Genomic DNA, 842218 nt, shown 5'->3' with positions numbered 1-842218 from the left:
GCTGTTCGCGCTGCCGAACAGCAGATCGCCTTCCCAGTGGCCCGGTATCGCACGATCATCAACGGTCGCGGGACGTTCACTAATCGGGACGGTGTCGCAGATTCTGCCGTGGTCGTCGGTCTTCATCGTGTGATGACGCGAACGACGCATAGCTCGCGAGCGCCGTAAATGCTCGAGCAATTCCTTTTTGAGTGCACCGCGAGCTTGTATATAGAGGCTGCGGTATATGGTTTCGTGCGACACCTGATAGTCCCTGTTGACCGCATACACGTGCTTAAGCCAACCGGCGATCTGCTCAGGTGACCACTGCAGCCTGAGCTTGCTTGCCACGACCTGGGCGAGCTCCCGGTTCCTGACGAGCTTGCAGACTTGGGGGCGCCGGGCTCGCTCCCACGCAAGTTCGTCAGCATCGTTCGCCCGATAACCCTGTATGCCGCCGTTCCGCTTGAGCTCGCGGCTAATGGTGGACGGAGCACGTGCGAGCCGAATCGCAATCGCGCGAATCGAATCGCCAGCAACCACTGAGAGCGAGATCTCCTCCCGCTCGGCAAGGGTTAGTGCCAAGCTCGAACGGTGCCGTTGCTTTGGCTGTATGCCCCCCCGTTTCGGCCAGAATCCCTTGTACCGAGGAATGGTTCCGATCAAACAACTGGGCGATCTGCTGCAGCGACTCGCCCTTGCGCCAGCGCTCCCACATTAGCGCTTTCTGGCTGTCTGTATAGTAGATCCGCCGTCTCTGTTTCATTGCAACACTCCTCGCTACTATGCAGCCTCAAGTGTGTTGCATCGACGGGTTGAATCCGCAGCCGAACGCGGCCGGCCACCGCCCTACAACGCGCGACCGGCGCAGATCGACCCTAAGCGGTCAATCAGGTTTGCCGCTAACGGCCATTCAGCATCAGGCTTTGGCGCTGGTAGGATTCACGTCTGGCTGGATGAATCGGAGCGAATCAGCAAATGAAATTCGAGATCGAAGGGAAAGCGGAAATCATCTCGCCAACTCCACGACAGATCACCCGATTGCTGCAATCGCTGCGAAGCTATGGCAAATCTTCTTATGCATCGTTGACTGACGCTCGTGGTAACTACGTGCAGGTAGCGGGCGGCGGTGCTAGTTGCATGATCGAGCGTTACGAATTTGATGCGCAGCGGTGGAGGGCATTCCACGACAAACCGTCACCCGTGCGCGCCGATGGAACCGTCTTGGTTTTCCGGGCGGGCAACATTCCGATGCGCTCAGATGAATGGTTCATGGCCGACCAAGTTGTCGAAGTATTTCTGGCCTTCTTAAACGGTGTCCCATACCCACCATTTGTTCATTGGCGACCAGCGCCGGGCCTTTAAGCAACAGAATGCAGACGCCGGGAGGCGAGTTGGGCGGCTTCTGTACCTCAGTACTGTCGTCGATTCGAAGCTTGAATTCGACTGACCGAAGCTGGCCGGCCACTGCCAGACGAGGTGGAACGGCGACGGTGGCGACCCATACGGCCCACTCATGCTTCGCCAGAGCGGCCGCTTCCTCGGTGGCCAAAACCAAACATCATGATCCAGTTCGGTGCAACTTTCTACCGGGAATCCCAACGTACTGATCAGTTGCCTTTCTACCCGCTGTGGTTTCGACGGTGACGGCAAAGTGTCGACCGTATACCTGATCCGTTCCATATCGAGCGTTCAACATTTTGATGTCAGAGAATGCAACGCGGTGTTTGTCACAAAGTGCCGGAAGCGCGTCACAGTAAAGATAGATTGCGTGTTGTAGCTTCGCCGAGACTGGACTGCCAAACGCCGTTCCATCAAGGAAGTTCACGACAATAAAACCTTCGGGACCCGCTGCTGCCTCTGAAAATACATCGACGTCGTAGATACCGATCATCAAGCCGATGCCGCTGGCCAGTGAATCGGCGATATTGTGGCCAAGCGACCTCAGCTCACCGATTTTCATATTGACGACTGCTCCTTGATTCTAAGAAATCGCTCACGGCCGAAGCATTGTCGCCGATCTCCGACGTGCAGGCGAATGGCCGGTATTGGCCGAACCGAGTCGGACGACCCGACGTCCGCGTCGCTCCCTATGGCAGGCCCCGCCCAGCCCCGTGCTCGATGGCTTCGGTTGCTACGCCTGCGCCCAATCACTTTCGGCCGCCAGTGTGCGCTACGCCGAGTTCAGCGTTACGTGAATCTCGACAGTACCCGCCTCCGTCGTCGTCAGCCGCGCCGCCGTCAATGCTGCTTGCGGCAAGCCGGATCGGTCTCGCGCCGCTCGCTCGATTCGCACCAATAACTCGGCCGCCACGCTTCGAACGCGATGGCTTTCGCCGCATCGGCGCGCGTGATGCGAACCGGGTCGGCCTTCAGCGCATCGCCGTCCTGCTCATAGTTGAATCGCCAGTTCCGGAGCACTTCGCGATGGAACACCCACGTGCGGCGTGCGACGTCGTAGCGAAACGTCACGCGGTCGCGCCAGTGGTTGTGGCCCGCGAATACGCCCTGTTCGACCGTGAACGCGCGCGGCTCGATCGTGAGCGCGTTCTCGGCGACGCCATCGAGATACGGATCGCCCATGCCGCCTTCGTCGGCTTTCATGATCACGGTGTCGTTGCGCGCGGCCAGCCGGTAGCGCCCGTCCTTGCCTTGCAGGAAGATCAGCAGCGGACGCGGCGACGGTGTGCGCATCGAATCGCCGGGCCGATGCGCGACGACGAGATAGCCGTTGCGGGGGCTGTCGGTCAGGCGCCCGGATGCGGCATCCAGCGCTTCATAGCCGGCGGGAAGCTGCGCGACGATGTCGTCGGGAAGATCGGAGGTGTCCGGGCAACGGATCGACGGAGGCGTGTCGCCGCATTGCGTGGCGTAGGCATTGCCGATGCCGAATGTCAGCAGCGCGGCAACGAGGAATCCTCTGATGCGGGGGATCGTCATGCAGATAAGAAGGTCAGGAGGTAGCGGTGCGGAAGCCGGCGCGCATGCGTCGTCTCGTCTCGCCGCAGTGCGGGTTGATGGATCGGTTGGGGTCGCAGTGCACTCAGTCACGCACGCTTGCGCGTCGGCCGTGCGACGGGCGCGGGCGCCAGCGGTTCGCCGTCCTGCTCGCACAGCCGGTCGAGCATGCGTTGCGCGGCGCCCGCGCAATCCTCGCCTTCCGGCTTGTTCTCGATCTCGTCGATCAGCGTCTCCAGATGGCGCCGGTTCTGCGCGAGACGCTGTTCGAGCAGCGCGATCTCGTCGACCTTGTGCCGCAGCGCGACCAGCAGTTCGTCGCGCGGCCACGCGCCGAGATCGGGCGGCAGCACCGCGCGGATTTCGTCGAGCGCGAAACCCGCGCGCTGCGCACGGTCGATGATCGCGAGCCGCGTCAACGCTTCCGGCCCGTATTCCCGATAGCCGTTCGCCTGCCGGCGGGCCGGTTCGAGCAGGCCGCTCGCTTCGTAGAAGCGGATGCGCGACGCCGCGAGGCCGCTGGCACGCGCCAGTTCGCCGATTTTCATGTGGTGCTCCAAAGGGGCTTGACCTTAAAGTTGACTTTAAAGTTATCGTTGGGCATCGTCAATCGAGGATGCGCTCCATGAACCTGTTTACGCCCCTGACACTGCCCAACGGTGCGGTGATTCCGAACCGGCTGGCCAAGGCCGCGATGGAAGAGAACATGGCCGACGCGGATCACGCGCCGTCCGACGCGTTGCTGCGCCTGTACCAGGCCTGGGCCGACGGCCAGGCCGGGCTGATCCTGACCGGCAACGTGATGGTGGACGGCCGCGCGATGACCGGGCCGAACGGTGTCGTGCTCGAGAGCGACGCGCATCTCGACCGTTTCCGCCGCTGGGCGCAGATCGCGCGCTCGGGCGGCGCGCACGTGTGGATGCAGATCAACCACCCGGGGCGCCAGATGCAGGCGGCGCTCGGCCAGACGACGCTCGCGCCGTCGGCCGTGCCGCTCGCGCTCGGCGCGCTGTCGAAGCAGTTCCCGGTGCCGAAGGAAATGACGCAAGCCGATATCGCCGAGGTGCAGCAGCGTTTCGTGCGCGCGGCGCAGCTTGCGGAGCAAAGCGGTTTCACCGGCGTGCAGATTCATGCGGCGCACGGCTATCTGCTGAGCCAGTTCCTGTCGCCGCTGACGAACCGCCGGCAGGACCAGTGGGGCGGCAGCATCGAAAATCGCGCGCGCCTGCTGCTCGACATCGTGCGGGCCGTGCGCGCGACGGTGTCGCCCGCGTTCGTCGTCGCGGTCAAGCTGAACTCGGCCGACTTCCAGCGCGGCGGTTTCAGCGCGGACGACGCGAAGCGCGTGGTCGAGTTGCTGAACCCGCTCGACGTCGATCTCGTCGAACTGTCGGGCGGCAGCTACGAAGTGCCGGCGATGCAGGGCGAGGCGCGCGACGGGCGCACGCTTGCCCGCGAAGCGTATTTCCTCGAATTCGCGCGCGACATCACGGCCGTCGCTCGGATGCCGCTGATGGTTACGGGCGGCATCCGGCGCCGTGCGGTCGCAGAACAGGTGGTCGAAAGCGGCGTGGCGATGGTCGGTATCGCGACCGCGCTGTCGATCGATCCGAACCTGCCGCGCGACTGGCGGGCCGGCAAGGACAGCGCGCCGGTGCTGCAGCCGATCCGGTGGAAGAGCAAGGCGCTGGGCGCGCTGGCCAACATGGCGGTCGTCAAGTTCCAGCTTACGCGGCTCAGCGCAGGGCGACGTACGAACCCGCAGGTGTCGCCGCTGCGCGCGCTGGTCGGGCAGCAACTGGCCGCGCAATGCCAGACGCGGCGCTATCGGAAGTGGATGGCGGGGCGCGCGGCGAGCCCGCGCGCGTGACGGCGCTTTCCTGGGCCTGCCCGGCGGGCGCGAAGGCCGCGAGCAACGCAGCGGGCAGCATCAATCTGAACTTCATGCTTCGGAATCCTTTGGATTGGTTGAATCGCTTCGCGATCACGCTGCCGCGCGCGCCGCACGGCCGAACAGCAAACGATCGATCAACCAGACCGCGACGATCGTCATCCCCATCAGCGGGAATACGATCCCGAGCAGCACGAGCCCTGTAATCCAGCCGCGCATCGGCGGCGTGCCGCGTTCGCGCGACGGCGCGCCCAGCTTGCCGACAGGGCGGCGCTTCCACCACATCACCGCGCCCGTGACGGCCATCGCGGCGAGCCCGAGCGACAGCACCGCGCAGATGATCTGGTTCGCGAGCCCGAAGTAACGACCCATGTGCAGCGACGTGCCGTACGACACGGCTTTCGACACCGCGCCATAGTCGTCGTAGCGGATGTCCTTCAGCACCGCGCCGCTGTACTGATCGATGTAGATCGTCCGCTCCGCTTTCGGGTCGGCCGGGAAGTACGACGCGGTGAACACTCCATCCGCGCCCGACGGCAGCGCGAGCGTGTAGCCGCTCGTCACGCCGAGCCCCGCGACGATCGCGATCGCGCGTGCCAGCGGCAGCGGCGCGGGCGTCGGCGCGGACGGCGAATGCGGAACGGGCACGTTGCCGACCGCCCACGGCGTTTGCGGCAGAGGCAGGTCGTCCATCACCATTCCCGGCATCGACTCGCCCGATTCGTGATGGTGGCCGGACGGCGCGTCGGCCTGCGCGCGCGCAGGTTCCGCCGCTGCGCCCGGGCGCGTCGAACGCACCGCCGCGCCGCCCCATGCGCCCTCCGGCGCGCCGAGGTTCACGGTCGCGGCGAGCGCCTTGAAGTTCTTGCCCCACGAGCCCGACCACGGCAGCCCCGTCAGGATGAACGCCACGGTGCCGGCCGCGAGCCAGATGCCCGCCGTTGCGTGAATGCTTTTCCACAGCGGCCGGCCGCGCAGCGACAGGTCGGGCCGCAGCGCGCGTCCGACGCGCGCTGCGCCACGCGGCCACCACAGCGCGATGCCGGTGCCGATCATCACGAACGTCCAGCACGCGGCGAGCTCCATCAGCAATTCGCCCGTCTTGCCGAGCAGCAGCTTGCGATGCAGCATCCGGTCGACCTGCATGAAGCGTCGCTCGACGCTCAGCGTGCCGAGTACGCTGCCGTCGTACGGGTTCACGTAGACGCTCTCGCGGCTGCCGTCGCGCAGCCGGAATACATATTCGGCGCTGCGGTCCGGCGCGGTGGAGACCTGGACGGAAACCGGCGTCGCACCGGCCGGCATCGCGGTACGTGCGCGGGCGAGCAGCGCGTCCGGGTCGAGCCTCGGCGTGGCGCGCGGCTCGACGAGCAGCCGGTGCGGATACAGCAGCGGCTCGATCTGCGGCTGGAAGCAATAAAGCGTTCCCGTGATCGCGAGGATCACCAGGAACGGCATCACGAACAGGCCGGCATAGAAATGCCAGCGCCAGAGCGTCCGGTAACCGGCGCTTGCGGAATGGGCGGGCGAAATCGCCCGCTCGACGGTGGTGGTCGACATGGTGTCAGCTCCTCGTGATCGTCGATCGGCGAGGCCGGCGCGGGCCGGCCGCCGTCAACGCGTCACACACCGGCATGCGAGCATCGACGTAATGGGCAGCGCGGCCCGATGCGCAGGCCATGCGCAAGGCGGCGTCGCCCGCGCGACGCGGGCAGTCGGGTGAACGCTTGAATCAGGTGTGGTGAAACGAACGGCATGAAGGCCCATGCACATCGACGTGCACGAGCCGTTGGGCGGAACGTTCAGCAGAACAGAGGAGGGGCGCGGGAGGGCGGGCGATCGTCGAATATCGACCGCACGACAGGAAGGAAATCGGGAGGAATCCGGAAACGCCGCGGAACCGCGGCGGGAAACAGCAGCACCAGCAGCACGAACGACGCGAGGGCCGTAAATAGCGCGGCGCCGAATGCGCAGAGGCTGTCGCCGTTTCCTGAGGGCGCCGTCTTGTCGGCATGCGCGTCGTGTTTGAGCGCATCGACGAGCGCCAGCGCGTCGTTGGCCGGCGTGATCGGCGCGCTGGCATCGAAGCGGGCGGCCAGTGCGGCCACGTCGACGATCAGCGGGCCACGGCCCGAACACAGCACCACCGAGCCCGCATCCGGACCGTCCGGATCGAGCATCACGGCACCCGACATCAGCGCGCGGGACAGCAGCGTCACGAGGAGGAAACCCCACAGAAACTGTCGCGCGACGCCTTGCCGGAGCAGGAAGCGGCGAAGTGCGTTCATGGCGCGCGATTGTACATCCGTTTGCGGGGAAGGGCCGGCCGCAGCGCTGATGATCGGGATAAGCCGGCGCGCGAGCGCACGTGTGCGCGGCGTTACCGCGTCATGCGTCGCTCGGCTTCGTGATCGCAGCGGCGATCGATGCGCGCATTCGCTCGTATCGGAAGCTGGCTTTCTACGGCAGCCGGTTCGTCAAGCCGCCTCGCCGGGCCGCGTCACGCCGGATACGAATCGTCGACCTTCAGGTTCGCGAGCCGGAACAGCGTGCGCAGCGTCTGCGGATGAATGTCGCGGCGCGCGGCGAGCGACGTCAGCATGAAGTCGAGCACTTTCGCGTAACGGAGCAGCACGAGGCAGCGCGGGAGATCGGGCGCGCGGCCGCGCATCTCTTCGGCGATGTGGACCATTTCGGTCGACAGCGTGCGTGCCATCTCGAGTTCCATCTGCTGTTTTTCGGTCCAGTCGGGCAGCGGCTGTTCGAGCACCTTCGCGAGAAAGAGCTGGAACGCCGTGTCGGACGAATTGGGCAGCGCATCCATGAGGGGCCTCGTTGCTTGCGCGGATCGTTCGGGCGTATTCGTGGATGCGCCCGAGGTTGAATTTGTGTCCGCGCGGGTCGTCGGCGCGGCTTTTACCGGAACGGAATGCAGTTTCCGTACCAGCGCCGCGATCCGATTGTCGAGCAACGTCGAGCGGCGATCCGGCGCCGGCCGGCGAGTCCCGCCGGTAGTGGGTTGCGCAGGCGGTCGAGGAGGGTGTCTACAGGCGGGGCGTGGTGGACGTCAGGCGCACGCAGGGGCTCGGCGACGCGAAATGCTTCACGGATGTAACGTAACGCGGGCGGAACGCGCGGTGCGTTTCTGCCGGCGAACGGCGGAAACGTGCCGATCCACGCGTTCCGCCCGCGTCTGCCGTGCATTCGCTGGCGGCAAACGTTGAAACGGGACGAGCTCCGTTGCATGGGGAAACGGGCGGTGAATGCGCCGGGTGTTTCATATCCGAGACGGTTTCACGAACGGCGATTCGATTGGCGTGGCCATCGAACTGGCCCAGCGATTCGCCGCGCAATTGTCCATGGGCAGACGGCGCGCGTTTGCCAACAATCTCCGCATTACCCCTGCGAGATTCGACATGAGCGTCCACGCCTTCTTCTCGGCCAACCTGCTGCTGGCCTACACGGCCTATTTCATCGGTACGGCCAGCCCGGGGCCGAGCAATCTCGCGATCATGTCGGTCGCCGCGAACCAGGGCCGCAAGGCGGCGCTCGCGTTTGCGCTCGGCGTGTCGGCCACGCTGCTCGCATGGTCGAAGCTGCTGGTCGCGATCAAGATCTTCGGCGGGCTGTACCTGCTGTGGCTCGCATTCAAGTCGGGGCGCACGGCGCTGTCGGGCACGGCGGCGGCGTCGCTGAACGCGGCGCGCGAGCAGCGGCTGTCGCGCTTCTACGCGCGCGGCGCGACGCTGCACCTGACCAATCCGAAAGCCATTCTCGTGTGGGTGTCGATCGTCGCGCTGTCGTCGAACGGCGCGGGCGCGTCGCACGGCGCGGTCGTGCCGGGCTGTGTCGTGATCGGGTGCCTGGTGTTCGGCGGTTATGCGCTCGTGTTCTCGATGGACGGCGCGCGCCGGCTATACGTGCGCGGCCGTCGCGCGATGGAAGCGTGTCTTGCGGTCGTGTTCGGCGTGGCGGGGATCCGGCTGCTGGCGTCGAACGTATGACAAGCAGCGCGGTGTTCGCTGAAACCCTCCGCAGCATCGACGCGCGGCGGAGGGTTCCCGCTTCACGACGGCTTCAGAAAATGAAGCCCGTATTGATGAACTTCGACGTGTGATCCGACACGATCGAGTCGAGCAACTGCTTGCTGCTGTCGGTCTGCTTCGCCGCGACCATCGAGCGGATCGAGAACGCGCGCAGCGCGTCGCTCACCGACAGCGTGCCTTCGGCCGAATCCTTGCGGCCCGCGAACGGGAACACGTCGGGCCCGCGCTGGCACTGGCAGTTGATGTTCACGCGGCACACCTGGTTCACGAGCGGATCGACGAGCGCGCCGATCTGCACCGGATCGGAACCGAAGATGCTGACCTGCTGGCCGTGCTCCGACGTCGTCACGTAGTCGAGCGCGGTGTCGACGTCGTCGAACGGCGCGACCGGAATGATCGGCCCGAACTGTTCCTCGCGGTACAGCTTCATTCCTTCTGATACCGGATACACGACGGCCGGATAGAACAGCGTCTTGCTGAATTCGCCACCCGAGTGGTTGACGACCTGCGCGCCCTTGGCGTTCGCGTCGTCGATCGCGTCGGTCATGTAGGCCGTGCGATGCATGCCGGGCAGCGGCGTGATGCTGACGCCTTTTTCCCACGGCATGCCGATCTTCAGCTGTTCGAGCGCGGCGGTGAAGCGCTTCAGGAATTCGTCGACGATCGAGCGGTGCACGAGCAGCATCTTCAGCGCGGTGCAGCGCTGGCCGTTGAACGACAGCGCACCGAGCAGGCATTCCTTCACGGTGAGGTCGAGATCGGCGTCGGGCAGCACGATCGCCGCGTTCTTCGCGTCGAGGCCGAGGATCGCGCGCAGCCGGTGCGACTTCGGGTGCTGCTTCTTCAGGTGATCGGCCACCTTGCTCGACCCGATCAGCGCGAGCACGTTGATCTTGCCCGACGCGAGCATGTGCGGCACGACCACCGCGCCCGGCGCGTAGATCGTGTTGATCACGCCGTGCGGGAACGCGTCGCGGAATGCTTCGAGCAGCGGCTCGAACAGCAGCGTGCCGTACTGAGGCGGCTTGAACACCACGGTGTTGCCCATCAGCAGCGCGGGGATCAGCGTTGCGAAGGTCTCGTTCAGCGGATAGTTGTACGGGCCCATGCACAGCACGACGCCGAGCGGCGTGCGGCGGATCTGGCCGATCGTGCCTTCCGCGATCACGAAGCGCGAGTTCGCGTTGTCGAGCTCCTTCAGCGCATCGATCGTCTGCGTCATGTACGTGACGGTACGGTCGAATTCCTTCTGCGAATCGGCGAGGCTCTTGCCGATCTCCCACATGATCAGGTTCACGACCAGCTCGCGCTGCGCGACCATCCGCTTGATGAAGTCCTGCATGCACGCGATACGCTGCTCGACCTTCATCGTCGGCCACTCGCCGCGGCCCGAGTCGTACGCGCGCACCGCGGCGTCGAGCGCCGCGTCGCTCTCCGTTTCGCCCATCACCGGATAGCTGCCGATCTCGACCTGCTCGACGCTGCCGTCCGCCTGCCGCACACACACGGGCGACAGCACGGTCTTGGTCGCGCCGTCCCACGGTCGAAGTTCGCCGTCGACGAGCGATACGCGCTGGTGAATCGGTGAAGCGAGCCGGAACTCGGCGGGGATGTCTTGATACGCGGGAAACAGTTGCTGCAGGGAGGCGGAATCGGGCATGACGGTCTCGTTTGACTAGGTGTCCGGGAAGGACGGGCGATGCGAATCCTGAGCTGAATGATCCTCGATCCTGAATCGGCATGATGACGCGCGGACGACGACACGTCACGCTGGAACATGGCTGAATCAGCGATTGGAACCAGTTCCATTAAAAAGGAACGCCGACGCGAATGCAAGAATTGCCGGATCGCGGCATATGCATCGTAAGCATTCGGAAAGACTGTTTCCGAATGGCCGGTATAACGCGTTTGTTGCAACCGCAAACGTTTCACTCCGGCTGGTTTGGGCGGATAATGGCGCAGCGCGACGAAGAAAAAAATGAAGCGAGCCTGAGAGAGCAGATGTAGTGAACAACAGAAGAAGGTCCGCCGCGCTGCCGATGCGAGGTCGGCTGCCCGGAGCGCCGGGTCGGGGTTGCCCGGTCCGGCGCGCACCGGACCGTTGAATACGTGCCGCTCCTGCTTTACTTGATCCTTCGTGATCCTCTTCAAGTCTTTCGTCGTCGTATCCCGAACCCCACCTTCTGCCTGACCGTTTCCGCACGATCCACTTGATGCGGTCGATCGATTTCTTTCTGTTTGCTTTCGGCGATGCGCGGATTAGCGCCTGAAAATGAAAGGCATTCGTCAGGAATGCAGAGCGCAATGCGCATGCACGTTGCGGGCAGGCGACACGTTAAAAATTAATCGAAAACACGAATCATTCTCGTTTATTATTTCGCACCATTACGAGCCGTGACGGGACGTCACGGCTTTTTTCGTGCCGGTCGTGCCGGCCGGCATCCACCCGCGCCGGCCGTTCGCCGCCGGCATGCGCGACGGGGCGATCCCCCGCGCGCCATCCAGTTCACGGAAAGGCTTCGTCGGTCGCTGCGCGATTCGCGCGTCGACCGGACGCGTTTCCGTTCGCCGTTTTTCCTTCACCTCCTACGTTCACGATGAAACTCAACACGAGCGCTTGCCATGCGCTTCTGATCGTCACGTCGCTGGCCGGCGCCCGCACTTCGTTCGCGCAGGCGAGCGACGCCGCGGCGACCTTGCCCGCGATTTCCGTCAATGCGGCCGCCGAGCATGCGTCGTACGACGCGGGCCGGTCGCGCGCGGCGACCAAGACCGACATGTCGCTGATGGACGTGCCGCAGACGGTGAACGTCGTCCCGCACGCGGTGATCGAGGACCAGAACGCGTCGTCGATGCAGGACGCGTTGCGCAACGTGCCGGGCGTCGGCTTCTCGGTGGGCGACGGCCAGCGCGACCAGATCACGATCCGCGGTTTCAACAGCATCACGGACCAGTACGTCGACGGCATTCGCGACGACGCGCTCTACTATCGCGACCTGTCGAACGTCGAGCGCGTCGAGGTGCTGAAGGGGCCGGCGGCGGTGTTGTACGGGCGCGGCTCGGCGGGCGGCATCGTGAATCGCGTGCTGAAGCGGCCGGACGCGAACCCGGTGCGCGACGTGGGCGTGACGCTCGGCACGCGCGGCGAGCGGCGCGGCGAATTCGACCTCGGCTGGAATGCGAACGATGCGGCGCGCTTCCGCATCACCGGCGCGGCCGAGAACTCGAACAGCTTTCGCGACCAGTTCCAGCTCAACCGCCAGGCGATCGCGCCGTCCGCGCAGTTCAAGCTGGACAGCAACACGGTGCTGAACGTCGAATTCGACTACCTGCACGATCGCCGCACGTCCGACCAGGGCCTGCCCGCGTATCGCGGCCGGCCGGTCGACGTGCCGATCAACACGTATTACGGCTCGGCCGACGCGGCGAACAGCTCGTACAACGACGTCTCCGCGAAGAGCGCGACGGTGTCGCTCGATCACCGCTTCAACGATTCGCTGTCGTTCCACGGTGCGATCCGCGCGTACGACTTCTCGCTCGAACGCAAGAACTACGTGACGTTCGAGCCGATCAAGACGGCCGCGCACCCGGTCGTGACGCTCGACCAGTCGACGCGCCAGCGCACCGACCACGGCATCGACGGCCTGTTCGAGCTCACGCAGAAGACGTCGCTGTTCGGCATGCGCCACGAGCTGCTGTACGGGCTGGAGCTGTCGCAGCAGCAGAAGTTCGACACGGTCTACAACGTGACGAAGGTCGCCACCTACGACCTCTTCAATCCGCAGCAGGTGATCCTGCCCGGCGTGCCGACCGGCGCGCGTGCGAAGACGAACGCGTCGACCGTCGTCGGGCTCGCGGGCGTCTACGCGCAGGACCTGATCTCGCTGACCGAGCACTGGAAGGTGCTCGCCGGCCTGCGCTTCGACTACCTGAACCAGATCCGCCACGACTACACGTCGTCGAACGTCAATCTCGACCGCACCGATCACGCGTGGAGCCCGCGCGTCGGCCTGATCTACGAACCGCTCGACTGGCTGACGCTGTACGGCTCGTTCAGCCAGTCGTTCTCGCCGCTCGCCGATACGCTGATCAGTTCCGGCGCGTACTCGAACGGCGCCGCGCTCGCGCCGCAGAAGACCACCGCGTATGAGCTCGGCTCGCGCTTCGACCTCGGCGGCAAGGCGACGGCCAGCGTCGCGCTGTTCGACATGCGCCAGACCAACCAGCAGATCGGCGACCCCGCGAATCCCGGTTATGCGCTGCCGATCGGCACGCAGCACGTGCGCGGGATGGAGCTGGGCTTCACCGGCGAGATCGCGCCGAAGTGGTCGGTGTACGCCGGTTACGCTTACATGAACGGCACAGTCGACGGTTCGCCGCAATCGACGGCGGCCGGCCTCGCGCTGTCGAGCAACACGCCGGGGCTGATGCCGCGTCACAGCGCGAACCTGTGGCTGAAGCGCGAACTGCCGTATGGCTTCTATGCGGCGGCCGGCATGCAGTTCCAGTCGGCGCGTTACACGTCGGCCAGCGATCTCGTCACGCTGCCGTCGTTCACGGTGTTCAACCTGGGTGCCGGCTATCGCAGCAAGAAGGTCGACGTGACGCTCACGCTCGACAATCTGTTCAATCGCCGCTACTTCATTGCCGCGCACGGCAATGCGGACCTGTACAACATGCCCGGCGATCCGCGCACGTTGACCGCGACGGTGAAGTGGCACATGTAACGCTCGCGCTGCGCGACAATGCGGGTCTTCGTTTCGACGACCCGCACCTCACTGCCCATGATCCGGAAAGCGTTTGATGTGTCGAGCATGAACGGCCGCGCCCGCGTGCTGTGTCTGGTGTTGCTGGCGTGCGGTTCGGCCGCGGCGGGCGCGCAGCCGGTGCCGGCCGACGCCGAGCCGGAGTGCCGCGCGGTGCATGTCGGGCGGGCGATCACGTTGTCGGGCCGTTACGCGCTCGACTACGGCGACGAATCGATCGGATCGGACGTGTGGTTCGAAGAGGACGACGCATCGGCGCGGCGCTTGCCGGACCGTTCGCAACGCGCGGGCGTGATCGTTTTCACGAACCAGCGCGATGCGACGCGCGGGCTGCGGCTGCCCGCCGCGCAGCCGAACGGCGTGTGCCGGTTCGACGGGCGCGCGACGATCGTGATCCGCGATCTGGATACCGCGTGCCCGGGGCTGGAAACGCCCGATCGCGCGCGGCTGGTGAAGGTCGTCGCGGCCGATGTGCCGACGCGGTACGCGTGCGACGCCGTCGCGCCGTGACTTGAGCGTGACCGGAACGTGACCTGAAACCGGCGCGCTACTCGACGTCCTCGTCATCCTCCGCGTCGGCGCTATCCACATCTCCGTCCGGCGCCGCATACGCGCTCGCCTGCTCGAGCAGCCAGCCGCGAAACAGCTCCAGCGGCTTGCTGTGGCTGAATTCCGTCGGATATACGAGGTAGTACGCGGAATCGCCGACCGTCGCCGCATCGCACGGCACGACCAGGCCGAGCTGCTGCAACTGTTCCTCGACGAAGAACTTCGGCACGAGCGCGATCCCGAGCCCGGCCGCGGCCGCGCTGATCAGCATCGTGTGCAGTTCGTAGCGCACGCCCTGCATCGTGCGGATGTCCTCGACGCCATGCGTCTCGAACCACTGCGCCCACGCGCCGGGGCGCGTCGTCGAGTGCAGCAGCGGATACGCGAGCAGATCCTCGACACGCTCGACCGGCCCGTCGAGCAGCGCGGGCGAGCAGATCGGCACGACTTCCTCGCCGAACAGGTAGTCGGACGACGTGCCGGGCCAGGTCGGCTTGCCGTAGTGGATCGCGGCCTCGAAGTGCGTGTCCTCGAACGAGAACAGGTCGGTGCGGCTGCCCATGTTCACGCGCACGTCGGGCGTGCGGTCGTAGAAGCTCTTGATGCGCGGGATCAGCCAGTGCGACGCGAACGTCGGCAGCACCGCGAGCTCCAGGTAGCCGCCGCCGCTGCCGTGCGCGATGATCGACAGCGTGTCGCGGTCGAGCGCTTCCAGCGCGCGCCGCACCTGCGTGCCGTACAGCTTGCCGGCGCGCGTCAGCACGACGCGCTGCTTCACGCGCGCGAACAGCCGCACGCCGAGGCTTGCCTCGAGCGTCGCGATCTGCCGCGATACCGCGCTTTCGGTCAGGAACAGCTCCTTGGCCGCGTGCGTGAAGCTCTCGTGGCGCGCGGCGGCTTCGAAAGCCACCAGTGCGCCCATGTTGGGGATCTTGAATTTGCGCATGATGCTCTATTTGTCTGACGAACGAACCCGCGCGGCGCGGGCCGGCGAGCGGGTCGGGGACGGTCAATAATTCCAAAAACTCATCACGTGTCAATTTAATCTCGCTTTACGCCCGGCTGCAACCCTTTGAATAATGCTCCCCACGCAAGGTCAGGCGCCCGATGGGCGGCCGGCCGACGAGTTGCCGGCACGTTTGCCGGCGGTCCCCCGAGACGAGAATCCTGATGCGCAATCCGAATATCGAGAGCTTGCTGACGAAGCTGCTGGGACAGGCGAAGACCGACGCCCTGTTCTCGACCCTGAACATGCCGGCCATCCTCGAAGAATGGGAGGACGGCATCGTGACGCGCGCGGAGATCGCGCAGGCGATGAACATGGCGCTGTTCGAAGGGCTGCTCGAGCGTTCGGCGAACGGCCGCGCATATACGGCCGACGCGATCGAAAGCGGCGGCTCGGTCTACTTCGATCACGGCGCGCTGCGCACGGTGCGCTGGCCGCACACGGGCGCGCTGCCGCCGGGCGAGGCCGCGTTCACGCGCATCCTGCGTCCGCTCGGCTTCCGCCTGAACGGCCGTTATCCGCTCGACAAGCTCGGCATGACCGGCCGCGCGTATGCGCACGAGGATGCGCCGGACGAAATCGCGCAGTTCTTCGTCAGCGAACTGCATCCGGAACGTTTCTCGAAGGAATTCCAGCAGGCCGTGACGAACGTCGTGAGCTCGTCGCGCGATCCGCTGTCGCCGGCGGCCGTTGCGCTGCTGTGGGAAGTCGAACGCGAAGGCTGGCTGTCGCTCGACGCCGCGCACGCGCTGCTGCCGGAGATCGTCGGCGCGTTCGCGCGCCAGCACGATCTGCCGAACGAACTCGACTACGAAACGCTGCTGATGGAATCGGCGGAAATGGCGTGGATCTCGACCGAAGGCAACGCGTTCAACCATGCGACCGACCGCGTCGCCGACGTGTTCAAGCTGTCCGACGACGAGAAGGCAAAGGGCCGGCCGATGAAGCCGGAAGTCGAGCGCTCGCGCTCGGGCCGCGTGTTCCAGACCGCGTATCGCGCGGATATCGTCGAGCGCGAGTTCCGCACGCGCGACGGCGGCACGGTGAAGCGCAACGTGCCGGGCTCGTTCTACGAGTTCATCACACGCAAGCGCACGTTCGATCAGGCGGCGCGCCGCTGGGTGACCGACCTGCGTTTCGACGCGGGCAACGCGCAGGGCATCTTCAAGATGACGGCGAACGCGGCGAAGTAACGAACGTGAAGCGGGGCGCGTCGCGCTTCGCTTCCGAACGGGCAAGCCGATCGGGCAGGGCGCGCATGCGTCCTGCCCGATTTGCGTTGGGTGGCTGCGATGCAGCGGAATGCGTGCGCTCGTTCGAGCGATGGACTACGGAGTCGCAGCCGATGGTGTAGGGGGAACGTGCAGATGCGTCGGGCGCCGCGCCGTCACAGGATGTGCGTGATCAGATAGAACAGCACCAGCAGCCCGACCGGCACGCCGAGCAGCCAGGCGATCAGATATTTGCCCATGTCGTTGTCCTGATGGCCGCGACGCCGGCGGCGCCGCGGCGGGGTGAGTTTACCGGTTGCGTTACAGCTCGCGATCGAATTCCTTCAACTGCTTCTCGGCCGCATCGCGGGCGATTCCGTAACGTTCCTGGATCTTCCCGGCCAGATACTCGCGATCGCCTTCCGCGACTGCGAGATCGTCGTCGGTCAGCTTGCCCCACTTGGCCTTCAGCTTGCCGGTGAGCTGCTTCCACTGGCCCTTGATCTTGTCTTCGTTCATGGTGTGCTCCTTGTCGCAATGGGATAACTGCGGGATAACTGCGCGGCGTCGGCCGCGCGGGAGGTCAGGCCTTCGCCTTCAGGCCGGATGCGTCGACGTGCTTCACGCCCTTGACCGCGCGCGATACAGCGATCGCCTTCTTCACGGCGATCTTGTTCGGCAGCACGCCCGTCAGCGTGACGACGCCGTCGATCGTCTTCACGCCGATGTCGAGACTCTTCAGGCCGTCGGTGGCGGCCAGCTGGCTCTTCACCTTGGTCGTGATCCACGTGTCGGTGACGGGCTGGTTCGATTCGGCCTGCATGCCGTTGCCGTTGTCGGTCGGTGTTTTTTCCTGTGCATGGGCGTTCATGAGCGGCGCGGCACTCAGCAGGAAGGCCGCGCCGGCGGCGAGCAGCGTCGAAAGATGCCGGGTCTTGTTCATTGAAGTTCTCCATCGATTGACGTGTTGGATAAGGGAGTGCGATCGGCGTTGCCGGTCACCGGACGATCGGCGTGTCGTAACCGGGCTCGCGCGGCGGGATGTCCGGGCGCGGCACATCGGGCGGCGGCGGAACCGGCGGATCGGTGCCGGGCGACGGTTCGGGTGGACTGTCCGGAGGCGGTTCGGGCCGCGTCGGATCGGGTGTCTGATGCAGCTTCATCGTGCTTCTCCTCTGCGGGTTGGAAGGCAGCGCATGAGCGCCGATGCAGTACCAGCGTACCGATGCGAACGCGTGTGGGCATCGCGCAAATTCACCTGATCGGCTAGTGCGTTTGCACGGGGGCAGTGATGGGGTTGGGGTGCGTCGGTCGCCTGCAGCGCGGGGAGCGGCGGGCGCGGCGGATGGCGGGATGCCGTACGGTTGCGGCGGGCCGTGCGAATGTACTATGACGGATAGTGCAATCGCGCCTGTCGTGCCGAGGTGCGGCAAGCGATCATCGCCGCACGCGCCGGCCGGCGCGTGTCGAAGCGAGGTGTGGCCGGGCCGGCAGTCATGTTGACGACATGGACAACCATTCGATGAACGAACAGCTAAACGAACGGGCGCTCAAATCGCATACCGATCGGCGCCAGTTGCACCAGATCATCGCGGGGCTCACCGAGGGCGTGATCCTGATCGAGCCCGACCAGCGGATCGTCTGGGCGAACGAGGCTGCGCTCGCGATGCATGGCGTGACCGAGCTGAAGGCGCTCGGCGCGACCGTGACCGAATACCGCGAGCGTTTCCGGCTGCGCTACCGGAACAACCATCCGGTGCGCGACGGCCACTATCCGATGGATCGCGTGATCGCGGGCGAGGAGTTCAGCGACGTGACGGTCGAAGTCGAATCGGCCGCCGACGAAACCGTGAGCTGGGTTCACCGGATCCGCAGCCTTGTACTGACGAACGCGGCCGGCGAGCCCGACTGCCTTGCGCTCGTGCTGCACGATGCAACCGAATGGGCGAGCGCCGAGGAGCGCTTCGAGCGCACCTTCAACGCGAACCCTGCGCCGGCCGTGATCTGCCGGCTCGACGATCTGCGCTACGTGAAGGTCAACCAGGGCTTTCTCGACATGTCGGGCCACGCGCGCGACGACGTGCTCGGCCGCTCGGTATACGAGATCGACGTGCTCGAACAGGCCGAGCGGCGCGAGCTCGCGGTCGAGCGGCTCGGCGAAGGTGCGACGATTCCGCAGATGGAAGCCGTGCTGAAACTCGCGGACGGCGGCACGAAGGCGGTGATCGTCGCCGGGCAGCCGATCGACATGAACGGCGAAGCGTGCATGCTGTTCACGTTCATGGATCTCGAACCGCGCAAGCAGGCCGAGCGCGCGCTGCGGCAAAGCGAGGAGCGCTTCGCGACGGCATTCCGGATGGCGCCGGTCGCGACCGCGATCGTCACGGCCGACCGCTTCGAGCTTCTCGACGTCAACGATGCGTTTGCCGCGATGACGGGCCATCCGCAGGACGACCTGCTCGGCAAATCCGCGGACGAGATCGGGCTGTGGGCCGAACGCGGTGCGTGGCAGCGCATCGAGGCCCGGCTCGCGCGCGACGGCAGCGTACGCAACGCCGACGTGCAGATCCGCACGCTCGATGGCGACGTGCGCGATTGCGTCGTGTCGGCGGACCCCGTTGCGATTCACGGGCGGGACTGCCTGCTCGTCGCGCTGCTCGACATCAGCGATCGCAAGCGCACCGAGATGGAGCTCGTCTACGCGATCGAAACCGCGATGCAGGATGCGTCGTGGTTCAGCCGCACGCTGATCGAAAAGCTCGCGAACGTGCGGCACGCGAATGCGCCGGACGCGGGCGCGCAACTGTCGGACCTGACCGCGCGCGAGCGCGACGTGTTCGACCTGCTGTGCCACGGCCTCGCGGACAAGGAGATCGCCGGCCGTCTCGGGCTCGCGCCGAACACGGTGCGCAATCACGTCGCGACGATCTACGCGAAGCTCGACGTGCACAGCCGCGGCGAGGCGATCGTGTGGGCGCGCGAGCGCGGCATCGTCGGCGCGGCCGATGCGAACGGCGCGCGCGAGAAGGGCGGCGCGAAGGGCAAGGACTGACGCCATCGGTACGAATGCACCATGCGTGCTGGTGCATCCGCATCTGCCGCGCGCGGCGAAGGCTTGCGAACCTGTCCACTCGGCGGTGCGGCGCGGGCCGTCACATCGCCGGCTCTCCCCAACCATCGCAGGAGACGACCATGGACAGCAATCGCGTCGAAGGCAGGCTCAAGCAGCTCAAGGGTTCGCTCAAGGAAGCGCTCGGCAAGGTGACGGGCGACCGCAAGACGGAAGCGGAAGGCATCGCCGAACAGCAGGCCGGCAAGATCCAGGAGAAGGCCGGCAAGGCGACCGATGCGGTGCGCAGGCAGACGGGCACGGATCGGCACTGAGCGGACGATGCGATGCGGCGGGCATCTCGATCGCGTGCCGTTGTCGAAGCAATGATGCTTCATCGGCATTACCGCGGCCGGCGTTGACGGACGGGCGCCGGCACGTATCCCACTGACGCATTCGGCTCACGGCCCGCCGTCGCGCGGGCCGTGAGCCGTTCGTGCGCACGGAACTTGATGACAAATCCTCACAACGTAGTTCCGATAATTCGTTTGCTGCACAGGTATTGGCTACCCACAATCCATTCACCTCTTTCGCGGTGAAAGGTTCTTCGGAGACGGAACCTCAGTGATCGGCTACCGGTTTGACGCCTTTGTCGAACGGCGCCCCGGCGGCGGACAGCATCACCGGCACGCAGGAGGTTGCCGACGCGCGGCGGTCGCGCGTTGCATTCCGACCCACAGAACAAGGACTGCCATGACGTTCCGCATTCGTTCGCTTTCCGGCGTCGCATTGACCGCCGCGATCCTCGCGTTCCAGACGGGCGCGGCCCATGCGCAGGAGACGGTCGTCAAGGTCGGCGTGGCCGGCCCGCTGACGGGCGGCGGCGCCGCGTACGGCAAGGACATCGAGAACGGCGTGCGCATGGCCGTCGACGAAGCGAATGCCGCGCGCACGACGGTGGGCGGCAAGCCAGTGAAGTTCGTCGTCGCGTCGCAGGACGACCAGAGCGATCCGCGCACCGGCGTGCAGGCCGCGCAGCAGCTTGCCGACGCGCAGGTGGCGGTCGTGATCGGCCATTTCAATTCGGGCACGACGCTGCCCGCGTCGAAGATCTACGCGAAGGCCGGCATTCCGATGATCACGCCGTCGGCGACCAATCCCGACATCACGCGCGCCGGGCTCGGCACCGTGTACCGCGTGATCGCGACCGACACGCAGAACGCCGGCAACGCAGGCGCGTATGCGGCGAGCGTGACCAAGGCGAAGCGCATCGCGATCATCGACGATCGCACCGCGTTCGGCCAGGGCGAAGCCGACGAATTCGAGAAGTCCGTGAAGGCGAACGGCGGCACGATCGTCGCGCGCGAATTCACGAACGACAAGGCCGTCGACTTCAGCGCGCAGCTCACGAAGATCAAGAGCACGAATGCCGATCTCGTGTTCTTCGGCGGCCTCGACGCGCAGGCCGCGATGCTGGTCAAGCGCATGCGGCAGCTCGGCATTCGCGCGCAGTTTCTCGCGGGCGGCGGCGTGATGAACGCGAACTTCATCAGGCTGGCCGGCAACGCGGCGGAAGGCGCGGCCGTGTGGGAATACGGGCAGCCGCTGTCGCGCCTCGCGAAGGGCAAGCTGTTCGAAACGAAATTCAGGCAGAAGTACGGCGTCGACATGCTCGCGTATGCGCCGTTCGCGTACGACGCGACGTGGATCGCGATCAACGCGATGCAGAAGGCGAACTCGACGAAGCCGGCCGATTTCAACGGTGCGTTGAAGGACACGCGCTACGACGGCATCACCGGTACGATCGCGTTCACGAACACGGGCGACCTGAAGAACCCGAGCTCGACGCTGTACGAAGTGAAGAACGCCGCGTGGCAGCCCGTCACGACGAAATCGGCGGATTGAACGCAAGCGTGCGCGGACTTTCGCGGCGATGCCGGACGTGCTGAAATACCGTGAGCGATCGGTTGCGATCGCGGCGCACGCCGGGGCGATCGCCCGGGAAGTCTGCGGACGCGACGCCGCGTGCGACGCGGCACGAACAACCAACGGGCGTGGCCGGCTGGCCGCGCTTTTTACGTGCAACTGGAGTCAGTCGTGAGTTCTCAAGTCGTTATCGTCGGCGGTGGTGTGATCGGCAGCTCGATCGCCTATTTCCTGCGCGCCACCGATCCGACGGTCGCCGTGACCGTCATCGAACGCGACCCCACCTATGCGCGATCGTCGTCGGCGCTGTCGGCCGCGTCGATTCGCCAGCAGTTCTCGACGCCGCTGTCGATCGAGATGTCGCTGTTCGGCATCGACTTCCTGCGCACGATCGGCGAACGGCTCGAAGTGGACGGCAACCGGCCGTCGATCGATTTGCACGAAGGTGGTTACCTGTTCCTCGCGACGGCGGCCGGCGATGCGACGCTGCGCGAGAACCATGCGCTGCAGATCAGCCTCGGCGCCGATATCCGGTTGATGGATTGCGATGCACTGCGCGCGAAGTTTCCGTGGCTGAACGTCGACGATCTCGTATCGGGCGCGTACGGCGTGAGCGGTGAAGGCTGGTTCGACGGCTACGGGCTCGTGCAGGCGCTGCGCAAGAAAGCGCAGGCGCTCGGGGCGCGTTATGTAGCCGCCGACGTGAAGTCGGTCGAGCGCGATGGACGGAAGATCACGCATGTCGTGACGGGCGACGGCGAGCGTTATGCGTGCGACACGCTGGTCAATGCGGCCGGTGCGTGGACGCGCACGCTGTCGTCGATGATGGGCATCGACATTCCCGTGTATGCGCGGCGCCGCAGCATCTTCAATGTGTCGTCGCCGGCGAAGCTCGCGGATTGCCCGCTGCTGATCGATCCGACGGGCGTGTATTTCCGGCCGGAAGGGCGCACGTATATCTGCGGCACGTCGCCGAGCCCGGATCGCGACCCGGACGATCTGCCGCTCGACGAGGTCGATCACGACCTGTTCGACGACGTGATCTGGCCGACGCTCGCGAATCGCGTGCCGGAGTTCGAGGCGCTGCGCGTGGAGAACTGCTGGTCCGGGTACTACGAGTACAACGTGTTCGATCACAACGCGATCATCGGGTATCACCCGGAACTCGACAACGTCGTGTTCGCGAACGGCTACAGCGGCCACGGGCTGCAGCAGGGGCCGGCGACGGGGCGCGGCGTCAGTGAACTCATTCTGGGCGGGCGTTACGAAACGCTCGACCTGTCGTCGCTCGGCTGGGCGCGAGTGCTGGAAAACCGGCCGATCGTCGAAAAGAACGTCGTGTAGCGCGGCGTGACCGCCCGGTGTGGGGTGGGCGATATTCTCCTTGTGTCTCAAACCTATTGGCCCGACTTTGTCGGGCTTTTTTTGTTTATCGCGGATTTCGGTGGAGGGGCGCTTGGCGACTCGTTGCTGCCGGTCGCCCGTTCGGACATTCGAGGACAGCTAACTGTCCGTCGGATCGGAACTAGCGTGATGGCTGCTCGCAGGCAGGTTTTGGACATCCACCGGGCGCTGCCTGATCATTCGCTTCGATCGATAACGGGGCCTCCAGCGGCGGAACGGAATGACCGCTTCACGCTGATGCCCGGCCTTGGGATTATGATGATTCGATTGGTGGCCCTGGCATGGGTCATGATTGCGCGGTCTGTTCTGTCGGTTGGCCGGCGCTCGCTTGCCGACACTTTCCCGATGCATTTTCCGTAGCACGAGGCGGCAATCCTTAGAGCCGCGAGTGAGGGGAACCATGGATCAAGGCGGTGACTTTATCGTGCGCACCATGTCGGCCGACGAGGTAGTCATGGCGGTCGAATGGGCGGCTGCGGAAGGGTGGAATCCCGGCTGGCATGACCCGCGCTGCTTCAGGGAAGCGGACCCGGCCGGGTTCTTCGTCGGCGTTTGGCGCGGCGAGCCGGTCGCGTGCCTTTCCGCCGTCGCCTATGACGAACACTTCGGCTTCATCGGTCTTTACATCGTGAAGCCCGGGTTTCGCGGCAAAGGCTTCGGTATGCGAATCTGGCAGCACGGCATGCGTTATCTTGGAGACCGCAACGTCGGCCTCGATGGTGTTGTCGCCCAGCAAGCGAACTACGGGAAGTCCGGGTTTCGGCTCGCGTACCGGAACATCCGCTATCAGGGCCGCGTGGACGGCATCGAGTGCGCGCATGTAGCGGCAGCGGCCGATGTGCCGTTCGAGCAGTTGCTTGCCTACGATCGCCAGTGTTTCCCCGCGGCGCGCGAGCGTTTCGTCTCCGCGTGGATCGCGCAGCCGGATGCCGTTGCGCTCGCAACGGTCGACGCCGGCCGTGTCGCCGGCTACGGTGTCGTGCGCCGCTGCAACGAGGGGTGCAAGATCGGCCCGCTCTTCGCCGATGATGCAGGCGTCGCTACCGGGCTGTTTCGCGCGCTGGCGGCGAGCATGCCCGGCGAGGTCATCGTGCTCGACGTGCCGGAAACGAATCCTGCGGCCGTCGCGCTGGCGGAGCGGCACGGGATGACGAGCGTGTTCGAAACCGTGCGGATGTACACGAAAGAAGCGCCCGCGATCGCGATCGATCGCGTGTTCGGGGTGACGTCGTTCGAGCTGGGGTGATGGGGCGGACGGGGCAGCCGTCGACGGCTGCATGTGGCAACATCGCGGTGATCCGTACATCACACCGGGGCGCGGGCGGGCCCAACTATCCGAGAGGGAACTCATGTTTGACCACGTCAAATTCGGAGTCAGTGATTTCGCAGCGAGCAAGGCGTTCTTCCTCAAGGCACTCGAGCCGCTTGGCGTAGTAGTCGCGGCGGAGGGGGAGCCTTCGTACGGCGTCGAGCTTTGTCCGCCGGGTCCGTGGCAGCCTTCGTTGTGCCTGTTCCAGACTTCGGAGAAGCCCGCGCATCTTCACATCGCATTCAAGGCCGAGAATCGGCGGCAAGTCGACGAGTTTTATCGTGCGGCGCTGGAGGCGGGCGGGAAAGATAATGGCGCGCCGGGGTTGAGGCCGCGTTATAGCGCGAATTACTACGCGGCGTTCGTCATCGGGCCGGATGGGCACAATATCGAGGTGGTTTGTCAGAAGGCGGAGGGGTGATTCTCAGGCGCGCGAGGCAGGCCGCGGGGTCGAGTCGCACGTCACGTGTCGAGGGGCGGCGGCCGACGGATGTCTTCGAAACCGTCAGTGGGCGTGTGCGCCACGCAAGCGACGGAGCGTTCCGGGATGAGTGACATCGCCATCGATATACCTTTTCCGGTCATCGTGATTCTGTTTGGCGCCATCTACTGGCCCGCGACGCTGTGTGTCGGTGTTGTCGGTTTGTATTTCGGTGCGACTCGTCTGCGCGGTATCTGGCGCGTTGTCTGCATCGTCATTGCACTTTTGTTCATCGTTGATGCCGGCGCGGGGATTTATGAGTCGCTCCGGCAGGGTTTAAGTACTCGACATTGATCTCGTCGCTGCGCGATACCTGCAAGCGGCGGGGAAGAGACAAACAAATTCCGGGGCGGGGGCCACTGGCTACCCGATAAGACGATGTTAATAAGCAAGTTGAAGGCTATGCCGGCGTTTCGCGCCGACGCACCTCCGCAGATCCGTCACGCCATCGCGCTCTTCACCGTTGTCTGGCTCATTGAGGTTGGTTATGCCGTCATGCTCCTGATTATCGGTTTCAGTCAGATTGACGAAGTACCCGCGGCGAAGTTGACCGACATGCGTCAAGGGCTCGTCGCGGTCGTGATGATTCAGGCTTTCTGGCTTTTCCTGAACGCCAGCCTGATCGTGGGCCTCTGCCAGCGACAAAAGCTGGCGCGAATGCTGGAATTGCTGCTCACGCTTGTCACGACAGTTGCCTTTCTCGCGATGGCATTGCCATTCAATGTGAACCTGTTCGAAGTGGCCTTTTTCGCCAATGCGATTGCAACCGTACTCATTTACTCGGGGCCGTGTTCGCGTTGGTTTCAGGGGACGGCTTCGTAAGATCGCCGCGCCGTTGCCATCGCGAATGCAGACGTGCGCGATAGCGGCGTTTGAGCACGAAATGAAGATTCAACGGAGAGACGAGCGATGACCTCAAAAGGCGTCCGCAGAGCGACGGCAGACGATGTGCCGGCTCTTACACAGATCCGGAACGACGCGTACGCGAAGAAGGTTGCGCACGGTGACTACGCGTGGGGCAAGGACGGTGACGGTTTTTCCGAGCGATGGGTGCGAAACAACGTCTCCGAAAAAGAAGTGTATGTCGTCGAACTGGATGGCACGCCGGCCGGAACGTTTTCGTTCGGTCTGGACGATGACAAACACTGGGGGCCTCAAGAGCCGATCGCCGGTTATGTGCATGGGCTGTGTGTGCGGCAAGGCTTTAACGGGCTCGGGCTCGGCAGCTTCATGCTTGATTGGTGCGCTCTCAAGGTGAGCGGTTTGAACCGACGCCTTGTTCGACTCGACTGCGCCACCGAAAACACGAAGCTATGTGCGTACTACGAGTCGCTCGGTTTTATCCGCGCAGGACTGAAATCAGACGGCTGTGTCTGGTCACTGTACGAGAAACCGGCTGACTAGCTTCGATCGGAACGCCGACAGGCGTTTCGTACATGCCTGGCCAGATTGCCGCACGTAGTTGGCCGCAACCATCCGTTCGACGGCGGCGGCCGCATCGTCGACAATCTGCGGAATTTAATGAATCAGGGAGGGAGAGGGCATGCGCTGGACCTGCAAGACGCTCGGCGTGATCTTGACCTCATCTCCGCGCTTCCCCATACGTCTCCTTACACACCTCCCGTAGCGCCTCGACGAGCAAATCCCGCGCCGGCGAGCGCGCGTCGGCGGAGCGGGTAAACAGCGCAATCGGCGGAAGCGTCCACACCAGCGAGTAAGGCACGATCGCCACGCCGGCAATCCGCACCAGTTCCTCCGCGATATCGGCCGGCACGATCGACACGGCCTCGTCGCTCGACGCGATCATCTCGCCGATCAGCTTGGACGAGTAGCTTTCGACGATCGGAACAGGCGGCGGGATGCCGGCCGACAGAAACAGGTCGGTCACCTGCTCCCGCATCGGCGTATGCGGCGCGCCGAGAATCCAGTCGAGCGCGTGCAGCTTGTTCCAGTCCAGCGTCGTGCGGGCCAGTTTCGCGGCAAGACGGCGGCTCGCGATCATGCGCGGCTGCTGCTGGTACAGCACCTCGAAGGAAACCCGGCCCAGATCGACCGCCGACGACGCCCGCCCGATCACGATGTCGACGCTGTGGTCCTTGAGCTGCAGCAGCAGCTGATCGCTGGTGCCTTCGTGGATCGTCACGGTCAGGCGCCGTTCCATGCGCGCTTGCAGCCGCTTCAGCGCCGCCGACAGCATCTGGCCGGAAATGAACGGAATCACGCCGATGTGCAGGTGGGCCGCATGCCCGGCGGCGACGGCCTCCATCTCGCGGGCGAGGTGGTCGAGATCCTTGATCATCGCCTTCGCCCGTTCGAGCACGACCGCGCCGAGCGCGGTCGGCCGCATGCCGCGCGACGAGCGCTCGAACAGCGGCGTGCCGAACATGCTCTCCAGCTCGGACAGAGCGTTCGTCACGGCGGGCTGGCTGCTGGCCATGTGCTCCGCGACGCGCGTCAGCGACCCGTGCTGCTGGATCTGCAACAACAGCACCAGATGCCGAATCTTCAGACGAGCGCCCAGCCGCCTGACCACGTCGTTTGCGTCAAAAGTCATTGACTGGTCATGCATTCATCATGAAAAAGTGATGGACCGATATTAAAACAGAATCATCTCCTTATGGCTGATCCCTAGAATCACCTCCATGGATCGCGCCGGGACTGGCCTGGCGCCCGTGCCCGGACCGAAAAACATGAAACAGACAGAGACACAGCAGCAGGCAGCGTTCGACTATCACGAGTTTCCGACCCCGGGGAAGATCTCGGTCGTCGCCAGCAAGCCGCTCGTGACCCAGCGCGATCTCGCGCTGGCCTATACGCCGGGCGTGGCAGGCGTGTGCGAGTCGATCGCGGCCGATCCGCTGCAGGCGCACCGCTTCACGAGCCGCGGCAACCTGGTGGGCGTGATCACCAACGGCACCGCAGTGCTCGGTCTGGGCAACATCGGCCCGCTCGCATCGAAGCCGGTCATGGAAGGCAAGGCCGTCCTGTTCAAGAAGTTCGCCGGGATCGACGTCTTCGACATCGAGATCAACGAGACCGATCCGGACAAGCTGGTCGACATCATCGCCGGCCTCGAACCCACGTTCGGCGGCATCAATCTCGAGGACATCAAGGCGCCGGAGTGCTTCACGGTCGAGCAGAAACTGCGCGAACGCATGAAGATTCCCGTCTTCCACGACGATCAGCACGGCACCGCCATCACCGTATCGGCCGCGTTCATCAACGGGCTGAAGGTCGTCGGGAAGTCGATTTCGGAGGTGAAGGTCGTGACGTCGGGGGCCGGTGCGGCCGCGCTGGCCTGCCTGGACCTGCTGGTCGACCTCGGGTTGCCGGTCGAAAACATCTGGGTGACCGACATCGAAGGCGTCGTCTATCGCGGCCGTACCACGCTGATGGACCCGGCAAAGTCGCGCTTCGCGCAGGAAACCGATGCGCGCAAGCTGTCCGAAGTCATCGGCGGCGCAGACGTGTTCCTCGGCCTGTCGGTCGGCGGCATTCTGAGCGCGGAGATGCTGAAGCAGATGGCGGCGCGTCCGCTGATTCTCGCGCTGGCCAACCCGACGCCGGAGATCTTCCCGGAACTGGCGCATGCGACGCGCGACGATGTCGTCATCGCGACGGGCCGCTCGGACTACCCGAACCAGGTCAACAACGTCCTCTGTTTCCCGTACATTTTCCGCGGCGCACTGGACGTGGGCGCGACGACGATCACCCGCGAAATGGAAATCGCCGCCGTTCACGCGATTGCGGGGCTCGCCGAGGAAGAGCAGAACGAAGTCGTGGCGGCGGCCTATGGTGCGTACGACGTGGCCTTCGGCCCGCAATACCTGATTCCGAAGCCGTTCGATCCGCGCCTGATCGTGCGTATCGCGCCGGCCGTGGCCAGGGCGGCGATGGAAGGCGGCGTGGCGACGCGCCCGCTGACGGATCTCGACGCGTATGTCGAGCAACTGCAGCAATTCGTCTACCACTCCGGCGCGTTCATGAAGCCGCTGTTCGCGACGGCGCGTCAGCTTGTGCGTGACGGCGGCAAGGCACGGATCGTCTTCACCGAAGGCGAAGACGAGCGCGTGCTTCGCGCCGTGCAGGTGATCGTCGACGAGAAGCTGGCGCGTCCGATCCTGGTGGGGCGTCCGGAGGTGCTGCTGGCTCGGATCGAGCGGTTTGGCCTGCGTATTCGGCTCGGTCAGGATGTCGAGGTGACCAATCCGGAATATGACGAGCGGTTCCCGCAATACTGGACGACGTATTGGGAACTGCGCTGCCGGGACGGTATTTCGAAGGAGATGGCGCGCGTCGAAATGCGGCGTCGCCTGACCCTGATCGGCGCGATGATGGTGCGGCTCGGCGATGCGGACGGGATGATCTGCGGGACGGTTGGCGAGTATCACAATCACCTGCGGTTCGTCGACGAAGTGATCGGCAAGAAGCCCGGTGCGTCCACCTATGCGGCGATGAACATTCTGTTGCTCGACCAGCGGACGGTGGCGCTGGTGGATACGCACGTGAACGATAACCCCGATGCCGAGCAGATCGCGGAATTCACGATTGCCGCGGCCCGGCAGATGGAGTGGCTGAACCTGACGCCGAAGGCCGCGTTGCTGTCGCGCTCGAACTTCGGGTCAGGCAGCGCGGCTTCGGGTGTGAAGATGCGCCGGGCGCTGGAGATCGTCCGGGAGCAGGCGCCTGATATCGAGGCGGATGGCGAGATGCACGGCGACTGTGCGCTCGATGAAGGGCTGCGGTCGCGGCTGCTGCCGATGTCGCCGCTCAAGGGCGCGGCCAATCTGCTCGTTTGTCCGAACGTCGATGCGGGGAACATTGCGTACAACCTGCTCAAGACCGAGGCGGGCAGCAATGTGGCGGTGGGGCCGTTCCTGCTCGGAGTCAACGCGCCGGTGAACATCCTCACTTCGAGCTCGACGGTGCGGCGGATCGTGAATATGGCGGCGTTGACGGTGATCGAGGCCAATCGGAGTGCTTCTGCCTGATCGATCGGCGCTCGTGGGGGCGGGCTGCGGCCATCCCCCACGTTTGTCGGTACCCGGCCGGTTGCTGCCGCTCGAGACGCATCGGCGAGCGGCCGCTCCAACGCGCACCTGAGACGCAATTCCACTTTGGCACGCCGATGCCGTTTCAGGCCGCCGGCAGCACGGCCGCCACGCCGCCGCTGCTACGCCTTTTTCGCATAGGCGCTGCACCAGCCTTTGGCATTGACCTGCTTGCCGCTGAAAATGGTGCACGGCGCCATCGCGGCACCGGTCTTGCCCTGGAAGAACTGGCAGCTCGCACAAGCCTGGCCCGCCTGGAATTGAGGGAACTTCGCGTGGTCGACCCGGCTTGCATCGGTCTTGTAACCGAGAGCCTGGGCATTTGCATCGGATTCCTGAACGGCACCGGCATCTGCCGCCGCCGCGCGGCGTCCAAATGTCAGCGCGGATGCCAGAACGGTGGTGGTTGCAATAAAACGTCGGCGTGAAAATTTCATGGCGTCCTCCTTCATGTGCGAAGCGCTCGTCGCGTGACGAACGGGCGGCGAAGGGATCAGTGGAAGAAGAGCTCCCGCATGCCGAACGTGTGATGCGCTTCGGCCGCCATCAGCACCATCAGCACCAGCAGGCACAGGGGCGGTATCAGGATGGCGTACACCAGCGCCAGCCGCTCCCACATCATGTGCATGAAAATCGATACGATCAGCCCGGCCTTGGCGATCATGAGCACGACGATCAGCACCCAGCGCAGCAGGCCCTGCACGTGGAAGTAATCCACCATGTACGACAACGTGCTCAGCACGAACAGCAGGCCCCAGATCTTCAGGTAAAGGCCGATCGGATGCTGCTGGCCGTGCGCGGCGTCGGGTCGATCGGCGGGATCGGTGTGGTCCATGGCGTGCCTCACCACAAATAGAACAGCGCGAAGATGAACACCCACACCAGGTCGACGAAGTGCCAGTACAAGCCGGCAATCTCGACGATCTGGAAGTTGCCGTGCTCGGTAAACCCCGGCTGCAGGATCTTGCGCGCGATCAGCAGCAGGTAGATCACGCCGCAGGTCACGTGAAAGCCGTGGAACCCGGTGATCATGAAGAAGCACGCGCCAAACTGCGCCGCGCCCAGCGGGTTGCCCCACGGGCGGATCCCTTCATGGACGATCAGCTTGGTCCATTCGAAGGCCTGCATCGACACGAAGGTCGCGCCCAGCAGCGCGGTGGCCAGCAACAGGGCGGCGGCGCGCCTGGCGTTGCGCCGGTAGCCGAAGTTGACGGCCATCGCCATGGTGCCGCTGCTGGTGATCAGCGTGAACGTCATGATGGCGATCAGCAGCAACGGCACGTCCACGCCGCCCACCGTGAGCCCGAACACCTTGGAGGGATCGGGCCACGGCACCGTGGTCGACATGCGCACCGACATGTAGCCGATCAGGAAGCTGCTGAAGACGAAGGTGTCCGACAGCAGGAAGATCCACATCATCGCCTTGCCCCACGGCACCTTGAAGGCTTCGCGGTCGGCCGACCAGTCGGTGACGATGCCGCGCCAGCCGTCGGGCCCGGCGTCGGTGGGCGGGGTGTCGGCGGATTCGGTGGGAAGCGTGGGTGCGGTCATGGCGCGGCTCCATACAGCGGCCCGCAGATGGCCGCGACGAACGCAGGGGTGAGCCACCACATCGCCGCCAGCAGCACGAGCCAGACAGCCAGCAGGAAATGCCAGTAGATCGCGCACAGCGCGATGGCGCGCTGGGCCCGGAACGGGTCCGCGTGCCGGAGACGCGCGATCGTCACGGCCCAGGCCGCCAGCCCGCCCAGCACATGCAATCCGTGCAGGCCGGTGAGCAGGTAGAGGAAGCTGTTGGAAGGATTGACGGTGACGGTCTGCCCGGCTTCCGACAGCATGCGCCAGGCGATCAGTTGCCCGATCACGAACACGGCCGCCAGCACGCCGCCGGACGCGAGCCACGCGACGCGGTGCAAGGTCAGCTGCCGGGCACGCTGCATGGCGACGCTTGCCAGCACCAGCGCACCGGTGTTCCACCACAGCAGCGCCGGATGCGGGATCGGCTGCCAGTCGGGCTCGCGCATGCGCATGCCATAAGCGAGCAGCAGCAGCGAAAACAAGGTCGTCGCCACCGCCATGAAGACCATCAGGCCGATGCGGCTCGCATTCGGCAGGACCGGTGGCGCGTCGGGAACGTAAGGGCGGGGCAGTGTGGTCATTCGCGTGCCTCTCCGGGTTGAAGCGTCGGATGGGCCGCCGGCTCGGGCGCCGTCGCAGGCGGCTGGTTTTGCGGGACGAAGTCTTCCTTGTGCCCCGGCGGGCTGTATTCGTAAGCCCAGCGGTAGACGACGGGCAGCGCGGCGCCCCAGTTGCCGTGCACGGGCGGCGTTTGCGGCGTCTGCCATTCGAGCGTGGTGGCCCGCCACGGGTTGCCGTCGGCGCGCTTGCCGCGCACGAGGCTCCATGCCAGGTTGTACAGGAACAGCAGCTGCGCCGCCGCAACGATCAGCGCAACGACGGTGATGAACGTGTTGAGCGTCTGCGCCGAATGGGGAATGAAGCTGTAGCCCTCGTACGCGTAATACCGCCGCGGCATGCCCAGGACGCCGAGATAGTGCATCGGGAAGTAGATCGCATAGGTGCCGACGAAGGTGATCCAGAAGTGCGCGCGCCCGAGCGTATCGTTCAGCATGCGGCCCGTCACCTTCGGATACCAGTGGTAGATGCCGCCGAACACCACCAGGATCGGCGACACGGCCATCACCATATGGAAGTGCGCCACCACGAAATACGTGTTCGACAGCGGAATGTCCACGCTCACGTTGCCGAGATAGAGCCCGGTCAGCCCACCCAGCACGAAGGTGCTGATGAAGCCGATGGCGAACAGCATCGGCACGGTCAGGTGGATATCGCCGCGCCACAGCGTCAGCACCCAGTTGTAGACCTTGAGCGCGGTCGGGATGGCGATGATGAGCGTGGTCGTGGCAAAGAAGAAGCCGAAGTACGGATTCATGCCGGCGACGAACATGTGGTGCGCCCAGACCACGAAGCTCAGCGCGCCGATGACGACGATGGCCCACACCATCATCCGGTAGCCGAAGATGCTCTTGCGCGCGTGCGTGCTGATGAGGTCCGACGCGATGCCGAAGGCCGGCAGCGCGACGATGTAGACCTCCGGATGCCCGAAGAACCAGAACAGGTGCTGGAACAGCAGCGGGCTGCCGCCGGCATGCTTGAGCGTCTGCCCCATCGACACCACGGCCGGTATGAAGAAGCTGGTGCCGAGTATCCTGTCGAGCAGCATCATCACCGCCGACACGAACAGCGCCGGAAACGCCAGCAGCGCCATGATGGTCGCGATGAAGATGCCCCACACCGTGAGCGGCATGCGCATGAGCGTCATGCCGCGGGTGCGCGCCTGCAGCGTGGTGGTGACGTAATTCAGGCCGCCCATCGTTGCCGCGACGATGAAGATCGCCAGCGACACGAGCATCAGCACGATGCCCCATTCCACGCCCGGCGTGCCCGGCAGGATGGCCTGCGGCGGATACAGCGTCCAGCCCGCGCCGGTCGGCCCGCCCGGCACGAAGAAGCTCGCCGTCAGCACCAGCACGGCCAGCAGGTAGACCCAGTAGCTCAGCATGTTGAGAAACGGGAACACCATGTCGCGCGCGCCCAGCATCAACGGGATCAGGTAGTTGCCGAAGCCGCCCAGAAACAGCGCCGTCAGCAGGTAGATCACCATGATCATCCCGTGCATGGTGACGAACTGGTAGTAATGGTTGGCGTCGATGAAGCTGAACTTGCCGGGAAAGCCGAGCTGCAGCCGCATCAGGTCCGACAACACCATGCCGACCAGGCCGATGGCGATGGCCGTCAGCGCATACTGCACGGCGATGACCTTGTGGTCCTGGCTCCAGACATAGCGGGTCCAGAAGCTTTGCGGGACGTGGTCGGTGTGCGCGTAGGGCATTGCGTGCTCCGCTGGGGATTCGCTAGGGATTCGTTGCGCTGCTGGCGGCCGGACCGCCCAGCGACTTGATGTAGGTCACCAGCGCGGTCAGTTCCTGCTCGCTCAGGTCGAAGGTCGGCATGACGGGCGAGAAGCCCTTCACGACGCGGGCCTTCGGGTCGCGGATGAAGGCGCGCAGATAGGCTTCGTCCACCTTCGCGGTGCTGCCGTCGGCCATCGTTTCGGTCTTGCCGTACAGGCCTTTCCAGGTGGGGCCCACGCGCGGACTGCCGTCCACGGTATGGCAGGCGACGCAGCCCTTGGCCGCCGCGAGCGTCTTGCCCTGGTCGGCAAGCGCCTGGGCGCTGCCGCCGGTAGCGGCTGCTGCTGCCTGCACCCTGGCCTGCTGCCGCTGCGCGAACGTGGTCTGCTGCGCGAGCCAGCGCGAGAACGATGCTTCGTCTTCCACCACCACCACACCGCGCATGCCGGAGTGCCCGATACCGCAAAGCTGTGCGCACAGGATGTCGTAACGCCCCGCCTTGGTCGGCGTGAACCAGAAGGTGGTCACCATGCCGGGCACCATGTTCATGCGCGCACGGAACGGCGGGACGTAGAAGTCGTGCAGCACGTCGCGCGACCGTGCCAGGACCTGGATCGGCCGGTTGAGCGGCAGGTGTACCTCGGGCGCCTCGATCAGGTAGTTGTCACGGCCGTTGGGGTCGCCGGGGTTCAGGCCGAAGGGGTTGTCGTTGCCGATGTAGCGCACGTCCGTCGTGCCCAGCTTGCCGCCGGGGCCGGCGAAGCGGAAGCGCCATTGCCATTGCTGGCCGAGCACCTCCATCTGCAGCACGTTGCGCGGCGGCCGGATGTAGTCCGCGTAGACGAAGAGCCCCGGTGCCAGCAACGCCGCCACGCCGACAGCGGTCAGGCCGATCAGCCACCATTCCAGCCGCCTGTTGTGCGGCTCGTAGGCCGCGCGATGCCCGCTGCGGTGGCGGTAGCGCACCAGTGCGATCACGATGAACAGGTTGATCGCGATGAAGAACGCGCCGGTAATGACGAGCGTGATCGTCAGCATGTCGTCCATGCGCACCCAGTTCGACGCGATCGGCGTGATCCACCAGGGACTGGCAAAGTGAAACCCCACCGCCAATACGATGATCAGGATCAGGGCAATCGCAAGGGCCATGGGCCGCCTCGCTGCGTGTCACTCGCCGGAGCCGCCGACAAGCGCTCCTGGCGTCGTTGTGCCGCCTTGCCGTACTTCGTATTGTTGTTTTCGCGGGCAGTCTGCCAGGTCCGATTCGCCAAGCGTTGCAAGCGGCGCTAAAGAAAAGGTAGTCCTCTCCTTTGCATCGTGCAAGGCAGCGCAACGGGGCGGCGCGCGCCATACGCACATCGCGCGAATGGAGGAGCCGCTCGCTGCGATGCAATGCAAAACGGCCGCCTTCCGCATCGGTTGTCGAGGCGGCCGTCCCGCGAGGGCGCCGGATCTTTAAGCACGGCAGAAAAAGCGGCGTGTCAGTGCATCGCGTCCTGCTTGCGCCGTTCGAGCATGCCGTAGACGACGGCGGTGACCACACCGAACAACAGGTTTGCCAACAAGGGTCCGGAGCCCCGCTCCGAGATGAACCATGGGAACACGGCTGTCATCACATAGAAGTTCCACACATACGCGACGATCCCGAAAGCCAGCCCGATGACGGCCTCCATGCCCACGCTCGAATCGAAGCGGAACGGCGCAATGATCGCGGCGAGCATCATCCCCATGATGGCGCCGAGCACGTAGTGCAGTAACAGCGCCGTCCCCACGATGCCGAAGCTGAAGACCGACATCTGTTCGAGCGCACTGCGGCCCATCACCATTGCCGCGATCTTGTGGGTCGGTTGCCACGGGCTTTCGTCGAGCACCATGGTCGACCAGAAGAATTCGAGCACGATCACCAGGGCGCCGCCCGCAAGACCGGCCACGGCAGCAGCGAGCCAGTCGGGCCTGCGCCGTTGCCAATGGTGTGATTGAATGTTCAGTTCCATACGACCTCCTTGCCGACGGTTCAGCTTCAGCACTCAGGTTCAGAAGGCGCCACTCGCGTCAAAAGTACGTCCTTTATTCGATTCAGAATGGCAGATATGGGTGCCAACGCAAGGTACAAAAACCCTGCGCGATGGGTGGCACGACGGCGTTCCGCTCGGAGTTCGGCATCGGGTGTGTCGGGAAAGGGAACGGAGAGTGTGGCGCCGCGCGATTGCGGGCGTCTGATTTGATGCAACGCAAATAGGCACGGGATGTCACGGAACAGCCCCTTGTACCGGCGTGCCGGGGGCAGCGGGAGCACCCCGAAAATTCTCCCGCTTGGACGTATGCCGATTTCACACCGGCGTGACGCCAGCACGCTCGATGTGGAGACAGCCTCGAGTGTTGCGTATGCCGGTTTTCGAGTTTCAGGGGAAGATCGGTGTCGTAGGCTCGCCGCCCTCCAGATCCGCCTTCGGAAAATGCTGGGCGACCATCTCCTCGATTTCCTGCTCTCGTAATCCCGGCACGTCGGCCATGATCAGGATCTGGCCTTCCCGGATAGCTTCACGAAATCGCTGGAGTCGCGCGTTCGGCTCGGCGATGCCGATCATCGCGGCCGACCACGCCCCGAAGCCCGCTCCCGCCAACGTCAATGCGACGACGGCGCCGCCCGCAATCACGAGCTCTGCAGGGGGGAACACAAGCGCGACGAGACCGATAAGCGCGCCCGTCGCGCCGCCGAGTGCGACGCCGCGCTCGAGCGCGTGCACGACGTCGCTGCTTTGCAGCAAGGATGCTTCGGGTAACTGATCGAGCGTGACACTGTGATTGGCGAGGACGTGGATATGGCGCCAGATGATGCGCGCGCGCAGCAAGTCGTCGACGATCGCCTTCGCCATCTGCGTATCGGGTACGAGGAAATAAAGGCGTCTCATGTTGGCACTCCTTTTTTTTGCCATCAGCTCATCTTCAACAGAGCATTTTCCATTTTATGTCAGCATCGGCCGCGCAGTACGTGCGAGCGTATGCGCCGCATACCCCAACTCATTATCTGCCGCAGCGAGTGCGTTGCACGGCCAGGCGACCCTGGGTCGCTCCTGCGGTGATCGTTGCTTCCATGCGCGCGATGAATCGCGGGTAGCCGGTCTCCACGTCATCGGAAGAATCACCCCCGTTCTCGGGCCTATGCGAGCGCGGCTTCGGCGGTCGATGTGTGCCGACCTTGCCAAAGACGAGCGCTGTCTTCGAGGCCCGGCTCGGGAACGGCTCGCGCACGGCAAAGGTCGACTGCGGGTTGTCCCGGGCTTCGCATGAACGCGCACGGATTCGTCTACGCAGTCATCGGCAAGAAGCTTGGTGTTTCCACCTACCAGGCAACGAACATTCTGTTGCTCGATCGGCGGGCGGTGGCGGTGGCGGTGGCGGTGGCGGTGGCGGATACGCATATCAACGATGATCCGAACGTGGAACGGACTGAGGCGTTCGCCGGTACGGCGGATGGGGACTATGGCGGCGTTGACGGTGATAGAAGCCCGCCGCATACGTTTGCGTGATCGAGCGTCGGAAGCAGGGCGGCGACGGGTTCGCGAGGCATCCATAGCCGAATCCCGCTGGTGACGGGTTTCACTATTCGGCCGCCTTGTGAACCAATGTTGTTGGGTATTCGTTTAGGGATGCTGGACATTTCTTCCGGAGGCATCGCGTCGCAACTTCTCCTGCGTGATGCATAGCCCCACGATGTTCCGGAGCCATTTCTGTCGATATCGTCCGATAATTGGCTTTTATTTTCGTCTAAAATCGCGCTTCTTCTTACTTTAGGACGGAAGGACGTTTTGAAAAGACTGACGAAAAACATCTCGCGCACGGCCGTTGCCGCGTGCATTGCTTATGCTGGGCTCTTGCCTTTATCCCAGTCCGCCCACGCTCAGGTCGAACCCCTGAAGAATCCGGTCTACGGCGTGACGCTCGATGATCTGACGAAACTCGATGCGATCATCGCGTCGCTGCAGAACCTGCCGTACCGGCCGACGGTGCGCGTCGTGTTCGATCCGGATACGCCGGCCTCGGACTACTACGCACCGCTGCTGCGCCTCCACTCGGTCGCGTATGTGATGGGCGAGATCTACGATTCTTACTATTTCCCGACGACGCTTTCCACGTATCAAGCGAGAACGCAGGAATTGGTGTCGCAACTGAAGAACACCGTCGACGTGTGGGAGATCGCCAACGAAATCAACGGCGAATGGCTGCGCAACAACCCGAGCGGTACGAACTCGGTGGTCAATTCGCAAGAACAGCAGATCGGCCAGATGGTCGCCGCGGCCAACACGATCGTGAAATCGAACGGCGGCAAGACTGCGATCACGCTGTACTACAACGACGACAGCAAGGGTACCAACTGCTGGGAGAAACCCCAGGATTACTGGAAGACCTGGCCGATGAACTTCCTGTCGTCGACGGTTCGCCAGCAGGCCGACTACGCGTTGTTCAGCTACTACCCGTACCAGGATTGCCCGGGGCTGAGCCCGTCGTGGAAGAACGATTTCGCGGCGCTGGAAAGCATTTTCCCGAACGCGAAGGTCGGCTTCGGCGAAATCGGTACGTCGGATACCGCCGCGCCGGCGTCGGTGCAGCAGAACCTGATCAAAACCTATTACCCGATGGTCAACACCATGAACGACCCGCGTTTCATCGGCGGTTTCTTCTGGTGGAACTACGTCGAACAAATGCTCCCGTACTCGACGAGTTCGTATTTCCAGCTGCTGCGTCAAACGATCATCACGCTTAAGTCACCCAGCTAATTGCGCCATCCGCGCGTAAGCGTCAGCGTCGCAGGTTAAAACCACAAAGTTGCGCGTACCACGAGACCACGTGCGCGTACCGCTGACGTCAACGCAAACCTGTATTGCACCGTGACATCCAGATAGCTTGCCGGCGCGCTATACCTGCCTTCGCGAAACCAGTACCGGAACTGGATGCCGGGCCCCACACCGATCGCCGTCTTGTCCGGCTGGCGGTTGTCGTGATCGCCGGCCACCGCGGCATGCGGATAGACGGTCAGCCGATCGCTGAGCGCCGTCAAACGCCAGGTGTGCCCGTAACGCAACTCCGAATAGATGATGTATCGGCCTGCCTTGATGAAGTACGCACCTTCGACATAGGCCTGCCAGCTACGCCAGCTCGGTTCGGTGACCCGCAGGTCGGTCCCCGCTTCCGACGAATAGCCCAGGCGCATCAGCCAGTCCGTCATCGACAGGCTGCCGACGTGGAACAGCCGCTCGGCGGTCATCACTACGTTCTGGTCGGGTATCGGCTTGTAGCGCACCCCCACCGAACCCTGCACGGTCGGCATGCCGGTCACGTTGCCGCTTCCGTCGTATGCCGTGCCGTATCCGCGCACGAAGAACTGGAGAATGCGTCCGTTCTGGTAGCCGATCTTCGGTGGCTGCCAGTACGCTTCGATACCCGGCTGCAACACGCTGATGGTGCCTTGCGGGCCGAACGCGGCCGACTGGTAGGGCGCGCTCAGCACGAAGCCCCAGGTGCGCTGAAGTTGCTCGACTTCTCGCCGATAGCCGAACTTGTGCTGCGCATCGAACTTGTGTTCGTTTTCATCGGCGTCGAGACTGTGCTCGAACAGCTCGACGGACTGCTCGTTCAAGCCGATACGCTTGGCGGCATAACCTGCGTCCGCGTAGTTCATCGCGTTGCCGGCTCCGCCGTCGAAACCCTCCTGGAACGCGTCGAGCGCCTCGCGATCCTTGTGTTCCCGCAGCAGGTCATAGGCCTGCTGCAACTTCTGTGTCGCGGTATCGTCCACCGGTATTTGCGGCGCCTGCTCGGGTTGCTGGGCCTGCGTCACGATCGACGCGGCCATCTTCCGCTCGGCGTCCGTCGTCGCGTCGCGGGCGGCAAGATCCGCCACGCGGATCGCGCTTTCGCGATCGCCCGACATCAAGCTCAACTGCGCGATACGCAACTGAACCGCGGCCGATTTTTCATCTGCCAGCGGCGCCAGTGCAATGCCGGCGTCATGCGGGCGATGCGCCGCGAGCGCACTGTCCGACCATGCGAGACGCAGGTTGCGCTGTTGCTCCTTGCTCCATTTTCCCGTCGCGACGGCGGCCGAGAAATCGCTGCACGCCACGTCGTAGCGCTGTTGCCGCTGCGCCAGGTAGCCATGCTCGGCCCGTACCGCGGCGCTTCTCGGAAAACGAACGCTTAGCGATTCCACCATGGCGTCCGCTTCGTCGATTTTTCCTTCACGCTTGAATACATCGAGGAGCAGCAACCCGAGCTGTTCGCTTCCGGGCTGAATCTTGATGGCGCGCTGTGCATACTCTTCCGCGCGGGGCAGGTCGCCGGCACTGATTGCCTTGTATGCGCCATCGGCGAGCCGATAAGCCTTGGGAGCGAGCGGCTGCGTGGCGTATGCGGGGGCCTGCCAGGCCAACGATACGGCGATCGCCAATGCGCTCAATCGCGCGCAGCGCGCGAGGCCGACCGCGATCGGGAGTCTGGAGCGTTTCATGCCTGTTCTCCCGACGGCTTTTGCAATGGAGAAACCTGCGACGTTGCATCGTCGCCGTCGCGTGCTCGCGCGAGTTCGACGAAGCGCGAGTGTCGGGCGAGTTCGGCCGCAATCTCCGTATCGCAGGCAATGAAATACGCAACGTTCGTCCTGGCGCCGCGCCGCACGACATCCTGTTCGTCTTGCGTGAGCGGCCGCCCGACCGCCACATTCAACGTTCCGTCGTCCGCGGTCGAAAACGGTACGGCCCGATACGTGTACTGCAGTTCGAATGCCAGCGAATCCGCGAAATGGCCGACCGCCACATTGCCGAGGCTTACCCGCGGGAGTTCCGCCTGTTCCGCGATCGCATCAGCCAGCGATTCGGTGGAGATCGCACTGCCTTCGATCAACAGTTCGCCGAGCCGCTTGCCGCATGTCAGCTGTCTCTCCAGGCTTGCCTGCAATTGCTCCAGTGAGACCACGCCCCAACCGACCAGGATCTCGCCAATCTTGCGGCGTACTTTTCCGAGCTGTTCGTTCGACAGGTAGGTATGGCTGGTCTTGTCCCAGGCGATCGGCTTGCCGCTTGCGAGGTGGCCGAGATAGATGCGCCACGCCCGGCAAACCGCGTAGAAATTGATCAGGTTGTTGACGAACATCCGCGGAATCGAGAGCAGCCCCTGGACGGGGCCGTTCAGCTTGCTGACAAAGTAGTAGCGCTGCCCGGCGCGGGCAAACAGCATGACGGTGTTCACCCAGAGCAGCGGGGCTATCCATTCGCTCGCCGTGACGAGCGGGGCGCTGACGGGGATGGCATGACCGAATTTCTGAAGGGCGGCTATCGCCAGGAAATTGATCAGTACACCGTAAGCAATCACTGAAAAAAGTGAGGTGACGATACCCTTGCGGTCATGGAAGAACATGTAGCGGGTGAGGAAATCGCCCTTCCAGCCGAGTTGCTCCCAGCCCTGAAAGGCGATGCCGAGGATCCATCGCGCACGCTGTCGATATGCGGTGCGAAATGTCTTTGGAAAATACTCGCGGGTGGCCAGCAGGTTTCGATTGGCGGCACTGCCTTTTGCGCGCTTGACCCCTGCATCCTGCGGGATATCCGAAAGAGGGAAGCGGGCAAAGGTTTCCTTCATGCCCAGGTCTCTCAACCGAAAGCTGAAGTCGTAGTCCTCGGTCAGCGAACTGGTGTTGAACGGACAGCCGCCGCTCTCCTTCATCGCCGCTTCGATGGCGCGCCTGCTGTAGCAGGACGCAACACCCGCGCCGGGGACGACGCCGGTCAGACGGGCTCGCGCCGGTACGTCCTTCTGGTGCGTTTCGCTGAAGTCGTCCATATAGCATCCGGCCACGAACTCGTTCCATTTCCGCGGCAATGACAGAACGGGGAGCTGGACCAGGTCGCTATCCGCAACTGCATGGCTGAGGTACTTGAGTTCGATCGGATGGATGACATCTTCGCAGTCGTGCATGACGACGCCCGCGAACTGAATATGATGCGTTTCTTCGTAGCGCAGGATCGCTTCGATGATCCAGTTCAGGCAGTCCGCCTTGCAGGTCGGCCCATCGTTCATGACCGTTGCGCGCGTCACCCTGCCCGGATAACGGCGGACCATGCGCTCGACCTCCGCCGTGGTTTCGGCGTCGTTGTGATAGGTTCCGACGAAGATCACATACCGCTCGTATTCCATGGTCGCCAATGTGTTTTCAATCATTTTGGCAATCACGTCATACTCTTTCCACGCCGGCACCATGAGTGCCAGATAGCGCTCTTCCTCGGCGCGCAGCATGCCGATATCGATAGTCTGCGTTTTTTCGTGACGCAGAAACCGCCCGATTTCGAATGACCAATAGCAGGCGTCGAGCGTAAGGTCATCCAGTGTACTTACCAGGATGACGATCGCGGTAAAAATGGTGATAATGTTAAGTGCATATAAATATGCAATCCATATTGTGTTATCCATCATCTCCCCGCGATTTTGTCTTGTATGTGATTCTTCTCCCTTACACCAACGCAAGACGAATATCTCTTCGCCCTCGTCGACCCCGTCACTCCCACTTCTCGGCTTGCGCCGCAAAAAATCCTGTCACTCGAAAAAGACTCAGTCAGCCTGGAGCTTTCTCGATGCAATCACGTCATATCGTTAAAGATGAAACGTGTTCAGTGGGTGACTTTTGAAAGTTGGTATTTGCCTTGCATACTTCCGTCTCCCGCCGGGATGGATCCTGCACCATTAATGCTTGCATCCACTCTCGATCCAGCTCCCTGCAGCGCTCCCTGCGCACCGTCGTTTCAGTCGTTTCAATACGCAGTTCATAAAGCAAGTCGCGCGCCATTGCCGCGCCGCCCTTGACCGTCCGGGCCTCTGCGGGGCGTCGTACAAGATCGACCCACCGAATCCGAGCCAAACGTTTCAATGCTGAAACACAAGGTCAATTGATCTGATGAAACGTAATCTGCAGACCTGCTGCCGCTCCCCGGCTGCCTCCGCCGGGAAATCGTCACGCGATTCCGGCGATCACCGGCCTCTCCGGTCGCCATGACATGTTCGAGTCATGCGAGTCGATTGCCGCGTCACCATGCGCGAAGCGTTGAGGGAACTGGTTTTCCCTGAATCGTCCGAACAGGCTTCACTTGTTTGTCAGATGACAGCCTCGAAAGCGGATACGTTGCACGCCTGAAACGTTTTTTCTAAACAATTTCGGATTGCCATGGCGCGCCGATTTGGGTGCCTAGATCCCGTGCCCATTTGCGACCGATGGTACGTTTCTAGCTTGAAAGGAAAACAATCCCGTCCTGTATTTTTGTCTGGCATCAAGTGCGCATGAAAAAATAACGACATAACGCCCTGATTATTAAATGGCACCAGCCGTGCTCGTTTCGTTAACGAGATGAATTTATTTTGCATATCAAAGGATGAAAATCATGATTTCTCATCGCAATCGATATTTTCAGAACGGACTGAGCACCGTTGGATCACTCGTCACATTAATCTCTGCGCTCGCCTTCGCCGTCGCTGTTCAGGATGCGAATGCGCAGGAGCAGGGCAATTCGTCTGCCGTAAAGATCAAGCCGCCTCCGTTACCCAACGGGTCCGCGCAGGTCCAGGTGAAGCCGGGTATGTCCGACGAGGAATGGGAGAAGGCATACAAGGAGACGGGGCGCCCCAAGTTCGACTTGAAGTCCGTCAAGAAAGCCGGTGGCAACGTGCAACGCGACTAGGGAGAAACGGCCATGAAAAAGATCTTGCTTGTCATAGCCCTGCTTGCCGGACTCGCGCAAATGACGTTGCCGAGCACGGCGCACGCGCAGGTCACCACGGCACGTACGCTCGTGCTATACGATAACCCGGCCAACGACCCGTATTCGAAGCTTGGCCTGATGTACAGCATCATGTTGAGGAACCTGCTTGGCCATTTCAACGCGACGGTCGATCTGGTGCCGATACAGAACTACACGTCCGGAATGGTCACGAATCACGACGTCACGTTCTACATCGGCGATTACTACAACAACCCGATTCCGACGGCGTTCATGAGCGACGTGATGACCACCACGAAGACCGTGGTCTGGTTCAAATACAACTTGTGGCAGCTTGCATGGAACACGGCCTACACCTTCAACCAGACCTTCGGGTTCAGCTTTCTCGGCATTGCCGGGTTGAATGCGCCGCCTTCGTCGAGCAATCCGAACCCCGGCTTCTACGACACGGTCACGTACAAGAACCTGCCGATGGTCAAGTACTACGCGTATAACGCGTCGACCGGCGCGATCAGTGCGGACCCGGAGGTCGGGCTGACCCAGATCGTCGATGCCACCAAGGCGCAGGCACTCGTCACCATCAAGAACAGCAAGAGCGGGGCGACCACGCCATACGTCGTGCGCTCGGGCAAGTTCTGGTATTTCGCGGATATGCCGTTTTCCTATATCGGCCCGACGGATCGGTACCTGGTGATATGCGACATCCTGCACGACATCCTGCAGACCAATGCACCGGTAAATCACCGTGCTCTCGTACGTCTGGAGGACCTTGACGCGTATACAACGACGAGTTCGATGAGAAAGCTCTCGGACTTCCTGTACTTGAAGAGGATTCCGTTCACGATGGCCACCATTCCCGTGTATACGGATCCGAACGGCTATTACACCGGCGGCGTCCCGCAGACGATCCATCTTGCGCAGGCAACGGGTCTCAAGAGTTCGCTGAACTACGCGGTCGCGCGCGGCGGTTCGATCGTGGTGCACGGCCTTACGCACCAGTACGATTCGACGCCGAATCTTCTGACTGCGGTCAGCGGCAGCGACTACGAGTTCTGGTATGCGGTGCAGAACCGCCCCGTCGATGAGGACTCCGTTCAATGGGCGGCAGGCAGAATGGCCGAGGGCATCCTCGAGTTCACGACCAACGGCTACAAGGTCGTCGGCTGGGCCGCGCCGCAGTACCAGATGTCGCCGATGGCAGCGGCGGCCACGGCCCTCACGTTCCCGACGACGTTCCAGCGGGCCGTCTACTACACCGCGACCAAGCCGCAACTCGGAACGGGGGCGCCCAACCAGGACTTTTCAGCCGGGCAGTTCTTCCCGTACATCATCAACGCCGATTACTACGGGCAGCGGATCATCCCGGAGAACCTGGGCAGCATGCAGTACAACATCTGCAATATCGACCCATTCTCGTGTATCTCATACACATGGCAGCAGCTCGTTACCAATGCTCAATACGGTTTGGTGGTGCGGGACGGTTTCGCGTCCTTCTTCTTCCACCCGTACTGGCTTGAACCCGATCTCGGGTTACCGGCCTACCAGGACTTCCAGAGTCTGGTCAACAGCATTACGAATCTCGGCTACAAGTGGGTAGACGGCACGACTGCCAAGTGAGGCAAGTGTGGTGGTAACCTCGTGCGATCCGCATCGGAAATGCGGGTCGCACGTTTTGCGTTTGATCCGCTACGATGACGCGCGACAATGCTTGGGGAGAGCCAGCGATGACCACGTCCGCCATCCCGGCCGTGCGCAAAATTCAACAGCGTATGGGCCGGTTTCGACTGGCAGGCCGACCGCGTCGGCTCTCCAGCGCACCGCGTTCGCACCGCGCGGCGACGCTCGCGGCGATCGGCGCATCGCTCGTCGTGGCCGCATGCAGCTGGACGTCGCACGACGTTCACGCCGACGGAATCGTGTGGCAGGTGGACAACACGACGACGAATCCCGTCGGAAACTGGCAGATGCTCGGCGTACACGATCTGTTGATCCAATGGACCGTCGTGGACGATACCGCGTTCGTTGCCAACACCCGCATCCCTACCGCGGCGCGCCTTCCCGACTGGGAACGCATCGGTCGTGCGCCGTGGGCCAGAAACGTGATCCTGGGCCTGGCCGGCTACCAGGACGAAAAACGCGCGCGCACCCACCTGTCGACGCTTGCGGACCAGTCCGCGGAGGTGGCGCGCCTGCATCTGCCGCTGCATGTCACCGGTTACTACTTTCCGGTCGAAATCGATCCGACCTGGCAGGAGGCACCCAAGCTTGCCGAGATCCTGCAGCGACTGCCTCGTCCGCTTTGGGTGAGCGTCTACGACCAGACCAACGTCGGCGGAAAAACGCTGGCGGACTGGCTCGCAACGTGGCTGCCCGCGGATGTCGGGGTGTTCTTCCAGGACGGCTGCGGCGTCTATGCCCGCGAGCCGCAGGTCGCGCGCACCTACCTCGACGAGCTGGCTTCACGCCTGGGCAAACGGCGCGTGCGGGTCATCGCCGAGGCCTTTCGGCCGGCCGAGCATGGCGGATTCCGTTCAGCCAGCGCCGAGGAATTGAGCAGGCAGCTCCAGGTTTATCGCGGCTATCCGGTCTATCTGTTCGATGGTCCCCACTATGTGTCGGACGACCTCATGCGCGAACTCAAAAACCGGACGGCCAAGCCGCACCCGGGCGGACCTGGCGGTACGGAGCGCTGAGCCTGCTTCACCCCGGTAAACAGCGGTGGGCAAGGGGCGCGCGCGCCGAAACAATCGGCCGGACTGGATCGCCGCGACAACCCCATTTGATGACCAAACCGCAAGACCTAGTGCATAGATATCGTTTGCCGCGGCCTTAATGACTATCGACAATCGTGGCTCGAATTCGCCGCCGTGGCGCCAGAAGCGCCCCGGCGGCAGGCACCTGGCGGCTATCCCGGCCGTCCGCGCCATCCTGCTCACGACGACATGTACGCGTTCACGCCCTCATTCCAGAATCCCGCCGGCTCGCCGATCCGCGAGTTGTTCAAGTACCTGTCCGAACCGGGCATGATTTCGTTCGCGGGCGGCTATCCGGCCAGCGACCTGTTCGACGTCGACGGCCTGAACAAGGCCGCCGAACGCGCATACGCGCAGCCCGTGCGCTGCCTGCAATACGGCCCGACCGACGGCCTCGCCGAACTGAAGCAGCAACTGATCGCGTTGATGGCGCGTCGCGGCGTTGCATGCACGCCGGCCGAACTGCTCGTCACGACCGGCTCGCAGCAGGGCCTCGACCTGCTGCTGCGCGTGATGGTGTCGCCCGGCGACGTCGTGCTGACCGAACAGCCGGCTTACCCGGCAACGCTGCAGGCGCTGCGTCTGCAGCAGGCGCGCATCGTGACGATTCCGGTCGACGGCGAAGGCGTCGACGTCGATCGTCTCGGCGAACAACTCGCGTCCGGCGTGATCGCGCAGCCGAAACTGCTCTATACCGTCCCGACCTTCGCGAACCCGACGGGCGCGACGCTCACGCGCGAACGCCGGCTGAAGCTGCTGCGTCTCGCGGTGCAATACCGTTTCCTGATCGTCGAGGACGATCCGTACGGCGACCTGCGCTTCGCGGGCGAAGCCGTGCCGTCGATGCTCGCGCTCGCCGGCGAAGTGGACGGCGCGCGCGACTGGATCGTGCATTTCGCGAGCCTGTCGAAGATCGTCGCGCCCGGGCTGCGCGTGGGCTGGACGATCGCGCCGGCCGAAATCGCGCGGCGCTGCGTGATCGCGAAGCAGACGGTCGATCTGTGCAGCTCGCCATGGACGCAGGCAGCCGCCGCTGAATACCTGGCCGACGGCGCGCTCGAACGCCATCTGCCGCGCATCACGGCCGCGTACCAGCGCAAATGCGACGCGATGTGCGACGCGCTGCGCGACGGTTTCGGCGATGCGATCGAATTCCATCGCCCCGAAGGCGGGATGTTCGTGTGGGCGCGGATCGGCGCGGTGTCGTCGGACGTGCTGCTGCAACACGCAATTACAAACAAGATCGTGTTCGTACCCGGCAACGCGTTCTTCGCGGACAACGTCGACGCGGCATCGCTGCGCCTGTCGTTCGCCGCGCCGGACGTCGACGCGATCCGGGAAGGCGTCGCGCGCCTCGTGCGCGCGTATGGTGCGGCGCTGGCCGCGTGAGGAGACGTGAACGTGACTATCACCGTCAACGACACAATATCGATGGGCGCGGCGCCAGGTGCTGGCGATAACCGACCGGCAAAGCATCGCTCGTCGCAGATCAGTGCGGGACCGCAGTATGTGGCCGACGTGCTGGGCCGGTTCGGTGCGGAGCCGACGACCGATGCCGGCGATGCGGCGCCGGTCGTGCTCGGCTACAACTGAACGGCACGCAGGCGGCGGCCGCATCGCACGCGAGCCGTCACCGGAGCAAACGGTTAAGCTTGCGCGATCGAAACACGTGCGATCGCCGCTGCCCGTCATGTCCGACTCAACTTCCGAATCGCTCACGCAAACGTACGACCGCCTGTGGTCCTGCCTCGAATCCGGCGTCGGCGTGCAGCGCTCGCCGTTCACGATGCTGCAGGCGGCAACGCTCGGCCTCGACGGCGCACCGAAGGTGCGTACGATCGTGCTGCGCCAGGCGAGCCGCGCCGATCGCGTGCTGTCGTTTCATACCGATGTGCGTTCGGAGAAAGTCGCGGAGCTGCGCCGCGATCCGCGTATCGCGATCGTCGCGAGCGATCTCGATGCGCTCGTGCAGATTCGCGCGGAAGGCGTTGCGTCGATCTGCGACGACGAAGCGCAGCGGCGCGCGATCTGGCAATCGAGCCGTCCGCATACGCTGCTGCTGTATCGCGCACCGTTGCCGCCCGGCATGCCGGTCGAGTCGCCTGAAGCAGCGCATGTCTCGGCGAGGCAAGACACCGCGCCTTCCGGCGACGGCTACGAAAACTTCTGCGTGATCCACATGACGATCACGCGCATCGATTGGCTCGAACTCGCACGCGCGGGCCATCGCCGAGCGGTATTCGATCTGCAAGAAAGCGGCTGCGAAGGCCGCTGGATCGTCCCCTGATCCGGGCGATGGCCGCTCAAGGCCGCTCGTCCGCCACCGCCTGCCCGATCATCCAGTCGCGCATCATCACGATCGCATCGTCGTCGCGGCGCTCGGCCGGATACACGAGATAGAACCCCACCGACAGCGGAAACGCGAAATCGAACGGCTTGCACAGCCGGCCTGCCGCGATATCGCGCTCGACCAAGGGATCGGTTGCGAGCGCGATGCCCTGGCCGGCAACGGCCGCATCGATCGCGAGCGACGTCTGGTTGAAGCGCAGCCCCTTGTGCGGATCGATATCGACGGGCTCGGGCATCGCTTCGATGAACTCGGGCCACAGGTCGTGCGCATCGTGCAGCAGCACGTGGCCCGCGAGCGCACGCGGCGACGCGGGCGCGGCCAGCAGCGCGGGGCTGCACACGGCGCATACATCGAGCGGAAACAGCGCATGCGCGGCGAGATGCTTGCCGAACGGCGGCTTGCCGTAGCGGATCGCGAGATCGACGCCATCGTGGCGGAACGTCGCGAGCTGCTGGTCGGCGATCACGCGCACGTCGTAGTCGGGATGCGCGTCTGTGAACCGCGCGAGCCGCGGGATCAGCCACTTCGACGCGAACGACGGCGTCGTGCTGATCGTCAGCGCCGCGCGCCGCTTCACGAGCTTGTCGGTTGCATCGGCGATCGCGTGCAGCGCGCGCTGCACGTCGGAGAAATACGCGGCGCCGTCGTGCGTCAGCGCGAGGCCGCGCGGCAGGCGCTCGAACAGCTTCAGGCCGAGCACGTCCTCGAGGTGGCGCACCTGTTGCGCGACCGCGCCTTGCGTGACGCCGATCTCGTCGGCCGCGGCGCGGAAATTGAGGTGCCGCGCGGACACTTCGAATGCACGAAGCGCATTCAGCGGCGGCAGGCGGGAAGGGCGGGGCGGCATTGTCAGGCTGTAGAAAAACTATCGTCTGGAGGCAGAAATACTGGTTCGACAGTCGTCTGCGATGCGCCTACATTACCACCATGGCGCGCCGAATGGCGGCTGCGCGGCGGCAGGTTTCGAGCGAGGGAGCAGATCGTGACTGTAGAAAAAGTGGCGTTGATCACGGCAGCGGGCAAGGGCATGGGCGCGGCGATCGCGCGCGAACTGGCGGCGACGGGTTACCGCGTCGCGCTGATGTCGCCGTCGGGCAGCGCGGTGGCGCTCGGCGAGGAGCTGGGCGGGTTCGGCATCCAGGGCTCGGTCACCGAAGAAGCCGATATCGACCGGCTCGTGCAGGAGGCGGTCGCGCGCTACGGCCGGATCGACGCGGTCGTGAACAACACCGGCCATCCGCCGAAGGGCGAGCTGCTGGCGATCACCGACGACAACTGGCACGCAGGGCTCGACCTGATCCTGCTGAACGTGGTGCGCGTGATGCGCCGCGTGACACCGATCTTCCAGAAACAGGGCGGCGGCGCGGTGGTCAACATCTCGAGCTTCGCGGCGGACGCGCCCGAGCAGCCGATGCCGGTATCGTCGGCGCTGCGTGCGGCGCTGAGCGCGTGGACGCGTCTTTACGCGGAACGCTACGCGGCCGAGAACATCCGGATGAACGCGGTGCTGCCGGGCTTCATCGACAGCTGGCCGGAAACGCCGGAGATCGTCGCGCGCATTCCGGCCGGCCGCTTCGGCAAGACCGGCGAGATCGCGAAGACGGTTGCGTTCCTGCTGTCCGACGGCGCGGGCTACATCACCGGGCAGAACATTCGCGTCGACGGCGCGATCGTCAACGCGCTCTGAGCGTCATGCGGGCGAGCGGCGGCGCGGGCCGCTCGCCGCGCCGCAAATACAAACGCGTACAAATCAGACAAATCACGGATACATCAGACCTTTCAAATGGGCGACGCCGCGTGACCGGGGCGCACCGGATTGAAAGCCAGGGCGCGAGCGGGCGCGCGGCATGTTCACTTTCCACTTCACGAAAGGAGATGCCGAACGATGTCTTCCACACCGTTTTCCCCGATGCGTCGCCACCTGCTGGCCACTTCCGTGGCCGCCGGGGTATCGGCGATGCTACCCACCGCGCTGCATGCCGCGACCGGCGGCAGCGGCATACGCCCGTTCACCGCGCACATTCCCGATGAAGCCGTGGCCGACCTGCGCCGCCGCATTGCGGCGACGCGCTGGCCGGGCCGCGAGACCGTCGCCGACGAATCGCAGGGCGTGCGGCTCGCGCGCATGCAGGCGCTGCTGCGCTACTGGGGCACCGACTACGACTGGCGCAAGGGCGAGGCGCGCCTGAACGGTTTCCCGATGTTCATCACGGAACTCGACGGGCTCGACATTCATTTCATCCACGTGCGCTCGCGGCACGCGAACGCGATGCCGATGATCATGACGCACGGCTGGCCCGGTTCGATCTTCGAGCTGCTGAAGGCGATCGGCCCGCTGACCGACCCGACCGCGCACGGCGCGAGCGCGGACGACGCGTTTCATGTGGTCGTGCCGTCGCTGCCGGGTTTCGGTTTTTCCGGCCGGCCGACGCAGACGGGCTGGGGTTCCGACCACATCGCGCGCGCGTGGGGCGAGCTGATGGCGCGGCTCGGCTATACGCGCTTCGTGTCGCAGGGCGGCGACTGCGGCTCGGTGATCTCGCACCGGATGGCGATGCAGCGCGTGCAGGGCCTGGCCGGGATTCACGTGAACATGCCGGCGACGGTGCCGCCGGATATCGCGACGCTGCTCGCGACCGATTCGTCCGCGCCGGCTTCGCTGTCGCCGAAGGAGAAGGCCGCGTACGAGAAGCTCGCGACGTTCTATCGCGACAACTGCGGCTACTCGGCGATGATGGTCACGCGTCCGCAGACGGTCGGTTATGCGCTCGCCGATTCGCCGTCCGGTCAGGCCGCGTGGATGTACGACAAGATCTCGCAGTGGACGTACAGCGGCGGCGTGCCCGAACGCTCGATCCCGCGCGACGAGATTCTCGACGACATCTCGCTGTACTGGCTGACGAACACCGCGACGTCGGCCGCGCAGATCTACTGGGAGGATCACTCGAACAACTTCAATGCGGTGGATATTTCGCTGCCGGCCGCGATCACGGTGTTTCCGGGCGAGATCTACCAGGCGCCGCGCAGCTGGGCCGAGCGCAGCTATCACAACCTGATCTACTTCAACGAAGTCGACAAGGGCGGGCATTTCGCGGCATGGGAGGAGCCGGAATTGTTCGCACGCGAAGTGCGTGCCGGGTTCCGGCCGCTGCGTCGCGGGTAAGCGTGGGTTGAGCGGCGACCGCGGGCCGGTTGCACTTCGGCCCGCGGTCGCTTCGTTTCTACGCAATCGCCTGCAACGCCTGCGCAAACCGCTTGTCCGCCAGATACGCGACGTTGAACCGGCAATACGCAGACGGACGATCGGCTTGCGGCGAGAACACGGCGCCCGGTGCGAGGATCACGCCGCGCTCCAGCATCGCCTGCGCGAGCTGCATCGAATCGGGCCAGCCGGGCAGCGCGGCCCACAGATACAGGCTCTGCTCGCACGGCCGGTAGACTTGCGCGCCGAGACGATCGAGCGCAGCGAGCGCAGTGCCGGTCGCACGCCGCAGCTTCTCCTGAAGATGATTCGTATGCCTGAGAAAGTGGCCGTCGCTGACGATCGCGTCGAGCGTGCGTTCGCAGTATTCGGAGCTGCTGACGTGGGTCAGCATCTTCACGTCGGCGAGATCGCTCGCGAGCACCGCGTTGCACGCGAGGAAGCCGACGCGCAGCGCGGCCGACACCGATTTCGAAAAGCTGCCGATATAGATGGTCCGGCGCAGCTGGTCGAGCGTCGCGATGCGCGTGAGCGAGCGCGGCCGCAAGTCGGCCAGCGCGTCGTCCTCGACGACGATCAGGTCGTGCGCGTCGGCGAGCTGCAGGATGCGGTGCGCCTTGGCCGCGCTCGTATCGGTCGCGGTCGGGTTGTGGCCGACCGACTGCGTGAAGAACAGCTTCGGCCGGTACGCGGCGATGTGTTCGGCCAGCTTCGCGACGTCGGGGCCGTCGATCTCGCGCGGCACGCCGACGATGTTCGCGCCGCTCAGCTTCAGCTTGCCGAACAGCGGGTAGTAGCCGGGATCGTCGACGAGCACGGTGTCGCCGGGGCGCACGAAGTAGCGCAGCACGAGGTCCATCGCCTGGTTCGCGCCGTGCGTGAGCACGATCTGCGCGGGCGGTGCCTCGATTTCGTAGCCGGCGAGCTTCTGCTGCAGCGACTGGCGCAGCGGCAGGTAGCCGAAGCGGCTGCCGTAGCGGAACAGCGATGCGGCACTCGTGCGCATGATGCGCTGCTGGTACTGGTTCAGCCGGGTTTCCTCGAGCCACTCGATCGGCGGAAACCCTTCGCCGAGATTGAGCACATCGGGCTTCACGTGCAATTGCTCGCGCATCAGCCACACGATGTCCATCGCGCGGTTGAGCGAACTCGGCTCGTCGACCTCGGGCGTGGCCGCCGCGCGCCGCGTGACGAAGAAGCCCGAGCCGCGGCGCGGCTCGATCAGGCCGTCGGCCGCGAGCATCTCGAACGCGCTGATCACGGTGTTCTTCGAACAGCCGGACGCCTCGGCGTATTCCCTGATCGAAGGCAGCTTCGCGCCGGCCGGCAACACGCCTTCCTCGATCTGTCTGGCGAGATTGTCCGCCATCGCGCCAGACAGGCTGGCTTTCGCACGCTGTTTCATCGCAATGTTCCGTCGGGCCGGCCCACTGTCATGGGTACGGATAGGTGGCTGTCTGCTTCGTCTGTACCTTTTCAATGGGTACAGCGTGACTATTATTCGGCTATCCGCTGCCTGCCGCAAGCGCGGACGGAGACACAGCGCCACCCCCAAACAGAACGACATCATGCCCATCGATTCCGCCTTGCCGAACTTCCGCTCGCTCACGCCCGAGCAACGCCTGTCCCACCTGTCCCGTACCGTCGGGCTCGACGATGTCGAGCACGCGCTGCTCGCGAAGCCCGGCGCACTGCCGCTCGATACGGCGAACGGGATGATCGAGAACGTGATCGGCACGTTCGAGCTGCCGATGGCGGTGGCCGGCTACTTCCGGATCAACGGCCGCGACGTGATCGTGCCGATGGCCGTCGAGGAGCCGTCGATCGTTGCGGCCGCATCGTATATGGCGAAGCTTTCCCGCGCGGCCGGCGGCTTCCGCACGTCGAGCAGCGGGCCGCTGATGCGCGCACAGGTACAGGTGATCGGCGTCGGCGACCCGTACGGCGCGCGGCTCGCGATCCTGCGGCACGCGGCCGAGCTGATCGAACTCGCGAACAGCCGCGACAAGGTGCTCGTCGGCCTCGGCGGCGGCTGCCGCGACATCGAGGTCCACGTGTTCCCCGATACGCCGCGCGGCGCGATGGTGGTCGCTCACCTGATCGTCGATGTACGCGACGCAATGGGCGCGAATACGGTCAACACGATGGCCGAAACCGTCGCGACGCGCATCGAGGCGATTACCGGCGGCCAGGTACGGTTGCGGATACTGTCCAACCTCGCGGATCTGCGGCTGGCACGCGCGGAGGTACGGTACGCGGCCGACACGCTCGCGACCGACGACTATCCGGGCGAGGCGGTGATCGATCGCGTGATCGATGCGTACGTGTTCGCGGCGACCGACCCGTACCGCGCGGCGACGCACAACAAGGGCATCATGAACGGCATCGATCCGGTCGTGGTCGCGACCGGCAACGACTGGCGCGCGGTCGAAGCCGGCGCGCACGCGTACGCGAGCCGCAGCGGCCGCTATACGTCGCTGACGACGTGGGAGAAGGCCGCCAACGGCGACCTCGTCGGCACGATCGAGACGCCGATGCCGGTGGGGCTCGTCGGCGGCGCGACGAAGACGCATCCGCTCGCGCGTCTCGCGCTGAAGATCATGAACGTGACCTCCGCGCAGGAACTCGGCGAAATTACGGTCGCGGTCGGGCTTGCGCAGAATCTCGGTGCGCTGCGCGCGCTCGCGACCGAAGGCATCCAGCGCGGCCACATGGCGCTGCATGCACGGAACATCGCCGTTGCGGCCGGCGCGACCGGTGCGGAGATCGACCGGGTCGCGCAGCAGATGGTCGCGGCGAAAGACGTGCGCGCGGATTTCGCGGTCGAGCTGCTGGCGGGCGGCAGCGGCGGCTGATGCGGCTGAAGCGCGGTACGCGCGCCGTATGTGGCGTGCGTGGCGTGCCGCGCCGGCGCGGCCGGCGACATATCAATCAAGGAGGAGACACATGGAACAGACCGGTTCAAGCGCCGTCGCACCCGCGCCGCATCGCGTGCGGCCGTTCGCGGGCGCCGATGCGTCGGCCGCGACGCTCGTCGAGGTGTGGGGCGACACCGTAGCCACGAAGCACCTCGCGTGGTCGGTCCTGCTCGGCATCTCGATCAGCCTCGGCGCGTTCGAGATCGGCCGGCTCGTGCTCGCGTCGTTCGTGCACGACGCGGCGATCGCGCGGGCATACGCGATGTTGATCGGCCTCGGCGGCTGCCTGCTGGCGGGCGCGATCTGCGCGGTGCTGTGCAAGCCGAAGCGCACGGTGATCGAACATGCGGCGGGCGGCGCCGAACGCGACGAAGCGCTCCGGCAGCTTGCCGAAGCATCGGGCGGGCTCGGGTCGGCGAGCGACCTGTCGGCCAGCGCACGCGCCGAGATGGAGGAGCTCGGCCTGCTCGACCTGTTTGCGTCATACGATGCGTCGCCCGATCGCGCACGCGCGGGAGGTCGCTGATGGATGCGCTGCTGCATGCATTGCCGGCCGCGTTCGCGATGGGGCTGCTCGGCGCGATCGTGTTCTCCGGCATCGGGCTGATTTCCGGTACCGACGAAACGACGACGATCGCGCCGCTCACGCTGCTCGTCGCGCTGCTCGGCGTGCCGCCCGCCGGCGTGTTCACGTTCTTCCTCGCGGGCGCGGTGGCCAAGCACATCACGCATTCGATCCCGACCGCGCTGCTCGGCATTCCCGGCGACACGATGGCCGCGCCGCTGCTGCAGCAGGCAACGCTGCTGCGCGCGCTCGGCGTGCCGCACATCGCGCTGCGCAAGATGATCTCCGGCGCGATCGTCGCCGCGTTCGTCGCGCTGCCGCTCGCCGTGCTGTTCGCGTCGCTGCTCGCGCCGTTCGGCGCGGCGATCGCGAAGGCCGCGCCGTGGGTGTTCCTCGCGGCGGCCGTCGGCATCGCGTATTTCTCCGCCGGGCGCTGGGCGTCGGTGCTGCTGCTGGTGCCGTTCGTGATGCTGGTGGTCGGGCTGCAGGCGCTGACGGGCCATTACGGCGTGAAGCTGAGCGTCAGCTACTTCCTCGGGATCGCGATCGGGCCGCTGGTTGCCGACCTGTTCTCGATCCTGTCGCCGGCCGAGCGGCGGCGCATGCGGCGCGACGGGCCGTCGACGTTCGTGCTCGCGCCCGACGTGAAAAGCTGGCGCGGCTATTTCCCGAATCCGCTGAAGGTGCTCGACCGCGAGCAGGTCGCGTGGACGGTCGGGACGGCCGCGGTGTCGAGCGCGACGTTCGTGTTCAGCCCGGTCGCGATGACGGTGCTGATGGGCGAGATCGTCGGCGCGCGCGTGCGTCATGCGTACCAGCGCCTGACGACCGTGATCGCCGCGCGTAACGGCGTGACCGAGGCGACCTACATCGCCGAGGCGCTGATCCCGCTGATCGCATTCGGTTTGCCGCTGAGCCCGGTCGCGGCCGGCCCGGCCGCGCCGTTGTTCAATGCGCCGCCGCGCTTCACGGTCGACGCGGCGAGCGGGCAGATCCACAACCTCCATACGCTGATGAGCTGGCCCGAGTTCCTCGGCTACGGGCTGCTGTCGATCCTGCTGGCCGCGCTGATCGCGTATCCGCTCGCGATGCACCACGCGCACCGCGCGGCATCGTTCGTCGCGAGAAAGCTGAGCCACGAAGCGATCATCGCGACCTTCGCGGGGTTGATCGTCGTGATCGGCGTATGGGAAGGGCAGTTGCTGGGGCTCGCCGTGATCGTGACGATCGGCCTGTTCGGCGGGATGCTGTCGCGCCTGTTCGCGTTCAACACGGGCGTGCAGTTCATGGGGTACTACGTCGCGGTGCTCAGCGTGCCCGCGATCGCCAAGCTGTTCTGACCGATCGGCGCGCGGGGGCCGCGTGTGCCGCGCGGCCCGCCGAAAGCGTCGTTTCTCGAGCGATTTTTGAATCGCTGTGTGTCGTGTTCGCACACAGATACGTTGGGATACAAAGCCTCCGGATGGTTCGGATATAAAACCGGTGAAGCGATTCACACGGCCGCGCGGTGTCATGCGCTGCTGCTGCGAACGGCGATACCGGAGTGCCCGCACGTGCCGCGGGCCCCTTCCTTAGCGATCGACAATGGAGAACGAGTCATGCCTGATACCGTGAACACCCGCCGCCGCCTGATCCTGGGTACGGCGCTTGCGGGCCTGAGCCTCGCCGACCTCGGGTTCGGCAACCTGGCGCGCGCGCAGTCGGCGCCCGATGCATCGACTGCGAAGCGCGCGGCCAGCGTTGCGTCGCTGGGCACGATCCACCAGATCGACGCGGGCGTGCTCAACGTCGGGTATGCGGACCTCGGGCCGAAGAAGGGCCCCGTCGTGTTCCTGCTGCACGGCTGGCCGTACGACATCTACAGCTATACCGAAGTCGCGCCGCTGCTGGTCGCGGCCGGCTATCGCGTGATCGTGCCGTACCTGCGCGGTTACGGGTCGACGACGTTCCGCTCGGCCGACACGGTGCGCAACGGCCAGCAGGCGGTGACGGCCGTCGACATCGTCGCGTTGATGGATGCGCTGAAGATCGACCGCGCGGTGTTCGGCGGTTACGACTGGGGCGCGCGCACGGCCGACGTCATCGCGGCGCTGTGGCCGCAGCGCGTGAAGGCGTTGGTGTCGGTGAGCGGCTACCTGATCGGCAGCCAGGAGGCGAACCGCAAGCCGTTGCCGCCGCAGGCGGAACTGCAGTGGTGGTATCAGTTCTATTTCACGACCGAGCGCGGCGCGCTCGGCTACGCGGCGAACCGCGATGCGTTCAACAAGCTGATCTGGCAGCTCGCGTCCCCGAAGTGGCAGTTCTCCGACGAAACCTATGCGCGCACGGCCGCATCGTTCCAGAACCCCGATCACGTGGCCGTCGTGATCCACAACTATCGCTGGCGCCTCGGGCTCGCGAAGGGCGAAGCGCAATACGACGACATCGAGCGGCGTCTCGCCGCCGGGCCGGCAATCACCGTGCCGACGATCACGATGGAAGGCGACGCGAACGGCGCGCCGCATCCGGACCCGGCCGCGTACGCGAAGAAATTCACAGGCAAGTACCAGCACCGGACGATCAACGGCGGCATCGGCCACAACCTGCCGCAGGAAGCGCCGCAGGCTTTTGCCGACGCGATCCTGCAAGTGGAGCATCTGTGATGCGGGCACGCAGTGGCATCCGGCGTCGCGGTATGGGCCGCGTGCTCGTCGCGGGCGCGTTGCTGGCCGGCTCGCTGTCGGCCAGCGGTCCGGCCGCGTTCGCGGAACAGCCGAAACCGGCCGCGTCGCCGATCTACGGCGTGACGATCCCGCCCGGCTACCGGAAGTGGGGAATGGTCGCGCCGGCCGAAGAGGCCGCGCCGCTCGACGAGCTGCGCGTGGTGCTCGGCAACCCCGTCGCGATCCGTGCGCTCGAACAGGCGACGCTGCCGTTTCCGGACGGCACGATCCTCGTGAAGCTCGCATACAAGCGCAAGCAGTCCGACGAGTTCGCGTCGGCGACGGTGCCGGGCAAGGCGACGACGGTGCAGGTGATGGTGAAGGACTCGCGTCGTTATGCGTCGACGGGCGGCTGGGGCTTCGGGCGCTTCATCAACGGCGTGCCGGCCGATATCGGTCAGCATCAGACGTGCTTCGCGTGTCACCAGGCGCTTGTGAAGAATCATGACTACGTGTTCACGCGGCTTGCGCCGTGACGTGACACGAAGCGACGGGTTTGACGAAAAGGCGTGCCGCGAGGCACGCCTTTTCTCGTGGTGCGTGTGTGGTGCGTGTGTGTCGGGGACCACTTCGGCAGACGGGTTTGTATCGCACTGTATCTGCGGCCGTTCCGGAAAAAATGGCATGCAGAAAGCACCGGTTTCGGAAACATGCCGGATACGTGGGCGGGTTCTACTGTCGACATGCAGGAAGCGTTCGATGCCAGACGTTTGCATCGGATGCCAAGTGATCGACACCCCAACTTCCGTCAAGGAGAACACTCATGAAAGCCGCCCGAATCCTCGCTGTTGCCGTCCTCGCCGCCATCCCCGCATTGTCGTTCGCCGATACCGGCCACGGCCTGACGCGTGCCGACGTGCGCGCCGAACTCATCCGGCTGGAACAGGCCGGCTACAACCCGGCCCGCAGCGATCCGCATTACCCGGAAGATGTCGCCGCCGCGCTGCAGGTCGCGCGTTCCGACCAGAACGGCCCGTCGAAGTCGCAGGACGACAACGTGGCCGATGCGTCGACGCCCGCCAGCCATCGCGACGCGGCACCGGCGCGCGCCGCGCGGAACGCTACCGACGACCTGTACGCACATTCGTGATCCGTTGCCGCGCCTGCCGCATGCAGGCGCGGCCGTCACTGCAGCACTTCACTTCATGTCGCAACACAACAGAGAAAGGAGCATGACGATGGCCGGTTCGATGAAACGGGTTCTGGTATCCGCCGCGGTGATCGGCGGACTGTTCGGTGCGGTCGCGGCGCAGGCCGCGCCGAAGGACGACCTGAAGGGCACGAATGTCGTGCTCGTGCACGGTGCGTTTGCCGACGGGTCGAGCTGGAACCGCGTGATTCCGCTGCTCGAGGCGCGCGGGCTGCACGTGGTGTCGGTGCAGAATCCGCTGAGCTCGCTCGCCGACGATGCGGCCGCGACGAAGCGCACGATCGACGAGCAGAAGGGGCCGGTCGTGCTGGTCGGTCATTCGTGGGCCGGCGTCGTGATCAGCGATGCGGGTAACGACGACAAGGTGAAGTCGCTCGTCTACGTCGCGGCATTCGCGCCCGACAACGGCCAGTCGATTGCCGACGTCACGCAAGGGCTGCCGGCACCGGCATGGGCCGGTGAACTGCGCAAGGACGCAGGCGGCTTCGCGCGGCTGTCGGACAAGGCGATCGCGCAGGATTTCGCACCGGACCTGCCGCCCGCGCAGCAGCGCATCGTTGCGGCGACGCAGGGGCCGTGGTATGGCGGTTGCATTTCGGAGAAAGTCGCGCAGGCCGCGTGGCATGCAAAGCCGTCGACATTTGTCGTCGCGACGCAGGACCGGATGATCGATCCGAAGCTGCAGGAAGCGATGGCGAAGCGGATCGGCGCGACGGTCACGCGCGTGAACGGCAGCCATGTCGCGATGCTGAGCCAGCCGAAGGCCGTGGCCGACGCGATCATCGCGGCCGCGGAACGTGCAAAGCACGACGCACAGTAAGCGGATGAGGCGCCACGTTATCGCTGAAGCGTGGCGCGGCGAGTGATTGTGATGTCCTTCCACAAGGAGAAGTGATGACGCATCTCTGGCAACTGTCGGCAACCGCACTCGCGAAACTTGTGCGGCAACGAGAAGTGTCCGCGCGCGAAGTGGCGGACGCCGTGCTCGATCGTCTCGACGCGGTGAATCCGGCGATCAACGCGGTGATCGAACACCGGCCCGACGACGTGCGGCGGCAGGCCGACGAAGTCGACCGAGCGATCGCACGCGGCGACGATCCGGGCCCGCTCGCAGGCGTGCCCGTGACCGTGAAGATCAACATCGACCAGGCGGATTTCGCGACGACCAACGGCACGCGCCTGCAGGAGAACCTGATCGCGCGCGCCGACAGCCCGGTGGTCGGCAACATCAGGAAGGCCGGCGCAATCCTGCTCGGCCGCACCAATTCGCCGACGTTCGCGTTGCGCTGGTTCACGTCGAATCTCGTACACGGCCACACGCGCAATCCGCGCAATCCGTCGCTGACGCCGGGCGGGTCGAGCGGCGGCGCGGCAGCGGCCGTTGCCGCCGGGATCGGCCCGCTCGCACTCGGCACCGACATCGGTGGTTCGGTCCGTTACCCGGCCTATGCGTGCGGCGTGCACGGAATCCGGCCGTCGCTCGGGCGCGTGCCGGCGTTCAACGCGTCGTCGCCCGAACGTGCGATCGGCGCGCAACTGATGTCATCGGCGGGGCCGATCGCACGCACGATCGACGATCTCGCGCTCGCGCTGCGTGCGTTTGCCGCGCCGGACCCGCGCGATCCGTGGCACGTACACGTGCCGTTCGACGGGCGCGAAGTGCCGAAGCGTGCGGCGCTGTGCGTGCGCCCGGGCGGCTTGCAGGTCGTGCCCGAAGTCGAGGCCGCGTTGCGCGATGCCGCGCGCCGGCTCGTCGATGCGGGCTGGACCGTCGACGAGATCGACAATACGCCGCCGATGCGCGAGGCCGCGCTGTTGCAGGAACAGCTTTGGCTCGGCGACGGTTTCGATGCCTTGTCGAACGCGGCCGCGAACGACGGCGATCCGGGTGCGGCCGCGGTGATCGCCGCGGTGCGCGGCAAGGTGCGCGACCTGCCGGCCGACGTGATCGGCCGCGCGCTGGTCCGGCGCACCACGCTGACACGGCAGTGGCGGCTGTTTCTCGACGCGTATGCGGTCGTGCTGCTGCCCGTGTCGTCGGAACTGCCGTTCCCCGACGATCTCGACCGGCAGGGACCGGACGGGTTCGAGCGTGTGTGGGAGGCGCAGCTCACGCTGCGCGCGCTGCCCGCGATGGGGCTGCCGGGGCTGGCGGTGACGACGGCGCTCGTGGATGGCGTGCCGGTAGGCGTGCAGGTGGTCGCCGCGCATCATCGCGAGGATCTGTGTTTGCTCGCGGGGCGCGACATCGAAGCGCGCGGCGTACCGGTCGCGCCGGTCGATCCGGTGCAGTGATGGACTGACGGGCAAGCGAGTGCATCGGCGATGCCGTTCGGCATCACGCCGATGCGTGTCGCCTGCCGGTTGCATCCCTTCGAATCATCCCTTCGAATCATCCACGCATGCGCGGCGCCGCATGCGCTCCATTTCGGATTCCATGACAACGCGCTGCACGCCGCGTTGCTCGCTTCCCGCCGTTCCTTTCAAAGCCCTTCGACGCGTGACATCGAACGGTCGTCGTTCCGCATATCGTCCCGCATGTCCCGACCGCAAGCGAATCCGCGCCGATAGCGCGCGTCTGCTATTGCATTTCGCGCGCCGCTGATTAGGAAATGAATTTTTATTGGTTCTGCTTGCCCGGCCGCACTCGCATAGTGGCGCTGACGGCTATAGACAGCACGCAAGCTGCAACGGCCGCATTCCCGGTGTTTTTTGATCATACGAATCTGCGAAAACGAGGAAGTGTCATGACGGTTGCATTGGAAGAACGAACCGCTGCGCAGCAGGCGCTCGAAGACGCCCGTGCGGCGGCCGCGGCGGCCGGCACGCCCTACGCGGGCGGCGTCGCACCGCAAGCTGCATGGGCACTGTTCTCGGCCGGCGACGCGTTGCTGGTGGACGTGCGCACCGCCGAAGAACGGAAATTCGTCGGCCACGTGCCGGAGTCGCTGCATGTGCCGTGGGCGACCGGCACGAGCCTGACGCGCAACCCGCGTTTCGTGCGCGAACTGGAAGCGAAGACCGGCAAGGACGCGGTGGTGCTGCTCCTGTGCCGCAGCGGCAACCGTTCCGCGCAGGCGGCCGAAGCCGCGACGAAGGGCGGCTTCACGCAGGTATTCAACGTGCTCGAAGGGTTCGAGGGCGACCTCGACGAAGGGCAGCATCGCGGCGGCCGCAACGGCTGGCGCTTTCGCGGCCTGCCGTGGGCGCAGGATTGATTCACGGCCGACAAGGGGAGAAGTCAGCATGGCCGCATTCGACATCGACGACATCGTTCAATCGCTGCAGACCGTTCGCCGCGCATGGCGCGAGAAGCAGCGTCGCTCGCTCGAACCGGGCGGGCGCGACCTGCCGGCGCGCGAGGCGCTCGCGCAGATCGTCGGCGCGCTGAAGGGCGTGCTGTTCCCGATGCGGCTCGGGCCGCCCGACCTGCGCCAGGAGAGCGAGAACTTCCATGTGGCCCACGCGCTCGACGCGGCGCTGAACGCGCTGCTCGCGCAGGTGACGCTCGAATTGCGCTACGCGGCGCGGCAGCGCAACGCCGACGGGCCGGTCGACAACGTCGAAGGAGTCGCTTCGACGGCCGTGCAGGCGTTCGCCGCGCGGCTGCCCGAGATTCGCCGGCTGCTCGACAGCGACGTGCTCGCTGCCTTTCACGGCGATCCGGCGGCCGGCAGCGTCGACGAAGTGCTGCTGTGCTACCCGGGCATCCTCGCGATGATCCACCACCGGCTCGCGCATGAGTTGTACGGGCTCGGCCTGCCGCTGCTCGCGCGGATCATCGCCGAGCAGGCGCATGCGGAAACGGGCATCGACATTCATCCGGGCGCGCGCATCGGCGCGGGTTTCTTCATCGACCACGGCACGGGTGTCGTGATCGGCGAGACGGCAATCATCGGCGAGCGCGTACGCGTGTACCAGGCCGTCACGCTCGGCGCGAAGCGCTTTCCGCGCGATGCGGCCGGCCATCTGGAGAAAGGGCTTGCACGCCATCCGATCGTCGAGGACGACGTGGTGATCTACGCGGGTGCGACGATCCTCGGCCGCGTGACGATCGGGCGCGGCGCGGTGATCGGCGGCAACGTGTGGCTCACGCAGGACGTGCCGGCCGGCGCGAACGTCACGCAGGCCGTGCTGCGCAGCGAAGCGAACGCCGCGCCGCGCGCGGCGGCGCGTGTCGCCTAGGAGGCGCGATGAGCGACCTCATTCATCACTTCGGCGCCAACGTGCGCAGGCTGCGCGAAGCGCGCACGTGGTCGCAGGAGCAGCTCGCCGAGCATGCGGGGCTGAACCGCTCGTATGTCGGCGAGATCGAGCGCGGCGAGGCGATCGCGTCGATCGTCACGGCCGACAAGATCGCGCGCGCGTTCGACGTGTCGATCTCGATGCTGCTGCCGGGCGCGTACATCACCTGAGGCCGCCCCGTTTCCCTTTCGGTTGCACGACATGACGGCTATAGCATGTTGAGCCGGCAGGTGCGTGCTTCCGATAATCACCCAGCGTCATAAGCAATCCCGTTTTCCATCTTAAGAACCCGGAGCCACACATGTCGACCGTTGCAAGCGGCACGGCCGCGCTGAGCGATCACGCCGCCCGCCAACTAGCGAACGCTACCAAGACCGTCCCCCAGCTTTCCACGATCACGCCGCGCTGGCTGACCCATCTGCTGCAGTGGGTGCCGGTCGAGGCCGGCATCTACCGCCTGAACCAGGTGAAGAACCCGGAAGCCGTGCGTGCCGCATGCACGCAGCTCGAGGACGAAAGCGTGCTGCCGCAGACCTTCGTGCCTTACGAAGAGCAACCGCGCGAATACTTCCTGAACGCGGTGAGCACGGTGCTCGACGTGCATACTCGGATCTCCGATCTTTACAGCAGTCCTCACGACCAGATCAAGGAACAGCTGCGCCTGACGATCGAGACGATCAAGGAGCTGCAGGAAAGCCAGCTGATCAACAACCCCGACTACGGGCTGCTGGCAAACGTGACCGACGAACAGCGGATCTTCCCGCTGACGGGCGCGCCGACGCCGGACGATCTCGACGAGCTGCTGACCAAGGTGTGGAAGGAGCCCGCGTTCTTCCTCACGCACCCGCTCGCGATCGCCGCGTTCGGCCGCGAATGCACGCGGCGCGGCGTGCCGCCGCCGACGGTCAGCCTGTTCGGCTCGCAGTTCCTCACGTGGCGCGGCATTCCGCTGATCCCGTCGGACAAGGTGCCGGTCGCGGACGGCAAGACCAAGATCCTGCTGCTGCGCGTCGGCGACAAGCGGCAGGGCGTCGTCGGCCTCTATCAGCCGGGCGTCGCGGGCGAGCAGGGGCCGGGCCTGTCGGTGCGCTTCATGGGGATCAACAACCAGGCGATCGCGTCGTACCTGATCTCGCTGTATTGCTCGCTCGCGGTCCATTCGCCGGACGCGCTGGCTGTCCTCGATGACGTCGAAATCGCCAAGTTCCATGACTATCCCGACACCTACCGTTAATCCCGGCCTGGCCGGCGGCGACGCGCACGCGCTGCCGCACGCACCGCTGCCTGCGGGCTTGCCCGACCCCGCGACGCTCGCGCGGCTCGCGTCCGAGTTCTTCTCGACGCCGCCCGGGCAGGCCGCCGCGCCCGGGCTGTCGACGGGCAGCGGCGCGGTCGGCGGCGTGCCGTCGGCGTTGCCGGCCGCCGCGCCGATCCTCGCGTCGGTGAGCAACCCGGCGCCGGCCGGCTCGCCGCTCGCGGGGCCCGGCGGCACCGGCACCGGCGTGCCGGGTTTCGCGTTGCCGCAGGGCAAGGTGCCCGGCACGAACCTCGCGCCGTCCGCGCCGACGCACGTGCTGTCGCTCGGCAACCGCGTGCCCGCGCTCGCGCCGCATGCGGCCGCGCAGAACGGGCTGCCCGACAACGCCGTGTCGATCGCGCCCGCGCTCGAGCCGCGCATCGGCGGCGCGGCGCTCGGCGTGCCGCAGGGGAATGCGTCGTCGTCGGAGGGCGCGGTGAAGGCAGCGCCGGCAGCGTCGCCGTACTACTTCACCGACGGCTCGCTGCAAGGCTGGCAGGCGACGCCGCAGGACATCGTCGTGCCGTCGAACGGCCTCGCGTCGCCGGAAGCGTTCGGGCTGCCGGGCGACGCTGCGCTGCGCGATCTGCTCGCCGTGCAGCGCGACGTGCCGGTGCCGCGCGCATCGGGCGCGGACGTGCCGCGCTACTTCATCGACGATACGCATGCGGTCGAGCCGCAAGGCAACCTGCATCGCGGCGCGCACCCGCCGTTCGACGTGAACGCGATCCGCCGCGATTTCCCGATCCTGCAGGAGCGCGTGAACGGCAAGCAGTTGATCTGGTTCGACAATGCGGCGACGACGCACAAGCCGCAGGCCGTAATCGACCGCCTCGCGTATTTCTACGCGCACGAGAACTCGAACATCCACCGCGCCGCGCATGCGCTGGCCGGTCGCGCGACGGATGCTTACGAGCATGCGCGGGAAACGGTGCAGCGCTTCATCGGCGCATCGTCGCCCGACGAGATCGTGTTCGTGCGCGGCACGACCGAGGCGATCAACCTGATCGCGAAGACGTGGGGCGTGCAGAACGTCGGCGAAGGCGACGAGATCGTCGTGTCGCATCTCGAGCATCACGCGAACATCGTGCCGTGGCAGCAGCTTGCCGCGCAAAAGGGCGCGAAGCTGCGCGTGATTCCGGTCGACGATTCGGGGCAGGTGCTGCTCGACGAATACCGGAAGCTGCTCAACGACCGCACGAAGATCGTGTCCGTCACGCAGGTGTCGAATGCGCTAGGCACGGTCGTGCCGGTGAAGGAGATCGTCGAGCTCGCGCATCGCGCGGGCGCGAAGGCGCTCGTCGACGGCGCGCAGTCGATCTCGCACATGCGCGTCGACGTGCAGGCGCTCGATGCGGATTTCTTCGTGTTCTCCGGGCACAAGATCTACGGGCCGACCGGGATCGGCGTCGTGTACGGCAAGCGCGCGATCCTCGACGACATGCCGCCGTGGCAGGGCGGCGGCAACATGATTGCTGACGTGACGTTCGAGCGTACGGTGTTCCAGCCGCCGCCGAACCGCTTCGAGGCCGGCACCGGCAACATCGCGGATGCGGTCGGGCTCGGCGCGGCGCTCGACTATGTGAACCGTGTCGGCATCGAGAACATCGCTCGCTACGAGCACGACCTGCTCGCGTATGCGACGAGCGTGCTCGCGCCGGTGCCGGGCGTGCGGCTCGTCGGCACCGCGCGCGACAAGGCGAGCGTGCTGTCGTTCGTGCTGAAGGGCTATGAGACCGAGGAAGTCGGACAGGCGTTGAATGAAGAGGGCATCGCGGTGCGCTCGGGGCATCACTGCGCGCAGCCGATCCTGCGGCGTTTCGGGCTCGAGGCAACGGTGCGGCCGTCGCTCGCGTTCTACAACACGTGCGACGAGGTCGATGCGCTGGTGCGTGTGGTGCGGCGTCTCGCGACACGGCGCTGATCGCTGACGTCGTTCGCTTGCGGCGGCCCTCATGGGTCGCCGCAAGCGATTTCCCGCTACCCGATCAGAACCGCACGACCTGCTTCTGCTCGACGCTGAAGCCGTCGCGCAGCACGCACGCCGAATCGGCGAAGTAGCGGCGCGTTTCCGACAGCAGGTCGGTATTGCCGCGACGGCAGAACACCACGCCCGACCCTTCCTCGGTCAGCAATTCGTCGATCAGCGATTCGGGTTGCCCGATATCGGCGAGATGGACGTTCTGCACGCCGTGCGCGAGCGCATCGAGCGCCTCACGTACGCAGGGCGCCGCATCGGCGGCCGGATGCTCGGCGAGCCATTGCTCGAGTTCCGTGATGCCGTACAGCCCCGCGAGTTCGCCGAGTTCGCGCAGCAGCGCGCTTTCGACCATCATCACCAGCGTGACGGCGCCGGTGCGCTGCGCGAAGAGGCTGCCGACCCGTTCGGGGCGCAGCAGGCGATCCTGGCCTGCATCGTCCGGCGCGACGGGCATCACCACGGGCACCAGCCCGTTCCCGAGAAACGCGTTCAATGCGGCGCCGTCGAATTGCGCGACCGGGCTCGTGTTCGCGCGATCGGATTCGGCGCCGGCGACCAGCAGGCCGCCGTCGTGACCGTCGATGCCGATCGCCTTGACGCCGTGACTGCCGATCAGGCGTACCAGCTCGTGGTTGATGTCGGCCATCGCGGCACGTGCGGCCTGGACGGACTGCGCGCCGGACGCGGCCGGCCCGCCCTGGACGACCACCGGACGAATGCCGGTGAGCGCGAGCAGTGCGACGTCCTGAGCGAACGCATGACGAGCGTGCGTATCGCTCGCCACGCCGTTATCGACGATAACGACCGTCTGCCCGTGCAAGGCCTGCATGAACGGCAGCGAGCGAGCCAGGCCGGCCACGCGCCGTGACGTAAGAGTGGGACTTTCAGGGTCTGGGAACATGGGAATCCGAAAGAATGAGGAAAGTGCCTGTCGCCGCACGACGCGGTGTCAGTGCGTGCGTTGCATGAGCCGATGAATCTCGCCGGGCGTCAGCGCGTCGCGCGACGCCTGCCGGAACGGGCGTTCGCTGAAGCACCGCGCCGCGTCGGCGAGCAGTTCGAGATGCGCGCGGTCGTCCTGTTTCGGCAGGACCAGCACGATGAATTCGCGCACGGGCTTGCGGTCCGGCGCATTGAACGCGAACGGGTACAGCGCGCGAACGAACAGCGCGACGGCCGAGCCGAGCCCGTCGACCCGCGCATGCGGAATCGCGACGCCCTGGCCGAGGCCGGTCGAACCGAGCTGTTCGCGCTTCGTCAGTTCGGTTCGGATCCGTTCCGCAGGAACCCCGCTGCTGCGCGCGACGTATCGCGCGGCGAGGTCGAACAGCTGGATCGCGCTTTCGACCGGCACGTCGAGCAGGATGTTGTCAGGCGGACAGGCGTCCGCCAGCCGGGCCGCGAGCGGCAAGCCGCCGCGTCGGCGGGGAAGGTCGGGTTGGCCGCCGACGGCGGCCTGCTGCGTTTGCATGCGGATCTCTCCGTGTCGTGATGACAGGGAAATCCTAGACACATCCGCGTAAAGACGGTGTCAGATACGCGGGGGCCCGGTATTAAAATTTCGTATCGATTGCGGCGCGGCTCGCACCGCACGCCCGATACGGACGTCTTCACGTGCCCGACAGCACGAACGGCAGCGTCGTCAGCAGAAAGACCGAAATGCCGACGACCGGCGCGCCGAACGCGATCGCCGCGAACGCCACCGCGGCGCTGGTCAGCACGAGCGTTCTCGACCGGCGGCGGTGCCGGTCGTGCGCAGTTGCCTTGTCTTCGCGGACGGCATCGGCCCGCGCGCCGATCACGTGTTTCCAGAACGTCAAGCCAAGCATGATTGCTCCTGTATGAAAGACGACCGAGACGCGGCGCGCGATGCGCCGTGCAAACGTGTCAGCAGCGCCTGAGCTTCAGCACGCGCGAGATCTGCCCGGACGTGAAGCCGCTGTTGCGCACGTAAGGCGCGCAGTCGAGCGGCGCGGTGAGCGATTCGCTGACGACGTACCGGCCGACGAAGCGGAACGCATCCGTTTCCATCTTGATGAACACCGGAATCGCATCGCGCTGCGCGGCGAGCGTCCTGCCGGCCGCACGCGCGGACGCGCTGCCGTCGCAGAGGATCACGTCGGGGGCGTGCGGGTTGAGGTCCGTGCGCAGGCACGCGGCCACGACCTTGCCGTTCTTCGTCGGCAGGAATGCCTGTTTGCTGCCGCCGCATGCGGTGTGGATGAATTCGCGGGTGTACTGCTTGTCGATCTCGAACATGCTCGGGCTCCGGTATCGGAAATTTCCGTGAATGAACTCAGGTATGCAAAATTGTTTGACCGGATCGGCATGCGGGACGCGGGCAAGCGATCGGTCGTCGCTTTGGCGGCGGATCGTTGGCGCGTCGTTGCAGGGAATTTGCCGCGAGCACGCGCTTGAGCACACGATGCGCGATTACCGCATCGACGTCGTATTCAAGCGTGCACGGGTGTGACTACGGCGCGCACCGTCCGCCTGTCGGCAGGACGGTGGCTCGGGAAAGAGAGACGCAGGCGTCCTGCCTGTCAGGCAGAAAAGCAACTCGGGGGACGAGGACTTCGGATACGCATGTCGCGTGCTCGGTGGTGGATTGCGAACACATTCTAGTGAACGCACACGCGGCCGCAAGTAAAAAGGTCGTAAAGGTGGCGCCCTCTACGTGCATTGCCGGAGGGGTGCACGGGCGCGGCACGGCGCACACCGGAACGTGTCGTTCGCGCCGCCGCTCCATGGCCATTCGCCGCCGGCCGCTTGCGGCAGGCCGGAATCGAGCTGCATCACGAAGCGCATCTTGCAGCCTCGATCCGGTGCGGACTCGACCGGTCGATGCAACACGATGGAAGCCGCGCGGCCGCGACCGCCATTGTTGACGATATTGGAAAGGTCCAATCCAGAACCGGCAATAGGTTCCGGGAAAATGACCGATTATTCTCCCGATCGCAGTACCGGCCTCCGGATGCGAGTGCTATCGGACTGCTTACAAAATCAATCGCTCAGGGGAGGCCTTTCATGAAACGCATCGTCGTATCCGGTGGTATCGGCGCGGTATTCGCCGTAACAGCAACGTCGTCGGCATTTGCCCAGAGTTCCGTCACGTTGTATGGCCTCGTCGATACGGCGATCCGGTATCAGACCAATGCCGGCCCGGACGGCAAGGACCTGATCGGGATGACGGTCGGCCCGGAAACGCACAGCCGCTGGGGCTTGCGCGGCAGCGAGGATCTCGGCGGCGGGTTGTCGGCGATCTTCCGCCTCGAGAACGGCTTCGAGCTCGGCGACGGCAAGCTGCACGTCGCGAATACGCTGTTCAGCCGCCAGGCGTACGTCGGCCTGTCGAGCAACCGCTTCGGCTCGCTGACGTTCGGCAACCAGTACGCGCCGCTGTACGACACGATGGGCGACATCTTCGACCCGATGACCGTCGGCGACTACTGGCAGGACAGCTGGGCGTACAACGGCATCGGCAACTACCTGACGGTGCCGAACTCGGTGAAGTACAAGTTTTCCTACAGCGGCCTGAGCGTCGACGCGATCTACGGCTTCGGCAACCATGCCGGCGCGATGGGGCTCGACAGCACGTACGGTGTGGAACTGACCTATGCACAGGGGCCCGCGTCGATCAACGCGGGCTATCAGCAGACTTCCGTGTCGTCCGTGAACGGCAGTTCGGTCAACGGCGCGAAGGTGAGCTTCGTGCACGTGAGCGGCGCGTATCAGGTCACGCCGACCGTGCGGCTGCTGGCCGGCTGGCTGCACGGCCAGGACAAGACGGGCACGACGGACTTCAACATGCAGCAGGCCGGTGCGCCGGCGCTGAGCGGCGGCAGCCCGAACCGCATCGACGATACGTTCTACGTCGGCGCGAACTGGCAGGCCACCGCGCCGCTGCTGATCACGGTGGCCGGCTATTACGGCCACGCGCGCAACGCGGCGCGGCTCGACGGCACGCTCGGCTCGGGGATCAACTACTCGGCGACCGTGCTGGCCGAATATGCGCTGTCGAAGCACACCGAGGTTTACGGCACGGTGGACTTCGCGCGCGGCAACGGCGCGTTCGCCGCCGACTATCCGGGCGCCACCAACCGACTCACGGGCAAGGTCGACCAGATCGGCCGGACCAACAACGTCGGGGCGGCGATCGGTCTGCGGCAGATGTTCTGAAGAAGGTTCGCACGTTGCGGTGCGGCCGGAGGCGGGCGTCGCGTCCGCAACCGCGGTGCGCACGAAAAAAACGCGCGGCGACCGAGGCCGCCACGCGTTGCATGCCCGAGCGTATCGCCGCCCGGGTCGGGCGGCACGCTGCGTCTATCGTCAGAAGTCGAACCCCGGCCCGCCCGCGCCCGGGCCGCCAGGCGCCGCGGCCGGCGCCGCATCCTTCGGCGCTTCGAACACGGTTGCATCGGTCGTCAGCAGCAGCCCGGCGACCGACGCCGCGTTCTGCAGCGCCGTGCGCGTGACCTTGGTCGGATCGAGCACGCCCGATTCGACGAGGTCGCCGTACTCGCCTGTCTGCGCGTTGTAGCCGAAGTTGCCCGAACCTTCCGCGACCTTCGCGACGACGACGCTCGCTTCCTCGCCCGCGTTCGCGACGATCTGGCGCAGCGGTTCCTCGAGCGCGCGCAGCACGATCTTGATGCCCGCATCCTGATCGGCGTTTACGCCCTTCAGTTCGCGGATCGCCTGCCGCACGCGGATCAGCGCGACACCGCCGCCCGGCACGATGCCTTCCTCGACGGCCGCGCGCGTCGCGTGCAGCGCGTCGTCGACGCGATCCTTCTTCTCCTTCACCTCGATCTCGGTCGCACCGCCGACCTTGATCACCGCGACGCCGCCCGCGAGCTTCGCGACGCGTTCCTGCAGTTTTTCGCGGTCGTAGTCCGACGTCGCTTCTTCGATCTGCACGCGGATCTGCTTCACGCGTGCTTCGATGTTCTTCGCATCGCCCGCGCCGTCGATCACGGTCGTGTTTTCCTTGCCGACCTCGATGCGCTTCGCCTGGCCGAGTTCGGCGAGCGTCGCCTTCTCGAGCGTCAGGCCCGTTTCCTCGGCGACGACCTGCCCGCCGGTGAGGATCGCGATGTCCTCGAGCAGTGCCTTGCGGCGATCGCCGAAGCCCGGCGCCTTGACCGCGACCGTCTTCAGGATTCCGCGGATGTTGTTCACGACGAGCGTCGCGAGCGCTTCGCCTTCGACGTCCTCCGCGATGATCAGCAGCGGCCGGCCCGACTTCGCGACCTGTTCGAGCACCGGCAGCAGGTCGCGGATGTTCGAGATCTTCTTGTCGTGCAGCAGGATGTACGGGTTCTCGATCTCGGCGATCTGCTTGTCGGGATTGTTGATGAAGTACGGCGACAGGTAGCCGCGATCGAACTGCAGCCCCTCGACGACGTCGAGCTCGTCGGCGAGCGACTTGCCGTCCTCGACGGTGATCACGCCTTCCTTGCCGACGCGGTCGATCGCTTCGGCGATGCGCTGGCCGATCGATTCCTCGCCGTTCGCGGAGATCGTCGCGACCTGCGCGATTTCCTTGCTGGTGGTGGTCGGCCTGCTGATCTTCTTCAGCTCGTCGACGGCCGCTGCGACGGCCTTGTCGATGCCGCGCTTCAGGTCGAGCGGATTGAGCCCGGCCGCGACGTATTTCTGGCCTTCGCGCACGATCGCCTGTGCGAGCACGGTGGCCGTCGTCGTGCCGTCGCCGGCCGCGTCGCTGGTGCGCGACGCGACTTCCTTCACGAGCTGCGCGCCGATGTTCTGCAGCTTGTCCGCGAGTTCGATTTCCTTCGCGACCGACACGCCGTCCTTCGTGACGACCGGCGCGCCGAAGCTGCGTTCGAGCACCACGTTGCGGCCCTTCGGCCCGAGCGTGACCTTCACCGCGTTCGCGAGAATGTTCACGCCTTCGGTCAGCTTCGCACGTGCGACGTCGCTGAAAATGATTTCCTTCGCTGCCATGATTGCGCTCCGTTATTGATTGACGACCGCGACGATGTCTTCCTCGCGCAGCACGAGGAACTCATTGCCGTCCACCTTGACGGCCTGGCCCGCGTACTTGCCGAACAGCACGCGTTCGCCCACCTGAAGGTCGGGCACGATGCGCTGGCCGTCCGTGTCCTTGCGGCCGGGGCCGACGGCGATCACTTCGCCCTGGTCGGGTTTCTCTGCGGCGCTGTCGGGGATCACGATGCCCGACGCGGTGGTGGTTTCCTGATCGAGTCGCTTCACGATGACGCGGTCGTGCAAGGGGCGTAGGCTCATCTTTTCGTCCTGTGCTGTTCTGTCTAAATTGGCTGGCACTCTTCATCAGAGAGTGCTGACGAGTATAAAAACGCACGACGGCGCGATCCAATAACGGATTCGGAAAAGCATTTGCGCGGATGCGCTATGGACGCGTTTGCCATGCCGATTCGGCAAACCCGGCGATTGCGGGAAAGCATTCGCGCCGTCGTGCAAAGCACGTGCAGCCGGTTATTGCGGCACGGCCTGCTGCGCGGCAGGCGTGCAGACCGGGCGGATCGTCTCGCCGGCGAGCACGCGCTTCACGAACGGAATCGAATCGGCGAGCGATGCGTTCACGGTGCCGTTGTGTTCACGGCCCGCATACAGGTGCGCCTCGACCGTCGTGCCCGCCGCGCACGCATCTTTCGCGAGCGCGAGTTCGAGCGGCGCGAGCCCGTCGTCCGCGCCCGCGCCGATGAAGACGGGCGTGGCGATCCTCAGTGTCGGATACTTCAGGTATTCGTCCCACCATGCCCTTAGCCGCGCATCGGCGCCCGGCTTCACGGTGTTCGCGTGCGTGAGGTGCGCGAGCGCTGCATCGTCCTCGAGCGACGCGAGGCAACCGATGCGTGCCTGTTCGAGGATCGGCAGCGCGTTGTCGGTCAGCACTTCGTCCGCGCGCAGCGACGGGGCGATCTGCTGCGCGGACAGCACCGAGTAGAACTGGTACGCAAGCGTCGGATCGACGCGGTCGGGATCGCGCCGGTAGGTGGTCTCGAACTTCGGCAGCGACGCGAGCGTGGCGCGCGACGCGTTGTAGATCGTCCCGGTCGCGACGGTCGCGCGGATCGCGAGTTCCGGCGCGTAGGCGGGCGCGTAGCCGGCCGCCGCGAATACGGCCGAGCCGCCTTGCGACTGACCGACGAGCACGACCTCGTTCGCGAGGCCCGGCACGCCGCCCAGCACCGCGCGCACGCTGTCGAGCAGCGTGTAGCTGTTCGAGCGGTTGTTGAGCTGCGGATTCGGGCCGGGCGTGCCGAGCCCTTGATAGTCGGTCGCGACGACCGCGAATCCCTGTTGAAGCCATGCGTTCAGGTAACGCACGTCGCGATACGAGCGGCCGAACCACGACGGCGCGCAGATGTCGGCCATCCCGAACGTGCCGTGCGCCCACGCGACGATCGGCCAGCCGCCGGCCGGCGGCGTGCCGCGCGGCACGAACAGCGCACCCGACACGGCGATCGGCGTGCGGCCGCCGACGCCGTCGGTCGATGCATACAGGATGCGCAGTTGCCGTGCGGCGCTCGCGAGCCCGAGCGTCGCGGGCAGCGCTTCGGAACGTAGCAGCACGCCGGGCGTCGCCGGAATGTCGCGGTCCCACATGTAGAACGCGGACACGCGACCGTCGCCCTGCAACGGATCGGGCGCTGGAGTGCGGCCGGGCGAAGCCGCGTGCGAAACGAGAGATGGCGCGGCGAGCGCCGAAACCAGCAGCGTGCGCGCAGCGAAGCCGCGCAGGGGGAAGAGCGTCATGGTCGGATGGATGTCGGTGAGATCGGATCGGACGCGCCGGGTTGTGTCCGGCGCGGGCCGACCACGACGCAAGTTTTGAACCAGCGCGGGTGCAGCGCGGGTGGGGCACGCGCTGCGCGCGGCATGACGGGCAATGCCTGCGCGCGGCGTGCAGCACGCGCATGCGCCGGCTGCGTCTCGCGCAGCAATCCGGGCCGGTTTGCTGTTGCTCCCGCAACAGACGCAAGCACATGAATCGCGCCGAGCGAATCGCGCACGTTGCGTACACGCGGTGGTGCAGGCATGCGATGCACGCGTACCCGGCTGGCACGATTGCTGCTGATCCGGTTGCCGTGCGTCGCGGCGTTGCGACGCGAGCCCATCCGTTCACCCGATCAAGGAAACCGAACTCATGTCAGTCACCCAAGCCATCGACAGCGGCGAACTCGTGGCATTCGTCGAGCGCGCCACGCGCGAATTCGCGCAAGCCGCGCGCGTGCTGAAGGAAACGCGCACGCTGTCCGCGACCAACACGTTCCAGGCGTTCCAGCGCGTGCCAGGCACGGAACTCGTCGTCGCGCTGTCGGCGCCGAGCCCGTGGGCCGCGTCGCAGGAGATCCAGCCCGTCGTCGTTACGCTCGACGGCGACGTGCTGCACGGAGACGCGCGCGCGGGCGGCAACGGGCCGCGCTACGCGGGTGTATTCCGCGAAGTGCCGGAAGTCGACGTCGTGATTCACGTGCACGGCCCGTATCTCGGCGCATGGGCGAGTGCGCATCGTCCGCTGCCGATCCGCTACGCGCCGGCCGCGCGCTACACGCGGGCCCGCGAGATCCCGGTCTATGTCGATCGCCGTCCGGGCGAGCCGCGCTTCATCGTCGACACGATCCGGCGCGCCCCCGAGGTGCCGGCGATCATCGAGGCGAACGGCGGCGCGACGTTCTGGGGCAAGTCGATCCTCGACGTGTCGAAGTACATCCTGATCCTCGAGGAAGCCGCGTATTTCCAGGCGCTCGCGGAGCCGCTCGGCGGCTCGCTCGAATTCGGGCCGGGCGCGCTCGAGCAGCAATGGAAGATGACCGGCCTCGCGTGACGCTGCGCAGCGGGCGGCGCAATCCGGCCGCCGTCATACCGATAGCTCGATGAATTGGTTCGTGGCCGGCGCGCGCCTTGCTATCGTCGCACCTTCCCCGTTCAACACGCCGGTCGTGCCATGGCCATCTTCAGCTTGCCGGACCCGACTTCGCACGCGATCACGATTCGTGCGAAGGCGCTGACGTTCGACGATCCCAAATCGCGGGTGCTGCTCGAACGCATCCAGCTCGTCGCGCCGAGCGATGCGACGGTGCTCGTCACCGGCGAGAGCGGCACCGGCAAGGAGCTGATCGCGCGCCTCGTGCATTCGCTGAGCGAGCGCCATGAAGGCCCGTTCGTCGCAGTCAACTGCGGCGCGTTTTCGGAGACGCTGATCGAAAGCGAGCTGTTCGGCCACGAGCGCGGCGCGTTTACCGGCGCCATCAACAGCCAGCCGGGCTGGTTCGAATCCGCGAATCGCGGCACGCTCTTTCTCGACGAGGTCGGCGACCTGCCGCTATCCGCGCAGGTCAAGCTACTGCGCGTGCTGCAGGAGCGCGAGGTGACGCCAGTCGGCTCGCGCAAGACCGTCAAGATCGACGTGCGGCTCGTTGCGGCGACCAACGTGAATCTCGAAGCCGCGGTGCGTGCGGGAAATTTCCGCGAAGACCTGTACTACCGGCTCAACGTCGTGAAGCTGAGCCTGCTGCCGCTGCGTGAGCGGCCCGGCGACATTGCGCCGCTGATCGAACACTTCATCGACATCTATGCGAAGCGGCTGCGCGTGACCGCGCCGACGCTGACGGACGCCGCGCGTGCGCGCCTGCATGCGCACGCGTGGCCGGGCAACATCCGCGAACTCGAGAACGTGATCCACCATGCGGTGCTGATCTGCGCGGGCGGCGCGATCGACGTCGGCGACCTGCAGTTCTCCGCGCTGTCGCTTGCACCCGATACAGCCGACGCGCACGGCGCGGCTGCCGCGCCGCCGCGCCGCGCACGCGACGTGGCCGAAGCGACCGATGCGCTGCGCCATGCAGTGGTCGAACTGCTGGATCTCGGCACGCCGGCGCTGTGGCAGCACATTGAGGACACCGTGTACCGCAGCGTGTTCGACTACAGCGAGCACAACCAGCTGCGCATGTCGCGCCTGCTCGACCAGTCGCGCAACATCGTCCGCGCACGGCTCGCGCAGCTCGGCATCCTGAAGCCGCGCGACGCGGGCGACGCCGACGCGCGGCTGCGCCGTCAGGCGTGATCGCGCCAGCGCAGCGCGCGCTGCGCGATCCGCTCGCATAACGCACTCATACCGACGGCCAGCGCCGTTACGCCCAGCACGCACACGAGCAGCACGTCGGCACGCGCGCCGGCCTGCGCGTTCTGCATCAGGCTGCCGACGCCCGCACCCGCGTTGAACAGCAGCTCGCTGCTGGTCGCCGTGATCCACGCGAACGGCACGGCCTGCAGCACGCCGGCGAACAGGTCGGGCAGCGCGCCCGGAATCAGCACGTCGCGCCACAGGCCGATGCGCGTCAGGCGATACGACTGCGCCAGTTCGACATAGCGCGGATCGACGCGGCGCAGCCCGTCGAAGCTGGCGGTAGTCATCGGGTAGAACGCGGCGAGCGCGATGATGAACACCTTCGCGAATTCGCCGGTGCCGGCACACAGGCTCAGCAACGGAATCAGCCCGAGCAGCGGCACGTAGCGCAGCGCCTGGAACGCCGGTTCGCCCAGCTTGCGCGCGAGCGTCGAGCGCGCCATTGCCGCACCGAACAGGAGCCCAAACGCGACGCCGAACCCCAGCCCGAGCGTCGTGCGGCGCAGGCTCGCACCGAGATCGGTCGCGAGTTCGCCGCTGCGGGCGAGTTCGACCAGCGCGGCGCCGACTTGCTGCAACGGCACGAACGCATATTGATGGGCCGCATCGCCGGACGACGCGAACTGCCAGGCGGCAACCAGCAGGGCCGGCACGACGAGGCCGCGCGCGCGGCGGCGCAGCGGGGCGAGCGAGAGGGCGCGTGTAGCGAGGGGCATGCCGAAGCGTATCCAGTCAGGGTCAGCGCGCCGGCGTCTGCCAGCGCAATGCGTAGCGTTGCGCGAGGGCGATCGAGCGGTCGAGCGCGAAGCCGATCAACCCGATCGCGGCGACGTCGACGAGCACCACGTCGAGCCGCAGCATCTGCCGGGCCAGTTCCATCATCTGGCCGATCCCGCTGTCCGCGGCGAGCAGCTCGACCGCGACGAGTGCGAGCCACGCGCGCGCGAGCGCGATCCGGATGCCGGTCAGCAGCGGCGGCAATGCGGCCGGCAGCAGCACGTCGCGCAGCAGCGCGAAGCGGCCGAGCCCGTAGTGGCGCGCCATCTCGACGAGATCGCGCGGTGCGTCGTGCACGCCCGTGTATGCGGCCAACGCGACCGGGAAGAACACGGCCTTGCCGACGACGACGAGCTTCAGCGGTTCGTCGACGCCGATCAGCAGGATCAGCAGCGGGATCAGCGTGAGCGTCGGCACTTGCCGCAGCAGGTCGAACGTCGGCCGCAGGTAGTCGGAGAACAGCCGGCTGCGCGCGAGCAGGATGCCGAACGCGGCGCCGCCCGTTGCACCGATCGCGAAGCCGAGTGCGAGGCGATGCAGCGTGATCAGCAGGTTGTCCCGCAGTTCGCCGGTGTCGATCAGCGTGCGCAGCGTCGCCGCGAGACGGCCGGGTGGCACGACGAGCTGCGGCGGGAACCAGCGCTGCACGCTCGCGAGCCACCACAACGCGGCGAACGCGACGGGCGTGACCCACCACATCGCCTGCCGGCCGAGCCGTGCGATGCCGGGCAGGCGGACCGCGTGCGGGCCGTTCGACGCGAGCGCGCGCATCGGCATCAGCGGCTCGCGACGCGCGATGCGTCGGCGCGCCAGTAGCCGTCGAGGCCGAGCTGCTTGAGCGCGGTCGACACGAAGGTCGGCGCGAGCAGCGCGTTCACGTCGACCGGCGTGGACGTCAGGCCGGCCTGCCGGCTGTACGCGATGACGTCGCGGTAGTGACCGGTCAGCGCCGGCGTGAAGAGCGGCGTCCATTGCTCCTTCCACGGCGTCGATTCGTCCGCGTACTCGCGGCGCACGATGCTTTCCGGCTGGCCGGATGCGCTCAGGATCTTCACGTACGCGTCGCGATTCTGCGGCTGCGAGATCCAGTGCGCGGCGCGCACATAGGCCGTCGCGACGAGCTGCGTGATGTCGGGGTAGCGCTTCACGAAATCGTCGGACGCCCACAGTTCCGCGCGCATCTTCCAGTCGTCGGGCGCGGTCTTGGTCGACCAGATGATCTTGCCGACGTTCTTGTCGACGAGCGAATACGCGTCGGACAGCGTGAAGAAGCCGTCGACGCGGCCGGCCGCGACGGCCGCCGCACCGGCCTGCGGATCGAGGTTGTAGATCCTGAAGTCGGACAGCTTCAGCCCGTTCTCGGCGAGCAGCTTGCTGAACGTGACTTCCCACGGCCGGCCGCGATTGAGCGCGATGCGCTTGCCCTTGAGATCGACGATCGACTTTGCGGTCGAGCCGGCCGGCACGACCAGATACGTGTTGCTGCCGACGCCGCCCGGCACGATCAGGCGCGTATGCGTGCCCGATGCATTGACGACGACCGACGGCAGATCGCCGTAGCCCGCGAAATCGATGCTGCCGTTCGTGAACGCTTCGTTGACGAGCGTGCCGACCGCCGCGGTCGACACGGGCACCCATTGCAGCTTCACGTGCCGCGCGGCGAGCGCCTTCTCGAGCGACTTGTCGGCGTCGATCAGCGCGGACGCGCCAGCATATTGCGTCTTGCCGCCGCTCGAATAGGCCACGACGGCGATCCGCACGACCTTGGGCGCGTCTTCCGCGTGTGCGGCCGGTGCGGCAAGCGAGGCCGCGGCAAGCGGCAGCGCGGCGAGCAGCGCGCGCAGCGGGCGGCGCAGCGAGGCGAGGGAGAGCGTGTGCTTCATGATGATCCGGATGAGTTGGCGGAAGAAGGGCTCACGCACGTTTCTGCAGCGATGGCCGCAACACGTCGGCGAGCGGACGCGGGTCGATCCAGTCGGCGACATCGAAGTCGGCTTCCAGAAAACCCCAGTCGTGCAGGAACGTCTTGAACTCGTCGAGCGCGGCGACCGATTCGTCGTCGAGGTTGACGCCGAGGTGCCGGTGCAACTGGTTACCGTACGCGGCGCGGACCCAGTCGACCGACGACGCGGTTTCGCCGGCCACGTAGTGCGTGGTTTCGTCGGGATGCGTGCTCGCCCAGTCGCCGGCGGCGACGACGAGCTTCAGGAAGCCGGCGACGATGTCCGGGTGGTTCGCGAGCACGTCCGCGTTTACGGTCAGCGGACGCGGCGTGCCGTTGTTGTTGCGGATCGAACGTTCCGGATGAAAGCCGATGTCGATCACGACGTGCGCGCCGATCAGTTGCGCGATCTCGAGGCCCGTCGAGCCCTTCACGTAGATCGCGTCGACCTCGCCGCGCAGCAGCGCGCCGGCTTCGGCCGCGTACAGCGCGCGGCTCGAAAAGCCGTGCGGCGATGCGAACAGGCTCGCCGCGCGCGGGGGCCCGACGGTCTGCAGCGTGCGCGCGCGCACGTCGACGAGCTCGACGTCGCGCGTGGTCAGCCCGTCGAGGCTCAGCGCGTTGACGAAGCCGCGCAGCGCCGACGCGCGAAAGATGTCGATGCGATCGTCGGGGCGGCTCGGGATCGCGATCCGGCGCCCGCGCAGCGCTTTCACGGAACGGATGCCCGACTCGGGCCGCGCTAGGATCAGTTGCGATTCGTCGACCCACGACAGCCCGATCACGCGCGTGTTCGCGTCGTTCGAGCGCGCCCACATCGCGGGGATGCTGCCGCCCTGGCGAAACGACTGCGCCAGCGTGTGGTCGCTGATCGACGACACGTCGTGACGCGTGGCGCCGCGCGACGAGCGGATCGCGACGCCGTCGGCCGACGTCTCGCCGTTGAGCCAGCCGAGATGCACGGCGATGCCGAGCGGGGTCGGCACGGGCGATCGCGCGTACCAGAACGTCTGCTGCTTGTCCGATGACGAATCGGGCCTGTCTGTCATGTGTGAGATTCCCTGTCTGGGTAAGCGTGGTCGATGCACGGTCGCGCATGGTGGTGTCGCCCGCGCGGGCCGGTCAACGTTGCAAGTTCCGGGCCAGCGATTGGAAACGGCGAGGTCGCAGACGGCGCGGGCATCGCGTGCGATGCGCGGTGCGCGAGCCGGCGCATCGCCTGTTGCGTCAGCAACAGTCGCGTCGGCCGCTGTTGCGCATGCAGCACCGGTGCGGCCGATGCAGCAGCGCGGCACGGGCCTGCTTCGGCGTGACCGGCGACGATCGGCGCGCGCCGCCCGATTGCCGTGGACGCCCGACCCGTAAGGGCCGTGTGCATTGATCGGCGGCCACGCACGCGCAGTGGCGAGCGCGTTGGCACACCGCGTGCTTTACAGCGCAGCACACGCGCGGCACGCAGGTGCCGCACGCAATCCGAACGGGCCGACAAGGAGAATCCCGATGGCTGTTGAATTTCTGTGGCGCCTGCCGATGCACGGCGACGGCCGGCGCGCGCACGACCTGCATACGCGCGGCGAATGGAACCGCCAGCACGCATCGCGCGTCGCGCCGAAAGTTGGCGACGACGATTTCGGCTACATCGACTATCTGTCGCAGGTCGCGCGCGCGGCCGACATCGCCGGCTTCCACGGCGCGCTGATTCCGATTTTCCGCTTTACCGAGGAGCCTTGGGTCGTCGCGGCCGCGCTGGCGCGCGAGACGCGCCGGCTGCGGCTGCTGATCGCGCTGCAGCCGCACTTCGTGCATCCCGTCTATGCGGCGCAGATGGCCGCGAGCCTGCAGCGGATCAGCCGCGGCCGCGTCGAGTGGAACGTCGTCACGGGCGGCGGCGGCCCCGACCAGCGCGCGTACGGCGACTTCATCGATCACGACAGTCGTTATGCGCGCACCGACGAATTCCTCGATGTCGTGAAGGGCGTGGCGGCCGGCGAGCCGTTCACGTTCGACGGCCGCTTCTACCGCGTCGAAGCCGGCGGCCTGCTGCCGCCGCTGAGCGGCCAGAAGCCGCCGCGTCTCTATCTGGCCGGCGCGAGCGATGCCGCGCTCGCGGTCGCCGCGAAACACGGCGACGTGCACCTGAGCTGGGGCGAGCCGCTCGCGAAACAGAAGGAGGTGATCGATGCGGCGCGCCGCGCGCTCGACCGGCAGAACGCCGAGCGCGACCTACGCTTCGGCATGCGCATCGACGTTCTGGCGCGCGAGACCGAGGAACAGGCGTGGGCCGAGCTGCGGCAGATGTTCGCGACGGTGGGTGCGTCGACGCGCAACGGCTTCGGCGGGCGCGGCGAATCGTCGGAATCGGTCGGCGCGAAACGCCAGTTCGCGCTGCACCAGGGCAATACGCAGCACTTCGACGACCTGATCGTCGGCCCGAACCTGTGGGCCGGGATGTCGCAGATCCGCGGCGGCCCCGGTTGCGTGATCGTCGGCAGCCACGAACAGGTGGCCGAACGGCTCGCGGAATACGTGGACATCGGCGTATCGACGTTCATTCTCGCCAGCAACCCGCATCTCGAGGAGGCGTACCGCGTGGGCGAGGAAGTGCTGCCGCTCGTCGACGGCGCGCTGAACGCGCGCGGCACGCATGCGGCGCTGCGCGTGGCCGGCGCCTGAGCGCGGCGGCAATCCTCCGCATTCCAACGACAAGGACACTCACCATGACGACACTCGCTGCGCAGGCCACGGCCTGCGACGCACTCTGGTACACGCGCTGCCCGGTGCCGACCGCGCTCGGCATCGCCGTGCATCGCGGCTGGTTCGACGAGGAGTTCGGGCCGGACGGCATCGCGCTTCATTCGCTGCAGGAGACGGCCGACGCCAACAAGCGCGAATCGCATTTCGATCACAGCCTGCCGCACTCGTTCCGGCAGGGCGGCAACATTCCCGCGCTATGGGCGCGGGCACGCGGCGCGGATACGTGCGTGATCGGCCTGTCGTGGACCAACGAATTCCAGGCGATCGTCACGCTGCCCGAGCGCGGCATCCGCACCGCGCGTGATCTGCGCGGCCGGCGGCTCGGGCTGCCGCGCCATCCGATCAGCATCGACTTCTGGCGCGCGGCCGCGTTGAAGGGCTTCCTGAGTGCGCTCGAACTGGAAGGGCTCGGCCATGGCGACGCCGAATGGGTCGACTTGCCAGACACACGCGAGCGCCGCACCGGGCCAGCATCGTTTGCGCGCGGCCCGCACGAGTACGGGCTCGAGATCGCGGCGCTCGTGCGCGGCGACGTCGACGCGGTGTTCGTGAAAGGCGTCGCGGGTCTCGAAACCGTGCACCTGATCGACGCACAGGTCGTCATCGATCTCGGCGCGCACCCCGATCCGCTCGTGCGGATCGGCAACGGCACGCCGCGCACGCTGACCGTCGATCGCGCACTGATCGACGCGCGCCCCGATCTCGTGAGCCGCTTCCTGTCGGTCGTGGTCGGCGCGGGCGACTGGGCCACGCGCCATCCGGCAGAGACGGTGGCCTACATCGGCCGCGAAACGCGCGCGTCCGACGAGTGGGTGCGCTACGCATACGGCGCGGACGTGCACCGGCATCTGGAAACCGGGCTCGCGCCGACGTCGATCGACGGACTGGTCGCGTTCAAGGATTTCCTCGTCGAGTGGGGGTTTCTCGAGCGCGATTTCGATGCGCGCGCATGGGTCGATCCGGCGCCGTTCACGCAGATCGACCGGCATCGTCATGCGTGGGTCGCGTAGCGTGCCGCGGCGCGTCATTGCAAGGAGTCGAACATGACAGGGCTGACGATCGAATACGGCGTGCCGCCCGCGCGCCGGCACGCGGCGCGCGCCGCGCCGCGTGCGGCTGCCGCGGTTGCGGTGGCTGCGGCACGACCGCCGTCGGCGGTGCCGTCTGCGCGCACGGACGCGCGGCCCGCGCAGACGAACGGGTGGCGTGGCGCGGGCGCAGTGGCACTCGCCGTCGCGACGCTGCATGCAGGTATCGCCTTATTGGCGGCGCGTGCGCCCGCCGAACCGCCCGTGCAACCGCCGAGGCCGTTGCCGATGACGGTCGAGCTGACGCGACCGCCTGAACCGTTGCCGCAGGCCGCGCATCCGCCACCGCCGACCGTGCAGCCGAAGCCGCTGCAGCAGGCGCCGACCCCGCCGAAGCCACGCGCGGCCGTTCCGCATCAGGCGGTCGCGCCGGCTGCCGTGCCACGGGTGGCGCGAGAAGCAGCGGCCGCGGCGTCCGCACCGGCACCGACCGCTGCCGCGCCGACCACCCCAGCGCAGGTCCCCGCGCCTGCCGCACCGGTGCGCGAAATCGCGCCGATCGGCGACGCGGCTTACCTGCGCAACCCGGCACCCGACTATCCGGCGTTCGCGCAGGACCAGGGCTGGGAAGGGCGCGTCGTGCTGCGCGTGCATGTGCTCGCGAACGGCACGCCCGATTCCGTCGACGTTCGTACGAGCAGCGGCCGCCGCATGCTCGACAACGCGGCGGTGAACGCCGTGAAGCGCTGGACGTTCGTGCCCGCGAAGCGCGGCGACGAGGCTGTCGACGGCTGGGTCAACGTGCCGATCGATTTCAAGCTGGGCTGACCCGCCGGGCAGCCTGCCACATTTTTCAAGGAACTCACATCATGAACGGTATTCCGACCACCTTCATCGTTCAGGGCGCGCTCTGGCTGCTCGCCGTCTTTTCCGTCGTCACGTGGACGCTGATCGTTGTGAAGGCGATCCAGAGCCTGCGGGCGAGCGCGCGCAACCGGCGTTACGTCAGCGCGTTCTGGGCCGCGAACAGCTTCCACGAGGCGGCCGCGCTCGACGGCGCGAACAGCCCGGTAGGCGAACTCGCCGCGACCGGCTTCGACGCGTTGCGTCGCGCCGACGAGAGCAGCGCGCACGATCTCGAACACAGCTGGAGCCGCCACGACCTGCTCGAACGCCATCTGCGGCAGCAGATCCACAACGCGCGCCGGCGCGAGGAGGCGGGACTCGCGGTGCTCGCGTCGATCGGCAGCACCGCGCCGTTCGTCGGGCTGTTCGGCACCGTGTTCGGCATCATCCACGCGCTGACCGCGATCACGCACAGCGCGTCGGCGAGCATCGACGTCGTCGCCGGGCCGATCGGCGAGGCGCTCGTCGCGACCGGGATCGGCATCGCGGTCGCCGTGCCGGCCGTGCTCGCGTACAACTTCTTCGTGCGCCGCGTGAAGGCCGCGTCGGCCGATCTCGATGCGTTCGCAACCGACTTCGTCACGCTCGCGCAGAAGGCCGGCTTCCGCGTGCCGGCCGCCGCACCTGCCGCCACGCCGGTACACCGTGCCGGCGAAACCCGTCAGGAGGCGTTCGCATAATGGCTTTCTCGTCCTCTTCCGACAACGACGACGTGCTTAGCGAAATCAACATCACGCCGCTCGTCGACGTGATGCTCGTACTGCTCGTCGCGTTCATCGTCACGGCGCCGCTGCTCAACAACGCGGTGCACGTGAATCTCCCGAACACCGTCGCTACTTCGCCGGCCGACCGCAAGCCGAACGTCACCGTGAGCGTCGACGACAAGGGTGTCGTGTATCTCGACAAGCGCGTGGTCGCGCTCGCCGCGGTACCCGCCGAGCTGGCCGCGCTGAAGGCCGGCCGGCCCGACGTCGCGCTCGACCTGCAGGCCGACGAGCACGTGCCGTACGGCACCGTCGCGAAGCTGATGGCCGCGATCGAGCATGCGGGGATCACGCGGCTGTCGGTGCTTACCGCGCCGCGCGGCTGATGGGCCTTTCACGACTCTTTTTCCGAACGCATCCATGAGCACCACGGCTTCACACAACGTCCGTTCGATCTGGTACACGCGCTGTCCGGTGCCGACGCCGCTCGGCATCGCCGCGCATCTAGGCTGGCTCGACAGCGAATTCGCCGGCGACGGCATCACCGTGCGCGCGCTGCAGGAGAACCAGCACGCGGCGCTGCATCATGCGCATGTCGATCATTCGCTCGACAACGCGTTCCGGCAGGGCGGCAGCATTCCCGCGCTGTGGGCACGCGCGGCCGGCGCGGACACGCGCGTGGTCGCGCTGACCTGGGTCGACGAGGCGCAGGCGATCGTCGCGCTGCCGGAAACCGGCCTGAAGCAGCCGAAGGACCTGCGCGGACGCCGCATCGGCCTGCCGCGCCGCGACGGCGAGCGCATCGACATCTTCCGCGCGGCGGCGCTGCGCGGCTTCGTCAGCGCACTGTCGCTCGACGGGCTTGGCCCCGGCGACGTCGAATGGGTCGACGTGCCCGCGTCGAACCTGCGCGTGCCCGTATCGACACCGGTCAGCCGCGACGCGGCATTCAACCATCCCGCGAGCCTGTCGAGCCGGCGGCTCTATGCGGCCGAGGCGGCGGCGCTCGTGCGCGGCGACGTCGACGCGATCTACGTGAAGGGTTCGCTCGGGCTGGAAACCGCGCACCTGATCGGCGCACAAGCGGTCGTCGACATCGGTTTTCATCCCGATCCGCAGATCCGCATCAACAACGGCTCGCCGCGGCCGCTGACCGTCAATGCGTCGACGCTCGAGCGCCATCCCGACATCGTCAGCCGCTTCCTCGCGCGCGTGACCGATGTCGAAGACTGGGCGTGCGAGCATGAGCAGGAAGTGCTCGGCTATCTCGGCCGCGAGACGGGGTCGGGTCACGACTGGCTGCGGCTTGCCTACGGCGCAGACGTCCATCGGCGGCTGCGCACGGATCTCGACGACGCGTCGATCGCCGCGATCGACGCTTTCAAGCGCTTCCTGGTCGACTGGCAGTTCCTGCCTGCCGACTTCGACGTGCACGCATGGATCGACCGGCGCGCACTCGACGGCATCGCGACGCTGTCTCGCGACGCCGCGCGGTGAGCGTGCCGGCACGCGTCGTCGACGCATGGCGGCGCGAGCGTTTCACCGGCGGCTTCATGCTGCTGGCGCTCGCGAGCGGCACGACGATCAGCATGGCGCAGCTCGCGACGACGCTGTACGCGTTGGCGCTCGGCGTCGACAGCACGCGGCTCGGCGTCATCGCCGCGATGGAGCCGCTCGGCATCGCGTTGATGACGTTGCCGGCCGGGCTGCTCGTCGCACGCTACGGTGCGCGGCGCGTGTACTTCGCCGCGAGCTTGGGGCCGATGCTGCTCAATCTCGTCGTGCCGTTCACCGGCGCGTGGTCGCTGATCGCACTCACGCAAGGGTTGATCGGGCTGTGCATCCCGTTCCGGATCGTGTCGATCAACGGCGTGTTCCTCGCGCGTCTCGCGCAGATCGGCCTGGCGCGCGCGGGCTGGTATCGCGCGGCCATGTCGGTCGGGACGGGCATGGTTGGGCCGTGGCTCGCGAGCTGGCTAACCGGCGCGCACGGCGCGGTCGCGACGTTTTGCGCGGCGTCGGCGAGCTTCGCGGGCATGGCGCTGTTCAGCCGAATGCTGCTCGGCGACGCGGAGCAGCCGCCGCGCCGTGCGCGGCACGAAACTGGCGGGCTGCGCAAGTTGCTTGCGCTTGCCTGGAGCCACGATGTACGCGAGCAGCTTGTGCTGGAGGCCGTGAACAGCGCGACACGCTCGCTCGCCGGCACGTATACGGTGGTGCTCGCGATTCAGTCACTCGGACTGTCGCAGACGCGCGCCGTCGCGCTGCTGACATTGCAGGGTGCCGTTGCGGTGATTGCCCTGTTCGGGCTCGGACATGTCGCGCAACGGATGACGGAGCGTCGTTGCCATGCCCTCAGTCTCGCGGGCGGCATCGCCGGGCTGCTCGCACTCGGCCTCGCGCGCGACGCGTGGATCGTCGGCGCGGGGCTCGCCGCGCTGTGCGCCGGTTCGTCGATGCTGCATCTCGTCAACATGCAGCATCTGGGCCGCCATCCTGCCGACAAGAGCCAGGTGTCGAGCCTCTACAACCTCGCGTCGATGACCGGCGCGTTCTGCGGCCCGCTGGCCGGTAGCGCGCTCGCGCCGTTCGTCGGATTGCCGGTCGTGTTTCTGTGCTGGCTGCCCGTGGTCGTGCTGGTTGCGTTCGCGCTGCGGCTTGCGCACGTGCGTCGCGGCGCGCTGCGACCGTTGCCCGCGAAACTGTCCTGATCGCCTTCGGGGCGGATGTCGCGCGCTGCGGCGGTGTTGCGTGGCAAACAGTTCGCCGCTCCTCACAGATGCGTATGCAGCAACACGCGAGCCGCACGGGCGCCGGAAGCCCCGCGCGACGGTCTTTTCGATGCTGGCATCCGAATTGCAATACAGAACCCGTGCGTCGCGCACGCACGTGCGTTCAACCGATCAAACAGGATGACTCATCGATGTTCAGGAAAAAACTAATCGTCACCGCGCTGGGGGGACTGCTGACGGGCGGCACCGTATCGTTGCCCGCGTGGGCAGAGGACGGCGTGGCGGCAGCGGAGGTGCCGGACGCGAAGCCGGCACCACAGGCGTCGGATGATGCAACTGCGGCCGCGCCGAAGGCGACCCATGCGAATCGCGGCGCGGCCGCACGCGAAACGAATCTCGGCACGGTGACCGTGACCGCGCGCCGGCGCAAGGAAAGCATCCAGGACGTGCCGGTCGCGGTGAGCGCGCTGAGTGGCGACGCGATCAAGAACAACGAGTTGCGCGTGATCAACGACGTGACGAAGTACGTGCCGAACTTCACCGGGCAATCGACCGAGGGCCGCGAGCGGCCGCGCTGGTTCCTGCGCGGTGTCGGCAGCAACGATCCGTCGGACCTGTCGCTGAGCCCGATCGGTGTGTACTTCGACGACGTGTACATCAACAGCGTGTTCGGGCAGGGCTTTCCGCTGTTCGACCTCGATCGCATCGAGGTGCTGCGCGGGCCGCAGGGCACGCTGTGGGGCAAGAATACCGTCGGCGGCGCGCTCAGCATCACGTCGCAGAAGCCGACCTTCGACGTGAGCGGCTACGGCAAGCTCGGCCTCGGCCAGTACAACAGCCGGCTTGCGGAAGCCGCGATCGGCGGGCCGATCGGCAAGAACGACGTGCTGGCCGCGCGCGTGTCGGTGTATCACGAGAATGCCGACAGCTTCTACACGAACACCGCGCAGCAGGGGCGCTTCGGCGGCTTTCACGACAACGCGGTGCGTTTCCAGGTGCTGGCCGTGCCGACTCCGGACACCGATTTCCTGTTCAACATCCACGGCCGCAACTACACGGGCGGCGGCAATGCGTGGCACGCGGAAGGCGCGGGGCGGGGCGGCGCGAACCAGTTCGGCTTCGTCGGATCGACCGATCCGTACACGGTGTCGCTCAATGCGCCGTCGAGCGATCACATCTCGTCGTGGGGCACGTCGCTCACCGCGCACTGGCGCATCAACCCGGCGGTGTCGCTGACGTCGATCACCGCGTTCGAAGGGCTGCACCGCTGGTACCAGGACGACGAGGACTATTCGCCGTTCGATGCGGCACGTTCGCATGACCGCCTGTCGAGCCGCCAGTTCTCGCAGGAGTTCCGGCTCGAATCGCCGCAGAACGACCGGCTGAGCTGGCTCGTCGGCACGCATCTGTTCACCGAGCAACTGGCCGAGCAGGGCGCCGGCGGCGGCCTGCCGGGCTCGCCGTCGCCCGCGTTCTACCATCTGACCGACCTCACGCAGCACACGCAGAGCGTGGCGATCTTCGGCAGCATCAAGTACCGGTTCACCGACCGCTTCAACGTGACGGGCGGGCTGCGTTACACGATTGAGCGCAAGACCATCAACCTGACGGGGCTGCAGGGAGCGGGCAATGTGACGTTCAGCGATCCGAACAGCTGGTGGTCGCCGTCGTCGGTGTCGTCGCCGCTCGCGGTCAGCGCGCAGCAGAACCAGACGAACACGTGGCGCGCGCCGACCTGGGATCTTACGCCCGAATACGCGCTCAGCAACAACGTGCGCGCGTATTTCCGCTATGCGCGCGGCTTCCGCTCGGGCGGTTACAACGGCAACGCATATACGCAGAGCACGGTGTCGACCGTTTCGCCCGAGTACCTGACCGACTACGAGGTCGGCATCAAGAGCGAGTGGTTCGACAAGCGGCTGATCGTCAACGCGAGCGTGTTCCACTACGACTATCGCGACATCCAGGTGTTCGCGCTCGCGCCGAACCCGTTCGGCGGGCCGCCGGTGTCGACGCTGTCGAACGCGGGGCAGGGTCGCGCGGACGGCTTCGAGCTGGAGCTGAAGGCACAGCCGGTCAACAGCCTCTACCTGTTCGCGAACCTCGGGATGCTGAACACGCGCTTCACGGAGTTCCGCTACGTGCCGACCGCCGTCGGCAACTCGTTCGCGCGCTCGCCGCATACGACGCTGAACGCGGGCTTCGACTATCGCGTTCCGGTGCCATTCGGCACGTTGACGGCAGGTGGCGACGTGAACTACCGCAGCCGCGAATACTTCAGCGCGACGCGGCAGACGATGCCGCAGCTCTGGCAGGGCGGTTATACGGTGCTGAATGCGCATGTGTCGTACACGACGCCGAACCAGAAGTACATCGTGACGGGCTACATGACGAACCTTACGAACAAGGTTTACAAGAAGCTCGAGCTGCTGCCGTCGTATGGCGCGTATCCGGTGCTGTACGGCGATCCGCGCACGGTCGGGATCACGCTGACCGCGAAGATCTGACGCGCGACGCATGCCGCGGCGCGGGCGCATGGTACGCCGGGCCGCGGCAGGTCGCGCAATCGGCCGTTGCGGCGCTGGCCGTCAGATCAGCAGCGAAACCGTCCTGAACATCGCAAGATCCTCCTTGCGCGCAGATCGCGCATGCTTGCGGATTACTTGCAGCAAACAGTCGATGAAGCAGCGCGCGGCGTCGCTCAGCGTGCTGCTGCGGCGTGTGACGATCCCGAGGTCGTGCGGCTCGAACGTCTCCTTCAGTTGCAACGGTCGCATCCGTTCGCCGAACGGTGGCACGGCCGCGAGAATCGTCGGGCACCACGTGCACATGTCGGCCTGCTCGAGCATCGTCTGCAACATCGCGACCGACTGCGCCCGCACGATGCGCCGTTCGTCGATCCGTGCGCCGTGGCGCGTGAACAGGTAGTCGACGAGCGCGGCCTGCCCGTCGGCCGCTAAATTCAGCACCCAGTCGTGGTCGAGCAGGCCGGCCATCACGACGCGACGCGAATCACGACCTTGCCGAAATGCTGCCCCGACTGCAGGTACGCATACGCTTGCGGCGCCTCGTCGAAGCCGAACACGCGATCGACTACCGGCTTGATCCGCTTCGCATCGACGAACCGCGCGACGTCGTCGAGCATCGCGCGGCTGCCGACCATGATCCCGTGCAATTGCCGAATGCCGCCGATCAGCGAAAGCAGCCCGAGTTCGGGGCCGCCGAAGCCGCTGACGCCGCCGATCACCGACACGACGCCGCCCAGCTTGGTCGCGGCGACCGAGCGCGGCAGCGTGTCGTGTCCGCCGACTTCCAGGACGAGATCCGCGCCCGCGCCGCCGGTGAGCCGCAGCACTTCGTGCTCCCACTCGGGCGTCGCGCGATAGTTGATCGTTGCGTCCGCACCGAGTGCGCGGGCGCGTTCGAGCTTCGCGTCGCTCGACGACGTGACGATCGTGCGCAACCCAGCCGCGTGCGCAAGCTGCAGCGCGACGATCGAGACGCCGCCCGTGCCGAGCAGCACGACGGTCGAGCCAGGCCCCGCGCCGCCGTCGGCGAACAGCGCATTCCACGCGGTGATGCCCGCGCACGACAGCGTCGCCGCTTCGTCGTAGTCGAGATGCGCGGGGATCGCGACCAGCGCTGCTTCGTCGGACACGAAGTGCTCGGCCAGCACGCCGTCGAATTGCGCGCCGGGCGAACCGGAAACTTTCTGCGGCGTGGGCGGCCCGTCGATCCAGCGCGGGAAATACGTGTTGATCACGCGATCGCCCGGCTTGAAGCGCGTGACGTCGCGGCCGGTTTCGACGACTTCGCCGGCGCCGTCGGCGACAGGAATCAGCGCGTCCTTGCCGATGCCGAGATAGTCGCCGCGCGCGAACATCAGGTCGCGGTAGTTCAGTCCTGCCGAGTGGATCTTCACGACGACGTCGGTCGGCCCGACGGGCCGGCGTGTCGCGTCGATGCGCCGGAGCCCGGCCGCGCCGTCGCCGGGTTTGACTTGCCATGCGTGCATGTCGACTCCTTTTTCGAGATAGGTCGAACTATCATAGTGTTGCGCACGGGGACGCATTGGCGAGAATTCGGCCACTGACTGTCGCCGTCATGGACACAAACCTGTCATCCAACCGGAGCGGAATCGTATGGACGAGCGTCTGAGAGGCGTCGCCGAATTCGTCGACGTCGTGGAGTCGGGCAGCTTCGCGGCGGCGGCGCTGCGCATCGGCGTCACGCGTTCGGCCGTCGCGAAGGTCGTCGCGCGGCTCGAACGCCGTCTCGGCGCGCGGCTGCTGCAGCGCACGACGCGCCAGCTCAGCCTGACCGACGAAGGGCTCGTCTATTACGAGCAGTGCCGGCGGCTGCTGGCCGATCTCGGCGAAACGGAGGCCGCGCTCGACGCGGGCCGGCGCGAGCCGTCGGGGCGGCTGCGCATCAGCGTACCCGTGCTGTTCGGGCGGCAATGCGTGGCACCCGTCATGCGGCGCCTCGTCGAGCGTCATCCGCGGCTCGAGATCGACGTGTCGTTCAGCGATCGCCTGGCCGACCTGATCAACGACGGTTTCGACGTCGCGGTGCGCATCGGCGAGCTTGCGGATACGAGCACGCTCGTCGGGCGGCGGCTTGGCGTACAGACGATGGGCATTTGCGCATCGCCCGCGTATCTCGAACGTCACGGCCGGCCGACGGGGCTCGACGAACTCGCGTCGCACGTCGGCATCGCGTATTCGCGCGGCGGGCAGCCGGCACCATGGCGGATCATCGGTGCGGACGGCGCGGTGCACGACCATCGCGCGGCCGGCCGCCTGCGGTTCGACGACCTGCAGGCGATCGCCGATGCGGCCGCTGCCGGCGCGGGCCTCGCGTGGCTGCCGTGCTGGCTGATGGCGCCTTACCTGCGCGACGGCCGCCTCGCGCTCGTGATGGACAGCAACAGCGTGTCGGGCGCCGAGGTGTTCGCGGTGCGGCCGTCGTCGCGCCACGTGCCGTCGAAGGTGCGTGTCGTCATCGATGCGTTGGTCGACGAGATTCCGCGGATGCTGGCGTCGGAAGACTGAGAGGCGCACGGCGCCGCGATTGCGACCTGAACCCGTCACGCATGATCGACTGACGCTGCGTGTGATCACCGCACAACGCCTATCCGGGGGCACGCTGTCATGAACAGGAAGCTGCAGGTCGTGATCGTCATCGGCATCGCGGTGACCGTGCTGAATGTCACTACCACCTGATCCGCCGATGATGCGCCGGCTCGCACACAGCCCCGGCGCGAGCGGGGCAGGTGCCCATCCGACGACGCAACGCGAGCGCGCATGACAGCGATCGATACTCCGATGACCGCGCGGCAACCCGGCTGGTTGCGAATCGCCCCCGCGCTGTTCCTGCTGCTGTGGGCCAGCGGCTTCGTGTTCCTGAAGCTCGGCTTGCGTTATGCCGATCCGCTTACCTCTCTCGCGCTGCACTATGCGTGCGTCGTCGCGTTGCTCGCCGGCCCGTTCCTGTGGCTGCGCCTCGCCTCGCGTTGCCGCTGTCGATCGTGTGACAACGGCCTGCCGACGTGCGGTTTAGACGATCATTCAAATTCGAAGCCCTTGTTCGGAGCGTGCGCTTCGTCGATATACGTGCCTTGAAAATCGACGTCACTGCCGTGGCCGAGCACTTTCCCGCATTGACCGCGCTGCTTGACCTCCATCTGCGCGCCGTGAATGGCGAAATCGAGCTGGCAGCCGTCGGAGCCAACGTGGAATGCCTTGCCGTCGGCCCGTACAACTGCATCGGCCTTGTATTCTCGTCCGCTGTTTTCACCGTTCCATGATGATGCGTCGAATGTCAGCCGTGCTGCATCGGCATACGGGTTGACAAGAATCGTGATCATTCCGCCGCGCTTGCGTGGGAGCGGCTTGGACGAAATCTCGATGAGCGTCCAGGTTTGCGACCAATGGAAGTCGTTGATGTCGAGCACGGTTTCGGGATCCGGCACGGAAAGCTGCTGCAGCCGCCGGAGATAACTAGTGCGCAGGCAGTCGACGTCATGTCCGCAGGCATCCCGTTGGATTCGCCAGCCGCGCTGATAGTTCTTCAATTCATTGAGGCCGGAGTCACCGCGCCCCCTGTCGATGCGTTGCGGCGCGAGCGACCACGCGATCGCAAGCTGATCATCGAGTTTCGACAACTCGGGGACGGCACATATCGTTTGCTCCGCCGGGTGTTTAGCCAGATGGCAATTGAAGGAGGCAGCGTGTACCGCCCCGGCGATCCAGAAGGAAGCTGCCAGAAGTGCAGTGCGGACCAGCATCCTGAGAGCAAGCGTTGTCTTCATGTCGAATTCGATGAGGAAGAATGACGTGCGTTGTTTTCGCGTATCGAAGATATTCCGGCAAGGATCATGATACTTGGCGACGCACAAGTGCCGTGGTGGTGGACACGCCGGAGTCGTGTGCGTGATCCATACGGATGAAGAAAAGCCCGCGCATAGCGGGCATTTCTGCGCGAGCGACTAACGCTTGCGTCGTCGCGGATCGATACCGTTTTGTTCGAGTAGCTTGCGCAGGCGCGTGTTATCGATCCACAGCGAAGCGAACGCAGTCAACATCATCAAGATCGGAAACCATTCGCCGGTCGCGCTGATGATCGTCCAGCCTACGGCCGTGAATATCAACGCCGTAACGATGAGAAGCAATCGATCTGCGATCCACTTCATCGCACACCCCGGATCGCCGTGTTCGCCTTCAAACCGAGATAGCTATGCGGGCCCGGTACAAGCACTTCAGGATGGCGCAGGATTTGAGCCATAACCAAAGGATGAACTGCGAGTCCGTAGCGTGTGCCCCATTGAGCGACCGCCAAAGACATATTGTTTCCGTGCTTGCCGACTCCGCATGCCAGTGCGGTATCGGTTGCGACCATCAAGCTACCAATAACCGCGCCCAGGTAGATGCTGCCAAGAATCGAACTGCCGATGGTGACCACTTCCAACTTCGTTGTTGCGCTAATCAGTTCCCCGACCGTTGCATCTGCACCTAACGTCTTTAAGACACCCATCATTGCGGCTACGCTTGCGACGGACGTTTGCAGTGTTGCGAAAAGTGTCGTTGGAACGGGCATATGCAACGCGGTCATGTTTGCTTGGAAGGCTTCGAAAAAACTCGGGCATTTCGACATCTGGTCTTTCTCCGGATCGGTCGTGAAATTCTTACATACGCCCTGCTCCGGCTTACCCGACAACTCTATCAGGTTGTCGAGCAGATCGATCGAGTTTAGATCGGCGTGCGCTCGTCGAGCACAGACTTCTTTTCTTTTTTTGCTTCCCTCAAGTGTTCAGGGTAGCGACGATGTCGATATGCCGGCCAGTCGCCTAAACTCCCCCGAGTGTTGTGATCCGAATAATTTCGCAGCCCTTCTTTACCGTCTTAGGACTTTTCCTAACGTTTCCGTACCAAGTATGGCGAGGGTATGGGGAGCGTCGTACTGGCCGCTCGACGGTCCGCGCGCAATGCCGGCCGCGGCGGGGCGGGCCGGTTGACCGACGGGCATGTGACGTAGACGAATCGAAGGTGACGACCGTACGCGTTTTGCGCCGCTGCGGCACAATCGAGCGGAGCACGTGCGCGCCAGGCGACCATGCACGTGCCGCGCCGTTCCGGACTCGTCGCCGAAGGGACACACATGTCATCCCGCACCTATCTCGTCACCGGCGCGTCACGCGGCATCGGCCTCGCGATCAGCGCAACACTTGCGCAGCGCGGCCATCGCGTCATCGGCCTCGCGCGGCATGCGCAGGGCATCGACTTCCCCGGCGAATTGCTCGCATGCGATCTTGCCGACATCGAACAGACGGCGGCAACCCTTGCGCACATCAGCGAGCGGCACGACGTCGACGGCATCGTCAACAACGCCGGTATCGTGTTGCCGCAACCGCTCGGGCAGATCGATTTCGGGTCGCTGCAGGCCGTGTTCGATCTGAACGTGCGGGCCGCGATCCAGGTCACTCAGCACTTCGCGGACGCGATGAAGGCGCGCGGCCACGGGCGCATCGTCAACATATGCAGCCGCGCGATTTTCGGCAGCCTCGATCGCACCGCCTATTCGGCCGCGAAAAACGCGCTCGTCGGCTGCACGCGGACGTGGGCGCTCGAACTTGCCGAGCATGGCGTGACCGTCAATGCAGTTGCGCCGGGCCCGATCGAGACCGAACTGTTCCGCCAGACGCGGCCGGTCGGAAGCGAAGCCGAGCGCAAGGTGCTCGCGACGATCCCCGCGCGCCGGCTCGGTACGCCCGACGACGTGGCGGCCGCGATCGCGTTCTTCCTGTCCGACGAAGCCGGTTTCGTCACGGGGCAGGTGCTGGCCGTGGACGGCGGCGGCAGCCTCGGCGGGCGCAGCTGACGCATCGCGGCGCGGGTCGCGAAAAACGACCTGCATCGGGCCCGCATCGCATATTCCCGCACCCCGTTAGCATGTGACGAATCCGACTTTGGGCGCCGCGTGCGCGACGCTAAGATCGCCGATCCCGTAGATCGAGCGTTCACGCTAATGAAAAAGTCCGCGTCGCCGTTGCATGCTTTCCGTTTCCGTGTCGTCTGCGCCGCGATCGCCGGCGCGTTGTCGCTCGCATCGTGCGGCGGCGTCGACAGCGATTCGCCGCCTCCGCCGGCTAATACAACACCGCCGCAGGCCGCGAAACGCCCGAACATCCTGTACATCATGGCCGACGATCTCGGCTATTCCGACATCCATGCATTCGGCGGCGAGATCAACACGCCGAACCTCGATGCGCTCGTCGCATCGGGCCGCATCCTGTCGAACCATCACACCGGCACCGTCTGCGCGATCACGCGTGCGATGCTGGTGTCCGGCACCGATCACCATCTCGTCGGCGAAGGCACGATGGGCGTGCCGACCGACGAGCGGCGCGGGCTGCCCGGCTACGAGGGCTACCTGAACGACCGCGCGCTGTCGTTCGCACAACTGCTGAAGGACGCCGGCTACCACACGTATATCGCGGGCAAGTGGCACATCGGCTCGGGGATCGTCGGCAGTGCGACGGGCAGCGGGCAGACGCCCGACCAGTGGGGCTTCGAGCGCAGCTACGTGCTGCTCGGCGGTGCGGCGACCAACCACTTCGCGCACGAGCCGGCAGGCTCGTCGAACTACACGGAGGACGGCCGCTACGTGCAGCCTGGCCAGCCCGGGCAGCCTGGCGGCACGGGCGGCAGCCCGGCCGTGTTCTATTCGACCGATTTCTATACGCAGAAGCTGATCTCGTACATCGATTCGAACCAGCGCGACGGCAAGCCGTTCTTCGCGTACGCGGCGTACACGTCGCCGCACTGGCCGCTGCAGGTGCCCGAACCGTGGCTGCACAAGTACGCGGGCGTCTATGACGCCGGCTACGACGCGATCCGCAACGCGCGGATCGCGCGGCAGAAAGCGCTCGGCCTGATTCCCGCCGACTTCAAGCCGTTCGACGGCGTGCCTGAAACGACGGCGGCGTCGCCCGCGACCGCGAACAACGGCACCGCGAGCGCGAAATACATCAGCGCGGTGCATTCGGCCGCGGACGGCTACAGCGACTACGGCACCGGCAAGGTCGACAAGCTGTGGTCGAGCCTGTCGCCGGCCGAGCGCCGTGCGCAGGCGCGCTACATGGAGATCTACGCGGGGATGGTCGAGAACCTCGACTACAACATCGGCCTGCTGATCCAGCACCTGAAGGACATCGGCGAATACGACAACACGTTCATCATGTTCCAGTCGGACAACGGCGCGGAAGGCTGGCCGATCGATTCCGGCGCGGACCCGACGGCGACCGATACCGCGAACGCGCAGGAGCCGACCTATTCGGCGCTCGGCACCGACAACGGCAAGCAGAACGCGCAACGCCTGCAGTACGGGCTGCGCTGGGCCGAAGTGAGCGCGTCGCCGTTCCGGCACACGAAGGGCTACTCGGCCGAAGGCGGCGTATCGACGCCGACGATCGTGCGCCTGCCCGGCCAGTCGCAGCAACTGCCGACGTTGCGCGCGTTCACGCATGTGACCGACAACACGGCGACCTTCCTCGCGGTCGCGGGCGTCACGCCGCCGTCGCAGCCGGCGCCGCCGCTCGTCAACACGCTGACGGGCGTCGACCAGAACAAGGGCAAGGTGATCTACAACAACCGCTACGTGTATCCGGTTACGGGCCAGTCGCTGCTGCCGGTGCTCACCGGCTCGGCGACGGGCGAGGTGCATACGGCGCCGTTCGGCGACGAAGCGTACGGCCGCGCGTACCTGCGCAGCGCCGACGGCCGCTGGAAGGCGCTGTGGACCGAGCCGCCGCTCGGGCCGCTCGACGGTCATTGGCAGCTTTACGACCTCGCGTCGGATCGCGGCGAGACGACCGACGTGTCGGCGCAGAACCCGTCGGTGATCGGCACGCTCGTCGACCAGTGGAAGACCTACATGAGCAACGTCGGCGGCGTCGAGCCGCTGCGTCCGCGTGGATATTACTGAGCGCCCCCAGACCTGTCGCTTCGCTCCAGGCCTCACGAGGAATTTCCTTCGGGGCGGAAAACCTGGAGCGGGCGGGCGTTTTCTTGAAAGGACGACACGATGCGGTTTCGGTTCCGGTTCTGGGCGATCGGCACGGCGCTCGTCGCCACACTGTTCGCCACTGCATTCGCGGCGGGCTATGCGAATCCCGTAGCGCCGGCGGGCGGTGCATTCGACGACGCGAATCGCGGCCGCGCGCTCGCGCCGCTCGGCTCGGAGCGGCAGTGCGAGCGCTACTCGGGGCTGCCGGCAAAGTGGCGCGACGACCCGAAGGCCGGGATGGTGCATCTGCGCGGCGGCGCGTTCGTGTTCGGCAGCACGCGCGGTTATGCGGATGAGCGTCCGCTCGGTGATGGCCGCACGCGCGTCGGCGGTTTCTGGATCGACCAGACCGACGTGACGATCGCGCAGTTCGCCGCCTTCGTGCAGGCGACCGGCTACGTGACCGAGGCCGAGCAGCAGGGCGGCGCGGCGGTGTTCAACGTGCCGACGCGCGACGAGATGAATGCGCGCGACCTCGCATGGTGGTCGTGGGTGAAGGGGGCGTCGTGGCGTCATCCGCGCGGGCCCGGCAGCGGCGTCGACGGGCTCGGCAACCTGCCCGTCACGCTCGTCACGCAGCGCGATGCGCTGGCCTATGCGCGCTGGCTCGGCCGCGATCTGCCGACCGAGGCCGAATGGGAATACGCGGGCAAGGCCGGCCGCGACGATGCGTCGCTCGATGCGGCGCCGCGCGATGCGCAGGGCAAGCCGGCCGCGAACTACTGGCAGGGCGCGTTCCCGGTGCTCGATACGGCCGAGGACGGTCACGCGGGTCTCGCGCCCGTCGGTTGTTATGCGGCGAACGGCTTTCGCCTCTACGACATGATCGGCAATGCCTGGGAATGGACGAAGGACGCGTACGCGGGCCCGCACCAGCCGCACGCCAACGGCGACACGGCGGCCGTCGCACCGCCGACGCGCCGGCACGATACGCCGATGGTCATCAAGGGCGGGTCGTTCCTGTGTTCGCGCGATTACTGCGTGCGCTATCGCGCGTCGTCGCGCGAACAGCAGGAAGCCGATCTCGGCGCATCGCACATCGGCTTTCGCACGATCCTGAGGGATGCATCGTGAGGAACGGCATCGTGCGATTCGTTTCCGTATGGCTGCTGGCCGCGTGCGGTGTCGTCCATCAGGGATCGGCCGTCGCGGCCGAATCGGCGGCGCCGGCCGTGCGCGTCGGCGTGACGCGCGGCGTGCATGCGCAGATCCTGGACGAAGTGAAGCGGGTCGCCGCTGCACGCGGGTTGGGCGTCGACGTCGTCGAATTCGACGACGCGTCGCGCATCGACGCGGCGCTCGCCGACGGCCGGATCGACGCGGCCAGCTTCGAGGATGCGCAACAGCTTGCCGCGACGCGCGCGCGGAAACGCTACGCGCTGACCGAAGTCGCGCCGACCGTCACGCTGCCGATGGCGCTTTATTCGCGCAAGCTGAAAAACCTGAACGAACTGCAGCCCGGCGCGACGGTCGCGATTCCCGCCGATCCGCGCGGGATGGCGCGCGCGCTCGTGCTGCTGCAGAACGACACGCTGGTGACGCTGCGCGAGCAGGCCGGCCTGCATGCGACGCTGCGCGACGTGACCGGCAACCGGCTCGGGCTGAAATTCGTCGCGCTGCGCCGCGACCGTCTTTACGCTGCGCTCGACACGGCTGCATTCGTTGCAATCGACAGCGACGATGCCGCACGCGTCGGGCTGCAGCCAGCACGCGACAGCATCAGCCTCGAAGATGCGCGTTCGCCGTACGCGAACGTGCTGACGGTGCGCAACGCCGATCGCGCGAAACCATGGGTCGCGCAGCTCGTCGCCGCATATCACTCGGACGACGTCGCGCGCTTCATCCTCACGCGTTACCAGGATTCGGTGCGGCGGCCGTGGTAGACACGTACCTGCTCGCGTGCAATGCATGCGGACGCTGCTGCAACAGCGCGCCGACGCTGTCGCTGCGCGAACTGTTCCGGCATCGGCACCGCTTCGTCGGCGCGCTGACGATCCGTCGCGTGCCGAAGCGGCGAATCGGCGAACGCTGGCGTGCGGGCGGGCGCGAGCATGCGTTCGACGCGGACGATGTTGCGGCATCCGAAGTGCTGGCGGAGCGGTTGTTCCATCGCATCGGCGGCGAGAATGGCGAATGGGTCGTGCTGACGCTGCAGGGTTACGACTATCCGTCGCTCGGCCGCTGCGCGGCGCTTGCCGACGACGGCCACTGCAGCGTGCATGCGGAGAAGCCGTCGATCTGCGGCGCGGTGCCGCTCGATCCGATGCTGCCGGACCGGTTGCAGTCTCGCGTGCTCGCTGCGCGTCGAGACGAAACGGCATGGCTTGGCGCGAACTGCATTGTCGAGGTGGAGGGCGAGCAGCCTGCCGTCGAACCCTCGTTTCCGGTTCCGCTGGTGACGGCCGGACAGGTCGCGGATCGAGCGGCGCTCGATACGTATCGCGACGCACTCGCGTTCGAGCGTGCGGTGTGGCGCGATGCCGTGTTCACGTCGCTGGTCGGTGGCGGGCAGCACGTACGCGATGCGTTGTCGCGGGTCGCGCCGGGCGGCTACCTGACCGTGTCGATCGTGCCCGTCCTGCTGGCCGTCGCGCCGGTCTCCGCGCATTGCCGCGCGCGGTGCCTCGACTTCATCGACGCGCAACTCGCGTTGATCGGCGCGAACGTCGAAGCAGCGCTCGCGCGCCGGCGTGCCGACGACCGGCCCGCGACACGCGAGTTGCGCGGCTTCGCACAGGCGCTCGAACGTGCACGGCATGCGCTTGCTGCGATGCCGGCGCCCGCGGCCGGAGCGCGTGAAGACGCGCCACGCATCGACGCGTGGCTCGACGCCGATCCGCTCGCCGCGTAACGATCGCGGCGCCGCCGCGCGTGCCTTACACTTGGCGCTCTTTCAATCGTTTCCGACGGAGCGGGCATGTACGCGTCGACCTTCATTTTTCGTGCCGGGCAATACGATGACGAATTCCACCGGCTCGACCGGCAGATCGCCGACATGGCGCGCGCGACGCCCGGCTATCTCGGCGAGGAGACGTGGGAGAACGCCGAAGCGGGGCTGATCCAGAACGTCTACTACTGGGAATCGGAAGCGGCGCTGCAGCAATTGATGCAGCATCCGGCGCACCTCGAAGCGAAGGCGAAGCAGGCGCGCTGGCTCGACGGCTATCGCGTCGTGATTTCGAAGGTGCTCCGCGAGTACGGCGACGGCAAGCTGACGCAGCCGCACGCGGGGCAGTCCGCGTGACTGTCTGTCTGATTCATTTCTTTCGTATTACGGATAAGTGAACAGAAACCGCACCCGCCGGTCCGCCTCAGGTCAAAGCGCCTCGACCAACCGCCGCGTACTCTTCTCGCAGTACTCATGACACGCAGCCCGCGCTGCAATCGACGCGCCGTGCACGAACCGCGGCGCATCCGCGCGCCGCGACATCGACACGACGATCGACGGCGGCGACGGCTGCAGCGGCAGCTCGACAACCTCACCACTCTCGATCAACGCATCCACGAACAGCACCGGAATCGCGGCGACGCCGAAGCCGTCGCGCACGAGCTGCACGATCACCGAGATCGACGGCGATCCGGTGATGCGCGTGTCCGACAGCGGCACGCCATGCGCATGCGCAAGCGTACGGACGATGTCTTCCAGCGCGCGGTGGGGCGCGGTGCCGCGCCCGTAAGTCAGGATCGGCTGGCGCAGCACCTGCCGCGCAAGGCCCGTGCGCGTGTTCGGCAGCAGCCCCGCGCGCGCGATCCAGCGCACCGGATAGTTCGCTAGCGCGTCGCAGACGACCGACGTCTCGTCGCTGCCCTCGACGCGGATGATCAGGTCGAGCTCGCCGGCCATCAGCCGGCGCTGCAGCACGACGCTGACGTCGACGGTCAGGTCGATCTCGAGCTGCGGATAGTCGGCCGCGAGGCGGCGCATATAGTGCGGCAGCCAGCTATGTACGACCGTCTCGATCACACCGAGCCGCAGCTTGCCGCGCAGCGCGCTCTCGCCGGACGCGGCGGCCTGCAGCTCCTGCGTCGCCTCGACCACGGCTTTCGCATAGCCGAGCAGGTACTCGCCGTTCGGCGTGAGCCGGAATTCGCGGCTGTCGCGGTCGACGAGTACCGTCTGCAATTCGTCCTCGAGCGCCTTCAGGCGCTGCGAGATCGCGGCCGGCGTCGCGTGCAGCGCGGCGGCCGTCGTGCGGAAGTTGCGCAGCTTCGCGAGCGTGACGAAGGTTTCGAGAAAACGCGTGTTCATGGCGGTCGGCAAGGCATTGGGCGCGCAGCTTGCCCCGCTGAAAAAATGAACGGGACCGGGGAAAACCCGAAGATGCGTTAAGAAATTCTATACACGCAGCGCAAAAAAACTCGTTGGCGACAAAATTTTTTCTTTCCTATTCTTCGCCGTATCCGATGACGCGACACCGTCATCCCGACCACATCCCGATCTGCCATTGAATCTCATGACGCCTTCCGAATTTCGCCAGTCCGTGCGCCGCGGCGCGTTCCGAGGCCCGACCGCTGGCCATTGCGGCCCGTTCGCGCAAGCGAATCTCGCGATCCTGCCCGATGCGTATGCGCACGATTTCCTGCGCTTTTGTCAGGCGAACCCGAAAGCGTGCCCGCTGCTCGGCGTCGGCGAACCGGGCGCGTTCCGGATCGACGCGCTCGGCGAGGATCTCGACATCCGCACCGACGTGTCGAGCTACAACGTGTACCGCGACGGTCGCCTGACCGAACGCGTCGAGTCGCTGGAAGCGCTGTGGCGCGACGATTTCGTCGTATTCGCGATCGGCTGCTCGTTCTCGTTCGAGGAGATGCTCGCCCGTGAAGGGATCGGGCTGCGCCACGTCGAGGAGGGCCGCAACGTGCCGATGTACCGCACGTCGATTCCGAACCGCCGCGCAGGCATCTTCGGCGGCCGGCTCGTCGTGTCGATGCGGCCGATGCGCGGCGCCGATGCGATCCGCGCGGTGCAGATCACGAGCCGGTTCCCGGGCGTGCACGGCGCGCCGATCCATATCGGCCACCCGCAGGAACTGGGCATCGCGGATCTGAACGCACCCGAATTCGGCGACGCGGTGACGATCCGCGACGGCGAGCTGCCGGTGTTCTGGGCGTGCGGCGTGACGCCGCAAACCGCGCTGATGGACGCGAAGCTGCCGATCGCGATCGCGCATACGCCCGGCCACATGCTGATGACCGACATCACGAACGCGTCGCTGGCCGTGTTCTGATCCGGCCTCGCGGCGACGCACACACGACACACGCACACATTTGACGGCGCATAACGACAGGAGCACCACCATGGAAAGCAAGACCCTCGCGGCACCCGCCGCCGAGCCCGCGAGCCCCGAGCGCAGCGGCCTGTTCTCGTGGTACGCGTACGCGCAGCCGCGCGAGCGCCGCGCCTTCTGGAGCTGCAAGGTCGGCTACATGCTCGACGGGATGGACACGCAGATGCTGTCGTTCGTGATCCCGACGCTCGTCGCGACCTGGGGCATCTCGCTCGCGGATGCCGGCTTCATCGGCACGGTCACGCTGCTCGCATCGGCGCTCGGCGGCTGGATCGCCGGCATCCTGTCCGACCGGATCGGCCGCGTGCGCACGCTGCAGCTCACGGTGCTGTGGTTCGCGGTGTTCACCGCGCTGTGCGGGCTCGCGCAGAACTATCACCAGTTGCTCGCGGCGCGCGCGCTGATGGGCTTCGGCTTCGGCGGCGAATGGACGGCCGGCGCGGTGCTGATCGGCGAGGTGATCCGTGCGCGCGATCGCGGCAGGGCGGTCGGCCTGGTGCAGTCGGGCTGGGCGATCGGCTGGGGGCTGTGCGCGCTGCTGTATGCGCTGCTGTTCTCGGTGCTGCCGGCCGAGCAGGCGTGGCGCGCGCTGTTCCTCGTCGGGCTGGCGCCCGCGCTGCTGGTCGTCGCGATCCGCCGTTACGTGAAGGAGCCGGACGTCTACGAGAAGGAGAAGGCCGCGCAGGCGAAGGTGGCCGACGCGCCGCGCCTCACCGAGATCTTCGCGCCGAAGCTGATCACGACGACGCTGCGCGCGGCGCTGCTGACGACCGGTGCGCAGGGCGGCTACTACGCGATCACGACGTGGCTGCCGACCTTCCTGAAGACCGAGCGACACCTGACCGTGATGGGCACCGGCGGTTATCTCGCGATGATCATCTTCGGCTCGTGGGTCGGCTACCTGACGAGCGCATACCTGACCGACCGCCTCGGCCGCAAGCCGAACTTCATCCTGTTCGCGATCGGCTCGATGGTGATCGCGTTCGCGTACACGTCGCTGAACCTGACCAACGCGTCGATGCTGTGGCTCGGCTTCCCGCTCGGCTTCTTCGCATCGGGCATCTTCTCGGGGATGGGCGCGTTCCTCACCGAACTCTTCCCGACCCGCGTGCGCGGCTCGGGCCAGGGCTTCTGCTACAACGTGGGCCGCGCGATCGGCGCACTGTTCCCGTTCCTGATCGGCGCGCTGTCGAAGCAATACGGGCTCGGCACGAGCATCGGGATCTTCGCGGTCGCCGCATACGGCGTGGTGATCGTCGCCGCGCTGACGCTGCCCGAGACGCGCGGCCGCGAACTCGACGCCGCGTAAGCGGCAGCGGCCCGCGCGGCGCTTTCTCCCTTTTTCCCCTTTTTACCGGCACCACCACGCGGCGCGCGACGCGCGCCGTGCGGCGGCGCTCGTCCCGAGATTTCACGACGCATCGACCATCATGACCGACCGACACCTTTCTCCCGTTCCCTCCGACGCCGCACGCTGGCAATTCTGGATCGACCGCGGCGGCACATTCACCGACATCGTCGCGCGCCGGCCCGACGGCACGCTCGTCACGCACAAGCTGCTGTCGGAGAACCCCGAGCAGTACCGCGACGCGGCCGTGGCCGGCATCCGCCACCTGCTCGGCCTCGCCGACGGCGAGCCGATCACGCCCGAGCGCGTCGACATGGTGAAGATGGGCACGACGGTCGCGACCAACGCGCTGCTCGAACGCAAGGGCGAACGCACCGCACTCGCGACGACGCGCGGCTTTCGCGACGTGCTGCGCATCGCGTACCAGAACCGGCCTCGGCTGTTCGATCTCGACATCGTGCTGCCCGATGCGCTGTACGAGACCGTCGTCGAGATCGACGAGCGCATCGGTGCGCATGGCGACGTCGTCGTGCCGCTCGATGCACAGGATGCCGAAGCGTCGCTGCGCCGCGTGTTCGACTCGGGCGTGCGTGCGCTCGCGATCGTGCTGATCCACGGCTACCGCTACACCGCGCATGAACGCGCGCTCGCGGAGCTCGCGCGCCGCATCGGCTTCACGCAGGTATCGGTGTCGCACGAGGTGTCGCCGCTGATGAAGATGGTGTCGCGCGGCGATACGACCGTCGTCGACGCGTACCTGTCGCCGATCCTGCGCCGCTACGTCGAGCAGGTCGCGCACGAGATGCCGGGCGTGAACCTGCAGTTCATGCAGAGCAGCGGCGGGCTGACGCGCGCCGACGCGTTCCAGGGCAAGGACGCGATCCTGTCGGGTCCGGCCGGCGGCATCGTCGGGATGGTGCGCGCCGCGCGCGCGGCCGGCTTCGGCCAGGTGATCGGCTTCGACATGGGCGGCACGTCGACCGACGTGTCGCATTACAACGGCGAATTCGAGCGCGTGTTCGAGACGCAGGTGGCCGGCGTGCGGATGCGTGCACCGATGATGAGCATCCACACGGTCGCCGCGGGCGGCGGCTCGGTGCTCGGTTTCGACGGCGCGCGGCTGCGCGTCGGGCCCGAATCGGCCGGCGCGAACCCGGGGCCGGCCGCGTACCGGCGCGGCGGCCCGCTGACGGTGACCGACTGCAACGTGATGCTCGGCAAGATCCAGCCCGATCATTTCCCGCGCGTGTTCGGCCCGCATGCAAACGAGCCGCTCGACCGCGACGGCGTGGCTGCGAAGTTCGAAGCGCTCGCCGATGAAATCCATGCGGCGACGGGGCGGCGCGAGACGCCCGAGGCGCTCGCCGAAGGTTTTCTGGAAATCGCGATCGGCAGCATGGCGAACGCGATCAAGAAGATCTCCGTGCAGCGCGGCCACGACGTGTCGCGCTATGTGCTGACGACGTTCGGCGGCGCGGGCGGCCAGCACGCGTGCGGCGTGGCCGATGCGCTCGGGATGACGCAGGTGTTCGCGCATCCGCTCGCGGGCGTGCTGTCCGCATACGGGATGGGCTTGGCCGACCAGACCGCGATGCGCGAGCGCGCGGTCGAGGCCGTGCTGTCCGATGCATCGCTGCCGGCGCTGAACGCGGCGCTCGACCGGCTGGCCGACGAGGCCGTCGGTGCACTGCTCGAACAGGGCGTGCCGCCGGAGCGGATCGCGACCGAGCGGCGCGTGCACCTGCGCTACCAGGGCACCGATTCGGCGCTCGACGTGCCGGCCGGCAGCGTCGACGCGATGCAGCAGGCGTTCGAGGCCGCGTACCGGCAGCGCTACGCATTCCTGATGCCCGGTACGCCGCTCGTCGCCGAACTGGCGTCGGTCGAGGCGATCGGCCGCTCCGACGCGCCGGTGGACATCGCGCCGCTGGCCTCGCGCGGGGAAGGCGCTGCGCCGCGTGCCGATTCCGCCGTGCGCTTTTATTCCGGCGGCCAGTGGCACGACGCGTCGCTGTACGTGCGCGACACGCTGCTGGCCGGCGACGCGATCGACGGCCCGGCGATCGTCGCGGAAAAGAACGGCACGACCGTCGTCGAGCCCGGCTGGCGCGCGCGGATGACCGCGCAGGGCAATCTCGTGCTGACGCGCACGACGCCGCTGCCGACGCGCCGCTCGCTCGGCACCGATGCCGATCCGGTGCGGCTCGAGATCTTCAACAACCTGTTCATGTCGATCGCCGAGCAGATGGGGCTGCGGCTGCAGAACACCGCGTACTCGGTGAACATCAAGGAGCGGCTCGACTTCTCGTGCGCGATCTTCGACGGCGACGGCAACCTGATCGCGAACGCGCCGCACATGCCCGTGCACCTCGGCTCGATGGGCGAGAGCATCCGCACGGTGATCGAGCGCAACCGCGGCCGCATGCGCGACGGCGACGTGTTCATGCTGAACGACCCGTATCACGGCGGCACGCACCTGCCGGACGTGACGGTCATCACGCCGGTGTTCGCGGACGGCTCGGACGCGCCGCTGTTCTACGTCGGCTCGCGCGGCCACCACGCGGACATCGGCGGCACGACGCCGGGCTCGATGCCGCCCGATTCGACGCATATCGACGAGGAAGGCGTGCTGATCGACAACTGGCAGCTCGTGTCGGCCGGCGTGCTGCGCGACGCCGACACGCGCGCGCTGCTCGCATCGGGCCGCTACCCGGCGCGCAACGTCGAGCAGAACATGGCCGACCTGCGCGCGCAGGTCGCCGCGAACCAGAAGGGCGTCGACGAGTTGCGCCGGATGGTCGCGCAGTTCGGCCGCGACGTCGTGCTCGCGTTCATGGGGCACGTGCAGGACAACGCGGAAGAGGCGGTGCGGCGCGTGATCGGCGCGCTGCAGGACGGCGCGTACCGCTATCCGCTCGACAACGGCGCGGAGATTCGCGTCGCGATCCGCGTCGACCGCGCGGCGCGGTGCGCGGAGATCGATTTCACCGGCACGTCCGCGCAGCTCGACAACAACTTCAACGCGCCGAAGGCCGTCTGCATGGCCGCCGTGCTGTACGTGTTCCGCACGCTGGTCGGCGACGACATCCCGCTGAACGCCGGCTGCCTGAAGCCGCTCACGGTGATCGTGCCCGCGCGCTCGATGCTGAACCCCGAGTATCCGGCCGCGGTCGTGTCGGGCAACGTCGAGACGTCGTCGGCGATCACCAACGCGCTGTACGGCGCGCTCGGCTGCGTCGCGTCGAGCCAGGGGACGATGAATAACTTCACATTCGGTAACGATCGCTACCAGTACTACGAGACGATCGCGGGCGGCAGCGGCGCGGGCGACGGCTTCGCGGGCGTCGGCGCGGTGCAGACGCACATGACGAACTCGCGGCTCACCGATCCGGAGGTGCTCGAATGGCGCTACCCGGTGCGGCTCGATTCGCACCGGATCCGCGCCGGCTCGGGCGGCGGCGGGCGCTGGCGCGGCGGCGACGGCGCGGTGCGGCGGATCCGCTTCCTCGAGCCGATGACCGCGTCGATCCTGTCGAACAACCGGATCCACGCGCCGTTCGGCGCGGCGGGCGGCGCGGCCGGCGCGCTCGGCCGCAACACGATTGAGCGCGCGGACGGCACGGTCGAGGCGCTCGAGCATATCGGCCGCGCGCAGATGGCGCCGGGCGACGTGTTCGTCGTCGAAACGCCGGGCGGCGGCGGGTACGGCGCCGCGGGCTGAGCCGCGACCACGCGCGGCAGCGGCGACGGCGGGCGTTCGTGCGCAACGGCGGACGCTCGCCGCGTGTCTCGCGCACCGGTTGCGACGGCGGCCGTACCGGTTCCACCCGCGTTGTCGGTCCGCTGCCGGGATCCGATAAAACACGTCGTTTCTGCAGGCGTCGCGATATTGCAACCGACTGTGGAATAAAGCGGCGCATTCACACTCGAACAGAAACAAAATTGGCCGGATTTCGCGTTGCCGGAACATGATCCGACCCTGCCGCCGTGGTCCCGAAGGTTATCCGTCCCCATATTTTGCGATTTCCAGGAAACCCTTGCGGATAAAGGATCTCCGCCCATCCGGCCAGCCCCGTTTCGCACTCCCTTGCCTGCTCTCGAACATGCCGCCAATCATGAAAAGTCCGGCTTGCCAATCGAGTCCCAATTCCTTGACACTCTGCTCTAAATGTGAGTGCCAATCCTCATCGTCATTTGATAAGATGGCTCTCATCATTCGTTAGGCAGAACCTGCGCGCTTTACGCGCGAACGCCGGTCGCATTAGCTGGAAACAAGTACGAGACGAGGGCCGTTGTCACGGCAATCACGGCTGCCCTGCCGGGACGCGCGCTGCGCGGCCCGGGAAGGCGGGCGGCCAGCTCGCCTCCGTCTACACTATGCGTTTTTTTCTGGATCGGGGCGTGTCCATGGATGACGAAAACGATAGCGCGGTGCTCGAGGCGCATGTCGGTACGCGCAGCCCCTGCTGGCGGCTCGGCAGCGACAGCAATGCGCTCGAACTGGCCGCCGTCCGCGGCCTGACCAACGTCGCCGTCGCGCTGACGGTCGAGCAGGCTGCGCGCATTCGCGCGCTGACGGGCGTCACGTCGCACCTCGTGCTCGACATCGCACTGTTCGGCGAGCCGGTCAGCCTTCATCTCGTCGGCAGGAAGGTCAACACGACCGACTGGGCCGGCACGGCCTCCGCGTATTCCGATGCCGTGTCCGTCGCGGAAGATCTGTCGCACGGGCTCGCGTTCGCCGAGCAGGTCGTGTCCGAAGTGAATTCGCTGGTCGTGATCCTCGACCGCAACGGGATGGTGCAGCGTTTCAACCACCTGTGCGAGGAAGTGACGGGCAAGCGCGAGGTCGACGTGATCGGCCGCAGCGCGTTCGAACTGTTCATGAGCCCCGAGCAGGGCGCGCAGTCGCGCAGCAACATCACGGGCTTTTTCGCGAGCAACCGCTCGTTCGCGGTCGAGCGCTACATCAACACGGTCAACGGGCCGCGCCTGTTCCAGTTCCGCAACAAGTTCGTGCAGAGCGGCAGCGGCGTCGAAGAGCAGTTCCTGATCTGCTCGGGCATCGACATCACCGAGGAGCGCAACGCGCAGCAGCGGCTCACCGAACTCGCGAACACCGACGTGCTGACCGGGCTGCCGAACCGCCATGCGATCAGCGAGCGCATCCATGCGGCGATCGCCGCGGAGAGCGCCGCGTCGCGCGGCCAGGTCGGCATCCTGTTCCTCGATCTCGACAACTTCAAGCGCGTCAACGATCACTACGGCCACATCACCGGCGACCGCCTGCTGCAGGACGTGTCGAAGATCATCAGCGGCTGCCTGCCGTCCGGCGCGACGCTCGCGCGGCTCGGCGGCGACGAATTCCTCGTGCTGTTCGAGCACGGCACGCGGCCGCTGCTCGAAGCGACCGCGCAGATCATCCTCGAACGGATGCGCACGCCGATCCACCTCGGGCTGATGGAGGTCTATACGAGCTGCTCGATCGGCATCGCGATGCACCCGCAGCACGGCGATTCGCTCGAGACGCTGATCCGCAGCGCGGACACCGCGATGTACGTCGCGAAGGAAGAAGGCAAGCATACGTACCGCGTGTTCTCGCTGGAGATGAACCAGAAGGTCGCGAAGTACATGTGGCTCGACACGAACCTGCGCAAGGCGCTCGAGGAAGAGCAGTTCGTGCTGCACTACCAGCCGGTCGTCGATATCGCGACCGGCGACGTGCGCGGCGTCGAGGCGCTGATCCGCTGGCAGTCGCCCGATCGCGGGCTCGTCGCGCCGATCGAGTTCATCCGCTTCGCGGAGGAGTCGGGGCTGATCGCGCCGCTCGGGCGCTGGGTGATGCGCACCGCGGCCGCGCAGGCCGCCGCGTGGAAGGCGAAGGGGCTCGGCATCCGGATCGCGGTGAACGTGTCCGCGCGGCAGTTGCAGGACACGAACATCGTGCATCAGTTCGCATCGATTCTCGACGGCGCGGGGCTCAAGCCCGGCCTGCTCGACATCGAACTGACCGAGAGCTGCTTCATCGAGGACGAGGATTCCGCCAACGGGCTGATGCGGCAGTTCCGCCAGATCGGCGCGGAGATCCATCTCGACGATTTCGGCACCGGCTATTCGTCGCTGTCGCAGTTGTCGCGCCTGCCGCTCGACGCGATCAAGCTCGACCGCACCTTCATCACGGGCATCGACCGCAATCCGCGCTCGCAGGCGCTGGTGCGCTCGGTCGTGTCGCTCGCGAGGGCGCTGAATTTCGCGGTGATCGCCGAAGGCGTCGAGACGCATGCGGAAGCCGATTTCCTCAAGCAGCTCGACGTCGATCACGCGCAGGGCTACTACTACGCACGGCCGATGCCGGCGCAGGCCTTCGAGGCGTGGCTCGCCGAGACGAGAAAGCTCAGGCTGATCGCCTGAGCTTCGTTCCGGGGAGCGGGGCGCCGCCGGCAACCGGCGGCGCCCCGCCGCATTACACCGTGCGCAGCTTCGACACGCGCCGGTTCTGCAGCATCACCAGGCGTTCCATGTACGCGAGGTCCTTCGGCTCGATCGTGAACGCCGCATGCACCCACGCTTCCGTGATGTCCATCAGCTCCGAGCGCGACAACTGGAACACGCGCTCGCGTGCGCGCAGCATCGCGCGCACGCCGTTCAGCTTCGGCTTCGTCACGTCGATGAAGGTGCGTGTCGCGAGATACGCGTCACCGGCGTCGAACGTCTCGTCGACCAGCCCGCGATCCTCGTACCACTCGGCCGCATGCGTTTCGCCGGTCGAGATCAGCGATTCCGCGATTCCGCGGTCCGCCTTGCGCGTAACGAGCGAATAGCCGCCCATGCCCGGGAACAGGTTGAACGCGATCTCGGGGAACCCGAGCTTCACGCCCTTCTGCGCGAGCACGTAGTGATGCGCGAGCGCCGCTTCGAAGCCGCCGCCGAGTGCGCTGCCCTCGACCATCGCGATCGAGATCGACCCGGTGCCGAAGCCCGTGTAGATCTCGTACACGCCGTCGATGCACGAGCGCGCATAGGCCATCAGCTGGTCGCGCCGGCCGCTGCGGATCGCGTCGACGAAGAAACTCAGGTCGCCGCCGACGTTGAACAGCTCGGGGACGAGCGAGCCCGTCACCCAGAAGTCGAACGGCAGGCCCGAGTCGCGTGCGACGCGCGCGAGATGGATGATTTCGGTGACGAGTTGCTGGTTGAAGCACGGCCGCGGCTCCGATCGCAGCATCATCCACATGACGTTGCGTCCTTCTTCGTAAAAGGCAGTCAGTTGCGTGAGTTCGCCGGCTTCATAAAACGGGCGGCACGCCGGATGGGATTGGAGTTGCATGGTATGTCCTCGTGAGTTGTGGTTTTCGAAGACCATCGCGCCCGGTGCCATGCGGGAATCGGGTTGCCCGCCTGGCGCCGGGCGCGAGGCATCGCCATTGTTGCGCGCGCACAAATGCCGAATTGCGGGGAACAACGCACGACCGGGACGCGGGCGCGGATGCAGCGCGTGGCGACGGGCGAGGAGAGGGGGAGCGGGTGCGGAAACCTGCGCGCCGGGCGTGGCCGATGCGGGTGGGAAGGTGGGTCGCGACGCGGCCGGAGCAAGGTCGCCGCGTCGCGCAATCGCGCGCAGGCGGCCGCTCCCGCGCACGGGCGCCGGCGTCGGTCGCTTACGCGTTGAAAGCGGCGCCGGGCCGGCGGGCGGCTCCTATGGAATATGCGGACTGGCGCCGCGAGCGCGCGTCGATTAGCTTTAGGGGATCGCGCCGCCGCGCCGGGCGTGCCGGGAGGGGACCATGACCGCATTCCGGAAGGTGTGGCAGTTGCTGGTCGGAAAACCGCTGGACCCGCTCGATCCGCGCACGCGCCATGCGATCGCCGTGACGCCGTTGCTGGCCTGGGTCGGGCTCGGCGCCGACGGGTTGTCGTCGTCGTGCTACGGCCCGGAAGAGGCGTTCCTCGCGCTGGCGCACCATACGCCGCTCGCGCTGTTTCTCGCGCTCGCGACCGCGGCCACGGTCTTCATCATCGCGCTCGGCTACAACCAGGTGATCGAGCTGTTCCCGACGGGCGGCGGCGGCTACCGCGTCGCGACCGCGCTGCTCGGCGCGAAGCCGGGGCTCGTGTCGGGCGCGGCGCTGCTGGTCGACTACGTGCTGACCGTCGCGACCTCGCTCGCGAGCGGCGTCGACGCGTTCTTCAGCCTGCTGCCGGTCAGCGCGCAGGCATTCAAGCTTACGACCGAGATCGTGCTGATCCTGCTGATGACCGGGCTCAACTTCCGCGGGATGCGCGACTCGATCATGGTGCTGCTGCCGATCTTCATCGGCTTCGTCGTGCTGCACTTCGGGCTGATCGTGTATGGCGTCGCCGTACACGGCAGCAACCTCGCGATGATCGTGCCCGACGCCGTGCACGAGGCGCACGGGATGTCGCAGTCGCTCGGCGTGTTCGTGATGCTCGCGTTGCTGATGCGCGCGTTCTCGCTCGGCGGCGGCACCTATACGGGCCTTGAGGCCGTGTCGAACAACGTGAACATGCTCGCCGATCCGCGCGTGCCGAACGGCAAGGTGACGATGTGGTACATGTCGACGTCGCTCGCATTCACGGCCGGCGGCATCATCCTGCTGTACATGCTGTGGCACGCGCATCCCGTCGAAGGCGAGACGCTCAACGCGGTGGTGTTCGGCAGCGTGATCGACCATCTCGGGCTCGGCTCGGCGTTCGCGCGGCATGCGCTGCTCGCGGCCGTGCTCGCGTTCGAGGCCGGGCTGCTGATGGTCGGCGCGCAGACGGGGTTTCTCGACGGCCCGGCGGTGCTGTCGAACATGGCGTCGGATTCGTGGGTGCCGCGCCATTTCCGCGACCTGTCGACACGCCTCGTGCGGCAGAACGGCATCATCGTCGTCGGCCTGTCGAGCCTGCTGATCCTGCTGTGGACGCACGGTAGCGTCGACGTGCTCGTCGTGCTGTACAGCATCAACGTGTTCCTCACGTTCAGCATGTCGCTGCTCGGGCTGTGCACGTACTGGTGGCGCCATCGCAGCGAGCGCGGCTGGTTCAAGCACTTCTTCCTGTCGGCGCTCGGGCTGAGCGTGACGGCGACCGTGCTCGTCATCACGCTGGTCGAGAAGTTCACGGCAGGCGGCTGGCTCACGGTGCTCGTGACGAGCGCGGTGATCGCGCTGTGCTTCATGATCAACCGCCACTACGCGTACACGCGCGCGCAGCTCGCGAAAGAGGACGCGCTGTTCTCGGGGAAGCCGCCCGAAGTCGACGAGGCTACCGCACCGGGCAAGCCCGATCCGCAGGCACCGACCGCCGTGCTGCTGGTCGGCAAGCATCGCGGCGCGAGCATGCACGCGCTGCTGTGGGTCAACCGGCTGTTTCCCGGGCACTTCCGCAACGTGATCTTCCTCGCGGTCGGCGAGGTCGATGCGAAGGCGTACGACGGGCACGAACATCTCGAACGGCTGCGTCACTCGATCACCGAAGCGCTCGACTACTATGTCGCGCATTGCCGCCGCAACGGCATCGCGGCCGACTACCGGATCGCGTTCGGCACGAATCCCGTCGTGGAATTCATGAACCTCGCGTCGTCGACGCTCGACGCGTATCCGAACGCCGTGTGCTTCGCGAGCAAGCTGATTTTCCGGCGCGTGAATTTCCTGACCGCGTGGCTGCACAACCAGACGCCCGTCGAACTGCAGGCGCGCCTGCATGTCGAGGGCAAGCAGATGGTGCTGCTGCCGATGAACGTCGGCTAGCGGTGGCGTTGCAACGGTACCGTGACGGGCGCCGTCACGCCGACGCGCTACGACCTGAAGGGGCAATTGCGCGGGCAGCATGCGCAGGCCGGCGCGTACACGCTCGCGTGGACGCGGCGCGGCAAGCGCGTGGGCGACTGCCGGTAGCAGCCGTCACGGCTGATGGTGCCGGTGCGGGCGGTTGGGCCGCCGCAGCGGCGGATGATGGAATTTGGCCCTCAGCCGGTCGCGCCCCGGGCGCTTGACGAAGAACAGCACGACGAGCGCGACAAACGCCAGCAGCACGACGACTTCCACGATTCCGTTTTCCATGGTGCCTCCCGGTCGCGGGCGGACGATTTTTCGCCGGCGTCAGGCGTTCGAGCGTATGCCGGCGGCCGCACGCGACGATGCTTCCATGTTTCATTGTAGGCCGGCGTGCACCGGCTTGACGCTTGCGTATGCGTCGCCCACACTGGCCGACACGGGAGCCGCGCGGTTGACCCTGTCCGCTGCGCGGCCGCGCTTTCCGTGAACCGCGACGAGGTGCGATGTGGTGCGCTTTTCTGTCGGCCTGGCCGGCTGGATGCTGGCATGCGCTGCCGCGTTCGGCGCATCGAGCGCCGTCGGTGCGGCGCCGGGCATGGGCCCGGCGGCGGACGGCGCGAACGGCGTTGCCGACGAAGCACCCGTCACGCTGGTCAGCGATGTCCACGAATTCGTGATCCGGCACGACGGTTCGCTCGACGAGCACGACGATTCGACGCTGCGCGCGAACAACGCGAACGGCATCGACGCGGTTGCGCAGCGCTACGTGTGGTTCGACAAGAATCTCGAGCAGGTCGACCTGCTCGCGGCCGAGACGATCGACCGCGACGGTGTCGCGCATCCGGTCGGCGCGGACGGCATCCGCGACGTGCAGGAGCCGCGCTCGGCCGGCGCGCCGACGTTCCAGGACGGGCTGTTGCGCACTGTCGTGTTTCCCGGCGTCGAAGCCGGGTCGAGCACGCGCGTGGCGTTCCGCAAGACGCGCACGAAGCCCGTCAATCGCGGCTACTTCGGCTACTACGTCGAGCCGTCGCGCGAGCCCGTCGACAATCAGCGGCTGATCTTCGACGTGCCGGCCGACATGCCGTTGTACGCGGACGCGCGCGGCTACGTCGCGCTGCCGCCGGTCACGGCGAACGGCCGCACGCGCTACGAATTCGACTACCGGCACGGCCCGTACGACCGCATCGAGAACGGCGCGGTCGGCTACCCGACCTACGGCGACCGGCTCGTCGTGTCGACGCTGCCCGACTACGCGGCGTTCGCCGCGCGCTACCGCAACGCGGCCGTCGACCCGAGCGTGGACGATCCGGCCGTCGTGCAACTGGCGCGCGCGCTCACCGCGGGTGCTGCCGCGCCGCGCGACAAGGCGCGCATCCTGTACGACTGGGTGCAGGCGAACGTGCGCTACGTCGGGCTGTTTCTGGGCGAAACGGCCGCCGCGCCGCATCGCGCGACCGACATCCTGCGCAACCGCTACGGCGACTGCAAGGACCATGTCGCGCTGTTCGGCGCGCTGCTCGCGGCGGTCGGCATCCGCAGCGAACCGGTGCTGATCAATCTCGGTTCGGTGTACACGCTGCCGTCCGTGCCCGGTTACGGCGGCGGCGCGATCAATCATGCGATCACGTGGCTGCCCGATCTCGCGCTTTACGCCGATACGACGACGGCCGGCATCGCGTTCGGCTACCTGCCGCCGATCGTGATGGATCGCCCCGCGCTGCTGGTCGATACGGGCGTGCTGTCGCGCACGCCGGCCACGCAGCCGCGCCGCCGCATCGCGCGGCTCGCGATCGATGCCGCGCAGCCCGGCGCCGCGCGGTTTCATGCGTACATCGAGGACGACGGCTGGACGGCCGAACTCGAACGCAATCTGTTTCGCCGCGCGACGCACGACCGCATCGAGCAGCTCGCGACCGAACGCCTGCGGCAAAGCGGCTTGCGCGGCCGCGCGCAACTGTCGACCAGCGACCGGCGCGTGACCGACGGGCCGTTCGACGTGACGGTGTCGGGCACGCTCGATCATTTCGTGTGGCCCGACGGCACGACCGCGTTGCCCGCGCTGTCGAGCCTCACGGGCGGCATCGCGACGCAGGTCGAGAACTGGCTGGCCGAGCCCGTGCGCACGCAGCCGTGGGGCTGCATCGGCGGCGCGTTCGACGAGACCGGCCAGATCGCGCTGCCGGCCGACGTCGTCGTGACCGACCTGCCGGCCGATGCGGCCGTGCACGACCGCTTCGTCGACTTCACGTCGCATTACGTGTTCGACGCGGCCGCGCGCGTGGTGCAGGTCACGCGGCGGATGAAGGCGGAGTTCGGCCGGCAGGTGTGCACGCCCGACGAATTCACGGCGCTGCGCGCGTCGCTCGAACGCATCGAGCGCGACACGCAGGCGCAGATCGTCGTGCGCGCGAAAGGGCGTTGAACGGGCAGGGGCAATGAGCGTGTCGCCATCGTCGGCCGACGCGCAGGAGCGACATCATGACGGAACGGGACTACGAGATCGCCGATCTCTCGAAGGATTTGCTGGGCCGGATCGTGCAGGGCGCCATCGCGAGCGGTGCGGCCGTGGATGCGGAGCACTGCGCGGCGCTCGCCGTGCAGTGCGCGACGGCGCTGGTCGACAAGCTCGAAGCGCTCAGCGGCTGAACGCGGAAAGGCGTCACGCGCGGCGGCGGTGGCTCGAGCGAGGCCGGCGACCGTGTGACGTCGGAGTGGCGCGTAGCGGCTTCCGGTCAGCGTCGCACGTCAAGCGTCAGGCATTACGCTTCGACGCGCGCCTTCGCGCGCGGCGGCGGTGGCGTGAGCGACGCCGGTGAGCGTGCGACTTCGACGTGAAGCGACACGTAGCGGCCCCCGGCCAGCGTCGCACGTCAAGCGTCGAGCGTCAGGCATTACGCTTCGACACGCACGTCGCCGTCCGCACGCACCGCGCCCGGCGGCTTTCCGACCACGCGCTTGAACGCGCGGCTGAACGCCGCCAGCGAACCGTAGCCGAGCCGGTACGCGACGGCTTCGATCGCCTCGTGGTCGCGCGCGATCCACTGCGCGGCGAGCCGCATCCGCAGCTCGGTCAGGTAGCGCACGGGCGTCATCCCGGTCGCCGCGAGAAAGCGTTCGGCGAACACCGAGCGCGACACGCCCGCTTCGGCGGCCAGCTCCGCGACGCTCCAGTTGCGGCCCGGGTCGCGATGCAGCGCGACGATCGCGCGGCCGAGCTTCGGCTCGCGCAGCGCCTGCACCCAGCCCGCCGCGTCGCCGCATCCGCACTCGACCCAGCCGCGCACGATGAATGCCGCGACCACGTCCGCGAGCCGCGCGAGGATGCCCGCGAAGCCCGCGCGCGCCGAGCAGGACTCGCGCTCCATCGCGTCGAGCATCGGGCGGATTTCCGGGTAGCGTGCGAGCAGCGTGCCGACGTGCATGAACTCGGGCATCGTGCCGACCAGCGGCTGCATGCCGCCGAGATCGAGCTCCATGCATGCGCTGAAGATCAGCGCATCGCCGGCGCCCGGCTCCGTCGTCGCGCAGGCCGCGGGTGACGTGCCGGCCGACGCCACCGACGCGACCGTATCGCAGATCTTCGCGACTTCGAAGCCGTTGATCTCGCGGCACGGCGCATCCGGATCGGACACCAGCGCATGCATGCGCCCGTGCGGCAGCAGGATCGCGTCGCCGGCCTCGAGCCGCATCGTTGCGCCGGACGCATCGCGCAGCAGCACGGGCCCGCGTCCGACGAAATGGAATTGCGCGCGGCCCGGCGCCTGGCCGAAATTCAGCCCGAACGGCCGCGCGACCTGGATGCGGCGGTACTGCACGCCGCTCAGGCGCATCCCCAGCAGCAGCTCGCTGACGAGGTCGTGCACGTCGGGGACGGGGGGAAGCAGCGGCTCGGACATGGCGAGATTCGGACGATCGATCAACAAGAACGGATTGTATGTCATAGACCGTCCTGCTGCCGGTCCTTACGATACGCCGTCATCAGTACTTTCCCTAGACGAAAACGGAACGCCACATGAATCCCGGAATTTCCCCGGCCGCCTCGACGGCGGCCACCCGCGAACCGGCCTGGGGCGCGGTATTCGCAATGACGCTCGGCGTCTTCGGGCTCGTCACGGCCGAATTTCTTCCCGCCAGCCTGCTCACGCCGATGGCCGACAGCCTCGGCGTGACCGAAGGCGTGGCCGGGCAGGCCGTGACGGCCACCGCGACGGTCGCGCTCGTCACGAGCCTGCTGATCTCCGCGCTGACGCGCACGATCGACCGGCGGCGCGTGCTGCTCGCGTTCTCGGTGCTGCTCGTCGCATCGAATCTGGCGGTCGCGTTCGCGCCCGACCTGACGACGCTGCTGATCGGCCGCGTCGTGCTCGGCGTTGCGCTCGGCGGCTTCTGGACGATGGCGACGGCCACCGCGATGCGGCTCGTGCCGACGGCGATGGTGCCGCGCGCGCTGTCGATCATCTTCAGCGGCGTGGCGGTCGCGACGATCGCGTCCGCACCGATGGGCAGCTACTTCGGTCACCTGATCGGCTGGCGCAACGTGTTCCTGATCGCGGCCGGGCTCGGCGGCGTCGCGTTCGTGTCGCAGGTGATGACGCTGCCGTCGATGCCGCCGAGCGGCACGACGCGGCTGCGCACGTTGATCGACGTGCTGCGCCGGCCGACCGTCGGCCTCGGGATGTTCGCGACGATCCTCGTGTTCACCGGGCATTTCGCGTTCTTCACGTATCTGCGGCCGTTCCTCGAGCAGGTTGCGGGCGTCGGCGTGAACGGGCTGTCGGCGATCCTGCTCGGCTACGGCATTGCGAACTTCGTCGGCACGTCGCTCGCGGGCCGCGTGCTCGAACACCGGCTGCGGCCGATGCTGATCGGGATGCCCGCGCTGATGGTCGTGCTCGGCCTCGCGCTCGTCGCGCTCGGCCGCGCGCCGATGCTCGACGCGGTGCTCGTCGCGTTGTGGGGGATGGCGTTCGGCGGCGTGCCCGTCGCGTGGTCGACGTGGGTCACGCGCACCGTGCCCGACGAGGCCGAGAGCGCGGGCGGGCTGATCGTCGCGGCGATCCAGCTCGCGATCGCGACCGGTGCGGCGGCCGGCGGCGTCGTGTTCGACGCGAACGGTGCGGCCGGCGTGTTCGTCGCTGCGGCGGCCGTGCTGGCCGTCGCGGTCGCGACGATCGTGACCGGCGTGCCGAAGCGGGTGGGCGTGGCGGTGTCCTGACCGGCCGGGCGGCCCGCGCTTCGCGGGTCCGCCGGCGGTCACCTGTCCGTCATGCGGCTCCGGCGTCCGCAATGCGGTCGAGTTCCGCGAGCGCATCGTCCGGCAGATCGAGATCGGCCGCCGCGAGATTCTCGCGCAGATGCGCGACCGACGAGGTGCCGGGAATCAGCAGAATGTTCGGCGCGCGGCGCAGCAGCCACGCCAGCGCGACCTGCATCGGCGTCGCACCGACGCGGGCCGCCACGCCGGACAGCGTCGACGACTGCAGCGGCGAGAAGCCGCCGAGCGGAAAGTACGGCACGTATGCGATGCCGTCGCGGGCCAGCGCGTCGATCAGCGCATCGTCGCCGCGATGCGCGATGTTGTAGTGGTTCTGCACGCAGACGATGTCGCAGATCCGCCGGCCTTGCGCGACCTGCGCGGGCGTGACGTTGCTCAGGCCGATATGGCGGACGAGCCCGCGCCGCTGCAGTTCGGCGAGCGCGCTCAGCGGCGCCTCGATCGATCCTTCGGCCGGCCCGTGCGTGTCGAACATGATGCGCAGGTTGACGACGTCGAGCACATCGAGGCCGAGGTTGCGCAGGTTGTCGTGCACGGCCCGTTCGAGTTCGTCGGGTGCGAACGCGGGCAGCCACGCTGCGTCGCCGCCGCGTCGCGCGCCGATCTTGGTGACGATCGCGAGATTGTCCGGATACGGATGCAATGCATCGCGGATCAGCCGGTTGGTGACGTGCGGGCCGTAGAAGTCGCTGGTGTCGATATGGTCGACGCCGGACGCGACGGCCTCGCGCAACACGTTCAATGCCGCGTCGCGGTCCTTCGGCGGGCCGAATACGCCGGGCCCCGCGAGCTGCATCGCGCCGTAGCCGATCCGCTTGACGTTGCGATCGCCGAGCCTGAAGGCGGTGGTGTGCCGAATGTCGGACATGACTGTGCTCCTGTGGATCTGTCGATGAATGCGCCCAGCATAGGCATTGGCCGCCTGCGCGATAAGCCGTCATAATCCGCACGGGTTGTACGAAAAGGCGAACAATGCAAACCGATCTGGGCGATCTGAATGCGTTCATGGCCGTGGCGCGCGCCGGCGGATTCCGCGACGCCGCACGCATGACGGGCCTCAGCGCGTCGGGGCTGAGCGAGGCCGTGCGCCGGCTGGAGGCGCAGCTTGGCGTGCGGCTGCTGCATCGCACGACGCGCAGCGTCGTGCCCACCGAAGCGGGCGAGCGCCTGCTCGCGCGTCTCGGGCCCGCGTTGACCGAAGTGGCGGCGGCGCTCGACGGTATCGGCGAATTCCGCGACAGACCGGCCGGCACGCTGAAGCTCAACGTGCCGCTCAGCGCGGCCCGGCTCGTGTTGCCCGCGATCGTGCCGCGCTTTCTCGATGCGTACCCCGAAATACGGCTGGAGGTGATCGCCGACGAAAATTTCGTCGACGTGCTGGCGGCCGGCTGCGACGCGGGGATCCGCTACGACGAACGGCTCGAACAGGACATGATCGCGGTGCCGATCGGCCCGCGCATTCAGCGGTTCGCGACCGCGGCCGCCCCCGGCTATCTCGACCGTCACGGCCGGCCGCGGCATCCGCGCGAATTGCTCGACCATCGCTGCCTGCGCGGACGCTTCGCGAGCGGCGCGATGCCGCCGTGGGAGTTCGAGCGCGACGGCGAGGTCGTGCGGGTCGAGCCGGCCCCCGGGCCGCTGCTGGTGCAGATCGGCGGTGCGACGGACCTGCTGGTCGACGCGGCGATCGCCGGCACGGGTATCGTGCATCTCTTCGAAGAGTGGCTGCGCCCGCAATTCGACAGCGGCGCACTCGAACGCGTGCTCGAACCGTGGTGGCGGCCGTTTTCGGGGCCCTTCCTCTATTACCCCGGGCGCCGTCTCGTGCCGCCTGCACTGCGCGCGTTCATCGATTTAATCAAGGCATCCTGAGCGTTGCGGGCGGACGTGATGTCTGCCGGGCGACGAGCGCCGCCGGAATGGCGGCGCGATACCGGAAGCGAAGGGACGGTCGGGCCGTGCTCCGATTACATTCGATGTAATCGTTCGGCGCCCGGCCGTCCCGTGAATCCGCTAGCTGCCTTGCTTGACCATCGCCGCAAGCGCTTTCATCGCCTGCAGATACGGATACGGCCCGTGGCTGATACGGGCCACGCCGTATTCGGCGAGTTCGGCCAGCGTCGGCGTTTCCGCGACGCGCATCACGTTCACCGGCAGCGGCGATGCGGCCGTCAGCTTGCGAATGAGCGCGGGCGACCGAAGGCCCGGCACGAAGAGACCGTCGGCGCCGGCCGCCGCATAAGCGCGTGCGCGTGCCAGCGTGGCGTCGAGCAGGCGTTCGTCGTGCGTGTCGGCCGGCGCCTTGAAGAACACGTCGGTGCGCGCATTGATGAAGTAGTCGGCGCCCGCGCGATCGGCCGCCTGCCGTGCCGCCGCGAGACGCGCTGCCGCTGCTTCGACGTCGCGCAATTCGCCCGTCGCCGGAAAACTGTCTTCGAGATTGCAGCCCACGGCGCCGGCCTCGATGCTGAGCGCGATCGTCTCGGCGACATCCTCGGGCCGCTCGCCGTAGCCGCTTTCGAGATCGACGGTGACGGGCAGGTCCGTCGCACGCGCGATCCGTTCGAGCACTTCCATCATGAGTGCGCGCGGCATCTGCTCACCATCGCCGAAACCATTGGCCGCGGCTACCGACCAGCTTCCGGTCGCCAGCGCGACGGCACCCGCGTCGGCCGCAGTGCGCGCGCTGCCGGCGTCCCACACGTTGAACAGCGCCAGCGGCTGGCCCGCGCGGTGAAGCGACCGGAAATACGCGCCTTTCTCATTGCTGCTCATGCTTGTCTCTCCTTGTGAAAACCGGATCGGTGGTCGTGCCGAACGATACTGCCACCGTATCGAGCGCCGCGAGGAAATCGCGCGCATCGAACAATTCGCCGAGGCTGCGCACGCCGCCTGAAACCGCGGCCTTGCCGGTCATCAGGCGTACGGCCGCCTCGACGATGATCGGCGCGCTGACCGCGTAGATGTCGCGTCCCGACGCCGTGACGCGATGCGTCGTGCCGCCCTGCACGACGATCGCGTCCATCGCGAACTGCTGCGCCGAGCGGCCCAGCGCATCGGTCGGCTCGGGCGGCGGCGTGGCGGCATCGCGCACGTCGCGCAGCGCGAGCGTCGCGAGCCACGACTCGATCGTATCGATGCGCAGATGACGCGACAGTGTCATCACTTCCGAAAACGGCAGCAGCGTCACGTCGACGCTGCCGATCGGCGGTGGGAACGGCCACACGCGTTCGCGTGCCGTCGACGGCACGGGCGTCGGTTTGCCATCCTTATGAACGAGCCGCACCGCGCGATTGCGTTCGCCCGTCACGCGCGTGCCGCGCGTCGGGTGCCAGTTGTCGAGGCCGGTCGCGATATCGACGCGATCGATCGGCTTGCGTTGGTCGACGACGGCCGTGACGAGCAGGTCGGCCAGGCCGCCGTAGAACGCCGCGGCGGGAACGACGGTCACGCCCGCGGCGCGCGCACGAGCATCGGCATGTTCGGCCAGCGCCAGCACCGACGGCTGTTCGGCCGTCAGGTCGAGATAGGGGATGCCGGCCCGCAGCGCGGCATCGGCCAGCGGCAGCGCGGTATCGAGGTACGGGCCCGCGCAGTTGATCACGGCGTCCGCGCCGCGCAACGCAGCGTCGAGCGCGGCCGGATCGTCGATCGCCGCGACGCGCGAAGGCGCGACGTCGCGTGTGCCGCTTTCCGCGAGCCGCGCGGCATCGCGGCCGATGCGGATCGCGCCAACGCCGCGCCGGGCCAGTTCGGCGACGACAAACCGCCCGGTGTGACCCGTGGCGCCATAGACCGCAACCGTCTTTCGATCGTCCATGATCAACTCCGCTACAGAACGGTCTGTTTTATAGTACAGACCTGTAGCGTCGTCAACCCCGCGGTGCTATGATCGGTCCACTGTTGCGGTACGGGCGGCCCTGGAAGGCCGAGTCGGGATGAAAAAGGGAATAGACACACAAGGCGGCGCGCTCGATACACGCGAGCGCATTCTGCAAACGGCCAGCGAGCTGTTCTACCGGGAAGGCACACGCGCGGTCGGCGTGGACCTGATCGTCGCGCAGGCGGGCGTCGCGAAGACGAGCCTCTATCGTCACTTCACGACGAAGGACGACCTGATCGAGGCGTTCCTGCTGCGCGAGGACGCGGACTTCTGGGCGCATTGGGATGCGGTGGCGCAGCAGTACAAGCGCACGCCGCGCGAGGAACTGGATGCGCAGCTTCAATGGATCGGCGAGCGCATTGCGCGCCCCGGCTATCGCGGCTGCCCGCAGATCAACATCGCCGCCGAATATGCGGACGACAACCATCCGGCCCGCAAGGTCGCCGTTGCGCACAAGCAGGAACTGCGGCGCCGGCTGACCGAGCTGGCGAGCGCGATGCGAGTCGACGAACCGGAAATTTTCGCGCTGCGGCTCGCGACCGTCATCGACGGCGCGCTGAGCAGCGGGCGTGCGCTGCACGAGCGCGGCCCCGTGCATTTCCTGCAGGAATTCGCGCAACTGCTGCTGCCGAAGAAGGGCAGGAAGTAACGCGGCACGCGTCGCGATCCGTGCGCCGGTTCAGCCGCGCGCAGCCGGATCTTCCGACAGCGCGCGCAACTGGCCGCGCAACAGATCGACTTCCCCCGGCGCGAAGTGCCGTTCGATATCGGCATGCGTCTGCTGCCACAGCGGAAACGCGTCGGCCAGCAGCTCGTGGCCGGCCGGCGTCAGTTCGAGCAGGCGGCTGCGCCCGTCGTCCGGATCCTGCATGATCGTGACGAGCCCGCGCCGCTCGAGCGGCTTGAGCGCGGCGGTCAGCGTCGTGCGGTCCATCGCGAGCAGCGACGCGACCGATTTCATCGGGGCCGGCTGCGGCCGGTTCAGCGACATCAGCAGAGAAAACTGGCCGTTGGTCAGATCCAGCGGACGCAGCACATCGTCGAAGATGCGCGCAAGGTTGCGCGCCGCGCGCTGCATGTGCAGGCACAGGCAGCAATCGCGCACCATCAGCGTCGTTTCGAAAGGGAGCTTTTCTTTTCGTGCCATGTTGCAATTGTGTTGATATCAACCTATCTTGTCAAGGTCGAGGTGCGGCAGCCCGCCGCGCCCGTCACCGAAGGAGAAAGCATGAGTGCTCAACAGCAGTTGTATCTCGCCGTATTCCTCGGCAGCAAGGACAGCCCGCAGATGAAGGCGTGGGTCGCGCTTTCGGACCAGGAGCGGCGCGCGAAAGAGCAGGAAGGCATCGCCGCATGGAAGGCGTGGGTCGAACGCCATCGCGACGCGGTCGTCGAGCTGGGCGGGCCGCTTGGCAAGACCAAGACCGTCGACGCCGGCGGCGTGAAGGACACGGCCAACGCGATGGGCGCGTTTTCGGTCGTGCGTGCTGCTTCGCACGACGCGGCGGCCGCGATGTTCGAAGGCCATCCGCATTTCACGATTTTCCCGGGCGAGAAGATCGACGTGATGCCGGTGCTGCCGATTCCCGGCGTGTGAGCGACGCCGGTCGCAGCGTGTCGCGTTGCGTCGATGCGTCGATGCGCCGTGGCCTGCATGCGGAGATTTTCCCGACATTCTGGATGGAGACATGCGATGAAGCTTTACGGATTTGCCGGCACCCGCTCGCAACGTGCGCTGTGGGGGCTGAAGGAACTGGATGCGGATTTCGAATTCGTGTCGGTCAACCTGCTCGCGGGCGAGCACAAGCGGCCCGAATTCCTGCGCATCAATCCGGCCGGCAAGGTGCCCGTGCTGGTGGACGGTGACCGCGTGATTCCCGAGTCGGCCGCGATCGTGCTGTATCTCGCGGACAAGTACCCGGAGAAGGCGCTGCTGCCGATCGATCCGGCGCTGCGCGCCCAGGCCTATCGGTGGGTCATGTTCGCGGTGACGGAGCTCGAGCAGCCGCTGTGGCGGATCACGCGGCACACGTTCCTCTATCCGCCCGAGAAGCGCTCGCCGGCCGACATCGAACTGGCGCGCGAGGATTTCGCGACGATGGCCGCGATCCTCGACAAGCATCTCGAAGGGCGCGAGTTCATCGTCGGCGATACGCTGACGGTGGCCGATTGCGTGACGGCCTACCTGATCGACTGGGCCAGCGAATGCAACCTGATCGAACCGTTTCCGCAACTGCGGGCGTATCTCGACCGGCTGTATGCGCGGCCGAAGGCGCCGCAGCGGATTGCGGAGGCGCGCAAGGCGGCGTGACGGGGCGGTGGTCGGTCATGCGCTGCATCGGCATGGCCGACCGCGATGTTTGCGCAAGGGGCAACCGGCGGTCAGACGCGTTTCACAGCGGTGCGGCATGCAGCGTGAGCGCGGCGCGCGCATGCGGTCACGATACGTTGTCGGGCCCGCCGAGCGCGCGACACAGCATCGACAGGTCGCGGAGCGTGAGGTGCGGCGTCGCGCCATGCTGAGGATTGCGTGCCACGTCCGGCTGTTGGTCGCGAACCACCCATGCCGCCTGAAGCCCCGCATTCAATGCACCGACGACATCGAGGTGGAAGTCGTCCCCCACATGCAGCAATTCCGCCGGACGCACGTCGAGCGCCTCCGCCGCCGCATGGAATATTTCGGGTTCCGGCTTCGCGATCCCGAACACACGCGCGCTGAGCGTTTCCCGAAAGAATTCGCCGCCGCCGGTCAGCCGGAGGTCCGCGTTGCCGTTGGTCACTGCGATCAACGGAAACCGCGCGCTCAGCCATGCCAGTGCCGGCAACGCGTCTTCATAGAACTCGACCCGGTTCCGGGCGGCATAGAAGACTTCGTACGCACGTTCGGTAAGCGCGACATCTTCGTTTGCGCGTTCCAGCGCAAGCCTGATCGATCCGATTCTCAACGCACGATAGTCGCTGACGAGGTCAGGACACAAACGTTCGTATTCCTCACGTAGCTCGCTCAGTGCCTGTTGCGTGGGCAGCACGCTCGCGGTATCGGGCGCGTGCTCGATCAGCCACGCGCGAAGTGTCGCTTCGGCGCGTTCGACGGACGGCCCGAACGGCCACAGAGTGTCGTCCAGATCGAACGAGAGGGCGGATACGTCAGGCAGGCGCATGGCGGATGACGGTGCGGGGGGGAGGGTGTTCACCACGGCCATGGTACTGAGGTTCCTGTGCCATTTTCAAGGGCACGTTCATACAGGAAACGCGCGACAGTCAGATCCTGGAGCGCGAGTCCGGTCATGTCGAATACGGTGATGTCGCTCGGCGAGCGGTCGATCGACGCCGTTCCGGCGAGCAGGTCGCCGATTTCGGTGCGCGGCAGATCCGGTGCCCACTGACACTCGCCGATGCTGCGCGCCTGATCGTGATCGTCGACGAAAATACGCGCGCGTTCCAGCACGCCGGCCGGAAGTTCGCGCTTGCCCGCCGTGTCTGCGCCCACGCAGGTCAGATGGGTACCCGGCTGAACCGCATCCGCATCGAACAATGCGCCGCCGCCTGGCGTTGCCGTGATGACCACGTCGCTGCTGGCCACCGCGTCGTTCCGATCGCGAGCGACGCGGATCGCGCATCGTTCGCGGAACGCCGATTCGAACACCGGGTCCGGCTCGCCGCCGACGTTCACGTACTGCACCGTGCAACGTTGCGGCAGCAGCCTGAGCGCGTATTCGAGCTGGACGCGCGCCTGCACGCCGGTGCCGAACACGCAGATCCGCGTGCTGTCGCGGCGGGCCAGCAGTTGCAGCCCGAGTCCGCCAGCGGCACCGGTCCGCGCGGTGGTGATCGCGTTGCCGTCCATGATGCAGAGCGGGCGGCCCGTGGCCGGATCGAACAGCGCGACGGTTGCCTGATGCGGCTCGCCGCCGCGGGCCCGGTTGCCGGGCCAGAATCCGGCCGCCTTGAACCCGAGCAGATCCTGGCTCGCGACGTCGCCGGACTTGATGCCGAATACGCCACCGGTGTGCAGCTTCTCGCGGACCACCGGGAACACGCGTCCGGCCCTTTGGCTGTGCAGCACGAAAGCTTCCCGCACCGCGGCCATCACTTGCTCGGCCTGAAGGGCGGGTTCGACGGCATCGCGGTCGAGAAGAAGGAGTCGGGCGTCTGTCGGCATGTGGGATCAGGCTTTCCGCCGCAAGGCGAATCAGGATATTTTAAAGTGTGTCCAGATTTAGACAAATAGTCAATGCGTGGGCGGAATGGCGTCGATGTGGGGTGCCGCTCACCATCCGTAGAAGCGCGGCCATGCGTGTGCGGTGCCGTCGTCGCCGATGGCTTGATACTCGGGATGTTGCGCGCCGGTGGCGCACGCGTGGTTCGGCAGGATGCGCAGGCGCGTTCCGATCGGAAGCCGCTGCGCAATGCTCGTGTCGGGCGAGCCAGTGCGCGACACGACGCCGTGCTCCTGGTTCGCTGCGCTCACGACGTAGTCGCCGAGCACTTCGCCGTCTTCGGTGCAGACCTGCCCGTAGCCGAAATCGCGGGCCTGGCGCTGCGTGCCGCGGTCGCGGCTCATCGCCATCCAGCCCGCGTCGACGATCGCCCAGCCTTTCTCTTCCTGATGCCCGATGACGGTCGTCAGCACCGACAACGCGATGTCGGACAGCTCGCACACGCCGACGTTGTGCATGACGAGGTCGAACAGCGCATACACGCCGGCGCGGACCTCGGTGACACCGTCGAGGTTTTCCGCCGACAGTGCAGTCGGCGTCGAACCGATACTGACCACTGGGCAGGGCAACCCGGCGCCCCTGAGGCGCTCCGCGGCTCGCACGGTGCGGCTGCGCTCCTGTTCGGCGATCGCCACCAGCGCGTCCCGCGTGTTGTAGTCGTAGCTGGAGCCCGCGTGCGCGAGCACCCCGCCCAGCATCATCCCGCCGTCGACCAGTGTGCGGCCCACGTCGATCAGCAGGTCGTCTTCGGGCGGGACGCCCGAGCGATGGCCGTCGACGTCGACCTCGATCCAGACTTCGAAGCGCTCGCCGTGCTCGCGCCCGAATGCGGCGATTGCGTGCGCGGCCTGCAGACTGTCGGCGACGATCTTCAGGTCGCAGCCCTGCCGGCGCAGCGCAAGCGCCTGGCTCAGCTTCGTGGGCACCATGCCGACCGCATAGACGATGTCCCGGACGCCGCCCGCGAAGAACTGCTCGGCTTCCTTGAGCGTCGACACCGTGATGCCCTGCGCACCCGCTGCGATTTGCGCGTCGACGACTTGCCGGCATTTGGTGGTCTTGACGTGCGGCCGGAACCTGACGCCGAGTGCGTCCAGATGCGCCTGCATGCGATCGATGTTGCGACGCATGCGGCCGACATCGATCAATGCGGCCGGGGTGTTGAGGGTTTGAATGTCCACGATGCGTTGCCTCTGAGTGTTGCCGACGCGAACACTGTAGGGCAACCGACGGTCACGATGTTTAACGCGTGACTAATCCATCATTAAGCGACGTTTAATTGAGAATGAATCTCCCGGACCGTGGCGCGGCTCATGCCTTGCCGCGCCACGGCGGCGGATCGAGGAACTGCCGCGCAGCTTCGAGAAAAACCCGTTGCCGCGCGGATCGGCCGGTGCGCGACGGCAACAGCGCCGTGACAGGTGCGGGCGGCAGGCTCCAGTCGGGCAGCAACCGGACGAGCTTGCCGTTCGCCAGCAGCGGGGCGACGTCCCATTCCGAGCGTTCCACGATCCCGAGCCCGGCCAAGGCCCAATCGGTGATGACGGTGCCGTCGTTGGAGGACAGCGCGCCCGTGACGCGGATCACGGTCGACCGTCGGGACTCGTGTCGATCGTCGCCGCTCGGCGAGAAGCGCCATCGCGGAATGTCCTCGTCGTTCTCGCGCAGGCACAGGCAGTCGTATCGGGCCAGGTCGGAAGGATGATTCAGCTCCTTGATGCGACGCGCGTAGCCGGGGCTTGCACACAGGAAACGCTCGTTGGGCGCGAGCGGATAGCCGATCCACGACGAGGACTTGAGGCTGCCGACGTGCACGACCACGTCGGCAGCCGATGCGCTCGTCAACGGGCTCTCCGACAGGTGGAGCGAAATTTCGAGCTTCGGATGCGCGCGTTGCACGTCGCGCACGATCCGCGCGACGTACTTGCGCCCGAAACCGAACGGGGCGACGACGCGCAGCGTGCCTTGCACGTCGCCGTGGTCGCCCGAGATGCTGACCGGCAGCGCCTCCACGCGCTCGAGGATATCGACGGCTTCCTGGTACAGCCGTTGTCCTTCGTCGGTCAACGCGATCCCTTGCGACTGCCGCACGGCGAGCCGTGCGTTCAATCGCGCCTCCATTCGCTGCAGGCGAATCGTGACCGCGGGCGGCGTGAGATCGAGCAGGCGCGCCGCAGCGGCCAATGAACGCGACGCGCCGATCGCGCGAACGAGTCGAAGGTCGTCGAGATCGAGCATTTCATGTCTCTTAATGCCGGTGTTGCCGAGCATTAAACCGCACATCACGCCGCGAATCCATCGATGCGGCGAAATGCCGGCGCGGATTCGGGCAACGGGGCTCGACGCCGTGATCGCGCCGCTGATGCTCACGAACGTCTATACGATGGCCGGCTCGTCGTCGGCCGCGTTGATCGTGCTGCTTGTGCTCGCGTGCTGGGGCCGGTGGCGGATCAACGGGTGCGAGACGCAGCGGATTTCGCTGGAGGAGTGCAGCACGGAGGGTGGTGCGGAACCGGCGGCGGAACCGGCGGCGGATGCGGCGGCGGATGCGGCGGCGCGCGTCTCGTGATCTCCGGCTGCACGCCGCGTCACGCGTGCAGCCCGAAAATCAGCGACCGATGCGCGGCGATCCCCGCCGTCACACCGGATGCCGACGCGAACGTCGCGTTGGTCATCGGCGTCGACGCGTCGCCGGCCGCGAATACCCCTGCGACGCTCGTCTGCTTCCACGTATCGACTCGGACGACCGGGCCGAGCGGCCCTTCGTCGAACGCGCAACCGAGCTGCTGCGCGAGATCGCTCGCCATTTCCGTGCGCGCGCCGACGAACAGCGCATCGATCGGCACGACCTGCCCGTCGGCGAGCCGCAGCGCTTCGATACGCGGTGCGTCGCCAAGAATTTCAACGATCGGCGACCGCTCGATGCGCACGCCGCGCGCGTCGAGCAACGCGGATTCTTCTTCATTCGGATCGACCACGCCCTGCGTGAACCATGTCGTCGGGCCCCAGTCCGGAATCAGGATCGCCTGATGCACGGAAAGCGGATGCGTGGCGAGCACGCCGAGCCGCTGGCCACTTACCTCGTACCCATGGCAATACGGACAATGCAGCACGCTGATGCCCCAGCGTTCCGCGAGCCCCGGCAGCGCGGGCAGTTCGTCGCGGATGCCGGTCGCGAGAATCAGCCGGTCGGCGCTCGCGCGGCGGCCGTCCGACAGCGTCACGTGGAAGCGGCCGTCGGCATCGCGCTCGGCCGTGCTCACTTCGCCGTCGAACCGCTGCACGGTCGGATACGCGTCGAGTTGCGTGACGGCTTCGGCAACGATCTGCGCGGGCGGCTTGCCGTCCTGCCCGAAAAAGCCGTGCGCGTGTTCGGCAAAGCGGTTGCGCGGCCGGCCTGCGTCGATCACGAGCACGCGGCGTCGCGCCCGCGCCAGCTGCATCGCGGCCGACAGCCCCGCAAAGCTGCCGCCGACCACGATCACTTCATGATGGTTATGCATGCATCCGCTCCTGTTCCTGAACCTGCGTGAATGACGGACGTGTCCCGATGGCGGCCAACTCATGAAACACGTGAAGTTGCATGATAGGGCGATGGTATCATTCATGCAACTTCAGAAGTTTCGAGAAAGGGGGCGCCGCCCGTGAGAACCGACAGCCGTTTGTCGCGCATGCTGCATGCGCTGATCCACATGGACCAGGCCGACGGCCCGCTGACGTCGGAGGCGATCGCGACGATGCTGTGCACGAATCCGGTCGTCGTGCGGCGCCTGCTCGGCGGCCTGCGCGACTGCGGCTACGTGCAGTCGGAGAAAGGGCACGGCGGCGGCTGGGTGCTGAGCGTCGCGCTCGACGACATCACGCTGCTCGACGTCTATCGCGCGGTGGGCGAGCCGCCGCTGTTCTCCGATCTGGTGCCCGAGGACGAGCCCGAATGCCTGGTCGAACAGGCCGTCAACGCGCATCTGTCGGCGACGTTGAAGGATGCCGAAGCATCGTTGCTGGCGCGCTTCGGCGAAGTCACGCTCGGCATGCTGTCGCGCGATATCGAAGCGAAGGCTGCGCTGCGGGGCTACACGCGCTGACGCGCCGCAGCATCCCGATCGATCGCGCCTGACGTGCAATCCGGCGCGATCCGGCGCGGCCCAAACCGTCGCGCCGAGATGTTCTGTCCCCCGACTTCTGCCCGGTTCGCCCGCCACAGGGCAAAATACGGGTTTTCCGCACCCGCGAGGGCGCGTCCGAATCACGCGCCGGGCGGCGGCAGTGCGCATCGCGCACGCCGCCACCGGGCGCCCAGGCAAGATTGCTCGCCCAGTCGCGAGCCCACAGGAGTCCAGACCCCATGCCCGAATCCAACCTGTCCTTCTTCGGCCGGCTGTCGCTTGCCGTCGGCACGTTCTTCTCCGTGCTCGGCAACCGCGAGTTCGCGGCCGGCGTGCTGCGCGTGCGCGATGGCGCCCCGGCACCGGTCGCGCCGGCACCCGCGGCCGCACCGGCCCCGGCGCCCGCACCTGCGCCCGTGAAGGCCCCGGCGCCCGAGCTGCGCGAAGCGAGCCCGCAGGCCGCGCTGCAACTGCTCGGCCTACTGCAGCGCGATGCGCGCTTCATCGACTTCGTCGAGGAAGACATCGCCGGCTACGCGGACGCCGACATCGGCGCGGCCGCGCGCCTCGTGCACGACGGTTGCCGTGCGGCGCTGCGCGAACACTTCACGATCGTGCCGGTGCGCGACGAAGCCGAAGGCAGCCGTGTGACGCTGCCGGCCGGTTTCGACGCGACGGCCGTGCGCGTGACGGGCAACGTGGTCGGTTCGGCGCCGTTCACGGGCACGGTCAGCCATCGCGGCTGGCGCGTCGCCGACGTGCGCCTGCCGAAGCTGACGGGCAGCCACGACGCATCGGTGGTCGCACCGGCGGAGGTGGAACTGTGAGCGATCCGCGCTATTCGATCGGTATCGACCTCGGTACGACCCACTGCGCGCTGTCGTACGTCGACAGCACCGCCAGCGACGGCGAAAAGATCACGCAGCAGGTGCTGCCGATCGCGCAGCTCACCGCGCCCGGCGCGCTGGAGTCGCGCGACCTGCTGCCGTCGTTCCTCTATCTGCCGCATGAAAGCGAACTGACGCAGGGCGACCTGACGCTGCCGTGGACCACGTCGCGCAACTTCGCGGTCGGCGAGATGGCGCGCACGCGCGGCGCCGGCACGCCGATCCGCCTCGTGTCGAGCGCGAAAAGCTGGCTGTGCCACCCGGGCGTCGACCGCCGCGCGGCGATCCTGCCGAGCGATGCGCCGCCCGAGGTATCGCGCGTGTCGCCGCTGGAAAGCTCGATCCGCTACCTGACGCACCTGCGCGAAGCGTGGGACCACGCGCATCCGGATGCACCGTTCGCCGACCAGGACGTGACCGTGACGATCCCCGCATCGTTCGATCCGGCCGCGCGCGAACTGACGGCCGAGGCCGCGCGCGCCGCCGGCTACACGCGGATGACGCTGCTCGAGGAGCCGCAAGCCGCGCTGTACAGCTGGATCCAGAAGAGCGAAGGCGGCTGGCGCAAGCAGGTGCAGGTCGGCGACCTGATCCTGTGCGTCGACGTCGGCGGCGGCACGACCGACCTGTCGCTGATCGCGGTGGTCGAGCGCGACGGCAATCTCGAACTGCATCGTGTGGCGGTCGGCGAGCACATCCTGCTCGGCGGCGACAACATGGACCTCGCGCTCGCGCACGTGGTTGCGCGCAAGCTCGCGCAGCAGGGCACGCAGGCCGATCCGTGGCAACTGCGCGCGCTCACGTACGCATGCCGCGCCGCGAAGGAAACGCTGCTGTCCGACCCGACGACCGACGCGGTGCCGCTCGTCGTGCCGAGCCGCGGCTCGAAGCTGATCGGCGGTTCGATCCGCACGGAGCTCACGCGCGCGGAACTCACGCAGACGATCCTCGAAGGCTTTTTCCCGCAGGTCGATGCGGCCGCGCGCCCGGTGAGCCGCGCGCGCGTCGGCCTGACGCAGCTCGGCCTGCCGTATGCGCAGGATGCGGGCATCACGCGCCACCTCGCGGCGTTCCTCGGCCGCCAGGTCGCGGCGCTCGACACGCTCGAAGGCGTGCAGCGCACGCTGCCGCAGGGCGCGACGTTCCTGCATCCGACGGCCGTGCTGTTCAACGGCGGCGTGTTCAAGTCGGCGCTGCTCACGCAGCGCGTGCTCGATACGCTCAACAGCTGGCTGGCCGCCGAAGGCGCGCCGCCCGCGCGCCTGCTCGAAGGCGCCGATCTCGATCTCGCGGTCGCGCGCGGCGCGGCTTACTACGGCTTCGTGAAGCGCGGCCGCGGCGTGCGCATTCGCGGCGGCACGGCGCGTGCGTACTACGTCGCGATCGAATCGGCGATGCCCGCGGTGCCGGGGCTCGAACCGCCGGTGCAGGCGCTGTGCGTCGCACCGTTCGGGATGGAGGAAGGCTCGGACGCGGCGCTGCCGCCGCAGGAGTTCGGCCTCGTCGTCGGCGAGCCGGTGCAGTTCCGCTTCTTCGGTTCGTCGGTGCGCCGCCAGGATCAGGTCGGCACGCTGCTCGACTACTGGTCGCCGGAAGAATTGCAGGAGCTCGAGGAAATCCAGGCGACGCTGCCTGCCGAAGGGCGCACGACCGGCGAGATCGTGCCGGTGAAGCTGCATGCGCGCGTGACCGAAGCCGGCACGCTCGAACTCGAGGCGATCCCGAGCGGCACGAACGAGCGCTGGAAGGTCGAGTTCGACGTGCGCGGCGCCGCCTGAGCGCGATGAAGCGCTATACGGTCGGCATCGACCTCGGCACGAGCAATACGGTCGTCGCATACGTCGAGGCCGGCTCCGACGCGATCCGCGTGTTCGACGTCGAGCAGCTCGTCGGCCCCGGCGCGGTGGCCGCGCAGCCGCTGCTGCCGTCGGTGCGCTATCACCCGGCGGCCGGCGAGCTCGCGGCGGACGCATTGAGGTTGCCGTGGCAGGCGGCCGGCGCGCGCGACGCGGCCGCCCGTTCGGGCGGCGGCCGTGACGGCGGGTCAGCCGGTCGTGACAGCGGTGCTGGTGACGCGCTGCCGGCCGTGATCGGCCGCTATGCGCGCACGCTCGGCGCACAGGTGCCGGGCCGGCTCGTATCGAGTGCGAAGAGCTGGCTGTCGCACGCATCGGTCGACCGGCTCGCGGCGATCCTGCCGTGGGGCGCGGCCGACGGCGTCGACAAGGTATCGCCGGTCGACGCGAGCGCGAGCTATCTCGCGCATGTGCGCGACGCGTGGGATGCCCGTTTTCCCGACGCGCCGCTCGCGAAGCAGGACGTGATCCTGACGGTGCCCGCGTCGTTCGACGACGGCGCGCGCGCGTTGACGGTCGAGGCCGCGCGGCGCGCGCGGCTGCCCGCGCTGCGGCTGCTGGAAGAGCCGCAGGCCGCGTTCTACGACTGGCTGTACGGTCAGCGCGCGACGTTGCGCGACACCTTCGCCAATGCGCGGCGGGTGCTGATCTGCGACGTCGGCGGCGGCACGACCGACCTCACGCTCGTCGATGTCGCACCGGGCGACGACGGCGAGCCGACCTTTACGCGCGTCGGTGTCGGCAACCACCTGATGCTCGGCGGCGACAACATGGACCTCGCGCTCGCGCGCCTGGTCGAGACGCGGCTGACGGAGCCCGGCACGCGGCTGTCGGCCGCGAGCCTGTCGCAGCTCGTCGAGCGCTGCCGTGCGGCGAAGGAGCGGCTGCTCGGCGACGATGCACCGGCGTCCGTCACCGTGACGCTGCTCGGCGCGGGCAGCAAGCTCGTCGGCGGCGCGCGTTCGGCTGAACTGACGCGGCAGGAAGTCGAACAGATCGTCGTCGACGGTTTCTTTCCGCAGGTCGAGGCCGGCGAACTGCCGCGCCGTGCGCGAGCCGCGATCGTCGAATTCGGGCTGCCGTATGCGAGCGACCCGGCCGTCACGCGGCACGTCGCCGCGTTCCTGAACCGTCATGCGGAAGGCCCGCTGCCCGACACGCTGCTGCTCAACGGCGGCGTGTTCCGCGCGGGTGCGCTCGCCGGCCGTCTCGCGCAGACGCTCGGTGCGTGGCGCGGCGCGCCGCTCGACGTGCTGCACAACGCGCATCCGGACGTGGCCGTCGCGCGCGGCGCGGTGGCCTACGGGCTCGCGCGCGCCGGGCATGCGCCGCGCATCGGCGGCGGTTCCGCGCGCAGCTATTTCCTCGTACTCGACGATGGCGCCGGCGACGCAGCCGCGCGCGGCGTCTGCCTGCTGCCGCGTGGCGCGGAAGAGGGCCGCGAGATCCGGCTCGAGGATCGTACGTTCGCGCTGCAGCTCGGGCAGCCGGTGCGTTTCCACCTCGTGTCGACGGTGGCCGAGACCGCGTATCGCCCTGGCGATCTCGTTGAATTGAAGGACGGCGATTTCGTGCGGCTGCCGCCGATCGCGACGGTCGTCGAGCGACAGGCGGGCAGCGATGCGCGCGAAACGCCGGTGAAGCTCACCGCGTCGCTGACCGAGGTCGGCACGCTCGAAATGCATTGCATCGCGACCGACGACGCGGCACGCCGCTGGCGGCTCGAATTCCAGTTGCGCGGCGATGCGCCGGCGCACGGCGGCGACGATGCGCCCGCGCGGCATCCGCGTCTCGACCAGGCCATCGAACTGATCGAGCGCTCGTTCGGCAGCAAGGCCGCGGACGTCACGCCGAAGGACACGCGCCGGTTGCGCGCGCAGCTCGAACAGGTGCTCGGCGCGCGCGAAGAATGGGACGTCGCGCTCGCGCGCGAACTGTTCGACGCGTTGCTTGCGCGGGTGCGGCGGCGCCGGCGCTCGGCCGATCACGAACGCGCGTGGCTGAACCTCGCCGGTTATTGCCTGCGTCCGGGCTTCGGCCATCCGCTCGATGCGTGGCGCATCGAGCAGCTGTGGCCGCTGTTCGACGACGGGATTCAATATGTGAACGACGGGCAGGTGTGGTCCGAGTGGTGGACGCTGTGGCGGCGCGTGGCCGGCGGCCTCGACGACGATGCGCAGACGCAGGTGCGCGACGCGATCGCGTTCCTCGAACCGTCCGACGACAAGCGGCGCAAGCTGCCGTTCGATCCGGGCAAGGTCGGCCCTGCCGACATGACGCGGCTGTCCGCGTCGCTCGAACGGCTGCCCGTCGAGCGCAAGGTCGAGCTGGCCGAACGCCTGATCGTGCAATTGCAGAAGCCGGCGGACCGTGCGCTGTGCGCGTGGGCGCTCGGGCGCATTGGGGCGCGCCGGCCGTTCTACGGCAGCGCGCACAGTGTCGTGCCTGCGGAAGTCGCGAACGGCTGGCTCGACGCGCTGTTCGCGCTCGACTGGAAGCAGGTCGAGCCGGCCGCGTTCGCGGCCGCGCAGATTGCGCGTATGACCGGCGACCGTTCGCGCGACCTGCCGGACGATACGCGCGACGCGGTGATCAAGCGTCTGTCGGCCGCGAATGCGTCGGCCGCATGGATCGACATGGTGCGCGAAGCGATCGCGTTCGACGAAGCCGACACAGTGCGCGTGTTCGGCGAGACGCTGCCGGCCGGGTTGAAGCTGCTGGCTGGGTGAACTGCGCGGCGGGTTCCGGTATCGTTCGGATGCCGGAGCATTCCGCGGCGCTGCCGATGCGGGCCGACGCCCGCCGATTCCATGCCCTTCGAACAAGAAAACGGCTGCCGTTGCATCGCATCGGCAGCCGTTTTCGCTTTGCCAGCCTGTCGGTCAGATCTGCGGCGTCGTCTCGCGCGGCGATGCGGTCGATTCCACGGCGATCGCATCCGGCGCCGTCGCCCGCCGCGCGAGATGAATCCCCGCGAGCATGCAGCGCACCGACCCGCCGGCCAGTTCGATCGTCGGCACGTCGAGCGGCAGCAGCCGCGCGGAGCGCTCGATCGTCGCGCGCTGGTCGGGTGTGAGGCAATCGAACGCACGCCGCGACAGCGCGAGCACGCGTCCGTTTCTTCCAGACAATTCCAGCGTATTGCCCGCGAAGTTCGCGATCTGCGACTGATCGAGCGCGATCACCGCGCGTCCCGTTTCGGTCAGGCGTTGTGCGATTTCGTCACGGCGCCGGCGGTCGGCGATCAGGTCGAGGCCGACCATTGCGAACTCGGTTGCGACGCTCATCATCACGTTCGTGTGATAGATCGGGCGCCCGTCGGCATCGGCCGTATCGAAGCAGATCGGCTCGAAATTGAAGTGCGTGCAGAAGCGTTCGAGCGCGACCGGATCGGCGCGGCGCGAACGCGCGGTGTATGCGATCCGCGCGACATGGTCGAGCACCATCGCGCCGGTGCCTTCCAGGAACACGTCGTCGTATTCGAGGCCCGAATAGTCGATCACGTCCTGCACGCGATACTCGGCCTTCAGCATCTCGACGATGTCCGCACGCCGCTCGCGGCGGCGGTTCGGGCTGTGCATCGGATACAGCGCGACGTGGCCGCCCGGATGCGTCGAGAACCAGTTGTTCGGGAACACGGAGTCGGGCGTGTCGCGCTCGCCGTGGTCGTCGAACACGTGCACGCGCACGCCCGCGTCGGCGAGCGTCTGCGCGGCGGCCGTGACTTCGTCGAGCGCGGCGGCGGATACCGACGACGTGTCAGCTGCGCCGCCTCCGGCCGTGCGCTGGAACGCATTGTCCGCCGCGGTCTGCGGGTTCGGCAGGAAGCGGTGCGGCCGGATCATCACGACGGCGGCCGGCGCCTGGATCGATACGAGATTCATGGAAGGCAGGAGCGAAAGGCAGGGAACCGGGCGGCGCACAGGCCACCCGGCGATGACGGTCAGCGCGCGAATGCGGCGACGGCTTCGGTGACGAATGCCGCGTGACCCTGCGCGATCGCTGCCGGATCGTCGATCAGCGCGAACAGGTTCTTCGGGTCGACGGCCGGCGGAATCAGCGCGATCTCGACGCCCGCGTTGTGCTGCTGCGCGAGTGCGTACAGGTAGCGCAGCGCCGAATAATCCTCGAGCGCGAAGCCGACCGAGTCGAACACCGTGACCTCGTCCGCGCGTTCGCGGCCGGTCGTTTCGCGCTGCAGCACGCGCCACAGCTCGGTGACGGGGAAGTCGGCCGGCATCTGCTGGATCTCGCCCTCGATGCGGGACTGCGGCTCGAATTCGACGAACACGCGGCCCGCGTGCAGCACGCCCGCTTCGAGCTCGGTCTTGCCGGGGCAATCGCCGCCCACGGCGTTCAGGTGCATGCCGGGCTCGACCATGTCGGCCGTGACGATCGTCGCGTACGCCTTGTCGGCGGTGACGGTTGTCACGATGTCGGCGCCGCGCACGGCATCGGCGGTCGACGCGGCGCGCACGACGCGCAACTTCGGATACGCGGCGAGGTTCTGCACGAGCTTGTCGGTCGCGAGCGGATCGACGTCGAACACGCGGATTTCGTCGATGCCGAGCAGCGCGTGGAACGCGATTGCCTGGAATTCGCTCTGCGCGCCGTTGCCGATCAGCGCCATCGTGCGCGCGTCGGGCCGTGCGAGTACCTGCGCGGCGAGCACCGACGTGGCGGCCGTGCGCAGCGCGGTCGTCAGCGTGAGTTCGGCGAGCAGCAGCGGGTAGCCGGTATCGACTTCGGCGAGCGCGCCGAATGCCATCACCGTGTGCATTCCACGCGCCGCGTTGACGGGGTGGCCGTTCACGTACTTGAACGCGAACAGCGACGCGTTCGCGACGGGCATCAGTTCGATCACGCCGTCGCGCGAGTGGCACGCGACGCGCGGCGACTTGTCGAAATCGGCCCAGTGCAGGTAATCGGCGCGCAGCGTGTCGACGAGTTCGCGCAGGAACGTCGTGACGCCGGTCCTGGCGATCAGTCGGGCGGTGGCGGGAACGTCGAGGAAGCGAGTCATCGGTCTGTCTCCATTGTCTTTGCCGGTACGGGTGTCCTGCCATTCCGGTCGACCGGGCGGTGCTTGGGCTCGGGCGCGGGCTTGCTGAAAAGCGGCGGCGCGGCTCATTCGGCCGGTCGATGGAGTCATTATTTCCGGGAGTCGAGCCAACAAAAAGACGGCAAAAGCGGCAGATTTATCGATAGACTTGGCAAATTGCCAGCCATATCCGGCAGTTTGTCAGGTCTGTGCTGGTCGGAATGCGCAGCCTCCGGCACGCTGGCGGCCGGTTCACGCTCAACAGGAAGGCCCGCACATGATTACGCTCGACGACGTCGACCGGCAGCTCATCGCACTGCTGCGCGACAACGCGCGACTACCCGTCGTCGCGCTGGCGAAGGAATTGCGCGTCGCGCGCGCGACCGTGCAGAACCGGCTGACTCGGCTGGAGAAAAACGGCGTGATCGTCGGTTATACGGTGCGGCTCAAGCCGGCGGCCGAACGGCACCGGATCCGCGCGCTGATGTCGATCGCGGTGCAGGGCAATCGCGGCGCGGAAGTGGTGAAGGTGCTGCGCGGGCATCCGAACGTCGCATCGATCCACAGCACCAATGGGCGCTGGGATCTCGTCGCCGAATTGCATGCCGATTCGCTCGAGCATTTCGATCGCGTGCTCGGCGCGATCCGGTTGATCGACGGGATTGCGAATACCGAGACGAGTATTTTGTTGTCGACGCACAAGGCGTGACGCGGGCATGGCCCGCGTGCAGGCGTGCTCGCAAGCGCGTCAGGCGCTTGCTGCCGACTCCGGAAACACCGGCTCCCCCAGCGTCAGCATCAACCGGTTTGCCCACGCGAAGATCGCGACCGCGTGCGACAGGTCGAGAATCTCCTCATGTGTCAGCCCTTCGGCTTCAAGCGCGGCGATATCGTCCGCGTCGATCGTATCGGGCCGTTCGGTCAGCGCGATCGCATAACGCACGATCACGCGTTCGCGTGCCGTCGTGCCGGCCGTCGCCGGATCGTCGAACACCTGCTCGATCGCATCGGTGCGTTTCGCGAGCTGTGCGAAGCGCTGCGCATGCACCGACGCGCAATACACGCAGCCGTTCACGCGCGACACGGCCGTGCTGGCGAGTTCGCGCTCCGCGCGCGACAGCCCGCCGGGGCCGTACATGATCGCGTTGAACACGCCCGAGCGCTGCCGCAGGATTTCGGGCAGGTGGACGAGCAGCAGGTAGTAGTCGGATGTTTTCGCGTGCGGGTGGCTCGCTTCGAGCACCGCAAGCTGATCGGGCGTCGCGGCATCGAGCGATACCGTGTCGAGCCACGCGCGCCAGCCGAGCGTTTCGGACGTGAAGCCGTGGGCGGCCGTCGTCATGCGGCCTCCTTTGCGGCGCGTGCCTGAAGCGCTTGCGCGGCAGCCGCGACGCGCAACTGATACGCGACGAACGCAACCAGCTGCGACAGCGCGACGATCGCGGGCGTCGTGAGTCCGGCCGACTTCAGTGCATCGAGATCGGACGTGCGTGCGTCGACGGGCGCCTGTGTCAATAGCCGCGCATGAGCGAGGATCGCGCCAAGTCGCGGGGCAAGCGTGTCGAACGCATCGGCGTCGGCGCGCACGATGTCCTCGGCGGTGCCGCCCGCATCGAGCAGCCGCGTGCGATACGTCGAGGCCAGTGCGTGCGCGTTCGATTTCTGCGCGACGTATCGTGCCGCATGCAGTCTTTCGACCAACGAAAGATCGGGCAACGCCGGATCGAATAGCGCGGCTTCGCTCAGCCGCGTATGGAGCAGCACCTTGTCGCGCGCGCGGCGCAGCGCGGTCACGGCATCGCCGTCGCGCAGGCCGGCTACTGCGTCGATCGTATCCGGCGCAGCGGCCGGCGTGATGGATTCAGTCATCGTTTCAGGTTCCCTTCGTCGTTTATGTGATCGATGAACGTGCGCTCATGCGTCGTCGTCGCGCCATTCGTCGCCTTGCAGCTCCGCATTCGCATACGCGACGAGCGCGTCGTAATGCCGGTCGCGGTCGGCGTCGAACAGCCGGCTCGCGATGCCGCGCGCGAGCCGTTGAGCACCCGCGCTGATGGCCGGGATATCGCCGGACAGCTTGCCGTGGCTCAGGCTCGCCGCATGGTTGAAGCAATGAATCCGCGTGACGGCAGGGCACGCACCGCGCTCGCGCTCCTGGAACGCAAACGCGGGGCCGAGATCGGGCGATTCGGCGAGCTCGTCGAGCCATGCACCCGGTTCGGGTCGATAGCGGTCCTTCCAGCGCCGCACGTGCTGCCCGAACGACGCGAATTCCGCGCGCGTCGTCCAGTCCGAATGAAAGCCCGTCGCGAAGATCAGGAAGTCGACGGTGTAGCGTCCGCGCGTCGTCGTCACGTCGAGGCCGTCCGCACGTTCGGCGAGCGTCTCGATCGGGCTGCCCGCGTGAAAATGCGCGTGCTCGTGGCGCGACACGCGCAGCACGCTGTCGCGCGGCGGCGGCGTCTGCGACGTCAACGCGTAGTGCATGAAGCGCCACTTCGTCTCATCGTCGAGATCGGCGTAGCCGTGCACGAGGCCCGGGCTGCCGATGCCGGTCAGCTTGTTGATGCGCGGAATGTCCGCGCGGCGGAAGAACAGATCGACGCGCGCGGCGCCGGCTTCGAGCGCGGTGCCCGCGTTGTCGAATGCGGATGCGCCCGCGCCGACCACGCCGACGCGCTTGCCCGCAAGCGCCGCGAAGTCGATCGGCTCGGACGAGTGGGCCCAGTGCGTGCGCGGTGCTCGTTGTACGACGGGCGGCACGTACGGGCCGCCGAGGCCGTCGCGGCCGGTCGCGAGCACGACGTGCCGCGCGAGCAGGGTCTGCGCTTCGCCGTTGCCGCGCACATCGAGCGCGAGCAGCCCGTCGTCGCGCGGGCGCAGCGCGACGAGCGTGGTGTCGTTGCGTACCTGCAGGTCGAGCACGCGCCGATACCAGCGCAGGTAATCCATCCATTGCGTGCGTGGAATCTTGTAGAGCGCATCCCACGCGTCGCGGCCGTATTGCGCCTCGAACCACGCGCGGAACGTCAGCGCGGGCAGGCCGAGCGCGGGGCCCGCGAGCTGCTTCGGCGAGCGCAGCGTGTCCATCCGCGCGAACGTGACCCACGGCCCTTCGTAGCCGGCCGGCGCGCGGTCGATCACGCACTGGTTGTCGATGCCGAGCAGGCGCAGTTCGGCGGAAGCCGCGAGCCCCGCCATGCCGCCGCCGACGATCGCGACGTCGAGCACGCGCGTGCCGTCGGCCTCGCGCGGCGGCACCCACGACGGCGCGGGCAGGTCGAGCCAGCGCAAGTCCTGCGCGAGCCGCGCTTCAAGTGCGTCGAGCGGCGTCGTCATGCGGCCTCCGGGCGGGTGCGGCGTGCACGTGTCGTGCGAGGCGGGCGTTCGCTGCGCAGCCGGTCGCCGCGCAGCAGCGCGTCGTGCGCGGCGGCGTCGTGAAAGGTCACGTCGTCGAGCAGCGCGCGCGTCGTGCGGTGCAGCGCGTCGAGCAGCGCATCGACGGCCGCGGTGCGCGCCTTGCCGGCCGGCGTCGCGACGCCGAACGCGAACGGGATGTCGACGTCGAGCGGGCGCGCGACGACGCCGTCCACCGGCAGCGCGACGCCCGTGGCCGGATCGACGATGCCGATCCCGATGCCCGCGCGCGCGGCCATCACCGCATTCAGCGACGCATTGGTTTCGATAAACACGCGCGCATCGACGCGCGCGGCCGCGAATGCCGCATCGATCCGCTGGCGCAGCCGGTGCCGGTTCGCGACCGTCACGATGCGGCGGCGCGCGAGATCGCGCAGCGCGATGCGCGGCTTCGCCGCGAGCGGATCGCCGGCGGGCAGCACGGCGACGCATGGCGTCTGCGCGATCCAGTGCACGTCGAGCCCCGCGTGCGCCATCGGCAGCGTGACGACGGCGATATCCGCCGTGCCGGCCAGCACTTCATGCACGACATGCTCGGCCGATTCGCTGCGCAACTGGTAGTGCGGCGCGTGCGCGCTGTCGGGCAGCGCAGCGAGCGCGGCCGGCACGAGCGTGGCCGCGAGCGACGGCGTCGCCGCGATGCGCACGGGTTCGGCCGTTTCGTCGCCGAGCGCGCGTGCCCGTGCCTCGATCGCGCGCAGGCCGACCAGCGAGCGCTCGACTTCCTCGTACAGCAGGAACGCGCGCCGCGTCGGCGTGACGCGCGGGCCGTGCCGGTCGAACAGCGCGTAGCCGAGATCGGCTTCGAGCTCCTGGATCTGGCGCGTGACGGCCGGCTGCGAGCGGCCGAGCAGTTCGCCCGCGCCGGTCACGCTGCCGGCCGACATGACCGCGGAAAAGGCTTCGAGTTGATGCAGCTCCATGACGCGTTCCGATGATGCGATTTGCGCATTGTAGGAGTGCGAGCATGCGCGATTCATATAATGATTTTTGCTATCGACAGCGCGAAAACTGCGAAGCGCGCGATCTTCGCGATGGCCGGCGGCGCGTACGTGCGCCTCGGCTGAGAGGGGAGCCGCGCGGGAAACCGCAATCGAATCAACGCGATGCGATGCACGCAGATGCACAGCACGATGCGTCGCATGCGAATGGCCATCCGCGCGCGTCATCCGCTTCGCGCCGCACGCGATATCGATATGCGCAAAACTTCGTTGGATCGCCCTGAACCGGATGGTTACATGCCCTCACTCTTTTCGACTGACTGAAGGTGGGGGCGGCATGAACGTTTCGGGGAACGACGCACGCGGCGCATGGCGGCGCGTGCTGGGCACGGTGGCGGCGCTCGCTGCCGCATGGGGCTTGTCGACGGGCGGCGCGCTCGCGGCGGGCGTGTCGGGCGAGCCGGTGGTGGTCGGCGTGAGCGGGCCGTTGACGGGCCAGGACGCGCAATACGGCGAGCAATGGAAGCGCGGCTTCGATCTCGCGCTCGACGAGATCAACGGCAGCGGCGGCATTCACGGCCGGCCGCTCGCGATCGATTTCCAGGACAGCCGCAGCGACCCGCGCCAGGCGGTGGCGATCGCGCAGAAGTTCGTCGCCGATCCGCGCATCGCGATCGAGCTCGGCGACTTCTCCAGCGCGACGTCGATGGCCGCGTCGCCGATCTACCAGCGTGGGCAACTGATCCAGTTCGGCTTCACGAACTCGCATCCGGATTTCACGAAGGGCGGCGATTACCTGTGGAGCACCGCGCTGAGCCAGGCCGAGGAGCAGCCGCTGCTCGCGCGCTACGCGGTGAAGGAACTCGGCTTCAAGCGGATCGCGGTGCTGTACCTGAACACCGACTGGGGCCGCACCAGCAAGGACATCTTCGCGAAGGCAGTGGCCGGGCTCGGCGCGCAGGTCGTCGCGGCCGAGGGCTACCAGCCGGCGGAGAAGGATTTCCGCTCGACGCTCGTGCGGATCGGCGCGTCGAAGCCCGATTCGATCGTGCTGATCTCGTACTACGCGGACGGCGCGCAGATCGTGCGACAGGCGCGCACGTCGGGCGTCACGCTGCCGATCGCGGCGGTCGGCTCCGTGTATTCGCCGAAATTCCTCGAACTGGGCGGCGCGGCCGTCGAAGGCGTCTATACGGAATCGAACTTCTTCCCGGCCGAGCCGCGCCCCGAGGTGCAGGCGTTCGTGCAGCGCTATCGCGCGAAATTCCACGCCGATCCCGATTCGTTCGTTGCGCGCGCATACGACGCGCTGATCCTGTCGGCCGAGGTGCTGCGCCGCTACGGCACGACGCGCCAGGCCGCGCACGACGGTTTCGCGAAAGTGAGCGACGTGCCGAGCGTGATCTTCGGCAAGGTGCGCTTCGATCCGCAGACGCGCCGCGTCGCGGGCGCGCGTACCGTGTATCTCGTCGTGAAGCAGGGGCAGTGGGCGCTGTGGGACGGCGCGAAGCCGCAGCTCGCCGCGCGCTGATTCCGAATCAACCGCATGCAAGTGACGGACGCATCGTGATGGCTTCCTGGCTCGACTACACGCTCAACGGCCTCATCGTCGGCAATATCTACGCGCTGCTCGCGGTCGGGCTCGCGCTGATCTTCGGCGTGTCGCACCTGATCAACTTCGCGCACGGCTCGGTCTACATGGTCGGCGCGTTCATCGGCTGGCTGTGCCTGACGCGCTTCGGGCTGCCGCTGCCGGTCGCGCTCGCGGCGGTCGTCGTCGGCTGCGGCGCGCTCGGCATCGCGATCGACCGGATCGGGCTGCGGCCGCTGCGCCACGCGGCGCGGATCGCGCCGCTGCTCGCGACGATCGGCATCAGCTTCATCCTCGACCAGCTCGCGCAGCTCGCATTCGGCGCGGACCCGCGCGCGGTGCCGACGCCGCTGCCCGACTGGCACCTGCGGATCGCCGGCGCGACGCTCGGCTCGCTCGACCTGCTGATCGCGGGCATCGGCATCGCGGCGGCCGCGCTGCTGTACGGCTTTCTGCGTTTCACGCGGCTCGGCTGGGCGGTGCGCGCGACCGCGCAGGATCGCGACGCGGCGCTGCAGATGGGCGTCGACGTCGATCGCGTGAACCAGACGGTATTCGCGATCGCGTGCGCGCTCGGCGGCGTGAGCGGGCTGCTGGTCGGCATGTACTACAACAGCATCGATCCGGCGATGGGCTTCCAGGCGACGCTGAAGGGCGTCGTCGCACTGCTGATCGGCGGGCTCGGCAACGTACCGGGCGCGATCGCGGGCAGCCTGCTGCTCGGTCTCGTCGAAAGCTACGGCGTCGCGCTGTTCGGCACGAGCTATCGCGACCTGTTCGCGTTCGGGCTGCTGATCGTGTTCCTCGTGTGGCGGCCGAACGGCTTGTTCAGCGCGAACCGCGCGCTGCCGCCCGAACCGATGACGGGCACCTTTCTCGCGGCCGCGAAAGCCGTGCGCGTGCCGCGCCCGGTGCTCGCCGTGCTGATCGCGCTGGCGGCCGTGCTGCCGTGGCTCGGCGCGTCGCCGTACGTGCTGCAGACGCTGACCAACGCATGGCTGTACGGCCTGCTCGCGCTGAGCCTCACGCTCGTCGCGGGCACGGTCGGGCAGATCTCGCTCGGGCACGCGGCGCTGCTCGTGATCGGCGCGTATGCGTCGGCGCTGCTGTCGTCGGATCTCGGCTGGTCGCCGGCCGTGACGATCCCGTGCGCGGGCGCGATCACGGCCGTGCTCGGCACGCTGCTCGTCTATCCGGCGTTCCGGCTGCGCGGGCATTACGTGTCGATCGCGACACTCGGCATCGGCGAAGTGGTGAGCCTCGTGATCCTGAACTGGGACGGCCTCACGCGCGGCCCGCTCGGCATCACCGGCATCGCGCCGCTGCCGTGGGCAGCGACCGCGCGCGCCGCGTACTGGTTCACGTTCGCGGTGCTCGTGGTGTTCGCGCTCGTGCAGGTTCGGCTGCTGCGCTCGCATCTCGGCCGCACGCTGCGCGCGGTGCGCGAGGACGACGTTGCCGCTCGCGCGCACGGCATCGCGCCGAACCGCTACAAGGCGATCGCGTTCGCGGTCGGCGGCGTGGCGGCCGGCGTGAGCGGCGGCATCGCCGCACACCTGTACAGCTACATCAATCACCAGACCTTCGATTCGCAGGTGTCGATCCTCGCGCTGACGATGGTGATCCTCGGCGGGCTCGGCAACGTGCTCGGCGGCATCGCCGGCGCGGTCGCGCTGATCGGGCTGCCGGAGCTGTTCCGCTGGGCGGCCGACTACCGGATGCTGATCTACGGCGTCGTGTTGCTGCTGCTCGTCCGGTTTCGGCCGCAGGGCCTGCTCGGCACGGTGTGAGGAGGAATGCGATGACCACCACCCGACCCTTGCTCGACGTGCAGGGTTTGACGCGCCGCTTCGACGGCGTGACCGCGCTCGACGGCGCAAGCCTGACGCTTGCCGACGGCGAACTGCTGAGCGTGATCGGGCCGAACGGCGCCGGTAAGTCCACGCTGTTCAACCTGATCGCGGGCGCCGACCGGCCCGATGCCGGCCGCGTGACGTTCGACGGCCGCGACATCACGGGCACGGCGCCCGAACGGCTCGCGGCGCTCGGCATTGCACGCACGTTCCAGCACGGCCGCGTGTTCGGCAACCTGAGCGTGCTCGACAACGTGCTGATCGGCGCGCATGCGCGGCTGCGCGCGGCGCGGCCCGGCTGGCCCGCGCTCGGCGCGGCGGCCGAAGTGCTGCGCGCGCTCGTGCGGCCCGCATCGGTGCGGCGCGAGGAAGCGGCGCTGCGCGACGAGGCGCGCGCGATCGTCGCCGGGTTCGGCGAACGGCTCACGCCGCGCATCGATCATCCGGCGCACAGCCTGTCGTACGCGAACCGGCGGCGCGTGGAGATCGGCCGCGCGCTCGCGCTGCATCCGCGCCTGCTGCTGCTCGACGAACCGACGGCCGGGATGAACGAGACGGAAACGGCCGAGATGCTGCAACTGATCCAGTCGCTGAAGGCGCGCGGCCTGACGATCCTGCTGATCGAGCACAAGCTCGAACTCGTGATGCGCGTGTCCGACCGCGTGATGGTGCTCGACAACGGCGTAAAGATCGCCGAAGGCGCGCCGCGCGACGTGCGGCACGATCCGCGCGTGATCGAGGCGTACCTCGGCCGGCGTCATGCGGGCGGTGCGGCCGCGGAGCGCACGACGCAGGCGGCCGCATGAACACGCTTTCTTCCGGACCCGACACGACCATGACCGACGCACTGCTGAAACTCGAACACCTCGATACGTTCTACGGGCCGGTGCAGGTGCATTTCGACGTGAACTTCGAAGTGGGCCGCGGGCAGATCGTCAGCCTGCTCGGCGGCAACGCGAGCGGCAAGTCGACGACGATGAAGCTGATTCTCGGGCTGATGCGGCCGCGCCGCGGCGTCGTGCGCTTCGACGGCGACGACGTGACGGCGCTCGCGACGCCGCAGCGTGTGCGGCGCGGGATCGCGGCCGTGCCCGAGGCGCGGCGGCTGTTCGGCGACATGAGCGTGCGCGAGAACCTGCTGATGGGCGCGTATACGCGCGGCGACCGCACGGCGGTGGCGGAAGATTACGAACGCGTGCTCGATCTGTTTCCGCGCGTGCGCGAGCGGCTCGCGCAGCGCGCAGGCACGCTGTCGGGCGGCGAGCAGCAGATGCTCGCGATGGCGCGTGCGCTGATGGCGCGGCCGAAACTGATCTGCATGGACGAGCCGACGATGGGGCTGTCGCCGCTTTACGTCGACAAGGTGCTCGAACTGATCGACGCGATCAACAAGCAGGGCGTGACGGTGTTCATGGTCGAGCAGAACGCGAGCCTCGCGCTGGAGATCGCGCACTACGGGTATGTGCTGCAGACGGGGCGCGTCGTGCTCGAAGGGCCCGCGAAGGCGCTGCTCGACGATGAGCGCGTGCGCGATGCGTATCTGGGCGGGGAGGCGGTGGCGGTGTAGTCGGCGTGTCTCGTGTCGCCTCCGGTGTGCATCGCGAAAAATTGCGATGCATTCCGAAATGTCGGGAAAATTGTCGCTCAGTCGCCATCACCGCGATGGAAGCGCAGCGCCGCTGATGCCGCCGGCGACAGCGACGATTGACGGCTGCGGCTCACCCGCATTTGATTGACCACACGCCCGATTCAACTGGCCTACGCTTCGCCCGCACCGATCCCCGCCGCCCGCGGAAACGTCAGCACCACCGCGAACCCGCCCGCATCCGGAAACGCGAACCCGACGCGCCCGCCGTGCGCCTTCATCACTTCCTGAACGATCGCGAGCCCGAGGCCCGACCCCGTGCGCCGCTCGCTGCCGTCCGGCGCGATTCGCACGAACGGCTGCAATGCGGCGGCCCAGTGCTCGCGCGGAATCCCGCGGCCGTTGTCGGTGACGGTCAGCGTGACCGCGCCGCCGGCGTTGTCCTTGGTCGCGACCGATACGACGATGTCGTCCGCATGACCGTGCAGTAGCGCGTTGTGCAGCACGTTCGACAGCGCTTCCTGCAGGCTGATCGCATCGCCGTCGATCCATGCAAGCGGTGCGTCGCTCGCGAACGCGACCGCAACATCACGCTCGCCCGCGAGCGGAATCACGCGGCCGAGCACGTCCTTCGCGAGCGCGACGAGTTCGACCGGTTGCAGCGGCACGGCCTCGATGCGATGGATCACCATCGCGTGATTGAGCAACTGGCCGGTCAGGCGGCCGACGTCCGCGCTGGTCGCGCGCAGCGCGTCGAGGCGCGCCGCATGGCGCGCGGGATCGGATTCGCCGTCGAGCAGTTCGATCTGCGCGTCGAGCCGCGCGAGCGGCGTACGCATCTGGTGCGCGGCGTCGGCGATGAAGCGCTGCATCGCGTTGATGCGTTCGGCCAGGCGGTGTATCAACCCGTTGATCGAGCCGATGATCGCGTCGATCTCGCTCGGCGTGTCGACGGCCACCGGCCGCAGGTCGGCAGGGTCGCGCGCGGCGATGATGGTGCCGATCTGCGCGAGCGGGCGCAGGCCGCGCCGGATCGCGAGGCCGCTTGCGCCGATCGCGAGCACGCTCATCAGCAGGATCAGCGTCCACACCTTGATGCTCATGTCGTTCGTGAGCTGCTGGCGCGCGTTGGTTGTTTGCGCAACGGTCACGAGCGCCCAGCCCGGCGTGCTTTCCTCGGGCATGTAGCGCGCGATGGTCGCGGTGCGGATCCGGTGCCCCTGGTACACGGCGTTCGCGAATGCGGGGCCCTGTTTCGCGGCGGCGAGTGTCGCGGGGCTCGCGAGATCGTTGTAGCCGGCCACGACGATGCCGCGCGAATCGACGACCTTGTAGTAGACGAGGTCGTAGCGCGACAGCGTCGACAGCGCGGCCACCGGCGGATTCAGTGCGAGCACGCCGCCCTGCACGTAGAGGTTCTCCGCGACCTGGATCGACGCGCCGGCGAGCAACTGGTCGTACGCGCGTTCGGCCGCGACACCCGCGTAGTAGCGCGCGATCGCCGCGAGCGCGAGCGCGCCGGTCGCGACGACGAGCGCGATGAAGAGCAGCGTGCGTCCGAACAGCGTCTTCGGGAACCAGTCAATGCGCGGCAATCTGATACCCCATCCCGCGCGCGGTGCGGATCTCGACCGAGCTGCCCTGCAGCTTTCTGCGCACGCGCGTCACGTACTGCTCGACCGCGTTCGCGGTCGGCTCGTTGCCGAAGCTGAACAGCTGGTTCAGCAGTTCTTCCTTCGAGAAGATGCGCTGCGGGCGGCTCGCGAGGATTTCGAGCAGCGCGAATTCCTGGCGCGACAGCGACAGCGGCTGGCCGTCGAGTTCCGCGAGGCGGCTGCTGCGGTCGATCACGAGACCGCCGAGCGTCAGCACGTCGTTCGCGTGGCCGCTGTTGCGGCGCAGGAGCGCCTGCACGCGCGCATCCAGCTCGCGGTAGTCGAACGGTTTCACCAGATAGTCGTCGGCGCCGAGGCCGAGGCCGCTCACGCGGTCGTCGATCGCCGAGCGCGCGGTGACGAGCAGCACGGGCGTCGTGCTGCCCGACGCGCGCAGGTTGCGCAGCACCGAGAATCCGTCCATGCCGGGCAGGTTCGCGTCGAGCACGACGAGGTCGAAACGCTCGACGCGCAGCAGCCCGTTCGCGGTTGCGCCGTCGGTTTCGAGATCGACCGCATGGCCGAGCCGCGCCAGGCGGCTGCGGATCGCCGCGCCGATTTCGGCATCGTCCTCCACGACGAGAATGCGCATGGTGCCGTTTTGCAGGTGGATGGATTAGGGGTTTTCCCGGGGCCGGGATGTCAGCATTTTCTCAGACTCGGTCGATAACCTGTGTCGAGCCGGAAGAAGCACGCAAGGACGGCATTAATACCAGAAATATTCAAGGAGACGGCAACATGCAGCAAGTCACGGGCACGACGCACGCGCGGCGCAGCGCGCCGCCGGCCCTCGCGTGGCCGTTTGCCGCCCGTCGCACGGCGGCGCGCGCATGACGACGTCGCCGCGTCGCCGCGCGTTGATCGCCGCCGGGCTCGGCGTGCTCGCCGCGCCGTCGCTCGTGCGCGCGAAGCCGCGCACCGTGCGAATCTCGAAAGGCTATGGCGTGCTGTACCTGCCGCTGCTCGTGATGGAGAAGCAGCGGCTGTTCGAGCGGCACGCGGCGCGGCATGGCGTGCGCGACGTCGCGGTCGACTGGGTGCTGCTCGACGGCGGCAATTCCGTCAACGACGCGATGATGGCCGGCACGCTCGATTTCGCGGGCGCCGGCGCGCCGGGCTTCATCGAGCTGTGGGCGCGGGCGCGCGGCATCCCGAACGTCGAGGTGATCGGCATCAGCGGGCTGTCGACCACGTCGCTGTCGCTGAACGCGAACCGTCCGGGCCTCATGTCGCTGCGCGACTTCACGTCGTCCGACCGGATCGCGGTGCCCGGCATCCGCACGTCGCTGTCGGCCGTCGTGCTGCAGATGGTCGCGAGCCGGCAGCTCGGTCCGAAGCATTTCGCGCAGCTCGATTCGATCACCGTGAACCTGCCGCATCCGCAGGCGATGCAGGCGCTGATTCGCCGCGAGAACGGCGTCACCGCGCACTTCACGTCGCCGCCGTTCTCGACGCTCGAGTTGCGGCAGCCGGGCATCCACCGCGTCGTGAGTTCGGTCGACGTGCTCGGCCCGCTGACGCTCGACGTCGTGTTCGCGCCGAAGCGGCTCGTCGATACGGAGCCCGCGCTGGCCGCCGCGTTTCTCGGCGCGCTCGACGAAGCGAACCGCCTGATCGCGCAGGACCCGCGCGCGGCGGCCGCGCTTTATGCGGCGTCGTCGGGCGTCGGCGTGTCGCACGACGACGTGATGCGGATGCTCGCCGCACCCGACACGCGCTTTTCGGTGCGGCCGAACCAGCTGATGGACTACGTCGAATTCCTGTACCTGGCCGGCACGATCAAGGCGAAGCCGCGTGCATGGCACGAGATGTTCGCGCCGATGCTCGACGACTACCGGTCGGGCTGAGCGCCGCCGGCCGCTCACAAACGATATTCATCGAAACATTCCGCGCTTGCGCCTTCGTTGCGCGGCGCCGATTCAACCGACACGCAACCGATTTACGCAAGGAGCCCGTAGTGAACGCTACCGAAACCCTGGACCCCGCGTCCGCCGAAGAACAGCGCATCATGTCGAAGGTGGCGCGGCGCCTGCTGCCCATCCTCGTCGTGATGTTCCTGATCGCGTTCATCGACCGGCAGAACGTCGGCTTCGCGAAACTGCAGATGGTGCACAGCCTCGGGATGACGGAGGCCGCGTTCGGGCTCGCGTCGTCGCTGTTCTTCATCGGCTACCTGCTGTTCGAGGTGCCGAGCACGCTCGCGCTGCATCGTTACGGCGCACGCGTATGGCTCGCGCGGATCATGCTGACGTGGGGCCTCATCACCGTGCTGATGGGCTTCACGACGTCGATGCCCGCATTCTGCACGCTGCGCTTCCTGCTCGGCATCGCCGAGGCCGGTTTCTATCCGGGCGTGATCTACTACCTGACGCTGTGGTTTCCGCAAAGCTACCGCGCGAAGGTGCTCGGCATCTTCACGCTCGGCAGCGCGCTCGCGAACATGCTCGGCTCGCTGGTCGGCGGCGTGCTGCTGAGCCTGAACGGCGTATGGGGGCTGGCGGGCTGGCAGTGGGTGTTCATTGCAACCGGCATCCCGGCCGTGATCGTCGCGATCGTCGTGTTCCGCGTGCTGCCCGCGTCGTTTCGCGAGGCACCGTTCCTCGACGAGCGCGAGAAGCAGATCGTCGCGGCCGCGCTGGAGCGCGAGAAGCCCGCGCAGGCCGAGCACGGCCAGCCGTGGAAGGCGCTGCTCGATCCGCGCGTGATGCTGTTCGCGGCGACCTACATGCTGATGTCGACGTCGCTGTACGGCGTCACGTACTGGCTGCCGACGCTCGTGAAATCGTTCGGCGTGTCGAGCAGCACGAACGGCTTCCTGAGCATGCTGCCGTGGGCGCTCGCGGTGCTGCTGCTGGTGTGGCTGCCGGCGAAGCTGCGCCGCGCGAAGAGCATCCTGCGCACGATTGCGATCGTCGCGGCGCTCGGCGCGCTCGGCTTCCTGCTGAGCCTCGTGCTGCCGTCGACGCCGCTGCGCTTCATCGCGCTCGTGCTCGGCGGCGCATGCATCCCGCTGCTGTATCCGTGCTTCTGGTCGATGCCGCCGCGTTATTTCACCGGTGCGCGGGCGGCGGCGAGCGTCGCGGCGATCAACTCGATCGGCAACCTCGGCGGCTTCTTCAGCCAGAACCTGATGCCGTTCGCGGGCAAGGTGACGGGCACCGCGTTCGGGCCGATGATCGTGCCGATCGTGTGCCTCGCGCTGCTCGGGATCGGCGCGCTGGTCGCGTGGACGCGGTCGGAGCGGGGGATGGTGGCGGCGCGGGTGTGACGCGCATGGATGCGTGGCTGCCCCAACCGGTTCACGCTCCTGGCGCGTGCCGGTGTGCTACCGTGCGGTCTATTGGCACACGTGGGGAATGCAATGAATTCTGCGACGAAGCCCGCGTTCCGGATCGATCCGCAATTGCTTGAAGCCGCTGAATCCGTTCTGGCGAAAAACGAGACGCTTTCCGCATTCATCGAATCGGCGTTGCGCGCTCGCATTGCACGCCGGCGCGTGCAGCGCGAGTTTGTCGCGCATGGCCTGGCATCGCGCGACGAGGCGCGGCGGACCGGCGAATACATCGATGCTGCAAACGTTCAGGCAGAACTCGAGCGCATGCTGAAAGCGGCACGGGCGACAAAAGCGGTTGAGTAAGCCATCGGGACAGCGAGGATCGCGGAGCAAGTCACGATCCTCGCCGTCCGGCATCAACGAGAAGACGACTACCACTGACCGCGTCAGCGACGCCGCGCCATCGCATCCCGCCGACCTACCCGCCCGAAGCCCCATCCCCGCCGTGCGCAACCGCCACCTGCGGATGCGACAGCGGAATCTCCACCTCGACCGTCGTACCTTCACCGAGCGTCGTCGTAATCTGCAACGTGCCGCCGACGAGATACGCACGCTCGCGCAAGCCGACCAGCCCGAACGAACTCGACTTGCGCGGCGCACCGGGATCGAACCCCGCGCCGTCGTCGCGAATCGTCAGCGCGATCGCATCGTCCCGGTGCACGAGGTCCACGTCCGCATGCGACGCGGCCGCATGCCGCGCGATGTTCGCGAGCGCTTCCTGAGCGATGCGGAACACGGCCGTCGCATACGGTTCGTCGAGCTGCAGTTCGGGCGGCTCGACGTGCAGCGCGCACGCGATCCCGTGACGGTGCCGGAAATCCTCCACGAGCCATTGCATCGCCGCGGCGAAGCCGAGATCGTCGAGCATCAGCGGGCGCAGGTCCGACGCGATGCGCCGCGTCGCGGCCACCGCACCGCGTGCCATCGTGTGCATCGCCGCGATCTTGCGCGCCAGCGGCGCGTCGTCCTGCGGCACGCGGTCGATCAGCCATTCGAGATCGTTCTTCAGCGCCGCGAGCGTCTGCGCGAGTTCGTCGTGCAGCTCGCGGGCGATGCGGCGCTGCTCGGCCTCGCGCGCGGTCGCGCTGATCGCGGCGATCTCGCGCAGTTCCTCGCGTGACGCCTGCAGCGCCCGCTCCGCGCGCACGCGCTCCTCGACTTCGCGCCGCAGGTCGCGGTTCGATGCGCTCAGTTGCGCGGTGCGCGCGGCGACGCGCTGTTCGAGCCGTTCGTTCGCCTCGTTCAACTGCGCGCTCTTCTGCACGACGAGCAGATGCTGGTAGCGCGCGCCGGCCAGTGCGCGCACCGTCTGCGCATGCAGCCGGCCGTTCTCGAACAGCATCGCGAACAGCACGACGCCGGACGCGACGAGGCCGTATGCGCGGCCCGCGTAGAAGCCGAGATCGAAGCGCCCGTGATTCAGCATCGACGACAGCGCGATGTCGAACAGCCAGGCAACGAGCACGGTCATCACCCAAAGGTCGAGCACGGAATGGCGGCGCCGCTGTCGCCACATCAGCATCAGCGCAACCAGGTTCAGCCCCCAGACGACTGTGATCGCGTTCTTCATCGTCGCGGCCATCCGGTTGCCGTGCATGATGCGCGGCAGCAGGTCGTGGCCGGCGGTCGCGAGCACCGCGAGCGCGGCCGTCGCGGCGACCGCCGCGGCGATGCAGAGCACCACCGGAATCGCAGCGCGGCGCTGCGGGGCCGGGATCGGGCGCGTGCGCGACACCGCGCGCAGCAGCGCGTACGCGGCGACCGCGAGCGGAAAGCCGCCGTGCCAGAACAGGTACAGCCAGGCGGTGGTCTGTTCGCCGGCGCCGAGCAGGCCCGTCGGCGCGAACAGCCCAGGGAAGGTCAGCATGTGCGTGCCGGCCATGAAGCCCGTGAACAGGTAGCCGCCCGCTAGCGCGAGCAGTGCTTTCTCGCGGAGGATCGCGTACTGGCCGAGCAGGAGGCCGGCCGTCACCATGTCGTTGACGACGATCGCCGACTGGTACACGGGGATGAACGCCCAGCCCGGCGCGAGCGGCATGCCCGCGAACGGCGCGAGCGTGGCGAAGATCACGGCCGACACGAGCACGGTCGCGATCGCGAGCCGCCGCTCGCGCCGCCCGGGCGGCAGCGACGACATGAACAGGCGCGACGCGTCCGGATCGGCGTCGTCCGCGGGGGCGGGCGGTAAGTGGAGGGTGGTCGTCATGCGTCGTCGACGCCGGGGTCGAGATCGTGGCGCATCGCGTAGCGGACCAGCGCGGCTTCGTGCGGCAGTTCCATCTTCTCGAGGATCCGCGTCTTGTACGTGCTGACCGTCTTCGCGCTCAGCGCGAGTTCGGACGCGATCTGCGTGACGGTCTGGCCCGCGACGATGCGGTGCATCACGTCGAGTTCGCGCGCGGACAGCCGTTCGTGCGGCAGCATCTGGGCCGGCGTGCGCAGCGTGCGCGCGAGGCTTTCGGCCGCCGACGGGCTCACGTAGACGCCGCCCGCCGCGACCTTGCCGACGGCCTCGACGAGCTCGGCGGTCGCGCTGTCCTTCGTCAGGTAGCCGGTTGCGCCGGCCTTGAACGCGCGCGCCGCGTACTGCGCCTCGGCGTGCATCGTCAGCACGAGCGTGCGCAGCGACGGCGCATGGCTCTTGACCAGCCGGATCAGCTCGATGCCGGTCGGCGCGGGCATCGACAGGTCGAGCAGCAGCACGTCCGCGGCGCTGCGCTCGGCCAGCGCGAGCGTGGCCCGACCGTCGCTCGCCTCGCCGACGATTTCGAAACCGCCGGCCCTTTCCAGGATATGACGCAGTCCGTCCCGCATGACTGCGTGATCGTCAGCCAGAATTACCCTGATCATCGAGCGACCCTCTTCGGGATGACGCCGCGGACCCTGCCGTCCGGTTGCCGCCGCGACTGTTCTTCCGATCAATATATTCCGCCGAATCCCAAAACGGTACACATCCGGGAAATTTTCGAGATATCCGACCCCGGAATGTGTACTGAACCGAAGCAATCGACGGAAAGGAGAGTAGCGTGGACCGCTTGTGGAATAGGGTATTCCCTGATGGCTGACGCGCCCGGGGCGGACCAGCGCGGCGTCACGCGAACCGCCCCGCGAACGGCCCCGATTCGGGACTAAACTGGTGCCCGATGCCACCGCGACAACCGAGGAGCCCCGCGATGATCGACCTTGCCGATATCCTTCCGTCCGCACTGCCTGCCGCCGTCGCATGGGCCGAAGCGGAAGCGGCGCGCGGGATCGCGCAGGGCGCGCCGCTGACGCCGGCGCAGGCCGACGACGCGCGCACCGTGGGCGTCGCGCAGCCGGAGCGGATCCGCGTCGTGATCGTCGACCGCATGCCGTTCCCCGAAACGCCAACGCTTGCCGCGATCGCCCGCGACACGGGGCTGCTGTCGCCGGGGACGATCGGGCTCACGCTCGGCCATGCGGTGTTCGTGCTGCGCGGGCAAGACACGCGCCGCCTGCTGACCCACGAATTCCGTCACGTGCATCAATTCGAGGCCGCCGGGTCGATCGGCGCGTTTCTCGCGCGCTATCTGCACGAGATCGCGACGGTCGGATACCACGATGCGCCGCTCGAGGCCGATGCGCGGCAGTACGAGTTCGATTGACTTCCGACGCCGGCGCGACCGCGCGCACCTCGCGATGAACGTTTCCCACGCCACTGCCGGCCCGGTGTTCGCACACCGGGCCGCACCGCTTTGGAGTGCGCGATGAGCGACACGATCCACGCGTGGATCGGCGCGATCGGCGCGCATCCGCTGCTCGTGCTGGCGATCGTGTTCTTGACCGCCTGCGCCGAGGCGATCGCGCTGGTCGGCACGGTCGTGCCGGCCGGTGCCGTGATGTTCGCGGCCGGCGCGCTGATCGGCGCGGGCGCGCTCGACGGGTGGACGACGATCGGCGTCGCGGCCGTCGGCGCCGTGGTCGGCGACGGGATCAGCTACGAGCTCGGGCGGCACTATGGCGGGGTGATCCGCAACGCGTGGGCGCGCTTCGGCTATGCAGCCGCTTACGCGCGCGGCGAGGAGTTCGTGCTGCGTCACGGCATGAAGAGCATCGTGCTCGCGCGCTTCCTCGCGCCGGTGCGCGCGGTGGTGCCGGTCGTCGTCGGCTGCGCGATGCTGCCGCGCCGGTCGTTCTATCCGGTCAACGTGATATCGGCACTCGTGTGGGCGCCCGTGCATGTGGCGCCGGGCATCCTGTTCGGCGCATCGGCCGTCCTGGCCGCGGCGATCAGCGTGCGGGTCGCCGCAATCCTGGCGGTCGTCGCCGCGCTGGTCGCGCTGGTGTGGATCGGCGTGCGCGTCGCGCTGCGGCGCGGCTGGCCGCTGCTGCGTCGCGCGCTCGTCGAAGTCGTGCACGCCTGCGCGCGCCGCTGGCCGCGCTTCGGCGCGCGGCTGCACGACACGATCGCGCACGTGCGCCGCCTGCCGGGCGCGGTGCCCGTGCTTGCGCTGCTGTTCGTCGGCTGCGTGTGGCTGTTCGCGGGGCTCGTGCAGGATGTCGTCGCGAACGATCCGCTGATGCAGGCGGACATCGCGCTGTACGCGTTCCTGCAGAACCTGCGCACGCCGCCCGTCGATGCCGCGATGAGCGCGCTCGCGGTGCTGCACGGGCACGATACGGGGCTGATCGTCGCGGCCGCGTTTCTCGTCTGGCTGATGATTCATCGCTGCTGGCTGACGTCCGCGTGGTGGCTCGCGACGATCGGCATCGCCGTCGTGCTCGTACCGGTGTTCGGCGCGGGCGTGCCCGGCGCGACGCCCGCGAGCCTGCCGCCCGGCGCACCGCACATGCCGCTGCCCGATGCCGATGCCGCGTTCGCGATTCTCGCGAGCAGCGGCCTCGGCTGGGTGCTCGCGCACGACGGACCCGCGCGGTGGCGCATCCCGGTCGTGACGGCGGTCGTGCTGTGGATCGTGCTCGGCGGCTTCGCGCGGTTGTATGTCGGCGACACGTGGCTGTCGGGTTTGCTCGGCGGCTGGAGCCTCGGGCTGGCGTGGTTCGCGGTGCTCGCCGGCGCTTATGCGTACTGGCGCGTGCGCGAGCATGTGCAGTCGAGGGGGGCGCTCGTCGCGGTGGTCGTGGTGCTCGCGACGGCCGGCGTATGGACGGTTCCCGCGCAATGGCAGCTCGACCGCGCGGCGCGCCCGCATGTCGGCGACGTGGTTGCGATGACCGTCGATCAGTGGATGCGCGGCGGGTGGCAGCGCGTGCCGACGCGGCGCACCGAGATCGGCGGCGATCGCGAGGAATATCTGCCGCTGCAATGGAGCGCGACGTCGGACACGCTCGATCGCCATCTCGCTCAGGCCGGCTGGCAGCGCGCGACGCCGTGGTCGCCTGCCACCGCGCTGCGCTGGCTGTTGCCGCAGGCGCCGGCCGACACGCTACCGGTGCTGCCGCGCTACACGCACGGCGAGAGCACGCGCCGCGTGTTCGTCCGCGTCGATCCGGGCCACCCGGAAAGCCGTGTCGTGCTGCGGCTGTGGCGCTATCCGTACGCGCTGCAGGATGCGCTCGGCACGCGGCCGCTGTGGTACGGCGCACTGTATCGCGAAACGCTGCACCGGCCGGCGAGGCTGATAACGATCGTGAGGACGACGCCGATCGACGATGCGGCGGCGATCGCGCAGGCGCTGGCGGTCGAGCCGACGATCGAGCATCCGCCGACGGGGATGAATGCCGCGCCGGCCGGGATGCTGCTGGTGTGGATGACCAGGCCGTGAGCGGGCAGGCCGGCCGTGCGCCGCTTACGCGTGCGCGTGCTGCGCGGGGACGACGGACAGGCGCAGGCCGACCGTCTTGAGCACCGCGAGCAGGGTTTTCAGCGTCGGGTTGCCGTTGGGGGACAGCGTGCGATACAGCGATTCGCGGCTGATGCCGGCTTCGGCCGCGACGGCACCGAGCCCGCCGTACGCTTCCGCGACCGTGCGCAGCGCGAGCAGGGCGGCCGCGCGGTTGTCGGGATCGTCGAGCGATTCCATTGCGACGCGCAGATAGGCCACCGCGAGTTCGCGATCGGCGCCGAGCTCGGCGACTTCCGCGTCGTGGTGCGATACCGCGCCTTTGAGCTTGTTCATGTTTGCCTCCGTTTCCAGTTCGACCAGTGTTCCTTTGCGCGCCTGATGTCGTCGGGTTGACTGCCCTTGTCGCCGCCGGACAGCAGCAGCACCAGTGCACCGCCGTGCCGGCCGAAGTACACGCGATAGCCGGCACCGACGTGGATGCGCAGTTCGATCACGCCTTCGCCGACAGGCACGCAATCGCCGAAGTTGCCCGTCTGCACGCGGCGCAGGCGTTCGCGAATCCGTGCCTGGGCGAGCTTGTCGCGCACGGCGTTCAGCCATTCGGTGAAAGGCTCGCGACCGTCGTCGCGCTGATAGCGAAGCAGTTCGAACTTGGATAGCATTGTAACTTATAAGCTACAGAGGCGGTGAGGGAAACGAGGCTGCCATGCGGCCTGCCACAGGCGGTGTGAGCGGGGTGCAATGCACGTGGCGCCGGTCGTCGGATCGAGACGGCATGCAACGCAGCGGCGCCGCGGCCGGAGCGCATGCGGCGCCTTCATGGTTCGGGGTTTCAGGCAGCGAAGCCGGCTTCCCGGACGACGATCATTCTTTCATCCGGTGCGTACGGCGGCGATTCGGCCGAATGGCCTGTGTCGATGGCGCGATGACGAGGCACGCGCCGAGTGTGGTGTGTCCGGAGGGAATGACGTGAACGGCAAACCTGCCGGCGACGCGGCGACGAGCGCCTGTCGGGTTTCTCGCCGGCGCTTGAGCGCCGGTACCGCATGCCGCCGGCCGCGCACCGCAGCGGCGTGCCGCGGGACGTCAGCCATCGACGAATCGCGGTACGATCGATTGCCTTCCGGCCAACATCGCCTTCACGAGAGAACCCGCATGATCACGCTTCGCCCGATGACCGAGGACGATTTTCCGCGCTTCTGGCCGACCTACCGCGCCATCGTCGCTGCTCAGGAAACCTATGCATTCGATCCCGCACCGACGCCGGAGGCCGCGCGCGCACTGTGGCTCGACGCACCGCTCTGCACGTGGATCGCCGAAGAGGACGGCGTGCTGCTCGGTTCGTACTACCTGAAGGCGAACGCGGCCGGGCCCGGCAATCACGTATGCAACTGCGGCTACATGGTGAGCGAGGCCGCGCGCGGCCGCGGCGTCGCGCGCCTGATGTGCGAGCACTCGCAGCAGGTTGCACGCGAGCGCGGTTTCCTCGCGATGCAGTTCAACTCGGTGGTCGCGACGAACGAGATCGCGGTCGCGCTGTGGCAGAAGCTGGGGTTCGAGATCGTCGGCCGCTTGCCGCGCGCGTACCGTCACGCGCGGCTCGGGTTCGTCGATTGCTACGTGATGTTCAAGTGGCTCGGCGACGCGGCGGCCGCCGAAGCCTGAGCACGCCGCTGCTTCGTCAGACGGCGAATGCGCCGTCGAACACGATCCGCTCGTCGAGCGCGAGCGTGCCGCGCGCGAAGATCAGGTCGAGATGATGGCTGCCGTTTTCGCCGCCGCCGAGCCCGAGATGCAGGCCCGGATGGCGTTCCTCGAATCCTGCATTGCGGCCGTACAGCCCGCGGATCCCGAGGTTCGTGCCGATGCCGAATTCCTCGATCCGCCGGTGATTCGCGTGCCGGTCGAGATAGGTCGAGAAGTCGCGCCGGAAGCCCGCGTCGTCGCTGTCGAAATCGATGATCGTGCTGCCTTCGACATGCAGCGTCGCGAGCCGCTCGGCCACCTTGTACTTGATCGCGAACGGCACGGTGCCGAGAAACGTGCCGCTGAACACGACCGAGCCGTTCAGGTCGGTGACGTGCGTCGCGATCTCGCCGGGCACGATGTCGAGATTGCCCATCCCGTCCACGCTCGTCCATTTCTGGTCCGGCGCGAGCGAGCCCGTCAGCGTGTTGCCGGCTTCGTCGATGAAGCGGATCTGCGACGCGCGCGCGGCCGCTTCGATCAGCCGGCCGTTGCGTGCCGCGATGTCGTCGAGCGATTCGGCGAATGCCTCGTCCAGATGCGGGCCGTAATCCTTGAACAAGACCGACTTGCCCCAGTGCTCGACGATCGCGGGGCGGATCGCCGCGAGGAACGGCGGCCCGCTCGGCGACGGCGTCGGCAGGCACGACGAGTCGTACAGCAGCACGAACAGGTCGGCGCGATCGAGCGCGGCGGCGATGTCGGCGGGCGGGGTGGTTTCGAGGCAGAGGGTGGTCGCGTCGAGCGAATCGGGCAGGGCGGCAAATGCGCGCAACGCGATGTCGCGGTTGCGGGTGTCATAACCGACCAGCAGTTTTCCCGACTCGCCGCGCGCGAGCTTGTCGCGCAGCGCGGGGTGAAAGCCCAGCGCGCGGTGCAGGTTCAGCATGCGTGTCTCCGGAAGCGGCGGAAGGGCCGCGGCCCTTCCGCGAGAACGGGTGGCCCGCTCAGACCGGCCAGAGCGCGGTGCCGAACGGCACCACGGCGTCCTCGACCATCATGTCGACGGCCTCGGGGTGCGTGTCTTCCTGCATCCAGTCAAGCAATTCGATCTGCTGGGTTTCCTGCATGTCAATTCTCCTGTGGTGAACATGAGTGATTCAACATGAAGCGTGGCTAAAAGATCGCCGCTCCTCATCCGGCATTTCGTGAATGCCGGACGAGTGGCGTCGATAATAGTCTGACGAATTTGCGAATGCAATGCGTGGCAAGATTTTTAGCAAAAGCCCGCTAAACACGGGAAATTCCGGCAAACGATGCGAGAAAAAGGCAGATAAATCGAATAATGGGGCCGATCTGATTTTCCAATTATCGGGATCGCGGACGATTAAATGATTTCGGTGATTCTTTTAAATCGGAAATGTAATGACGCCGATCATTTCGAATCGCGTCATTAATGAAAGACGATCGCGCACGGCAACCGCGCGCCTGGCCGGGCGCGACGGCGCCCCCGGTTTTCTGGCACCATCTGACGATCCTGCGCGACGGACGCGGCCGCGCACGCCGCTGTCCCGGCGGCACGACTCGAACAACGATGGAGACAACCTGATGCCCACGGTGCTGCAACCGGAGCGTGCCGACCCATCGCGGCCGGACGCCGGCGCAATCGACTCCGACCGCATGGCCGCGTGGCGGCTCGCGATCTGCCTGTCGCTCGGCAGCGCGATCGCGCTCGGCCTCGCGCGCTTTTCGTATGCGCTACTGCTGCCGCCGATGAAGGCCGATCTCGGCTGGACGTTCGCACAGGCCGGCGCGCTGAACACCGCGAACGCCGCGGGCTACCTGATCGGCGCACTCGCGTTTCCGATGCTGTCGCGGCGCCGGCGCGCGGGCACGCTGCTCGCGGCCGGCTGCGCGTTGACCGCGTTGCTGATGGCCGCATGCGGGTTCACGTCGGACATGCACACGCTGCTCGTGCAGCGGCTCGCGACCGGCGTCGGCAGCGCGCTGATCTTCATCAGCGGCGGCGTGCTGGCCGCGCGGCTCGCGTCGGCGTCGCCGCGCGATGCGGGGTTGCTGCTCGGTCTCTATTACGGCGGCACGGGGTGGGGCATCGTCGCGTCGTCGCTGCTCGTGCCGGCCACGCTCACGCATGGTGTGCACGGCTGGCAGCCCGCATGGTTCGCGCTCGCGGTTGCCTGCGTGCTGTTCTCGGCGATGGCCGTGTCGGCCGCGCGTCGTATCGAGCGCGCGCACGCGGCGCAGGCTGCGCCACGCGACGGCGCGGTGCCGGCCGTCACCGCGAGCCCGGCCCGCTTCGCGCTCGCGCTGGCCGGCTACGGCCTGTTCGGAGTCGGCTACATCGGCTATATGACGTTCATCGTCGCGCTGCTGCGCGGCGCGGGAATGAGCGGCACGGTGGTATCGGCGTTCTACGTGATGCTCGGCATCGCGACCGTCGTCTCGGCGCGGCTGTGGTCGCGCTTGCTCGACCGGATGCGCGGCGGCCAGGCGCTGGCCGTGCTCAACGCGCTGCTCGGCATCGCGACGCTGATGCCCGCGATATTCGTACATCCGGCCGCCGCGTTTGCGTCGGGCGTGCTGTTCGGCGCGACGTTCCTGTCGGCCGTTGCATCGACGACCGCGTTCGTGCGGCACAACCTGCCGCCCGACGGCTGGGCGAAGGGGATCAGCGCGTTTACGACGGTCTTCGCGTTCGGTCAGATTGCCGGGCCTGTCGCGATCGGCTGGGTGTCGGACAGCGCGGGGCTCGCGCGCGGGCTCGTGTATTCGGCGCTGACGCTGTTCGCGGGCGCCGCGCTCGCGGCCGGGCAGCGTGCGTTGCGGACGTCCGCGTAGTCAGGAGAAGATCAACGCTCGATCTGCCGATTCCAGCGCGTATCCCACTGCGCGCGGCGCGCGTTGATCGCGGCCCAGTCGACCACCGTCACCTTGCGCACCAGATCGTCGACATTGCCGAGGCTCTGCTGCATCCCGGCCGGCATCTTCGCGAGACGGTTGGTGGGGATCTGCTTGCCGGCCTCGGCGGCCTTCGTCTGCGCGGGCGCGGACAGCAGGAACTGCGCGAGCTTCTGCGCGAGCTGCGGATCGGGATTGTTCGCGACCACGCACAGGTCGACGAGCAGCAGCACCGGGCCTTCCTTCGGGTTCGCATACGCGACCGGAATGCCCTTGTCCTGCAGGTCGCCGACGCCCGTCGGCGTGAGCGGGAACAGGCCGGCCTCGCCGGTCTGCACCATCTCGGAGATCTTCGCGGAGTTCGGGATGTACTCGACGACGTTCGGCCCGACCGTGCTCGCCCACTTGCTGAAGCCGGGCTCCACGTTCTGCTCGCTGCCGCCGAGCAGCCGGTTGATCGCAAGGAAGCCGTGCAGCCCGAACGTGCTGCTCGACGCCGACTGGAACACGACCTTGCCCTTGTATTTCGGATCGGCGAAATCCATCCACGACGTCGGCGGCGCCCAGCCTTTCTCCGCGAACAGCTTCTTGTTGTACGCGATGCCGGTCATCCCGAGCTGCACGCCCGCGCCGACGTCGTCCTTCATCCGCGCGAACGGGTACAGCTCCTTCAGCACCGGCGAATCGTCGAGCTTCTGGCACACGCCGAGGCTGACCGCGCGCGCCATCACGCCGTCGTCGAGGAACGCGACGTGGATCTGCGGCTTGTTGCGGTTTGCAAGCAGCTTCGCGAGCACGTCCGACGACGTGCCGGGCACCACGACGACCTTCACGTTGTTCGCCTTCTCGAACTCGGGCAGCACCTGGCTCGTATAGGCCTTTTCCATCGGCCCGCCGTTCATGCCGATGTAGATCGTCTTCGTTTGCGCGAACGCGGGGGCGCTGGCGCCCGCGATGCAGAGTGCGGCGGCGGCCGCGATCGTACCGAGCAGTTTCATCGAGAGGTCTCCTCTTGGGGGAAAGGGGCGGTCGGCGCGGCTTGACGGAAGAAGCGGCCGATCGAGAATGCATCGAGTGGCGTGGCGGTTTCGCCGGTCGTGACGAGATCGGCGAGCACGTCGCCGACACCGGGCGCGAGCAGGAAACCGCCGCCGGAAAAACCGAATGCATGCAGCAGGTTCGGCGTCGTGCGGCTCGCGCCGATGATCGGGTTGTGGTCGGGCGTGCAGCCTTCGACGCCGCTCCACGTGCGGATCAGCAGCGCGTCGCGCAGTGCGGGCAGCAGCGCGCACGCGTCGCGCATCACCGCGCGCGTCGTATCGACCGACGACTGGCCGAATTCGCCGTCGCCGCGGCCGCGCCCGCCGCCGATCACGCAGTTGCCGCGCGCGACCTGCCGCGCGTATACGCCGCCGCCGTACACGCCGAGGTTGTGCGCGATGAACGGCGGCAGCGGCTCGGTCACCCACATGTTCGGGTAGATCGGCTCCATCGGCACGGCTTCGCCGAAGCGCTCGGCGATCGTGTTCGCCCATGCGCCGGCCGAATTGATCAGCCACGTCGCGGTGCATGCGCGGCCGCCCGCTTGGAAGTGGAAGCGCGCGCCGTCGTGCCGGACGTCGTCGACCGGCGTGTGCTCGAACACGTCCGCGCCCGCCGCGCGGGCCGCGCGCGCGAACGCGGGCGACACGAGGCGCGGGTTCGCATGGCCGTCGGTTTCGCACAGCGAGCCGCCGAGCGCCGCGCGGCCGAGCCACGGATAACGACGGCGGAATGCGTCGCCGCGCATCACCTGCAGCGGCAAGCCGTGCTCGCCAGCAAGCGCGGCATACGCGTCGAGCGCGTCGAGATCGGCGTCGCTGCGCGCGAGCCGCAAGTGCCCCGACACGACGAATTCGCCATCGATGCCGATCAGCTCGGGCAGGCGATCCCAGATGCGCCGTGCGCGCAGCGCGAGCGGTAATTGCTCGGCGGGGCGGCCCTGGCAGCGCACGCCGCCGTAGTTCACGCCGCTCGCCTGCGCGCCGCAGTCGCGCCGCTCGAACAGCCCGACGCGCAGGCCGCGCCGCGTCAGTGCAAGCGCTGCAGATGCGCCGACGAGGCCGCCGCCGACGATCGCGACGTCGTAATGCCGGTTCTCACTCATCGCGCGCCTCGTCGGGAATCGTCGCGACGTCGTCGCCAGCGAGCGCGGCCGAGATCGGGAACGGCTTCACGGGTGGTTGCGCGCGCAACCGGCCGACCTCGACGAGCGGCCGGCCGGTTTCGGCGGCCAGCACGAGTGCGGCCGCGTCGCCGCACATGCGGCCCTGGCAGCGACCCATCCCGACGCGCGTCAGCGCTTTCAGACGGTTGAGTTCGGTCGCCGCGCCGCCACGGATGCAGCGGCGCAGCGTGCCAGCATCGATTTCCTCGCAGCGGCACACGATCGTATCGTCGGGGCAGCGTGCGGCCTGCTCGACGGGCGGCGCGAATGCCGCTTCGAGGCCCGCGCGGAATGCGCCAATGCGGGCGAGCGTGCGTTCTAGCATCGCCGCGTCAGGTTTGCCGGACGGCGATGGCGACGCGATGCCGGCATCGTCGAGCAACGCAAGCGCCGCACGCCGGCCCGACGCTTCGGCCGCGTCGGCGCCCGCGATGCCCGCGCCGTCGCCCGCGACGTAGATGCCGCGCACCGACGTGCGGCCGGCCGCGTCGCGCTCGGGCAGCCATGCGCGGTTGACCGGATCGAAACCGAACCGGCAGCCGGCGAGATCGGCGAGCTGCGTTTCCGAACGCAGGCCGAAGCCGAGGCCGAGCGCGTCGCAATCGAGCACGCGCGGCTGCGCATCGCCGCCGGCTGCGCGCCACGCGAGCCCTGTCACATGTTGTTCGCCGAGCACGCGTTCGAGCGTGACGCCCGTTTCGATCGCGACGCCATGCGCACGCAGCCAGCCGATGTAATAGAGCCCCTTCGCGAAGGTCGACGGCATGCGCAGCAGCGCGGGCGCGGCGGCAGCCTGGCGGCGCAGCGGGCTCGTGTCGAGCACGGCCGCGACTTGCGCGCCGGCCTTCGCATACTGGTACGCGACGAGATAAAGCAACGGCCCCGTGCCCGCGAACACGATGCGCCGGCCGATCGCGCAGCCCTGCGCCTTCAGCGCGACTTGCGCGCCGCCGAGCGTATAGACGCCTGCGAGCGTCCAGCCCGGCACGGGCAGCATGCGATCGGTCGCGCCGCTCGCTATGATCAGCTGCGAGTACGGCACGGTAATTTCTCGCCCGTCCTGCAGCGTATCGACGCGGCCCGCGCCGCATGCCCACGCGAGCGTGTTCGACCGGTAGTCGACGTGCGGCAGCAGCGCGGCCATCGTCCGGTGCACGGCATCGGCCTTCGCGGCTTCGAATCCGTACAGCGTGCTTTTGCCGCGCGCGAAGCCGCCGTCGGCCGGCGGTTGACGATAGATCTGCCCGCCCCAGCGCGCGTTCTCGTCGATCACGACGGGGCGCAGCCCCGCGTCGACCAGCGCCTCGGCCGCGCGCACGCCGGCCGGCCCCGCGCCGACGATCACCGGTTGCAGTGCGGCGTTCATTGTGTGTCTCCGGTCGCGGCCGGTTGAACGGCGGTGAGAATCCGCATGCCTTCGACGATCGGCGTCGAGCATGCGCGCACGCGCGCGCCGGCCTCGGTGCGCACCCAGCAGTCCTGGCACGCGCCGATCAGGCAGAAGCCCGCGCGCGGCTGCCCGCTGAATTCGCTGACGCGCACGCGGCGCTGCGCGATGAGGATCGCGGTGAGCACGGTGTCGCCGGCGAGCGCGTGCGCGGGCCGGCCGTCGAGCGTGAACGCAACGGCGGCGCGCTCGCGTTCGGCGACGCGCACGAACTGCGCGCCGTCGGCCGGATCGTTTTTGGAGCGGGAAGCGGGAGTCGACATCAGTGTTGACCGATCAGGATGCGGTTCAGGCCGTACACGCGATCGAGCAGCAGCATCGCGCCGGCGGTGATGAAGATGACGAGCGCCGACACCGACGCCATCATCGGGTCGATCGATTCGGTCGCATACATGTACATGCGCACGGGCAGCGTGACCGTCTGCGGCGACGTGACGAAGATCGACATCGTCAGTTCGTCGAAACTGTTGATGAACGCGAGCAGCCAGCCGCCCGTGATGCCGGGCACGATCATCGGCAGCGTGATGCGGCGGAACGTCGTCCACGGGTCCGCGCCGAGCGAGCATGCGGCCTGCTCGATGCTGCGGTCGAGGCCCGCGACGGACGCGAGCACGAGCCGCATCACGAACGGCGTGATGACGATCATGTGCGCGAGCACGAGCCACGCGAACGAGCCGGTCGCGCCGATCAGCGCGAAGAAGCGCAGCAGCGCGATGCCGAGCACGAGGCCGGGGATCACCAACGGCGACAGCAGCAGGCCGTTCAGGAACGCGCGGCCGGGAAACGCCGAACGGCCGATCGCAAGGCCCGCCGGCAAACCGATCGCGAGCGACAGCGTCGCCGACGCGAACGCGAGCTTCAGGCTGTTGAAGAACGCGGTGACGAAGTCGGGATAGTCGAGGATCGCGCGGAACCAGCGCAGCGACAGCCCGTGGGTCGGCAGCGTCAGCGTTTCGTCGGGCGTGAACGCGACCAGCACGACGATCGCGAGCGGCGCGAGCACGAACAGCATCACGAGCGTGTGGAACGCGAGGGCGAAGGGGCCGTTCTTTCTCATCGGGATGCGCCTCCGAGGCTGCGCGCGTAGCGGCGTTCGAGTACGCGGTAGTAGGTGAGCATCACGACGAGGTTCGCGACCAGCAGCAGCACCGCGATCGTCGCGCCGAGCGGCCAGTTCAGCGAGCCGAGGAATTCGTCGTAGACGGCCGTGGCTGCAACCTTCAGCCGGCGTCCGCCGAGCAGGCCGGGAATCGCGAACGCGCTGGCCGACAGCCCGAACACCATCAGGCTGCCCGACAGCACGCCCGGCATCAGTTGCGGCAGCACGATGCGGCGCAGCGTCGTGAACGGCGACGCACCGAGCGACAGCGCCGCATGCTCGGTCTGCGGATCGAGCCGCTGCAGCGCGGTCCACACCGGAATCACCATGAACGGCAGCATCACGTGCACCAGCGCGATCACGATCGCGAAGGTCGTGTATTCGAGCTTGTACGGCCCGAGGCCGGCGAGCCCGAGCGCCTGATTCACGAGCCCGCTCGTGTTCAGCAGCATGCTCCAGCCGAACGCGCGCACGACGACCGACACGAGCAGCGGCGCGAGGATCGCGAGCAGGAACAGCGAGCGCCACGGGTCGCGCATTTTCGACAGCACGTACGCTTCCGGCGTGCCGATCGCGACGCAGATCGCGGTCGTCAGCGCGGCGATGCCGAACGTGCGCGCGAAGATCGTGTGGAAGTACGACGAGCCGAGCACTTCCGCGTAGTTGCCGAACTGGAGCGCGGCGATCGGCCCGGTGGCCGGGTCGTAGCGGTAGAACGTCAGCACGAACGTCATCGCGAGCGGCACGAGCACGAGCGCGGCGAACAGCACGAACGCGGGCGCGCACATCAGCCACAGCGGTGCATGCGCGCGCCAGGTTGCGCGCACCGACGTACGCGGCGCACGGCGTGCGACGGCGAGGGCCGGCGCGCCGTCGGCGGGCAGCGGGCGGGAAGGCTGTCGCATTCAGGCCTCCCGGCGCATCACGCGCACCGCGTCGCTGTGCCAGTCGATGCCGACCGGCGCGCCTTCCGCGAGCGGCTCCGCGCCTTCGTTCTGGCAGCACACGAGCACTTCGCCGAGCGCGCTGTCGACGCGGTACAGCCACTGGCTGCCGAGGAAGAAGCGGCTCGTGACGGTCGCGGCGAAGCGGCCCGCATCGGGCGCGCACAGCCGCAGCTTCTCGGGACGGATGCAGACCGACACCGCATCGCCGACGCGCATGTCGCGCTCGCGCGGCGGCAGGTGCGCGGTACGCCTGGTTTCGGCGAGGTCGTGACCGAGGTCGATGCGGATCGCGTCGCCGTCGTGCGCGACGACGGTGCCCGGCAGCAGGTTCGCCTTGCCGATGAACTGCGACACGAAGCGGTTCTCCGGGCGCTCGTAGGCCTGGTACGGCGTGTCGATCTGCGTGACGCGGCCGGCTTCCATCACGACCACGCGATCGCTGATCGACAGCGCTTCCGATTGATCGTGCGTGACCATGATCGTCGTCGTGCCGATCTTGCGCTGGATCGCGCGCAACTCGAACTGCATGTCCTCGCGCAGCTTCGCGTCGAGGTTCGACATCGGTTCGTCGAGCAGCAGCACCGGCGGCTCGATCACGACCGCGCGCGCGATCGCGACGCGCTGCCGCTGGCCGCCCGACAGCTCGCGCGGAAAGCGGTGCGCGAGCGTATCGAGGCGTACGAGCGCGAGCGCCGCGCGGATGCGCTCCGCGCGCTCGGCCTTGTCGACGCCGCGCATGTCGAGGCCGAAGCCGACGTTCTCCGCGACGCTCATGTGCGGAAACAGCGCATAACTCTGGAACACGATGCCCAGCCCGCGGCGGTTCGGCTTCAGGTGCGTGATGTCCTGCCCGTCGAGCGCGATGCGGCCGCGCGTGACGTCGACGAAGCCGGCGATCATCTGCAGCGTGGTGGTCTTGCCGCAGCCCGACGGCCCGAGCAGCGACACGAATTCGCCTTGTTCGACCGACAGGTTGACGTCGGCGACGGCGGTGAGCTCGCCGAAGGTTTTCGTCAGATCCGTAAGCGTGAGAAACGACATGGGGAACTCCGGGTTTGCACACCGCCTGGCCGATGTGCCGATGACGCGGACTCTAGCCAGCCATATTTCGGAGCGTCAATTTCGAATTCTGCTGAACGGGATGAATTTCAGAAAAATTCCGGTGAGCGGAACGGATCGTTGTATCGCGTGCAAATTGTTCCGATGGATGAAGGGTGGCCGGACTGCGAAATGCGCGCGTCAATCCCGTGCACACCCGGATGCCCGCGGAATTTCGGCCGGACGACAATGGCGGCTACCGTATTCCGTTCAATGAAATCATCGAGGAGAGCCGGCATGCAGGAACCCCTTTCGTCCGGAATGCCCGGCACGCCCGCCGGGCGCGCGCCCGGCGCCGACGACGAAGCCGATCCGGCCGGCGCGCCGGGCACCGGCATGCTGCAGCGCGCGTTCGCGATCCTGCGTGCGCTGGCCGGCATGCAGCAGGACGGCGTGCGCGTCACGCATCTCGCGAAGGCCGTCGGCCTCACGCAGGGCACCGCGCACCGGATCCTGCAATCGCTGATCGCCGAAGGGATGGTCGAGCAGGACGAGCAGTCGAAGCTGTACCGGCTGAGCGTCGATTTCTTCGCGCTCGCCGCGCTGGCCGGCAACCCGAGCAGCATGCGCACGCTGTGCCGTCCGGCGCTGCTGCGGCTGTGCGCGAGCCTCGGCGAGACGATCTTCCTGCTCGTGAAGAGCGGCTTCGACGCGGTGTGTCTCGACCTGTGCGAAGGGCCGTTCCCGATCCGCTCGTTTACCGGCGACATCGGCGGGCGCATCGCGCTCGGCGTCGGGCAGGGCAGCCTCGCGATCCTCGCGTTCCTGCCCGAAGCCGAACGCGAGGAAGTGATCCGCTTCAACGTGCCGCGCATCCGCGGCTACGGCGTGCTCGACGAGGTGTACCTGCGCACCGAGATCGAACGCGTGCGGCAGCTCGGCTACGCGGGCCGCAACAGCGGCGTGCTCGACGGGATGGCAGGCGTCGCGGTGCCGATCCTCGATCGCACCGGGTACCCGGTCGGCGCGCTGAGCGTCGGCACGCTCGCGTCGCGGCTCGGCGACGACCGGATGCCGATGGTCGTCGAACTGCTGCGGCGCCAGGCCGACGCGATCGGGCCGCGCACCAACCCGTTCGATGCCGCGCTGCGGCGGCCGATGCACGGGCTAGCCGGGAAAACCGTATAGCGGCGTCGCGCGTCGCCGCGCGTTGCCGTTTCGTCAGCTTGCTTACGCGAGCCATTCGCGTCTTCTCGTCGACCTGTTCCGGTCGCACATGATGCCGATGAACATGCCCGTGTATCGCGTGACGTGCTTCGCGAACGCGGCCGATGTGTACATGACGATGGTCGGCGGGCGCGTGCTGTCGTTCGATGAGAATGCGGTTCTCGAGCGTGTGAACGAAGTCGCGGAACGCATGATCGAACGCAGCGGGTTGCGTCATCTGCTCGACGAGCCAGCGACGCTGTGGGGGCGCAGTCGCTATTGATCCGATCGGTCGCCGCGCTGGCGGCGGCTCGCGCGTGAGGGTTTCGTCAGCGTCGGGCAACGCGACAATGCCGATGGTTGGCCGTCGACGGACATGCTAGGATTTCTTCCAAACTACTCCGGAGACTGCTATGCCGTTCATCTGCGAAAACGTTGAATGTCGTGCCGTGCTGGCTCGCGGGCAGGTCAGGTCCAGGCAAGAGGACGACGGGTGGTGCTTCTACTGCCCGGACTGCAATGCGAGGAACGAGTTGAAGGATATCGGTGCATCTGGCGGTCCTGTCGAGTTGGTTCAGCCGGAAAGATCAGGCCTTCCGCACAAGGTCATCGCGACGGCCCGACCATTGGAGGACGGCGGATACGCAGCGCAATTGCGCGTTCAGCGGGCACTCGGCGTGAAGGGAACGTACGCGGCCGAAGAGCATTGGGAGCAGCTCGGCGTGTTCCCGGACCCGCAAGCGGCCGTCGCGCATGCGAAGTCGTTCGCAACGGACCTGCTGGGACGAACTGCGTAGTCGGGAGCGGCGCGCCGGATTGCGCGAACCTGGCCATGCGCGGATCGGTACGGGAGGCCCACGACCGTGGGTCCGCGCGACTACCCGGTGCGGCGTGCGCACACGGGTGCCGCGTCACGCCGAATACTTCGTCGAACAAGAGGTGACTAACCTCGATTCACGCAGTACCACTGGCCGCGAGCTTGACGAATAGTCTGGCTGCTTCGTTGCCATGAGACAAAGCGCGCAGTGCGAGGGCGAGCGCCAGCTGGGCGTCGTGGGTGGCCGCACTGCGATCCTGCTCGAAGAGCTTGACGGCGTGGCGCATGTGCTGCGCTGCCTGCGTGTGAAGCTCGACGGCCGCCGCATGAAGTTTTGCCACGTCCGCGGCACTTGCGGCCGAGCCGGTCGATGAAGGCGTTGTCGATGGCGTATTGGCACCGTGCGCGCCGGCGTCGTGTGCCTGATCGATCGCATGCAACGTGTGGCCATGGGCCATCATCGCCTGATGAGCGGCGTGGGCGAAGTCCTTGCCGTCCTCGAAATGCCGCGACGCCTCGCGGTGATATCGCGCGGCCTGCTCGTGATGTGACGCCGCGGCTTCCAGATGCCCTTTCTTGCTGTGCTTCGTGTTCATGCCGGCTCCAGTGCAACTTCATGACTGACTCGGATGGCGACCGATTCGAAGACACGGCGGCAGGTCGCAGCGACGTTCTAATCTACACGCACTTGCGGTTTGTGTGGCATTTGCGTGTCGCGGGACATCGGCATCTCGTTCGGCCTGATTTAGCGCCGGGTTGTGGTGGTGACCATGCATAGTACTATCGGTCCGGGCGCGCAGTCGGAAACCTGTCGGACTGCTTGCAATTGCGTCGACCAGAAACAAGAATTGCCGAGTCGGACCACTGAATCTCCGTGCGCCCCTCCGGCGGATTTCGCGCGTCAGGCAGGCGAGCGCCGTCCAACAACACGATGATTCCCGCAATCAGCCATCGCATTTGCTTTGGTCCATGAATACGCCCTTTTTTTGAAGCCAGCGCAATGAACTCATCGAAAAGCGATCCGAGCCGGCCTGACGTGCTGATTATCGGCGGCGGGCCCGCTGGTGCGACGGCGGCGGCCTTCCTGACGATGAAAGGGCGCGACGTCGTGCTCGTGGAGAAGGAAGCCCATCCGCGTTTCCATATCGGCGAAAGCCTGTTGCCACGTAACCTCGACATATTCGAGCGGCTTGGTGTTCTGGATCAGGTCCGAGAGATCGGTGTCCATAAGCCGGGCGCAGAGTTCGTCTCGGACCGTACGGGCCGCAGCTGCGCGTTTCCGTTCGGAAACGCACTGAATCGGGACCGTACGCACGCGTGGCAAGTACGGCGTGCGGACCTCGATGCGTTGTTGTTCAGACACGCCGCCGCGTGCGGGGCCGAGTGTGTCGAGCGTACTCGTGTCACGACAATCAAGCTGGACGACGCCGGCGGACGTCACGTCGTGTCCGCGCAGGACGAATCGGGCGGCACCCGCGAATGGTATCCGCGCTACGTGCTCGACGCTTCGGGCCGCGATACGTTTCTCGCGTCGCGGATGAAGGTCAAGACCTCGAACAAATACAACAATACGGCGGCCGTTTATGCGCATTTCACTGGCGTAGCGCGTCGTGAAGGCGAACTCGCGGGCTACATCAGCATTCATCTTGCGGAGGACGGCTGGTTCTGGCTGATCCCGCTACCCGATCACACCATGAGCATCGGCTTTGTCGGCGATCAATCGGCATGGAAAGGGCGCAAGGGAACGCCGACCGATCTGCTGACCGAGCGTATCGCTTCAAGCCCGACCGTCGCGGCTCGCACGCAAGGTGCACAGCGCGTATCGGACGTCTACAGCACGGCCAATTACAGCTATCGCGCGCGCGAGGGCAACGGCAACGGTTTTCTGATGATCGGCGATGCGTACGGATTTGTCGATCCGATGTTCTCGACAGGCGTATTGATGGCAATGACTGGCGGAGAACTCGGCGCGCAGGCCGCCCACGTTTGGCTCGACGATCCGGTACGAGGAAAGAAGCTTGCGCAAGCAGCCAACCGGGAACTGTCGGAGGCAATGGATCGGATCAGCTGGCTGATCTATCGAGTGAACGATCCTGTCATGCGTACGCTTTTCATGGCACCGTCCAATCGCTTGTGGATGCGAGACGGCATCGTCAATCTGCTGGCAGGGAATCTCCGCGGGAGCTGGCGTGCCGCACTGCCGGTGATGTGCTTCAAGGTCGTGTATCACGTGCTCTCGGCACTGCACCGCCGCGGAGTCGAGATCGCGCTGCCGGAGATGCCCGCGACTGGAACCTGATCGGACTGGATACCCGGACCCGCTCGGTAGCGACCGCTTGCCGATTGCGCATGAAAGCATCGACGGGTTGAATCCGCAGTCGTCAAGCGACATCCGCAGCAATCCGTGAAGAATTCTCGCGAACTCGAAGTTCGTACCCTTCGCGGTCTTCAGGAACCCGAGATCGCCTGTACCGACGACTGCCGCGACGTGGTCGGACGGTCGCGGGAAGAGGCCGGCGATCGTCCCGATCGGGGAAGGCGGTTCAGTGAACGGCGCCGGTGATGCGCGCCATGCCGTGCCGATAGCCGGCGGGCGAGAACACCGCATTCAGCGCGGCCATCGCCACGATCACCGCGATATGCATCCACCACGCGATCGCGAAGCCGCCGCCCGCATCGCGCAGCCAGCCGATCAGCCAGGGGCTCGCCGCGACGGTCAGGAAGCCGACGCCCTGCACGAAGGCCGCGAGCGCGCCCGCGAGCCACGCGTCGGGCAGGTGGTCGAGCGTGACGATCAGGCTCATCGAGAAGAAGCCGCCGAGACCGAGGCCGACGCTCGCGACCCAGAGCCACGGCGCGAACGCGGGCAGCATCGCGAACCCGGCGAAACCGGCCGCCTGCAGCGCGAGCGTGAGCCACAGCACATTGCGACGGTCGGGCGAACGTTTCGCGAACATCGGCATCGCGAGCGCGCCGATCGCCTGGAACAGCGCCATCCACGCGAGCAGGTTGCCGCTCGCCTGCGGGCCCATGCCGATGCTGCGGTAGAACGCGGGCAGCCATGCGACGAGGCTCGCATAGCCGCTGTTGCTGAGGCCGAAGAACAGCGCGAGCTGCCACGCGCGCGGCATGCGTGCGAACGCGGTGATCGGCGCCGATGCGGCCGTCGCATGCACGGTGTCGCGCGGCGCTTTCGCACGCCACAGTGCGAGCGTGACGAGCGCGGGCACGGCCCACACGGCGAGCGCGAGATGCCAGCCGCCGTGTGCGGCGAGCCACGGCGCCGCGACCGCGCCGAATGCGCCGCCGCCGACCAGCGCGGCCGAATAGAGGCCCATCGCGAGCGGCAGCCGGTCGACGAACCAGCGTTTCGCGAGGCCGGGCACGAGCGCCTGAACGACGGCGACGCCGGCGCCCGCGACGATCGCGGTCGCGATCAGGCCCGCGCTGCCGCCGGTCCACAGGCGCGCCGTGCAGCCGGCCGCGATCAGCACCAGCGCGGCGGCCAGCGCGCGCTGCTCACCGAAGCGCCGCGCGAGCCCGACGCCGACTCCGGCGACGACGCCCATCAGCACGAACGGCAGCGTGGTCAGCAGCGCGGCCGCGCGAAAGCCGAGGCCCGTGTCGGCGCGCACGACGTCGAGCACGGGGCCGAACGCGGTCAGGAACGGACGCAGGTTGAGGCCGGCCAGCACCAGCAGTGCGAGTGCGGCATAGGACACGGAAGCCGCGTGCGGGCGGTGTACGGCTTGCGCGGTGCCGGGGTCGGTCATCGGGATGCTCCAGGAAGGGGCCGGTGGCCCTGTGATGCGATGCCGAAAGGGTAAGCGCGCGCTACGCCAGGTGAAAATTAAATATTCGACTGGGAACCAGTGCGAATTGCGATGGGACGACGCGGGATGGCGGGGAAGGATGGGCGCGGCCGAGGCGGCGCAGGATCGGCACTTCGTCGCCGCGTGCTTCGGCGGGGGCGTCGTTACGCGGCCGACGCCTGTTCCGTGCCGGCTTTTTCGCGCGCCGCGACCAGCGTCCGGATGCGCGCGCGATCGGCAGCCGTCTCCGGCGTGAAAATCACGAGCGTCAGGTCGGGCCGGCCGTTTACCGCGAACGCCGAGTATTCGAGCGCGATCCGCCCGACGGCCGGGTGACGGATCTCCTTGGTGCCTTCCTCATTCGCGCGGATATCGTGATCGCGCCACAGTGCGTCGAACTCGGCACTCGTTGCACGCATTTCGTCGACGAAGGCCTGCACGGTTTGCGTTGCGCCGCCGCGCGCGACATCGGCGCGAAACGCGCCCACCGCGAACCGCGCGACCTGTTTCCAGTTCGGCTGCGCATCGCGCACGCGCTGATCGTCGAAGATCAGCCGCAGGATGTTGCGCCGCTCCAGTGGCAGCGTTGCATAGTCGGTCAGCGTCGCGGCCGCGGCGTCGTTCCATGCAATGACGTCCCATGTCGCGGAACGTACGATCGCGGGGCTCGCTTCTAGCGAATCGAGCACGTGCTGCACGCGCGGCGTCACGCTGTCGGTCGCGTGGTAGCGCACTTCGGGCGGATGGCCGACGCCGATCAGGAACAGGTGCTCGCGTTCCGCTTCGTTCAGCATCAGCGCGCGGGCGAGCCGGTCGAGCACGTCGGCCGACGGCGCGCCGCCGCGCCCCTGTTCGAGCCACGTGTACCACGCGGCGCTCACGTGCGCGCGCTGCGCGACTTCCTCGCGCCGCAGGCCCGGCGTGCGGCGGCGTGTGACGGGCAGGCCGAGTGCGGCCGGGTCGAGTTTCTCGCGGCGATCCCGAAGGTACGCGCCGAGCAGGTTGTCGGGTGCGTCTGCCATAGCCTGTTAGTTCGTTTACCGGTAAACCGTCACGTCTTCACCGCGAGCGGCCGTCGACGGATAGTAATCCTCCATTCCATCCGGAGGTGCTGAACATGCGTGTCTTTGTCACTGGAGCATCGGGATTCGTCGGCTCCGCCGTCGTTGCCGAACTCGTTGCCGCCGGCCATTCGGTACTCGGGCTTGCACGGTCCGACGCGGCTGCCGCGTCGGTTGCAGCCGCAGGCGCCGATGTCCACCGCGGATCGCTGGAGGATCTCGACAGCCTGAAGCGCGGCGCCGAGGCCGCCGATGCCGTGATCCACACGGGATTCAATCACGACTTCTCGCGTTTCGCGGAGAACTGCGAACTCGACCGCCGTGCGATCGAGACGATCGGTGCAGTGCTCGCAGGCTCGGCGCGGCCGCTCGTCGTCACGTCGGGCCTCGCGCTCGTCGCACCCGGCCGCGCGGCAACCGAGGACGATCCGCACGTGCCGGTGTCGGCGGCCTATCCGCGTGCGTCCGAAGCCACTGCGGTCGCGCTTGAAGCGCGTGGCGTGCATGCATCGGTCGTGCGCCTGCCGCCGTCCGTGCATGGCGACGGCGATCACGCGTTCGTGCCGCGTCTGATCGCCATCGCGCGGGAGAAGGGCGCATCGGCCTATATCGGCGATGGCGACAACCGCTGGCCGGCCGTGCACCGGCTCGACGCGGCGCGCGTGTACCGGCTCGCGATCGAACGCGGTGCGGCCGGTGCGCGCTATCACGCGGTCGACGATACGGGGGTGCCGTTCCGCGAGATCGCGGCGGTGATCGGCCGACGGCTGAACGTGCCGGTCGTCGCGAAACCGGCGGCGGAAGCCGGCGAGCACTTCGGCTGGTTCGCGATGTTCGTCGGGATGGATGCGCCCGCAACCAGCGAGCGCACGCGTGCATGGCTCGACTGGGCGCCGACGCAGCCGGGGCTGATTGCCGATATCGACCGGCCGCGGTATTTCGAAAGCTGAGCGGGTGGCGCGCTCGCGACCGTCGGCACGGCGCCGACCGTGCGCGCGGCCGCGCCGGAATGACCGCCGTCTTCGCGAGCGCGGCCGCGATATCGAAGCGCAGCCGGCCCTTCGGCGCCGCGCGTCATTCGACCGGATGCAGATCCTGCAGCAGCGTCGGCACGAGTTCCGACACGGTCGGGTGGATGTGCATCGCGCGGCTGATCGTCGTGTACGGCGCGCCGGCGGCCATCACGTCGAGCATCCCGTGCACGACCTCGTCGCCCGTCACGCCGAGGATCGACGCGCCGAGGATCGCATGGCTGTCCGCGTCGACGATCACCTTCATGAAACCCTGGCTTTCGCCTTTTTCGACCGCGCGGCCGACACGCGTCATCGGGCGCGTGCCGACGAGCAGTTTGCGGCCCGTCTGCTTCGCTTCCGCGAGCGTCATGCCGACGCGGCCGAGCGGCGGATCGATATACATCGCGTACGCCGCGATGCGGTCGGACACCTTGCGCGGATCGGCGTCGAGCAGGTTGGCCGCGACGATCTCGTAGTCGTTGTACGCGGTGTGCGTGAACGCGCCGCGCCCGTTGCAGTCGCCGAGCGCCCAGATGCCGGGCACGTTCGTGCGCAACTGCTCGTCGACGGTGATATAGCCGCGCGCGTCTGTCTCCACACCCGCACGGTCGAGCCCGAGATCGTCGGTGTTCGGCACGCGCCCGACCGCGAGCAGCAGGTGCGAGCCCGCGACCTCGCGGCCGCCGCCCGCGCAGTCGAGGCCGATTACGATGCCGTTGCCGTTGCCGTTGCCGTTGCCGTTGCCGTTGCCGTCGCCGTCGCCGTCGCCGTCGCGCCGCGCGCTCAGGCAGTTCGCGTCGAGCTGCACGTCGATCCCTTCGTTTTCGAGGATCTCGCGCACGGCTTGCGACACGTCGTCGTCCTCGCGGCGGATCAGGCGCGATCCTTTCTCGACGATCGTGACCTTCGAGCCGAAACGGCGATACATCTGCCCGAATTCGAGCCCGACATAACTGCCGCCGACGATCACGAGATGCTCGGGCAGGAAATCGACGTCCATCATCGTCGAGTTGGTCAGGTACGGCACCGAATCGAGGCCCGGCATCGGCGGCACCTGCGCGCGTCCGCCGACGTTGATGAAGATGCGTTCCGCTTCGAGCAGTTCGTCGCCCACGCGCACCGCGTCGGCGCGCTCGAATCGGGCATGGCCCTGAAACACGGTCGTGTTAGCGAGGCCGCGCACCCATTGTTCGACGCCGTGGTTCGAGCGGCCGGAGATCTGGTCCTTGCGCGCCTTCACGGCTTTCATGTCGACGGTGACGGGGCCGCCGACCGACACGCCGTATTCGCCGGCGCGCCGCGCGAGCTGCGCGGCATACGCGCTCGCGATCAGCGTCTTGGTGGGGATGCAGCCGGTGTTCACGCAGGTGCCGCCGAAGCGGCCGCGTTCGACGATCGCGACTTTCATCCCGGCGGCGGACAGCCGCGCGGCGAGCGGCGGGCCGGCTTGCCCGGTGCCGATGACGATCGCATCGAAGTGTTGCGTCATGACGTCCTCCTGCGTGGGTGCAACGAGGGAAGGCGTGCGGGCGAGCCGCGTACGGCGGTGCACGGTCGCGCGACGGCGAGCGCTTATGGTAGTCCTGTTGGCGTGCGGCTGCGAGTGGGTGAAGTGCGAGAAGTGCGAGAAGTGCGAGAAGTGCGAGAAGTGCGAGAAGTGCGAGAAGTGCGAGAAGGGCGAGAAGGGCGAGAAGGGCGAGAAGGGCGAGAAGGGCGAGAAGGGCGAGAAGGGCGAAGCGTCGGCAAGCGCGAGGGACGGGTCGCGCACCGGTGCGAGCGCGGCGCGGCTGGCGCGCCGCAATCGGTCGCGGCCCGCTTCGCCGGTCGCGTCATGCGTTGCTTTGCGCTGCCGTCATTCCTTGCGTTTCCATTGACCCAACGTGATCGGCCGGTGCGCATCGGCGCGCGTGACGGTGACGCGGTCGGGCTTGTCGTCGAGCGGAAACGATTCGGTGACGATCTGGTTCGAAAATATCCAGCCGTGCGTGCGCGGGTCGTAGCGGAACGTCACGTAGTCGCTCCAATGCTGCCCGCACGCGACGACGTTCTGCACGGTGAAATAGCGGCCTTTCACCGAGAGGCCGTTGTCGGCGGCGTCTTCGGGATCGAACGGATCGCACTGGCCGCCTTCGTTCGCGCGCAGGACGACCTGGTCGTTGCGCGCGGCGAGCCGGTACGCGCGATCGGGCTGTTCCTCGTAGATCAGCAGCGGGCGCGGCGACGGCTGCTCGCGCGTATCGACCGCGCGATGCACGACGACCAGAAAGCTGTGCCGGCCGTTGCCGAGATCGGGCCCGGCTTGCGCGAGCAGCGGCTGGTAGCCGGGCGGCAGTTGCGTGGCGATCGACTTCGGCAGGTCGCCGGCCCATGCGTTGAACGAGAGTGCGGCGAGCAGCGGGACGAGGGTTCGGCGTGTTGTCGTACCGATCACGGATCCCGCCCGGGAAAGCCGGTGTCCGGCACTGGATTGAAGGCGACGGACGACGCTGGCGTCGTCGGGATAACGGGCGGCGCGGATCTCGATCATGGGCGGCGGCGCGGGATGACGGGAAAGAGGGCCAGCATAGCAGCGCGCGGCCGCTTTCGGCCACGCGCGAAGCGTGCCAGAATCGACCGCTCGACCGTCGGAAACGACACGCAGGCGCCGGCGAATCGGCGTCGCTGATCAAGGAGACTTCGATGACCGCATCGGCTGCCGTACTCGCGATCCTGGCCGCGCTGTGGCTCGGCGCAATGATTCCGGGCCCGAGCTTCGTGCTGGTTGCCCGCAATTCGATCGGGCTGTCGCGCCGCGACGGGCTCGCTACCGCGCTCGGCATGGGCATGGGCGGCATCGTGTTCGGCGGCGTCGCGCTGGCCGGGCTCTATACGCTGCTGCAGGCCGTCGAATGGCTGTATGTCGGCCTGAAGGTGGCGGGCGGCGCGTACCTGATCTACATGGCGTCGAAGATCTGGCGCGGCGCCGACCGGCCGATCGCGATGGACGATCCGCAGGCCGTGGCCGGCGGCAGCGCGCGCAAGTCGTTCTGGACGGGCCTCACGACCCAGCTCAGCAACCCGAAGACGGCGATCTGGTACGGCAGCATCTTCGCGGCGCTGCTCCCGCAGCATCCGCCGCTGTGGTGCTACCTCGCGCTGCCGCCGCTCGTGTTCGGCGTCGAATTCGGCTGGTACACGATCGTCGCGCTGTGCTTTTCCACGCGCCGGCCGCGCGAGCTCTACCTGCGCGCGAAGAAATGGGTCGACCGCGTCGCGGCCGGCGCGATCACGCTGCTCGGGCTGCGGCTGATCCTGAACGCACCGAAAGCGGGGATCTGAGCGCTTCGACTCCCGATCCGTATGCACGGCGGGCGGCCGTTCATCCGGTCGGCCGCCGGAGCGAACCGCCCGAACCGCGCACCGCGCTTTCGGGAACCGCAAGTCGCCCGGAAACGCGTTCTTCTTCCTCATGACACGCCGGGAGAGGCTCCCGGCGACCAGACTCGACCCGAGCGAGCCGAGCCGAGCCGTCCCGTCCCGTCCCGACTGCGCGCCGAGCCGAGCCGCCGCCGACGGTGGTCCCGGCCACCCGCCACCGCCCGCGGAGCCTTGCGCGACGGGCGTCCGCGTGTGTCGCCCGGTGCGCCGGACGGCGCCGCTTCCCCGATTCTGACGGTCGCCTTCCCGGCGACGTGTAAACTGCTGCCTTTTTTGACGGTTTGCAGCATGGTGCAAGCTCCTCCGCGCCCGGCATTGAGCGGTCCGACCCTCGTCCGGCTGCTCGCGCGCCTGGCCGATGCCGACGTCGCGGAATCCCGGCAGACGCTGTCCGACCGGCTGAGCCAGTGGCTCGGCTGGACCGACGCGATCACGCTGTCGTCTGCGTTGAGCACGAGCCCGCCCGGCGTCGCGGCCGGCGTGCGCGGCTACGACGCGGAGCGCGACTGCGCGCGCGTGCGCCACGATCTCGCGCAGGCGATCACGGCCACCAACCGGCCGCGTACGCGGCGCCGGCCCGGCGACATGCCGCCGCCGGCCGCCGACACGGCCGATTTCGCGGACTTCCGCCAGCGCTATCTGTCGCTGCAGCAGGAGATGGAAACGGCGATCGGCCAGTTGCGCGGCCGCCTGCGGGTCGCGCTCGCCGCGCGTTCGTCCGGGATGGCGCGGCTCGCGACGCTCGACACGATCATGGAGCGCGTGCTCGGCGCGCGCGAGCGCAGCCTGCTGTCGGCCGTGCCCGCGCTGCTCGGCACGCGCTTCGGGCGGCTGCGCGAAGCGGAACGGCAGGCGCTGGCCGATGCCGAATCCGCTGCTGCATCCGACCCGGCCGAAGCGGCCGATGACGGCGCGATTGCCGACGGCACGGCCGTCGCGGCGATCGTGCCCGGCGCATGGCTCGACACGTTTCGAGACGAAATGCAGAGCATCCTGCTCGCCGAACTCGAAGTCCGGTTTCAAACGGTAGACGGGCTGCTCGCGGCCCTTCGCACCTGCTAATCAACACGCTCTATGTCCAGAATTCGCATTGATCTCGTTGTCTTCGTCGCCGGTCTGCTCGCAGTGGGCTGGATCGGCGTCGGCTATGTCGCGTCGAACCCGCTGGCGACGGCCGTCACGCTGCTGATCGGCGCGTGCTACGTCGCCGGCGCATGGGAACTGCTGCGCTACCGGCAGGCGACCGCCACGCTGTCGCGCGCGGTCGCTGGCCTGACCGAGCCGCCGGCGAAGCTCGATGCGTGGCTCGACACGCTGCATCCGGGTCTGCGCGGCGCCGTGCGGGCACGTGTCGAGGGCGCGCGCGTCGCGCTGCCGGGCCCGGCGCTCACGCCTTACCTCGTCGGCCTGCTGGTGCTGCTCGGCATGCTCGGCACGCTGCTCGGGATGGTCGTGACGCTGAAGGGCACGGGCGCCGCGCTCGAAAGCGCGACCGATCTGGACGCGATCCGCGCATCGCTGATCGCGCCGGTGAAGGGCCTCGGCTTCGCATTCGGCACGTCGATTGCCGGCGTCGCGACGTCCGCGATGCTCGGGCTGCTGTCCGCGCTCGTGCGCCGCGAGCGGATCGACGCGGCCCAGCAGCTCGACGCGAAGATCGCGACGACGCTGCGCGTGCATTCGTCCGCGCACCAGCGCGACGAATCGTTCCGGCTGCTGCAGCGGCAGGCCGACGTGATGCCGGCGCTGGTCGACCGGCTCCAGACGATGATGACGACGCTCGAGGCGCGCAGCGTCGCGCTGCACGATCGCCAGCTCGAAAGCCAGCAGGCGTTTTTCGACCGGACCGAGCGCGCGTATGCGGGCCTCGCGTCGAACGTCGGCGATGCGTTGAAGGAAAGCGCCGCCGAAAGCGCGCGCGTGGCCGGCGCCGCGCTGCAGCCGGTCGTCGCCGCGACGATGACGGGGCTCGCGCAGGAGATGGCCGCGCTGCGCGACACCGTGACGGGCGCCGTGCAGCGCCAGCTCGACGGGCTGACGGACGGCTTCGAAAAGACCACCGGCAACGTGACGGCCGTCTGGAACCGCGCGCTCGACGAACAGCGCCGCGCGGGCGACGCCGTCGCGCAGCAATTGCAGACGACGCTCGGCCAGTTCACCGACACGTTCGCGCAGCGTTCGACGGACCTGCTCGACGGCGTCGCGACACGCCTCGAATCGACCGAAGGCCGCCTGTCGGACGCATGGCGCGAAGCGCTGTCGCGCCAGGAGCAGGTGGGCGAGACGCTGGCCGGCCAGCACGCGCGCGCGCTGGGCGAAGCCGCCGCGACGTTCGAGCGGCATTCGGGCGCGACGCTCGCCGCGATGCGCGAGTCGCACGCGGGGCTGCAGACCGAACTGGCCGCGCGCGACGAACAGCGCTTCGCCGCGTGGAAAGACTCGCTGGCCGCGATGGCCGCGAAGCTTGGCGACGAATGGCAGCGCGCAGGCGTGCATAGCGCGGGCCGTCAGCAGGAAATCTGCGACGCGCTTGCGCAAACGACGCGCGATCTCGCCACGCAGGCTGCCACGTTCGAACAACGTTCGAACGATCTGCTGACGACGATCCGCGATTCGCATACGGGTCTGCAAACGCAACTGGCCGCACGCGACGAAGCACGCCTGTCTGCCTGGAACGACTCGCTGGCTGCGATGGCCGCGAAGCTCGGCGACGAATGGCAACGCGCGGGCGTGCACAGCGCAGGCCGCCAGCAGGAAATCTGCGATGCGCTTGCGCAAACGACGCGTGACCTGACTGCACAGGCTTCGACGTTCGAACAACGCTCGAACGATCTGCTGTCGACGATCCGCGATTCGCATACGGGCCTGCAAACGCAACTGGCCGCACGCGACGAAGAACGTTTGTCTGCGTGGAACGATTCGCTGACCGCGATGGCGACGAAGCTCGGCGAAGAATGGCAACGCGCAGGCGTACACAGCGCAGGCCGTCAGCAGGAAATCTGCGACGCACTCGCACAAACGACGCGTGACCTCACCACGCAGGCCGCCACGTTCGAACAACGCTCGAACGACCTGCTGTCGACGATCCGCGATTCGCACGCGGGCTTGCAAACGCAACTCGCCGCACGCGACGAAGCACGCCTGTCTGCGTGGAACGACTCGCTGACCGCGATGGCGACGAAGCTCGGCGACGAATGGCAACGCGCGGGCGTGCATAGCGCGGGCCGTCAGCAGGAAATCTGCGACGCACTCGCACAAACGACGCGCGACCTCACCACGCAGGCCGCCACGTTCGAGCAACGCTCGAACGACCTGCTGTCGACGATCCGCGATTCGCACGCCGGCTTGCAGACGCAACTCGCCGCACGCGACGAAGAACGCCTCAAGGCATGGAACGATTCGCTCGCCGCGATGGCGGCCGCGCTGCGCGACGAATGGGCGCAGACGAGCGCGCAGGCCGCGACGCGCCAGCAGGACATCTGCGACACGCTGGCCCGCACCGCGAACGACATCACCGCGCAGGCGCAGGTGCATGCGAGCGACACGATCAACGAGATCGCGCGCCTCGTGCAGGCCGCGTCGGAAGCGCCGAAGGCCGCGGCCGACGTCGTCGCCGAGCTGCGCCAGCGTCTGTCCGACAGCATGGTGCGCGATACCGCGACGCTCGAGGAACGCAGCCGCCTGCTCGCGACGCTCGAAACGCTGCTCGGCGCGGTCAACCACGCGTCGACCGAACAGCGCACCGCGATCGACGCGCTCGTCAGCACGTCGGCCGACCTGCTCGACCGCGTCGGCGCGCGCTTCAACGACACCGTCGATGCCGAAACGCGCAAGCTCGATGCGGTGGCCGCGCAGGTCACTGCCGGCGCAGTCGAGGTCGCGAGCCTCGGCGATGCGTTCGGGATGGCCGTGCAGGTGTTCGGCGAGTCGAACGACAAGCTGCTGACCCATCTGCAGCGCATCGAGGCCGCGCTCGAGAAATCGCTCGCGCGCAGCGACGAGCAGCTCGAGTACTACGTCGCGCAGGCGCGCGAGGTGATCGACCTGAGCATGATGTCGCAGAAGCAGATCGTCGAAGACTTGCAGCAGCTCGCCGGCCGGCGGGCGCCCGTCGGAGCGTAACGCATGCACGACGAAATCGACGGCGGCGCGCAATCGGCGCCGGTGTGGCCCGCGTTCGCCGACCTGATGTCGGTGCTGCTCGGCGCGTTCGTGCTGATCCTCGTCGGCGTGATCGGCATGCAGCTTCAGCTCACGTCGAAGCTTGAGGAAGCCGTGCGTGCGCGCCAGCTCGAAGCGCAGCAGCGCAAGTCGCTCGAACAGGCGCTTGCCGGGCCGCTCGCGGCCGGCCGCGTGACGCTCGTGAACGGGCGCATCGGCATCAGCGGTAACGTGCTGTTCGCGCTGAACTCCGACCAGTTGCAGCCCGCGGGCCGCGACCTGCTGAAGACGCTGGCCGCACCGCTGGCCGCCTATCTGAAGACGCGCGACGAGATCCTGATGATCAGCGGCTTTGCCGACGACCAGCAGGTGCATGCGGGCAACCGCCAGTTCGCGGACAACTGGGAACTGTCGGCCAAGCGCGCATTGACGGTCACGCGTGCGATGATCGACGCCGGTGTGCCGGCGGCATCGGTGTTCGCGGCCGCGTTCGGCTCCGAACAGCCGGTCAGCTCGAATGCGGACGATGAAGGCCGCGCGAAGAACCGCCGCGTGGAAATCGCGCCGGTACCGCGCAAGAGCGCATCGAACGGAGGGAAGGCGAAGTGACGGACGACGCGACGCCCGCCCGCGCGACGCTCGACGCTTGGCGCGAGCAGGGCGCCGACCGGCTCGATCCCGTGCGCTTTCACCGGATCGACGCGCTCGAACGGCGCGCGGCCGTGCTCGACGGCGACGCACGCGGCCTGCTCGACGCGCGGCTGGCGACGCTGATCGAGGGCTACTCGGAGATCGTCGCGCGGGCCGATGAAGCGAAGGCCACGTGCGACACGGCAGAAACCGCGGCCGATGCGCCCGTACGCGGCGCGATTGCGGAACTCGTTGACCGGCTCGCGCGCGATGCGCAGGCCGACCGGCGCGGGCTCGATCCCGAGCTGGTCGACTACTTCCGCACGATGTGGTCGAAAGTCCGCACGGAACAGCAGTACCGCCAGTCGCTCGACCAGGTGCCGCGCAATGCGGGGCCGCTCAATTCGAACAGCCTCGTGCACCGGTCGCTGGCGACGATGCGCGAGCTGTCGCCGGAGTATCTGCAGCAGTTCCTGTCATACGTCGATGCGCTCGCGTGGCTCGAGGATCTCGCCGGCGGCGGCGCGCAGCCCGAGAAGGAGGCGCCGCGCGCGAAGGCGTCGAAACCGGCGAAAAAGGCGACGCGCGCCAGGGCGCGGTAACGCCGCACGCATTCACGAACGAACACCGGTTGCGTGGCGGCTATCGGCCCGGCGCTGTGTCATCGATCGTCGCGCGCAGCGCCTGCAACGCATCGGCCAGCGCCGACGCGAACGGCGGATGCGCAGCGATGCCCGCCGCATCGAGCTGGCTCCCGAGGATCGGCAGCGCGATCGATGCGCGCTCGACGATGCGTGCCGACATCACCGACAGCGTTTCCCGCAGCGCCGCGTCCGCGTGCGTCGCGCGCGGCGACGCATTCAGCACCGCGACCGGCTTGTAGACGACCGCTTCGCATCCGACGACCCAGTCCAGCGCGTTCTTCATCACGCCGGTTACACCGTGCGCGTATTCCGGGCTTGCGATCAGCACGCCGTCGGCCGCGTTCAGGCGATCGATCAGGTCGCGCACGGCGGCGGGCGACGGGTATTCGGTATCGGGATTGAACAGCGGGAATTCGCCGAGGCGATCGAAGCGCGCGATGCGCATGCCGCGCGGTGCGACGAGCGCGGCTGCATCGAGCAGCGCGGCGTTGTACGACTGCGACCGGAGGCTGCCGCATAGCGCGACGATGTCGATGCGGCGGTCGGCGTCGGTTCGGGGATCGGTGGTCATCGATGAGCGTTTCGGTTGGCGTGGTGCGCTGCCGCGTCGTGCGGACCGGACGGATTATCGCATCGGCGTTCGGGCGGCGTGGTGTGCGTTGCCGACGCTACGCGGTCCGCGCCGATGCGTTGAACATGGTCGCGGAATCGCATCGAACCTGTTCGGCGTCGCTCATCCCGGCTACCCGCGCGAATTCCGTCATCGTCCACCCGTTGCCGAGCAACAGCCGCCGCGTATGCAGCGCGCCGTGCACGTCGTCCGGAACGGTGTCGCCGAGATAACGCAGCGCGCGGCCTTCGACATCGACGAAGCCATGCCGGTAATCTTGCGCGAGCGCCGTCCACAGCTGCGCGGCGCCGACCGACTGGCGCGCGCCGCTGATCAGGCACAGGCCCGCGTCGAGCCCCCAGCGATACAGCGCCGTCGCAAGGCCCTTGCGTTGCGCCGAGCCGCGCAGCCGCGTGTGCGGTGCGCGCAGGTAGCGGTCGGCGCGGCGCGGGATTTCGGGAAGGCGGTTGAACACCGTGTAGCCGGCGAGCTGGCGCGCGGCCGGATCTTCGACATACAGGAAGTATTCGCCGTCCGCTTCGCGGTGGCGGACGATCAGGCCCGAGCGGCCGAGCGCGACGGCCGGCAGGCCGTGCAGGCGATGGCCCGGCTGGTGGAGGCGTGCGTGGAGCGTGTCGAGTTCATCGTCGATGTCGTGCTGGGAATGCTGTACGTCGATGCGCATGGCAAAGGTCGCCCGTCCCGGGCGGTTCGAGAAAGAGGTTCATCGCAACAAGGGAAATGGAATGGGGGCGGCCCCCGGGCTCGGCGAAGCGAGCCGGGGCCGCGAATCAGCTGGGGATGTGCTGGAAACCGGCGGCGATCGCGGCGAGGCCCGCGATGCAGAGTGCGAACAGGATCAGGACTTTGTGGATCACGCCTCTTTCCTCATCAATGCGCGGTGCCGGCGGGAGGCATCGCGGAGACGGTGAGCGGCGGGCACGGCCCGCACGGCCGTCGTGCGTGACGACGGTCGGGTGTCCGCGCGACGGTTCGAGCGCGGACGGCCAGCACCATACGCGAGGTGCCGGGGGCGGGCAATCGGACTGGCGGAGAAAAGCGACGAAAAGCGGGGAATCGCGGCGTTTCGCGACAATTGGCCGCAAGCGGCCGCGCGCCTTCGCGCCGAACGATGCATGCGAACACGGATCGCTGGCGATTGGGGAAAGTGCGTGGCGACTGTCTTTGTCTATCCGGATGCGGTGAAACGCCGACGTCCATTCGATGACCGGAGCGGCAACGCATCGCCGCCCCTGCCGCCGGCCGCTCCGTCACGCCGGCTGCTGCACCCCGAACGCCTGCCTGATCCGCGCAAACAACCCGTGCTGCGCGATCCATTCGGCGTACGCACGATAGTCCGGATCGCGCATCAGGTGGCGTTCTTCCGTTTTCGCGCGCAGGTAATAGATCAGGTTGACCGCGACGAGCGCGGCGCAGTGCATGAGCCCGACCTGCCAGCCGAGCGGCTCGACGAACGGCACCGACACCATCCAGTACGACAGGTTCTTCGTGATGTACGCCGGATGCTTCGTGAAGCGGTACGGGCCCGACGTGATGATCCCGCGGTTGGTGAGGTTCGAGAAGCGCAGCCCGAACGAGATCGTCGACAGCGCGTAGGTCATCAGCAGCAGGATGATCACGGCGCCCCAGATCACGCGCAGCGTCGGCGCGGACAGCAGCCAGTTGTCCCAGAACAGCGAGCCTTCGTAGCGGATGTAGTGGCCCGAGATCAGCGACCAGAACGGTTGATAGCAGATCAGCGCGGCGCCCCAGCCGAGCGCCGTCGGCTCGACCGTGCGCACGTGACTGTCGAGGATGCGGAACGTGCACAGGTAGCCGACGGTGCCGAACATCAGGTCCATCGTGAACGACAGGTCGTACAGGAACGAGAAGGTCGCGAGCGACATCGGCGCATTCATCGCGTGCGCGAGCGACGCGGTCAGATGATCGGCGTCCTTCGACAGGTAGACGGTCATCAGCGGCAGGAAGAACGTCTTCACGCCCCAGCCGGCGAGCATCTCGCGCACCGGCTGCCAGCTTGCGGGCCGCTCGCGGCGGAACAGGAAGCGGCCCCACAGCAGGTACGCGTCGTCGGTTTCGCGCTGATGGCGGTCCATCCACATGAAATAGAACGGCGCGGCGACGATCACGTACGGGGCGAGCGCGCGCAGCAGCGACCAGAACGGCCGGTAGAAATCGCCGTGATATTCGGGCAGCAGCCAGTACAGCATCCCGATGCCCGCATAGATCGACGTGAGCGCGCCGAGCCGCGTCGCGACGCGCGCGAGGCCGAGCGGCCGCACGGCCTGGCGCGACAGCCCGGCGCTCGGGCGCAGGTAGACGCGCGAGATGAGGATTTCGTGCAGCGCGATCGTGCCGATGATCGCGAGGCTTGCGATGATTGCGCGCGTCGCGGCGTCGAGGGCCGGCTGGTCGCGCGTGAACCACAGCGCGAGGAGCCCGGCCGCGATGCCGAGCAGGCCGGCGCGGAAGGGCGTGGCGGAACGGGGCGGGCGGTCCTGGACCGCGGCGATGCCGTCGAGCGTGGAATTCATGATCGGATCCTCGTCGGGATGACGGCCGGCGCCCCCGCTTGGCGGGTGACGCCGGCCGTCGGCCGGGCTTTGTATTGATGCGTGCCCGGCCATTGGCCTGTGGTTCTGGTAGTTAAAGCGTTACTTCTTGGTGCCGCCGCCCAGCAGACCGCCGAGCAGGTTCGTCACCGGCGACAGCAGATTGGCTGCGCCGCCCGCGGTACCGCCGTTCGAGCTGCCGGTCAGGGCCGCCACGGTGCCGCTGCCGGCCGGTGTCGTCGCCGTGCCGGTTGCGCCGCCGGGGCTGGCCGTGCCGATGGCACCCGCCGAGCCGGCCGGCGTCGTCAGCGCGCCCGTCAGCGTGCCGACCGGGCCGCTCGTCAGCAGGCCGCCGACGGTGCCCGTCACGTTGCCTCCCGGCGTCGTGACCGTGCCGGTGAGGCTTGCGCCGAGCGGCGTCAGCGCGTTGACGAGGTTGGTGACCGGCGCCAGCAGGCCGCCGACACCCGAGCCGCCGGTGCCGCTCGTGCCGCCGGTTCCGCTGGTGCCGCTCGAACCGAGGCTGCCGAGCGCGCCGGTCACGGTGCCGAGCAGGCCGGTGACCGGTGCAAGCGGGCCGCCGCTGGTGCCGCTCGTGCCGCTGGTACCACCCGTACCGCTGGAGCTGCTGCCGCCGCCGAGCCCGCCCGTCAGCGTACCGAGCAGACCGGTAATCGGGGCGAGCGGGTTGGTGCCGCTGCTGGAGCTGCCGCTGGACAGCAGGCCGCCGGCCGACGCCACCGTGTTGCCGAGCTGGGACACGCTGTTGCCGGCGCTCGTGCCGACCGGGTTGCCGGTCGCGCTGCCGACCTGCGAACCGGCGAGGCCGAGGCCGCTGCCGAGCGTGCTCAGCAGTCCGCTGAGCGGGGCGCCGAGCATGGTTGCGCCGCCGAGCATCTGCGTGGCGCCAGGCGTCGTGACGCCGCCGGTCAGCGTGTTCGTGATCGGGTTGATCACGCTGCCGAGCTGCGTCTCGAGTTGCTGGACCGGCGCGCTGTTCAGCGCGGTATTCAGCGCCGATGCTGTCGAGTTGACCGCATTGCCGACCGTGTTGACGAGATTGCCGACCAGGGTCGTCGCCGGCGCGAGCGGCGACAGCGGACCGGTGCCGAGGCTCGTCACTGCGTTGCCGAGGTTGTTGACCGCGCCGCCGGCGCCGGTCAGCAGGCCGGTAGTCGACGTGAGCGTCGGGCCGAGCGGGTTCGGCGACACGCCGATCGAGCCGAGGCCGGCAGCGACACCGTTGCCGAGCGACTGCACGCCGTTGCCGAGGCTCGTGACCGCGTTGCCGACGCTGGTGGCCGTCGTCGGGTTCGTGCCGGGGATCTGCACGCCGCCGATCTGCGCGCCGCCGTTCGCGACCGTCGTGCCGAGTGCCGTCACGAGGTTGCCGGATTGCTGGAGGACATTGCCGAGCGGGGTGACGCTGGTGCCCGACGTACCGGAAGTGCCTGACGTGCCGGAAGTGCCCGAGGTGCCCGAGGTGCCGGAGGTGCCCGAGGTGCCCGAGGTGCCCGAGGTGCCCGAGGTGCCCGAGGTGCCCGAGGTGCCCGAGGTGCCGGAGGTGCCCGACGTACCGGAAGTGCCCGAGGTACCGGAAGTGCCCGAGGTACCCGACGTGCCCGACGTACCCGACGTACCCGACGTACCCGACGTACCCGAGGTACCCGAGGTACCCGAGGTACCCGAGGTACCCGAGGTACCCGAGGTACCCGAGGTACCCGAGGTACCCGAGGTACCCGAGGTACCCGAGGTACCCGAGGTACCCGAGGTACCCGAGGTACCCGACGTACCCGACGTACCGGAGGTGCCCGAAGTACCGGAAGTACCCGACGTACCGGAAGTACCCGAGGTGCCGGAAGTCCCCGACGTGCCGGAAGTCCCCGACGTACCGGAAGTACCCGAGGTGCCGGAAGTCCCCGACGTGCCGGAAGTACCCGACGTACCGGAGGTGCCCGAGGTGCCGGAAGTACCCGACGTACCGGAGGTGCCCGACGTACCGGAAGTACCCGAGGTGCCGGAAGTACCGGAAGTACCGGAAGTACCCGAGCTACCGGACGTACCCGAACTCCCGCCACCCGACGTCCCCGACGAACCGCCGCCCGACGTACCGGACGTCCCCGAAGTGCCGCTCGTCCCCGACGTGCTCGGCTTGATCGTCGGCGGGGTCGTCGGTCCGTCGACCGAGCCGCAACCGTACAGCGCGAGCAGCGACGCGACGGCCATCGTTACCGTCGTCTTCTTGAATATATTGTGCATGTAGGCCTCGACATTGGAAGTGTGTCCAAGCCTCCACTGCAAATTCCGCGCCATGACGGATTTATCGAAACGGCGTCGCGCTTTGTTGCGGGAATCGGGAATATCAACGCGATTTAAACGGAGGAATGGCGGTTTTGCGCGACGGGCACGTACCGTGTACTGATGCGACGGTTGCGATGTTCCCGTAAGCCGCCGTAACGCGCGGCCGGATGTTACGTAGCGTTCGACCGCCCGTCACGCGAACGGCCGCGAACCGAGGGCCGCATCTTTGACGCAACGCGCCGACCCCGTGAACATGGCGCGAAATCTCCCGGCCGCCGGCGACGCCGCCGCGGCCACGACTACGACCACGACTTCACCCAGGACACGGACATGAGCGAACAGGACAGGGAATACGGCAAGGCGCGGCGGATCGACGTGATGGGCGAGGCGTTCGTCGAGAGCGCGATGCGTGACCTCGACGGATTTTCGCGTCCGTTGCAGGACTGGCTGAACGAACACGCGTGGGGCAGCACGTGGCACCGGGGCGGGATCGACCTGAAGACGCGCAGCCTGTGCACCTGCGCGATGCTGGCGGCGCTCGGCCGCGGCACGGAGCTGAAGGGTCACATTCGCGGCGCGCTGAATAACGGCGCGAGCCTCGTCGAGATCCGCGAGGTGCTGCTGCACAGCGCGCTGTACGCGGGCGCGCCGGCCGCGGTCGAGGCATTCCGCAACGCGCGCGAGGTGATCGCGGATCTCGGGCTGTCGGTGCCCGACGACGAAGCCTGATTCCGTCGCAGCACCGGCTGCACGGCACTGAATCAGGCCCCGCGTCGTTCCCGCTCAGGACTCGATACGCGCAGCTCGTGCGACGGCGTCGGCCGGCGCGGCGGCGACTTCGAGCAGCCAGTCGGCCGTTGCATCCGGAAGCGTGACCGGCAGCATGTGCCCGCCCTCGACGACCTTCAGCCGCACGCGCGCCGATTTCTTCGCGAGCGCGTCGCCGTGCTCGCGCCAGTTCAGGATCGGATCGGCGTGGCCGTACAGCACGTCGACCGGCAGCGTGAGCTCCGCATAGCGGCGCACCATCGCGGGCAGGTCGACGGGCGCCGACAGCAGGTCGGTCGCGGTCGCGTAGAACACATGCGGCCGCATCCCGAGTAGCCCGCCGCCCTTGGTGGGGAAGTCGCGCGGCACGTCTTCCGGTGCGAACACCTGGCGCACGGCGTTGCGGCCGGTCAGGATCGTCAGCGGGATTGCGACGGTCCACGACACGAAGCGGCGCACCAGCGGCGACGGCAGCATCAGCGGCCGGAACGGCGCCGGCGGCTCGGATTGCTCGTGCGACAGCGGCGCGATCAACGCGAGCCGGCTCACGCGATCAGGATGGTTGAGGCCGACCGCGAGCGCGATCGCGCCGCCGAGCGAATGGCCGACCAGCACGGGCTTGTCGAGCCGCAGCGCGTCGATGAACGCGGCGACCGTGCGCGCCTGCGCGAACACGTTCGCCTGCGAGCCCGCGCCGCGGGTCGAGCGGCCGGCGCCGGGCCGGTCGATCAGGATCACGCGATGCCGCTGCGCGAGTCGCGCGAGCGGCAGGTACGCGAAGTTGCGCAGCTGCCCCGCGAGCCCGTGAACGAACACGATCGGCGGGCCGTTGCCGTATTCGACGTAGTGGATGCGGTCGCCGCCGATGTCGACGAAGCGGCCTTCGGGCGGGAACGCGCGCGTCACGCGGCTGGCGACGTAGCCGGAAAACAGCGCGAGCGCGGCGAGCACCGCGACGACGCCGAGCAGCACGTTCAGGATCAGATGGAGCGTAGGGGTCATGTCGGCCTCAGCGGGTTTCGAGTGCGGGTTCGGCAACCGGCGGGGTCGCAGCCGGGCCGGTTTTCGCGCGGCGTTCGAAATGCATCGCCGAATCGGCGAGCGCGCCGAACTTCAGCGATGCGAGATCGAGCACGTAGTTCTGATGGAATTTCCAAGGCTTGCGATGGCCCTGCTTCGGCAGGATGCCGGCCGCGCGCTGGATGTAGCCCGAGCTCAGGTTGACGGCCGGCACGTCGCCGAGATCGCCGGCGCCGAGCCGCGGCACGCACGTGTCATAGCCGTTCGCGCGCATGTGGTTGAGCAGCCGGCACACGTAGCGCGCGATCAGCTCGGCCTTCAGCGTCCACGACGCATTCGTGTAGCCGAACGACGACGCGAGGTTCGGCACGTCGCTGTACATCATGCCCTTGTACGACACGGTCTCCGGCAGATCGACCGCGCGGCCGTCGACCGTGACGCGCGCGCCGCCGAGCAGTTTCACCTTCAGCCCGGTCGCGGTGACGATCACGTCCGCGTCGAGCTGCTGGCCGCTCTTCAGCTGGAGGCCGGTCGGCGTGAAGCGCTCGATCTCGTCGGTGATGATCGACGCGCGGCCCGCGCGGATCGACTTGAACAGGTCGCCGTTCGGCACGAGGCACACGCGCTGGTCCCACGGCATGTAGCGCGGCGTCAGGTGCTTCGCGACGTCGAAGCCGGGGCCGAGCTGCTTGCTGGCCGCGCGGATGATGAATTTCTTCGTCTGGTCGGGCTTGCGGCGCGATACGTTGTACAGGTACATCGTCAGCAGCACGTTCTTCACGCGCACGAGCCGGTGCGCGAGCCGCGACGGCAGCACGCGGCGCAGCGCGTTCGCGATCCTGTCGCGCGCGGGCAGCGACACGATGTAGGTCGGCGAGCGCTGCAGCATCGTCACGTGCCGCGCGTCGGCCGCCATCGACGGCACGAGCGTGACGGCCGTCGCGCCGCTGCCGATCACGACGACGCGCCGGTTCGCGTAGGTCAGATCCTTCGGCCAGTGCTGCGGATGCACGAGCTTGCCCTCGAACGTGTCCATGCCGGGCCAGTCGGGCAGGTAGCCGGCGTCGTAGTCGTAATAGCCGCTGCACATGAACAGGAAGCGGCAGGTATAGACGAGCGTGTCGGCCGCGCCGTCTCGCGTGCGCTCGATGCGCACCGTCCAGCGCGCGCGGTTCGAGTCCCAGTCGGCCGCGACGACCTTCTGGCCGTAGCGGATCGTCTTGTCGATCCCGTACGTGCGCGCGGTGTCGCGGATGTAGTCGAGGATCGTCTGGCCGTCGGAGATCGCCTTGTCGCTGTGCCACGGGCGGAAGCTGTAGCCGAGCGTGAACATGTCGGAATCCGAACGAACGCCCGGATATCGGAACAGGTCCCAGGTTCCGCCGATCGCGTCGCGCGCCTCGACGATCGCGACGCTCGCATGCGGGCAGCGCTGCTTCAGGTGATACGCGGCGCCGATGCCGGACAGGCCGGCGCCGACGATCAGCACGTCGAGGTCGTTGCCGTCGCCACGGTCATGGCGGGCGCCGGGGGCGGGCGGCGCGTCGCGCCGGTCGGTCGTCGTCGAGGTCATGCGGGGTCCTTGGTCGGCGTGGCCGGGCGTGCGGCCGGGGCGGGGGCGCGTTCGAGATTGCGTGCACGGGCGCGGCGCACATGGCGCAGCATCAGCCACTGGTAACCGGCGCCGAGCAGGCGCGCGATCCGGTCGAGCCGGCGCGCGTCGGCGCCGACGAGCACGCGGCGCGCATTGCGCTCGACGCCCGCGAGGATCTGCCGCGCGGCATCGTCGGCGGTCGTCGCGTTGATCAGGCGGTTCGCCTGCCGGCGATGGGTCGCTTCGTCCTGGCCCGTGAGCGCGTGGATGCTGGTATCGACGCGGCCCGCATCGACGATGTTCGTCGCGACGCCGCCCGGATGCACGCAGGTCGCGCTCACCGGCGCGCCGTCGAGTTCGAGCTCCATCCGCAGCGCCTCGGTGAAGCCGCGCACCGCGAACTTGGTTGCGTTGTACGCGCTTTGCGTCGGCATCGCGACGAGCCCGAACAGGCTCGACGTGTTGACGACGTGGCCGTCGCCCGACGCGCGCAGGTGCGGCAGGAACGCCTGCGTGCCGTGCACGACGCCCCAGAAATTGATGCCGACGATCCATTCGACATCGGCGATGTGCGCGGTTTCGGCGCTGGCGGCGAGCGACACGCCCGCATTGTTGAAGATCAGGTTGACCTTGCCGTGTTCGGCGCGGACGAAATCGGCCCACGCGAACACCGCGTCGCGGTCGGCGACGTCGAGCCGCCGCGTGCTCACGCGCTCGCCGTGCTGCGCGCACGCGGCCGCCGTACCGGCGAGCCCGGTTTCGCTGACGTCGGCGAGCGCGACCTCGCAGCCGCGCCGCGCGAGCTCGACCGCGAGGCTGCGGCCCATGCCCGAACCGGCGCCCGTGATCGCGGCGACCTTGCCGGAAAACCCGTTCATCCGTTGCTCCTCCCGTTCCGCTTATGCTGCGCCGGCGGCACGTCTATTGTGGTGTTGGTCGTCACCACTTTAGTTTTCGGGTGTCCTGATGTCAAATAGCGGAATGGAGAAAGCACTCGAAACGAAAAAACGGGGCCGGTCGTACGGCGGCGTGGCGCCCGAGGTGCGTGCCGCCGAGCGGCGCGACGCGCTGATCCGCGCAGCGACGCACGTGTTCGGCACGGTCGGGTTCCGCAAGGCGACCGTGCGGTCGATCTGCCAGGAAGCGAAGCTGAACGATCGCTATTTCTATGCGGCGTTCGACAGCACCGAGGATTTGCTGCGCTGCACCTACCTGCATCACGCGGAGCAGCTGCATGACGCGGTCGCACAGGCGGTCGCCGCGCGCGGCGGCGATCTGCGCGAGAGCGTCGACGCGGGGCTCGCCGCGTTCTTCGCGTTCCTGCGCGATCCGTGTGCGGCGCGCGTGCTGCTGCTCGAGGTGATGGGCGTGAGCGCGGATACCGACATGACGTACCAGCGCATGCTGATCGACTTCGGCAAGCTGATCATGGCGATCGGCGCACCGCACGAGGCCGCGACGCCCGTGGAGCGCACCGAGCAGCGGCTGATCGGGCTCGCGCTCGTCGGCGCGATGACGAACGTCGGCGCGGCGTGGCTGCTCACCGACTATCGCGATCCGGAAGCGCAGATGGTCGCGAGTTGCAGGAAGGTGCTGCTGGGGACATTGCGGGAGATTGGCTAACCGGATGGCATCGCACCGTTCCTGTTACCCCCCGGAAAATTGCAGGCTGAAAATGAAACGAATGCGGCAATCACACGGCGCACGGGGCGCCATTTTGGCTTTTCGTGCGATTTAGTCGTCTTTTTAATAATTAAAAGGCGATCGTTTTTTAAGTGGGTAATTATTTTCAAAAACCGTCATTGTTTTTTATTTCGCTTCCATGTGGCGATGAATTGATGAAAACAATGTGGAGCGAATAAAAAAGCGGCGCAACGCAAAAAACAGCTCGCATTGCGCCGATCGTGGCGCGAAATCCTTCGCGCCCCAGGCACGATTGATCAGGAACCCGTGTATCCGCCCCGGGTCCAGCCGTCACCATCCCAGCAATACTCGGTCGTCGTGCCGCCGCTCGTCGCGTACACGCGGATGTGAACGGCGCTTCCCACCAGCCAGCACGTGGCGGACACGTTGTCGCCCGCCTGGGCGAACGCGCCCGTGTACCAGTTCGACCCGTCGTAGCAGCGTTCGGTGATCTTGTTGCCGTTTGCCGTGTAGACACGAATCGACGGCGTGGTTCCCCATGAAATTGCGGCGGTTTGCATTTCAAACTCCTTATTTGAATGAATCGGAGAATTGAAGCATTTGGTAAACGCTCGTCAGCGTATTACCGGAATAAGGTTATAAGGTAAACCGTAAAAACGATATGCGAATGTTTGGCTTCAATAATCGCGTTTATTCACATTTTCGAGCGATCTGAAAGTAAGTTGGAAGGATGTAAAAATCATGGTGCGCGGGTTCGAAACAGGTGTCGCCGAGACGGTTCGTGCCGCTCGCCGGCACAGGTTGCCGGCGAGCCGGCCGATTCAGTGTGCCGCGCGCTTCGAGCGTGTCGCGCGTGCGGGTGTGGCAGCGGTCGGCCGCCGCGGCGTCTCGTCGATCCTTTGCTTCATCGCATCGATGAATGCCCGCACCTTCGGCGAAGGCAGCCGCGTCGACGGATACACCGCATGAATCCCGGCCGGCGCCGAGCGCCATGCGGGCAGCAGCCGCACGAGCCGGCCGGCCGCGACGTCGTCGGCGGTCGAGAAATCCGTCAGCAGCCCGAAGCCGCCGCCCGCGAGCACGATCGCGCGGCATGCGGTTGCGGTGTTCGACACGACCGGCGCGACGCAGCGCACCGACATGCTGCCGCCGCGCGCGTCGTCGAGTTCGAACGTGTGCGGGCGCGGCAGCGTCGACAGCATCACGAACGGCAGTGCGGCAAGCGCATCCGTATCGCGCGGCAGCCCGTAGCGCGCGACGAACGCGGGGCTCGCGACCAGCCATTTCTCGTACGTGCCGAGCTGCACTGCGCGATAGTTCGAATCGGCGAGGCGGCCGATGCGGATCGCGACGTCGAGGTTGTCCGCGACGAGATCGACGACGCGGTCGTTCGCGACCAGCTCGACGTCGAGCCCCGGATGCAAGTCGCGCAGCGCGACGACGGCCGGCGCGACGACCTGCGCGCCGTAGTCGATCGGCACGCTCACGCGCAGCGTGCCGCGCAGCGGCCCCGCGTCGGACGACACCGCATCGAGCGCGGCTTCAGTGGCGCGCACGATGGCGCGGCACGCGTCGTAGAACGTACGCCCCGCGTCGGTCACGCTGAGCCGCCGCGTCGTGCGTACCAGCAGGTTCGCGCCGACCTCGGATTCGAGGCGCTGCATGTGCGTGCTGACGACCGTCTTCGCGAGGCCGAGCCGCTCGGCCGCGGCCGTCAGCGAGCCGGCATCGACCACCGCGACGAAGATCGCCAGCCGGTTCAGGTTCACGTCGCGCAGATCGGCCATCGTTGATTGTCCTATAGGAGCGGATAATGTTTCAGTGATTATCCGTCTTCTGGCCGCGAACCGCGAGCGCTACGCTGGGGCCGTTCGTCGCCGATTCCCGGCGACGCGAGATTCCGGAGTGTTTTCCATGTCCGTCGCCAGCAAGCCTGCCTCCGCACCGCCCGCCACCGGTAAGCCCGTCGCCGCGATTCGCGTCTATTCGTTCCCGTTGTCCGGGCACGCGCATCGCGTCCGGTTGTTCCTGTCGCTGCTCGGCCTGCCGGCCGAGATCGTCGACATCGACCTCGCGGCCGGCGCGCAGCGCGAACCGGCGTTTCTCGCGCTCAATCCGCTCGGGCAGGTGCCGGTGATCGACGACGACGGCACCGTGCTCGCCGATTCGAACGCGATCCTCGTGTATCTCGCGAAGCGCTACGGCGACGCGCACTGGCTGCCCGACGACCCGGCCGGCGCGGCGGTCGTGCAGCGCTGGCTGTCGTACGCGGCCGGGCCGATCGCGACGGGGCCTGCCGCCGCACGGCTCGTGACCGTGTTCGGCGCGCCGCTCGACCAGGAAGCGGCCAAGCGCACGGCCGCGAAGCTGCTCGACGTGATCGACCGCGAACTGGCCGGCAAGCCGTTCGCCGCCGGCGCCGAGCCGACGATCGCGGACATCGCCGCATACACGTACATCGCGCATGCGCCGGAAGGCGGTGTGTCGCTCGAACCGTATCCGCACGTGCGCGCATGGCTGGCGCGCGTCGAGGCGCTGCCGGGTTTCGTCGGCATGCCGACGACGCGCGCGGGCCTGCTTGCCGCGTAACGCCAATCGAAGCCGCGCCTGTTCAAGGAGAACGCGATGAATGCTCCGACCGCCGCCGTACCGGGCTGGGAACTCGACGCCGCGCCGTTTCACGCGGGCGAACTCGCCGTGCAGCAGCGCGCGGGCGTAACGGAAGCCGCGGGCGCGGCCGGTCGGCGCGGAATCCGGCGCTTCATGCCGGACCAGCACCGGACGTTTTTCGCGCAGCTGCCGTTCTTCGTGCTCGGTGGCGTCGATGCACACGGCCAGCCGTGGGCGACGCTGCGGGCCGGCGCGCCGGGGTTCGTCACGTCGCCGGATGCGCGCACGCTGCGCATCGCGGCGCCCGCGCTGCCCGGCGATCCGCTGGACGGCGCGTGGCAGCCGGGCGCGCCGCTCGGCGGGCTCGGGATCGAATTCGATACGCGGCGACGCAATCGCGTCAATGGCATCGTGCGCACGGTCGATGGCGATGCGCTGACGATCGCGGTCGAGCAGAGCTTCGGCAACTGCGCGAAGTACATCCAGGGCCGCACGCCGACGTTCGTCGCGCGCGACGGCGATGCACCGGTCGAGCCCGACGTATCGGACCGGCTGAGCGATGCGGATCGCGCGCTGCTCGCGCAGGCCGATACGTTCTTCGTCGCGAGCGCGAACACGTCGGCGGACGCGGGCGCCGCGCGCGGCGCGGACGTGTCGCATCGCGGCGGGATGCCGGGCTTCGTGCGCGTCGACGATGCGTACACGCTGACGACGCCGGATTTCAGCGGCAACCGTTTCTTCAACACGCTCGGCAACCTGCAGCACGATCCGCGCGCGGGGCTGCTGTTCGTCGATTTCGGCAGCGGCGACCTGCTGTATGTCGCCGCGCGCGCCGAGATCGTGTGGGACGGGCCGCTCGTCGCGTCGTTCGACGGCGCGCAGCGTGTCGTACGGTTTCATGTGCGGGAGGTGCGGCGCATGCGCGCGGTGCTGCCGTTCCGATGGTCGGCGGTCGAGCGCGCGCCGCAGTTCGCGGCGATGGCGGCGGCCGCTGGTGGAGCGGTGACGGCGGCGGTCGAGCCGGTGCCGTCCGCATCGGCAACCGGATCGGCAAGCGCATCGGCAAGCACATGGCGATCGCTGCGCATCGCGAAGATCGTCGACGAAGCGCGCGCGATCCGCTCGATCCATTTCGAACCGGTGGACGGCGGCGCGTTGCCCGCATACGAAGCCGGGCAGCATCTGACGCTGCGTGTTGCGCTGCCGGGCAGCGATGCACCGTCGATACGCAGCTACACGCTTTCCGATGCACCGGGCGGCGCGCATTACCGGATCACGGTGAAGCGCGAAGGGCGCGTGTCGGCATGGCTGCACGATCACGCGCAGGCGGGCATGACGCTCGACGCGCAGATGCCGCGCGGCCGCTTCACGTTCGATCTCGCGAGTCCGCGCCCGGCCGTGCTGGTATCGGCCGGCATCGGCATCACGCCGATGGTCGCGATGCTGCGCCGCGCGCTGGCCGACGTCGCGCCGTCGCGCCGCGTGGTGTTCGTGCACGGCGCGCGCGAAGCGGCCGACCGGCCGTTCGCGGCGGAACTGGCGCGCATCGCGGCGGCCGATGCACGGCTGTCGCTGCACTGGTTCGACAGCCGTCCGCACGACGAAACGGCAGCTCGGGCCGGCCGCATCGACATCGCGCAACTGAAGCGGCTCCTGCCGTTCGACGACTACGACTTCTACCTGTGCGGGCCGTCGGCGTTCATGCGCGACCTGTACGACGGGCTGCGCGCGCTGAACGTGCCGGACGAACGCATCCGTTTCGAGGCGTTCGGGCCGTCGAGCGTGGCGCGCAGCGTGACCCGAGCGGCAGGCACGGCAGGCGTGCCGGCGGCGAGCGTGCCGGTCGTGTTCCGGCGCACCGGGCGCGAAGCCGCATGGACGCCCGCCGACGGCACGCTGCTCGACTTCGCGGAAGGGCAGCGCGTCGCCGTGCCGTCCGAATGCCGCTCCGGTTCGTGCGGCACGTGCGCGACGCGCGTGCTGTCCGGCGCGGTCGACTACGAGCAAACGCCCGATGCGGCGGTCGAACCCGGCTGCGCGCTGCTGTGCGTCGCGCGGCCCGCGCAAGGCGCGACGGAGCCGCTCGTGCTCGACCGCTGACGCGCCTGCGACATGCGGCCGCAGACGGCCTGCTGCGCGAAAAGCACGCGCAACTGCTTCTTTTTTCGGATGCCGGTCGGATCGACGATAGCGTCAACCGATTCGATGAAAGGAGCCAATCATGAAATTGCTCGGCATGATCAAGCTGGTCCTGTGGAGTTTCTTCGGCGTACGCAACAGCAAGGCGCACGCAGCCGATCTCGCTAACGTCAACTTCACGCTGCTGCCGTTCGTGGCGATTCTGCTCGCGCTGCTCGTCGGCGCGGTCATCTACGGCGTCGTGCATCTGGTCGTCGATCCGACCGTGACGATGCAGGGGTTCTGAGCGGCGCGTGAATTGCGAGCGGGAGATCATTCCCGCTTCGGTTTCCAGCCGCATGACCGGCGCATGACTGCGCCGGTCTTCGAGGTTGCCGTGCGCGCCGAGCATCGCTGCCACATCGCCGCCGTTGCGATGTGGCACGAATCGCGTTTCCCCATTCCCGTTCTTTCCCGCCTCCCGTTCCGCCCGATTCCACGGTCCTGATCCCCGCCCGGGGTAAAATGCGCGCCACGCCGCGATGTCGCGTGCGACGGGCTGGCCGCCGTTCCGACGAACGGCGCGCACAACTGCCCGACGCCCGCACCGCGGCGTTCGAAGCGTCCCCCGCATGACATGACCGCGCGAGGCCGCCGGCCGCCCGACAGGCACCCGACGAACCCGTCGACGGCTGCGTCGGCTCCCGGTGCGTCACCCGAATCCGATGTCCCATCCTGCGTTTTCCCGATCGATCGACCGGCACGCATGCGTGCCATCTCGTCCGATTCGTCCGATGAATGTCGTGCCGGCCGGATGCGCGGGCGGGTGACGATTCGTCCGCGAGCGGGCGCTTCGCAGCTTCTTAACGTGTGTCGACAGGGTCGAGTGGCGAGTTTTCCATCCAGAATAATGACGGTGAATAAAACAACAGCGTCGCCCGCACGGCGGCGGCGCGCGAAGATCGGGCTCGGCGTGGGTCTCGGCATCACGCTTTTCGCGGCGCAGGCTGCGGCAGCCCAGGGCGACGCGCCGGCACTGGACGCCGATGCGGCCGGCAGCGCGACGCTGCCGGCGATCACGGTGAGCGGCGAGCGCGGCAACGGGTTTCGCGTGCGCAACGCGTCGGTCGCGGGGCTCGACGACACGCCGCTGCGCGACACGCCGGCGTCGGTGAGCGTCGTCACGCGCGCGCAGCTCGACGACCAGCAGGCGAAGCGGCTCAGCGATGTCGTGCGCAACGACGCGTCGGTCGTCAACGACTATGCGCCGGTCGGCTATTTCGAAGGCTTCGCGATCCGCGGTTTTCCGGTCGATCTCGCGAGCGCGATCCGGATCGACGGGCTGACGGTGTCCGGCGAGCAGAACGTGCCGCTCGAGAACAAGGAGCGCGTCGAGATCCTGAAGGGGCTCGCCGGCATCGACAGCGGCGTCGTCGCGCCCGGCGGCGTGATCAACTTCGTGACGAAGCGCTCCGCGAACGTCGCGAGCGTGACGGGCGGCGTCGACAGCCGCGGCTCGACGTCGGCGGCCGTCGATCTCGGCCGCCGCTTCGGCCCCGACAACCAGTTCGGCTTCCGGATCAATGCCGCGAAGGAGAACATGCACTCGTATATCGACGGCACGAACGGGCGGCGCACGTTCGGCTCGATCGCCGCCGACTGGGACATCAGCCCGCGCGCGAGCCTGCAGCTCAACGCCGAATTCCAGCAGTGGATCCAGCGTTCCGCGCCCGGCTACCAGCTGCTCGGCGGCACCGTCGTGCCGTCGGTCAAGACGACGTCGAAGGCGCTCGGCACGCAGCCGTGGGCGAAACCGGTGACGACCGACGCGCTGAACCTGAATGCGCGCTTCGACTACCAGTTCAACGACGACTGGAAGGCATACATTGCCGCGGGCCGCAGCCGCACGATGATCGACGACAACAGCGCGTTCGCGTACGGCTGCTCGTACGCGGCGAGCTGCGCGGCCGGCGCGACGTCGCCGTTCTTCTTCGGCGCGAACGGCGACTACGACGTATACGATTTCCGCAGCCCCGGCGAATACCGGCGCAACGACGATCTGCGCGCGGTCACGACGGGCAAGTTCGCGACGGGGCCGCTGCGGCACGAGCTGACGCTCGGCGTGAGCGTGCAGCGCCGCGTCGTGCACATGGCCGACGCCGTATACGACTACGTGGGCAGCGAAAATATCTACGGGCCCGACGTGGCGTTCCCGCCGTCGCCGAATTCGCCCGGGCCGTCGTATCCGCGCCTCGACGCGTGGCAGTACGGCGTGTTCGGGCTCGACCGCATCAGCATCGGCGAGCACTGGCAGGTGCTCGCGGGCGGCAAGGAAGTGCTGCTGCGCCAGCGTAGCTGGAGCAGCCTCGACGGCGCGGATACGCGCACCGACCGCTCGGTGTTCCTGCCGCAGGTCGCGCTCGTCTACAAGCCGGTGAACGTGCTGTCGCTGTACGCGTCGTACAGCAAGGCGCTGTCGCTCGGCGACCAGGCGCCCGTGCGCGCGACCAACGCGTATGCGTTCCTGCCGCCCGTCGAATCGCACCAGATCGAGGTCGGCGCGAAATACGACTGGCTCGACCGGCTGAGCCTCACGGCCGCGGTGTTCTCGATCAGCAAGCCGTTCCAGTTCGCCGACCCGGACGCGTCGGGCACGACCTACACGTTCGTGCAGCGCGGCACGCAGCGGCACCAGGGGATCGAGTTCGGTGCGGCCGGGCGTGCGACCGAGCGCCTTTCGCTGACGGCCAGCGTCGCGGCGATTCGTGCCCGCGCGGTCGATTCGGGTTCGCCGGCGTACGAAGGACACCAGATCATCAACGTGCCCGCGCTGCGCGCGTCGCTGTATGCGGACTACGCGGTGCCGGGCGTCGCGGGCCTGAACGTGCTCGGCGGCGTCGAGTACAGCGCGGCCCGCAACGCGAACGAGGAAGGCACCGCGCGCGTGCCGTCGTGGTTCGTGTTCAATCTCGGCGCACGCTATACGACGAAGATCGGTGGTCATCGCACGGTGCTGCGCGTATCGGTGGACAATCTGTTCAACAAGTTCTACTGGCGCGACGCGGGCGAGCAGCAGGGCGATGCGTACCTGTTCCCGGGGGCGCCGCGCACCGCGCGCGTGTCGTTGACCTATGATTTCTGATCGTCCGGAACCGGCTGCGTGACGCGCGGCCCCGGCAGCTACCCAGGAGAGCACAGACGATGTCCCCACTCGAAATCGCCGGCGTGATCGTCAGCGCGCTCGCGATCTGGCTGACCGCGAAGCGGCGCATGCTGTGCTGGCCGGTCGGGCTCGCGTCGGTCGCGCTGTACGGCTGGATCTTCTTCGACGCGAAGCTGTACTCGGACATGCTGCTGCAGGGCGCGTTCGCGGTGCTGCAGGTGTACGGCTGGCAGCGCTGGCTCGCGCAGCGCGCGAGCGAAGCCGACGGCGGCGCGGCGCCGGCCGGCGACGTGGCGCCCGTCACGGGCGTGCGGCCGCGGCAGATGCTGCCCGACCTGATCGCGGCCGTCGTCGGCAGCGCGCTGCTCGGCGGCATGATGGCGCGCTGGACCGATGCGGCGCTGCCGTTCGTCGATGCGTCGCTGACCGCGTTCAGCCTCGTCGCGCAATACTGGACCGCGCGGCGCTACATCGCGTCGTGGGGGCTGTGGATCGTCGTGAACGTCGTGTACGTCGGGATGTTCGTGTTCAAGGAGCTTTATCTGACGGCCGGACTCTATGCGCTGTTCATCGGGCTCGCCGTCATCGGCTGGCGCGACTGGAGCCGGACGGCCGCGACGCTGCGCGCGGCGGCCGGCGGCGCGCTCGCGTCGGGCAGCGGCGTGCGCTGATTCACGCATCGTTCAACTACGGAGCAACGTCGTTCATGTCATTCCCACTCGAGCCGGACGGGCCAGTATCGCGCGACGTCGCGCCGCCGCAATTCGGCGTCGACGGCGAGCAGGCCGAACGCGACTGGCCGCTGATGACGCACGACGAGGTCGCGGCGGTGCTCGCGCGGATCGACGGTGCCGGCGAGCCGGCCCGGCTGACGTGGCACAGCCCGCGGCAGTTCGCGGCGGCCGTGCTGGTGCGGATGGCGGACGGGCGCGGGTTGTTCGTCAAGCGTCATCACGTGAGCCTGCGCGATGTCGAGGGGCTTCAGGAAGAGCATCGTTTCATCGCGCATCTGCGCGAACGCGGCATGCCCGTGGTCGACGTGCTCGCCGGTCGCGACGGCGCGACCGCGTTCGCCTCCGGCGAATGGACGTACGAGGTGCATGTGCTCGCGCCTGGCGTCGATCCGTATCGCGGCGTGATGTCGTGGCAGCCGTTCACGCATCCGTCGCATGCGTATGCGGCCGGCCGCGCGCTGGCCGAGCTGCATCGCGCGTCGGCCGGCTACGATGCGCCCGCGCGGCCCGTGCGCACGCTGCTGTCGAGTTTCCGCGTGCTGTCGTGCGCCGATCTGGCGGGCGCGCTCGAACGCTGGGTCGAATCGCAGCCGCTGCTCGTGCGTGCGCTCGGCGCGCGCGACTGGCGCGGCGACGTTGCCGACGCGATCGGCCCGTATCACGCACGCCTCGTGCCGCTGCTGACCGCGTTGCCGCCGCTGTGGACGCATGGCGACTGGCATGCGTCGAACCTGCTGTGGACCGATGCGGGGCCGGGGGCGCAGGTACGCACAGTGCTCGATTTCGGCTTGTCGGATCGCACCTGTGCCGTGATGGACCTCGCGCTCGCGATCGAGCGCAATACGGTCGACTGGATGGCGCCGGCCGAGGCGCGGCGCGTGGAATACGAGCAGATCGACATGCTGCTCGACGGCTACGAATCGCTCGAACCGCTGGGCGACGACGCGTATGCGGCGCTGGTCGCGCTGCTGCCGATCGTGCATACGGAGTTCGCGTTGTCGGAAGTCGCGTATTTCGGCTGCATCATCGATGCGCCGGCGATCGTCGATATCGCGTACGACGGCTACCTGATCGGGCATGCGCGCTGGTTTGGTGAACGCGACGGGCGGCAATTGCTCGACTGGCTCGTGCAGCGGCGGCGGTGAATGAGCCGACTTCGTGTCAATGGCCAGTACAGCAGTTGTCGAGGCAGCCGGGGCTCACTTGAATGGTGACCTCACGGGTTTCCGGCGTCGATTCCGTTGTGTGATTGGCCGGATAAATTTGCGTTTTTATCTGAAACGGTGCGTTGATCAGACCGTCGTCTATGACGACTTTCGCCGTCGCGGAAGCTCGTTTCGTTGCAAGACGTTCCGAATCGGCTTCAAGCTTGGAAGCGCTGCCAATTATAGTGATCCAGTTTTGTATTGGATAATCGGAATTCATTGCTGAAACCCATCGTCCAATTCGTACTTGCTCGGATTCGGAGATCTCGTGGCTGTTGTGGGGGAAGGCTACGAAAAATTGCTGTGACGGGAGATTTTGTGATCCCTGACATTCCGCCGCGGAGCTTGCCGGGAAAAGGAGCGACGTGACGATGGGCACGATGAGTGACGTGATAAAAATTCTCATGGTGAATTCGGCTCCTTACTCCGCAAATAATTCTTCGCCGTAGATCACAAACCCTGTGAGGGTATCTGCGTTCTTCAATGCCTGGTCAGGATTGGCCCTTGCCCATGCGGCCGCCGTGGGATCGAGCCCGTAACGAGGGTCGCCGCTACCGAAGGTGTCGACGAAGTGAGTGACTTCGTGAATGAGCGTGGATAGGCGGGAATCTCCGAACATGTTCTGATCGCGTAAGCCGGTACAAAACTTCATCGCAATACTGATAAGCCTGCGCTCCGTGTTGGGCCCGCAAACGTGAGCGGCCTCATTCTCGATGTCGATCATGTTCGGAACGCAACCTAACATTCTATCGAGATTCGGATCGCTTCGAACGAAATGGTGTGGCGTTAGCGTTTTGAGAACGGAGAGATGTCGTGAGAAGCCGTCGACAAGGTACTGTCGTGTATTTTCATCGCATCGATTGAACCAATAGATCATTCTGTCTTTGGTTGTTTTGTCATACCGCTTCAGGTCGGTGATCCTGCGCTCAACCAGAATTATGGACCATTTAAGCAGTCGCGATGCCATAATTCTAAATTCTCGATTGGTCATGTTGGGGCAGATGGGGGTTGTGTTGATGTAAACGTCAACCATCGATTCCGGGTTTGTGTTGGTGACGGCCCCGGAGTGAACGAGAAACCATTCTTTGTCTTCGTCAGCGTCAAAGTCGTACTCGTTGTGATCGAAGAGGTTTTTCATTGATTCAAGGTCTCGATTCGTAGGTTTTCAAGGAGGCAGCACGACCTTTAGGTCATAAAACAGCATGCTTTCGTTTGTGTTGCCGGGACCTTGAACAGTCATCTTTTCGAGCGAATACGTCTATAGAACTGGTTCTAAATTTCGAAAGATATTTTTATGCTGACCTGACCATCCGAGCTGATATGCCCGTCGATTCGGCGAGTACACCGCGCCCAACATGACGGAAATATCATCTTCGCCTCATGTTCGCACTGCGGCCGGTCCGTAGCATCGGTCGCGAACCGTCAACGCAGAACCGAACATGCTCAAGCTCACCCTCGCCGCGGCCATCGTCTTCGCGATGGCCGCGACGGCTCATGCGCAGCCTTCGCTGTCGCCCGGGCCGGCCACGATCGCAGCCGGCAGCGCGACGTCGATCGATGCGCCGCCGTCCGATACGCTTCCCGCATCGTCATTGACGCTGTCCGATGCGCTCGCGGTCGCGGCGCGAAACAATCCGGCGCTGCGCGGCGCGCGCGCCGACGTCGATGCATCCGCGGGCGCGCTGATGCAGGCCGGCGCGCGCCCGAACCCGGAGCTCTCGTTCCTGCAGGAAGGCTTTCGCCGCGCGGAGCGCACGTCGACCGCGCTGATCAACCAGACCATCGAACTGGGGGGCAAGCGCCGCGCGCGGCTCGACGTCGCGTCCTACGGCCGCGAAGCGGCCAATGCATCGCTCGACGAACAGGGCGCCGTCGTGCGCGCCGACGTGATCTCCGCGTTCTACGGGCTGCTCGCCGCGCAGCGACAGCTCCAGGTTACCGAGGAATCGGCTGCGATCGCCGCGCGCTCGGCGGATCTCGCGGCGCGTCGCGCGCAGGCCGGCAAGGTGTCGCCGGTCGAGGCGACCAAGGCGCAGGTGGCGGCGGCCGGCGTGCAGATCGAAGTCGTGACCGCGCGCGGCCGTGTCGAGGTCGCGCGCGAGAAGCTCAACGCGGTGATGGGCGAAGCGCGCGGCGACCGGCTCGCGGTGCGCGGCGACCTGGAAGCCGTGCCGCCGGTCGAGCCGTTGTCCGCGCTGACCGCGCAGCTCGACGATGCGCCGCTCACGCGCATCGCGCGCGCCGAGATGCTGCGCTCGAACGCGGCGGTGTCGCTCGAACGCGCGCGGCGCATGCCGGACGTGACGGTCAGCGCGGGCGTGAAGCGCGTGACGACGGGCGGCGTGCCCGACAATCAGGCCGTGGTCGGCGTATCGATCCCGATTCCGCTGTTCAACACGAACAAGGGCGCGCTGCTCGAGGCGACGCACAAGGCCGCGCGCGCGAACGCCGATCTCGATCGCGAACGCACGCGCCTGCGGCTGGAACTTACGCAGGCCTACGCAAATTTCGAGGCCGCCGAGCAGGAAGCGCAGCGGTTGAAGTCCGACATCCTGCCGGCCGCGCGCCTCGCGCTCGACGCGATGTCGCGCGGCTACCAGCTCGGGAAGTTCGGCTTCCTCGACGTGCTCGATGCGCAGCGCACGCTGTTCCAGGGGCAATCGCAATACGTGCGCGCGCTCGCCGACGCGCACGCGGCCCGCGCCGACATCGGCCGGCTCGTCGGCACGCCGCTCGCGGCCGTCGCGCAATAAGCGCCCCTCTCACCTGAAGGATCATCATGTCACGCAGCAGAATCTTCATCATTGCGGCGGCCGTGCTCGGCGGCGCCGGGATCGTGCTCGGTGCGCTCGCCGTCACGCGGGGCGGCAGCAGTGCGTCCACGCCGTCGGCTGTCGAAGCCGCGCAGCCGGCCGATGGCGCCGGCGCGCGGGGCGGCGTCGTGCTGAAGCGCGGCAGGCTGTCCGTCGAGATCGTCATGACGGAAAAGCCCGGTGACGCGCGGCTCGTCGTCTACCCGTTCGTCGACGGCAAGCCGGCCGACCAGGGCGTGACCGTATCCGGCACGCTGGTCCGGTACGACCGCACGCACGAACCGATGCGTTTCGATGCGGCTGGCCAGAAGTTCGTGTCCGCGCAGTCGATCGCCAAGCCGCATGTGTTCGACGCGACGATCGACGTCAAGGCGGGCAGCGACGCCGCGTCGTTCCCGTTCGCGCGCGCCGACGGCGCGATCGCGCTGACCGATGCGCAACTGGCGACCTCGAAGATCGCGCTCGCGAAGGCCGGCCCCGCGCAGATCGCGACGCCGTTCCAGTTGCCGGGCGAGATCAAGTTCAACGAGGATCGCACCGCGCACGTCGTGCCGCGCGTGGCCGGCATCGTCGAGCAGGTATCGGTGTCGCTCGGGCAGAACGTCGCGAAGGGGCAGGTGCTGGCCGTGATCGCGAGCACCGATCTTGCCGACCGGCGCAGCGAACTGCTGACGGCCGAGCGCCGGCTGTCGGGTGCGCGCGCAACCTTCGAGCGCGAACGCACGCTGTGGCAGGAGCGCATCTCGGCGGAACAGGACTACCAGCAGGCCCAGGTGCAGTTGCGCGAGGCCGAGATCGCCGTGCAGAACGCGCGGCAGAAGCTCGCCGCGCTGAACGCGCCGGCGGGCGCGGGCGCGCTGAACCGCTACGAGCTGCGCGCGCCGTTCGCGGGCACCATCGTCGAGAAGCATGCGACGCCCGGCGAGGCGATTGCCGCCGATGCAAGCATGTTCGTGATCTCCGACCTGTCGACGGTATGGGCCGAGATGGCCGTGCCGGCGCAGCGGCTGAACGATGTGCGCGTGGGCCGCGATGCGACCGTCAGCGCGACCGCGTTCGAATCGCGTTCGAGCGGCCCGATCGCGTATGTGGGCTCGCTGCTCGGCGAACAGACGCGCACCGCGCCGGCGCGCGTCGTGCTGCCGAACCCCGACGGCGTGTGGCGGCCGGGCATGTTCGTGAACGTGTCGGTCGACGCGGGCAGGCAGGGCGTGGCGCTCGCGGTCGCGAGCGATGCATTGCAGGACGTCGACGGCGCGCCGTCGGTGTTCGTGCGCTCGCCGAAGGGGTTCGTTGCGCAGGCGGTCGAGACGGGGCGGCGCGACGAACGCGCGACCGAAGTGCTGAAGGGGCTCAAGCCCGGCCAGGAATACGTGGCGTCGAACAGCTTCGTGCTGAAGGCCGAGCTCGGCAAGGGGAGCGCGGAACATGAATGAGCGTCACGCGCGTGTCGTTGCACGATTTGCGGTTCGGTATGCGGCTCGATTTGCGGTTCGATCTGCGACCCGCCGAGTGACCGGTCGCGCGGCCCGTCCGGTGAGGATGACCGTTCCCCGTTTCAAGGAATCCCGCCATGTTTGAGCGCCTGATCCGCTTTGCGATTGCGCACCGCTGGCTCGTGATGCTGGCGATCGCGGCCGTGGCCGCGCTGGGCGTCTTCAGCTACCAGAAACTGCCGATCGACGCGGTGCCCGACATCACGAACGTGCAGGTCCAGATCAACACGGCCGTGCCCGGTTATTCGCCGCTCGAGGCCGAGCAGCGGATCACCTACCCGATCGAGACCGTGATGGCCGGGCTGCCGGGCCTCGAGCAGACGCGCTCGATCTCGCGCTACGGGCTGTCGCAGGTCACCGTGATCTTCAAGGACGGCACCGACATCTACTTCGCGCGGCAGCTCGTCAACGAGCGCATCCAGGAAGCGAAGGACAAGCTGCCGCCCGGCATCGCGCCCGCGATGGGCCCGACGTCGACGGGCCTCGGCGAAATCTACCTGTGGACCGTCGAAGCAGACGCGGCCGCGCGCAAGCCCGACGGCACGCGCTATACGGCGGCCGACCTGCGCGAGTTGCAGGACTGGGTCGTGCGGCCGCAGCTCAGGAACGTGCGCGGCGTGACCGAGGTCAACTCGATCGGCGGCTACGTGAAGGAATACCGTGTCGCGCCGAACCCGGCCAAGCTGATGTCGTACGGGCTGACGCTCGCCGACGTCGTGCGCGCGCTCGAACGCAACAACGACAACGTCGGCGCCGGCTACATCGAGAAGCGCGGCGAGCAGTATCTCGTGCGCGTGCCGGGCCAGGCGCGCACCGTCGACGACATCGCGAACATCGTGCTGACCAACGTCGGCGGCGTGCCGGTGCGGATGAAGGACGTCGGGCTGGTCGACATCGGCCGCGAGCTGCGCACCGGCGCCGCGACGTCGAACGGCGAGGAGGTCGTGCTCGGCACGGTCTTCATGCTGATGGGCGAGAACAGCCGGACGGTCTCGAAGGCCGTCGCGGCAAAGATGGAAGACGTGAACCGCACGCTGCCGGCCGGCGTGAAGGCGATTCCCGTGTACGACCGCACCGTGCTCGTCGAGAAGGCCGTCGCGACGGTGAAGAAGAACCTGCTCGAAGGCGCAATCCTCGTGATCGCCGTGCTGTTCCTGTTCCTCGGCAACATCCGCGCGGCGCTGATCACAGCGCTCGTGATTCCGCTGTCGATGCTGATGACCTTCACCGGCATGGTCAACGCGAAGGTGAGCGCGAACCTGATGAGCCTCGGCGCGCTCGACTTCGGGATCATCGTCGACGGCGCGGTGGTGATCGTCGAGAACTGCGTGCGGCGGCTCGCGCATGCGCAGGCGGCGGCCGGGCGGCCGCTCACGCGCGACGAGCGCTTCGCCGAAGTATTCGGCGCGTCGCAGGAAGCGCGCCGTGCGCTGATCTTCGGGCAACTGATCATCATGGTCGTGTACCTGCCGATCTTTGCGCTGACCGGCGTCGAAGGCAAGATGTTCCATCCGATGGCCATCACCGTCGTGATGGCGCTCGCGGCCGCGATGGTGCTGACCGTCACGTTCATTCCGGCGGCCGTCGCGCTGTTCATCGGCGAGCGGGTCGAGGAGAAGGAGAACCGGCTGATGGGTTGGGCGCGACGCGCGTACGAACCGGTGCTCGCCGCGTTCATGACGCGCCCGGTGCGCGTGATGCTCGGCGCGGGCGCGATCGTGCTGGTCACGCTCGGGCTCGCCACGCGGCTCGGCAGCGAGTTCATTCCGAGTCTCAACGAAGGCGACCTGGCCGTCGCTGCGCTGCGGATTCCCGGCACGAGCCTGTCGCAGTCGGTCGAGATGCAGAAGTCGATCGAGAAGACGCTGAAGGCGCGTTTCCCCGAAATCGAGCGCGTGTTCGCGCGCACCGGCACGGCCGAGATCGCGGCCGACCCGATGCCGCCGAACCTGTCGGACGGCTACATCATGCTGAAGCCGGCCGACCGGTGGCCCGATCCGAAGAAGCCGCGCGACACGCTCGTGCGCGAGATCGAGGAAGCGCTCGCCGAGCTGCCGGGAAATGCATACGAGTTCTCGCAGCCGATCCAGCTGCGCTTCAACGAGCTGATCTCGGGCGTGCGCAGCGACGTCGCCGTGAAGATCTTCGGCGACGACATGGCCGTGCTGAACCAGACCGGCGAGCAGATCGCGGCCGCGCTGCAGAAGGTGCCGGGCGCATCGGAAGTGAAGGTCGAGCAGACGACCGGGCTGCCGGTGCTCACGGTCAACCTCGACCGCGACAAGCTCGCGCGCTACGGCGTGAGCGTCGCCGACCTGCAGGACACGGTGGCCGCGGCCGTCGGCGGGCAGAAGGCCGGCACGCTGTTCCAGGGCGACCGCCGCTTCGACATCGTCGTGCGGCTGCCCGACGAGCTGCGCTCGGACATCGACGCGATCAAGCGGCTGCCGATCGCGCTGCCCGCGCCGGCCGCCGGCGCCAGCGCGCCGCTCGCGGCGGCGCCGTACGTGCCGCTCGCCGAGCTCGCAACGATCGACGTCGCGCCGGGCCCGAACCAGATCAGCCGCGAGGACGGCAAGCGGCGCGTGGTCGTCAGCGCGAACGTGCGCGGCCGCGACGTCGGCTCGTTCGTCGCCGATGCGCGCGAGCAGCTACAGCAGGACGTGCGCGTGCCGGCCGGCTACTGGGTGTCGTGGGGCGGGCAGTTCGAGCAGTTGCAAAGCGCGAGCGAGCGCCTGAAGCTCGTCGTGCCGCTTGCGCTGTTCATGGTGTTTGTGCTGCTGTTCGTGATGTTCAACAACGTGAAGGACGGCTTGCTCGTGTTCACCGGCATTCCGTTCGCGCTGAGCGGCGGCGTCGTGTCGCTGTGGCTGCGCGGGATTCCGCTGTCGATCACGGCGGCGGTCGGCTTCATCGCGCTGTCGGGTGTCGCCGTGCTCAACGGTCTCGTGATGATCTCGTTCATCCGCAACCTGCGCGACGAAGGGACGCCGCTCGACGCCGCCGTGCGCGAAGGCGCGCTCACGCGGCTGCGGCCGGTGCTGATGACCGCGCTGGTCGCGTCGCTCGGTTTCCTGCCGATGGCGTTCGCGACCGGCACCGGCGCCGAGGTGCAGCGCCCGCTTGCGACGGTCGTGATCGGCGGTATCCTGTCGTCCACGGCGCTGACGCTGCTGGTGCTGCCCGTGCTGTACCGCGTCAGCCATGCGGTGTCGTGGCGCGCCGCGCTTTGGGGCATCGGCGGCGGCTTCGGCATGGGCGTGCTGCGCCGGCTGGGTTTCTTCAAGGGTAATGCGTAATGCGAATTCTGATTGTCGAGGATGAACCGAAGACGGGCGCCTATCTGCGCAAGGGCCTGACCGAGGCCGGTTATGTCGTCGACTGGGTCGAGGACGGCATCACGGGCCAGCACCAGGCCGAGACCGAGGAATACGACCTGCTCGTGCTCGACGTGATGCTGCCGGGGCAGGACGGCTGGACGCTGCTGCAGAACCTGCGGCGCAGCAAGTCGACGCCCGTGCTGTTCCTCACCGCGCGCGACGACGTCGGCGATCGCGTGAAGGGGCTCGAGCTCGGCGCCGACGACTATCTCGCGAAGCCGTTCGATTTCGTCGAGCTGACCGCGCGCATCAAGTCGATCCTGCGGCGCGGCCAGCCGCGCGATTCGAACACGCTGCGCGTGGCCGATCTCGAACTCGACCTGACGCGCCGCAAGGCCACGCGGCAGGGCGACACGATCCTGTTGACCGCGAAGGAATTCGCGCTGCTGTGGCTGCTGATGCGTCGCGAGGGCGAGATCCTGCCGCGTGCGACGATCGCCTCGCAGGTGTGGGACATGAACTTCAACAGCGACACGAACGTCGTCGATTCGGCGATCCGGCGGCTGCGCTCGAAGATCGACGACGCATACGAACCGAAGCTGATCCACACCGTGCGCGGGATGGGCTACGTGCTCGAAGCGCGCGGCGGCGCGGCCGCATGATCGCGCGCCTGCTGCCGCGCACGCTGCGCGGACGCCTGACCGCGCTGATCATCCTGTCGACGTCGGTGATCCTCGCGTCGAGCGGCGTCGCGCTTTACGAGGCGCTGAGCAACCGCGTCGAAACGACGGCGGCCGAGCAGATGGCCGGCATTTCCGCCGCACTGGGCACGCATCTGGCCGAAGCGCGCACGACGGCCGACGTCGCGCGCAACACCGACATCTGGATCGACCAGCTGCACGGCCATCCGAACATGGATCTCGCGATCTACGATGCGTCGGGCACGCGCCTCGTCGGCACGCCAGGATTCCGCCCGTACGCGACGCTGCTGTCGCTGGACGCGGGGCGCGTGCCGGTCGGCGTCGCGCCGCCCGGCACGCGGCACCAGTACCTGGTGACGACCGTGCCGCTCGCGGGCATGGGCGCACCGGTGGTGCGCGTCGCGGTGCAGTACGACCGCAGCGCCGACGTGCTGCTGTTGCGTACGCATGCTTATACGATCGTCGTGATCGAGGTGTTCGGCGTGGTGCTCGCGGCCGCGATCGCGTATGGCATCGCGGCGCTGGGCTTGAGCCCGCTGCGGCGTTTCGCGGCGCGCGCCGAGCAGATGTCGTCGAGCCGGCTCGCGCATCCGCTGCCGGAACTCGATACGTCGGGCGAGCTGAAGGAACTCGAGCACGCATTCAACGGGATGCTCGCGAGGCTGAGCGAATCGTTCACGCGGCTGAGCCAGTTCTCGTCGAATCTCGCACACGACATGCGCACGCCGCTCACGAACCTGCAAGCAGCCGCGCAGGTCGTGCTGTCGCAGCCGCGCAGCGCGGATGAATATCGCAACGTGATCGAGTCGAGCATCGACGAGTATCAGCGGCTGTCGCGGATGATCGAGGACATGCTGTTTCTCGCGCGCTCGGAACAGGCCGGCACGTCGATCAGCGTGCGGCGCCTGAATGCGGCGGAAGAGGCCGGGCGTGTCGCCGGCTACTACGAGTCGCTTGCGGAGGATGCGGGCGTATCGGTGAAGGTCGACGGCCATGCGTGGGTCGATGCGGATCTCACGCTGTACCAGCGCGCGTTGAGCAACTTGCTGTCCAATGCGCTCGCCTACGCGCCGCGCGGCAGCGTCGTGGCGATCGACTGCGTGGAGCAGGGTGAGGCGACGACGATCGCCGTGTCGGACACGGGGCCTGGCATTGCCGCGGAGCATGTCGGGCGGATCTTCGAGCGCTTCTATCGCGTCGATCCGTCGCGGCACAATTCGGCGTCGGGCACCGGGCTCGGCCTCGCGATCGTCCGGTCGATCATGGACAACCACGGCGGCGAATGCGGCGTCGACAGCGATCCCGGCCGGCGCACGACGTTCTGGCTGCGCTTTCCGCGATGGCCGGCCGCCATCGGCACCTGACATCGCGGTCGGGCACGCCCGCGCGTTCGCCGCCAGGCGTTTGCGCGCGGCACGTTGCCCGTTGTCATGCGACCGAGCGGCATCAACGCGTCGCCAGGTTGTCGTGGTTATCGGCCTGCGGCGCCTTCTCGCCGCCATGCGCCGAAATCCCGTGAAGCTCCTTGTTGCGCGCGATCATTTCGGCGGTCGGCGGGTACTGCGTCTTGCTCGTCGGCACGATGCCGTCGTGCTGTGCCTGCTTCAGTTCGTTGACGACCTGCGCGCGGGTCTTGCCCTGCGTTTGTGTCTGCGTCTGCGCGAATGCGGCCTGCGTGGCCAGGCCGAGCGACAGCGTGGCGGTGACGAACAGTGCTGCGAGTTTTGCGGTCTTCATTGAATGCTCTCCTTGACTCGATCTGGGTCGCCGGGTGGCGAACCATGGACCCAGTATGCGAAAGCAGCCGTGCGCCACCGTGATCGGGAGATGAAAAAAACGTCAGATTGCGAAAGGCGGCGGCGCGCCTTGCGTGCTGAGCGGCATGACGCAATCGTCATGTTCGCGTCATGGGTGCGATGAGCGGGAAGCGGAACATGAAGTCTGTCGATGGCTCGCGCGGCCGACGGCATTCGCGCCGTTCGCGACAGCAGCATCGAAAGCGGGCGGTCCTGTTCAGGTTTTCATTCCGGACCGAGAAGTGCATCATCCCGCTCTCCGTTTATCGTTGATCGCAGTCCTGATCGTCCCGTTGCTCGCGGGCTGCGCATCGCCACGTTCCGACACCGGCACGGCCGCGTCGGCCGCCGCACGCAAGCCGGTGCCGGCCGACCTCATGCCCGGCGAGCAGATCGACTATGCCGGGCACCGCTGCGGCAATCCGAACCTGTACGTGAAGACGCATCCGTGCCTGTTTCCGCAACGCAATCCAGCGCCGTGATCGTCTGCCTCGCGACCAAAAAAAGGCCCGGTACTCGATGAGTCCGGGCCTAACGCGTGATCGTGCCGTACGACAGCGATCCGCTGCGTGGATTGGAACAGGCATGGCCCGTTACCGTTCCGATCGTAGCGAAACGACGCATTGTGAGCCTGATCGGAACATGAAATTTTTGTCATGCAAGCGCGAGTGTGCCGCCGTCGCGATCAGAACCGGTGGCGCAACCCGAGATTGACGATGCGTTGCGTGCGCGTGCCGCCGTAGCCATAGGAGCCGATCGACGCCTGCGCCGGTTGCGTGCCGCCGTCGAGCGTGCGCTGTTCCCCGTTCGAGCGTTACCACGCGCCGACCGCATAGCGATCGGTGCGCTTCGACAGCAATCAACGACGAATGTGATTCGCACTGCGATGCAGTGAATGCGTGAACCATGACGAAACCGTCATGCCGGGATCACGATGCCGCACCGCCGCCGGATCAAAGTGAAGGCTCCTGTCACGGATTTCCAGCAAGGAGCGAACGCCATGAACATTCCGCGGCCGATGATCGCCATGACCGTTGCCGCGCTGTCGATCGCGGCCTTCTCGCAGGTCTTTGCAGCGCAAGCGAAGACCCGGCAGGAAGTGCGTCGGGAACTGGTGCGCGCGCGGCACGACGGCGTGATCCCGAGCCCGAATCACGACTATCCGGCGAGCCCGGCGGCCGTCGCGCGCAATCAGGAAATCCGTCGCTCGACGGTTCACCGGGGCGAGAAGGCACCGACGGTCGATGCGCACGACAACCGCTTCGCGGTGCGTTGAGCGTTCATCCACGGCCGGCTGCGGCGACGCGGTTCGGCCGGCTCCACCTCTGAAAGGGAGCGCGCCATGCGCACTATCGCAACAGGAATCGTGCTGGCTGTCTGTTTGATATCGACGGCCGCGATGGCGGCCGGCTGGCCGGAACGTGCGCTGTCGCATGCATCGGCGCATGACGCCGGCCGCCGCGCGAACGAGCGGATGCGCTGCGAGTTCGCGGCCGTGCGGTCGGGCGAGTGGAGCGCGACGTTCACGCGCGGGCAATGCGAGATCGACAACGGCCGGCTGACGTTCGTGCCAGCTGATGCGGGCGGCGAGGTGAAGGTCGCGGAGAAGCGGATCGTGCTGGGCGATGTCCGTACCGCGTCGTATCAGTCGCGCAAGTTGAAGGAACAGCTGCAACTGACGACACGCGACGAAGTGATCGCGCTGAACGTGCTGACCGACGACGGCAGCCGCAAATCGCGCGAGCACGCGATCGACCTGTGGGCCGCGCTGCGCAACGAGGGCGTCACGCCTGTGAACGGTACACGCATCGTCGACACGTATCCGGCGGGCGCGACGACCTGGTAGCCGGCGCGCCCGTTCCGGTCAAAGCTGCGCGAGCGCTTGGTCGAGATCGGCGAGCAGGTCGTCGATATGCTCGATGCCGATCGACAGCCGCACCGTTTCCTCCTTCACGCCGGCCTTCGCGAGCTCGGCCGGCGACAGTTGCCGGTGCGTCGTCGATGCCGGGTGCGTCGCGAGCGACTTCGTATCGCCGATGTTGACGAGCCGGGTGAACAGCTTCAACGCGTCCTGGAACTTCGCGCCGCCGTCGCGGCCGCCCTTCACGCCGAACGTCAGGATGCCCGGCGCGCGGCCCGACAGGTAGCGTGCGACGAGCGGGTGGTCGGGATGATCGGGCAGCCCCGCATAGTTCACCCATTCGACCTGCTCGTGGCGCGCGAGATGCTGCGCGATCTTCAGTGCGTTGTCGCTGATCCGCTCGACGCGCAGCGCGAGCGTTTCGATGCCCTGCAGGATCTGGAATGCGTTGAACGGCGAGATCGCCGCGCCCATGTTGCGCAGCGGCACCACGCGCGCGCGGCCGATATAGGCGGCCGGCCCGAACGCTTCCGTATAGACGACGCCGTGATAGCTGACGTCCGGTTCGTTAAGCCGCTTGAAGCGGTCCGCGTGCTCGGCCCACGGGAACTTGCCCGAATCGACGATCGCGCCGCCGAGGCTCGTGCCGTGCCCGCCGAGATACTTCGTCAGCGAGTGCACGACGATGTCCGCACCGTGCTCGAACGGGCGCAACAGGTACGGCGACGGCACCGTGTTGTCGACGATCAGCGGGATTCCGTGGCGATGCGCGACTTCCGCGAGCGCGGCGATGTCGGTGACGTTGCCGAGCGGGTTGCCGACCGATTCCGCAAAGATCGCCTTCGTGCGCGCGTCGATCAGCGGCTCGAACGACGCGGGGTCGCGCGGATCCGCGAAGCGCGTCGTGATCCCGTATTGCGGCAGCGTATGCGCGAACAGGTTGTAGGTGCCGCCGTACAGCGAACTCGCGGACACGATGTTGTCGCCGGCCTCGGCGATCGTCTGGATCGCATACGTGACGGCGGATTGCCCCGACGCGAGCGCAAGCGCGCCGATGCCGCCCTCGAGCGCGGCGATCCGCTTCTCGAGCACATCCGTCGTCGGGTTCATGATTCGCGTATAGATGTTGCCCTGGACCTTCAGGTCGAACAGGTCGGCGCCGTGCTGCGTGTCGTCGAATGCGTACGCAACGGTCTGGTAGATCGGTACGGCGACCGCGCGCGTGGTCGGGTCGGGACGATAACCGCCGTGCACGGCGATGGTTTCGAGGCGCCAGTTCGAAGAGGCCTGATCGGTCATGGGTGCTCCGTCTGTTGTTGTGAAGTTCGAGAGGTACGGCCGTCCGGCGATTATAGGAGCACGTGTGCCGCTGTCCTTAGAACGAATGGTTTGTTGCTTATGGGGATGCCGCGCATAGAATGCCTTTTTCCGCAGACAGGAGGCGCGCGATGGATCAGGACCAGTGGAATCAGGTAGATGCGTATTTTTCCGCGACGCTCGTGCCGTCCGACGATGCGCTCGATGCCGCGCTGGCGGCCAGCAATGCGGCCGGGCTGCCCGCGATCAACGTCGCGCCGAACCAGGGCAAGCTGCTGCAACTGCTCGCAACGATACGCGGCGCGCGGCGCATCCTCGAGGTCGGCACGCTCGGCGGCTACAGCACGATCTGGCTCGCGCGCGCGTTGCCGCCGGGCGGTACGCTCGTGACGCTCGAACTGAACCCCGAGCATGCGAAGGTCGCGACGCGGAACATCGCGCGCGCCGGGTTCGCGGAGGTCGTGTCGGTGATCGTCGGCGACGCGAAGGACAGCCTCGCGCGGCTCGTCGATGCGGGTGACGCGCCGTTCGATTTCATCTTCATCGATGCGGACAAGGACAACAACCCGGTCTATCTCGACGCGGCGCTGAAGCTGTCGCGGCCCGGTACGGTGATCGTCGTCGACAACGTCGTGCGCGGCGGGCGCGTGGCCGATCCGGACAATCGCGAACCCGATGTGGTCGGCGTGCGGGAAGGCTTTGCGCGTCTCGCGGCCGAGCCGAAGCTCACGACGACGGCCGTGCAGACGGTCGGGCAGAAGGGCTGGGACGGGTTCTCGATTTCGATCGTCGGCGAGTGACGGGATGGCGGTGCGCTAGTTCGTGTCGGGATTCTTGTCGCTGCACTGGTCGGGATCGTCGCGCAGCACGATGCGGCGGATGCGGCCGTTGTCGTAGAACGGCACGTCGGGGCAGAACTTCATGCCGGCGCGGGTTTGCGTGCGTTTCCACGCGACCTTCTCGGTGCGCACGAGCGTCGGCGCGTGGCCGGGCGTGCCCGGCTTCCAGATGTCGATATATACACGCGTCATGGACGGCGAATCGCTCGCGTCGCAGCCTTTCGGGTCGCCCAGCGTTGAACGCAGCCCGGTGTCGGTTTGCTCGATGCGCTGCGGAAACTCGATATACCCGTCGCCGTAACCGGGCATGACGTAGCAATAGCGGCGCGTGTTCCCGTCGAGCACGGGCAGCATGTAGCTGCTGGCCGAGTCGACCTCCTTCACGTCGTTGCTCTGCCAGCGGTAGGTCGTCACGCCGTGCTCGCAGCAACTCGCGCGCCAGCTTGTCCAGACGATCCGGTGCACGGGGTCGAAGTCCGGCGACGTGATTTCCTGTAGTCCTTTCGGCGCATCGACGAAGCGGCGCGTCGTCGGGTTGAAGATCCATGTCTGGTACGGAATGTTCGGACTGGCACCCATCGCTTGCGCGAGCATCAGGTCGGGCCAGCCGTCGAAGTTCACGTCGGCGAATTCAGGCGTGAACACGCTGCAGGTGCCTTGCGAATCGGTCGGCAGCGTTTGCACGAGGCGGCCGTGATCGTAAAGGCGGATCGCGCTGACGTGCGGCACGTCGTTACACGAACCACTGTCGTCGGGCAACTTGTCCGCGACGAGGTGGATGTCGTAGGGGAACGGCCGGCCGTCGCGTTTCGGCGCGAGCGAGACGGGCAGCGTGCGCTTGCCGTCAGGCGAGGTCCACGTGCCGGCAACGGTGCCGTCGGGCGACCCGATGTGCCACGTGCCCGTCACGCGGTCAGCATGCGTCTTCGCACCGTTGTCGCGTTCCGACAGCGTCGTGCCGTGCGAATCGAACGACCCCTTTAGCGCGAGCCGATAGCGTTTGTCGGCCGCGCAGGGCGCATAGCAATACCAGCCGGACATTGCATCGGCGACGCGCGAAAGCGAGACTTCGACGTGCCGGTTGCCGATCGTGCCGATCCAGTTGCGCGACCAGAACGGGAATTCGACTGGGTCGTCGGCGTTCGCTGCACGGGCAGGCAGACACGCGAATGTGGTGACGGCGATCAGCGCGAACGAAAGCGCGAAACGCCAGCCGCGCGATGTGTCGATTGACGGGAGATGCATGGGTCGGTCCTCGGTTTGTTATGGTTTTTTTGGCGTGCATCGGCACGCCACGCGCGTCAGCGGTTTCCCGACGCATCGGCCCGGCGATACAGGCGCGGCCATTGATCCTGCAACAGGCCGTTGCAGGTGCCGTGCGTCGCGATGTCGGCGAGCAGGAAGCGCCGGCCGTCGAAGATCCACGACGCGGTCGAGCCGCAATCGCCGGCACTGCGCAGGCGGACCTTGCTCGACAGCATCGCGCTGGCGGGATCGTAGCCGGCGTCGGTCAGTTCGTTCGCGAACGACGCGGAATCGAGGCCCGCATTCGCGTTCTCGCCGAAGTTCATCGCCGTCGGTGCATACGGCGCCGACCGTCGCACGCGGTACCAAAGGTCGGTGTGGTTATACAGGCTGCTGGTCTGGCACGGTATCGCGACGAGTGCCTCGTCGGCCGAGATCGCCACGGCGCGTGACGCCTTCCTGCGGTCGCCGGCCGACATTTCGTCTTCGACATCGGCCGCGCATTGCTTCGCGTCGGTGCCGAACTTCGCGAGCACGGCATCGACGAGCGGGCGCTGTTCGGCGGCCGACAGGCCGGCGACGGGCGGCGCCGGAACGACGGCGGGCGGTAATGCCGGCGCGGCCGGCACCGACGAAGCGGGCCGGTTGCCGGGGCGCAGCAGCGCCGTGACCGTGCCGACGCGGCCCTGCGTGTCGTCGATCAGCAGCAGCGCGGCATTCAATCCCGACAGCGGCGTGCGCGGCGTTTGCGCCGACGCCGGATCGCCGAAGCTCAGCAGTTGCGCATTACGCGACGCGGCGAGCCATGCGGCAACCGTTGCCGGATCGCTCGTCCGGATTCGGAACGGGTGCGGGTCGTCACTGTCCGGCTTGTCGCCGAACGCATGCCATTGGGCCGGCATCGCGTCGAACGGGCGGCCATCGGTGCGTGCCGTGCGCAGATCCAATGGCGCCGACGCGAAGATGTCGAGCGACGGTTGCGCGTCGGGGCCGGCATCGCGCGTCACGCGCAGGATCAGGCTGGTGCGTGCATCGTCGATATCGTCGGCGTGGCTTTCGGCAATGCAGCGGTTGCCGTTGTCGCAGACGACCGACCAGTTCTTGAAGTCGCGCTCGACCGGCGGCCGCGCGAGCGGGCGTGCCTGTGCGGCGAGCGGAGAAGCGGCGAGGAGGGCGGCGAGGGCAAGCGAAAGGCGGTGCGACATGACGGTTCGTATCGGCTGTGAACGGGCGGGCGGAAGACGTCGGACTGCAAGCGCATCGTCGGCAAGCGGTGCACGTCGCGTGCAGCGGCGCATGACGCGGCGCGCTTTGCAGAACGGGATCAAGTATACCGCCGCAACGGATGGCGTTCGGCGCGACGACGCGTAGTGTGCGGGCACGCACGTTGCTCACCGGCAGCGGGCGGGTGCGTGCAGACGTGGAAACGGCGCGATGCCCACAGGCATCGCGCCGTTCGCCTTTCATCGACCGTCGAGTACGTCGCGCAGGAACGTATCGAGCATCGCCACGTCGCCCCACGGCCGCTTGTATTCGCGATCGTGTTCGGCATCGGCGAGCATCGTCTCGACGAGCGCGTGGATCGCGGGCCGCACTATCCTTTCACGCACACCACCTGGCGCAGCGTATGCACCACTTCCACGAGGCTGCGCTGGGCCGCCATCACCGCGTCGATGTCCTTGTAGGCCATCGGGATTTCGTCGACGACACCCGCGTCCTTCCGGCATTCGACGCCTTGCGTCGCCTTCGCCTGGTCGTCGGCCGTGAAGCGGCGCTTCGCTTCGGTGCGGCTCATCGTTCGTCCCGCGCCGTGGCTGCACGAGCAGAAGCTTTCCGGGTTGCCGAGCCCGCGCACGATGAAGCTCTTCGCCCCCATCGAACCCGGAATGATCCCGAGTTGCCCCTTCTGCGCGGACACCGCGCCCTTGCGCGTCACGAGCACGTCTTCGCCGAAGTGGCGTTCGCGCTGCACGTAGTTGTGGTGGCAGTTCACCGCGTGCTCGTCGACCGCGAACGGCTTGCCGATCACGCCGCGCGCCGCGCCGATCACCGCGTCCATCATCGCCTGCCGGTTACGCCGCGCGTAGTCCTGAGCCCAGCCGACCGCTTCGACGTAATCGTCGAAGTGCCGGCTGCCCTCGGTGAAATACGCGAGGTTGCGGTCCGGCAGGTTCGCGATGTGCTGGCGCATGTCGGCCTGCGCGAGTTCGATGAACAGGCTGCCGATCGCGTTGCCGACGCCGCGCGAACCGCTGTGCAGCATGAACCACACGTGGTCCGCTTCGTCGACGCACACTTCGATGAAGTGATTGCCGGTGCCGAGCGTGCCGAGATGCGCGTAGTGGTTCGTCTTTTCCAGCTTCGGATACTTGTCGACGATCCGCTGGAAACCCGGCAGCAGCGATTTCCACGATTCGGTCACGGCGGCCGGCGTGCGATCGCCCCACGCGCCCGGATCGCGGCGGCCCGGCGCGCGGCCGTGCGGCACCGCGCGTTCGATCGCGCCGCGCAGCCCGGCGAGCGAGTCCGGCAGGTCGGACGCCGTCAGCGTCGTGCGCGCGGCCATCATCCCGCAGCCGATGTCGACGCCGACCGCGGCCGGAATGATCGCGCCCTTCGTCGGAATCACGCTGCCGATCGTCGAGCCCTTGCCGAGGTGCACGTCCGGCATCACCGCGACGTGGCGGAAGATGAACGGCATCTGCGCGGTGTTGCGCAGTTGCGCGCGCGCTTCGTCCTCGACGGCGACGCCTTGCGTCCACATCTTCACCGGCTTGCCGTTCGCCAGTTCCATCAACTGATAATCCATGTCAGTCATTTGCTTCACCTGATTCGTTCATTCGTACGGCGCGGCATACCAGGGCATGACGCTTCCACATATTCTTGTCCTTTTCTTCGATGGCCGCTGGGTGACGCGCATCGTGCGGATCGCGGCGTTACCGCGTGCTCGACGTGTGCCGCGTGTCGGCGAGCCTGTCGGAAGCCGGGCGCACGCTGTTCGCGGTGTCGCGGCAGAGCAAGAAGCAACCGAACGATGCGGATCGGCTGCGCAAGTATCTCGCGCGGTTCGGGCTGGATTGGGAGGGGGTGCGGCAGGCGCTCGAAGCGGCGCGGTGGGCGCAGCGGTGTGGATGCCGCGCGGAGCCGAATGGCCCCGCGCGCACGCGGGCGGGTTCGGTCACGCCGCTGCCGCTGCTGCCTCCCGGAACGGCGCGATGAACGCCCAATCCGGCTGCGCCGCCGCCACATCCGCCAGCCCGCGCGCGAACGCCTGCACCGGCAGCCACGGATACCCGAACGCCGCGTGCAGTGCATCGAGTTTCACCGACTGCGGGTCGTCGATCGTATCCATCCGCGCGATATGAATGTGCAGCGCGGCAACCTGCGCAACGCCTTCGCCATCGCACGCGAACTGCCAGCGATACGTGCCGTGCCCGATCCGCAACGCGCCGTTGTCCTTCTGCCGCATCACGACGAGCCACGGCATTCCGCTTTCGCCATGTTCGTCGACGGCCGGTTCCGTGCAGACGTAATAGGTCCGGCACCGCTCGAACCGCTCGCCGAATTCCTCGACCAGCGTGCGCGCAATGGCCGCCGCGCCCGTCACGCGCGGCGGAAAGTCGATGTCGTCGTTCGCGAGCGAAAAGCACAGATCGGCATCGGCCGCGAAACAGTCGGCGATCAGCGCGGGCCGGTTCAGGTCCTTCGCGCGCAGATAGCATTCGAGCAGCGCGCGAACCTGCGCGGGATGAAGCGGGGAGGGCATGGTCGAGTCTCCAGTAGCGGGTTATCGGGCCGCATGCTCCGGCATGCGTATGCGGTGGATGCACTGCCCGTTTCGGGCTGATGTAATCGAACACGCACTCACACGCGGCAGATCGCGATGATCTCCGCGCTGGTCGCGTCGTCGAACGGCGCGCGTTGCCAGTCGCCGTACCAGTCGGCCGACGAGAATCCGGCGGCCTCCACGCGTGCACGCAGTTCGGGCTGCGCGATGAAGCGCAGCCGGCTCGTGTTCTTCAGCAACATGTCGTCGCGGTGGAAACGGTAGTACGTGTCGAACGTCACGATCGCGTTGTCTACCGCGCGCACCGCATGATGAAGATCGATGACGCCGGATTCGTGCGATTCGACGCTATGTGCCGAATGCTCAGACGTCCATGCGCGCCACGGCTCGACGCGCGGGTTGCGGGTCTCGAACAGGAAGCAACCGCTGTCGGCGAGCACGCGTCGCACGCCGCGCAACGTTGCGTCGATGTCGTCGTCGGTCAGCAGGCACTGGAATGCGTGGCCGGTCATCACGACCGCATCGAACGGCGCGCCCGGCGGCAGATGGCCGAGATCGCAGGCGATCCAGCGTACCGCGTCGGCGCCCGGCTGGCGTCGTGCGTATTCGATCATCGCCGGCGCGGGATCGATCGCGACGACGTCGTGCCCGGCCGCCGCGAGCCGGCGCGCGAACGTGCCGGTGCCGCAGCCGAGATCGAGGATGCGTTGCCGAGCGGCGCCGATCACGGAGGCGTAGAACGCGAAGTCGCGATCGCCCGCATTGAACAGGTCGTAGACCGCGACGAGGCGCGGGTCGGTGTAGAGGGCTTCGCCGGCGGGCGACGCGCGGGACGTCATGCGGCCGCGTGCATCAGCGCTGCTGCACTGCCACGCGCAGCCCGAGCGCGATGAAGATCGAGCCGATGATCTTCCCCTGCCAGCGCGTGAGCCACGTGAGCCGCTTCACGATGCGGCCGAGCGGGCGGATCGAGCACGCGATCAGCGACGTATAGAGCGAGCTGAGCACGACGAAGATCAGCCCGAGCACCGCGAACTGCACGAACGTCGAGCCGCGTTCCGGATGCACGAACTGCGGCATGAACGCGAGGAAGAACAGCGCGGTCTTCGGATTCAGCACTTCGGCGGGAATCGCCTGCAGGTACGCGTTGAGCGGCGTGACGGGCGGCACCGCCGGCAGCGACGGGTCGGACGGTTTGTCGAGCAGCGCGCGCACGCCGAGATAGATCAGGTATGCGGCGCCGATCAGCTTCACGACGTTGAATGCGAGTGCCGACGTCATCAGCAGCGCGGACAGCCCGACCGCCGCGAACAGCGTATGCACGAAGTCGCCGCTCGCGACGCCGAGGCCGGTCAGGATGCCGGTCTTGCGGCCGCCCTGCACGGTGCGGCTCAGCACGAGCAGCACGGCGGGGCCGGGGATCAGGAACAGGCCCAGAACGACGGCCGTGAAGGTGGTCAGCGTGGTCAGGTCGAACATGGCGGCTCCGGCAGGTTGGCGCAGCGGCGGGGGATCGGCGCATTGTATTCGGTTCGGCGCGCGGCCGCAGACGCAGCCCGCGACCGCCCGGCTGCGCCGCTGCCTTTCTGGTATAAGCACGAAACGACGCGCGGGCACGGCGTCCGCTTCCTCCACTGCCTACCGTTTCATGCGCAAGCTTCCACCGACCACCGATCCCGCCGCGGACGCCGACGTCTACCACGTGCCGCGTCCGCTCGTCGTGTTCGGCGGCTCGGTCGTCGAGCCCGAGTGGCGGCTGGAGCGGCACAGCCATCGCCAGGCGCAGTTGCTCTACACGCTGAGCGGCGTCATCTATTGCGAGATCGACGGCGGCGTATGGAGCGCACCGCCGCAATGCACCGTGTGGATTCCGGGCGACGTCCCGCATGCGGCGCGCGGCTCGGCCGGCGCGACCTTCTATGCGGTGCTGGTCGAACCCGATGCCGCGCTGGATTTGCCCGCGCACTGCTGCACGCTGTCGATGTCGCCGCTGCTGCGCGAACTGCTGCTGAAGGCGGCGAGCTTCCCGAACCTGTACGACGTCGACGGCCCGCAGGGGCGGCTGATGGCGACGCTGCTCGACGAACTCGTCGCGGCGCCGGTCGAGGACCTGTACCTGCCGATGCCGACCGACCGCCGGCTGCGCAAGCTGATCGACCATCTGCTCGACGATCCGGCCGACAAGTCGTCGCTGCCCGAACTCGCGCGGTGCGCGGGCATCAGCGAGCGCAGCCTGACGCGGCTCGCGACGAAGGAGCTCGGGATGAGCCTCGGCGACTGGCGCCGGCGGCTGCACGTCGCGCTGTCGCTGCGGATGCTGACGACCGGCCGCCGCGTGCATCAGATCGCGATCGATCTCGGCTACGAGAGCGCGAGCAGCTTCGTGACGATGTTCCGCAAGGCGACCGGCAAGTCGCCGACGCAATTCCTGACCGACCGGCAACGCTGAACGGCCGCTGCGCGCACGCTTGGCCGGAATGAAAAAGCAGTTGGCCGGGATGAAAAATGACGCGGTCGGCCTCGATCCATAAAATGAGAATCGTTCTCATTTGGAGGTCGACATGCAGATCGTCACGACTGAATTTCCGTTTGTCTGGTTGCGTTACAGCGGTTCGACGCACACCGACCCCGCCCACCTGCTCGCCGAACTCGACGCGTTGCTGGCGCGCCGCGAACGCTTCGTTTTTCTGACCGACGACGCGCCGTCCGGCGACGACCGCGGCGCCGGCGATCACGAACTGCGCAAGCAACTCGCGAAGTGGAGCAAGGCCAACCGCGCGCAGTCGCGCGAATGGATCCCCGCGATGATCGCGATCGAGCCTGACGCGCTGCGGCGCGCGGCGCTCGACGCGTTCTCGGGCGCGTTCGAGAAAGTCTGGGGCTATCCGCTGAACGCGGCGGCGACCCGCGACGACGCGCTCGCGCTGGCGCAACGGCTGCTCGACGAACCGGCGCGCGGCGCCGCGGCTGCGAACGGCTGAACCGGCTGAACCGGCCACCGCGCCGGCGGCGCGGCCTTCCTCGACTCGACGTGCATGCACGGCGCACGAATGCGCGCCGCGGCATGCTGCAACCACGCAGGGGTGTCCGGTGGACAATCCGATCCGCGCGATGCGCATCTTCACGCGCATCGTCGAAATGAACAGCTTTACGCGCGCCGCGCAGGCGCTCGGCATTTCGCGCGCGACCGCGACGCGGACCGTGCAGGAGCTCGAAGCGGCGCTCGGCATGCCGCTGCTGGTGCGCACGACGCGCGCGCTGCGTGCGACGCCCGAAGGCGACGCGTATTACCGGCGCTGCCTGCGCATCACGGCTGACGTCGACGAGCTCGAGGCCAGCATCCGCGGCGCCGCGCTGCATCCGAGCGGGCCGCTGCGCGTCGAATTGCCGGGATCGGTGGCGGGCGCGATCGTGCTGCCGGCGCTCGGCGAATTTCATGCGAGGCATCCCGATCTCGTGCTGATGCTCGGCGTGTCCGGGCGCGCGGCCGACATGGTCGGCGACGCGGTCGACTGCAGCATCCGGCTTGGCGCGCTACCCGATTCGTCGCTCGTCGCGCGACGGCTCGGCATGCTCGAGCGTGTGACGTGCGCGAGCCCTGCCTATCTCGACCGCCTAGGAGTCCCGAGCACGCTCGACGATCTCGCCGCGCATCGCGCGGTATGCGGAACGTCCGCTTCCGGTCAGCGCACGGCCGAACTCGATTTCACGGTGGATGGTGCGGTGCGCAAGGTCCGGCTCGACGGCATCGTCAGCGTGGACGACGAGCACGCGTACCTCGCGTGCGGCGTGCACGGCCTCGGGCTGCTCCAGCCGCCGCGTGTCGTCGCGCAGCCGCTGATCGACGCAGGACGATTGCGGGAAGTGCTGCCGCGATGGCGGCCCGATGCGGTCGCCGTGTCGGCCGTCTACGTGAAGCGTCCGCATGTGTCGCCCGGCGTGCGTGCGTTCGTCGACTGGATCGCCGAGCGGTTTGCGCAGGACCGGGAAGGCGTGGTCGTCGCGGGAGCCATGGCGCGACAGCAGGCGCCGGAAGCCGTCGAGATGAACGATCGCGAGGGCAGTCAGGTGGCGATGGCGTGAACGAGGGGCGCTGAACGAGGGGCGGTCAATCGTTCGCGAGATGGAACGCGCCGGCCATGCGCTCCTGCTCGCGGGCGGGCAGCGCGAGTCGCGTCGCAGGATGTAAATATTCTGGCGATTATTCGCGATGTTTCGCCAGAATATTTTCATTCTGATAACCGCCCAGGCGAGGCAAGCCCGTGTGCATCCGGAGCGAAGCGTGACCCGGTACAGAGCGATTCGGCCGTCGAGCGTTGTCCGGGCCGGACGCATGTAGCGACGGCGGCTTGTCCCAGCCTTACGGTTTTCCCTACACCGTCCTCAACCGCCCCAGTTCGTCCGCCAGAAAATCGACGAACGCACGAATCCGCGCGGACATCTGGTGACGCTGCGCGTACACCGCATAGATATCCGCGCTCGGCGTTTCGTAGTCGGGCAGCACGACGACGAGGCGGCCGTCGGCGAGATAGTCGCGGAGGTCCCATTCCGCGCGCATCAGAATGCCGTGCCCGTCGAGCGCCCACTTCACGGCGATCTCGCCGTCGTTCGTCGTCAGGTTGCCGTTGATCCGCACGGCTTCCGTGTGGCGTGCCACGCCGCGTCCGCTCGTCAGGCGCCACACGCCATAGCCCTCGTCACCTTGCCGAATGCCGATGCAGTTGTGCCGTGTCAGGTCGTGCGGCGTGCCGGGCGTCCCGTGCCGCGCGAGATACGCGGGCGCCGCGCACAGCAGCCGGCGGTTCGGCGCGAGCCGCCGCGCGACGACGCGCGTGTCGGGCGGCTCGCCGAAGCGGATGCACACGTCGAACGCGTCGTCGGTGAGCGGCGGCGGCATCACCGACAGCTGCAACTGCACCGACACTTCCGGATAACGCGCGACGAAGCGCGAGATCGCGGGGCCGACGTGGCTGCGCCCGAAGCCGAGCGTTGCGTTCACGCGCAGCAGCCCCTTCGGGCGCTGCTTCGCGCTGCCGAGCAGCTCGCCCAGTTCGTCCATCTGGTCGAGGATCCGGCGCGCGTAGTCGAGATACACGTCGCCTTCGGGCGTCAGCATCATCCGCCGCGTCGTGCGGTTGACGAGCGTCACGCCCGCGCGCCGCTCCATCTGCGTGAGCCGCTTGCTGACGGCCGCCGCGGTCAGCCCGAGTTCGCGCGCGGCCGCGCTCAGGCTGCCCGACGCGGCCAGCGTCGAAAAGAAGCCGAGATCGGCCGGCTGGACGGTATCCGCCATGACGGGATTCGTGAATCGAAGTTAAAGATGCTTTGATTCTAGCGCCGGTTCCTGCACTCCTGGTTCGGTAAAGTGCGTTCACGCTCACGATCAATCGAGGATGTCCGCATGAAGACCTACCGTATCGCAACGATTCCCGGCGACGGCATCGGCAAGGAAGTGGTGCCGGCCGGCAAGCAGGTGCTGGAAGCGCTGGCCCGCGGCAGCGACCGCTTCGCGTTCGAGTTCGAGGATTTCGACTGGGGCGCCGATTACTACCGCCTGCATGGCGCGATGATGCCGGCCGACGGCCTCGACGCGCTGCGCGGCAAGGACGCGATCCTGTTCGGCTCGGCGGGCGACCCCGACGTGCCCGATCACGTGACGCTGTGGGGGCTGCGCCTGAAGATCTGCCAAGGCTTCGACCAGTACGCGAACGTGCGCCCGACGCGCATCCTGCCCGGCATCGACGCGCCGCTGAAGCGCTGCGGGCCGGACGACCTGAACTGGGTCATCGTCCGCGAGAACTCCGAGGGCGAATACGCGGGCGTCGGCGGCCGCGTGCACCAGGGCCATCCGATCGAAGCCGCGACCGACGTGTCGATCCTCACGCGCGCCGGCGTCGAACGCATCATGCGCTTCGCGTTCCGGCTCGCGCAGTCGCGTCCGCGCAAGCTGCTGACCGTGATCACGAAGAGCAACGCGCAGCGGCACGCGATGGTGATGTGGGACGAGATCGCGAAGCAGATCGCGCAGGAATTCCCCGACGTCACGTGGGACAAGGAGCTCGTCGACGCGGCGACCGCGCGCATGGTCAACCGGCCGGCGTCGCTCGACACGATCGTCGCGACCAACCTGCACGCGGACATCCTCAGCGATCTCGCCGCCGCGCTCGCCGGCAGCCTCGGCATCGCGCCGACCGGCAACATCGATCCCGAACGCCGTTATCCGTCGATGTTCGAGCCGATCCACGGCTCCGCGTTCGACATCATGGGCCAGGGGCTCGCGAATCCGGTCGGCACGTTCTGGTCGGTCGTGATGCTGCTCGAGCATCTCGGCGAGGCGGAAGCCGCGGCGCGCGTGATGCAGGCGATCGAGGCCGTGACGGCCGACCCGTCGCTGCATACGCGGGACCTCGGCGGCAGCGCGACGACCGCGCAGGTGACGGCGGCTGTCTGCGAGCGCGTCGCGAACGCGGCGGTCGCGGCCTGACGATCGGGGCGGCGCTGCGTATGCGCAGCCGGTAGCCGGCCGCCACCCATTCGTCATCCTATCGGTTTCTTATGCCCGCGACTCGCGCATCCGACGCGAGCCGGGCGCCGGCCCGCGCGCTTCGTCGCGGTGCAGGCGAGTATTCACGGACAGAGCACGGCTCGACCTCGAAGGAGGAGACACATGCAAGCGGATCTGGAAACCCGCGTCGCGCGGAAACTGATGTGGCGCATCATTCCGTTCGTGATGCTGCTTTACTTCGTCAGCTTTCTCGATCGCGTCAACGTCGGCTTTGCCGCGATGACGATGAACAAGGCGATCGGCCTGTCGCCGACCGCGTTCGGGTTCGGCGGCGGCCTGTTCTTCATCGGCTACTTTCTGTTCGAAGTGCCGTCCAACCTGATCCTCCACCGCGTCGGCGCGCGCATCTGGATCGCGCGCGTGATGATCACGTGGGGCCTCGTGTCGGCGGTATCCGCGTTCGCTGTCGGGCCGACCAGCTTCTATGTGTTGCGCTTTCTGCTCGGCGTGGCCGAAGCCGGATTCTTCCCCGGCATCATCCTGTATCTCAGCCTGTGGTTCCCCGCGAAGCAGCGCGCGGTGGCCGCCGCGTGGTTCATGGCGGCCGCGCCGATCTCGACCGCGATCGGCTCGCCGCTGTCGGGCGCGATCATGCAGATGCCGCCGATGTTCGGGCTCGCCGACTGGCAGATGCTGTACATCGTCGAAGCGCTGCCGGCGGTCGTGCTTGGCTTCGTCGTGCTGAAGTGCCTGACCGATGCGCCGTCGAAGGCCGCATGGCTGCGGCAGGACGAGCGCGACTGGCTGATCGCGAAGCTGAAGGCCGAGGCGGATATGCGTCACACGCATGCCGGGCATACGGCCGGCGCGTGGCAGGCGCTGCGCGACCCGCGCGTGCTGGCGCTCGCGCTGATCTACTTCGGCACGTCGGCGGGGCTGTATACGCTCGGGCTGTGGGCGCCGCTGATGGTCAAGCAGTTCGGCTTCACCGCATTGCAGACGGGCTTGCTGACCGGCATCCCCAGCATCGCCGCGGTCGTCGCGATGATCGGGTGGGCGCGGCACTCGGATCGCACCGGCGAGCGCACGTGGCACGTCGTGATTCCGTGCGTGCTCGCGTGCATCGGCTTCGTGTTCGCGGGGCAGGCGAGCACCGCGCTACTGACCGTGCTCGCGCTGGTCGTCGTCAACATCGGGATCAGCGCGGCGAAGGCGCCGCTGTGGGCGATGCCGAGCGCGTTCCTGTCGGGCGCCGGTGCGGCCGCGGGGATCGCGATGATCAACTCGATCGGCAATCTCGGCGGGTTCGTCGGGCCGTTCGCGATCGGCTGGCTGAAGCATGTGACGGGCGGGTATGCGGCGGGGCTTTATGTGGTGGCGGGCACGCTCGCGGTGTCGGCGGTCGTCACGCTGATGCTGAGCCGGAAGGGGGCGCGGGAGCAGGTCGTGGCGGGGGCGCGGCCGCATCATTGAAGGCGGCGCGCGTCCGCGAACATGCATCCGGACGCGCAGGCTGCGCGGTCACGACGGTGAGCGCGCGCGGATTCGCCGGCCGGGGCATTGCTTACGCATGGAACCAGAACCACAAGCCCGGAATGCAGAGCAGAAGGTGCAGCGGGATCGCGACACGGAATGATGCTCGTGGAGGTTGGTCAGGTTTTGGCGCGTCGGCCGCGAGGCAACCGATGCCGACGGCAAGCGCCAGGACGGAGACGGCGGCCATGCTCCGCAGGCCGAAGCCGAGAACGCCGACGCCTGCGTAGGGATCGGCCATCGAGCTGGCGTAGCCGTAGCACATCACCATCGCAATGATTTCAATGACCGCGAGCCACGCGATGATAGAGCCGCATCGTGTCGTCATGTTGTCTCCGGTGTCGTTCCCGGTTGGCGAAAAATCCCGAGGATACACGGGACTGCGGTGAGGTTCTTCGCGACGGTGCACGGCCGAAGCGGCCGCGTCAATGTGCGGGAAGCGCCGCGCGGCGTGTGATCTCCGTCGCACACGCATCGGCCGACGCGTTCGACGTATCGATCACGCAATCGCTGAACGCGCGCGCCGCATACCCTTCGCGATACATCTCGGCGATACGCTGCCGCTCCCAATCCGTCAGTGCGCGCGTGCCGCGATTCGAAGCCGCGACCGCTTCGGGCGGCGCGAGCGTCACGACGAACAGGCGCGCAGCGCGTGCGTCGCAGGCGGCGCGCAGCCGTTCGAATTCCGCGTCGCCGATCGGATAGGCGATCACCAGATGGCGTTCGCACGCCTGCGTGATTTGCGTGACGAGACGCTCCAGCGCGATCGCCCACTGAACGTCGAACGGTGCGTCTTCGGGCGCATCGTGATCGTCGCCGTCGATGAAGCGCGCCTCGGGCAGCGCGCGTGCGAGTGCGCGGCCGATCGTCGTCTTGCCGCTGTTGATCGGGCCGTTCAGGTGGATGACGGTGAGAGGCGGGTTCGATGCAGGAATCATGATGGCGTGCTTGATCGGAACGCCTGCATTGTGCCTTGGCGTGAAATATATTTGTAATGTCGGCGGCGAAGCGATTAGAGAAATTATTCGATTAAGCACCCTAAAGAAAATCGCGGCGTCGCCGTTACCCTTCCTCGGTAGCACACAAAAGTATTACTAAAGCAGTACGACCACACGACCAGACAACCGAGGGCGCACGGCCGGCGAAGCCGTGCGCGGGATCAGAATGGGATGCACCGATTCGATGGGGCGCGCAGGCATCGGGGGCCGGCGCGTGCTGTGTCTTTGCCTTGCCGCAGCGGGACTTCTGCCGCATTGCGCCGCCGCCGCGGGGATCGTCCCGGACGGCGGCACGCCCACGAGCGTATCGATTGCGCCGAACGGCCGGCAGCTCGTCAATCTTGCACCTGCGGTCGCCGGCGTATCGAGCAACACGTATTCGTCGTTCAACGTGACGGCCGCCGGCGCCACGCTGAACAACGTCGGCATCAACGCGCGCACGATCGTCAACCAGGTGACGAGCACGAACCGGAGCCTGATCGAAGGCGAGATCGCCGTGGCGGGCCCGCGTGCGAACGTCGTGCTGGCCAATCCGAACGGCATCACGATCAACGGCGGCTCGTTCGTCAATACGGGGCACGTCGCGCTGTCCACCGGCAACGTGAGCTTCAACGATCTGCAGATCGCGCCCGGCGTGATTCAGCGCAACGTCGTGCTCGATACGTCGACCGGGACGATCGTCGTCGGTCCGGGAGGCTTGGCCGGCGCGCTGATCGGCCTGGATCTGATCGCGAAGAACATCATCGTGGACGGCGCGATCGACAACACGTTTTCGTCGGCGACGGCCGGCGTGCGCCTGCTGGCCGGCCGCAGCCGGGTCGAGCTGAACACGGGGCTGTCGCCGACCGACAATGCCAACGACTGGCTCGCGCGCACCGCGACGACGAACCCGGACACCGGATCGTCCTATGCGATCGACATCACCGCTGCGGGCAGCGTGGCGAGCGGGCGCGTGCAACTGATCGTCACGGATCGCGGCCCCGGCGTGCGCAGCGCCGGCGCGATGAACGCGTCGCTCGGCGATTTCACGCTGACGTCGAACGGCAACGTCGAGATGTCCCATGCCAAGGTCAACGTCGCGCACGACTTCGACGTTACCGCGCAGGGCGGCATCACGTTGACGAACACCGAAATGAAGGCGAACGCCGGCCACGCCAGCCTGTCCGCCGCCGACGCAATCGCGTTGACCGGCAGCAGCCTGCTGGCATCCGGCAGCGTGAAGCTGAGCGGTGCGGGGATCGCACTGAACCCCGACGATGCGATGACGGGCTCGACCGTCGCATCGTCGCAAAGCGGCGTGGTGCTCAAGAGCACGGCAGACATCGTGAATGTCGGCTCGCTCGTGCAGGGGCAGGCCGCGATCGACGCGGATGCCGATTCGGCGGGCGCGGTGACGCTGAACGCGGCCGGCCGCATTCTGAACCAATCGACGCCGCAGACGCGCATCGGCATCCTGTTCGGCGTGAAGGGCGATGTATCGCTGACCGCCGGCGCCGATATTGTCAATCAGAATGCGCGGATCCTGTCGAACCGGAACGTCAGCATCGACGCGGGCGGCGATCTGCAAAACATCGTCGACCACAGCACCGGCGTGCAGAACGGCGCGGTGGTCGGATTCTCCGAACAGGGCAGCCGCTTCCTGTTCTTCCGGCATCGCAGCGACGGCTTCAGCGTCGACTACGGGGCACTGGCCGACGCATCGAAACTCGCCTACATCACGGCCGACGCGGGCAACGTGACCGTGCGCGCCGCGAACGTGACGAATATCGGCGGATCGATCCTGTCGAACGGCGGCGCGATCGACATCGCCGCGCGCGACAACATCCTGACGCAAGCGATCTTCACGGGCCAGGCATCGTACCGGCGCTCGTGCTTCGTGTTCTGCCGCGCGAGCGCGTCGTCGAGCGTGCAGGCGTTCGGCGGCGTGATCGAAGCCAAGGCCGACATCCTGCTGAAAGCCGGTACGCAGATCACGAACACCGGTGGAACGGTGCTGGCGCTCGGCGCATTGACGCTCGACGCGCCGAGAACGCTCGCGCAGGGGGTGCCCGGCTACACCGTGATCAACCGCAACCACGACCTGAAGGCATGGTTCGGCAATCGCTGGGCGGCCATCTATGCGGCCGACACCGGCGGACTCTTCACCGGCGGAACCGGCAAGGTGCGCGTGACCGGCGAGGCCGACATCGAAGGCGGCGGGTACAGCGCGCCGGAAGGTGTCCTGGCCGCCGGCGGCGTCGTCACGATTCGGCCGCCGCATCGCGATCTCGTGACGGTCGGCAACGGCAACCACATGGGCCTCGTATCGTGGTTCGGGCTGTGATGTTGCGTATGCCGTCCCGCGCGGCCGCAGTGGTTGCGCTGATGAGCGGCGCGGCGTCGCCTTGCGCGCATGCACAGCTCGCGGGTGCGCCGCCAGCCGGCCCGCTGCCGGGTCTCGGCGCGCTTCCGCCCGGGTTCGCGGTTCCGCGTGCGGAACAGGACCCCGCGCAGCGTCTGCTCCAGGAGCAGCGCGACCGGCAGCGCCGAGATGAAATCGCGCAGCCTCCGGCGCAGATCGCATTGCCCGATCAACCGACAGCGCCCGACCTGCCGCCAGGCGCCGACGTCGACACTCTGCCGGATGTCGCGCCGACGTTCCTGATCGAGCGGATCGAATTCACCGGCGACACGATCCTCGGGCAGCCCGAACTGGACCGTATCGCGGCGCCGTTCATCGGCAGGCAACTCGGGCGCAACCGGATCAATCTGCTGCTGCGCCGGCTGACCGAAGCGTTCATCTCACGCGGCTACATCACGACGCGTGCGTATCTCGGGCCGCAGAATCTCGCGTCCGGCACGCTGAAGATCAACCTCGTCCCCGGTCGCGTGGCTGCATTGACGCTGAACGGCAAGCCGCTGAGGCCGCGCGACCCGGACGAGAGGTGGTACGAGGTGCGCGGCGGCGGGCTGCTGACCGAAGCCGGCACGGCGTGGGCATTCGCCAGCACGCCGGGCGACGTGCTGCGCCTGCCCGATCTGGAGCAGGGCGTCGATCAGATCAACCGGTTGCGGCGCAATCAGGCCGAGATCCGGATCCTGCCGGGCGAAGCGCCAGGCGATTCGATCGTCGCGATTTCGAACCGCTACGGCGACCGTTTGCATTACGGCTTCGGCATCGACAACTACGGCAGCTCGCAGACCGGCACGATGCGCTATCGGGCCGGCGTCGAAGCCGACAACGTGATCGGGCTGCAGGAATCGCTGTCGTTCAGCTACGTCGGGACGAAGGACACGAATGCAATCGTGTTTTCCGCGGCGGTGCCGTACGGGTATCAGACCTTCAGCTACACGGCGTCGATGTCCGAGTACCAGCAAGCGATCGGCGACGTCGCGCTGCTCGCGGGGCGCACGTTCAGCCAGATGCTCGGCTGGAACGACGTGCTCGTGCGCTCACCGCGCGGGCGCCTGAGCATCGACGTGACGCTCAACAAACTGCGCACGGAGCGCGACGTGAATGGCATTCCGCTGTCGCCGCAGAACCTGACGGTGTTGCGCGTCGCGCTGAATGGGCTGTCCCGGTTCGTCATGCGCGATCAGGGCGCTGCCGCGACGTGGGACGTCGGCGTATCGCAGGGCCTGCCGTGGCTCGCGGCCAGCCACGACGCATCGGAGATCGGCATCGACGATGCGCACAGCCAGTTCACGAAGCTCGACGCGACCGGCACGCTGCAGTTCGCGCTCGGCAATCTCGCCGGCTCCGCGTGGGCCTATCGCGGCACGCTGCGCGCGCAGTACAGCCGCGTTGCGCTGTTCGGCAACGAGCAGATATTTCTCGGCGGCATGGGCTCGGTCCGCGGGTTTACCGAAGGCGGGATCGCGGGCGACAGCGGCGTGTTCGCGCGCAACGAGTTCGCATGGCAGAACGTGCCCGCATGGCATGACGCACGCATCGAACCCTACGTGTTTCTGGACGGCGGCAAGACCCATCTGAATGCGCAGGGCGGCTGGCCGACGCTCGTGGGAACGGGCGTCGGCACGCGCGCGCAATGGCGCCTGAAAAGCGGGACCGTGTCGGCCGAAGTGCTGGTCGGGCAGGCGCTCGCGCAACCGGCCGCACTCGGCAAGAAGGCCACCGTGCTGCTGGCAACACTCAACTGGACGGACTGATGGAGAACCTCATGAATCGCCTGTCGAACGGTCGCGAGATCGCGATGCAATCGAACCTGTCGGCGCGCATCCGTAAGCTCGGCGTCGCGCTCGTCGCAGCGGCGCTGTGCGGCGCCGTGGCACCGCATGCGTACGCACTGAACAAGGCGGCGAAGAAGCCTGCCGACGCGCCCACCGCGATCCCCGCCGACGCGGTGGCGAGCGTGAACGGCGTGCCGATCGCGCAAGCGCAGATCGACGAAGCCGTACGCCTGTCGAAGGCACCCGATACGCCCGCGCTGCGCGCGGCGCTGAAGAACCAGCTGATTGCGCGCGAGCTGTTTCGCCAGGCGGCGCTCAAGCTGCACTACGACACGAAGCCGCAGGTCGTTGCCGCGGTCGAGCAGGCGAAGGCGCTTGCGATGACGCAGGCGTACCTGCGCGATCAGGTCAAGCCGGCGCCGGTCGCGGACGCGGACGTCAAGGCACGCTACGACGCGGTTGTCGCGACGCTCGGCGAGAACGAATACAAGCCGAGCGTGATCGCGGTCAACGACGCGGACACCGCAAAGCAGATCATCGCGCGGCTCAAGAAGGGCGAGGACTTCGGCGGGCTCGCCCGGCAGTTCAGCAAGGGGCCGGCGGCAGCACAAGGCGGTGCGCTGAACTGGATCTCGTTCAAGACGCCGATCGAAGCGGGCCACACGCAGAACTGGCCGCAGCCGCTCGCCGAAGCGCTCGTGAAACTGCCGCAGGGCGGCCTGACGCGTGAACCCGTGCAGATCGGCGACGCGTACTGGATCGTGCGCGCCGACGACAAGCGGTCGACGCAGGTGCCGACGTTCGATCAGGCGAAGGACACGCTGCGACAGCAACTCGAGCAGGTCGCGATGGAGAAGGCGACCGCGCAGGTGGTTGCGGATCTGATCCGCAACGCGCGGATTCAGCAGTAGGCAGCAAGTAGCAGGTAGCAGCGTCGGGCAACGGCCCGGCGAACACGCATGCGATGCCGGGCGGGGAAATCCCGGCATCGCGCGGCGCCACGGTCGGCCGGCCGATGGCGTACGGCGCAGGGCCATAAAACGAAGCGAACAATAGAAGATGAACACGTCCAAGCGTAAGACCTTGCAGCAGCTTGCCGCCGCCGGTGCGGCGCGAATCGGTGCGCGTGCGCGGTCGGCGGCATGTGCGCCGCGTTTCCTCGCGGTTGCACTGGTCGCGGGTTCGTACCGCTGGTGGCAGCGCGCGACCAGCGCGCTCGTTGCGCTGACGATGTTCATCGGCCCGATCACGGTCACCGTCGAGCAGTGCCGCGATGCGGCCGGCGTGCTCGGCGCGGGCAATCGCCGTGTCGACGACGACGCATGGCAGCGGCTGCTCGATCTCGCGTCGCTGCGCGTGCGATTCTCGATGCAGCTTGCGGCTGCCGCGCCGATTACCGATCCGACGGCGCCGATTTCGTTTCAGCCCGCCATCACACAGTCGACCGGCGTCGGCGGCGGCGTGCCGGTCGTCAATATCACCGCGCCGAACGCGGCCGGCATTTCGCTGAACCAGTATCAGCAATTCAATATCGATCCGGTCGGGCTGATTCTGAACAACAGCCTGATGTCGGGCACGTCGTTGACGGGCGGCAACGTGCAGGCCAACCCGAACCTGAACGGCCGCACGGCGAGCGTGATCGTCAACCAGGTCACGTCGACGGGCAATGCGTACGCGAGCTTGCTGAACGGCCCGCTCGAAGTGTTCGGCGCACCCGCGGCCGTCGTGATCGCGAACCCGAACGGGATCACGACGCGCGGCACGGGCTTCACCAACACGATCGGCGTCACGCTGTCGACCGGCGCACCGCAGTTCCTGAGCGGCGTCGGCGGCGCCGCGACCGACTTCGCCAACGCGAAGGCGATCGGCTACAACGTGACCGGCGGCCATCTGCAGATCGAGGGCAATGCCGGTGTCAACGGGCCCGGCGCGGGGATCGAGGGGACCGTCGGCACCATTGATCTGATCGGCGAGACGATCGGCATCAATGCCCCGCTCTACGCGGGCACGCGCATCAACGCGATCGCTGGACGACAGTTTGTGACGCCGTCCGTCGTGGACGCGTACGGCACCACGTACGGCACAGCGTCGAACGGCTCCGACAATTCCGCCGCGGCGATCAATGCCGCGAACGGCGGCGCCAACCGGTCGCTCGCGATCGACGCGACCGCATTCGGTGCGATGACGGCTGGCCAGATCCAGGTGATCAGCACCGCGGCAGGGATGGGCGTGCGTGCCGACGCGCAGCTTGCCGCGAATGCGGGCGACTTGCTGCTGTCGGCGAACGGCGACGTATCGGTTGCCGGTTCGGCCGCGCAGCGGCAGGCGACGGTCCACAGCGCCGGCAACGTGTCGATGACCGGCGCGCACATCGGGGTTGGCGGCTACGCGATCGATGCGAACGGCGACGTGACGTCGACCGGCACGATCCAGTCGGGCGGCAAGCTTGCCGTTTCGGCTGGCGGCAACGTGAACGTCGCGAATGCGCAATCGAACGGCGACATGACGATCGCGGGCGGTGCGAGCGTGGTGCTCGGCGACGTACAGGGCGGCGGTACGTTGTCGGTTGCCGCGCGCGGCACGAACGGCACGGGCGACGTGAACCTGAACGGCACGTCGGTTGTGTCCGGCGCAACGACGGTGCAGGCGGCCCGCGACGTCAACGTGAACGGGCAGACGAACAGCGACACGCTGCTGGTTACCGCGCAACGCGATGCGACGGTCAACGCGGCGCTGCAGACCTCCGGCGCGCTGGCGTTGACCGCCGCGCAGGGCAATGTCGCAACCCATGCGGCGGTGAAGAGCGGCGGCAATCTGGCGCTGACGTCCGGACAGGACACCCTCGTCGCATCGCAGGCGACCACGCAGAACGCGGTAAGCGTGCAGGTGGGGCGCGACCTTAGCGTGAGCGGTTCGCTCGCGAGCGGCACGACGTTCGCGGCTGATGTCGCGCGCGATGCGGCGGTTGGCGGCTCGCTGATGGTCGGGACCGACGCGCGTGTCGACGCGGGACGCAACGTCGACGCATCGGGTATCGTGATCGTCCAGCGCAACGGGACACTGAGCGCACGCAACGACATCACCGGAAGCGGTTCGATCGCGTTCGGCCAGAACGGCGCGTTGAATGCCGCGCATGACGTCGCGCTGACCGGCAAGCTGCTCGCCAATGGCCTGCAAGTCGGTGCCGGCAACAGCGCGAGCCTTTCGGCGGTCCAGGCGGGCGGCGCATTCGGCGTGACGGCAAACGGCAGCGCCGGTGGCGGCGACGTCGCGTTCAACGGCAACGCGGCGGCGCTCGGCGCGGCCGACGTGCACGCGGCGCGCGATGTCGTCGTGAACGGCACGCTCGCCGGCGGCGCGCAGGTCGCGCTTGCCGCGCAGCGCAACGTGATCGTCGCCGGCAGCGGCACCGTGCAGGCCGTCGGCGATCTCGCGATGACGGCGGCGAGCGGCAGCGTCACGTCGCTCGGCACGTTGAACGGCGCGGGTGCACTGACGGCGCAGGGCGCGCAGGATGTCGCGCTGACCGGCGCGACGACCGTGACGGGCGACGTGACCGCAACGGCTGGCCGGGATCTCACGATCGGCGGCGCGTTGGCCGGGCAGGGCGTCGCGACCCTCACGGCCGCGCGTGACATCGTCGCCGGCGGCAACAGCGGCTTCGCGCAGGACACGACGTTGAGCGCAGGTCGCGACATCGACGTGACGGGTGCGTTTCAGGGGCACGCCGTCTCGATGACGGCGGCCGGTTCGATCGCGTTGAACGACGTGCAGGCCAACGCGGGGCTGCGGCTCGCGACGCGCAGCGGTGACGTCTCGATCGGCGGCAATGTGAATTCGCTGACGAACGGGACGATCGATGCAGCGCGCGACGTGACCGTCAACGGCACGCTGCGGACGGCGAGCGGCCTGGCCATAAGCGGCGGTCGCAATACGTCGATCGGCGGGACGGTCCAGTCGAACGGCGACGTCGCGCTGACGAATGCTGCCGGTTCGCTGACGAGCACCGGCAATATCCAGTCGGGCGGCAACCTGTCGGTGAGCGCCGCGCAGTCCGTGGATCTGGGTACGCAATCGACGTCGTCGCTCGGCAACCTGACCGTGGACGCGGGCCGCGACCTGACGATGAACGGGTCCGTCGTGGCGCAGGGCAACGGCACGCTGAACGCCGGCGGCGCAATAGGCGGTGCGGCCGCCGTTGCGTTCGGGCTCGCAGCGAACGTCAATTCTGGCCGCGATACGAATCTCACCGGCTCGCTGCGCGGCGGCAACGTGCAGACGACAGCTGGCGGATCGGCCACGCTGCACGACGTGCAAGCCGCATCGGCGCTTACGCTCGGCGCCGCGACCGACCTGAGCGTGACTGGTGCGGTGACCGGTGGCGCAGACGTTGCGCTGGCTGCGGCGCGCAATATCAACATCAGCGGTTCGTTGCAATCGGCCGGCGACACGTCGTTGCGGGCGAGCAGCGGGAGCATCGGATCGACTGGCACGATCGCGAGCAATGGCGCGTTCGCCGCGCAGGCCGGCAGCGACATCAACCTCGACGGCAGCATGACCGTGTCGCGCGACACGACGCTCGCGGCCGGACGCGATGTCAACGTAAACGGCACGCTGGCCGGACAGGGGCAAGGCATCGTCAACGCGGCGCGCGATATCGTCGGCGCAGGCACGTTGACGTTCGCGCAGCAGGCGACGCTCGAAGCCGGGCGCGACGTCGCGCAGCAGGGGCTGATCCAGGGGCAGTCGGTCAGCGTGACGGCGGCGGGCAATGCGGCCGTGAACAACGTCGAGTCGACAGGCACGATCGCGCTGCATGCGAACGGCACGAACACCGCAACCGGCGCAGGCGATCTGCGCATCAACGGTTCGGTCGCCGCTGCGGGCGCGATCGCGGCGCTTGCGCAGAACGATGTTGCGATCGGCGGCAAGGTCGCGAGTGGTTCGACGGTCGGCGTTACCGCGCAGCGGGACATCGCGGTGAGCGGCGCGATCGAGTCGGTCGGCGACACGGCGCTCGCTGCACGGCAAGGCAGCCTGAACGCAACCGGCGGCATCAACAGCGGCGGCAAGCTCGATATCGCGACCGGCCTCGACCTGTCGCTCGGCGCGAGCACCAGCGCGATCGGCGATGCGATGCTGACGGCCGGCCGCGATGCCACGCTGAACGGCACGATGGTCGGACAGGCGAACGGCACGGTGACGGCCGGCCGCGACATCAACGGCGGCGGCAAGCAGGCGTTTGCCGCGACGGCGAACTATGCGGCGCAGCATGACGTCGCGCTGACCGGGGGCATGCAGGCGGCTGCGATCACGGTGAGCGGCGGGAACAACGCGTCGCTGCACGATGCGGCGTCAGCGACCACGCTGACGCTGACCGCGAACGGCAATGCCGGCGATGGCGATGCGGGCATCACGGGCGCGGCATCGGCGCAGGGCGCGGCGAGCATGACGGGCGCGCGCGACGTCTCGGTAAGCGGCACGCTCGGCAGCGGCGATGCGCTGGCATTGACTGCGCAACGCAACGTGTCGGTCAGTGGCGGCGTGGAGTCGAAGGGTGATCTGAACACGACCGCGACGAACGGCAGCGTACTGCTGACCGGCTCCACGACGACCGCGGGCGCGTTCAACAGCATGTCCGGGCTCGATACGCAGCTCGGCGGTCAGATCGCAGTGGCGAAGCAGACCCGTGTGCAGGCCGGCCGCGATATCGCGTTGACCGGGGCGCTCGCGGGACAGCTTGACGGCGCACTGAGCGCGGGGCGCGACATCGGCGGTGCGGGTTCGGCGGCATTCGCACAGGCGGCGACGCTCGACGCGGCGCACGACGTGGCGCTGACCGGCGCGCTGCAAGGCTCGACCGTCAACGTAACAGGCGGGAACCATGCGGGGCTCGGCACGGTTCAGGCCGTCAGCGGCAATCTCGACGTAACGGCCAAGGGTGGTGCGGGCGGCGGCGATGTGACGATCGGCGGGGCGGCAACCGCGTTCGGCGCGATGCATCTGCAAGCCGCGCGGGATGTATCCGCTGCGGGCGCAATCAACACCGGCGGTACGACGACGATCGACGCGGCGCGCGCTGTCGCGCTTTCGGCCGTCAATTCGGCGGGCGATCTCGGTGTAACTGCGTCGGGTGGCGATGCGAGCGCGGCGAGCCTGACGACGCAGGGCAACCTGAACGTCGGTGCTGCACAGGACATTGCGGTCGCCGGACAGACCGTTGCGGGCGGCAATGCATGGCTGAACGCGGGCCGCGACATGACGCTTGCAGGCGGCATCGGCGCGCAGCAAGGCGGCACGTTGACGGCGGGCGGCTCGGTGAGTGCCGGCTCGATCGCGTTCGCGCAACAGGCGACCGTCAACGCGGGCGGCAGTATCGCGGTCGCGGGCAACGTGGCGACCAACGGCGATCTTGCGATGGCGGCCGGCAACGATCTGTCGGCCGGCTCGGTGCAGGCAGGCGGCGCGATCGGTTTGCAGGCGCAGGGCCGAAACGGTGCCGGCGACGTGATGGTGAACGGCGCGGTGGCATCGGGCAAGGCGACGACGATCACCGCCGCGCGCGATGCGGGCATCGGTGGTGCGTCGAGCGGCGGCGCGTTGAACGCGACTGCAGGGCGCGACCTCGGTGCCGCGGGCGCGATCAATTCGAGCGGCGATGCGACGCTGACCGCGACGACGGGCAATCTCGGCGTCGGCGGGGCGGTCGTGTCGACCGGGAATTTCCGGGCAAATGCCGGCGGTGGACTGGCGCTGCTTTCCGGCGGGCTCGTGAACGGCGACACGGCACTGACGTCGGGTGGTGCGATGACGCTCGGCGGCGCGCTGTTCGGCCTCGGGGCCGCGAGCATTAACGCGGGCGGTGCGATTGGCGGCGGCGCAGCACTGACGTACGGCAAGGACATCGCCGTTAATGCCGGCGGAGGCGTCGCGCTCGGCGCGATTCAGGGGGCTGGGAAGTTTACGACAGTGTCCGGCGGCGACATGTCGATCGGTACGACGACTGCGGTCGGCGATGTATCGGCAAAGTCGAATGCCGGCAGCGTGACGTTCGGTGGGCTGTTGCAATCGGGCGGCAATGTCACCGTTCAGGCCGCGAACAATGCGTCGTTCGCGGGCGGCATGGCATCGATGGGGACGGTCAACGTCAACGGCGTCAACGGCAACGTGGCGGTCGCAGGCGTGTCGTCGAACGGTGACACGACGCTGCATGCGGGGCAGGCCGTCACGTTGACCGGCAACAGCGTTGTCGCGGGGCAACTGGGCGTGTCGGGCGGCAACGTCACGCTGAGCGGTTCGGTGACCGGGTCGAAGAACGTGACCGTTTCCGCGCAAGGGACGGTCGATGCCGGCAATGCTTCGCTCATCGCGTCGCAGAATCTGCAGGTGAACGGCGCGAACGTGACGCTCGGCAATGCGACGGTCGGCGGATCGCTCAGCGCGCAGGCGTCGAATCAGCTCACGCTGGCGGGCGGGAAAGCGGTGAACGTCGTCGGCAACGCGACGCTAGCTTCCCAGAACGGGCTGTATAACGCTGCGAACGTGCTGGCCGGATCGCTCGATGTGTCTGCACCGAACCTCACGAATGCAGCCGGTGCGTCGCTCGCGTCGATCGGCACGACGACGATCAATGCATCGAGCTTCGCGAACGCCGGGCTGGTGAACGGAACGACGACCAACGTCACCGTCGGGGGCGCGCTGACGAACGTCGGCGGCTCGCTGATGGCCGTGAATACGCTCAACATCAATACCGGTACGCTGAACAACCAGAACGGGATCGTCTTTGCCGGCAACCCGCAGGCCGCGACCGGTGCGACAGGCGACATGTCGCTGACGATTAATGGCGGGAACGGTGCGTTCTACAACGCGGGCGGACAGTTGCTCGCGCAACGGAACATGGGGATCAGCGCGGTCAACATGGCGTTCGATCCGTCACAGGGGACGATCAGCCAGGGCGGCAACCTGTCCATCACGGCGGGGTACGTGAATGTCGGCGGCACGTGGCATTACGGTGGGCAGAGCGTTTCGCTGACGGGGCTGAACGGGATCACGAACGACGGCACGATGACCGGAACGGCGCCGCTGACGCTGACGGCCGGCGGCAGTTTCGAGAATCACGGTCAGGTTACCGGGTCGGACGTGACGTTCAACGGCACGCTGAATAACGCGGCCGGGGCGGTGATGCATGCGGACGATGTATTGACGTTGAACGGCAACACGACGAACCGGGGGACGATCGAGGCGGGCAATGTTCTCAACGTTAATGGCGGCAACTATGACAACCAGGGTGCGACCACTCAGTCGCGAGGCGATGCGAATTTCAATCTGACGAATACGTTGCAGAACACCGGCGGCTCCATCTTCGCTGGAAATAATGTCTCGATCAACGCGGGCAGCGTAATCAACGATCGCACGCCTTCCAGCGGCGTGACGGATTCGGGTCCCGTCCGGGTCGCCGATTCGGCGTTCCTCTGGTCGACGGTCATCGGCCATAAGCAGACAGCGACGGGAAATGAGTATGGGCCCGGGGTTCAGCTATACACATCGACGGATGGGACGCTGGGCGACATGCTGTCGGCGACAGGGAATGCAGCGATGTCCGGACCGATCGCGGGAGTAGGAGGGGCCTTCACGATCATCGGTCAAGCGTTCGGTGCCTACTCCAGTGGTGACGGGACGAACAACGAAAACCCGACGTCATGGGTGCTCGATGTTAACAATCGGGCAGGATCTTGGCCACTGGCATCATCGGCTACGTTTGTACTTCCAACTGTTTACCAGGAGACCACGACCGTCAAACTTGGTCAGGCGGGCGTCATTTCGGCGGGACGTGATGTCTCGATACGTGCGGACCTGCTTTCGAACAGAAGCGGACAGGTCTCCGCCGGGGGTAATCTTTCGCTCAATGTCGGTTCGTTGCAGAACGGTGCAGTCGATACGACGGTGACCTCGACGGTTCGCGAGTGGGTCGACCAGGGTGAGCTCGGCGGGTTTCTTTCCCGACTCAAGGCTACGCTTGCAAATGCTCCCGCTGGCCAGGACGGTATGGTCAATTACGCGCCGTGGTTCAACGGTACGCTGGATGCAGTTAATGGCGGCTCGACGATGTTCCCATACAGTTCCGTCGGACCTATTGCGCCGACGATTCGTTTTGACATCGATCCGAACGCCTCACACTCCACTACTTCGACGCTGAGTTATGCGGGCGCCCTTGGTTTGCTCGCAGCCGGTAACGACATGGTGGTTAGCGCACCGGGGGCGTTGACCAATGCAGGCGTCATGTACGCCGGGCATGACGTTGTCTTGGCAACTGGCACCCAGTTGGTGAATCAAGGCGGCAACCAGCAAAACTACTCAAGCCAGGTCGGCTGCGCATCCGGCGTGCCGAACTCGGCCTGCGGCAACGCAGGCCAACCGCGCGGCAACAACCCGACCACGACGACGTTCGGCTACAGCCAGAACGACGCGACGATCTATGCGGGCCACGATCTCGTGATCGCGGCCGGCCAGATCAACAATACGTACGGCAACCTGCTCGCGGGTCACGACATCGTCATCGGCGGCGTCGGCACGACCGCGAGCTCGACCACGCCCGCACAGAGCCTGAACAACACGTCCGGCAATATCGTCGCGGGCAACGACATCAAGCTGAACGTATCGGGCGCGATCACCAACAACCTGCCGCCGCCCGTTCCGGTACACGAGAACTACGGCAAGCAGGAGCAGTACTCCGGCTGCATGACTGCCGGCGGCTACAAGGAAAGCTACTGCGAGGGCTATGTCGACCAGCAGTCGGGCAGCTCGTCGGTAATCAGCGCGGGCAACAACCTGCAGATCAACGCGGGCAGCCTGACGAACATCGGCAGCCTGATCGCGGCCGGCAACAACGCGACGATCGCCGTCGCAGGCCCGGTGGTCAACGAGGCGCAGGTGCTGAACGCCTACTGGCACTCGCACTGGGTGCAGGAAACCGGCATGTTCAGCAGCGACAAGCGCCACGACATCTGGGCGTGCGGCACGCCGGAGCAGTGCAAGGCGCTGTACGGCAGCGCATACACGAGCACCGGCGGCACGATCGATCCGCCGACGCCGGTCGGCAACATCGCGGCGACCATCCAGGCGCCGAACCTGTCGATCTCGTCGAACGGACAGATCCAGAACGTCGGCAACGTGATCGGCACGTACGTGTCGCTGACGGGCCAGAAGCTGATCAACGGGATCACGACGGCGAACACCTACACGCCGCGCGTAAATGCGCCGTCGCAAGTCATTTCGCTGAGCCCGGTGGACCTGCCGGGGCTGAACCTGTCGGTGCCGCGTGCGATCGGCACGGGTACGCTGCCGACGCCGGTCGCGGGCAAGGCGTCGTACGTCGACGCGTCGCTTGGTGGATCCGCGCTTGGTTCACTCGGGCCGCAAGACCTGCTGGAAAATCTGCCGCCGAGCCTTCAGCCGTCGTCGTCGCTGTTCTATTACAACCCGCAGGAAGAGGACCTGCTGTTGCAGCAGGCGGCGCTGAAGCAGACCGGAAAGTCGAGTTTCGTTGACGGCCTGACATACGACAGCACGAGAAACTTGTCGGTGACGGCGCAGGAAAAGATGTACCTGTACCAGAACGCGATCGACTACTCGAAGGCACATGACCTGCAACTCGGCGCTGCGCTGACGCAGGAACAGATTAATGCGCTTGACCGGCCGATGCTGTGGTACGTCGAGCAGACGGTGCCGGATCCGACGTGTCATGCGACGGGGACGGCATCGTGCCCGACGATCACCGCACTGATGCCGCAGGTGTATCTGCCGCAGGATACGCAGGCGATGTCGGCGGGCGGCAATATCTCCGGACATGACGTCACGCTGAAGTTCAATCAGGACGGCAACGGTAGCATCCTCAATACGGGAAGCATCACGGCGTCGGGGACGCTGAGCGTCGATACGCACACGCTCACCAATCAGGCGAATCAGGTCAACGTCGGCGAGATCTGGCAGAAGGTCGATGGCGGCTATCTGAACACGACCGGCACGGTGGTGCAGCCGGGCGGGTTCATGAGTGCGGCGAACATGGATCTGAATGTTCAGGCGCTGAATCAGATCGGTGGGGCGCTGCAGAAGCTCGCAGCCGACGGAACGATCGATCAGGCCGGGACCCAGCAAGCGCTTGCAGCGCTTCAACACCAACTCGGCGGCAATTTCACGCAGACGGCCCTGAGCGACAACCTTCATCAGGATTTCGTGAAGGAAGGCGGCTCGTTCGGGATGACGCAGATCTTCTCGATGGTCGTCGCCGTCGCTGCGGCGATCATGATGCAGCCGGAAATTTCGGCTGCGATCGCGTCGATGTCGGGGGCAGCCGACGCGGCCGCCACAGCGGCATTTATGGCGGCCCAGCAGGGACTGACGGGCGCGGCCATCACCGCGGCGGCAAGTGCCGCAGGCGGTTCGCTGGCGGTTGGCGGCTTGGCCAACACGATGATTGCAGTCGGGTTGAGCTCGTTTGCGTCCAGCGCGCTGGGGCAGGTCGTCGCTACGGGGCAGGTCGATTTCGGCGCGAGCCTGAAGAACGGTCTGATCGGAGCGGTGACTGCCGGGCTGACGAACGGGATCACATTCGATAGCAATAGCAGTTCGTTCGACTTCAACGTGAATGCGTCATTCGAAGGCAGCGCTCCGAGCCTTTCGGCGTGGGCCGGTGTGCAGAATACGGGCAATGCACTGGTGCCTCAGGCGGGGGCTGCATCGGGGTCGTTGCCGGCCGCAATGCTCGCGTTATCTGCAGATGCGGCGATTCAGGCCGGCACGCAGACGCTGATCGGCGGGGGAAGCTTCCTCGACAGTCTGCGGGACAGCTTCGTCAGGGATGCTGCGGCTGCTGCTGCGTATGCGATCGGGAATGCGAAAGAGGCACGAATATTTGGCGACGGGATGTCGGGAGAGCTGGCTTATGTGGCGTCGCATGCGGCGCTTGGATGCGTTTCGGGTGCCGCTGCCGGGCAGGGGTGTGAGGGCGGGGCGATTGGTGGCGCGGTAAGTGCGGCGTTCTCGCCGGACGTGTTGAAGATGATCGATCCGACTGGCGCCCCCCTCGATCCGGGGCAGCAGGCGGCAATGGCAGTGTTTGCGACGTTGACGGTCGGCGGTTTGGCCGGCCTCGCCGGCCAAAATGCGATCGCTGGCGCGATAGCGGCGCAAAACGAGGTAATGAACAACACAGACCCGCATGCAGCTGATGCTGCGCAATCGGGTGGCCTCGTGACAAGCGCGAAGAATGCTTTCATGAATTGGGCCAACAACACCTACGGTGATCCGATTGGCTCGATTCGGAACTGGATCAGCCAGTTTGGCGGCCAAATGAAGTCTGACGCGCAGGGGAAGGTAACCCAGTCTCCTGCGGCTCTGGTTGCCCAAGGCGTCGCGAACGGGGTGAATGCAGTCATGGGTGCCGGAGGCGGACTGCCACCGGGTGCCGGTTACGATCCGGTCCTTGCCGGTGCCGGACGGGTAACGTCGGTGGGAACCGGTGGTGCACCAAGCAACGCGATTCTGTCGAGCAATGGGAACGGCGACGAGACTCATACTCAGTCGCTAGGCGATCACAACGACGTGAATGTTGAAATTGCTCCCGGAAAGTTCGACTATCTGTTCGGTGGGGTTGACAGTGGAGTCCACAATTCCGCCAGATCGAATCAGTTGGCGCTAGAAATGAAGCGCCTCGGAGTACCTGATACGGTAGCGGGGCGAGAAATGATTTCAGAACACCTGGCAGACGTTGTGAATACTAACGGTAACGTTTCGCGAACATTCTCGAATCAATACGGAACCTTTGAGGTTAGGGACTCCGTATTTATCGGGCCGTCTGGTCAAGCCGCAAAGCTTGAAAGTACTTTTCAAGTACTTGCCAATGGTGCGCGACGTTTGAGCACTGTCATTCCGTTCAAAACGGGGAAGTAGAATGAATTTTCCAACTAAAGAACAGTTCTTTGAAAGCTTTGGACTTGAGCCGGTACAAGAAGATCCGACTCTGGCACTGTGTCGCTACCGTGTCCGGTCACAACACTGTGATGTCCAAATTGATGTGTCGTTCAGTGGTGTTGCCGAGTCCTTCGAGGTCCGGCTTGAATGTTGTGGTCGCGAGGTGGTGGTTCTCGTGAGCGAGCGAGCCGAATTGATCGAGCTATATCGTGAGCGCGAGGGAAATGGAATTCGCGCTGTCTTCATGCTACAAGGCGTGACTTCCGAAGCGATTGTAATTCTCGAGCCCGAAATCAGTTGTCGCTGGTCGGTGCTGAGGACGGAGTGAGGCATATCGGATTTGACGGCGAGCACTCGATATATGAGCTGGGGCCTAGCTCGGATGTAGTGCTGTTCTTCGATTGCCTGAAAGCCTACGCGGAACAGGCGCACCCGGATCAGGACTGGAGCCTGTTGACCGATCGTTTGTATCGTCGCTACTTGCGACGGGAAGAACTGGACAAGGCAACTGCGCTGATGGAGCAGGTACGTCGGATCTTTGCGCAGTATCCCGCCGCTTTAGCCGTCGATTGGGATACATTGTTGTCAGGTGATCCGGGGCAGAGCTGGCTGAATCCGGACCAGCCGACTCTCGCCGACGTGTTTAGCAAATACTTCGAGAACTTCGAAAAGGCGTGCGGCTCGGCAAAGTCGTTTGTGGATGCATTCAACATTTACCAGCCGGTTCGGGTGGTGATGTCCGACTTGCCGGGCTTCGCACGTGACAAAAACAAGCCGCTTGCCGAATATGACGCGCTGGAGGGCAAGCCGTTCTGGCTTCAGTAGGCGCTATGGGAGGATAGGCGATCGCCGGTTATTGCCCGGACAGCAGCAGTATGACGAACCCGACCATGTGCCGGGTTTGTGGACTATGGCGTTTTCCGCGAGTTGACGACGGCCGCTAGAAAATCCTCCTCGCGACTTCCCAGCGTGCACCCTCATCGAGGTGCATTTGTTGAATTCCGTCAATCACGTGCCGCAGCCACGCGTCGGCGACGGCGCGATGTTCATTGTGTGGCCGATCGGCCGGTGCGCCGTGGAATGGCGCAATTGTTGGTCGCGGTTTGTCGTCGAATCTCCCCTTGAAACGAAGCCGTTCTCCAAGATTGAAATGGCCCGAAGAAATCAGGCAGGTCAGTGCGATCGCGCCAGCGTCGTCTGTTTTGATGAAATATTCCAGTAATATTTTTTAAGATAATCGAAATAAAATATATTCAGAAGCTACCCTAAAGAAAGCGAAACCCCCTGCCGTTACACCTCCTCGGTGGCTCGCAAAACCATACGAAAGCCGCACAACCACACGACCAAACAACCGAGGGACGCACGGCCGGCGAAGCCGTGCGCATGATCAGAAGATGGGACGCATCGATTCGATTCGGCGCGCGGGCATCGGGGGCCTGCGTGCCCTCTGCCTTGCCGCAGCAGGACTGCTGCGGCATCGCACTACCGCCGCTGCGGGCCTTGCCCCGCACGAACACACGCCCACGTCTGTATCCGTCGTGCCGAACGTCCGGCAACCGGCGGACCTGACGCTTTCCCTCGCCGGCATATCACAACATCTATTCAACGCCGTTCACGGAGGGAAGCAAGAAAAGCGAAAACACGAAGCGATTTTCCAATAAAAGAAATACAACGATATTCAAATATTGACTATTAAAAATGCATCGTAAATCGGGGATTGAATTGAAGAAGCATTCTGTTTGTTTTCTGGCGGCTGCCGCGATCTCGGTATTCGTCGTCGCGGGTTGCGGTGGCGGCGACGGCTCGTCGAACGCAAGCAGCGCAAACACCGGCGGCACCAACAACGCAGCCAGCACACCGGTCGTCGCATCCACGCCGCTCGCGGCACAGCCGGCGAGCGCACCGGTCGCCTCGTCGCAGCCGGTGACGGTCGGCGAGGCGCTGCCCAGCCTGTCGACCCCGCAAGCCGGTTCGACCGCCGCAACCGCGAGCGGTCCGATCGGGATCTGGACGGAATCCGGCAGCCTGGGTTACTCGACCATCGCCCTGGTCGATCCGCGCAACAACGTGACCGCGCTCAATCTGCTGGGATCGTTCGTGATGTCCGAGGATTTCGCGACTCTGACGGTCAATGGCGCGACGTGGTCGCTTGGTTCGGGCGTCAACTTCGGCGCGGGCGGGTTGACCACCAAAATCGACTCCGGCTCCGGTGCGTACAGCGCGAAGCAGACGTTGTCCGGAACGATCAGCCGAGGCGGTACCGCGTCGACCTTCACGTGGACCTATAACGCCGCAAACGCACTGAGCGTCACGCAGGATAGCGTCACGGGCGCATGGGCCACGACGAACGCGTCCTTCACGATCGCATCGGGCGGCACGGTCACCGGCACGCTGAGCGGCTGCAACATGACCGGCACGCTGACGCTCGCCACGCCCAGCTCGAACCAGAACATGTACGACATGACGCTGGCAGCCTCGGCATCGTCGGGCTGCAGGCTCCCGGCAGGCGTTCCGCTGTCGGGCAGCGCCGCGATCATGTTCGTGCCGATCAAGGGGACCAACGGCTTCCAGCGATCGATCCTGTACGTGCTGCGCGCCGCTGATTACAGCTTCGTCGCCTACGGCCAGGTCATCAAGCAATAAACGCACGGCCTGCTCGCACGCGGCGTTTTCACGCGCTGCGTGCGACGGCCCGACGAAAACGTTCCGTCAACAACGAAAGTCAATTCACTCAATGAAGAACTTCTCCAAAGCCACCCTGGTCGGTTGCGGCCTGCTCGTGACGCTGCTGTCCGGCTGCACCACGTTGCCGAATACCGACATGAAACCCGAGGCGCGTCAGAAGCTGCATTCGATCGCCATCCTCGACGTCAGCGAGCCGAAGCGTGTCGCGGTTATCAATCTCGGCGGCGCGGCGGGCGGGTTCGGTCTGATCGGCGCACTGGCGCAAACCGCCGTCAACGCGAGCCATACGAGCACCTACACGGATCACGTGGCCACCAGCAAGACCGTATTCGCACCGGACATCGTGGACGGCGTAACGGGCCGCCTCGCCGGCAACGGGTATCAGGTCGTGAAGCTGGACGGCCAGAAAGTGAAGCTCGCGGATGACGGCAAGTCGGACGACTACTCCGCGATCCAGACCGACGCGGATGCCATCATGAATGTGTGGTTCACGTCGTTCGGCTATATCTCGCCGCCCAACCAGCCCGATTACATTCCGTGGGTGGTGGTCCGGGCGCGCATTCTCGATGCCAGGACGAAGCAGGACCTCTATTACAAGACGTTCGCGTGCGGCTACGACATCAAGGCGAACAGCGTCCACATCGACAGCGATTTCGCTTACACATACGGCAGCTTCAGCGATCTCGAGAAGAATTTCGACAAGTCGGTGGAAGGGATCAAGTCGTGCGAGAAGTCGGTCGCGGAAATGATCGGTCAGGATCTGGCACGGACGCCGGCGACTGCGACTACGACGATGACGACGACCGCGACCGGGACGGCGACGGCATCGAAATGATCTTGATGCGACTGCGGGATCGTCGTGATACGCGTTCCGAATCCGGCAGTGCTTGAAGAAAGCTGAGAGGGGAGTACTGCACGCGGCCGGGCGGTTTTTACGCCGCCCGGCCGCTCGCGAAAGCGACCGGCTTACTCGTCGCTATCGCCCTTGATCTGCGGCAGCGCCGACGATTCACCCGGCGTGAGCAGGCCGACTTGCGTATAAACGCGCAGCTTGTCGCGCGTATCGGTGATGTCGAGGTTGCGCATCGTCAGCTGGCCGATCCGGTCGCGTGGCGAGAACGTCGATGCGACCTTCTCCATCGACAGGCGTTCCGGCTGGTACGTGAGGTTCGGCGACTTCGTGCTCAGGATCGAGTAGTCGTTGCCGCGGCGCAGTTCGATCTTCACTTCGCCGGTGATCGCGCGCGCGACCCAGCGCTGGGCCGTTTCGCGCAGCATGATCGCCTGCGGGTCGAACCAGCGGCCCTGGTACAACAGGCGGCCGAGACGGCGACCGTTCTCGCGGTATTGCTCGATCGTGTCTTCGTTGTGGATGCCGGTGACGAGACGCTCGTACGCGATGTACAGCAGCGCGAGGCCCGGGGCTTCGTAGATGCCGCGGCTCTTCGCCTCGATGATCCGGTTCTCGATCTGGTCGCTCATGCCGAGGCCGTGGCGGCCGCCGATGCGGTTCGCTTCCAGCAGCAGCTCGACCTGATCCTTGAACTCGACGCCGTTCAGCGCGACCGGCTGGCCGGCTTCGAAGCGCACCGTCACTTCCTCGGCGGCGATCTTCACGTCGTCGCGCCAGAACGCGACGCCCATGATCGGGTTCACGATCTTGATGCCGCTTTCGAGGCTTTCGAGATCCTTCGCCTCGTGCGTCGCGCCGAGCAGGTTCGAATCGGTCGAATACGCCTTTTCTGCCGACATCTTGTACGCGAAGCCCGCCTGACGCATGAATTCGGACATTTCGGCGCGGCCGCCGAGCTCGTCGATGAAGGTCTGGTCGAGCCACGGCTTGTAGATCTTCAGGTCCGGGTTCACGAGCAGGCCGTAGCGGTAGAAGCGCTCGATGTCGTTGCCCTTGTACGTGCTGCCGTCGCCCCAGATGTTGACGCCGTCTTCCTTCATCGCGGCGACGAGCATCGTGCCCGTCACGGCGCGGCCGATCGGCGTCGTGTTGAAGTACGTGACGCCGGCCGTCGTGATGTGGAACGCGCCGCTTTGCAGCGCTGCGATGCCTTCGGCGACGAGCTGCGCGCGGCAGTCGATCAGGCGGGCGCCGGCTGCGCCGTATTCGATCGCACGCTTCGGGATCGCGTCGTAATCGTCTTCGTCGGGCTGGCCGAGGTTCGCCGTGTATGCGTACGGGACGGCGCCCTTCAGTTTCATCCAGTGCAGCGCGGCGCTGGTGTCCAGGCCGCCGGAGAAGGCGATACCGACCTTCTGGCCGGTCGGGAGGCTTTCGAGAATCGTGCTCATAGGAATTACCGTGGATTGGGTCCGGTGGGATCGTATTTCGCGGAATATGCGAGTATCGGCTGTCCGGGAAGTTGGGGCAAGGGCTGATTTTCGCGCGGATACGTCGTCCGGCCTGTCGCGGCGGGCCCGGCGGGCGGTTAACCAGGCGGAGAACGCGGCGCGAACCGGCGCCGGGCGGCGGCCGAAACGGGCTCGGACGCGCGCCGTCGCGGGCCGTGCTTCCGGGGCCGGATCGGCCGAGCGGCGGGGCTGCCGTCGTCAGGATAGCGGTCCGTCAGATCGAAAGGCATATGAAAGGCTGGCGGATGAAGCCCGGAATCCCGCGAACCTCAGATATTCCACGACTGCGCGGTGTCGAGCAGCTTCTCGCGCAACTGATCGACTTCGCCGGCCAGCTTGGCCGTGATCGACACGTAGCCGGACAGCTGCGGCGGCGGTGCGTCGTGCGGCGGGTCGGCCGGCCGGCGGCGCGGCGCGAGCCGGCTCGGCTTGCCGAACTTGAGCGCGCGGCTCGCGCCGACCAGCGTGTCGCGGATGCGCCGGTTCACGGCCTTCATCCCGACGCGCATGTATTCGCGGGCCGCCAGGTCGTCGCGGGCCGGCACCGCGCTCGACAGGATCTCCAGATAGCCGATGCACAGGCGCAGGCTGCGCTGGATCGCCTCGAGCTGCGCCATCGACGTTTCGCATTCCTTCGACACCGACGGCATCAGCGAACGCAGCTGCACGAGCAGCGCGCTCAGCGCGGCCATTTCCTTCAGGTGCGCGTCGTCGCCGACCTGGCGGTCGCCGGCGACCCGCGCATGCACGGCCGCGCACGCGCGCAGCGCGTCGGCGAGCTTGTAGCGCCACGAATAGGTCGCATAGAGCGGCAGCGCGAACGAGAACGCCAGCGCGATCGCGATGCCGATCAGCACGTTCACCGCGCGCCACAGGCCGTCGACGATCTCGTTGTCGCCGTGCCCGGCGACGATCACCATCGTGATCGCCGACAGCAGCGCGATATAGCCGGCCTTGCCGATCGCGTGATACGCGCAGATGCCGCAGGCAACCGACATCAGCAGGTAGATCGCGATCGGTGCGTGCGCGGCGGAATACAGCAGGATCAGCCCGAGCCCCGCGAGCGCGCCGATCGACGTGCCGAGCGCACGCTCGGCCGCCTTCTTGCGGATGTTGCCGTGATGCTGCAGCCCGCCGACGACGATCAGCACGGTGATCGTCGACCACTCGCCGTGCGGCACGCGCAGGCCGGTGGACAGGGCGATCGACACGAGAATCGCGAGCGCGACGCGCGCGGCATGAATCAGCTTCGCGTGCCGGTAGCGGCGGTACGGATCGAGCAGCGGACGGAGCGCGTGGCGCAGGAGTGGCGGCAGCCGGGTAGGGAGCGAGGCGGTCATGACGGAGCTGGAGTGGCCGGAACGCGCACGGCGGCTTGCGCGGGGCGGCGCCGCGCCGCATGCGCAGCAGACGTAACGCTAGCCGAACGCGCGCGGGCTGTCCACGGCGCGGCTGTCCGGGGTGGCCGGCTGCCGCATCGTGTCGCGACGACACGTCACGCCATGTCACGCCATGCGTCGGCCGTGCTCGGCTGCGCGTCCGACACGCGGTTGCGTCCGCCGGACTTCGCGCGGTACAGCGCCTCGTCGGCGCGCCGCAGCAGCGTTGCGGCATTCGTGCGGCCGTCGGCGGCGGTTGCCGTGCCGATGCTGGCCGTGACGCGCCCGTACGGGCTCTTCACGTGCTCGATGCCGAGCTCCGCGATCGCGTGCCGGATGCCTTCGGCAACGGTCGCCGCGCCTTGCGCGTCGGTGTCGGGCAGCGTGACGACGAATTCCTCGCCGCCGTAGCGCGCGACGTGGTCGCCTTCGCGGCGCAGGCAGCGCGACGCGGATTGCGCGACGCGGCGCAGCACGTCGTCGCCGGCCGGGTGGCCGTAATAGTCGTTGAACGCCTTGAAGTGATCGACGTCGACGAACAGCACGGACAGCGGGCGGCCGCTGCGCGCCGCACGCTGCGCCTCTTTCGCGAGCACCGTGTCGAACGTGCCGCGGTTGTCGAGGCCCGTCAGCGAATCGGTGTGCGCGAGCCGGTACAGCTTCGATTCGGCGATCTGCCGGCGTCCCAGTTCGCGCGACAGCGCCAGCGAGCCCCACGCGATGAACCCGGTGAACAGGCACATCAGCACGACGGTCCAGATCGCGCGGTGGTGCCACGGCGCGTAGACGTCGATCTCGGCCGGCGCGACGTCGACGATCAGCGGCAGGCCGGGCAGATGCTTGTAAACATAGATGCGCCGCACGCCGTCGATGCTGCCGATGCCCGACAGCACGCCTTCGCGGCGGCGCAGCGCCTCGATGAACAGCTGCGAATTACGCAGGTCGAGGCCGACCACGCGCGCGTCGTAAGGCAGGCGGCTCACGAGCATGCCGTTGAGCTCGGCGATTGCCGCGCTGCCGTGCTTGCCGACCGCGAGGCCGTCGAGCAGCGCGCGGAAGTAGTCGATGCTGAGCGTGCCGACGACGACGCCGCCGAACGTGCCGTCGGACAGCGTGATCCGGCGGCTGAGCGCGATCGTCAGCGCGCCGCCGCGCAGCCGGGACGCGTAGGGGCGGCTGATATAGAGGCCCTGCGCGAGCCCGTTGCGGTGCACGGTGAAATAGTCGCGGTCCGCATAGTTGCCTTGCCGCGCGGGCGACACGCTCGAATCGATCACGATATTGCCGTGCGCATCCATCACGAAAAGCGACCCGAGATACGCGCCGGTGGCGGCGCGGTCGAACAGCAGCCGGTGGCGCTGGCGCGGCGGCAATGTCATCAGTTCCGGATCGGCTACGCCGTCGACGACGTTTTGCAGCGACAAATCGTAGAGTTCGATATTGCGCGCGATATCGCGTTCGATCAGCAGCATCAGGTTGCGCGCATTTTCGACCGCGTGCTCATACGCGTCGCGTCGCGCCTCGATTAAAAGCGACGTCGAAAGTCCCCAACTGAACATCAGCAGGACGATGCCCGCGACGAGCACGCCGCGGGGCGACAGAATGCGTGCCACGATCGACGCGGTATGGCGGCGCAGCGTGGCGGGCAGCGGGAGTGACTTCATCCTCGGGGGCGACGGGCGGCGGATACTCGCGTTGCGACGGTTCCGCGCGCTGATTATTTCGAATTAACCCGCATTATCTCGCGAATTCCTGCAATTCGTGTGCGCATGCAAAACATGCATGCGGAAACAGCAATTCGAAACGATTACGCATCATTACCGCATAGCGCGCGGGTGATTTGATTTGAATCAATTGTCAGTATCGGTCGTTTTGTCTGATTAATGGTGCGATGACCGGTCGATTTTTCGTATCGGCGCGGTATTTGGCGGATCGAGACAGGATTACCCGTTTACCGGGCGGAATGAAAAGCCGAATAACCCCGGGATACCCATGGTTTTGGCGCCGGCAGGCGGCTGCGGTTGCGCCGGTGCGGCCAACTCCTTGATTCTGCGAAATCTCTGCGGCCGCGGCGGGCGTGTGCGCCTGAGCTCCCCCCATGGCGAATCAGGTAGAATCCGCGCTTCGCCGCAGGCGCCCGCCGCGCAACGCGTATCGGGGCCGCATCGAATGCATCGCAGGACGCGTACCGCGCTCCGATTCCGCATGCGCCGGCTACGGATGCCGGCCCGCTCAACGTTCGTCTCGTTTATGTCCGCAATTCCGAAATCCGACCAACCCGGTTCGTCCGCGAACCCACCCAAGCTTCATCGCGCGCTGAAGGCGCGCCACCTGACGATGATCGCCATCGGCGGCTCGATCGGCACGGGCCTGTTCGTCGCGTCCGGCGCATCGATCTCGCAAGCCGGCCCCGGCGGCGCGATGGTCGCGTACATGCTGATCGGCCTGATGGTCTACTTCCTGATGACGAGCCTCGGCGAGATGGCCGCGTTCATGCCCGTGTCGGGTTCGTTCGCGACCTACGGCGCGAAATACGTGGACGAAGGCTTCGGCTTCGCGCTCGGCTGGAACTACTGGTACAACTGGGCCGTGACGATCGCGGTGGAGCTCGTCGCCGCGCAGCTCGTGATGCACTACTGGTTTCCGGACGTGCCGGGCGTATGGTGGAGCGCGGCCTTCCTCGCCGTGATGTTCCTGCTCAACGCGCTCACCGTGCGCGGGTTCGGGGAGGCCGAATACTGGTTTGCGCTGATCAAGGTCGTCACCGTGGTTGCGTTCATCGGCGTCGGCCTGCTGATGATCTTCGGCATTCTGAAAGGCGCGCCGAGCAACGGCTGGGGCAACCTGACGATCGGCGACGCGCCGTTCGCGGGCGGCCTGCCGGCGCTGATGGGCGTCGCGATGATCGCGGGCTTCTCGTTCCAGGGCACCGAGCTGATCGGCGTCGCGGCCGGCGAATCGGAGCACCCGCGCACGACGATCCCGCGCGCGGTGCGCCAGGTGTTCTGGCGGATCCTGCTGTTCTACGTGTTCGCGATCTTCGTGATCGGCGTGCTGATCCCGTACACCGACCCGAACCTGCTGAAGACGGACGTGACCGACATCGGCGTGAGCCCGTTTACGCTGGTGTTCCGCCACGCGGGCCTCGCATTCGCGGCCGGCGTGATGAACGCGGTGATCCTGACCGCCGTGCTGTCGGCCGGCAATTCGGGCATGTACGCGTCGACGCGGATGCTCTACAACCTGGCGACCGAAGGCCGCGCACCGAAGGTGTTCGCGAAGCTGTCGCCGGGCGGCGTGCCGCGCAATGCGCTGTATGCGACAACGGCCGTCGGCGCGCTGTGCTTCTTCACGTCGCTGTACGGCGACAAGACGGTGTACCTGTGGCTGCTGAACACGTCGGGGATGACGGGCTTCATCGCCTGGCTCGGCATCGCGGTCAGCCATTACCGGTTCCGCAAGGGCTACGTCAAGCAGGGTTATTCGCTCGACCAGTTGCCGTACCAGTCGAAGTGGTTCCCGTTCGGCCCGCTGTTCGCGTTCGTGCTGTGCCTCGTGATCGCGCTCGGGCAGGACTATCAGGCGTTCCTCGCGAACAAGATCGACTGGGCCGGCGTGACCGCGACCTATATCGGTATTCCGCTGTTCGTCGTCGTGTGGCTCGGTTTCCGGCTCCTGAACAAGAGCCGCTTCGTGCGCTACGAAGACATGGAGATCGCGCCGTGGATCGCCGCGAGCCGCGGCGCGCAGCCGCAGCCGGTGGCGAATCGCGAAACCGCGGGCTGACGCGGGCGCGGCAGGCGGCCGCGCGACGTGCGATGAAACGGGAAGCCTTGCGCTTCCCGTTTTTTTTGCCCGGCTTTTGCCTGCACGGGGTCAAAGCCGGTTATATTGCCCGACCCTACCGGGCCACGGCCCGGCCGGCGCGACACGCGCAGCGCGGATCGGCATCCGGCGCGCATGGCGCGCGGCGGCCGGCGGCGCCCGGCGTTTTCATCGTTCCATCCGGGCCGGCACGGCCCGCGGAGCGCGCAACCCAGAGGAATCCATGAGCGCATCACCCGCCGAGCGGAAGGCCGGACCCGTTTCCATCGTGCGAATCGAAGCCGCGATCAACGCGTGGCGCGAAGTGTACCCGCCGGCACCGGACGGCGAGGACGGCTACGCGCTCGACGCCGGCAGCAATTGCCTCGCCGAGCTGTACGGCACGATGATCTGCTATCGGCTGCCGGACGTGCCGCTCGACTCGCTGAGCAACGAGCAGCGCGACGCGCTTTACGCGACCGAGGTGTGACGGGCGGTCGCGACGCTGCCGCGACACGGCCGGCGTCGATCGGGAAACGGGAAGCCTTCAGGCTTCCCGTTTTGCTTTGGGCCGCGCGTGGCCGTATGCGTGGCGGTTTGCGCCGCCTGCGGTATCGTGACGACATCGTCCGGCCGTGGTTTGACGTCGGGTCGCTGTCCGGGAGGCATCGAAAATGGAGTTGAGACACCTCCGCTACTTCGTCGCGGTTGCCGAGGAGCGGAATTTCACGCGTGCGGCGGAACGGCTGCATATCGCGCAGCCGCCGCTGAGCCGGCAGATCCAGCAGCTCGAGGAAGCGCTCGGCGTGCCGCTGTTCGAGCGCAATGCACGGCCGCTGAAGCTGACCGACGCGGGGCGCTTCTTCTATTCGCACGCGGTGCAGCTGCTCGCGCAGACGGCCGAGCTCGAATCGATGACGAAGCGGGTCGGCAAGATCGAGCGCAGCATGTCGGTCGGTTTCGTCGGCTCGACGCTGTACGGGATGCTGCCGAAGATCATCCGGCGCTTTCGCAGCGAGTATCCGGCCGTCGAGCTGAGCCTGCACGAGATGTCGACGATGGACCAGATCAAGGCGTTGAAGGAAGGGCGCATCGACGTCGGGTTCGGGCGCATCCGCCATGAAGATCCGAGCGTGCGGCGCGTCGTGCTGCGCGAAGAGCGGATGATCGTCGCGCTGCCGGTCGGCCACCCGCTCGACAGCGCGAAGCCCGTGCTGTCGCTGCACGATCTCGTGAACGACACGCTGATCATCTTCCCGAAGGCGCCGCGCCCGAGCTATGCGGACCAGGTGCTCGCGGCCTTTCACGATCGCGCGTTGCAGCCGCGGCGGATCTACGAGACGCGCGAACTGCAGATCGCGCTCGGCCTCGTCGCGATGGGCGAGGGCGTGTCGGTCGTGCCGCACAGCGTGTACGGGCTGAAGCGCGACGACATCAGCTACAAGCCGCTCGACGATCCGAACCTCGTGTCGCCGATCATCATGAGCATGCGGATGCTCGACGAATCGGAGGACATCCGCGCGATGCAGGCGCTGATCTACCGGCTGTACGACGAAGCGCAGATGGAGTATCTGCCGCCGCAGCCCGAATGAGCGCGCGGGCGGTGGGGGCTTGCTTGACGCTGCGCGCGCGGGCAGGCCAACATGCGGGGATCCGATGGGGCCGCCGACGTGCGGCCGCTTTTATGCAGACGACCGACACATGACCGATAGCCTGATCGAGGAGACAATCGTCGAGACGCCGCAAGGGCGTCTTTTCGCGAAACGCTGGCGTGCTCGTCCGGTGCAAGATGAGACGGGCACGGCCGTGGCGGCCGCACCTAAGCCGGCCGCGCCCATCGTGCTGCTGCACGATTCGCTCGGCTGCGTCGACCTGTGGCGCGACTTTCCCGCGCAGCTCGCGAACGCCACGCAACGCGACGTGATCGCATACGACCGCCTCGGTTTCGGCCGTTCGGATCGTCATCCGGGGAAGCTCGGCACGACGTTCGTGCGCGACGAGGCCGATCGATCGTTCGTTGCAGTGCTCGAGCAACTGCGTGTCGACGCGTTCGTCGCGTTCGGGCACAGCGTCGGCGGCGGAATGGCGGTCGGCTGCGCCGCCGCGCATCCGGGGCGTTGCCGCGCACTCGTGACGGTCGCCGCGCAGGCGTTCGTCGAGGATCGCACGCTGGCCGGCATTCGCGACGCTGGGCTGCTGTTCGACGAACCGGGCCAGCTCGACCGGCTCGCGCGCTATCACGGCGACAAGGCCGAGTGGGTACTGCGCGCGTGGGTCGACACGTGGCTGTCGCCGGCGTTTCGCGACTGGAATCTCGACGACGACTTGCCGCGCGTGCAATGCGCGACGCTCGCGATTCACGGCGAAGACGACGAATACGGCTCCGACGTGCATCCGAAGCGGATCGCCGCGCGCGTCGCGGGGCCGTCGTCGTTCCTGTTGCTCGCCAAATGCGGGCACATGCCGCACCGCGAGCGCACGGACGACGTGCTGGCCGCGGTGGCGACGTTCCTGCGCGACGCGGACGCCTGAGTGTGCGGGCAACCGGCGGGCGTGTGCCCGCCGGCCGTCAGAACGCCAGCTGGATCGCGAGATCGATCGCGAGCAGCGCGATCGAGCAGCCGATGCCGAGGATCACGTTCGGCAGCCGATGCTCGAAGTCGCGATCGCGACGCATCGCGGCACCGAGCAGGAAGATCGCCTCGACGACGATCTGCAGCCCGACGAACAGCAGCATCAGCAGATACTCATAACCCATCTGCTTGAACGCGGCGAATTGCATCCCGTGATCGCGGATCCACTGGCCGACGCGCAGCAGTTCGTAAATGAACAGCAAGGCGGGAAACAGGTAGCTGATGAAATAGGTCGGCGCGGTGGCGTGCCGTAGTTCGAGGTGGAAGTGCTGATGCGTGGTAGCCATCACGAATCCCTCCTTGCAACGCAGGGTTGCGGTCGCGACGGCGGCGCGACAACGTGCGAATTACGGGATTACCCGATGCACCGTGCGCAGCCGTTCGACACCAGCATACTGCTGCGCGGCACATTTGGCATGCAGTGCGTGCATTCGTCGTGGAAAACCGTATGCGCTGCGCGACGCATTCAACGTGCGGCACTCGCCGGATGCGGCATGTCGGCCGGTTGCGTGGCGCCCGATGTATTCGGCAGCAACCACTCCGGATGCTGTTCCAGGTCCCCGGCCAATGCGCGCAGTGCGCTCGACGTGCGTGCGATTTGCGTCAGCGTACGGTGGACGTTCGATGTGTTCGCACCCTGTTGCGCGAGCATCGCCTGCGCGGCCGTGAACGCCTGTCGCGCGGTGCCGAGCGCATCGCGCGCATGCGGCGCGAGTTCGGTATCGAGTTGCGTGAACAGCGCATTGGTGCGCATGAGCGTTGCGTTCAGATCCGTGCCCATGCGGTCGAGCGGCAACCGGGAAAGTGTTCCGGCGATATCGGCAATGCGTACGCGCAGCACGTCGAGCGTGCCGGGCACGGTCGGCAACACGATCGGCATGCGATCCGTATCGACCGAGGCGGGCGGCGCGTGCGGAAACATGTCGAGCGCGACATACGAGCGGTTCGCGACCGGATTGCCGACGCGCAACTGGCCGCGCAAACCGCGCGCGACGAGCGTGCGCAGCAGCGCCTTGCCGGCATCGGTGTCGCCGTTGCCGAGCGCGCTGCGATAGCGCTGCCCGAGGCGATCGGGGTAAAGCGCGACCGTCACGCGCATCGTGACGCTGCCGCGTGCCGCGTCGTATTCGGTGCCGACGGCCGTCACGTTGCCGAGTTCGACGCCGCGAAAATCCACCGGCGCGCCGACATCGAGCCCGCGCAGCGAACGGTCGAAATGCATCACGACCGGCGCGGCCGGTGCATTCGGCGTGCGCATTGCGTCGATTTCGTCGTTGGCCACGCGAAAGCGCGCACCGTCCGGCGCCGCGACGTTCGCGGTGCGACCGGGTGGCGCGGCGAACGCGAGCGCGCCGGCGAGCAGCGCGGTGATCGACGGCGTGTCGAGCCTCATGCCGCCCGCATCGAGCCGCAGGCCGAGGCCGCCGGCCTGCCACCAGCGCGCATCGACGTCGACGTATCGATCGAATGGCGCAGCGACGAACACGTCGATCGATACGCTGCGTCCGTCGGCATCGAGCGTATAACCGGCGACCTGACCGACACGTGCGCGCCGATGATAGACCGGCGAACCGATGGCGACCGAGCCGAGCGACGTCGCGCGCAGCGTGTAGTGACGGCCGCCGCTTTCGTTGACGGGCGGCGCATCGAGCCCGGTGAACGTCGTGCGCGGTTCGCGCGAACTGCCGAGTGCGGCCGCGATATACGAACCGGACAGCACCGAATCGAGACCGGAGAGGCCGCCGGGCCCGATGCGCGGCCGCACGATCCAGAAGCGTGTGTCCGCAACCGCCAGCGCTTGAGCGTCGGTGTCCAGTCGCACATCGATCATCACGCCGGGCTGCCCGCGCAATACGCGAACGCGCGTGACGCGACCGATTTCGACATTGCGCAGCCGCAGCGTCGATCGGCCGGCTTCCAGCCCGTCGGCTGTCGCGAACGCAATTGAGATCGTCGGCCCGCGGCTGTCGACCGACGAGACGCCCCACGCGATACAGAACGCGGCGGCCGCGAGCGGCGCGACCCAGAAGATCGCCGCTCGCGGCCAGAGCGTGCGCACCCTCCTGAAACGCGCCAGGGTGCGCCGAAGGTCGTCAGTCGAATTGCGCGACGAGTGCATCGGCACCCTTGTCGATCCCGGTCTTTGCCGCGCTGAGCGCGCCGAAACTCGCGCCGATGTTCATCGCATTCGGATACTGCTTCGTCACGTACGCGCTGATCAGCCGGTTCGTCGATGCATCGCGGATCTCCACCGCGTAGATGACCGAGCCCGTGAATGCGCCTTCGCGGCCGCGGATTGCCTGCACGCCGTTGTACACGTTGCCCGCGAGATCGAAATGCGCGAATGCGCCGGCAAACGTCGTCGTCGTCACGGCGCCTGTCAGCGTCAGCTTTACGCGCAGCGTGTCGGGGCCCGGCGTGCTCGTCAACTCGAATCGCTTGCCGAGCTTCTTCGCGAACGTGTCGCCCATGTATGTCGCGAGTGTCGACTTGTCCTGGTCGTTCAGGTTGCCGAACTGATGGTCGGTGCCGCGATAGACGGCCACCGGGTCGAGAATCAGCTTCCGGTACTTGTGCCAGTCCGCCGGCAGCGCGTAGCGATAGGGCACGCGCCCGGACTTGTCCTGCGGATCGCTGCGCAGGTAGGGCGACGATTCGATGCCGCTGTAGCGGGCGGGCTGGACGCCGGCACATCCGGCGAGCGCGACGCATAGCGCGGCGTTGAGCAGGTGGCTGGGCTTGATCGATCGGTTCATTTGATGCTCCGGGTCGGGGTTCGCGCCGGTAGAGCCGGTGCGAAGGGTGGTGCAACAGGGCGGCATCGCCGCTCGGGGTTCTGGAAAAAAGCCAACCAGACGGTTTGTTTTTGACGCGCAATCACCGCATGAATCGACGGAGCGGCAGGCCGGCCGCAGCGTTTATCGGCCGGACAGCCGTGCCACAGGCGGCATTCGCGCCGCGCCATGCGGTGCGCGACGCGGCCCGTCATCCGGCCGGGGCCGATGCGGGAGCCGATCGTAGCACCGCCATTTCAGGATGTAAACCGACCAGGCGGTTTGTTTGTGATAGACTCCGCGCACTTCCTTCATGCGATCGTGCCGGTCCGGCGCGGCCGTGTTGCATCACTTCATACCGGGGAAAGTTCATGGATAACCCGACGCGTTCCGAGCGAACGCGCACTGCCGCGATCCAGGCGGCGCTCGCGATCATCGAGCGCGACGGCCCGGGCAAGCTCACGTTCGATGCGATCTCGCGTGAAAGCGGCATCAGCAAGGGCGGGCTGATGCATCAGTTCCGCACGAAAGGCGATGTGCTGAACGCGCTGATGGAACATCAGCAGGACTACTACCAACGATTCCAGCGCGACTATCTGGCCGCGCGCGATCCGCGCGAAGCGCAGCCGACGCTGTCCGCGCAGATCGCGACGATGCGCGAAGTGATCGACCAGCAGCCGTCGGCCGCGCTCGCGATCATGGCGGCGCTGGTCGAGGATCCCGCGCCGCTGCAGCAGGTTCGGGATACCGACGGCGAGAACGCGAAGCGCATCGCGGCCGAATCCGACGATCCCGATCTTGCGCTGCTGCGATGGAAAGCGGCCTGGGGGCTCGCGCTATCGGCGATGTTCGGGCTGTGCCCGCTGTCGGCCGACGAGCGCGCGCGGCTGTTCGACCGGCTGCTCGACGAGACGCAATGGCCGTCGGGCGGCGGTAATGCCGCGAAGCGCGGTGCGCCGGCGGCGAAAGCGTCGCGGAAGAAATGAAGCGCGCGTTCGTCGCATGCGGTGCGGCGGTCGCCCGTTTCGGGCGCTCGCTGCTCGCGGTCGTGCTCGGGCAATTGTGAGCCGCCGGTGAGTCGTGAGCCGGTGAGCTTGTGAGCGCCCGACCGGCGCCATGCACCGCTCAGCGTTGCGCTTGCGCGCCTTCAATAAACAACTTCGCGACCGACTGAAACTCCCGTTTCAGCGACAGCCCCGGCACCGTCAGCCAGCGCAGCATCGCCGCGAGATACAGGTGATGGAACCACGTCGCGAGCTGGTCGGCCCGCAGCGTTGCGTTCAGTTCGCCGGATTGCTGCCCCGCGGCGATCAGTTGCTGCCACACCAGCGCGATATCGCTGCCGTTCTCCCCGCCGCTTTCCGGATCGACCGTACCGATGCTCAGGAAGCGGTGCCGCAGATACGCGAGCAGGTACACCGGATGCTGCTCGCACCATGCGGCCGACGCGTCGAGCACGCAGCCGATGCGCGACGCAAAGGTCTTGCGCCGCGCGACGTCGCGCTGCAGATGCGCGAGGTCACGCGCGAGCTCGCCTTCGAGCCAGTGCGCGAGCACGGCTTCCTTCGTCGGAAAGTGGTTGTACAGCGTGCGCTTCGCGACATCGGCCTGCGCGGCGATCTGTTCCATCGTGACGGCTTCGTAGCCGTGCGCATCGAACAGGCGCGCGCCGGTGGCGGCGAGATGCGCGAGCATCTGGATGCGCTTGCGCGCGCGGCGGCCCGGATCTTCGGTCGGAATCGGCATGATGGGGATCTGCTGAAAGTGCATGAATTGCATTAGTATACGACGTGCATTTTTTGAGATCCACCAGTTCCCGTCGATGGAACGAGGAGTCACGCATGATGCTTGTCATCGCCACCTACGGCACCGAAGGCGATACGCGCCCGCTCGCGGCGCTCGGCCGTGCGCTGATGGATGCCGGCCACGATGTCCGGCTGCTGGCCGATGCCGCAACGCTCGGTTCGGCCGACGCGCTCGGCGTGCCGTCGGCGCCGTTGTCCGGCGATATCCGCCGCGCGATCGCACCGGACGGCGCGTTGTCGGACGCGGTGCGCGGGCGCGGCGGGTTCAACGACACGTCGAAGGCGCTCGCGGCGATCGCGAATGCGAACACGGCCGCGTGGATGCGCGAAGTCGCCGACGCGTCAGCCGGTTGCGACGCGATCCTCGTATCGGGGCTCGCGTCGTTCGTCGGGTTGTCGGTCGCCGAATATCGCCGCGTGCCGGCGATCGGCGCCGGCATGATCCCGATCACGGCGACCGCCGAATTCGCGTCGCCGTTCCTGCCGCCGGGCAAGCTGCCGCGCTGGCTGAACCGCGCGAGCCACGGGTTCGTCAACGCGCTGCTGTGGCAGGCATTCAGGAAAGCGACGAATGCGGCGCGCGCAAGCGTATGCGGGCTGCCGCCGCGCAAGCGGGTGTGGACCGATCATCCGATGCTGTACGGCGTATCGCCGGCGCTGCTATTCGGCCCGGCCGACTGGCCGTCGCAGGTGCTTGCATGCGGGCAATGGCGTATCGATGTAAGTGCATGGGCGCCGCCGCCTGAACTTTCCACCTTTCTCGATTCGGGCGATCCGCCGGTGTACATCGGCTTCGGCAGCATGGCCGGCTTCGACCGCGCGGCGATGGCCGACGCGCTGGTGCGTGCGCTCGACGGCCGACGCGCGCTGTTCTATCCAGGCTGGAGCGGCATCGATGCGTCGCTGCTGCCGGCGCACGTCCGCGTGATCGGCGACACGCCGCACGACTGGCTGTTCCCGCGCGTGTCGATGGCGATCCATCACGGCGGATCGGGCACCACGCATTCGGCCGCGCGGGCGGGCATTCCGTCGATCGTCGTGCCGTTCGCGGGCGATCAGTTCTTCTGGGCGAACCGGTTGCGGCGGCTCGGCGTCGCGGATGCGCCGGTCGCGGGGCGGCGCGTGGACGGTGCCGCGCTTGCGCGGGCTATCGCGTTTGCCGAGCGCGCCGACACGAAAGCGCGTGCAATGGAACTCGGCGAGCGCATCGCTCAAGAGGACGGCTTGAAGCTGGCGGTCGGCGCGATCGAGCGATGGGCGCGCCCCGGCGCGCGGTGAGGCCGCGCGTCAGAAATGCCCGGTGAACCGGTAACGGCTGCCCGGGTGCCACAGATTGGCGACCGACGCGACCAACCCTTGCGACCACGTGCGCCGATGCAGCAGCAGGCACGGCTCGCGGTCGTCCATCGTCAGATGGCGACGCGTTTCGGCGTCGGGCATCGCGGCCTCGATCCGGTATTCCACACGCTGCAGCGGCGCGACGCGCGTTAGGTACTGGTTCGGCGTCGTCGTCGTGAAGTCCTGCAACGCGTATTCGGGCGCGCAGGCCGGATTGACCCAGCGTTCCTCGAGCTGCACGGGCGTGTCGTTCTCGAAATGCAGCACGCGCGAATGGAAGATCGGGCTGCCGGCATCGATTTGCAGCTCGTCGGCGAGCTTCGCATCGGCGACGGCCGCGCCGACCTGCAGCACCTGTGCGCGATAGCCGTGGCCGCGCGCGGCGACTTCGTCGGAGATGCTGCGGATCGCGACGAGCGTCGATTCGTACTTCGGCGATGCGACATACGTGCCCGAGCCGCGCGTGCGCGTGAGCACCTGTTCGGCCGTCAGCTCGCGCAGCGCGCGGTTGACGGTCATCCGCGCGACGTTGAATTCGCGCGCGAGCTCGTTCTCCGACGGCACCTGGTCGCCTTCCGCCCACTCGCCGGCATGAATCCGCGCGAGGATGAAGTCCTTGATTTCCTGATAGATCGGTGTGGTCATGGGATCGGGATTCGAGAGTCGGCAGCGGCCCGCCGCCGAATGCCGATCCGGCGCGCGCCCGGCGCCGAGTGTACCGGTTTCGCGGGCGCGCGGGCCCGGATTCCCCGAATGATCCCTGTTCGGCCGGCGCGCGTCCATGCGGGATTGCACAGAGCGGCCGGCCGTCGATGGCCGGCGCGCGGTCAGAACCGATGCCGGATGCCGACCGTCGCGACCACCTGCGTGTTCGTCGACGAAGCCGCGAGCCCCGTGACGTTCGCGAACCCGAGCGGCGCGCCCGACGGCACGCCGAACTGGTGCTGGTACACGGTTTCCGCATACACGTCGGTGCGCTTGCTCAGCGCGTAGTCGGCCATCAGCGTCACCTGGTGCCATTTCGGCCGGTGGCTGCCGGTTGCGTCGTCGTAGCGGCCTTCGGTGAACGTATAGGCGCCCGCGAACGAGACCGCCGGCGTCAGCGCATAGCGCGCGTTGATCTCGTAGTTGTCGAAGCGCAGCGCGTTCAGCGCGCCGGGCAGCGACGACGCGGCCGTTTCGTCGAACATCGAATGCGTCCACAGTGCACCGACCGTCAGCCGGTCGAACGCATAGCTGCCGCCGGCGCCCACCACGCGCTGGCGCACGGCGGGGAAGTTCGGCGCATCGTTCGTCGACAGCGCACCGCCGGCCGTCAGCCCGCCGCGGTTGAGCTGCAGGTACGCCGCGCCGAGGCTGACCGGCCCGTTCGCATACGACACGCCCGCGCTGTACGCGCGGTTGTTCGCGAAGCCACCGGCCGCGTTGCTGAACCCGTACAGGCCGCCGAACTGCCAGCCGGCGAGCGTCGGGCTCGTGTATTTCACCGCGTTGTCGATGTAGAACGAATCGTCGATGTTGTCGTTGTCGAACGGATGCGACGCGAGGTTGTTGCCGTCGCCGTTGTTCGCCATTGCCAGCGGGCCGAGATAGTCGACGACGGAGTCGTATTGCCGGCCGAGCGTCAGCGCGCCGTATTGATCGCTTTGCAGGCCGACGTACGCGCGGCGGCCGAACATCGTGTTCCGGTAGGATTGCGTGCCGTTGTTCAGGTTGAAGCCGTTCTCGAGGCGGAACAGCGCATGCAGGCCGCCGCCGAGATCCTCGTTGCCGTTCAGCCCGAAGACCGTATTCGACAGCAGGCCGCTGCCTTGCTGCCACACGCTTTTACCCGACTGGTTGTTCGTATAGGCGATACCGGCATCCAGCATCCCGTAAAGCGTGACGCTGCTTTGCGCATGCGCGGCGGCGCCGAAGAACGCGAGGGAGAGGGTACCGACGACTGCTTTTTTCATTGTTTGTGCTTCCTGGGAAAGGCCCGTAACGACGGGAACGGCGATCCGACGCGCGTGCCAGCCGCGAACGCGTTCGGTTCGTGAAGAACCGCGCCCGTTCGTGCCGGATGCGTGCGTTCGAATCGATGAAAGGGAGGCGTCGCGCGGCCGAAACGGCTGCAGGCTAGTGCTGCAACAGGCGGATCGTGCCGAACTCGGCGGCGGGCAGCAGGCGGAGGATCGCCATGATCGCCGGCGATGCCTGCGACCGCGCGACTTCGAGTTCGATGCACGCGCGCCCGGTGCGTTTGTCGAGCGCGGCCGTATAGAAATTGAGCGCGGCGCCGACAGCCTGATGCAGCAGGCGCCGCACGACGGCGAGATTGTCCGATTCGACGCGGATCGACAGCAGCACGAGGTCGTCCGCGGGGCACCGGCGCCGCGCACGAACCGGCGGCAGATCGCGTGAGGCGGCGGATTCGGTTCTGGTCGGTTTCATGCGTTCATCCCCGGGTCGCATCGTGCTCCGCACCGCGGAGATCTCGTGTTGGACATGGCGCCCATTCTAGGAATCGCCGTGACGATACGGTGTATAGACTCGCACCGCCGCTGAAAAGAACATATAAAAAGACACCACGGCCGCCGGCTTTCGTCTTTACAGCTTTTTTATTCCCCGTAAGGAAATTGAACACCGCTTTGATACGCGGATTTCTACACTGTCGCATCCCATTCTCCAGATGAGCATGGGGGCGTCACTCGAGCCCGCGCCGACGCGGCAAGGCCCGATACGCAGACGATCGCGTGGATATTCCGCGCATACGAACAAAGGGGAAAGCCATGTTGTGGATCACCGGCGCGGTATCGATCGCGCTCTTTATCTATCTGTTTCATGCATTGATCAAGCCCGAGCGGTATTGATCGGCACGATTCAACAGGAATTCGAAAATATCGGTGAATGTCATGAGCGATCTGCTTTTCGTACTGTTCACGCTTGCGTTCTTCGCATTGACGGCCGGTTTCATCACCGGCCTCGACCGGATCTGAGCGAGTGTCGACATGTTCAACAATCTGATTCAATTCGCGATCGTTCTCGCGATCATGCTGGCGCTGGTGCCCGTCGTCGGGAAATGGCTGGCGCACGCATTTACGAGCCCGCGCCACGCGTGGGTCGAACGCCGCACCTATGCACTGCTCGGCGTGAATCCCGACGAAGCGATGTCGTGGCAGCGCTACGGGATGGTGCTGCTGCTCGGCAATGCCGCGATGATGCTGCTCGGCTATCTGCTGCTGCGCATCCAGGACGCGCTGCCGTTCGATGCGCTGCAGCGCGCCGCGCAAAGCCCCGATCTCGCATTCAACACGGCCGCGTCGTTCATCACGAACACGAACTGGCAGGCGTATGCGGGCGAGAGCAGCCTGTCGAACTTCTCGCAGATGGCCGTCATCACGTTCCTGATGATGGTCAGCGCCGCGACCGGCATCGCGGCCGCGGGCGGCTTCATTCGCGGGCTGAGCCGCAAGAGCGCGGCCGACATCGGCAACTACTGGGTCGATTTCACGCGCGTGACCTACCGCGTGCTGCTGCCGCTCAGCTTCGTGATGGCGCTCGTGTACGTGTGGCAGGGCATGCCGCAGACGCTCGCGTCCGACGCGTGGGCGACCACGCTCGAAGGTGCGCGCCAGCAGATCGTGATGGGGCCGGTTGCGAGCCTCGAATCGATCAAGCACATCGGCACGAACGGCGGCGGCTTCTTCAGCATGAACGCCGCGCATCCGTTCGAGAACCCGACGCCGCTCACCAACACGCTGCATATGCTGTCGATGCTGCTGATTCCGTCCGCGCTGACCTATACGCTCGGCACGATGATCGGCCGGCGCCGCCAGGGCTGGGTGATCCTCGGCGCGTTCGTCGTGATGTTCGTCGGCTTCCTCGCCGTGATCTATCAGGCCGAGCAGCACGGCAATCCGCTGCTGACCGGGCTCGGCGTCGACCAGCAGATGAGCGCCGTGCAGCCGGGCGGCAACATGGAAGGCAAGGAGATGCGCTTCGGCATCGCGCAGACGAGCCTGTTCGCGACCGTCACGACGGCCGCGACCACCGGCTCGGTCGACGCAATGCACGACTCGCTGACGCCGCTCGGCGGGCTCGTGCCGATCGCGCAGATGATGCTGAACAACGTGTTCGGCGGCGACGGCGTCGGGTTGATCAACCTGTTCACGTTCGCAATCCTCACGGTGTTCCTCGTCGGGATGATGATCGGCCGCACGCCGGAGTTTCTCGGCAAGAAGATCGAGGCGCGCGAGATGAAGCTCGTGATGCTCGCGGTGCTCGCACATCCGTTCAGCATCCTCGGCTTCACCGCGCTGGCCGCGATGTTGCCTGCGACGATGAACAGCCTCGCGAACCTCGGGCCGCACGGCTTCAGCGAAGTGCTGTACGCGTACACGTCGGGCACGGCGAACAACGGCTCCGCGTTCGCGGGCCTGAACGCGAACACGCCGTTCTTCAATACGACGATCGGTTTCGCGATGCTGATCGGCCGCTACCTGACGCTGCTGCCGATGCTCGCGGTCGCGGGCAGCCTCGCCGCGAAGAAGAGCGTGCCCGAAAGCGCCGGCACGCTGTCGACGTCGACGAGCCTGTTCGCCGGCCTGCTGATCTTCGTGATCCTCGTCGTCGGCGGTCTCACGTTCCTGCCCGCGCTCGCGCTCGGCCCGGTCGTCGAGCACCTGCTGATGTCGGGCGGCCAACTGTTCTGAGGGAAACATCATGATGCAACGCAATCGCCAGGCAGCGGCCGTCGCCGCGCCGGCACCCGGTTCTTCGTTCGGCGCGGCGACGCGCGGCCTCGTGCGGCCCGTGATCGCATCGTCGGTGCTGTTCATGCTCGTCACCGGCATCGCGTATCCGCTGCTGACCACGGGCGTCGCGAACGTGCTGTTCCCGGCGCAGGCGCGCGGAAGTCTCGTCCAGCGTGACGGCACGACGATCGGCTCCGCGGTGATCGGACAGAACTTCACGCGCGCCGGCTACTTCCATGCGCGGCCGAGCGCGACGGTCGGCACCGATCCGGCCGATCCGTCGAAGACGGTCGACCAGCCGTACAACGCGGCCGGCAGCGGCGCGAGTAACCAGGGCGCAACCAGCAAGAAGTTGCTCGCGGATATTGAGCAGCGCGTGCGTGCGTACCGGCAGCAGAACGCACTCGCCGACGGCACGCCGGTACCGGTGGACGCCGTCACGGCGTCCGCGTCGGGGCTCGATCCGGAGATCTCGGTCGCGAACGCGCGGCTGCAGGCGGCGCGGGTCGCCCATGCGCGCGGCATCGATGCCGCGAAGGTCACGGCGCTGGTCGATCGCATCGCCGCACCGCGCCAGCTCGGCGTGCTCGGCGAACCGCGCGTGCGCGTGCTCGACCTGAACCTCGCGCTCGACCATGCATTCGGCCACGCAGCCGGCGCGCGGAAAGAGCAGGAATAACGGAGTCACTCATGTCCCATATCGAAACCCCGATCAACCCCGCGGCCATGCCGATCGGCGGCGTGCCGCCGATGCGCTGGACCGCCGTGCTGCGCGAGGCGGTCCGCAAGCTCTCGCCGCGCGTGCAGCTGAAAAACCCGGTGATGTTCGTCGTCTATCTCGGCAGCATCGTCACGACCGCGCTGTGGCTACAGGCGCTGACCGGCACCGGCGATGCGCCGGCCGGCTTCATCTTCGCCGTTGCGTGCTGGCTGTGGTTCACCGTGCTATTCGCGAACGCGGCCGAGGCGCTGGCCGAAGGGCGCGGCAAGGCGCAGGCCGATGCGCTGCGCGCGGCGCGCAAGCGCGTGTACGCGAAGGTGCTCGACGAGCCGAAGCAATACGGCAGCACCAGCCATCGCGTGCCGAGCGACGAGCTTGCCGCCGGCAGCATCGTGCTCGTCGAGGCCGGCGACACGATTCCGGCCGACGGCGAAGTGATCGACGGCGTCGCGTCGGTCGACGAATCGGCAATTACCGGCGAATCGGCTCCGGTGATCCGCGAATCCGGCGGCGATTTCTCGTCGGTGACGGGCGGCACGCGCGTGCTGTCCGACTGGATCGTCGTGAAGATCACCGCGCAACCCGGCGAAGCGTTCCTCGACCGGATGATCGCGATGGTCGAAGGCGCGAAACGCGGCAAGACGCCGAACGAGATCGCGCTGACGATCCTGCTCGTCGCGCTGACGATCATCTTCCTGCTCGTGTGCGTGACGCTGCTGCCGTTCTCGCAGTTCAGCGTGCTGCTGAACGCGTCGGGCGCGGCCGTGAGCCTGACCGTGCTGATCGCGCTGCTGGTCTGCCTGATCCCGACGACGATCGGCGCGCTGCTGTCGGCGATCGGCATCGCCGGGATGAGCCGCATGATGCGCGCGAACGTGCTCGCGACGTCGGGGCGCGCGATCGAGGCGGCCGGCGACGTCGACGTGCTGCTGCTCGACAAGACCGGCACGATCACGCTCGGCAACCGCGAGGCCGTGCAGTTCCGGCCGGCGCCCGGCGTGGAAGAGCGTGCGCTGGCCGAGGCCGCGCAACTGTCGTCGCTGGCCGACGAGACGCCCGAAGGGCGCTCGATCGTCGCGCTCGCGAAGCAGCGCTTCTCGCTGGAGGTGGCCGCGAGCGACGGCAGCGTCGCGGTGCCGTTCAGCGCACGCACGCGGATGAGCGGCCTCGATATCGGCGAGCGGCAGGTGCGCAAGGGTGCGGCGTCCGCGATCCGCGCGCACGTCGATGCGCTCGGCGGCGCGTTTCCGCACGCGGTCGAGACGGCCGTCAACGACATCGCGCGGCGCGGCGGCACGCCGCTCGTCGTCGCCGACGGCTTGCGCGTGCTCGGCACGATCGAGCTGAAGGACATCGTCAAGCACGGGATCGCCGCGCGCTTCGCCGAGCTGCGCAAGGTCGGCGTGAAGACCGTGATGATCACCGGCGACAACCGGCTGACCGCGGCCGCGATCGCGGCGGAAGCCGGCGTCGACGATTACCTTGCCGAAGCGACGCCCGAGGACAAGCTGCGGCTGATCCGCGAGCACCAGGCGAAGGGCCATCTCGTCGCGATGACGGGCGACGGCACCAACGACGCACCCGCGCTGGCGCAGGCCGACGTGGCCGTCGCGATGCACAGCGGCACGCAGGCGGCGAAGGAAGCGGCCAACATGGTCGACCTCGACAGCAACCCGACGAAGCTGATGCAGGTGGTCGAAGTCGGCAAGCAGATGATCATGACACGCGGCGCGCTGACCACGTTCAGCGTCGCGAACGATCTCGCGAAGTATTTCGCGATCATCCCGGCCGCGTTCGTCGCGACGTATCCGGCGCTCGGCGCGCTGAACGTGATGGGGCTGCACAGCCCGACGTCGGCGATCCTGTCGGCGGTGATCTTCAATGCGTTGATCATCGTCGCGCTGATTCCGCTCGCGCTGAAGGGCGTGAAGTATCGCGCGGAGCCGGCCGGGAAGCTGCTGGGGCGCAACCTGCTGATCTACGGCGTGGGCGGGATCGTCGCGCCGTTCATCGGCATCAAGCTGATCGACATGCTGCTGACGCCGTTTATCTGACCGAACGCGCCGTCGCGGCCCCGCTCACGCTTTCGCGGCGTGCGCGGGGCCGTTCGGCGTTTCATTTGCCGGAAGCGATCATGGATGTGAACGTGAACGAAGCGAATCGACGGGCGAGGGTGCCGCTGGAAACCGCGTCGAGCCGCGGCCGCTGGCAGCTCTTGCTGCGCGCGTGCGCGGGCATCGCCGAGCGCATCGCGGGCGCCGGGCCCGACACGCGGCCGACGCTCGCCGTGCGGGAAGCGCACCCGCGCGCGCAAGTATGGATGTCGCAGTACGCGGCGCCGCTGCTGTGGGCCACGCTCGTCTGCGCGCTGGCGACGCTCGCGGCGAGCGCGCTGCTGCGCGTGTTCGACCTGTCGAACGTCGTGATGCTGTTCCTGATGACCGTCGTGCTGATCGCGCTGCGGCTCGGCCGGCTGGCCGGCGCGTGGGCCGCGTTCGTCTGCGTCGGCTGCTTCGACTTCTTCTTCGTCGAGCCGCGGCTGTCGTTCGCGGTGTCCGATACGCAATACGTGTTCACGTTCGCGCTGATGCTGGCCGTCGCGCTCGCGATCGGCCAGCTCGCGGCGCGCCTGCGCGCGGAGGCCCGCGCCGCGCGTGCGAACGAGAAACGCTCGGCGGCGCTCGCGCGCGTCGCGCACGATCTGTCGGCCGCGATCGGGACCGAGCAGATCGCATCGATCTGCACCGGCACGATTGCGCCGCTGCTCGGCGTGCGCATCGCGCTCGTGCTGCCCGACGAGAACGACCGGCTGATGCCGACGCAACACGCAGGGTTCGTGGAAACGCCGATCGCGCGCTGGGCATACGAGCAGGCGCGCGGCGCCGGGTGCGGGATGGCGCCGTTCGAGCGCGCGGCCGCGCAGTACCTGCCGCTGAAGGCGCCGATGCGCGTGCGCGGCGTGCTCGTGCTGTTCGGCGATGCGCAGCCGGTGCCCACGGACCCCGACGATCGCCGCCTGATCGACGCGCTGTGCTCGTCGATCGCGATGGCGCTCGAACGCGTGCATTACGTCGACGTCGCGCAGCACACGCTCGTGCGGATCGAAGGCGAGCGGTTGCGCAACGCGCTGCTGGCCGCCGTGTCGCACGACCTGAAGACGCCGCTCACCGCGATTCGCGGGCTCGCCGAGACGCTGGAGCGGCCGGAACGTCTGGCAGACGGGCAGCCGGCCGCGCTCGCGCATGGCATCCGCAACCAGGCCGAAGCGCTGCACGGGCTCGTCGTGAACCTGCTCGACCTCGCGCGGATGCAGAGCGAAGGCGTGCGGCTCAATCGCGAGTGGCACATGCTCGACGAGATCGTCGGCAGCGCGCTCGCGCATTCGGCCGGCGTGCTGGCCGGCCGCGACGTGAGCGCCGACTTGCCCGTCGACCTGCCGCTGATCGACGTCGACGCGCTGCTGATCGAGCGCGTGCTGATGAACCTGCTCGACAACGCCGCGAAGTATGCGGGCGCGGATGCGGCCGTGTCGGTGCGCGCACGCGTGTTCGGCGAAACGCTGTACGTGTTCGTCGAGGACGACGGGCCTGGATTCGTCGCGCGCAATACCGAGCCGCTGTTCGAGCCGTTCGAGCGCGAACGCAAGGAGTCGTCGATCAGCGGCGTGGGGCTCGGGCTCGCGCTGTGCCGCAGCATCGTCAACGCGCACGGCGGGTCGATCCGCGCGGTGCCGCTCGATCCGCACGGCGCGCGGTTCGAGATTCGCCTGCCGTTGGGCGCGCCGCCCGATATCGAACATGAGAGCCACACATGATCAGGTCGCGCGTACTTATCGTCGAAGACGAATCCGACATCCGCCGTTTCGTCAGGATGGCACTGGAACAGGAAGGGCTCGACGCCTGCGAGGCGTCGACGGCCCGCGAGGCGCGGATGTATGCGTCGAGCAGCAAGCCCGATCTCGTGATCGTCGATCTCGGGCTGCCGGACGGCGACGGCAAGGCGTTCATCCGCGAGCTGCGCGAGTGGTCGACGGTGCCTGTGATCGTGCTGTCGGCGCGGCAGCAGGAAGTGGAGAAGGTCGCCGCGCTCGACGCGGGCGCGGACGATTACCTCGCGAAGCCGTTCGGCGTGCCCGAACTGCTCGCGCGGGCACGCGCGCTGTTGCGGCGCGCGGCGTTCGTGTCGGCCGACGGGCAAGCGTCGTCGATCGTGCGGTTCGGCGACGTGACCGTCGATCTCGGCCGGCATGAAGTCGTGCGCGGCGGCGAACCCGTCCATCTGACTCGCCTCGAATTCCGGCTGCTTGCCGCGCTGATTCGCGCACGCGGCGGCGTGATCGCCGCGCGGCAACTGCTGGCCGAGGTGTGGGGTATTCACGACGCGGACCGCGCGCACTACGTGCGCGTGTACATGACCAACCTGCGGCAGAAACTCGAACCGGTGCCGGCGAGGCCGCGGCACCTGCTGACGGAGCTGCAGTTCGGCTACCGGCTGGTCGGACTGGAAACGGTTGGCGCGACCCGTGAGGTCTAGACAGGTGTTGCGTGCCTTCCGGCCGCTCCCTTACGCATCGAGAAAGCCGGGATTCAGTGTCGTGTAATCCATAGTTAATTGAAATTTAAGGAAAATTTCGACCGGCGACCCTAATGATCCGACAATTAGAGATAAACACGGATTGCTGGCGACACCCTTGAAAAGGCAAAGTTGTATGTACAACTTGGAGCGTCGCTAGACAGCGCGATTTCCGGGTTGAAAGGGTTCGCGGCGGAGTCGCCGTGCCGGCAGCGCCGGTGCGGGCCGCTCGACGTGACCCCGGCCCAGTTCGCCTCTGACAGGAATTCCATGAAGAAACTCGCGCTCAGTATTGCCCTTGCCTGCATCGCGGTCGGTGCCCACGCCAAGGATTGGTCGACGATCCGGTTCGGCGTCGACGCCAGCTATCCGCCGTTCGAATCGAAGGACGCAAGCGGCAAGGTGGTCGGCTTCGACGTCGATCTCGGCAACGAGATCTGCGCCCGCCTGAAGGCGAAATGCGTGTGGATCGAGAACGACTTCGACGGGATGATTCCGGCGCTGAAGGCGAAGAAGTTCGACGGCGTGCTGTCGTCGATGTCGATGACGCCGGCGCGCGCCGAGCAGATCGCGTTCTCCGACAAGCTGTTCAACACGCCGACGCGCCTCGTCGCGAAGAAAGGCGCGAACCTGCAGCCGACGGCCGAATCGCTGAAGGGCAAGTCGGTCGGCGTCGAGCAGGGCACCATTCAGGAAACCTACGCAAAGGCCTACTGGGCGCCGAAGGGCGTGCAGGTCGTGCCTTACCAGAACCAGGACGGCGTGTACCAGGACCTGATGTCCGGCCGCCTCGACGCGGCGCTGCAGGACGCGGTGCAGGCCGACATCGGTTTCCTGAAGACGCCGCGCGGCGCGAACTTCCAGTTCGCCGGCGGCGACATCGACGATCCGAAGACGCTCGGCAATGGCGCGGGCATCGGCCTGCGCAAGGACGACGCCGACCTGAAGGCGAAGATCGACCACGCGATCGCCGACATCATCAAGGACGGCACGTACAAGAAGCTCGAGAAGAAGTACTTCGCGTTCGACGTCTACGGCGGCTGACCGTCCATGCGGCGCGCATCGGCTGCGGTGCGCGCCGCGTCTGTTGCCGGGCGCCGCCCGCGTCACGGGATGCGTCGGGCTTGATGAGCAGGTTGCATCAGGTAGTGCGTAGATATCGTTTGATGCGCGGTTAATGGCTATTGACAATCCAGCCACATCGTTCTGGACCCCTTATATGATCTTCCAAGGATTTGGCCCGCTGCTGTGGGCCGGCACGGTCGAGACCGTGAAGCTCGCGGTGCTGTCGCTCGCCGCGTCGCTCGTGCTGGGGCTTGCCGGCGCGGGCGCGAAACTGTCGACCAACCGCGTGCTCAAGTCGATCGGCACCTTCTATACGACGCTGATCCGCGCGGTGCCGGACCTCGTGCTGATGCTGCTGCTGTTCTACGGGATCCAGATCCTGCTGAACAACGCGACCGACCTGATCGGCTGGGACCAGATCGACATCGACCCATTCGTGGCCGGCGTCGTGACGCTCGGCTTCATCTACGGCGCATATTTCACCGAGACGTTCCGCGGCGCGTTCCTCGCGGTGCCGCGCGGCCAGCTCGAAGCCGGCTTCGCGTACGGGATGGGCGGCTGGCGCGTGTTTCATCGCATCCTGTTCCCGCAGATGATGCGCTTCGCGCTGCCCGGCATCGGCAACAACTGGCAGGTGCTCGTGAAAGCCACCGCGCTCGTGTCGATCATCGGCCTCGCCGACGTGGTCAAGGCGTCGCAGGACGCGGGCAAGAGCACGCTCGATTTCTTCTTCTTCACGCTGGCCGCGGGCGCGATCTACCTCGCGATCACGACGGTGTCCAACGTCGTGCTGCATCACCTCGAGAAGCGTTATTCCGTCGGCGTCCGGAGGCTCGCACTGTGATCGAACTCATCGGCCAATACTGGCAAAGCTATCTGTATACCGACGGCTACCGCTTCAGCGGCCTCGCGATCACGCTGTGGCTGCTGGTCGTGTCGATCGCGCTCGGTTTCGCGCTCGCCGTGCCGCTCGCGATCGCGCGCGCATCGTCGAACCGCTGGATCTCGGGCCCCGTGTGGCTCTATACGTATGTGTTCCGCGGCACGCCGCTCTACGTGCAGCTGCTGATGTGTTACACGGGCATCTACAGCCTGCAGGTCGTGCACGATCACGTGCTGCTCGATACGTTCTTCCGCAACGCGATGAACTGCACGCTGCTCGCGTTCGTGCTGAACGAATGCGCGTATGCGACGGAGATCTTCGCGGGCGCGATCAAGGCGACGTCTGCCGGCGAGATCGAGGCCGGGCAGGCCTACGGGATGTCGCGCTTCAAGCTCTATACGCGGATCATCCTGCCTTCCGCGCTGCGCCGCTCGCTGCCGAGCTACAGCAACGAGGTGATCCTGATGCTGCATGCGACCACGCTCGCGTTCACCGCGACCGTGCCCGACATCCTGAAGGTCACGCGCGACGTCAACTCGGCGACGTACATGTCGTTCCAGGCTTACGGCATCGCAGCCGTGCTGTACGCCGCCGTCGTGTTCGCACTCATCTGGGCGTTCCGCAAGCTCGAGACGCGCTGGCTCGCGTACCTCTCGCCGCGCGGCCATTAATGCATTCGCAACGAAGGACCAAGCATGTACAAGCTCACAGTCGATAACCTGCACAAGAAATTCGGCGACAACGAGGTGTTGAAGGGCGTGTCGATGAAGGCGAAGGCCGGCGACGTGATCAGCATCATCGGCTCGAGCGGCTCCGGCAAGAGCACGTTCCTGCGCTGCATCAACTTCCTCGAGCAGCCGTGCTCGGGGCAGATCACGATCGGCAGCGAGCCGATCCAGACCACGCGCGATCGCAACGGGTCACTGCGCGTGGCCGACCAGAAGCAGCTGCAGCGGATGCGCACGAAGCTCGCGATGGTGTTCCAGCACTTCAACCTGTGGGCACACATGACGGTGCTCGAGAACGTGATCGAGGCGCCGATGGCCGTGCTCGGGATCGGCAAGGATGAGGCGATCGCGCGGGCGCGCAAGTACCTGGAGAAGGTCGGCCTCGCGCCGCGCGTCGAGAGCATGTATCCGTCGCACCTGTCGGGCGGCCAGCAGCAGCGTGTTGCGATCGCGCGCGCACTGGCGATGGAGCCGGAAGTGATGCTGTTCGACGAGCCGACGTCGGCGCTCGATCCGGAACTCGTCGGCGAAGTGCTGAAGGTGATGCAGAAGCTCGCCGAGGAGGGCCGCACGATGGTCGTCGTCACGCACGAGATGGGCTTCGCGCGCAACGTGTCGAATCACGTGATCTTCCTGCATCAGGGGAAGATCGAGGAGGAAGGGAATCCGCAGGAGATTCTCGTGAATCCGAAGAGCGAACGGCTCGGGCAGTTTTTGTCGGGGCGGTTGAAGTAAGCAAGCAGGCCGTGTGCGCATCGCCCGTGAAGCCGCAATGGCGTCCCGGGCGATGCGGAGATTGAAGTACGCTTACAGTTGCGCGAGCGCATCCGTCAAAGGCCGCTGCGCGACACGCACGAGCGGTAACCTGCACGGCTTCGCGCCGTCGCAAACTGGAACGCTAAGTGCTTGTCAGGCTTGATCCTTTCAATGAAGGAGCACCACGATGAGCACACCGACAACCACCCATTTTTCCCACGTGAAGCCGCAGGACACCGCGTATCAAGGCGAAGGCCTGCGCGACTTCTTCCTGTATCGCGATCTCGGCATCGCGGCCGCGACGAACGGCAAGGTCGTCGCGCAACTCGTCAGGGCGAATCATGCACCGACGGCGGGCACCGGCTGGCACCGTCACGAGGCCGAGTTCCATATCGTGTACATGCTGAAGGGTTGGGCGCGCTTCATGTACGGCGAGCAGGAAACGCTGGTGTCCGCCGGCGACTGCGTGCATCAGGCGCCGGGGATTGTCCACTACCTGTTCGACTACTCGCCGGACATGGAGTATCTGGAGATCGTCGGGCCCGCCGATTTCAAGTCGATCGATGTTGAAGGGCCTTGCGCCGTGCCACCGCCGACGCCGTGGGGCGAGACGGGTGCGTAGCTGGCCGGTTTCCCGAGGTGCGAATGTGCCGACCGACGCGCATCGTGCGCACGTTTGCGACAGACCGCCTTCGGGCGGTTTTTCGTTGACGCGTCCCGGAATCCTCCGCGTGCTCTGCTGATACCCGCGACCTGCTTTCCCCTTCGATCCATTCATTCGAATTCCGAAGGGTTGCGAAGCTGAAGATCCGGAAAGAAAGGAAAGAGATTCGTCAGCTTTGCGTGACGGATTGTTACGTGGTGTCAAAGATCGTCAATTGCGGGCTGCACGGTGCACGGCCTGTCGACGGCCGGCGTTAAGGAGGTACCAGCCGGATCGCCGGCTGTCCTACCCGGGAGAAATCCATGAAGCGCATCGCGAAGATCCTGACGGTCACCGCAGTGGCATGCGCCGTTCTCGCTCCGGCGCTCGCCGAAGCCCATTCGCACCGTGTGTGCCACTACGACCATCACCACCATCGCATGTGCCGCTGGGTGCGGTAACGGGATTTCCCTCGGGTACGCCCGGGACGCATTGATCATTCAGGCAAATCAGGAGAGGACTATGAAAAAGACGATGTTGATCGCCGCGCTCGTCGCCGGCATGGGTGTGTCGATCGGTGCATTCGCGCAGGTTCCGGCCAGCGCGCCGGCCGGCACGACCGGTCTGTGCAAGGACGGTTCGTTCTACTCGGGCGCATCGAAGAAGGGCGCATGTGCGGGCCATAAGGGCGTGAAGACCTGGTACGGCGCATCTTCGGCGGCAGCAGCCAGCGCGCCGGCCGCGACGGCGCCGGCAACGGCGGCGTCCGCTGCCGCTGCATCCGGTGCCGCGCCCGCGAAGAGCGCGTCTGCGACGACCACCGCTGCGGCGCCGGGCGGCGGCGCGGGCAAGGTGTGGGCCAACGACAGCACGAAGGTCTACCACTGCTCGACCGACAAGTACTACGGCAAGACGAAGCACGGCAGCTACATGTCGGAAGCGGATGCGAAGGCGAAGGGCTTCCACGCGTCGCACGGCAAGGCCTGCTCGTAACGCAAGCCGGGCGCGCGAGTTCATTCGCTCGCGCGTCGCCTGAAGGCTGCTGGAAATCACGCCCCGCCATCCCGGCGGGGCGATTCATTTGCGATGCCGGTCGTTGCGTCGTTGCCCGGATTCAGTGGGCGTGATGCGATGAGGGTTCGACGGTCCCCGCATCGTGTTCGGTTGCACGCGCATCGAGCAGCGCGCGCAGCGTGACGTAGTGCGTGCCGCTCGCGTTGCCTTCCGCATCCGCGGTGCGATCGTACGGTTCGTTGTCGTGGATCGTCGCGCGCACGATCGGATAGATCTGCGTTTCCCAGCGGCTGCCGTTGAACACGCCATAGTGGCCCGCACCCGTTTGCACGTGGTGCGTCTTCAGATACGGCGGCAACCCCGAACACAGCTCCTGCGCGGCCACCGTCTGGCCCACCGCGCAGATATCGTCCTTCTCGCCTTCGATCGTCAGCAGCGCGGTGCGGTGAATCGCCGCCGGTTCGACGAGCCTGTCGCCCACCGTCAGTTCGCCGCGCGCGAGCGCGTATTGCTGGAACACCTTCTCGACCGTCTCCAGATAGAACTCCGCGGTGAGGTCGGCCGTCGCGAAGTATTCGTCGTAGAAATGCCGCAGCGTGTCGGCTTTCGCGGGATCGCCTTTCGCGCGCTCGTAATACATATCGGCAAACGAAGCCGCATGCCGATCGGGGTTCATCGACATGAAGGCGCCGACCTGTACGAAGCCCGGATACACGCACCGCTGCGCGCCGACGAAGCCGGCCGGCACCACGCTGATCAGGTTCTTCGCGAACCATTCGATCGTCTGGCTCGTGGCGAGCGCGTTGACCTTCGTCGGATTCACGCGGCAGTCGATCGGGCCCGCCATCAGCGTCAGGCTCGCGGGCTGCGCCGGATCGCCGCCGGCGGCCATCAGCGCGACCGCCGCGAGCGCGGCGACGGTCGGCTGGCAGATCGCGAGCACATGCGTGTCCGGGCCGATCTGGCGGATGAAGTCGATCACATGCTCGACGTATTCGTCGAAACCGAAGCGCCCGGCCGTCAGCGGGATGTCGCGCGGGTTGTGCCAATCGGTGATGTACACGTCGTGGTCGGCCAGCATCGTGTGCACCGTGCCGCGCAGCAGCGTCGCGAAATGCCCGGACATCGGCGCGACGATCAGCACGCGCGGCTGGCGCGCGACCGGCCGCGCCTTGCGGAAATGCAGCAGCGTGCCGAACGGCGTGGCCGCGGCAGCTTCCTCGACGATCGGCACCGTTTCTCCGTCGACGACGATCGACGCGATCCCGAACGGCGGACGCCGATGCGAGAACGCGCAGCATTCGAGCAGCTCGCACAGCGCGTCGACCATGCGACCCGTCGGCGTTGACGTGGATGGGGGCCACAGCGACATCGTCGCGCGCGTGGTCGCGGCCCATGCGCGCGCCGGGCGCAGGCATTCGGCAGACCATTGGTAAAACGGATAGGCAAACAGGTTCATGGCCGTCGCTCGTTGCGCTGCGTTGTATTGAACAAGGCAAGCCGTGTGCCAGCATGCGGCTGGCACGCAGGTTGCACGCGGTCAGGGAGCGTGGCGGCTTAGGCGGCACGCCACGACCGTCAGCCGAACGCGATGCGTTGCCGCGCCGGTCGTCGCGAGCGGCGCGTGCCGCGAGACGGTGCGGCGCTGCGCCAGTTCTGCGAATGTGCCGCACGCGCATGGTGCGGGTGACGGGTACGGTGTCCGCTTTCGGTGCAGGGGCACGAACGGCTTTCAGCAGGGGAGCGACATGGAATCAACCGGACAGACGACGCTGACCATCAGCAGCCGCAATTACTCGTCGTGGTCGATGCGCGGCTGGCTGCTCGCGAAGCTCAGCGGCTTGGCGTTCGACACCGTCAGCGTGCCGATCGATGCCGCGTCGCGCGCGGAGCTGCTGTTGCTGTCGCCGTCGATTCTCGTGCCATGCCTGACGCACGACGGCAACAAGGTGTGGGATACGCTCGCGATCGCCGAATACCTGAACGAAATCCGGCCGCAGGCGCGGCTGCTGCCTGAAGGCCGGCGTGCGCGCGCGCATTGCCGGTCGATCTGCGGCGAGATGCATTCCGGTTTCAGCGCGCTGCGCTCCGCGCTGCCGATGAACCTGCGCGCGCATTTCCCCGGCTTCCGGATCTGGTCGCGCGCGCAGCACGACATCCAGCGGATCGTGACGATCTGGCACGAGTGCCTGGCCGCGTATGGCGGGCCCTGGCTGTTCGGCGCGGAGATCGGTGTCGCCGACGCGATGTATGCGCCGGTCGTCACGCGCTTCCTGACCTACGACGTGAAGCTGGAGCCGGAAATCGCCGAATACTGCATGCGCGTGCTCGCGCATCCGTTCGTCGCCGAGTGGATCGACGCGGCGAAGGCGGAGCAGGAAGACATCGATGAACTCGACATGGAGTTTTGATGCGCGCGATCTCGGCGTGCTTTCAATTGCACTACACGCGCAAGCATCGAAATGGGGTTCTCTATGCTGCTGCGCAATGCGCAAACGTTTTACCTTGATTTCGGGTTAAACCGAGTGCGAATTCCCTAAAGGATGTTGAGCCCGATGACGTAAACGAGTCACGGGGACGACTCGCGACACGCATGCTTTCGACGTGCGGCGCGCAGTCTGCAACAACCAGCGCAGCAGGGGAATCGACGTGAATCGTCAGCAATCGTGGACGCGTACAGCGGCGCCCGGAGAAATCATTTACTCGGAGGGCTTCGCGGGCGAGCCCGTGATCTTTCTGATCACCGACGGCAAGGTCGAGCTGTCCACGCGGTGCGACGACAAGCGCGTCATCGTCGCGACGCTCGGCCGCGGCGAGTTCTTCGGCGAATCGGCGCTGCTCGCCGCCGAGCCGCGCGCCCATACCGCGAAGGCGCTTTCGTTCTGTCAGCTCACGGTCGTGCCGGCCGGCATGCTCGATGAAGAAATCGAGCGCGTGTCGGCGCTGCTGCGCCATATCGTGCGAACGATGATCCGGCGCGTGAAGCGCAAGGACGACCAGCTCGCGACCTACACGCATGCGGACTTCATGCCCGGCGTGCTGTCGTATGCCCATGTGCTGTCGCTGATGGCCGGCGCCGATGCACGCGAATCCGGCGACGGGTGGGCGCGCCGGCCGATGCAGGCCCATGCGACCGAAACCTCGGTGCCGCTTGCCGAAGTGATCCGCAAATGCCGCGCGATTGCCGGCCACTCGCGGCCGCATGTGCTCGCGATGCTGCGACGCATGGAGAAGCTCAATCTCGTCACGATCGAAGCCGCGCAGGCCGACCATGTCGGCGGCGCAGCCGACTATGCGGCTTCGTCGGATGCGCGCCAGGTCGTCACATTCGATGCCGCGCGCGTGATCGATCGAGCGCAGCAGGTTGCCGATCACGATCTCGACGTGTCAATCAACAGCGAACTCGAGCTCATCGAATTGGCCGATCTCGAATCGCTGATCGGCGTCGAGAAGACGCTGCTGCTCAACAAGCTGTCGAACGGCGAGATTGCCGAAGAGGTGTTCGCGTTCCGCAAATCGAAGGTACTCAGTTACGTCGAGCAAAAGGGCGTCGCGTATTTCTCGCGGCGCAACGGGCGTCGGGGCGGCGACGTGCGTTCGCTGGAGGATCTCGTGTGGGTCGACCAGCGCACGCTGTTCGACGTGATCAGCGCGTTCGATACGTACGATCTCGCGAAGCTGATCGCGAACCTCGACGATCGCGCGGTGGCCGACAAGCTGTTTTCCGTGATGACCGAGGCGCGGCGCAACGAGGTGTCGTGGGTGATGCGTCGCGAGCTCAAGCTCGATCCGATCGAGATCGAGGATATCGAGCAGCGCGTGCTGGATGCCGTGCGCGCGGCCAAGGCGCCGGCGACGGGTGCGGCGTCCGTGGCGTCGGATGCGTGACACGGGGAGGCGTATGGATCTGTTGACCTTGGCCGGTGTGGTGCTGGGCGGCGCGGCGATCGTGTTCGGGTTCGCGCTGGAAGGCGGGCATTTCACGATGCTGTTCCAGTTCGAGGCGCTCGTCATCGTGCTCGGCGGCACGCTCGGCGCGGTGATGATCCAGAACACCTGGGCACGCTTCTTCGACGCGGTGAAGCAGTTGCGGCTTGCGTTCGTGCGCGCGAGAGAGGTCGATCGCAAGCACCTGTCCGACCTGCTCGAATGGGGCGACCGCGCGAAGCTCGACGGGCTGCTCGCGTTCGAATCGATGGACGTGAGCGGCATCCATCCGTTCGCGCGCCGCGGGCTCGAACTGCTGGCGAACGGCGTATCGACCGCCGTGCTCGAGGATGCATTGCAGCGCGAACTCGACGCCTACGAGCGCAGCCGCCTGGCCGCCGTGCGCGTGTGGCAGCAGGCGGGCGGGTATGCGCCGACGTTCGGCATTCTCGGATCGGTGCTCGGGCTCGTGCAGGTGACGAGCCATATCCTCGAACCGGCGCAACTCGGGCCGGGCATCGCGGTTGCGTTCATCGCGACGCTGTACGGGCTGGCGTTTGCGAACCTCGTGTTTCTGCCGCTTTACGGCAAGCTGCGCGCGCAGATCGATAGCGAACTGCGGTTTCGCAAGCTGTATCTCGACGGTTTGCTCGCGATCTCGCGCAAGGAGTCGCCACATACGATCGAAACGCGGCTGACCGGCGATGTGCGCGGGCGTGCGGCCGAGTCGCTTGCGTGATGTGCTGCGTATGCGGTACGACAAACAGGGATCTTCGGTATGACAGCCCGAACTGACGGCGCGACCGCCGCCGATCGCGATGACCACGAACTCGAAGGCACGCAGTCCGGGCGCTGGCTGATTTCGTACGCGGATCTCATCACGACGCTGATGGTGCTGTTTCTCGCGCTGTACGTGCTCCAGCTCGCGAAATACAACGCGCTTGACGCGCGATATCAGACGCTTGCGCGACACGCCGGTGGCGCTGCGAGTACTGCCAATGTCGTAACACCCGAACGCGCGCCGGCCTGGCTCGCGTTGCTCGATAAGTTGAAGATGAACGGGCGGATATCGCTGGTGAAGGCGCCGCACGGCGTCGAGATCGGCATCGACGCGAAGATCCTGTTCAACGTCGGCGATGCGCGCTTGCTGCCCGATTCGTCGCCCGTGCTGAACCAGATCGCGCAGGCACTGAGCGAGCACGCGACCGGCGACATTCTCGTCGAAGGGCATACGGATAACGTGCCGATTGCGAACGCGAAATACGAATCGAACTGGGAGCTTTCGTCGGCGCGCGCGGGGAGCGTCGTGCGCTACCTGACCGAGCGCGGTGTGGCGCCGCATCGGCTCGCGGCGATCGGGCGGGCCGATACGCAGCCGCTCGTGGCGGGTGACGATGCCGCTGCGCGAGCGCGGAATCGGCGCGTGACGATCTTCGTTGCGTATTGATTTGCGCTGATCGTGCGCGTATAGGCGGCCGCATATGCCCGCCTGTCAACGACATAACGAATCTCGAATGATAGATATCTGAAATCAGCGATGCGCTTCTGTGCGTGCATGCCGATAACTCAAACTGGCTCAGACCGAGCGGTTATCGAGGGTTCCCCATGCATTTCTGGCGCAAGCTTTCCATTCAGAACAAGCTGATTCTCAGCATGACGAGTTGCCTGCTCGTGTTCGTCGCGATTTCGAGCGGACTGAGCATCCGTCTGATCGGCAACGCGGTGAGCGATCGCGTCGTCCGCGAAGAGTTGCCGACCGCAGTGAACGGCATTCGCGCCGACGTGCAGCGGCAGATGGCCGGGCCGATCGCCGCGTCGCGCATTCTCGCGCGCGATGCGTTCCTGCTGCAATGGGAAGCCGAAGGCGAACCCGACGCCGGCACGCGCAACTGGATCCAGCTCGCGAAGAACGTGAAGGACGAGCAGAAGGCCGCGTCCGTGCAGTGGGTGTCGGTGAAGAGCGGCAACTACTACAACGAAGCCGGCCTGCAGCGGAAGGTCACCGACAAGGATCAGTGGCTGACCAGCTTCCTGTCGTCCGGCAAGGCGTTCGACGTGAACATGGATCGCGAGGTGACCGTCGGCGGCTACATGATGTTCATCAACAGCCGCGTCGAACTCGACGGCGTGCCGATCGGCGCAGCGAGCATGAGCCTGTCCGTCGATGCGCTCGCGAAGGGCATCTCCGCATACCGGATCGGCGAGACCGGGTTCGCGTATCTCGTGCGTCCGGACGGCGCGATCATGATGCATCGCGATACGTCGCTGATCGACGGCAAGCATTTTCTGAAGGACCAGCACGGCCTGCCTGACGATGCGTCGTCGACGCTGCTGGCCGGCAAGCCGTATGCGTACCTGAGCTACAACGGCGACGGCGGCGCGCGGTTCATCGCGACGTCGTTTATTCCGGAGCTGAATGCGTATGTCGTCGTCGAGGTGCCGCAGGCGGAACTGCTCGGGCCGGTGACGCGCGCGATTCGCAGTGCGGCGCTGGTGGCGGCGGTGGTGGGGCTTGGGGTTGCGCTGCTCGTGATCTGGCTGGTCGGGCGCGCGATTGCCGCGCCGATTCGGCGTGCGGCGACGTTGCTGTCGGAGATCGCCAGCGGCCAGGGTGATCTGACGCGCCGGATGACGGTCGAGAGCCAGGACGAGATCGGGCAGTTGTCGGATGCATTCAACCGGTTCGTGTCGTCGTTGTCGACGCTCGTTCATCGGATTCGGGCGGCTTCGGCGTCGATTGCGACCGGGTCGGCGCAGATCGCTTCGGGGAATGCGGATTTGAGCGAACGCACAGAAGGGCAGTCGAGCAACCTGGAGCGGACGGCTTCGTCGATGGAAGAGATCACGGCCGTGGTGCGGAACAACACCGAGACGGCGACGACCGCCGCGAAGATGATTAATGGCGCGTCGGATACGGCGGCGCGCGGCGGGCAGGTTGTGGGTGAGGTTGTTAGCACGATGGAGCAGATCAGCAATGCGTCGCAGCGGATCTCCGAGATCATTGTGATGATCGACAGTATTTCGTTTCAGACGAATATTCTTGCGCTGAATGCGGCTGTGGAGGCGGCGCGGGCAGGGGAGCAGGGGCGTGGGTTTGCTGTCGTTGCTTCGGAAGTGCGGAATCTGGCGCAGCGCAGCGCGCAGGCGGCGAAGGAGATCAAGGCGCTGATCGAACATAGCGCGGGGACGGTGAATACCGGGTCGCGGTTGGTTAGCGAGGCGGGGAAGGTGATGAGCGATGTTGTCTCGCAGGTGCAGGGGGTGAGCGCGATGATGAGCGAGATTGCTGAGGCTAGCCTGGAGCAGAGTGCCGGGATCGACCAGATTGGGGATGCGGTGCAGTCGCTCGATCAGATGACGCAGCAGAATGCGGCTTTGGTCGAGGAAAGCGCGGCAGCGGCCGAGAGTTTGAAGCAGCAGGCGGCGGAATTGACCAAGCTGGTGTCGGCTTTCAAGGTGGATGAATAAAGTCTGTTTCGCGTTTTAGAATGAGGCGTTTCTGAGGGACGGCTGCGGTGGGTTCACGGCAGCCGTTTTGCATTCGGGCCTGGTTTCGGGGACGTCATACAAGAATGAAAAGCATTTCGAAACTGAAAGTCGCGGTGGGGGAGGTTGTGCTTCTGGCGCTGATCGCTGTTGTGGGGGCGAAGGTGGTGATGTCGCCGACCGATTCTTATCTCGCGGATCGGAAGAAGGCTGCCGAGGCAGTGAATGCGGCTCGGATGGAAGATCGGGCGGATTTGGACAAGAAATACACCGCCGAGCTGAATGCGAAGCTGGTAAAGCTTGTCGGGACGGTCAAGGAAAAAAGTTTTCCGGGAAGGCGGGGAGTAACGTTCAGAGTGTTGTCGCGGATGACGGGATGACGTCGGGGCCGGATGAGCTGTTTTTCAAGTCGAATGATGGGACGGTGAGTCTTTCTGTGACGATTGTTCCACTTTTGAAAGCTTGGGTAGCGACGGCGGATGCGGGGCTAAAGTCGACCGATGATGTTGCCGTTATCTTCGATAACGAGACGGTTTATACGGACGTATTCAGTGATTGTGATGGAAGTGCAAGAGATGGTGGATGAAGTCGTTCAATAGGGAACGGTTTGCCGACCGCCGGGACGGTAAACCGGCCGGGTCGGCCAGTGCGGTCAGTTGCCACGATAAACACCTGCTGTTTGCCGCGCCCCTTCGATTACACTCAGCCGTGGCCTAAATAGAACAAGGAGAAGTCATGGCTGACCTGAACGTCGCGCTACTCGGCTTTGTCGGTGTGCTGGTTGGCGGCTATTCGAACAATTTTCTTGCGGAAGATTACAGGCGCTTTCGAGACGGGCAGGCTCTGGCCGGTGCACTCGCTGGTGAGTTGGAATCACACGCTGAAGCAATTCCGACGATCAAGGATGGCCTAGAAAAGATGCTAATGGGGCTGGGACAGGGTGAGAAACTGACTTTGAAGGAATGGCCGGTTCCTGCCAGTCCGCTCTTCGATGACAACGCGTCGAAGATTGGATTGCTCGGGGCACAGTCCGCGAGGGACGTGGCTTACGTCTACGAGAACATCCGAGCTTTCCGCCAATCGTTCCACATGCTCTCGAAGAACCACGCTGATGTACCAGCGATGTGGAGCCAAGGCATGCTCATAAGTTGCTTGGCCGCAATTGAGCGAGCAGAAAACAGGGGCCAGTCGCTGATCGAGAATCTGAGGCGATATGCAGTAGAGTCGTATTGGCAGCGCTCTCAAACGCGAACGCAACTCAAATGGGGCGCGGCGGGCTTCATCGTCTTTCTGATCTTATTGCGGCTATTTTCGCTGGGAACTATTTCTCAGTGAGGCTGGTGCTCTGAGTCACAATTTCAAGCGGGGTTTATTATTTTGTGGCTGGAGACCTACTGCACAAAAAAGCCTTTCACGGTAATTATAGATAAGGGAACGACCATGCGCCTCAAGTCCGTCAAACTTACCAACTTTCGTGGCTACCGCGCCACCACTGTTATTCCCGTTGACGAAGCCCTGACTGGTATCGTCGGTCGTAACGACTATGGTAAATCAACCATTCTCGAAGCCCTAGCCATCTTCTTCGAGACCGACGGTGCCAAGGTCGACAAGAGCGATATGAACTGCTTCAGCTTAGCTGAGGGTAATGAGCAGTTCGAGATTGCATGTGAGTTCGATGGCCTACCCAACACACTGGTATTAGATGAGAACGCTGCAACGACATTGGCACAGGAGTATTTACTCAACGCAGAGGGGGCGTTAGAGATTGTCAAGACCTTCAAGGCCAGCGCAGGCAAACTCGAGCGTACTGCCATCCGCTGTCAGCATCCAGCAGACGCAGATTTGGCGAAGTTGCTCAGTCTCAAAATGGCAGAGTTGAAAAAGCTTGGCGAGCAACGTGGGGTTGCCGATCAGGTTGCCGATAAACGTGTGGCTTCTCAGTGGCGGCAAGCCATTCGCGGCGCGGCGCAGCCCCTTACCCTCCAAGACACGCAGCTTGATGTAAGCAAAGGGATCTCAGTTGATAACAAATCCATCTGGGACAAAATTCAGGATCAGCTACCCATCTTCGCGCTATTCAAGGCGGATCGTGAAAGCAGTGATGGCGATGCCGAAGCCAAGAATCCGTTGCAACAGGCAGTCAAGGAGGCGCAGGCTGCGCTGCAGCATCAAATTAGCGAGCTAGAGCGGCAGATCGAAACCAGTGTGCTTGATGTGGCCAACCGTACCCTTGATAAGCTGCGGGACATGGCTCCCGAACTGGCTAACGAACTTACACCGCGCTTTAAGGAAAAACCCAAGTGGAGCTTCAGCTTCACTCTGGATGGCGAGAATGGCATTCCCATCAACAAGCGCGGCAGCGGCGTGCGTCGGCTGATTCTGCTCAACTTCTTTCGCGCCGAGGCGGAGAAGGCTGTAGTGGGCACCCAGCGCAATGTCATCTACGCTATCGAGGAACCGGAAACCTCACAGCATCCCAACTACCAGAAGATGCTGATGAAGGCTCTACTGGAACTCTCCAACCAGCCGAACCGGCAGATCATCGTCACTACCCACGTCCCAGCCCTGGCTGGCCTGATTCCGATCGACGGCATTCGCTACGTCACCAAGGATGATAACGACATCCCCGTTGTCAAAATGCCCAATGGCGATGTGCTCAAGGAAGCCGCCGAGAGCTTAGGTGTACTCCCAGAAACAGGGATGGAGCGGGCAAAGGGCATCGTGCTGGTAGAGGGTAAATCCGACGTCAACTTCCTCCGTCACGCGGCCAATACCCTGAAGGCTGCTGGACAGCTTGAATCCAGTCTGGATGATGCCGGAATCGTCCCCATTCTGATCGGTGGGTGCGGTAGTGTGAAACACTGGGTTACTCTCAACCTGGCCGATGACCTAGGTCTGCCCTGGTGCGTGTTTCTCGACTCAGACATCGGTGGTAGCCCAGAACAGGTGGCCTCTATCGCAAAGCGCAAGCAGGAGGTTGAAGCCCAAGGCCGCCCCTTCTATTCGACGCGAAAACGGGAAATCGAGAACTACCTGTGCCCTGACATGATTTATGCGCAAACCGGGATAAGGGTAGATTTCACCGACACCTGCGACGCCAAGAAGATCATTGGCCAGGCAGTTCGCGTCAAAGCGGATGATGTGATCGACAGGTTCTGGCCTTTGATGACTGCAGAGCAGATCATTCAGCGCTCGATGTACCAAGAAGACGGTGAGCAACGTTCGGAGATTAAAGCGCTGATCGAGAACTTGCTGGTGTTAGTAGCTTGAGTTTCGATATTGAAGAGAATAGATTGCATATGGTGACATTAGATCTACTTCTGCGGATGTCGTCTAATTCAAGCTCAAAGCGATAAAATCGCAGAATTATTCAATTAAAGGACGAAGCGATGGCTTGCTCAAGATGCGCCGCATCACCTGATGCCCATACGCAGCGCCGCCTTTTCGCCGCATCGGCTGGCTACTGTCAAAACCCTGGATGTTCCAATGAACTGTTCGTCGACGCTGCTGGTAAGTCCATTCACATCGCCGAGATGGCTCACGTGTTTGCGGCCAACGATGGTGGGCCTCGAGCAAAGCCTGAACTGAGCGAAGAGGAGCGCGGAGCTTTCGAGAACTTGGTGATGCTATGCGCTAACTGCCATACGATGGTTGACAAGGCGCCTGACGCTTTTCCAGACACGATGATGCTTAGCTGGAAGCGCGAACATGCCAACAAGCTTCGGGGGCTCTTCGGCGCGGTGAAATTCAGTGATCGCGCCATCGCCCGCCTAGCGGTGGAACCACTGTTAGCGGAGAATCATGCGATTTTCAAACAGTACGGTCCTCACATTGCCGCCGCCTGTAACCCGGAGAGCGGTGCCGCTGAACAGTGGAAGCGCAAGATGCTAACGCGCATCCTGCCTAACAGCGCGCGAATACTTGCAATCTTGGACGCTAACCGACATCTGCTTAGCGGCGGTGAGAAAGAAGCGTTGGAGCAGTTCCGGCAGCATATTAACGACTTGGAAGCATTTCATATCGAAGGAAAGAGAGAAGATGCTTCTCGTTTTCCCGGTGAAATGTCCAATATTTTGGAGGGTCGATAAATGAACGAGGACGCGGTCCAATGGGTCGCCAATAAGCTCGGAGAGACTGATGGACTCAAGGTTGTCGAACGCACACCGGAGGGCTTTTTGGTCGTCAGATCGGAGGAGAATTACTCGTTCTTGGTTGCTGTCCTAGGCGTACGGGATCTAATCGAAGTGTCGGACGTGGAGCCTCTCTTTACCGGCGCCACCAAGCCGCAGTTCGTAGTGAATGTACCTTCTCGTACTTTGTGGAGTGGCGCAGCCATCGGTCGTATTCACGCGGCATCAGCCGCGTTCGGAACGTTGGGTGAAGTTTCTAGGGCTGCCCATACGGAGGACGCCGGTTCATACCGTAACAAGAACATGGACTATTTCATCAATGCGATGCAACAGCACAAGAACGTCCATAGCGTCTCTTACGTCTATGAGACGGTATTTCGTGTTCATCGAATGATTGGTCCAAGCCTCACCGTTGCGGTTATCGACGCATACAACATGAGCGCTGAAGACGTACGCAATGCCAAGGCAAGATTTGGTCATTTTGACGTTGTCGTCAAATCATCGAGCTACGGCTCGATTACAAGTGCGGCGGCAGACGCTGCTGACTCTATTGGTGCGCAGGCACTGACGTTCGGCGGCCTAATGCAGCGACTGGGAAAATGATTCGCCAACGCGTAATCGCCAGCCTGCGAGCGCTTGCTGTGTCGCTTGGAACAGAGGCCGAGGGAACGCAATGGCATCTTTTTGGCTCCGTCGATCGGGACGAGTTTGACGCAGCGGACATCGATCTGATGATCCTCTGCAAAAGCGACGAACAGGCTGACACACTTCGACGAGTTATCGATCCTGATGTTCTCGCTCTACCGCTTCATTTGGTTTTGATGACCTTTGACGAGGCGGCGGAGGTCGACGCTGTTCGAGTACAGCGTAGCAACCTCATCTTCCCTTAATCCGCTACGACTATTCGGATAGTATTCCACGCAGTCGCGGGAGTGGCTTGGTAGAGATTGTGGCAGCAAACCACCGCCCCTCTAATCAAGGGGCGTATGCACAAGAGGAATTGGCCATAGCGAAGTCGACCTTTGCTTTGCGGCAGAAATCCAATTGTGAGACTAGGGCGTCCATTTTGGGTGGCGACCCGCAGTCAATTCGATCGAATATTTTAGAAAGCCGACGACCACAAAGAAACATCAAAAATCAATTCGCAACGTCGGTCTAATACCGTACCCATCCCTATACCTAACGGCCAATCCCCCTCAACTCCCCATTTCTGAGATGCCAGCGCGATTACACTGGTCATGAAGCCTTGCTTCTCGCCCATCGGAGTTGTTCGCAGCACCCTTCGCACCGATGGTCGAAAAATCCGTCTTGCCCAACAAGACGCAGCGAAGGGGGAGAGAGAAGGGAAATTCACGGCAACAAAAAGCGCGGGCCGTATGGGCGGCAACCCATACGACCCGCTGACCACCACCAACTCACAGCAGGAGTCGGAAATGGCTGACGCCAATAGTAAGTCACGTCGCAGGAAGAACAAACCCGTCAACATGCAAAAGACGTTTGAGCTGGTCCTCCGCAACTACCCGGACCTTCCCAAGCGTGGCTGGCCTTACCTGCCGTGGATGCAGGCGATCGATATTGATTTCAAGATCTTTGGATTCAAACCGGGCGACCGCATCTACCTCGACGTCAACTACGTCACCCGGAAAATCACGATCTCGCCGGACTACAGCCAGCTGGCGCTGCGAGAGCAGCCGTACCACGACCCAGAACCGGAAGACACGCCGGCATAACAAGCAAGGGCCGCTTCATGCGGCTCTTGCGGGCGGATTACTGGTTTTGCACGAACGCGACTGACCGCCGGGGCGATATCGCCCTGGCCATCGCCGCGCATGTCGCGATGCGTGCCCACAGCCAACTTCAACAACTGTCACGGCCGCAACGGCCGTGAGGCGGCACCGCGCGTGCCGAAACAATCGGATGGATTCGATTCACTCGGAGGTATCAGGATTCGAGCGACGGCCCGAATGTCCGCGTGCATTCGTGAACGACGCGTTAACGCCCGCCGTCCCGCGCCTTCACGATCCTACCGCGCTGCAGCACATAGGCGACGTGTTCGCCTTCACCGGCCACAACACCGATATCGTCGAGCGGGTTCCCATCGAGCACGACCATGTCGGCGATCGCACCAGCGGCCACGACGCCCAGTTGCCCCGTCATGTTGACGATCTCCGCCGCCACCGTCGTCGCAGACCTGAGCGCTTCCAGATTCCCGAGCACTTCCGCCCGAATCCGAAACTCGCCGCACTGAAACGCGTGCATCTCGCCAAGCAGGTCCGACCCGAACCCCATCTTCACGCCGGCCTTCGCATAGATCTCCAGCGACTCGCGACCTTTCTGCTGCACGGAAGCCACCTTCGCCACGGAGTCAGCCGGCATCCCGAACTCTGCCCCATGTTTGGCGAGCGCGTCATAAGTAACAAGCGTAGGCACGACAAACGCCCCGTGCTCATGCATGAGCTTCGCGGCCGCTTCATCCACGAGATTCCCGTGCTCGATCGTCCGCACACCACATCGCACAGCCCGTGCAATCGCCCGCCCCGTATACGCATGCGCCATCACATAAGTATTCGCGGCCTCTGCCTCATCGACGATGGCCCGAATCTCGTCCTCCGAATACTGCGTGTTGGCAATCGGATCAGTCGGCGAAGCAACGCCACCTGAAGCCATGATCTTGATCTGCGTCGCGCCTTTCTGAATCTCTTCGCGCACGGCGAGCCGCACACCTTCAACCCCATCCACGACCCGCGCAATCGCCCCCGTCCGAAAGCAGCAAGAGCAGGGCTCCAGCAAATCCCCCCGAGGCCGAAAATCCCCATGCCCGCCGGTCTGCGACAACGCCTTCCCCGACGGGAAAATCCTCGGCCCCGAAACCAGCCCCGTCTCGACCGCCTGCATCAAACTCCAATCCGCGCCACCCGCATCCCGCACGCTGGTAAACCCACGCGACAACATCGCATCGAGAATCGGCAACGACCGAATCGCCGCAAGAATATTCGGCTGCGTCGCATTCGCGCCAAGATTCGCATTCGAAGCCAGCACATGCACATGGCAATCGATGAACCCCGGCATCACGGTCTTGCCACGCACATCGATCACCTGCGCATTCGGCAAATCCACCGGCCGATCAGTAACTTCGACGATCCGCTCGCCTTCGATCACGACATGATGATGTTCGAGCAACACGCCTCGTTCGAGGTCGAGTACGTTGCCGCCTTGAAGCACGGTAATGGTCATGGGGAAATATCCTTATCGAGTCATGGAGGCGCCACGCTTCGCATCCTTCACGAAACGCGTCCCGACGAAACTGACTGCCGCCGCGAGGATCACGTAGAAGGCAGGCGCCATGTTGCTGCCCGTCCGGGCGATAAGCCAAGTAATCAGGAACGGTGCGAATCCACCAAAGATCGTCACCGCGAAGTTGTACGCAACGGAAAGCCCTGTCGACAGCACCTTGGTCGGAAACAGCTCCGCGAACGCCGCGAGGATCGGCCCCGTATAGGTTGCAATCAACACGCCGAACACTGCCTGGAACACGATCAGCGACGTGAACCCGGGCGCATGGTTGATCCACGCGAACATCGGCCAAGCGAGCACGAGGATCGCGAGCGCCGAACCGGACAGGAACACGCGCCGTCCCCACGCGTCGGCGAGCCTGCCGACGATCGGCGAGCAGCACATGATCATCAGGCCACCAACCATCCCGGCCGCAAACCCGGTCGACTGCGGCAGATGCAGCGTGCGCACGGAATAAGTCGGCATGTAGAAGAGCAGCACATAGGTACAGACGGTCCACAGAATGACCATCGAAAAACTCGCGAACGTCTCGCGCGGGTAGGTGGACAGCACTTCCTTCAGCGGCGAGCTTTCTTTCGCCTGCGCTTCGACGGCACTGAACGCCGGCGTCTCGTCGATATGGCTGCGAATGAAGTAACCGACCGGCCCGACGATGATCCCGAGCAGGAACGGCAGCCGCCAGCCCCAGCTATGCAGCGCCTGCGCGTCGAGCGACGTCGTGACGAACGTGCCGGTCGCCGCGCCGAGCAGCACCGCGAAGCCGATGCTCGACTGAATCCAGCTCGAGTAATACGCGCGCTTCTCCGGCGGCGCGTATTCGGTGAGGAACGCGGTGGCGCCACCCATCTCGCCGCCGGCCGAGAAGCCTTGCAGCAGCCGCGCGACGACGATCAGCAGCGGCGCGGCGATGCCGGCCTGTTCGTAGGTCGGCGCGATCCCGATGAGCGCGGTGCCGGCTGCCATCAGCAGGATGGTGAGCGACAACGCGGCCTTGCGTCCGACCTTGTCGGCATAGACGCCGAGCACGATGCCGCCCACCGGCCGCATGAAGAAGCCGACACCGAACGTCGCGACGGTCAGCAGCACGGACGTCAGTTCGTTGCCGGTCGGGAAGAACAGCTTCGCGATGATCACCGCGAAGAAGCTGTAGACGGTGAAGTCGAACCATTCGAGGCCGTTGCCGATCACGGTCGCCACGATGGCGCGGCGGCGCTGCTGCACTGCCGCATCGACGGAAGGCGCGGCGCGTGGGGAAAGCGTTCCTTGCATGGTCTCTTCCTCTGTCAGAAGACGGGACGGCTGCCCCGCGTGAATCCCATGCTAAGGACAGCCGGATTTTTTTCTGAAACGAAAGATTCGCATGCACGCATGCGCTGGGCGCATGCATCGCGCTCAGGGCGCGGTCTGCTTCTCCGCCTGTTCGAACAGCCAGCGCGTGAACAGGCGGGCGGCCTGGTTCTGCGCGCGGTCGTTGGGCGAGATCACGTAATAGCTGCCGCCGTGGCTCGCGGACGCTTCCGTCACGCGCACGAGCAGGCCGGCCTCGATGCATGCGTCGATCATGTAGCGCCAGCCGAGCGACACACCCTGGCCGAGAATGGTCATCTGCACGATCTGCGGATAGGAGTTGATCGTGATGTCCTGCGGCTGCGCCTTCTGCCGGTCGACGTCGTTCATGTCGAACCATTCGGACCAGGACATCCATTGGCGCTGTCCGTCCTCGAGGCGCAACAGCGTCTCGTTCGCGAGATCGGCCGCGTCGAGCGTGCGGCCGGCCAGATAGCCGGGCGCGCAGACGGGAAACACTTCCTCGTCGAACAGCCGGCGCGCGGTGTATTCGGCCGGCGCTTGCTGGCGCACGTAGTAGACGCCGACGTCGAATTCGGCCGGCGACATCGACGCAAGAGCATCGCGCACGATCAGGCGCAGCTTGATGTTCGGATATGCGGTGCGAAAGTCCGGCAGCCGAGGCGTAAGCCACAGTAGTGCGACGCCGGACGAGCACGCGATCGTCAGTTCGAGATCGCCGTACGGCTTCATCACGTCTTGCGTGGCTTCCGCGCACTGCGTGAGCAGGTGGTGGACCTGTGTCGCGTATTGCTCGCCGGCGATCGTCAGCCGCAGTGAACGGTGTTCGCGAACGAACAGCGAGCGGCCGAGGAATTCCTCGAGTTGCTGGATCTGGCGGCTGATCGCACTTTGGGTCAGGTGCAGTTCGGCGGCGGCCTTCGTGAAGCTCGCGTGCCGCACGGCGGCTTCGAACGCGACGAGGCACTGAAGGGGCGGCAGGGGCGTGATGCGCATGGCGGGCGGGGGAGTCGAGGGCGCTGCCGACATGATACGGGTGGACCGAGCGAAAATCGCAAGCCAGAAGGGGCGCTGTAGACTCGCTATATTCATGCGAAGATTGAGCGAAATCGCACCGACACTCGCCCGAGAACGACGTGACCCTATCAAACCCTGAGAGCAAACCGAAAGCCGGCCATCCGCCGTGGATGTCCGTCGCGCTGGCCGAACTCGGCATCCGCCGCCACCCGCCGGGCAGCATCAACCCGCGCATCGTCGAATACAACAACCAGACGAATCTGGTCGGCTATGACGACAAGATTTCCTGGTGTTCGTCGTTCGTCAACTGGTGCATGACACACGCCGGCATTCGCGGCACCGGCTCCGCGCTCGCGCGCTCATGGCTCGAATGGGGCCGCCCGCTGGAGCGCCCGGTCTACGGTTGCATTGCCATCCTGACACGCGACGATCCTGCAAGCTGGAAAGGGCACGTCGGTTTCTACCTGCGCCACGACGACCAACACGTCCACCTGTTCGGCGGCAACCAACTGGAAGAAGTGCGCGAACTCGCGTACCCGTTGAACGAAGTGATCGGCTACCGTTGGCCGTCCGCCGAGTGACCCATGGCGGCAAGCACACAAAAAATCCAGAACGCGGCCGTTACCGCCGCATTGACCCACCCGGAGCTCGTCGGTGCGCGCCTGCGCAGCGACGGGCTCCGTCCCCACAAGGAGACAGCAGTGCCAACCGGAAATCTCCGCCTCTACGCGGATGCGCGATGCACGAGCCCTTACGCGATGTCGGTCTTCGTCGCGTTCGAGGAAAAATCGCTGCCGTACGAACTGGTAACCGTCGATCTCGGCAATCGTCCGCCGCTGTAATTTGAACGCCGCCGCCGCGGACCGACCCAGCCAATTACGATCATTCCCCTGTAGCCGCCTCGATCGCGTCTGTGTCCCACTTCCCGCGTCGCGTTGCCTCGGCCAGCATACCAAGCGTCAGCGGGTGGCGCTTTGGCGGTCGGAGTCGTTTCACGAATAGCCCCATGAGTGACGACAGCAGTTCCTGACCTTCCGGGCCAAAGTAGCGTCGGTACGGGAACCCTTTGGCGTCGACGTTGAATGTCTCGGCCCACTTGTCGATAAACTCGACCCCGTCGAGGCCAGTGATGCCGAGATCCTCCTCAAGCCGTGATTCCGGCTGAAGGTTCAGCTTGCCGCCGAACAACGGCCGGCCAAGCTCCTGACGGGTGAAGGCTTCGAAACGTTCCCAGGTATCGTCTTTCATGGCTCAGAGCACCCGATCTTCGGGCTTCACGAGTCGGTTGTAGGTCGTCACGGTGTTGCGCATGATCAGGAAGGCATCGCGAGCCAGAAACACCTCGCCTACGACGGGAATCGTCCGGCCGACCCATGCGCCGAGGCGGTGGGTGAAGGAGATTCGAATACCGGACAACCCAACGCCCATGATCATCGGCAGGCGAAACGGTAGCGTCTGCGGGAACAGCTTGCGGGCAGCAAGCGAGGCGACGGAGGTGCCCGGCGTAGCCCCTGCGAACTTGCCGGCGACAGGGACGTCAGCCTGACCGAGCAGCATTGCCGACGCGGCTGCCAGATCGTCCAGGCCCAACTGCTTGCGCGTCTCGTCGAACGCCACCAGGGCAAAGACGTCGACGGGCCGTAGATTCTGCCAAGTGCCGTAGGTGTACCGGTTTTCACTCACTCATTGTTCTCCTGATCCGGCAAGGGCGCTGCTCTCTCAGCGTGTGCCCCTCGCGAAGGCGATACTTTACCGCATCACCCAGAACAGCCTGGCCGGTACCGCTGACCGGTCCCAACTGATTCGCGATGAATGTGCTCGGACCGATCCTCATCGTGCGGCTGAGGAGCGGGGCGCCGGCAGTATGGAAGCCGGCGCCGCGTCGTGATCCCCCCTAATTCTTCGCCACAGCCTCGGTTTCCGTCTGCGTCCCACCCGCCGCCTCATTCCTGCTCCACCCACCCCCAAGCGACCGATAAAGCGCGACTGCCGCCAGCGCATGCTCGCGCTTGACCTGATTGAGCGAATCCGAATCGCGCAAATAAACCTCCTGCGCCGAAAGCACGTCGAGAAAATCCGTCGCGCCCCCCTTATAGAGCTGATTCGCCAACCCAAGCGCCTTATCCGACGCAGAAAGCGCACTATCGAGCCGCCGCGTCGCCTCATCGGAACTGACGAGATTCGCACGCGCATCCTCGACTTCCCTCAACGCCTGCAGCATCGTCTGCCTCAACCCGAGTTCCGACTCGCGCATCCGGCTTTCGCTCTGCGAGATATCGGCGGTAATACGCCCCGCATTGAAGATCGGGCTTGTCGCACTCAACGCCGCACTGAACAAATTGTCGGTCAACGTAGGCAACCCGAGATACGACGCCGCCAGAATCCCGTCCGCCAAATTCAGCGAAAACTTCGGATACCGCTCGGCCTTCGCAACCCCCACTTGCGCCGCACGCCGCTCCACCTGCGCATAAGCAGTCAACACATCAGGCCGCCGCAACAACGCCTGCGAAGGCAACGTCCCCGGCGCGCCAACCGGCGGCGCAGGAATCTCACCAGCCTGCGCCAACACGAGCCGATCGACCGATTCCGGCGTCCGCCCCGAATACACGGCAATCAGATTGAGCTGATGCGAAATCTGCGCCTGCGTCGGCGGAATCCGCGCTTCGAGCGCATCGAGCTGGTTCTGCGCACGCGTGACGTCGAGTTCCGTCGACAGCCCGAACGCCTGCCGCTTGCGCGTGAGTTCGAGCGCGTGCTGCCGGATCTTCGCGTTGTCCTGCAGGATCTTCAGTTCCTGCTGCGCCCAGCGCAGATCGACATACGCGGATGCCGCATCGGCCGCGAGCGCGAGCCGCATTGCATCTTCCGCATGCTTCTGCCCGACGAGCTCGGCCTGCGCGGCGAGCAGATCGAGCCGTTCGCCGCCGAACACATCGGGCGACCAGCTCAGCGCGAGCCCCACGCCGGCCTGCCGCACATAGCCGAGCGGCGGCGGCGTGTTCTGCCGCGCGTCGGACGCATGCGCGGTCGCGTCGAGTTCGGGCAGCAGCGCCGCGCGCTTCTGCACGGTCAGCGCCTGCGCCTGCTTCACGCGTTCGGCGGCGGCCTGCAGATCGAGGTTGCCGTCGAGCACGGTTGCGATCAGCCGGTCGAGCACGGGATCGTGGAATTGTGCCCACCATGCGGCGGCATCGATGTCCGCGCGCGGCACGTCGGTATCCCATGCGGTGGGCGCAAGCGTCTGAACGGATTCGTTAAGCGCCGGATGCTGCGCGGGCTGCACCGCACACCCTGCGGCGAACACGCTGACGGCAACGGCGACGAGTAGCTTTTTCATGATGAAGATCTCAGTGCGCGTCCGGCGGCGGCGCGTTCAAAGTAATGGGTTTGGAAAACACGACGGCAAGCAGCGCGACGACGAAGCACAGCGACAGCGCGTAGTACGCATCCGCGTAGGTGAGCGTCAGCGCTTCGCGATAAATCAGCCGATGCAGGTTCGAGAGCCCGGCCTGCGCGGTATTCAGCGTATTGCCCGCAACAGCCGTCCAGTACGCGGCCTGATGGTCGAGCAGCGACGCGATCTGCGGCTCGCCTGCGCTCACATGCTCGTTCAGGCGCAGGTAGTGGAAGTTCAGCCGGTCGTTGAGCATCGTCGCGCTCACCGCGATGCCGATCGCCCCGCCGAGATTGCGCATCAGGTTGAACAACCCGCTCGCCGATTTCAGCCGCGACTGCGGCAGCGAGCCGAGCGCCATCGTCACGATCGGCGGCACGCTGAACTGCTGGCCGATGCCGCGCAGCGCCTGCGGCAGCAGCAGTTCCCGCCAGCCCCAGTCGTGCGTGATCGGCGTGTACAGGTAGCAGCCGAGGCCGAAGCAGATCAGCCCGAACACGAGCAGCGCGCGCATGCTGAAGTAGCGCGCGGCGAACGCATACACGCCGAGCGCGAGCAACTGGAACGCGCCGACCGACAGCAGCGCCAGGCCGATCTGCAGCGAGCTGAACGCGCGCACCTGCGCAAGAAACAGCGGCGTCAGGAACACGGTCACGAAGATCCCGATGCCGGTCACGAACGACAGCAGGCTGCCGATCCCGAAGTTGCGCACGGCGAGCGCGCGCAGGTCGACGATCGGATCTTCCGCGGTCAGCGCATGCACGATGAACAGGAAGCCGCAGATGCCGGAGATCCATGCGCAGATGACGATCGCGTCGTCGCCGAACCAGTTTTTGCGCGGGCCTTCTTCCAGCACGTATTCGAGGCAGCCGAGGAAGCCCGACATCAGCGCGATGCCGAGATAGTCGCCGCGCTTGATGAGGCTGAGGTCGGGTTCGTCGATATGCACGTAGCGCGGCACGAGTGCGGCCACCGCGATGCCCGGCACGAGGTTCAGGTAGAACAGCCAGTGCCACGACCATTGGTCGGTGATCCAGCCGCCGATCACGGGGCCGATCGCCGGTGCGAGCGACGCGAGCGCGCCGATGGTCGTCGATGCGATCAGCCGCTGCTTGCCGGGGAACAGCACGAACGCGGTGGTGAACACGGTCGGGATCATCGCGGCGCCGAGCGCGCCCTGCAGCCCGCGAAACAGGATCATCGAGTTGATGTCCCACGCGAGCCCGCACAGCATGCTGGTGATCGTGAAGCCGACGGCCGACGCGACGAACAGCCAGCGCGTCGACATCACCTTCGACAGCCAGCCCGACATCGGGATCACGATGATCTCGGCGATCAGGTAGGCGGTCTGCACCCACGACAGCTCGTCCTGGCTCGCGGACAAGCCGCCGCCGATGTCGCGCAGCGACGACGCGACGATCTGGATGTCGAGCGTCGCCATGAAGAAGCCGACGCACATCAGCGCGAACGCGAATACGCGCTGCCTGGTGGGTTGCGATGCGGGGTCGCCGGAAAACGCGGTGGTCATGGTCGGCTCCCGCTCAGTTCGCGTGGTCGGTATGCACGGTCACGACCGCGGACAGGCCGGGGCGCAGCACGTGTTCGAGGCCCGGCTGCGGATCGAGATGCACGCGCACGGGCACGCGCTGGACGATCTTCGTGAAGTTGCCGGTCGCGTTCTCGGGCGGCAGCACGCTGAAGGTCGCGCCGGTCGCGGGCGCGACGCTGTCGACGCGGCCGTGCAGGCGCGTGCTCGACGCATCGAGCGACACGTCGACGCGATCGCCCGCGCGCATCTTGCGCAGCTGGTCTTCCTTGAAGTTCGCGTCGATCCACAGCCCGGACGCCGGCACGACCGTCAGCAACGGCACGCCGACGTTCGCGAGCATCCCGACGCGGCCCGTGCGGTTGCCGACATAACCGTCGACCGGCGAGCGGATCGTCGTGTATTCGACGTTGAGCGCCGCGACGCGCTGCGCGGCGAGCGCGGTGTTCACGCGGGCCCGCGCATCGGCGAGCTGCGCGCCGAGCACGTCGAGCTGCCGCTTCGAGGCGAGCAGCGCGGCGTCGCTGCGTTCGACGGCCGCGCCGGCCTTCGAATAATCGGCGTCCGCGCGTTCGACGATCTGGTTCGACACGGCATCGGATTTGACGAGCTCGCGGTAGCGCACGCGGTCCGATGCGGCGCGCGTCAGCTCGGCCGACGACGCGTTCTTGTCCGCCGCATGCTGGCCGATCACCGCGAATTGCAGTTGCTGCTTCGCTTCGAGTTCGGTCACGGCGGAGCGCGCGCTGTCGACTTCGGCGCTGGCCTGCGCGAGCTTCGCATCGTAGTCGCGCGCATCGAGCTGCACGAGCACGTCGCCGGCCTTCACGCGCTGGTTGTCGGTCACGAGAATCCGGTCGACGAAGCCGTTGACCTTCGGCGCGAGCACCGTCACGTCGCCGCCGACATACGCATCGTCGGTGCTCTCCTGGAAGCGCAGCACGAACAGCCAGTCGAGCGCGGCCGCGGCCACCACGACGACGACGGCGATCATTGCGATGCGCATCCACGGCACGCGGCGCCGCTGCTTCGCGGGCCGGTCGATTGTGGCTGCCTCGCGGGAAGCAGCGGCTTCTTGGGTCGTTTCCATCGATTCACCTATGTATATGCACTTATTAAAGCGACCGACGACGTCGCGTCGATCGGGGAAGGGGTTAGCGCTCCGGCAGGTTGTGCGCGATCCGGAACAGCTCGTCTCTCAGGCGGGCCGCCTGGGTCGGCCCGAACCGTTGCTCGAACGCTTCCTGCGCGGCGAGCCAGTGCACGTGCGCGTCGGCGACCTTCGTTTCGCCGTGCGCGGTCAGCGCGAACGTCTGGCGGCGGTACGGCGGCTCGATCCGGCCCGTTACCAGCGCCGCGCCGACGAGTGGCTTGAGCGCGCGCAGCAACGCGGTGCGTTCGATCACCAGCACGGCCGACAGCGTTGCCATCGTCAGGCCCGGCCGGTCACGCAGCAGCGCGAGGATGCTGTATTGCGACGGCGTGACGCCCGCCTGCGACAGGTAACGCTCGTAGAACTGCGAGAGCCGGCGGGCGGCTTGCCGGACCGCGAAGCAATCGTCATCGGTGAGCGTGGTCTTGTGCATGTGCACATGTTAGGGCGCAGCGCGCCACGAAGCGAGGGGCGGAGCAGGATCAGATTGGTGTCGTGGCTGTACCAATCGGCGTCAGGCCGGCGCGTTCGCGCGCCGGGTCAGGCTGCCGCAGGAACAATCCCGCCTACGCGGTCGCAATAGGCGGCCGTGTAGTCGATGAACGCCTTCACCTTCGCGGGCAGCAGCGCGCGGTTCGCGTACGCGAGCTTGATCTCGACGAACGCGTCGACGAGATCGGCGCCCTCCAGCAATTGCACGAGCGCGCCCGACGCGAGTTCGGCTTCGACGAGCGTTCTCGGCACGACGCCGATGCCGAAGTCGTGCATCACCATTTCGCGGTTGAAGACGGGGCTGTTCGACGAGATGTCGAAGCGGTACGGCACGGTCAGCGTGTCGCCGTCGACGCGGAACGACAGCGCGGGCCGGCGCAGCGACGGCGATATCGGCACGAACGGATGATCGGCCAGGTCGGCCGGCGTCTCGGGGCGCGAATGTGCGCTCAGATACGCGGGCGTCGCGACGATCACGACCGGAATGCGCTCGACCAGTCGCACGACGGTCGTCTCGCTCGTCAGCATGTACGGCACGACGATGCCGATGTCGTAGCCTTCGCCGACGAGATCGACGGGGCGCTCGGTCAGCGTGACGTCGAGGCGCACTTTCGGATGCGCGCTCTTGAAGCCGGCGATCAGCGGCACGAGCCGGTTCAGCGCGGCCGTCGTGTGCGCGACGAGACGCAGCAGGCCCTCGGGTTCGCGCGTCTGCGTCTGCGCGTCCGCTTCGAGTGCGTCGAGTTCGTCCAGCACGGCCGCGCAGCGCTCGTAGATGCGCTCGGCGGTTTCGGTCAGCGACACCTGGCGCGTGGTCCGGTGCAGCAGCCGGCTGCCGAAGCGCGCCTCCAGATCGGCAACAGCACGCGACACGACCGGCCGCGCGAGGCCGTGCATGTCGGCGGCGCGCGTGAAGCTGCGCATCTCGACCACCGACCGGAAAATCCGCAGCTTGTCGATGTAGTCCATGTCCGTCTCCTTGACGCGATGGCGGGGCGCCGGACACTCCTGGCCGGCCGCCGGCTCCGTTACGGCGGAGTGTACATTGACTTTATGCATATGCACATATAAATTGCGGAGCATGAACGACAACCCGATTGCCTTAGCGTGCAACTGCCTTGCGCTGCGTCAGGCGGCGCGCTTCGTCACGCAACTGTACGAACGCCATCTGGCCCCGGTCGGCGTCACGCCCGCGCAGTTCTCGATCATGGCGAACCTGACGCGTCGGCCCGGCCTGCTGATGAGCGAACTCGCCGAATCGCTCGTGATGGATCGCACGACGCTGCTGCGCGCGCTGAAGCCGCTGCAGCGCGACGGCTTTGTCGCGACGGCCGCATCCGAGCACGATGCGCGCGCGCATGCGCTGAGCCTCACGAAGCTCGGCGAGCGCACGTTCGCGCGGGCGTTGGTCGCGTGGCAGGCCGCGCAGGACGAATTCGAGACGCAGTTCGGCGAGGGGCGCGCGAAGGCGCTGCGCGATGAACTGTTCAGTCTGACCGCGGAGCGCTAGGCGGGGCAGGTGGCTGGCGCGTTGCGTCGAACTGGAGCGGATTTCGAGCCATCGACCGCGTTGGTAGAGCTTGAGGCGCGGAAGCACGGCCTCCATTACCGAAAATTGGTTTTCAAGCTGTCCGGATAGATGGTGATCTGGACAGTTTTTATTTCCAGTTGTAGAGTCCTCTGACGGATTTCACGCGCCGGCGCCGCCGGCACGAGTCACGAGGAGCAACCGATGCTGCAGTTGAGCGACCGCGACGACGCGATGTTGCGCGGGGATTTCGGCGACGGCGTCGCCCGCGCGATGCGGATCGTCGCGCGCACGGCGGAAGTGATGTCCGCGCCGCACCTGATCGACATCACGTCAGCGCATATCGACGGCTGTCTTTATCACGGCCAGACGAGCCTCGACTTCGTCGAGTATTTCGTCGACACGGGCGCGAAGGTCGCGGTGCCGACCACGTTGAACGTCGGGTCGCTCGACCTGATCCATCCCGAGCTGTACCACGGCGACCGTACGATCCAGCGCGATGCGCAGCGCCTGATGGATGCGCATCTGCAACTCGGCTGCGAATCGAGCTTCACGTGCGCGCCGTATCAGTTGAAGAACCGTCCCGCCAAAGGCGAGCAGATCGCGTGGGCCGAATCGAATGCGATCGTGTTCGCGAACTCGGTGCTCGGCGCGCGTACGAGCCGGTACGGCGATTTTCTCGATCTGGCCGCCGCGATTACCGGGCGCGCGCCGTACGCGGGTTTGCATGTCGAAGCGAACCGCGCCGCGCGAATCGTGTTCAACGCGCCGGACTTCAGCCGCCTGCCGTCGCGCGACATCTATTTCGCCGCACTCGGCTTGGCTGTTGGCAAAATCGCGGGCGCGATCGTGCCGGCGATCGTCGGGCTGCCGGCGGATACCACCGAAGACGAACTCAAGGCGCTCGGCGCGGCCGCCGCATCGAGCGGGGCCGTCGCGCTGTTCCATGCGGTGGGCGTGACGCCCGAGGCGCCGACGCTCGACGCCGCATTGCACGGGCGCGCGGCGCAGCGCACGGTCGACGTCGCGATGGCCGATCTCGACGAGATTCGCCGCACGCTGAACCACGGCGCGGCCGGCGACGCACTTGTCGCGGTGGCGCTCGGCACGCCGCATTTCTCGCTGGCCGAATTCCGCACGCTCGATGCGTTGCTCGATGCGTACGACGGCAAGCCGGCCTGCGATTTCTACGTGAACACGAGCCGCTTCATCTTGTGGGAACTGGGCGAAGCCGGCCTCGCGGACAAGTTCGCCGCGCGCGGCATCCAGATCGTCGTCGATACCTGCACGTACATCACGCCGGTGATGAAGCAACTGTCGGGGCTGGTGATGACAAACTCGGGGAAATGGGCGTCGTATGCGCCCGCGAACATCGGCGTGACGGTCGCATACGGCAGCATGCGCGAATGCGTGCGTTCGGCGTACGAAGGAAAGGTGCGATTCGATGACTGACGCGACGGGCAAAGTACTGACGGGCGACACGCTCGTGCCGGGCAGCGCATGCGCGAGCGCGTTCGTGCTCGACAAGCCGCTCAGCTTCTGGGGCGGCTACGATTCCGGTGAGGGCAAGATCGTCGATCGCGGGCATCCGCAGGCCGGCGCGAGTCTTGCCGGCAAGGTGATGGTGATGCCGCACGCGAAGGGTTCGAGCTCGAGCAGCAGCGTGCTCGCGGAAGCCGTGCGCAACGGCACGGGGCCCGTCGCGATCGTGCTGAAGGAGCGCGACCTGATCATCTCGATCGGCGCGATCGTGGCCGCCGAGCTGTATGCGATCGCGGTGCCGGTGGTGTGCGTGACCAATGACGTGTATGACGCGATCGTCGCCGCAACCGGCGAGGTGCGGATCGATGCGGGCGACGGGGATGGCGGCGCGCGGATCTACGTCGGCGGCTGACGCGTCGTGCGTTATCGACTCAGATGAAGCGAATGCGCCGAGTATCGTCCGCCGCGAGCGACAGCGCATCTAGTGCGGCATGCATCTCGCGCTTGCCGCCCGGCTGCGCGAGCCGTCGGATCTCGGGCCACACGATCACGCCGAACACAGTGCGCAGCATCGTGCTCAGCAGGAACAGGCCGATCGCGCCGCCGGCGAACCACATGGCCGCGTCGAGCATCCCGCCCTTGCCGTGCGATACCGCGGACATGATCCCGAGGATGAAGACCAGGGCGACCAGCAGGAACAGCGTCACGAACACATCGATGCGGGCGCCGGCGATTTTCGCGGGGCGAACGAGATACACCGAGCCGTCGGTCACGTTGCGGATGCCGTAGATGGCGAGGCGATCCTGGCCTTCGGTGTAGGCGACATCCAGCCGATCGCCCGCGACGATGAACAGGCTTCGCGTTGCGCTGGTCCTGAGCGTGAGCGGCGCCTCGAACGCGTCCAGCTGCAGCGCGATTTCCTCGATGCTTCGCGTGGTCCAGCCGAGGTTGTTGCTCCAGACCTGCGTACTAATCGTCTTCTGGCTGACCGACGTCACGCAGCCGGATGCGATCCGCATCGAACCATCGGTCATGCGTGGCTCCGTTCCATCGTGAAACTGGCGGGTTCGTACTGCCACTTTTCCTGCGCTTCGCGACGCTGCGGTTGGAAGACCAGATCGGACAGGCCCGCGATCGCGAGCAGTGTACCTAGCAGGCTGATGATGCTCACGAGCAACGCCAGTGCGCACACGAACGCCCAGCTTGATTTGAATGCCGCGGCACCGACCAGCAGGCTCAGCATGAAGATGATCGACGCCCACGTGAGCAGCGACAGGTTGCTGTCTTTTTGTCCGAGCGCATCGTAAGGCGCGATCGCCAGATCGGTGCTTCTGATCCACGCGATCCGGTGACGGCCGCGATCCTCGAACACGCACGCGCGCACCGCCGTGCCGGGTTTCAATTGGTCGATCTGCTTGAACGCTTCCGCATCGATGTCGCCGGCCGCGATGAAGTAGCAGGCGCCCCGCATCGTCAGGCGGTAAAGCGGCACCTTCTTGATATCGGCCTCGACACGGATGAGGTTCGTATCGATACGGTCGATCGTCGCCTCGATCAGGGTGGTGTGATTACGCATGGTCGGGAGAGTGCGCCGGTCGGCGCCGCTTTGGCGTGACATTGATCATACCGATGAAATCACACGCAGGCACCTCGTGCCACGGACGGCATTCTGTCAGTCACGTGCGTGGTCCGCCGGCCGCTTCCCGATACGCACTTGGCGTCTGCCCGGCCCAGCGCCGGAATGCGCGCGTGAAATTCGCCGGATCGGTGAATTGCAGCCGCTCGGCGATCGTCTTCAGGTCGAGATCCGATGCGGCGAGCAATTGCTTCGCGTCACGAAACCGCGCTTCGTCGAGCAAGAGCCGATAGCTCGAACCGGTTTCCTCCAGGCGGCGCCGCAGCGTGCGTGTCGACACGAGCAGCGCGTTGGCGAGCATTTCCGGCCCCGGATAAACGCCGGTTGCTTTCGCCAGTTCCGCGCGCACGCGCTCGACCAGATCGCCTTCCTCCTGCCGCACCTGCGCGTACTCGCGCTCGACCTGCACGAGCGCCTGCCGGTGCGCGACTTCGTCGGCGAGCGGCAGCGGCCAGTCGAGCACGTCGCGCGCGATCCACAGCGCGTTTGCCGCGCAACCGAATTCGACCGGCGGCAACTGGTCGCGATAGCGCGCGAAATACGCGGGCTCCGGCCACATGAATTGCAACGCGATCGGCGGCGACGCGCGTCCGGCCCATTGCGAGATGTTCTGCGCGAGCCCGGTCAGCACGAATTCGAACATCACGTGATGCTGCAACACCGGGCTCGCCTGCACACCGTGCAGTTCGAGCGTCGCGCCGCGTTCGTCTTCTGCATAGGTCAGCCGATATTGGCGGTTGCGCATCCGGAAGTAGCGTTGCGTGACGGACAGCGCTTCGCGGATGTCCCGCGCGGTCAGCGTCGCGTAACCGAGAAAGCCGTGCACGGTCGGCTTCAGCAGCAGCCCGAACGCGAGCCCGATGCCCGGATCGCCGCCGATCTCGATCGCATTGAGCACGAGCCGCCCCCATTGCGACGGCGCGACGCGCGCGTCGGGTTCGGCCAGCACCGCGTCGCGCAGGCCCGTGCCGGCGCGCACGGCGGCCAGGTCGACGCCGCGCGCGGCCAGCGCCTGCAGCAGCAGGCGCGTATAGGCGACCGGAATCGTCGGCCGGCGCAGCCCGAGGCGGTCCTTGGCGAGTGGGGAGGTCATGTCATTTTGGCCGGAAATGACAAGCATTATGGCTGTTTGCCCCCTCACGTTCAAGGCGGCGCACGCCTACGATGCAGGCATCGCTTACCGGCAGGATCACCATGACGACCACCTTTCCCCACCTGCTCGCGCCGCTCGATCTCGGCTTCACGACGCTGAAGAACCGCGTGCTGATGGGCTCGATGCACACGGGCCTCGAGGACAGCCGCAAGACGCTGCCGCGGCTCGCCGAATATTTCGCCGAACGCGCACGCGGCGGCGTGGGCCTGATCGTGACGGGCGGCTTCGCGCCGAACGTGGCCGGCTGGACCAAGCCGTTCGGCGGCACGCTGATGACGTCGGCCGCCGCGCGGCGGCATCGCGAGATCACCGGCGCCGTGCATGCGGAGGACGGCAAGATCGCGCTGCAGATCCTGCATACCGGCCGCTACGGCTATCACCCGTTCGCGGTCGCGCCGTCGAAGATCAAGTCGCCGATTTCACCGTTCGCGCCGCACGAACTGAGCGCGGGCGGTGTCGAGCGGCAGATTCGCGCGTTCGTCCGCTGCGCGAAGCTCGCGCGCGAAGCCGGCTACGACGGCGTCGAGATCATGGGCTCCGAGGGCTACCTGATCAACCAGTTCATCTCGATGCATACGAACAAGCGCACCGACCAGTGGGGCGGTTCGTACGAGAACCGCATCCGCTTGCCGATCGAGATCATCGAGCGCACGCGCGAAGCGGTCGGCCGCGATTTCATCCTGATCTACCGGCTGTCGATGCTCGACCTGATTCCGGACGGCAGCGACTGGAGCGAAACCGTGCAGCTCGCGAAGGCCGTCGAGCGTGCGGGGGCGACGATCATCAACACGGGAATCGGCTGGCACGAGGCGCGCGTGCCGACCATCGCGACGTCGGTGCCGCGCGGCGCGTTCGCGTGGGTGACGAAGAAAATGAAGGGCGAGGTCGGCATTCCGCTCGTGACGACCAACCGGATCAACCGGCCGGAAGTGGCCGAGCAGATTCTCGCGGATGGCTGCGCGGACATGGTGTCGATGGCGCGCCCGCTGCTCGCGGATGCCGAGTTCGTCGTCAAGGCCGCGCAGGGCCGCGCCGACGAGATCAACACCTGCATCGGCTGCAACCAGGCGTGCCTCGACCACGCGTTCAAGAACAAGATCGCGTCGTGCCTGCTGAATCCGCGTGCGTGCCACGAGACGGAGCTGAAATACACACCCGCGCCGCAGCCGAAGCGCATCGCGGTGGTCGGCGCGGGGCCGGCCGGGCTCGCGTGCTCGACCGTGCTCGCGCAGCGCGGCCATCAGGTCGACCTGTACGACGGCGCGGCCGAGATCGGCGGGCAGTTCAACATGGCGAAGCGGGTTCCGGGCAAGGAAGAGTTTCATGAAGCGCTGCGCTACTTCGGCCGCCAGGTCGAGCTGACCGGCGTGAACCTGCACCTGAACCGCCGCGTCGACGCGAGCGACCTGATCGCGGGCGGTTACGACGAGATCGTGCTCGCGACCGGCGTGGCGCCGCGCGACCCGAAGATTCCCGGGCAGGACGGCCCGAATGTGCTCAGCTATATCGACGTGCTCGCCGGCAAGCAGCCGGTCGGCCGGCGCGTCGCGGTGGTCGGCGCGGGCGGGATCGGCTTCGATGTCGCCGAGTATCTGGTGCAGGACGGCGAGTCACCGGCGCTCGATCTGGAAGAATGGAAGGCCGAGTGGGGCGTGACCGACCCGGCCGCGACGCGCGGTGGCGTGACGCGTGCGCAGGTTGCGGCGCCCGCGCGTGAAGTGACGCTGCTGCAGCGCAAGGCCGCGCCGCTCGGCAAGGGGCTCGGCAAGACGACCGGCTGGATTCACCGCGCGACGCTGAAGATGAAGCAGGTGAAGATGATCGGCGGCGTGAACTACGAGCTGATCGATGCGCGCGGGCTGCACGTGTCGTACGGCGAGCAGCGCACCGATCACGAAGTAATCGAAGCCGACACGATCGTGCTCTGCACGGGGCAGGAGCCGCAGCGCGCATTGCTCGCGCCGCTGCAGGCGGCCGGGCGCTCGGTGCACCTGATCGGCGGCGCGGAACTGGCCGCCGAACTCGATGCAAAACGCGCGATCGATCAGGGCGCGCGGCTCGCGGCGCGGCTCTGATTGCTCGATGGCGCGGCTGCGCGTGACCGCGATGGCATGCGCTGTCCCAGGATTCGGCGCTTGCGCCGGCGCGGCCTGACCGGAAGGCCGCGCCGGCCGCCGGGGTCATTCCATCTCGACGCGCTGTGCCTCTGTCTCTTCCGCCTCGAGCATCGCCTTGACGATCAGATAGACGGCAGGTAGATCGTCGTCGTCGCGCTTCCAGTCGACGGCTTCCTCGATGTCCGCCGCGACCATTCGGCTGTCGCGCAGCCGGATGAATGCATCGACGACGGTCGGATCGTTGCGGTTCAGGAAACCGGCGTTCGAGAACGCCAGCTCCTCGACATTCAACAGCGCCTGCCAGCTCATCGTGCGGACCGCGGCCGGATGGCTGCGGCGTCGCAGGCCGAGCGCCCGCTGCGCGGGGGCGCCGACGACGCGTTGAAGATCGACGACCGCCTGCCGCGCGGCGCGCTCGAAGTGGATCGGGTTGAAACCGGGTTGCTCGGGATCGAATGCGGATGACTGGAACATGGTCGCCTCACAAAAATCCGTCCGTCGATGGGTGACGGAATTCGGGTCAAATGGTGCAAAAGCACTGTAAATATATACAGTGTTCGAGGCGGTTTCAAGTCCCGAATGAAGAATCTTGCAGCAGGGCCGGGCGGCCCTGGCGAAGGCGACCGAAACCGGCAATCGGGCACCGTCCGGCACGCTGTTCCCCGCCGTGCCGAATCCGGCCGCCGTCGTTGGCTTATACCGATGCTGCAATCGTCTCCCGCAGCCACCGATGCGCCGGATCGCGATGCACGCGCTCGTGCCACAGCATCGACATTTCATAGCCGGGCACCTCGACCGGCGCTTCCACGACACGCAGCGCGGGCACGTCGCGCACCAGCCGCTCGGGCAGCATCGCGACGAGATCGGTGCTGGCGACGGCCGACATCACGAACAGGAAATGCGGCACGGACAGCACGACGCGCCGCGTGGCGCCAACTTTCGCGAGCGCTTCGTCCGTCACGCCGAAGAAGCCGCCGCCGTCGGGCGACACGATCACGTGTTCGAGCGTGCCGAACTGCGCGAGCGTCGGGCGCCGCTTCAGCTTCGGATGCCCGGCGCGGCCGATGAGCACGTAGCGCTCGACGAACAGCGGCAGGCGCCGCATGCCGGCCGGCGAACCCTCGGTCGTATGGAAGGCCAGGTCGATGCCGCTTCGCTCGGCATCCTGCTCGATGCGCGGCGGCACGAGCTCGACGACGGCCAGCCGCGTACCGGGGGCGGCCGCTCGCAGCGTGTTCAGCGCGGGCAGCACGATCGTCGATTCGCCGTAGTCGGTCGCGGCCACGCGCCAGGTGTTCGTCGCGGTTGCCGGATCGAACGGCGTGGCGGGAATCACCGCGCGTTCGACGGCTTCGAGCGCGTCCCGCAACGGCTCGCGCAGCGCTTCCGCACGCGCGGTCGGTCGCATCCCGCGCGGCCCCGGCAGCAGCAGCGGATCGCCGAACAGGTCGCGCAGTTTCTGCAACTGCACGCTGACCGACGGCTGCGACATGTTCAGCTTCTCGGCCGCGCGCGTGACGTTGTGCTCGGCGAGCAGCACGTCCAGCGTGACGAGCAGGTTCAGGTCGAGTCGCCTGAGATTATTCATGGCTATACCTGGAATATCAGGAATTCATTTCAAATATACCTTTGGAGGCGGCATCCTGCAGTCATTCAATCAACGGAGTGACTAACATGAATGTGCTGATCGTTTATGCCCATCCCGAACCGCGTTCGCTGAACGGCGCGCTGCGCGACTTTGCCGTCGGGCATCTCGAAGCGGCCGGCCACAGCGTGCAGGTGACCGATCTGTATGCGATGAACTGGAAGGCGGCGTTCGACGCGAACGACGTGACCGATCGCGCGCCCGATGCGCGTTTCGATCCGTCGCTCGATTCGAAGCACGCGTTCGCGACCGGCACGCAAAGTGAAGACATTGCGCGCGAGCAAGACAAGCTGAAGTGGGCCGATGCGGTGATCCTGCAGTTTCCGCTGTGGTGGTTCTCGATGCCGGCGATCATGAAGGGCTGGGTCGAGCGCGTATATGCGTTCGGCTTTGCCTACGGCGTCGGCGAGCATTCGGACACGCGCTGGGGAAACCGCTACGGCGAAGGTTCGCTTGCCGGCAAGCGGGCGATGGTGATCGTCACGGCAGGCGGGTGGGAATCGCACTACAGCCCGCGCGGCATCAACGGGCCGATCGATGACGTGCTGTTCCCGATCCAGCACGGGATTCTGTATTACCCGGGTTTCGACGTGCTGCCGCCGTTCGTGATCTACCGGACGGGAAAGATGAACGACGCGCGCTTCGAGGAAACGCGCGCGGCGCTCGGCAGGCGTCTCGACGATCTGTGGACCACGCAGCCGATTCCGTTCCGGCGGCAGAACGCGGGCGATTACGAGATTCCGGCGTTGACGTTGAAGGAGGAGGTTGCGCCGGGGAGGGCGGGGTTTGCGGCGCATCTGGTCGCGTGACAGGAGCCGCGCATCCCGATGCGATGCGGTACCCGCAACCGCCGAATGCAAAACGACACGGGTGCCCTGCGAGAAATCGCCGGCTGCCAGTGTCGCCCGTCTCACGGTCGTGGATAACGGCCGCGATTCACCTTGATTTACCGATCGTCTTCCCGCACCGAAGACGGATGCCTACACAGCGCCCGCACCTCGAGTTCCATATACGGAAACAGCGGCAATTGACTGAGCAGATCATGCAGCTGCTGCACGCTCTCGACGTCGAAAATGCTGACGTTCGCATAGCGCCCGGCGATCCGCCACAGATGCCGCCAGATCCCTTCGTTCATCAACCGCTGGCACATCGCCTTTTCTTCCGCCTTCAGCGTCGCCGCCTTGACCGGATCCATGTCCGCCGGCAGACGGACCGTCATTTCCACATGAAACAGCATCCTGTACTCCTTGCGTTATCGATTCGTCGAACGGGAAAGCCGCTCAGGCTTGCGCGCGGGCCCGCTCGACTTCGCTCGCCGGCACGTCCTGCTTTTCCTTGAGCAGCGAGAAATCGAAGTCGATCAGCGCGAACTGCCCGTCGACACCGTACGGCTTGCCTTGCGCGCCTTCGGCCTGCTTGATCTTCGGGATCAGCCCTTCGCGCGTCGCGAATGCGAAGTCGTCCCAGATGTGCGGATCGCCTTCGATGTTGATCTGCGTTGTCAGCTTACGATAACCGTCCGCCGAAACGAAGAAGTGAATATGCGCCGGACGATGGCCGTGGCGGCCGAGCTGGTCGAGCAGCTGCTCGGTCTTGCTGCCCGGCGGCACGCTGTAGCCGACCGGCAGCACGCTGCGGAAGCTGTAGCGGCCTTCGGCATCGGTGCGGATCGAGCGGCGCAGGTTGAACGCGGGCTGCGATTGATCGAAGTACGAATAGTTGCCGAGATGGTTCGCGTGCCATACCTCGACCAGCGCATTCGCGATCGGCGCGCCATCGGTGCCGAGCACCTGGCCGCGCATGATGAGCGTCTGGCCCGGATCGGTGCCGTCGTCGAGGCGCGCATGGCCGACCGACTCCGGCGCACCGGCGACATACAGCGGCCCTTCGATCGTGCGCGGCGTACCGCCCTGGATGCCGGCCTTTTCCTCGGCCTCGTCCATCCGCACGTCGAGGAAGCGCTCGAGGCCGAGGCCCGCGGCGATCAGCCCGAATTCGCGGCCGGCTTCGTTCAGGTAGTTCAGCGCCGTCCAGAACTCGCTCGGCTGCACGTCGAAGTCCTCGATCGTGTAGCAGATGTCCTTCACGATCCGGTTGACGATCGCGCGCACGCGCGGGTTGCCGGGCTTCTCGGCAGCGTCGTCGAAGGTCTTCAGCAGGGCGTCGATGGCTTGCTTGTTCATCTGTGTCTCCGGTTTCGGTTGTCGTGTGGGGATCAGCGGGCGTCGCGTCGCATCCGTTCGATGCGGGCCCAGTCGAAGGTGATGCCGAGGCCGGGCGCAGCCGGCAGGTGCAGCTTGAAATCCTGGTAGCGCAGCGGCTCGACGAGGATTTCCTCGGTGAGCAGCAGCGGGCCGAACAGCTCGGTGCCCCATTTCAGCGAGTCGAACGTGCTGAACAGTTGCGCGGACGCCATCGTGCCGGCCGCGCCTTCGAGCATCGTGCCGCCGTACAGTTCGATGCCGGCCGCCGCCGCGATCGACGCGACGCTCGCCGCGCCCTGCAGGCCGCCCGATTGCGCGATCTTCACCGCGAACACGTCGGCCGCGCGATCCTGCGCGAGCGCGAACGCATCGACGGGGCCGTGCAGCGCCTCGTCGGCCATGATCGGAACCTGCGCGAGCTGCGTGAGGCGTTTCAGCCCCGCGCGGTTGGTCGCGGCGATCGGCTGCTCGACCAGGCTCACGCCGGCTTCCGCGAGCCGCGCGCCGGCCCAGATCGCGTCGGTTTCGCTCCACGCCTGGTTCACGTCGACCCGTACGTCGCCGCGCTCGCCGAGCGCGCGCTTGATCGCGACCACGTGCGCGACGTCGTCGGCGACCGCGTTCGAGCCGATCTTCAGCTTGAACGCGCGGTGGCGGCGCGCTTCGAGCATCGCTTCGGCTTCCGCGATGTCGCGCTGCGTGTCGCCGCTCGCAAGTGTCCATGCGACGTCCACCGCATCGGTCCTGCGGCCGCCGAACAGCTCGGACAGCGGCACGCCGAGACGTTGCGCCTGCGCGTCGAACAGCGCGGTCTCGATCGCGCATTTCGCGAAGCGGTTGCCCTGGAACAGCTTGCGCGCCCGTGCCATCGCGGCGCCGGGGCGCGTCGCGTCCATGCCCTGCAGCAGCGGCGCGAAGTAGGTATCGATGTTGACCTTGATGCTTTCGGGGCTCTCCTCGCCGTACGCGAGGCCGCCGATGGTCGTTGCCTCGCCGACGCCTTCGATACCGTCCGTGCATCGAGCTCGGACCAATACGAGGGTCTGGCAATTCATCGTGGCGACCGACAATTTGTGGGGCCTGATCGTCGGCACGTCGACGAGCAGCGTCTCGATGCGTTCGATGGTGGCGGCAGTTGCTATCATGCGATTCCTCCTGTTGGTGCACATGGTAGGAATTCCCGCCCCGCGTCGTCCAACACTCTTTCCGACTACTTCCATACCTTTGAGGCATGAAATGGAATTGCGTCAGCTCCGCTACTTCATCGCCGTCGCCGAGGAAATGAACATCACGCGGGCTGCCGAGCGGCTGCACATGACGCAGCCGCCGCTGAGCCGCCAGCTTCAGGCGATCGAGGACGAGATCGGGCTGCCGCTGTTCGAGCGCGGCGCGCGGCCGCTGAAGCTGACGGACGCCGGGCGCGTGTTCTATACGCAGGCGAAGCGCCTCGTCGACCAGGCCGACGAGCTCGGGCCGCTGACGCGGCGGCTCGCGCAGCTGTCGGAGCGGATCGTGATCGGCTTCGTGCCGTCGACGCTGTACGGCGCGCTGCCGGACGTGATTCGCGCGTTTCGCGAGGCGCAGCCGGACGTCGAGCTGTCGCTGATCGAAATGTTCACGCTGGAGCAGCTCGGTGCGCTGAAGGGCGGGCGGATCGACGTCGGGTTCGGCCGCCTGCGTTTCGACGACGACCAGGTCGTGCGCGAGGCGCTGATCGAGGAAAAGCTGATCGCGGCGCTGCCGGCCGGGCATCCGCTTGCCGATCCCGACCGGCCGCTCGTGCTCGCGGATATCGCGAACGAAACGCTGATCGTCTATCCGAGTACGCCACGCCCGAGCTTCGCCGATCAGCAGTTATCCGCATTGCGCGACGGCGGGCTGGTGCCGGCGGCCGTCCATGAGGTGCGCGAATTGCAGACGGCGCTCGGGCTCGTCGCCGCGCAGGTCGGCGTGTCGCTGGTGCCGGAGAGCGTGGAGGGCGTGCGCGTGAGGGGCGTCGTCTACCGGCGGCTGCCGGAACCGGCCGCGACGTCGCCGATCATCATGAGCCGCCGGCTGCACGGCGAAAGCGCGGCGACGGCCGCGTTCTGCGCGATCGCGCGGGAGATGATCGTACCGGCGGCATAAGGGCTGCTGTCCGGATACAAGCCGCTGCAACTAACGGTCTATTTCGACGTATCCGTTCGAATTCGGAGAAGGTGTCGCGATATCGCGTTATTCAGGATATTCAGCACGCCGGGCCGCGTTTGTTTCCTGCATGAATCAATTTAAAACCGTGCTCGCGGAATGCTTCGAGGTCAGATTAACGAGAAAAAGATTATCGGCGCGCATTTCGATTATTGCGGCGCATGGTTTTTACTATCCCATCATCGACCGATAAATCGGCCGTGTTGCCCTCCGTAAACAAGGGTTGGAGAACGGGTTTCCCGTTCCGCACCGACCTGGAGCATTATAAGGAGAGCAACGTGGGCCGATTTGAAAGAAGCATCAAGTTCAGGATTTTTTTCGCGCTCGCCACGTGCGTCGCATTAATGGTGGCAATCGGCGTGTTCGGCATATTCGGCCTGTCGAGGCTGAATTCGAACGTCCATAGCGCTTATGCAGGCAATACGCTGCCGATCAGCGAATTATCGGAAATTCGCGCCGCCACATTCGGGATGCAGCTTCAGATGCGTCGGGTGCAGGCCGCGCGCGATCCCGAGCGGACCCGCAGAGGGATCGACGAGGTTCGTGCCGAGCAAGGCCGTCTCGACACGATCTGGAACCGCTACTACGACGAATCGATCACGAGCGACAAGGAGCGTCAGATCGCGGACCGGATCCGTGGCGTGCTGCCGCGCTTCGGAGCGGGTGTGGGCGAAGCGGTTACGGCCATGAGCGGCGGGGACTACGACGCAGCCGCTGCGGCGATCGACAGGCTGTCGCCGGCCGCAGGCGCGCTCAAGCAGGCGCTCGACGACGACATTGCACTGACCATCGACCAGGCGAAATCGTTCGTCGACGATAGCGCGTCGACATTCAGGATCATTTTATGGATTGCGATCGGCCTGATCGGCATCGGCGTGCTGATCGCGGTGTGGGTGTCCGCGCACCTGCTGCGGCACATCTCGACTCCGCTCGGAAAGGCCGTACGCGTGGCCGACGAAATCGCCGGCGGCACGCTGGACAACCGGATCGACATCGATTCGCACGACGAATTCGGCCGGTTGCTCGGTGCGCTGGCGACGATGGATCGACAGCTCGGTACGACGGTGCGCGGCATCAAGCGCAGCGCGGAAGCGGTTGCGGTCGCGTCGCGCCAGATCGCGAGCGGCAATTCCGATCTGTCGGCCCGCACGGAAGAGCAGGCCGCGTCGCTCGAGGAAACCGCGTCGAGCATGACGCAACTGACCGAGACCGTGAAGCAGAACGCCGACAACGCACAGCAGGCCAATACGCTCGCGACGCGCGCGACCGGGATGGCCGATGCCGGCAACGACGCCGTGCAGAACATGGTCGCGACGATCGAGCAGGTCAGCAGCAGCTCCAGCCAGGTTTCCGACATCACGGGCGTGATCGAGGGCATTGCGTTCCAGACCAACATCCTCGCGCTCAACGCCGCGGTGGAAGCGGCGCGTGCAGGCGAGCAGGGGCGCGGCTTCGCGGTGGTCGCGAGCGAGGTGCGCAGCCTCGCGCAGCGTTCGGCGGCCGCCGCGAAGGAGATCAAGGAACTGATCGGCGCGTCGGTGTCGATGATCCGGGACAGCGCGCAGCAGGCCACGGGCGTTGGCGCGACGATGGGGCAGGTGAAGCTGGCGATCAAGCAGGTGTCCGATATCGTCGCCGAAATCGCGGCCGCGTCGCGGGAGCAGAGCCAGGGGATCGAGCAGGTCAATCTGGCGATCGAGCAGATGGATACGGTGACGCAGCAGAACGCGGCGCTCGTCGAGCAGGCGGCCGCGGCGGCGCATTCGCTCGAAGAGCAGGCCGGCCATCTGCAGGACGCGATGTCGGCGTTCAAGCTCGCCCCGAACCCCGTCGATGCGACCGCCACGATGGTGTCCGCGCCGGCGCGTTCGCCCGTGCCCGCGAAACCGCCCGTGGTTGCGCCACTGGCGGGGGCGCTGACCGCACAGATGCCGGGTGGGTCCGCGGAATGGAATGCATTTTGATCGGGATAGCGGTCCGCGGCCTGCTGCGACGGGGAGTATCCACCCATGAACGTCTTGACGTGTCCGACCCGTGCCGCACTCACCCTCGATGCGCTCGTCGACGCATGTGCGCGTTTCAATCCGTCGGACCGGGATCAGCGGCTGATCGTTCGAACGCTGATCGTGCCGATGCTCGCCCGGCGGTTGGAGTGGTTGGGGCTTTTGTTGCGCGCGAGTCCGTGCAGCGAGGCTACTGATGATCGAGCAGGTCGAACGCGCGCTGGCGTGCGCGTCGGCCCGGCTCGACAACGTGCGCCGGCCGTCTGCGGATGCCGCGCACGACGCCGCGCCGGGGCGCGGACTGCCGGGGTGAGCGTCGGGGCTACCGCAGAACATGCAACCGGCCGTCAATTCCGGCGCGGGTGGAAGACGCGAGTTGTGCTGATGGCGATCGGCAAGACGTCCAGGGAAATACAACGAGCAGCGTGGAGCGATACGAGCGCGTGCCGATGCGGTTCCGGCGTCACCGTTTCCCGTCGAGCGTCTCCGACGGCGATTCCCCGAACTTCTCCCGGTACGCGATCGCGAACCGCCCGAGGTGGGTAAACCCGCAATCGAGCGCGACATCGGCAATCCGCCGGTCGGACGCCGCACCGCGCAGCAGCTCGCGCGCATGGTCGAGCCGCGTCGCGCGCAGGTATTGCATCGGGCTCATCCCGCGGAACTGCAGGAACGCGTCGCGCAGCGTCCGTTCCGGCACGTTGGCGGCGCGGACGATATCGGCGAGCTGCAGCGGCTGCGCGTAATGCGCGTTCACGAACTCCTGCGCGCGCCGCACGAAGCCCGGCGCCGGGTCGCGGTGCGACGCGTGCAGCACGGACGGCGGGTGGCCTTCGATCAGCAGGTCGATCAGCAGGTGCTCGAGCTGCGACGCGACGCGCGGGTTCGCGTTCGCGCGTTCGAGCAGTTCGGGCGAACGCGCGACGAGCATCAGTTGCTGGCGCCACGCGGCGAGCGCGGCGTCGCTGATGTGCAGCACGGGGTCGAGCATTGCGCGCGGGTCGCCGGTCAGCGAGCCGACGGTCGCCGCGTCGATGCGCAGCACGAACTGCTCGCAATCGGCGGACAGCACCGCGTCGAAGCGCTCGCCGGGTGCGCACAGCACGCCGGTCTGGCCGTCGACGCCGAGCTGCCGCCCCATCGCACGCACCTCGGCCTGGCCGGACAGGCAGAACATCAGCAGGTAATAGCCATCGACCGCGTCGACCTGCACGCGCATCGCGTCGCCGAACGCGATCGTGCCGATCCCGAGCCCGCCGAGCCTGACGAAATCCATGTGCGACGCGCCGTGCACGCGGCCGTTCGGCAGCAGCGCGTGCGGCTGCATCACGCGCGAGATCCGCTCGCGCGTCTCGTCGAGATCGCGGGATTCGAACAGCCGGTGCGCGCGCAGCGCGAGCGGCTCGAACGACGTTGGGGACATGGGCATCAGCCTGATTGTGGACGGCGCACTTCGATCCGACGAATGGGTCTCGATCAAGTGCCGCATCGTGTGTGCCGTCATGCTAGCTCAGAAATCCGCCGAAAGTGGATATTGCATCGCCGCAATCGCACTTTCCGGATAGACGGCGAATATTAGCCTTCCAAAAATGGACCCCATCTTGTTAATGAAACGGAACGACCAGGAGTCCGACATGGAGCAGACAGAATCGCCCGTCGTGTTCGCCGCGCGCGACGACGCATCCGACGTGAGCTTTCCGCACGACGACGGCTCGCGCGTGCCGTACAAGGTGTTCAGCTCGCGTGCCGTCTACGACCGCGAGCAGGAACGCATCTTCCGCGGGCCGACGTGGAACTTCGTCGCGCTGGAAGCGGAAATCCCGAACGCCGGCGACTTCAAGAGCACGTTCGTCGGCGACACGCCGGTGGTTGTCACGCGCGCCGAGGACGGCACGCTCGCCGCATGGGTGAACCGCTGCGCGCACCGTGGCGCGCAGGTGTGCCGCAAGTCGCGCGGCAACGCGACCTCGCACACGTGCGTGTATCACCAGTGGAGCTTCGACAACACGGGCAACCTGCTCGGCGTGCCGTTCCGGCGCGGCCAGAAGGGGATGACCGGGATGCCGGCGGATTTCGATCCGAAGCAGCACGGGCTGCGCAAGCTGCGCGTCGACAGCTATCGCGGGCTGGTGTTCGCGACCTTCAGCGACGACGTGATGCCGCTGCCCGACTATCTCGGCGAACAGATGCGCCCGTGGATCGACCGGATCTTCCACAAGCCGATCGAGTATCTCGGCTGCACGCGCCAGTATTCGAAGTCGAACTGGAAGCTGTACATGGAGAACGTGAAGGACCCGTATCACGCGAGCATGCTGCACCTGTTCCATACGACCTTCAACATCTTCCGCGTCGGGATGAAGGCGCGTTCGATTCCGGACGCGAACCACGGGCTGCACAGCATCATCACGGTGACGAAGACGAACGACGACACGTCGGCCGCGTACAAGCAGCAGAACATCCGTTCGTTCGACGAGGGCTTCCATCTCGAAGACGAATCGATCCTCGATCTCGTATCGGAATACGACGAGGACTGCACGAACCATATCCAGCCGATCTTCCCGCAGCTCGTGATCCAGCAGATCCACAACACGCTGGTCGCGCGACAGATCCTGCCGAAGGGCCCCGACAACTTCGAGCTGATCTTCCATTTCTTCGGCTATGCGGACGACACGCCCGAGTTGCGCGCGCTGCGCATCAAGCAGGCGAACCTCGTCGGGCCGGCCGGCTATATCTCGATGGAGGATACGGAGGCGACCGAGCTCGTGCAGCGCGGCACCGTGCGCGACGGCGATGCGACGTCGGTGATCGAGATGTCGCGCGGCAATCCGGACCAGCAGGACACGGTGATCACCGAAAGCCTGATCCGCAAGTTCTGGGTCGGCTACCAGAAGCTGATGGGCTATTGAAGCGGGAGCGAGAAATGACGGAAGACATGAAGACGTGGTTCGAGATTTACATGCTCCAGAACCGCTACATCGGGCACCTCGACAACGACCGGCTCGAACGCTGGCCGGAAATGTTCACCGAGGACTGCACATACGAAATCGTGCCGAAGGAGAACGCGGATCTCGGGCTGCCGGTCGGGATCGTCCACTGCACGAACCAGCGGATGCTGCGCGACCGCGTGGTGTCGCTGCGGCACGCGAACATCTTCGAGGAGCACACGTACCGGCACATGACGTCGGGCCTGACGATCGTCGCGGAACGCGACGGCGAGATCGACACCGAGAGCAACTACGTGGTCGTGCAGACGCGCAGCAACGGCGAGTCGAACGTGTACCAGGCCGGCAAGTACTACGACACGGTCGTGCGCACGCCCGACGGGCTGCGCTACAAGACCAAGCGCGTGATCTACGACACGTCGCGCGTGCAGACGCTGCTCGCAACCCCGATCTGACGAAGCAAGGAACCGACATGACCGAAGCAACGCTCGCCGAGTGGCATCCGCTCGGCGCTTTCGACGAATTCTCCGAAGACGAGCCGGCAGCGCGTGTCGCCGGCCAGAAGCCGATCGCCGTGTTCCGGATCGGCGACGAACTGTTCGCGATGCACGACCTGTGCACGCACGGCCATGCGCGGCTGTCCGAAGGTTATGTGGAGGACGGTTGCGTCGAATGCCCGCTGCACCAGGGGCTGATCGACATCCGCACCGGCGCGCCGAAATGCGCGCCGATCACGGAGCCGGTGCGGACCTATCCGCTCCGGATCGTCGACGGGCAGGTGGAAGTCAATGTCGGCTGATCCGTTCGTGATCGTCGGCGCGGGCCACGCGGCGCGGCGCACGGCCGAAGCGCTGCGCGAACGCGATGCCGCCGTGCGCATCGTGATGATCGGCGCGGAGCGCGAGTTGCCGTACGACCGGCCCGCGCTGTCGAAGGATGCGCTGATGAGCGACGGCGGCGAGCAGCGCGCGTTCGTGCGCGATGCGGCGTGGTACGACACGCAGCGCATCGAGCTGCGGCTCGGCACACGTGTCGATGCGATCGAGCGCGACGCGCAGCGCGTGCGGCTCGACGACGGCACGACGCTGCCGTACGCGCGGCTCGCACTCGCGACGGGTTCGCGGGTGCGCACGTTCGGCGGCGCGATCGACGAAGGTGTCGAGCCGCATTACGTCCGCACCGTCGACGATGCGCGTGCATTGCGCGCGAAGCTTGCGCCGGGCCGCCACGTCGCGGTGCTCGGCGGCGGGTTCATCGGCCTCGAGGTCGCGGCTGCGGCGCGCCAGCTCGGTTGCGACGTGACGGTGATCGATCCTGCTCCCCGATTGCTGCAGCGTGCGTTGCCGGAAGTCGTCGGTGCGTATGCGCGTCAGTTGCACGACGCGCGCGGCGTCGTGTTCCAGATGGCGACGCTACCGCGTGCGGTTCGCCGTGCGCCGTTCGGCGGTGCGCTCGTCGAGACCGATCGCGGCGACGTGCAGGCCGATATCGTCGTGGTCGGCATCGGTGTCGTGCCCAATGTCGAGCTTGCACAGGCGGCCGGGCTCGACGTCGACAACGGGGTACGCGTCGACGCGGGCTGCCGCACCGCCGATCCCGCGATTTTCGCCGCGGGCGAGGTGACGATGCACTTCAATCCGCTGCTCGGGCGTCACGTGCGGATCGAATCGTGGCAGGTCGCCGAAAACCAGCCGGCCGTCGCGGCCGCGAACCTGCTCGGCGCGGACGAAGCCTATGCCGAGCTGCCGTGGCTGTGGTCCGATCAGTACGACTGCAACCTGCAGATGCTCGGGCTGTTCGGCAGCGAACGCACGATCGTCGTGCGCGGCGATCCGGCGAGCGGGCCGTTCACGGTGTTCGGGCTGGGCGACGACGGCAAGATTGTCGCGGTGGCCGCGGCGAACCTGGGGCGCGACATCGGCGCATCGCGCCGGCTGATCGCGGCGGGGGCGGTGCCCGATCCGGCGAAACTCGCCGATCCGGCGGTGAACCTGAAGACGTTCCTGTAACGGCGGCAGGCGCGGCGAGTATGGCAAGCGCGGCGGTCGGATTGCATCGGCGATGACGTCGCCGGCCGCGCGTTTGCCGGACGGTTGCGCGACGTGGCGGGTGACGTGATGCGCGGCGGCGGTCGCGCGGGCCCGTCGCGCATCATGCCGCGCGTTTGTCTGCCGGTGCGAAATCGGGGATATTAGCGGCATCGCCGATCCGCCCGTTCTCCATGCCGTCAGACAAAGCCCTCGAACTGAAACGAAGCAAGCGCCGCGCGCTGTGGCTGCTGCTGGCCGCGGTCGCGGTGTTCGTCACGACGATTTTTCTGCCGCGAGGCCCGTGGGTCGACGGCGTCAAGGCCGTGGCCGAGGCTGCGATGGTCGGTGCACTCGCCGACTGGTTCGCGGTCGTCGCGCTATTCCGCCGCGTGCCGATCCCGTTCGTGTCGCGCCATACCGAGATCATCCCGAAGAACAAGGACAAGATCGCCGACAACCTCGCGGTGTTCGTGCGCGAGAAGTTCCTCGGCCCCGACGCGCTTGCCGCGCAGATCCGCCAGCACGATCCCGCGCAGAAACTCGGCGCGTGGCTCGGCGAGCCGGCGAACACCGACGCGCTCGGCGGTTATGTGACGAAGCTGATGAGCTTCGCACTCGACATGACCGACGACGCGCGGATCCAGTCGTTCGTCCACGACGCGTTTCGCGCGGTGATCGACCGGGTCGACCTGTCGCAATCGGTTGGCGCGATCCTCGACACGCTGACGAAGGACGGCCGCCACCAGGCGCTGCTCGACGATGCGATCGAACAGGTGGTCGACGTGCTCGACAAGGAGGAGAACCGCGAGGTGATCGCGGGCTTCATCGTCGAATGGCTGAAGACGCAGTACCCGAAGGTCGAGAAGATCATGCCGACGCAGTGGTTCGGCGAGAACGGCGCGCGGATGCTCGCCAGTGCGGTGAGCCGCGTGCTGGAAGGCGTGGCGGCCGATCCCGAGCACGAGTTGCGGCAGCGCTTCGACCGGACGGTCGCGCGGCTGACCGAGCGGCTGAAGCACGATCCCGCGTTCATCGAAAAGGGTGAGGAGATCAAGCGCTACATCCGCGACGGCGATGCGTTCAACGAGTATGCGCGCGACTTGTGGGACCAGTTGCGCGCATGGCTGAAGGCCGATCTCGCACGCCCCGATTCGACGCTGCACCGGCAGGCCGCGACGCTCGGCGGCTGGCTCGGCGCGCGGCTCGCCGAGAGCCCGGCGCTGCGCGCGTCGCTGAACGAGCATATCGAGAAGGCCGTGCACGAGATGGCGCCGGATTTCGCCGATTTCCTGATGCGTCACATTCGCGACACGGTGCGCAACTGGGATGCGCGCGAGATGTCGCGGCAGATCGAGTTGAACATCGGCAAGGATCTGCAGTACATCCGCATCAACGGCACGCTGGTCGGCGGGCTGATCGGGCTCGGGTTGTATCTGGTGTCGCTGGTGCCGCGCTGGGCGGCCGGGTGGCTGCATTGATGCGGCCACGCCCGCGAACGACGGCCGGTGTGCTTACGCGTGCGTGCGTTCGCGCGGTTCGACCTTGCGGTCGATCTCGCTGCGCGTTGGCAGCGTCTTGAGATCGTAAGCGGCTTGCAGGTTCAGCCAGAATTCCGGCGACGTATCGAAGTAGCGCGCGAGCCGGTAAGCCGTATCGGCCGTGATTCCACGCCGTTCCTTGACGATTTCGTGCAAGCGTGTCGCCGGCACGTTCAACGCGAGCGCCAGCGCGTTGACGCTCATTTCCAGCGGCACGAGAAACTCTTCCCGCAGGATTTCACCCGGATGAATCGGGCGCATTCCATTCTTGAGCATGCGAGGCTCCAGTCAGTGATAGTCGACGATCTCGACCTGGGTGGGGCCATCGTCGCTCCATTCGAAACAGATCCGCCATTGCTCGTTGATGCGGATGCTGTGCTGGCCTTCCCGATTGCCTTGCAACGCTTCGAGCCGGTTGCCGGGCGGCGCCCGCAAATCGCGCAGTTCTTTCGCAGCGGCGACCATTTGCAGTTTCCGGGTGGCAACGGTTTCGATCGTGCGGAAACGCCTGGGCGATGCTCCAGCAAACAACAACTGGGTATCCTTGCATCGGAACGATCTGATCATTACGGGCATCGTATTACGTTTTACGTAATACGTCAATAAGGGTGAAATGATTTCGACGATGCGTACGTCGAAGCGCCGTCGCGAGAAACGACCAATAGGAAACCTGAATGATCGGGAATGGGTGAGGTCAACGCGTGGTGACAGGCATCGCCAATGCATGCGGGCTGGTCTCTGTCGTCCCGACGAGTATAGGGGCGCACATTGTCTTTACGGGGCCGCTATGCCATTCGGACGACCCATTGCGTCGACGGCTGATCGAGCTCGGGTTGTATCTGGTGTCGCTGGTGCCGCGCTGGGCGGCCGGGTGGCTGCATTGATGCGGCCACGGACATCGCGGAAAGGGCGCGATGCCGCGCGCCCGTGCATCACGCGCGCGCTTTCGAGCCGTGCAGTTGCAGGCCGAGCGCCTTGATGACCTTCAGGATCGTGCCGAAGCTCGGGTTGCCGTCGTGCGACAGCGCCTTGTACAGCCCTTCGCGCGACAGGCCCGCATCGCGCGCGACCTGCGACATGCCGCGAGCGCGTGCGATCACGCCGAGCGCGTGCGCGATGAAGGCCGGATCGTCGCCGGCCTCTTGCAGGCAGGCCTCGAAGTAATCGGCCATGTCGTCTTCGGTTTGCAGATGGTCGGCCGAATCCCACGGCCGGGTGCTGATCTTGTCCATCGATCACTCCATGTCGAGATGCGCAAGCATCGCGTGCGCGGCGCGTATGTCGGCTGGTTGCGTCGATTTATCGCCGCCGCAGAGCAGGATGACCCAGATCGTTCCGCGCCGGACGTAGTAGACGCGATAACCGGGGCCATGGTCGATACGCATCTCGACGACCGGCGAGCCGGCGGATTTCCAGTCGCCCGGATTGCCCATCGACAGGCGGTCGATGCGCGCCTGGATGCGGCGCTTCGCGACGCGATCCTGCAGGCCGGCAAACCATGCGTCGAAGACGTCGGTGGTCCAGATGCTATACGTAGGCGCACTGTAGGGCATTGATTGCAGTATGTCAACCATGGTTCACAGATGTATCGGGCTATTCCGTAGTCGCCACATTAGGGCCGCCTGCTTCGTTTGGGCGCCAAATGGCCGTTCGGCCGAAGTCGAAATCTTTCGAATCCGTCTACAATCAAAAACGTCTTTGCCGCCCGTGCGCGCCTGCCGCATACGGGCGGGTCCGTTCGTCCTCCGGTATCCGGAGGCACCGCCGCGCGTTGCGTGTTGCGCGGCGGGAAGTGCCGTGGTCTGTGTCCAGTAGGTAGAGCGTCCGCGTGCCGTAGGCCGGCGCGCGTCATGTACGCCGCGTGTCCGTAGGCCGGGCAGGCGGCATAACCGAGAGTCCCCCATGAAAGCATCGGATCTGTTCGTGAAGGCGCTGGAAGCCGAAGGCGTCGAGTACGTGTTCGGCATTCCCGGCGAAGAGAACCTCGATCTGCTCGAATCGCTGCGGCGATCGAAGATCAAGCTCGTGCTGACCCGGCACGAGCAGGCGGCCGGCTTCATGGCCGCCACCTACGGCCGCCTGACGGGCCGCACCGGCGTGTGTCTCGCGACGCTCGGGCCCGGCGCGACGAACCTCGTGACGGCCGCCGCGTATGCGCAGCTCGGCGGGATGCCGATGCTGATGATCACCGGGCAGAAGCCGATCAAGTCCAGCAAGCAGGGTCACTTCCAGATCGTCGACGTGGTCGGCATGATGCAGCCGCTCACGAAGTTCACGCGGCAGATCGTGTCGATCGGCAACATCCCGTCGGCCGTGCGCGAGGCGTTCCGCCGCGCCGAGGAAGAGCGCCCGGGCGCCGCGCACCTCGAGCTGCCGGAAGACATCGCGCACGAGGAAGGCGACGGCAAGCCGATCCCGCGCAGCTACAGCCGGCGGCCGGTGGCCGAGGAGAAGGCGGTCGCGCACGCGGTCGACGCGATCCAGGCCGCGCGCCATCCACTGCTGATGATCGGCGCGGGCGGCAATCGCAAGACGACCCGCAAGATCCTCGGCGAATTCGTCGACAAGACGGGTATCCCGTTCTTCACGACGCAGATGGGCAAGGGCGTGATCGACGAGACGCACCCGCTGTGGCTCGGCAACGCGACGCTGTCCGACGGCGACTTCGTGCACCGCGCGATCGAGCATGCGGACTGCATCATCAACGTCGGCCACGACGTGATCGAGAAGCCTCCGTTCTTCATGCACGCGGACGACAAGACCGTGATCCACGTGAACTTCCTCGGTGCGCAGGTCGATCCCGTCTATTTTCCGCAGATCGAGGTGGTTGGCGACATCGCGAACGCGGTGTGGCAGATGACGGAAGCGATCGTCCCGCAGCCGCACTGGGATTTCGTGCGCTTCGCGATGATCAAGGAGCATTTCGACGCGCACCTGCAGAAGGGCCAGCACGACCCGCGCTTCCCGATGTACCCGGTGCGCATCGTGGGCGACCTGTACAACGCGCTGCCGGCCGACGGGATCGTCTGCCTCGACAACGGGATGTACAAGATCTGGTTCGCGCGCTACTGGCGCGCACACGAGCCGAACTCGCTCCTGCTCGACAACGCGCTCGCATCGATGGGCGCGGGCCTGCCGTCGGCGATCGCGACGAAGATCGTGCATCCGCAGCGCAAGGTGATCGCCGTGTGCGGCGACGGCGGCTTCATGATGAATTCGCAGGAGCTCGAAACGGCCGTGCGGCTGAAGCTCGACATCGTCGTGATGATCCTGCGCGACGACGCATTCGGGATGATCCGCTGGAAGCAGGAGAACATGAACTTCCCCGATTTCGCGATGACGCTGAAGAACCCCGATTTCGTGTCGTATGCGCAAAGCTACGGCGCGCACGGGCATCGCGTCGAATCGGCCGACGATCTCGAACCGCTGCTGCGCGAGTGCTTCTCGGCGCCGGGCGTGCACGTGATCGACGTGCCGATCGACTATTCGGACAACGAGCGCGTGCTGAACCGCGAGATCAAGCGGCTGTCGGCGCAACTCTGAATTCCCCGTTCACAGGAAGGAGTCGTTCCATGTTGAAGGATACCTATCCGTACTACCTCGCCAACGAGGCCGTCTACGCGAACACCGATCTGGAAGTGACGGACAAGTTCAGCGGCAAGGTCGCAACGCGCGTCGCGCTGGCCGACGCGAAGGCGATCGATGCGGCGATCGGCGCGGCGGTCGACGCCGCGAAGCCGATGCGCGAGCTGCCGGCCTTCAAGCGGCAGGCCGTGCTCGACCATTGCGTCGCACGCTTTCGCGAGCGCTTCGACGAGCTGGCCGAGGCGCTGTGCATCGAGGCCGGCAAGCCGATCAACGATTCGAAGGGCGAAGTGACGCGGCTGTTCGATACGTTCCGCGTCGCATCCGAGGAATCGGTGCGCATCGACGGCGAGATCATCAACCTCGAGATCTCCGCGCGTGCGCAGGGCTATACGGGCTACACGAAGCGCGTGCCGGTCGGCCCGTGCTCGTTCATCTCGCCGTTCAACTTCCCGCTGAACCTCGCCGCGCACAAGGTCGCGCCCGCGCTAGCGGCCGGCTGCCCGTTCGTGCTGAAGCCCGCGAGCCGCACGCCGATCGGCGCGCTGATCATCGGCGAGGTGCTCGCGGAAACCGACCTGCCGAAGGGCGCGTTCTCGGTGCTGCCCGCGCATCGCGACGGCGCCGATCTGTTCACGACCGACGAGCGCTTCAAGCTGCTGTCGTTCACGGGCTCGCCGGCCGTCGGCTGGGCGCTGAAGGAGAAGGCCGGCAAGAAGAAAGTCGTGCTGGAGCTCGGCGGCAACGCGGCCGCGATCGTCGATGCGGACCAGCGCGACCGGCTCGACTACGTGGTCGAGCGTCTCGCGTTCGGCGCGTACTACCAGTCGGGCCAGAGCTGCATCGGCGTGCAGCGGATCCTCGTGCATGCCGATCTTTACGATGCGCTGCGCGAGAAGCTGATCGCGAAGACGCGTTCGCTGAAGATGGGCGATCCGAAGGATCCGTCGACGTTCGTCGGCCCGATGATTTCCGAATCCGAATCGCGCCGGCTGTCGGGCTGGATGGATGCGGCCGTCGCGGCGGGCGCGAAGATCGTCGCGGGCGGCAAGGTCGACGGCGCGATGTTCGAGGCGACGCTGCTGGAAAACGTCGGGCGCGAGCAGGACCTGTACCGGAAGGAGGCGTTCGGCCCCGTCGCGATCCTCGAGAAGTTCGACCGGTTCGACGACGCGCTCGCGCGCGTGAACGACAGCGATTTCGGGCTGCAGGCCGGCGTGTTCACCGATTCGCTCACGCATGCGCAGCGCGCGTGGGACGAGCTGGAGGTCGGCGGGGTCGTGATCAACGACGTGCCGTCGTTCCGCGTCGACAACATGCCGTACGGCGGCGTGAAGGATTCGGGTCTCGGCCGCGAAGGGATCCGCTATGCGATCGAGGACATGACCGAGCCGCGGCTGATGGTCGTGCGGCGCCGGTAACGCGGGGCGGGCAGCGCGGTGCCGCGACGGCACGCGGGCGGGCGATCGTGCCGGCCCGCGTGCCGTTTTTCATCGCGGCGCGCACACCGGGCCGGCATCGAGCCCGTGCCGCGTGGCGGGCCTCCCGAACGCGCTCGACTGCGGGCATCGCATCGTGATGTAATCGCGCCAAACTGCCGACCGGGGTACGACGCCGGAAAGCGCGAATTCATTCTTCACGAGGTCGATTCATGTCTCCCGTCTCGGCATTCAAGCTGGTTCTGTTGTCATTCCTGGCGATCGTCGCGCTCGAATGCATCGCCAAGCGGTTGCGGCTGCCGCCCGCGGCCGCGCTGCTGATCGGCGGCATCGGCATCGCGTTCGTTCCCGGCCTGCCGCCGATCGACCTCGATCCCGAACTGGTGCTGCTGGTGTTCCTGCCGCCGCTGCTGATGGACGGCGCGTACTTCTCCGTGTGGGAGGAGTTCAAGCGCAACGTCGGCGGCATCCTGCTGCTCGCGATCGGCGCGGTCGTATTCACGACGTTCGCGGTCGGCTTCGCCGTGCACTGGGTCGTGCCGGCGCTGCCGTGGGCCGCGTGCTTCGCGCTCGGCGCGATCGTGTCGCCGCCCGATGCGGTCGCCGCGAAGGCCGTGCTCGAACGTGTCGCGCTGCCGCGCCGGCTGATGGTGCTGCTCGAAGGCGAGAGCCTGCTGAACGACGCGGCCGGCCTCGTGCTGTTCCGCTTCGCGGTCGCGGCCGCGCTGACCGGCGCGTTCAGCCTCGAGCATGCGGTCGTGCGCTTCGCGGAGCTCGGGCTCGGCGGCGTGGTGGTCGGCTTCGTGGTCGGCAGGCTCGTCGTGTGGTTCCTGAAGCTGCTCGACGACGACTATCTCGTGATCACCGTCGCGGTGATCGCCGGCTGGATCGCGTATATCGCGGGCGAAATGGTCGAGGTGTCGGGCGTGATCGCGACCGTCACGGCCGGCATGATCATCGGCTGGCACCAGCACGAGGTGTTCTCGGCGGCCGTGCGCACGCGCGGCACCGCGTTCTGGCAGGTCATCGTGTTCCTGCTCGAAGCGATGGTGTTCGTGCTGATCGGGCTGTCGCTGCGCGGCGCGATGCACCGGCTCGGCGGCTTCGAGCAGGTGCTCGCCACGATGGTGCCGCCGGTGCTCGCGGTGCTGGCGGCGGTGATCGTGTCGCGCTTCGTGTGGATCTACGCGGTCGAGGCGCTGAAGTGGCCGGTGCGCGGCATCGCGCGGCGCGGCGACTCGCCCGACTGGAAGGCCGCGACGATCATGAGCTGGGCCGGGATGCGCGGCGTCGTCACGCTGGCGATCGCGCTGTCGCTGCCGGAGGCGATGCCCGGCCGCGACGTGATCCTGGTCGCGTCGTTCGCGGTGATCCTCGTCACGGTGCTGCTGCAGGGTACGACGATCGGGCCGCTGATCCGGCTGCTGCGCCTGCCGCAACGCGAAGAGCGCGCCGCGCATCACCTGACCGAGCCGCAGACGTGGGCGTACGTCGAGGCCGCGCAACTCGCGGCGATCCAGCCGCTCGTGCACGACGAGAACGGGGTGGTGATCCATCCGCGCCTGCTCGAGCAATACACGTATCGCGCGGAACTGACCGAGCGGACGAAGAACGAACCCGCGTATCCGGCGGAAGTGCGCATTGCGCACTACGACGTGGTGCTGGCCGCGATCAAGGCCGGGCGCGCGGAACTGTTGCGCCTGCATCGTTCGGGCCGCATCCACGACGAGATGCTGCACATGCTCGAACGCGATCTCGACCTGCAGGAAGTGTCCGCGCAGCACGCGCGCGGGTAGGCGGGCCGCACCGCCATCACGCGGGCCGGCTTCCGCCGGCCCGCTGCGCGTACGGGGCGATCCTCACCCGCGCGCCGCATTTTTTCTCCCTTCCTCCGGCCGATTCGATGCATTTGCATCGGGCCCCAATACGTGTCGCGACCGAGCCTTGCAGCGCATGCAAACCTCGCCGTGCCGGCCGCGCAAACGTTATCGTCTTTCGAATCCGGAAATGATCCGATTTATCTGATTGCGGCTCTTTCCGCATATTTGGCAAAACTAAACCGGAAGGAGATAGATGCTGTGTTCTAATTTCATTTAGAATCAGCCGGTTATGTTTATTGAGAGAAAGAATGCGGAGGTAATGCGGTCGTCGACGGGGAAAAATCGGCGCCCGACGCCCCGCAAGGCAGTGCCGACAGGCCAAATCGGCAGAATCAGGCGGGGTTTATCAACCGCCAATATAAGATAGTGTCCAAGTCGGATAAACAACTCCTATGAAAGAATCGATTGGAGATTCGGCGTTTGAAACTGTATTTATGAAAGAATCGAGCGGTGATAATGCCCCGGATTGTCTTGAATCGGGGCTTTCGGTCCTTCTCGTCGACGATCAACCGTTCGTCGGCGAAGTGATCCGCCGCGCGCTGCGCAGCGAACACGACATCGACCTGCACGTGTGCACCGACGCGCACCGGGCGATGACGGTCGCGCGCGACGTGAAGCCGACGGTCATCCTGCAGGATCTCGTGATGCCGGACATCGACGGCCTCGATCTCGTTCGCGCATGGCGCGCAAACGCCGGCACCGCACGGGTGCCGATCATCGTGCTGTCCGCGAAGGAGGAGCCGATCGTCAAGCGCGAGGCGTTCATCGCCGGCGCGAACGACTATCTGGTGAAGCTCCCCGACGCAATGGAGCTGACCGCGCGGATCCGCTATCACTCGAATTCGTATCTGATGTCGCGGCAGCGCGACGAGGCGCTCGATTTCCTGTCGCACGACATGCGTTCGCCGCAGACGTCGATCCTCGCGCTGCTCGACGTCTACCGGACCGAACACGGCGACATGCCGGCGATCATGGAGCGCATCGCCGGCCATGCGCGGCGTGCGCTTGCGCTCGCCGACGGTTTCATCCACCTGACCCGCGCACAATCCGAGCGCCGCGCGCACGAGGTCGTGAGTCTCAACGAGATCGTGCTCGATGCCGTCGACCAGCTTTGGGAGAAGGCGGCCGGGTGCGGCAGCCGGGTCGTCGCGCACGTGCCCGATACCGAGTGCGTGACGATGGGCGACCGCATGATGCTCACGCGCGCGGTCGCGAACCTGATCGACAACGGGTTGAAGTACGGCCCGGCCGGCACGGACGTGCACTGCACGCTGAGCGGCGAGGACGGCGCCTGGCTGATCGGCGTCGAGGATACCGGCGCCGGCATCGCACCGGAGCAGCGCACGGCCGCGACCGAGTCGTTCGTGCAGCTCGAATCCACGCATGGCGCGGCGCGCAGCGGCTTCGGCCTCGGGCTCGCGTTCGTCCGCGCGACGGCGGCGCGGCATCGCGGCCAGATTTTGATGCGCAATACGGCGCGCGGCTTCATGGTCGCGCTTCGACTGCCGGCGCAAGCGGAGCGGTGATTTCGCGGCGCGGCCCGCCGGCGCCGCGTCGTCCGCCTCCGACCACGAGGCGCTCGTGGCGCGCCGTCCGGCGCGCTGGCGGGCGTGGATTTTTTCAACGCTGATTTTAGAAAGCCCATAACGAACATGGCCACCGTGACGCCCCGTGCGACCAATGAAAGCCTGCATCCGACGATCGGCGCTGCCCGGCTGACGCTCGGCAATCGCATCCTGCTCAGCTTCGGCGTGCTGTTCGTGCTGATGCTGGTGACAGCCGGCGTGTCGTACGAGCGCCTGCGCGCGATCAACAGCGAAGCCGTCAGCATCGAGCGCGACTCGCTGCCCGGCGTCTACCTCGCGTCGTCGCTGCGCGGCTCGGTGAACGAATCGTTCACGCTGCTGCAGCAGGCAACGTTCGTCGATACCGATCCCGAAGGCGTGCAGCGCGATCTCGCGAAAATTTCCGAAGCGCTGAAGGAAGTCGAGTCGCTGTCGGTCGAATACCAGAACACGACGTTCCGTGACGACGACCGTCAGCGCTTCGCAACGTTTCGCGGCTCCTACGACCGCTACCTGCCGCTGCTGAACGAAGCCGTGCAGAAACACCGCATATCGCGCGACGAGGCCGTTGCGGCCTATGCGAAGGTGCAGCCCGTGTGGGGCGAGGTCGTGCGCAACGCGAACGTCCTGGTGCAGGAAAACCGCAAGTTCGCCGACCAGTCCGCGAAGCTGATCCGCGAATCCGTGCAGGATACCGAGGTCGTGCTCGCGACCGCGCTGGCGATCATGCTGCTGTCCGCGCTCGGGCTCGGCTACGTGCTGTACCGTTCGGTCACCGTGCCGATGGCGCGGCTCGTCGAGGTGCACGACGTGATGCGCACCGGCAACCTGACGCGCCGCCTCGACCTGCGCCGCCGCGACGAATTCGGCACGCTCGAGACGGGCTTCAACCGGATGGCCGACGAGCTGACCGAGCTCGTCTCGCGCGCGCAGCAGTCGTCGCTGCAGGTGACGACGTCGGTCGCCGAGATCGCGGCGACGTCGCGCGAGCAGCAGGCGACCGCGAACGAAACCGCGGCGACGACGACCGAGATCGGCGCGACCTCGCGCGAGATCTTCGCGACGTCGCGCGACCTGCTGCGCACGATGAACGAGGTGGCCGGCGTGGCCGAGCAGTCGGCGACGCTCGCGGGCGTGAGCCAGAGCGGGCTCACGCGGATGGGCGAGACGATGCGCAGCGTGATGGACGCGGCCGGTTCGGTGAACGCGAAGCTCGCGATCCTCAACGAGAAGGCGCTGAACATCAACCAGGTGGTCGCGACGATCACCAAGGTGGCCGACCAGACCAACCTGCTGTCGCTGAACGCGGCGATCGAGGCCGAGAAGGCCGGCGAATACGGCCGCGGCTTCGCGGTCGTCGCGACCGAGATCCGCCGCCTCGCCGACCAGACGGCCGTCGCGACCTACGACATCGAGCAGACGGTGAAGGAAATCCAGTCGGCCGTGTCGGCGGGCGTGATGGGGATGGACAAGTTCTCCGAGGAAGTGCGCCGCGGGATGCTCGACGTGCAGCAGGTCGGCGGGCAGCTGTCGCAGATCATCGCCGAGGTGCAGACGCTCGCGCCGCGCTTCCAGATGGTCAACGAAGGGATGCAGACGCAGGCGAACGGCGCCGAGCAGATCACCCAGGCGCTGTCGCAGCTGTCGGAAGCCGCGCAGCAGACCGCCGAGTCGCTGCGCCAGTCGTCGCAGGCGATCGACGACCTGACGCTCGTCGCGAACCAGTTGCGCACCAGCGTGTCGCGCTTCAAGGTCGACGCGTGACGCGCGCCGATCCGCAGAACGGCGCACACGCGCTGTTCCTGATGTTCGAGCTCGACGGCGGGCGCTATGCGCTCGACGCGGCCGGCATCGACGAGGTGCTGCCGCTCGCGATCACGAATGCCGTGCCCGGCGCACCCGAATGGATCGCCGGGCTGCTGATGCGCGGCGGCCAGCCGGTGCCGGTGATCGACGTGCCGATGCTCGCGCTCGGGCGGCGCGCGCATGCGCTGCGCTCGACGCGGCTCGTGATGGTGCGCTATCGCGCGGGCCATGCAGAAGGCGAACGCGTGATCGGCCTGATCGTCGAGCGCGCGACGCAGACGATGCGGATCGATCGTGCGGCGTTCCGCGCGAGCGGCATCTCGACCGCGCGCACGCGCTGGCTCGGGCTCGTCGCGAACACGCCCGCCGGTGTCGTGCAGCAGGTGTCGGTAGCCGACCTGATCGACGACGTCGCGCGCCTGTATCTGTTCGATGGCCTGCCGGGCCACGGGAAGGAGTCCGCATGAAAGAGTCCGAATCGCGATTTCGCGGCTGGCTGCTGCGCGAGACCGGCATCGACCCCGATTCGCTCGGCAACGATTTTCTGATCCGTGCGCTGACGGAGCGTGTGCACGCGTTGCAGGCGGACGGCGAGCGCCTGCCGTCGGCGGCGCGGCCGCCCGTGACGCAGGACGCGCTCGATGCGTACTGGCAGCAGCTCAACGCGTCGGCCGACGAGCGGCGTGCGCTGATCGAGCTGTTCGTGGTGCCCGAGACGTGGTTCTTCCGCGACCGCGAGGCCTTCGCGACGCTCGCGCGGCTGGCGGCCGAACGGCTCGCCGCGACGTCCGGCCGCGTGATCCGCGTGCTGAGCGCGCCCTGCTCGACGGGCGAGGAGCCGTATTCGGCGGCGATGGCGCTGCTCGACGCGGGGCTCGGCCCGGCCAGCTTCACGATCGACGCGATCGACCTCAGCGCGCGCGCGATCGAGCAGGCGCGGCTCGGCTGTTACGGGCGCAATGCGTTTCGCGGCACCGCGACGGAATTTCGCGCGCGCTACTTCACGCCGGCCGCCGACGGCTGGCTGCTCGACGAGCGCGTGCGCGCGTGCGTGCAGTTCCGGCACGCGAACCTCGTCGAACCGATCGCCGATACGGGCTTTCGCTACGATTTCGTGTTCTGCCGCAACGTGCTGATCTACTTCGACCGCGACGCGCAGGATCGCGTGATCCGCTCGCTCGACGCGTGCCTCGCCGACGACGGCATGCTGTTCGTCGGGCCGGCCGAAACGGGCGTCGCGATGCGGCACGGGATGCGCTCGGCGCGCGTGCCGCTCGCGTTCGCATTTCATCGCGAGTCTGCCGGTGCGGCGGCCGAGGCGAGCGCGGCCCGGGCCGCGGCGCCGTTGTCCGCGGCGGCGGACCGGCGCACGGAGCGCTTTACCGTTGCGCCGCTCGTGGCGACGCGCCCGGTGCTGGCCGTCGCGCCGCCGGTCTGGCTCGGCGGCAGGCCGCAGCCGTTCGCGGCGCCGTCGCCCGCGGTGCGCACGGCCGCGCTCGATGCACGGGCCGACCGGTCGGTGGCGACGGTCGAAGCGGCCGCGCCGGTCGCCGAAGACGTCGCGCCGACGCTCGAGGAGGCACAGGCGCTCGCGAACGCCGGCGCGTTCGACGAGGCCGAACGCGTGCTCGCGCAGTTCTCGGCGCGCGTCGGGCCGCATGCCGACGCGTTCTACTTGAACGGGCTGATCGCGGATGCGCGCGGGCGCGCGGCGGAAGCCGGCGACTTCTACCGGAAGGCGCTGTACCTGCGGCCCACGCACCACGAGGCGCTGACCCATCTCGCGACGCTGCTCGACGTCGGCGGCGATCGCGCGGGCGCGCAATGGCTGCTCGAGCGCGCACGGCGCTCGGCCGGCTGACACGAATACGGGATCGGGACCGACACCGCGATGACCAGAGGAACCCATGAACCGCGACGCCGCTGCCACTGACGACACGACGATCGACGTCGACGATTGCTGGAACCGGATCGGCACGCACGGCGACCGCTCGTGCGAGCGGCTGGCCGACTGCCAGCGCTGCCTGAACTGCCCGGTCTACGCGTATCACGCGGCGAAGCTGCTCGAGCGTCCGCTCGGCGACGCCGAGATGGCCGACGCGACACGCCGGATGAGCGCGTTCCGCGCGACGAGCGTGCGCGACGACGACGGCGATACGCGCCACGCGGCGCTGGCGTTTCGCGTGGCCGACGAATGGCTCGCGCTGCCGATCGGCGTGCTGCGCGAGATCGCCGGCACGCGCCCGATCCATTCGCTGCCGCATCGCCGCAATTCGGCCGTGCGCGGCGTGGTCAACATCCGCGGCACGCTGCGCATCGCGATCTCGATCGGCGCGCTGCTCGGCCTCGACGCAGGCAAGGGCGGCAACGGCGGCGGCGACGGCCGTTTCACGCGGCTGCTGGTCGCCGCACACCAGGGCGAACCGGTCGTGTTTCCGGTCGACGAAGTCGAAGGCGTGCTGCGCTTCGGCGCATCCGACTGGGTGCCCGTGCCGGCGACGGTCGGGCGTGCGAGCGCCGGCCTGTCGCGCGGCGTGCTGTCGTGGCGCGGCAAGTCGGTGGGCCTGCTCGACGACGATCGCCTGTTCGACGCCGTGACACGGAGCATGCGATGAGCGGCGACGACGATCTGAGCCACCTGTCGCTGCTCGAGCTGTATCGCGAGGAGACGCGCACGCAGACCCAGGCGCTGTCCGAGCGGCTGCTCGCGCTCGAATCGGGCGAACCCGATGCCGTCGCGCTCGAGGCGTGCATGCGCGCCGCGCATTCGCTGAAGGGCGCCGCGCGCATCGTCGGCGTGCCGCTCGGCGTCGACATCGCGGGGCGGATGGAAGAATGCTTCGTCGCCGCGCAGGCCGGCACGATCGCGCTGACGGCCACGCACGTCGACGTGCTGCTCGCCGGCGTCGACCTGCTGGTGCGCGTCGGCGATCCGCAGGGGGCGCCCGTATTGCCGACCGAGATCGACGTGTTCGCGGCGGCGCTGACGGGCGCCGATGCCGCGCAGACGATACAGGCGGCCGTCGTGCCGCCGTCGGCCGTGCCGTATCGCGAGCACGACGGCGCCGCGAACGAGTCCGTCGGGGCCGGCGCCACGGTGCCGCCGCTCGCGGTGTCGGGCACGGTGCCCGATCCGGTCCAGGCCGGCCGCGTGGCCGGCGCGGGCGCGATGCGCCGCGTGCGCGCCGATACGCTGAACCGGCTGCTGAGCCTGTCCGGCGAATCGCTGGTCGAATCGCGCTGGCTCAAGCCGTTCGCCGAATCGATGCTGCGCGTGAAGCGTGCGCAACGCGACGCCGCCCGTTCGCTCGATTTGATGTACGAACAGTTCGCCGACGATCTCGACGCGGGCATGCTCGCGTCGATGAACGAAGTGCGGCACATGCTCAACGATCTGCAGCGCTCGCTCGCCGAGCGCATGGACGAATTCGACCGCTTCGAGCGGCGCAGCACGCATATCGCCGAGCAGCTCTACGACGAGGCGCTGCAATGCCGGATGCGGCCGTTCGGCGATGCGACGCGCGCGTATCCGCGCATCGTCCGCGATCTCGCGCGCTCGCTCGGCAAGCAGGTGCGCTTCTCGATCGTCGGCGAGGGCACCCAGGTCGACCGCGACATCCTCGACCTGCTCGACGCGCCGCTCGGCCACCTGCTGCGCAACGCGATCGACCACGGCGTCGAGTCGCCCGACGCGCGGCTCGCGCGCGGCAAGCCGGCCGAGGCGAGCGTGACGCTGGAGGCGCGCCACAGCGCCGGCTCGCTGCTCGTCAGCGTGATCGACGACGGGCCGGGCGTCGACATGGACGCGCTGCGCGCGGCCGTCGTGCGCCAGCGCCTGACCGACGACGAGACGGCCGCGCGGCTGTCCGATCCCGAACTGCTCGAATTCCTGCTGCTGCCGGGCTTCTCGATGCGCGATGCGGTGACCGACGTATCGGGTCGCGGCGTCGGCCTCGACGCGGTGCAGGAGATGGTGCGCGGCGTGCGCGGCGCGGTGCGGATCTTCAACGAGCCGGGCGCGGGCATGCGCTTCGTGCTGCAGTTGCCGCTCACGCTGTCGGTGATCCGCAGCCTGCTCGTCGAAGTCGGCGGCGAACCGTATGCATTCCCGCTCGCGCACGTGCGCCGCACGCTCGAGCTCGCGCACGACGACATCGACGTGCTCGAAGGGCAGCCGCATTTTCCGTTCGACGGCCGGCGCGCGGGCCTCGTCGCCGCGCACCAGTTGCTCGATGCGGGCGAACCCAACGGGGCGCGCGGGAGCACGGCGGTCGTGGTCGTCGGCGGCGAGCCCGAGCTGTACGGCGTCGCCGTCGACCGTTTCCTCGGCGAACGGATGCTCGTCGTGCAGCCGCTCGACAGCCGCCTGCACAAGATCCAGAACATCGCGGCCGGCGCGCTGCTCGAGAACGGCGACCCCGTGCTGATCGTCGACGTCGAGGACCTGATCCGCTCGGTCGACAAGCTCGTGCGCGGCGGGCAGCTCGCGCGGCTCAAGCGCGACCCGCAGTTCGCGCTCGTCGACCGGCGCCGCCGCGTGCTCGTCGTCGACGATTCGCTGACGGTGCGCGAGCTCGAACGCAAGCTGCTGGAAAAGCGCGGCTACGACGTGACCGTCGCGGTCGACGGGATGGACGGCTGGAACGCGGTGCGCAGCGATGCATTCGATCTCGTCGTCACGGATGTCGACATGCCGCGCATGGACGGCATCGAGCTCGTCACGCTGATCAAGGGCGATCCGATGCTCAAGCGCGTGCCGGTGATGATCGTGTCGTACAAGGATCGCGACGAGGATCGCCGCCGCGGGCTCGATGCCGGCGCCGACTACTACCTCGCGAAGAGCAGCTTCCACGACGAGGCGCTGCTCGATGCCGTGCACGACCTGATCGGGGGTGCGCGCGGATGAACATCGGCATCGTCAACGACCTGCCGCTGGCCGTGGAGGCGCTGCGCCGCGTGCTTGCGCTGCGGCCGGACCACCGCGTGCTGTGGGTCGCGACCGACGGCGACGAGGCCGTGGATTTCTGCATCGCCCATCCGCCCGATCTCGTGCTGATGGATCTCGTGATGCCGAAGGTCGACGGCGTGGCGGCGACGCGGCAGATCATGGCGCGCGCACCGTGCGCGATCCTGATCGTGACGGTCAGCGTCAGCGCGAACACGTCGTCGGTCTACGAGGCGATGGGCGCGGGCGCGCTCGACGCGGTCGACACGCCGACGCTTGCGCTGGGGCTGTCGACCGACGCATCGCCGCAGGCGCTGCTCGGGAAGATCGACCAGATCGGCCGGCTGCTCGAAAGCCGTACCGCGGCGCTCGTGCCGCCGGGGCCGACGCCCGCGCGCGGCCAGCCGACGCTCGTCGCGATCGGCGCGTCGGCGGGCGGGCCGACCGCGCTCACCGCGCTGCTGCGCGCGCTGCCGGCTGATTTCCCGGCTGCGATCGTGATCGTCCAGCACGTCGACCAGGCGTTCGCGCTCGGGATGGCCGAATGGCTCGACGGCTACACGCGGCTGCCCGTGCGCGTCGCGCGGCAGGGCAGCGTGCCGCAGGCCGGCGAGGTGCTGCTCGCGGCGACCAACGATCACCTGTACCTGTCGCCGCGCGGGGTGCTCGGCTATACGCGGCATCCGGTGGAGACGCCGTACCGGCCGTCGATCGACGTGTTCTTCAACAGCGTTGCCGACGGCTGGCAGGGAGAGGCGCTCGGCGTGCTGCTGACGGGCATGGGGCGCGATGGCGCGCTCGGCCTGAAGGCGATGCGCGCGAAAGGCTGCTACACGATCGCGCAGGACGAGGCGACCAGCGCCGTCTACGGAATGCCGAAAGCGGCCGCGGCGATCGGCGCGGCATCGGCGATCCTGCCGCTCGAGCGGATCGCGCCGCAACTGATCTCGCGCATCGCGCGCGCGCCGCGCGACTGACGGCACGCAGGGGAGCGCGACGCCGTTCCGGCCCGGTGCGCCGGCGCTGCATTGCGTGCGATGCGCGGCGTCGCGTACAATTGCGGCCTGCGGAGATGGCATGCCTCCCTGCGGTCGTTGCGGCGCGTTGCGCGCGGCGCGGCCCTCAACCGCCGGTTTGCCCGGCTGATGATGCCTGCGTGTTCCTGGGTTGTCAGGAGGTCGCAGGCCGTCCTTGCGGTATTCTGCCGCCCAGGTTTTGATGTTCTGTCGAATCTGGAAATCATGTTTTTCACGACTTCTGCCGACCTGCTCGCGACCGTGCGCTACGTGTGCCGCTGGCTCGCGCTTTCGGCCCTGCTCGGCGCGCTGGCCGGCACGGCTTCCGCGCTGTTCCTGATCGCGCTCGACTGGGCGACCGGCACGCGCATGACGCATCCGTGGCTGCTGTGGGGGCTGCCGGCCGCCGGTTTCGCGACCGGGTGGATCTATCATCGTTTCGGCCAGTCGGTCGCGCGCGGCAACAACCTGCTGATCGACGAGATCCACGACCCGAAGGCGCTCGTGCCGAAGCGGATGGCGCCGCTCGTGCTCGTCGCGACCGTCGTCACGCACCTGTTCGGCGGCTCGGCCGGCCGCGAGGGTACCGCCGTGCAGATGGGCGGCGCGCTCGCCGATCGCGTCACGCAGGTGTTCCGCCTCGATCGCGAGCATCGCCGCGTGCTGCTGATGGGCGGCATCGCGGCCGGTTTCGCGTCGGTGTTCGGCACGCCGCTCGCGGGCGCCGTGTTCGGGCTCGAGGTGCTCGCGATCGGGCGCGTGCGGTACGACGCGCTGCTGACCTGCGTCGCGTCGGCGATCGTCGCGGACGTCGTGTGCCGCGCGTGGGGCGTGCATCACACGGCCTATGCGATTCCGTTCGTGCCGGCCGTGTCGGCGACGGGGCTGGCCGTGACGGTCGTCGCGGGCATCGCGTTCGGCGTCGTCGGCCGGCTGTTCGCGTTTGCGACGCATGCGCTGACCGCGGGGTTCCGGCGCGTAATCCGCTATGCGCCGCTGCAGCCGGTGCTCGGCGGCCTGCTGGTCGCGGCGGCGGCCACCGTGCTGAACGTGCCGCAGTATCTCGGTCTAGGCATTCCGACGATCGAGGCCGCGTTTCACGGGCCGCTGCCGCTCTACGATTTCGCGGGCAAGTTCGCGTTCACCGTCGTCACGCTGGCGTCGGGATTCAAGGGCGGGGAGGTGACGCCGCTGTTCTACATCGGCGCGACACTCGGCAACGCGCTTGGCCAGGTGCTGGCGCTGCCGGTGCCCGTGCTCGCGGGGCTCGGCTTCGTCGCGGTGTTCGCGGGCGCGGCCAACACGCCGATCGCGTCGACGATCATGGCGATCGAACTGTTCGGCGCGGATATCGGCGTGTATGCGATCGTCGCGTGCGTCGTCGCGTATCTGTTTTCGGGGCACGCGGGGATTTATCGCGCGCAGCGCGTGGCGGTGGGGAAGGGGGCGCAGGCCGAGGGGGAGTGAGGCGGAACCGTGGGTCGAGGTGTTTGCCGACGGTAGCCGGTACTCGGTGATCCAGCGGATCACCTGGCAAGCCGGCTTACGTTACTTCTTCGGCAGTCGCGCGACATTGCGCGCCAGCAGTTCCTCGATATCGACGCCTTTTTCCGCCAGCAGCGTCGTGACGATGCCGGTCAATTCGCCTAGCGTTTCCTTGACCGATTCCCGGATCGTATCCACGACGACCTGCGTGCTGCGCTCGATCTCGATGTTGACCTTGTCGTTGACGCCCTTCGCATCGAAGGTCGTCGCGCGTCGCGTTTCAGGAATCAGCCAGATTTCAAACCAGCCTTCGTCTCGATTGACGTCCGAAACGGTGAGGCTGCAGCCGTTGATCGCGATATAGCCCTTCGCGAAAACATATCGTTTGAATTCGGCGGGCACGCCGATGCGAATCATCCGGTTGTGCTCGGACGACGCGATGTGCAGGATGGTCCCCGGGAAGTCGACATGGCCGGACAGCGGATGCCCGCCGATTTCCGCGCCGTCCTTCGCGGCCCGCTCCACGTTGATCCGCGAGCCGGTCGCCAGATCGGCCAGCGTGGTGATCTTCAGGCTCGGCAGCATCACGTCGAAGTCGATCAGCTCCGGCGAATGGATGGTCGTCACCGTCAGGCACACGCCGTCGACGGAGACGCTGGCGCCGATCTCGATGTCGTCGGTAAACCGCTCGGGGAATTCGATGCTGAAGGTTCTCAGCTCCCCGTGATCCTTGATGGCCTTGATGACGCCAACGCCCTGGACAATGCCTGTAAACATGATCGAACCCTCGTCGCAAAATTCCTGGTCGACATGATAAGTGATCCCGGAAAAAGCGATGCGGCGGCGCGCGGTTCAGGGGCGGCCGGCGATATTCGCGGACGCAAAAAAGGCCGTGCACGTGGCACGGCCTCGATCCGAATCCGGTCGGGTCAACACGGCCCGGCGGTGATGATCCCACCGCCGGGCCGCATCGCGACACGCTTGCGTCAAGCCTCCGCCGGCTCGCCCAGCGGCCCGGCATCATCATCCGCCGTGCGCCGCGGCGAATCGATCAACCCCTTCGCGAGTTCCAGCGCCTGCCGCTCGAACAGCCGGCGGTAGATGCCGCCGTCGATGCGGATCAGCGCGTCGTGGTTGCCTTCCTCGATCACCTTGCCGCGATCGAGCACGAGCAGCCGGTCGAGCGCACGTACGGTCGACAGCCGGTGCGCGACGACGAGCGTCGTGCGGCCGACCATCAGCCGCTCCATCGCCTGCTGGATCAGCAGCTCGCTTTCGCTGTCGAGGCTCGACGTCGCTTCGTCGAGGATCAGGATCGGCGCATCGGCGAGGAACGCGCGCGCGATCGCGACGCGCTGGCGCTCGCCGCCCGACAGCTTGATCCCGCGTTCGCCGACGAGCGTGTCATAGCCGTCCGGCAGCGTGGCGATGAAATCGTGCGCGCTGGCGAGCCGCGCGGCGCGCTCGATGTCCGCGCGACTCGCGTCGGGGCGCGCATACGCGATGTTCTCCGCGAGCGTGCGGTGGAACAGCACGGGCTCCTGCTGGACGATTGCGATCTGGCTGCGCAGCGAATCCTGCTGCACGCGCGCGATGTCCTGCCCGTCGATCGTGATGCGGCCGCCCGATACGTCGTACAGGCGCTGGATCAGCTTGATGAACGTCGTCTTGCCCGACCCCGAGTGGCCGACGAGGCCCACGCGCTCGCCGGGCGCGATCCGCATCGAGAAATCGTCGTACAGCGGCACCGGATGGTTGCCGTAGCGGAACGTCACGTGCTCGAAGCGGATCTCGCCTTGCCCGATCCGGATGGCCGGCGCGCCGGGGCGATCGTCGATGCCGAGCGGCTGGCGTTCGAGCGCGACGAGTTCTTCCATGTCGTTCACCGAGCGCTGCAGGTTTCGGATGTGCATGCCGACGTCGCGCAGGTAACCCTGCAGCATGAAGAACATCGTCAGCGCGAACGCGATGTCGCCGACGCTCGCCTCGTCGTTCGCCCACAGCCGCAGCGCGACGCCGATCATCGCGGCCTGCATCGCGACGAGCATCGCGCCCTGCAGCCCGCCGTTGAATGTGCCGCGCACCCACGTGCGGCGCGTGCGCTGCCGCCACTTGCCGATCACGCGCGCGAGCCGCGCTTCCTCGCGCGTCTCCGCGCCGAACGCCTTGACGACCGCGTTGCAGCTCACCGCGTCGGCGAGCGCGCCGCCCATGCGCGTATCCCACAGGTTGCCGAGCCGCGCGGCCGGCGCGACGACGCCGAGCGACACGGCGACCGTCACCGCGATGTACAGGAGCGAGCCCGCGCCGACGACGAGCCCCATCACGGGCCAGTGCGTGCCGAGCAGCACGGTTGCGCCGACCAGCATCGCGACCGACGGCAGCAGCGCGATCAGCACGGTGTCGTTCAGCAGGTCGAGCGCCCAGATGCCGCGCGTGATCTTGCGCACGGTCGAACCCGCGAAGCTGTTCGCGTGCCAGTCGGTCGAGAAGCGCTGCACGCGGTGGAACGATGCGGCGGCGATCTCGCTCATCATCTTCAGCGTGAGCGTGATGATGTTCAGGTAGACGCCTTGCCGCAGCACCGTCGCGCCGATGCCGAGCGCGGCGAGCGTGCCGAACGCGACGATCGCCGAATGCCATGCGGCGGCGCGGTCGGTCAGGCCGGTCGACAGCGCGTCGACGAGGCGGCCGGCGAACAGCGGCGTGAGCACGTCGGCGAGCGCGGCGAGCAGTGCGAAGGTCGCGACCGTGGCGATGCGTGCCGGCTGCTTGCGCCAGTAGCGGATGGTGAAGCCGAAGACGGCCTTGAATGCGTGGCCGCCCAGATGGGAGGTTTTTCTGGTCATTTATCATTGCCCGGCGCATCGCGCGACGGGACTTTCCGGTTCGGAGAACGTCGAAAACGCAACAGCCGGAGCCGCGTGGAAAACGCGGGCGGAACGAAACGGGCTGTCGGGAAAAGCGCGGCTGACGGGTTAGCGAAAAACTCGGGAGCCGGCGCGGACGGCGGGCTGGATCAGCTGCGCCGTGGGACCACGTTCGGGAAGGTTGCTGGCATTCGGAACATCTGCACCTCCCTGAAGTGAACGGTTGAAAGGACGCCGAAAAGACGTGTAAAGATTCTATCAGCAGTGTTCTGCACGCTGCAACGTCTGACGAATGCGGCGTTGCGGCGTCGATACGGTTAGTATTCAGGGTTTCGGCCCTTCTTTTGCGGGGCTTTCCGCGAAGCGGCCGCGCAAGGGCCGGCGGGCGCATCGATTACACTTCGGCGTCCGCGGCACGCGACGGTGCGTGCGTCCCGGCGCGACCCGACACAACGAGCGGCCAGCCGATGCGGCCCTCGAAGATTTACCCCCCGATACACTCCTGAGGAAACGATGAGCGACGTTCAGCAAGGCATCCTGGCTCCGATCGACACGGCGGCCCGATACCTCACTTTCACGATTTCGAATGACGGCAATGTGGCGGCGGCACTGGCCGCGCTGCGCGAGATCGTCGACGGGCGCGACACGGTCGTCGGTTTTGGACAGGCGCTGGCGGCGCACCTCGGGCGCCCGGTTCCGGGCCTGACCGACTATCCGGCGTTCGCGGTGAAGGACCGCACGCTGCCGGCGACGCCGGCCGACGTGTGGGTCTGGTTGCGCGCCGACGACCGCGGCGAGATCGTGCTGCGTGCGCGGGCGATCGAGCGCGCTCTGGCGCCGGCGTTCGCGCTGCAGGACGCCGTCGACGGCTTCCGCTATTCGAACGATCGCGACCTGTCCGGCTACGAGGACGGCACCGAGAACCCGACCGGCGACGACGCGCTCGACGCGGCGATCGTGGCGGGGCAGGGTGCGGGGCTCGACGGTTCGAGCTTCGTCGCGGTCCAGCAGTGGCTGCACGACTTCGACCAGATGGAGCGCATTCCGTCCGGCGACATGGACAACATCATCGGGCGCCGCCGCTCGGACAACGAGGAACTCGACGACGCGCCCGAGTTCGCGCACGTGAAGCGCACCGCGCAGGAAAGCTTCGAGCCGGAGGCGTTCATGCTGCGCCGTTCGTCGCCGTGGTCGGACGCGCGCCGCGCGGGCCTCTACTTCGTTGCGTTCGGCTGCTCGTTCCGCGCGTTCGACGTGCAGATGCGCCGCATGAGCGGCGCGGACGACGGGATCGTCGACGGCCTGTTCCGCTTCACGCGGCCGCTGACGGGCGCGTATTTCTGGTGCCCGCCGATGAAGGACGGCAAGCTGGACCTGTCCGCGCTCGGACTGTAAGCGCCTGGTCGTATCGATGGACGGGCGGGCTGCGCATCGTGCGCGGCCCGCCCGTTTTGTTTGTCAGGCGTTGATGGTGTGCCGCGTGCCGCTCGCCGCGCACGTCACTTCAACGTCGTCTCGATTCGCGTACCGCGCTTGATGAACTGCGTCACGGGCGTCTTCTCGCAGATCTCGGCGAGGCGCTGGCGTTGCGCGTCGTCGAGCGGACCGTCGAGCGTCACGACGCGGCGCACGTATTGCACGCCTTCGCGATCGGCATGCAGCTCGGTGCGCACGTCGATGCGCGCGGCCGGCCACGACTTGCGCTGCATGTACATGCGCAGCGTCGCGGCCGTGCATTGCGCGAGACCGGCAAGCACGAACTCGTACGGCGCCGGCCCGCGATCCTGGCCGCCTTCGCGCGGCGCTTCGTCACCGGTCAGCGCATGCGTGCCGGCCTGCAGCTGGACGACGTAATCGGGCGCGTCGGCATCGAGGACGGCGGCGGCATGGATGAGCGACATGGCAAGTCTCCGGTAAGCGGGAAAAAGGAAGCGGGCGACGCATGGCGGCGCGAATCCGTCAGCATACCGTTTCGGTCGTAACGGCGTCCGCAGCGTGTTATGCGTCGGCGACGCCCGCGCTGCTGCGCACGAGCGCGGCGATGCGTTCGCGCACCCACTGGTGCGCGCGATCGGTGTCGCGCGATTCGTGCCAGTACGCGAGCAGCGGGAACGGCCTGAGCCGCAGCGGCAGCGGCCGCACGACGATCGGCAGCAGCGCGGCCATCCGCAGCGCATAGGTGTGCGGCAGCGTGACCAGCAGGTCGCCTGTCGCGGCGATCTGGCATGCGGCGAAATAGTGCTGGCAGGTGAGCCGGATATCGCGGAAGCGCCCGTCGCTGCCGAGCAATACGTCGAGCGATTGCGGTTCGCCGAACGACGACACCGCGATATGCCGCGCCGCGAAATAGTCGCCGCGCCGCAGCGGGTCGCGCGCGAGCGGATGATCGCGGCGCAGTGCGACGACGAGCGAATCGTCGAGCAGGTGCTCGGTGGCGATGCGCGGGCCCGTCTGCACGCGACGCTCGACGGCGAGATCGAGATTGCCCGATGCGAGTTCGCGCTCGATGTCGGGCACCGCGATGCGACGGCTCACGAGCCGCAGGCCCGGCGCTTCGTCGGCGAACGCGGCGACGATCCGCGGCAGCGCGATCGATTCGAGCACGTCGCGAATGCCGACCGCGATGCTCAGGTCGAGCGTTGCGGGATCGAATGCCGATGGATCGCGCACGGTGCCTTGCAGGCCCTTCAAGTGCAACTGCACGTCCGCGATGATCGACCGTGTGCGCTCGGTCGGCACGACGCGGTTGCCCTGGCGCACGAACAGCGGATCGTCGAAATGCGCGCGCAGCCGGTTGAGCGCGTGCGTGACAGCGGGCTGCGTGAGATGCAGCGCGCGGGCGGCCGCGCCGATGCCGCCGTGCACGTAAACGGCGTCGAGCACGCGAAACAGGTTCAGGTCGAGACGGTGATCGGCGGGCACGGGGCGCAGGCGGCGTGGTGAACGGTGGATCGATTCTAAAGGATGCGCAGGCAACGGATGTGCGGGCTTTCGTGTGCGGCGATCGATGACGTTCGATGCATGTCGGGGCCGTTCTGGCCGCTATGCAACCGCAGCTTCGTCCGATGCGCAATGCAGCGCAATGCAGCGAAACGCGCGCATCGTGACGCATGACGGCGCAATGATCGGCTTCATCGACAGGCTCGATTCCGTGTTGGCATACGATCAGTTCGCGACAGCCTGTAGTAATCCGCCATCATGCTGTCCACGTCGGCCATTTCGCGCCAAAGGCGCTACCCGTTCGGCTAAGATGCCGTCGCTTCATATTTCGGGATAGCCGTCCTGTCGCACGCATTCAAACCAAATATAAGCCTGACAGTTCGACGGTATTAGAAGAAGTCGAAACAAGTCGGGGGCTTGGCCAGTGAATGCAGCAGATCAGAGGTGGGTCGTTATCTATTTGAGTACGGGGTTTTCGTTGGCCCAGGCCGCGCGTCTCGCCGAGGCTTTCAACCTGGCGAATCGCCTGCATGCGTTCAGTGCGGATTACCAGTTGAAGTACGTATCCGAAAGCGGGGGACTGTTGCAGTCGTCGTCCGGCGTGAGCATCGCGGCCGATCCGCTCGGCGACGAGCACGGCCGTCGTGCGCTCGCGTTCTTTCATCTTCACGGCGATCGCGCGGCCGTCAACTGGAACGACGCGTTGCAGCGGCGCCTGACTGACATTCGCCGGCACGCGCGCTGGATCGTCGACGCGATGGACCTGCCGTCGCTCGCGGCCACGCAGCGGCCGTCGGCGGCGATCCACGTGTCGCCCGGCAAAGCCGGGCGCCGTGCCGACGCGACGGTCGAACTGCAGGCCGGCGAGACCGACGTGTTCGCGGCCGCGCTCGACATGTTCCGCGCCGATCTCGGCGACAGTGCCGCGCAGGAGATCGCCAGCAACATGCTGCGGCCGGTCGAGCAGCGCTATGCACAGTCGATGTGGGCGTTTCGCGAACTGAGCGCGAGCCCGTCGATCCGGATGTCGGCGCAGCGGCTGCGCGCGCTGAGCGTGAACCGCATCTCGATCGCGAACGCCGCACAGGCCGCCGCGATGAGCGAGCGCAATTTCCTGCGGCGCTTCAAGAAGGAGATCGGCGTGACGCCGACCGCGTTCGTCCAGCAGGTGCGGCTCGAGCGCGCGTGCCACATGCTGATCCATACGACGCTGCCGGCCGACAAGGTCGCGCGCCGCACGGGGTTCGGCAGCGGCGAGCGGCTCGCGAAGCTGTTTCGTCAGCGCCTGCTGATGTCGCCGACCGAATTTCGCGTCGCCGAGCGGGAAAAGATCCTTGGCCACGATGCCGCGTCGCGCGATGCGGACGACCGGCCTGCAGCCGAGTTTTGCGAGGGCGGAGGGGCGAATTGCGGCGCGCCCGCCGACGCGCGGGAGAAAACGGGGCGGATACCCGTAGAATCGTCCTGTCGCGATCTCGATTCCCGGTTTACATGCCCTTCCTCCCCACTACCGCCACCGCCCCTTTCTGCCCGTCGGAAGTAAAGGGCAGCATCACGATCGACGCCGGCGCGCCACGCTGGCAGAAGCTCAAGCGCTTTTTCGGCCCCGGCCTGCTCGTCGCGATCGGCTACATGGACCCCGGCAACTGGGCGACCGACATCCAGGCCGGCTCGCAGTTCGGCTATTCGCTGCTGTGGGTCGTCGCGTTCTCGAGTCTCGCGGCGATCTTCCTGCAGATGCTCGCGGCGCGGCTCGGCCTCGTCGCGGGCAGGGATCTCGCGCAGGCCAGCTACGACCGCTACGGTCGGTTCGGCCGCATCGTGCAGTGGGTCACCGCCGAAGTGTCGATCATCGCGTGCGACATCGCGGAAGTCCTCGGCTGCGCGCTTGCGTTCAAGCTGCTGCTCGGCGTGCCGCTCGCGTGGGGGATCGTGCTGACCGCGCTCGACACGATGATCGTGCTCGGCCTGCAGGGCAAGGGGTTCCGGCAGATCGAGGCGATCGTGCTCGGGCTGATCGCGACGATGGCGTTCTGCTTTGTCGCGCAGGTCGCGATCACGCCGCCCGACTGGCACGCGGTGGTCGGCGGGCTCGTGCCCGGCGATCCGGGCCACGACCGCAAGGATGCGATCGTGCTCGCGCTCGGCATCGTCGGCGCGACGATCATGCCGCACAACCTGTACCTGCATTCGTCGGTCGTGCAGACGCGGCATGTCGTCGGCGGCACGCGCGGCGTGGTCCGCGACACGCTCGCGCTGGTGCGTATCGATACCTGCGTGTCGCTGTTCGTCGCGATGCTCGTCAATGCAGCGATCCTGATCGTCGCGGGCGCGGCGTTCCATGCGACGGGCCAGCACAACGTGACCGACATCGAGCAGGCCTACAAGCTGATTACGCCGATCGCGGGCGGCGCGGCCGCGCTGCTGTTCGGTATCGCGCTGCTCGCGTCGGGGCAAAGCTCGACGCTGACCGGCACGATCGCCGGCCAGGTGATCATGGACGGCTTCCTGCACACGAAGATCCCGTGCTACCAGCGCCGGCTGATCACGCGCGGGCTCGCGCTCGTGCCGGCGCTGATCGGCGTGCTGTGGCTCGGCGACGGGTCGGTCGGGAAACTGCTCGTCTGGAGCCAGGTGCTGCTGAGCCTGCAGCTGCCGTTCGCGATGTGGCCGCTGATCCGGTCGGTCAGCGATCGCAACGTGATGGGCGAGCACACGATCGGCCGCGGGATGCAGGTTGCCGCGTGGGCGCTGTTCGTCGTCATCACCGGCACGAACCTGCTGCTGATCACCGGTGTCGCGGGCTGATACAGCCTGTCACAGGCTGACACAGACGCGCTGCGCGCATGCGGTAAACTGCGGCCTTTCGATCGTCGTCCGAAGTCCGTTATGTGGAGTGAAATCAGCAACATCGGCGATGCCGCGCTGACCTTGCCGATCGCGCTGACCTGCGCGGCGTGGCTGGCGCTGACCGACTGGCGCGTCGCCGTGCGCTGGGTCGTGCTGCTGGCCGCCGGCATGGGCCTCGTCGGCGCAACCAAGATCCTGTATGCCGGGTGCGGCATCGAGATTCCCCAATTCGATTTCCGCGTGATCAGCGGCCATACGATGCTGTCGACGTCGGTGTGGACGGTTGCGCTGTCGATGCTGTGGCAGGCGTTCCGGCCGGGCAAGGCGCCCGGCATCGCGGCCGGGCTGGCCGTCGGCGCGGTCACGGCCGTCGCGCGCGTGTTCGATCACTCGCACACGATTCCGGAAGTCGTCGTCGGCTGGATGCTCGGCGCGCTGGTCGCGCTGATGTTTCTGCGCGGCTACGACGGCGCGCGCCAGCGCGCGTTCTCGCCGCGCATCGCGGCCGTCTGCCTGCTGCTCGTGTCGGGCATCGCTTACGGGAACCGTGCGCCGTTCCAGCAGATGATCGATACGCATTCGCCGCAACTCTGCGCGTTCGTGCGCGCGCCGTCGGGCGACGGATTCTGACGGTTGCCGGTTGCGGCGGCCCGGTGTTTCGGTGTTCCGGTGCCGCCAGGTTGCCGCCGGCGATCGCCCGGCGGTTGCGCGATTCCTCTTCCCGATCGTTTGCTGTCTGTCGCGGCACGCCTCGTCCGTCATTCCCAGAATCAACGAACCGGCCGGTCCACGGGATCGGCCGTGCCGCTTTGCGCATTGGCACCGGCGCACGAAAGTCATGAGCGGAGTCTATGACTGGGCATAACGAATATTCATTTCATCGATTGGCGGCATTCGCGTACGCTGGCTGTCGTTCGACCGCGGCCGGCTGCCCGGCGCGCGTCGCGCTCGTCTCGATATACTCGCGGAAACCGTGCGGCACCTTATGACGTCGACGCGCCGTCGACCGGCATGCGTCGGCCGCGACACGCACGGAAAACCCGTCGCGGCAGCGTTCCGCGACGATGACTCACGACAGGAGCAGCTCACATGACAGTCGTTTCTTCGCGCCTCGCCGGCAAGTGCGCATACATTACGGGCGCCGCGGGCGGCCTCGGCCGCGCGATCGCGCGCCGGATGGTCGAGCAGGGCGCGCGCGTGTTCTTGACCGACATCGCCGAAGCGGCGGTGCTCGACGCGTTCGCGCAGGAACTCAACGCGGGCCACGCGACGCCGGTCGCGTTCGCCGCGACGCAGGACGTGCGCGACGAAGCGCGCTGGCAGGCGCTGCTCGCGCAGGCGAACGATGCGATGGGCGGGCTGTCGGTGCTCGTCAACAATGCGGGCGTCGGCTCGATCGGCTCGCCCGCGCAAATCGAGCTGGACGAATGGCGGCGCGTGATGGCGATCAACGTCGAGAGCATCGTGCTCGGCTGCAAGCATGCGCTGTCGTACCTGGGCGCGAGCCATCCCGCATCGATCATCAACATCTCGTCGGTCGCCGCGTTCAAGGTCGAGCCGGATTTCACCGCGTACAACGCGTCGAAGGCGGCGGTCGCGTCGCTGACGAAATCGGTCGCGATCGATTGCGCACGCCGCGAGCTCGACGTGCGCTGCAACTCGATTCACCCGGCGTTCATCCGCACGGGGATCGTCGAGCCGCTGTTCCAGACGCTCGGCGAACGCGACGCGACGCGCAAGCTCGCGCGCGGCATTCCGCTGCGCCGGCTCGGCGAGCCGGACGACGTCGCGCATGCGGCCGTGTATCTCGCATCCGACGAAAGCCGCTTCGTGACGGCCGCCGAACTCGTGATCGACGGCGGCATGTGCGCGGTCTGACGCGCATCCCGCATCCCGCATAACAACCACCGGAGGAGAACATCGTGTCGACACCCGTGAACCGCCAACTGCTGCTGAAGACGCGCCCGGAAGGGCGGGTCGGCCGCGAACACTTCTCGCTCGTCGAGACGCCGGTGCCGGCGCTCGCGGACGGCGAGGTGCTCGTGCGCGTGCTGTACCTGTCGATGGACCCGACCAACCGCGTGTGGATGAGTGATGTGCCGCAGTACCTGCCCCCCGTCGCGATCGGCGAGGTGATGCGCGCGCTCGGTATCGGTCGCGTGGTCGCGTCGCGCCATGCCGGCTTCGCGGAAGGCGATCTCGTGCAGGGGCTCGTCGGCTGGCAGGACTATGCGGTCGTGCCGGCCGATCAGGCCGCGCAGCTCGTGAAGCTGCCCGCGCAGTCGGGCCTGCCGCTGCCGACGCTGCTCGGCGCATGCGGGATGAGCGGGCTGACCGCGTACTACGGGCTGACCGACATCGCGCCGGTGCAGCCCGGCGAGACGCTCGTCGTGTCGGCGGCGGCCGGATCGGTCGGCTCGATCGCCGGGCAGATCGGCAAGATCCACGGCGCGCGCGTGGTCGGCATCGCGGGCGGCGCTGACAAGTGCCGCTACCTGATCGAGACGCTCGGCTTCGACGCGGCCGTCGACTACAAGGCCGACGATTTCCGTCAGCAACTGAAGGCGGCGACGCCGGACGGCGTGCACGTGAACTTCGAGAACGTCGGCGGCGAGGTGATGCGCGCGGTATTGTCGCGGATGGTGATCGGCGGGCGCGTCGCGCTGTGCGGCGTGATCTCGAACTACAACAGCGGCCGCGCGGCCGACGACGTCGGCGTGCTGATCTCGAAGCGGCTGACGATGCGCGGCTTCCTGATCCTCGATTACCGCAAGAGCCGCGAAGCCGTGCAGACGCTCGCGGGCTGGCTGCGCGACGGTCGGCTCAAGGCCGAGGAAACTGTTGCCGACGGTCTCGAAAACGCGCCCGACGTGCTGAATCGTCTGTTCGACGGCGACCATCGAGGCAAGCTCGTGCTGCGTGTCGATCCGAACGCATGACCGGCTTGCGATGCACCGTGCGATGCCGGTCGCGGGTTGCGGCGATGCATAGTCGAATGTGGTGAGTTCGATCGACCGGGTCTCAATTTAGGACTTGTCCCATATATTGTCCGGGCGTCTCTCCTTAAAGTGATTGCCAGCAAACAGGCAGCGTGACCGACGCGTCACGCCGCCTTTTTTTCTGGTCACGCGGCAGAGGAGAGGGAGCATGCGAAACAACGCGAAGCGGGCGGCATCGGCGGCGATGCGTAATCGAACGCTGCGAACGGTGCGGTGCGCCGGCGCCGTGCGGATGATGGCGATCGGACTCGGCGTCGTATTCGCGATGTCGAATGCGGCGGCGGCCGGGCAGGCCACGTCGGACGGCGTCGTGCGGTTCAGCGGTGCGCTCGTCGATCTCTACGACGTGACGTTCGACGTGCCGTCGGGCGCGGTTGTCGAAGGACGGGAAGCGGCGGGCGGCGGGGCCGCGGCGACGCTTCGGTTCGATGCGCATGGCCGGCGTTTGCCGGGTGCTCATGTGGCACTGGTCGGGCCCGACGGTGCGCCGTTCGCGCTGGATGCCGATTCGGGCGTGCGCGCAACGTGGCGCGATGCGCGCGACGATCGAAGCGTGCCGCTGGTGTCGGGCCGCGTTCATCGTGTGGGCCCGTATGGCGGCGTGATGACCGTCGCGGCAGATGAAGCGACGGGCGCCGTGGCGCCCGTCGTGATCAGGATTCGCCATCCGTGACGGACGGCTTGTACATGCGGATGGAGTGGTGGCGGCCGGGTGCGCGGCACGCGGCCACGCGCCGCATTATTCGCCCTGTTCGGCGCGCGCGTAGATGTCCCAGCTCGCCATGAACAGCGCGGCGACGAGCGGCCCGATCACGAAGCCGTTGATGCCGAACAGCGCCATCCCGCCGAGCGTCGAGATCAGCACGACCCAGTCGGGCATCTTCGTGTCCTTGCCGACGAGGATCGGGCGCAGCAGGTTGTCGACGAGGCCGATCACGCCGACGCAGAACGCGACGAGGATCACGCATTTCCAGATCGCGCCGATCGCCAGGAAGTAGAGCGCGGCCGGTATCCACACGAGGCTCGCGCCGATCGCGGGCAGCAGCGACAGGAACGCCATCAGCGCGCCCCACAGCACGACGCCCTGGATGTCGAGGATCCAGAAGATCAGCCCGCCGAGCGCGCCCTGCACGAGTGCGACCGCGATGTTGCCTTTCACGGTCGCGCGCACGACCGTCGTGAACTTCGCGAGCAGCAGATTCTTGTGCTCCTCGTCGAGCGGCAGCGCGCGGCGCACGCGCCGGCCGATCTCGCCGCCGTCGCGCAGCAGGAAGAACACCATGTACAGCATCACGCCGAAGCTGACGATGAACTGGAACGTGTTCTGGCCGATGCTGAACGCCTGGGTCGCGGCGAACTGGCTGATCTGCGCGGCGCCGTCGGTGAGCTTCTTCTGGATGCCGGGGATGTTGGTCAGCCCGTATTTCGCTAGCACGCGCTGGATCGAGGTCGGCAGCGCGTGGATGATGTCCTGGAAGTACTGCGAATAGTTCGGCTGCGCGGTCTTGATTTCCTGGTACACGTACGCGATTTCCTGCACGAGCGTCGCGGTGACGAACACGAGCGGCAGGATCACGATCAGGACGATCAGCGTCATCGTCACGAGTGCGGCCAGGTTGCGCCGCTTGCCGAAGCGCGCCGCGAGCCAGCGCTGCACCGGCTGGAACAGGATCGCGAGAATGGCGCCCCAGAACACGGCCCCGGAGAACGGCGCGAGAATCCCGCACATGCCGACGGTGACCGCGAACAGCAGGAAATAGAAGAATTTTTGGTGGTCGTGTCCGCTATCCATGGGTGGCATTCGCGCAGATTGATGCTTGGTTTGATTGAATCTCGTTGCCCCGGGCGCGATCGGCTCGCGAACGTCACGGGTTCGCTGCGGAACACGCGGCGGAGCGGCCCATCGGGAGTATGCCCGCAAAGGTGCCGCCATCATAACCGCTGCGCGCGACCCATGCGAAAACGCCGCGGCCGGGGCCGCGGCGCTGCCGGGAAGCGAACGCGGCGCAAGGCCGCGTGCGGTACCGTCAGATATTGAGCTTCGTGACCTTGGTGCCGTTCACCGACAGGTCACCCATCAGGCCCGCGTTGGTCAGGACCAGCACCTGCACCGGCGCGGTGGCCGTGGTGGTGTCGACCGCGCCGTTCGCGCCGACCTTCACGACCGCGACCGATGCGTCGGCGCCGGCGGCCCAGCCGTCCGACTTGCGGAACGAGTCGAGCGCATCCTGCGTCATGAACAGGAACACGATCGCCTTCGACTGCGCGCCGGCCTGCAGGCCGACCGACAGCGACGACGTGTTGTAGTAGCCGACGGTGCTGCCGCCGACGCGCAGCGCGCCGTTGCCGGACTGGCCGCCGATGATGAGACCGGCCTGCAGCACGTTCGGGAACACGAGTACGCCGCGCGATTTCGCGACGAGTTCACGCGAGCCCGGCACCGTCGAATAGAGGCGCGACAGCGTCGCGTTCACGCTCGCGTCGATCGACTGGCGCTTCGACGCGCTGGCCGATGCGGTTTCGGGTTTGTCGGGCGTGGTCGTGCAGCCGGCGAGTGCAAGGCTGCCGAGCATCACGGCGGCGGCGGCTTTCATGGCGAGGGACTTCTGCATGGCGGTTCTCCTTCGTGTCTGATTGAGGACGGAGCGGGCAGCGGGGCGGCAGGTGGTGCGGGCAGCCCCGTTCAACGGCGGGCAAGGAGCAGGCCCGCAACGAACGCGAGGCCAGCGACGACGCCGGCGGTCTGCCACGGGTTGTCGTGCACGACCTGCGACACGCGTTCGGCCGAATCGCGCAGCCGGGCGGCCGCGCTGCCCGACGCGTAGTCGAGCGCGCTGCGCGCTTCGTCGAGCCTCGACTGCACACGCTTGCGCAGCGCGGCGATATCGCCGTCGCCGTCGTTTTTCAACAGGTCTTCCAGTTCGTCGACCAGCCCGCGCAGATCGTCGGTCACGTCGGCATGCAGATCACGGGCGGCGGAGCGCGTCGTGCGTCCCACGCGCCGGCCGGTGCGACGGATGTCGGACAGGCCGCGGTCCAGTTTGTGTTCGATCGAGTCGGTGAGCGCCATGGTGTTTATCCTCCTTCGATTCCAGGCCAATTTGAAGATAAGACGAATCCCAGCAATTGATGTGATTCACTTGCCCCAATTGAGTTTCGAGACAAATTTTCAATTCGTTGGCAGGATCGCCGCGAAGCCCCGTCGCGCGGGGCGGTGCGACGGTTGAAAAAATTTCGCAATCGGGCGAATCGGCGTATCGGACAGCGGTGCGAAAGTGAATGTCCGGTAAATATGGCGTCGCCAGGGGTGTCAGGTAAATAGTGCCGTTGCAGGCCTTGTGTTGAAGCAAATGCACTAGTCGCCGCGATTGGGTGGAGCATGGTTTGTTCCCGAGCCGCGCGGCGAGCCGCCATCGTCAAGCGCGACATCGACGACGACGGGATCGTGGTCCGACGAGCGGTATGCGTCGGGGGCGTAATAAGACGACCGGTGCACACGCGTTTTGTAATCGGGCACGGGTTGCAGCGCAACCGGTTCGTCGGCGTTGATGTGCCATATGTGCACGGCCTTCACGCGTGCGGCGAGCGTCGACGTGGCCAGCGCGTGGTCGAGGTTGCCGGCTTCGCCGCGAAATACGTAGCTGTACGCAGCGTCGCCGACGAAGCGCGCAACCAGGTTCGCATAGCCGCGCGCTTCGAGCGCGCGGATCGGATCTTCCTTCGCATAGCTGTTCAGGTCGCCGATCAGCAGCACGCCGTCGGCCGCGGCGCCCGTCGGCGAAGCGGCGAGCCAGCCGGCGATGCGCGCGGCCGCCCGTGTGCGTGCCGCATTCCAGCAGCCCTGGCCGTCCGCCTGGTCGAGGTCGGCGCCGGTCGCGTTCGGGCAGTTCTTCGACTTCAGGTGATTGACCGCGACCGTGAACGCGCGCGTGCCGCCGATGCGCCGGAAGGTCTGCGCAAGCGGCGGGCGGTGCCGGCCGCCGAGCGCGACGGTCGCGGCGCGCCCGACCGGCTCGACCGTGCGGCTGTCGTACAGCAGCGCGACCGCGATCGCATCGCGGCCGAGCCGCGCGGCGCCGGGATCGACCGCGCGCCAGCCGTCGCCAAGTTGCGCAGCGAGACGCCGCACCGCGCTCGCGTCGCCGTGGCCGTTGTTCGCGATTTCCATCAGCCCGATCACGTCGGCGCGCAGCGCACGCAACGCCGCGACGATCTTCGCTTCCTGCCGCGCGAAGACAGCGTGCGTTCTTGCGCCACGGTTGGCCGGCGCGTCGAATCCGCCGCCATGACCGTCGCCGTTGAAATAGTTGAAAACGTTGAACGACGCGATGCGCACGTCGGCGTCCGCATGCCGGGCCGGCGCATCGGTACGCGGATTCGCGGCGGCGTCGAACACCGGCGCCGCGCCGGCTGTCGGTTGCAGCCGCCACGTGCCGTAGCGCAGTTCGAGTACGCCTTCGACGCCGTGCACCGTGTAGCCTGCGCGCAGCGTATTGGCCGCGCTCAGCGCGGGCGGCGGATAGCGGACGGTCGCGGGATCGCGGCGGCTCGAGCCGTCGTCGAGCACGATGCGGTTGCGCGCGTTGGCCGCGGCATGCGCGGCGGCTTCGGCCGGCGGCACGACGTGGGTCGGGATGCGCAGCCGGCCGTTGCTGAGAACGACGCTGCCGTAGCGGCCGAGTTCGTGCGTATCGCTGACCGTCAGCGTTTGCGGCAGGCGCACCCGCATGCCTTCGTGCGCGGCCAGCACGGCCGGCGCGGCGACCGGCAGCGTGAGCGTCGCCGGCGTGACCGTCTGCCCGCGTGCGCAGACGGCGATGCCGCCCGACAGCACGAACTGCGTGCGGCCGTATCGATCGTCGACCTGGCCCGTGAGATGCACGAGATCGCCGGGGCTCGCGCGTGCGTTCGGTGCATACACGAACAGGCCTTCCGGGACGCCCGGCCGATGCCGCCGTTGCGCGTCGGCCTGCTGGACGAAGAAGCCGCCGAAGCTATCGGCACCGCCGAACGCCGCGGTGACGACGGCTTCGATCGACGTCGTTTGCCCGGCCAGCGGAGACGGCCCGCCGGCGCTGCGGAGGTCGGCAATCGCCGAGGTCGCGCCGCCGCAGCCGGCGCTGACCGGCAGCGCGGCGGGGGCAGGCCGGACGGAGAGGGCGAGCGATAGCGCAACTGCAAGCGACGGAAGCAGGCGTGACATGGGGCGGTCCACTGGAAGAAAATCCGACAGTTCGGGAGCGCATCTTGACGGCAAAATGCCAGGAAGCGGCCGAATTGGCCGTCCGGCCAGTACCGGATGGCCAACGATGCAGGCAGGCCTCGCCGCGGCTGTTACGCTTTCGCACGGGCGTCGCACGCCGATCGCGCAGCGAACGCTGCCGCACCCCGTCCCTACAGGAGAAGTCCATGTCTTACATGCTGTTGATTGTCGAACCGACCGACCAGCGCGCCGAACGCACGCTCGACGAAGGCCAGGCGCTTTACGCACGGATGGTCGATTTCGCCGAGACGCTGAAGGCGCGCGGCGTGCTGCGCGGCGTCGAGTCGCTGGAGCGTTCCGAGCGCGGCACGCGCGTGCAGGTGCGCGACGGCGAGACGCGCCTGCTCGACGGCCCGTTCGCGGAGGCGAAGGAGATGGTCGGCGGCTTCTTCCTCGTCGACGTCGACACGCGCGAGGAAGCGATCGAGATCGCACGTCAGTGCCCGGCCGCGCAATGGTGCACGGTCGAGGTACGCGCGGTCGGCCCGTGCTTCCTGTGAAGGCGGCGACTCGGTATTTACCCTGATTTGTCGTGGCGCGTGTCGATCCGGCCGTGTTCCGCCCGTCGTCCGGATAAGGCGCCGATGAACGGGCGTCTCCTTTCACCGACGACAAGGAGTGAACGATGCGATTCATGATCATGATCCGGGCGAACGCCGTCAGCGAATCCGACGCGTTGCCGGACAACCGGCTGGTCGAGGCGATGACCGTGTATCACGAGGAACTGGCCAATGCCGGCGTGCTGCTCGACGCGAACGGCCTGCGGCCGAGCGCGCGCGGCTGGCGCGTGCGCTACACGGGCGGCAAGGGCACGGTGGTCGATGGCCCGTTCGCGGAAACGAAGGAACTGATCGCCGGCTATACGCTGATCCAGGTGCGTTCGCGTGACGAGGCGCTCGAATGGACGCGCCGGTTCCCCGCGCCGTTCGGCGCCGAGATGGATTGCGAGATCGAGGTGCGGCCGCTGTTCGAGCTCGACGACCTCACGCCGAGCGACGCGGTCGAGCGGTTCCGCGAACTCCACGTCGGCCGCGGCAACGCCGCCTGAATCCCACCGAATCCAATATCACCAGGAGCACCCGTCATGCACAAAATGGTTTTCATCAACCTGCCCGTGGCCGACCTGCCGCGCTCGAAGACGTTCTACCAGGCGCTCGGCTTCGAGGTCGTGCCGGCCTATACGAACGATCAGGCCGCCTGCCTCCGGATCAGCGACACGATCTTCGCGATGCTGCTCGTGCGGCCGTTCTTCCAGACCTTTACCGACAAGACGATCGTCGATCCGGCGACGCACGTGCAGGTGTTGTCGTGCCTGTCGTGCGAAAGCCGTGCCGAAGTCGAGGCGATCGTCGCGAAGGCGCTGGCGGCCGGCGGCGCCGCGCCGCTGCCGCCGCGCGAGTACCCGGCCATGTACGGCCACGGGTTCACAGATCCGGACGGTCATGCGTGGGAGCTGATGTCCATGCCGCAGGACGCGTCCGCGCAGGGGCCGGCGTCGTGACGCACGAGGCGACGCATCGTGCGATCGAGGCGGTCTGGCGGATCGAGGCGCCGAAGATCATCGCGCGCGCCGCGCGCGTGGTGCGCGACGTCGGCGTGGCCGAGGAGCTGGCGCAGGATACGCTCGTCGCGGCGCTCGAGCACTGGCCCGTCGACGGCGTGCCCGACAACCCCGCCGCCTGGCTGATGACGGCCGTGAAGCGTCGCGCGCTCGACCGCGTCCGGCAGGAGTCGCTTCATGCGGCGAAGCGCGACCAGCTCGGCCACGAGATGGACGCGCTCGAAGCGCATGTCGTCCCCGACATCGCCGATGCGCTCGCCGACGCGAGCGACGACGACATCGGCGACGACCTGCTGCGGCTGATCTTCACGTCGTGCCACCCGGTGCTGTCGACCGACGCGCGCGTCGCGCTGACGCTGCGGCTGCTCGGCGGGCTGACGACGGGCGAGATCGCACGTGCGTTCCTGACGCCCGAGCCGACGATCGCGCAGCGGATCGTGCGCGCGAAGCGCACGCTCGCGGCGGCGCACGTGCCGTTCGAGGTGCCGGCCGCCGATGCGCGGCCCGCGCGGCTCGCGTCGGTGCTCGAGGTGATCTACCTGGTGTTCAACGAAGGCCATGCGGCGACCGCGGGCGACGACTGGACGCGTCCGGCGCTGTGCGACGAGGCGCTGCGGCTCGGCCGTGTGCTGGCCGGCCTCGCGCCGGACGAGAGCGAAGTGCTCGGGCTCGTCGCGCTGATGGAGTTGCAGGCGTCGCGCATGCATGCGCGCACCGATGCGCAGGGCCGGCCCGTGCTGCTGCTCGACCAGGACCGCAGCCGCTGGGATCAACTGCTGATCCGGCGCGGCCTCGCGGCGCTCGAACGGGCGACGAAGCTCGGCGGCGTGCGCGGGCCGTATGCGCTGCAGGCCGCGCTGGCCGCCTGCCACGCGCGTGCGCGGCACGCGTCGGAAACGGACTGGGCACAGATCGTCGCGCTGTACGACGCGCTCGCCGAAGTCGCACCGTCGCCGGTCGTCGAACTGAACCGCGCAGTGGCCGTGGGGATGGCGTTCGGGCCGGCCGCGGCGCTCGAACTCGTCGACGTGCTGCGCGACGATCCCGCGCTCGCGCGCTATCACTGGCTGCCGAGCGTGCGCGGCGACCTGCTGGCGAAGCTGGGCCGTGCCGACGAAGCGAAGCTCGAGTTCCGCCGCGCGGCGGAACTGACGCGCAACGAGCGCGAACGCGAGTTGCTGCTCAAGCGCGCGATCGATGCGTGACCGTGACGCATGAAGCGTGCGTCGCAAGCGCGGCGTACGCCGCGCCGATCCCACCCTCCCGACGATCCCCAGATGTACGCCCGGCACTATCACCCGGATTGAAAAAGCCTATTGGGGGATGCGAACGCCAGCGCCTAGATTAAAAGGCACGGTGCGTGCGCCCCACGCAAACGCATCGTTCCCCACATATCTGATCGGCCCGGCTTCGCACGCGGCCGCGCCGACTCGAACGGAGGCGCAAATGGCTCACCTCAAGGGCAGCAAAACCGAAGAGAACCTGAAAGCCGCATTCGCGGGCGAATCGCAGGCGAATCGACGCTATCTGTATTTCGCTTCGAAGGCTGACGTCGAAGGCCAGAACGACCTCGCCGCGCTGTTCCGCTCGACCGCCGAAGGCGAAACCGGCCATGCGCACGGCCACCTCGAATACCTGGAAGCCGTCGGCGATCCGGCAACGGGCTTGCCGTTCGGCTCGTCGCGGCTGAATCTCGAATCGGCGATCGCCGGCGAAACGCACGAATACACCGACATGTATCCGGGCATGGCGAAGACGGCGCGCGACGAAGGCTTCGACGAAATCGCGAACTGGTTCGAGACGCTCGCGAAGGCCGAACGCAGCCACGCGAACCGCTATACGAAGGCGCTGGACAGCCTCGTCGACTGAGACGACCGCCGCCGCAGGCCGCACGGTACGACCATGTGACCCGCAAGCGGCCGGCCGTTCGTTCATCGCTGCCCGCAGCGCGCGGGCGGCGCGCTCGCGCGCATGCGCGCCACGCTGGAGCGCCTCATGCCCCACAAGGAAGGCAGTCTCGAAGCCCCGACCCGGCATCCGCTCGACTGGCAGTCCGATGCGTTCTACGACCAGGCCGCGATCGATGCGGAAATGACGCGCGTGTTCGACATCTGCGCCGGATGCCGGCGCTGCGTGTCGCTGTGCGGTGCGTTTCCCGCGCTGTTCGATCTGGTCGACGACACGCCGGCGGGCGATATCGACGAAGTGCCGAAGGCAGCGTTCGGCAAGGTGGTCGACCAGTGCTATCTGTGCGATCTCTGCTACATGACGAAATGCCCGTACGTGCCGCCGCACGCATGGAACGTCGACTTCCCGCACCTGATGCTGCGCGGCAAGGCGGCGCGCTACAAGCGCGGCGAAGCGACGCTGCGCGACAAGGTGCTGTCGAACACCGATGCACTCGGCCATTTCGCGGGCATTCCGATCGTCACGCAGACGGTGAACGCGGTGAACCGCACGCCGCCCGCGCGCCATGCGCTCGAAGCGACGCTCGGCGTCGATCGCAACGCGTGGCTGCCGGAGTTCGCGCCGCGCAAATTCCGGCGCGCCGCGAAGCGCTCGGACAACCCGCCCGCGCGCGACGGCGAACGTACGCCCGGCAAGGTCGCAATCTACGCGACGTGCTACGTGAATTTCAACGAGCCGGGCATCGGCCACGACCTGCTCGCGATCCTCGCGCACAACGACATTCCGTACGAGCTCGTCACGCGCGAAGCGTGCTGCGGAATGCCGCTGCTGGAGCAGGGCAACCTTGCCGGTGTCGCCGCGAAGAAGGAGGTGAACCTGCCCGTGCTCGAACGCTATGCGCGTGAAGGCTATGCGCTGATCGGCGCGATCCCGAGCTGCGTGCTGATGTACAAGAGCGAGTTGCCGCTGATGTTCCCCGGCGACGAAGCGGTGCGCGCGGTGGCCGACGCGTTCTGGGATCCGTTCGAATACGTGATCGCACGGCATCGCGACGGGCTGCTGAAGACCGATTTCAAGACCGGCCTCGGCACCGTGTCGTATCACGTGCCGTGCCATGCGCGCGTGCAGAACATCGGCCGCAAGACGGCCGACGCACTGTCGCTGGTGCCCGATACGCGCGTGAACGTCGTCGAGCGCTGCTCGGGCCATGCGGGCACGTTCGGCGTGAAGAAGGAATTCCATGCGGACGCGATGCGGATCGGCGCGCCCGTGTTCAAGGCGATGGCCGAGCCGCAGCCGGATTTCGTGTCGTCGGACTGCGCGCTGGCCGGCCATCACATCGTGCAGGGCATCGACGAGAAGGGGCTGCCGTCCGCGCCGCTCGCGCATCCGCTCACGCTGCTGCGCCGCGCATACGGCATCTGAGCCGCTGCCGGCCGACTCACGAGGACATCCCATGACGCTGACCCGCGACTCCCTGCTGACGCTCGAAGCATATGCAAAGATTCGCCGGACCGAACACGCGCGGCTCGTCGCGTACAAGCGCCGCCGGGCGGTCGCACTCGGCAACCACCTGCGCTTTTTGTTCGAGGACGAGACGACGATCCGCTATCAGATCCAGGAGATGCTGCACATCGAGAAGATCTTCGACGAGGCGGGCATCGACGGCGAACTGGAAGCGTATCTGCCGCTCGTGCCCGACGGCACCAACCTGAAGGCGACGATGCAGATCGAATACGAGCACGAGATCGAGCGGCGCGCGGCGCTCGCGCGGCTGATCGGTATCGAGGATCGCGTGTACCTGCAGGTCGACGGGCACGCGCGCGTCTACGCGATCGCCGACGAGGATCTCGAGCGCGACAACGACGAGAAGACGTCGGCCGTGCATTTCGTGCGTTTCGAACTCGACGCGCCGATGCGCGCGGCGCTCAAGGACGGGGCGGTGCTGTCGATCGGCTGCGATCACCCGGCCTACACGATGCCGCCGCAGCGCGTGGATCCGGACGTGACCGCGTCGCTGGCCGGCGACCTGCGCTGACACGACCGCCGCGCGTCCTGCGCGGCGTATTCCGCTTTTCCGTTCCGACCCGAAGCCAGCTTTCCGCGAGTAGCGCGGCGCGAGCGATCGCCTGTCGTCGCGCAGATGTAACAGGCGTCCCGCGCTTGCGTGCGGAGAAACAATGTGCACTCCACGTCACCGTGCTTTCATCACTCGCAGAGAAACAATAAAGAGATTGTGCACGGAGATAATTCAGCTGAACGGAAATTGAATGATTTACCGATTCGTGAATATCTTGTTACGAAATTTTCCCTGATTTACCGATTTTAGTCAGCGATTCCCGCGATTGTTTCAGGCAAGGGTCGGAACAGCCCGTAACCGCCCAGTGGAGGCCATTCTTCATACCTTGCAGAGCCCCGCCGGACGGGCCTTTGCAGCGCCGGGCATAAAGATCTCGCAAAAAAATTCAAGCGTAAATGGATTGCGTATCCATGGCAGGTTGTTTCAGTGCGTAACATTAAGTCATTGTCATATTGAGATAAACCCTAGGGATGGTATGCTTCGTGCACAAAAATTCCCACATTGGAGTGAGACCGTGATTTGTGCGCCATTGCCGGGAATTCCGGCACCGTGAAAGTGCGGTGTCGGCCGGCGTGCACAACACCGATAAGCATAATGTGCAACCTGGCCGCCCCGCGACGCGATGTGTCGCGACGGCGCCGCCAATCGCAGCCCGGCCTGGCTGCGTGGAGAGATCTACTATGTTCTTCGATGAGCTTAACGATGAAGAGTGGTTTCGTCTTTCAACGCTGATCGCCGATGAACCCATCCGGCTGAATCGTCGTGGGCGTCCACGAGCCGAACCGCGCGTCGTTGCCAACGCGGTGCTCTGGATTCTGACGACCGGTGAAGCCTGGTCCAAGCTGCCCGGTCGTTATCCGTCCGGGCCGACGTGCCGTCGTCGCTACGAGGAGTGGCTCGCGAGCGGCACGCTGCTGCAGATGATCGACGTGCTGACCCAGTTCAGCGGGCGCACGTTCGCGTATATTCCGCCGCCGCCGGTGCCGGTCGTGCCTGCGCGTCGCGCGGAACCCGCGCCCGACAACGATCGCTTGCGCGGCGTGTTCTGGCAAAACCCCGAGTCGTGGCAATTGCCGGTCGCGCAGGCAAACGTTTGGGAGGGCGAAGGCGCGTCGCTGAGCGCGATGCCGGACGACGCAGTGGCCGATCATCCGGCCCGCACGTCGTTCGTGGTGCCCGGTACGCCGGCCGCGGAACTGCGCCATGCGCGTGCGTCGTCGGCGAGCTTCGCCGCGGCCGAACCGCAAGTCGACGAGTATCGCGGCTATACGATCTGCGGCATTGCGCAGCCCGTGCAGAACCTGATGTATCGCGCGTGGGCCGAGATCTCGCAGGACGACCGGCGCGTCGAGCGCTCGGGCCTCATCGGTCCGCGTTTCACCGATGCCGAGGAAGCCGAGCAGTTTGCGCTCGACTGGGCGCGCCAGTGGATCGATCGCCACGGTGCGAGCCACGAGCCGGCGCGCGCGCCGCAAAGCGAGGTGCTGGCCGGTTTGTCCGCGCTGGCGCGCGCGGAGTCGGACATCAAGCGCTTCATCGCCGAGCGTCACGCGGGTGCGCTGTCGGAAAGCCGCAACGATCCCGTGCAGTCGGAGCGCCGCGAATACGCGTACCGCGTAGGTTGAGCGCCGTTCCAATGCAACGCGCGGGCCGTCGTGTGCCACGACGCCCGCGCGGAAGCCTTGTCTTTCCCTGCCTGCCGCACCCGGGGGCTCCGCTGTCGAAGCGGAGCCCCCGGTGCTTGTTGCGTCACTGCCGGCCGTAGGTATCGTCGAAGCGGACGATGTCGTCCTCGCCGAGATACGCGCCCGACTGCACTTCGATCAGCTCGAGCGGCATCTTGCCCGGGTTCTCCAGGCGGTGCGATACGCCGAGCGGGATGTACGTCGATTCGTTTTCGGACAGCAGGAACGTTTCGTCACCGCGCGTGATGCGCGCGGTGCCGCGCACGACGATCCAGTGTTCGGCGCGGTGGTGGTGCATCTGCAGCGACAGTCGCGCACCCGGTTTCACGACGATGCGTTTCACCTGGAAGCGCTCGCCCATATCGACCGAGTCGTAGTGGCCCCACGGGCGATGCACCTTGCGGTGATCGGTGGCTTCCGCGCCTTGTTGCGCCTTGATGCGGCCGACGATCTTCTTCACGTCCTGCACGCGCGACTTGTCCGCGACGAGCACGGCGTCGGGCGTTTCGACGACGACGAGGTTCTGCGTGCCGACGCACGCGACGAGCCGGCTTTCCGAATGCGCGAAGGTCGATTCGGCGCCTTCGAACAGCACGTGGCCGCGGCCGACGTTCTTGGCCTCGTCCTTCTGCGAGATCTGCCAGATCGCGTCCCACGAGCCGACGTCCGACCAGCCCGCGTCGAGCGGCACGACGACGCTTTCGCACAGTTGCGGCAGGCTCGCGAGCGGCTCCATCACCGCGTAGTCGATCGAGTTCGACGGCGATGCGGCGAACGCGTCGCGATCGACGCGGAAGAAGTCGCCATCGGCCTTGCCCTGTGCGACGGCCTGTTCGCAGGCCGCGTAGATCGCCGGTTCGAGCTGGCGGATCGCCTTCAGCCACACCGACGCGCGAACGATGAAGATCCCGCTGTTCCACCAATACTCGCCGGATGCGACGTACTGCTGAGCGAGTTCGAGGTGCGGCTTCTCGACGAAACGGTCGAGGCGGCGCACGTCGAGGTTGCCCGTCGCGGCGTCGCCGAGCGGCGCGCCGACGCGGATGTAGCCGTAGCCGGTTTCCGCGTGCGTGGGCACGATGCCCATCGTCGCGATCCTGCCTTGCGCCGCGCAGTGCACGCCGGCCGCGACGGCTGCGTGAAAGCGCGGCAGGTCGGCGACCGCATGGTCGGCCGGCATCACGGTCATCACCGCATCGTTGCCGTCGGCGACGAGCCGCAGCGCGGCGAGCGTCAGCGCGGGCGCGGTGTCGCGGCCGAGCGGCTCGAGCATGATCGTCGCGGGCTTGGCCGTCAGGCGCAGTTGTTCGGCGGTCGTGAAGCGGTGATCCTCGCCGCACACGATCAGCACGTCGTCGTTCAGCGGGTGGTCGGCCGTCAGGCCGTCGAGGCGCAGCGCGGTCGACTGCAGCAGCGAATGCTCGCCGAGCAGGCCGATCAGCTGTTTCGGAAAACGTTCGCGCGACATCGGCCACAGGCGTGTGCCGGAACCGCCGGCAAGAATCACCGGCTGCACCGCGAGGCGCGTGCCGGCTGCGGGGGCGGCGGAAGAAGATTGGCGCGTTTCGGCGGCCACGGCCGGAGCATTCATGGTGACACTCTCCACGGTTGAAGTCAGTGCCTGCCGTTGTAGCATGAAGTAAATCGACAATAAAACCGGACCGATTGGCAGTTATTCGCCATGCATTCATCTGGAAAAATTTTCCGCGATCGCATCGGATGCAAATAAAAAAATAAAAAATAATTCCGGGCATTGTTGGCCTTCCCGTGCCGGCAAAGGGCTCGCGGCGAACGCAAAGTTTCCGAAAATCTCCCGATTCCCGATCGATTCGGGAAAACGTGCCGAATTAAATCAAAAAGTTCGCGGCAAGAATTTCCGATTATTTTTCGAAATACTTGTGCGCTTGAGGGGCGATTTTCTTGTCGCTTCAATAGCGTCATGCAACGTTTGAATCGAATGTGCGGCACGGGCTGCACGAGGAGCTGTTCGGCAAACGCCTGTTCAAAGAGGAAGCAGACATGTTGAGCGTGCTGGCGAGAGTCATCGATATCGCGATGGTCGTGGCAGGGGCGCTGATCGCCGCTGCGCTGCACGACGGCAGCATCTGGCTCAACGACCTGCAGCGCACGACGGTGCTGTTCGACTGCCTGCTGGTCGTGGTGTTCTTTCCGGCCATCGGCATCTACCAGTCGTGGCGAGGCAAGCGTCTCGTCGGGCTGATGGGGCGCGTCGCGTTCGCGTGGCTCGTGGTCGAGCTCGCGGGCATCCTGATGAGCTTCAGTTTTCACCAGTCGGGCGACCTGTCGCGGCTGTGGCTCGGTTACTGGGCGCTCGTGACGATGACGCTGCTCGCCGGCTCGAAGGCCTGCGTGCACGTCGTGCTGCGGCAACTGCGCCGCGGCGGCTACAACCTGAAGGCGGTCGCGATCGTCGGCGGTACGCCGGCGGCGCGGCGGCTGATCGCGCAGATGCGGGCGCGGCCGGAAGCGGGCTTCAACCCGGTATGCGTGTATGACGAAAGCGAAGCGCCGGGCGATGTCGCGCTCGACGACGTGCGCATCGAGCGGCAGTTCGAATCGCTGGTGTGGCTGGTGCGCAGCCGCGCGATCCGCGAGCTGTGGCTCACGCTGCCGATCTCGGAGGAACCGAGGATTCACCAGATCGTGACGGTGTTCCGCCACGACTTCGTGAACATCCGTTTCATTCCGGACGTGCGCACGCTGTCGTTCTTCAACCAGGAAGTGGTCGAGGTGCTCGGCGTGCCGGCGATCAACCTCGCGGCGTCGCCGATCACCGACGTGCGGATCCTGCCGAAGTTCGTGTTCGACCGGCTGTTCGCGCTGGCGGCGCTCACGGCGCTCGCGCCGGTGATGCTGCTGATCGCGGGCCTGATCAAGCTGACGTCGCGCGGGCCGGTGTTCTTCCGCCAGAAACGCAAGGGCATCGACGGGCACGAGTTCGAGATCTACAAGTTCCGCTCGATGAAGGTGCACCAGGAAGCGGCGGGCACGGTGACGCAGGCGACCAAGAACGACACGCGCGTGACGCCGGTCGGCCGGTTCCTGCGCCGCACCAGCCTCGACGAGCTGCCGCAGTTCATCAACGTGCTGAAGGGCGAGATGTCGGTCGTCGGCCCGCGCCCGCATGCGCTCGCGCACGACGACATCTACAAGGATCTGGTCAAGGGCTACATGTTCCGCTACCGGATCAAGCCCGGCATCACCGGGTGGGCGCAGATCAACGGCTTTCGCGGCGAGACCGACCAGATCGAGAAGATGATGGGACGCGTGAAGCTCGATCTGTACTACATGCAGAACTGGTCGTTCTGGCTCGACATCAAGATCGTCGCGCTGACGCTGTGGAAAGGCTTCACCGGCAGCAACGCGTACTGACACAGTGCCCCGCGGGCATTCCGGTTTTACGAATTTCGAATCATTGGTCAAGAGGTCGACACATCATGAATCTGACTATCATCGGCAGCGGTTACGTAGGTCTTGTCACCGGCGCATGCCTCGCCGACATCGGGCACGACGTGTTCTGTCTCGACGTCGACCAGGCGAAGATCGACATCCTGAACAACGGCGGCGTGCCGATCCACGAGCCGGGCCTCAAGGAAGTCATCGCGCGCAACCGCTCGGCCGGCCGCCTGCGTTTCTCGACCGACATCGAGGCCGCGGTTGCGCACGGCGACGTGCAGTTCATCGCGGTCGGCACGCCGCCCGACGAGGACGGCTCGGCCGACCTGCAATACGTGCTCGCGGCGGCGCGCAACATCGGCCGCTACATGACGGGCTTCAAGGTGATCGTCGACAAGTCGACGGTGCCGGTCGGCACGGCCGAGCGCGTGCGCGCGGCGGTCGCCGAGGAGCTCGCGAAGCGCGGCGGCGACCAGATGTTCTCGGTCGTGTCGAATCCGGAATTCCTGAAGGAAGGCGCGGCGGTCGACGATTTCACGCGGCCGGACCGCATCGTGATCGGCTGCGACGACGACGTGCCGGGCGAGCGCGCCCGCGAGCTGATGAAGAAGCTGTACGCGCCGTTCAACCGCAACCACGAGCGCACGCTATACATGGACGTGCGCTCGGCCGAGTTCACGAAATACGCGGCGAACGCGATGCTTGCGACGCGCATCTCGTTCATGAACGAGCTGGCGAACCTCGCCGACCGCTTCGGCGCGGACATCGAGGCCGTGCGCCGCGGGATCGGCTCCGATCCGCGCATCGGCTATCACTTCCTGTACGCCGGCTGCGGCTACGGCGGCTCGTGCTTCCCGAAGGACGTCGAGGCGCTGATCCGCACGGCCGACGAGCACGGGCAATCGCTGCAGATCCTGAAGGCCGTGTCGTCGGTCAACGCGACGCAAAAGCGCGTGCTGGCCGACAAGATCGTCGCGCGCTTCGGCGAGGACCTGACGGGCCGCACGTTCGCGATCTGGGGCCTGGCATTCAAGCCGAACACCGACGACATGCGCGAGGCGCCGAGCCGCGAGCTGATCGCCGAGCTGCTGTCGCGCGGCGCGCGCATCGCCGCGTACGACCCGGTCGCGCAGCAGGAAGCGCGCCGCGTGATCGCGCTCGATCTCGCCGATCACCCGAGCTGGCTCGAGCGCCTGAGCTTCGTCGACGACGAGGCGCAGGCCGCGCGCGACGCCGATGCGCTCGTGATCGTCACCGAATGGAAGGCGTTCAAGAGCCCCGACTTCGTCGCGCTCGGCCGCCTGTGGAAGACGCCGGTGATCTTCGACGGCCGCAACCTGTACGAGCCGGAGACGATGAGCGAGCAGGGCATCGAATACCACCCGATCGGCCGGCCGGGCTCGCGCCAGGCCGTCGCCGCCCGCGTGCCGGGCGCCGCGCGCGCGAGCGCGTAACCCTGTTTCCCGTCACCCGTTACACCCGTTACGAGACGCCATGTTCCGGAACATCCTGATCGTCTGCCACGCGAACGTCTGCCGCAGCCCGGCGGCGGAACTGCTGTTCAAGTCGCACGCCGCGTCGCGCGGCGGCCCGCGCGCGACGTTTCACTCGGCCGGCGTTCATGCGAACGACGGCGACGGCATCGATCCGGTGATGCGGCAGTTGCTCGCGGAGCGCGGCGTCGATGCGACGACCCACCGCTCGCGGAGGCTGTCGCGCCGGATCGTGCGCGACGCCGACCTGATTCTCGTCAGCGAGCGCGGACAGATCGCGGCCGTCGAATCGGTCGATCCGTTCGCGCGCGGCAAGGTCCACCTGCTCGGCAAGTGGGAAGGGGCCGAGATTGCCGATCCGCACGGCGGCCCCGAGGCCGAATACCGCGAGAGCTACTCGCAGATCGAACGTCTGGTTCAAGGATGGCTACAGAAACTATGCTGAAACGCCCGATGCGCCCGGTGGCGCTTGCCGTCGCGCTGACGACTTTCCTGTCAGCCTGTGCAACCGCGCCCGGCAACTACCTCGACTCGTCGAACCTGAAGGACGAAGGCCGCCAGCAAGCGGCCGAGACCTATCCGGTTCATTACATCGACGCCAAAGTGGTGATGGACCAGTTGCAGAAGCAGCAGGTCGACCATCCGCTGCCGCCGGGACGCTATACCGATGCGTCGCAGTACGTGTACCGCATCGGCGCGCAGGACATCCTCGGCGTCACCGTCTGGGACCACCCCGAGCTGACGACGCCGCAGGGCCAGTCGTTCTCGAGCGGCGGCAACACGACGCAGACGATCGCGGGCGCGCTGCAGCAGCCCTATTCGTCGTCGCTGCCGGGCCAGGCCGATCCTTACGGCCAGACGGTGGCCGCCGACGGCACGATCTTCTTCCCGTTCGTCGGCCGCATCCACGTGGCGGGCAAGACGATCGCGCAGACCCGCGACGAGCTGGCCACGCGTCTCGCACGCTACGTGAAGAACCCGCAGCTCGACGTGCGCGTGCTGTCGTACCGCAGCCAGAAGGTGCAGGTGACGGGCGAGGTGAAGACGCCGGGCCCGCTCGCGATGAGCGACGTGCCGCTGACGCTGGTCGACGCGATCTCGCGCTCGGGCGGCTCGACCAACGAGGCCGACCTGCAGCGCGTGCGCCTGACGCGCGACGGCAAGCTGTATACGCTCGACGCGAACGGCGTGCTCGATCGCGGCGAAGTGCGGCAGAACGTGATGCTGCAGCAGGGCGACATCGTCAACGTGCCGGATCGCAGCGACAGCCGCGTGTTCATCATGGGCGAGGTCAAGACGCCGGTCACGGTGCCGATGCTCAAGGGCAGGCTGACCATCGCCGACGCGCTGACGGCGGGCGGCGGCATCCTCGACACCGATGCGAACCCGCGCAAGATCTACGTGATGCGCGGAATGCGCGACAACCCGACGAAGCCTGAAGTGTTCCGCCTCGACATGACGCAGCCCGATGCGTTGATGCTGTCGAGCCGCTTCCCGCTTCAGCCGCTCGATGTGGTCTACGTCAGCACGGCCAGCTCGGTGCAGTTCAACCGGGTGCTGCAGCAGGTGCTGCCGACGATCCAGACGATCTTCTACATGCGGCAAATCACGCGCTGATAGCCCGCCGGGGCGGCGCCTCCGCCCCGGCACCACTCAAGCGGGAACGAATGGTGAACACGCAAGCGAAACACTCCTACGCGGATCTGTCCGTGAAGACCGAGGAAGAGGACATCGTCCTCGGCCAGTTGCTCCAGGTGATCATGGACGACATCTGGCTGCTGCTCGGCATCGCGGTGACGGTCGTCGCGCTCGCCGGCCTTTACTGCTACATCGCGAAGCCGGTGTATCAGGCCGACGTGCACGTGCGGGTCGAGAGCAACGACAACACGTCGCAGGCGCTCACGCAGACGCAGACCGGCGCGACGATCAACAGCGGTCCGCAGCAGGCGCAGACCGATGCGGAAATCGAGATCATCAAGAGCCGCGGCGTCGTCGCACCGGTCGTCGAGCAGTTCAAGCTGAACTTCTCGGTCGTGCCGAAGACGCTGCCGGTGATCGGCAGCCTCGCCGCGCGCGTCGCGACGCCGGGCACGCCGGCGCGGCCGTGGCTCGGCCTGAAATCGTATGCATGGGGCGGTGAAGTCGCCGACGTCGATTCGATCAGCGTCGTGCCCGCGCTCGAAGGCAAGAAGCTGACGCTGACGGCCGGTCCGAACGACACCTATTCGATCGTCGACCAGAACGGCACCCGGCTGCTGTCGGGCCAGGTCGGCGAATCGGCGCAGGGCGGCGGCGTGACGCTGCTCGTGAAGAAGCTCGTCGCGCGCCCCGGCACGCAGTTCACGGTGGTCCGCTACAACGATCTCGACGCGATCGGCGGCTTCCAGGCCGGCATCCAGGTGAGCGAGCAGGGCAAGCAGACGGGCGTCGTGCAGATCTCGCTCGAAGGCAAGGACCCGGATCAGACCGCCGCGATCGCGAACGCGCTCGCGCAGTCGTACCTGAACCAGCACGTGGTCGCGAAGCAGGCCGAAGCGACCAAGATGCTCGACTTCCTGAAGGGCGAGGAACCGCGCCTGAAGGCCGACCTCGAACACGCGGAAGCCGCGCTGACGCAGTACCAGCGCACGTCGGGCTCGATCAACGCGAGCGAAGAGGCGAAGGTCTACCTCGAGGGCAGCGTGCAGTACGAGCAGCAGATCGCCGCGCAGCGCCTGCAGCTCGCGTCGCTCGCGCAGCGCTTCACCGATTCGCACCCGATGGTGATCGCCGCGAAGCAGCAGCTCTCGGAACTGCAGGGCGAGAAGGACAAGTTCAGCAACCGCTTCCGCAGCCTGCCGGCGACCGAAGTGAAGGCCGTCCAGCTCCAGCGCGACGCGAAGGTCGCCGAGGACATCTACGTGCTGCTGCTGAACCGCGTGCAGGAGCTGTCGGTGCAGAAGGCCGGCACGGGCGGCAACATCCACCTCGTCGATTCGGCGCTGCGCCCGGGCGATCCGGTCAAGCCGAAGAAGGTGCTGATCCTGTCGGCCGCCGTGTTCCTGGGGATGATCCTCGGCACGGGCATCGTGTTCCTGCGCCGCAACCTGTTCCAGGGCATCGAGGATCCCGATCGCATCGAGCGTGCGTTCAACCTGCCGCTGTACGGGCTGGTGCCGCAAAGCGCTGAGCAGGTGAAGCTCGACGCCGCGGCGGAGAAGGGCGGCGGCCGCGCGCGGCCGATCCTCGCGAGCCTGCGTCCGAAGGATCTCAGCGTCGAGAGCCTGCGCAGCCTGCGCACCGCGATGCAGTTCGCGATGATGGACGCGAAGAACCGCGTGATCGTGCTGACGGGCCCGACGCCCGGCATCGGCAAGAGTTTCCTGACGGTCAACCTCGCGGTGCTGCTCGCGCATTCGGGCAAGCGCGTGCTGCTGATCGACGCCGACATGCGTCGCGGCCTGCTCGACCGCTACTTCGGCCTCACCGCGCAGCCGGGCTTGTCGGAACTGCTGAGCGACCAGTCGCCGCTCGAGGATGCCGTGCGCGAGACGCCGGTGCAGGGCCTGTCGTTCATCGCGGCCGGCACGCGTCCGCCGAACCCGTCGGAACTGCTGATGTCGACGCGCCTGCCGCAATACCTCGAAGGGCTCAGCAAGCGCTACGACGTCGTGCTGATCGATTCGCCGCCGGTGCTGGCGGTGACCGACGCGACCATCATCGGCCGCATGGCCGGCTCGACGTTCCTTGTGCTGCGCTCGGGCATGCACACCGAAGGCGAGATCGCCGACGCGATCAAGCGCCTGCGCACCGCGGGCGTCGATCTGGAAGGCGGGATCTTCAACGGCGTGCCGCCGAAGGCGCGCGGCTACGGCCGCGGCTACGCGGCCGTGCACGAATACCTGAGCGCCTGAGTGCAGTGTGCGAAACCGGGCCGGCGCGCAGCGCGCCAGCCCGGCCGACTGGAGAACCATCGATGAAAATTTCCGTGCTCGTCCCGACCTACCGGCGCCCGGCCGACCTCGCGCGCTGCCTGCTGGCGCTGCAGCGGCAGCAGCGGCTGCCCGACGAGGTGATCGTCGTCGCGCGCCCGGAGGACGACGCCACGCACGAACGGCTCGCCGATCCGGCGGTCGGCGGCGCGCTGCCGCTGCGCATCGTGCCGGTCGACGTGCCGGGGCAGGTCGCCGCGCTGAACAAGGGGCTCGACTCGGCGAACGGCGACATCGTCGCGATCACCGACGACGATGCGGCGCCGCATCCCGACTGGCTGGCGCGCGTCGAGTCGGCCTTCCAGGCCGATCCGCGCGTGGGCGCGGTCGGCGGGCGCGACTGGGTGCACGAGAAAGGCCGCGTGCTCGACGAATCGCGCGAACTCGTCGGCCAGCTCACGCTGTCCGGCAAGATCGTCGGCAATCATCACCTCGGCGTCGGCGGCGCGCGCGAAGTCGACATGTTGAAGGGCGCAAATATGAGCTACCGCCGCGCCGCGATCGAACGGCTGCGGTTCGACACGCGGCTGCGCGGCGCCGGTGCGCAGGTGCACAACGACATGGCGTTCAGCATGCGCGTGCAGCGCGACGGCTGGAAGCTCGTCTACGACCCGGCGATCGCGGTCGATCATTTCCCGGCCGAGCGCTTCGACGACGACCGGCGCGATGCCGCGTCGCTGAATGCGATCAGCAACGGCGCGTACAACCTGCATCTGATCCTGCGCGAGCATCTGCCGCCGCTTCGGCGCGAGATTGCGTGGTGGTGGTGGACGCTGGTCGGTACGCGCGTCTATCCGGGTTTCGCACACGTGCTGCTGTCGGTGCATACGGCGCAGCGCAGCCGGATCCGCGAGCACTGGCGCGCGGTGCGCCGCGGCGCGCGCGATGCACGCCGCGCGAACCTTGCCCCCCACCGTGCGGCGATGCCGCCGGTGACGTCTTGAACGGGCTGCGCGCATCGCGCGCGGCCACCCCCGGAGGGCTCGAATGACCGCAACGAAAGTCCACGTCCACCTGTTTTACGGCGCCGATCCGCGTACCTACCGGAAAGGCGAGAACATCGGCTGCCTGTACGGTTATCACCATGCCGAATCCGACGAATTCCGGCTGACCTATTCGCAGGACGGCGGCGAGGGCCGTATCGCCAGCCTCGCGCGTCGCGCGCTGAAGGCGGCGCTCGGCTTCGACGTCGTGCATGCATGGCGCAACCGCGCCGCGCTGCTGAACACCGACGTGATCTGGACGCACACCGAGCAGGAGCATCTCGCCGCGTCGCTGATCCTGAAGCTCGCCGGCGCGCAGGGCAAGCGCCCGCTGCTGCTCGCGCAGAGCGTGTGGCTGTTCGACAAGTGGGGCAGTTTCGGCGGCGCGCGTCGCTGGCTGTACCGCAAGCTGCTCGCGCGCGCCGACGCGCTGACCACGCTCGCCCGCGACAACGCCGACCTGTGCCGCCGCTACCTCGGGCGCGATGCCGAGTTCGTCTATTACGGGCTGAACACGCAGGATTTTCCGCTCACCGAGCCGCAGCAGTGGCAACCGAACCGGCCGCTGCGGATCGCGGCGATCGGCAACGACCGCGACCGCGACTGGCGCACGTTCCTCGCGGCGTTCGGCGGCGACGAGCGCTACGACGTACGGCTCGCGACGCGGCGCCGCGTGCCGCGCGAGTGGCATGCGCCGAACGTGAAGATCGGCTCGGCGTCGGGGCTCGCGAAGCAGCACGAGCTGTACGCGTGGGCCGACGTGATCGTCGTGCCGCTGCGGCCGAACTTCCACGCGTCGGGCATCACCGTGATGCTCGAGGCGGCGGCCGTCGGCAAGCCGATGATCGTGTCCGACGTCGGCGGCCTCAGCGACTACTTTCCGCACGATACGGCCGCCTATGTGCCGGCGTTCGACGCGCAGGCGATGCGCCAGGCCGCCGATCGCTTCGTCGCCGATCCGGTCGCGGCGCTCGGCTGCGCGCGGGCTGCCGCCGCGTGCCTGCGCGAGCGCGACCTGACCACGCAGGCGTTCGCCGAGCAGCACGTCCGGATCACGCGCGACCTGCTGCGACGGCGCCGCACGCCGGCCGCTGCGGGCCTGGCGATGCCGCTTGCGGATTCGCGTCCGTCGTCGCGGTGAGAGCGGATCGATGAGTACGATTGCCGCCGAACGCGCACCGTCGCGCAACCGCAGCTGGTTTGCCGAGCCGAAGCACTGGGCCGGGCAGGCCGGGCTGTGGTCGTTCACCGCCGTGCTGATCGCCGCGCACCAGGGCAAGGTGCTGACGCTCGCGTTTCCGGTGCTGGCGATCGCGGTCGGCATCTGGCTGTATTTCAAGAGCCCGGCGCGCTATGTCGGCTTCATGTGGTGGGTGTGGTTCCTGAGCCCGGAAGTGCGGCGGCTCGCCGACTGGTCGAAGGGCGCGTTCACGCCGACCAGCCTGATCCAGGTCGCGCCGCTCGCGGTGACGATGATCGCCGGCTTCGGGCTGATCCGGCATTACCGCGTGCTCGCGCAGCGGCGCGGGATTCCGGTGCTGCTGATGCTGTTCGGGCTCGCGTACGCATATCTCGTCGGGATCGTGTCGAGCGGCGTGATGGCCGCGACCTACGACCTCGCGAACTGGGTGTACCCGGTGCTGATCGGCTTTCACATCATGGTCAACGCGCGCGACTATCCCGAGTACCGCGACGTGCTGTTGTCCACATTCATGTGGGGCATGCTCGTGATGGGCGTGTACGGCGTCGTGCAGTACTTCGTGATGCCGCAGTGGGACGTGTTGTGGATGATCGGCTCGGACATGGGTTCGCAGGGCGAGCCGGTGCCGTACGGCGTGCGGGTATTCAGCACGATGAACTCGTCGGGGCCGTTCGCATTCGCGATGATGGGCGCGCTGGTGTTCGTGCTCGCGGCGCCGCAGAAGATCCGCTGGTTCGCGGGTGCGGCCGGTTTCGTGTCGTTTGCGCTGTGTCTCGTGCGTTCGACGTGGGGCGGCTGGGTGATCGCGCTCGCGATCCAGCTCGCGCAGTCGAACAACCGCGTGCGGATGCGGATCCTCATCAGCGGCGTCGTGCTGGTCGGGTTATGCGTGCCGCTCCTGACCGTCGGGCCGGTGGCCGATCGTCTCGGCCAGCGTCTCCAGTCGATCGTGAACCTGAAGGACGACCGCAGCTACGACGACCGCAACAAGTTCTACGCAACCTTCGCGCAGACGGCGTTTACCGACGTCGCCGGTGAGGGGATGGGCGCGACGGGCGCATCGACGAAGCTGTCGAGCGACAGCGGCGAGCTCGGCAAGTACGGCAGCTTCGACAGCGGCGTGATGAACGTGCCGTTCGTGCTCGGCTGGCCCGGCACGCTGCTGTATCTCGCCGGCGTCGTGATGCTGTTCGGCCGCACGCTGCGCGCGGCGTTCAAGCTGCGCAAGGACAAGTTCGTCGGCGCGTGCCTGAGCCTGTGCCTGTCGACGTTCGCGATGCTCGTGTTCACCAACTCGCTGATCGGCACGGGCGGCCTGCTGATGTTTACAGCCATTTTTTCGATACTTGCCGCGGCGCACTGGCAGAAGGCGCAACGCCTGCTGGCCGCCGCGCGTTCACGGGGAGGCGACCTTTGAGAATCGCGATCGTCACGCATGTCGTGCGACATAACGACGGGCAGGGCCGCGTCAATTACGAAATCGCGCGCGCGGCGCTGGCCGAGAACTACGAAGTCACGCTGGTCGCGTCGCACGTCGCGCCCGAGCTGCTGGCCGACCCGCGCGTGCGCTGGGTGCCGGTGAAGGTCGGGCGCTTCTGGCCGTCCAATCTCGTCAAGCAGCAGGTGTTCGCGCTGAAGAGCGCGTGGTGGCTGCGCGCGCATCGCAGCGAGTACGACGTGCTGCACGTGAACGGCTTCATCTCGTGGATCAAGGCCGACGTGAATACCGCGCACTTCGTGCACGGCGGCTGGTTCAGGAGCCCGTACTATCCGTTCGGGCTCACGAAGGGAGTCTGGTCGGCTTACCAGTATGTCTATACGCGCGTGAACACCGCGCTCGAGCGCTGGGCATACCGGCGTTCGCGTGCGATCACCGCGGTGTCGCAGAAGGTGGCCGACGAGATCGCCGCGCTCGGCATCGACAGCCGCAAGATCAGCGTGATCTACAACGGCGTCGACGGCAGTGCGTTCGCGGGCGCGCAGGCCGACCGCGCGGCGTTCAAGCTGCCGGACGACGCGTTCCTGCTGCTGTTCGTCGGCGACCTGCGCACGCCGCGCAAGAATCTCGGCACCGTACTGAAGGCGCTGACGAGGCTGCCGGCGAACGTCCATCTGGCGGTGGCCGGCTATCTGCCCGGCAGCCCGTACCCGGAAGAAGCGCGCGCGCTCGGCATCGATTCGCGCGTGCATTTCCTCGGTCTCGTGAAAAACATGCCGACGCTGATGGGCTCGGTCGACGCGTATGTGTTTCCGTCGCGCTACGAAGCGATGAGCCTGTCGCTGCTCGAGGCGATGGCGGCCGGACTGCCGGTCGTCACCGCGCGCACCGCGGGCGGCGCGGAAATCATCACGCGCGAATGCGGGATCGTGCTGGAGGATCCGGACGATCCGGCCGCGCTCGCGCAGGCGATCGGTTCGCTCGCGGCGTCGCGCGACACCTGCCGCGCGATGGGCGACGCGGCCCGCGAACTGATGACCCGTTTCGGCTGGGCGCACATGGGTGCCCAGTACGTCGCGCTCTACCGGCGCATCGGCCAACCCACGCAGCCGTCCGCGTTCGAGCGGGTCGAGCATGCAGTCACGCAGGAGCAATCGTGATGTCCCAATCTTCCCGGCCGATCAAATCGTTGCAGATCGGCATGCACTGGTTCCCCGAACGTGCGGGCGGCCTCGACCGGATGTACTACTCGCTCGTCGGCGCGCTGCCGGGCGCGGGCGTGGAGGTGCGCGGGCTCGTCGCGGGCTCGCCGAAGGTCGCCGACGACACGGGCGGCGCGATCCAGGGCTTCGGTCCCGCGTCGCAGACGCTCGCGCGCCGGATGCTCGCCGCGCGGCGCGCGCTGCGCGAGGAGATCCGCAGCGAGCGGCCGGACGTGATTTCGTCGCACTTCGCGCTGTACACGTTCCCGGGCCTCGACGTGACGCGCGGGATTCCGCAGGTGTCGCATTTCCAGGGGCCGTGGGCCGACGAAAGCCAGGTCGAGGGTGCCGCGACGCTCGGGCAGCGCGCGAAGCGCTATCTCGAGCAGGCCGTCTATACGCGCTCGTCGCGGCTGATCGTGCTGTCGCAGGCGTTCGGCCAGATCCTGACGAACCGCTACGGGATCGAGCCGTCGCGTGTGCGCGTGATTCCCGGCTGCGTCGATACCGCGCAGTTCGACACGCCGCTCACACCCGCCGAGGCGCGGCACAAGCTGCAACTGCCGCAGGACCGGCCGATCGTGCTGGCCGTGCGCCGGCTGGTGCGGCGCATGGGGCTGGAGGACCTGATCGACGCGATCGGCCTCGTCAAGCACCGTCATCCGGACGTGCTGCTGCTGATCGCCGGCAAGGGCAAGATCGGCGAGGAACTGCAGCAGCGCATCGACGCGGCGGGTCTGCAGGACAACGTGAAGCTGCTCGGCTTCGTGCCCGACCATCATCTCGCGGCGCTGTACCGCGCGGCGACTGTCAGCGTCGTGCCGACGGTCGCGCTCGAAGGCTTCGGGCTGATCACCGTCGAATCGCTCGCGTCCGGCACGCCCGTGCTGGTCACGCCGGTCGGCGGGCTGCCGGAGGCGGTGGCCGGGCTGTCCAACGATCTCGTGCTGCCGTCGACCGGCGCGGACGCGATCGCGGAAGGGCTCGGCGGCGCGCTGTCGGGTGCGATCGCGCTGCCCGACGAGGCCGCGTGCAAGCGCTATGCACGCGATCATTTCGACAATGCGGTGATCGCGCGGCGCGTCGCCGGCGTGTACGAAGAGGCGATCCGGGCGGCAGGCTGAACGCCCGCGGCGCGCACCGTGCGTGCCGAACAGAAGATCGAACCGGCGCGCATGCGCGGCCGGTTCGCGCACCGGCCGCCCGCTACGGGCGCGCCGGCTTTCCCCTCCCGATCCACATCGCCGGCATGCGTCACGCGCGCCTGAGCGTCGCGGCCCACACACCGAGCGCGGCCACGCTGACGACCGCGCCGAGCGCGCAGACGCCCGTCCATCCGGCGCGCGCATACATCATCGTCGACGCAATCGCGCCGAGCCCGCTGCCGGCCGAGTAGAACAGCATGTAGCAGCCGATGAGCCGTGCATGCGCGTCGGGCCGCGTGCCGAGAATCATGCTCTGGTTGACGACGTGGACGGCCTGCCCGCCGACGTCGAGCAACACGATGCCGACGATCAGCAGCGCAATCGACGTATTGCCGAACGCGAGCGGCAGCCACGAGCACGCGAGCAGCGCGAGCGCGGCGCCGGTCGTCGCTTCGCCGCGCCCGCGATCGGCAAGCCGGCCCGCGCGCGTGGCGGCCGCCGCACCCAGTGCGCCGACGAGGCCGAACGCGCCGATCTGCGTATGCGACATCGAATGCGGCGGTGCGCTCAGCGGCAGCACCAGCGCGCTCCAGAAGATGCTGAACGCCGCGAACATCAGCAGCGCGATCGCGCCGCGCACGCGCAGCACGCGTTCGTCGCGAAGCAGCGACACCATCGATCGCAGCAGCGCCGCGTAACCGATGCGTTTGCGCGGCCCGTTCGTGTCGGGCAACAGCCGCGACAGCACGGCGAGCATCGCGATCGCGAGCGCACCCGAGACGAGATAGACCGCGCGCCAGCCGGCGACATCGGTGACGACGCCGGCCACCGAGCGTGCGGCCAGCAGCCCGATCACGACGCCGCCCTGCGCGGCGCCCACCACGCGCCCGCGTTCGCCGGCGCCCGCGAGCGCGGCCGAGCACGCGATCAGCCCTTGCGTCATCGCGGTGCCGAGCAGTCCGACCGCGACCATCCCCGCCAGCAGCGCGACGCGCGTCGATGCTGCCGCCACGCCGATGCAGGCCGCCGTCAGCAGCAGAAGCTGCACGGCGATCAGCCGCTTGCGGTTCAGCAGATCGCCGAGCGGCACGACGAACAGCAGCGCGAGCGCGCAGCCGAGCTGCGTGGCGGTGATGACGCCGCCGACCGCGGCTTGCGACACGCCGAAATCCCGCGCGATCGAATCGAGCAGCGGCTGCGCGTAGTAGACGTTCGCGACGCTCGCCGCGCAGCAGACGGCCAGCAGCGAGACGCGGGCCGCGGACAGGCGGCCGTCGCCGGCCGGATGCGCCGTGTTCGATGCATTCGCAGCATTCGACGCAACGGTGCTTGAATGACAGGAAGACGCCATCGGTTTCCTCACGCAAAGTGGTTGCAATTTGAAACTGGTGTGAGTGTAGGAAAAGTAGTTTTAAAATGCAACCTGTTGTGCGGTGGGCGACGGGCCCGCGCACGGATGGCCGGCGCTGCCGTGAAGGCGGCCGGCACGACTGCGGAGAGGAACATGGCCAGGCAAAAAAGTCTTGCGGATTCGCCGTGCCCGGTGGCGCGGGCGACCGATATCGTCGGCGATCGCTGGGCGTTGCTGATCGTGCGCGATGCGTTCGACGGCGTGCGCCGCTTCGGCGATTTCCGCGCGAGCCTCGGTGTCGCGAGCAACATCCTGTCCGACCGGCTCAGGATGCTGGTGGGCGCCGGCGTGTTCGACGTCGTGCCGGCGTCGGACGGCACCGCGTATCAGGAATACGCGCTGACCAAAAAGGGCGAGGGGCTGTTTCCGGTCATCGTGATGCTGCGGCAGTGGGGCGAGGCGAACCTGTTCGCGCGCGGCGAGCCGCATTCGGTGCTGGTCGACCGCAATACGGGGCGCGCGATCCGCAAGCTCGCGCTGCGGCACGACGACGGCCGGCCCGTGAAGGCGGCCGAGACGGTCGTGAGGAAGGTCGGCGACGAAGCGGGCGCGACGCGGCGGTGAGCGCGCCGCGCTATAGCGCAGTTGCGAGCGGAAACGAAGCGGGGGCGATGAAGGTTGCGGCCGGACCGGCTCGAACGCGGTTTGCCGAACCGTGCGGCTACGTGGATCGACGCGTGCTCAGCTCAGGGAGACGGATTCGCTCAATGCCGCTCGCCGCGCCAGCGTCCCGGCGCAACGCCGAAGCGCTTCGTGAACGCATGCGTGAACGTGCTTTGATCCGCGAAGCCGACCATGCCCGCGATGTCGACGAGCGGATGCCGGCCGTCGGCGAGCAGCACGACCGCCGCGTCGAGCCGCAGCCGCTGCAAATAGCGATGCGGCGTTTCGCCGAACGCGTCGACGAACAGTTGATGAAACCGGCGCATCCCGTAGCCGCAATGCGCGGCGAGATCGGCGATGCGCAGCGGCTCGGCGAGCCGCGCGCGCAGCCAGCGGTCGATGCGCGCGAAATCGAGGCCCGACGCGGGCGCGGCGATGCCGGCATCGTCGATGAGCGCGCCGCACAGGCGCGCGGCGGCCTGCCACTGGAAACGGTGCGCGGCTGCCTGCCGTGCGTTGCCGGCCGGCGCATCGAGTTGCGCGGCGGCCGCCGCGACCTGCGCGACGAGCGACGTCAGGGCCGGATCGATCGACACGGCGCGTGCGCGGTCGAACAACCGCTGCGGCACCGCGAGCGATGCCGCGGGCAGGTCGATCACGAGCTGGCGATTGTCGCCGAGGCCCGCATAGTCGTGGCGCGCGCCGGCAGGAATCAGCCACGCCGCGTGCCGGTCGATGCGTTGGCCGATCCCGTCCACCGCCATCACCATCGCGCCATCGACGCCGAGCACGACCTGGTGGAAGTCGTGCACGTCCGACGCTTCGCACGTGTCGTAGCGGCGCAGCGCGATGGCGGGGGAGGCGATGCGTTCCATCGGAAGGAAACGGCCGGGTGCGTCGTCAGACGTCGAGCAGTTCGACTTCGAACACGAGCGTCGCATTCGGCGGAATCACGCCGCCTGCACCGCGCGGGCCGTAGCCGAGTTGCGGCGGGATCGTCAGGCGACGCACGCCGCCGACCTTCATGCCCTGCACGCCTTCGTCCCAGCCCTTGATGACCATGCCGCCGCCGAGCACGAACGCGAACGGGTCGTTGCGGTCCTTGCTCGAATCGAATTTCTGACCGTCGGTCAGCCAGCCCGTGTAGTGGACGCTGACGGTCTTGCCGGCTTGCGCTTCCGCGCCGGTGCCTTCGGTCAGGTCTTCGTATTTGAGGCCCGATTCGGTCGTGATGACAGACATGACTACTCCTGAAAGAGGGTTGCGTAAGACCGCTATTGTAGGCGAGCCCGCAGCGGGCCGTCGCACGTGGCTTTCACCCGCCGGCACGCGTGTCGCGGACGGCTGCGGGGCGCCGCGCCCGCGATCGCCGAAAATGCGAATGGAACGCGCGTTTGAATTTTTCGCGGGCCGCGCGACCGAGGTTGCACCGTGCGAGTGCGCCGCGCGTATGAATCGGTGCTACCGGGGCGGTATTCCATATGCTGCACGCCGCCGCCGGATACGTCGAAACGCCCGTCGCGCGGGGCGTTCGGGCAGATGGCGAGTCGCAGCACCGACCGCCTCGTCTCGTTCGCAGGCCGCCGTGCGCGTTCGAATCGCGGCCCGCCCGAGCGCTGTTCGAACGTCGTTTTTCCCGCCTTCCCGACCGTGTGCTGTTTGGAAGCGGGCATCTACCGCGCGGCTTGCGTGCGTCGGCGCGGGCGGCCTATCTTTACATCTGTCGATGTCAAGATTTTGGCGGTGCGCGATGCGCCGCCGGGGCCTGCGCCGGCCGCGTCGGACGACGCGCCGGGCCGCTCCGGAACAGGAGAACGATGAACATGAAGTCAGCCGCTTCCGCTACCGCAGCCGGGATCATGCCGGTGCGCCGCGACCTGCGCTTCGATCTGCCGGTCGAACGCGCGAAGGACTGGCATGGCCTCGGGTCGCACGTGACCCATTTCTTCAACGCGCTGTCGCTGCTGTTCCCGGCCGGCGAGCGCTTTTTCATGGACTCGGTGCGCAATTACCGCGACCGGATCGACGATCCGGTACTGAAGCAGCAGGTGCTCGGCTTCATTGGCCAGGAAGCGATGCATACACGCGAGCACGTCGAATACAACGAACTGATGCAGGCGAACCGCTTGCCCGCGCGCAAGCTCGACAAGCGCGTGTGGGCGGTGCTCGGCTACATGAAGCGCAAGCTGCCGCATTCGGTGCAGCTCGCGCATACGGTCGCGGCGGAGCACTACACGGCGATGCTCGCCGAATGGCTGCTGCGCGACCCGACGCGCCTCGAAGGCTCGGTCGAGGGCTACCGGCAGATGTGGATATGGCACGCGCTCGAGGAAACCGAGCACAAGGCCGTGTCGTTCGACGTGTGGAATGCCGTGATGAAGCCGGGGCTGCGGCGTTACCTGATCCGCATCGGCGTATATCTGCTGACGACGCTGACGTTCTGGCCGGCCGTGTTCCTGATGCACGCGACGCTGCTGTGGCGCGATCGCGGCGCCGGACATCACGTGCGCGGGATGCTGCGGACGATCGCGTTCCTGTACGGGCCGCGCCGCGGGCTGTTCCCGCGCATCGCGGGCGAGTGGCTGAGCTTTTTCCGGCCGGGCTTCCATCCGTGGGATCACGACAACCATCACCATCTCGCGCGGGTCGACGCGCTCGTCGCCACCTACGGCGAACACGGCGGCACGCCGGCCGGCCGCGGCCGCGCGAACGCGCTGGCGCCGGTCGCATCGGGCCGCTGACACCATCCGTTTCTGACACAAGCCGTCGCGCTGCCATGAACGGCGTCGGGCCGCGCATGTTGCGTTCCTGCATCATGCCGGCTTCCTCCGACGATTAACCGAAATCAACCGGAACCGGTTGCGCGGGCATCCGGCTGTCCGGTCGACCGGCCGCGCACACCCCCGACGGCGTGCCGATTCTGCGTGCGCCGCATCGTACGCGAACGCCGCGCGCCAGCACCGGCGCGGCTTTGCGCACAGCGCGCCCGCCCGTTCCGGGTTTGCGCGGCGCCCGCCACCGGGATAACACCCATCTAGCCGCAGGCCGGCCGCGTCGATATACCGTTCATGACAACCTCAACCTCATGCACGATTCATGCGCAGGGGGATTTTATTCGGACGGAAATGCGGCCAATATGTCAGTTCGATCGTGGTCCGTCGTATGCGTCGGCGAGCCGGCGCACGATACCAACGCCAAGCGGGGAACAACGATGGTTGCAAGGTCACCCGACGCAAACGGGAATGCGGCGCCCGAGACGACGCCCGTGTCCGTCACCGCTCCCGAGGCCGGCCGCAAGCTGTTCGTGATCATGCGTACGCCCGACGAGCCGCTGCTTGCGCAACTGCGCGGGCTCGGCTGGGAGATCGCGGTCGCGAAGACAGCCGGCGCCGCGCAGAACATGACGTCCGGCGTAAACGTCGCCGCCGGGCTGGTCGATTTCACGGGGTTCACGTCGCGCGACTATCCGGCGCTGAAAGCGTGCCTGAGCCAGCCTGCGATCGGCTGGATTTCGATCGCGCAGGCCGGCATCACGATCGGTCCCGCCGTGCGCGAACTGATCCGCAGCTATTGTTTCGATTACGTGACGCTGCCGCTGCCCTACGAATGGATTTCGCATGTGCTCGGCCATGCGCGCGGGATGGCCGCGCTCGACCGCGTCGACGGCGCAGCTTATGCGGCGTCGATCGGCGAGCACGGCATGATCGGCAACTGCGAGGCGATGCAGCAGCTGTTCAGCACGATCCGCAAGGTCGCGAAGACCGACGCGAGCGTATTCATCTCCGGCGAGTCGGGCACCGGCAAGGAACTGACGGCGCTCGCGATTCACGAGCGTTCCGGCCGCGGCAAGGGGCCGTTCGTCGCGATCAACTGCGGGGCGATTCCGCATCACCTGCTGCAGTCGGAGCTGTTCGGCTATGAGCGCGGCGCGTTCACCGGTGCGAACCAGCGGCGCGCGGGCCGGATCGAATCGGCGAACGGCGGCACGCTGTTTCTCGATGAGATCGGCGACATGCCGGTCGAGAGCCAGGCGAGCCTGCTGCGCTTCCTGCAGGAAGGGAAGATCGAACGGCTCGGCGGACAGGAGTCGATCACAGTCGACGTGCGGATCATCTCGGCGACGCACGTGGATCTCGACGGCGCGGTCGAGGCCGGGCGCTTCCGCGCGGATCTCTATCACCGCCTGTGCGTGCTGCGCATCCACGAGCCGCCGCTGCGCGCGCGCGGCAAGGACATCGACATCCTCGCGCATTACGTGCTGCAGAAGTTCAAGTCCGACAGCGGCCGCAAGATCAGCGGCTTCACGTCGGCCGCGCTCGACGCGATGCGCCGCTACGAGTGGCCCGGCAATGTGCGCGAGCTGATCAACCGCGTGCGGCGCGCGATCGTGATGGCCGAGAGTCGTTTGCTGACGCCGCACGATCTCGGGCTCGAGACGCCGGGCGAAACCGAACCCGTGACGCTCGAACAGGCGAGGGCGCTCGCCGAGCGCGCCGCGATCGAGAATGCGCTGCTGCGCAACGATCACCGGATCAACAAGGCTGCCGCCGAACTCGGCATCTCGCGCGTGACGCTCTACCGGATGATGATCGAGCACGGGCTGAACGATCACGACAACAACGGCGGGCACGACGGCGCGCCGTCCGGCGACGCGGGGCATCAGCGCGTCGGCTGAGCGGCGCGTCAAGCGCGTGACCCGGTTCGGTGTCGGCGTTCAGCGATACGTCCAGGGCCGGTGCAGCACGAACGTGACGGGCGGCATGCACGGCACGACCGCGACGACGCTCCATGCGCGCGCAAGCCCGGGCATCGCGGTGCCGTGCGCGAGCAGCATCGTGACGACGAGGCCGGCCCGCGCACGAGCGGCGGCGCCGATGCCGCCGACCGCATGTAAAGCGCATGAAACATTTCGTGTCGGCAACCGGGCGAATTTCCGCGGCGAATCGGGCCGATCGGAACGGTGCCGGCCGGTAAAAATTCCATGTCGATTGTTCAGCCTTATCCCGCAAGGCTAGGCCGCCACGCGGCCGGCGCATGCCGCGCGCCGCATGTTTCAGATTCGCAACTTCCGGTATTCCGCACCCGTTCCGGCCGTCGTCCCGCGCGCCGAACCCCTTGTGCGGATGGGCTCGCGCGAAGCTGGCCCGCTCCTTGCGAATATGAACGTACGAAAGTCGACGACGCGAGGTCCGGCCGGTTCTGCAGCGAATCCTGTCAGTACCGGCCAGGACGCAGTCCGCGGGGATGCGGCGGCGGAGCGCGGCGCAGCAGTCGCGTTCCGGCGAGCATGGAACGTCGTCGCCTGATCGTCGGGGCACCGGCATCGTCCGGTTGCCGGAACAAGCATCAGACTGAAAACGGGGTAGAAAAATGATCGATCGCCACACGCCGCGGCTCGCAGGCCGCGATCGCAGTGATGCGGGGCATCGCCGGTCGAACGTCGCTCTCGCAGCCGGCCGGCATGCATCGACAGGCCATCTCTCCGCGCCCGGTGCGAGGCGGATCCGGCTGATTGCCGGTCATCCGCGCCGGGTCGGCACTTTCCTGCACGCAGACCCGATTCGGAAGGGCATGTGCACACGGGCGCCGGTATCGCGACGCCCGATCTTCGGCTACTGAATTCGCACGATATCCGGTCGCGTTATCCATCGTTCGCGCGAGCCGGTGCAATTGATCTGCAATCCGAATCAGATTCGACACGTTGCGCAGTGCACGCGACGGAGGGTGAACTCGATGCGGCGGTGATCGGCGCAATGCCGTCGCCGCCCGGGTGGTGAGGGGAGGGGCGGTCGGACGCGCGCGACGGGAGTGTCGCCCGTACGCGCGCGACGCCGTTTCAGCCGCCGTAGATGTCGAAGTCGAAGTACTTCGACGCGAGCCGCTTGTAGGTGCCGTCCTTGACCATGTCGACGATCGCGCGGTCGATCTTCGCCTTCAGGTCGGTGTCTTCCTTGCGCAGCCCGATGCCGGCGCCGATGCCGAGCACCTTTTCGTCGACGAGTTCGGGCCCGACGAACTGGTAGTTCGCGCCGCGCGGCGATTTCAGGAACCCGATCGCGGCCTGCACCTCATCCTGGAGTGCCGCGTCGAGGCGGCCTGAGGTCAGGTCCGCATACACGCCGTCCTGGTTCTGGTACGACACGACGTTCGCGCCTTGCTTGCCCCAGTACGCCTTCGCATAGCTTTCCTGCGTCGTGCCCTGCTCGACGCCGATCGACTTGCCCTTCAGCGATTCGGCCGTCGGCAGCAGCGGCGAACCCTTCTTCACGACGAGCCGCGTCGGCTGGTTGTAGATCTTCGTCGTGAAGCCGATCTGCTCCGCGCGCTGCGGCGTGATCGACATCGACGACAGCACCGCGTCGAACTTCTTCGCCTTCAGCGCCGGAATCATCCCGTCGAAATCGTTCTCGAGCCACACGCACTTCGCCTTCAGGCGCGCGCAGATCTCGTTGCCGAGGTCGATGTCGAAGCCGACGAGCTTGCCGTCGGGCGCCTTCGACTCGAACGGCGCGTAGCTGGCGTCGGTGCCGAAGCGGATCGTGGTCCAGTCCTTCGCAGCGGCGGGGCCTGCGGATACCGCGAGCAGGGCGATCGAAACAGCGGCAATCAGTCTCTTCATGGTGCGTTTCCTTGGCGTGGTGCTTCCGGTTCTGTGCGACACGGTTCCGCGGACAGGACCGCGTCTGCACGCGCTGTCCGTATGGCCATTAACGCAGAAAATAAAATAAGAGTCCAGAATGGACAAAAAATATCGTTTTGCCGGAAGAAATGGCCGATCGTCGGGTGTCGACCCTTGCAAAAATACGAAAATGGACTAGTCTTGTTAGTGAATTCATTTCGAGACTAACGATCATGTCACAGCCTGCCTACGATTCGCATTCCGCCCCGCCGCAGGCTTCGTTTGCGCAGATGTCGGCGGCCGGCCTGCGTGCATTTTTCAACATCGCGCGCGACTGGGAACTGACGATCGACGAGCAGATCGTGCTGCTCGGGTCGCCCGGCCGTTCGACGTTCTTCAAGTGGAAGGCGGCGCCGGAATCGGCGCGGCTGCCGCGCGATACGCTCGAGCGGCTGTCGCTGCTGCTCGGCATCTACAAGGCGCTGCAGATCCTGCTGCCGCAGCCGGCCGCGGCCGACGCATGGGTCAAGCGGCCCAACGATGCGGCTCCGTTCGGCGGCAAGCGCGCACTCGACCGGATGCTGGCCGGCAACGTCGGCGATCTGGTCGCCGTCCGGCAATATCTCGACGCGATGCGAGGTGGCTGGGCGTGACGATGCCGATCGAAGCAAAACAATGGCCCACGACCGCCGTCGACTGGGCACCTGCCTATCGTGTGATCCCCACCCGTTTCCCTGCCATCAACCTGTTCGACCGCGTCGCGTCGGCGGACGATTTCGACGCGCTGTACGCGCTCGAATCGCTGACCAACGACCGCATTCGCAACGAAGTCGGCACGCTCGACCTGGTGCCGCCCGCCGAGCGCCGCTACGGGCTGGGCTGGGGGCCGATCATGGCCGCGTTCACGCACCTGAATCCGCAGGGCAGCCGCTTTTCCGACGGCAGCTACGGCGTGTTCTACTGCGCCCGCTCGCGCGACACCGCGATCGCCGAAACGCGCTATCACGGCGCGCTGTTCCTGGCCGCGACGAAGGAGCCGCCGATGCGCCAGCAGATGCGGCTCTACACGGTGTTCGCGCAGGGCGACGTGGTCGACGTGCGCACGTGGCCGCAGCGAGATCCCGCGCTGCTGCATCCGCTCGATTACAGCGCGGGGCAGGCGCTCGGCCGCGCGGTGCGCAACGCGGGCGGCTCGGGGATCGTCTATCCGTCGGTGCGAGACCCGGGCGGCGAGTGTCTGGCTGCATTCCGCACCGCGCTGCTGCGCGACTGCCATCACGCGGCCTACCTCGAATACAACTGGAACGGCTCGGCCGTCGACGCGGTGTTCGAACTGAACCAGGTCGGCTAACGTTCGCTCGCGGGCTGTTGCGGGAGTGAAGGCGCGAGGGGACTAAGGCAGCGGCCAGTCGCCCGCGTGGCGTTCGCGCGCCTCGGCCTGCGTCATCGACCACGTGCTGCCGGTGCGCGGCTCGGCGAGCGTGAGCCGCCCGGAAGGCGCGAACGCGCCGGTGTCGATGAACCACTGCGCGCCGATCCGCTGCGGCGCGCGCACGGGCGTGTGCCCGGTGCAGGTCAGCGACAGTCCGGCCTGCCGCGCCGGATCGGCGAGCCCCTGGACCAGATCGCGGCCCCAGATCAGCCGTTCGCGCACGTCGTGCGAATAGCTGCCCGTATCGAGGTCGGCGTCCGACCCGAAAAATTCCGCATGCAGCACGTTGAAGCGCTCGGGGCCGTCGCCGATCACGCGCACCAGCGGCAGCGCGTCGACGCGTGCCGCATGCGCGTGCAGCCGTTCCGGCGGCAGGTCGGCGCCCCAGTCGCCGCCGATCCCGCGCCACGCGTCGGGCGACAGCTTGCCGTGCGACACGAGGCTCAGCACTTCCTCGTGATTGCCGCGCACGACGTGGCACCACGGGCGGTCGAGCAGGTCGAGCGCGGTTTCGGACGCGGGGCCGCGGTCGACGAGATCGCCGACCGAGAACAGGCGGTCGCGGGCCGGATCGAAGCGGATGTCGTGCAGCAGCGCGCGCAGCACGTCCACGCAGCCGTGCAGGTCGCCGACGACGAAGTCGCGGCCGGCCGTGTTCGCGGGGTGGCGGCAGAGGGAGGCGGTGGCAGTCATCCCAGTATCTTAGGCGCTCGTGCCCGTCGCCACGTCGCGATGGAATGGCGATAATCGGGGCGCGGTAGCCGCCGGCGCGACGCAGCGGGCCGCCCCGCGTACCGTTCGAACCCTTTCCATCCGCTTTCGGAATTTCACGATGACGTTTTATCCGCAGGTATTACGCAACCGGCCGCGCATGGTCGCGGCGTTCGTCGCGGGCTTGCTGTGCGCGGTGCTGCTGCCGTTTCCGCTGCGTCTGACCGCACGTACGCTGATCGGCTGGGATTGCGCGGTCTGGCTGTATCTCGTGCTGATGTGGGTGCGCATGGTCACCGCGCATCATCACAAGGTGCGCGAAGTCGCGATCCGCGAGGACGAAAACGCGACGACCGTGCTGACCGTCGTGTGCCTCGCGACCGTCGCGAGCGTGGCCGCGATCGCGATCGAGCTCGCGACCGCCAAGAGCGTCGGCTTCCGCGCGGGGCTCAGCCATTACGCGATCACGGGCGCGACGCTGTTCGGCGCGTGGTTCCTGATTCCGACGATCTTCACGCTGCACTATGCGCGGCTCTATTACGGCTCGCCGAGCAGCGACCGCGCGCTGCGCTTCCCGGACCGGAACCCCGAACCCGATTACTGGGATTTCCTGTATTTCGCGTTCACGCTCGCGGTCGCGTCGCAGACCGCCGACATATCGCTGGCGAACCGCTCCGCGCGGCGCGCGGTGCTCGCGCAGTCGATCCTGTCGTTCTACTTCAACATGGCCGTGCTCGGGCTGTCGATCAACGTCGCGGCGGGGTTGCTGAGTTGACGCCGGTTACTTGAGCAGGTCGTACGGACCGCCGCGTTCCAGTGCCCGCCGGTACGCCGGCCGCGCGTGGATCGTGTCGAGAAAGCGCGCGATCGCGGGATACCGGCTGCCGCCGCCGCGCGCGGTCGCGGCTTCGAGCGGAAAGCTCATCTGGATGTCGGCCGCGCTGAAGCCGTCGCCGACGAACCAGCCGGTGCGATTCAGCGCGCCGTCGATATGGCCGAGATGCAGCGCGATCTGCGGATCGACGAAGCCCGACTGCAGCGTGGCGGCGATCTTGCGCGCGATCGGCCGTGCGAAGAACGGCATCGGCGCATGCGCGATCCGCAGCGCGACGAGCTTGAGCAGCAGCGGCGGCATCGCCGACCCTTCCGCGTAGTGGAGCCAGTACCTGAAGTCGTGCCGCTCGGGCGTGCCGGGCGGCGGCGCGAGGCGCCCGTTGCCGTAGCGTTCGACCAGGTACTCGATGATCGCGCCCGATTCGGCGAACGTGCGGCTGTCGTCGGTGACGACGGGCGACTTGCCGAGCGGATGGATCGCGCGCAGCGCGGGCGGCGCGAGCATCGTTTTCGGATCGCGCTCGTAGCGCAGGATCTCGTACGGCACATCCAGTTCTTCGAGCAGCCAGAGCACGCGCTGCGAGCGCGAGTTGTTCAGGTGATGGACGGTGAGCATGTCGAGGCCGGAAGGGGGCGGGAACGACATCATACCCAGCGCGCGCGGCGAGTACGCGCCGCGTCGCCCGTCGTTTCGAACCGCTTCAAGCCGTTATGCGCGCCGCACCGCGATCCACGCACCCCAGAACAGGCTCGCGAAAAAACGCAGCGGCGCATCGAAGCCCGCGTCGCGCAGCAGGCCGAACACGGCTTCCTCGGATGCGGGCGGATCGGCGCCCTGCAGGATCTTCGCGAGTTGCGCGCGCACGGCGTCGGGCGTGGCGCCCTTCATGCGCCAGCGTTGCTGCCACGCGTCGAGCAGGCGAGGGTGGTCCGCGTAGCGGCGATGATTGCCGGCGAGCACGAGCGGCGCGCCTGGCTTCAGGCGTCGTGCGATTGCGTGCAGCAGCGCCGCCTTCGCAGCGTCGCCCGGGACGTGATGCAGCACGCCGATCAGCGTTGCGCCGTCGAACGCGGGGGCGCCGGGCAGCGCATCGACGTTGTCCTCGACGAATGTCGTGCGCGCACCGCAGCCGGCGGTTTCGACGTTCGTGCGCGCGAGCGCGAGCATCGGCGCGGACGGGTCGACGGCCGTGAATTGCCAGCCCGGCTCGAGCGCGGCCGCCACGCAGATTTCCTGCCCCGTGCCGCCCGCGCCCGCGACGAGTATCCGCGCATCGGGCACGCCGATCGCCGACGCGAGCATGCATGCGGTCAGTTCGTGGCAGGCATCGTAGCCGGCGAGCGCGATGCGCGATTGCTCGGCGTATTCGTGTGCGCGTGCCGGATCGAATTTCGCGGCGCTGGCGGGAAGCGACATGGCGGGTTCCTCGGGTCGGGCGCGGACGACGTGTCCGCGAGCATCGCGCAGAGCGTAAGCGTGCGTGGTCGACGCAACAAGGCGAGCGGTCATTCCGGTATGCCGACTACCCGATTCGGCAAGCGTGGACTGCCGATTTTCCAGGGGTCGATTCGCATTTAAAAATGTCTGAACATGATGCATCGCGGTGGCGAATCCGGCGCATACTCGATTCTCTCCCCCCGCTTGGCCGTCGCATGCCGGGCCCCGATGCGCCGCGCCAGTGGCGCGGCCATGCCGCTCGGCACGCACGAGGAGCGCATGATGTCCGATTGTCCGCACGATCCGTACGCGCAGCACTACATTCATTGTTTGCCGTTTGGCGCGCAGCCCTGTGGCGCGCTCGGCACGACACAGCGCACGCATTTTCGCGTGTGGGCGCCGGGCAGCACGCAGGTCCAGCTCGAACTCGATACCGGCTACGGCCCGACGCTCGTCCCGATGACGGCCGCCGGCACGAACTGGTTCGAAGTGTTCGCCGATTGCGGCGCGGGTGCGCGTTACCGCTATCGCCTCGACGATGCCGTGTCGATTCCCGATCCCGCGTCGCGCTCGCAACCCGAAGGGCTCAACGGCCCGAGCGAGGTCGTCGATCCGCGCGCGTTCACGTGGCGCAACACGTTCTGGCGCGGGCGCGCGTGGGAAGACATGGCGCTCTACGCGATTCGCCCGCATGCGGTGGGCGGCTTCGCCGGCGTGCGCCGCCGCCTGCCGCAGCTCGCGCGCCTCGGCGTGACCGCGCTGGAACTGCTCGCATCGCCGCACGACAGCCTGCCGTTCGCGCCGCTTGCCGTCGAAGGCGGCCCCGATGCGCTGAAGGCGCTGATCGACGACGCTCACGGCTTCGGCCTCGCGGTGCTGCTGGAACTCGACTACGCGCGCTTCGGCAGCGGCACCGACGCGCTGCGCCACTTCACGGAGCCGTTCTTCCATACCCGCGACGATCCGCTGCAGGCGCCGCCGCTGGCGCTCGATCATCCGGACGTCTGCGATTTCTTCTGCGACAACGCGCTGTACTGGATCGACGAATACCGTTGCGACGGGCTGCGCCTGCGCGAGGCCGACCGGATCGGCGTGTCGTGGCTGCGCGAGATCGCGGACCGCGTGCGCGCGGCCGTGCCGGCCGACCGGTTCATCCATCTCGTGCTCGGCAGCGAGCGGCATCCGGCGCATCTCGCCGATACCCATTTCGATGCGCAGTGGAACGGTTGCGGCGAACGCGCGCTGCACCGGCTGACGGGGCGCGACACATCGGCCCACGAAGGCATTTCCACGCACCAGTCGATCCATACGCTCGCCCGCGCGCTGACCGCGGCCGGCGCGGCGTTTCAGCCGGCTGCGCCGGCAGAAGGCATGGCCGCCGAAACCGGGCTGTCGTTGACGTCGCTGGTGCTGTCCGATGGCGCGTGGCGCGACTGCGGCCAGGGCGAGCGAGGGCAGGAGGCCGGCCTGGCCGGGCTCGCGCTGTCGCTGCTCACGCCGCAAATCCCGCTGATCTTCGACGAAACCGCGTGCGACGCCGATCGCGCGCATTTCGTGCAGTCGGCGCTCGCGGTGCGCGCGAAGCTGATCGCGCCGCGGCTGTCCGATTGCCGGCCGCAGGACGCGCATGCGCTGAAGGCGGACGGCGACGGCGATGCCGACGCGCTGCTCGCGTCATGGCGGCTCGCCGACGACGAGACGCTGACGATCGCATTGAATCTGTCGCCCGACGCGGTGCCGTTCGATGCGCCGAGAGGGCAGGTCGTGTTCGAGACGCCGGCGCGTGCGCGCGACCGGGTCGATGAAGGGGAATTGCCGCCGTACTCGCTCGTTGCGTGGCTGACGGGTGACGTCAACCGGTACGCGCTCACGCACGACGTGCGTCGCATCGACGACGGCTCGTGGCGCGGGGCGCGTCCGAACCTGAACGCCTGACGAGCGCCTGGGCGTGTGAACGCATAACTCTGTCCGAACGTCCGGGCGCATCAGCGCCCGGCGGCTGCACTGCCGGAACTCCCCGAGTTACCAGAACCCGCGAATGCCCGCGATGCCGTACGCGCCGTGACGGCGCGCGTCGTCGAGATGCGCGCGCGTCATCCCGCCGAGCGCGTAGACGGGCATCGCGGCCTGCGCGGCCAGCGCGTCGAATCGGTTCCAGCCGAGCGCCGGCGCACTGGGGTGGCTGAGCGTCGGCAACACGGGCGACAGCGTGACGAAGTCCGCGCCGGCGCGTGCGGCCAGCAGCAGGTCGTGGTGCGTGTGGCAGGCGGCGGACACCCATCGTCCGGCCGGCAACGGCCGCTGCGCGGCGGCGCGCAGCGCGGTGCCGTCGAGATGCCAGCCGGCGCCGTCGAGCCGCATCACGCCGGCTGCATCGATCGGGCCGTTCAGCATCAGGTGCGCGCCGGCTGCATCGCAGCGCGCGAGCGCCGCTGCGGCGAGCCGCGCGAACGCGGCCGCATCGAGCGATTTCACGCGCAGTTGCACGAGCGTCTCGCCGCGCGCGAGCACGGCCGACAGCCGGTCGAGGAACGCATCGCAATCGGCCGCCGACGCGGACGCCGGTTCCGGCGTGATCACGCAGCAGCGCGGCAGCGTTGCGTTCATCGCGCGCGGCGACGACAACGAGGGGCCGTCATTCGTCGGCCTCCTTCGCGATCTTCGGATAGACGCGCACGAGCACGATGCGCGGCCCGTTCATCTTCTTCACGACGACGTCGAAGCGGTCGAACGACACGCGCTGCCCTTCGGTCGGCAGGTCGCTGAGCGCCTGGATCACGAGGCCGCCGACCGATTCCGCACGGCCTTCGTCGATGTCGATGCCGAGCGCCTGCTCGAGCGACACGACGGGCAGGCTGCCCTTGCCCATCAGCGTGCCGTCGTCGAGGCGGCTCCAGTCGGCATCGCCCTGGCGGAACTCGTCGTGGATCTGGCCGACCAGCGCGCCGAGCAGGTTGTCGAGCGTCAGGAAGCCGATCGGCTTCTCGCCCTTGTTGCCGACCAGCGCGAAGTGCGGCGCGCCCTTGCGGAAGCGGCGGAACAGTTCGAGCGCCGGGGTGTCGGGCTTCACGTACTGCACGGGGCGCACGTAGTCGGACAGGTCTTCGAGCGCCGCGCCCGCGTGACGCGCGAGCAGCAGGTCCTTCAAGTGGATCAGCCCGCTCACCTGTTCGCGCGACGCATCCTCGAACAGCGGATAGCGGCTGAAGCGGTGCCGCGCGACGATCTCCATGTTGTCGGGCAGCGGCAGGTCGCGCCGCAGGCCGATCATTTCATGGGCCGGCCGCATCAGGTCCGACACGGTCATCGACGAAAAATCGAGCGAATGCGCGAGCGTGTTCCACTCGTCGTTGCTGTACGTGCCGCGCGCCGGCTGTGCCGCGTTGCCGGCCGTGCTGCGGCGGCTGCGCAGGATCAGCTTCAGCTCGTCGGTCGAGTAGTGCGCGTCGCCGCCGTGGTCGGTCGACAGCCCCGCGAGCCGCAGCACCGCGTTGGCGCTGTTGTTGAGCACCCAGATCGCCGGATACATCGCCCAGTAGAACGCATAGAGCGGCAGCGCGACCCACAGGCCGATCTTCTCGGGCTGGCGGATCGCCATCGATTTCGGCGCAAGCTCGCCGACGACGATGTGCAGGAACGAGATCAGCGAGAACGCGAACACGAGCGAGATCAGGTGCACGACGCGTTCGGACTGCACGCCGATCAGGTCGAGCAGCGGGCCGATCAGTTCCGCGAAGGCCGGTTCGCCGACCCAGCCGAGGCCGAGCGACGCGAGCGTGATGCCGAGCTGGCACGCGGAAAGATACGCATCGAGCCGGCCATGCACGATGCCGAGGATGCGCCCGCGCAGGCCGTGCTTGCGGGCAAGGGTCTTGACGCGCGTCGCGCGCAGTTTGACGAGGCCGAATTCGGCCGCAACGAAGAACCCGTTCAGGGCCACCAGGAACAACGCGCCGATGAGCGCGAAGATCTGTAACAAAGAATCGCTCCGGTTATGACAGGCCCATCAGTATAGGGCCGGCAAGGAATTTGTAATGTTATGGACGGCCGATTGCTTACACCGGCGCCTCGCGGGGGATGGCGAGCGTGATGGTGGCGGTTGTGCCGTCGGCGAACGCGGTATGCGCGAACGTGCCGCCGTGCGCGAGCGCGACGCGCTGGCACAGCGCGAGTGCCCATGCGATTCGCTTCGCGTCGCGCTCGCGCAGCATTTCGCGTCGCGCGAACGATTCGAACGCATGCGGCTGTGCAGGATCGGCGAGTGCGCCGGCGCTCACGGTGCAGGTGGCGCGCGCGACGAACTGCGCGCCGTCGCGCGTGCATGCGAACGTCACGCGGCTGCCGGCGGCGCTGGCCTCGACGGCCGCCGTCAGCATCGTCCAGAGCGCCTGCGCGATGCGTTCGCGGTCGGCCGACAGCGACGGTTCGTCGTCCGGCAGCGTTGCGTCGAGCGCGACCTGCCGTGCGTCGGCGAGCGCAAAACGGACGAGCGCGAGCGTGTCGTCGAGCAGCGCACGCAGCGCGAACGGCCGCGGCGCGATCGCGAGCGTGCGCGTTTCCGCGCGCGGCGCATCGAGCACGTCGTCGATCAGCGTCACCTGCTGGTCGATGCCCGTGCGGATGCCCGCAAGCGCGCGCTGCAGGTTCGGATCGGCATTGGCGAGCTGGCGCTCGAGCACGTACGCCCAGCTATGCATCGCGTTCAGCGGGCTGCGCAGGTCGTGCGATGCGGTGGAGAGCGCCTGGTCGCGCAGGAACAGCGCCGCCTGGGTGGCGTAGTGCGCTGCGCGTTCGCGCAGCAGGTCGGCGGCGGGATCGACGGAAGTGGACGTCACGGAGCAGGCCTGTCGGAAGCGGTTGGCGTGGAAGTCACGCGAACCGTCATTATAGGGACGGTGCGTGTCACGCCGGCAGCGCGTCTTCGTCCTTTTTCCGTGCGTCGCCGTTCGGCAGCAACTGGCACGCGAGCAGGCCGGCCAGCATCAGCGCGCAGCCGACGAGCGCGCGCAGCGTCAGCGTTTCGTTGAGCGCGGCCCAGCCGGCGACCGCCGCGAACACGCCTTCCATGCTGAAGATCACGGCCGCGTGCGCGGGCGCGGCGTCGCGCTGCGCGACGACCTGCAGCGTATAGCCGACGCCGACCGACAGCAGCCCGCCGTACAGCAGCGTCGGCAGCGCGCCGCGCAGCATCGCGACGCTGACCGGCTCGACGGCCAGGCCGACCGCGAGGCACGCCACGCCGCAGACGACGAACTGCATGAACGCGAGCACGAGCGGATCGTGACGCTTCGCGAGATGGCCGACCGCCATCACGTGCGCGGCGATGATGACGGCGCCCGCGAGCTGGAACCAGTCGCCATAGAGCACCGAAAAGTGCTCGTCGATGCTGAGGAAATACAGGCCGATCGCCGCGAGCAGCGCGCCGAACCACGTGCCTGCGCCGATCCGGTGGCGTGCGAACACGCCCATCAGCGGCACGATCACGACGTACAGCGAGCTGATGAAGCCCGCGTTCGCGACCCGCGTGTACTGCAGGCCGAACTGCTGCAGCGAGATCGACACGGCGAGCAGCCCGCCGAGCGCGAGGCCCGGCAGCAGCAGCGCCGGCTCGCGGCGGATCGCCGCGAGTTGCGCGCGCGATGCCGCGTTCAGCATCAGCAGCGGAACCAGCACGAGCGCGCCGAGCAGGAAGCGCAGCCCCGTGAACAGGAACGGCCCGATCACGTCGAGGCTCAGTCGCTGCGCGACGAACGCAGAGCCCCAGATCGCGGCGGCGGCGAGCATCAGCAGGTTGGCGCGGAGGTGCTTGCGGGCTTCGGACTTCATCGGATTCTTCTGAAGATTGCGGGCGGCGAAACCCCACAGCTTACGCCGAGATTGCAAGGCTGTCGGCAAACCTGCGCAGCGCGGCGGCCGCACGTGCGTCGCGCACGCGCGAATACAGCACGACCTGCGACTGCGGCAGCGGCGGCAGCCCGAATTTCGCGCCGACGTCGACCAGCGTGCGCGGCGCGACACGCCGCGCGAGCGGGCAGACGGCGAGCCCTGCCGCCGCGGCCGCCGTGACCGCCGCGACACCGCCACCCGTGAAGCGCTCGCGCCACGGCCGCCCCGCATGGTCGAGCGCACGCAGTGCGGCGGCCCGCACACCACACGGGCCGGCCAGCACCGCTAGCGGCAGCGGCTCGCCAGCACGGGGCGCCCAGTCCGGCGCGGCGAGCCAGGCCAGCGGTTCGGCAAACAGCAGCGTGCCGTCGTCGCGCGGTGGGTCCTCGCCGGGCTCGTGCCGCACGATCGCCGCGTCGAGCCGGCGTTCGTCGTATTGCGCGAGCAGGCCTGCCGACATCCCGAGATGCATTTCCAGCGACAGTCCCGGATCCTGCCGATGTAGGCTCGTGAGCACGGCCGGCAGGTCGGGCACCGCGACGTGCTCGCTGACGCCGAGCGACAGGCGGTGCGTGCCGGCCGAGATCGCACCGAGCGCGTGGTCGTGCGCGTCGAGCAGCGCACGGGCGGCCGGCAGGAAGTTCTCGCCGTCGGCGGCCAGCTTGACGACGCGCGGCGTGCGCGCGAGCAGCGGCTTGCCGAGGTGCGCCTCCAGCCGCTTCAGCTTCAGGCTGACGGCCGATTGCGTGGTGCCGAGCGCATCGGCGGCGCGCGTGAAGCTGGCGAGATCGGCGACCAGCACGAACGCGCGTACGGCATCGAGATCGAGTACTTTCATTTCAAATGAAAATGAATGAAATATTCATTGATGACTGTTCATTATAGTTCGGCGAGCCTAACCTGACGCTGTGTTTCCGTTCTTCAACGTCACCGACAGGAGCAGGACCATGCCATTCACCCGTATCGCAGTGCGCGAAGGCAAACCGGCCGCATACCGCGCGGCGCTCGTCGACGGCGTGCATCGCGCGCTGATGCACACGTTCAACGTGCCCGAGGACGACATCTTCATGGTCGTCACCGAGCATGCGGCCGAGAACTTCGTGTTCGGCCGCCACTATCTCGACATCGAACGCAGCGACGATCTCGTGATGATCCAGATCACCGCGAACAACACGCGCACGCTCGAGCAGAAGCGGGCGCTGTACCGGACGATCGCGGAGAACCTCGCGGAGCAGCCCGGCGTGCGGCAACAGGACGTATTCATCAGTCTTGTCGAGGTGCTGAAGGAGGACTGGTCGTTCGGCAACGGCATCGCGCAATACGCCGTTTGATTTGCGACAGCGCGACGGGGCCGGATCGTCGCCTGCGCGTTTTGACGGCGTGTACTATGGAAGAAGCTTCACGGGCGACGCCGGCGCGGTCGATGCGCCGGCGATTCTTCATGTGCAGGAGCTTCCATGTCGCGTGTGCTGGAAATCGTGTTGTCGTTGTCGCTGGAAGGCTGGCCGGTCAAGGCTGCGAGTCGTGCCCGCGGCACGCAGCGCGATTTCGGCGCCGAACTCGTGCGCGCGTGGCGGATCTGCCCGCAGGTCCGGATGCGGCGCGGCCATGAACGCGTGACGATCGAGCCGTGCCAGGTCGAGGAGGCCGAGCCGAGCCCCGGCGCGAGCTGGTGGACCTGGGTCGAGTCGAACGCGCATGGCAGGCGGGTCGTCGCGTCCCGCACGAAAGCGTTCGCGCCCGGCGTCACGCAGCGCGAACTGTTCGACGCGGAGCATGAGGGCATCGTCGTCGCGATGCCGCTGCCCGTACCCGCAACGGGCGACGCAGTTGATGCCGATGCGCCGGCGGGCGAAGTCGACGAAGTCAACGGCGTCGCGCCGGACGCCACCGAGCGCTCCGCCGCCGGCGCGCCGCCCGAAGCGCCGGCGCTGCGCCTCGTCAGCGAACGGCGGCACGGGCGGTGGGCCGACGACAGCGGCGTCGTGGTCGAGATGACGCTCGACGACGTCACGCTGCACGGCGGTGGCGAGCCGCCGCGCCGCTACGTCGAGCTGCGTCTCGCCGCGCCCGACTGGGAAACCTTCGCCGCACGCACGGCCGCGCTGCACGCGCTGTTTGCCGCGGCGCGCGAACTGAGCGGCGCGTGGCCCGCATTCGTGCAACTGACGAGCGTGATCGACCGTGCCTGTGCGGGCGAGCCGGTTGCCGCCGGGCTGGTCAAGGCGCGGCTCGTCGACCTGACCGGCATCCGCACGCAGCGCGCCGCGCTGTTCGCGCTGTCCGGCGACATCGCCGCACAATGGCTCGGCAACGAGGGCGGCGTGCTCGATCGCGACGATCCCGAATTCGTGCATCAGATGCGCGTCGCGCTGCGCCGCCTGCGCACGCTGATGCGCTTCTTTCCGCGCTTTGCCGACTGCCAGTGGAAGGACACTTTCGGCACCGACCTGCGTTGGCTCGCCGCTCTGCTCGGCACGGTGCGCGACTGGGACGTGTTCTCGACCGAAACCCTGCCCGCGCTGATCGCGGCCGACGGCGGCGGCGCCGACTGGAACGGCACGCTCGACGCCGCGCGTGCGCAGTCCACGGCCGCGCGCGTCGAACTGCGGCAGGCGCTGCATTCGGCCCGCTATGCGCGGCTGACGCTCGGCTGGCTCGAATGGCTGAGCGCGCTCGCGCTGCCACCCGCCGCCGACGACGACGCGCCGTCGCTGCGGCGTCATGCGACGAAGCGCGTGCGGCGGCTGTTCGGCCATCTTTACGCATCGCCGTCGCTCACGTCGCTCGATACGACTGCGCGCCACCGGGTGCGGATCGACGCGAAGCGGCTGCGCTATGCACTCGAATTCTTCGCGTCGCTGGCGTCGCGCCGCACGCGCAACGAGACGGTGAAGACGCTCGCGCGCGTGCAGACCGTGCTCGGCGAATCGAACGACACAATGGTTGCGCTGCAACATCTCGAGCAACTGACGGCGCCGCCGTACCAGCTCGGTTTCGTGCGCGGCTACGGCGCGGCGCTCGAACAGCGCGCGGCGCGCGACGCCGAGACGCTGCTGGCCAGCCTGCGTCCGCCGAAGCTCGACGGCAAGCCGGGCTGAGCGGCGCGCGCTGAATATAATGGTCGCCCCTTTCCCGCACCCATGCCGATGACCGACGCACCGCATTCTTCCCTTTCTTCCGAGCCGCTCGAACTGGGCGGCGAGCTGTGGCTGCGCGCAGGCGAGCAGACGCTCGGCGGCGCCACGCGCATCGCGCTGCTCGCGGCGATCGGCGACACCGGTTCGATCACGCGCGCGGCGAAGGCCGTCGGCCTCAGCTACAAGGCCGCGTGGGATGCGGTCGACACGATGAACAATCTCGCCGGCGAACCGCTCGTCGCGCGGTCGACGGGCGGCAAGGGCGGCGGCGGCACGACGCTGACGCCGCGCGCGACGTCGCTGATCGCCGCGTTCCGCACGATCGAGCGCGAGCATCGCCGTTTCATCGACGCCGCGAGCGCGGCCGTTGCCGGGTTCGACGTCGACTGGGCGCTGATCGGCCGGATCGGCATGAAGACCAGCGCGCGCAACCAGTTGTTCGGCAAGGTCGCATCGATCGTGCGCGGCACGGTCAACGACGAAGTGACGCTCACGCTGCCGGGCGGGCAGCCGATCGTCGCCGTGCTGACGCACGAAAGCGTCGATGCGCTCGGCCTGCGGGAAGGTGCGGACGCCTGCGCGCTGGTAAAGGCGTCGTGGGTCGTGCTGGCGGTCGACGACGGCGGGCCCGAGCTGAAGGTGTCCGCGCGGAACCGGCTGCGCGGCAGCGTCGAATCCGTCGCGGCGGGCGCGGTGAACAGCGAAGTGACGCTCGCGCTCGACGGCGGCGGCACGCTGACGGCCGTCGTCACCAACGAAAGCGTCGATGCGCTGCAGCTCGACGCCGGCCGGCCGGCGATCGGGCTGTTCAAGGCATCGAGCGTGATTCTCGCGGTGACGGGCTGACGGTGCAGGCACGGCAGCGCGTGCGTGCTGCGGCGATCGTGTGACGGACGGGGGCGAAGCCGGCGCCGGACGTCGTCTGCATGGCGCCGGCTTCGTTTCCGTTTTCAGCTTATGCCGCAGCGTGCGGCTTCTCTCAGGCTCCAGCGTGGCTGCCAGCGCCACGGTCCCGGCCTCGCGCGCTCACGCGACGCGCGTCGGCCACTCGGCGTGCGGCGGTGCCGCCTGCACGCGTCCTTCGCTCAATTGCACGACCTGGTCGCCGAACGCGGCGACGTCGTCGGGGTCGTGCGAGATCAGCACCATCGGGATGTCGAGCCGCGCCTGCAACTCGGCGAGCTCGCGGCGCATGCGCTGGCGCATCGCGGCGTCCAGCGCCGCGAACGGTTCGTCGAGCAGCAGGATCCGCGGCTGAGCGACCAGTGCGCGCGCAAGCGCGACGCGCTGCTTCTGCCCGCCCGACAGTTGCGACGGATACTGCCCCGCGAGCGCTTCGAGGTCGAACGCGTGCAGCCAGTACGCGACTTCGGGCGGCACCGTCTTCGCGCGCGGGTTGCGCAGCCCCGACGTGAGCCCGAACGCGATGTTCTGGCGCACGTTCAGATGCGGAAACAGCGCGTAATCCTGGAACAGGTATGCGACGCGCCGTTCCCGGGTCGGCACGTCGATGCGTCGCGCGGCGTCGAACAGCGGCTCGCCGTTCAGCGTGATCGTGCCTGCGTCGGGCGACAGCAGGCCGGCGATCGCCTGCAGCGTCATGCTCTTGCCCGCGCCGGACGGCCCGAACAGCACGACGCGCTGCGTCGCCGCCGTGAACGACACGTCGAGCGTGAAACGGCGCTCGGCGTTCGCGTAGGTCTTGCGGATATCGACGACGAGGCTCATGCGGGCCTCCGCCGAAGCAAGCCGGCCGCCGCACGAGACAGGCGATACGAATGAGGCAGGCGCTTCATGTCAACTGGCTCCGCCGGGCGCGCGACGGCACGAGCCAGCCGGTCGCGAGCAGCACCAGCACGCAGGTGATCGACGTCACCAGCACGAGGAAGTTGGCCGTGTTGTCGTCGCCGGCCTGCACGGCCGCGTAGATCGCAACCGACAGCGTCTGCGTGCGGCCGGGCAGGTTGCCCGCGATCATCAGCGTCGCGCCGAATTCGCCGAGCGCGCGCGCGAACGCGAGCAGCGCACCCGCGAGGATCCCGCGCGTGGCGAGCGGCAGCGTCACGCGGAAGAACACCGCGGCTTCGCCGAGCCCGAGCGTGCGCGCGGCGCGCTCGAGATGCGGATCGACGCCCTCGAACGCGGCACGCGCCGACTTCAGGATCAGCGGAAACGCGACCACCATCGATGCGATCACCGCGCCTTGCCACGTGAAGACGAGCTCGATGCCGAGCTTGTCGAGCCACGCGCCGAACACGCCGCGCCGGCCGAGCAGCACGAGCAGGTAATAGCCGAGCACCGTCGGCGGCAGCACGAGCGGCAGCGTCAGCAGCGAATCGACGACGTCGCGCAGCGGCGAGCGCCAGCGCGCGAGCACGAACGCGGCCGCGACGCCGAGCACGATGTCGAGCGCGGTCGCCCAGCCGGCGACCTTCAGCGACAGCAGCAGCGGTACCCAGGCGTCTTGCATCGCGATACGCTCACTTGCCCGCGGGCTTGAAGCCGAACGTCGACAGCACGGCCTGGCCCTGCGGCGACGAGACGAAGTCGACGAACGACTGCGCCTGCGCGGCGTGGCGGCTGTCCTTGACCACGGCGATCGGATAGGTGATGGCCGTCTTCGTCGGCACCGTCAGCGCGACCTTCACGCGGCCGGGCATGATCGCGGCGTCGGTGCCGAACACGAAGCCCGCGTCGACCTCGCCGCGTGCGACGTAGTCGAGGCTCTGGCGCACGTTGGCGGCCAGCACGCCCTTCGCGCTGACGGCATCCCACACGCCGGCCGCGCGCAGCGCGCCTTCGGTGTAGCGGCCGACCGGCACCGATGCCGGGTCGCCGTACGCGATGCGCTTCACGCCGGGCGCCGTCAGGTCGTTCAGCGACGTCGGCGCGGCCGCGTGGCTGTCCGCCGGAACGATCATCACGAGCGAGTTCGCGGCGAAATCGCGGCGCGTGCCGGGCACGATCACCTTTTCGTCGGCCGCGCGATCCATCGCCTTCTGGTCGGCCGACGCGAACACGTCGGCCGGCGCACCCTTGGCGATCTGCTGCATCAGCACGTCCGACGCGCCGAAGTTGAACAGCACCTTGGTATCGGGATGCTGCTTCTGGTACGCGTCGCCGACGGCCTTGAACGCGTTCGTCAGGCTGGCCGCGGCCGACACGACCAGTTCGTCGGCGGAAGCGGGCGCGCTGAACGCGACACCGGCGGCGGCAAGCGCGGCGATCGGCAGCAGGCGGAGCAGGGTGCGGCGAAGCGGACGGACGGTTGAGCGCATGGCGGATTCGTTGGAATGGGTGGAAACCGTAATCGTAATATAGGGCGGGTTATAACGCTTGGCATACCGCTCATGCGACGGTGCGCATGAAATGGTCAGGTCTGAAGAATGGCGGGTGTGACGGCCGGGCGGCCCGTCACGCGTGCAGCGTGTGCGTCGACGATTCGGTGCGCTGCAGCGACGACGGTTGCGACGCGGGGCGGTAGTTCGGGTTGGCCTTCCAGCGCGCGCGGACGAACGGGCGCTCGTGGCCCGACAGCTCCAGCGCAACCTTCGTGACCCAGCGATGCGAAGGCACCGTGATGCCATGCAGCGCGACGGTGACGAGAGCGAGGCTCACGATGACCGCGGGCGCCGACCAGCGGTGCGGCACCGCGCGCCACGAGCCGGCGATGAACGCGAGCGCGGCGATCGCGCCGACGATGCAGCCGGTGATCGATTCGGACGGCGAATGCGCGTCGAGCGCGACGCGCGACACGCCGACCGCGATGCCGGCCGCGAGCCCGAGCGCGATGCCGGCGATCCGCACCGGCGTGCGCATGCGGATCAACATCAGGAAGATCGCGACCGGATAGACCGACGTCGACAGCATCGCGTGGCCGCTGAACCCCGTGAAATCCCACGCACGGATGCCGATGCCCCAGCCTAGGAACGCGATCTTCGTGAGCGCGACCACGCCGATCGCGGCTGCGAGCACGCCGAGCCACGCAGCCGCACGCTGCCACGAGTAGCCGAGCGCGAGCCAGACGGCGATCGTGATCGCGAGCGGCAAGGTCAGGCCGGCGCCGCCGAACGCGGTGATCATGATCCACAGGTGAGACGACAGGTCGAACATCGGGAAGGAGACGAACGAAGGCGGGGAGGATGCTTAAATCAACGCGCGAGCCGGGAAGAACGACTACAACGGATACAAGCGGCGAAGCCCCAGTATAGCGCCGCGTGCGCACGAGCCCCGTTTTTTGCGCCATCGGGAACTAACCTCGCGCAGGAAAAATCCCAGAAACAATGTTATGGTGCATTGCACAAAGTCGAACGATGCATCCGTTGCGGCGTCCTCATGGCGCCCCTATTTTTCCTGACTGCGAGCCCGATCGATGACCAAAAGTCTGACCAAGGTATGGCTGGGCGGCATGAAACGCATGCTGTCTCCGGCCGCCAAACGCGCGGCGCGCGATGCGCAGCGCATCACTCGCGACGCACTCGAGGCCGCCGCCTCTCCCGCCGTATCCGAACTGTCCCCACCGCGCGAATCGCGCGTGCGGCCGCGCGCGGCCGCGTGGGCTGCGGGCGAGTGGACGCGCGGCGAACATCCGATGGCGCCCGCGCTCGGGCGTCTCGTCCAGAATCTCGCGTATGGCCTCTACGTGCCGCCCGGCCGCCGGCGCGGCGCGATGCCGCTCGTCGTGATGCTGCACGGCTGCCAGCAGTCCGTCGACGAATTCGTGCAGGGCACGCGGATGAACCTGCTGGCCGACAAGCACGGTTTCGCGGTGCTGTATCCGGAACAGTCGCCGCGCGCGCACGCGCACGGCTGCTGGCACTGGTATGAAGACACCGACCGCGCGGGCCGCGGCGAGGCGAACGCGGTTGCGTCGCTGGTCGACGCGCTCGTCGACGAACGCGGTTTCGACGCGTCGCGCGTCTACGTCGCGGGGCTGTCGGCCGGCGCGGGCCTCGCGTCGCTTCTTGCACTGCACCATCCTGACCGCTTCGCGGCGGTCGCGATGCACTCGGGCCCCGCGCTCGGCGAGGCGAACTCCGGCATCACCGCGATGGACGTGATGCGGCGCGGCGTGCGGCAGAACCCGGCCGCAGCCGTCGATGCGCTGGTCGACGCCAGCGGGTATCCGGGCATGCCGGCGCTGATCGTCCAGGGCGACGGCGACCACGTCGTCGCGCCGAAGAACGCCGACCAGTTGACGGTGCAGTTCATGCGGCTGAACGGGCTCGCCGACAGCCGCGGCGCGCTGCGCGGCGGCGAACGTGTCGAGACGCGCGGCGCGGGCGCACAGATCACCGATGTCTGCCGCGACGGCGAACCGGTCGTGCGGCTCTGCCATGTGAAAGGGCTCGATCACGCGTGGGCCGGCGGCGACGAAGCCGTGCCGTTTCATGCGGCCGTCGGCCCCGATGCGAGCGCGATGATCTGGTCCTTTTTCGAAGCACATCGGCGCACTGTGGCGACCGAACGACGCATCGTCTGATCGACGCTGGCCAAAGCCTAGGGTTTTCCCTATAATTCGGGAAAACCCTAGTCAAAGAACCTTTGGATTGCGAGATCGAACATGTACCTGCTGAGCCACCTCTTCCTGATGCTGACCAAGAACGCTGAAACGGCCCGTAAAGAGCGCGCCGAGGCGTACCTGTCCGAAGCGACCGACATCTACGATCTCGAATTCCGTATGCGCAAGATCGATCGCGAAGCGTCGATGAACCGCCCGTATTCGTTCGGCGCGCGCTAAGCAGCGCAAGGCGGGCCAGCCGGCCCGCCGTTCCGGCGAGTCACGCAAAAGGGCGCGTGCGGCTTGATGCCGCACGCGCCCTTTTTGCATTCGTCGTCCTGCGTCGCGTCAGACGACCGTCAGGCGCACCGGCACGTTGTTGCGCGTTGCGTTCGAATACGGGCACACGTGATGCGCCTTTTCGACCAGCGCCTGCGCGTCGGCCTTGTCGAGCCCCGGCAGCGACACGCGCAGCTCGATGTCGAGCCCGAAGCCGCCTGCGTCGTTCGGGCCGATGCCCACTTCCGCCGTCACCTGCGTATCGGCCGGCAGCGCCTGCTTGTTCTGGCCGGCGACGAATTTCATCGCGCTCAGGAAGCACGCCGAGTAACCTGCGGCAAACAGCTGTTCCGGATTCGTGCCTTCCGCACCCGTGCCGCCGAGTTCGCGCGGCGCGGCCAGCTTCACTTCCAGCTTGTTGTCGGCGGATACCGCGCGGCCGTCGCGGCCGCCCGTGCTCGTGGCGCTCGTCTTGTACAGAATGTTCATCGTGCAGCTCCTGTCGGGAAAAGGGGGGAAGGCGGCCCGGTCGAATGGAATGTCGCCGGCCACGGAGAAAATATAGAACACAAATCATTAGTGTGCAAATGAAATTTTGAAGAAAAACCCGGCAGTACCGGGTCGGTAGGCCGGCGCTCGGTTCGTCAGCGTTCGTTGGCGGCCGACAGCGCGTCGCGCAACTGCTGGAGATCGGCGCGCAGCCTGATCAGGAACTCGGGCGTTTGTTGCATCGCGCAGAAGAGGTCGGCGGGCACGGAGCGCGCGCGGTTCTTCAGCGCCCGGCCTTCCGGCGTCACGCGCACGTTCACGACGCGTTCGTCGGCCGCGCTGCGCACGCGCTCGACGTAGCCGAGCGCTTCCAGCCGCTTGAGCAGCGGCGTGACCGTGGCCGGGTCGAGGTCGAGCCGCGCGGCGATGTCCTTTACCGCGATGTCGTCGCGCTCCCACAGCACGAGCATCGCGAGATATTGGGGATAGGTCAGCGACAGCTTGTCGAGCAGCGGCTTGTACGCTTTCGTCATCGCGTGCGAAGTCGAGTAGAGCGCAAAGCACAGTTGCTCGTCGAGCGTCTGGGGCAGCGGGGGTGGGCGGTCCATGATTCGGGAGGCGCGGCGCACGCGCGAACAATTTGTACGCAAATTATTTTGCGCGCAAAAGATCGGGTTGAACAGGGGCGCCCGGCTAGGGGCGCCCGGCCAGGGGCGACGGGCGAAGGATGCGCGGAGGGGCGCAAGACAGGGAGGGTGCGCCGGAAGGCAACCCGGCGCGGGGAACAGCGTGGCGGTCGGCGACGCGCACCGGCCGGGGGGGGCTTCAGCGGCCCGACGTGGTCGTCGGCGCGCCCGGCTCCTGCACGCCGAAGCAGCCGCGATAGGTTGCGTAGAACGAGCAGTACAGCATCGTGACGATGATGATCGTCACCGGCATCATGATCGTCAGCGCATAACCACCGGCGCCGAGCGCCTGCAGCAGCAGCGACAGCACGAGCGACGTGCCGAGCGCGACGCCGAACCACAGCACGCCGTACACGACGAACGCGCCGCGATTGCGCCAGCAGCTGACGATGCTGAAGAACAGCGCCTTCGCGGGCGGGACGTCATGCCATGCGACGAGCACCGGCGCGAACCAGAACAGCATCGCGATCGGCAGATACAGCAGCGTCGCGAACATCAGCGCGCCGAACGTGCCTTGCGCGGCGAGCGTTTCCGGCGTCGTGCTCGCTTCGTCGGCCGCGCCCATCATCACGTGGAACAGCGCGCCGCCGTCCACGAATGACGAAGCGGCGAACACGAGCACCATCGACGCGACGTAGATCACGCCGAGCACGAGCAGCCGCTGGGTCGTGACGGTGCCGTACGAGCGGAAGCCGTCGATCAGGATCGTCGGCATCACCGGCTTGCCGGCTACCGTGTCGCGGCACGCGGCCATGAAGCCGACCGCGATGCCGGGAATCAGCACCAGCGGCAGCGCCGAGCCGATCACGGGCACCATCGACACCAGCGTGATCGCCAGCAGGTACGTGAAGAACAGCGTGATGAATGCGAGCGGGTTCCGGCGGAACAGCCAGACGCCTTGTCGGAACCAGACATAGCCCGTTTTCGCGGGCACTTCGATCAGTTGCATGCGGTTTGGATCTCGGGAAGCGCGGGCGTATGCGCGATACGCTCACGCAGGATGCGTTCGAAATGACCGGGGTCGTGCGGCTTGAGCATCTCGGCCGCGCGCGGCAGGTAGAAGTCGTACAGGCGCGACACCCAGAAGCGGTACGCGCCCGCGCGCAGCATGTCGCTCCAGTGGCGGCGCTCCTCGGCCGTGAACGGCCGCACGGTCTGGTACGCGCGCAGCAGCGCATCGGCGCGCGCGACGTCGAGCACGCCGGTCGCCAGGTCGACGCACCAGTCGTTGACGGTCACCGCGACGTCGAACAGCCACTTGTCGCAGCCGGCGAAATAGAAGTCGAAGAAGCCGCCGAGCCGCACGTCGTGGCCGGTGCCGGGCGCCGCGTGCGCGAACAGCACGTTGTCGCGGAACAGGTCGCAATGGCACGGCCCGGCCGGCAGCGCCGCGTAGTCGTCCGACGCGAAGAAGGCCGCCTGGTGCGCGAGCTCGCCTTCGAGCAGCGTGCGTTGCGCGTCCGTGATGAACGGCACGATCGCCGGCACGTTCTCCTGCCACCACGGCAGGCTGCGCAGGTTCGGCTGGTTGCGCGGGTAATCGCGCCCCGCGAGGTGCAGGCGCGCGAGCATCTGCCCGACCTCGATGCAGTGTTCGACCCCCGGCGCGAGTTCGGCCGCGCCGTCGAGCTTCGTGACGATCGCGGCCGGCTTGCCGTGCAGCTCGCCGAACAGCGCGCCGTCGTCGCGCGGAATCGGATCCGGCACCGGTACGCCGTGGCCGGCCAGGTGGCGCATCAGGTCGAGGTAGAACGGCAGTTGTTGCGCCGTCAGCTTTTCGAAGATCGTGAGGACGTATTCGCCGCGCGTCGTCGTCAGGAAGAAATTGCTGTTTTCGATACCGGACGGAATGCCGCGAAACGCAAGCACGTCGCCCAGTTCGTAGTGGCGCATCCATTGCGCGAGATCGGAGTCGGAAACAGCAGTGAAAACGGCCATGCGGGATGCGTCAGGTCAGGGTGTCGGCACGCGAGCGGCATGCGTCGCGACAGCAGGTGAAGGGAGGCGGTGCGCCGCGATCGACGCGGCGCGTCGGAATCAGTAGCGCAGGTTCAGCGACGGCAGGCGCGTGATCGGGATGCCTGCGTCGTGCGGCTTCGGCGACGTGTCGGGCGTCGAGCTCATCTGGTAGCGCGTGCCGAAGTTCGACTTCACGTCGATCTCGACCGGCTTGCCGCGGTCGCGGTACTCGGTGACCTCGGTGCCGTTCTTGCTCTTTTCATGGAAGCTCGGCGTGCGTCGAATGTCGGCGAAGTCGACTTTCGACGTGACTTCGGCGCCAGGCCGGTTGATCTTGCGGAGATCGGGCAGGCCGGCGGCTTCGTTGGCCTCGGCCCGCGCCTGCGCGTCGGCGTCAGGCGTGGCGCCGGCGGCGTAAGCGACGCTGGCGGCGGCAAACGCGGCGGCAGCGGCGACGAGAATGAGCGGCTTCATGATGAGTCTCCAGTGAACTCAATGATTTTAGCAAATACTGCGCATCATCCGGCCCTGGCGTGCGTATGGGCGGCCATGAGGATGACCGGGTTCCGTGGTAATGTCGTTCGATCAGACGAGGTGATACAAATGAAGAACGACCTGAGCCGCCGGCACCGTGTGCTGACGCCCGAAAGCCCGCCGGTCGAGGCTTTCGACGATCCGATCGCCGCCGTCGCGCGGCTGTCCGCCATTTACGACACGAATACGGGCTTCCTGCGCGACGCATTCGCGCGCTATCGCCGCCACGAACCGATTATTGAGCATGTGCGCGCGTGCTACCCGTTCGTGCGGATCCGCACCGACGTCAACACGCACGTCGATTCGCGCCGCTCGTACGGTTTCGTCGCCGGCCCCGGCGTGTTCGAGACGACGGTCACGCGCCCCGATCTCTTCGCGAACTACTATCGCGAGCAACTGCGCCTGCTGTCGAAGAACCACCATGTCAAGATCGAGATCGGCGTGTCGTCGCAGCCGATTCCGGTCCATTTCGCGTTTCCGGAAGGCATCCATCTCGAAGGCGAGCTCGACCGCGACCGCCTGCTCGCGATGCGCGACATCTTCGACACGCCCGACCTGTCGTATCTCGACGACCGCATCGTCAACGGCACGTTCGAGCCGGCGCCGGGCGAGCCGCATCCGCTCGCGCTGTTCACGGCCGCGCGCGTCGACTTCTCGCTGCACCGGCTGCGTCACTACACGGCGACGTCGCCCACGCATTTCCAGAACTACGTGCTCTACACGAACTACCAGTTCTACATCGACGAGTTCGTGAAGCTCGGCCGCACGGTGATGACGGAGAGCGACGATCCCGAGGTGCGCGCGTACCGCAGCCAGTACAGCTCGTTCGTCGAGCCGGGCGATGTCGTCACGTACAACGCGAACCTCGGCAGTGAGCCGGCCGAGGGCGTCGCGCCGCCGCGCCTGCCGCAGATGCCCGCGTATCACCTGAAGCGCGCGGACGGCAGCGGGATCACGATGGTCAACATCGGTGTCGGTCCGTCGAACGCGAAGACGATCACCGATCACATCGCGGTGCTGCGTCCGCACGCATGGGTGATGCTCGGTCACTGCGCGGGGCTGCGCAACACGCAGCGTCTCGGCGACTACGTGCTCGCGCACGGTTACGTGCGCGAGGATCACGTGCTCGACGCCGACCTGCCGCTGTGGGTGCCGATCCCGGCGCTCGCCGAAGTGCAGCTCGCGCTCGAGCGCGCGGTGGCCGACGTCACGCGGCTCGAGGGCGTCGAACTGAAGCGCGTGATGCGCACGGGCACCGTCGCGAGCGTCGACAACCGCAACTGGGAGCTGCGCGATCATCGCGAGCCCGTGCAGCGGCTGTCGCAAAGCCGCGCGATCGCGCTCGACATGGAAAGCGCGACGATCGCCGCGAACGGCTTCCGCTTCCGTGTGCCGTACGGCACGCTGCTGTGCGTATCGGACAAGCCGCTGCACGGCGAGCTGAAGCTGCCGGGCATGGCCGACACGTTTTATCGCGGGCAGGTCGATCAGCATCTGCAGATCGGCGTGAAGGCGATGGAGATCCTGCGCACGAACGGGCTCGACAAGCTGCATAGCCGGAAGCTGCGGAGCTTTGCGGAAGTGGCGTTCCAGTGATGTGAACGCCGGCCCCGGCGGCGGTGCGCATCGCCATGTGCGACGCGCCTTCTGACGGAGCACATCTGCCTTTGTCGCAAGCGTCCGATGCACCGGCGAATCTACCGGCAGGCGGAATGCGGGACGATCGGGCCTGCCGTTCGCGTTGCCGTTGGAAGGCAGCGATCGCGTGGAATGCGCCGCCGAAAACGACAAGGCCGCCCGGCGCCGAAGCGCGCGGGCGGCCTTGCGTATCGAGCGGGCCGTGCGGTGTTGCTCAGCACTCACCCTTCTTCGCGTGTCCCGGCGGGCAGTGGTAGCCGCGGCGATTGTCGTAACCATGATGGCGTTCCCACTCGCGGCGTTCCCAGTAACGGCGGCCGTCCCAGTAGCGGTCGCCATGCCAGCCGATGATGACCGCGGGCGCCGGAGCGACCACGACGGGCGCAGGCGCGACGATGACCGGCGCGGGCGTGCCGATGTTGACGTCGACGTTGACGGCATGAGCGAGGCCGGACAGCGAAAGGCCGAGGCCGGCAAAGGCGAGGGCGATCAGCGAGCGTTTCATGTTGTGTTCCGTGAGGTCGTTATGAATAGGCCGGCGCGACGCGATGGAAGCGAGGGGGGATCGTTCCACCGGGGGAACGCCGCGCCGACACAATGCAGTGTGCTGGCACGCGACGGAAAAGGCGAGGCCTGTTTGTTACCGCGGGTTGGCGGCTCGCAGGCGCGGGATGCGGGCATTGGGCCGCACATTTGACAATGGCGGGCCGCGGGTGCGGGCGATCACGCCGCATCGCGCAGCACCGACCGCGCGAATTTGACATTCGACGGCGCGCGGCCGCGAAGCGGGATTAACAGCGCGTTACAAAGTAGCGCGCGGCAGGTGGCCTGATCGCCATGCCTGCCGCGCGGGAAGCGGTACGCCGGCCGTCGGGCCGGCGGTCGTCACGGACTGGTTACAGATAGAACATGCGGTCTTCTTCGGGCCGCGGCGGTTGCCCTTCCGAACCTTCGCCTTCTTCCTCGCCGCTGTCCTCGTAGAACGCGAGCACTGCGTCGAGCACCTGGTCGGGATCGTCGATCACCTGCATCAGATCCATGTCTTCCGGATTGATGAGGCCCATCGGAATCAGCTGGTCGCGGAACCACTGCAGCAAGCCCTGCCAGAACGTGCTGCCGACGAGGATGATCGGCACGAGGCGCGACTTCTTCGTCTGGATCAGCGTGAGCACTTCGGACAGTTCATCGAGCGTGCCGAAACCGCCCGGCATCACGATCACCGCATCCGAATTCTTCACGAACGTGACCTTGCGCGTGAAGAAGTGGCGGAAGCGCAGCGAGATGTCCTGGTAGTGGTTGCCGGCCTGCTCGTGCGGCAGCTCGATGTTCAGGCCGACCGACGGCGCCTTGCCGGCGTGCGCGCCCTTGTTCGCGGCTTCCATGATGCCGGGGCCGCCGCCGGAGATCACGGCGAAGCCGGCGTCGGACAGCTTGCGCGCGATCTGCGCGGCCAGCTTGTAGTGCGGCGTGTCGGGTTTGAGACGGGCAGAACCGTAGATGCTGACAGCCGGGCGGATCTCCGACAGGTACTCGGTCGCCTCGATAAACTCTGCCATAATCGTGAACATCTGCCACGATGCGCGGGCCTTCTTGGCCGTCGCGCGTTCTTGATCTGCGAGCGAACGCAGACTCGGAATCACTTTTCTCTTGTTCATAATGCCTGAAGAACGAAATCTGGAAGGTAAGACCCTGCTATTGGTTGACGGTTCGAGCTATCTGTATCGGGCTTACCATGCGATGCCTGATTTGCGTGGCCCTGGCGGGGAGCCGACCGGAGCGCTCTACGGAATCATCAACATGCTGCGCCGTATGCGCAAGGAAGTCAGTGCAGAGTATAGCGCTTGCGTGTTCGATGCAAAGGGCAAGACGTTCCGCGACGACCTTTATGCCGACTATAAGGCAAACCGCCCGTCGATGCCGCCCGACCTCGCATTGCAGGTCGAACCGATCCACGGCGCGGTGCGTGCGCTCGGCTGGCCGCTGTTGATGGTCGAAGGCGTCGAGGCCGACGACGTGATCGGCACGCTCGCGCGCGAAGCCGAACGGCACGGGATGAACGTGATCGTGTCGACGGGCGACAAGGATCTCGCGCAGCTCGTGACCGACCACGTCACGCTCGTCAACACGATGACCAACGAGACGCTCGACCGCGACGGCGTGATCGCGAAGTTCGGCGTGCCGCCCGAGCGGATCATCGACTACCTGGCATTGATCGGCGACACCGTCGACAACGTGCCGGGCGTCGAGAAGTGCGGGCCGAAGACGGCCGTGAAATGGCTGTCGCAATACGACAGCCTCGACGGTGTCATCGCGCACGCGGGCGACATCAAGGGCGTGGTCGGCGACAACCTGCGCCGTGCGCTCGACTTCCTGCCGCTCGGCCGCACGCTCGTGACGGTCGACACGGCCTGCGATCTCGCACCGCATCTCGAATCGATCGAAGCGTCGCTGAAGACCGACGGCGAGGCGCGCGATCTGCTGCGCGACATCTTCGCGCGCTACGGCTTCAAGACGTGGCTGCGCGAAGTCGACAGCGCACCCGCGGAAGGCGGCGACGCCGATGCGCCGGACGGCGAGCCGGCACCGGTGGTGGCGGCCGACATCGTTCGCGAATACGACACGATCCAGACCTGGGAGCAGTTCGACGCGTGGTTCGCGAAGATCGACGCGGCCGCGCTGACCGCGTTCGACACCGAGACGACCGCGCTCGACCCGATGCTCGCGCGGCTCGTCGGCCTGTCGTTCTCGGTCGAGCCGGGCAAGGCCGCGTACCTGCCGGTCGCGCACCGCGGCCCCGACATGCCCGAGCAGCTTCCGTTCGACGAAGTGCTCGCACGCCTGAAGCCGTGGCTCGAATCGGCCGATCGCAAGAAGGTCGGCCAGCACCTGAAGTACGACGCGCAGGTGCTCGCGAACTACGACATTGCGCTGAACGGCATCGAGCACGACACGCTGCTCGAATCGTACGTGGTCGAATCGCATCGCACGCACGACATGGACAGCCTCGCGCTGCGTCATCTGGGCGTCAAGACGATCAAGTACGAAGACGTGGCCGGCAAGGGCGCGAAGCAGATCGGTTTCGACGAAGTAGCGCTCGCGCAGGCCGCCGAATACGCGGCCGAGGATGCCGACATCACGCTGCAGCTTCATCACGCGCTGTATCCGCAGGTCGCGCGCGAACCGGGCCTCGAGCGCGTGTACCGCGAGATCGAGATGCCCGTATCGCTCGTGCTGCGCAAGATGGAGCGCACGGGCGTGCTGATCGACGACGCGCTCCTGCACGCGCAGAGCACCGAAATCGCAACGCGCCTGATCGAGCTCGAAGCGCAGGCATACGAACTGGCGGGCGGCGAATTCAATCTTGGCTCACCTAAGCAGATCGGGCAGATCTTCTTCGAGAAGCTGCAGTTGCCGGTCGTGAAGAAGACGCCGAGCGGCGCGCCGTCGACCGACGAAGAGGTGCTGCAGAAGCTCGCCGAGGATTACCCGCTGCCGAAGCTGCTGCTCGAGCATCGCGGGCTGTCGAAGCTGAAGTCGACCTATACCGACAAGCTGCCGCGCATGGTGAACCCCGCAACGGGCCGCGTGCACACGAACTATGCGCAGGCCGTCGCGGTAACGGGCCGTCTCGCATCGAACGATCCGAATCTTCAGAACATTCCGGTGCGCACGGCCGAAGGCCGGCGGATCCGCGAGGCGTTCATCGCATCGCCGGGCCACCGGATCGTGTCGGCCGACTATTCGCAGATCGAACTGCGGATCATGGCGCACATCTCGGGCGACGCGTCGCTGCTGCGCGCGTTCTCGCAGGGCGAGGACATCCACCGCGCGACGGCCGCCGAGGTGTTCGGCGTGACGCCGCTGGAGGTCAATTCCGACCAGCGCCGGATCGCGAAGGTGATCAACTTCGGGCTGATCTACGGGATGAGCGCGTTCGGGCTCGCGTCGAACCTCGGCATCACGCGCGACGCGGCGAAGCTCTATATCGACCGTTATTTCGCCCGCTATCCGGGTGTTGCGCAGTACATGGAAGAGACGCGCGCGACCGCGAAGGAGAAGGGTTACGTCGAAACCGTTTTCGGTCGCCGCCTGTGGTTGCCGGAAATCAACGGCGGCAACGGCCCGCGCCGCCAGGCGGCCGAGCGCGCGGCAATCAATGCGCCGATGCAGGGCACCGCGGCCGACCTGATCAAGCTGTCGATGATCGCGGTGGACGACTGGCTCACGCGTGACAAGCTTGCATCGCGGATGATCATGCAGGTGCACGATGAACTGGTGCTCGAGGTGCCCGACGACGAACTGTCGCTCGTGCGCGAGAAACTGCCGGAAATGATGTGCGGCGTCGCGAAGCTGAAGGTGCCGCTCGTCGCCGAAGTGGGCGCCGGCGCGAACTGGGAAGAGGCACACTGACGCACCGCTGCGCGGTTCCCGATTCCTGCGGCATATTGTTGCAGGGATGCTGAATATCGAGATGGTTTGCTTGTGGTCAACGCGCAAGCTCCCGGACAATGCATGTCAGTCATGCCATTGACGCGGGGCGGCGCGCCCCGCGTTCCGGGCCGGCGCATCGAAGTGCTTCGAACTGCACATCGATGATGTCCGAACCGGTTAATCCACCGGGCGGCGCGAATGCATCGCGTTCGCTTCGTCCGGCGGCAGCAGTTTCGAATCGCAAAGGGGGAATCGGATGCATCGGATCATCATCGTAGGCGGAGGCGCGGGCGGCCTGGAACTGGCGACGCGGCTCGGCGACCGTTACGGCGCGCGCGGCAATCGTCCCGCGCGTGCGCTCGTCACGCTCGTCGACCGCAATCCGACGCACATCTGGAAACCGCTGCTGCACGAGGTTGCGGCCGGCAGCATGGACCCGTTCACGCAGGAGCTCGAATATGCGGCGCAGGCGCGCTGGCACGGCTTCGAGTTCCAGCAGGGCGGACTGACCGGGCTCGACCGCGCGGCGAAGCGCATCACGCTGTCGCCCATCAACGACAGCGACGGCGCGGAACTGCTGCCGGAGCGCGAGCTGGAATACGACACGCTGGTGATCGCGATCGGCAGCACGACCCACTTCTTCGGCGTGCAGGGCGCGCCGGAAAACGCGATCGCGCTCGATACGGTTGGCGAGGCCGAGCGCTTCCGCAAGCGGCTGATCGCCGCGTGCATGCGTGCCGAGCACCAGGCACCGGCGCCGACCGCGCCCGGCGATGCGGCCGAACCGCGCATCCAGGTGGTGATCGTCGGCGGCGGCGCGACGGGCGTCGAGTTGTCCGCGGAGCTGCGCAACACGGCGCAGGTGCTGTCCGCGTATGGGCTGCACAAGCTCGACCCGCGCCACGACGTCGGCATCGTGCTGATCGAATCGGGGCCGCGGATTCTGCCGGCGCTGCAGGAGCGCGTGTCGACGGCGACGGCCGAACTGCTCGAAAAGCTCGGCGTGCGGCTGATGCTCAGCGAGCGCGTGACCGAGGTCGCGCCGGGGCTCGTGCATACCGCGAGCGGGAAGGCGGTGCGCGCGGACCTGACGGTCTGGGCGGCCGGCATCAAGGCGCCGTCCGTGCTGTCGCATCTCGACGGCCTCCAGGTCAACAAGCTCGGCCAGCTCGACGTGCGCCGCACGCTGCAGACCTTCACCGACGACAACGTGTTCGCGCTCGGCGATTGTGCGGCATGCGCGTGGCCCGGCAACGAACGCAACGTGCCGCCGCGCGCGCAGGCTGCGCACCAGCAGGCGAGCTTCCTGCTGAAGGCGATCGGCTGCCGGCTCGAAGGGCGTCCGCTGCCCGAATTCACGTATCGCGATTTCGGTTCGCTCGTGTCGCTCGGCCATTTCAGCGCGGTCGGTAACCTGATGGGCGGGCTGATCGGAGGCAACATGCTGATCGAAGGGCTGTTTGCGCGCTTCATGTACATGTCGCTGTACCGGCTGCACATCGCGGCGCTGCACGGTTATCCGCGGATGATGCTCGACACGGTCGCGCACTGGCTGCGGCGCACGACGTTGCCGCGCGTCAAGCTGCACTGACGCCGCGCGTTCGCGCGGGGAGCGGGCGGGGAGTGCGTACGTCGTGCGTGTTCTCCGCCCGTTGTGTTTGCGGGCAGCGAGGCGGCTGCGGGTGTTCTGCCGGGCGATGTCGGCCACGTTTTTTTTCAATCCGCAAGCATCCGGTCGTGCAACGGCGATCGATAGATGTAGGCCGCGCCGCGATTCGGCGGGGCCGTCAGCGGGCTTCGACGCCACGACCGATGCGCTCGAATCGATGGGTCGTAATCGAGTCTTACACATCTGACAGTTGACGCGACAACGGATTATTGGGCATCTTGTCCGGGTTCCCGTTTGCGGCGGGGTGCCAACCGCCGCGACATCCGCGCCGTGCGCCGGCGCGATGCCCCGTCATGCCGCATCCACGATCGTGACGGCGGCGCCCTATCGAGGAGTGCATTCATGTTGAAACCCGAAGTCGACAGCCTGGTCCCCCACGTCCCGTTTTCGCGCCGCAAGTTCATGCAGGCCGCGCTGGGCGGCACCTTCGCGGCGGCCGTGCTGCCCGTTTCGGCGCAGACGGTCACGACCGACAGCGCCGGGCTGGACGTCGACACCGTCGAGATCCGCTCCGGCGACGCGAGCGTGCCGGCCTATCGCGCGCAGCCGGCCGGCAAGACGAACCTGCCGGTCATCATCGTGATCCACGAGATCTTCGGTGTGCACGCGCATATCGCCGACGTCTGCCGCCGCTTCGCGAAGCTCGGCTACCTCGCGATCGCGCCCGACCTGTTCGCGCGACAGGGCAACGCGGCGAAGTATCCGACGATGAAGGATCTTTTCGACAACATCATCAGCAAGGTGCCGGACCGGCAGGTCACCGAAGATCTCGATGCGACGGTCGCGTGGGCCGGCAAGAACGGCGGCGACCCGGCGCGTCTCGGCGTGACGGGGTTCTGCTGGGGCGGCCGCCAGGCGTGGCTGTATGCCGAGCACAATCCGCACGTGCGTGCGGCCGTTGCGTGGTACGGGTTCGTCGAAGGCAAGACCGACGAGATGACGCCGTTCAATCCGGTCGATCATGCGGCGTCGCTGAAGGTGCCCGTGCTCGGGCTGTATGGCGAAAAGGATGCGAACATCACGCAGGCCTCGCTCGCGGACATGCGCAAGGCGATCCAGACGAGCGACTCGAAGCTCGCGCGCGAATCGGAGATCGTCGTGTATCCGGATGCCGGCCACGCGTTCTTCGCCGACTACCGGCCAAGCTATGTAAAGGGTGATGCCGAAGACGGCTGGACGCGCGCGATCGCGTGGTTCCACAAGTACGGCGTGATGTAAACGAAACGCGGCGGCCGAATGGCCGCCGCTTCGCTTCACCGGTGCGCCGCGCGCCGGATTACGGGTTCGGGCCGGTTGCGATCGGCCGCGACGGATCGGCGCTCCATTCGCTCCACGAACCCGGATACAGCGATGCGCCGTGCAGCCCTGCGATCTCCAGCGCAAGCGCGTTGTGGCAGGCGGTGACGCCGGAGCCGCACTGCAGGATCACGAGATTCGGTTCGGTGCCCGCCAGCAGCGTGGAAAACGTCTCGCGCAGTTCGTGACCAGTCTTGAAGCGGCCGTCGGCGGCCAGGTTGTCCTTGAAGAACCGGTTGCGTGCGCCGGGGATGTGGCCGCCCACAGGATCGATCGTCTCGTTTTCGCCGCGATAGCGGTCCGGTGCGCGTGCGTCGATCACGACGCGCGTGTGCGACGTCACGTTCGCAAGCACGGCTGCTGCGTCGACCGTCGATTCAAGAGGCGCTCCCGCACGGAAATCGCCGGCGGCCGGTTGCGGCACGTCGGCCGTCAGCGGCTGGCCGGCCGCTTCCCATGCCTGCAGGCCGCCGTCGAGCACGGCGACCGAATCGTGGCCGAGCCAGCGCAGCAGCCACCACAGGCGCGCCGCATAGGCGCCGCCTTGCGCGTCGTATGCGACGACCTGCTGGCCCTGCTTGAGGCCGCGGCTCGCGAGCAGCGTGGCGAATGCATCGCGGGTCGGCAGTGGATGGCGGCCGTTGGTGCCCGTCTTGCGGCCCGACAGGTCGCGGTCGAGATGAAGATACTGCGCGCCGGGGATGTGGCCGGTTGCATACGCGGCTTCGCCCGCGCCCGGATCGGCGAGGTCGAAGCGGCAGTCGAACAGCACGACGCTGCCGGGCGCCGCGGCCAGGCGCTCGGCGAGGTTGGCGGCGGAGATGAGCGTGGTGTAATGAGTGTGTGGCATGACAGCTCCCTGGAGTGCGAATGGCCTGACACTCCAAGTCTAAACAAAAAAAGGCGGGGCGAAGCCCGTCTTTTCGTCTGCCGGATGCGGTGCGGCGTCAAAGCGCCGCACCGGTCATCAGATGTCGCCGAGGTGGCGGCGCAGGAACTCGTGGAAGTGCTGCATGCCGTCTTCCATCGGGCTCTGGTACGGGCCGACCTGCGACTCGCCGCGTGCCATCAGCGCATGGCGGCCTGCGTCCATCCGCATCGCGATTTCGTCGTCCTCGACGGCCGTTTCCATATAGGCGGCGCGCTCGGCCTCGACGAATTCGCGTTCGAACAGCGCGATTTCCTCGGGGTAATAGAACTCGACGATGTTGGTCGTCTTCTGCGGGCCGCGCGGGATCAGCCACGACACGACGAGCACGTGCGGATACCACTCGATCATCAGGCCCGGGTAGTAGACCATCCAGATCGCGCCGAACTCCGGCGGCACGCCGTTGCGGAACTTCAGCACCTGCTCGTGCCATTTCTGGTAAGTCGCGCTGCCCGGCTTCGCGAGTGCGTTGTGCACGCCGACCGTCTGCACGCTGTACCAGTCGCCGAATTCCCACTTGAGATCGTCGCACGACACGAAGCTGCCGAGGCCCGGGTGGAACGGGACGACGTGGTAATCCTCGAGGTAGACCTCGATGAAGGTCTTCCAGTTGTAATCGCACTCGTGCACTTCGACATGATCGAAGTGGTACTCGGAGAAGTCGAAGTGATGTTTCGTGCCGAGATTGGCGAGGTCGCGCGCGACGTTCCGGCCTTCGGCCTCGAACAGCAGCCCCTGCCAGTTCTGCAGCGGGCTCTTGCCGAGGTTCAGGCACGGCTTGTCGGGGAAGTGCGGCGCGCCGAGCAGTTCGCCTTCCAGGTCGTACGTCCAGCGGTGCAGCGGGCACACGATGTTCTGCGCGTGGCCGCGCCCGTTGAGCATGATCGCCTGCCGGTGGCGGCAGACGTTCGACAGCAGTTCGATCTGGTTCGTCTGGTTGCGGACCAGCACGCGGCCTTCCTTCTCGGACGGCAGCGCAAAATAATCCCCCGCCTCGGGCACCATCAACTCGTGCCCGACGTAACGAGGTCCTTTCTTGAAGAGGGTTTCGATCTCGCGCTCGAGCAGCGCCTCATCGAAATATGCAGTGACTGGAAGCTGGCTGTGGGCCGACTTCAACTGAAGCGCATCGCTCAGATTGGACATTCCCACTCCCGGTGTTAGCGTGAAAGCAGTGAACAACCCAACCATCGAAAAATCGATTTAGGGAAACGGGGAATTATACCCGGTTCGCCTCGCAAGGCCAGGATTAAGTGCCTGATTTGTGTCAATTTTTTGTCGGGAGACAATCGGGAGGCGCACACTGTGTGCCGGAGATGGGGCCGGAATATGTGCGAGGCTGCCCAAGTCGGCAGATCGGAGAATTCTCTTTTGCCGTAGAATGTCCGACTTGTTTTGAAATTTGACACCTCGTCCATGGCGAAAACCGCATCCCCAGGCGCCACGCCGCCCGGCAATGGCACCGAACCGTTGCCGGACAATTATGAGATGGCGCTCGCGGAACTCGAGACGCTGGTTGCCCGGATGGAAGGCGGCGCGTTGAGCCTCGAGGATTCACTGGCGGCGTATCGCCGCGGTGCGACCCTCGTTGCATTTTGCCAACAGCAGCTCGAGAAAGTGGAGCAGCAGGTTCGCGTGCTCGACGGCGCGACGCTGAAGCCGCTTTCGTCCGGAACGGCCGCCACGGACGGCGAAGACGACGATCTATGACATTCGAACAATGGATGCGGTCCGTGCTTGACCGTGTCGAGGACGCACTCGGTCACTATCTGCCCGCTGAAACCGCGATGCCCGCGCAACTCCACGAGGCGATGCGCTATGCGGTCCTCGGCGGCGGCAAGCGCGTTCGCCCGCTGCTGTGCCATGCAGCCGGCGAGCTGACCGGCGCGACGGAAGCGGCGCGCAATGCGGCGGCGGCGGCGCTGGAGATGATCCACGTGTACTCGCTCGTGCACGACGACATGCCGTGCATGGACGACGACGCGCTGCGACGCGGCAAGCCGACCGTGCACGTGCAGTACGACGAGCCGACGGCACTGCTCGTCGGCGATGCGCTGCAGTCGCAGGCGTTTGTCGCGCTGACCGACGCCGCTGCGCTGTCGCCGGTGCAGCAGGCCGCGCTCGTGCGCGAGCTTGCGCTTGCGAGCGGCTCGCTCGGCATGGCCGGCGGGCAGGCGATCGACCTGGCGAGCGTCGGCCTCAAGCTGACGCGCGAGCAGCTCGAGACGATGCACCGGATGAAGACTGGCGCACTGCTGCGCGCGGCCGTGCGGATGGGCGCGCTGGCCGGCGAGACGCCGTCGGCGGAAACGATGGCCGCGCTCGATGTCTACGCGGGAGCCGTGGGTCTGGCCTTCCAGGTCGTCGACGATATTCTCGACGTCACGACCGATTCGGCGACGCTCGGCAAGACGGCCGGCAAGGACGCGGCGAACGACAAGCCGACCTATGTATCGATTCTCGGCCTCGAGGCGTCGCGCGAGCTTGCCGCGCAACTGCGTGCCGAAGCGCACGACGCGCTGAAACCGTTCGGCGCACGCGCACAGCGTCTCGCCGAACTTGCCGACCTGGTAGTGAACCGGGTCAGCTGACGCGAAAGCCCGCCGCCGCGCACACGCTACGGTGCGTGCAATAGAATGCGGGCGCGTTTGATTTCCTACAATGGAACGACGATGTACGACTTGCTGAAAACCATCGACGACCCGGCGGATCTGCGCCGCCTCGATCGTCGCCAACTGCAACCGCTCGCGGATGAACTGCGCGCGTTCGTGCTCGACAGCGTGTCGAAGACGGGCGGCCATTTGTCGTCCAACCTCGGGACGGTCGAGCTGACGATCGCGCTGCACTACGTGTTCAACACGCCGAACGATCGCATCGTCTGGGACGTGGGCCACCAGACCTACCCGCACAAGATCCTCACGGGCCGCCGCGACCAGATGCATTCGCTGCGCCAGTACGACGGCATCTCGGGCTTCCCGCGCCGCAGCGAATCCGAATACGACACGTTCGGCACCGCGCACTCGAGCACGTCGATCTCGGCCGCGCTCGGCATGGCGATCGGCAGCCAGCTGAACGGCGACGACCGCTTCTCGATTGCCGTGATCGGCGACGGCGCGATGACGGCCGGCATGGCGTTCGAGGCGATGAACAACGCGGGCGTGTCGGAAGATGCGAAGCTGCTCGTGATCCTGAACGACAACGACATGTCGATCTCGCCGCCGGTCGGCGCGCTGAATCGCCATCTCGCCCGCCTGATGTCGGGCCGCTTCTACGCGGCTGCGCGCGCGGGTGTCGAGCGCGTGCTGAGCGTTGCGCCGCCGGTGCTCGAACTCGCGCGCAAGCTCGAGGAGCACGCGAAGGGGATGGTCGTGCCGGCCACGCTGTTCGAGGAGTTCGGCTTCAACTACATCGGCCCGATCGACGGTCACGATCTCGATTCGCTGATCCCGACGCTGCAGAACATCCGCGAACTGCGCGGCCCGCAGTTCCTGCACGTGGTGACGAAGAAAGGCCAGGGCTACAAGCTCGCCGAAGCCGATCCCGTGCTTTATCACGGCCCCGGCAAGTTCAACCCGGCCGAAGGCATCAAGCCGTCGACCACGCCCGCGAAGAAGACGTACACGCAGGTGTTCGGCGAATGGCTGTGCGATGAAGCCGAGCGCGATACGCGCGTCGTCGGCATCACGCCCGCGATGCGCGAAGGCTCGGGCATGGTCGAGTTCGAGAAGCGTTTCAAGGATCGCTACTACGACGTCGGCATCGCCGAGCAGCACGCGGTGACGTTCGCGGGCGGTCTCGCGACCGAAGGGCTGAAGCCGGTCGTCGCGATCTACTCGACGTTCCTGCAGCGTGCTTACGACCAGCTGATCCACGACGTCGCGCTGCAGAACCTGCCGGTCGTGTTCGCGATCGACCGCGCGGGCCTCGTCGGCGCGGACGGCGCGACGCACGCGGGCGCGTACGATCTCGCGTTCATGCGCTGCATCCCGAACATGACGATCATGGCCGCATCCGACGAGAACGAATGCCGCCAGATGCTGCACACCGCGCTGCAGCAGCCGAACCCGACCGCAGTGCGCTATCCGCGCGGCGCGGGCACGGGCGTGCCGACGGTGAAGGAATTCACCGAGATCCCGCTCGGCAAGGGTGAAGTGCGTCGCCACACGGCGCAGCCGGAAGGCAAGCGTGTCGCGATCCTCGCATTCGGCACGATGGTCGCACCGTCGCTCGCAGCGGCCGAGGAACTCGACGCAACCGTCGCGAACATGCGCTTCGTGAAGCCGGTCGACGCCGCGCTCGTGCGCGAACTCGCCGAGACGCACGACTACCTCGTCACGATCGAGGAAGGCTGCGTGATGGGCGGCGCGGGCTCGGCCTGCGTGGAAGCCCTGATGGAGAGTGGGGTTATCCGACCCGTACTACAATTGGGCCTCCCTGACCAGTTCGTCGATCACGGCGACCACGCAAAGCTGTTGTCGCTATGCGGCCTCGACGGCGCGGGCATCGCGAAATCGATTCGCGAACGCTTCCTGAACCCGGCGGCCGATGTCGCCGGTCAGGCGAAGCGCGTCGCATAAGCTGGCGCCGCCCGCGGGCGGCGCTGGTGCGACTGGCGCAACCGGTCTTCATTGATGCGGAAAACATGGGCCTGCGGGCCCATGTTGCTTTTCCGGCTGCCGCATGACGCGGCGTGCGCGTCGTCGAACGCGCGGCTTACAAGGATTGAACAAGATGAACCAGATGAATCCCGCCTTCGTGATGCCCGACGTGCAGAGCACGGTGGATACCCGTCAGATCCCGATTCAGCGCGTGGGCGTGAAGGCGGTCCGGCATCCGTTGACGGTATGTACCGAAAGCGGCGACGTGCAGCCGAGCGTCGGTGTCTGGAATCTCGACGTGCGCCTGCCGGCCGACCAGAAGGGCACGCACATGTCGCGCTTCGTCGCGCTGCTCGAAGAGAACCGCGCGCCGCTGACGGTCGAACGTTTCCGCGCGATGCTCGCGTCGATGCTGGAGAAGCTCGAGGCCGAGGCCGGCCGCATCGAGGTCACGTTCCCGTACTTCGTGAACAAGACGGCGCCGGTGTCCGGCGTGCAGAGCCTGCTCGACTACGAAGTGACGCTCGCGGGCGAAAGCCGCAACGGCGACACGCGCCTGTTCCTGAAGGTGCTCGTGCCCGTGACGAGCCTGTGCCCGTGCTCGAAGAAGATCTCGCAGTACGGCGCGCACAACCAGCGCTCGCACGTGACGATCGATGCCGAGCTCGCGGCCGATCTGCCGGTCGAGGCGCTGATCCGCATCGCCGAGGAAGAGGCGTCGTGCGAACTGTGGGGCCTGCTGAAGCGTCCGGACGAGAAGTTCGTCACCGAGCGTGCATACGAGAACCCGAAGTTCGTCGAGGATCTCGTGCGCGACGTCGCGCAGCGTCTCGATGCGGACGAGCGCGTGGTCGCGTATGTGCTCGAAGCCGAGAACTTCGAGTCGATCCACAATCACAGCGCGTATGCGCTGATCGAGCGCGACAAGCGGCAGGCGGCATAACGCTGCGTCGTTTTGCCGCGCCGATGAAAAAGGCCGCTCGTTTGAGCGGCCTTTTGATTTTCTTGTATTGACGTCGCGGTTCAGCGTGCGAGCGACGCGAGATCCCAGCGCGGCTTCACCGTGAACGCGTAGTCGGCGTTCGCCTGCTCGGGCCAGCGGCCGAGCCGCAGCGCGCCCGCGAGCGCGATCATCGCGCCGTTGTCGGTGCAGAGCGCGAGATCGGGGTAGTGCACGTCGAAGCCGCGCTTGGCCGCGGCGGCCGACAGCGCCTCGCGCAACTGGCGGTTCGCGCCGACGCCGCCCGCGACCACGAGGCGCTTGAGCTTCGTCTTCTTCAAAGCAGCGAGCGACTTCGCGACGAGCACGTCGACGGCCGCGTCGACGAAACCGCGCGCGAGGTCGGCTTTCGCGCGTTCGAGCGCGTCGCCCGTCAGCTTCGCTGCCTCGAACTTCTTCATCTGCGTGAGCACGGCAGTCTTCAGGCCGCTGAAGCTGAAGTCGAGGTCGCCCGAATGCAGCATCGGACGCGGCAGCACGACCGCACCCGGCGTGCCCGTTTCGGCGAGCTTCGAGACTTCCGGGCCGCCCGGGTAGCCGAGGCCGATCAGTTTCGCCGTCTTGTCGAACGCTTCGCCGGCCGCGTCGTCGAGCGTTTCGCCGAGCGTCTCGTACACGCCGACGTCGGTCACGCGCATCAGTTGCGTGTGGCCGCCGGAAACCAGCAGCGCGACGAACGGGAACGGCGGCGGTTCGGCGACGAGCAGCGGCGACAGCAGGTGGCCTTCGAGGTGATGGATGCCGACGGTCGGTTTGTTCCATGCGAGTGCGAGCGCATTCGCGATGCTCGCGCCGACCAGCAGCGCGCCGGCGAGGCCGGGGCCTTGCGTGAACGCGATCGCGTCGATGTCGTCGCGATGCGTGCCGCTTTGCGCCATCACTTCCTCGAGCAGCGGCAGCGCGCGGCGGATGTGGTCGCGCGACGCGAGCTCGGGCACGACGCCGCCGTAGTCGCGGTGCATCGCGATCTGCGAATGGAGCGCGTGCGCGAGCAGGCCGCGCTGCGTGTCGTAGAGCGCGAGGCCGGTTTCGTCACAGGAGCTTTCGATGCCGAGAACGAGCATGGGTGCGGGCGGGGCGCGCCGTATCGGGCGCGCCGAAGGAAGGTAAACGTAACCCGATAGTATAGCAGGCGAGGGCAGGCCGCCGCTGGCGGCGGCCCGGGTCCGATGCCGGGCAGGTACAATCCGCGCCATGGAAACTTATGACATCGCCGTGATCGGCGCGGGCGCCGCCGGGATGATGAGCGCTGCGGTCGCCGGGCAGCTCGGCCGCCGCGTCGTGCTGATCGATCACGCACCGCGGCTCGCCGAGAAAATCCGCATCTCGGGCGGCGGCCGCTGCAACTTCACGAACCTGTACGCAGGCCCCGACAACTACCTGTCGGCGAATCCGCATTTCGCGCGTTCGGCGCTGGCGCGCTATACGCCGCGCGACTTCCTCGGGCTGCTCAAGCGCCATCATGTGACCTGGCACGAAAAGCACAAAGGTCAGCTCTTTTGCGACCACGGCAGCGACGCGGTCATCGACGTGCTGAAGCACGAATGCGACGCGGGCGGCATCGCGTGGCGCCGGCCCGTCGTCGTCGACGCGGTGCGCCACGCACCGGCCGACGGCTTCACGCTCGACACGCAGCAGGCCGGGCCGATCGGTGCGCGCGCACTGATCGTCGCGACGGGCGGCCTGTCGATCCCGAAGATCGGCGCGACCGACTTCGGCTACCGGCTCGCGAAGCAGTTCGGCCACAAGCTCATCGATACACGGCCCGCGCTCGTGCCGCTCACGTTCGCGCAGCACGACTGGGAGCCGTTCGCGGCGCTGTCCGGCGTGTCGCTCGAAGTGCGCGTGTCGACCGGCGACAAGAAGCGCGGCGGCGAATTCGTCGAGGATCTGCTGCTGACCCATCGCGGCCTGTCGGGACCCGGCATCCTGCAGATCTCGAGCTATTGGCAGCCCGGCGACCCGATTCGCGTCGACCTGCTGCCGCAGCGCGACACGGTGGCCGACCTGCTCGATGCGAAGCGCACGTCGAAGCGCCAGATCGGTTCGCTGCTGGCGGACTGGGTGCCGTCGCGCCTCGCGCACGCATGGCTCGACACGCACAGTGTCGCGGCCGACGCGCGGCTCGCGGACCTGCCCGACAAGACGCTGCGCCAGATCGGCGACGCGCTCGCCGGCTGGACGCTGACGCCGAACGGCACCGAAGGCTACAAGAAGGCCGAGGTGACGAAGGGCGGGATCGATACGCGGGAGCTGTCGTCGGCGACGATGATGAGCGCGCGCGTGCCGGGGCTGTTCTTCGTCGGCGAGGCCGTGGACGTGACGGGCTGGCTCGGCGGCTACAACTTCCAGTGGGCGTGGGCGTCCGGCACGGCGGCCGGGCAGGCCGCGGCGGAGTATGCGCGCGGCGCCTGACGGGCTAGGGCCTGTTCACGCTAATAACGGGCCCTTCTGGTGGCCAGCCCCACGAATGATTTTTTCCAAACAGGGGAACGTGCGTTGCCGGCCGCATTGCGGCGTCGCGCGTCGCTTGTTTGGCTCGGCCAAACGGCGCTCCTTGCTTTCTTGCACTGCAGCCGGCAAGGCACGTTCGCAAGCCCGTTATTAGCGTGAACAGGCCCTACGCAAGCCCCGTTTTAGCGGGACCAGGCCCCGTGCCTTTGAACAATCGCTCTGCTATACTCGGTAGTCTTTCCCTGCAAACCTTTATTCGTGTCGGATCATGACGATCATTCGCGTTAAAGAGAACGAGCCGTTCGAAGTTGCAATGCGTCGCTTCAAGCGCACGATCGAGAAGAACGGTCTGTTGACCGAACTTCGTGCGCGCGAGTTTTACGAGAAGCCGACCGCGGAGCGCAAGCGCAAGAAGGCTGCTGCGGTGAAGCGTCATTACAAGCGTATTCGCAGCCAGACGCTGCCGAAGAAGCTGTACTGAACGATTGGGCGCCGCGCGGTTCGCTGAGCGGCGCACCGGCGACTCCGTGCGATCGAGTGCGATCGCGCAGCCGATCAGGCGGCGAGTCGCCGATGCCGGATTCGAGCAACCCGCTTGAGACACTGTCCCAAGCGGGTTTTTGTGTTGACGCCCGTTCGCGGGCGTCGGATTCACGTTTCCATCCCGGGTGAAAGATGAGTTTGAAAGAGCAGATCAGCGAAGACATGAAGGCCGCGATGCGCGCGAAGGAAAGCGAGCGCCTGGCGACGATTCGCCTGCTGATGGCCGCGATCAAGCAGCGTGAGGTCGACGATCGGGTCACGCTCGACGACGCGGGCATCACGGCCGTGATCGACAAGATGATCAAGCAGCGCAAGGATTCGATCAGCCAGTTCCAGGCTGCCGGCCGTGACGACCTCGTCGCGAAGGAGCGGGCCGAATTGACCGTGCTGGGCGGCTACATGCCCGCGCAACTGTCGGATGCCGAAGTGGCGGCCGAAGTCCAGGCGGCGGTCGCGCAAACCGGCGCAGCCGGCCCGCAGGACATGGGCAAGGTGATGGGCGTGCTGAAGGGCAAGCTCGCCGGCCGTGCCGACATGACGGCCGTTTCCGCGCAGGTCAAGGCCGCGCTCACGAAGTAAAACCCGTTCCCGGCGCGCGCGGCGTTGCGTGTGCCGGGCGTCGTATTGCCTTTTTTCGCTCGTTCCCACGGTGATTCCGCATTCGTTCCTGCAGGACTTGCTGAACCGCGTCGATATCGTCGACGTGGTGGGTCGGTACGTGCAGCTCAAGAAGGGCGGCGCCAACTTCATGGGGCTGTGCCCGTTCCATAACGAGAAGAGCCCGTCGTTTACCGTCAGTCCGACCAAGCAGTTCTATCACTGCTTCGGCTGCGGCGCGCACGGCACGGCGATCGGCTTCCTGATGGAGCATGCGGGGCTCACGTTCCCGGAAGCCGTGCAGGAGCTCGCGCAGTCCGTCGGGCTGACCGTGCCGCACGAGCCGTCGATGCGCGGCGGTGGTGGAGGCCCGGGCGGTGGCGGCGATTATCCGGCGCCGGTGTCGAAATCCGTCGCGACCGCGCTGTCCGATGCGATGACTGCCGCGTGCGATTACTATCGCAAGCAGTTGCGCGGCGCGACCGTCGCGATCCAGTACCTGAAGAACCGGGGCCTGACCGGTGAGATCGCCGCGCGCTTCGGGCTCGGTTATGCGCCGGACGGCTGGCAGAACCTCGAAACCGCGTTCCCCGACTATCGCGACGAGTCGCTCGTCGAGTCGGGGCTCGTGATCGTCAGCGAGAAAACCGATGCGCAGGGTGTCGCGCGCCGCTACGACCGGTTCCGTGAGCGGATCATGTTCCCGATCCGCAACGTGAAGGGGCAGGTGATCGGCTTCGGCGGCCGCGTGCTCGGCAGCGGCGAGCCGAAATACCTGAACTCGCCCGAAACGCCGCTGTTCAACAAGGGCAGCGAGCTGTACGGGCTGTTCGAGGCGCGGCTGGCGATTCGCGAGCGCAAGTACGTGCTGGTCGTCGAAGGCTACATGGACGTCGTCGCGCTCGCGCAGCTCGGTTTCCCGAACGCGGTCGCGACGCTCGGCACCGCGTGCACGCCGATTCACGTGCAGAAGCTGCTGCGCCAGACCGACACGGTCATTTTCAGTTTCGACGGCGACTCGGCCGGGCGGCGTGCGGCCCGGCGCGCGCTCGAGGCGTGCCTGCCGCACGCGGCGGACAACCGCACGATCCGGTTCCTTTTTCTGCCGGCCGAGCACGATCCGGACAGCTATGTGCGCGAGTTCGGCGCGGATGCGTTCTCCGAGCAGGTCGAACGCGCGATGCCGCTGTCGCAATTTCTGTTGAACGAAGCAATTGCCGGCAAGGCGCTCGATCAGCCGGAAGGCCGCGCGAAGGCGCTGTTCGACGCGAAGCCGCTGCTGCAGGCGCTGCCTGCGAACGCGTTGCGCGCGCAGATCATGCACATGTTCGCGGACCGCCTCGATATCCCGTTCGAAGAGGTCGCGGGGTTGTCCGACGTCGACACGCGGATCGCGGCGCCGCCGCGCCAGGCGCCCGCGCGCAGCGAGCGGCGCCGCGTGACGGACAGCGAAAAGCGTGCGTTGCGCACGCTGGTGATGCATCCGCGTATCGCGTCGCAACTCGACGACGAACAGATTGCGACCCTGCGCGCGTTGCCGCGCATCGGCGAGCTGTTCGCCGAAGTCGTCGACCATGCGCGCGCGCTGGGCGACGGCGCGGAGTTCCGGCTGCTGTCGGATGTCCTGAGGACGTCCTCGAACGGGGCGACTTACGAGGAAATCTTCCGCGAAATTCTGGACTATGATGAAAACGTCCGCGATTTGCTGTTACAGAATCCGGAAGACGAGACGGTGCCCGAGCGGCAGCGTGAACAGGAGCGGATCGCGGGGGAGGAGCTGCAGGCGGCGGTGCTCAAGATGCGCTATGACGCCTGCTGCGACCGGCTCGATCGGCTGGCGCGGCAATCCACCTTCACACCCGAGGAATTGGCCGAATTGACGGAATTGAACCAGCAGCGAACCGACATGAAGCGTCGGCTCGGGCTGTAGGCGGCCGGGGCGCTTAGAGAGGGCTCCCCAGCGTGCTATAATATAAGGTTTCCAGCGGTTTGTTTTCCAAGTAGAGGCGAAAATCGCGATGGCAAAGACGACAGGCGGAAAGAAAGCAACAGGCAAGGGCTCGACGGAGCCGACCAAGAAGGTCACAGCGGCCAAGTCTGCTTCTTCCACCAGGACAACGTCTTCAGCATCGTCAGCCCCTGCGGGAAAGAAAACCGCGGCCGGCACTGCTCAGGCTGCGCCGGCGCCGGCAGCCAGAACACGGGCTGCCGCCAGACCCGACTCCGGGCCGGCCAAGCCGGCGGCGAAGCGGGCAAGTGCGAAAAGCGCAAGGGACACGACTGCCGCCGCGGACGAAACGGCAGTACGTACTACTCATGCACCCACGGTTCAACCGGCTGTCGTCCAGCAGCCGCGAGTCGATATAGCCGGTACGGCGAACTCCATGACCAAAAAGCTGAACGAAGTATCCGTCGACGACGACGCAAATCAGAGCGACGAGCAGCCCGCAGCCGCGGCTGCACCGGGCAAATCCAAGGTGCGCGATCGTCGCGCCAAGGAAAAGGCGCTGCTGAAGGAAGCGTTCGCGACGAGCACGCCGGGCACGGCCGAGGAGCTCGAAGAGCGCCGCGTGAAGCTGCGCGCGCTGATCAAGCTCGGCAAGGAGCGCGGCTTCCTTACGTACGCCGAAATCAACGATCACCTGCCGGACAACTTCACCGAGACCGAAGCCCTTGAAGGCATCATCGGCACGTTCAACGACATGGGCGTGGCGGTCTACGAGCAGGCGCCGGACGCGGAAACGCTGCTCCTGAACGACAACGCGCCGGCCGCGTCGTCGGACGACGAAGTCGAAGAGGAAGCGGAAGTCGCGCTGTCCACCGTCGATTCGGAATTCGGCCGCACGACCGATCCGGTCCGGATGTACATGCGCGAAATGGGCACGGTCGAGCTGCTCACGCGCGAAGGCGAAATCGAGATCGCGAAGCGGATCGAGGACGGCCTGCGCCACATGGTGATGGCGATTTCCGCGTGCCCGACGACGATCGCCGACATCCTCGCGATGGCCGAGCGCGTCGCGAACGAAGAGATCCGCGTCGACGAACTCGTCGACGGCCTGCTCGATCCGAATGCTTCGGACTCCGCCGATACGGACGGCTTCTCCGCGAAGGAAGCGGAAGCCATCGAGAACGAGGACGAGGAAGCCGAGGAGGAAGAGGAAGAAGAGGAAGAGGAGGAGGATGACGGTGCCGCACAGGCATCGGCCAACGCCGCCCAGCTCGAAGCCCTCAAGCGTGCCTCGCTCGAGAAGTTCTCGCAGATCAGCGAGTGGTTCGACAAGATGCGCCGCGCGTTCGAAAAGGAAGGCTACAAGTCGAAGGCCTACCTGAAGGCGCAGGAAACGATCCAGACCGAACTGATGACGATCCGCTTCACCGCGCGTACCGTCGAACGCCTGTGCGACACGCTGCGTGCGCAGGTGGACGAAGTGCGTCAGGTCGAACGTCAGATCCTGCACATCGTCGTCGACAAGTGCGGCATGCCGCGCTCGGAATTCATCGCGCGCTTCCCGGGCAGCGAGACGGATCTCGACTGGGCCGAGAAGATTACGGCCGAGGGCCATTCGTACAGCGCGGTGCTGTCGCGTAACGTTCCGGCGATCCGCGAACAGCAGCAGCGCCTGCTCGACCTGCAGGCGCGCGTCGTGCTGCCGCTGAAGGACCTGAAGGAAACCAACCGCCAGATGGCGGCCGGCGAACTGAAGGCACGCCAGGCGAAGCGCGAAATGACCGAGGCCAACCTGCGTCTCGTGATCTCGATCGCGAAGAAGTACACGAACCGCGGCCTGCAGTTCCTCGACCTGATCCAGGAAGGCAATATCGGCCTGATGAAGGCGGTGGACAAGTTCGAATACCGTCGCGGCTACAAGTTTTCGACCTATGCGACGTGGTGGATCCGTCAGGCCATCACGCGTTCGATCGCGGACCAGGCGCGCACGATCCGTATTCCGGTTCACATGATCGAGACGATCAACAAGATGAACCGCATCTCGCGGCAGATCCTGCAGGAAACCGGTCTCGAGCCGGATCCGGCAACGCTTGCCGAGAAGATGGAAATGCCGGAAGACAAGATCCGCAAGATCATGAAGATCGCGAAGGAGCCGATCTCGATGGAAACGCCGATCGGTGACGACGACGATTCCCATCTCGGCGACTTCATCGAGGACACCAACACGGTCGCGCCGGCGGATGCCGCGCTGCATGCAAGCATGCGCGACGTCGTGAAGGATGTGCTCGATTCGCTGACGCCGCGCGAGGCGAAGGTGCTGCGGATGCGCTTCGGCATCGAGATGAGCACGGACCACACGCTCGAGGAAGTCGGCAAGCAGTTCGACGTCACGCGCGAGCGGATCCGTCAGATCGAGGCCAAGGCGCTGCGCAAGCTGCGTCACCCGAGCCGTTCCGACAAGCTGAAGTCGTTCCTCGAAGGGAACTGATTTCCAGCGTTTCTCCTGCGAACGCCGCCGGCATCTGCGCGATGCCGGTGGCGTTTGTCTCCTTTGTTGTTACAATGCCGGCCCGGCTTCTTTGCCGGGGCTGCGTGTAGCACGCGTCAAATCTCATCAGGGCTTGTAGCTCAGCGGTTAGAGCAGTCGACTCATAATCGATTGGTCGCGGGTTCGAACCCCGCCGGGCCCACCAGATTCGCTTCCATGGTGTTCCATGGAATGCTGCAAACCCGCGATAGCCGCAAGGCTTCGCGGGTTTTTTGTTTTTCGGGGCGTCAAGGGGATGCGGTACTACACGACCGTCGCCGTCGCGTAGGCAGCGGCGCCGGCTGCTCCGCTGTCGGTATTGAACGCGCAGGCCGAGAGGATGATCGAGGCCGTGGATTCGATCGAAGCGCTTGGGGGCGGTTGATCGAAGGACGAGATGGAATCCAGGTTGGAATCCGAGCCGGCTTCGACCGGCGGCCGCATCGAACGGCGCTATCCGGAGCCGGCCAACCGCAGGTCCGGCTCGACCAGGAATTGGGATTTCACATGATCGACGACGTACAGGACCACGCCGCTCGCCCGGCGCGTCCTCGGTGAATAGTCGAACTCGGTCGCATCGGCATCGGCGGATGCCGGCCTCACGAGAAACACGCGCATCCCGGCCTTGAATACGTGATGCGAGGGCAGGCGTTGATTGACCAGTTCGATGAATTGCCTGGCCGAGATGACGGGCATGAAAGCGGACATGGAACTTCTCCGGCGCGTACTGATAAAGCGTTCAGGACGGACGAGCGGGAAGGTTGCGGGATCTCGCGCGGTCCGAGGCCGCGGCGTCAAAGCGCACCGCGGGCCGTCGACGATTCGGCATTCAACCAGTAGCCGTGCTTGCCGTAGAACTGATGCAGCGCAATCTCGTCGCTTCGATAGACGGGCTGCGAATCGTCGTATTCGGGGCTGTGGCGAATCGAGTCGCGGTTGAGCGCGGTCGATACCGTTTCCGTGGCCCAGTCCACCCGGTCGAGCCAGTGCGTCGCGATCAGGACTTCCCTATTGGTCAACCACCAGTTCCGCGCGCTGATCGCGAGATAGCGGATCACCCAGGCTTCATCGTCGTAGATGAAGTCAGACACGCGGCCGATGCGTCCGGCCGTGGTTTCGAGCCGATAACCCTTGACCTTGCCGGTGCCGCGCAGATGCGTATCCGTCGGCGCATCTGCTGGCGCATCGCCCGGCGTTGCGCAGGCGGGCAGCGGATTTCCCGCCTCGAGATCTTGCGACAGGGCGGCAGAATGGAACGCTGGGGATGCGGCCATGCCCCACAGGTTCGGGCCACCCCAGTAGGGCGGGTAATGGTAGTAACGCAGGTATTCGATTTCGTGTTGGCGGGATACCGGCTTGTGTGCGTCCAGGTCCGGGCTGTCTCCTACCTGTTGGCGCGTAAGGTCGACATGCAGCGTGCTGGACCGGGAGTCGGTGTGCTTGACGGAATAGGGCGAGATGAGCACCAGCCTCTCGTGCAGCCAGTCGCCCGTCTCGACGACGAGGTAGCGGATGCACCAGTTGTCGTCGTCGAAATAGGCTTGATTGACGTGTCCGATGTCGCCGTCCTTCGCGCGCACCGCGCTTCCGTGCAATTCCTTGATGCTTCGTAGCATGATGTTCTCGTCAGATCGATGCGCGGCATGTCGATGATCCGGCTGAACCGCATGCCGTGCGGTGGCGTCCAGTCGCTCGCTCGTGGATCCGGAGCGATTCGTGCCGCTCCCGTTCATGCACGCGGTAGGTGTACAGGCTGGCGTGGCGTCGTGACGGATGTACGGCATGCTTTCACGGTACTGGAAACGGACGGCCGGCGCGGTACGACAGCGTACAAAGTGTGCACCGGATCGAACATGGATCTGTCGGATCGATGCAGATCCGGATAACGAATCGACCGGAATCGGAAGGACGATGCGTTGCTGGCCTTCACAAGTCGCGCGGACGGTCGCGTCGAGTGGATGCCTGGCGGCCACGCCTTCCTGTCACGCACATTGGCCACTGACGGCGCAATCGCATCGAGGATTGTCATTTCATCTGTAGTACTACGGATGTAATCAATGCGGGGCGTACCGGTGCGAGCTTGCCGGCTCGAGAGGCCGTTGCGCCGGCAGCCGCTTGTGCGCGGAGGGGCCGCTGCTCATGTCTACATGAACCAGATAAACGTATGGCGTGCGTGCCGGGATGCCGAAATGTTCACGATGTATCGTTCGGACTGGCCGTTGTAGCTGGCATTGATCGCATAACGTCCGTTCCTCAGATTGGCCAGCATGAACGGGCCATCAGACGGCGCCTCCAGAATCGTATTGCCTTTCATGTCCGTGATGGTCACCAGTACGTCGGACAAGTATTCGTTCCCGCTTAGGGCCCGGCGGACGAAGGTGAGCACGAGAGCGTAGTCGCGCATGACGCCCTTGATGGCGACCGATTGATCGAGTCCGATGCCGCCCGACAAATAGGTAACCTTATCGGTGTGCTGCACCGGAGGGAGGTTGTCGTCGGCTGCAACCGGGGCGATTCCAACCAACGTGGCGCTTAGAAGGAGCGCGCGCACCAAGGACGCGGATGTTTTCATGACGGATCTCCTGGAGGATTCGGAGGGGAGTCGAGGTGTGGCGGTAGCGCCGGTCTGACTGACAGGACCGGCTCGCCTCGCCTCTCACCAATGCGGCTATTCGCGCCGCATGTCTGTCCGGTGCCGGACGCTTGCTCTTCATCAGATTGCGCGGCGTCCGAGTCGTCGTACGCGCCTGCTTCGGCAACCCGAGCATCGCGCGGCCTACGGGCGCATGTACGCTAGCCGACCGACAAGCCATTTGACCAGCCGCGCTTCGCGGCTGCATGTCGCGAGCAAGGGCAAACGCCTGGCACGGTAGCGAGCAGAAGGATAGTTCGCACGCTGCTGGAAGCGATGCAGGCAGCATGCCGCATGCGCTGCTTGTGCCCGCATCGATCTCCACCCTGACCATCTGCGCGAGCGTTTCCGCCGCGAGCGACAGCGGGGTGTCGCGCATCTTCAGGACACCGCCGCAGGGAAAACACGGAGAGGGTGCCGTCCCGATGGCAATCGAAGTATGCTGTGGCGCGGCACGGTCCGCGCGCGATGCCTTTCGGGCGCCCGGGCAGCCGTCGAGCCCCGTGATCCATCCGGTGGCCAGAATAAACATACTTCGCCGGGGAGTGGCGACGGCAATCATGATCATGCTGCGTTCGTGGGGTGCGATTCTTTCGTTGCTGGCGCTTGTCGCGTGCGCCAGCCTGCCGCCGCAGGCCGACCGCGCGCCGACACATGCGTTCGCCGACACGGAAAACACGCGGCTGGGCGTTGCGTTCCGCCAGCAGGCCGGCATGCATCCGGGGCAGGACGCGTTTCATCTGCTGACCGATCCGGTCGATGCGCTGGATGCGCGTGTGCTGCTTGCGGACCGCGCGGACCGCTCGCTGGACCTCCAGTACTACATCTGGCACGACGACCTGACCGGGCACGAACTGGCCGACGCGATCATTCGCGCGGCCGATCGCGGCGTGCGCGTCCGCGCGCTGCTCGACGATCTCGGCACGAACGCGGACGACCGCAAGCTGCTCGAGATCAGCTCGCACCCGAACATCGAGATCCGGCTGTTCAATCCGGTTGCCACGCGCACGTTCAAGAGGATCGGCACGGTGTTCGAGTTCTCGCGCGTCAACCGGCGCATGCACAACAAGGCGATGATCGCGGACAACCAGGCGGCGATCGTCGGCGGCCGCAATATCGGCGACGAATACTTCGGCGCATCGTCGATGCTGGAGTTCGGCGATCTCGATGTCGTCGTCCATGGTCCGGTCGTGAAGGACATCTCGACGGAATTCGATACGTTCTGGAATTCCCCGTATGCGTATCCGATCGACGCGCTGGTCGGGCACGACGCGGCGCCGGGCGGGCTGGACCGCGAGCGCGAACGGTTGCGCGACTACCTGAGGGCGATGGAGGACAATCCTTACGTGCTCGAAGCGAGGCAACGGCTCGACCGGATCGTTCATGGGCAGGGCACGGAACTGTCGTGGGGGCGCGCGACGGTGCTGTACGACGATCCGTCGAAGATCGCGCATTCGCCGAAGGACAGCGACGGGCATCTGATGCCGCAGTTGCGCGCGCTCGCATTGCAGCCCGAACATGACCTGCTGATCGTGTCGCCGTATTTCGTGCCGGGCAAGGCCGTCGTCGAGCGGCTGCGCGCGCTCGCGGCGCGCGGCGTGCGCGTGACGGTGCTGACCAATTCGCTCGCGTCGACCGACGTGGCGGCCGTGCATGCCGGCTACCGTCGCTACCGAAGCGATCTCGTGGCGGCCGGCGTGCGGCTTTACGAGCGGCGGCCGTCGGGCGACAAGAGCATTTCGAAGCAGGTCATCATCGGGTCGTCGCGTGCGTCGCTGCATGCGAAGACCTACGTGTTCGACCACAAGAGCATTTTCATCGGATCGATGAACCTCGATCCGCGCTCGCTGAACCTCAATACGGAGATCGGCGTTTACTGCGAGAGTCCGGCGATTGCGTCGCAGGTTGCAAACGACCTGGAATCCCGACTCGACCGGATCGCGTGGCGCGTCGAGCCGAGGACCGATCCGACGGGGAAAGGGCAGCTCAAGTGGGTTCAGACCGATTCGGACGGGAAGATCACCGAGCTCGATCACGAACCGGAAGTGTCGGCTGGGCGTCGGATGGAAGTCTGGTTTCTCGGGCTGTTTCCGATCGAATCGCAACTGTGAGCGACGATGCGTCGTGCTGCGCTCAGCACCGCGTGCGGCCGTGCTTTTCGATGACGTCCGCGAGCTGGATCGTCGCTGCCTCGATCATCGCGTCGGTCAGCCCGGAATACCCGAGCACGAAGCCGTTGTACCGGCGGCCGTCGCCGACGGCGTAGCTGCTCAGCGGCTGAAGCAGCAAGCCATGCGCGGACGCGGCGCGCGCGACTTCGGTGTCGTGCAGCGGCAGCGCGAGATCCGCCGAAAGATGCATGCCGCCCGGGCTTTCCCGAACGCTCAACGATGTGCCGAGATGGCGGGCGAGTGCCGCTTCGAGGCTGCTGCGCCGCGCGGCGTACAGCGCCCGCATGCGGCGCAGGTGCCGCGCAAAGAGGCCGGTGTCGATGAATTCGGCCATCGCCAGCTGATCGGCCGAATGGCCGCGATGGACGAGTTCGCGCAGCGTCCTGGTGAAGCGGTCGACCAGCACCGGTGGCACCACCATGAAGCCGAGCCGGAGGGCGGGAAACATCGTCTTGCTGAACGTGCCGAGATAACAGACGGGCGCGTCGGCATAGAGGCCCTGGATCGCCGGGAGCGGCTGGCCGCCATGGCGGAACTCGCTGTCGTAATCGTCCTCGATGATCCACGCACCGCAGGCACGCGCATGCTCGACGAGCGCCGCTCGCCGCCGCGGGCTCATCAGTGCGCCGAGCGGGTATTGGTGCGACGGCGTCGTATAGATCAGCCGGGGCGGGTGGGCGCGCCACTGTTCGTCGGTCGGCGCCATGCCTTCGTGGTCGACCTCGATCGGCACGATATTCAGGCCGGTCGAGCGGAATGCCGTGCGTGCGCCGTTATAGCAGGGGTTTTCGAGCCAGCCGAATTCGCCGGGATTCGCGAGCATGCGCGCACATAACTCGAGGCTGCTCTGCGTGCCGTCGGTGATGAATACCTGGCCGGTCTCGCAGCGCACGCCTCGCGAAACCCGGATGTAGGCGGCTACGGCGCGCCGCAATTCGGGCAGCCCTTCGACTGGGCCATACGCGAGCTGGGCGGGCTTGACGGCTTTCCATGCGCGCTCGATGCAACGGCGCCACTGGGCGACCGGGAATTCGTCGAGCGAAGGAAGGCCGGGGACGAACGGCAGCATGCGCTCAGGCTCGGGATCGGCGTTCTCCAGGCCGTACACGCGCTCGGCCAGGTGAACCGGGGCCGGGCTGTCGTCATTCCCGGCGCTCGAACGGCCGCATCCATCCCACAGCGTGATCGTGCCGTTGCGCGTGGCCGCCACGAAGCCTTCTTCGGCAAGACGCTCGTACGCATAGACCGCGGAGTTGCGCGCGATGCCCAGCTCCGTCGCGAGCACGCGCGTCGACACGAGCCGCGTGCCGGGCGGAATGTGCCCGTCCAGCAGCATGTTGCGCAGGCCCCGGTACAGGGCTTCCTGCTGGCTGTGTCTTGTCGTGCCGTCCTGTCTGGACAGCGAGGAGATGAGTAGCGCCAGGTCCATCGGCTGGTTCCAGTTTTTTTCCTTGGGCTGGTTCTTTTTAAGAATCAACGCACATCGTATTGTTCACGTTCTTGCGGTGCAGGCCCGTGCCGGGCGATTCGCGGCAGATGGCCGGTATGTCGGACGATCGCCGCAATCGCGTATTTTGATCGATTTGGCGAGCGGTTGTCGATGAGTCGATCGACCCGTCGTTCGGGCGGGGATGCTGCACGATTCCGATTCGATTCATTTCGCAGTGCATAGATATTTTCGATCTAATTCCGTGTGTTGCCGAAACGCGGACCGCTCGATGCGCGCCAGGTGGCGCACGAACAGGAAAATCAAACATGAAAGACCAGACCCACATCTCTCCTACATCCCGTACCACCATTCGCCGCCTGCCAGAACTGGCGAATCGCGATCGCACGATGCTCCACCGCATCGTGGACGATGCGTACGTCTGTCACATCGCGTTCAGCGATGGACACGACACGCACTGCATCCCGACCGCGCACTGGAGAAGGGGCGACGACCTCTATATTCACGGGTCCAACGGGAGCCGGATGATCAAGGCGTTGTCTGCGGGCGCGCAGGCGTCCGTGGCGATTACGCTGCTGGATGGGCTCGTGCTGGCCAAGTCGGCCTTCAGTCATTCGATGAATTATCGATCGGCGGTGGTCTACGGGCAGTTCGACGTAGTGGACGGCGGCGCGGAAAAACTCTCGGCGCTGGATGCCTTCATGGACAAGATCGCCGCGGGCCGCAAGCATGAAGCGCGACCGGGCAATTCGAAGGAACTCAATGCAACCAGCGTGCTGCGGATTTCCCTTGCGGAAGCGGCCGTGAAAGTCAGCGATTCGCTGCCTTCCGACAAGGAGGAAGATCTCGCGCTCGCCGTGTGGGCGGGAATTCTGCCGCTGAAGACGACGCGTGGCACGCCGGTTCATGCCGACGAAAGCGGCAGCGTGCCCGTGCCGGACTACGTCCGGAACTGGGCCGATTGAGTACCGCGGCAAGACCGGGAGGCTTCGGAGAATACGGCGGCGCGCGCCGTACGCGAATGCAGAAAACCCGCGACGGCTTCGCAGCCTTCGCGGGTTCTTTACCCAGTTGCATGCGGTTCCGGGCGCACGAAACGGCGCGCACCCGGAACCGCATCGATCATCGATCCATCAGCGCGCGAAATCCGGCGTGCTTTGGATGAACGCGTTCAGCTTCGAGATGTTCACGCTGCCGAAGCCCGTGGTCGCGTCCCAGCCGGCCTTCGCCTTGTAGCCGTAGGTGCCGCTGCCGTTGTTGCCGGACGTGACGTCGTGCAGCAGCGCCGCGTTGGACGGGAAGTACTTGTAGATGCTCGACGCGGGGAACCCGAGCGCATTGTTGTTCGCCGACTGCAGCCGCGCCCAGATGCCCGTGAAGATAGGCGCGGCGAGGCTCGTGCCGCCTTCGTTGTTCAGGTAGCCCGAGCCCCACAGCGTGTCGGACGTCTGGCCGTTCACCACCAGAATCGCGCCGGTGCGCAGGTCGGCGTCGAAGCCGACGTCCGGCAGCGCGCGCTTGGTCGACCCGGTGAGGGTCGACGATTGCCACGACGGCGCGGCCTCGTACTTGCTGTATCCGCCGCCCGTCGACCACACGGTGCCCGGCTGCCAGCTCGGATCGTTCCAGACGATCTCGCTGTTGTACGCGTTGGTCGACGTGTTGGTGAACAGCGTCGTGCCGCCCACGGCGATCACGTACGGCGAGGTCGCCGGTTCGCTCACCGTGTAGGTCGAGCGCGACGGCGTGCCGCTCGCGCATTCGTACGCGCCATGGTCGCCCGCGGATACGGAGAAGGTTTGCCCTTGAGCGACCGCCTGCTTGAAGATGGTGTCGTCGGTCGCCTGCGAGCCGGTGCTGTTTGCGGACGATTCGCACACGCCGAGCGACACGTTGATCACCTTCGCGACGTTGTCCGTCACCACCTTGTTGTACGCGGCCGTGATTGCCGTGAGCGTCATCGACGGCGCCGCGTAGAACACGACCTGCTTCACGCTGCCGCCGGCGGCGCCGACGATCGACTGGCTGTCGAGGTTCCACTCGACGGTGCCGGACGTATCGGTATACGAACTGCCGGCCGGGCCCGTCTGCACGATGCTGCTGCTGATGGTGCCGAGGCCGTTGTTCGCGGCGAACGTATTGAGGTCGCTCACCGTCTGCGACAGGTCGCCTTCGGAGATGATGCCGACCGTGGTTTGCGAGGCCGTCGGTGTGCCGTCGCCGCCGTAGAGCGACGAGAATTCGGTCGGGTTGTGCGGCACCGCCGACGCGCCGGCCGGGATCGTCAGGTTGCTGGTGTTGCCTTGCGGCTTGCTGCCCGCGCCGGTATGCATCAGCTCTACGTTCTGCAGGCCGAGCACCGCGCCCACGATGCCGCCGATCGCGTTCGGCACTTGCGCGGCGTCGGTATTCGCATAGACGCTGCGGCCGTTGCGCGTGAAGCGCTTGAGCGTCGTGCGGAACGCGGACTTGATGGTCGCCGCGGTGCCGGATGCGGACACCAGCAGCCGGTTCGGTGCGACCACGATGTTCACGAAACCTTCCTTGCGCAGGTGCGCGACGACGGACGCGACCTGCTGGTCAGTCGGCGCATATTGCGCGGCGAACTGCGCGGGCGTGAGGAACTGCCGGTAGTGCGGCGAGCCGGGCGTATGCAGGTCGCGCAGGTACTTGTCGAGTTGCGCCTCGTTGCGCAGGTTCAGCCCGAGCACGATGTCCACCGATTCGCCGGGCGCCATTTCGATGGCCGCGGCTGCGGCGGCGGCCGTGCTCGCGGCAGGCGCGCCGGCCACGCCGGCTTCGCTCTGCTGCACGAGCGGCAGGAACCCCTTGGTGCGCGTTTCCGTCCAGCCGGCTGCCGGCGCGGCGTGGGCGGTCGCCATGCCGAACGAAGCGGCCGCGGCGGCGCATGCGAGCTTGACGATGCGAATGTGCTTTTGTTTCTTGTCTGCAACCTGATTCATTTGAATTACCCCTCCGGTTGAACATCGAACGGCACGAACAACAACGGTCGACGGCGGTGCGGGTCATGCATCGCCGCATTCTGTCGCGCTCGCACGGTTGGCGCGGACGCGACAGGGCCTTTCGCCCGATCCGGAAAAGTGGTTTCTCTCCGGGGGCGAAATACGGAAAACGCGGTAGCGGAAGGGCTGCGCCGCGATGCGGGGCAGCCGCGCGGACATGGCGCGGGCGGGATTGCTAGAGCAACAGCTTCGTTATCCTGCTCATTTCATTCGATCCTTCGGCCCGCTGCCGGATGGCAGTCGTCCAATGAGATGCATCGGGATATTGCATGCGCCGGTGCGCGAACGACACGGCCGGCGGCGAGCACTTCGGTGCGGCGGAAGCGAAAAAACGTAGAGCGGAATCGATTGCGTGGTGAACAATTCGTCCGATTGCTTGAATCGGACGGTATCAAGAACGAAAGCGGAGTGTCAAACTTTTTTTGATTATATGAAACAAAATTAAATCGAATAACGTGAAATGTTTTTGAAAAGATCGGCAGTATTTTGTAATGTTCAAAATCGCTTTCGCAGGTAATGCGGAATTCGATTCGCCGATCCGTTCCTATTCGTCATGTAATGGGCCGACCGCTTATCGAGGAAGTGCTCGAATGGCCGGCGCTTCCGGTTGCTCGGCGACCCGAAGGTCGTCGACGAACCGGAACAGCCCGTCGACACAGTGAAGCAGAGCTTCGCGCGACGATGCATCCGCTTCGGTGGCGAGCCCCCGGATTTCTTCGAGCCGGGTTTCGAGTTCCGCGAGTCGTGCGTGCATTGCGTTGCCGCCACCGGCGGCCGCGGTTGCCGCATTGAACGAAGTCAGGGGTTTCAGTCGAATGGTCATCGTATTGAAGTTCTCAATGAATCGAGACATGTCGGTCAGGCATCCGTCGCGGGAAACCGCATGCGCGGAAAAATCGCCGATCACGACGCGGCCGGCGCTTTCCGCCACCGAGTCGAGCGACCCGAGCGTGCGGCGAATCAGCCTGAGCAGGTCGAACGCGGCGGCGAGCAGGCCGACGAACAGCGCCGCCGCGAGCACCGGGCAGGTGGACGCGTTGCGGATCGTCGCGTCGGCCGTTGCGTCGTGCGGCAACGCAACCGGCTCGCGCAATGCACAAATGAAGAAGGCACCGGTGCCGGCGATCAGCATGACGGCGATCGCGAGCAGGCCGATCGCCAGCCCGATCTGCCGGCTCGGCTTCGCCGGCACGGTCATTGCGCGCCCCGCAGCCGGTAGCCGACACCGCGCATCACTTCGGGCATGCCCGGCGCACCGGCCTGTTCGAGCTTCCTGCGCAGCCTGCAGATGTGGCTGTCGATCGTGCGTTCCATCACACTCACATCGGCCATGCACGCATCGAGCAGTTCGCCGCGCGTGAAGACGCGGCTCGGCGATCTCGCCATGTACGCGAGCAGCCGGAATTCGGTCAGCGTTAGAGCAATCTGCACCTCGGCCGATTCCGTCCGCACGCGCGCCAGATAGCTTTCGGTGTCGATCTCCAGATCGCCGACGCGCAGCATGCGCGCGGTCGGTGGCTTGCCCGCGCGGCGCAGGATCGCGCGAAGCCGCGCGACGACCTCGGCCGGGTTGAACGGCTTGACGATGTAGTCGTCCGCGCCGGAGCGCAATGCCTGCAGCCGGTCGAGGTCTCGATCGAACGCGGTGATGACGACGACCGGCGTATTGCAGCGCCGCCGAAGCTCGGCGAGCACATCCCAGCCGTTCTTTTGCGGCATCTTCACGTCGAGCAGGATCAGGTCGGGCTTCAGGTGAGGTTGAACGTCGAGCACCGCCTGCCCGTCCGCGACGCGGTAGGTGCGAAAGCCGTCGTGCGTCAGGTACGAGTCGAGGATGTCGGAGATCTCGGGTTCATCTTCTGCAATCAGTATCAGGGAATTCGTCATTGGGTTTGCCGTGCGATGTCGAACCATCGGAGCAGCCCGTTGCCGGGCTGAATCGCGCTGCGCCGTTCCGCATGCCGCCGCGGAAGGCGCCGCGCCCGTCGTTCAGTTCTGCACCACGCTCGTTGAAGGTGCGACATCCTGTTCCGTCAGGCCGCCGCCGAGCGCCTTGTACAGCGCGACGGCATTGCCGAGCTCGCTGCGACGCAGGTCGAGCAGCGCCTGCCGTGCCGCATAGAGCTGCCGCTGCGAATCCAGCAACTCCAGCCGCCCCTCGACACCCGCGCGATAGCGCAGGTTCGACAGGTCGGTGCGGCGTTCGGCCGAGCTGACCACGCGCGTCTGCGCTTCGATCTGGTGGCCGAAGGTTTCGCGCCCGGCGAGGCCGTCGGCGACTTCGCGGAACGCGGTCTGGATCGAGCGTTCGTATTCGGCCACCGCGCTGGACTTGCGCACTTCCGCGAGGCGCAGCTCGGCGCGCAGCCGGCCGCCCTGGAAGATCGGCACCGAGACCTGCGGTGCGAAGCTCCACACGTTCTGGCCGCCGGCGAACAGGCTGCCCATCGCCGGGCTGAGGAAGCCGATCGACGAGGTCAGCGACAGGCGCGGGAAAAACGCGGCGCGCGCGGCGCCGATGTCCGCATTCGCGGCGACGAGATTCTGTTCGGCCTGCTGGATATCCGGGCGGCGGAACAGCAGTTCGGACGGCAGGCCGGCCGGCAGTTGCGTCATCACCGGCTGTTGGTGCAGCGGCAGCGCGTCGGGCAGATCCTTCGGCGGCTCGGTGCCGAGCAGCAGGCGCAGCGCGTTGCGCGCCTGTTCGACGGCACGCGTGCGTGCTTCCAGATCGGCGGTGGCGCTCGCGACCTGGCCTTCGGCCTGCGCGATGTCGACACCGCTCGCCTGATGCGCTTCCTTGAGGCGTCGTGCGAGATCGAGCGACTGCTGCCAGTCGCCGAGCGTGCGCTCGGACAACCGGCGCTGCTCCTGGGCGAGGCGTTCCGCGAAATACGCGTCCGCCACCGCGCCGACGAGCGAGATCTGCACCGCGCGGCGGCCGTGATCGGTCGCGAGGTAGCGCGCGAATGCCGCATCCGACTGCGACTTCACGCGGCCGAACAGGTCGATCTCGAACGCGCTGATGCCGACGTTCACGCCGTACTGGGTTTGCGTCGTTTCGAACAGCGGCGGGTTCGACTGCGGGTCGGCCGCCGTGCGCTGGCGCGTGAAGTTCGCGCCGGCACCGATGGACGGCAGGCGCGCCGAGCGCTGAATGCCGTACTGCGCTTCGGCGGCGTCGACATTCAGCGCCGCGAGGCGCAGGTCGCGGTTGTTGTCGAGCGCGATCTCGATCAGGCGCTGCAGGCGGCGGTCGCCGAACATCGTGCGCCAGCCGAGATCGGCCGCGTTCGCGTGCTGATCGGCGGCCGCGGCGGCCGTGTAGGCCGTCGGCACCGGCATTGCCGGTTTGACCAGCGTCGGCGCCATCGAACACGCCGACAGGGCAAGGGCAAGAACGAGGGGAAGAACAAGCAATCGCATGGCATCAACCTTCCTGTCCGTGATTCGGGGTAGCAGGCTGCTTGCGGGAGGCCCGCCATGCGGAGATACGCTCCTGGATACTCATCACGAACACAAAGAAAACGGGGACGAAGAAAATGGCCAGCACGGTGGCGGTCACCATGCCGCCGAACACGCCGGTACCGATCGCGTGCTGCGTCTCGGCGCTCGCGCCGGTCGCGATCATCAGCGGGACGACGCCGAGGCCGAACGCGAGGGAGGTCATCAGGATCGGGCGCAGGCGCAGCTTCGACGCCTGCACGGCCGCTTCGATCAAGCCCTTGCCTTCGTCGCGCAACTGCTTCGCGAATTCGACGATCAGGATCGCGTTCTTTGCGGACAGGCCGATCACGGTGATCATCCCGACCTTGAAGAACACGTCGTTCGGCAATCCGCGCAGCAGCACCGCGCCGATTGCACCGATCAGGCCGAGCGGCACCACCAGCATCACCGACAGCGGAATCGACCAGCTCTCGTACAGCGCGGCCAGCACCAGGAACACGACGATCATCGACAGCACCATCAGCATCGGCGCCTGCGACGCCGACTGGCGTTCCTGCAGCGACTGCCCGGTCCATTCGACCGCGAAGCCGGGCGGCAATTGCGCGGCGAGACGCTCCATCTCGGCCATGGCCGCGCCGCTCGACTGGCCGGGTGCGGCACCGCCCGAAATACGCGCGGACGGGTAGCCCTGGAAGCGCACCATCTGCAGCGGCGTGTCGGTCCAGACCGGGCGGACCATTTCGGACAGCGGGACCATACCGCCGGCCGCGTTGCGCACGTAGAGCTTCATCACGTTGTCGATCTGCATGCGCGCCGGCGCATCGGCCTGGATGATCACCTGCTGCATGCGGCCCGCGTTCGGGAAGTCGTTCACGTAGGTCGAGCCCATCGCGGTCGACAGCGTGTCGCTGAGCGTCGTGAACGACACGCCGAGCGCTTGCGCCTTCGCACGATCGATCTCCAGGCGCACGCTCGTGCCGGCCGGCAGACTGTCCGGATACACGCCCGTCACGATCCTGCTTTGCGCGGCCAGTCCGAGCAGCTTCGCTTCGGCCGCCTTGAGCGCGGCCTCGCCCTGGTTGGCGCGGTCCTCGAGGCGCATCGTGAAGCCCGAGCTGTTGCCCATTTCGTCGATCGCCGGCGGCAGCAGGCTCATCACCGCACCTTCGGTCGCACCGGCCATCGCCTGCTGGGCGAGCATGCTTTCCTCGAGCGTCGACGAGCCGCCGCGGTTCTTCCAGTCCTTGAGCACCGCCCAGTTCAGCGCGGCGTTCGAGCCCTGGCCGGAGAAGCCGTAGCCCATCACGGAAATGTTCGACTGGATCGCAGCGCGGGAAGCAAGATGCCTCTCCAGCTTCTTGACGACGTCATGCGTGCGCTCGGTGGTCGCGTCGGCGGGCAGCAGGAAGCTGGTCATGAAGTAGCCCTGGTCCTCGTCGGGCAGGAACGACGACGGCAGGTTCTTGAAGCCGAACACCAGCGCGCCCGCGATCGCGACGAACAGCAGCATCATGCGACCCGTGCGGTGGACCAGGCGGCCGACGCGCGTCTCGTACCATTTCGTCAGGCGGTCGAAGCGGCGGTTGAACCAGCCGAAGAAGCCGCGCTTCTCGTGATGACCCGGTTCGAGCGGCTTGAGCATCGTCGCGCACAGGGCCGGCGTGAGCGTCAGCGCGAGCAGCGCCGAGAACAGGATCGACACGGCCATCGACAGCGTGAACTGCTTGTAGATCACGCCGACCGAGCCGCTCGACATGGCCATCGGAATGAACACGGCGGTCAGGACGAGCGTGATGCCGACGATGGCGCCCGTGATTTCCTTCATCGCCTTCGACGTCGCTTCCTTCGGCGACAGGCCTTCCTCGGCCATCAGGCGCTCGACGTTCTCGACGACGACGATCGCGTCGTCGACGATGATGCCGATTGCGAGCACCATGCCGAACATCGTCAGCACGTTGATCGAGAAGCCCGTCATCGCCATGATCGTGAACGTGCCGAGCATCGCGACCGGTGCGACGATGGCCGGAATCAGCGTGTAGCGTACGTTTTGCAGGAACAGGTACATCACGAGGAACACGAGCACCATCGCCTCGATCAGCGTGTGCAGCACCTTCTCGATCGAGATCTTGACGAACGGCGACGTATCGAACGGAATCGAGTAGGTCATGCCCGACGGCATCGCCTTGCTCAGTTCGGCCATCCGGGTACGCACGGCATCGGCGGTCTTCACCGCATTCGCGCCCGGCGAGAGCAGCACGCCGGCGAGGGTGGCCGGCTTGCCGTTCTCGCGGTTCACGAAGCCGTAACCCTGCGAGCCGAGCTCGACGCGAGCGACGTCGCCGAGCACTACCCTGGAGCCGTCCGCGTTCGCGCGCAGTACGACGGCCGCGAATTCTTCCGGCGTCGTGAGCTGGCCCTGGACGGTGAGCGGCACGCTCACGCGCTGGCCCGGCAGCGCGGGCGACGCGCCGAGGCTGCCCGGCGCGATCTGTACGTTCTGCTGGCCGATCGCGGTCGTCAGGTCGCTCATCGACAGGCCGTAGTCGATCAGCTTCTGCGGATTCACCCACACGCGCATCGCGCGTTCGGAGCCGAACAGCTGCACGCGGCCCACGCCGTCGATCCGGCGCAGCTCCTCGGCCACGCTGCGCGCCATGTAATCGCTGAGCGCGCCTTCGTCGAAGCGGCCGCTGTCGGAACGCAGGCCGACGAGCATCAGGAAGCCGGACGCCGCGGATTCCACGATCACGCCGTTCTGGCGCACGACCGACGGCAGGCGCGGCTCGACTGTCTTGAGCTTGTTCTGCACGTCGACCTGCGCCATCGCCGGATCGGTGCCGGGCTTGAACGTCACCGTGATCTGCGCGCTGCCGGACGTGTCGGCCGACGATTCGAAGTAAAGCAGGTTCTTGACGCCGGACAGTTCGCGTTCGATGAGGCTCAGCACGCCGTCGTTCATCGTCTGCGGCGTGGAGCCGGGGTAGGTTGCGGTAATCGTGACGGTCGGCGGCGCGACCGACGGATAGCGCGCGATCGGCAGTTGCGGGATCGCGATCAGCCCCATCAGGATGATGAAGAGGGCGATCACCCACGCAAAGACCGGGCGGCGGATAAAGAATTCAGCCATGAAAGGAGGCTCCCTGTGACTCAGTGCGCGGACGCGGTGGCGGCCGCGTCAGGCGACTTCCAGTCGGTTGCGGCGGTCGATGCGCCATCGATCAGGCGCTCCATGCCTTCGACGACGATCTTCTGCCCGGCCTGCAGGCCCGACTTGATGCGATAGCTGCGGTTCGTCAGCTCGCCGACTTCGACGGCCTTCAGATGTGCGGTGCCCTTCGCGTCGAGCACCCAGACCTGCGGTTTGCCGCCGGCGCGCACGATGGCCTGCTGCGGCACCGTCAGCGCGTTCGCGTAGTGCGCGCGCGGAATGCGGGCGCGCACGTACATGCCCGGCAGCAGTTGGCGCTTCGGGTTGTCGACCAGCACGCGCACCAGCACGTCGCCGGTGCCCGGGTCGACGTTGATGCCCGAGAACAGCATGCGGCCCTTCACGTCGTAGCGCGTGTCGTCGCCGCGCAGCACGTCGACCGGCAGGCCGTTGCCCGTGCTTTCCGGCTGCGACGCGAGCGCGCCGCGCAGCGATTCGAGCGACACGGCCGGCTGGCGCACGTCCACGTAGACCTGGTCGATCTGCTGGATGCGCGCCATCGGCTGGCTGTCGGTGCTGGCGACCAGCGCTCCCTCGGTCACGAGCGCCTGGTCGATGCGGCCGGTGATCGGGGCTTCCACCGCCGCGAATTTCAGGTCGAGCTGGCGGCGCGCGAGCGTCGCGCGGGCCTGGGCGACGTCGGCGGCCGCCTGGTCGCGCTGCGACACGGCGTCGTCGTACACCTGGCGGCTGATTGCATCGGCTTCGACGAGCGGCTTGAAGCGCGCCGTCTGCACCTTCGCGCGCTCGAGTGCGGCCTGCGCGCGCTGCAGCGACGCCGAGGCCGTATCCATGTCGGCCTTGAACGGCGCCGGATTGATCTGGAACAGCGGCTGGCCCGTACGCACTTCGGTGCCTTGCTCGAACAGCCGGCGCTGCACGATCCCGCTGACCTGCGGCCGGATCTCGGCGGTCCGCACGGCCGCGACACGGCCCGGCAGGTCTTCGGTCACGTCGAGGCGCGAGGCTGTCAGCGTCATCGCCGCAACCGGGGTGGCCGGTGCGGCGGCCTGCTGCTCGGAGGGCCCGCAACCCGCCAGCATCGCCGCCACCAGCGCGCATACGGCGCCGTAGCAGCATCGTTCTTGATTCTTCATAGCGACTCCAGGAAGCGCAGGCAGCCCACTGCCTGCTTTGACCGGGCGGAGTTTGCGTCGAATAGTTGGCGTCTTTGATGCGGAAAGATGGAGATTCGATGGAGCGGGCGAAAGGCGCGGAAATGAAGGTGTCGGCGGGCGTTGCAATGCTCTGGCGAATGGGCGATTGCTGCCGCCTGGGCGTGGCCGATCGCTATCTGGATCCGGCACTGGCGGCGCGCGATATCGAAGCGGATCTCGGCAGCGAATGGCGCGCCATTTCGCGGGTACGGGAGGTTCGATCGTAGCCGCGCTACTGTCCGGCACCGGCGCGCCGCAGCGCATCCGCGGCTTCCGTGTTGTCGTGCGTCAGCGCGAGCCGCAGCAGCGACTGGCCGCGCCGATCGACATGGTTCGGATTCGCGCCGTGCGCGACGAGTAGCGGGATCAGCTCGAAACGATTGAACAGCGTTGCGAACCCCAGCGCGGTTTCGCCGGCGCCGTTCGTCTGGTCGATCGGGCAACGCGTGTCGAGCAGGCGCCGCGCGATGTCGGGTTCGTTCTTGAAGAGAGCGCCCATCAGCGCGGTGTTGCCGTGGCGATCGCCGGCGCACGCGTTGGCGCCGGCCGACAGCAGGTAGTCGAGCGCGGCGGGCTGGCCGTCGTAGGACGCGAGTATCACGGCCGTATAGCCGCGGCTGTCGGTGGCGTCGATCGGATAACCGGCGTCGTGCAATGCACGCAGGATGTCGACGCGTCCGACGCGGGCCGCGTCGAACCAGTCGCCGTCATAACGGCGCAGCGCGGCGGGATCGGCTTTGGAATACGCCGGTTGGTCTGGAAGTTGCGCGCAGCCGGCGATCGCGGCCAGCGCCAGGGCCGCTGCGGTCGCGCGGATCGTGCGTGTCAGGCGTTCTGATCGCATGGGGATGTCCTGATGAAGGGGTAAGGTCGACGTGCGCGGCGCAACCCTGCACGTCGACGGCGACCGGAGTCGCGGGATCAGTCCTCGTTCAGCTTCGCCGCGAGCGACTGCACCTGCTGAACGTTCGCGTGAACGGCTTGCGCGAGACGCGTGCCGTAGTCGGCGTCGGCCTTGTAGAAGTACGACAGCATCGCGTACTGGTTGCGCGCGTTCGTCACCTTGCCGAGATCGCCGGACAGCGCGGTGATCAGGTCATCCTTGTCCTGCTGCGACAGGCCGCGGTAGTACTCGCCCGCCTGACGGAACAGCAGCTTCTTGCGGATCGCTTCCTGCTGCGTCGTTCCGGCGAGCGTCGTGCGTACGGACTTGTACTGCGGATCCTGCGCGAGCTCGTGCAGCGTCGACGGTTCGTAGTTCACCTCGCCCTTGCGGTCGCCGGCGTTCATCTTGCCGTCCTGGTTGTTGTTGACCACCGGTACGGCGGGCCGGTTGATCGGCAGGTCCATGTAGTTCGAGCCGAGCCGGTACAGCTGCGTGTCGGCGTACGCGAACAGGCGATCCTGCAACATCCGGTCTTCGGACGGCTCGATGCCCGGCACGAGCCGCGACGGCGCAAACGCCGATTCCTCGGTCGACTGGAAGTAGTTGTCGGGCACGCGGTTCAGCGTCATCGTGCCGATCTTGCGTTCAGGGACGCCGGTCCAGACCTTCGTGTCGTCCAGCGCATCGAAGTCGAAGCGGTTCAGGTCCTTCGGCGTGAGCACCTGCACGTACAGATCCCACTTCGGGTAGTCGCCTTGCTTCAGCGCGCCGTACAGGTCGTTCGTCATCATGTTCCAGTCGCGCCCGATCGACGCGGCGATGTCCTGCGGACGCAGGCCGTGCACGCCTTGCTGGCTTTTCCAGTGGAACTTCACGTAGTGCACGTCGCCGTGCGCATTGACGAACTTGAACGCATGCACGGCAAAGCCGTCCATGTGGCGATACGAATCGGGCATGCCGGCATTCGTGTACAGCATCGTCAGCATGTGCGTCGCTTCGGGCGTGTTCGCGAAGAAGTCGAATGCGAGGTTCGGATCCTGCACGCCGGTTACGGCGCTCGGCTTGTTCGCGTGAACGAAGTCGGGGAACTTGATGCCGTCGCGAATGAAGAACACGGGCCAGTTGATGCCGACCATGTCCCAGTTGCCCTGCTGCGTATAGAACTTTACCGCGAAGCCGCGCGGGTCGCGCGCCTGTTCGGGCGAGCCGCGGGAGCCCATCACGGTGGAGAACCGCACGAATACCGGCGTGCGGGTGCCAGGCGTGAAGACCTTCGCTTTCGTCAGGTCCGAGATGTCGGCGGTCGGCACGAACTCGCCGAATGCGCCGGTGCCGCGCGCATGCACGACACGTTCCGGAATGCGCTCGCGATCGAAGCGCTGCAGTTTTTCGATGAGCGCGGAGTCCTGCAGGAGCACGGGGCCGGCAGGGCCGGCCGTCTGCGAATTCTGGTTGTCGCCGACGGGCGCGCCCGAGTCCCGGGTGAGTTCGGCGGCGTACGGAGACGCGGAGAACGCAACGCAGATTGCGGCGACTGCGTGTCTCAGCACGCGATGGGAGGATGAGGACATGACGATGGAACTCCTTGAATCCGATCGGTGGTGGGGAAACCGACTGAATTAGAAGAGATCGTCAGACGATTGGCTAATTGATATTGGATATGTTTTCGATAGCCGCGGCGTCGGTGCGGGGCGGGCCCGGTCGTTGCGGAAGAAACGAATAGTGTTGTGCGCGCAATGCGTTATTGCGCGGCGAATGATGCCGCGGTCGTGCATGTATCGCGCAGGCATCGTCAACCCGCGCCCGCCTGCCGTCCGAGCCCGAGGCTCTTCTGCAGCGACACGTAATCCTCGATCGGTTCGGCTTGCCCGGCAATCACGTTCTGCTGCGCGGATAGCGCTCCGCGTTGCGTATCGAGCAGGTCGATCATCGACGCGGCGCCCGCGCGATAGCGTTCGTCCATCAGCGAGCGGGAATGCACGGCCGATGTTTGCACCATGGTGAGCGTAACGACGTCGGTGCCCATAGCGCTGCAGTGCGGTGTTCGCATCCTGCAGCGCGCCGAGCACCGCCTTCTGGTAATTCACTTTCGCTTCGTCGCGCGACGAAGCCCGCCGCGTGTTGACCGCCGCGCACCGTTAGCCGCTGCCGGTCAGTTCGGCTTGCGCTCCGGTTCGCCGGCCGACGGCGGCCGGGCCGCCGTTGCGGCGGCATTGCCGTTGCGGGTGTTGCTGCCGCTTTCGCCTTCGTCCTCGCTTTCGCCGTTGCCTTCCGGCCGCGATCCATCGGCGTACGCAACGAGGCTGCGTTGCGGATTGGCGATCCGGATGCCGCGTTCGCGGAACGTCTCCGCGATCCGCCGGTTGAATTCACGCTGCACGCTCCAGCGCGTCGAGTCCGTGCACTGCATCTGCCCCGCGAGCGCAACGGCCGCGCCGTCGACCTGGTCGATGCCCCAGTAGCTGAAGTCGGACAGGATGCCGTCTTGGTACTTCGGATCGTCGCGCAATGCGGTGCCGATCTCCTTGAGCGTCGCGATTGCGCGATCGATGTCCTCGCCGTACGCGATGCTGACCTTGACGGCCGCGTTGCCGAGCCCGCGATTCGTATTGTTGACGGTCGTCACCGAGCTGAACGGAATCGTGTACAGCGACCCGTCGCCCGCGCGCAGCCGCACGGTGCGGATCGACAGGTATTCGACCGTGCCCGACACGCCGGCGAGCGTGACCCAGTCGCCGACCTGCATCGCGTTTTCCATCAGCAGGAAGATGCCGGTGATGAAATCCTGCACGAGCTTCTGCGAGCCGAAGCCGAGCGCGACGCCGAAGATGCTGGCGCCGGCCAGCAGCGGGCCGACGTTTACGCCGAGTTCGCTGAGGCCCGTCAGCACGACGACCAGCGCGATCATCACGAACAGCAGCGAGCGCAGCATCGGCAGCAGCGTGCGCAGCCGCGCCGCGCGCACGAGATTGCCTTCGCGGGTCCAGCGCTGCAGACGGCGCTCGATCGCGATGTTCGCGGCTTCCCATACGACGAGCGCGACGATGGCCGCGATCGCGATCGTCACCAGCGCCGACGCGAGCCGATGGCCGATCGTGCCGGTCTCGAACGCGCGGAAGATCGGCACGCCCCAGATCTGCAGCAACAGCACGACCGTCACGATGCCGAGCGCGCCCGATACGATCCGGCGCAGCAGCGGGTAGTAGCGGTACGCGTGCAGATGGACGAGCGTGCGGTCTTCGTCGCGGCGCTGGAACAGCCGCGCGAGCGCGCCGAACACGACGATCGACACGATCCGCATGCCGATCATCGCGGCGATCGAACGGCCGCCGAGCGTGATCAGCACGCGGTAGCCGTTGTGGACGTCGAGCGCCCACACGAACCACAGCGCCATCACGATGAATACCGACACGGGCGCCCAGGCGTCCGCGAGCGCGTTGCCGATTACCGCGAAGGTCGGCCGGTCCGCGCCGGCTGCACGGATCCGCGCGGCGACCGGCCGGCGGCACTGCAGGATCAGCGCCGCGATCATCACGTGCCCGACGAGCGCGACCGCTTTCAGCAGCGCGACGTGACCGGCCTCGCTGAGGCCGATGTTCGCGGCGATCTCGACCGCGGCCGTGCACACGCCGACCACGATCACGATCCGCGCGATCGAGCGTTGCGCGAAGTCGGCCCATGCATCGCTGATGTGCAGCAGCCGCAATTGCCGCGCATCGGGCTGGAAGAACAGCCGGCTGACGATCGTGACGAGCCGTCCGATCACGTAGATGTCGATCAGCGATTCGAGCGCGGATTCGATCGGCGTGCCTGCGTCGCCGATCATCGACATCGTCAGGCTCGCGACGCCGACGAATACGAGCAGTGGCACCGCGCGCAGCGCGAGGCTGACGAGCGCGCGCGGCATCCGGTGCAGCAGCGTGGTGTGGCGCTGCGCGTCGCCGCGACCTTGCGATGATGTGGGTGCGGTGTCGGGAGCGTGGGCGGCGTCGGGCGGAGCGGATGATTCCGGCGGCGGCGCGTTGTCGTCGTCGGACGTGACGGCATCGGGCGCGGTGCCGTGCGCCGAGTCGGCGCGCCGTGCGGCCAGCGCGGCCAGCGCGCGCCGCAGCAGCCGCTTCGCGAACCATTCGAACAGGAACGCGGGCACGAGCACGGCGACGATGATCCAGATCGCGCGAGAGAGATCGGCGCGCCCGTCGGCGCGCACCAGCTTGTCATGCCACCAGCTTCCGACCGAGCCGACATCGAGCAGCGAGCGCAGCGATTCCTTCAGCGCGCTGCCGATTTCGGTGGTCCAGCGCGCGCCCTGGCGGACGAGCATCGACGCGAGCCCGTTCGACGTGAGCGCGGCAGGCGCGGCGGCAGCCGACGCGCCGCTGGCCGCAGCCGCTTCGCTTGCCGTGACCGCGGGCGCGCTCAATGCGCCGACGGCCGCGATCGCACGCAGCGTCGTTTCGACCTGGGCGCGATCGCGCGGGTTTTCGAGCACGTCGAGTGCCTGCCGGGCCTGTTGCGGCGTCAGCGCGGGCGCAGTGCCGGAAGCGGCCGACGCGGCGGCCGGTGCGGGAGCGGCCGCATGCGCGGCCGAGACGACGGCGGCAAGTAGCCAGCCGAGGAGGAAATGTCGCATGGGTAGGCATGCGGGCGCGCATCGGCGCGCGGCCCGCGGAGCTGAACGATGGACGGAAGTTAACATGATCGCGATCGGAACCGAATAGTTCCATCGACGAATATTCAAATCGGGCATGCGCGAGGCGGCGCGGGCGTTTGCGGCTTGTTCGTGCCTGTAGACAGTCCGATATGCGGACACGTCCTTTTTATCGAATCGTAAGCGTCCTGTAACACGTGCTTGTTGGTGCCCCGGCGTGCAGATGTGGACCGGGAACGGTTTTTGAACGTGAATGGTGCGTCGTTACGCGAGCGTTCGCCCGATCGTGAACAAACGACGATCATCGCGACACGCACGTCGCATCTGATGGTTTCGTATTCCTGAAGAATCACGACTGCGCGTCGTGAAAAAACGGCAGCACATGCTCGGCGAGTTCTTCGATGACCTCGCGCACGGGCCGGTCCGCTCCCGGATTCAGCGTGACGTGATGCGTGCCCGCCGCGCGCATGTCCCGCAGGATGTCGACCAATGCGCGGCGTCCGGTGGCATAACCGAGCGGCAGCGCGGTGGCCGGCGCGTCGGGATGCGCGGCGAGGTCGAGCCGCATCGACACGCCGAACGCACGCAAGGCCGGCGACGCGAGCCGGTCGACCGCAGCGCGCCACATCGAATAACGGGCGCGCTGCGTGTCTGGATCGCGGTGGTACGTCATCCAGCCGATCGAGTGCCGTGCGATCCAGTCGACGCTCTGTCCGCCCGAGCCGACCGCGAGCATCGGCACCGCGTCGCCGCCGCGCGGCAGCAGCGTGAATTCAGGCGCGTCGGGCGGCGCTTCGTCGGGCAGCACGCGCGACGGCACGCCGAGCGCGGTCGCAACGACGTCCCAGTGTGCGCGATAGCGGTCGCGCCGCGTTTCCGCATCGACGCCGAACGCCGCGTATTCAGGCGGCCGGTCGCCGGAGCCGAGCCCGAGGATGAAGCGTCCGCCCGACAGCGTCGCGACCGACAGCGCGCCTTTCGCGATATGCAGCGGATGACGCAGCGGCAGCACGATCGCGCCGCTGGCGAGCGCGATCCGGCGCGTGCGCGACGCCAGTGCGCCGAGCAGCACCCACGGGTCGAGGTGGCCGACCGGGTCGGGATAGTCGGCGCTGTTCAGCGGCACGTCGCGAATCCACAGTGCGCGAAAGCCGAGCGTATCGGCAAGCGCCGCGAGTTCGAGCTGTTCGTTGAAGTCGGCGACGATATTGCCGCTGCGAAGCAGCGGCAGCGTGAGGCCGATCGACAACTGTCCGGCCGAAAAGACGCGGCGTGCGACGTCGGCGCGGGCGGGGGCGTGCGTGGTCATGTCGAATCCCTGGAGGCGGTGCAAGGCGGACGCGCGGCGGGTTTCCGGGCAGGCGGCGCGAAGCCGCGCGCTGCAAGGCCAGGCGCACGCGTCGGTTCAGGCGCGTGCAGCCGCCGTCGGGCGATTGTAAGGCGATTGGCGGCGGCGCGCAGATGCAACGCCCCCGATGCCCGTCGGGGCTGCGCCCGGACAGCCCGATGGCGAGCCCGGCCGGCGTCGGTCGGGCCGCGTTCCGTGTTTCAGTTCCGAAACATTCGCGCTTTTTGCCGGTGCGCGATTCGCACCGACGGCATTTCGGCGGCCCGCGCGGCCTTGCGGCATGAAGCATGGTGCGCTCCTTGCATATCTGTGCGTGCCGTGAGTGCGATCGCAGGTGCAGTCGACCCGGCGATCGCTTCAGTGGGTCGGACGTATCGAATACGGGGACAAGAGAATGAAAAGAGACCGAACCGCAACATGTCATGTTGCAAATATGAATCGCCGACCTGCCAGGGTATTCGCTTCGCCGTTGATCGCGGCGACGTGAGCGCACGGCTTTCCGTTCCATCCGAGTAATCGGGTTCGTTCCGAACGACGACGTGCATGTGTGACGCACGAGGCCGACCGGTGCCGGTCGGCCGTCGGGGATGAACTGCGAATGCATGCGGATGGCCCCGGCCTTGATCCCGGATCGTCATTTCGCGGCGCAACGCGAGTCGTCGTGCGGCGGATGCGTTCGCGCGCCGCGCATTGCGTCGGCGTGACGGGCCTGAAGAACCGGATCGCACGGGAAAGCCGGTGGCGCAACGATGCGTGCGGCATCGCGGAACACGCGTAGTCCAGGGGAAGCGTTCGCCATTCTCAGCGCGGCGGACGCCGCAATATTGTGCTGTCAGTTGATCCACTACCCCGATGGATCAATTGTTGAAGCGCCCATCGCCGAGCGGCGATGGGCGTCTTTTTTGTGCGCGGGTTTGCCGTGCGTGGCGCCGGCCGGATCGCGCGGCGTTCTGTATCATGTGCTGGCGCGCGGGCCGCTCGTGCGGTCGCACGGCTGGCCGGCGCGCCCGCTCACGCGTTGCCAACATGAACGATCAAGCCTTGCACGACCCCTTATCCGCCTGTGTCGAGCCGACCGCGCTCGACGCGCTGCACACGTTTGTCGAGCGTCATCCGCGCCTGCTCGTGCTGACCGGCGCGGGCATCAGCACCGATTCCGGCATTCCCGGCTATCGCGACCGTAATGGCCAATGGATGCGCTCGCCGCCGATCCAGCTCCACGAATTCCTCGGCTCCGACGCGGCGCGGCGACGCTACTGGGCGCGCAGCATGATCGGCTGGCCCGTCGTCGGCCGCGCGCAGCCGAACCGGTCGCACGACGCGCTGGCGCGGCTCGGCCGCGCAGGCCGGATCGAGCGCCTCGTCACGCAGAATGTCGACGGCCTGCATCAGCGCGCGGGCAGCGACGACGTGATCGAGCTGCACGGCGGGATCAACGGCGTGACGTGCCTCGAATGCGGCGCGCATCATGCGCGCGCGACGATCCAGACCGTGCTCGAAGCCGACAATCCCGAACTGCTGGGCGCGCAGGCCGAGCCGGCCGCCGACGGCGACGCGCACCTCGAATGGGCCGCGCTCGACACGTTCCGCATCCCGGCGTGCCCCGCGTGCGGCGGCCTGCTGAAGCCGGCGGTCGTGTTCTTCGGCGAGAACGTGCCGCGCGAGCGCGTGACGCTGGCCGCGCAGGCGCTCGATGCGGCCGATGCATTGCTCGTCGTCGGGTCGTCGCTGATGGTGTATTCCGGGTACCGCTTCTGCGTGTGGGCGCAGGCGCAGCGCAAGCCGGTCGCCGCGCTCAATCTCGGCCATACGCGCGCCGATCCAATGCTGACGCTGAAGGTCGAGGCGCAGTGCGCACCGGCGCTCGACGCACTCACCGCGCGGCTGGGCCTCGCGCGCAACGCACCGGAGCACGCATCGTGAGCGGCCCGACAGCTTCGCCCGATCCGTCCGCGCGGCTCTCGGCGCCGGCGGCCGAACGCAATCGCGGGCCGATCCTCGACGTGTTGCGCCGCGTGCTGCCGGCGACCGGCAGCGTGCTCGAAATCGCGAGCGGCACGGGGCAGCACGTCGTCCATTTCGCGCAGGCGTTGCCGGGCCTGCGCTGGCAGCCGAGCGATCCCGACGCGCACGCGCGGCGCTCGATCGCCGCGTGGATCGCGCATGCGGGTCTCGCGAACGTCGCCGGGCCGCTGGCGTTCGACGTGCGCGACGCGTCGTGGCCGGTCGACGCGCTCGACGCGATCGTCTGCATCAACATGATTCACATCTCGCCGTGGGCCTGTACCGACGCGCTGTTCGCGGGCGCGTCGCGGCTGCTGCGGCCGGGCGGCGTGCTGTTCCTGTACGGCCCGTATCGTCGCGAGGGCCGGCATACGGCGCCGTCGAACGAAGCGTTCGACCTGCAGTTGCGCAGCCGCGACCCGTCTTGGGGCGTGCGCGATCTCGAGACTGTCGTCGCGCTCGGACTCGATCGCGGGCTCGACTGCATCGAGGTCGTCGAGATGCCGGCGAACAACCTGAGCGTCGTGTTCCGGCGGCTTCCGCACGCGGAGCAATGACACGCAAGCGCGCATCGCCGCCGGGTTTCCACTATCCTTTCGCCTGTGCGCGCGGCCCGGGTCGGGTCGCGCCCTGTTTTTTCCGGAGAATTGACTAATGGGCAAACAAGCAATCGGTGTGATCGGACTCGCGGTGATGGGCCGCAATCTCGCACTCAATATCGAGAGCCGCGGTTATGCGGTGTCGGTGTACAACCGCAGCCGCGAGAAAACCGACGAACTGATCGCCGAATTCCCCGGCCGCAATCTGGTGCCGACCTACACGCTCGAGGAATTCGTCGCATCGCTCGAAACGCCGCGCCGGATCCTGATGATGGTGAAGGCAGGCGAGGCGACCGATGCGACGATCGCGTCGCTCAAGCCGTTGCTCGAGAAGGGCGACGTGCTGATCGACGGCGGCAATACGCACTTCACCGACACGATCCGCCGCAACCAGGAACTCGCGCAATCGGGCCTGCATTTCATCGGCACCGGCGTGTCGGGCGGCGAAGAGGGCGCGCTGCGCGGCCCGTCGATCATGCCCGGCGGCCAGCGCGACGCGTACGACCTCGTCGAGCCGATCCTCAAGCAGATCGCCGCGAAGGCACCGTCGGACGGCGAGCCGTGCGTCGCGTACATGGGCCCGGATGGCGCGGGCCACTACGTGAAGATGGTTCACAACGGCATCGAATACGGCGACATGCAATTGATCGCCGAAAGCTACTCGGTGCTGAAGAACGTCGCAGGCCTGACCAACGACGAGCTCGGCGCGGTGTACACCGAATGGAACCAGGGCGAGCTCGACAGCTACCTGATCGAGATCACGTCGAAGATCTTCGGCAAGAAGGACGAAGAGACCGGCAAGCACCTCGTCGACGTGATCCTCGATCGCGCCGCGCAGAAGGGCACCGGCAAGTGGACGAGCCAGAACGCGCTGGATCTCGGCGTGCCGCTGCCGCTCATCACGGAATCGGTGTTCGCGCGCGTGCTGTCGTCGCTGAAGACCGAGCGCGTCGCGGCCAGCAAGATCCTGTCGGGCCCGACTGAAGCGCCGTTCGACGGCGATCGCGCCGCGTTCGTCGAAGCGGTGCGCCGTGCGCTGTACCTGAGCAAGGTGATCTCGTACGCGCAGGGCTTCGCGCAGCTGCGCACGGCGTCCGAAGAGTACGGCTGGAATCTCGACCTCGGGACGATCGCGAAGATCTTCCGCGCGGGCTGCATCATCCGCGCGCGCTTCCTGCAGAAGATCACGGAGGCTTACGCGAAGGATCCGGCGCTCGCGAACCTGCTGCTCGATCCGTACTTCCAGGACATCGCAGCGAACTACCAGGCATCGCTGCGCGACGTCGTGGTCGCCGCGGTGAAGGCCGGCGTGCCGGTGCCGGCGTTCGCGTCGGCGGTCGCGTACTTCGACAGCTACCGTTCCGAGCGGCTGCCGGCGAACCTCGTGCAGGCGCAGCGCGACTTCTTCGGCGCGCACACGTTCGAGCGCACCGACAAGCCGGGCAGCTTCCACGCGAACTGGTCGTAACCGGCCCGCGGGCGCATTGTTGCGAAAATCTATTCTTTGAATAGGGTTTTTCTATCCCGGATGCCGACATTGTTGGCTCCGGGGAAACAGTGTTTTCGCTCTTTCATGGTTTTCCCTAGGGGACATCGGGACTAAACTCTGTTCCATCGCTGCAGACATGGTGTGTGCGGCGGAGCAAAAAAAATCCCGGAGGTAATCATGAAATCGCTGATCGCAACGTTCGCTGCAGCTGCTGTCCTCGCCGTTCCCGCCGTCTCGTTCGCCCAACAGAACGCGCCCGTTACCCGTGCGCAGGTGAAGGCCGAACTGGTTCAACTGCAACAGGCCGGCTACAAGCTGGGCAGCGACCGCACGGACTACCCGGCAGGCATCCAGGCAGCTGAAGCTCGTGTGAACCCGCAACAGAACGTCGCCGCCGCCGACACGACCGGCTATGGCGCGCAACCGGCCGCCGCGCAGGAATCCGGCGCTCCGGCCGCAGCAAAGACCGGCTGGCAAGTCAAGCGTATCGCTGACGGCGCACCGGTCTACAAGGGTCGTTAATGGCGCGGCCGCCCCGGCGGCCGGACCTGACCCCATGTAGTACAAACAGCCCGTCGTTTCGCAACGCGAAACGACGGGCTGTTTTCATTGGTGGCGCCTGCGGCGCCGGCAGTCAGTGCAGCGGGCGCGTGCCGCGCCCGATCTCCCGGAACAGCGCTTCGGCCGGCTCCAGCACCTGCAGCCACGTTTCGTCGTAGCCGCTCAGCGTGTCGAGCGCGTCGCGCAGCCGCTCGATCGCAAGGACCGGCAGCTCGACGCTGTGGCGCGTGGCGCCCGTCAGGTGCGCGACGCTCGCCAGCTGAACGAGCGCATCGGCCGCCTCGGCGACGTCGGTCGCGAACAGCAGGTGCCGGTTGAGCAATTCGACCAGGCCGCTGGAACCGGCGAAATCGTCCGCATTGAGCTGCACGGAAAGAAACGTCGCATTGTTCATTGTCATGCTCCTCGTTGTCGTTGGATTACGCTGCGCATCACCGAGTATAGGCGGCGATCGAAGGGGAGAATGTGACGGAGCCGAGACGGCAGACGGCTGCGACGCGGGCGGAAGACCTGCGGCTGGGCCGCCGGACGGCCCGCGCGGTGCGGTTCGCGGGCCGCCGGCCCGCATCGGCGAAGCCGCAAGATTGTTGCCGGAACCTGCGTCTGTCGCGGCCCTGACCGCGACAAATGGTATCTTTGCCGGTCGGAGCGACGCGAAAAAGGGGCCGGTGAGCCCGTTCGCGCCGACGTTCCGCTGTGGAAACTGACGGCCGCGAGAGCGGTCGGATACTGGTTGGTCCGGCCGTCCGGCCGGACATCGTGCGTCGCGCGCCGGAGGGCGGTGGGCGGCGCAACGACGCAAATCCGGGAGGACCCTTGAGAAAAACTATTCCCATCCACGATTCGCTGGCGCACTGGCTGCCGCAGGCGGCGCTCGTCACCGCGGCCGTCGCGCTGTCGGGCTGTACGCTGACGCCGTGGACCGACAACTGGCAGCCGGCGCGTTCGTCGGGGCCGACGTCGGCCGCGACGCCGGGCGTGATCGCCGGCTATTACCGCGTGAACCCGGGCGACACGCTCGCGGGCATCGCGAACGCCTACGGGCAGCGCGTGCAGGATGTGGCGAGCTGGAACCACATGGCGCCTACCGACGCGGTGTCGCCCGGCCAGGTGCTGCGCGTCGCGCCGCCTGCCGCGACGTCGTTCGGGCAGCCGCCCGCGGCGGCCGCGCAGCCGGGCTCGCTCGCATGGCCGGCCACGGGCGTCGTCACGGCGCCGTTTGCGGCCGGCAAGACGCGCGGCATCGTGATCGCCGCGTCCGGGCCCGACCGTTCGGTGCGGGCCGCGGCGAACGGGCGGGTGGTCTATGCCGGGTCCGGCGTCAAGGCGTACGGCCCGCTCGTGATCCTGAAGCACGACAACGGGCTCATCACGGCCTACGGTCACAACGGCAAGCTGCTCGTCAACGAAGGCGACGCGGTGCGCCAGGGCCAGCCGGTCGCCGAGATGGGCGCCGACGCAAACGGCCGTTCGACGTTCGAGTTCGAAGTCCGCCAGAACGGCAAAGTCGTCGATCCGATGAACTTCCTGCCGCGCAACGGCGGCTGACGAGCCGCATCGCCGCGTGTGCGCCGGGCGGCGCACACGCTCCCGCCTTCTTTCGCTTTCATCCTTCCTTCAGCGTCGCGGTGTCGGATTGTCTCGCGTGATTGCCGAGCCAGCGGATGCCCAATGCGAGCGCCGCCGCGCCGAGCGCGATCAGCGAGCACTGGATCGCGACCGGCAGGTAGCCGTGCGGCCGCGGATCGACGAACGGGTAGGGATACCAGTTCTCCAGCGCGCCGCGCACGAGCGTATAGCCGAGATAGACGACCGGAAAACCGAGCCACGCGAACGCGCTGCGCCGTGCGATCGGCGAGCGCGGCTCCACGTACAGCCAGTCGCACAGCATGACGAGCGGCACGATCCGGTGCAGCACCCAGTTATTGAACGCAGGTGTGACGTGATGCAGCGCATCGAGGCGTGCGAGCAGCAGTTCGTAGACGATCGCGGTGATCAGCACGTACAAAACGGCCGCGCCGCGCATCGATTCGTAGCGGGCCGAGCCGGGACGCGCGATGCACCAGATCCCCGCGGTCAGCATCGCCGACGCATAGAGGCTGCTCAGTTGCGTGAAATAGCTGAGGAAGTTGCCAAGATGAATTGCGGGCATGCCCCAGTAGCCGGCGATGCTGTGCAACGTCGTGGACACCGCGAGCAACGCGGCAATCAGCCGGTAGGCCGCAACGAAGAACGCCTTGCTCATGATGCGCGCGCAACGTCGACACCAAAGCTTCATCGTGCCACAGCCGTTCCCGTGCGCGATGCGGATTTTCCATATGGCAGCCGCGCGCGGTGCGTGTCGACGATTCGTCGGATATTTGACCGCGCCGAGCAAAACCGGACGTCCGTGCGGCTACAATCGTGGCAGCTCCGCCGGGCGCAGAGCCGGCTGCGGCATGCGCCCCTCCCCGCATACAACACGAGACCAAGCATGAAAAACATCCTCGCGAAACAGACGCGCTACAGCTCGCCCGCGATCTTCTTCCACTGGGCCATCTTCCTGCTGGTCGCGCTGGCGTACCTGGCCATCGAGATCCGCGGGCCGAAAGGCAGCGACAGCCGGGTGTTCTGGATGAACGTGCATCTCACCGCGGGCACGTTCGTGCTCGTGCTGTCGGTGCTGCGCGTGCTGTGGCGGGTCGTCAGCCGCGTGCCGGAAGCCATTCCGCAGGCCGCGCTGCTGCGCTGGCTCTCGAAGCTCGCGCATTTGGCGCTCTACGTGTTCATCATCGCGCAGCCGCTGCTCGGCATCATGATGATCAATATGGGCGGCAAGCCGGTGTCGCTCGACTGGCTCGGCGTGTCGTTCACGCTGTTCGGCCCAGACAAGGCGCTGCGGCCGACGATCAAGGAAGCGCATGAGTTGATCGGCAACGCGTTCTACTTCGTGATCGGCCTGCATGCGCTGGCCACGTTGTACCACCATTTCATCCGGCGCGATAACGTGCTGCGGCGCATGGTGCCCTGATCGCCGCACTCCGGACGCGCGCAGCAGGCGGGGGCGCATGGTTGTGTTGACAACCATGCGCCCCCGCTTCGTTTACCGTCATCCGCGGCTGGCCATCGAGGCGAACATTCTGTAACATCTCGGCTGTTTTTACGTTCCGCTTACTCGCCGCCGCGCATGCTGCACCGACATCGTCACCTGACCGCCTGGCTTGGCGTGCTCGCGATCTGGTTCGCGATCGCGGCGCCGCTGGTGTCGCAGTGGCGCATCGCGCAGGCGGCCACACCCGACGCGATCGTCTGCAGTGCAGAGCACGGCGCGCATCGGTCGCCCGATGCGGGCCGCATGCACGATCATGCGCTGCATCTCGATGCGTGCGGCTATTGCGGATTCTTCGCACACAGCCCCGCGATCGGCGCGCCTGCCGCCGCGTCGTTCGCTTCCGTTTCCGTCGTTTCCGTTTCCGCCGCCGCGTCGCCAGCCGTCGCGGCGCGCGCCGACCGCTATCCGCGCGCGTATCCACGCGCACCGCCCGAGCGCGCCTGACGCGCTGTCTTCCGTTCTTTCCACCGCCGATATCCGTGCGGCCCGTCGAGGCCGCGTGGAGGGCGTCACTCGGGCTTTCGATCATGACCATTTTCCAGTTGCGTGCGCCGCGGGCGTCACGCAATGCCTGTGCGCGGCGCGTGCCGCGCATGTTGAAACTCACCGTTCCCGCGCTCGCCGTCGGCGCGCTGGCCGCGACCGCTGCCGCGGCCGAAACGGCTCGCGCGGCCGGCGCGCCTGCGGACGACGCGGCCGCGCTGCTGCCGCCCGTCGAGGTCGTCGCGTCGCCGCTGACGACGCCGCTCGTCGTCGTCACGGATCCGAAGGCGCCGCGCCAGCCGCTGCCCGCCAGCGACGGCGCGGATTACCTGAAGACGATCCCCGGCTTCACGTCGATCCGCGGCGGCGGCACGAACGGCGACCCCGTGCTGCGCGGGATGTTCGGTTCGCGGCTGAATATCCTGGCGAACGGGATGCCGACGCTCGGTGCCTGCCCGAACCGGATGGATGCGCCGACGTCGTACATCGCGCCGGAAAGCTATGACAAGGTCACCGTCGTGAAGGGGCCGCAGACCGTGCTGTACGGCCCGGGCGCGTCGGCCGGCACCGTGCTGTTCGAGCGCGTGACGCCGCGTTTCGACAAGCCGGGCATGCGTTTCGAGGGCAGCCTCGTCGGCGGCTCGTTCGGTCGCAACGACCAGAACATCGACGTGACGGCCGGCACGCCGGACGTCTATGGCCGTGTGACCGCGAACCACGCGCATTCGCAGGACTACAAGGACGGCAACGGCAACACGGTGCCGTCGCAGTGGGACAAGTGGAACGCCGATGCGGCGCTCGGCTGGACGCCCGACGACCATACGCGGGTCGAACTGACGGCCGGCACGGGCGACGGCTACGCGAAGTATGCGGGCCGCGGGATGGACGGCGCGCATTTTCGCCGCGAGACGTTCGGCCTGTCGTTCGACAAGCGGCATCTCGGCGACGTGCTCGACCGGATCGAGGCACGCGTGTACTACAACGAAGCCGACCACGTGATGGACAACTACACGTTGCGGCAGCCCGACCCGACCAGCAGCATGCCGATGCGGATGGCGTCGGAGGTGCGCCGCCGCACGGTCGGCGCGCGCGCTGCCGCGACGTTCCGTTTCGGCGACGACTTCAAGCTCGTGACGGGTGTCGACGCGCAGTCGAACCGGCTCGATTCGCGCTCGGCGATGGGGCGGCAGAACTACGGCGACCAGCCGTGGGATGCGCAGGCGACGATGTGGAACGCGGGCGCGTTCGGCGAGTTGACGTGGTACGCGAGCGACGTGTCGCGCGTGATCGGCGGCGCGCGTGTCGACTATGCGAGCGCACGCGACAAGCGCGCGACGACGAGCGGGATGATGATGAAAAAACCCAACCCGACCTTCGACGACGACCGCGCACGTGTGCTGCCGAGCGGCTTCGTGCGCTACGAGCGCGATCTCGCGTCGCTGCCCGTCACGTGGTACGCGGGGATCGGTCATGCGGAGCGCTATCCCGACTACTGGGAGTTGTTCTCCGCGAAGCGCGGGCCGACCGGTTCGGTCAACGCATTCTCGGCGGTGCAGCCGGAGAAGACCACGCAGCTCGACATCGGCGCGCAATACAAGAGCGACCGGTTCGATGCGTGGGTGTCGGCCTACGCAGGCTACGTGCAGGACTTCATCCTGTTCAACTACGCGGCCGGCATGATGGGCCCGACCACGCAGGCGACCAACGTCAACGCGCAGATCATGGGCGGCGAAGCAGGCGTGTCGTGGCGGCCGGTTGCGCCGCTGCGCGTCGAGACGTCGCTCGCGTATGCATGGGGGCGCAACGTGGCGAGCGGCGATCCGCTGCCGCAAATGCCGCCGCTCGAGGCGCGCATCGGGCTCGAATACACGCGCGGCGCGTGGTCGGCCGGCGGCCTGTGGCGGATCGTTGCGCCGCAGCATCGTTATGCGCTGAACGAGGGCAACGTGGTCGGCAAGGACTTCGGCCCGAGCGCCGGATTCGGCGTGCTGTCGCTGCATACGCAATACAACGTCAGCAAGACCGTGCAGGTCTCGGTCGGCGTCGACAACGTGCTGAACAAGGCCTACACCGAGCATCTGAACCTCGCGGGCAATGCCGGCTTCGGCTATCCCGCGAACGCGCCGGTGATGGAGCCGGGCCGTACCGCATGGGTACGCGTGAGCGCAAAGCTGTAGCGCGTTGCGAGTGTGCGTTGCAGCATGCGCGCACATGAACGCAGCCCCGCCCGAACGGGCGGGGCGCGTCAACCGATTAGAGAACCGTGTCTAGTCGAGGCGCAAACGTTGGCCGCTCGTGTTTCACTCCGGCATTCGACGGTCACGGCGCACACGAGGGCGCCGCGTGCGTCGATTCGAGTTCATTCGTACCGGCAGCACAATAATCAGGAGAACATGCATGGCCAGATCGATGCGTTCCAGGGTGGTGGCAGGGGCAGTGGCATGCGCGATGAGCGTCGCGCCGTTCGCGGGGACGACCGCAGTGATGACGCTTGCGACGACGCACGCAGCGATGGCAGCGACCGCGCCCGCCGACGACTACGCGACGACGCGTTATCCGATCATCCTCGTGCACGGGCTCACGGGCACCGACAAGTACGCGGGCGTGCTCGAGTACTGGTACGGCATCCAGGAAGACCTGCAGCAGCATGGCGCGACCGTCTACGTCGCGAACCTGTCGGGCTTCCAGAGCGATGACGGCCCGAACGGGCGCGGCGAACAGCTGCTCGCTTACGTGAAGACGGTGCTCGCCGCGACGGGCGCGACCAAGGTCAATCTCGTCGGTCACAGCCAGGGCGGGCTCACGTCGCGTTATGTCGCGGCCGTCGCGCCCGATCTCGTCGCGTCGGTGACGACGATCGGCACGCCGCATCGCGGCTCCGAGTTCGCCGACTTCGTGCAGAGCGTGCTCGCATACGATCCGACCGGGCTTTCGTCGTCGGTGATCGCCGCGTTCGTCAATGTGTTCGGAATCCTGACGAGCAGCAGTCACAACACGAACCAGGACGCGCTCGCGTCGCTGAAGACGCTGACGACCGCACAGGCCGCCACGTACAACCAGAACTATCCGAGCGCGGGCCTTGGCGCGCCGGGCAGTTGCCAGACCGGCGCACCGACGGAAACCGTCGGCGGAAACACGCATCTGCTGTATTCGTGGGCCGGCACGGCGATCCAGCCGACGCTCTCCGTGTTCGGTGTCACGGGTGCGACGGACACGAGCACCATTCCGCTCGTCGACCCGGCGAACGCGCTCGATCTGTCGACGCTCGCGCTGTTCGGCACGGGCACGGTGATGATCAACCGCGGCTCGGGCCAGAACGACGGGCTCGTGTCGAAGTGCAGCGCGCTGTACGGCCAGGTGCTGAGCACGAGCTACAAGTGGAACCATATCGACGAGATCAACCAGTTGCTTGGCGTGCGCGGCGCGTATGCGGAAGATCCGGTCGCGGTGATCCGCACGCATGCGAACCGGCTGAAACTGGCGGGCGTGTAATCGATGACGGCACGTGAAGGGCGCGCGCCGCGGGCGCGGCGCGCTGTGGTCTACGGTGTCGCGGGGCTGGCGGCGATCGTCGGCGTCGCGATGTGGAGCGGTGCGGGATGGCATCGCGATACGGGTAGCGCCGGCGAGTCGCCCGATGCTGCGGCGGTGGGCGGCGTGGCTGCGGCACCGCCGCAGGCCGCCGTTCCGGCGAGCGCGGGCCTGCCGTCGTCGCTGGCCGGTTCCAGCGCGCCGCGGCTGCCGCTCGATGCCGGCGGCCATCTCGCGAAGGTGCGCGCGGTACGCGATTTCTTCGATTACTGCCTGACCGCGCAGAGCGATCTCAGTACGGCCGCGCTCGATGCGCTCGTCGCGCGCGAGATTGCCGCGCAGCTCGACGGTACGGCTGCGCAGGCCGACGCGCTCGACGTGTGGCGCCGGTATCGCGCGTATCTCGACGCGCTCGCGAAATTGCGCGATGCCGGCGCGGTCGACAAGTCCGACCTGGGCGCGCTGCAGCTCGCGCTGGACCAGCGTGCGTCGATCGCGTATCGCACGCTCGGCGACTGGAGTCAGCCGTTCTTCGGCGCGGAGCAGTGGCGGCAGCGCTACGATCTCGCACGGCTGAAGATCGCGCAGGATCGCACGCTGACCGATGCGCAGAAGTCCGAACGGCTCGCGGCGCTCGAGCAGCAGATGCCGGCCGACGAACGCGCGGCGCAGCAGCGGGTCGACCGGCAGCGGGCCGCGATCGACCAGATCGCGCAGTTGCAGAAGAGCGGGGCGACGCCCGATGCGATGCGCGCGCAACTGACGCAGACGCTCGGGCCCGAGGCCGCCGCGCGCGTCGCGCAGATGCAGCAGGACGACGCATCGTGGCAGAGCCGCTACGCGGACTATGCGGCGCAGCGTGCGCAGATCGAGTCGGCCGGCCTGTCGCCGCCGGATCGCGACGCGCAGATCGCCGCACTGCGGCAGCGCATGTTCACGAAGCCCGGCGAAGCCGTGCGCGCGGCGTCGCTCGATCGCGGCGCGGGCAGCGCGCAGTAACGCGGGCGCCGCCGTATGTGACCGGCCTTATGCCGCGCGCGTGATGTGCCGCGGCAGATGCTGCTCGATGGTATCCGCGAGCGTGTCGAACGCGGGCCCGATGCTTTCGTGCGGGACGCACGCATAGCCGAGCAGCAGGCCGCGCCGAGCGGTGTCGAGGTTGCTGTAGTAGCTGGTGAGCGGGCGTACGATCACGCCCGCGTCGAACGCGCTCTGCGTGACCGCGCGATCGTCGCACGTGTCGGGCAGGCCGAGCACCAGGTGCAGGCCGGCCTCGTCGCCCATCACGGGCAGCGCGTCGCCGAAGCGCGCTCGGATCGCGTCGATCATCAGTTGCCGGCGCTCGCCGTACAGCGTGCGCATGCGCCTGACGTGCGACGTCAGGTGGCCGTCCATGATGAATTCGGCGAGCACGGCCTGCTGCATCAGCTGGCCCTCGCGGTACAGCTCCGACAGCCCGGTGCGGAAGGTGTCGACCAGATGCTCGGGCACGACCATGTAGCCCATCCGCAGGCCCGGGAACAGCATCTTGCCGAGGCTGCCGACGTAGATCACGCGGCCGCCGTCGTCGAGCCCCTGCAGCGACGCGAGCGGGCGGCTGCCGTAGCGGAATTCGCTGTCGTAGTCGTCCTCGATGATCCAGCAGCGGTGCTGACGCGCGTATTCGAGCAGCATCCGGCGCCGTGCGAGGCTCATCACCATCCCGAGCGGGTACTGATGCGACGGCGTGACGAGCACGAGCCGCGGCGGATGCTGCATGTCGCCGGCACGCGGCGCGAGCCCTTCCTGGTCGACCGGCACCGGCGCGAGCGTGAGGCCGGCCGCCTGCAATACGCTGCGCACGCCCCAGTAGCACGGTTCCTCGACCCACGCGCGATCGCCGATGTCGGACAGCAGCCGCACCGCGAGATCGATCGACTGATGAATGCCGGTCGTGATGATCACCTGGTCCGGCGAGCATTTGACCGAGCGCGCGACGCGCAGGTAATCGGCGAGCGCGCGCCGTAACGGCCGGTAGCCGCCGCCCGGCGCATAGGTCAGCAGCTCGGGGTTCGCGTCCTTCCACAGCCGCGCCTGCAGGCGGCTCCACGTGCGGCTCGGAAACTCCGACACGTCCGGCACGCCCGGCATGAACGCACCCCACTGGCGCCGCGACACGCCTGCGTGCTCGATCAGTTGCCGGCCGCGCATCGACAGGCTGCCCTGCGCGTCCGGCGGCGGCAGCGTGCCGGCGTCGGACGGCTGCGGTGCGGCGCCCGGCGCGCGAATCGCGGCGGCGTCCGGCCGCGTATCGGCCACGTAGGTGCCGCTGCCGGTCGTCGTCAGCACATAGCCTTCGGCCGTCAGCTGGTCGTACACGTGCAGCACGGTATTGCGCGCGATCGACAGGTCCGCCGCGAGCGTCCGGGAACTGGGTAGCTTTGTCCCTGGCCCCAATTCCCCGGTCAGGATGGCCTGCTGCATCTGTTGCAGCAACTGCCGGTACATCGGCTCGGACGAGCCGCGGTCGAGGCGGGCGGAGAGCCAGTCGGCAAGGATCACGGTATCCAAAGTGGTCCTACTTGGAATATTGAAATGGTTCCCTAGTATAGAACCGTGCGCACCGTATAGTGGATCGCATCTCAAAAACGATTGTCGCGACGCAAGGGGACAGCATGATGAAGTCCGATGATGTGATCGTCAGCTTTCGCGGCGTGCGGAAGACCTATGACGGTGAAACGCTGGTCGTCAAATCGCTCGACCTCGATATCCACCGAGGGGAATTCCTGACGCTGCTCGGGCCGTCGGGTTCGGGCAAGACGACCTGCCTGATGATGCTCGCCGGTTTCGAGTTTCCGACCGGCGGCGAGATCCGCCTCGACGGCGAACTCCTGAACAACGTGCCGCCGCACAAGCGCAACATCGGCATGGTGTTCCAGAACTACGCGCTGTTCCCGCACCTGACGGTCGAGCAGAACGTCGCGTATCCGCTGACCGTGCGCAAGCTGCCGGCCGCCGAGCGCACGGAGCGCGTCGCGCATGCGCTGAAGATGGTGCAGATGGAGCGCTTCGCGAAACGCTACCCGGCGCAGCTGTCGGGCGGCCAGCAGCAGCGTATCGCGCTGGCGCGTGCGCTCGTGTTCGAGCCGAAGCTCGTGCTGATGGACGAGCCGCTCGGCGCGCTCGACAAGCAGCTGCGCGAACACATGCAGTACGAACTGAAGGCGCTGCACGAGAAGCTCGGCGTGACCTTCGTCTACGTGACGCACGACCAGGGCGAGGCGCTGACGATGTCCGATCGTGTGGCCGTGTTCGACAAGGGCATCGTGCAGCAGCTCGATACCGTCGACCGCCTGTACGAATCGCCTTGCAACGAATTCGTCGCGAACTTCATCGGCGACAGCAACCGGCTGCGCGGCACCATCGCGCGCGTCGACGGCGAATTCTGCGAGTTCCGGCTCGACGACGGCACGAAGCTCGTCGGCCGCCATATCGGCGAAGCCGCCGAGGGCGCGTCGGCCGTCGCGTGCATCCGCCCCGAACGCATGAGCCTCGCCGCGCACGGCGCGAACGGGCATGCGAACGGCGCGGCCGCGAACCGGCTGACCGGCGAGGCGCGCAGCCTCATCTATTTCGGCGATCACGTGCGCATGCGCTGCGCGCTGCCGGGCCAGGACGAATGCTTCGTGAAGGTGCCGCTCGGTACCGGCGCGCTCGATGCGTTCTCGCCCGGCGCGCCGGTCTCGCTTGCATTCGCACCCGAGCACCTGCGCGTGTTCGCATGAACAGGGTTTCCCCGATTTACCGCAGCACGTCGTCAACAACAACTGCCCACTTCCACCACGAGAGGAGAGGAACCATCATGAAACGAGCAAGCTTCACGGCGCGTCGCACCGCGCTGGCACTGGCGCTCGCCGTAGTCGGCGCATCGGCAACGGCCGCCGAACTCACGGTCGTCAACTTCGGCGGCGCGAACGGCGACGCGCAGAAGGTCGCGTTCAACCAGCCGTTCGAGAAGGCAACCGGCAACAAGGTCACCGCCGTCGAATACAACGGCGAGCAGGCGAAGGTGAAGGCGATGGTCGAGGCGAAGCACGTCAACTGGGACGTGGTCGAAGTCGAGTCGGGCGACCTGAACCGCGGTTGCGACGAAGGGCTGTACGAGAAGCTCGACTGGTCGAAGATCGCGAAGAAGTCCGACCTGATTCCGGAATCGCCGCAAACGTGCGGCGTCGGCTTCTTCGTGTGGTCGACGGCGCTGTCGTATAACGCGGACAAGCTGAAGTCGGCACCGACCGGCTGGGCCGATTTCTGGAACGTGAAGAAATTCCCCGGCAAGCGCGGGATGCGCAAGGGCGCGCGCTACAACCTCGAATTCGCGCTGATGGCCGACGGCGTCGCGACGAAGGACGTGTACAAGGTGCTCGGCACGAAGGCCGGCCAGGACCGCGCGTTCAAGAAGCTCGACGAGCTGAAGCCGTACATCCAGTGGTGGGAAGCGGGCGCGCAGCCGCCGCAGTTCCTCGTCGCCGGCGACGTCGTGATGTCGACCGCGTACAACGGCCGCATCGATGCCGCGCAGAAGGAAGGCAAGAACCTGAAGGTCGTGTGGAACGGCAGCATCTACGACCTCGACTACTGGGCGATTCCGAAGGGCTCGCCGAACAAGGCACTGGCCGAGCAGTACATCGCGTATTCGCTGACGCCGAAGCCGCAGCAGGCGTATGCGCAGCACATCGCGTACGGCCCCGCGAACATCGCCGCGATCAAGTCGCTCGACGCGAAGACGCTCGCGAACCTGCCGAACTCGCCGGCCAACGGCAAGAACGCGGTGCTGGAAGATATCGGCTTCTGGACCGACCACAGCGACGAGCTCGAGCAGCGCTTCGCCGCATGGGCGACGAAGTAACCGTTCAGGCATCCTGATGCAACCCGCCGCGCGGCGCGTCGATCGCGTCGCGCGGCATTCCGCCGGAGCGTGCCCGGCCGGAGAGACCCGTTGAATACGATGACGATCGCGCCTTCCTCGTCGGGCGCCGCGCTCAAGCGCGAGCTGAAGGCTGCCGAGGCCCGCAAGCGCACGATGGCGCTGCTGCTGGTCGCGCCGCTCGCGATTTTCCTGCTGCTGATCTTCGTCGTACCGATCGGCACGCTGCTCACGCGCGCGGTGCAGAACCCCGAGATCGCAACCGCGCTGCCGAACACGGTCGCCGCGCTGTCGGGCTGGGACCGCAAGGCGCCGCCGGCCGACGCCGCATATGTCGCGCTCGCGGCCGACATGACGAAGGTGGCCGACAGCGAGGCGATGGGCGCGCTCGCGCGGCGCCTGAACACCGAGATCCCCGGTTATCGCTCGCTCGTCGCGAAGACGGCGCGCGCGATGCCGCTGAAGGGCGACAATGAATCGACGCTCACGCCTGCGCAGACGCGCACGAAACTCGTCGAACTCGATTCGCGCTGGGGCGACACGGCGTACTGGCAGGCCATCGCGAAGAACGGCAGCACGGTTTCGCCGTTCTACCTGCTCGCCGCGCTCGACCACAAACAGGACGGCTTCGGCCACATCGTGCAGGCCGATCCCGACCAGTCGATCTATCTCGCGATCTTCGGCCGCACGTTCGTGATCGGCGTCGCGGTCACGCTGTTCGCGCTGCTGCTCGGCTACCCGCTCGCATACTGGATCTCGACGCTGTCGGAGCGGCGTGCGAACCTCGTGATGATTCTCGTGCTGATTCCGTTCTGGACCTCGGTGCTGGTGCGCGTCGCCGCGTGGATCGTGCTGCTGCAGAGCGAAGGGCTCATCAACACGGCGCTGATCGGCAGCGGGCTGATCTCGCATCCGCTGACGTTGCTGTTCAACCGCGTCGGCGTGTATATCTCGATGACGCACATCCTGCTGCCGTTCATGATCCTGCCGCTGTACAGCGTGATGAAGTCGATCCCGCCGACCTACCAGCGCGCGGCCGTATCGCTCGGCAGCCATCCGTTCGCCGCGTTCTGGCGCGTGTACGTGCCGCAGACCTATCCGGGCGTCGGCGCGGGCGCGTTGCTCGTGTTCATCCTCGCGATCGGCTACTACATCACGCCCGCGCTGCTCGGCGGGCCGAACGACCAGATGGTCAGCTACTACGTCGCGTACTTCACGAACGTGACGATCAACTGGGGCATGGCGTGCGCGCTCGGCGGGCTGCTGCTCGCGGCGACGCTCGTGCTGTACGCGATCTACGGCCGCTTCACCCGCTCGAACGTGAGCCTCGGCTAAGCGCGCAACAACGGAACGGAAAGGGATTCGACCATGAAACTGCTCGCCAGGCCGCTGTTTGCGCCGCACATGTCGTTCGTCGAACGCGCGTGGTACGTCGCATTGCGCGTGCTCGTCGTGCTGACGCTGCTGTACCTGATCCTGCCGGTGCTCGCGATCGTGCCGCTGTCGTTTTCGTCGAGCACGTTCCTCGTCTATCCGATCCCGGGCTTCTCGATGCGCTGGTACGAGAACCTGATCGCGTCGGACGAGTGGCGGATGGCCGCGAAGAACAGCTTCATCGTCGCGCCGTCGGCGACCGTCGTCGCGACCGTGCTCGGCACGCTCGCCGCGATCGGTCTCACGAAGGCCGACTTCCGCGGCAAGGCGCTGCTGATGGCCGTGCTGCTGTCGCCGATGATCGTGCCGGTCGTCGTGGTCGGCGTCGGCATGTACCTGTTCTTCGCGCCGCTCGGGCTCGCGAATACCTATACGGGGCTGATCGCCGCGCACGCGGCGCTCGGCGTGCCGTTCGTCGTGACGACGGTCGCCGCGACGCTGCAGGGGTTCAACCACAATCTCGTGCGCGCGAGCCTGTCGCTCGGCGCGAATCCGGTGTCGACGTTTTTCCGCGTGACGCTGCCGGTGATCGCGCCGGGCGTGATGTCGGGCGCGCTGTTCGCGTTCGCGACGTCGTTCGACGAAGTGGTCGTCACGCTGTTCCTCGCGGGCGCGGACCAGACGACGCTGCCGCGCCAGATGTTCACGGGCATCCGCGAGAACATCAGCCCGACGATCGCCGCGCTCGCGACGATCCTGATCATCTTCTCGACGAGCCTGCTGCTCGCGCTCGAATGGCTGCGCGGACGCAATGCGCGACGCGCGGTGACCTGATCCGATCTGGCGCGACGGCGGTGCACGCATGCCGAGCATCGGCGCATCGGTGCGATTCCGATGCGCGGTGCCGCCGGCAGACGCGGCCGGGCCGGCCGCCCGCGCCGACACGACGAAGACGGGCACGCGCCCGGACGGCCAGCCGACGCTCGCCGGCTCGTAGATCGTTGTGTGCTCAACGATGCCGCGCATCAAGCACGGCATCGCGCAAGCTTTCGTTTCGCTGACTGGGGAGGCGGCCGCCTGCACGTTCGAGACGGCTCTGCAACAATACGGATCGCGGCTGCGCGCGCCGGTCTTGCCGTCCGGAACGCACGCTGCCGCGTCGCTCAATCCGCGACGCCGCGCGTCGCCCGTCAGCCGAGCCTCATCTTGTCCGAATTCGCATCCTCCGCCGGCGCCCGGGAGCCGGCCGTCAACTGGCGCGCGATGTCCGCCGTGCTGCTGGCCGTCGCGCTCGCGACGCTCGACACCGCGATCGCGAACACCGCGCTGCCCGCGATCGCCGCCGACCTGCATGCGTCGCCGGCCGCGTCCGTGTGGATCATCAATGCGTACCAGCTCGCGATGGTCGCGACGCTGCTGCCGTTCGCATCGCTCGGCGACATCGTCGGCCACAAGCGCGTGTATATCGCCGGGCTCACGGTGTTCACGCTCGCATCGCTCGGTTGTTCGCTCGCGTCGACGCTGCCGATGCTGACGGCCGCGCGGATCGTGCAGGGCTTCGGCGCGAGCGCGATCATGAGCGTCAACGTCGCGCTGATCCGCGGCCTGTTTCCCGCGCACCGGCTCGGGCGCGGCGTCGGCTTCAACGCGCTCGTCGTCGGCGTGTCGTTCGCGGTGGGGCCGACGATCGCGTCGCTGATCCTGTCGGTCGCCGCATGGCCGTGGCTGTTCGCGGTGAACGTGCCGCTCGGCGTGTTCGCGCTTGCAGTGGCGATTCCGTCGCTGCCGCAGACGGCGCGCGGCAAGCATGCGTTCGATCCGGTCGCCGCACTGTTCAACGTGATCACGTTCGCGTCGCTGATCTTCGCGCTCGGCGAATTCGCGCAGCGCGGGCCGCTTTCCGTGGTGTTCGCGGCTGCTGCGGTTGCGTTCGCGTTCGGCTGGCTGCTGATCCGCCGCCAGGCCGGGCACCCGGCGCCGATGCTGCCGGTCGACCTGTTTCGCCGGCCCGTGTTCACGCTGTCCGCGCTGACCGCCGTGTGCGCGTTCGCCGCACAGGGGCTCGCGTTCGTGTCGCTGCCGTTCTATTTCGAAACCGTCCTGCATCGCAACGCGGTCGAGACGGGGTTCCTGATGACGCCGTGGTCGGCGATCGTCGCGCTCGCCGCGCCGATCGCAGGCCGCCTGTCGGATCGATACCCGCCCGGCCTGCTCGGTGCGATCGGGCTCGCGTTGCTGAGCGCGGGCATGGTGTCGCTCGCCGCACTGCCGGCGGCGCCGAACGTATTCGACATCGGCTGGCGGATGATGCTGTGCGGCGCGGGCTTCGGCTTCTTCCAGTCGCCGAACCTGAAGGCGCTGATGTCGAGCGCGCCGCCCGAGCGCAGCGGCGGCGCGAGCGGGATCATCGCGACCGCGCGGCTGATCGGGCAGGCAACGGGCGCGGCGCTCGTCGCGCTGTCGTTCGGGATCGCGGGGCGTCACGGGCCGACGCTCGCGCTGATGCTCGGTGCGGGATTCGCGGGGGCCGCGAGCGTCGCGAGCGGGTTGCGGCTGTTTGCGCCGTCGCATCGGAGCGGTGTACCGGCCGCGCCGGAGCCTGTGAACACGCGTGCGACGGAGTAGGGTGATGCGCGAATACCGCGCGACCTGAACGCGACAAGGCCGGCGCGCGGCAAACTGCTGCCGCGCGCCGGCCTTCAAATATCGCTCAGAACCCGCCCGACTTGATCAGCTGATTGAGGTTCGCGATGTTCAGGCTGCCGAAGCCGGTCGTCAGATCCCAGCCGGTGCCGGCGGTGTAGCCATACCCCTGATAGCCGTTGTTCCCCGACACGACGTCATAGCGCACGAGCGACCGGTTCGACGGAATCGCGCGATACAGGTTGCCGGCCGGGAAACCGAGGCCCGTGCCGTTCGCCGCGAGCAGGCGCGCCCAGAAGCCCGTGAAAATCGGCGCGGCGAGACTCGTGCCGCCGATCTGCTGCAACTGGCCGTAGTTGTAGATGTACGCGCCCGTGCTTTGCGCGGCGTCGAACGAGACATCCGGCAACTGACGGCTGCTGCCCGACTGCCACGAAGGCGCGGGCAGGATCGTGCTGACGCCGCCGCCCGTCGCCCACAGCTTGCCGTTGCCGTCGAGGCCTTCGTTCCACACCGTTTCGTTCGAGAACGCGCCCGCCGACGTCGTGTAGAGCGTCGTGCCGCCGATCGCGAGCACGTGCGGCGACGAAGCCGGCCACGACACCGTGTAGTTCGAGCCGTCCGGATAGCCGCGGTTGTTGCACTCGTACACGCCTTCGTCGCCCGACGACACCGAGAACGTCTGGCCTTGCGCCGCGGCCGTCGTGAAGATCTGCTCCTCGGCGTCGAGCGTGCCGTCTGCGTTCGCGTCGGTTTCGCACCAGCCGAGCGACACGTTGATCACTTTCGCGGTGTTGTCCGACACCGCGCGGTTGAACGCCTGCGTGAGCCCCGTGTTGCCCGAGGCGTTGAGGTCGGCCATGTAGAACACGAGCTTGCCGACCTGGCCGCCGGCCGAGCCGACGATCGACTGGCTGTCGAGATCCCATTCGCCCTGGCCGTCCTGGTCGTCGCTGTAGCTGCCGCTCGTGCCGGTGCCGTTGGTCTTGACGGTCTGCGTCGAGACCGTGCCGTAACCGTTGCTCGACGTGAACTGCTTCAGGTCCTGCAGCGTCTGCGACACGCCGCCGATCGTGATGATGCCGACGGTCACGCCGGCCGCGGTCGGCACACCGGTCGCGTTGTAGAGGCCCGGGAATTCCTTCGGATAGTGGCCCGTCGCCGTGCCGGCCGCGAGTGCTTGCGGCTTCGCCACGTTGCCGATGCGCAGCATCGGCCGTGCGCGCGCGACGTTCTGCAGCCCGAGCACCGAGCCGACGATGTTGCCGAGCGCGCTCGGCACCTGCGCGGTCGATGCGTTCGCGAAGCCCGAGCGGCCCGCGTACTCGAAGTGCACGAGCGACGTGTTGAACGCGGTCTTCACCGTGCCGGCCGTGCCGCGCGCGGACACCAGCAGCCGGTTCGGCGCGACCTCGATGTTCACGAAGCCGCTCTTGCGCAGATAGTCGACGACCGACTTCACCTGCGCGTCGGTCGGCGCGTAGCTGGCGAGGAACTGTTCGTGCGTCAGGTACTGGCGGTAATGCGCGCTGCCGGGCCGGTTCACGTCGCGCGCCAGTTGCTTGAGCTGCGCGGCGTTGCGCAGCTTCAGGCTGACGACGACGTCCGTCGTCTCGCCGGCCGCGAGTTCGAGCGACGGCGCCGCGCTGCGCGCCATCAACTGCGGGCCGGTCAGAAAGGCCTTCGTGTGGGTGTCGACCCAGTCCGTCGTCGCGTGCGCTGCGCCGGCGGCGAGCACGAGCGGCCATGCGCACGCAAGGTGGCGGGGCGAAGGAAGGGGCAGGGCAAACCGGGCATTCCTTTTCATCGGGAGTCCTTTTTAGGAGAGACGACGTTGCTGGAGCCCACAACCCTTGTGGGGCCGCGAGCGGTGACGAGCGTAGGGCGTCGGTGCCGTTCAGGTAGCTGCCAGTTTCCATAGCTGTCAGTTCTGACATCGGCGTGCGGAATTGCGCGTGGCGCACGGTGAACGCGGCGAGCGGCGGCCGCCGGCGAGGGAACCGGTTCGCGACACGACGGCACGACGATGCGCGGCGTTCGCGCGCACGAGTCGTTCGTCGCAGCGCCGGAACGTGCGCGATGACGTCGCGGACCGGCCATGCGCATGCGTGCTTCGCGACCGGGTGTGGACGCAGGCCCGAGTCGCACTATGTGGTCAAACGATGCGATGCGGGCCGAGCCGCTTCGCGCATGCACAAAAACAGGGCCGGCCGATCCCGACCGTTTCCCGAACTGTGGAACAGCGCATGGCCCAGTCTTGCAGGCGGCTTTCGGACGCGAGGCCGCCATCATGAATTAGAGCAAACACTCGAGTCCGGACGGGCAAAGCAGGCGTGATCCGGCGGCAAGCGAAGCCTTCGGCACGTCCGCTTCCGGCGCGATTGCGCCCGACGCGAAGCGTGCCCGCATGCGGCAACGGCACGCATCGGCATCCGCGAAATTCCTTCTTGACTCTTGCCGTTCAGCAGATATTCTTCAATCCATAACCAACGGGTTATGAATTTGGACATGCAGAACGCTCACGACATGCTTTTCAGGACGCTTGCCGATCCGACGCGCCGCGCGCTTTTCGAGCGGCTGTGCGAGGAGGGCGAGCTCACGGTTGCCGCGCTGACCGCCCATGCGGGCGTCTCGCAGCCGGCCGTGTCGAAGCATCTCGGCGTACTGAAGCAGGCCGGGCTCGTGAATGACCGTCACGAAGGCCGGCAGACGCACTACAGCGCACAGCCGCAAGCGCTGGCCCCGCTGATCGACTGGACGAGCCAGATGGCAGGCTTCTGGCAGAACCGGTTCGACGCCCTCGAAGATCTGCTCAAGAGGATAGATCAATGAACCAAGCCACTACCGAAACGCGCTCCGTCGTCGTCGAACGGGAGCTGCCCCATCCGCCGGAGAAGATCTGGCGCGCGCTCACGCAACCGCACCTGATCGAGGCGTGGCTGATGAAGAGCGACTTCGAGCCCGTCGCGGGCCGCGCCTTCAGCTTCCGCGCGGACTGGGGCTCGGTCGACTGCACGGTCCTGACGATCGAGCCGCCGCGCGCGCTGTCCTACACATGGGCCGCGTACGGCCTCGAAAGCGTCGTCACGTGGACGCTCACGCCGACGCCGGCCGGCACGCACCTGCGCATGGAGCAGGTCGGCTTCCGCGCGGATCAGGAGCAGGCATACCGCGGCGCGCAGCACGGCTGGGTACGGTTCTTCGAGTCGCTCGAACAGGTGCTGGCGCGCCCCGACGAACGCACGGAGGCCCGCGCATGAGTGCAACGGACCTGCAACCGTCGGAGCGCATCGACGCGCTGATCGCCGGCATCGCCGACTGGCGCGGTCCGCTCTTCGCGGACCTCCGCCAGACGATCCTCGCGGCCGATGACGGCATCGTCGAGGAATGGAAATGGATGGGCAGCCCCGTGTGGTCGCGCGACGGGATGATCGCGGTCGCGAATGCGCACAAGGGCAAGGTGAAGCTGACGTTCATGCACGGCGCGCATCTGCCCGATCCCGGCGGGCTGTTCAATGACGGCCTCGACGGCAATGCGCGGCGCGCGATCGATTTCTTCGAAGGCGACCGGATCGACAAGCGAGCGCTGAAGAACCTCGTGCGCGCGGCGATCGAATACAACCGTACGCATCTGAAGAAGAACGCGCGAGGAACGGGCGCGGGCGCGAAGACGCGCGGCGACAAGGCGGCGTGACGAGCGAGACTAACGGCCGCATCGCGTAACGCGCGCAGGCAAAAAAAAGCCCGACACGAGGTCGGGCATCCAAATCGGCCGCAACCGCCCGCGAGGCGGCTGCGGCACCTGCAAAAGCAGGGCGCTTACGCTGCGAGCAGCGAGCGCAGCACGAACGGCAGGATACCGCCGTGCTTGTAGTAGTCGACTTCGATCGGCGTATCGATGCGCAGCAGCACCTGCACGCGCTGCGTTTCGCCGTTCTTGCGGTTGATCACGAGCGTGACGTCCTGCTGCGGCTTGAAGTCGTCGCCGAGGCCTTCGATGTCGTACGTCTCGTCGCCGGTGATGCCGAGCGACTGGACGCTGTCCGAGCCCTTGAACTGCAGCGGCAGCACGCCCATGCCGACCAGGTTCGAGCGGTGGATGCGCTCGAAGCTGCGTGCGATCACGGCCTTCACGCCGAGCAGTTGCGTGCCCTTCGCGGCCCAGTCGCGCGACGAGCCCGTGCCGTACTCTTCGCCTGCGAACACGACGGTCGGCGTGTCGGCTGCGATGTACTGCATCGCTGCATCATAGATCGACTGCTGTTCGCCGCTCGGCTGGTGGATCGTCAGGCCGCCTTCGACGCGCGTGCCGTCCGCCTTCGCCGGGATCATCAGGTTCTTGATCCGGACGTTCGCGAACGTGCCGCGCATCATCACGTCGTGGTTGCCGCGGCGCGAGCCGTAGCTGTTGAAGTCGGCCTTCTGCACACCATTTTCCTTCAGCCACTTGCCGGCCGGCGAATCTTCCTTGATCGAGCCTGCCGGGCTGATGTGGTCGGTCGTGACCGAGTCGCCGAAGATGCCCAGTGCGCGCGCGCCCTTGACCGCCGGGATCGAAGCGGCCGGTTCCATCGAGAAGTCGTTGCCGAAGAACGGCGGCTCCGCGATGTAGGTCGACTTCGGCCAGTCGTAGACCTGGCCCGATTCGCCCTCGATCTTGCTCCAGAGGTCGCCCTTCTTGGTCAGCTTCGAGTAGTTGTCCTCGAACTTCTTCGGATCGAGCGCGAACTTGAGCAGCGCGTGGATTTCGTCGCTCGTCGGCCAGATGTCGCCGAGGTAGATGTCGCGGCCGCCCTTGCCCTTGCCGACCGGCTCGGTCATCAGGTCGCGCGTGATGTTGCCGGCGATCGCGTACGCGACGACGAGCGGCGGCGACGCGAGGAAGTTCGCGCGGATGTTCGGGTGGATACGCGCTTCGAAGTTACGGTTGCCCGACAGCACGGCTGCCGCGACGAGGTCGTTCTTCGTGATCGCTTCGTTCAGTTCCGGCGTCAGGTCGCCCGCGTTGCCGATACAGGTCGTGCAGCCGTAGGCCGCGACTTCGAAGCCGAGCTTCGACAGGTAGGGCAGCAGGCCCGTTTTCGTCAGGTACTCGGTGACGATGCGCGATCCCGGCGCGAGCGACGTCTTGATGTGCGGTGCGACGGTCAGGCCGGCTTCGACGGCCTTCTTCGCGAGCAGGCCGGCAGCCAGCAGCACGCTCGGGTTCGACGTGTTCGTGCACGACGTGATCGCGGCGATCAGCACGTCGCCGTTCTTCACGTCGACGCCGTTGCTCGTCGTGTACTGCGTGTTCAGGTCGTCCGCCTTCTTCGCGAAGCCGTTCTCCGCGACCGGCTTCGAGAACAGGTCGGTGAACGTCGACTTGACGTTGCCGATCTCGATGCGGTCCTGCGGGCGCTTCGGGCCGGCCAGCGACGGAGCGACCGTTGCCAGGTCCAGCGTAACCGTCTTCGTGTAGTCGATGTCGCCGGCCTTCGGGATGCCGAACAGCTTCTGCGCCTTGAAGTAGTTTTCGAACGCGGCGATTTCCGCCTTCGTGCGGCCCGTGCCTTCGAAGTAGTCGATCGTCTTTTCGTCGACCGGGAAGAAGCCCATCGTCGCGCCGTATTCCGGCGCCATGTTGCCGATCGTTGCGCGGTCCGGCAGCGACAGCGACTTCGTGCCTTCGCCGAAGAACTCGACGAACTTGCCGACGACCTTCTCCTTGCGCAGCATTTCGGTGATCGTCAGTACCAGGTCGGTAGCCGTCACGCCTTCGCGCAGCTTGCCCTTCAGCTCGACGCCGACGACGTCCGGCGTCAGGAAGTACACCGGCTGGCCGAGCATGCCGGCTTCGGCTTCGATGCCGCCCACGCCCCAGCCGACCACGCCGATACCGTTGATCATCGTCGTGTGGCTGTCCGTGCCGACGAGGGTGTCCGGGTAGTACACGGTGTCGCCGCCGTCCGCCTTCTTGTGGACGCCGCGCGCGAGATATTCGAGGTTCACCTGGTGGACGATGCCGACGCCCGGCGGCACGACCTTGAACGTGTCGAAGGCCTGCATGCCCCACTTCATGAACTGGTAGCGCTCGTTGTTGCGCTGGAATTCCAGTTTCATGTTCAGGTCGAGCGCGTCCTTCTGGCGGAAGTAGTCGATCTGGACCGAGTGGTCGACGACGAGATCGACCGGGACCAGCGGCTCGATCTTCTTCGGGTTCTTGCCCGTGCGCTCGGCGACGCCGCGCATGGCCGCGATGTCGGCGAGCAGCGGCACGCCCGTGAAGTCCTGCAGCACGACGCGCGACACCACGAACGGAATCTCGTCGACGCGCTTCGCGGTCGGCTTCCAGTTCGCGAGCTGCTCGATGTGCTCTTCGGTGATTTTCTTGCCGTCGTAGTTGCGCAGCACGGACTCGAGCACGATACGGATCGACACCGGCAGGCGCTCGATCTTCGTCTTCAGCTCCTTGCCGAGTTGCGGCAGCGAGTAGAACTTGCCTTTGCCGGAACCGCTGTCGAATTCCTTGAGGGTCTTGTGGAGATTGTGGGCCATGGTGATTTTCCTGGGTTTAAGGCTAGGAAACAACGTGTCCTGTAGATGACGGCTATATCACATACAAGTCGACGTACTCATCGACCGGCATCGCTTCGAGCTTTGCCTGGTCCAGCGACACGTCGAGAATCGCTTGTTGCTGCTTTGCCGGGAAGCGGCGGGCGAGGTTGGTCCGGAACTTCTCGACCAGCAGCGGGATGCCGTCCGCGCGGCGTCGCTTGTGGCCGAGCGGGTATTCGACCGCCACTTCGGCAAGTTTCGATCCGTCCGTGAACTCGATCGTCAGTGCATTCGCGATCGATCGCTTGTCCGGATCGTGGTAATCCTTCGTGAACTGCGGATCCTCGACGCACACGGTTTTCGCGCGCAGCGCGTCGATGCGCGGGTCCGCTGCGGCCGCATCTTCATAATCGGCCGCGGTCAGCCGGCCGAACAGCAGCGGCACGGCGACCATGTACTGGATGCAGTGGTCGCGGTCGGCCGGATTGGCGAGCGGGCCCTGCTTGTCGATGATGCGGATCGCGGCCGCATGCGTGCGGATCGTGATCCGGCTGATGTCGTCGGTCGATTTCCCCGCCGCGGCGAGCTGCGCGTGCAGCTGCAGCGCGGCCTCGGCGGCCGTCTGCGCGTGGAATTCGGCGGGGAACGCGATCTTGAACAGCACGTTTTCCATCACGTACGTGCCGTACGGGCGCTGGAAGCGGAACGGCTGCCCGTCGAACAGCACGTCGTAGAAGCCCCAGGTTTTTGCGGTGAGCACCGACGGGTAGCCCATTTCGCCGGTTTTCGCGATCAGCGCGAGGCGCACCGCGCGGGACGTGGCATCGCCGGCCGCCCACGACTTGCGCGAGCCCGTATTCGGTGCGTGGCGGTAGGTGCGCAGCGCGTGGCCGTCGACGAACGCGTTGGAGACCGCGTTGATCAGCTCGTCGCGCGTGAGTCCGAGCAGCCGGCCGACGACGGCCGTCGACGCGACCTTCACGAGCAGCACGTGGTCGAGCCCGACCGCATTGAATGAATTCTCGAGTGCGAGGCAGCCCTGGATCTCGTGGGCCTGGATCATCGCGACCAGTACGTCGCGCATGAGCAGCGGCTTCCGGCCGGCCGCGACGGCCGTGCGGGAGAGCCAGTCGGCCGTCGCCAGGATTCCGCCGAGATTGTCGGACGGATGGCCCCATTCGGCGGCGAGCCAGGTGTCGTTGAAGTCCAGCCAGCGGATCATCGCGCCGATGTCGAACGCGGCCTGGACGGGATCGAGCTGGAAGGACGTGCCGGGCACCTTCGCGCCGTTCGGCACGATCGTGCCGGGCACGACGGGGCCGAGCAGCTTGGTGCAGGCAGGGTAGGACAGCGCCTCGAGTCCGCATCCGAGCGTGTCGATCAGGCAATGACGCGCCGTCTCCAGCGCGAGCGCGCTGTCGATGCCGGTGTTCAGCACGTAGTCGACGATATCGACGAGTACCGTATCCGGAGCAGGGCGGACGTTGGAGACCGGGGCGGACATCGAGGGGCCGGGGAGGAACGCGCTTAGTTCGTTGCCGGCTTCAGCTCGTTCGACTGCGTCGGTGCCGGCGTGCCTTGCGCCATTTCCGGCGTCACGCACTCGTCCGCGAGGCGCTCGCCGCCGTTCGCGTCGGAGAACAGCATCGCCTTGGACGGGATCACGACCAGCTTGAAGCCTGCTGCCGGATCGTAGAACGTGTCGGCGCCCGTCGTCGTGGCCTGACGCGGCAGCTTGTAGTTCTTCTTCGCCCAGTGAACCGTGACGACCTGGTCGCGCTTCATGTCGCCGGCGAGGTCGAACGACAGGCCATCCTTACAGGCCCACTTGACCGCGCCGTCCGGTACCGGATCGACCTTGGCAGCGGCGCGCGCCTGCGCCTTCTTGCTGCGCGGGATGATGCGCTTGGCCGGCGCCGGGCGCTTGGCCGCGGCCTTCTTCGCGGTCGTGGTGGCCGTACCCTGGGCGAACGCGCTCGGAGCCGAGACCAGCATCGTGGCGGACAGGGCGCCGATGGCGGTGGCGATCAGGAGTTTCTTCATGGAGTCAGAACCTTTCGATAATCAGTTGACAAGGGCCGGCAATCGAAGCTGCCGGCCGGTTTGAAACTGCACGCGCCCCGAAAGCGCGCAGCGGCCGCTATTTTCACCTATTTGGCCGCGCATACATCAGGTTTTCGGGCTCCGTTACGTTTTTTGTCGTTTCGCAAACCTCTGTCCGGTTCGCGCCCCGGCGAATGCATGAAATTCGTGTATCGGCCGGCGGCGCGCGCTCACTGCGCGTCGCCCGCGGCGGCCGGGCCGAACAGCGGCGCGGCCTCGGCCGGTACGGGCTGGCCGGTGGCCCGCGCGCGGCGCAGCACCGACCAGTAATAGCGATAACTCGCGCGATCGTGCAGCGTATCACCGTGGCGCGTCGGGCCCCAGTCGGCGGCCTGCGCGGCGAGCAGGATCTCGGCGGCCAGCACGACCTCGTCGGTGCGCGGCGCGAATGCGTCGACGATCGGGCGGATCTGCGCGGGGTGGATGCTCCACATCCGCGTGAACGCGAATTCGTCGCGCGCGCGGCGCGCATCGGCGGCGACGACGCTCATGTCGCGCACCTCGGTCGTCACGTTGTGCGACGGCGTCTTGCCGTGCGCGTGGCAGGCCGCGGCGATTTCCAGCTTCGCGCGGCGCACGAGCGGATGTTCGAACTGGCCGGGCGAGCGCATCGCGGCATCGGGAATCGCGCCGTGGTGTGCGGACACGAAATCCATCAGCCCGAAGCTCAGCGTGCCGACCATCGGCAGCGCGGCGAGGGCGGCCGCCTGCGCGAGCGCGCCGTGCGTCTCGACCAGCACGTCGACCGGGATCGGCTGCGCGATGCCGAGCTCGCGGCGCGTACCTTCGATGAACGCGGCCATTTCGGCCGCGTCGGCGGCGCTCGCGATCTTCGGCAGCGTGATGTAGGCGGGTGCGCGCGCGGCGCGCAGTACGATGCGGACGTCGTCGCGCCAGTGCGGGTGGGAAAAGTCGTGGATCCGTACGCCGACGCGCCCGAAGCGGTTCTCGGCGCTGCCGAGCAGCTCGGCGACGAGTTCCGCGTGCGCGGCTTCCTGGCCGACGGCCGCGCCGTCCTCGCAGTCGAGCGTGATGTCGAATACGGGGCCCGTTTCGGCCTGCAGCGCGAGCGACTTGCGCATCAGCTTCTCGCTGCCCGCGTAGTGATCGCAGCATGGCAGGATCGCGGGCGGGGACGCCCCGTCGTACAGCACTTGTGCAGGAGTGAGCGCGGCCATCTCTTCTACGTCAGGGAAGCGGGTCAACGTGGAGAAAATCGGATTCGGGCGCGTTCTGGGCCGATGCGCGGGGCGCACGAGGCGGCAAAACGTGCCCGGATCGGATCGGGCGGCAGGGCCGGCGGCTTGCCGGCCCTGCGATGACGGGCTGCCCGGAGGCGGCCCGTCGCGGTGCCGAATTTAGTTCTTCAGCAGGTGGGCGACGCCATCGCGCTCTTCGAGCAGCTCGGCCAGCGTGCCGTCCATCTTCTCGCGCGAGAACGCGTCGATTTCCAGGCCTTCGACGCGCTTGTACTCGCCGTTTTCGCAAACGACCGGCACGCCGTAGATGATGTCTTCGGGGATGCCGTACGAGCCGTCCGACGGGATACCCATCGTGACCCACTTGCCGTTCGTGCCGAGCACCCAGTCACGGACGTGGTCGATCGCCGCGTTGGCTGCCGACGCTGCCGACGACAGGCCGCGCGCTTCGATGATCGCCGCACCGCGCTTGCCGACGGTCGGGATGAACGTGTCGCGGTTCCACACGTCGTCGTTGATCAGCTTCAGCATCGATTCGCCTTCGGCGGTCGCGAAGCGGAAGTCCGGGTACATCGTCGGCGAGTGGTTGCCCCACACGGCGAGCTTCTCGATCGACGCGACCGGCTTGCCCGACTTGGCGGCGAGCTGCGACAGCGCGCGGTTGTGGTCGAGGCGCAGCATGGCCGTGAAGTTCTTCTTCGGCAGGTCCGGTGCCGACTTCATCGCGATGTACGCGTTCGTGTTCGCCGGGTTGCCGACGACCAGCACCTTCACGTCGCGGCTCGCGACTTCGTTCAGCGCAGCGCCCTGAACCGTGAAGATCTCGGCGTTCGCCGACAGCAGGTCCTTGCGCTCCATGCCCTTCGAGCGCGGACGTGCACCGACCAGCAGCGCGACGTCTGCATCCTTGAATGCAACCTTCGGATCGTCGGTGATCACGACGCCCGCGAGCAGCGGGAACGCGCAATCGTCGAGTTCCATCACGACGCCTTTGACGGCGGCTTGGGCTTGCGGGAGGTCGAGCAGTTGCAGGATGACCGGCTGGTCCTTGCCGAGCAGGTCGCCGTTCGCGATGCGGAACAGCAGGGAGTAAGCGATTTGACCTGCGGCGCCGGTGACGGCAACGCGCTTTGCGGGCTTAGCCATTGAAAATCTCCAGGACGGGTGAAGCGTTGGACGCTAGCGAAAACGCCATTCTATGCGCGTTGTGCGTAACGTTGCATTGAAGCAGGGCGGAGGACTCGCGATGGCAGACGCGGTGAACCTGGAGACGGCCGTGGCACGTAGCCTGGGACGCGCTTTTGCACCCGCGAACCCTTGCTCGACCGGGAGTGTAGGAGCCGTCACGCGCAAAGTCAAACGGTATCATATGTCTTATATAAGACAGATGTTTTGCGGAAATTGAGTGGACGAAAAAGTGCGGTTTGTGATGAAATGCGCGCCATGACATCGAACCAGGCGAATACCGCGAATCAGACCGGCGCAGGCGGCCCAGGGCAGCCGGGCGCGAGCGATTCCGCGCCTTCGCCCGCGGCATCTGCGTCGCCGACGTTCAGCCCGTTATACCAGCAGATCAAGTCATTGATCACGCAAAGTCTCGAAACCGGCGAATGGAAGCCGGGCGAGATCATTCCGAGCGAAGTGGAGCTCGCGGCCCGTTACAAGGTCAGCCAGGGCACCGTTCGCAAGGCGATCGACGAACTGGCCGCCGAAAACCTCGTGGTCCGGCGGCAGGGCAAGGGTACTTTTGTTGCAACGCACAACGAGGATCGCGCGCAATTCCGCTTCCTGCGTCTGCTTGCCGACGACGGTGCCGAGCACCCGCACGTGAGCCGCCTGCTCGAATGCCGGCGCCTGCGTGCGCCGGCCGAGATCGCGCGGCAGCTCGACCTGAAGCCGGCCGATCCCGTCGTGCAGGTGCGCCGCCTGCTGGAGTTCGACAGCGAGGTGACGGTGCTCGACGAGATCTGGCTGCCGGGCGCGATGTTTCGCGGGCTCACGTTCGAGCGGCTGAGCGAGTACAAGGGGCCGCTCTATGCGATGTTCGAGACGGAGTTCGGCACGCGGATGATCCGCGCGACGGAGAAGATTCGCGCGGTCGCGGCGGATCCGGCGGTGGCCGACCTGCTGCACGTGCCCGCGGGTTTTCCGTTGCTGTCGGTCGAGCGCGTGTCCTATACGTACGGGGATCGGCCGGTGGAAGTACGGCGCGGCTGGTATGTCACAACCGGGTACTACTATCAGAATGACTTGAGCTGACGACGGTTCGGCTCAAGCCGAGTGCATTCGCGTCTCCCACGCTCGCGAAGCACGTTTCGGGCCGCCTTTGTTCTCGTTCGCGCAACTATCCAGAGCAGACTTTCGCTGCAGCGCGATATAAAAAGGCGCTAAAATCGCGGATTAGTGTGACAACATAGTAGGGGTCTAGCATGACTGACGCAGTAAGAAAACCGAGACCGGAATACCGGAACATCGGATTCGGCGATATCACGATGAAATATCGCATGCCGCTGGCAGCGACTTTGTCGATCCTCCATCGAGTCAGCGGCGCGCTGCTGTTCTTGTTCCTGCCGTTCCTGCTGTTCCTCTTCGATCAGAGCCTGACGTCCGAGCTCAGCTTCGAAGTCTTCAAGGCCTTCCTCTCCAACATCGTCGTCAAGCTGATCGTCCTCGCGTTGTCCTGGGCTTTCTTCCACCATTTCTGCGCCGGCATTCGCCACCTGCTGATGGACGTCAACCACGACGCCGTCACGAAGGAAAGCGGCAAGCGGACGGCAGTCGTCGTCTTTGTCGTCTCGATCGCACTGACGATCGCCATGGCACTCAAACTGTTCGGAGCATTCTAAGAAAATGGCAGCCAATAACCGAATCGGCTCGAAGCGCCTCGTCGTCGGCGCACACTACGGCCTGCGCGACTGGCTTGCGCAGCGCATCACCGCCACGATCATGGCGGTCTACACGGTCATCCTGCTCGTCCTGTTCTTCGGCGCGCACGACTTCTCGTACGAAGGCTGGGCGTCGATCTTCTCCGCGCAATGGATGAAGCTCGCGACCTTCGTGATGCTGCTTTCCCTCTTCTACCACGCATGGGTCGGCGTGCGCGACATCTGGATGGATTACGTGAAGCCCGTCGGTGTGCGCCTGCTGCTGCAATCGCTGACCATCGTCTGGCTGCTCGCATGTGCGGGCTACGCCGCGCAGATTCTCTGGAGAGTGTAAAGAATGGCTGCAATCAAAACTTCCCTCCCGCGTCGCAAGTTCGACGTAGTGATCGTCGGCGCGGGCGGCTCCGGCTTGCGCGCGGCGCTGCAACTGTCGCGCGCGGGCCTGTCGGTCGGCGTGCTGTCGAAGGTGTTCCCGACGCGTTCGCACACGGTGGCCGCGCAGGGCGGCATCGGCGCATCGCTCGGCAACATGAGCGAAGACAACTGGCACTTCCACTTCTATGACACGATCAAGGGCTCCGACTGGCTCGGCGACCAGGACGCGATCGAGTTCATGTGCCGTGAAGCGCCGAACGTCGTGTACGAACTCGAGCACTTCGGCATGCCGTTCGACCGCAACGCGGACGGCACGATCTACCAGCGTCCGTTCGGCGGCCACACCGCGAACTACGGCGAGAAGCCGGTCCAGCGCGCTTGCGCGGCCGCCGACCGTACCGGTCACGCGCTGCTGCACACGCTGTACCAGCAGAACGTCGAGGCAAAGACGCAGTTCTTCGTCGAATGGATGGCGCTCGACCTGATCCGCGACGCGGACGGCGACGTGCTCGGCGTGACGGCCCTCGAGATGGAGACGGGCGACGTCTACATCATGGAAGGCAAGACGACGCTGTTCGCGACGGGCGGCGCAGGCCGGATCTTCGCGGCATCGACCAACGCGTTCATCAACACCGGCGACGGCCTCGGCATGGCTGCGCGTTCGGGCATCGCGCTGCAGGACATGGAGTTCTGGCAGTTCCACCCGACCGGCGTGGCCGGCGCGGGCGTGCTGATCACCGAAGGCGTGCGCGGCGAAGGCGGCATCCTGCGCAACGCGAACGGCGAGCGCTTCATGGAGCGCTATGCACCGACGCTGAAGGATCTGGCGCCGCGTGACTTCGTGTCGCGCTCGATGGACCAGGAAATCAAGGAAGGCCGCGGCGTGGGTCCGAACAAGGATCACGTGCTGCTCGACCTGTCGCACATCGGCGCCGAGACGATCATGAAGCGTCTGCCGTCGATCCGCGAAATCGCGCTGAAGTTCGCGAACGTCGATGCGATCAAGGAACCGATCCCGGTCGTCCCGACGATCCACTACCAGATGGGCGGCATCCCGACCAACATCCACGGTCAGGTCGTCGGCACGTCGCGCGATCACAAGGAACCGGTCAACGGCTTCTACGCAGTGGGCGAGTGCTCGTGCGTGTCCGTGCACGGCGCGAACCGCCTCGGCACGAACTCGCTGCTGGACCTCGTGGTGTTCGGCCGTGCGGCCGGCAACCACATCGTCGAGCACGTGAAGAACCAGAAGGAACACAAGCCGCTGCCGGCCGATGCAGGCGAATTCTCGCTGGCGCGCCTGAACAAGCTCGACAAGTCGACGTCGGGCGAATACACGCAGGACGTCGCGAACGACATCCGCGCGACGATGCAGAAGCACGCAGGCGTGTTCCGCACGTCGGCGCTGCTGAAGGAAGGCGTCGACCAGATGGCCGGCCTGGCGGCGCGCGTGGAAAGCATCCACCTGAAGGACAAGTCGAAGGTGTTCAACACCGCGCGCGTCGAAGCGCTCGAGCTGGAGAACCTGATCGAAGTCGCCCGCGCGACGATGGTGTCGGCGGAAGCGCGCAAGGAAAGCCGCGGCGCGCACGCACACAGCGACTACGAACACCGCGACGACGAGAACTGGCTGCGCCACACGCTGTGGTACAGCGAAGGCGATCGCCTCGACTACAAGCCGGTCCAAATGAAGCCGCTGACGGTCGAATCCGTGCCGCCGAAGCCGCGCACGTTCTAAGCCGAGTCAAAGGAATCCGAAATGGCAAAACGCATTTTTGAAGTCTACCGCTACGATCCGGACAAGGACGCAGCGCCGCGCATGCAGACGTACGAGCTCGAGATCCAGCACGAGCGCATGCTGCTCGACGCACTGGTCAAGCTGAAGGCAGTGGACGAGACGCTGTCGTTCCGCCGTTCGTGCCGCGAAGGCGTGTGCGGTTCGGACGCGATGAACATCAACGGCAAGAACGGTCTCGCGTGTCTGACGAACCTGAACGACCTGCCGCAGAAGATCGTGCTGCGTCCGCTGCCGGGCCTGCCCGTGGTGCGCGACCTGATCGTCGACATGACGCACTTCTTCAACCAGTATCACTCGATCAAGCCGTACCTGATCAACGACGCGCCGCCGCCGGAGAAGGAACGCCTCCAGTCGCCGGAAGAGCGCGACGAGCTCGACGGCGTGTACGAGTGCATTCTGTGCGCGAGCTGCTCGACGTCGTGCCCGAGCTTCTGGTGGAACCCGGACAAGTTCGTCGGCCCGGCCGGCCTGCTGCAGGCTTACCGCTTCATCGCGGACAGCCGCGACACGGCCACCGGCGAGCGTCTCGACAACCTGGAAGACCCGTACCGTCTGTTCCGTTGCCACACGATCATGAACTGCGTCGACGTTTGCCCGAAGGGCCTGAACCCGACGAAGGCGATCGGCAAGATCAAGGAACTGATGGTTCGCCGCGCGGTTTAAGGCCGGAGCAATGAGCGACGATTCGCATCAATCCGACCCGCACCGTCGCGCGCGCCTTCGCTGGCGCGCGCGGCGGGGTCTGCTGGAAAACGACATCATCTTCGAGCGTTTCTTCGGCAGATACGAGCATGACCTCACCGATGCAGACGTAGGCGCGTTGTCGCGCCTGCTCGATCTGAGCGACAACGACCTGATGGACTTGCTCCTCGCGCGCAAGGAACCAGAGGGCGACCTAGACAGCCCGGATATCCACCGGCTGTTGGAGATGCTGCGCAACGTGTAACGCGTTACGCCCGTTATCGAATCCCGTTTCTTTATTTCGATTGAGGATGTGCCATGACTCCGTCTGATGTTAAAGCCACGCTATCGTTCAGCGACAACTCGCCGAGCGTCGAACTGCCGATCTACAAGGGCACGATGGGCCCGGACGTAATCGACATCCGCAAGCTGTACGGCCAGACCGGCAAGTTCACGTACGACCCGGGCTTCATGTCGACGGCAGCTTGTAATTCGGCGATCACGTACATCGACGGCGACAAGGGCGAACTGCTGTACCGCGGCTACCCGATCGACAACCTCGCGCAAAACGCGGACTTCCTCGAAAGCTGCTACCTGCTGCTGAAGGGCGAACTGCCGAACGCAGCGCAGAAGAAGGAATTCGTCGACACCGTCACGAAGCACACGATGGTGCACGAGCAGATGCACTTCTTCTTCCGTGGCTTCCGCCGCGACGCGCACCCGATGGCGATCCTGGTCGCCGCGGTCGGCGCGCTGTCCGCGTTCTACCACGACTCGCTCGACATCAACGACCCGCGTCACCGTGAAGTGTCGGCGATCCGCATGATCGCGAAGCTGCCGACGCTCGTCGCGATGGCGTACAAGTACAGCATCGGCCAGCCGTTCGTGTATCCGAAGAACTCGCTGTCGTACAGCGCGAACTTCATGCACATGATGTTCTCGAACCCGTGCGAAGAGTACAAGGTCAACGACGTGCTCGTCCGCGCACTCGACCGCATCCTGATCCTGCACGCCGACCACGAGCAGAACGCATCGACGTCGACGGTCCGCCTGGCCGGTTCGTCGGGCGCGAACCCGTTCGCATGTATCGCGGCCGGTATCGCATGTCTGTGGGGCCCGGCGCACGGTGGTGCGAACGAAGCCGCGCTGAACATGCTCGAGCAGATCGGTTCGCCGGACAACATCCCCGAATTCATCAAGCAGGTGAAGGACAAGAATTCGGGCGTGAAGCTGATGGGCTTCGGCCACCGCGTGTACAAGAACTACGACCCGCGTGCGAAGCTGATGCGCGAGACGTGCTACGAAGTGCTGAACGAACTGGGCCTGCACGACGACCCGCTGTTCAAGCTCGCGATGCAGCTCGAGAAGATCGCGCTGGAAGACGAATACTTCGTGTCGCGCAAGCTGTACCCGAACGTCGACTTCTACTCGGGCATCGTCCAGCGCGCGCTGGGCATCCCGACGTCGATGTTCACGTGTATCTTCGCGATGGCACGTACGGTCGGCTGGATCGCGCAGTGGAACGAAATGATTGCGGATCCGGAGCAGAAGATCGGCCGTCCGCGCCAGCTGTTCATCGGCGATACGCCGCGCGAAGCGAAGCCGATCAACGCACGTTAAGTCGTGTGCGGCGCGACGGCCGGCAGGCCGCTCGCGTCGGGCAATCGCAACGCCACGACACCCCGACAGGTCAGCCCGTCGGGGTGTTTTCATTTGCGCGCCGGATCGGCGCGGCGCTCCAGCGACGGCGGCCGCGTATCGAGCGCCGGCGCGTCTTCGTCGGGCGCGTGGCCGTGCCGCAGGAAGAACTGCCGGTACGCGCCCGGCGTCATCCCGCGCGCGGCGAGGAACTGGCGGTTGAAGTTCGCGGCATTCGGAATGCCGCAGCGCGCGGCGACCGTCGCGATCGGCCAGTCGGTGCCGACGAGATGGCGGCATGCGTGCGCGAGCCGCAGCCGCTGCACGTAGCGACCGACGCTTTCGCCGAGATGCCGGACGAACAGGCGCTGCAGCGTGCGCTCGGACATGTGCGCGGCAGCGGCGAGTGCGTCGATACGCAGCGGTTCGTGGAAGTGCCGGTCGATCGCGTCGAGCACGCGATCGAGGCGCTCGGCTTCGGGCGCGGCCGCGTCGGCGTGCGGTGTCGTGCCGTCGGGCCCGCGGTACGCATGCGCGGTGGCGAGCGGCTCGCCGCCGGCTTCCGCGAGATCGGCGAGCGTGTCGAGCGCGGCCGCGAGTCTCACGCGCGGAGCAGGATCGAGCAACTGCGGTAGCCGTGCGCGCATCGCGCGGGCCGTGTCCGCGTCGAAGCACAGGCCCGGCGCCGCGCGCCGCAGCAGCGAGCGCAGCGGTGCGTATTCGGGGCAGCAGTCGGCAAGCCGCCGCACCCAGTCGCCGTCGAACCAGACGACGAGCGCGACTTCGGGCGCATCGCGATCGATGCGCGCGTTCGACGACCAGGTGTGCGGCAGGTTGGGCGGCACGAGCACCAGATCGTCGTCCGCGTAGCGCGCGACGTGATCGCCGATGAAGCGCTGGCCGCGGCTGTTGAGCGTCAGCGTCAGTTCGTATTCGGGATGGCGGTGCCATTCGAACGGGATGCGCGCGAGCTGGCGGTGGTACACGCGGATCGAACAACCGGGAGCGAACGTCACGTGCTCGTACTGCGGTTTCATCGCGGCCTCCGGGTGGCGCGGGCTGCGCGCCGTGGCATGATCGTGAGCGATCGTCACCACGGAGCGATGCCATGTTTTCACATGTTTGCGTGGGCGTCGGCGATACGACGCGCGCCTACGATTTCTATGCGCCGCTGTTCGCGGAACTCGGGTTGCGCCTGAAGTTCCGCGAGCCGGACGGCTGGTCGGGCTGGATGCCGGCCGACGCCGATCGGCCGCTGTTCTTCTTCGGCCATCCGCTCGACGGCCGCGCACCCGAGCCGGGCAATGGCCACACGATCGCGTTCGACGCGCCGACGCGTGCGCACGTCGATCGCTGCCACGCGCTCGCACTGCGACAAGGCGGCACCTGCGAAGGGCCGCCGGGCCTGCGGCCGCATTACCACCGCGACTACTACGGCGCATATTTCCGCGACCTGGACGGCAACAAGCTCTGCGTGGTCTGCCATCGTCCCGAGTAACGCACGGTTGTCAGGATTGTATCGATAGTTGACCGGATGGCGGTGATGGCGGTCGTGCGCCGGCCGTACGCTGGCAGCACATCACGACACGCTTCAGCGAGGAGACACGATGCAACTGACGATTGACGATCTGCCCGCCGCGATCCGCGCGGCGAAACAGGCGCTGCGCGCCGACCTGCCCGGTTATGCGGCCACGTTCCGCGAGCTGGAAGGCGACATCGCGCGGCAGGTCGACGCGATCCGCCGCGCGCATGCGCATGGCCTCGACGTGATTCCGGTCGTGCCGTTTGCGGATATTGCGGGCGGCGCCGTCGATCCGCACGCGATTGCTGCGATCCGCGCGCATGGCGCGGTCGTGATTCGCGGCGTGTTCGATGCGCGGCAGGCGCGCGACTGGAACGACGAGATCGGCGCGTATCTGGATTCGAACCGTTTCACCGACCGGCTGCATGCGCGCGCCGAGGATCGCTATTTCGGCAATCTCGCGTCGGGCAAGCCGCAGATCTACGGCGTCTACTGGTCGAAGCCGCAGGTGGCCGCGCGCCAGTCGCCGGCGCTCACGCAGGCGCGCGTGTTCCTGAACCGCCTGTGGCGGCATGCGGACGGCGCGCGCACGCATTTCGATCCCGACCAGGTGCCCGCCTACGCGGACCGAATTCGCCGCCGGCCGCCGGGATCGACGTCGCTCGGGCTGTCGCCGCATGTCGACGGCGGCTCCGTCGAACGCTGGCTCGGCGCGAACTTCCGCCAGGTCTATCGCCACGTGCTGGCCGGCCGCTGGCGCGATTACGACCCGTTCGATGCCGCATTCCGTCCCGACGTCGAGGAGATTCCGTCGCCGGCCGTGTGTTCGATGTTCCGCACCTTCCAGGGCTGGACCGCGCTGACACCGCAGGGGCCCGGCGACGGCACGCTGCAACTGATCCCGGTCGCGAACGCGATGGCCTATGTCGTGCTGCGCGCGCTGCAGGACGACGTCGCCGACGACGACCTGTGCGGCGCGCGTCCCGGCCGCGCGTTGTCGATCCGGCCCGAATGGCACGCGCTGCTGCTCGACGGGCTGGTGCCGATCCCGCACATGGAGCCGGGCGATGCGGTGTTCTGGCATGGCGACGTCGTGCATGCGGTCGAGGATGCGCATCGCGGCAGCGGCGACAGCAACGTGATGTACATCGCGGCCGCGCCAGGCTGCGCGAAGAACGACGCGTACCTGCGGCGCCAGTTGCCCGCGTTCGTGCGCGGCGAGAGCCCGCCCGATTTCCCGGCCGATCATTTCGAGGTCGAATTCGACGGACGCGGCGGGGAGGGCGATCTCACGGCGCTCGGCCGCTCGCAGATGGGGTTCGGGCCCGGCGCGTAACGGGCGCGCCGCATACGAAAGCGGTCGTTCGCGATGCGGCGAACGGCCGTCTGCCGAATCCGCTGCGTGCCGCGCGCAATTCGACGCAATCGGCTGTCGGCGCAGCCGAAATCGACGCGAATTGCGCAATTTGGCTTCCGATAATGGTCCGGACACAACGCCGCTGCCCCGTGCGCCGCACGGGCGTGGCGATGACCAAGGAGGAGTCGATGCAATTCACGCAAGCGATCGTTCGCCGTCCCGCGCCGTCCTGTGGCGCGGGCCTGACCACCGCCGAACTCGGCGCGCCCGACTACGACAAGACGCTCACGCAGTTCCACGCGTATTGCGACGCGCTGCGCACGCTTGGCGTCGAGCTGACCGAGCTGCCGCCGCTGGACGCATTCCCCGATTCGCATTTCGTCGAGGACGTGGCCGTCGTGACGCCGGAATTCGCGGTGATCACGCGTCCCGGCGCGCCCGCGCGGCGCGGCGAGACGGCGCACATCGAAGCGGCGCTCGCCGCGCATCGCGACCTGCTGCCGATGCAGGACGGCCGTCTCGACGGCGGCGACGTGATGCTGGTCGGCAAGCGCTTCTACATCGGCCTGACCGGCCGCACCGACGCCGAAGGCATTGCCGCGTTCGAATCGCTCGTGTCGCGCTACGGTTATTCGGTCGTCGCGGTGCCGGTCGGCGCCGGCCTGCACCTGAAGTCGGTCGTCAACGCGCTCGGCGACGACACGCTGCTCGTGACCGAAGCGCTGGCCGCGCATCCGGCATTTGCCGACTACCGCCGGATCGCGATCTCGGCCGCCGACGAATACGCGGGCAACACGCTGCGCGTGAACGGCACGCTGATCACACCGGCCGGCTATCCGCGCGTGCACGACGCGATCGCGTCGCTCGGGCTGCCGCTGCACGTGATCGACACGAGCGAGTTCCGCAAGATGGACGGCGGCCTGACCTGCCTGTCGCTTCGGTTCTAGCCGATTGGCGATTGGTGTGCAGCCGCTTCGGCCGGATAATGTGGCCCCCGCGCGGACAAGGAGACGTTCCGCGCATCAGCCACGACCCGACCGGAGCGAACGCGGATGACCGACAAGAAGATGCAGCTCGACAAGATCGATCTCCGGATCCTCGATATCCTGCGCACCGACGGGCGGATTTCCTACCGGAAGCTGTCGGAGCTCGTGAACCTCACGCCGCGGCCCTGCCAGGCGCGCGTGGAGCGGCTCGAGGCGCTCGGCGTGATCGAAGGCTACCGCGCCGTGATCAACCCGCCGCGCGCGACCAAGCCGATCGTCGTGATCGCGCAGATCGTGCTGGCCGATCACGGGCGTTCGCAGGCGCCGTTCGAGGATGAAATGCGGGCGAATCCGGCCGTACTCGATTGCTGGCTCGTCAGCGGCACGTTCGATTTTCTCGTGCGGCTCGCATGCGAGGATCTCGACGAGTACCGTCGGATCGCGAACGCGTGGCTGGAAAGCCCGCGGTACCGGATCGAGAAGATCGTGACGACGGCCGAACTGCAGGCGATCAAGCGCAGCGTCGTTTGACGCGGCCCGGGTAGGCCCGACCACGCAAGCCAGGCTTCAATGCGAATGACTGGCTCAATCGTTTTGCATTCCGAATAAAATCAGGATGAACACTATGGATGCTTTGCAAGCGGCAGCGCAGACGGCCGCGCCGTCCGGGACGACGCTGAAACGCCGTCTGCAGGGCCGCCACATCGCGATGATCGCGATCGGCGGCTCGATCGGCACGGGGCTGTTCGTCGCGTCGGGCGCGTCGGTCGCGCAAGCGGGGCCGGGCGGGGCGATCGCCGCGTATCTCGCGATCGGGATCATGGTCTACTTCGTCGTCACGGGGCTCGGCGAGATGGCGGCGCTGATGCCAGTGTCGGGCTCGTTCGCGATCTACGGCGAAAAGTACGTCGACGAAGGCTTCGGCGTCGCGCTCGGCTGGACCTACTGGTATAGCTGGGCCGTGACGATCGCGATCGAGCTGGTCGCCGCGCAGATCGTGATGCGCTACTGGTTTCCGGCTGTGCCGGGCGTATGGTGGGGCGCGGCCTTCCTCGTGCTGATCTTCCTGCTGAATACGCTGTCGGTGCGCGGCTTCGGCGAATCGGAATATTGGTTCTCGCTGATCAAGGTCGTCACCGTGATCGCGTTCATCGCGGCCGGGCTGCTGATCGCGGCGGGCGTGCTAGGCAGCGGGCATGCGGTCGGCTGGCGCAACTTCACGACGGGCGATGCGCCGTTCGTCGGCGGCGTGCACGCGATGATGAGCGTCGCGCTGATCGCGGGCTTCTCGTTTCTCGGCACGGAACTGGTCGGGATCACGGCCGGCGAATCGGAGAACCCGCGCAAGACGATCCCGCGCGCGGTGAAGCAGATCTTCTGGCGGATCATGCTGTTCTACGTGCTCGCGATCTTCGTGATCGGCCTGCTCGTGCCGTACACGGATCCGAACCTGCTGAAGAGCGACGTGACCGACATCGGCGTGAGCCCGTTCACGCTGGTATTCAGCCACGCGGGCTTTCCGCTCGCGGCCGGCGCGATGAATCTCGTGATCCTGACGGCCGTGCTGTCGGCCGGCAATTCCGGCACCTACGCGGCGACGCGGATGCTGTACAACCTCGCATCGGAAGGCCGTGCGCCGGCGATGTTCGCGACGCTGTCGCCGGGCGGCGTGCCGCGCAACGCGCTGTACGCGACGATGGCCGTCGGCGGGCTGTGTTTCCTCACGTCGCTGACCAACAACCAGAGCATCTATCTGTGGCTGTTGAATACGGTGGGCATCACGGGTTTCATCGCGTGGCTCGGCATCGCGGTCTGCCATTACCGGTTCCGCAAGGGCTTCCTGAAGCAGGGCTACCGGCTCGATCAACTTCCGTATCGCGCCAGGTGGTTTCCGTTCGGGCCGCTGTTCGCGATCGCGATCTGCATCGTGATCTCGCTCGGGCAGGATTACCAGGCGTTCTTCGCGGCCCGCATCGACTGGATGGAAGTGCTGTCGATCTATGTGTGGATTCCGCTGTTCGTCGCGATCTGGTTCGCGTATCGCCGTGCACGCAAGAGCCGGCTCGTGCGCTACGAGGAGATGGACATCGGGCCGTGGCTGACGCGCTCGGTCGAGGCCGTCGACGCGGCTGCGGACCCGCGCGAGCGATCGCGCGGCGCGTAGTGCGCGGCGTGCGGCCGGCCGCACGCCGGGATACCATCGCGGTTCGCGCGGCGTGTCGCTCAGGGCCTGCGGCACGCCGCGTATTTCCCGATCGATTCCGCGTCCAGCACACAACATGACAACACAGCCGAACCGCGTTTCTTCCCAGTCACTTGCCGCCGGCGCCAGCGTGCGCGAGATAGCCGATGCGGTGCGCACGGCCGGACGGCGTGCCGTCGATGTCGCCGGCGACGCGCTCGCGCGTCTCGCGGCGATCGCGCCGCTCAATGCGATGGTGCACGTCGATGCCGATCTCGCGCGCCGCACGGCCGAGCGTATCGATGCGCGCGTTGCGCAAGGCGACGCGCTGTCGCTTGCCGGCGTGCCGTTCGTGATCAAGGACAACCTCGATACCGTCGCGATGCCGACGCTCGGCGCGAGCCCGGCGGTGAGCGGCTATCGTGCGGCGGAAGACGCGCTCACGGTGCGGCGCCTGCTCGACGCCGGCGCGGTGCCGCTGGGCAAGGCGAACATGCACGAACTCGCATTCGGCATCACGAGCGGCAACCGGCATTTCGGCGCGGTCGGCAATCCGCATGACCCGCGGCGCATCGCCGGCGGGTCGAGCGGCGGCACGGCGGCGGCCGTCGCGGCCGGCATCCCGTTCGGTCTCGGCACCGACACGGGCGGCTCGGTGCGGATTCCGGCGGCATTCTGCGGCGTGTACGGGCTGCGGCCGTCGGCGCAGCGCTATTCGCCGCACGGCGTGCTGTCGCTGTCGCCCACGCGCGATACGGTCGGACCGATCGGCCAGGGCATCGACGACCTGCTGCTGCTCGACGCCGTGCTGACGCGCGACGACAGCACGGCCGTCGCGCCCGAATGGCACCGCCTGCGCATCGGCGTGCCCGGCGCGCCTTACTTCGACGCGCTCGACCCGGGCGTCGCGGCCTGCATCGAGCATGCGCTCGCGTCGTTCGCGGCGGCCGGTGCAACACTCGTGCCGCTACCGGCGATGCCGCTGCACGAGGCGAGCGACGCATGCGGCTTTCCGATCGCCGCGTTCGAGGCGAACCGGTACTGGCGCCGTTTCGCGGCGGAACGCCTCGGCATCCCGTTCGAGAGGTTCGTCGAGCGGATCGCGAGCGACGACGTGCGCGACATCTTCCGGTCGTTCGTGTCCGCGCCGATCGATGCCGGCGCCTATGCGGAAGCGATCGTGTGCCGCCGGCATCTCGTGCACTGGTACGACGACGCATTCGGCACGCCGGTCGACTGCATCGCGATGCCGACGGTGCCGGGCGAGCCGCCGTCGCTCGACGACGTGGCCGCGATGACGGCCGGGCAGGGCGCGGCGCTGTTCGAGCACGTCGCGCGCCAGACGTCGCCGGCGACACTCGCCGGCGTGCCGTCCGTGTCGATCCCGGCCGGGCGTTCCGCGCAAACGGGGCTGCCGGTCGGACTGATGCTGGAAGGGCCGTGGGGCAGCGATCGCCGCCTGCTGGCGATCGCGCGCCGGATCGACGCGCGGCTGCGGGAGCACGCGACGGCCGCCTGAGCCGCCGAGTTCAGGCCAGGTAGGCCTTCATGAAGTCGACCCACGCGCGCACCTTCTGCGGCACGTGCGGGGTCGACGGGTACAGCGCGTAGACGGCCTGCGGCGGAAACCGGTAGTCGGGGAGCGCGTCGACCAGCGCACCGCTCGCGAGGTCGTCGCGCACGAGCCATTCGGGCAGCAGCGCGACGCCGCTGCCTTGTCGCGCGAGCACGCGCAGTACCGACGCGTTGTCGACGACCACGCGCGGCTTGGCGCCCGGTTGAAATGCGTGCGGGTTGCCGTCGCGATCCGCGAGCGTCCAGGTGGCGATCCGCTCGAGCCGCGTGTGGCCGAGCTGCGGCAGGCGCGCCAGCACGTCGGGCGAATCGATGCGCGACAGGCCGGCAGCGGCGAGCAGCGACGGGGCGATCACGGGCCGCACTTCGTAGGTCGCAAGGCACGCGCCCCGGTACGGCAGGTCCTGGAACTGTTCGAGGCGCCCGAGCCGGATCGCGACGTCGACGCGCTCGCGCACCAGATCGACCTGCGACGCATGCGTCTCGAGCCGCACGCGCAGCGCGGGATGGCGCTGCATGAATGCGTGCAGCGCCGGCGCGACGACCATCGTCCCGTACTCGACGGTCGACGTCACGCGCAGCACGCCGTGCATCCCGCCATGCTCGCTGCGGGCGTCGTCGATCGCGCTCTCGGCTTCCTCCAGCACGCGCAGGCAGCGCGCATAAAAGCGCTCGCCCGCGTCGGTCAGCTCGACGCGCCGCGTCGTGCGCGTGAGCAGCGTGACGCCGAGCTCGGTTTCCAGCTGCTTGATGTTGAAGCTGACCGCGGCCCGGGCCTGATTCAACTGGGCGGCGGCGGCCGTAAACGACCCCGATTCCACGACGGCGCGGAAGACGGCGAAACGATCGAGACTCACCATGGCATGTCGGCTGCTCTGCGGAAAACCGACATGTTGCCCTGATTGTCAAAATTTTTCGACCAGTCTTGCCGGCCGGGCGGTCTTATCGACGCGTGCGGCGAACCTTACACTGCGGCGTTTCGTTCGTCTTCCGCCGTCATGACCGATCGCTCGAAAATTGCCTCTGTCTACCTGCTCGGGTTCGCGATCGACCTCGCCAACATGTTCGTCATCAATGCCGCGTATCCGACGATCCAGCGCGAGCTGCATGCATCGGTCGCCCACCTGGCGTGGATCGGCAACATGTACGTGCTCGGGCTGACCGTCGTGATCCCGCTCGGCACGTGGCTCGCTCGGCGTTTCGGCGAGCGCCGGCTGCTGATCGCGTCGCTGCTGCTGTTCGCGCTCGGCAGCCTCGGGGTCGGGCTGTCGGCGTCGATCGGCGCGCTGCTGGCGTGGCGGCTGATCCAGGGGCTCGGCGGCGGGCTGCTGATTCCGGTCGGGCAGACGATGGCTTATCGTGCGTATCCGCCCGATGCGCGCGCACACCTGACGTCGATCGTGATGATGGTTGCGCTGCTCGTGCCGGCGCTGTCGCCGGCGCTCGGCGGCGTGATCGTCGATCGCGCGTCGTGGCGCGCGATCTTCTTCGGCATGCTGCCGCTGGCCGCGGCCACCAGCGTGCTCGCGCTCGCGTGGCTGCCGCCCGACGACGCGAGCGAACGCCCGGCGGCGCTCGATGTGCGCGGCCTCGCATTGAGCGCCGTGGCGCTCGTCGCGCTGCTGCTCGGCCTGACGTTCGCGGGGCAACCGGGGGCGGCCCGCCAGGCGATCGCGCCGCTCGCGATCGCGCTCGTCGCCGGCGGCGCATACGTCGCGCATGCGCGACGCGCGGCCGCGCCGCTGCTCGACCTGAGCCTGGTCGCGCAGCCGCTGCTGCGGATCGGCCTGATCGTCTATCTGTGCGTGCCGGGCGTGTTCACCGGTGTGAACCTGGTCGCGGCGCTGTATCTGCAGAACACGCTGGGGCTCAGCGCGACGCATACGGGCGCGCTGATGGTGCCGTGGGCGATCGCGTCGTTCGTCGCGATCGCGACGACGCGCCGCTGTTTCCCGAAGTGGGGTGCGAGGCCGCTGTTCATGTGCGGGATCGTGATCGACGGGATCGGCATCGCGCTGCTCGCGACCCCGCTCGCCGGTTTCGAGGCCGGGCGCGTGCTGGCTTTCGTCGCGATGGGGCTCGGCGCCAGCATGTGCACGAGCACGTCGCAAAGCGCGGCGTTCCTCGACGTGCCTGCCGCGCGGATGGGCGATGCGAGCGCGCTCTGGAACATCAACCGGCAGTTGAGCTTCTGCCTCGGCGTCGCGGTGCTGGGCAGCGCACTGAATTTCCTGCTGTCGATGCACGGCGACGACGCGCGGCTGCCGTACCAGCAGTGCTTCGGTCTGGCCGCGTTGCTGACGCTGCTGCCGCTGCCGTTCGTCGCGCGCGTCGCGGGGCGCCGCGCGCCTGCCGGGCAGCCGGTTTCCCAACGTTCGTGAGTGTCGAGATGAATTCGTCAAACCCGTATTTCCAGGAAGTCGTCGACGCGCATGTCGACATCGAGCGATGGCTGTCCGGCAGCGCCGCACGCGACGGCCTCGCGCCGCTGCTCGCGCGTTTCTCGCGGCGTTTCTCTATGATTTCGCTGCAGGGGCATGCGCTAGACTTCGCGGACATCGACGTCCTGTTCTCGCGCGGCTTCGGCGCGCGTCCCGGCCTGCGGATCGCGATCGACGAACTGCACGAAGTGAGCGCCTGGCAGGGCGGCGCGGCGATCGCCTATCGCGAGACGCAAGTCGACGGAGAGGGGCGGCGCAGCGTCCGCCGGTCGACCGTCGTGTTCGAGCGTGACGCGAGCGGCCGCATCGGCTGGCTGCGCCTGCACGAAACACCGGTGACGGGCTGACCGTCACCGTCACGCCAGCCCGAGCGGCACCCAAGACCAGAAACCTGAGAGATGACCATAAAAGCAATCGAATCCGCGCGTCGCGAGGGCGCGCGGCGGCAGCGCGTCCGCGGCCGGAGGTGTGCATGACGGCGCAACCGTTCAACGATGCGGTGGCGGCGCTCGTACGCGAGACCGAGGTGCACAAGGATCTCTACCTGTCGCCGCGGATCTTCGAACTGGAGATGCGCCACCTGTTCGCGAACACGTGGGTCTATGTCGGCCACGTCAGCCAGATTCCGGATACCGGCGACTACGTGACGACGACCATCGGCGCCGAGCCGGTCGTGATGGTGCGCCACGTCGACGGATCGGTGCGCGTGCTGCACAACCGCTGTTCGCACAAGGGCACGCAGCTCGTGACCGATGCATGCGGCAACACGGGCACGTTCTTCCGTTGTCCGTACCATGCATGGTCGTACCGGACCGACGGCAGCCTCTATGCGATCCCGCTGCGGCGCGGCTACGAGAACACCGGCTTCGAATCGTGCGAGGCGAGCAAGGGCATGCAGGCGGTCGGCGCGACCCATGACCATCGCGGCTTCGTGTTCTGCCGCCTGAATCCGTCGGGTGTCGATTTCCACGACTACTTCGGCGATGCGCTGTCGTCGCTCGACAACCTGGTCGACCGCTCGCCGGAAGGACGTGTCGAGGTCGCGGGCGGCGTGTTCCGGTACGTGCACGCGTGCAACTGGAAGATGCTGGTCGAGAACCAGACCGACACCTGCCATCCGATGGTCGCGCACGAGTCGTCGGCCGGCACGGCCGTGCGCGTGTGGGAGCGCGACGGCGCGGAAGGTGCGAAGCCGATGGCGGTCGAGCTGCTGGAGCCGTTCATCCAGCCGCATGCGTTCTTCGAGCAGATGGGGCTGCGCGTGTGGCCCAACGGGCACGGCCACACCGGCACGGCCGATTCGATCCATGCGCGCTATACGCCGATTCCCGGGTATCACGAGAAGATGGTGGCGGCCTACGGCGAAGCGCGTGCGGCGCGCATTCTCGGCGAGGTCCGTCACAACACGGTGCTGTTTCCGAACGCGATGGTGAAGGGGCCGATCCAGATCCTGCGCGTGTTCAAGCCGCTCGCGGCCGACCGCACGCTGGTGGAGTCGTGGTCGTTCCTCCTCGTCGGCGCGCCCGATTCGCTGTTCGAGCGCACGCTTGCGTACAACCGGCTGATCAACGCGCCGACGTCGATCGTCGCGCACGACGATCTCGAGATGTACGAACGCGCGCAGCGCGGCCTCGCGACGCAGTCGCGCGACTGGGTGCACGTGGGGCGGCTGTTCGATCCGCAGGAGTTCGCGCAGCCTACGTCGGAAACGAACGGCACCAGCGAGCAGCAGATCCGCAACCAGTTCCGCGCGTGGCTGCGCTACATCGCGCCCGCAGCGACGAAGGAGGCGGCCGATGCGCACCTTTCCGCACGATGAACTCGCCGCGTTCGTCTACCACGAGGCGCGCCTGCTCGACGAGCGGCGCTACGAAGACTGGCTTGCGCTCTACGCGGACGACGCGCGCTACTGGATGCCGCTGTCGCCGGACCAGCCCGACACCGGGCTGCACGGCGCGCTGATGGACGAGGACCGGCTGCTGCTGCGCATCCGCATCGAACGCCTGGCCGGCCGCCGCACGTTTTCGCAGCAGCCGGCGAGCCGCGGCCACCATCTGCTGCAGCAGCCGCAGGTCGAGCGTGCCGACCGCGAGCGCGGCGTGTATGTACTGCGCACGCCGTTCCATTACGTCGAAGCGCGGCGCGACGAGCAGACCCTGTTCGCCGGCTGGTACACGCATGAACTCGCGGTGCGCGACGACGCGTTGCGCATCCGCGTGAAGCGCGTCGACCTCGTCAATGCCGACGCACCGCTCGGCAGCATCCACCTGCCCGTATGAGCGCGGGCTCGCGCATCCGGCTTCCACCTTTGATCCCGATTCCATGAACGCCCCTGAACGCCTGCCGCACACGCTACCGTACATCGACACGCTGTACGACTATGGCGCTTTCCTGTCCCGCACCGGCGGCCGTCTCGGCACGCTGCCGGCCGAAGGCGCGCACGATGCGCGGATCGCGATCGTCGGCGCGGGCGTCGGCGGCCTCGTCGCGGCGTGCGAACTGCTGCGTGCGGGTGCCCGGCAGGTCGTCGTGTTCGAGGCGAACCGCGCGCGCGTCGGCGGCCGCCTGCTGACCCAGTCGATCAATCCCGATCATCCGCATCTGCTCGCCGAAATGGGTGCGATGCGCTTTCCGCCGTCGCAGGCCGCGCTTTACCACTACCTCGACCGGTTCGGCGTCGACAGCGCATCCGCGTTTCCCGATCCGGGCATCGTCGATACCGAGATCCACTACCAGGGCCACGCGTATCGCTGGCCGGCCGGCGATGCGCCGCCCGCACTGTTCGAGCGCGTCGACCGCGGCTGGCGCGCGTTCATCCGCGACGGCGCGCGGCTCGACGACGGCACGCTGCTGCCCGCGCCGGCCGAACTGACGGCACTGCTGCGCGCGCATCGCTACGACGACGCGCGGCGCGGCTGGCAGCAGTACATCGACCGGTTCGGCGACGAGTCGTTCTATTCGGCGATCGTGAAGATCTTCACGGGCGCAACGCCGCCCGGCGGCGTGCGCTGGCGCAGGGGCGAGGACCTGCGCCTGTTCGGCACGCTCGGCATCGGATCGGGCGGCTTCCAGCCGGTCTATCGCGCGTCGTTCCTCGAAATCCTGCGGATCGTCGTCAACGAGCTCGAGGTCGACCAGCGGCTGATCCCGGCCGGCATCTTCGCGCTCGCGCAGGGGCTGCTGGACGACGGCGCCGACGGCGCGCACGTGCGCGACTGCATCGTTTACGCGGCCGTGCGCGGCGTGACGAAGCAGCCCGACGGCACGTTTGCGCTCGCGCTCGACGACGGATCGACGCGCGTGTTCGACCGCGTGATCGTCGCGACGACGACGCGCGCGATGCAGGTCGGCATGGGCATGACGGGCATCGCGAACCTGTTCGCGCCGGACGTCGTCCGCGCGATCAACGAGACGCACATGGTCAGTTCGTCGAAGCTTTTCGTGCTGACCCGCGACAAGTTCTGGCTCAAGCACGGGCTGCCGCACAACATCCAGACCGATACGCTCGCGCGCGGCATCTACTGCCTCGACTACGCGCCCGACGATCCCGACGCGCATGGCGTCGTGCTGATCAGCTACACGTGGGAGGACGATTCGCACAAGATCCTGTCGCTCACCGACAAGATCGAGCGTTTCAAGCGGCTCGTTGCCGAGATCGGCGTCGTGTCGCCGGCGTTCGCCGCGCACCTGCGCCCGCTCGACGACGAATACGCGCGCAACGTCACGAGCCACGACTGGCTGTCGGACCGCTACGCGCTGGGCGCGTTCAAGCTGAACTATCCGGGTGAGGACATCCACTCGCAGGCGCTGTTCTACCAGTTCCAGACGGCGGCCGATCCGTCGACCGACCGCGGGATCTATCTGGCCGGCTGCTGCTGTTCGTTCACGGGCGGCTGGATCGAGGGCGCGGTGCAGACCGCGATCAACGCGGCGAGCGCGGTGATCCGCAGCCTCGGCGGCACGCTCGCCGACGGCAATCCGCTCGATGCGATGCGCAGCCGCTATCGGTACGGCGACTGATGCGGCACGCCGCTATTGGTCCAGCTCCGGATAGTGCCGGAAGATCCCCATGTCGTTGAACGGGATGCGGCGCTCCGAGTCGAGATAACGCGCGACGGGCGGATGCCGCGCGACGCGGTCGTGCAGTGCGACGAGCGCCGCGACCTTCCGCTCGGCGCGCTTCATCGCCTTCGGAAACGCGTAGCGCAGCCCGTCGATCAACTGGAACATCGACAGGTCCGCATAGCTGAGCGCGCTGCCGGCGATATAACCGCTCTTGTGCGGATTCTGTTCGAGCACGCGATCGAAATAGCCGAGGAATTTCGGCAGCCGATTCTCGAGGAAATCGGCCGCGCGCTCGGCCGCTTCCGCTTTCTGGTCCTCGTAGTACAGGCCGCTTGCGATCGGATGATGCGTGTCGTGGATCTCGGTGACGAAATCGGCGACGGTCAGCTGGAGCTGGTGCACCCACAGCCGGCCGGCCTCGTCGTCGGGCGCGAGCCCGAGCCGCGCACCGAGGAACAGCAGGATATTTGCGGTCTGCCCGACGACCACGTCGCCGGCCTTCAGGAACGGCGGCGCGAACGGCACGCATTCCGCTTTCGTGCTGTCCATCATGCGCATCATCGCCGACACGCCCATGCCGCGCCCCGATTCGCGCGCGACGTCGACATAGTCGGCTTCGGCCGCCTCGAGCGCGAGCCGCACATATTCGCCGCGACCCTGGATCTCGGGCCAGTAATAGAGTTCGTATCGCATGCTGTTCTCCTGTCCAGTTGAACCGGATGCTTGAGCTATCGTGATGACCGGGCGGCCGTGCGCGGTCCGCCGCGAATTGACAGTCCAGGCAATCGCAAGAAAAGTGCTGCGCGTCATGCGCCGCGGTTGCCGCGTTCGCCGCCTTCGGGGCCGTAGAAGAACACCCAGGTCGAGAAGTCGTCGGAGAAACCGACGAAGCGGTGCTCCGCCTGCGCAGGGACGAACAGCGCGTCGCCTGCCGCGACGTCGCATTCGCGTCCGTCGACGACGAAGCGCGAGGTGCCGGTGGCGATCACGTAAACCTCGTCGCGCGTATGCGGCTTCTGCTTGTCCTCGATGCGCGGCCGGTACAGCTCGACGTCGAGCGTGCCGTGCTGAAACAGCGTCGTGAACAGCGTGCCTTCTTCGTCGAGGCGAGCAAGCGATTCGTTCAGGCCGAGCTTCATCGTGGTGGGCTCCGGGTCGGATCGTGGGAACGCGCGTTGCGCCATCGTATCGCGAAATCCGGAGATGGCCGTGCAGTAGGCGACGATGCACGCGAATCGCGTGCTCGCCACCGGTGAAACGGCGGCTGCGTTCGCTCGCCACGGATGAAACGCACTCGTCCATCGATGAAACGGCTTGGCAATCGCCTGCATTTGATCGACAGGTTCACCGCAATTTAATAAACGCCCACTACGATCCAGCATCGTCGATCGACAGAGTGCAGCGATTCGATCCGCGCGTCGATCCTGTCGCCCGTCTCCCAGCCGCGCGACGTGTCCGATTGTCATTTTCCCCTGAACCCGCGATTTGCAACGCCGCGACCTGCTGCCGGCGTTGTTCGCATCGCTTCGTATCTCTTATGAATCTGAACCCGTCGGCTGCTTCACGCAGAAAATTTCTTGCCGCCGCACCCGCCGTCGCGGCAGCACCGCTGCTGAGCGCATGCGGTGGCGACGACGTCACTTCGGCGCCCATCACCGATAGCGCACTTGCCGTACAGATGTCCGCGAAGCTGAACGCGCAGCTTGGCGATGCGGCGACGGTCAATGCAATCATGCCGGCACTGACCGATGTCGGCTTCACGTGGGATCTGCCGACGGTGCCGGCCGCGCAGGTCGGCGCGATCGTCGCATACAGCTTCGGCAACCGTCCGAACGCGGCGAGCGGCAACACGTCGAGCACGGGCGGCAACCAGTCCGCGCTGCCCGATCCGGGGCCGGTCAACGAAGCGCTCGCGGACGCCGTGTACCGCATCCGCCAGTTGAAACCCGTCAAGGTCTACGCGCAGTGGGAAATCGCGCGCTTTCTCGTGTCGAAATACGGGATGGGCGCCGACGTGCTGTCGTCGATCGAACCGGTGATCGCGAGCGACGGTTCGATCGTGTACCTGAGCACGGCAGGCGTCGCCGCCGTGGCCGTGTCGCGCGCGGGCGGCGCGGCCGCGATGGGCAGCGTCGCGGTGGTCGGCCATCGCGATCACGCGAAGCGCTGCATCCAGACCTCGAAGCAGGCGGGCATGAAGGCGGCTGCCGTTGCCGAGGTGCCGCTCCCGACGCTCTACGACCCTCAATCGGGCCAGCCATGGACGCGCAACCGCAGCCTGTATCTCGTGCACGACATGTATGCGCAGATGCTTGGCCGCGCGATGACCGCCACGACGCAGGCCTTCCCGAAAGGCTGACGATTCCCGCTTTCCACACGATTTCGATGACCATGACGACCCGCCGCCATTTCCTGGCTTCCACTTCCGTACTCGCCGCATCGTGCGCGGCCGCCGCGCCCGTGTTCGCAAGCGACGCACCGGCATCCGATGCCGAACTGCAGCGCCAGATGCTCGGCAAGCTGACGAACGAACTGAACGATCGCGCGACCGCCACCGACGAGACGGGTTACCTGTTCGACACGTTTTTCTCATGGGCGCCGCCTACCGTCGCGGCGGCCGGCATCAATACGATCGCCGCGTTCAGCTTCGGCAGTCGCGCCGCGGCATCCGGTGCCGCGCCGGTGCCGGGCCCGGTGAACGAGGCGATTGCCGACGCCGTGTTCGCGCTCCGGCAGAAGGTCGCCGTGCCGGTCTGCGCGCAGCAGGAAGTCGCGAGCGTGCTCGCGTCGAAATACGGGCTGACGGCCGGCGTGACGACGATCGCGACGCCGGCCCTGAGCGCCGGCAGCCCGATACCGACGCCCGCCGGCGTCGCCGCCGCGATCGCCAAACAGGCCGGCTCGGCCGCGGCGCTCGGCAAGGTCGCGGTCGTCACGCACGCGGATCAGGCGTCGATCGCCGTGCGCGCGTCGAATGCGGCGGGGATGCAGGCGGCGGTGCCGGCCGGGCTGGTGCTGCCGGTCGCCTACGACACGTCCGCGCAGCAGCCGGCGATGCGCCGCCGCGATCTCTACCTGATGAGCAACGCCGGCATGCAGCTTGCGATGCTGCGGCTCGACCTGATCAACCGCGAATATCCGAACGGCTGAGGCCGCCGGGTTCCGGCCCGTCGCGCCCGGTCCGGGCGACGCGATCCGCGATCGCGGTCATCCGGACCCGGCGTGCCCCATTTGCCGGGTAATGCCGATACAGGTATTGGCACTACCAGCCAAACCACTGTTTTTAATGGGTTTTTTCGCGTCCGGCCTGCGCCGCGACGCGTTCTGCGTGGCATAATCGACCGCATCCGCAAGGCTTGTAGTCACAACGACCCCGCATACCCATGGCACAGACTCTCTACGACAAACTGTGGAATACCCACGTCGTCCACACCGAGGATGACGGCACGACCTTGCTGTACATCGACCGTCAGCTGCTGCATGAAGTCACGAGCCCGCAGGCGTTCGAAGGGCTGAAGATGACGCAGCGTCCGGTGTGGCGCATCAGCGCGAACCTGGCCGTGTCGGATCACAACGTGCCGACGACGGACCGCAGCCACGGCATCGCCGATCCCGTCTCGAAGCTGCAGGTCGACACGCTCGACTCGAACTGCGATGCATTCGGCATCACGCAGTTCAAGATGAACGACGTGCGCCAGGGCATCGTCCACATCATCGGGCCGGAGCAGGGTGCGACGCTGCCGGGCATGACGATCGTGTGCGGCGATTCGCATACGTCGACGCACGGCGCGTTCGGCGCGCTCGCGCACGGCATCGGCACGTCGGAAGTCGAGCACGTGCTGGCGACGCAGACGCTGCTGCAGAAGAAGAGCAAGAACATGCTCGTGAAGGTCGAGGGCGCACTGCCGCGCGGCTGTACCGCGAAGGACATCGTGCTCGCGATCATCGGCAAGATCGGCACGGCCGGCGGCACGGGCTACGCGATCGAATTCGGCGGCTCGACCATTCGCGCGCTGACGATGGAAGGCCGCATGACGGTCTGCAACATGGCGATCGAGGCCGGCGCGCGCGCGGGCATGGTCGCGGTGGACGACACGACGATCGATTACCTGAAGGGCCGTCCGTTCGTGCCGACCGGCGCGGAATGGGATCAGGCCGTCGAATACTGGCGCCAGTTCAAGTCGGACGAAGGCGCGCAGTTCGACCGCGTCGTCGAGCTGAACGCAGCCGAGATCGTCCCGCAGGTCACGTGGGGCACGTCGCCGGAAATGGTCACGTCGATCGACGGCCGCGTGCCCGATCCCGAGCGCGAGAAGGATCCGGTCAAGCGCGACGCGATGGAGCGTGCGCTGGCCTACATGGCGCTCGAGCCGAACACGCCGATCGAATCGATCAAGGTCGACAAGATCTTCATCGGCTCGTGCACGAACGCTCGGATCGAGGACATCCGCGCGGCCGCGTATGTCGTGAAGAAGCTGAACCGTCGCATCGCGTCGAACGTGCGGCTCGCGATGGTCGTGCCGGGCTCGGGCCTCGTGAAGGCGCAGGCCGAACGCGAAGGGCTCGACAAGGTGTTCACCGACGCCGGTTTCGAATGGCGCGAGCCGGGCTGCTCGATGTGCCTCGCGATGAACGCCGACCGGCTCGATCCGGGCGAGCGTTGCGCGTCGACGTCGAACCGCAACTTCGAAGGCCGGCAGGGCGCGGGCGGTCGCACGCACCTCGTGAGCCCCGCGATGGCGGCGGCCGCGGCGATCGAAGGCCATTTCGTCGACATTCGCAAGCTGGGGTGACGCGTGACGGCATCGAAGATCATTGCGCGGCTGGTTGCCGCGCTGGCGCTCGCGGGGCTGGGCTTCGGCCTCGCGGGCTGCAATACCGTCCAGGGCTTCGGGCAGGACGTCAACGCCGCCGGCAACGCGCTGAAGCGCGCCGCGGAGTGACGTTTCCCGCCGAGAATTTGTCGATGTGCGCCGGCTGAACGCCGGCCCTCCAACCGGATAGACGGATCATGGAAAAATTCACAGTACATACCGGCGTCGTGGCGCCGCTCGATCGCGAGAACGTCGACACCGACGCGATCATCCCGAAGCAGTTCCTGAAGTCGATCAAGCGCACGGGCTTCGGTCCGAACGCGTTCGACGAGTGGCGTTACCTCGATCACGGCGAGCCGGGCCAGGACAACTCGAAGCGTCCGCTGAATCCCGATTTCGTGCTGAACCAGCCGCGCTACCAGGGCGCATCGGTGCTGGTCGCGCGCAAGAACTTCGGCTGCGGCAGCTCGCGCGAGCACGCGCCGTGGGCGCTGCAGCAGTACGGTTTCCGCGCGATCATCGCGCCGAGCTTCGCGGACATCTTCTTCAACAACTGCTACAAGAACGGCCTGCTGCCGATCGTGCTGACCGAGCAGCAGGTCGATCACGTGTTCAACGACACGTACGCGTTCAACGGCTACCAGCTGACGATCGACCTCGACGCGCAGGTCGTGCGCACGGGCGACGGCCGCGAGTATCCGTTCGAGATCGCCGCGTTCCGCAAGTACTGCCTGCTGAACGGCTTCGACGACATCGGCCTCACGCTGCGCCATGCGGACAAGATCCGCCAGTTCGAAGCCGAGCGGCTCGTGAAGCAGCCGTGGCTCAACACCAAGCTGGTCGGCTGATAGATCGCCTTCGAGGCGGGCGCGCTATCCGCGCGTTCGCCGGCCTGCTCCATAACCTACCCAGTCAGGAATAACGCATGAAGATTGCAGTGCTGCCCGGCGACGGCATCGGTCCGGAAATCGTCAACGAAGCGGTCAAGGTGCTGAACGCACTCGACGAGAAGTTCGAACTCGAGCACGCGCCGGTCGGCGGCGCGGGCTACGAGGCGAGCGGCCATCCGCTGCCCGACGCGACGCTGAAGCTCGCGAAGGAAGCCGACGCGATCCTGTTCGGCGCCGTAGGCGACTGGAAGTACGACTCGCTCGAGCGCGCGCTGCGCCCCGAGCAGGCGATCCTCGGGCTGCGCAAGCATCTCGAGCTGTTCGCGAACTTCCGTCCGGCGATCTGCTATCCGCAGCTCGTCGATGCTTCGCCGCTCAAGCCCGAGCTCGTCGCGGGCCTCGACATCCTGATCGTGCGCGAACTGAACGGAGACATCTACTTCGGCCAGCCGCGCGGCGTGCGTGCCGCACCGGACGGCCCGTTCGCCGGCGAGCGCGAAGGCTTCGACACGATGCGCTACTCGGAACCGGAAGTGCGCCGCATCGCGCACGTCGCGTTCCAGGCGGCACGCAAGCGCGCGAAGAAGCTGCTGTCGGTCGACAAGTCGAACGTGCTCGAAACGTCGCAGTTCTGGCGCGACATCATGATCGACGTGTCGAAGGAATACGCGGACGTCGAGCTGTCGCACATGTACGTCGACAACGCGGCGATGCAGCTCGCGAAGGCGCCGAAGCAGTTCGACGTGATCGTCACGGGCAACATGTTCGGCGACATCCTGTCGGATGAAGCGTCGATGCTGACGGGCTCGATCGGCATGCTGCCGTCGGCGTCGCTCGACAAGAACAACAAGGGCCTGTACGAACCGTCGCACGGTTCGGCACCGGACATCGCGGGCAAGGGCATTGCGAACCCGCTCGCGACGATCCTGTCGGCCGCGATGCTGCTGCGCTACTCGCTGAATCGCGCGGAGCAGGCCGATCGCGTCGAGCGCGCGGTGAAAACGGTGCTCGAACAGGGCTACCGCACGGGCGACATCGCGACGCCGGGCTGCAAGCAGGTCGGTACGGCGGCGATGGGCGACGCGGTGGTCGCGGCGCTGTAAGCAGGCAGTAAAGGGTGCGAACGCGGCCGGTAAAAACGGCGGGTTCGCACCGGGTTGGCCGTTGTGCGGCCGAATAGGTTTGTGTAGACTCGAACGATGGCGCAAATTTCCCTGATCTCCCCGGTCTTGAAACTCCACGGCAACATTGCCCGTGCGGGTGCGCGCGCCATCGTCATCACGAAAACCATTACCACGAAAACGATCATTAAACGCTGATCGTCCGTCGTGCCCGCCTTTTTCCCCGCGCGGTCACAGCGGGGACGGAAATGGCGGGGAAGCTCCATTCAAAGGGTTAGTCATGAACGTAGGTCTCGTAGGTTGGCGCGGCATGGTCGGCAGCGTCCTGATGCAGCGCATGCAGGAAGAGGGCGATTTCGACCTGATCGAACCGGTGTTTTTCAGCACCAGCAACACGGGCGGCAAGGCGCCGTCGTTCGCGAAAAACGAGACTACGCTCAAGGACGCGACCAACGTCGACGAGCTGAAGAAGTGCGACGTGATCATCACGTGCCAGGGCGGCGACTACACGAACGACGTGTTTCCGAAGCTGCGCGCGGCCGGCTGGAACGGCTACTGGATCGATGCGGCATCGTCGCTGCGGATGAACGACGACGCGGTCATCATCCTCGATCCGGTCAACCTCGACGTGATCAAGGATGCGCTCGTCAAGGGCACGAAGAACTTCGTCGGCGGCAACTGCACGGTCAGCCTGATGCTGATGGCGCTCGGCGGCCTGTTCCGCGAGAACCTCGTCGACTGGATGACGGCGATGACCTACCAGGCCGCCTCGGGCGCGGGCGCGCAGAACATGCGCGAGCTGCTGTCGCAGATGGGCACGCTGAACGGCGCGGTGCAGGAACAGCTCGCCGATCCGGCTTCCGCGATTCTCGACATCGACCGCCGCGTGCTGGCCGCGATGAACAGCGACGCGATGCCGACCAGCAACTTCGGCGTGCCGCTCGCCGGCTCGCTGATCCCGTGGATCGACAAGGATCTCGGCAACGGGATGTCGAAGGAAGAGTGGAAGGGCGGCGCGGAAACCAACAAGATCCTCGGCAAGCCGGCGATGGGCGAGCCGGGTTCGATCCCGGTCGACGGCCTGTGCGTGCGGATCGGCGCAATGCGCTGCCACTCGCAGGCGCTGACGATCAAGCTGAACAAGGACGTGCCGCTCGACGAGATCAACGGCATCCTCGCATCGGCGAACCACTGGGTGAAGGTCGTGCCGAACGAGCGTGAAGCATCGATGCGCGACCTGTCGCCGGCGAAGATCACCGGCACGCTGACGGTGCCGGTCGGCCGCCTGCGCAAGCTCGCGATGGGCGGCGAATACCTGTCGGCATTCACGGTCGGCGACCAGCTGCTGTGGGGCGCGGCCGAGCCGCTGCGCCGCATGCTGCGCATCCTGCTCGACAAGTAAGCCCGCTTGCGTGCCCGGCCCGCGGGCCGGACTGCACAAGATGACGCGCCGCGTCGGCCTTGACGATGTCAAGGCTGGCGCGGCGCGTTTTTCATGCGCGGATCAGCGCAGGTTCAGCAGCGTCTGGTCGACCGTCTGCTGAGTCTTGATCGTCTGCGCGTTGGCCTGGTAATTGCGCTGCGCGGTGATCAGGTTCACGAGCTCCGTCGTCAGGTTGACGTTCGAGTTCTCCAGCGCGCTGCCCTGCAGCGTGCCGTGGTTCGTGCTGCCCGGCGCGGAGATCTGCGGCACGCCCGACGCAGAGGTCTCCGCATACTGGTTGCCGCCGATGTTCACGAGCCCGTTCGGGTTGTTGAAGTTCGCGAGCGCGATCAGGCCGAGCACCGCGCTCTGGCCGTTCGAGTAGTTGCCGGTCAGCTTGCCGTCGGCGCCGATCGAGAACGTCGTCAGCGTGCCGCTCGCGAAACCGTCCTGCGCGAGGTTGTTCACGCCATCCTTCCCGCCGTACTGCGTCGTGCCGGTCAGGTCGAGCGTCAGGTTCTGCGGGTTGGCGCCGCCCGTCGTGTTGGGGATCGAGAACGCGAACTGACCGAGGCTCGGCGTGGGCAGGCCGGTGGCGGCCGACGTCGTCGAGCTGATCCGGCCCGATGCATCGAACGTGACGGTGCCGAGATTCGTCGGCGTCTGGCCCTGTACGCCCGCATAGGCCTGCCAGGTGCCGGCGGCGCTTTTCGCGAAATACATCGTGACCTGCTGCGAGCCGCCGAGCGTGTCGTAGACCTGGATCGACGAATTGTAGTTGTACGTCGTGTTGTCGCTCGCGTTGAACGGCGTCTTGGCCGGCACCTTGTCCTGCGAGTTCAGGTTGAACTGGCCGGTGATCTTGCTCGTCGCCTGCGGCGCGATGTTGCTGGTCGGCGCCTGCAGCGGCACGGTCTGCGCGGTGTTGATCACGCCGCCTGCGCCTGCCGCATAACCCATCAGGTTGCGGCCTTGCGAGTCGACGATGGCGCCGGTCTTGTCGCGGTGGAACGTGCCGTCGCGCGAGTACGTCGTCGCGCCGTTGCTCGACATCTGGAAGAAGCCGTTGCCGTTGATCGCGATGTCCAGCGACGAGTGGGTCGTATTGATCGTGCCCTGGCCGAATTGCTGCTGCACCGACGCGAGCCTCGTGCCGATGCCGATCTGCGTATTGACCGACGTCGCGACCGAATTCGCATACATGTCGGAGAAGTTCGCGCGGCCCTGCTTGAAGCCGGTCGTGTTTGCGTTCGCGATGTTGTTGCCGATCACGTCGAGATTGCTCGACGCGCCGGCCAACCCGCTCAAACCCTGCTGATAGCCCATGTTCGATCCCCGTAACGAGCTGGTGAGTGAATGCAGTCTTGCAACTGCGCGATGACCCTCTGGCGCCTCACGGCGTCAACCCGGCCGATCGCAGTCCCGCCTTTCCGGCATGTGCGAACGCGATGGCCGGATTGCGCCGATTCCTGTTTGAAGTCGATCGTAGCGACAGCAATTATTTGATCTGTGTAATTTTGTGTAATGTAATTGAATTGTTGTCGAAATAATCGATTTTGTATGAGTAATGGTTTGTGCTGTCAGGTATGTAAGCCTTGTGGGGCGGGGATTTGGCGGGAGGGATGTTCAATTCGACGATAAGAGGTGGGAATTGCCTTCTTATCGTTCAATTGAAATTGATTTGAGTGAGATTGGCGGGGCAGCGGGTTTTATTTGAAATGTTGGCTGTTAATCAATTAACGGCAGGTAATGCGAATTGTTGAGCGAACGCGCCCGATTCTCCGGTCGTGGTTCGGCGCCGGAACGGGCCGGCGGAAACATGGAAGCGCCGAATCGCTTGCGCGGTCGTTCCTGCATCGCATCGTTTGGCGCGAGTAGAGGAAGCGGCGCGGCGTAAAGCCTTGCCATTCGTTCCGGATGAGATGTTGTCGCAAGGATTCTCATCCATTGATGCCTATCCTTTCGATCGATCCGGCGTGCCGGCTGCAGTGTGCGAACCGGTGCGGCAGCCCGACGCGATCGCTGCGTGCGCCGCGACGCGCGAGCGCGGCCGGTTGCACCCGCAGCCGATGAATTCGGCCCGAACGCGAGCACGTGAAGTAAACTACGCGGTTACGACGCACAGACCAGCCGAAAGCGTCGCGTTCCGCGCGACGCTTTTGCATTTCTGCGGCAACTTTATTGACGCTTCCAACCGTGAATCCGAGCCGCGCCCGCGCGCGGCGATAGAGCCTACGATGTCCCGAATTTCCTTGTTTCCGCGTCAGTCCCGTCTGTCGCGCGCCGTGCGTGGCGCGCTGGCGATCCTGGCGCTCGGCGCAGCCGCGTCGGCCTGGGCGGCCGGCACTGGCGAACTGCCGGCGTCTGCTGCCGGCGCCGCCGCGCCGCTTACCGTGACGGTCCAGCCGGGCCAGTCGCTGAACGACATCGCGAAAGCGGCGACGCAATCGCACGATCCCGGCGTGCTCGCGCGTGCCGGTCGCGCGCTGTTCGACGCCAATCCACAGGCGTTCATGAAGCGCGACGCGAGCCGCCTGAAAGTCGGCGCGACGCTGACCGTGCCCGCGCTCGACGCAACGGGCGCGGCGCTTGCGCCGGCTGGCGCATCCGGTGCATCCGGTGCGGCGGCTGCCTCCGCGCCCGTCGCTGCGTCGGGCGGTGCGGCGCTCGCGCAGCCCGGCGCGTCCGCGCCGCATCCGGGGTCGGCCGTGCAATCCGCGCCGGTGGCGCCGGCCGTGCATGCGGCGCCGGTGAGCGGTGCGAGTGTCGCGACGGCAGCAGGGGCGTCGGCTTCGGTCGGCGCTTCGGTCGCGCACGGCGCTTCGGCTGTCGAAAACATGCAGCCGGCGGCGCCTGCTGCCGGCGCCAGCGGCCCGCATGTGTGGAGCGGCGCGATCCAGTCGGCACCGTCGTCCGCGAGCGAGGCCGCTGCCCAGCCTGCGCCGGGCAGCCAGGTTTCGGGCACGAACGAACCGGCTGGTGCGGCACCCGCCACGGGGGCATCGCAGCCGCGGCCGTCGAGCCTGCAGCAACTGCTGGCATTGAAGAACCGCGTGCTGATGGAGTTGCAGAAGCACGGCATCGGCAAGCCGGCCGCGACGAACAACGTCGCGCCTGCGCCGGCGCCTGCCGCGCCGCGTCCGGCCGCGAACGATGCGGGTGCACCGTCTGCCGCATCGCCAGCAGCTGAAGCGGCGTCCGGCGTGGCCGCCAGCGCTGCGCAGCCGGTATCGGCGCCCGCGCAGCCGGTCGCACCCGTGACGGCGCCTGCGCGCGCTGCGGATCAGATGGACTGGCGTCCGGTCGCAGCGGCCGGCGCGGCCGTGATCGTCCTCGCGGCCGGGTTCGCGTGGCGCAGGCGCCGGAAGGGTCGGCACACGGACGCTGCGGGCACGACGGCTGCAGCCGCTGCAGCGGGCGGTGCCGTGGCTGCCGAAGCAGAAGCGGCGCCGTCCGTCGAACGTGAACTGCCGATCCTGCCCGAGATGCCGGTTGCCCGCGACGCGGCTGCCGACATGAATCTCGCCGCGGCGACTGCCGCAGCGGCGGAGACGGTCGCGCCGCCTGAGGTGGATGCATCACCGGCGCCCGAAGTAACGAAGCCGCATGACGGCCAGCCTGAATTGCCGCCTGCGCCTGCCCACGCCGCAGTACCGCCGGAGAACGATGCGACTTCGGCCCCGGTCTCGGCCCCGCACGACGCAGAACCGGTAGAACAGGCGGCCGCCGACAAGCCTGCCGAGACGCTCGCCGAGCCTTCGGCGACCGAAACGCAGCACGCGGCGCTGATGCAGAACGCGATCAGTGCGCTCAGCAGCCTCGACATGCCGCTGCCGCCGCGCACGCAGGACGATCCGTCGCTGGCGGCGGACGAGTCGGCCGCACGAGCAGGGCAGTCCGACGCCGATAAAATCGCAACTAACGGTCAATCCGCGTCGCACCCGCCAATTGGCTCGAACGATCCGGCCCCGGAACACCCGGCCGACCAGGACGACGAGTTCGAATGGGATCCGGACGCGACGACACCGGCCGACCACATGGGCAGCCCGTCCGCGATGTCGTCGCTGCCGCCGCTCGGCGGCGCGCAGTTCGGCGCGCTGAAGCTCGATTTCGACCTCGACCTGCCGTCCGCGCCGGGCGCCGCGCTGCCTGCGCTGACGCCGGACGAACTCGCGCGTATCGCACGCAACAAGCTCGACCTCGCGGCCGAGTACGTCGAACTGGGCGACCTGTCCGGCGCGCGGACGCTGCTGCAGGAAGTGGTCGACGCGAACGACGCCGCGACGCGCGACGATGCGCGTGCGCTGCTCGCGAAACTCGCGGACGAGGCGTGATGCGGATCGCGCTGGGCATTCAGTACGACGGCGCGGCATTTTGCGGCTGGCAGGCGCAGCCGCACGGCAAGACCGTGCAGAACGCACTCGAGCATGCGCTGGCCGAGTTCGCGCGGGTGCCGCTGCATACGACGGTGGCCGGGCGGACCGACACCGGCGTGCACGGGCTCGGGCAGGTCGTGCACTTCGACACGGATCTCGACCGCGAGGCATTCTCGTGGGTGCGCGGCACCAACGCGTTCCTGCCGTCGACTGTGTCGGTGCAATGGGCGAAGCCGATGCCGGAGACGTTCCACGCGCGTTTCTCGGCGTTCGAGCGCACCTATTACTACGTGCTGTACGTGCACCCCGTGCGCTCGCCAATGCTGGCCGGACGCGCGGGCTGGATCCATACGCCGCTCGACGACGACGCGATGCGCGCCGCCGCCGCGCACCTGATCGGCGAGCACGATTTCTCGTCGTTCCGGTCGTCGGAATGCCAGTCGAAGACGCCGGTCAAACACCTGTACCAGATTGACGTGCGGCGCGCGGGCCATTTCATCCATTTCCGCTTCCGCGCCAACGCGTTCCTGCACCACATGGTGCGCAACCTGATGGGCTGCCTCGTCGCGGTCGGTCGCGGCCGCTATCCGGCCGACTGGGTCGCCGACGTGCTGGCAGGGCGCGACCGCAACCTCGCGGCGCCCACGTTCATGGCCGACGGGTTGTATCTCGCCCACGTCGGCTACCCGGCGGAATTCGCCGTCCCGCCCGCGCAGCTCGGCAGCGTGCCGTGGAGCAGCGTCTGGGCCGATCTGGACCCGCAATCATGATGGATCACGCCGTGTCTCCTTCGACTTCCGCCGCCGGCCTGCCGCCGCGCACGCGCATCAAGCTGTGCGGGCTGTCGCGCCCCGAGGACGTGCTGCACGCAGCGGCGCTCGGCGCCGATGCGATCGGCCTCGTGTTCTACCCGAAGAGCCCGCGCGCGGTGACGATCGCGCAGGCGGCCGAGCTCGCGCGCCTCGCGCCGCCGTTCGTGTCGGTGGTCGGGCTGTTCGTGAATGCGACCGCAGCCGAGATCGAAGCCGTCGTGCGCGACGTGCCGCTCACGCTGCTGCAGTTCCATGGCGACGAGACGCCGGAGCAATGCGACGCGCTCGGCCGCGCGGCACACCTGCCGTGGTTGCGCGCAGTGCGCGTCGGGCCCTCGACGCAGCCGTCCGATTTGGTAGAATCGGCTCTTCATTATTCGAAAGCGCGCGGCCTCCTGTTCGACACCCTGGTGCCGGACTACGGCGGTAGCGGCAAGGTCTTCGATTGGTCTCTTATTCCCGCAGAGCTCGCGCATCGGGCCGTTTTGAGTGGTGGCTTGAGCGCGCAAAACGTCGGTGATGCGATCCGCCAGTTGCGCCCGTTTGCTGTCGATGTCTCGAGTGGCATCGAAGTGGAGGGCGCGAAGGGCGTGAAGGATCACGCCCGGATGGCGGCGTTCGTACGCGCGGTGCGCGAAGCGGACGCCGGGTGATGCAAGCCGGTGCGGCCCCGAAAGCGGGCGCATCGACCGATCGAGAGAGACACCATGTACAACCTTCCTGATGCTCGCGGCCACTTCGGCCCGTACGGCGGCACGTTCGTCGCCGAGACGCTGATTCACGCGCTGGACGAACTGCGCGCGGCGTATGAAAAATTCCAGCACGATCCCGACTTCGTCGCCGAATTCGAGCGCGAGCTGAAGCATTTTGTCGGCCGTCCGTCGCCGATCTACCACGCGCAGCGATGGAGCGAGACGCTCGGCGGCGCGCAGATCTACCTGAAGCGCGAGGACCTGAACCACACGGGCGCGCACAAGATCAACAACGTGATCGGCCAGGCGCTGCTCGCGAAGCGCATGGGCAAGAAGCGCGTGATCGCCGAGACGGGCGCCGGCCAGCACGGCGTCGCGACCGCGACGATCTGCGCGCGCTTCGGGATGGAGTGCGTCGTCTACATGGGTTCCGAGGACGTGCGCCGGCAGGCCGCCAACGTCTACCGGATGAAGTTGCTCGGTGCGACGGTCGTGCCGGTCGAGTCGGGTTCGCGCACGCTGAAGGACGCGCTGAACGAAGCGATGCGCGACTGGGTCACCAACATTGAAAGCACGTTCTACATCATCGGCACGGTTGCGGGCCCGCACCCGTACCCGATGATGGTGCGCGACTTCCAGCGCGTGATCGGCGACGAGTGCAAGGTGCAGATGCCCGAGCTCGCGGGCCGGCAGCCCGACGCGGTGATCGCTTGCGTCGGCGGCGGCTCGAACGCGATGGGCATCTTCTATCCGTATATCGACGATGCGTCGGTGCAGCTGATCGGCGTCGAAGCGGCCGGCGACGGGCTCGACACCGGCCATCACGCGGCATCGCTGATCGCCGGCAGCCCGGGCGTGCTGCACGGCAACCGCACGTACCTGCTGCAGGACGACAACGGCCAGATCATCGAGACGCATTCGGTGTCGGCGGGCCTCGACTATCCGGGCGTCGGCCCCGAGCATGCATGGCTGAAGGACAGCGGCCGCGCGCAGTACGTCGGGATCACCGACGAGGAAGCGCTGAAGGCGTTCCACGACTGCTGCCGGATCGAGGGGATCATTCCCGCGCTCGAGTCGAGCCACGCGATCGCGTATGGCGTGAAGCTCGCGCCGACGTTGCCGAAGGACAAGATCCTGCTCGTCAACCTGTCGGGCCGCGGCGACAAGGACATGCACACGGTCGCCGAGCGATCGGGCATCGAGCTCTGACCCCGACCGATGCGTGACCTGATCGAAGAGCCGGGCGGCGGTGCCGCGAGCGAGGCGGAGGCGGTTCAGCCCGCCGCCGTCGTGCCGCGCGCGCTGCCGTCCGGTATCGAACTGCATAACCGCGATTTCCTGACCGATGCCGCACACCTGCCGGATGCGTCGATCGACCTGATCGTCGCCGATCCGCCGTACGGGCTCGGCAAGGACTACGGCAACGATTCGGACAAGCGTTCGGGCGACGACTTTCTCGCGTGGACGCGCGAGTGGCTCGAGCTCGCGATTCCGAAGCTCAAGCCGAGCGGGTCGATGTACATCTTCTGCACATGGCAGTACGCGCCGGAAATCTTCAGTTTCCTGAAGACGAAGCTCACGATGGTCAACGAGATCATCTGGGACCGGCGCGTGCCGAGCATGGGCGGCACGACGCGCCGTTTCACGTCGGTGCACGACAACATCGGCTTTTTCGCGGTTTCCAAGGCGTATTACTTCGATCTCGATCCGGTCCGCATCCCGTACGACGCCGACACGAAGAAGGCCCGCTCGCGCAAGCTGTTCGAAGGCAGCAAGTGGCTGGAGATGGGCTACAACCCGAAGGACGTCTGGTCGGTCTCGCGCCTGCACCGGCAGCACGCGGAGCGCGTCGATCATCCGACCCAGAAGCCGCTGGAAATCGTCGAGCGGATGGTGCTCGCAAGCTGCCCGCCGGGCGGCCGCGTGCTCGATCCGTTCATGGGCAGCGGCACGACCGCGGTGGCCTGCGCACGGCAGGGGCGCGACTTCGTCGGCTACGAGATCAACGAAAGTTATTGTGCGATCGCGCACGAGCGCGTGAGCGCGCTCGCCGCGCCGGCATGCGCGTGAATCGCGTAGCCGCATCGCCGAACGCATCAAGGAAAATAGCCATGTCCCGTATTCAGCAGACCTTTGCCGCGCTCGCCGAACAAGGCCGAAAGGGCCTGATCCCGTTCATCACGGCCGGCGACCCCGATCCCGCGAAGACCGTCGAATTCATGCATGCGCTCGCCGCAGGCGGCGCGGACGTGATCGAGCTCGGCGTGCCGTTCTCGGACCCGATGGCCGACGGCCCCGTGATCCAGCGCTCGTCGGAACGCGCGCTCGCGCGCGGCGTCACGCTGAAGAGCGTGCTCGCCGACGTGAAGCGCTTCCGCGAAACCGATGCGAAAACCCCCGTCGTGCTGATGGGCTATGCGAACCCGATCGAGCGGATGGGCGTCGACGCGTTCGCGGCCGAAGCGCAGGCGGCCGGCGTCGACGGCGTGCTCGTCGTCGACTATCCGCCTGAAGAGGCGGGCGTATTCGCCGAAAAGATGCGCGCCGCGCAGATCGATCCGATCTTCCTGCTCGCGCCCACGTCGACCGATGAACGCATCGCCGACGTCGGCAAGATCGCGAGCGGCTACGTGTATTACGTGTCGCTCAAGGGCGTGACCGGCGCGGGAAATCTGGATGTTTCGAGCATTGCGGGTAAAATCCCGGCCATCAAGTCGCGCGTGCCGGTTCCGGTGGGCGTCGGCTTCGGCATCCGCGACGCCGAAACGGCGCGCGCGGTGGCCGAGGTGTCGGACGCCGTCGTGATCGGCAGCCGCCTCGTGCAGCTGCTCGAAAGCGCTGCGCCGGAAGGCGCCGCCGCCGCGCTGAAGGCGTTCATCGCCGAGCTGCGTGCCGCGCTGGACGGCGCAGGCAAGGTGGCGCGATAAACACAACACAGGGAGCGGGCGGGCCATGCGGCCCGGCCCGCCACGGAACAGGAAACCATACGATGAGCTGGCTCGACAAACTGTTGCCGCCGAAGATCAAGCAGACCGACCCGAAAAGCCGCAAGGGCATTCCGGAAGGCCTGTGGGTCAAGTGCCCGTCCTGCGAGGCCGTGCTGTACCGCAACGACGTGGACGCGAACCTGCACGTGTGCCCGAAGTGCGATCACCACATGCGCATCGGCGCGCGCGAGCGCCTCGACGGGCTGCTCGATCCGGAAGGCCGCTACGAGATCGGCCAGGAAATCGTGCCGGTCGACTCGCTGAAGTTCAAGGACAGCCGCAAGTACCCCGATCGTCTGAAGGAAGCGATGGACGAGACGGGCGAGACCGACGCGATGGTCGTGATGGGCGGTGCGATCCACACGCTGCCCGTCGTCGCGGCCTGCTTCGAGTTCTCGTTCATGGGCGGCTCGATGGGCTCGGTCGTCGGCGAGCGCTTCGCGCGCGGCGCGCAGAACGCGCTGGAACAGCACGTGCCGTTCATCTGCTTCACGGCGTCGGGTGGCGCACGGATGCAGGAAAGCCTGCTGTCGCTGATGCAGATGGCGAAAACCACCGCGATGCTGACCAAGCTGGCCGAAGCGAAGCTACCGTTCATCTCGGTGCTGACCGATCCGACGATGGGCGGTGTGTCCGCGAGCTTCGCGTTCCTCGGCGACGTCGTGATCGCCGAACCGAAGGCGCTGATCGGCTTTGCCGGCCCGCGCGTGATCGAGCAGACGGTCCGCGAGAAGCTGCCGGAAGGCTTCCAGCGCGCCGAATTCCTGCTGACCACGGGCGCGATCGACATGATCGTCGACCGCCGCAAGATGCGCGACGAGATCGCGCAACTGCTCGCGCTGCTGCAGCGACAGCCGGCCGACGCGCTGGCCTGACCGGCGCGAGGTGGTGAACTCTGCGCGTCGCCTGGCTTCAGCGTCAGGCGGCGCGCTTCGTTTTTTGGCGTAGTGGCGGTACCGATCCAGATTTGATCCGATGAGCACTTTTCCCACTCTCGACGCGTGGCTCTCGCACCTCGAACGCGCGCACCCGGTCGGCATCGACATGGGCCTGACCCGCATCGGGCAGGTCAAGACGGCGCTGCAGCTCGAATTCGCGTGCCCCGTCATCACCGTCGGCGGCACGAACGGCAAGGGCTCGACCTGCGCGTTCCTCGAGACGATTCTCGTGCGCGCGGGTTACAAGGTCGGCTGCCACACGTCGCCGCACCTGCTCGAATTCAACGAGCGCGCGCGCGTGAACGGGCAGAACGTCACCGATGACGAACTGCTGCCTCACTTCGAGGCCGTCGAAGCCGCGCGCACGTCGCTGCCCGAGCCCGTGTCGCTCACGTACTTCGAATTCACGACGCTCGCGATCCTGCATCTGTTCGCGTCGCGCGGGCTCGATGCGGTGATCCTCGAAGTCGGCCTCGGCGGCCGGCTCGATGCGGTCAACATCATCGATACCGATTGCGCGATCGTCACGAGCATCGACATCGACCACACCGAATACCTCGGCGACACGCGCGAGAAGATCGCATTCGAGAAGGCCGGGATCTTCCGTGCCGGCAAGCCGGCGATCTGCGGCGATCCGGCCGCGCCGCAAACGTTGATCGACCATGCCGAAGCGATCGGCGCCGACCTGTGGCTCGTCGGCCGCGATTTCCGCTATGAGGCGCAGGCGGGCGCGGAGCGCCAGCAGTGGAGCTACCTCGGCCGCGAGAAGCGCTATCCGGCGCTTGCGTATCCGGCGCTGCGCGGCGCGAATCAGCTGATCAATGCATCGGCCGCGCTCGCCGCGCTCGAGGCGCTGCGCCCGGTGCTGCCGGTATCCGCGCAGGACATCCGGCTCGGGCTCGCGAACGTCGAGCTGCCGGGGCGCTTCCAGGTGCTGCCCGGCAAGCCGGCGATCGTGCTCGACGTCGCGCACAACCCGCATGCGGCGGCCGTGCTCGAGCAGAATCTCGGCAACATGGGCTTTTTCCCGTACACGTACGCGGTGTTCGGCGCGATGCACGACAAGGACATCGACGGCGTGCTGCGGCATCTGAAAGGCGAGATCGACCACTGGTGCGTGACCGACCTGCCGCTGCCGCGCGCGGCCTCCGCGGAGCAGCTCGAAGCCGCGCTGCGCAAGGCTGGCGTGGAGGATGGGGCCGATTCGAGCGTGACGCGTTACGCGTCGCCCGCCGAAGCGTTTCGCGATGCACTAAAAAGAGCATCCGAGAATGATAGAATCGTGGTTTTCGGCAGTTTCCATACGGTTGCCGGCGTGCTGGCCTACCGTAAATCGCAGCAACACTGACTGACGGGCAGTTTCGGACTCAGCCATTCATGGGAATTTTCTCGTTCGGCAAAAAAGACGACGACGCGCCCACGCGGCGCGGCGGTCGCACCGGGACCTCCCGGAACGTGCGCACGGAGCGCACTGAACGCGTCGAGCGGCGCCCGCGCCGCACCGAGCGTCCGGAATCGGACGCGCTGCTCCTCGATCCGACCCTTCCAGAAAAGCAACGCGCGCGCCGTCGCCTCGTCGGCGCGATCGCGCTCGTCGTGGCCGCCGTGATCGTGCTGCCGATGGTGCTCGATTCGCACCCGAAGCCAGTCACGGACGACATCGCGATCGACATCCCGAACCGGCCCGCGCACCAGGCAGTCGCGCCGCGTGACGACGACGCTTCCGACGTGCAGGCAGGTGTCGCGCACGACGAGCCGCCGGCATCCGACACCGCCGTCGCGGCGGTCCCGGCGCCTGCGCCGAAGGAGGCCGCCAAGCCGGCCGCGAAACCCGATACGACGACCACGGCGAGCGTGACGCCGCCGAAGCCCGCGCCGAAGCCGGCTGCTCCCGCGGCGAAACCGGCCGCGCCGAAGCCGGCTCCGGCGACCGTCGCGAATGCCGACGCCGCGAGCCCGGACAGCGGCGATGCATCGTCGCCGTCGTCGCCGGCCGGTGCGCGCTTCGCGGTGCAGCTCGGTTCGTTCAAGGATGACGCGACGGCCCGTTCGTGGGCGACCAAGTTGAAATCGGCGGGCGTGCCCGCATATGTCGAGCATCGCAAGCAGGCAGACGGTGGCACGGCTACACTGTTGCGTGCCGGCCCGTTCGCGGATCGCGCGGCGGCTTCCGCCGCGATCGCGAAGGTGCGCGAAGCCGGCCTGACGCAGTAACGCACGATGCTGACCGCTTTCGACTACGCTGTATTGGCGGTGATCGTGTTGTCGGCGCTGCGCGGTGCGTGGCGCGGCTTCGTGTCCGAGATTTTCGGGCTGATCGGCTGGATTGCGGCGATCGTGATCGCGGGCCGCTACGTCGGGCTGGTCGTACCGTACATTCCGGCGAACTGGCCGGGCGGCGCGCTGACGCAGTGGGTGATCGCCTTCGCATTGCTCGTGATCGGCGTCGTGCTGGTCGCCGGCGTCGCGAACGCGCTGCTGTCGCGGATCGCACAGGCGAGCGGCCTCGGCGGTGTCGATCGCTCGCTGGGCATAATGTTCGGGCTGGTCCGCGGCGGCGTGCTGGTGGTGCTGCTGGTCGCGGCGGCCGGGCTGACCGAACTGCCCAAACAGGATTTCTGGCGCAATGCGCTATTGCGTCCTTTCGCCGAACAGGGCGTGCATGAGCTGAAGCAGCTCCTGCCCGACGGCATGGCCCAGTACGTACGCGTGTGACGACGCGGCCGGGCAGGACGTAACCGATTTTGTCATTCTGAAGGACATGCCATGTGCGGCATCGTAGGCGTTATCTCCCAATCTCCGGTCAACCAGCTGATCTATGACAGCCTGCTGCTGCTGCAGCATCGCGGTCAGGACGCAGCGGGCATCGCGACGGCGGACGGCAGCAATTTCCACATGTACAAGGCGAACGGCATGGTGCGCGACGTGTTCCGCACGCGCAACATGCGCAGCCTGCCCGGCACCTACGGCATCGGCCAGGTGCGCTACCCGACGGCCGGTTCGGCGTCGAGCGAAGCCGAGGCGCAGCCGTTCTACGTGAACGCGCCGTTCGGGATCATCCTCGCGCACAACGGCAACCTGACGAACTGGCAGCAACTGAAGGACGAGATGTTCCGGATCGACCGCCGGCACATCAACACCAATTCCGACAGTGAAGTGCTGCTCAACGTGTTCGCGCACGAGCTGCAGCTGTCGACGACGGGCCTCGAGCTCGATCCGGCCTCGGTGTTCAAGGCGGTCTCGGGTGTCCATCGCCGCCTGCAGGGCTCGTATGCGATCGTGTCGCTGATCGCCGGCTACGGCCTGCTCGCATTCCGCGATCCGTTCGGCATCCGCCCGCTCTGCATCGGCAAGCTCGAAACCGAGCACGGCACCGAATGGATGGTCGCGTCGGAGTCGGTCGCGGTCGAAGGCATCGGTTTCGAATTCGTGCGCGATGTGCAGCCGGGTGAGGCGATCTTCATCGACCCGGCCGGCAACTTCCACAGCCAGCAATGCGCGGAGAAGCCGACGCTGAATCCGTGCATGTTCGAATACGTGTACCTCGCGCGTCCGGATTCGTGCCTCGACGGCGTGCCCGTCTACAACGTGCGCCTGCGCATGGGCGACTATCTCGCCGAGAAGATCAAGCGCGAGTTGCCGAACGTGCCGATCGACGTCGTGATGCCGATTCCCGATTCGTCGCGCCCGGCTGCGATGCAGGTCGCCGCGAAGCTCGGCGTCGAGTATCGCGAAGGCTTCTTCAAGAACCGCTACGTCGGCCGTACGTTCATCATGCCGGGGCAGGCCGTGCGCAAGAAGTCGGTGCGCCAGAAGCTCAACGCGATGAGCATCGAGTTCAAGGACAAGCACGTGCTGATCGTCGACGATTCGATCGTGCGCGGCACGACCTCGCACGAGATCGTGCAGATGGCGCGCGATGCGGGCGCGAAATCGGTGATCTTCGCGTCGGCGGCGCCGCCCGTGAAGTTCCCGAACGTGTACGGCATCGACATGCCGACGCGCGGCGAGCTCGTCGCGCACGGCCGCACCGACGACGAAGTCGCGAAGATCATCGGTGCCGATCACCTGATCTACCAGGACGTCGACGACCTGCGCCGCGCGGTGCGCGACATCAACCCGAAGCTCGAACGCTTCGAGGCGTCGTGCTTCGACGGCAACTACATCACCGGCGACGTGACGCCCGAGTATCTCGACGCGATCGAGCGCGCGCGCCTCACGCCGGCGTCGCAGGCCGATCGCGACACGGCCGGCGACACCGGGCGCTCGCAGATGAACCTGCAGCTGTCGGTCGAGTGACACCGGCGTACGCTTTTGCCGAAGCGTGATAGGATGTGGCCTTGCGTCGATTTGATATCAGCTTGCGGACGCGGGGCGACTTCCCAAAACAGCTAAAGCGAAGGCCGGCGGCAGTCGGCCCGAGTCGATCGCTGTCGTACCGCCCGAAGCCCGCTGATGCCGACGCATAGCGGGCTTTTTGTTTTGGCCTGGTTTTGACTTGGCCTGCGCGACACGCGCGGCCATCGAATACGGAAAACGGAACATGGACGACTCCCTCAACTTCGACACGCTTGCCGTGCGCGCGGGCACGCTGCGCAGCGACTTCAACGAGCACTCGGAAGCGCTGTTCCTCACGTCGAGCTTCTGCTTCCAGAGCGCGGCCGACGCGGCCGAGCGCTTCGCGAATTCGGAAGACTACTTCACCTATTCGCGCTTCACGAACCCGACCGTCACCATGTTCCAGGAGCGTCTCGCGGCGCTCGAGGGCGGCGAGGCGTGCATCGCCACCGCGTCGGGGATGGCCGCGATCATGTCGGTCGTGATGTCCGCGCTGCAGGCGGGCGACCACCTCGTCAGCTCGCGCAGCCTGTTCGGCTCGACGCTCGGGATGTTCTCGCAGATCTTCAGCAAGTTCGGGATCACGACGACCTTCGTCGATCCGACCGACCTGAACGCATGGAAGGAAGCCGTGCGGCCCGAAACGAAGATGTTCTTCCTCGAGACGCCGTCGAACCCGCTGACCGAACTCGCCGACATCGAGGCGATCGGCAAGATCGCGAAGGCCGCGAACGCGCTGTTCGTCGTCGACAACTGTTTCTGCAGCCCGGTGCTGCAGCAGCCGCTGAAGCTCGGCGCGGACGTCGTGATGCACTCGGCGACGAAATTCCTCGACGGGCAGGGCCGCGTGCTCGGCGGCGCGCTGGTCGGCTCGAAGGAATTCATCATGGGCAAGGTATTCCCGTTCGTGCGCAGCGCGGGCCCGACGCTGTCGGCCTTCAACGCGTGGGTGCTGCTGAAGGGGATGGAGACGCTGTCGCTGCGCGTCGAGAAGCAATCGGCGAACGCGCTGGAAATCGCGCGCTGGCTCGATTCGCATCCGGCGGTGGCACGCGTGTTTCATCCGGGCCTCGAGTCGCACCCGCAGTACGAACTCGCGAAGCGTCAGCAGAAGGCGGGCGGCGCGATCCTGTCGTTCGAGCTGAAGGGCGACACGCCCGAGCAGCAGCGCGCGAACGCATGGCGCGTGATCGACAACACGAAGCTGATCTCGATCACCGGCAACCTCGGCGATACGCGCACGACGATCACGCATCCGGCGACCACGACGCACGGCCGCATCACGCCGGAAGCGCGCGCGGCGGCGGGGATCACCGAAGGTTTGATCCGCTTGTCGGTCGGCCTCGAGCACGCGGGCGACCTGCGTAACGATCTCGCGCGCGGCCTGGAGGGCTGAGCGACGCGGTGCTTTCGCCGCATCGACATCGACGCATCAACGACGACGGGCCGCCTGCAAAACAGGCGGCCCGTTGTTTTTCCCGCATGAAGGCATTACGTCCGGCGCACCGCGCTCGCGCATGCACCGCGTGATTCAGCCGCCGTGCCCTTGCGGCGCGGCGCGCATCGCATCCACCATCCACCGCAGCGTTTCGTCGAGCGGCGTGACGGGCAGCTCGCCCACCGCGCGCCGCAGCTTGTCGCGCGACCCGCTCAGGCTTTTCACCTCGTTGTGCCGCACGAAACGCGGATCGACCGTCACGTCGATCACGTAACCGGCGATGCGCGACAGCATCGCCAGCACCTCCTTCAGCGAATACGCGCGCTCCGAGCAGACGTTGAACGTCTCGCCGGCCGGCGCCGCTTCGAGCAGCTTCAGATAGGCGGTTGTCACGTCGCGCACGTCGGAGAAATCGCGGCTCACGTCGAGATTGCCGAGCGAGATGCGCGGTTCGTTGCGCGCGTAGTGCGCGGCGAGCTTCGGCAGCAGATACGCTTCGCCCTGGCCGACGCCCGTGTAGTTGAACGGCCGCGCGATCACGATCGGCAGCCGGTCGGCCCACAGCTTCGCCGCGTATTCCATCGCGAGCTTGCTGACCGCATAGTCGTTGGCGGGGGCGGGCGAGACGGTCTCGTCGAGCACGCCGGCCGTCGAATTGCCGTAGATGTTCGCGCTGCTCGCGAGCAGCACGGCCGACGGACGTTGGTCGAGACCCGCGAGCGCGGCCAGCAGGTTGCGCGTGCCGACGATATTGACCGCGTAGGTCTGCGACGGCTCGTCTTGCGCGACATGCGCGCGCGCGGCGAGATGCACGACCGCATCGGGCCGTGCATCGGCGGCCGCTGCACGCACCGCGTCCGCGTCGAGCAGGTCGACGGGCAGCAGCGTGCAATGCGCGAAGGCCGGATCGTCGGGCCGCGGCGCGCCGGGCGCGATCGTGCCCCAGACGTCATAGCCGGCCGCCTGCAGGCGTTCGAGCATGTAGCGGCCCGTGAAGCCCGTCAAGCCGGTGACGAACGCGCGGCGCGATGGGCGTCCGGCTTCAGAACGTGTCATGGTGCTGGTTCCGCATCAAATCCGCTTCGACCATCATCTGGCAAAGTTGTTCGAGCGTCGTCTTCGGCACCCAGCCGAGCTCGGCTTTAGCCTTGTCCGCGCAGCCGATCAGCAGGTCGACCTCGGCGGGGCGGTAGAACTTCGGGTTCACTTCGACGAGCACGTTGCCGTTCGATGCGTCGAGGCCGCGTTCCTGCTCGCCCTTGCCGGTCCATTCGATCTGGTAGCCGGCAGCCGCGAATGCCATCTGCACGAAGTCGCGCACGGTCTCGGTGCGATTGGTCGCGAGCACGTAGGTGTCGGGCTCGTCGGCCTGCAGCATGCGCCACATCCCTTCGACGTATTCGAGCGCGAAGCCCCAGTCGCGCTTCGCGTCGAGGTTGCCGAGCTCGAGGCGGGTCGCCTTGCCGAGCTTGATCTTCGCGACGGTGTCGGTGATCTTGCGCGTGACGAACTCGCGGCCGCGCAGCGGCGATTCGTGGTTGAACAGGATGCCGCTGCTGCCGAACAGGCCGTACGACTCGCGGTAGTTCACGGTCATCCAGTGCGCGTACAGCTTCGCGACGCCATACGGGCTGCGCGGATAGAACGCGGTCGTTTCGGTCTGCGGAATCGCCTGTACCTTGCCGAACATCTCGGACGTAGACGCCTGGTAGAAGCGCGTCTTCGGGCTCACGACGCGGATCGCCTCGAGCAGGTTCAACGGGCCGAGGCCCGTCACTTCGGCAGTCGTCGTCGGCTGGTCGAACGACACGCCGACGAAGCTCTGCGCGGCCAGGTTGTACAGCTCGTCGGGCTGCGTGCGTTCGAGCAGGCGCAGGCTCGAGCCGGCATCGGTCAGATCGTGTTCGACGAGCGTGAGGTTCGGGTGCGTGTCGACGCCGAGCTCGGCGATGCGCCAGAAATTCACCGAACTGGTGCGGCGATAGGTGCCCGTGACCTCGTAGCCCTTGTCGAGCAGCAGTTTGGTCAGGTAGGCGCCGTCTTGCCCCGAGATTCCGGTAATGATGGCCTTTTTACGAGTTTGGCTCATGGCGTTGTCCTGGTAGAAGCGAAAGAGAAAATCAGGCGGTCGTGCTTGCGGCAGCCGGCATCGTGCGGCGTGCGGGGCCGCGCGTCAGGCGCCGTTCGAAGCCGTACCAGCTCAGGGTCGCGTAGGCGAGCGTGATCGCAAGCGCGAGCGCGGCCGTGACGAAGCGGTTCAGATGCAGCGGCCACAGCACATACAGCACGCTCAGGTGGATCAGGTACACAGTGTAGCTGACGGTGCCCACGTAGACGAGCATCGGGTTCGTCAGCACGCGTTGCACGATGCCGCGGCCGCGCAGCGCGATCACGACGATCGACGTGCACAGCAGCAGCGAGATGCTGTAGAGCGCCGCATTCGACAGCGGCGTGTTCGCGGCGCGAAAGCGCGGGAACGACAGGTGCAGCCAGCCGAGGATCGCGAGCGACACGAGCGCGCCGACGATCGCGAGCGGGTAGAACGGCTCCAGCGCGCGCCGGTCGCGGCGCAGCACGATTGCGAGCAGCGCGCCCGCGGCGAGCAGGTCCATCCGGAACGGCGTCAGGTAGTAGATCGGCCAGAACGAGTCGAACCACGGCGTCGCGATCGCGCGCAGCACCGGCGCCGCGACGATCAGCGCGGCGGCGACCCACAGCAGCGCGCGCTCCGAGCACCACAGCACGACGAACGGCCAGAAGATATAGAACTGCTCCTCGACCGCGAGCGACCACAGCACGTTCAGGCTGTCGTGGCCGATGCTGCCGAGCGACAGACCGATATTGGTCGAGAAGAACGCGAACCACGGCCAGTGCGGCAGCCAGCTCGCGCCGAACAGGATCGTCGACACCACCAGCAGCAGCACGTACGGCGGCAGGATGCGTCGCACGCGACGCGCGTAGAAGTGGCTGAAGTACGACTGCCCGCGCGCCTTGCGCTCGAGCAGGATGCCGGTGATCAGCAGGCCGCTCAGCACGAAGAACAGGTCGACACCCATCCACAGCGGCGCCTTCAGCGCGTGCTGCAGGAACACGGCGCCGACCGCGATCGCGCGCAGCCCGTCGAGCTGCACGATGCGGCCGTGTTGCGGCGGGGCCAGGTCGGCGGATCGCGAGATGCCCGTCATCGCGCCGCTCCTTCGCGACGCGCGGCGGGGGCCGCGGCGTGTCGCACATCCGATGCGTGAACGTAATGCATGCCTTTAAATGAAATATCGAATCGAAAACGATTCTAGGGAAAAGAAATCGGCAAAAAAACGCGCGCCATTTATCTGACGACAAGCAGCCGCGACAGGCGGTGCGGGGCGGCATTTTCTACAGGGCGGCGCGTGAAAGGCGGTCGTTATTGCCGTTTCCGGGTGCCATTTTCGACCTGTTCCGGTTCGATATTTCAGGCGGAAACATCCCCAAATATTTCCAAATTTCTTGTGATTATTTTTGCTTGTAACCTGCATCGCGACGTTTGAAACCCATTTAGCGACAGGGTGCGCCGGCGGCAGTCCGCGGCGTCGCCGGTCGCTGTTGCATCGAGTCTGGAGAAGCGCATTGCGACGTCTGATTCTGGTAGGCATGACGGTATGCGCGACGCTGCTGACGAGCGCCGCACCGGCCGAAACGGTGTTGCCCGCGACGACGTCGTGGATCGGCAACACGTTCGGCTATGGCGACGGCAGCTGGACGCAGATCGACATCCGCGCGATCGCGGTGACGCCTGAAGGCAAGGTTTATACGAATGCGCCGTGGGACGAAAGCGGGGCCGAGGCGAGTGTCTACCAGGACGGCAAGATGCTCGGCTTCGCCGGCGGCACGCACGGCTGGGGCAATCTCGGCGGCAATGCGATCGCCGTGAACAGCAAGTACGCGTATGTCGCGATCGGCGTCGGCAACGAACGCGGCCACCTGCAGTCGCCCGGCATCTGGCCGGACAAGGGCAAACAGTGGTTCGGCATCTCGCGGCGCACGATCGGCGACATGAAGCAGCCCGCGCCGTTTCGCGCGGCGCCGCAGGTCGCGCCGGGCGGCCGCGCCGATGCCGGCCGCGCGCGCATGGCCGCGAGCTTCATGATGATGAACGAGGTGCCGGCTCCCGCGCGCTCGGAAGTGGGCGAGGTGAAGGCGGAAGTGGGCGGTCTCGCGGCTGACGACAAGACGCTGTTCGCGACGAATCCGTCCCACGACGTGGTGGACGTGTACGACGCGGAGACGATGCAGCAGAAGGGCACGTGGAGCGCGCACGAACCGGGCCGCATCGCGCTCGCGGGCGACGGCACGCTGTGGTTGCTCACGGACACGCTGAACGGCCCCGCGCACCTCGTGCACGTGCGTGCGGACGGCCGCAAGCTGGACGACGCGCCCGCGCTGCCGGAAGGCACCGACGCGGTGGACGTGGCGGTCGACGCGAAAGGGCGCGTGCTCGTCGCGGACAACGGGCCGCGCCAGCAGATCCTGATCTTCTCGAAAGGCGGCAAGGGTTATGCGCAGTCCGGCACGCTCGGCGAGCGCGGCGGCATCTTCGCCGGCCCGGTGCCGGGGCGGCCGGGGCCGCAGCGCTTCAACGGGCTGACGGGCGTCGGCGTCGATCGCGCGGGCAACGTGTATGTGTCGATGAACGGCATCGGACCGCGCCACGACACGATCGGCGCGGGGCTCGGCGCGGTGCTCGAAAGCTACACGCCGGACGGCAAGCCGCGCTGGCAGGTGCAGGGGCTGCTGTTCGTCGACGGCGCGTGGCTCGACCCCGCGCGGCCGAACAGCGTGTACACGGGCAACAAGCGCTTCGAGCTCGACCTGTCGAAGCCGCCGGGCCAGGACTGGAAATACGTCGGCTTCCTGTCGAACCGCTTCAAGTATCCGGACGATCCCGTGTTCCACACGGACCAGTGGCCGGGCATGCCGATCGCGCGCCGCGTCGACGGCCGTACGTTCCTGTACCTGACCGACATGTACGCCGATCACCTGAAGATCTACCGCTTCGACGCGAAGCGCGACGGCGAGGTCGCGATTCCGTCGGGCCTGATCGCGGGCCGCGCGCGACCGGTCGACAAGGTGCCGAACAAGCCGCCCGGCGGCGACTGGCTGTGGCGCGACGCGAACGGCAACGGCCGGCTCGACGCCGACGAGTTCGAGATCAACACGACCGGCAAGGCGAAGGCGGGCGGCTGGGGCTGGTGGGTCGACACGAAGGGCGACATCTGGCGCACGAGCGACGTGCGCGGCATTCACCGGTTCAGCTATGGCGGCGTCGACAAGGCCGGCAACCCGATCTACTCGTACGACAAGGTCACGACCTACCCGATGCCGCAGCCGTTCACGCAGTTGCGCCGCTCGATCTACGACGCGCAAGCCGACACGCTGTACGTGACCGGCTACACGGCCGACGCGCCGCCGCAGCCGGGCATCAACAAGGAAGTCGGCCGCGTGCTGGTGCGCTTCGACAAGTGGTCGACCGGCTCACCTGTCGTGCGTTACACGGTCGCGCTGCCGTGGCAGCTCGACGCGAAGCCGATCCTGGACCTGATCGGGATCACGGTCGAGGGCCGCTACATCTTCACCGTGGAGCCGGTCGGCAAGATCCACGTGTACGACAAGGACACCGGCAAGGAAGTGGGCGTGATGAACCCGGGCACCGAGGTCGGCAAGGCATCCGGCTGGGTCGACGTGCCGTTCGGCATCAGTGCGTTCCGGCGCGAGAACGGCGAATACCTCGTGTTCGTCGAGGAAGACGCACGCGGCAAGGTGCTGATGTATCGCTGGAAACCGTGACGGGCGGCGCGCCGTTAACGACGTCGTCGCCGTCACACAAGGCACAAGCATGGACAAAGGCATACTCAAGAACGTTTCGATCAATTTCATCGGGCTGATCCTGCCGACCTTCGTGTCGCTGGTGACGGTGCCCGCTTATATCCACGCGCTCGGCGTCGAACGCTATGGCGTCGTCAGCCTCGTGTGGACGTTGATCGGCTATTTCGGGATCCTCGATCTCGGGATGAGCATGGCCGCGCAGAACCACATCTCGAAGGCGCTCGCGAGCGGCAACGACGACGAAAGCGCGCGCGTGTTCTGGAGCGCGTTCTGGCTGAATCTCGGCACCGGCGTCGTGGGCGGGCTGCTGATCTATTTCGGCGCGTTCGTCTACACCGCGTATTTCACGAAGGTGTCGGCCGCGATGCAGCACGAGGTGTATCTCGCGCTGCCGTGGCTCGCGCTCGCGATTCCGCTCGCGAACGTGTCGTGGGTGTTCGCCGGCGCGATCAACGGCGCCGAACGGTTCGGCGTGTTCAACACGAACCAGACGATCGGCACGTTCCTGTTCCAGTTGCTGCCGCTCGGCGCCGCATGGTGGATCGCGCCGAACCTGCAGACCGTGCTCGCCGCGGCAGTCGTCGCGCGGCTGATCGCGGCGGTGATGCTCGGCCACGCCAGCATCAGGGTGCTCGGCATCCGCCGCATCGATCCGCCGCAGTGGGGCACCGCGAAGGGGCTGTTCAACTTCGGCGGCTGGATGCTGATCGCGAGCACGACGAGCATGATCGCGGACACGCTCGACCGCGTGATGCTCGGCGCCGGCATGGGCGCGAAGTTCGTCACCTACTACACGGTGCCGCAGAACCTCGTCACGCGCCTGAACATGCTGCCGAACGCGCTCGTGCGCACGCTGTTCCCGCGCCTGTCGGCGGTCGGCCGCGATCACGCGGACACGCTCGCGCGCCAGTCGCTCGAATTCCTGAACGGCGTGTTCACGCCGGTCGGCATCGTCGCGATCTTCGCGCTCGCGCCGTTCCTCACGCTGTGGGTCGGCGCCGATCTCGCCGCGCATTCGGCGCCGGTCGGCCGCGTGCTGGTGATCAGCGTGTGGCTCGTCGGCCAGGCGAGCGTGACGCGGATCCTGATCCAGTCGCAGGTCAACCCGGCCCGCGCGGCGTTCGCCGGGCTCGTCGAGATGCCGTTCTTCGTCGGCGGCCTGTGGTTCGGCATTCATCACTTCGGGCTGATCGGCGCGGCGGTGGTCGTCGCGGCGCGTGCGTTCGTCGACTACGGCGTGCTGCTGTATCTGTCGGCGATCCGGATGCGCGCGATCGTGCTCGACATGCTGGCACACCTGGCCTTCCTGCTCGCGAGCCTGTTTCTCGCGCAGGCGTGGCCGGGGCTCGGCGAATCGATCGGCATGTGCGCGATCGTGCTGGTGCTGAACGTCGCGTGGTCGCTCACGATGACGCCGGGGCTGCGTGCGCTCGTGCGCGACCTGTTTGTCCGTCTCAATGCGAGGAAAACCGTATGAATCGCGATCTGGCGGAACACGCCGTTTTGAATCTCGCCACCGCCGATGCGGCCGTGGCCGAAGCCGGCGATGCCGCCGCGCTGCGCCGGTCCATGCCGGCCGAGCGGGCCAGCGCGCGCCAGCCGGCGCGCGCGCTGCGCGTGGCGATCGTCCACGACTGGCTCGTCACCTATGCAGGCGCCGAGCGCGTGCTCGAACAGATCGTCGCGTGCTTTCCCGACGCGGACCTGTTCAGCCTCGTCGATTTCCTCGACGACCGCGCGTTCGTGCGCGGCAAGCCGGTGACGACGTCGTTTATCCAGAAACTGCCGTTCGCGCGCACCAAGTACCGCAGCTACCTGCCGCTGATGCCGCTCGCGATCGAGCAGCTCGACGTGTCCGACTACGATCTCGTGATCTCGAGCAGCCACGCGGTCGCGAAGGGCGTGCTGACAGGGCCGGACCAGGTGCACATCAGCTACGTGCATTCGCCGATCCGCTATGCGTGGGACCTGCAGCACCAGTACCTGGAGCAGTCGAACCTCACGCACGGGCCGAAATCGCTGCTCGCGCGGATGATTCTTCACTACATCCGCAACTGGGACACGCGCACCGCGAACGCGGTGGACGGCTTCGTCGCGAACTCCGCGTTCATCGCGCGGCGCATCAAGAAGGTCTACCACCGCGACGCGGCGGTGATCTTCCCGCCGGTCGACGTCGACGGTTTCTCGCTGAACGCGGTCAAGGACGATTTCTACCTGACCGCGTCGCGGATGGTGCCGTACAAGAAGATCGACCTGATCGTCGAGGCGTTCTCGAAGACGCCCGAGCGCAAGCTGGTCGTGATCGGCGACGGCCCCGAGATGCAGAAGATCCGCGCGAAGGCCGGCCCGAACGTCGAGATCATGGGCTACCAGCCGTTCGCGGTGCTGCACGACCGGATGCGGCGCGCGAAGGCGTTCGTGTTCGCGGCCGAGGAGGATTTCGGGATCTCGGTCGTCGAGGCGCAGGCCTGCGGTACGCCGGTGATCGCATACGGCAAGGGCGGTGCGCTCGAAACCGTGCTCGACCCGCAATCGGGCGCGAATCCGACCGGGCTGTTCTTCGACGAGCAGACGCCGCACGCGATCGTCGCGGCCGTCGACGATTTCGAGCGCGCGCCGCAGCGTTTCACGCCGAACGCATGCCGCGCGAACGCGGAGCGGTTTTCCGCCGATACGTTCCGGCGGCGCTTTCTCGACTATGTGGAAACCGCGCTGCCCGGCTCGACCGCGCAGCGCGGCACGGCCGTCGCGCCGATGCCGGCCGCGCGCGGCCCGGCGACGCTCGTGCTCGACCAGAGCGGCGTGCTCGGCGGCGCCGAGCTGTCGCTGCTCGAGATCATGAAGCACATGCGCGCGAACGCCGACGTGCTGCTGTTCGACGACGGCCCGTTCCGCGCGGCGCTCGACGAGATCGGCGCGCGCGTCGACGTGGTCGACCAGGGCGCGCTGGCGGCCGTGCGCAAGCAGGGCGGCGTGTCGGTCGGCGCATTGAAACAGCTCGTGCGGCTCGTGCGCGACGTCGCGCGGCGCGCGCGCCGTGCCGAGGTGATCTACGCGAACACGCAGCGCGCGATGGTGGTCGCCGCGCTCGCCGGGCGGCTCGCGCGCAAGCCGGTGGTCTGGCATCTGCGCGACATCGTCAGCACCGACCATTTCGGCAGCAAGCAATTGCTGGCGATCAAGTACTGCGCGCGGCTCGGCGTCACGCGCGTGATCGCGAACTCCGATGCTTCCGCGCAGGCGTTCCGCACGCTGACGGGCTTCACGCCGCAGCACGTCGACGTCGTGTTCAACGGCATTTCGGCCGAGCCGTTCGATGCGCTGGAAGGCGTCAGCCAGGCTGCGCTGCGCGCGCGCCTCGGGTTGCCGCAGGATGCGTGGCTCGTCGGCTCGTTCAGCCGTCTGGCGCGCTGGAAGGGGCAGCACGTGCTGCTGGAGGCTGCCGCGCGGCATCCCGACATGCACGTGGTGCTGGTCGGCGCGCCGTTGTTCGGCGAGGACGAATACGCGGCGCAACTGCACGAATACGTCGCGCGGCACGGGATGGGCGCGCGCGTGCATTTCCTCGGGTTCCAGCGCGACGTGGCCGCGTGCATGACGGCGGTCGACGTCGTCGCGCACACGTCGATCACGCCGGAGCCGTTCGGGCGCGTGATCGTCGAAGGGATGCTCGCGCGCCGGCCGGTCGTCGCGGCCCGCGCGGGCGGCGTCGTCGAGATCATCGAGGACGGCGACAACGGGCTGCTCTGCGAGCCGGGCGATGCGACCGCGCTGGCCAATGCGCTGGATACGCTGAAGCGCGACGGCGCGTTGCGCGAGCGGCTCGTCGCGAGCGGGCGCGCGACGGCGGTGCGCCGGTTCGGTACCGAGACCTACGTGGAGCGGGTCGAGAAGATTCTCGCTGATACGGCGAAGGCCGCGAAGGCGAAGAAGCGGGCGTAGCAGACGGCGCCAGCCGGCGGGAAACGAGCCCTCATGCGGTGTTGTGCTGCGTGGGGGCTTCGTATTTCAGCGGGTGCGTTTGGTCGGGCGAGTGGCGGGTGGGCTGGTGCGGGCCGTGTCGTGCACGGGCGTGGGATCGACCGGTTGCCGTTTCGATCGGGATCGTGCGGCTGACGGGGCGGCAAGGCGGCAAGGCGGCCAGGCGGCGCCGGGACGAATCCGATAGGGGGCAGCCCAGGGCCGGTGCATTGCGACCGGACAGGCGGCCGTCACGCGCGCCGGCATACAGGGTTGGTTGTGTATCCTCCTGACCCGCCATGCAACCGCGCTTCGGTCGTGAAAAAGCCCCCGCGCAGCAAGGCGCTGCACGGGGGCTTCGAAACCGGTCCGGCCGTGGATCAGACGGCCCGCTCGGGCGCCTGCGCGACGACTCGGGCAGCGCGCGTCGGCTTGAAACTGGCCGACCACGTCATCGCCGGCCGTTCGAACATCCGGTAGAACAGGTACGCGACCGGAATCGCGGCGGCCATGAACGCGATCGACGGCCAGATCGACAGTTGCAGTTCGGAGTGGAACAGCACCGAGCCGAGGCACACGAACAGCGGCAGGTGGATCAGGTACAGCGAGTAGCTGAAGTCGCCGAACCAGCCGAGCACGCGCAGCGGCGGCGTCGGGCGCGGCGGGCGCGCGAGCGCGCGGTACAGGAAGCACGCGAAGCCGGCCGACCACAGCTGGAACGCGCCGTACTGGCCGAAACGGAACGCGCCGCAACCGGCGGCCAGCAGCACGGCGGCCGCGACGTACCACGCGCGCGACGGCACGGCGGCCGCGCCGCGCGCCTGCTGAGCCCGCACGTCGGCGATCCATGCGCCGATCGTCCAGGACAGCCAGTACGACGTGAAGAACTGCAGGTCGTGCCGTTCGAGCAGCCACGCCGACGCGACGTTGACGAGCGCGACCGCGGCCACGACGGCCGGCATGCCGATGCGCCGGCGCAGCGCGAACAGCAGCGGGTAGATCGCGTAGAACTGCACTTCGAGCGACAGCGTCCACAGCGCGCCGTTCGACCCGTATGTGTAGCCGGCGACGCCCTGCAGCGAGAACAGGTTCACGAGGAACGCGGTGATGCCGATGTCGCGGATCTTGTGGCTGACGGGCTCGATCTGCAGGCTGACCAGGTCGAGCGCGAGCGTGAACAGCAGCGCGGCGAGCAGCACCGGGTAGATGCGGGCGAACCGGCGTGCCCAGAAGTTGGGCGCGTCGAGCCGGTACGCGGGATCGGCCGCGAGCTTGAGCGCCGCGTTGCGGTGGATGCAGTAGCCGCTGATCACGAAGAAGATCGGCACGCCGGCGGAGCCCCACGCGAACGGGAAGGTCAGGTAGCCGACGATCACGCTCGGGTCGAGCGCGCGACCGTAAGCATGATGGAAGGTCTGCATCCCGACCCAGACGACCTGGCGGCAGTGGAAATAGGCGACGAGCAGCGCCGCGAAGCCGCGCATCGCGTCGATGACGTGTTCCTTGTGATCGGCGACGGGCGGCGCGGTCAGAGACGATCCGCTGAATGCTTGCATGCGATTCGATTCCTTGCGACGGATGGTGTGGAAGACGGACGAACGGGAAGTCTCATCGTAATGCGCAAGAATTCGATCAATGAATAAAAAAATCTCGCCCGGAAATAACGGAATTCCGCATGATGGTTTTATCGGGGTTCTGAAAGCGGTTCCGCAGGCGCGTCAATTATTTACCGATTTTTTTCTGATAGTTTGAAGCTCCAGTTGATTGATGCAAGGAGCGGCAAGATGGACATGCATTGGATCGCGAGCGCTGCAGTACTGCTGGTCATGGCCGTGCTGTCGGCGTACCGCGAAGCGCTGAAGAACGAGCCGATTCGCCCGGGCCTCGAACGGGGCGGCGTGCCCTATATCGAGGAATTCGAATCGTAAGAATTTGTATCTGGAAAATCGGTAATTTGTTTCTGCTTCGGCACTCGGTCCGGCAATATCGACCGGATTGAAAGGATTATATTTTTTTCGGAAACATTGGGCAATCAGTCCATATCGAAAATGAGCGGAGTGGAATTGGCAGTGCCGTCGATTCTCGATATGCCGTTCGGAACACAATCGCGCCGGGTCGCAGGTGGACGCGGCGCAGTCAACGCAATCAGGATGCGAACATGTTGAAAGTCACCAAGGCCGTGTTCCCCGTTGCCGGTCTCGGCACGCGGTTCCTCCCGGCAACGAAGGCGAGCCCGAAGGAAATGTTGCCCGTCGTCGACAAGCCGCTGATCCAGTACGCGGTCGAGGAAGCGATCAACGCCGGTATCACCGAGATGATCTTCGTCACCGGGCGCAGCAAGCGCGCGATCGAGGATCACTTCGACAAGTCGTACGAGATCGAGGCCGAACTCGAGGCGCGCGGCAAGGAAAAGCTGCTCGAACTCGTGCGCGGCATCAAGCCGAGCCACGTCAACTGCTTCTACGTGCGCCAGCCGGAAGCACTTGGCCTCGGCCATGCGGTGTTGTGCGCGGAGAAGCTCGTGCACGGCGAGCCGTTCGCGGTGATCCTCGCCGACGACCTGCTGCACGGCGAGCAGCCGGTGCTCAAGCAGCTCGTCGACGTGTTCGACCACTATCACAGCTCGGTGATCGGGGTCGAGACGATCCCGCGCGAGGACAGCCGCTCGTACGGCGTCGTCGAAGGCCGCGAATGGGAGGAGGACATCATCAAGCTGTCGGGCATCATCGAGAAGCCCGCGCCCGAGGATGCGCCGTCGAATCTCGGCGTGGTCGGTCGTTACGTGTTCATGCCGACGATCTTCGATCACCTGCGCAAGCTCAAGCCGGGCGCGGGTGGCGAACTGCAATTGACCGACGCGGTCCAGACGCTGCTCGCGAACGAGCAGGTGCTCGCGTACCGCTACTACGGCACGCGTTTCGACTGCGGCAGCAAGATCGGCTATCTCAAGGCAACCGTCGAGCTCGCGCTCCAGCATCCGGAAGTGAGCCGCGAATTCGAGGCGTACCTGCGTACCTGCTTGCCCGCGCTGGCTGCCGTCGCGTAGGCGGCTGCGCGCTCCGTTGTTTCAGGTGGTGGTTGTTCCGTTGGCCCCGGCCGCTCAGGCGCCGGGGCTTTTTTGCATTTGCCGGTGCGCGATCGTGGTGCGTTCGGCTGGCTTGTCGTGCGGTCGGGTTCGCGTGGAGCGTGGTGCCGTGTGTGGAGCGGGGCGCTCCGGCGCGGTCCGGCGTCACGCCTGAAACCGGTGCCGAAGCACTTGCCGGGGTGTGCGGTGCGGCGTTGTTGTCGTTGCGCGATGCATTGTCGACGTTCGCGCCGGCGTCGGTCCGCCGGTTCATGACGCAGCGCCGCCGCGCGTCAGCTTCCCGGCGCTACCTGCCTCGCGGTCTTCCCGCGCATTTCCCGCCCGGTGTTTTCCGCTTCCGCGTGGCGCTCAACGCGCCGACGTACTCGGCCGCGCGACGAAATGCCGGGCGAGCATCGCGGCGATCGGCTTCTTGAAGTCGAGCAGTCTTTTTTCGAGATAGCGCCAGGACAGGTGCGCGAGCAGCACGGCGAGCGCGAATTGCAGCATCTCGGGCAGCGCTTCGCGGACGATTTCCGGCATCGGCACGTGCGCGAAGAGCGCGGGCATCACGCCGAAGCGCGTCGGAATCAGGTTGTGGAACAGGTAGAAGCCGTAGCTGATCGTACCGAGATAGACGAGCGGCGCCCAGTCGAGCAGCGCCACGACGGGATGCTCGGGTTCGCTGACGATCCACAGCATCAGCGCGCCGAGCGACGCGGACAGGCCGAGATCCGCGAGCCCCGCGACCGCGTCGGGCAGTGCCGTGCACGCAGGCAGTGCGAGGAAAAACACGACGCCTGCCGCGCCGAGCCAGCCGGGCGGGACGCGGCGCACGGCGGCCGGGCCGTGATCGGCGAGCGCGATCGCGCCGACGCCGCCGAGCGCGATCAGCGCGAAATTCCACGGGGAAAACGCGTAGATCAGCACCGGCGACGCATCGGACAGGTAGAGCGCGAGATGCGCGGCCGCGCACAGCGCGACGGCCGCGACGCCGAGTGCGACGTGTCGCGCGGCGGGCACCGCGAGCAGCGCGAGCGGTGCGATCAGATAGAACTGCTGTTCAACCGCGAGGCTCCAGAAGTGCGACGTGGAGCCCGGCCAGCCGTCCTTGACGACGCCGATCCAGTAATTCGACAGGAACGCCGCGTGCCACGCGAGCCCGAGGTTGACGCCGCGCTGGTAGAAGAGCGCGTGCGCGATCGCGAGCGCGGCGAGCAGCAGGTAGTACACGGGGAAGATCCGCAACGCGCGCTTCGCGAGGAACAGCGCGAGCGCATGGCGGCGCGTCATGGTGCCGCATTCGACCGCCCGGCGGTTGCGATGTAGTTCGCCGACGATCAGGAATCCGCTGATGAGGAAAAACGTCCACACGCCAAGCTTGCCGACGTCGACGGCAAGGACGTGGCCCTTGTGGGACAGGAAAACGAGAATGACGGCGATGGCTCGCAGGCCGTCGAGTCCTTTGACGTATCTGACTTCGCGCATGGAGGCATCCGGGCATTGAGCGAGCCCAGTATAGGTGCGCAAATATCGAACGTAATTCGCGTTCGGACGCATACGTGAAGGCGTTTTTTGACGCTCGAGCGTCGGCGAAGTCGGTCGCGCGCAACAAAACCTGCGGGAAACCCCGCGAAAACGCATAAAAGTACTGCACGAAGCGTCAAGGCGCTTGTAGAATCCGGCGTTGAAGCGTGCGCAGTGCACGCTTCGTGTATCCAACGAACGACCACACCTGGTAGGAGAAACATGGCGACTTCCGCAAAAAAGGTGGCCAAGAAGGCTGCCGCCGCACCGGCCAAGAAAGTGGCTGCTAAGAAAGTAGCGCCCGCGAAGAAAGTAGTGGCCAAGAAGGCCGCCGTCGCGAAGGCGCCCGCTGCTCCGACGCCGCTGAAGGACAAGTTCACGAAGGCATCGCTCGCAACGCACATCGCTGAGCGTGCAGCCGTGGAAGTGAAGGCGGTCAAAGCAGTGCTCGTCGCACTCGAGAACGTCGTGCTGGGCTCGGTCCACAAGAAGGGCGCAGGCGAGTTCACGCTGCCGGGTCTGCTGAAGATCACGGCACAAGTCGTGCCGGCGAAGAAGAAGCGCTTCGGCAAGGATCCGTTCACGGGCGAAGAGCGTTGGTTCCCGGCGAAGCCGGCCAGCGTGCGCGTGAAGGCACGTGCGCTGAAGAAGCTGAAGGACGCGGCGGCGTAATGCCGCGCAACGGCTGCGAATGCATGTCGGCAGCCGTTGCGATGTCCTGCGATCCCCGTACGCGAAAGCGTGCGGGGATTTTTATTGCGCCGCGCAAATCGCGCGGCAGCGAAAACGCGAAGCGCCGGCGATGCGTGGTTCGATGCGTGCCGCGTGCCGCGTGCCGCGTGCCGCGTGCCGCGTGCCGCGTGGCGAATGGCGTGCCGCGCTTGCGCAATGACGGACGGCAATCGTCGTCCGCGCGTGCCGTTATACCGCCGCAGCCCGTCGCTCTCGTCGCCTCACCTCGTTACCTCGTCGCTCTCGCTGCATCTGTTGCGTGCGTATCGTGAGGCCCGCGCATCGTGACTGAATTCGTCCCGTCTGAAATCGCCGGGCAGGTCGCTACCGCGCGCGCCGCGCTCGAGCGGCATCTCGGTGCGACGCTGGATGCGATCCACCTGTTCGGTTCGGCGCTCGACGGCGGCTTGAAACCGCGCAGCGACATCGACCTGCTGGTGACGGTGGCCGTGCGACCCGACGAAACGGCGCGGCGTGCGCTGATGTTCGACGTGCTCGCTGCGTCGGCGCCGCCCGGTCACGCAGGCGGCATGCGCGCGCTCGAGGTCACCGTCGTCGCGCACGGCGACGTGGTGCCGTGGCGTCATCCGGCGCGACGCGAACTGCAGTTCGGCGAGTGGCTGCGGCGCGATCTCGAAGCAGGCATCGTCGAACCGGCGCTCGCCGATCACGATCTGGCGATCCTGTTGACGAAGGCGCGGCAGCACAGTGTCGCGCTGGTCGGTCTGCCGGCGGCCACGCTATTCGAGCCGGTGCCCGCCCGCGACTTTGTCGCCGCGCTTCTCGCTACCGTTGCGCAGTGGAATGCCGAACCGGACTGGCGCGGCGACGAGTGCAACGTGGTGCTAGCGCTCGCACGCATCTGGTACAGCGCGGAAACCGGCAGGATCGCGCCCAAGGACGTCGCCGCGGCATGGGTGCTGGAGCGCCTGCCGGCCGCTTACCGGCCGGTTGTAGCGGCTGCGCGTGCCGCCTATCTCGATGGTGAAGCGGGCGCGGCGATCCTGTCGGGCGAACCGCTCGCCGCGTTCATCGGCTACGCGCGGCGGACCGTCGAATCGATGCTGTCGGCGTAGCGGCGGATGCCACGGTGCGCGCGATCGGCTTGCGGGCCGGCACCTCGCGGATCATCAGCGTTTTCGCAGCCGCCGCACGCGCAGCCGCCGATCCGGGCACTCGCCGGCGACGCGCGACACGCTTGACCGGCACGCCGTCACGCATCCGCGGCACGACGCGCTTCGTCAACCCGCCGTGCCCGCATAGGCAGCCTTCAGCGCGGCGTCGTCGAACTTGGTCATCTGCATCATCGCTGCGGCCACGCGTGCCGCCTTGACCGTGTCGCGATCGGCCATCATCGGGATGAGCGCTTCCGGAACGATCTGCCACGACACGCCGTAGCGGTCCCTGAGCCAGCCGCAGCCGTCGGCCGTGCCGCCGCTGTCGAGCAGGGCGTTCCAGTAGCGGTCGAGTTCCGCCTGGTCGGCGCAACTGACCAGCAGCGAAATCGCGTGGTTGAACGTCTCCGTGCGCGGGTGGCTCATCGCGATGAACGGCTGCCCGAACAGCTCGAACTCGACCATTCGCGTACCGTCGGTGCCGGACACCGACGTGACGCGCACGACGCGTGAATCCGGAAAGATGCCCGCATAGAAGGCCGCTGCTTCCTCGGCTTCCGTCGAGTACCAGAGAAAAGGCGTGATCTTCTGAATCGTCATGGCGAATCTCCTGTCTGTAGTGGCCGGGCCGCAAACCGCGTGCCGCCGTCGATACGACGGACGACGGCCGCCGAATTCGACACACGTGGGGCGAATGGCCGTCGCGCCGGATGAGCGGCGCCGACAGTGCGGATGGTAGTCGCCTGGAGGAAAGACGGCGACCTGGCGGGACACCCGGAAGCGGCATTTGCAGCGCTTTGCAGCCGCCAGGCGCCGTTACCGGCCCGCCGACGTGCGTCGGCATCGGCTTCGTTCGCCGGCCCGTACAGGCGCTGCGGGCACGCGTGAGACGGACGAAAAAAAGCCAGCTGCGGCCGAAACCGGAGCTGGCTTTCCAGTTCGGCGGCATGGCGTCGGAGACGCCATGCACGCCGGATACATCGTTTTTAGAACTTGTGGCGAATGCCGAGTGCGACCATTTCGGCCGAGCTCTTGCCGGCGAAGCCGTACGAAGCGATCGACGCTTGCGCGCTTTGCTGCACGCCGTCGACGAGCTGCGTGCCGCTCGCGTGCTGGTATGCGCCAACCAGGTAGATGTCCGTGCGCTTCGACAGCGAGTAGTCCGCGCCGACGCCGACCTGGTGGTACTTCGCGGACGTGTCGCCGCTTGCCTTCGTGTACGAGTAGCCGAGGCCCAGCAGCAGCGGCGGCGTGACCTGGTACGTCACGAACGCACGGCCCGTGTTGTACTTTTCGGTCGAGCCGAAGCCCGAGAACGCGTCCGGCTTGTACTGTGCGTTGCTGTAGCCGAGGCCGAACGTCACCGGGCCGATCGCGTACTGACCTGCAACTTGCGCGATGGCGATCGACTTCGCCGTGGCGTAACCCGAGTTGATCGGGCCGTCGATGATGTTGTCGGACGTCGTCGAGCCCCAACCGCCGCGCACGGGCGTGGTCGTCGGCGACGGGTTGTTCGCGTAGAAGTAGCCTGCGGCAACGCCGACCGGGCCGTTGTTGTAGGCGGCTGCAACCGACCAGGTCTGGCCCGCGCCCGTCTTGCCCGCTACACCGCCGAGGGCGTACATGCCTTCGACCTGGAAGCCTGCGAAGACCGGCGACGTGTACTTGATCGCGTTGCTGACGCGCAGGCTGTTGTCGTTGTTGTCGACGTCGCCCGGCGTGGCCATCACGCTGCCGAAATAGTTATCGGCCGTGACTGCCTGGACCAGGTCGACCAGCGGGTCGTACTGGCGGCCGAGCGTCAGCGTACCGTATTGCTTGCTGTCGAGACCGACGAATGCCTGGCGACCGAAGATGCGACTCGTGCCCGACGGGCTTTGGCCGAGTTTGCCCGTACCCGGATCAAAGCCGTTTTCCAACTGGAAGATCGCCTTCAGGCCACCGCCGAGGTCTTCTGCGCCCTTCAGGCCGAAGCGGCTGCCTTGCAGGTTGCCCGACAGCATTTGCCACGAGTTGTTGGCTTGACCGTCATTGCCGTGCACCCATGCGATCGACGTATCGATCACGCCGTACAGCGTCACGCTCGACTGAGCGTGCGCAGCGCCAGCGGCGCCCAGCAGGGCGAGCGAGAGGGTCGAGAGAGCAAGTTTCTTCATCGTTGAGATTCTCCACGCAAGTGATTCATCGTTATTTGTTGCGGATTGGAGAATAGCTCAGTGCCATCCACGCAAGAAAGCTTAAAAAATAAAGTGTCTCGAAAAGGTAACAGCGTGGAAAAGTCCATATATATCAAGCACATCAACGACTGTTCCTGTTTTTGAAATAGTTGACAATTGCTGCGGCGCGATTGTTTCAATGCTTGATGCACATTGCGGCAGACGTACTGTTTCGGCCGGTTGGAGCAGCGAAATGAGCGCTTGCAAACGTTTGCCGTTGCAACTGCGAACGCGCCGACGTACGAGAAACGCGTCAACGCCGCGCGAATGCACGGCGGACAGCATGGTTGCCAGGAGTCGGGCGGATGTGCGAGGGGGCATTGGCGGCGCGCGCGATGCCGGCGCGCAGCCGCTTTGCGGAGGAGGCGGGTGAATCAGTCGTTGTGCATGCGATCGGTCTGAGCGTGTACGGCCGGTGCGATACCGGCGGGCCGGTGCGCGTTGCCGCGCGCCGCCGCGAATTCCGCGCCGAGCAGCAGCACGATCGCAGAGAAGTACAGCCACATCAGCAGGACCGCGAACGATCCGGCCGCGCCGAACGCACTGGCCGTGCCTGCATGCGCGAGGTACAGCGCGAACAGCTTCTTGCCGCCGGAGAACAGGATCGCGGACACCACGCCGCCGACCGCGGCGTCGCGCCACGCGACGCGCGCATCGGGCAGGAACTTCATCAACGCGGCGAACGCGCCGGCGAGCACCGCGATGCCGACGAAGAACTGCACGAGGTTCGTGACGACGACATACGGCGAATCGCCCAGCAGCCAGGTGCCGACGAACGTGATCGCAGTGTCGAGCACGAGCGACACGATCAGCAGGAACGCGACGCCGAGCACGAGCCCGAACGAGATCAGCCGCACGCGCACGAGCCCGAGCATGCTCGACCAGCGGTTTTCGGTGGCCGGCCAGATCACGCTGAGCGCGGCGCTGAGCGACGCGAACGTGGCCGACGCGCCGACCGCGAGCGCGGCGAACGAGATCAGCGTCGCGAGGCCGCCGCGCTCGCCCGCGCGGTGCGCGTTCTGCACGATCGTCTGGATGCTGGCCGCCGCGTCGTCGCCGATCAACTGGTGCGCCTGTTCGAACACCTGGCCGCGCGCGGCGTCGTCGCCGTAGAACCAGCCGGCCACCGCGATCACCATTACGAGCGTCGGCGCAAGCGAGAACGCGGAGAAAAACGCGATGCCCGCGGCCATCGACGAGCAGCGGTCGGACGAGAAGCGCTTGAACGCGGTGAGGGCCCAGTTGGCCTGTTGCTGGGCAAGACGGGTTGCTTCGGAAGTGATCTGTCGTTTCATGACGGTTAGGTTGCGCGCGGAACGCGGATCATCGTTGGTAATCAGACAATTCAGCATTGATCCGAGGATTCGATCATAGTTGCTCGAACTGTCTATAATTCCTTTCAGTTTCCTCCACCCCACAATAACGCCGAGACCACCATGCTACAAATGTCCCGGCGCCAGTTCCTGAAGGTGACGGCCACGTCGCTTGCCGGATCGAGTCTTGCCCTGATGGGCTTTTCTCCATCCGAAGCGCTTGCCGAAGTCCGACAGTACAAGCTGGCGCGCACCGTCGAAACGCGCAACACCTGTCCTTACTGCTCAGTGGGTTGCGGCATCCTCATGTACAGCCTCGGAGACGGCGCGAAGAATGCGCAGCCGAGCATCATCCATATCGAGGGAGATCCCGACCATCCCGTCAATCGCGGCACGCTGTGCCCGAAGGGCGCGAGCCTGATCGACTTCATCCACAGCCCGAACCGCCTGACGCACCCCGAATACCGGGCGCCCGGCTCGGACAAGTGGGAACCCATCTCGTGGAACGACGCGCTCGACCGGATCGCGAAGCTGATGAAGGCCGACCGCGACGCGAACTTCGTCGAGACGACGGAAGACGGCGCGAAGGTCAACCGCTGGCTCACGACCGGCATGCTGGCCGCGTCGGCGGGCAGCAACGAGGTCGGCTACCTGACGCACAAGACTATCCGTAGTCTGGGAATGCTCGCATTCGACAATCAGGCGCGTGTCTGACATGGCCCGACGGTGGCAGGTCTTGCCCCGACGTTTGGCCGTGGAGCGATGACGAACCATTGGGTCGACATCAAGAACGCGGACGTGATTCTCGTGATGGGCGGCAATGCAGCCGAGGCCCATCCGTGCGGTTTCAAGTGGGTAACGGAGGCGAAGGCGCACCGCAAGGCGCGGCTGATCGTCGTCGACCCGCGCTTCACGCGTACGGCCTCGGTGGCCGATTACTACGCGCCGATTCGCACCGGCACCGACATCGTCTTCCTGGGCGGCGTCATCAACTATCTGCTGACGAACGACAAGATCCAGCATGAGTATGTGAAGAACTACACGGACTTCACGTTCATCGTGCGCGAGGATTTCGCGTTCAACGACGGCATCTATTCCGGCTATGACGCAGAGAAGCACGCGTACCCCGACAAATCGAGCTGGGACTACGAGCGCGGCGACGACGGATTCGCGAAGGTCGACCCGACGCTGCAGCATCCGCGCTGCGTGTACAACCTGCTGAAGCAGCACTACGCGCGCTATACGCCGGACATGGTTGCGCAGACCTGCGGCACGCCGAAGGAGAAGTTCCTGAAGGTGTGCGAGATGCTCGCGACGACGGCCGTGCCAGGCCGCGCCGGCACGATCCTGTACGCGCTCGGCTGGACCCACCACTCGGTCGGCGCGCAGATGATCCGCACCGGCGCGATGGTGCAGCTGCTGCTCGGCAACATCGGCATCGCCGGCGGCGGGATGAACGCGCTGCGCGGCCACTCGAACATCCAGGGGCTGACCGACCTCGGGCTGATGTCGAACCTGCTGCCGGGCTACATGACGCTGCCGATGCAGTCCGAGCAGGACTTCGAGGGCTACATCAAGAAGCGCACGCAGCTGCCGCTGCGGCCGAACCAGTTGAGCTACTGGAAGAACTACAAGGCGTTCCACGTCAGCTTCATGAAGTCGTGGTGGGGCGATGCGGCGACCGCCGAGAACAACTGGGGCTACGACTACCTGCCGAAGCTGGACAAGCAGTACGACCTGCTGCAGGCGATCGAGCTGATGAATGCCGGCAAGATGAACGGCTACATCTGCCAGGGCTTCAACCCGCTCGCGGCGGCGCCGTCGAAGGTGAAGACGGCCGCAGGGCTCGCGAAGCTGAAGTGGCTCGTCATCATGGATCCGCTCGCGACCGAGACGTCCGAGTTCTGGAAGCATCACGGCGACTACAACGACGTCGATGCGTCGAAGATCCAGACCGAGGTGTTCCGTCTGCCGACCACGTGCTTTGCGGAGGAAAACGGCTCGCTCGTCAGTTCGAGCCGCGTGCTGCAATGGCACTGGAAGGGCGCGGAGCCGCCGGGCGACGCGAAGAGCGATCTCGAGATCATGTCGGGGCTGTTCCTGCGCATGCGCAAGATGTATCAGGCAGACGGCGGCAAGTATCCGGACCCGATCGTGAACCTGACCTGGCCGTATGCGAATCCGGCAAGCCCGACGCCGGAAGAGCTCGCGATGGAGTTCAACGGCAAGGCGCTCGCCGACTTGCCCGACCCGAAGGATCCGACCAAGACGCTCGTGAAGAAGGGCGAGCAGCTCGCCGCGTTCGCGCAACTGAAGGACGACGGCACGACCGCGAGCGGCTGCTGGATCTTCTGCGGCGCATGGACGCAGGCCGGCAACCAGATGGGGCGGCGCGACAACTCGGATCCGACCGGCATCGGCCAGACGCTGAACTGGGCGTGGGCGTGGCCGGCGAACCGGCGGATCCTGTACAACCGCGCATCGTGCGACGTGAACGGCAAGCCGTTCGATCCGACCCGCAAGCTGATCGGCTGGAACGGCAAGGCGTGGGCGGGCCCCGACATTCCGGACTTCAAGGCGGACGAGCCGCCCGAGAACGGGATGGGGCCGTTCATCATGAACCCGGAAGGCGTCGCGCGCTTCTTCGCGCGCGCGGGGATGAACGAAGGTCCGTTCCCCGAGCACTACGAGCCGTTCGAGACGCCGATCGGCACGAACCCGCTGCACCCGAACAACCCGCAGGCGCTGAACAACCCGGCCGCCCGCGTGTTCCCGGACGACCGCGCGTCGTTCGGCAAGGCACCAGAGTTCCCGCACGCCGCGACGACTTACCGCCTGACCGAGCACTTCCACTACTGGACCAAGCATGCGCGGCTGAACTCGATCATCCAGCCCGAGCAATTCGTCGAGATCGGCGAAGACCTCGCGAAGGAAGTCGGCGTCGCGCACGGCGAACGCGTGAAGGTGTCGTCCAAGCGCGGCTACATCATCGCGGTCGCACTCGTCACGAAGCGGATCAAGCCGCTGACGGTCGACGGCAAGAAGGTCCAGACGGTCGGCATCCCGTTGCACTGGGGCTTCAAGGGTCTGACGAAGCCCGGCTATCTCGCCAATACCCTGACTCCGTCCGTGGGTGACGGCAACTCGTACACACCGGAATTCAAGTCGTTCCTGGTGAAGGTCGAAAAGGCGTAAGGGGAAAGAGATGGCATTGCAATCGCTGGATATCAAGCGCGTCTCGGCCACCACGACGCCACCGCCCACGGTGCGCGAACCGGTGACCGGGAGCGTCGCGAAGCTGATCGACGTATCGAAGTGCATCGGCTGCAAGGCATGCCAGACGGCGTGCATGGAGTGGAACGACCTGCGCGACGAGGTCGGCACCAACGTCGGCGTGTACGACAACCCGGCCGACCTGACCGAGCACTCGTGGACCGTGATGCGGTTCTCCGAATACGAGAACCCGGCAGGCGACCTCGAATGGCTGATCCGCAAGGACGGCTGCATGCACTGCGAGGATCCGGGCTGCCTGAAGGCGTGTCCGTCGCCGGGTGCGATCGTGCAGTACAACAACGGGATCGTCGATTTCCACGAGGAGAACTGCATCGGTTGCGGCTATTGCGTGACCGGCTGCCCGTTCAACGTTCCGCGGATCTCGAAGAAGGATCATCGCGCGTACAAGTGCACGCTCTGTTCCGACCGCGTCGCGGTCGGCCAGGAACCGGCCTGCGTGAAGACCTGCCCGACGGGCGCGATCGTGTTCGGTACCAAGGAGGACATGAAGCAGCACGCGGCCGAGCGGATCGAGGACCTGAAGGAGCGCGGCTTCGAGCATGCGGGGCTGTACGACCCGCAGGGCGTCGGCGGCACGCACGTGATGTACGTGCTGCACCACGCCGACAAACCGTCGCTGTACCACGGGCTGCCCGACAACCCGTCGATCAGCCCGATGGTGAAGCTGTGGAAGGGCATCGCGAAGCCGCTCGCGGTCGCCGGCATCGCGCTGACGGCGCTTGCCGGGTTCTTCCACTATGTCCAGGTCGGTCCGAACGAGGTGAGCGACGACGAGGAATCGGCCGCGCGCGACGAGGCGCGACGCATCAAGGAGGACGCGAAATGAAGCACGACGACCCCAACCTGATCGTCCGCTACTCGGCGAACGAGCGTACGAATCACTGGATCACCGCGATCACGTTCGTGCTGCTCGCGCTGTCCGGGCTCGCGCTGTTTCATCCGTCGATGTTCTGGCTGACCGCGCTGTTCGGCGGCGGCCAGTGGACGCGGATCCTGCATCCGTTCGTCGGCCTCGTGATGTTCGTGTCGTTCGCGATCCTGGTCGTGCGCTTCTGGCACCACAACGCGCTCGACGCGGACGACCGGCAGTGGCTGAAGCAGATCGGCGACGTGCTGACCAACCAGGAAGACAAGCTGCCGCCCGTCGGGCGCTATAACGCCGGGCAGAAGCTGCTATTCTTTACGTTGGTGGCATGCCTGCTGTTGCTCCTGCTGTCGGGGATCGTGATCTGGCGGCGCTACTTCTCGTTCTACTTCCCGATCGGGGTGATCCGCGCGGCCGCTGTCGTGCATGCCGTGGCGGCCTTCGTGCTGATCGCGAGCATCATCGTGCACATTTACGCGGCGTTGTGGGTGAAGGGCTCGATCGGCGCGATGGTGCGTGGCACCGTCACGCTGGGCTGGGCCCGCAAGCACCACCCGAAGTGGTTCCGTGAAAGCGTGAAATAACGCACCGGAGCGGGGCGGTTCGCCGATCGCGGCGGGCCGCTCCGTCAGCCGTCGGAACTGCCCGAAGCGCCGATCCGTCGGCGCTTGTTTATTTGGAATACATTTCTGTGACACAACGCATTCTCGAACCGACCGAGATCTCGGCACTCGATCATTCGGCCATTCCGCGCTTGCGCCTGCCGGAGCGCGCCACCGCGTTTGCGGCGCGCGCCGCGCGGCTGCGCAAGCTTGCCGACCTGAACCCGATCAGCGGCTACCTGCGGCTGATGGCCACCGTCGCCGATGCGCAGCACGCGACATTGCAGACGCTGGAGCTGCCGCTGCCGTCGAAGGAAGCGATCGCGCGTGCGCAGCAGCATTCGATGCCGCTCGTGCCGGCGCTCGACGGCGAGCGCGATCCGCGCTGGCGCGCCGTGCTGTACGAACTGCTCGATCGCGTCGAAGGCGCCGGGCTCGTCAATCCGTCGCTCGCGAAGCTGCTCGACCGGCTGCGCCTGATGGCGCCCGCCGAACTCGACGCGCAGGCCGACGCGATCCTCGCGCTGCGTTTCGCCGAGGTCGACCCGGCCACCGCGCCGTTCCTGATGGCCGCGCTGCAGGTCGTGTGGACCGATCTCGCCAGCCGCGTGACGCCGGCCGACGTTCCATATCTCGACCAGCCGGGGCTGTGCCCGGTGTGCGGCTCGCACCCGGTCGCGAGCGTCGTGCGGGTCGGCGGCCAGTTCCAGGGCTACCGTTTCCTGCAATGCGGGCTGTGCACGACCGAGTGGCACATGGTGCGCACCAAGTGCTCGCACTGCGATTCGACGAAGGGCATCGCATACCACGGGATCGAGGGCGGCAGCGAAGCCGTCAAGGCCGAATCGTGCGACGAGTGCAAGACCTATCGCAAGATCGGCTACCAGGAGAAGGACTACGAATTCGAGCCGCTGGCGGACGATCTCGCGAGTCTCACGCTCGACCTGCTGATGAACGAGGCCGGATACCAGCGCAGTTCGCCGAACCCGCTGCTGTGGCCGGACGTGTCGCGGGAAGCGGATTGACGGCACGGGGCCGGGGGCGGTGCGCGAGCGCCGGCCCCGGCCGACTGCGAAGCATGAGACTGGAGCCACTACTACGTGACCGAACCGGGTGTGAATGAACTGAATGCGGTGCTGGCGCGCGTGCCGTCGGTCGAGCGCGTGCTGTCGTCGGCACCGCTGCAACCGCTGCTTGCCGACCATGGCCGCACGCGCGTGCTGAATGCCGTGCGCGCCGAACTCGAACGCTGGCGTACCGCCGCGCAGCACGATCCGGCGGCGGCCGAGCCGCTCGACGAGCCGCGCATCGCCGCGGCCGTCGCGCGCATGCTGGCCGCACAGAGCGCCGGTGCCGTGCGCGCGGTGTTCAACCTGACCGGCACCGTGCTGCATACGAACCTCGGGCGCGCGCTGCTGCCCGACGAAGCGGTGCGCGCGGTGATCGACGTGCTGACGCGGCCCGTCAACCTCGAATTCGATCTCGCCACGGGCCGTCGCGGCGATCGCGACGACCTGATCGACGATCTGTTGTGCGAACTGACGGGCGCGGAAGCGGCGACCGTCGTCAACAACAATGCGGCGGCCGTGCTGCTGACGCTGTCGGCGCTCGCGACGAAGCGCGAAGTCGTCGTATCGCGCGGCGAGCTGGTCGAGATCGGCGGCGCCTTCCGGATTCCCGACATCATGAGTCGCGCTGGCGCCAGGTTGCGCGAGGTCGGCACGACCAACCGCACCCATCTGCGCGACTACGCGGACGCGATCGGCCCACGCACCGCGCTGCTGATGAAGGTGCACTGCAGCAACTATGCGATCAGCGGCTTCACGAAGGAGGCGACGCTCGCCGAACTCGCGCCGCTCGCGCGCGAGCACGGGCTGCCGGTCGCCGTCGATCTCGGCAGCGGCACGCTCGCCGACCTGTCGTTATGGGGGCTGCCGCACGAGACGACCGTGCAGGAAACCGTCGCCGACGGCGCAAACGTTGTCACCTTCAGCGGCGACAAGCTGCTCGGCGGGCCGCAGGCCGGCCTGATCGTCGGCGATCGTGCACTGGTCGCGAAGATCAAGAAGCATCCGCTCAAGCGCGCGCTGCGCGTCGGCAAGCTGACGCTCGCGGCGCTCGAGCCCGTGCTGCGTCTCTATCAGGCACCCGAATTCCTGCGCGACCGGCTCACGACTTTGCGCCTGCTGACGCGTCCGCAGCGCGAGATCGCCGAGGCTGCCGAACGCGTGCGCCCGGCGCTGCAGGCCGCGCTCGGCAACGGTTTCGACGTGACGGTCGAACCGATGTTCAGCCAGATCGGCAGCGGCGCGCTGCCGGTCGACCAGCTGCCGAGCGCCGGGCTCGTCGTGCGCACGCCGGACGGCAAGCGCAGCGGCCGCGCGCTTGCGCAGCTCGAGAAGCGGCTGCGCGAATGGCCGCGCCCGGTGATCGGCCGCATCGCCGACAACGCGCTGCGGCTCGACCTGCGCTGCCTCGAAGCCGCCGACGAAGCGGCATTCGTCGCGCAATGCGTGCCGCCCGCGGAGCCCGCTGCATGATCGTCGGTACCGCGGGACACATCGATCACGGCAAGACGACGCTCGCGCGGGCGCTGACGGGCGTCGATACCGACCGGCTGAAGGAAGAGAAGGCACGCGGCATCTCGATCGAGCTCGGCTACGCGTATACGCCGCTCGAGAACGGCGACGTGCTCGGCCTGATCGACGTGCCGGGCCACGAGAAGCTGATCCATACGATGGCGGCCGGCGCGTGCGGGATCGACTTCGCGCTGCTCGTGATCGCCGCCGACGACGGCGTGATGCCGCAGACGCGCGAGCATCTCGCGATCCTGCAGTTGCTCGGCGTCACGCACGGCGCGGTCGCGCTGACGAAGTGCGATCGTGTCGACGCCGCGCGCGTCGCCCAGGTGCGCGACGAGATCGCCGCATGGCTGCACGACTCGACGCTGGCCGGCGCGCCGATCTTCGAAACCCGTGCGACGGCCGTGGACGATCCGGGCGTCGCCGCGTTGAAGCGTCACCTGGCCGACGCGGCGATCGCGTGGCGTGCGCGCCGCGACGACGGCCTGTTCCGGCTCGCGGTCGATCGCGTGTTTACGCTCGCGGGGCAGGGGACCGTCGTGACGGGCACCGCGTTCGCGGGCCGCGTCGCGACGGGCGACACGCTCGCGATCGTGCGCACGGGCGGCGCGGCGCGCGTGCGCAGCATCCATGCGCAGAACCGGCCGGTCCAGGCCGGCCGCGCGGGCGAGCGTTGCGCACTGAACCTGGCCGGCGTCGACAAGGCCGACGTCGAGCGCGGCGATACCGTCGCCGATGCGCGGCTCGCCGCGACGTCGCCGCGCGTGGACGTCGAGCTGACGCTGCTCGCGGACGCGGGGCTGACGCTGACGCACTGGGCGCCGCTGCACGTGCATCTCGGCACGCTGCATCGCGTCGCGCATGTCGCGCTGCTCGACGGCGATACGCTCGCGGCCGGCCAGCGGATGCGCGTGCAACTGGTATTCGACGAACCGGTGTTCGCGCTGCCGGGCGACCGGTTCATCGTCCGCAATCCGCAGGCGACCCGCACCGTCGGCGGCGGTCGTGTGCTCGATCCGTTCGGGCCGGCGCGCAAGCGCCGCACGCCCGCGCGCCGCGCGTGGCTCGATGCGCTTGCCGAGTGGCTCGACGAAGGGCGCCTCGATGCGCTGCTCGCGCAGGCGCCGCTCGGCATCCCGCGCGCGATGCTCACGCACCTCACCGGTTTCGCGCCGGATGCGCTCGCATTGCCGGACGACGCGCACGCGATCGGGCAACGCGATGCCGCGTCGAACGACGGCGCGGTGATTTCGCATGCGCACTGGCGCGCGCTGCAGACGCGGGCGATCGAGACGCTGCGCGCGTATCACGAGCGCATGCCCGACGAACAGGGGCTCGACGCCGCGCGCCTGCGGCGGATGGCTGCGCCGCTTGCCGGCGATGCGTTGTGGCGTGCGCTCGTCGATGCGCTGGTGTCCGGCGGCGAAGTCGCGCGAAGCGGGCCGTGGCTGCATCTGCCGTCGCATTCGGTGAGCCTCGATTCGCGCGAGGAAGCGCTGGCGCGGCAACTGCTGCCGCTGATTCATGCGGGCCGCTTCGATCCGCCGTGGGTGCGCGACCTGGCCCGCGACACGGGCGCGGCCGAGGACGCGGTGCGCACGCTGCTGCGCAAGCTCGCGCGGCGCGGCGACGTGCACCAGGTCGTGCGCGACCTGTTCTATCACGCGGATGTCGTACGCGAGCTGACGGAACTGGTCGCGCACCTCGCGCCTTCGAGCGGCGGCGGGCTCGATGCCGCGACGTTTCGCGACGCGACGGGGCTGGGCCGCAAACGTGCGATCCAGATTCTCGAGTTCTTCGATCGGGTTGGGTATACTCGCTTCCGCCGCGATCTTCACTTCCTGCGGCCTGACAGCGGTTGGGTGGGTATTCAGGCGTAGGCGCTCGTTGTTCTTTGGGTTGTTTCCCCGAGGAAGGCATTCGTATCCGGTGGTACGGCCGGGCTTCAAATCCGGTTGGGGGTGTCAGACACTCCCGGGTAGGTTCGACTCCTGCTGCCTTCCGCCACAAGGGTTTCAGGCGTTTCGATGCGCTCCAATCGGAGCCTCGAAACGCCTGGCGGTGTGGGTTTTTCTGCCCGATTCGTGTAACCGGGTCAGGATCGCCCGATCTTCTTGACGGCTTCCGCGAGCCGATCAGTCACCAAGTGAGCGTACCGCTTGGTCGACGTCGTCGTCTTGTGCCCCAGCACCCCGGCGACCGTATAGAGGTCGATTCCGGCGTTGATCATTTCCGATGCAGCGCTATGGCGGAGGTCGTGAAACCGCATCCCCAGGTACCCCGACTTCCGTCGAGCCTTGATCCACTCGTCTTTGATCTTCCACGCCGGCTCGGTAAACTTCATGCTCCGGGCAATAACGGCGATCCGTGGATGAATCGGAATTAGCCGCGGTCGGCCATTTTTCGTCGTGCCGAGAGAGAACCCGTCCTTGGTCGGGACCGCGCGCAGGATTTCGCTCATCCGCATCCCGGAGTAGAACGCGGTTCGGATGGCGGCTCGTGTTTGTCGATGCGAGCAAGCTTTCGCGATTTCCAACATTTCGCGGCGCCCCTTGTAGACGTGGCGCTCGTCGCTCTGCTTCGGGATGACCATTTTTGCCGTCTGGTCGTATTCGATCTTCCCGATCTTGTGAGCATATTTGATCGCCGCCCGAAGGTAGCCTAGCGTGTTGTGTATCGTTCCATCGGAGCTTGGCTTCTTGGGGCGCCCTTGGCGGTCAACCTTAGCGCGCATGTATCCGGCGATCCGTGCAATGGGACTGCGTGGTGCTTCGCTTGGCAGGTTAATGCGCCGCTCAACACGGTGGTGTACGCGCTGGCAGGCGCGATGGCGGCCGGCGACCCGCTGACATCGTGGGGCAATGCTGTTCTCGAGTGTGAGCTGAAGTCGATCATGCCGGCTCACACCATTCTGATATTCGCTTACGCATAAAGAGGTCGTATGTATCGTATCGATGACGCAACCGCAGCCACTTCGCTGCCGACACCCGAGGCAGCCGGGACCGAGGGGTATTTTACGGAAGGCAATCCGGCGACCGGTACGCCAGCAACCAAGGTGCGCGCGTCGTGGTTGAACATGCTCCAGGAGGAGTTCTGTTCGATTCTCACGGCCGCCGGCATGACGCGATCGAAGACGAGCTACAACCAAGTCCTTACGGCTATCACTTCGCTCGTACGGTCGGGCTATCAGGGCGCGACACGGGTTCGGCTCACTGCGAACACAAACTTCTACGTCAACGCGTCGACGGGGAGCGACAGCAACAATGGCCTGACGTCAGGGACGGCGTGGGCTACCTTGCAGAAGGCATGGAGCGTCATCCAGCAAAATTATGACCTTGCTGGCTTCGTTGCGACGGTAAACGTCGCGGCAGGGAGCTACGCGCCAGTGGCAGGGATTGGGGCCGTCGTAGGTAGCATCTCAGCATCCTCGATTCAGTTCGTCGCTACGGGCGCCGCAACCATAACGAACACGATCCTCACGGCCTGCTTCTATGCGACCGGAGGTGCTCAGTATACGTATTCGGGGCCGTGGACGCTTATCAACAGCAATACCGGTGCATCGACTGCTCAATCGAGCGGGGCTGGCTCGATCCTGGTTCAAGGTGCAGGTGTGACGCACGGCACATCCGCGGGGTCGCATCTTCTTGCCAATGCGTACGGTCAAGTTCAGGTAACCGGAAATTATACGGTGTCAGGTTCTAGCGGATCGCACTGCAACGCGGCTAATACTGGATCGCTGGGGATCAACTCAGGGGTAACTGTCACGCTGTCCGGAACTCCCGCATTCAGCACGGCATTCGCGCAAGCGAACGGTTTGGCGCAGATCAACGCAGGCGGCGTCACATTCAGCGGTTCCGCAACTGGGACCAGGTATATTTCGCAATCGAACAGCATGGTGAACTCCAATAGCGGGGGCGCGAACTACTTCCCCGGGAGTGCTGCTGGGACCACAAACACCGGCGGTATTTATATCTGATGATTTATACTCCCCACGATCAAACCGGGAACGATTCGGGGGAGCACAAGGATGCAAACGAGAGTGGTGTTTCTGGATGGCGCTTCCCGCTATCTTGAGCATGGTATGGCAGAGGTTCAGGGATGGTTGACGCCGTGTTCGGCCTCAATCGTCGCGCACCTATCAGCGCATCAGCTGCGGCTCGGGCTAAGTGGTAACGTCGCGGAGATCGGCGTGCACCACGGCAAGCTGTTCATTCTGCTGGCCAATTTGGTCGCGCCCGACGAAGCTGCATATGCCGTCGACATTTTCGACGACCAGGACAAGAATGTCGATCGATCCGGCAAAGGTGATCGGGTGATCTTCGAAGATAACGTCCGCAAGTTCGCGCCGCACGCGAAGATCGTTGTAATCCAAGCTTCCAGTTTGGAGCTTGAGGGTACAGGCTTCATGTCGACATCGTTCCGGATGATCTCGGTTGATGGTGGTCATACCGGCCCCATCACATGCAGCGACCTGCACTTGTCCGAGAAGCAAATCGTCGGTGGAGGAATCGTCGTGCTCGACGACATCCTGAATCCGGACTGGACGGGAGTCATTACCGGATTGGTCAAGTACTTCGGTGAGGGCGGCACTCTGGTCCCGTTCGCTATGTCTGCGAACAAACTGTATCTGACGACTGGGCAAACAGAGGCGGCAGCATATGCTTCGAATCTGCGCGCATCCTTCCCGATGGCACTATCGAAGCGCTCTGTCGAATTCTTCGGATTTACTGTTGACGTTTTTAACGAGCATCCGTACTACGATCGCAGCGGCCAAGCCGGGCTGCGGAAGCGTGTGGACGATATGCATCGCGAGGTCGTGGCGATCCAACGAATGAATCTGCAGGCTACTGACGAGGTATCCAAGGCGCATGCACTCGTCGGTGCGGCCGGCCGCGAACTCGAATCGCTGCGGAGCGAGAACCAGCGATTGAAGGAAGAAATTGGCCGGCTCCAGCGTCATGGCATGAATGGCACGTTTCCTGGTGCGACCGGGGGCTCTCACGATCACGGTGGCGCCGCATTCGTGCCGCAATAGTAGACCCTTATAGTCCGAGAAAGCCGCTTCGTGCGGCTTTTTTCATTGTTGGAAGGTTCTAGGAGAGGCTATGTTTTTTGACGTCACCAATTGGTACTGGATTGTCGGAGATGACGAATCTCAGGTATGGTCGAGTCGGCGTGCAAAATTCGTCTCAATGACTGATGAGGACTACTTGGCGTGGCTTGACGAAGGCGGCAACCCGACCAAGATTGATACGATCGACAGCTTGGCCGACGTGCTACTGGTGCAATATCCCGCCGGCGCGCCTCAAACGGCCGGCGTTGTCAGGGCGAAGCGTAATGGAGCGCTCGCTGCATGTGACTGGATTGCAATCCGGCAGCTCGATGCGGGAACGCTCTCTGCCGACCAGTGGGATGCCTGGAAGGTCTATCGTCAAGCGCTCCGCGACATCCCATCTCAGAACGGATTCCCCGCCGTTGTTGCCTGGCCGTCCGTGCCTACGACTGGCGCGTAATGCTTCCTCGCCATCGCTGCTCTAGAACGTGTAGTTCAGCGTTACCAAATGCGCACCTTTCACGCCGGGCACTTGCTCGTTGTCAGCAGATCCGCCCGGCCGTGGCGCGAAGATGTAGTTGTATCGAAGGCTGAACGGTCCCTTGCTGATCGACGCTCCGGTGAGAACGCCAATGCGCAGCGAGGGCGAGGTCGAAAGCAGATGCATCGTGCCCGGAGCGCCGAGCTTCCAGCCGGGCGTTTCGACAGTCGCATGCGTCGTCCACGTGGTGCGATATAGCGCCGGCCCGGCCTCGAGGCCGAAGGTCCACCCACCACTCAGCGCCCAGTACGGTTCGACAGTCAACGCGAGTGCTTGGATGCGGCCATACGACTGGAAGTCACTCATCTGGCCGCAGTTGTTATTGAGGCACCCCTTGATCGACGGCTCGTAGCCGCCAACGAGCCCGCGCTCGGCGAAGTCGGTCGCGTCCTGCGGAGACTGGGCGCTCCATGAGATGCGTCCGAAGTTGATGTAGGTGGCATGCAGGCGCAAGCCCGGCTTCCACGAATGCGGGGCGGCTTCGATTGGCGTTGCGACCAGGCCGACGCGGAATGCGGGCGCAGTGGTCGGGGCGCTATAGGGGAAGCCGGGGCTGTAGTAGATGCCCGGGCCTTGGCGGGTGTAGGACGATGCTCCTACGCCCGCCTCGAATTCGAACCACGATTCCGCGCGCGCCTGCGTGGCTGCCGCGCAGCCGAGCACCATTGCTACGGCTGCGACTCTCCATCGCGCTCCAGGTCGATTCGTGCGCCGACCTTCCTGCACCAGTCGAAGACCTCGCTGACCTTGGCCTCCGTGTTCAGCATAGCGCCGGCAAGGAAAAGCATAGGCAAGCTCATCGGGCGTGGATCGTGCCCACCCGTGTACTTGCGCCATTGATTGTTGCCGGCCAGTCCGAACAGGTCGGCCATCTGCTCGCCCGTATATCCGAGCCGGTCCTTCAGGTTGCGAAGGTCTTGCGGTGTGGGCGGCGTGTAGCGGATTGGCATGCCGAAAAGCGCGCGAAACGCGCGTGCAGAGTGTGGTCTTCATGGTCGTCCTTTCGGAGGTGGCGGGCTGCGCATCGCGCTACCCAACACCCTCAATTTAGCCCCCAAGGGGCTTTTGGTCAAGAACTATTCATCGCCGCCTACGGGCGGCTTTTCATTTCCGGGGGAATGAATGACCGACAACGCATCGACGCGCACGCGCGTCGAGGAACGGTTTCGTGCGGGGGAGCGGCGCTTCTCAAAACTTGAGCAGCGCCTCGATGAAAACGCTGCGGCGACAAAAGAACACCTTCAGCGTCAGGACGAAAAGATCGATGCGATCGTGGCCTCGGTGTCGAAGATCCAGACGAACACGCAATCCATGGTCGACACATGGGAAGGGGGCGCGCGTGTCGTGCGCGCGCTGTGTCGGCTTGCCGATGCATGGCGCTTTCTGATTCGGAATGTTGCCGGCCCGACGGTCGCGTTCGGCACGATCGGTGTGATCGTCTTTCGCTACATGCGACACGAGCCCATTCCCGATTGGGCAAATGCGGTCGTGAAACTTCTCTTGGGATGAGCATGACACCACAAGTTCTTGCGAGCGCGCTCCAGATTCCGCTCGCCCGCGCGACCGTATGGGCCGATCCGTTATCGGCCGCAATGGCGCTCTACGCGATCGACTCGGACCTGCGCCAGGCTGCATTCCTGGCGCAGGTCGGCCACGAGTCGGGGCGCTTGGTCTATACCCGTGAGCTATGGGGGCCGACGTCCGCGCAGCAGCGCTATGAGGGGCGCATCGATCTCGGCAATACGCAGCCCGGAGACGGGTTTCGGTACCGCGGGCGAGGGCTCATTCAGGTCACAGGCCGCGCCAACTACCAGAGTGCGGCGGCCGCGTTGGCGCTTCCACTGCTCGACCAGCCTGAACTGCTCGAGCAGCCGAGCGCAGCAGCGTTGTCCGCAGCATGGTTCTGGAACTCGCACAACCTGAACGCGCTCGCGGATGCGGGCGATTTCGAAGCCATTACGCGTCGGATCAACGGCGGCCTGAACGGGCAGGATGACCGTCTCGCCTTGTGGAATTCCGCAAAATCAGCAATGGGAGTGACAGCATGAGCACATGGGGCGATGTTGCAGCGGCAGTCTCGAAGTTCGCGCCGATCCTCGGGAACGCTGTCCCGGGTGTGGGAACGGTCGTAGGGGCTGGCGTCGGCCTCGCCGCTTCGGTGATTGCGAAGGCGCTCGGCACTGACCCGACGCCGGACAGCATCATGACGGCGCTCGCGAGCAACCCCGATGCGATCGTGAAGCTGAAGCAGGCTGAGATGGATCACGAGCGTGATCTCGCGCAGATCGTCGCACAGCGTGAACAGGCGCAGCTCGCTTACCAACAGTCGATCTACGCGTCCGAGGCCGCAGATCGCGACAGTGCTCGCCAGCTCGCGGCAAAACAGCCGCGGGATTGGATGCGACCGCTGCTGAGTGTCGTCATCATTGCTGCGACGATCGCGATCGTGCTGCTTGTGCTGCTCGGCGTCGCCGACGGAACGCTGCGAGACCCGGTGATTGCGGCTACGGCCGGAGGCTTGGTGATGTACTTCGTGCGCGAGTCATCGCAGGTGCTCGGCTTCTGGTTTGGCATGACGAAGGAGGCGTCCACTCAGACGCAAGCGATCACGCAGTTCGCCGTGTCACCGGGTAGCGTGAGCGTGGGTGATTCGGCATCGCCGGCCGGCAGCGCGAGCGCTGCCACGACACGCTGACGGCACCCCGCGGATCGCCTAGACTTCCGTCGTCATGGCGGAGGTTATATGGACAAACCAGGGATAGACTGGATTTCTGAACCGAAGCCCGCACCAACTTTTGGATTTACAGGTGACTGGCGGACGAGCTTGACGGAGCGTCCAGCCGGGTGAGGGGGGTGGATTTTTCTGCCTTCGCACGTATCGCCACTGTATGCTTTTACAGCATTGACGAATCCTAAAACCCGCATCGCGACGCGGGTCTCCCGCCTGTCAACTGATCTTGCGTACAGTGGAATCGGCCTTCAAATCCGGTTGGGGGTGTCAGACACTCCCGGGTAGGTTCGACTCCTGCTGCCTTCCGCCATATGGCCTTTCCGGGCTATTCCGACTTCTTCCGCTGATTTCCTCTAGGCCGCTGATTTTAAAGCGGTTTATGGGTAACGGCGTGCTTGCGGCTACCGCTGGCGTCCCACACAATTTCCTCACGAAGTATGGGTAGCGATGTGGGTTTGTGGGTAGGGAGGGCAACATGGCTGGACGACAGTTGCATCGGCTCAGCGCACTGCGGGTCGCGAAAGAGGTGACGCCGGGTCATTACGCGGATGGCGGCGGTCTCTATATGCAGATCGCGGACAGCGGTGCGCGTTCATGGGTGTTCCGGTTCAATGTGACTAATACTGATCCGTTGCTCCAGCAGTTTCGCGATCGGCTAGCCTCAGTCTTTATGAAACCGTCTCTAAGCCCGGCCTCGCGTCGGGGGCAGGAGCAGGGGCACGGACCGGAGCAGGACCCGCTAGCGGAACGCCCGCATCTGCCCCGTCATCATCTGCAACATCTTGTTGGCGGCCACCGAGAGCTTGCGACCTACGCGCGTGACCATATGCGCCTCGGCGTTCTCGAGGATCGGATGCGCGATCTCGATCGCGAACAGCTCCTTGGCCTGTAGCTCGGCCGCCACCGCGAAGGCCGGCATCACCGAGATGCCGAGTCCCGATTTCACGAACTCCTTCAGGATCGCGAAGGAATTGGTGGTGACGATCGGCGCGAGCCGCACGCGCTCGGCGTATTCCACAGCCTCCATCATCTGCCGCGTGCCGTAGGACGGGTGGGTGGCCGCCAGCGGGTAGGTGGCGAGTTGCTGCACCGTCAGCACCTTGTGGCTGCGGCGCGGGAAGTCGGGGCCGACGATCGCCATCATCGGCTGCCGCTTCGAGGCGCGCGACACCAGCTTGGGCTCGGCGGGCGGGTTGTAGACCAGGCCGATCTCGCCCTCGTCGTTCGAGATCTTGCGGATCACGTCGTTGGTGCTGCCCACGTCGAGGTTGACGCGGATCCCGGGGAACTGCCGGCAGAACTGCTGCATCGGCCCGGCCAGTAGGTCGGAGACGAAGCCCTCGCCGAGCACCAGGCTGACCTGGCCGGTCTTGAGCCCGCGCAACTCCTGCAGGCGCGAGATCAGGTCGTCGCGGTGCGCGAGCTGCTCGCGGAAATACTCGATCACGCAGCGTCCCGCCTCGGTGGGCGTCACGCCGCGTGCGTGGCGCTCCACCAGGGTGGCGTCGAGCTCCTTCTCCAGCAGCCCGATCTGGCGGCTCACGGCCGAGGGCGCCACGTCGAGCCAGTCAGCCGCGGCGCGGATCGTGCCGCAGCGCACGGCCTCGTAGAAATAGACGATCCGGCTGTCGGTAAGGGTATCGCTCATGATCCTCGTGTTCTAAAAAAGAGAACAATATCAATATTGGCGTTGATTGATTATACGGGTCGCCGGACCGAACATCGTGGCCATGCAAGGCGGGCCGACGCTGGCGCGCCGGCCTCGAACCAACAGTTATCAGGAGTCGTCGGATGAAAACGGTGGGCGTGATCGGTTTGGGCAACATGGGGCGCGGCATGGCCGGTTCGCTGCGGCGCGGCGACTACACGGTGCTCGGCTACGACGCGGCGCCCGGCGTGGCGCTCGCGCTGGCCGGGCAGGCGGTGCTGTCGGCGCGCGATTCGGTGGCCCAGATCGCGCGCGACGCCGACGTGCTGCTGCTGTCGCTGCCGACCTCGGCAGTGGTCGAGGCGGTGGTGCTGGGTGCGGGCGGCGTGCTCGAGAACGCCAGGCCGGGCAGCATCGTGATCGACACCACCACGGCCGATCCGGACAGCACGCGGCGCGTGGCGGCGGCCCTGGCCGAGCGCGGCATCGGCTTCGTCGACGGCCCGGTGAGCGGCGGCCCGAAGGGTGCGGCCACCGCCACCATGACCATGGTGCTGGGCGGCTCGGACAGCGATATCGCGGCCATCGAGCCGATCCTCGCGGTGATCAGCGCCAAGCGCGTGCATGTGGGCCCGGTGGGCGCCGGCCACGTCACCAAGCTGCTCAACAATCTGCTGACCGGCGTGCACCTGCTGGCCGCCAGCGAGGCGGTGCGCACCGCGCGCGCGGCCGGCGTCGATCCGGAAAAGCTGGTCGAGGCGCTCAACGGCGGCTCTGGCCGCAACAGCGCGACGCTGACCAACTACCCGACCTGGATCTTCAACGGCAAGTTCGATTCCGGCTTCACCATGAAGCTGATGCGCAAGGACGTGCGGCTCGCGCTGGGCCTGCTCGACCAGTTCGACAGCGTCGCGCCGGTGGCGCGCGAGGCTGCGCGCGTGTGGGCCGCCAGCGAGGTATTCGTCGCCGACGGCGAGGACTTCAACCGCATCGTCGACTTCCTCGACCCTGCCTGAGGCCGGGCAGCCCGCGCCACGATCCCGCTCGACCCGTATACGGAAACCTGACATGACCCAGCACGCAGACCAGTTGCTCGCCGCCTTCGCGCATTTCTTCCCCGGTGCCGCCACGATCGGCTCGTATATCGACGGCGAACTCGTCGCCGGCCAGGGCGACACGATCCAGCTTTACGATGCGGCGACGGGCGAGGCCACGCTCGCCTATCGCGACGCCGGCGCAGCCGTGATCGACCATGCTGCCGAAAGCGCGCGCCGCGCGCAGTGCGAATGGTGGGCGCTCACGCATGCCGCACGCGGCCGCGTGATGCAGGAGGTGGCGCGTGCGATCCGCGCCGAGGCCGAGGCGATCGCGCGGCTGGAGGCGCTGGGCTCGGGCAAGCCGATCCGCGACTGCCGGGGCGAGGTGGCCAAGGTCGCCGAGATGTTCGAGTACTACGCGGGCTGGACCGACAAGTTCTACGGCAGCGTGATCCCGGTGCCGACCTCGCACCTCAACTACACGCGCCGAGAGCCGGCCGGCGTGGTGCTGCAGATCACGCCCTGGAACGCGCCGGTGTTCACCTGCGGCTGGCAGGTGGCGCCCGCGGTGGCGATGGGCAACGGCGTGCTGCTCAAGCCCTCGGAGCTGACGCCCTTCACGTCGCTGGCGGTCGCGAGGCTCGGCGAGCGCGCCGGGCTGCCGCGCGGCCTGGTCAACGTGCTGGCCGGCTTCGGTCACACCGCCGGGCAGGCCGCGATCGCGCATCGCGTGGTGAGCAAGGTGGTGTTCGTCGGCTCGCCGGCCACCGGCGCGCGCATCGCCGAGGCCGCCGCGCGCCGCGTGCTGCCCTGCGTGCTGGAGCTGGGCGGCAAGTCGGCCAATATCGTGTTCGCCGATGCCGACCTCAAGCGCGCCGCGCTGACCGCCCAGGCGGCGATCTTCGCCGGCGCGGGCCAGAGCTGCGTGGCCGGCTCGCGCCTGCTGGTGCAGCGCGCCGTCTACGACGAATTCGTCGCGATGGTGGCTGCCGGGGCGAAGAAGATCCGTGTCGGCGCGCCGCTCGACGATGCGACCGAGGTGGGCCCGATCAACAATCGCAAGCAGTACGACCACGTGATGTCGATGATTGCGCGCGGCGTGGCGGCGGGCGCCACGCTCGTCTGCGGCTCGGCCGAGGCCGTCGGGGAGGGCCGCGGCGGCTACTTCGTGGCGCCCACCGTGCTGGCCGGCGTGTCGAACGCGATGGAGGTGGCGCGCACCGAGATCTTCGGGCCGGTGGTGGCCGCCATCCCGTTCGACACCGAGGAGGAGGCGATCGCGATCGCCAACGACACCGACTTCGGCCTGGCCGGCGCGGCCTGGACCACCGACGTGGCGCGCGCGCATCGCGTGGCCGCGCAGGTGAATGCCGGCACCTTCTGGGTCAACGGCTACAAGACCATCAACGTGGCCTCTCCGTTCGGCGGCTACGGCATGAGCGGCTACGGCCGCTCGAGCGGGGTCGAGGCGCTGTACGAATACACGCAGACCAAGAGCGTGTGGGTCGAGACGGCTGAAGCGCCGCCCACCGCGTTCGGTTATTTGTAACACCGGCCCGCATTCGACGGCAGCCGGGCTTCAAGGGGAGATTCGTCATGGAACACGCACTGGGTATCGAGCGCCGCGAGCTTGGCGGCGCGGCCACCGCCAAGGTCCTGCTTTACGCGGCCGGCATCCTGCTGGTCGCCGAATGGATCGGCTCGTTCACGTTCAAGCTCGGACCGGGCAAGGTCGTGCTGCTGCCGATGATCTGGGCGCTGTTGCTCGGCGCCGCGGTGGGGCTGGCCAGCGCGCGCTGGAACAGCAGCGCGCGCCTGAGCGTGCCCGACCAGTTCTTCGCGGCCGCGATCCTGCAGCCGGCGCTGCTGTTGTTCGTCTCCAAGCTCGGGCTGATGGTGGGCAGCGCGCTGCCCAAGCTGGCTTCGGCGGGCTGGGCGCTGGCCTTCCAGGAATTCGGCCACTTCGTCGGCACCATCCTGCTCGGCCTGCCGCTCGCGTTGCTGCTCGGCATCAAGCGCGAGGCGATCGGCGCGACCTTCTCGGTGGGGCGCGAGCCGAGCCTGGCGATCATCGGCGAGAAGTACGGCATGGATTCGGCCGAGGGCCGCGGCGTGCTGGCCGAGTACCTGACCGGCACCGTGTTCGGTGCGGTGTTCATCGCCGTGTTCGCGGGTTTCGTGAGCAGCCTCGGCATCTTCGATCCGCTCGCGCTGGCGATGGGATCTGGCGTCGGCTCGGGCAGCATGATGGCGGCTGCCTCGGGCGCGATCGCCGCGCAGCAGGACCCGGAGACGGCGAAATCGGTGCTTGCCTTCGCCGCGGCCAGCAACCTGATCACCACCACCATCGGCACCTACTTCACGCTGTTCATCTCGCTGCCGCTTGCGGTCTGGGGCTATCGCGTGCTGGAGCCGCTGATCGGCCGCACCACCAAGGCGTCGGCACAGCCCGAGGCGGCCAGCCCGTCGCTGGGCGAAGTGCGGACCGAGGCGCCCGCGCTCGGCTACGGCGGCAAGCTGCTGGCCTGGATCGTGACGGCCGCGATGGCGCTGGTGTGCGACTGGATCGCCCACGGCACCACACCGCTGGCGGGACTGCCGGGAATCGCGATCATGGTGTGCGCGACGATCGTCGGCGATGCGCTGGCGCGCGTGACGGGGCGGCGGATTCCGGCGGTCTGCTGGGTATCGGTGGTGGCGATGTTCCTGACCTCGCCGTGGTGCCCGTGGGCTTCGCAGATCGCCGCGCTCAGCTCGCACAATGATTTCCTCGGGGTGACCACGCCGATGCTGGTATTTGCGGGGCTGTCGATCGCCAAGGACATCCCGGCCTTCCGCCGGCTCGGCTGGCGCATCGTGCTGGTGTCCTTCGTGGCCAATGCCGGAACCTTTATCGGCGCGACCCTGGTGGCGCAGCTGTTCCATATCTGATGCCTGATGCGGCACGGCGGTGGGCGGCATGGACCGGCCCACCGCCGTGCCGCGACGACCGACAAAAGCGTTCCCATCCGCATGAAATTGATCGATTCCATCGTCGCGCACGCCGACGAACTGACGGCGATACGCCGCGATATCCATGCCCATCCGGAGGTGGGCTACGACGTGTTCCGCACCGCGGAGCTCGTCGCCGAGCGGCTCGAGCAATGGGGTTATGCCGTCACGCGCGGCGTCGGCCGCACCGGTGTGGTCGGCACCTTGAAGCGCGGCAGCAGCGCGCGCGCGATCGGCCTGCGCGCCGACATGGATGCGCTGCCCGTGCAGGAGGCCAACACCTTCGCGCATCGTTCGACGGTGCCCGGCGCGATGCATGCCTGCGGCCACGACGGGCACACCACCATGCTGCTGGGGGCCGCGCGCCATCTGGCGCGGCATGGCGAGTTCGACGGCACCGTGCAGCTGTTCTTCCAGCCGGCCGAGGAGGCGGGCGGCGGCGCGCGCGCGATGATCGAGGACGGCCTGTTCGAGCGTTTCCCGGTGGATGCCGTGTTCGGGCTGCACAACTGGCCCGGCATCGCGGCCGGCGATTTCGCGGTGCGGCCGGGGCCGCTGATGGCCTCGACCAGCCTGTTCCGGATCAACCTGCGCGGTGCCGGCTGCCACGCGGCCATGCCGCACCTGGGCCGCGATCCGGTGTTCGCGGCGGGACAGGTGCTGAGCGCCTTGCAGGCGATCGTCACGCGCAACCGGAATCCGATCGACGGCGCGGTGCTGTCGGTCACGCAGGTGCATGCGGGCGAGGCGATGAACGTGGTGCCGACCGATGCCTGGCTCGGCGGCACGGTGCGGACCTTCTCCGATGCGACGCTCGACTTGATCGAGACGCGCATGCGTGCCGTGGTGGCCGCGACGGCCGCGGCCTTCGATTGCGAGAGCGAGGTGGATTTCCAGCGCCAGTATCCGGCTACCGTGAACGACGCCGAGCAGACAGCGGTGGCGGTGGCGGTGATGCGCGAGCTGGTGGGCGAGGCGCATGTGAACGCGGCCGCCGATCCGACCATGGCGGCGGAGGATTTCTCGTTCATGCTGCGCGAGAAGCCGGGTTGTTATGCGTTCCTCGGGAATGGGGCGGGCGATCATCGCGTGCATGGGCATGGCGGCGGGCCTTGCCTGCTGCATAACGCCAGTTACGACTTCAACGATGCGTTGCTGCCGGTGGGGGCGAGCTATTTCGTGAGGTTGGTGGAGCGGGTTTTGGCGCGGTAGGGAAGCGGTGCCGACTTTTCGGGGCCGATCGTGATGAACGAGCGCCGCCGGGGTGATCTCGGTATGGGTGGCGCTCGTTGGTAAACGTTAATTCGACCCGAGCGGATCAGTGCATCGCATGGCAGCTCCTCGTCTCGAAATTTGGGAGACGATACGCTTTCATGTGGCCGCTTCCCAGCGTTTTTGACGGCGTCTTTCAACATCTGCGGAATCGCTCGGAATCGCGATGCGTCGACTGCGGCTGGCGGCCGGGCATCGGCGCATTGCCGCCCCGCACTCAGGTGTCGACCAGCCGGTGCATCGGCGGCGCAGCCGCCGCGTCGGCCGCGCCTGGCTCGCGCGTGATCGCGAAGAGCAGCGCATCGGCGGCGGCCAGGCCCTGGTTGGGGCGCGGTTCCCAGTTCGTGAGCCGGCCTTCGAACCGGAAGCCGAGCCGCGTGAGCGTGCCGGCGGCGGCGCCTTCCGGCGCGCAATACGCGTGAATGCGGCACAGGGCAGGCCGCGCCAGCAGCCAGCGCAGGAGCTTGAGCAGCGCGGCGAGACACGCCCGCCGGCGCCGGTGACCGTCGAGCCGGCTGATCACGACGCCGATCTCCGCGCGCGGCGGCTCGGGCCGCAATTCGATCGCGGCGAGCAGCGTGCCGCTGGCGGCGTCCTCGAGCGCCCACGTATAGCGGCATCCGGCGTGCCAGGCCGCGTCGCAACCGACGATGAACGCCTGCGTTTCGGCGACGTTCGCATGGGTGCGCATCGGCAGCCACGCCGTCACGCCGGGATCGCCGAGCAGGACCGCGAACAGGGCCGGCGCATCGTCCGCGCGAAACGGGCGCAGCCGCACGGCGCCGGCCTCGATGACGCGCGGAACCGCGAAGCGGGGCGCGACGGCGTCCGGCATGGACGGGCATGTGGCGCACATGTGCGTCAGCGCGCGAGCGTTTCCGACGGCGCTTCGTTGAACAGCTGACGATAGCCGTTCAGCAGCGTCGAGCGATGCTGGACGCCCCAGCGGTTCGCGATGCGCAGCACGCTCGACGTGTGCGCGTCGTCCTCGAGCAGGTCGTGGCGGATATGTTCCATGCGCCGCGTGCGGATCAACTGGCTCGGCGTATAGCCGAGATTGGCCTTGAATGCGGCCTGCAACGCACGTTCCGTGACGCCGATATGGCTGGCCACTTCGCGTACCGACAGATCCGGCCGCTCGAGGTGCTCGACGAGGTAACGATAGGCGCGCCGGTATTTGCCGGGCAGCCGCGCGCTGATGTCGTCGGCGGCGGGCTGCGCGCGTTCGGCGGCCACCGCCGGCACGGCGGCGCTGTCGGCGCGCACGTGGCGCAGCGACTGCAGCGCATAGCGCGCGTACATCTGCGCATAGTCCTGCAGGCGGCCCTGTTGCTGGCGCAGTTTCGACTGGCAATAGAGCAGCTCGTTGTACCAGTGTGCATGCTGGTTGCCCTGGAACGCGCGTTCGCCGAACACGTGGAGCGTGGTTTCGGCAACGTGCGTGAGGCGCCCCGCGAGCGCGGCCAGCGTGACTTCGAGCCGCAATTCGCGATGGTATTCTGCGAGCCCGGCGCCCTGGCTCCAGCGCAGGTGCGTTTCGATGCGGGTGAGCGCGGATTCGGCGCCGCCCGCGAGCGCCCGCAGGTGATTCAGATAATCCGCGTGGCGTGACAGGACGCCGATCGGCGGCGTGGCGTCGGGTTGCGCGGGCAACGTCTCGTCGAATGCCTTCGAGCGCGTTTCGAGTGCCGCCGAATGCCAGTAGATGTGATCGGCCAACTGGGCACTCGAACGCAGCTTGTACTGATCGACGATGTCGCGGTTCAGCATGTAGGCGACGCGCGCCCAGCGCGCATCCTGCGCGCAGGCCGCCTGTCCGTGCAACGCGGTAAGCAGCGCATGCACGCCGTCCAGCCGGCCGAGTCTGAACAGCACCAGCACCGAGCCGACGAGGCTTTCGAGCCGCTGGCCGGCGCTGGCGTCGTCGTCGTCGCTCACGCGCTGGAAGCATTTGAGCGCCGTCCCGAGATGGTTCTGGAACAGGGCCTGCCAGCCGGCGTTGCGCGACAGTGCGGCGCGGGCCGTCCGGTGCTCGCCGCGAACGGCCTTCTGCGCATGCCGGTATGCGTCCTCGGCTTCTTCGTACTGCCCGAGCACCAGCAGCACGTCGGCGTACGTCTGCAGGCTCGCATAGTCGGCCGGCACGCCCGGCACGGCCGGCTCGGCGCGCGCCGCCGCGGCAACCGACGCCTCGCGGAACTGGCCGTTCAACATCATGGTGAACAGCGGCGATTCGGCGTCGACCGACGCGAGGGTCGACGCCACGGCGAAGTAGATCGATGAGGACATGAGACGCTCCCGTGATGGATGACACGAACGTGTCGGTGAGCGCATCGTGGCACCGTCGCTTCGCCGCGGCCGGCATTTGTGACGTTCTGTTACTTTCGACGGCCCGTGTGTCCGCGCCGCTCAGGCGCGGCCGCGTCGTACACCCGCAGCGAGCGGTAGCCGCGGAACGCCCCTTCCTGCAGACGCGAGTGCGCGCCGGGTTCGAGCATGAGGCCGGGCATGCGGGCGAGCAGCGTTTCGAATACGACGGCCAGCTGCATGCGTGCGAGCGCGGCGCCCAGGCATCCGTGCGAACCGGCACCGAATACGAGGCCGCCGTGCGCACGATCGAGACGGATGTCGCCCGGCCCGGCGAATTCGTCGGGATCGCGGTTCGCGGCGGCGGCGACCACGGCGACGACATCGCCTTTCGCCATGCGGAGCCCGTCGAGTTCGACGTCGGCGCGCGCGAAGCGAATCATCACGTGCACGGCCGGTTCGATCCGCATCAGTTCGCGAAGCGCGAGCGGCACGCGCCGCGGCTCCTGCACGAGCGCTTGCCACAGATCGCGGCGCGCCAGCGCCTGCGCGAACGTGTTGCCCAGCGACAGCATGGTCGTGCCGTAGCCCGCGATGAACGTCAGCAGCACATTGGCGAGCAACTGGCGGCGCGCGAGCGCCGGGCGCGTGCCGCCGGCCTGCAGCACGGCGCACACGGTATCGAGATGCACGTCCAGCTCGTCGACGAAACGCCGTGTCTGTGCGACGGCCAGCGCGTGGTCCGCAGGCCCGATCGGCATCGCGCTGATCAGCCGGATCGGCCCCATCGACTGAGCCTGCAGGCGCGGCGCGTGCACGGGGTCGATGCCCAGCAGTCGGCATGCCGCGAGCGCCGGCAGGCGCTGCGCGATGTGCTCGACGAGGTCGAAGCGCCGCGGATCGGGAATCTGCTCGAGCAGCGCGTCGAGGTCGCTGGCGAGGTGCGTGCGCAGCGCCGCCAGGCGCGGCTTCGCGAACAGCGGTGCGAACGTCTTGCGCATGCGTTCGTGCATCGAATCGTCGGCAAACAGCATCGTGTCGAGCAGGCCGGCTTCGTCGCGCACGACGTCGCATTCGACCAGCGGCGAACGGGTCGTCAGCGCCGGGTGGTCGAGCACGGCGCACGCGAGCCGATAGCGGCCGACCATCCAGGTGCCGCTGACGTCTCGATAGGCGCCGGGCAGTGCAGGCATCGCGTCGTAGAACGCGTCGCGATCGTCGGTGGCGTCCGTCAGCAGCTCGAAAAGCGTCTTGTGCGGCAGGGTTTCGTCGAACATGGGCATCATGATGAGGTGGGTTCGGTCAACGACGCGTCAGCGAAACGAGCGCGTCGCCCCATTTCTCGAAGATCTGCGCGATCGACTGCACGACGCTGATGATGGTCCTCGCCATCATCGCCATCACGCTGGCCCCGCCTTCGATGACGTTTTCCCATGGCCGGAGCCGCGAGGTCCAGCGGTTGTCGGGCGCGTTCATGCCGGGGCGGCGCGGCTGCCCGGGGCGCTGCATGCCCGGCGTGAAATCGTTCTGAAACGACGGATCCTGCCAGTTGCTCGACGCATCGTACGTGGCGCGATCAGTGAACGCGGACGTGCCGGCACGGGTATCGCGATCACTCGGGTCGAACGTTGTCGAAGGGGTGACCGGCCGCGACGGGAACGGCGTGCGCCGCGGGTCCGTGCGGAAAGCGTCGTCGTCCGACAGCAGCGGGACGCGGCCGTCATCGGATGCCGGTGCGTGGCGGTCGAGCGGCGTGCGCCGCTCATGCAAGGACGAGATCGGACTGACGGAGCGCGGCGGCATTGGCATCCACGATTCGCCCACCTGGGACCGGCCGTCCTCGGACGGTAACTGCGCATAGTGCGCATGGTCGTCGTTTGCCGTCGGCCCGTGACGCGACGGCATCGCACCGACCGGCCGGCGTCCCGGCGGTGCCGACGTGAACGGGGCAGGCGCACCGGGCAGGGGCGACACACCTTCCGCCAATCGAGACGATTCGGGATGCGACACCCACGCCGGAGGCAAATCTTCGCCGTGAATCGATCGGTGCACGTTCGCCCTCCACTGCGCAATTCGCGACTCGCTGGCGGACCTCGGCCGCAGCGCGTGGAATCGCTCGCGGTCCAGCCGCGACGACGCGACGCGGCCGTCATCGCTTCCGGCGTCATGCGCGAGCGCATCGTGCCCGAACTCGTCGGGATGAAGGTTCGAGGCGCGTTCCTCGGTTCTCGGCATGGCGGTCTCCAGACGATCCAGGTGGCCGGCCGAGCGGCGTCGGCGCGGGGGGATGAACGTTTTATACCGGGCCGCCGCGGCCGCGCGGCGCGGCGCGCGAAGCCCCTCGCGCGAGCGCGAAGCAGATGCATCGGCCGCTTTCGCACGCGTCGATGCGTGCCGAAGCGAACGGCGTCAATCCGAAGCGCGGCACCCGCAGCCGCCGATCGACGCTCGACGCGCCCCGCGATACGTCGCTAAGTTTCGCTTCGACGCGGTCGCTGACCGCCATTCCCGATCTTCTCGAGGTCGACCATGAACCAACGTCATTCGGCGCCGCCACGGCAGCGCCGCTGGGTACCGCGCGTCGCGTTGTGCGTGTGGCTCGCCTGCGCCGGCACGGCCGCGCACGCCGATTGTTTCGAATCGGCCGCCGCGTATCACGGTGTCAACCCGATGATCCTGCGGGCCATCGCGAACGTCGAGTCGCGCGGCAATCCGCAGGCGATCCACCGCAACAAGAACGGTACGACCGACATCGGCGAGTTGCAGATCAATTCGATTCATCTGCGCGAGCTGGCCGCCTTCGGCATTCGCGCCAAGGATCTGCTCGACGAATGCGTGAACGTCTACGTGGCCGCGTGGCATCTGCGCAAGCAGATTGCCGCCTACGGCAATACCTGGGACGCGGTCGGCGCCTATCATTCGCGCAGCCCGCGCCTGCGGGACGAGTACGCACGGCTCGTCAAGGCGACGCTCGTGAAGTGGGGGGCGATGTCGATCGACGGTGCGGCGCAATGAACGCGCGGGCGAGCGGCATGCACGACGCGCGGCACGGCATCGCCGTCGTGCCCGGCCAGCGCGCGGTCACCGTATGGCTGACCGGCCTGAGCGGCGCGGGCAAATCGACGCTGTCCGTGCACCTGCGCGCCGCGCTGTCGGCGCGTGGCGTGGTCGCCGCGACGCTCGACGGCGACGTGCTGCGCGGCGGCGCGAGCCGCGATCTCGGTTTCACCCCGTCGGATCGTACGGAAAACGTGCGACGCGCGGCCGAATTCGCGCGCCTGCTCAACGATCAGGGACTCGTCGTCATTGCGGCGCTCATCACGCCGTATCGACGCGAACGCGCGCTCGCCCGCGCGATCGTCGGCGCATCGCGTTTCGTCGAAGTATTCGTCAGCACGCCGCTCGCGGTTTGCGAAGCCCGCGATCCGAAAGGGCTGTACCGGCTCGCGCGGGCCGGCGGGCTCGACGGCCTGACCGGCGTCGGATCGCCGTACGAACGCCCGACTTCGCCGGCGATGGTCGTCGACACCGGCGGCCGCACGCCGGCGCAGTGCACCGACGACCTGCTGCGCCGCCTGGTACCGATGATCGTCCGTGCACCGCGACCCGTGCGGTAGCGGCGCATCCGCCTGTTCCTTCACGACCCGATGCCTTCATGACCCAACTGCTATTGAGCTTCTGCTACGCCAAGCCGTCCGGACACGTGCTCGCGCGCTTCGATGTCGATGCCGACACGTTCGAATGGATCGATCTGGGCGATGTCGCCGCGCAGGTCGTCGGCGCGACCGGGCTGTGCCGCGTCGATGCGAGCTACTACGCGGCGCTGCAGATTCGCGTGCCCGGCACGGTCGGCACGCTGCTGGCCGAAATCGATGCGTCGGCGCGCATCCGGCGCGTGGCGCGGCTTGCGCCGGTGCTGGATGCGCATTCGCTGCTGGCGTGGGATGGCGAACTGCTCGTCGTGAGCAGCGGCACCAACCAGGTGTTCGCGATCGACTGGCCGCGCGACGGCGCGCTGCACCTGCGCGTGTTCTTCGAGATCGAGCCGGGCGTGGATACGCTGCACATGAATTCGCTACAGGCATTCGGCGGACACGTCTATCTGTCGATGTTCGGCTGCAAGCCCGGCGCGTCGTGGCGAGACGCCTGCGACGGGCAGATCCTCGATCTCACCGATGCGGGCCGCGTCGTCAGGCGCGGGCTGCGCCATCCGCACTCGCTGTTCATCGATCGCGGGACCTTGCTGTGCGTGTCGTCGCGCGACGGCAGCCTCGTGCATGTCGCGGGCGCGCCGCGCGGTGCCGACCGGCCGCTCGACGGGTATGTGCGCGGCGCGCTGGCGCATGCCGGGCGATTGTTCGTCGGCACCAGCATGGCGCGCACGCGCAGCAAGAGCCGGAGCGTGGCGTGGCCGGCCGCCGCCGCGCCGGCGCCGCGGGAAGCGGGCACCGGCTGCGGGTTGCACGTGATCGAAGGCGGGCGCCGCGCGCCGCGCTGGATCGACCTGAGCCCGTTCGGCGCCGAACTGTACGACATCGTCGCGTGGGACGGCGAGCCCGTGCGCGGCGCGCGCGCGGACGCGATGGCGAGCCGCCTGCGCGCGGTCAACGCGGAATTCGGCAAGCTGATCGTCGAGTTGTACCGCACGCGCAGGCACCACGGCATCGTGGGCGACATGGTGCGGGCGATGATCGACGCGGGTGTCGACCCCGGCTTCGCGCGCGACGCGCTGTCGACCCTCGCCAACGACGTGCCCGCGCTTCCCGAATGGAGCTATCTGCATGCGCGCCTGCTGCTGGCGAGCGGCGGCGACGCGAACCGGCGCGCGGCGCTGCCGTTCCTGATGAGCGCGCTCGAAGGCGGCTACGACACCTTCGACGTGCTGAGCCGGCTGGCGGAGATCTATGACGCGCTCGGCGATGCGGTCAATGCCGCCGCGCATGCGCAGCGCGCCCTCGCGACGGCGCCGGCCACGCTCGATACGCCGCTGCGGGACGGGTTGCATACGATCGCGCGCCGGCCCGGCCGCTGAACGCACGGGCCGGCGCGGCGGCGCTTCGCGCGTCGCGCGACGGCTTCGCGCAAGCGGGGTGGCCGGCCGCGACGAATCCTATTCTCGTATCGGGAACGACGCCGTGCCGTGGATGCCGGCCACGCCTGGTCGCCGGCGCGCGAGCGCCTCCCCGTGGCGCGTGCGGCATTCGCCTCGTCGACTGAAAACCGATCTATCAGGATACCTATGGAACCCTCCACGATTGCGCAACACGAAGCGACCGGTGAACTGCCCGAGGAAACCGAACGTACTCGGGAGGATGCGACGACGTCCCGGCCGGAGTCGACGTCGATGGCCCATCACTCGGCGAGGTTGCCGGCCGCGCGCACCGGCCCGGCCGCCGCTTCCGGCCACGAACCCGTCACGACCCTGCGCCTGCGGCGCATGCCGGTGCCGCGCGACATCGATGCCGAAGTCGGGCGCGCGACATGCGAACACAGGCTGGCGGCGCTCGGCGGCTCGGGCGTACCGGCCGGGCATGTCAGGATCGCGGCCACGACCGCACACGTGCTGTACGGCAAGCACGCCGACCGCATGCCCAACGACGTGCTGCGAAGCCTGCTCGAACGCGCGCCGCTGTACGAACGGCATGGCGTGACGGACGAGAAGGCGCTGCGCGGCTTCCTGAAGATGTCCATCGCGGAGATGGCGGCCCCGCTCGTCGGGCGTTCGGGTTACCTCGTCGCACTGTCGCTTGCCGGCACATACGTGGGCAAGCACGTGCCGTCGCCGGCCACCGGTTTGCCGATCGGTGCGACGGTCATGTTCACGACGACCAACACGACCGGTGCGCGCGAAGGCCTCGAGGCGCACTACATCCCGCCGCTGGAGACGACCGGATTGCCGCCTTCCGTGCAGCGCCGCTACAACCGGTATGCGGAAGAAGCCTTGCCGCCGGGCATGCGGGCCGAGATGGAGCGTCAACTGGTGCGCGCGACGGTTACGATCGTGCCTGTATTGCATGCGATGCATACGGGCGGTTCGCTCGACCAGCAACTGACGGTATTGAACGACGTGTATGCCGACGCCGCGACGTTCTTTGGCGCGGAGACGCTCGAAAGCGCGCTGAGCGCCGTGGGCGGCGCGGTGAAGTCGGCGCTCGGCCGGTTGCGGCAATCGGGCGATGCGATGCGGGAAAAAGGCATCGAGGTGCCGACGCATGGCGAACTGATCGCGCATCAACCGCTCGACCGGCTCGAAGCGAGACTCGCGAACCACAACAAGAGCCTGCTCGAATCGGGCAGCGACGCCGCGCGCGCCATGGGGCAGGGCATCAAGACGCTCTGGACGGAAAGGTTCGTCCGACTGGCGGGCGTGCCGGCGCATGCGGGCTTCGTCATCGCGATCGCGCTCGTGCTGACCTCGCACCTGATCGAACAGGATCCCGACAACGCCAACCTGCCGAAAGGCCGGATCTCGCCGCGTTCGGCGCTGGCGGTGCCCGGTGCGCTGATGATCATGGAGTTCCTTGCGACCGAGGCGTTCGGCACGCTGATCCAGACCTGCGACGCGCTGATATCGAGAAGGCCCGCGCTGGCCCATGACGAGGACGACGTGTCGTCGCGCATCGAGGAAGTCGACGAACACAGCGGCAGCGAACACGGCAGTGAGCCGGTCGTATCGGGTGCGTTGCCCGCGCCGGCGTCGTCGTCGCCCGCCGACGTGTCGCGAGCACTGCCGCCGGCGGAGTCGCCGCGGCGAACGTCGACGGGCGACGCGTCCTGACGTCGCCGTCGTCGCCCGGTGCATCGCGGCCCGAGCGTCGCGGTGTGCCGGGACCCCCGATTCGGGCCGTCACGCATCCGGCACGGCCCGTTTCACCCCATCGTTGTCTCAATCCCCTTCTGCAACCCGAAAGGAAACGTCGAAATGGAATCGGTCAATCCTCACGTTCACACCTCCGACAGCGCGGAACACGCGACGCTCGAGCGTCCGGCATCGCCGTCGTCGCCCGTCGGCCCGTCGAGTTCGACGCTGCCCGAAGTCACGGGCGTGACGCGCCGCAGTGCGATCCCGACGCAGGGCAGCCCGCGTGCGTCGACCACCGAACTCGAGGCCGCCACCAAGCGTTCGCGTGTCGACACGCCCAGTGGCTGGCCGTCGAGCCGCGTGGATACGGCGGCCTTCAGCTTGGGCGCCGAATCGTCCAAGAACAGGGCGCGGCCGACACGCGAACAGCTGTCGTCCCAAGGGCGCGACATCCCGCCGCTCACGCCGCAGTCGCTCGGCCACTACTTCTCGCAGGCGGCGGGCAAATGGCCGTCCGCAGACAATCGCGCCAAGCTGCTGGAAGCGATGACGACCAACCTGACCACGCTCTCGACCTTGACGTCGGCGCCGGAGGTCAAGCAGATGCGCCGCGAGCTGACGCTGCACTGGCACGCACTGTCCGAGCGCGAGAAAAGCGACGTGCTCGACACGGTCGGCGCCGGGAACAAGCGGCTCGCCGGCAAGCCGAACGTCGCGACGTGGCTCGAACACACGGCGGCCCACATGCCGACCGCGGATGCGGAGCGCCTGCTGGCCGCCTGCGGCGCGCCGGCGCGCACGGCCCTGGAAGAGTCGTTCGGGCGGGCGGCCACCGACGAAACGCATCGCGGCACGGTCCGCGCACGCGATGCCGACATGCGCATGACGTTGCCGCTCGATCACATGTACGACTACAAGGGCTTCTACTGGGACAACGGCCGCAAGGTCGGAACCCTGCCGAAGGACGTCGCGGAAAAGCTCCGGGTGTGCGTGATCGGCGCGGGCCCGGCGGGGATCATGGCGGCCGACAGCCTGAACCGCATCGGCGTGACGTCGACGGTGCTCGAGGCGGAAGATCACATCGGCGGCCGCCTCGCGACGCATCGTCGCCAGCTCGAAGACGGCACCCAGAGCCCGACGGCCACGCACCCCGGCGGCATGCGTTTTCACACGACGCACGGCAACTTCTACTGGAGCTTCGCGGAACACTACGAACTCAGGCATATCGATTTCACGAACCCGAGCCAGGTCGGTGCGCTGCTGCTGCTCGAGGACAGCGTGCGCAAGGTGGAGCCGGGCAAGGAGCCGGCCAACCCGGTGTCGAGGCAGGTGAGATCGGACTTCCTCAAGGCGATGGGATCGCTAACGCAGCCGATACGCGACGCGCGGGACGCGGGCGATACGGCGAAATTTCGCGAGTTGTGCGAGGCCGCGAAGAACCGGTTCGATCCGTTCACGTTCAAGGAGGGCGTCGAGCATCTGCTGAAGGAAAACGGCATTCACTGGGACGACAAGCACTGGGAAACCTTCGGCGCGGACGGCATCGGCGTCGGCGGCTACAAGGGCTACTTCAACACGGGCTTTCTGGAGGAAATGCGTTTCCTCGTCGACGAACGGCTCGAAAACCACCAATTGCTGGTGGACGGCGCAGACGAGCCTCTCAAGCGCGTGATCGCGGACACCGACGGGCTGCCGCCCGGCCGCAAGTCGCTCGCGGATCAGGGTGCGATCCGGTTGAATGCGCCGGCCACGGACGTCGAAAAGACGACCAACGAAAAGACCGGCAAGGATGAATACCGCGTGTCGTGGCAGGAAAACGGCGAAACGAAGAGCGAAACGTACGACGAAGTCTTTTTCGCGGCGAGCCCGAAGATTGCGACGCAACTGGGCCTGACGAAGCAGGGCGAGGGCAGCCTCGTCCCGGCGGAACTCGCCGTGGCGCTGGACAGCGTCAACATCGTCGGCGCGACCAAGATGACGATGACCGTGCCGGCCGACGAGTTCCATCCGGAGGAATTGCCGAAGAACCTGCAGTCCACCGCGGAGTTCCAGCAACTGTATCTGCACGCCCCCCCGAAGGAAGGCGCCAACGCGGTGATCTACCTGAGCTACACGCTCGGCGACAACGCGAAGAAGGTCGAGGGCAAGACGAAGAAAGAGCAGATCGAGAACCTGCTCGGCACGCTGCGTGAATCGGCGAAGCGCGCCGAACCCGAGGACGGCCGGAAGCTGCTCAATCTCGCGAACCTGATCGACAAGCACTGGGAAGCGCGCAGTCATTACACGCACTGGACCGAGGTGCCGACCCAGGGCGGCGCATTCAAGATGGACGCGCCGAACGATCTCGACAATACGCGCACGCTGTACGCCAACACGCTGAAGTCGAGCGGGCTGCATTTCATCAACGAGAAGGTGACGGCCGAGGCCGGCTTCGCGAGCGGTCCGTTCGCGGCGGCGATCAACGCGGTGCAGAGCATGGTGAAGCACCGCGGCGGCACGTTGCCCAAGAACCCGCCGCTGGATCAGCAGATCCTGTAGTCGCGCCGGGGCGGCCGCGACGGGCCGGCAGACGTCGCGGCCGCACGCGAAAAGTGCGTCGAAAAGCGGGGTGGCATGAATCCGCAACGACGACGGAGGAATCGCTTGACACGTCCAAAATGGCTTCATATATTCGGCCGGACTGAGGCGCCATGCTCGACGGCGCCTCCGCGGCAATGTTGCCGCGCCACATATGGACGGCTACGAAGCCCCCGAACTTGCGTCGCACGACGCCGGTCCGGGGGCTTTTTGTTTTTCGGGAGAAACGACAGATGGCGGAATACGGCCCTGCGAAAGCGGATGCGGCGCACGCGCGTGCATTCGTGATCGCCTGCGTGCAGATGGAGCCTCGGATCGGCGCGGCGCAGTACAACCTCGCAGTTGCGCTCGAGCGGATCGAGACAGCCGCACGCAACGGCGCGGCGCTGATCGTGCTGCCCGAGCTGGCCAACAGCGGCTACGTGTTCGAGGATCGCGACGAGGCGCTGGCGCTCGCGGAGCCCGTGCCCGATGGCCCGACCGCGCGGGCGTTCGAAGCGATCGCGCGGCGGCTGAATGTCCACATCGTGAGCGGCATCGCCGAACGCGATGGCGCGCGGCTCTACAACTCGGCGCTGTTCGTGGGGCCCGGCGGGTATCTCGGCGTGTACCGGAAACTGCACCTGTGGGACAACGAAAAGCGCTTTTTCGAGCCGGGCGACCGCGGTGTGCCGGTGTTCGACACGCCGCTCGGACGCATTGCGATGGCGATCTGCTACGACGTGTGGTTTCCGGAGACGTTTCGACTGGCCGCGATGCAGGGCGCCGATCTCGTCTGCGTGCCGACCAACTGGGTGCCGATGCCGTCGCAGCCCGACGACCGTCCGGGCATGGCGACCACGTTGACGATGGCCGCCGCGCACAGCAACGGTGTCGCGATCGCGTGCGCGGATCGGGTCGGCATCGAGCGCGGCCAGCCGTTCATCGGCCAGAGCCTAATCGTCGGCGGCGATGGCTGGCCGGTCGCCGGCCCGGCCAGCGTCGATCGCGAGGAGATCGTCTACGGGACGATCGACGTGGCCCGCACGCGTGCCGGACGCGCGCTGAATGCGCGCAACCACGTGTTGCGCGACCGGCGCGCGGATATCTACGACCCGATGCTCGGCACCGGCTGGCCGGTGTCGCCGCCATGACCGCGGCGCCCGTTCCCCATGCCTCACCTGGCGTCATTCACCCCCGATGCGCCGCGACTCACCACCACTACAAGGAAGCATCATGAGGTCGTTGAACAAGACAATCGCCGCCGCCGTCATCGTCGCGGCATCGATGGCCGCATCGGCGGCCGAACCCATCCGGATCGGCGTCGCGGTCGGGCTGTCGGGCGCCAACAGCGTCGTCGCGCCGGCCGTCGTGCAGTCGTCGCAACTGGCCTTGGCCGAGATCAACGCGGCGGGCGGCATTCTCGGGCGTCCGGTCGAACTCGTGATCGCCGACGACGGCTCAGGCGCGGTGGGCGCGCAGAAGGCGTACGACACGCTGGTGTTCCAGAAGAACGTCGACGCGATCATCTCGATGGAAACGAGCGCCGCACGCAACGCGGCCCTGCCGATCGTCGCACGCGGCAAGAAGCCGTTCATCTACACGTCGTTCTACGAAGGCCGCTCGTGCAGCCCGTGGATGTACGTGAACGGCTGGGTGCCCGAACAGGTGGTCGCGCCGATCGTCGATTACTTCAACAAGCGCCGCGGCGCGAAGACGTTCTACCTGGTCGGCAACGACTACGCGTTCGGCCGCGGCATGCTCGACTTCACGAAGCAGTACATCGAACAGCACGGCGGGAAGGTGATCGGCGAGACCTACCTGCCGATCGACGGCACCGACTGGACGCCGGTGCTCTCGAAGATCCGCGCGGCGAAACCCGATGCGCTGATCAGCGCCACGGCGGGTGGCGCGCCGAACGTCGCGCTCGCGAAGCAGCTCAAGAGCTCGGGCCTCACGCTGCCGTACGGCAACCTCGCGATCGACGAAGGCACGGCCAAGGGCATGGGCGACGTCGCGACCGGCGTGTTCATGACGGCGTCCTACCTCACCGGCATCGATTCGCCGCAGAACCGCAAGTTCATCGCGGCGCTCGACGGCAAGTTCGGCAAGGACGTGAAGACGCCGAACGAGTTGTCCGAGCCGCAGTACGAAGCGTTCTTCCTTTACAAGGCGGCGGTCGAGAAGGCCGGGTCGACCGATTCGTCGAAGGTCGTGAAAGCGCTCGGCGAGGTGTCGTTCGACGGACCGCGCGGGACGGTTGCGATGAACCGCAGCCGTCACGTGCCGCTCGCGATGCGCCTCGGGCAGATTCAGCCGGACGGCTCGGTGAAGGTGCTGCAGACGTTCACCGACGTCGACCCCGGCATGCAGTGCCCGAAGCTCAAGTAGGGCGCATCGCGGCGCACACGGGTTCGCCGGCGGCGAACCGGACCTGAACCGGGAGAGAGACATGGGACTGGCATTGGACATCTGTACGACGGCGGCCGTGCTGTTCATCGTGACCGTCGGCCTGATGGTGATCTTCGGCGTGATGCAGATCGTGAACTTCGCGCATGGCGCGCTGCTCACGCTGGGCGCCTACGCGAGCTTCGTCGTGACGCGGCTGGGCCTCGATCCGTGGGTGAGCGTGCCGCTTGCGATCGCGGTGGGTACGGTGGTCGGCATGGCGGTCGAATGGATCATCGTCCGGCCGTTGTACAAACGGCCGCTCGACGCGATTCTGGCCACCTGGGGGCTCGGCATCGTGATCGGGCAAATCATCGTGATGGTGTTCGGCCGTGAAGTGCAGTTCGTCGAAACCTCGATGAAGGGCGCGGTGTCGGTCGCGGGCACCGAATACTCGGCCTACCGGCTGGTGCTGGTGCCGATCGCGCTCGGGCTCTGCGCGGGATTGACGCTGCTGCTGTCGGGCACGCGCTTCGGCGTGAAGACGCGGGCGGTCATCATGAACGAAGACCTCGCACGCGGGCTCGGGATTCATTCGGGCCGCATCCGCTTCATCACGTTCGCCCTCGGCGCGGCGCTCGGCTCGCTCGCCGGCGCGCTGATCACGCCGCTGTCGAGCGTCGATCCCGACATGGGCGTCGGGTGGATCGTCAGCGCGTTCATGCTGGTGATGGTTTCGGGGCATTCGATGGCGAGCCTGCTCGTCACATGCGTCGTGTTCGGCGCATGCCAGGTGCTCGTCAGCACGTTCGTCAGCCCGGTGCTGGGCGGCCTGACGATCGCGGTGCTCGCGGCGCTGACGCTGCGCATCCGTCCGCGGGGGTTCGCTCATGGCTAAGGTCGACGCCTCGTTCGAGCCGCATCACGCCGATTCGGCGGCGCAGGCCGCGCGTGCGCCGCGTGCGCACACGTGGCGAGACCTCGCGATCATGATCGCCGTGGCGGCCGCGCTGCTGGTCGCCGGTCCGTTCGTGTTCGGTTCGTATTTGCTGAACGTCCTGATCCAGGCGTTTTTCTTTTCGATCGTCGTGGTGACGGTCGACCTGTTGTGGGGCTATACCGGCTACCTGACCTTCGGCCAGTCGGCGTTCTTCGGCATCGGCGCGTACGCGGCCGGGCTCGTGTTCACGCATGGCGGTTTTTCGGTACCGCACGCGATGCTCGCGATCGGCGCGGCGCTCGCCGCGACGGCGGCCGTCGCCGCGGTGCTCGGCTGGCTGTCGTTCTATCGCGGCGCGTCGCCGTTCTTCGCGACCGTGATGTCGCTGGTGCTGCCGATCGTGCTGACGCAGTCGCTGCTGTCGGGCGGCGAATGGACCGGCTCGAGCTCCGGGCTGACCGGCTTCGAGACCTTCGACCTGTCGCTCGCGCAGTGGTACGGGATCGCCGGTGCGGCGCTGCTGGCCGTCGCGGTGCTGGCCTGGGTGTTCGTGCGCAGCGACGGCGGCCGCCTGCTGGTCGCGATCCGCGACAACGAGGCGCGCTGTGCGTATCTCGGCATCAATACGTCGGTCGTCAAGATCGTGCTGCTGATCGCGACCGCGATGATCGCCGGGCTGGCCGGGTTCGGCTACGGCGCGTTCAGCGGCGTGGTCGCTCCGGAGCTGTCCGGTTTCCTGCTCGGGACGCAACTCGTCGTGTGGGTCGCGCTCGGGGGGCGCGGCACGTTGTGGGGGCCCGTGCTCGGTTCGCTGCTGATCAACGTCGCGACGGCCTACCTGAGCGGGAGCATGCCGTTCGCGTGGCAACTGATTCTCGGCGCCGCGTTCGTCGTCGTGATCGTGCTGCTGCCGAAGGGCCTCGTGCCGCTGCTCGCGAGGCCGGTGCGCCGCTTCATCGCGAGCGGGCGGCCGTTGCCGGTGCTCGTGGAGCGGCCGGTACGCGCACGCGAAGCCACGGCCGGCGCCTTGCCCGCCCTCGACATGCGCGCGGTCGAGCGGCATTTCGGCAGTCTCAAGGTATTGCAGGGCATCGACCTGCAGGCGACCGGCGGCGAGCTCGTCGGCCTGATCGGCCCGAACGGCGCGGGCAAGACGACGCTGATGCGCTGCATGAGCGACGGCGCCGAGCGCTCGTCGGGCGCGGTCGCGCTCGGCGGCACGGAGATCGGCCGGATGCCGCCGGAGCGCTGCGTGCGGCTCGGCCTCGGCCGGAAGTTCCAGAACGCCAACGTGTTCGACAGCCTCACCGTGGCCGAATGCCTGCGCATCGCCGGCACCATCGTCGAGCGACCGTCTCTGGTGCGTTCCGCGACGACGCTCGCGCTGCCGCCGTACGCGCTGGAGGTGATCCGGGCGACGCGCCTCGACCGCAAGCTCGACGCCGTCGCGAAGGATCTGTCGCACGGCGAGCAGCAGGCGCTCGAACTGGCGATGGTGCTTGCGCTGGAGCCGCGCATCGTGCTGCTCGACGAGCCGACGGCGGGACTGACCAAGGTCGAGCGCACGCAGATCGGCAACGTGCTCGCGGCGCTCGCGCACCGGTACGGGCTGTGCTGCCTGCTCGTCGAGCACGACCTGGATTTCGTCGCGGAAGTCGCGACCCGCATCGTCGTGCTGCATCAAGGCAGGATCGTGATGCAGGGCAGCTTCGCCGACGTGGTGGCGTCGGAACTGGTCCGGACCATTTATTCCGGCAGCGCGCAGGGCGGCGCCGCGGCCGCGCAACAGGAGGCACCATGAGCGGGATTGCGCTCGACGTGAACGCGGTCACGAGCGGCTATCGCGATGCGATCGTGCTGCGTGGCCTGACGATGCGCGTCGCCGCCGGCGAGGCGGTGGCGCTGCTCGGCAAGAACGGCATGGGCAAGACGACGCTGCTGAAGACCATCATGGGCTACCTGCCCAAGACGGGCGGCTCGATCCATGCGCACGGCGCGGACATCACGCGGCTGCCGCCGCACCGGATCGCGCGTGCGGGGATCGCCTATGCGCCGCAGGAGCACGCGCTGTTCCACGACCTGAGCGTGCGCGACAACCTGCGGCTCGGGCTGGCGCAGGCGTCGACGTTCGACGAACGTTTCGCCGAGATCGAACCGGTGTTTCCGGTATTCGCGAGCCGGCTGAAGCAGTATGCGGGGACGCTGTCCGGCGGCGAGCAGAAAATGCTGCTGGTGGCGCGCGCGCTGATGATGCGACCGTCGACGATCCTGCTCGACGAAATCACCGAGGGCCTGCAGCCGTCGGTGATCGACCGGCTCGCCGACGTATTGCTGTGGGAGCGCGAGCGCCGCGGCACGACCTTGCTGCTGATCGAGCAGAACGTGCCGTTCGCGCTGAAGGTCGCCGATCGCTATGCGGTGCTGAAGCAGGGCGCGCTGATCGACGACGGCGATGCGAAGGCGCCGTCGGCTGCCGCGTCGGTCTTCGCGCACCTGCAGGTCTAGCCGGGAGGACGGCCACATGCACGAAACCGGTTTTTATCGCCCGCGCTCCGCGCTGCAGATGCTGGCGCGAATCGATGGTGCGCATGGCGAGCGCGGTCGCGCGATGCACGACGCGTTCGCGCGGATCGACGCAGTCGAGGCGTCGGTCCGCGCGCTGACCGCGGTGGCGTCGCGGGAGGCCGCGCTGGCGGCGGCCGGCGCGGCGGACGGGCCGCTGGGCGGATTGCCCGTCGTCGTCAAGGACATCTTCGACACGCAGGCGTTGCCGACTTGCTACGGTTCGCCGATCTATGCGCAGCACCGGCCGGCCGCCGACGCGGCCATCGTCACGATGCTGCGGCGCGCGGGCGGTGTGGTGTTCGCGAAGAGCGTGACGAGCGAGTTTGCGTACATGGCGCCGACGGTCACGCGCAATCCGTGCGATCCGGGCCGTACCGCGGGCGGCTCGTCGTCGGGATCGGCGGCGGCGGTCGCCGCGGGCTACGCGCCGTTCGCGATCGGCTCGCAGACGGGCGGCTCGACGATCCGCCCCGCGTCGTTCTGCGGGATCGCCGGCTACAAGCCGACCGTCGCGATGCTGCCGACCGCCGGCATGAAGAGCTTCTCGTGGACGGCCGACACCGTCGGCCTGTTCGCGGCGACGGTGCGCGACGTCGCGTACCTGGGCGCCGTCCTGGCCGCGCGCGATCCGCGGACCGTCGCCGCGGCGCCGCTCGACAGTCCCGCGTTCGGCGTGCCCGAGTCGTGGCCGTGGACGCAGCCGTCGGACAATGCGTGCGCGGTGCTCGACACGGCGATCCGCGCGATCGAGCGGGCGGGCGGTCGCGTGCGCCGCGTGCGCTTCGCGCCGTGGATGGCGCGCATGACCGATGCGCACGAGACGATCCAGCGTTACGAGGCATACCGTACGCTGGGTTTCGAGTACGATCGACATCGCGGCGCGTTGACGCCGATGCTCGCGACGTTTCTCGAGCGTGCATCGCAGGTGGACACGGCGAACTATCTTGCCGCCTGTGCCGAACTCGCGGCCGCGCGCGACGCACTCGGCGGCTGGTTCGACGGATTGAGCGCGCTGCTGACGCCCAGCGCGCCCGACGAGGCGCCGGACGGTCTCGCATCGACCGGCGATCCGGCATTCAACCGGAACTGGACCCTGCTCGGCACGCCATGCGTGAACGTGCCCGGCCTGCGCGGCGCACGCGGCGCGCCGATCGGCGTGCAGGTGATCGGCCCGCGCGGCGACGACCTGCGCTGCCTCGCGGCGGCGCGGTTCGTCGAGCAGGCGATCTCCGTCACGTAAGCAAGCGCGTGCCGAAGGCTCGCGCGGGCAGTCACGGCGCGGGCCCGGCACGGTGGGCGCGGACACTGGAGGAAACGACATGCAGGCGAAGTCGCAGCAGTCGTCGGGACAGTCGGGCACGGATGCCGGATGGCGCATCGGCGTGCTGTATTCGCGCACGGGCGTGACGGCGGCGACCGAATCCGAGCACTTTTTCGGCACCGTGCTCGCGATCGAGGAAATCAACGCGGCGGGTGGCGTCGACGGACGCCCGCTCGACCCGGTGGTCTACGATCCGCGCAGCGATCCGGACGAGTACCGCCGGCTGGCGTCGCGCCTGATCCAGGACGACGACGTCACGGTCATCTTCGGCTGCTCGACGTCGTCGAGCCGCAAGGCGGTGCTGCCCGTCATCGAGCGCAACAATGCGCTGCTCTGGTATTGCTCGATCTACGAGGGCTTCGAATATTCGCCGAACGTGATCTATACGGGTGCGGTGCCGAACCAGAACAGCATGCAGCTGGCGGCCTATCTGCTGCGCAACCGCGGGCGGCGTTTCTTCCTGGTGGGCGCCGACTACATTTACCCGCGCGAATCGAACCGCATCATGCGCGACATGGTCGAGCAGCACGGCGGCGAAATCGTCGACGAGATCTACCTGCCGAACGACGCCGATCCGGAAGCGCTCGCGGAGGTGGTCCGCCAGATTCGCGCGGCGCCGCCGGACGTCGTGTTCTCGACGCTGATCGGCCGCAGCGCGCGCGCGTTCTACCAGTTGTACCGCGAGTACGGCATCGATCCCGCGCGGGTGCCGATCGCGAGCCTGACCATGACCGAGGGCGAGACGCGCATGATCGGCCCGGAACTGTGCGGCCACCATATCGTGTCGGCCAGCTACCTGAATACGCTCGATCTCGACGGCAACCGGCGCTTTCTGGAATCGTGGCACGCGCGCTTCGGCGAGCAGCCCGCGAGCATGTGGTCGGAGATGGCGTACAACCAGGTCCGCCTGTTCGCGCTCGCGCTGGCGCGCACGCGCAGCCTCGACACGGCGAAGCTGGTCGACGCGGTGCACGACGTCGAATTCGATTCGCCCGAAGGCGTGCTGCGCATCGACCGGGACAACAATCACGCGATCCTCACGCCGCGCATCGCCGTGTGCCGGCCCGACGGCGCGTTCGACATCGTTTGGGAGGGAAGCGGGCCCGTCAAGCCCGATCCGTACCTCGTGTCGTACGGATTCGCCGAGTTCTGGCTCGATGGAGAACGGCCATGACCACGTGGGCGCACCGGCTGTTCGACGATCTGCGCACGTTGCGCGTGCTGGTGATTCATCCGCCCGGCGAGGACCGCAACGTGCTGGTCGAGCAACTGGGCCGGATCGGTTGCCCGGTGACGGTGCTGTGGCCGTTTCCCGCGCAGTTGCCCGACGATGCCGACGCGGTGTTCTTCCTGGTCGGACCGGAGACGCGCCGCGCGGGCAACTGGTGCGCGGCCGATACGCGGGCGACGCTGATCGCGCTGTCGGACTATGAAAATCCGACCGTGCTGAAGATCCTCGTCGATACGCAGGCGCACGGCGTCATCACCAAGCCCTATCGCTCGACGGGCATCCTGAGCACACTGGTGCTCGCGCGCGCGTCGTCCGGCTATCAGCAGCGGCTGCAGAGCAAGATCGGCAAGCTCGAGGACGCAATCAAGGCGCGCCGCCACATCGAGCGCGCGATGCGCATCCTGATCGAATCGCACCAGCTGAGCGAAAACGACGCTTACGAACATATCCGCTCGCGCGCGACCCGCCTGCGCGTGACGGTCGGCGAAGTCGCGACGATGGTGATCGATGCGCACGAGGCGATGGAAAAACTCGGCCTCGACAAACCCGCCCGATCCTGATTGAAAGCAGCAGTGAATCGCGTACGGCGAGCGTTCGCGCGCCCCGTGTGCGGCCGGCGCGGCGCGAATCGTAACAGATTGTCAAAGATTGTCTTCGCGCGTTATCCGGCTGGCGAGAATGACTTCAACGCAGACCGGTTTGCTGAAGCATTTCGTTGAGTTCGATGCGGTTGTAGGTCGCACGCAGTGCGTCGCGCGCGGTGATGGCATTCCGGGCGACGAGTTGCGCGAGGCTTTCGTTGAGCGAGCGGGACATGTTGTCCTCCTTGCGCCGGACGAATTCCGCGAGCATCGGGATCTTCGACGGATCGGTGAGGAACGCGCTGATCTGCTGGTTGTGGTTGAACAGCAGTTCGCTGGCGAGCACGAGCTGATCGCCGCTTTCGCTGGGCACGAGGCTCTGGCAGATCACGCCGATCAGCGCGTTCGCGAGCGATGCCGCGTGACGTTCGCGCTGCTCGGCGGGAAAGAACGAAAGCAGGCGCGTGACGGTGGTGAGTGCGCTGCCGGTGTGCATGGTCGCGAACACGAGGTGCCCCGATTCGCTGGCCTGCAGCACGGCCTCGGCGGTTTCGATGTCGCGGATCTCGCCGACCATGATCACGTCGGCGCGCTCGCGCAGCACTTCGCGCATGCCGGCGGAGAAGCTGCGGGTATCGGTCGGAACCTCGCGCTGGGAAATGATCGACTGGTGGCTGTCGAGCGCGTATTCGATCGGCTGCTCGATCGTGACGATATGGCAGTTGCGGGTGCGATTGAGGTGGTCGAGCAACGACGCGATCGTGGTGGTCTTGCCCGAGCCCGTGACGCCGGTCACGAGCACGAGCCCCATGCTCGCGGTCTCGATCGTGGAGCGGATGTACGCGGGCAGGCCGAGCTTGTCGAGCGGCAGCGGGGCGAGCGGCAGGCGGCGGATCGAGATGACGGTCTTGCGACCGTTCGAGGTGCGGTAGACGTGCGCGCGCAGACGGCAGCCGGTCAGCACGAACTGGCGGTCGATCGCGCCGTCGCGCAGGCGGTTGTCCCAGTCGTCGTCGACGGCATCGAGCATCGGCGCCATCTCGTCGAGCATGATCGGACCGCCGTCGGTCTCGACCCAGCCGCGCGGCGTCTTGATCATGATGGGCCGGTCCTGCTCGATGTGCAGGTCGGTGAAGAAGCGGCGCTGATCGACGAGGTCGAGGATCTCCTGGGTCAGGTCGCGCGGTTCGGACGGGTGACTGTGCATATCGTGTGTCGATTGCAGCGAAGGGGGTAACGCGATCCTCGCAGGCCTCCGCGCGATTGTCCAGCGCGGCGGCGGGGACGCGGCAACCGGCAGGCAAATCATCGGGCGTCGGCGACGCCGTGGCTGGAGGAACGACCTGAATGCGTACGTTGAAGGCATGCATGGTAGCGCTCTGGATGGTCGGAGGCTGGGGGGCCGCGCATGCGCAGGCCACCGGCCCCGGCGGCGCGGCGCTCGACGATCAGGTCTCGGTGGCCGGCGAGGCGCACGATACGCCGCGCGTCACGACGCAGGGCGCGGGCGTGCCGCTGCGCGCCGCGCTGCGCAGGATGGTGCCGGTCACGTACAGCATCAACCTGCCGAATGCCGGCGCATGGGCGGCGACGCCGGTGTCGTGGAGCGCGGGTCATTCGCTCGCGCAAACGCTGCGCGAGATGCTCGCGGGGCATCCGGAACTCGCCGCGCAGGTCGACACCGATTTCCAGCTCGTCACTGTCCGTTACCGGCAGCCGTTCGGCTCCGACACGGTGGGCGCGCTGATGCCGCCACCGGTGCCGCCGATGCCGTCCGCGACACTGCCGGGCGGCGTGGCCGATGGCGGGCGCGCATCGGGTGTCGTGGTCGGCGGCCCGATCGGCGGCGCGGCGCCCGCGAGCCCGATGCCGGATCGCGCGAGCGCGGCCGGCAAGACCGGTGCGTCGCGTCCGTCGGCTCCGGGCTCGTCGCGCGCATCCGCGGCCGCGCCCGCGGACGCGCGTCCGGCGACCCAGGCCGACCGCACGCCGGACACCGAATTGCCGCTTCCCGGCGCGCGCGGTGCCGCGGCGGACCGTCATCCCGTCGCGGGCGCGCTGCCCGCCGGCGCGGGGCCGTTGCCGCCGCCGGCGCGGACGTGGCGCATCGAGCTGTCCGATCGCACGGTACGCGGCGCACTCACGCGCTGGACCCAGGAGGCGGGCTGGCGATTGATCTGGGAGGCGCCGGTCGATTTCGCCGTCGACGCGCCCGCGACCCTGACCGGCACGTTCGACGAAGCGCTGCAATCGGTGATCGGCGCGCTGTCGGCTACCGACGCGCCCGTGCAGGCGATTCTCTATCGAGGCAACAAGGTGCTTCGCATCGTTGAAAAGGGAGCCGGTTAATGCGCCATCTCGCGATCACTCTCGCGCTCGCCGCGACCCTGACGGCCGGCTGTACCGGCCTGTCGGAGAAATTGTCCGCCGCCGTCGACCACGATCACGCGCAGTCGAAGCAAGCGATCGATGCCGCGTTTGCCGGCGACGTCCGCCCGCGCTCGGGTGCCGACAGCGTGATCGTCAAGGATACGTTGTGGCTGTCGGGCACGACGATCAAGCTGAATCATGCGGACGTCCTGCCGCCGGTGTTCCTGCAGCCGGCCACCTTCGACAGCGACGTCGGCTCGCTGGCTGAATTCTCCGAGCGCATTTCGCGGCTCACGCATATCCCGACGCGCGTCTCGCCGAACGCGACCGGCGATGCGTCGGCGAGCGCCCGCGGCGTGTCGACGCCGGTGCTCGGCAACGTGCCGCCGCTGCCGCTGCCGCCGTTGCCGGGGCTCGACGCGTCGCGCGGCAACGCGCCCGGCGCGAACGCGATTGCGGGTCTCGCGGCGCCGACCCACATTTCGTATCGCCATGGCGACCTGCGCGGCCTGCTCGATGCCGCCGCCGCACGCTTCGGCGTCTCCTGGAAGCTGGTGAACGGCGCGATCCTGTTCTACTTCACCGACACGCGCACGTTCCAGGTCAACGCGATTCCCGGCGATGCGTCGGTTGATGCGCACGTGATGAGCGGCGCGACGAGCGACAACATCGCAGGAGGCGGCAACGCGTCGGCGGGCGGCACGGGTTCGAATTCGAACCAGCCGAGCGTATCGGCCACCAATACGGCCAACACGGTGGTCAACTCGCAGCTGTCGGTGTTCAACAGCCTGAGCGCGTCGATCAAGGCGATGCTGTCGCGCTACGGCAGCGTGGTGTCGTCGCCGGCGACCGGGTCGATCACGGTCACGGACACGCCGGACGTGCTCGATCGCGTCGGGCAGTTCATGGACGCGCAGAATCGCTCGCTGTCGAAGCAGGTGCTGATCGACGTGACCGTGCTGTCGGTCGACCTGTCCGACGACGACAGCTACGGCATCAACTGGCACGCCGTCTACCAGGCGCTCGGCACGTCGTTCTCGCTCGCGAACACGTTCTCGACGACCGCGACCAATCCGGTCTCGTTCACCGCGCAGGTGATCACGCCGAACAGCCGCGCGTCGGGCACGCTCGCGATGATCAGCGCGCTGTCGCGCCAGGGCAAGGTGCGGCGCAAGACATCGGCGTCGATCACGACGCTCAACGATCAGCCGGTGCCGGTGCAGGTGGCGACCCAGCAGGGCTACCTGGCGTCGGTGTCGACGACCAACACCGCGAACGTCGGCTCGCAGACGGCGCTCACGCCCGGCACCGTCACGACCGGCTTCAACATGACGCTGCTGCCGCACGTGCTCGACAACGGCACGGTCCTGCTGCAGTTCTACACGAACATCTCGGCGCTGCTGGAGCTGAAAACCGTCGAGAGCGGCGGTCAGAAAATCCAGACGCCGGAGATCGACACGCGCAATTTCCTGCAGCGGGTGTCGATGAAATCGGGGCAGACGCTGGTGCTGAGCGGTTACGAGGCGTCCAACGACAATCTCACGAAGTCGGGCATCGGCACGCCGAACAATTACGCGTTCGGCGGCGGATACGACGGCGTTCGCGACCGGCAGGAAATCGTGATCCTGATCACGCCGATCATGATGAACGGCGCCTGACGAGCGCGCGACGGATCCCGCCATGGCCACTCACGTCATTCAGATCGGGCACCAGCGCTTCGTCTGCGGGTTGTTCTGGCAGTCGCTGTCGCGGCGCCACGAATTGCGCAAGGAGGCGATCGAACTCGGCAGGAAGCTGAGCTTCGACCTGATGGTGCTGCGCATGGACCGCAGCGTCGCAGCCGCGGGGTTCGCGAACGCCGGCGACGGCGTGCAGTCGGGCGTGGCGTCGCTCGGCATCGTCGTCGCGAAGGCGATCGCGAAGCAGGGCGCGTTCTACAACGGCCGCCAGCAGCCCGCGCCGAACTGGCTGGGCGCGTTCAGGCTGCCCGACGGACGCTGGGCCTTTTTCGCGATCCGCGACGGCTCGTTCTTGCCGAACGGCGATTTCATCGGGTCCGCCGACGAGGTGTTCGAGCGGCTGAACTCCGACTACGCGCTCGGCGGCTGGAACACCGTGATCGGCGATCCCGAGATCGAGCCGATGGGGTTCCACAATTTCTACGCGCGGCGCATCGACGATCTGCTCGACAGCCGGCGCGGCCGCGTGCGGGCACCGCAATGGACCCGCCTGCGTCCGGTTCGGCGCGGCCTGCCGTGGCAGGCGCTCGGGCTCGCCGCGGGCGTCGCGGTCGCGGCGACGGGCGTGTCGGTCTGGTACGCCCATCATCGTGCCGCCGAGCAGCGAGAGCGGGACCGCGCGCTCGCGCTGGCGCGTGCCGGCCTGCGCACGGGCGCGTCGGGGCCCGCTACCCACCCGTGGGCGAGGCTGCCCGATCCCGGGCAGTTCGCGCGGGCATGCCAGCGGCATTTCGCGCTGCTCGCGCCAGGCGGATGGACGCTCGATCGCTATGTGTGCGATCCGCAGGGCGTGCAGTACGCGTGGTCGCGCAACGGCTCGACGGTCGCGCTGCTGCTCGCGGGCGCGCCGTCCGCGCAACTGGATGCGAGCGGCGAACACGCATCGTTCAGCGAACCGTTCGAGATGGGCACGCCGCGCGACGAAGCGTTGCTGCCGGGCGCGGGCCTGAAGGCGGAGCTGCTCGCGCGGTTCCAGGCGATGAACGTGCCGGCGACGCTGTCGCCGGTCGCGGCGCCGCAGCAGGACGCACTCGCGCCGGTCGGCAGCACGCCGCCGCCGTGGCATCAGTGGCGCTTGCTGGCACGGCTCGGCGGCTTGCCGCCCGAACAATTCACGCCGCTGCTGAGCGCGGCCGGCGTGCGCCTTGTGAAGTTGACCTACCAGGCGGGCGACTGGTCCGCGGAGGGAGTCGTCTATGCGAATTGATACGAGATCTTGCGCCCGTGCCGGGCTGATCGTCGCGGCGCTGATCCGGGCCGGCGGCGCGGTCGCCGCCGCGTCCGAGCCGGCCGCGACCGTGCCGAAAGCATCCGCGGGCGTCGCCGTGGCGAAGCCGCTCGGCGCTGCGCCCGCGAGCGGTGCCGCACAGGAGGCGCCGCCGGCCGGCTGGTCGACCGGGGCCGCCGCGCAACTGACGCGGCTCGAGGAGCAAACCGTGTTGCTCAAGGCCGAGATCAGGAAGCTCGACGCCCAGGCCGAAGTCGCGCAACGGACGGCTGCGCTGGCCCGGCTCGGCAGCGCGGCGACGATCGACCCGGTCGCGCAGAACGTGCGCGTCATCGCGATCGAGGGCTTCGGTCATCGCTATACGGCGATCGTGCAGACCGGTATCGGCGAGCGTTTCGACGTCGCCTCCGGCGACGAATTGCCGAACGGCATGAAGATCGTGTCGATCGGCGCGAACGAGGTCGTCGGGCGCTGGGGCAACGGGCAGAAGATGCGCATGGTGCCGGTGCTCGCGTCGCGCAGCGGTGCCGTGTTCAACGGCGGACCGAACCCGGCCGCGAACGGCGCCGCCAATACCGGTGTGGCGACGGGTGGCGGCGCGCCCGCCGGCACGCTCGTGCCCGCCGCCGATCCCACGGCGGCAGCGGGTTTGCCGCCCGCGTACCAACCGGCCCAGTAGCCAGGCGAGGCTTCCGATGAGCTCACTTCGATTGGGGCGCCCGGGCGCCGCGGCGCCGCAACGGGGCGCCGCCGGCGCCGACACCGCGCATCCGTTGTCCGGCGAAGGCCCGTGGGCCGCAAGCGCGGAAGAGCGCAAGCTGCTGTGCCTGCTCGACGACGGCCGCCTGCTGATCGCCGAGGGCCACGAACTGAGCCCCTACGTGCTGTCCTATCGCGCGCGGCTCGACCGGCTTCGCCATCACTACCGGATGCAGGCGGTCGGGCTCGACGAGGTGCGGCGCGCGTACGAGGGGATGCGCTCCGACGGGACCGGCGAACGCGTCGATCACACGGCGATGCAGGTCCTCGCGAAGGAACTGATCGCGCACGCGTGCCGCGAACGCGCGTCCGACATCCACATCCGCGTGAAGCGCTTCAGCACGGAGATCCTGTTTCGCATTCACAACGAGCTGGTGCGCGTGAGCGAGCAGACCCGCGAGCAGGGCGCGCGCCTGCTCGCGACGCTCTATGCGGCGATGGCGAGCGTCTCTGACAACACGTACAAGCCGCACGAACGCCAGGACGCGGCGATCGGCGACCGCGACAAACTGCCTGCCGAGCTGTTCGGAGTACGCATTGCAACGGCCCCCACCAGTACCGGCAACGTGATGGTGCTGCGACTGCTGTACAACGATGCGGGCGATTCGATCGACCTGCGCCTGCTCGGATTCTCCGATGCGCAGGCCGCGGAGATCGACGAGTTGCGGCGCCTGCCGCACGGCATGAACATCATCAGCGGGCCGACGGGCTCGGGCAAGTCGACTACGCTGCAGCGCGTGCTGGCCGGGCAGATCGCCGAGACCCACGGTTCCGTCCACGTCATTACCGTCGAGGATCCGGTCGAGTATCCGATCGCGGGCGCGGTGCAGACGCCGGTCGTCAACGCGCCGACCGAGGAGGCACGCTCGCTGGCGTTCGCCGGCGCCATCGCCAATGCGATGCGGCTCGACCCGGACACGATCATGATCGGCGAGGTGCGCGACCGCGCTTCCGCGCAAAGCGCGTTGCGTGCGTCGATGACCGGCCATCAGGTGTGGACCACCGTCCATGCCAACAGCGCGCTCGCGATCGTCGACCGGCTCGTCGATCTCGGCCTGCCGCTCGCGATGGTGACCGACGAATCGTTGATCACGGGGCTCGTCAGCCAGCGCCTCGTCAAGCTGCTGTGCCCGCATTGCAAGCAGCGCCTCGCGGGTTCGCCGCAGCAGGACGACGCGCTGGCGGCGCGCGTGCGACGCGCGGTCGGCGCATCGTTCGACAAGGTTTTCGTGCAGGGGCCCGGCTGCGAGCATTGCGGCGGGCGCGGCACCGTCGGCCGTACGGTGGTCGCCGAGGTGATCCGGCCGGATGCGCGGTTGTTCGCCTATCTGCGCGAGGGCGACAGACACGCGGCGCGGGCGTACTGGCTCGACGAGCTCGGCGGCCGCACGACCGTCGAGCACACGATCGAGAAAGTCGCCGCGGGGCTGGTCGACCCGCGCGCGGCCGAACGCATCGTCGGCCCGCTCGTGGCGCGCAACGAACCGGTGCGGCTGCGTCCGGTCGACACGACGGAAGGCCGGCGCGGGAACCCGGGCGGCGCGGTCGCGGGAGCCGGCCATGAATCTTGATCCGCACTTGCGGTGGGCCAAGCTGCAGGCGACGCCGCAAGCGCGCCTGCGGCACTATCGCAAGATCGAGAAGATGCTCTCGAACGGCCTGCCGCTGCTGAAGGTGCTCGAGGAGCTCGAACTGCGCGCGTCGCACGACGGACGCAAGCCGACGCTGCCCGAAGCGATCCTGTTCGGCGAATGGCGCCGCACCGTGCAGAACGGCGGCAGCCTCGCGGAGGGGATGGACGGCTGGGTGCCGCAGGCCGAACAGATGATCGTGCTGGCGGGCGAGCAGTCGGGCCGTCTCGAAGGCGCGCTGCGCTCGGTGACCGGCATCGTGACGTCGGGGCGGCGCATCCGCAACGCGATCGCGCAGGGCCTCGCGTATCCCGTCGCGCTGCTCACGATGATGCTGGCCTATCTGTACCTGTTCGGCGCGAAGCTCGTGCCGCAATTCGCCGCGATCGAGGATCCCGAACGCTGGCACGGCTCGGCACGCCTGCTGTACGACCTGTCCGTGTTCGTGCAGGCGTGGCTGCCCGAATGCCTGATCGTGGTCGTCGTGCTGGTCGCGCTGCTCGTCTGGTCGATGCCGCGCTGGTCCGGGCGCCTGCGCAGCCGTTTCGATAATTACGCCCCGTGGTCGCTGTACCGGCTGATGGTCGGCTCGAGCTTTCTGACTGCGTTCGCGTCGATGCAGGCGGCTGGGTTCACCGTCGAGAAGTCGCTCGCGCAACTGGCCGATCATGCGAAGCCATGGCTGCGCGAGCGTATCGACGACACGCTGTTCGGCGTGAAATCGGGCTTGAATGTCGGGGAGGCGATGCGCATGAGCGGGCACCGGTTTCCGTCGCAGGAAATCGTCGACGACCTGTGCGTATACGCGCAATACAAAGGCTTCGCCGAGTCGCTCAAGACGCTCGCGGACGAATGGATCGAAACGGGCGTCGAGCGAGTGTCCGCGCAAATGCGCGTGCTCAACGGCGTCGCGATCGTGGCGATGGCGATCATGCTGGGAATGCTGATCGTCGGGTTCTTCGGCATCCAGCAGGAACTCGCCGCGATGAGCAGGGCGATGCATTAGGGTCTGTTTAACCACGCAGGTTCATCAACAAGGGGAAAGGCGATGAAAGCGGTCATCACGCACCATGGGATGCCGATGCGAGCGAAGCGGCGCGACGTCGCGCGCATGCCGCCGCCGGCATGGGGGCCCGCGCACCCGGGCGCCGCGTTGCAGCGCGGCGCGTCGTTGCTCGAGGCGATTTCCTATCTCGGCATCGCGGCGATCGTCGTGATCGGCGCGATCGCGCTGCTGGCGGGCGCGTTCAGCAGCGCGAACACGAACTCGATCACGGAGCAGGTGAACGCGATCCAGAGCGGCGTGAAAAAGCTGTACATGGGGCAGTCGGCGAGCTATGCGAACCTGTCGAATTCGGTCCTGGCGAGCGCGGGCGTGTTTCCGTCGACGCTCGCGCCGGCGTCCGGCAGCGGCGCCATCACCAACATGTGGAACGGCACGATCACGGTCGCGGCGGCCACGAACAACAGCAACCAGTTCACGATCACCTATACGAACGTGCCGCGCAGCGTGTGCGTCAACAGCGTGACCGCGGGCGGCAGCTGGATCTCGATCACCGTCAACGAGACGGCGCTCACGTTGCCTGCGACGCCGGACAGCGCGGCGACCGCCTGCGCGAGCGGCGACACGAATACGGTGGCCTGGACCTCGACCTGATGCCGGTGAACCGACGCGATGACCCTCGAAACCGAATCGTTGCAGCGGCTGGCTTTTTCCTACCTGTACCTCGGGCATACCCGCATCGGCGACTGCTTCATGGACGGGACCGCCCGGCGCGTGCAGGCGCTGCCCGCGCACCCGGCGCTGCGGGCCGAGCTGGATGCGCTGAAAGCCGCGTGCGGCAGCGCCCGGCCCGGGGCACGGGCGTTCCGGCTCGACTCCGGCGGCGTGTCGTACCGGGTGCGCGTGATGCAGACGCCCGACGGGCCGATGTACGTGCTGCGCCGTCTCGACCCGACGCTCGCGTCGCTGGCGGGGCTCGGCCTGCCCGGCGCCTACGTGCGGCGGCTGCTGCGCGCGGACCTCGACGGCCTCGTCGTGATCTGCGGCGCGGCCAAGAGCGGCAAGACCCGCACGGCCGGCGCGCTCGTGCGCGACCGGCTGACGCTGCACGGCGGCATCGCGATGACGATCGAGGAGCCGATCGACGCGGCACCGGGCGGCGCATACGGTGACGGGATCTGCATCCCGACGCTGACCAGCGCCGACCGGCAGGAGGATTTGCGGGCGGCGCTCGGCTGCGGCGCACGCGTGATCTTCGTCGGCAACCTCGACGATCCGGCGCTGCTGATCGACGTGCTGCTGGCGGCCCGCGAGGGCCACCTGATCGTGAGCACCGTACACGCCGACGACGTGGGCCGGGCGATCGCGCGGTTGCATACGGTCGCGGCCCGCGTGCTCGACGCGTCGTCGGTGCGCTCGCTGCTGGCCGACGGCCTGGCGGCCGTGCTGCACCAGCGGCTCGCATGCCGGGCGCCGGGGCAGCGGAGGTTCGAGGCCCGGTTGCTGATGCTCGCGGACAGCGCGCCGGCGCGGGCGCAGGTGCGCGACGGACGCTACGACGAACTCGGCGACGCGCTGCGCCAGCAGATGAAGTCGATGATCGCGTCGGACGCGCTGGCGTCGCTCAAGGGAGGAGGCTGAATGTTCGCGCTCTGGATCGCGGCTGCGATGATCGGGCTCGCCGGCGTCTACGCGCTCGTCGATGCGCGTGCGGTCGATGCCGCGCCGACCGTCACGGCGATGTCGATGGGACAGAGCATGGCGGCTTACCGGCTCGCCGGCGTGCGGTACGCGCTCGCGAATCCGGCCGCGGCCGGCACGGTATCGGACGGGGCGCTCGGGCCGTATCTCGGCGCAAGCGCGGCCAATCCGCTGTGGCGGGTCTATGTCGCACCGAACACGACGGTCGCGGGCAGCACGGTCGTCGTCTATACGACGTCGACGGCGGCCGGCGCGGCGATTCCCGTGATCGAGGCGCTCGCGTTCCATTCGGCGCTTGCCGGGGCGGCGCACGCGGGCGCGATCGTGTCGCCGGGGAATCCGGCCGTCGTCCTGCCGGCAATCGTCGCCGCCGCCGTTCCGGACGGTGCGCCGGTCTGGACGGCACAAGCGTATTGACGGGCGGCGCGGCGCTGCCCCTGAACTCGTCGACTTCATCATGAGCCCATTACGGAAACGTCAGCGCGGCTTCACGATCGTGGAGATGCTCGCGGCCCTCGCCATCGCATCGCTGATGATCGTCGGCGTCACGGCGATGATCGATACTTCCCTCGCGGACGCGAAGGGGCAGCAGGCGGCTGCCTGGCAGGCGCAGATGACGCAGGCCGCCGCGCAGCTGATCACGCAGAACCAGAGCGCGCTCGCGAGCGCGGCCACGCCGACCGTGCCGGTCGTCGTGCCGCTCGCGGGCAGCGGCTACCAGCTCGCGCGCTATTTGCCGCCCGGCGTGTCCGGCAAGAACGCGTACGGGCAGACGCCGTGCCTGCTGGTCTACGGCATCGACGCGACGACCGTGCAGGGGCTGCTCGTGACCGAGGGCGGCGCGACGATCGGCGACGTGCAGCTCGGCTACATCGCGGCGAATGCGGGCGCGGGCGGCGGCTCGATTCCGCGCACGAACAATGCGGCCGGCGCGGCGTTCGGCGCGTACGGTGCGTGGAGCATCGCGACACCGAACCCGTCGCGCAAATCGTGCTCGGGCAACGCGACCGGGTTCGGCCATCTCGTGAGCCAGGTATTTCCGGCCAACGCGCAGGCGCAGAACGGCGATTTCCTCTATCGCGTCAGCGTGCCGGGCAATCCCGCGCTGAACACGATGCAGGTGCCGGTCACGCTGGCGCAGCAGGACGACTACGCCGCGTGTACGTCCGCGACGGGCTCGATCGCGGCGGATGTGTCGGGTCATGTCGTCACCTGCAGCGGCGGCATGTGGAAACCGATCACGTCGCTGCACTGGCGCGACCCGGTCGCGTCGGCCGCGGCGCTCGGCAGCCTGCCGAATCCGCTGCCGGGCGACGTCGCGGTGACGCTGGCCACCGGCCGCGCGTACACGTTCAACGGCACGGCGTGGCAGGCGCTCGCGGTCAACGAGGCCGGCTATCTCGACCTCGGCAACGCGCAGACGGTCGGCGCACCGTGCGCGCCGGACGAGGCGAACACGACGCCCGTCACCACCGATGCGTCGGGCCGCGTGCTGTCGTGCCGCGACGGCACGTGGCAGACGCAGGCCGAAATCGAACCGGTCACGAACCAGACCGGCTGCACGATCCTGATGGCCTCGCCGAACGCCACCGACTATGCGGGGTGCGGCGGCGTGCCCGGCGGTGCATGGTCGAGCGGACCGTTCACCTACAACGGCGCGAACGGTACTTATTCGTACTACTACTATGTGCCGGTGAAGATGGCCAAGCCGGGCATCATCGCCGTGACGACCTGGGGGCACCTGAACGACGGCGTGAGCACCGGCAAGCGCGGCGCGCAGGCGCAGCTCTCGCAGGCCGTCGACGTGATGAACGATGCGCTCTCGGCGAGCTACGGCCATACCGAAGCGCAATCGCCCACGCTGATCGACGATTCGGGCGGCATCACGACGTCGCTCACGCAAGCCGTGAAGCCGGGCACGTACCGGGTCCGGATCGTCACGAGCTGGGCGACCTACGCCGTCATCACCACGCCGTGGACCAGCAGCCTGCTCGGCCAGCAGAACCAGGCGATTCCCAATACGCCGGTCGTGCATGGATGGACGATCAATACCTACTACTGACCGGGCGCGATGCGAACGGACATGCATGCACCGGAAGCGGGGGCGGTGCGACGGGGCGCCGGGCGTTGACGCGACGGGGCGGCCGGCCAATCATCGATCCCACGACCAGCCTTTCGTGCGAGCGAGACGACCATGCCCACCTTCCGCTTCGGCCTGCTGTTCATCCTCGTCGCCGCATGCATGGCGGCGACGGTCCACGCCGCGCCCGTCAACTGGCATACGCGCATGGTCGACTACACGGCCGACTCGAAGGACATCAAGGACGTGCTGCGCGATTTTGCCGCCAGCCAGGGCATTCCGGCCGATATCTCGAAGGACGTGCAGGGCAGCGTCACGGGCAAGTTCCACATGCCGCCGCAGCGCCTGCTCGACACGCTCGCGTCGTCGTTCGGCTTCGTCTGGTACTACGACGGCCAGGTGCTCGACATCGTGACGCCCGACGAAATGAAGAGCACGCTGATCAAGCTCGATCACGGCAGCACCGCGCAACTGCGCAGCACGCTCGCGGCGATGAACGTGACCGATCCGCGCTTCAGGATCACCTACGACGACGTGCAGGGCGCGGCGATCGTGAACGGGCCGCCGAACTACGTCAAGCTCGTCGGCGATGTCGCGCAGCGGCTCGATACGACGACGCGGCACCGCGCCGGCACGGTCGTGCAGGTCTATCCGCTGCATCACGCGTGGGCGATGGATCGCTCGGTGGTCGCCGACGGGCAGAGCATCAATCTGCTCGGCGTCGCGACGGTGCTCAACAACGTCTATCACCCGCAACAGGGCGGCGGCGGCAATTCGGGGGGCGGCGGCGGGCGCGCGCCGAACGTCCAGCGCGCGCAGCCGATGGGCAACGTCGGCGGCGCGCGCATGCAGGCGGGCGGACCGTCGGCGCCTCTACCGCCGGGCACGACGCTGGCGAACGGCGAGTCGTCGCTGGGCTTGCTGTCGGGCCTGTCGGGCCGGCCTTCGCAACAACTGTCGTCGGCCGTCGCCAGCTCGGGGCCGAATGCCGGCGGGCAGGCGTCGGGCGGCGGCGACGAGGAAGCGCTGCCCGTCATCGAGGCCGACCAGCGCACCAACTCGGTCCTGATCCGCGACACGCCCGACCGGATGTATCAGTATCCAGCGCTGGTCCAGCGGCTCGACGTGAAGCCGCGCCTGATCGAGATCGAGGCGCACATCTTCGAGGTCGATACGTCGTCGATCCGCCAGCTCGGCGTGAACTGGACGGCGCACAACAGCCATATCGACCTGCAGACGGGCAACGGCCTGGGCGCGCAGAACACCTACGGCGGCACGCTGACCCAGAATTTCGGCAACACGACGCTGGCCGGAAACGTGACGGCGGCGGCGATGCCGGTGGGCGGCGTGCTGTCGGCGGTGATCGGCAACGCAGGCCGCTATCTGATGGCGAACGTGTCGGCACTGGAGGAGCAGAACCTGGCCAAGATCGACGCCAGCCCGAAAGTCACGACCCTCGACAACATCGAAGCCGACATGGCGAACCAGACGCAGTTCTTCGTGCGCGTGAGCGGATACACGTCGGCCGACCTGTACAGCGTGTCGACCGGCGTGTCGCTGCGCGTCCTGCCGATGGTCGTCGACGAAGGCGGCCGAACGCAGATCAAACTCGACGTCGCGATCCAGGACGGGCAACTCACGTCGCGGACCGTCGACAATATCCCGGTGATCTCGAGCACGAACATCAATACGTCCGCGTTCGTCAATGAGGGCGAGGCGCTGTTGATCGCCGGCTACAAGAACGACGGCCGCAGCGATACGACGACGGGGGTGCCCGTTCTTTCAAAAATCCCCGTAATAGGTAATTTGTTCAAATATACGGATCGCGAGAACAACCGGATGGAACGTCTGTTTCTGCTGACGCCTCGAATCATCGAGCTATGAGCGTGAAATGCTAAACGAAAGCATTTAATTTTCTAAACACGGCAAGTCGAATTTCGATCGCGATTTACTTTGGCATTTGACGCCAATTTGCGGGTATAAATAAATTTAATATTATTAGCTTTATATTACTAATGATATGCTCGCCGGATTGCCCGCTTCTGATAAACGGAAACCTGAATGGCATCGATGTCGACGAAGCCTGGATCCGATGTGCGTCCGCCATCCGCGATCGACAGGGCGCAGGTCCTGTTCGACGCACAGCCGCAGGGCGCGATTGCCGTCGACGGGCACGGCGCGATCCTGTTCGCGACGCCGGTCGCGGCGCGCCTGCTCGAACGGCCGCTCGACGCCGGCGTGCCGCTGTTGCCGCTGCTGCGCGCGTATCGGCCGGATGACGAAGCGGCCGACGATACGGCTGCGCATGGCACGCTGCAGCGCGATCTCGAACGCGGCATCGAGCTGCAGGCGGCCGACCGCTGGCTGTGGGTGAAGCTCGAGCGAGCCCGCCCGGGCAGTCCCGCCGCGGCCGTCGCGTGGCTGCACGACGTGACGGACCTGCATCAGGCGCTCGACCGCCGTACCGAATCGCTGCGCTTCCTGTCGCACGACCTGCGCTCGCCGCAAAATTCGATCGTCGCGCTCACGCAGCTGCACGAGCACGATCAGGCGGCGTTCGAGGCGTGCGGCGGCATGCAGCGGATCGCCGAACTCGCGCGTTACGCGCTGTCGCTCGGCGATCAGTACATCTTCTCGTCGGTAGCCGATGTCGTTCGTCATCGCGATTTCGTGCGCTTCGATCTGCGCCGCGCGATCCGCAGCCTGATTCCGAAACTCGAGGTGGCCGCCGTCTATCGCGACGTCGCGCTGCGGCTCTGGCTTGCCGACGGGCCGGCCGTATGGATGAGCGGCGTGCAGGTGTTCGTGATGCGCGCGCTGCAGAACCTGATCGACAACGCGATCCAGGCATCGCGTGCCGGGGCGCGCGTGACGGTGTCGCTGCGGGTCGAGGACGGCACGGCGGTCGTGGTGGTCGGCGACGAGGCGGGCGGATTGCCGGGTCTGTCGCCCGATCGCCCGATGACGGACTTCGACGCGCTGTCGCCGAAGGCATCGGGCGGCTACGGCATCGGCCTCAAGCTGGCCGCGCGCATCGTCGCGCTGCACGGCGGCACGCTGCATGCCGAGGTCAATCGCGAGTCCGGCACGGATTTCGTGTTGCGCCTGCCGCGCCTCGTGCTGCAGGCAGGTATCCGAAACTCGCCGGCCGGCCGGCGCACTGGCCCTGCGGCGCTGGAGCGCCAGCCGCTCGACCAGGCCCCTCGTCAGCGGCGCTTGACACCGGGCTGAGGGCCCGAGCGGATCGTAATCATGCACAATCAGACGCGAATCATGTTGTTGGAGGATGACCGGATCCAGCAGACGATGCTGGTCTCGTGGCTCAAGGCGGAGGGGTATCAGGTCGAGGCGTTCGACAATGGCATCGAGGCACGCAACCATCTGTCGGATCACTGGGCGGACCTGATGATCCTCGACTGGGACGTGCCTGGCCTGTCGGGCGACAAGCTGCTCAGCTGGGTGCGTGGGCGGTCGCGCTCGACGGTCCCGGTGATTTTCCAGACCGTGCATTCCGACGAAGAGGAAATCGTCCGGATCCTCGACACCGGGGCCGACGACTTCCTGATCAAGCCGGTCGACCGGATCGTCTTTCTCGCACGCATCCGCGCGCTGCTGCGGCGTTTCCAGACGGCGGGCAGCGAACGGCGCCGGATGATCGTCGGCGACTACATCCTCGACCGCGCCAACCTGAACATCAGCCGCGGCACGACCTCGCACTCGATCGGCGCGAAGGAGTTCGACCTGCTCTGGCACCTCGCGTCGCATCGCGGCATCGTCGTGCAGCGCCAGGACCTGTATTCGGTCGTCTGGGGCTGGGACGGCGGATCGCAGAGCCGCTCGGTCGACATGTACGTGAGCCGCCTGCGCACGCGCTTGAAGAACCTGAATGTCGACTGGGTGATCCAGTCGGTGTACGGCCGCGGCTACCGGCTGAACCTGGCCGACATGCCCGTGGACCAGGAAGTCGAGCAAGGCGAAGGGGCGATCGAGTACAAGCGTTGAGCGGTTTTTTCGCAAGCGTCTGCATGCTGCTGCATCTCGCGTGCGGCGAGCCCGAGCCGGTCGCGGCGACACCCCGGCCCGCGCCGGCATCGGCCGTGTCCGCGCCGGCGGCAACCGCGCCGCCGCATGCGCGCCGCACGACGCGCACGCGCCCCGCCGGCAAGGCTGCCAGCGACGCGCGCGCTTCGCCGCCTCCGCGGCATAGATCACCCGACTGCCGCGCGCATGCGTGCGCGCTGCCCAACCTGCCGCCGTGGCCGTCCGCGCCGTACCGCTATTCCACCAGCGGCGCCTCGCTGCCGGACACGCTGCGCGCGCTGTCCGCCGCGACGCATGTGCCGATTGCTTTCGACGCCGGGTTGCCGGGCCGCGTCGAAGGGCGCTTCGAGTTGCCGCCGCAGCGCTTCGTCGAGATGCTCGCGCACGGGTACGGGCTCGTCTGGTATTACGACGGCACGGTACTGCACGTCGATGCGGCCGGTACGCAGACCACGCTGATCGTCCGTCTCAACTACGCGCGCCCGGCGGACCTGCATGCACTGCTCGCGCAGACCGGCATCGACGACGTGCGTTTCGTCGCGCGCGACGACACGCCGGCCCGCGGCCTCATCACGTTTCGCGGGCCGCCTGCGTGGATCGCGCTCGTGGGCCGTGCGGCGCAGCGGCTCGACGCCGACGCGCGTGCGCGCGTGAAGACCGCGGTGCGCATCGTGCCGCTCCGCTACGGCAACGCGGCGGACCGCACGGCGTTCGCGAACGGTCGAACCAACGTCGTGCAGGGCGTCGCGACCCGCGCGGCGCGCGTGCTCGATCCCCAAGACAGCCTGCGCGCGACCATCACCGAATACGAGGCGCCGCTGCCGGCGCTCGGCGCCGATGCGGGCACGAACGCGGTGCTGGTGCGCGACCGGCCCGAGCGGCTCGACGCCGACGTGCGGGCGATCGTCGCGCTCGACCGGCCCCGCCAGCACGTCGGCGTCGGCCTGCTGGTGGCCGAAGTCGATGCGGATGCGCTGGGCGCGATCGGGCTCGGCGCGCAGGGTGCCACGGTGATGCGGGCCCGCGCGGCGCGCAACCTGGGCGCCGCGCTGCGCGGCACGCCAGGCGTGCGCATGCTGACCGACAGCGCGCTTCAGACGGACGACGGCGTGGCCGTTGCATGGGAACGGCACGTCGAACAACCCGTCGCGCCGACGGGCGGCCAGCGGGACCCGGCAGCATCGGACGGCACGGCCGCGGCCACGGTGGCGGCCTCCGATCCGGGCCCGGCCACCGACGACGCGTTGCGCATCGTGCCGGCGCTCGACATGCGGACCGAGCCGCCCCGCGTGGTGCTGGCCGTCGAATGGCGCGGTGCGGCGATCGACGTCGCGCGTGCGTCGCTCGGGCCGGGCGAGATGCTCGCGATGGTGGAACCCGGTGCGTCCGCGCCGGCGGCCGGGCATGGATCGATGCGAGTGATCCTGCTCGCGCCGCATCCGGTCGACGGTTGCGCGTCGCTCGCCGAGGCGGGTGAAAGGGCGCCGCCCGGGCAGCCGGCCGCGGCGTGCCGATGAGCGCGGCCCGCGCCGCATGCGCCGGCCGCGACCGCGCGATGGTGCGCGGCCGACACCAACGCCCACGCCGACGCTACGCGCGCAGCCACGCGTAATCGCCGTTGACGATGTTCTGGAACATCTCGTCGGTCGACTCGATGATGTTGCGCCGCCAGTAGCGGCCGTGTTCGGTGTAGTGCGAGACGGTATCGGCGACGACGGCGCCGTCGACATCGGGCGTCAGCGGCAGCCTGAGGATGAGGATGATGCCGCCGGTATCGGCGTCGAGCCCGAGCTGCGCCTGGTCCTGCGCATAGATCAGCAGGTTCGCCTCGAGCATCAGGCGGAAGATCACGAGCGTGCGTCCGGCAGTGACGGTGCCGTAGTGGAAATTCACGTACATGGCCTCGGGATCGTTCTCGAAATGATCGAGCCGCACGTCGAAGCCCTCGACTTCGATCGTGCGCGTCTGCAGCACGTAGTCCGCATCCGGCAGGCCGACGACGGCACAGGTGTCGCGGACGATTTCCGCGAAGCGTTCGATGCTCATGACCGCGACGATCCGGCGCGGGCGAACGCGGCGCACGCCGCGTCCGCCACGCCCGACGGGATCAGCCTTTCTTCGAATCCTCCTCGGTATCCTGCGCGCCCGTCTTCGCGATGTTGCAGACCGACTGGATCATCGACATCATCACCTGGATCATGGTGGCCTCGATCATGGTGCTGACCATCGTCTGCATCATGCCCATCATTGCCGCGCTGGCGCCAAATGACATAACTTCCTCCGGAACAAGTTGAATGACATGCGGATCGGCACACGACGCCCGTGCGGCTTCGCGTACCGGCCGATTACGCCGGGCACCCGCGCCCGGCGGCTGGACGAGACGCCCAACACCGGTTCAATGGCTGACGGTCGAATCGTCCGCGGCCAGTTCGTTCAGCCGATGGACGAGGCGCTGGCCCGCGATCATCCCGCGGTAGATTTTCTGCAGCGCCGCGCGCTCGTCGGCATCGGCGCAGGCGGCGGTCGCGTCCGATACGCGCTGCGCGCAATCCTCGAACGCGGCCGCGATCGCGCCGATCCGCGCGCCCGCATGGCCGCCCGCGAGCGTCTGCTCGAGGTTCTTCATTTCGTCGATCATGGCTTCCAGTGCGTCGTACATGGCAACTCCTTCGATGGCCCGCGACGGGCCGGGTTGACGGGGAACTAGCGGATCGCATCGCGCCCGGGCACGATCGATTCGCGCAATATCCGCGGGCCGCCGGCAGTGTCGCCGGTACTCGACGTGAACACGTGCTTGACGCCGTCGGTCGTCTGGACGTAACGCGTGGCGCCCACGTCGAGCATCGCGCTGTACAGCACGCCGCTGGTCGCGGGCGCTTCGGTGACGTTCACGTCGAGGCGCCGGATGTTGGCATTGAGGTCTGCGCGCAACTGGCCCAGCGCTTCCTGGAGACGCGCGATCGACGGTGCGACGCCCGTCACGTCGAACACGCCGTCGCCCGCATAGCGCACGCGCACGCCGTCGATGCCGATCGACTCCTCGATGCTGGCGACGTCGTCGTGCGCGACGTCGTACTGGCGCGCGATCGCGTGGTAGTCCGCGCGGGCGAGCAGGGCCCGTGCGGCGATGTCCTGCGAGGTTTCGTCGACGATGCCGTCGACGACGACCGTGTCGCCTTGCGCGCGAACCCGCAGCCCGGCGATGCGTGCGTCGCGGAACTGGCGCTCCAGCCGGGCCGCCACCGAGCGTGCATCGGGCGGCGGCGGCACGTTGCCGCGATCGGGCCAGACGTTGGCGATCACGGAGCCGCCTGCCGCCAGCAACGCGACGACGGCCGCCGCCGCGAGCAGCAGCCGGGTGCGGCGCTTCGCACGGGGTGCGTGTTCGCCGCCGGCCGGCCTGTCGCCGGTGCCGTGGTACAGACCTGCGAGCAATTCGATGTCGGGCGGCCATGCGGCGTCCTCGTCGCCGAAGCACAGCACGGTCGTACCGAACGGGAACGCGACGAAATCGGGAATCCACACGACCGACTGATCGGGCGCGGCCGCATCCGCGCGCCGCGCGCTGACCGCGCCGTGCGCGTCGAGCTCGACGAACACGTCGTCCTCGTCCCAGTCGGTAATGCAGATATCGGTGTCGTCGGCTGCGCCGATCCGGTAGCGACCGGGCGTCAGGCGCGCCTGAATCCCCGCATGGGTGCCGGTCAGGATGCGCAGTGTCTTCATGGGATGAGAGCAGGTCCGTTGGCAGGCAGGGATTCGGTGATCGGCGCCGCAGATGCATGGCACCGCCGCTTACCGCATGTTTGCGAGTGTAGGCAGCGGCGCGCCGCGATCCGGCCGCGATCGCGAACGCATCGCCCGTGCCGCGAACCGGCGTGCGTTCACGGCGCGTCGCTCCGGGGTACGCCGTTGCGGACGCGCACGATCGCGTCGAGCCGGACCAGCGAACGCGCGCGCAACGCGGCGGTCGACGGGCGCAGGTCGTGGAAGGCCAGCAGCGGGGTGAGCGCGCCGCGTGCGCCGGTTCCGGCGCTCAGCCGCTTGAAGTCGACGAGGAAGCGCAGCAGGTCGTCGTAGCTGCTGGACGCGTCGTCGCCCGCCAGCTGACGGGCTTTCAGGACGTCGGTCGCGACCGCGAACGCGTCGTGCCCCGCGCAACGCTGCAGGACGACCGCTTCGCGCATCGCGTCCGGGTAGACGAGCGGCTGGTCGGCCGTCGATGCGGCGAGCGCCTGGAGTTCGGTGCGGGTGGCGGCGGCCACGCGCCGGATCGCGTCGATGCGCCGCTTGCCGTCCTCGGGCGCCTCGCGACGCCCCCCGTTCGATTGCGACCCGCCGTCGTTGAACGACGGCATCCGCGCGCCGGGCGCGGCGTCCCGACGCGGCGTCCAACTGCCGTGTGCGGGATGACGGGACGGGCGACGTTCGTGCTTCGGCGTTTGCTGCGGGCTTTTCGGATGCCGGGACTGTTGCTGTTGTTGCCGATGCTTCTGCTGCGGGTCGGGCCGCGCATTCGGTTGTCGTGGCCGCGGCGCACCGTTGCCGCCGTGGCCTTCGTGGCGCCCCGGCAGGTGCGACGTGTGCGGCAGCCCGCCGTGCGCGGCGAGCAGGTGACGCAGGTGATCGGCCGCGGCCTGGCGCGCGTGCGTGGCGCCGTGCGATGGATGCCATGCGCGCGCCGCGTGCCGGAACATGCTGTTCCGGTACAGCCGCGCACGCAGGTCGATGCGCGCACGCGCGTGCGCGGCCGTGTCCGCCGTGGCCGGAGCGACCTCGTAAGGGCCGGACGCGCCGGGGTCGTGACGGACGGTCGTCATGTCGGCACCGCCGCGCTCAGGAGCCGGAGGGCGAAGCGCAGGATGGTGGTGCCGCCCCAGCCGGCAGTGAGCAGCAACGTCCCGATGACCGCGAACAGCTTGACGCTGTGCGAAATGGTCTGGTCCTGCAGCGACGTGATCGCCTGCAGGAACGCGACGATCAACCCCGACAGCGCCGACACGATGATCGCCGGCAGCGAGATGTAGAGGCAGAGCAGCAAGCCTTGCGAGGTCAGTCCGATCAGGGTGTCCGTATTCATCGCGCGCCTACTTGTAGGTGAGGATCAGGCCGTGAATCAGCGCCGACCAGCCGTCCATCGCCACGAACAGCAGCAGCTTGAACGGGATCGCGACGTTGGTCGGCTGGATCTGGTTGAGGCCCATTGCCAGCAGCACGTTGGCGATCACGAAATCGACGATGATGAACGCGATGTACAGCAGGAAGCCGATCCTGAACGCGTCGGCGAGCTCGGTCAGCGTGAACGCGGGCGCGAGCACGATCAGGTCGTCCTCGTGCAGCGCGTTCGCGAGACTCTCCGGCCAGATCACGTGCGCCGAGCGCATGAAGAACAGGCGCTCGCGTTCGCGCGAATGCGCCTTGAGGAAGGTCCGGAACGGCGCCTGCGATGCGCCGAACGCCTGGACCATGATTTCCGCCGGCGAATTCGCGAGTTGCTCGTGGCGCATCGTGTCGGCCGCGCTCATCCCGATCGGCGCCATCACGTAGAGCGTCACGAGGATCGCGATGCCGTTGAGCACCATGTTCGGCGGCACCTGCTGCACGCCGAGCGCGTTGCGCAGCAGCCCGAGCACGACGACGATCTTCGCGTACGAGGTCACGACCATCGCGACGAACGGGATCAGGCCGATCGCGATGACCGCGACCAGCAGCGCGGTCAGTTCGTTAATCTGCGTCATGGCTGCCGAATACGTCGATGACCCGTACGCCGAGCTGCTCGCCGACCGTGACGAGTTCGCCGATGCCGATCAGTTGCCCGTACGCGACGAGCCGGATGCGCGCGTCGCGCAGCGTGCCCCGCAATTCGATCACGTAGCCCGGCCGCAGCGCGGACAACTGCGCGAGCGGCAGCGTGACCGTTTCGATTTCGAAACTGACGGGCAGCTCGAGTTCGTCCAGCGAGGTCTGGGTCTCGGCGTCGGCGGCGCCGGGCACCGGGTGGTCATTGCGGTCGGTCATGGCAGGTTCCGTATCGAGAACGAGTCGGGGGCCGTCGAGCGTGGCGTGCGCGACGTACTGATGCGTGCCGGCAACGCCCCAGCGCAGTGCGAGCGCGTGGACCGGCGCGGTGCCGTCCGATCCGACGAATGCCGGATCGGCGAAGCGCAACACGACGTCGCCGGGACGCAGGCGCCTGAGCGTCGCGATCGGCAACGCCTTCTCGCCGACGATCAGGTAGCCGGGCACGCGAATCCGGCCGAGCCGCGCGGGCAGCGACAACGGATACCGGGCCATCCGGCGTTCGATCAGGTCGATCCAGCCGGGATCGGCCGGCCCGATCCGACACGCATGGCGGTGCGCACCGTGTATGCAGAGCATGCCGACGGTCGCCGCGCGGCGGCCGTCGCGATGCACGGGGGCATGACGCCCGATCGCCGCGACGCCGACGTTCACGGCGCCGAGCGTGTCGAGCAGGTCGATCAGCGGCGTGAGCAGCAGGCCCGCGATCGCGCACGACAGCGGCGAGCCATCGTCGTCCGCGAGTGCCGCCAGTGCCGGGTGCGCGTCGGCGTCCAGCCCGATCCAGGCCAGCGCGCCGTCGTACTGCAACGCGACCCAGCACAGGTTGCCGTCCGCCACGTCGCCGGGCACCAGCCGCCGGTCCGCCGCGCCGTCGAGCCCGGCAACGCACGCATCGAGACGCGCATCGCCCAGCAGACGGGCAACGCTCGCGAGTTCCGCATCGATGCGCGGCAGCCCGTTCGGGTCGTCGCGCAGCGCGCGGACGGTATGGCGAGCAGGTTGGCCGGTGGCGTTCATCGTGTCGTGTGTGAGCGGTTCTTTCGACGGGGCGGTGGGTGCGTGCGCAACCGTTCGTATCGGCTGGCGGTCATGCGACTTCGATCGACACGTGGCGCGCAACGGCGAGGCGATGCAGCAGGTTCGCCAGTTGTTCGTGCAGCACGTGCACATGACGACAGACTAGTTGGCGGATGTCGGGCGCATCGGCGTCGAACCGAAGCGCGAGGTCGAAATACGAAAGGTGCAGTTCGAGCGTGCAGCCTGGCAGCAGGTCGGGATCGAGCCTGAGGCGGACGGTCCAGTTGCCGTTCTCGAGCACGGCCGCGTCGCTGCAGAAATCGGCCACATGCGCGGCAACGAAGCGCATCAGTTCCACCACGCGTACCTGTTCGGCGCCGAGCGCCGCGACGAACGGCCGGACCTGTGCATCGAGCCGCCGCGCGCGCTCGGCCGGCGGCGCGTCGGCGTCGAGATCGTCGTCTGTGCCGTTTGCGCCGGCGTCCGATTGATCCGCTGCGTCGGCAGCGGTGTCGTCGGACGAGGCCGCGTCCGTCGGCTTGCGGAGCGCATCGCCCCGTGTGCGCCGGCCGTGCGTACGCAACGCGTCGTGCAGCGCCGCGCGCTCGCCGCGTTCGCGCGCATCGCGTACCAGTTCCGCATAGTCGATACCGCGCCGGCTCCGCGCCGGGCGAGGCGCGCGGTGCGCACCGTCGTCCGCGTCGTCGTCAGGCGCGTGGATGCGCGGCGTGATCGGGTGGGTCGTCATGGCTGTCCCTGCGCGCGGCCGTCATGTCGTGACGCGACCGAGCGGGCGCAGTTCGACGTAATCGCCGAGCTCCTGGTACGAGTACACGCGCAGCCACGGCAGGTGCGCCTCGACCATGCGCCGCACGTAGCGACGGATGTCCATCGACGTGACGAGCGCGACTTCGTCGTGAGGCACGTCGCCCACGTAAGCGCCGATCTGCTCCGCGAGCGTGCGGACTTCGTCGGGCGAGAGCGCGAGATAGTTGCCGGTCGGCGTCTGCTTGATCGACTGGCGAATATGCTGCTCCAGGTCGCTCGTGAACAGGACGGCCTGCAGCGACGCTGCGCCGCCCGTCGCGCTGTATGCGATATACCGGGAGAGATCGCCGCGCACGTATTCGGTCAGCAGCAGCATGTCCTTCTCCTTGGGCCCCCAGTTCACGAGGCTCTCCATGATGCTGCGCGCGTTGCGGATCGGGATGTTCTCTTCCAGCAGGCGCCGCAGCACGTCGGCGACCCGTTGCAGCGGCAACGCCTTCTGCACCTCGGCGACGAGGCCGGGGAATTCGGCGCCGAGCTGCTCCAGCACCCACTGGGTTTCCTGGATGCCGACGAACAGCTTCGCGCGGGCGCGCAGCAGCGCGATCGTGTCGTTGGCGATCACCTGTTCCGCGCGCCACACCGTCGCGCCGCCGGGCGGCTGGCGTTCCGGCGCCCAGTAGCTGTCCGCCTGTCCGCCTGCCGCGCCGGCCTTCTCGCATTGCGCGGCCAGCGCCGGGTCGGCCGCCGCGCCGGGCACCATGACCTTGCCGGGCGGAATCGTCACGGTCAGCGACGGGACGTCCAGCACGAGAATCTCGAACGTACCGGCCGCCAGGTCGGACGCGGTCCACATCGTGATGCCCGGGAACGGCAGGCCTACCTGCTCCTGGAGCAGCATGCGCTGCGCCTCGAACGCGTCGTTCAGCGCGGCGGCCGACAGGCGGTCGGCGAGATCGGGGGCGAGTCGCACGCCGAGCGCGCTGGTGAACTGCGGCGCGTGCCGGAGGATCGTCGGCGCGTCGCCTTTCGATCCCGCGCGCTGCAGCGCGGAGACCGTCTTTCCCGGCGCGGCGGACGACGTGCCGTCGCCGCGCCGCGCGAGCCGGTAACCCGCGACCCCAAGCAGCGCGGACAGCAGCAGGAACAGTTCCCATGGAAAGCCGGGCACCATCGCAAAGCCGAGGAGCAGCACTGCCGCGAACAGCATCGCGCGTGCGTTGCCGCCGAGCTGGCGCAACATGTCCTCGCCGAGCGAGCTGCCTTGCTTGGCCGACTCGTCGGATACCCGCGTGATCATCACGCCCGCGGATACCGCGATCAGCAGCGACGGGATCTGCGACACCATCGCATCGCCGATCGACAGGATCGAAAAGCGGTTCGCCGCGTCGCCGGCCGTCATGTCGTGATAGGCCACGCCGACCGCGATGCCGGCCGTCATGTTGACGAGCGTGATGATGAGGCCGGCGATCGCGTCGCCCTTGACGAACTTCATCGCCCCGTCCATGCCGCCGTAGAGCTGGCTTTCGACCGCGAGCCGCGCGCGCTTGCGGCGCGCCTCGTCGGGCGTCAGCAGGTTTGCGCGCAAGTCCGCGTCGATGCTCATCTGCTTGCCGGGCAACGCGTCGAGCGTGAACCGCGCGCCGACTTCGGCCACCCGCTCCGAACCCTTCGCGATCACGATGAACTGAACGGTCGTGATGATCAGGAACACGACGAGGCCCACGACGAGGTTGCCGCCGACCACGAGCTCGCCGAAGCTCTCGATGATGTGTCCCGCGTCGGCGTGCAGCAGGATCGACTTGGTCGACGCGATGTTGAGCGACAATCGGTAGAGCGTCGTGAACAGCAGCACCGACGGAAACGCCGACAGCTGCGTGATCGACGGCACGTACAGCGTTACCATCAGCAGCACGACGCTGATGCAGATGTTGACCGACAGCAGCATGTCGATCACGACCGGCGGCAGCGGCAGGATCATCAGCGAAACGATGGCCGTGACGAGGGCCGCGATGCCGACTTCGCCGCCCGCGGGCAACTTCAGATTCTTGAACATGTCGCGCTCCAGGTGCGAATCAACGGGGTTCGGCTGCGGGCGTGCCGGGGCCGACCGCTTCGACCCAGCGCAGGATCGCAGCGACGACTTCGAACAGATCGGACGGAATCGGCCGATGCTCGGCCACCTTGTAAAGCGCGCGCGCGACGGGCGGGTTGGCGACGATCGGTATGCCGCGTTGCGTCGCCAGCGCACGAATCTCGAGTGCCGCGTCGTCGGTGCCCTTCGCAAGCACGACCGGCAACGGCGTTTCGCCGCGCACGTAACGCAGCGCGACCGCGTAATGCGTCGGATTGACGACCACCACGTTCGCGCGGCCGACTGCCCCCGACAGGCTTTCGCCGCCGCCGTTGACGAGTTCCTTCGCGCGCTTGCGCCGCTCTTGCTTGAGCTTCGGCTCGCCTTCGCGCTCCTTCATTTCGCGCTTGACCTCGTCCTTCGACATGCGCTGCGCGCGCATCATCAGCCAGTGCTGGATCTTCCAGTCCACCACGCCGACCACGAGGAACAGCACGGCAGCCGCGAACAGCAGCTTCAGCAGCGCGTGCCACAGAATCTGCGAGAGCGCCGCCAGCGGCTCGGCCATCGCGGACGTGATCAACGGAAACAGCGACACGATCACGTGCCACAGCGCGGCGGCGATCACCACGGCCTTGACGCTCATCTTCAGCAGGTCGATCAGCACGCGCTTCGAGAAGATCTGCTTGAGCCCGGCCGCCGGCGACAGCCGGTCCATCTTCGGCATGACCGGGTCGAACGATACCTGCAGGCCCACCTGCGCGCCGATCGACAGCGCGGCCGCGAGCGCCGCGGCCACGCTGATCGCGCAGCACGCGATCGCGCCGTTGGCCAGCTCGTGCATCAGGACGGACCAGAGCGCGTCCATCGAACGCGCGGACGCGCAGAAATCGATCGCGCGCGAGATGTTCTGGTGGAGGGCGTCGAGCAGCGGATGCCAGGCGAACGTAAAGAGCGCGAGCGAGACGAGCACGAGTACCGCCGCGACGAGATCGACACTCTTCGCCACGGTGCCTTTCTTGCGCGCCTCCTTGAGCTTGCGTCGCGTGGGCTGTTCGGTTTTCTCGTCGCTCATGAACGCTCCGTTCGCGTCGTCATGCGTCGTCGCACGGTAGCGCGGCCGCCGCCCGGGCGCGTGCATGCGCGCGAAGGCGGCGCGGCCGGCCCGAAGCGTGCGGCGTCCGTGCCGGCGATGCGCCGCGTGCGCGATGCGGCCTTCGCCGCGCGGGAAATGCCTTCGCACGCATGGCGTTGCCGCCGTGGCGGTTTGCTAACTTGGGAGCGTGGACGGCAGCCGCGTCCCGACATTCCCGTTACCTGAAGGCGGACTCGAACATGGACGGCAAACCCGAATACATGCAGTGCAGCAACAGGCTCGTCAGTGCAATGCGCGAGATCGTGCGCCTTGCGCTGGTCGACAAGTTTCCGAATCCGCGCATGACGAGCGACGAAGCCGAACATCTGCTCGATGCGCTGCACGTGATGCGGCCCGCGCGGCCGGAGCTGATCCTGTACGACGGCTACGTGCACATCGTGCATCGCAACTGGATCGATGCGATCGCGGTGTTCGACGGGCTCGCATCGCGCGGCGAATGCATGCCCGGCGCGCGGGCCATGCTCGTCTATTGCCTGGCGGCGAGCGGCAATGCCGACTGGCGCATCGTGGCCGGCAAGATGCGCGAGGACGAGGGCAGCCTGACCGACGACGCGCGCGCGTTGCTCGATTCGGTCGAGTTGCGCGACGAACTCGAGCGCGCGAATCGCGATGCGCAGGCGACCGGCGTGTTCCACATGACCGACATGATGAAGCGCCTACGCGACCGGCTCGGCATCAAGACGCCGACGTTGCATGACGCGAACGGGCCGGATGCGAATGCCGACGGCGCCCAGCCGTCCGCAGCGACGCCGACCGCGGAAGAAAGCCAGTACCTGCGTCTTTGAACGCGTCGCTCGCATCTTCGAAAAGGGGCTCCCGATGAATCCGATTCCTCCCGTACCCGATTTTCAACTGGCGATCGCACGCGGCGGCGGTGCGACCGGCCTGGCCGACGCGATCGATCCGGGCGTACCGGCATTGCCGGTCGTCGTACCGCCGCACGAGGTCGCGAGCTTCGAGCAGATGATGGCGAGCGGCGTCACGGCGCCGCCGAAGCCGCAGGGCTCCGAGGCCGGATCGCTCGCCACGCACCTCGTGCTCAGCGAGGACGAGGCGCTGCAGACCGTATCCAACGACGCGCTGTACATGCTGCACAACGCGGGCGACATGTCGTTCAACCAGATCGCGGCCGCCTCCGTGCAGATGCAGATCGAGACGGCGAGCCTGCAGGTCGACATGTCGATGAAGATCAGCGTGGTCGAATCGTCGAAAGGCGCGCTGGAAACCCTGATGAAGAACCAATGACCATGAACGCCCGGATCCGGATCGTCGGCCACACGAGCGTGCACGTGTGCGTGGTGTTGTGCGTCGCGCTGTGCATCGCGCTGGCCGGCTGCAAACAGGAACTGTATGGAAACCTCAGCGAGCAGGACTGCAACGAGATCGTCGCGGCGCTGCTGCAGGCGGGCATCGACGCGAAGAAGGAGAGTGCGGACGGCGGCAAGACGTGGAGCGCCAAGGTCGACGATGCACACATCGTGCAGGCGATGAACGTATTGCGCGAGCATGGCCTGCCGGCGCACAAGTACGACGATCTCGGCGATCTCTTCAAGAAGGACGGCCTCGTGTCGACGCCGACCGAGGAGCGCGTGCGCTTCATCTACGGCGTCTCGCAGGAGCTGTCGAAGACCCTGTCGCAGATCGACGGCGTGATGGTCGCGCGCGTGCATATCGTGCTGCCGGACAACGATCCGCTTGCGATGCACGTGAAGCCGTCGTCCGCGTCGGTGTTCATCAAGTACCTGCCGACGGCGAATCTCGCGACGATCGAACCGCAGATCAAGAACCTCGTGGTCCACAGCGTCGAAGGGTTGTCGTACGACAAGGTCAGCCTGACCGCGGTCGCCGGCAGCCCGCTCGACGTGACGCCGCGCGCGCCGTCAGGCGGCGGGGTGTGGCGCACGATCGCGATCGCCGGATGCGTACTCGCGGCGCTCGCGCTGCTCGTCGTCGTGACGCGCAAGCGAGGCCGGCGCGCGAATGACGCCGACGCGCCCGAGGCGTCCGGCGCGCCAGGTGGAAACGCGGCGGGCGGCCTGGCGGCGAAGCTGCCGGTGGGCCCGTTCCGAGGCAAGCCGGCCGCCGACGGCGCAGGGCGCTGACCGGCGCGCGGCACGGCGGACGATCATGGATATCGACAAACACGGCAGTGTCGCCTTCGGTCTCGCACGGCGTCTCGTGCAGTACCAGGCGAATCGTATCGGGCTGCCCGACTGGATCGGGCCGGGCTGGTTTCCGGACGCATGGCGCCGTGCGGCCGGCACGGGCGGCGCGCAGCTCGCCCGGCTGCGGGCGAGCGCGCTGGAGGGCTGGCTCGCGCGGGAAGGGCTGCCGGTGCCGGCATATCGGACGTTTCGCGGCGACACCGGGCGGCTCGGCGCGCTGGCGCTGGACGATGCGCTCGGCGTGCTGTGCCTGCGCGCGCTTTACGGCCGGCGCGCCGAGCTGCGTTACTGGGTCGACCGCGAGAGCCGCGACAAGGTCTGCGGCTGGCTCGGCCGGCACGGCGCGGTGGCGTTGCGCTGGCTGATGGCCGAGCCGCGCGTGCAACCGGTCGACCGCTGGATCCGCGACTTCGGCATGCATCCGCTTGATCATCTCGACGAGTACACGCTGAGCTGGGAAGGTTTTTGCCTGTTCCGGACGAGCGGCATGTGCGAACCCGATGCGCCGGCCGGATTGTTGCGCCTGGCGTGGGCGCGCGATGCGGTGGTGGCGCCGTGGCTGCATGCGAATGACGCGGACGCGACGCGCGAGGACAGCCGGCGCGTGCTGATGCGGCTCGACGATTTTTTTGCGGAGGAGGAAACGCGATGATCATCTGGCTGAGACAACCGGGCACCGAACAGGCGGCACGCGCGTGCAACACGGGCGTCGGGGTGCACGCGGACGTCGTGCAACGCGAGGCCCTGGCGTCGCTGGTGCAGCTCGACGCGGGCTATCTCGCGTTGCAGCGCCAACACGCGGAAGTCCTCGCGCAAGCGGCGCGCGATGCCGACAGCATGCTCGCGGCGGCCCGCGCGGACGCGGACGCGCTGCGCGCCGAAGCCCGCGGCGAGTACGACACCGCGCAGCAGCGCGGTTACGACGCAGGGAGCCGCGATGCGCTTTCGCAGTGGTACGCGCGCACCGCGCAGCTGCTCGAGCGGCGCTATGAACTGCAGATGTCGTTGAAGCAGCGCATCGCCGGGCTGGTGGTATCCGCGGTCGAGAAGATCGTCGCGAACGAACAGCCGGCGGCGCTGTTCGCCCGCGCCGGCGATGTGGTCGAACGCATCATCGAAGGCAGCCGGACCCTGCAGGTTCGCGTGCATCCGGACGAGCACGACGCGGCCGTCGAAACCTTCTCGCATGCGGTGGCGCAGTGGCGCGCGCGCGGCCAGCCGGTCCAGCTGACGGTCCATGCGGACCGCACGCTCGACCCGGGCGCGTGCGTGTGCGACACCGACATCGGTTCGGTCGACGCGAGCCTCAAGGTACAGATCGACGCGGTCCGCATGGCGGCCGATGCGGCGCTGCGGCGTGACGCGAACGCGCCGGACGTGCCGGAGACGCTCGCACCGGAGGCGTTCGCCGAAGTCAGGACGCATGCGGCAGCGCCCGGGTTGCCGGAGCCGCCGGAACCGGAACCGGAACCCGCAAGCGGCACGGGCCCGGCCGAGGATATCGGGGTACGAGCATGAGCGAAGTGTCGCGGGACGCCACCGGCATCGATGCGCTGATCCGGCTCACCGACACGCTCGAACAGGAGTTCGACCGTGCGGCGCACCTGTCGACACGCGGCAAGGTGATGGACGCGCTCGGCACGCTGATCCGCGTGAGCGGCATCGACGTCCGCTACGGCGAGCTGTGCGAACTCCGGACCGGGCAGGGCGAGCTGATGCAATGCGCCGAGGTGGTCGGTTTTTCCCGCGACACGGCGCTGCTGTCGCCGTTCGGTCGCCTCGACGGCCTCTCGCGGGACACCCAGGTGGTTGCGCTGCGTCGGCCGCTCGCGATTCCGGTCGGTTCCGCGCTGTTTGGCCGCGTGGTCGACAGCATGGGCAGGCCGATCGACGGCCGCGGCCCGATCGACACGACGGAAACCGCCGCGCTCTACGCGGCGCCGCCGGACGCGATGAGCCGCCCGCTGCTCGAGCGTTCGCTCGACACCGGCGTGCGGGTCGTCGACGGGCTGATGACGCTCGGCGAAGGCCAGCGCGTCGGCATTTTCGCGCCGGCCGGCGTCGGCAAGAGCACGCTGATGGGCATGTTCGCGCGCGGCACGCGCTGCGACCTCAACGTGATCGCGCTGATCGGCGAGCGGGGCCGTGAAGTGCGCGAGTTCATCGAACAGATCCTCGGCCCGGAAGGCATCGCGCGGTCCATCGTGGTGTGCGCGACCTCCGACCGCTCGTCGATCGAGCGCGTGAAGGCCGCCTATTCGGCCACCGCCATCGCGGAATATTTTCGCGATCGCGGCAAGCGCGTGCTGCTGATGATGGATTCGCTGACGCGCTTTGCGCGCGCCCAGCGCGAGATCGGGCTGGCCGCGGGCGAGCCGCCCGCGCGGCGCGGTTTTCCGCCGTCGATCTTCGCCGAGCTGCCGCGCCTGCTGGAACGTGCGGGGCTGTCGGAGCACGGCTCGATCACCGCGCTCTACACCGTGCTTGCCGAGGACGAATCGGGCAGCGATCCGGTGGCCGAGGAGGTGCGCGGCATCCTCGACGGGCACATGATCCTGTCGCGCGAGATCGCCGCACGCAACCAGTATCCGGCCATCGACGTGCTGGCAAGCCTGTCGCGCGTGATGCCGCAGGTGACGGACGACGCGCATCGCGACGCGGCCGGTCATGTGCGCCGGCTGCTTGCCAAGCATCGGGACATCGAAACGCTGCTGCAACTCGGCGAGTATCGGGCGGGCGGCGATCCGGTCGCCGACGAAGCCGTGCGCAAGATCGAGGCCATCCGGCAATTCCTCTGTCAGCGCACCGACGAATTCAGCACACGCGAAGCGACGCGCGACGCGTTGCGCGGTCTGCGTGCGTGAGCGCGGCCGCCGATGCCACGGGCGAAGGGTGACGACGATGAAAGACAGGCGCGTCATGGCATTCTCGACGATCCGGAATCGCCTCACGCGGGCCCGGGCCGCGCTGCGCGACACGCTGGCCGAGCAGCAGCGCGAACGCGACGAGGCCGATGCGCGGCTGGCCGAGCAGCAGCGCGTACTCGCGCACGCGGCGGAAGAGGTCGACCGGCGCACCGCGCGCATCGACCGCCTGCTCGACGGCCGCGGGCCGGTGCGGATCGACGAACTGCTCGACTGGGAGAAGCTGCTGGCCGATGCGCACGCACGGCGCGCGCGCGAACTCGACACGTTGGAGCGGTTGCGGGACGGCGTTGCCGCGATCGAACAGGCGATCGGTACGACCCGCACCGCGATTCTCCGCCACGACGTGCGGATCGACCTGTGCAGCGTGCGGCTGGATCGCCTGGGCCGTCTCGCGGAGGCCCGCGCGGACGATCTGCAGGACGAGGAGAGCGAGGAAACGTTCGTCGCGCGTCGCGGCGCCGCGTCGGCCGCGCACACGCCGCGTCGCAGCGCCGCGGAGGGCTCGCGATGATCGATCCGTTCTCGACCGGCATTCCGCAGCTCGGGCGCGCGCTGCTGTCGTTCATGATCCTGGTCGCCGTCTGCGGTGTGCGTCTGCTCGTGCTGCTGACGATCTTTCCGCCGACGGGCGGCGAGCTGATCACGAAGCGCATCCGCAATGCGATGGTCGTGTTGTGGTCGATCTACGTCGCTTACGGGCAGCAGGCGCTGATGACGCAACTGCATGGCGGATTCCTGCTTGCCGTCGTCGTCAAGGAGGCCGTGATCGGGCTGGTGATCGCGTTCGTCGCATCGCCGGTGTTCTGGGTCGCGGAAGCCGTCGGCACCTATATCGACGATCTCACCGGCTACAACAACGTGCAGATCACGAATCCGAGCCTCGGACAGCAGACGACGCTGACCTCCACGCTGCTGATGCAATGCGCGACCGTTGCGTTCTGGACCCTCGGCGGCATGACGTTCCTGCTCGGCGCAGTGTTCCAGACGTACGTCTGGTGGCCGCTCGGCAGCCTGACGCCGGTGCCGCGCGCATTCATCGAGGCGTTCGTGATGCAGCAGACGGATTCGCTGATGGTCACGATCGCGAAGCTCGCCGGGCCGGCGGTGCTGCTGTTGCTGCTCGTCGACGTCGGGGTGGGGCTGCTGTCGCGGATTGCGTCGAAACTCGATCTCATATCGCTCGCGCAGCCGGTCAAGGGCGCGCTGGCCGTCCTGTTGCTCGCGCTGATGATCGGCATGTTCATCGGACAGGTGAAGGACCAGGTTGCGTTGCTGCATGTCGGCGACCAGTTGCGTGCGCTCGCGCTGCCGAGGTAAGGCCCGATTCGCGCCCGGTGCACCGCGCGGGACGACACGCGGCGCAAAGTACCCGTCGAGGAGGCATCCCATGCCCGTCGCACCGAGTGTCAGACAGTTTCTCGAGCGTCGCGCGAGGCCCGGCGCGGTGTCGCTCGACCGGTTGCCGCTGGAAGAGGCGCGCCGCTATTTCGCGTACTACGTGCCGCTTGCCGATCTCGCGCCGCGCGGCGTCGACAGCATCGACGAATGCCTGATCGAGATGCGCGACGGCGTGCACATCGCCGCGCGCATCTACTATCCGCGCGCGCCCGACTGGAGCGCGCCGCAGCCGGCGTTGCTTTATTTTCATTCCGGCGGCTATGTCGTCGGGTCGCTCGATACGGCCGACGCCGTCTGTCGGATGCTGGCGGCCGACGCACGGTGCGCGGTCGTGTCGGTGTCTTACAGGCTCGCGCCCGAGCACAAGTTTCCGTGTGCGGTGGACGACGCGCTCGACGCGTTACGGTGGCTGCACCGCAAGGCGCTGACCTACGGTCTGGATGCATCGCGTCTGGCCGTCGGCGGCGAAAGCTCGGGGGCCACGCTGGCGGCGGTGGTTGCCGTTCGGGCCCGCGAGATGGACATTGCGCTGGCGATGCAACTGCTGATCTATCCGGCGCTGTCGGCGTCGCTGGGCAGCGCGGCGCACCGGCGTTACGGCGAAGACCATTTCCTGACGCACGACGTGATCCGCTGGATCCATCGCAACTATCTACGGCATGCGGCCGATGCGGCGGACTGGCGCTTTGCGCCGCTCGACGGAGAGCGTCACGCGCCGGCCGATCTGTATGGCGTCGCCCCGGCGTGGCTGGTTTCCGCCGAATACGATCCGTTGCGCGACGAGCATGCCGGTTATGCCGACAAGTTGCGCAGCGCCGGAAATCGCGTGGAGGCGCGGTGCTACCGGGGAATGATCCACGGATTTTTTTCGATGGGGCGCGTGATTCCCGAAGCCGCGTACGCACACCGCGAGGCCGCTGCCGCGCTGCGGGAAGCGCTGGGCAGCACGGATTGATGCAATGGCCGGGAGGCGGCGCGAACGACGGCGGCTCGCGGCTGCTGTTGAAGTGCTTGGAAACTGCTAATCGTGCCCAGAGATTCCGCTAATGTAATAATGCCTGCCGGCCCCATCCGATAAGGCACAGCGGCGGTTTCGAACACTTTTCGAGGTGTTGTATTGCAACAATGTCTGCATGTCGGATGTCCGTTTATTTTGCTGACGCGGTTGTGCGGTCCTTTGATTCCGCCAGCGCGTCTGACGGAGCTCGATAAGGAGCAGCAATGGTGAGTTCGGAGGAATTTGATAGCTATACTAATGAAGTGGCGAATGGCATGAGCCACCAATTGAATCCTGTCGCATGCACCGCCCCCTCTTTGAAACCCTCCGCGCTTCAATTTTTCGCCGGTCAGGTCATTTCCGGGCTGCGCTGCGCGTGATGAGCTGCGACCGAGAGAGAAGCGCATTCGAGAACTATCGGCGGTTACGTTAGCGGAATAAACGGACACGATTAGCGCTCGAACGGACACCATTAGCAGAATCTACGAACTTCAACAACGGTCGTATTCGGCCAGCCGATCCTCGAGGTTGCCGGTGTGCTCGAGTGCTTGAGCCAACCCGCAATCTGCTCCGGCGACCACTGCAATCGGAGCTTGCTTGCCGCAACCTGGGCGAGTGTCCGATTCCTGACCAGCTTACATGTCTTTGGGCGCCGTGTGCGGTCCCGGGCGAGCGCGTCGGCCTGGCTCGCCCGATAGCTGCTGCCTTCCGCCAGTCAAGGGTTCGCGGGCATTCCGATTTCTTCCGCAGACGTCCTGTAGGGCGCTGTTTTTAAAGCGATTCATGGGTAACGATATGCTTGCTGCTTCCGTGGCCGTCGCGCTTGAATTTGCCTCTGCCGGGGCACGCAGCTGGCCGAGAGATGCTGCCATCGGTCCGGCCTTCGTCGCACCGGGCAGTCCGTGGCAAATCGAGGTCGTTGAGAGCGTTGGCCGCAAGCCGCGCGAGGAATTGCTGAACCGGGGAGGGTTCCGCAGTCGTGCCGCAGCCAAGGTGCTCATCGAACGCTGGCGGCAGTTTTACGACGGGCGCCGGCCTCTTGCCACACATCGCTATAACTTCCCGCCACCGTCCGTCCGGCCTGGCTGGGTTCCGATAATATCGACGCGAGACTCAGCGACTGACTGGCTACAAAATTCCGCCGCATGTCACGTAGTCGCGTCGTTGATTTTTGGCAGCCAGGCAAACGCGATTGTCACCAGCGTGACGCCGACGACGAGCATCGGCACCACCATTGGCCACGCGCCCAGTTGATAGCGCGGATCGGTGAAAGCCGCTGCCGTCTGTCCCACGCTGAAAGCGAAGAACATCATGATGAAGCCAGACCAGGATACCGCGCGACCCGCAAGATGAGGCAGGCTGCTGACCGCCCCCGCCTGCCCGCATGGCTGATGGATTCCGTGGCCGAGGCAATACACGCCATGCCCCGCGAGCAGCGGCCAGATGCTCCCGGGAAGCAACGCGCAGCCCACCGCCTGAATCACCGCGCCGGAGAGGCTCAACGTTGCGCCTTGTCGCACCGTTCGCAGCATGCTCTGACGTCGCAACAGCAGGCGGCAGCCATACGTACTCAGGACATAGACGAACGTACCGCTCGCCGGTATCCAGCCATATCGCTGGGGCGACAGGCCGAGATGCCGGATGTAGATTGCGGGAGAGAGCAATAGAAAGCAGAACATGCCGGTGTACGTCGAGGCGGCCAGCAACGCCCATACCCTGAACGTGGCATTGCCGAATATCTCGCGCACGTCCCGGATCGAGCCTCGGCTCGAAGCGATTCTGGCGAAGCTTTCCTCGAAGCCGTACCAGCACATGACGAGCAGCCCGAACGCATACAGGCTCATCCCCGCGAGCACCCATCGCCATCCGGCCAGCTGCGTGACATACGCGCCGAGAATCGGCGCGAGGAACGCCATCATCCCCATTCCCATGAAACCACGCGCCATCACGTACGGGCCATCGGCTGCCGAATACCGGTCGCGCACCGTCGCGCGCGCGCATACCAGGATCGCGGCCATGGCAAAGCCCTGCATCGCGCGAGCGGCTACCAGCAGCGCTGCGGTTGAAGCGAGCGCAGCCGCGAGCGCTGCAAGCGCATAGAGCGCCAGGCCACTCAGCAACACGGGGCGGCGGCCGTATCGGTCGGAAAGACTGCCCATCGGCAATTGCCCGATACCGAATATCAATGCGAAAACCGTGAGGCTGACGCTGGCGGCCCCCAGCGTTGCGGCGATTTCAGGCAGCGCCGGCAGGTAACTGTCGGTCGCCACCGGCTGGGCCGCCAGCAGAAGCGGCAACATGAGCGCGAAGTTCAGGCGAGCAGGGCGCGTGGTGTCCGGCATGACGGTTTTCGGTACGGTATCGGGCATCGGTAACGCAAGTTGGCTCTGTCAGTGAGGGCGCAGCAGCAAGCTGGAAATGATTGGCGGAAGGGGCGCCGAACACGACGCCCCGTAGAGCGCCGGCTAGCTGCCGACGGATCCTGGCACGTGTTCGCGCACGATGCGATTGCGCGACATCGCCGCGACGCGCAGCCGGTCGTATTCTGCCTTGTCGACCGGTTGAGCGTTCGCTCGTCCCAGGTCGTTCATAGGGACACGATGGGTCTCGCGTGCGCTCAAGGCTGCGAGCGACGCAATCACGGTGATGCCGAACGCGATCGCACCGACGATCAGCCAGACGTGGTGTCCGCCGGGCGGCGCGACCGCCGTGAACAGAGCCGGCAGCATCGCCGTGGCTGCGGTACCGAGGTTCTGCGCGATCGCCATTGCCGAGACGCGGGTGCGGGTCGGGAAAAGTTCCGGATAAAAGGCGGGAAATACGGCGTTGTAGCCCTGATACACGACACCCCACATGAGCATCGACATCGCGAATGCGAGCGGCACGTTCCGGATGCTGATCGCATACAGGTAGGCGAACGCGAGCAGCCCGGCGGCCAGCGAGCCGACGATGATCGGCGGCCGACGGCCGACCTTGTCGGACAGGTTGCCGACGAACGGAATCACGATCATCGCAACGATATTGCCCACCACCGTGATCCAGAGATAGATATCTTTCTGGAATCCGATTCCATACGCCGGCTGGACCGCATAGGCTGCGCCGAAGATCGTGGCGACGACCGGAATCACGTTCATCATCGACATGCACGCGACGCGCACCATGTCGGGAAAGTGGTGCCTGAAAGCGTCGGCAACGGGCGAGCCGGCTTGCGACCGGTTGCGTACCGCTTCGTCGAAGGCCGGCGACTCGTCGACCTCGCGGCGAATGATCAAGCCCGCAACGATGACCAGCGCACTCAGCAGGAACGGAATGCGCCAGCCCCAGCTATCGAATTGCGCGGACGGCATGTAGTAGGCGAGCGGCAGGAACACGGCGGCGGCCAGCACCTGCCCGGCCTGCACGCCCTGTAGCGTGAAGCTGACGAAGTATCCGCGTCGACCGAACGGCGCGTGCTCCAGGATCATCGAGCTCGCGCCGGTGATCTCGCCGGCCACGGCGAAACCCTGCAGCAGGCGAAGCGTCACCAGCAATGCCGGCGCGATCAGCCCGGCTTGCTGATAGGTCGGCAGGAGGCCGACTCCGACGGTCGAGATTCCCATCAGGAACATGCAGAAAAGCAGGACGGTTTTCCGTCCGCGCGTGTCGCCGAGATGGCCCAGCACGAACGCGCCGATCGGGCGGGACACATAGCCGACACCGTAAGTGGCCAGCGACGCGATGATGGCTGTCGTGGGGCTGCCGTGCGGAAAGAATATCTGCGGGAAGATCAGCGCCGATGCCGTGGCGTAGATGAAGAAATCGTAGTATTCGAGCACCGAGCCGATCCAGCCGCTGATGGCGGCTTTTCTCGATTGGTGCCTGCCCCGGGGCTCGTCTCGCAAGGTCGTGGTCATCGTCGTCTCCAGATATTGATATGTGTGCCGGGCAACGCGGGTGATGCGGGGAGTCGTCACTGCCCGATGTATCGACTCCGTTGTGTGACCTGACCGAGGCCGATCGATACGACGCGCGGCGAGCAACCGCGGTGCGCAACGCCGTGCACCCGGCAGCGATTGCGCATGTGCGTCGGTCCCGCATCGGCAGCCGATACGGGAATCGGCCTATTCCTCGCCGAGCGCCGAGACCGCGGCCCTCAGCGCCAGCAGATAGCTTTGAACACCGAAACCGCAAATCTGCCCGCTGACGATCTCGGCCAGGACGGAGTGATGCCGGAACGGCTCGCGTGCATGAATGTTGGACATGTGCAGTTCGACGATCGGGCACGTGAGGATGGCAAGGGCATCGCGAATGCCGTAGCTGTAATGCGTCCATGCGCCCGCGTTGATCAGCACCGCATCCTGGCGTTCCTCGAAGGCGCGATGAATGCGCTCGCACATCGCGCATTCGCTGTTTGTCTGGAACGAGTCCACCTGTACACTCAGTTCCTCCGCCAGCCCTTGCAGCCGTGCATCGATCTGTGCGAGCGTGATCGTCCCGTACTGTGCCGGGTCGCGCTTGCCGAACATGTTGTGATTGATGCCGTGCAGCATCAGGATCTTCTTCATGCGAATCTCCATTGCGTGTTCAATCAAAGGGCACGGCCAGCCGATCGATCACCGAACTGGTCTCGGGGCGCACGCCGCGCCACCACGCGAACGCTTCGGCCGCCTGCTCGACCAGCATGCCGACGCCGTCCGCGATTCCGTGTACGCCTGCGTTTTTCGCGAGCCGGAGAAACGGCGTCAGACGCTTGCCGTATGCAAGTTCGTAGGCCGTGCCGGCCGGACTGAACACGCTCGGCGGGACCGGCGGCAGGTCGCCGGTCAGGCTGGCCGACGTCGCATTGACGACCAGGTCGAAACGCCCCATCCGTGCGAGGTCTGCGTAGCCGCCGGCAACGAGCGGACCGCGCCCGGCAACTTGCGCGACCAATGCGTGCGCCTTGTCGACGTCGCGATTCGCGATGACCAGTTCGGCCGGTCCGGCTTCGAGGAACGGTAAAAGCGCGCCGCGTGCCGCGCCGCCTGCACCGAGCACCAGGACACGCTTGCCGGCCATCGGCAGATTGAGGTTCGCTTCGATATCGCGAACCAGTCCGATGCCGTCGAAGTTGTCTGCCAGGATGCGGCCGCCGTCGAACTTGAGCGCGTTGGCCGCGCCCGCGAGCTGCGCACGCTCGCTGCGTTCGTCCGACATCGCGAACGCGTCGAGCTTGAACGGCGCGGTTACGTTGATGCCCTTGCCGCCGCCCTCGAAAAACGCACGAACCGCGGCAGCGAAAGCGCCTGCCGGCTCGACGGGCCCCTCGATGGCCGTATAGCTGAGGTCCTGCCGCGTCTCCTGCGCGAAAAGGCCGTGAATCAGCGGGGATTTCGTGTGTCCGATCGGATTGCCGATCACCGCGTACTGGTCGGTCATCATTGGCTCGCTTTTGAATAGAGGACGCCGTCGGCCTGCATCGCATCGATTTCGGCCGAATCGAACCCGAGGGAGCGTGCGACTTCCGCGTTGTGCTGCCCGAGATCGGGTGCGACGTCGCGAATCGTCGTATCGCAATCGGAAAACCGGAACGGCAGGTTGGGCAGGCGCAGTGTCCCGTAGCGCGGATGCTGTTGCTCGACGACCATGCCTCTCGCCTGGATCTGCGGATCGTTCAATACCTCGTCGATGCGCTGCACCTTCGCGCACGGAACGTCGATGCCGTCCAGCAGTTCGAGCACCGACGCGACGGAACGCGCGGCCACCCACGGCTCGACCACCGACAGAATCTCCGCGCGGTGCGCGTTGCGGCCGGTGCTGTCGTGAAACCGTGTGTCGGCGCCGAAATCCGCCGGGCCGCCGTGCGTCGCGATCAGATCGGCGAAGCGTTTCCACGCGTCGTCGACTTGCGCGGCGATCACGAGATCGCCGTCCGCGGCGCGGAATACGCCGTAGAGCGTCGAGGTCGGCATGTCGTGCCCGGTCTGCGCGGGCAGCACGCCCTGCAGCGTGTAGCACTGCACCGCATATTCGTGCATCGATACCAGCGTGTCGTACAGCGCCATGTCGATGTGTTGCCCGCGGCCGCTCTGCACGCGCCCCAACAGCGCGGCGTTGATGGCCGCGACCGCATGAATGCCGGTGTACATGTCGCCGAGCGAGATGCGCAGCAGCGGCGGCCGCTCGCCCGGCGTGCCGACCATCTGCATGATTCCGCTCTTGGCTTCCGCGATCAGCCCGAAGCCTGCGCGATGCGCATCGGGACCGGTATGCCCGTACGCCGAAATCGAACAGTAGACGAGGCGCGGATTGCGCGCCGACAGTTCGGCATAGCCGAGCCCGAGCTTATCCAGCGCGCCCGGCCGATAGTTCTCGATGAACACGTCGGCGGAGTCGCACAGCCGCTGCATGAACGCCTTGCCGCGCGCGTCCTTCATGTTGACGCTCACGCCGCGCTTGCCCATGTTGAGCTGCAGGAAGTAGCCGCTTTGCTGGTCGTCGAGCACGGTCGCGTGCTGGCGTCCGGCGTCGCCTGACCCGGGGCGCTCGACCTTGATGACTTCGGCGCCGAGCGCCGCGAGACAGCGCCCGACATACGGCCCGGCAAGGAAGTGGCTGTAGTCGACGACGCGAATGCCTTCGAGTGGGCGAGCCTGCATTACAGTGCCTCCGGGCGGCGCGGCACCATCAGGCGATGCTCGCCGTGTTGAACGACCTGACCGTCCTGATTGATCAGCTCCGACGGCAGCACGACGATGCCCCAATCCGGGCGACTCTTGCTGGCCCGCATCGAACCGACGCGGAATTTCACGTGCAGCACGTCGCCGACCTTGATCGGCAGCAGGAAATCCCAGGTCCAGCCGAGCGACATGCCCGGCAGAAAGCGATAGTCGCTCTGCGTCTTCAGGCCGTCGGCGATGGACAGGCCGAACAGTCCGTGTGCGACGAGGCAGCCGAAATGGCTCGCGTTTGCGTATTCCTCGTCCACGTGGACGGGCGTATGGTCGCCGGTGAGGTCGGCGTACGCGAGAATGCGCTCCTTGGTCACGATGTAGCTCGGGCTCGTGCACGTGTCACCCTCGCGGGCGTCGTCCCAGTATTTCTCGACGATCGTCATGGCCGTGCCTCCGCGCGCGGGTTGATCGCCAGTGCCTGCGCGACGCAGGAAGCCGGCCTGGCCTGGATCAGTTCGACGGCGAGCCCGTCGGGCAGGCGAAGCCAGTTCCGCCCCTGCGGCATCTCCGTCACGCCGAATCGTTGTGCCGCGGCCAGTGCGGCCTCCAGGTCCTCGCACATCACGCCGAGATGGGCGAGCCGGCCTTCCGGGCCATCGTGTTCCGGCGCGTGGATGAACTGCAGGCCGCCGAGCGTCCAGTACTGCCGCGGTGCGTCGAGCGTGCCGTCCACTTCGCGCAGGGTCATGCCGAGCACGTCCTCGAAGAAGCGGATGTGCCAGCGGATGTCCTTCACCCAGATCGCTACGTGTTCCAGATAGGCTTTCGGGGCACTCATGCTGCAGCCTCCTCGCGCTGGCGATCGGCCATCGCGCGCTCGAGCCCCTTGATGCAGGCGACGAGCGTGGCATTCACCGGGGTCGGCACGCCGTAGCGCTGCCCGCAGCGCACGACCGAACCGTTGATGAAGTCGATCTCGGTGATCGAGCCCTTCTCCAGGCTTTGCAGCATCGACGTCTTGAAGGACGCGGGCAGCCCCTCGGCGGCGAGCGTCCAGGCCTGTTCGGGATCGGTCATCGACAGCTTCACGCCGGCTGCCTGCGCCGCCGCGATCGCCTCGGCCACGGCCGCGAGCGACGTCGCCTTCAGCAGCGCCTCGTCGTAAAGCTGCCCGTAGGTGAGGCCGGTCAGCCCCGTCAGCGCACCCGTCGCGACATTTACCAGCAGCTTGTCCCACATCGTGCCGACGATGTTGTCGCTGATCGTCGTGGCGAGGCCGGCGGCATTGAATGCGGCGGCGATCGCCTGCACGCGCGGTGTGACGCGGCCGTCGAGTTCGCCGATATAGGTGGTTTTGCCGATCACGCCGGATTCGATGTGACCCGCGCCGCGCAGCACGCCGCCGACGTAGGTCTTGCCCGCGAGGACGCGCTCGCGGCCGACGACGTCGATCAGGATGTCCTCGTGCCCGAGGCCGTTCTGCAGCGACAGCACGGCGGTATCCGGCCCCACCAGCGATTGGGCGCCGCGGATGGCCGCATCGGTCTGGAACGACTTGACCAGCACCACCACCAGGTCGGCCACGCCGACATCGGCAACCCGAGTCGTCGCGTGAACGCGGACGTGGCGGGTGCCGCCCGCGTCGTCGACGCGCAGGCCGTCACCGCGCATCGCATCGACGTGCGCGGGCGAGCGGTCGATCAGCCAGGTCTCGTGGCCGCCTTGGGTAAGGGTGGCGCCGATCGCGCAGCCCAGCGCGCCAGCCCCCAGAATCGCTATTTTCAATGGCTTCTCCTTGACGTATGGCACCACGATAGGAATCGCCGCTCATGCCGACAATGCAATGGATACAATGGCGTCATTGCCATGGACAATAACGCCGTGATGCCAGCCGATCTGCCCGACCTGAAGCTGCTTCAGCTTTTCGATCTCCTGTACGACATGCGCAGCGTCACGCGCGTCGCCGAGCAACTGGGCCAGAGCCAGCCGACGGTCAGCATCTGGCTCGGGCACTTGCGGGAACACCTGCACGATCCGCTCTTCATCCGGACGCCCGGCGGCATGGCGCCGACGCCGCAAGCCGACGCGCTGATCGGGCCATGCCGGGAAATTCTCGAATCCCTGCGGCGCTTCACTGCATGGGAGATCGCGTTCGATCCTGCGACGGCCCAGCGACGCTTTCGCATCTGCATGACCGACGCGAGCCACATCACGCTGCTCCCGCGGCTACTGGCCCATGTCCGCGCGCAGGCGCCCGGCGTCCGGCTGGAAGCCGCACGGATCGACGGCAATACGGAGCGCGCGCTCGAATCCGGCGAAGCCGATCTCGCGATCGGCTATGTGCCGTGGCTAGGTGGCGGCATTTATCAGCAGAAGCTGTACGACCAGGACTGGGTATGTCTGGCCAACCGGCATCACCCAAGGATTCGCGGTCGCCTCGGGGCGAAGCAGTATCGTTCCGAAGGACATGTCGCCATTACCGCGGGAACCGGGGCGCAACTCCTCGAACAGGCGCTGCGGCAGGCGCGCATCGAGCGAGACGTGGTGCTGGAGTTACCGGGTTTTCTGGGGCTGGGTGCGATCGTCCAGACGACCGACCTGATCACGACGCTACCCCGTCATATCGGCCAGACACTGGCTCAGGCGAGCGATCTGGCGGTTCATGCGTGCCCGATCCCGGTCGAAGGCTTCGCGGTACGGCAGCATTGGCATGCGCGCTATCACCACGAGGCCGGCAACCGGTGGCTGCGCGGCGTCGTGATTCAACTGTTCGGCGCCTCGCATCCGTCCACAGCGTAGGGATGTGCGCTTATTCCGCGTTGCTTGGATCTATCCGTGTCGGGCAGCACGCCGGGTTCGAAGCCTGTGGCTAGTGCCGTGGCCGATTTTCGAGGAGGCGTTTGGCAACGGGTTGGGGCGAGTCGCGCGCGTTGGGTAGGATCATGGGTAGCGAGCCATCTGCGACTGCGGGAGTCTTACCTGCCGGTTCAATGTGAGCCGTAGTTGTAGTCCGCTGCCTTCCGCCATCCCGCTGTCCTGCGAATCGGCGTGCTTCGGATGGCGCGCACTTGCGCCGCGGCGCCGGCGCTGCACAGCGGCCGTAAACGAGCAAACTTGATCGGGAAAAGCACTGAAAGTTTGCGAATTATTTCCCGGTTATAGTGGAACTACTGGTGGTAGGCGCGGCGCGTTTTGCCGGTACCGACCAGGTAATGACTGTAGACGGGTGCTGCATGAAAAATAAAATCGAAAAGACCGCCGGACCGATCTGGGGTGTGGCTGCAGGATTGCTTCTTGCCGCCGCAGGACTGAGTCTCGGCATCTTCCCGACGTCCCTGCACAGCTCGGGAACCGCAAACGACTTCATGGCGTCCGGTGCCGCGATGCTGGGCATCTTCCTCGTCGTTTATTCCACGCACGAGTTACGAAGAAAGCGCGCGCACTGAGCGGCCGCGCGGCCGTTGTGATCCACGAAAAACGACTCGGGCCGGCGACGGCTCGGGAATGCGCTTGTCCTCTATGCGCACGAGCCGACGGGATTCGTGCGGGCTACGACTTGCGGATTTCGTGGTTATGGACGAGTTCGACGATTCGCTTCGTCGGGATGCTCGCGCGCAGTTTGTCGACGCCGTCGACTGGAAACCACCGGCATTTCTCGATCTCGTTGTTCGCTTGCGGCGTCTGGTCCGGGCCGACTTCCGCGAAGAACACGTGATGTACCTTCGCGAGCCCGGTGAAATGCATCGAGTAAACGAGGTGCTGGCCGGTCATGCCGGTTTCTTCGCACAACTCGCGATGCGCCGCTTCGAGCGGCGTTTCCCCGCGCTTGATCGTGCCGCCCGGAAGGGCCCAGCGCGACGACGCGCGCGCGACGAGCAACACCTGGCCGTCGCGGTAGCAGACGATCGTCGCTCGTTCTTTAACGGGTACTTCGGTCGGTTGGGGAGAACTCATGGGCTCGGGAGCATGGACACTGGCGTGATTCTAGCCAGCGTTAATCACGGTGCCAAGACGGCATCTGCCGGAGCCGCTCGATCATACGGAAACCGGTCATGTCCAGGATGACTAATGCGAGCACCGGGAACCGACGGGTTGAATCCGAGATGCAAAACAAACCCGAGCGATCGGCACCGAAATTGCACCGATAAGTCAAAGCTGCTCGCAGCGAGCGAATAACCCGCGAATCGGCTGGAAATGGAGCGCTTACAGGAGGATTCGCCCGGGTATAGGGGCGCATACTTGAGACCCCAATAACCAGACCGGACACGGCGATGACTACCCTAAGCATGCAAACGATCGTTTGCGGCAAGACCATTCAGGTAGCCCTGATGACCGACACCGCGACGGCCAGCATTTTCGTGATGGACAACGATGACGGTTCTCATCAGCCGCAGATCATGAAGGTGCGCCAGTACCTTGATGCGGGTATGACGGGTGAGGACGTCGTCCGCCATGTGTTGAATATCGTTGTGGCCTCGATCGAGCGGCGTGGCCAGCTATGGGCGCACTGAACTTCTTCTGAGCGGTCGTCTGCACCGGTCGTGCTCTGCCGCGGTTTGCTCGAAAGGGATTCGGTCAGGATGGCGAAACGCACTCGATGCAGGTGTCATGCCTGCGATCGGATCGGAAGCAATCCGCGATCGCGTCCGCCGTCAGGGACAAGCGAAAACCAGCGGCGATCTGGCCGGCTTCGAGGCGCGTGACGATGCAGTTGCATACGCGGCAAAGTGGGCGAAAGGATGGCTGGCCTCCAGGTTGAAGGCAAAGCTTGCCTGGGGCGAGTCTCCACGGAGTTCGCTCGCGTCGACCGGGCTTTGCGCGACATCGCCCGTCTTCGGGCCCGGTGTCGATTCAGCTTGCGGCGTCAGGATCGTGCCCGACGCATTCGCTCCACCTTTTGCAAGCGGCAACGATGCGGAAGGGCGACACAAAGGCGATGAAGATCGGGACGGCGGCGCAGCTTCGGTTCGACTTTCGGATCTGGACGCGCGCTACCGCCTGGGGTGTTTCATCTCCTCGGCTTCCATTGCCGCGTTTCGTTCCTCACTCGCGGAAACAGGTTCCATGGCCTCGTCGATCGAGGCCAATGCGTACTCGCAGGCCAGCTTCGTTTCCTCGACGTCGGCGTCGGGCTCCTCGTCGTCATTGACGGGAGGATCGAGCATGTCCCTGAGCATCGTCTCCAGCTCCGGGGTGTCCCATGGTTCGCCCCGTTGTTCTTTCTTCCTGATGTAGTGCCGGATTTCCGCATCCTGTTCGGGCGTCAGTGGAAGGTGCCGGAAGGTGCTGTTCGGGTTGGCGTCAGTCATGATGTTGCTCCGAAGTCCGGCATGAGCCCGGTTTGGCTGCTTCCCGGGATGCATGCCGGAAAAAACGATATGGATGACGAACCGACTCGCGAGTAAGGCCGGGTCAAGGCGACTCGCGCGACGGCCGCCGCCGCGGATCCTGCGTTCGCCGAGCTGTTCTGCAGCCTGCAATCCGGCATTCAAGATGTGTTGGGTCCCGAATTGATGTGCAACCGAATTCTCGGACGTGCGTGGCAGATTCTTATTTGCGGAAGTTCGGATCCCGGATTCGATCGAGGCGAGCGGAAAGCTCGGTGATCTGGTATTCAAGTACCTTATTGCGCTCAAATCGTGTCCGGAGTGTGTCGAGCTTGACTCGCCAATACGCCGGATCGCTCACCGGCGATCGGTTGGTGAAGGCGTCGTGTGTCTGCTCGAGCAGTCCGATCGCTCCCCTGATATGAGCCAGTTCGCGCTCCACATCGCAGTACCAGCTCATGTTTTTCGACTCCCGGTTATGGTTCACTTCTTGGCTTGCTGCACGGCCAGCACGTTTGATTTCACTCGAAAAGCCGCCGTGCGGGCCAATTTCGAGCGATGTTGTCGTCAGTGCCCGCACGTAAAATCTCGACCACGGTGACGAAGCCGGCGTCGTCGTCATGCGGGCGGCCGTTCTGCGCCGGCACATGGGGACAAATGAGCGGGCAATATGCGAATCCACGATAGAGACGCACGCTCATGACGAGCTCCTGAACGTTCGGTCGCGACGAATCGCGGGGACGAACGCGTCCGGCCAGTATCGCCAGTGTGGCGCGACGGGGTGGGGCGAAAGGCGTAACGCTGCGCGCGAACGTGAGCGCGATGCAGCAAGAGGGGAGATGGAGGGCGAGCAGTCGAACGGCTCACGAATGCCCTGATGAGTTCATCATACGCGCGTCGCCCTTCGGGTGGCCATCTTATTTCGGGCGACGCGGATCGCCTCTGGTGCGAGGCTGTGGCGGTCTGGCGCGGGCGGGTTGAACCGGCGTGCGGGCTGGCCGACGCGGTGCCTGAAACACCGCGCGGTTGCCGCGCATTCCGTCCTTACTTCTTTTCCGGCAGGAACCAGTTCATCACGAGCGCGCAGATGCCGCCCGTTGCGACGCCCGATTCCAGCACGTTCTTCAGCGCGTGCGGCAGGCTGTTCAGAATGTCCGGCACCTGCGACACGCCGAGGCCGAGCGCCAGCGACACCGCGATGATCAGCAGCGCGCGGCGGTCGAGCTGGACGCCCGCGAGAATGTTGATGCCCGATGCGGCCACCGCGCCGAACATCACCATCGCCGCCCCGCCGAGCACGGGCTCCGGCACGGCCTGCAGCACGCCGGCGACGACCGGGAACAGGCCGAGCACCACCAGCATCCCCGCGATCCAGATGCCGACATGGCGGCTCGCGACGCCGGTGATCTGGATCACGCCGTTGTTCTGCGCGAACACGGAGCTCGGGAACGTATTGAACACGCCGGCCAGCAGCGAGTTCGCGCCGTTGACGAGCACGCCGCCCCTGATTCGTTGCATCCACACCGGCCCTTGGACCGGCTCGTTCGAGATCTTGCTGGTGGCCGTGACGTCGCCGATCGCTTCGAGCGACGTGACGAGGTAGATGATCAGCATCGGCACGAACAGCGACCACGAGAAGCCGATGCCGAAATGCAGCGGCGTCGGGACCTGGAACAGTGCGGCCTGGTGCATGCCGGTGAAGTCGAGGCGGCCGAGGAACGCAGCCGCGAGGTAGCCGATCGCGAGCGCGATGACGAGCGCGGTGCTGCGCACCCAGACGATCGGCACGCGGTTCAGCAGGATGATCGTGCCGAGCACGAGGCCGGACAGCGTCAGGTTCTCCGCGCTCGCGAACGTGCCCTTGGCCATCGCGCCAAAGCCGCCGCCCATGCTGATGAGGCCGACCTTGATCAGCGTGAGGCCGATCAGCAGCACGACGATGCCGGTCACGAGCGGCGTGATCAGGCGCTTCACGAACGGCAGGATGCGCGACACGCCCATCTCGACGAACGAACCGGCCATCACGACGCCGAAGATCGCGGCCATCACGGTCTCGACCGGCGTGCCCTGCTTGACCATCAGGCTGCCGCCCGCGATCAGCGGGCCGACGAAGTTGAAGCTGGTGCCCTGGACGATCAGCAGGCCGGCGCCCAGCGGGCCGAAGCGCTTGCACTGGACGAAGGTGGCGATGCCGGAAATCACCAGCGACATCGACACGATCAGGGTCGTATCGCGGCTGGACACGCCGAGTGCCTGGCAGATCAGCAGGCCGGGCGTGACGATCGGCACGATGATCGCCAGCAGGTGCTGCAGCGCGGCGACGAAGGCGACCATCGGCGCGGGCCGGTCGTTCGGGCCGTAGACGAGGTCGCGGGCCGATTCTGCGGCGTCGGCGCCGTGGGAGGCGGGTTGGGCGTGGGAAGCGGGTTGCATGGCGAGCGGGCCGGACAAGGTGGAAAGTGCGGCATTTTAGCCGAAGGGCCCGCGGGAGCCGCCGGGGCGCCCGGCGTCAGCCGGCCGTGCGTGTTCCCGCGCTGCGCGCCGGTGTGCGTGGCGCGCGGGAATCCGGATACGCGCGCTGGTAGACCGCAATCACCGCGTCGCGCAGGCGGCGATGGACGGGATCGCCATGATTGCGCGGATGCCACAACGCGGCGACGAGGATCGCGGGCAGGCGGACCGGGATCTCGAAGCTGCGCAGCCCGAGGGCTTCCGTGAGCCCGGGGGTGAACGCGTTGCCGAGGCTCGAGCGCGGCACCAGCGCGATCAGGTCGGTGCTGGCCGCGACACGCATTGCATCGGGGTAGCCGGGGACGACCACGTGCACGGTCTGGCCCGGGCCGGACCGGTCGGTCGAGTCGTCGGCCGGTCCGCCGAAATCGCCGAGCTGCGATGCGATCACCTGACGGCAGGCCGCATAGCGTGCGGGCGTGATCCTGGCCGACGCGAACAGCGGATGTCCGGCGCGCGCCACCGCGACGTGCCAGTCGTGACAGAGCATGCGGGTGTGCAGCTCGGGTGCGTCGTCGCCGCGCTTGCCGATTTCCAGATCGACGGTGCCGTCGCGCAGCGCTTGCGGATCGCGGTCGGGCTTGGGCACGAAGCGGATGCGCACGTGCGGCGCGACTTCGCCGATCGCGGCGACCATCGGGCCGGACAGCATTTCCATGAACGACGCCGACGCACGAATGGTGAACGTGGATGCGAGCGTCGCCATGTCGACGTCGGCCGTCGCCGGCCGCAGCACGGCGCGCGCGTCGCTCGCGATCGCATGCACGCGGTCGCGCAATGCAGCCGCGTGCGGCGTCGGCACGAGCTTGCGCCCGGCGCGCACGAGCAATTGATCGCCGGTGGAGAGCCGCAGCCGCGTGAGCGTGCGGCTCATGGCGGATGTGCTCAGGCCAAGCCGGCGCGCGGCACCCGTCACGCTGCCTTCCGACAGCAGCGCGTCGAGCGCGGTAACGAGGTTCAGGTCGATGTCTTCCATGCGGACAGGATACGCCACTGCGCGGTCTGGCATGGCGTTCGATGCAACTATCGATTGTATCCGGTGCGTCTGGTGCATGGTCCGGTGCGCGCCTATAGTGGGCGCATCATGAAACCCGGCAAAGGCGGCAACCATGCAATCGACCGTATCGGACCCGAACGCACCCACGATCCTGCTCGTTGCGGCTTCGCGCGGCCTCGGGTTGGCCATGGCGGAGCAATTCCTGAACAGGGGCTGGAACGTAACGGGCACCGTGCGTGAAGGATCGGGACGCACGAAGCTGCACGACCTGGCGGACCGCTTCGACGGCCGGCTCGGGATCGATACGCTCGACATCTGCGAGCCGGCGCAACTGGCGGCGCTGCGCGAGCGCCTGTCGGGCAGGCGCTTCGACATGCTGTTCGTGAATGCGGGGACGACCAACGACCCGAACGAAACGATCGGCGAAGTGACGACCGACGAATTCGTGCGCGTGATGATCACGAATGCGCTTGCGCCGATGCGCGTGATCGAGGCGTTGCAGGATCTCGTGACCGCGGACGGCCTGATCGGTGCGATGTCGTCGGGGCAGGGCAGCGTCGCGAACAACGTCAGCGGGATGCGCGAGGTCTATCGCGGCAGCAAGGCCGCGCTGAATCAGTTCATGCGCAGCTTCGCGGCGCGGCAGGCCGACACGCCGCGTGCGCTGGCGCTGATGGCGCCCGGCTGGGTCCGCACGGAGCTGGGCGGGCCCGATGCGCGCCTGACCATCGACGAGAGCGTGCCGAGCCTCGTCGACGTGCTGATCGCGAAGCGGGCGCGCCCCGGGCTCGAATACCTCGACTATCTGGGGCGGACGGTGCCGTGGTAGTCGTCGGCGTGTCGGTGGGCGGAGGGTTACGAACCGACGCGTCGTGAATATGCAGCGAGATTCGACATGTTTTTCGCAGTTCGGTCACGGCGCTGCGAAGGTATTGCCGATTCAATACAATGCGACGACGAGTCAGTGACACGGTGTCGCGTCATCGCGTTTGAATCCATCCGGTTCGCAGCGGATTGCGTGCGCCCCCGTCGCGACGGGCGTTTGTCGAACACGGAGCCCCGCATGAATGAACCTTACCTGCAGGTCATTGCACATTTTTACGCGAAGCCGGGCAACGGCGACCGCGTGATCGAACTGCTCGCGGAGCTCGCGCCCGCGACGCGCGCCGAGCCGAAGAATCTCGACTATGCGTATTTCCGGTCACCGGAGGATCCCGACCACATCGTGATCCTCGAGCGTTACCGCGACGCGGACGGCCTCGACGTGCATCGGGAAACGCCGCATTTCCAGCGCATCGGTGTCGGGGCGATCATTCCGTTGCTCGATCGCCGCGACGTGTCGCGCTACATGGTGCAGCCGGACACCGGCACGGCGACGCCACCGGGAGGCACTCGATGAACCCGTTTCAATTCCGTACCGTTCCGACGCAGATCGTCGAATTCGGCGCCGCGCGCCGGCTCGGCGCGTTGTTGCGCGAACGCTTTCCGGCGCTCGTGCGGCTGTGCGTCGTCACCGATGCGTTCCTGCATCGCAGCGGCGTGCTCGCGCCCGCGCTGGAGAGCCTCGCCGCGCACGGCTGGCAGGTCACGGTGATCGACGACGTGATCGCCGATCCGCCCGAGCACGTGGTGCTCGAAGCGACCGCGCGGGCCGTCGCGGCCGATGCCGAGATCGTGCTCGGCCTGGGCGGCGGTTCGTCGATGGACGTTGCGAAGCTGATCGCGGTGCTTGCACCGGGGCAGCAGGCGCTGGCCGACATGTACGGCGTCGACAAGGTCGCGAGCGTGCGGCTGCCGCTCGTGCAGATGCCGACTACGGCCGGCACGGGCTCCGAGGTGACGGCCGTATCGATCGTCACGGTCGGCGAGGCGCGCAAGATGGGCGTGGTGTCGCCGCACCTGTTCGCGGACGTCGCGATCCTCGATGCCGAGCTGACGCTCGGCCTGCCGCGTGCGGCGACGGCCGCGACGGGCATCGACGCGATGGTGCATGCGATCGAAGCCTATACGTCCGCGCGGCTGAAGAATCCGGTGTCCGACATGCTGGCCGTGCACGCGCTGACGCTGCTGTCGCGCAACCTGCTCGCGGCCTGCGACGACGGCCGCAACCGCCACGCGCGCGAGGCGATGCTGGTCGGCGCGATGTTCGCCGGGCAGGCGTTCGCGAACGCGCCGGTCGCGGCCGTGCATGCGCTGGCCTATCCGGTCGGCGGGATCTTCCACGTGCCGCACGGGCTGTCGAATGCGCTCGTGCTGCCGCACGTACTGCGCTTCAACGCGCCGGCCGCCGCGCCGCTGTATGCGGAACTCGCGGCGATCGTCGCGCCGTCGGCGACGGGCAGCGACGAAGCGAGGACGCATGCGCTGATCGCGGAGATCGACCGGCTGATCGCGGCGACGGGCATCCCGCGCACGCTGCGCGAAGTCGGCATCGGCGAGGGCGACCTGCCGAGGATGGCGTCGGACGCGATGCTGCAGACGCGCCTGCTCGTGAACAATCCGCGCGAGGTGACGGAGGCCGACGCGCTGGCGATCTATCGGCAGGCGTGGTGATGCGGCGGACAAGCTGCGCGCTCAGGCCCGCGACGCGCTCGGGTCGTCGGCCACCACGTACGCCGATGCCTGCTTCGTGCCGTCCGGCTTCGTCTGCAGGTAGACGCCCTGAATCTCCGGCTCGAAACCGGGCAGCGCGTTGATCCCGGCTTCGAGCGCGCGGAAGTAGTCGAGCGCCGGGCCGCCCCACGCTTCGCCGGGCACCACGCAGAAGATGCCGGGCGGATAGGGCAGCGCGCCTTCGGTCGCGATCCGGCCTTCGATGCGATCGAGCGTGACGAGTTCGACGTTGTTGCGGATCAGCTCGGCATTCGCGGCCTGCGGCAGCATCGCCTGCTTCGGGAACTGCGCACGCCGGAACATCTGCTTCTGCAGATGCTTCATGTCGTGGCTGCGGTAGAAATCGTGCATGCGCTGGCACAACTGCCGCAGGCGCATGTTGCCGTACAGCTCCGGATACGCTTCGCACAACGACGGGATCGCTTCGCGCAGCGGCGTGTCCTGGTCGAGGTGGCGTTCGAACTGCGCGAGGTGCGCGATCAGATGCTGCAGCTTGCCGAGGCTTTCCGACGGCGTGAGCAGGAACAGGATCGTGTACAGGTCGGCCTTCTCGGGCACGACGCCGTGCTCGCGCAGGTAGCGCGCGAGGATCGGCGCCGGCGCGCCGAACGGCGCGTACTCGTGCGTGTCGCGATCGATGCCGGGCGTCGTCAGCAGCAGCTTGCACGGATCGACGAAATACTGGTCGTTCGCATAGCCTTCGAAGCCGTGCCACGCGTCGGCCGGATGGAAGCGGAAGAAGCGCAGGTCGTCGACGATCTGCTCGGTCGGGTAGTCGGCCCACGGGCGGCCGTCGACATGCTGCGGAACGAACGGGCGGATCTGGCGGCAGGTCTTCAGCAGCAGCTTGCGTGCATCGACGCCGTGCGCGACGCAGTCGCGCCACAGGCGCTTGCCGGCCGGGCCCGCATGCATCTGCGCGTTGACGTCGAGCGCCGCGAACATCGGGTAGAACGGGCTCGTCGACGCATGGATCATGTACGCGTTGTTGAAGCGCCGGTGATCGCAGAAGCGCTTCTGGCCTTCGATGTGGCTGTCCTTCTTGTGGATCTGCGACGTCTGCGAGAAGCCGGCCTGCTGCTTGTGCACCGACTGCGTGACAAAGATGCCGGGATCGTCGGGGCCGAGCGTCAGCATCAGCGGCGAGCAGTCCTGCATCATCGGGATGAACTGCTCGTAGCCGACCCACGCCGAATCGAACAGGATGTAGTCGCACAGATGCCCGATCCGGTCGACGATTTCCCGCGCGTTGTAGATCGTGCCGTCGTAGGTGCCGAGCTGGATCACCGCGAGCCGGAACGGGCGCGGCAGGTCGGCGCGCTCGGGCGCGACGTCGCGGATCGCGTCGCGAATGCGTGTTTCGTCGAGCGCCGCGCTGTCGACGCCGCCGATGAGGCCCCACGCGTTGCGCGCGGTTTCGAGGTAGACCGGCCGCGCGCCGGACACCACGAGCGCGCCGAGGTGCACCGACTTGTGGTTGTTGCGATCGAACAGCACGAGATCGTCGGGCGCGAGCAGCGCGCTCGTGACGACCTTGTTCGACGTCGACGTGCCGTTCAGCACGAACCAGGTCTTGTCGGCGTTGTAGATCCGCGCGGCGTTGCGCTGCGCTTCCAGCGCGGGGCCTTCGTGGATCAGCAGGTCGCCGAGCCGGACGTCCGCGTTGCAGAGGTCGGCGCGAAACAGTGTCTCGCCGAAGAAGTCGACGAACATCCGGCCGAGCGGATGATTCGAGAAGAACTGGCCGCCCTGGTGGCCGGGGCAGTCGAACTCGACGTAGCCGCGCTGCACGTATTCGCGCATGACCTTGAAGAACGGCGGCAGCAGGTTCTCGCTGTAGATATCGGCGGCGGCTGAAATCTGCCGGCCGTAATAGTGGCGGCTGCCGTGCCCGAGCTGGATCACGCCGCTCGCGCTCGGCAGGACCGACGGCGGCACTTCCTGGTCGGGCTCGACCGCGACGAAGAACGGAATCGCGAAGCCGGTTCGTTCGACGGCTTTCAGGATTTTTTGCGCCGAATCGATTCCGACCACGATTGCCGCGATATTCGTGAAATCGGTCTGAAATACGTCGACCTGTTCGTGCGTGGTGAGGAAGGCGCCAATCAGCGCCGGCTCGACTGCGATTTTCAACAGGCTCACGCGAATTCTCCCGTAAATGTGCGGAAGCGGGAGCCGCATTCACGCCGGCGCGCAATCCGCGTAATCCGATACGCGCTGCAGCCGATTGAAACGCTCCCGCGAATGCTGAATGCCGAATGCGCACCGCACGAATCAGCCTTGCGCAGCGAGGCTCGGCTGCCGACGGTCAGTGCGCGACGCAGCCGATCGTAGCAACAAAATCCGGCGAATTCAATCGACCGGAAACGGCAATGTCATTGAAAGATGAGTAGGATCAAACAAGCGGGAATTGGCGTGCTGCAATGCACATAAAAATGATCCAATTATGAAATCCGATTTGAAAGGGATCGACGGTTTTGCCGAATCGTCGGCTTTTCATCGAAAGGCATCCATGGCATAGTCGGCATCCGAATCGGATGGCGAATCAAACCGGAATGACGAGCGTCTCATGTCGCCGACCGTGGCCTGCTGTCCGCGTGCTCGTGAGACGAACAACACCAACGAAGCATCGGAACAGCGAGGGCAACATCATGAATACATCCACCGGAGGCGTTCGTCGTCTCGGCATGCGTGCGCTGCTGGTCGACGACGAAATCACGCAGGAAACGGCGACCGGGCGCGCGGTCCGCACACTGAGCGCGGAGCTCGCGCAACGCGACATCGACGTGCTCACGGCGACATCCGCCGACGATGCGATCATGCTGGTCCGTTCCGATCCGTCGATCCAGTGCGTGCTGCTCGACTGGGATCTCGGCGTGGATGGCCACGGGCCGTCCGAGGCGGTGGTCGAAGCGATCCGGCATCGCAACGCCAACGTGCCGATCTTCCTGCTGGCCGACCGCAGCGTCGCGTCGTCGGTGCCGTCCGCGGTCATGGGCCAGGTCGACGATTTCGTGTGGCTGCTCGAGGATACGGCCGACTTCATCGGCGGGCGCATCCACGCGGCGATCGAACGCTATCGCTCGACCGTGCTGCCGCCGATGTTCGGCGCGCTCGCGAAGTTCTCGCGCGTCTACGAATACTCGTGGCATACGCCCGGCCACACGGGCGGCACGGGCTTCCTGAAGTCGCCGGTCGGCCGCGCGTTCTTCGAATACTTCGGCGAATCGCTGTTCCGCTCCGACCTGTCGATCTCGGTCGGCGAACTCGGCTCGCTGCTCGACCACTCGGGCCCGATCGGCGAAAGCGAGCGCTATGCGGCGCGCGTGTTCGGTGCGCATCGCACGTATCACGTGACGAACGGCTCGTCGACGTCGAACCGCATCATCCTGATGGCGAGCGTGAGCCGCGACCAGATCGCGCTGTGCGACCGCAACTGCCACAAGTCGGCCGAGCATGCGATCACGATGTCGGGCGCGATCCCGACGTACCTGGTACCGACGCGCAACCGCTACGGGATCATCGGGCCGATCGCGTCCGAGCGCCTCACGCAGGCGGCGATCCGCGAGGCGATCGCATCGAACCCGCTCGCGGCCGGGCTTGCCGATCGCCAGCCGAAGCACGCGATCGTCACGAACTCGACTTACGACGGCCTCTGCTACAACGTCGCGCGCGTCGAGGAACTGCTCGGCGCGAGCGTCGACCGCCTGCACTTCGACGAAGCATGGTACGGCTACGCGCGCTTCAACCCGATCTACCGCGACCGCCATGCGATGCACGGCGACCCGCGCGACCATCGTGCGGACCGGCCCACGGTGTTCGCGACGCAGTCGACGCACAAGCTGCTGACCGCACTGTCGCAAGCGTCGTACATCCACGTGCGCGACGGCCGCAGCCCGATTCCGCATGCTCAGTTTAACGAAACGTTCATGATGCACGCGTCGACGTCGCCGAACTACGCGATCATCGCGTCGAACGACGTCGCGGCCGCGATGATGGACGGCCCCGGCGGCGAAGCGCTGACGCACGAGTCGATCGAGGAGGCCGTCGCATTCCGGCAGATGATCGCGCGGATGAACAACGAGTTCGACGCGAAGGGCGACTGGTTCTTCGAATGCTGGCAGCCCGACACCGTGCTCGAGGCACGCACGGGCCGCACGCTGCCGTTCCACGATGCGCCGCCCGAGCTGCTCGCGAGCGATCCGTCGTGCTGGGTGCTGCGCCCCGGCGCGCAATGGCACGGCTTCGGCAATATCGAGGACGGCTACTGCATGCTCGATCCGATCAAGGTGTCGATCGTCACGCCGGGCGTCGCGCCGGCCGGCGGCCTGATGCCGGTCGGCATTCCGGCGAGCGTCGTCACGGCCTATCTCGATGCGCGCGGGATCGTCGTCGAGAAGACGACCGATTTCACGATCCTGTTCCTGTTCTCGATCGGCATCACGAAGGGCAAGTGGGGCTCGCTCGTCAGCGCGCTGTGCGACTTCAAGCGCGACTACGACGCGAACCTGTCGCTCGACATGGCGATTCCGTCGCTCGCGAAGGAACACGGCGCGCGTTATGCGGGCATGGGGCTGAAGGACCTGGCCGACACGATGTTCGCGGCGATGGAGCAGCTCGGCACGACGCGGCTGATGTCGGAGGCGTTCTCGATCCTGCCGAAGCCGGAGATGAGCCCGGTGCGCGCATACGAGCATCTCGTGCAGGGCCGCGTCGAGCAGGTCACGCTCGACGAGCTGGCCGGTCGTACGGTCGCCACCGGCGTCGTGCCGTATCCGCCGGGCATTCCGCTGCTGATGCCCGGCGAGAACGCGGGGCCGGCAGGCGGCCCGGTGCTCGGCTACCTGAAGGCGCTCGAAGCGTACGACCGCCGTTTTCCGGGCTTCGCGCACGACACGCACGGCGTGGAAGTCGAGGACGGCACGTACCGCGTGTACTGCCTGACGGCCTGAACGAGCGACCGGCCGCGCGGCGGCATCACATCGAAGGATCGAGATCATGGAAAACGCAGCGAGCATGTCCGCCGCGGCCCCGGCGGCCGCGGCGAAGAACCGGATGAACGTCTGGCAGCTCACCATCCTCACGGCGGTCAACATGATGGGCTCCGGCATCATCCTGCTGCCGGCGAAGCTTGCGCAGGTCGGCACGATCTCGCTGCTGTCGTGGATCGTCACGGCCGGCGGATCGCTCGCGCTGGCCTATGCGTTCGCGCGCTGCGGGATGTTGAGCCGCAAGCCGGGCGGGATGGGCGGCTACGCGGAATACGCGTTCGGCAAGGCCGGCAACTACATGGCGAACTACACGTACGGGCTGTCGCTCGTGATCGCCAACGTCGCGATCGGCGTCACGGCGGTCGGCTACGGCACCGTGCTGTTCGACGCGACGCTGTCGCCGCTGCAGACGGGCCTGTGGACGATCTTCCTGCTCGTGCTGACGACGGTCGCGAACTTCGGCGGCTCGCGCATCACCGGCCGGATCGGCTCGGTGACCGTATGGGGCGTGATCATTCCGGTCGTCATCGTGTCGCTGATCGGCTGGTTCTGGTTCAGCGGCGCGACCTGGGGCGCTGCGTGGAATCCGCACGGCATGTCGTTCGGGCCGGCCGTCGGCAGTTCGATCGCGGTGACGCTGTGGGCGTTCCTCGGGCTCGAATCGGCGTGCGCGAACTCGGATGCGGTGGAGAACCCGGAGCGCAACGTGCCGATCGCCGTGCTCGGCGGCACGATCGCATCGGCGATCTTCTACATCGTGTCGACCAACGTGATCGCGGGGATCGTGCCGAACGCGATCCTCGCGAAATCGAACGCGCCGTTCGGCATCGCGTTCGCGACGATGTTCACGCCGACGGTGGGCACGATCGTCACCGCGCTGATGGTGATCGCGTGCATCGGCTCGCTGCTCGGCTGGCAGTTCACGGTCGCGCAGGTGTTCAAGAGCTCGGCGGACGTCGGCTACTTCCTGCCGGTGTTCGCGCGTGCGACGCGCACGGGCACGCCGATCGTCGGCATGGTGATCCTGCTCGTCGCGCAGGTCGCGCTGGCGCTGATGACGATCAGCCCGGAGCTGAGCAGCCAGTTCCAGAAGATCGTCGATCTTGCGGTCGTCACGAACCTCGTGCCGTACGTGATGTCGATGGCCGCGCTGATCACGATCCAGAAGGTCGCGAAGGTGCCACCGGCCAAGGCGCTGGTGACGAACGTGATCGCGATGGTCGCGACCGCGTACAGCTTCTATGCGCTCGTCAGCTCGGGCGAGCAGGCGCTGATGCTCGGCGGCCTGTGCGTGTTCCTGGGCTGGACGCTGTTCGGCTTCGTCAGCGCGCGCTTCTACCAGATGGAAGTCGACGCGCACGTGAAGGAACCGGGGAAGTCGCTGCAGGCGTGAGGGCGGGGCTCGCTGCTGCTGACGGACGCGCCGCTTCAGCAGCGGCGGGATTGCCTTCTTCAGTAGATCGACGAGCGCACGCACGCGCGGCGGCAGCGGCCGCTGCGCTTGCACGAGCGCGTTGAGCGCGAAGTCGGGGTTCTCGTTCAGCGGAAGAATCCTGACGTCCCGCGGACGACCGGCTCCAGCGTACCGTGTCACCGAAGCCGCGTGTGTTCATCGAAGCGATGAGCGAAAATCGGCTTTCTCGCGACCGACAGGAGACGGCGACATGACGCAACAGGATGAAGCGATGCGCACGCGATGCGTCGCATGGCAGATCGTGCAGACGTGGCAGGCGGCCGAATGGTGCCGGCTCGCGGAGACGCGAACGCGAATCGATCTGTCGGGTTCGGTGTCGGGTGCGATCGACGGCGCGCCGTTTCGCATCGACTATGCGATCGCATGCGGTGCCGACTGGCTCACGCGCTCGGCGCGCGTGACACGCTGGCTCGGCACGTTGCCACCGCAACAGCTGGACCTCGCATGCGAGGAAGGGCGCTGGACGATCGACGGCGTCGACGCGTCGATGCTCGCGGGCGCGACCGACATCGACCTCGGTTTCAGCCCGTCGACCAATACGCTGCCGATCCGGCGGCTGGCGCTGGCCGTCGGCGACGCTGCGACGATCCATACCGCATGGCTGCGCTTTCCGGATTTCGCCATCGTGCGCGGAGAGCAGCGTTATACGCATACGGCGCCACACGTGTATCGCTACGAGAGCGGCACCTATGCGGCCGATATCGCGATCGACGAAGCCGGCCTCGTCATCGACTACGACGAATGGCGGCGCATCGGCGCGGCGCCTGCGCCGTAACGCGTTGCATCGTGTGTCGGCGACACATCAGCGCGCGTTGGCGACCGTCAGCTTGCCCGGAATCAGCTTCAGCGTGCTGAACGTGTCGGCGATGTTCTGCTGATACGCGACCGTCGCGTCGGTGACGGGCTGCACGCCGTAGCCGGCGCGCTTGAGCGCGACTTCGAGCGTCGGCGCGTCGAGGCCGACGAGCGGCGACAGTTGCGCGGCGACGTCGGGCGTGTGGTCGCGCGCCCAGCGATCGACCGCGTCGACTTCGTCGAGCAGCGCGCGCAGCACCTGCGGGTGAGCGGCCGCGTACTTGCGCGCGGCGAGGTAGTACTGCGTGTTGCGCACGAGCCCTTCGCCGTTCGCGATCACGCGCGCGCCGAGCTGCCGTTCGGCGGCCGCCAGATACGGATCCCAGATCACCCACGCATCGACGCTGCGCTGCACGAACGCGGCGCGCGCGTCGGCGGGCGTCAGGTAGATCGGCTGGATGTCCGCATACGCGAGGCCCGCATGTTCCAGCGCCTTCACGAGCAGGTAGTGGACGTTCGAGCCCTTGTTGAACGCGACCTTCTTGCCGCGCAACTGCGCGACGTTGCGGATCGGCGAATCGGGCAGCACGACGATCGCTTCGCCTTGTGGCGCGGGCGGCTCGTTGCCGATATAGACGAAATCGACGCCGGCCGCCTGCGCGAAGATCGGCGGTGTTTCGCCGACCGTGCCGACGTCGATCGCGCCGGCATTCAGCCCTTCGAGCAGTTGCGGGCCGGCCGGGAATTCGAGCCATTGCACCGCGACGCCCTGGCTCGCAAGGCGCTTCTCGAGCGTGCCGCGGGCCTTCAGCACGACGAAGTTGCCGTATTTCTGGAAACCGATGCGCAGCCGCGTGCCGTTGTCCTGGGCTCGTGCGGGCAGGGTCGCGAGCGGCCCGAGCGCAAGCCCGGCAAGCCCGGCGGCCGCGCCATGCAGCCATTGGCGTCGGCGCGGGTTCGCCGGGGTCGTTTCAACGTCTGCGTGCAGTGTGTCGCTCATCTGGGTGTCCTGCGTGCGGGTTCACGGGCCGCGCGCCAAGGCGGCGCGGCCGGCGCAGGACGGGGCCGGATGCGGGCGATGCTCGCAACGGGCCGGCCCGCGCCGGATTCAGGACGATACGGCCGCGCGGGCCGGCGGCCAACCAATGAATGCGCATATGCAAATCAGCGGCGCTCAGGCTGCGTCGGCGGCGCTTTCGTCGATCGAATCGACGCGGTCCGGATAGAACGCGAGGTGTCCGCGAATCGCTTCGACGGCCGGATACGGATGCTCGTAGGTCCACACCGCGTTGGTCGCGCGTTCGCCGCCGGCGGGGATCGAGTAGTACGCGCAGTCGCCCTTGTACGGGCAGTACGTCGCGTGGTCGGTGCGGCGCAGCAGCGACATGTCGGCGTCTTCGCGCGGGATGTAGAGCACGGCCGGATAGCTGGCCTCGCGCAGCGCCAGCGCGCGGCGCGTATCGGCGACGACCTTGCCGGCCACCGTGACCACCACGCGCGACGGATGCGGCTCGATCGCGATCGGATGATCGGGGCCCGGCGACTTCACGGGACGAGAGGGCGTATCGGAGCTGATCGACATCGTGGGTCCTCCAGGAATCGGCGGCGCGGCGTCGTCGGGCGGATCCCGGCGCGCCTCTGCCGGCGTTTGCCAGCCGATACGATGCGCCAATTCCGGAGAATCTGCAGGGGGCCGGAAGGCGGTGGCGCGGTCGCGTGCTTTGGCGTGGCGCGAAGGATCTGCCGGGCGATGCCCCGGCGCTTGCGCGGACATATTCATGCACGGGCAGCGGGATGCGCCCGCGGCGATAAGCAACGCCGAATTAATTGGTAAGCGATCGGCGGGAGGCGCGCGAAGATCGGCGGTCGTCATTCGCATGACTCATTCCTCCTTTCCGCCACCATGAAGCATTCTTTCGTTTCGTCAGCCGCACGTCGCGTGCGTCGCGCACCGCATGCCGTTGTTGCACTTCGTTGCGTGGCTGCATCGCTGCTGCTCGCTGGCGCGGCCACGCAGGCGCTTGCCGCGCCGGCCGGCAAGACGCTCGTGTACTGCACCGAAGGCAGCCCGGCCGGCTTCGATCCGGGCCAGCACACGACGAGCACCGATTTCGACGCGAGCACGTACACGATCTACAACGGACTCGTGCAGTTCAGGCGCGGCACGCTCGATCTCGAACCGTCGCTCGCGACGAGCTGGGACGTGTCGCCCGACCAGCGCACGATCACGTTCCACCTGCGGCGCGGCGTGAAATTCCAGACGACCGCGTGGTTCAAGCCGACGCGGCCGTTCCAGGCCGACGACGTCGTGTTCACGTTCCGCCGGATGCTCGATCCCGATGATCAGTTCCGCAAGGCCTACCCGGTCAGCTTCCCGTACTTCAGCGATCTCGGCTTCGACCGCAACGTCGAGCGCATCGAGAAGGCCGACGACTACACGGTGCGCTTCGTGCTGAAGACGCCCGACGTCGTGTTCGTGCGCAACCTCGCGATGGCGTTCGCGTCGATCCTGTCGGCCGAATATGCGTCGCAGCTCGCGGCACGCCATCGCGAGGCCGACATCAACCAGTTCCCGGTCGGCACCGGGCCGTTCCTGCTGCGCACGTACCAGAAGGATGCGCTGATCCGCTACGAAGCGAACCCCGACTACTGGAAGCCGGACGACGTGAAGCTCGCGCGGCTCGTGTTCGCGATCACGCCCGATCCGGCCGCGCGCCTGCAGAAGCTGGTGGCCGGCGAGTGCCAGGTATCGGCGTTCCCGCGGCCGGCCGATCTCGACACGGTGCGGCGCGACCCGAAGCTGGAGCTGTTCTCGGGGATGGGCTTCAACGTCGGCTTCGTCGCGTACAACACGCAGCATGCGCCGCTCGATCGCGTCGACGTGCGGCGCGCGCTCGACATCGCGATCGACAAGACGGCGATCGTGAAGACCGTCTTCAACGGCGACGCGAAGATCGCGACGAACCCGATGCCTCCCGCGCAATGGTCGTACAACCCGCGCCTGAAGGATGCGCCGCGCGATCCGGCCGCCGCGAAGGCGCTGCTCGCGCAGGCCGGCTTCCCGAACGGCTTCGACCTGACGCTGTGGGCGATGCCCGTGCAGCGCCCGTACAACCCGAATGCGCAGTTGATGGCGCAACTGATCCAGCAGGACTGGGCGAAGATCGGCGTGCGCGCGAAGATCGTCAGCTACGAGTGGGGCGAATACAACCGCCGCGCGAAGCACGACGGGCAGCACGACGCGATCCTGTACGGCTGGTCGGGCGACAACGGCGACCCCGACAACTGGCTCGGCACGCTGCTCGGCTGCGACGCGGTGCATGGCAGCAACCTCGCGAAGTGGTGCAATCAGGATTTCGAAAAGCTGGTGCGCGCGGCGCGCTCGAATGCGGACGTCGCGAAGCGCACGGCGCTGTACGAACAGGCGCAGGTAGTGTTCAAGGATCAGGTGCCGTTCACGCCGATCGCGACGTCGATCGTGTCGCTGCCGGTGTCGAAACACGTACACGGGCTGACGTTCTCGCCGCTCGGCGGGCACCGGTTCGACGGCGTGTGGCTGGATTGACGGAGATCGATGGACGAAGGGCCGGTGCGCTCGCGCGCGCCGGTGCCGGTTCAGGTTGCGGTCAGTTGAGCGCGACGGCCGCCGCCGTTTCGACCGGCGAGCCTTCGAGGGCGACCGATGGCCGGCCGTCGGGGCCGACCGGTACGTCGCCGGTGAGCGTCGTACGGTAGAGCTGGCGGTCGAAGTCGAGATCGAAGATGTCGACGGGTGCGAGATGCGCGGTCGCGCGGTTGTCCCAGAACGCGATGCTGCGCGGTTCCCATTTGAAGCGGATCGTGAATTCCGGCCGCGTCACGTGTTCCCACAGCAGTTCGAGCAGCGCCTGGCTCTCGCGCGGCGTCAGCCCGACGATCGATTTCAGGAAGCTCGGGCTCACGTACAGCGCACGTTCGCCGGTCTCCGGATGCACGCGGACGAGCGGATGCTCGGTCACGAGCGGGCGGCGTTCGACCGCGTCGTCGAACGCGCCGGTGGCACGCGCACCGGCCGGCGGCGTGAAGCGGTGGATGCCGCGCAAGCCGTCGACGAAACCGCGCAGCGGTGCGGACAGCGTTTCGTACGCGCGTACGAGATTGGTCCAGTGCGTGTCGCCGCCGTACGGCGGGATCGTCACGCCGCGCAGGATCGACGCCCACGGCGGGTTCACGGCGGCCGTCACGTCGGTGTGCCAGCCCGTCCACGGCCGGCGCACCGGTTCGCCTTCGAAGCGCGTCGCCTTGCGGTGCTTCGCGATCGAATAGACGGCCGGATGACCGTCGACGTGCCCGAACACCGGGTGGCCGACCGTCGGCTCGCCGAACTGCGCGGAGAACGCGACGTGCTGGTCGTGCGTGAGGAATTGTTCGCGGAAGAAGACGACGCGCCATTTCAGCAGCGCGGTGCGGATGGCCGCGATCTGCGGCGTGGTCAACGGTTGCGTGAGGTCGACGCCGCGAATTTCCGCACCGATATGGGCGGACAGCGGGATCACGTCGACCGGCTGGGCAGCGGGTTCGGGTAGGGCGCTCATGCGACGCTCCTGGCGGAAGTGAATGGGGCGGATGGCCGACATCGTTGCGCGTGCAAGCGTCGATGCGGTGGCGGGAGGTTCATGGTGGTGTGTCCGGTGGCGATTGGAGCGGAACACGCAGCGGCGCGCACGAAACGGCGCCGCCGCGGTACTCGGGCGTTATTGCAGCGTCGCACCCGGCCCCTTCAGCACGACGCTCCGGCGGCCGTCGATGCCGACCGGCACGTCGCCGTGAACGGTCGCGCGGCGCACGACGCGGCGCGCAGCGCCGTAGTCGTTGATCGCGTAGTGCTGCGTCGCGCGGTTGTCCCAGATCGCGACGTCGCCTTCCTGCCAGTTCCAGCGCACGGTGTTCTCGAGACGCGTCACGTGCTCGTGGAAGACCTGCAGCAGGTGCGCGGAATCCTGCGCCGACAGCCCCTTGAGCCGCTGCACGAAGTGCCCGAGCACGAGCGTGCGTTCGCCGGTTTCCGGATGCACGCGCACGACCGGATGCTCGGTTTCGTAGACGGTCGACGTGAACACTTCGCGGTAGCGCTTCAGTTGCGTGTCGTCGGCATGCACATGCGTCGACGCGTAGTCGTATGCGTTCGTATGGATCGCCCACAGCGTGTCCGCAAGTGCGCGCAGCGGGTCGGGGAGATGCGTGTACGCGGCGGCCGTGTTGGCCCACACCGTATCGCCGCCGAACGGCGGAATCACGACCGCGCGCAGGATCGAGATCTTCGGGTACGCATCGACGAACGTGACGTCGGTGTGCCACGAATTCGCCCGGGCGCCGTGCGCGGAATCGAGTTCGAGCAGATGCGCGCTGCCGTCGACGGACGGCACGGTCGGATGCGCGACCGTGTCGCCGAAGCGGCGCGCGAACGCTTCCTGCGCGGTGTCGTCGAGATGGTGCTGGCCACGGAAGAACAGCACCTTGTGGCGCAGCAGCGCGGCCTGGATCGCGTCGAACGTCGCGTCGTCGAGCGTGGCCGACAGCCGGACGCCGGCGATCTCGGCGCCGATCCGGCCGGCAACCTGGCGAAGCTGGAGCGGGGCGGCGGCCGTGCGCGGCGCGGCGTGCGAAGCATGCGAAGACGGGTGGGCGGCGTGCTGGACTTCGGACATCGGGAGTCTCCTGGAGTCGGGTCGGTCGAGTCTCCATTCAAGCAGGGAGCGCGCGGAACCGGAACCGATGAATCGTCACAACCTTAGCGTGCGTGCTGCGATGATCGATATGTGTCGTCATGCTGAGCAATGCGGTCGCGACACGTGTCTACCACGCAAGCCGGAATTCACCGATCCGGTGCGCGTGCGGCGTGTCGATGCGCTTGCCGCCCGCGCCGTCGTCGCGCGGCGTATCGCTATCGTCGAAATCGGCGAGCACCGTATCGCGCAACCGCGCGAATTCCGGCGAATCGCGCCGGCGCGGCCGTGGCAGTGCGACATCGACGATGCGTTCGATTCGGCCCGGGCGCGGCGCCATCGTGACGACGCGGTCGCCGAGATAGACGGCTTCGTCGACGTCGTGCGTGACGAGCATCATCGTGATGCGCTCCTGTTCCCAGATGCGCAGCAATTCGTTCTGCATCCGCGCGCGCGTCTGCGCGTCGAGCGCGCCGAACGGCTCGTCGAGCAGCAGCACGCGCGGCCGGTTCACGAGGCCGCGCGCGATCGCGACGCGCTGCGCCATCCCGCCCGACAACTGGTTCGGAAACGCGTGCTCGAAGCCGTTCAGCCCGACGAGCGCGATGTGGTCGGCTACCGCTCGCTGCTTCGCGGCCGCGTCGAGCGGCGCGTTGCGCAGCGCGGCGCCGATGTTCTGTTCGACGGTGAGCCATGGGAACAGCCGGTGATCCTGGAACACGATCCCGCGCTGCAGCGACGTGTCGCGCACGCGTTCGTCGCCGGCGCGAATCTCGCCCGTGTAGTCGGTGTCGAGCCCCGCGATCAGCCGTAGCAGCGTGGACTTGCCGCAGCCGCTCGCGCCGACGATCGTGACGAATTCGCCGGCGCGGACGTGCAGCGACACGTCGTCGAGCACGGCGAGCACCGCGCCGCGTTGTGCGTAGTGCTTGCTTACATGGAGGATGTCGAGCGAGTCGGAGGCGAGGGTCGTCATGGCGGAGCGAGGAAGGTTGCGACAGGGAAGGAGCGTGAGATCAGCGCGGCAGGTCGCCGCGCCGGGCCAGCACCTTGCGTTCGATCGCACGCGCGACCGCGTTCAGTGCCCAGCCGGTCACGCCGACCACGATGATCCCGAACAGCACGAGATCCATCCGGAATTGCTCGCTGCCGTCGATCAGCGTGTTGCCGATCCCGCTGCCGGCGACGAGCAGGTATTCGGCGCCGAGCGTTGCGAGCCACGAATAGATCAGGCCGAGGTACAGCCCGGTGAAGATCGACGGCAGTGCGGCCGGCAGGATCACGTAGCGGACGAGCTGGAGCCGCGAATAGCGCAGCGCGCGGGCGACGTCGACATACGCGCGCGGCACCGCGTGAATGCCGTCGCACGTGTGCGCGGCGACGGGCAGCAGCGCGGCGAGCGACAGGAACACGACCTTGGCGACGTCGCCGAGGCCGAACCACACGGAAATCAGCGGAATCCACGCGAACAGCGAGATCTGCTTGAACGTGTCGAAGCTCGGGCCGACGATGCGCGCGGCGATGCGCGACAGCCCGAGCGCGATGCCGAGCAGCAGCCCGCCCGTCGCGCCGATCGCGAAACCGCAGGCTTCGCGCGCGAGCGACGCGGACAGTGCGCGGCCGAGCGCACCGCTCGTGACCTGCGACCACGCGGTGTGCAGGACGTCGGCCGGGCCGACGAGCAGCCCGCTTTTCACGACGTGCGCGGAAGCGATCGCCCACCAGAGTGCGAACGCGACGAGCGGCAGCACGAAGCCGCGCCAGTCGGGCGCATGCAGGCGGCGGGCGGCTGCGACGGGCGACGGCGCGGCAGCCGGCGCGAGCGTCGACGTGGCGGAGTGCGGCATCGGGTAGTCTCCTTCGATTGCGCGGACAGGCCGGCTCAGCCGCGAAACGCGGACGGCACGCCGCGGCGCAGGCGCGCTTCGAGCGCGTCGAGCAGCCGGTTGATCAGCAGGCCGACCGCGCCGACCACGACCACGGCCGCCATCACGAGATCGAGCTGGAACAGTTGCCGGCCGTACACGATCAGGTAGCCGAGCCCTTCGGAAGACGCGACGAGCTCGACGACGACGAGCGCGAGCCACGACTTCGTGAACGCGAGCCGCACGCCGGTCGCGAGCGTCGGGATCGCGGCCGGCAGCACGACGTGGACGATGCGTTGCCGGCGCGTGTAGCCGAACCCGCGCGCAACTTCGTCGAGCGCGGGCGGCGTCTGGCGAAACCCCTGCAGCGTGCTCATCGTGACGGGGACGAGCGCCGCATGCGCGATCAGCAGGTACTTGAGCGGTTCGCCGACGCCGACGAGCAGCAGCAGGAACGGCAGCCAGCCGAGCACCGGGATCTGCACGAGCGCGTTGAAGCTCGGCAGTACATAGGCTTCCAGCGTGCGCGACAGGCCGAGCGCGACGCCGATCGCGAAACCGAGCAGCGAGCCGGTCGCGAAGCCGACCAGCACGCGCTGCAGGCTGATCAGCGTGTGGCGTGCGAGATCGCCGCTCGTCGCAAGCTCGGCGAGCGCGTCGTACACGCGTTCGGGCGGCGGCAGGATCTGCGGTGCGATCCAGCCGCGCGCGCTGCCGACGCTCCACAGCGCGAACAGCAGCGCGGGCAGCACCCACGGCGCGAGCTGCCATGCCAGCCGCTTCACGCTCGCCGCGCGGCGCGGCTGCGCGGCGAGTGCATGCGGCTCGGACGACTGAATCGGGATCGCGGTGTCGCTCATCGGGGCGGGTCCGGGTCAGGAAAGGGGCTTGCCGGCCGCGTCGTAGCGCGGCCAGTAGTGTTCGAGCTTCAGCGTGCGCAGCGCGTTGTCGAGATACTTCGGCTCGAACCAGCCGTCGACGTCGACCGGCTGGCGGATCAGCTTCAGCTTCAGCGCATCCTGTGCGACGGCCTTGTAGCGCGCCACGAGGAACGGATCGATCAGCGGCGACAGGCGATCTTTCAGGCGCTGGTTCGCATAGTCGGCCTGCCACGACGAATACGGGACGCCGCTCTTCGCCCACAGCTTGAACAGCGCATCGCGGTTCGCCTCGTCGGACGACCATTGCGCGCCCTTGACCAGCGCGTTGACGACGCGCTGCACGATGTCCGGATGCGCGCGTTCGAAATCGTCGAGCACGAGCAGATGCGTCTGGCGCGTGTACTGCGGGCCGTCGTTCTGCGATTCGTAGATGATCTTCGCGAGCCCCGCGTCGCGCAGCTTGTATAGCTGGTAGTCGCCCACCGACGCGTCGATGCCTTTCGACGCGAGCGCGGCGAGCGAGCTTGCGGCGTCGAGATTGATCACGCGCAGGTCGCGTTCGCCGAGGCCGTTCTTCGCGAGCGCGTTGTCGGCGACGAGCTGCAGGTTCGTGCCGCGGAAGATCGATACGCGGCGGTCTTTCAGGTCGGTGATCGAACGGATGCCGGAGTCGGGCGGCACCGCGATCTTCACGCCCGAGCGCACGCTCGCGGCAAGCAGCAGGTGCGTCTTGATCCCGTTCGAGCGTGCGAGCACGGCCGGCAGGTCGCCCTGGTACGCGAAGTCGAGTGCCTTGTTGGCGATCGCCTCGTTGACGGCCGGCCCCGCGCCCTTGAAGAACAGCCACTGCACGTTGATGCCGTCGGCCGCGAACTCCTTCTCGACCAGTTGCTGCAATTGCGCGGTGGCGGCGCTGGAGCCGCCGAAGGTCGGCGGATCGCCGGCGCCCTGCTGGGCGACGCCGATGCGGATGGTGGCGGGCTTGTCGGCGTGCGCGGCGGCGGCCGCCAGTGTCATCAGCGTGGCCGCCAGCAGCGACCGCAGCAGGCGCAGCGGAAACGGGAATCGATCGGTCATGGTGCGTCGGGTAGCGTGAAAATGAAATCGGACGGGGAGGCGTCGAGCCATTCTGGTGGACGCTTCCGGCGCGGGACAAACAACGATTTGAACTATGCTTATCGCCGCCTGGCGGGTTGCGCTTTGCGGGGCCGGGCGCGCCGGTTCCGCGAACGGAAAGCAGATTTGCATATATCGCGGAATCGTTCAGGATTCCGATCATGTTGATTGGCGTGGCCTGCTAATCAGGCAAGCGCCGGCTGGAAAATTCCTGAAATGGCGAAATCGCGGATTTGCGAGATCGCGGATTCGCATGTCGATCGGCATGCGAATTCAGGGCGGTGAAATCGACATCAGTCGGTTCAAAAAAACGATCCGGACCTGTCATATTTGCCGAATTGGCCGGGCGGAGCGTGAACGGATTTCCGGCCGGCATATGCTAACCACCGCGCGTGAAACGGTGCGCACGGCCCATCCGGCATACCGAAAAATCGAATGGAAACAGGTTATCCGCCAGACGGAAAATGACGCATCGCGACAGTTAACATGCTTACATCGACGTCCGAATGCCGCGACAAAGAATTTCGACAGACACCTTCATGAATTTCATCATTGCAGGGTGCTATCCATAAATACATTCCGACGCCAAATTATTTGAAATCGTCTCAAAAATTGTCTATACCCTAGACGAATCAGTGCGGTCGGCGTCGTACCGGCGCGGCTGCACGACAGATGTGCGAATGAAACGATCGATGCCGTCGTTGCATGCCGCGCGTCGCAGCGATCGAATGGACTTCGGGGAATGCGAACGGCCTCATGCGGGCGGTCCGCATGAGTCGCAAATGGGCGAACGCCATATGCAGCCGCCGGACCCATGCAGCGTCTTTACGTTCAACGGTCGATCATCGACCCCGTCACACGGAGGTTGCCATGCTGCAATACGTCAAGTCCCTGCTGCGTGATGAACGCGGCGTCAGCTCGCTCGAATATGCGGTGCTGGCCGGCATCGTCGTGGTCGCGCTGGCAGCGGTCGGCGTGATCCTCAGCAGCACTTCCGGCGGCTTGCCGAGCGTGTTCACGGCGCTGATCACGAAGGTGACGAGCCTGATCTGATCCCCTGAACCCGCGCGCCGCCGACGAATACACGGATCCGCAGCGGTAGAACGTATCCAGCCGGGGGTGCGCCGATGGACGGCTCTCCCATGCTCACTCTCGTGCAGTCGGTGGCCACGGTCGTGCTGGCGTCGCTCGCGGCGCAGGACCTGCGCGACCGGCGCCTGTCCAATCGCGCGGTGCTGGCGTTCGCGATGCTGTATTTCGTCGCGGCGGCGCTCGCTCGCGAAGGGCTCGCGCCGCTGGCCGGCCACCTCGCGACCGCCGCGGCGATGCTGCTGCTGTTCGGCGGCTTGCGCCACGCGGGCTGGATCGGCGGCGGCGACGTCAAGCTGGCGGCGGCGGTATTCCTGTGGGCCGGCCCGACGCTGGCGTTCCCCGTGTTGACGATCGTCGGCGCGGGTGGCGCGTTATGCGGCCTCGCCGCGCTCGCGGCCGTCGCGTGGCAGCGGCGCGTCACGCCCGCCCGCGCCGTCGCCGCGCGCGGCGTGCCGTACGGGCTCGCGCTCGCGCTCGGCGGTGCGCTGGCCGTCTGGGCGCCGTTTCCGCACGCGGTTTCGCTTACCTAGCCGGGGGACGCACGCCGCCATGCCCAAACCTCTGAGAATGGCCGTGCTGATCATCGCTGCCGGCATCGGCGCATTCATCCTGCGCGAACTGTACGTCGCCGCGTCGACGCCGTCGGCACCCGGCGAACCGGATCAGGCGCGCGTGCGCGTCGCGGCCGCCGATCTGCCGGAAGGGCTGCTGCTGCGCGACAACGATCTCGCGTGGAAGCGCATGCCGCGCGCGCAGGTGCCGCCGGGCGCATTCGTCGAGTCGCAGCCGGGCGCCGACCTGAAGGGCGCGCTGCTGCGCAACCGCGTCGGCGCCGGCACGCCGATTCGCACGGACAACGTGATTCCGGCCGACGCGCCGGATTTTCTCGCGGCCGCGCTGCAGCCCGGCATGCGCGCGATCTCGGTGCCGGTCGACGACGTGTCGGGCAACGCGGGGCTGATCCAGCCGGGCGATTTCGTCGACGTGGTGCTCACGCAGCAGATCGGCGGCTCGGCGACGTCGCCCGGCACCTTCGAAGCGGAGACGGTCGTGCGGCGCGCGCGCGTGCTAGCGGTCGGCTCGGAATTCCAGCGCGCGAAGACGCCCGCGAGTGCGCCGGACGCGACGGCGCGCGCACGCACGGTCACGCTCGAGGTCGCGCCACGCACCGCGCAGGTCGTGCTGGTCGCGACGCGCCTCGGCTCGCTGTCGCTCGCGCTGCGCAGCTTCGCGACCAGCGACCGGCGGCAACCGGCGGGCGGCGACGAGCAGGAGCCGGATACGCAGCCGGTGTGGGCCGGCGACGTGTCGCGTGCGGCCCGCGAGGCCGCGCGCGCGCAGTCCGCCGGGCCGGCGGCCGGCAGCGCACGGCCGACGGGACAGGGCAGCACGGTCGTGATCTATCGCGGTTCGTCGATCGACGACGGGTCGCGCGGCGGCGGCATCGGCACGCCGGGCCTGCCGCCGCTGCCGTCCGGCCTGCCGGGGATGCAGGGGATGCCGGCGCTGCCGGGCGGCGGCAATGTGGCGGCGGCGGACGGGACGGCGCAGCCGCCGCGGGCGGCGGTGCCGCAATGACGGATCGACGGAGCGGGCCGGCCGTGCGGCGGCCGGTATTTGACGGGATGACGGGAACACGCATGGTGCGCATCGTTCGCTGGATCGCTCTCTGGTGCCTGGCCGGCCTCGTCGCGCCCGGCGTTGCGTTCGCGCAGGGCGTGCGCACGCCGGACGCCGGCGCGGCGCTGTCGATCGCGACCGGCAAGGGCGAGCTGTTGTCGCTGCCGGAGCCCGCGGTCGCGATGTTCGTCGCCGATCCGACCATCGCCGACATCCAGGTGCCGTCGCCGCGCACCGTGTTCGTGTTCGGCAAGAAGGCGGGCACGACCACGCTGATCGCGCTCGGCGCGAACCATCGGCCGATCCTGCGCAGGACGGTGATCGTGCAGGTCGACACGGCGTCGCTGCAGACGGTGCTCGACAGCCGCTTTCCACAGATGAAGCTGACGGTGTCCGGCGCGCCGGGCTCGCTGATGGTGTCGGGCAAGGTGCCGGGCGCGGCCGACGCGGACGCCGTGATGCAGTCGCTCGCGCCGTACCTGCACGACAAGGAAAAGATCGTCAACCGGCTGACGCTGTCGCGCCCGATCCAGGTGAACCTGCGCGTGCGGGTGACCGAGGTGAGCCGCAACGTCACGCAGCAGCTCGGCATCAACTGGAGCTCGCTCGGCGCCGCCGGCAACTTCGTCGGCGGGCTGTTCAACGGGCGCACGCTGTTCGACCCGACGAACGGCCTGTTCAACCTGTCGCCGACCGGCGCATTCTCGGTGCTCGGCGGCTTTCGCGCGGGGCGCTGGTCGATCGACGTCGTGCTCGACGCGCTCGATCAGGAAGGGCTGATCACGATGCTCGCGGAGCCGAATCTGACCGCGATGTCGGGCGAGACGGCGAGCTTCCTCGCGGGCGGTGAGATTCCGATTCCGGTTGCGCAGAGCGGCAACACGGAGGTGATCACGGTCGAGTACAAGCCGTTCGGCGTGTCGCTCGACTTCACGCCGACCGTGCTCTCCGACAACCGCATCAGCCTGAAAGTGCGGCCGGAAGTGAGCGAGGTCGACGCGAGCAACAGCGTGACGACGGGCAGCATCAGGGTGCCGGCGCTCACCGTGCGACGCGTCGAGACGACGGTCGAGCTGTCGAGCGGGCAGAGCTTCGCGATCGGCGGGCTGCTGCAGAGCCAGACGGCCGACACCGTGTCGCAGATTCCGGGGCTCGGCCGGCTGCCGATCATCGGCCGGCTGTTTTCGTCGAAGAATTTCCAGGACAACAAGACCGAGGTGGTCGTGATCGTCACGCCGTACATCGTGCAGCCGACCGGGCCCGGCCAGCTCGAGCAGGCGATCGACACCGTCGCGCGGCCGAGCAGCGATCTGGAGTTCGCGGTGCAACACAACCTCGGGCTCGACCTGCTGTCGGGCGACACGCCGCGCCTCGTCGGCGCCGCGGGCTTCGTGTACTGAACCGGAGGGGCGCCCATGCGAGTTCGAACCACCGTCTCCGCACTGCTGCCGCTGGTGCTGGCGGGCTGCATGTCGGCGCCGCCGCCGCTTAACCTGCCCGACGCGCGGTCGATCGGCTTCGACGGCGTGCAGGCGGTGCGGCCCGACTGCGCGAAGCTGATGCAGCCGTCGCATCTCGTCGACGCGGGCTTCGGGCGGCCGGGCGTGCCGTTCGGCTGCGCGACCTACACGAACCTCGCGGCCATGCTCGCGCGGCCGCAGGATCTCGTCGCGCCCGTGCCGTACGGCGGCGCCGACGCGGAAGTCGCGGCCGGCGCGGTGCGCCGCTACGTCGAGGATCGCGTGAAGCAGCCGACGCCCGGCAGGACGCAGACGACGACCGGCTCGCCCGGCCATTGAACCGATTCCCGAGGCCATCGCGATGCTGCCCATGAACGTCCTCGATCGCCAGAACGCCAAGCGCGCCGCGTCCGCCGGCGCGACGGATCTCGTCGCGGTCGTGTCCGATCCCGGCAGCGAGGACGTGATCCGGCGCGTCGCGCACGATTTGTCGATCACGCGTGCGCACCTGCAGACGGGCACCTGCGACGACGCGATCCGGTTGCTGCAGCAGCACGAGCGTTCGCCGCGCCAGCTGGTCATCGACGTGTCGGATTCGGTGCTGCCGGTGTCGGACCTGATGCGTCTCGCCGACGTGTGCGATCCGTCGGTGCGGGTCGTCGCGATCGGCACGCAGAACGACGTCGGGCTGTTTCGCAACCTGCTCGGCATCGGCGTGCAGGACTACATCGTCAAGCCGCTGACCGTCGAGCTGATGCGGCGCGCGCTGACGGCGACGGAATCGGTCGTGCAGGTGCGCACCGGCAAGATCGTCAGCTTCGTCGGCGCACGCGGCGGCGTCGGCGCGACGACCATCGCGGTGAGCCTCGCGCGCTGCCTGGCGGGCGAGAAGCGCCGCCGCGTCGCGTATATCGACCTGAACCTGCATGGCGGCGGTGCGAACTCGATGCTCGGGCTGTCCAGCAACAACGGGCTGGTCGAGTTGCTGAACATGGAGCAGCGCCCCGACGACGCGCTGTTCGACCGCATGTTCGTCACCAAGGGCGACCGCCTGCACGTGCTGTCGGCCGAGCTCGCATACGGCGCCGACGTGCCGCTGGGCGACGGGGCAATCGCGCGCCTGGTCGATATGCTGAAGGACCGTTTTCATTACGTGCTGTTCGACGTCGGCAGCGGCGCCGGCAAGCTGTTCGAGGAGGCGCTCGAGGCGTCCGATCTCGTCTACGTCGTCGCCGACCGCTCGGTGCACGCCGCGTACGAATCCGCGCGGCTCGCGCGCTTCATGCAGGAGCTGCCGGGCGAGCGGCAGCTGTCGATGGTGCTGAACAATCCGCTCGCGCCGGTCGCGGGCCGCGTCGAGCCGGCCGATTTCGCGAGCGCGTTTAGCGGCGCGACGCTGCGGGAGCTGCCGCACGAGCCGCAGACGCTCGCGGTCGCCGAAAACCTCGGCGAGCCGATCGAAGGCGCGAAGCGCCACGGCTTCCTGGACGGGATCCGGCAGCTCGCGAACGGCATCACCGGCGAACCGATGGCCGTCGTCGAACCGTGGTATGCGCGCTTCGTCAAGTGGAGGAAAGGATCGTGACGTTCGGTAACCGCAACCGTCCTTCGCCGGACCCCGCGCCGGCCGCCTCGCCCGCGGCGCCGCGCGCGCCGGCGCCGGAAATCGCGCCCGCGCCGCCGCCGGCCCGCGCGCCCGCGGCCGCCGACGCTCACGAGTCGCTGATCCGCTCCGGCAAGTTCGACGCGATCCGCACCGCGGTGTTTGCGTCGATGAACATGTCGGCGGCGCTGATGAAGACGCGCGACGAAGTGCGCGCGGGCATCGAGCAGGTGGCGGCGCACACGGTCGAGCGCGAGCGCCTGAAGATCACGGCCGGCGAGCAGGTGCTGATCGTCGACGCGATCCTGAACGACATGTTCGGCGTCGGCCCGATCGAGCCGCTGCTCGCCGACGAGACGGTCACCGACATCCTCGTCAACGGGCCCGACCAGGTCTACGTCGAGCGTGCGGGCCGGCTCGAGCTCACGTCGCTGAAGTTTCGCGACGACGCGCACGTGACGAGCGTCGCGCAGCGGATCGCGGCGGCGGTGGGCCGGCGCGTCGACGAAAGCAGCCCGATGGTCGACGCGCGCCTCGCCGACGGCAGCCGCGTGAACGTCGTGCTGCCGCCGATCGCGATGCGCGGCCCGTCGATCTCGATCCGCAAGTTCGCGAAGCGCGACATCACGCTCGCGCGGATGGCGCATCAGGGCAACATCTCGCATCCGATGCTGCAGGTGCTGAAGGTGGCGTGTACGTGCCGGCTGAACATCGTGATCTCGGGCGGCACGGGCTCGGGCAAGACGACGCTGCTCAACGCGCTGTCCCAGCATATCGAGCAGCACGAACGGATCGTGACGATCGAGGACGCGGCCGAGCTGCAACTGTTGCAGCCGCACGTCGTCAGCCTCGAGACGCGGCCGGAGAATACCGAGGGGCTCGGCGGCATCTCGCAGCGCGACCTCGTGCGCAACGCGCTGCGGATGCGGCCCGACCGCATCATCCTCGGCGAGATTCGCGGCCCGGAGGCGTTCGACGTGCTGCAGGCGATGAACACCGGCCACGACGGCTCGATGACGACGATCCACGCGAACTCGCCGCGCGACGCGATCAGCCGGCTCGAGAGCATGGTCATGATGGCGAACGCGAACCTGCAGCTGCTGTCGATCCGGCGCCAGATCGCGAGCGCCGTGCACCTGTTCGTGCAGGTCGAGCGGATGCGCGACGGCGTGCGGCGCGTCACGCGGATTACCGAGATCGTCGGGATGGAGGGCGAGGTGGTCATCACGCAGGATCTGTTCGCGTTCCGTCAGGAGGGCGAAACGACGCGCGACGCGGTCAAGGGCGTGTTCGACGCGTCGTCGCTGCGGCCGGCGTTCGCGGCGCGCGCCGCGTATTACGGCGTCGAGGATGCGCTCGCCGAGGTGTTCCGCCAATGAGGGCCGCCGACGTGTTCGCGGCAGGCGCGTTCGTCGTGATCCTCGCGATCGGGCTCGCGCTGTCGTCGCTGCTCGATCGCGCGCGCCGCACGCCGGAGCAGCGTATTCGCGAGCGGATGCGGCGCCTGTCGCCGTTGCTCGCGGGCCGCGACGGGGGCGCGGCCGACGGGGCCGCCGTCGCGCTGTTCAATCTCGAACGCCGGCAGGGCCGCGCGCGCACGTGGCTGCGGCGCCACCTGACGCGCGTGCGCGCGGTCGGCGGCGAAGGCGGCGTGCGGATCGTCGTGGCCAGCACGATCGCCGGCGCGATCGCGGCGATCGTCGCGGTGAAGCTGATCGGGCCGCCGGACTTCCTGCGTCCGCTGATCTTCATTGGACTGCCGCTGCTCGCGATGCGCGCCAGCTACCGCTCGCTGATCGATCGCTTCCGGATCCGTTTTCTCGAAGCATTCCCGGACGCGATCGACCTGATCGTGCGGGCCGTGCGCGCGGGCATTCCGGTCACGCAGGCGATCAGCACGGTCGGCGACGGCGCGGCCGAGCCGGTGCGCTCGACGTTCCGCACGATGGGCGACAGCCTGCGGGTCGGCGCGGATCTCAAGGACGTGCTCACGCAGGCGGCGGACCGGCTGATGATCGCGGACTTCTCGTTCTTCACCGTCTACCTGCTGCTGCAGCGCGAAACCGGCGGCAGCCTCGGCGAGACGCTCGACGAATTGTCGAGCATCATCCGCACGCGTCGCGACATCCGCCTGAAGACCCGCGCGCTGACCGCCGAAGGGCGGATCACGACGAAGATCATTTCGGCGGTGCCGTTCGTGATGATCGGCGCGCTGTTCCTCGTGAACCGCCCCTACGTGATGCTGCTGTTCACGACGCATGCCGGCAACACGATGCTGACGATCGCCGCCGGGCTGCTGACGGTCGGGCTGCTGGCGATTCGCAAGATCTCGAGACTGGATACCGCGCGATGACGATGTCGATGCTGGCCGCCCGCGGCCTCGAACTGCTGCTGTTGCTCGCCTGCGTCGGCGTGGCGCTCTTCACGCCCGGCGGCGGCACGCGCCGGCGCATCGCCATGCGCGTGCAGCAGGCGGCCGGGCAGCGCGCGCCGTCGCTCGCGGCGGGGCGGCTGCAGCCGGGCGAAGTCCGCCAGGGCCTGACGCGCCGGCTCGCGCAGCTCGGCGAGCGGCTGCCGGTGCTCGACCCGATGCAGCGCGTGAAGCTCGGCCTGCAATTGGCGCGTGCGGGCTTTCGCGACCGCCGCGCGGTGTCGTCGATGATCGGCATCAAGCTGAGCTGCGGCGTGCTGTTCGCGGGCGTCGCGATCGTGTTCAGCCCGTACATTCCGCGGCTCGGCGAATACTTCGTGATCCGCGCGCTGGCGATGATCGCCGCGTTCGTGATCGGCGTGATCGTGCCCGAGTACGTGCTCGGCGCGATGATCCGGCGGCGGCGGCGGATCATCGCCGCGTGCTTTCCGGACGCGCTCGACCTGCTTGTGATCTGCACGATGGCCGGCAACAGTCTCGCTTCGGGCATCCGGCGCGTCGCGCACGAACTGGCGCGCATCTGCCCGCCGCTCGCCGACGAGCTGACGGTGTGCGCGGACGAACTCACGCTGAGCGGCAACGTATCCGCCACGCTCACGCATTTCGCGACGCGCGTCGATTTCGCGTCGGCGCGCTCGCTCGCGACGACGCTCACGCAGTCGCAGCGGTTCGGCACGCCGATCACGCAGGCGCTGCGAACCCTGTCGCGCAGCGAGCGCACCGAGCAGATCGTCGCGCTCGAGGAAAAGGCTGCGAAGCTCGCGCCGAAGATCACGCTGCCGATGATGCTGTTCATCCTGCCGACGGTCGGCCTGATCGCGGCGGGCCCGGCGGCGATTCGCCTGCTCGAGGTACTGAAATGACACGATCCGTCGTACGCGCGTTTGCGCTCGCGGCCGTGCTGCCGCTGCTGGCCGGCGGCTGCGGCGCGCCGGGCGTCCAGACGCGGCCGGTGCTGTCGCACAAGAGCGACGACCCGCAGGCCGAACTGCGCATCGCGGACAGCGCGCTCGCCGGCGGTAACGTCGATCTCGCGTCGACGCTGTACGAGAAGGTGCTCGCGAAGCATCCCGATTCGCTCGCGGCGCGGCTGGGGCTCGGCGACGTCAACTATCGCGCCGGCGACCTGGAGCGCGCGCGGATCCTCTACGACGAAGCGCAGCGGCAGTCACCCGCGGAGCTTGGCCCGCGGCTCGGGCTCGCGCGCGTCGCATTGCGGCAGCGCCGGCTCGACGAAGCCGCGCAGCGCTATCGCGACCTGCTGGCCGCGCAGCCGAACCATCCGCTCGCGGCGGAAGGGCTCGGCACCGTGCTCGACCTGCAGGGGCGCCATGCGGATGCGCAGGCCGTGTATCGCGACGCGCTGCGCGCGCACCCGGACGCGCAGGGGCTGCGCATCGACCTCGGGCTGTCGCTCGTGCTGAGCAACCGGCCGCGCGAGGGCGTGAACGTGCTGCTCGACGTCGCGGGGCTGCCCGATGCGCCGTGGCAGGCGCGCCAGAACCTCGCGTTCGCGTATGGCGTGCTCGGCAACACCGATTCGGCGAAGAAGCTGCTGTCCGCGGACCTGCCCGCGTCGGCGGTGGCCGACAACCTGCGCTTCTACCAGGCGGTGCGCGCCCGGCTCGCGTCGCGCGGGGCTGCCGGCGGCGCGCCGCCGCTGTCGGGCGCGGTGCTGGAGTCGGGCGTCGCGCCGCCGGGAGCGGGGGCCGCAAAATGACACGCGGGGCGACGCTCGCCCGCCGCGCGCGCGGCGTCGTGTCCCTCGAGTTCGTGATGATGCTGCCGTTCCTGCTGATGGTGCTGATCGGCATCATCGACACGAGCCTGATCCTGTGCGACAAGGCCGTCATCACGAACGCGAGCCGCGAGGCTGCGCGCGCCGGCGTCATGCTGCGCGTGCCGATGCTGACCACGACGCAGATCGCCAACGTCGCGCAGACCTACATGCAGAACAGCCTGATCACCGGCGGCACGCCGACGTCGCCGGCCGTGACCGTGACCCAGGCGAACGGCACGACGTCGGGCACCGCGCTGACGGTGACGGTGACCTACACGTATTCGGGGATGGTGCTCGGTTCCGCGTTCAGTGCGCTGACCGGCCCGGTGACGGTCTCGGCCACTTCGGTGATGCTTTATGAATGACGCGGGCGACAAGCGCGCTCCCGGCCCCGTGCGGCAGCGCGGCTCGGTCGCGCTGTTCTTCCTGCTGTTCCTGATTCCGCTGCTGTCGTTCGGCGCGCTGGCGATCGACGTCGCGTGGGTCGCCACGGTGCGCAACCAGTTGCAGAACGCCGCCGACGCGGCCGCGCTCGCGGGGGCCGACGCGATGATGTCGCCGAGCGGCGGCGCGTTGAACTGGTCGCAGGCCGCGCCGGCGGCAAACGGCGTGATCGCGCAGAACTCGGCGGCCGGCGCCGCACTGTCGACCGGCACGGTGACCACCGGCTACTGGAACGTGACGCGCAGCCCCGCATCCATGCAGGCGACGACCATCACGCCCGGCTCGTACGACGTGCCGGCCGTGCAGGTCACCGTGACGCGCGCACCGGGCGTGAACGGCGGCTCGATTCCGCTGCTGCTCGGCGGGCTGCTGGGGATTCCCGGCGCGTCCGGCAGCGCGACCGCGGTGGCGGTGCTGGCCGCGCCGGGCGGGGTGGCGGCCGGCGGGCTGTTTCCGATCGCGATCGACCAGTGCGTGTACAACCAGTACTGGAACGCGGCGACCAACCAGCCGCTGATCAATCCGCTGACGGGCCAGCCGTACGAGTTCTCGATCACGAACGGCCAGACCTACGGCACGCTGTGCATGGGCGGGCAGTGGACGTCGTTCCAGTCGACGGCGTCCGACACGACGACGATGGGCGGGCTGATGGTGACCGGCAACCCGACGACGCTCAATATCGGCGACAGCATCTACCTCGCGACCGGCGTGAAGGCGACGCTCTACACGTCGGTGCCGGTCGGCACGACGGTGGTGCTGCCGGTCGTCACGCAGACGTCGACCAGCACCTACGTGCCGATCGTCGCGTTCGCGGCGTTCCGCATCGACGTGTCGCTCGGCGGCACGTACAAGTACATCCAGGGCCACTTCGTCGCCGGCGTGAAGATGACCGGCGTCGCAACCGGCGTCGGGCCGTACTACGGCGTGTACGTGCCGCCGCGGCTCGCGCTGTGAGCGCCGGACCGCGCACGGCGCAGCAGCATGAGGAGGGCGGCGAGCGTCACGACCGGGCCGATCTGCGGCAGCAGCAGCCCCGGGTTCAGGTATTCGTAGAGCGGCAGCGCCCACATCAGCGCGATCGTGGCCTGCTCGCCGCGCAGCCAGCCGTCGCGCCAGCCGATCGCCAGCATGCACGCGACCGCGATGCCGAGCCACGCGAGCTCGTAATGCCACACGTACGGGTTTGCCGCGAGCGTCGCGACCGCCAGCACCGCCGCGCGTAAGCGGGTGTCGCGCGAGCGCGTCCACACGACGCATGCGGCCGCGATCGCGATCGCCGCGACGCACGCGTGCGCGGCATACGCGGCGCCGAGCGGCAGGCCGGCGAGGCGAAACGCCGCGAACGGCGTCGGCGACGCGAACCAGAACATCACGCCGTGCTCGAGAATGAGCGCCCGCGCGAGCCCCGTGTTGGCGACGAACAGGCGCAGCGACTCGACGCCGCACACCAGCACGCTCAACGCGCCTAACGCGGCCGTGGCGAGCGCGGCCCACGCGATCGTGCGCCACGCGCGCGCGGCGACCAGCACGAACGGGAACAGCAGCGCCATCTGCGGCTTGACCGACAGCAGGCCGATGCAGAGGCCGGCCCACATCGGCCGCCGGTCGGCCCAGTAGACGGCCAGCGCCGCGCACGAAGCGGTCAGGAACGCGTTCTGCCCGAGCATCGCGGTGACGAACACGCACGGGGCGCCGACCAGCGCGAACGCGCCGATGCGCCGCACGCCGGGCGTCGCGCCGAGGCCCGACACGCGCCATGCGGCAAACCCGAACACGACGATGCCGAGCGCGACGAATAGCGGATAACCGATCGCAAAGGGCAGCAGTGCGAACGGCGTCACGAGCAGCAGGTAGGTGGGCGGGTACAGCCACGCGACGAGGCCTTCTGTGCGGAAATACGGGAACATCGAGGCCGCCAGCCGCGAGAAGGTCGGGAAATCGTACGCCTGCCATGGTGCGCCGTGCAGCATCACGTACGACGCCGACCAGAACACCGAGTAGTCCGCGCCCGGGCTCGCGATGGTCGTGCCCGGCGTGTAGCGGATCACGTACGCCCAGATCGCCAGGAACAGCGCGTGGAACACGAGCACGAACGCGCTGTACGCGACGACGCGCCGGGGCGTCAGCCATGCGCGGACGGGGCGCTCCGCCGAGCGCATCGATTGCCGGGGAATGTCCATGCGCCGCGTGCCCGTTGGTTACTTGACGGAGATTTTCCTGGCGGCGTGGCCGGCGGCCGCGGGCGTCGCCGGCCGGCGGCGGGCCGCATGCGCGCGCTTGAGCGGGAACTGCAGCAGCTTCGACGCCGGATGCGTGGCGGCATCCCGCTCGGCGCGGTAGCGCCCCCGCACCAGATAGACCGGGCGCTGCTTCGACTCGTGATAGATGCGGCCGAGGTATTCGCCGATCACGCCGATGCCGACCAGCTGGATGCCGCCGATGAACAGCACGACGGAAATCAGCGACGCGTAGCCATGCACCGGGTTGCCGAGCAGCAACGTGCGCACGACGATGAACGCGCCGTAGACGAGCGCGAGCATCGCGAACGTGAGGCCGACGTAGGTCCACACGCGCAGCGGCACCGTGCTGAAGCTCGTGATGCCTTCGAGCGCGAAGTTCCAGCGCTTCCATCCGGAGAACTTCGACCGGCCGCCGCTGCGCGGCGCGCGCGTGTATTCGACGATCGCGGTGCGAAAGCCGACCCACGCGAACAGGCCTTTCATGAAACGCCGCCGCTCGGGCAGCGCGCGCAGCGTGTCGACGACCTGACGGTCCATCAGCCGGAAATCGCCGACGTTCTCCGGCATCTCGACTTCGGAGAGCCGGTTGTGCACGCGGTAGTAGAGCGCGGCGGCCAAGCGCTGCATCAACGGATCGCACATGCGGTCGGTGCGCTTCGCGGCAACGACCTCGGCGCCCGCGAGCCAGCGTTCGATCATTGCGGGAATCAACGCGGGCGGGTCCTGCAGGTCGGCGTCGATCAGGATCACCGCGGCGCCGGCCGCTTCGTCGAGGCCGGCGGTGAGCGCGGCTTCCTTGCCGAAACGGCGGGTGAGATCGACGACGCGCACGCGCGGGTCGCCGGCCATGACCTCGAGCAGCCGGTCGAGCGTGCTATCGCGGCTGCCGTCGTTGATGCAGACGATCTCGAAGCGGACCGTGTCGAGCGACTCGAGGACGGGCAGCGTTTCGGCAAAGAATGCGTCGATCGTTTCGTCTTCGTCGTGAAACGGCACGACGAGCGAGACCAGCGGCTTTCTGGCGTGCGTGGGCATGCGTCCCCCGAGAGATCCGGCCTGCGCTGCACCGTATGGATTCGGTTGTCGTCCATCGCAGGCCGGACGACAGGCGTTACGATCATTGTAGGCAGAAATCGGCGATTCGTAATACCGATGCGCGGGTTGTGCGGCGGGTTGTTGCGCCGTCGACGCACGGTTCGCCGCCGGCCGTCGGCGCGCGCGGGCGCCGGGACGAGGTTTTTCGATGTCGAAGGAGAGCGCGATGCAAGTTCAGGACCTGACCGGCGCGGCGCTGGACTACTGGGTGGCACTGGCCGAAGGCCTCGGCGCACCGTGCGTCGCGGGCGGCGCATGCCGGGCGATCCGCGAGACGGGCGGCGCGAGCGTGTCGTTCGCGCCGTCGTCGTCGTGGGCGGACGGCGGCCCGATCGTCGAGCGGCTGCCGTTCGCCGCGTTCGAGCGCGACGGCGGGCGCGGCGCGTGGCGGGCCGTGCTGCACCGTGCGGTGCCGGCCGCCGGCGAGCGCTGCACGTTCAACCAGTCGGGGCCGACGCTGCTGATCGCCGCGATGCGCACGCTCGTCGCGTCGACCTTCGGCGACGACGTGCCGGATCTCGACATGTCGAAACCGCGTTGAGCGTAGCCCGTCGCGTTGCGGCGCGTGGTGCTCGTTGCTTCTGGTGCCTCCTGCCTTCTATCCGGCGGACAGATTCCGGATTGCGATCGACGCGACATCGACGCGCCGCGGCAGGATCGCATCCGCCGCCGCGCGATCGGCGACGCGTTGCAGCACGTCGATGTCGGCGCCGCTGAGGCTGCGTTGCGCGAGCGCTGCGCGGCGCGCGATGTCGGCGGCCGCGTCGGGCGGCAGGCGCGTCAGCGACGCATAGACGGTCGCGTAGTCGGCCGGGTGCGCGAGCGCCCATTGGCCCGCGCGGGTCAGCCGTGCGAGCACGTCTGCGAGCGCCGCGCGTTTCGCGCGGTCGTCGAGCGTGTCGACCGGCGACGTGAGGAACGCGAGCCCCGAATTGATGCCGCTGCCGTCGCGGATGATGCGCGCGCCGCGTCGCACCGCATGGCCGTAGTACGGGTCGAAGGTCGCCCAGATGCCGATCCGCCTGGCTTCGAATGCGGCGAACGCATCGACGGGCAGCACGAAACGCACGTCGACGTCGCGCGGCGCGAGACCGTGTTCGCGCAGCGCGCCGTACAGCTGATATTGCGAGATGCTGCCGCGCGCGGACGACACGACGACGGTTTGCCCTTTCAGGTCGGCGACGGTGCGGACCGGCGAGTCGGGCTGCACGACGATGCCGAGCGACGCCGGTGAGCCGACGCGCGTCGCGACGATCCGCAGCGCCGGATCGCCGAGCGCGGCCGTCAGCACGGGCAGGTCTCCGGCCGGTGCGAGATCGATCGCGCCCGCGCGCTGTGCCTCGAACAGCGGCGCGGCGCCCTGGAAATTGGCCCAGCGGAACCGGTACGGCGTGCCGTCGAGCACGTGTGCGGCTTCGGCCAGCGCGCGCAGGCCGCCGGCCTGGTCGCCGAGCACGAGCGTGACGCCCGACAGGTCGGCGCCGGCCGCGCGGGCTGGCAGTGCGATGCCGCCGGCGAGCGGCGCGGCGGCGAGGGCGGCAAGACGCTGCAGCACGCGGCGGCGTGTCGTGGCGGAAGAGGGGTTCATTGGCGGCATATCCTCGGTGATCCGCGCGCGTGCGGCGCGGCTGCCGGGCAGGTTACGGAATCGGTTTCCGGCCGACAAACATCGAATCGTGAAATGCATATTCGCGTGGCGACGGGCGGGGCGGCCGATCTCGACGCCCAACGCGCGGGCGGCTTATGCGGCCGACGAAACCGTGCGCAGGAACGCCCGCACCGCCGGCGCCTTTTCGAACCGACGGTGCGCGAGCGCGAGTTCCGACATGATCGGCTTGCCGGCGATCGGCCGGTACACGACGCCCGGCAGCGACACGCAACCGGCCAGCGCATCGGGAATCACGGCGACCCAGCCGTTCACGGACACGCACGCGAGCACTGCGAGCAAGCCGCCCGGCCGCGCGGCGATCACCGGCGCGAAGCGGCCGCGGCGTGCGACTTCGAGCGTGCCGAGCTCCTGTTCCGGCACCGCGAAGCGTGCATCGGCGAGGTCGGCCGCGCGCACGGTCGCCATCGATGCGTAGCGCGAATCGGCCGGCACGGCCGCGACGAACACGTCGCGCTGCAGCGTGACGATCCGCAGGCCGCCGGGCAGAGGCAGCGGCGGGCGCACGTACGCGAGGTCGAGCCGGCCCGCGTCGAGCTGGTTCGCGACATCGTCCATCGGCACTTCGCGCAGGTTCAGCTCGATGCGCGGGTGCGCGGCGCGAAACGCGCCGACCGTGCGCTGCAGCGTGCCCGAATAGACGGCGGACGATACGTAGCCGATCTCGATCCGGCCGAGTTCGCCGCGCTCGGCCAGCGCGGCGAGTTCGCGGCCGCGCTGCAGGTGCTCGAACGCGGCGCTCGCCTCGGCGAGATAGGCCTCGCCGGCCGCGCTCAGCGTGACCGCGCGGCGCGACCGGTGAAAGAGCCGCACGCCGAGCACGCGTTCGGCTTCCTGGATCTGCCGCGTGAGCGCGGGCGGCGCCATGTCGAGCGCGTCGGCCGCGCGGGCGAAATGCAGGTGCTGCGCGACGCTCAGGAATGCGCGCACGTGACGGAATTCGAGCCGGTCCATGATTGCAATTTTCGTCAATAAAACAGCATCGGAATGTCAATGACAGGCAATACGGGGCAAGCCTAGCATACGGCTCGTTCATCCTGCTTCGGAGTTACCGATGTCCCAATCCTCTCCGGCGTCGCGTGCGGCCACCGCCCCGCAAGCGGGTGCCCGCCTGCCGGCCGCCGTGACGCTTGCCGTCGCGTCGGCGACCTGTTCGCTGATCGTGCTCGACACGAACGTCGTCGCCGTGTCGCTGCCGAGCATCGCGCGCAGTTTTCATGCGAGCTTCGCCGACATCGAATGGGTCGTCAGCGCGTACATGACCGCGTTCGCCGCTTGCCTGCTGCCGGCCGGCGGGCTCGCCGACCGCTTCGGGCGCAAGCGGATGCTCGGCGCGGGGCTTGCGCTCTTTTTTCTCGCGTCGCTCGGCTGCGGCGTTGCGCCGTCGGCCGGCTGGCTGATCGCCGCGCGCGCGCTGAAGGGCGGCGGCGCCGCGCTGCTGCTGACGGCCGCGCTCGCGGTGATCGCGAATCGTTTTCCGGAAGGGCGCGAACGGGCGCGCGCGTGGGCGATCTGGGGGATGTGCATGGGGATCGCGACGGCGATCGCGCCGCTCGTCGGCGGCGCGATCACGCAATGGATCGGCTGGCGCTGGGTGTTCCTGCTGAACCTGCCGGTCTGTGCGCTGCTGGCGGTGGGCGCGCGCGTCGCGATCGACGAATCGAGCGATCCGCACGCGAAACGCGTGGACGCCGCCGGCAGCCTGCTGTTCGGCGCGGCGCTCGCGTGCGCGATCGCCGCGCTGATCGGCGCACCGTCGCACGGCTGGCTGTCGGTCGCGACGCTCGGCCGGCTCGCGCTCGCCGCCGCGCTGTTTGCCGCTTTCATCGGCGCCGAGCGCTGGCAGGCGCGGCCGATGATCGATCTCGCGCTGTTCCGCCAACCGCGCTTCGTCGGTGCCGTGCTCGCGATGTTCGGTTATGCGGCGTGCGCACAGGTGATGATGACGTTCCTGCCGCTGTACCTGCAGAACGCGTTCGGGATGTCGGCGATCGACGCGGGCCTCGGGATGCTGCCGTTCGCGTTCGCGATGATCGCCGGGCCGTCGCTCGGCGCGGCGCTTGCCGCGCGCGTGTCGTCAGGCGGCGTGCTGGCGGGCGGGCTCGCGCTGATCGGCGCGGGCAACCTCGCGACCGCGGCGCTGACCGCCAGCGGCGACTACCGGCTCGTCGCGATCGGCATGTTCGTGACGGGTTGCGGCGCCGGGATCATGAACGGCGATACGCAGAAGGCGATCATGGCGTGCGTGCCGCCGGATCGCACGGGCATGGCATCGGGCATCAGCACGACGACGCGCTTCTCGGCGATCGTGACGGCCGTCGGCGTGCTCGGCGCGGTGCTGGCGGCGAGCACGCATGCGCGGCTTGACCGGCTGCTGTCCGCCGCGCCCGGCCTGCGCGCGTTCGCCGACGCGCCGTTCATGTCGAGCCTGCTGGCCGGCGATCTGGCGCAGGCGCTCGACCGCGTGCCGCCGTCGGCAGCCGGCGCGCTCGCCCAGGCAGCGCCCATCGCGTTCGCGAGCGGGTTTGCCGATGCGCTCATGGTGAGCGGCGTGCTCGCGCTCGTTGCGTCAGTCGTTGCATACAAGTTGCTTGCGCAACCGATGCGCGACGCGTAGCGGGGCGTTTTGGGCATGTTTCGCACGCGCCACGACAGAATCATCAAGCTTGCGCGTTCCGGTTTCGTGCAGCGTATTCAAGATGTCATCGACGATCGAGAATCTGTTGCACGTGCTCGCTGCGCTGTCGATCGGCACGCGGCCGTACATGCCGGCAGAATTCCATGGACGCGAAGCGTGTGACGTCACGCACGATCCTGTTGTCGACGCTCGGGTCGATCGTGTTGCTGTCGGTGTTGCCGATGATCGCGCGCCACGGCCGATGCCGTGCGCGGCCCGCGGATCGGGTTGCGTCAGCGCTTTAGCGCGTCGCGACCGGTTGCGGCATCGTGCAACGTGCGGGTCGCGTCGTGCAGCTTGCGCTGCTTGTCGGCAAGCTTGCGCTGTGCCTTCGCGAGCTTGCCCGTGTCGCCGCGTGCTTCGGCTTGCCGCAGGTCCGATTCCGCGTTGCGCACTTCAGCCTGCGCCTTCTCGACGTCGCGCTGCTCGTCACGCACCTTGCGTTCGGCGCGCGCGAGCTGGCCCGCGTCCGTGCAGTTCGCGCGGACCTTCTCCAGCGCCGCCTGCTGGTGCATGGCCTGTTGCGTATTGCCGTGCTGCTTCGCGTAGTCGATCTGCGTCTGCAGCGCGTGGATGCGCGTCGCGCAGTCCTGCGTATCGGCCATTGCGGCGGAGCTGGCGAGCAATGCGATCGGGAGCGTGATGGCGATCAGGGTGTTTTTCATCAGGGATTCCTCGGCGTGCTGCCCGTGGCAGAGCTTGTTGTTGGAGACGTGCATGACGACGCATGGCCGTTCGCTGGACTGCATTGTGCAAGGGCGGACCGGCGCTGGTAAATAGGATCAGTCTGACATGCGGTCTGCGACGCGCAGAGGAAAGCGGAGGAAAAGCGCGATCGGATTGGCGGATCGAGCCGGATCGCCGATGTATTGGCCGCGAGCAGGGTACGCGTAGCTCCGTGGCGATCGATGCGACGACAACCGGTGCGATGCGCGTGCGGCGACATGACGCGCGTTCGCCGTGGTTTAGTGCGATTTCGTCGTGTGGCGCTGATGACGCGCGACGCGTGCGACGAGCGGCCGGCGCGCAGCGCGGCAGTGCGTTGCCTTGCGTGCTCGCGGCGGACGTGGCGGCTCGGGCGCGGGCGCCGCCGGTTCGGTTGCGGACGCAACCGCCGCAACCGCCGCTACTGCCGGCAGCGCGGCCTCGGCGTCGAGCCAGCCGCGCGTCGCTTCGGCGATCAGCCCGCGCAGCCAGCGCACGCCTTCGACGCACGATCCCGATTCGTTCCACGTCATCCGGTACACGATATCCGCCGGTTCGACCGGCAGCGCGACCGCGGCGAGCGGCAGCAGCTTCGCGTAGTGCCGCGCGAGCCGGTACGTGGTGGTCAGGATCATGTCGGAGCGCACGAGCGCATGCGCGGCGAGTTCGAAGTGCGGCAGCGTGACGACGATTCGCCGCAGCAGGCCCACGCGTTCAAGCTGCCGATCGATCGCGCCGGACGCTTCGAGCCACGACGGCGTCGGGCACAGCTGCGGCGCTGCCGCGAAATCGGCGGCCGTCGTCGCGCCGCGCCGCGCGAGCGGATGCGTCGCGCGCATCAGGCATACGACGCGATCGTCGAACAGATCGTCCTGCCGGAACCGCGACGAGCGGGCCGGGCGATTGTCGATCACGACGTCGAGTTCGCCGTCGGCGAGTGCGCGCTCGTCGTCGAAACCGTCGCCGAGCGGATGGAACACGAGCTGCGCGTTCGGCGCGCGCTCGCGGAACAGCGCGACGAGCTTCGGCACGAACAGCACGTTCAGATAGTCGGGGCAGCCGATCCGGTAGGTGCGCACCGACGTGCGCGCGTCGAACGTCGGCTGCTGGATGCGGATGAAGTCGATCACGCGCAGCGCGTTGCGCAGCGGTTCGATCAGCCGCGCGCCGAACTCGGTCGGCACCATCCCGTAGCGGCTGCGCACGAGCAGCGGATCGCCGAGCAGCGTGCGCAGCCGCTTGAGCGCGGCGCTCGTCGCCGGCTGCGACATGTTCAGGCGCACGGCCGCACGCGATACGGTGCGCTCGGTCAGCAGCACGAGCAGGATGCGCATCAGCCGTGCATCCAGTACGTCGAGCACGTCCGTGGCGGTGGACGCGTTGCGGGGCAGGGAGGTCGGATCTAGCGGGTCCCGCATGCCGATACGCCTCCCGGCGGCACAGAGCACGAACCCGAGCCCGAGCGCGACGCGGCAGCCGGCCGGCGGCCCGTCATTTTGCGAAGGTTCCCGGCCAGCCGACGATCCGCTTCGGGCGCGGCGGCGCGTATGTGCGGACCTTCGACGTCTTCAGCTTCAGGCGTACCAGCGACTCGGCGAGCGCGACCGCGGCCGACACGCCGTCGACGACCGGCACGCCCGTGCATTCCTCGATCTGCCGGTCGAGGCCGGCCATTCCGCCGCAGCCGAGGCAGATCACTTCCGCGCGATCGTCCTTCACCGCGCGCTGCGCCTGGCCGACGATCGACTCGATCGCGCGGGCCGGATTCTCCTCGAGTTCGAGCACCGCAAGGCCGCTCGCGCGCACCGACGCGCAGCGCGCGTCGAGCCCGGCGAGCTTCAGGCGATCCTCGATCAGCGGCACCGTGCGGTCGAGCGTCGTGACGACCGAGTAGCGATGCCCGAGCAGCATCGCGATGCTCGCGGCCGCTTCGGTGATGTCGACGACGGGCACCGTCAGCAGTTCCTGCAGGCCTTCGCGGCCATGTTCGCCGTAGCCGGCCTGAATCACCGCGTCATACGGCTCGTCGTAGCTCAACACGCGATCCATCACGGCGATCGCCGCGAGGTAGCTCTCGAAGTTGCCTTCGACCGACTCCGCACCGAAGCGCGGCGTCAGCCCGACGATCTCCGTGCCGGGCGACGCGGCGGCCCGCGCCTGCGCGGCGATCGCGTCGGTGATCGACTCGGTCGTGTTGACGTTGACTACCAGGATCCTCATCGGGCACTCCGTATGTGTGGGTTCAGTGTTGCGCGCAGGCGACCGCGATGTGTTCGCCCGAGCGCTCGTCGTATTGCCGTTTGCGATCGGCCAGCAGCCAGTACACGCTGCCCGCGATGGCCGCGCCGAGCAGCCAGGAGAACGGCGTCATCGCGCTGAAGGCCGGCACGACGGCGAGCGTGATCGAGATCAGCGCGGACGGCACGAGCGCCGCGAGCGCCTTGCGGTTCACGCCGCGCGTATAGAAATAGGCACCGGTCGGCGCTTCGGTATAGAGGTCGGGCACGTTCACGCGCTGCTTGCGCACGAGCCAGTAGTCGACCGTGATGATCCCGTACAGCGGGCCGAGCAGTGCGCCGAGGCCGGACAGGAAGTAGACGATCACGATCGGGCTGTTGTACAGGTTCCACGGCAGGATCAGCACGGCAATCGTCGCGCTGATCAGGCCCGCGCGGCGGAACGACAGGCGGTGCGGCGCGAGGCTCGTCAGCACGAAGGCCGGTGCGACGAAGTTCGCCATGATGTTCACGGCGACCGTGACGATCAGGAATGCGAGGCAACCGAGCACGAGGAACAGCTTGTTCGGCACCGTCGCGATGATTTCCGTCGGGCTGTGGATGATCTGGCCGTTCAGCTTGAACTGCGCGCCGGCGAGCACGAAGCTGATCGTCGCGAACACGAGGATGTTCACCGGCAGGCCCCAGAAATTGCCGACCCGCACCGTCTTGGCGCTCGGCGACGAGCGGGCGAAATCGCAGAAGTTGAGCACCAGCGTGCCGTAGATCGCGAGCCACAGCGAACCGCCCGCGAAGACCTCCGTCCACATCTTCACGCCGGTCATCGGCTTGCCGATCGACATCGCGAGATGGCCGCCCGTGCGGCTGAACATCCACGCGGCGAGCGACAGCGTCGTGACGAGGATCACCGGGCCGGCGAGCCCCTCGTACTTGCGGACCATTTCCATCCCGTACGTGAGGATGCCGATCTGCACGAGCCAGATCGCGACGAACGTGATCCAGCCGAGCGTCGACAGCCCGAAGATCGCGTTCCGGTCGAATGCGGCGAGGCCCGGCCAGATCGCGGTGAGCAGCACGCGCAGCACGACGGACGCGAGATAGGTCTGGATACCGAACCATGCGATCGCGATCACCGCGCGGATCATCGCGGGCAGCAGCGCGCCGTAGATGCCGAAGCTCATCCGGCTGATCACCGGGAACGGCACGCCGGTCTTCTGGCCCATGTAGCCGGTGAGGTTCATGAAGCAGTACACGAGCACCGCGCCGATCGCGAGCGACGCGAGCATCTGCCAGCCCGACAGGCCGAGCGCGAACAGCCCGATCGCGAACGAGTAGTTCGCGATGTTGTGCACGTCGTTGGTCCACAGCGCAAAGATGCTGTAGCGGCCCCAGGTCCGGCCCTCGGCCCTGGTCGGCGCGAGGTCGGGGTTGTGCAGCCGCGGGCTCAGCGCGGGGGCGCGCGAGGCCGTGTCGGATCGATGCGATGCGTCGTCCGCGCCGAGCACGAGGCCCGGGCGGTGAGTGGCTTCCAGTTGCACGCCGTTGTCTCCTTCCATGTGCGGGGCGCGAAACCGGCCGCGTATACACGCTGCGCCGGCCTGGCCGCCGTGGACCTTATGTCTCGGATTTGTTCGCGAGTATGGGTGGCCGGCGCGATGATGGGAAATTAAATATTCGGCTGGGCGTCATTTGAAAAATGAATGGAATGCCATCGGAAGTGGTGGCCCGGTGCGGCATGCGAATTGCTCGCCAGCGGGCTCCATCCACATCGACATCAGCGGAGGTGTCATGCAGCGATATTCATTTCGTCATGTATCGCGAGCCGTCTTCGCCGGCATCCTGATTGCGGGCCTTGCGGCAGGCGCGGGTTGCCAGAAGAAGAGCGACAGCGGCGAGTCGGGCGCAACGAGCGGCATGTCGGCCGCGCCGTCCACCGCGCCGTCGGGCATGCCGGGCAGCGGAGCGGCCGGAAGCGGCGCGAGCATGCCTGGCGCGGCTTCCGCGCCGGGCGGCGCGAGCGGCGGCTGAAGGGCGGCTGAACGACTGGGAGGACGGCGCGCAAGTGCGCCGTTCGCGGATCGAGTGCCGTGCGGGCTTCGCACGGGCGCCGGGTGGCGCGCGTGTGCGCGGCCGTGCGCATGAAAGATTTGCAAGGACCGTTGTAGCGATTCCAGGACCGGGCGGCGCCGGCTCGAGCCGGCGCACGCCGGCCGGACAGGAGGTGCGATGCAGAACGCGGAATCGAACCCTGACCCGCAAAAACAGCGGGAACAGATCGAGAAGAGTCCGGTAAAGACGCCGGCGGCCGGCGACATGCCCGACGCGGCGACCCAGGCCGCCGAGGTGGCGCGGCACCCGCTGACGCCGGAGGCGGTCGCGGGGAAAATGCCGACCGGCCTGCCGCCGATCGACGTCGGCGCGCACGCGGTCGACAGCGGAGACCCCGTGCGGCGCGCGGCCGGCCGGATCGTCACGCTCGACAACGCGAACATGGCGATGACCGACAACACGGTCGACGTCGACGGCAAGGGCATGGAAGCGGCCGCGGGCGCATCGGAGTGGCACGACAACGTGATCCATTCGAACGCGTCGCTCGACGACGCGGTCGATACGCCCGACGAAGGGCTCGGCGGGATCGAGAGCCGCCCGTCCGGCAACCTGCCGCAGATCGCGACGCGGCCGGGCTGGCGCGTGCGCCATGTCGGCGATGTCGATATCGCTGTCGAGCATGGCACCGGCACGCGCGCCGAGCATGTGATCCGTCTCGAGCGGGTCGACTGATGCCGAGGCTGGAGATCATCCGGCGGCCGGCGCAACCGCACCGGCCGCCGCGATCGTTTGGAGCCCTTACTGCGGGCCCAGTTCCAGTGCCGACGTATCGGCGTCGTTGCCTTGTGCAACGAGCACGTGAATGTCGTTCGGCGTCACGTCGCCGATCCCGCCCGACGGAATCGTCAACAGTAGCCAGTCGGCGTTGTTGTTGATGGTGACCGGCGCGGTCTTGAGGATCGGTGCTTTGCTGCCGGCCACCGTGACGATCACCTGGTAGCTGCCGCCATTGAGGTAGATCGAATCCTGCGTCGATGCCGGCACCGCGTTCTGGTAGGCCGCGCCCGCCAGCGTCGGGCTTTGCGTCGAGATGTCGGTGCCGGGCGGAACGACGTATACGTCGACGTTCTGCGCGTTCGGCGACGCGTTGAAGCTGCGCACGCGCGCCTTGTCCGACAGCAGGCCCTTGTTGTACGGATCGTCGATGACGGAAATCGCCGACGACTTGCTCGGCAGCGCGATCGTCGTGTAGTGATGGCCGTTCGCCGCGCTGAACGATTGCGCGGCGATGGTCGTCGTCGTGCCCGAGATGTCGTAGCTCGCGTTCTGCGTGCCCGAGTCGATGTCGTGATAGCGCGTCACGCCCTTGTACGCGACACCCGCCTGGTCGATCTTCGCGTTCAGGTAGTAGTCGAGGTTCGGCCCGGCCGGGACCGCGTTGATGAAGCGCGCCTGCGGCTTCGAGATGCCGAGTTCGGTGCCGACGTCGTTGCCGTCGCCGCCGCACGCCGCGAGCACGGAAATGACGGAGCACAGGGCCACCAGTGTTCGTATTGATTTCATGTCGTCCTCTCGTTCAGGGAACCTGCTGGCGACGCGGGAACGCCGCGCTGGATCGCGCGGTGCGCAGCGCAGGTTGGGTGAAGGATGCTGTCCGCCGGGGAGGCGGGCGCGTGGATGGCGCAAGCGATGTGCCTGCGCGGTCGACGAGGGCGGGAAACCCGCGCCCGCGCGCGTGGGGTGGCGGCGCGGGCGCGAAACGAGGGCGGGTGTGTGGCGAACGAGCCTGACGCGGGCGGTTGTAAAAAAGGGCAGCGTCGCGGCAGGCGACGCGATGCGTCAGCGGTTCACGAGTTTTGCCGGATACGCGAGCGCGAGTGCGCAGCCGACCAGCATGCACGCGGCGAAGCCATACAGCCCCGCGCTTTGCGAATGGAACGTGTCGCGCAGCCAGCCGATGAAGTAGGTGCTGCCGAACCCGCCGAGGTTCGCGATCGAGCACGCGAACGCGATCCCGCCGGCCGCGGCGGAGCCCTTCAGGAACGTGGACGGCAACGCCCAGACGACCGGCATCGCGGCGGCCGCGCCTGCGTTGATCAGCGAAAACAGCAGTACCGTCCCGAGCGTGCCGTGCGACGACGAGGCCGCGATCGCCAGCGCGACGGCCGACACCACGAACGGTACGACGATATGCCAGCGGCGTTCGCGCGCGCGATCCGAGCTCGCGCCGCAATACAGCGTGGCGAGCACGGCCGCGGCATTCGGAATCACCATCAGCCAGCCGATGTGATACGCATCCTTCACGCCGGTGTCGCGCAGGATCGTCGGCAGCCAGAAGCTCACCGCATACAGGCCGAGCAGCACGCACAGGTCGATCAGGCCGAGCGCCCATACCTTCGGATCGGAGAAGGCCTTGCCGAGCGCGTGGCTCTTGTTGCCGGACGGATCGGCGTCGAGATTCGCGCGCAGCATCCGCTTTTCGTCCGCGTTCAGCCATTGCGCGGATTCGATGCCGTTGGGCAGCCAGCGCAGCACCGCGAAGCCGAGCAGCACCGACGGCAGTGCTTCGAGCAGGAACAGCCACTGCCAGCCGCCGAGCCCGTGCGTGCCGTCGAACGCGCGCATGATCCAGCCGGAGATCGGGCTGCCGATCATGCTCGACAGCGGCAGGCCGACCATGAACAGCGCGACGATCCGTGCGCGGCGCGCATCGGGATACCACTGCGTCAGGTACAGCAGCACGCCCGGCAGGAAGCCGGCTTCGGCGGCGCCGAGCAGGAAGCGCACGACGTAGAACTGCATCGGCGTGTGCACGAACATCGTCGCACCCGACAGCAGGCCCCACGTGATCATGATCCGCGCGATCCACAGCTTCGCGCCGACGCGCTGCAGCACCAGGTTGCTTGGGACTTCGAACAGGATGTAGCCGGCGAAGAACAGGCCGGCGCCGAGCCCGTACACGGTATCGCTGAACTTCAGCGCGTCGAGCATCTGGAGTTTCGCGAGCCCGATGTTGATGCGGTCGAGATAGGCCGCGAAGTAGCACAGGCAGAAGAGGGTGATCAGGCGCAGCGTGACCTTGCGATAGAGATTGCCGTGCTGCGCGTCGTCGGGGGAAACGGCGGCGCTCGGGTGTGCGGTAGACATGGGATTGCCCCTGTTCGAGTGTGACGGATGAATGGGTGGCCGATCGACGCGGGCGGACATTTCGCCGCGCACTGGAGTCTGTATATCACGGCAATTAAATAGCGTACACACTAGAAAATACCGAATCGCACAGGCATGAATCCGGCCGCTTGAAGGTAAGTGTTTGCATGAGAAAAACCGCGCTTTTGATAGGGCTTTTGACGATCTAAAACGCATGTGGAAATGGCCTGCGAGCGCGCGAAAGCATGCACAAAATTCGTGCGTATGCGCTCAAAAGTGAAGTGTGTGCGCGAGAGTGTGTCGCAGCGTGCAAATGCACGCGAGGCAGCAGGCCCGGACCCACGGGGCGACCGTTCGGCGACGGCATCGGCCGGTGATCCGCCGCTGTCAGGCGATCGTCAGGCGCGATGCGTGCCGGGTGCCGCTAATCCTGATGCACCGCAATGAAGCGGCCACCCGGCCGCCGGTTGCGCCGAATTGAGGGTGTACACTGCTTGTCTTTCACTTGCATGCGGCACAGGCCTTCACTTTCATGGCGTCTTCCAAGGATTCCTACGACTTTCACGACCAGATCGGACATTTGCTGCGCCGTGCGTATCAGCGGCACGTGTCGATCTTCCAGGAAGCGATCCCCGATTCGGATCTCACGGCCGCGCAGTTCGTGACGCTGTGCGCGGTCAAGGAACGCCAGGCGTGCTCGCTGAACGACATCGTCAAGGCGACCGCGATCGACCAGGCGACGATTCGCGGCGTCGTCGAGCGCCTGAAGACGCGCGCGCTGATCGAGGTGCTGCCCGACCCGAACGACGGCCGCAAGCTGATCGTGCGCGCGACCGCGACCGGGCTCGCGCTGATCGACCGTACTGTGCCGTTTGCGAGGCAGGTCACGGAGCGCACGTATGGCGCGCTCAATCCGGGCGAGCGGGTCGCGCTGCAGTTCCTGCTGCGCAAGATGATGGAAGAAGACGGCGAAGCGTGATGCGCACGCGGGGCGCCGGCCGGCCTACGCAGCGCCGGCGGTTGCGGGCGCTGCGGCTTCATCGGCGCTCATCAGCCGGCCGGCCTCGCGCAGCGCGGCGCGCACCGCTTCGGGCGTAAACGGCGGCGCGTAGAACCGCACGCCGGTCGCATCGAACAACGCGTTCGCGACCGCCGCAGGGCCCGGCACCGACGCCGATTCGCCCGCGCCGAGCGGCGGCTCGCCTTGTCTCGGCATCAGCACGACATCGACGTCCGGCACTTCCGCGAACGTCAGGATCGGATAGCTCGCCCATTCGCGCGACGCGACCTTGCCGTCCGCGAACCGCACGCGCTCCTTCAGCGTGCGGCTCAATACCTGGATCACGTTGCCGTGGATCTGGTGGCGCACGCCATCCGGGTTGATCATCGTGCCGGTGTCCTGGCCGACCGTCACGCGTTCGATGCGTATCTCGCCCGACACGCGATCGACGCTCAGGTCGACGATCCATGCCGACCACGCCGCGCCGAAACCGGGGAAGCGGCTGTGCACGTAGCGCGCATACGCGACGCCGCGGCCGCGCGCGAGGCGCGCGCCGTCGTGTTCGCGATGCGCGTGCGCCGGGCGCGGCGTCCAGCCCGCGCGGTCGGCCACGGCCTGCAGCAGTTCGGTCGCGCGCGTGTCCTGCAGATGGCGCAGCCGGAACGCGAGCGGATCGATGCCCGTCAACGCCGCGCATTCGTCGACGAACGCATCGTGCGCGAACGAGTTCGGCAATGCCGACACGCCGCGCAGCCACGACGCGCGCACGAGCGGCGCGAGATCCTCGCAGACGAAGCGGCGATGCGGGCTCGCGTACGGCGACACGGCCGTGCGGTCGCCCATCTCGAACACGCGCGGCTCGGGCGCGATCGTGCCGGTCAGCAAGGCCGCGAGCAGCGGCGCGTCGTTCGACGGATAGCGCGTCGTGAAGTCGTAGCCGAGCAGGCGGCCGTCGCGCGTGACGGTGCCGGTCACCTGCATCAGCTGGCCCGCGCCCTTCGGTTCCCACAGATGTTCGTCCGCACGCGACAGTTGCACGCGCACCGGGCGGCCGACCGCACGCGACAGCAGCAGCGCGTCGCCGCACACGTCGTCCGCGCCGTTGCGGCCGTAGCAGCCGGCCGCTTCCATCCGCACGACGTCGAAATCGGCTTCGTCGCGCGCGACGAGCGTCGCGAGGTCGTAGCGCAGCGATACGGGATTCTGCGTGCCGGACCACACGGTGATCCGGCCGTCGCCCGGTTCCCGGTAGTCGGCGAGCGCGCATGACGGGCCGATCGAGCCGTGCATCTGGAACGGCCACGCATAGGTGCGCGACAGCGTGATCGTGTCGGGCAACGCGCGCGCCGCGTCGACATCGCCTTCGTCGAGCAGCACGCGGCGCTTGGCCGGCGCGGCGGCGATCGCGGCGGCCGGCTCGTCGAGCGGCGGCAGCGCGGCATGCGGCCGCCACGTCACGCGCAACTGGCGCGCCGCGCGGATCGCATGTTCCTCGCGTTCGGCAACCACGCCGACGAAATCGCCGATCGCGACGACAGCCACCAGCCCCGGCACGTCGGCGACCGACGCGCGATCGACGTCGACGAGCGACGTGCCGACGAACGGGCCGCTGTCGTGGCCCGCATACGGCGGCCGCACGACACGGCCGTGCAGCATGCCCGGCACGCGCATGTCGTGCACGAACGTGAGCTGGCCGGTCGCTTTCGCTGGCAGGTCGACGCGCGGCGCCGACTTGCCGACGATCCGGTACAGCGCGGGGTCCTTCGTGGGGGTGTTCAGGTCCAGCGTCAGCGCGATGCGATGCATGGTGACGAGCGCCGCGAACGTCGCCGTTTGCCCGTCCGCCGAAATGGTCCCGTTGTCGATAACCAGCCGCTCCACGTCGACACTGAACCGCTCGGCGGCAAGCGCCAGCAGCGCGTGGCGCGCCTGCGCGGCCGCGCAGCGCAGCGGCGTCGCGGAAATCTGGATCGTCGCGCTCGCGATGGTCGGGCCCTGGTTCGGTGTCGCGGCCGTGTCGCCGAGCACCATCGTCACGCGTGCGGCCGGCACGTCGAGTTCCTCGGCGACGATCTGTGCGAGCGACGTGCGGATGCCGGTGCCGAGATCGACGTGTCCGTTGAACGCGAGGATGCGGCCGTCATCGAGAATCGCGACGAAGACTTCGGGCAGTGCCGGCACGTAGGACGACAGGCTGCCCGGCTGGCCGGGCGCCGGCTTGGGCGGAGGTGCGGGCGGGCGGATCACGGTCAGGCAGCCGTCGCGCACGAGCAATTCGGAACGGTTCACGGGGAAGGTGTCCTGTCGGGAGCGGCGCGGCCGGCGACCGGTTGCGTCGGAGAGGGTTCGGGCGGCGCGCGTCAGGCCAATCTAGGCCGCCAAAAGCGCAGCGTCAATCGCGGGCGACGCATGCGCCGCCCGCGATCCGTCGCGACTCAGCGTGCGTGTGCGTGCATGGCGTCGATCGCCGCGATCGCGTCGTCGAGCGGCATCACGGCCGCATATTTCTGCTGCATGTCGAACAGGTTCGCGTCGTGCGGCGCGATCGCGCGATCGCCGACGCAATCCGCGAGCACGAGCGGGCGGAACCCGTGCGACATTGCGTCGACGACGCTCGCACGCACGCAGCCGCTCGTCACGGCGCCCGCGACGAGCAGCGTCTGCACCGCGCGCTGCGCGAGCCAGGGCGCCAGTTGCGTGCCGAAGAATGCCGATGGCACGGTCTTGCGCACGACGAGTTCGCCGGCCGCGGGCGTGAGCTCGGGCACGATCGCGCTGTTCGGATGATGCTCGGTCAGCGTCGCCATGCCGGGCACCTTCAGCGAGAAGACGTTGTCGTCGCTGCCGTCGTCCGCGTACACGATGCGGCTGTGCGCGACGGGCCAGCCGCGTTCGCGCGCCAGCGCGAGCGCGTGCGTCGTGCGTGCGATCGCCGGCGCGATGTTGCCGCCGCCGAACGTCGCGGGATCGGCGAAGCCGACCACGAAGTCGACGATCAGCAGGCCGATGTTGCCGTGCGGCGGCAGCGGCGTGCCGAAACCCTGCTGGCGGTAGACGTTCGCTTCGGCGTGATGGGAAAGATCGTTCATGGTGTCGGGCGCTCGTCGGTCACGCGGGTTGATCGGTCACGCGGCCGTCGCGCACGACGGTTGCGCCGTCGAGTTCGACCGTGCAGCGGCGCAGCGGAATGTCGATGTGGCAGGTGGTCGTGCGGTTGCCGCCGCCTTCGTTGTTCGGGCCGAGCGAGAACAGGAAGTTGCCTTCGAACGCGCGCGCGTCCATCCCGATCGTCGCCTCGCGGTCGTACAGCCCGAGCGTCGACCAGCGCGCGCGCGGCTGCAGCCCCCAGCCGATATGCGAGATCGCATAGCCTTCGGGGTCGGCGAAGGTCTCCATGTAGTCGCGCAGCAGGTCGGCGTCGACGCCGCCTTCGATGCGCGTCGCATAACCGCCTTCGACGGTCAGCGCGATCGGCTCGCTTACATAGTGCTTCTGCGGCAGCAGGATGTCGCCGCGGTCGATCACGATCGTGCCGCGCGCGGTGCGGTCGTTCGGGTAGGTCAGCGCGAAACCGCTCGGCCAGTGATCCCAGCGGCCGGGCGCGTCGACGAAGCCGTATTCGGCAGTCGGCGGGAAGTCGCCGAGCGGGCAGGTGAGCGCGGTGCCGGCCGCCGACGTCACGCGCATCTCGCGGGCGGCGGCGATTTGCTTCGCCGCGGCGAGCACGCGTGTGCGGTCGGCCAGCGTCGGCACCATCCGCACGAGCACTTCGGGCGGCTCGACCGCGAGCAGGATCTTCGTGCCGGATTTCAGGATCTCGTGCTGTTCGGGCGAGAACAGCAGCGTCATCAGGTCGAGCACGAGGTCGCTCTCGCGCAGCGCGGCGATCGCGGCCTTGTTGCCGGTCAGCGGCGTCGTGCCGAGATACGCGAGCGGGTCGCGGCTGAACGCTTTCTCGCCGTTCACCGGCGGCAGGTCGAGCCGGTTGACGATCGCGCCCATCGATTGCGTCGCGATCAGCGCGCACGACAGCGTCTGCGGGTGGGTGGCCGCGCTCGTCAGGATCGTGACGGTCTGGCCCGGTTCGAGGCGCGACAGCGTGAGCACCTGCTTCCACGCGTCGATCAGTTGGGTGTCGCTGACTGGCATCGTCGGCTCCGGTAAAGGCGTGAGGGAAAAAGGGCGGCCGCCGAGCGATCAGGCCGCGAGCGGCGCGCCGAGAAAGCTGCCGAACGCCGCGTAGAAGCCCGGCGCGTTGTCCCACGGGATCATGTGGCCGGCGTCGGGCACGCGCACGTGCTGCATCGACGGCGTCGCGCGCTGCAGTTCCGCGACGTCGTCGTCGCGCACCACGTCGCCGCGTTCGGCCGTGATCAGCAGCGATGGCACGGCCAGTTGTGCGGCGTCCGCATGGAAATCGTCGGTATGGAATCCTTCATAGCTCGCGCGTACCGCGCGCTCGTCGCAGGTATGCAGCCACTCGGCGCGCAACTGCAGTTCGGCATCGGTCCAGGTCGGGCAGAACGCGCGCATGCCTTCGGCGTCGGTGCCGGCGCGCGCGAGCGCCATCGAGTCGATGTACCACGGCAGCTTGCCCGGATAGTCGCGGCGGTTCGGGCCCGACACGGGCGGATCGACGAGCACGACGGATGCGAGCCCGCGGATGCCGCGCCGCGCCGCACGCGCGGCGATCCGCGCGCCCATCGAATGGCCGACGAGGCTCGTGCGCGGCAGGCCGAGCGCGGCGACGAGCGCCGCGACGTCGTCGGCCTGCGCATCGAGGCTGTAGTCGAGCGATGGCGATGCGTCGGACAGCCCGCGGCCGCGCACGTCGAGCACATAGGTGTCGAACGTCGCGCCGAATGTCTCACCGACGAAACCCCAGGTGATCGCGGGGCTCGTGATGCCGGGAATCAGCACGATCGCAGGGCGCGATGCGCGCGCGCCGGTCGCGCCGCCGTAGCGCAGGTAGTGCTGGCGGATGCCGTTCGCGCGGATGTTCGCGCCGTACAGGAAAGTCGAGGGCATGAATGGACTCCGTCGGAAGGGCAGCGTTCAGTACGCGCCGGACAGCAGCGCGCCGGCGCCGGGCACGACCGGCTCGAGGTCGAGCTCGCGCAGCATCGCGTAGGTGGTCGCGATCGCGGCCGTGATCACCGGCTTGCCCGTCATCGCCTCGACCTTCGCGACGGCCGGCAGCGACGGCATCTGCACGCATGCGGACAGCACGATCGCGTCGGCGTCCTGGTACGGCAGCGTTTTCACGATGTCGGGCAGGCGTGCCGGATCGTGACGGCCGACGTCGAGGTTGTCGGGAATTTCCAGCGCGCGGTAGCCGAGCACTTCAAAGCCTTCGTTGCGGATGTAGTCGACCACGAGTTCCGTCAACGGCTTCATGTACGGCGCGACGACGACGATGCGCTTCGCGCCGATCACCTTCAGCGCGTCGACGAGCGCACCCGCGCTCGTCAGCACGGGCGCCTGTGCACCGTTGTCGGCCGTGTGCTTGGTCAGGCGCGCCTGCGACACGCGGTGGTAGCCGTGCCCCATCGCCATGATCGCGACGAGGCATGCGTAACCGAGCACGTCGACGCGCGCGTCGCTCAGTTCGAGCGCGCAGCGGTCGGATTCGGCATCCATCGCCGCCAGCTCCTCCTTGACGACCTTCTTCATCCGCATCCGGCTCGAGTGATACGTGAAGCGCTCGGGGCGGATCGTTTCGCGCAACCGCAGCATCGCGGGGATCTCGGTTTCCATCGTCGTGTTGGAACTCGGCACGATCTGGCCGATGCGGTAGGTCTTGCTCATGACGGGAGGCTCCGTGTCGGTAAGGGAGGGGCGGCACGCTGGCGCGGGATCGCCGGATTTCGAGCAAAGTCTAGTGTGTACATTTGAAAATGGCAATGTATCAAAATGATGCTCGGCGCGTGTTGAGCGTTTGAGTACGTGGATATACGAGTATTTATCGGTGTTTTCCCGAATGAGATTGCAGCGATCAACAATCCGCTTGTCCTGAATAAATTGAGTGTGTACGCTAAATAAACGCCATTCAATCCGCCCGTTCTAGCGCCGCGTCAGGCGACGGGCTCACGATCAGGAGATCCGCATGAGCACACCCCGTATCGCAATCATCGGCGCCGGTCTCGGCGGCACGGCCGCCGCGGCGCTGCTTCAGCGCGGCGGCTACGACGTCGCGCTGTACGAGCAGGCGCCGGCGTTCTCGCGCCTCGGCGCGGGCATCCACCTCGGCCCGAACGTGATGAAGATCATGCGGCGCATCGGCTGCGAGGACGCGCTGAACACGATGGGTTCGCATCCGGATTTCTGGTACAGCCGCGACTGGCAGACGGCCGACGTGCTCGCGCAGATCCCGCTCGGCGACTACGCGCGCAAGACCTACGGCGCGAGCTACCTGACCGTGCATCGCGGCGATTTCCACGCATTGATGACGCAGGCGGTGACGCCCGGCACGATCCGCTTCGGCAAGCGGCTCGCGGCGGTGGAGGACACCGGCGACGCGGTGCGCCTGACGTTCTCCGACGGCAGCGTCGAGACGGCCGACATCGTGATCGGCGCGGACGGCGTGAATTCGCGGATCCGCGAGCACCTGCTCGGTGCGGAGCCGCCGCGCTATACGGGTTATGTCGCGCACCGCGCGGTGTTTCCGGCATCGCTGCTCGGCAACAAGCCGTACGACATGTGCGTGAAGTGGTGGTCGGAGGATCGCCACATGATGGTCTACTACGTGACCGAGAAGCGCGACGAGTATTACTACGTGACCGGCGTGCCGCAGGCCGAATGGCCCGAAGGCGTGTCGATGGTCGACAGCAGCCGCGACGAGATGCGCGACGCGTTCGCGGGTTTCCACGCCGACATCCAGCACCTGATCGACGTGTCGCCGTCGATCACCAAGTGGCCGCTGCTCGAACGAGATCCGCTGCCGCTGTGGAGCCGCGGCCGGCTCGTGCTGCTCGGCGACGCATGCCATCCGATGAAGCCGCACATGGCGCAGGGCGCGGCGATGGCGATCGAGGATGCGGCGATGCTCGCGCGCTGTCTCGACGAGGTCGGTGCGAGCGACTACGCGGGCGCGTTTGCGCTGTACGAGGCGAATCGCGCGGCGCGCGCGTCGAAGGTGCAGCTCGTGTCGCACAACAACACGTGGCTGCGCACGAACGAGGATCCGTCTTGGGTGTTCGGCTACGACGTGTTCGACGTGCCGCTCGTCTCGCCGTCGCGCAACAACGTGGCGGCCGCGGCCTGACGCGCACGCGATTCCCGCGCCGGCCGGCGCTTCGCTCGCTGTCGCGGGGATCGATGTGCCGGAACCCGTGTTTTTCGGCGTGTTATATGTCGTCGGGCGCGCGCCGGCCCTCGGCCTGCACGCCGCATTCCGGATCCATTCATGTCCCATCCCGCTTCTCCGTCGCGGCCGCTGGCGTTTCGCGTGAACGGCACGCCGCACACCTTCGACGAGGCCGCGCCCGACGCGCCGCTGCTGCTGGTCCTGCGCAACGACTGCGCGCTCAACGGCCCGAAATACGGCTGCGGGCTCGGGCAGTGCGGCGCGTGCACGGTGCTCGTCGACGGGCAGGCGACGCGTTCGTGCGTGGTGCCGGCCGCCGCCGCGAGCGGGCGCGACGTCACGACGCTGGAAGGGCTCGGGTCGCACGACGCACCGCATCCGATCCAGCGCGCGTTCATCGACGAGCAGGCCGCGCAATGCGGTTATTGCCTGAACGGGATGATCATGAGCACGAAGGCGCTGCTCGACCGCAACCCCGCGCCGGACGATGCGGCGATCCGCGATGCGCTGCGTTTCAACCTGTGCCGCTGCGGCACGCACCTGGAGATCATCCGGGCCGTGCATCGTGCCGCACGCTATCTGCGGGACGGCGATGAAGCATGACCTGAGCCCGCCGGTCGAGCAGGGGCGCGTGACGACGCACGAGCCGCGCGACGAAGGCACCGCCGACGTATCGAATACGCATCACGCACGCTACGAATGGCCGGTCGGCGATACGCGCACGCACGCATCGCTCGATATCGAAACCCGGACCGCACCCGACGGGCGGATGACGAGCTGGCGCTATCGCGCGCAGGCAGCTAGCGCGATAACGGACGATCTTCGCGGTTCGACGATCGAGGGTAAGGAATCCGGCCCCGCATCGCCGTTCGTCTACCGGCACGCGCAGACGTCGATCGAACTGGCCGACGTCGGTCATGCAATTCCCGGCCATGCGCACGTGTTCGCCCGTGAATCCTTCGTCGACGAACTCGCGGGCGCGTTGCGGCGCGACCCGGTCGCGTTGCGCCTGCAGCATCTCGATGCAGCGCGGGATGCGGGGCCGCGCGAGATTATCCGGATGGTCAGCGAACGCGCCGCATGGGGCGCGCCGGTCGCGGCCGACGCGAACGCGCGTTCGCGCGTCAGCGGTCGCGGCTTCGCATTCGATGGCGCCGGCGCGCTTGCGGCACCGTCCGGCGATGAACCGCCGGCAGCAGATGCCGCCCGTGACGGCGACACACGCTGGTCCGCATGGGTCGTCGATCTCGATGTCGACCGCGCGACCGGCGACGTCGCGGTGCGGCGCGTCGTGGCCGGACAAGGTGCGGGCAAACCGGGCGACGCATCGATGGCCGGTTTGCCCGCATGGCAGATCGAGGCGGCGATTTCGCGCGTGATGGGCGCGCGGTTGTCGGCGCGGCCCGCGCACGACGAGAGCGATGCCGGTGCGCAGCCGGACGCGATCGCGCATGAACTGGTTGCGTTCGACGACGCTGCGCATCGCGCGCACGGCGAGTTGTCCGCGTACGATGCACGCCGGATCGAGCAGGCGGCGGCACCGGCCGCGGCGGCGATCGCCAACGCGCTGTACGACGCGACGGGCGTGCGTTTTCGCGCACCGCCGTTCGATGCCGAGCGCATTCGCGCGGCCCTCGCGCAACCGGCACCGGTCGATTCCGGCGATGGGCCGCATGTCGGGCCGCGCCGCGTTTCGCGCTGGCGCCGCTGGCTGGCCGGCGGCGGCGCGGGCGGCATGGTCGGCGGGCTGATCGGGCTCGCGTGCGCGATCCTGCCGGGGCCCGCGCCGATCGCGCCTGTCGCGCCCGGCGGCGCGGACGGCGCGGACGGCGCGATGTGGAGCGCGGCGATGCTCGAACGCGGCCGCCAGGTCGCGATCGCCGGCGATTGCGCGGTATGCCACACCGCGCCCGGCGGCGCGACCAACGCGGGCGGGCTCGCGCTCGATACGCCGTTCGGCACGATCTACACGACGAACCTCACGCCCGATCCGGAAACCGGCATCGGCACATGGTCGTATCCGGCGTTCGCGCGCGCGATGCGCGAAGGCATCTCGCGCGACGGTACGCACCTGTACCCGGCGTTCCCGTACACGGCGTTCGCGAAGCTGAGCGAGCCGGACCTGCTCGCGCTCTATGCGTACCTGATGTCGCAGCCGCCGGTGAAGCACATGCCGCCGAAGACGAAGCTGCCGTTCCCGCTCGATCAGCGGCGCCTCGTCGCCGGCTGGAACTGGCTGTTTCACGACGCGCGGCCATTTGCGCCGGACCCGGCACGCTCCGCGATGTGGAATCGCGGAAAGTATCTGGTCGACGGCGCCGGGCACTGCGGCGCGTGCCACACGCCGCGCAATGCGCTGGGCGCGGAGAAGGGCGGCTTCGCGTACCTGTCGGGCGGCGAAGCGGAAGGATGGGTCGCGCCGCCGCTCGTCGCGTCGCCGGCCGCACCGGTGCCGTGGACCGAAGGCGCGCTGTTCGACTACCTGCGCACGGGCTTCTCCGCGCAGCACGGCGTCGCGGCCGGGCCGATGGCGCCCGTCGTCGCGGGGCTTGCGTCGCTGCCCGAGCCGGACGTACGGGCGATCGCGCACTACCTTGCGTCGCTGTCGCCACCCGTCGACGCCGCGGTGGCCGCAGACGCGGCCAGCCGTCAGGCACGCGGTGCGGAAACCGTCGCGACGCTCGGCCTCGAGAACGGTCGCCGCGCGTTCGACGCGGCGTGCGCGGTCTGTCACGCGGAATCGGGCGGCGTCGGGCATTTCGGCGTGCGCCCGCTGATGGGGCTCAACACGAGCGTCAGCCAGGCGGCGCCGGACAACCTGCTGCGCGTGCTGCATCACGGGATCGACCAGCCGGCCACCGACCGGCTTGGTTACATGCCGGGCTTCGGCGACGCGTTCGACGATCGGCAGATGGCCGAACTCGCCGCGTACATTCGCGCGCGCTATGCGCCGGGGCAGCCGGCGTGGCGCAACCTGGCCGAAGCATCGGCGAGGATCAGGCAGGAGCGCGTGCATTGACCGGCGCACGGGCGTGAGGGCACGAAATGGCGCGACGACCGGGCAAAACTACTTGCGCGATGAAAACGGGCGCGGCGCCGGGCTGTAAATCTTGCCTGCATCGGCCATCGTTTAACCATTCGAAACAATGTGTTCACTGAAAAGGGCATGATCTCCGGCGATCGGGCAGGCATACTGTCGCCTATGTTGTTCAATGCACGTCGGGCCGACGTGTGCCTGCCCTCATGTCCATGTCAGTTTCTTTTCGAACCCTGCGATGGTTGACCGTCGCGGCTGCCGCATGCTTGCTCGCCGCGTGTTCAACCGCTTCCGACGTGACCGCGACGTCGAACCCGAACGTATTCACCGTGACGACGCGCACGGTCGGCGTGTCGACGACGTGGGCCGATGCCCATGAGAAGGCCGTCAACGAAGCCACCAACTACTGCACGCAGCGCGGGATGCGCGCGAGCATGAAGCAGGAGTCGCTGACCGGCGGCCGCCGCGTCGACGCACGCTCCGAACTCGCGTTCGAGTGCCATCCGACCTTCGAGACGGCGTCGAACCCGCGCGGTTGAACGGCTCGCGGCATTGCCGTGCGACTGCCGCCCGAAGCGGCACCTGCGTTTTCCTTCCCCGCATGCAATCCGACCCGCGATACGCGCAAGCGCATCGCGGGTCGGCGCACGTCCGACGTAACTTGCGCAGGCTATGCCGGCTGTGCCTCGTACAGCTTCACGCACGCGGAAAAGTCGAGCGTGCCGAGCCCCTGCTGGCTCATCGACTGATAGAGCTGCTGCGCGACCGCGCCCATCCACACCGGCTGGTGCGCGCTTCGTGCGGCTTCGGTCGCGAGCCCGAGATCCTTCAGCATCAGGTTCGCCGCGAAACCGCCCGCATAACCGCGCGCGGCCGGCGCCGCGTCGTTCACGCCCGGATACGGGTTGTACGTGTCCGAGCTCCAGCAGCGGCCGGTCGACGTGTTGATGATGCCGGCCAGCACGGCCGGCTCGATGCCGAGCGCAGCGCCGAGCGCCATCGCTTCCGATACGCCCATCATCGAGATCCCGAGCAGCAGGTTGTTGCAGATCTTTGCGATCTGCCCGGTGCCTGTGCCGCCGCAATGCACGACGTTCCTGCCCATGTCGAGCAGCACGGGGCGGATCCGCTCGAACAGCGCGGCGTCCGCGCCGACCATGAAGGTCAGCGTGCCGGCCTGCGCGCCGCCGGTGCCGCCCGACACGGGCGCGTCGGCGAGCGGGAAGTCGCGCTGCGCGGCGGCTTCCGCTACCGCGCGCACGGTACCGGGGTCGATCGTGCTGCAGTCGATCAGCGTTGCGCCTGCGCGTGCGCCGGCCAGCACGCCGTCGTCGCCGAGGTAGACGGCGCGTACGTGGTGCGCGGCCGGCAGCATCGTGATCACGACCGCCCCGCGCGCGGCCGCGTCGCGCGGCGAGCCGGCCGCCGTTGCGCCCGCGCGCACCGCGGCGTTCACCGCGTTCGCGTCGAGGTCGAACACCGTCAGCGCGTGGCCGGCCTTGAGCAGGTTGGCGGCCATGGGGCCGCCCATGTTGCCGAGCCCGATGAATGCGATTTCCATGTGCAGTCTCCTGTGTGTCGACCGGACTTGGCGCTTCAGCGCTTAGTCCGGTCCCATGCTTCGCGGTCGACCGGACTTGGCGCTTCAGCGCTTAGTCCGGTCCCATGCTTCGCGGTCGACCGGACTTGGCGCTTCAGCGCTTGGTCCGGTCCCATGCTTCGCGGGCGCCCAGACCTGACGTTTCGACGCTTGGTCCGGCCGCATGCATATCTATCAGCGCAGCGCGATCGTCGTGTTCACGCCGCCGGCCGTCGCATCGTCGTCGAACCAGCGCGCGGTGACCGTCTTCGTCTGCGTGTAGAACTGCACGACCTGCTTGCCGTACGGGCCGAGATCGCCGAGCTTCGAGCCGCGCGAGCCCGTGAAGCTGAAGTAGGGTACCGGCACCGGAATCGGGATGTTGATGCCGACCTGGCCGATGTCGATCTCGCTCTGGAACTTGCGCGCGGCCGCGCCGCTCTGCGTGAACAGCCCGACGCCGTTGCCCATCGGGTTGCGGTTGACGAGCGCGATCGCTTCGTCGAGCGTGTCGGCTTCGAGCACGACCACGACCGGCCCGAAGATTTCTTCCGTGTAGATCGACATGTCGGTCGTCACGCCCGAGAAGATCGTCGGGCCGACGAAGTTGCCGCGCTCGTAGCCGGGCACCTTCACGTTGCGGCCGTCGAGTTCGAGCTTCGCGCCGGCCTTCACGCCTTCGTCGATCAGCGACAGGATGCGTTCCTTCGCGGCCTTCGACACGACCGGGCCGACGTCGGTGCCGGCTTCCGCGCCCGCATTCACCTTCAAGCGCTTCGCCTTCTCGACGAGCTCGGGCAGCCAGTCGCGCGCCTGGCCGACGAGCACGACGACCGACGTCGCCATGCAGCGCTGGCCGGCCGCGCCGAAACCCGCGCCGACGAGCGCGTTGATCGTCTGCTCGCGGTGGGCATCGGGCAGCACCACCGCGTGGTTCTTCGCGCCCATCATCGACTGCACGCGCTTGCCGTGCTGGCTGCCGAGGTTGTACACGTGCGTGCCGACGCGCGTCGAGCCGACGAACGAGATCGCCTTGATGTCCGGATGCGTGCACAGGCGGTCGACCGCCGTCTTGCCGCCGTGCACGACGTTCAGTACACCTTTGGGTACGCCGGCCTCGATCGCGAGTTCGACGAGCTGCATCGTCGACAGCGGGTCCTGCTCCGACGGCTTCAGCACGAAGGTGTTGCCGCACACGATCGCCATCGGGAACATCCACAGCGGGATCATCCCGGGGAAGTTGAACGGCGTGATGCCCGCGCACACGCCGATCGGCTGGCGCAGCGTGTAGGTATCGACGCCGCCCGCGACGTTCTCCGCGAATTCGCCTTGCTGCAGCGTGCCGATCGAGCAGGCGTGTTCGACCACTTCGAGGCCGCGGAAGATGTCGCCCTGCGCGTCGGGCAGCGTCTTGCCTTGCTCGGCCGTCAGCGTGTGCGCGATCCGTTCGAGATTGCGGCGCACGAGATCCTGGAACTTCAGCATGATGCGCAGCCGTGCGCCGATCGGCGTCGTTTTCCACGTCTGGAATGCGCGCTGCGCGGACGCGATCGCGGCGTCGACCTCGTCGAGCGTCGCATACGGTACGCGGCCGATCGTTTCCTGCGTCGCGGGGTTGACGATGTCGCCCCATTCGGCGCTTTGCGATTCGACGAACGCGCCGTCGATCAGCAGCTTGGCGGTAGGCAGGGCGAGGGTGGTCTGGGGAACTGCGGCGTTCATGGAACTCTCCGAGAGGGAAGCGGTGTTGCAATGAAAAGGCAGCCTGTATCCGCCGCACGTGCAGGCGCGGCGGACAGCAGGGCGAACCGGGTTCGGACGGATACCGGCCGGCGTGCTCAGGCGCGCGGCGGCCGCATCAGTGCGGTACACACGAGCGCGAACACGCCGAAGCCGACGAGGTATGCGATCACGTAATGCGGCTGGCCGCCGCCGGCCTTCAGCAGCGACGTCGCGATCATCGGCGCGAAGCCGCCGCCGATCACGCCGGCGAGCTGCACCGACAGCGAGATGCCGCTGTAGCGGATTTCCGCGGGGAACTGCTGCGCGAACAGCAGCGATTCCGGCGCATAGAGGATCGGGAACACGACGCCGAGGCCGAGCACGATCGCCCACCATGCGTACGACGTCTGCTGCGTGCCGAGCATCATGAAGAACGGTGCGGCGAACGCGCACATCAGCACGAGGCCGATCGCGAACATCCGGCGCTGGCCGATGCGATCGCTCAGGTGGCCGCACAGCGGCATCGTGACCAGCGACAGCACGGCGCCGGCCGTGATCGCGTGCAGCATCTCGGCCTTCGGCAGATGAAGCTGCTGCGTCGCGTAGGCGAGCGCGAACGTGACGACCATGTAGAACCACGTGTTCTCGGCGGCGCGCGCGCCGACGATCGTCAGCACTTCGCGCGGATGGCGGCGCAGCGCGGCCGTCACCGGCGACTTCTCGGCCTTGCCCTGGCGCCGCATCTTCTCGAAGTCGGGCGACTCGGGCACCTTCGCTCGGATGAACCAGCCGAGGCCGACGAGCGCGATGCTCGCGAGGAACGGCACGCGCCAGCCCCACGACAGCATGTCCGCTTCCGGCAGTGCGGCCACCGCGGCCATCGCGAGCGACGACAGGATCAGGCCGAGCCCGACACCCGTCTGCGGCAGGCTGCCGAACAGCCCCTTGCGGCCCTTCGGCGCATGCTCGACGGCCATCAGCACCGCGCCGCCCCATTCGCCACCGACGGCCATCCCCTGCAGGAAACGCATCGCGATCAGCAGCGCGGCCGCCCAGTAGCCGATGCTGTCGTATGACGGGATCAGCCCGATGATCATGCTCGGCACGCCCATCAGCAGCAGCGTGATCATCAGCATCGACTTGCGGCCGATCCGGTCGCCGAAGTGGCCGAACACGATGCCGCCCATCGGCCGCCCGATAAAGCCGACCGCGAACGTGCCGAACGCGGCGAGCGTGCCGACGACGGGGTCCAGCGACGGGAAGAAGATGCGGTTGAACACGAGCGCGGCGGCCGTGCCGTAGAGGAAGAAGTCGTACCACTCGATCGTCGTGCCGGCCATGCTGGCCCAGCCGGCCAGCAGGTAGTGCTTCGCGGTGCGGGCGGGGGCCGGCGTCGCGACTGTCGCATGCTCATCGAGGGTGGATCGGGTCTGCATGGTGTCTCCGTGGTGGGTGCCGCGGCTCATGGTCCGCAGGTCACGGTCGAGTATAGTTATGCGCAGATTCATGATGTACCGATAAAGAAACCGGTTGGATGTGCATTTATGCATATCGACGGCCGGCCCGGAGACTCCAACCCCTTTTCCCTCGTCGATGCGACATGCCACCGAGCCGGTTTCCGGCAACCTGAACTGGGACGACCTGCGTTTCTTCCTCGAAGTCGCGCGCACGCAGCGCGCGAGCGGCGCCGCGAAGCGGCTCGGGGTCGACTACACGACCGTCGCGCGTCGCGTTCGCGCGCTCGAGTCCGCGATGGGCACGCTGCTGTTCGACAAGTCGCGCTCCGGCGGCTTCACGCTGACGGCCGAAGGGCAGCGGCTCGTCGCGTATGCGGACGCGATGGAGACGACCGTGCAGTCCGCATGCGACCAGATCGCGAACACCGGCGAGGCGCTGTCGGGCCACGTGCGGATCGGGTCGACCGAAGGGTTCGGCTGCTTTTTCCTGGCGCCGCAGCTCGCGCAGTTTCGCACCGCGCATCCGCACGTGACGGTCGACCTGCTGCCGGTCCCGCACTTCGTCAACCTGCCGAAGCGCGAGGCCGACCTGGCGATCACGCTCGAGCGGCCCGAGCGCGGGCCTTACGTGGTCACGAAGCTGTGCGACTACCAGTTGCGGCTCTATGCAACGCGCGACTATCTCGCGAACCATGCGCCGATCGCGTGCACGGACGATCTCGCGCGGCACGCGTTCATCAGCTATGTCGACGATCTCGCGTTCAGCAACGAGCTGCTGTACCTGGACCGCGCGGTGCCGGGCGCGACGGCCGGGCTGCGCACGACGAGCGTGATCGCGCAATATTTCGCGGCGCTGCAGGGCGGCGGGCTCGCGATCCTGCCGTGCTTCATGGCGGCCACGCAGCCGGCGCTGGTGCCGGTGCTGCCGGACGACGTGGTCGTCACGCGGTGCTTCTGGCTGACCTGCCGCGAGGATCTGCGCAAGCTGCGGCGCGTGACCGCGCTGTGGGATTACCTGCGCGCGGCGGCGGATGCGAACCGGGAATTGCTGATGGGGGAGTCGGGGACGTTGAAATTCGTCGGCGAGCCGGCATAGCGGGTGACGGAAGCGGTGGCGATTCGCGCTGCGCTCGCGGCGAAGGGGCGAACCGCGCAGCCGGCATTCAACCCGGGCAGCCGAGCCGATCCGCGAGTTCGTTCAGGTCCCTGACATCGAAGTCCCACGCATCGTCGGCTTCCAGGTCGGTCGTCTGGCCGGGACCGTGTTCGGTCGGGCGCAGCACGAACGCGGTCGACAGCCCGAGCCGGCGCGCGGCGGCGAGATCGCCGTTGTGCGCCGCGACCAGGCACAGCTCGGCCGGCGCGACGCCGAGAATCTCGACCGTGTCGCTGTACACCTGCGGCGACGGCTTGTACGCGCGGACGACTTCCGCGCCGAGGATCGCGTCCCACGGCAGCCCCGCGCGTTTCGCGACGTCGACCATCAGCCGGATGTTGCCGTTCGACAGCGGTGCGATGATGAAGCGCCGCTTCAGCCGGTGCAGCGCGGCGACGGCGTCGGGCCACGGGTCGAGGCTGTGCCACGCGAGGTTGAGCGCATCGATGTCCGCGTCGGGCACGTCGACGATCCCGTAGCGGTCGAGCGTGCGCACGAGGTTCTCGCGATGCAGCACGTCGAGCCGCACGTAGCGGCGGCGCCCGCTGCGGATTTCTTCCATCGACGGCGAATATTCGGCGCGCCACGCATCGGCGAATGCGAACGGATCGAGCGCCGGCGCGTGGCGTTCCAGAAAGGTCGCGGCGCCGCGTGCGACGCCGCTTCTCCAGTCGACGATCGTTCCGAAGACATCGAAAACGAGCGCCTTGATTTCGGCAGGGTTCGTCATGGTGATCCAGTGAAGGTCGTTCGATGAGGACACACATCGCCGTGCCGCCGGAATGCGCGACGCCGGTTCGATCGACATTGAATCACGGATACGAAAACGCGGCTTGGCGGGGCCGCGATGTCTTCCTGGTGCCGCCGGAACGGGGGGAAACGGCAAGGGCGGGGCAAGGGCGCGACCGCCGGCCGGAAAACACCGGCGGCCGCGCGCGCCGGGCCGGTCAGCTCCTGTCGTACGAGAACTGGATGCCGGCCGTGCCGCCGGTTTCGATGAACAGGTTCACGAACGCCGGCACGGTGGCGCTGCGCGCCCAGTCGCGCTGCAGCTCGCAGAACAGTTGCGCGACGCTGATCATCCGGCCGCCGGCCTGCTCGATGCGGCGCAGCGCGGCTTCGTGCGCGGCGACCGACGTGCCGCCGACCGCGTCGACGACCACGTACACCTCGTAGCCGGCCTTCAGCGCGTCGAGCGCCGGGAACGTCAGGCACGCTTCGGTCCACAGCGCGGTCATGATCAGCTTCTTGCGGCCGGTCGCCTCGACGGCCTTGCGGAACTCGACGTCTTCCCACGAATTGATGCTCGTGCGGTCGTAGGTCGGATAGCCTTCGAGCGCCGCGCGCAGTGGGGGGATCGGCGGCTTGTTCAGGCCCGTCTTCACGTTGACGGTCGAATGGACGATCGGCAGGTCGTACGCGACGGCCGCCTTCGACGCGCCGACGATGTTGTTGATCAGCAGCTGGCGATCCATCGACGCGATGGAGTTCACCTGGACCGGCTGGTAGTCGATGACGATGAACGCCGCATTCTGCGGGGTGAGCAGGTGGTCGTTCGCGGGGGCGCGAATCGGTTCGCTTGCCATGGTTGCCTCCAGAGACAGTGCAGGAAGTGAGGGGGAGCTTCGAGCTTGGTGAATCGGTCGGGTAGCCGACGGAGTCGACCGGAAAAAATCCCGGCCGCCGCGACAACATCGATCCAAGTCGAAACAGGATGCTATTCATGCAACAACCTGCGTTCCAGTCCCTTAAAATGCCGTCAGTGTTCTATGAGTGGAACAATCATGGATGACCTGAACGACCTCTACTATTTCGTGAAGGTGGTCGAGCATGGCGGGTTCACGCAGGCCGGGCGCGCGCTGGATGTCCCGAAATCGACGCTGAGCCGGCGTATCGCGGCGCTGGAGGCGAAGTACGACGTGCGGCTGCTGCAGCGCACGACGCGTCATTTCACGGTGACGGAAACCGGGCGCGAATTCTACGAGCGCTGCCTCGCCGTGCTGGTCGAGGCCGACGCCGCGCGCGAGGTGATCGAGCGCCGGCACGCGGAGCCGCGCGGCATCGTCCGCGTGAGCTGCCCGACCGCGCTGCTCGAATATCGCGTGAGCGAACTGGTCGCGCGCTTCATGGTGCTCCATCCGCAGGTGCAGGTGCATCTCGAGGCGACCAACCGCCGCGTCGACCTACTGAGCGAAGGGTTCGACCTTGCGCTGCGCGTGCGCTTTCCGCCGCTGGAGGACAGCGATCTCGTGATGCGCATCCTCGGCGACAGCCCGCAACGGCTGGTAGCCGCGCCGCAATGGTTGAACGGGCGCGACGCGCCGTCGGACCCGGCCGAGCTGGCCGGCGCGCCGAGCCTCGACTGGGGGCCGGCGCGGCATCACGTGTGGCAACTGGTCGGGCCGAACGGCGAGCACGCGCAGTTGCGCCATCATCCGCGCTTCATCACCGACGACATGCATGCGCTGCGCGACGCGGCGATTCACGGCGTCGGCATCGTGCAGTTGCCGTGCATGGTCGTCGAGGACGACCTGCGCAACGGCACGCTGGTCGACGTGCTGCCCGGGTGGGCGCCGAAGGGCGGCGTGATGCACGCGGTGTTTCCGTCGCGGCGCGGGCTGCTGCCGCGCGTGCGTCTGCTGATCGACTTCCTGGCCGAACACATCCGGAAGGATTGACGGGTCGCATCAACCGCGCGTAAGCCCTGATGCGCGCGGACGCGCGGGGTGTCACGGATTGGTGTTAAATACATTTCGGCGCGTTCTGGCTCGGCGCGCAACGGGGCGCACCGGGCATCCGCGTAAACCCGGAGCGAAAACGGCACGAAGGATCGAAAACGAATCGGGCGCATCAGACCCGATCGGACTGACGGCAGGATTCAACTTGAATACCGAACCGCAAAGTTCTCGTTACAGCCTCGGGCTCGCCGCGGAAGTGCTCGCGTCGGAGCAGAGCGTGCTGAGGCTGATCACGCGCAACACACCGCTGCCGGAACTGTTGATCGAAGTTTGCCGGCGTGCCGAGACTTTGCTCGGCGACGGCGCATCGTGCACGATCCTGCTGCTCGATACGGACGGCGTGCACGTGCGTGTCGGCGCGGCGCCGTCGTTGCCCGCGCAGTACAGCGCCGCGATCGACGGCGCGTCGATCGGACCGGCGGCGGGCTCATGCGGCACGGCGATGTACGAGCGCCGGATGGTCGCCGTCGAGGACATCGAAACCGATCCGCTGTGGGCCGACTACCGTTCCGTCGCGTTGCCGCTGGGCCTGCGCGCGTGCTGGTCGGTGCCGTTCCTCGACGAGGCAGGCACGGTGCTCGGCGCGTTCGCCGTCTATCACCGCGCGCCGCGCAGGCCGAGCGACGAGGAAACCGCACTGTTGCGCGATATCGGCAACAGCGTCGGCCTCGCGGTTCACCAGGACCGGATGGTGCGGCAGCTCGCGCGCAGCGAGGAACATCACCGGCTCGTCGTCAACAGCCTGAACGAAGGAATCCTCGTCGTGTCGCGCGACGGCGTCGTGGTCGCGAGCAACCCGAGCGCGAACCGGATGATGCGCGTGAGGGGCGACCTCGTCGGCCGCCGGCTGTCGACGGTGATCCTGCGCAAGCTGCACGAGGACGGCACGCCGATCGCGCCGGACGACTGGCCGAGCCGGATCGCGCTCGTGACGGCCACGCCGCAGCTCGGCTACACGGTCGGCTTCGGCCTGGCGGACGGCGACATCATCTGGGTGCGCGGCAACGCGGTGCCGATCGTGAAGCCGGGCGAGACGCAGGCCGACTCGGTGCTGGTGTCGTTCAACGACATCGGCCCGGTGCGCGAAGCGCAGCAGCAGTTGCGCTACCTGGCGACGCGCGATGCGCTGACGGGCCTCTACAACCGCCGCTGGCTCGGCGACCGGATGCGCGAGTTGTTCGGCCGGCACGATGCGGCGGCCGGGCCCGCGCGCGTCGCGATCCTGTTCATCGATCTCGTCGGTTTCAAGAAGGTCAACGACACGGCCGGCCACGACGCCGGCGACGCGCTGCTGCGCAGCGTCGCGGCGCGGCTCGAAGCCTGCGCGGGCGGGCGGCATGCGCTCACGCGCGTCGGCGGCGACGAGTTCGTGATCCTCGTCGAGGACTGCGACGATCCCGACTGTCTCGCGGTGCTCGCACGCGAGGTGATCGACGCGATCGCGAAGCCGTTCGAGATCGCGAACAACGAGTACTGGCTCGGCGTGTCGATCGGGATCAGCGTTGCACCGCGCGATGGCGACGACGCCGTCACGCTGATGCGCAACGCCGATTCGGCGATGTACGACGCGAAGCAGCGCGGCCGCAACCACTTCACGTTCTTCACTGCGCAGCTCAACCTGCGGCTGCAGCGCCGCTTCGCGGTCGAGCAGTCGCTGCGGCGCGCGCTCGCGTCGGACATGCTGCGGCTCGCGTATCAGCCCGTCGTCGATGCGCGCAGCGGCCGCACGGTCGGCGCCGAGGCGCTGCTGCGCTGGACCAGCCCCGAACTCGGGCCGATGTCGCCCGCGGAATTCATTCCGGTCGCCGAAGATACGGGGCTGATCGTCGCGATCGGCCAGTGGGTGCTCGAAACCGCGTGCCGGCAGATGGCCGAATGGCGGCGCACGATCGCGCCGGACCTGATGCTGGCCGTGAACCTGTCGCCGCGGCAGTTCCACGAAGGGCTCGTCGAATCGGTCGGCCGCTGTCTCGCGCAAACGCGGCTCGATCCGTCCGCGCTCGAGCTCGAGATCACGGAAGGACTGCTGATGAACGACACGGACACCGTGCTGCCGATGCTCGAAGCGCTCACGGACATGAACGTGCGGATCTCGGTCGACGATTTCGGCACAGGTTATTCGTCGCTCGCGTACCTGAAGCGCTTTCCGCTGCACAACCTGAAGGTCGACCGCTCGTTCGTATCGGGCGTGCCCGATCATCACGATTCGGTCGCGATCACGCAGGCGGTGGTCGCGATGGCGCATTCGCTCGGGATGAAGGTCACAGCCGAAGGCGTCGAGACGCAGGCGCAATCGTGGTTCCTGCAGCAGATCGGCTGCGACATGCAGCAGGGCTACCTGTTCAGCCGGCCGCTGGAAGCGAACGACTACGCGCGCCGGCTCGGCGCCGCGTGAGCGCGGATTGCGCGGTGCGGGCTCAGTCGTCGCGCGGCGCGCCGAAACCGCCGGCGCCTGGCGGCGGTGCCGACACATCGATCTCGACGCGGTTCTTGCCTTCGTGCTTCGCACGGTACAGCGCGCGGTCGGCGGCCTCGATCAGCACGGTCGTCGGCAGGCCGGGCGCCGGCACGATGCTCGCGCCGCCGATGCTGATCGTCACGGTGTTGCCCGTCGACGAATGCGCGTGCCGCAGCCGCAGCGCCTCGACCGCGAGACGGATCTTCTCGCCGAGCAGCCGCGCGGCGCCCGGCGACGTGGCCGGCATCACGACCGCGAATTCCTCGCCGCCGAAGCGCGCGGCGAGATCGCCCGACTGCCCGAGACAGCGCTCGATGGTCGACGCGATCTGCTTGAGCACGCTGTCGCCCGACACGTGCCCGTACGTGTCGTTGTACAGCTTGAAATTGTCGACGTCGATCATCAGCAGCGACAGCTCGCTGCGCTCGCGCGTGCCGCGCCGCCATTCGGCGGCCAGGTATTCGTCGAGATAGCGGCGGTTGGACAGCCCGGTCAGCCCGTCCGAGTGCGTGAGACGCCGCAGTTCGAGATTGGCCTCGAGCAGCTGCTGCTGCGATTGCCGCAGCGCGCGATAGGCCTCGTCGCGCTGCAGCAGGTTCAGGTACGAGCGCGAGTGGTAGCGGATGCGCGCGACGAGCTCGATGCGATCGGGCAGCTTCACGAGGTAGTCGTTCGCGCCGGCCGCGAACGCGGCGCTCTTGATCACGGGCTCTTCCTGCGTCGACAGCACGATGATCGGCACGTCGCGCGTCGCCGGATTCGCGCGGTACGTCTTCACGAGGCTCAGCCCGTCGGTGCCGGGCATCACGAGGTCCTGCAGGATCACGGTCGGCCGCGTCTCGATCGCGGTGGCCATCGCGTCGTCCGAGCGCGGGCAGTAGTGGAAGTCGATGCCTTCCTCGTCGACGAGCGCGCGTCGCACGGCTTCTGCGACGATCGTCTGGTCGTCGACCAGCAACACCATTGCCGGCACGTCGACGGGCGGCGTGTACGGGCCGCCCGGCGGGCGAGTCAGGTCGCTAGTCATGATCGATGCAGGTTGTTGCAAGGGCAGGCATGGGTGTTGCGCGTGTTCATCGTCGGGATCAGATTCGCGCGAGCGCCGCCAGCTCGCCCGCGATGCGGCCGAGCGGCAGGATCGCGCGCGCCGCGCCGAGCGTCGCGGCCGCCTTCGGCATGCCGTACACGGCGCTCGTCGCCTCGTCCTGCGCGATCGTATGGTAGCCCTTCATCCGCAGCGCCTTCAGGCCGATCGCGCCGTCGCGCCCCATCCCGGTGAGCAGCACGCCGATCACGCGACCGGGCCAGTGCTCGGTCAGGCTGTTGAAGAACACGTCGACCGACGGCCGATACGGCGTGGCGGCCGGCTCGCGCGTGTATTCGAGCGTGCCGGCATGCGTGATCCGCAGGTGATCGTCGGTCGCGGCGAGCAGCGCGACGCCAGGCTGCGGGCGGTCGCCTTCGCGCGCGACGCGCACGGCGAGCGGCGTCTGGCCATCGAGCCATTGCGCCATGCCTTCGGCGAATGCGCGGTCGACGTGCTGCACGATGACGATCGGCGCGCTGAAATCGGCCGGCAGCGCGCCGAGAATCGACGCGAGCGCGCCGGGGCCGCCGGCCGATGCGCCGATCGCGACCAGCGGGCCGCCGCCGGCGCGGGTGGTCGTGCCGGCAACGCGCGTGCCGCCGGGCGCATCGAGCAGGCGGCCGATCTGGTCGATCTTCGCAAGCAGTAATTTGGTCGTGTCGCCGGCCGCGCCATCGCCGAGCCGCGGCGTGTCGACCGCGTCGAGCGCGCCGGCGCCCATCGCCTCGTACACGCGCCACGCGTTCGCGCCGATACAGCTCGTCACGATCAGGATCGCGCACGGTCGTTCGGATCGCATGATCCGCCGCGTCGCTTCGATCCCGTCGAATTTCGGCATGACCAGGTCCATCAGCACGACGTCGGGCGGCTGCGCGGCGCACAGTTCGACGGCCTGCGCGCCGTCGGTCGCGACCCACAGCACGCGATGCTCGGGCCGGCGCGCGATCGCGCGGCGCATCGCCTCGACGGCAAGCGGGAGGTCGTTGACGATGCCGATGTTCACAAGCGGAATTCTCCGGTCGGTTCGTAGTGTTGGAGGTAGGCCGGGTTCATGGAAGGGGCTGCCTGTTCGGCGCCGACGGGCGGCATCTGCGGCCGGGCGGCACGGCATTCTTTTTGGTTGGCGACGCCCCGAATGCTGTCATGCGGCGCGGGCGGCGGCAATCGAAAAATTTGCGCATTGCGCCGTTTCAGTGAGTTTCCTCTATGACGATGCGGCATTTCCGGCCGGTAACGGAACCGGGCCGGCGCAGTCGTGCATACCGGGGCCATGCGATCTCGGCTCGGCAGGCCGCCGAAGCACGCATGTTACCGTGCCGGCTTCGACAACAGGAACGAGGAGAACCGGATGGCTGGGCCCGACACCACGCTCGTCAGCCGCGACCCATACGCGCCGGTCGTGATCGAACGCGACGGCCGGTTGCTGTACCGGATCGACATCGAGAGCGGGCACGCGTCGTTCTACCGCGAGTTTCCGGTCGAGCCCGACGCGGTGCGCGTGCTGCGCGACGACGCCGAGCGCTACTACTTCCTGTTCGCGGCGCTTCATCATCCATACCAGTTGAGCGCGACGAACCTGTCCGACGCCGAGCGCGAACGCTACTTCAGCACGATCCTGTTTGCCGGCCGCGACGAAGTCGAAGCGTTCCTGACACAGCTCGATCGCGACAGCAACGGCGCCGTATCGAACCTGTTGAGGATCTTCACGCAGGCCGACTACGGGCAAATGCGCGCGGGCCGCTGGTTCGGCGCGGGCGCCGGCACGCCGGCCGCATAGCGGCACGCCACCGGGCACCCGGCCGCGCACCGGATGCGCGGCCGCGCCGTCAATGGCTGCGCGCGTACCCCTGGATCAGCGCGCGCATCATCCCTTCGACCGTCGCGTCGAGCAGGTCGGATTCCTGCTCGGCCTCCTCGACGAGCGCGGCATAGGCGGTCGCGAGCGTCACGCGGTCGACTTCATGGCGCTGTTCCATCAGCGTGACCATCCCGTCCTTCGCCAGATGAGCGGAGAACGCGCGGCTGCCGATGGTCTGGAATACGTCAATCATGGCGGCTCTCCCGTACGTTGCAGATGCTTTCCAGTTTAGTCTGCGCACCGGGGCTCCGCCACGCGCGGCGGCCCGTGCCGGCGGCCGCCGGCCGCGCGAATGCGAGGAAGCGCATGCCGCAACGCGTGCGGCCGCGCCGCCCGACCGGCGATGTATTCCTCTGATGAAACACTGCCGACACATGGCCCATGCACGGTGTCCGCATGCTTCAACGTTTACCCGAACCGGCAAATCGTCGACTTTTTATCGATAAAGTCTCGTGTTAGATTTCGCGGTCAGAGCCCGGTCCAAACCGGGCAGGCGGCCGCTGCACAGGCGCCGCGCGTCCAACACAAGGAGGAGCAATGCTGGTGCTGATTGGGGTGCCGATCGTCGTGATCGGTTTCGCGCTGCGCTTCAATGCGCTGCTGGTGGTCACGATCGCGGGGCTCGCGACGGGGCTGGCTGGCGGGCTGAATCTCGTCGACATCGTCAGCGCGTTCGGCAAGGCGTTCACCGAAAACCGCTACATGGGCCTCATCTGGCTGACGCTGCCGGTGATCGCGCTGCTCGAGCGCAACGGGCTCAAGGAGCAGGCGAAGCGGATGATCTCGCGCGTGCAGGCGGCGACCACGGGCCGCGTGCTGATGCTGTACTTCGTGCTGCGCCAGGCGACGGCCGCGCTCGGCCTCACGTCGCTCGGCGGCCATGCGCAGATGGTGCGGCCGCTGATCGCGCCGATGGCCGAGGCCGCCGCCGTCGACCGGCACGGCGAACTGCCCGAGTCGGTGCGCCAGCAGATCCGCGCGCATGCGTCGGGCGTCGACAACATCGCCGTGTTCTTCGGCGAGGACATCTTCATCGCGATCCAGTCGATCCTGCTGATCAAGGGCTTTCTCGAACAGAACGGGATCGTCGTCGAGCCGTTGCACCTGTCGGTATGGGCGATCCCGACCGCGATCGCCGCGCTGCTGATCCACTGCACGCGCCTCGCGCTGCTCGACCGCCGGCTCGCGCGCGGCTGCGGCTTGCTGGCGCAGGAGGGCGCGCGATGATCGGCCTCGAATCGCTGTACACGCTCGCGGGGCTGATGTTCGCCGCGTTTGCATGCTTCAACCTGACGGACCGCACCAACCCGCGGCGCGTCGTCAATTTCGCGTTCTGGGCGATCTATGCGGTCACGTTCCTGTTCGGCGCGCTGCTGCCGCATTTCGTGACGGGCTGCCTCGCGATCGGGCTCGCGGTGATCGCCGGCTCGGGCAAGCTCGGGCGCGGCAAGTCGGTCGAAGCCGGCGAAGCGGCGGCCGTGCGGCGCGAAACCCTCGCGCAGCGCTTCGGCAACCGGCTGTTCCTGCCCGCGCTGCTGATTCCGGTGGTCACGCTGATCGGCACGTTCGCACTGAAGCGCGTGCCGTTCGTCGACCCGAAGAGCGTGACGCTGATCTCGCTCGTGCTCGGCACGATCGTCGCGTTCGTCGTCGCGCTCGCGACGCTGCGCGATTCGCCCGTGCATGCGCTGAAGGAAGCGCGCCACACGATGGACGCGGTCGGCTGGGCCGCGATCCTGCCGCAGATGCTCGCGGCGCTCGGCGCGCTGTTCGCGGTCGCCGGTGTCGGCGGCGTGGTGTCGGGGCTCGTGAAGGACTGGGTGCCGATCGATTCGCCGTTCGCGGTCGTCGCGGCCTACACGGTCGGCATGGCGCTGTTCACGATGATCATGGGCAACGGCTTCGCCGCTTTCCCGGTGATGACGGCCGGCATCGGCCTGCCGCTGATCGTCCACCAGTTCCACGGCAACCCGGCGATCGTCGGCGCGATCGGGATGCTGAGCGGCTTCTGCGGTACGCTGATGACGCCGATGGCCGCGAACTTCAACATCGTGCCGGCGGCGCTGCTCGAACTGAAGGACAAGAACGGCGTGATCAAGGCGCAATGGCCGACGGCCGTGCTGCTGCTGGCCGTGAACACGCTGCTGATGTACGCATTCGTATTCCGCTTCTGACTCGATGGACGAGATCCTCATGACCGATCGACTCACGCCCGAACTCGCGTCGAAATTCGCGTCGCTCGCGCTCGCGCACCTGACCCGCGAATATCCGAACAAGCTCACGCATTCGCTCGAAGGCCCGCACGACGTGCAGGGGCCGCGCGCGCTGCATCCGATCTTCTACGGCAGCTACGACTGGCACTCGTGCGTGCACGGCTACTGGCTCGTGCTGCGCGTGCTCGAACGCTATCCGGCGCTGCCGGAGGCCGAGCGCATCGTCGCGATCGTCGACGCGCACTTCACCGACGCGAACGTCGCCGGCGAGCGCGCGTATCTCGCGCTGCCGCACAACAGCGGCTTCGAGCGGCCGTACGGCTGGGCGTGGCTGCTCGCGCTGTCCGCGCAACTCGAGCGGCTCGCGCTGAAGGGCGTGCTGCCGCAGGCCGCGCGCTGGGCGAAGACGATGGCGCCGCTCGCCGACCTGTTCGTGTCGCGCTTCGAGACCTTCCTGCCGAAAGCGACCTATCCGCTGCGCGTCGGCACGCACTTCAACACCGCATTCGCGCTGGCGCTCACGCTCGACTTCGCGCGCGACACGCAGCGCGACGGGCTCGCGGCGCTGATCGTCGACACCGCGAAGCGCTGGCACCTGAACGACGTCGCGTGCCAGGCGTGGGAGCCGTCGGGCGACGAATTCCTGTCGCCCGCGCTGATGGAGGCCGAGCTGATGCGGCGCGTGCTGCCGGCGGCCGAATTCGACGGCTGGTTCGCGCGCTTCTTGCCGGATCTCGCGCACGGCGAGCCGGCGACGCTGTTCGAGCCTGCGACGGTCAGCGACCGCAGCGACGGCAAGATCGCGCACCTCGACGGGCTGAACCTGAGCCGCGCGTGGTGCCAGCGTGCGCTTGCCGGCGCGCTGCGGGAAGGCGACGCGCGGCGCGCGAAGCTGCTCGACGCGGCCGGCCGGCATCTCGCGAGCGCGCTCGCGCACGTGGCCGGCGATTACATGGGCGAGCACTGGCTCGCGACGTTCGCGTTGCTTGCGCTGGAAGCGTAGCGCGAGAGCGAAACCCCGCCGGCGGCAAGGTCATCGGCGCGCGGCTATACTCGCCGCTCGGTCCGCTTCGCGCCGCATTCATCGCGCGAAGCGGCCATCCGCCAGTTCGCCTCTTCGCCATGGACAAGCTCATTTCCTACGTCGCCGCGATCTACGGGCTCGCCGGGCCCGTATCGATCGTGTCGCATGCGACGTCGCACGACCGCTGGACCGATGACGATGTCGAGGTCACGCGCGACGAAACCGAATATCGCTTCGACAACGGCGCGATCGTGCGCCGCTCGGTCGAGCAGGACCGCGCGCCGTCCGACCTGCTGTGCGCCGAATGCTGGATCGACTACGACGTGCTCCGCCATCCCGATGCACAGCCGATCAGCCCGTCGCGGCTGACGTTCGACAACGCATGCCGCGAAACCTTCTGGCTGCGCTACCACCTCGCGTGAACGTGCGGACGTGTGCGGCTGCATCATCCTGGCGGCACGCCGGCAGGTTCGCGCGTATGTCTGCGCCGTCGGGGGGGCGTGCGTCCCGGAATGGTGTGCGCAACAGAAATGAATTTGAATGGTTTTGTGCTGAATCGGTCAGGTTTGGTCGAACGAGGCTGCCTTTGCGTGGCATGCAACACCGCTTTCCATTGCCCGGCCGGCGCGCGGCGGCGGCGACTCGATACACTTCCGTACCGGTTGGACGGGCCCCGGCAACCAGGCCCGAGCAAGGAGGAGACAGGACACGATGGACATCCAACGCGCAGCGGTCGTCACGTACCGCGGCAATGCGATCGAGAACACGCACGTCGCCCATGTGGCGGTGGTGGATGCAAGCGGCAGGTTGCTGGCCCGGTTCGGCGATCCGTTCCGGATGACGCTGGCGCGCTCGGCGGCCAAGCCGGCCCAGGCGCTGTCGGTGATCGAGACGGGCGCGCCCGAGCGCTTCGGCTTCGACGACGCGGACATCGCGCTGATGTGTGCGTCGCACAGCAGCGAGGACCGGCACATCGAACGCACGCGGGCGATGCTCGCCAAGGTCGCCGCGCACGAATCGGATTTGCGTTGCGGCGGCCATCCGCCGTTGTCCGACGCGGTGTACCGGTCGTGGATCAAGCGCGACTACACGCCGACCGGCGTGTGCAGCAACTGTTCGGGCAAGCACGTCGGGATGCTGGCCGGCGCGCAGGCGATCGGCGCCGCGATGGCCGATTACCATCTGCCCGACCATCCGATGCAGGTGCGCGTGAAGCATGTCGTGGCTGACGCGTGCGGCTTGCGCGACGATGAAGTCGACTGGGCGATCGATGGATGCAACCTGCCGACGCCGGCGTTCTCGCTGGATCGGCTGGCGCGACTTTACGCATCGCTGGCCGACGGCGCGGACAAGGTGGAGGCGGGCGGCGGCGAGATCAGCGATCGCGTTCGCGCGCTGGCGCGCATTCATCGTGCGATGACGGCGCATCCGGAACTGGTCGCCGGTGACGGGCGCTATTGCACGGTGCTGATGAACGCGTTCGACGGGCAGGTGGTCGGCAAGCTCGGCGCCGATGCGTGCTACGGGATCGGCGTGCGTGCCTCGGAGAACACGCGGCGGCTCGGCGCCGACGGTGCGCTCGGCATCTCGGTGAAGATCGAGGACGGCAATCTCGACGTGTTGTACATGGTCGTCAGCGAGATTCTCGATCGGCTGCAGATCGGTACGTTCGTGCAGCGCGCGCAACTGGCCGGCTTCCACCGGCCGAGGATGCTCAATACGCAGGGCGTCGAGATCGGGCACGCCACGTTCCCGTTCGAACTGCAGCCTGCCTGAGCGGTGCCGCCGCGCCGATGCCGCCGCCCGCGAACCGGGCTGCGCGCATCGGCGTCCGCCCGCTAGCTGATCGGCACGAACGCGAACGCGAACGCGAACGCCAACGCCAACGCCAACGCCAACGCGCGCGCTACGCGCGAGCGCCGCGAATCTTCGCCGGCTCGACGTCCGACAGCTCGCCGATCTGCGCGAGATGTTCCGCGAGAAAGTCCTTCAGCACGCGCAGCTTCGCCGAGCTGCGCCGGTTCGCCAGATACGCGATGTAGATGAATTCGCCGGTCAGCCGGTTCTGCAGCCGGTAGCGCGGCAGCACGGCTTCGAGTTGCCCGCTCGCGAGCAGGTCGCGCACCAGCCAGATCTCGAACTCCGCGATGCCGAGCCCCGCGCAGGTCGCTTCGAGCAGCAGCTCCGAATGGTCGGTGACGAGATTGCCGGCCGGCAGCACGCTGTGCCGCACGTCGCCGTGCACGAAATCCCAGCGTGGATCGCCTTCCGGGTGCACGTAGCGCAGGCAGTTGTGGTGCTTCAGGTCGTCCGGCGCCGACGGGCGCCCGCAGCGATCGAGATAGCCGGGCGCTGCGCACAGGATGCTGTCGTTGCGCGACAGCCGGTGGACGACCAGGTTGTCCAGGTAGTTCTCGCCCTCGTGAATGTCGAGATCGAAGCCGCCGGCCACGAGGTCGTTGTGGTTGTCGGTGAGCCGCACGTCGAGCTGGATCGTCGGGTAGCGCGCGAGAAACGGCGCGATCAGCGGCGCGAGGTGACGGCGGCCGAACGCGACCGGCGCGGTGAGCTTCAGCGGGCCGCTCGGCTGCGCATTCAGCTCGGCGACCACGCGCAGCGTGTCGTCGAGATCGGCGATCAGCGTGACGGCGCGCTCCAGATAGATGTGGCCGGCCTCGGTCAGCGTCACGCTGTGCGTCGAACGGTGCAGCAGCGCGACGCCGAGCGCCTCCTCGATTGCCGTCACCTTGCGCGCGACGGTCGACGTCGACACGTGCATCTCCTTCGCGACCGCCGAAAAACTTCCCGTTTCGACCACTCTCACGAACGCGCGCATCGCGCCGAGGTGATCGATGCCTGTCTCTCTCATGCCTTTCTTCATTCGATTCTCGTTGTTGCATTCCACGCAAAACCGCTTTCGATAATACAGAGGCGAGCTTGTTTTTGCAAAGGCATAGAATGCGAACCCGTCGCGTCGGGAAGCGGCGCACGACGAGCGGCACGAGACACCCAGGAGGGGCACGATGGCAGAAAACGGCTTCCGCGTCGAAGCGGATCTTTTAGGTAAACGAAGCATTCCGGATGCGGCCTACTACGGCGTTCATACGCTGCGCGCGAAAGAGAATTTCGACATTTCCGGCCGCAGTATCGCGACGCTGCCGTACTTCGTGATGGCGCTCGCGGCCGTGAAGGAAGCCGCGGCCGACGCCAACTGCGAACTCGGGCTGCTGCCGCAGCCGTATCGCGATGCGATCGCCGCCGCGTGCGTCGAGATCCGCGAAGGGCGCCTGCACGACCAGTTCGTCGTCGACGTCATCCAGGGCGGGGCCGGCACGTCGACCAACATGAACGCGAACGAGGTGATCTGCAACCGCGCGCTCGAAATCATGGGGCACGCGCGCGGGCAGTACGAATACCTGCATCCGAACGAGCACGTCAATCTCGCGCAGAGCACCAACGACGTCTATCCGACCGCGATCCGGATCGCGACGTGCTTCGCGGTCGAACACCTGCTCGAGGCGATGGCGCGGCTGCGCGATGCGTTCGCGGAGCGGGCCGACGCGTTCGCGGGCCTGCTGAAGCTCGGCCGTACGCAGTTGCAGGACGCGGTGCCGATGACGCTCGGCCAGGAATTCTCGACGTACGCGGTGATGCTGACCGAAGACATCGCGCGGCTGCAGGAAGCCGGCTGGCTGATCCGCGAGATCAATCTCGGCGCGACCGCGATCGGCACCGGGATCACCGCGCATCCGGAGTATGCGGAGAAGGCGCTGGCGGCGCTGCGGCGCATTACCGGGCTCGACCTGAGCACCGCGCCGAACCTGATCGAGGCGACGCAGGATTGCGGCGCGTTCGTGCAGGTCTCGGGCGTGCTCAAGCGGATCGCCGTCAAGCTGTCGAAGATCTGCAACGACCTGCGGCTGCTGTCGAGCGGCCCGCGCGCGGGGTTCGGCGAGATCAACCTGCCGCCCGTGCAGGCCGGCTCGTCGATCATGCCGGGCAAGGTGAATCCGGTGATCCCGGAAGTCGTCAACCAGGTCGCGTTCGAGGTGTTCGGCAACGACCTGACCGTGACCTTCGCCGCCGAGGCCGGACAGCTTCAGCTCAACGCATTCGAGCCGGTGATTGCCAGCGCGCTGTTCCGCAGCTTCAGCCACCTGACGGCCGCATGCACGACGCTGGAGCAGCGGTGCGTGAGCGGGATCACCGCGAATCCCGAGCGGCTGCGCGAAACGATGGAGCGCTCGGTCGCGCTCGCGACCGCGCTGAACCCGTACATCGGCTACAAGCGCGCGACCGCCGTGGCCGCCGAAGCGCACGCGACCGGCAAGTCGATCCGCGAGGTCGTGCTGGAGCGCGAACTGATGACCGATGCGCAACTGGACGACGCGCTGCAGCCCGAAGCACTGATCCGGCCGCGCGTGCTTTGACACCGGCCGCGCGGCGCCGGCGCATGCCGCCGGCGGCCCGCGCGCGGCCGTTCAAAAAGCGCCCCGGAGCGGGGCGCGACACATCAATACACGGAGACTCAACATGAAACACACCAGCGAGCGGCCGGCCGATACGGCCGGCGGCGCGGATTCCCGTCATGCCGATCCCGACGCGATGTTCGCGTCGCACGAAGCCGGTTATGCGAAGCATTTGAAGCCGCGGCACGTGCAGATGATCGCGATGGGCGGTGCGATCGGCACCGGCCTCTTTCTCGGCGCGGGCGGGCGCCTGCAAAGCGCGGGGCCCGCACTGGCGCTCGTGTATCTCGTCTGCGGCGTGTTCGCGTTCCTGATCATGCGCGCGCTCGGCGAGCTCGTGATGCACCGGCCGACCAGCGGCAGCTTCGTGTCGTATGCGCGGGAGTTCATGGGCGAGCGCGCGTCGTTCGTCGCGGGCTGGATGTACTACCTGAACTGGGCGACGACCGGCATCGTCGACATCACCGCGGTCGCGATCTACATGAAGTACTGGGCCGTGTTCACGGACGTGCCGCAGTGGGTGTTCGCGCTCGGCGCGCTCGGGATCGTGTCGGTGATGAACATGATCGGCGTGAAGGTGTTCGGCGAGATGGAGTTCTGGTTCTCGCTCGTGAAGGTGGGCACGCTCGCGGTGTTCCTCGCGGTCGGCGCCGTGTTCCTCGCGAGCGGCCATCCGGTCGCCGGCCAGATGCCGGGGCTTCACCTCGTCGCGGATCACGGCGGGATCTTTCCGCACGGCATCCTGCCGGCCGTGCTGATCGTGCAGGGCGTCGTGTTCGCGTATGCGAGCATCGAGCTCGTCGGCGTCGCGGCGGGCGAGACCGCCGATGCGCGCAAGGTGCTGCCGAAGGCCATCAACGGCGTGATGTGGCGCATCGCGCTGTTCTACGTCGGTTCGGTCGTGCTGTTGACGCTGCTGCTGCCGTGGACCGCATACAGCGCGCACGAAAGCCCGTTTGTCACGTTCTTCGGCAAGCTCGGCGTGCCGTACGTCGGCACGGTGATGAACGTCGTGGTGCTGACCGCCGCGCTGTCGAGCCTGAATTCGGGCCTCTATTCGACCGGGCGCGTGCTGCGCTCGCTCGCGATGGGCGGGTCGGCGCCGCGCTTCGTGTCGCGGATGAATGCGCGCGGCGTGCCGTACGGCGGGATCCTGATCACGGTCGCGATCAATGCGATCGGCGTGCCGCTGAACTACATCGTGCCGGCCCAGGCGTTCGAGATCGTGCTGAACATGGCGTCGCTCGGGATCATCACGACGTGGGGCTTCATCGTGATGAGCCAGATCCTGTTCCGCCGCGCGGTCGATCGCGGCGAGCTGAAGGCCGTGTCGTTCCGGATGCCCGGCGCGCCGTTCACGTCGTGGCTCACGCTCGCATTCCTCGTCGGCGTGCTGGTGCTGATGGCGTTCGACTACCCGGGCGGTACGTGGACCGTCGCGACGATTCCGGTTGTCGTGCTCGCGTTGGTGATCGGCTGGAAGCTCGCGAAGCGCGGTGCCGAGCGTGAGCGGGCGGTTGCGGCGCCTGCGGTCGTGCGCGCCGTCGCGGATCCTGCGCGGAACGCGTGACGGTACGCGCCGGGGGCGCCGGTCCGTTCGCGGGCAGGCGCCCCCGGTGCGGTCAGTTCAATCCGGTGCGTTCGCCGACCCATCGGCCGAAATCGGCGGCCATTTCCTGAGTCAATTCGTGCCCGGCCGCATACAGCCGCGTGTCGTGTGCGACATCGAGCGCCGTGAGCTTCGCATCGGCGGTGCCGGCCCATGCGACGGGCAGCTTGTCGTCGAAGCGGCCATGCACGATCAGCGCGTGCAACGGGCGAAGCGCGTCGCGCGGCGCGATCAGCGGATCGATTTCCGGCAGGATGCGTCCGCACAGCACGGCGAACCCGACGACGTCGGCCGGCGACGTGAGGCCGACGCTCGCGCTCATGATGCCGCCCTGGCTGAAGCCGGCGATCACGGCCGGCAGCGCGGAGCCCGCGCCGTCCCGCGCGCGGAACGCATGCAGCAGCGTGATCAACTGGAGGCGGCTGGCGTCCGCGCGGGCCGCATCGATTTCGGGGCCGTTCGGGCCGAAGCGCACCGGAAACCACGCGTGCTGATTGGGCCCGAAGGTCAGCGGGCCGCGTACGAACGCGATCTCGATGCGCGGATCGATCACATCGGCCACGTTCAGCAGGTTGGTCTCGTTGCCGCCGACGCCATGCAGCAGCAACAGGCGGGCGGCGGGGCGGCCGGCAGCCGGGCGCAGCCGGTACTGGAGGCCCGAATCGGGATCGGTGGTCAGCGGCAGGGCGTCGGTCATCGCGTGGGTCCGGAAAGGGGAACGATGCGACAGTCTAGAGCGTGCGGACGGGGAGGTGAATCGCCGGGTGGCGATTGATTATTTCCTGCGAGGAATGAATCCGGTCGCGCGAGTATTCGCGACGCGGTGATCGCGGCGGGGCCGGGAGGCTCGGCTGAACCAAGCGTTCCTGATTTCTCGTGCGCGAACGACGCATCGATTATATAAAGACGCCGAAACAAACCGGTTAATCGATAATGCGCAAACGTCTTGCCGATATTCAATAATTTTGAATTGCCGGAATGCGAATAAAACAATGAATATCCGCTACTCCGTCGATTCGGAAAAGCCAGCAGCCGCATGGGCGCTGAAGCCCGGAGGTTAACGGCAAACCCGCGAAAAACTTTAGCTTTTTCCCGCTGCAATTAATCATTCCAATTTCCTCAATGATCGATTGATTAACGGTCATCGGACAGTCATGCACCATCCCCGATAATTCGGCGCTCATATTCTTTCATTAGACCAATGGGCGGTCGAAGCCGGATCGCTGCGGGGAGCTGTACTCATGACCATCCGTCATCGCATTACGCTGCTAGTCGTCCTGACGTTCTTCGCGCTGTCCGCGATCGGCATCTATGCCGTGTACCAGACGCGCAAGAGCGCGTCCGAGGTGCGCCAGGTCACCCAGGGCATCGTGCCGAGCGCGCTCGCGTCGGCCGATCTCGTCGCCGATGTGAAGAACATCCAGATCGCGACGATGACGCTCGTCTACGCGCCCGACGCGAATACCGCCGCGCAGGCGCGCGACGAGCTGAAGGCGAAGCAGGCCGCGCTGCGCGCCGCGCTCGACGCGCAGGCGCGATCGGCAGTCGGCCGCGCGCAGGAAGGCCTCGTCGCGCAGGCGAAGGACAGCGCCGCGAACTATTTCGCGGCGATCGACGACACCGTCAAGATGAAGACCGACGGCAAGGCCGAGATGGCGCAGGCCTACCTGTTCGCGAACGTCGCGCAGTATCGCGACGAACTCGAAAGCATCGTCGACACGCTGCGCGTCGAGAAGAACCGCCAGAAGGACGACGCGATCAGCGCGCTGAACGGGATGCTCGCGACGACGGCAACCGCGATCGCGGGCGTTGCCGGCACGGTGATCGTGCTGCTGACCGCGCTCGGCTTCGTGCTGTATCGCCAGATCACGCGTCCGCTGATCGGGATGCAGACGATGATGAGCGAGATCGCGACGAGCCAGGATTTCACGCGCCGCGTGCCGGTGGGCCGGATGGACGAGATCGGCCATTCGATCGTCGCGTTCAACGGGATGATCGAGAAGATCCAGGAGAACGCCGCGCAGCTCAAGCAGAAGACGGCGGACATCCAGGCGATGCTGCAGAACATGCAGCAGGGGATCCTGACCGTCGTCGAAGGCGGCGTCGTGCACGCGGAGTATTCGGCGTACCTCGAAACCATCTTCGAGACGAACGACATCGCCGGCCGCGACCTGATGGCGCTCGTGTTCGACGATTCGGCGATCGGCGCCGACGCGCGTTCGCAGGTCGATGCGGCCGTGCACGCGTGCCTCGGCGAAGACAGCATGAACTTCGAATTCAACGCGCACCTGCTCGTCAACGAAGTCGCGAAGCGGATGCCGGACGGCCGCGAGAAATGGCTCGACCTGAGCTGGTCGGCGATCACCGACGAGACCGATACGGTCGTGCGCCTGATGCTGTGCGTGCGCGACGTGACCGAGATTCGCGAGCTGACCGCGCAGGCCGGCGAGCAGCAGCGCCGCCTCGAGATGATCGGCGAGATCCTGTCGATCAGCCAGGACAAGTTCCATGACTTCGTGCACAGCGCGAAGGGCTTCCTCAGCGAGAACGAACGGATGATCCGCCAGCACGAGCGCGCCGATCACTCGATCGTCGCGGCGCTGTTCCGCAACATGCACACGATCAAGGGCAATGCGCGCACGTACAGCCTGCAGCACCTGACGAACATCGTCCACGAAGCGGAGCAGGCATACGAATCGCTGCGCCGCGCGGATGGCGGCCCCGAGTGGAACCGCGATGCGCTGATGGACGATCTGGCGCGCGTGCGCGATGCCGTCGAACGCTACGCGACGATCAACGCGGTCACGCTCGGCCGCAGCGGCGAACCGGCGCAAGGCGGCGCCGACTTCCTGATGGTCGAACGCGCGCACATCAGCGAGAGCCTGCGTGTGCTCGACGGCGCCGATCCGGCGAACGCGGCCGACTGGCATGCGGCACGCGATGCCGTGCGCCGCATGCTGAGCCAGCTCGGCACGCAGGGCATCGGCGATGCGCTCGGCGGCGTGATCGAGTCGCTGCCGTCGCTCGCGGCCGAACTCGGCAAGCCGGCGCCCGTCGTGCATATCGACAGCCACGGCCATCGCGTGCGCAGCGAGATCGGCGCGACGCTGAAGAACGTGTTCATGCACCTGCTGCGCAATTCGATCGACCACGGGATCGAATCGTCCGAAGAGCGCCGCGCGGGCGGCAAGGCGGCGTCCGGCACGATCGACATCGCGGTCGGCGTCGGCGGCGGCGAGTTGTGGTTCGTGTTGAGCGACGATGGCCGCGGCCTCGCGCTCGACCGGATTCGCGGCATCGCGTGCGAGCGCGGGTGGATTGATGCCGGCAACGAAGCGGCGCTCACCGACGAAGATGTGGCCGAGCTGATCTTCCGGCCGGGCTTCTCGACCGCGCACGCGGTAACCGAGGTGTCGGGGCGCGGCGTCGGCATGGACGCGGTGCGCAACTTCCTGAAGCGCGACGGCGGCGACATCGCGCTGCGCTTCACCGACGATCGCGTCGGTGCGCCGTATCGCGCGTTCGAGACGATCGTGTCGCTGCCGGCGCGCTTCGCGGCGGACGGTGCCGGTCACGGCGCCGCGCACGAGCGCATTGCAGACGTCGGCGCAGCGGAGTGACGGCGTGATCGTGCAGGCGTGGATGATCCCGATTGCCGCCGCGCTGGCTGGCGGCTTCGTCGTCGCGGTGGCGGCGGCGATCGCGTTTCGCGTGACGCGCAAGCGGCTCGTCGCGGCGATGGAGCGTGACGTGAACGCGTTGCGCGGCGCGCTCGACGCGGCCACCGCGAGGGCGGCAGAAGCGGCGTCGGCACATGCCGAGGCCGCCGACGCATGGGCGCAACGCGAGGCGCAGCTCGAGGATGCGCTGGCGCGCGAGGCATCCGCGGCCGGTACGCAGCGCGACGCGCTGCAGGCGCTGTCGGCGGACCGCGCCGCGCTCGCGCAGCATGCGATGAAGATCGCCGACGAAGCCGCGCGCCTGCGCGGGCTCGCCGGCACGTTCGAGCGCTGGCACGAGCAGATGATCTCGCTGACCACGCAGAACCAGGACATGCGCGCGAAGAACCAGGAGCTGTCGGCGATCGTCGCGCACGTGTCGATCGTGTCGCTGAACGCGTCGATCGAGGCGGCACGCGCGGGCACGGCCGGACGCGGCTTCTCGATCGTCGCGAGCGAGGTGCGCGGGCTGGCCGCACGTTCGCAGCAGTTGTCGAACAGCTATCGCGACAGCCTGAACCGCAACGATCTCGTGACGGCCGCGACGTTCCAGGACATCCAGGCCGGCGGCAAGATGATCACGGCCGCGCTCGCGACCGTCGAGACGCTGGCCGGGCAGCTGCACGCGCGGATCGAAGGAGCGGCGGCGTGATCAGCGCGCAGGCGAAAGCCGGCTTCGAGCGGATCTTTTTCGACGCGGCGCGCACGCGGCTCGCGTCCGGCGGCGCGTGCGACATCCGGCCGTCGGGCGGCGATGCGCCCGATTCCGCGCGCGCGACTTCGCGATCGAAACCGAAGGTGCCCGAGTACGTCGTGGTACTGACGATCTCGGCGCTGCATTTCCGCCTGCTGCTCGCGCTGCGCTTCAGCGACGACGATGCGACGCGCGGCCATTTTGCCGGCGCGACGGCGGGCACGAGCGGCCAGCGGCCGCTGCCCGAAGCATTCATGGAAGTCGCGAACCTGTGCTGCGGCGCGATCAACCAGGCGCTGACCGTGCCGTTTCCCGATCTCGGGATGTCGACGCCTTCCCTGCTGAGCGGCGCGAGCATCGACTGGCTGCCCGCGCTCGCACCCGATTACGTGGGCGCCTACGACCTGACGATCGACGGCGACGTGCGGGTCGGCGCGACGCTGTGCGTGTGCGCGAACGCACCGGTCGATTTCCATGTGCCGGAAACGGCCGCGGTAGATACCGGCGGCGAGCTCGAACTGTTCTGATCGACCATGAGGATCCCTTGAGATGACCGAAGACCAACCCGTCAGCAAGGTGCTCGTGCTCGACGACAGCCGCACGCACGCCGATGCGATCAAGCGTTTCTGCGACGAGCACAACCTGGTCGGCCTGACCGTGCGGCGCAGCCGGCTGCTGAAGGTGCTGCGCTCGAACATCGATCTCGGCGCGATCCTGCTCGCCGAGGATTACGGCGGCTCGCCGGTCGAGAGCGCGATCATCGCGACGCAGATCGACGCGCTGCGGCCCGAGCTGCCGATCATTCTGCGCCGCGAATCGCTCGCTTCGCGCGACGGGCTGCCCGACGCGCTTGCGCGGGTGGCATGCGCGGCCTACGTCGCGGACGACATGACGCCGCTCAAGCGCGCGATCGACGAATACCTGTTCGGCCGCGATTACCCGAACGCGCTCGTGCGTGGTATCTCGGAGATTACCGAGGCGCGCATCGACAGCCTGTTTCCGGGCATGACGATCGAGCACGAGACGCCGTGCATCGTCCGCGACCAGATCATCTTCGGCGAGGTGTTCAGCCTGATCGCGCTCGAAAGCGCGTGGTGCCGCGGCTACATGCTGCTGCAGACGAGCGAGCAGCCGCTACTCGACATGATCGGCGGCACGCGTGGCGACGGCCGCGCGCCGGATTTCCGCGACGTGAACAGCGTGCTCGGCGAGCTGACCAACCTCATATGGGGCGCGTTCAAGAACCGCTATCTCGGCGATGCCGAGGCGCTCGCGCGCCATCCGGTGCAGGTGCCGCTCGTCGTCAATCACAAGCAGAAGTTCATCTCGTTCGGCGGCGACTGTCCGCAGCTGTGCTTCAAGTACCGGATGACCGACCCGGCATCGGGGCGCTTCGTCTGTCTCGACCAGCGTTTCGTGTTCAGCCTGAGCTGGTCGCCGGAGGATTTCCGCGAATCGGTGCAGGACGTGGGGCCGATGGTCGAATCGGGTGAACTCGAACTGTTTTGAATTTTGAAGTCCGAAAGAAAGGAAGGGGAATACGACATGGCAAAGATTCTGGTGGTCGACGATTCGGGCACGGTGCGCGACGAGGTCGCGGGCTTCCTGCGCAATCACGGGCTCGACGTCGCGACGGCCGTCGACGGCAAGGACGGGCTCGCGAAGCTCAAGGCGACGCCCGGCGTGCGCCTCGTGATCAGCGACGTGAACATGCCGAACATGGACGGCCTGACGATGGTCGAGAAGATCCGCGGCGAACTGGCGAACACGGCCGTCAACGTCGTGATGCTGACGACCGAAAGCAGCCCGGCGATGAAGGAGCGCGGCAAGGCGGCCGGCGTGAAGGGCTGGATCGTGAAGCCGTTCAAGGGCGACGCGGTGCTCGACGCGCTGAAGAAGCTCGCGGGCTGACGCGCGTTTGGCTGGAGCGGGCCCGATACCGGTTCCGCGTTCGACGCTGCGGCTCGGGTTGCGCGGCCGCCACGGCGCGCCGCCGCGCACATCTGGCTGCGGAGACGATCGCGCGCGTCGCGAGCGGCGGGTAGTGCCTGATAGCGGCGAATGGCGCGCGCAATTTACAGCGCACTGCGATATCCGTATCCTGCCGGATGCCGAGGGCGGCGTGCCTGCGCGTCATGCGCATCACGCCCGGCATCCATAACAGTCGGGAACGGGATTCCAATGAAAATCAAAATCGGTCAGGCAGCGCCCGCGCGAGGCGCATGCGTGGCGCTGGTGGCCGCGCTGACGGGCGGATGCGCAAGCACCGGGCAGCAGGCCGTCGCCGACAGCGGTTCGTCGTACACGTGCAATCGCACGCAAGCCGACGGGCAGGTGTCGGCCGGAGGGGGAGCCAACGGGTGCTATTTCGTGCTGCACGATCCCGCGACGAAACGGGTGCTGCCGAATACGCGCTATGCATTTGCGCTTTACACGAGCGCGGCCCGGAACACCAAGGAGCTCGAAGTCGAAGGCACGACCGACGAGAAGGGGCGCACGGCGTATGTGCGCTCCGCCGCGCCGATCGATGCTTCGCGCATGGTGCTCGTCAACATGATCGGCGTTGGCCCGACCGCGCGTATTCCGGTGCTGGTCCGGCCGACGGACGGCCAGCGCATCCCGTTCGCGGCTTACAAGGTCACGGGCTGCAACGGCCCGTACGAAGGTGTGACCGACGAAACGGGGCACGGCGTGATGTACCGCTGCAAGACACCGTCGAAGATCGACGTGTCGTTCCATCAGTCACGCCCGTAGGGCTGGCGACATGGTGCCCGAATCGGCGCGTGCGGCCGCGCAGCACATGGAGATGCTGATCGTGAAGGGCGTCTTCTTTGCCGTGGTGGGCACGTGCATGCTGATCGGCGTCGTCATGTATGCGCAATCGACGCGCGAGTTCCTGCGGACGTCGGTCGTCGTGCCGGGCCACGTCGTGAGGCTGAACGCGGGCCCGCATCATCCGGAGATCGCGTTCACGACGCTTGCGGGCGAGCATGTCGAATACCCGCAGGGCGGCGACGTCAGCGTGAAGGACGGCGCGACGGTCGAGGTGCGTTACGCGCCGGAGGCGCCCGCGATGACCGCGCGAATGAATACGTTCGGCGCGATCTGGGGCGACGTGCTGACCTTTGGTGTCATGGGCGCGGTCTTTTTCCTGGCCGGTATCGGGCACCTTTGGTCGGGCGTGCGCGCATGGCACAGCGGGCGCACGCGCGCTTGAGCGCTTGAGCGCTTGAGCGCCGGCGCCGGTGCCACGCGACTGGACGCCGCACGGAATGTGGAGGACCATTTCACCGACATGCCGCGAACGCGTGCGCCATCGCCGCCCGTTCGTGCCGCCCCCAATCCTGCCGAACCCCGTCGAGCGGAACATCATGGAACCCGATCAAGAGACTGCCGAGCCGATCCTGTTGCGCGAGGTGCGCGACGGCGTCGTCACGCTGCGGCTGAACCGGCCGCAGCAGTTCAACGCGTTGTCCGAAGCGATGCTCGCGAGCCTGTACGACGCGTTCGGTGTGCTGGCGGCCGATCCGCACGTGCGCTGCGTCGTGCTGGCCGCGCAAGGCAAGGCGTTCTGCGCGGGCCACGACCTGCGGCAGATGCGCGGCAAGCCGGAACTCGACTACTACCGCGCGCTGTTCGCGCAGTGCAGCCGCGTGATGCTCGCGATGCGCGCGTTGCCGGTGCCGGTGATCGCGCGCGTGCAAGGCATCGCGACGGCGGCCGGCTGCCAGCTCGTCGCCGCGTGCGATCTGGCGATCGCGGCCGACACCGCGCGTTTCGCGGTATCGGGCATCAACGTCGGGCTGTTCTGTTCGACGCCGGCCGTCGCGCTGAGCCGCAACGTCACGGCGAAGCGCGCGTTCGACATGCTCGTGACCGGGCGCTTCGTCGATGCGGCGACGGCCGCCGCGTGGGGGCTCGTCAACGAGGCCGTGCCCGAGGACGCGCTCGACGTGGCCGTCGCGCGCAAGGTCGCTGAGATCGTCGCGAAGAGCCCGGCCGCGGTGCGCTACGGCAAGCAGATGTTCTATCGCCAGCGCGAGTTGCCGCTCGATGAAGCGTATGCGTATGCGGGCGACGTGATGGCCCGCAATATGATGGAAGAGGATGCGGGCGAAGGGATCGACGCGTTCCTCGAGAAGCGGAAGCCGACGTGGCGTTCGTAGTACACCGCCGGATAGGCAGGTCGAGCGGAGCGGAACGGAACGGCTGTAACACACGCGTATTCTCCGGCTCGGGTTTCCCGTCCGCCGGAACGCAAACGGGCCGCCCGAGGCGGCCCGCAAGTGAAGCGGCATGCGTGGCGGCGCGGTAGTGCGCCGCAGCATCGACCGCGGTCAGCGCCCGTAGCTCCCGGTCCGCAGTGCCGGCCGCGCGGTCGATGCGCCGGGCGGCACGATCACGACCGGCACGCGGCGCGCGAGCGCGCACATCAACTCATAGCCGATCGTGCCGCTGGCTTCCGCGACGTCGTCCACCTTCACCTGGTCGCCCCACAGCTCGACGCTCGACCCGATGCCCGCGTTCGGGCACGGTGTCAGGTCGACGGTCAGCATGTCCATCGACACGCGGCCGACGACGCGCGTCATCACGCCGTCCACCGCGATCGGCGTGCCGGTCGGCGCGTGGCGCGGATAGCCGTCCGCGTAGCCGCACGCGACGACGCCGATCCGCGTCGGCCGGTCGGCCGTGAAGCGGCGGCCGTAACCGACGGTTTCGTCCGGCGACAGCGTCTGCACGCCGATGATCTTGCTCGTCAGCGTCATCGCGGCCATCAGCGGCGTGTCGGCGATATGCCGCGCCGCACCGGTCGGCGACGCGCCGTACAGGATCGTGCCGGGCCGCACCCAGTCGCGGTGCGCGCGCGGATGCCACAGCACGGCCGCCGAATTCGACACCGAGCGCTCGCCCGGAATCCCGGCCGTGGTCGCATCGAACTGATCGAGCTGCCAGTCGACCTCGCCTTCGTCGGCGTTCGCGAAATGCATCATCAGCGTGATCCTGCCGATCGACGGTGCGCTCGCCGCGCGCTCCCACGCAGCGCGGAACGCGGCGGGCCGGTAGCCGAGCCGGTTCATCCCGGAATTCATCTTGAGCTGGATGTCGATCGGTTGCTGCGGCTTCGCCGCGATCAGCAGGTCGAGCTGCTCGTCGCAGTGCACGGCCACCGTCAGCCGGTGGCGATCGGCCAGCTCGACGTCGGCCGGCTCGAAGATCCCTTCGAGCAGCAGCACGGGCTTGTCCCAGCCGAGTTCGCGTACGCGCACGGCTTCGTCGAGATCGAGCAGACCGATGCCGTCGGCGGCCGCGAGGCCCGGGTAGATCCGCTCGATGCCGTGGCCGTATGCGTTGGCCTTGATTACGGCCCACACGCGCGATTGCGCGGCGGTGCGGCGGATGAAGTCGAGGTTGTGACGGATGGCGTCGGGGCGGATATGGGCGACGATGGGACGGGGCATGGTGATGGCTCGGGTCGGATGTCGTTCGGCGCGCGGCGGCGCGCCCGGATCGGCAGGCTGGCGCGGTTATGCGCCAAGCCAGTGTTGAGCGCTATCTTATTGGTGTTCGACCAGTTTTAATTAACGTATTTGTCGACGATTTGGTGGAAATTTGGGTGGCGGACCACGCCGGCCGCAGCCGTCGGCGGCCCGTGCAGCCGAGTCTCCCGTCTAGAAAACCGGTGCGCGAACCGCGCGTCGCGATGCTAAGCTCTCGGCGATCTTGTCATTGAGTAATGTAATCATAAAGGAGGAGACTTTGATGACGACGTCCCAGCTGTGCCTGTTCATCGTGGCGCTGTTGCCGTTCCCGCTGACGTTCCTGGCCAAGGCGCGCAAGGGCTACGACAACCGTACGCCGCGCGACTACCTGGCGAAACTCGAAGGCTGGCGCGCGCGGGCGCAGGCCGCGCACCAGAACGCGTGGGAAGCGCTTGCGCTGTTCACGGCCGCGCTGGTGGTCGCGTGGCACAACGGCGCGAACGCGCATCACGTCGACCAGCTCGCGATGGGTTTCGTCGCGATCCGCGTTGTTTATACGCTGATGTACCTGCTGAACTGGGCGTCGCTGCGTTCGCTCGTGTGGTTCGGCGGGATGGCGTGCGTCGTCGCGCTGTTCTTTGCCACGCCGTGAGCGGCCGGTGAACAGGCCCTAGCGTGCCGGCGCTGTTATGCGCCGCCCGCGCCCCGCGCGTGACTGTCGTTGGATGCGGGCACAACGATCTTGGCGACGAACGGCGGCGCGTCCGCTTCGCGGCGCAGGAACGCGATCAGCGGATCGAGCAGCCTGTGCCGCGTCGACGGATGGCGGCGCAGCACGAAGCGCCACGACGCATCGCGCTGGAGGCCCGGCACCAGCGGCACCAGACGCCCGCTGCGCAGTTCGGGCTCGATGAGCGGCACGCGGCCGAGCGCGATGCCCGCACCGCCCACCGCCGCGCCGATCACCTGGCTGAAACTGCTGTAGCGAACGATCTTCGTTTCGAAATCGTCCGGCAAGCCGAACTCCGATGCCCAGTTGCGCCAGTCGATCTCGGGGCTGTTTTCGTGCATCTCCTGCAGCAGCCGCGAACGGCACACGTACCCCGATGCGTACGGATAGAGCTCGGGGCTGCATACCGGAAACACGGTCTCCCGCATCAGCACGTCGTCGTCGGCCCGCAGCCGGTGCGCGGGCACGTGCACGATAGCCAGATCGATGCCGCTGCGCGCGAAATCCGGTTCATCTTCGAGCACGACGGCATGCAGCGGCGTTTCGGGATGAAGCGACGAGAATTCCGCGAGACGGCGTGCGAGCCACATCGACGAAAACGGCGCATTGGCGGAAACGGTGAGCCGTTGCGCGGTGCCGCGAATCTCGGCACAGGCGTCGGTCAGGCGCGACAGCGCGTCACTGACGGCCGGCAGCAGGCGTGCGCCGGCCGGCGTGAGGCCGATGCCGCCGAGCCCCGTGCTGCGTTCGAGCAGCCGTGCACCGAGCGATTCCTCGAGCGCGCGGATCTGGTGGCTGACCGCGCTGGTCGATACGTTCAGCTCGGCCGCCGCGCGCGCGAACCCGCCGAGGCGGACAGCCGCCTCGAAAGCACGCAGTGCGCTGAGGGGAGGAAGGTGCGACATGCGGGGTATTGTAGTTGACTCAACACCCGTTGAAAAATCATCTTTTGCCGCGCGCGGGCCGCGCGGGTAGCCTCGATCCGGTCAAGAAAAACCGCACCAAAACACCGACTGGAGGGCTTCATGTATTTCGACCGACGACTATGGGCAATGATGGCGGGATTGCGCGGGCGGGTGGCCGCGGCGGTCGCGCTCGGGCTGCTCGCGATGGGTGTCGGCATCCTCCGTTTCGTGTTTCTCGGCCGCGTGCTGGCGCTGGTCTTTTCCGGCGCGCCGGTGCGCAGCATCGTCGAAGCCGTCGTTGCAACGGCGGCCTGCGTGCTGCTGCGCGCGTGGCTCGATCATCGCCGCACGGTGCTCGCGCAGCACACGGCCGGGCGCGTACAAGCCACGCTGCGCGCGCGGCTGTTCGACCGGATCGCCGCGCTCGGCCCCGCATGGTTCAGCGGCGAACGCACGGGCGGCGTGATGCTGGCCGTCGTCGACGGCGTCGAGCAACTGCAGACTTTCTTCGGCGTCTACCTGCCGCAGCTCGTGATCGCCGCGTGCGCACCGGTGATGATCTTCGCGGTGCTCGCGTGGTGGGACGTGCCGACGGCCGCGATCCTGCTGGTCGCGGCGCTCGTCACGCTCGCGCTGCCGCAGCTCGTGCATCGCGCCGACCGGCGCGCGGCGCTCGCACGCTCGGCCGCCTTCAAGGCGTTCGGCGAGGAGTTTCTCGATGCGGTGCAGGGCCTGCCGACATTGAAGGCGTTCGGGCAGAGCACCGCGTTCGGCGCGAAGCTGGCCGCGAAGGCGCGCGCGCTGTCGGACAGCACGTTCTGGGTGCTCGCGCTCGGCCTGCTGACGCGGCTTTTCACCGATCTCGGCACCGGCCTCGGCGCGGCCGCGGCGATCGTGGTCGGCGCGTGGCGCGTGCGGCACGGCGACATGAGCCTCGAGGCGCTGCTGATCGTGCTGATGGCTGGCAGCGAAATCTTCCGGCCGCTGCGCGACCTGCGCGCGGTGCTGCATCAGGGAATGATCGGCCAGTCGGCGGCGAATGCGATCCACGCGCTGTTCGACGCGGGCAGCCACGCGCCGGCCGCCCACGCGCCGCGCGTGACGGGCTTGCGGCCGGAGATCGCGTTCGACCGCGTCAGCTTCGCGTATCCGGGGCGCCGTGCGGACGCGCATGCGGCGCTGAGCTTCTCGGTTCGTGAAGGCGAAACGGTGGCGATCGTCGGCCCGAGCGGTGCGGGCAAGTCGACCATCGTGCGCCTGCTGTTGCGCCAGCACGATGCGCAGGGCGGCGCGATCCGCATCGGCGGCCATGACGTGCGCACGCTCGGCGCCGACCAGGTGCGCGAGATGATCGCGGTCGTCGCGCAGGATGCGACGCTGTTCGACGGCAGCGTCGCCGACAACCTGCGGCTCGGCCGCCCCGACGCGAGCGACGCGGACATGATCGCGGCCGCGCGCGCCGCCAACGCGCACGATTTCATCTCGGCGCTGCCCGACGGTTACGCGACGCGCATCGGCGAACGCGGGCTGATGCTGTCGGGCGGCCAGCGCCAGCGCATCGCGATTGCCCGCGCACTGCTGCGCGATGCACCGATCCTGCTGCTCGACGAGGCGCTGTCGTCGGTCGACGCGGAGAACGAAGCGCTGATCCAGCAGGCGCTCGACCGGCTCACGCGCGGGCGGACGACGCTCGTGCTCGCGCACCGGCTGTCCAGCGTGATCGGCGCCGACCGCATCCTGGTGCTCGACCAGGGGCAGGTGGTCGACGAAGGGACGCACGCGGCGCTGATCGCGCGCGACGGCCCGTATCGCCGGCTGATGGGGCCGCAACTGGAGGCAGTCGCCGAAACGGTCGGCGCGGCGGCGACGGCCGGCGCCACCGCTCGTGCGTCGTCGGGCCCGCAGGTCAGGCCGCTGAACGACGACGCGGCGACGATCGGCTGGCCGGAAACGTTGCGGACGCTGCTGCGCTTCGTGCGTCCATGGAAGGGCAAGGTCGCGCTGACCGTGCTGTTCGGGATCGGCCGCGTGCTCGCGTTCATCGGCGTCGGCGTGATCGGCGCGCTGGTGGTCGGCGCCGTGTCGGCCGGGCACGCGGGCACCGCGCTCGTCGTGGCGCTGCTCGCGATCGCGCCGGTGGCGGCCGTGCTGCACTGGCTCGAATCGTGGCTCGCACACGACATGGCATACCGGCTGCTCGCGGAAATGCGCATCGCGCTGTTCGCGACGCTCGAACGCCTCGCGCCGGCTGGGCTGCTGCGCCGCCGCTCCGGCGATCTCGTCGCGCTCGCGACGCAGGACGTGGAGACCGTCGAGTATTTCTATGCGCACACGCTGGCACCCGCGTTCGTCGCGGTGCTCGTGCCGGCCGGCGTGCTGGTGCTGCTCGCGTCGGTCGCGTGGCCGCTCGCGCTCGTGCTGCTGCCGTTCTTGCTGTGGGCCGGGCTGGCACCCGTGCTGGCTCGCCGCGACGTCGATCGGCTCGGCACCGGCGCGCGCGAAGCGCTCGGCCAGCTTGGCGCGCACCTGACCGAAACGATCCAGGGGCTCGCGGAGCTGACCGCATTCCAGGCGATCGCGCGCCGGCGCGAAGCGTTCGCGGCCGAGGTCGATGCGTACCGGAAGCAGCGCGCGAAGCTGCTCGACGACCTGTCGACGCAAAGCGCCGCGCTGGAAATCGCGAGCGGGCTCGGCGGGCTGGCCGTCGCGGCGCTCGGTGCGCTGCTGTGCGCGCGCGGCTGGTTTCCGCGCGAGTCGTTGCCGCTGCTGGTGCTGGTCGCGGTGGCCGCGTTCATGCCGGTTGCCGAAATCGGCCAGGTCGCGCGCCAGCTCGCCGACACGATCGCGTCGACGCGACGATTGCGCGCGCTCGAGAAGGAGCCCGTGACGGTAACGGACGGCACGCAGCCGATGCCCGGCAACCCGGCGGTGCGCTTCGAGGAAACGCGCTTCACGTATCCGGGCCGCGGCGTGCCCGCGATCGACCGAGTGAGTTTCGAGGTGCCGCCCGGCAGCACGGTCGCGCTGGTCGGCGCGTCGGGCGCCGGCAAGTCGACGGTCGCGAGCCTGCTGCTGCGCTTCTGGGATCCGCAGCATGGTCGCGTGACGCTCGGCGGCGTCGACCTGCGCGACCTGCGGCTCGACGACCTGCGGCAGCACATTGCGCTGGTTGCGCAGGATACCTATCTGTTCAACGATACGCTCGAAGCGAACATCCGGCTCGCCGCGAGCGACGCTTCAGACGCGGACGTGCAGCGTGCGATCGATCATGCGGCGCTCGGCGATTTCGTCGCGCGGCTGCCGGACGGGCTCGCGACGCGCGTCGGCGAGCGCGGCGTGCAGCTGTCGGGCGGGCAGCGCCAGCGCGTTGCGATCGCGCGTGCGTTCCTGAAGGATGCGCCGGTGCTGATCCTCGACGAGGCGACGTCCCACCTGGACACGATCAGCGAGCAGCAGATTCGCGCGGCGCTGGACGACCTGATGACTCAGCGGACGTCGATCATCATTGCGCACCGGTTGTCGACCGTGCGCAATGCCGACACGATCCTCGTGATCGAGCAGGGCCGCGTCATCGAGGCCGGGCGTCATGCGGAACTGATGGCGCGGCAGGGGGCGTATGCGCGGCTCGTGTCGCATCAGGCGAGCGGGGTGGCGGCGTGAGCGACGCGCCGTCGCTCGGCGCTGCCGCGCGCATCCCGCAACCTGCGTTGAGCCGCGCCGGCGGTTGCCGGCTTGGCGCGCACGGTCGTCCTGACAAGGCGCCTGGTTGAATCGCCGGCCGTCCGCGCGAACCGATGTGCGGGCGGCGGCGATGGCGCGGTCGTCATCCTGCCACACGCGTTGCACTGGACGGCCGTCGTGGCGGCCGCACCCGCCGCCGCGACCTTCCCTTCAGACTTCTGCCTCAGGGCCGCCCCCGCACGACTCTTCCGAACGTCGTATGAAACCGGGGAACGTGTCGATCTCAAGTTCACGTCTTTGCCGTGCGATAACGAGCTGTTCCAGGTATTCAGCGACTTCAGGATCGAACTGACCGCACGCGGTTACTACGTCGCGCCGATCGATAAGGGCGCCATCTACGTGCGACCGGAAGACGTGGACGACGAGTCATTAGCAAAAAAGCCCGCGCAAGGCGGGCTTTAACTGAACAGGGATCCGGACCAAAGCCGGTTTCTCGTTAAGCACGCACTGCCTCTGAAGGGGCAGGCTTAACCTTCGTCGGCGCATGCTTTCGTGCCTGCCACAGGTCATAGTCCAATTGCATGCCGAGCCAGAAATCAGCTCGGCCGCCGCGCTCCGCACCAAGCCACTGCTCGAGGCGTAGCGCCATATCGGGCGAGATACTCGCCCTTTCGTTGAGAACACGGGACAACTGGACGCGCGAAACGCCCAGTTGTTCTGCCGCTTGAGTCACCGTCAGGTTCAGTGCCGGAAGCACATCTTCCCGAAGGATTGCCGCGGGATGCGGCGGGTCAAACATGATGGACATAGCCGTTGTAATGAACGCTGTACTGTAGAACCGTAGTAGAGGCGGCCTGTCAGTGAGGATCGAGATAATCGACGAGGACTGCATCCTCCCCATCGAACTCGAACGTCAACCTCCAATTTCCGTTCACGTCGACCGACCATACACCGTCGCCGGTTCCCTTCCAAGGGTGCAACCGCCACCCCGGTTGGTTCATGTCGTTCGGGCTTTTCGCCCGGTTCAACGCAGACAGTAGCCGCTTAAGTTTGCTCATGTGCGCCGCTTGAATGCCCGCTGTGGAGCCAGATTCAAAGAAGCGCTGAATGCCTTTATGGCGAAAGCTCTTGATCATAGAAATTACGCATGGTGGAAGCCCCTTTTTTGCGGTGAATCAAAGCGTCTCGCACAAGACGCAAGGCAAGTATAGCCTGTAACGTTACGCGTTACAAGTGTTGTGAATGCGATCAACCTCGACGGATTTGCTCCCCATCAATCCGCCGAGTTTTGCGGGGCGGCGCCCGCGCATCCGTTCATCCATTACCGTCGTACAACGCCTCTAGGGCGGCCCTGCCGCTGGAGCCCGAACACGGCCCCGCCTCATTCCCGCGCCCGATCGTGCGCTGTTGGCAACTCTGAGGGGTGGGCTTCGGAAAGCCCAAGGGGGCGGCTGCCCCAGGGGAGCTGCGCGGCATGCCCCCCGGCCCGTGCATTTCGCCCGCCATCCGCCGCTTTCCTCCGATCTATCCGGCCCGCGCGGCCCGGGTTTGTCTCGATGAAATTCCCCGTTGCGTACTTTTTTGTTGTCGTAGTATCGCCGTTGACAACACATGTTGCACCAATGTCTAATTCGACATCGCATGTTGCGGTGCTGCTTGATGTCGTCGTTCCCGCCGGCCGGCTGGCCGGCAACATCGCCCAATCATGCGGAGAGAAACCATGAGTCGCCGTTCCTTCCTGAAAGCCGTCGCGGCCGTTGCCGCGCTCGGCGCAAGCCTCGCGCACGCGGATACCAAGACGCTCGTCGTCGGGACCGATACGTCGTTCATGCCGTTCGAGTTCAAGCAGGGCGACAAGTACGTCGGCTTCGATCTCGACCTGTGGGCGGAGATCGCGAAGGACCAGGGCTGGAAATACACGATCCAGCCGATGGATTTCGCGGGCCTGATCCCGGCGCTGCAGACGCAGAACATCGACGTCGCGCTGTCGGGGATGACGATCAAGGAGGAGCGCAAGAAAGCGATCGACTTCTCCGCGCCGTACTACGACAGCGGCCTCGCGGCGATGGTGCAGACCGGCAACACGACGATCAAGTCGATCGACGACCTGAACGGCAAGGTGATCGCCGCGAAGACGGGCACCGCGACGATCGACTGGATCAAGGCGCACCTGAAGCCGAAGGAAATCCGCCAGTTCCCGAACATCGACCAGGCCTACCTCGCGCTTGAAGCGGGCCGTGTCGACGCGGCGATGCACGACACGCCGAACGTGCTGTTCTTCGTGAACAACGAAGGCAAGGGCAAGGTGCAGGTCGCGGGCCAGCCGGTCAGCGGCGACAAATACGGGATGGGTTTCCCGAAAGGCAGCCCGCTCGTGCCGAAGGTCAACGCGTCGCTCGTGAAGATCAAGGCCGATGGTCGTTACGCGCAGATCTACAAGAAGTGGTTCGGCGCCGAGCCGCCGAAGATGTGAGCGTGACGCCGCAACAGCGCGCGGCCGTGCGGCCGCGCCGGTCTTGAATCGAACGGGGAGCGACAAGTGAATTTCGATTGGTCGGCGATCTGGGCGGCGTTGCCGGACCTGATGGACGGGGTCCGGTTGACGGTGTTCATCGCATTTTTCGGGCTGGTGGGTGGTTTCATCGTCGGGATGATCGCGGGCATGTTCCGCGCATACGGACCGAAGGCGATGAACGTGCTCGCACAGGTCTACATTGAATTGATTCGCGGCACGCCGATCGTCGTGCAGGTGATGTTCCTGTATTTCGCGCTGCCGTTGCTCGCGCACATCCGCATCGACGGCCTGACGGCCGCGATCATCGCGATCACGGTGAATTCCGGTGCGTATCTCGCCGAAGTGGTGCGCGGCGCGCTGCTGTCGATCCCGAAGGGGCTGACGGAAGCGGGGCTCGCGATGGGCTTGTCGATGCCGCGCGTGCTGCTGAAGGTGGTCGGGCCGCTGGCGTTCCGGCGGCTGATTCCGCCGCTCGGCAACCAGTGCATCGTGAGCCTGAAGGACACGTCGCTGTTCATCGTGATCGGCGTCGGCGAACTGACGCGCAAGGGCCAGGAAATCATCGCGGGCAACTTCCAGGCGGTCGAGATCTGGAGCGCGGTGGCTGTCATCTACCTGCTGCTGACCGGCGCGATGACGCTGACGCTGCGGCTCGTCGAAAAGCGGATGAGGATCCTATGAGCATGATCGAATTCCAGAACGTGTCGAAGAGCTTCGGCCACGTACCGGTGCTGAAGCACATCGACCTGAAGATCGACGCGGGCGAAGTGGTTGTCGTGATCGGTCCGTCGGGGTCGGGCAAATCGACGATGCTGCGCTGTATCAACGCGCTCGAGAAAATCACCGGCGGCGAACTGCTCGTCGACGGCCAGAGCGTGCGCGGCAACGCGACGACGATCCGCAACATCCGGCTCGAAGCCGGCATGGTGTTCCAGCAGTTCAACCTGTTTCCGCAAATGACCGCGCTCGAGAACGTGATGTTCGGGCCGACCCAGGTGCGCGGCGCATCGCGCGCCGAAGCACGCGACCAGGCGATGGCGCTGCTCGACAAGGTCGACCTCGAATCGCGCGCGAATCATTACCCGTCGGAGCTGTCGGGCGGCCAGCAGCAGCGCGTCGCGATCGCGCGCGCGCTCGCGATCCGGCCGCGGCTGATGCTGTTCGACGAGCCGACGTCGGCGCTCGATCCGGAATTGCGCCACGAAGTGCTGAAAGTGATGCAGGATCTTGCTACCGAAGGGATGACGATGATCGTCGTCACGCACGAGATCGGCTTCGCGAAGCGGGTCGGCACGCGCCTGCTGTTCATGGATCAGGGCGGCATCGCCGAGGACGGCCATCCGGTCGACCTGATCGACCGGCCGCCGACGCCGCGCCTGAAGGAGTTCCTGAAACACGTGTCCTGACCGAAACCGAAACATTCGACATGCCGCTTTCCCTTACCCCCGTCATCGCCGGCGCGCCGTTCGACATCGGCGTGCGCCTCGGCGAGCTCGCTCGTCCCGTGTTCGATGCGTACATGCAGCAGAGCAGCGCGTGGCAGGCCGTGCGCCGCTGGCGCGGCCATCCGTTCGTCGATGCGCTGCGGCAGGCCGCGCTGGCCGCGTACCCCGATCTCGTCGCGGAACTGGACGGGATCGCGGCGGGCATCGGCTGGCCGGCCGAGGACATCTTCCTGTGGAACTGCCGCGGTGAGCTGATCCACAACGCGCCGGACGGTTGCACGACGCTCGCCGCGCGCGGCGCGGACGGCACCCGCTGGATCGCGCACAATGAGGACGGCGACCCGTTCCTGCGCGAGCGCTGCCTGCTCGTCGACGTGCAGCCGGCAGGCAAGCCGGGCTTCATCAGTTTCTACTACCCCGGTTCGCTGCCGGGCCATACGTTTGCCGTGAACCGCGCGGGCATCGCGCAGGCGATCAACAATCTGCGGATTCGCACGCCGGCACCAGGCGTGCCGCGGATGATCCTCGCACGCGCCGTGCTCGACGCGACGTCGCTCGACGCGGCGGCCGACGTACTGCGCTTGCATGCACGCGCGAGCGGCTTTCATCACACGCTCGGCGCGACCGGCGATGCGCGGCTGCTGAGCATCGAAGCGAGCGCCGCGCGCTGTTCGGTGATCGATGTCGCGCGGCTCGCGGGTCATGCGAACCATCTCGTGCATCCCGGTTGCGAAGCGGAAGCACAGATCGTCACGCAATCGTCGGCCGACCGCCAGCGGCGCGTCGATGCGCTGACGCCCGGTATCGACGCGATCGACGAAGCCGCGCTGCTGCGCGTGCTCGGCGATCGCGCGCCGGAAGGGCTGCCGATCTACCGCGACGACCCGGCCGACCCCGACGACGAGAACACGCTCGCGACCGCGGTGTTCGCGATCGGCGCGGCGGCGATCGATTTCACCATTCACCAGCACGGCACGCAGCGCTTCGCGACGCGCATCGTGCCGTCCGGGCGCGCGCACGGCGCGTCCTGATCCATGAGGCAACGCATGACGACCGTTTTCCATCGCGCTCCGCGCGCGACCTTGCCCGTTGCCGTCGCAGGCGACGGCATCGAGATCATCGATTCGACCGGCAAACGCTATATCGACGCATGCGGCGGCGCAGCCGTCTCGTGTCTCGGCCACAGCAACCAGCGCGTGATCGACGCGATCAAGCGGCAGGTGCAGCAACTGCCGTACGCGCATACGTCGTTCTTCACGACCGACGTGGCCGAGGAACTGGCCGACCGGCTCGTCGACGGCGCGCCGGCCGGCCTCGAACACGTGTATTTCGTATCGGGCGGCTCCGAGGCGATCGAGGCCGCGCTGAAGCTCGCGCGGCAGTATTTCGTCGAGAAGGGCGAGCCGCAGCGCCGCCATTTCATCGCGCGGCGCCAGAGCTATCACGGCAACACGCTCGGCGCGCTCGCGATCGGCGGCAACGCGTGGCGGCGCGAGCCGTTCCTGCCGCTGCTGATCGAAGCGCATCACGTGAGCCCGTGTTATGCGTATCGCGACCAGCAGGCGGGAGAAAGCGACGAAGCGTATGCGCAGCGCCTGGCGGACGAGCTCGAGCAGAAGATCGTCGAACTCGGCGCGGAAAACGTCGCGGCGTTCGTTGCGGAAACGGTGGTGGGCGCAACGGCCGGCGCGGTGCCGCCGGTGCGCACGTACCTGAAGAAGATTCGTGCGGTGTGCGACAAGTACGGTGTACTGCTGATTCTCGACGAGATCATGTCGGGGATGGGGCGCACGGGCTACCTGTACGCGTGCGATGAAGACGGCGTCGCACCCGATCTGCTGACGATCGCGAAAGGGCTCGGCGCGGGCTACCAGCCGATCGGCGCGACGCTCGTCAGCGACCGCATCTACCGGACGATCGTCGACGGGTCGGGCTTCTTCCAGCACGGTCACACGTACCTCGGCCACGCGACCGCATGCGCGGCCGCGCTCGAAGTGCAGCGCGTGATCGCCGAAGAAAAACTGCTCGACAACGTGAAGGCGCGCGGCGAGCAGTTGCGCGCGTCGCTGCGCGAGCACTACGGTGCGCACCCGCATGTCGGCGACGTGCGCGGCCGCGGGCTGTTCGTCGGCGTCGAGCTCGTGCGCGATCGCGACAGCAAGGCGACGTTCGATCCCGCGCTGAAGCTGCACGCGGCGGTCAAGCGCGAAGCGATGCAGCGCGGCTTGATGGTGTATCCGATGGGCGGGACGATCGACGGCGTCCACGGCGATCACATCCTGATCGCGCCGCCGTTCATCTGCACCGCGCAGCAGATCGATACGATCGTCGAGCGGCTGTCGGGCGCGATCGACGCGGCGCTTGCCGCGGCCGGCGCGTGACGGCATCGATGCACTGAACTTCACCGGATCATCACCATGACAGACAGACTGCCACCGTTCGATCCCGCGTCGGCCTCCGATGCACAGAAAGCCGTGCTGGCCGATATTCTCAGCGGCCCGCGCGGCAACCTGAACGGGCCGTTTCTCGGCTGGATCGCAAGCCCCGAGCTGGCCCAGCACGCGCAGAAGCTCGGTGCGTTCTGCCGCTATCGCACGGGCCTGCCGCTGCGGCTGTCGGAGCTCGCGATTCTCGTGACGGCCGCGCGCTGGCGCTCGCAGGCCGAGTGGCACATCCACCATCCGATCGCGCTCGACGCGGGTGTACCGGCCGCGACCGCAGACGCGATCCGGCGCGGCGTCGAACCTGCATTCGAGTCGGACGACGATGCGCTGATCCATGCGTTCGCGAGCGAGCTGTACGACACGCGGCGCGTCAGCGACGCGACGTTCGCGCGCGCGGAAGCGCGTTTCGGCCACGAAACCGTCGTGAATCTCGTTGCGCTGCTCGGCTATTACGCGCTTGTCGCGATGACGCTGAACACGTTCGGCATGCGCGCGGACGGGCAAACCGATTTGCCGTTTCCGGAGTGATCGACGTGCAAGCGGCCGTGTATTGATCGTGCCGGAACGGCGGCCGCGATACGTCTGACGATCGCGCCGCCGGCATCAATGCAACCAAATGTATTCATGCGGGATCAACGGCCGATGGCCGCGTATCATGGCTTGTTCACGTCGATATGATCGGTGAGCAAGCATGACGAGTACCCGCAAGACCTTGATGATCGCCGGAGGGCTCCTGGTAGCCGCAGCCGGCACTGCATACGTGATGCTCCTGCGCGCGGACCACCGTGCGATCGAAGACGCCGGCATCGGCGATTCGTCCGCGCCGGTTGCTGCGGCGCCCGCGAACAACGATCACGCGGTGCAGGGCGCCATCGCGCCGCCGGCACCGGCTGCCGCGACGGCAGCCCATGCCGATACGGCACCGAAACAGGCGGCTGTCCCGCCGCCTCCCGCCGCAACGGTGACCGCACCGGCGCCTGCACCGGCAGCACCCGCGCGCGTCAGCGCCGCACCTGCATCTGTCCCCGCCGTTCCGGTTGTCAGCGAGAAAGCGCAGCCGGTGACGAAACCGAGCGCGCCGCCGCCGAAGGTCAACGTCGTGACGGTCGATGCGCAGGATTCGACCCCGCCGGCCGCACAGCAGGCGCAACCGGTTCAGCCGGCTGCCCCGGCGCAGGTCACGCAGCGCGCGCCGCGCAAGCGCGACGGCCTCGAACGCCACGCGGCCGCGGCACCTGCCGCAACAAAATCCGCAACGAAATCCGAAACGCCGGAGACGGCCGAGCTCGTCAGGGAGTCGGCGAAGCTCGATCCGTCATTGCCGCCGCCGCCGATGTCGTCGATGTCGACGTCGTCGAGTTCCGGTTCGTATCGGCAGGGCGGTTCGTCGTCGGGCGCGAATCCGGTTGCCGCCGCGATGACCGAGCAACTGGTCAGGCAGTCGAGCAGTTTGAAGTCGACGACGCCAGTGCCGGCGAACGGCGATTCAACCTCGACCAAGTAACCACGCGCTCGGCTTCCGAATAAAAAGGACCCCGCATGCCGACCAAGGCATGCGGGGCCAAGAGAGACAAACCGTTGCGACGATGCGCTGACGCGCGTTAAGCAGCGACCGCTTCTTCGGCCAGCGGCTGAGCGGCTGCCGCCGGCGTCACGTCCTGCCGGATCAGGTGGTCGAACGCGCCGAGCGATGCCTTCGCGCCTTCGCCGACCGCGATCACGATCTGCTTGAACGGCACCGTCGTCACGTCGCCGGCCGCGAACACGCCCGGCACCGACGTCGCGCCGCGCGCATCGACGACGATCTCGCCGTGCTTCGACAGTTCGACCGTGCCTTTCAGCCATTCGGTGTTCGGCACGAGGCCGATCTGCACGAACACGCCTTCGAGATCGATGCGCTGCGTTTCGCCCGAGCGCAGATCCTTGTAGACGAGCCCGTTCAGCTTGCTGCCGTCGCCGGTCAGCTCGGTCGTCTGCGCCTGCGTGACGATCGTCACGTTCGGCAGGCTGCGCAGCTTGCGCTGCAGCACTTCGTCCGCGCGCAGTTGCGCGCCGTATTCGATCAGCGTGACTTCCTTCACGATGCCGGCGAGGTCGATCGCGGCCTCGACGCCCGAGTTGCCGCCGCCGACCACCGCGACGCGCTTGCCCTTGAACAGCGGGCCGTCGCAGTGCGGGCAGTACGCAACACCGCGATTGCGGTATTCGCGCTCGCCCGGCACGTTGATTTCGCGCCAGCGCGCGCCGGTGGCGAGAACGATCGTCTTCGCCTTCAGCACCGCGCCGTTCGCGAGGCGGATCTGGTGCACGTCGCCCGGGATCAGCGCGTCGGCGCGCTGCACGTCCATGATGTCGACGTCGTATTGCTTCACGTGCTGCTCGAGCGCGGTCGCGAACTTGGGCCCTTCGGTTTCCTGCACCGACACGAAGTTCTCGATCGCCATCGTGTCGAGCACCTGGCCGCCGAAACGCTCGGCGACGACGCCCGTCGCGATGCCCTTGCGCGCCGAGTAGATGGCCGCGGCCGCGCCTGCCGGGCCGCCGCCGACGATCAGCGTATCGAACACCGGCTTGTTTTCGAGCGACTTCGCGGCACGCTCGCTCGCACCCGTATCGAGCTTCGCGAGGATTTCCTTCACGCTGCTGCGGCCCTGGCCGAACGATGCGCCGTTCAGGAACATCGTCGGCACGGCCATGATCTGGCGCGACTCGACTTCATTCTGGAACAGCGCGCCGTCGATCGCGACGTGGCGGATGCGCGGGTTGATCAGCGACATCACGTTCAGCGCCTGCACGACTTCCGGGCAGTTCTGGCACGACAGCGAGAAATACGTCTCGAACGCGTAGTCGCCGTCGAGCGCGCGGATCTGTTCGATCACGTCGTCGTCGAGCTTGATCGGGTGGCCGCCGGTCTGCAGCAGCGCGAGCACGAGCGACGTGAATTCATGGCCCATCGGAATGCCGGCGAAGCGGATGCCGGCCGGCTTGCCGGGCTCGCCGATCGAGAACGACGGCTTGCGCTCGGCGTCGTCGCGGCGTTCGGCTACGGTCACGCGATCCGTCAGCGACGCAATCTCGTTCAGCAGCGCCAGCAGTTCCTGCGATTTCGCGCTGTCGTCGAGCGAGGCGACGAGTTCGATCGGGCGCGTGATTTTTTCGAGGTACGCTTTCAGTTGGTTCTTGAGATTGGCGTCGAGCATGGCGTTTCGGATTCCGTATTAATGATTATGGTCGGGCACGTCGTGCCGGAGGAGGGCGCGGGCCGCGCGATGCGGCGGCCCGCCGTCGCGCGCCTCGTGCGAGGCGCGCGACGCGATCGTCAGATCTTGCCGATCAGGTCGAGCGACGGGGTCAGCGTTTCCGCACCCGGCGTCCACTTGGCCGGGCACACTTCACCCGGGTGAGCCGCGATGTATTGCGCAGCCTGCACCTTGCGCAGCAGCTCGCCTGCGTCGCGGCCGATGCCGTTGTCGTGGATTTCGCACAGCTTGATCTCGCCTTCCGGGTTGATCACGAACGTGCCGCGCAGCGCCATCCCTTCTTCCTCGATCAGCACGTCGAAGTTGCGCGACAGCGTGAGCGTCGGGTCGCCGATCATCGGGTACTTGATCTTGCCGATCGTGTCCGATGTGTCGTGCCATGCCTTGTGCGTGAAGTGCGTGTCGGTCGACACGCCGTAGATTTCGACACCCAGCTTCTGGAATTCCGCGTAGCGGTCGGCGAGGTCGCCCAGCTCGGTCGGGCAGACGAACGTGAAGTCGGCCGGGTAGAACACGACGACGGACCACTTGCCCTTGAAGTTCTCTTCGGAGACGGGCACGAACTCGCCGTTGTGGTATGCGGTTGCCTTGAACGGCTTGATTTGGGTGTTGATGATCGGCATGTGGTGGTTTCCTTTGCGTCAGTGGTGAGTGGAGTGTTGCCAGTATCCGGGTTCACCCTGACATTGTGAAATTGCTTGTTTCAATCCGGGGCATCGGGAATTTCTATCTGCTTCCGGCCCTTGATTGGGTGGGGTGGGCGGGGAGGTGCTCTTGACGCTTGGGCGGGCGGGGTGGGGGCGGAGCTCCGAGCAAGGCGCCCGGCGCCTGAGTGGCTTCGGGCGCAATACAATCTGAAGCATGCCGCGTGAGGGCCTTTATCTGCGGGCAGCCGATTCACCTGAACAGCGCGGGATCCCATGAAAAGAAGCCTGATCGTTCTGGACGAAATACAGCCGTCGTTTCCCGATCTGATCGGAGACGGGCTGGCCGGATTCAACGCGGTGTCGAAAGGGCCGTCGAACTACAGGGATTTGGCCATCTCGGTCGGCGACACGGACGACTGCGCCGGAGGATTGATCGGCTACACCGCGTGGGGATGGCTGTTCGTCCAGTGGCTGTGGGTCGCGGAGCACGCGCGCGGCCAGGGATACGCGTCCGGCCTGCTCGTGCGCGCGGAACAGGTCGCGGCGGAACGAGGGTGCGCAGCCGCGTGGATCGACACCTTCAATCCCGATGCGAAGCGGCTCTATGAGCGATTCGGCTACGTCGTGTTCGGCGAGTTAGCCGATTTTCCGGCGGGGCACACGCGATACTTTTTGCAGAAGCGGTTCGGCTTGTCTACGTCGAGTTGACGCATTTGCATTGCCGCCGCGCTTATCGGCTCAGATCTGATACGGCATTCGAACACCGGGTTCGGTGGGAGGGAAGTCTTTCGTGTTGCGCGACACGAGCAGCAGCCCGTTCACTTGCGCCGATGCCCAGACGATCGCGTCGGGCAGGCGTATGCGGCGTTCCTTGCGAATGATCACGGCACGATTCGCCACCGTGCTGTCGAGCGCGATGACATCGAATGACGAGAGCCATGCGCGAGTCGGCGCTTCGTTACGTGCGGACGTGCCGACCAGAACCTCCATCCACGAGATCGTGCTGATCGCACGATAGTCATAGCGGCCTAGCTCCGCGCGGGCGGATTCCACGCCACCCAGATAGTCGATCAGGATGTTGGTGTCGAAGAGAGCTTTTACCATTCCGAGCGCATTTCCTCCTGATACGCGAGCCCGTCGACCGTGCGATCTTTCCAGAGGCCGAATACGTCGTCGGCGAGCGGGCGCTTGTGCAGGGCAATGTAGGCATCAATCGCGTCGCGGATGATCGCGGCGCGGGGACGACGTTCAGTCTCGACGATGACGGCCAACTCGTCGAGCTGGCCATCCGACAGATCAACCAGAATTCGGCTCATGACAGCCTCCGATATATGATATGCATATCATATATACCAGATCGAGGGTATGCAAGACCCGGACTGGGTGCGGCGGGAGGCGCCTTCGCATAAACCGTTGTCCGGCAAGCGACAGGGCGCCTTCGCTCAAATCCCCGCCATCTTCCTCAACCACTCCGCCAGCCGCCGTGCCCCGTCCGGCATGTCCGCGTCCTCGCGCGTGCACAGGTAGTAGTCGCGCCCGTCGTCGAGCGGGTGATCGAACAGCTTTACGAGTTCGCCGTTCGCCAGTTCGCGCTCGACCAGCGGCGCGCGCAGCAGCGCGGCGCCGAGATCCGCGCGCGCCGCGCTCAACGTGAGCTGACCATCTTCGAACATCGGCCCCACCGCATGCGACACATGCCGCACGCCGGCGCCCTGCAGCCAGTTGACCCACGTGCTGCGATCCTCGTCGTGCACGAGCGGCGCGCGTGCGAGATCGGCCGGCGTGCGGAACGGCCCGTGGCGCTTCAGGAACGACGGGCTGCACATCGGCACCATCGCGCCCGGCAGCAGCCGCTCGCAGCGATAGCCGGGCCAGTCGCCGGTGCCGAAGCGGATCGACAGGTCCGACGCATCGCTTCGGTAATTGCGGTGATGCGCGTACAGCACGGTCACGTCGACGTCCGTGTTGTCGGCCAGGAACGAATGCAACCGCGGAATGAACCAGCCGATGCCGAGCAGCGGAATCAGGCTGACGGTGATCTGCCGCAGCGACGAGCGGTCGCGCACGAAGCGCGTCGCGCTGCGCAGCACCGAGAACGCGGCGCTGATCGAGCGGTAGTAGTCGCGCCCTTCGTCGGTGAGCGCGAGCAGCCGGCCCTCGCGCACCGTCAGCGGCGTCTGGATGAATGCTTCGAGCAGTTGCAGTTGATGGCTGACCGCCGACGGCGTGATGTCGAGTTCGCCCGCCGCCGCGGTGACCGACCCGAGACGCGCAAACGCTTCGAACGCACGCACCGCGCGCAACGGCGGATCGTGCGGCAATTGTTCGATATTTTTCATGTGTCGAATTTTATCGAAAAGTCAGGGTAAGCGACAACAATAAAATATCGTGTATTTACAGTGTGTTGGGTTAATGTGTCGAGAACGGCATAAGCATCCAACAATTGGGTATTTGGGGTTTGGGTGCTGAATATTTAATATTTTTCATGTTTTGATTCGAGTCACCGATCCCCGCACATGAAAATCGCCTTCCTTCACGCCAGCCTCGTTTTCTCGGCGGCCGCCCTGGTCGCTTCCGTTCCCGCGTTCGCGCAGTCCGCGCCGCAGACGGTCCTGATCGGTCTCGCCGCGCCACTCACCGGCCCGTCCGCACGTATCGGCAAGGACCTGCAGAACGGCGCGCAACTCGCGATCGACGACGCGAACGCCAAGCATCCGACCATCGGCGGCAAGCCGGTCGTCTACAAGCTCGTCGCGGCCGACGACCAGTCCGATCCGCGCACGGCCGTCGCGGTCGCGCAGCAGCTGGTCGACCAGCACGTGATCGGCGTCGTCGGTCACTGGAACACCGGCTGCAGCGTGCCGGCGTCGCGCGTCTACCGCGATGCGGGCATTCCGCAGATCGCGCCGGCGTCCACCGGCCATCAATACACGCAGCAGGGCTACGCAACGGCGTTCCGCATCATGGGTCACGACGATGCGGGCGGCAACTTCACCGGCGCGTATGCGGTGAAGACGCTGAAGGCGAAGCGCATCGCGGTGATCGACGATCGCACGTCGTTCGGCGCGGGGCTGGCCGACCAGTTCATCAAGGGCGTGCAGGCGAACGGCGGCGCGATCGTCGATCGCCAGTACGTGAACGACAAGACGACCGACTTCAGCGGCGTGCTGACCGCGATCAAGGGCAAGCGCGCGGATCTCGTGTTCTTCGGCGGCCTCGATGCGCAGGCCGCGCCGATCGCGCGCCGGATGCGCCAGCTCGGCGTGAACGCGCCGCTGCTCGGCGCGGGCGGCTTCGTGAGCCAGACCTTCCTGTCGCTCGCGGGCAAGGACGGCGACGGCGTGACCGCGCTCGAACCGGGCCTGCCGCTCGACCGGATGCCGGGCGGCAACGCGTTCGACACGCAGTACCAGGCGCGCTTCCGCGCACCGATCGAACTGCACGCGCCGTTCGCGTACGACGCGGCGGCCACGCTGATCGCAGCCGCGCAGAAGGCCGGCACGACGCAGCCGGCGAAGCTGGTCGCGGCGGTCCGCGCGATCGACCGGCCCGGCGTGACGGGCCGGATCGCGTTCGACGGCGAAGGCAACCTGAAGGACCCGGCCTTCACGATTTACCAGGTGCGCGGCGGCAAGTGGAGCGTCGTCGACGTGCTCGGCGGCACGCGCACCACGACCAAATAAAACGACACGGACGATCCCCATGACCGAACCGACCCCGACATCCGCCGCCGCACCCGAGGACACGCGCCTCGGAATCCTCGCGCGGCGCCGCATCGAAGCGGAAATCATCAAGCCGATCTACGAGATCATGAAGCGCGAGTTCGGCGCCGAGCGCGCGCAGGCCGTGATCGCGGAAGCCGTGCGCGGCGCGGCCGTCGACGCGGGCCGCACGTTCGCCGCGCAGGAGCCTGGCGGCACGAACGTGAAGTCGTTCATCGCGCTGCAAGTGCTGTGGGAGAAGGACGACGCGCTCGACGTCGAGGTGCGGCGCGCGGACGACGCGCACTACGACTACGACGTGCATCGCTGCAGCTACGCGGAGATGTATCACGCGATGGGGCTCGGCGAAATCGGCCACCTGCTGAGCTGCGCGCGCGACAGCTATTTCATCCAGGGCTATGCGCCGAACATCGCGCTGACGCGCACGAGCACGATCATGCAGGGCGGCAAGCGCTGCGATTTCCGCTACGCACTGCAATCCGCGCCGGAGAACGGCGATGCGTGACGACAACGTGAATGCGCCGCGCGTCGACGGCGATCGCCTGTGGGCGTCGCTCGAGCAGATGGCGCAGATCGGCGCGACGCCGAAGGGCGGCGTCTGCCGTCTCGCGCTGACCGATCTCGATCGCGAGTCGCGCGACCTGTTCGTGCAGTGGGCGCGCGACGCCGGCTGCACGGTGCGGGTGGACCGGATGGGCAACGTGTTCGCGCGCCGCGCGGGCCGCAATCCCGATGCCGCGCCGGTGCTGACGGGCTCGCATGCCGATTCGCAGCCGACGGGCGGCCGCTACGACGGCATCTACGGCGTGCTCGGCGGGCTCGAGGTCGTGCGCGCGCTGAACGACGCGGGCATCGAAACCGAGCGCCCGATCGACGTCGTGATCTGGACCAACGAGGAAGGTTCGCGCTTCGCGCCGGCGATGATCTCGGCCGGCGTGTTCGCGGGCGTCTATACGCTCGACTACGGGCTGTCGCGCACCGACAGCGCGGGCAGGACGATCGGCGAGGAACTGGAGCGGATCGGCTACGCGGGCACCGAGCCCGTCGGCGGTTATCCGGTGCACGCGGCGTACGAACTGCATATCGAACAGGGCGCGATTCTCGAACGGGCAGGCAATACGATCGGCGTCGTGACGGCCGGGCAGGGGCAGCGCTGGTACGAGGTGACGCTCACCGGTGTCGATGCGCACGCGGGCACGACGCCGATGGAATTCCGTCGCGATGCGCTGGTGGGCGCCGCGCGGATGATCTCGTTCGTCGACGCGCTCGGCGGCCGTTACGCGCCGTATGCGCGCGCGACGGTCGGGATGATCGAAGCGCGGCCGAATTCGCGCAACACGGTGCCGGGCGGCTGTTTCTTCACGGTCGAGTTTCGCCATCCCGACGATGCGGTGCTCGACGAACTGGACGCGGCGCTGCGCGCGGAACTCGCCCGCGTGGCGGACGAGAACGGCCTCGGCGCGCAGATCGAGCAGATCTTCAAGTACCCGCCGATACCGTTCGCGCCGCGCTGCATCGACGCGGTGCGTGACGCGGCCCGGGCGCTCGGGCTGTCGCACATGGATATCGTGTCCGGTGCGGGGCATGACGCGTGCTACGTCGCGCGCGTCGCGCCGACCGGGATGATCTTCGTGCCGTGCGTCGACGGGCTGAGCCACAACGAGGCCGAAGCGATTACGCCCGAATGGGCGGCGGCGGGTGCCGACGTGTTGTTGCGCGCGGTGTTGCAGAGCGCGCAGGAAGCCTGAGTGTGACAAAGGCGGCCCGGCGGGCGGGTGTTCGCCGGCAGTTCGCACGCGTTCGGATCGCCGTTCAGCAGGGCCATTGCCCTGAGCGGGTGCGTCTGCGCGGCCTCGATCGATGCGATGGCGAACGGCGTGTCGCCTGACGTCATCAACGCCTTTTTATTGTCCGGCCGTGCGTTCCTTGCCCGCCTTGCGCCGCGCCATATACGCGAGATACGCGACGATCTGGTCGAGCTCCCGATCGCTCAACTGATCGGGCGGAAACGCCGGCATGCTCCGGCCCGGCCAGTCGCGCACCGACGCCGGGTTGCGGATGTAGCGGCGCAGCGCGGCGGGCTGGAAGTAGTCGACCGGATTCATCGGTGCGTTCAGGTCGGGGCCGGCATGGCTGCTGCCCGCGCCGTCGACGCGGTGGCACGCGAGGCATTGCGTGACGAACAGGTGCTGGCCCGCGCGGGCCGGATCGCTTGCGGGCAACGCGGGATCGACGGCGAGCGACGGCCAGCGCGCGACCGGCGACGATTCGATCGTGACGCGCACGATCTGGTAGGGCCACTGCTCGCCGCGCACCGACGACGCGTCCGGCCCGAGCCACACGAGATAGAACGGCCCCGCGCTGACCTGCTTGCCGGGCAGCTTCGGCCACGGATGGGCCGAATCCTCGATCGCGAGCCATGCGACGGCGCCGGCCGGCGCGCGGCGGCGCACCAGATCGAGCGGCAGTTGCGCGGCGAAGCCGTCGGCCGCGCGCGTTTCGAGCACGCCGTCGGCCGGCAGCGGCGTGTCGCCGAGCAGCGCGGCGAACGGCACGGCGCGGAACGTCATCGGCCGGCCGTATGCGATGTCGCGCGGCACGTGGATCTCCGTCGCATCGGGGCGCGCGAGCAGCATCTGCCGCGTCAGGGTGCGGGCCGTGCCGTCGGTGTCGAGTTCTAGCGTGGACTGGGCCGACGCGCGTTGTCCGATCAGGCAAACCGTCAGCAGCACAAGCGAAAACCACTGGCGCTTCAGCATTCGTTCTCCGGGAAGGGGCGTTCCGGCGGCGGCAGGACATGGAAGCCGCGGCCGATGGAAGGAATCGGGCGACAGTCTATCCGGTACGCGCGGCGCTGGCGACTTCGGTGCGGGAAAGGTTGGGTGGCTACGATCGGGCAGGCACGCGACAGCGTGTCCGGCTACCGGGCCGCCAAATTGGTATGGCGTTGCCGTAGCGCGGTTCGGGCAGGAAGAAAACGAAGGCAGGGTGGCGCACGCGGACCGCCCGCGTTCACGAGATTGCCGTTACCGGACCGCCATCAATGATTCGCACACGGCACGTCGTTCTTCGACAACGGCGCGTCCCGCTGCGGTTCGAAATCGGCTTCGCGCGCGCCCGCCGGCGTCAGCGAAACGAAATGCATCGCCGCGCCTTGCGCCGGGAACCCGGCAATGCCCGTCGTGCCCCACGGAATCGGCGAGCGCTGCGCGCCGCTCACCGAAATGTCCGCCGGCGCAAGTGCCAGCGTCAGCAGCCGCCCGTCGCGGGTCGGCACATATGCATGCGTGCCGGAGACACCGATGCCGGATTCGCGCACCGACGCCGGCAGGCAGTCGAGCGTCGCCGTGCGGCGGCCGTTCGGGTCGATCAGCATCGCGACGCCGCGATCGTCCGCCGTCGTCGCGACGACGATGAAGCGGTCGATCGCCGGCACGTAGGCCGACGAATACACGTAGTACCGGATCGCGCCGTTCAGCGGCCCGAGCTTGTCGAGCTTCGCCGTGACCGGATCGAACATTGCGTATTCGAGCGTCGCGTCCGTGCTGCCTTCGATGAATTTCTGCCAGACGAGCAGCGCGTTGCGCGGCGAACCGGCGATCACGGGCCACCATTCGCGGCGGTGCGGCGCGACCGCGACATGGTTCAGCTCGCGCCCGGCCGCATCGTAGGTTTTCAGGTAGACGCCGTTGCCGGTGCCGAGGTTGTCGACGCCGCCGCCGTCGATCCAGTCGGCGGAATAGAACACGACGAAGCGTTCGCCCGCCGTCGCGACATGCCCCGAGTGGCCGCCCGGCTCGACGTCGTTCGGGTAGGGCTTGATCGGCTTCAGGTCGCGGCGGTAGACGCCGTAGCGCTGGCTGACTTCCTGCGGCGCGTTCCAGCCGTCCTCGAACGTGACGAAGATGTCGCCGCGCGCGTTCTGCGCGATCGACACGGGCTCCTGCGCCTCGGGGCGGCTGATGAACGGTCGAATGCGCAGCAGGTGCGGCTTGCCGGGCAGCCACTCGCCGACGTACACGTCGTGCGGCCAGTTGCCGTTGCGCATCGCGCCGCGCGGCACGATGCCCGAACTGCTGAAGAACACCCAGCGTTTGCCGTTGCCCGCATCGGCCACGCCGATGCCGTGCATGAAGCGCCGCGAGTCGCCGGTGTCTTGCGGCGCTGCCGGGCCCTGCACGGTGACCGTATGCACGACGGGTGCGGCGGCCAGCGCCGACGGCGGCGCCGCGACGACGCAGTACGTGCCGCACAGCGCAGCCGCGACGCGGCGAGCCGCGCGCGTTCGCCCCGTCATTCGACGGTCACCGATTTCGCGAGGTTGCGCGGCTTGTCGACGTCGGCGCCGCGCGCGCAGCCGACGTGATACGCGAGCAACTGCAGCGGGATCACGTTGACGATCGGCGACAGCAGGTCGCCCGAATCGCGCACGCGGATCAGGTGTGTATCGCGATCGGCGTCGATCGCGAGCTGGTTGCCGGCGAGCACGTAGAGCCGCCCGCCGCGCGCGCGCACCTCGGCCATGTTGGACTTCAGCTTCTGGAACAGGCGGTCGTCCGGCGCGATCGTGACGACCGGCATCGCGCTCGTGACGAGCGCGAGCGGGCCATGCTTCAGTTCGCCGGCCGGATAGCCTTCCGCGTGGATGTACGACACCTCCTTGAGCTTCAGCGCGCCTTCCATTGCGATCGGAAAATGAATGCCGCGCCCGAGGAACAGCGCGTTCTCGGTGCGCGCGAACTTCGCGGCCCAGCCCATGATCTGCGTTTCCAGCGCGAGTGCGTGGCTGATGCGGTCGGGCAGCGCGTGCAACTGCTTCAGGTGCATCGCGACCTGCGCGGCGTCGAGCCGGCCGCGCAATTGCGCGAGCGTCAGCGTCAGCACGAACAGCGCGACGAGCTGCGTCGTGAACGCCTTGGTCGATGCGACGCCGAGCTCGATGCCGGCCCGCGTCAGGAACCGCAGCGGCGCGTTGCGCGCGATCGTGCTGGTTGCCACGTTGCAGATCGCCATCGACAGATCCTGGCCCATCTCTCGCGCGCGCTCGATCGCGCCGATCGTGTCGGCCGTCTCGCCCGACTGCGAAATGCCGACCACGAGCGTGCGCGGATCGGCCACGGTGTCGCGGTAGCGGAATTCGCTGGCGATCTCGACCTGCGCGGGCACGCCCGCAATGCTTTCGAGCCAGTACTTCGCGGTCAGGCCCGCGTAGTAGCTGGTGCCGCAGCCGAGCAGCAGCACGCTCCGAACGCGCGACAGCAGCGCGCGCGTGCTTTCGCTCTCGTCGAACAGCGCCGGCGAGATCGTGTCGATGCCGTCGAGCGTGCTGGCGATCGCCTTCGGCTGCTCGAAGATCTCCTTCTGCATGAAGTGCTGGTACGGGCCGAGCGCGGCGTCGCCGTCGCGCGCCTTCACGTGGCACAGCGGGCGCTGTGCTTCGTGGCCGCCCGAGTCGACCACGGCGATGCGTTCCGGCGTGATCAGCGCGACGTCGCCGTCTTCCAGGTAGACGAAGCGGTCGGTCAGGTCGCCGAGCGCCGCGCAGTCCGACGCGAGGTAGTTCTGTTCGGCGCCGATGCCTATCACGAGCGGCGAGCCGGCGCGCGCGGCGACGAGGCGCTGCGGCTCGCGCGCGCTCAGCACCGCGATCGCGTACGCGCCGTGCAGCCGCTTGACGGCGCGCATGACCGCATCGAACAGGTCGTCGCGATAGAGGCTGTGGATCAGGTGTGCGATCACCTCGGTGTCGGTTTCGCCGCGAAACGCGTAGCCGCGCTGCCGCAACTCGGCGCGCAGCGCGTCGTGGTTCTCGATGATGCCGTTGTGCACGACCGCGATCGTGTCGCCCGACATGATCGGATGCGCGTTCATTTCCGACGGTGCGCCGTGCGTCGCCCAGCGCGTATGCGCGATGCAGGTCTGCGCTTCGAGACCGAGCGTCAGCACGCGATCCTGCAGGTCCGTCACGCGCCGCAGCGTGCGTTCGCTGAGCAGGCGTCCGTTGCCTTGCACGGCGATGCCGCACGAATCGTAGCCGCGATACTCGAGCCGGCTCAGCGCATTGACCAGTTGCGGCACCTGATTGCCGATGCCGCTTGCTCCGACGATTCCGCACATGATTCACCTCGTCCACAAGAAGTTGCCGGCCTGCCGGCGATGCACGGCAGCGCGGCGTCAGGAGCGGCGCCGCGCTGCACGGATGCCGTCCCGTGCGCGGCGGCGCGTCTCCGCTGACCTACTCGCGGGGCGGCGGCCCCGCATGGGCTACCCATTCGATGCCGGAAATCGATCCGTTCGCGTCGTGCGACGCGACGAGAATGCGCGTCGTGCGCCGCACGCCGCGCCGGCGGGCGCCGGCCAGCGCGGTCGGCGGCACCGCGCGCACCTTCGCGCTGGCCGAGCGCCGCAGCATCTTCGACACGCGCAGCCGGTACGCGAGCGGATGCACGACGCGCCCCGCGATCAGCCACGTGACGGTCGTGCCCGCGATGATCGCGATGCAGGTCGCATAGAACACGATCTGTTCGATCGGCATCTCGGCCTCGTTGAACGGCAGCAGGTAGCGGTACGTGTAGATGCAGATCGATGCCCACACGGCGCCCACCAGCGCGGGCCGCACGAGACGGAACCAGACGACCAGCACGAACCCGATGATGCGGCCGCGCTCGGCGATCATTTCGCGCGGCGTGCGCAGGGAAAGGTCAATAATCGGTGCGTTCTTCATGTTGAATGCCTCGGTCGGGGCTGACCCATACGGCCCGCTTGCCGCGGCCCCGCAATACGACGGCGGGCAGGGCGACGACGGTGGTGATCATGCTGATCAGCCAGAAGGCCACGGGATACCAGACGGTGTCCAGGAAATACATCAGGAGTTTTTCGTCGTAACGACGGTCGATCATGCTGCCGATGATCAGCTGCAGGATGCAGGTGGCGACCAGCAGCATCCCGTGCCAGTGCGGCACGACCGATACGTGCCAGTCCAGCGGCAACGGATGGAAGACATCGACGAGCGCGAGCAGCAGGATGAACGACATCGAGTAGGCCCATGCGATGCCGATCAGGTATTCGACGAACAGCGGCCACATCATCATCTGCGTCGGCCGTGCGAGCGTGCCCGCATACTTCATCAGCACCTGGATGCCGCCTTTTGCCCAGCGCAGCCGCTGCCGGTACAGCCCCTTCACCGTTTCGGGCATCAGGATCCAGCTCAGCGCGTGCGGTTCGTATACAACGCGCCAGTCGCGGCACTGCAGTTTCCAGCTGATGTCGATGTCCTCGGTCAGCATGTCCGAGCTCCAGTAGCCGACGTCGGCGAGCGCGGTCTTGCGGAACATCGTGATGACGCCCGATACCGTGAAGATGCGGCCGTACACCTGCTGCGTGCGCTTGATCAGCCCGACGATCGACGAGAATTCGCCGACCTGCATGCGGCCGAGCAGCGACGTGCGCGTGCGGATGCGCGGGTTGCCGGTCACGGCGCCGACGCCGGGATCGGTCAGGAAGTGCTCGAGCATCCAGCCGATCGCGTCGTGCGCGAGCAGCGAATCGCCGTCGATGCACAGCAGGTATTCCGCGTTCGATACGGCCGCCGCGGTCGTGAGCCCGACCGCCTTGCCTTCGTTGCGCGCGTGATGGATCACGAGCAGCCGCGGGATCTCCACGGCCAGCTCGTTGAGGATCTCGCCGGTGCGGTCCTTGCTGCCGTCGTTGACCGCGATGATGTCGTAGTTCGGGTACTGCATCGCGTTCAGGTGGCCGATCACGGCGCGCGCGTTCGCGGCTTCGTTGAAGCAGGGCACGATGATCGAGATCTTCGGAATGCCGCTCGACGCGATCGTCCGCGTCGACAGCACGCGACCCTCTTCGAGCAGGAAGTAGTGCACGACGCCGCCGATCATCCACAGATACGACATGAAGAACGGGTAGTAGAAGACGAAATCCTGCAGGCGCTGGATGATGCTGTGGGTCGTCATGGTGTCTTCGTCCCCTGCGGATGCTGCCCGTGCATCAGCGCGTTGATCGACGTCGGATCGAGCCGCGACTTCAGCGACATCACGTCGCGCATCGTGTCGAGATCCGGCTGGTTGTTCAGGAATTTGTCCGGGTAGTAGCCGAAGTTCACCGCGCCCTTGCTGCGCAGCCGCCGCATCTGCGCGATCAGCGCGCTGCCGGAAATGTCCTTGCGCTCGCGCCAGTCGTACGACTGCAGTTCGAACACGGTGCGCGCGAGGCCGCGCTGTTTCGCGCGGACGGCGCCGACGAGCTGGTCCATCCAGCGCTGGGGGTCCGGCGCCTGTTCCATGTACGGCATCGCCATCAGCGCGACGAAGTCGTAGGTGGCGAGGAAATCGTCGTAGTTCTGCGCGTACCACGCTTCGGACTCGGGCTTCAGCACCGGCAGCGCGAAGATGTTGCGCGCGGTCAGCACGTCGCCCGCGTTCTGGTTCGCGAGCACGATCTGTTCGAGCTGGCGCGTCAGGTCGATCAGGTAGCGCGTCTTCTGCCGCGTCCAGCGGCTCATCAGGTCCGGCGTCGCGCGGATCTTGCCGATGTCGGCCGGCAGCCCCCACTGCGAATACGTGCTCAGCGCGTGCCGGCCCGCATCCTCGTAATCGTCGAGCACGGCGTCGTCGCTGAACAGGATGCCGCCGAACGACGCGTACTTGCCGAGATCCTCGTAGATCTGCTCGATCATCAGCCGCGCTTGCGGATCGAACGGGCTCAGCCGGTACACGCGCGAGCCGTTTTCGCGCGCGGGCGCGCCGCCGTATGCGCTGACGGCCTCGAGCCCGCGATGCTTGTCGGCCGGCGGGCGGAACGCCAGCACCGGCATCCATGCGTACACCTGCACGTTGGCGCGCGTGTTGAGCTGCCACGCGGCGCGCGAGAACAGGTCGGCGCGCATCGGCAGGTGCCGGTTCGGGAAGTACAGCGATTCCGCGACGCCCGTGCCCTTCGGATCGGCGAACGCCTGCAGGTACACCGATTTCGGCTGCATCCGGTAGATGCGCTCGATGAGCTTGCCGAGATTCGTTTCCTGCCGCGCCGGATCCGGATCGTAGACCTGGTCGAGATCGACCTGCACGACGCGCTCCGGGATGTCGACGTCGCCGCGGTTGGTCGCCGGCTCGCGCATCGACCGCTCGAACCCGCCGATGTCGACGTCGTACATCATCAGGATCCGCCGCAGCCGGTCGAGCGGCACGTCCGGCGTATTCGGGCCGGCGTCGAGGCTGAACTGGATGTCCATGCCGAGCGACGTCGAAATCTTGCGCACGGGCTGGTTTTCCGCGCCGTATGGCCAGACCATCGAGCGTGCGACGATGCCGGTGCGTTCGCGAATCTGCCGCACGCATGTCTGAAGGTCGTCATGCACGCGGGCTTCGAACTCCGCATCGGTTTCATAGCGCTTCTCGTTCTGGAGGTACAGGTGCGACGTGGTGGCCGGCAACTCGTTGCCCTGCGGATTCGCGACCGCGCCGTGATGGAGGTTGTGCGTGTGGCACGCGAGCTCGACGAGATTCGACTTGCCGACCTTCTGCACCTCGTCCCACGACATGAAGTAGTCGCGCGGCATCTGGATCCTGTCGCTGATGCGGATCGGCGTATCCGGCGGCGCGTCGATCCATGCGGTGACGATGCCCATCACGGCCGGATACTTGAAGCGCTCGAGCAGCGGCAGGACTTTCGTGTAGTGGCTGCGGTAGCCGTCGTCGAACGTGAGCAGCACCGCGCGCGGCGGCAGCGGCTTGCCGCCGTGCCGCGACGCCTCGATCTGCTTGACCGTGACGGTGTGATAGTTGTTGGTCTGCAGCCACGAGAAGATGGCCGTCAGCGTACCGGTGTCGACCGCGTAAGGATCGACCATCGCCGACGTGGCGAACGTCGACAGCAGGTTGTCGCGCACGTCGTGCAGGCAGATCACGCGGAACGTCTTGCCGTCGACGGGATCGGACGGCGGCAGCAGGTCGATCATCCGCGCATTCGTCACGCCCGGGAACAACGAACAGGCCGCAAACGTGCCGAGGCATCCGCACATGAAGAACCGTCTGGATTGCATCGTTCGAGCTCCTTTCTAAAACGGCAGGTTGAGCGACAGGAAGCCGGTTTCGGAACGCTCGCGCTGGCCGTCGTACGCATGGCTGCTGACCTCGACGCCGTAGGTCAGCGTGATGTCGTGCTTGAACGTCCACGTGTGCGCGAGGCGGGCGCTCCACAGCGGACTGGTGCCGAAGCCGCGCTCGTTGTATACGCCGCCGGACGCCGACAAGCGCTGCTGCAACGACATGTCGCCCTTCTTCCACAGCGTCAGCTGATGCATGACGGTCGCCGCGGCAGCGTAGTCGCGGCCCGGGCTGAAGTAGGGCGCGTCCCGCCGCGTGTTGCTGTCGGTTCCGAGATTCAGCGACACGTTGACGAGCTGGTTCGCGGACGTATATACGCGCTGCGTACCCGTCGCGGAAATCTCCTGGTGCAGGTTCGAATCGCTGTAGCGGCTCACGCCGTAGCTCAGCCTGACTTCGCGGCGGTCGTTCTGGCGATACACGACCTCGACGTTCGCCGAGCGGCCCCAGATGTGCGCGAGATACGCCTTCCACGGCAGCGAGTTGTCGTTGGAGTCGAGCGCGCCGCTGACCGTCCAGTAATCGTTGAGGTTGTACGTGATGGAGCCGCGGCCGCCCGTGCGCCCGTCGCTGCCGAACGAACGCGTGACTTCGCCCTGGATCGTGAGCGGCCCGTGCCGGTAGTCGCCGCCGACACCCGTGCGCGTGCGGCTGACGCTGCCGGCGTCGGTTTGCGCATGGCCGAAGAACGTGTGGGAAAACACGCGCCAGTTGTCGCCGAACGGTTGCGAATACACATAGCTGTCCGACGAGAAGCTGTTGTCGGCCAGTGCGCTGTTGCCGTGCTCGAAGCTCAGGTCGGTCGTGAACAAGGGGCTGCGGTACGCGTTGTAGTCGCGCTTGAACGCGCGCACGGAGCCGCTGTCCGGGAACGTGTTGCCGAAGGTCTGGTCGACGCTCTTCGCGGTCGCGTAGTCGTCGGCCGTCAGCGATGCGCGGCCGAGCCCCGCGAGCATTTCCACGTTGTCAGGGTGGTCGGTCAGCGACGCGCGATACATCGCGATCGCCTGGCGCGGATGCGACTGGCCCGAAACGGCGTCGGCGTGCGCGGCGCGGACCTCGGCATTGAACGGCACTTCCTTCTCGAGCTTTTCCAGCGCGGCGATCCCTTCTTCAACCCGGCCCGTATAGATCAGGTATTGCGCCTGCAGCCGGTAGTAGCGCAGGTAGTCGTCGTTTTCCGGCCCCCAGGTCCGCACCTGGTTGGCCGGCGGCAGCGATTTGCCCATGTCGTCGAGCACCCGGCTCGCATCCGCCGCGCGTGCCTGGTCGACGTACGACCAGAACAACCCCTCGCGCAATTCGATCGGACGCGTGCGCGCGCCGTACAGGAAGCCGCGCGTCGCACGGTCCGTCGGCGATGCGGTCGCCTGCGTCAGCGCGCGCTGGTACACGGCGTTGGCCTTGCCCGGTTCGCTCAGGTACAGGTACGCGTCGCCGACGGCCGCCAGCGCGTCGATCGAGATTTCCGCATCCGGCGGAATCGTCTCGAACGTCGCGACGGCCGTCTTCATTTCGCCGCGCGCGGCGTAGGCGATCGTCCGGTCGCCGGCGAGTGCCGTCCTGACCTGCGAATACTCGGGCGTGGCCGGCATTCGCTTGTCGAGGTCGTCCGCGGCACGCAATGCGCTGTCGAGCCCGTCGAAGCGGTCGGCGCTCGTCATCGAGCGCGACTTGTCGCGTCCGCCGCGCACCTGCTGGCGAATCGACAGTTCCTCGAGCTGCGCGAGATCGACGGCGGAGAAGACGTCCGGGCGCGCTTTCGCTTCCTCCAGCGCCATGACCGCGCCGCCGCTCGACGCGAGCCCGAACACGTCGTTGCGGACGGTGGCCGGATCGGCGGTGCGGAGGTCGGGCATCTGCGCGTTCGGGGTTTCCGCGTCGGGGATCTGGGCGCCTGGGGGTTGGGTACCCGGTGATTGAGCACCCGGCGCCTGCGCATTCGGCATCGGCGTGCCGGGTGTCTGCGGTGTCGGCGTCTGGGCTGCGGGCGCCTGGGCATTCGGCATCTGGGCACTCGCGGCCTGCGCGATCGGGGTCGGCGCATTCGGCGGTGGCGCGTCCGGCGCGAGCACGCCCGGTGTCGGCGCGCCCGGCGGCTTCGGATCCGGCGCACCGCTGGTTCCGGAGATTTCGCCGACGCTGCCCGGTTCCGTGTCGCCTTCGGCGGAGAAGCAGGGGCCGGACGCGACGAGCAGCAACACGAGCGGCGCATGCAGGAGGATCCGCCGGCTGGACGGGGCGACGGTGGTGCATTGTTGTTTACGATTGTTGGCCACGGTATGTCCTCACTTCGAAACGATCACATCGGTTGCCCCCGACGATGCACGCCGTCGCTCGCCATGCTGCCGGACGGCGAGGGCCCGGTCATGCGGAACCGGCTTACAGGCGATTGCGGATCGCCTGCCCGAGTAACGCACGTGATTCGCTGTTCGTCGGGTCGATCGCGAGAGCCCGACTTGCGTTTTGCTCCACACAGTTCCATTCGTCGATCTGCGCGCACCAGCGCGCCTTTGCCAGCGCGCGGGCGCCTTCCAGTTCCGCGTGCGTGACGCTTGCCGTCTGCATGCGTGCCGTGTCGGTGCTGTACGACTGTGGCTTCGGCGCGAGGTCCATGCGCTTTCTCGTGCCCGCCAGCGTCTCGGTTCGCGGTGCGCGATGCGCATCGCCGAGCCGTGCATTGGCGCGGTCATGGGCCGGCGCGGCATGCGTATTGGCCGCGAGTTTCACGGGTGGCGCATGCGACGGTTGGCGGTGTTTCGCGGCGGCGCGGGACGCTGCCCGCGGCGCGGCTTCCGGTTCGGCCGCGAGCTTGACGGGCGGCGCTGCAGCAGCGGATGGCCCCGGCGGCGCGGGCGGAGTGGCGGCCTGTGCGATCGTCGGCGCCGGCCCGGGGGCGGCCGATGTTCCGGACACGCCGGACGCAGCGGTTGCGCGGGACGTCGCGGCCACGATCGCGTTGCGGTATTTCCCGACGGCGGTTGCGATCACGCCGGAGAAGTCGTGCGTCACGCTTGCATGGCCGAGCGCCGTGCCGCGCTCGGCATACGCGAAGACGCCGAAGATCGTGGCAAACGCGACGAAGCTGAGTGCGGCATTCTTGCCGGGACCCCAGGAGGGTTTCGACTGGCTGGCGGGCGGGTCGTCCGGTCGTTCTGCGCGAGTCATTCGATGCTCCTCGATTCGATACGTTGTGGTGAATGACACAATCGGAGCGGCTTCAGGCGGCGCTCACCATCGCAACTGCGTGGTAAGTACGCCCGTTTCGACGATCGCGAACTGCGTGGCGCCCTGGTAGGTCCCTTCGACCCGGTAGCTCGCGTCGGGCACGCTGAACAGGCAGCGCGATCCCGATGCGTTGAATTCGACGAGCACGCGGCCGTGTCGCCTCAGGCGCACCTGTACGTTGGCAAGCGGTTGCCCGGTCCGGGCCGACGCGAACGACACGCCGAGGTTGTACGGACGGCCGTCGGGGGGAAGCGGCGCGGTACCGTCGATTTGTGCATCGCCGCAGATATACGAAATCACATAGCGGCCTGAGCCGGAACCGGACGCGGGTGTCTGGGCCGTGGCATTCAGGCAGAGCGCGGATACGACGACGCTCAGGAAAGGGCGAGCATGTTGTCGAAACGAGGAAGACATTGCAACCTCCCGTCCGGAATCAATGGCAGCGCATTTATTCCGGGTCTCCGAGTCAAATTTTCCAACATTCTTTTTGCGACACGCTATTGATACACGATGGATTTTGAATCAACAACCGCGTGTGGCTTGAATGGAACGGCTCTGAAAGATATTATCTAAACAGGATTGCGACAGATTTGTATGACCTGCTTACCGCTGAAGAAAGTCGATATTGCCAGATATGAATATTGCTTTCGGTACGGATGATCGAGCACGCATTGAATCAAGTCGGAGGTATCGAAATTCGTACCGAAAAATAACGACTGATAAAAGAAAGTTTTGCGCCTGTGTTCGAGGCGAATCGATGAATTTCAGACACAGGTTACGCGATTTTAAATGGGGCGAGACGTCTTTTTTGATATTCGTTTCGTTACATGCAAATAGAAACTTTTTATTTGTTCTGTAACAGGGTATTTCTGATCTGAAAATAAGAAGAGATATTCGGAGTTGGCGCGACGGGTTTAAAAGATGCTATTTTGAATCGCAAACGTTTGCATTTTATGCGATATCGATTCCATGCCTGCAAAGTGATTTCGCGGGCTGCGGCAGGATTGCCGATTGCTGCAGGAAAGGAGGCCGCGTTCGATATGAAGCGGCGCGACCCACAGGCACGCGGACGCAGCATTGCCCGGGATCGCACCCGCACCCGCACCCGCGCCGTTGACGCGCACGGCGCGGACGCGAATGTCAGCGGCTGCCGCCCGCGCTTCGCCGCGCGATGCGCATCGCCGGCGCGGCCGCTTGCTCGGCACCGCTCGCGCCTTCGGCCGCCGTGCGCGGCCGGTTCATGATGTAGCTCCACAGCTGCTCGGCCGCGAGCCCGCGCTTGCGCGCGGATCGATACAGGCGGATTTCGAGTTCGGTGATCCAGTCCCCGGAACCCGCGCATACGAGCGTGCCGTCCGCGAGCTCCTTCTCGACGCAGCTTTCGGGCAGCCAGCCGATCCCGTGCCCGGCCACGACCATGCCCTTCAATGCCTCGGACATATGCGTCTCGAAGCACCGGTGCAGCACATACGGCTCGGTCGCATTCAGCAGCAGCATCTCGACGATGTTCCCGAGAAACGCGCCCGACGAATAGGCCAGCAGCGGCAGCGGGGCATCGGGCGTACCCGGCAGCTGGAACACGGGCTTGCCGCGCGCGTCGGGCGTCGACACCGGCAGGATCCGCTCGACGCCGAGGCTGACGAACGGGAAGTGGTTCGGGTCGAGCACGATCGGTAACTGCGGATGGTGATAGCCGAGCAGCAGGTCGCATTCACCTTCGACGAGCTGCTGCACGCCTTCCGGCACGTTCACCGCGTTCACGCGCGCGGTCACGTGGCCGACCTCGCCGTTGAGCTGCTTGAGCCATTCGGGAAACAGCGTGAAAACCAGCGTGTGCGCGACGGCAAAACGCACAACCTGGTCGCTGGCCGCGAACTGGTCGTAGCCGTTCACGAGATTGCGCGCCGCATACATGCTGCGCAGGATGTCCGCGGCGAGCCCGCGGAACATCTGTCCGGCCGGCGTCAGCGTGATCGGGTTGATGCTCCGGTCGACCAGCTTCGCGTCCATCCAGGTTTCGAGTGCGGCGATTCGTCTGCTGAATGCAGACTGCGTCAGGTGCCGGTTACGCGCGGCACGGGAAAAGCTCTTGGTATCCGCAAGGCTCAGGAAATCTTCCAGCCACTTTGCTTCCATTTCGATCTTCGCTTTTTATAGTCGGGCGCCGGGAGGGCGGCGGCGGCGCCGCTTCGCTGCAACAATTTTCTAGCGTACCGCGCCTCGCGTCGGTCGTCCCGATGTTTTTTTTCGATGGGTGTCAGTCGAAATATGCATGGGCGTTGTCGGCGGGATTACGGCTGCATAGCGTTGAGGTGCCGGACCCGGCTAACCGGTTAGTTCATCGCGTCGAACTGCCGGTGCGGCCGCAGACGGTACTTCCCCAGGGCCGGCCGCGCGGTGCGCGTGCCGGCCCGCCTTCCCGCCCTTCGGTGCAGGCGGCCGGCGATCCGGCGGCCGGCGCTCCGGGCGGGCCGTCTTTTTGTGCAGTGCAGATTGCACATTCGTGACACGCGGGAGAACTATGTTCGGCAGACGCGGCGCAGCATCGGCCGTGCGCGATCGCGGCGCATCGATGCCGCCATCGGCGTCGCGTGCTGCACCGTGATGGTGCGGCGGGCCGCGCGGGCATGCCCGGCGCGGCGCAAAAGGGGGGATATCGCAAGGCACGGTCCTTGCAGAGTAATTGTTACGCCGGTCCGGCATGCGCAATGCCGGGGAAAACGATCGATGGAGAAAAGATCGATGAAGCCATTCGATGAAATGCTGCAATCCGGCGACATGGTAAGGGCGCCTTACGCGCGCCTGAAGCAATGGCTCGACACGCAGAATCCCGCGAGCCTCGCCCAGAAAGCCCACGATGCGGAGGGCGTGTTCCGCAAGACGGGCATCACGTTCGCCGTTTACGGCGACGCGGAGGCCGCCGAGCGGCTGATTCCGTTCGATATCGTCCCGCGCATCATCTCGGGTTCGGAATGGAGCCGGCTGTCGCTCGGCATCGAGCAGCGCGTGATGGCGCTCAACGCGTTCCTCGACGACATCTACCACCGCCAGGAGATCGTGCGCGCGGGCATCGTGCCGAAGCACCTGATCGCGCACAATGAGGCCTTCATTCCGGAGATGATCGACTTCCGGCCGCCCGGCAACGTTTACACGCACATCATCGGCGTCGACATCGTGCGCACCGGCGAGAACGAGTTCTACGTGCTGGAGGACAACGCGCGCACGCCGTCCGGCGTGTCGTACATGCTGGAAAACCGCGAGACGATGATGCAGCTCTTCCCCGAGCTGTTCCAGCAGGTGAAGGTGCGCCCGGTCGAGACCTATCCGCAGATGCTGCGCCAGTCGCTCGCGGCCGTGTGCCCGCCGGGCGGCAACGCCGACAACCCGACCATCGCCGTGCTGACGCCCGGCATCCACAATTCCGCGTACTACGAACATTCGTTCCTCGCCGACCAGATGGGCGTGCACCTCGTCGAGGGCAGCGACCTGCAGGTGATCGACGGCCGCGTCGCGATGCGCACCACCGAAGGCTTCCAGCCGATCGACGTGCTGTACCGGCGCGTCGACGACGCGTTCCTCGATCCGCTCACGTTCCGCCCCGATTCGGTGCTCGGCGTCGCGGGGATCATGGACGTGTACCGCGCGGGCAACATCACGATCGCGAACGCGCCCGGCACCGGCATCGCCGACGACAAGGCGATCTACTCGTACATGCCGGAGATCGTCGAGTTCTACACGGGCCGCAAGGCGCTGCTGGAGAACGTGCCGACCTGGCGCTGCGGCGATGCGGACAGCCTGAAATACGTGCTCGCGCATCTCGACGAACTGGTCGTGAAGGAAGTGCACGGCTCGGGCGGCTACGGGATGCTCGTCGGGCCGTGCGCGTCGAAGGCCGAGCTCGAGGCGTTTTCCGCGAAGCTGCGTGCGCGGCCCGCGAACTACATCGCGCAACCGACGCTGGCGTTGTCCACGACGCCGATCCTGACCGAAGCGGGCCTCGCGCCGCGCCACGTCGACCTGCGCCCGTTCGTGCTGGTGTCGGACCGGATCCGCATCACGCCGGGCGGGCTCACGCGCGTCGCGCTGAAGGAGGGCTCGCTCGTCGTCAACTCGAGCCAGGGCGGCGGCACCAAGGACACCTGGGTGCTGGCCGACTGAGCCGGACACGACCGCGCGCGCCGGAGCCGGCGCGCCAACCGAACGAAGACGGAGTGGACACGAGATGCTTCTGGGACGTACTGCAAGCGGTCTCTACTGGATGTACCGCTATATCGAGCGCGCGGAGAACATCGCGCGCATCGTCGATGCCGGGCTGCGGATGGCGCTCACGCGCACGTCCGACGCGCCGGCCGAATGGTCGTCGGTGCTCGTCAGCTCGGGCGCCGACGACGGCTACCGGCAGAAATACGACGCGTATGCGGCCGATACCGTGACCGACTACCTGCTGCGCGACCGCGACAACCCGTCGAGCGTGCTGTCGTGCATCGAGGCCGCGCGCTCGAACGCGCGGATGGTGCGCACGGCGCTCACGCGCGAGGCGTGGGAGAGCGTGAACGGCGCGTGGCTCGCGCTGCGCCGCGCATTCGAGCGGCCGGTGCCGGAGAGCGAGCTGCCGGCGGTACTCGACGAGGTGAAGCGCGAAACCGCGCTGATCCTCGGCAGCTTCTACAGCACGATGCTGCGCAACGAGATCTTCGATTTCGCGCAGATCGGCGCGTTCGTCGAGCGCGCGGACAACACCGCGCGGATCATCGACGTGAAGTACCACCTGCTGCTGCCGTCGGTGTCGCACGTGGGCACGATCCTCGACAACTACCAGTGGGAGACGATCCTGCGCTGCGTGGCCGCGCACCGTTCGTACCGCTGGGTGTACGACGTGCAGTACAAGCCGATGAACATCGCCGACTACCTGATCCTGAACGGCCGCATGCCGCGTTCGCTGCGTTATTGCTACGGGCGCGTCGTATCGAGCCTGAACCTGCTCGCGAAGGATTACGGCGTGACACACCCGTGTCACGACACGGCCACGAAGATCTTGCAGATGCTGTCCGATACCTCGGTCGAGCGGATCTTCAAGAGCGGCCTGCACGAGTTCCTGACCGACTTCATCGGCCGTAACAACAGCCTCGGGCTCGAAATCGCCCAGGCCTACAACTTCGACTGAGACTAGCCATGCGACTCGCCATCCGACACATTTCGCGTTATCAGTTCGACGATCAAGCCACCCATGCGCTGCAACGGCTGCGGCTGCGCCCGCAGTCCGGGCCCGGGCAGACGGTGCGCGCGTGGCAGGTCACGATCGACGGCGTCGAGCCGACGCTGTCGTACGCCGACGGGCTCGGCAACCGGATCGACCTCGTGCGTCACGACCGCGGCGCGAAGGCCGAGATCGTCGTCGTCGCGGCCGGCGTCGTCGAGACCCAGGACCGCGCGGGCATTCTCGGCAATCCCGAGGGTTATGCGCCGCCGTGGATCTTCGAGCGCGAGACCGCGCTCACGAAGGCGGGCGACACGGTGCGCGCACTCGCGCAGGCGCTGCCGATCGAGCCGTACGGCCTCGACGCATTGCACTGGCTGATGACTGAAGTGCACGGCCGCATTGCGTACGCGCCGAACCTGGCCGCCGACGCGCCCGTCGATGCGGAAACCGCGCTGCAAAGCGGCGAGGGCACGAGCCGCGACCATGCGCACGCGTTCATCGCGGCCGCGCGCGCGCTGAAGATTCCCGCCCGCTATATCTCGGGCTACGTGCTCGCCGACAGCGCGATGCAGCGCATCGCCGACGCGAAGCAGAACGCGGGCGACGAAGACGACGAGGAAGCGCTCGCGTTGCAGAGCGGCGAGGGCATGCAGCAGGTGCTCGGCGCGTCGCATGCCGCGCAGTCGCAGTCGCAGACTCAGTCCCAGGGCCAGTCGCAGGCGGCGCTCGGCGCGCAGCCGCAAGCCGCCGCGCTGATGCAGCAGCCGGCCGGCCATGCATGGGCCGAGGCCTATGTCGAAGGGCTCGGCTGGGTCGGGTTCGATCCGTTCATGAATCGCTGCCCGGACGAGCGCTACGTGCGCATCGCGGTCGGCCTCGACTATCGCGACGCGCAGCCGGTGACGGGGCTCGGTGCGACGGCCGTCGGCGTCGAGATCAGCGTCGTGCAGACGCCCGAACTCGTCTGACGCGACGCGCGCTTTCGCCGAATCCGCCATGCCGGGCCGCCGCGTCGACAGCGACGCGGTGCGCGCGGCCGATCCAACCCGAATCGAGCTCCCATGTCCATCCACGTCGCGCTGCATCACACCACCCGCTACCGTTACGACCGGCTCGTCAACCTCGGCCCGCAGGTCGTGCGGCTGCGGCCCGCGCCGCACTGCCGGACGCCGATCCTCGCGTATTCGATGACGGTCGAGCCCGCGCAGCACTTCATCAACTGGCAGCAGGACCCGTTCTCGAACTATCTCGCGCGGCTCGTGTTTCCGGAGCGCACCGAGTACTTCGAGGTCACGATCGATCTCGTCGCCGAGATGTCGGTGTACAACCCGTTCGACTTCTTCCTGGAAGCGAGCGCGGACCAATACCCGTTCAGCTATGACGACGCGCTGAAGACCGAGCTCGCGCCGTATCTCGCATGCGATCCGCAGACGAGTGCGTCGCCGCTGTTCCGCGCGTATGTCGACGGCGTCGACCGCACGCCGGCCGGCACCGTGAACTTCCTCGTCGCGCTGAACCAGCAGCTTCAGCACGACATCGGCTACCTCGTGCGGATGGAGCCGGGCGTACAGACGCCCGAACAGACGCTGAAACTCGCATCCGGCTCGTGCCGCGACAGCGCGTGGCTGCTCGTGCAGCTTTGCCGCCATCTCGGCATCGCCGCGCGCTTCGTGTCGGGCTACCTGATCCAGCTCACGCCCGACGTGAAATCGCTCGACGGCCCGAGCGGCACGTCGGTCGACTTCACCGACCTGCACGCATGGTGCGAGGTCTACCTGCCGGGCGCCGGCTGGATCGGCTTCGATCCGACGTCGGGCCTGCTCGCCGGCGAAGGGCATATCCCGCTCGCGTGCACGCCGCAGCCGACCAGCGCCGCGCCGGTCGAAGGGCTGATCGACGAATGCGAGGTGTCGTTCGAGCATGAGATGGCCGTGACGCGCGTGTACGAATCGCCGCGCGTGACGAAGCCGTATACGGAGTCGCAATGGGATGCCGTGCGCACGCTCGGCACGCAGGTCGACGGCGCGCTGGCGGCCGGCGACGTGCGGCTCACGCAGGGCGGCGAGCCGACCTTCGTGTCGATCGACGATCGCGACGGCGCCGAATGGAACACCGATGCGCTCGGCCCGACCAAGCGTGGTTATGCGACCGAGCTCGTGCAGCGGCTGCGCGCCGAATACGGCGACGGCGGCTTCCTGCATTTCGGGCAGGGCAAGTGGTATCCGGGCGAGCAGCTGCCGCGCTGGGCGCTGTCGATCTTCTGGCGTGCGGACGGCCAGCCGGTATGGCACGATCCGTCGCTGTTCGCCGACGAGCGCGAGCCGTCCGCGTATACGACCGACGACGCGAAGCGCTTCATCGACGCGCTGGCCGCGCGGCTGAACCTGACCGACGAATTCATCCGCCCCGGCTACGAGGACGTCTGGTATTACCTGTGGCGCGAACGCCGGCTGCCCGTCAACGTCGATCCGTTCGACTCGCGCCTCGACGACGAGCTCGAACGCGCGCGGCTGCGCAAGGTGTTCGAGCAGCAGCTCGACAGCGTGGTCGGCTATGTGCTGCCGGTCAAGCGTACGGACGACGAGTCGGGCCTCGACGGGCCGCGCTGGCAGACGGGCCCGTGGTTCTTCCGCGACGAGCGGATGTACCTAGTACCCGGCGATTCGCCGATGGGCTATCGGCTGCCGCTCGATTCGCTGCCGTGGGCCGCCCGTGCCGACCATCCGTATCTGGTCGAGCGCGATCCGTTCGCGCCGCGCGATGCGCTGCCGGAAGCCGCCGCCATCCGCGCGCGCTATACCGGCCCGGCCGATGCGCCGCGCTACCTGTCCGGCGTGCATCGCGAAGCGTCCGCGCAGACCGTGATGCAATGGCGCGGCGGCGACACGGCCAGCGCGCGGCATGCCGCGCATGCGCACGACCCGCAGCGCCGGCCCGAGCGCTTCGAATCGGCCGCGTGGATCACGCGCACCGCGCTGTGCGTCGAAGTGCGCAAAGGCATCCTGTACCTGTTCATGCCGCCGCTCGCCGCGCTCGAGGATTATCTCGAACTGCTCGGCGCGATCGAGCTGACTGCGCACGCGCTCGGCGTGAAGCTCGTGCTCGAAGGTTATCCGCCGCCGCGCGACGCGCGGCTGAAGCTGCTGCAGGTGACACCCGATCCCGGCGTGATCGAGGTGAACATCCATCCGGCCGCAAGCTTCGATGAGCTCGTCGACCATACCGAATTCCTGTACGACGCCGCATGGCAGTCGCGGCTGTGCAGCGAGAAGTTCATGGTCGACGGCCGCCACGTCGGCACGGGCGGCGGCAACCACTTCGTGCTCGGCGGCGCGACGCCGGCCGACAGCCCGTTCCTGCGCCGCCCGGACCTGCTTGCGAGCCTGATCGCGTACTGGCACAACCATCCGTCGCTGTCGTACCTGTTCTCCGGGCTGTTCATCGGGCCGACGAGCCAGGCGCCGCGCGTCGACGAGGCGCGCAACGACCAGCTCTACGAACTCGACATCGCATTCGCCGAGATCCAGCGCAACAAGCTGCTGTACGGGCAGGACATGCCGCCGTGGCTCGTCGACCGCGTGCTGCGCAACCTGCTGATCGACGTGACGGGCAACACGCACCGCAGCGAGTTCTGCATCGACAAGCTGTATTCGCCCGATTCGTCGACCGGCCGCCTCGGCCTGCTCGAACTGCGCGCGTTCGAGATGCCGCCGCATGCGCGGATGAGCATCGTGCAGCAATTGCTGCTGCGCGCGCTGGTCGCGCGCTTCTGGGCCGCGCCGTACACGACGCCGCTCACGCGCTGGGGCACCGCGCTGCACGACCGCTTCATGCTGCCCGCCTTCCTTCAGATGGATTTCGACGACGTGCTGGCCGAACTGCGCGATGCCGGTTTCGCGTTCGACCCGGCATGGTTCGCGCCGCACTTCGAATTCCGCTTCCCGCTGTTCGGCCAGATCGCGGTGAACGGGATGCAGCTGTCGCTGCGCGGCGCGCTGGAGCCGTGGCACGTGATGGGCGAGGAGGGCGCGCCCGGCGGCACGGTGCGCTACGTCGATTCGTCGGTCGAACGGCTCGAAGTGCGCGTGACGGGGTTGAACGACAACCGGCACGTCGTGACGGTCAACGGCCGCGCGCTGCCGCTGCAGCCGACCGGCACTGTCGGCGAATACGTCGCGGGCGTGCGCTACAAGGCGTGGTCGCCGCCGTCGGCGCTGCATCCGACCATCGGCGTGCACGCGCCGCTCACGTTCGACATCGTCGATACGTGGCTGCAGCGCTCGCTCGGCGGCTGTCGTTATCACGTCGCGCATCCGGGCGGGCGCAACTACGCGACGTTCCCCGTCAATGCGTACGAGGCCGAGAGCCGCCGGCTCGCGCGCTTCGTCGAGATGGGGCACACGCCGGGGCGGATGGACGTGTCGGCTACCGCGCCGAGCCGCGAATTCCCGTTCACGCTCGACTTGCGGCGGCCGTGACGGGCCGATGACGGGGCGGACGACGATGCGCGGTTCGCGATTTCCCGGCGCGGCGGGAAGTCGCGCCCCCGCCGGAATGCTAGGATGCGGGCAGATTGCGGCCGCGCGCCGCGGCCCGCCGCCCGTGCGGCGGCGTGCATGCGCGGCCGTGCCCTGACGACGAAACGACACCGTGCAGCCCATTCACTCCGACCATCTCGCCGACCCGGACGCGATGCCCACGCTATTCGATACCGGCGCGCAGCCGGACGCCGCCGAACTGGCCGCCGCGCTTGCGGCGCCGGCCGCCGCCGGCCGTTACGACGAACTGCGCGGCAGCGCGGCCGGCCTGAACGCGCCTGCGCTCGCGCCCGCATGGCGCAGTTTCTTCACATCGATCGGCAGCGACGGCGTGGCCGACCTCGATCGCCGTGCCGACGCGCTGCACCGGCGCATGCGCGAGAACGGCCTGTTCTACCAACTGCACGAGCAGCGCGCCGGCGACGGCGCGGCCGGCCCGTGGTCGCTCGACCTGCTGCCGCTGATCGTCACGCCGGAGGACTGGGTCGCGATCGAGCGCGGCGTGCTGCAGCGCGTGCGGCTGCTCAACGCGACGATGGCCGACCTGTACGGGCCGCAGACGATCCTGCAGCGCGGATTGTTGCCGCCCGCGCTCGTGACCGGCCATCCGGGCTACTTGCGCGCGATGCGCGGCGCGCGCGTGCCGGGCGACACGTGGCTGCACGTCGTCGCGTTCGATCTCGCGCGCGGCCCGGACGGGCAGTGGCGGATCGTCGCGCAGCACACGCAGGGCGCGGCCGGGCTCGGTTATCTGCTCGAAAACCGGCTGATCGTGTCGCGGCTCTTTCCGCGCGGGTTTCGCGGGCTGCGCGTGCAGCGGCTCGCATCCGCGTACCGCGCGCTGCTGCAGAGCATGCAGGCGCTCAGCCCGGCCGCCAGGAATTCGCGGATCGTGCTGCTGACGCCGGGGCCGCACAGCGCGACGTATTTCGAGCATGCGTATCTCGCGCGCTACCTCGGCCTCACGCTCGTCGAAGGCGGCGACCTGACCGCGCGCGACAACCGCGTATTCCTGAAGACGCTGCGCGGGCTCGAACCCGTGCACGGCATCCTGCGGCGCGTCGACGACGCGTGGCTCGATCCGCTCGAACTGCGGCCCGATTCGATGCTCGGCGTGCCGGGGCTGCTGCAGGCCGTGCGCGCCGGCAACGTGCTGCTCGCGAACGCGCCGGGTTCGGGTTTCCTCGAATCGCCGGCCATGCTCGGCTTCATGCCGCGTCTCGCGGAAGGCCTGCTCGGTGAAACGCTGACGCTGCCGGCCGTGCATTCGTGGTGGTGCGGCGAGGCGGCCGCGTGCGACGACGCGCTGCCGCAGCTCGCGCGCGGCATCGTGAAGGCGTCGTATCCGGCTGACGTGCAGGCGGGCGGCCCGTTCGACCCGGTGATCGGCGCGCGGCTCACGCAGGCGCAGCTTGCCGACTGGCGCGCGCGGATACTCGCGCGGCCCGAACACTACACGGTGCAGGCCGACCTGCCGCTGTCGCAGGCGCCGACCTGGCCGGGGCACGGCACGCCCGACGGCAACGGCGGCGCGCGCATCGTGCCGAAGCCGCTGCTGCTGCGCGTGTTCGCGCTCGCCGACGGCGCGCAGCGCTGGCGGCTCCTGCCGGGCGGGCTGTCGCGGGTCGGCACGCGCGACACGCTGTTCAACGCGCCGATGCCGCACGGCGGCAGCACCGTCGATACGTGGGTGATGACCGAAGGCATCGTCGATTCGACGACGCTGCTGCAAACGCACCTCGGCCCGGACGACCTCGTCGAGCGGCCGCGCGCGATCGCGAGCCGCGCGGCCGAGAACCTGTTCTGGCTGGGCCGCTACACCGAGCGCGCGACCAACCTGATGCGCCTCGCGCGCGCCGCGCTCGAACGGCTGCGCGGCGAGGACGACGTCGACAGCCCCGCGCACCTGGAGCTGCTCGACACGCTGTGCCGCGATACGGGCCTGATCGCGGCCGACGCGCCGAACGCCGTCGATGCGCCGCGCGGGTTCCTGCACGCGCTCGCGACGTCGCTGACGCGCGGCGCGGATCGCACGTCGGGAATCGCGTCGTGCCTGTTCGGGATGCGCGGCGCGGCCGCCGCGATCCGCGAACGGCTGTCGAGCGATCAGTGGCGGCTGATCGACGACGCGACGCAACTGTTCGCGGACAGCGCCGACCATCCGGAAGCCGACGAGCAGATCGGCAACGAGGCGCTGCAGTTGCTGGAGCGCCTCGGCCTGCTGCTCGGCGCGATCACGGGCGCGCAGACCGACAACATGACGCGCGACGACGGCTGGCGGCTGCTGTCGATCGGCCGGCAGATCGACCGGCTGGACTTCCTGTGCAGCGTGCTGAAGTTCGCATTCGACGAAGGCGCCGTATATCGGCAGGACGGCTTCGAGCTCGTGCTGGAGCTGTTCGACAGCACGATCACGTTCCGCTCGCGGTTCCAGCGCGGCTTCGACGTCGCGCCGCTACTGTCGCTCGTCGTGCTCGATACCGACAACCCGCGCTCGCTCGGCTGGGTCGTGCAGGCGCTGCGCGGCCGGCTGGCGAAGGTCGAGCGCAGCGAAGGCTATGCGCTGTCCGAACTGGCCGAGACGATTCCGAACGTGCCCGCGTGGTCGCTGCACGAGCTGTGCGAAACCGCCGACGGCGGCCGGCACGACAAACTGCTCGGCATGCTCGACGCGACGGCGAAGGCGGTCTGGGAACTGTCGAACCGGATCGGCGAGCGCTATTTCAGCCACGTGCGCGAGGCGGGCAGGACGCTATGGTGACGACGAAAGGCACGACGAAAACGCCGCCCGGTTCCGGCGCCGGACGACAGACAGCGGCACCGGCCGCGCCTGCCGCACCGGCCGCCATTGCGCCCGGCCGATTGCTGCGTGTCACGCACGATACCGAATACCGGTACGCGGCGCGCGTCGAATCGGCACAGCACCAGGCGCGCCTGCAACCGCTCGCGACGCCGCGCCAGCAGGTGCTGTCGTTCTCGCTCGACATCAACCCCGCGCCGGAATCGGTCTGCACGGAGGTCGACGCGTTCGGCAACGCGCGTGCATCGTTCGCGCTGAACCAGCCGCACGACGCGTTGCTCGTGCGCAGCCGCAGCACGGTGCGCGTGACGCCGCCCGTGTGGTCGCTCGGTGCGCGCGGCGAGCCGCCGCCCGCGATCGCGCATCCCGACGGAAAGCACGCGACTGCATGGGAAGCCGTGCGCGATCGCTTGCGGTTCCGTGCGGGGCAGCCTTACGACGCGGCGAGCGAATTCGTGTTTGCTTCGCCGCACGTCGCGTGCGACGCCGAACTCGCCGCGTATGCGGCCGCGAGCTTCACGCCGCAGCGGCCGCTCGTGCAGGCCGCATGGGACCTGATGCGGCGCGTGCACGCCGAGTTTGCGTACACGCCGAACAGCACCGACATCACGACCTCGGCACTCGATGCGCTGCGATTGCGCAAGGGGGTCTGCCAGGATTTCGCGCACGTGATGATCGGCGCGCTGCGCTCGCTCGGGCTGGCCGCGCGTTACGTGAGCGGCTATCTGCTCACGCAGCCGCCGCCCGGGCAGCCGCGGCTGATCGGCGCCGACGCGTCGCATGCGTGGGTCGAGGTGTACGACCCGGCGTGGCCCGAGGACAACGGCTGGCTGCAGCTCGATCCGACCAACGACCGCGCGCCGGGCGACGACTACGTGATGCTGTCGATCGGCCGCGACTATGCGGACGTGACGCCGCTGCGCGGCGTGATTCGCGGCGGCGGCGCGGATCAGGAGCTGAAGGTCGGCGTGACGGTCGAGCCGCTCGACACGCCGTGATGTCGCGCGATGCCGCCCGCTCGGGCGATTCGCCGTTTAAGTCTTCGTTAATTCTGCACGCCTAGCATGGTTGTGCCGGCGAACGGATCGAGCCTCGGTCCGGCGCCGGCGGCACGCGCGGGTGCGTCGACGTCACGGCGCCGCACCGTCGCGCATCGCCATTCCCCAGCAACGGCGACAGATCATGATCAAGAACTTCGACTACACGCTCGGCAGCGAGACGATTGCGCTCTGCGCGAGCTTCGGCGCGGGGCCGGCGTTGCGCCGCGTGCTCGTGAGCCGCGCGGATTCGATGGAGACGCTGGTGGTGCTCGACGCGCGCGGCCTGTCGGGCCTGCTGAAGGTGGCGACCGAAGAGCCGGAAGGGCTGCTCGACGACGCAATCCGCAAGGTCGGCGACGAACAGCTCGTCGAGCGGGCGATCAGCGGCAGGACGATCGTCGAAACCGCGCTTTGATCGGGCGGCGCGGCGCGTGCCGGCACGCATGGCCGCACGCGCCGCATTGCGTTTCGTTTTGCGTTGCGTCGATTACGCGGCGAACCGGTCCGTCGCCGCGAGCAGCGCCTGCAGGATCCCCGGCTCGTTGTATGCGTGCCCGGCGCCGGGCACGATCTCGAACGTCGCGTCCGGCCACGCCTTCGACAGGTCCCATGCGGTGCGTGCGGGCGTCGCGATGTCGTAGCGGCCTTGCACGATCACGCCCGGAATGCCGGCGAGGCGATGCGCATCGCGCAGCAACTGGCCTTCTTCGACGAAGCCCTTGTTGACGAAGTAGTGGTTTTCGATCCGCGCGAACGCGAGCGCATAGTGGCCGTCCGCGAAGTGCTCGGCGAGCGCCGGATCGGGCAGCAGCGTGATCGTGCGGCCTTCCCAGATGCTCCATGCGCGCGCGGCTTCGAGCTTCGCGGCTTCGTCGTCGCCCGTCAGCCGGCGATGGTAGGCGGCCATCAGGTCGCCGCGCTCGGCCTCCGGAATCGGTGCAACGAAGGCTTCCCACAGGTCGGGGAACAGCCACGACGCGCCTTCCTGGTAGTACCACAGCAATTCCGCGCGACGCATCGTGAAGATGCCGCGCACGATCAGCGCGCTCACGCGTTCGGGGTGCGTTTCCGCGTAAGCGAGCGACAGCGCGCTGCCCCACGAGCCGCCGAATACGAGCCATTGCTCGGCGCCGACCATCTCGCGCAGGCGTTCGATGTCGGCGACCAGATGCCACGTCGTGTTGTTCTCGAGGCTCGCATGCGGCGTCGAGCGCCCGCAGCCGCGCTGGTCGAACAGCAGGATGTCGTAGCGCTCCGGGTCGAACAGGCGGCGATGATCGGGGCTGCAGCCCGCGCCGGGGCCGCCGTGCAGGAACACGGCGGGCTTGCCGGCCGGGTTGCCGCAGCGCTCCCAGTAGATGCGATGGCCGTCGCCGGTGTCGAGGTGGCCGTGGGCGTAGGGTTCGATCGGTGGGTACACAGACAGGCTCCGGGTGAGGGTCGACAGGAGGCGGACGAGGCGCGGGCCGGTGTGCGGGCGGGGCACGGTACCGGGGTATTGCGGCGCCGCAAAAAACTCGTTGCGTGGGCATCGGACCGGCCGCCGCCGGACAAGGCTTGTCATTATGCCAATTCGCCGCTGCCGACGCCGGCTCGCGATGGCGCGCGCCGTCGGTGGTGTCTGCCCCGGGATTTTTGAAGCAATTTCATTCCGATATTTTTCATACAAAATCCCGGCGGCATATCGGCGTGCCGACCGGGGCGCCTGCCTATCTCCTGCTTCTTTACCGTGCCAACGGGAACCAGCCGATGAACCATCGCGTCACGCAGTTGACCGGGTTGCGCGCCGTCGCGGTGTCGATGGTCGTCGTAGGCCATGCCGAGCATGTGCTGCCGGGCGGCTACACGGGCTGGTACGCGCCGTTGCGGCTGATCGCCGACGGCCGGCTCGGCGTGCTGATCTTTTTCGTCCTCAGCGGGTTCCTGATCACCAACGTGCTGCGCGCCGAGTTCGCGCGCACGGGCGGCATCGCGCTGACGTCGTTCTACGTGCGCCGCGCGCTGCGGATCTGGCCGGCCTGCTATGTCTATCTTGCGGCCGTGGCGATCGTGGCCTTCGCCGGCTGGTTCGACGTCGATCGCCGGCAGTGGCTGTATGCCGCGCTGCACCTGTGGAATTACTCGGCGTGGTTCGGGCTGAGCGGCGACAACGCGCTGCATCCGGACGGCGCGTGGTATCTCGGCCATTTCTGGTCGCTCGCGCTCGAGGAGCAGTTCTACTGGTTCTGGCCGCTGCTGTTCGTGTACGGCGCGCGCCGCAGCGGCACGCGCTGGCTGGCCGCGTTGATCCTGATCGTGCCGCTGGTGCGCGCCGTCACGTATTTCGTTGCGCCGGCGCTGCGCGGGCAGCTCGGGATGATGTTGCACACGGGCGTCGATCCGATCCTGATCGGCTGCTATGCGTCGCTCAATCGCGAACGGCTCGAAGCGTGGATCCGTTCGTGGCGCGGGGAGACGCGCATCGTGACTGCGATTGTCTTCATCGTGCTGTTCGGCATGCCGCTCGCCGAACATCGGCTCGGCGGCTTCTGGAATGCGACGTACGGCGTGACGCTCGAAGCCGCGCTGATCGCGATCGTGATCGTCGTGCTGAATTTCCGTAACGAGTTCTGGTGCGCGCGCTGGCTGCGCGCGCGGCCGGTCGTGTTCGTCGGCACGATCTCGTTCAGCCTTTATCTGTGGCAGCAGCCGTTCGCGAACCCGGATCTGCCGGTCGCGCATGCGTTTCCGCTCGGCATAGTGTGGGCGCTGCTGGCCGCGACGGGCAGTTATTTCCTCGTCGAGAAGCCGTTCCTGCGGCTGAAGGATCGGTATATGGCGCGTGAGGCGCGACGTGTGCGTGATGACGCGTTGCTCGGGCCGGTGACGACGGACTCGATTGGGCCGAAGGTCGCGGAGTAGGCCGACGGCGAGCAAACGGGCAGGGCAGTGCGACGCGACCGCTGCGTCACTTCATCGCCGAAGGCGGATACCAGAAGGTTCGGAACATGTCGATGCCATACGACTTGCCGTCGTAACGCACGACCGTGCGCGCCGTTCGCTTGCCCGTGTCCGAATATTCGCCGTCCTTGCGCTGCGTCTTCGTGATGCGGGCCGTGATCGACAAGTCCGCGAAGCCGTGGCTCGACGTTTTCTCGACGGCGATCGTCATGCGTGCGTCCTCGCTGCGCGCGTCGCCGACGCCGGCGCCGCAGGCCGTGCCTTCGCTGCTGACCCAGCCGTAGAGGTTGGTGCCGAACACCGGGCGGATGCGAGCGCCTTCATGTACCCACAGCGTCAATTCTTCGCTCGCGTTGGCATCGGGGCAGCTTGGTCCACGCGCGCTGCTCGTGAAAACGACGCCGAATGCGCGCACGTCGGGCGACAGCCGGTACGGCGCGGTGTCGATGCGATAGCTGCTTGCGCCGATCTCGGTCGCCGCATCTTCCTGGACCACCGACCGCTCGGCCGCAACGACCTTGCCGCCCTCGACGAGCGCGACGACCTGCAGCTTGTCGCTTTCGTCCGGGTTCTTGCGTTTCGGCAGCGAATCGAACGCGACGGCCGCGATCGTCGTGCCCGGCGCGTTCGGCATGACCTTGCACGCCGACGCGACGACGAGCCGGTCCGCGTCGCGCGTGGCGATGCGTGCGCTCGCGATGCCGGCCCAGCGGGCGATGGCTGTGACGGTGTCGTCGCCGCAGGGCTGGCTGTCGGTGGCGTAAGCGGTGGGAGCGGCGGCGAGCGCCAGTAAAGGAATGAAGCGACGGATTTTCATGGGCTCGATGGGGAAATGGGGGCTTCGCAGATTTTCTGGGGGCGTGGGGAGGGGCGTTGGTTTTCGGCCAGCCGCAGCCGCATCTCCCACAACGGCGTACGTCCGCTTTGGGACTGGCAACAGAGGAGTCGACTGGCGTTGAAGGCCCAAGGCGCTCGGGCTTGTTGGTTCCGCTTGGCCAATCTGCCGAGCGAATGGCAACGCTAGGTGGTCGGGATCAAGCATCGCGGCTGGGTGGCGATTACGTTAAGGTTAGTTGTATCATTTCAGACGCCGAGCTAAATCGTCGGTTGTCTCGCCGACACAAACCGACACCGCACCCCAAACAGATGATCGAGGTCACATGATTTCAATTGCGATGTTCAATAACAAGGGTGGCGTCGGAAAAACAACGCTTACCTGCAATATTGCATCATATTTTGCGCGCGAGATGAAACTTCGCGTGTTAGTAATAGACTGTGATCCGCAGTGTAATGCTACACAGTTAATCATGGGCGAAGAGTTCGCGACTGAGTTCTATTGGAACAGTAACGGATATGGCACGGTCACGACGATTCGAGACGTTCTCTCGCCGATTGAGGATGGCGATGCGCATATTTCCGCCGTCCTTCAGCCAATTCTCGGTTCGCGCAACCGTTTTGGTGTGGACGTGCTCCCCGGGCATCCAGGACTGTCTATCGTCGAAGATCGACTAGGCGCAGCGTGGCACGATCTTCTCGGCGGAGATATTGGTGGAATAAGAAAGACTAATTGGAACACCGCGCTCGGCGTTGCGTTACAAGACAGATACGACGTCGTGCTGTATGATTTGGGTCCGAGTCTTGGATCAATTAATCGATGTGTGCTAATTGGGTGCAACTATTTCTTGACGCCGATGGGCGCTGACATATTCAGCATTTTAGGCATTAGAAACATAGCGAATTGGATTCGGCATTGGCTGGAGCTATATAGAAATAGTCTAGCACTATGCGAGCAACGCAACCCCGGTCGACTGCAAGAATATTTGATCGCCTCAGATCCAGGTATTGCTCACGGATATCTCGGCTATACGATGCAACAATATATCGCGAAGTCAAAGGAGGGACAGCGAATCCCCACGGCTAGATATGAGAACATCATCAGGCTTGTTCCTGATGTTATTAGAGATTCTCTCCACGATTATCTAAAGCCCGGCTTGACTGCTGAAGAAGCCCACCTTGGTGACGTGCCACATCTGTACAGCCTAATTCCGCTCGCACAGTCAGTTGCTGCACCGATTCTCGCTCTCAGATCAGCAGACGGCTTGGTCGGTTCACAATATAGACAACGAGATGACTACCAGAGCATTATCGGCTCAGTCTCTCAGCACATCGCAGCGAACATTGGTTTGCAAGCGGGAGCTTGAACATGGTGTGGCCTGTCGCATTGGTAGCGGAGCTATCCGCGCGCCGTGGGATTGTTTTTTTGGGGGCCGGGGCTTCCGCGTCGTGCTTAGGAGCAGATGGCGTTACGCGACCGCCGCTTTGGCGGGCATTTCTTGAGAAAATAAAAGTGGCGTGTCCCGATGGCACGGACTTTACGGCAGTAGATGATCTACTGGCGAAGGAAAAGTATTTGGATGCGGCGGAAGTTTTGCTGGCAAAGATCGCTCCTCCTGACTTTACGAGAATCGTGCGTGAGCAGTTTGTTCAACCTCGGTTCGGCAAGTCGAATATCCATTTATCCGTACTGAATTTGGATCCAAAAATCGTTGTAACGACAAATTATGACGACATTTATGACACGTTCTGCCGCACGGGAGAAGCCCGGGATGGTTACAATGTGTGCAAATACTACGAAGACCATTTAGTCAACGATCTGCGATCACCTGTTCGACTAATTATAAAATCTCACGGTTGTGTATCTGATGCCTCTAGAATTGTGCTAACGCGTTCGCAATATTTCCGAGAGCGACAAAAACATGCGGCATTCTACGCAATTCTCGACGCACTGTTTCTTACGAGTACCGTGTTATTTGTCGGCTATGGTTTGTCCGACCCAGACATTCAGCTTCTTTTAGAAAATGCGACGATCGCGGCGCGAAGCGCGCATCCTCATTACGCTCTCGTCGAAGATTCAATACAGCCAGATATCGAAGCGGCGGCTAAGGCTGCGTACAATATTCACTTCATCAAGTATCCATCGGGGCGTCATGACGAAGCTGAACGTTTGCTTCGGCAGTTGGCCGAAGAGGTAACGCAGTTCCGCATGGCTAATCCCATCTGAATGGACTCAGCAGGTGTATCAACGGCCAGAGCTACCGGTTCGAACGGTCGCAGTTTCCACTCAAGCGGACATCGTCGGAACTAGCGAGAACGACCGAGAAGGGTTGCGGACTTAACCGGTCGATGCAACACACTAGATGCTGCGTGAGCAGTGGAGGTGTTGCATCGGCCGGTTGAATCCGCAGTCGACAAACGACACCCACAGAAATCCCCGAAAAACAAAAAGGGCCCTTGCGGGCCCTCGGTCGACGAGAAAAGTCAGCTGCTTACCGCGTCAGCTCGGTAAAACCATCCAGCAACCGCTCGACATCAGCCGCTCCAATCGCCCCCATCGTCGAAATCCGGAACAGTTCCTTCGACAACCCGCCTTGCCCCGCGTAGATCACGAAGCCACGTGCCTTCAACCCGTCATGCAGCGTCTCGTACGTGACGCCCTGCGGCAGCCGGTACGCGCGCAGCACCACCGGCGACGCCCCCTCCGGCAGCACCAGGGGCATCCCGCGCGCGGCCAGCCCGGCCTGCACCCGGTCGGCGAGCGCCTTGTAATGCGCATGGCGCGCACGCCAGCCGCCGGCTTCGTCGAATTCGCGCAGCGCCTCGACGAGCGCGTAGTACGCGTGCACGGACGGCGTGAACGGCGTGTTGCGCTGGTCCTGCAGTTTCGCGAGACGGCCGAGGTCGAGGTAGTACGTGCGGCTCGCCGCCTTCGCGAGCGCGCTGCGGCGCACGATCACGAACGCCGCGCCCGGCACGCCGTGCAGGCACTTGTTCGCAGTCGCGGCAACCGCGTCGATGTCGCCGCCGGCGAAGTCGATCGCTTCCGCGCCGAAGCTGCTGACGCCGTCGACGAGCAGCTTCACGCCGCGCGAACGACATACATCGGCGATCGCGCCGAGATCGTTCAGGCGGCCCGTCGTCGTTTCGTGATGGATCACCGCGACGTGCGAGTAGCCGCCCGCGTCGAGGCGCGCGGCGATCTGCGCGAGATCGGGCGCCTGCATCCATTCATGCTTCAGCACGTCGTGCGCGATCCCGTACTGTGTCGCGATCTGCGCGATCCGCTCGCCATACACGCCGTTCTCGATCACGAGCAACTTGCCGTCCCGCGGCACGAGCGCCGCGATCATGCTTTCGACGGCGGCCGTGCCGGAACCCGTCATCAACACGGCCGCCCATTCGGCCGGATCGAGTTCGTAGGCGGCGACGAGGCGCGCGCGCGCTTCGTCCTGCAGATCGAAGAATTCGCTTTCGCGGTGGCACAGGTCGGATTGCAGCAGGCTGCGGCGCACGCGTTCGGTGAGCGTTACCGGGCCGGGGTTCAGCAGCAGCATCAAAGGGCTCCTTCAGCGTGGGCTTCGGCCTGCGCGGCGCCGATGTGCCGCATCAGACGAGTCTTGACCTCGACCGGCGTGACGGTCGGGCGGGGCAGGCCGTCGGGCACGCCGGTGCGGATCGCGAGACGAACGAACTGCACCCCGTCGCCCGGCGCAGCCAGCGTCGCATCGAGCACGTCGAGCGTGTCGCCTTCGACCGCCGACGCATAGCCGCATGCGGCTGCGACGCCCGCGAACGACACATGCTGCGACACGGTCGCCTGGCCGCCCGTCGATTCGTGCGCACCGTTGTCGAGCAGCACGTGCGTGAGGTTGGCCGGGCCGTAGGTGCCGAGCGTCGCGAACACGCCCATGCGCATCAGCGCCGCGCCGTCGCCGTCGACGGCCACCACGCGCAGGTCGGGGCGCGCGAGCGCGAGGCCGAGCGCGAGCGGCGTCACGCAGCCCATCGAGCCGACCATGTACAGCTGATTCTCGCGATCGTCGATCGCGTAGAGTTCGCGGCCGCAGAAGCCGGTCGATGCGAGCACGACGGTCGAGTCGACCGGCGTGTGCGCGATCACGCGCTGCAGCGCGTCGTGACGGGTCGGCCATGTGTCGGCCGACGCGGCATGCGACGACGCTTGCGCGGCGACATGCGCGCGCGGCTTCGCCGCCGGGTTCGCCTTCAGTTCATACGGCGCGACGCTGCCTTTCTGCATCACGAGCGCGTACGGGCGGCCCGTCGCGTCCATGTGCGCGATCGCGCGGTCGAGTGCCGGGCCGACCTGTTCGGGGTCGGTCGGGAACGTCTCCCACGGGATCTCCATCGTGTCGAGCATCGCGGGCGTGATCGGGCCCATCAGCGCGTGCTGCGGCTCGTCGGCGACGCCAGGCTGGCCGCGCCACGTGACGATCAGCAGTTGCGGCAGGCGGAACGTCCAGGTCAGCGACGTCAGCGGGCTCACCGCGTTGCCGAGCCCCGAGTTCTGCATCATCGCGATCCCGCGCTTGCCGCCGAGCGTCGCGCCCGCGATCAGCGCGACCGCGTCGCCTTCGTTCGCGGCCGACACGTAGTGCAGCGTCGGGTCCTGCAGCACGTAATTGATGAACGGCGTCAGGTACGAGCAGGGCACGCCCGCGTACCAGTCGAAACCGCGTTCGCGCGCGGCCTCGACGAACTGGGCCGCTTCGATCATTGCGCGCCCCCGTTGCCGGCGCCCGGTTCGGACAGCGGCGTCTGGCCGTGCGCGAAGTCGCCCGCGCGGCGGAAGTCTTCGAGATCGTTGACGCCGCGCCAGTGGCCGTGCACGTACTGCACCTCGATCTTCTCGCCGGCGGCGATCAGTTCGTTGAGGAGCATCGGGATGTCGAGCGTGTCGAAATCGTCGCGCGCCTGCAGTGTCGCGAGCATCGCCTTCAGGCGATCGACGCCGGCGCCGCGCACGTTCAGCAGGCCGATCCAGCGGCCGTGCGGCGTGCCTGCGGCGACGTCGCTCGATACACGTTGCAGATAAGTCTTCTGGCCGAACAGGCCGCGATCGTCCGCAGCCGAGCAGAGCGCGAAGTCGCGCACGCTCTGGTTGGTCGGCTCCGTCAGCGACGAATCGACGACGACGCTGAATTCGGCCTCGCTTTCGGCGAGGTCGCGCAGGATGTAGCTGCGGAACAGCAGGTCGCCGTACGAGATCACGGTGTCGCCGGTCAGGCGTTCCGCCGCGCACGCGAGCGACGCGAGCTCGCCCGTCTGCGCATGGCGCTCGTTGACGACGAGCTTGATGCCCGACGTGTCGATCGCGTCGGCGCGATAGCCGCCGACCACGGTGATGTCGTTCACGCCTTGCTTCTTGAAGCCGTCGACGAGCCAGCGCAGCAGCGGCTTGCCGGCGACCGGCAACATGACCTTGGGCTTGTCTTCGGTGACGGCTTCGAGCCCCTTGCCACGGCTCGCGGCGAGCACGACCGCCGCATTCGACGCGCGCGACGACGACGACAGGTAGATGCGCTCGGCCGCCGAGTATTCGTCGGCGTCCTGCAGGCGGAAGATCTCGTTGACCGACGCGACGCGATCTTCGACGTTGATCAGCGTTTCGTTCTCGTGGATCTCGCGCGCGACGGCCTGCATCGCGGAAGCCGATGCGCGGATCAGGTGGTTCGCCCAGATCACGGTGCTGATGCCGGCCTGGCGGAACACGTCGGTCGGCGTGCTGTAGTACTTGGTCGGCACGATCACGAGCGGCGCCTTGCCGCTCCATTCGCGTGCGAACTGCAGAATCTCGTCCGGGCGCGACAGCTTGCTGTGGATCAGGATCGCGTCGGCGCCGGCTTCCGCATACGCGTTCGCGCGGCGCAGCGCCTCGTCCATCCCCCAGCCCGCGATCAGCGCCTCGACGCGCGCGACGATCGAGAAGTCCGGATCGGTCTGCGAATCCTTGCCGGCCTTGATCTTGCCGCAGAACTCGTCGATCTCGGCGAGCGGCTGGCGCTCGCCGTCGATGAAGCTGTTCGTTTTCGGGAACTGCTTGTCCTCGATGCAGACGCCGGCGATGCCGCGCTGTTCGAGCTTCCTCACGAGGCGGCGCACGTTGTTGAAGTTGCCGTAGCCGGTGTCGCCGTCGAGCAGGATCGGCAGGTCGCTTGCGTCGGCCATGAACTCGAGCACGTCGACGACCTGGGTCCAGCTGGCCTCGTTGTTGTCGCGTACGCCGAACTGCGCGGAGATCGCGAGGCCCGATGCCCAGATCCCCTTGAAGCCGGCCTCGCGGACGATCCGTGCGGACAGGCCGTTGTGCGCTTCCATCAGGAATTCGAGGTCGCTGCTGACGAGCATGCGGCGCAGGCGCGCGCTGCGCGATTCGGTGAAGTTGGGTTCGCGTGCGTTCATCGTGCGGCTCCTGCGGTGGTGCGTTGAATCAGGGGGAGGATTTCTTGGGTGGCGCGTGCGACGTCGTTCGGGAAGTCGATCTCGATCCACGGCGAGCCGGTGACGTCGGCGACGTCGAACGAATGGCCGCCTTCGAGCAGCAGGTCGCGCACGGCTTCTTCGTGCGGCATGTTCGCGCGGCCGCTGTCGACGTAACCCGCGACGATCGTCGCGAGGCGGCGCGCGGTGCCTTCGGTGAAGCGGAAGAAGCCGACCGATTCGCCGATCGTGTCGTAGTCGAGGTCGACCGCGAGCTGCTTGCGCAGCTCGACCGGCACGCCGTTCTTCACGCACAGCTTGACGGGTTCGTCGCCGGCCTCGAAATCGCGGTCGATCAGCAGGCGATCGACCGCCTTGTCGGGATCGGCCACCAGCGCGTGCAGGATGTTCTCGTCATACAGCACGTCGGCGTCCATCAGCAGCACGTCGCCGCCGCGCGTCATCGCATCGGCGACGGTATGCACGGTCAGTACGCTGCCGAGGTCGTAGCGCTCGTTCAGCACGATCTCGGCCTGACGGCCGAGGCGCTTCAATTCCTGCTCGACCTTCCCGGCCTGGAAGCCGAGCCCGAGCACGATCTCGTCGACGCCCACGGCGTCGAGCACACGCAGATGGCGCTCGAGCAGCGAAACGTCGTCGAAGCGCAGCAGGCACTTCGGGAACTGCGCCTCGGGCGGTTGTTGCAGGCGCAAGCCGAGGCCTGCCGCAAGAATGATGGCTCGCATGGGTTCTCCAACCAAAAAGCCGGCGGATCTGAACGATCAGTCGGCGAGCGGCTGCGGCGCACGGCGCCGCTGCCAGTTTCTTTCACTGAAATGCAGATAGAGCAGGCCGGGCAGGCCGAGCGCGAGTTCGCGCGCGCGCTTCGCGAGCGACAGCGCGAGCGCCGCGTCGGGCGGCAGTCCGACCAGCGGCGCGAGCAGCAGGTAACCGCCTTCCTGCGCGCCGAGCGAGCCCGGGATCGCGAAGGCCGCGCCGCGGATCGCCTGGCCGACGCTTTCGAGCAGCAGCGCGTCGAGCCAGCTCACCGGGTGCCCGAGGAAGTGCAGTGCGAGCCACACTTCCGCGGTGCCGACGATCCAGCCGACGAGGCTCAATGCGAAGGTCTTCGCGACCCTCGCACGATCGCGGTACAGCGCACCGACCGCGTCGTCGATCGCGTCGGCGCGGGTCGCGAGCGACGACCAGTCGCGCGGGCCCAGCAGCTTCGACGCGAGGCGCAGGCCGCGGCCGAACAGCCCGCGCCGCTGCGCCACGTAGAACAGCGCGGCGAGCGCGCCGAGCACGCCGGTGGCGATCAGCGCGGGCGTGCGCAGGTGCGCGACCGATTCGTGCGTCGCATACAGGCTGAACGCGGCGATGCCGATCAGCGCGAACGCCATCTGCGCGAGCGCCTGCATCGTCGTGCCGACGGTGACGGCGGCCGCCGCGTCGGCCATCCGCGTGCCGCGCTGCGCGAGGTGGCGCACCATCAGCACGGGGCCGCCGATCTGCCCGGCGGGCAGCAGGCTGTTGACCGATTCGCCGACCCAGCGCGCGCGCAGCGCGTTGCCGAGCTCGGCGCCCGGCTGGCCGCGGCGGAACATCACGGAGATCGCGATCGCATCGATCACGAGCGGCACGACGTGGAACGCCGCGACGAGCGCGAGGCCCCAGCCGGCCGCGAGGAACGTCGACGCGACCGCGCCGACGCCCTGCCATGCAAGGAGTGCGACGAAGAGTGCGGTCCCGAGGGACAGCAGGATCAGGCCGGCGCGTGTCATGACCCGGCCGTGCGCCGCGTGGCCAGTTGCTTGAACACCTGGCGGAAACCGAAATACGCGATCGCGTCCTTCATGTTCGAGATGAAGCGCTTCCACGGCCGCATGCCGGGGTTCGTCACGTATTCGAAAGTCAGCGACACGCGCATCTCGTTCTGGCCGAGCGGCGTGACGCGGTGGCGCAGCTTGTCGCCGTCGAACAGCACGATGCCGCCGTCGGCGATCTGCACGGAGCCCGGTTCGTCGGGCATGTCCGGGTTGCGCGTGTGCAGCTCGTAGTCGAGGCGGCACGACGATTCGTCGATCACGCCGATCAGCAGCGTGTAGCGGCGGCCGTCATAGTACGACGTGTCGTAGTGCCAGCCGATGTGGTCGCCGGGCTTCGTGTAGTAATACAGCGCGTACGCATGTGGATCGTCGTCCGGCGACAGCATCAGCTTGTCGCCCGTGAGCTTCTCGAGGAAGCCGATCAGCGCCTTCGAACGATATAGCTCGGCGATGTACGGCGCCTGCTCGTCGATCGTATGGCGGCTCACGCTGCCGCCCTGCTTGTGGCCGGGCAGGTAATTGCGGTTCAGGCCGGCCTGCATCGCGCGGGCGGCGGCCGCGAGCTTCGCGTGCGCGTCGGCCGGCAGGAAGGCGTCGAGGTACAGGAACGACCCCTGGCGCGTGTAGTCGCCGCGCAGGCGGTCGAGGTCGAGACGGCCGACGCAGTCGGCCACGGTGCGATCGGGGTCGGACGCGGCCGCGCGCGCAGGCGCGGGGCGTGCCGGGCTCAGCACGGAGTCGTCGCGCGTGCTCGGAGTCATTTGGAAGCCTGGATTTCGGTTGAATTCTGCGGGAGGTTGCCGCGCCGGACGATGCGCCACCAGTCGATCACGACCCATGCGGCGAACAGCGGGGCGCCGATCGACGCCGCGAGCAGGAACGGCTCGACGCCGTCGACGAGCGTCACGATCGGCAGCAGGTACAGCACGTCTTCGGTTTCGAAGCCGCCGGCGAATGCCTGTTTGGTGCCGGCCTTGCCGGCGATCGATTCGATCCGCATGCGCAGGAAGAAGATCAGCGCGACGGCCGCGCCGGCCACCGCGCCGAGCAGCACCGGCGACGCGGCCATCTGGCCGCCCTGGGCGACGATGCCGAGGCCCATGCTGACGAACAGCGCGATCGTCACGAGCGCATCGGCCGCGAGGTCGTAAAAGTGACCGATCTTGCTGGACTTGCCGCTGATGCGCGCGAGCTCGCCGTCGGTGTGGTCGACGAAGTTCGACAGCACGATCAGGAACGCGCCTGCGTTGCTCCAGCCGAAGCCGCCGTGCGCGAGGCACCAGGCGCCGGCGAGGCCAATCATCAGACGAAGGGTGGTGAGGTGATTCGGGGTGACCGGCGTATCGACAAGCGGTCGGACGAGCGAGCGCGCGAGCCGCGCATCCCAGGTGCGTGGCAGGGGGGGCTCGGATCGTGTGGCGGTTTTTCTTTGGTCCATCGGCGAAATATATACGGAATTGTAATTTGTTGCTTTTTATTCGATCAATGTCCTGACATACGGGAGTGTTACCGCGTCTTGCGGGGCGCGGCCAGTCGAAAACCAAGCGTGGGAAAGGGCGCGCAAACGCGGCAGCCGGACCCGTATTCCAAGTGTGGTTCGCATCGCGCGGCTGTCAAGGGCGGACGGGCCTCGAAGGCCGGTGCGGCGGTGCTTTTCGCGCATGCCGGCGGACGGCGCGCGGCGCGTGCGACCTTGACATGCGTCAGGCCGGGAATAGATGCATCGGGCGACAATTGGCCGCGCCGCATCCGTATCGACAATTGCCGATCGACGGGCGGCAAATTGCAATGGAAATCCGCCGATAGATTCGCGAAGGTTGGCGATCGGCGACCGGTCATTCGTCCCGATGCTTTCGTGCACCTTTCGCGTGCATCCGGTTCATTGGGGGCGCCTGTCACAGAACGGTCGTTCGATACCCGGCAAATCCGGCAAGGATCTTTTGCATCCGGCGGACATTTCGCGGCGGTCGCCTCTGCGATACTCCGACCGTGCCTGTGGTGCCGGCCGCATCTTGCGGCCCCAAGGGCTTCATGTCGCTCAGGAGACACCCCCCGCGACGTCAACGACAGACCAAAGCGTCAGAAACCAGCCATGTCTTCATCACGCATCCTCGCTCCCGCCCTGCGTTCGCTCGTCCGCACCGCCGACGAAGCCGCCGCGCTGATCCGTCCCGGCATGACCGTCGCCATGAGCGGCTTCACCGGCTCGGGCTATCCGAAGGCCGTGCCGGCCGCGCTTGCCGCCCACATCGACGCGGCGCACGCGCGCGGCGAGGACTTCCGGATCAACGTGCTGACGGGCGCATCCACCGCGCCGGAACTCGACGGCGCGCTCGCCCGCACCAACGGCATCTCGATGCGGCTGCCGTACCAGTCCGACCCGACGCTGCGCGACAAGATCAACAGCGGCGAAGTCGACTACCAGGACGTCCACCTGAGCCACGTCGCGCAATACGCATGGTTCGGGCTGTACGGCGATCTCGACGTCGCGATCGTCGAAGTCGCGGGCATCCGCGAGGACGGGCTGCTGATTCCGTCCGCATCGATCGGCAACAACAAGACGTGGCTCGAACGCGCGAAGCACGTGATCCTCGAGGTCAACTCGCGCCAGCCGCTCGGCCTCGACGGGATGCACGACGTCTATTACGGCACCGCGCTGCCGCCGCATCGCAAGCCGATTCCGCTGACGAAGAGCGACGACCGGATCGGCGAGCCGTACCTGCGCTGCCCGGCCGACAAGATCGTCGCGATCGTCGAGACCGACGCGCCCGATCGCAGCAACGCGTTCTCCGCGCCGGACGAGACGTCGAAGCAGATCGCGCTGCAACTGATCGACTTCCTGCGCCACGAAGTGAAGCGCGGCCGCCTGCCGGAGAACCTGCTGCCGCTGCAGTCGGGCGTCGGCAACATCACGAACGCGGTGCTCGCGGAACTCAGCTCGGCCGGCTTCTCGAACCTGACCGCGTACACCGAAGTGATTCAGGACGCCATGCTCGACCTGCTCGACGACGGCACGCTGAGCTTCGCGTCGGCTACCGCGCTGTCGCTGAGCCCGGCCGCCGTGCAGCGCTTCGCCGACGAGATCGCGACGTTCCGCGAGAAGATCGTGCTGCGCCCGCAGGAGATCAGCAACCATCCGGAACTCGTGCGCCGCCTCGGCTGCATCGCGATGAACGGGATGATCGAGGCCGACATCTACGGCAACGTGAACTCGACGCACGTGATGGGCACGAAGATCCAGAACGGCATCGGCGGCTCGGGCGACTTCGCGCGCAACGGCTACCTGTCGTGCTTCATGTCGGCGAGTACCGCGAAGGGCGGTGCGATCTCGCGGATCGTGCCGATGGCGAGCCACGTCGACCATACCGAGCACGACGTCGCGGTGGTCGTCACCGAGCAGGGTCTTGCGGACCTGCGCGGGCTGTCGCCGAAGCAGCGCGCACGCAAGATCATCGCGACCTGCGCTCACCCCGATTACCGGCCGATGCTCGAGGACTACTTCGAGCGTGCGTCGCGCGAAAGCTTCGGCAAGCACACGCCGCACCTGCTCGCCGAGGCGCTGTCGTGGCACGAGCGCTACGTGCGGACCGGGACGATGAAGGCCTGACGCGGCGCGAAGCGGGCGCGTCGGATGGATGCATGGCACAGGCGCGGCGCGTCGCGGGTTTCTGCGACGGCCGGCCGAGCCGGCCCCACCCGGCATGGCTCCCGCAAAGCCGCGTGCTCAACGGGCCAGCGCCGCGAGCGTGAACGCCGCCAGATAGAGCCCCCGCGCCGATCGGCAGCAGGTCGAGCAGGACGTCCGGCGGGCTCATCGCGCATCTCCGCGGCGAACGGGGAAAGCTGCGCGACGCAGCGGAATACGAGTCGGGTTCAGCGGTTTCATGTCGGTCCACGCTTGTCTTTACGGAGTCGGGCGACTATCTTGCAACTTCAAGTTCACTTGAGGTCAAGCATGAGCCGTCTGGACATTGCGGACGTCGCGCGGCGCACGGGATTGCCCGCGTCGACGCTGCGCTACTACGAGGAAAAGGGGCTGATCGTCCCGACCGGCCGGCACGGGCTGCGGCGGCAATACGACGAGTCGGTGCTGGAGCGCCTGGCGCTGATCGCGCTCGGCCGCGAGGCCGGTTTTTCGCTCGACGACATCCTCGCGATGGTCGGCGCGGACGGCCGGCCCGCGATCGATCGCGCGAAGCTCGACGGCAAGGCCGACGAACTCGATCGCACGATCCGCCGTCTCGGCGCCGTGCGCGATGCGCTGCGGCATGCGGCCGTGTGCCCGGCGCAGAACCATCTCGAATGCCCGTCGTTCCAGAAGCTGCTGCGCATCGCCGCGCATCGTCATCCGGCGCGCCGCACGAAGGCGGACGGCGCGTAAGCGGTTGGCTGGCGCAATGCGGCATTCGCCGTCAGCGAAGCGGCCGACGCGTGACTCATCCCGCGTAATACACGCGGCACTCCATCTCGCGCCCGCGCACGATGCGCTTGCCGACGAGCGAGCCGAACGTTTCGGTGAAGACGGTGCGCTGGTGTTCGCGCTGCACGGCATCGTAGAAGTAGAGCGAAACCCAGTCCATCGTGTGGCCGGATTCCGGCGTGCGCGCGGCGGCATGCTGGCACAGCGCCGTGAAATGCCAGCCGCCTTTCGTCATGTGCATCACGGGCGGCGGCACATAGTCGTCCGCGTTCAGGCGTCGGTGCACGAGCATCGGCAGCACGCCGGCGGCGGCCTTGTGGCGGTACTGGCGATCGATGTAGAGCAGCAGCTCGACGGGCGGCTCAGTGCCGGGGCCGGCGTCTTGCATGTGACCCTGCCAGCGCCGGCGGCGGCTCAGCACGTCGTCGAGCGCGGTGCGGATGCCGACCGCGCGCCGTGGGCCGACGCCCGCGATCGTTTCGAGCTGGCCGTTGCGGGCCGCGCGTTCGAGCTCCTCGAGCGTGTCGATGTGCAGCGCGTCGTGAATGCGCAGCGCGAGCGCGTGGCCGATGCCCGGCACGGCCTCGAATGCGGATATCCGCTCGGTATCGCCGCGCAGCCGGTCGAGCTGGCGCCAGCGTCCCGTCACCAGCAGTTCGGCGATCGCCTGCGCGACGCCGGTGCCGATGTCGGGCAGCGCGCCCAGCGCGTCGACGCCACCGGCTTCGAACAAGGTGCGGATGTCGCGGTCGAGCGCATCGATCGTAGCGGCCGACGCGCGGTACGCAGCGACCCGGTACGGGTTAGCGCCCTGATCGGCGAGCCACTGCGCGGCCTCGCGCAGGCATGCCGCGATGTGCCGGTTTTCCTCGTACGTTTGGCTGGCGGTCGACTGCATGGCGAGGGACCCGGGGAAGCGCAAACGGAATGGACGCGGCGAGCGATGCGCCGGTCGGCTCTTGACCATTGTCGCGACGCGCGACGAACAAAACTTGACGCACGTCAATGGCAAACGTAGCACAGGCGCGAAGCGCACGGTCGTGCCGCATATGGGCACGACCGTGCGTCGCGCTTACGCGTCGAGAAACGACTGCGCGTTCTCGGCCTCGGCGGCCGTGCGCAGCGCGGCGAGCGCACGTTTCTCGATCTGCCGCACGCGTTCGCGCGACATGCCCGCGTCCTGCGCGATCGCGTCGTACGTATCGGGCTCGGTGCCGCCGAGGCCGAACCGCCGGCGCAGCACGTCGGCCTCGGCCGGCGTGACCGACCGCAGCAGCGACGTCACGCATTCGCGCATGCGCGTGTCGGCCAGTTGCTCGAACGGGCTGGCCGACGCCTGGTCCTCGATCAGGTCCACGAGGCCGGTGTCCGCGTCGGGCAGCGGCGTGTCGAGCGAGACGGGCTCGGCGGGCAGCGCGAGCACCGCGCGCACCTTGTCCTCGTCGAGCCCGGTTTCGGCCGCGAGTTCGGCAGGCGTCGCCTGGCGGCCGGTGTGCTGGCGAAAGCGCAGCGCATGCCGCCGTACACGCTGGTACTGGTCGCCGACGTGCACCGGCACGCGGATCGTGCGCGAGCGATCCGCGACCGCGCGCGCGACCGCCTGGCGGATCCACCAGGTCGCATAGGTCGAGAACTTGAACCCGCGCCGGTATTCGAATTTCTCGATCGCGCGCATCAGGCCGAGGCAGCCGTCCTGCACGAGATCGGACAGGTCGATGCCGCGGTTCATGTACTTGCGCGCGATCGACAGCACGAGCCGCAGGTTCGCCTCGAGCATCGCGCAGGTCGCGTCGTGCACTTTCTGCTGGCCGTCGGTCAGCGCTGCCGCGAGGGCACGCCGGGCGACCGCATCGAAGCGGGCGGCTTCGCCCGCTGCGGCGTCGTGCGGGGCTGCCGCGAGCGCGCGCACGACGCGGCTTGCATCGTCGACGGCCGGCGCGACCCACGCGATCGTGCCGAGCAGCGCGGCCACGCGGTTGCGCGCGTCGCGGTATTCGTCTGAACGACAGCCATGCGCAAGCAATGCGCCGCGCAGCGCCGACACGGCTGCCTGCAGCGCGTCGTAGCTGGCGGGCATGGGCGTGTCGCCGTCGTCGTCGTCGGGCGATCCGGTTGCGCCGGCGGCACCCGCCGTTGCACGGTGACGCGCAAGCAGCGCGTCGACCGCCGCCGGACAGCCGGCGAGCGCGTGCAGCATCTGGTGGCGGCCCGTCTCGATCTCACGGGCGAGCACGATTTCGCCTTCGCGCGTGAGCAGCGGCACCGCCTGCATGCGTCGCATGTAGAGCGCGAGCGGATCGGTCGACGCGCTCGTGCCGCGTGCGAGGTCGCCGAGCACGGCGCGGCCTTCGTCGAGCGTGTCGCGATCGACATCGACAGGCGCCGTGCCGGCGAACGGCGCAGGCGCGGCCGGCTCGTCGAGCACGGCGATGCCGATGTCGGCGAGCGCGGCGCGCACGACGTCGAGCGCGTCGGGGCTGTCGCTTTCGGGCGGCAGCGCGTCGACGAGGTCGGCGTGGGTCAGATAACCCTGTTCGCCGGCGAGCGCCAGCAACTGGATGATCGGATCGAGCGGCGTGTCCGCCCGGGGAGTGGGGCGTGGCGTAGTCATGTCGATGGCGGCGTGGGCCGCGCTCCTGTCGGGGGCGGACCGAAGTCCGCCGGTTTCGGGCCGCCGTGTGTCCGCGAACGCTCGTCCGCGCCGGTCAGCCTGACATCGTTCAAGTTGAGGGCATCTGCGCCAACTTCAATGCGGGCGCGGCAGACAGGCAGCATGGGGTATGCCCGCACGACCGTCCGGTGCAGGAAACAAAAAGTAACCGATCATACCCGCGGAAATCTGCAGGGGACGTAAGCTAGAGTCAGGCGCGCGCCCGGCGGCGGCGCGCGGATTCTGCCGGAGCACGAGATGAACCCGATTTCCGCCGCGAGGCCCGCCGTCATCGCGCTGGCCGCGCTGACGCTCGGCGGCTGCTACTACACGAGCCCGTACGGCTATGCGCCTTATTACGCGCCGGTGCCCGCCACGGTAACACAGCGCGAGGTCCCGGTTGCACCGGCCGTGCCCGGCGCGGCCCTTTCGCCGGCCCCTGATACGCCGGCCGACGTCGTTGCGCCGGTGCCGGTGTATGTCGCGCCGGCCTATGTGCCGCCGCCGTATCCGTACTACTACCCCGCGTACCCCGCGTACTACCCCGGCTGGTACGGGCCGCCCGTCACGATCGGCTTCTGGGGCCGTTGGGGCGGCGGGTACCGGGGCGGGCGCGGCGGGTACTGGCATCGTCCGTGGGGCGGCGGGCATTGGGGCGGCGGCCACTGGGGCGGCGGCCATCGGCACTGAGGGCGCGCGGCGGGGCCGCGCGGGAGAGCATCATGAGCAACACGATTGTCCGAAGTCTGTGCGTCGTCCTGCTTGGCCTCGCGGCCGCGCCGGGCGTCGCCGATGCGCAGAGCAGCGCCTACACGAACTCGCCGGCCGAGTTGTACGCCGGGCCGGCGCCCGATTATCCGGTGGTCGCGCAGATCCCGCCCGACACGGCGCTGGACGTATTCGGCTGCCTGAGCGACTACTCGTGGTGCGACGTCGCGCTGCCGGGCGTGCGCGGCTGGATCGATGCGCAGTTGCTCGAGTATCCGTACCAGGGCAACTACGTGCCGTTGCTCGAATACGGCGCGATCATCGGGGTCCCGGTGACCGGATTCGCGATCGGCGCGTACTGGGATCGTTATTACCGGCACCGCCCGTGGTACCACGACCGCGATCGTTGGGCGCATCGCGCGGAACCGCGGCTCGGCCCCGGCGGGTTCCCGCCGGGACAGGGCCGTCCGCGGCCGGGCGGGCCGATACAGGCCGTGCCGGGCGGCCCGCCGCCGGGGCCGCATGATGCACGGCCGTCGGCCACGCGCGGCGGCTGGAACGGAGCGAACCGCACGCCGGCGCCGGCGGCACCTGCACCTGCACCGATGCAGGCCGCGCCGGGCGGCCCGCAGCCCGCGCCGCATGATGCGCAGCCGTCGGCCACGCGCGGCGGCTGGAACGGAGCGAACCGCATGCCGGCGCCGGCGGCACCTGCGCCTGCACCTATGCAGGCCGCGCCGGGCAATGCCCGTCCGGCGGGCCCGCCGCCGGCCGTATTGCGCCCGCCGCCCGCACCGGGCGGTGAAGCCCGTCCGATGCCGCCCGTGCATCAGGGAGGTGGCGGCGGTGGCGGTGGTTACGCGCGGCCGCAAGGCGGCGGAAACGGCGGCGGTAACCGCGGTGGCGGCGGAGGCGGCGGTACCGACGAATACCGTCATTGACCGTACCAGCCCCGCGATTTCTCCGCGCGCAGGACGAAAAAAAGCCGCTCCGGAGAGCGGCTTCTGGATCAGGCGAGCGGGCGGCCGGGCGGTTGTGTGGCACTGCAGCCCGAGCGGACTGTCCGTCGCCGGTTGCCCGTCGTCGGTAGACCGCCCCGTCAGTCGTCGAGCAGCGACACGTCGCGCACCGCGCCCTTGTCGGCCGACATGACCAGCTTCGCGTACGCCTTCAGCGCCGCAGACACCTTGCGCGGACGCGGCTGCGCCGGCTTCCAGCCCTTCGCGTTCTGCTCTTCGCGGCGGCGCGCCAGTTCCTCGTCCGATACCAGCACGTCGATCGTGCGGTTCGGGATGTCGATGCGGATCCGGTCGCCGTCGCGCACGAGGCCGATCGCGCCGCCCGCTGCCGCTTCCGGCGAGCAGTGACCGATCGACAGGCCCGACGTGCCGCCCGAGAAGCGGCCGTCCGTCAGCAGCGCGCATGCCTTGCCGAGCCCCTTCGACTTGATGTAGCTGGTCGGGTAGAGCATTTCCTGCATGCCGGGGCCACCCTTCGGGCCTTCGTAGCGCACGATCACCACGTCGCCCGCCTTGACCTTGTCGTTCAGGATGTTCTCGACCGCTTCGTCCTGCGATTCGGTCACGTGAGCCGAGCCTTCGAACACGAGGATGCTTTCGTCGACGCCGGCCGTCTTCACCACGCAGCCGTCGAGCGCGATGTTGCCCGTCAGCACCGCGAGGCCGCCTTCCTTCGAGAACGCATGCTCGTACGAGCGGATGCAGCCTTCGGCGCGGTCGAGGTCGAGGCTCGGCCAGCGCGTGTTCTGGCTGAATGCGACCTGCGTCGGGATGCCGGCCGGGCCGGCCAGGTAGAACGTACGGACCGCTTCGTCCTGCGTGCGCACGATGTCCCACTGGTCCAGCGCATCCTTCAGCGTCGGTGCGTGGATGGTCGGCACGTCGGTGTGCAGCTTGCCGGCGCGCTCGAGCTCGCCGAGGATCGCCATGATGCCGCCTGCGCGGTGCACGTCCTCGATGTGGTACTTGTTCGTGTTCGGCGCGACCTTGCACAGCTGCGGCACGGTGCGCGACAGGCGGTCGATGTCCTTCATCGTGAAGTCGATGCCGGCTTCCTGCGCGATCGCCAGCAGGTGCAGGATCGTGTTGGTCGAGCCGCCCATCGCGATGTCGAGCGTCATCGCGTTCTCGAACGCCTTGAAGCCGACCGAGCGCGGCAGCACGCGTTCATCGTCCTGCTCGTAGTGCTGGCGCGTCAGTTCGACGATGCGGCGGCCGGCGCGCTTGAACAGTTGCTCGCGATCGGCGTGCGTCGCGACCACCGTGCCGTTGCCGGGCAGCGACAGGCCGAGCGCTTCGGTCAGGCAGTTCATCGAGTTCGCGGTGAACATGCCCGAGCACGAGCCGCAGGTCGGGCAGGCCGAGCGTTCGACTTCGGCGACGTCGGCGTCCGAATACGACTGGTCGGCCGCGATCACCATCGCGTCGACGAGGTCGAGCTTCTTCAGTTCGACGGTCTTGGTGACCGGGTTCGCGAGGCGCGTCTTGCCGGCTTCCATCGGGCCGCCCGACACGAAGATCACCGGAATGTTCAGGCGCATCGCGGCCATCAGCATCCCCGGCGTGATCTTGTCGCAGTTCGAGATGCACACCATCGCGTCCGCGCAGTGCGCGTTCACCATGTATTCGACCGAGTCGGCGATGATGTCGCGGCTCGGCAGCGAATACAGCATGCCGTCGTGGCCCATCGCGATGCCGTCGTCGACCGCGATCGTGTTGAATTCCTTCGCGACGCCGCCGGCAGCCTCGATCTCGCGCGCGACGAGCTGGCCGAGATCCTTCAGGTGCACGTGCCCGGGCACGAACTGGGTGAACGAGTTGACGACCGCGATGATCGGCTTCGAGAAATCGTCGTCTTTCATGCCGGTGGCGCGCCACAGCGAGCGCGCACCTGCCATGTTGCGGCCGGCGGTGGAGGTTTTGGAACGGTAAGTGGGCATCGTGGTTGCTGAAGAAATATCGCGGAAAAGGGTGGAGGCACGGGAATAAAGGCCTCTCTCGCGCCCGTGCGAACAACCTCTTGAGCTGCGCCCTGGGCAAACCGGGCGATTATCCCACAGCCGCCGGGGGCGTGGCGCCCGCGGGGCCGGCAACCGGCGCGGGCGGCCGGCGCGGCGCGGAACGCGCGGGCGGTTGCGGCACGCCCGCGCTGCCGGTTCGGGAGGCGGCCGGATCGCGCTTTTATCGACGATCCAGCCGCGCCACTCCCGCGCTCCGGCGTCAGTCGAGCAGCGTCAGGATCTCGTCGTAAAGCGCCTGCGGAATCCGCACGCCGTTCGCGATGCTGCGCGCGCGGGCGTCGAAGCGCCGTTGCGACGGCAGCCGCGCGCCCTGCGCGACGATCGACCCGAACATCCGCTCGCCGCGCGCGAGCCCTGCGTCAAGATCGTCGCCGAGGAACACCTGCGGATCGAACGCGATCACGAGCTCGCCGTGGCATGGCGTCGCGCCGACGCCTTCGTCGAAATCCATCGATTCCCGGCTCGTCATGTCGCCGATCAGCGCGCCGCCGAGCAATTCGACCATCGCCGCGAGCGCCGAGCCCTTGTGGCCGCCGAACGTGCGCATCGCGCCCTGCAGCGCGGCCTTCGGATCGGTGGTCGGCTGGCCGTCGGCGTCGATTGCCCAGTGCGGCGGAATCGCCTTGCCTTGCTTCGCGTGCAGCTCGATGTCGCCGCGCGCGATCGCGCTCGTCGCGAAATCGAACACGAACGGCTCGCCATCCGGGCGCGGCCATGCGAACGCGATCGGGTTCGTGCCGAACACCGGTTCGCGGCCGCCTTCCGGCGCGACCCAGCTGTGGCTCGGGTTCATCGCGATGCCGACCAGCCCCTCGGCCGCGATCGCCTCGACCTCGGGCCACAGCGCGGAGAAGTGGTAGCAGTGGTTGATCGCCATCGCGGCGATCCCGTGCTGTTTCGCCATCTCGACGAGCACGGGCAGCCCGGTTTCGAAGCTCAGCAGCGAGAAGCCGCGATGCGCGTCGACCGCGACGATCGACGACGACAGCCGGCGCAGCGTCGGCACGGCTTGCGGATCGACCTTGCCCTTGCGCAGCGAACGCACGCAGACGAGCAGCCGGTACACGCCGTGCGAATGGCATTCGTCGCGCTGGCCCTGCGTGATCACGTTGGCGATCGCCCGCGCATGCGCATCGGACATCCCGTTGTGCGTCAGCACGCGCAGCGCGAGCGCATGGACTTCGTCGAGCGACAGGACGACTTCGGCGGTTTGTTCAGACATGGTTCACCTCGCGCGAAGCGGGCACGCCGTCGATGCGCTGCGGCACGTTCAGCGGATTTCCGTTGCGGATCGCGTCCGGCAGCAGCGCGTCCGGCAGGTCCTGGTACGACACCGGGCGCAGGAAGCGCTCGATCGCGCGTGCGCCGACCGACGTCGTGCGCGTGTCGGACGTCGCCGGGAACGGGCCGCCGTGCACCATTGCATGGCCGACCTCGACGCCGGTGCCGAAGCCGTTGACGAGAATGCGGCCGGCCTTGCGCTCGAGCGTCGGGCGCAGCGCGGCGAACAGCGGCGCGTCGCCGTCGGCGAGATGCGCGGCGATCGTCAACTGGCCTTCGAGCGACTTCAGCACGCGATGCAGCGTATCGGCATCCGGGCAGCGCACGATCAGCGAAGCGGGGCCGAACACTTCTTCGCGCAGTTCGGGGCGCGCGATGAACGCGTCGGCCGACGTCGCGAACAGCGCCGTGCGGGCCTGGTAGCGACTGCCTTCGACGCCTTCCGCCAGCAATTCGACCGCGTCGTGCCCGCGCAGCGCCGCGACGCCTTGCGCATAGCTTGCGTGGATGTGCGGCGTCAGCATCGTCTGCGCGGCCGCCGCGCGCACGGCATCGGCCGCCGCGGCTTCGAACGCGCGCAGCGCGGGGCCGTCGACGGCAAGCACGAGACCGGGGTTCGTGCAGAACTGGCCCGCGCCGAGCGTGAGCGACGCAACGAACTGCGGCGCGATGGTGTCGTGACGCGCGTCGAGCGCGGCGGGAAACAGCAGCACCGGATTGATCGAGCTCATTTCCGCATAGACGGGAATCGGTTCGGGGCGCGCGGCCGCGATATGCATCAGCGCGACGCCGCCGCGGCGCGAGCCGGTGAAGCCGACGGCCTTGATGCGCGGATCGGCGACGAGCGCCTGGCCGATCTCGCGCGACGCGTCGAACAACAGCGAGAACACGCCGGCCGGCATTCCGCATTCGCGCGCGGCCTGCTGGATCGCGCGGCCGACGAGTTCCGACGTGCCCGGATGCGCGGAATGCGCCTTGACGATCACCGGGCAGCCGGCCGCGAGCGCCGAGGCCGTATCGCCGCCGGCGACCGAGAACGCGAGCGGGAAGTTCGACGCGCCGAACACGGCGACGGGCCCGACCGCGACGTTGCGCAGGCGCAGGTCGACGCGCGGCAGCGGCTTGCGCTCGGGGCGCGCCGGATCGATCCGCGCGTCGAGAAAACCGCCGTCGCGCACGAGCGACGCGAACAGCGCGAGCTGGCCGACCGTGCGGCCGCGTTCGCCTTCGACGCGTGCGCGCGGCAGGCCCGTTTCTGCGACGCAGCGTTCGATCAGGTCGTCGCCGAGCGCCATGATGTGCCGGCCGATCGCGTCGAGAAACGCGGCGCGCGCGTCGAGCGTCGTTTCGCGATACGTGTCGAACGCGTCGTCGGCGAGCGCGCAGGCCGTCTCCAGGTCGTGCAGGCTCGCGCCGCCGAAAGCGGGTTCGAGTGGCTCGCCGGTCGCGGCGGCGATCGCGTGGAGGGTGCCGTTCTGTCCGGCGACGGCGGACTGGCCGATCAGGAGCTGACCTGTGAGTTGCATGGTTTTCCTCGAAAAAAACAGGAGCCGGGCATAGCGCGCCCGGCCGGAGTGATGGTGCGAAGAGGGAGCGGGTGCGTCAGTCCTCGTCGTCGTCGAGCTGCAGCTTGTCGGAACGGACGCCGGTATTCGCGCCCCAGTAGTAGATGACGAGTGCGACCGCCGCGACGACGACCGTGTCGTACGGATGCGCGAGCCGGCCCGTGCCGCCGAAGCCGCCGAGATACGACAGCACGATCATCGCCGCATAAAACGCGATCAGCCACGCGGACGAACGCACCTGTTCGGCGAGGCTCAGGTGTGCGGTCGGCACCCAGCGGCGGCACGCGAGATAGATGACGAACATCACGATCTGCAGGCCGAGCAGCCAGGACACCGTGCTCCAGCCCGACCAGTAGACGATCAGCGCTGCGATCACGAACGACGCGGGGCCGGTGATGCCGAACGCGCTTGCGCGGAACGGCCGCGGCAGGTCGGGCGCGGTGCGGCGCAGCGCGGCGACCGATACCGGCGCGACCGCGTAGCTCAGCACCAGCGCGGCCGACACGATGTTGATCAGCGCTTCCCACGACGGGAACGGCATCGTCCAGAAGATCGCGAGGCCGAACGTGAGCCACAGGCCCGCGCGCGGGATGCCCGACGCCTCGTCGACGCGCGTGAAGACCTTGAAGAACGTGCCCGTCTTCGCCCAGCCGTAGACCACGCGCGGCGTCGCGTTCATGTAGATGTTGCCGCAGCCGCTCGGCGAGATCATCGCATCGGCGACGACCATCACCGCGAGCCAGCCGACGCCGAGCGCGAGCGCGATGTCGCGGTACGGCAGCGTGAACGCCTTGCTGATGTCGTGCCAGCCGCCGGCGAGCATCGCGGTCGGGATGCTGCCGATGAACGCGAGCTGCAGCAGCACGTAGATCAGCGTCGACAGCAGGATCGACAGGATCAGCGCGATCGGGATCGTGCGCTGCGGATTGCGCACCTCGCTCGCGACCGACACGATCGGCGTGAGCCCGAGGTACGCGAAGATGATGCCGCCGGCGGACACGGCCATCTCGATGCCCGGCATGCCGAACGGCGCGAAGCCGTGCACGGTCAGGTTCGCGGGCTTGAAGAACGTGAACAGCACGCCGATCACCGCGAGCGGCACGATGAACTTGAAGATGCTGATGATGTTGTTCGCCTTCGCGAACGTCTTCACGCTCGAATAGTTCAGGTAAAAGAAGAAGCAGAGCAGTGCGGCCTGCACGAGCCAGCCGAGCGTCGTCGGGTCGCTCGATCCTTCGACGGTGAGGCCCGGAAACCACGCGGCCGCGTACTGGCGCGCGGCGACGACTTCGATCGCGATCAGGCTCGAGAACGCGATCAGCGTGATGAAGCCCATCAGGTAGCCGAGCAGCGGGCCGTGCGAGAACACCGGGTAGCGGACCACGCCGCCCGCGCGCGGCAGCGCGGCGCCGAGTTCGCAGTAGACGATGCCGAGCAGCAGCACCGCGAAGCCGCCGAGCAGCCACGAGAAGATGCCGGCCGGGCCCGCGATCGTCGACACGTGACTCGCGGCGAACAGCCACCCCGAACCGAAAATGGCGCCGAGACCGATGAACGTGAGATCGGTCAGCGACAACTGTTTCTTGAACTTGCCGTGACCCGCGTCGGGGTGCACGGCACGGGAAAGCGGGACAGACGGATGAGCGTTGCCTTGGCCTGGCATGGGCTTGTCTCCTGGGGGGATATCGATGCAGGCGTCGAGTGCGCCGCGCTCCGACGGAGCAGAGGTACACGCCTGCCGGCCGGCGTCGCCCGGTTCGAACGACCGGGGCGGGCCGCGGGCCGTTCACGCGCGGCGCAGGCTGGCGCCGGGGCGAACGGGCCCGCAGGCCATGCCGGACCGGAGACGGCGGCGCGAGGGGGAAAGCCTTGCGCCGCCGCAGGGGGGAGTCGGTCAGAGACCGACGTCGGGCAGCGCCGGGCGCGTTTCGAGCGCCTTCGCGACGATTGCCTTCACTTCCGCGAGCGTGTCGCCCTGCAGCGCGAGGCGCGGCGGACGCGTGACCGCGCTGCCGCGGCCGACCAGCTCTTCGCACAGCTTGATGCACTGCACGAGGTCGGGGCGCGCGTCGAGGTGCAGCAGCGGCATGAACCAGCGGTACAGCGCGAGGGCTTCGTCGAAGCGTTTCTGCTTCGCGAGGCGGAACAGCGTCTCGCCTTCCTTCGGGAACGCGTTCGACATGCCCGACACCCAGCCTTCGGCACCGACCGCGATGCTCTCGACCACGACGTCGTCGAGGCCGGCAAACAGCACGAAGCGATCGCCGACCGCATTGCGCAGGTCGATGAAGCGGCGCGTGTCGCCCGACGAATCCTTGAAGCAGACGATGTTCTCGCAGTCCTGCAGCGCGATCAGCACGTCGGGCGTCACGTCGTTCTTGTAGATCGGCGGGTTGTTGTAGACCATCACCGGCAGGTCGGTGCTCGTCGCGACCGCGCGGAAGTGCGCGGCGGTTTCATGCGGCTTCGCCGAGTAGACCAGCGCGGGCATTACCATCACACCGTCGACGCCGACACGCTGCGCTTCGCGCACCGTGTTGCGCGCGAATTCGGTCGTGAATTCGGCGATGCCGGCGATCACCGGAATCTTGCCGCCGGCCGCGTCGCGCGCGGCTTCGATCACCTGCAGCTTCTCGCTCGTCGACAGCGACGTGTTTTCGCCGACCGTGCCGCAGACCACGAGGCCCGACACGCCGTCGTTCACCAGGTTCTTCACCACGCGGTGGGTGGCGTCGATGTCGAGGGAAAAGTCCGGCTTGAACTGGGTGCTGACGGCCGGGAAAACCCCGGTCCACTGAATGGCTTTGCGGCTCACTGAAATCTCCTACGTTCGTATCGGTCGGCCGACAGGTGTGTCGGTGTGGCAACCAGTATCGCCGCGCAAATGCCCATCACGCTTGAGTTGTATCGCGGAGCAAAATGACGAAATCGGCACAGCGGCCGCCCGGTGCGCGAAGGGCGCCTCGCACTATGCCGATTTCGTCGTCGTCCTTATCGAAAAGCCACAAGCGGATGGACGCGCGACGGAGGAAGCTATGCTCCTTTCCCCACTTCGGACGGCTCATGATGAAGCGCATCCAGATCATCGATTCGCACACGGGCGGCGAACCCACTCGGCTCGTCGTGTCCGGTTTTCCGTCGCTCGGCAGCGGCACGATGGCCGAGCGGCGCGACGTGCTCGCGCGCGAGCACGATCGTTATCGCACCGCGTGCATCCTCGAGCCGCGCGGCAGCGACGTGCTGGTCGGCGCGCTGCTGTGCGAACCCGTATCGCCCGACGCGGCGGCCGGCGTGATCTTCTTCAACAATAGCGGCTATCTCGGCATGTGCGGGCACGGCACGATCGGCGTCGTGCGCACGCTGCATCACATGGGGCGCATCCGGCCCGGCGTGCATCGGATCGAAACGCCTGTCGGCACCGTCGAGGCGACGCTGCACGACGACCTGTCGGTCAGCGTGCGCAACGTGCCCGCGTATCGGCACGCGAAGGGTGTCGCGGTCGACGTGCCCGGTTACGGCCCCGTGAAGGGCGACATCGCATGGGGCGGCAACTGGTTCTTCCTGATCAGCGACCACGGGCAGCGCGTCGCCGGCGACAACGTCGCGGCGCTTACCGCGTATGCGTCGGCCGTGCGCGCAGGGCTCGAACGCGCGGGCATCACCGGCGCGAACGGCGGCGAGATCGACCATATCGAGCTGTTCGCCGACGATGCCGAGCACGACAGCCGCAGCTTCGTGCTGTGCCCCGGCCTCGCATACGACCGTTCGCCGTGCGGCACCGGTACGAGCGCGAAGCTCGCGTGCCTCGCGGCCGACGGCAAGCTCGCGCCGGGCGCCGTGTGGCGGCAGGCGAGCGTGATCGGCAGCGTGTTCCAGGCCAGCTACGAGCAGGCCGACGGCGGCATCGTGCCGACGATTCGCGGCAGCGCGCACCTGAGCGCGGAAGCGACGCTGCTGATCGAGGAAGACGATCCGTTCGGCTGGGGCATCGCGCCGTGAGCGACGCAAGCACCGACGTCGTCGTGATCGGCGCCGGCATCGTCGGCGCGGCGTGCGCGCACGAACTCGCGCAGCGCGGGCTGCGCGTGCTCGTCGTCGACGACGCGAGCGGCGGTGCGACCGGCGCGGGGATGGGCCACCTCGTCGCGATGGACGACAACGCGGCCGAACTCGCGCTGAGCCATTACTCGATCGAACTGTGGCGCGCGTTGAGCGGCGAGATGCCGGAAGGCTGCGCGTACCGCAACTGCGGCACGTTGTGGCTCGCGGCCGACGCGCACGAAATGGATCTCGCGCGCGCGAAGCAGGCGACGCTTGCCGCGCACGGCGTGGCCGGCGAGCTGATCGACGCGGCGACGCTCGCGCAACTGGAGCCGATGCTGCGCGCGGGGCTCGGCGGCGCGCTGAAGATTCCGGGCGACGCGATCCTCTATGCGCCCGTCACCGCGAACTGGCTGCTGCAGCGCGCCCCGCGCATCACGTTGCGCCGCGACCGGGTCGTTGCGGTCGACGGGCCAAGCGTGATGCTCGCGAGCGGCGACACATTGCGCGCGGAACGCGTGGTCGTCGCGAACGGTGTCGCGGCACGCACGCTGCTGCCCGAGCTGCCGCTGCACCCGAAAAAGGGCCACCTGCTGATCACCGACCGCTATCCGGGCCACGTGTCGCACCAGCTCGTCGAGCTTGGTTATGCGGCGAGCGCGCATGCGAGCGACGGCACGTCGGTCGCGTTCAACGTGCAGCCGCGGCCGACCGGCCAGCTGCTGATCGGCTCGTCGCGCCAGTTCGACACCGAAGACGCGCGCGTCGAGCCGCCCGTGCTCGCGCGGATGCTGCGCCGCGCGGTCGGCTACCTGCCGGATCTGGCCGACCTGAACGGGATCCGTTCATGGACAGGTTTCCGTTCCGCGAGCCCCGACGGCCTGCCGCTGCTCGGCGAGCACCCGGCGCGGCCGGGCGTGTGGCTCGCGGTCGGGCACGAAGGGCTCGGCGTGACGACCGCGCCGGGTAGCGCGCGGCTCGTCGCCGCACAGATGGCCAGTGAACGGCCGCCCATCGATATCGAACCGTATTTGCCGGGACGCTTTCTGACCGCGTCCCCCGTAGCCGGAGCGCTGACATGATCATTCATCTGGACGGCCGCGCGCTGACGGTGGCCGACGGCGCGACCGTCGCGGCCGCCGTCGCGGCGAGCGGCGACGATACGACGCGCGTGTCGTGCACGGGTGCGGCGCGTGCGCCGTTTTGCGGAATGGGCATCTGCCAGGAGTGCCGGATGACGATCGACGGCCGCCGCCGGCTGGCCTGCCAGACGTTGTGCCGCGACGGGATGCAGGTGGAGCGCACACGATGAAACAGGAACGACTGAGTGTCGACGTCGCGATCGTCGGGGCGGGCCCGGCCGGGCTGTCGGCCGCGCAGGCCGCCGCGCAAAGCGGTGCAACGGTTGCGATCGTCGACGACAACCCGCGGGCGGGCGGGCAGATCTGGCGGCAAGGCGCAGCGGCCACGCCGGTGCAGGCCGCGGCCGAACGCCTCGCCGTACTGCGGCAGCCGAACGTCACGCACCTTGCAGGGACGCGCATCGTCGCCGAAACGCAGCCGGGCACGCTGCTGCTCGAGGACGACGAGCGCGGGCTGCTGCTCGAGTTCCGGACGCTGATTCTGTGCTGCGGCGCACGCGAGCTGCTGCTGCCGTTCCCGGGCTGGACGCTGCCGGGCGTCACCGGCGCGGGCGGCTTGCAGGCGCTGATCAAGTACGGCCTCGACGTGCGCGGGCAGCGCACGGTGATCTCGGGCAGCGGGCCGCTGCTGCTGGCGAGCGCGGCGACGGCACGTCAGGCCGGCGCGCGCGTGTCGCATGTGCTCGAACAGGCCGCATGGGGCGACGTGGCCGGCTTCGGGGCAGGGCTGTGGCGCTGGCCGTCGAAGTTCGCGCAGGCCGCGAAGCTCGTCACGGCCGCCTATCGGCCGGACGCGCACGTCGTCGAAGCGTTCGGCGACAAGCGGCTCGAACGCGTGCGGATTCGCCACGGCGATCGCGAGTTCGACGTCGACTGCGACCGGCTGGCGTGCGGCTTCGGCCTCGTGCCGAACACCGTGCTGCCGAGCCATCTCGGCTGCCGGATCGAGAACGGCGCGGTGGCGGTCGACGCGCACCAGCGGACGAGCCGCGACGGGTGCTTCGCGGCCGGCGAGTGTACGGGCGTCGGCGGCAGCGAGCTGGCGATGGTCGAAGGCGAAATCGCCGGTTATGCGGCGACCGGGCAGACGGCGCCATTGGCCGCGCTCGTCGCGCGGCGCGCGCACTGGCAGGCTTTCGCAGATGCCGTACGCGAGCGTTTCGCGATCCGCGAGTCGATCCGCCGGCTTGCGCGGCCCGATACGCTGCTGTGCCGCTGCGAGGATGTGCGTTTCGATGCGGTCGCGCAGGAGCCGGGCTGGACGGCTGCGAAGCTGCAGTCGCGTTGCGGGATGGGCGCGTGCCAGGGCCGCGTTTGCGGTGCGGCCGCGCAGGCGCTGTTCGGCTGGACGCCGCCGGTGCCGCGTACGCCGCTCGTGCCCGCGCGGGTCGGCACGCTGATGCTCGACGGCACGGCGTCCTGCGACGGCGCGTGACGCGTCGCGGCGAAGCGGCCCGGTTTGCGCCGGGCCGCGCCATTCACTTCATCTTCGCTTTCTCCCATCTACGTCCCTGAGGCGCCGCGCCTGCGCGCAGGCATTCGATCGTCGCGGCCACGGCCGCGCGATTCGCGCTGTCGGGGTTCAGGGTACCGGTACACCGACACCGCGCCTTGGCTCTCGCGTTTTTCGGCAGGATGCTGGCGCTAGGCATGGTTCGCGCCGATGCGACGCGTGCGTCGGTCTCGAGTGCGATCGCAGGCGACCAAGCCTGAGCGAAGAGGGTGCAAGGTCGCCGATGGATAAATAGCAGGAAGCAACATTATATGAATTGATATATTATTTGTTCTTTAATTGTCTTCCCGCTCCGATGAACCACGATCTTCCCGCCGGGCTGCCCGAGCCCGACCAGATGCGTGCAGCCGCCGAATCGGCCTGCGCGTTCCTCAAGGTGCTGTCGAATCCCGACCGGCTGCTGCTGCTCTGCGAACTGTCGCAGGGCGAGCGCTGCGTGAGCGATCTCGAGACGACGCTGGATATCCGCCAGCCGACGCTGTCGCAGCAACTCGGCGTGTTGCGGGACAACGCGCTGGTCCGCACGCGCCGCGAAGGCAAGAACATCCACTATTCGCTCGACAGCCCGGCCGCGATCGCGGTGATGGGCGTGCTGTACGAGCAGTTCTGCGGCCCGGCCGCGAAGGGGACGCGCGATGCAGCTTGATACGCTTCATTTCACGCCGTGGCTGTCGTTGGCCGGCGGCGTGCTGATCGGGCTCGCCGCCGCGTGGCTCGTCGCGTTCAACGGCCGGATTGCCGGCATCAGCGGAATCGTCGGCGGCCTGTTCACGGCGGGTTCCGGAGAGCGCGACTGGCGCGTCGCATTCGTCGCCGGGCTGATCGCCGCACCGATCGCGATGCGCGTCGCCGGAGCCGGCCTGACGCTGCAGGTCGATGCAGGCTGGCCCGAACTGCTGGCGGCCGGGCTGCTGGTCGGGATCGGCACGCGCTACGCGGGCGGCTGCACGAGCGGCCACGGCGTGTGCGGGATGTCGCGCGGTGCGCTGCGCTCGGTGGTCGCGACCGCGACTTTCATGATCGCGGGCTTCGTGACCGTATTCGTGCGGCGGCACGTGCTGGGAGGCTGACATGCAGGCAGGATTCGCGTTTCTGGCGGGGTTGCTGTTCGGCGTCGGCCTCATCGTGTCGGGCATGGCCAATCCGCAGAAGGTGCTCGGCTTTCTCGACCTGGCGGGCCGCTGGGATCCGTCGCTCGCGTTCGTGATGGCCGGTGCGATGGGCGTGGCCGTGTTCGCGTTCGCGTGGGCGAAACGCCGGACGCGGTCGTGGCTCGGCTTGCCGATGCAGCTGCCGGCCTTGCAGGCGATCACCGTGCGCCTGGTCGCCGGAAGCGCCGTGTTCGGCATCGGCTGGGGGATGGCCGGGTTCTGCCCGGGGCCCGCGATCGTGTCGATCGGCTTCGGATCGGCCAAGGGGATCGGGTTCGTCGTCGCGATGCTGGCGGGGATGGCGATATTCGAGTGGGTCGAGCGCCGCAGTAACGTGCGGTGATTCAATGGCCGCCGCGTGCCGGGCAGGCAGCGGCGGACGACGCGGTTTCTTCGGATGAGGATGGCTGGAGCGCAGTGCGGTCGCTCGTTGCCGCGATGATGCGGTGGCTGCGTGGCCGTCTCCACGAATCGGTGAATCGGTGAGTCGATGAATTGGTGAACCGGCAAATCGGCAAATCGGCAAACCGGCAAACCGGCAAACCGGCAAACCGGCAAATCGGCAAATCGGCAAATCGGCAAATCGGCAAATCGGCAAATCGGCAAACCGGCAAACCGGCAAACCGGCAAACCGGCAAACCGGCAAACCGGCAAACCGGCAAACCGGCAAATCGGCAAGGCGCGACGTCAGGAATGCTCTCGCACACGATGGCTGCCGCGCACCCGCCCGGACAGCCGGCGCAGGATCGCACTGCACGCCGCGAGCACGTCTCTGCGGCCAGCAGGCTCCACAACCGCCGTGCTGACCGCACCGGCGCCGCCGGCCGACAACGCCACGTGACCGGCCGTCTCGAGCACCAGGCATTCGCCTTCGTCGAGCACCCGGCGAATGTACTGCGGCGCGTCGGGCAGCCAGTCGAGCCCGCCGTGACGCAGCGTGACCGCAAGCACGCCGTCCAGCACGATCACCTGGCTGCCCTTGTCGAACCACGCAAAGTGGCTTTGCCCAGCGTCGAGCCGGATATGTTGCGTCCGCATGGCGATTCCTTTTCCCGGTTGCGCAGCCTCGCGACGGCGAGGCGACAGCGTGCAGTCAGGTTAGGGAAACAGGCGCGGGCACGACAGATTCAGGGGACGGGAATCTGTTGCGGTGCAGGCGCCGATTTTGCGTCGCTGTATCGGTGGTTTTTCCCGGAATCTGTATCTGGCGTGCACTCGGACGCGCGGGCACGATGGCCCGCATGACGCCTTTCGCCGACGCATCCCGCACGCCTTTGCCGATGGACGGCGAGCCGCTTTACGAACGGCTCGCCGAACATTACCGCCGCATCATCGCGGCCGGCACGCTGTCGCCCGGCGACCGGATGCCGTCGGTGCGCGCATTCATGGCGCAGCACGGCGTGAGCCTGTCGACCGCGATCCAGGTATTCCGGCGGCTCGAGGATACGGGCTGGTGCGAGGCGAAGCCGCGCTCGGGCTACTTCGTGCGGCGCCGCGCGTCGGCCGTGCTCGAAACGCTGCCGGAAAGCGAAGGCCCGCCGCTGAGTGTCGAGCCGCCGTTCGCGGGCCTGCACGAACGCGTGTCGCGCGTGATCGACCGTGCGAATGCGGCAACCGATGCGCTGAATCTCGGCGGCGCGTCCGCGCTGGCCGCGCTGTATCCGACCGAGCGCCTGCAGGCGCTGGCGATCCGGCTGCTGCGGCGCAAGCCGACGCTGCTGACCGACGCGGGGCCCGTCGGCGGTTCGCCCGAATTCCGGCAGACGATGGCCAAACGCGCGCTGTCGTACGGCGTGACCGTGTCGCCGGACGAAGTGATGTCGACGAGCGGCGGCGTCGATGCGGTGAATCTCGCGCTGCGCGCGGTGGCGCGCCCCGGCGACACGATCGCGATCGAATCGCCGGCGTTCTTCGGCTTGATCCAACTGCTCGAAAGCCTTGGCCTGCGCGCGCTCGAAATCCCGGTCAGCCCGACGACCGGCCTGTCGATCGAGGCGCTCGAAGTGGCGCTGACTGCGTATCCGGACATACGGGCCGTGGTTGTCGTGCCGAACCTGCAGAACCCGCTCGGCTGCGTGATGCCCGACGAACGCAAGGCCGCGCTCGTCGCGCTGTGCTCGCGCCACGGCGTGGCCGTGATCGAGGACGAGCCGTATCGCGAGCTCGTCGAGGCGCCGCAGGCGGTCAAGCCGGCCAAGGCATGGGACCGCGACGGCACGGTGATCTACTGCCCGTCGTTCAACAAGGTGCTGGCCCCCGGGATGCGGCTCGGCTGGATGAGTGCGGGGCGCTGGCATGCGCGCGTGAAGATGCTGAAGTTCGCGCACAGCCGGCACAACGCTGCGTTGCTGCAGGCCGTTGCCGCCGAATTCGTCGGCTCGGGCGCGTTCGATCGCCATCTGCGCCGGTTCCGCGAACAGTTGCGCGTGCAGCGCGATGTGACGATCGACGCGATTGCACGGCATTTCCCGGCCGGAACCCGGATGAACCAGCCGCCGGGCGGGATGCTGCTGTGGATCGCGTTGCCGGAAGGCGTGCGCTCCGATGCGCTGTTCGACGCCGCATTGGCGCACGGGGTCAAGATCGCACCCGGTTCGATCTTCTCGAATTCCGACCGCTTCGACGCTTATATCCGGCTTGCGTGCACGCGCGTGTTCGATGCGGCGCACGAGGCGGCTTTCGAAACGCTCGGCCGCCTGATACGCGACGCGGCTACTGCTGCATAAGCACGACAGCGGCCGGCGCGCGATCGCTCCGGCCGGCCGCGCCGCCGCAGCGGCGGGACGTCATGTCAGCGGCCTGCCGAGTGCGAAGCGAGGTGCTGGCGGATCAACGACAGGTAACGATCGCCGACCGAGAAATCGCGTGCGACGCGCGGCCGTTCGGCCTGGCGCAGCGTGGCCGGCGCGCTCATGCCCAGATACCGGCAGACGGCCGACGGAAACGGCTTGCGTGTATGCCCGAGCTGGCGCGCCGCGCGCTCGACGCGGGCGTCGCCGACCTGGGCGCGAAGCCACGCCAGCACTTGGCGATCGGTGTCGTTGACGATACGGACCAGATGTTCCATCGCGCACCTCACTGTTCATAAATACAGTGCTGTAAATATAACCAGTGTTTGCGGCGACCGCAAGCGGGCGCGCTTGCGACTGGCCGTTCGGCCAGGGTCAGCGCGCCGGCGCGGTGGTTCGGCGGTCCGGCGATCCGGAGATCCTGGCAGTGGGAGCGGCAGGGGGAGCAGCCGCGGCGATGCCCGTATACCGCGCGTCGGTCAGCGTGCCGAGGAACGCGACGATGTCGTCGATTTCCGCGTCGGTCAGCGCGGGCAGCGTGCCGGGCCGGCGGTTCATCGGCGTCGAGTTGACGTTGATGTTGCCGCGATAGGCGGCCGGCACGTCGTCGAACGTCGTGGCGCCGTGATACCAGAAGCCGGGGTCGGTCGAGCGGGTGTTGTAGAACGCGACCGCGTCGCGCAGCGTCGTGAACACGCCGTTGTGCATGAAGGTCTGCTTGATCGCGACGTTGCGCAGCCCCGGCGTACGCAGGTAGCCGCACCATTGCGTCGGCTCGGGCCAGCGCAGCCTCCGTGCGGTGTCGCACAGCCCGTTGTCGAAATGGCTCGGATCGCGGTTCGCAGGCAGCGCGCGGTTGCGCGGCACGGCGATCGCGTCATAACCGAAATCGGTGAACAGCGAGCGCTCCGGGCGGCTCGACGTGTCCGACAGCGTATGGCAGGTCATGCAGTTGCCCTTGTCCGGATTCCGGAACAGCGCGAGGCCGCGCATCTCGGCCGGTGCGAGCGGTTTGCGGGTGCGCAGGAACGCGTCGAAGCGCGACGTGAACGGCGCCATCTCGTCGCTCTGCAGATAAGCCTCCACGGCCGAACCCAGCGCGCGCACGAGTTGCTCGGGATCGCGCCGCACCGGCGTGCCGAAGCGCGCGGCGAGATCGGGCGCGAGTTCGGTCGCATCGACCTTGCGCAGCAGCGCGGCCGGCGACCGGTTGTTCATCTCGTTCGGATCGAACAGCGGCCCGCGGATCTGCTCGGCGAGCGTATCCGCGCGGCCATCGCTGAACAGTCCGCCGAACGGCGACGGCGCGGGCGCATCGTCGTCCTGGTAGAAGTGGCGGCGCGGCACGTAGCGCACATAAAGCAGCGACGGCGCATTGCGCCGGCTGAAGCGCGCGGGCCGGCTGCCTTCCGGCACGCCGGGCCCCGCGAGCGAAGCCGCCGACAGCGTCGGCGCGAACGCACGGCCCGGATCGTGGCAGCCCGCGCACGACATGCCGCGCGGCTCGGACAGCCGCGGGTCGAAGAAGATCCGGCGGCCGAGCGCGACGAGCGTCGGATCGGGCGCGAAGCGCGCGGTGGCCGCGTCGATCTTGCCCGTCACCTGCGGCGTGCCGTTGCCGATCGTGTCGACGACGCGGGCGGCTGGCGCACCGGGCAGCAGAACGGTGCTCGCAGGGATCGTGCCGGAAGCCGGCGCGGCAGAAGGAGCCGCGCCGGCGGGACGTGGTGCAGCGGCGAGAATGGCGGCAAGCAAGGCGGTGGCGGACGCCACGCCCATCACGCGACCGACGCGAGACGGCTGCGCTTGCGCGGCGGCGAGCCGAGGCGCGCGAGCCGGCTGCCGCGCGATGCGCGGCAAACGAGGCTCCTCTCCTGCTGCGCCGCCGCGCGATGCACGAACCCGGCCGGCCGCTCTCGCGGCCTCGTCACCCATTGGAAGCAACCCGCTCACGGCGCAATGAACCCCGTCTTGTCGCAGGCGAGCGTCGTGCCCGACTGGTTGCACGACGCGAGCAGCTTGCCCGCCGCCGAATACGCACGGAACACCAAGCCCGTCGCGGGTGCCGCACGGCGTTCCATGATCAGGAAGCCGAAGCTGTTGTTGTGCGACAGCCGCTCGATCACGGCGCCCGGTGCCGGCGTCAGGCCGGCCGGGAACGGGTCGGGCAGTGCGACGTCGAGGTTGTCGCCGCCGTTGCCGGACACGATCGTCGCCGGGTGCCCGGACGAGAAGTTGATCGCCTGGAAGTCGTGCACGTGACCGTGCAGCGCGACGTGTACGCCCGGCGGGTAGTACGCCTGCGCGTTGAGGCTCGCCATCACCGACTGCAGCGCGAGGTTGCCCGGCGCGGGCGTGCTGCCGGCGATCGGCGCGAACGCGAGGATCGGATGATGGTTCGTGAAGATCGTCGTCGTCATGCCGGCCTTCGACGCGAGCGCGGCCACCGTCTGGAACAGCTTCTGGTAGATGCCGAATTGTGCGTCGGTCGTCTTGAGCGGCGTGCGGCCGACCTTCGCGGTGTCGAACACGATCACCTGCGAGCCGCCGCCGAGCGACACTGCATAGGGTTCCGAATAGTTCGCGTTGGTGTCGTTGGCCGGATCGTCGCACGAGCGGGCGGCCGAATACGGGCGCGGATCGAGGAAGCGGTACCAGCCCTGGCCTGCGCGCGCGCATTCCTCATGGTTGCCGCGCACGACGACCCACGGCGCCTTCGCGAGCAGCGGTGCCGCCGGGCGGAACAGGTCGGCCTGCCACGTATCCCAGCCATAGCCCCACGGGCTGTCCTTGCAGCCGGCGATATCCGGCGGGCATGCGTTCTCGCGATAGTGGTAGTCGCCGACGTGCAGCACCAGGTCGGGCGACAGCTTCGCGACGCTGGCCGCGATCGTGTCGAACGGCCAGACCGTCGCGTCGTTGCACGCCTGCCATGCGTTGTCGGCCTTCTTCATTCGGCAGCCGGTGTCGGCGATGATCGCGATGCGCTGCGGCTGCGCTTTCGGCAGCGGCAGCGTGCGGCCCGCGACGCTCGCCGCCTGCGCATCGGCCGGCAACGTCGTTTCGCAGACGGAGACCGGGAAGTTCGACGGCTTCGAATCGGCCGGGTCGCTGGCGGTCGGCCGCTGGGCCGGGGTCGCGGCGCCGGCGCGCAGCGTCATGCGCGACAGCTTGCCGTCGACGGTCAGTTGCGGACACACCGGATCGCCGGCCGACGCGGGGGTGTAGTTCGTGATGACGCGCGCGATCGCCTGGTTCGCGTCGCCGATCTCGACCCATGCGGCCTGGACGTTGACCGACGCACTGGCCGGGTCGGCCGGCGAATCGATGTGGTTCGAGCACGCGGACAGCGCGGCGAGGGCAACAAGGGGGGCGCAGCGCGCGAGCAGTGCGCGCGGGAGGAGTCGTCGCATGGGAGGCACCGTAGGAAAGTCGTCAACGATACGCAGCACGAATGTAAGAAATGTGAAAAACCGGGGCGCGGCAGGGTGCTCGCCTACGCGCCGGGATTCGCGGCCGAGGCCTTGACCTCAAGCCGGCTTGAAGCAGCACAGTGCGCTTTATGATCAACGAACCAGAAGGGGAATCGACGATGGAAACCAACCGGCCCAACGACGAACAATCCGCGCTGTGGAACGGCCCGTCGGGGCGTGCATGGGTCGATGCGCAGGCGCTGCTCGACCGGATGTTCGAGCCGTTCGAGGCGCTGCTCGCCGATGCGGCGGCCGCGTCGTCAGCGCGCAGCGTGCTCGACGTCGGCTGCGGCACGGGCGCGGTCACGCTTGCGATCGCGCGCCGGCTCGGCACGGACACGCAATGCACGGGCATCGACATCTCGGCCCGGATGATCGATGCCGCGCAGGCGCGCGCCGAACGCAGCGGCATTCATGCCCGCTTCGTGTGCGCGGATGTGCAGACTCATGCGTTCGAGCCCGCGAGCGTCGACCTGATCGTGTCGCGCCTCGGCTTGATGTTTTTCGATGACCCGGTCCGGGCGTTCGCGAATCTGCGGCACGCGGCGCGGCCCGACGCGCAGATGCGGTTCGTCGCGTGGCGCAGCGCGGCCGACAACCCGTTCATGACGACGGCCGAGCGGGCCGCCGCGCCGTTGCTGCCGAACCTGCCCGCGCGCCGGCCCGGCGCGCCGGGGCAGTTCGCGTTCGGCGACCGGCAGCGGATCGCGTCGGTGCTGTCGGACAGCGGCTGGGCCGATATTGCGATCGAGCCGGTCGACAGGGCGTGCGTGTTGCCCGAGCCCGCGCTGGACGACTACATCGCGCGGCTGGGCCCGGTCGGGCTCGCGCTGCTGGAGACGGACGAGGCGACGCGGCGGAGCGAGGTCGAGAAGGTGCGTGTCGCGTTCGAGCGTTACGTGCACGGCACGGAGGTGTGTTTCGACGCGGCCTGCTGGCTCGTGACGGCGCGCGCGCCGTCCGCGTAACGCGTTGCGATAAAAGGCGGATCAGGAAAGGGCCGCCTGCCGGCCTGCGCATTGCTGTTCGCGCACGACGCAACAGCGCCGCGCGACATGTACGCGTCAGCGTTTCCTCGCGCGCAGCATCAGCCACGCGCAACCTCCGGCAACCAGCGCGAGGCCGAGCAGGACGGCTTCGACGCCGAGCGCGAAACCCGGTGGCATTTCACCGCTGTTCGGCACGGGCGACAGGTTGCCGCCCATCGCGATGGCGCCGCCGGCCAGCAGCGCCATGCAGACGATCCAGTAGGCCTTGCCGCGCGGCGCCGCGGCCCGAATCCGCCACAGCGCGATGCCGGTTCCGCCGAGATAAAGCACGGCGAGCGTGCCGAGCGCGACGAGGTCGGCGGCGCGGCTTTGCAGAAGCCCGTTCATCGTGCGGCTCGGTCGGACGTGGCGGACCGGCGCGGCGCAGCAAGGGCGGCGGTGTGCGCGCTCATTCGGCCTCCGTCGCGTGCCCCGGTGCGCGGCTCAGCAGATGCGTACGCTTGTCGGCCGCGAGCGACACGTAGCGTTCGTACTGGCGCAGCACGTCGGCGATCACTTCGTCGCCGCGCAGGTATTCGACGTCGTAGCCGAGCCGCCCGTCCTCGAAGAACGTGACGATCCCATACACGTGCGCTCGCGCTGCTTCCGGCTCGGCTGCCTCGCGCACCAGGAACGCGGCCGCGGATTTCACCGTCACGCGCACGCCGTACACGAAATCGCGATGCTCGGCGGTCGGCACGGTGAGCCGCACGGCGTCGTCGCTGTCGCGCTGCACGTGCGCATCGACGCCGCTCGCGCGCAGTTCGTCGGCGACCTTGCGCAGCGCGGGCTCGACCGTCTCGGCGACGAACTGGCGCGCCTCGGCCTCGGTCGTCTGCCTCAGGATGTGCGTCAGGCGGTGGCGCCAGTGCTGGCCGGTCCAGAAACTCGCCGCAGGCGCGATCTCCTGCGAATAGTGCGCGCGGTCGGCCGCGAGCCCGCGCCACAGCCCGTAGCAGAGCGCGAGCATGATGATGGCGACCGGCAGCGCGGCGATCAGCGTCATCGCCTGCAATGCGCCGAGCCCGCCGGCGACGAGCAGCACCGCAGCCGTCACGCCGAGCAGCACGGCCCAGAACAGCCGTTGCCAGACGGGCGAATGCGCGTTGCCGCGCGTCGCGATCTGGTCGATCACGAACGCGCCCGAATCCGCGGACGTGACGAAGAACACCGCGATCAGCACGATCGCGGCGATCGACAGCAGTTGCGACAACGGCAGGAAATCGAAGAAGCGGAACAGCAGCGCATCGACGTTGGTGGCCGTTTGCGCGAGCGCGCCGGCCGCGCCGTGCGTGTCGAGCCAGATCGCGCTGTTGCCGAACACGGTCATCCACACGAGGTTGAACGCGGTCGGCACGAGCAGCACGCCGATCACGAACTGGCGGATCGTGCGGCCGCGCGAGATGCGCGCGATGAACATGCCGACGAACGGCGACCACGAGATCCACCACGCCCAGTAGAGGATCGTCCAGCCGCCGAACCAGCCTTCCTCGCGCGGCGACGCATACGCATAGGTGCGAAACGACAGGTCGACGAGATTCGACAGGTACTGGCCGATGTTGTCGCCGAGCGCGCGGAACAGGAAGGCCGTCGGGCCCGCGACGACCACGAACGCGAGCAGCAGGAACGCGAGCAGCAGGTTCAGCTCGGACAGCCGGCGCACGCCCTTGTCGAGGCCGCTGGCGGCCGACAGGCCCGCGAGCAGCACCACGATCGCGACGAGCCCGATGCGAAACAGATTGCTGCCGGTGTCCCAGCCGACGACCGTATGCAGGCCCGCGCTCATCTGCATCACGCCATAGCCGAGCGTCGTCGCGATGCCGGCGACCGTGCCGACCAGTGCGAACGCGTCGACCGTGTGGCCGATCCAGCCGTTGATGCGCTCGCGCAGCACCGGATACAGCCCCGAGCGCAGCGTCAGCGGCAGGTTGTAGCGAAAGCCGAAGTACGCGAGCACGAGCCCCATCAGCCCGTAGATCGCCCATGCATGGAAGCCCCAGTGGAAGAAGGTCATCAGCATCGCCTCGCGTGCGGCGGCGGGCGTGCCGGGGTCGACGGTCGGCGGCTTCAGGAAGTGCTGCATCGGCTCGCCGACGCCGAAGTACATGAGGCCGATGCCCATGCCTGCCGCGAACAGCATGGCCGTCCACGATACGAAGCTGAACTCGGGTTCGGCGTCGTCGGGGCCGAGCCGGATGTTGCCGAAATCGCTCGCGGCGATCAGCACGAGAAACACGAGGAACGTGGTGACGGCCAGGACGTAGAACCAGTCGAAGCGCATGACGACCCATTGCTGGCCGGCGGAGAACAGCGTGCCGGCTTCGCTCGGGAGCAGCGCACAGACGGCCAGCAGTGCACCGATGACCGCGAGCGCGGGCAGGACGACCTGCGGCTTGAATGTCGTGCGCGGGGAGGGACGGGAATCTGGCATGTCGGGCATCCAGTTGTGGGCGCAACGAGGCGCGACGCCGTCCGGCGCGCACATTGCGCGGCGGACCCTGCTACGGCGTGCGTCGAGTGTACCGCGGTGTCAGGACTGCAAGAAGGAGCATGCAGAAGGGAAAAACCTGACGGATTGTAAGGTATTGCGGCGATCGAGAACACCCGCGCGGTTTGCGTGGCGGGCGGACGGGACGTGGAAAGCCCGGTGGACGCCGGGCCTCGGGCGCCCGGATGGCGCGTGCAATGCGCATCGTCCGGGGTGCGGGCAGCGCACTGAAGGCGCTGCGGTGCGGGTTCTCAAGAAAACGCCGGGCCGCCCCAAGTTTTCTTGACCCCCCTCGGGGGGCCTGGCGCGAAGCGACAGGTCTGGGGGCGCTCAGAAAGTGACGGCGATCCCGGCCATGCCGACGAACTGGCCGTGCGTCGTCGACGGCGTGAGCTGCTGCGAATCGCCGACGATCGGCGCCGCATCGATGATGTGGCCGGCACCTTGCGCGCCGAGCGTCTGCCCGCTCGAATGCGTGTACGCCTGCAGCGCATAGAGCGTCGTGCGCTTCGACAGGCTGTACGACTCCTTCAGCGAATACTGCTGGTAGCGGGCCGCGCTCGCGACGCCGTTCGCCTTCGATGCCAACGTGTATGCGAATGCGCCGGCCACCGAGAACGCCGGCGTGAAGCGGTACGCGGCAAGCGCACCGTAGGTGTTGAACACGGCCGTGTCGGTGAACGCGGAGCCGTTGCCGGGCAGGTACTTCACGTTCGAATAGTTGATGCCCATCGTCAGGTCGCCGAGCGTGTAGTTGCCGGCCGCCGCGACCTGCTCGACGGCCTTCGCGGTCAGGTAGCCCTGGTTCAGCACGGACACCGCGAAGCTGCCCGACGACGCGGTGGCCGGATTCAGGAAGCCTGCCGACGAGCCCGAGCTGTTGATGCGCAGGTAGCCGGCCGCGATCCCGACCGGCCCGTTCGCATAGCGCAGCGCGGCGCTGAACGTGTTGCCCTTGCCGGTCGCGCCGGCAATGCCGCCGAATGCGTACATCGCGCTCGCGCTCAGCCCGGCGAAGGTCGGCGACGTATAGGTAACCGAATTGTTCACGCGGATCGTCGTGTCGAGGCCGTCGATGTCGCCCGGATGCGCACCCGTCGCGCCGGTCAGCCAGCTGCTCGACGCGTACGGGCCGACGAACAGGAAGTAGGGCGTGTACTGGCGGCCGGCCGTCAGCGTGCCGTAGCGAGCGTTGCGCAGGCCGACGAACGCCTGGCGATTGAATATCGTGCCGGCGGCGGCCTGCGCGCCGTTGTTCAGGTTGAAGCCGGACTGCAGGTCGAAGATCGCGTGCGTGCCGCTGCCGAGATCCTCGTCGCCGCGCAGCCCGAACTTCGATGCATACAGGTTGCCGTCGCGCATGTAGATGTTCGAATGGCCCTGCTGGTTGTTCACGTACGCGATCGAATCGTCGACGACGCCGTACAGCGTCACGCTGCTCTGCGCGCGGGCAGCGGTTGTGCCGAGCGATGCGGCTGATAAAATCAGGATTGCATAGCGATTGGCGGGTGCTTTCATTGTCGATCTCCAGATCTCTTCATCAGTTCAACGGGGCGGGAGGCTGAAGTGCCTCCTCTGTGGCGGGGGGCGGGCCGCGCGAACGGCCCGCCCGATCGGTGCGGCGTGCGGGTCAGTGATCGAACGCGACGACGATGCGGCGCCAGGCGCCGTCCTGTACATCCTGCTCGACGCGCGCGCCGCGGACGGCGAGCGGGCCCTGCAGCGATGCAGGCAGCAGGATCTCGACGCGGTCGGCCGGGCGGGCCGGTCGGCCGTCCCAGCGGACCGACACGCCGAGCGCGCCCGACGCCTCGCGGCCGGTCTCGATCCGCCACAGTCCGTATTCGCCGTCGCGCCACGCTTCCGTCTCGCCGTCGTCCTCGACGCATTCGCCGTACGCGACGCCGTCCTCGATGCGCGGCGCGACGAGGAAGCCGCGCGTGTCGGCGCGCGCGCCGAAATGCTGGTCCGCGACGTTCAGCGGCAGCACGCGGCCTTCACGCAGCAGCATCACCGGCGTATCGAGCGGTGCGGGCAGCGTGACGCTTGCGCCGCCGTCGAACGACTGCGCGCTCGCGCAGCACGTCCAGCGCGCGCCCGACGGCAGATAGACCGTGCGCTCCGTGCGGCCGGGATCGACGACCGGCGCGACCAGCAGCGCGTCGCCGAGCATCATGTCGTCGCACTCGTCGTAGCAGCGCGCATCGGCGGGGAAATCGGCGAAGGTCGGCCGCAGCACGGGCTCGTAGCGCGTCGTCGACAGCCACAGCAGGTGATAGAGGTACGGCAGCAGCCGGTAGCGCTGCTTGATCAGCGATGCGACCTGCGCGGCGATCTCCGGATACATCCACGGTTCGTTGACAGTGCCGTCGTCGTTCCACGAATGGATGCTGAAGCGCGGCATGAAGATGCCGAACTGCACCCAGCGCAGCAGGAGTTCGGGCGACGGCGCGGGCCCGGAGAAGCCGCCGATGTCGTGACCGATGTTCGACACGCCCGACAGCGCGAGCCCGAGGCCCATCTTCAGGTTGTAGCGCAGCGTTTCCCACGATGTGTAGTTGTCACCGGACCAGGTCTGCACGTAGCGCTGCATGCCGGCGCCGCCGGAGCGCGACACCAGGAACGGCCGCTGCGTCGGCGCATGCGCGCGCTGCGCGTCGCGCGATGCGCGCATCATCAGCATCGTCTGCAGCACCTTAGCCTCGCGCGCGGGGAACGGCTGGCCGAAGCCGTGCGCGATCGCATCCGGTGACCAGATCTCGTATTCGTTGTTGTCGTTCCAGGTCGACTCGATCCCGTATTCGAGCAGCGCCGACGTGACCTGCTCGCGCCACCAGTGGTACGCGTCCGGCTGCGTGAAGTCGAGATACGCGCCGACTTCGTCCCAGAACTGCACCCACGCAGGCTCGCCGGACGCCGAGCGGATCAGCAGCCCGCGTTTTTCGGCTTCGTCGAACGCCGGATGGTCGCGCAGCAGGCACGGCTTGATGTTCGCGCACAGGCGGATGCCGTGGTCGCGGTAGTGCTTCACGAAACCCTTCGCGTCGGGAAACTTGTCGCGGTTCCAGTTGAACACGTAGCGCTTCGCGCCGATCGACGTATAGCCCGACGACAGGTGGAACGAGTCGCACAGGATGTCGTGCGCGTCGCACTGCTCGACGAACTGGTTCATCTGCTGCTGCGCGTCCGGCGCATCGGTGTAGCTCATCGTCGAGCCCGAATAGCCGAGGCCCCATTTCGGCGTGCGCGCGGGGCGCCCGGTGAGCCACGTGAAGCGCCGCGCGGCCGCGAGCGGCGTATCGGGCGACGCGATGAAGTAGTAGTCGAGATCGCCGTGCTCGGCGACGAAATAGCGGTACGGGCCGTGATAGTTGTCGAGCTCGCGGCCCATGTCGAACGAGCAATCCGACAGCGTGTCGTAGAA

General features: G+C 67.2%; 768 protein-coding genes, 2 tRNA genes, 13 pseudogenes and 1 riboswitch (1 of these 784 running past the window's edge). Of the genes and pseudogenes, 454 read left to right on the top strand and 329 right to left on the bottom strand.

Annotated features, from left to right (window positions below; translation table 11 throughout):
• A pseudogene (locus tag ACM6JT_RS14655) lies at nucleotides 1-745 on the bottom strand (IS30 family transposase); the annotation flags it as partial.
• Between the two features lie 212 nt (nucleotides 746-957).
• On the opposite strand from ACM6JT_RS14655, the gene ACM6JT_RS14650 reads away from it, so the two are divergent.
• A complete protein-coding gene (locus ACM6JT_RS14650; RefSeq protein WP_217590327.1) occupies nucleotides 958-1344 on the top strand; it encodes a hypothetical protein in 387 nt (128 codons plus the stop codon).
• A 196-nt stretch (nucleotides 1345-1540) separates the two neighbouring features.
• On the opposite strand, the gene ACM6JT_RS14645 is transcribed toward ACM6JT_RS14650, so the two are convergent.
• The 3 genes from ACM6JT_RS14645 to ACM6JT_RS14635 all read right to left on the bottom strand — a co-directional run bounded on the left by ACM6JT_RS14645 (nucleotide 1541) and on the right by ACM6JT_RS14635 (nucleotide 3485).
• Nucleotides 1541-1942: a hypothetical protein gene (locus ACM6JT_RS14645; RefSeq protein ID WP_407971825.1), complete on the bottom strand. Its 402-nt coding sequence runs from the start codon at nucleotides 1940-1942 to the stop codon at nucleotides 1541-1543.
• Nucleotides 1943-2220: 278 nt separating this feature from the next.
• Entirely contained in the window at nucleotides 2221-2919 is a 699-nt protein-coding gene (locus ACM6JT_RS14640; protein ID WP_414856726.1) for a hypothetical protein, read from the bottom strand.
• A 107-nt stretch (nucleotides 2920-3026) separates the two neighbouring features.
• On the bottom strand, nucleotides 3027-3485 hold the full coding sequence (locus ACM6JT_RS14635) for a MerR family transcriptional regulator (RefSeq protein ID WP_414856725.1): 459 nt from the start codon (nucleotides 3483-3485) through the stop codon (nucleotides 3027-3029).
• A 77-nt stretch (nucleotides 3486-3562) separates the two neighbouring features.
• On the opposite strand from ACM6JT_RS14635, the gene ACM6JT_RS14630 reads away from it, so the two are divergent.
• Nucleotides 3563-4807, top strand: a complete 1245-nt coding sequence (locus ACM6JT_RS14630; RefSeq protein WP_414856724.1) for an NADH:flavin oxidoreductase/NADH oxidase family protein — start codon at nucleotides 3563-3565, stop codon at nucleotides 4805-4807.
• A gap of 114 nt (nucleotides 4808-4921) precedes the next feature.
• Here the strand turns inward: ACM6JT_RS14630 and ACM6JT_RS14625 are convergent, their stop codons facing one another.
• From ACM6JT_RS14625 to ACM6JT_RS14615, 3 genes are all read right to left on the bottom strand, one after another.
• Nucleotides 4922-6388 (bottom strand): PepSY-associated TM helix domain-containing protein, encoded by a 1467-nt coding sequence (locus tag ACM6JT_RS14625; protein ID WP_414856723.1) that lies wholly within the window; start codon nucleotides 6386-6388, stop codon nucleotides 4922-4924.
• Between the two features lie 242 nt (nucleotides 6389-6630).
• Entirely contained in the window at nucleotides 6631-7116 is a 486-nt protein-coding gene (locus ACM6JT_RS14620) for a hypothetical protein (protein WP_175746694.1), read from the bottom strand.
• Nucleotides 7117-7328: 212 nt separating this feature from the next.
• Complete coding sequence (locus ACM6JT_RS14615; RefSeq protein WP_034181973.1) at nucleotides 7329-7652, bottom strand: hypothetical protein; 324 nt, start codon at nucleotides 7650-7652, stop codon at nucleotides 7329-7331.
• Between the two features lie 592 nt (nucleotides 7653-8244).
• On the opposite strand from ACM6JT_RS14615, the gene ACM6JT_RS14610 reads away from it, so the two are divergent.
• The gene (locus ACM6JT_RS14610; RefSeq protein ID WP_414856722.1) at nucleotides 8245-8832 is read left to right on the top strand and encodes a LysE family translocator; all 588 of its coding nucleotides are present in this window, start codon (nucleotides 8245-8247) and stop codon (nucleotides 8830-8832) included.
• A 73-nt stretch (nucleotides 8833-8905) separates the two neighbouring features.
• Here ACM6JT_RS14610 and ACM6JT_RS14605 read toward each other — a convergent pair whose 3' ends face one another.
• Complete coding sequence (locus ACM6JT_RS14605) at nucleotides 8906-10534, bottom strand: NADP-dependent glyceraldehyde-3-phosphate dehydrogenase (RefSeq protein ID WP_175746692.1); 1629 nt, start codon at nucleotides 10532-10534, stop codon at nucleotides 8906-8908.
• Nucleotides 10535-11471: 937 nt separating this feature from the next.
• On the opposite strand from ACM6JT_RS14605, the gene ACM6JT_RS14600 reads away from it, so the two are divergent.
• Nucleotides 11472-13601, top strand: coding sequence for a TonB-dependent receptor (locus ACM6JT_RS14600; RefSeq protein ID WP_414856721.1), 2130 nt, complete (start codon nucleotides 11472-11474; stop codon nucleotides 13599-13601).
• A gap of 87 nt (nucleotides 13602-13688) precedes the next feature.
• Entirely contained in the window at nucleotides 13689-14150 is a 462-nt protein-coding gene (locus ACM6JT_RS14595) for a hypothetical protein (protein WP_414856720.1), read from the top strand.
• 37 nt (nucleotides 14151-14187) lie between these two features.
• Here the strand turns inward: ACM6JT_RS14595 and ACM6JT_RS14590 are convergent, their stop codons facing one another.
• A complete protein-coding gene (locus ACM6JT_RS14590) occupies nucleotides 14188-15135 on the bottom strand; it encodes a LysR family transcriptional regulator (RefSeq protein ID WP_034181978.1) in 948 nt (315 codons plus the stop codon).
• Nucleotides 15136-15359: 224 nt separating this feature from the next.
• On the opposite strand from ACM6JT_RS14590, the gene ACM6JT_RS14585 reads away from it, so the two are divergent.
• Nucleotides 15360-16388 carry a DUF1338 domain-containing protein gene (locus ACM6JT_RS14585; RefSeq protein WP_414856719.1) on the top strand — a complete coding sequence of 343 codons (1029 nt, stop codon included), beginning with the start codon at nucleotides 15360-15362 and terminating at the stop codon, nucleotides 16386-16388.
• Between the two features lie 339 nt (nucleotides 16389-16727).
• On the opposite strand, the gene ACM6JT_RS14580 is transcribed toward ACM6JT_RS14585, so the two are convergent.
• The 3 genes from ACM6JT_RS14580 to ACM6JT_RS14570 all read right to left on the bottom strand — a co-directional run bounded on the left by ACM6JT_RS14580 (nucleotide 16728) and on the right by ACM6JT_RS14570 (nucleotide 17569).
• On the bottom strand, nucleotides 16728-16925 hold the full coding sequence (locus tag ACM6JT_RS14580; RefSeq protein ID WP_034181980.1) for a CsbD family protein: 198 nt from the start codon (nucleotides 16923-16925) through the stop codon (nucleotides 16728-16730).
• 64 nt (nucleotides 16926-16989) lie between these two features.
• Nucleotides 16990-17349, bottom strand: coding sequence for a BON domain-containing protein (locus ACM6JT_RS14575; protein WP_414856718.1), 360 nt, complete (start codon nucleotides 17347-17349; stop codon nucleotides 16990-16992).
• Nucleotides 17350-17404: 55 nt separating this feature from the next.
• Nucleotides 17405-17569, bottom strand: a complete 165-nt coding sequence (locus ACM6JT_RS14570) for a hypothetical protein (RefSeq protein WP_165948116.1) — start codon at nucleotides 17567-17569, stop codon at nucleotides 17405-17407.
• Between the two features lie 359 nt (nucleotides 17570-17928).
• On the opposite strand from ACM6JT_RS14570, the gene ACM6JT_RS14565 reads away from it, so the two are divergent.
• The 10 genes from ACM6JT_RS14565 to ACM6JT_RS14520 all read left to right on the top strand — a co-directional run bounded on the left by ACM6JT_RS14565 (nucleotide 17929) and on the right by ACM6JT_RS14520 (nucleotide 25979).
• On the top strand, nucleotides 17929-19458 hold the full coding sequence (locus ACM6JT_RS14565; RefSeq protein ID WP_407971666.1) for a PAS domain S-box protein: 1530 nt from the start codon (nucleotides 17929-17931) through the stop codon (nucleotides 19456-19458).
• Between the two features lie 140 nt (nucleotides 19459-19598).
• Nucleotides 19599-19790 (top strand): CsbD family protein, encoded by a 192-nt coding sequence (locus ACM6JT_RS14560; RefSeq protein ID WP_034181982.1) that lies wholly within the window; start codon nucleotides 19599-19601, stop codon nucleotides 19788-19790.
• 418 nt (nucleotides 19791-20208) lie between these two features.
• Nucleotides 20209-21360: a branched-chain amino acid ABC transporter substrate-binding protein gene (locus ACM6JT_RS14555; protein WP_175746688.1), complete on the top strand. Its 1152-nt coding sequence runs from the start codon at nucleotides 20209-20211 to the stop codon at nucleotides 21358-21360.
• 28 nt (nucleotides 21361-21388) lie between these two features.
• Nucleotides 21389-21556, top strand: coding sequence for a hypothetical protein (locus ACM6JT_RS14550; RefSeq protein WP_165948115.1), 168 nt, complete (start codon nucleotides 21389-21391; stop codon nucleotides 21554-21556).
• Nucleotides 21553-22725: an NAD(P)/FAD-dependent oxidoreductase gene (locus ACM6JT_RS14545; protein WP_034181984.1), complete on the top strand. Its 1173-nt coding sequence runs from the start codon at nucleotides 21553-21555 to the stop codon at nucleotides 22723-22725. Before ACM6JT_RS14550 ends, ACM6JT_RS14545 begins: the two co-directional genes overlap by 4 nt.
• Before the next feature lie 460 nt (nucleotides 22726-23185).
• Nucleotides 23186-24031 carry a GNAT family N-acetyltransferase gene (locus tag ACM6JT_RS14540; RefSeq protein ID WP_414856747.1) on the top strand — a complete coding sequence of 282 codons (846 nt, stop codon included), beginning with the start codon at nucleotides 23186-23188 and terminating at the stop codon, nucleotides 24029-24031.
• Between the two features lie 103 nt (nucleotides 24032-24134).
• Nucleotides 24135-24515, top strand: coding sequence for a VOC family protein (locus tag ACM6JT_RS14535; protein WP_105389774.1), 381 nt, complete (start codon nucleotides 24135-24137; stop codon nucleotides 24513-24515).
• A 126-nt stretch (nucleotides 24516-24641) separates the two neighbouring features.
• Nucleotides 24642-24869: a hypothetical protein gene (locus tag ACM6JT_RS14530; protein ID WP_105389773.1), complete on the top strand. Its 228-nt coding sequence runs from the start codon at nucleotides 24642-24644 to the stop codon at nucleotides 24867-24869.
• A gap of 84 nt (nucleotides 24870-24953) precedes the next feature.
• Nucleotides 24954-25397, top strand: a complete 444-nt coding sequence (locus tag ACM6JT_RS14525; RefSeq protein WP_034181987.1) for a hypothetical protein — start codon at nucleotides 24954-24956, stop codon at nucleotides 25395-25397.
• Nucleotides 25398-25484: 87 nt separating this feature from the next.
• Nucleotides 25485-25979: a GNAT family N-acetyltransferase gene (locus ACM6JT_RS14520; RefSeq protein ID WP_414856717.1), complete on the top strand. Its 495-nt coding sequence runs from the start codon at nucleotides 25485-25487 to the stop codon at nucleotides 25977-25979.
• Nucleotides 25980-26157: 178 nt separating this feature from the next.
• Here the strand turns inward: ACM6JT_RS14520 and ACM6JT_RS14515 are convergent, their stop codons facing one another.
• Entirely contained in the window at nucleotides 26158-27129 is a 972-nt protein-coding gene (locus ACM6JT_RS14515; protein WP_034181989.1) for a LysR substrate-binding domain-containing protein, read from the bottom strand.
• Between the two features lie 136 nt (nucleotides 27130-27265).
• On the opposite strand from ACM6JT_RS14515, the gene ACM6JT_RS14510 reads away from it, so the two are divergent.
• Nucleotides 27266-29566, top strand: coding sequence for an NADP-dependent malic enzyme (locus ACM6JT_RS14510; RefSeq protein WP_034181990.1), 2301 nt, complete (start codon nucleotides 27266-27268; stop codon nucleotides 29564-29566).
• 182 nt (nucleotides 29567-29748) lie between these two features.
• Here the strand turns inward: ACM6JT_RS14510 and ACM6JT_RS14505 are convergent, their stop codons facing one another.
• The 8 genes from ACM6JT_RS14505 to ACM6JT_RS14470 all read right to left on the bottom strand — a co-directional run bounded on the left by ACM6JT_RS14505 (nucleotide 29749) and on the right by ACM6JT_RS14470 (nucleotide 36473).
• On the bottom strand, nucleotides 29749-30063 hold the full coding sequence (locus ACM6JT_RS14505; protein ID WP_105389802.1) for a high-potential iron-sulfur protein: 315 nt from the start codon (nucleotides 30061-30063) through the stop codon (nucleotides 29749-29751).
• A gap of 56 nt (nucleotides 30064-30119) precedes the next feature.
• Nucleotides 30120-30461, bottom strand: coding sequence for a cytochrome C oxidase subunit IV family protein (locus ACM6JT_RS14500; protein WP_034181991.1), 342 nt, complete (start codon nucleotides 30459-30461; stop codon nucleotides 30120-30122).
• An 8-nt stretch (nucleotides 30462-30469) separates the two neighbouring features.
• Entirely contained in the window at nucleotides 30470-31177 is a 708-nt protein-coding gene (locus tag ACM6JT_RS14495) for a heme-copper oxidase subunit III family protein (RefSeq protein ID WP_034181992.1), read from the bottom strand.
• Nucleotides 31174-31785, bottom strand: a complete 612-nt coding sequence (locus ACM6JT_RS14490; protein WP_175746683.1) for a cytochrome c oxidase subunit 3 — start codon at nucleotides 31783-31785, stop codon at nucleotides 31174-31176. The genes ACM6JT_RS14495 and ACM6JT_RS14490 overlap by 4 nt, the downstream gene beginning before the upstream one ends.
• Entirely contained in the window at nucleotides 31782-33539 is a 1758-nt protein-coding gene (ctaD, locus tag ACM6JT_RS14485; RefSeq protein WP_131947810.1) for a cytochrome c oxidase subunit I, read from the bottom strand. The genes ACM6JT_RS14490 and ctaD overlap by 4 nt, the downstream gene beginning before the upstream one ends.
• 22 nt (nucleotides 33540-33561) lie before the next feature.
• The gene (locus ACM6JT_RS14480; protein WP_105389768.1) at nucleotides 33562-34710 is read right to left on the bottom strand and encodes a c-type cytochrome; all 1149 of its coding nucleotides are present in this window, start codon (nucleotides 34708-34710) and stop codon (nucleotides 33562-33564) included.
• A 332-nt stretch (nucleotides 34711-35042) separates the two neighbouring features.
• A complete protein-coding gene (locus ACM6JT_RS14475; protein WP_034181996.1) occupies nucleotides 35043-35555 on the bottom strand; it encodes a hypothetical protein in 513 nt (170 codons plus the stop codon).
• A 408-nt stretch (nucleotides 35556-35963) separates the two neighbouring features.
• Complete coding sequence (locus ACM6JT_RS14470) at nucleotides 35964-36473, bottom strand: hypothetical protein (RefSeq protein WP_034181997.1); 510 nt, start codon at nucleotides 36471-36473, stop codon at nucleotides 35964-35966.
• A gap of 375 nt (nucleotides 36474-36848) precedes the next feature.
• Between ACM6JT_RS14470 and ACM6JT_RS14465 the strand changes: the two genes are divergently transcribed.
• Both ACM6JT_RS14465 and ACM6JT_RS14460 read left to right on the top strand, forming a co-directional pair.
• On the top strand, nucleotides 36849-37091 hold the full coding sequence (locus ACM6JT_RS14465) for a hypothetical protein (RefSeq protein WP_414856716.1): 243 nt from the start codon (nucleotides 36849-36851) through the stop codon (nucleotides 37089-37091).
• Nucleotides 37092-37391: 300 nt separating this feature from the next.
• Entirely contained in the window at nucleotides 37392-38339 is a 948-nt protein-coding gene (locus tag ACM6JT_RS14460) for a hypothetical protein (protein WP_414856746.1), read from the top strand.
• A gap of 35 nt (nucleotides 38340-38374) precedes the next feature.
• Here ACM6JT_RS14460 and ACM6JT_RS14455 read toward each other — a convergent pair whose 3' ends face one another.
• Together ACM6JT_RS14455 and ACM6JT_RS14450 are read right to left on the bottom strand one after the other, a co-directional pair.
• Complete coding sequence (locus ACM6JT_RS14455; RefSeq protein ID WP_131947807.1) at nucleotides 38375-40069, bottom strand: bacteriophage N4 adsorption protein A; 1695 nt, start codon at nucleotides 40067-40069, stop codon at nucleotides 38375-38377.
• The gene (locus ACM6JT_RS14450) at nucleotides 40066-42024 is read right to left on the bottom strand and encodes a glycosyl transferase family protein (RefSeq protein WP_414856745.1); all 1959 of its coding nucleotides are present in this window, start codon (nucleotides 42022-42024) and stop codon (nucleotides 40066-40068) included. Before ACM6JT_RS14450 ends, ACM6JT_RS14455 begins: the two co-directional genes overlap by 4 nt.
• 953 nt (nucleotides 42025-42977) lie before the next feature.
• On the opposite strand from ACM6JT_RS14450, the gene ACM6JT_RS14445 reads away from it, so the two are divergent.
• The 6 genes from ACM6JT_RS14445 to ACM6JT_RS14420 all read left to right on the top strand — a co-directional run bounded on the left by ACM6JT_RS14445 (nucleotide 42978) and on the right by ACM6JT_RS14420 (nucleotide 48362).
• A complete protein-coding gene (locus tag ACM6JT_RS14445) occupies nucleotides 42978-43283 on the top strand; it encodes a hypothetical protein (protein WP_235212513.1) in 306 nt (101 codons plus the stop codon).
• A 12-nt stretch (nucleotides 43284-43295) separates the two neighbouring features.
• On the top strand, nucleotides 43296-44939 hold the full coding sequence (locus tag ACM6JT_RS14440; RefSeq protein WP_034182002.1) for a DUF2334 domain-containing protein: 1644 nt from the start codon (nucleotides 43296-43298) through the stop codon (nucleotides 44937-44939).
• 107 nt (nucleotides 44940-45046) lie between these two features.
• Nucleotides 45047-46015 (top strand): hypothetical protein, encoded by a 969-nt coding sequence (locus tag ACM6JT_RS14435; protein ID WP_414856715.1) that lies wholly within the window; start codon nucleotides 45047-45049, stop codon nucleotides 46013-46015.
• Nucleotides 46016-46264: 249 nt separating this feature from the next.
• Nucleotides 46265-47464 carry a PLP-dependent aminotransferase family protein gene (locus ACM6JT_RS14430; RefSeq protein ID WP_414856714.1) on the top strand — a complete coding sequence of 400 codons (1200 nt, stop codon included), beginning with the start codon at nucleotides 46265-46267 and terminating at the stop codon, nucleotides 47462-47464.
• Between the two features lie 12 nt (nucleotides 47465-47476).
• Nucleotides 47477-47668 (top strand): hypothetical protein, encoded by a 192-nt coding sequence (locus tag ACM6JT_RS14425; RefSeq protein ID WP_217588809.1) that lies wholly within the window; start codon nucleotides 47477-47479, stop codon nucleotides 47666-47668.
• 97 nt (nucleotides 47669-47765) lie between these two features.
• Nucleotides 47766-48362, top strand: a complete 597-nt coding sequence (locus ACM6JT_RS14420) for a pyridoxamine 5'-phosphate oxidase family protein (protein ID WP_414856713.1) — start codon at nucleotides 47766-47768, stop codon at nucleotides 48360-48362.
• A gap of 16 nt (nucleotides 48363-48378) precedes the next feature.
• On the opposite strand, the gene gcvA is transcribed toward ACM6JT_RS14420, so the two are convergent.
• Complete coding sequence (gcvA, locus tag ACM6JT_RS14415; protein WP_105389761.1) at nucleotides 48379-49272, bottom strand: transcriptional regulator GcvA; 894 nt, start codon at nucleotides 49270-49272, stop codon at nucleotides 48379-48381.
• A 135-nt stretch (nucleotides 49273-49407) separates the two neighbouring features.
• On the opposite strand from gcvA, the gene ACM6JT_RS14410 reads away from it, so the two are divergent.
• Nucleotides 49408-50112 carry an SDR family oxidoreductase gene (locus ACM6JT_RS14410; RefSeq protein ID WP_072442285.1) on the top strand — a complete coding sequence of 235 codons (705 nt, stop codon included), beginning with the start codon at nucleotides 49408-49410 and terminating at the stop codon, nucleotides 50110-50112.
• Nucleotides 50113-50310: 198 nt separating this feature from the next.
• Entirely contained in the window at nucleotides 50311-51588 is a 1278-nt protein-coding gene (locus tag ACM6JT_RS14405; protein ID WP_414856712.1) for an epoxide hydrolase family protein, read from the top strand.
• A 58-nt stretch (nucleotides 51589-51646) separates the two neighbouring features.
• Here ACM6JT_RS14405 and ACM6JT_RS14400 read toward each other — a convergent pair whose 3' ends face one another.
• Nucleotides 51647-53032: a PLP-dependent aminotransferase family protein gene (locus tag ACM6JT_RS14400; protein WP_414856711.1), complete on the bottom strand. Its 1386-nt coding sequence runs from the start codon at nucleotides 53030-53032 to the stop codon at nucleotides 51647-51649.
• Between the two features lie 163 nt (nucleotides 53033-53195).
• Here ACM6JT_RS14400 and ACM6JT_RS14395 point away from each other — a divergent pair, with 163 nt between their 5' ends.
• The 13 genes from ACM6JT_RS14395 to ACM6JT_RS14335 all read left to right on the top strand — a co-directional run bounded on the left by ACM6JT_RS14395 (nucleotide 53196) and on the right by ACM6JT_RS14335 (nucleotide 66428).
• The gene (locus ACM6JT_RS14395) at nucleotides 53196-54482 is read left to right on the top strand and encodes a hydroxymethylglutaryl-CoA reductase, degradative (protein WP_414856710.1); all 1287 of its coding nucleotides are present in this window, start codon (nucleotides 53196-53198) and stop codon (nucleotides 54480-54482) included.
• Between the two features lie 91 nt (nucleotides 54483-54573).
• Nucleotides 54574-55071 (top strand): hypothetical protein, encoded by a 498-nt coding sequence (locus tag ACM6JT_RS14390; protein WP_414856709.1) that lies wholly within the window; start codon nucleotides 54574-54576, stop codon nucleotides 55069-55071.
• Nucleotides 55071-56450: a tripartite tricarboxylate transporter permease gene (locus ACM6JT_RS14385; protein WP_105389756.1), complete on the top strand. Its 1380-nt coding sequence runs from the start codon at nucleotides 55071-55073 to the stop codon at nucleotides 56448-56450. Before ACM6JT_RS14390 ends, ACM6JT_RS14385 begins: the two co-directional genes overlap by 1 nt.
• A 258-nt stretch (nucleotides 56451-56708) precedes the next feature.
• Nucleotides 56709-57752, top strand: a complete 1044-nt coding sequence (locus ACM6JT_RS14380; protein WP_414856708.1) for an alpha/beta fold hydrolase — start codon at nucleotides 56709-56711, stop codon at nucleotides 57750-57752.
• Entirely contained in the window at nucleotides 57752-58288 is a 537-nt protein-coding gene (locus ACM6JT_RS14375; protein ID WP_414856707.1) for a cytochrome P460 family protein, read from the top strand. Before ACM6JT_RS14380 ends, ACM6JT_RS14375 begins: the two co-directional genes overlap by 1 nt.
• A gap of 287 nt (nucleotides 58289-58575) precedes the next feature.
• Nucleotides 58576-58902 (top strand): DUF4148 domain-containing protein, encoded by a 327-nt coding sequence (locus tag ACM6JT_RS14370; protein WP_414856706.1) that lies wholly within the window; start codon nucleotides 58576-58578, stop codon nucleotides 58900-58902.
• An 88-nt stretch (nucleotides 58903-58990) separates the two neighbouring features.
• Complete coding sequence (locus ACM6JT_RS14365; RefSeq protein ID WP_105389752.1) at nucleotides 58991-59782, top strand: alpha/beta fold hydrolase; 792 nt, start codon at nucleotides 58991-58993, stop codon at nucleotides 59780-59782.
• Nucleotides 59783-59856: 74 nt separating this feature from the next.
• Nucleotides 59857-61257 carry an amidase family protein gene (locus ACM6JT_RS14360; RefSeq protein ID WP_407971657.1) on the top strand — a complete coding sequence of 467 codons (1401 nt, stop codon included), beginning with the start codon at nucleotides 59857-59859 and terminating at the stop codon, nucleotides 61255-61257.
• 452 nt (nucleotides 61258-61709) lie between these two features.
• Nucleotides 61710-62180, top strand: coding sequence for a rhodanese-like domain-containing protein (locus tag ACM6JT_RS14355; protein ID WP_034182017.1), 471 nt, complete (start codon nucleotides 61710-61712; stop codon nucleotides 62178-62180).
• Nucleotides 62181-62208: 28 nt separating this feature from the next.
• Nucleotides 62209-63147 carry a serine O-acetyltransferase EpsC gene (epsC, locus tag ACM6JT_RS14350; protein ID WP_105389750.1) on the top strand — a complete coding sequence of 313 codons (939 nt, stop codon included), beginning with the start codon at nucleotides 62209-62211 and terminating at the stop codon, nucleotides 63145-63147.
• Nucleotides 63148-63155: 8 nt separating this feature from the next.
• Nucleotides 63156-63377 carry a helix-turn-helix domain-containing protein gene (locus ACM6JT_RS14345; protein WP_105389749.1) on the top strand — a complete coding sequence of 74 codons (222 nt, stop codon included), beginning with the start codon at nucleotides 63156-63158 and terminating at the stop codon, nucleotides 63375-63377.
• Between the two features lie 131 nt (nucleotides 63378-63508).
• Nucleotides 63509-64441, top strand: coding sequence for a family 2A encapsulin nanocompartment shell protein (locus ACM6JT_RS14340; RefSeq protein WP_006479760.1), 933 nt, complete (start codon nucleotides 63509-63511; stop codon nucleotides 64439-64441).
• A complete protein-coding gene (locus ACM6JT_RS14335; RefSeq protein ID WP_414856705.1) occupies nucleotides 64416-66428 on the top strand; it encodes a family 2A encapsulin nanocompartment cargo protein cysteine desulfurase in 2013 nt (670 codons plus the stop codon). The genes ACM6JT_RS14340 and ACM6JT_RS14335 overlap by 26 nt, the downstream gene beginning before the upstream one ends.
• 64 nt (nucleotides 66429-66492) lie before the next feature.
• Here ACM6JT_RS14335 and ACM6JT_RS14330 read toward each other — a convergent pair whose 3' ends face one another.
• The 4 genes from ACM6JT_RS14330 to ACM6JT_RS14315 all read right to left on the bottom strand — a co-directional run bounded on the left by ACM6JT_RS14330 (nucleotide 66493) and on the right by ACM6JT_RS14315 (nucleotide 68744).
• Entirely contained in the window at nucleotides 66493-67386 is an 894-nt protein-coding gene (locus tag ACM6JT_RS14330) for an acetylglutamate kinase (protein ID WP_131947794.1), read from the bottom strand.
• Between the two features lie 48 nt (nucleotides 67387-67434).
• On the bottom strand, nucleotides 67435-67956 hold the full coding sequence (locus ACM6JT_RS14325) for a PTS sugar transporter subunit IIA (protein WP_414856704.1): 522 nt from the start codon (nucleotides 67954-67956) through the stop codon (nucleotides 67435-67437).
• A gap of 139 nt (nucleotides 67957-68095) precedes the next feature.
• Nucleotides 68096-68314 carry a hypothetical protein gene (locus ACM6JT_RS14320; protein WP_235212515.1) on the bottom strand — a complete coding sequence of 73 codons (219 nt, stop codon included), beginning with the start codon at nucleotides 68312-68314 and terminating at the stop codon, nucleotides 68096-68098.
• Nucleotides 68315-68372: 58 nt separating this feature from the next.
• Nucleotides 68373-68744: a DUF6697 family protein gene (locus ACM6JT_RS14315; protein ID WP_034182023.1), complete on the bottom strand. Its 372-nt coding sequence runs from the start codon at nucleotides 68742-68744 to the stop codon at nucleotides 68373-68375.
• Between the two features lie 768 nt (nucleotides 68745-69512).
• Here ACM6JT_RS14315 and ACM6JT_RS14310 point away from each other — a divergent pair.
• A complete protein-coding gene (locus tag ACM6JT_RS14310; RefSeq protein WP_414856703.1) occupies nucleotides 69513-70664 on the top strand; it encodes a porin in 1152 nt (383 codons plus the stop codon).
• A gap of 150 nt (nucleotides 70665-70814) precedes the next feature.
• Here the strand turns inward: ACM6JT_RS14310 and groL are convergent, their stop codons facing one another.
• The 3 genes from groL to ACM6JT_RS14295 all read right to left on the bottom strand — a co-directional run bounded on the left by groL (nucleotide 70815) and on the right by ACM6JT_RS14295 (nucleotide 74252).
• Nucleotides 70815-72455, bottom strand: a complete 1641-nt coding sequence (gene groL / locus ACM6JT_RS14305; RefSeq protein ID WP_034182026.1) for a chaperonin GroEL — start codon at nucleotides 72453-72455, stop codon at nucleotides 70815-70817.
• Between the two features lie 12 nt (nucleotides 72456-72467).
• Nucleotides 72468-72758 (bottom strand): co-chaperone GroES, encoded by a 291-nt coding sequence (locus ACM6JT_RS14300; protein ID WP_011694564.1) that lies wholly within the window; start codon nucleotides 72756-72758, stop codon nucleotides 72468-72470.
• Nucleotides 72759-72968: 210 nt separating this feature from the next.
• Nucleotides 72969-74252 carry an alpha/beta fold hydrolase gene (locus tag ACM6JT_RS14295; protein ID WP_414856702.1) on the bottom strand — a complete coding sequence of 428 codons (1284 nt, stop codon included), beginning with the start codon at nucleotides 74250-74252 and terminating at the stop codon, nucleotides 72969-72971.
• Nucleotides 74253-74643: 391 nt separating this feature from the next.
• On the opposite strand from ACM6JT_RS14295, the gene ACM6JT_RS14290 reads away from it, so the two are divergent.
• Both ACM6JT_RS14290 and ACM6JT_RS14285 read left to right on the top strand, forming a co-directional pair.
• On the top strand, nucleotides 74644-75324 hold the full coding sequence (locus ACM6JT_RS14290) for a class II aldolase/adducin family protein (protein WP_217588835.1): 681 nt from the start codon (nucleotides 74644-74646) through the stop codon (nucleotides 75322-75324).
• 120 nt (nucleotides 75325-75444) lie between these two features.
• A complete protein-coding gene (locus ACM6JT_RS14285; RefSeq protein WP_217588836.1) occupies nucleotides 75445-76563 on the top strand; it encodes a sigma-54 interaction domain-containing protein in 1119 nt (372 codons plus the stop codon).
• On the opposite strand, the gene ACM6JT_RS14280 is transcribed toward ACM6JT_RS14285, so the two are convergent.
• From ACM6JT_RS14280 to ACM6JT_RS14265, 4 genes are read right to left on the bottom strand one after another with little or no spacing between them, the layout of a single operon-like run.
• Nucleotides 76554-77342 (bottom strand): ABC transporter permease, encoded by a 789-nt coding sequence (locus ACM6JT_RS14280; RefSeq protein WP_414856701.1) that lies wholly within the window; start codon nucleotides 77340-77342, stop codon nucleotides 76554-76556. The genes ACM6JT_RS14285 and ACM6JT_RS14280 overlap by 10 nt on opposite strands.
• 22 nt (nucleotides 77343-77364) lie before the next feature.
• Nucleotides 77365-78180, bottom strand: a complete 816-nt coding sequence (locus ACM6JT_RS14275; protein ID WP_414856700.1) for an ABC transporter permease — start codon at nucleotides 78178-78180, stop codon at nucleotides 77365-77367.
• Entirely contained in the window at nucleotides 78180-79286 is a 1107-nt protein-coding gene (locus ACM6JT_RS14270) for a PhnD/SsuA/transferrin family substrate-binding protein (protein WP_217588839.1), read from the bottom strand. The genes ACM6JT_RS14275 and ACM6JT_RS14270 overlap by 1 nt, the downstream gene beginning before the upstream one ends.
• Nucleotides 79287-79317: 31 nt before the next feature.
• Nucleotides 79318-80394: an ABC transporter substrate-binding protein gene (locus ACM6JT_RS14265; protein WP_217588841.1), complete on the bottom strand. Its 1077-nt coding sequence runs from the start codon at nucleotides 80392-80394 to the stop codon at nucleotides 79318-79320.
• Between the two features lie 451 nt (nucleotides 80395-80845).
• Here ACM6JT_RS14265 and ACM6JT_RS14260 point away from each other — a divergent pair, with 451 nt between their 5' ends.
• The 8 genes from ACM6JT_RS14260 to ACM6JT_RS14225 all read left to right on the top strand — a co-directional run bounded on the left by ACM6JT_RS14260 (nucleotide 80846) and on the right by ACM6JT_RS14225 (nucleotide 89976).
• Complete coding sequence (locus ACM6JT_RS14260; RefSeq protein WP_243566090.1) at nucleotides 80846-82018, top strand: LLM class flavin-dependent oxidoreductase; 1173 nt, start codon at nucleotides 80846-80848, stop codon at nucleotides 82016-82018.
• Nucleotides 82019-82062: 44 nt separating this feature from the next.
• Nucleotides 82063-83109, top strand: a complete 1047-nt coding sequence (locus ACM6JT_RS14255) for an ABC transporter substrate-binding protein (protein WP_217588844.1) — start codon at nucleotides 82063-82065, stop codon at nucleotides 83107-83109.
• A 33-nt stretch (nucleotides 83110-83142) separates the two neighbouring features.
• Complete coding sequence (locus ACM6JT_RS14250) at nucleotides 83143-83955, top strand: energy transducer TonB (RefSeq protein WP_414856699.1); 813 nt, start codon at nucleotides 83143-83145, stop codon at nucleotides 83953-83955.
• Nucleotides 83956-83996: 41 nt separating this feature from the next.
• A complete protein-coding gene (locus tag ACM6JT_RS14245; RefSeq protein WP_243566092.1) occupies nucleotides 83997-84713 on the top strand; it encodes a MotA/TolQ/ExbB proton channel family protein in 717 nt (238 codons plus the stop codon).
• The gene (locus tag ACM6JT_RS14240; RefSeq protein WP_217588851.1) at nucleotides 84713-85123 is read left to right on the top strand and encodes an ExbD/TolR family protein; all 411 of its coding nucleotides are present in this window, start codon (nucleotides 84713-84715) and stop codon (nucleotides 85121-85123) included. The genes ACM6JT_RS14245 and ACM6JT_RS14240 overlap by 1 nt, the downstream gene beginning before the upstream one ends.
• A 34-nt stretch (nucleotides 85124-85157) precedes the next feature.
• Nucleotides 85158-86234, top strand: coding sequence for an ABC transporter substrate-binding protein (locus tag ACM6JT_RS14235; protein WP_414856698.1), 1077 nt, complete (start codon nucleotides 85158-85160; stop codon nucleotides 86232-86234).
• The gene (locus tag ACM6JT_RS14230; protein WP_217588854.1) at nucleotides 86231-87448 is read left to right on the top strand and encodes an MFS transporter; all 1218 of its coding nucleotides are present in this window, start codon (nucleotides 86231-86233) and stop codon (nucleotides 87446-87448) included. Before ACM6JT_RS14235 ends, ACM6JT_RS14230 begins: the two co-directional genes overlap by 4 nt.
• A gap of 212 nt (nucleotides 87449-87660) precedes the next feature.
• Complete coding sequence (locus ACM6JT_RS14225) at nucleotides 87661-89976, top strand: TonB-dependent receptor (protein WP_243566095.1); 2316 nt, start codon at nucleotides 87661-87663, stop codon at nucleotides 89974-89976.
• A gap of 81 nt (nucleotides 89977-90057) precedes the next feature.
• Here the strand turns inward: ACM6JT_RS14225 and ACM6JT_RS14220 are convergent.
• Together ACM6JT_RS14220 and ACM6JT_RS14215 are read right to left on the bottom strand one after the other, a co-directional pair.
• Nucleotides 90058-90456: pseudogene (locus ACM6JT_RS14220) on the bottom strand (LysR substrate-binding domain-containing protein); the annotation flags it as partial.
• A gap of 8 nt (nucleotides 90457-90464) precedes the next feature.
• Nucleotides 90465-91484 carry a zinc-dependent alcohol dehydrogenase family protein gene (locus tag ACM6JT_RS14215; protein ID WP_407971654.1) on the bottom strand — a complete coding sequence of 340 codons (1020 nt, stop codon included), beginning with the start codon at nucleotides 91482-91484 and terminating at the stop codon, nucleotides 90465-90467.
• A gap of 127 nt (nucleotides 91485-91611) precedes the next feature.
• On the opposite strand from ACM6JT_RS14215, the gene ACM6JT_RS14210 reads away from it, so the two are divergent.
• Entirely contained in the window at nucleotides 91612-92523 is a 912-nt protein-coding gene (locus ACM6JT_RS14210; RefSeq protein ID WP_217588857.1) for a LysR family transcriptional regulator, read from the top strand.
• Between the two features lie 252 nt (nucleotides 92524-92775).
• A pseudogene (locus ACM6JT_RS14205) lies at nucleotides 92776-92979 on the top strand (EamA family transporter); the annotation flags it as partial.
• Between the two features lie 56 nt (nucleotides 92980-93035).
• Here the strand turns inward: ACM6JT_RS14205 and ACM6JT_RS14200 are convergent.
• From ACM6JT_RS14200 to ACM6JT_RS14190, 3 genes are all read right to left on the bottom strand, one after another.
• Entirely contained in the window at nucleotides 93036-93782 is a 747-nt protein-coding gene (locus ACM6JT_RS14200) for a lysozyme inhibitor LprI family protein (protein WP_414856697.1), read from the bottom strand.
• 177 nt (nucleotides 93783-93959) lie between these two features.
• Nucleotides 93960-94163, bottom strand: coding sequence for a hypothetical protein (locus ACM6JT_RS14195; protein WP_034182029.1), 204 nt, complete (start codon nucleotides 94161-94163; stop codon nucleotides 93960-93962).
• Nucleotides 94160-94624 carry a hypothetical protein gene (locus ACM6JT_RS14190; protein WP_081938493.1) on the bottom strand — a complete coding sequence of 155 codons (465 nt, stop codon included), beginning with the start codon at nucleotides 94622-94624 and terminating at the stop codon, nucleotides 94160-94162. Before ACM6JT_RS14190 ends, ACM6JT_RS14195 begins: the two co-directional genes overlap by 4 nt.
• Nucleotides 94625-95128: 504 nt before the next feature.
• Here ACM6JT_RS14190 and ACM6JT_RS14185 point away from each other — a divergent pair.
• The 6 genes from ACM6JT_RS14185 to ACM6JT_RS14160 all read left to right on the top strand — a co-directional run bounded on the left by ACM6JT_RS14185 (nucleotide 95129) and on the right by ACM6JT_RS14160 (nucleotide 101279).
• Nucleotides 95129-95848, top strand: a complete 720-nt coding sequence (locus ACM6JT_RS14185) for an SDR family oxidoreductase (RefSeq protein WP_175746653.1) — start codon at nucleotides 95129-95131, stop codon at nucleotides 95846-95848.
• 147 nt (nucleotides 95849-95995) lie between these two features.
• On the top strand, nucleotides 95996-97954 hold the full coding sequence (locus ACM6JT_RS14180; protein WP_105389743.1) for an arylsulfatase: 1959 nt from the start codon (nucleotides 95996-95998) through the stop codon (nucleotides 97952-97954).
• Nucleotides 97955-98053: 99 nt separating this feature from the next.
• Nucleotides 98054-99109, top strand: coding sequence for a formylglycine-generating enzyme family protein (locus tag ACM6JT_RS14175; RefSeq protein ID WP_414856696.1), 1056 nt, complete (start codon nucleotides 98054-98056; stop codon nucleotides 99107-99109).
• 8 nt (nucleotides 99110-99117) lie between these two features.
• The gene (locus ACM6JT_RS14170) at nucleotides 99118-99918 is read left to right on the top strand and encodes a MetQ/NlpA family lipoprotein (RefSeq protein ID WP_414856744.1); all 801 of its coding nucleotides are present in this window, start codon (nucleotides 99118-99120) and stop codon (nucleotides 99916-99918) included.
• Complete coding sequence (locus ACM6JT_RS14165; RefSeq protein WP_414856695.1) at nucleotides 99912-100886, top strand: flagellin N-methylase; 975 nt, start codon at nucleotides 99912-99914, stop codon at nucleotides 100884-100886. Before ACM6JT_RS14170 ends, ACM6JT_RS14165 begins: the two co-directional genes overlap by 7 nt.
• Before the next feature lie 66 nt (nucleotides 100887-100952).
• Nucleotides 100953-101279, top strand: coding sequence for an antibiotic biosynthesis monooxygenase family protein (locus ACM6JT_RS14160; RefSeq protein WP_034182033.1), 327 nt, complete (start codon nucleotides 100953-100955; stop codon nucleotides 101277-101279).
• Nucleotides 101280-101351: 72 nt separating this feature from the next.
• Here ACM6JT_RS14160 and ACM6JT_RS14155 read toward each other — a convergent pair whose 3' ends face one another.
• On the bottom strand, nucleotides 101352-102284 hold the full coding sequence (locus ACM6JT_RS14155; RefSeq protein ID WP_034182220.1) for a LysR family transcriptional regulator: 933 nt from the start codon (nucleotides 102282-102284) through the stop codon (nucleotides 101352-101354).
• Between the two features lie 205 nt (nucleotides 102285-102489).
• Between ACM6JT_RS14155 and ACM6JT_RS14150 the strand changes: the two genes are divergently transcribed.
• From ACM6JT_RS14150 to pdeR, 4 genes are all read left to right on the top strand, one after another.
• Nucleotides 102490-103263, top strand: coding sequence for a putative hydro-lyase (locus ACM6JT_RS14150; RefSeq protein WP_105389741.1), 774 nt, complete (start codon nucleotides 102490-102492; stop codon nucleotides 103261-103263).
• A 70-nt stretch (nucleotides 103264-103333) separates the two neighbouring features.
• Nucleotides 103334-104632 (top strand): MFS transporter, encoded by a 1299-nt coding sequence (locus ACM6JT_RS14145; protein ID WP_407971652.1) that lies wholly within the window; start codon nucleotides 103334-103336, stop codon nucleotides 104630-104632.
• Between the two features lie 121 nt (nucleotides 104633-104753).
• Complete coding sequence (locus ACM6JT_RS14140) at nucleotides 104754-108392, top strand: hydantoinase B/oxoprolinase family protein (protein ID WP_414856694.1); 3639 nt, start codon at nucleotides 104754-104756, stop codon at nucleotides 108390-108392.
• A gap of 686 nt (nucleotides 108393-109078) precedes the next feature.
• Nucleotides 109079-111082 carry a cyclic di-GMP phosphodiesterase gene (pdeR, locus tag ACM6JT_RS14135; RefSeq protein ID WP_034182037.1) on the top strand — a complete coding sequence of 668 codons (2004 nt, stop codon included), beginning with the start codon at nucleotides 109079-109081 and terminating at the stop codon, nucleotides 111080-111082.
• A 52-nt stretch (nucleotides 111083-111134) separates the two neighbouring features.
• Here pdeR and ACM6JT_RS14130 read toward each other — a convergent pair whose 3' ends face one another.
• On the bottom strand, nucleotides 111135-111998 hold the full coding sequence (locus ACM6JT_RS14130) for a crotonase/enoyl-CoA hydratase family protein (RefSeq protein ID WP_034182038.1): 864 nt from the start codon (nucleotides 111996-111998) through the stop codon (nucleotides 111135-111137).
• A gap of 457 nt (nucleotides 111999-112455) precedes the next feature.
• Here ACM6JT_RS14130 and ACM6JT_RS14125 point away from each other — a divergent pair, with 457 nt between their 5' ends.
• A complete protein-coding gene (locus tag ACM6JT_RS14125; RefSeq protein WP_414856693.1) occupies nucleotides 112456-114426 on the top strand; it encodes an APC family permease in 1971 nt (656 codons plus the stop codon).
• 21 nt (nucleotides 114427-114447) lie between these two features.
• Nucleotides 114448-114573 (top strand): hypothetical protein, encoded by a 126-nt coding sequence (locus ACM6JT_RS14120; RefSeq protein WP_258170474.1) that lies wholly within the window; start codon nucleotides 114448-114450, stop codon nucleotides 114571-114573.
• A gap of 6 nt (nucleotides 114574-114579) precedes the next feature.
• On the opposite strand, the gene ACM6JT_RS14115 is transcribed toward ACM6JT_RS14120, so the two are convergent.
• Nucleotides 114580-114738, bottom strand: a complete 159-nt coding sequence (locus ACM6JT_RS14115; protein WP_161785064.1) for a hypothetical protein — start codon at nucleotides 114736-114738, stop codon at nucleotides 114580-114582.
• 253 nt (nucleotides 114739-114991) lie between these two features.
• On the opposite strand from ACM6JT_RS14115, the gene ACM6JT_RS14110 reads away from it, so the two are divergent.
• Nucleotides 114992-116878 (top strand): DUF3857 domain-containing transglutaminase family protein, encoded by a 1887-nt coding sequence (locus ACM6JT_RS14110; protein ID WP_414856743.1) that lies wholly within the window; start codon nucleotides 114992-114994, stop codon nucleotides 116876-116878.
• A 56-nt stretch (nucleotides 116879-116934) separates the two neighbouring features.
• A complete protein-coding gene (locus tag ACM6JT_RS14105; protein ID WP_165948046.1) occupies nucleotides 116935-117102 on the top strand; it encodes a hypothetical protein in 168 nt (55 codons plus the stop codon).
• 245 nt (nucleotides 117103-117347) lie between these two features.
• On the opposite strand, the gene ACM6JT_RS14100 is transcribed toward ACM6JT_RS14105, so the two are convergent.
• Nucleotides 117348-118397 carry an AraC family transcriptional regulator gene (locus ACM6JT_RS14100; RefSeq protein ID WP_034182041.1) on the bottom strand — a complete coding sequence of 350 codons (1050 nt, stop codon included), beginning with the start codon at nucleotides 118395-118397 and terminating at the stop codon, nucleotides 117348-117350.
• A 71-nt stretch (nucleotides 118398-118468) separates the two neighbouring features.
• Between ACM6JT_RS14100 and ACM6JT_RS14095 the strand changes: the two genes are divergently transcribed.
• The gene (locus ACM6JT_RS14095) at nucleotides 118469-119671 is read left to right on the top strand and encodes an MFS transporter (protein ID WP_414856692.1); all 1203 of its coding nucleotides are present in this window, start codon (nucleotides 118469-118471) and stop codon (nucleotides 119669-119671) included.
• A 49-nt stretch (nucleotides 119672-119720) separates the two neighbouring features.
• On the opposite strand, the gene ACM6JT_RS14090 is transcribed toward ACM6JT_RS14095, so the two are convergent.
• Nucleotides 119721-120599 carry an aldo/keto reductase family oxidoreductase gene (locus ACM6JT_RS14090; protein ID WP_414856691.1) on the bottom strand — a complete coding sequence of 293 codons (879 nt, stop codon included), beginning with the start codon at nucleotides 120597-120599 and terminating at the stop codon, nucleotides 119721-119723.
• 104 nt (nucleotides 120600-120703) lie between these two features.
• Between ACM6JT_RS14090 and ACM6JT_RS14085 the strand changes: the two genes are divergently transcribed.
• Entirely contained in the window at nucleotides 120704-121603 is a 900-nt protein-coding gene (locus tag ACM6JT_RS14085; RefSeq protein WP_414856690.1) for a LysR family transcriptional regulator, read from the top strand.
• Between the two features lie 141 nt (nucleotides 121604-121744).
• Here the strand turns inward: ACM6JT_RS14085 and ACM6JT_RS14080 are convergent, their stop codons facing one another.
• Together ACM6JT_RS14080 and ACM6JT_RS14075 are read right to left on the bottom strand one after the other, a co-directional pair.
• Entirely contained in the window at nucleotides 121745-122506 is a 762-nt protein-coding gene (locus ACM6JT_RS14080) for an isocitrate lyase/PEP mutase family protein (protein WP_131946328.1), read from the bottom strand.
• The gene (locus ACM6JT_RS14075) at nucleotides 122493-123551 is read right to left on the bottom strand and encodes a saccharopine dehydrogenase family protein (protein WP_414856689.1); all 1059 of its coding nucleotides are present in this window, start codon (nucleotides 123549-123551) and stop codon (nucleotides 122493-122495) included. The genes ACM6JT_RS14080 and ACM6JT_RS14075 overlap by 14 nt, the downstream gene beginning before the upstream one ends.
• A gap of 118 nt (nucleotides 123552-123669) precedes the next feature.
• Here ACM6JT_RS14075 and ACM6JT_RS14070 point away from each other — a divergent pair, with 118 nt between their 5' ends.
• Nucleotides 123670-124263: a TetR/AcrR family transcriptional regulator gene (locus ACM6JT_RS14070; RefSeq protein WP_111019597.1), complete on the top strand. Its 594-nt coding sequence runs from the start codon at nucleotides 123670-123672 to the stop codon at nucleotides 124261-124263.
• Nucleotides 124264-124293: 30 nt separating this feature from the next.
• On the opposite strand, the gene ACM6JT_RS14065 is transcribed toward ACM6JT_RS14070, so the two are convergent.
• Nucleotides 124294-124761: a MarR family winged helix-turn-helix transcriptional regulator gene (locus tag ACM6JT_RS14065; RefSeq protein WP_175746637.1), complete on the bottom strand. Its 468-nt coding sequence runs from the start codon at nucleotides 124759-124761 to the stop codon at nucleotides 124294-124296.
• An 81-nt stretch (nucleotides 124762-124842) separates the two neighbouring features.
• On the opposite strand from ACM6JT_RS14065, the gene ACM6JT_RS14060 reads away from it, so the two are divergent.
• Both ACM6JT_RS14060 and ACM6JT_RS14055 read left to right on the top strand, forming a co-directional pair.
• On the top strand, nucleotides 124843-125211 hold the full coding sequence (locus ACM6JT_RS14060; RefSeq protein ID WP_407971643.1) for a hypothetical protein: 369 nt from the start codon (nucleotides 124843-124845) through the stop codon (nucleotides 125209-125211).
• Nucleotides 125212-125307: 96 nt separating this feature from the next.
• Nucleotides 125308-125925 (top strand): glutathione S-transferase family protein, encoded by a 618-nt coding sequence (locus ACM6JT_RS14055; RefSeq protein WP_131946325.1) that lies wholly within the window; start codon nucleotides 125308-125310, stop codon nucleotides 125923-125925.
• Between the two features lie 127 nt (nucleotides 125926-126052).
• Here ACM6JT_RS14055 and ACM6JT_RS14050 read toward each other — a convergent pair whose 3' ends face one another.
• The 4 genes from ACM6JT_RS14050 to ACM6JT_RS14035 form a co-directional block, all read right to left on the bottom strand.
• Nucleotides 126053-126775 (bottom strand): HAD family hydrolase, encoded by a 723-nt coding sequence (locus tag ACM6JT_RS14050; RefSeq protein ID WP_407972576.1) that lies wholly within the window; start codon nucleotides 126773-126775, stop codon nucleotides 126053-126055.
• Nucleotides 126776-126804: 29 nt separating this feature from the next.
• Complete coding sequence (locus tag ACM6JT_RS14045; RefSeq protein WP_414856688.1) at nucleotides 126805-127776, bottom strand: ornithine cyclodeaminase family protein; 972 nt, start codon at nucleotides 127774-127776, stop codon at nucleotides 126805-126807.
• Between the two features lie 108 nt (nucleotides 127777-127884).
• A complete protein-coding gene (locus ACM6JT_RS14040; RefSeq protein WP_414856687.1) occupies nucleotides 127885-129015 on the bottom strand; it encodes a DSD1 family PLP-dependent enzyme in 1131 nt (376 codons plus the stop codon).
• Between the two features lie 130 nt (nucleotides 129016-129145).
• Nucleotides 129146-130105, bottom strand: a complete 960-nt coding sequence (locus ACM6JT_RS14035) for a LysR substrate-binding domain-containing protein (RefSeq protein WP_111019603.1) — start codon at nucleotides 130103-130105, stop codon at nucleotides 129146-129148.
• Nucleotides 130106-130196: 91 nt separating this feature from the next.
• On the opposite strand from ACM6JT_RS14035, the gene ACM6JT_RS14030 reads away from it, so the two are divergent.
• Entirely contained in the window at nucleotides 130197-130403 is a 207-nt protein-coding gene (locus ACM6JT_RS14030) for a hypothetical protein (protein WP_414856686.1), read from the top strand.
• A 19-nt stretch (nucleotides 130404-130422) separates the two neighbouring features.
• Here the strand turns inward: ACM6JT_RS14030 and ACM6JT_RS14025 are convergent, their stop codons facing one another.
• Entirely contained in the window at nucleotides 130423-131337 is a 915-nt protein-coding gene (locus ACM6JT_RS14025; protein WP_414856685.1) for an NAD(P)/FAD-dependent oxidoreductase, read from the bottom strand.
• Nucleotides 131338-131478: 141 nt separating this feature from the next.
• On the opposite strand from ACM6JT_RS14025, the gene ACM6JT_RS14020 reads away from it, so the two are divergent.
• From ACM6JT_RS14020 to ACM6JT_RS14005, 4 genes are all read left to right on the top strand, one after another.
• The gene (locus ACM6JT_RS14020) at nucleotides 131479-131919 is read left to right on the top strand and encodes an Rrf2 family transcriptional regulator (RefSeq protein ID WP_414856684.1); all 441 of its coding nucleotides are present in this window, start codon (nucleotides 131479-131481) and stop codon (nucleotides 131917-131919) included.
• Nucleotides 131920-132179: 260 nt separating this feature from the next.
• Nucleotides 132180-132767 carry a DUF2760 domain-containing protein gene (locus ACM6JT_RS14015; protein WP_034182056.1) on the top strand — a complete coding sequence of 196 codons (588 nt, stop codon included), beginning with the start codon at nucleotides 132180-132182 and terminating at the stop codon, nucleotides 132765-132767.
• The gene (locus ACM6JT_RS14010; RefSeq protein WP_175746616.1) at nucleotides 132764-134605 is read left to right on the top strand and encodes an Hsp70 family protein; all 1842 of its coding nucleotides are present in this window, start codon (nucleotides 132764-132766) and stop codon (nucleotides 134603-134605) included. Before ACM6JT_RS14015 ends, ACM6JT_RS14010 begins: the two co-directional genes overlap by 4 nt.
• A 5-nt stretch (nucleotides 134606-134610) precedes the next feature.
• Nucleotides 134611-137412 carry an Hsp70 family protein gene (locus tag ACM6JT_RS14005; RefSeq protein WP_414856683.1) on the top strand — a complete coding sequence of 934 codons (2802 nt, stop codon included), beginning with the start codon at nucleotides 134611-134613 and terminating at the stop codon, nucleotides 137410-137412.
• Nucleotides 137413-137565: 153 nt separating this feature from the next.
• Here the strand turns inward: ACM6JT_RS14005 and ctlX are convergent, their stop codons facing one another.
• Nucleotides 137566-138567, bottom strand: coding sequence for a citrulline utilization hydrolase CtlX (ctlX, locus tag ACM6JT_RS14000; RefSeq protein WP_414856682.1), 1002 nt, complete (start codon nucleotides 138565-138567; stop codon nucleotides 137566-137568).
• A 59-nt stretch (nucleotides 138568-138626) separates the two neighbouring features.
• Complete coding sequence (locus ACM6JT_RS13995; RefSeq protein WP_034182059.1) at nucleotides 138627-139706, bottom strand: ornithine cyclodeaminase; 1080 nt, start codon at nucleotides 139704-139706, stop codon at nucleotides 138627-138629.
• A gap of 295 nt (nucleotides 139707-140001) precedes the next feature.
• Here ACM6JT_RS13995 and ACM6JT_RS13990 point away from each other — a divergent pair, with 295 nt between their 5' ends.
• A complete protein-coding gene (locus ACM6JT_RS13990; protein WP_006479718.1) occupies nucleotides 140002-140433 on the top strand; it encodes an Lrp/AsnC family transcriptional regulator in 432 nt (143 codons plus the stop codon).
• Between the two features lie 39 nt (nucleotides 140434-140472).
• Here the strand turns inward: ACM6JT_RS13990 and ACM6JT_RS13985 are convergent, their stop codons facing one another.
• The 5 genes from ACM6JT_RS13985 to ACM6JT_RS13965 are packed head-to-tail and all read right to left on the bottom strand — an operon-like array spanning nucleotide 140473 to nucleotide 144285.
• Complete coding sequence (locus tag ACM6JT_RS13985) at nucleotides 140473-141066, bottom strand: peroxidase-related enzyme (RefSeq protein ID WP_407971635.1); 594 nt, start codon at nucleotides 141064-141066, stop codon at nucleotides 140473-140475.
• Entirely contained in the window at nucleotides 141063-141593 is a 531-nt protein-coding gene (locus tag ACM6JT_RS13980) for a CMD domain-containing protein (protein WP_243566114.1), read from the bottom strand. Before ACM6JT_RS13980 ends, ACM6JT_RS13985 begins: the two co-directional genes overlap by 4 nt.
• Before the next feature lie 45 nt (nucleotides 141594-141638).
• Entirely contained in the window at nucleotides 141639-143063 is a 1425-nt protein-coding gene (locus tag ACM6JT_RS13975; RefSeq protein ID WP_414856681.1) for an NAD(P)-binding domain-containing protein, read from the bottom strand.
• Nucleotides 143060-144064, bottom strand: coding sequence for a LysR substrate-binding domain-containing protein (locus tag ACM6JT_RS13970; protein WP_414856680.1), 1005 nt, complete (start codon nucleotides 144062-144064; stop codon nucleotides 143060-143062). Before ACM6JT_RS13970 ends, ACM6JT_RS13975 begins: the two co-directional genes overlap by 4 nt.
• A gap of 53 nt (nucleotides 144065-144117) precedes the next feature.
• Nucleotides 144118-144285, bottom strand: coding sequence for a hypothetical protein (locus ACM6JT_RS13965; protein WP_414856679.1), 168 nt, complete (start codon nucleotides 144283-144285; stop codon nucleotides 144118-144120).
• Nucleotides 144286-144419: 134 nt separating this feature from the next.
• Between ACM6JT_RS13965 and ACM6JT_RS13960 the strand changes: the two genes are divergently transcribed.
• The 4 genes from ACM6JT_RS13960 to ACM6JT_RS13945 are packed head-to-tail and all read left to right on the top strand — an operon-like array spanning nucleotide 144420 to nucleotide 149093.
• Nucleotides 144420-145613 carry an ABC transporter substrate-binding protein gene (locus tag ACM6JT_RS13960; protein ID WP_105389722.1) on the top strand — a complete coding sequence of 398 codons (1194 nt, stop codon included), beginning with the start codon at nucleotides 144420-144422 and terminating at the stop codon, nucleotides 145611-145613.
• Nucleotides 145614-145651: 38 nt separating this feature from the next.
• A complete protein-coding gene (locus ACM6JT_RS13955; RefSeq protein WP_414856742.1) occupies nucleotides 145652-147463 on the top strand; it encodes an ABC transporter permease in 1812 nt (603 codons plus the stop codon).
• A gap of 11 nt (nucleotides 147464-147474) precedes the next feature.
• Nucleotides 147475-148332: an ABC transporter ATP-binding protein gene (locus tag ACM6JT_RS13950; RefSeq protein WP_105389720.1), complete on the top strand. Its 858-nt coding sequence runs from the start codon at nucleotides 147475-147477 to the stop codon at nucleotides 148330-148332.
• The gene (locus ACM6JT_RS13945; RefSeq protein WP_105389719.1) at nucleotides 148329-149093 is read left to right on the top strand and encodes an ABC transporter ATP-binding protein; all 765 of its coding nucleotides are present in this window, start codon (nucleotides 148329-148331) and stop codon (nucleotides 149091-149093) included. Before ACM6JT_RS13950 ends, ACM6JT_RS13945 begins: the two co-directional genes overlap by 4 nt.
• A gap of 191 nt (nucleotides 149094-149284) precedes the next feature.
• Here the strand turns inward: ACM6JT_RS13945 and ACM6JT_RS13940 are convergent, their stop codons facing one another.
• Both ACM6JT_RS13940 and ACM6JT_RS13935 read right to left on the bottom strand, forming a co-directional pair.
• On the bottom strand, nucleotides 149285-150706 hold the full coding sequence (locus ACM6JT_RS13940) for a sensor histidine kinase (RefSeq protein ID WP_217588894.1): 1422 nt from the start codon (nucleotides 150704-150706) through the stop codon (nucleotides 149285-149287).
• Nucleotides 150693-151358: a response regulator transcription factor gene (locus ACM6JT_RS13935; RefSeq protein ID WP_034182068.1), complete on the bottom strand. Its 666-nt coding sequence runs from the start codon at nucleotides 151356-151358 to the stop codon at nucleotides 150693-150695. The genes ACM6JT_RS13940 and ACM6JT_RS13935 overlap by 14 nt, the downstream gene beginning before the upstream one ends.
• Nucleotides 151359-151596: 238 nt before the next feature.
• Here ACM6JT_RS13935 and ACM6JT_RS13930 point away from each other — a divergent pair, with 238 nt between their 5' ends.
• From ACM6JT_RS13930 to ACM6JT_RS13920, 3 genes are all read left to right on the top strand, one after another.
• The gene (locus tag ACM6JT_RS13930; protein ID WP_105389717.1) at nucleotides 151597-152613 is read left to right on the top strand and encodes an ABC transporter substrate-binding protein; all 1017 of its coding nucleotides are present in this window, start codon (nucleotides 151597-151599) and stop codon (nucleotides 152611-152613) included.
• Between the two features lie 110 nt (nucleotides 152614-152723).
• Nucleotides 152724-154034, top strand: a complete 1311-nt coding sequence (locus ACM6JT_RS13925) for an MFS transporter (RefSeq protein WP_414856678.1) — start codon at nucleotides 152724-152726, stop codon at nucleotides 154032-154034.
• A 93-nt stretch (nucleotides 154035-154127) separates the two neighbouring features.
• Nucleotides 154128-154403, top strand: coding sequence for a YlcI/YnfO family protein (locus ACM6JT_RS13920; RefSeq protein ID WP_414856677.1), 276 nt, complete (start codon nucleotides 154128-154130; stop codon nucleotides 154401-154403).
• Between the two features lie 115 nt (nucleotides 154404-154518).
• Here the strand turns inward: ACM6JT_RS13920 and ACM6JT_RS13915 are convergent, their stop codons facing one another.
• Both ACM6JT_RS13915 and ACM6JT_RS13910 read right to left on the bottom strand, forming a co-directional pair.
• Nucleotides 154519-156306: an MASE4 domain-containing protein gene (locus ACM6JT_RS13915; RefSeq protein WP_414856676.1), complete on the bottom strand. Its 1788-nt coding sequence runs from the start codon at nucleotides 156304-156306 to the stop codon at nucleotides 154519-154521.
• Nucleotides 156303-156950 carry a response regulator transcription factor gene (locus ACM6JT_RS13910; protein ID WP_034182073.1) on the bottom strand — a complete coding sequence of 216 codons (648 nt, stop codon included), beginning with the start codon at nucleotides 156948-156950 and terminating at the stop codon, nucleotides 156303-156305. The genes ACM6JT_RS13915 and ACM6JT_RS13910 overlap by 4 nt, the downstream gene beginning before the upstream one ends.
• A 323-nt stretch (nucleotides 156951-157273) precedes the next feature.
• Between ACM6JT_RS13910 and ACM6JT_RS13905 the strand changes: the two genes are divergently transcribed.
• Nucleotides 157274-157726, top strand: coding sequence for a hypothetical protein (locus ACM6JT_RS13905; RefSeq protein WP_034182074.1), 453 nt, complete (start codon nucleotides 157274-157276; stop codon nucleotides 157724-157726).
• A 102-nt stretch (nucleotides 157727-157828) separates the two neighbouring features.
• Nucleotides 157829-159847 carry a VTT domain-containing protein gene (locus ACM6JT_RS13900; RefSeq protein ID WP_243566122.1) on the top strand — a complete coding sequence of 673 codons (2019 nt, stop codon included), beginning with the start codon at nucleotides 157829-157831 and terminating at the stop codon, nucleotides 159845-159847.
• A gap of 24 nt (nucleotides 159848-159871) precedes the next feature.
• Here the strand turns inward: ACM6JT_RS13900 and ACM6JT_RS13895 are convergent, their stop codons facing one another.
• Nucleotides 159872-160201 carry an addiction module antidote protein gene (locus tag ACM6JT_RS13895; RefSeq protein WP_175746588.1) on the bottom strand — a complete coding sequence of 110 codons (330 nt, stop codon included), beginning with the start codon at nucleotides 160199-160201 and terminating at the stop codon, nucleotides 159872-159874.
• The gene (locus ACM6JT_RS13890; protein ID WP_034182076.1) at nucleotides 160198-160530 is read right to left on the bottom strand and encodes a type II toxin-antitoxin system RelE/ParE family toxin; all 333 of its coding nucleotides are present in this window, start codon (nucleotides 160528-160530) and stop codon (nucleotides 160198-160200) included. The genes ACM6JT_RS13895 and ACM6JT_RS13890 overlap by 4 nt, the downstream gene beginning before the upstream one ends.
• 493 nt (nucleotides 160531-161023) lie before the next feature.
• Between ACM6JT_RS13890 and ACM6JT_RS13885 the strand changes: the two genes are divergently transcribed.
• Nucleotides 161024-161533: a GNAT family N-acetyltransferase gene (locus ACM6JT_RS13885; protein WP_131946923.1), complete on the top strand. Its 510-nt coding sequence runs from the start codon at nucleotides 161024-161026 to the stop codon at nucleotides 161531-161533.
• Nucleotides 161534-161549: 16 nt separating this feature from the next.
• Here the strand turns inward: ACM6JT_RS13885 and ACM6JT_RS13880 are convergent, their stop codons facing one another.
• Both ACM6JT_RS13880 and ACM6JT_RS13875 read right to left on the bottom strand, forming a co-directional pair.
• A complete protein-coding gene (locus tag ACM6JT_RS13880; RefSeq protein ID WP_105389711.1) occupies nucleotides 161550-162503 on the bottom strand; it encodes a leucyl aminopeptidase in 954 nt (317 codons plus the stop codon).
• A gap of 58 nt (nucleotides 162504-162561) precedes the next feature.
• On the bottom strand, nucleotides 162562-162684 hold the full coding sequence (locus ACM6JT_RS13875) for a hypothetical protein (RefSeq protein ID WP_006479692.1): 123 nt from the start codon (nucleotides 162682-162684) through the stop codon (nucleotides 162562-162564).
• Between the two features lie 478 nt (nucleotides 162685-163162).
• Between ACM6JT_RS13875 and ACM6JT_RS13870 the strand changes: the two genes are divergently transcribed.
• Nucleotides 163163-164413: a YbfB/YjiJ family MFS transporter gene (locus tag ACM6JT_RS13870; RefSeq protein ID WP_105389710.1), complete on the top strand. Its 1251-nt coding sequence runs from the start codon at nucleotides 163163-163165 to the stop codon at nucleotides 164411-164413.
• Nucleotides 164414-164424: 11 nt separating this feature from the next.
• Here the strand turns inward: ACM6JT_RS13870 and ACM6JT_RS13865 are convergent, their stop codons facing one another.
• From ACM6JT_RS13865 to ACM6JT_RS13835, 7 genes are read right to left on the bottom strand one after another with little or no spacing between them, the layout of a single operon-like run.
• Nucleotides 164425-165471 (bottom strand): ABC transporter substrate-binding protein, encoded by a 1047-nt coding sequence (locus ACM6JT_RS13865; RefSeq protein WP_131946903.1) that lies wholly within the window; start codon nucleotides 165469-165471, stop codon nucleotides 164425-164427.
• Entirely contained in the window at nucleotides 165468-166619 is a 1152-nt protein-coding gene (locus ACM6JT_RS13860) for an NAD(P)/FAD-dependent oxidoreductase (RefSeq protein WP_414856675.1), read from the bottom strand. The genes ACM6JT_RS13865 and ACM6JT_RS13860 overlap by 4 nt, the downstream gene beginning before the upstream one ends.
• Complete coding sequence (locus ACM6JT_RS13855) at nucleotides 166612-168045, bottom strand: FAD-dependent oxidoreductase (RefSeq protein WP_414856674.1); 1434 nt, start codon at nucleotides 168043-168045, stop codon at nucleotides 166612-166614. Before ACM6JT_RS13855 ends, ACM6JT_RS13860 begins: the two co-directional genes overlap by 8 nt.
• The gene (locus ACM6JT_RS13850) at nucleotides 168042-168389 is read right to left on the bottom strand and encodes a (2Fe-2S)-binding protein (RefSeq protein WP_105389706.1); all 348 of its coding nucleotides are present in this window, start codon (nucleotides 168387-168389) and stop codon (nucleotides 168042-168044) included. The genes ACM6JT_RS13855 and ACM6JT_RS13850 overlap by 4 nt, the downstream gene beginning before the upstream one ends.
• Nucleotides 168389-169183: an ABC transporter permease gene (locus tag ACM6JT_RS13845; RefSeq protein WP_034182083.1), complete on the bottom strand. Its 795-nt coding sequence runs from the start codon at nucleotides 169181-169183 to the stop codon at nucleotides 168389-168391. Before ACM6JT_RS13845 ends, ACM6JT_RS13850 begins: the two co-directional genes overlap by 1 nt.
• Nucleotides 169180-170130 carry an ABC transporter permease gene (locus tag ACM6JT_RS13840; RefSeq protein ID WP_034182084.1) on the bottom strand — a complete coding sequence of 317 codons (951 nt, stop codon included), beginning with the start codon at nucleotides 170128-170130 and terminating at the stop codon, nucleotides 169180-169182. Before ACM6JT_RS13840 ends, ACM6JT_RS13845 begins: the two co-directional genes overlap by 4 nt.
• Nucleotides 170131-171213, bottom strand: a complete 1083-nt coding sequence (locus tag ACM6JT_RS13835) for an ABC transporter ATP-binding protein (RefSeq protein ID WP_175746579.1) — start codon at nucleotides 171211-171213, stop codon at nucleotides 170131-170133.
• A 294-nt stretch (nucleotides 171214-171507) separates the two neighbouring features.
• Between ACM6JT_RS13835 and ACM6JT_RS13830 the strand changes: the two genes are divergently transcribed.
• The 3 genes from ACM6JT_RS13830 to ACM6JT_RS13820 all read left to right on the top strand — a co-directional run bounded on the left by ACM6JT_RS13830 (nucleotide 171508) and on the right by ACM6JT_RS13820 (nucleotide 173213).
• Nucleotides 171508-172398, top strand: a complete 891-nt coding sequence (locus tag ACM6JT_RS13830) for an IclR family transcriptional regulator (RefSeq protein ID WP_105389704.1) — start codon at nucleotides 171508-171510, stop codon at nucleotides 172396-172398.
• Between the two features lie 97 nt (nucleotides 172399-172495).
• The gene (locus ACM6JT_RS13825) at nucleotides 172496-172699 is read left to right on the top strand and encodes a hypothetical protein (RefSeq protein WP_235212517.1); all 204 of its coding nucleotides are present in this window, start codon (nucleotides 172496-172498) and stop codon (nucleotides 172697-172699) included.
• Nucleotides 172700-172829: 130 nt separating this feature from the next.
• Nucleotides 172830-173213 (top strand): hypothetical protein, encoded by a 384-nt coding sequence (locus tag ACM6JT_RS13820; protein WP_034182088.1) that lies wholly within the window; start codon nucleotides 172830-172832, stop codon nucleotides 173211-173213.
• Nucleotides 173214-173370: 157 nt separating this feature from the next.
• Here ACM6JT_RS13820 and ACM6JT_RS13815 read toward each other — a convergent pair whose 3' ends face one another.
• Complete coding sequence (locus ACM6JT_RS13815) at nucleotides 173371-173829, bottom strand: hypothetical protein (protein WP_034182089.1); 459 nt, start codon at nucleotides 173827-173829, stop codon at nucleotides 173371-173373.
• 404 nt (nucleotides 173830-174233) lie between these two features.
• Here ACM6JT_RS13815 and ACM6JT_RS13810 point away from each other — a divergent pair, with 404 nt between their 5' ends.
• A complete protein-coding gene (locus ACM6JT_RS13810) occupies nucleotides 174234-175532 on the top strand; it encodes an NAD(P)/FAD-dependent oxidoreductase (protein WP_414856673.1) in 1299 nt (432 codons plus the stop codon).
• 244 nt (nucleotides 175533-175776) lie between these two features.
• Here ACM6JT_RS13810 and ACM6JT_RS13805 read toward each other — a convergent pair whose 3' ends face one another.
• The gene (locus ACM6JT_RS13805; protein WP_414856672.1) at nucleotides 175777-177006 is read right to left on the bottom strand and encodes a cyanate transporter; all 1230 of its coding nucleotides are present in this window, start codon (nucleotides 177004-177006) and stop codon (nucleotides 175777-175779) included.
• 203 nt (nucleotides 177007-177209) lie between these two features.
• Nucleotides 177210-178067 carry a helix-turn-helix transcriptional regulator gene (locus tag ACM6JT_RS13800; protein ID WP_414856671.1) on the bottom strand — a complete coding sequence of 286 codons (858 nt, stop codon included), beginning with the start codon at nucleotides 178065-178067 and terminating at the stop codon, nucleotides 177210-177212.
• Nucleotides 178068-178162: 95 nt separating this feature from the next.
• Here ACM6JT_RS13800 and ACM6JT_RS13795 point away from each other — a divergent pair, with 95 nt between their 5' ends.
• Nucleotides 178163-179056 (top strand): SDR family oxidoreductase, encoded by an 894-nt coding sequence (locus ACM6JT_RS13795; protein WP_414856670.1) that lies wholly within the window; start codon nucleotides 178163-178165, stop codon nucleotides 179054-179056.
• Between the two features lie 124 nt (nucleotides 179057-179180).
• Here the strand turns inward: ACM6JT_RS13795 and ACM6JT_RS13790 are convergent, their stop codons facing one another.
• Entirely contained in the window at nucleotides 179181-180608 is a 1428-nt protein-coding gene (locus tag ACM6JT_RS13790) for an FAD-containing oxidoreductase (protein WP_414856669.1), read from the bottom strand.
• An 85-nt stretch (nucleotides 180609-180693) separates the two neighbouring features.
• On the opposite strand from ACM6JT_RS13790, the gene ACM6JT_RS13785 reads away from it, so the two are divergent.
• Nucleotides 180694-180993, top strand: a complete 300-nt coding sequence (locus ACM6JT_RS13785; protein ID WP_414856668.1) for a hypothetical protein — start codon at nucleotides 180694-180696, stop codon at nucleotides 180991-180993.
• Here ACM6JT_RS13785 and ACM6JT_RS13780 read toward each other — a convergent pair.
• Nucleotides 180972-181550, bottom strand: coding sequence for a hypothetical protein (locus ACM6JT_RS13780; protein ID WP_243566144.1), 579 nt, complete (start codon nucleotides 181548-181550; stop codon nucleotides 180972-180974). The two genes, ACM6JT_RS13785 and ACM6JT_RS13780, sit on opposite strands and share 22 nt — an antisense overlap.
• 248 nt (nucleotides 181551-181798) lie before the next feature.
• Here ACM6JT_RS13780 and ACM6JT_RS13775 point away from each other — a divergent pair, with 248 nt between their 5' ends.
• The 5 genes from ACM6JT_RS13775 to ACM6JT_RS13755 all read left to right on the top strand — a co-directional run bounded on the left by ACM6JT_RS13775 (nucleotide 181799) and on the right by ACM6JT_RS13755 (nucleotide 187929).
• Complete coding sequence (locus ACM6JT_RS13775; RefSeq protein ID WP_105389698.1) at nucleotides 181799-182437, top strand: LysE family translocator; 639 nt, start codon at nucleotides 181799-181801, stop codon at nucleotides 182435-182437.
• A gap of 387 nt (nucleotides 182438-182824) precedes the next feature.
• Nucleotides 182825-183598 (top strand): DUF3348 domain-containing protein, encoded by a 774-nt coding sequence (locus tag ACM6JT_RS13770; RefSeq protein ID WP_414856667.1) that lies wholly within the window; start codon nucleotides 182825-182827, stop codon nucleotides 183596-183598.
• Nucleotides 183599-183610: 12 nt separating this feature from the next.
• Complete coding sequence (locus ACM6JT_RS13765; protein ID WP_414856666.1) at nucleotides 183611-186658, top strand: DUF802 domain-containing protein; 3048 nt, start codon at nucleotides 183611-183613, stop codon at nucleotides 186656-186658.
• A gap of 3 nt (nucleotides 186659-186661) precedes the next feature.
• Nucleotides 186662-187306: an OmpA family protein gene (locus ACM6JT_RS13760; RefSeq protein ID WP_175746564.1), complete on the top strand. Its 645-nt coding sequence runs from the start codon at nucleotides 186662-186664 to the stop codon at nucleotides 187304-187306.
• Nucleotides 187303-187929: a DUF2894 domain-containing protein gene (locus tag ACM6JT_RS13755; RefSeq protein WP_407971619.1), complete on the top strand. Its 627-nt coding sequence runs from the start codon at nucleotides 187303-187305 to the stop codon at nucleotides 187927-187929. Before ACM6JT_RS13760 ends, ACM6JT_RS13755 begins: the two co-directional genes overlap by 4 nt.
• A 40-nt stretch (nucleotides 187930-187969) precedes the next feature.
• On the opposite strand, the gene ACM6JT_RS13750 is transcribed toward ACM6JT_RS13755, so the two are convergent.
• Both ACM6JT_RS13750 and ACM6JT_RS13745 read right to left on the bottom strand, forming a co-directional pair.
• Complete coding sequence (locus tag ACM6JT_RS13750) at nucleotides 187970-188542, bottom strand: NADPH-dependent FMN reductase (protein WP_414856665.1); 573 nt, start codon at nucleotides 188540-188542, stop codon at nucleotides 187970-187972.
• Between the two features lie 97 nt (nucleotides 188543-188639).
• On the bottom strand, nucleotides 188640-189266 hold the full coding sequence (locus ACM6JT_RS13745; protein WP_414856664.1) for a histone acetyltransferase: 627 nt from the start codon (nucleotides 189264-189266) through the stop codon (nucleotides 188640-188642).
• Here ACM6JT_RS13745 and ACM6JT_RS13740 point away from each other — a divergent pair.
• On the top strand, nucleotides 189265-189513 hold the full coding sequence (locus ACM6JT_RS13740) for a hypothetical protein (protein ID WP_414856663.1): 249 nt from the start codon (nucleotides 189265-189267) through the stop codon (nucleotides 189511-189513). The genes ACM6JT_RS13745 and ACM6JT_RS13740 overlap by 2 nt on opposite strands.
• A gap of 339 nt (nucleotides 189514-189852) precedes the next feature.
• Here ACM6JT_RS13740 and ACM6JT_RS13735 read toward each other — a convergent pair whose 3' ends face one another.
• Both ACM6JT_RS13735 and ACM6JT_RS13730 read right to left on the bottom strand, forming a co-directional pair.
• Nucleotides 189853-191136 (bottom strand): isoprenylcysteine carboxylmethyltransferase family protein, encoded by a 1284-nt coding sequence (locus ACM6JT_RS13735; protein ID WP_034182100.1) that lies wholly within the window; start codon nucleotides 191134-191136, stop codon nucleotides 189853-189855.
• A 120-nt stretch (nucleotides 191137-191256) separates the two neighbouring features.
• Nucleotides 191257-192486: a collagen-like triple helix repeat-containing protein gene (locus ACM6JT_RS13730; RefSeq protein ID WP_414856662.1), complete on the bottom strand. Its 1230-nt coding sequence runs from the start codon at nucleotides 192484-192486 to the stop codon at nucleotides 191257-191259.
• On the opposite strand from ACM6JT_RS13730, the gene ACM6JT_RS13725 reads away from it, so the two are divergent.
• Entirely contained in the window at nucleotides 192431-193417 is a 987-nt protein-coding gene (locus ACM6JT_RS13725; protein WP_414856741.1) for a highly repetitive protein, read from the top strand. The genes ACM6JT_RS13730 and ACM6JT_RS13725 overlap by 56 nt on opposite strands.
• A 368-nt stretch (nucleotides 193418-193785) precedes the next feature.
• A complete protein-coding gene (locus ACM6JT_RS13720) occupies nucleotides 193786-194184 on the top strand; it encodes a carboxymuconolactone decarboxylase family protein (RefSeq protein ID WP_034182102.1) in 399 nt (132 codons plus the stop codon).
• Between the two features lie 54 nt (nucleotides 194185-194238).
• On the opposite strand, the gene ACM6JT_RS13715 is transcribed toward ACM6JT_RS13720, so the two are convergent.
• From ACM6JT_RS13715 to ACM6JT_RS13705, 3 genes are read right to left on the bottom strand one after another with little or no spacing between them, the layout of a single operon-like run.
• Nucleotides 194239-195225, bottom strand: a complete 987-nt coding sequence (locus ACM6JT_RS13715) for an alpha/beta fold hydrolase (protein ID WP_414856661.1) — start codon at nucleotides 195223-195225, stop codon at nucleotides 194239-194241.
• A gap of 7 nt (nucleotides 195226-195232) precedes the next feature.
• Nucleotides 195233-196816: a flavin-containing monooxygenase gene (locus ACM6JT_RS13710; RefSeq protein WP_414856660.1), complete on the bottom strand. Its 1584-nt coding sequence runs from the start codon at nucleotides 196814-196816 to the stop codon at nucleotides 195233-195235.
• Nucleotides 196813-197715: an SDR family NAD(P)-dependent oxidoreductase gene (locus ACM6JT_RS13705; protein ID WP_243566152.1), complete on the bottom strand. Its 903-nt coding sequence runs from the start codon at nucleotides 197713-197715 to the stop codon at nucleotides 196813-196815. The genes ACM6JT_RS13710 and ACM6JT_RS13705 overlap by 4 nt, the downstream gene beginning before the upstream one ends.
• Before the next feature lie 88 nt (nucleotides 197716-197803).
• Here ACM6JT_RS13705 and ACM6JT_RS13700 point away from each other — a divergent pair, with 88 nt between their 5' ends.
• Complete coding sequence (locus ACM6JT_RS13700) at nucleotides 197804-198460, top strand: TetR/AcrR family transcriptional regulator (RefSeq protein WP_105389692.1); 657 nt, start codon at nucleotides 197804-197806, stop codon at nucleotides 198458-198460.
• Between the two features lie 317 nt (nucleotides 198461-198777).
• Here ACM6JT_RS13700 and ACM6JT_RS13695 read toward each other — a convergent pair whose 3' ends face one another.
• Together ACM6JT_RS13695 and ACM6JT_RS13690 are read right to left on the bottom strand one after the other, a co-directional pair.
• Nucleotides 198778-199041, bottom strand: coding sequence for a fucose-binding lectin protein (locus ACM6JT_RS13695; protein ID WP_034182107.1), 264 nt, complete (start codon nucleotides 199039-199041; stop codon nucleotides 198778-198780).
• Nucleotides 199042-199302: 261 nt separating this feature from the next.
• Nucleotides 199303-200268 carry a LysR family transcriptional regulator gene (locus tag ACM6JT_RS13690; RefSeq protein WP_414856659.1) on the bottom strand — a complete coding sequence of 322 codons (966 nt, stop codon included), beginning with the start codon at nucleotides 200266-200268 and terminating at the stop codon, nucleotides 199303-199305.
• Nucleotides 200269-200395: 127 nt separating this feature from the next.
• Between ACM6JT_RS13690 and ACM6JT_RS13685 the strand changes: the two genes are divergently transcribed.
• The 6 genes from ACM6JT_RS13685 to ACM6JT_RS13660 all read left to right on the top strand — a co-directional run bounded on the left by ACM6JT_RS13685 (nucleotide 200396) and on the right by ACM6JT_RS13660 (nucleotide 208251).
• Nucleotides 200396-201070, top strand: a complete 675-nt coding sequence (locus tag ACM6JT_RS13685; RefSeq protein WP_034182109.1) for a glutathione S-transferase family protein — start codon at nucleotides 200396-200398, stop codon at nucleotides 201068-201070.
• A gap of 36 nt (nucleotides 201071-201106) precedes the next feature.
• Nucleotides 201107-203191: a pyridoxamine 5'-phosphate oxidase family protein gene (locus ACM6JT_RS13680; protein WP_414856658.1), complete on the top strand. Its 2085-nt coding sequence runs from the start codon at nucleotides 201107-201109 to the stop codon at nucleotides 203189-203191.
• A 121-nt stretch (nucleotides 203192-203312) separates the two neighbouring features.
• Nucleotides 203313-203516: a DUF2970 domain-containing protein gene (locus tag ACM6JT_RS13675; protein WP_034182111.1), complete on the top strand. Its 204-nt coding sequence runs from the start codon at nucleotides 203313-203315 to the stop codon at nucleotides 203514-203516.
• A 603-nt stretch (nucleotides 203517-204119) separates the two neighbouring features.
• The gene (locus ACM6JT_RS13670; RefSeq protein WP_414856657.1) at nucleotides 204120-206351 is read left to right on the top strand and encodes a TonB-dependent siderophore receptor; all 2232 of its coding nucleotides are present in this window, start codon (nucleotides 204120-204122) and stop codon (nucleotides 206349-206351) included.
• A 59-nt stretch (nucleotides 206352-206410) separates the two neighbouring features.
• Nucleotides 206411-207043, top strand: coding sequence for a nicotinamide riboside transporter PnuC (pnuC, locus tag ACM6JT_RS13665; RefSeq protein ID WP_034182113.1), 633 nt, complete (start codon nucleotides 206411-206413; stop codon nucleotides 207041-207043).
• Between the two features lie 35 nt (nucleotides 207044-207078).
• Nucleotides 207079-208251: a phosphotransferase enzyme family protein gene (locus ACM6JT_RS13660; protein ID WP_414856656.1), complete on the top strand. Its 1173-nt coding sequence runs from the start codon at nucleotides 207079-207081 to the stop codon at nucleotides 208249-208251.
• Between the two features lie 16 nt (nucleotides 208252-208267).
• On the opposite strand, the gene ACM6JT_RS13655 is transcribed toward ACM6JT_RS13660, so the two are convergent.
• Together ACM6JT_RS13655 and ACM6JT_RS13650 are read right to left on the bottom strand one after the other, a co-directional pair.
• A complete protein-coding gene (locus ACM6JT_RS13655; protein ID WP_175746538.1) occupies nucleotides 208268-208717 on the bottom strand; it encodes an OmpA family protein in 450 nt (149 codons plus the stop codon).
• Nucleotides 208718-208732: 15 nt separating this feature from the next.
• On the bottom strand, nucleotides 208733-209449 hold the full coding sequence (locus ACM6JT_RS13650; protein WP_414856655.1) for a M35 family metallo-endopeptidase: 717 nt from the start codon (nucleotides 209447-209449) through the stop codon (nucleotides 208733-208735).
• 301 nt (nucleotides 209450-209750) lie between these two features.
• On the opposite strand from ACM6JT_RS13650, the gene ACM6JT_RS13645 reads away from it, so the two are divergent.
• The 5 genes from ACM6JT_RS13645 to ACM6JT_RS13625 all read left to right on the top strand — a co-directional run bounded on the left by ACM6JT_RS13645 (nucleotide 209751) and on the right by ACM6JT_RS13625 (nucleotide 218005).
• On the top strand, nucleotides 209751-211064 hold the full coding sequence (locus ACM6JT_RS13645; RefSeq protein ID WP_414856654.1) for a TolC family protein: 1314 nt from the start codon (nucleotides 209751-209753) through the stop codon (nucleotides 211062-211064).
• A 26-nt stretch (nucleotides 211065-211090) separates the two neighbouring features.
• On the top strand, nucleotides 211091-212560 hold the full coding sequence (locus tag ACM6JT_RS13640) for an efflux RND transporter periplasmic adaptor subunit (protein WP_414856653.1): 1470 nt from the start codon (nucleotides 211091-211093) through the stop codon (nucleotides 212558-212560).
• 137 nt (nucleotides 212561-212697) lie between these two features.
• Nucleotides 212698-215919: an efflux RND transporter permease subunit gene (locus tag ACM6JT_RS13635; RefSeq protein ID WP_414856652.1), complete on the top strand. Its 3222-nt coding sequence runs from the start codon at nucleotides 212698-212700 to the stop codon at nucleotides 215917-215919.
• Entirely contained in the window at nucleotides 215919-216602 is a 684-nt protein-coding gene (gene irlR, locus ACM6JT_RS13630) for a heavy metal response regulator transcription factor IrlR (protein ID WP_006490455.1), read from the top strand. The genes ACM6JT_RS13635 and irlR overlap by 1 nt, the downstream gene beginning before the upstream one ends.
• Nucleotides 216599-218005 carry a heavy metal sensor histidine kinase gene (locus ACM6JT_RS13625; protein ID WP_414856651.1) on the top strand — a complete coding sequence of 469 codons (1407 nt, stop codon included), beginning with the start codon at nucleotides 216599-216601 and terminating at the stop codon, nucleotides 218003-218005. Before irlR ends, ACM6JT_RS13625 begins: the two co-directional genes overlap by 4 nt.
• A gap of 82 nt (nucleotides 218006-218087) precedes the next feature.
• On the opposite strand, the gene ACM6JT_RS13620 is transcribed toward ACM6JT_RS13625, so the two are convergent.
• Complete coding sequence (locus ACM6JT_RS13620) at nucleotides 218088-218378, bottom strand: DUF4148 domain-containing protein (RefSeq protein WP_414856650.1); 291 nt, start codon at nucleotides 218376-218378, stop codon at nucleotides 218088-218090.
• Between the two features lie 145 nt (nucleotides 218379-218523).
• Between ACM6JT_RS13620 and ACM6JT_RS13615 the strand changes: the two genes are divergently transcribed.
• Complete coding sequence (locus tag ACM6JT_RS13615) at nucleotides 218524-218919, top strand: hypothetical protein (RefSeq protein ID WP_414856649.1); 396 nt, start codon at nucleotides 218524-218526, stop codon at nucleotides 218917-218919.
• Nucleotides 218920-219122: 203 nt separating this feature from the next.
• Here ACM6JT_RS13615 and ACM6JT_RS13610 read toward each other — a convergent pair.
• Nucleotides 219123-219296 (bottom strand): annotated as a pseudogene (locus ACM6JT_RS13610) (porin); the annotation flags it as partial.
• A 141-nt stretch (nucleotides 219297-219437) separates the two neighbouring features.
• Here ACM6JT_RS13610 and ACM6JT_RS13605 point away from each other — a divergent pair.
• Nucleotides 219438-219713 (top strand): DUF4148 domain-containing protein, encoded by a 276-nt coding sequence (locus ACM6JT_RS13605; RefSeq protein WP_414856740.1) that lies wholly within the window; start codon nucleotides 219438-219440, stop codon nucleotides 219711-219713.
• 66 nt (nucleotides 219714-219779) lie between these two features.
• On the top strand, nucleotides 219780-220283 hold the full coding sequence (locus ACM6JT_RS13600) for a hypothetical protein (protein WP_414856648.1): 504 nt from the start codon (nucleotides 219780-219782) through the stop codon (nucleotides 220281-220283).
• Between the two features lie 18 nt (nucleotides 220284-220301).
• On the opposite strand, the gene ACM6JT_RS13595 is transcribed toward ACM6JT_RS13600, so the two are convergent.
• Nucleotides 220302-221597 (bottom strand): O-acetylhomoserine aminocarboxypropyltransferase/cysteine synthase family protein, encoded by a 1296-nt coding sequence (locus ACM6JT_RS13595; RefSeq protein ID WP_034182123.1) that lies wholly within the window; start codon nucleotides 221595-221597, stop codon nucleotides 220302-220304.
• A gap of 149 nt (nucleotides 221598-221746) precedes the next feature.
• On the opposite strand from ACM6JT_RS13595, the gene ACM6JT_RS13590 reads away from it, so the two are divergent.
• Nucleotides 221747-222415: an O-methyltransferase gene (locus tag ACM6JT_RS13590; protein ID WP_414856647.1), complete on the top strand. Its 669-nt coding sequence runs from the start codon at nucleotides 221747-221749 to the stop codon at nucleotides 222413-222415.
• Nucleotides 222416-222430: 15 nt separating this feature from the next.
• On the opposite strand, the gene ACM6JT_RS13585 is transcribed toward ACM6JT_RS13590, so the two are convergent.
• The 4 genes and pseudogenes from ACM6JT_RS13585 to ACM6JT_RS13570 all read right to left on the bottom strand — a co-directional run bounded on the left by ACM6JT_RS13585 (nucleotide 222431) and on the right by ACM6JT_RS13570 (nucleotide 226517).
• Entirely contained in the window at nucleotides 222431-223699 is a 1269-nt protein-coding gene (locus ACM6JT_RS13585; protein WP_414856646.1) for an XAC2610-related protein, read from the bottom strand.
• Between the two features lie 56 nt (nucleotides 223700-223755).
• Nucleotides 223756-224904 (bottom strand): DUF1176 domain-containing protein, encoded by a 1149-nt coding sequence (locus ACM6JT_RS13580; protein ID WP_414856645.1) that lies wholly within the window; start codon nucleotides 224902-224904, stop codon nucleotides 223756-223758.
• A 258-nt stretch (nucleotides 224905-225162) separates the two neighbouring features.
• Nucleotides 225163-225291 (bottom strand): annotated as a pseudogene (locus ACM6JT_RS13575) (nucleotidyltransferase); the annotation flags it as partial.
• Between the two features lie 2 nt (nucleotides 225292-225293).
• Nucleotides 225294-226517 (bottom strand): RtcB family protein, encoded by a 1224-nt coding sequence (locus tag ACM6JT_RS13570; RefSeq protein WP_407971598.1) that lies wholly within the window; start codon nucleotides 226515-226517, stop codon nucleotides 225294-225296.
• Between the two features lie 122 nt (nucleotides 226518-226639).
• Here ACM6JT_RS13570 and ACM6JT_RS13565 point away from each other — a divergent pair.
• Nucleotides 226640-226804 (top strand): annotated as a pseudogene (locus ACM6JT_RS13565) (sigma 54-dependent transcriptional regulator); the annotation flags it as partial.
• A 73-nt stretch (nucleotides 226805-226877) separates the two neighbouring features.
• Here the strand turns inward: ACM6JT_RS13565 and ACM6JT_RS13560 are convergent.
• The 3 genes from ACM6JT_RS13560 to ACM6JT_RS13550 all read right to left on the bottom strand — a co-directional run bounded on the left by ACM6JT_RS13560 (nucleotide 226878) and on the right by ACM6JT_RS13550 (nucleotide 228965).
• On the bottom strand, nucleotides 226878-227465 hold the full coding sequence (locus ACM6JT_RS13560) for a nuclear transport factor 2 family protein (protein WP_414856644.1): 588 nt from the start codon (nucleotides 227463-227465) through the stop codon (nucleotides 226878-226880).
• Between the two features lie 98 nt (nucleotides 227466-227563).
• Nucleotides 227564-228325 carry a class I SAM-dependent methyltransferase gene (locus tag ACM6JT_RS13555; RefSeq protein WP_414856643.1) on the bottom strand — a complete coding sequence of 254 codons (762 nt, stop codon included), beginning with the start codon at nucleotides 228323-228325 and terminating at the stop codon, nucleotides 227564-227566.
• Nucleotides 228326-228338: 13 nt separating this feature from the next.
• The gene (locus ACM6JT_RS13550) at nucleotides 228339-228965 is read right to left on the bottom strand and encodes a LysE family translocator (protein WP_105389673.1); all 627 of its coding nucleotides are present in this window, start codon (nucleotides 228963-228965) and stop codon (nucleotides 228339-228341) included.
• 169 nt (nucleotides 228966-229134) lie between these two features.
• Between ACM6JT_RS13550 and ACM6JT_RS13545 the strand changes: the two genes are divergently transcribed.
• From ACM6JT_RS13545 to ACM6JT_RS13535, 3 genes are all read left to right on the top strand, one after another.
• Nucleotides 229135-229935 (top strand): AraC family transcriptional regulator, encoded by an 801-nt coding sequence (locus ACM6JT_RS13545; protein ID WP_034182130.1) that lies wholly within the window; start codon nucleotides 229135-229137, stop codon nucleotides 229933-229935.
• Between the two features lie 112 nt (nucleotides 229936-230047).
• Nucleotides 230048-230467, top strand: a complete 420-nt coding sequence (locus ACM6JT_RS13540) for an ATP--cob(I)alamin adenosyltransferase (protein WP_034182131.1) — start codon at nucleotides 230048-230050, stop codon at nucleotides 230465-230467.
• A 109-nt stretch (nucleotides 230468-230576) separates the two neighbouring features.
• Nucleotides 230577-231569 (top strand): LysR family transcriptional regulator, encoded by a 993-nt coding sequence (locus ACM6JT_RS13535; protein ID WP_414856642.1) that lies wholly within the window; start codon nucleotides 230577-230579, stop codon nucleotides 231567-231569.
• Between the two features lie 289 nt (nucleotides 231570-231858).
• Here ACM6JT_RS13535 and ACM6JT_RS13530 read toward each other — a convergent pair whose 3' ends face one another.
• On the bottom strand, nucleotides 231859-232779 hold the full coding sequence (locus ACM6JT_RS13530) for a LysR substrate-binding domain-containing protein (RefSeq protein ID WP_414856641.1): 921 nt from the start codon (nucleotides 232777-232779) through the stop codon (nucleotides 231859-231861).
• Between the two features lie 108 nt (nucleotides 232780-232887).
• On the opposite strand from ACM6JT_RS13530, the gene ACM6JT_RS13525 reads away from it, so the two are divergent.
• Complete coding sequence (locus tag ACM6JT_RS13525; RefSeq protein WP_414856640.1) at nucleotides 232888-233970, top strand: tartrate dehydrogenase; 1083 nt, start codon at nucleotides 232888-232890, stop codon at nucleotides 233968-233970.
• A 183-nt stretch (nucleotides 233971-234153) separates the two neighbouring features.
• Complete coding sequence (locus tag ACM6JT_RS13520; RefSeq protein ID WP_243566170.1) at nucleotides 234154-235464, top strand: MFS transporter; 1311 nt, start codon at nucleotides 234154-234156, stop codon at nucleotides 235462-235464.
• Between the two features lie 91 nt (nucleotides 235465-235555).
• Here the strand turns inward: ACM6JT_RS13520 and ACM6JT_RS13515 are convergent, their stop codons facing one another.
• Nucleotides 235556-235852 (bottom strand): hypothetical protein, encoded by a 297-nt coding sequence (locus tag ACM6JT_RS13515; protein WP_034182138.1) that lies wholly within the window; start codon nucleotides 235850-235852, stop codon nucleotides 235556-235558.
• Nucleotides 235853-235949: 97 nt separating this feature from the next.
• Nucleotides 235950-236462, bottom strand: coding sequence for a shikimate kinase (locus tag ACM6JT_RS13510; protein WP_414856639.1), 513 nt, complete (start codon nucleotides 236460-236462; stop codon nucleotides 235950-235952).
• 226 nt (nucleotides 236463-236688) lie between these two features.
• Here ACM6JT_RS13510 and ACM6JT_RS13505 point away from each other — a divergent pair, with 226 nt between their 5' ends.
• The 7 genes from ACM6JT_RS13505 (at nucleotide 236689) to ACM6JT_RS13475 (ending at nucleotide 254883) form a co-directional block, all read left to right on the top strand.
• The gene (locus tag ACM6JT_RS13505; RefSeq protein ID WP_414856638.1) at nucleotides 236689-238845 is read left to right on the top strand and encodes a filamentous hemagglutinin N-terminal domain-containing protein; all 2157 of its coding nucleotides are present in this window, start codon (nucleotides 236689-236691) and stop codon (nucleotides 238843-238845) included.
• The gene (locus ACM6JT_RS13500) at nucleotides 238845-240671 is read left to right on the top strand and encodes a ShlB/FhaC/HecB family hemolysin secretion/activation protein (protein WP_414856739.1); all 1827 of its coding nucleotides are present in this window, start codon (nucleotides 238845-238847) and stop codon (nucleotides 240669-240671) included. The genes ACM6JT_RS13505 and ACM6JT_RS13500 overlap by 1 nt, the downstream gene beginning before the upstream one ends.
• Before the next feature lie 11 nt (nucleotides 240672-240682).
• Nucleotides 240683-241603 (top strand): peptidyl-prolyl cis-trans isomerase, encoded by a 921-nt coding sequence (locus tag ACM6JT_RS13495; RefSeq protein ID WP_414856637.1) that lies wholly within the window; start codon nucleotides 240683-240685, stop codon nucleotides 241601-241603.
• A gap of 148 nt (nucleotides 241604-241751) precedes the next feature.
• Nucleotides 241752-253640, top strand: a complete 11889-nt coding sequence (locus ACM6JT_RS13490) for a filamentous hemagglutinin N-terminal domain-containing protein (RefSeq protein ID WP_414856636.1) — start codon at nucleotides 241752-241754, stop codon at nucleotides 253638-253640.
• Between the two features lies 1 nt (nucleotide 253641).
• The gene (locus tag ACM6JT_RS13485) at nucleotides 253642-253989 is read left to right on the top strand and encodes a hypothetical protein (protein WP_414856635.1); all 348 of its coding nucleotides are present in this window, start codon (nucleotides 253642-253644) and stop codon (nucleotides 253987-253989) included.
• Nucleotides 253959-254486: a hypothetical protein gene (locus ACM6JT_RS13480; protein WP_414856634.1), complete on the top strand. Its 528-nt coding sequence runs from the start codon at nucleotides 253959-253961 to the stop codon at nucleotides 254484-254486. Before ACM6JT_RS13485 ends, ACM6JT_RS13480 begins: the two co-directional genes overlap by 31 nt.
• 169 nt (nucleotides 254487-254655) lie before the next feature.
• Entirely contained in the window at nucleotides 254656-254883 is a 228-nt protein-coding gene (locus ACM6JT_RS13475) for a hypothetical protein (RefSeq protein ID WP_414856633.1), read from the top strand.
• Between the two features lie 376 nt (nucleotides 254884-255259).
• Here the strand turns inward: ACM6JT_RS13475 and ACM6JT_RS13470 are convergent, their stop codons facing one another.
• Nucleotides 255260-255535, bottom strand: coding sequence for a hypothetical protein (locus ACM6JT_RS13470; protein WP_414856632.1), 276 nt, complete (start codon nucleotides 255533-255535; stop codon nucleotides 255260-255262).
• Nucleotides 255536-255584: 49 nt separating this feature from the next.
• Between ACM6JT_RS13470 and ACM6JT_RS13465 the strand changes: the two genes are divergently transcribed.
• Nucleotides 255585-256304 (top strand): hypothetical protein, encoded by a 720-nt coding sequence (locus tag ACM6JT_RS13465; RefSeq protein ID WP_414856631.1) that lies wholly within the window; start codon nucleotides 255585-255587, stop codon nucleotides 256302-256304.
• 91 nt (nucleotides 256305-256395) lie between these two features.
• A complete protein-coding gene (locus ACM6JT_RS13460; RefSeq protein WP_414856630.1) occupies nucleotides 256396-257181 on the top strand; it encodes a hypothetical protein in 786 nt (261 codons plus the stop codon).
• A gap of 131 nt (nucleotides 257182-257312) precedes the next feature.
• Here the strand turns inward: ACM6JT_RS13460 and argG are convergent, their stop codons facing one another.
• The 3 genes from argG to ACM6JT_RS13445 form a co-directional block, all read right to left on the bottom strand.
• A complete protein-coding gene (argG, locus tag ACM6JT_RS13455) occupies nucleotides 257313-258650 on the bottom strand; it encodes an argininosuccinate synthase (protein WP_034182143.1) in 1338 nt (445 codons plus the stop codon).
• A gap of 329 nt (nucleotides 258651-258979) precedes the next feature.
• Nucleotides 258980-260050, bottom strand: coding sequence for an FUSC family protein (locus tag ACM6JT_RS13450; protein WP_414856629.1), 1071 nt, complete (start codon nucleotides 260048-260050; stop codon nucleotides 258980-258982).
• A gap of 155 nt (nucleotides 260051-260205) precedes the next feature.
• Entirely contained in the window at nucleotides 260206-261753 is a 1548-nt protein-coding gene (locus tag ACM6JT_RS13445; RefSeq protein ID WP_034182145.1) for a sensor domain-containing diguanylate cyclase, read from the bottom strand.
• 586 nt (nucleotides 261754-262339) lie between these two features.
• On the opposite strand from ACM6JT_RS13445, the gene ACM6JT_RS13440 reads away from it, so the two are divergent.
• From ACM6JT_RS13440 to ACM6JT_RS13425, 4 genes are all read left to right on the top strand, one after another.
• Nucleotides 262340-263875, top strand: a complete 1536-nt coding sequence (locus tag ACM6JT_RS13440; protein WP_034182146.1) for an amino acid permease — start codon at nucleotides 262340-262342, stop codon at nucleotides 263873-263875.
• A gap of 262 nt (nucleotides 263876-264137) precedes the next feature.
• Entirely contained in the window at nucleotides 264138-264383 is a 246-nt protein-coding gene (locus ACM6JT_RS13435; RefSeq protein ID WP_034182147.1) for a DUF3717 domain-containing protein, read from the top strand.
• Between the two features lie 184 nt (nucleotides 264384-264567).
• A complete protein-coding gene (locus tag ACM6JT_RS13430) occupies nucleotides 264568-265485 on the top strand; it encodes a LysR family transcriptional regulator (protein WP_034182148.1) in 918 nt (305 codons plus the stop codon).
• 109 nt (nucleotides 265486-265594) lie between these two features.
• The gene (locus ACM6JT_RS13425; protein ID WP_131947111.1) at nucleotides 265595-266425 is read left to right on the top strand and encodes an alpha/beta fold hydrolase; all 831 of its coding nucleotides are present in this window, start codon (nucleotides 265595-265597) and stop codon (nucleotides 266423-266425) included.
• A 37-nt stretch (nucleotides 266426-266462) separates the two neighbouring features.
• Here ACM6JT_RS13425 and ACM6JT_RS13420 read toward each other — a convergent pair whose 3' ends face one another.
• The 3 genes from ACM6JT_RS13420 to ACM6JT_RS13410 form a co-directional block, all read right to left on the bottom strand.
• Nucleotides 266463-266813 (bottom strand): hypothetical protein, encoded by a 351-nt coding sequence (locus ACM6JT_RS13420; protein ID WP_034182150.1) that lies wholly within the window; start codon nucleotides 266811-266813, stop codon nucleotides 266463-266465.
• 179 nt (nucleotides 266814-266992) lie between these two features.
• Nucleotides 266993-268585 carry an intermembrane transport protein PqiB gene (locus ACM6JT_RS13415; protein WP_414856628.1) on the bottom strand — a complete coding sequence of 531 codons (1593 nt, stop codon included), beginning with the start codon at nucleotides 268583-268585 and terminating at the stop codon, nucleotides 266993-266995.
• Nucleotides 268586-268619: 34 nt separating this feature from the next.
• Nucleotides 268620-269282, bottom strand: coding sequence for a DUF3313 domain-containing protein (locus ACM6JT_RS13410; protein WP_131945649.1), 663 nt, complete (start codon nucleotides 269280-269282; stop codon nucleotides 268620-268622).
• A gap of 389 nt (nucleotides 269283-269671) precedes the next feature.
• Here ACM6JT_RS13410 and ACM6JT_RS13405 point away from each other — a divergent pair, with 389 nt between their 5' ends.
• Entirely contained in the window at nucleotides 269672-270286 is a 615-nt protein-coding gene (locus tag ACM6JT_RS13405) for a TetR family transcriptional regulator (RefSeq protein WP_131945650.1), read from the top strand.
• A 139-nt stretch (nucleotides 270287-270425) separates the two neighbouring features.
• Here the strand turns inward: ACM6JT_RS13405 and ACM6JT_RS13400 are convergent, their stop codons facing one another.
• Nucleotides 270426-271046 carry a TetR/AcrR family transcriptional regulator gene (locus ACM6JT_RS13400; protein WP_131945651.1) on the bottom strand — a complete coding sequence of 207 codons (621 nt, stop codon included), beginning with the start codon at nucleotides 271044-271046 and terminating at the stop codon, nucleotides 270426-270428.
• Nucleotides 271047-271141: 95 nt separating this feature from the next.
• Between ACM6JT_RS13400 and ACM6JT_RS13395 the strand changes: the two genes are divergently transcribed.
• Nucleotides 271142-272383, top strand: coding sequence for a glycosyltransferase (locus ACM6JT_RS13395; RefSeq protein WP_414856627.1), 1242 nt, complete (start codon nucleotides 271142-271144; stop codon nucleotides 272381-272383).
• Between the two features lie 9 nt (nucleotides 272384-272392).
• Here ACM6JT_RS13395 and hutC read toward each other — a convergent pair whose 3' ends face one another.
• From hutC to ACM6JT_RS13380, 3 genes are all read right to left on the bottom strand, one after another.
• Nucleotides 272393-273088 (bottom strand): histidine utilization repressor, encoded by a 696-nt coding sequence (gene hutC / locus ACM6JT_RS13390; RefSeq protein ID WP_131945653.1) that lies wholly within the window; start codon nucleotides 273086-273088, stop codon nucleotides 272393-272395.
• 182 nt (nucleotides 273089-273270) lie between these two features.
• Nucleotides 273271-274398, bottom strand: a complete 1128-nt coding sequence (locus ACM6JT_RS13385) for a porin (protein ID WP_414856626.1) — start codon at nucleotides 274396-274398, stop codon at nucleotides 273271-273273.
• A gap of 163 nt (nucleotides 274399-274561) precedes the next feature.
• Entirely contained in the window at nucleotides 274562-274876 is a 315-nt protein-coding gene (locus ACM6JT_RS13380; protein ID WP_243566180.1) for a hypothetical protein, read from the bottom strand.
• A gap of 338 nt (nucleotides 274877-275214) precedes the next feature.
• Between ACM6JT_RS13380 and kdpF the strand changes: the two genes are divergently transcribed.
• The 13 genes from kdpF (at nucleotide 275215) to ACM6JT_RS13315 (ending at nucleotide 287540) form a co-directional block, all read left to right on the top strand.
• Nucleotides 275215-275295 (top strand): K(+)-transporting ATPase subunit F, encoded by an 81-nt coding sequence (gene kdpF / locus ACM6JT_RS13375; protein ID WP_063835069.1) that lies wholly within the window; start codon nucleotides 275215-275217, stop codon nucleotides 275293-275295.
• A gap of 138 nt (nucleotides 275296-275433) precedes the next feature.
• A complete protein-coding gene (gene kdpA / locus ACM6JT_RS13370) occupies nucleotides 275434-277137 on the top strand; it encodes a potassium-transporting ATPase subunit KdpA (protein WP_034182156.1) in 1704 nt (567 codons plus the stop codon).
• A 10-nt stretch (nucleotides 277138-277147) separates the two neighbouring features.
• Nucleotides 277148-277858 (top strand): potassium-transporting ATPase subunit KdpC, encoded by a 711-nt coding sequence (kdpC, locus tag ACM6JT_RS13365; RefSeq protein WP_414856625.1) that lies wholly within the window; start codon nucleotides 277148-277150, stop codon nucleotides 277856-277858.
• Between the two features lie 47 nt (nucleotides 277859-277905).
• Nucleotides 277906-279954 (top strand): potassium-transporting ATPase subunit KdpB, encoded by a 2049-nt coding sequence (kdpB, locus tag ACM6JT_RS13360; protein WP_414856738.1) that lies wholly within the window; start codon nucleotides 277906-277908, stop codon nucleotides 279952-279954.
• An 80-nt stretch (nucleotides 279955-280034) separates the two neighbouring features.
• Complete coding sequence (locus ACM6JT_RS13355; RefSeq protein WP_414856624.1) at nucleotides 280035-281714, top strand: DUF4118 domain-containing protein; 1680 nt, start codon at nucleotides 280035-280037, stop codon at nucleotides 281712-281714.
• Entirely contained in the window at nucleotides 281711-282433 is a 723-nt protein-coding gene (locus tag ACM6JT_RS13350; RefSeq protein WP_034182158.1) for a response regulator, read from the top strand. The genes ACM6JT_RS13355 and ACM6JT_RS13350 overlap by 4 nt, the downstream gene beginning before the upstream one ends.
• A 309-nt stretch (nucleotides 282434-282742) precedes the next feature.
• Nucleotides 282743-283516, top strand: a complete 774-nt coding sequence (locus ACM6JT_RS13345) for an ABC transporter substrate-binding protein (RefSeq protein WP_105133508.1) — start codon at nucleotides 282743-282745, stop codon at nucleotides 283514-283516.
• A gap of 175 nt (nucleotides 283517-283691) precedes the next feature.
• Nucleotides 283692-284381 (top strand): ABC transporter permease, encoded by a 690-nt coding sequence (locus ACM6JT_RS13340; RefSeq protein ID WP_034182160.1) that lies wholly within the window; start codon nucleotides 283692-283694, stop codon nucleotides 284379-284381.
• Nucleotides 284378-285091 carry an ABC transporter permease gene (locus ACM6JT_RS13335; RefSeq protein ID WP_105389653.1) on the top strand — a complete coding sequence of 238 codons (714 nt, stop codon included), beginning with the start codon at nucleotides 284378-284380 and terminating at the stop codon, nucleotides 285089-285091. The genes ACM6JT_RS13340 and ACM6JT_RS13335 overlap by 4 nt, the downstream gene beginning before the upstream one ends.
• A 24-nt stretch (nucleotides 285092-285115) precedes the next feature.
• A complete protein-coding gene (locus tag ACM6JT_RS13330) occupies nucleotides 285116-285883 on the top strand; it encodes an ABC transporter ATP-binding protein (RefSeq protein ID WP_414856623.1) in 768 nt (255 codons plus the stop codon).
• A gap of 208 nt (nucleotides 285884-286091) precedes the next feature.
• Complete coding sequence (locus ACM6JT_RS13325; protein WP_034182163.1) at nucleotides 286092-286526, top strand: cupin domain-containing protein; 435 nt, start codon at nucleotides 286092-286094, stop codon at nucleotides 286524-286526.
• 344 nt (nucleotides 286527-286870) lie between these two features.
• Nucleotides 286871-287008 carry an HHHH-motif protein gene (locus ACM6JT_RS13320; protein WP_165948126.1) on the top strand — a complete coding sequence of 46 codons (138 nt, stop codon included), beginning with the start codon at nucleotides 286871-286873 and terminating at the stop codon, nucleotides 287006-287008.
• Between the two features lie 61 nt (nucleotides 287009-287069).
• Nucleotides 287070-287540: a DUF3761 domain-containing protein gene (locus ACM6JT_RS13315; RefSeq protein ID WP_131948068.1), complete on the top strand. Its 471-nt coding sequence runs from the start codon at nucleotides 287070-287072 to the stop codon at nucleotides 287538-287540.
• 121 nt (nucleotides 287541-287661) lie between these two features.
• Here the strand turns inward: ACM6JT_RS13315 and ACM6JT_RS13310 are convergent, their stop codons facing one another.
• Nucleotides 287662-289020 (bottom strand): polyhydroxyalkanoate depolymerase, encoded by a 1359-nt coding sequence (locus tag ACM6JT_RS13310; RefSeq protein ID WP_414856622.1) that lies wholly within the window; start codon nucleotides 289018-289020, stop codon nucleotides 287662-287664.
• A gap of 289 nt (nucleotides 289021-289309) precedes the next feature.
• On the opposite strand from ACM6JT_RS13310, the gene ACM6JT_RS13305 reads away from it, so the two are divergent.
• The 13 genes from ACM6JT_RS13305 to ACM6JT_RS13245 all read left to right on the top strand — a co-directional run bounded on the left by ACM6JT_RS13305 (nucleotide 289310) and on the right by ACM6JT_RS13245 (nucleotide 300834).
• A complete protein-coding gene (locus ACM6JT_RS13305; RefSeq protein ID WP_131948066.1) occupies nucleotides 289310-289972 on the top strand; it encodes a glutathione S-transferase family protein in 663 nt (220 codons plus the stop codon).
• Nucleotides 289973-290210: 238 nt separating this feature from the next.
• Nucleotides 290211-291449, top strand: a complete 1239-nt coding sequence (locus ACM6JT_RS13300) for a cyclic nucleotide-binding domain-containing protein (RefSeq protein WP_414856621.1) — start codon at nucleotides 290211-290213, stop codon at nucleotides 291447-291449.
• Nucleotides 291450-291462: 13 nt separating this feature from the next.
• Entirely contained in the window at nucleotides 291463-292227 is a 765-nt protein-coding gene (locus tag ACM6JT_RS13295) for a flagellar motor protein (protein WP_111019730.1), read from the top strand.
• Nucleotides 292228-292266: 39 nt separating this feature from the next.
• The gene (locus tag ACM6JT_RS13290; protein WP_414856620.1) at nucleotides 292267-292935 is read left to right on the top strand and encodes a flagellar motor protein MotB; all 669 of its coding nucleotides are present in this window, start codon (nucleotides 292267-292269) and stop codon (nucleotides 292933-292935) included.
• Nucleotides 292936-293093: 158 nt separating this feature from the next.
• Nucleotides 293094-294956, top strand: coding sequence for a methyl-accepting chemotaxis protein (locus tag ACM6JT_RS13285; RefSeq protein WP_414856619.1), 1863 nt, complete (start codon nucleotides 293094-293096; stop codon nucleotides 294954-294956).
• A 104-nt stretch (nucleotides 294957-295060) separates the two neighbouring features.
• Nucleotides 295061-295354: a hypothetical protein gene (locus ACM6JT_RS13280; protein WP_414856618.1), complete on the top strand. Its 294-nt coding sequence runs from the start codon at nucleotides 295061-295063 to the stop codon at nucleotides 295352-295354.
• Entirely contained in the window at nucleotides 295351-295560 is a 210-nt protein-coding gene (locus ACM6JT_RS13275; protein ID WP_414856617.1) for a hypothetical protein, read from the top strand. The genes ACM6JT_RS13280 and ACM6JT_RS13275 overlap by 4 nt, the downstream gene beginning before the upstream one ends.
• A 149-nt stretch (nucleotides 295561-295709) precedes the next feature.
• Nucleotides 295710-296309: a hypothetical protein gene (locus ACM6JT_RS13270; RefSeq protein ID WP_414856616.1), complete on the top strand. Its 600-nt coding sequence runs from the start codon at nucleotides 295710-295712 to the stop codon at nucleotides 296307-296309.
• 105 nt (nucleotides 296310-296414) lie between these two features.
• Nucleotides 296415-298244 (top strand): AAA family ATPase, encoded by a 1830-nt coding sequence (locus ACM6JT_RS13265; protein ID WP_414856615.1) that lies wholly within the window; start codon nucleotides 296415-296417, stop codon nucleotides 298242-298244.
• Nucleotides 298245-298363: 119 nt separating this feature from the next.
• The gene (locus ACM6JT_RS13260) at nucleotides 298364-299062 is read left to right on the top strand and encodes a hypothetical protein (protein WP_414856614.1); all 699 of its coding nucleotides are present in this window, start codon (nucleotides 298364-298366) and stop codon (nucleotides 299060-299062) included.
• Complete coding sequence (locus tag ACM6JT_RS13255) at nucleotides 299063-299707, top strand: hypothetical protein (RefSeq protein ID WP_414856613.1); 645 nt, start codon at nucleotides 299063-299065, stop codon at nucleotides 299705-299707.
• On the top strand, nucleotides 299704-299994 hold the full coding sequence (locus ACM6JT_RS13250; protein WP_414856612.1) for a hypothetical protein: 291 nt from the start codon (nucleotides 299704-299706) through the stop codon (nucleotides 299992-299994). Before ACM6JT_RS13255 ends, ACM6JT_RS13250 begins: the two co-directional genes overlap by 4 nt.
• 348 nt (nucleotides 299995-300342) lie before the next feature.
• Complete coding sequence (locus ACM6JT_RS13245) at nucleotides 300343-300834, top strand: hypothetical protein (protein ID WP_414856611.1); 492 nt, start codon at nucleotides 300343-300345, stop codon at nucleotides 300832-300834.
• Between the two features lie 262 nt (nucleotides 300835-301096).
• Here the strand turns inward: ACM6JT_RS13245 and ACM6JT_RS13240 are convergent, their stop codons facing one another.
• From ACM6JT_RS13240 to ACM6JT_RS13230, 3 genes are all read right to left on the bottom strand, one after another.
• Nucleotides 301097-302338: an amidohydrolase family protein gene (locus ACM6JT_RS13240; protein WP_414856610.1), complete on the bottom strand. Its 1242-nt coding sequence runs from the start codon at nucleotides 302336-302338 to the stop codon at nucleotides 301097-301099.
• A 12-nt stretch (nucleotides 302339-302350) separates the two neighbouring features.
• Nucleotides 302351-303667, bottom strand: coding sequence for an MFS transporter (locus ACM6JT_RS13235; protein WP_414856609.1), 1317 nt, complete (start codon nucleotides 303665-303667; stop codon nucleotides 302351-302353).
• Between the two features lie 123 nt (nucleotides 303668-303790).
• Nucleotides 303791-304702: a LysR substrate-binding domain-containing protein gene (locus ACM6JT_RS13230; protein ID WP_414856608.1), complete on the bottom strand. Its 912-nt coding sequence runs from the start codon at nucleotides 304700-304702 to the stop codon at nucleotides 303791-303793.
• A gap of 191 nt (nucleotides 304703-304893) precedes the next feature.
• Here ACM6JT_RS13230 and ACM6JT_RS13225 point away from each other — a divergent pair, with 191 nt between their 5' ends.
• Together ACM6JT_RS13225 and ACM6JT_RS13220 are read left to right on the top strand one after the other, a co-directional pair.
• Entirely contained in the window at nucleotides 304894-305304 is a 411-nt protein-coding gene (locus tag ACM6JT_RS13225; RefSeq protein WP_131948057.1) for a TIGR02594 family protein, read from the top strand.
• 120 nt (nucleotides 305305-305424) lie between these two features.
• Nucleotides 305425-305547 (top strand): annotated as a pseudogene (locus ACM6JT_RS13220) (glutathione S-transferase); the annotation flags it as partial.
• A 58-nt stretch (nucleotides 305548-305605) separates the two neighbouring features.
• Here ACM6JT_RS13220 and ACM6JT_RS13215 read toward each other — a convergent pair.
• The 7 genes from ACM6JT_RS13215 to ACM6JT_RS13185 all read right to left on the bottom strand — a co-directional run bounded on the left by ACM6JT_RS13215 (nucleotide 305606) and on the right by ACM6JT_RS13185 (nucleotide 312277).
• A complete protein-coding gene (locus ACM6JT_RS13215) occupies nucleotides 305606-305971 on the bottom strand; it encodes a DUF1493 family protein (RefSeq protein ID WP_131948056.1) in 366 nt (121 codons plus the stop codon).
• Nucleotides 305972-305974: 3 nt separating this feature from the next.
• On the bottom strand, nucleotides 305975-306406 hold the full coding sequence (locus ACM6JT_RS13210; RefSeq protein ID WP_131948055.1) for an STM2901 family protein: 432 nt from the start codon (nucleotides 306404-306406) through the stop codon (nucleotides 305975-305977).
• A gap of 211 nt (nucleotides 306407-306617) precedes the next feature.
• The gene (locus ACM6JT_RS13205; protein ID WP_414856607.1) at nucleotides 306618-308060 is read right to left on the bottom strand and encodes an efflux transporter outer membrane subunit; all 1443 of its coding nucleotides are present in this window, start codon (nucleotides 308058-308060) and stop codon (nucleotides 306618-306620) included.
• A 10-nt stretch (nucleotides 308061-308070) separates the two neighbouring features.
• The gene (locus tag ACM6JT_RS13200; protein WP_407971569.1) at nucleotides 308071-309645 is read right to left on the bottom strand and encodes a DHA2 family efflux MFS transporter permease subunit; all 1575 of its coding nucleotides are present in this window, start codon (nucleotides 309643-309645) and stop codon (nucleotides 308071-308073) included.
• A gap of 13 nt (nucleotides 309646-309658) precedes the next feature.
• Complete coding sequence (locus ACM6JT_RS13195) at nucleotides 309659-310753, bottom strand: HlyD family secretion protein (RefSeq protein WP_414856606.1); 1095 nt, start codon at nucleotides 310751-310753, stop codon at nucleotides 309659-309661.
• Nucleotides 310754-310817: 64 nt separating this feature from the next.
• Nucleotides 310818-311249: a MarR family winged helix-turn-helix transcriptional regulator gene (locus tag ACM6JT_RS13190; RefSeq protein ID WP_034185080.1), complete on the bottom strand. Its 432-nt coding sequence runs from the start codon at nucleotides 311247-311249 to the stop codon at nucleotides 310818-310820.
• Nucleotides 311250-311356: 107 nt separating this feature from the next.
• Complete coding sequence (locus ACM6JT_RS13185; RefSeq protein ID WP_034185081.1) at nucleotides 311357-312277, bottom strand: LysR family transcriptional regulator; 921 nt, start codon at nucleotides 312275-312277, stop codon at nucleotides 311357-311359.
• Nucleotides 312278-312389: 112 nt separating this feature from the next.
• Between ACM6JT_RS13185 and ACM6JT_RS13180 the strand changes: the two genes are divergently transcribed.
• The 3 genes from ACM6JT_RS13180 to ACM6JT_RS13170 all read left to right on the top strand — a co-directional run bounded on the left by ACM6JT_RS13180 (nucleotide 312390) and on the right by ACM6JT_RS13170 (nucleotide 314730).
• Nucleotides 312390-312818, top strand: a complete 429-nt coding sequence (locus tag ACM6JT_RS13180; protein ID WP_243566202.1) for a MarR family winged helix-turn-helix transcriptional regulator — start codon at nucleotides 312390-312392, stop codon at nucleotides 312816-312818.
• Nucleotides 312819-313040: 222 nt separating this feature from the next.
• A complete protein-coding gene (locus tag ACM6JT_RS13175) occupies nucleotides 313041-314288 on the top strand; it encodes an aconitase X (RefSeq protein ID WP_217589867.1) in 1248 nt (415 codons plus the stop codon).
• A complete protein-coding gene (locus ACM6JT_RS13170; RefSeq protein ID WP_414856605.1) occupies nucleotides 314281-314730 on the top strand; it encodes an aconitase X swivel domain-containing protein in 450 nt (149 codons plus the stop codon). The genes ACM6JT_RS13175 and ACM6JT_RS13170 overlap by 8 nt, the downstream gene beginning before the upstream one ends.
• Nucleotides 314731-314749: 19 nt before the next feature.
• Here ACM6JT_RS13170 and ACM6JT_RS13165 read toward each other — a convergent pair whose 3' ends face one another.
• The 3 genes from ACM6JT_RS13165 to ACM6JT_RS13155 all read right to left on the bottom strand — a co-directional run bounded on the left by ACM6JT_RS13165 (nucleotide 314750) and on the right by ACM6JT_RS13155 (nucleotide 317074).
• Nucleotides 314750-315352 carry a hypothetical protein gene (locus ACM6JT_RS13165; RefSeq protein ID WP_105393425.1) on the bottom strand — a complete coding sequence of 201 codons (603 nt, stop codon included), beginning with the start codon at nucleotides 315350-315352 and terminating at the stop codon, nucleotides 314750-314752.
• Nucleotides 315349-315894, bottom strand: a complete 546-nt coding sequence (locus tag ACM6JT_RS13160) for a hypothetical protein (protein WP_414856604.1) — start codon at nucleotides 315892-315894, stop codon at nucleotides 315349-315351. Before ACM6JT_RS13160 ends, ACM6JT_RS13165 begins: the two co-directional genes overlap by 4 nt.
• A gap of 100 nt (nucleotides 315895-315994) precedes the next feature.
• Nucleotides 315995-317074 carry an AraC family transcriptional regulator gene (locus ACM6JT_RS13155; RefSeq protein WP_414856603.1) on the bottom strand — a complete coding sequence of 360 codons (1080 nt, stop codon included), beginning with the start codon at nucleotides 317072-317074 and terminating at the stop codon, nucleotides 315995-315997.
• A gap of 74 nt (nucleotides 317075-317148) precedes the next feature.
• On the opposite strand from ACM6JT_RS13155, the gene ACM6JT_RS13150 reads away from it, so the two are divergent.
• The gene (locus ACM6JT_RS13150) at nucleotides 317149-319182 is read left to right on the top strand and encodes an NADPH-dependent 2,4-dienoyl-CoA reductase (protein ID WP_034185086.1); all 2034 of its coding nucleotides are present in this window, start codon (nucleotides 317149-317151) and stop codon (nucleotides 319180-319182) included.
• 105 nt (nucleotides 319183-319287) lie between these two features.
• On the opposite strand, the gene ACM6JT_RS13145 is transcribed toward ACM6JT_RS13150, so the two are convergent.
• The gene (locus ACM6JT_RS13145) at nucleotides 319288-319698 is read right to left on the bottom strand and encodes a DUF2471 family protein (RefSeq protein ID WP_034185087.1); all 411 of its coding nucleotides are present in this window, start codon (nucleotides 319696-319698) and stop codon (nucleotides 319288-319290) included.
• Between the two features lie 220 nt (nucleotides 319699-319918).
• Nucleotides 319919-320812 (bottom strand): LysR family transcriptional regulator, encoded by an 894-nt coding sequence (locus ACM6JT_RS13140; RefSeq protein ID WP_414856602.1) that lies wholly within the window; start codon nucleotides 320810-320812, stop codon nucleotides 319919-319921.
• 86 nt (nucleotides 320813-320898) lie between these two features.
• Here ACM6JT_RS13140 and ACM6JT_RS13135 point away from each other — a divergent pair, with 86 nt between their 5' ends.
• Nucleotides 320899-321678, top strand: coding sequence for an NAD(P)H-dependent oxidoreductase (locus tag ACM6JT_RS13135; RefSeq protein ID WP_414856601.1), 780 nt, complete (start codon nucleotides 320899-320901; stop codon nucleotides 321676-321678).
• A gap of 137 nt (nucleotides 321679-321815) precedes the next feature.
• On the opposite strand, the gene catC is transcribed toward ACM6JT_RS13135, so the two are convergent.
• From catC to ACM6JT_RS13120, 3 genes are read right to left on the bottom strand one after another with little or no spacing between them, the layout of a single operon-like run.
• Nucleotides 321816-322106 (bottom strand): muconolactone Delta-isomerase, encoded by a 291-nt coding sequence (catC, locus tag ACM6JT_RS13130; RefSeq protein ID WP_034185107.1) that lies wholly within the window; start codon nucleotides 322104-322106, stop codon nucleotides 321816-321818.
• 43 nt (nucleotides 322107-322149) lie between these two features.
• Nucleotides 322150-323052, bottom strand: a complete 903-nt coding sequence (catA, locus tag ACM6JT_RS13125; protein ID WP_131948029.1) for a catechol 1,2-dioxygenase — start codon at nucleotides 323050-323052, stop codon at nucleotides 322150-322152.
• Between the two features lie 32 nt (nucleotides 323053-323084).
• Nucleotides 323085-324218 (bottom strand): muconate/chloromuconate family cycloisomerase, encoded by a 1134-nt coding sequence (locus ACM6JT_RS13120; protein WP_414856599.1) that lies wholly within the window; start codon nucleotides 324216-324218, stop codon nucleotides 323085-323087.
• 91 nt (nucleotides 324219-324309) lie between these two features.
• Here ACM6JT_RS13120 and ACM6JT_RS13115 point away from each other — a divergent pair, with 91 nt between their 5' ends.
• Both ACM6JT_RS13115 and ACM6JT_RS13110 read left to right on the top strand, forming a co-directional pair.
• Nucleotides 324310-325200: a LysR family transcriptional regulator gene (locus ACM6JT_RS13115; protein ID WP_034185110.1), complete on the top strand. Its 891-nt coding sequence runs from the start codon at nucleotides 324310-324312 to the stop codon at nucleotides 325198-325200.
• Nucleotides 325201-325538: 338 nt separating this feature from the next.
• A complete protein-coding gene (locus ACM6JT_RS13110) occupies nucleotides 325539-327224 on the top strand; it encodes a methyl-accepting chemotaxis protein (protein WP_414856598.1) in 1686 nt (561 codons plus the stop codon).
• A 502-nt stretch (nucleotides 327225-327726) separates the two neighbouring features.
• Here the strand turns inward: ACM6JT_RS13110 and andR are convergent.
• A complete protein-coding gene (gene andR / locus ACM6JT_RS13105) occupies nucleotides 327727-328686 on the bottom strand; it encodes an anthranilate 1,2-dioxygenase regulatory protein AndR (RefSeq protein ID WP_175746410.1) in 960 nt (319 codons plus the stop codon).
• 211 nt (nucleotides 328687-328897) lie between these two features.
• Here andR and andAc point away from each other — a divergent pair, with 211 nt between their 5' ends.
• The 5 genes from andAc (at nucleotide 328898) to ACM6JT_RS13080 (ending at nucleotide 333713) form a co-directional block, all read left to right on the top strand.
• Nucleotides 328898-330169, top strand: coding sequence for an anthranilate 1,2-dioxygenase large subunit AndAc (andAc, locus tag ACM6JT_RS13100; protein WP_034185205.1), 1272 nt, complete (start codon nucleotides 328898-328900; stop codon nucleotides 330167-330169).
• A 14-nt stretch (nucleotides 330170-330183) separates the two neighbouring features.
• Nucleotides 330184-330660: an anthranilate 1,2-dioxygenase small subunit AndAd gene (gene andAd / locus ACM6JT_RS13095; RefSeq protein WP_131948025.1), complete on the top strand. Its 477-nt coding sequence runs from the start codon at nucleotides 330184-330186 to the stop codon at nucleotides 330658-330660.
• Nucleotides 330661-330677: 17 nt separating this feature from the next.
• Nucleotides 330678-331004, top strand: a complete 327-nt coding sequence (andAb, locus tag ACM6JT_RS13090) for an anthranilate 1,2-dioxygenase ferredoxin subunit AndAb (RefSeq protein WP_034185113.1) — start codon at nucleotides 330678-330680, stop codon at nucleotides 331002-331004.
• Nucleotides 330994-332214 (top strand): anthranilate 1,2-dioxygenase system ferredoxin--NAD(+) reductase, encoded by a 1221-nt coding sequence (gene andAa, locus ACM6JT_RS13085; RefSeq protein ID WP_414856597.1) that lies wholly within the window; start codon nucleotides 330994-330996, stop codon nucleotides 332212-332214. Before andAb ends, andAa begins: the two co-directional genes overlap by 11 nt.
• Before the next feature lie 212 nt (nucleotides 332215-332426).
• Nucleotides 332427-333713 carry a DUF445 domain-containing protein gene (locus tag ACM6JT_RS13080; protein ID WP_414856595.1) on the top strand — a complete coding sequence of 429 codons (1287 nt, stop codon included), beginning with the start codon at nucleotides 332427-332429 and terminating at the stop codon, nucleotides 333711-333713.
• Nucleotides 333714-333746: 33 nt separating this feature from the next.
• Here ACM6JT_RS13080 and ACM6JT_RS13075 read toward each other — a convergent pair whose 3' ends face one another.
• From ACM6JT_RS13075 to ACM6JT_RS13060, 4 genes are all read right to left on the bottom strand, one after another.
• Nucleotides 333747-334049: a HigA family addiction module antitoxin gene (locus tag ACM6JT_RS13075; RefSeq protein WP_034185116.1), complete on the bottom strand. Its 303-nt coding sequence runs from the start codon at nucleotides 334047-334049 to the stop codon at nucleotides 333747-333749.
• A 12-nt stretch (nucleotides 334050-334061) separates the two neighbouring features.
• A complete protein-coding gene (locus ACM6JT_RS13070) occupies nucleotides 334062-334340 on the bottom strand; it encodes a type II toxin-antitoxin system RelE/ParE family toxin (RefSeq protein WP_414856594.1) in 279 nt (92 codons plus the stop codon).
• Between the two features lie 365 nt (nucleotides 334341-334705).
• Complete coding sequence (locus tag ACM6JT_RS13065) at nucleotides 334706-335005, bottom strand: addiction module antidote protein (RefSeq protein WP_034185118.1); 300 nt, start codon at nucleotides 335003-335005, stop codon at nucleotides 334706-334708.
• Nucleotides 335006-335008: 3 nt separating this feature from the next.
• Nucleotides 335009-335326: a type II toxin-antitoxin system RelE/ParE family toxin gene (locus ACM6JT_RS13060; protein ID WP_414856737.1), complete on the bottom strand. Its 318-nt coding sequence runs from the start codon at nucleotides 335324-335326 to the stop codon at nucleotides 335009-335011.
• Between the two features lie 349 nt (nucleotides 335327-335675).
• Here ACM6JT_RS13060 and ACM6JT_RS13055 point away from each other — a divergent pair, with 349 nt between their 5' ends.
• The 11 genes from ACM6JT_RS13055 (at nucleotide 335676) to ACM6JT_RS13005 (ending at nucleotide 351476) form a co-directional block, all read left to right on the top strand.
• Nucleotides 335676-337316, top strand: a complete 1641-nt coding sequence (locus ACM6JT_RS13055) for an acetolactate synthase large subunit (protein ID WP_034185120.1) — start codon at nucleotides 335676-335678, stop codon at nucleotides 337314-337316.
• A gap of 29 nt (nucleotides 337317-337345) precedes the next feature.
• The gene (locus ACM6JT_RS13050) at nucleotides 337346-338779 is read left to right on the top strand and encodes an aldehyde dehydrogenase family protein (RefSeq protein ID WP_414856593.1); all 1434 of its coding nucleotides are present in this window, start codon (nucleotides 337346-337348) and stop codon (nucleotides 338777-338779) included.
• Nucleotides 338780-339009: 230 nt separating this feature from the next.
• The gene (locus ACM6JT_RS13045) at nucleotides 339010-340593 is read left to right on the top strand and encodes a Na+/H+ antiporter (protein ID WP_034185122.1); all 1584 of its coding nucleotides are present in this window, start codon (nucleotides 339010-339012) and stop codon (nucleotides 340591-340593) included.
• Nucleotides 340594-341069: 476 nt separating this feature from the next.
• Nucleotides 341070-342203 carry a hybrid sensor histidine kinase/response regulator gene (locus ACM6JT_RS13040; protein ID WP_034185123.1) on the top strand — a complete coding sequence of 378 codons (1134 nt, stop codon included), beginning with the start codon at nucleotides 341070-341072 and terminating at the stop codon, nucleotides 342201-342203.
• A gap of 126 nt (nucleotides 342204-342329) precedes the next feature.
• Entirely contained in the window at nucleotides 342330-344006 is a 1677-nt protein-coding gene (locus ACM6JT_RS13035) for a methyl-accepting chemotaxis protein (protein ID WP_034185124.1), read from the top strand.
• The gene (locus ACM6JT_RS13030; protein WP_034185125.1) at nucleotides 344003-344515 is read left to right on the top strand and encodes a chemotaxis protein CheW; all 513 of its coding nucleotides are present in this window, start codon (nucleotides 344003-344005) and stop codon (nucleotides 344513-344515) included. Before ACM6JT_RS13035 ends, ACM6JT_RS13030 begins: the two co-directional genes overlap by 4 nt.
• Complete coding sequence (locus ACM6JT_RS13025) at nucleotides 344512-345909, top strand: CheR family methyltransferase (RefSeq protein ID WP_414856592.1); 1398 nt, start codon at nucleotides 344512-344514, stop codon at nucleotides 345907-345909. The genes ACM6JT_RS13030 and ACM6JT_RS13025 overlap by 4 nt, the downstream gene beginning before the upstream one ends.
• A 46-nt stretch (nucleotides 345910-345955) precedes the next feature.
• Nucleotides 345956-346663, top strand: coding sequence for a chemotaxis protein CheW (locus ACM6JT_RS13020; protein ID WP_034185127.1), 708 nt, complete (start codon nucleotides 345956-345958; stop codon nucleotides 346661-346663).
• On the top strand, nucleotides 346660-348954 hold the full coding sequence (locus tag ACM6JT_RS13015) for a hybrid sensor histidine kinase/response regulator (protein ID WP_414856591.1): 2295 nt from the start codon (nucleotides 346660-346662) through the stop codon (nucleotides 348952-348954). The genes ACM6JT_RS13020 and ACM6JT_RS13015 overlap by 4 nt, the downstream gene beginning before the upstream one ends.
• Nucleotides 348951-349970 (top strand): chemotaxis response regulator protein-glutamate methylesterase, encoded by a 1020-nt coding sequence (locus tag ACM6JT_RS13010; RefSeq protein ID WP_034185129.1) that lies wholly within the window; start codon nucleotides 348951-348953, stop codon nucleotides 349968-349970. Before ACM6JT_RS13015 ends, ACM6JT_RS13010 begins: the two co-directional genes overlap by 4 nt.
• Nucleotides 349971-350052: 82 nt before the next feature.
• Nucleotides 350053-350155, top strand: a riboswitch (Fluoride riboswitch).
• 79 nt (nucleotides 350156-350234) lie between these two features.
• Entirely contained in the window at nucleotides 350235-351476 is a 1242-nt protein-coding gene (locus ACM6JT_RS13005) for a voltage-gated chloride channel family protein (protein WP_414856590.1), read from the top strand.
• 81 nt (nucleotides 351477-351557) lie between these two features.
• Here the strand turns inward: ACM6JT_RS13005 and ACM6JT_RS13000 are convergent, their stop codons facing one another.
• Together ACM6JT_RS13000 and ACM6JT_RS12995 are read right to left on the bottom strand one after the other, a co-directional pair.
• Nucleotides 351558-352271 (bottom strand): riboflavin synthase subunit alpha, encoded by a 714-nt coding sequence (locus tag ACM6JT_RS13000; RefSeq protein ID WP_414856589.1) that lies wholly within the window; start codon nucleotides 352269-352271, stop codon nucleotides 351558-351560.
• A 209-nt stretch (nucleotides 352272-352480) separates the two neighbouring features.
• Nucleotides 352481-354343 carry an ABC transporter ATP-binding protein gene (locus tag ACM6JT_RS12995; protein ID WP_414856588.1) on the bottom strand — a complete coding sequence of 621 codons (1863 nt, stop codon included), beginning with the start codon at nucleotides 354341-354343 and terminating at the stop codon, nucleotides 352481-352483.
• A 534-nt stretch (nucleotides 354344-354877) separates the two neighbouring features.
• On the opposite strand from ACM6JT_RS12995, the gene ACM6JT_RS12990 reads away from it, so the two are divergent.
• Nucleotides 354878-355759 (top strand): Dyp-type peroxidase, encoded by an 882-nt coding sequence (locus ACM6JT_RS12990; RefSeq protein ID WP_034185133.1) that lies wholly within the window; start codon nucleotides 354878-354880, stop codon nucleotides 355757-355759.
• A gap of 104 nt (nucleotides 355760-355863) precedes the next feature.
• Here the strand turns inward: ACM6JT_RS12990 and ACM6JT_RS12985 are convergent, their stop codons facing one another.
• Complete coding sequence (locus tag ACM6JT_RS12985; protein ID WP_034185134.1) at nucleotides 355864-356265, bottom strand: OsmC family protein; 402 nt, start codon at nucleotides 356263-356265, stop codon at nucleotides 355864-355866.
• A gap of 97 nt (nucleotides 356266-356362) precedes the next feature.
• Nucleotides 356363-357286 carry a LysR family transcriptional regulator gene (locus ACM6JT_RS12980; RefSeq protein ID WP_034185135.1) on the bottom strand — a complete coding sequence of 308 codons (924 nt, stop codon included), beginning with the start codon at nucleotides 357284-357286 and terminating at the stop codon, nucleotides 356363-356365.
• A gap of 496 nt (nucleotides 357287-357782) precedes the next feature.
• Here ACM6JT_RS12980 and ACM6JT_RS12975 point away from each other — a divergent pair, with 496 nt between their 5' ends.
• The 6 genes from ACM6JT_RS12975 to ACM6JT_RS12950 all read left to right on the top strand — a co-directional run bounded on the left by ACM6JT_RS12975 (nucleotide 357783) and on the right by ACM6JT_RS12950 (nucleotide 363826).
• Nucleotides 357783-358847, top strand: coding sequence for a helix-turn-helix domain-containing protein (locus ACM6JT_RS12975; RefSeq protein WP_414856587.1), 1065 nt, complete (start codon nucleotides 357783-357785; stop codon nucleotides 358845-358847).
• Nucleotides 358796-360112: an Nramp family divalent metal transporter gene (locus ACM6JT_RS12970; protein ID WP_034185137.1), complete on the top strand. Its 1317-nt coding sequence runs from the start codon at nucleotides 358796-358798 to the stop codon at nucleotides 360110-360112. The genes ACM6JT_RS12975 and ACM6JT_RS12970 overlap by 52 nt, the downstream gene beginning before the upstream one ends.
• Before the next feature lie 81 nt (nucleotides 360113-360193).
• A complete protein-coding gene (locus ACM6JT_RS12965) occupies nucleotides 360194-360784 on the top strand; it encodes a phosphatase PAP2 family protein (protein WP_034185138.1) in 591 nt (196 codons plus the stop codon).
• 459 nt (nucleotides 360785-361243) lie between these two features.
• On the top strand, nucleotides 361244-362032 hold the full coding sequence (locus tag ACM6JT_RS12960) for an SDR family oxidoreductase (RefSeq protein WP_072439320.1): 789 nt from the start codon (nucleotides 361244-361246) through the stop codon (nucleotides 362030-362032).
• A 44-nt stretch (nucleotides 362033-362076) separates the two neighbouring features.
• On the top strand, nucleotides 362077-363093 hold the full coding sequence (locus tag ACM6JT_RS12955) for an NADP-dependent oxidoreductase (protein ID WP_034185140.1): 1017 nt from the start codon (nucleotides 362077-362079) through the stop codon (nucleotides 363091-363093).
• 208 nt (nucleotides 363094-363301) lie between these two features.
• Complete coding sequence (locus ACM6JT_RS12950; protein WP_034185141.1) at nucleotides 363302-363826, top strand: hypothetical protein; 525 nt, start codon at nucleotides 363302-363304, stop codon at nucleotides 363824-363826.
• 66 nt (nucleotides 363827-363892) lie between these two features.
• On the opposite strand, the gene ACM6JT_RS12945 is transcribed toward ACM6JT_RS12950, so the two are convergent.
• From ACM6JT_RS12945 to ACM6JT_RS12930, 4 genes are all read right to left on the bottom strand, one after another.
• Entirely contained in the window at nucleotides 363893-364945 is a 1053-nt protein-coding gene (locus ACM6JT_RS12945) for an AI-2E family transporter (RefSeq protein ID WP_034185142.1), read from the bottom strand.
• A 235-nt stretch (nucleotides 364946-365180) separates the two neighbouring features.
• Entirely contained in the window at nucleotides 365181-365765 is a 585-nt protein-coding gene (locus tag ACM6JT_RS12940; RefSeq protein ID WP_034185143.1) for a YSC84-related protein, read from the bottom strand.
• 71 nt (nucleotides 365766-365836) lie between these two features.
• Complete coding sequence (locus tag ACM6JT_RS12935) at nucleotides 365837-366223, bottom strand: DUF883 family protein (RefSeq protein WP_034185144.1); 387 nt, start codon at nucleotides 366221-366223, stop codon at nucleotides 365837-365839.
• Between the two features lie 285 nt (nucleotides 366224-366508).
• Entirely contained in the window at nucleotides 366509-368356 is a 1848-nt protein-coding gene (locus ACM6JT_RS12930; protein WP_414856586.1) for an ExeM/NucH family extracellular endonuclease, read from the bottom strand.
• Nucleotides 368357-368562: 206 nt separating this feature from the next.
• Here ACM6JT_RS12930 and ACM6JT_RS12925 point away from each other — a divergent pair, with 206 nt between their 5' ends.
• From ACM6JT_RS12925 to ACM6JT_RS12890, 8 genes are all read left to right on the top strand, one after another.
• Complete coding sequence (locus tag ACM6JT_RS12925; protein WP_034185206.1) at nucleotides 368563-368916, top strand: YciI family protein; 354 nt, start codon at nucleotides 368563-368565, stop codon at nucleotides 368914-368916.
• 125 nt (nucleotides 368917-369041) lie between these two features.
• Nucleotides 369042-369464: a YciI family protein gene (locus ACM6JT_RS12920; protein WP_065502590.1), complete on the top strand. Its 423-nt coding sequence runs from the start codon at nucleotides 369042-369044 to the stop codon at nucleotides 369462-369464.
• Nucleotides 369465-369500: 36 nt separating this feature from the next.
• Nucleotides 369501-369917, top strand: coding sequence for a VOC family protein (locus tag ACM6JT_RS12915; protein ID WP_243566231.1), 417 nt, complete (start codon nucleotides 369501-369503; stop codon nucleotides 369915-369917).
• Nucleotides 369914-371182: an RNA polymerase sigma factor gene (locus tag ACM6JT_RS12910; protein ID WP_105392308.1), complete on the top strand. Its 1269-nt coding sequence runs from the start codon at nucleotides 369914-369916 to the stop codon at nucleotides 371180-371182. The genes ACM6JT_RS12915 and ACM6JT_RS12910 overlap by 4 nt, the downstream gene beginning before the upstream one ends.
• Before the next feature lie 241 nt (nucleotides 371183-371423).
• On the top strand, nucleotides 371424-371846 hold the full coding sequence (locus ACM6JT_RS12905) for a rubrerythrin family protein (protein ID WP_034185149.1): 423 nt from the start codon (nucleotides 371424-371426) through the stop codon (nucleotides 371844-371846).
• A 126-nt stretch (nucleotides 371847-371972) separates the two neighbouring features.
• Complete coding sequence (locus ACM6JT_RS12900; RefSeq protein ID WP_034185207.1) at nucleotides 371973-373310, top strand: heterodisulfide reductase-related iron-sulfur binding cluster; 1338 nt, start codon at nucleotides 371973-371975, stop codon at nucleotides 373308-373310.
• Between the two features lie 31 nt (nucleotides 373311-373341).
• Nucleotides 373342-373923 carry a DUF3501 family protein gene (locus ACM6JT_RS12895; protein ID WP_105392307.1) on the top strand — a complete coding sequence of 194 codons (582 nt, stop codon included), beginning with the start codon at nucleotides 373342-373344 and terminating at the stop codon, nucleotides 373921-373923.
• 722 nt (nucleotides 373924-374645) lie between these two features.
• Nucleotides 374646-375590: a transposase gene (locus tag ACM6JT_RS12890; RefSeq protein ID WP_105392306.1), complete on the top strand. Its 945-nt coding sequence runs from the start codon at nucleotides 374646-374648 to the stop codon at nucleotides 375588-375590.
• A 124-nt stretch (nucleotides 375591-375714) separates the two neighbouring features.
• On the opposite strand, the gene ACM6JT_RS12885 is transcribed toward ACM6JT_RS12890, so the two are convergent.
• Nucleotides 375715-377241, bottom strand: a complete 1527-nt coding sequence (locus tag ACM6JT_RS12885; protein WP_034185152.1) for a mannose-1-phosphate guanylyltransferase/mannose-6-phosphate isomerase — start codon at nucleotides 377239-377241, stop codon at nucleotides 375715-375717.
• Between the two features lie 428 nt (nucleotides 377242-377669).
• Here ACM6JT_RS12885 and ACM6JT_RS12880 point away from each other — a divergent pair, with 428 nt between their 5' ends.
• From ACM6JT_RS12880 to ACM6JT_RS12835, 10 genes are all read left to right on the top strand, one after another.
• On the top strand, nucleotides 377670-379043 hold the full coding sequence (locus ACM6JT_RS12880) for an undecaprenyl-phosphate glucose phosphotransferase (protein WP_034185208.1): 1374 nt from the start codon (nucleotides 377670-377672) through the stop codon (nucleotides 379041-379043).
• 65 nt (nucleotides 379044-379108) lie between these two features.
• Complete coding sequence (locus ACM6JT_RS12875; protein WP_034185153.1) at nucleotides 379109-380521, top strand: UDP-glucose dehydrogenase family protein; 1413 nt, start codon at nucleotides 379109-379111, stop codon at nucleotides 380519-380521.
• Nucleotides 380522-380561: 40 nt separating this feature from the next.
• Nucleotides 380562-381005 (top strand): low molecular weight protein-tyrosine-phosphatase, encoded by a 444-nt coding sequence (locus ACM6JT_RS12870; protein WP_034185154.1) that lies wholly within the window; start codon nucleotides 380562-380564, stop codon nucleotides 381003-381005.
• The gene (locus ACM6JT_RS12865) at nucleotides 380999-382177 is read left to right on the top strand and encodes a polysaccharide biosynthesis/export family protein (protein WP_034185155.1); all 1179 of its coding nucleotides are present in this window, start codon (nucleotides 380999-381001) and stop codon (nucleotides 382175-382177) included. Before ACM6JT_RS12870 ends, ACM6JT_RS12865 begins: the two co-directional genes overlap by 7 nt.
• A gap of 50 nt (nucleotides 382178-382227) precedes the next feature.
• Nucleotides 382228-384453, top strand: coding sequence for a polysaccharide biosynthesis tyrosine autokinase (locus ACM6JT_RS12860; RefSeq protein WP_414856585.1), 2226 nt, complete (start codon nucleotides 382228-382230; stop codon nucleotides 384451-384453).
• 62 nt (nucleotides 384454-384515) lie between these two features.
• On the top strand, nucleotides 384516-385475 hold the full coding sequence (locus tag ACM6JT_RS12855; protein ID WP_034185157.1) for a glycosyltransferase family 2 protein: 960 nt from the start codon (nucleotides 384516-384518) through the stop codon (nucleotides 385473-385475).
• Between the two features lie 43 nt (nucleotides 385476-385518).
• Complete coding sequence (locus ACM6JT_RS12850) at nucleotides 385519-386655, top strand: glycosyltransferase family 4 protein (protein WP_034185158.1); 1137 nt, start codon at nucleotides 385519-385521, stop codon at nucleotides 386653-386655.
• A gap of 10 nt (nucleotides 386656-386665) precedes the next feature.
• Nucleotides 386666-388132: an O-antigen ligase family protein gene (locus ACM6JT_RS12845; protein WP_034185159.1), complete on the top strand. Its 1467-nt coding sequence runs from the start codon at nucleotides 386666-386668 to the stop codon at nucleotides 388130-388132.
• Nucleotides 388129-389313 (top strand): glycosyltransferase family 4 protein, encoded by a 1185-nt coding sequence (locus ACM6JT_RS12840; protein ID WP_414856584.1) that lies wholly within the window; start codon nucleotides 388129-388131, stop codon nucleotides 389311-389313. The genes ACM6JT_RS12845 and ACM6JT_RS12840 overlap by 4 nt, the downstream gene beginning before the upstream one ends.
• Nucleotides 389313-390479: a glycosyltransferase family 4 protein gene (locus ACM6JT_RS12835; protein ID WP_034185161.1), complete on the top strand. Its 1167-nt coding sequence runs from the start codon at nucleotides 389313-389315 to the stop codon at nucleotides 390477-390479. Before ACM6JT_RS12840 ends, ACM6JT_RS12835 begins: the two co-directional genes overlap by 1 nt.
• Before the next feature lie 130 nt (nucleotides 390480-390609).
• Here the strand turns inward: ACM6JT_RS12835 and ACM6JT_RS12830 are convergent, their stop codons facing one another.
• On the bottom strand, nucleotides 390610-391851 hold the full coding sequence (locus ACM6JT_RS12830; protein WP_414856583.1) for an MFS transporter: 1242 nt from the start codon (nucleotides 391849-391851) through the stop codon (nucleotides 390610-390612).
• A 153-nt stretch (nucleotides 391852-392004) separates the two neighbouring features.
• On the opposite strand from ACM6JT_RS12830, the gene ACM6JT_RS12825 reads away from it, so the two are divergent.
• A complete protein-coding gene (locus tag ACM6JT_RS12825; protein WP_414856582.1) occupies nucleotides 392005-392475 on the top strand; it encodes a winged helix-turn-helix transcriptional regulator in 471 nt (156 codons plus the stop codon).
• A gap of 140 nt (nucleotides 392476-392615) precedes the next feature.
• Here ACM6JT_RS12825 and ACM6JT_RS12820 read toward each other — a convergent pair whose 3' ends face one another.
• Together ACM6JT_RS12820 and ACM6JT_RS12815 are read right to left on the bottom strand one after the other, a co-directional pair.
• Entirely contained in the window at nucleotides 392616-393389 is a 774-nt protein-coding gene (locus ACM6JT_RS12820; protein ID WP_407972565.1) for a helix-turn-helix domain-containing protein, read from the bottom strand.
• Between the two features lie 25 nt (nucleotides 393390-393414).
• Nucleotides 393415-393756 carry an FKBP-type peptidyl-prolyl cis-trans isomerase gene (locus ACM6JT_RS12815; protein ID WP_006479474.1) on the bottom strand — a complete coding sequence of 114 codons (342 nt, stop codon included), beginning with the start codon at nucleotides 393754-393756 and terminating at the stop codon, nucleotides 393415-393417.
• A gap of 581 nt (nucleotides 393757-394337) precedes the next feature.
• Here ACM6JT_RS12815 and ACM6JT_RS12810 point away from each other — a divergent pair.
• Together ACM6JT_RS12810 and ACM6JT_RS12805 are read left to right on the top strand one after the other, a co-directional pair.
• Nucleotides 394338-395255 carry a metal-dependent hydrolase gene (locus ACM6JT_RS12810; protein WP_034185209.1) on the top strand — a complete coding sequence of 306 codons (918 nt, stop codon included), beginning with the start codon at nucleotides 394338-394340 and terminating at the stop codon, nucleotides 395253-395255.
• Nucleotides 395256-395725: 470 nt separating this feature from the next.
• Nucleotides 395726-397189, top strand: coding sequence for a sigma-54 dependent transcriptional regulator (locus tag ACM6JT_RS12805; protein WP_034185165.1), 1464 nt, complete (start codon nucleotides 395726-395728; stop codon nucleotides 397187-397189).
• Nucleotides 397190-397228: 39 nt separating this feature from the next.
• On the opposite strand, the gene ACM6JT_RS12800 is transcribed toward ACM6JT_RS12805, so the two are convergent.
• Complete coding sequence (locus ACM6JT_RS12800; RefSeq protein WP_414856581.1) at nucleotides 397229-397435, bottom strand: hypothetical protein; 207 nt, start codon at nucleotides 397433-397435, stop codon at nucleotides 397229-397231.
• Nucleotides 397436-398350: 915 nt separating this feature from the next.
• A complete protein-coding gene (locus ACM6JT_RS12795; protein ID WP_034185166.1) occupies nucleotides 398351-399133 on the bottom strand; it encodes an ABC transporter substrate-binding protein in 783 nt (260 codons plus the stop codon).
• Nucleotides 399134-399366: 233 nt separating this feature from the next.
• Between ACM6JT_RS12795 and ACM6JT_RS12790 the strand changes: the two genes are divergently transcribed.
• Together ACM6JT_RS12790 and ACM6JT_RS12785 are read left to right on the top strand one after the other, a co-directional pair.
• Nucleotides 399367-399786: an MbcA/ParS/Xre antitoxin family protein gene (locus ACM6JT_RS12790; protein WP_034185167.1), complete on the top strand. Its 420-nt coding sequence runs from the start codon at nucleotides 399367-399369 to the stop codon at nucleotides 399784-399786.
• Between the two features lie 2 nt (nucleotides 399787-399788).
• Nucleotides 399789-400484 carry an RES family NAD+ phosphorylase gene (locus ACM6JT_RS12785; RefSeq protein WP_407972623.1) on the top strand — a complete coding sequence of 232 codons (696 nt, stop codon included), beginning with the start codon at nucleotides 399789-399791 and terminating at the stop codon, nucleotides 400482-400484.
• A gap of 42 nt (nucleotides 400485-400526) precedes the next feature.
• Here ACM6JT_RS12785 and ACM6JT_RS12780 read toward each other — a convergent pair whose 3' ends face one another.
• On the bottom strand, nucleotides 400527-401258 hold the full coding sequence (locus tag ACM6JT_RS12780) for a metallophosphoesterase (protein WP_034185169.1): 732 nt from the start codon (nucleotides 401256-401258) through the stop codon (nucleotides 400527-400529).
• Nucleotides 401259-401397: 139 nt separating this feature from the next.
• On the opposite strand from ACM6JT_RS12780, the gene ACM6JT_RS12775 reads away from it, so the two are divergent.
• A complete protein-coding gene (locus tag ACM6JT_RS12775; RefSeq protein WP_034185170.1) occupies nucleotides 401398-402051 on the top strand; it encodes a DUF1345 domain-containing protein in 654 nt (217 codons plus the stop codon).
• A 6-nt stretch (nucleotides 402052-402057) separates the two neighbouring features.
• Here the strand turns inward: ACM6JT_RS12775 and ACM6JT_RS12770 are convergent, their stop codons facing one another.
• Entirely contained in the window at nucleotides 402058-402726 is a 669-nt protein-coding gene (locus ACM6JT_RS12770) for a glutathione S-transferase (RefSeq protein ID WP_175746377.1), read from the bottom strand.
• 93 nt (nucleotides 402727-402819) lie between these two features.
• The gene (locus ACM6JT_RS12765) at nucleotides 402820-403527 is read right to left on the bottom strand and encodes a class I SAM-dependent methyltransferase (RefSeq protein ID WP_414856580.1); all 708 of its coding nucleotides are present in this window, start codon (nucleotides 403525-403527) and stop codon (nucleotides 402820-402822) included.
• Nucleotides 403528-403830: 303 nt separating this feature from the next.
• Between ACM6JT_RS12765 and ACM6JT_RS12760 the strand changes: the two genes are divergently transcribed.
• Nucleotides 403831-405483 carry a DUF3459 domain-containing protein gene (locus tag ACM6JT_RS12760; protein WP_217589975.1) on the top strand — a complete coding sequence of 551 codons (1653 nt, stop codon included), beginning with the start codon at nucleotides 403831-403833 and terminating at the stop codon, nucleotides 405481-405483.
• An 87-nt stretch (nucleotides 405484-405570) separates the two neighbouring features.
• On the opposite strand, the gene ACM6JT_RS12755 is transcribed toward ACM6JT_RS12760, so the two are convergent.
• From ACM6JT_RS12755 to ACM6JT_RS12735, 5 genes are all read right to left on the bottom strand, one after another.
• On the bottom strand, nucleotides 405571-406155 hold the full coding sequence (locus ACM6JT_RS12755; RefSeq protein WP_414856579.1) for a thiamine phosphate synthase: 585 nt from the start codon (nucleotides 406153-406155) through the stop codon (nucleotides 405571-405573).
• Nucleotides 406156-406183: 28 nt separating this feature from the next.
• Nucleotides 406184-407527 carry a hemolysin family protein gene (locus ACM6JT_RS12750; RefSeq protein ID WP_105392296.1) on the bottom strand — a complete coding sequence of 448 codons (1344 nt, stop codon included), beginning with the start codon at nucleotides 407525-407527 and terminating at the stop codon, nucleotides 406184-406186.
• A 76-nt stretch (nucleotides 407528-407603) separates the two neighbouring features.
• Nucleotides 407604-408383, bottom strand: a complete 780-nt coding sequence (locus ACM6JT_RS12745; protein WP_414856578.1) for a sensor histidine kinase — start codon at nucleotides 408381-408383, stop codon at nucleotides 407604-407606.
• Between the two features lie 67 nt (nucleotides 408384-408450).
• Entirely contained in the window at nucleotides 408451-409374 is a 924-nt protein-coding gene (locus ACM6JT_RS12740; protein WP_414856577.1) for a DMT family transporter, read from the bottom strand.
• 40 nt (nucleotides 409375-409414) lie between these two features.
• Nucleotides 409415-410272 (bottom strand): LysR family transcriptional regulator, encoded by an 858-nt coding sequence (locus ACM6JT_RS12735; RefSeq protein WP_034185176.1) that lies wholly within the window; start codon nucleotides 410270-410272, stop codon nucleotides 409415-409417.
• A 109-nt stretch (nucleotides 410273-410381) separates the two neighbouring features.
• Here ACM6JT_RS12735 and ACM6JT_RS12730 point away from each other — a divergent pair, with 109 nt between their 5' ends.
• The 3 genes from ACM6JT_RS12730 to ACM6JT_RS12720 all read left to right on the top strand — a co-directional run bounded on the left by ACM6JT_RS12730 (nucleotide 410382) and on the right by ACM6JT_RS12720 (nucleotide 413420).
• Complete coding sequence (locus tag ACM6JT_RS12730) at nucleotides 410382-410765, top strand: tautomerase family protein (RefSeq protein ID WP_105393494.1); 384 nt, start codon at nucleotides 410382-410384, stop codon at nucleotides 410763-410765.
• 126 nt (nucleotides 410766-410891) lie between these two features.
• The gene (locus ACM6JT_RS12725) at nucleotides 410892-412535 is read left to right on the top strand and encodes a CHAD domain-containing protein (RefSeq protein WP_414856576.1); all 1644 of its coding nucleotides are present in this window, start codon (nucleotides 410892-410894) and stop codon (nucleotides 412533-412535) included.
• A gap of 48 nt (nucleotides 412536-412583) precedes the next feature.
• A complete protein-coding gene (locus ACM6JT_RS12720) occupies nucleotides 412584-413420 on the top strand; it encodes a TOBE domain-containing protein (RefSeq protein WP_414856575.1) in 837 nt (278 codons plus the stop codon).
• 180 nt (nucleotides 413421-413600) lie between these two features.
• Here the strand turns inward: ACM6JT_RS12720 and ACM6JT_RS12715 are convergent, their stop codons facing one another.
• The 4 genes from ACM6JT_RS12715 to ACM6JT_RS12700 all read right to left on the bottom strand — a co-directional run bounded on the left by ACM6JT_RS12715 (nucleotide 413601) and on the right by ACM6JT_RS12700 (nucleotide 416687).
• Nucleotides 413601-414302 carry a sulfate/molybdate ABC transporter ATP-binding protein gene (locus ACM6JT_RS12715; protein WP_131946463.1) on the bottom strand — a complete coding sequence of 234 codons (702 nt, stop codon included), beginning with the start codon at nucleotides 414300-414302 and terminating at the stop codon, nucleotides 413601-413603.
• 64 nt (nucleotides 414303-414366) lie between these two features.
• A complete protein-coding gene (gene modB / locus ACM6JT_RS12710) occupies nucleotides 414367-415044 on the bottom strand; it encodes a molybdate ABC transporter permease subunit (protein WP_072439394.1) in 678 nt (225 codons plus the stop codon).
• 10 nt (nucleotides 415045-415054) lie between these two features.
• Nucleotides 415055-415852 (bottom strand): molybdate ABC transporter substrate-binding protein, encoded by a 798-nt coding sequence (modA, locus tag ACM6JT_RS12705; RefSeq protein ID WP_034185181.1) that lies wholly within the window; start codon nucleotides 415850-415852, stop codon nucleotides 415055-415057.
• 136 nt (nucleotides 415853-415988) lie between these two features.
• Nucleotides 415989-416687 carry a phosphoesterase gene (locus ACM6JT_RS12700; protein ID WP_414856574.1) on the bottom strand — a complete coding sequence of 233 codons (699 nt, stop codon included), beginning with the start codon at nucleotides 416685-416687 and terminating at the stop codon, nucleotides 415989-415991.
• Between the two features lie 259 nt (nucleotides 416688-416946).
• On the opposite strand from ACM6JT_RS12700, the gene ACM6JT_RS12695 reads away from it, so the two are divergent.
• Nucleotides 416947-418056 carry a PHB depolymerase family esterase gene (locus ACM6JT_RS12695; RefSeq protein WP_105393497.1) on the top strand — a complete coding sequence of 370 codons (1110 nt, stop codon included), beginning with the start codon at nucleotides 416947-416949 and terminating at the stop codon, nucleotides 418054-418056.
• Between the two features lie 81 nt (nucleotides 418057-418137).
• The gene (locus ACM6JT_RS12690) at nucleotides 418138-418314 is read left to right on the top strand and encodes a DUF3563 family protein (RefSeq protein ID WP_065502568.1); all 177 of its coding nucleotides are present in this window, start codon (nucleotides 418138-418140) and stop codon (nucleotides 418312-418314) included.
• A gap of 108 nt (nucleotides 418315-418422) precedes the next feature.
• Here the strand turns inward: ACM6JT_RS12690 and ACM6JT_RS12685 are convergent, their stop codons facing one another.
• The 5 genes from ACM6JT_RS12685 to ACM6JT_RS12665 form a co-directional block, all read right to left on the bottom strand.
• A complete protein-coding gene (locus tag ACM6JT_RS12685) occupies nucleotides 418423-418842 on the bottom strand; it encodes an organic hydroperoxide resistance protein (RefSeq protein WP_034185184.1) in 420 nt (139 codons plus the stop codon).
• A 155-nt stretch (nucleotides 418843-418997) separates the two neighbouring features.
• Entirely contained in the window at nucleotides 418998-419450 is a 453-nt protein-coding gene (locus ACM6JT_RS12680; RefSeq protein WP_072439402.1) for a MarR family winged helix-turn-helix transcriptional regulator, read from the bottom strand.
• A gap of 217 nt (nucleotides 419451-419667) precedes the next feature.
• Complete coding sequence (locus tag ACM6JT_RS12675) at nucleotides 419668-420477, bottom strand: BPSS1780 family membrane protein (protein ID WP_131946460.1); 810 nt, start codon at nucleotides 420475-420477, stop codon at nucleotides 419668-419670.
• Nucleotides 420468-421466 (bottom strand): homoserine kinase, encoded by a 999-nt coding sequence (locus ACM6JT_RS12670; protein ID WP_034185187.1) that lies wholly within the window; start codon nucleotides 421464-421466, stop codon nucleotides 420468-420470. Before ACM6JT_RS12670 ends, ACM6JT_RS12675 begins: the two co-directional genes overlap by 10 nt.
• 99 nt (nucleotides 421467-421565) lie before the next feature.
• Nucleotides 421566-421961, bottom strand: a complete 396-nt coding sequence (locus tag ACM6JT_RS12665) for a hypothetical protein (RefSeq protein WP_034185188.1) — start codon at nucleotides 421959-421961, stop codon at nucleotides 421566-421568.
• A 129-nt stretch (nucleotides 421962-422090) separates the two neighbouring features.
• Here ACM6JT_RS12665 and ACM6JT_RS12660 point away from each other — a divergent pair, with 129 nt between their 5' ends.
• Entirely contained in the window at nucleotides 422091-423617 is a 1527-nt protein-coding gene (locus ACM6JT_RS12660; protein WP_034185189.1) for an AMP nucleosidase, read from the top strand.
• A gap of 256 nt (nucleotides 423618-423873) precedes the next feature.
• On the opposite strand, the gene ACM6JT_RS12655 is transcribed toward ACM6JT_RS12660, so the two are convergent.
• Both ACM6JT_RS12655 and ACM6JT_RS12650 read right to left on the bottom strand, forming a co-directional pair.
• The gene (locus ACM6JT_RS12655) at nucleotides 423874-424164 is read right to left on the bottom strand and encodes a hypothetical protein (protein ID WP_414856573.1); all 291 of its coding nucleotides are present in this window, start codon (nucleotides 424162-424164) and stop codon (nucleotides 423874-423876) included.
• Between the two features lie 391 nt (nucleotides 424165-424555).
• Nucleotides 424556-425314, bottom strand: coding sequence for a TIGR00730 family Rossman fold protein (locus ACM6JT_RS12650; RefSeq protein WP_034185191.1), 759 nt, complete (start codon nucleotides 425312-425314; stop codon nucleotides 424556-424558).
• A 1-nt stretch (nucleotide 425315) separates the two neighbouring features.
• Here ACM6JT_RS12650 and polA point away from each other — a divergent pair, with 1 nt between their 5' ends.
• The 3 genes from polA (at nucleotide 425316) to ACM6JT_RS12635 (ending at nucleotide 430977) form a co-directional block, all read left to right on the top strand.
• Nucleotides 425316-428069, top strand: coding sequence for a DNA polymerase I (polA, locus tag ACM6JT_RS12645; protein ID WP_034185192.1), 2754 nt, complete (start codon nucleotides 425316-425318; stop codon nucleotides 428067-428069).
• A gap of 277 nt (nucleotides 428070-428346) precedes the next feature.
• Nucleotides 428347-429681, top strand: coding sequence for an NAD(P)/FAD-dependent oxidoreductase (locus ACM6JT_RS12640; RefSeq protein ID WP_034185193.1), 1335 nt, complete (start codon nucleotides 428347-428349; stop codon nucleotides 429679-429681).
• Between the two features lie 420 nt (nucleotides 429682-430101).
• Complete coding sequence (locus tag ACM6JT_RS12635) at nucleotides 430102-430977, top strand: dienelactone hydrolase family protein (RefSeq protein WP_105393502.1); 876 nt, start codon at nucleotides 430102-430104, stop codon at nucleotides 430975-430977.
• A gap of 58 nt (nucleotides 430978-431035) precedes the next feature.
• On the opposite strand, the gene ACM6JT_RS12630 is transcribed toward ACM6JT_RS12635, so the two are convergent.
• The gene (locus ACM6JT_RS12630; protein WP_034185195.1) at nucleotides 431036-431905 is read right to left on the bottom strand and encodes a sulfurtransferase; all 870 of its coding nucleotides are present in this window, start codon (nucleotides 431903-431905) and stop codon (nucleotides 431036-431038) included.
• Nucleotides 431906-432022: 117 nt separating this feature from the next.
• Nucleotides 432023-433129 carry an aromatic ring-hydroxylating oxygenase subunit alpha gene (locus tag ACM6JT_RS12625; RefSeq protein WP_034185196.1) on the bottom strand — a complete coding sequence of 369 codons (1107 nt, stop codon included), beginning with the start codon at nucleotides 433127-433129 and terminating at the stop codon, nucleotides 432023-432025.
• 270 nt (nucleotides 433130-433399) lie between these two features.
• Between ACM6JT_RS12625 and ACM6JT_RS12620 the strand changes: the two genes are divergently transcribed.
• The 4 genes from ACM6JT_RS12620 to folE2 all read left to right on the top strand — a co-directional run bounded on the left by ACM6JT_RS12620 (nucleotide 433400) and on the right by folE2 (nucleotide 437524).
• On the top strand, nucleotides 433400-433693 hold the full coding sequence (locus ACM6JT_RS12620) for an exodeoxyribonuclease VII small subunit (RefSeq protein ID WP_006479428.1): 294 nt from the start codon (nucleotides 433400-433402) through the stop codon (nucleotides 433691-433693).
• Nucleotides 433690-434574, top strand: coding sequence for a polyprenyl synthetase family protein (locus ACM6JT_RS12615; protein WP_034185197.1), 885 nt, complete (start codon nucleotides 433690-433692; stop codon nucleotides 434572-434574). The genes ACM6JT_RS12620 and ACM6JT_RS12615 overlap by 4 nt, the downstream gene beginning before the upstream one ends.
• A gap of 81 nt (nucleotides 434575-434655) precedes the next feature.
• Nucleotides 434656-436560 carry a 1-deoxy-D-xylulose-5-phosphate synthase gene (gene dxs / locus ACM6JT_RS12610; RefSeq protein ID WP_034185198.1) on the top strand — a complete coding sequence of 635 codons (1905 nt, stop codon included), beginning with the start codon at nucleotides 434656-434658 and terminating at the stop codon, nucleotides 436558-436560.
• A gap of 154 nt (nucleotides 436561-436714) precedes the next feature.
• Entirely contained in the window at nucleotides 436715-437524 is an 810-nt protein-coding gene (gene folE2, locus ACM6JT_RS12605) for a GTP cyclohydrolase FolE2 (protein ID WP_034185213.1), read from the top strand.
• 80 nt (nucleotides 437525-437604) lie between these two features.
• Here folE2 and tsaD read toward each other — a convergent pair whose 3' ends face one another.
• The gene (gene tsaD, locus ACM6JT_RS12600) at nucleotides 437605-438645 is read right to left on the bottom strand and encodes a tRNA (adenosine(37)-N6)-threonylcarbamoyltransferase complex transferase subunit TsaD (RefSeq protein WP_105394021.1); all 1041 of its coding nucleotides are present in this window, start codon (nucleotides 438643-438645) and stop codon (nucleotides 437605-437607) included.
• Nucleotides 438646-438775: 130 nt separating this feature from the next.
• On the opposite strand from tsaD, the gene ACM6JT_RS12595 reads away from it, so the two are divergent.
• The 6 genes from ACM6JT_RS12595 to ACM6JT_RS12570 all read left to right on the top strand — a co-directional run bounded on the left by ACM6JT_RS12595 (nucleotide 438776) and on the right by ACM6JT_RS12570 (nucleotide 445816).
• Nucleotides 438776-439996: an NAD(P)/FAD-dependent oxidoreductase gene (locus tag ACM6JT_RS12595; RefSeq protein ID WP_034180055.1), complete on the top strand. Its 1221-nt coding sequence runs from the start codon at nucleotides 438776-438778 to the stop codon at nucleotides 439994-439996.
• A 307-nt stretch (nucleotides 439997-440303) separates the two neighbouring features.
• The gene (rpsU, locus tag ACM6JT_RS12590) at nucleotides 440304-440516 is read left to right on the top strand and encodes a 30S ribosomal protein S21 (protein WP_006479415.1); all 213 of its coding nucleotides are present in this window, start codon (nucleotides 440304-440306) and stop codon (nucleotides 440514-440516) included.
• A 194-nt stretch (nucleotides 440517-440710) separates the two neighbouring features.
• Nucleotides 440711-441157, top strand: coding sequence for a GatB/YqeY domain-containing protein (locus ACM6JT_RS12585; RefSeq protein ID WP_175786427.1), 447 nt, complete (start codon nucleotides 440711-440713; stop codon nucleotides 441155-441157).
• 70 nt (nucleotides 441158-441227) lie between these two features.
• A complete protein-coding gene (dnaG, locus tag ACM6JT_RS12580) occupies nucleotides 441228-443105 on the top strand; it encodes a DNA primase (protein WP_034180054.1) in 1878 nt (625 codons plus the stop codon).
• A gap of 88 nt (nucleotides 443106-443193) precedes the next feature.
• Complete coding sequence (rpoD, locus tag ACM6JT_RS12575; protein WP_081938390.1) at nucleotides 443194-445611, top strand: RNA polymerase sigma factor RpoD; 2418 nt, start codon at nucleotides 443194-443196, stop codon at nucleotides 445609-445611.
• A gap of 129 nt (nucleotides 445612-445740) precedes the next feature.
• Nucleotides 445741-445816 (top strand) — tRNA-Ile (locus tag ACM6JT_RS12570).
• A 98-nt stretch (nucleotides 445817-445914) separates the two neighbouring features.
• On the opposite strand, the gene ACM6JT_RS12565 is transcribed toward ACM6JT_RS12570, so the two are convergent.
• The 4 genes from ACM6JT_RS12565 to ACM6JT_RS12550 form a co-directional block, all read right to left on the bottom strand.
• Complete coding sequence (locus ACM6JT_RS12565; RefSeq protein WP_407972554.1) at nucleotides 445915-446094, bottom strand: hypothetical protein; 180 nt, start codon at nucleotides 446092-446094, stop codon at nucleotides 445915-445917.
• Nucleotides 446095-446103: 9 nt separating this feature from the next.
• Nucleotides 446104-446358, bottom strand: a complete 255-nt coding sequence (locus ACM6JT_RS12560; protein WP_034180052.1) for a hypothetical protein — start codon at nucleotides 446356-446358, stop codon at nucleotides 446104-446106.
• 86 nt (nucleotides 446359-446444) lie between these two features.
• Nucleotides 446445-447266 (bottom strand): PRC-barrel domain-containing protein, encoded by an 822-nt coding sequence (locus ACM6JT_RS12555; protein ID WP_034180051.1) that lies wholly within the window; start codon nucleotides 447264-447266, stop codon nucleotides 446445-446447.
• 527 nt (nucleotides 447267-447793) lie between these two features.
• On the bottom strand, nucleotides 447794-448222 hold the full coding sequence (locus tag ACM6JT_RS12550; protein ID WP_414856572.1) for a carboxypeptidase regulatory-like domain-containing protein: 429 nt from the start codon (nucleotides 448220-448222) through the stop codon (nucleotides 447794-447796).
• A gap of 620 nt (nucleotides 448223-448842) precedes the next feature.
• Here ACM6JT_RS12550 and ACM6JT_RS12545 point away from each other — a divergent pair.
• Complete coding sequence (locus tag ACM6JT_RS12545; protein ID WP_414856571.1) at nucleotides 448843-450393, top strand: phospholipase D family protein; 1551 nt, start codon at nucleotides 448843-448845, stop codon at nucleotides 450391-450393.
• 22 nt (nucleotides 450394-450415) lie between these two features.
• Here the strand turns inward: ACM6JT_RS12545 and ACM6JT_RS12540 are convergent, their stop codons facing one another.
• Nucleotides 450416-451882: a PLP-dependent aminotransferase family protein gene (locus ACM6JT_RS12540; RefSeq protein WP_414856570.1), complete on the bottom strand. Its 1467-nt coding sequence runs from the start codon at nucleotides 451880-451882 to the stop codon at nucleotides 450416-450418.
• Nucleotides 451883-452208: 326 nt separating this feature from the next.
• Here ACM6JT_RS12540 and ACM6JT_RS12535 point away from each other — a divergent pair, with 326 nt between their 5' ends.
• Nucleotides 452209-452865, top strand: a complete 657-nt coding sequence (locus ACM6JT_RS12535; protein ID WP_034180047.1) for a pyridoxamine 5'-phosphate oxidase family protein — start codon at nucleotides 452209-452211, stop codon at nucleotides 452863-452865.
• Between the two features lie 168 nt (nucleotides 452866-453033).
• Here the strand turns inward: ACM6JT_RS12535 and ACM6JT_RS12530 are convergent, their stop codons facing one another.
• The 6 genes from ACM6JT_RS12530 to ACM6JT_RS12505 all read right to left on the bottom strand — a co-directional run bounded on the left by ACM6JT_RS12530 (nucleotide 453034) and on the right by ACM6JT_RS12505 (nucleotide 462675).
• Complete coding sequence (locus ACM6JT_RS12530) at nucleotides 453034-454863, bottom strand: S53 family peptidase (protein WP_414856569.1); 1830 nt, start codon at nucleotides 454861-454863, stop codon at nucleotides 453034-453036.
• A gap of 631 nt (nucleotides 454864-455494) precedes the next feature.
• Nucleotides 455495-456121, bottom strand: a complete 627-nt coding sequence (locus ACM6JT_RS12525; protein ID WP_414856568.1) for a histidine kinase — start codon at nucleotides 456119-456121, stop codon at nucleotides 455495-455497.
• A complete protein-coding gene (locus ACM6JT_RS12520) occupies nucleotides 456118-456810 on the bottom strand; it encodes a response regulator (RefSeq protein WP_131949336.1) in 693 nt (230 codons plus the stop codon). Before ACM6JT_RS12520 ends, ACM6JT_RS12525 begins: the two co-directional genes overlap by 4 nt.
• A 102-nt stretch (nucleotides 456811-456912) precedes the next feature.
• Nucleotides 456913-458349: an efflux transporter outer membrane subunit gene (locus ACM6JT_RS12515; RefSeq protein WP_243566262.1), complete on the bottom strand. Its 1437-nt coding sequence runs from the start codon at nucleotides 458347-458349 to the stop codon at nucleotides 456913-456915.
• A 4-nt stretch (nucleotides 458350-458353) separates the two neighbouring features.
• A complete protein-coding gene (locus ACM6JT_RS12510; RefSeq protein WP_217589917.1) occupies nucleotides 458354-461497 on the bottom strand; it encodes a multidrug efflux RND transporter permease subunit in 3144 nt (1047 codons plus the stop codon).
• A 20-nt stretch (nucleotides 461498-461517) separates the two neighbouring features.
• A complete protein-coding gene (locus ACM6JT_RS12505) occupies nucleotides 461518-462675 on the bottom strand; it encodes an efflux RND transporter periplasmic adaptor subunit (RefSeq protein ID WP_131949333.1) in 1158 nt (385 codons plus the stop codon).
• Between the two features lie 164 nt (nucleotides 462676-462839).
• Between ACM6JT_RS12505 and ACM6JT_RS12500 the strand changes: the two are divergent.
• Nucleotides 462840-462962 (top strand): annotated as a pseudogene (locus ACM6JT_RS12500) (APH(3') family aminoglycoside O-phosphotransferase); the annotation flags it as partial.
• A gap of 5 nt (nucleotides 462963-462967) precedes the next feature.
• Here the strand turns inward: ACM6JT_RS12500 and ACM6JT_RS12495 are convergent.
• The 5 genes and pseudogenes from ACM6JT_RS12495 to ACM6JT_RS12475 all read right to left on the bottom strand — a co-directional run bounded on the left by ACM6JT_RS12495 (nucleotide 462968) and on the right by ACM6JT_RS12475 (nucleotide 469581).
• Complete coding sequence (locus ACM6JT_RS12495) at nucleotides 462968-463579, bottom strand: ankyrin repeat domain-containing protein (protein ID WP_131949332.1); 612 nt, start codon at nucleotides 463577-463579, stop codon at nucleotides 462968-462970.
• Between the two features lie 77 nt (nucleotides 463580-463656).
• Nucleotides 463657-465192 (bottom strand): catalase, encoded by a 1536-nt coding sequence (locus tag ACM6JT_RS12490; protein ID WP_243566265.1) that lies wholly within the window; start codon nucleotides 465190-465192, stop codon nucleotides 463657-463659.
• Between the two features lie 221 nt (nucleotides 465193-465413).
• Nucleotides 465414-465729 (bottom strand): annotated as a pseudogene (locus tag ACM6JT_RS12485) (TolC family protein); the annotation flags it as partial.
• A gap of 44 nt (nucleotides 465730-465773) precedes the next feature.
• Nucleotides 465774-468254, bottom strand: a complete 2481-nt coding sequence (locus ACM6JT_RS12480; protein ID WP_407972548.1) for a mechanosensitive ion channel family protein — start codon at nucleotides 468252-468254, stop codon at nucleotides 465774-465776.
• Nucleotides 468255-468621: 367 nt separating this feature from the next.
• Nucleotides 468622-469581 (bottom strand): LLM class oxidoreductase, encoded by a 960-nt coding sequence (locus ACM6JT_RS12475; RefSeq protein ID WP_217589920.1) that lies wholly within the window; start codon nucleotides 469579-469581, stop codon nucleotides 468622-468624.
• A 1065-nt stretch (nucleotides 469582-470646) separates the two neighbouring features.
• On the opposite strand from ACM6JT_RS12475, the gene ACM6JT_RS12470 reads away from it, so the two are divergent.
• The 4 genes from ACM6JT_RS12470 (at nucleotide 470647) to ACM6JT_RS12455 (ending at nucleotide 474234) form a co-directional block, all read left to right on the top strand.
• Nucleotides 470647-471543, top strand: coding sequence for an NAD-dependent protein deacetylase (locus ACM6JT_RS12470; RefSeq protein ID WP_414856567.1), 897 nt, complete (start codon nucleotides 470647-470649; stop codon nucleotides 471541-471543).
• Nucleotides 471540-472181 carry a DUF938 domain-containing protein gene (locus ACM6JT_RS12465; protein WP_105392775.1) on the top strand — a complete coding sequence of 214 codons (642 nt, stop codon included), beginning with the start codon at nucleotides 471540-471542 and terminating at the stop codon, nucleotides 472179-472181. Before ACM6JT_RS12470 ends, ACM6JT_RS12465 begins: the two co-directional genes overlap by 4 nt.
• 97 nt (nucleotides 472182-472278) lie before the next feature.
• Nucleotides 472279-473691, top strand: coding sequence for an NADP-dependent phosphogluconate dehydrogenase (gndA, locus tag ACM6JT_RS12460; protein WP_034180038.1), 1413 nt, complete (start codon nucleotides 472279-472281; stop codon nucleotides 473689-473691).
• Between the two features lie 198 nt (nucleotides 473692-473889).
• Nucleotides 473890-474234, top strand: a complete 345-nt coding sequence (locus ACM6JT_RS12455; protein ID WP_034180037.1) for a DUF4148 domain-containing protein — start codon at nucleotides 473890-473892, stop codon at nucleotides 474232-474234.
• A 112-nt stretch (nucleotides 474235-474346) separates the two neighbouring features.
• Here ACM6JT_RS12455 and ACM6JT_RS12450 read toward each other — a convergent pair whose 3' ends face one another.
• Nucleotides 474347-474667, bottom strand: coding sequence for a hypothetical protein (locus ACM6JT_RS12450; RefSeq protein ID WP_072439461.1), 321 nt, complete (start codon nucleotides 474665-474667; stop codon nucleotides 474347-474349).
• Nucleotides 474668-475089: 422 nt separating this feature from the next.
• Between ACM6JT_RS12450 and ACM6JT_RS12445 the strand changes: the two genes are divergently transcribed.
• Nucleotides 475090-475821, top strand: coding sequence for a peptidoglycan DD-metalloendopeptidase family protein (locus ACM6JT_RS12445; protein ID WP_414856566.1), 732 nt, complete (start codon nucleotides 475090-475092; stop codon nucleotides 475819-475821).
• Nucleotides 475822-475879: 58 nt separating this feature from the next.
• Here ACM6JT_RS12445 and ACM6JT_RS12440 read toward each other — a convergent pair whose 3' ends face one another.
• Entirely contained in the window at nucleotides 475880-476518 is a 639-nt protein-coding gene (locus ACM6JT_RS12440) for a Pr6Pr family membrane protein (RefSeq protein ID WP_034180034.1), read from the bottom strand.
• Between the two features lie 228 nt (nucleotides 476519-476746).
• Here ACM6JT_RS12440 and ACM6JT_RS12435 point away from each other — a divergent pair, with 228 nt between their 5' ends.
• From ACM6JT_RS12435 to ACM6JT_RS12415, 5 genes are all read left to right on the top strand, one after another.
• Nucleotides 476747-477283, top strand: coding sequence for a cytochrome b (locus tag ACM6JT_RS12435; RefSeq protein WP_034180033.1), 537 nt, complete (start codon nucleotides 476747-476749; stop codon nucleotides 477281-477283).
• 156 nt (nucleotides 477284-477439) lie between these two features.
• The gene (locus tag ACM6JT_RS12430; protein WP_034180032.1) at nucleotides 477440-477808 is read left to right on the top strand and encodes a DUF2946 domain-containing protein; all 369 of its coding nucleotides are present in this window, start codon (nucleotides 477440-477442) and stop codon (nucleotides 477806-477808) included.
• A gap of 83 nt (nucleotides 477809-477891) precedes the next feature.
• Complete coding sequence (locus ACM6JT_RS12425) at nucleotides 477892-480024, top strand: TonB-dependent copper receptor (protein ID WP_243566272.1); 2133 nt, start codon at nucleotides 477892-477894, stop codon at nucleotides 480022-480024.
• Nucleotides 480025-480244: 220 nt separating this feature from the next.
• Nucleotides 480245-481339 carry a triacylglycerol lipase gene (locus tag ACM6JT_RS12420; protein ID WP_105392773.1) on the top strand — a complete coding sequence of 365 codons (1095 nt, stop codon included), beginning with the start codon at nucleotides 480245-480247 and terminating at the stop codon, nucleotides 481337-481339.
• Between the two features lie 3 nt (nucleotides 481340-481342).
• Entirely contained in the window at nucleotides 481343-482377 is a 1035-nt protein-coding gene (locus ACM6JT_RS12415; protein ID WP_414856565.1) for a lipase secretion chaperone, read from the top strand.
• Between the two features lie 27 nt (nucleotides 482378-482404).
• On the opposite strand, the gene ACM6JT_RS12410 is transcribed toward ACM6JT_RS12415, so the two are convergent.
• On the bottom strand, nucleotides 482405-483928 hold the full coding sequence (locus tag ACM6JT_RS12410) for a PLP-dependent aminotransferase family protein (RefSeq protein ID WP_034180028.1): 1524 nt from the start codon (nucleotides 483926-483928) through the stop codon (nucleotides 482405-482407).
• Between the two features lie 107 nt (nucleotides 483929-484035).
• Here ACM6JT_RS12410 and ACM6JT_RS12405 point away from each other — a divergent pair, with 107 nt between their 5' ends.
• The 6 genes from ACM6JT_RS12405 (at nucleotide 484036) to ACM6JT_RS12380 (ending at nucleotide 490283) form a co-directional block, all read left to right on the top strand.
• Nucleotides 484036-485142: an ABC transporter ATP-binding protein gene (locus tag ACM6JT_RS12405; protein ID WP_131949347.1), complete on the top strand. Its 1107-nt coding sequence runs from the start codon at nucleotides 484036-484038 to the stop codon at nucleotides 485140-485142.
• Nucleotides 485143-485219: 77 nt separating this feature from the next.
• Complete coding sequence (locus ACM6JT_RS12400) at nucleotides 485220-486266, top strand: ABC transporter substrate-binding protein (RefSeq protein ID WP_105392770.1); 1047 nt, start codon at nucleotides 485220-485222, stop codon at nucleotides 486264-486266.
• A gap of 99 nt (nucleotides 486267-486365) precedes the next feature.
• Nucleotides 486366-487619, top strand: a complete 1254-nt coding sequence (locus tag ACM6JT_RS12395; RefSeq protein WP_165948163.1) for an ABC transporter permease — start codon at nucleotides 486366-486368, stop codon at nucleotides 487617-487619.
• A 33-nt stretch (nucleotides 487620-487652) separates the two neighbouring features.
• On the top strand, nucleotides 487653-488492 hold the full coding sequence (locus ACM6JT_RS12390; RefSeq protein WP_034180026.1) for an ABC transporter permease: 840 nt from the start codon (nucleotides 487653-487655) through the stop codon (nucleotides 488490-488492).
• A gap of 28 nt (nucleotides 488493-488520) precedes the next feature.
• Nucleotides 488521-488655, top strand: coding sequence for a hypothetical protein (locus tag ACM6JT_RS12385; protein ID WP_414856564.1), 135 nt, complete (start codon nucleotides 488521-488523; stop codon nucleotides 488653-488655).
• Between the two features lie 209 nt (nucleotides 488656-488864).
• A complete protein-coding gene (locus tag ACM6JT_RS12380; RefSeq protein ID WP_414856563.1) occupies nucleotides 488865-490283 on the top strand; it encodes an MFS transporter in 1419 nt (472 codons plus the stop codon).
• 85 nt (nucleotides 490284-490368) lie between these two features.
• On the opposite strand, the gene ACM6JT_RS12375 is transcribed toward ACM6JT_RS12380, so the two are convergent.
• A complete protein-coding gene (locus tag ACM6JT_RS12375; RefSeq protein ID WP_131949322.1) occupies nucleotides 490369-492108 on the bottom strand; it encodes a protease pro-enzyme activation domain-containing protein in 1740 nt (579 codons plus the stop codon).
• Nucleotides 492109-492809: 701 nt separating this feature from the next.
• Here ACM6JT_RS12375 and ACM6JT_RS12370 point away from each other — a divergent pair.
• The 3 genes from ACM6JT_RS12370 to ACM6JT_RS12360 are packed head-to-tail and all read left to right on the top strand — an operon-like array spanning nucleotide 492810 to nucleotide 493995.
• Nucleotides 492810-493133, top strand: a complete 324-nt coding sequence (locus ACM6JT_RS12370; protein ID WP_407972542.1) for an ArsR/SmtB family transcription factor — start codon at nucleotides 492810-492812, stop codon at nucleotides 493131-493133.
• Entirely contained in the window at nucleotides 493130-493561 is a 432-nt protein-coding gene (locus ACM6JT_RS12365) for an SRPBCC family protein (RefSeq protein ID WP_034180023.1), read from the top strand. The genes ACM6JT_RS12370 and ACM6JT_RS12365 overlap by 4 nt, the downstream gene beginning before the upstream one ends.
• Complete coding sequence (locus tag ACM6JT_RS12360; protein WP_407972541.1) at nucleotides 493558-493995, top strand: DUF1801 domain-containing protein; 438 nt, start codon at nucleotides 493558-493560, stop codon at nucleotides 493993-493995. The genes ACM6JT_RS12365 and ACM6JT_RS12360 overlap by 4 nt, the downstream gene beginning before the upstream one ends.
• A gap of 125 nt (nucleotides 493996-494120) precedes the next feature.
• Here ACM6JT_RS12360 and acnA read toward each other — a convergent pair whose 3' ends face one another.
• From acnA to ACM6JT_RS12335, 5 genes are all read right to left on the bottom strand, one after another.
• Entirely contained in the window at nucleotides 494121-496838 is a 2718-nt protein-coding gene (acnA, locus tag ACM6JT_RS12355) for an aconitate hydratase AcnA (RefSeq protein WP_034180021.1), read from the bottom strand.
• Between the two features lie 52 nt (nucleotides 496839-496890).
• On the bottom strand, nucleotides 496891-498342 hold the full coding sequence (locus tag ACM6JT_RS12350) for a bifunctional 2-methylcitrate dehydratase/aconitate hydratase (protein ID WP_175748680.1): 1452 nt from the start codon (nucleotides 498340-498342) through the stop codon (nucleotides 496891-496893).
• Nucleotides 498343-498365: 23 nt separating this feature from the next.
• Nucleotides 498366-498881, bottom strand: a complete 516-nt coding sequence (locus ACM6JT_RS12345; protein ID WP_034180019.1) for a hypothetical protein — start codon at nucleotides 498879-498881, stop codon at nucleotides 498366-498368.
• Between the two features lie 230 nt (nucleotides 498882-499111).
• Nucleotides 499112-500119, bottom strand: a complete 1008-nt coding sequence (locus tag ACM6JT_RS12340; RefSeq protein WP_407972621.1) for an HpcH/HpaI aldolase/citrate lyase family protein — start codon at nucleotides 500117-500119, stop codon at nucleotides 499112-499114.
• Nucleotides 500120-500299: 180 nt separating this feature from the next.
• Nucleotides 500300-501286, bottom strand: a complete 987-nt coding sequence (locus ACM6JT_RS12335) for a malate dehydrogenase (protein WP_034180017.1) — start codon at nucleotides 501284-501286, stop codon at nucleotides 500300-500302.
• A 288-nt stretch (nucleotides 501287-501574) separates the two neighbouring features.
• Between ACM6JT_RS12335 and ACM6JT_RS12330 the strand changes: the two genes are divergently transcribed.
• The 7 genes from ACM6JT_RS12330 to gltA all read left to right on the top strand — a co-directional run bounded on the left by ACM6JT_RS12330 (nucleotide 501575) and on the right by gltA (nucleotide 507499).
• On the top strand, nucleotides 501575-502399 hold the full coding sequence (locus ACM6JT_RS12330; RefSeq protein WP_081938389.1) for a GntR family transcriptional regulator: 825 nt from the start codon (nucleotides 501575-501577) through the stop codon (nucleotides 502397-502399).
• 170 nt (nucleotides 502400-502569) lie between these two features.
• Nucleotides 502570-502986, top strand: a complete 417-nt coding sequence (gene sdhC / locus ACM6JT_RS12325; protein WP_034180016.1) for a succinate dehydrogenase, cytochrome b556 subunit — start codon at nucleotides 502570-502572, stop codon at nucleotides 502984-502986.
• A 4-nt stretch (nucleotides 502987-502990) separates the two neighbouring features.
• Nucleotides 502991-503359, top strand: a complete 369-nt coding sequence (gene sdhD / locus ACM6JT_RS12320) for a succinate dehydrogenase, hydrophobic membrane anchor protein (RefSeq protein ID WP_034180015.1) — start codon at nucleotides 502991-502993, stop codon at nucleotides 503357-503359.
• 3 nt (nucleotides 503360-503362) lie between these two features.
• On the top strand, nucleotides 503363-505138 hold the full coding sequence (gene sdhA, locus ACM6JT_RS12315; protein ID WP_034180014.1) for a succinate dehydrogenase flavoprotein subunit: 1776 nt from the start codon (nucleotides 503363-503365) through the stop codon (nucleotides 505136-505138).
• Between the two features lie 21 nt (nucleotides 505139-505159).
• Entirely contained in the window at nucleotides 505160-505861 is a 702-nt protein-coding gene (locus ACM6JT_RS12310; protein WP_011658352.1) for a succinate dehydrogenase iron-sulfur subunit, read from the top strand.
• A gap of 10 nt (nucleotides 505862-505871) precedes the next feature.
• Nucleotides 505872-506144: a succinate dehydrogenase assembly factor 2 gene (locus tag ACM6JT_RS12305; RefSeq protein WP_031400668.1), complete on the top strand. Its 273-nt coding sequence runs from the start codon at nucleotides 505872-505874 to the stop codon at nucleotides 506142-506144.
• 53 nt (nucleotides 506145-506197) lie between these two features.
• Nucleotides 506198-507499 carry a citrate synthase gene (gene gltA / locus ACM6JT_RS12300; RefSeq protein ID WP_014899964.1) on the top strand — a complete coding sequence of 434 codons (1302 nt, stop codon included), beginning with the start codon at nucleotides 506198-506200 and terminating at the stop codon, nucleotides 507497-507499.
• 89 nt (nucleotides 507500-507588) lie between these two features.
• Here gltA and ACM6JT_RS12295 read toward each other — a convergent pair whose 3' ends face one another.
• Nucleotides 507589-508554: a helix-turn-helix domain-containing protein gene (locus tag ACM6JT_RS12295; RefSeq protein WP_217589929.1), complete on the bottom strand. Its 966-nt coding sequence runs from the start codon at nucleotides 508552-508554 to the stop codon at nucleotides 507589-507591.
• 71 nt (nucleotides 508555-508625) lie between these two features.
• Here ACM6JT_RS12295 and ACM6JT_RS12290 point away from each other — a divergent pair, with 71 nt between their 5' ends.
• The 6 genes from ACM6JT_RS12290 (at nucleotide 508626) to iaaH (ending at nucleotide 515083) form a co-directional block, all read left to right on the top strand.
• Entirely contained in the window at nucleotides 508626-509015 is a 390-nt protein-coding gene (locus ACM6JT_RS12290) for a VOC family protein (protein WP_414856562.1), read from the top strand.
• A gap of 109 nt (nucleotides 509016-509124) precedes the next feature.
• Nucleotides 509125-510375, top strand: coding sequence for a DUF1479 domain-containing protein (locus ACM6JT_RS12285; RefSeq protein ID WP_105393659.1), 1251 nt, complete (start codon nucleotides 509125-509127; stop codon nucleotides 510373-510375).
• A gap of 209 nt (nucleotides 510376-510584) precedes the next feature.
• Nucleotides 510585-511343 (top strand): dimethylarginine dimethylaminohydrolase family protein, encoded by a 759-nt coding sequence (locus ACM6JT_RS12280; RefSeq protein WP_034180128.1) that lies wholly within the window; start codon nucleotides 510585-510587, stop codon nucleotides 511341-511343.
• 105 nt (nucleotides 511344-511448) lie between these two features.
• Nucleotides 511449-511913 carry an Lrp/AsnC family transcriptional regulator gene (locus ACM6JT_RS12275; RefSeq protein WP_217589932.1) on the top strand — a complete coding sequence of 155 codons (465 nt, stop codon included), beginning with the start codon at nucleotides 511449-511451 and terminating at the stop codon, nucleotides 511911-511913.
• Between the two features lie 94 nt (nucleotides 511914-512007).
• Entirely contained in the window at nucleotides 512008-513546 is a 1539-nt protein-coding gene (locus tag ACM6JT_RS12270) for an amino acid permease (RefSeq protein ID WP_414856561.1), read from the top strand.
• A 115-nt stretch (nucleotides 513547-513661) separates the two neighbouring features.
• Nucleotides 513662-515083, top strand: a complete 1422-nt coding sequence (iaaH, locus tag ACM6JT_RS12265) for an indoleacetamide hydrolase (RefSeq protein ID WP_414856560.1) — start codon at nucleotides 513662-513664, stop codon at nucleotides 515081-515083.
• 10 nt (nucleotides 515084-515093) lie between these two features.
• Here iaaH and ACM6JT_RS12260 read toward each other — a convergent pair whose 3' ends face one another.
• Nucleotides 515094-515999, bottom strand: a complete 906-nt coding sequence (locus tag ACM6JT_RS12260) for a LysR family transcriptional regulator (protein WP_131949312.1) — start codon at nucleotides 515997-515999, stop codon at nucleotides 515094-515096.
• Nucleotides 516000-516137: 138 nt separating this feature from the next.
• On the opposite strand from ACM6JT_RS12260, the gene ACM6JT_RS12255 reads away from it, so the two are divergent.
• From ACM6JT_RS12255 to ACM6JT_RS12235, 5 genes are all read left to right on the top strand, one after another.
• Nucleotides 516138-517520 (top strand): MFS transporter, encoded by a 1383-nt coding sequence (locus ACM6JT_RS12255; protein WP_414856559.1) that lies wholly within the window; start codon nucleotides 516138-516140, stop codon nucleotides 517518-517520.
• A gap of 8 nt (nucleotides 517521-517528) precedes the next feature.
• Entirely contained in the window at nucleotides 517529-517927 is a 399-nt protein-coding gene (locus ACM6JT_RS12250; protein ID WP_414856558.1) for a DUF4440 domain-containing protein, read from the top strand.
• A 125-nt stretch (nucleotides 517928-518052) separates the two neighbouring features.
• Nucleotides 518053-519399 carry an aromatic ring-hydroxylating dioxygenase subunit alpha gene (locus ACM6JT_RS12245; RefSeq protein WP_414856557.1) on the top strand — a complete coding sequence of 449 codons (1347 nt, stop codon included), beginning with the start codon at nucleotides 518053-518055 and terminating at the stop codon, nucleotides 519397-519399.
• Entirely contained in the window at nucleotides 519377-519859 is a 483-nt protein-coding gene (locus ACM6JT_RS12240) for an aromatic-ring-hydroxylating dioxygenase subunit beta (RefSeq protein WP_243566287.1), read from the top strand. Before ACM6JT_RS12245 ends, ACM6JT_RS12240 begins: the two co-directional genes overlap by 23 nt.
• Before the next feature lie 43 nt (nucleotides 519860-519902).
• Nucleotides 519903-521600 carry a flavin monoamine oxidase family protein gene (locus ACM6JT_RS12235; RefSeq protein WP_414856556.1) on the top strand — a complete coding sequence of 566 codons (1698 nt, stop codon included), beginning with the start codon at nucleotides 519903-519905 and terminating at the stop codon, nucleotides 521598-521600.
• A gap of 12 nt (nucleotides 521601-521612) precedes the next feature.
• Here the strand turns inward: ACM6JT_RS12235 and ACM6JT_RS12230 are convergent, their stop codons facing one another.
• Nucleotides 521613-522338 carry a glutathione S-transferase gene (locus ACM6JT_RS12230; protein ID WP_175748670.1) on the bottom strand — a complete coding sequence of 242 codons (726 nt, stop codon included), beginning with the start codon at nucleotides 522336-522338 and terminating at the stop codon, nucleotides 521613-521615.
• Between the two features lie 113 nt (nucleotides 522339-522451).
• Complete coding sequence (locus ACM6JT_RS12225; protein ID WP_131949306.1) at nucleotides 522452-522784, bottom strand: cupin domain-containing protein; 333 nt, start codon at nucleotides 522782-522784, stop codon at nucleotides 522452-522454.
• Between the two features lie 398 nt (nucleotides 522785-523182).
• Between ACM6JT_RS12225 and ACM6JT_RS12220 the strand changes: the two genes are divergently transcribed.
• The 8 genes from ACM6JT_RS12220 (at nucleotide 523183) to asd (ending at nucleotide 529872) form a co-directional block, all read left to right on the top strand.
• Nucleotides 523183-524004 carry a hypothetical protein gene (locus ACM6JT_RS12220; protein ID WP_414856555.1) on the top strand — a complete coding sequence of 274 codons (822 nt, stop codon included), beginning with the start codon at nucleotides 523183-523185 and terminating at the stop codon, nucleotides 524002-524004.
• Nucleotides 524005-524036: 32 nt separating this feature from the next.
• Entirely contained in the window at nucleotides 524037-524795 is a 759-nt protein-coding gene (locus ACM6JT_RS12215; protein WP_414856736.1) for a Tat pathway signal protein, read from the top strand.
• A 233-nt stretch (nucleotides 524796-525028) separates the two neighbouring features.
• A complete protein-coding gene (gene leuC, locus ACM6JT_RS12210; RefSeq protein WP_034179998.1) occupies nucleotides 525029-526438 on the top strand; it encodes a 3-isopropylmalate dehydratase large subunit in 1410 nt (469 codons plus the stop codon).
• A 3-nt stretch (nucleotides 526439-526441) separates the two neighbouring features.
• Nucleotides 526442-526588, top strand: a complete 147-nt coding sequence (locus ACM6JT_RS12205; protein WP_034179997.1) for an entericidin A/B family lipoprotein — start codon at nucleotides 526442-526444, stop codon at nucleotides 526586-526588.
• Between the two features lie 68 nt (nucleotides 526589-526656).
• Nucleotides 526657-527307: a 3-isopropylmalate dehydratase small subunit gene (leuD, locus tag ACM6JT_RS12200; protein WP_034179996.1), complete on the top strand. Its 651-nt coding sequence runs from the start codon at nucleotides 526657-526659 to the stop codon at nucleotides 527305-527307.
• A gap of 77 nt (nucleotides 527308-527384) precedes the next feature.
• Nucleotides 527385-528452, top strand: a complete 1068-nt coding sequence (gene leuB, locus ACM6JT_RS12195; RefSeq protein ID WP_217589939.1) for a 3-isopropylmalate dehydrogenase — start codon at nucleotides 527385-527387, stop codon at nucleotides 528450-528452.
• A gap of 96 nt (nucleotides 528453-528548) precedes the next feature.
• Nucleotides 528549-528668 carry a hypothetical protein gene (locus tag ACM6JT_RS12190; protein WP_021158720.1) on the top strand — a complete coding sequence of 40 codons (120 nt, stop codon included), beginning with the start codon at nucleotides 528549-528551 and terminating at the stop codon, nucleotides 528666-528668.
• An 82-nt stretch (nucleotides 528669-528750) separates the two neighbouring features.
• Complete coding sequence (gene asd / locus ACM6JT_RS12185) at nucleotides 528751-529872, top strand: aspartate-semialdehyde dehydrogenase (RefSeq protein WP_414856554.1); 1122 nt, start codon at nucleotides 528751-528753, stop codon at nucleotides 529870-529872.
• 102 nt (nucleotides 529873-529974) lie between these two features.
• On the opposite strand, the gene flgE is transcribed toward asd, so the two are convergent.
• Complete coding sequence (gene flgE, locus ACM6JT_RS12180; RefSeq protein WP_217589940.1) at nucleotides 529975-531219, bottom strand: flagellar hook protein FlgE; 1245 nt, start codon at nucleotides 531217-531219, stop codon at nucleotides 529975-529977.
• A gap of 26 nt (nucleotides 531220-531245) precedes the next feature.
• On the opposite strand from flgE, the gene ACM6JT_RS12175 reads away from it, so the two are divergent.
• Entirely contained in the window at nucleotides 531246-531443 is a 198-nt protein-coding gene (locus tag ACM6JT_RS12175) for a hypothetical protein (protein WP_131949302.1), read from the top strand.
• A 182-nt stretch (nucleotides 531444-531625) separates the two neighbouring features.
• Here ACM6JT_RS12175 and ACM6JT_RS12170 read toward each other — a convergent pair whose 3' ends face one another.
• Entirely contained in the window at nucleotides 531626-531841 is a 216-nt protein-coding gene (locus ACM6JT_RS12170) for a hypothetical protein (protein ID WP_217589942.1), read from the bottom strand.
• 289 nt (nucleotides 531842-532130) lie between these two features.
• Between ACM6JT_RS12170 and ACM6JT_RS12165 the strand changes: the two genes are divergently transcribed.
• From ACM6JT_RS12165 to ACM6JT_RS12110, 12 genes are all read left to right on the top strand, one after another.
• Complete coding sequence (locus tag ACM6JT_RS12165) at nucleotides 532131-534227, top strand: FimV/HubP family polar landmark protein (protein ID WP_414856553.1); 2097 nt, start codon at nucleotides 532131-532133, stop codon at nucleotides 534225-534227.
• Nucleotides 534227-535039: a tRNA pseudouridine(38-40) synthase TruA gene (gene truA, locus ACM6JT_RS12160; RefSeq protein WP_034179992.1), complete on the top strand. Its 813-nt coding sequence runs from the start codon at nucleotides 534227-534229 to the stop codon at nucleotides 535037-535039. The genes ACM6JT_RS12165 and truA overlap by 1 nt, the downstream gene beginning before the upstream one ends.
• Complete coding sequence (locus ACM6JT_RS12155) at nucleotides 535036-535734, top strand: phosphoribosylanthranilate isomerase (RefSeq protein WP_034179991.1); 699 nt, start codon at nucleotides 535036-535038, stop codon at nucleotides 535732-535734. The genes truA and ACM6JT_RS12155 overlap by 4 nt, the downstream gene beginning before the upstream one ends.
• A 54-nt stretch (nucleotides 535735-535788) precedes the next feature.
• Complete coding sequence (gene trpB / locus ACM6JT_RS12150) at nucleotides 535789-536982, top strand: tryptophan synthase subunit beta (protein ID WP_034179990.1); 1194 nt, start codon at nucleotides 535789-535791, stop codon at nucleotides 536980-536982.
• Nucleotides 536983-536991: 9 nt separating this feature from the next.
• Nucleotides 536992-537843, top strand: coding sequence for a DNA-methyltransferase (locus ACM6JT_RS12145; RefSeq protein ID WP_034179989.1), 852 nt, complete (start codon nucleotides 536992-536994; stop codon nucleotides 537841-537843).
• 41 nt (nucleotides 537844-537884) lie between these two features.
• Nucleotides 537885-538700 carry a tryptophan synthase subunit alpha gene (gene trpA, locus ACM6JT_RS12140; protein ID WP_131949299.1) on the top strand — a complete coding sequence of 272 codons (816 nt, stop codon included), beginning with the start codon at nucleotides 537885-537887 and terminating at the stop codon, nucleotides 538698-538700.
• A gap of 62 nt (nucleotides 538701-538762) precedes the next feature.
• The gene (gene accD / locus ACM6JT_RS12135) at nucleotides 538763-539635 is read left to right on the top strand and encodes an acetyl-CoA carboxylase, carboxyltransferase subunit beta (protein ID WP_006755101.1); all 873 of its coding nucleotides are present in this window, start codon (nucleotides 538763-538765) and stop codon (nucleotides 539633-539635) included.
• 100 nt (nucleotides 539636-539735) lie between these two features.
• On the top strand, nucleotides 539736-541046 hold the full coding sequence (gene folC / locus ACM6JT_RS12130; protein WP_131949298.1) for a bifunctional tetrahydrofolate synthase/dihydrofolate synthase: 1311 nt from the start codon (nucleotides 539736-539738) through the stop codon (nucleotides 541044-541046).
• 29 nt (nucleotides 541047-541075) lie between these two features.
• A complete protein-coding gene (locus tag ACM6JT_RS12125) occupies nucleotides 541076-541912 on the top strand; it encodes an SPOR domain-containing protein (protein ID WP_105390801.1) in 837 nt (278 codons plus the stop codon).
• A gap of 6 nt (nucleotides 541913-541918) precedes the next feature.
• Entirely contained in the window at nucleotides 541919-542413 is a 495-nt protein-coding gene (locus ACM6JT_RS12120) for a CvpA family protein (RefSeq protein ID WP_414856552.1), read from the top strand.
• 51 nt (nucleotides 542414-542464) lie between these two features.
• Nucleotides 542465-543997, top strand: a complete 1533-nt coding sequence (gene purF, locus ACM6JT_RS12115; RefSeq protein ID WP_243566291.1) for an amidophosphoribosyltransferase — start codon at nucleotides 542465-542467, stop codon at nucleotides 543995-543997.
• A gap of 244 nt (nucleotides 543998-544241) precedes the next feature.
• Nucleotides 544242-545432, top strand: a complete 1191-nt coding sequence (locus ACM6JT_RS12110; protein ID WP_175748661.1) for an O-succinylhomoserine sulfhydrylase — start codon at nucleotides 544242-544244, stop codon at nucleotides 545430-545432.
• 135 nt (nucleotides 545433-545567) lie between these two features.
• Here the strand turns inward: ACM6JT_RS12110 and ACM6JT_RS12105 are convergent, their stop codons facing one another.
• The 3 genes from ACM6JT_RS12105 to ACM6JT_RS12095 are packed head-to-tail and all read right to left on the bottom strand — an operon-like array spanning nucleotide 545568 to nucleotide 548659.
• Nucleotides 545568-546530: an NAD-dependent epimerase/dehydratase family protein gene (locus tag ACM6JT_RS12105; RefSeq protein ID WP_034179982.1), complete on the bottom strand. Its 963-nt coding sequence runs from the start codon at nucleotides 546528-546530 to the stop codon at nucleotides 545568-545570.
• Entirely contained in the window at nucleotides 546517-547563 is a 1047-nt protein-coding gene (gmd, locus tag ACM6JT_RS12100) for a GDP-mannose 4,6-dehydratase (RefSeq protein ID WP_034179981.1), read from the bottom strand. Before gmd ends, ACM6JT_RS12105 begins: the two co-directional genes overlap by 14 nt.
• A gap of 31 nt (nucleotides 547564-547594) precedes the next feature.
• Entirely contained in the window at nucleotides 547595-548659 is a 1065-nt protein-coding gene (locus ACM6JT_RS12095; RefSeq protein ID WP_414856551.1) for an acyltransferase family protein, read from the bottom strand.
• A gap of 442 nt (nucleotides 548660-549101) precedes the next feature.
• Between ACM6JT_RS12095 and ACM6JT_RS12090 the strand changes: the two genes are divergently transcribed.
• From ACM6JT_RS12090 to ACM6JT_RS12080, 3 genes are read left to right on the top strand one after another with little or no spacing between them, the layout of a single operon-like run.
• Nucleotides 549102-551294, top strand: a complete 2193-nt coding sequence (locus ACM6JT_RS12090) for a hypothetical protein (protein ID WP_414856735.1) — start codon at nucleotides 549102-549104, stop codon at nucleotides 551292-551294.
• A gap of 49 nt (nucleotides 551295-551343) precedes the next feature.
• A complete protein-coding gene (locus ACM6JT_RS12085; RefSeq protein WP_414856550.1) occupies nucleotides 551344-552810 on the top strand; it encodes a flippase in 1467 nt (488 codons plus the stop codon).
• Nucleotides 552807-555275, top strand: a complete 2469-nt coding sequence (locus ACM6JT_RS12080) for a glycosyltransferase family 4 protein (protein WP_414856549.1) — start codon at nucleotides 552807-552809, stop codon at nucleotides 555273-555275. Before ACM6JT_RS12085 ends, ACM6JT_RS12080 begins: the two co-directional genes overlap by 4 nt.
• A gap of 398 nt (nucleotides 555276-555673) precedes the next feature.
• Here ACM6JT_RS12080 and ACM6JT_RS12075 read toward each other — a convergent pair whose 3' ends face one another.
• On the bottom strand, nucleotides 555674-556849 hold the full coding sequence (locus ACM6JT_RS12075) for an acyltransferase family protein (RefSeq protein WP_105390808.1): 1176 nt from the start codon (nucleotides 556847-556849) through the stop codon (nucleotides 555674-555676).
• A 228-nt stretch (nucleotides 556850-557077) separates the two neighbouring features.
• Between ACM6JT_RS12075 and ACM6JT_RS12070 the strand changes: the two genes are divergently transcribed.
• The gene (locus ACM6JT_RS12070; RefSeq protein WP_006479318.1) at nucleotides 557078-557221 is read left to right on the top strand and encodes a hypothetical protein; all 144 of its coding nucleotides are present in this window, start codon (nucleotides 557078-557080) and stop codon (nucleotides 557219-557221) included.
• 230 nt (nucleotides 557222-557451) lie between these two features.
• Nucleotides 557452-558339, top strand: a complete 888-nt coding sequence (galU, locus tag ACM6JT_RS12065; protein WP_034179975.1) for a UTP--glucose-1-phosphate uridylyltransferase GalU — start codon at nucleotides 557452-557454, stop codon at nucleotides 558337-558339.
• 387 nt (nucleotides 558340-558726) lie between these two features.
• Here galU and ACM6JT_RS12060 read toward each other — a convergent pair whose 3' ends face one another.
• Complete coding sequence (locus ACM6JT_RS12060) at nucleotides 558727-559845, bottom strand: acyltransferase family protein (RefSeq protein WP_034179974.1); 1119 nt, start codon at nucleotides 559843-559845, stop codon at nucleotides 558727-558729.
• A gap of 261 nt (nucleotides 559846-560106) precedes the next feature.
• Here ACM6JT_RS12060 and ACM6JT_RS12055 point away from each other — a divergent pair, with 261 nt between their 5' ends.
• Nucleotides 560107-560556 (top strand): HU family DNA-binding protein, encoded by a 450-nt coding sequence (locus ACM6JT_RS12055; RefSeq protein ID WP_034179973.1) that lies wholly within the window; start codon nucleotides 560107-560109, stop codon nucleotides 560554-560556.
• A 344-nt stretch (nucleotides 560557-560900) separates the two neighbouring features.
• Nucleotides 560901-561692 (top strand): AadA family aminoglycoside 3''-O-nucleotidyltransferase, encoded by a 792-nt coding sequence (locus ACM6JT_RS12050; RefSeq protein ID WP_414856548.1) that lies wholly within the window; start codon nucleotides 560901-560903, stop codon nucleotides 561690-561692.
• Between the two features lie 165 nt (nucleotides 561693-561857).
• Here the strand turns inward: ACM6JT_RS12050 and ACM6JT_RS12045 are convergent, their stop codons facing one another.
• The 4 genes from ACM6JT_RS12045 to ACM6JT_RS12030 form a co-directional block, all read right to left on the bottom strand.
• The gene (locus ACM6JT_RS12045) at nucleotides 561858-562331 is read right to left on the bottom strand and encodes a VOC family protein (protein WP_034179971.1); all 474 of its coding nucleotides are present in this window, start codon (nucleotides 562329-562331) and stop codon (nucleotides 561858-561860) included.
• A 386-nt stretch (nucleotides 562332-562717) separates the two neighbouring features.
• Complete coding sequence (locus ACM6JT_RS12040; protein WP_034179970.1) at nucleotides 562718-563887, bottom strand: porin; 1170 nt, start codon at nucleotides 563885-563887, stop codon at nucleotides 562718-562720.
• Between the two features lie 81 nt (nucleotides 563888-563968).
• Nucleotides 563969-564232 carry a hypothetical protein gene (locus ACM6JT_RS12035; protein ID WP_414856547.1) on the bottom strand — a complete coding sequence of 88 codons (264 nt, stop codon included), beginning with the start codon at nucleotides 564230-564232 and terminating at the stop codon, nucleotides 563969-563971.
• 89 nt (nucleotides 564233-564321) lie between these two features.
• Nucleotides 564322-565242, bottom strand: coding sequence for a YihY/virulence factor BrkB family protein (locus ACM6JT_RS12030; RefSeq protein ID WP_131949288.1), 921 nt, complete (start codon nucleotides 565240-565242; stop codon nucleotides 564322-564324).
• A 141-nt stretch (nucleotides 565243-565383) separates the two neighbouring features.
• On the opposite strand from ACM6JT_RS12030, the gene fdnG reads away from it, so the two are divergent.
• The 7 genes from fdnG to ACM6JT_RS11995 all read left to right on the top strand — a co-directional run bounded on the left by fdnG (nucleotide 565384) and on the right by ACM6JT_RS11995 (nucleotide 574610).
• Complete coding sequence (gene fdnG / locus ACM6JT_RS12025; protein WP_414856546.1) at nucleotides 565384-568455, top strand: formate dehydrogenase-N subunit alpha; 3072 nt, start codon at nucleotides 565384-565386, stop codon at nucleotides 568453-568455.
• A gap of 10 nt (nucleotides 568456-568465) precedes the next feature.
• Nucleotides 568466-569380 carry a formate dehydrogenase subunit beta gene (fdxH, locus tag ACM6JT_RS12020; protein WP_414856545.1) on the top strand — a complete coding sequence of 305 codons (915 nt, stop codon included), beginning with the start codon at nucleotides 568466-568468 and terminating at the stop codon, nucleotides 569378-569380.
• On the top strand, nucleotides 569377-570003 hold the full coding sequence (locus tag ACM6JT_RS12015) for a formate dehydrogenase subunit gamma (RefSeq protein WP_059599523.1): 627 nt from the start codon (nucleotides 569377-569379) through the stop codon (nucleotides 570001-570003). The genes fdxH and ACM6JT_RS12015 overlap by 4 nt, the downstream gene beginning before the upstream one ends.
• Nucleotides 570004-570110: 107 nt before the next feature.
• The gene (gene fdhE / locus ACM6JT_RS12010) at nucleotides 570111-571046 is read left to right on the top strand and encodes a formate dehydrogenase accessory protein FdhE (protein ID WP_414856544.1); all 936 of its coding nucleotides are present in this window, start codon (nucleotides 570111-570113) and stop codon (nucleotides 571044-571046) included.
• Nucleotides 571047-571121: 75 nt separating this feature from the next.
• Complete coding sequence (gene selA / locus ACM6JT_RS12005) at nucleotides 571122-572561, top strand: L-seryl-tRNA(Sec) selenium transferase (RefSeq protein ID WP_034179964.1); 1440 nt, start codon at nucleotides 571122-571124, stop codon at nucleotides 572559-572561.
• Nucleotides 572558-574483 carry a selenocysteine-specific translation elongation factor gene (gene selB, locus ACM6JT_RS12000; protein WP_131949286.1) on the top strand — a complete coding sequence of 642 codons (1926 nt, stop codon included), beginning with the start codon at nucleotides 572558-572560 and terminating at the stop codon, nucleotides 574481-574483. Before selA ends, selB begins: the two co-directional genes overlap by 4 nt.
• A gap of 31 nt (nucleotides 574484-574514) precedes the next feature.
• Nucleotides 574515-574610 (top strand) — tRNA-Sec (locus tag ACM6JT_RS11995).
• 88 nt (nucleotides 574611-574698) lie between these two features.
• On the opposite strand, the gene ACM6JT_RS11990 is transcribed toward ACM6JT_RS11995, so the two are convergent.
• Complete coding sequence (locus ACM6JT_RS11990) at nucleotides 574699-575337, bottom strand: tyrosine-type recombinase/integrase (RefSeq protein WP_414856543.1); 639 nt, start codon at nucleotides 575335-575337, stop codon at nucleotides 574699-574701.
• A 207-nt stretch (nucleotides 575338-575544) separates the two neighbouring features.
• Here ACM6JT_RS11990 and ACM6JT_RS11985 point away from each other — a divergent pair, with 207 nt between their 5' ends.
• From ACM6JT_RS11985 to ACM6JT_RS11975, 3 genes are all read left to right on the top strand, one after another.
• Entirely contained in the window at nucleotides 575545-576579 is a 1035-nt protein-coding gene (locus ACM6JT_RS11985; protein ID WP_414856542.1) for a hypothetical protein, read from the top strand.
• A gap of 51 nt (nucleotides 576580-576630) precedes the next feature.
• Complete coding sequence (locus ACM6JT_RS11980; RefSeq protein WP_414856541.1) at nucleotides 576631-577638, top strand: class I SAM-dependent methyltransferase; 1008 nt, start codon at nucleotides 576631-576633, stop codon at nucleotides 577636-577638.
• A 70-nt stretch (nucleotides 577639-577708) separates the two neighbouring features.
• The gene (locus tag ACM6JT_RS11975) at nucleotides 577709-578116 is read left to right on the top strand and encodes a tail fiber assembly protein (protein WP_414856540.1); all 408 of its coding nucleotides are present in this window, start codon (nucleotides 577709-577711) and stop codon (nucleotides 578114-578116) included.
• Nucleotides 578117-578137: 21 nt separating this feature from the next.
• Here ACM6JT_RS11975 and ACM6JT_RS11970 read toward each other — a convergent pair whose 3' ends face one another.
• Nucleotides 578138-578863: a hypothetical protein gene (locus tag ACM6JT_RS11970; protein ID WP_414856539.1), complete on the bottom strand. Its 726-nt coding sequence runs from the start codon at nucleotides 578861-578863 to the stop codon at nucleotides 578138-578140.
• A 2-nt stretch (nucleotides 578864-578865) separates the two neighbouring features.
• Nucleotides 578866-579147 carry an XRE family transcriptional regulator gene (locus ACM6JT_RS11965; protein WP_414856538.1) on the bottom strand — a complete coding sequence of 94 codons (282 nt, stop codon included), beginning with the start codon at nucleotides 579145-579147 and terminating at the stop codon, nucleotides 578866-578868.
• A 172-nt stretch (nucleotides 579148-579319) separates the two neighbouring features.
• Between ACM6JT_RS11965 and ACM6JT_RS11960 the strand changes: the two genes are divergently transcribed.
• The 4 genes and pseudogenes from ACM6JT_RS11960 to ACM6JT_RS11945 all read left to right on the top strand — a co-directional run.
• The gene (locus tag ACM6JT_RS11960; RefSeq protein WP_349686934.1) at nucleotides 579320-579706 is read left to right on the top strand and encodes a hypothetical protein; all 387 of its coding nucleotides are present in this window, start codon (nucleotides 579320-579322) and stop codon (nucleotides 579704-579706) included.
• Entirely contained in the window at nucleotides 579703-580245 is a 543-nt protein-coding gene (locus ACM6JT_RS11955) for a glycoside hydrolase family 19 protein (RefSeq protein WP_349686935.1), read from the top strand. The genes ACM6JT_RS11960 and ACM6JT_RS11955 overlap by 4 nt, the downstream gene beginning before the upstream one ends.
• Complete coding sequence (locus ACM6JT_RS11950) at nucleotides 580242-580892, top strand: hypothetical protein (protein WP_349686936.1); 651 nt, start codon at nucleotides 580242-580244, stop codon at nucleotides 580890-580892. The genes ACM6JT_RS11955 and ACM6JT_RS11950 overlap by 4 nt, the downstream gene beginning before the upstream one ends.
• Before the next feature lie 511 nt (nucleotides 580893-581403).
• Nucleotides 581404-581544: pseudogene (locus tag ACM6JT_RS11945) on the top strand (integrase); the annotation flags it as partial.
• Between the two features lie 123 nt (nucleotides 581545-581667).
• Here the strand turns inward: ACM6JT_RS11945 and ACM6JT_RS11940 are convergent.
• Nucleotides 581668-582576 carry a LysR family transcriptional regulator gene (locus tag ACM6JT_RS11940; RefSeq protein ID WP_105390816.1) on the bottom strand — a complete coding sequence of 303 codons (909 nt, stop codon included), beginning with the start codon at nucleotides 582574-582576 and terminating at the stop codon, nucleotides 581668-581670.
• 113 nt (nucleotides 582577-582689) lie between these two features.
• Between ACM6JT_RS11940 and ACM6JT_RS11935 the strand changes: the two are divergent.
• From ACM6JT_RS11935 to ACM6JT_RS11920, 4 genes and pseudogenes are all read left to right on the top strand, one after another.
• A pseudogene (locus tag ACM6JT_RS11935) lies at nucleotides 582690-583592 on the top strand (NAD(P)-dependent oxidoreductase); the annotation flags it as partial.
• Between the two features lie 52 nt (nucleotides 583593-583644).
• Nucleotides 583645-585162 (top strand): aldehyde dehydrogenase family protein, encoded by a 1518-nt coding sequence (locus tag ACM6JT_RS11930; protein ID WP_414856537.1) that lies wholly within the window; start codon nucleotides 583645-583647, stop codon nucleotides 585160-585162.
• A gap of 47 nt (nucleotides 585163-585209) precedes the next feature.
• The gene (locus ACM6JT_RS11925) at nucleotides 585210-586544 is read left to right on the top strand and encodes a DUF3100 domain-containing protein (protein WP_034179959.1); all 1335 of its coding nucleotides are present in this window, start codon (nucleotides 585210-585212) and stop codon (nucleotides 586542-586544) included.
• A gap of 81 nt (nucleotides 586545-586625) precedes the next feature.
• Nucleotides 586626-587816: a M20 aminoacylase family protein gene (locus ACM6JT_RS11920; protein WP_175748650.1), complete on the top strand. Its 1191-nt coding sequence runs from the start codon at nucleotides 586626-586628 to the stop codon at nucleotides 587814-587816.
• A gap of 277 nt (nucleotides 587817-588093) precedes the next feature.
• Here ACM6JT_RS11920 and ACM6JT_RS11915 read toward each other — a convergent pair whose 3' ends face one another.
• From ACM6JT_RS11915 to ACM6JT_RS11900, 4 genes are all read right to left on the bottom strand, one after another.
• On the bottom strand, nucleotides 588094-588711 hold the full coding sequence (locus tag ACM6JT_RS11915) for a GNAT family N-acetyltransferase (protein ID WP_243566303.1): 618 nt from the start codon (nucleotides 588709-588711) through the stop codon (nucleotides 588094-588096).
• A 26-nt stretch (nucleotides 588712-588737) separates the two neighbouring features.
• Nucleotides 588738-590165, bottom strand: coding sequence for a helix-turn-helix transcriptional regulator (locus tag ACM6JT_RS11910; RefSeq protein ID WP_414856536.1), 1428 nt, complete (start codon nucleotides 590163-590165; stop codon nucleotides 588738-588740).
• A gap of 89 nt (nucleotides 590166-590254) precedes the next feature.
• A complete protein-coding gene (locus ACM6JT_RS11905; protein WP_161785053.1) occupies nucleotides 590255-591460 on the bottom strand; it encodes a cytochrome P450 in 1206 nt (401 codons plus the stop codon).
• Between the two features lie 25 nt (nucleotides 591461-591485).
• Nucleotides 591486-592418, bottom strand: a complete 933-nt coding sequence (locus ACM6JT_RS11900) for a hypothetical protein (RefSeq protein ID WP_034179955.1) — start codon at nucleotides 592416-592418, stop codon at nucleotides 591486-591488.
• A 294-nt stretch (nucleotides 592419-592712) separates the two neighbouring features.
• Here ACM6JT_RS11900 and ACM6JT_RS11895 point away from each other — a divergent pair, with 294 nt between their 5' ends.
• The 13 genes from ACM6JT_RS11895 to ACM6JT_RS11835 all read left to right on the top strand — a co-directional run bounded on the left by ACM6JT_RS11895 (nucleotide 592713) and on the right by ACM6JT_RS11835 (nucleotide 608546).
• Nucleotides 592713-593198 carry a lytic transglycosylase domain-containing protein gene (locus tag ACM6JT_RS11895; protein ID WP_034179953.1) on the top strand — a complete coding sequence of 162 codons (486 nt, stop codon included), beginning with the start codon at nucleotides 592713-592715 and terminating at the stop codon, nucleotides 593196-593198.
• A complete protein-coding gene (gene cysC, locus ACM6JT_RS11890) occupies nucleotides 593195-593800 on the top strand; it encodes an adenylyl-sulfate kinase (protein WP_105390822.1) in 606 nt (201 codons plus the stop codon). The genes ACM6JT_RS11895 and cysC overlap by 4 nt, the downstream gene beginning before the upstream one ends.
• Before the next feature lie 38 nt (nucleotides 593801-593838).
• Nucleotides 593839-595215: a DUF4915 domain-containing protein gene (locus tag ACM6JT_RS11885; RefSeq protein ID WP_414856535.1), complete on the top strand. Its 1377-nt coding sequence runs from the start codon at nucleotides 593839-593841 to the stop codon at nucleotides 595213-595215.
• A 108-nt stretch (nucleotides 595216-595323) separates the two neighbouring features.
• The gene (locus ACM6JT_RS11880) at nucleotides 595324-596961 is read left to right on the top strand and encodes a hypothetical protein (RefSeq protein ID WP_414856534.1); all 1638 of its coding nucleotides are present in this window, start codon (nucleotides 595324-595326) and stop codon (nucleotides 596959-596961) included.
• 144 nt (nucleotides 596962-597105) lie between these two features.
• Nucleotides 597106-599523: a flavin monoamine oxidase family protein gene (locus ACM6JT_RS11875; RefSeq protein WP_051983639.1), complete on the top strand. Its 2418-nt coding sequence runs from the start codon at nucleotides 597106-597108 to the stop codon at nucleotides 599521-599523.
• 272 nt (nucleotides 599524-599795) lie between these two features.
• Entirely contained in the window at nucleotides 599796-600695 is a 900-nt protein-coding gene (locus ACM6JT_RS11870; RefSeq protein ID WP_034179949.1) for a nitrilase family protein, read from the top strand.
• An 82-nt stretch (nucleotides 600696-600777) separates the two neighbouring features.
• Nucleotides 600778-601932, top strand: a complete 1155-nt coding sequence (locus ACM6JT_RS11865) for a substrate-binding protein (RefSeq protein ID WP_414856533.1) — start codon at nucleotides 600778-600780, stop codon at nucleotides 601930-601932.
• Between the two features lie 61 nt (nucleotides 601933-601993).
• Entirely contained in the window at nucleotides 601994-602827 is an 834-nt protein-coding gene (locus ACM6JT_RS11860) for a branched-chain amino acid ABC transporter permease (protein WP_034179947.1), read from the top strand.
• Nucleotides 602820-604670 carry an ABC transporter permease subunit gene (locus tag ACM6JT_RS11855; protein ID WP_414856532.1) on the top strand — a complete coding sequence of 617 codons (1851 nt, stop codon included), beginning with the start codon at nucleotides 602820-602822 and terminating at the stop codon, nucleotides 604668-604670. The genes ACM6JT_RS11860 and ACM6JT_RS11855 overlap by 8 nt, the downstream gene beginning before the upstream one ends.
• Entirely contained in the window at nucleotides 604667-605374 is a 708-nt protein-coding gene (locus ACM6JT_RS11850) for an ABC transporter ATP-binding protein (protein WP_034179945.1), read from the top strand. The genes ACM6JT_RS11855 and ACM6JT_RS11850 overlap by 4 nt, the downstream gene beginning before the upstream one ends.
• Nucleotides 605375-605390: 16 nt before the next feature.
• The gene (locus ACM6JT_RS11845) at nucleotides 605391-606674 is read left to right on the top strand and encodes an amidase (RefSeq protein WP_414856531.1); all 1284 of its coding nucleotides are present in this window, start codon (nucleotides 605391-605393) and stop codon (nucleotides 606672-606674) included.
• A gap of 79 nt (nucleotides 606675-606753) precedes the next feature.
• A complete protein-coding gene (locus ACM6JT_RS11840; RefSeq protein WP_034179943.1) occupies nucleotides 606754-607929 on the top strand; it encodes a transporter substrate-binding domain-containing protein in 1176 nt (391 codons plus the stop codon).
• A complete protein-coding gene (locus ACM6JT_RS11835; RefSeq protein WP_034179942.1) occupies nucleotides 607926-608546 on the top strand; it encodes an ANTAR domain-containing response regulator in 621 nt (206 codons plus the stop codon). Before ACM6JT_RS11840 ends, ACM6JT_RS11835 begins: the two co-directional genes overlap by 4 nt.
• A 124-nt stretch (nucleotides 608547-608670) precedes the next feature.
• Here ACM6JT_RS11835 and ACM6JT_RS11830 read toward each other — a convergent pair whose 3' ends face one another.
• Complete coding sequence (locus tag ACM6JT_RS11830; protein WP_105390830.1) at nucleotides 608671-609774, bottom strand: type IV pilus twitching motility protein PilT; 1104 nt, start codon at nucleotides 609772-609774, stop codon at nucleotides 608671-608673.
• 161 nt (nucleotides 609775-609935) lie between these two features.
• Here ACM6JT_RS11830 and ACM6JT_RS11825 point away from each other — a divergent pair, with 161 nt between their 5' ends.
• The 14 genes from ACM6JT_RS11825 to ACM6JT_RS11760 all read left to right on the top strand — a co-directional run bounded on the left by ACM6JT_RS11825 (nucleotide 609936) and on the right by ACM6JT_RS11760 (nucleotide 626636).
• Nucleotides 609936-610916: a toxin co-regulated pilus biosynthesis Q family protein gene (locus ACM6JT_RS11825; RefSeq protein WP_414856530.1), complete on the top strand. Its 981-nt coding sequence runs from the start codon at nucleotides 609936-609938 to the stop codon at nucleotides 610914-610916.
• Complete coding sequence (locus ACM6JT_RS11820) at nucleotides 610916-612595, top strand: PilN family type IVB pilus formation outer membrane protein (RefSeq protein ID WP_414856529.1); 1680 nt, start codon at nucleotides 610916-610918, stop codon at nucleotides 612593-612595. Before ACM6JT_RS11825 ends, ACM6JT_RS11820 begins: the two co-directional genes overlap by 1 nt.
• Nucleotides 612596-612617: 22 nt before the next feature.
• A complete protein-coding gene (pilO2, locus tag ACM6JT_RS11815; RefSeq protein WP_414856528.1) occupies nucleotides 612618-613883 on the top strand; it encodes a type 4b pilus protein PilO2 in 1266 nt (421 codons plus the stop codon).
• The gene (gene pilP, locus ACM6JT_RS11810) at nucleotides 613873-614583 is read left to right on the top strand and encodes a type IV pilus biogenesis protein PilP (RefSeq protein ID WP_051983637.1); all 711 of its coding nucleotides are present in this window, start codon (nucleotides 613873-613875) and stop codon (nucleotides 614581-614583) included. Before pilO2 ends, pilP begins: the two co-directional genes overlap by 11 nt.
• Before the next feature lie 16 nt (nucleotides 614584-614599).
• A complete protein-coding gene (locus tag ACM6JT_RS11805) occupies nucleotides 614600-616234 on the top strand; it encodes a GspE/PulE family protein (RefSeq protein WP_105390833.1) in 1635 nt (544 codons plus the stop codon).
• Entirely contained in the window at nucleotides 616224-617300 is a 1077-nt protein-coding gene (locus ACM6JT_RS11800; protein WP_034179937.1) for a type II secretion system F family protein, read from the top strand. Before ACM6JT_RS11805 ends, ACM6JT_RS11800 begins: the two co-directional genes overlap by 11 nt.
• Before the next feature lie 42 nt (nucleotides 617301-617342).
• Nucleotides 617343-617951 (top strand): type 4 pilus major pilin, encoded by a 609-nt coding sequence (locus ACM6JT_RS11795; RefSeq protein ID WP_034179936.1) that lies wholly within the window; start codon nucleotides 617343-617345, stop codon nucleotides 617949-617951.
• An 18-nt stretch (nucleotides 617952-617969) separates the two neighbouring features.
• A complete protein-coding gene (locus ACM6JT_RS11790) occupies nucleotides 617970-618938 on the top strand; it encodes an ATPase, T2SS/T4P/T4SS family (RefSeq protein ID WP_034179935.1) in 969 nt (322 codons plus the stop codon).
• Entirely contained in the window at nucleotides 618939-619415 is a 477-nt protein-coding gene (pilM, locus tag ACM6JT_RS11785; RefSeq protein WP_414856527.1) for a type IV pilus biogenesis protein PilM, read from the top strand. It begins immediately after the preceding gene.
• A gap of 40 nt (nucleotides 619416-619455) precedes the next feature.
• Nucleotides 619456-621060: a shufflon system plasmid conjugative transfer pilus tip adhesin PilV gene (gene pilV / locus ACM6JT_RS11780; protein WP_414856526.1), complete on the top strand. Its 1605-nt coding sequence runs from the start codon at nucleotides 619456-619458 to the stop codon at nucleotides 621058-621060.
• Between the two features lie 132 nt (nucleotides 621061-621192).
• Nucleotides 621193-622962 (top strand): type III secretion system outer membrane ring subunit SctC, encoded by a 1770-nt coding sequence (gene sctC, locus ACM6JT_RS11775; protein ID WP_414856525.1) that lies wholly within the window; start codon nucleotides 621193-621195, stop codon nucleotides 622960-622962.
• A 177-nt stretch (nucleotides 622963-623139) separates the two neighbouring features.
• Nucleotides 623140-624309: a sensor histidine kinase gene (locus tag ACM6JT_RS11770; RefSeq protein ID WP_414856524.1), complete on the top strand. Its 1170-nt coding sequence runs from the start codon at nucleotides 623140-623142 to the stop codon at nucleotides 624307-624309.
• A gap of 21 nt (nucleotides 624310-624330) precedes the next feature.
• Nucleotides 624331-625080, top strand: coding sequence for a response regulator transcription factor (locus ACM6JT_RS11765; RefSeq protein ID WP_414856523.1), 750 nt, complete (start codon nucleotides 624331-624333; stop codon nucleotides 625078-625080).
• Entirely contained in the window at nucleotides 625077-626636 is a 1560-nt protein-coding gene (locus ACM6JT_RS11760) for a secretin N-terminal domain-containing protein (protein ID WP_105390838.1), read from the top strand. The genes ACM6JT_RS11765 and ACM6JT_RS11760 overlap by 4 nt, the downstream gene beginning before the upstream one ends.
• 73 nt (nucleotides 626637-626709) lie before the next feature.
• Here the strand turns inward: ACM6JT_RS11760 and ACM6JT_RS11755 are convergent, their stop codons facing one another.
• The 11 genes from ACM6JT_RS11755 to sctU form a co-directional block, all read right to left on the bottom strand.
• Entirely contained in the window at nucleotides 626710-627165 is a 456-nt protein-coding gene (locus ACM6JT_RS11755; protein ID WP_012339989.1) for a hypothetical protein, read from the bottom strand.
• 61 nt (nucleotides 627166-627226) lie between these two features.
• Entirely contained in the window at nucleotides 627227-627391 is a 165-nt protein-coding gene (locus tag ACM6JT_RS11750) for a hypothetical protein (protein WP_012339990.1), read from the bottom strand.
• Nucleotides 627392-627514: 123 nt separating this feature from the next.
• Complete coding sequence (locus ACM6JT_RS11745; RefSeq protein ID WP_034179930.1) at nucleotides 627515-627778, bottom strand: hypothetical protein; 264 nt, start codon at nucleotides 627776-627778, stop codon at nucleotides 627515-627517.
• 44 nt (nucleotides 627779-627822) lie between these two features.
• On the bottom strand, nucleotides 627823-628845 hold the full coding sequence (hrpD5, locus tag ACM6JT_RS11740) for an HrpD5 family protein (RefSeq protein WP_105390841.1): 1023 nt from the start codon (nucleotides 628843-628845) through the stop codon (nucleotides 627823-627825).
• Nucleotides 628846-629003: 158 nt separating this feature from the next.
• On the bottom strand, nucleotides 629004-629939 hold the full coding sequence (locus ACM6JT_RS11735) for a hypothetical protein (protein ID WP_414856522.1): 936 nt from the start codon (nucleotides 629937-629939) through the stop codon (nucleotides 629004-629006).
• Nucleotides 629936-630199 carry a type III secretion system export apparatus subunit SctS gene (gene sctS / locus ACM6JT_RS11730; protein ID WP_012339994.1) on the bottom strand — a complete coding sequence of 88 codons (264 nt, stop codon included), beginning with the start codon at nucleotides 630197-630199 and terminating at the stop codon, nucleotides 629936-629938. The genes ACM6JT_RS11735 and sctS overlap by 4 nt, the downstream gene beginning before the upstream one ends.
• 7 nt (nucleotides 630200-630206) lie before the next feature.
• A complete protein-coding gene (gene sctR / locus ACM6JT_RS11725; RefSeq protein WP_105390843.1) occupies nucleotides 630207-630857 on the bottom strand; it encodes a type III secretion system export apparatus subunit SctR in 651 nt (216 codons plus the stop codon).
• Nucleotides 630844-631938: a type III secretion system cytoplasmic ring protein SctQ gene (sctQ, locus tag ACM6JT_RS11720; protein WP_181152222.1), complete on the bottom strand. Its 1095-nt coding sequence runs from the start codon at nucleotides 631936-631938 to the stop codon at nucleotides 630844-630846. Before sctQ ends, sctR begins: the two co-directional genes overlap by 14 nt.
• A 70-nt stretch (nucleotides 631939-632008) precedes the next feature.
• Nucleotides 632009-632686 carry a type III secretion system protein SctP gene (gene sctP, locus ACM6JT_RS11715; protein ID WP_105390845.1) on the bottom strand — a complete coding sequence of 226 codons (678 nt, stop codon included), beginning with the start codon at nucleotides 632684-632686 and terminating at the stop codon, nucleotides 632009-632011.
• Between the two features lie 21 nt (nucleotides 632687-632707).
• Nucleotides 632708-634762, bottom strand: a complete 2055-nt coding sequence (gene sctV / locus ACM6JT_RS11710; protein ID WP_034179927.1) for a type III secretion system export apparatus subunit SctV — start codon at nucleotides 634760-634762, stop codon at nucleotides 632708-632710.
• Nucleotides 634763-634781: 19 nt separating this feature from the next.
• Nucleotides 634782-635855 (bottom strand): type III secretion system export apparatus subunit SctU, encoded by a 1074-nt coding sequence (sctU, locus tag ACM6JT_RS11705; RefSeq protein WP_414856521.1) that lies wholly within the window; start codon nucleotides 635853-635855, stop codon nucleotides 634782-634784.
• A gap of 260 nt (nucleotides 635856-636115) precedes the next feature.
• On the opposite strand from sctU, the gene ACM6JT_RS11700 reads away from it, so the two are divergent.
• The 10 genes from ACM6JT_RS11700 (at nucleotide 636116) to ACM6JT_RS11655 (ending at nucleotide 643803) form a co-directional block, all read left to right on the top strand.
• Nucleotides 636116-636721: an HrpB1 family type III secretion system apparatus protein gene (locus ACM6JT_RS11700; protein WP_181152223.1), complete on the top strand. Its 606-nt coding sequence runs from the start codon at nucleotides 636116-636118 to the stop codon at nucleotides 636719-636721.
• 34 nt (nucleotides 636722-636755) lie between these two features.
• Nucleotides 636756-637181, top strand: a complete 426-nt coding sequence (locus ACM6JT_RS11695; RefSeq protein ID WP_051983630.1) for a hypothetical protein — start codon at nucleotides 636756-636758, stop codon at nucleotides 637179-637181.
• A 2-nt stretch (nucleotides 637182-637183) separates the two neighbouring features.
• Entirely contained in the window at nucleotides 637184-638038 is an 855-nt protein-coding gene (sctJ, locus tag ACM6JT_RS11690) for a type III secretion system inner membrane ring lipoprotein SctJ (protein WP_034180114.1), read from the top strand.
• 25 nt (nucleotides 638039-638063) lie between these two features.
• On the top strand, nucleotides 638064-638753 hold the full coding sequence (locus tag ACM6JT_RS11685; RefSeq protein ID WP_051983629.1) for a type III secretion protein HrpB4: 690 nt from the start codon (nucleotides 638064-638066) through the stop codon (nucleotides 638751-638753).
• Nucleotides 638750-639619: a type III secretion system stator protein SctL gene (sctL, locus tag ACM6JT_RS11680; protein WP_414856520.1), complete on the top strand. Its 870-nt coding sequence runs from the start codon at nucleotides 638750-638752 to the stop codon at nucleotides 639617-639619. Before ACM6JT_RS11685 ends, sctL begins: the two co-directional genes overlap by 4 nt.
• Nucleotides 639616-640965: a type III secretion system ATPase SctN gene (sctN, locus tag ACM6JT_RS11675; RefSeq protein ID WP_051983627.1), complete on the top strand. Its 1350-nt coding sequence runs from the start codon at nucleotides 639616-639618 to the stop codon at nucleotides 640963-640965. The genes sctL and sctN overlap by 4 nt, the downstream gene beginning before the upstream one ends.
• Nucleotides 640966-641002: 37 nt before the next feature.
• The gene (locus ACM6JT_RS11670; protein ID WP_414856519.1) at nucleotides 641003-641539 is read left to right on the top strand and encodes a hypothetical protein; all 537 of its coding nucleotides are present in this window, start codon (nucleotides 641003-641005) and stop codon (nucleotides 641537-641539) included.
• Complete coding sequence (gene sctT, locus ACM6JT_RS11665; protein WP_034179925.1) at nucleotides 641536-642345, top strand: type III secretion system export apparatus subunit SctT; 810 nt, start codon at nucleotides 641536-641538, stop codon at nucleotides 642343-642345. Before ACM6JT_RS11670 ends, sctT begins: the two co-directional genes overlap by 4 nt.
• Nucleotides 642346-642415: 70 nt before the next feature.
• Complete coding sequence (locus ACM6JT_RS11660; RefSeq protein WP_105390852.1) at nucleotides 642416-643381, top strand: alpha/beta hydrolase; 966 nt, start codon at nucleotides 642416-642418, stop codon at nucleotides 643379-643381.
• A gap of 266 nt (nucleotides 643382-643647) precedes the next feature.
• Nucleotides 643648-643803 carry a hypothetical protein gene (locus ACM6JT_RS11655; protein ID WP_414856518.1) on the top strand — a complete coding sequence of 52 codons (156 nt, stop codon included), beginning with the start codon at nucleotides 643648-643650 and terminating at the stop codon, nucleotides 643801-643803.
• 164 nt (nucleotides 643804-643967) lie between these two features.
• Here ACM6JT_RS11655 and ACM6JT_RS11650 read toward each other — a convergent pair.
• Nucleotides 643968-644123, bottom strand: a pseudogene (locus ACM6JT_RS11650) (IS30 family transposase); the annotation flags it as partial.
• Nucleotides 644124-644248: 125 nt separating this feature from the next.
• On the opposite strand from ACM6JT_RS11650, the pseudogene ACM6JT_RS11645 reads away from it, so the two are divergent.
• Nucleotides 644249-644547 (top strand): annotated as a pseudogene (locus ACM6JT_RS11645) (integrase core domain-containing protein); the annotation flags it as partial.
• 24 nt (nucleotides 644548-644571) lie between these two features.
• Here ACM6JT_RS11645 and ACM6JT_RS11640 read toward each other — a convergent pair.
• The 8 genes from ACM6JT_RS11640 to ACM6JT_RS11605 all read right to left on the bottom strand — a co-directional run bounded on the left by ACM6JT_RS11640 (nucleotide 644572) and on the right by ACM6JT_RS11605 (nucleotide 651840).
• Nucleotides 644572-645765 carry an MFS transporter gene (locus ACM6JT_RS11640; RefSeq protein ID WP_105390854.1) on the bottom strand — a complete coding sequence of 398 codons (1194 nt, stop codon included), beginning with the start codon at nucleotides 645763-645765 and terminating at the stop codon, nucleotides 644572-644574.
• 123 nt (nucleotides 645766-645888) lie between these two features.
• Nucleotides 645889-647316 carry an MFS transporter gene (locus ACM6JT_RS11635; RefSeq protein WP_414856517.1) on the bottom strand — a complete coding sequence of 476 codons (1428 nt, stop codon included), beginning with the start codon at nucleotides 647314-647316 and terminating at the stop codon, nucleotides 645889-645891.
• Between the two features lie 207 nt (nucleotides 647317-647523).
• On the bottom strand, nucleotides 647524-647967 hold the full coding sequence (gene aroQ / locus ACM6JT_RS11630) for a type II 3-dehydroquinate dehydratase (protein WP_414856516.1): 444 nt from the start codon (nucleotides 647965-647967) through the stop codon (nucleotides 647524-647526).
• 19 nt (nucleotides 647968-647986) lie between these two features.
• Nucleotides 647987-648820 carry a shikimate dehydrogenase gene (gene aroE, locus ACM6JT_RS11625; protein ID WP_414856515.1) on the bottom strand — a complete coding sequence of 278 codons (834 nt, stop codon included), beginning with the start codon at nucleotides 648818-648820 and terminating at the stop codon, nucleotides 647987-647989.
• A complete protein-coding gene (locus ACM6JT_RS11620; protein ID WP_414856514.1) occupies nucleotides 648820-650040 on the bottom strand; it encodes a CaiB/BaiF CoA transferase family protein in 1221 nt (406 codons plus the stop codon). Before ACM6JT_RS11620 ends, aroE begins: the two co-directional genes overlap by 1 nt.
• On the bottom strand, nucleotides 650040-650498 hold the full coding sequence (locus ACM6JT_RS11615) for a MaoC family dehydratase (RefSeq protein WP_034179920.1): 459 nt from the start codon (nucleotides 650496-650498) through the stop codon (nucleotides 650040-650042). The genes ACM6JT_RS11620 and ACM6JT_RS11615 overlap by 1 nt, the downstream gene beginning before the upstream one ends.
• Complete coding sequence (locus ACM6JT_RS11610; RefSeq protein ID WP_034179919.1) at nucleotides 650495-650893, bottom strand: VOC family protein; 399 nt, start codon at nucleotides 650891-650893, stop codon at nucleotides 650495-650497. Before ACM6JT_RS11610 ends, ACM6JT_RS11615 begins: the two co-directional genes overlap by 4 nt.
• Nucleotides 650890-651840: a ketopantoate reductase family protein gene (locus ACM6JT_RS11605; protein ID WP_034179918.1), complete on the bottom strand. Its 951-nt coding sequence runs from the start codon at nucleotides 651838-651840 to the stop codon at nucleotides 650890-650892. Before ACM6JT_RS11605 ends, ACM6JT_RS11610 begins: the two co-directional genes overlap by 4 nt.
• An 81-nt stretch (nucleotides 651841-651921) precedes the next feature.
• Between ACM6JT_RS11605 and ACM6JT_RS11600 the strand changes: the two genes are divergently transcribed.
• Together ACM6JT_RS11600 and ACM6JT_RS11595 are read left to right on the top strand one after the other, a co-directional pair.
• Complete coding sequence (locus ACM6JT_RS11600; RefSeq protein ID WP_105390859.1) at nucleotides 651922-652854, top strand: LysR family transcriptional regulator; 933 nt, start codon at nucleotides 651922-651924, stop codon at nucleotides 652852-652854.
• Nucleotides 652855-653288: 434 nt separating this feature from the next.
• A complete protein-coding gene (locus tag ACM6JT_RS11595) occupies nucleotides 653289-653501 on the top strand; it encodes a hypothetical protein (RefSeq protein WP_034180109.1) in 213 nt (70 codons plus the stop codon).
• A 103-nt stretch (nucleotides 653502-653604) separates the two neighbouring features.
• Here ACM6JT_RS11595 and ACM6JT_RS11590 read toward each other — a convergent pair whose 3' ends face one another.
• Nucleotides 653605-654009 carry an NUDIX hydrolase gene (locus tag ACM6JT_RS11590; RefSeq protein ID WP_034179916.1) on the bottom strand — a complete coding sequence of 135 codons (405 nt, stop codon included), beginning with the start codon at nucleotides 654007-654009 and terminating at the stop codon, nucleotides 653605-653607.
• Between the two features lie 317 nt (nucleotides 654010-654326).
• Between ACM6JT_RS11590 and ACM6JT_RS11585 the strand changes: the two genes are divergently transcribed.
• Complete coding sequence (locus tag ACM6JT_RS11585) at nucleotides 654327-654566, top strand: hypothetical protein (RefSeq protein WP_034179915.1); 240 nt, start codon at nucleotides 654327-654329, stop codon at nucleotides 654564-654566.
• 480 nt (nucleotides 654567-655046) lie between these two features.
• On the opposite strand, the gene ACM6JT_RS11580 is transcribed toward ACM6JT_RS11585, so the two are convergent.
• The 5 genes from ACM6JT_RS11580 to ACM6JT_RS11560 all read right to left on the bottom strand — a co-directional run bounded on the left by ACM6JT_RS11580 (nucleotide 655047) and on the right by ACM6JT_RS11560 (nucleotide 658869).
• Nucleotides 655047-655364 carry a hypothetical protein gene (locus tag ACM6JT_RS11580; protein WP_034180108.1) on the bottom strand — a complete coding sequence of 106 codons (318 nt, stop codon included), beginning with the start codon at nucleotides 655362-655364 and terminating at the stop codon, nucleotides 655047-655049.
• Between the two features lie 241 nt (nucleotides 655365-655605).
• Nucleotides 655606-655962, bottom strand: a complete 357-nt coding sequence (locus tag ACM6JT_RS11575) for a hypothetical protein (RefSeq protein ID WP_374955227.1) — start codon at nucleotides 655960-655962, stop codon at nucleotides 655606-655608.
• Nucleotides 655904-656083: a hypothetical protein gene (locus ACM6JT_RS11570; RefSeq protein WP_146120827.1), complete on the bottom strand. Its 180-nt coding sequence runs from the start codon at nucleotides 656081-656083 to the stop codon at nucleotides 655904-655906. Before ACM6JT_RS11570 ends, ACM6JT_RS11575 begins: the two co-directional genes overlap by 59 nt.
• A gap of 343 nt (nucleotides 656084-656426) precedes the next feature.
• Nucleotides 656427-657815: a nucleobase:cation symporter-2 family protein gene (locus tag ACM6JT_RS11565; protein WP_414856513.1), complete on the bottom strand. Its 1389-nt coding sequence runs from the start codon at nucleotides 657813-657815 to the stop codon at nucleotides 656427-656429.
• 76 nt (nucleotides 657816-657891) lie between these two features.
• Nucleotides 657892-658869: a LysR family transcriptional regulator gene (locus ACM6JT_RS11560; RefSeq protein WP_414856734.1), complete on the bottom strand. Its 978-nt coding sequence runs from the start codon at nucleotides 658867-658869 to the stop codon at nucleotides 657892-657894.
• Nucleotides 658870-659002: 133 nt separating this feature from the next.
• On the opposite strand from ACM6JT_RS11560, the gene ACM6JT_RS11555 reads away from it, so the two are divergent.
• From ACM6JT_RS11555 to ACM6JT_RS11545, 3 genes are all read left to right on the top strand, one after another.
• Nucleotides 659003-659719, top strand: coding sequence for an SDR family oxidoreductase (locus ACM6JT_RS11555; protein WP_414856512.1), 717 nt, complete (start codon nucleotides 659003-659005; stop codon nucleotides 659717-659719).
• A 234-nt stretch (nucleotides 659720-659953) separates the two neighbouring features.
• The gene (locus ACM6JT_RS11550; RefSeq protein ID WP_105390862.1) at nucleotides 659954-660289 is read left to right on the top strand and encodes a putative quinol monooxygenase; all 336 of its coding nucleotides are present in this window, start codon (nucleotides 659954-659956) and stop codon (nucleotides 660287-660289) included.
• Complete coding sequence (locus tag ACM6JT_RS11545; protein ID WP_105390863.1) at nucleotides 660286-661443, top strand: iron-containing alcohol dehydrogenase; 1158 nt, start codon at nucleotides 660286-660288, stop codon at nucleotides 661441-661443. The genes ACM6JT_RS11550 and ACM6JT_RS11545 overlap by 4 nt, the downstream gene beginning before the upstream one ends.
• A gap of 21 nt (nucleotides 661444-661464) precedes the next feature.
• Here the strand turns inward: ACM6JT_RS11545 and ACM6JT_RS11540 are convergent, their stop codons facing one another.
• On the bottom strand, nucleotides 661465-663645 hold the full coding sequence (locus ACM6JT_RS11540; RefSeq protein WP_414856511.1) for an ornithine decarboxylase: 2181 nt from the start codon (nucleotides 663643-663645) through the stop codon (nucleotides 661465-661467).
• A gap of 509 nt (nucleotides 663646-664154) precedes the next feature.
• On the opposite strand from ACM6JT_RS11540, the gene ACM6JT_RS11535 reads away from it, so the two are divergent.
• The 3 genes from ACM6JT_RS11535 (at nucleotide 664155) to ACM6JT_RS11525 (ending at nucleotide 668743) form a co-directional block, all read left to right on the top strand.
• Nucleotides 664155-666455: an Orn/Lys/Arg decarboxylase N-terminal domain-containing protein gene (locus ACM6JT_RS11535; protein WP_414856510.1), complete on the top strand. Its 2301-nt coding sequence runs from the start codon at nucleotides 664155-664157 to the stop codon at nucleotides 666453-666455.
• Between the two features lie 46 nt (nucleotides 666456-666501).
• Entirely contained in the window at nucleotides 666502-667887 is a 1386-nt protein-coding gene (gene potE / locus ACM6JT_RS11530; RefSeq protein WP_407972456.1) for a putrescine-ornithine antiporter, read from the top strand.
• Nucleotides 667888-668158: 271 nt separating this feature from the next.
• On the top strand, nucleotides 668159-668743 hold the full coding sequence (locus ACM6JT_RS11525) for a putative glycolipid-binding domain-containing protein (RefSeq protein ID WP_414856509.1): 585 nt from the start codon (nucleotides 668159-668161) through the stop codon (nucleotides 668741-668743).
• Nucleotides 668744-668770: 27 nt separating this feature from the next.
• Here ACM6JT_RS11525 and ACM6JT_RS11520 read toward each other — a convergent pair whose 3' ends face one another.
• The gene (locus ACM6JT_RS11520) at nucleotides 668771-669763 is read right to left on the bottom strand and encodes a sulfonate ABC transporter substrate-binding protein (RefSeq protein WP_034179905.1); all 993 of its coding nucleotides are present in this window, start codon (nucleotides 669761-669763) and stop codon (nucleotides 668771-668773) included.
• A 174-nt stretch (nucleotides 669764-669937) separates the two neighbouring features.
• Nucleotides 669938-670345 (bottom strand): DUF427 domain-containing protein, encoded by a 408-nt coding sequence (locus ACM6JT_RS11515; RefSeq protein ID WP_407972453.1) that lies wholly within the window; start codon nucleotides 670343-670345, stop codon nucleotides 669938-669940.
• 321 nt (nucleotides 670346-670666) lie between these two features.
• Between ACM6JT_RS11515 and ACM6JT_RS11510 the strand changes: the two genes are divergently transcribed.
• Nucleotides 670667-672328, top strand: a complete 1662-nt coding sequence (locus ACM6JT_RS11510) for an ABC transporter substrate-binding protein (protein WP_414856508.1) — start codon at nucleotides 670667-670669, stop codon at nucleotides 672326-672328.
• Nucleotides 672329-672389: 61 nt separating this feature from the next.
• Here the strand turns inward: ACM6JT_RS11510 and ACM6JT_RS11505 are convergent, their stop codons facing one another.
• The 6 genes from ACM6JT_RS11505 to ACM6JT_RS11480 form a co-directional block, all read right to left on the bottom strand.
• Nucleotides 672390-673337: a TauD/TfdA dioxygenase family protein gene (locus ACM6JT_RS11505; protein WP_034179902.1), complete on the bottom strand. Its 948-nt coding sequence runs from the start codon at nucleotides 673335-673337 to the stop codon at nucleotides 672390-672392.
• 159 nt (nucleotides 673338-673496) lie between these two features.
• The gene (locus ACM6JT_RS11500) at nucleotides 673497-674450 is read right to left on the bottom strand and encodes a TauD/TfdA dioxygenase family protein (RefSeq protein ID WP_105390870.1); all 954 of its coding nucleotides are present in this window, start codon (nucleotides 674448-674450) and stop codon (nucleotides 673497-673499) included.
• Nucleotides 674451-674598: 148 nt separating this feature from the next.
• On the bottom strand, nucleotides 674599-675444 hold the full coding sequence (locus ACM6JT_RS11495) for an ABC transporter ATP-binding protein (RefSeq protein ID WP_243566321.1): 846 nt from the start codon (nucleotides 675442-675444) through the stop codon (nucleotides 674599-674601).
• Nucleotides 675445-675484: 40 nt separating this feature from the next.
• Entirely contained in the window at nucleotides 675485-676315 is an 831-nt protein-coding gene (locus tag ACM6JT_RS11490) for an ABC transporter permease (protein WP_105390872.1), read from the bottom strand.
• A 35-nt stretch (nucleotides 676316-676350) separates the two neighbouring features.
• Nucleotides 676351-677193, bottom strand: a complete 843-nt coding sequence (locus ACM6JT_RS11485) for an ABC transporter permease (RefSeq protein WP_414856507.1) — start codon at nucleotides 677191-677193, stop codon at nucleotides 676351-676353.
• A 15-nt stretch (nucleotides 677194-677208) separates the two neighbouring features.
• Nucleotides 677209-678291, bottom strand: coding sequence for an ABC transporter substrate-binding protein (locus ACM6JT_RS11480; RefSeq protein WP_414856506.1), 1083 nt, complete (start codon nucleotides 678289-678291; stop codon nucleotides 677209-677211).
• A gap of 94 nt (nucleotides 678292-678385) precedes the next feature.
• Between ACM6JT_RS11480 and ACM6JT_RS11475 the strand changes: the two genes are divergently transcribed.
• From ACM6JT_RS11475 to ACM6JT_RS11415, 13 genes are all read left to right on the top strand, one after another.
• A complete protein-coding gene (locus ACM6JT_RS11475; RefSeq protein ID WP_414856505.1) occupies nucleotides 678386-678928 on the top strand; it encodes a hypothetical protein in 543 nt (180 codons plus the stop codon).
• Nucleotides 678929-679200: 272 nt separating this feature from the next.
• Nucleotides 679201-679383 (top strand): Flp family type IVb pilin, encoded by a 183-nt coding sequence (locus ACM6JT_RS11470; RefSeq protein WP_034179896.1) that lies wholly within the window; start codon nucleotides 679201-679203, stop codon nucleotides 679381-679383.
• 89 nt (nucleotides 679384-679472) lie between these two features.
• Nucleotides 679473-679952 carry a prepilin peptidase gene (locus ACM6JT_RS11465; RefSeq protein ID WP_105390876.1) on the top strand — a complete coding sequence of 160 codons (480 nt, stop codon included), beginning with the start codon at nucleotides 679473-679475 and terminating at the stop codon, nucleotides 679950-679952.
• A gap of 19 nt (nucleotides 679953-679971) precedes the next feature.
• On the top strand, nucleotides 679972-681000 hold the full coding sequence (gene cpaB / locus ACM6JT_RS11460; RefSeq protein WP_414856504.1) for a Flp pilus assembly protein CpaB: 1029 nt from the start codon (nucleotides 679972-679974) through the stop codon (nucleotides 680998-681000).
• A gap of 62 nt (nucleotides 681001-681062) precedes the next feature.
• Nucleotides 681063-682442 carry a type II and III secretion system protein family protein gene (locus tag ACM6JT_RS11455; RefSeq protein WP_414856503.1) on the top strand — a complete coding sequence of 460 codons (1380 nt, stop codon included), beginning with the start codon at nucleotides 681063-681065 and terminating at the stop codon, nucleotides 682440-682442.
• A 15-nt stretch (nucleotides 682443-682457) separates the two neighbouring features.
• Nucleotides 682458-682841: a CpaD family pilus assembly lipoprotein gene (locus ACM6JT_RS11450; protein ID WP_034179892.1), complete on the top strand. Its 384-nt coding sequence runs from the start codon at nucleotides 682458-682460 to the stop codon at nucleotides 682839-682841.
• A 22-nt stretch (nucleotides 682842-682863) separates the two neighbouring features.
• On the top strand, nucleotides 682864-684087 hold the full coding sequence (locus ACM6JT_RS11445; RefSeq protein WP_034179891.1) for an AAA family ATPase: 1224 nt from the start codon (nucleotides 682864-682866) through the stop codon (nucleotides 684085-684087).
• Nucleotides 684084-685484, top strand: a complete 1401-nt coding sequence (locus ACM6JT_RS11440; protein ID WP_131947757.1) for a CpaF family protein — start codon at nucleotides 684084-684086, stop codon at nucleotides 685482-685484. Before ACM6JT_RS11445 ends, ACM6JT_RS11440 begins: the two co-directional genes overlap by 4 nt.
• The gene (locus ACM6JT_RS11435; RefSeq protein ID WP_414856502.1) at nucleotides 685481-686458 is read left to right on the top strand and encodes a type II secretion system F family protein; all 978 of its coding nucleotides are present in this window, start codon (nucleotides 685481-685483) and stop codon (nucleotides 686456-686458) included. Before ACM6JT_RS11440 ends, ACM6JT_RS11435 begins: the two co-directional genes overlap by 4 nt.
• A complete protein-coding gene (locus tag ACM6JT_RS11430; RefSeq protein ID WP_217590623.1) occupies nucleotides 686455-687399 on the top strand; it encodes a type II secretion system F family protein in 945 nt (314 codons plus the stop codon). The genes ACM6JT_RS11435 and ACM6JT_RS11430 overlap by 4 nt, the downstream gene beginning before the upstream one ends.
• Nucleotides 687396-688256: a tetratricopeptide repeat protein gene (locus ACM6JT_RS11425; RefSeq protein WP_034179887.1), complete on the top strand. Its 861-nt coding sequence runs from the start codon at nucleotides 687396-687398 to the stop codon at nucleotides 688254-688256. Before ACM6JT_RS11430 ends, ACM6JT_RS11425 begins: the two co-directional genes overlap by 4 nt.
• Nucleotides 688253-688681 (top strand): TadE/TadG family type IV pilus assembly protein, encoded by a 429-nt coding sequence (locus ACM6JT_RS11420; RefSeq protein ID WP_414856501.1) that lies wholly within the window; start codon nucleotides 688253-688255, stop codon nucleotides 688679-688681. The genes ACM6JT_RS11425 and ACM6JT_RS11420 overlap by 4 nt, the downstream gene beginning before the upstream one ends.
• Entirely contained in the window at nucleotides 688674-689714 is a 1041-nt protein-coding gene (locus ACM6JT_RS11415) for a TadG family pilus assembly protein (protein WP_131947761.1), read from the top strand. Before ACM6JT_RS11420 ends, ACM6JT_RS11415 begins: the two co-directional genes overlap by 8 nt.
• On the opposite strand, the gene ACM6JT_RS11410 is transcribed toward ACM6JT_RS11415, so the two are convergent.
• Nucleotides 689678-690940, bottom strand: a complete 1263-nt coding sequence (locus ACM6JT_RS11410) for a glycosyltransferase family 87 protein (RefSeq protein WP_414856500.1) — start codon at nucleotides 690938-690940, stop codon at nucleotides 689678-689680. The two genes, ACM6JT_RS11415 and ACM6JT_RS11410, sit on opposite strands and share 37 nt — an antisense overlap.
• A gap of 18 nt (nucleotides 690941-690958) precedes the next feature.
• Entirely contained in the window at nucleotides 690959-692035 is a 1077-nt protein-coding gene (locus ACM6JT_RS11405; RefSeq protein WP_414856499.1) for a glycosyltransferase family 2 protein, read from the bottom strand.
• Nucleotides 692036-692261: 226 nt separating this feature from the next.
• On the opposite strand from ACM6JT_RS11405, the gene ACM6JT_RS11400 reads away from it, so the two are divergent.
• Nucleotides 692262-692636, top strand: coding sequence for a phage protein NinX family protein (locus tag ACM6JT_RS11400; RefSeq protein WP_414856498.1), 375 nt, complete (start codon nucleotides 692262-692264; stop codon nucleotides 692634-692636).
• Between the two features lie 57 nt (nucleotides 692637-692693).
• Here ACM6JT_RS11400 and ACM6JT_RS11395 read toward each other — a convergent pair whose 3' ends face one another.
• Both ACM6JT_RS11395 and ACM6JT_RS11390 read right to left on the bottom strand, forming a co-directional pair.
• Nucleotides 692694-693683: an ABC transporter substrate-binding protein gene (locus tag ACM6JT_RS11395; protein WP_131947765.1), complete on the bottom strand. Its 990-nt coding sequence runs from the start codon at nucleotides 693681-693683 to the stop codon at nucleotides 692694-692696.
• Nucleotides 693684-693836: 153 nt separating this feature from the next.
• A complete protein-coding gene (locus ACM6JT_RS11390; protein WP_414856497.1) occupies nucleotides 693837-694715 on the bottom strand; it encodes a LysR substrate-binding domain-containing protein in 879 nt (292 codons plus the stop codon).
• A gap of 100 nt (nucleotides 694716-694815) precedes the next feature.
• On the opposite strand from ACM6JT_RS11390, the gene ACM6JT_RS11385 reads away from it, so the two are divergent.
• Nucleotides 694816-696378: an MFS transporter gene (locus ACM6JT_RS11385; protein WP_414856496.1), complete on the top strand. Its 1563-nt coding sequence runs from the start codon at nucleotides 694816-694818 to the stop codon at nucleotides 696376-696378.
• 293 nt (nucleotides 696379-696671) lie between these two features.
• On the opposite strand, the gene ACM6JT_RS11380 is transcribed toward ACM6JT_RS11385, so the two are convergent.
• The 4 genes from ACM6JT_RS11380 to ACM6JT_RS11365 all read right to left on the bottom strand — a co-directional run bounded on the left by ACM6JT_RS11380 (nucleotide 696672) and on the right by ACM6JT_RS11365 (nucleotide 700936).
• Nucleotides 696672-697103 (bottom strand): DUF1090 family protein, encoded by a 432-nt coding sequence (locus tag ACM6JT_RS11380; RefSeq protein ID WP_217590628.1) that lies wholly within the window; start codon nucleotides 697101-697103, stop codon nucleotides 696672-696674.
• Between the two features lie 300 nt (nucleotides 697104-697403).
• Entirely contained in the window at nucleotides 697404-698561 is a 1158-nt protein-coding gene (locus ACM6JT_RS11375; protein ID WP_414856495.1) for a LysR family transcriptional regulator, read from the bottom strand.
• Nucleotides 698562-698634: 73 nt separating this feature from the next.
• Nucleotides 698635-699363, bottom strand: coding sequence for an aspartate/glutamate racemase family protein (locus ACM6JT_RS11370; RefSeq protein ID WP_034179877.1), 729 nt, complete (start codon nucleotides 699361-699363; stop codon nucleotides 698635-698637).
• A 22-nt stretch (nucleotides 699364-699385) separates the two neighbouring features.
• A complete protein-coding gene (locus tag ACM6JT_RS11365; RefSeq protein WP_175748592.1) occupies nucleotides 699386-700936 on the bottom strand; it encodes an NCS1 family nucleobase:cation symporter-1 in 1551 nt (516 codons plus the stop codon).
• Between the two features lie 232 nt (nucleotides 700937-701168).
• Here ACM6JT_RS11365 and ACM6JT_RS11360 point away from each other — a divergent pair, with 232 nt between their 5' ends.
• Complete coding sequence (locus ACM6JT_RS11360; RefSeq protein ID WP_161785049.1) at nucleotides 701169-701408, top strand: hypothetical protein; 240 nt, start codon at nucleotides 701169-701171, stop codon at nucleotides 701406-701408.
• Between the two features lie 198 nt (nucleotides 701409-701606).
• Complete coding sequence (locus ACM6JT_RS11355) at nucleotides 701607-702161, top strand: DUF3005 domain-containing protein (protein ID WP_105392129.1); 555 nt, start codon at nucleotides 701607-701609, stop codon at nucleotides 702159-702161.
• A gap of 66 nt (nucleotides 702162-702227) precedes the next feature.
• On the opposite strand, the gene ACM6JT_RS11350 is transcribed toward ACM6JT_RS11355, so the two are convergent.
• Nucleotides 702228-702992: a DUF4397 domain-containing protein gene (locus tag ACM6JT_RS11350; RefSeq protein ID WP_034179873.1), complete on the bottom strand. Its 765-nt coding sequence runs from the start codon at nucleotides 702990-702992 to the stop codon at nucleotides 702228-702230.
• A gap of 276 nt (nucleotides 702993-703268) precedes the next feature.
• Entirely contained in the window at nucleotides 703269-704576 is a 1308-nt protein-coding gene (locus tag ACM6JT_RS11345) for an MFS transporter (protein ID WP_034179872.1), read from the bottom strand.
• A 532-nt stretch (nucleotides 704577-705108) separates the two neighbouring features.
• Between ACM6JT_RS11345 and ACM6JT_RS11340 the strand changes: the two genes are divergently transcribed.
• On the top strand, nucleotides 705109-705555 hold the full coding sequence (locus ACM6JT_RS11340; RefSeq protein ID WP_034179871.1) for a MarR family winged helix-turn-helix transcriptional regulator: 447 nt from the start codon (nucleotides 705109-705111) through the stop codon (nucleotides 705553-705555).
• Between the two features lie 24 nt (nucleotides 705556-705579).
• On the opposite strand, the gene ACM6JT_RS11335 is transcribed toward ACM6JT_RS11340, so the two are convergent.
• From ACM6JT_RS11335 to ACM6JT_RS11315, 5 genes are all read right to left on the bottom strand, one after another.
• The gene (locus ACM6JT_RS11335; protein ID WP_414856494.1) at nucleotides 705580-707865 is read right to left on the bottom strand and encodes a molybdopterin cofactor-binding domain-containing protein; all 2286 of its coding nucleotides are present in this window, start codon (nucleotides 707863-707865) and stop codon (nucleotides 705580-705582) included.
• A gap of 146 nt (nucleotides 707866-708011) precedes the next feature.
• Complete coding sequence (locus ACM6JT_RS11330; protein WP_034179869.1) at nucleotides 708012-708665, bottom strand: isochorismatase family protein; 654 nt, start codon at nucleotides 708663-708665, stop codon at nucleotides 708012-708014.
• Between the two features lie 19 nt (nucleotides 708666-708684).
• A complete protein-coding gene (locus ACM6JT_RS11325) occupies nucleotides 708685-709725 on the bottom strand; it encodes a 2,5-dihydroxypyridine 5,6-dioxygenase (protein ID WP_034179868.1) in 1041 nt (346 codons plus the stop codon).
• Nucleotides 709726-709773: 48 nt separating this feature from the next.
• Nucleotides 709774-710604 carry an alpha/beta fold hydrolase gene (locus ACM6JT_RS11320; RefSeq protein ID WP_034179867.1) on the bottom strand — a complete coding sequence of 277 codons (831 nt, stop codon included), beginning with the start codon at nucleotides 710602-710604 and terminating at the stop codon, nucleotides 709774-709776.
• Between the two features lie 27 nt (nucleotides 710605-710631).
• Nucleotides 710632-711384 (bottom strand): Asp/Glu racemase, encoded by a 753-nt coding sequence (locus ACM6JT_RS11315; RefSeq protein WP_131947776.1) that lies wholly within the window; start codon nucleotides 711382-711384, stop codon nucleotides 710632-710634.
• Nucleotides 711385-711682: 298 nt separating this feature from the next.
• On the opposite strand from ACM6JT_RS11315, the gene ACM6JT_RS11310 reads away from it, so the two are divergent.
• The 4 genes from ACM6JT_RS11310 (at nucleotide 711683) to ACM6JT_RS11295 (ending at nucleotide 716458) form a co-directional block, all read left to right on the top strand.
• Complete coding sequence (locus ACM6JT_RS11310; RefSeq protein ID WP_034179865.1) at nucleotides 711683-712840, top strand: FAD-dependent monooxygenase; 1158 nt, start codon at nucleotides 711683-711685, stop codon at nucleotides 712838-712840.
• Nucleotides 712841-712981: 141 nt separating this feature from the next.
• Nucleotides 712982-713485 carry a (2Fe-2S)-binding protein gene (locus ACM6JT_RS11305; protein WP_414856493.1) on the top strand — a complete coding sequence of 168 codons (504 nt, stop codon included), beginning with the start codon at nucleotides 712982-712984 and terminating at the stop codon, nucleotides 713483-713485.
• Entirely contained in the window at nucleotides 713475-715901 is a 2427-nt protein-coding gene (locus tag ACM6JT_RS11300) for a c-type cytochrome (protein WP_414856492.1), read from the top strand. Before ACM6JT_RS11305 ends, ACM6JT_RS11300 begins: the two co-directional genes overlap by 11 nt.
• Nucleotides 715902-716125: 224 nt before the next feature.
• Entirely contained in the window at nucleotides 716126-716458 is a 333-nt protein-coding gene (locus ACM6JT_RS11295) for a hypothetical protein (protein WP_034179862.1), read from the top strand.
• A 131-nt stretch (nucleotides 716459-716589) separates the two neighbouring features.
• Here ACM6JT_RS11295 and mmsB read toward each other — a convergent pair whose 3' ends face one another.
• From mmsB to ACM6JT_RS11280, 3 genes are all read right to left on the bottom strand, one after another.
• Nucleotides 716590-717480: a 3-hydroxyisobutyrate dehydrogenase gene (mmsB, locus tag ACM6JT_RS11290; protein ID WP_414856491.1), complete on the bottom strand. Its 891-nt coding sequence runs from the start codon at nucleotides 717478-717480 to the stop codon at nucleotides 716590-716592.
• 213 nt (nucleotides 717481-717693) lie between these two features.
• Entirely contained in the window at nucleotides 717694-719220 is a 1527-nt protein-coding gene (locus ACM6JT_RS11285; RefSeq protein WP_414856490.1) for a CoA-acylating methylmalonate-semialdehyde dehydrogenase, read from the bottom strand.
• Nucleotides 719221-719336: 116 nt separating this feature from the next.
• Nucleotides 719337-720656, bottom strand: a complete 1320-nt coding sequence (locus tag ACM6JT_RS11280; RefSeq protein ID WP_175748585.1) for an MFS transporter — start codon at nucleotides 720654-720656, stop codon at nucleotides 719337-719339.
• Between the two features lie 157 nt (nucleotides 720657-720813).
• On the opposite strand from ACM6JT_RS11280, the gene ACM6JT_RS11275 reads away from it, so the two are divergent.
• Complete coding sequence (locus ACM6JT_RS11275) at nucleotides 720814-721773, top strand: LysR family transcriptional regulator (RefSeq protein ID WP_414856489.1); 960 nt, start codon at nucleotides 720814-720816, stop codon at nucleotides 721771-721773.
• 67 nt (nucleotides 721774-721840) lie between these two features.
• Here the strand turns inward: ACM6JT_RS11275 and ACM6JT_RS11270 are convergent, their stop codons facing one another.
• Both ACM6JT_RS11270 and ACM6JT_RS11265 read right to left on the bottom strand, forming a co-directional pair.
• Nucleotides 721841-722563, bottom strand: coding sequence for a haloacid dehalogenase type II (locus ACM6JT_RS11270; protein WP_407972432.1), 723 nt, complete (start codon nucleotides 722561-722563; stop codon nucleotides 721841-721843).
• A gap of 217 nt (nucleotides 722564-722780) precedes the next feature.
• Nucleotides 722781-723419: a hydrolase gene (locus ACM6JT_RS11265; protein WP_414856488.1), complete on the bottom strand. Its 639-nt coding sequence runs from the start codon at nucleotides 723417-723419 to the stop codon at nucleotides 722781-722783.
• 198 nt (nucleotides 723420-723617) lie between these two features.
• Here ACM6JT_RS11265 and ACM6JT_RS11260 point away from each other — a divergent pair, with 198 nt between their 5' ends.
• Both ACM6JT_RS11260 and ACM6JT_RS11255 read left to right on the top strand, forming a co-directional pair.
• The gene (locus tag ACM6JT_RS11260) at nucleotides 723618-724511 is read left to right on the top strand and encodes a LysR substrate-binding domain-containing protein (protein ID WP_034179855.1); all 894 of its coding nucleotides are present in this window, start codon (nucleotides 723618-723620) and stop codon (nucleotides 724509-724511) included.
• A gap of 205 nt (nucleotides 724512-724716) precedes the next feature.
• On the top strand, nucleotides 724717-726966 hold the full coding sequence (locus ACM6JT_RS11255; protein ID WP_105392140.1) for a putative bifunctional diguanylate cyclase/phosphodiesterase: 2250 nt from the start codon (nucleotides 724717-724719) through the stop codon (nucleotides 726964-726966).
• A gap of 22 nt (nucleotides 726967-726988) precedes the next feature.
• Here ACM6JT_RS11255 and ACM6JT_RS11250 read toward each other — a convergent pair whose 3' ends face one another.
• Complete coding sequence (locus tag ACM6JT_RS11250) at nucleotides 726989-728056, bottom strand: diguanylate cyclase domain-containing protein (RefSeq protein WP_414856487.1); 1068 nt, start codon at nucleotides 728054-728056, stop codon at nucleotides 726989-726991.
• Between the two features lie 58 nt (nucleotides 728057-728114).
• Nucleotides 728115-729119, bottom strand: coding sequence for a chemotaxis response regulator protein-glutamate methylesterase (locus ACM6JT_RS11245; protein ID WP_034179852.1), 1005 nt, complete (start codon nucleotides 729117-729119; stop codon nucleotides 728115-728117).
• Between the two features lie 345 nt (nucleotides 729120-729464).
• On the opposite strand from ACM6JT_RS11245, the gene ACM6JT_RS11240 reads away from it, so the two are divergent.
• Nucleotides 729465-729893, top strand: coding sequence for a hypothetical protein (locus ACM6JT_RS11240; protein ID WP_407972430.1), 429 nt, complete (start codon nucleotides 729465-729467; stop codon nucleotides 729891-729893).
• A gap of 49 nt (nucleotides 729894-729942) precedes the next feature.
• On the opposite strand, the gene ACM6JT_RS11235 is transcribed toward ACM6JT_RS11240, so the two are convergent.
• Nucleotides 729943-730167: a hypothetical protein gene (locus ACM6JT_RS11235; protein WP_034179850.1), complete on the bottom strand. Its 225-nt coding sequence runs from the start codon at nucleotides 730165-730167 to the stop codon at nucleotides 729943-729945.
• 344 nt (nucleotides 730168-730511) lie between these two features.
• On the opposite strand from ACM6JT_RS11235, the gene ACM6JT_RS11230 reads away from it, so the two are divergent.
• The 5 genes from ACM6JT_RS11230 to ACM6JT_RS11210 all read left to right on the top strand — a co-directional run bounded on the left by ACM6JT_RS11230 (nucleotide 730512) and on the right by ACM6JT_RS11210 (nucleotide 734987).
• Nucleotides 730512-731201, top strand: a complete 690-nt coding sequence (locus tag ACM6JT_RS11230) for a DUF969 domain-containing protein (RefSeq protein WP_034179849.1) — start codon at nucleotides 730512-730514, stop codon at nucleotides 731199-731201.
• Complete coding sequence (locus ACM6JT_RS11225; RefSeq protein WP_034179848.1) at nucleotides 731198-732148, top strand: DUF979 domain-containing protein; 951 nt, start codon at nucleotides 731198-731200, stop codon at nucleotides 732146-732148. The genes ACM6JT_RS11230 and ACM6JT_RS11225 overlap by 4 nt, the downstream gene beginning before the upstream one ends.
• A gap of 19 nt (nucleotides 732149-732167) precedes the next feature.
• Nucleotides 732168-733190 carry a DUF2891 domain-containing protein gene (locus tag ACM6JT_RS11220; protein WP_105392175.1) on the top strand — a complete coding sequence of 341 codons (1023 nt, stop codon included), beginning with the start codon at nucleotides 732168-732170 and terminating at the stop codon, nucleotides 733188-733190.
• A gap of 119 nt (nucleotides 733191-733309) precedes the next feature.
• Nucleotides 733310-733633: a hypothetical protein gene (locus tag ACM6JT_RS11215; protein WP_414856486.1), complete on the top strand. Its 324-nt coding sequence runs from the start codon at nucleotides 733310-733312 to the stop codon at nucleotides 733631-733633.
• A gap of 289 nt (nucleotides 733634-733922) precedes the next feature.
• Nucleotides 733923-734987 (top strand): asparaginase, encoded by a 1065-nt coding sequence (locus tag ACM6JT_RS11210; RefSeq protein ID WP_034179846.1) that lies wholly within the window; start codon nucleotides 733923-733925, stop codon nucleotides 734985-734987.
• 130 nt (nucleotides 734988-735117) lie between these two features.
• On the opposite strand, the gene ACM6JT_RS11205 is transcribed toward ACM6JT_RS11210, so the two are convergent.
• The gene (locus ACM6JT_RS11205) at nucleotides 735118-736092 is read right to left on the bottom strand and encodes a LysR family transcriptional regulator (protein WP_414856485.1); all 975 of its coding nucleotides are present in this window, start codon (nucleotides 736090-736092) and stop codon (nucleotides 735118-735120) included.
• A gap of 142 nt (nucleotides 736093-736234) precedes the next feature.
• On the opposite strand from ACM6JT_RS11205, the gene aspA reads away from it, so the two are divergent.
• A complete protein-coding gene (gene aspA, locus ACM6JT_RS11200; RefSeq protein WP_034179844.1) occupies nucleotides 736235-737641 on the top strand; it encodes an aspartate ammonia-lyase in 1407 nt (468 codons plus the stop codon).
• Nucleotides 737642-737744: 103 nt separating this feature from the next.
• A complete protein-coding gene (locus tag ACM6JT_RS11195) occupies nucleotides 737745-739250 on the top strand; it encodes an amino acid permease (protein ID WP_243566340.1) in 1506 nt (501 codons plus the stop codon).
• Between the two features lie 52 nt (nucleotides 739251-739302).
• Here ACM6JT_RS11195 and ACM6JT_RS11190 read toward each other — a convergent pair whose 3' ends face one another.
• The gene (locus tag ACM6JT_RS11190) at nucleotides 739303-739986 is read right to left on the bottom strand and encodes an alpha/beta hydrolase (protein ID WP_131946184.1); all 684 of its coding nucleotides are present in this window, start codon (nucleotides 739984-739986) and stop codon (nucleotides 739303-739305) included.
• Nucleotides 739987-740245: 259 nt separating this feature from the next.
• Nucleotides 740246-740473, bottom strand: coding sequence for a hypothetical protein (locus ACM6JT_RS11185; protein ID WP_243566341.1), 228 nt, complete (start codon nucleotides 740471-740473; stop codon nucleotides 740246-740248).
• Between the two features lie 57 nt (nucleotides 740474-740530).
• Between ACM6JT_RS11185 and ACM6JT_RS11180 the strand changes: the two genes are divergently transcribed.
• The 8 genes from ACM6JT_RS11180 to ACM6JT_RS11145 all read left to right on the top strand — a co-directional run bounded on the left by ACM6JT_RS11180 (nucleotide 740531) and on the right by ACM6JT_RS11145 (nucleotide 747868).
• On the top strand, nucleotides 740531-742909 hold the full coding sequence (locus tag ACM6JT_RS11180; RefSeq protein WP_414856484.1) for an MCP four helix bundle domain-containing protein: 2379 nt from the start codon (nucleotides 740531-740533) through the stop codon (nucleotides 742907-742909).
• 22 nt (nucleotides 742910-742931) lie between these two features.
• The gene (locus ACM6JT_RS11175; RefSeq protein ID WP_217590678.1) at nucleotides 742932-743660 is read left to right on the top strand and encodes a methyl-accepting chemotaxis protein; all 729 of its coding nucleotides are present in this window, start codon (nucleotides 742932-742934) and stop codon (nucleotides 743658-743660) included.
• Nucleotides 743657-744229, top strand: a complete 573-nt coding sequence (locus tag ACM6JT_RS11170; RefSeq protein WP_414856483.1) for a hypothetical protein — start codon at nucleotides 743657-743659, stop codon at nucleotides 744227-744229. The genes ACM6JT_RS11175 and ACM6JT_RS11170 overlap by 4 nt, the downstream gene beginning before the upstream one ends.
• Before the next feature lie 22 nt (nucleotides 744230-744251).
• Nucleotides 744252-745211 carry a chemotaxis protein CheX gene (locus ACM6JT_RS11165; RefSeq protein WP_034179839.1) on the top strand — a complete coding sequence of 320 codons (960 nt, stop codon included), beginning with the start codon at nucleotides 744252-744254 and terminating at the stop codon, nucleotides 745209-745211.
• Nucleotides 745212-745247: 36 nt separating this feature from the next.
• On the top strand, nucleotides 745248-745613 hold the full coding sequence (locus ACM6JT_RS11160; protein WP_006486240.1) for a response regulator: 366 nt from the start codon (nucleotides 745248-745250) through the stop codon (nucleotides 745611-745613).
• Nucleotides 745614-745883: 270 nt separating this feature from the next.
• Nucleotides 745884-746456, top strand: coding sequence for a hypothetical protein (locus ACM6JT_RS11155; RefSeq protein ID WP_414856482.1), 573 nt, complete (start codon nucleotides 745884-745886; stop codon nucleotides 746454-746456).
• Nucleotides 746457-746466: 10 nt separating this feature from the next.
• Entirely contained in the window at nucleotides 746467-746919 is a 453-nt protein-coding gene (locus tag ACM6JT_RS11150; RefSeq protein WP_034179837.1) for a DUF3592 domain-containing protein, read from the top strand.
• Between the two features lie 154 nt (nucleotides 746920-747073).
• Nucleotides 747074-747868 (top strand): enoyl-CoA hydratase, encoded by a 795-nt coding sequence (locus tag ACM6JT_RS11145; protein WP_051983624.1) that lies wholly within the window; start codon nucleotides 747074-747076, stop codon nucleotides 747866-747868.
• 171 nt (nucleotides 747869-748039) lie between these two features.
• On the opposite strand, the gene alr is transcribed toward ACM6JT_RS11145, so the two are convergent.
• Entirely contained in the window at nucleotides 748040-749161 is a 1122-nt protein-coding gene (alr, locus tag ACM6JT_RS11140) for an alanine racemase (RefSeq protein ID WP_414856481.1), read from the bottom strand.
• A gap of 301 nt (nucleotides 749162-749462) precedes the next feature.
• Here alr and ACM6JT_RS11135 point away from each other — a divergent pair, with 301 nt between their 5' ends.
• A complete protein-coding gene (locus ACM6JT_RS11135; RefSeq protein WP_105392154.1) occupies nucleotides 749463-749834 on the top strand; it encodes an MAPEG family protein in 372 nt (123 codons plus the stop codon).
• A 35-nt stretch (nucleotides 749835-749869) separates the two neighbouring features.
• Here ACM6JT_RS11135 and ACM6JT_RS11130 read toward each other — a convergent pair whose 3' ends face one another.
• Nucleotides 749870-750817: a LysR family transcriptional regulator gene (locus ACM6JT_RS11130; RefSeq protein WP_414856480.1), complete on the bottom strand. Its 948-nt coding sequence runs from the start codon at nucleotides 750815-750817 to the stop codon at nucleotides 749870-749872.
• 120 nt (nucleotides 750818-750937) lie between these two features.
• On the opposite strand from ACM6JT_RS11130, the gene ACM6JT_RS11125 reads away from it, so the two are divergent.
• Nucleotides 750938-754477, top strand: a complete 3540-nt coding sequence (locus ACM6JT_RS11125; RefSeq protein ID WP_414856479.1) for an ATP-binding cassette domain-containing protein — start codon at nucleotides 750938-750940, stop codon at nucleotides 754475-754477.
• A gap of 72 nt (nucleotides 754478-754549) precedes the next feature.
• Complete coding sequence (locus ACM6JT_RS11120) at nucleotides 754550-754960, top strand: hypothetical protein (protein ID WP_414856478.1); 411 nt, start codon at nucleotides 754550-754552, stop codon at nucleotides 754958-754960.
• Nucleotides 754961-754994: 34 nt separating this feature from the next.
• Here ACM6JT_RS11120 and ACM6JT_RS11115 read toward each other — a convergent pair whose 3' ends face one another.
• Together ACM6JT_RS11115 and ACM6JT_RS11110 are read right to left on the bottom strand one after the other, a co-directional pair.
• Nucleotides 754995-755306 (bottom strand): HigA family addiction module antitoxin, encoded by a 312-nt coding sequence (locus ACM6JT_RS11115; RefSeq protein WP_065503714.1) that lies wholly within the window; start codon nucleotides 755304-755306, stop codon nucleotides 754995-754997.
• A gap of 49 nt (nucleotides 755307-755355) precedes the next feature.
• Nucleotides 755356-755634: a type II toxin-antitoxin system RelE/ParE family toxin gene (locus ACM6JT_RS11110; protein WP_074803724.1), complete on the bottom strand. Its 279-nt coding sequence runs from the start codon at nucleotides 755632-755634 to the stop codon at nucleotides 755356-755358.
• A gap of 584 nt (nucleotides 755635-756218) precedes the next feature.
• On the opposite strand from ACM6JT_RS11110, the gene glnH reads away from it, so the two are divergent.
• The 7 genes from glnH (at nucleotide 756219) to ACM6JT_RS11075 (ending at nucleotide 762406) form a co-directional block, all read left to right on the top strand.
• On the top strand, nucleotides 756219-756971 hold the full coding sequence (gene glnH, locus ACM6JT_RS11105; protein ID WP_034179831.1) for a glutamine ABC transporter substrate-binding protein GlnH: 753 nt from the start codon (nucleotides 756219-756221) through the stop codon (nucleotides 756969-756971).
• 66 nt (nucleotides 756972-757037) lie between these two features.
• Nucleotides 757038-757694: a glutamine ABC transporter permease GlnP gene (glnP, locus tag ACM6JT_RS11100; protein WP_034179830.1), complete on the top strand. Its 657-nt coding sequence runs from the start codon at nucleotides 757038-757040 to the stop codon at nucleotides 757692-757694.
• Nucleotides 757691-758419 (top strand): glutamine ABC transporter ATP-binding protein GlnQ, encoded by a 729-nt coding sequence (gene glnQ, locus ACM6JT_RS11095; protein ID WP_414856477.1) that lies wholly within the window; start codon nucleotides 757691-757693, stop codon nucleotides 758417-758419. The genes glnP and glnQ overlap by 4 nt, the downstream gene beginning before the upstream one ends.
• 20 nt (nucleotides 758420-758439) lie before the next feature.
• Nucleotides 758440-759489, top strand: coding sequence for a C45 family autoproteolytic acyltransferase/hydolase (locus tag ACM6JT_RS11090; protein ID WP_243566353.1), 1050 nt, complete (start codon nucleotides 758440-758442; stop codon nucleotides 759487-759489).
• Nucleotides 759490-759504: 15 nt separating this feature from the next.
• Entirely contained in the window at nucleotides 759505-760839 is a 1335-nt protein-coding gene (locus ACM6JT_RS11085) for an aspartate aminotransferase family protein (RefSeq protein WP_175748565.1), read from the top strand.
• A 36-nt stretch (nucleotides 760840-760875) separates the two neighbouring features.
• Nucleotides 760876-761430, top strand: a complete 555-nt coding sequence (locus ACM6JT_RS11080; RefSeq protein WP_175748564.1) for a carboxymuconolactone decarboxylase family protein — start codon at nucleotides 760876-760878, stop codon at nucleotides 761428-761430.
• A 163-nt stretch (nucleotides 761431-761593) separates the two neighbouring features.
• Entirely contained in the window at nucleotides 761594-762406 is an 813-nt protein-coding gene (locus ACM6JT_RS11075; protein ID WP_243566354.1) for an extensin, read from the top strand.
• 97 nt (nucleotides 762407-762503) lie between these two features.
• Here the strand turns inward: ACM6JT_RS11075 and ahpF are convergent, their stop codons facing one another.
• Both ahpF and ahpC read right to left on the bottom strand, forming a co-directional pair.
• The gene (gene ahpF / locus ACM6JT_RS11070) at nucleotides 762504-764102 is read right to left on the bottom strand and encodes an alkyl hydroperoxide reductase subunit F (RefSeq protein WP_217590652.1); all 1599 of its coding nucleotides are present in this window, start codon (nucleotides 764100-764102) and stop codon (nucleotides 762504-762506) included.
• A gap of 119 nt (nucleotides 764103-764221) precedes the next feature.
• Nucleotides 764222-764785 (bottom strand): alkyl hydroperoxide reductase subunit C, encoded by a 564-nt coding sequence (gene ahpC, locus ACM6JT_RS11065; RefSeq protein ID WP_034179823.1) that lies wholly within the window; start codon nucleotides 764783-764785, stop codon nucleotides 764222-764224.
• Nucleotides 764786-765082: 297 nt separating this feature from the next.
• On the opposite strand from ahpC, the gene ACM6JT_RS11060 reads away from it, so the two are divergent.
• Nucleotides 765083-765517, top strand: coding sequence for a GNAT family N-acetyltransferase (locus tag ACM6JT_RS11060; protein WP_131945773.1), 435 nt, complete (start codon nucleotides 765083-765085; stop codon nucleotides 765515-765517).
• Between the two features lie 30 nt (nucleotides 765518-765547).
• Here ACM6JT_RS11060 and ACM6JT_RS11055 read toward each other — a convergent pair whose 3' ends face one another.
• From ACM6JT_RS11055 to ACM6JT_RS11045, 3 genes are all read right to left on the bottom strand, one after another.
• A complete protein-coding gene (locus tag ACM6JT_RS11055; protein ID WP_034179822.1) occupies nucleotides 765548-765913 on the bottom strand; it encodes a type II toxin-antitoxin system VapC family toxin in 366 nt (121 codons plus the stop codon).
• Complete coding sequence (locus ACM6JT_RS11050; protein WP_034179821.1) at nucleotides 765907-766125, bottom strand: ribbon-helix-helix protein, CopG family; 219 nt, start codon at nucleotides 766123-766125, stop codon at nucleotides 765907-765909. Before ACM6JT_RS11050 ends, ACM6JT_RS11055 begins: the two co-directional genes overlap by 7 nt.
• Before the next feature lie 126 nt (nucleotides 766126-766251).
• On the bottom strand, nucleotides 766252-767148 hold the full coding sequence (locus ACM6JT_RS11045) for a LysR substrate-binding domain-containing protein (RefSeq protein WP_217590653.1): 897 nt from the start codon (nucleotides 767146-767148) through the stop codon (nucleotides 766252-766254).
• Between the two features lie 177 nt (nucleotides 767149-767325).
• Here ACM6JT_RS11045 and ACM6JT_RS11040 point away from each other — a divergent pair, with 177 nt between their 5' ends.
• Genes ACM6JT_RS11040 through ACM6JT_RS11030 form a run of 3 tightly spaced genes read left to right on the top strand, consistent with a single transcriptional unit; the run spans nucleotide 767326 to nucleotide 770279 of the window.
• A complete protein-coding gene (locus tag ACM6JT_RS11040; RefSeq protein ID WP_034179819.1) occupies nucleotides 767326-768492 on the top strand; it encodes a branched-chain amino acid ABC transporter substrate-binding protein in 1167 nt (388 codons plus the stop codon).
• A gap of 19 nt (nucleotides 768493-768511) precedes the next feature.
• On the top strand, nucleotides 768512-769036 hold the full coding sequence (locus tag ACM6JT_RS11035; RefSeq protein WP_175748561.1) for an L-2-amino-thiazoline-4-carboxylic acid hydrolase: 525 nt from the start codon (nucleotides 768512-768514) through the stop codon (nucleotides 769034-769036).
• Nucleotides 769029-770279: a Zn-dependent hydrolase gene (locus ACM6JT_RS11030; RefSeq protein WP_414856476.1), complete on the top strand. Its 1251-nt coding sequence runs from the start codon at nucleotides 769029-769031 to the stop codon at nucleotides 770277-770279. The genes ACM6JT_RS11035 and ACM6JT_RS11030 overlap by 8 nt, the downstream gene beginning before the upstream one ends.
• Nucleotides 770280-770435: 156 nt before the next feature.
• Here ACM6JT_RS11030 and ACM6JT_RS11025 read toward each other — a convergent pair whose 3' ends face one another.
• From ACM6JT_RS11025 to ACM6JT_RS10980, 10 genes are all read right to left on the bottom strand, one after another.
• A complete protein-coding gene (locus ACM6JT_RS11025; protein ID WP_034179816.1) occupies nucleotides 770436-771290 on the bottom strand; it encodes a c-type cytochrome in 855 nt (284 codons plus the stop codon).
• A gap of 281 nt (nucleotides 771291-771571) precedes the next feature.
• Nucleotides 771572-772828, bottom strand: a complete 1257-nt coding sequence (locus tag ACM6JT_RS11020) for a hypothetical protein (protein ID WP_414856475.1) — start codon at nucleotides 772826-772828, stop codon at nucleotides 771572-771574.
• Entirely contained in the window at nucleotides 772825-774648 is a 1824-nt protein-coding gene (glmS, locus tag ACM6JT_RS11015) for a glutamine--fructose-6-phosphate transaminase (isomerizing) (protein ID WP_217590657.1), read from the bottom strand. Before glmS ends, ACM6JT_RS11020 begins: the two co-directional genes overlap by 4 nt.
• A 118-nt stretch (nucleotides 774649-774766) precedes the next feature.
• Nucleotides 774767-775255, bottom strand: a complete 489-nt coding sequence (locus ACM6JT_RS11010) for a Biofilm PGA synthesis auxiliary protein PgaD (RefSeq protein WP_105392169.1) — start codon at nucleotides 775253-775255, stop codon at nucleotides 774767-774769.
• Complete coding sequence (gene pgaC / locus ACM6JT_RS11005; RefSeq protein WP_034179812.1) at nucleotides 775233-776504, bottom strand: poly-beta-1,6-N-acetyl-D-glucosamine synthase; 1272 nt, start codon at nucleotides 776502-776504, stop codon at nucleotides 775233-775235. The genes ACM6JT_RS11010 and pgaC overlap by 23 nt, the downstream gene beginning before the upstream one ends.
• The gene (gene pgaB / locus ACM6JT_RS11000) at nucleotides 776501-778591 is read right to left on the bottom strand and encodes a poly-beta-1,6-N-acetyl-D-glucosamine N-deacetylase PgaB (protein WP_217590658.1); all 2091 of its coding nucleotides are present in this window, start codon (nucleotides 778589-778591) and stop codon (nucleotides 776501-776503) included. The genes pgaC and pgaB overlap by 4 nt, the downstream gene beginning before the upstream one ends.
• A 15-nt stretch (nucleotides 778592-778606) precedes the next feature.
• The gene (gene pgaA, locus ACM6JT_RS10995; RefSeq protein WP_414856474.1) at nucleotides 778607-780934 is read right to left on the bottom strand and encodes a poly-beta-1,6 N-acetyl-D-glucosamine export porin PgaA; all 2328 of its coding nucleotides are present in this window, start codon (nucleotides 780932-780934) and stop codon (nucleotides 778607-778609) included.
• A 103-nt stretch (nucleotides 780935-781037) separates the two neighbouring features.
• Entirely contained in the window at nucleotides 781038-781823 is a 786-nt protein-coding gene (locus tag ACM6JT_RS10990; RefSeq protein WP_414856473.1) for a hypothetical protein, read from the bottom strand.
• Between the two features lie 63 nt (nucleotides 781824-781886).
• The gene (locus ACM6JT_RS10985) at nucleotides 781887-782297 is read right to left on the bottom strand and encodes a hypothetical protein (protein WP_034179808.1); all 411 of its coding nucleotides are present in this window, start codon (nucleotides 782295-782297) and stop codon (nucleotides 781887-781889) included.
• 726 nt (nucleotides 782298-783023) lie between these two features.
• Nucleotides 783024-784019, bottom strand: coding sequence for a LysR substrate-binding domain-containing protein (locus ACM6JT_RS10980; protein WP_034179807.1), 996 nt, complete (start codon nucleotides 784017-784019; stop codon nucleotides 783024-783026).
• 606 nt (nucleotides 784020-784625) lie between these two features.
• On the opposite strand from ACM6JT_RS10980, the gene ACM6JT_RS10975 reads away from it, so the two are divergent.
• The 7 genes from ACM6JT_RS10975 to ACM6JT_RS10945 all read left to right on the top strand — a co-directional run bounded on the left by ACM6JT_RS10975 (nucleotide 784626) and on the right by ACM6JT_RS10945 (nucleotide 795876).
• The gene (locus ACM6JT_RS10975) at nucleotides 784626-786041 is read left to right on the top strand and encodes a circularly permuted type 2 ATP-grasp protein (RefSeq protein WP_034179806.1); all 1416 of its coding nucleotides are present in this window, start codon (nucleotides 784626-784628) and stop codon (nucleotides 786039-786041) included.
• A 64-nt stretch (nucleotides 786042-786105) separates the two neighbouring features.
• Entirely contained in the window at nucleotides 786106-787047 is a 942-nt protein-coding gene (locus tag ACM6JT_RS10970; protein ID WP_034179805.1) for an alpha-E domain-containing protein, read from the top strand.
• An 8-nt stretch (nucleotides 787048-787055) separates the two neighbouring features.
• A complete protein-coding gene (locus ACM6JT_RS10965) occupies nucleotides 787056-788051 on the top strand; it encodes a transglutaminase family protein (protein WP_105391281.1) in 996 nt (331 codons plus the stop codon).
• Between the two features lie 93 nt (nucleotides 788052-788144).
• Entirely contained in the window at nucleotides 788145-791561 is a 3417-nt protein-coding gene (locus ACM6JT_RS10960) for a DUF2126 domain-containing protein (protein WP_414856472.1), read from the top strand.
• Nucleotides 791562-791775: 214 nt separating this feature from the next.
• Nucleotides 791776-794382 carry a circularly permuted type 2 ATP-grasp protein gene (locus ACM6JT_RS10955; RefSeq protein WP_243566852.1) on the top strand — a complete coding sequence of 869 codons (2607 nt, stop codon included), beginning with the start codon at nucleotides 791776-791778 and terminating at the stop codon, nucleotides 794380-794382.
• Nucleotides 794376-795419: a transglutaminase family protein gene (locus ACM6JT_RS10950; protein WP_414856471.1), complete on the top strand. Its 1044-nt coding sequence runs from the start codon at nucleotides 794376-794378 to the stop codon at nucleotides 795417-795419. The genes ACM6JT_RS10955 and ACM6JT_RS10950 overlap by 7 nt, the downstream gene beginning before the upstream one ends.
• Nucleotides 795420-795603: 184 nt before the next feature.
• Entirely contained in the window at nucleotides 795604-795876 is a 273-nt protein-coding gene (locus tag ACM6JT_RS10945; protein ID WP_034179800.1) for a hypothetical protein, read from the top strand.
• A gap of 72 nt (nucleotides 795877-795948) precedes the next feature.
• Here the strand turns inward: ACM6JT_RS10945 and pip are convergent, their stop codons facing one another.
• Complete coding sequence (gene pip, locus ACM6JT_RS10940) at nucleotides 795949-796881, bottom strand: prolyl aminopeptidase (RefSeq protein WP_105391278.1); 933 nt, start codon at nucleotides 796879-796881, stop codon at nucleotides 795949-795951.
• A gap of 329 nt (nucleotides 796882-797210) precedes the next feature.
• On the opposite strand from pip, the gene ACM6JT_RS10935 reads away from it, so the two are divergent.
• Nucleotides 797211-798362 carry an acyltransferase family protein gene (locus ACM6JT_RS10935; protein WP_414856470.1) on the top strand — a complete coding sequence of 384 codons (1152 nt, stop codon included), beginning with the start codon at nucleotides 797211-797213 and terminating at the stop codon, nucleotides 798360-798362.
• Nucleotides 798363-798408: 46 nt separating this feature from the next.
• On the opposite strand, the gene ACM6JT_RS10930 is transcribed toward ACM6JT_RS10935, so the two are convergent.
• Nucleotides 798409-799218, bottom strand: coding sequence for a multidrug ABC transporter ATPase (locus ACM6JT_RS10930; protein ID WP_414856469.1), 810 nt, complete (start codon nucleotides 799216-799218; stop codon nucleotides 798409-798411).
• Between the two features lie 343 nt (nucleotides 799219-799561).
• Here ACM6JT_RS10930 and ACM6JT_RS10925 point away from each other — a divergent pair, with 343 nt between their 5' ends.
• Nucleotides 799562-800602: a ParA family protein gene (locus ACM6JT_RS10925; RefSeq protein WP_414856468.1), complete on the top strand. Its 1041-nt coding sequence runs from the start codon at nucleotides 799562-799564 to the stop codon at nucleotides 800600-800602.
• A 2-nt stretch (nucleotides 800603-800604) separates the two neighbouring features.
• Nucleotides 800605-801462 (top strand): SIR2 family protein, encoded by an 858-nt coding sequence (locus ACM6JT_RS10920; protein WP_414856467.1) that lies wholly within the window; start codon nucleotides 800605-800607, stop codon nucleotides 801460-801462.
• A gap of 265 nt (nucleotides 801463-801727) precedes the next feature.
• Here ACM6JT_RS10920 and ACM6JT_RS10915 read toward each other — a convergent pair whose 3' ends face one another.
• The 7 genes from ACM6JT_RS10915 to ACM6JT_RS10885 are packed head-to-tail and all read right to left on the bottom strand — an operon-like array spanning nucleotide 801728 to nucleotide 808943.
• The gene (locus tag ACM6JT_RS10915; RefSeq protein WP_414856466.1) at nucleotides 801728-802792 is read right to left on the bottom strand and encodes a 2-aminoethylphosphonate aminotransferase; all 1065 of its coding nucleotides are present in this window, start codon (nucleotides 802790-802792) and stop codon (nucleotides 801728-801730) included.
• Nucleotides 802792-803973 (bottom strand): phosphonopyruvate decarboxylase, encoded by a 1182-nt coding sequence (gene aepY / locus ACM6JT_RS10910; RefSeq protein WP_243566364.1) that lies wholly within the window; start codon nucleotides 803971-803973, stop codon nucleotides 802792-802794. The genes ACM6JT_RS10915 and aepY overlap by 1 nt, the downstream gene beginning before the upstream one ends.
• Nucleotides 803970-805658 carry a phosphoenolpyruvate mutase gene (gene aepX, locus ACM6JT_RS10905; protein ID WP_034179793.1) on the bottom strand — a complete coding sequence of 563 codons (1689 nt, stop codon included), beginning with the start codon at nucleotides 805656-805658 and terminating at the stop codon, nucleotides 803970-803972. Before aepX ends, aepY begins: the two co-directional genes overlap by 4 nt.
• Entirely contained in the window at nucleotides 805655-806422 is a 768-nt protein-coding gene (locus ACM6JT_RS10900) for an NTP transferase domain-containing protein (RefSeq protein WP_034179792.1), read from the bottom strand. Before ACM6JT_RS10900 ends, aepX begins: the two co-directional genes overlap by 4 nt.
• A 36-nt stretch (nucleotides 806423-806458) precedes the next feature.
• Nucleotides 806459-807460: an HpnL family protein gene (locus tag ACM6JT_RS10895; RefSeq protein WP_105391271.1), complete on the bottom strand. Its 1002-nt coding sequence runs from the start codon at nucleotides 807458-807460 to the stop codon at nucleotides 806459-806461.
• Nucleotides 807457-808266 carry a 2OG-Fe(II) oxygenase gene (locus ACM6JT_RS10890; protein WP_414856465.1) on the bottom strand — a complete coding sequence of 270 codons (810 nt, stop codon included), beginning with the start codon at nucleotides 808264-808266 and terminating at the stop codon, nucleotides 807457-807459. The genes ACM6JT_RS10895 and ACM6JT_RS10890 overlap by 4 nt, the downstream gene beginning before the upstream one ends.
• Entirely contained in the window at nucleotides 808263-808943 is a 681-nt protein-coding gene (locus ACM6JT_RS10885; protein ID WP_034179789.1) for a CDP-alcohol phosphatidyltransferase family protein, read from the bottom strand. Before ACM6JT_RS10885 ends, ACM6JT_RS10890 begins: the two co-directional genes overlap by 4 nt.
• 654 nt (nucleotides 808944-809597) lie before the next feature.
• Between ACM6JT_RS10885 and ACM6JT_RS10880 the strand changes: the two genes are divergently transcribed.
• The gene (locus ACM6JT_RS10880) at nucleotides 809598-811112 is read left to right on the top strand and encodes an acetyl-CoA hydrolase/transferase family protein (RefSeq protein ID WP_034179788.1); all 1515 of its coding nucleotides are present in this window, start codon (nucleotides 809598-809600) and stop codon (nucleotides 811110-811112) included.
• A 348-nt stretch (nucleotides 811113-811460) separates the two neighbouring features.
• Complete coding sequence (locus ACM6JT_RS10875; RefSeq protein WP_034179787.1) at nucleotides 811461-811886, top strand: helix-turn-helix domain-containing protein; 426 nt, start codon at nucleotides 811461-811463, stop codon at nucleotides 811884-811886.
• A 55-nt stretch (nucleotides 811887-811941) separates the two neighbouring features.
• Here the strand turns inward: ACM6JT_RS10875 and ACM6JT_RS10870 are convergent, their stop codons facing one another.
• A complete protein-coding gene (locus ACM6JT_RS10870) occupies nucleotides 811942-812823 on the bottom strand; it encodes a helix-hairpin-helix domain-containing protein (RefSeq protein WP_105391270.1) in 882 nt (293 codons plus the stop codon).
• Between the two features lie 174 nt (nucleotides 812824-812997).
• Nucleotides 812998-814536, bottom strand: coding sequence for a sigma-70 family RNA polymerase sigma factor (locus tag ACM6JT_RS10865; protein ID WP_414856464.1), 1539 nt, complete (start codon nucleotides 814534-814536; stop codon nucleotides 812998-813000).
• 297 nt (nucleotides 814537-814833) lie between these two features.
• On the opposite strand from ACM6JT_RS10865, the gene ACM6JT_RS10860 reads away from it, so the two are divergent.
• A complete protein-coding gene (locus ACM6JT_RS10860; protein WP_034179784.1) occupies nucleotides 814834-815265 on the top strand; it encodes a hypothetical protein in 432 nt (143 codons plus the stop codon).
• A 32-nt stretch (nucleotides 815266-815297) separates the two neighbouring features.
• A complete protein-coding gene (locus ACM6JT_RS10855) occupies nucleotides 815298-816224 on the top strand; it encodes an SH3 domain-containing protein (RefSeq protein WP_131948688.1) in 927 nt (308 codons plus the stop codon).
• 158 nt (nucleotides 816225-816382) lie between these two features.
• Here ACM6JT_RS10855 and ilvD read toward each other — a convergent pair whose 3' ends face one another.
• The 5 genes from ilvD to ACM6JT_RS10830 all read right to left on the bottom strand — a co-directional run bounded on the left by ilvD (nucleotide 816383) and on the right by ACM6JT_RS10830 (nucleotide 823984).
• On the bottom strand, nucleotides 816383-818242 hold the full coding sequence (gene ilvD / locus ACM6JT_RS10850; protein ID WP_152857685.1) for a dihydroxy-acid dehydratase: 1860 nt from the start codon (nucleotides 818240-818242) through the stop codon (nucleotides 816383-816385).
• Between the two features lie 280 nt (nucleotides 818243-818522).
• On the bottom strand, nucleotides 818523-819545 hold the full coding sequence (locus tag ACM6JT_RS10845) for an Ldh family oxidoreductase (RefSeq protein WP_414856463.1): 1023 nt from the start codon (nucleotides 819543-819545) through the stop codon (nucleotides 818523-818525).
• Nucleotides 819538-821130, bottom strand: coding sequence for an aldehyde dehydrogenase (NADP(+)) (locus ACM6JT_RS10840; RefSeq protein ID WP_414856462.1), 1593 nt, complete (start codon nucleotides 821128-821130; stop codon nucleotides 819538-819540). The genes ACM6JT_RS10845 and ACM6JT_RS10840 overlap by 8 nt, the downstream gene beginning before the upstream one ends.
• A 76-nt stretch (nucleotides 821131-821206) precedes the next feature.
• On the bottom strand, nucleotides 821207-822832 hold the full coding sequence (locus ACM6JT_RS10835) for an APC family permease (RefSeq protein WP_034179779.1): 1626 nt from the start codon (nucleotides 822830-822832) through the stop codon (nucleotides 821207-821209).
• A 231-nt stretch (nucleotides 822833-823063) separates the two neighbouring features.
• Nucleotides 823064-823984: a dihydrodipicolinate synthase family protein gene (locus ACM6JT_RS10830; protein ID WP_059591384.1), complete on the bottom strand. Its 921-nt coding sequence runs from the start codon at nucleotides 823982-823984 to the stop codon at nucleotides 823064-823066.
• 251 nt (nucleotides 823985-824235) lie between these two features.
• Here ACM6JT_RS10830 and ACM6JT_RS10825 point away from each other — a divergent pair, with 251 nt between their 5' ends.
• The 7 genes from ACM6JT_RS10825 to ACM6JT_RS10795 all read left to right on the top strand — a co-directional run bounded on the left by ACM6JT_RS10825 (nucleotide 824236) and on the right by ACM6JT_RS10795 (nucleotide 829359).
• A complete protein-coding gene (locus tag ACM6JT_RS10825) occupies nucleotides 824236-825168 on the top strand; it encodes a 4-hydroxyproline epimerase (protein ID WP_414856733.1) in 933 nt (310 codons plus the stop codon).
• Nucleotides 825165-826292, top strand: a complete 1128-nt coding sequence (locus ACM6JT_RS10820) for an NAD(P)/FAD-dependent oxidoreductase (protein WP_414856461.1) — start codon at nucleotides 825165-825167, stop codon at nucleotides 826290-826292. Before ACM6JT_RS10825 ends, ACM6JT_RS10820 begins: the two co-directional genes overlap by 4 nt.
• Nucleotides 826289-826522 (top strand): 2Fe-2S iron-sulfur cluster-binding protein, encoded by a 234-nt coding sequence (locus ACM6JT_RS10815; protein WP_012338331.1) that lies wholly within the window; start codon nucleotides 826289-826291, stop codon nucleotides 826520-826522. The genes ACM6JT_RS10820 and ACM6JT_RS10815 overlap by 4 nt, the downstream gene beginning before the upstream one ends.
• Nucleotides 826519-827787, top strand: coding sequence for an FAD-dependent oxidoreductase (locus tag ACM6JT_RS10810; RefSeq protein WP_414856460.1), 1269 nt, complete (start codon nucleotides 826519-826521; stop codon nucleotides 827785-827787). The genes ACM6JT_RS10815 and ACM6JT_RS10810 overlap by 4 nt, the downstream gene beginning before the upstream one ends.
• 373 nt (nucleotides 827788-828160) lie before the next feature.
• A complete protein-coding gene (locus ACM6JT_RS10805; protein WP_105391262.1) occupies nucleotides 828161-828511 on the top strand; it encodes an ArsR/SmtB family transcription factor in 351 nt (116 codons plus the stop codon).
• Nucleotides 828501-828935 (top strand): YeeE/YedE family protein, encoded by a 435-nt coding sequence (locus ACM6JT_RS10800; protein ID WP_407972396.1) that lies wholly within the window; start codon nucleotides 828501-828503, stop codon nucleotides 828933-828935. Before ACM6JT_RS10805 ends, ACM6JT_RS10800 begins: the two co-directional genes overlap by 11 nt.
• A 1-nt stretch (nucleotide 828936) precedes the next feature.
• Nucleotides 828937-829359 carry a DUF6691 family protein gene (locus ACM6JT_RS10795; RefSeq protein ID WP_414856459.1) on the top strand — a complete coding sequence of 141 codons (423 nt, stop codon included), beginning with the start codon at nucleotides 828937-828939 and terminating at the stop codon, nucleotides 829357-829359.
• A gap of 344 nt (nucleotides 829360-829703) precedes the next feature.
• Here the strand turns inward: ACM6JT_RS10795 and ACM6JT_RS10790 are convergent, their stop codons facing one another.
• Complete coding sequence (locus ACM6JT_RS10790) at nucleotides 829704-830054, bottom strand: hypothetical protein (protein ID WP_131948694.1); 351 nt, start codon at nucleotides 830052-830054, stop codon at nucleotides 829704-829706.
• Nucleotides 830055-830257: 203 nt separating this feature from the next.
• Between ACM6JT_RS10790 and ACM6JT_RS10785 the strand changes: the two genes are divergently transcribed.
• Nucleotides 830258-831742, top strand: a complete 1485-nt coding sequence (locus ACM6JT_RS10785; protein WP_414856458.1) for a PLP-dependent aminotransferase family protein — start codon at nucleotides 830258-830260, stop codon at nucleotides 831740-831742.
• Nucleotides 831743-831807: 65 nt separating this feature from the next.
• On the opposite strand, the gene ACM6JT_RS10780 is transcribed toward ACM6JT_RS10785, so the two are convergent.
• The 3 genes from ACM6JT_RS10780 to ACM6JT_RS10770 all read right to left on the bottom strand — a co-directional run bounded on the left by ACM6JT_RS10780 (nucleotide 831808) and on the right by ACM6JT_RS10770 (nucleotide 835218).
• A complete protein-coding gene (locus ACM6JT_RS10780) occupies nucleotides 831808-832083 on the bottom strand; it encodes a hypothetical protein (protein ID WP_034179770.1) in 276 nt (91 codons plus the stop codon).
• Nucleotides 832084-832180: 97 nt separating this feature from the next.
• Entirely contained in the window at nucleotides 832181-833740 is a 1560-nt protein-coding gene (locus ACM6JT_RS10775) for a cytochrome-c peroxidase (RefSeq protein ID WP_414856457.1), read from the bottom strand.
• A 14-nt stretch (nucleotides 833741-833754) separates the two neighbouring features.
• Nucleotides 833755-835218, bottom strand: a complete 1464-nt coding sequence (locus tag ACM6JT_RS10770) for a metallophosphoesterase (RefSeq protein WP_414856456.1) — start codon at nucleotides 835216-835218, stop codon at nucleotides 833755-833757.
• Nucleotides 835219-835397: 179 nt separating this feature from the next.
• On the opposite strand from ACM6JT_RS10770, the gene ACM6JT_RS10765 reads away from it, so the two are divergent.
• The gene (locus ACM6JT_RS10765) at nucleotides 835398-836246 is read left to right on the top strand and encodes a class I SAM-dependent methyltransferase (RefSeq protein WP_414856455.1); all 849 of its coding nucleotides are present in this window, start codon (nucleotides 835398-835400) and stop codon (nucleotides 836244-836246) included.
• A 96-nt stretch (nucleotides 836247-836342) separates the two neighbouring features.
• On the opposite strand, the gene ACM6JT_RS10760 is transcribed toward ACM6JT_RS10765, so the two are convergent.
• The 4 genes from ACM6JT_RS10760 to ACM6JT_RS10745 form a co-directional block, all read right to left on the bottom strand.
• The gene (locus ACM6JT_RS10760; protein WP_243566375.1) at nucleotides 836343-836654 is read right to left on the bottom strand and encodes a hypothetical protein; all 312 of its coding nucleotides are present in this window, start codon (nucleotides 836652-836654) and stop codon (nucleotides 836343-836345) included.
• 61 nt (nucleotides 836655-836715) lie between these two features.
• On the bottom strand, nucleotides 836716-838737 hold the full coding sequence (locus tag ACM6JT_RS10755; protein ID WP_414856454.1) for a BCCT family transporter: 2022 nt from the start codon (nucleotides 838735-838737) through the stop codon (nucleotides 836716-836718).
• Between the two features lie 387 nt (nucleotides 838738-839124).
• Nucleotides 839125-840312 carry a porin gene (locus tag ACM6JT_RS10750; RefSeq protein ID WP_414856453.1) on the bottom strand — a complete coding sequence of 396 codons (1188 nt, stop codon included), beginning with the start codon at nucleotides 840310-840312 and terminating at the stop codon, nucleotides 839125-839127.
• 112 nt (nucleotides 840313-840424) lie between these two features.
• Nucleotides 840425-842218 carry the 3' portion of a TIM-barrel domain-containing protein gene (locus ACM6JT_RS10745; RefSeq protein ID WP_414856452.1) on the bottom strand. It continues 627 nt past the right edge of the window, so 1794 of the gene's 2421 nt are visible here — the last part of the coding sequence; its start codon lies beyond the right edge, outside the window; it ends in the stop codon at nucleotides 840425-840427.

The sequence above is a fragment of the Burkholderia sp. IT-111MI5 genome, from assembly GCF_949752865.1.
GTDB lineage: Bacteria > Pseudomonadota > Gammaproteobacteria > Burkholderiales > Burkholderiaceae > Burkholderia > Burkholderia pyrrocinia_C.
Note: the sequence above shows the minus strand (reverse complement) of the source record. Positions and strands in the feature narration are given on the sequence as shown.

What these genes read in the sequence shown, in the direction of transcription:
- ACM6JT_RS11825 (WP_414856530.1), top strand. Translation starts at nt 609,936, where the DNA reads ATGGTAGCGCTCTGGATGGTCGGAGGCTGGGGGGCCGCGCATGCGCAG.
- ACM6JT_RS11080 (WP_175748564.1), top strand. Translation starts at nt 760,876, where the DNA reads ATGACAGACAGACTGCCACCGTTCGATCCCGCGTCGGCCTCCGATGCA.
- ACM6JT_RS10885 (WP_034179789.1), bottom strand. Translation starts at nt 808,943, where the DNA reads ATGGACCAAAGAAAAACCGCCACACGATCCGAGCCCCCCCTGCCACGC.
- ACM6JT_RS14445 (WP_235212513.1), top strand. Translation starts at nt 42,978, where the DNA reads ATGAAAATCATGATTTCTCATCGCAATCGATATTTTCAGAACGGACTG.
- ACM6JT_RS12245 (WP_414856557.1), top strand. Translation starts at nt 518,053, where the DNA reads ATGACGGCGCAACCGTTCAACGATGCGGTGGCGGCGCTCGTACGCGAG.
- ACM6JT_RS12450 (WP_072439461.1), bottom strand. Translation starts at nt 474,667, where the DNA reads ATGAACAATGCGACGTTTCTTTCCGTGCAGCTCAATGCGGACGATTTC.
- ACM6JT_RS14130 (WP_034182038.1), bottom strand. Translation starts at nt 111,998, where the DNA reads ATGCAACTCCAATCCCATCCGGCGTGCCGCCCGTTTTATGAAGCCGGC.
- ACM6JT_RS11620 (WP_414856514.1), bottom strand. Translation starts at nt 650,040, where the DNA reads ATGCAGGCTCGCCCACTCGAAGGCATTCGCGTCGTCGACTACAGCCAC.
- ACM6JT_RS13240 (WP_414856610.1), bottom strand. Translation starts at nt 302,338, where the DNA reads ATGACCATTACCGTGCTTCAAGGCGGCAACGTACTCGACCTCGAACGA.
- ACM6JT_RS13435 (WP_034182147.1), top strand. Translation starts at nt 264,138, where the DNA reads ATGAGCGCATCACCCGCCGAGCGGAAGGCCGGACCCGTTTCCATCGTG.
- aroQ (WP_414856516.1), bottom strand. Translation starts at nt 647,967, where the DNA reads ATGAAGAAGATCCTGATGCTGCACGGCATCAATCACAACATGTTCGGC.
- ACM6JT_RS11965 (WP_414856538.1), bottom strand. Translation starts at nt 579,147, where the DNA reads ATGCCAATCCGCTACACGCCGCCCACACCGCAAGACCTTCGCAACCTG.
- ACM6JT_RS13840 (WP_034182084.1), bottom strand. Translation starts at nt 170,130, where the DNA reads ATGCGACAGCCTTCCCGCCCGCTGCCCGCCGACGGCGCGCCGGCCCTC.
- ACM6JT_RS13965 (WP_414856679.1), bottom strand. Translation starts at nt 144,285, where the DNA reads ATGCGACGCATCGTGCTGTGCATCTGCGTGCATCGCATCGCGTTGATT.
- hutC (WP_131945653.1), bottom strand. Translation starts at nt 273,088, where the DNA reads ATGACCACACCGATCTATCAGGAAATCAAGGACTTCATCCTCGCGCGG.
- ahpF (WP_217590652.1), bottom strand. Translation starts at nt 764,102, where the DNA reads ATGCTCGACGCCAATCTCAAGAACCAACTGAAAGCGTACCTCGAAAAA.
- ACM6JT_RS12805 (WP_034185165.1), top strand. Translation starts at nt 395,726, where the DNA reads ATGGTTGCAAGGTCACCCGACGCAAACGGGAATGCGGCGCCCGAGACG.
- ACM6JT_RS10945 (WP_034179800.1), top strand. Translation starts at nt 795,604, where the DNA reads ATGATCAAGAACTTCGACTACACGCTCGGCAGCGAGACGATTGCGCTC.
- ACM6JT_RS11040 (WP_034179819.1), top strand. Translation starts at nt 767,326, where the DNA reads ATGAAAATCGCCTTCCTTCACGCCAGCCTCGTTTTCTCGGCGGCCGCC.
- ACM6JT_RS13395 (WP_414856627.1), top strand. Translation starts at nt 271,142, where the DNA reads ATGATGCTTGTCATCGCCACCTACGGCACCGAAGGCGATACGCGCCCG.
- pilO2 (WP_414856528.1), top strand. Translation starts at nt 612,618, where the DNA reads ATGGCCACTCACGTCATTCAGATCGGGCACCAGCGCTTCGTCTGCGGG.
- ctlX (WP_414856682.1), bottom strand. Translation starts at nt 138,567, where the DNA reads ATGAATCTCGTATCGATCCAGGCGCCGGCCGCCGTCGTGATGATCCGG.
- ACM6JT_RS14400 (WP_414856711.1), bottom strand. Translation starts at nt 53,032, where the DNA reads ATGAAACAGCGTGCGAAAGCCAGCCTGTCTGGCGCGATGGCGGACAAT.
- ACM6JT_RS12330 (WP_081938389.1), top strand. Translation starts at nt 501,575, where the DNA reads ATGCGCGCCATGACATCGAACCAGGCGAATACCGCGAATCAGACCGGC.
- ACM6JT_RS14610 (WP_414856722.1), top strand. Translation starts at nt 8,245, where the DNA reads ATGAGCGTCCACGCCTTCTTCTCGGCCAACCTGCTGCTGGCCTACACG.
- ACM6JT_RS13670 (WP_414856657.1), top strand. Translation starts at nt 204,120, where the DNA reads ATGACGGTGAATAAAACAACAGCGTCGCCCGCACGGCGGCGGCGCGCG.
- ACM6JT_RS11570 (WP_146120827.1), bottom strand. Translation starts at nt 656,083, where the DNA reads ATGAGCGTGCGTCTCTATCGTGGATTCGCATATTGCCCGCTCATTTGT.
- ACM6JT_RS11900 (WP_034179955.1), bottom strand. Translation starts at nt 592,418, where the DNA reads ATGCCGAGAACCGAGGAACGCGCCTCGAACCTTCATCCCGACGAGTTC.
- ctaD (WP_131947810.1), bottom strand. Translation starts at nt 33,539, where the DNA reads ATGCCCTACGCGCACACCGACCACGTCCCGCAAAGCTTCTGGACCCGC.
- ACM6JT_RS11300 (WP_414856492.1), top strand. Translation starts at nt 713,475, where the DNA reads ATGAAGCATGACCTGAGCCCGCCGGTCGAGCAGGGGCGCGTGACGACG.
- ACM6JT_RS14085 (WP_414856690.1), top strand. Translation starts at nt 120,704, where the DNA reads ATGCAAACCGATCTGGGCGATCTGAATGCGTTCATGGCCGTGGCGCGC.
- ACM6JT_RS10795 (WP_414856459.1), top strand. Translation starts at nt 828,937, where the DNA reads ATGCAGGCAGGATTCGCGTTTCTGGCGGGGTTGCTGTTCGGCGTCGGC.
- ACM6JT_RS13075 (WP_034185116.1), bottom strand. Translation starts at nt 334,049, where the DNA reads ATGCTCAAGAATGGAATGCGCCCGATTCATCCGGGTGAAATCCTGCGG.
- ACM6JT_RS12230 (WP_175748670.1), bottom strand. Translation starts at nt 522,338, where the DNA reads ATGCGATACGAACTCTATTACTGGCCCGAGATCCAGGGTCGCGGCGAA.
- ACM6JT_RS13080 (WP_414856595.1), top strand. Translation starts at nt 332,427, where the DNA reads ATGCCGTCAGACAAAGCCCTCGAACTGAAACGAAGCAAGCGCCGCGCG.
- ACM6JT_RS13650 (WP_414856655.1), bottom strand. Translation starts at nt 209,449, where the DNA reads ATGAAAAACCTCTTCGATCACAACGAGTACGACTTTGACGCTGACGAA.
- ACM6JT_RS11125 (WP_414856479.1), top strand. Translation starts at nt 750,938, where the DNA reads ATGTATTTCGACCGACGACTATGGGCAATGATGGCGGGATTGCGCGGG.
- acnA (WP_034180021.1), bottom strand. Translation starts at nt 496,838, where the DNA reads ATGGCCCACAATCTCCACAAGACCCTCAAGGAATTCGACAGCGGTTCC.
- ACM6JT_RS14345 (WP_105389749.1), top strand. Translation starts at nt 63,156, where the DNA reads ATGAGCGACCTCATTCATCACTTCGGCGCCAACGTGCGCAGGCTGCGC.
- irlR (WP_006490455.1), top strand. Translation starts at nt 215,919, where the DNA reads ATGCGAATTCTGATTGTCGAGGATGAACCGAAGACGGGCGCCTATCTG.
- ACM6JT_RS14070 (WP_111019597.1), top strand. Translation starts at nt 123,670, where the DNA reads ATGAAAAAGGGAATAGACACACAAGGCGGCGCGCTCGATACACGCGAG.
- ACM6JT_RS14440 (WP_034182002.1), top strand. Translation starts at nt 43,296, where the DNA reads ATGAAAAAGATCTTGCTTGTCATAGCCCTGCTTGCCGGACTCGCGCAA.
- ACM6JT_RS12630 (WP_034185195.1), bottom strand. Translation starts at nt 431,905, where the DNA reads ATGCCACACACTCATTACACCACGCTCATCTCCGCCGCCAACCTCGCC.
- ACM6JT_RS13515 (WP_034182138.1), bottom strand. Translation starts at nt 235,852, where the DNA reads ATGACGACACGATGCGGCTCTATCATCGCGTGGCTCGCGGTCATTGAA.
- ACM6JT_RS11160 (WP_006486240.1), top strand. Translation starts at nt 745,248, where the DNA reads ATGGCAAAGATTCTGGTGGTCGACGATTCGGGCACGGTGCGCGACGAG.
- ACM6JT_RS13775 (WP_105389698.1), top strand. Translation starts at nt 181,799, where the DNA reads ATGACCGCATCGGCTGCCGTACTCGCGATCCTGGCCGCGCTGTGGCTC.
- ACM6JT_RS13985 (WP_407971635.1), bottom strand. Translation starts at nt 141,066, where the DNA reads ATGACGACGGCCGCCCACGGCTTCACGTCCGAAACGCTCGGCTGGCGC.
- ACM6JT_RS14500 (WP_034181991.1), bottom strand. Translation starts at nt 30,461, where the DNA reads ATGGACCACACCGATCCCGCCGATCGACCCGACGCCGCGCACGGCCAG.
- ACM6JT_RS13875 (WP_006479692.1), bottom strand. Translation starts at nt 162,684, where the DNA reads ATGCAGGAAACCCAGCAGATCGAATTGCTTGACTGGATGCAGGAAGAC.
- ACM6JT_RS12615 (WP_034185197.1), top strand. Translation starts at nt 433,690, where the DNA reads ATGACATTCGAACAATGGATGCGGTCCGTGCTTGACCGTGTCGAGGAC.
- ACM6JT_RS12360 (WP_407972541.1), top strand. Translation starts at nt 493,558, where the DNA reads ATGAGTGCAACGGACCTGCAACCGTCGGAGCGCATCGACGCGCTGATC.
- ACM6JT_RS12640 (WP_034185193.1), top strand. Translation starts at nt 428,347, where the DNA reads ATGCATCGGATCATCATCGTAGGCGGAGGCGCGGGCGGCCTGGAACTG.
- kdpC (WP_414856625.1), top strand. Translation starts at nt 277,148, where the DNA reads ATGATGCAACGCAATCGCCAGGCAGCGGCCGTCGCCGCGCCGGCACCC.
- ACM6JT_RS11410 (WP_414856500.1), bottom strand. Translation starts at nt 690,940, where the DNA reads ATGGACATTCCCCGGCAATCGATGCGCTCGGCGGAGCGCCCCGTCCGC.
- ACM6JT_RS13645 (WP_414856654.1), top strand. Translation starts at nt 209,751, where the DNA reads ATGCTCAAGCTCACCCTCGCCGCGGCCATCGTCTTCGCGATGGCCGCG.
- ACM6JT_RS12925 (WP_034185206.1), top strand. Translation starts at nt 368,563, where the DNA reads ATGTCTTACATGCTGTTGATTGTCGAACCGACCGACCAGCGCGCCGAA.
- andAa (WP_414856597.1), top strand. Translation starts at nt 330,994, where the DNA reads ATGTCGGCTGATCCGTTCGTGATCGTCGGCGCGGGCCACGCGGCGCGG.
- ACM6JT_RS11915 (WP_243566303.1), bottom strand. Translation starts at nt 588,711, where the DNA reads ATGCCGGACGCCGTCGCGCCCCGCTTCGCGGTTCCGCGCGTCATCGAG.
- alr (WP_414856481.1), bottom strand. Translation starts at nt 749,161, where the DNA reads ATGCCCCGTCCCATCGTCGCCCATATCCGCCCCGACGCCATCCGTCAC.
- polA (WP_034185192.1), top strand. Translation starts at nt 425,316, where the DNA reads ATGCCTGAAGAACGAAATCTGGAAGGTAAGACCCTGCTATTGGTTGAC.
- ACM6JT_RS13635 (WP_414856652.1), top strand. Translation starts at nt 212,698, where the DNA reads ATGTTTGAGCGCCTGATCCGCTTTGCGATTGCGCACCGCTGGCTCGTG.
- iaaH (WP_414856560.1), top strand. Translation starts at nt 513,662, where the DNA reads ATGACAACACAGCCGAACCGCGTTTCTTCCCAGTCACTTGCCGCCGGC.
- accD (WP_006755101.1), top strand. Translation starts at nt 538,763, where the DNA reads ATGAGCTGGCTCGACAAACTGTTGCCGCCGAAGATCAAGCAGACCGAC.
- ACM6JT_RS12895 (WP_105392307.1), top strand. Translation starts at nt 373,342, where the DNA reads ATGACGCTGACCCGCGACTCCCTGCTGACGCTCGAAGCATATGCAAAG.
- ACM6JT_RS14360 (WP_407971657.1), top strand. Translation starts at nt 59,857, where the DNA reads ATGACGCATCTCTGGCAACTGTCGGCAACCGCACTCGCGAAACTTGTG.
- ACM6JT_RS11020 (WP_414856475.1), bottom strand. Translation starts at nt 772,828, where the DNA reads ATGACGGGGCGAACGCGCGCGGCTCGCCGCGTCGCGGCTGCGCTGTGC.
- sctS (WP_012339994.1), bottom strand. Translation starts at nt 630,199, where the DNA reads ATGAATACGGACACCCTGATCGGACTGACCTCGCAAGGCTTGCTGCTC.
- ACM6JT_RS11235 (WP_034179850.1), bottom strand. Translation starts at nt 730,167, where the DNA reads ATGATTGACGTATTCCAGACCATCGGCAGCCGCGCGTTCTCCGCTCAT.
- ACM6JT_RS12415 (WP_414856565.1), top strand. Translation starts at nt 481,343, where the DNA reads ATGACGGCACGTGAAGGGCGCGCGCCGCGGGCGCGGCGCGCTGTGGTC.
- ACM6JT_RS13905 (WP_034182074.1), top strand. Translation starts at nt 157,274, where the DNA reads ATGATCGACCTTGCCGATATCCTTCCGTCCGCACTGCCTGCCGCCGTC.
- ACM6JT_RS10930 (WP_414856469.1), bottom strand. Translation starts at nt 799,218, where the DNA reads ATGAAAATCCGTCGCTTCATTCCTTTACTGGCGCTCGCCGCCGCTCCC.
- ACM6JT_RS12695 (WP_105393497.1), top strand. Translation starts at nt 416,947, where the DNA reads ATGACCAAAAGTCTGACCAAGGTATGGCTGGGCGGCATGAAACGCATG.
- ACM6JT_RS14005 (WP_414856683.1), top strand. Translation starts at nt 134,611, where the DNA reads ATGAAGCGCTATACGGTCGGCATCGACCTCGGCACGAGCAATACGGTC.
- ACM6JT_RS12890 (WP_105392306.1), top strand. Translation starts at nt 374,646, where the DNA reads ATGTTCTTCGATGAGCTTAACGATGAAGAGTGGTTTCGTCTTTCAACG.
- ACM6JT_RS12385 (WP_414856564.1), top strand. Translation starts at nt 488,521, where the DNA reads ATGCCGAGCATCGGCGCATCGGTGCGATTCCGATGCGCGGTGCCGCCG.
- ACM6JT_RS11590 (WP_034179916.1), bottom strand. Translation starts at nt 654,009, where the DNA reads ATGAGTTCTCCCCAACCGACCGAAGTACCCGTTAAAGAACGAGCGACG.
- ACM6JT_RS12375 (WP_131949322.1), bottom strand. Translation starts at nt 492,108, where the DNA reads ATGAAAAGGAATGCCCGGTTTGCCCTGCCCCTTCCTTCGCCCCGCCAC.
- kdpB (WP_414856738.1), top strand. Translation starts at nt 277,906, where the DNA reads ATGCCGATCGGCGGCGTGCCGCCGATGCGCTGGACCGCCGTGCTGCGC.
- ACM6JT_RS13945 (WP_105389719.1), top strand. Translation starts at nt 148,329, where the DNA reads ATGAACACGCTTTCTTCCGGACCCGACACGACCATGACCGACGCACTG.
- ACM6JT_RS11845 (WP_414856531.1), top strand. Translation starts at nt 605,391, where the DNA reads ATGCACGAAACCGGTTTTTATCGCCCGCGCTCCGCGCTGCAGATGCTG.
- ACM6JT_RS12965 (WP_034185138.1), top strand. Translation starts at nt 360,194, where the DNA reads ATGTGGAGTGAAATCAGCAACATCGGCGATGCCGCGCTGACCTTGCCG.
- ACM6JT_RS14100 (WP_034182041.1), bottom strand. Translation starts at nt 118,397, where the DNA reads ATGACATACAATCCGTTCTTGTTGATCGATCGTCCGAATCTCGCCATG.
- ACM6JT_RS13205 (WP_414856607.1), bottom strand. Translation starts at nt 308,060, where the DNA reads ATGAAAAAGCTACTCGTCGCCGTTGCCGTCAGCGTGTTCGCCGCAGGG.
- gltA (WP_014899964.1), top strand. Translation starts at nt 506,198, where the DNA reads ATGACTCCGTCTGATGTTAAAGCCACGCTATCGTTCAGCGACAACTCG.
- ACM6JT_RS14335 (WP_414856705.1), top strand. Translation starts at nt 64,416, where the DNA reads ATGACTATCCCGACACCTACCGTTAATCCCGGCCTGGCCGGCGGCGAC.
- ACM6JT_RS12240 (WP_243566287.1), top strand. Translation starts at nt 519,377, where the DNA reads ATGCGCACCTTTCCGCACGATGAACTCGCCGCGTTCGTCTACCACGAG.
- ACM6JT_RS10865 (WP_414856464.1), bottom strand. Translation starts at nt 814,536, where the DNA reads ATGACTACGCCACGCCCCACTCCCCGGGCGGACACGCCGCTCGATCCG.
- ACM6JT_RS14330 (WP_131947794.1), bottom strand. Translation starts at nt 67,386, where the DNA reads ATGTTCCCAGACCCTGAAAGTCCCACTCTTACGTCACGGCGCGTGGCC.
- ACM6JT_RS13185 (WP_034185081.1), bottom strand. Translation starts at nt 312,277, where the DNA reads ATGGACTACATCGACAAGCTGCGGATTTTCCGGTCGGTGGTCGAGATG.
- ACM6JT_RS12825 (WP_414856582.1), top strand. Translation starts at nt 392,005, where the DNA reads ATGGCCAGGCAAAAAAGTCTTGCGGATTCGCCGTGCCCGGTGGCGCGG.
- ACM6JT_RS11205 (WP_414856485.1), bottom strand. Translation starts at nt 736,092, where the DNA reads ATGAAGAAAGGCATGAGAGAGACAGGCATCGATCACCTCGGCGCGATG.
- ACM6JT_RS13175 (WP_217589867.1), top strand. Translation starts at nt 313,041, where the DNA reads ATGCTGCAGTTGAGCGACCGCGACGACGCGATGTTGCGCGGGGATTTC.
- ACM6JT_RS12690 (WP_065502568.1), top strand. Translation starts at nt 418,138, where the DNA reads ATGTACCTGCTGAGCCACCTCTTCCTGATGCTGACCAAGAACGCTGAA.
- aspA (WP_034179844.1), top strand. Translation starts at nt 736,235, where the DNA reads ATGGCAGAAAACGGCTTCCGCGTCGAAGCGGATCTTTTAGGTAAACGA.
- gndA (WP_034180038.1), top strand. Translation starts at nt 472,279, where the DNA reads ATGGGCAAACAAGCAATCGGTGTGATCGGACTCGCGGTGATGGGCCGC.
- ACM6JT_RS11755 (WP_012339989.1), bottom strand. Translation starts at nt 627,165, where the DNA reads ATGAGCATCGAACGCTTCGCGGAAATCGTCCGCGACACCTGTGCCGTC.
- ACM6JT_RS11970 (WP_414856539.1), bottom strand. Translation starts at nt 578,863, where the DNA reads ATGGTGCTCGGCTGCGCGGCAGCCACGCAGGCGCGCGCGGAATCGTGG.
- ACM6JT_RS14235 (WP_414856698.1), top strand. Translation starts at nt 85,158, where the DNA reads ATGAGCACCACGGCTTCACACAACGTCCGTTCGATCTGGTACACGCGC.
- ahpC (WP_034179823.1), bottom strand. Translation starts at nt 764,785, where the DNA reads ATGCCGATCATCAACACCCAAATCAAGCCGTTCAAGGCAACCGCATAC.
- ACM6JT_RS12035 (WP_414856547.1), bottom strand. Translation starts at nt 564,232, where the DNA reads ATGCTGTCCGCCGTGCATTCGCGCGGCGTTGACGCGTTTCTCGTACGT.
- ACM6JT_RS13835 (WP_175746579.1), bottom strand. Translation starts at nt 171,213, where the DNA reads ATGTCGTTTCTCACGCTTACGGATCTGACGAAAACCTTCGGCGAGCTC.
- ACM6JT_RS12310 (WP_011658352.1), top strand. Translation starts at nt 505,160, where the DNA reads ATGGCAAAACGCATTTTTGAAGTCTACCGCTACGATCCGGACAAGGAC.
- ACM6JT_RS13410 (WP_131945649.1), bottom strand. Translation starts at nt 269,282, where the DNA reads ATGAACCGATCGATCAAGCCCAGCCACCTGCTCAACGCCGCGCTATGC.
- aepX (WP_034179793.1), bottom strand. Translation starts at nt 805,658, where the DNA reads ATGAACGCACGCGAACCCAACTTCACCGAATCGCGCAGCGCGCGCCTG.
- ACM6JT_RS14200 (WP_414856697.1), bottom strand. Translation starts at nt 93,782, where the DNA reads ATGAAGACAACGCTTGCTCTCAGGATGCTGGTCCGCACTGCACTTCTG.
- ACM6JT_RS13550 (WP_105389673.1), bottom strand. Translation starts at nt 228,965, where the DNA reads ATGTTCGACCTGACCACGCTGACCACCTTCACGGCCGTCGTTCTGGGC.
- ACM6JT_RS13070 (WP_414856594.1), bottom strand. Translation starts at nt 334,340, where the DNA reads ATGATCAGATCGTTCCGATGCAAGGATACCCAGTTGTTGTTTGCTGGA.
- glmS (WP_217590657.1), bottom strand. Translation starts at nt 774,648, where the DNA reads ATGTGCGGAATCGTCGGAGCAAGCGGCATCGGCAATCAGGTGCCGCAA.
- ACM6JT_RS12350 (WP_175748680.1), bottom strand. Translation starts at nt 498,342, where the DNA reads ATGTCCGCCCCGGTCTCCAACGTCCGCCCTGCTCCGGATACGGTACTC.
- ACM6JT_RS13245 (WP_414856611.1), top strand. Translation starts at nt 300,343, where the DNA reads ATGAAGCCTTGCTTCTCGCCCATCGGAGTTGTTCGCAGCACCCTTCGC.
- ACM6JT_RS11360 (WP_161785049.1), top strand. Translation starts at nt 701,169, where the DNA reads ATGCAGCGATATTCATTTCGTCATGTATCGCGAGCCGTCTTCGCCGGC.
- ACM6JT_RS14625 (WP_414856723.1), bottom strand. Translation starts at nt 6,388, where the DNA reads ATGTCGACCACCACCGTCGAGCGGGCGATTTCGCCCGCCCATTCCGCA.
- ACM6JT_RS13930 (WP_105389717.1), top strand. Translation starts at nt 151,597, where the DNA reads ATGACGACGTCGCCGCGTCGCCGCGCGTTGATCGCCGCCGGGCTCGGC.
- sctL (WP_414856520.1), top strand. Translation starts at nt 638,750, where the DNA reads ATGATCATCTGGCTGAGACAACCGGGCACCGAACAGGCGGCACGCGCG.
- ACM6JT_RS11365 (WP_175748592.1), bottom strand. Translation starts at nt 700,936, where the DNA reads ATGGAAGGAGACAACGGCGTGCAACTGGAAGCCACTCACCGCCCGGGC.
- ACM6JT_RS13520 (WP_243566170.1), top strand. Translation starts at nt 234,154, where the DNA reads ATGCAAGCGGATCTGGAAACCCGCGTCGCGCGGAAACTGATGTGGCGC.
- ACM6JT_RS12110 (WP_175748661.1), top strand. Translation starts at nt 544,242, where the DNA reads ATGGACGACTCCCTCAACTTCGACACGCTTGCCGTGCGCGCGGGCACG.
- ACM6JT_RS14115 (WP_161785064.1), bottom strand. Translation starts at nt 114,738, where the DNA reads ATGGAAAACGGAATCGTGGAAGTCGTCGTGCTGCTGGCGTTTGTCGCG.
- ACM6JT_RS10790 (WP_131948694.1), bottom strand. Translation starts at nt 830,054, where the DNA reads ATGCGGACGCAACATATCCGGCTCGACGCTGGGCAAAGCCACTTTGCG.
- ACM6JT_RS14045 (WP_414856688.1), bottom strand. Translation starts at nt 127,776, where the DNA reads ATGCCGACAGACGCCCGACTCCTTCTTCTCGACCGCGATGCCGTCGAA.
- ACM6JT_RS12850 (WP_034185158.1), top strand. Translation starts at nt 385,519, where the DNA reads ATGACCGCAACGAAAGTCCACGTCCACCTGTTTTACGGCGCCGATCCG.
- ACM6JT_RS11655 (WP_414856518.1), top strand. Translation starts at nt 643,648, where the DNA reads ATGGTGAGTTCGGAGGAATTTGATAGCTATACTAATGAAGTGGCGAAT.
- ACM6JT_RS14095 (WP_414856692.1), top strand. Translation starts at nt 118,469, where the DNA reads ATGAATCCCGGAATTTCCCCGGCCGCCTCGACGGCGGCCACCCGCGAA.
- cysC (WP_105390822.1), top strand. Translation starts at nt 593,195, where the DNA reads ATGAACGCGCGGGCGAGCGGCATGCACGACGCGCGGCACGGCATCGCC.
- ACM6JT_RS12625 (WP_034185196.1), bottom strand. Translation starts at nt 433,129, where the DNA reads ATGTCCAATCTGAGCGATGCGCTTCAGTTGAAGTCGGCCCACAGCCAG.
- ACM6JT_RS12730 (WP_105393494.1), top strand. Translation starts at nt 410,382, where the DNA reads ATGCCATTCACCCGTATCGCAGTGCGCGAAGGCAAACCGGCCGCATAC.
- ACM6JT_RS12085 (WP_414856550.1), top strand. Translation starts at nt 551,344, where the DNA reads ATGGACAAAGGCATACTCAAGAACGTTTCGATCAATTTCATCGGGCTG.
- ACM6JT_RS11920 (WP_175748650.1), top strand. Translation starts at nt 586,626, where the DNA reads ATGAAATTGATCGATTCCATCGTCGCGCACGCCGACGAACTGACGGCG.
- ACM6JT_RS12525 (WP_414856568.1), bottom strand. Translation starts at nt 456,121, where the DNA reads ATGACCGTGCCGGCGAAGCCGAGCCGGCAGATCGGGCTGGCGATCGGC.
- sdhC (WP_034180016.1), top strand. Translation starts at nt 502,570, where the DNA reads ATGACTGACGCAGTAAGAAAACCGAGACCGGAATACCGGAACATCGGA.
- ACM6JT_RS13195 (WP_414856606.1), bottom strand. Translation starts at nt 310,753, where the DNA reads ATGGAAACGACCCAAGAAGCCGCTGCTTCCCGCGAGGCAGCCACAATC.
- ACM6JT_RS12860 (WP_414856585.1), top strand. Translation starts at nt 382,228, where the DNA reads ATGGTGAACACGCAAGCGAAACACTCCTACGCGGATCTGTCCGTGAAG.
- ACM6JT_RS12060 (WP_034179974.1), bottom strand. Translation starts at nt 559,845, where the DNA reads ATGCGCGAAGTCAGATACGTCAAAGGACTCGACGGCCTGCGAGCCATC.
- ACM6JT_RS14215 (WP_407971654.1), bottom strand. Translation starts at nt 91,484, where the DNA reads ATGCACGCATGGCAAGTCAAACCCGGCGACGGCGCGGCCGGGCTCCGG.
- pilV (WP_414856526.1), top strand. Translation starts at nt 619,456, where the DNA reads ATGAGCCCATTACGGAAACGTCAGCGCGGCTTCACGATCGTGGAGATG.
- catC (WP_034185107.1), bottom strand. Translation starts at nt 322,106, where the DNA reads ATGCTGTTTCATGTGGAAATGACGGTCCGTCTGCCGGCGGACATGGAT.
- ACM6JT_RS11670 (WP_414856519.1), top strand. Translation starts at nt 641,003, where the DNA reads ATGAAAGACAGGCGCGTCATGGCATTCTCGACGATCCGGAATCGCCTC.
- ACM6JT_RS11435 (WP_414856502.1), top strand. Translation starts at nt 685,481, where the DNA reads ATGAGGGCCGCCGACGTGTTCGCGGCAGGCGCGTTCGTCGTGATCCTC.
- ACM6JT_RS11155 (WP_414856482.1), top strand. Translation starts at nt 745,884, where the DNA reads ATGAAAATCAAAATCGGTCAGGCAGCGCCCGCGCGAGGCGCATGCGTG.
- ACM6JT_RS14450 (WP_414856745.1), bottom strand. Translation starts at nt 42,024, where the DNA reads ATGGATAACACAATATGGATTGCATATTTATATGCACTTAACATTATC.
- ACM6JT_RS13040 (WP_034185123.1), top strand. Translation starts at nt 341,070, where the DNA reads ATGAAAGAATCGATTGGAGATTCGGCGTTTGAAACTGTATTTATGAAA.
- ACM6JT_RS12845 (WP_034185159.1), top strand. Translation starts at nt 386,666, where the DNA reads ATGAGTACGATTGCCGCCGAACGCGCACCGTCGCGCAACCGCAGCTGG.
- ACM6JT_RS13460 (WP_414856630.1), top strand. Translation starts at nt 256,396, where the DNA reads ATGAAGAACTTCTCCAAAGCCACCCTGGTCGGTTGCGGCCTGCTCGTG.
- ACM6JT_RS14155 (WP_034182220.1), bottom strand. Translation starts at nt 102,284, where the DNA reads ATGAACACGCGTTTTCTCGAAACCTTCGTCACGCTCGCGAAGCTGCGC.
- ACM6JT_RS11345 (WP_034179872.1), bottom strand. Translation starts at nt 704,576, where the DNA reads ATGTCTACCGCACACCCGAGCGCCGCCGTTTCCCCCGACGACGCGCAG.
- ACM6JT_RS11185 (WP_243566341.1), bottom strand. Translation starts at nt 740,473, where the DNA reads ATGAGCGCCGAATTATCGGGGATGGTGCATGACTGTCCGATGACCGTT.
- ACM6JT_RS14240 (WP_217588851.1), top strand. Translation starts at nt 84,713, where the DNA reads ATGGCTTTCTCGTCCTCTTCCGACAACGACGACGTGCTTAGCGAAATC.
- ACM6JT_RS12390 (WP_034180026.1), top strand. Translation starts at nt 487,653, where the DNA reads ATGAAACTGCTCGCCAGGCCGCTGTTTGCGCCGCACATGTCGTTCGTC.
- ACM6JT_RS13770 (WP_414856667.1), top strand. Translation starts at nt 182,825, where the DNA reads ATGGTGCAAGCTCCTCCGCGCCCGGCATTGAGCGGTCCGACCCTCGTC.
- ACM6JT_RS12675 (WP_131946460.1), bottom strand. Translation starts at nt 420,477, where the DNA reads ATGCAACTGATCGAAGTGCCCGCGAAAACGGGCTATGTCTGGTTCCGA.
- ACM6JT_RS12990 (WP_034185133.1), top strand. Translation starts at nt 354,878, where the DNA reads ATGAGCGACGTTCAGCAAGGCATCCTGGCTCCGATCGACACGGCGGCC.
- rpoD (WP_081938390.1), top strand. Translation starts at nt 443,194, where the DNA reads ATGGCAAAGACGACAGGCGGAAAGAAAGCAACAGGCAAGGGCTCGACG.
- ACM6JT_RS13805 (WP_414856672.1), bottom strand. Translation starts at nt 177,006, where the DNA reads ATGACCGACCCCGGCACCGCGCAAGCCGTACACCGCCCGCACGCGGCT.
- ACM6JT_RS11450 (WP_034179892.1), top strand. Translation starts at nt 682,458, where the DNA reads ATGCGAGTTCGAACCACCGTCTCCGCACTGCTGCCGCTGGTGCTGGCG.
- ACM6JT_RS12335 (WP_034180017.1), bottom strand. Translation starts at nt 501,286, where the DNA reads ATGGCTAAGCCCGCAAAGCGCGTTGCCGTCACCGGCGCCGCAGGTCAA.
- ACM6JT_RS11055 (WP_034179822.1), bottom strand. Translation starts at nt 765,913, where the DNA reads ATGGTAAAAGCTCTCTTCGACACCAACATCCTGATCGACTATCTGGGT.
- ACM6JT_RS14395 (WP_414856710.1), top strand. Translation starts at nt 53,196, where the DNA reads ATGCCCATCGATTCCGCCTTGCCGAACTTCCGCTCGCTCACGCCCGAG.
- ACM6JT_RS13235 (WP_414856609.1), bottom strand. Translation starts at nt 303,667, where the DNA reads ATGCAAGGAACGCTTTCCCCACGCGCCGCGCCTTCCGTCGATGCGGCA.
- ACM6JT_RS12815 (WP_006479474.1), bottom strand. Translation starts at nt 393,756, where the DNA reads ATGTCTGTCATCACGACCGAATCGGGCCTCAAATACGAAGACCTGACC.
- ACM6JT_RS14025 (WP_414856685.1), bottom strand. Translation starts at nt 131,337, where the DNA reads ATGCATAACCATCATGAAGTGATCGTGGTCGGCGGCAGCTTTGCGGGG.
- ACM6JT_RS13870 (WP_105389710.1), top strand. Translation starts at nt 163,163, where the DNA reads ATGCCCACGGTGCTGCAACCGGAGCGTGCCGACCCATCGCGGCCGGAC.
- ACM6JT_RS12720 (WP_414856575.1), top strand. Translation starts at nt 412,584, where the DNA reads ATGACCGACGCACCGCATTCTTCCCTTTCTTCCGAGCCGCTCGAACTG.
- ACM6JT_RS11515 (WP_407972453.1), bottom strand. Translation starts at nt 670,345, where the DNA reads ATGTCGATCAGCTCCGATACGCCCTCTCGTCCCGTGAAGTCGCCGGGC.
- ACM6JT_RS10855 (WP_131948688.1), top strand. Translation starts at nt 815,298, where the DNA reads ATGAGCAACACGATTGTCCGAAGTCTGTGCGTCGTCCTGCTTGGCCTC.
- ACM6JT_RS13615 (WP_414856649.1), top strand. Translation starts at nt 218,524, where the DNA reads ATGACGCAATCGTCATGTTCGCGTCATGGGTGCGATGAGCGGGAAGCG.
- ACM6JT_RS13655 (WP_175746538.1), bottom strand. Translation starts at nt 208,717, where the DNA reads ATGAGAATTTTTATCACGTCACTCATCGTGCCCATCGTCACGTCGCTC.
- groL (WP_034182026.1), bottom strand. Translation starts at nt 72,455, where the DNA reads ATGGCAGCGAAGGAAATCATTTTCAGCGACGTCGCACGTGCGAAGCTG.
- ACM6JT_RS11150 (WP_034179837.1), top strand. Translation starts at nt 746,467, where the DNA reads ATGGTGCCCGAATCGGCGCGTGCGGCCGCGCAGCACATGGAGATGCTG.
- ilvD (WP_152857685.1), bottom strand. Translation starts at nt 818,242, where the DNA reads ATGCCCACTTACCGTTCCAAAACCTCCACCGCCGGCCGCAACATGGCA.
- ACM6JT_RS13260 (WP_414856614.1), top strand. Translation starts at nt 298,364, where the DNA reads ATGGCTTGCTCAAGATGCGCCGCATCACCTGATGCCCATACGCAGCGC.
- ACM6JT_RS11550 (WP_105390862.1), top strand. Translation starts at nt 659,954, where the DNA reads ATGAATGAACCTTACCTGCAGGTCATTGCACATTTTTACGCGAAGCCG.
- ACM6JT_RS11035 (WP_175748561.1), top strand. Translation starts at nt 768,512, where the DNA reads ATGACCGAACCGACCCCGACATCCGCCGCCGCACCCGAGGACACGCGC.
- ACM6JT_RS13890 (WP_034182076.1), bottom strand. Translation starts at nt 160,530, where the DNA reads ATGCTATCCAAGTTCGAACTGCTTCGCTATCAGCGCGACGACGGTCGC.
- ACM6JT_RS12145 (WP_034179989.1), top strand. Translation starts at nt 536,992, where the DNA reads ATGCGTGACCTGATCGAAGAGCCGGGCGGCGGTGCCGCGAGCGAGGCG.
- ACM6JT_RS14470 (WP_034181997.1), bottom strand. Translation starts at nt 36,473, where the DNA reads ATGAGACGCCTTTATTTCCTCGTACCCGATACGCAGATGGCGAAGGCG.
- ACM6JT_RS14555 (WP_175746688.1), top strand. Translation starts at nt 20,209, where the DNA reads ATGACGTTCCGCATTCGTTCGCTTTCCGGCGTCGCATTGACCGCCGCG.
- ACM6JT_RS12490 (WP_243566265.1), bottom strand. Translation starts at nt 465,192, where the DNA reads ATGTCCTCATCCTCCCATCGCGTGCTGAGACACGCAGTCGCCGCAATC.
- ACM6JT_RS11735 (WP_414856522.1), bottom strand. Translation starts at nt 629,939, where the DNA reads ATGACGACCGTCCGTCACGACCCCGGCGCGTCCGGCCCTTACGAGGTC.
- ACM6JT_RS11500 (WP_105390870.1), bottom strand. Translation starts at nt 674,450, where the DNA reads ATGTCCGAAGTCCAGCACGCCGCCCACCCGTCTTCGCATGCTTCGCAC.
- ACM6JT_RS13005 (WP_414856590.1), top strand. Translation starts at nt 350,235, where the DNA reads ATGTTTTTCACGACTTCTGCCGACCTGCTCGCGACCGTGCGCTACGTG.
- leuD (WP_034179996.1), top strand. Translation starts at nt 526,657, where the DNA reads ATGGAAAAATTCACAGTACATACCGGCGTCGTGGCGCCGCTCGATCGC.
- ACM6JT_RS13055 (WP_034185120.1), top strand. Translation starts at nt 335,676, where the DNA reads ATGAAAGCATCGGATCTGTTCGTGAAGGCGCTGGAAGCCGAAGGCGTC.
- ACM6JT_RS14015 (WP_034182056.1), top strand. Translation starts at nt 132,180, where the DNA reads ATGCCCGAATCCAACCTGTCCTTCTTCGGCCGGCTGTCGCTTGCCGTC.
- ACM6JT_RS13310 (WP_414856622.1), bottom strand. Translation starts at nt 289,020, where the DNA reads ATGAACCTGTTTGCCTATCCGTTTTACCAATGGTCTGCCGAATGCCTG.
- ACM6JT_RS11340 (WP_034179871.1), top strand. Translation starts at nt 705,109, where the DNA reads ATGGCGTCTTCCAAGGATTCCTACGACTTTCACGACCAGATCGGACAT.
- ACM6JT_RS11960 (WP_349686934.1), top strand. Translation starts at nt 579,320, where the DNA reads ATGACCGACAACGCATCGACGCGCACGCGCGTCGAGGAACGGTTTCGT.
- ACM6JT_RS13685 (WP_034182109.1), top strand. Translation starts at nt 200,396, where the DNA reads ATGTCCGTCGCCAGCAAGCCTGCCTCCGCACCGCCCGCCACCGGTAAG.
- ACM6JT_RS10935 (WP_414856470.1), top strand. Translation starts at nt 797,211, where the DNA reads ATGAACCATCGCGTCACGCAGTTGACCGGGTTGCGCGCCGTCGCGGTG.
- ACM6JT_RS11795 (WP_034179936.1), top strand. Translation starts at nt 617,343, where the DNA reads ATGAAAGCGGTCATCACGCACCATGGGATGCCGATGCGAGCGAAGCGG.
- ACM6JT_RS14340 (WP_006479760.1), top strand. Translation starts at nt 63,509, where the DNA reads ATGTCGACCGTTGCAAGCGGCACGGCCGCGCTGAGCGATCACGCCGCC.
- ACM6JT_RS11545 (WP_105390863.1), top strand. Translation starts at nt 660,286, where the DNA reads ATGAACCCGTTTCAATTCCGTACCGTTCCGACGCAGATCGTCGAATTC.
- ACM6JT_RS12105 (WP_034179982.1), bottom strand. Translation starts at nt 546,530, where the DNA reads ATGACACGTTCTGAAGCCGGACGCCCATCGCGCCGCGCGTTCGTCACC.
- ACM6JT_RS10875 (WP_034179787.1), top strand. Translation starts at nt 811,461, where the DNA reads ATGAGCCGTCTGGACATTGCGGACGTCGCGCGGCGCACGGGATTGCCC.
- ACM6JT_RS12715 (WP_131946463.1), bottom strand. Translation starts at nt 414,302, where the DNA reads ATGAGCCTCGTCGTCGATATCCGCAAGACCTACGCGAACGCCGAGCGC.
- ACM6JT_RS13660 (WP_414856656.1), top strand. Translation starts at nt 207,079, where the DNA reads ATGTCATTCCCACTCGAGCCGGACGGGCCAGTATCGCGCGACGTCGCG.
- ACM6JT_RS11380 (WP_217590628.1), bottom strand. Translation starts at nt 697,103, where the DNA reads ATGAAAAACACCCTGATCGCCATCACGCTCCCGATCGCATTGCTCGCC.
- ACM6JT_RS10845 (WP_414856463.1), bottom strand. Translation starts at nt 819,545, where the DNA reads ATGTCTGAACAAACCGCCGAAGTCGTCCTGTCGCTCGACGAAGTCCAT.
- ACM6JT_RS13190 (WP_034185080.1), bottom strand. Translation starts at nt 311,249, where the DNA reads ATGCACAAGACCACGCTCACCGATGACGATTGCTTCGCGGTCCGGCAA.
- ACM6JT_RS13270 (WP_414856616.1), top strand. Translation starts at nt 295,710, where the DNA reads ATGGCTGACCTGAACGTCGCGCTACTCGGCTTTGTCGGTGTGCTGGTT.
- ACM6JT_RS11030 (WP_414856476.1), top strand. Translation starts at nt 769,029, where the DNA reads ATGCGTGACGACAACGTGAATGCGCCGCGCGTCGACGGCGATCGCCTG.
- ACM6JT_RS11145 (WP_051983624.1), top strand. Translation starts at nt 747,074, where the DNA reads ATGGAACCCGATCAAGAGACTGCCGAGCCGATCCTGTTGCGCGAGGTG.
- ACM6JT_RS13605 (WP_414856740.1), top strand. Translation starts at nt 219,438, where the DNA reads ATGAACATTCCGCGGCCGATGATCGCCATGACCGTTGCCGCGCTGTCG.
- ACM6JT_RS11695 (WP_051983630.1), top strand. Translation starts at nt 636,756, where the DNA reads ATGAATCCGATTCCTCCCGTACCCGATTTTCAACTGGCGATCGCACGC.
- ACM6JT_RS12665 (WP_034185188.1), bottom strand. Translation starts at nt 421,961, where the DNA reads ATGAAGCCGCTCATTCTCGTCGCCGCTGCCGCCGCGTTTGCCGCCGCC.
- ACM6JT_RS11840 (WP_034179943.1), top strand. Translation starts at nt 606,754, where the DNA reads ATGCAGGCGAAGTCGCAGCAGTCGTCGGGACAGTCGGGCACGGATGCC.
- ACM6JT_RS11580 (WP_034180108.1), bottom strand. Translation starts at nt 655,364, where the DNA reads ATGACTGACGCCAACCCGAACAGCACCTTCCGGCACCTTCCACTGACG.
- kdpF (WP_063835069.1), top strand. Translation starts at nt 275,215, where the DNA reads ATGTTGTGGATCACCGGCGCGGTATCGATCGCGCTCTTTATCTATCTG.
- ACM6JT_RS11430 (WP_217590623.1), top strand. Translation starts at nt 686,455, where the DNA reads ATGACGATGTCGATGCTGGCCGCCCGCGGCCTCGAACTGCTGCTGTTG.
- ACM6JT_RS14280 (WP_414856701.1), bottom strand. Translation starts at nt 77,342, where the DNA reads ATGCCCCTCGCTACACGCGCCCTCTCGCTCGCCCCGCTGCGCCGCCGC.
- ACM6JT_RS12480 (WP_407972548.1), bottom strand. Translation starts at nt 468,254, where the DNA reads ATGCGACATTTCCTCCTCGGCTGGCTACTTGCCGCCGTCGTCTCGGCC.
- ACM6JT_RS13215 (WP_131948056.1), bottom strand. Translation starts at nt 305,971, where the DNA reads ATGAAAGACGATACCTGGGAACGTTTCGAAGCCTTCACCCGTCAGGAG.
- ACM6JT_RS12945 (WP_034185142.1), bottom strand. Translation starts at nt 364,945, where the DNA reads ATGGATAGCGGACACGACCACCAAAAATTCTTCTATTTCCTGCTGTTC.
- ACM6JT_RS14650 (WP_217590327.1), top strand. Translation starts at nt 958, where the DNA reads ATGAAATTCGAGATCGAAGGGAAAGCGGAAATCATCTCGCCAACTCCA.
- ACM6JT_RS14245 (WP_243566092.1), top strand. Translation starts at nt 83,997, where the DNA reads ATGAACGGTATTCCGACCACCTTCATCGTTCAGGGCGCGCTCTGGCTG.
- ACM6JT_RS13305 (WP_131948066.1), top strand. Translation starts at nt 289,310, where the DNA reads ATGGAATCAACCGGACAGACGACGCTGACCATCAGCAGCCGCAATTAC.
- ACM6JT_RS11250 (WP_414856487.1), bottom strand. Translation starts at nt 728,056, where the DNA reads ATGACTAGCGACCTGACTCGCCCGCCGGGCGGCCCGTACACGCCGCCC.
- ACM6JT_RS12030 (WP_131949288.1), bottom strand. Translation starts at nt 565,242, where the DNA reads ATGAAACGACAGATCACTTCCGAAGCAACCCGTCTTGCCCAGCAACAG.
- ACM6JT_RS13800 (WP_414856671.1), bottom strand. Translation starts at nt 178,067, where the DNA reads ATGGCAGACGCACCCGACAACCTGCTCGGCGCGTACCTTCGGGATCGC.
- ACM6JT_RS11835 (WP_034179942.1), top strand. Translation starts at nt 607,926, where the DNA reads ATGACCACGTGGGCGCACCGGCTGTTCGACGATCTGCGCACGTTGCGC.
- ACM6JT_RS11165 (WP_034179839.1), top strand. Translation starts at nt 744,252, where the DNA reads ATGACCGAAGACCAACCCGTCAGCAAGGTGCTCGTGCTCGACGACAGC.
- ACM6JT_RS14505 (WP_105389802.1), bottom strand. Translation starts at nt 30,063, where the DNA reads ATGAAATTTTCACGCCGACGTTTTATTGCAACCACCACCGTTCTGGCA.
- ACM6JT_RS12170 (WP_217589942.1), bottom strand. Translation starts at nt 531,841, where the DNA reads ATGGATGAGAATCCTTGCGACAACATCTCATCCGGAACGAATGGCAAG.
- ACM6JT_RS12080 (WP_414856549.1), top strand. Translation starts at nt 552,807, where the DNA reads ATGAATCGCGATCTGGCGGAACACGCCGTTTTGAATCTCGCCACCGCC.
- ACM6JT_RS12555 (WP_034180051.1), bottom strand. Translation starts at nt 447,266, where the DNA reads ATGCTACGAAGCATCAAGGAATTGCACGGAAGCGCGGTGCGCGCGAAG.
- andAc (WP_034185205.1), top strand. Translation starts at nt 328,898, where the DNA reads ATGGAGCAGACAGAATCGCCCGTCGTGTTCGCCGCGCGCGACGACGCA.
- ACM6JT_RS11980 (WP_414856541.1), top strand. Translation starts at nt 576,631, where the DNA reads ATGCAAACGAGAGTGGTGTTTCTGGATGGCGCTTCCCGCTATCTTGAG.
- ACM6JT_RS10780 (WP_034179770.1), bottom strand. Translation starts at nt 832,083, where the DNA reads ATGGAACATCTGGTCCGTATCGTCAACGACACCGATCGCCAAGTGCTG.
- pnuC (WP_034182113.1), top strand. Translation starts at nt 206,411, where the DNA reads ATGTCCCCACTCGAAATCGCCGGCGTGATCGTCAGCGCGCTCGCGATC.
- ACM6JT_RS10985 (WP_034179808.1), bottom strand. Translation starts at nt 782,297, where the DNA reads ATGTCTTCCTCGTTTCGACAACATGCTCGCCCTTTCCTGAGCGTCGTC.
- modB (WP_072439394.1), bottom strand. Translation starts at nt 415,044, where the DNA reads ATGCAAGACGCCTGGGTACCGCTGCTGCTGTCGCTGAAGGTCGCCGGC.
- ACM6JT_RS11610 (WP_034179919.1), bottom strand. Translation starts at nt 650,893, where the DNA reads ATGAGTGCCCCGAAAGCCTATCTGGAACACGTAGCGATCTGGGTGAAG.
- ACM6JT_RS12395 (WP_165948163.1), top strand. Translation starts at nt 486,366, where the DNA reads ATGACGATCGCGCCTTCCTCGTCGGGCGCCGCGCTCAAGCGCGAGCTG.
- ACM6JT_RS12425 (WP_243566272.1), top strand. Translation starts at nt 477,892, where the DNA reads ATGACCATTTTCCAGTTGCGTGCGCCGCGGGCGTCACGCAATGCCTGT.
- ACM6JT_RS14090 (WP_414856691.1), bottom strand. Translation starts at nt 120,599, where the DNA reads ATGTCCGACATTCGGCACACCACCGCCTTCAGGCTCGGCGATCGCAAC.
- ACM6JT_RS10925 (WP_414856468.1), top strand. Translation starts at nt 799,562, where the DNA reads ATGATTTCAATTGCGATGTTCAATAACAAGGGTGGCGTCGGAAAAACA.
- ACM6JT_RS11490 (WP_105390872.1), bottom strand. Translation starts at nt 676,315, where the DNA reads ATGCCGCACTCCGCCACGTCGACGCTCGCGCCGGCTGCCGCGCCGTCG.
- ACM6JT_RS13115 (WP_034185110.1), top strand. Translation starts at nt 324,310, where the DNA reads ATGGAATTGCGTCAGCTCCGCTACTTCATCGCCGTCGCCGAGGAAATG.
- ACM6JT_RS14315 (WP_034182023.1), bottom strand. Translation starts at nt 68,744, where the DNA reads ATGTTCGAGATCGACAAGCAGTACACCCGCGAATTCATCCACACCGCA.
- ACM6JT_RS13745 (WP_414856664.1), bottom strand. Translation starts at nt 189,266, where the DNA reads ATGCGCATCGACGTACAGCATTCCCAGCACGACATCGACGATGAACTC.
- ACM6JT_RS11535 (WP_414856510.1), top strand. Translation starts at nt 664,155, where the DNA reads ATGAATACATCCACCGGAGGCGTTCGTCGTCTCGGCATGCGTGCGCTG.
- ACM6JT_RS12515 (WP_243566262.1), bottom strand. Translation starts at nt 458,349, where the DNA reads ATGCGATTGCTTGTTCTTCCCCTCGTTCTTGCCCTTGCCCTGTCGGCG.
- ACM6JT_RS11455 (WP_414856503.1), top strand. Translation starts at nt 681,063, where the DNA reads ATGGTGCGCATCGTTCGCTGGATCGCTCTCTGGTGCCTGGCCGGCCTC.
- ACM6JT_RS13795 (WP_414856670.1), top strand. Translation starts at nt 178,163, where the DNA reads ATGCGTGTCTTTGTCACTGGAGCATCGGGATTCGTCGGCTCCGCCGTC.
- ACM6JT_RS12620 (WP_006479428.1), top strand. Translation starts at nt 433,400, where the DNA reads ATGGCGAAAACCGCATCCCCAGGCGCCACGCCGCCCGGCAATGGCACC.
- ACM6JT_RS14640 (WP_414856726.1), bottom strand. Translation starts at nt 2,919, where the DNA reads ATGACGATCCCCCGCATCAGAGGATTCCTCGTTGCCGCGCTGCTGACA.
- ACM6JT_RS12155 (WP_034179991.1), top strand. Translation starts at nt 535,036, where the DNA reads ATGATGGATCACGCCGTGTCTCCTTCGACTTCCGCCGCCGGCCTGCCG.
- ACM6JT_RS13900 (WP_243566122.1), top strand. Translation starts at nt 157,829, where the DNA reads ATGAGCGACACGATCCACGCGTGGATCGGCGCGATCGGCGCGCATCCG.
- ACM6JT_RS13280 (WP_414856618.1), top strand. Translation starts at nt 295,061, where the DNA reads ATGAAAAGCATTTCGAAACTGAAAGTCGCGGTGGGGGAGGTTGTGCTT.
- ACM6JT_RS11850 (WP_034179945.1), top strand. Translation starts at nt 604,667, where the DNA reads ATGAGCGGGATTGCGCTCGACGTGAACGCGGTCACGAGCGGCTATCGC.
- ACM6JT_RS13955 (WP_414856742.1), top strand. Translation starts at nt 145,652, where the DNA reads ATGGCTTCCTGGCTCGACTACACGCTCAACGGCCTCATCGTCGGCAAT.
- ACM6JT_RS12655 (WP_414856573.1), bottom strand. Translation starts at nt 424,164, where the DNA reads ATGAAACGCTCGCTGATCGCCCTCGCCTTTGCCGGCCTCGGCCTTTCG.
- ACM6JT_RS13810 (WP_414856673.1), top strand. Translation starts at nt 174,234, where the DNA reads ATGAACTCATCGAAAAGCGATCCGAGCCGGCCTGACGTGCTGATTATC.
- ACM6JT_RS10770 (WP_414856456.1), bottom strand. Translation starts at nt 835,218, where the DNA reads ATGCGACGACTCCTCCCGCGCGCACTGCTCGCGCGCTGCGCCCCCCTT.
- ACM6JT_RS14260 (WP_243566090.1), top strand. Translation starts at nt 80,846, where the DNA reads ATGGCTGTTGAATTTCTGTGGCGCCTGCCGATGCACGGCGACGGCCGG.
- ACM6JT_RS13050 (WP_414856593.1), top strand. Translation starts at nt 337,346, where the DNA reads ATGTTGAAGGATACCTATCCGTACTACCTCGCCAACGAGGCCGTCTAC.
- ACM6JT_RS13495 (WP_414856637.1), top strand. Translation starts at nt 240,683, where the DNA reads ATGAATCGCCTGTCGAACGGTCGCGAGATCGCGATGCAATCGAACCTG.
- ACM6JT_RS11465 (WP_105390876.1), top strand. Translation starts at nt 679,473, where the DNA reads ATGCTCACTCTCGTGCAGTCGGTGGCCACGGTCGTGCTGGCGTCGCTC.
- ACM6JT_RS11180 (WP_414856484.1), top strand. Translation starts at nt 740,531, where the DNA reads ATGACCATCCGTCATCGCATTACGCTGCTAGTCGTCCTGACGTTCTTC.
- ACM6JT_RS11765 (WP_414856523.1), top strand. Translation starts at nt 624,331, where the DNA reads ATGCACAATCAGACGCGAATCATGTTGTTGGAGGATGACCGGATCCAG.
- ACM6JT_RS11305 (WP_414856493.1), top strand. Translation starts at nt 712,982, where the DNA reads ATGTCCCATCCCGCTTCTCCGTCGCGGCCGCTGGCGTTTCGCGTGAAC.
- ACM6JT_RS13710 (WP_414856660.1), bottom strand. Translation starts at nt 196,816, where the DNA reads ATGACCTCGACGACGACCGACCGGCGCGACGCGCCGCCCGCCCCCGGC.
- pgaB (WP_217590658.1), bottom strand. Translation starts at nt 778,591, where the DNA reads ATGCAATCCAGACGGTTCTTCATGTGCGGATGCCTCGGCACGTTTGCG.
- ACM6JT_RS13355 (WP_414856624.1), top strand. Translation starts at nt 280,035, where the DNA reads ATGGATGTGAACGTGAACGAAGCGAATCGACGGGCGAGGGTGCCGCTG.
- ACM6JT_RS11240 (WP_407972430.1), top strand. Translation starts at nt 729,465, where the DNA reads ATGGCTGGGCCCGACACCACGCTCGTCAGCCGCGACCCATACGCGCCG.
- ACM6JT_RS13855 (WP_414856674.1), bottom strand. Translation starts at nt 168,045, where the DNA reads ATGAACGCCGCACTGCAACCGGTGATCGTCGGCGCGGGGCCGGCCGGC.
- ACM6JT_RS14525 (WP_034181987.1), top strand. Translation starts at nt 24,954, where the DNA reads ATGTTAATAAGCAAGTTGAAGGCTATGCCGGCGTTTCGCGCCGACGCA.
- ACM6JT_RS11135 (WP_105392154.1), top strand. Translation starts at nt 749,463, where the DNA reads ATGACGACGTCCCAGCTGTGCCTGTTCATCGTGGCGCTGTTGCCGTTC.
- ACM6JT_RS14290 (WP_217588835.1), top strand. Translation starts at nt 74,644, where the DNA reads ATGTCAGTCACCCAAGCCATCGACAGCGGCGAACTCGTGGCATTCGTC.
- ACM6JT_RS11505 (WP_034179902.1), bottom strand. Translation starts at nt 673,337, where the DNA reads ATGAGCGCCCTACCCGAACCCGCTGCCCAGCCGGTCGACGTGATCCCG.
- ACM6JT_RS12215 (WP_414856736.1), top strand. Translation starts at nt 524,037, where the DNA reads ATGACGACCCGCCGCCATTTCCTGGCTTCCACTTCCGTACTCGCCGCA.
- ACM6JT_RS12370 (WP_407972542.1), top strand. Translation starts at nt 492,810, where the DNA reads ATGCAGAACGCTCACGACATGCTTTTCAGGACGCTTGCCGATCCGACG.
- ACM6JT_RS12810 (WP_034185209.1), top strand. Translation starts at nt 394,338, where the DNA reads ATGAAGTCAGCCGCTTCCGCTACCGCAGCCGGGATCATGCCGGTGCGC.
- ACM6JT_RS10750 (WP_414856453.1), bottom strand. Translation starts at nt 840,312, where the DNA reads ATGAAAGCACCCGCCAATCGCTATGCAATCCTGATTTTATCAGCCGCA.
- sctC (WP_414856525.1), top strand. Translation starts at nt 621,193, where the DNA reads ATGCCCACCTTCCGCTTCGGCCTGCTGTTCATCCTCGTCGCCGCATGC.
- ACM6JT_RS14285 (WP_217588836.1), top strand. Translation starts at nt 75,445, where the DNA reads ATGGCCATCTTCAGCTTGCCGGACCCGACTTCGCACGCGATCACGATT.
- ACM6JT_RS13010 (WP_034185129.1), top strand. Translation starts at nt 348,951, where the DNA reads ATGAACATCGGCATCGTCAACGACCTGCCGCTGGCCGTGGAGGCGCTG.
- ACM6JT_RS14060 (WP_407971643.1), top strand. Translation starts at nt 124,843, where the DNA reads ATGAGTGCTCAACAGCAGTTGTATCTCGCCGTATTCCTCGGCAGCAAG.
- ACM6JT_RS13225 (WP_131948057.1), top strand. Translation starts at nt 304,894, where the DNA reads ATGTCCGTCGCGCTGGCCGAACTCGGCATCCGCCGCCACCCGCCGGGC.
- ACM6JT_RS12305 (WP_031400668.1), top strand. Translation starts at nt 505,872, where the DNA reads ATGAGCGACGATTCGCATCAATCCGACCCGCACCGTCGCGCGCGCCTT.
- ACM6JT_RS11420 (WP_414856501.1), top strand. Translation starts at nt 688,253, where the DNA reads ATGACACGCGGGGCGACGCTCGCCCGCCGCGCGCGCGGCGTCGTGTCC.
- ACM6JT_RS13020 (WP_034185127.1), top strand. Translation starts at nt 345,956, where the DNA reads ATGAACCGCGACGCCGCTGCCACTGACGACACGACGATCGACGTCGAC.
- ACM6JT_RS14530 (WP_105389773.1), top strand. Translation starts at nt 24,642, where the DNA reads ATGAGTGACATCGCCATCGATATACCTTTTCCGGTCATCGTGATTCTG.
- potE (WP_407972456.1), top strand. Translation starts at nt 666,502, where the DNA reads ATGGAAAACGCAGCGAGCATGTCCGCCGCGGCCCCGGCGGCCGCGGCG.
- ACM6JT_RS12235 (WP_414856556.1), top strand. Translation starts at nt 519,903, where the DNA reads ATGAACGCCCCTGAACGCCTGCCGCACACGCTACCGTACATCGACACG.
- ACM6JT_RS13625 (WP_414856651.1), top strand. Translation starts at nt 216,599, where the DNA reads ATGATCGCGCGCCTGCTGCCGCGCACGCTGCGCGGACGCCTGACCGCG.
- ACM6JT_RS13680 (WP_414856658.1), top strand. Translation starts at nt 201,107, where the DNA reads ATGAATGCTCCGACCGCCGCCGTACCGGGCTGGGAACTCGACGCCGCG.
- ACM6JT_RS11950 (WP_349686936.1), top strand. Translation starts at nt 580,242, where the DNA reads ATGAGCACATGGGGCGATGTTGCAGCGGCAGTCTCGAAGTTCGCGCCG.
- ACM6JT_RS14030 (WP_414856686.1), top strand. Translation starts at nt 130,197, where the DNA reads ATGCTCACGAACGTCTATACGATGGCCGGCTCGTCGTCGGCCGCGTTG.
- ACM6JT_RS13790 (WP_414856669.1), bottom strand. Translation starts at nt 180,608, where the DNA reads ATGACGCAACACTTCGATGCGATCGTCATCGGCACCGGGCAAGCCGGC.
- ACM6JT_RS11400 (WP_414856498.1), top strand. Translation starts at nt 692,262, where the DNA reads ATGCAAGTTCAGGACCTGACCGGCGCGGCGCTGGACTACTGGGTGGCA.
- fdxH (WP_414856545.1), top strand. Translation starts at nt 568,466, where the DNA reads ATGGCATTGCAATCGCTGGATATCAAGCGCGTCTCGGCCACCACGACG.
- ACM6JT_RS13715 (WP_414856661.1), bottom strand. Translation starts at nt 195,225, where the DNA reads ATGACCCCTACGCTCCATCTGATCCTGAACGTGCTGCTCGGCGTCGTC.
- ACM6JT_RS12875 (WP_034185153.1), top strand. Translation starts at nt 379,109, where the DNA reads ATGAATCTGACTATCATCGGCAGCGGTTACGTAGGTCTTGTCACCGGC.
- folE2 (WP_034185213.1), top strand. Translation starts at nt 436,715, where the DNA reads ATGAACCAGATGAATCCCGCCTTCGTGATGCCCGACGTGCAGAGCACG.
- ACM6JT_RS13885 (WP_131946923.1), top strand. Translation starts at nt 161,024, where the DNA reads ATGATCACGCTTCGCCCGATGACCGAGGACGATTTTCCGCGCTTCTGG.
- ACM6JT_RS11075 (WP_243566354.1), top strand. Translation starts at nt 761,594, where the DNA reads ATGACGAGTACCCGCAAGACCTTGATGATCGCCGGAGGGCTCCTGGTA.
- ACM6JT_RS14180 (WP_105389743.1), top strand. Translation starts at nt 95,996, where the DNA reads ATGAAAAAGTCCGCGTCGCCGTTGCATGCTTTCCGTTTCCGTGTCGTC.
- ACM6JT_RS11220 (WP_105392175.1), top strand. Translation starts at nt 732,168, where the DNA reads ATGACCGATCGACTCACGCCCGAACTCGCGTCGAAATTCGCGTCGCTC.
- asd (WP_414856554.1), top strand. Translation starts at nt 528,751, where the DNA reads ATGAACGTAGGTCTCGTAGGTTGGCGCGGCATGGTCGGCAGCGTCCTG.
- ACM6JT_RS10755 (WP_414856454.1), bottom strand. Translation starts at nt 838,737, where the DNA reads ATGCCAGATTCCCGTCCCTCCCCGCGCACGACATTCAAGCCGCAGGTC.
- ACM6JT_RS12865 (WP_034185155.1), top strand. Translation starts at nt 380,999, where the DNA reads ATGCTGAAACGCCCGATGCGCCCGGTGGCGCTTGCCGTCGCGCTGACG.
- ACM6JT_RS10870 (WP_105391270.1), bottom strand. Translation starts at nt 812,823, where the DNA reads ATGCAGTCGACCGCCAGCCAAACGTACGAGGAAAACCGGCACATCGCG.
- ACM6JT_RS12855 (WP_034185157.1), top strand. Translation starts at nt 384,516, where the DNA reads ATGAAAATTTCCGTGCTCGTCCCGACCTACCGGCGCCCGGCCGACCTC.
- ACM6JT_RS11480 (WP_414856506.1), bottom strand. Translation starts at nt 678,291, where the DNA reads ATGACCGATCGATTCCCGTTTCCGCTGCGCCTGCTGCGGTCGCTGCTG.
- ACM6JT_RS13180 (WP_243566202.1), top strand. Translation starts at nt 312,390, where the DNA reads ATGAACGACAACCCGATTGCCTTAGCGTGCAACTGCCTTGCGCTGCGT.
- ACM6JT_RS12055 (WP_034179973.1), top strand. Translation starts at nt 560,107, where the DNA reads ATGGCGACTTCCGCAAAAAAGGTGGCCAAGAAGGCTGCCGCCGCACCG.
- ACM6JT_RS12280 (WP_034180128.1), top strand. Translation starts at nt 510,585, where the DNA reads ATGCAATTCACGCAAGCGATCGTTCGCCGTCCCGCGCCGTCCTGTGGC.
- ACM6JT_RS13320 (WP_165948126.1), top strand. Translation starts at nt 286,871, where the DNA reads ATGAAGCGCATCGCGAAGATCCTGACGGTCACCGCAGTGGCATGCGCC.
- ACM6JT_RS10900 (WP_034179792.1), bottom strand. Translation starts at nt 806,422, where the DNA reads ATGCGAGCCATCATTCTTGCGGCAGGCCTCGGCTTGCGCCTGCAACAA.
- ACM6JT_RS11955 (WP_349686935.1), top strand. Translation starts at nt 579,703, where the DNA reads ATGAGCATGACACCACAAGTTCTTGCGAGCGCGCTCCAGATTCCGCTC.
- ACM6JT_RS10915 (WP_414856466.1), bottom strand. Translation starts at nt 802,792, where the DNA reads ATGCTGCTGCTGAACCCCGGCCCGGTAACGCTCACCGAACGCGTGCGC.
- tsaD (WP_105394021.1), bottom strand. Translation starts at nt 438,645, where the DNA reads ATGCTCGTTCTCGGCATCGAAAGCTCCTGTGACGAAACCGGCCTCGCG.
- ACM6JT_RS12455 (WP_034180037.1), top strand. Translation starts at nt 473,890, where the DNA reads ATGAAATCGCTGATCGCAACGTTCGCTGCAGCTGCTGTCCTCGCCGTT.
- sctU (WP_414856521.1), bottom strand. Translation starts at nt 635,855, where the DNA reads ATGAGCGACGAGAAAACCGAACAGCCCACGCGACGCAAGCTCAAGGAG.
- ACM6JT_RS10775 (WP_414856457.1), bottom strand. Translation starts at nt 833,740, where the DNA reads ATGGGTGACGAGGCCGCGAGAGCGGCCGGCCGGGTTCGTGCATCGCGC.
- ACM6JT_RS11975 (WP_414856540.1), top strand. Translation starts at nt 577,709, where the DNA reads ATGTTTTTTGACGTCACCAATTGGTACTGGATTGTCGGAGATGACGAA.
- ACM6JT_RS13505 (WP_414856638.1), top strand. Translation starts at nt 236,689, where the DNA reads ATGGGATGCACCGATTCGATGGGGCGCGCAGGCATCGGGGGCCGGCGC.
- ACM6JT_RS13425 (WP_131947111.1), top strand. Translation starts at nt 265,595, where the DNA reads ATGACCGATAGCCTGATCGAGGAGACAATCGTCGAGACGCCGCAAGGG.
- ACM6JT_RS11985 (WP_414856542.1), top strand. Translation starts at nt 575,545, where the DNA reads ATGTATCGTATCGATGACGCAACCGCAGCCACTTCGCTGCCGACACCC.
- ACM6JT_RS11090 (WP_243566353.1), top strand. Translation starts at nt 758,440, where the DNA reads ATGCCGCTTTCCCTTACCCCCGTCATCGCCGGCGCGCCGTTCGACATC.
- ACM6JT_RS10800 (WP_407972396.1), top strand. Translation starts at nt 828,501, where the DNA reads ATGCAGCTTGATACGCTTCATTTCACGCCGTGGCTGTCGTTGGCCGGC.
- ACM6JT_RS10980 (WP_034179807.1), bottom strand. Translation starts at nt 784,019, where the DNA reads ATGGAAGCAAAGTGGCTGGAAGATTTCCTGAGCCTTGCGGATACCAAG.
- ACM6JT_RS13825 (WP_235212517.1), top strand. Translation starts at nt 172,496, where the DNA reads ATGAACATGCCCGTGTATCGCGTGACGTGCTTCGCGAACGCGGCCGAT.
- ACM6JT_RS13865 (WP_131946903.1), bottom strand. Translation starts at nt 165,471, where the DNA reads ATGAAACTGCTCGGTACGATCGCGGCCGCCGCCGCACTCTGCATCGCG.
- ACM6JT_RS12740 (WP_414856577.1), bottom strand. Translation starts at nt 409,374, where the DNA reads ATGAAGTCCGAAGCCCGCAAGCACCTCCGCGCCAACCTGCTGATGCTC.
- ACM6JT_RS12780 (WP_034185169.1), bottom strand. Translation starts at nt 401,258, where the DNA reads ATGACTGCCACCGCCTCCCTCTGCCGCCACCCCGCGAACACGGCCGGC.
- ACM6JT_RS14365 (WP_105389752.1), top strand. Translation starts at nt 58,991, where the DNA reads ATGGCCGGTTCGATGAAACGGGTTCTGGTATCCGCCGCGGTGATCGGC.
- ACM6JT_RS10920 (WP_414856467.1), top strand. Translation starts at nt 800,605, where the DNA reads ATGGTGTGGCCTGTCGCATTGGTAGCGGAGCTATCCGCGCGCCGTGGG.
- ACM6JT_RS12970 (WP_034185137.1), top strand. Translation starts at nt 358,796, where the DNA reads ATGCCCTTCCTCCCCACTACCGCCACCGCCCCTTTCTGCCCGTCGGAA.
- ACM6JT_RS12290 (WP_414856562.1), top strand. Translation starts at nt 508,626, where the DNA reads ATGTTTTCACATGTTTGCGTGGGCGTCGGCGATACGACGCGCGCCTAC.
- ACM6JT_RS11895 (WP_034179953.1), top strand. Translation starts at nt 592,713, where the DNA reads ATGAACCAACGTCATTCGGCGCCGCCACGGCAGCGCCGCTGGGTACCG.
- ACM6JT_RS14380 (WP_414856708.1), top strand. Translation starts at nt 56,709, where the DNA reads ATGCCTGATACCGTGAACACCCGCCGCCGCCTGATCCTGGGTACGGCG.
- ACM6JT_RS12260 (WP_131949312.1), bottom strand. Translation starts at nt 515,999, where the DNA reads ATGGTGAGTCTCGATCGTTTCGCCGTCTTCCGCGCCGTCGTGGAATCG.
- ACM6JT_RS13025 (WP_414856592.1), top strand. Translation starts at nt 344,512, where the DNA reads ATGAAAGAGTCCGAATCGCGATTTCGCGGCTGGCTGCTGCGCGAGACC.
- ACM6JT_RS12505 (WP_131949333.1), bottom strand. Translation starts at nt 462,675, where the DNA reads ATGAAGAATCAAGAACGATGCTGCTACGGCGCCGTATGCGCGCTGGTG.
- ACM6JT_RS14405 (WP_414856712.1), top strand. Translation starts at nt 50,311, where the DNA reads ATGTCTTCCACACCGTTTTCCCCGATGCGTCGCCACCTGCTGGCCACT.
- ACM6JT_RS14175 (WP_414856696.1), top strand. Translation starts at nt 98,054, where the DNA reads ATGCGGTTTCGGTTCCGGTTCTGGGCGATCGGCACGGCGCTCGTCGCC.
- ACM6JT_RS12935 (WP_034185144.1), bottom strand. Translation starts at nt 366,223, where the DNA reads ATGGCGCTCACCGACTCGATCGAACACAAACTGGACCGCGGCCTGTCC.
- ACM6JT_RS13895 (WP_175746588.1), bottom strand. Translation starts at nt 160,201, where the DNA reads ATGAACAAGCTCAAAGGCGCGGTATCGCACCACGACGCGGAAGTCGCC.
- ACM6JT_RS13540 (WP_034182131.1), top strand. Translation starts at nt 230,048, where the DNA reads ATGCAGATCGTCACGACTGAATTTCCGTTTGTCTGGTTGCGTTACAGC.
- ACM6JT_RS14390 (WP_414856709.1), top strand. Translation starts at nt 54,574, where the DNA reads ATGGAACAGACCGGTTCAAGCGCCGTCGCACCCGCGCCGCATCGCGTG.
- ACM6JT_RS14055 (WP_131946325.1), top strand. Translation starts at nt 125,308, where the DNA reads ATGAAGCTTTACGGATTTGCCGGCACCCGCTCGCAACGTGCGCTGTGG.
- ACM6JT_RS11855 (WP_414856532.1), top strand. Translation starts at nt 602,820, where the DNA reads ATGGCTAAGGTCGACGCCTCGTTCGAGCCGCATCACGCCGATTCGGCG.
- aepY (WP_243566364.1), bottom strand. Translation starts at nt 803,973, where the DNA reads ATGATCGAAGCGGCCCAGTTCGTCGAGGCCGCGCGCGAACGCGGTTTC.
- sdhA (WP_034180014.1), top strand. Translation starts at nt 503,363, where the DNA reads ATGGCTGCAATCAAAACTTCCCTCCCGCGTCGCAAGTTCGACGTAGTG.
- ACM6JT_RS10810 (WP_414856460.1), top strand. Translation starts at nt 826,519, where the DNA reads ATGAAACAGGAACGACTGAGTGTCGACGTCGCGATCGTCGGGGCGGGC.
- ACM6JT_RS13935 (WP_034182068.1), bottom strand. Translation starts at nt 151,358, where the DNA reads ATGCGCATTCTCGTCGTGGAGGACGATGCCGAAATCGGCGCGGCGATC.
- ACM6JT_RS12015 (WP_059599523.1), top strand. Translation starts at nt 569,377, where the DNA reads ATGAAGCACGACGACCCCAACCTGATCGTCCGCTACTCGGCGAACGAG.
- ACM6JT_RS12495 (WP_131949332.1), bottom strand. Translation starts at nt 463,579, where the DNA reads ATGCGATCAGAACGCCTGACACGCACGATCCGCGCGACCGCAGCGGCC.
- ACM6JT_RS11050 (WP_034179821.1), bottom strand. Translation starts at nt 766,125, where the DNA reads ATGAGCCGAATTCTGGTTGATCTGTCGGATGGCCAGCTCGACGAGTTG.
- ACM6JT_RS12530 (WP_414856569.1), bottom strand. Translation starts at nt 454,863, where the DNA reads ATGAATCAGGTTGCAGACAAGAAACAAAAGCACATTCGCATCGTCAAG.
- ACM6JT_RS11320 (WP_034179867.1), bottom strand. Translation starts at nt 710,604, where the DNA reads ATGCCCTCGACTTTCCTGTACGGCGCGAACATCCGCGCGAACGGCATC.
- ACM6JT_RS12420 (WP_105392773.1), top strand. Translation starts at nt 480,245, where the DNA reads ATGGCCAGATCGATGCGTTCCAGGGTGGTGGCAGGGGCAGTGGCATGC.
- ACM6JT_RS11475 (WP_414856505.1), top strand. Translation starts at nt 678,386, where the DNA reads ATGCTTATCGCCGCCTGGCGGGTTGCGCTTTGCGGGGCCGGGCGCGCC.
- ACM6JT_RS11565 (WP_414856513.1), bottom strand. Translation starts at nt 657,815, where the DNA reads ATGCAACCCGCTTCCCACGCCCAACCCGCCTCCCACGGCGCCGACGCC.
- ACM6JT_RS13445 (WP_034182145.1), bottom strand. Translation starts at nt 261,753, where the DNA reads ATGAAGTCACTCCCGCTGCCCGCCACGCTGCGCCGCCATACCGCGTCG.
- ACM6JT_RS10895 (WP_105391271.1), bottom strand. Translation starts at nt 807,460, where the DNA reads ATGACACGCGCCGGCCTGATCCTGCTGTCCCTCGGGACCGCACTCTTC.
- ACM6JT_RS13675 (WP_034182111.1), top strand. Translation starts at nt 203,313, where the DNA reads ATGAAATTGCTCGGCATGATCAAGCTGGTCCTGTGGAGTTTCTTCGGC.
- andAb (WP_034185113.1), top strand. Translation starts at nt 330,678, where the DNA reads ATGACCGAAGCAACGCTCGCCGAGTGGCATCCGCTCGGCGCTTTCGAC.
- ACM6JT_RS10880 (WP_034179788.1), top strand. Translation starts at nt 809,598, where the DNA reads ATGTCTTCATCACGCATCCTCGCTCCCGCCCTGCGTTCGCTCGTCCGC.
- ACM6JT_RS11885 (WP_414856535.1), top strand. Translation starts at nt 593,839, where the DNA reads ATGACCCAACTGCTATTGAGCTTCTGCTACGCCAAGCCGTCCGGACAC.
- ACM6JT_RS13135 (WP_414856601.1), top strand. Translation starts at nt 320,899, where the DNA reads ATGAATGTGCTGATCGTTTATGCCCATCCCGAACCGCGTTCGCTGAAC.
- ACM6JT_RS13450 (WP_414856629.1), bottom strand. Translation starts at nt 260,050, where the DNA reads ATGACCGCCTCGCTCCCTACCCGGCTGCCGCCACTCCTGCGCCACGCG.
- ACM6JT_RS12225 (WP_131949306.1), bottom strand. Translation starts at nt 522,784, where the DNA reads ATGAAGCTCGGCCTGAACGAATCGCTTGCTCGCCTCGACGAAGAAGGC.
- ACM6JT_RS12220 (WP_414856555.1), top strand. Translation starts at nt 523,183, where the DNA reads ATGAATCTGAACCCGTCGGCTGCTTCACGCAGAAAATTTCTTGCCGCC.
- ACM6JT_RS14080 (WP_131946328.1), bottom strand. Translation starts at nt 122,506, where the DNA reads ATGAGCAGCAATGAGAAAGGCGCGTATTTCCGGTCGCTTCACCGCGCG.
- ACM6JT_RS12440 (WP_034180034.1), bottom strand. Translation starts at nt 476,518, where the DNA reads ATGAGCAAGGCGTTCTTCGTTGCGGCCTACCGGCTGATTGCCGCGTTG.
- ACM6JT_RS13290 (WP_414856620.1), top strand. Translation starts at nt 292,267, where the DNA reads ATGACAGCCCGAACTGACGGCGCGACCGCCGCCGATCGCGATGACCAC.
- ACM6JT_RS12885 (WP_034185152.1), bottom strand. Translation starts at nt 377,241, where the DNA reads ATGAATGCTCCGGCCGTGGCCGCCGAAACGCGCCAATCTTCTTCCGCC.
- ACM6JT_RS12940 (WP_034185143.1), bottom strand. Translation starts at nt 365,765, where the DNA reads ATGCAGAAGTCCCTCGCCATGAAAGCCGCCGCCGCCGTGATGCTCGGC.
- ACM6JT_RS12565 (WP_407972554.1), bottom strand. Translation starts at nt 446,094, where the DNA reads ATGCGGCCGCCGGTCGAAGCCGGCTCGGATTCCAACCTGGATTCCATC.
- ACM6JT_RS12915 (WP_243566231.1), top strand. Translation starts at nt 369,501, where the DNA reads ATGCACAAAATGGTTTTCATCAACCTGCCCGTGGCCGACCTGCCGCGC.
- sctP (WP_105390845.1), bottom strand. Translation starts at nt 632,686, where the DNA reads ATGACGACCCACCCGATCACGCCGCGCATCCACGCGCCTGACGACGAC.
- ACM6JT_RS14370 (WP_414856706.1), top strand. Translation starts at nt 58,576, where the DNA reads ATGAAAGCCGCCCGAATCCTCGCTGTTGCCGTCCTCGCCGCCATCCCC.
- ACM6JT_RS12660 (WP_034185189.1), top strand. Translation starts at nt 422,091, where the DNA reads ATGAAGAACGACCTGAGCCGCCGGCACCGTGTGCTGACGCCCGAAAGC.
- ACM6JT_RS11595 (WP_034180109.1), top strand. Translation starts at nt 653,289, where the DNA reads ATGAAAAATAAAATCGAAAAGACCGCCGGACCGATCTGGGGTGTGGCT.
- ACM6JT_RS12550 (WP_414856572.1), bottom strand. Translation starts at nt 448,222, where the DNA reads ATGAAAACATCCGCGTCCTTGGTGCGCGCGCTCCTTCTAAGCGCCACG.
- ACM6JT_RS11520 (WP_034179905.1), bottom strand. Translation starts at nt 669,763, where the DNA reads ATGAGCGACACACTGCACGCAGACGTTGAAACGACCCCGGCGAACCCG.
- ACM6JT_RS11275 (WP_414856489.1), top strand. Translation starts at nt 720,814, where the DNA reads ATGCGACATGCCACCGAGCCGGTTTCCGGCAACCTGAACTGGGACGAC.
- ACM6JT_RS13275 (WP_414856617.1), top strand. Translation starts at nt 295,351, where the DNA reads ATGACGTCGGGGCCGGATGAGCTGTTTTTCAAGTCGAATGATGGGACG.
- ACM6JT_RS10960 (WP_414856472.1), top strand. Translation starts at nt 788,145, where the DNA reads ATGTCCATCCACGTCGCGCTGCATCACACCACCCGCTACCGTTACGAC.
- ACM6JT_RS14595 (WP_414856720.1), top strand. Translation starts at nt 13,689, where the DNA reads ATGAACGGCCGCGCCCGCGTGCTGTGTCTGGTGTTGCTGGCGTGCGGT.
- glnQ (WP_414856477.1), top strand. Translation starts at nt 757,691, where the DNA reads ATGAGCATGATCGAATTCCAGAACGTGTCGAAGAGCTTCGGCCACGTA.
- ACM6JT_RS11940 (WP_105390816.1), bottom strand. Translation starts at nt 582,576, where the DNA reads ATGAGCGATACCCTTACCGACAGCCGGATCGTCTATTTCTACGAGGCC.
- ACM6JT_RS13150 (WP_034185086.1), top strand. Translation starts at nt 317,149, where the DNA reads ATGACGACCACCTTTCCCCACCTGCTCGCGCCGCTCGATCTCGGCTTC.
- ACM6JT_RS11700 (WP_181152223.1), top strand. Translation starts at nt 636,116, where the DNA reads ATGGACGGCAAACCCGAATACATGCAGTGCAGCAACAGGCTCGTCAGT.
- ACM6JT_RS10825 (WP_414856733.1), top strand. Translation starts at nt 824,236, where the DNA reads ATGAAGCGCATCCAGATCATCGATTCGCACACGGGCGGCGAACCCACT.
- ACM6JT_RS13820 (WP_034182088.1), top strand. Translation starts at nt 172,830, where the DNA reads ATGCCGTTCATCTGCGAAAACGTTGAATGTCGTGCCGTGCTGGCTCGC.
- ACM6JT_RS11640 (WP_105390854.1), bottom strand. Translation starts at nt 645,765, where the DNA reads ATGCCGGACACCACGCGCCCTGCTCGCCTGAACTTCGCGCTCATGTTG.
- ACM6JT_RS13620 (WP_414856650.1), bottom strand. Translation starts at nt 218,378, where the DNA reads ATGAAGACCGCAAAACTCGCAGCACTGTTCGTCACCGCCACGCTGTCG.
- ACM6JT_RS12540 (WP_414856570.1), bottom strand. Translation starts at nt 451,882, where the DNA reads ATGGACCTGGCGCTACTCATCTCCTCGCTGTCCAGACAGGACGGCACG.
- ACM6JT_RS13720 (WP_034182102.1), top strand. Translation starts at nt 193,786, where the DNA reads ATGAGCGAACAGGACAGGGAATACGGCAAGGCGCGGCGGATCGACGTG.
- ACM6JT_RS11820 (WP_414856529.1), top strand. Translation starts at nt 610,916, where the DNA reads ATGCGCCATCTCGCGATCACTCTCGCGCTCGCCGCGACCCTGACGGCC.
- ACM6JT_RS11210 (WP_034179846.1), top strand. Translation starts at nt 733,923, where the DNA reads ATGGACATCCAACGCGCAGCGGTCGTCACGTACCGCGGCAATGCGATC.
- ACM6JT_RS14430 (WP_414856714.1), top strand. Translation starts at nt 46,265, where the DNA reads ATGTACGCGTTCACGCCCTCATTCCAGAATCCCGCCGGCTCGCCGATC.
- ACM6JT_RS13525 (WP_414856640.1), top strand. Translation starts at nt 232,888, where the DNA reads ATGAAGACCTACCGTATCGCAACGATTCCCGGCGACGGCATCGGCAAG.
- ACM6JT_RS12365 (WP_034180023.1), top strand. Translation starts at nt 493,130, where the DNA reads ATGAACCAAGCCACTACCGAAACGCGCTCCGTCGTCGTCGAACGGGAG.
- ACM6JT_RS14270 (WP_217588839.1), bottom strand. Translation starts at nt 79,286, where the DNA reads ATGAAGCACACGCTCTCCCTCGCCTCGCTGCGCCGCCCGCTGCGCGCG.
- ACM6JT_RS13915 (WP_414856676.1), bottom strand. Translation starts at nt 156,306, where the DNA reads ATGACGACCACCCTCCACTTACCGCCCGCCCCCGCGGACGACGCCGAT.
- ACM6JT_RS14255 (WP_217588844.1), top strand. Translation starts at nt 82,063, where the DNA reads ATGACGACACTCGCTGCGCAGGCCACGGCCTGCGACGCACTCTGGTAC.
- ACM6JT_RS12190 (WP_021158720.1), top strand. Translation starts at nt 528,549, where the DNA reads ATGGCGCAAATTTCCCTGATCTCCCCGGTCTTGAAACTCCACGGCAAC.
- ACM6JT_RS12765 (WP_414856580.1), bottom strand. Translation starts at nt 403,527, where the DNA reads ATGTCGCTTCCCGCCAGCGCCGCGAAATTCGATCCGGCACGCGCACAC.
- ACM6JT_RS11230 (WP_034179849.1), top strand. Translation starts at nt 730,512, where the DNA reads ATGCTGGTGCTGATTGGGGTGCCGATCGTCGTGATCGGTTTCGCGCTG.
- ACM6JT_RS12435 (WP_034180033.1), top strand. Translation starts at nt 476,747, where the DNA reads ATGAAAAACATCCTCGCGAAACAGACGCGCTACAGCTCGCCCGCGATC.
- ACM6JT_RS13960 (WP_105389722.1), top strand. Translation starts at nt 144,420, where the DNA reads ATGAACGTTTCGGGGAACGACGCACGCGGCGCATGGCGGCGCGTGCTG.
- ACM6JT_RS13155 (WP_414856603.1), bottom strand. Translation starts at nt 317,074, where the DNA reads ATGCTTGTCATTTCCGGCCAAAATGACATGACCTCCCCACTCGCCAAG.
- ACM6JT_RS13330 (WP_414856623.1), top strand. Translation starts at nt 285,116, where the DNA reads ATGTACAAGCTCACAGTCGATAACCTGCACAAGAAATTCGGCGACAAC.
- ACM6JT_RS11495 (WP_243566321.1), bottom strand. Translation starts at nt 675,444, where the DNA reads ATGACGACCCTCGCCTCCGACTCGCTCGACATCCTCCATGTAAGCAAG.
- ACM6JT_RS11280 (WP_175748585.1), bottom strand. Translation starts at nt 720,656, where the DNA reads ATGCAGACCCGATCCACCCTCGATGAGCATGCGACAGTCGCGACGCCG.
- ACM6JT_RS14150 (WP_105389741.1), top strand. Translation starts at nt 102,490, where the DNA reads ATGACGCCTTCCGAATTTCGCCAGTCCGTGCGCCGCGGCGCGTTCCGA.
- ACM6JT_RS13910 (WP_034182073.1), bottom strand. Translation starts at nt 156,950, where the DNA reads ATGATCAGGGTAATTCTGGCTGACGATCACGCAGTCATGCGGGACGGA.
- ACM6JT_RS11295 (WP_034179862.1), top strand. Translation starts at nt 716,126, where the DNA reads ATGTCCATGTCAGTTTCTTTTCGAACCCTGCGATGGTTGACCGTCGCG.
- ACM6JT_RS11175 (WP_217590678.1), top strand. Translation starts at nt 742,932, where the DNA reads ATGATCCCGATTGCCGCCGCGCTGGCTGGCGGCTTCGTCGTCGCGGTG.
- ACM6JT_RS12345 (WP_034180019.1), bottom strand. Translation starts at nt 498,881, where the DNA reads ATGAAGAAACTCCTGATCGCCACCGCCATCGGCGCCCTGTCCGCCACG.
- ACM6JT_RS11110 (WP_074803724.1), bottom strand. Translation starts at nt 755,634, where the DNA reads ATGATCAAGAGCTTTCGCCATAAAGGCATTCAGCGCTTCTTTGAATCT.
- ACM6JT_RS14160 (WP_034182033.1), top strand. Translation starts at nt 100,953, where the DNA reads ATGTACGCGTCGACCTTCATTTTTCGTGCCGGGCAATACGATGACGAA.
- ACM6JT_RS12255 (WP_414856559.1), top strand. Translation starts at nt 516,138, where the DNA reads ATGACCGATCGCTCGAAAATTGCCTCTGTCTACCTGCTCGGGTTCGCG.
- ACM6JT_RS12880 (WP_034185208.1), top strand. Translation starts at nt 377,670, where the DNA reads ATGTTGAGCGTGCTGGCGAGAGTCATCGATATCGCGATGGTCGTGGCA.
- ACM6JT_RS12090 (WP_414856735.1), top strand. Translation starts at nt 549,102, where the DNA reads ATGACGGTATGCGCGACGCTGCTGACGAGCGCCGCACCGGCCGAAACG.
- ACM6JT_RS13295 (WP_111019730.1), top strand. Translation starts at nt 291,463, where the DNA reads ATGGATCTGTTGACCTTGGCCGGTGTGGTGCTGGGCGGCGCGGCGATC.
- ACM6JT_RS13585 (WP_414856646.1), bottom strand. Translation starts at nt 223,699, where the DNA reads ATGCATCTCCCGTCAATCGACACATCGCGCGGCTGGCGTTTCGCGCTT.
- ACM6JT_RS10815 (WP_012338331.1), top strand. Translation starts at nt 826,289, where the DNA reads ATGATCATTCATCTGGACGGCCGCGCGCTGACGGTGGCCGACGGCGCG.
- gcvA (WP_105389761.1), bottom strand. Translation starts at nt 49,272, where the DNA reads ATGCCGCCCCGCCCTTCCCGCCTGCCGCCGCTGAATGCGCTTCGTGCA.
- ACM6JT_RS13490 (WP_414856636.1), top strand. Translation starts at nt 241,752, where the DNA reads ATGAACACGTCCAAGCGTAAGACCTTGCAGCAGCTTGCCGCCGCCGGT.
- ACM6JT_RS12995 (WP_414856588.1), bottom strand. Translation starts at nt 354,343, where the DNA reads ATGACCAGAAAAACCTCCCATCTGGGCGGCCACGCATTCAAGGCCGTC.
- ACM6JT_RS13555 (WP_414856643.1), bottom strand. Translation starts at nt 228,325, where the DNA reads ATGACGTCCCGCGCGTCGCCCGCCGGCGAAGCCCTCTACACCGACCCG.
- ACM6JT_RS13845 (WP_034182083.1), bottom strand. Translation starts at nt 169,183, where the DNA reads ATGAGAAAGAACGGCCCCTTCGCCCTCGCGTTCCACACGCTCGTGATG.
- ACM6JT_RS12470 (WP_414856567.1), top strand. Translation starts at nt 470,647, where the DNA reads ATGAACGATCAAGCCTTGCACGACCCCTTATCCGCCTGTGTCGAGCCG.
- ACM6JT_RS14575 (WP_414856718.1), bottom strand. Translation starts at nt 17,349, where the DNA reads ATGAACAAGACCCGGCATCTTTCGACGCTGCTCGCCGCCGGCGCGGCC.
- modA (WP_034185181.1), bottom strand. Translation starts at nt 415,852, where the DNA reads ATGCGCTCAACCGTCCGTCCGCTTCGCCGCACCCTGCTCCGCCTGCTG.
- ACM6JT_RS12870 (WP_034185154.1), top strand. Translation starts at nt 380,562, where the DNA reads ATGTTCCGGAACATCCTGATCGTCTGCCACGCGAACGTCTGCCGCAGC.
- ACM6JT_RS14225 (WP_243566095.1), top strand. Translation starts at nt 87,661, where the DNA reads ATGTTCAGGAAAAAACTAATCGTCACCGCGCTGGGGGGACTGCTGACG.
- ACM6JT_RS13380 (WP_243566180.1), bottom strand. Translation starts at nt 274,876, where the DNA reads ATGAAACCGACCAGAACCGAATCCGCCGCCTCACGCGATCTGCCGCCG.
- ACM6JT_RS14635 (WP_414856725.1), bottom strand. Translation starts at nt 3,485, where the DNA reads ATGAAAATCGGCGAACTGGCGCGTGCCAGCGGCCTCGCGGCGTCGCGC.
- ACM6JT_RS14325 (WP_414856704.1), bottom strand. Translation starts at nt 67,956, where the DNA reads ATGCAAACGCAGCAGGCCGCCGTCGGCGGCCAACCCGACCTTCCCCGC.
- ACM6JT_RS14435 (WP_414856715.1), top strand. Translation starts at nt 45,047, where the DNA reads ATGACCACGTCCGCCATCCCGGCCGTGCGCAAAATTCAACAGCGTATG.
- ACM6JT_RS12770 (WP_175746377.1), bottom strand. Translation starts at nt 402,726, where the DNA reads ATGCTCACCGTCCATCACCTGAACAACTCGCGCTCGCAGCGCGTGCTC.
- ACM6JT_RS12785 (WP_407972623.1), top strand. Translation starts at nt 399,789, where the DNA reads ATGCCGATCGAAGCAAAACAATGGCCCACGACCGCCGTCGACTGGGCA.
- ACM6JT_RS13200 (WP_407971569.1), bottom strand. Translation starts at nt 309,645, where the DNA reads ATGACCACCGCGTTTTCCGGCGACCCCGCATCGCAACCCACCAGGCAG.
- ACM6JT_RS14110 (WP_414856743.1), top strand. Translation starts at nt 114,992, where the DNA reads ATGCTGGCATGCGCTGCCGCGTTCGGCGCATCGAGCGCCGTCGGTGCG.
- ACM6JT_RS14570 (WP_165948116.1), bottom strand. Translation starts at nt 17,569, where the DNA reads ATGAAGCTGCATCAGACACCCGATCCGACGCGGCCCGAACCGCCTCCG.
- ACM6JT_RS13345 (WP_105133508.1), top strand. Translation starts at nt 282,743, where the DNA reads ATGAAGAAACTCGCGCTCAGTATTGCCCTTGCCTGCATCGCGGTCGGT.
- ACM6JT_RS13600 (WP_414856648.1), top strand. Translation starts at nt 219,780, where the DNA reads ATGCGCACTATCGCAACAGGAATCGTGCTGGCTGTCTGTTTGATATCG.
- ACM6JT_RS14585 (WP_414856719.1), top strand. Translation starts at nt 15,360, where the DNA reads ATGCGCAATCCGAATATCGAGAGCTTGCTGACGAAGCTGCTGGGACAG.
- ACM6JT_RS14600 (WP_414856721.1), top strand. Translation starts at nt 11,472, where the DNA reads ATGAAACTCAACACGAGCGCTTGCCATGCGCTTCTGATCGTCACGTCG.
- sctV (WP_034179927.1), bottom strand. Translation starts at nt 634,762, where the DNA reads ATGTTCAAGAATCTGAAGTTGCCCGCGGGCGGCGAAGTCGGCATCGCG.
- ACM6JT_RS13285 (WP_414856619.1), top strand. Translation starts at nt 293,094, where the DNA reads ATGCATTTCTGGCGCAAGCTTTCCATTCAGAACAAGCTGATTCTCAGC.
- ACM6JT_RS11425 (WP_034179887.1), top strand. Translation starts at nt 687,396, where the DNA reads ATGACACGATCCGTCGTACGCGCGTTTGCGCTCGCGGCCGTGCTGCCG.
- ACM6JT_RS12930 (WP_414856586.1), bottom strand. Translation starts at nt 368,356, where the DNA reads ATGTCACGCCTGCTTCCGTCGCTTGCAGTTGCGCTATCGCTCGCCCTC.
- ACM6JT_RS14480 (WP_105389768.1), bottom strand. Translation starts at nt 34,710, where the DNA reads ATGGCCCTTGCGATTGCCCTGATCCTGATCATCGTATTGGCGGTGGGG.
- kdpA (WP_034182156.1), top strand. Translation starts at nt 275,434, where the DNA reads ATGTTCAACAATCTGATTCAATTCGCGATCGTTCTCGCGATCATGCTG.
- ACM6JT_RS13950 (WP_105389720.1), top strand. Translation starts at nt 147,475, where the DNA reads ATGACCACCACCCGACCCTTGCTCGACGTGCAGGGTTTGACGCGCCGC.
- ACM6JT_RS13765 (WP_414856666.1), top strand. Translation starts at nt 183,611, where the DNA reads ATGTCCAGAATTCGCATTGATCTCGTTGTCTTCGTCGCCGGTCTGCTC.
- ACM6JT_RS13140 (WP_414856602.1), bottom strand. Translation starts at nt 320,812, where the DNA reads ATGAATAATCTCAGGCGACTCGACCTGAACCTGCTCGTCACGCTGGAC.
- ACM6JT_RS13440 (WP_034182146.1), top strand. Translation starts at nt 262,340, where the DNA reads ATGTCCGCAATTCCGAAATCCGACCAACCCGGTTCGTCCGCGAACCCA.
- ACM6JT_RS14210 (WP_217588857.1), top strand. Translation starts at nt 91,612, where the DNA reads ATGGACGAGCGTCTGAGAGGCGTCGCCGAATTCGTCGACGTCGTGGAG.
- ACM6JT_RS14560 (WP_034181982.1), top strand. Translation starts at nt 19,599, where the DNA reads ATGGACAGCAATCGCGTCGAAGGCAGGCTCAAGCAGCTCAAGGGTTCG.
- rpsU (WP_006479415.1), top strand. Translation starts at nt 440,304, where the DNA reads ATGACGATCATTCGCGTTAAAGAGAACGAGCCGTTCGAAGTTGCAATG.
- ACM6JT_RS12340 (WP_407972621.1), bottom strand. Translation starts at nt 500,119, where the DNA reads ATGGCCGCGCTCACTCCTGCACAAGTGCTGTACGACGGGGCGTCCCCG.
- ACM6JT_RS11870 (WP_034179949.1), top strand. Translation starts at nt 599,796, where the DNA reads ATGGCGGAATACGGCCCTGCGAAAGCGGATGCGGCGCACGCGCGTGCA.
- ACM6JT_RS12680 (WP_072439402.1), bottom strand. Translation starts at nt 419,450, where the DNA reads ATGGACCGCCCACCCCCGCTGCCCCAGACGCTCGACGAGCAACTGTGC.
- pilP (WP_051983637.1), top strand. Translation starts at nt 613,873, where the DNA reads ATGCGAATTGATACGAGATCTTGCGCCCGTGCCGGGCTGATCGTCGCG.
- ACM6JT_RS14035 (WP_111019603.1), bottom strand. Translation starts at nt 130,105, where the DNA reads ATGCTCGGCAACACCGGCATTAAGAGACATGAAATGCTCGATCTCGAC.
- ACM6JT_RS14385 (WP_105389756.1), top strand. Translation starts at nt 55,071, where the DNA reads ATGGATGCGCTGCTGCATGCATTGCCGGCCGCGTTCGCGATGGGGCTG.
- pilM (WP_414856527.1), top strand. Translation starts at nt 618,939, where the DNA reads ATGTTCGCGCTCTGGATCGCGGCTGCGATGATCGGGCTCGCCGGCGTC.
- ACM6JT_RS13695 (WP_034182107.1), bottom strand. Translation starts at nt 199,041, where the DNA reads ATGCAAACCGCCGCAATTTCATGGGGAACCACGCCGTCGATTCGTGTC.
- ACM6JT_RS14550 (WP_165948115.1), top strand. Translation starts at nt 21,389, where the DNA reads ATGCCGGACGTGCTGAAATACCGTGAGCGATCGGTTGCGATCGCGGCG.
- ACM6JT_RS14310 (WP_414856703.1), top strand. Translation starts at nt 69,513, where the DNA reads ATGAAACGCATCGTCGTATCCGGTGGTATCGGCGCGGTATTCGCCGTA.
- ACM6JT_RS11130 (WP_414856480.1), bottom strand. Translation starts at nt 750,817, where the DNA reads ATGTCGCACCTTCCTCCCCTCAGCGCACTGCGTGCTTTCGAGGCGGCT.
- ACM6JT_RS11615 (WP_034179920.1), bottom strand. Translation starts at nt 650,498, where the DNA reads ATGACGATCGTCGAGAAATACTGGGACGACGCCCGCGAGGGTGACACG.
- ACM6JT_RS14465 (WP_414856716.1), top strand. Translation starts at nt 36,849, where the DNA reads ATGAACGCGCACGGATTCGTCTACGCAGTCATCGGCAAGAAGCTTGGT.
- ACM6JT_RS13500 (WP_414856739.1), top strand. Translation starts at nt 238,845, where the DNA reads ATGTTGCGTATGCCGTCCCGCGCGGCCGCAGTGGTTGCGCTGATGAGC.
- ACM6JT_RS14620 (WP_175746694.1), bottom strand. Translation starts at nt 7,116, where the DNA reads ATGAACGCACTTCGCCGCTTCCTGCTCCGGCAAGGCGTCGCGCGACAG.
- ACM6JT_RS12040 (WP_034179970.1), bottom strand. Translation starts at nt 563,887, where the DNA reads ATGAAGAAACTTGCTCTCTCGACCCTCTCGCTCGCCCTGCTGGGCGCC.
- epsC (WP_105389750.1), top strand. Translation starts at nt 62,209, where the DNA reads ATGGCCGCATTCGACATCGACGACATCGTTCAATCGCTGCAGACCGTT.
- ACM6JT_RS11560 (WP_414856734.1), bottom strand. Translation starts at nt 658,869, where the DNA reads ATGGAAGACATCGACCTGAACCTCGTTACCGCGCTCGACGCGCTGCTG.
- ACM6JT_RS11910 (WP_414856536.1), bottom strand. Translation starts at nt 590,165, where the DNA reads ATGTCCTCATCGATCTACTTCGCCGTGGCGTCGACCCTCGCGTCGGTC.
- ACM6JT_RS12075 (WP_105390808.1), bottom strand. Translation starts at nt 556,849, where the DNA reads ATGCAAGCATTCAGCGGATCGTCTCTGACCGCGCCGCCCGTCGCCGAT.
- ACM6JT_RS11010 (WP_105392169.1), bottom strand. Translation starts at nt 775,255, where the DNA reads ATGAAGAACGCACCGATTATTGACCTTTCCCTGCGCACGCCGCGCGAA.
- ACM6JT_RS11470 (WP_034179896.1), top strand. Translation starts at nt 679,201, where the DNA reads ATGCTGCAATACGTCAAGTCCCTGCTGCGTGATGAACGCGGCGTCAGC.
- ACM6JT_RS13735 (WP_034182100.1), bottom strand. Translation starts at nt 191,136, where the DNA reads ATGAATTCCACGCTCGACGGCATCGCCGCGGTCCAGGACCGCCCGCCC.
- ACM6JT_RS14580 (WP_034181980.1), bottom strand. Translation starts at nt 16,925, where the DNA reads ATGAACGAAGACAAGATCAAGGGCCAGTGGAAGCAGCTCACCGGCAAG.
- ACM6JT_RS13420 (WP_034182150.1), bottom strand. Translation starts at nt 266,813, where the DNA reads ATGGCTACCACGCATCAGCACTTCCACCTCGAACTACGGCACGCCACC.
- pdeR (WP_034182037.1), top strand. Translation starts at nt 109,079, where the DNA reads ATGGATGACGAAAACGATAGCGCGGTGCTCGAGGCGCATGTCGGTACG.
- ACM6JT_RS12920 (WP_065502590.1), top strand. Translation starts at nt 369,042, where the DNA reads ATGCGATTCATGATCATGATCCGGGCGAACGCCGTCAGCGAATCCGAC.
- ACM6JT_RS10950 (WP_414856471.1), top strand. Translation starts at nt 794,376, where the DNA reads ATGGTGACGACGAAAGGCACGACGAAAACGCCGCCCGGTTCCGGCGCC.
- ACM6JT_RS14540 (WP_414856747.1), top strand. Translation starts at nt 23,186, where the DNA reads ATGGATCAAGGCGGTGACTTTATCGTGCGCACCATGTCGGCCGACGAG.
- ACM6JT_RS13590 (WP_414856647.1), top strand. Translation starts at nt 221,747, where the DNA reads ATGGATCAGGACCAGTGGAATCAGGTAGATGCGTATTTTTCCGCGACG.
- leuB (WP_217589939.1), top strand. Translation starts at nt 527,385, where the DNA reads ATGAAGATTGCAGTGCTGCCCGGCGACGGCATCGGTCCGGAAATCGTC.
- galU (WP_034179975.1), top strand. Translation starts at nt 557,452, where the DNA reads ATGTTGAAAGTCACCAAGGCCGTGTTCCCCGTTGCCGGTCTCGGCACG.
- ACM6JT_RS12650 (WP_034185191.1), bottom strand. Translation starts at nt 425,314, where the DNA reads ATGAACAAGAGAAAAGTGATTCCGAGTCTGCGTTCGCTCGCAGATCAA.
- folC (WP_131949298.1), top strand. Translation starts at nt 539,736, where the DNA reads ATGAGCACTTTTCCCACTCTCGACGCGTGGCTCTCGCACCTCGAACGC.
- ACM6JT_RS13485 (WP_414856635.1), top strand. Translation starts at nt 253,642, where the DNA reads ATGAATTTTCCAACTAAAGAACAGTTCTTTGAAAGCTTTGGACTTGAG.
- ACM6JT_RS12725 (WP_414856576.1), top strand. Translation starts at nt 410,892, where the DNA reads ATGTCGCGTGTGCTGGAAATCGTGTTGTCGTTGTCGCTGGAAGGCTGG.
- ACM6JT_RS12560 (WP_034180052.1), bottom strand. Translation starts at nt 446,358, where the DNA reads ATGTCCGCTTTCATGCCCGTCATCTCGGCCAGGCAATTCATCGAACTG.
- ACM6JT_RS12635 (WP_105393502.1), top strand. Translation starts at nt 430,102, where the DNA reads ATGTTGAAACCCGAAGTCGACAGCCTGGTCCCCCACGTCCCGTTTTCG.
- ACM6JT_RS12905 (WP_034185149.1), top strand. Translation starts at nt 371,424, where the DNA reads ATGGCTCACCTCAAGGGCAGCAAAACCGAAGAGAACCTGAAAGCCGCA.
- purF (WP_243566291.1), top strand. Translation starts at nt 542,465, where the DNA reads ATGTGCGGCATCGTAGGCGTTATCTCCCAATCTCCGGTCAACCAGCTG.
- ACM6JT_RS13750 (WP_414856665.1), bottom strand. Translation starts at nt 188,542, where the DNA reads ATGACCACCGATCCCCGAACCGACGCCGACCGCCGCATCGACATCGTC.
- ACM6JT_RS13430 (WP_034182148.1), top strand. Translation starts at nt 264,568, where the DNA reads ATGGAGTTGAGACACCTCCGCTACTTCGTCGCGGTTGCCGAGGAGCGG.
- ACM6JT_RS14565 (WP_407971666.1), top strand. Translation starts at nt 17,929, where the DNA reads ATGAACGAACAGCTAAACGAACGGGCGCTCAAATCGCATACCGATCGG.
- ACM6JT_RS13060 (WP_414856737.1), bottom strand. Translation starts at nt 335,326, where the DNA reads ATGCCCTACAGTGCGCCTACGTATAGCATCTGGACCACCGACGTCTTC.
- ACM6JT_RS11190 (WP_131946184.1), bottom strand. Translation starts at nt 739,986, where the DNA reads ATGACCGACGCCCTGCCGCTGACCACCGATCCCGATTCGGGCCTCCAG.
- ACM6JT_RS11385 (WP_414856496.1), top strand. Translation starts at nt 694,816, where the DNA reads ATGTCCCAATCCTCTCCGGCGTCGCGTGCGGCCACCGCCCCGCAAGCG.
- ACM6JT_RS12045 (WP_034179971.1), bottom strand. Translation starts at nt 562,331, where the DNA reads ATGACGATTCAGAAGATCACGCCTTTTCTCTGGTACTCGACGGAAGCC.
- ACM6JT_RS10860 (WP_034179784.1), top strand. Translation starts at nt 814,834, where the DNA reads ATGAACCCGATTTCCGCCGCGAGGCCCGCCGTCATCGCGCTGGCCGCG.
- ACM6JT_RS14535 (WP_105389774.1), top strand. Translation starts at nt 24,135, where the DNA reads ATGTTTGACCACGTCAAATTCGGAGTCAGTGATTTCGCAGCGAGCAAG.
- ACM6JT_RS12950 (WP_034185141.1), top strand. Translation starts at nt 363,302, where the DNA reads ATGCGAAACAACGCGAAGCGGGCGGCATCGGCGGCGATGCGTAATCGA.
- ACM6JT_RS11060 (WP_131945773.1), top strand. Translation starts at nt 765,083, where the DNA reads ATGAAAAGAAGCCTGATCGTTCTGGACGAAATACAGCCGTCGTTTCCC.
- ACM6JT_RS11390 (WP_414856497.1), bottom strand. Translation starts at nt 694,715, where the DNA reads ATGGACCGGCTCGAATTCCGTCACGTGCGCGCATTCCTGAGCGTCGCG.
- ACM6JT_RS13230 (WP_414856608.1), bottom strand. Translation starts at nt 304,702, where the DNA reads ATGCGCATCACGCCCCTGCCGCCCCTTCAGTGCCTCGTCGCGTTCGAA.
- ACM6JT_RS14630 (WP_414856724.1), top strand. Translation starts at nt 3,563, where the DNA reads ATGAACCTGTTTACGCCCCTGACACTGCCCAACGGTGCGGTGATTCCG.
- ACM6JT_RS13400 (WP_131945651.1), bottom strand. Translation starts at nt 271,046, where the DNA reads ATGCCGATTCCGACCGAAGATCCGGGCCGCCGCGCGCGCAAGCGCATC.
- selB (WP_131949286.1), top strand. Translation starts at nt 572,558, where the DNA reads ATGATCGTCGGTACCGCGGGACACATCGATCACGGCAAGACGACGCTC.
- ACM6JT_RS11025 (WP_034179816.1), bottom strand. Translation starts at nt 771,290, where the DNA reads ATGCTGAAGCGCCAGTGGTTTTCGCTTGTGCTGCTGACGGTTTGCCTG.
- ACM6JT_RS12430 (WP_034180032.1), top strand. Translation starts at nt 477,440, where the DNA reads ATGCTGCACCGACATCGTCACCTGACCGCCTGGCTTGGCGTGCTCGCG.
- catA (WP_131948029.1), bottom strand. Translation starts at nt 323,052, where the DNA reads ATGAACAAGCAAGCCATCGACGCCCTGCTGAAGACCTTCGACGACGCT.
- ACM6JT_RS14420 (WP_414856713.1), top strand. Translation starts at nt 47,766, where the DNA reads ATGTCCGACTCAACTTCCGAATCGCTCACGCAAACGTACGACCGCCTG.
- andAd (WP_131948025.1), top strand. Translation starts at nt 330,184, where the DNA reads ATGACGGAAGACATGAAGACGTGGTTCGAGATTTACATGCTCCAGAAC.
- ACM6JT_RS12820 (WP_407972565.1), bottom strand. Translation starts at nt 393,389, where the DNA reads ATGGAACGCATCGCCTCCCCCGCCATCGCGCTGCGCCGCTACGACACG.
- ACM6JT_RS14615 (WP_034181973.1), bottom strand. Translation starts at nt 7,652, where the DNA reads ATGGATGCGCTGCCCAATTCGTCCGACACGGCGTTCCAGCTCTTTCTC.
- ACM6JT_RS12830 (WP_414856583.1), bottom strand. Translation starts at nt 391,851, where the DNA reads ATGGCGTCTTCCTGTCATTCAAGCACCGTTGCGTCGAATGCTGCGAAT.
- ACM6JT_RS11045 (WP_217590653.1), bottom strand. Translation starts at nt 767,148, where the DNA reads ATGAAAAATATCGAACAATTGCCGCACGATCCGCCGTTGCGCGCGGTG.
- ACM6JT_RS12900 (WP_034185207.1), top strand. Translation starts at nt 371,973, where the DNA reads ATGCCCCACAAGGAAGGCAGTCTCGAAGCCCCGACCCGGCATCCGCTC.
- ACM6JT_RS14645 (WP_407971825.1), bottom strand. Translation starts at nt 1,942, where the DNA reads ATGAAAATCGGTGAGCTGAGGTCGCTTGGCCACAATATCGCCGATTCA.
- ACM6JT_RS10805 (WP_105391262.1), top strand. Translation starts at nt 828,161, where the DNA reads ATGAACCACGATCTTCCCGCCGGGCTGCCCGAGCCCGACCAGATGCGT.
- ACM6JT_RS14495 (WP_034181992.1), bottom strand. Translation starts at nt 31,177, where the DNA reads ATGACCGCACCCACGCTTCCCACCGAATCCGCCGACACCCCGCCCACC.
- ACM6JT_RS13830 (WP_105389704.1), top strand. Translation starts at nt 171,508, where the DNA reads ATGCAGGAACCCCTTTCGTCCGGAATGCCCGGCACGCCCGCCGGGCGC.
- ACM6JT_RS11265 (WP_414856488.1), bottom strand. Translation starts at nt 723,419, where the DNA reads ATGGCAAGCGAACCGATTCGCGCCCCCGCGAACGACCACCTGCTCACC.
- ACM6JT_RS11215 (WP_414856486.1), top strand. Translation starts at nt 733,310, where the DNA reads ATGGACAAGCTCATTTCCTACGTCGCCGCGATCTACGGGCTCGCCGGG.
- hrpD5 (WP_105390841.1), bottom strand. Translation starts at nt 628,845, where the DNA reads ATGAAGACACTGCGCATCCTGACCGGCACCCATGCGGGGATTCAGGCG.
- ACM6JT_RS12250 (WP_414856558.1), top strand. Translation starts at nt 517,529, where the DNA reads ATGAATTCGTCAAACCCGTATTTCCAGGAAGTCGTCGACGCGCATGTC.
- ACM6JT_RS12165 (WP_414856553.1), top strand. Translation starts at nt 532,131, where the DNA reads ATGTCCCGAATTTCCTTGTTTCCGCGTCAGTCCCGTCTGTCGCGCGCC.
- ACM6JT_RS13545 (WP_034182130.1), top strand. Translation starts at nt 229,135, where the DNA reads ATGCGCAAGCTTCCACCGACCACCGATCCCGCCGCGGACGCCGACGTC.
- dxs (WP_034185198.1), top strand. Translation starts at nt 434,656, where the DNA reads ATGTACGACTTGCTGAAAACCATCGACGACCCGGCGGATCTGCGCCGC.
- ACM6JT_RS14510 (WP_034181990.1), top strand. Translation starts at nt 27,266, where the DNA reads ATGAAACAGACAGAGACACAGCAGCAGGCAGCGTTCGACTATCACGAG.
- ACM6JT_RS12510 (WP_217589917.1), bottom strand. Translation starts at nt 461,497, where the DNA reads ATGGCTGAATTCTTTATCCGCCGCCCGGTCTTTGCGTGGGTGATCGCC.
- ACM6JT_RS14515 (WP_034181989.1), bottom strand. Translation starts at nt 27,129, where the DNA reads ATGACTTTTGACGCAAACGACGTGGTCAGGCGGCTGGGCGCTCGTCTG.
- ACM6JT_RS14195 (WP_034182029.1), bottom strand. Translation starts at nt 94,163, where the DNA reads ATGAAGTGGATCGCAGATCGATTGCTTCTCATCGTTACGGCGTTGATA.
- ACM6JT_RS11260 (WP_034179855.1), top strand. Translation starts at nt 723,618, where the DNA reads ATGGATGACCTGAACGACCTCTACTATTTCGTGAAGGTGGTCGAGCAT.
- ACM6JT_RS13975 (WP_414856681.1), bottom strand. Translation starts at nt 143,063, where the DNA reads ATGACGACGCCGCTCGACGCACTTGAAGCGCGGCTCGCGCAGGACTTG.
- sctJ (WP_034180114.1), top strand. Translation starts at nt 637,184, where the DNA reads ATGAACGCCCGGATCCGGATCGTCGGCCACACGAGCGTGCACGTGTGC.
- ACM6JT_RS12545 (WP_414856571.1), top strand. Translation starts at nt 448,843, where the DNA reads ATGATCATGCTGCGTTCGTGGGGTGCGATTCTTTCGTTGCTGGCGCTT.
- andR (WP_175746410.1), bottom strand. Translation starts at nt 328,686, where the DNA reads ATGTCCCCAACGTCGTTCGAGCCGCTCGCGCTGCGCGCGCACCGGCTG.
- ACM6JT_RS12755 (WP_414856579.1), bottom strand. Translation starts at nt 406,155, where the DNA reads ATGAACGCAACGCTGCCGCGCTGCTGCGTGATCACGCCGGAACCGGCG.
- ACM6JT_RS14295 (WP_414856702.1), bottom strand. Translation starts at nt 74,252, where the DNA reads ATGACGCTCTTCCCCCTGCGCGGCTTCGCTGCGCGCACGCTGCTGGTT.
- ACM6JT_RS11745 (WP_034179930.1), bottom strand. Translation starts at nt 627,778, where the DNA reads ATGTACGACGCACTGGAAGCCATGATCGACGAAATGAAGAACCTCGAG.
- ACM6JT_RS11375 (WP_414856495.1), bottom strand. Translation starts at nt 698,561, where the DNA reads ATGCGGGACCCGCTAGATCCGACCTCCCTGCCCCGCAACGCGTCCACC.
- ACM6JT_RS12520 (WP_131949336.1), bottom strand. Translation starts at nt 456,810, where the DNA reads ATGACGAATTCCCTGATACTGATTGCAGAAGATGAACCCGAGATCTCC.
- ACM6JT_RS13690 (WP_414856659.1), bottom strand. Translation starts at nt 200,268, where the DNA reads ATGGCCGATCTGCGCGACGTGAACCTGAACCGGCTGGCGATCTTCGTC.
- ACM6JT_RS12670 (WP_034185187.1), bottom strand. Translation starts at nt 421,466, where the DNA reads ATGGCCGTTTTCACTGCTGTTTCCGACTCCGATCTCGCGCAATGGATG.
- ACM6JT_RS12275 (WP_217589932.1), top strand. Translation starts at nt 511,449, where the DNA reads ATGACCGACAAGAAGATGCAGCTCGACAAGATCGATCTCCGGATCCTC.
- ACM6JT_RS12760 (WP_217589975.1), top strand. Translation starts at nt 403,831, where the DNA reads ATGTCCGATTGTCCGCACGATCCGTACGCGCAGCACTACATTCATTGT.
- ACM6JT_RS13880 (WP_105389711.1), bottom strand. Translation starts at nt 162,503, where the DNA reads ATGCTGAACCTGCACCGCGCGCTGGGCTTTCACCCCGCGCTGCGCGAC.
- ACM6JT_RS11660 (WP_105390852.1), top strand. Translation starts at nt 642,416, where the DNA reads ATGCCCGTCGCACCGAGTGTCAGACAGTTTCTCGAGCGTCGCGCGAGG.
- ACM6JT_RS14190 (WP_081938493.1), bottom strand. Translation starts at nt 94,624, where the DNA reads ATGTCGAAATGCCCGAGTTTTTTCGAAGCCTTCCAAGCAAACATGACC.
- ACM6JT_RS14475 (WP_034181996.1), bottom strand. Translation starts at nt 35,555, where the DNA reads ATGGAACTGAACATTCAATCACACCATTGGCAACGGCGCAGGCCCGAC.
- ACM6JT_RS13350 (WP_034182158.1), top strand. Translation starts at nt 281,711, where the DNA reads ATGATCAGGTCGCGCGTACTTATCGTCGAAGACGAATCCGACATCCGC.
- ACM6JT_RS14590 (WP_034181978.1), bottom strand. Translation starts at nt 15,135, where the DNA reads ATGCGCAAATTCAAGATCCCCAACATGGGCGCACTGGTGGCTTTCGAA.
- ACM6JT_RS13580 (WP_414856645.1), bottom strand. Translation starts at nt 224,904, where the DNA reads ATGTCGCACCGCCTTTCGCTTGCCCTCGCCGCCCTCCTCGCCGCTTCT.
- ACM6JT_RS10760 (WP_243566375.1), bottom strand. Translation starts at nt 836,654, where the DNA reads ATGAACGGGCTTCTGCAAAGCCGCGCCGCCGACCTCGTCGCGCTCGGC.
- ACM6JT_RS11830 (WP_105390830.1), bottom strand. Translation starts at nt 609,774, where the DNA reads ATGCACAGTCACCCGTCCGAACCGCGCGACCTGACCCAGGAGATCCTC.
- ACM6JT_RS10975 (WP_034179806.1), top strand. Translation starts at nt 784,626, where the DNA reads ATGAAGCCATTCGATGAAATGCTGCAATCCGGCGACATGGTAAGGGCG.
- ACM6JT_RS11930 (WP_414856537.1), top strand. Translation starts at nt 583,645, where the DNA reads ATGACCCAGCACGCAGACCAGTTGCTCGCCGCCTTCGCGCATTTCTTC.
- flgE (WP_217589940.1), bottom strand. Translation starts at nt 531,219, where the DNA reads ATGGGCTATCAGCAGGGTTTGAGCGGGTTGGCCGGCGCGTCGAGCAAT.
- ACM6JT_RS11800 (WP_034179937.1), top strand. Translation starts at nt 616,224, where the DNA reads ATGAATCTTGATCCGCACTTGCGGTGGGCCAAGCTGCAGGCGACGCCG.
- ACM6JT_RS14125 (WP_414856693.1), top strand. Translation starts at nt 112,456, where the DNA reads ATGACCGCATTCCGGAAGGTGTGGCAGTTGCTGGTCGGAAAACCGCTG.
- ACM6JT_RS12095 (WP_414856551.1), bottom strand. Translation starts at nt 548,659, where the DNA reads ATGACGGGCATCTCGCGATCCGCCGACCTGGCCCCGCCGCAACACGGC.
- ACM6JT_RS13340 (WP_034182160.1), top strand. Translation starts at nt 283,692, where the DNA reads ATGATCTTCCAAGGATTTGGCCCGCTGCTGTGGGCCGGCACGGTCGAG.
- ACM6JT_RS13995 (WP_034182059.1), bottom strand. Translation starts at nt 139,706, where the DNA reads ATGACTCGCTTCCTCGACGTTCCCGCCACCGCCCGACTGATCGCCAGG.
- ACM6JT_RS13595 (WP_034182123.1), bottom strand. Translation starts at nt 221,597, where the DNA reads ATGACCGATCAGGCCTCTTCGAACTGGCGCCTCGAAACCATCGCCGTG.
- ACM6JT_RS14520 (WP_414856717.1), top strand. Translation starts at nt 25,485, where the DNA reads ATGACCTCAAAAGGCGTCCGCAGAGCGACGGCAGACGATGTGCCGGCT.
- ACM6JT_RS12270 (WP_414856561.1), top strand. Translation starts at nt 512,008, where the DNA reads ATGGATGCTTTGCAAGCGGCAGCGCAGACGGCCGCGCCGTCCGGGACG.
- ACM6JT_RS10835 (WP_034179779.1), bottom strand. Translation starts at nt 822,832, where the DNA reads ATGCCAGGCCAAGGCAACGCTCATCCGTCTGTCCCGCTTTCCCGTGCC.
- ACM6JT_RS12985 (WP_034185134.1), bottom strand. Translation starts at nt 356,265, where the DNA reads ATGTCGCTCATCCATGCCGCCGCCGTCCTCGATGCCGACGCGCCCGAT.
- ACM6JT_RS11585 (WP_034179915.1), top strand. Translation starts at nt 654,327, where the DNA reads ATGACTACCCTAAGCATGCAAACGATCGTTTGCGGCAAGACCATTCAG.
- ACM6JT_RS10955 (WP_243566852.1), top strand. Translation starts at nt 791,776, where the DNA reads ATGCCCACGCTATTCGATACCGGCGCGCAGCCGGACGCCGCCGAACTG.
- aroE (WP_414856515.1), bottom strand. Translation starts at nt 648,820, where the DNA reads ATGACCGACCAGTACGCGGTGATCGGCAATCCGATCGGACACACGAAA.
- ACM6JT_RS11270 (WP_407972432.1), bottom strand. Translation starts at nt 722,563, where the DNA reads ATGACGAACCCTGCCGAAATCAAGGCGCTCGTTTTCGATGTCTTCGGA.
- ACM6JT_RS13405 (WP_131945650.1), top strand. Translation starts at nt 269,672, where the DNA reads ATGGATAACCCGACGCGTTCCGAGCGAACGCGCACTGCCGCGATCCAG.
- ACM6JT_RS12960 (WP_072439320.1), top strand. Translation starts at nt 361,244, where the DNA reads ATGACAGTCGTTTCTTCGCGCCTCGCCGGCAAGTGCGCATACATTACG.
- ACM6JT_RS12070 (WP_006479318.1), top strand. Translation starts at nt 557,078, where the DNA reads ATGGACATGCATTGGATCGCGAGCGCTGCAGTACTGCTGGTCATGGCC.
- pgaC (WP_034179812.1), bottom strand. Translation starts at nt 776,504, where the DNA reads ATGACGACCCACAGCATCATCCAGCGCCTGCAGGATTTCGTCTTCTAC.
- ACM6JT_RS11310 (WP_034179865.1), top strand. Translation starts at nt 711,683, where the DNA reads ATGAGCACACCCCGTATCGCAATCATCGGCGCCGGTCTCGGCGGCACG.
- trpA (WP_131949299.1), top strand. Translation starts at nt 537,885, where the DNA reads ATGTCCCGTATTCAGCAGACCTTTGCCGCGCTCGCCGAACAAGGCCGA.
- ACM6JT_RS11485 (WP_414856507.1), bottom strand. Translation starts at nt 677,193, where the DNA reads ATGAGCGACACCGCGATCCCGATTCAGTCGTCCGAGCCGCATGCACTC.
- ACM6JT_RS13065 (WP_034185118.1), bottom strand. Translation starts at nt 335,005, where the DNA reads ATGGACAAGATCAGCACCCGGCCGTGGGATTCGGCCGACCATCTGCAA.
- ACM6JT_RS14250 (WP_414856699.1), top strand. Translation starts at nt 83,143, where the DNA reads ATGACAGGGCTGACGATCGAATACGGCGTGCCGCCCGCGCGCCGGCAC.
- ACM6JT_RS11600 (WP_105390859.1), top strand. Translation starts at nt 651,922, where the DNA reads ATGGACAATAACGCCGTGATGCCAGCCGATCTGCCCGACCTGAAGCTG.
- sctT (WP_034179925.1), top strand. Translation starts at nt 641,536, where the DNA reads ATGATCGATCCGTTCTCGACCGGCATTCCGCAGCTCGGGCGCGCGCTG.
- ACM6JT_RS13850 (WP_105389706.1), bottom strand. Translation starts at nt 168,389, where the DNA reads ATGTCGACTCCCGCTTCCCGCTCCAAAAACGATCCGGCCGACGGCGCG.
- ACM6JT_RS13255 (WP_414856613.1), top strand. Translation starts at nt 299,063, where the DNA reads ATGAACGAGGACGCGGTCCAATGGGTCGCCAATAAGCTCGGAGAGACT.
- ACM6JT_RS11510 (WP_414856508.1), top strand. Translation starts at nt 670,667, where the DNA reads ATGAAGCATTCTTTCGTTTCGTCAGCCGCACGTCGCGTGCGTCGCGCA.
- ACM6JT_RS14050 (WP_407972576.1), bottom strand. Translation starts at nt 126,775, where the DNA reads ATGCGCCTGCCTGACGTATCCGCCCTCTCGTTCGATCTGGACGACACT.
- gmd (WP_034179981.1), bottom strand. Translation starts at nt 547,563, where the DNA reads ATGAGCCAAACTCGTAAAAAGGCCATCATTACCGGAATCTCGGGGCAA.
- sctQ (WP_181152222.1), bottom strand. Translation starts at nt 631,938, where the DNA reads ATGAACGCCACCGGCCAACCTGCTCGCCATACCGTCCGCGCGCTGCGC.
- ACM6JT_RS10965 (WP_105391281.1), top strand. Translation starts at nt 787,056, where the DNA reads ATGCGACTCGCCATCCGACACATTTCGCGTTATCAGTTCGACGATCAA.
- ACM6JT_RS13325 (WP_034182163.1), top strand. Translation starts at nt 286,092, where the DNA reads ATGAGCACACCGACAACCACCCATTTTTCCCACGTGAAGCCGCAGGAC.
- ACM6JT_RS11315 (WP_131947776.1), bottom strand. Translation starts at nt 711,384, where the DNA reads ATGAGCAAGACCTACCGCATCGGCCAGATCGTGCCGAGTTCCAACACG.
- ACM6JT_RS11445 (WP_034179891.1), top strand. Translation starts at nt 682,864, where the DNA reads ATGCTGCCCATGAACGTCCTCGATCGCCAGAACGCCAAGCGCGCCGCG.
- sctN (WP_051983627.1), top strand. Translation starts at nt 639,616, where the DNA reads ATGAGCGAAGTGTCGCGGGACGCCACCGGCATCGATGCGCTGATCCGG.
- ACM6JT_RS11875 (WP_051983639.1), top strand. Translation starts at nt 597,106, where the DNA reads ATGGAATCGGTCAATCCTCACGTTCACACCTCCGACAGCGCGGAACAC.
- mmsB (WP_414856491.1), bottom strand. Translation starts at nt 717,480, where the DNA reads ATGGAAATCGCATTCATCGGGCTCGGCAACATGGGCGGCCCCATGGCC.
- ACM6JT_RS12595 (WP_034180055.1), top strand. Translation starts at nt 438,776, where the DNA reads ATGGAAACTTATGACATCGCCGTGATCGGCGCGGGCGCCGCCGGGATG.
- ACM6JT_RS13265 (WP_414856615.1), top strand. Translation starts at nt 296,415, where the DNA reads ATGCGCCTCAAGTCCGTCAAACTTACCAACTTTCGTGGCTACCGCGCC.
- ACM6JT_RS12535 (WP_034180047.1), top strand. Translation starts at nt 452,209, where the DNA reads ATGAAAGACCAGACCCACATCTCTCCTACATCCCGTACCACCATTCGC.
- ACM6JT_RS11990 (WP_414856543.1), bottom strand. Translation starts at nt 575,337, where the DNA reads ATGCGCGCTAAGGTTGACCGCCAAGGGCGCCCCAAGAAGCCAAGCTCC.
- ACM6JT_RS11525 (WP_414856509.1), top strand. Translation starts at nt 668,159, where the DNA reads ATGACGCAACAGGATGAAGCGATGCGCACGCGATGCGTCGCATGGCAG.
- leuC (WP_034179998.1), top strand. Translation starts at nt 525,029, where the DNA reads ATGGCACAGACTCTCTACGACAAACTGTGGAATACCCACGTCGTCCAC.
- cpaB (WP_414856504.1), top strand. Translation starts at nt 679,972, where the DNA reads ATGCCCAAACCTCTGAGAATGGCCGTGCTGATCATCGCTGCCGGCATC.
- ACM6JT_RS12735 (WP_034185176.1), bottom strand. Translation starts at nt 410,272, where the DNA reads ATGAAAGTACTCGATCTCGATGCCGTACGCGCGTTCGTGCTGGTCGCC.
- ACM6JT_RS12285 (WP_105393659.1), top strand. Translation starts at nt 509,125, where the DNA reads ATGCAACTGACGATTGACGATCTGCCCGCCGCGATCCGCGCGGCGAAA.
- ACM6JT_RS14075 (WP_414856689.1), bottom strand. Translation starts at nt 123,551, where the DNA reads ATGGACGATCGAAAGACGGTTGCGGTCTATGGCGCCACGGGTCACACC.
- ACM6JT_RS12795 (WP_034185166.1), bottom strand. Translation starts at nt 399,133, where the DNA reads ATGAAGAGACTGATTGCCGCTGTTTCGATCGCCCTGCTCGCGGTATCC.
- ACM6JT_RS13860 (WP_414856675.1), bottom strand. Translation starts at nt 166,619, where the DNA reads ATGAGTGAGAACCGGCATTACGACGTCGCGATCGTCGGCGGCGGCCTC.
- ACM6JT_RS13970 (WP_414856680.1), bottom strand. Translation starts at nt 144,064, where the DNA reads ATGGAGCTGCATCAACTCGAAGCCTTTTCCGCGGTCATGTCGGCCGGC.
- ACM6JT_RS13785 (WP_414856668.1), top strand. Translation starts at nt 180,694, where the DNA reads ATGGTAGTCCTGTTGGCGTGCGGCTGCGAGTGGGTGAAGTGCGAGAAG.
- ACM6JT_RS11195 (WP_243566340.1), top strand. Translation starts at nt 737,745, where the DNA reads ATGAAACACACCAGCGAGCGGCCGGCCGATACGGCCGGCGGCGCGGAT.
- ACM6JT_RS11415 (WP_131947761.1), top strand. Translation starts at nt 688,674, where the DNA reads ATGAATGACGCGGGCGACAAGCGCGCTCCCGGCCCCGTGCGGCAGCGC.
- ACM6JT_RS14455 (WP_131947807.1), bottom strand. Translation starts at nt 40,069, where the DNA reads ATGAAACGCTCCAGACTCCCGATCGCGGTCGGCCTCGCGCGCTGCGCG.
- ACM6JT_RS13815 (WP_034182089.1), bottom strand. Translation starts at nt 173,829, where the DNA reads ATGAACACGAAGCACAGCAAGAAAGGGCATCTGGAAGCCGCGGCGTCA.
- ACM6JT_RS11805 (WP_105390833.1), top strand. Translation starts at nt 614,600, where the DNA reads ATGAGCTCACTTCGATTGGGGCGCCCGGGCGCCGCGGCGCCGCAACGG.
- ACM6JT_RS13530 (WP_414856641.1), bottom strand. Translation starts at nt 232,779, where the DNA reads ATGGCGGATACCGTCCAGCCGGCCGATCTCGGCTTCTTTTCGACGCTG.
- ACM6JT_RS12775 (WP_034185170.1), top strand. Translation starts at nt 401,398, where the DNA reads ATGACGTTTTATCCGCAGGTATTACGCAACCGGCCGCGCATGGTCGCG.
- ACM6JT_RS14065 (WP_175746637.1), bottom strand. Translation starts at nt 124,761, where the DNA reads ATGGCACGAAAAGAAAAGCTCCCTTTCGAAACGACGCTGATGGTGCGC.
- ACM6JT_RS11860 (WP_034179947.1), top strand. Translation starts at nt 601,994, where the DNA reads ATGGGACTGGCATTGGACATCTGTACGACGGCGGCCGTGCTGTTCATC.
- ACM6JT_RS11905 (WP_161785053.1), bottom strand. Translation starts at nt 591,460, where the DNA reads ATGTTCGACGAAACCCTGCCGCACAAGACGCTTTTCGAGCTGCTGACG.
- trpB (WP_034179990.1), top strand. Translation starts at nt 535,789, where the DNA reads ATGTACAACCTTCCTGATGCTCGCGGCCACTTCGGCCCGTACGGCGGC.
- ACM6JT_RS13120 (WP_414856599.1), bottom strand. Translation starts at nt 324,218, where the DNA reads ATGATAGCAACTGCCGCCACCATCGAACGCATCGAGACGCTGCTCGTC.
- ACM6JT_RS12790 (WP_034185167.1), top strand. Translation starts at nt 399,367, where the DNA reads ATGTCACAGCCTGCCTACGATTCGCATTCCGCCCCGCCGCAGGCTTCG.
- ACM6JT_RS13165 (WP_105393425.1), bottom strand. Translation starts at nt 315,352, where the DNA reads ATGACCGATGGTTCGATGCGGATCGCATCCGGCTGCGTGACGTCGGTC.
- ACM6JT_RS13160 (WP_414856604.1), bottom strand. Translation starts at nt 315,894, where the DNA reads ATGCGTAATCACACCACCCTGATCGAGGCGACGATCGACCGTATCGAT.
- ACM6JT_RS10765 (WP_414856455.1), top strand. Translation starts at nt 835,398, where the DNA reads ATGGAAACCAACCGGCCCAACGACGAACAATCCGCGCTGTGGAACGGC.
- ACM6JT_RS12585 (WP_175786427.1), top strand. Translation starts at nt 440,711, where the DNA reads ATGAGTTTGAAAGAGCAGATCAGCGAAGACATGAAGGCCGCGATGCGC.
- ACM6JT_RS13510 (WP_414856639.1), bottom strand. Translation starts at nt 236,462, where the DNA reads ATGATTCCTGCATCGAACCCGCCTCTCACCGTCATCCACCTGAACGGC.
- ACM6JT_RS11865 (WP_414856533.1), top strand. Translation starts at nt 600,778, where the DNA reads ATGAGGTCGTTGAACAAGACAATCGCCGCCGCCGTCATCGTCGCGGCA.
- ACM6JT_RS14145 (WP_407971652.1), top strand. Translation starts at nt 103,334, where the DNA reads ATGGAAAGCAAGACCCTCGCGGCACCCGCCGCCGAGCCCGCGAGCCCC.
- ACM6JT_RS14605 (WP_175746692.1), bottom strand. Translation starts at nt 10,534, where the DNA reads ATGCCCGATTCCGCCTCCCTGCAGCAACTGTTTCCCGCGTATCAAGAC.
- ACM6JT_RS10840 (WP_414856462.1), bottom strand. Translation starts at nt 821,130, where the DNA reads ATGCAACTCACAGGTCAGCTCCTGATCGGCCAGTCCGCCGTCGCCGGA.
- ACM6JT_RS14265 (WP_217588841.1), bottom strand. Translation starts at nt 80,394, where the DNA reads ATGACAGACAGGCCCGATTCGTCATCGGACAAGCAGCAGACGTTCTGG.
- truA (WP_034179992.1), top strand. Translation starts at nt 534,227, where the DNA reads ATGCGGATCGCGCTGGGCATTCAGTACGACGGCGCGGCATTTTGCGGC.
- ACM6JT_RS12125 (WP_105390801.1), top strand. Translation starts at nt 541,076, where the DNA reads ATGGGAATTTTCTCGTTCGGCAAAAAAGACGACGACGCGCCCACGCGG.
- ACM6JT_RS12405 (WP_131949347.1), top strand. Translation starts at nt 484,036, where the DNA reads ATGAAGTCCGATGATGTGATCGTCAGCTTTCGCGGCGTGCGGAAGACC.
- ACM6JT_RS13250 (WP_414856612.1), top strand. Translation starts at nt 299,704, where the DNA reads ATGATTCGCCAACGCGTAATCGCCAGCCTGCGAGCGCTTGCTGTGTCG.
- ACM6JT_RS12120 (WP_414856552.1), top strand. Translation starts at nt 541,919, where the DNA reads ATGCTGACCGCTTTCGACTACGCTGTATTGGCGGTGATCGTGTTGTCG.
- ACM6JT_RS11790 (WP_034179935.1), top strand. Translation starts at nt 617,970, where the DNA reads ATGACCCTCGAAACCGAATCGTTGCAGCGGCTGGCTTTTTCCTACCTG.
- ACM6JT_RS11405 (WP_414856499.1), bottom strand. Translation starts at nt 692,035, where the DNA reads ATGCCCACGCACGCCAGAAAGCCGCTGGTCTCGCTCGTCGTGCCGTTT.
- ACM6JT_RS13705 (WP_243566152.1), bottom strand. Translation starts at nt 197,715, where the DNA reads ATGAACGGGTTTTCCGGCAAGGTCGCCGCGATCACGGGCGCCGGTTCG.
- ACM6JT_RS11330 (WP_034179869.1), bottom strand. Translation starts at nt 708,665, where the DNA reads ATGAACGATCTTTCCCATCACGCCGAAGCGAACGTCTACCGCCAGCAG.
- ACM6JT_RS14275 (WP_414856700.1), bottom strand. Translation starts at nt 78,180, where the DNA reads ATGCCGATGCGCGCGCTCGCGTCGAACGGCCCGCACGCGGTCCGCCTG.
- ACM6JT_RS11555 (WP_414856512.1), top strand. Translation starts at nt 659,003, where the DNA reads ATGCAATCGACCGTATCGGACCCGAACGCACCCACGATCCTGCTCGTT.
- ACM6JT_RS14105 (WP_165948046.1), top strand. Translation starts at nt 116,935, where the DNA reads ATGACGGAACGGGACTACGAGATCGCCGATCTCTCGAAGGATTTGCTG.
- ACM6JT_RS12475 (WP_217589920.1), bottom strand. Translation starts at nt 469,581, where the DNA reads ATGACCACGCACGCCCCCGCCCGCGCCGACGTCGCACGCCGCGTCTTT.
- ACM6JT_RS11750 (WP_012339990.1), bottom strand. Translation starts at nt 627,391, where the DNA reads ATGTCATTTGGCGCCAGCGCGGCAATGATGGGCATGATGCAGACGATG.
- ACM6JT_RS14320 (WP_235212515.1), bottom strand. Translation starts at nt 68,314, where the DNA reads ATGCTTGGCTTGACGTTCTGGAAACACGTGATCGGCGCGCGGGCCGAT.
- ACM6JT_RS11325 (WP_034179868.1), bottom strand. Translation starts at nt 709,725, where the DNA reads ATGCCAGTCAGCGACACCCAACTGATCGACGCGTGGAAGCAGGTGCTC.
- ACM6JT_RS13035 (WP_034185124.1), top strand. Translation starts at nt 342,330, where the DNA reads ATGGCCACCGTGACGCCCCGTGCGACCAATGAAAGCCTGCATCCGACG.
- ACM6JT_RS11285 (WP_414856490.1), bottom strand. Translation starts at nt 719,220, where the DNA reads ATGAACGCCGCAGTTCCCCAGACCACCCTCGCCCTGCCTACCGCCAAG.
- sdhD (WP_034180015.1), top strand. Translation starts at nt 502,991, where the DNA reads ATGGCAGCCAATAACCGAATCGGCTCGAAGCGCCTCGTCGTCGGCGCA.
- ACM6JT_RS14140 (WP_414856694.1), top strand. Translation starts at nt 104,754, where the DNA reads ATGACCGACCGACACCTTTCTCCCGTTCCCTCCGACGCCGCACGCTGG.
- ACM6JT_RS13315 (WP_131948068.1), top strand. Translation starts at nt 287,070, where the DNA reads ATGAAAAAGACGATGTTGATCGCCGCGCTCGTCGCCGGCATGGGTGTG.
- ACM6JT_RS14185 (WP_175746653.1), top strand. Translation starts at nt 95,129, where the DNA reads ATGTCATCCCGCACCTATCTCGTCACCGGCGCGTCACGCGGCATCGGC.
- ACM6JT_RS13920 (WP_414856677.1), top strand. Translation starts at nt 154,128, where the DNA reads ATGAATTCTGCGACGAAGCCCGCGTTCCGGATCGATCCGCAATTGCTT.
- ACM6JT_RS11685 (WP_051983629.1), top strand. Translation starts at nt 638,064, where the DNA reads ATGGATATCGACAAACACGGCAGTGTCGCCTTCGGTCTCGCACGGCGT.
- ACM6JT_RS11225 (WP_034179848.1), top strand. Translation starts at nt 731,198, where the DNA reads ATGATCGGCCTCGAATCGCTGTACACGCTCGCGGGGCTGATGTTCGCC.
- ACM6JT_RS13570 (WP_407971598.1), bottom strand. Translation starts at nt 226,517, where the DNA reads ATGACTGACATGGATTATCAGTTGATGGAACTGGCGAACGGCAAGCCG.
- ACM6JT_RS14300 (WP_011694564.1), bottom strand. Translation starts at nt 72,758, where the DNA reads ATGAGCCTACGCCCCTTGCACGACCGCGTCATCGTGAAGCGACTCGAT.
- ACM6JT_RS10890 (WP_414856465.1), bottom strand. Translation starts at nt 808,266, where the DNA reads ATGACTCCGAGCACGCGCGACGACTCCGTGCTGAGCCCGGCACGCCCC.
- ACM6JT_RS12700 (WP_414856574.1), bottom strand. Translation starts at nt 416,687, where the DNA reads ATGTTCGACCTGTCGTCTCACCTGTGGATCATGATCACCGCGTTCGGC.
- ACM6JT_RS10990 (WP_414856473.1), bottom strand. Translation starts at nt 781,823, where the DNA reads ATGACTCGCGCAGAACGACCGGACGACCCGCCCGCCAGCCAGTCGAAA.
- ACM6JT_RS11085 (WP_175748565.1), top strand. Translation starts at nt 759,505, where the DNA reads ATGACGACCGTTTTCCATCGCGCTCCGCGCGCGACCTTGCCCGTTGCC.
- ACM6JT_RS11925 (WP_034179959.1), top strand. Translation starts at nt 585,210, where the DNA reads ATGGAACACGCACTGGGTATCGAGCGCCGCGAGCTTGGCGGCGCGGCC.
- ACM6JT_RS12295 (WP_217589929.1), bottom strand. Translation starts at nt 508,554, where the DNA reads ATGAAACCGCAGTACGAGCACGTGACGTTCGCTCCCGGTTGTTCGATC.
- glnH (WP_034179831.1), top strand. Translation starts at nt 756,219, where the DNA reads ATGAGTCGCCGTTCCTTCCTGAAAGCCGTCGCGGCCGTTGCCGCGCTC.
- ACM6JT_RS12685 (WP_034185184.1), bottom strand. Translation starts at nt 418,842, where the DNA reads ATGAACATTCTGTACAAGACGAGCGCCACGAGCACGGGCGGCCGCGAC.
- ACM6JT_RS13145 (WP_034185087.1), bottom strand. Translation starts at nt 319,698, where the DNA reads ATGTTCCAGTCATCCGCATTCGATCCCGAGCAACCCGGTTTCAACCCG.
- ACM6JT_RS11770 (WP_414856524.1), top strand. Translation starts at nt 623,140, where the DNA reads ATGGCATCGATGTCGACGAAGCCTGGATCCGATGTGCGTCCGCCATCC.
- ACM6JT_RS12400 (WP_105392770.1), top strand. Translation starts at nt 485,220, where the DNA reads ATGAAACGAGCAAGCTTCACGGCGCGTCGCACCGCGCTGGCACTGGCG.
- ACM6JT_RS13045 (WP_034185122.1), top strand. Translation starts at nt 339,010, where the DNA reads ATGTCTCCCGTCTCGGCATTCAAGCTGGTTCTGTTGTCATTCCTGGCG.
- ACM6JT_RS13760 (WP_175746564.1), top strand. Translation starts at nt 186,662, where the DNA reads ATGCACGACGAAATCGACGGCGGCGCGCAATCGGCGCCGGTGTGGCCC.
- ACM6JT_RS11370 (WP_034179877.1), bottom strand. Translation starts at nt 699,363, where the DNA reads ATGAGGATCCTGGTAGTCAACGTCAACACGACCGAGTCGATCACCGAC.
- ACM6JT_RS12835 (WP_034185161.1), top strand. Translation starts at nt 389,313, where the DNA reads ATGTCCCAATCTTCCCGGCCGATCAAATCGTTGCAGATCGGCATGCAC.
- argG (WP_034182143.1), bottom strand. Translation starts at nt 258,650, where the DNA reads ATGAGCACGATTCTCGAAAGCCTCCCGACCGGCCAGAAGGTCGGTATC.
- ACM6JT_RS13740 (WP_414856663.1), top strand. Translation starts at nt 189,265, where the DNA reads ATGGCAAAGGTCGCCCGTCCCGGGCGGTTCGAGAAAGAGGTTCATCGC.
- ACM6JT_RS11355 (WP_105392129.1), top strand. Translation starts at nt 701,607, where the DNA reads ATGCAGAACGCGGAATCGAACCCTGACCCGCAAAAACAGCGGGAACAG.
- ACM6JT_RS10785 (WP_414856458.1), top strand. Translation starts at nt 830,258, where the DNA reads ATGACGCCTTTCGCCGACGCATCCCGCACGCCTTTGCCGATGGACGGC.
- ACM6JT_RS13560 (WP_414856644.1), bottom strand. Translation starts at nt 227,465, where the DNA reads ATGCCCTCCCCGCTTCATCCCGCGCAGGTTCGCGCGCTGCTCGAATGC.
- ACM6JT_RS11635 (WP_414856517.1), bottom strand. Translation starts at nt 647,316, where the DNA reads ATGACCACGACCTTGCGAGACGAGCCCCGGGGCAGGCACCAATCGAGA.
- ACM6JT_RS14490 (WP_175746683.1), bottom strand. Translation starts at nt 31,785, where the DNA reads ATGACCACACTGCCCCGCCCTTACGTTCCCGACGCGCCACCGGTCCTG.
- ACM6JT_RS13385 (WP_414856626.1), bottom strand. Translation starts at nt 274,398, where the DNA reads ATGAAAAAAGCAGTCGTCGGTACCCTCTCCCTCGCGTTCTTCGGCGCC.
- ACM6JT_RS11350 (WP_034179873.1), bottom strand. Translation starts at nt 702,992, where the DNA reads ATGAAATCAATACGAACACTGGTGGCCCTGTGCTCCGTCATTTCCGTG.
- ACM6JT_RS13015 (WP_414856591.1), top strand. Translation starts at nt 346,660, where the DNA reads ATGAGCGGCGACGACGATCTGAGCCACCTGTCGCTGCTCGAGCTGTAT.
- ACM6JT_RS14355 (WP_034182017.1), top strand. Translation starts at nt 61,710, where the DNA reads ATGACGGTTGCATTGGAAGAACGAACCGCTGCGCAGCAGGCGCTCGAA.
- ACM6JT_RS11395 (WP_131947765.1), bottom strand. Translation starts at nt 693,683, where the DNA reads ATGAACCCCTCTTCCGCCACGACACGCCGCCGCGTGCTGCAGCGTCTT.
- ACM6JT_RS13000 (WP_414856589.1), bottom strand. Translation starts at nt 352,271, where the DNA reads ATGTTTACAGGCATTGTCCAGGGCGTTGGCGTCATCAAGGCCATCAAG.
- ACM6JT_RS13700 (WP_105389692.1), top strand. Translation starts at nt 197,804, where the DNA reads ATGTCAAATAGCGGAATGGAGAAAGCACTCGAAACGAAAAAACGGGGC.
- ACM6JT_RS14375 (WP_414856707.1), top strand. Translation starts at nt 57,752, where the DNA reads ATGCGGGCACGCAGTGGCATCCGGCGTCGCGGTATGGGCCGCGTGCTC.
- ACM6JT_RS11115 (WP_065503714.1), bottom strand. Translation starts at nt 755,306, where the DNA reads ATGTCCATCATGTTTGACCCGCCGCATCCCGCGGCAATCCTTCGGGAA.
- ACM6JT_RS13980 (WP_243566114.1), bottom strand. Translation starts at nt 141,593, where the DNA reads ATGACTGAATCCATCACGCCGGCCGCTGCGCCGGATACGATCGACGCA.
- ACM6JT_RS13640 (WP_414856653.1), top strand. Translation starts at nt 211,091, where the DNA reads ATGTCACGCAGCAGAATCTTCATCATTGCGGCGGCCGTGCTCGGCGGC.
- sctR (WP_105390843.1), bottom strand. Translation starts at nt 630,857, where the DNA reads ATGACGCAGATTAACGAACTGACCGCGCTGCTGGTCGCGGTCATCGCG.
- ACM6JT_RS13990 (WP_006479718.1), top strand. Translation starts at nt 140,002, where the DNA reads ATGATTACGCTCGACGACGTCGACCGGCAGCTCATCGCACTGCTGCGC.
- ACM6JT_RS13170 (WP_414856605.1), top strand. Translation starts at nt 314,281, where the DNA reads ATGACTGACGCGACGGGCAAAGTACTGACGGGCGACACGCTCGTGCCG.
- ACM6JT_RS10970 (WP_034179805.1), top strand. Translation starts at nt 786,106, where the DNA reads ATGCTTCTGGGACGTACTGCAAGCGGTCTCTACTGGATGTACCGCTAT.